Source organism: Dehalobacter sp. DCM, from assembly GCF_024972775.1.
GTDB lineage: Bacteria > Bacillota > Desulfitobacteriia > Desulfitobacteriales > Syntrophobotulaceae > Dehalobacter.
In genome coordinates, this window is sequence record NZ_CP092282.1 from 1,835,687 (window position 1) to 2,758,432 (window position 922,746).

Below are 922,746 nucleotides of genomic sequence, written 5' to 3' on the forward strand. Positions count from 1 at the left end.
TGACACTATGATCAAGATTGCCATCGATACGGGAGGTACCTTCACCGACTATACGGCCGCCGGCACGTTGCAATCGAGCCAATACAAAACGATTGTTGTAAAGAATCCAACCCACCATGAAAATCCTGCTCAAGGGATCATTGCTGGGCTGGGAAAAATGGCGGCAGCCTGGCACACCAATTTAAGAACACTGCTTGCTGAAACAGACCAGATCATTCACGGCACCACGCTGGCGTTAAACGCCCTGTTAGAAAAAAAAGGTGCTGTCACCGCGCTTTTTACCACGGAGGGGTTCCGGGACGCGCTGGAAATACGCCGTTCCCAATTGGAAAATCAATGGGATCTGAGGGCAGATATGCCGGAGGTATTGGTTCCACGCAGACTGCGCCTGGGCATCACCCAACGGATGGACTATCAGGGGAAGATCATCAGGGAATTGGATGAAAGCGCGGTAAGGAAAGCCTGTGCCAAATGCAGGACGTACGGGGTGCAAAGCATTGCGGTCTGCTATCTGTTTTCATTTCTCAATCCGGAACATGAAAAAAGAACAGCTGAAATTATTAAAGAAGAACTTCCCGCTGTTTTTGTCACTCTTTCCTCGGAAGTGGCGCCAAAAGTCAGAGAATATGAAAGAACATCCACCACGGTACTCAATGCTTATCTGACACCGGTTCTTGCCGATTATCTAAAGGTTGTCAAGCAAGAACTCGCTGTCTATGGCTGGCAAAAACCGATTCATGTTATGATGAACAGCGGTGGTTTAAGTGATACGGATGTCCTGTCCGGCTATGCTGTCAAAACGCTGCTTTCCGGACCCGCCGGCGGTGCTTGCGGCAGCCTTGCTCTTGGTAAAATAATGAACAATCCTTATACGGTCTTAGCCGATATGGGAGGTACCAGTTTTGATGTTTTTGTCGCCGGTGATGATCACCGGCTTCTTCCCCAATCGGAAATTGCAGGCTACCCCTTAACGATTCCAACTGTCGACATTACGTCGATCGGAGCCGGCGGGGGCAGTATTGCCCGTGTCGATGAAAGCGGAAGAATTCTGGTGGGACCGGATTCTGCCGGTTCAGTGCCTGGACCGGCGTGTTATGGTTTAGGCGGAACCGAACCCACTGTCACCGATGCACTGGTTGCTTTAGGGTTGATCAATGCAGAGACCTTCTTAGGGGGCAGCCTTCGTTTGGACAAACGCCTCGCCGAAGAGGCGATTCGCGTTAATGTGGCAGAACCGTTAAATGTAACGACTATCGAAGGAGCGACTATTATTTACCGCATTGCCGCCGAAATGATGGCGGATGCCGTGCGTCTGGTTACGGTGCAAAAAGGCCACGATCCCAGAAAATATGCCTTAATCGGTGCCGGAGGCGCTTTTCCTCTATTTGCGGCGAATATGATGACTGCTCTCCATATGAAAGAAGTATTGCTTCCGTTTACAGGACCTGTCTTTTGTGCCTGGGGCATGTTAGGAGGAGCCCGTCGGAGCGATTTCACTCAGAGTTTTTTTATGGAAAAAGAACAATGGGATCCTGCCAAAATTAATGCAGTGATAACATGGATGCAAGAAGAAGGTCAACGCGAGCTTGGACGTTTAGGTGTACCGGAGAGCGAGCAGGAATTCAGTCTCACTCTGGAAATGCGCTACATCGGGCAGCACCATGAAATTTCTGTACCCTGGCAGGGCGCTTTTAGCCCGGACAGCCAAGACGTTTTAGAAGAAGCTTTCCATCAAACGCATCTTAATAAATATGAATATGCCGAAAAAGACAAGGACTGGGAAATTATCAATATCCACCTAGCCTGCTCTGAAAGAAATAGGGAGAATAATACTTTCCCCTTTACCCAGAGTAATATTCCCATAGCCAAGGCACGGGTAGCAGGGGAGCCGTTCGGACTGGCAGGGGAAATTTCAGTTCCCCTAAGCCATGCCGGTAATTTAACCGGTGAATTCGTCAGCGACGGGATAAGGCGTATTACCGGCCCGGCCTTGATAGACTTTGGCTATACTACGGTTTTGATTCCTGTGGGGTACGAGGGTAAAGTAACCTATCCCGGAGTTTTAACGTTAACAAAAGGATGATTGAAAAACTATTGATGATAAACCGAAGATGAGAACTCAAATATAGAAAGCGACGTTAAAGCGTCAAAAAAGAAGGTATGGATAAATGGCAATAACAACGACCGACGATATTGTTAACCGTACGGTCATAGCGAATCGTCTTGACAGTATTACCAAAGAAATGGGACTGGCGCTGGAGCATTCCGCTCATTCTCCCATTTTTGCCGAAGCCTGCGATTTTGCCTGTTGTATCTGTGATCGGGACGGTGAGTTAGTTTCCCAGTTAAGCGGCATCCCCATTTTAGCAACGGCAGGGTCCTTCAGCGTCAAATCGGTTTTAAAAAAATATCAGGGAAATATCACCAACGGGGATGTTTTTATCATTAATGACCCCTATGACGGCGGTAATCACCTTCCGGATATTGGCATCATTACGCCCGTCTTTTTTAAAGATAATCTGATGTTCTTCTGCGTCAGCCGTGCCCATCACGGGGATGTCGGCGGGTCAACAGCCGGCAGCTATAACCCCAAAGCAACGGAGATATTTCAGGAAGGGATACGAATCCCCCCCACCAAGCTAATGCGTCATAACGAAATTATTAATGACGTTTTAGACTTGATTCTGATCAATACGCGAAATCCGAACATGCTCAAAAGTGATCTTCTGGCTCAGATCGGTGCCAATAAAGTCGCTGTCAAACGGATTTATGAAATGGTCGAAGCTTATACACCAGCCATTGTGAACAAAGCGATTGCTGAAACGTTAGAACAGACCGAAATACTCACCCGAAAAAGGATCAGAGAAATTCCAGACGGCATCTATCGTGCCATAGAGTACATTGATGATGATGGGTTTCAGGAGGAACCGGTTAAAATTGAGATTGCCGTTAGGATAAAGGGAGACCGCCTGTTGGTTGATTTTGAAGGAACGGACAGCCAAGTTAAAGGGTTTATCAATACCTCCGTTGTCACCGCCACCACCGCCGCAGGCATTGCTGTGCTCTGGTTTTTAGGTCCGGATATCCCAAGAAATGGCGGCGCCTTTCGGTGTATCGACGTCCATTTGCCCAAAGGGTCTTTAGTTAATCCGTATGAACCGGCCCCCATGACCTTATGTACCTTAACCCCGGCCAGTGAGATTATCGGCACTATTTTTAAGGCTTTGGATCAGGCTGTTCCCGGTAAGGTTCCGGCAGGATACGGCCGCTATACCGGTCCCTCCTTCTACGGTACGGACCCAAGAAATAACCGCTATTATGTCGGATTTTCCTTTTGCTCCACAGGGAGCGGCGGTGCCATGGATGGCAGGGACGGAAAACCCTATATGTCAGCGATGTCTAATTTTGGCGGCGTTAAAACGCCAAATATCGAGTCGAACGAAATGCAATATCCCCACGTGACGCTTTATCACGAGATGGAAACGAATACAGCCGGTGCCGGTGAATACCGGGGCGGCGCGGGGATGCGCTATGCCTTTGAGTTATACGATGAGGGTAGCCATATCGTCAATTTCGGAGATGGGATGAAATTTGCACCCTATGGGTTAAACGGCGGGCATAAGGGAAGTTTAAATAAAGGTATTTTTGTCCATAGGGGAAATAAGAAAACAATGGCCAGTAAAGAAGCGCCGCGTCGTGTTGCCAAAGGGGATCACGTCATTTTGAACTCCAGTGGCGGCGGCGGATGGGGAAATCCGCTCAACCGACCTGCTGAAATGGTTTATCAGGATGTTTTGGATGAAATCATCACGGTAAAAACAGCCAGGGACAGTTATGGTGTTATCATCACGGCAGCAGGCATTGATGATGAAAAAACAGAGGAACTCCGGAACAAACTCAGAAATGGATAAAATCAAATCTAAGATCTTTTTTCATCGTATTGGATAGAAAGTTGCCATACAAAAAAGGAACCTAAGGATGCTGTATAAATATCGCGTAAGTAAGGACGGATATCATGAAAATACTTATATCTTTGACCGGTGCCACCGGGTTGATCTACGGTGTGCGGCTTATGGAAGTTCTGAACAAAACGGAGCATCATGTATCTCTGATTATGAGTCGGTGGGCGAAAGAAACACTCCTGATCGAGACTGACGTTACTGTCGACTATGTTCACGCCTTAGCCGATCAGGTCTATGATAATGACGACTTAGCTGCCGCAGTTTCCAGCGGTTCCTACGGAATCGATGCCACAATAATTGCGCCTTGCAGCATGAAAACATTAGCGGCCATCGCTAACGGCTACAGCGAGAAACTCATCGTACGCACAGCGGATGTGGCTTTAAAAGAGCGTCGTCCCCTGGTGCTTATGCCGCGCGAAACGCCGTTATCTCTGATCCATCTGCGCAATATGACAACTGTTACGGAGGCAGGCGGTATATTGCTCCCGCCTATGCCGGCTTTCTATCACCGCCCTGAAACTATTGATGATATCGTCAATCAAAGCATCGGCAAGGTGCTGGATTTTTTAAAGATCCCTCATAATCTCTTCGAAAGATGGCGAAGTGACCAATGAAAATCATCAGCGGCGAAGGAAAATTAGAAATCATCTATGATATAAAACTTATAGGCAAAGACATCCTGATTACTGTTACCGGAGGGGAAGAGCATATCGGCAGCGTAGCAGTTGGTAACTGCGGAACGGTGACACCCTATACGGTAGAAGGGCATCGCGACGATGCCCTGGCGGTACCCCTGGCTCAGGAAGTATCCCAAATGTTTCGCTGTATTTGCGTGGTCTCCGCAGGATTCCATCGGGATAATCTGAGCAAAGAAGAAATTAGTGTGGTGTTGGAAAATCATCGATCCGGTATCGCCAAGGTCATGAATTATTTACAGGAATTTTTTATTAATGATAAATAATGAATGATCAATTCAATAAGAGTTGTTTGATGAAGGCTATAAGAAGTACGAATTATTGGATGAAAGATGGTCGGGAGTATGGATGTGCTACAAAAAGGTGGTCATGGCATTAATAGAATTGATTTTCAGAATAACGATTATGATTTCCTGATACAAATCATCGCGGAACAGGATGCGGCAGACATTCTTGAAAAAGCGATGGCCTGTGATCTTTTTACGGCAATTGAAGAAGGAAAGTCCTTGGCTGATCTCGCCAGTTTACTCGTTTTAGATGAGAAAGGAACCCTTCTTTTCCTTGATGTTCTGGATAAGTTAGGCATGGTTATCAGCAAAGAAGGCTATGTCTGCAATGCTCCTGTCAGTACAAAATACCTGACAAAAGCAAGCCCTTTCGATAGTCTGAACGCAGTAAAAAACGGCGAGATCAGCAGCATGTTTATTGCCGAAAAGCTCCTGCCGATGCTGGCGAATATCAGGGGAAATGTCTATCTTGAAAATATTTCAAAACAAGTGCTTCCTTCTGAACAAACGTTTCCATCTGTAATTCAAGACGTGATTATGAAAAACGATCCGGAGATTTCTTGTAATCATCAATTGCCTTATGACCTGGTGATCACAGGCGCAAATTTCGCTACACAAACGGAAACGCTGGCGCCAAACGGTATCATAGGGGTTATGGGTACTTTTGTTGATGCGTATTCTCTGCACACCGCGCTTCGGTTATATCACAGCTATGTCAATAAAACGGATGCAGATCTGCTTTCGTTGAAGGATGTAACCGCGTATTTTGAAAATAAACAGCTGCAGCATACACCATTATTCCATCTCACCAGGGATATTTCGGTGATATTTGCCTCTAAAAATGCAGATAGTCTAAACAGAATTTCGGTTACAGCAGAAACGCAGCTTCGTGCGAAATTAAGCCGACTGCCAATTCAATCTGTGACCACGATCAACCCGAATGATGTGGTTACAGCCCATTGGGTTAAAGATCATTGCCGTTACGGATGTTCCAGTTATGGAGAAAAATGCTGTCCCCCGAACAGCCCAACGTATGAGGAAACGAGAATAAAATTTGAGGGTTATACCCGCGCTTTTTTAATTGAAGGACAACCCCCAACCAGGGATTTTCAGCATATCATGCTGAAAGCTGAAAAAATCGCTTTCAAAGAAGGCTTCTATAAAGCGTTTGCTTTTTGGGCAGGCCCCTGCCATATTTGTGATCGTTGTGAACCGCCCGCTCCTCCCAAAAAGTGTACGGCAACACGCCCTTCTATGGAAAGCGCCGGTATTGATGTTTTCGCTACCGTAGCCAAATATGGTTTCCACCTGCGGACGTTAAAAGATAAGCGTGAATTTGCCAAATACTTTGGTTTATTGCTTTTAGAATAATTTCAGCCTGAAGGATAACATCTTTCAGGCTATTTTTCGGCAAAATATAACATTTTCTCCGAAGGTATTTCTCTTGAAGGTGTGTAATACTACATAAACATGTGAACAGGAAGGTATCTACCGCCTGGAATTCCGAATTGATACGGCGGAGTTGGAACCTAACAGTGTGATTACAACCATCCGTATCGATTGACAGAGGCAGATACATGAGAATAATTGTTTATTATATCAAAGATATGCTTCCGGTTATGGTGATGGCCCTGCCCATAGTCTTCATTGTCCGTGTTATTGCGGTTAAAGTCAGAAAGAAGCAAAGAGGCAGTCACAATTGGTACCATGAAATTGGCTTAGGGATCTTTGTGTTGTTTTTGACTGGACTTGCTTCACAGACGATTGTACCCGTCTGGGGTATCTCTTTAGAGGGACCCGAAATGCCTGGAATTGCAGATAGATTGAGTAGCATCAATCTGATTCCGTTTCAGGCATTAATCATAATCGCACGTATTATAAGTAACGGCGGTATTCCAGAAAGGGAGATCGTTCAACTTTTTGGCAATATCGGCATGTTCATTGTGCCGGGATTTATGCTCCCGCTCTTATGGCGCTCATTCCAAAACATGAGTAAGACCGTTCTGGTCTGTGCTTTGATTTCTTTCACCATTGAGTTCACCCAGCTTTTCACCGGAAGATCGACTGATATTGACGATCTTCTGCTCAATACATTGGGAGGCATACTGGGATTTCTGATATTTGCCGCTGTGAAGAGAAGTGCACTGGCCAAGATTTCAGAGCGATTCCACAGTATCCCTAGGGAAAGTATCATGACCAAAGATAAAGGTGAAGTATAGTTTTGATAAAGATGATAATCGAGAAAGGAAGAATGAGATGAACACGTTTCAAAAAATAGCTTTCCTCGCGTGTCGGATCATCAGCGTATTTCTTCTCGCTAAATGGCTCGGGGCTTTTAGTAATTCAGTGATAACTCTTTTCGCAATGCCAAGTGAGGGGCCACACTTGACATATTATGTTGTGGCGTCGGCCATCCCGTTGATAATCGGAGTATTGATCTGGATTTTTGCCGATAAGCTTGCAGGTTGGATGACCGGATCCACTAAACAGGAGGAATTCCCTTTAACCTTTGATCTCGACACCGCGCAAATAATTGTTTTGACCACAGCAGGTCTGATTATGCTGGCAAACGCAATTCCTTCTCTGATATCAGCAGCTACTGCCTATAAAATAATAATGCAAGGTTTGCCAGCCAGTAGTTGGCAGATCGTAAGCGGGCTTGTTGATGCTGCTGTTCGGATTATCATGGGTGTATGCCTGACTTTTGGCAGTCATGGGATATGGAACATCATTAAAAAGCTCAGGACGTTCGGGACCTAACGCTAGCAGTTCATGGCTTTTAGTCGGCCAATGATTATTTTAATATATTTTTAAAATTATTTAAAATTTTTATTGTCAAAGCACGCGTGTCCGTTTATAATAAGTGACAATATCAATAGCTTTCTAAAGCGAAGATTGAGATTAGTAGTCATGAAACGGAAAGATACAGAGAGTCGCTGGTTGGTGCGATAGCGGCAGGGAAGTTTATGATGAATGGCCTCATGAGTGCGATCCGAAATGAGAGTAGGCATCGCCGGGAATCCTACCCGTTATCATCAGGACGTGTATGATAGTACATGATGGAGCGGGTATAGTAATATACCAATTTGGGTGGTACCGCAGGAGTTTAGCCTCTTGTCCCTTTATAGGGATAAGGGGTTTTTTATTATATGGATAAACATGGAGGGTGTACAAGATGAACACGACAAAACAAACCTATGTTGTACAGAACGGATTATTGATTCATTCCATGACGGAAGAGATAGAAAAAACTTACCGCGAGACAATTATGGAAGAGCTGAATGAGGTGCCAGGAGCGTATTTTTGCAGCAGCTTTGAGTATCCGGGAAGATATACACGCTGGGATATCGGATTTACCAATCCTCCTCTGGAGATCCGGACCTTCGGTCGGAGAATCGAAATTACAGCTTTCAACGATAAAGGATTAATCCTGATTGCATATATTAATGACATTTTAAACCAGGCAGACTATTTGGAAAGCATTGTCCTTTCGGAAAATAAAATTATTGGCAAGGTTGCTCCGAGTGAGGAATTTTTCCCCGAAGAACAAAGGAGCAGGCAAAAATCTGTTTTTTCCATGGTACGCAGCCTGATAACGGCCTTCTATTCGGATCAGGAACGCTTTCTTGGCTTATATGGGAGTTTTGGCTATGATCTTATTTTTCAATTCGAAAGTATCGACCAAAAAAGACCCAGAGATGATTCCCAGGCAGACATGGTTTTGTTTATCCCCGATAAAATTTTTGTCATTGATCATCAGAAGGATGAATCATTTATTATCCATTTTGATTTTGAATACCAGAACAGCAGCAGTTTTGACCATGCCGGAAAAAACTTTTCCTCAGCCAGCAAAATAACCAACGAACCGAAGATTATTCAGACACAAGAAATACCAAACTATACCGAAGGACATTATGCCAAGAAAGTAAATATTGCCAAAGAATATTTTAAGCGGGGAGATCTTTTTGAAGTCGTGCCCTCCCATACCTTTTATAGAAAAACCAAGAAGCTTCCTTCAGATATTTTTACGCGTTTACGAAAACTTAATCCCAGTCCATACGGATTCTTCATCAACCTTGGGAGTGAATATTTAATCGGTGCTTCTCCGGAAATGTTTGTCAGAGTAGAGGGGCGAAGAGTGGAAACCTGCCCGATATCCGGGACGATTAAAAGAGGGAAAAATGCCATCGAAGATGCCGAAAGAATTCGTGAGCTACTAAATTCCTATAAAGACGAATCTGAACTTACCATGTGTACAGATGTAGATCGCAACGATAAATCCCGCATCTGCGTCCCGGGTACGGTAAGCGTCCTCGGACGGCGCCAGATTGAAATGTATTCGCATTTGATTCATACCGTCGATCATGTCGAAGGAATCCTGACGGATGAATATGACGCGCTTGATGCTTTTATGACCCACATGTGGGCGGTGACCGTCACCGGAGCTCCTAAAAAAGCTGCCGTACAGTGGATTGAAGATCATGAAGAATCCAATCGGTTATGGTATGGCGGAGCGGTAGGAATTCTTGGTTTTGACGGAAGTATGAATACAGGATTGACACTGAGGACGATCCGCTTAAAAGAGGGCGTTGCGGGGGTCAGGGTTGGGGCAACATTATTGTATGACTCTATTCCTGAAGAGGAAGAAAAGGAGACTTTTGTCAAAGCTGCGGCACTATTAAAGGTGCTGGAGGAAGAAGACAATGAAATGAGAAAAGAATGCATTTCGACCTCGTCAATATCTTTACCACCATCCGGGCAGAATATCTCTCCAACTGATGTGCTGCTGGTCGACCATGAAGACTCCTTCGTGCATACACTTGCCAGTTATTTCAGAAAAGCAGGCTGTAAAGTCGTTACGATGCGACACAATCTTGCCAGGGAAGCTCTAAAAAATGACCATTTTGACTTGGTTGTCCTCTCGCCCGGACCAGGCAAACCGTCAGATTTCAGACTCAGCGAAACGATTGCGCTGTGTATGGCCAAAAATATTCCTATTTTTGGTGTGTGCCTTGGTCTGCAAGGGATTGTAGAATATTTTGACGGGACACTTGGAACTTTGGATTATCCGATGCACGGCAAACAGTCAACGCTGAAAATATCTCAGGACTCAGCAATCTTTAAAGATCTTTCCAATCTGAAAGTCGGACGGTATCACTCACTTTTTGCGGAAGAAGTACCGTCTGAACTTGAGGTTACAGCATGGACAGAAGACGGAGTTGTCATGGCGGTTGAAAGTAAGGACAAATCCATCCTGGCTGTCCAATTTCACCCTGAGTCCATCATGTCGATGGAAGAGGATAAAGGATTCCGGATGATAACCAATGTACTGGAGAAAACAGGAGGTGTTCACTGTGAATAAGGTAAAGGTTTTGGACTGTACGCTCAGAGACGGAGGGCTTACTAACGAGTTTCGTTTTCCGGAAAGATATATCAAAGACCATATCCGTATGTTGTCCCAGGCTAAGGTGGATTACCTGGAGCTGGGGTACAAAGCGGATCCGCAAATCTATGACAAAGCAGCTTACGGGCAATTGAAATTTTGCGATGACGATCTGATCCGGGAATTAATCAAAGACATCACAACCCTGCCAAAACTGGCCTTTATGGTGGACGTCGGAAGATTTGATCCAAAGCGGATTCTCGACGCGTCGGAGTCGCCGTTTCAAATGTGCCGTGTGGCCTGTTATTTGGAGGAATTGGCGCAGGCCATTGAAGATGTTCGTTTCTTTCAGGCCAAAGGGTATGAAATCACCCTCAATATCATGGCTATTTCCAAAGAACAGATTTCCGATGTAGTTCAAGGTTTACGGAAAATTCGGGAAGAGATCCCCTTTGTAGCTGTCTATGTCGTTGATAGTTTTGGCGCACTATATCCGGATGAAATCAAAAATCTGGTTGCACTGTATAAAGAAGGATTATACGGAATGCCTGTAGGGATTCATGTTCATAACAATATGCAGCTGGCCTTTTCCAATACGATTACGGCAATTGACAGTGGAGCAGAATTTCTTGATGCCAGTGTGAACGGTATGGGCAGAGGTGCCGGCAATTGTCCGCTTGAGTGCCTTCTGCCGTATGTCGATAAAAATAAATACGATTTAAAACCCATTCTCTCTCTCATCAAAGATCATTTTACCAATGATGATGAAAGGGGTTGGGGGTATTGTCCAAAACAGCTGTTAACCGGGATTTTTAATCAACATCCTGTTAAAAGCATCCAGGGGGCAGGAGAAGATCTGATCCAAATTTATGATAATTTTCAGAGCGGGGTGGAAGCATGAAACAACAAATCAATTACCTCGGACAAAACGGTTATTTTGGTGCATACGGCGGGAGATTTGTCCCGGAAATCCTCATCCCGGCCGTAGACGAACTGAATCAGGCTTTTCAGGAAATTCTGCAGGACGGGGAGTTTTTTAAGCAGTACTACGATCTCTTGATGGATTTTTCCGGCAGACCAACACCGCTGACCTATGCAGCCGGTCTAAGTGAGTATTTTGGTAAGGCTAAGATTTTTATCAAGCGGGAGGATCTGAATCATTCCGGTGCGCACAAAGTGAATAATGTGCTGGGACAGGGCTTGTTGATGAAAAAACTTGGCAAGACCAGAGTGATCGCAGAGACGGGTGCGGGACAGCATGGGGTAGCTACGGCCATTATGGCAGCGAAAATGGGTTTTAAGGCCACGATTTATATGGGGGCGGAAGATGCCGAGCGTCAGTATGCCAATGTCTTTTGGATGAAACAGCTTGGGGCAGAAGTGGTACCGGTAACTTCAGGGACGGCAACACTCAAGGATGCCATCAACGAAGCCTTAAGAGATTGGGCAGGGAATTTTGACAATACGCACTATGCCTTGGGAACTGCCTGTGGACCCAGGCCTTTTCCCGAGATGGTCACTTATTTCCAATCTGTGATTAGTAAGGAAATGAAAAAACAGCTGAAAGAACTCTGCGGGAAATACCCGGACCGGATTTATTCCTGCCTGGGTGGTGGTTCCAACGCGATGGGCGCTTTCGTCGAATTTCTGCAGGAACCAGAAGTGGAACTCATCGCGGTGGAAGCGGGCGGAAAAGGAGAGGCTTCGGGGAAGCATGCGTCGAGAATTGCTTACGATAAAGCCAAAGCAGGCGTTTCTCAGGGATATAAAACGCTGTTTCTGCAGGATGAAGATGGGCAGATGCTGGACACGTGGAGCATATCTGCCGGACTTGACTATGTCGGCGTGTCGCCGATTCTGGCTCACCTCGCGGACACCGGCAGAGTGCGGGTGGAAGCAGCAACCGATGCAGAAGTCATTGATGCCTTTCAATTGATCATCAGCAAGGAAGGGCTGATCCCCGCCCTTGAATCAACCCATGCTTTCGCAGGTCTCTTCAGGGAAATCGCTGATACCAAACCGGACGATATTGTCGTGGTCAATATGTCCGGAAGGGGAGACAAAGATATCTTTAATATTGGCGAAGCTCTGCAGGACGAGGGCTGGAAGACATTTGTCAAGGAAAGGGGGAAGAGATATGCAGATTGAAAAAATGTTGGAGGATGCAAAAAAAACAAAGAAAATATTGCTGATGACCCATCAGATTATTGGTTATCCGGATTTTGAGACCAATGAGAAAGCCATTGAATGCTTTTGTCAAAATGGGGTCGATCTGATTGAACTGCAGATTCCATTTTCCGATCCGATTGCGGATGGACCGGTGTTTACCAAATCTAACCAGACAGTCCTGGAAAAAGGCATCAAGGTAAACGAATGTTTGCATTTTGTAGAAAAAATGACCCGGAAATATCCGATCCCTTTCTTGATTATGACCTACTATAACATTGTGTATCAATACGGCGTTGAGAAATTTATTGACCGTTGTAAAGAGATCGGGGTACAGGGAACGATTGTTCCGGATGCTCCTTTGGATGAGGCCAGATCCTACTACGATTATTCCCGGGAACAGGGCCTGGCTGCAGTGAGTATAGCGACGCCTTATTCGGATGAGGAGCGACTGCAGGTAATTGCTGCGGTGGGGAGCGGCTTTATCTATTACGTTCCAAGAAAAGGGGTTACCGGCAGCAAAACAAGTTTTGCTTCTGAAGTTCTGGGTGGGATCAGGAAGGCGAAAGAGGTCACTGGGAAAATGATTGCCGTCGGTTTCGGGATTCAGGGAGCGGATGATGTTGCCAATCTCGTTGGCGCTGCCGATATCGCCATTATCGGGAGTAAAATTCAGCAGGTAATTGAAGCTGAAGGGTTAAACGGATTAGACCGGTTTTTACTAAGTATTGCGCGTGTGAACGGGGGGAGTCAATAATGGGTATTGAAAAAGCGTTAAAAATACTTTCTGAAAAGGGGAATTTAAGCGACCAACTGGCGTATGAATCGATGAATGAGATGATGAGTGGTGAGGCCAGTGAGGTCTCCATGGCAGCATTTTTAACAGCACTGCGTATAAAGGGTGAAACCATTGATGAGATTTATGGGACGAGTAAAGTCATGCGGGAGAAAGCACTCAAAGTTCAATGTGTCTCAGACAACCTAGTAGATACATGCGGAACGGGTGGTGATGGGGCCCACACCTTTAACATCTCGACGACTGCCATGTTTGTGGCAGCTTGTAACGGAATTAAAATTGCCAAGCACGGTAACAGGAGTATTACCAGCAAAAGCGGGGCTGCGGATGTGCTGGAGGCATTGGGCGCAGAGATCACGAGTTCCCCGGAGGAAATCCGAGAATGTATTGATCAGGTGGGGATCGGATTTATGTTTGCACCACATTTTCATGCTTCCATGAAATATGCGATGCCTGTAAGGAAAGCGCTCGGTTTTAAAACCATTTTTAATATCTTGGGGCCTTTATCGAACCCGGCAGGCGCAAAACGGCAGCTGCTCGGAGTTTATGACAGAAACCTGGTACGTGTTGTGGCCGAAGTGCTCAAAAAGCACGAGGCCGTGCATGCGCTTGTTGTTCATGGAAGTGACGGTTTGGACGAAATCACACTGACAGGGCCAACCTATGCGGCTGAACTGAAGGACGGAATGGTAACAGAATATATCATTCATCCGGAAGACTACGGTTTTGCACTTTGCACTTCTCAGGACCTCGCCGGGGGTACGCCTCAGGAGAATGCCCAAATTACACTGTATATTCTCTCCGGAGTACAGAGCCCAAAGGCAGATACCGTTATTCTCAATGCCGGAGCCGCAATCTATATCGGAGGCAAGGCCAACAGTCTGCAGCAGGGAATTGAAATGGCCCGCATGACGTTAGCAGAACAAAGCGCTTTACCAATGCTGCAGAAATTTATCGCCAAGACTAGGAAAAACATTTAAGCTTTGGGCTGGTCTGTGTGTCACAATACTGCTTTTCGCCATGGCCGTTGAAACAGCCGCGCTGCGCTATCCATGCTCCGCTTACCGCAGTACTTGTGACCTACAGACTGATTTGTAGCTCTGGGCCGGTAAGGCTATGAATAAGTTTCACTTATCTTTCCTGTGAACAAATGAGATTTTAGTATAAAGGGGTAAAACGATGATCCTGGATACGATCGTAGAGGCCAAACGCAAACGTCTCGCTGAACAAAAAAAGAATCTTTCCTTTGCGGAGCTTAAAGAAAAAATCATCAACAAAAACCAGGACACTGCCAATGAGGTCCTGAAACCAGATCGGACTACTGGGCGGTTTGCAGACTCGCTTGTAAACCATTCAGGGATCAAGAAGATTTCCGTCATCGCGGAGGTAAAGAAGGCTTCTCCTTCGAAAGGCATCATTTCGTCCAAATTTGATTATCTGGGAATCGCTGCGAACTACGAACAACTCGGAGCAAGCGCAATTTCTGTACTGACTGAGGAAGATTATTTCCTTGGTAGTCCCGAGTATCTCAGAGAAATCAGGCAAGAAGTCAAAATCCCACTCCTACGTAAAGATTTTATCATCGACCCCTACCAAATCTATGAAGCCAAGCTTTTGGGTGCAGATGCGATACTGTTGATCGTACGGCTTCTCGAAGACCTCCAGCTCAAGGAATTCCTCAAGATTGCTGAAGAGATTGGACTGGACTCACTCGTAGAGGTTCACGATGAAGCGGAAGCTGAGCAGGCACTGAAAGCAGGTACAAAGATCATCGGAGTGAACAACCGGGATCTGCAGACTTTTGCAGTTGATCTGGAGCATAGCCGCAGAATCGGTGCCATGATTCCAGCAAGCGTAATCAAGGTCTCAGAAAGCGGAATTCATTCGGTCGAAGATATCCGAATGGTCCACAGCTGGGGGTTTGATGCTGTTTTGGTCGGAGAGGCCTTGATGAAAGCAGACAATTTAACACAAAAATTTGCAGAGTTTCAGCAGGTTTGATACAGAAATGGAGACCATCGTGGAAAAATATAACGTAGAATATACACCAAAAATTAAAATTTGCGGAATTCGTTCCCTGGAAGATATCGCGATCCTTAACGAATTTCAGCCAGATTTTGCTGGCTTTGTCCTGGCCCCAAGCAAAAGAAAAGTTACGATCAATGAACTGAAGATTCTGATCGCTTCCTTAGACAAAAAAATCCTCCCGGTGGGCGTTTTTGTGAACCAGGATCCTGAATATGTCGTGCAGGCTGTGGAAGCAGGCCTGCAAGTCCTGCAGATTCATGGGGATGAAACCCGGGCATATATGCAAAAACTGCGTGAACTTATGGAATCAAAGTACAGCCCTCGTAAGATCATGATCTGGAAAGCTATCCGGGTTGGTTCGGAAAATGCTGGTCCAGTAACCAGGAATGAATTCCAGGATTGTGTGGATGGCTTCATTGTTGATAAGTATGATCCTTTGACCTATGGGGGCACTGGAGAAACATTTGACTGGAATTTAGTAAAAAGTCCTGAAAAAGATTTATGTGGAAATTTATTGAAGCGCTCTTTTGGTGAAATCCCAATGATCCTGGCTGGAGGGTTAACGGAAAACAATGTTCAGCTGGCTATGTCAACCCTTCATCCTTACTGCCTGGACGTCAGCAGCAGCGTTGAGACTGAAGGCAGAAAAGACCGAGATAAAATACAAAGATTTATCGATTGTATCCGCTCATATTCCCCCCGAAATAGCCCATGGCATTAAATCTATAGGAACTGATGAAGCGCTCATTATAAATATTCCAAATTATGCTTACAATTACCAGGCCCCCGATGATTACCGTATCCCGCCATATACAGAAGATATACCCTATGATTGGGGAAGAAAAGATGGCTAGTTTTTTCTAGCAAAATACACAACTGCGCTAGCCACTTGTCGGAGCTAACGCCACCTTGCAAGTGGTTAGAGATTGTTGTGTATGAACATAAATAATAAACATAGAAAAAGAAGGATATAACAAATTATTGCCGAAAAATTGGCAGGTAAATATATTTGGGAATCATGTTCTTTGGCATTGATTGTGTTTTCATTTGTCGTTCTTTGAAGGATAAATCTTGTAGGTTTGTTACAGTTGGTGTGGTTTAAAGCCCAGATGGAACAGGAGAAAAGGGAACAGCATTAAATTCTTTCTCTTTCCTCAAAATGCGTATGCAGGAGTCTGTGGGCCGTATTACCAAAAGGCTCACCCAGGTATTCCTGATATAGTTTCAGAATTTCTGAATTCTCATGGGATTTTCGGATTTTCTTATTGCGGTCTTCCTGATAGATCGCTTCCTGTCGTTTACGGACAATGTCGAAGTTACCATGGTGATACGGTTGCCCCCCACCGGCGACACACCCACCCGGGCAAGCCATGATTTCAATGGCATCGTATTTATCTTTGCCATCGCGGATTTCTTCCAGTAAGGTACGCGCATTTCCCAAACCGCTGGCAATACCGATGCGCAGATTTTTATCGCCGATTTGAACTGTGGCTTTACGTAAACCGGTATCCCCCCGCAGTTGAAGAAGTTCAACTTCCTGCAGTTCCATGCCAGTCATCCATTCGTATGCTGTGCGGAGCGCCGCTTCGATTACGCCTCCGCTGGTACCAAATATGACGGAAGCCCCGGTCGTTTCGCCTAATGGTTTGTCGTACTCAGTTAATGGCAGGTTTGCGAAGTCCAGTCCAGCCTCTTTGATCATACGCCCAAGCTCCCTGGTCGTTATAACGATGTCCACGTTGTTGTGCACATCTTTGGTTAGTTCAGGGCGCTTTGCTTCCGCTTTTTTGGCGATGCAGGGCATGACAGAGACAACCACGATATTATCCGGATCAAGACTGTTTTTCTCTGCGTAATATGTTTTAACGATAGTACCAAACATGATATGCGGTGATTTACAGGTCGATGGCACTTCCAGCAGTTCGGGAAATTGATGCTCGATATATTTGACCCAAGCAGGACAGCAGCTGGTCAGCATCGGCAGTGTTTTATTGTTTTGCAGTCTGTCGATAAGCTCTGTTGCTTCCTCCATGATCGTGAGATCAGCACCGAAATTGGTATCAAAGACTGCATTAAAACCCATCCGCCTTAACGCGGTAACCAACTGACCGGTGACAATGGTACCCGGCTCCATATCAAATAGTTCGCCGAGTGCGACACGGATTGCAGGGGCAGTTTGAACAATAACATGTTTATCCGGGTCGTTTAAGGCTTCCCATATCTTGTCTGTATGATACATTTCCGTAAGTGCTGCCGTTGGACAGACTTGCACACACTGACCGCAATACGTACAAGATGACTCAACCATCGGAATATTAAAGGCCGGACCGACAAAGACATCAAACCCGCGGCCAATACCGGATAGGATCCCGCAGGTCTGAACCTTATTACACATCGTCTCACAACGGCGGCAGAAAATGCACTTATTGGCATCTTTGACAATAGCGTCGCTGGATAAGTCCCGGGGGTAATTCATCCGTTCGCCTTCCCAGCGGATATGACGGATGCCCAATTCAGCAGCCAGAGCCTGAAGTTCACATTCGCGGTTCTTAGGACAGGTAAAACATTCGTTGGGGTGATTGGATAATAAGAGTTCAACAGCCATCCGTCTGGCTGTAATAGCGTTAAGCGTATGGGTCATTACTTCCATATTAGCGGAAACGGGAGTCACACATGCTGGGACAAGCTTATTCCGGTTGGTATGAGAGTCTATTAATTCCACCATACATACGCGGCAGGATGCCGTCTGATTCACCATTTTGATATCATGCAAGTCAAGATGACATAATGTCGGTATCCGTACCCCTACCTTATGGGCGGCTTCTAAGATGGTGATGCCTTCGGGGACGCGTAAATATAGGTCATTCATTTTAAACTCAATCATGCGGGCATCGGGATGCCGATGTTGTTTTCCGGACATGGTTATCCTCCTGCAAAGGTTTGTTTCGGTTCTCTGATCAGTTCCGAGGTTTTATTTTGGCTTATTCATCGCTTTATATCGGCCTTCTCCCCGAGGATGGTCGATGTCCTTAATCAAGGCCAGATATTCATCCCAAAAATATTTCATGGTACTAATCACAGGGTTGGGCGCAGTCTGTCCTAGACCACAGAGCGAACTGCTCTTTACCATATAGGCTAACTGTTTGACGGCATCCAAATCGGCCATAGTTCCTTTGCGTCGCGTAATTAAATCGAGTTTTTCAAATAACCTTTTGGTGCCAATCCGACAAGGTGTACAGCGCCCACAGGACTCATCCATGGAAAATTCAAGGTAAAATTTAGCGATATTCACCATGTTATCCGTTTCATCCATAACGATCATACCCCCGGACCCCATCATCGATCCGATAGCGATCAGGTTATCGTAATCCAAAGGGATATCCAGATGCTCTTCCGTGATCACACCGCCGGAGGGACCGCCTGTTTGCACTGCCTTAAACTGACGGCCGCCCTGAATGCCGCCGCCAATATCAAAAATAATTTCCCTTAATGTTGTTCCCATGGGGACTTCTGCAAGTCCGACATTATTTACTTTTCCGGCAAGGGCAAAAACCTTTGTTCCTTTGCTCTTTTCAGTACCGATTGATGCAAACCAATCCGATCCGCGAGTAATGATCACCGGAATATTAGCGAAAGTCTCAACATTATTGACACAGGTCGGGTATCCCCAGTATCCCTCTTCCGCGGGGTAAGGCGGTTTATAATTCGGCTCACCGCGTTTACCTTCACAGGAATTAATCAAGGCGGTCTCTTCACCGCAGACAAAAGCCCCCGCGCCGTATTTTAGCTGGATATCAAAAGAAAAAGCGGTGCCAAATAGTTTTGTCCCCAGTAAACCTAATTCCCGGGCTTGTTTAATCGCTGTCTCCAGTCTGGCGATAGCCAGCGGATATTCGGCACGGATATAGATGAACCCTTTTGACGCTCCAATAGCATAAGCACCGATAGCCATCGCTTCCAGGACTGTATGCGGATCTCCCTCTAAAATGCTGCGATCCATAAAGGCGCCTGGATCCCCTTCATCTGCATTACAGATGATATATTTTTGTGGATTTTCCTGCTTTTTAGTTATCTCCCACTTGAGTCCGGTAGGGAAACCGCCGCCACCGCGGCCGCGAAGGCCGGATTTCTTGATTTCTTGGATGACCTTATCTTGTGTCATATGTGACAGAACTTGCCCTAAAGCCTGATAGCCCCCGACAGCAATATAATCTTTGATATTTTCAGGATCGATGAGTCCGCAATGGCGTAAGGCAATACGTAATTGACGGGGACTGGACAGTGATTCGGGCATAGCGGTTCATCCTTTCAGATACTTAAATTCATGCAAAACAGAATACGCGATTAAATAACGAAACATGATTTTTCAAATGCTATCGAAATCCATCGGAATAGCCAGACAATCGTTAGGTTCTCCGCTTTTTAGATGATCAATGATGGCAACGATTTTATCCTTCGTGATATGACCGTAGAGAACAGACTTTCGCCCGGCAATATCAACCTGAACAGTGGGTTCGGCATGACAACAGCCGATACAACCGACAGGGATCAGCCGAACATGGTTCATACCTTTTCCTTCAATTTCTTCTTTTAAAGCACGATAGGTTTCCCGCGCTCCGGCTGAAATCCCGCAGGTCCCCATCCCAACACGGATCTCGCACGGGCTGCCCGGCGAAGTGTTTGTATTATCGTTACTGGGCTTGTTAAGGTGACCTAGATAGTCATCCCGAAGTTTTTTCAGATCCAGAAGAGAACCGATTGTCATATAAGGATCTCCTTTTCCAGCTGATCTTTTTGGCGATAGGTTTCAAGAATGCTCTCTATATCCTCTGCTTTGACCCTCCCGAACACGTTGTCATCGATCATCATCACCGGAGCCATTCCGCAAGTACCTATGCACCGGACATCCTTCAAACCGAAAAGGCCGTCCTTGGTAATTTCATTCGTTTGGATTCCCAGCTTTTCTTTGAGCAGGGTCAATATTTTGTCCGCCCCTTTCACAAAACACGCCGTTCCCATACACACGCTGATGGTATGTTTTCCTTTGGGCTCGGTAGTGAAATAGGAATAAAAACTAACGACACCAAATACTTCGGCAGCGGGAATTCCAAGTTTCCTGGCGACAAAGAGCTGAACATCACGCGGCAAGTATCCAAAAATGTGCTGTGCATGATGCAGGATTTCAATTAATGCACCGCGGGTTGTTGGTAAACTTTCAATATACGCTTCCAGTGCGTCAAATTTTTCGGTTGTTAAATCGGCAGACACCGCAGCTGGAGCTGCATCCGCCATGCTGGCGATGTCAGGATGTGTTGTCATCTTATAAGATATCCTTTCGTCAGAGATAATGGTTTGCTTTAATGAATGCCTATAAGCATCGATTTCATCAAACATTTACTTCAAATTAGGTCTGCGTGCCACAGTTCCAGCGACAAGCGGAGCATGGATTGCGTAGCGCAACGGTCCATGGATGGACCTAAGTTAAAATTCGCCAAGGAGGGCAAAAGAATTTTAACTTCCTTAATGCAAATTCATGGAGGGCGCTATCTGCCGAAAGCGGAATGCGGCACACAGACCAACCCGATAATTAAGCTTTACGTATTTTTTTAGAATACACTGTACTAGTTTGGGAAATTATCTTAGATTTATTCAAACATCACCTTGAATTTCGCTGAGGATTTCGATACTATTCCTAATATATAAGATTCGAATACAAATGGTATTGTCTTGTGGAGGAATATCCGTGATTGATAAATTTGACCAGGTATTAAAAGAGTACACTCGGGCTCGTCTGAGCGAAGAAGCTGTCAACGTGGAGAAGATTCACTTTTATAAAACCGATCGGCGCAGTGATCCGAAGAAAACGGATCCGTTTTGGTTTGCATCCGGTGAAATTCCCATTTTAGTATCTGCCCCTCACGCAGTCAGGCATTTGCGACAGAAAAAAATCAAAGTATCTGATCAATTTACAGGCTCTGTCGTCTACCTCTTGAACAGGTTAACATCCTGTTATGCCCTGGCGACGGCTAAACTCTATGGAGGAGATCCCAATGTGGATGATCCCTGTATTTATAAGGAAAGAATCGCAGACCTTTGCCGCAGGGAAAAAATCAAAATGATTCTTGATATCCATGGGGCTGCCCGTGAGCAAGCGTTTGATATCGATTTGGGAACCAATCAAGGGAAGAACCTCTTGGGAAAAACAAAAATAACCGATGTTCTGGAGAAAAACTTCAGACACGTCGGTCTACACGCAATTTCTTATAATTATTTTGCTGCTTCAGGAACACATACGGTGTCCAATTATGCAGCCCGTGAACTTGGTATTCCGGCTGTTCAAATCGAAATCAACAAACAATACCGGGTTCCTAATCAAAATGCCCAGGCTTTTCATCGATTGATCTGCGCACTGGCAGAAAGTATAAAAGCGCTGGTTTAATAAGGAGAAAAGGAGAAGAGGATAAATCTTTGGCTTATAAATATCTCTCGAACAGCTTCTCTTTGCTGATCCAGACAACTTTCGGTTTTGAACCGAGCTTATCCGAAGCGTGTAAACCTGCCGGATTATAAATCCGGTAGATGATTCTTTGCATGAAACCAACAAATCCTGCGTTCTCATTGGGGTATTCCGCTACACTAAACCCCAGTCCCTGGACACCGCGGTTGATCAGCGTTACCCCCACAAAGACTTTGATTTCATTATATTCCGGATGCGCAGCGATGTAACGCACAAGTACAGGGAAAGATAGACGCGCCTGTTTTAAAGCGTTGAAGCCAATCTTTCCAACATTGGTGCCAAACCCTTGCAGCCGAATATTATCAAAATGAAGTTCCCCGACCAAGTCACCCTGTGTTGCGAGACAGTCGCCTTTTTCGTTATAAAGACTCGGGCCGTGGTAAGTAACGATTGCCAGCCTAAAAATATTCGTATCATCGATCCGGTTGACATGTCGCTTTCGTGCATAGAGGTGTTCCCACTTTTCCCAAATTCGAAAACTAATCCGTTTGGAAAGAGGCCAAGTGGGGAAGACAAGCGGTACGATAGGAAGTTTAATTTTTTTTCTGATTCTCGTGCAAAGCTCGGGTAAGGCGGCTGCCGTATTATTTGGTGCACCTTCATCTCCGCCGCTGTCATGCAAGAGAATGATTGTACCTTCATTAACCAAATCGGCGATCCGGTCAACGATCCTTTCCGGCGTCCTCTCGACGCACCAATCGCGGCCATCTGCTGACCAACCTATCAGTTTTTTCTTTTTAATCTTGCACCAAAGCAAAAAAACCAGATTGACGCCGCCCCAGGGAGCTCTGACATAGTCCGGTTCGTGACCTGTTAGTTTTTTCAGCTCAGCCAGTGCTTTATTCCATAAATGCCAGGATTGCCATGGCAGCATTGCCCAAGCATGTCGGTGGTAATAGCCGTGAGAACCAATGGTATGACCGCCTTCAAGAATCATCCGGACAAGTTCAGGGTGTTTTTTAGCTTTCTCAGCAACCAGAAAAAAGGTAGCCTGAACCTGCTGTTCATGGAGTATTTCTAAAAAGCGAGTCGTATAACGGGGATCGGGTCCGTCATCAAAGGTCAGAGAAACCCCTGGCGTGTATTGACGTTTCCAGGAACCGATACCGAAAAAATGCACAAGCAATTCTGGAATGAGTATATAAACAAGGAACATAATCAGAATGATCAGAGCAAGATACCCCAGAATACCGGGCATGCCAACAGTCACTTCCTTTGTTAATAGCCAGATGAATCTGATTAATACGCTTGAATCAGATTAATACGCTGCTCCGCATCCGTGCGCCACTAAACGCCGGCATTGTGCAGGCGTCCTTACTTTGGAGTAAATTGAGTAGCTAATTCGCGAATAGCCTACTAGCTGGAGCTCTGCGAAATAATGCTGCGTTTTTCTTTGTATTTGGGCTGCTTCTTAAAGGTCTGAGCGACGGCAAACTCCATCACTTTCTGCCAGGCGGTGACTTCAATTTCCTTCAGGTAGCTGTTTACGCGTTCCTGCCATACACTCTGTTTATTGGTATCTCCAAAAAAGAGATCCAACTGGTCGGCGATAGGGTAACTTAAGTCGAGTTCATATATCAGCTCACGTTGTTTGAGATATTCCTTGTTGATTTCTTCCTGCCCAGGTAGTGATGAATGAACAAAAATGGGCAGATGTTTATGTAGTGCCTCGCTTATTGTCACGCCACCCGGCTTGGTAATGATAGCATCGGCCTCATCATATAAGGCATTGATCGTTTCTCTTGAAGAAATATAGGATAATGGTTTAAGATTAGGCCGTTTTAACGATAGCACGTCTTTATATAATTTTTTATTTTTCCCGCAGAGCAGTGAAAAGATATACGATCGATCCTTTTTGCCAGGCAGGCTGGATATCAGTGTTTCCAGATCCCCTAAACCGCCGCTGCCGCCCGAAATCAAAATATGATAGGGACGGACAGACTGTGAGGCTAACGACGGCCTGGGTGTAAAGCATTCATCAATAGGGATACCTGTAATAAAAATGCGTGAAGGGTCAATATGATTTTGTTCCATCAGCTGGGTCTTGATATAACGATCGGGAACAAAGTGATAGTCGATGTTGGACGATCCCCATAGTTTATTGATAAAGAAATCCGTATAGACGTTGATGACTGGCGCTGTGGTAATACCTGAGTTTTTCAGTCTGTCGATAAGAAAAGACGGAAAGGCTTGGGTGCATACGATAAGGTCGGGCTGTTCTTCTTCAAGCAAGTCGTTCATTTTATCAAGAAATTTATATTCATACCAATTAAAATGTTTCGTTGATTTTGTAGGATAAACAAAGTTTTTATACAGCCAGACAAATGTTTGGGGCGAATGATCGATCCAAGTCAGGTAGGTCAAACGAAAAGCGCGCTCCAAAAGTTTATCAGCATAACTAAAGAAGTCAATTTTTGCACATTCCGCATTCGGTATTCTTCTTGAAATAGAACGAATGATAGCATCGGCAACCGTATGATGACCTGTAGGGATTTGCAGGAATGGAAGAAAGAGTATTTTCATAAAGCTTCTCCTCTCCAACAACAAAAGGTAGTCCAATGATCAATTACGAATGACTCGTGTATATGCTGCTATAGATGTAAATATGTACAATTATTCTATGATATATTTTGTAATTTTTCCAGTGATAATAAACCTAGTTTTTCCATTTTATTAATATATATTCCTGTCCTTCTTTTTATAATTTTATATTATCATATTTCTTACCTTACTTCGAGTTTAGTTTGCCGCCTTCCTGCATATAATTATTTTGTTCAAAAAGAATAGGAGCGTGCAAATTGGATAAAAAAAGGAATAAACAGATTAATTATTCTAATGTGATTGCTACCATTGGGACATCGATCTTAGCAATAACTGCATTGATCACGGTCTACATTACCGTATCTGCGTGGAGTGAGGAACGCGAGGCTAATCGTCCTTATTTTACGTTTAAAGATTCCCCATCCGTTGAATTAAAAGAATCTCCCGTATTTGAGATCCAATTTACCAATGTTGGCGAACATCCCGCAGTTGGACTATGGAGTAAATCGGTCGTTTTCTCCACCGATTTAAAGGAACATCCCATTACGGTTGACGAATATGCCTTAGTCAACGATATTCCTAAGAATGCTTATGCCACGTTGATGATAAGTCTTAACGGACTCAAAAACAAAGAGACGGTAGGAGAAATTAAGCCCCATTTTATTGTTATCGTTTTAAAATACGAGGATCCGATTATTAACCAACGCTTTGATCAAACGCTATACATTAAATGGAACGGGGTGCAGAACGGAGAAAACCTGGCCACTGTCCACGCTGAAGCATACGAGAAGACAATGATTCTGGAATATTTTAAGGAAAATAAAATCTCGTTCTGAGCTCTGATTAGGTCGCTGAATTCTTACAATACTCTAATATCTTATAGGAAAGATAGAGTTGGAATACAACATCCGTATCATTCAAATCGACATTTAATAACCGTTCGATTTTTTCAACCCGGTGAAACATGGTATTGCGATGAATATTTAAAGCTTCAGCCGAATCTTTAATATTTTTAAAGTAGTAAATATAGTTGTATAAACTTTGCACGTAATCCGTGCCGTTTTCTTTATCGTACTCAATGAGCTTAATCAACGCGTGATGAATTAACCGTCTGCATTTATCTGTACGGGAATAATTGCTGATAAGGTCATAAAGAATATAATTTTCATACCGGTAGAAATAATGCTCTTTATTTAGAATATTACCTAAACGGATGGCTTCAACAGACTCCAGATAGTGATCTTTAACTTCGGTAATATGGGTAAAAGAGCGGCTGACGCCTACCTGCATGTTGTTCTTTTTCAGAATTTCTTTCAAACTGTTTAACTGAATCTCTAAAAAATGCATTTCGTTTTCACAGCTAGCTAGTATGACAACATTGTTATTATAAATAACTGCTTTGGCGTTGACCAGTTTACTCTCGACAGTATCCCGCATATAAGGCAGGGTAGCACTGGTCGTATTGAAATACTGAGTATCCAGGCTGATCACAAAAAACTTGCTCTTGAAATTCAGGTTCAAAACCTTCATGCGCTCAATAATCAGACGCTCATCGGTATACTTTCCGTCGATGAGATCTTGTAAAAAACCCTGATGGAGCAGTCCTTGAGAAAACTGATAGTATTTATCTTTCTGCAGTTCAATAGCAAAAGCATCACACAGGAGTGAGAGAATTGCCTCATCTTCTTTTTTAAAATCACGATTGTGGGCACAGACGGCGATGGTCGCTAGGGTTTTCCCGCCAATGGTTATTTTGTTCATGAGCCTGCGATACTTGCAGTAAGGATCAGACCAATAAAAAGGTTTATCGTGCTTCTCTGTTTCTTCGCCAAGTCGATTCTTAGCATAATAGGAGAAAGTTTCAAAGTCAAAGTACTTTTCGCTGTTCAGCGTGTTCCAAACAGGGTCATCGGTCACATGGGTGGTCGCAGTCTGAGCGATGACTTTTGTGACAATATCGGTCACGGTAAGTGGATTACCAAGCATTTCAGTACCAAGCTCGACAAGCGATTGGAGACTGTTTTCTTTACTGAGAGTCTTCATGAGTCTCATTGAATAGGTAGAAAGAAGGGCGTGAAGCTGGTCTTCCATAGAAGCCTCCTTATAGAAGAGTGCATAATGTACATTTTTTGATTGCAACTATGTTAAATTTGACAAAGGTAGATTGTCGAAAAAAAAGAATTATTATCAGCAAAATGAATATACAACGAGCAAAAGGTTTTGTGATGATCATCTTTTGTACTGGTTCTATTTTATACCGAAATTGAAATTCTTCAAAGCATGAAATTAACTATGATAATCAATAAGAGCAGGGAACACATTACTCTCAATCTGTAGGAATACTAAAATTTATATATTTTCACTGGAGGTAACAACACATGATTATCATTGGCGAAAAGATCAACGGTGCAATTCCATCCGTCGCCAAAGCCATCGCGGAAAAGAATGCAGATTTCATCCGCAACCTGGCCAAAATCCAGACCGATGCCGGAGCCAACTTTATCGACGTCTGCGCATCCACCGATGTCAGCCTCGAAGTCGAGACCCTGAAATGGCTCATCGACCTGGTTCAGGAAGTGACCGATACCCCAATTTGCATCGATAGCCCTAATGAACAGGCCATTGTTGCCGCTATTCCGTTCTGCAAACGCCCGGGACTGATTAACTCCGTATCCGGCGAAGGCAACAAGATCGACGTTATTTTCCCGATCATCGCGGATACCAAATGGGAATGCGTCGCGCTGCTCAATGATGACAGCGGCATCTCCAAGACGGCGGAAAAACGTCTCGAAGTCTTCACCAACATCATGAAACGGGCGAAAGAATTCGGCATTGCTCCGTCCCGTCTCCACATCGACCCGCTGGTTGAAATGCTCTGCACATCCGAAGACGGCATCAACATGATTGTCGACGTCATGAAAGAAATCAAACAGCAATACCCTGCCATTCATATCACCGGCGGCTGCAGCAACGTCTCCTTCAATCTGCCCGCACGGAAGCTCGTCAATCAGGCTTTCCTCGTACTGGCCATGAATGCCGGTATGGACAGCGGCATCATCGACCCGACCAATCAGGACCTCTTAGGTATGATCTTCGCTACCGAAGCGCTGATGGGACAGGACGAATACTGCATGGAATACATCGGTGCCTTCAGAGAAGGCAAATTCGGTCAGAAGAAATAAACCTATATTCAAAAGAAACAAAACCTTATACAGAAGTAACAAAACATTATCAGAAATAACCTCGGTCACAATTTTAAAACTTAATATATTTTAAATTTATAGTGATTTTAAGGAGGACTAAAAAAATGGCAAAAATCGATGAAGTCAAAGCAATGGTAGAAGCAGGGAAAACAAAACTGGTTCCCGGTCTGGTTCAGGAAGCTCTGGACGAAGGCAGTGCAGCCAAAGACATTCTTCAGGGCATGGTTGATTCCATGAGCGTTGTCGGCGACAAATTCTCCACCGGCGAAATCTTTGTTCCGGAAATGCTGATGGCTGCTAAAGCCATGGCTAAAGGCGTTGACGTCTTAAAACCCTTAATGGCTGGGGACAGCTCCAACTCATTAGGCACCTGCATTATCGGAACCGTCGCAGGCGACCTGCACGATATCGGTAAAAACCTCGTTTCCATGATGATCGAAAGCGCCGGCTTTACCATGGTTGACCTCGGAGTTGATGTCCCGGCAGACAGATGGATCGAAGCCATCAAAGAAAACCAAAACGTCACCTTAGTCGCATGCTCCGGTCTTCTAACCACCACGATGCCTGCGCTGAAGGAAGCTGTACAAACAATCAAAGGCAGCGGACTTCCCGGATTCAAAGTCATCGTCGGCGGCGCGCCTGTGACCCAGGAATTTGCTACGGAAATCGGTGCAGACGGATTTGCCCCGGATGCCGGAAGTGCTGCTGTTAAAGCGGTTGAATTAGTTAAAGCATAATAATAACCTAAGCAATTAGGTTAGGATAAGTCTGGCGATAGCCCTTACTTGATTATATTAGGAGGACTAATTCATGTTAACAAAAAGACAAAATTTACTGGAAACGATGAAGGGCGGAAAGCCCGACCGTTTTGTCAATCAGTATGAGTACATGGACATTGTTCTAGAAGTTCCTACTCCGGGTGGTGGATTCTGTCCGCCTGGTCAGACCGTAAAAGACAATTGGGGAGTAACCTGGAGCTTTCCGGAAGGCCAAATTGGACAATTTCCAGTTCATGATGATGCCCATAAAGTCTTAAAAGATATTACGAAGTGGAAAGAAGTCGTAAAAGCGCCTAAAATCAATACATCTGATGAGGCATGGGCTCCTGCGATAGCTCATGCAAATAAAGTTGACCGTAATGAGCAGTATTGCACAGCATTCTATGCACCGGGAGTCTTCGAAATGACCCATCACTTAATGGGTGTTGAAGATGCTCTCATGGCCTTGTATGAAGAACCGGAAGCCATGCATGAACTGATTGACTATATTACGGAACATGAATTGGAATTTGCCAAAGTTTTAATTGATAAGATCCACCCGGACTGCCTGTTTCACCATGATGACTGGGGCAGCCAGAAAAATTCCTTCGTTTCGCCTGATATGTTTGAGGAATTCTTCCTGCCGGCATACAAGAAAATCTACGGTTTCTATAAAGCGAATGGGGTTGAACTGATTGTCCACCATAGTGATTCCTTTGGTGCCAATCTCATTCCGTCTATGATCGAAATGGGAATTGATATTTGGCAGGGGGTTATGAACACCAACAATATCTCGGAACTGGTCAAACAATATGCCGGAAAAATCACCTTTATGGGCGGGCTGCACAGTGGCTTACTTGATTTCCCGGATTGGACTCCGGAAAACTGCGCCAAATATGTGGAAGAGACTTGTAAGGCCAACGGCAAAATATCCTTCATTCCGTGTCTGACTTCCGGGCTGCCAATGAGCAACTTTCCTGGTGTTTATGAGTGTGTAAGCCAGGAAATCGACAAGATGAGTAAACTATTATTCTAGTTCACCAATAATCATTGATATAGGCTCCTTACTAAATCTGAGAATAGCTCCTTTCGGCAGTCCAAAAGCGGGGATTTGCCGGGAAGGAGTTATTTTCATAAAACAAGGTATAGCGTAGCCCTGCTTATTCATGTGTTTCGATCCAGTCATAAAATACTTATCTTCTGTAAGTTGTAACTCTTCGATAATTGGTGGTAAAATGGAATGTATCACTTTCGAATTCAATTTAGGGGGTAACGGCTATAAATACTTCAAATCCTTCAAATACTTCAAATCCTTCTGCAAGCGCATCCTCAAATTTTATACATAACATCATTCGGGAAGATTTAAAACAGGGTAAGAATAATAACCGGGTCCATACCCGTTTTCCGCCTGAGCCAAATGGCTATTTGCATATAGGACACGCCAAATCCATCTGTCTGAATTTCGGAACGGCTTTGGAATTCAATGGTCTATGCAATCTAAGGTTTGATGACACGAATCCAAGTAAAGAAGAAACCGAGTTCGTCGAATCTATCCAGGAAGATATTCAGTGGCTCGGCTTTTCCTGGGATGACAGGCTTTATTATGCTTCGAATTATTTTGAGACCCTGTACGGCTTTGCCGTTAAATTGATTGAAAAAGGACTTGCTTTTGTGTGTGACTTATCGCCGGAGGAAATGCGTCAGTATCGCGGAACGCTGACTGAGGCCGGTAAGGAAAGCCCCTACCGTAACCGCTCGGTTCAGGAAAATCTGGAGCTGTTCCAGAAGATGCGAGCCGGTGAATTTGCCAACGGCGAAAAGGTCCTAAGAGCCAAAATCGATATGAGCTCGCCCAACTTAAATATGCGGGACCCGGTCATCTATCGGATCATGCATGCAACACACCACCGGACAGGAGATCAATGGTGCATCTATCCGATGTACGACTTTGCCCATCCGTTATCGGACGCGATTGAACACATCACGCATTCGGTTTGTACGATGGAGTTCGAAGATCATCGGCCATTGTATGACTGGCTGGTGGATCACCTGATTGAAGGAGACCGGCCGAGACAGTATGAATTTGCCCGTCTGGACCTAACCAATACAGTTATGAGCAAAAGAAAGCTGCGGCAGCTTGTTGAAGGCGCCTATGTATCTGGTTGGGACGATCCCCGTATGCCGACACTCTCCGGACTGAGGAGGAGAGGTTATACGCCGGAAGCGATTCGCGATTTTTGTGACCGAATCGGTGTTGCCAAAGCCAATAGCACCGTCGACGTGACGTTGCTGGAGCACTGTCTGCGTGAAGATCTGAATGCCAAAGCCCGGCGGGTTATGGCTGTTCTGAATCCGCTTAAAGTGGTTCTCATTAATTACCCGGAAGACAGTGAGGAATTCCTGGAAGCAGAGAACAATCCTGAAGATCAGGATGCCGGCAGCCGACTGATCCCGTTTTCCAGGACACTTTATATTGAACAGGAAGATTTTATGGAAGACCCTCCAAAGAAATTCTTTCGGCTTTCGCCTGGCAATGAAGTCCGCTTAAAACATGCCTACATTATCAAATGTGAACGTGTTGTAAAAAATGAAAACGGGGATATAACGGAAATTCACTGTACCTATGACCCGGATACAAAGAGCGGGGGACCTAACAGCGCGAAAAAAGTTAAAGGAACACTTCATTGGGTATCCGCTGTCCATGCTGCAGATGCCGAGATTCGTCTTTATGATTACTTGATACGGGATGACAATGAATCACTCACCGATGAAAGTGAAGAAAATGATGCTGAGAACTCAGCAGCCAAAGATGACTTTCTTTCCAGAATCAATCCCGAATCAATACAGGTATTAACGCATTGTAAAGTGGAACCGGGCTTAGCGGATGCCGAACCGGGGTCAAAATATCAATTCTTGAGGCAAGGCTATTTTTGCGCCGATGTGAAGGATCACAGCCATCAAAAACTCGTCTTTAACAGGGTCGTGGGCTTAAGAGACAGCTGGGCCAAAATGAGTAAGTAAATACCTATAAAGTAAAGAAGCATTCCGATTAAGGAATGCTTCTTATACTCTGTGACTTTAAACCATTATGGTTAATAGTTAGATTCTCTGACCGCTTTTCAGCTGCTGTTCAGCAAACTGAACCATACGTTTGGTCATATAACCGCCAACAGTTCCGTTTTCACGGGAAGTACGGTCTCCGCCGAGCGTGGCGCCAATTTCATTGGCGATCTCGTATTTTAGTTGATCCAACCCTTTTCCTGCACCTTGGACAGCAGGTGTGTTTGAATTTCTTTCACCAGCCATGTCATTTCCCTCCTTAAAGTAAAGTATTGTTTGTTTGGGAGTCGTTCTTATTATTTGTGATTATCGTTTTCTTAAACCCGGTAATTCTTTGCTTTAATTTTAGGAAAAACCATAACTGGAAAATGATGATTAAATTGCTTTTTCGCCGGATTCTCCGGTTCTGATGCGAACTGCGTCTAACATGTCGTAAACGAAAATTTTTCCGTCGCCGATTTCTCCGGTTCTGGCCGTATCTGCGATGATTTGGATGACGTTTTCCAATGCCTCATCACGGACAACAATTTCCAGTTTTGTTTTGGGAAGCAGGTTAATCGTATACGTGCTTCCGCGATAAACCTCTGTTTTGCCCTGCTGGAGACCGCATCCAATGACATTGGTGACCGTCATCCCTTTGACCCCGAACTTGCCAAGAGCTTCTTTGACTTCTTCCAGCTTACCAGGTCGAATAACACATTCAATTTTTTTCATTAATAACACCTCTTCTACCTAAAAATTATGATTACCCTTTTTATGAGGATAATACGATGTGACAGCATTATCCATCATAAATACAAAAAGTCCCCGAGTAGCAACTCGAGGACTTCGTTGTCCATGTCTTTAAAACAATATCATAGTTATACTAACAAACTTAGGCTCCCTATGGCAACTGTTTTCAAAGAAGAATTTTGTATTCATTACAAAATTCATTACAAAACAATTTAAATATCAAGGATTATTGCTCACGAAATCGAATTAATGATGATATCCAGTGGAATTGTATTATAAGAGGAGATAAAAATATGCTGCAAGATTGCTTATTGGCTGATATCAATCGACGTGTTGATGCCATTAATCAGGATGTCGTTGCTTTACGAAGAACACTTCACCAATTTCCCGAATTGTCTTATCGGGAATTCAATACAGCCAATCAAATCGGTGATCTATTAAAAGATATTCCGGGAGTCATTGTAATGCATCCCACTGAAACCAGCATTATGGCTGTTCTCAAAGGGAATAATCCGAGAAAAACAATTGCCCTGCGCAGTGATCTGGACGCGATAGCCATACACGAAGAAAATGAAGTCCCTTATCGTTCGGCCAATGCGGGAGTTATGCATGCCTGCGGTCACGACGGTCACACTGCCATGCTCGTCGGTGCTGCCAACGTGCTCGCTGGACTCCGTTCCGAACTGAAAGGGGAGATCCGATTTATTTTTCAGCATGCTGAGGAACAGCATCCCGGCGGGGCTAAGGATCTCGTGGCTAAGCGTGTTTTAGACGGTGTTGATGCCATAATTGCTCTCCATCTCTTTTCTTTGATGCCTGCAGGAAAAATCGGACTGGCTGCCGGGCCGCTGATGGCTGCGCCGGACAATTTTGACCTTACTATCTGCGGAAAAGGTGGTCACGCCGGGAGGCCGGAAGATACCGTCGATCCGGTCGTCGTCAGCGCGCAGGTGATCAGCGGCTTACAACACATCGTTTCCCGAAAAACATCGGCACAAAAACAGGCGGTGCTTTCGATTACAAGCATCCATGGCGGTACAGCGTATAATGTGATTCCGGAACAGATCAAGATAAAAGGCACAGTTCGTACATTCGAAGAAGAGGTTCGGCAGCAAATACCACGGCACATGGAAAGCATCATCAATGGGATCTGTAATGCCTACGGGGCAAGCTATACATTTAACTATGAGCGGGGATATGATCCGGTTGTTAATGATGGTAGAGTTATTAATTTACTTCAGGATGTTTTAAATAAAGCAATTGGCGCTGACAACATTGTACAGGCAAACCCGGTCATGTGGGGAGAGGATTTTTCTGCTTATCTCAAAAAAGTCCCCGGTGCGATGATTTTTGTCGGCGCAGGATTTTCCGGTTGCGAAACACCGAAACAACACCATCATCCGCGTTTTGACTTTGATGAAAAAGCATTAAAAACCGGTGTACAAACATTGGTATACTCGGCCTTCGGGCTTCTTGATTCTATTGATGACTGGATATTGTCATGATGGAAATATCAAAAAGAGTACTGTTTTTGAACATCATTTTATCTCAAGGGTTGCTATTGGGAATGGGCTTTGGGTTATGGGCATTACTGAGGGGATTTTATCTTGAGGTTACGCTGCTTGATTTGATCATAGTCAGGGATATTGCTCATGCCGCTGTGGTTTATTTATCGGGTACGTGTATCCTGCTAATCCTTCAGACTATTTTTCTTCGTACGATTCCCTGGAAAAAGCTATTTGATGGAATAAATCAATTGCTCATGGAACGGTTTTCTTTGCTTGAGCTTATCCCCATTTTTTTTGTCGGCGCAATAAGTGAAGAATTCCTCTTCCGCGGTTTGATCCAGTCCGTGTTGGGCATATGGATAACAGCACTTATTTTTACCTTGATTCACTACCGCTATTGGCGGAAGAGTTACATCCTGCTCGAAGTCTTTTTGATGGGACTCATTCTCGGTTATGTATTTTACTTTTCGGGCAATCTCTGGGTACCGGTAATGTGTCATTTTTCAATTAATATCATTACTGCATTTCTGGTTAAAAAAGGTTATATTAAAACAGAGGCGATATGAAAGTAAGAGACGGTCTGATATAATTTAAGAGATTGACCTCCTGTATTTGTTTAGGGGTGTATAGTACGGCAGAAAAGTATGTTTCACAATCGATAACGGGTCATATAGAGGGTGAACAATGTTAATTGCTTGTTGGCATTTATTTATAGCCTTTTTTAAAGCATCTAATTTATCTTTTGGCGGTGGGGCAGCCATGATCCCGCTCATTCAGGCAGAAGTTGTGGATAATTACCATTGGATGACCAATGCCCAGTTTGCGGATATGATCGCCGTGGCCAATGCGCTGCCGGGACCGATTGCGACAAAAATAGCTGCTTATATGGGATATCAAATTGCTTCCTGGCCGGGTGTTATCACTGCGATGACTGCCACCATTCTGCCAACGGTCCTGATACTTATCATGTTAGGTAAAGTTCTTGCTAAATATTCACAATCCGAGACGCTAAGGGCGGCTTTAAAAGGGGTACGTCCAGTCGTCGCCGCTTTGCTCTTATATGTTGCTTATAGCATGGGCATTGAAGCTTTTCTGATCACCCAGACGATGGATTACGTCACATTTATCATAGCGATCGGAGCTGCGCTGGCGCTGTACTTCTTTAAAGTTCATCCGGTTTTACTGATTATTTTATCCATGGCTATCGGTTATATCATTTTTTGACGGGAATTGAGATAAATAATGAGAGAGCTTTGGAATTTATTTATTGCTTTTTTTCGAGCGAGTAACTTCAGTTTTGGCGGAGGACCGGCAATGATCCCGCTGATCCAAAAGGAAGCTGTCGAACGATATCAATGGCTTTCACAAGAGGAATTTGCCAATACCATTGCTATCGTCAATTCGTTGCCTGCGCCGATCGCAACAAAACTTGCCGGGATGATTGGCTATCGGGTGAAAGGGTGGCGGGGATCACTGGCCGCTTGTCTGGGGGCTGTGCTGCCGACGGCACTTATCGTTATATTTCTTGGCAGTGTTTTGGCCCATTATGCAGAATTACCAGCGCTTCAGGCTATGCTCAAAGGGGTAAGACCTGTGGTGGTTGTCCTGTTGCTGCAATCCGCTTTCCAAATGGGAAAAAGCGCATTTACCAAGGAAAAAACTACCTGGATCTTAGGTGCTGCAGCGTTGGCGATCCTTATTCTGTGGCCAGGTCTTAATCCGGTATTTATGGTTATTGGGGCGATGATTCTCGGCAACTTTGTATTTAGGGAAAAAAAAGAATCAGATATCACTTAAATCAAACGTCTTATTATGCGCCTGGGTTGTTTTTTGTGAATTCAGGTAAGGGGGGGTCAGGGTGACGCAAATCTCATTTGATGACGTTTATGAAGAACTCTTTCCGTCAGTGTATCGTTTTGTTTGTATGCGGATTCCATCAACGGACATTGAAGATGTCACGGCTGAGATCATGGCCAAGATCTGGCGGTCCATTGACCGTTTTGAAGGAAGAAGCTCTCTCAAATGCTGGGCTCTTAAAGTTGCGGCCAATTATGTCGCTGATTTTTACCGCGGAAGAAAATCAGTGGATATCATTCCGATTACTGAAGAGCTGCAGGACACGCGGAATAACGGAGACTATGCTGAGGAACTGGGTACCGTTGTTTCCGTGAGCAAAACCCTCGCCCAACTTACAGAGCCGCAGGTAGCAGTTATTCAGCTGCGCTTGATCGAGGGCTTCAGCGCTGCTGAGACAGCAACCATCCTGGGCATTACGCATCAAGCAGTTGACAGTTTATTATATCGTGCCAAGAAGAGCTTTCGAACTATCTATACCGCTGAAGTGGCTGGAGGTGAGTGTTAATGACCGACGAAAAGAATATCACAGCCATTTGGGAAGAAGATGATGATCTGATGCGTCTGAAATTGTTTTATAGCCATACCCAAGCAGAAGATGAACTGAAACAGAGAATCAAGGAGAAAACGTTATCAAAAATAACCGATACCGATAAGCACGTAACAGCGGATAATCACTCGCGGGAGGATATTCAGCAGACTGCTGAAAAACAAGATCATTCACCTATGATGACCGAACCACTGAGGACAACCAATGAAGAAATTATAAGGCCAAGGAGAAAATGGCTGAAGAACAAAAAATGGACATCGATAGTCATTAGTACGGCTGCGGTGGTTTTGTTGGCTGTATTTTTGGGAACTAACGGTTTTTTGATGGGGGAGAAAAGCAACGTCTTAATTTCCCAAACCGACGATCAAGCCACCAACAGTAAAGCCGAGGAGTCCTTCAGGGGATCAGACAACATTGGTGTAGCGCCGGATGCCACAGTCCCGCCGACAACAGGAATTGCTGCTACAAGTGATGGCGACAGCGACGGCAATAACGAATCAAAATCAATGGATATCGCTGCTCCTCAGAAAAAACAAAGTGCGGGTACTAATGAAACCACGACCACGGGTGAAGGCGCTGAACAAAAAATCATTTACAGCTTAGATGTCTCGCTTAAGGCTAAAGATGTGACTGCTGCTGCCCAAGCATTAGAGGCAAAGGCAAAAGAGCTTGGCGGATATGTTGTCGATTCGAATGTGAGTAATTATGACAATGCGGTTTCGGCATACATGACTCTCAGAATTCCAGCGAAGCACTATGAGGCGTTTAAGTCGGGACTGCCACAGTATGGAACTGTTGATAGTCAGCATCAATCTACGGAAGACGTGACCATGGCTTATTATGACACTGAAACGCGTTTGCGGTCTTGGGAAGCACAGGAAAAACGCTACTTGCAAATCCTAGAAAAGGCCAATACGGTTGAGGATATCTTGAAAATAGAAGGTTCCTTAGCCACAGTCCGTCAAGAAATTGAAGTCTTAAAAGGACAGCTGAAATACTGGGATACCCGAGTTGATTATTCCCAGGTCACCATAAACATCCAGCCGTTTCAAACTGAGCTTTCAGTGAAGGATCCCTGGCAGCCCATTTCACTGATCAATACGTTGATTGCTATCAAAAATGCGCTGATCAAGACCGTGAGTTTTCTATGGAATGCATTGAATTATGTATTGGTATTTATTGCTTACGCCCTGCCCGTTGTAATCATCCTGCTTGTCATCTGGCTTATCTACCGGTCAGTTAGGAAGAGAAAAGGAACACGAGAGCAAATCCTGGAAAAAACCATGGAGATCACGATGGAGAATACTATCGAGAACACCTCGTTTGAGTCACAGGATGATCCACTGAAAACAGTAAAAAAAGACTGATGTAATCATAGAATAACAATTCAAGTCATTATAAAACTGGCATTGTCTTAGAACATGCCAGTTTTATATTATCTAGTACCTTACTACAGGAAACCATAAACGGTGCGTAGCGGTCATGGATGGATAAGGGGGAATTGGGTTAGAATCCTACCTATAAAGGATTATGGTAAGTCCATGTCGTATATATTTCATATATATTAACTTTTGCTTTAACAACAAATAATGTATATCCGATGTAAGGGAGATATTTATGAACCAAGATACGTGGTTTGCCGTAGTTAATCCCAGATCAGCCAATGGCAGAACCCAACAACTATGGCCGGGCTATCACAGAAAAATTGAACAGGCCGGCGTGAAAGTTGTCTATGCCTGGACTTCCGGATCAGGGGGAGGGACAGAAATCGCCAAACAGGCTTTTGTAGAAGGATATCGCCGGTTTATTGCTGTAGGCGGTGATGGAACAGTCAACGAAGTATTAAACGGGTTGATTGAAAACGACCGGGTGCTTGCCGATAATATCGAACTGGCTGTTTTTGAACAGGGAACCGGCGGCGATCTCGTCCGCTCGTTGAGACCTGGACTGAATAAAGATCTTGACAGTCTGATCAGTCTGTTGATCGAGCCCCAAACTGTCCTGGCAGATATCGGCAAAGTCGAATATTATGATTTTCAAGGAAATAAAGCATTTCGCTATTTTATCAATGCATCGAATATCGGGATCGGGGCTGAAGCGGTTGAACAGGCTAATCGCCGCAGCAAGGCTTTGGGCAGCAAGATAACCTATTTGCGCGGAGCGATAGCAACGATTTTGACGTATAAGAAAAGTCCGGTTTCCGTCGTGACTGATCAGAAGGATGTATGGAAAGGAAACACATGGGGATTGATGGTCTGCAACGGTAAATATATCGGCGGAGGTATGCATATCGCGCCGAATGCGTTGATAGACGACGGCTATTTTGATTTGGTCATTATCAAGGATATATCCAGATTCAATTTAATAACCCGTTTTCCCAAGATATATAGAGGAACACACATATATGACCGTGCGGTAGAAATCAAACGCTGCCGGACGATCACGCTGGAGACACCGAAATCACTGCTTTTTGAAATCGATGGAGAAATACCCGGAATGTCGCCCATAGATTATCGAATTATTCCAGAGTGCTTGAAAATACGCATTTAATGGACGATTAAATGGTATACGAAAAGGCCAACCAATTGGTCAGAAAAGGGCGAAAATATTTCTGACCAATATTGACCTTTGTTGTTGATTTGCATATAATTAGGATTAATAGGATTCTCATCATGCTATGAGGTGGTGAAAACGTGGAATTTAAGGACTATTATCAAATATTAGGTGTTGCACCGGATGCTGACAATAAAGCGATCAAAAAGGCATATCAGGCTTTGGCTAAAAAATATCACCCTGATCTTAATCAAGGTGACAAAGCCTCTGAAGAAAAATTCAAGGAAATAAATGAAGCCTATCAGGCGATTTCGGATCCGGACAAAAGACAGAAATATGATGACTTGAGAGCAAATTATCAGCAATGGCAGTCACGCGGCGGCCGCGGAGATTCATTTGATTGGTCAGCTTGGCAGGAATCCCCCGGAAGTTCGCGTTATACACGGACTATGACTCCGGAAGAGTTCGCGGAGATGTTTGGCGGCCAAGGTTTCGAAGGCAATAGGAGCACAGGCGGATTTTCTGATTTCTTTTCCACGATTTTTGGCATGGGCGCAGGAATGGGAGGCCATCACGGATTTGATGATTCTGATGATTATTATGCGGATATCTCACACCGGCAGCATGTCGGCAGAAATATCGAGGGTGAAATCGCGATTACTCTGGAAGAGGCCTATCACGGAACCAAGCGACTGATTGAAGTCGGCGGACGCCGAATCGAAGCGACGGTACCCAGAGGAATTAAGAATAACAATAAAATTAAACTCAGTGGCCAGGGACAGGCAGGCCCCAGAGGGGGAAAAGGCGACTTGCTGCTGACAGTGAGCATTCTTCCGCATACCCAGTATACGCGTGACGGGGATGATCTGACGGGCAATCTGGAAATTGATTTCTACACCGCCGTGCTTGGCGGAGAAGCACGTGTTCGGACCTTAGGCGGCGAAGTCTCAATCAAGATACCGCCCTATACTCAGTCCGGAAGAAGCTTCCGCCTTAAAGGCAAAGGAATGCCTGTGCTGAACAAGAAAGATAGCTTCGGTGATTTTTACGCTAAAGCTACCATCGTCTTACCCAAAGACTTGTCCGAAAAAGAAACCGCTGCACTGCAGCAACTTGCCCAAGAGCGCGTCAAGCGATGATTAATGAGTATTATATCCATAATTTATTTATGGGTGTTGTCACCCTATAAAGGTGTTATCTCCTAAGGAGGGATTGTTATGGCCTTTGATACCAACCGATTCACTCAAAAATCACAGGAAGCGATCATTACAGCTCAAAACAGTGCTGAGAAAAATAATAACAGCCAGGTGGAACCGGAGCATCTGCTTCTGGCTTTACTGGAACAGACCGAAGGCGTTGTGCCTCAAATCTTTAACAAATTAAATATCGCTTTGAATGTTGTCACAGAGAAGACAAAGCAAAGCATCAGCCGTTTTCCGAGAATGACGGGTGCGGCAACCCAATTGATGATTTCCCAAAGAATGCGTCAAGTTTTAGTGAATGCGCATGATCAAATGGAGCCTTTTGGTGACGATTATGTCAGCACCGAACACCTTCTTCTGGCTATCACCGACCAGGCGGGCGGCGATGCAGCCAAAATATTAAAGGAGGCGGGCGTAACCAGGGAATCTCTTTTACACGTATTAAAAGAGATACGCGGATCCCAGCGCGTGACCGGACAGAACCCGGAAGGAACTTACGCCGCGTTGGAACAATATGGCCGCAATCTCGTCAACCTGGCACGTAAGGGAAAACTCGACCCTGTTATCGGTAGGGATGAGGAGATTCGAAGAGTTCTCCAGATTTTATCCCGTCGAACGAAAAACAACCCGGTGCTCATTGGGGAACCGGGCGTCGGGAAGACGGCCATCGTTGAGGGCTTAGCTCAACGGATCGTACGCGGTGACGTTCCTGAGGCGATCAAAAATAAAGACGTCATATCCTTGGATATGGGGGCGTTGATTGCAGGGGCAAAATACCGCGGTGAGTTTGAAGAACGATTAAAAGCAGTTTTAAAGGAAGTTGAAAGCAGAGAAAATATCATTCTTTTCATCGATGAATTGCATACCGTCGTCGGGGCAGGAGCAGCAGAAGGGGCTATGGATGCCGGCAACATGCTTAAACCCATGCTGGCCCGCGGTGAGCTGCGGATGGTTGGGGCGACAACACTCGATGAATACCGCAAGCACATCGAAAAGGATGCCGCTTTGGAAAGACGCTTCCAGACAGTTGTCGTGGCTCCGCCGACGGTGGAAGACACTATTTCGATCTTAAGGGGACTGAAGGAACGATACGAAACGCACCATGGCGTCAGGATAACAGACAGCGCCATTATTGCCGCGAGTATTTTGTCCGACCGTTATATCAGTGAACGATTCCTTCCGGACAAAGCCATCGACCTTATTGACGAGGCTGCTGCCAGATTGCGTATGGAAATCACCAGCGAACCACAGGAACTGGATGACATCAAACGCCGAGTCATGCAGCTGGAAATTGAACGCGAAGCACTGAAAAAGGAAAAAGATAAAGCCAGTCAGGAGAGATTGACCAATATTGAAAAGGAACTCGCCGATCTCAAAGAAAAACGGAGCGCGTTGGAGGCACAGCTTCAGGAAGAACGTGGAAAGCTGACAGAGATCCATAAATTGAAGGAAGATATCGACAAAACCCGTTTAGAGATCGAAAAAGCTCAACAGAAATACGATTACAATAAGGCTGCTGAGCTGCAATATGGTGTATTGCCCAAATTGGAAAAGGATCTGGCAGCACTGGATCAGATTGTTTCGAGCCGGCAAAATACCCTGCTCAAACAGGAAGTCACGGAAAGGGATATCGCCGAAATAGTCGGCAAATGGACGCATATTCCGGTATCCAAGCTTCTGGAAAGTGAAGCGGAGAAACTAATCACGATGGAAGATAATCTGCATCAACGGGTCATCGGTCAGAATAAAGCGGTACAGGCTGTGGCAGATGCTGTGCGCAGAGCCCGTACCGGCTTACAGGACCCGAACCGGCCCCTGGGATCTTTTCTCTTCCTTGGACCGACCGGGGTGGGGAAAACCGAATTAGCCAAAGCGCTAGCCGAGTTTCTCTTTGATAATGAGCAGGCTCTGATCCGGATCGATATGTCCGAATATATGGAGAAACATTCAGTTGCCCGATTGATTGGAGCACCTCCCGGGTACGTCGGCTATGACGAGGGCGGTCAGTTAACAGAAGCGGTCCGCAGGAAACCCTATGCGGTTATTCTGCTGGACGAAGTGGAAAAAGCGCACAGTGACGTTTTTAACGTCTTATTACAGCTCCTTGATGATGGCCGCTTGACAGATGGGCAGGGCAGAATCGTCAACTTTAAAAATACAGTGATTATTTTGACAAGCAATATTGCCGGACAAGAAATCCGGGAAATGAACGAAAACAATGCCAGCGAAGAAACGATCCGTAAAACGATTGAAGCTCAGCTTAGCCGCTATTTCCGTCCGGAGTTCATCAATAGGTTGGATGAAACCATCATATTTGATCCGTTGAAGAAAGAAGATATTGCGAAGATCGTCGAGATTCAGCTCGCGCTCCTCCGCAAACGGCTGAAAGAAAAGGGCATTGCGATTACGCTGTCCGCTAAAGCCTTAGAACAGCTGACTGAGGAAGGAACCGATCCGATTTTCGGCGCACGGCCACTCAAAAGAGTCATTCAACAGCGAATCCAAAATCCATTGGCCAAACACATTCTCCATGGCAATTTTCCGGAAGGGACCACGGTTGTTGTGGATTACGACTTGGATTATACGTTCAACAAGAGCTAATAAACAAAATGACCGATTTTATTGATGATGTATAAAATCGGTCATTTTTGTATATCCTGAAAATGCTTATATTTTGGAAGGAGGGATATCATTGCAGCATAGTCAGAGTGAGATCAAAAAGATCCTGGATCAGGGCATGATCACCCGTTCGTTGCTGGAAAGTGAAGTATCAATGCGAAAATGCGAAATGTATTGCGATATAGCGCAAGATAAAGAGGTAAAGGCATTTTTTAAAGATCAAGCCAGCGCGCTGAGCGGGTTATGTGACTTCCTCAAACAGAGACTGGTACAAATCATGTAGGAAGGGGTAATGTTATGAGTAGTTTTTCCGATTTGGATATGTTATATGACTATGAAAAAGACGTTTCAGCGGCAGCTTCGGGATATATGACGTTTGCCACCAAAGCGTCCAGTGATGAAATCCGTCATCGCTATGTACAGTTGGCCAACGAAGCCAGTAAAGTATATGAGCATCTGAGCCGATTAATTGAAAAATCGGGAGGAACCCTTTAATAACAGTTGAGAGAGATGAAAACGAGGGGGACAGAGGGACGTAGACCTTTGTCTCCTTTTTACATGCAAAAAGGAGACAAAGGTCTACGTCCCTCTGTCCCCCCTGTCTAACATTATATAAGCTGTTTGAAGAGATTCGCAGTCTCGATTGCTGTAACAGCCGCATCGAAACCTTTATTCCCGGATTTCGTTCCCGCTCTTTCAATAGCCTGTTCGATTGTATCCGTGGTCAGAACACCAAAAATGATCGGTACGCCGGTTTCCAGTCCGACATTAGCAACGCCTTTGCTTACTTCGCTGCTAACGACATCAAAGTGAGGGGTAGCACCTCTGATCACGGCACCGAGACAGATTACCGCATCAAAACGTTTTTGCAGAGCTGCTTTTTTGGCAGCAAGTGGGATTTCAAATGCGCCCGGGACCCAAATCAGTTCAATATTATTCTCATCGGCGCCGTGTCTTTTCAGAGCGTCTAACGCGCCGCCGATTAACTTGGTGGTGATAAATTCATTGAATCTCCCTGCGACAATAGCAAATTTCAGATTTTCAGCAATTAGATTTCCTTCGATGATTTTCATATGCACTCTATCCTTTCATTATACCGTTTTGGACTTGCTCTCTATTGTATTTGTTCATCCCGTGAACTGAGCGATTTCAGGCAAGACGAGTCATAGGAAATGATGGGTTAGCTCAAATTGTCCAGTATATGACCCATCTTTTCCTTTTTGGTGGATAAATAGTATTCATTTTCCGGTTTAGGCGGCATAACGATGGGTACTCTTTCCATGACCTGGATTCCATAGCCTTCAAGGCCGACGATTTTCTTGGGATTATTCGTCATCAGACGGACCTTGGTGATCCCCATATCAGCCAGAATTTGCGCGCCGACGCCATAGTCCCTTAGATCTGCGGGGAAGCCGAGTTCTATGTTGGCCTCGACCGTGTCCTTACCTTCTTCCTGCAGCTTATACGCTCTTAATTTATTTAGAAGCCCGATTCCGCGTCCTTCCTGACGCATATAGAGCAGCACGCCGCGACCTTCCCGCTCAATCTGCTGTATTGCAGCTGACAATTGATCCCGGCAGTCACATCGTCTGGAGAAGAAGACATCGCCAGTCAGACATTCAGAGTGGACCCTGACCAACACCGGTTCGCCATCGTCTACCGTCCCTTTAACCAGGGCGAGATGTTCTTTGTTATCAACACTGCTTTTGTAGCCAATAGCCTTAAATATACCGTATTCGGTCGGGAAATCAATACTTTCACCGCGTTCAATCAGTTTTTCATTGCGACGGCGGTAACGGATCAAATCTTTCACAGTCACCATTTTCAGATTGTGTTTTTCTTTAAATGTGATCAAATCATTAACCCGGGCCATCGTACCGTCGTCATTCATAATCTCACACAAAACACCTGCGGGCTCCAGACCGGCCATTCGTGCCAGGTCGAGGGAAGCTTCAGTATGGCCGGCTCTGACAAGCACACCGCCTTCTCTGGCTTGAAGAGGGAAAATATGCCCAGGACGACGCAGATCCTGAGGCTTGCTATTTTTATCAATGAGGATCTGGATCGTATTCGCTCTTTCAAATGCCGAGATGCCTGTGGTACAGTTCTTACCATCCACACTGACGGTAAATGCTGTGCCGTTTGGATCGGTATTATTGGTGACCATCAGATTTAAATCAAGGGCTTTGGCGCGTTCTGCAGTCAGTGATGCGCAAATTAGACCGCGGCCATAGGTTGCCATAAAATTGATGGCTTCAGGGGTTGCTTTCGCCGACGCCATAATCAGGTCGCCCTCATTTTCGCGATCTTCATCGTCAACAACGATGATCATCTTACCGTCACGGATATCAGCGATTGCTTCTTCAATCGTGGCAAAAATCGTTTCTTTACTTTGTGTCATTATCATTCTCCTTTCTAAATAAAACCGTTATCGGTCAAAAAGTCTAAAGAAATATCGGTTTTTTCCTTGCGGGTGTCTTTACTCTGGCTCAGGATCCGGGCAACGTATTTGCCGATGATATCTGTTTCCAAATTAACCACGGCACCTATCTTTTTGAAGCCTAACGTTGTATTTTTCATGGTATGCGGGATCAGGGAAACAGTAAAGTCATTTTCCCCGACGTCAATGACTGTGAGCGAGATGCCGTCGATAGCGACTGAGCCCTTCGGCAGCAAACCGGCGGTAACATTGGGAGAAGCATGGATTTTATAGAGCTGCGCAATTCCAACTGGCGTAATGGAAGCGATATTTCCTGTTCCATCGACATGACCGCTGACGATGTGCCCGCCTAATCGGCTATTCAACTGCAGTGCTCTTTCCAGATTCACCTTGGAATGCTGAGTTAATTCTCTGAGGCTTGTTTTCTGCAATGTCTCGTACATCATATCGACAGTAAAGCTTTTTGTTGACAGTGATGTCGCGGTAAGACAAACGCCGTTAACAGCAATACTATCCCCGACCTGAGAGCCACCGAGAACGACATTGGCGTCAATAGTCATTCTTGCTGCATCTTTAAGCAGGTCAATATGGCGTACGGTTCCGAGTTCTTCAATAATTCCGGTAAACAATCTTATCACATCCAACTATAAATAAATATTCAATCCGTGCTTCGCTTGACGCTGACATTGTGCAGGCGACTTTGCTATGGAGTAATTTGAGTAACTAATTCTAGAATGGTGTGCTAACCCTTATTAATATAACCGGTAAAGCGATAATTTCCTCCTATTTCGTTGAATTCAATCGGGTTGATCCTGATCGCATCGGTCATTTTGGAAAGATGCAGGCCAGAGAGCGGAGATGGGCCGGATCCGGCCAGTAAAGGAGCAATAATAAATTCCACCTTATCGATAAGCTTTAATTCCAGCATTTTACCGGCAAGTATACCGCCGCTTTCAAGCAAGATGCTGTTGAGTCCTCTGGCAGCAATATCACGCATCAGATCGGATAAAGGGACATGTCTTGCCGTCGGGTACTGCCATATTTCCAGTCTATCCCCAGGATATGTTTCTTTGAGTTGTTGTATTTTGGCATCTGCGGCGGCAAGGGTCGTTGCTATGATACAAGGACTGGCAGAGGTACTATTCAGCACCTTCGCTGCGATGGGAAGAGACAAGGTACCGTCCACCACGAGACGAACGGGGTCACGGGATTCCGGTATATCCCTGCACGTCAATTGGGGGTCATCCTGAAGGACAGTGGGACTTCCGACCATGATCACATCGTAAATATTTCGCAGTTCATGGACGTAATGGCGTGCTTCAGGCGAAGTGATCCATTTGGAGTCTCCGGTGCTGACGGCAGTTTTGCCGTCCAGAGTCGTGGCTGCTTTATACAGGACAAACGGCATCTTCTCTGTGATCGCTTTGCTAAACGCTTCATTGATCCGTCGGGCTTGATCAGACAATAACCCGGACTCAACAATAATGCCGGCAGCCTGCAGTTTTTTAATACCTTGGCCGCTGACTAACGGATTGGGGTCACTCATGGCGATGACAACTCTTCTTACCTCGTTAGCAATAAGTGCATCGGCACAAGGCGGTGTTCGGCCAAAGTGAGAACATGGCTCAAGTGTAACGTAAACATCCGCATCTTTTGCTTTGATACCGGCAGCATTTAAGGCGTGGACTTCAGCATGCGGTGTGCCGGCTTTTTGATGATAGCCTTCGCCAACGATCTGTCCGTCTCGAACAATAACACAGCCAACGAGCGGATTAGGGCTGGTCCTGCCTGCTGCCAACAGGGAAAGATTTAACGCGCGTTCCATATACTCGCGATCTTCGGATGTAAAACAGTTATTCATGTGTTGACCACCCCATGATGAAAGACTTGATGAAATACAAAATGCCCGGAATTAACTCCGGGCATACGTTACACATAATCACGTCGTATATCGGCTTTCATACCGCGCATAAAACGCGGATATAGCGCACAATATACGTAAGATTATCTCTTCCCATCCAGACTTTAACTGTCGGCTTCGTAATCTCAACGAATCAGCCATGAAGGCTCGCGGGCTTTACCGCCGGTAAGGAATTTCACCTGTCCCCAGAGTTTGATATATTTAGCTTTATGAATTCTTTTTATTATAATACAGCAGGCTGATCAGAAATGCAAGCTTCACGTGAACTAGTACAGTGTATTCAAAATAACTAGGTAAATAAATACGTAAGCTTTTTTCTGCGGTTGGTCTGCATACCACATTCCGCTTTCGGCTCTTGTGCCCTCCATGGCACAAAGAGCCGCGCTACGCAATCCATGCTCCGCTTGTCGCCGGAACGTGGTACGCAGACCTAATTTGAAGTAAATGATTGAGATATTCTTTTGCGTAGTTATTTCAAATACGTTGTACTAGATGCGTTTATTATTATGAAGGCACTGGCGAAACAAAGAGCATATGATGGGATCATGGACAGCTTTTCTCCATAGAGAAATCCTGACGAAGGAGTCCTAAGAGGATAGCGTCTTCGTACTCACCATCAACATAATACGCATCCCTTAAGATACCCTCAGTGACAAAACCCAGTTTTTCGTAACAGGCCACAGCGCGTTCATTTCTTTTCCAGGTTTCTACCGTTAAACGATGAAAATTCCACTGACGGAAAAGATATCGAATAAACGTACGTAAGGCATCCGAACCGTAGCCTTTGCCCCAGAGTAATTTATCGCCGATTCCTATAAACAACCGCGCAGACCGTGCCGGGATATTCACTTGGTCGAAACCAATGGTTCCGATGAGACGTCCTTCCAGGTCGGTAATTGCATAGCGGTTAGGATCTTCATCATAAAATCTTCTTTCGATTTCTTCACGTCGCAGCAGGGTTGCGAGCGGCCAGTTTCCACTCGTATAATATGAAAACTCCGGATCGTTGTACCAATCATAAAGGCTGTCCAGATCCTCCGGATCCAAAGGGCGAATCCAGGTTCGTGTTCCTTTTAACATGGGCGGCTCCTTTTGCAACGTCTTTTGCCTAAAATTACGTATTGCTGTATGATGTCAGATGTTTCTTATTATTTTATTCCAGGGAATACGTTAGTGCAAGTTTAACTCGATATATTTACCACTATGGTTTATTCTTCACAGAACGTTAATTGGTTTTTCACACAATGGACACATAGATATCTTAAACTAACACCATGAAACTTCTTTTCATTTTTCTTCCCTAATTCACCTGGTTTAAACCCAGGTTTTTTTTTGACCTTTTGCACATACTAACTTATATCGCATCGATGGAAAATCATGTTTTGACTTTAAAACAATTATAAGGTACTATCACATTATAACCAAATTGGACAAATTATGGTTAAAAATTTCGGAAAGGGGGAGACCAATCATGATCAACATTACTGAGATTGCTGCTGAAAAGATCAAAGAGGTATTAGCCTCACAAAATCAAGAGAAGGCTTACTTGAGGATCTATATGGCCGGCATGGGCTGAAGTGGGCCGAGTTTCGGCATGGCTCTGGATGAGTCAAAGAACCCTGAGGATAATGTAGATGAAGCTTATGGCGTTACTATTGTTGCGGAGAAGAAATTCGAGCAGTATTTAGAAGATGCTGTGATCGACTATGTGGCTACCGAAGACGGCAGCGGATTTACCATGAAAACACCTCGCATGGCTGATTGCAGTTCAGGTTGCAGCTCCTGCAGTTAAAGATAAACTGCCAATTGAATAATAAAAGAAAACGACGCTTAATTTTATTGGCGTTGTTTCTTTTTTTATATATGAAAAAGGAATTTAATGGATCATAACGAATAGATATTGGAAAAACTTTCTAAATATGAGTGATGCTGATGCGGGAACAACGATGGCTTGATTGCTGTTGTTCTCGTTATAATACACCTTATAGGGGGTTCACATGAGACGGACAAAACACTGTATCAATGCCAATTATCGCATTCTCATTGTTGACGATGATCAAGGTATCGTTGATTCAATGGTCTTTATTCTGAAAAGAAAAGGGTATACGGTATATGGCTTGACAGATCCGCTGGAAGCGATTGAAAATATCCATACAAAAGCCTTTGATATGCTTATACTTGACTATCTCATGTATCCTATCAACGGGGATAAAGTAGTTGAATCGATACGCAAAACTCACCCTGATTTATACATACTGCTGATATCAGGTAATGAAAACTTGAATTATCTTCGAAAAAAGACGAAAGCGCTTGGTATTCAGGATTACGGCGAGAAGAGTGACCGTTTTGATGTGCTACTGCACCATGTTGACGTCGGGATCAAGAAAGTCTCCGAAAGACGCGCGTATGATAAGGTTCAGGACGAGTAGTATAATTACACTGGCCATAAGCGGGCCTAAGTAACGGGATTATCTTGGGTAGATTTAAGTGATGAGGTTAGCTATGCGCAGTGTTTATGGTGTATAATACGTTTAGTACTCTGTAACACCTGATTCCTTACATTATCGCTGGTTAAATTTTCGTCTGACTGCGTTGTCGTCACGCGTAATACGGCCGGTATTACTCGCCTCCGACGGCCATGGATGGCCTAGTGTGGAACAAAGATCGCTCATAAACACAGTTCCTTGTTTATAGCATATTACCGGCTAAGCAAAGGATAGAGTTGGCGCTTCGCTTATCTCAGTATGACAAGGAGCGACCGCCTTGTCATACGAAAATTTTCCTCACCGATTAATGCCAGTTTTAAGTATTACAAAGTACTAGGTAAGCATTAAATTACAGCAAAAGTGAGACATGACATATGGTACTTAATAATAATATCCATGACGCCGCCTTGATTTTTGAAGGAGGCGGTATGCGTGCGAGTTATACAGCGGGGTTTTTAAACACGCTGCTTGAAAATCACATCTATTTTGATTATGTAGCTGGAATTTCTGCAGGATCCAGTCATTCTGTCAACTATTTATCTAGGGATATCGAACGAGCCAGACGGTCATTTGTTGACCTGGTGTTAGATCCAAACTTTGGTGGCTGGAAATCTTTTTTTAAGGGTGAAGGTTATTTTCGTGCGCAATATATTTATGAAGAAACGCCTTATCCCAATGCTGCCCTGCCTTTTGATTTTGAAACTTTCATGGCGAATCCGGCGAAGCTACGTATCGGCGCTTTTGAACGGAATACCGGTGAAATGGTTTATTATTCGAAAAATGATATTGACGATATTACCGATTTGATGAAAATAGTGAGAGCTTCCTCATCAATGCCTATCTTCATGCCTCCGACATATTTCGGCGGACATTATTATGTTGATGGCGGTTTAAGTGGCGGGATACCTCTGGAGATCGCCAAGAAAGACGGTTATCAGAAATTCTTTGTGGTTCTTACTCGTCCCCAAGGTTATCGGAAAACGCAAGCCAAGCATAAGCTGCCAATGAAAGCATATTACCGTAAGTATCCACGCGTAGCCGAAGCCATATTTAATCGGCATATTGCGTATAATCAAACACTGGATGAATTAGAACAACTGGCACATGAAGGGAAGGCCTTTCTGGTCTATCCGGACCAGATGCCCGTATCTAACCGAGAAACAAATCATAAGAAACTAACTGATAGTTATAGTTTTGGCTATGCGCAAGGACAACGGGATTTACCCCGATGGAAAGAATTCCTCGGGGTTTGATATGAAGAATAGTCAATCAAATAAAGACCTAAAACTAGGATACGCAATGGCTAAGCAGCGTAAGCGGAGCACGGATTGCAGAGCGCGGCTGTTTGCGCCATGGACGGCGCAATCTGCCGGAAGCGGTTAGCCATTGCGTAGACCTACCTTCTTAGGTTTTTATCAGTCATACGTAAGACTATCTATATAAGAAAGATAGCCTAGCTTAAACCATATATATGAACTGGCTTCTCTTTCAACTATAGAGAAGGCGCTGCCGCCGAACTATTTTATAGTTTTGCGACACCGCCTTTATTTCCAATGGTCGGGGTGACAAGATTCGAACTTGCGACCTCACGGTCCCGAACCGTGCACTCTACCAAACTGAGCCACACCCCGATATGCTCCTGAGGAACAAGTAAAATCATAACAAAAGGCCTATGGCATGTCAAGGCCAATTTGTTATGAATAAGTTAGATTTTTGATAAAATATTTATGACTGTAACTCATGAAATCAAATATAATTAAAGGAGAATGGAAATATTTGTCGAATTTTTTAGCAACGAACAATGGTTATAGTATAAGGGTAAACACACGGAAATAAACTATAAAGTACTGTTTTTATTGGGCCTTGCCATCATTACTGCAGCTCTATATAACAATCTTTTATAGATTCTCCTAAAGTCCATGGATAGTTATTTCGAATATCTAATAGTAGGAAATATTAATATTGTATCGAATGAAGAATTCGATATCCTATATATGGAGTAAGGAGGCATAAATATGATTAGGGTAGTGATAGCAAATGATAAACCACTTTTGAGAGAAGGATTACGCAGAATACTTGAAGTTCATGAGGATATCGACGTCGTTGCCGAAGTTGGCGATGGGCAAGGAGCAATTAATATATCTCGCAAAATGCCGTTTGATCTGTTACTGATGAACTTGAATATGCCCGGTACAAGTTGCCTTCAGACATGCAGTGTCATCCGCAGAGAATATCCTGCTATCAGTATTTTAATATTAGCTTTTGAGACGAGTGATCAACGAATTGATCAATTATTAAAACTTGGAGTTGCTGGTTATCTATCCAAAGACATTGATCCCCAGCATCTGATTGATGCGATCCGTAAGATACATCGTGGTGAGTTCATTTTGTCACCGGAGGTGATGGAAAGGCATCGCGAACAGCATACAAAAACAGAGTTGCGGATTAATAATTTTGGTTTGAGCAGCCGCGAATTAGAGATACTTAATTATGTTGTGAAAGGGGCCTCCAATAAGGATATTGGACTAGCGCTCTTTATAAGCGAAAAAACGGTAAAAAACCATTTGTCCAATATTTTTAAAAAGCTGGAAGTGAGTGACAGAACACAAGCCGCGCTTAAAGCTGTAAGAACGAAAATGGTGACACTTGAATGATTGGAGTATAGATATGAAAATACATTTTTTTGGTGCTAGTCAAACGGTTACCGGATCGTGTTATTTATTGGAAACCAATGATACCCGAGTGCTTATCGATTGCGGCATGTTTCAAGGCTCCAAGGTTATTAAGGAACTCAATTACGCCGATTTTCCTTTCCAACCCCAGAATCTTAACGCTGTTATCCTCACTCATGCCCATATTGATCATTCCGGACTTATTCCCAAACTTATTAAGAAAGGGTATAAAGGCGTCATCTACGCTACGCGGGAAACGATTGAACTATGTGCGGTGATGCTGCCTGACAGTGGACATATTCAAGAAATGGAAGTCATGATCAAAAACCGCAAAGCGATGCGAGCGAATCAGCCGTTACTCGAACCGGTTTATACGGTTGAAGATGCCAACGCAGTACGGAAACATTTTCAAGCGGTTACTTACGGTGAGAAGATCACTATATCGCCATCAGTGGCGTTTATTTATGTTGATGCCGGTCATATTCTTGGTTCGGCGCATGTCATAGTCAGTATCACAGAGAACGGCGTGATAAAAAATATTGCTTTCTCCGGCGATATCGGAACAGCTGATCAGCCGTATATCGAAGACCCTGAAGGTATCGATACGGCTTGTGACAGCGACAATGTCAGGAGCGTCAAGGATGCCTGTGTTATTGTCATGGAAACGACGTATGGCGACCGTAACCACCCGGACAAATCACATCGCTTGGAGGAAATGGCAAGAATCATTAATCAAGCATATCAAAAAGGCGGCAACATCATAATACCGGCTTTTGCTATCGAAAGAACCCAGGATATTCTTTATTATTTCAATCAGCTTCAAGCTGAAAATATGATCCCGGTTAAGCCTATTTACATAGACAGTCCGCTGGCAGTGGCTGCCACGCGTATATTTGAAAAAGACACACGTAATTTTGATGACGAGAGCCGTACCTTACTGGAGAGAGGTCATAACCCGTTGAACATGAAAAACCTCCATTTTAGTGAGTCTACGGAGGATTCAATCCGTTTAAATGCAATCAAAGGCGGTGCGGTTATCATATCTGCCAGCGGCATGGCAGATGCTGGAAGGATCCGGCATCACTTAAAGCATAATTTATGGCGGAGTGATTCAACTGTTATTTTTGTCGGTTATCAGGCAGAAGGGACACTGGGGCGACTTTTAATCGATGGGGCCGAAGAAGTCGTGATTCATGGCGAGAAAGTCGCAGTCAATGCCGATATTGTCAACTTAAAAGGCTTTTCCGCCCACGCCGATCAGAGAGAGTTGTTAGACTGGCTTAAATTTGCCGCCAGAAATGCTCAGGAAATTATCTTGGTTCATGGCGAAGCGCGTGTGCTGCAGACATTTTCCGCCTTGGTGGAGGAGCAGCTGGACAAGAAACCGATCATTCCGGAACTCGGGGAATGTATTTCCTTTACAGATAACCATATCGAACGAGACAAGCCAACCAAACCATGGCTAAAGACAATTAAAGAACGGATGGATCGTACAAAGGAAGTACAGATGACAGACTATCCCCAGCATCCTGTTGCTGCTGGAAGAAAGATAAAGCGATCGCGAAGGGTTATTCTATCGGAATATAAGAATTCTTATGCCCGACTGCAGAAAAACCTGACGCGTTTTATCACTACGGGCAAACGGAACAATGACTATGAAATGATGATTGAAACTTTTAATCAGATAGCCAATATGTTGAACCAAAAGAGAAAATCGAATGAATGAATCGTTCAATCCACGGATATTCAGCTTAAATCCAGGCGTACTCAGCGGATTGCCGTTTTAGGCCGGAAAGAAAGCGCAGCATTTCCTCGCGCCTCTTGACGGCCAATCGTCTGCCGGACTTGGTTGATACCTTTTTGGGGAGGGCTTCAGCAAAAGTCTGGGCCCGGCTTAATGCCTCTTCAGGACTTGTGATCAATTCGTCCTGACCGACAAGACTGAAAAACTTCATTAATCCGATATTACCGAGACTATCGAGAATATTAGAATCCCTTAAATAAACAGCTTCATCACTGCCGCCCGGTTCGGAATAATACATGTGGCATTCAATGGCATCAAGGATCATGGCTATTCTTGTCTGTTCCAGCGAGTAACTTTTGAGTAAGTTCATAGCGATGCCCTTCGAGCGTAAGGTGTGATCGACATTTGCCAGGGCATATACAGGATACTTCCCGGCATCATGAAGCATCGCGGCAATAAAAAGCACTTCGTCGTCAAGAGCCAGGTGAGGTGACAATTCCTTGGCCAGGTGATAGACGCGTTGACAGTGTTTCCAACCCAGAGCCGGGTGCGCGCCTGACTGGTTAATAATATTAAAAAGATCTTTGGATATATCCATCAAATCGATCCCCTTTCTGATTTACTTATTATTACTGCAAACGGCATGGGATTTCCTTCCTGAATATGAGAAGAGTTATCGCCATAAATTTTGCATATCTCTCAGAAATCTTTAGGATTTTATGATCGTAATAGTGTAAAATATAATTTAATAGAAATTGTGCCATTATTACTTAGAATTAGAGTTCATCAAACGCAACGGGGTGGAAGCAAATGACAAAAAATAATGTATATGGGGGCTTCTTTCAAGCTCTTTTCTTTTCAAGTTCTGTTTCGATACCGACATTTCTGCTGGATCACTATACCGAGCTTGGCATTAACCAGCAGGAAATGATGCTGATTATCCATCTCATGACGGAGATTAATGCTAAAAGTGAGCATTTGGAAGAAGCGATCACCCGTAAAATGAACATCGCCATAGAGGATTTCAAAATCATGGTCCATACTCTGCAAGGCAAGGGACTGCTGACCGTGAATAACCGCAAAATAAAAGGCAGCACCGGTGTGTATTATGATTTTAGCGGCCTTCTCGACCAGCTGATTGAATTATGGGGGATCAATGAGTTCAAGCAAATGGAAGCCAGCAATAGCAAAGGAAAAGCAAAGCAAGGTAAACCAGACGCAGATCCGAATCCTTCAGCAAAATTGATTTCACTCTTTGAACAGGAGCTGGGCAGGCCGCTAACTGGTCTGGAATGTGAGCATATTGAGAAATGGCTGACAGCAACGTATTCCGATGAACTGATCATTGAAGCCTTGCGCCGAGGGGTCAGTGCCGGTATCCGCAGCTTCCGCTATCTGGATTCCATTCTTAGAGAGTGGGAAAAGAAGGGGTTAAAGACACGGGCAGAAGTTGAAGCTGAAGACCAGAATTTTCAGTCCAGACAAAACCGTAAGCACGACAAGCCCCCCAAAGGGTCTCCGAAGATAAAAAGCAAATATGATAATATCTATCTCTAGACGATAGGAGGAATTCTTCTGGAACGGACAGACAGTATACTTCAAAAAGTGATGAATCAACAGGCAGAGAGCAACAAATCACCGGAAGGTTCAGGCGGAGGTAACTTCACTAACCCGATCTGTTCCTTATGCGGGGATAGGGGAATCATTCTGCAGGGTGATTCAGCAATCCCATGTTCCTGCATGGAAAAAAAGAAAATTGAAAACAGTTTTAAATATGCGCGTCTTTCCAGAGAATTGCTCAATTGCCGTTTTGAGAAATTCAGCTTGGAATATTATAAGGACCCCGATGCCCATACCGAGGATTATTCCAATGCTCAAAAAGCGCTGAAAGCGGCAAAGGAGTTTGTGAAAAATGTCCAAAAGAACCCACATGAAGTCGGGCTGCTTTTAACCGGGACAGTGGGCAGCGGCAAAACATACCTCGCCGCGTCTATTGCCAATGTCTTGATTGAAAATCAGCAAAAACTGTTGTTTTTAATTGTTCCGGATCTTCTGGATGAACTTAGGGCAACGTTTAATAAGAACAGTGAGAATACAGAATATGATCTGTTGGATATCGCCCGTACAGTTCCTATCTTAATCCTGGATGATCTAGGCGCTCACAATTATACGGAGTGGTCCCGCAACCGCATCTATTCGATCTTAAATTACCGGATGAATGAACAGCTGCCAACAATTATCACCACAAATCTGGACTTTAATGAAATAGAACATTATCTCGGTGAGAGAACCTGCTCCCGACTTCTTCAAATGTGCAGGATATTTCGCTTATCCGCCGGACAAGATATCCGTATGCAAAAGTATCTGAAACGGGAAGGGCTAAAGTAATGAGAGCAAATTAGGAGCGCAACGTGTCTAAATAAAGAACTTTAGCTGCAATAATAGCAGAATAAAGCATTTCCAAAATTATTTTACGATATAAACGAATAAAAAAAGGTACAAACCTATGCATGTCCGTCCAAACACAGCATAGGTTTTTTAGTAGAAACAGCGATTTTGGAGGTGCACACAGTTGGCAAAATTAATTATCATCCGAAAAAGGGTTTTAGTTGCAGGTATACTCATCGTCTTAGTAGCCGCCCTCGGGTTAATCGGCACTAATCTGCTTCGTGACTCGGAGGTATCGACAACCCCGACTTCCCAAGTTGACCCTGAAATCAAGATCATTAACATTGATTTTGAACCACAGATCGTCATCCGGGACCTATCGTATGATGGCGAGGTATTTAAAGGGGTGCAGACGTTAAACAAAACGGATTTTAAAATATCTGCGATTATCCAGAACACAACAGAAAACACAATGACCAATATCCCCGTCATTATGACGATCACGTCCCTTGATGACAAATCCAAGACCGTGACCAAGGAGGGAAGTATTCCGATTCTCGAACCTGGGGCTACTGCAAAAATAGCTTATGAAAATATCAAAGCATTAGGCAACGCCCAAGGCGAAAGCGCAACAGCTGGCCAGCATGAAATGGTCCTTACGATTAAATCAAATCCACAAGGGGCCGTCACGCAAAGCACCGAAGCCCGGGTTATCTTCAACGTTGACTCCTCAGTAAAATCCTGAGTTGCGTTCTGACTCACACGGACTAAAGAACCATTGGATCATACTAACAACAATGTGAAAAATACTTGGTTTGAATATACAAAATAATATATACACCATATATTTATTTGTTTACGATTCGGCAGACGATATACTCTTGCCTGTGTCCCGTAATAAGAGTAAAATTAAGTGCTATAATGCACTTAATTTTTTTATAGTCAGAATAACGCATAAGATACTTTTGATCCAGCACCTCAATTTTTATGCCTCGAGTAGTATAATGATGTTGATATATTAGGAGACAGCAACCATGAAAAGAGCAATACTGGTGCTCCAGGAAAAAATGACTCACGAATTGAATACCGTATTGCCCTTGGCTAATTATCAAGCGATCGCTAAGACGGATAATGGTATTGATGCGCTGCGTATGGCGCAGCGCGTAGAGCCGGATCTGATTTTATGCGGGGGCGAAATTCGCGGGATTGCATCATTGGATCTGGTACAAAATCTGATCCATGCTAAATTATGTCCTGTTATGCTTGTGATTGAAGAAAAGGACTTTGTTAATTTGGAATATGCCCTTAAAACCAATGTCAATCACATCCTGACAGCACCGATCCGGGCCATGGATGTCATCTTTGGCATCGCGCAGGCCGAATATAATTTTCAAAGAGAAATTGCTCACCAAAAAGAAATAAACAAAATCAATGATGAGCTCAAGACCAGAAAACTTTTATATCAGGCTATTCTTCTCCTCATTACGGAGGGCATGGAGGAAGAAACCGCCTATAATGCGATCCGGGCACAGGCGATGGCGTCCCGTAAAACATTGAAAGCGATTGCAGCCGAGGTGATTAAAGGATCATGGAGACCTTCAGTTATATGAAACGGTTTCTATTGCGTCTTCTTGCTGTCAATTTAATTTTATTTATCCTTTTTGGACCGTTGGTCGTATTTTACGGTCCTTTTCATTCGCTGACCTATACCACAGTGCGAACGATTCAGATGTCACGCCACCCTCAGTTTGCTGAATTATTTTTGTCTGAAGAAAAAATTGCTAAGATATCACAGACGTTTAACAGCGGGTCAGTGACGGTCGAACCGGTAATCACGCTGATAGATCACCAAATCACGGATAAAGCTAATGGCATCCGGGTAGAAAACATTGAAGGCAACTATTTTAAAGGCGTTGTCATGGTAATCGATGATCCCAAGCAGGTCAAGATCGCCGTGACAGCAGAGATAGGAATAGCTGGCCAGCGCTTGTCCGAGTTAGTTCTCAGCAGCTGCGCAGTCGCAGGAATCAATGCAGGCGGCTTCTATGATCCCAATTCTCAAGGTACAGGGGCGTATCCTGATGGTATCACGGTCATCGACGGCAATATTGTTCATAACAATGTCAGCGAGGATAATAAGACGAATCTGATTGGTTTCAATCAGGAAGGGCAGTTGATACTAAAAAAGTGGACGGCGGCCGAAATTGCTTCCGGTGCGCTTGCCCAGGCCCAGATACAACAAGCCATCAGCTTTGAACCTTACCTTATTATCGATGGTATACCTATGATCACCGGGGATGGCGGCTGGGGTTTTGCTCCGCGAACTGGGATTGGGCAAAAAGCAGACGGTACGGTTATTTTTGTAGTCATTGACGGCAGGCAGCCGGATTGGAGCATGGGCGCGTCCTTACGTGATTTGATGAATGTATTTATCGAATATGGCGCTGTCAACGCGGCTAACCTCGACGGCGGCTCATCAACCGAGATGATTTATCACGGACAGATCATCAATAAACTCTGGAACATCTATGGCGAACGGTATATGCCGACGGCCTTTGTGGTTATGCCAAAGCAATAAAGGATTAAGGATATTAGGTGAGATACTGTGGAAAAAAGAGGGATCCTTTGGTTAATAATCATAACCGTTGTCTTGCAGCTGGGCGTCTATTTCCTGCTTAATTGGCAGGCGGGTCAGCTCATAAATCCTGTTATCAAGACGGACAAACCCTATACAATACATGCTGATCTCAGGAGAGCAGAACATTTTGCCGTGTCTTATAATAAGAAATACCTTGCTTGTCTTGATCAGGATCAGCTCACCGTTATCGATCTGATATCTAATCAGGTAATCTATGCGACCACACAGACTAGGCAAGAAGCGTCAAATGAAATGGTGACAGCAAATAAAATTATGGGATTTCGCTGGCTGCCGGATAGAAATGCGATGGTTTATCTGGCTGAAGGCAAAAATATCGGGATGGTCAGCCTTTATTCGCTCGATCTGAGCGTCAGCGCATCCTCTATGGTTGTTCAACCCAAATTGGATCGAGAGATCAGCATGGACGTCCGTCATATCGACCAAATCGAAATTTCCACCTATACCAATAATCTGGTTATATTGTATAAGGACAGTAAACAGGCATCCAAGCTGCTTAAAATCGATATTATGAAAACAGTGAATATACTATCCCGACCGGGTGAGATAATTTCTAAAATCGCGGTCTCCAATAAATATGGCACGATCTATATTGACAGCCGGCTCGGAAAAACAAAATCGATCACGTCGATTAACGGCAGCACAAGAACCGTTTTGTCTACAGCAGCTGAGGAGTCACTGCTCGGCTGTCAGAATGAGAAAGCATACATTGGAAAATTCAATGATGGCGAGAACAGGCAGCCATTCGGTACGCTCAGTGAAATCGCTGTTTATCAGACGTCGGCAGACGGCAACAGTCTGGCGTATCAGAAAACAATCTTGTGGCAAGGCGCCATCCCTTTTGATTCGCTCAAAACCAATGTCATGATCAGTACAACAGGTAACATCGTTTTGCTTCATGCCGGACGATTGGATGTAATATCGGCAAACGGTACCCATCGATCTCTGAATCTATCCGGAAGTACGTCTGAAAACTACCAAACGGCATACATTATGCCGCCTTCAGGCGATGGTTACTTCGAGCTTCGGACCGGAAAACAGAACTCCGTTTATTATTGGCGGGTCTGCCAATTTTTATAAACGATACGTGGTTAAATTGTTGGTTGCGAATGACTGCCAAATCCTGCTATGATAAAAAAGATATAAAAATTCAGGGGGAATCAACGTGAATTTTTACAATCTCCAGTATTTTATCGATGTTGCGGAATTGGGGAGTTTTACCAAGGCGGCCCATAAAAATTATGTTTCCCAAACCGCCATCAGCCAGCAGATTGCTTCAATAGAAAAAGAACTTGGTTTTCAGCTTTTTGTTAGAGAGAGATCGGAGATTAAACTTACGCAGGCTGGAAAAAGCTTTTACGAAGATTGCAGCAAGATTGTATTTTACTATAACCACGCCATCCGTCGAGCTTCGGAAGAGGCAAGCGGAACGGCCGAAATTATCCGAATCGGGATTACCGGACCGGGGGACAACGTTTGTCTGCCGAAGATTGTCGCCTTATTCTGTGAGAAGTATCCCCATGTTCAGATTAAATTGGAGCGGGATACATTTTATGGCATCAAGAACAAACTAAAGCGTAATTTAGTCGATATTTCATTTAGCTTCTCCTATGACATTTTGGGTGAAAGCGAAATAGCTGTTGAAAGATTGATTGAGTCAGAAGTTGTCCTTCTGGTGTCGCGTCGGCATCGTCTCGCTCAATATGACTGGATCGAACCGACAGAAGTGGCCAATGAAAGGATCATCATGGTTTCCAAGGATTATGGTCCTGCAAATTTTGAGCACATGGTGCAATGCCGAAGGAAAGATGGCTATGAACCTATTTTGGAAATTGTTGATTCGGTGGAAACATTGCAATTGTATGTTGAGATGAACCAAGGGGTCGCGTTTGTACCAGAATTGCTGTTTCAGTACGACCCCGAATATTGTAAACTGGTCAAGGTAAAAGGAAGTCAGGAAACGAACGAATACGTTGTTTCCTGGATGCGGAATAATGAAAGTAAATTAGTCCCGGCGTTTATCGATATGGCGAAAACGTATTTTGAACATACAAATATATAAGGAGAACTACAATCAATCGAATAATTATTCGCGTAAAACGACGGGATCAAGATTGAAGCATAATGGCATGAATGATGAAATTTGATTGAATTGAAATAAAATACTATACAATTATGAAAAATCACGCATTAGCATAAGCATTTGGTTATGGCAATGCGTGATTTTTCCTATTATTTAATCGAGGAAATTCTCCTTATAATAAGTTAAAGGATTCTTAACTATAAGGAGGAGTATTGTGAGCAAGTGCAAGTATCCGCATCTTTTTTCACCCATCACATTGGGCAATACGCTATTCCGCAATCGGTTATTTGCTTCACCTACCGGTTACCAAAGCAATAACGGCGATGGGTATTTAGGTGAAGGCTTCGGTGCCGCTGCGTATTATGAAAGAAAAGCCAGGGGCGGCGCTGCCAGTGTTACTACTTTCGAAGGCATTGTTGATGGTGAACTTGGTAAAGGTGGAAGAACGCATATCTGTCTGGATACACCGGGTATCCACGTTAATTTATCCAAAATTGCTCATGCCGTTAGCGCCTATGGGGCAATAGCGTCATTAGAGCTGGAACATACCGGTATGTTCGCCAATCGTGACCTCTCATTCTTCGGTGCATCATCCAAAGGAATCGCTTACGGGCCAGTCGAATGTGAAGTTGCAGGAAGAATCATCCGCCCCATGGATGAGGAAATTATTGAGCGCACGATCAGGAAATTTGCTGAAGGAGCAGCACTTGCTAAAATGTGCGGGTTTGGCATGGTTACGGTGCATGCCGGTCACGGCTGGATGCTGCATCAATTTCTCTCCCCAAAAACGAATACCAGAAAAGATAAATGGGGTGGTCCGGACATTGAGAATCGCGCACGTCTTGCTGTAACAGTATGTGATGCTATTCGCAAAGCAGTCGGGCCTGGATTCCCGATCGAGATCCGCATCAGTGGCTCCGAATGCTATGACGGTGGTTTTGGTCTCGAAGAAGGTATTGCTATTGCTAAACAGTTGGAGGGCCATGTTGATTTAATTCATGTATCCGCCGGTAATCATGAGATTGAAGAAGTCTTCGCCGTTACCCATCCGAGTATGTTTCTGGAGGACGGCGTTAATGTCAAATATGCTGCTGAAATCAAAAAACACGTCAAAACAGCAGTTGCCACTGTCGGTGCACTGAACAATGCAGAATTGATGGAAGAGATTATTGCTTCCGGTCAAGCTGATGTCGTCGAGATGGCACGTCAGCTTTTGGCCGATCCGGACTTTCCCAACAAAGTGCGTACCGGCAACGAAGATAAGGCAAGAAAGTGCATGCGCTGTCTCTCCTGCTTCTCGAGCGAGTTGACTTGGGGAGAGCCCTTTTGCGCCCTGAATCCGGAAACCGGAAGGGAATTTGAACTAAAATTTGATATTCCTCCCGCAGTCAAGAAGAAGGTTCTAGTTGTTGGCGGCGGTGTCGGCGGGATGCAGGCAGCTTTGACCTGTTCGGCCCGGGGTCACGAGGTCATCCTTTGCGAAAAGGGCGGCCGCCTGGGCGGGGTTTTGCGCTGTGAGGAAGAAGTAGCCTTTAAGGAACCCTTGGATTATTACCTGAATCAGCAGGCGAAAGCAGTGGCGGATTCGAATATTGATCTGCGTTTAAATACCGAGGTGACACCGGAATACGCCGATCAAGTTAATGCGGATGTGATCATCGCTGCGCTGGGAGCCCAACCTATGAAGCCCGGAATCCGGGGTATTGAGGGCACTAATGTAATGTCGGCACAAGATGCGTATACGGCTGAAGAAAAAATTGGGGAATACGTCGTCATCCTTGGCGCTGGTTTGGTCGGAATCGAATTAGGACTCCATCTGATCAGCAAAGGCAAGAAAGTAAAAATAATTGAAATGCTGGATCATATCAGTGACGGGGGTAATTTTCTGCACATCCTGGGATTGAAAGTCGAAATGAAAAAACGCGGTCTGGAAGTATATTTTAATACAAAAGCCAAGGAGATCACATTAAACGGTGTCATTGGTGAATCGGCAGACGGCGAGAAGTTTTTCACGGCGGATACCGTCGTCTATGCCGTTGGCCAACGGCCTTTGCGTCAAGAAGCGATTGCGATGAACTGCTGCGCACCGGAATTTTATCAAATCGGCGACTGTAAAGCGCCCAGAAATATTACTAGTGCGACCACGGAGGCCTTTATGATCGCGAGAGATATCGGTCGTTTCTGATGGATGCAGAAATCTCAGGAGTAGGATAATCATATTGTAAGTCTGTCCCAGGCTAGTACCTTGTTAACCCTAAATCTCATATATCCTAGCGGCAGATTTTTCGTAATACTGCGTTGTCATCAATCGGCATACGGTCGGTATGCCTCGCCTCCGACGGCCAGGATGGCCTAGTGTCGCGATGCCATGGATGGCAAGGAGCGACCGCCTTGTCTTTCAAAAAATCTGCTCGCCATTATATTATAATTTTAAGGGTTAACAAGGTACTAGATAAGAACTGACAGAATAATGAGGAAGAATCCCGGCATCTGTCAGTTCTTACTTGAATAAGTTAAGATTAGGAGATAAGGGAGGTACATATCATGTCCAAGCTCTTAGATCAGCTGTATGAAAAACACGTTTTTCAAAACCTGACGATACCCACAGGCGCGTTGGTCGGAATCCATGCCCCAGGTAACTATTATCCGAATCTGAACGGAGAACAGGGTTTTATTTCGACCTGGCTGCCCATAAAGGAACCCTATTTTATGGAGAAGGAACCGGTCTGGCATGACTTTGATCAAATGTGTTATTTTGCCGGCGGCGACGCTGCCCAAATGGATCAATTAGGCGGCGTAGTCGAATTCCACCTGGGTGATGAAAACGGGAACCTGGAAAAACTGATTATCACCAAGCCCACCGTTATCTATATTAAGGCGGGAATGATTCACTGTCCCTTAAACTTTGTTGATGTTTTCGATCCGAAAAAGCCAATCTTATTCCAGGACCTTACCTTTGCCGGCGTCTATCGGCGATACAGGCCGGGCAGTACTGAGCCGCTCAATGAGAAATTCGAGCCGATTACGAAGACCTGGTAAGCGTATTACATGATTTATTAATTTCGATAGAGTCATTGAAAAAAGTATTATTCGCTATATAATTAAAATAATTGAAATTGCGTTTATTTACTGATATTTTACAAGCTTTGTAAAATCAATTGCCAAGCGGTTATTACATTAGAATCTGTATTTCAGATGGGAGGATGCTCATGTTTCCCCTGGAACAAATGTTAAGCCCGGTAATAAATAAACGAAGCAACGTATTCTTAGAGGATAGTCTGAAAAAGGTGAGCATCAGCGAATCCTTATTGATTGAAAGAATAAAAAAGCAAAAGATTGATGTCCTGACCAAGAAGATTAAGCCTTTTGAAGCGGATGTCGTCAGGCAGGAGATTGTACAGTCCTGGATTCGATCCTACAATTACAATCTTGATCCGTTTGGAACTAATCTTGGTTATTATTTAAAAGAAAATGCCTTTCAGGAAGTACTTCATGTTTATGAGAATTTGATTCAATTTGCCGATGGGCATATCAACTACCTTCAAGATATGTTTATCGGAACAAATTGTTATGCGATTTTAGCGGATCAAGATGGCGTCATCTGTCGGGTTTATGCCAGTAAAGCAGATAAGCAGGTGGAAAAATTACTAATGATGCCAGGATCTCTATGGAATGAAGAAACAGTCGGAACCTGTTCCCATGTTCTCTGTGCTTTAAGCCAAAGGCCGATTCAATTATGCGGACCGGAGCATTACAGTGAGCTCCCTTTACCCATTGTTGCCTCATCAGCACCCATATTTGATATTCAAGGGAATCTTACGGCAACGATTACTATCGCCAGTTTGGACAGCCGATACCAGAATGCGCATACACTCGGGATGGCGGTGTCGATCGCCAAAGGGATCCAGAATGAGCTCTTTTTGGAAGAAAGAAAAGAAGCCCGCAATTTAACGGCCATCGATTCGGATGATGGCGTTATCACGATAAACAAACAAGAGGTTATTACGAAAGCCAATATAGCCGCCATTAAAGCTTTTGGCATTCCCTTACTCGGAGCAAAATTCACTGAGATTCTAGGGGAGCAGACGCTGATCCGCTCTGTTCTTGAGACAGGGAAATCAATACAAGATACGGTATTTGAACTTCCTTTACGGAATATGAAGCTGCATATCCGTGCCATCCATCCGGTATTGGATAAAGCAGGCAGAACCTTGGGCTGTTTTTTTACCTTCCAAAAAGCCGGAAGTTCAAAAAAAACAACGCGATTTACTCAAGCTGTAAAAAATGGCTTTACCTTTGATGAAATCGTAGGCAGCTCGCCTCAGATCTCAAAACTCATAAGCAAAGCAAGAAAATTTGCAGTACTCGATACCAATATCCTAATCCAAGGGGAAAGCGGGGTAGGGAAAGAAGTTTTTGCTCAGGCCATCCATAATGAAAGCCGACCAAATGGCCCGTTTATGGCTGTGAATTGTGCGGCAATTCCGCGAAACCTTATTGAGAGCGAATTATTTGGTTATGAGGGAGGCGCCTTTACTGGCGCAGAACGCCGCGGGATGGCCGGAAAAATTGAGAGTGCAGCGGGGGGAACGTTATTTCTTGATGAAATCGGGGATATGCCGCTGGATCTTCAAGCGGTCCTGCTACGGGTGCTGGAAGAGAAGAAAATTATGCGTGTTGGCAGCAACCGTTATATCTCTGTAGATTTTAATCTGGTGACTGCGACCAATAAGGATCTCTTTTCATTAGTCCAACAAAAGGTTTTCAGGGAAGACCTTTATTACCGGCTGGCCGCGTTTAAAATCACGATCCCACCTTTACGCGAACGGGGAAATGATATCATTAAGCTGGCGAAATATTTTATCTGCCGCACTGCGGAAAAGCAAAACATCCCGATCCCGGTTTTAAGCAAAGACGCCGAAACGGCACTAATCCTCTATGCCTGGCCGGGAAATGTCAGACAGTTGCAGAATGCGATGTTTTATGCGGCAAGTATGGCCAGTAATGGCGTCATCCAAGTAGAAGACCTCCCGGATGAAATGCAAATGCCCGATGTCATCTTAGCAGGATCCAGACAAGATGAAGACCATATAACCACCAGAAACAACAAGACATCCGATTCCGATTTTCTAATCTCGGATATGGAGAAAATAACAATCATTCAAGCATTACAAAAATCTGATTTTAATATTGCTGAAGCGTCTGAGTTATTAGGTTTTTGTAAAAGCACCTTGTATCGAAAGATAAAGCGATATGGGATTGTGGTGAAGCCGTCCAATTATATGTCTGACTGATTATATTAATGTAATGATAAAAAGCGATATGCTCCCTTCAAAATAGGTGACAGATGAAATAAAAAACATCTGAAATTTTGAAGGGAGTTTTTATGCCACAAAAGGGACGTCTTTTCCCTTTTTGCAGCAAATTATTACAGATTACACTTCCTCCCTCTAATCAAATTTTAGTTGTTGCCACTACAAGAATGTTGCGTTAGAACAATTAATACCGCGATGCTACACTATTAATTGTTAAGAATTGTATTAAGTCTAAATGTTCTATACGAATACAAAATTTGTGCGGAGGAGAATTACATTTATGTTAAACAAAACCTATCCTTCATCCGAACCCAGGTACAATATGATTGTTGAGGAGAATGTGATGGTCACAGCCAGGGACGGAGTCAAACTGGCAGTGGATATCTACCGTCCGGATGCGCCCGGTGAATTCCCGGGACTGTTTACCGTATCCGTCTATGGCAAGTCGACCCAGACCTTTGATACTCCGCCTCAACCTTTTGGCGGTTCTGTGTTTGAGGCCTCCATTGAATCGGGTGACCCCGAATACTTTGTTTCCCGCGGCTACTGTATGGTAATTGCGGATTATCGCGGTATCGGTGATTCGGAAGGTGAAATGCCGGGGATGTTTTCCAAATATGAAGGTGAAGATGGCTATGACATAATTGAATGGATGGCCGAACAGCCTTGGTGTGACGGTAATATTGGCGGTGTCGGTATTTGCTATTTCGGATTCACTCAGCTGATTATCGCAGAAACCCAACCGCCGCATTTGAAATGTATTGCGCCTTGGGAGATTAATCTTGATGACTTTTACAAACGCGGTCTCTATGGCGGCGGAGTTTTGCACCTTGTTTGGTATGGCTTGTATTCCGGCAGCTTCCCGGCCCGTGTCGGGCTGGCGCCAAAAAACATCGTCTCCGCAATGGCTCTGGAATTGTCGCCAGAAGAACTGAAGAAGCGTGTTGACGAAGCTTGCCAGAATCCGGATCTGAAACAATACCCGTATCTGTATCAGGTTCTGAAGTATCCTTATAAAAATCCCATTATCTTTGATGCGCTCTTAAATCCACTGGATGGCCCCTTCTGGCAGGAGCGCTCCTATGGCAACAAGCTGGATCAGGTAACAATACCTACCTATATTGCAGGTCCTTTCCATGGCCCGTTTGGCGACTGCCAGACCGCTGTTTATAACAAACTGACGAACGTCCCGTTCAAGAAATTGCATTTATACAGCAAGATGGATGACCGCCCCTGGAAGTCCGGTCATGATGAGCTCTTACGCTGGTATGATTATTGGCTTAAGGGCATGGACACCGGAATCGTCGATGAAATCCCTTGCCGGATTGAGATTGCCGGCAGCGGCAAGGAAATGGAAACCACCTCCTGGCCGCCGGAAAATACCCAATGGGATAAACTCTACTTGGCACAGCATGGCGGATTGCAGCCCGTACCCGATCTGCATAATTATGAGCCGGACAGCTTCCTCCAAAGGCCGTTCTATGTATCGGAGGAACGCGGCAAACTGACGTATATCACCGCGCCTCTGCCGGATGATGTTCAGGTATGCGGTCCCCCGCGTATCAAATTCTACGCTTCGTTGGATCAGAAAGATACTACCTGGCGCGTGGAAGTACGTGATGCTGATCATGACGGTGTCTTTCCCCTGACTTCTGGCTGGCACCGGGCTTCCTTAAGAAAACGGGCTCCGGAAAAGGATACGGCTTGGGAAATATTCCACGACATGACCCAGTTTGATTATCCGACACCCGGTGAGGTGTATGAATATGAGATCCAATTGCGCCCGATGTCCTATCTCTTCAAAGCGGGACAACGTATTAAGTTCGAAATTTCCTGTGTGGATATCCCGCTTGATGCTTCCAGTTACGATGAAATGTGGCGTTACTGCAAGGCGCAAACCTGCCTTCATAAAATCTACCGTGACGCGAAACACCAATCAGTATTAAGTCTTCCGGTCATGAAATTGAAGTAATCGTTTGGAATAGGAAAAAGAGGTGGTATTATGGCCAAGACCATGGCGAAAGCAAAAGCGAATCCGGAGCGGGTCGACGAATTTATTGCAGCTGTATCCGAGCTTGCTGTAGCAACAAGGGCAGAAGAAGGTTGTATTTTTTATGAAATGTATCAAGAAATTGATGAACCAACGACCTTCTACTTCCTTGAAGAATGGCAAAGTGAAGCAGACCTTCAAAAACATTTTAATACACCGCACTTCAAGACGTTTATCACTAAGATGAATGGGGTAGAAGCCGGTGGAGCTGAGCCATTTCATTGGAAAAGAGTCGTCTAAGATTTCTAACTTACTTAAAGTAACACATAAAATAATGTGAAAGAAGGTATTTTCAATGAGAGAAGATCGTTTTACCGGTAAAGTGGCAATCGTAACTGGAGGAGCTTCGGGTATTGGAGAAGCGACAGTCAGAGGGTTTGCCAAAGAAGGGGCTAAAGTCGTGATTGCGGACATTAATGCTGAATCCGGTCAGGCTATCGTTGCCGAACTTAAGGCTTCAGGCCAAGAAGCAGCATTCGTGCATGTCAATGTTGGCTTGACAGAAGATTGCAAAAAGATCGTTAATTTTGCACTGGAAACCTACGGTAAGATTGATATCCTGGTTAATTGTGCCGGAGTGCTTAGCCGTCATAAACTGGAAGAGCTTGACGAAAATGAATGGGACAGAGTTGTACCGATTAACGCGAAAGCCTACTTTACAACCATGCGATTAGTTGTTCCCTGGATGGCGGAACACGGCGGCGGTACTGTTGTTAATGTTGCATCCCTGGCAGGGGTCAAAGGCGATAGTTTTGAAACCGTTTATGCCTTCTGCAAAGCAGGAATTATTCAGATGACGAAGGATATCGCGCATGAATTCGGCAGACGAGGCGTAAGGCTTAATTGTATTAGCCCTGGGGCTACTCCAAGTGCTTTAAACCGGCATTTACCGGAATTGCAGGAGTTGATCAATATTATTCCCCTGGGTAGATTTGGCGAAGCCAGGGATCAGGCCAATGCGATTCTCTTCCTTGCCTCCGATGAAGCCAGCTGGATTACCGGGAAAAACCTGATTGTCGACGGCGGCGATTTCCTGGGATATTAGGATACTAGCAATGTTATTTTTGAATAATTAAACAAATATATTTGTTAGGGTCCGGTCCACGCACCACATTCCGCTTTCGGCTCTTGCGCCATCCGTGGATAGGCACTAAGGAAGTTAAAATTCTTCTGCCTTCCATGGCGAATTTTAACTTAGGTCCATCCTTGGACCGTTGCGCTCCGCCTCCATGCTCCGCTTGGCGCTGGAAGTGTGGTACGCAGACCGAGCTATGAAGCTGAATGTCCAATTATTTAGAGAACGTTGTACTAGGATGCTAGGATACGAGAAAACTCGTGATCTAAATTTGGGAATAAGGAGGCTCATCACTATGAGCTATGATCGTGTTTTCACAGATCAAGAACTTCAGGAAATGAGTGCCCAGACTCAGGATTTGATCAAGGCGGCTATCGATGCCGGTGAACTGGAGAAAGCCAAAATATTAACCGACAGACTGTATGAAGAGCTTGCCTTTATCCACGACGGCTATATGTGCTGGATAACTGGATTGCTTACGCATATCTACAATAAATACGGGGCAAAGGCTGTTGAAGAAGCAGAGCGGGATGCCCATACCATGGAAGCCAAAATAGCGCTTAAACCGCCTGAAAAAACCGATTTCCGCAGTCTTGTACAGCACGCGGCTAAAGCACTGCACGGGCATGTTCACCAGCCGATGTCGATCACAGAGGATGAAGAGAAAGTGACGATTACGGTAGATCCCTGCGGTTCCGGCGGCAGGATCATGCAGAAGGGCGGTTATGAACCGGAAGTCGGTTTTGCTAAAATCAAGGAAGCAGGACCGATGACCTGGGGAATGAAAGATTTGCCGATGTATTGCGTGCATTGTCCGGTAACCGAGATGCTGGCGATGGAAGGTCCGGGGGATCTGCCTTTTGTCCATCCTGTCAGTATCTGTGATCCGAAAGCACCTTCCTGTCAATACGTATTTTACAAAAACCCGGCAGATATACCGGAAGAATTCTATACCCGGATCGGGAAGAAAAAACCGGATAGATAAACCGAATTATTACTTCGAAGAGGAAAGGTTGTTGATTGTGTGGTTATAGCAATGACAAATCCAATCTCCGATGTGAAAAATCCGATGGATGTAACGGGACTCAATGTCATTGTCACCGGGGGATGCAGTGGAATCGGGTGGGGTATTACCCTGGCTTTTGCCCAGCGCGGAGCAAATGTGGCTATTTTGGATTGTGATGTCCAATCCGGTGAAAAGGCTGTCACGGAATTGACACAGTATGGCGGCAAATATGTTTATATTGCATGCAATATTGCTGATTCCCAATCGACACTCCAAGCTGCGGGTGCTGCCCGTTCGGCTTTGGGTCCGATCGACGTGCTGGTTAATTGTGCGGGGATAACCGCTGTTAAACCCTTTCTGGACATGGATAAAGAACTGTCGGAATTCCGGAAAGTCATTGATGTCGATCTGATCGGCACGGCAAATATGACCTATGCCGTGGGGAATATCATGCGCAACGATAAACGCGGCGGTTTGATTATTAATATCTCTTCTTCCAGTGCCGTCAGATGTTCCGGATCGCGGGAATTGCCGATGACCGGGTATGTTGCATCTAAAGCGGCCGTCAATCATTTAACGACATCCTGGGCCATCGAATTTGCGGAGCATAATATTCGGGTCAATTGTATCATGCCGGGACCGACGAAATCGAAAATGGATGATAATTTAACGCCGGAATATCTCGAAAGGATTGCCAATTCCATTCTGACCCGCCGTCAAGGCCATGGAATGGAAATCGGCGCACTTTGTGTGTTTTTCGCCTCGCCCGAGGGCAGTCATCTGGACGGGGTCGTAATGCCGCACGATGGCGGATTTAATTGTATCAACTAATTTGTGACAGGAGGCCATAAAATGGGTCATAATAATACCGATATTGTGGTGATTGGTTCCGGGATTACCGGGATGGCGGCAGCGATAACGGCTGCTGAAGGTGGAGCAAAGGTTATTATGTTCGAAAAGCAGCGCTCTTTAGGCGGTTCATCCAACTTTTTTGAAGGTACTTTTGCCGTGGAAAGTGAACTGCAACGCCAAAAGTATATCTTTTACACGAAAGACCAAGCGTTTAAGAATATTATGGACTACAGTCATTGGAAAGCCAATCCGTATGTCGTTCGTGCGATAGTCGATGAATCGGGTGAATCAATTTCCTGGCTGATGAATCAGGGAGTCGAGATCGTAGAGGCGACAATCAATATGCCGTATTGCCCGATGTGTTACCATCATGTCAAAGGTTACGGGGCAGCTGCCATCAAAATCCTGGCAATGAAAGCGAAAGAGCTGGGAGTGGATATCCGACTGGGAACTCCGGTGACCGGACTTCTGAAAGACGGAAACAAAGTTGCCGGTATTATATATGAAGATAACGGTGAGGAAGTCGAAGTTGCGGCGAAGGCGGTTTTGATCGGCACTGGCGGCTATGCCAATAACAAAGAGTGGATCAAAAAATACGCAGGGTACGAACTCGACAAGGATGTTATAACTGTCGGCAATACGGATAAAATGGGGGACGGGATCCGGATGGCCTGGGAAGTCGGGGCTGCCCCTGCAGGCTTAGGCATCTTAGAGATGTTTGCGGCGGGTCCTGTCGGACCGGATTTTGATATGATGAACGGAATCGAACTCGTAGCGATCAATCCGAATCTCTGGGTGAATAATAAAGGCATCCGATTCTGCGATGAGGCACTGACTTTCTTTGACAGTCCGTTAGGGAATGCCAACGCCATGTATCCTTATACCTGGAGACTGTTTGATGACACGCTGATCGCTTATTACGAAAAACATGGCGTGGATAAAGGGATGGGATTCCATGGTCTTCCGGGGACAAAACCGGCCAACTTTGAGAAGGAATTTAACGCGGCTTTGGCCAGGGAAAGCACTGAAGTGTGCATGGGAAATTCCATCGAAGAACTCGCAGTAAAAATGGAAGTGGATCCCGCGGTTCTTAAAGAAACCTTTGAGGAATACAATCGTTTCTGTGCCCAAGGTCATGACGAAATGTTCGCCAAAGACCCGAGATTCCTTAAACCGCTGGTTGGACCGAAATACTATGCAGTCCGTACCCGCACGCTTTTCCTTGGAACGATGGGTGGTATTAAAATTAATGGAAAAATGGAAGTGCTCGATAAGAAGGATAATGTGATCGGAGGCCTTTATGCCGGCGGTTTCGATGCTGCCGGAATGTACGGAGACAGCTATTGCATAGAATCCACTTCCGGTTTATCTTCATCCTTCGCCTTGAATTCCGGCAGAATCGCGGGTAAAAATGCTTTGAAATATCTCGGCATATATAAAGTCAGTTTATAAACTTGATTAACTGAGAATGGAATAGATAAACTGAAGAAAGGCAAGTATCATAACGGTACTTGCCTGCTCAAAATTATGAAGATTTATAGATGGATATGCTCGTGAGGTAATTATAAGAATTTGCGGAAAGGGAAATAATGCCAGGCATTATTCGGTAGCAAACATGGAAGATAATGAAAAAAACCAGAGATCTTTCGGCAGGCATATTGTGCAGACATCTTCAGATATTTCATTTTGTGCCGGGTGCAACGCGTGCGGAATTGTTTGTTCGCTGGTACACGATGGCGTGGTAGGGCCAAGTTATAACCGAATCTTTATGGAAAAAGGCACGCAATCGATGGTAACGGTGATTCACACCTGTCAGCAATGTGCCGATCATCCCTGTTATGAAGCGTGTGCACGTAAAGACCAAGCGATGTGTCTAGACGAAAACGGGACTGTATTTATAAACGATGATTTTTGCATCGGCTGTAAACGATGTATCAAAGCGTGTGTTTTTGATCCGCCGCGAATCAATTACGTAAAAAGTACGGACAAAACAAAAAGAAAAGCAAAGAAGTGCGACCTATGCCACACTAGGCTGGAAGGGCCTGCCTGTGTTCAGTATTGTCAGGTATCCTGTCTCAAGTTAAGCTGAAAGAAGATGAATAAACGAATCAGTTATGTTTGACTGAACAGAGGTTTTATAGGAGGTATTATATGGATAAGCTTTATGGCTATGTTGGCAAGATAGCCCGAATTAACTTAACGGACAGTACTGTTGCTTTCATCTCCACGTCAGACTATGTTCCGAAATATATCGGAGGGCGCAGCATCTGCAACAAGATCTTCTGGGATGAAGTCAAACCGGGGACAAAAGCATTTGACCCGGAAAATAAAATCATCTATATGACCGGCCCGACCACAGCAACCGGCATTCCAACCGGTGGAAGGACGGTTTTTACCAGTATCGCTCCCAACAGCTTTCCGGAACAATATGCCTGGAGCGGTATCGGTGGCTGGTTTGGTGCGGAAGTAAAATTCGCTGGTTTTGACGGGTTTATTCTCGAAGGGAAAGCGCCGGAGCCAACCTATCTTTATATCGAAGACGGTGAAATCAAATTTCTATCCGCAAGGAACTTATGGGGTAAATTGGTCCATGATACCCAACGAAAATTAGAAGAAATCCATGGCAAAGACGTTAAAAGTATCGTTATTGGGCCTGCCGGCGAAAACCTGATGCGCAACGCCAGCGTCACGACGAGTAATGATAATGTCGCCGCTAAAGCCGGTCTTGGTGCCGTCTTTGGGTCCAAAAATTTAAAAGCGATCACCGTCCGCGGTGCTGGGGTTGTCGTTCCGGCAGATATTAAAAAAGTTCTTGAACTTCGTTTAAAGATGTCCCACCCGGCAATGATCCCGCGTCCGGTTATCAATGAAACAGAGCACGGTTTGCCCGGCGCTACCACCATCGTCGAGGGCGGATGGCAGCGTGCTCAGGTTGCTTGCAGTCACGGCTGCAATCAGCATTGTATGTGCCTGATGCTCGATATGAAATCGGCTTTTTCCGAGGAAAAAGTCAATCATGTGGAAAAGTGTGTCAGTCCTTTAGCCTTTAATATGACCATTGATGTACCCTACGGAGGGCCTGGAGGGCCCGGCGGGACTTTCCAAACTGAACAAAACCACTATCCGGCATGCAAAATGCTGAGCAGGGAGGTAGACCCGCCTGACACCAGTGACCCGTATTTTGAGCAGGAATTCGCACCTGCGCCAAGCGATATTCTAAATTACTGGAAACATGATTTTGACAAGGGAAGTATCATCAACGATTTATGCAATGAATACGGAATCGACAAATGGGATGTAATTATCTGGCTGTTGCCATGGCTGGCTATGGGAAAAAATGAAGGTGTCTTTGACGATATTGACTTTGGTATGGAAATCGATGTAGAATCGGAAAAATTTATTCGCTACTTGCTAGACATGATTGTTTACCGCAAAGGGTACTATGGCAATCTGTTAGCGGAGGGAATGGCCAGAGCAATACGGACTCTTGGCAAGGAAAAATTCGGTAATACAATCTATCACGGACGGTATTCCCGAATTCTCGATAAACAGATTGATATCCCCATCAGTCTGGAAGGAGCTTGGGGGCATACTGTTCATTGGCAGGGGCGTGGTTTTCAGGGATCGATTGCTAAGCCGGCTTGGGTGGCGACGAACCTTCATCAGATGAACGCGACCCGAGATAGTCAGACAATTCAACACCATCACGATACTTTTGAACATTATCTTGAACTGAAAGATGATCCATGCCGTAGTCCGTTGACCGCAAAAGCTGTCGTTATGGGGGAGAATATGGCAGAGATAAAAGACTCTGTTACCTGCTGCGACTGGCAGAGCCCGAACTTGTTCTGGCCGGAAATGGAAGCGGAAATGTTTTCGGCGGCAACGGGGATACCGATGACCAAGGAAGAACTATTAAATGTCGGTGAACGATCACGTCTTCTCTACCGGGCGATCATGATCAACCATTCCGGACGCAATCGCCAAATGGAAGTCAACGAAATATTCGCGATCATGCAATATCCTGATCCCTGGGGAGAAACAGTCACGTGGGACGAATGGAACGACCTGGTCGATTTATATTATGCCGAACGCGGTTGGGATAAGGAAACAGGCTGGCCAGCCCGTGAAGTATATGAAAGACTGGGACTGGATGAAATTGCTGATGAATTGGCTGAGAGTGGAAAATGCCGCTAAAGCGGAGTCTTTATCGCTGAATCAAGAACTAAGGTTATACGTAAAAAAAGCTACACGCTAAAAAATACGTAAAAGGTGGGTTTGGTATGATATCTGACCGATTTAAAGGGAAAACAGCAATTATTACAGGGGGAGCATCCGGTTTGGGGAAGGCCGTTGCAACAGGTTTTGCCGGTGATGGGGCTAACGTGGTGATCACGGATATCAACACGGAAGCGGGTCTGGCCGTCGTTGCAGAACTGAAATCATCCGGAGCGGAAGCAGCCTTTGTCTCTGCTAACGTTGGCAAAAGTGAAGATTGCCAGCACATTATCCAGTTTGCCTTGGATACTTACGGCAGTGCAGATATCCTGGTCAACAACGCGGGGGTGAGCATCTACGGCTCAATTGCAGATTATGCTCTTGAAGACTGGCAAAAAACATTGGACATTAATCTTACAGGACCATTTATGCTGATGAAAGCTGTGATTCCGCATATGCAGAAAGCGGGGGGTGGATCGATTATCAATATTGCTTCCTTAGCCGGGCTGCGCTGTATTCCAAAGGGTGTATCCTACTGTGCGTCGAAAGCCGCATTAATTCATCTGACGAAACAAGTCGCTTTGGATTATGGTGAGTATCATATCCGATGCAATGTGATTTGTCCAGGACTGTTCCTAACTGATATGGTTGCGGAAGGTTTCGATCAGACGGCAAAAGAACTTGGGACCGACCTGGAAACATTTATGACAACGGCCTTTCAAGACCTACCGCTGCGTCATCCTGCCTATCCGGAGCAACTCTACGGTACCTGTCGCTATTTAGCGAGCGATGATTCCGCTTATATGACCGGAAATGAGATTTTGCTCGATGGCGGGACACATGTCCTCGATCCGTTTTCGGTCTGTGTCGCTAAGGCTGCTGTCGTATTAGAAAAATAACAAATTGTTTCTCCTGACAGTTAAAATTTTCTTGAATAAATTGCCTCGAGGCGGATTGCTAAACCATATTGGTTTCTTTCCGCCTTAAATATTTAATTGGTACTGTTTATACTCGCTTTTTTTACGAGAATATGTTATAAAAATTAATATATCGTTCTCTGCATTTCCTGATACAAAGGAGATTCGTGAATGGAAATTAGACAAATGGAATATTTTATCTATGTCAGTGAGGAAAAAAGCTTTATTAAAGCCGCAAAAAGAGCTTATGTTTCCCAACAAGCGCTTAGTAAGGCTATCCAGAATTTAGAGAAGGAACTGGATGTCCCATTATTTGTCCGTACCAATGCCGGTGTGCAATTAACAGACTATGGAGAGGCATTTTTAAAATGTGCCGAACAGGTTTTGGAATCAGTCAACAATATTGTTCAAGAACTGCGTCAACGAAGGGAACGTAATCATGAAGTCATCACGGTCGGAATGACAGAGGGGCTTTCCAAACTTATTTTAGACGATTTGTGGGCCTACCAAGGCAGTAATGCAGATATACAGATCAGACTGATAGAAGCTGCTGACCGCACCGTTGAAAAGTGGGTCATCGAAAATAAGGTGGATATCGGTTTTATTGGAGCAATGGGAGATAAAAAGGATAGCGAAAGATTTAATTATTATTCTTTACTCAAAAGCAAAACCTATCTTGCTGTCAGTACGGCGAACCCATTGGCAAAGAATGAAAAAATTAAACTGATTGATTTGGCAGACGAAAAGTTTGCTCTTGGGACTGAAGAAAATAATGTACACAACTTATTTTTGAAAGTGTGTCATGAACGGAGATTTACGCCGCATATCGCCCATCAGTCTGCGGACATATCCTTTCTAAAGCAGATCGTTCGTTCGAATAAAGGGATATTTCTTTTTCCGGAGCATGCGAAGGACTACTTAAATGAACCGGATATCCGAATCTTGGAATTTGAAGAAGAAGTGGATATCCATTATAGTTACCTGATAACGAAAAAGAACCGTAAAGTATCGAAACAACTCAATATGTTGCTTGACTTTTTAATTACCCAAGTTGGGGCTATTCGGTATAATTAATATTTAAGAACCAATAGATAGGTTTGAAGCAATAAGCGTATGAAAGGCACTTTCTTACGCTTATTTATTAATATGCTCGCATCAGCATGGAAACGATTTAACAATTATTATTTGTATGTGGAACAAAAAGGCACTGTTAGATGGATTCGGGATGTAATGTTATAATCAAATAGGCATCCTGTGAGAGAGAATTGATTCAAAAGGCAAGCAACAAAGATAGTGAAAGGAAAATTCCGATGATCAAATTAATATTCAGGTTTACCGTCAAAGAGGATAAAATTGATGAATTCATAGCAATCGGGACTAAACTCGTGGCATCCGGCCGCAAAGATGAAGGATGTATTAGTATGCAACTTTTGCGGGATTCAAAACTTATGAATGTGTTTGCTATTATCGATGAGTGGGCCAGTCAGGAAGCCCTTGATAAACATTCTAAGAATCCGGTTGCCATCGCATTGATGCCGCTGTTGGATGAGACACTGGAAAAATTCCCTCCAGACGGCGATGTCTATTCTGTCGTCATTTAATATATAATCTGTCACGACAAATATAAAAGTAAAATAAGTAAAGGGGCAAAAGAAAATTTTTCTTTCGCCCCTTTTATCAATAATTTTTGATTACTTCTTGCAACCGTAGGGGACGGTGCTTATGTTGTACTTCTCGTTTCTAACCAGATCGAGATACGGAAAGCGGGCAACGGTGGCGCGGACCTTCTTGATCTTGCCTCCGAAGTCGCCCCACTCAATAAAGACCTCGTTGCCAAGATCGGATTGGTCAATGTCGATGGTGCACTGGGAGATCGTCTTACGGAAGTATTTGCTGTAAACACAAGAGGATGAGGCACCGATCTCTTTGCCGTCCTTGGACAGTACTCTGTCTGCGTTGCCACCGGCGGGCTGTTGTGGCGCGATGGGCATCTCCATATATTTATAGGGTTCACCGTCACGGAACTGGGAGTTGTGAATATCCACGACGTCGTCGGAGTTCCATTCCAGCGTAACGATAGTGCGTTTAGGATTTTTTGCCTCGGCTTCAACGGCGTCGCGGCCAACGAAATCGTGGTCGAACTTGGCCATCCACATCCAGCCAACCTCACCCGGCGTACGAAGTCTCGCGCGGGCATTTGCCGGGTCATAGCTGCCGGTGTAAATAGGAGGCAAAAGGTTCATGCCCGATGCGTTGAATGCAGGATCGATATCACAGGCCTGAGAGAAACTGCACGATGTCTGGGGGTAGCCGCCCTCAGTATGATTGACGAAATAGGTGCGCCAGCCGAGCCGCTTCATGTCGTACTTTTCCTTGCCCAACGTGTAGAAGGCATCGTAAATGGCGGGGCCGTCCTCTGCAGGGCCGCGCAGCTCATAGGACAGCGTGCCGGACATGCCGATACGCTGGACCATGACATCGTAGTCCTTGCCGGGGATCTTAACGTGCCTTGTCTCCAGGCATTTGAGGTCGTGCAGATCGGTCTGGGTCAGGTCCTCGATGCAGGTTAGGGACTTGGGACCGGCGCATTGGAATACATAAATATCACGGAATTCGGGCTGTACATTGTACTTTTTTGTTTGCAGGAGCTTGAGCCACGGCCACGGGTTTCCGGCGGACATGGCAAAGCTGTCCTCGCCGACGCGATTTACAAGAGCGTGACTGGAGATGAGGCCGTTTTCGTCGCACATAACGAGGTGCTTTCCGAAGCCGATCTTCCAGTTATAGCAGTCATTGATGGCTGACATGGAAACGAGGGCCTGCGCGTCGGGGCCCTTGAGGGTCACCTCTGCGCCGCTGATGCCGGCGTGAATATAGCAGCTCTTTTTCCACGAAAGGGACGCGGACTGCCAATCATCGGCCTCCCATTGAAATAAGCTGCCGAAGATGTTGGCATAGGTCTTGACGTCGGGATGCTGGGGAACGTACTTGAGCTCACTGCGCTGTGTCAGATCAAACATTTTAACTACCTCCCATAATAATTTGTTGAATCCATGTTATCACTCGCTGGCATCTTTGTATTCAGGCTTATTAACAAAGAATTGGGATTGTTTTTCGGCAAAAATGTATAGTGTTATCTGTATTAGCTTGACATCCGTGTAAAAAAATGCCTATGATGACAATAGGGAGAGGAGGCGCTGTCGTGAACGTCAATCTTTATATTTTTTATTCGGAGCTTGCGCACTGTGCGGTAAGACTCGTCGCAGAGGATAAGGCCCGATCACTGGATATTTCCAGTATTCTGCTGCTCTCGGGGGAAAATGTCTCGCCCGATTCCGAGCACCTTTATGTCGGCATACCGGAAAATGTTCTGAGGTACCTCAATTGCGGAACGCCTCTACAATTGGCGATCGTTGGGGACTTCGACGACTCTGCGATCAGAGACCGCGGCCATAGCGCCGTTATTTTCCCGGACGAAAGCGACTTGTTTTCGATGTTCAACCGCCTTCAGACAATAAAGGAAAAGTACGACGGCTGGGATGACGAAATGACTGAAGCTATCCGCGCAAAGTATCCCTTACAGCAGGTTTTTGACATTGGGGCGAAAATGCTCACGAACCCCGTTGCTATGTTCGACCGGAGCCTCGGCCTTGTCATGACGGCGGGGGAGATTCCAGATAACGTAAGAGGCACGATCTGGGAACCGGTCCTTGCCTACAACTACTCTCCTCCGGATACGTTGCAACCTAAGGAGCGGAAGGCTGTGCTTGACCGGCTTATGGAGAGCGATTGGCCGTTCACCTATCGTTCGCAGATACTAAACGAAAACCATCTTGTCTGCGGCCTGTTTGTCTCGGGAGAGTATTTCGGCTCCTTCGGTTCCTCGGAATTCAAGCCATTTTCGGAGGGGCAAATATCCATCCTAGCACGCCTTGCCCAAAAAATGGAGTGGGCGATTGCTAGCGCCTTTGGTGAGAACGGTACGACGACGGATATGCCATATTATATTAGCAGACTACTCGGCGGATACAATATAGAGCAAAATGCCATTGAGTACCACCTGCGGCGCAATGGCTGGAAAATGGATGATCCATTCCGCGTTTTGAGGATCGAGTCCACCGAAAAGATAATCATGTCGGACGAGGAGTGTGCGACTTATAAAAACCCGCTCAAATCTATCCTGCCGAAATCAATCATATTCCCCTATGAAAATGGCATTGTGGTCATACTCCATTCCTCCGGACTGTGTCCGCATGACAAAGACCTCATCGCCGAGCTAGTCAGAAACAGCCTTAGGGCCGGAGTTTCCATGGTGTATGAAAATTTTCTGAATATTAAGTACGCGTACATTCAGAGCAAGAACGCGCTTAGCAGAGCTGACGAAACGCTGTCCTTCTTTGAGCTTTGCTATACCGAATGCCTGGTATCTGCACTTGGACAGATAACAAGCCTAAAGACCTTTTGCCACCCGCGCATTCTCTGGTACTGGCAGCAGGGCAATGAGAAAAAGAGGAGCTTCATCCGGTGTATGTGGGCTTATCTGCAAAACGGGCGTAACCTGACCGACACAGCTAAAAAGCTTGGTATACACCGCAACACGCTTTTCTACCGTCTTGATAAAATGAGCGAGCTGCTGGATTTTGACATCTTTTCCGACTCCCTGGATAATGAGATACTCACCATGCTCAATTTTTCCTGTAGCATAGTGGATAAGCTCTGAACAAACGTCATTCTGCGGAAGTTTGGTATTCAGCTATTTTTTTTTTTGTAATGCACGGTTCCGCTTACGGTATCGCGCATTTTATATAAATAGACTTTATAACTTGTTCCGATGGGATAATTGCTTGTTTTTGGCGGATTCATCGCAATATTTTATCAATATTCGGCAGGACAAGTAGATGTGTAATAAGGAGTCTTCGTCCAAGGTACTAAAGTCTATTTTCATCATTTGTGAAATGTTATTAAGTCGATACAGCACAGTATGGCGATGAATATAAAGAACTTCCGCAGTTGCAGACACATTTTTGCCACTGATGATATATTCCTGTAGACATCGTAGAAGCTCCAACCCATAGTGATCATCTTTTTTTAACAGTGCTTTGATACCGGGATATAATAAGTCATTACTGTCCATTTCTTTATGAATAGAGCTCAAAATAAAATTCACGTAATGTTTTCGAAAATCATGGATTACCGGATTTTTTTGATAAGAACCATCAAAAGCAATCTGGCATTGCCTGTAGGCCTGTCGAATTTCAGAAATATCGTGAAAAATCATACTGAAGGCACCTTTAAAACCACAGACGGAAAGAAAATCATGAACACTTTCCAAATATGATTTGTCATCATAATTTTTCAGCAGATAATCAATGACAATAATCTGATTGTTAAAAGTGAAAAGAAATTCTTTTTTAAAATGTCTGTTGAAATTGGGGAGCCAATCTTCTATTAAAAAAGTATCCGTGATCGTCTGATCCAAGGGCAAAAATGTCCAAATGAAGTAGGATTGTTCAGGGCTTTTTTCTTTTTGCGATAAATTATAATAGAGCACGCTTCTTTCCACCGGGTTTCCCTGAAGGAGCTGGGTGATGTACCAGGGAGTCTCTGAAGCAAATGACTTGTATTCTTCCGAATGAAGGAGTGCTAATTCCATGAATTGTTGAATGGTATACATCATTGCATATTCTGACTTGGTAATCGGAGCAGAAATATCAGAGATAGCCAGACAGCCAAATAAGGTGTGGCGATGATGAAGTCCGGCAATAAGTCGATTAATGTTGCGGTAGAGGTCCTTGGATCGGTAATAGAAGGGTTTGGGATTATTCTGTAGTTCTCTTCTTAAAAAATCGGCTTCCGATTCTTTAGGGGAATACCCTTTTTTTAAAACATAGTCCCATAGTGAACCTTCTGCATTCTCGGGTATTGTTCCGGCTTTCATGAGTAGGTTTTGTTGATTATCAAATAAGGCAATTGGGTTTTTTAAAACAATACTACAGAGATCCAGCGTGGATTGAAGCGGTCTTCCTTGTAGAATTGCTTGGTGGATATTGCTTTCCCATTCCTGATATCGGTCAAAAACACTCTGAATTTGGGAAAGGATATCGACTGTTTCTGTATCATTTGGCAGGAAAAGAACTGCCTTGAAATCCTTGGCGGATTTACTTTGTTCAGGAAAACCGATACAGATAAGATTTAGTAATGGGTTAGGATCTAGAGTAACGTACTGATCTTGTGTTAAGAGATAGATATTCTGTTCTGTAAGATTGTCATGAGCTCCTTTGAACAAACGAATACCGGATAGGTTGATTGCAATATCATCACCGGCAACCAACGTGCCTTTTTCAGAGAAGAGCTCTTCAAAAATTGTATGGATGCTTAGTTTCATATTCCATATCTCCCTTTGGACAATTATGTACAATTTAATTATCTGATTTTTTCAATTATATGGCCAATGACAAGAAAAAACAAGTCAATTACAATAAGGCTGACGCAAAGAGAAAACCATAATCTTTCTAACAGGTCTTGGTGAAAGTAAGCTGAACTACTTTTTTATGGAGAAAGGGAGAGGTATTATGTCGGACGTTGTTAATCAAGGTGTCTTTACTTTAATGAGTGTAGGAGGAATGTACACAATCCCGTACGAATACACGGGATATAAGGATGAGATTCTAGCATCGAAATCAACCGCTTGGGTCGGTACTGCATTGAACGAATCCCCAATTTTTGACATTAAGGGCCCTGATGCAGCAGAGTTCCTAACATCGATATGTGTCAACGATTACAGAAATATGAAAGTCGGTGGAATCCGGCATGCTGTTATCTGTAATGAAAAGGGTCAGATGGTCGCTGACGGTGTTGTCATGAAAATTGAGGAAAATACATTTCGTACTTACTGGCTAATGCCGGTTGTCGATTATTATGCCTCCATTTCGAAGATGAACATCGAAGGTATTGATATGACAGGTAAGGAATTTTTTGTTCAGATTGCAGGACCTAAATCGTTGGAGATTTTAGAGAAGGCTTCGCAGAGTGATTTGCACGATATTAAGTTTGCGCAGCATCGCATTGCTAAAATTGCCGGTCACGATGTCCGTATCCTTCGGCTTGGAATGGCTGGGACCCTCGCTTATGAATTCCATGGTGATATGGCAGCTTTAGATGAAGTTTACGAACGTGTTTGGGAAATCGCTGCCTTAGATTATGATGCCAAAAAGCTGGGACGGGTGGCCTATTGCATGAACCATACGGAAGCAGGTTATGCAAACCTGAATATGCATTATCCGCTTCCCTGGTATGAGGATCCGGGTATTGCTAAATATTTGGAAGATAAGCCGATGGCCGGATTTTTTAACGCGAACCGGAAATTGATCGGCAGTGTTGGCGATGACCTGGAAATTCGTTTTAAAACACCTTACGATGTCGATTGGGGATTCCTGGTCAAGTTCAACCATGAGTTCCCGGGAAGAAAAGCACTTGAAGAAATTGCCAAGAATCCTAAAACGCAAATGGTTACCTTAGAATGGAATCCCGATGATCTTGGAGAAATCTTTGCTTCCCAGTTCAGGGGCCAGGATGTAGAGCCTTACGATACCATGGATGACCGACCGATGGATATGTATTATAACTGCGGATTTTCCTTCGCTTACCATGCGGATAAAGTCATGGACGGGGATAAAATGGTAGGAACGTCGGCCGGGAGATTGAACAGTGTCTATTACCGTCGGATGATTTCTCTGGGATTCATCGATAAAGAATATGCCGTGGAAGGAAAAGAGCTTACTGTGATTTGGGGAACTCCGGGAACACCGCAGAAAGCGATCCGGGTCAGAGTAGCCCGTACCCCTTATATGAATCTGGAAAACAATAAAGAGATTGATGTAGAAACAATTCCTTGTTATCAGGGATAAAGCAGACCTGCAGTTTCGGACAGATAAGCTCTTTAATACCAGTTTATGCTAAGAATGTTGGTAATAAATTTCTAGGGAGGAATAAGGATGTCAGTAGACGGAAATTGGAAAATCATTGCGAAGTCACCAGTCGGAGCGCAGGAAGGTGGTTTTGATTACAAGACAGAAGGAAACATTTTGACGGGAACTGCGACCGCCGGCGGTGAAACAGTTCCAATTGATGAGGGAAAAGTTAACGGAAATAATTTCGAACACAAGATGAAAATGAAAACTCCCATTGGTAGAGCAACTGTCAAAGTGACAGGAACTGTCGAAGGCGATAAAATCTCAGGTACTTTTAAGATGCTTATAGGTTCTATGCCATTTGAGGGAACAAGAATTTAGGATAAGTTTTAGTATACCAACTAGTCTAACAGTTTAAAATACCTTATGTTATTCTTGCAAAACGAAAGCTACTACACCATTTTTATGGATTCTCTGAACGATATGCCAGTTTTAGAAACGATTTCGTTCAGAGTATTCATTTATTATGAAGTCATTTCATCTCTGACTTCATTAAAGAGAGAAGGAAGATAGCCATGGATGAAAGACATATTGCGGCGTTTATTGAAGTGTTGCCATTCTTAGGTGACATCATTGGTCAGGATTGTACCGTTGGGGTCCTGGATCTAAAAACGGATCGGTATTCTGCTGTGCTTAATGGTGAAAAGCTTGGTTCTACGACCAAGGTCGGAGATGCTTTTCAACGGAACGAAAGTTATGCGCAGTTTATACAACAAAGAAAACAGTGGAAGCTGAGATTGCCGGAAAATGTCTTCGGAGTACCGGCCAAATGCGTTTTAACACCGATTATTGATGAGCACAATGACGTTGTGGCGATGATATCTTTTAATAAAGACATTGATACTGAAGCGCAAATTGAGGATACAACAGGCATGCTATTAAACTCAATGCAGCAAATTAATGCCGGAATTGAAGAGATCGCATCAAGCGCCAATCAGCTATCGACATTTGTGGAAGGAATCACAAGTTTCAGTAAGCAGACTCAGATAAAAATAAAAGAAATTGACAGTGTCATTAATGTGATTAAAGATATTGCTTCGCAATCGAACCTGCTTGCCTTGAATGCGTCCATTGAAGCGGCAAGAGCAGGGGATGCAGGCAGAGGTTTCAGTGTCGTGGCTCTTGAGATGGGGAATCTATCTAAGAACAGTAAAGAAGCAGCTCAAAAGGTAGCAGAGTCACTTTTGGAAATAAGAAAGGCAATTGATGTTATGTCAGAAAAGATAATTCAAACCAATGACGAATCCCATAATCAATCGGCTGCCACCGAAGAAATTGCTGCTACGATTGCCGATATGGTCAGTACGACCAGCCAACTTTCTGATTTGGCGAATATAAAATAAGTTAATTGTCCTTTGATAGTATCTCTGAACGTAGCCTATTGGCTAAGAGATACTTTTTTATTTGCTATTGTACATTTTTGACGAAATCAGGGCTTGATTTTGTATTCATACGTATAATGACAAACAGCTATTTTGCCTTTATGATAAGGTGGTATTTGAACGATTATTTGGAAGGCGGTAATTATGTTTGATGTTGACCATATAACCGAGGCTTTTCTGAATTTGGATGAAGTAAAAGTATTCGACGCTTTAAGTAATTTTATGAGCACGGATCCATCAGAAGAATATGCGCAAAAAGCAGTAGAAGCTTGTCAGCAAGGTATGGCAATGGTAGGCGAGCGCTATGAACACAACACCTATTTTTTGGGGGATTTAATATATGCAGGAGATTTATTAGCTACTGCAATTGAGATGTTAAAACCGGCTTTTGGATCACGTGAGTGTGAACGAAAGGGCGTGATCGTCCTTGGGACAGTTGCTGGGGATATCCATAGTGTCGGTAAGGATATATTTCGAAGTTTGGCAGAAGCTGCAGGATTCATCGTATGGGATTTAGGTATTGATCAGGAGTCGCACAAATTTATCGCAAAAGTAAACGAATTAAGAAATATCGGGACCAATACAATTATTGTTGGAATGAGCGGGGTTCTGACACTGGCACTGGAATCGATGAAAACGACAGTTGAAGCCTTGGGAGCAGCCGGACTTAGAAACCAGGTCAAGGTGATTGTCGGTGGTACGCCATTGACAGCGGAAGCTTTTGAGTGGATTGGTGCTGATGCTTACACTACGAGTGCCGCTGAGGGGTTAAAGATCTGCAGGAAGTGGGTAGAGTGCCGTATATGATTGTGATTATTGGTGCTGAAATTTGAAAGGAGATATCAAATTGAAAATACTTGGAATATCAGGAAGCCCACGGAGGGGCGGTAATACGGAAATACTTCTGGATGAAGCGCTGGATGCGGCCAGTAAATCAGGCGCGCAAACGGAAAAAGTTATTTTATCAACATACCGGTATTCACCATGCTTGTCGTGCGGTGCCTGTGAAAAGACAGGCAGATGCATTCAACAGGATGATATGTTGGGTATCTATGAAAAAATTGCCTTAGCGGATGGGATGATCTTTGCATCTCCGATGTATTTCTATACTGTTTCGGGATGGGCTAAAAGTGCAATTGACCGCTCCCAGGCCTTCTGGTCTCGTAAATACATACTAAAAGATCCAGTTTTTTCAGTAAATAAAAAGGCCTATTTTATTGGATTAGGAGCAACAAAGGGAGAACGTTTATTTGAAGGAACCAATTTGGTAATGAAATATTTTTATGATGCCATCGGCTATGAAGCTGCCGGCGAATTGTTGATTAAGGGGATTGACAAGAAGGGGGATATCCTGAACTATCCGAAACATTTGGAAGCTGCTCGTTTGCTTGGGGGGAAGGCCGCCGGCAGGTAATTTGATGCATTAATAAATATTGCGAACAGATTACGATAGTGTTTTTATCAGGTAAAAATCCAAGTTGAGACAAGATTAAGGAGTGTTTATTCAATGAAAATTTGTTGGGCGATGATCATGGTGAAAAATATGGATGAATCCATTCGATTTTATCATGAGATTCTTGGACTCCCTATTATCAAACGGTTTGGTGGTAAGGCAGGTCCGGAGATAGCCTTTTTAGGTGATGGAGAGACTCAAATAGAATTGGTATGTCAAGCAGGAAAAGAAGACATTGATATAGGGCCGGACATTTCCATCGGGTTTGAAGTTCCCTTCGTCGACGACTTAATCGATGATTTAATGCAAAAAGGAATTGCGATTGCCAGCGGACCATTTCAACCCAACGCGAAATTAAAATTTTTTTATGTGCATGATCCAAATGGTTTATCAGTGCAATTCGTTCAAAGAAATACGGATTAGCGTCAATTCTGATCAATAGAGGATTGAGACAGACATTCTTTCAACGCCACAATGGGAGATACCGTTGATTTATGGGATGGAGATCAATCCGTCCTCGGTCATAGGCGAGCAGTTCATCGATTTTTTTCGGTCAAATGTTGGCGGATGGGGTCGTGATGAAACGTGAAGGAGACCATTACCGTACTTATTGGATGGCACCTGTGCTTCAGTATTATGTTGAGTCAAGCGGGCTTGATATTAAAGGTGAATACCTGGTGGATGTTTTATTTGACGCCGTATAATGTTGGCTGGGGGTATTTGGTGAATTTTGACCACGATTTTATGGGTAAGGAAGCATTGACGAACGTTAAGAAGGATCCATCTTAAAAAGTTGTGACACTTGAGTGGAATACCGAAGATGTCGATTCATGTCTCAGTTTAGGGGACAGAGTGTGGAGCCTTATGATCCAATTGAGCATCATGCGACGACTGCAGACGCTTCTAATTTATCCACGCGCGGAGATTATGTCATAGCCAAAGGAAAGAAGATAGGAATGGCCTCGGGAAAAACATACGTTCTAATTAATTCTTATCAATTTCGAGTTGTAGGTACTACAAGAATGTTGTGTTAGAACAATAAAATCGTAATGCTATACTATAAATTATTAAGTAAGCTAGTCTAAGGTGGCAAATATTGATACGAAAACAAAAATCTAAGCAGAAGAGAATGACGTTTCCTTTGCTGTTGGGAGACCGTTCCTGTTATTGGTACGATTGCTTTTATCGTGCTTGGTGTCATCATGGTTATTGTAGATAAATCGACACCAGCTAAATACGTCTCTTTTGAAACGACAGCTAAATTATGACCCATAACCCATAATTCTTGAGTGAATATTGCCAATGCGGCACTGATCCTAACAACCATTTGACAATATTCAATAAGGCAAGCAGCAATATGCCTGCCTTCTCAATAAATGACTTTATACATCAAAGAAATTGATGTTACAATAACAAGAATAGTTTATTTTTTCGAAACACGCTAAAATAATATAAGACTTAATATTTGGATATTTCCGACTATAATACATTTACGCCGGATAAATTTTGAGTAGGAGGAATACAATGAACGAATACCAAATGCGTGACCGGGCAAAAGGGATGTATTCAATCTGTCTTAATGATCAACATATCCGAGTTCGTATTGCAGTACTAAAAGAAAGTGAAGCGGAAGACACTTGCTGCAAAACATTTAAAGAATGGGCTGTAAGAAACCCACAGGTACAAGTGGAAATTATCAGGACGGGGTCTTTCGGTTATGATGATCTTGAACCGATTGTGATGATTGATAAACCGGGAAAGCCAACGGTCCTCTATCGGAATGTTACCGAATCTATTGCCACGAGACTGATTGAGAGTTATTTGGAAAGTAATGATCCGTGTAAGGATCTTGCTTTTGCCGTGTTGGCAGATAGAAGCTATGAGGGTATTCCTGCGGCATTCGGATTGCCGCTTTTTAGCATGCAAAAGCGTATCGCAATGCGTCATTGCGGTCTGATTGATCCGGAGAATATTGACCAGTATATCGCCGAGTTTGAGGGATACTCGGGACTCGCTAAAACGTTAACGATGTCAATCTCTGAGGTGAATGCTATCATGGATAGGTCCGGACTCCGTGAGCGCAGCGGTCATGGCTGCGCGATTCATACCCAGTGGGGAAATTTTCAGAAAGCCCCTGCTTCTGAGAAAATTGTTATTTGCAACGCATTTGATAATGATCCGGAAGCTCGCGCCGGGCGCCTGCTTCTGGAGGGTGATCCCCATGCCGTCCTGGAAGGACTGCTGATAGCCGCCTATGCTATCGGCGCATCTCAAGCGATTGTCGCATTCCCCGCTGGGTACGGGAGTATGAAACAATTACTTGACAAAGCGGTGACTCAGATGAAGGACTATAACCTGATAGGTGCAAATATTCTCGAATCCGGCTTCGATTGTGACATTAAGATCAAAGAAGTACCGATGGCAATGATTGCCGGCGAGAAAACGGCGTTGATCCGCTTCCTAGAAGGACGGCAACCTATTCCGGTTCTTCGGAATAAAGAAAATCCGACACCAGAGCTTTGCAATAAGCCTGTACTCATAAATAATATCGAGACATTAGCCAATGTCAGCGCTGTGATGCAGGACCCAGATTGCCTAGAAGGCATTGGAACAACAGATAGCATTGGTACAAAAATTGTAACGCTAACAGGCGCTGTGGCCCACCCCTACACCGTTGAAATACCTTTTGGGACGTCGATCGACACCGTAATTCGCGGAATAGGCGGCGGAGTTGCAGACAGCGGCAGGATTAAAGCTGTGCAGTTTGGCTCTCCTACCGCTTCATACCTTAAACCCGATCATCTCTCGAAAAAGATCAGCTATGAGACTGCGAGAGAAGTCGGTGCGGATATGGGTTTTGGCGTGATCGAGGTTATCACGGACAATACCTGTGCCGTTGAATTAACGGAAAAACAAATGCTATTATTGCATGGGCAAAGCTGTGGGAAATGTGTATTCTGCCGTGAAGGAACTCTGCATATGGCCGATTTGCTCAGCGACATCCGCAAAGGAGAAGGAACGGTCAAGGATATTGAATTACTTAGTGAATTGGGGAATAAAATGCTTGTTGGCTGCGTCTGCAGCTTCGGATTAACGGCAGCGAAACCGGTTCTCAGTGCTCTTGAGCTATTCCCGGAGGATTTTGAAGCCCATTTAAAACAAAAGATATGTTTGGCGAATCTAAGCTAGAACGAGGTATAGGACATGACAACGATAAAATTAACGATTGACGGACGTGAAATTGAAACCGAACAGGGCATCAGTGTCCTGAATGCCTCTCTGGAATGCGGAATCTATATCCCTCACCTTTGCCATCACAGCGAACTGCATCCCATCGGAGCTTGCCGTTTATGCGTTGTTGAAATCGATGGTTTGGATAGCCTTCAGACCTCCTGTACGACAACGGCTGCCGACGGGATGGTTGTAAAAACGAAAGGAGGCGCAATTGACGAAACGCGCCGCCTGGCGATAGAACTTATGCTCTCCGGTCATCAGGCAGATTGCGGATCGTGTATCAAATATCTGAACTGTGAGCTCCAGTCCCTGAAGCAATACCTTGTAGAAGATCACCTGAGCGTCAAACGTCGCTCCAGATTGTTCGGCGTTACGGATACCAATCCAATTTTCTTCCACGAACCAAACAAATGTATCCTCTGCGGCCGATGTGTCAGGGCCTGCCATGAACTTCGCGGTGTCGGTGTTCTTTTCTATAAACAGGACCATGGAGAGACTTACATTGGAGTCGGAGCGGATCCCATAATAAATACGTCATTGGCTGAGGCCGGATGCCGCTTCTGCGGAGCTTGTGCTGAAGTTTGTCCGACAGGAGCTATCTTGGACCGTGATGAATTTGGCAAAGGCAAAAAAAGAAAAGAAGCATTGCTGCCATGCAGCTGTACCTGTCCCGCAGAAATTGATATCCCGAGATATTTGCGTTTTATACGTGAAAATAAATATGAGGAAGCCACGGCGGTAATCCGAGAAAAAGTACCATTCCCGCTAGTACTGGGGTATGTCTGTAGTCATCCTTGCGAGGGAGAATGCCGCCGGGGGCATGTTAACGAACCCATTTCCATTTGCCGTCTGAAACGTTTTGCTGCTGAAAATGACTATGGGAAACTATGGAAGAAAAACGTTCAGATGAAGGGCGACACAGATAAGAAAGTTGCGGTTATCGGTGCAGGTCCGGCAGGCCTTACCGCGGCCTATTATCTGTCGCTGCAGGGTCATGATGTCACCGTCTATGAGGCGTTGCCGGAAGCAGGCGGTATGCTCCGCTACGGCATCCCCGAATATCGTCTGCCGAGGGAGGTCATCGACCGTGAGGTTCAGGAAATCATAAGTAGCGGAGTAACACTCAAAACCAACGTCCGGGTGGATTCACTTGATGCTCTGCTGGACGAGGGTAATGAAGCCGTACTGGTTGCCATTGGAGCCCACAAAGGGGTCAAACTCAGGATCCCGGGTGCTAACGGTGAAGGGGTATTAGTTAATACGCAATTCCTGAAAGCGGTCAGTTTGGGAGAAAAGGTTGAAGTAGGCAAGAAAGTCATGGTACTTGGCGGAGGTAATGTTGCCTTTGACTGTGCGCGGGTTGCGAAGCGCTTGGGTGCCGAAGAGGTCATGATGGCTTGTCTTGAGGCTAAAGAAACCATGACGGCTTCCCTGGATGAAATACGTGAAGGGGAAGAAGAAGGGGTGAAGATCTACCCGTCCCGGACGTTCAAAAAGATCGTCAGGGAAGATGATAAAGTAAAAGGTGTCGAATTCATCAATGTCAAATCATTTAGCTTTGATGAGGACAAACGACTGCAATTGGAAACAGAAGAAGATTCGGAACATGTATTGGAAGCGGATACTGTCATTTTCGCCGTCGGACAAAGACCTGACATACCGGAAGGCTTTGCTATCGACAAGACTGAAAGTGGATTGGTGGAAACGGATTCCTTTACTATGGCGACAAACAGAGATGGTGTATATGCAGTGGGCGACGCTGTCACCGGAACCGATAAGGTCATAGCGGCAATCGCTTCAGGCCGCAAAGTGGCGGTACAAATCGATAAGTTCCTTGGCGGTCGCGGTAAGATCGATCAGAAACTTGCACCGGTTTGTGAACCGGAGAAGCGAATCGGAAAGATCGAGGGATTTGCTGAATTACCGAGATTAGAGGACAAATGTGAGGAAGCAGCAAAGCGTATCCAAGATTTCTGCTGTGTATCGAATAGTATCAGTCCCGATGCAGCCAAAGCTGAGGCGCAGCGTTGTCTCCAATGTGATCTGAGACTCAAAATGGCTCCGGTGAAGTTCTGGAGCAGCTATTAAACCATCGATACGGCTGTGACCGTAGCTTTCCTAATCCGGATTAATGACAGGATTGAGACAGAAACGAGAAGATTTCATATATTCAAGGCTGTACTGCGAGCCGAAACTAGTTCGCCATACAGTCTTTTTTTAGTTTATATAATGCCAACAGTGCCTAGGAAAAGGTTTCAAGGGAGTAGTGAATTTAAGATATAAGTGAATACATATATTATTTATAATAATGTTTATATTTGTATTATATAAAGGCCCATTATATGATGAAGTAAGGCCAGTATTTTAACTCTTTGCACAAAAGAACGTTAATATCAGTTGGATTTGTGTGTTAAGTAAATAGGGGGAGTTCGATGACTTTTAGTGAACAAGAACGAATTTATACGGTAATCATGCGATCAGGTACAAGCAAAGGAATCTATCTAAATGAAAATGACTTGCCTCAGGATCAAGAATTACGGGACAAGGTGATCCTGTCGCTTTTCGGCAGTCCGGATCCGAGGCAAATCGACGGTTTAGGCGGAGCTGAACCGCTTACAAGCAAGCTTGCGTTAGTTGCGCCATCCAATCGGCCGGATGCGGATATCGATTATACTTTCGGTCAGGTTGAAATCAACAAACCGGTGATTCATTATTCCGGGCTTTGCGGCAATATCTCGGCAGGTGTCGCGCCCTATGCCATTGAAGAAGGTTTAGTTAAAGCAGTTGAACCGGTAACTTCCGTACGGGTCTATTCTACGAATAACGGACAAATTTTTGTCACAGAAGTGCCTGTGAAGAACGGAAAACCTCAGGTACTTGGCGACTATGCGTTGGATGGTGTCCCAGGGACCGGTGCTAAAATAAATATTGATATGTCCACAACTTCGGGAACGGTGAAAGGCTTGCTTTTGCCAACCCGAAACGTCAGGGACAAGATTGATGTCGCAGGGTTCGGCGAAATTGAGATATCCCTGATCGACGTTGTCAATCCCTGTATTTTTGTCCGGGCAGCGGATTTAGGCTTAAGAGGTGATGAAAGCCCTGCCGAGTTCAATAAAAATGCGCAAACAATCGTCGTTCTGGAGAATATCCGGGCAAAAGTAGCCGAAGAAATACTTGGCTTCAAAGGGTGGAGCCAAGCCGAAGTCAGGGACCCCAATCCATTCATCGCGTTTGTCTCGCCAGCAAAATCGTATATCAATCATTTGACTAAAGAAGAGGTTGCTGCCGACGATGTGGATATATTGTCGCGCGTCTTGTTCCTTGGTGGGATGCATCAGACCCACCCCGGCAGTATTTCCTGCGTAGTAGGCGCTGCCGCTGTCATTCCGGGAACGATTGCCAATGAAGCCTCCGGGTTTAAAGAAATGGCCAAAACAGTGCGGATTGGCCATCCCGGAGGAATCATAGAAGTGGAAGCCGCTGTGGAAAAAGGGGAGAAAGAAGCTTATCAATTGACCAGGGCTGTTTACAGCAGAACGGTGCGCCGCTTGATGGATGGCTATGCCTATGTTCCCCAAACAATTTTTGCACTGGAATGATTCTTGGAATAATAATGTGATAATCACTATATGAAGCGATCGGTTGGCAATAAATATTCTAGATGGCAATCAGCAGGATGCTTGTCGGTTGCCGATGAAGGGAGAAAAAGCGATGGGCATGACCATGGCAGAGAAAATACTTGCTGCCCATGCGGGCAGAGAGTTAGTTAAGCCTGGGGATATCCTGACTTGCAAAGTGGATTGGGCGGCGAACCATGATATGTTTTTTACTGTAGGCGGGCAGACAGATTTTGATAAAGTAATAAAAATCGCGAACCCCGACCGCTGTATTATCTTTTTAGATCATGCCGTACCGGCGCCAACGACCAAAGACGCTGAAGGCGGTATCAAAGCCCGGCGTTTTGCCAAGAAACATGGGATAACGAAAATGTTTGATGTGGGCGATCACGGAGTCATCCATCAGATGCTTGCCGAAAGGGGCTTTGCCCTACCCGGAAAGCTAATTGCCTGCGGTGATTCCCATACGTGTGCAGCAGGCGCACTAAATAGTGCAGCCAGGGGCTTTGGGCCTGCGGATATGCTGTATACCTGGTGTACCGGGGAAAATTGGTATCAGGTGGCACCGACAATCCTTTATGAATTAACGGGTGCTTTACCGGAAATGGTTGACGGTAAGGATTTATTTCTTTATATCGCCGGCGTTTACGGGGATGCAATCAATAAGAATGTCGAATTTGGCGGAGAGGGCGTTGCCAATCTATCCATTTCCCAAAGGCAGAGCGTCGCTACCATGTGTGCCGAAATCAACGCTGAGTTTGCGATTTTTCCGTGCGATGAGAAACTGCTTGACTATATCAGGGATAGAGCAGTTGAGGAATTTACCCCGGTAGCTCCTGATTCGGATGCGCACTATCATGAAATTCGCAAGATTGATCTTAGCCGCTTGGTTCCATATGTTGCTTTGCCTCACTTTATTCCGGACAATTGCCAACCGGTCACAGCAGTTGAAGGGATGCCGGTTCAGCAGGTTCTGTTAGGGTCGTGTTCCAATGGCCGGCTCGAAGACCTCGCTGTTGCGGCAAAAATCCTGCAAGGCAAGAAAGTCGCATCCGGTGTCCGGATGATTGTCACGCCTGCCTCTCAGCGAGTTTATCTCGATGCGCTGCGGGCAGGGTATCTGGAGACGCTGGTTGAAGCCGGAGCGGTAGTCACCAACGCTACGTGCGGGGCGTGTTACGGCGGACACCTCGGTTTGATCGGCAGTGGGGAACGATGCCTTTCCACGACGACCCGTAATTTTAAGGGCAGATTGGGCACTCCGGACAGCGAAGTCATGCTGGCGGCACCGGCAACAGTAGCAGCAACGGCTTTGACAGGAAAAATAACGGATCCGAGAAATGTACAATGAATGTAAAAGATACAGATTTTATCATTAAATGAGAAGGTTTGGGGGAAATGATATGATCATCACAGGACGCGTTTGGAAATTCGGAAATGATATCAACACTGATTTGATTTTTCCGCATGCTGCTTTTCGTGTTCCGCCGGAAGAACAAATCAAATTGGTGTTCAGTGATAACCGGCCTGGATGGGCAAAACAGGTGCAAGCGGGTGATATTCTGGTTGCAGGGAGAAATTTTGGGACAGGTTCAAGCCGGCCCGGTGCCGTATTACTGAAACGTCTTGGCATTGGCTGTCTGGTTGCCAATAGTATCAATGGCCTTTTCTTCCGTAACTGCATTTCTTATGGTTTTCCATCCTTACAGTGTCCGAATGTCTTTGACGCTTTTGAGGAAGGTGATATTGCGATAATTGATTTGCTTGCAGGAAGTGTAACCAATGAAAGAACCGGTCAAATGTTGTACGGCAGCGCTTTATCGGAATCGATGGTAGATACCTTAAAAGCCGGCGGAATTGACGAACTATTAAGGGATAAAGGCTATCTTGAATAACTTATAACTTAATTTAACCTGTATGGTTTAATCAGGGTCAGAGATTGGATAACAAGGAGGAAAAATGATGCTAAAAAATCCAGGAAAAGCATTACGTGATTTGCTGCAAGCCCCGGGTATAATTATGTCTCCGGGCGCCTATGACGGGATTTCCGCCCAGGTCTCGGAACAGGCTGGTTTTCCGATACTGTATCTGAGCGGTGCCGGTGCGTCAACAAGCCGAATCGGTGAGGCGGATATCGGACTTACGACCATGACGGAGATCGTTGATAGTGCTCGGGCCATAGCGATGAAAGCCAATATTCCACTGATGTGCGATGCGGATACCGGGTACGGAAATGCTCTGAATGTGATACGTACCGTCCATGAAATGGAAATGGCCGGTATTGCTGCTATCCAGTTGGAAGATCAAGTCGCGCCGAAACGGTGCGGACACCTTTCCGGGAAGGATTGTATCCCGGCGCAGGAGTTTGTCCAGAAAATCAAGGCAGCCGTAAAGGAAAGGTTTTATGAGGACACGGTGATCGTAGCACGGACGGATGCCCGTGCCGTTTATAACCTGGATGCCGCAATGGAGCGCGGAAAGATGGTTATGGATGCCGGTGCTGACGTTTTGTTTATTGAAGCACCGCAGACATTGGATGAGATTGAATTGATCGGTAAGACCTTCGGTTCTCAGATTCCGCTTTTATCCAATCAGGTCATTGGTGGAAAAACACCGAAACTCACAGCGAAAGAAGCGGAACAGCTCGGGTATAAAATTATTATCTATCCCGATGTCTTATGTTTTGGGGCTAGTGTATTCTTGCGCAGGATCGCCGATAGAATTCTTCAGGTAGGACACAGTTGGGATGCCATACCGGATACTTCTGACAGCCGGGAATTATTCAATACGATGGGGATGCAAGCCTGGAGAGAGTTGGAGCATAAATATAAAGATTAACTCTCGCTATCCCGTTCGTTATTTGGCAGTGAACTGTTGTTGGGTTTGGGTTTGAGCGATACGGATAAAATTTAGCATAATTTTAGATAGATAACTATCCTTACGGTAGCAGATATTCAGATTGTGAGTATATGCGCCCGTTGTAAATTGAAAGTAGCGGGATTGTTCTTCAAGACCATATAGATTAATCATGGATTCTAAGATAAAGGTCAATCCCATGCCCTGGGTAACGAGACGATGCGCCAGCTCAATGCTGGCGCTTTCCAATATAATTCGGGGGACGATATGGTAATCAGTGAAGATCTGATCGGAAATATTCCGAACATGATTCTCGGGTGAAAGCAAAATGAATGGATCTTCTTTAAAGACAGTCAAATCAATTTGTTGAAATTCATTCTGTGCCCCCGATTTTTGCCCAGAGAGGTTTTGGATGAGAGGATGGTCATGATAAACAGCAAGAAGAACGTTATCTTTTAATAAGGGGACACTGTCCATTTCTCTGTTATCTAATGGTGTTGCCAATGCTAAATCGGCTTTCCCCTCTACAACCATTTCCGTTAACTTTTCATTGCTACCTTCCTTCAAAATTAATTCCACTCCGGGAAATTCTTTTAAAAAAATAGGAAATATATGAGGAATTATACTCGCACAGCGCAAGGAGGATAAGCCGATTACCAGCCTGCCGCTGCGGTTGCCCAGAATATCTTCTATTTCCAGATTCAATTTTCGTTCAATAGCGAGGATCTCGGTTGCTGCTTTAAGGTATTTTTCACCGGCATACGTTAAAGATAACGGAATCGAGCTGCGGTCAAATATCGGAGTGCCAAGTTCTTTTTCAATAGCACTGATACTCTGACTCAAAGAGGGCTGAGAAATATAAAGTAACTTGGCAGCGTTGGAAAAGCTGCGTTCTTCCGCTACCGTGAGCACATAGATTAGATTCTTTGTGTTCAATGACGATCCACTTCTTTCTTTATTACTGTTAATCCAAATTTTCCTCTTCTATTCGTATTTTAGGGATATAATATAAGTCTAAAGTTATATAGATTATAAAAATAATCATATTTGAACTATAGTATACCATAAGATATGATTAACCTAAATAGTGAAACTCTAGCAAATACAAAAATAAATGAGGAGTGGATTAACATGTCCGAAAAACCCATTGCACGTCAAATTGCTGAAATCGGCGAATCGCTGAAGCTAAAGGACATTGACAAGAGAACAATTGAAAATGCCAAAATATTTATGCTGGATACGCTTGGCTGTATGCTTTCTGGTTCCCAGATTCAATCGGCTAAGTCTGTCCGGGCTGCAGCTTTGAATTTAACGAATGAGGGCGAAGCAACGATTTTTGGCAGCGGGAAAAAAACAAATGCCATGTTGGCTGCATTAGCCAATGGGACAGCAGGGCATAGTCAGGATTATGATGACGATCATCGAGAAGGAATTCAACATGCTTCCGTCGCTGTTTTGCCTGCAGTTTTAGCGCTTGCTGAAAAACATAAAAAATCCGGCAGGGATGTTCTTTTAGCCTATATCTATGGATCGGATATCACCATTCGAGCAGGTGAAGCTTTCCTCGGAACGACCTATTACAGCGGATGGCATCCGACCGGAACCTGCGGCGTATTTGGTGCTACGGGAGGAGCCTGTAAGGTTCTTGGTTTGAATGCAGATCAAACCACTAATGCTCTTGGCGTTGCAGGCAGTGAAGCTGCCGGTTTAGGTGAATTCAATCAGGCCGGTGCTTGGACGAAGCGCTTTCATGCCGGACACTCTGCGATGGGCGGCGTCCTTGCATCCTATATGGGAGAACAGGATTACTTCGGCCCGGCGACTGTTTTCGAAGGACGGCATGGATTTTTGAATGGTTTCTCCTTCAAAGGAACGAAAGAAGATCCCCATCCGGAAGGAATCTATGATGCCGCTAAACTGACAGTCAATTTCGGTAAAAAGTGGGAAATGGCTGACAATAGTATCAAATTGCATGCTTGCTGCCGTTTCTCGAATAATCTGTGCGACTGCGCCATCGATATTTTCAAACAGGGATGTGACTTCAATCAGATTGAATCGATCCATGCGGATGTCAATCAGTTTACAGAGTACAACCTTTGCTACCCAGAAGATCTGAAAAGACACCCGGTAAATCCTGTTAATGCGCAATTCTCACTCTTTTATGAAATTGCCTGCGGTTTAGTTAAAGGCGCAGTCCTGCCAGAATCTTTCACCGAACAGGCGATAAAAGATGAAAGAATAGCCCGTTTGAGTGACCTGATTACCTGGAAAGTCGATCCGGAGTTTGAGGCAGTTTATCCGGAACGCTATCCGGCACGTGTGACGGTTAAAACCAAAGACGGTAAGATCTATGTTGGTGAAGTGCAGTATCCAAAAGGAGACCCAGAATATCCTGCAACCAAAGAAGAAGTGACCTTTAAATTCTTGGCAAACGCGGCGAATACCATCGGTTCTGTAAAAGCAAAAAGAATATGCGAATTGGTCGACCATATTGAAACACTCGAGAACATTGATGAATTAATTTCCTGCATGTACTAACTTAAACAATGCCAGTGCGCTATAAAGCGTGTTGCCTTGTTTGCCTAGCACCGGCAATTAGACCTGCGTTAGGAGCATAATGAAGGTTACTATCCAGGAGGAAGCATTGTGCAAGATACATTTACAATCCATCCGCTGCGTGTCGGTACCATCCAACGAAAAAAGGGGAATATGGCGTATCAGTGCTTAGGAGACGTCCTGCTTGAGTTCCCACTGATAACCTATTATCTAGAGGGTAATGGCCATAAAATCATAGTCGATACAGGCGGAAGTATTCCTGAAGGCGAAAGATGGCAGCCTTATTCCCGGTTGGAGGAAGAAGAATTGGATTACGCGCTATTGGCCATCGGCGTATTACCCGAAGAGATCGATCTCGTCATCCTGACGCATCTGCATTGGGATCATGCCGGCAATAACCGCTTGTTTCCAAATGCCCGTTTTGTCGTTCAAAAAAAAGAATTGGATTATCTTCTTGCACCTGAACCAAAGATCAAGGCAGGGTTTGAAACGGATCTGGTTATGGAGACGAAGTACGATACGGTTGACGGAGACTGCGAAATTATTCCTGGCATCTCTGTTCTTTTAACTCCCGGGCATACGACAGGCATGCAATGTGTCGTTGTTAAAACAGCTTCAGGCCAATATGTTTTAGGTGGGGATCTGATTACGTTGTTCGAGAACTGGGAAGCGATACCCCATATTCCTGGAGGCGTTCATTATGATTTGAGCGTCGTCATGGAAAGTTTGAACAAAATAGACAAACTTAATGCCAAAGTACTTCCAGGACATGATCCCAAAGTATTCGAGCGAAAGATCTATCCATAAAAAAGAACATATATCCAAAAAAGTTGTCATCTCTAAAGCTTAGAAAGGGTGATTATCAATGGAAAGAGAATGGAAAAAAGAACAACCCAACGGTAGTTATACAGTCAGAACCTGTGGTTGGTCGCCTCCGGGAGATCATCCGGTAGGCTGCGGCATGAAGCTGTTCATTAAGGACGGGAAACTGATTAAAGTTGAGGGTGACCCGGAGCATCCGATCAGCAAAGGCAGACTTTGTGTACGATGTCTCTCTTTGCCCGAATATGTCCATCATCCTCAACGGATTATTTACCCAATGAAACGTGTTGGCAACAGAGGGGAAGACAAATGGCAGCGGATATCCTGGGATGAAGCCTGGGACATTATCGTCGATAAAATCAACCATTTCACAAATACTTACGGTGCAGAGTCCATTGTTGTCTTTGGCGGCACCGGAAGAGAAGCTTGCCTGTATTACTATCCGCTGGGATTCTCATCGATTGGGACACCCAATGTGTGTTATCCGTTAAGCGGTTGGTCTTGCTACGGACCGCGCTGCGCAATTACGGACTATATCCTGGGGGCGGGCTATCCTGAGATCGACTTTGCAGGCACCTTCCCTGATCGTTATGATAATCCGGCTTATACTTTGCCTAAGTACATTGTCCTTTGGGGTAAAAACCCGTTAATGTCCAATCCGGACGGCTTTTACGGACATTCCTTGATCGATATGATGAAACGGGGCACGAAGTTAATCTGTGTTGATCCCAGGAGGCATTGGCTGTCGACAAGAGCAGAGCATCTCCTACAGCTGCGCCCAGGAACGGACACAGCCCTCGCCCTTGGTTTATTAAATGTTATTATTAACGAAGATCTGTATGACCATGATTTTGTAGAGAACTGGACCTACGGTTTTGAGGACTTAAAAGAACGGGTTCAAGAGTATCCGCCGGAAAAAGTCGCGGAGATTACTTGGGTACAGAAGGAAAAGATAATTGAAGTAGCCCGCATCATCGGCACGAATCACCCGACCGCGATCCAATGGGGACTGGCAGTGGATGAAAATCCGAACGGCGTTCAACTCGGACATTCTATCCTGGCTCTCAGCGCGATTACCGGCAATCTGGATGTACCGGGCGGCATTACGCTTGGTCCACCGGCAGCACTGTTGGGGAAATGGCGCGTGGAAACCCGCAGTCAGATGCCTGAAGAACTTTGGGATAAGAGAATCGGTGCCAAAGAGTGGCCAGCTCTGTCGACGGCTTTGGCAACGACGCATCCGGACGAAACACTGGATACGTTGGAAACCGGTAAACCGTACAAGCTTAGAATGGGCTGGTTCAACAGCAGCAACTTCATTACACCAACCTGTTCCGCCCAGCCGGATAGATGGTACCGTGCCCTTAAATCATTGGAATTCAATGTTGTGCAGGATACCTTCATGACCCCGACTGCCATGGCTTTTGCCGATATCTTCCTGCCGCTGCCGACCTTTGCCGAGCATGACGGCGTCGTCTTGACTCACTTTGGCCGAAATTCTATTTTCTTGGGCGCGATGAATAAAGCGTTTGAAGTCGGGGAATGCAAGTCGGATATTGAAGTCTGCATGGAACTTGGAAAACGCTTGCACCCTGAGCACTGGCCTTGGAATAGCGCAGAGGAATTCTTTAATGATCAGCTGAAACCGGAAATCGGTATTGATTTTAACGATTTGCGGGAGCAGGGTGTGTTTCAGCCTAGCTATACCTATAAGAAATATGAAAAAGGAATGCTGCGGTCTGACGGAGAACCCGGTTTCGAAACTGTAAGCGGTAAGGTAGAGCTTCATTCCCTCATGTTCGAAATGTGGGGCGAAGATCCGCTGCCCTATTACAAAGAGCCGGCTTACAGTCCCTACAGCACACCAGAGCTCTTCCAAGAGTACCCGCTTATCCTGACCACAGGAGCCAGAACCTTTACCTCCTTCCATTCCGAACATCGACAAGTTCCAAGTTTACGGGAGATCACACCAGATCCGATTTGCGAGATCCATCCGGATACGGCAAAGAGCCTGGGGATCAAAGAAGGGGATTGGGTCTATCTGGAAAACATGTACGGCAAGGCTAAAGAAAAAGCGCACTTAACGCTGACAATCAATCCAAAGGTAGTTCACGCGGCGCATGGCTGGTGGTACCCTGAAAAGCCGGCTGCTGAACCGAGCCTTTTCGGAGTCTGGGAGTCCAATGTCAATACGCTTGTGCCGCATAAACATATCGGCAAACTCGGATTTGGCGCTCCCTTCAAGAGCATTATCTGTAAAGTCTACAAAGTCGAAGACTAGTACTAGACTTAAAGAACAAAGAGAATGGAGGGAAACAAATGAGATATGGCTTACTGGTTGATTATGAATATTGTACCGGCTGTCACAGCTGTGAAGTGTCCTGCAAAAATGAGAAAAAAATCCCGCACGGGCAATATGGGATTAAGCTGACGGAAGTCGGACCATTCAAAATAACCGAAGATAACTGGGAGTGGAACTATATCCCGGCACCTACCCAGCTGTGTGATGTTTGTGAAGACCGTGTTGCCAGAGGTGAAAAACCTGCCTGCGTTCTGCATTGTCTTGGTTTAGCCATGGACTACGGCCCGGTAGATGAGCTGGCAAAGAAAATGGATGCAAAAGGCAAAAAGGTTGTTATGTTTGTGCCGTGATCGTAAAAATTGACGGTCTGTTATAATTGCAGGAGAGACAAACGCAAATCCATTTGCAAATCCATAATACATGCAGCACGAAAAAAACTTGAATTTTCATGAAATAAAGACATGGTGATCAATCACGCATGTCTTTATTTCATAGGCATTAGTAATTTTTTGTGCAAATTGAATATATTTGTGCATACTTAATTTGATGATAAACGATACCCGAAGATTACAAACTACTGCAAGTTAACCTTAGAATACTCCGCCATACTTTGCGATTGCCGGCTGACTTCATCGAGTGATGCCGTGATTTCTTCCGTTGCAGCAGCTTGGCTTTCAGCAATTGTACTCACAGCGTTAATTTCCGAGATAATGGATTCGATCGCATCGCGCATCTCATTAAGGATCCGGGTTATCACATTCGCCGACTCCTTGCTCTGAGCTGCCAGTTTGCGCATTTCCTCAGCTACAACGGAAAAACCACGGCCTTCTTCGCCTGCCCGAGCAGCTTCAATGGCTGCATTGAGACCAAGCAGATTGGAATGAGCGGCGATATCGGTAATGGCACTGATGACATGGTTAATCTCATTGATTTTGGCTTCAGATACGCTTGCAGAATTGACTATGGTATTAATTTGATTGGAAAGGCCCTGAGAACCTCTGGCCACATCCTGCAATCCGGCATTGACTTCTTGCAGTGTTACGGCTAAAAGATGGGAAATTTCTTCGATTTTTTCTTCTTTCTCTAAACTTATTGCAACACCGATGCCTCCGATGATATCTCCGTTTGCACCACGGATCGGATTAGAGATTGAAGCAAAGGCAAATCCCTGCAACTCTTTTGATACAAGATGAACAGTACGCTTGCCTGTTCGCATGACTTCCCGTAAAGGATCCTTTGGCTCCAAAGGGATACCTATAATAGCAGATCCTTGGTGTAACTTCATTTTTTCTCCGCCAAAATAAGACACGATTTGTTCTTTGTCGGTAATAATCACCATTAAATCCTGATTAACGAGATCCTTTAGCTGTGCTGCAACTTCCGCATAGCTTTCTAATATCGTGCTATCATCTCTCATGGTTTCTTTCCTCCCACAATGGATTACTTCTTGTCTTCTCTGTTTGCCATCATGCTCTCGGGGATAATTACGTGATGTTCATTTTTCTGCGTCAGCAGAATAAAGATGGTCACTGCGACCGCAAAGATTACAAAAATCCAGCCAACCGTTGCAAAAAGCTGTCGTGTGGTTCCGCCGACTAGATTTGCGATCCAAACTGCAGAGTAACCGGAAATCCACTGGCCAAGGTAAATCGACATACTGAGCCAGGATACCGCCATCGTTTTATTGGCTTTAGGGGAAACCTGGGCAATGCGTGTCATAAGATAGGGAAAAATACAGCCCATCGATGCTCCCATACAAATCGTACTAAGATACACGCCAGACATCGAATGAGCCATACTCAAAGCGAAATAAGAGCAGGCCATGAAAATTAAGCCGATCACTGAGACATAGCGCTTAAGATATTTAAAGAAATAACCAAAACTTAGACTGATGAAGAATGAAGCGACAGTATTGATGGAAGAGGCCATACCGGAATCGGCGGAAGTCCCGATACCTTCACTCATAATAAAGATAGCCAGATTATAAATTAGTATCATTGCAATCGACATGAAAACAAGCATCGCAGCAATTGTAAGATAATAGGCATAGCTAAATTTTAGCTTATTCAGGGCCGCAGTATTTTCAATAATCGTATTGTCCCTTTTTTCCGGTGGGAATGCCGGCAGCAGGATCCCCTGCATCACGACAACAACGATAAAAATCAGATAGAAATAAAAAGCATGTCGCCAGTTGACAAGAGCCGCATAACCAGCTCCGATTCCCAGAACAAAAGAAAAAACACCGCCGCAGGCATTTGTCCAACCAATTAATTTTGCTCTTTCTTCCCCATAGAACAGGTGGGCAATAATCGCTGGCGCCAACGGATAGACAATCCCCATCCCAATTCCTTCACAAGCCCGGAAGGCGACAAGTGCCTCCAAACTGGAGGAATACATACTGCCAAAACCTGAGGCGACAAAAATAATGCTGCCGAGCATCAAAAGATATTTTTTACTGATATGTTTCGATAAATAACCGGTAATTAAAATAGCTGGGATCATCAGCAGCGAAGGCAATGAAAGTGTCTGATTGAGAAGACCTGGTGCTGCGTTAGGATACTCAGCTGCGATACTGCCTAATAACGGAACCATTAAAGCGCTGGCAACCATGCCGTCAACGCTGCTGAACAATAGGGCAGCCTTTAACAAAACACCTTTTGCACCTTTTTGTACTGCTTCACTCATTTGGCGCGCCCCCATATAACATATTATTGTTTATTTATTTGTTTGTTTCTCAATCTGGAAATGACAATAATTATATAAAAATCTCCGGAACATGGAAACAGGAGGGGGCAAAACGCCCCCGCTGCTATCATTCGGAATAGAGAGAGTTTAGCTTACGCTGCCGGTGCGTCCGTATCGAGAACAACAATCTTGCTTTCATTTTTCTGGGTCATGGCAATAAAGATTGCAGCAATCACGGCCATCCCGATAAAAATAAAACCGGTGGTGCTGAAAAGCTGTCTTGTCGTTCCGCCGACAGCTTGAGCAATCCAGACCGAAGTATATCCTGAAATCCACTGGCCCAGATAAATAGCCATACTCAGGAAAGAGACGGACATGGTTTTGAGTGGTTTAGCGGAAACTTGGGCAACACGTGTAAATAAATACGGGAATATGCAGTTCATGGATGCGCCCAGGCAGATCATGCCAACATAAACAACAGCAATGGAATGGGCTCCGCTCAAGATCAAATAACACAGTGCCATGAGGATAAGGCCTAAAACAGAGACATATCGTTTCAGGAACTTAAAGTTATAACCAAATACTAAGCTGACCAGAAAACCGGCCAAGGTATTGATTGAAGAGGCCATGCCAGCTTCTGCAGCTGTCCCCAGACCTTCATTCATAATAAAAATCGCAAGGTTATAAAGAACGATCATGGCAACAGACATAAATACCATCATGGCAAGAGCAGCTAAATAGACAGGATAGCCAAATTTTGGTTTTTCCCCATCGGCTTTATTCACTTTTGCAATCGATTCGTCCTTGTTTTCAGGGGGGAAGACAGGAAGAAAGATGAACTGCATGATAACTAAAATTGCGAATACCGCATAGAAGTACATCGCATAACGCCAGCTGGCAACCGCTGCATAGCCACAGACAAGACCAAGTACAACGGACACAACACATCCCACGGTTTGGGTCCAACCCAGCATCTTGGCCCGATATTCTCCGGAAAATATATGGGAAATAATGGCTGGCGCTAAAGGATAGGCAAGACCAATTCCAATTCCTTGAATTGCTCGGCAGACAACCAGCATCATGAGGCTTGAAGCAAAACCTCCGGCAAATCCTGCAGCCGCAAAAATAATACTGCCGATAATCAGCAGATATTTCTTGCTGATGAATTTAGCCAGGTAACCGGATAATAAAATAGCGGGAATATAAAGCAGTGAAGGTAAAGCAATGGTTTGATTGAGAAGTGTTGGGTTGTCATTGGGAAAAGCAGCCGCAACGTTTCCGAGAAGCGGGATCATTAAGGCGCTGGCCGCCATACCGAAGGTAGCACTGACTAATAACGATGACTTCAGGCCAATATGGCCTTTTGTGTATTCCATATAACGTTCCCCTTTCTATTTGTGTACATCGATAAAGCTAGTGATTTTGTTAAATTATCCTTTGATCATTAATTTCTGACATCCCTTCTTTCAGGTAACGTGGTTTTACCATGGCCATGGTAAAATTCTGTTTTGGTGTTAGTTAACTGCCGGCGCTACAGATAACTATGCAAAAAATATGCCATGGAAGCTTATTGGCCAGGAAATGCGGATTAAAGTTAAGATTGATAAACTGTCTATCCCATATTTTTAATATTCGTCTTGGATATGAGCCGAATTTGTTGTTTTTGGGAATGAAAAAAAGGCGGTGTTGCTAAACTACCAAAAAGGAGTTTAGCAGCACCGTCTTAAAGCTGGCAGGATGAAGGTAAGTTCTTGGGGTCAGATCTCGATTTCAAATTCTTTTATTTTACGATAGAGCGTCGATTTACTGATGCCTAAAATCTCTGAAGTACGGATAATATCGTATTTTGCCCGGATCAAGGTATTTTGAATTACTTTTCTTTCCAGATCTTTTAATGACTCTAAATTCTCGGATTGCTCATTTGGCGGTATGACGTCGCTTGGAATATCATTAATATCCAACAAAATATTATCCGGCAGATTTTTCTTTTCAATCATATTGTTCTGAGTAATATTGACGGCATAAATCATCGCGTTTTCCAACTCGCGGACGTTACCGGGCCAGTGGTGGGTGCGGATAATTTTTAATGCGGAATCGCCGATGGTGGGAGTTACCCATCCCAGTTTTTCGCAGTAACTGCTGATAAAGAAGCGACTTAAGATTTCCGCGTCGTTTCCACGCTCACGCAAGGGTGGAAGCTTCACTGACAAGACCGATAAACGGAAATAGAGGTCTTCCCGGAAGAGCTCTTTTTTAATCATCTCCCGCAGATTCCGATTCGTAGCGGCCACTACGCGGAAATCGACTTTTTTATAACGACGTCCGCCGATCCGCATAACCTGTTTATCTTCAATAACCCGTAAAAGAACCGCTTGAAGTTCCACCGGCATATCGCCGATTTCATCCAGGAAAAGTGTCCCTTCATTAGCCATTTCGATTTTGCCGGGTCTGCCATTGCGGTCGGCACCAGTAAAGCTGCCGCCTTCATAGCCGAAGAGTTCGCTTTCGATGAGGTTCCTTGGCATCGCGGCGCAATTGACAGCGATAAAGGGGCCCTTGGGACGGTATTCATTGTGAATTGCCTGGGCAAAGAGTTCTTTTCCTGTTCCGCTTTCTCCGGTTATCAAAATGTTGGCGGAAGCGCGGGCAAAGCGCTGGCCTAAAGCAATGGCGTTTTTGAATTCTTTGCTTTCACCGACTAAATCGTCAAAGGTATAGTTCGCCATCGGTCCGAAGCGATTGGCTACCAAAGCATTGAGTTTTTCCATAGGATTTAGTCTTAAAACGGCCTGCGTCACTTTTTTTGTTTTATCATTAATAATCGGGCGGATATTGATCAAATAGGATTGTTCACTTTTTTCCGTACAAATGGTATCTTCGATTTCAGCACGTTCACCTTTTTTCAGAGCATCAAAAAAGTGGGAAGGATTGCAGAGAAATTCCGAAATATTGTGAGCGGTCGCTTCATTCGTTTTTAATTTGAAGATTTTGGCTCCTTCCTTATTTGCTTTGATGATTTTCCCTTTGTGATCGACAGTTAATATGCCTTCATCAATCAGACTAAAAGTTGCTTCGAGTGTGTCAAAAGCAGATTTTAAATTATCATTGACCTCTTTCAATTGGTCAAAGTTTTTCTGGAGTTGTAATTTGTTTTCAACGGCAGTGGCAATAGCAGTGATCAGGCCCAATGTATGGGAGGCAAGGATTTGTAAATTATCTTTCCAGGGAGGATTAATGGCAGACCACAATGCCAGGGTCGCGATCACATTCCCGTTTTCATCCAAAATGGGGGCGGCAGAGGAGACGATATTTTCAAAGTTCATACAATAGTGCTCAGGCCCGATTAATTGGGTGGGGCGTTTCAACCGGGTGCTCAAAACGTGAGAATTGGTGCCAATGGTATTTTCATTCGAGGCAATGGCCACGATTTTAAAATGATCTTTGGGGAAACTACTGCCTTCAGCAATCAAAGGGAAGCCATTCTTGTCATCCAGAGTCAGATGGTATTCTGATGTGGATGTCAGGTAATTAAACGTTGCAATAATGGGCTTGGTAATTTCAATTATTGTCTCGTGTTCCTTACGATTCGCCTCAAGTTTATTCCTATCTATTTGGGACTTGAGTTTGGGCCCGTAGGGGTCAACTCCGGCTTCTCGGGAGCGTACCCATGATGCAGCCACTTCTTTATCCATAAATGAATAGTTCGCGGGATCTTTGATTTTGCCATCAATAAAATCCCTCTTGCATTGCATTATCTTTTCCCAACGCTCTTCTGTCATGATTTGATGGGTGTTCTGCATGGCTTTTCCTCCTTGCCGGAATCATTTATAGATAATACCAAATTACAGCATAAACCATTTTTATGATTAATGAAACCCCAAAATATGACATGCTATTTGCATTGCATTATATCAAATATGAACTTCCAAAGTAAGATGAGGTTTATTTTTTTTATCCTGTCTCGTTTTGGAAAAAATGACTCAAAAAAAATAATATCGTCGAGGTTATAAGACAAAGTTCTTTTTATTGAGCGGTCGTTATGTATGTCAAATACCGCATAAATTAAGGTTTTTTTAACATTGGCATAATCTATGCAAATAATGTTCATGCATCGATGCTCTACAAAAGTTTTACTTAATTTCTTAAAGGAGGAAAGAGAATGGTCGTAAAAGGAAATACGTACAACCTTGAACTCTACAAGGATATGTACACCTGGCAGGAAGGAGACTATCAGGTCTTCCGGACTACCCAATGGTCGGCTCCCGGCTGTCATAACGGCTGCGGCGTTTTATTCTATGTCAAAGACGGCAAAGTGGAAAAAATTGAAGGTGACCCGCAAAACGGCTGGAACTGCGGAACACTCTGCATGCGCTGTCTGGATATTTTGGAATCCATGTATGATGAGAACCGCCTGAAATACCCGATGAAAAGAGCCTATGAAGACCGCGGCAAGAACAAATGGGAACGGATCACCTGGGATGAAGCCTACGATATCATCGAGGAGAAAGTCCGTTACATTCAAAAGAACTATGGCCATGAAAGCATTATCGCAGAGATCGGTACGGGCCGCAATGTCTGGTGGCAGGTTCCCTGGGGCTGCTTCGCCGGATTGCAAAGCCCGAACCAGACCGGCGCTTTTTTAAGCGGCGATTCCTGTTATTCCCCGCGCTCCTCGATCCTGGCGCTGATGTCCGGTGAGTATCTCACCTCGGATATGTCCCAGATGCTTCCTGACCGCTATGAATCGAAAGAGTGGGTAGTCCCGGAGTGTATTACGATTTGGGGCTGCAACCCGATCATGAGCAACGGTGACGGCTATCTTGGCCACTGGATCGTCGAAGCTATGAAGCGTGGATCAGAACTGGTTATGGTCGACCCACGGATCAACTGGCTTTCGGCGAAAGCTAAGCATTGGCTGAGACTGCGTCCCGGAACAGACGCCGCTCTGGCCATGGCAATTTTAAACGTCATGATCAAAGAAAAGCTCTGTGACTACGACTTTATTGAAAAATGGACCTACGGGTTTGATGATATTGCCAAAGCGGTCGAGGATATGACCCCGGCCCGTGCTTCGGAAATTTGCTGGATTCCGGAGCAGGATATTATTGATGCTGCCCGCTTCATGGCGACGGCCAAACCGATGGCCATGCATTGGGGCGTCGCTATCGACCAACAGCCGAGCGCAACACCGACCGGTCAGGCTTTGATCTGTATTGCCGCTGTCACTGGTCAGATCGATAATCCCGGCGGCTCCTTAGTTACCCGCAGTGCCTATAATATCTCCCTGTTCAGCCAGGAAGGCTTTGAAGACAATATCACCGAAGAACAAAAAGAAAAACGTTTGGGTATGCATAAATATCCGATGCGCGGAACGGGCATCTCGGCGATGGCCCATACCGACGTCGTCCTGGAGTCCATCGAGACTGATGGCGCCAGCAATGACTGTGAGCAATACCCGATCATGATGCAATGGATGCAGGGCTGTAACCCGATCGCCAACATGGCCGCAGAAGCACCTCGTGTCTATGAAGCAATCTGTAAAGTTCCGTTCAATGTTGTCGTCGATGTCGTTATGACCCCAACCGCAATGGCTTGTGCTGATCTTTTGCTGCCTGCCGCGATGGGTTCGGAACGTGATTCCATTCGGGCCTGGTGGTGGCCGCTGCGTGCCATTACGAAGATTACCGATTACTACGAAGCCCATGGCGATGAGCAGATTCTGCTCGACCTGGTGAACCGCCTCAATCCCTCCGCTGCACCCGGTGAAGAAGTAAAAGATTGGGTCAATGACCTGCTGGCGAATCATTCCGAAGCAGATTTTGATTTTGACTACCTGAAAGAGAAAGTCATCGTTTGGCCGGAGTGGCATTATTACAAGCACGAGAAAGGCCTGCTTCGCTGGGACGGCGAGCCTGGGTTCAACACTCCGACAGGCAAAATAGAACTGCGGGTCGATTGGCTGGAAGCAAACGGCCTTTCACCGGTACCATTCTACGAAGAACCGCATGAAAGCCCCTATTCCACACCGGAACTGTATAAGGAGTATCCGCTGGTCCTGACCACCGGTGCCCGTTCTTATGAATACTTCCATTCCGAACACCGAAACCTCCCAAGTATCCGGGCTTTCCATCCCGATCCGTTAGTCGAAGTCAATCCGGAAACGTGTAAGGAACTCGGCCTGGAAGAAGGGGACTGGGTCTGGATCGAAAACCAACGGTCACGCTGCCGTCAACGTATCAAATTCAATCCAGGACTGGATAAGCGGGTTGTCGCTGCCGAGCATGGCTGGTGGTTCCCGGAAAGTGATCCGGAAAGACTGTTCAATGTGTTTGATTCCAACATCAATAACCTGACTACCCAATGTGATATCGGCAAGAGCGGCTACGGCGCAGCCTATAAATGCCTGCTCTGTAAAATCTATAAGTGCACGGAAGAAAACAGCGTGATCACACCGACTGCCCAAGTACTCGATAAGGGAGGATTCAAATATGAGCGCAAACGCCTTAGCTAATCAAAAGTACGGGCTTTTAATTCATTACGATTTTTGCACAGGTTGCCATAGCTGTGAAATGGCCTGTAAAAAGGAATACGGTCTGGAACAAGATCAATTTGGAATTAAAGTAGCCCAATACGGTCCGGTCCAGAATAGTGAAAAGAAATGGGAATTCTTTTATATGCCGATGCTGACCGACTTGTGCACACTGTGCGCACCGCGTGTCGCTGAAGGAAAACTCCCGACCTGTGTCCACCATTGTCAGGCAAAAGTCATGCAGTATGGCACCATCGATGAATTGGCTGAGCAATTAAAGTTAACCCCAAAATCGGCCCTTTTTGCACCGAAATGCAATGCGTGACCCAATTTAGTTTCAAATATTGTACATTGAAAGGAGAGAAAACACATGCCTTTTGGAAAAGTGAGTACCCCTGTCCAATGGGAGGAAGACGGTTATACCGTAACCCGGACTAATTCCTGGTCAGCCCCCGGCGACCACCCGACGGGTGCCGGCATGAAGCTCTATGTCAAGGACGGTATTCTGGAGAAAGTGGAGGGCGACCCCGAGCATTCGATCTTAAAAGGAGCACTTCCGATCCGGATGCTGTCTTTACCGGAATATGTCTATAACCCCGACCGCGTCATCTACCCGATGAAACGCGACCCTAAAAAACGTGGTGATAATACTGCCTGGGAACGCATTTCCTGGGATGAGGCCTACGACATGATCGTGGGTAAAGTCAAAGAATATACTGAGAAATTCAACAGCAATAGCATTATTACCTTCGTCGGCACAGGCCGGGAAGCGGGTAACTGGGGCCCGACGATCTCCTGCCGGGTTTTCAACAGCCCGAATATTTGCTATATGCAAAGCGGTTGGTCCTGCTATGGACCTCGTATGGCTGTAACATCGTATGTCCTTGGCGCCCCGTATCCAGAAGTGGATTATGCAGCCCAGTTCCCGGACAGCTATGATGATCCCCGTTACACATACCCCGGATGTATCCTGCTTTGGGGCAAAGAACCGCTTAAATCCAATCCGGATGGTTTCTGGGGACATTCGCTGGTTGATATGATGAAAAAAGGCACTAAGTTCATTACGGTCGATCCGCGACTCACCTTTGAAGCAGCCAATTCCGAGTTTTGGCTTCAGCCGCGTCCGGGCACAGACACAGCGCTGGCGATGGCGTTCCTGAATGTCATCATCAATGAAGAGCTTTATGATTATGACTTTGTGGAAAACTGGACCTTCGGTTTTGAAGAGTTTACCAAACGCATTCAGGATATGCCTCCGGCCAAAGCAGCAGAAATTTGCGGTGTACCGGAAGAAAAAATCATTGGCGCTGCCCGTTTCTTTGCGAAGAGCAAACCGGGTGCAGTCCAATGGGGACTGGCTATTGACCAAAATCCGAACGGTGTTCAGCTCGGAGAATGTCTGATTGCGATCATGGCTATTTGCGGCTGCATTGACGTTCCTGGCGGCAATGTTATGGGCGCGATTGATATCGGCGGCTTAGGTTCAGGATACAGTGACCTCGATCCCCAGGATAAAATCAATGAGCAAATCGGTGTCGATGAGTTCCCGGCTCTGGTGCGGACACTTCAGTTTACCGACCCGGACAGTGTTCTGGATCAGTTGGAATCCGGCGCGCCGTTTAAACTGAAAATGGGCTTCTTCACCTCTGCCAACGCCATTGCCAATCCGTGCAATGTTCCCAAACGCTGGGAAAACGCGCTCAATACGCTGGAGTTTAACGTGGCCACGGATATCTTTATAAATCCAACTATCTCCGCAACCTGCGACCTGTTTTTACCGGTTAATACCTATGCCGAAAGAGACATGTATGTTGCTACCCATTACGGGGCAGTCGGGCTTTGGATCGGCGGTATCAAGAAAGCCATTACCGTGGGCGAAGCCAAGAGTGATGTGGAAATCCTGCGTACCCTCGGCAAAAAGCTCCGGCCCGAACTTTGGCAGTATGACACGGATGTTGAATACATCAACGACCAGAAACTGAAAACCCTCGGTATTACCATGGAAGAACTCTGGGAACATGGCTGGTGGCATGTGGACTACGAATACCAGAAATACGCCAAAGGCAAACTGCGTGCAGACGGACTGCCTGGGTTCATGACACCTACCGGCAAAATTGAGCTTTACTCCACCATGATTGAAGCCTGGGGTGATGATCCCATGCCTTACTACAAGGAACCCCCGACCAGCCCCGTGTCCACCCCCGAATATGCAGCGGAATATCCCCTCGTCTTGAGTACCGGCGCAAGGACCTGGTCCTATTTCCACTCCGAAGGGCGTATGGTTCCTAAATTAAGGGAAGTTGAACCTAATCCGCTGGTTGACATTAACCCCAAAGACGCCAAAAAATACGGTATCATCGACGGTGATTGGGTCTGGCTGGAAAACTCCTATGGCAAATGCAAAATGAAGGCCTCTGTCCAACCGGGCCAAAAAGAAGGCGCGTTAGCCGCCCAGCATGGCTGGTGGTACCCGGAACGCGATGCCAGCGCCCCGGAATTGTTCGGTGTGTACGAGGTCAATGTTAACAATCTGACACCGTACAAAACGGTTGGTGTCCTGGGCTTCGGTGCCCCGTATAAATGTCTGATGTGTAAAATTTATAAGGCTTAGTACTCTGTAACCACAAAGATTGTTCATAAGTCTAGAGGTTACAGGTAGTAATACCTGATTTAAAGGAGGTTTAAAGATGTCCGATTATGGATTATTGATCGACTATAAATATTGTACCGGGTGCCACAGCTGTGAAGTCGCCTGCAAATTAAGGCTGAATCTTCCCGATGGGCAATATGGGATTAAGCTCATCGACGATAAGCCCTGGCAGATCGATGAGGATACCTGGGAATACAAATGGCTGCCCGTACCAACCAAGCTGTGCGATCTGTGTGCAGACCGGATAGAGGCCGGGAAAACCCCGACCTGTGTCCTGCACTGCTGTGCGCATGTCATGGAGTACGGCAAAGTAGAAGACCTTGCGGTCAGAATGAAGGAGCTGGGTTCCAGAACCGTTCTCTTTGTACCCTGATCGCGATGTAAAGATAAAAGAAGGGGTGTAGATAATGATTGTTGATGAGTTTAAGAAACTTTCAGGTGATGAGCAGAAAGCATGGCTGGAGAAGCAAACAAGCGAACTCGGCCGTACTGTACCGGAAATCTGTCAGGAGTTAGGAATTTCACGCGCACAGCTACAAGGGCTGGGGCATACGTATGCACTCAATCAATGGCGCTACCTGTCCTTTGAAAACCGTGCCAGTGTAAACTGCCAGAACTAGAGATAGTCATACCGCGAAATAGGAAACGCAGCCTGAAATACTTCGAGCTGCGTTTCTTTATTTGTTTAATGAATAATACCTTTTATGCAAGATTTTTTAAATTAATGGCGTCGTACCTGCATTCTTTTCGAACTGCTTTAATTTGCGCGCTGTCTTGGCAATAAAGTCATTTGTTTGATTTATAAAAAGTTTAGTCGCCTTGGGGTCCGCGCCAGCCATTTCCTTAATCGCACTAAACAGATCATTAAAGCCTTTGACGATCAGATCGTAGCGGGCGTCAGCCAGTGCCATGGCGTGGTTGATACGGGTGATATCGCGCTCAGTCTCAATCTCTTTGATGCGGCGGGCAGCGATGTTTTCATCTTGAAGTGCGGCCAGTTGCCGCTGTAGCTGCGTGACTTTGCTTTGCTCTTCCCATAAAGCCTTTTCTCTCACATCGGCCTCTTTTTTGGCCTGATCGCGTTCCTCTGTTAAGCTGGAGACTTTATCTTGATGGACCTCCAGATTGGACCCCAGTTTTTTTGCCAAAACGGAGTTCTCTTCAAGAGCATTATTCCTGTCCATGATTGCCTGCTGCAGTGCGCTCACTGACAAATGTTCGATATCCAACTCCGCGATAAATTCCGCCCGTTCCTCAGCGGGAATCCCCAAAAGGGCATACGCCTGACTGTACCCAAGTTTGGCCAATGGCACAGTGCTCATATCGGTTTCGGATAGTACGGACAGCCCGGGTCCATATTCTTCGGCGATCTGTATCAGCTTATAGGCTACACGCTCTGAGTAATCAACATCATTCTCCAACCATTTGCCGTATTCCCCATAAGGGATCAATTCCTTGGCTTCCTGCAAACGCCGTCCGACCTCAACGGCACTGATAAGCAAGATCTTTCTGGTTTGCGCTTTAATGGCGGCGATTTCACCGGCGATGACAGCCGGTGTTCTATCAGTTGGCATGGTCTCCATGGAGATGTTCCTTTCATAGGTTTGCTTTTATTTCTACTCTTGTTACTTTTGTTTTTCTTTTCATATTCGATTTTCTATCCTATGTCAGCTATCCTGAACCGGTGAAATTTCGTAATCCATGTTTTTTTTAAGTGCGAAATAAGTGAATATATATTCAGAGTTTTGGACAAGGATATTTCGAAAATTAAAATAGTTTTGCATTTAGCTTCGGAGGGGGATTATTCGCAATATTCTCATAGCAAAAGTAAATGGATAGCGGCAGAGTTATTTTAAGAAAAGGCGTAAAAAACGCCTTTTCTTCTTGTTTTCTGGGGTTGGTATAGTTTTTGCAATATTACCTCTGCAGGAACCTGTGATCAGCGATCCTTGCAGGTTAAGAAATAGTAGCAGGAGGGAAAAAATAGTGTATCACAACAGATCGGAATACTATGACAGCCGCAAAGACCAATTTCAATGGAAAGACGGCGAGTACACCGTAACACGGACATCCACCTGGTCCGGCCCGGGCTGCCATGACGGCTGCGGTGTTGTTTACTACACCAAGGACGATAAGCTCGTTAAAGTGGAAGGCGACCCGAATAACCCGTTCAACCAGGGCAGATTGTGCATGCGCTGTCTGGCGATGCCGGAAGCCGTCAATCATCTGGACCGTTTAAAATACCCCATGAAACGGATCGGTAAACGCGGTGAAAATAAATGGCAGCGGATATCCTGGGATGAAGCCTATGACATTATTGAAGAAAAAGTACGCGCTATTTGGCAGGATTATGGTGCGGAAAGCATTGTTGGCATGATCGGTACAGGGCGTAACTGCTGCTGGCAGACACCGTATCTGACCTATGCTGCCTTTGGCAGTCCGAACTTCTGCCTGGGCTTCTTAAGCGGAGATTCCTGCTTTATGCCTAGATCGGCGCAAATGGCCACCATGAACGGCGATTTTCTGATCGCAGACTGCTCGCAGCAATTTGAAGATCGCTATGATAATCCGGAGTGGAGAGTACCGGAAGTATTTTTAGTCTGGGGCAACAACACCATCGTTTCCAACGCCGACGGTTTCTTCGGCCACTGGATCGTCGAATGTATGGAGAAAGGCTCCAAATTGATCGTCGTTGACCCGGCCTTGACCTGGCTGGCATCCAGAGCGGAATATTGGCTGCAGCTCCGGCCTGGTACAGATGCTGCGCTAGCCCTTTCTATGCTCAATGTCATTATCCAAGAAGATCTTTATGACCATGAATTTGTAGAAAAATGGTGTTTCGGGTTCGAACAATTAGCAGAAAGAGCAGCAGAGTTCCCTGCGGAAAAGGTCGCTGAAATTACTTGGGTACCACAGAATATCATTGAGGAAGCGGCACGGATGTATGCCCAAGCCAAGCCGGCAGCTGTCCAGTGGGGTCTCGCTGTGGATCAATCCATCCTCGGGATCTCTACAGCCCAATCCATCAATGCGCTCTGGTCGATCACCGGCAATGTCGATATCCCCGGCGGCAATATCATTATCCGCAATGCGTTTGATCAGGTTGTAGCCTATAATTACGGTTTGCATGAAACCTTGTCCGAAGAAATGATAGCTAAACGCTTAGGATCTCTGGATTATCCGATGAAAGCCGCAGCGGGCTTCAGCTCGACAGCTCACGGCGATTCCGTGCTTAAAGCCATCGAGTCCGGCAAGCCGTATCCGGTCAGGATGCTTTGGTTTCAAAGCACCAATCCGATTGCCAATATGGCGGCGGAGGCTCCCAGGGTCTATGCGGCGATCAAATCAGTCGATTTTGTTGTCGTCGCCGACCTCTTCATGACACCGACAGCCGTTGCGTTTGCCGATGTGGTCCTGCCTTGCGCCATGAGTGCGGAACGCGATACGCAGCGTGTCTGGTGGACCCCGATGCGGACCATGACCAAGGTAACACAATATTACGAATGTAAGTCCGACGATACGATCGTCACCGAACTCGGCAAGCGTCTGAAACCGGAGAATTTCCCATGGGATGATGACCGTGGTTGGAGCAACCATATTTTCCAACATGAGTGCACAGGCATTGACATCACCTTTGAGGAACTCGAGAAAAAAGTCTACGCCTATCCTACGTTTGAATACAAGAAATATGAAAAGGGACTCCTGCGCTATGACGGCCAGCCCGGATTCAATACCGGTACAGGAAAGATCGAGCTATACTCCACCTACTTTGAAGCATGGGGCTATGACCCGCTTCCGTGGTATCAGGAACCACCCGAAAGTCCGTATTCCACACCGGAACTATTCAAACAATACCCGCTCGTTCTTACCACAGGGGCTCGCTCCTATGAATTCTTCCACTCCGAACACCGTCAGTTAAAAACGATGCGGGAATTCCATCCGGACCCGCTTGTTGAAATCAACAATGAGACGGCGGAAGAATTGGGTATTCAAAACGGCGACTGGGTCTGGATCGAAAATATGCGGGGCCGCTGTAAACAAAAAGCCAAAATTGTCAATTATCTTCATCCCAAGGTTGTCCGGGCTGAACACGGTTGGTGGTTCCCGGAAAAGGATGCGGCAGAACCCAGTTTATTCGGGGTGTTTGATTCCAACATCAACAACCTGACCCAGCAGGATAAAAACGGTCCTACCGGATACGGCGCGCCGTATAAGAACCAGATTTGCAAAATTTATAAAGTAACGGAAGAAAACAGTAAAGTCATGCCGACGACAGTGGTTACTCAGCAAGGAGGATTTGGTTATGTCAAATTATAATCGCTATGGATTGCTTATCGATTTAGATTTTTGCACCGGGTGTCACACCTGCGAAGTAGCCTGCAAACAAGCGTTAGATCTTCCTACAGGCCAGTTTGGAATTAAAGTTCACCAGGAGGGACCCCGTAAATTAGAAAATGGCAAGTGGGAGTACACCTTTGTCCCGTTCCCGACATCACTCTGCAATTTATGTGAGGACAGAGTCAAAGTCGGCAAACTGCCTTCCTGCGTTCACCATTGCTCGCCGGGAATCATGCACTATGGGACCATTGAGGAACTGACCGCAAAAGCAAACGCCAAACCGCATATGGTACTTTTTGCCCCCCAATGATCACACGTATTCAGTTATTTAATTTGTAAAACGGAGGTAGAATGATGTCAACTTATGATGAACTTTACCGTAAAGAATGGCAGTGGCAGGAGGGAGACCTTACGGTAACCCGGTCGATGCAGTGGTCCGGCCCAGGCTGCCACAACGGCTGCGGTCTGCTTTATTACACAAAGGATAATAAAATTGTCAAAATTGAAGGAGACCCAAACAGCCCCTACAATCAGGGCCGACTCTGCATGCGCTGTCTGAATCTCACGGAATCCTTGGAACATAAAGACCGTTTGAAATGGCCGCTGAAACGAATCGGTGAACGTGGCGAGAATAAATGGCAGCGGATCAGCTGGAACGAAGCGCTCGATATTATTGAAGCGAACGTCCGTAAAATCCAGAAGGAATACGGTCCAGAATCCATCTGCGGTATGGTTGGAACCGGAAGGAATATTTGCTGGCAAGTCCCGCTCTTAACCTACGCCGGATTCGGCAGCCCGAACTTTGGTTATTCGTTCTTAAGCGGCGATTCCTGTTTCTCCCCGCGGGCCGCTTTTATCGCGGTTACGCATGGGGACTTCTCAGTCTGCGACTGCTCACAGTTCCATGAAGATCGTTATGATAACCCGGAATACAAGGTTCCCGAAGTCATTCTGATTTGGGGCAATAACCCGATTCACAGTAACAGTGATGACTTTCTCGGACACTGGATCGTCGAACTTATGAAACGTGGAACGAGATTAATCGTCGTCGATCCGAAGCTGACTTGGCTGGCTGGCAGGGCAGAATATTGGCTCCAGCTCAGACCTGGAACAGACGCAGCTCTTGGGTTGGGAATGCTGAACGTAATTATCAATGAAAATCTCTACGACCAAGAGTTTGTGGAAAAATGGACTTATGGTTTTGAAGAACTGGCGGAAAGAGTCCGGCAATATCCGGTTGACAAAGTTGCGGAAATCACCTGGGTTCCGAAAGAACAAATTGAAGAAGCGGCCCGTTTCTTTGCCCAAGCCAAACCCGGCGCTATTCAGTGGGGGCTAAAGGTAGACCAGTCCGTGGCGGGGGTACCGGCAGCACAGGCCATCGCAACTATCGGTGCGATTTGCGGATTTATCGATATCCCCGGCAGTAATATCTATATCCGGGACGCCTATGATATCCTGTCGTCTTACGGAACAGGCTATGAAGAATTCTTATCCCCGGAAATGCGGGCGAAACGGTTGGGCGACGAGAAATATCCCCTGAAGAGAATGGGAGTTGGGCCGACAGCCCATGCGGATTCCGTGCTGGTGGCGCTGGAAACCGGCAAACCTTACCCGGTTAAAATGCTGTGGATCCAAACCAGCAACCCTATCGCCAATATGGGTGCCGACGCGCCGCGCTTGTATAAAGCAATCCGTACGACCGATTTTAATGTCGTCGTGGATCTTTATATGACGCCGACCGCAGTCGCATGTGCAGATTTAGTACTGCCCGCCGGGATGAGTCCGGAAAGAAACGGCTATAAGACCTGGTGGCATCCGCTCCGTTCCACCTCAAAAATCGTTCAGTACTACGAGTGCAAATCGGATGAACAGATCGTGCTGGAAGTCGGTAAACGTCTGGCACCGCAAAACTTCCCGTGGGAAACGGATATCGATTTAATTAACTGGATGTTCAGCCGCAGCGCCACATACAAAGAGGATTTCCAAACCTTACAGCAAAAGGTTACGGACTATCAAAAGTACGAGTATAAGAAATACGAGAAGGGACTCCTGCGCTTCGACGGTGAGACCGGTTTCAATACCCCGACCGGCAAACTGGAATTATATAGCACACTCTTTGCGGAGTGGGGCTTAGATCCGCTGCCATATTTTGAAGAGCCTCCGTATAGTCCTGTTTCTACGCCGCTGAAATCCAAAGAATATCCGTTTATCTTAACAACGGGTGCCCGGTCACTGGAATTCTTCCACTCCGAACACCGACAACTCAAAACCATGCGGGAATTCCATCCGGATCCGCTCTTTGATATCAATAGCGAAATCGCTGCTGAGATGGGAATTCAGGAAGGCGATTGGTGCTGGCTTGAAAACCATAACGGCCGCTGCCGGCAAAGAGCCCATCTCGATCCGGCCCTCAGCCGCAAAGTTATCCGTGCCGAACATGGCTGGTGGTTCCCGGAAATGGAAGGTTCTGAACCGGCCTTGTTTGGTGTGTTCGATTCCAATTCCAATAATCTGACGGAACAATGCCAAAACGGTCCGACAGGCTATGGTGCGCCATATGCCAACACGATCTGTAAGGTTTACAAAGCCACGGAAGAGAATAGCCTTGACCTTCCCAGCTTAGTCGTCACACGCAAAGGAGGATTCTAGAATGTCAAGTGATCGTTATGGGCTGTTAATTGATTATGAGTTTTGCACCGGCTGCCACGCCTGTGAGGTTGCCTGCAAAAAGGAATTGAATTTAGTAGTGGGTCAGTGGGGACTTAAAGTCTATCAGGATGGCCCGCGCAAGTTAGAGAACGGCAAATGGGAATACAACTTCTTGCCGGTTCCGACATCACTCTGCAACCTCTGTGCGGACAGAGTCAAGGAAGGCAGAAAGCCGACCTGTGTCCACCATTGCCAGGCCGGAGTTATCGAGTACGGTACGCTCCAGGAACTCAGCAAGAAGATGAATGAAAAACCAAAAACCGTTATGTATAGTAAATAAAAACCAATAACGACAATACAGGTGGAGGATGGCACTATTTGAGGCCATCCCTCACCCTCATGCCAAAAGGTATATGAAATAGAATAGAATGTAAACGTTTGTATTGTAAGAAGGAGAAACGGTCATGGGGTGTTGGGCCTGTAATCCATACTGCGGTAGGTGCAAGCCTCCAATCAAGAGACCTATCCAGTGCCCTGTTTGCCAAAAATATAATTTTCCTGAAATATCGAAAAGCGAGAAGTGTCTGAAATGCGGAACGATTTTACCCAAAAGAGAGGAAACATCGCAAACTGTTTTATGTTCGTACAGCGGACTGTTTTGCGCTAATCCTTGTTTAAAACATACTATCAAGGCGAAGGACAATATTCTTATGCCGTGTCAAAGGAATACACCACCGGAATAAATAATTTTTGAACTGTATTCTGTATCGCTATCGTGAGCCTATGACTGTGCTAAATACTTTTTGAAAAGAGGGTTTTATAATGAAAGACATGCTTAAAGGGCAAGTAGCTTTGATTACTGGCGGAGCCAGTGGAATGGGTGAAGCCACCGCAAAATTGTATGCCAGTGAAGGTGCGACTGTCATTATCGGGGATTATAACGTAGAAAATGCAAAACGTGTCGTTGAGGAGATCATGACGGCAGGCGGTAATGCCCGTTTTTATACACAGATGGATGTTTCGAAAAAAGAGACGGTAGACGCCGTGGTGAAAGCAACGATTCAGGAATTTGGCAAAATCGATATTTTAGCCGCTTATGCCGGGAGAACTTTCGATAACGAGAAAATGTCTGATGAGGAACGTTATCAGATCACGATGAATGTGAATATGACCGGCACGTACAATACCGTCTTTGCGGTTGTACCGTATATGAAAGAGCGCAAATCAGGGAAAATTATTATCTGCTCTTCCAATGGTGCATTTAACCCCACGGTACCGGCTTATGATTATCATATGGCCAAAGCCGCCTGTGAATCACTGACAGTGAATCTGGCCATGGAGGTTGCTCCATTGGGGATCCGTGTCAATTGTGTTAAACCGGGTCCGATTGTTACTCCTTTCTGGGATGAACTGATGGCAGCAGGTGACGAACGTACCCAAATGCTCAATAATATCGCCAAAACGGAGGTTCCTTTAGGGCGGACCGGTACGGCAGAGGACATTGCCGGTATCGCCTTGTTCTTTGCTTCGGAACTATCATCCTATGTAACCGGTCTCTGCTTGTATGTAGCCGGCGGTATGGGGTATGTTTATGCGCACGGACAATCTTTCACCCTGCAAGCCATGGCAGGTATTACTCCTCATAAATAGCTTTATAACGGCATATTTTAGCCGTTTTGGTATATCAAAAAAATAAGTCACTTTCTGATATATTTAAGTGCAACTGGGGCTGCCGCCAAAAAGTTGGCGGCAGCCAAGTTTTACCTAGGCGATAAGACTATTTTTCCATAGATTATGTCATTAAAACCATAAATTAGGGAGGGAGCTCGTATTTTACCTCATAATCAGAAGGTGAATGCGAACGGAAAATTATGGAGAATAAATTGAAAAAAGGCGTCCATATCGTTCAATACCCCGCAGATGTCTCGCTCTGTGCCGGCTGTGCCGTTTGTGAGGTCGTATGTGCTTTAATTCATGATGGCCAATCCGGTCCGTCCCACAACCGGATTTTTCTGAACAGGGATACGATTGGCATGATTCACCGTGTCGCTGCTTGTCAGCAGTGCGAAGATACTCCCTGCTACAATGCCTGCCGGCGAAAAGACCAAGCCATGTGTATTGATGAAAATGGAGTTATCTATATTAACCAGGAGAACTGTATCGGCTGTAAACAGTGTATTAAAGCCTGCCCGTTTGATCCGAAACGGATCAACTATAATAAAGAAACCAAGAAAGCGCTGAAATGCGATCTGTGCCGCGACCGTGCGGAAGGTCCTGCTTGCATCGAGTACTGTCAGGTACGTTGTATCGGACTTTCTGATCAGCCTGTACCGGCCCCGCCAGCATCTACAGGAGCTGAAGGGCCACATTAAAGCGATAAGAGAGGTTCCGTTGATAAAGATCGAACAACGATGAGACACCTTTATAAGGAGGATAAAGCATGGCAAAGGATACGAAAGGCAATCTTTTCGGATATGCCGGTAAGATTGCGCGCATCAACCTGACTACCTGCACCGTAACCGAAATTCCAACTTCCAACTATTTGCCGGATTATGTTGGCGGCCGCTGTATGGCAAATAAAATCTTTTACGATGAGGCAAAAGTCGGAGCGAAAGCATTTGACGCGGAAAATATTATAATTTTTATGACAGGTCCGACATCAGCAACGGGGATACCGACGGGCGGCAGAAGTGTTTTTACCAGTATCTCTCCCAATGCCTTGCCGGAGCAGTATTGCTGGAGTGGTCTGGGCGGATTTTTCGGCGCTGAGCTAAAGTTTGCCGGCTGGGATGGTTTTATCATTGAAGGCCGAGCCGAGGAGCCGACTTACCTTTACATGGAAGACGGAAAAATCGAATTCAAATCGGCACGCAATCTTTGGGGCCGAAAGGTACACGAAACGCAGTTACTATTAGAAAAAATTCATGGTCACAAAGCCCAGAGCGTTGTTATCGGACCGGCTGGTGAGAACTTGGTCCGGATAGCCAGCATCACCACATGCAATGACAATGCAGCCGCTAAAGCTGGGTTTGGCGCGGTATTTGGTTCAAAGAACCTGAAAGCGGTCACTTGCCGTGGTACCGGTTCCATTATACCCGGAAATGTTGAAAAAGTTTTGCAGCTGCAAAAAACTATGGGTTATCCGGGTTATCATTTGAAGCCCGTCGTTACGGAATATTCCTTTGGTGACGGTGCCAACAAAGCCGATATCCCGGAAGGATACGGTCAGGCTTACGTTGCCTGCTCGCATGGCTGCAACCAGCACTGTAATTCCATGTATGTTGGTGTCAAGGGCGCTTTTTCTGACGAACCGATGAACCGTGTTGAAAAATGTGTCGGGAAGTATTCAACCCACTTTGTCGATGATATGCTCTGGATTCCCGCCATGTCCATCTGGACTAAGAAAAACTTCTTCCCGTCCTGTAAGATGATGTCAGGTGAATTCCCGCCGCCGAACACGGATGATCCGGATTGGCAGTTCCTGTATGAAATGCGGCCCGGTGATACGGTAAACCATTGGGATCCGGACTGGCATAAAGGCAATGTGATGATGGACATGTGCAATCAGTACGGGATTGACAAATGGGATGTAGTGATCTGGCTGTTCCCATGGTTGGCTATGGGTAAAAAAGAGGGCGTTTTTGACGATATTGACTTCGGGATGGACATTGATTTGAATTCCACCGAGTTTATCTATCATATCCTAGACATGATGACGTTCCGTAAGGGGTACTACGGTAATCTGCTGGCTGAAGGCATGGCGCGGGCCATCCGGAAACTGGGGAAAGAAAAGTTTGGCGATACGATTTTCCATGGCCGCTATTCTAACATGGCAAATAAATACATTGATATACCTATCAGTAATGAAGCAGCCTGGGGGCACGCATTCCATTGGTCCGGCCGTGGATTCCAGGGTGCGAATGATATCGCTGTCTGGCTGCCAATCACGATCGAATTGATGACCCGCACCCGCGATGCTCAGACAATTACTCATCACAAGGATACCATCGAGTGGTTTAAAGCAGTGAAGGATAACATCTGCACCAATCCACTGACGGCGAAATCCATCGTCATGAATGAAAACAGTGCCGAGCTGAAGGATACGGTCATGTGTTGTGATTTCCAATTGCCGAATATGTACTGGACGACCATGGAGGCCGAGATGTTGGAAGCGGCAACCGGAGACCCATGGACCGAAGAAATGACCAAAGACCTGGCGGAACGCTCCATGCTGCTCTGGCGCGCAATCCTCATGCGTGAATCCGGACGGTGCCGGGAGCAGGAGGTCAATGAAGTTTTCCATATTGTTCAGATCCCGGATGCCAAAGATCAAACTGTATCTTGGGAAGATTTTAACAGCCTGGTAGACCTGTACTATGTCGAGCGCGGCTGGGACTTGAAAACGGGCTGGCCAACGCGTGAAACATGGGAAAAATACGGTCTTGGCTATGTCGCAGAGGCGATGGGGGATTTGAATAAGCTGCCGGTTTAGTTAATCCCTGTGAAAGATTTCTATTAATCTCATGATCCACTGACGTTAGGAACATACTCTAGGTTATCCGGTAATGTGTAAAAAAACGATAAGGGAGGTTACGGCGATGTTTCAACATATTTTGGTCGTCAAGATCAAGGAGGGAGCCCTTGATTCCATTATCAAAGCTGCTAATATAGCAGCTGAAGCAACGAGAAAAGAACCCGGCAATATTTTTTATAACCTGCTTCAGCCTGTCGAAGCTGCAGATACCGTGATTTTTGTAGAAGGCTGGGAGAACGAATCAGACTTTTTAGTCCATGTGAATGGCGCAGCCTGCCAAAAATTCGGTGAAACAATGGATCCGGCCGTAGCCGGTGTACCTCAGGCCTATGCCTGTCGCGTTCTTGCCTAGTAAATCATTGCTTGTACGTTATATTCAAAATCATAAGTGAAATCTACTTTGTCTTATGAGTAAAGTAGATTTCACTTGAAGATGTCAAAAATCAGAAGGTGATTGATTCAATGTCATCCAGCATAAATGCACGCGCATTCTGCAAATATCGTGGTGGCAAATGGGAGGTCTATACCGTTTGTCCGCCTGCTGAAATACTCCTGACAATCGTGGTGAACAGCAAGGAGTTGATTTCGATTGTTTGTAGTCCGGATAATATGGAGCAACTGACAATCGGATTTCTCTATAATGAGGGAGTTATCACGTCTATCGATGAGATTAAATCATTGGAGGTAGATACAGTAAACTGTGTTGCCTGCGTGATGCTGACGAAGGAACAGTTCCCGAAGCCCCATAAACTGATTCTGACACCGGGATTTGGGGGCGGCATTATTTTCAGCCAGGAAAAGATGCGGAAGGACATAGAAATGTTTCTGAATATTCATCCTGAACGGCTCTGTTTCTTGATGGAAGAGATGAAAAATAACGCGGTGCATTATAAGCGGAGCGGCGGAATCCATGCCAGTGCCGTCTGTGATGATCAGGGGATTGTGATTCAGGCCGAAGATGTCGGACGTCATAATACCATGGATAAAGTGATGGGTGAGGCACTCATGAAAAAGATCTCGCTTCAGGGAAAATTAATGCTCACCACCGGCAGAATTTCATCGGAAATGATTCTTAAAGCATCGAACATGGGCATACCCATCATGGCATCGCTTTCTTCACCGACGACAAAAGCTGTCGATCTTGCGCGAAAAACCGGAATAGGTTTAGCCGGATATGTCCAAAAAGATCAATTCATTGCCTATGCAAACGCGGATCATTTTAAAGATGGTGACTAGACTACCATCGCTAAGAGATGTCCCAGTCGTGAGTTAATAATTATTATTTTATGCAGATCCCATGTGATATGTGAATCGATTCGAATATTTCGAAAAACGAAATAGTGTTGCATACAGCCAATGAAACATCGTGATTCTCATTGGAAAATTCAAAAAACAAAAACGTCACCATCAGCCATACAGAACCTAAATAGGTTAAGAATGCGCATCTTCTCATTCTTAAGAAAGAAAATACTGTTGGCATAGTCCATGCATATTTGACTAATAGATCTGTCCGATATGTTAAGGATTTCACGTTGCAATTAAGTTTGAAGGTGAAAGGAGGGTAGTATTTTTTAAGGACCTCTGTGAGGTATGGGAAAATCGAGATATTTGTTTAAAATTACATTGGTAAGTTAATAAGGCTCTTTTCGGTACTAATGTCATATCTGAGTAAAATTTTAAAAGAGGTGTAGGGATGAAAGAAACTAACAAGAACATTCTAAAACTCGCCATTGTCTGTATTGCTATGCAAGATTCCGGCAATGGTGCCACATCGCCCGCGATCGGCACAATTATGGCCGCTATGCCGGATGTTCCTGCGTACTTGGTTCAAGCAATTGCCACCGTACCATCTCTCTTACTCGCACTCACCCCGCTTTTATATGCTAAATTGGTTGACTTAGGCGTCAGAAAACGGACTATTTTGTATTGGGGTGCTGTAACCTTTGTCATTGGCGGCGTAGGCCCGTTCTTTCTGCACAGCAGTATCTGGATTATCTTACTTTTCCGGGCGATCACCGGATTCGGCTGCGGTTTCTGCATGACCTTGTCCACGGACTTGGTAATTGACTACTTTGAAGGCGATGAACGTAATACAATGCAGGGTTTTGTTTCTGCGATCGTCGGTATCAGTGGTGTCATGTTCCAAATGTTGGGTGGATATCTTGCCGGTATCCGTTGGGATTACACCTTCTTGGCTTATTTCGTTGCTATAATCTTCCTCACGATTGCGATCATCTTCTTAAAAGAGCCTGACCGTAAGGCTAAAATTGCTGCCCAAGAGGGGATCACGGACATTAAACAACGCGCGCGGCTGACGGGACCGGCCTATTTGGTCGCTTTCGTCTTTGCGCTCTATTTCTTTTTCTGGTTTGTCATTCCCACCAATGGAGCGATGGTTTTGATCATGGACGGAATGGCAACACCGGCCCAAATCGGCGGAGTTTTCTCCCTGATCACAGCTTCTTCCTTCCTGGTCTCCGTCACCTTTGGTATTGTCTATAAGAAAATCAAGTTCAACTTTTACTGGATCTCGTATGTCCTTGGTGCAGCCGGACTGTATCTGATGTATGTGACTCATTCCTTGTCGATGTTCTCACTCGGGATCGTGTTATTCGGTCTCAGCTTGGGGGCACAAGTACCGGTCACCATCACCAAGGTCACCCAACTTGTTCCTTATTCGGCCGGCGCAGCAGCCATCGCTCTCTGTTATGCAGCGATGGGTATCGGTGGCTTCGTTCAACCGTTTATTTTTAAGTTCTTCGGGCCTTTTGCCATTGGCAGACCGACATTCCTTTTATCTGCAATCGCCTTTATCGTCTTAGGCGTAATTATGGTGGTTGTCAACAAAGTAACGCCGACGAAAAATGTGTCAACAGAGAATGTAGCCGCTAAATAATCGTAAGACAAAATTTTAAGTTATAAGGTAAGCCATAAAATAACATACAAGTACTTGAAATGCCTTTGAATTCTGATTATTAACCTAAATATTCATTGCTCTCCCTTATAGCAGCACACGCCTTTTGCATCAATTACCGTTGGGCAGGAGTAAAATGCGGGTGCTGCTATTTTTTCGATTCGCAGTCATGATGCAAACAATTAACTTAAGATTTTATTAGGGAGGAAACCTTTTGAATAATCAACATCAGATGAACGTGTCTATTCTTTCTATCTTTTTTTTAATTATGGCGCCAGCCCTGTTGATCCCGGCGATGCAGAGTATGTCGATCGCTTTTCCGGGGGTGCCGTTCAGTACAATTTTGCTATCCCAGACATTGCCCTGCCTCATATTGATACCCACCGCTATTATTGCGGGAGCATTAGCCGGGACAATAATCAAATATAAATCTTTGATCGTTGCGGGAATTGTCTTATTTATTATCGGCGGTATTTTTCCGTACTTTTTGAAAGATTTCACTTCAATCCTGTTATCAAGAGCTGTATTTGGCATTGGCATCGGAATGATCTCCCCGATGGGCAATGCGTTGGTGCTCAAGTTATATCGAGATAAAGCACAAGTTAGTTTGCTGGGGCTTGGCAATGTTTTCATGATGATTGGAGGAATCGTCATGCAACTGCTGGGCGGAATTCTATGCGCGATCGGCTGGCGTTATACCTTTCTTGTCCATCTTGTCGCCATCGTACCGCTCTTCTTTGTCTTGTTTTACTTACCGGAACCGAAGAAGGATAACCGCCGGAGCAGGGAAAAAGTCAGACTGCCGAAAGCAGTTTATGGTTATACGTTACTGTTTGGTGTCGTTGTCATGCTGGATTATACGATGGTACTGAACATATCGTCGATCATCGCCGATCGCCAATTAGGGACACCGGCTGTCGCAGGTTTTGTCTTGGCCATGATCACCTTCGGCGGGATGATGGCAGGAATGGCTTTTAGTAAGGTCTATCAATTCGTATCCCGGTTTACAATCGCACTCGGGATCCTCCTCGTTGCTGCAGGGGTCGGGATCGCGGATTTTTCCGGAAACATTATTTTGTTGACGCTGGGTGCCATACTTACCGGTATGGGTTTTACAACCATATTACCGGCGATTACGATCGAAATCGGCATAATCGCTCCGCCGGCTGTCGTTGGCATTGCCTCCGGCATCCTGACTGCATTATTAAACGGCGGTATGTTCTTTTCTCCGTTTTTTGTTAATATCGTGCAATCGGTTACCAAACAGAACAACGTCTGGTTTCCGATCTTAATCGCAGCAATTCTGCTGGCGGTGGGCGGAATCTTCTTTATCCTGTTTCAGTTAAGAAAACAGGGCACCGTAAAGGAAATACATAATTTAATGAAGGAGTAAAATGTCATGAAACTCTATGTATTGAACAATGGCTGGATTGACGGAAATGAAAACGAAATCTATGACAATTTGAATGAAACGGGTAGTGATAATGTATCGGCAAAATGGAACAGAATACCGATCTATGCTGTCTTAATCGACCATCCTGCCGGGAAGATCATCTATGACTTGGGGTGCCATCCTGATGCAATGCATGGCTATTGGTGTAAGAACCTTACCAGTAAGACCCGCTATGGTTATGATGAATCAAACCTCTTGACTCATCAGCTTGCTTTGACAGGGACGAAAGTAGAAGATATCAAAACAGTCGTCCTTTCCCATCTGCATCCGGATCATACCGGGAACCTGTACCTTTTCGAACATGCGGATATTTATGTTCCGCGTGAGGATTTTATTCATGCTCTGATGAGTGTTCACGCTTGCAAAGATCCTGCAGCTCATGGTCTCTACGTTAAAGCCTCATTGGAAGTACCGGTTAAACAGTATCATTTAATTGATCATGATATAGAACTGCTGCCGGGGATTGAGCTTGTGACATTACCAGGGCATACGCCGGGATTATTAGGATTGATCGTGCACCTGCCCAAAGAGGGGACGTTGGTTTTTCCCCAGGATGCTATTAATGATCGCCGGGTTTATGGTCCGCCCGCCCAGGAACCGGGATTGGCATATGATAAAACGGACTATAGCCATTCTGTAGAAAAAGTCCGCGATTTAGCACAAAAATATAAGGCCCGAGTGATGTTCCCTCATGATTGGGAGTTTTTCCAAACAATGAAGAAAGCACCGAATTACTATGAATAATACTCAGTCTAACCTATGTTTTCTTTCATTTCTGGAGCTATCTTAGAACTGGATACTATCCAGGTTAACAGTTTTAAGATAGCTCACATTTAATAAGGTAGAGGTTATACAGTCTTTTGTGTTTATAAGGTTTCTAAACCTACAGGTTTATTTTTAGTCATAATATTTGAAATTAGAAAACCGATAGCAAAGACGACAAATAATCCTGCTGTTATTGCAATTGGAGGCCTACCTATAGGTAAGTCTGCTACCTTAAGAATAAATGAATAAATAAAAGGTTGTACAAAATTGCCGATACCCTGACAACTTATCAGAATAGCGTTTGCAACTGCAAGTCTCGCAGGTGGCGCAATTTCGGGAAGTCTTGAGTAATATGAAGGCATCATTGAACCTAAACCAACTCCAGCAACTATAATTGCTACATATATCATTGTTATGCTTGTTGAGAAAAAGACTAAGAAAAATCCGACTGCGCATATTGAATAAGCATATGACAGAATATATCCCTTAATTTTTTTCTTGACTCTACCAAATATGAATGCCCCAAATACACTACCGGCTGTATACAAAGTAAACGCGATTCCTGCGTTGTTGGCATCACCTAAGTTTCCGCCAACTATCACAACAGCCAAGTTTGTTACCATTGCAAAATTGATTAGGTTGAAAATTAAGAAGCTAGCACATGTTATATAGACTTTTGATGACAATTTTTTACTTACACTCATAGTCTCCTGCTCATCTTTGATAGACTGTTCTTGCTTCTTTTGAGGTTCGGGCAAAAAGAAAAATGTGAAGACAATTATCCATATTGGGAAGAAGTAAGCATAGAAACAATAGTGCCAATTAAAAGTTGCTAAATAACCGCCAACAAATTGGAAAAACATACCGCCCAAACTTGCTAGAGTAACGTGATATCCCATAAGATTGTCTCTTTTTTCACCATCAAAGTAATCTGATACAAGTCCTAGAGACAAAGGTAAAGTTATACCAACACCGGCACCTAGCAAGGCACGGCAAACTAAAATTAAAGGGATACTATTTAGAAAGGCTGGGAGTACGCCACCAACAATAAATAAGCTAAGTCCGATAAACATAAGAGTTCTTTTTCTCATGTATTGGACTAATTTACTATAAAGAGGTGCAACAAAAACAGGAATAAGCGCCGGAAGAGAAGCAATATTCATAATAACAGTCGGATCAACACTAGGGAAGGCTTTCATGATATCTGCCAAAGCCGGTGAAGCAGCGCCAGAACCAATATCCTGCAAGCCTAGAGACAAAATAGCAATTGTAACAAGGGTCATATTAACAGTCTTTTTAGTCATTATTAATCCTCCCTTTTACTATATATGGATGTTATTTCCATTTCCTTCTCATTAACTACATTATTTTAATTGATTTTTTGGTGCTCTATATTTCACCACAACATTTCTCACTGTTTTATCACATCCCAAAATAATTTAGATTCTTCCTATTTGTTTAAATAAGAGATAGGTGTCTGCTACATCCCAATGCTCAGCAATTAATCCATCCTGAATACGGAAAATATCCACAACATCAAAACAGATCTTATTCCCTGATGCAGGCTGTCCTATCCAATCGCCGCCTGTATGAGTCCCAGTATTTGTATTCCAGGTCATAACAATATCGCCGTCAGCAATAATCTTTTTAGTGGTATATTTAAAGTCAGGTATAGAGTTAAATGTTTGTTCAAAGAAGGCTTTAAATCCTACCAGTCCTTGAGCGACATCAGCGTTATGCTGGATATAGTCATTATGCATTATTTCATCAAGTATACTCAGATTGTGGTCATTAAAAACGGTAGCAATAAGCGTTTCAATAATTTCTTTGTTACTTTTCAATGTTTAATTTCACCTCACTCGTAACGAATTTTCTTGTTAGGAGGGATTCTCATATTTTGTTTTATATAGCCATAGCGGCATCAAAAGCACTGCTTATAGCATTCAATAGAGAACCTTGATTACCGTTACAGTCTCCAACGATATAATACTCCGGTACAGAGGCTTTTAAATGATTGACCATCTCCATATCAACTTTATTTCCCATGGCAAGGACGACTGTGTCAAAGAACAGTTTTTCTTCTTTACCGTCCTTAGTTACGATGACACAATCTTGTGTTACGTCAATTAGTTTTGTTTCAGTTTTTAGTTCGTAATCATATTCATCTAACATATGGAATATAGCATAGGAATTGATGGGAGAAGTTCCTAAAGCTATCTGTTCTTTAGGCATTGCATCAATTAAAGTTACCTTTTTCCCTAATTGCAGAAATCTTAAAGCCGTTTCACAACCAGTCAAACCTGCACCTACAATCAAGACATTATTGCCAACTTGTGCTTTGCCGCAGTCAACATCTCCTACCCAAACAACCTTGGACACATCATTACATGTTAGATTAGGAATAATAGGGGTGCCACCAATGGCTAAAATTAATGCATCTGCAGCTTCTTTGGCAATTACTTCTGACGTTGCTTCAGTTGAAAGCTTAATTGTAATGTTCTTATTGCGGCTGGTCATACGTATGGACCAATCAAGATAATTCTTTAAATCCGCTTTAAATGGAGCTATTGTGGCGCCTCGCAAAACTCCCCCCAAATGGGAATCCTTTTCAAACAATACAACCTCGTGGCCACGTTCTGCGGCTATTCTTGCAGCTTCTAATCCGCCAGGACCCCCACCAACAATAACTACTTTTTTCTTTGTTTTTATACTTGGGTAGAACATATAATCCAATTCACGCCCAAATACTGGATTAACTGCACACCTTGGTGGTTTCAATCCAAAATGGCTTCTGCTAATACAGCTATTACAGCGCACACATGGTCGTATCTCATCCTCTTGGTTTCTCTCTGCTTTATTGACGCTTTCCGGATCCGCAATAAGCTGGCGGCATAAAGCAATTAAATCTACTTTACCTGCAGCAATTGCTTCTTCGGCCTGTTCCAAAGTGATAGCACCTACAGTACTTACCGGAATATTTAAAGCATGTTTGAATTTAGCAGCATATTGGATATTAAGACCGTGCGGCATATAGATAGTTGGAAAAATGAAGGGTGTTAATTTATTAATTGCTAGAGCACCCCTGGAAACATGTAATATGTCAATTCTATCCTGGATTACTTTTGCAAACTCAATAACCTCTTCAATCTCTGGTGAACCTGGGACCATATCAATAGCGCTTATACGGTACTCTATTGCTAACTTATCTCCAACTTCAGCACGGATGGCGTCAAGAAGTTCCACTGCAAAACGGCATCTATTCTCAAATGATTGAGGACCGTATTGATCAGTTCGCTTGTTAAAAACTTTAGAAAATAGTAGAGAAGGTAATTGGCAATGTCCACCATGGATCAAAATCATATCTCCACCAGCTTGCAGAACATGGCGTGCGCCTTTTGCATAGTCCCTGACAAACCCTTGAATTTCTTCTGTTGTCAAAACATTGCAATCAATTTCCATCGGAATTCCTACGGAACTTTCTACTTCATGAGTCCCAAAATATGGAGCGATAGGCACTAATTCAATACACGCTTTCGAACCATAGCGTTTTACAGCTTCACACCATTCTGACAGATAGGTTACGATAGAATCATCACTCATCCCAATGATGTGGTGAGCTACCGATGGCAATACCTCATTAATAAAACCACTGCCCAAAGTGACAGTTGCTGCACCGCCTTTACCAACAGGCTTTGAAAATTCTATTCCCTCTCTTGTAATGTGATTATCATAGGAAGCTAAAAAGTTATAAATTGGGGCATTGGTTATACGATTTTTGAGGGTTAATTTGCCGACCTTAATAGCTTCAAATAAATGTGGGTATTTACTGGACATAATTTTCCTCCCTAATAAAGAATGGAATACGAAGTAACAATTTGGGCCCATCGTAACTTCTAACTCATTATAGTTTCAAGTTGATCAATTTCTGAAACAGTAAAAATGTGTAGAGTTGTGACAAAGTATTGTGACTATTTCGAAATCATCTGATATAAAGATGCTATAATAAAAAAATAAGTATATATAGTTCGTTTAAGATCTTTAAAGATAACCATACTATTTTAATTACAAAGCTTGGGCTTTTAGGAAGGTACCAATTATAGTTACTTAGATTTAAATCATTAGTAATAATAAAGAGGTAGAGTAGATGGAGATCAAAGAATTAGAATACTTTATTGCGGTATGCAAATACAAAAGTATTTCCAAAGCCGCTAACAAACTCTATATTTCGCAGCAGGGATTAAGTAGAATTATTAATAAGTTAGAAGAAGAGCTCCAGGTATTGCTATTCTACCGGACTTCTGCTAGCTTGCAACTTACTGAGTATGGTGAATTTTTGTTAAAAAGGGCTCAGGATTTTTTACTGCATCACGATAATATAAAGAAAGATATAAAGATATTTAAAGAAAGAAAAGAAGGAGAACTAAAGATAGGATTTTCCTATGGTGTTTTAAACATGATCCCTCAACACCTTATAGAAAATTTTGTACAAAAGTATCCTAATGTTCTTCTGAAAATTAATGAATATCCTGATAAAGTTTGCGAAGAGGAAGTATATAATGAAAAAATAGATATAGGCTTTTGTGTTTCCCCTATCGATTTAAACAAATTCAATGTTCATGCTTCTCACAAAGAACAAACCGCATTTATGATCAGTGAAAAAAATCCACTATCCGAGAAAACGCACTTGAGTTTTGGAGAAATTAGAAATGAAAGATTTATAGCTTTTGGCAAAGATACTAAAGGTCACGATACTTTTATTCAGAAATGCCGAAAAGCTGGTTTTGAACCTAATATTCATCTTTCGATAATAGAAATGGACCTAATTAATAAATTATGCAGGAATAATGTTGGGATCGGATTTTATGTTGGTCCAATCCCATACAATATCCCTGGTATAAAAATTGTAAAAGCTTTTGACGAGGATTGGTCTTGGGAAATTTGCCTTGTTACAAAACAGAATACATATACTAATGATATTGTTCGTTGTTATATTGATTGCTTTTCAAAATGGTAGAGTTGTGCTTCAAAAGCCACAAAATGCAGAAAACACTCCAACATACGGATGTAATATGATCCTAATAACTTAAAGAACCTAAATGACAATCCGTACAAAATCGCCAAGTGGCACTAACCCAGAAAACCGGAATCAAGAGAAAAATTTGTCATAATGGCGGGAGTTTACAACTTATTTTATACTTAATGTGTATACGGAATGATTATTTTGGGGGAGTCGTCGTGAACTTTCATAATCTGAAAATATTTATTGATGTTGCTGAATTAGGGAGTTTCACTAAAGCTGCCCAGAAAAACTATGTGTCCCAGACGGCTGTAAGCCTGCAAATTGCGTCAATGGAAAAGGAACTTGGTTTTCCGTTATTTATCAGAGAAAAGAATGAAATCAGCCTGACCCAAGCAGGGAAGGCATTTTATGATGACTGCAGCCATATTGTTTTCCATTATAATCATGCCATCCGACATGCCACTGAAGTAGCCAAAGGGAAGATGAAGATTATTCGCGTAGGGGTAACCGGACCGGGAGACAGTGTATTTCTTCCAGAGATTGCAGCAGAATTCAATCAGCAATATCCTGGGGTTCAAATTAAACTGGATAAGGATACTTTTTACGGTATAAAAAATAAATTAAAACGCAATCTGGTAGATGTTTCGTTTAACTTTGCCTATGATTTGTTGAGTGAAACCGAAATTATGGTTGAGAAGCTGATTGAATCAGAGGTCGTTTTGCTGGTATCCCGTTACCATCGCTTCGCTCAGTTAGATTGTATCAATCCCATCGAGGTCGCCCATGAGAAAATTATCATGGTTTCGAAGGATTACGGGCCGGCTAACTTCGAACATATGATGCAGGCGCGAAGAATGGATGGTTATGAACCGATTCTGGAGCTTGTAGAATCAGCGGAAACACTGCTGATGTATGTTGAGATGAACCAAGGTGTCGCTTTTGTTCCCGAATTACTGTTTCAATACAATCCCAGGCATTGCAAAACGGTTAGACTCAAAGGCAGCCGAGATACCAATGAGTATGTTATCTCGTGGATGCGGAGCAATAAAAACGATCTGATTCCGTTGTTTATTGAGAAGGCGAAAACATACTTCCAACAACTCGGACAATCCGCCGATAGGAAAGAACCATGCTGACGGAAATTAACCCAGGAATAGATTAACCTCATAAGGAAAACCTTATGAGGTTATTTTAATTTGTATGTTATTCAAAATATGAAATAAATTTTATAATGATAATAGCTTATAGCGTATCCCCCGATGAAGAAAGGAAGATAATAAATGACTAAGTGTAAATATTCACATCTTTTTACACCCATTACATTGGGTAATACCTTGTTTCGTAACCGTATTTTTGCATCCCCGACAGGATATCAGAATTTAAACGGTGACGGTTATCTGGGTGACGGAGCCGGTGCCGCCGCTTATTACGAACGAAAAGCCATGGGTGGCGCAGCCAGCGTAGCCACCTTTGAAGGCATTGTTGACGGGGAGTTTGGTAAAGGCGGTGCCGGACATATTTGTTTGGATACCCCCAATATCAATCGCAATCTTTCAACGATTGCCCACGGCATTAAAAACTACGGCGCAGTGGCTTCTTTGGAACTGGCTCATACCGGGATGTTTGCCAACCGCGATTTATCCTTCTTTGGTGCTGCTTCCCAAGGAATTGCTTATGGTCCTGTCGAATGTGAATTAGCTGGCCGGATTATCCGGCCGATGGACGAGGAAATCATTGAGCGCACGATCCGGAAATATGCGGAAGGGGCAGCCCTCGCCAAAATGTGCGGCTTCGGCATGGTGACGGTGCATGCCGGTCACGGCTGGCTCCTGCATCAATTCCTGTCACCAAAGACTAATACCCGGACGGATAAATGGGGCGGAGCCGATATTGAAAACCGGGCCCGATTGGCAGTATCCGTCTGTGACGCGATTCGCAAAGCGGTTGGCCCTGGGTTCCCGATCGAGATCCGGATCAGCGGATCCGAGTGTTACGATGGCGGATATGGTCTCGACGAAGGGATCGCCATCGCTAAACAGCTGGAAGACCATGTGGACCTGATTCATGTCTCCGCAGGCAATCATGAAATCGAAGAAGTCTTTGCTGTGACCCATCCGAGCATGTTCTTGGAAGATGGCGTCAATGTCAAATATGCAGCTGAGATCAAAAAGCATGTAAAAAAACCGGTGGCTGCCATAGGCGCCTTAAACAACCCGGAACTAATGGAAGAAATCATCGCTTCCGGGCAGGCCGATGTGGTGGAGGCTGCCCGTCAGCTTTTAGCAGATCCGGACTTCCCGAACAAAGTGCGCTCCGGCAATGAAGATAAAGCAAAAAAATGCATGCGTTGTCTGTCCTGTTTCTCCAGCGAGCTGACCTATGGCGAACCATACTGTGCCATTAACCCGGAAACAGGCCGGGAGCATGAGCTGAAATATGCCATCCCCACCGCCATCAAGAAAAAAGTCCTGGTCGTCGGCGGCGGCGTCGGCGGCATGCAAGCTGCTTTGACCTGCTCGGCCCGCGGCCATGAGGTCATCCTCTGCGAAAAGAGCAGTCGTCTCGGCGGTGTTCTGCGCTGCGAGGAAGAAGTCACCTTTAAACAACCTTTAGACTATTACCTGAACCAACAGGCCAAAGCCGTTGTTGATTCTAATATCGACCTGCGTCTGAATACCGAAGTAACCTCGGATTATGCCCAAGCCCTGAATGCGGATGTGATCATCGCAGCCGTCGGTGCTCAACCGGTAAAACCGAGAATCCCCGGCATCGACGGGGCTAATGTCCTGTCGGCACAGGATGCATATACTGCCATTGATAAAATCGGTCAGCAGGTCGTCATTCTCGGAGCCGGTCTGGTCGGGATTGAATTAGGGCTGCACCTGATCAGCAAGGGCAAAAAAGTCCACATCGTCGAGATGCTGGATCATATCAGCGACGGTGGTAACTTCCTCCATATCTTGGGCTTAAAGGTTGAAATGGCGAAACGCGGTCTGGAGGTATCCTTTAAAACCAAGGCCAAAGAAATCAAGGCTGACGGCGTCGTTTGTGAAACAGCGGACGGCGAAAAAGTCTTTGCAGCCGATACGGTCATTTATGCTGTCGGTCAAAAACCGCTCAGGGAAGAAGCGATCGCCTTGAACTCCTGCGCTCCGGAGTTCTATCAGATCGGAGACTGTGTCGCACCCCGCAATATAACCAGCGCGACTGCGGAAGGATTTATGATTGCCAGAAACATTGGCCGTTTCTAATGATTATCTTTAAGTGATATTTTTAAGGTTAAAAGAGTAAGATAAACTGAGCCTTGAGATCGGATAGTATGATCTCAAGGCTCTTTATTTATCGCTATATTGACAGTGTTTATGTTTGAGACTCACTTAGAATGTCTTTTTCTAAGGGGCACGTCAATCTGATACTCTCTGATCTTGCGGTAGAGGGTTGCTTTGCAGAAACCCAAGTCTTTAGCAGCCTGGCCAACATTATCACGAGCTTGAACTAAGGCTTTGATAATAGCTGCCTTTTCAATTTCCCGGATCGAAAACGGATGCTGTGCAGTAGTCTCAACTGCGGTTAAGGAAGCCAGCTGCATTAAGGATGACTCTGAGGGTTCAAACTTACTTAACATGCTCGGAAAATCTTCGGGTAATAAGCTGCAACGGATTTCTCTTGGCAAGTTTTCAATTTGGATTGTGTTGTCCCGGCACAAGTTCATAGCGTAAAAAATAGCGTTTTCCAACTGACGGACATTACCTGGCCAGTTGTATTGCAGAAAAGCGAATTCAACTTCCTGGCTTAAACGCGGCATAGTACACTGTAGTTTTTGTGTATAGAGCGATAAAAAGTAATTGGTTAAGATCAGAATATCTGCTTTGCGTTCGCGCAAAGGCGGTATGAAGGCAGTAAAAACAGCCAGCCGATAATACAAGTCTTCACGGAAGAGTTTGTTTTTGACCAGTTCAAACAGATCTTTGTTGGTTGCTGCAATCAGGCTGAAATCGATAGGAATATTTCGGCTGCCGCCGAGCCGCATAATCTTTTTCTCTTCTAAAACACGCAACAGAATGGGCTGGACCTCAAGCGGCATATCTCCGATTTCATCGAGAAACAAGGTGCCGCCCTGAGCCAATTCGATTTTCCCAGGCTTGCCTTTCCGTTCGGCGCCGGTAAATGCCCCGCCTTCATACCCGAAGAGTTCACTTTCCATCAAATTTCTCGGTATTGCTGCACAGTTCAAGGCTATAAAGGGACCGTTGGACCGTTTTTCATTATGGATAGCCTGAGCAAATAATTCTTTACCGGTTCCACTTTCACCCTGAATCAGAATATTGGAGTCCACCTGCGCAAATTTGCGGGTGGGCTCAATGATATTACCCATTTGTGGTGAACTGCTGATAATTTGCTCAAATGTGTAACCATTTTTCACCGGGAATGTTTTTTCCAGGACCGATGTTTCTTTTTGTTTGGATGCAACAGTTATTTTTTTTAGATTGAGGACACAGCCAATCGTTTTATTCAGATTGTTTTTCACCGGCTGAATGGAGTATAAGCGTAATTTTTCCTGACCGGTCTTGATTTCAATATCAGCATCAATCGTTGGCAGGCCTGTAGACATGACGGATTGGATAACAGGCTGAAAGCCAATCAGCTCATCGATTCTGTACCCGGTCAGCGTTGAATCACTGAAGATATTCTGGGCGATCTTGTTGGCACGGGTAATTAACCCGTTTTTGTCTACTGTCATAATGGCTTCTTTATAGGCCTCCAGGGTCGCATAAAACCATTCGTCATTACGGGACAGCTTCAGTTCATTCTGGATCGTCCAAGCCATACTGACCGTAAAACCCAGCGTATGGGGGTTATGGTCCTTATATTTCAGACTGGCAATCGTTAAGGTAGCTGCAATATTATTGCTGGAATCGTAGATTGGCGCAGAAGAACACGTGATCGTATCAAAGGCTTCGCAGTAGTGTTCAGGACCACAAATCTGGATCGGCGTTTCATGGAGGAGACAGAGGGAATGAGAACACGTTCCTACATACTCTTCTTTCCAGATAGCGCCCGGAACCATCGTGTTCCGTTCACAAACATTGTAACCGTTAGCTTCCATAATCCTGAGAATGACGCCTTGCTCATCCGACAAAATGATACTGCAGTCATCGGCATACAACATATTGATCAACTGACGGCAATATGAATCCGCAATACGGATTAACGAATCCTTTTCCTGCAATAGTTCCTGAAAAGTGTCTGGCGCTAATATGGGAGCCTCATTTATTTTAAACAAATCTAAGCCATAACTTTTCGAACGTATCCAGGAATCAACGATCTCGCTTCTAACGATGTCTACGTTATAGGGAGCATGATTATTTTGCAGAATATCATATTTTTCCTTGCGGATTTTTTCAATCAAACTAATTTTAACCTCATCGTTTTGGTAAGGATTATTTCCAAAATTACGATTGCGATAGATCGGGCTAAGCATTTGTTCCAAGGGTTGAGTCATTGGATGGCCCCCTATAGATGAAATAATACCTTATAATCAGTAAATTCCCGCTGCCGAGTTACAATGAGTCTTTATTTTCATTATTAAACTTATTTTTTAAAAAGTAAACTATTACTTTCTGAAAATTAAACAAATTATTCTGAGCACAGATTATTCAGTTCCAAGCATAGTCAAAACATTGATTGTTCCTGGGTTCTGCCAGGCTTACGCTGATATTGCTAACCGGCAATCAATGGCATAAATTATGCACAGGATTTTAGCAGGATAAAAACAACAATAAAAAGGCAGGAGGTACAGGAGAATGTCAACCAAAGGAAATTCGGTAAACATTGATGTCAATCCGGATGTTTACAAACACGACTGGCAGTGGAAGGAAGGGGAATATACCGTTACCCGGTCCACGCAGTGGACCGGTCCGGGCTGCCATAACGGCTGCGGTCTTTTATACTATACCAAGGACGATAAATTGGTAAAGGTCGAAGGAGACCCCTATGCGCCTTTTAACCAAGGACGATTATGCATGCGGTGTATTAACCTCCCTGAAGCTGTCAACCATGCCGATCGGTTAAAATGGCCGCTGAAAAGAATCGGTGAACGCGGTGAAAATAAATGGCAGCGTATTTCCTGGGATGAAGCCTATGACCTTATTGTAGAGAAAGTAAAACGGATCCAGAAGGATTTTGGCCCGGAAACCATCGTCGGGATGGAAGGTACCGGCCGCAATATATGCTGGCAAGTGCCGTTACTCACCTATGCGGGATTTGGCAGCCCCAACTTTGCTATGGGTTTTTTAAGCGGTGACTCTTGCATGGTGCCGCGGACGTCAATTAGTTTTTGCGTTTTGGGAGATTTGTCCGTCGTCGATTGCTCCCAGTTCCGGGATGTGCGTTATGACGATCCCGAATGGGTCGTTCCCGAAACGATTTTAGTCTGGGGCAATAATACCATCGTTAGCAACCCCGACGGCTTTTTTGGTCACTGGATTGTGGACTGTATGCAGCGCGGCAGTAAGCTGATCGTGATTGACCCGCAGCTGACATGGCTGGCTTCCCGTGCCGAAATCTGGCTACAGGTCCGTCCCGGTACCGATACCGCTATTGCCATGGCCATGATGAATGTCATTATTGAAGAAGGCCTCTATGATCAAGACTATGTTGAAAAATGGTGCTATGGTTTTGAACAGCTAGCTGAACGCGTTAAAACAATGACGCCGGCCAAAGCAGCTGAAATAAGCTGGGTAACCAAAGAATTGATCATTGAAGCAGCGAGGATGTTCGCTCAATCCAAGCCGGGTGCCCTGCAGTGGGGGTTGGCTACAGATATGTCTGTTAACGGAATCCCACAGGCCCATGCCTTAATGTGCTTGAATGCTATCTGCGGCAACTACGAAACGACCGGTGGCAATGTCATGGCCAGAGAACCTTGGTATATGAATCTGGCTTATCAAGTTGGTTATTTTGATTTCCTCACTGAAGAGATGCGGGAGAAAAGAATCGGCGACGACGTTTCACCGATGCACCAATTCGGTACCTTTAGTTCCACCGCTCAGGGTGATGCGATCTTAAAAGCCATTGAATCCGGCAAACCTTATCCGATTAAAATGCTCTGGTTCCAGACAACCAATCCGATTGCCAATATGGGCGCAGAAGCACCGCGAGTTTATGATGCCATTAAATCAGTCGACTTCGTCGTTGTTGTCGACTTGTTTATGACACCAACAGCCGTAGCTGCAGCGGATTTAGTCCTTCCAGCAGCTATGAGCTGCGAACGCAATGGTTTACGGACTTGGTGGTCTCCTTTGCGCAGCAGTGTTCAATTAACCCAGTATGAGGAATGCAAGTCGGATGAGACGATCGTGCTCGAACTATGCAATCGTCTGAATCCGGAAAACTGCAATTGGATGGATGATATCGATCTTTTGAACTGGCGGCTGGAGGAAGGTCAAGCACCCGTAAAAGACTTTACAGAACTTGTCCAAAAGGTACACGTCTGGCCGGATCATCATTACCGGCGCCATGAAAAGGGACTTTTGCGCCCGGATGGCGAGCCTGGTTTCAATACGCCAACAGGCAAGATCGAACTGTACTGTACAACGTTGGAAAGCTTTGGCAACGATCCGCTTCCGTATTATGAAGAACCGCCGGAAAGCCCAATAACGACACCGGAATTGTTTAAACAATATCCACTGGTTTTAACTACCGGACACCGTTCTTTTGAATTCTTCCATTCCGAGCATCGTCAACAAAAAACAATGCGTGAATTCCATCCCTATCCGCTCGTCGATATCCATCCCGAAACAGCTGAAAGATATGGCATATCTGAGGGCGATTGGGTCTGGATCGAAAACATGCGCGGTCGTTGCAGGCAGAAAGCCAGACTTACTGCTACGATGGATCATCGGGTCATCAACGCTGAACATGGCTGGTGGTTCCCGGAAGAAGAGGGTGCTGAGCCAAGTTTGTTTGGGGTATTCAATTCCAATATCAACAACCTCACAACCCAGTGTGTGACCGGTCCGACCGGTTATGGTGCACCCTACAAAAACCAGATCTGCAGGATCTATAAAGCAACGGAAGAAAACAGCAAAGTTATGCCTGGAGAACAAGTGACCAGAATGGGAGGGTTCAAATATGTCCGCAAATAAGATAGGCTTTGGATTACTCATTAATTATGAATTCTGTACCGGCTGTCATGTCTGTGAGATTGCTTGCAAGAAAGAATTGGATCTTCCGGTCGGACAGTGGGGGATCAAAGTTCTTCAGGACGGACCGCGCAAAATGGCAAATGGCAAATGGGAATATAACTTTCTGCCCATGCCGACATCGTTATGCGATCTTTGTGCGGAAAGAATCAAGATGGGCAAGAAACCAACCTGTGTCCATCACTGTCAAGCAGGGATCATGACATACGGGCCTTTGGAAGAGCTGGTCCAAAAGATGACTGAAAATCCAAAAACCGTACTGTTTGCACCCCGATAATTTAAGATTAAAAATAAAGGAGGTGTGATTAGGGATGGCAAAACCATTTCCGATCCCGGTTGTCAATGCAGCATGGGAACGGGCTCAAGGTCATTGCGAATGTGAACATGAAGGCCATGGCCACGCAGGACGCTGCAATATTAAACTGGTTAAACCTATGCGCGGGGGACGAAATACAGGTGCTTGGGAAGCCCATCATATTGATCCAGAGGGCGACCCTGTCCTGGAAAATCTACAGATCATGTGCATGGAGTGCCATAAGGCATCTAAGTAAAATAATAGAGTCCGGTCAATCCGGACTCCTTTTTTGTGTAGATAATATTAATATCTTCTTTGGTGTTTTATAGTGATGACAGGAATTGCTCCAGCTCCTCGACATTAGATACGGAGAAGGCACCCGTGCAATTTTGCTGGTATTGCGTCATGAGGCAGTCGCCTTGGTCCCATTGATCTTTTCTTAATGGATTCAGCCAATACAATGCGGCTGCACTTTCTTTGATTGCGGCAAGGACTTCGTTGCCATCGAGCTTATTCCGGTTATTCTTGGCGTCACCCAGGATCAGAACAGTCGTTTTTTGGGGAAGGAAGGGGAGGTGTTGATCAGCAAATTGTTGTAAAACACTGCCGTAATGCGAGTATCCGGTTACGTTGTAACCTCTGATTTTTCCCAGATTCCGCAACGAACTGGCCCAATCATGCTCCTGAAATAAGTCTGTTGCTTCGACAAGCCGATCGACAAACAGAAAGGAGCGTATATTGGCATAGCGTTGCTGAGTGGCAAATACAAACAGGAGCATAAAGTAGATAAATTTACTGACCGAATTAGACATATCACAAAGGAGCCAAAGATCCGGCTTAGCTGGTTTTCGCTGCATCCGTATCAAGTCAATCGGGATGCCGCCGGTCTTCAATGCGTGTTTCAGGCTGCGGTTCAAATTAACAGGCCCTCGGGGACCGACCTTACGCCGTCGGCCTTTACGGGTGGCGAGTTTGCGCCCGATTTTTTGGATCTCCTGAGAGATCAGGGAAAAATGAGCATCATCGCTGTCTAAAAACGCAATCGTTCGGGGATTGCGTTTTTGCATTTCCTGCAAGAGATGCTCTTCACTCATATTACGGGCAAGCTGCCGTTCGATCTCATCTTTGATTAGGTTGTTCCATTCCTCCAGAACGCGTTTTGCTGCCTGATATTCCTCTTCTGTAAGCTCTTGGCGGTGGTATAGCTGGTCGATATAGTCTGCAGCCTGGGTAAATCCACTCTGCTCTTGAAATAGGGCCAGTGCGTTTTCCCGGTCTTCCTGGTTGACTTCGAGTTTGAGATCCATTCCGTTAATGACGGCATAGATCAGATCGATCTCATGTTTAAGAACAGCTTGGACCAAAAGTTGCAGAGGAACTTGTTTACCGCTGCTTCCGCCATGGCCTTCCTCACCCGGGATGTGGCCGGCTCTGCCTCGCTCAAATAGACCAAAACGGTCGCCGGCGATTTCCAAATCAGGCCCCAGGTAAAGCTCAATCAGCCATAAAACATAATCGGCACCCCAAGGCTCTTTGACTAATGTGGTATTGAGGAGATTGTAAAACTCATATTTAGTCAGATTTTCTGGTCCTATCAGTCGGATTAGACGAATGCAGTCGGCTATCTCCCGAGAATTGACATCAATTCCAGATTTTCTGAGCAGCCTGGCAATATTAAGAATGAAGTATTCCATTAAACCAATCCTTTTGGTTCACTTTTTCTAAAACTAGTTTGCAGTCATCCTGATATTTGAAAAGTACCGTGATGGTTGACGCAACCGTTTCCTGTAACAGTTCTTCGACGCCCAACTGTTCAAGAATATTGACCCAGTCGATGACTTCGCTAATGCTCGGGTGTTTTTTTAGCTTTTCCAACCGTAATTTGCGGACTAAGGTGACCGCTTGTTTTCCGAGCTTCTCCTGCAATTGAGGAAAGTTGATCTTTAAAATTTCCAGCTCTCTTTGTTCATTGGGATAATCCAAGTGCAGGTAGAGACAGCGCCGCCGGAGCGCTTGGCTGATATTCCGGGTGCTGTTGCTGGTCAGCAGGACGGAGGGGATGCTGACTGCCGGGATTGTCCCTATTTCCGGTATTGAGATCTGCCAGTCCGAAAGGATCTCCAACAGAAAACTTTCAAATTCTTCATCGCTTTTATCAATTTCATCGATGAGCAATACCGCCGGCTTCTCGTTGGTGATAGCCTTTAGCAGCGGTCTTCTAAGAAGAAATTCATCGGTATAGATCGTCTCACTTGTATCCGACCATTCCTTTGTTCCCGGCTCCTTTGTCTGGATAAAAAGGAGCTGTTTTTGATAATCCCATTCGTATAACGCTTTACTCTCATCAATGCCTTCATAGCACTGGAGACGGATTAATTCTCTGCCTAGAAACTGGCTCCAGGCCTTCGCTAGTTCTGTTTTGCCTGCCCCTGCCGGGCCCTCAATCAATAGCGGTTTGTTCAGAAGCAGAGAGTATTGCAAGACCATCGCTGTATTATCGTCAGCAATATAGCCTTCTTGTTTTAAACCCAACGTGATCTTTTCCAAATCCATGGCATGAGTTCCTTTCTGTCATTGGTCGTATATTCGACAAATATTAGGATTAATATAATCATATATACAGGTTAATACAATTATTATTAATTATTGATGATTTAGGTTCACATGGCAAGTAATTTTTATTTACCTTACTGTAAGGAACTTCTCTGTCATAGAAAATTCTTTCGACGGTTTCTATGTTTAATGAAATTCGCAACGTATAAACTTGTGCAGCTGGCTCAAATCGATTAATATATACATACAATATGTAAATGCAAATCGATGGAGGTTACACGATGAATCAGCTATTTCAAGTGATTAAACCCGAGGAATTGAATGAGAATGTGTTTAAACTTATTGGCAAAGACTGGATGTTGATCACTGCTGGGAATAAAGAGAAATTCAATACAATGACCGCAAGCTGGGGCGGATTGGGTATTCTCTGGAATAAAAAAGTCTGTTTCTGCTTTATTCGGCCGAATCGGTATACCTATGAATTTATGGAGAATGAAAATACATTTACATTATCATTCCTTGAAGAAAAATATAGGGAAGTATTGCGTTTCTGTGGCTCAAACTCCGGGCGTGACGTTGATAAAATAGCCACCACAGGCATTACGCCAATAGAAAGCATCCATGGTTCTGTCTATTTTGAAGAAGCCAAGTTAGTTATGGAATGCCGAAAAATATATACTCAGGATCTTTCGCCGGAGAGTTTTGTTGAGCCGGAATTGGAAAAAAATTATAACGGACAAGACTATCACAGACTTTATATCGGTGAAATCATTGACTGCTATCTGAAAGAAAACGAATAACGGCATATGAAACAAAGAAGCGGACTGTGCAGCCGCTTCTTTGTTTTATGTTATATTAGTGATCTATAAGCGACCACATGTCCTCGGGCAGGGGTGCGATTATTTTTACTTCGCGGCTGGTCATAGGATGCCGAAATGCGTAACTATGGCAATGCAGCGCTTGCCGCTGAATATACTCCAGGCTGCCGCCATAAAGGTCGTCACCCAGAAGGGGGTGACCGGACGCTTGGGCATGGACACGGATTTGGTGCGTCCTGCCGGTGACCAAAGTGAATTGCATCAGGGTATAGTCTTTGTAGCTTTCGATTATTCTGTATAAAGTTAGGGCCGGCTGACCATCCGGAGCGGCTATACGCTGAATCTTGCTGCCTGCTTTCAAACGGATCGGTGTGGACCATGTACCTTCGTCCAGGGGAATTTTACCCTGGACAAGGCCAAGGTAGATTTTTTCGACTTCATTTTTTGCCGAAAGGGAAGCCAGCTGCTGGTGTGCATAACGTGATTTAGCGATGAGTACAATTCCAGAGGTATTACGGTCAATGCGTGAGATCGGACGAAATGGACGTGATTCACCCTTATTCTCCCAATAACCGAGGACTGCGTTAGCCAACGTACCGCTTTGGTAACGTGCATTGGGATGGACGACCTGTCCCGGCGGCTTATTGACAGCTAAAAATAAATCATCCTCGTAAAGGATATCTATAGGCAGAGGCTCACCCGGCACGGTGGCGGATGCGTCATCCTGGATATTGACTGAAAGTGTTTGTCCTGCATGTCCACGGGAAGTTAAATAGGTAAATTGACCATCAACCCAAACATTTTCTCCAATTTTCAGTTTTTGCAGGATCTTGCGTGAAAAATGAAAACGCCGAAGCAAAATGTCCTGAAATTTTCGTCCATCGTCCTCACTGGTTAAGGTATAGATAAAAAGCCGTATGTCAGTCATAAAAAACACCCTGTCTCTCAACATTATAAGCTGTTGAGTTACTTATAGAGGCAATGCGTTCTTCCATGTCATTTGCAAAGAATAAGCACGAAAGAATAGACATATATTATAATTTAACACATATATGAGATGCAAATATCAAAAAAAGCAAAATTATATTATAATTAATATGGAAAAAGACCATGATTTTGGCATGCAATTTCAGCATAATTTTGGATGAAATGAGGTTAAATTTCAGATGAATGATCAACGGATAGACCAATTAGCCCATAACTTGATTACGTATTCGGTGGAGCTTAAAGAAGGGGAGAAACTATTGATCGAAGTAGCCGGTCTGGAGATTCCCCTGGCCAAAGCGCTGATTAAAGAAACGTATAAGGCTGGCGGACAGCCGTACCTTCACATATCGAATAGTATACTGCAGCGGGAGATATTAAAAGGACTTACTGAGGAACAAGCCAATGATATGGCGAAATGGGAAGTTGCCCGAATGAAAGAAATGCACGCCTATATCGGGATTCGATCAGGTGAAAATGTCAACGAGCTTGCCGATGTACCGAGCGAAAAAATGAGAATCTATATGAAGAACTATTCGCATCCACTCCATTCCGAGCAGCGTGTAAAACATACAAAGTGGTGCGTCCTGCGTTACCCCAATCCGTCAATGGCCCAACTGGCAGAGACCAGTACCGAAAGTTTTGAGGATTATTATTTCAATGTCTGTAACCTGGATTATTCAAAAATGTCTGCGGCTATGGACCCTTTGAAAGAACTTATGGAGAAAACTGATCACGTTCGGATCACCGGCCCGGGAACGGATATTTCATTTTCAATCAAAGGATTGCCAGCAATTAAATGTGACGGCAAGCTCAATATACCTGACGGGGAACTTTTCACTGCACCAGTCAAAAATACGGTCAATGGCATCCTTTCCTATAATACGCCTGCGGTTTACCAAGGCTTTACTTATGAATCAATCGTCCTGGAATTTAAGGATGGGAAGATAGTAAAAGCAACGGCTAACGATACGGAGAGGATCAACAAAGTATTCGATACGGATGAAGGCGCCCGATATATCGGTGAGTTTTCCTTTGGCTTTAATCCGTATATCCAAAAACCGATGAAAGATACGCTGTTTGATGAGAAAATTGATGGCAGCTTTCATTTTACGCCGGGATCGGCATACGACGAGTGCAACAATGGCAACCAGTCAGCTGTGCACTGGGATCTTGTGTGTATCCAGCGGCCCGAATACGGCGGCGGTGAAATTTATTTTGACGGACAGCTCATTCGTAAAGACGGTCGTTTTGTTCTGTCTGAACTGCAGGTCCTTAACCCTGAAAATTTGAAATAGGTGCATGGATTAAGCACCGTGAGATGTGCCAGGAGAGCTAAAAGACGTTTAATGACCTCAGTCGGAAAGTGGCAGAGTACCAAAGGAAAAGATTGATCTCATGCTTGATGAGCCCGTCAGGAGGATCTCATGGACGAATTTCAGAAAAATATTGTCGAAAAGTTAGCGGTGCATACCAAGGTATGGGTCGTCGGCGGTGCTGTCAGGAATCAGCTTCTGGGGATAGAATCTCCGGATGTGGATTTGGTTTGTTTTCTGCCGCCGGAAAGGATAAAGGCGTGTTTTCTTGATGAGGGTTACACGGTTCAAACTATCGGTAAAAATTTTTCAACGATAAGTGTTTTTAAAGATAAACTAAAAATCGATATTATTCAGATCGATGATCTGGAACAGGATGCACAACGCAGAGATTTTACCATCAACGCGATTTATCAGGATCCCATAACCGGGGAGATAGTTGATCCTATGAATGGGAAAAAGGATTTAGTTGAAGGTAAACTTAAAACCTGCGGTATCCCTGATGAGCAGTTTCGGGATGATCCGATTCGTATCCTGCGTATGGTGAAATTTGCTGTTAAATTTGCTATGAAAATCGATCCGGATACATGGGATGCAGCCAAGGAGCGCCTTTCTTTACTGAGTAGAACAGCCAAGGAGAGGATCACAGCGGAACTCGCGGCTATCCTGATACTTCCTGACGCCGAAAAAGCAGTTCGGATGCTTGACGAATTAGGTTATTGGCATTTCTATTTTCCGGAATTGTCCCGTTTAAAGGGCTTGGAACAGAACCAATACCATTCCTTGGATGTTTGGGAACACACAATGGCAGTATTCCGTAATACACCGGAAGATCTTTATCTGCGCTTGGCCAGTCTATTTCATGATATTGGAAAATGGGAAGTCGCCAGTCGTGAATGCTATGTCAACGGGATTTTAAAATATGAAAATCAGTCGTATTGGGTCGATGGGTTTAAGATTAATCCCAACAGAGGAAACAAGGAACTGGATCATAAGCTGAAAAGGTTAATTGGGAAAAAGGTTCGGCTGCTGGCAGCCAGATTGGATCATTATCCTGAGATTATCCAGTTTAAGAAGGTCCTCGAAGGAGAACCGTCTGATCACGGTCTGACTTATGTCGAAAATGGCAAGCGTCAGTTCTTAAATCATGAAGTTGCCAGTTCAAAGATGTTGGCGGATATACTAAAAAGGTATCCCTTCTCTATGTTTTTTTCTGGTAATGGTCAGAAAAGAGAAAAAGAACTTCTCAAACTGGTTGGAAACCATATGGCGGCTACCCTATTATTCATGCCCGAATTCAGAGGAGAGCCGGCCAAAAGACCGCTTCAACGGCGTGCAGCGGATTTAGTATGGAGTCTGTGTTGGGATGGCAGGGCGTTTAAATTAACAAATATTCACGATTTTCTTATCTTATGGAAAGCCGATTATCAGGCAGGAAAAGTGCATACTGCCGCTCAGAATACAATATTTGAAAAGATTTTTAAGGAGCTGATCGCAACAGCCATATGGCAGAAAGAGAATCTGCCGAAGATCGATTGGAATATACTTGAGAAGTATACCGATGACCTGGCGTTATCCAGAAAGGATTTTGGCAGATATAAAGACCTTGTACGGGATAAAGCGATGAGAGAAATGCGAATGGAATTAACGAATACCTTTTTAAAAAAAGTATACTGGGAATATACCAACTTATAGTCTTTCGTAAATACGCAGCAATTGGATAGGATGATGACTAACATCTTTTAAAAATGCACCAGGATGAAATAGGGTAATAGCGTTAAAGTAATACGATGATTAAGAGACATAATAGTTAAATGTTATTTGAAGCTGATATAAAAAGATATAAATATCAGGTTAAATAGATTATAATGGTTATAAATTGCTAAAGAGCAAACAAAAAAGGAGCGATGAAAGATGAAATGGCGTTGTGAAGTTTGCGGTTATATTCATGAAGGGGATGCGCCGCCGGAAACATGCCCGGTTTGTGGTGTCGATTCCAGTAATTTTGTGAAGGTTGAAGAAGGCGAGAATAAAACAGGTGAGCATAAAACCGCTGAAATCACCGACACACCTGCTGCTCCGAAAGAAATCTTGAAGCCGGAGGAAGCGATTGTTAAAGCTGTTCAGACCATTTCTTACGGTCTCTTTATTATCACATCAGCATTTGACGGAAAAGATAACGGACAGGCGGCCAATACGTGTTTCCAAATCACATCGGACCCGGTCCAAATTGCGATTGGAATTAATAAGAATAACTATACCCATGAATTCATTGCAAAAAGTGGCAAGTTTGCTGTTTCCATCCTTGATCAGACCGGACATGATTTAGTCCGAAGATTTGGCTACCGATCTGGCCGTGATGCCGACAAATTTGAACGGATCAAAGCGCATCGGGGCTCTTCAGGCATCCTCATGCCGGATGATGTTCTGGCCACGATGGAAGCCGAAGTAGTCAGTACGATGGATACCGGCACGCATACACTGTTTTTGGGCAAAGTCATCGCGGGCGAGGTCCGTGGCGTCGGTGAACCAATGACCTACGCTTATTTCAGGAAGACAAAATAAACCTACCCTGCATTTCGCAGCAAAGCTGCAACAGTCTTGCGATGATAAGTGCAGTATAGGATTAGGGTATCCAAAAGAATATTTTTTTGGTATAATATAAAAGTTAAAGCAACAAATACATATAATGTTGTATAGGTTGGTGCAAACTTCGTGAAAATGAAGGACGCTAAAGCTATGGGTCTAAGGTTGCTTGTAAGCGGCTATGACTGCCAGGCTACAAGTAATATGAACTTCTTGGGGGGGAGTAGTTCCATTTTGGGTTACTCTCTTTTTGTTGTCTTTCAATTTCACTTGGGAGGATAGTACATATGAAACAAATGGGCATCGGACAAGCTTTCAAAACAAATTTTCTGGGCCACGCTCCGGACTGGTACAAAAGAACAATTCTTGCTTTTCTCGTGTTGAATCCTATTTTGGTGTTTACCGCCGGCGTGTATGTTACCGGTTGGGTGTTGATTGTGGAATTTATTTTTACCCTGGCAATGGCGCTGAAATGTTATCCGCTTCCTGCCGGCGGGCTTCTGGCGATCGAAGCCGTTGTACTCGGACTGACTAACCCTCATACAGTCTATCACGAGGTTGAAATGAACCTGCCGGTTATTCTTCTTCTGATGTTCATGGTCGCCGGGATTTATTTTATGAAAGAAGGCCTTGTGTACCTGTTTTCCAAACTCTTAACTAAAGTACACTCTAAAGTTGCACTTTCATTCCTGTTCACCGTACTGGGTGCGGTGCTTTCCGCATTTCTGGATGCACTGACTGTTACGGCAGTGATTATCGCCGTGGCCTATGGTTTCTATAGCATCTTCCACAAGTTTGCTTCCAGCGAAAAAGTATACGAAGAGTACGACATTAATCACGACCATAGTGTTGATGAGAAACTTCATGAGGACCTAAACGAGTTTCGCGGTTTTCTGCGCAATCTTTTGATGCATGGTGCTGTGGGCACTGCGCTGGGCGGGGCACTAACACTGGTTGGTGAACCGCAGAACCTGTTGATTGGCTCCATTATGCAATGGGACTTCGTCGATTTCTTTAGACAATGCGCCCCGGTATCTATCCCGGTATTGATCGTGGGACTTCTGACCACGATTATCCTTGAGGTTACCAAGTTTGGGGGGTACGGCTACCAGCTTCCGGGATCTGTGCGAAAGGTTATGGAAGCGGATGTGAAAGTGAAAGATGCTGCCAGGAATATGCGCGGACGTGTCCGCTTGATTGTTATGGCGTTGTGCGGTGTTGTGTTGATCTTCTCTCTGGCACTGCACCTGGCGGAAGTTGGTATTATTGGTCTGATGATTATTATCCTGCTTACCGCCTTCAATGGGGTTACTGAAGAAAAACGCATCGGTCATGCCTTCGAAGAAGCGCTGCCGTTTACTGCACTGCTGGTCGTTTTTTTCGCTGTTGTTGCGGTTATTCATGACCAACATTTGTTTACGCCGATTATTCAATGGGTACTGAACATGGAAGGGCAGAATCAGCTTGTCGCTTTCTTTGCAGCTAACGGGGTCCTTTCGGCAATCAGTGACAACGTTTTTGTTGCTACGGTATACATGACTGAGACCCAGCAAGCGTTTCAAGCCGGAGGCATTGCGTTGGAGCAATACAACAAGCTGGCAGTTGCGATTAACATGGGTACCAATATCCCTTCTGTTGCTACACCAAACGGTCAGGCCGCATTCCTGTTTCTGCTGACCTCTGCACTTGCACCGCTGATTCGCCTGTCTTACCTGGAAATGGTGAAACTGGCTCTGCCTTACGCCGTCGTGATGACTCTTACAGGTCTGCTGGCAACAATGTACCTGCTATAATACCTTCTTCAGGTTCTTTTATAGTTGTAAGCAAGCTCTCAGATAATTGTTTTGTTCCGATTCATATAGGCACTTTATTAATTTATTTTATTGCACCTAAATAAGATATAGCAGTCAATTTCATTAGGCATTTCGCATACTTTCAGCTCTCGACACAAATGATATGATGGAATACTCTTTCGTTGGGTCAGTATTGTCTGTAAGCTCTTTTTCCTATTGTTTTTAAAAAAATATCTTGTAATTATACGACTTATTGTACAAAATGGAAGATAGTAAATTTAAAATATCTAATCGGCTCCCAAGGCTATCTTTATTCTAAAATGGAGGAGAAAGATGTCACATAATACGCAAGTTATCGTTGCAGCGGTAATTTTTTTAACCACCTATGCTTTTATCATAAGCGAGAAAATACACAGAACGGTAGTGGCGTTGGTCGGGAGTGCCTTTGTCATTTTAGTAGGCATTCTTAACCAAGAAGAAGCGATTGAAGCCATCGATTTTAATACCATCGGTTTACTGATTGGAATGATGATCATCGTCGGCATTACCCGTCGCACCGGTGTGTTCGAATTCCTGGCCTTAAAAGCGGCGAAGCTGGCAAAGGGAGATCCCTGGTTGATTATGCTGTTCCTGGCGGTTCTGACAGCAATCGCATCTGCGTTTCTGGATAACGTGACGACGGTCATGCTGATGGTCCCGGTTACATTTTCGATAACTGAAAAACTGAGTATTAATCCTATTCCATTTTTACTTACCCAAGTTATTGCCTCGAATATTGGGGGGACAGCTACCTTAATTGGTGATCCGCCGAACATCATGATCGGCAGTGCCACTGGCCTGACTTTTGTTGATTTTATCCTTAATCTGGGCGGTGTTATTGTAATCATTTTTATCGCGACGATGGTTGCTTTGAAATTGATTTATCGTAAATCATTCCATGTGGATGATGATAAAAAAGTAAAGATAATGTCCTTAGATGAAAGTCAAGCGATCAAGGATCATTTTCTTTTACGCAAATGCTTAGGCGTGCTTGCTGTTACAATATGCGGATTTATGCTGCATGGGATGTTGCATCTGGAATCCGCAACCATCGCATTGGCTGGTGCCAGCGTTTTATTATTGATCACCCGAGAGGAGCCGGAAGATATCCTATTGTCAGTCGAATGGCCGACTATCTTTTTCTTTGCCGGACTGTTTGTACTGGTCGGGGCTTTAGAGCATGTAGGGATCATTGAATGGATTGCGAAAAAGGCACTGGATGCTACCGGCGGGTCATTGCCATTAACTACTATGTCCGTTCTGTGGTTGTCTGCGATTGCTTCAGCATTTATAGATAACATTCCCTTTGTGGCCACCATGATTCCGTTGATTCAAAAGATAGGGGAAATGGGCGGGATAGAAAACCTAAGACCGCTATGGTGGGCTCTTTCTTTAGGGGCTTGTTTGGGAGGAAATGGGACTTTAATCGGGGCATCCGCTAATGTGATCGTTGCCGGGCTAGCCGAAAAGCAAGGTTTTTCAATTACATTTAAAATGTTTTTTAAACTGGGTTTTCCTTTAATGTTACTCTCGGTGGTAATAGCCTCAGCGTATGTCTACTTTGTTTATTTGATTTAAACACAAAGAGGTATAAAACAACCTCCTGACGTGATATTCTTTTTTTAGAATACCCATTTCAGGAGGTTTTTTCCGATAGTTCTTGTTCTATTGAGTTTTTTATATTCGCTTTTTCACAAAATTGGCAATGCGGCTTAGTGCTTCGTTCAGCTGCTGGGTCGAATAAGCATAGGAACAACGAATGTGTCCTTCGCCGCAGGGACCAAAGGCTGTACCGGGGACGACAGCGACTTTTTCTTCTTTGAGCAATTCTTCGGCAAACTGTTCTGAACTCAGTCCGGTCACTGTGATATCCGGGAAAACATAAAACGCGCCTAACGGTTCGAAACAGGTTAGTCCCATTTCGCGGAAACCGTTGACCACAATGCGGCGACGGCGGTCATACTCCATGACCATTTCCTTCTTGGCCGATTCGCCGGAACGGAGCCCTTCAAGGGCAGCCACTTGGGCCATAATCGGTGCACACATAATGGTGTACTGATGTATTTTCAGCATGGCATTAAGCAGATCCGAATGTCCGGCAACATAACCTATCCGCCAGCCGGTCATGGCATAGGCTTTAGAGAAACCACTGACGTGCAGTGTTCTGTTCCACATATAGGGAAGTGTAGCAAACGGGGTCGGTTCATAGCCATAAGAAAGATCGGCATAGATTTCATCCGAAATGACAATCAAATCATGTTCAGAGGCAAACCGGGCAATCGGCAACAAATCTTCGCGGGTCATGATGGCACCGGTCGGATTATTTGGATATGAAAGAATAAGCACTTTGCAGTTGGGGGTATAGGCCGATTGCAGATCCTCAACTTGAAGACGGAATTCATGCTCAGCCCGCAAATGAACATAATGGACCTCGGCACCGGCGAGTTCGGCACAGGCGGCATAGGATACATACGAAGGATCGGGAATCAAGACGCCATCGCCCGGACTGATCAGTGCGCGCATGGCTAAATCGATTGCTTCACTGGCACCAACGGTGATGAGGATCTCGTTATCCGGATTGTAGGTTAATCCTTGATGTTTCGCCATATATTTGCATATTTCTCGGCGCAGTTCGATATTGCCGGCGTTGCTGGTATACATCGTCTGTCCCTTTTCCAGCGAAAAGATAGCCGCTTCAGTCATGACCCAAGGAGTCGAGAAATCGGGCTCTCCGACGCCGAGAGAGATTACGTCCTCCATGGTCGCTGCAAGATCAAAAAATCTCCGTATTCCTGATGGTTTAAGATTACGTGCGGTAGGTGTCAAGTATTGCTTCATGGTGTCATCATGAGACGTTGGGGTCTCTCTTCCTCTCCGTGAAATTCAATGCCATCCTGCTTGTAGCGTCGAAGGATGAAGCGTGTTTGCGTCGACTCGATCACATCGAGCGGGGATAGCTTATCAGACACAAACTGAGCGATATCATGCATATTATTGCCTTCGATGATCATACATAAGTCAAAATCACCAGACATGAGGTATACGGATTTGATCTCGGGAAACTTCCGGAAACGTTGGGCTATATTATCATAGCCGCTGCCGCGTTGTGGATGTACTTTAACATCGATAAAGGCCGTTACTTTATCTTCATCCAATCTATCGTAATTGATTAAGGTTCCATATTTGACGATTACTTTATCATCTTCCCATTGTTTGATTTTCTTCTTGATATAGTCCGCGGACAAGCCGGTCTGAATGGCCAAATCTTCAGCAGTTAGACGCGAGTCCAGAGATAAGATATGAAGGAGACGCTGATCCTCTTCGGACAACATACGTGCATTACTCCTTTCGCATAGTGGATTTATGTTATTAAATTATAATACCATAGGAAGGGAGCGTATAACAATCCTGTAATAGGAATTTTTTTGGTAATTGATTGATAGATTTTTCTCGATATCTGAAACAGGGTTCTCTTGGCAATTCAATGATGCGCTTTATAGACTGGACTTTAACAGCATCATGTTTTATATTATTGTTACCAAAAGCATTTTACATTATTATCCGAAATCTAAACATGAGGAGTTATTTGGTATGTGTTTTTATGGCAACTGCAGAAGCCACACCTGTGAGAATTGTAAACCGAAAATGGTGGTATGTCCGCATTGTGGTGGAAAAACACTCTTGCTCATGAATCAATGTATCTACTGTAAACAAACGGTTCCGGACGAGGCAAAACAGGATGCCGTCGCTGCTTGGTATGCCCGACAGGCGGAATTGCGGCAGAGAGAGGCAAAAAGTAAGTAAGAAAGCTGGCACCGATAATGAAGCAGAGCTTATAGAGATGAACCTCGCAAAAAGAAACTTATTGTCTTGATATGAAACCACAAAATTATATGGTATATAAAGGAAAAGAGCAGAAAATGTCCGTTGCTCTTTATTTTTTTACTTTTGCAAATACTGGCACGAATCCTGCAATATAGGGATCTAGGCAAGCTTGTTATTTTTTGTATTTTAAAAGACACAGGAGGGAATAGAGTATGTCTGTACATTACAACAAGACATCCGAATGGAAGAAAACTCTGGAAGACGGTACTGAAGTCATCCGGACATGTGCGTGGTCGCCTCCGGGATGCCATGCGGTAGGCTGCGGTTTGAGACTGTTTGTTAAGGACGGCGAATTGGTTAAAGTCGAAGGGGATCCGGAACATCCATTGACCAGAGGTAAGCTTTGTGTTCGCTGTCTCGCTCTGAAAGAGTATATTTACCATCCGGATCGTATTAAGTATCCGATGAAACGTATCGGTGAGCGCGGTGAAAACAAGTGGCAAAGAATCACTTGGGATGAAGCGTTTGATACAATCATTGAAAAACAAAAATATTACGCGGAAACCTACGGCCCGGAGTGCATTATGACGATGAATGGCACAGGAAGAGAAGCGGTTCGTTTTGCCTTCCCGCTGACCTCGCTAGGGCTTGGGTCCCCTAACTTTTGTTACAGCCAAAGCGGCTGGTCCTGTATGGGTCCAAGAAATACCGTAACCACACTGGTTCTTGGCGGCGGGTATGTTGAGCTAGACTGGGCAGCCGGACTTCCCGGAAGGTATGATGACCCGGATTATGTTCTGCCGGAATATATCCTGATGTGGGGTAAAGAGCCTCTTAAATCCAATCCGGACGGGCTTTGGGGACATGCCGTTATCGAAATGCTGAAACGCGGTGCGAAAATGATTATGGTTGATCCGCGTGTCAATTGGCTGTCTACCAAAGCCGAGCACCTTCTCAGAGTCAAGCCGAATACGGATACCGCACTGGCTCTCGGTATGCTCAATGTCATTATTAATGAAGATCTGTATGATCATGAATTTGTGGATAAATGGACCTATGGCTTTGATCAGTTGAAAGAACGCGTTCAGCAGTATCCACCTTCGTTTGCCGCGAAAGCCACCGGTGTACCGGAAGAAGACATCGTCAATATTGCTAGGATCATCGCTAAATCCAAAGGTGTCAGTCTTTGTGTCGGTCTGGCCAGCGACCAAAGCTCCAATGGCGTTCAGCTGGTACAATCGTTGATCGCTCTGATTTCCATTACCGGGAACTTGGATAAGCCGGGCGGAACTGAAGTTGGTCGTTTGATGGTCATGGACATGAACCTGGATGCGCCGCTGCCTCAAGAACTGGCTGAGAAATGTATTGGCCAGAAAGAATATCCGGCACTGCCAATCGTTTTAAATACCACCCATCCTGACCTGACCCTGGAAACATTGGAGACAGGTAAGCCTTATCCGATTCGCATGGTCTATATCAGCAGCTCCAACTTTATTGCCCCGACCAATTCCGCCCAGCCGAGACGGTGGTATGATGCCATGAAGAGAACCGCCGAATTTGTTGTGGCTACCGATGTATTCCTGAATCCAACCATTGTTGCCCTGGCTGACATCGTCTTGCCGGTATCCTCCTTTGCTGAGCATGACGGTATCGTCCTGACCCAGCAGGGTACCAACTCCGGTATCGTCGGCGCCATCAATAAAGCCATTGATTTTGGCGAAGCCAAATCCGACCTGGAAATCCTGATGGAATTGGCCAAACGCAGAGATCCCGAAGCACTCAAATCCAAAAAATGGGAAAGCATTGATGCCTACCTTGATGACCAGCTGAAATTATTCGGCATTAAATTTGACGAACTGAGAAAACAAGTCAGTGTGCAGCAGGATGTAGGTTATCTGAAACATGAAAGAGGAGTCCTCAGAACAGACGGACAGCCTGGCTTTAATACAACAACAGGTAAAGTGGAGCTTTACAGTATTATGTTCGAGATGCTTGGCGAGGATCCACTCCCATTCTATGAAGCGCCGCGCTTCGGTCCGGATGCACGCCCGGATCTGGTTGAAGAATACCCGCTCACGCTGATCACCGGCGTTAGAACCTATACGTCTTTCCACTCCGAGCATCGGAATATTCCTTCTTTGCGTGAGATCACACCTGATCCGATCGTAGAGATTCATCCGGAAACGGCGGCAAAACTGGGCATCATCGATGGTGACTGGGTTTGGATTGAAAACATGTGGGGCAGAGCCAAAGAAAAAGCAAAACTAACGATTAGTGTTTCGCCGGATATTGTATCCGCTGCCCATGGTTGGTGGTTCCCGGAAAAAGAAGCTGCAGAACCGAGCCTGTTTGGCGTATGGGAATCCAATGTCAACAGCCTTGTTCCGCATAAAGTGATTGGGAAGCTTGGCTTCGGTGCTCCCTATAAGAGCCTTCCCTGCAAAGTCTACAAAGTGACAGACTAGATCTGAGAATAGGAGGGATATGGATATGTCCGGTTATGGTTTAATGATCGATTATGAATGGTGCTCAGGCTGCCAGAGCTGCGAAGTAGCCTGTAAAAATGAAAAAGGACTTCCCCTCGGTAAATGGGGAATAAAAGTACTAGAATTAGGCCCATGGGAAATTGAACCCAAAAAGTATGAATGGAATTACATTCCAGTGCCCACCAGCTACTGTGATCTGTGTGCCGACCGCGTGGCCAAAGGCGAACAGCCATCATGCGCCCTGCACTGTCTGGCCAGCGTCATCGAATATGGCCCGGTAGAGGAATTAGCCAGAAAAATGGCTGTAAAAGGCAAAAAAGTCAATATGTTTGTTCCCTGAGCCGGGAAAAAGGGGGGACAAAGGGGACGTAGACCTTTGTCCCCCTTTTTGTCTAACGAAAACCACCTGCTATGCAGGTGGTTCCAAAAAGATTTAGCTATGCGTAGAAAGACTACCTCCAATTTTGATATGATAGTGCAGGTTTGGCAGCCGCACAAAAATAGGAGGTAGTAATCCAAATGGATACGGAAAGTTTATCACACACGCAGTGGAATTGTAAATATCATATCGTGTTCGCACCAAAGTACAGACGACAGTTGATTTAAGGGAAAATCAAAAGGGAGACAGAAGGGACGTAGAACTTTGTCCCCTTGGCAGGGGACAAAGTTCTACGTCCCTTCTGTCTCCGTCCCTTCTGTCTCCCTTTCCCATGCACTCTCTGTCTCCCCGCCTGCATCGCAAGTAAAAAACCCGGAGGCCAAGAGGATATGTATCACTTGCTTGGGCTTCCGGGCTTTTTACAGACGATCAATAATTTTAAATTAATTCAGTGGAAAACTTATTTATTTTCCTCGTTTTTTTGTTCCGCAGCCGGAGCATCTTCGAGAGGGGCTTTGCATTTGACGCAAGTTTTTGCCATTCCAGGATTCAGAGCTCCGCAAGCAGGACAATTCTTAGCTTTAGCAGCAGCTGTGGGGCGAAAACACATATGAGTCACCTCCTAACTTTCTGATCAAAAAATCAATGATTGGAATTAAATCTAAAAATCCTGTATAAAGGTATTTCAGATCAGTACCCCTATTTATAATGCAAATTCCGTGCCAATAGGGTGGTTAGAAGAAAACCCTTGTTTTTCCTGCATTTTGGCGTTTGTTGTTTTTTGCGTCATTAGCACATTAGCAAAAATGATTACCGTTTTGAATATTATTTGTACTATTTTAAAACAAATGCTTGCGATTTCGCCAAACCGGGCAACGGATATAATACCGTTTCGTCTGTTATTTGCTTGTTTCCTTTGTATAGTTGAGCAAGCCACCGGCTAATATTATTTTTGCCTGCCTTTCGGTTAAATGATGAGCAACCGGGATAGCGATATTCTCACCGCGTAAGACAATCTCAAATTCGTTGTCCAAGGATACGGCTTGAGTTAAATTCGAGAAGATCAGAGTGCTGTCAGCATTGATCAGATCATAATCCTTTTCATTAACGAAGGTCAGAGGGAGAATACCAAAGTTGATCAGATTCGCTTTGTGGATACGTGCAAAGCTTTTAGCCAGTACGACACGGACGCCTAGATACATCGGCACCAGAGCAGCGTGTTCACGGCTTGACCCCTGTCCGTAATTTTGTCCGGCGACAATAATGCTTTGACCAAGCTGTTTGGCACGTGTTGAAAATTGAGCATCAATTTTGCTGTAAACATGTTCCGAAAGAGCAGGAATATTGGACCGAAGCGGTAAGATTTTTGCCCCCGCCGGCATAATATCGTCAGTTGTAATGTTATCATTCAGCTTAATAACAACAGGAAGTTCCAGATTAGCTGAGAGTTTGGGCGCAATGGGCAGTGCTTTGATGTTGGGCCCGCGGACAATGTCGGTATCGGGTGATCCCAGTGATACGATCAAAGAATCGTCGACCCGAAAATTCTCGGGCATGGCGATGTCCGCAGCAGCACCCAATGTACGGGGATCAGTGAAATAACCGGTTAAAGCGCTGGCCGCAGCGACTTCCGGGCTGACCAAATAGACGCCCGCGTCAGCGGTACCGCTGCGTCCTTCAAAATTCCGGTTAAAGGTTCTTAACGAAACAGCTCCGGAAGAAGGGGATTGCCCCATGCCGATACAAGGGCCGCAAGCAGACTCCAGAATCCGGGCGCCGGAATCAAGCAGATCGGTAAGAGCACCGTTATTGGCGAGCATCGTCAGAACCTGACGCGAACCGGGAGCAATAACCAGGCTGACACTCGGATCAACGACTTTTCCTTTTAAGATTGCGGCAGCTGTCATTAAGTCACGGTAGGATGAATTGGTGCAGCTGCCAATAGCAACCTGCTGTACCTTGATATGCGTCAGTGTGCTGACAGCGACGACCTTATCAGGCATGTGGGGCTGAGCGGCTAGAGGCTCCAGCGTCGCTAAATCGATGGTGATTTCTTCATAATATTCTGCATCGGCATCTGCTGTAAGCGGGATCCAGTCATTTTCGCGTCCCTGAGCTTTAAGGAAGATACGGGTCAGTTCATCGCTGGGGAATAGGGATGTGGTAGCCCCCAGTTCCGCGCCCATGTTGGTGATTGTCGCTCTTTCAGGAACACTCAACGTAGCAACTCCCGAACCGGCATATTCAAAAATTTTGCCGACGCCGCCTTTCACAGACAAACGACGCAGGACTTCCAAAATCACGTCTTTGGCAGATACCCAAGGTGATAATTTCCCGGTGAGGTTGACTTTAACGACTTTGGGATCAGGCAAATAGAATTCTCCGCCGCCCATAGCCACAGCAACATCCAGGCCGCCTGCTCCGATGGCAATCATGCCGATGCCGCCCCCGGTTGGTGTATGGCTGTCAGAACCCAAGAGGGTCTTTCCCGGTTTCCCGAAACGTTCTAAATGGACCTGATGGCAGATTCCATTTCCCGGACGGGAAAAATAGACACCAAAACGCGAAGCTGTGCTTTGCAGAAAGGCATGGTCATCCGCATTTTCAAAGCCGGTTTGCAGGGTATTGTGATCAACATAGCTAACAGATAATTCCGTTTTGACGCTGGGGATCCCCATGGCTTCAAACTGAAGATACGCCATTGTTCCGGTAGCATCCTGGGTCAGAGTTTGGTCTATTCTGATGCCGATTTCTCCTCCGGCACCGAGTTCACCGGAAACGAGATGGGCTGTTAGTATTTTTTGCGTTAAGTTTTGTTTCATAGCGATTCCTCCTCCTATTCAACTACTAAATATATCAGAATTAATGCGTTTCTTCCAGTCATATTGCCTATGTATACAAAATTTTAGGATTTGAACGCGTAATTTTAGGCTTTTTCGCTCTTTTTAAATCCCCATGCCGATTTGAACGTTCATTTTTTAATATTTTCAGGTTATAATATATTTGTTGTGTTGGAGACATCTTATTATGGAGAAAACAAACGAATGTCAGCAAATAAATTAAATATTGTTTTGGTTGAACCTGAAATTCCGCCGAATACCGGCAATATAGCTCGCTTATGTGCGGCGATACACGCCGATCTGCATTTAATCAAACCATTGGGCTTCAGTATTGATGATAAGCATTTAAAAAGAGCCGGTCTGGATTATTGGCATCTTCTTAATGTGATGATTTATGAAAATTTTAGCGACTTTGAGACCCAAAATGCGCAGGGTCACTATTATTTAGCGACGACAAAGGCGAAGCAGTATCATACGGTTGTTAAATACCCAGAGTCGGAACCCTGTTACTTGATTTTTGGCAGGGAAACTAAGGGACTGTCACCAGAAATCCTGCAGAAATATCCCGAAAGGCTGATCCGGCTGCCCATGCAAGCGGATGCCCGGTCATTGAATCTTTCTAATTCGGTGGCCGTTTTCGCCTATGAAGTCCTTCGGCAATGGAATTATCCTCGATTATGCTGATAAAGTGTAATCTCTTGTCGATGCCTGAACGGCACGCAGCATAAGGCTATTTTTTGATAAGGAGCGATCCGATGCATTCCTATCTGATTACGTTTGTTTTAGCTATTGTATTCTCTATCATATTAACCCCCGTTGCCATCGTCTTGGCCAAACGCTGGGGTGTTATGGATTTTCCAGGTGAGCGCCGGATCCATAAAACACCGCTTCCGCGCATGGGGGGGGCGGCTATCTATGTCTCCTTCTGGCTCGCTGTTTTATTAACTGTTCCTATGGATAAGCGGCTGATAGGACTGCTCCTGGGAAGCGCCATTATCTTTGTTGTCGGGATGGTTGACGATATCAAGGGTATGCGTCCGTTGTACAAATTATTAGGTCAGATCATCGCGGCGGCAGTACTGATATTTTTCGGATTTACCGTGGCCCACGTGACACTGCCGATTATTGGACGCATCGAACTGAGCATAATCGGAACGCTGTTTATGGTAATATGGGTGGTTGGCTTGGTCAATGCCGTTAATTTAAGCGACGGCATGGACGGTCTGGCTTCAGGGATATGCTTTATTGCAGCGCTGATGCTATTTTGGTCGGCGAATCACATTGGTTCCACGACCCAATCGGTTGTCATGCTGGCACTGGCCGGTGTGACCTTTGGTTTTCTCCTCTTTAATTTTCACCCGTCAAAAATTATTTTAGGCGATTCCGGGAGTATGTTTCTCGGGTATATGATCGGGGCTGTATCAATATGGGGCATGCTGAAAACCGCCACGGTCCTCAGCTTGGTTTTCCCCTTGCTTGTGCTCGGCATCCCGCTTATCGATATGTTATTTGCCGTTGTCCGCAGAAAATTGAAAGGGCATTCCATTATCCGAGCCGATCGCGGGCATCTTCATCACCGTTTGCTGGATACCGGACTGAGCCAGCGACAGGCTGTTATTGTCCTCTATGGCGTGAGTCTGTTTTTTGGTCTAGCGGCGATACTCGCTACATATGGCCATTGGTTCACCGCAGCCGTTCTGGTGGTCATTGATTTCGCGGTTATCGTCCGTATCATGTTCCGTAAATTTCGTTTGGTTTCGTATCGTGCTCAATTCAGGGAAGTCCGGCAGCCGATTAAGCAAGTCAACACGTACCGGAAAGCCGCTCAAGATGAAGAACCTTATCCCGAAAAAAAGGATAATTCGGGAAGCAGGTTCGATGATGTTGATGATGATAGTGATAAGCAAAAGGCGAAAATATAGAACTAAGAGTGAACGGTAAAAATGAACCATTTTGATATCCTGTAGTTTAATACAGGATATTTTCTATTAGAACGGGTAAAAATAGCATTAAGATTCTATTTTAATTTGTTTTATAGGAGATGAATGGCGATGACCGCAAAACCCGTAATAAAAATGACGACGAATGAGTGTGTGCGTGATTGTATTTATGCAGTGGAAGGGATTTGCTGTCTGAAAAACAGGCCATCGCAAAAATTACCCCAATGTCCCTTCAGGGAAGGAACGCTTGCAGCTATCACGATATTATGATCATCAAAGGGGAAGGCAAAATGAATGAGCGCAAGAGTAAAAAAAAGCAATCCGATTTTATCGAAGAAATGAAAATGGAAATTGCTTCAGAATTGGGAATCATCGGCCAGGTTCAAAAGGATGGCTGGGACTCACTGAGTCCGCGGGTATCAGGAAAACTCGGCGGTAAGCTGTCGCAGCGTTTAAAGAAGATGAAATAAATTAAAAAATAATTTATAAAAAGAAAACTATTATATAACAAATAGTATATGGTCCTCACTATATGATATAATTAGAAAAAAACAGGTGAGGCGTTTTACTTTAATGAAGACAAAGCATCAGCAGATTCTTGGTTTTATTGAGAATTTGGCGATTGGCAGCAAGGTTTCTGTCCGATTTATTGCGAAAGAACTTGATGTCAGTGAAGGGACTGCCTATCGCGCGATCAAAGAAGCAGAGAATAAAGGTTTTGTTCGCTCCATTCCGAAGGTGGGAACGATCCGTATCGAAGGCGTTAAAGAGAAACAGATCGAAGATTTTACGCTGCAGGAAGTTTCTCAAATCGTTGAAGGGATTGTTATCTGCGGAGAAGAACGTCTCTCAGAATGCCCGAATAAGTTTATTATTGCTGCCATGCAGTTGAACGATATGGAACGGTATTTAGAAGAGGATGCGTTGTGCATCGTTGGTAATCGGTCAGACGCCCAGATTTTTGCCTTGAAGAAACACGTTCCTTTACTGATTACTGGTGGATTGGAACCGACGGAAGAAGTTGTTTCGCTGGCACAGAGCCTTGGTTCTGTTATAATTATTTCACCCTATGACACATTTGTCGTGACCACAATGATCAATCGTGCTCTTTTTGATCGTCTAATCGATAAGGATCTGCTTCTGGTCGGGGATATCATGGTCAAGGATGTCAAAACTCTCTCTGACAGTGCGACGGTCGGGGATTGGTATACGTTGTCCCAGAGCACAGGTCACAGTCGTTTCCCGGTTATCGATAAAAATGATTCTCTTATGGGGATCGTTACTGCGGTTGAGGTAGCCGGTGCGGCCACGAATACAGCGATTACCAGCGTCATGAATCGAAACCCGTTCACGGTTGAACAAGATGACTCAGTCACTCATATTTCCCGAAAGATGGTCTGGGAAGGCTGGGAAGTAGCTGTTGTCTTGGATAAAGGAAGAATGATCGGGATCGTTAGCTTGCAGGATGTGTTGGAGGCCTTGCAACAGGTCCAGAAGCAGCCGCAATTTGGGGAGACCGTGGATAACCTGATCCGTAGTGGTTTTCATTATGTCGACGACTCGGAAAACCTGACGATCGAAGGAGAAGTCACCCAGTTTATGGCGAATGAATTTCATTCGGCCAGTTGCGGTGTGCTTGTGACTCTCATGGATACCGCAGGGTATATTGCGCTTCAAAAGAAATATCATCTCGATGCGATCACGGAGAATTTCAGCTTCTATCAGTTTCACCCGGTTCCGGTGGGTACCGTCATCCGCATTACAGCCAAGCTCTTGTTAGTGACTAAAAAGAATTGTAATATCGAAATAGAAGTATACCATGACGAGGAATTATTGGCCAAAGGGCTGATGACAGCTCGGATGGGAGATAAGAAATAAAATTTTTTGAAGCTTCACTTTTTTCGATATCTTTCTACAAAATATCGAGAATTCTCCTTTATTTCTGCCCACCTATTATGTTATAATGTGCCATATGTTTAAAGGAGAGTGTTTACATGCAAGGAAATATCATTCAAGTGGAAGAGCGTGTCCCATTAGGTAAGGGTATTGCGCTCAGTCTCCAGCATATGTTCGCAATGTTCGGCGCTTCGGTATTGGTTCCGATTTTATTTGGAATTAACCCGGGCGTCGTTTTATTGATGAACGGTATCGGTACCTTACTTTTTATACTCATTACCAAAGGCAAAGCACCGGCCTATCTTGGTTCAAGCTTTGCATTTCTTTCGCCCGTTTTCATGATCATGGGCGCCGGTGCCACCCAGGATGCGTCTAGATACCCGCTGGCGCTGGGCGGTTTCGTCGTTGTCGGACTTGTTATCTGTGTTGTTGCGCTCCTCATCAGGCTGTTCGGTACAAAATGGATCGACGTTATCCTGCCTCCGGCCGCTATGGGCCCCGTTGTGGCGCTTATCGGTCTGACACTGGCCGGTACTGCAGCCAAGAGCGGTGGTCTCCCGGTTCCGGGCGTCGAGCTCGCCACCATTGACTATCATAACGTCATCGTTTTCTGTATCACGCTATTGACAGCCATCTTCGGCTCGATTCTCTTTAAAAAATTTCTTGCCGTTATCCCGATCCTCATTTCAATCGTTGTTGGCTGTATCGTCGCCGCTCTGTTCGGACAGTTTCATATCGACCAGACCCTCACTCATCAGATCTTTATTTTACCGCAATTCCAGACACCGCAGTTCGATCTCGCCGCCATCGCTATCATTCTGCCCGCGGCGCTAGTCATCGTGACGGAGCATATCGGCCACCAGATGGTCACGGGCAAGATCGTCGACCGCGATCTGATCAAAGACCCGGGACTGCATAGAACGCTCCTCAGCGACGGCATCTCCACAGCACTTTCCGGATTTGTCGGATCAGTCCCAACAACGACATACGGTGAAAACATCGGCGTCATGGCGATCACGAAAGTCTACAGCGTTTGGGTCATCGGCGGCGCGGCCGTCATTTCCATCGTCGTCGCCTTTATCGGACCGGTTTCGGCTGTTATTCAGGCAATCCCTTGGAGCGTCATCGGCGGCGTGAGCTTTATGCTCTATGGCATGATCGCTGCTTCCGGTCTGAGGCTTCTAGTCGAGGCCAAGGTCGATTACAGTAAATCCCGTAACCTTGCCCTGACCTCGGTCGTCCTTGTTACCGGCCTATCCGGCGCGTATATTCCGATCAGCGCGTCCTTTAACCTTGAAGGCCTCCCACTTTCTACGATCATTGGCATGGTCCTTGGAATCATCTTCTGGCTCCTGGACAAAGCCAAGCTCACTAACGACAGGGACTAAACAACACCGGGAAGGAAATAACCGGCACTTAAGATAACAAAAAGCTCCGTCACCTGGCGGAGCTTTTTTTGCCTCCTGGAAAGGCCGGTATCCCAAAATCGCCGCCGGCGGCGATTTTGGGATATTTTTCATGGATGAATTTATGCGCGGGGTCATGGATAATTAGGAGCGGTGTTTTTTTGAAGAAGACGCAAAATGTCTAAATATTGCACAATATATTTTCGATATAAAAAATAGGGTGAAGAATGTAATAATTTATCGATATTTGTAAGTTAAAAATCCTTACACTGATATTTCAGCCGTAGGAGGAATTACTTTGGCAGGCAAGATTATTGAAATAATTGATTCGATTATCCAGGAACGATCCAAAGAGAATCCGATTATCGTGGAAATGACGAAAGCAAAATTGATACTCAAGGGGATTAATCCCGATCACTACACGCGTACCTCCGAAGATGACCCGAGTATCATGGAGAAGCTGTATAACTTTCGTAAGCAATTCAGTGATAATACGGTAGAATCAGAATCGCCTAATCTAAAGTCAGTTTTTTCCTCTGCACGGGATGAAGCGGAAGCTGTCTTAGATCTTAAAAAGCAGTGTGATAATATCACGGTGAAATTGCTGATTTTCTTTGCATCTTCCGTTTACAATCAGGATAGGTTAAGCAGCTTGATGCAAGATGCTTTTCCGGGTAGTCTCGTATTCGGCTGTTCGACAGCCGGCGAGATCATTAATACGGAATTGGCCAGTAATTCGGTTGTAGCCATGGCTTTTAATTCGAATGTCATTGCGGATGCGAAAGCGGACGTCATTGAACACATTACGGCCATGCCACAGGTTGAAGACGCATTTAGTTCTTTCGAGCGCTACTTTGATGAGAATCCGTATACCATGGATGCAATGCGCTATGTTGGCATCGTTTTGATTGACGGTTTAAGTATGACCGAAGAAAAAATCATGGATTTGATCGGAAATGAAACGAATGTGAATTTTATCGGCGGTTCTGCCGGTGATGACGGACAGTATAAGAAGACGTATGTCTGTGTGGATGGCAAGGCATATACTGATGCAGCTCTTCTTGTCCTGGTGAAAATAAATGAACACGCAGAATTTTCATTTATTAAGACCCAAAGTTTTAAGACGTTAGATTATAAATTAACTGCCAATAAAGTGCATCTTGAAACCAGAGAAGTGGTTGAGTTTAACGGTAAACCTGCAGCCTTGGCGTATGCTGAAGCACTCGGCGTGAACTCAGTGGACGAAGCCCCGGATTATTTCTTTGCAAATCCCGTCGGTCTAGCCATTGGCGATAACGATCTTTTTGTCAGATCACCACGTCGTGTTATCGGAACAAATATTCAATTTTACTGTAGTATCCTGGAGGGGATGGAAGTCCAATTACTCGAGCCGGCTAACATCATCGAGGATACAACACATGCGCTGGAAAGGGCGATTAGCCAATTGGGACGGATCGACGGCATTATTAATTTCCAGTGTATCCACCGGACCATAGAAATAGAAAATAAGGGCTTAGCTCAAGCCTACGGCGAAATATTCAGCGGTATTCCAACGGTAGGTTTTTCAACATACGGTGAAGAATTCATCGGTCATATGAATCAAACCTCGGCGATGCTTGTGATTAAAGTCAATAAGGAAAATATAGAAACAACTCAAGGATCGTCAGTGTATTTAACTCCTCATCAAAAACAAAAATTCCTGGCACTGGCTAATGCAGAATTATTACTAGAAAATAGCGAGCTGCAAAAGAAGTTGCAGGAACGCAATCAGCAGTTAGATGAAGCGATGGCTGCCATAAAAGAATTCAATATCGTACTGGAAAGAGAAATGGATACACGGAGCAAGAGAGAGGAAGAGATCACTTATTTAAGCTATCATGATAAATTGACCGGATTATATAACCGGAGATTTTATGAAGAGGAAATAAAGCGATTAGACACCTCGCGAAATCTCCCGATTTCCATTATCATGGGCGATGTCAACGAGCTGAAGCTGGTAAACGATTCATTTGGGCATGAAAAAGGGGATGAACTCTTACAAAAGGCGGCAGCGAGTATTCAAAGCGCCTGTCGCAAAGATGACATTGTCGCACGGTGGGGGGGCGATGAATTTGTTATCCTGCTTCCCCGGACGGATATCGAAGAAGCGAAGTGCATTGTTCATCGCATCAAAACACAATGTGCCAAAGAATATGTGAACAATTTATCGGTACGTATTTCCTTGGGCTGGGACACCAAGAATCAGTGTGATGAAGATCTCCTTCATGTCCTGAAAAGAGCTGAAGATTATATGTACAAACATAAAGCACTTGATAATGACATCAACCGCAGCCCGGCGATCCTTTCCATCAATCATGTTATATATGAAAACAATTAATAGGAAGATCAGCATTCGAAAAGAGTCAGCGAGTGGAATTAAATTAACTAAAAAGCAATCATTGAAATAGAAAAAAACTGCGGTAAATAGTTTGATCCGCAAATCGTTCGCTTGTTTTTCAAAACTATGCTAAAATCGGAAATATGACTGGGAGTAAGAAGTGGTCTTACGAAAAACACGTAATAAAAGGTAAGGTGACATGAGAAATTTAAGAATGACCATCGCCTATGACGGAACCAAATATAAAGGATGGCAGAAACAAAAAGATACCGACCTGACAATTCAAGGCAAGATCGAAGCGGTTTTAACCAAAATGACGGAAGAAGAAATTCAGGTCATCGGATGCGGAAGAACAGATGCCGGAGTCCACGCCGAAAACTATATCGCTAATTTCCATACGGCATCATCCTATAAGACGAAAAAAATCTTAGCCTATCTTTATGAGTATTTGCCGGAAGATATTGTCGTCAAGTCGATGGAGGAAGTTTCTGAGCGATTTCATGCCAGGTATAATGTAAAATCCAAAACGTATGTCTATACCATCAACAGCAATAAATTCAGAGATGTGTTTAACCGGAAATATGTGTTTCATCTTGCGGATAAGCTCGATTTGTCAAAAATGCAAGCGGCTGCAGATCGGCTCATAGGTACCCATGATTTTCAAAGCTTTACCAATGAACGCAGTAATAAATCAACAGTCAAAACAATCCATTCGATTGCGATCCACGAAAATAATGGCTTGATTCGAATTGAATTTAATGGAAACAGTTTTCTATGGAATATGCTGCGGATAATCGTTGGTACCCTAATCGAAGTGGGGAAGGGAACGCTGCTGCCAGACGACATTGAAATAATCCTGCAGGAAAGAAAGCGGTGGGAAGCAGGGCCGTTGGCGCCAGCGAAAGGGTTATGCTTGGTTGATGTTCAATATTGATATCTTTTTGGCGAAAAGCTCAGGAGGCGTCTCAAGATTGAGGCGTCTTTCGTCTGTATTAAATCGACAAGAAAAAACATCTCATGGGATTATCGCCCGGCGTATGATAAAATGAAAAAAAGAAAATCAGCAGAAAGGACATGGTAAACGTCGTGAGTTTTATCCACCTCCATGTTCATACCGAATACAGTTTATTAGACGGAGCAGCCCGGATTAAAGATCTGGTCCAGACGGCCGCGGATCTGGAGATGCCGGCATTGGCTATTACAGATCATGGGGTCATGTATGGCGTGCTCGAATTTTATAAAGCTTGCGGCAAGCAGGGCATCAAGCCGATTATTGGCTGCGAGATTTATATGGCGCCGGGGAAGAGAAGCGAACGTGTCCTCGGTAAAGATGACAAAAATCATCATCTTGTGCTGCTCGCTGAATCCAATGAGGGTTATCAGAACCTTGTGAAAATCGTCTCTCAGGCTTATGTAGATGGTTTCTATTATAAGCCGCGTGCGGACAAGGCGCTTTTGCAGCAGCATAGCAAAGGTTTGATTGCCTTAAGTGGATGCTTGGGCGGAGAGATTCCTGAATATCTGATGCAGGATAACTATGAGCGGGCAAGACAGACAGCGATGGAATTCAAGGATATTTTCGGCCCCGACCGCTTTTATCTGGAGCTGCAGGACCACGGGCTCAGTGAACAGCGCAAAGTCAACGCCGCCTTGCGCCGATTGCATCAGGAAACGAAAATACCGCTGGTTGCCACCAATGATATTCATTATATCCGAAAAGAAGATGCCTCCATTCAGGATATCCTGTTATGCATTCAGACAGGAAAAACAGTGGCGGATACTTCCCGAATGACCTTTGAAGGCAGGGAATATTATCTGAAAAATGCTAAAGAAATGGCACTTTTGTTTGGTGAAACCCCGGAGGCCTTAAGGGTAACCAACGAAATCGCTAACCGATGCGATGTGTCATTTCATTTCGGCCAGCATTTTCTGCCGGTATATGAAGTACCTGTGGGTTATTCACTGGATGACTATCTCAAAGAACTCTGCTGGAAGGCCTTTCCTCACTTCTATCCGCAGGCGACGCCGGCACAGCGGGAGCGTCTGGAATATGAATTGGGAGTTATCACGCAAACCGGTTTTTCCGGCTATTTCCTCATCGTTTCCGACTTTTGCCGTTATGCCCGGGAGCATGGGGTGGCGGTGGGACCGGGTCGTGGTTCGGCAGCAGCCAGTATGGTGGCTTATCTTTTAGGGATCACGTCGGTGGAACCCATGCAGCATGACCTTCTGTTTGAACGCTTCCTGAACCCGGAACGCATTTCCATGCCGGATATCGACATCGACTTTGACCCGGAAGGACGGGAAAAAGTAATCAAGTATGTTACTGATAAATATGGTGAAGAGAAGGTCTGCCAAATCATCACCTTCGGAACGATGGGGGCGAAGGCGGTTATTCGTGATGTCGGACGCGTTTTGAATATCCCGCTGGCCAGAGTGGACAAGGTGGCTAAAGCTATTCCTTTCGAAATCGGTATGACTTTGGAACGCGCGATGACGGTGTCTCCCGACCTGCAAAAAATGGTAAGGGAAGAAGAGGAAGTTAAACAGCTGCTGGAAATATCCAAATCGCTGGAAGGCATGCCGCGTCATGCCTCAACACATGCTGCCGGGGTGGTTATTGCCAAAGACGCACTTACCAGTTATCTGCCGCTGCAAAAAACAACAGATGGGCTCCTCATGACACAGTTCCCAATGAAATCCGTTGAAGAAATCGGACTCTTAAAAATGGACTTCCTGGGTCTCCGCAACCTGACCATCCTGACGAAAGCGGTAGAAAATATTGAGAAGACGAAGGGTATAAAACTTGACCTTAATCAATTGCCCCTTGATGATAAAGTGACGTATGACATGCTCTCGGAAGGCAACAGCACCGGAGTGTTCCAGCTGGAAAGCGGCGGAATGCGCGCGGTTCTCAAAGAACTCAAACCGAGCTGTTTTGAAGATATCATTGCGGTTGTTGCATTGTATCGGCCGGGCCCTATGGACCAAATCCCTGAATTTATACGCCGAAAACACGGCGGCCAAATCAAAGTCATCCATCCATTAATGGCAGAGATCCTACGCCCGACTTATGGCATCATTGTTTATCAGGAACAGGTCATGCAATTGGCGCGGACTTTGGCCGGATACTCTCTGGGAAGAGCTGATCTTCTGCGTCGGGCGATGGGTAAAAAAGATAAAAAGATAATGGCCGAGGAAAGGCAGAACTTTATCTACGGTTTGCAGGACCTAGATGGGGAATGGATCGTACCGGGAGCTCTCCGCTTGGGAATCAGCCAAGCGGAAGCAGAGGATATTTTTGATTTGATTGCCAAGTTCGCCGAGTACGGCTTCAACAAAGGCCACGCCACTGCATATGCGCTGATTGCGTATCAGACAGCCTACCTTAAAGCGAATTACCCGCTGGAATATACGTCGGCGCTCTTGAGTTCCGTGATTGGCTCTTCGGATAAAGTTACCTTTTATATCCAGGAGGCCAGAGGTACCGGCATCACTGTCCTTCCTCCGGATGTCCAGCACAGCTATCGCGATTTTACCATCGAAGACGGTGCTATTCGTTTCGGTCTGGAGGCAATCCGTAATGTGGGTACACACGTCGTTGATAAGATCGTTCACGAACGCGAAAACGGATTATACCAATCATTTTATGATTTCATCGTGAGGCTTGATTCTAAAGTTCTAAATAAACGAACGCTGGAGAGCCTGATCAAGGCTGGAGCATTCCAATCGCTTTGTAAACGTGCTCAGGCGATGAAAGTCCTGGACCAAGCACTGGAGCTGGCCCAAAACCGGCAAAAGGATGCTGAGTCCGGTCAGATTTCCTTATTTGATTTGGATGAGACGATCCAGGAGAATATTGTCATGCCGGACATTCCTGAATTCACCGAAAATGAGATCCTGAAAATGGAACGGGAATACATCGGCATCTATTTAACAGCGCACCCACTCGATGCCGTCCAAGAAGTGCTGAAACAGGTCACCAGTTCGAACATCGCTTCTTGTCTGGAAAGCACCGATGAAAAAAAGGTGATCCTCGGCGGGATCGTCAATGCCTATCGGCAGACTATCACCAAAAAGGGGGAAATGATGGCCAGCTTTCAGTTGGAAGATTTGACGGGCAGCATGGAGGTCTTAGTATTCCCGCGGCTTTTCTCCGAGGCTGTACGGATGGAAAATGATCAGATTATGATCATTCATGGACGTTATTATGTCAATGAGGACGAGAAAAAAATCTTTGCGGAAAAGATTGTGCCTATCGCCGATATCAAGCTGAATACCCAATCAAACGTTTTTCGGAATAAATCAGCGATCGTGAACGAACCGGAAGCAGCCTACGCTTCTGGCCAAGCAAACAGCCTTGATACGCATCATCATGATCAGAATTCAGGACATGACACCACATCCGATATGAATACCCGACTTAGTCAGAGTAACACTGGCAATAAGATCATAAGCAATAGTCCGTTGAATAAACTTTTTCTGAAAATAAAGAGTAATCAGGATAAAGAATTGGTTGATAGTATCATGGCTGTCTTGGGTTCCTATAAGGGAAAAGAGCCGGTTTATTTTTATTGCGAGGACACCAAAAAGACCTTTCAGACCAATGACAGTTTTTTCGTAACACGTTCTGACGATCTGGATTTTGAACTTTTTGCCTTACTGGGGCAACATAATGTGAAGTGGCAGGCTTAATAAATTGTGATAGCAAACGAAATTAATAATGACAGATTAAGCGATCCGTGATATAAAATAATAGAATTAAGCGAACACTATGGTGAATGATGAAATGTAGTGTATGATTCAGTTGTAGTGTATGACTGGTTTTATAGCAGATGAATGTCAGAAAAAAGAAGATGGAATCTTAGTACCAAAAGGAGAAATTCATGCGCATTGCAGTATATCCGGGAACCTTTGACCCGGTGACGAACGGCCATATGGATATTTTACAGCGGGCAGTACTCTTGTTTGACCGTGTCATTGTCGGCGTTGCTTCCGATAATAATAAACAAACTCTTTTTTCGCTGAATGAAAGGCAAGAGCTGATTCGCTACGAAACTAAAGATATGAAGAATGTCGAGGTTAAATCGTTTAGCGGACTCACGGTTGACTTCGCCCACCAATGCGAAGCCATTGCCTTAATTAGAGGCTTACGGGCTATAACCGACTTCGAATACGAATTCCAATTGGCTTTAATGAATAAAAAGCTGGCGCCCGATATCGAAACCGTTTTTCTGATGACCAACGGCGAATATTCATTTATCAGCTCGAGTTCGATCAAATGGGCAGCGAGTCTTAACGGGAAAATTTCTGAATTTGTGCCAATGAATGTAGAAAAAGCGCTTCTTGAGAAGTATAATAGAAAAGTCTAAACGGAATTATTGGTTGGAGGTATGCAAATGTGGACCGTGATCTATATCGCACCCAATAAGGCTGTCGCAGAAAAATACCAAAATGCTCTGTCCGCAGAAGGTATCCTGGTTCAGCTGCGAACGATTGGCTCCCAGGATTCAGCCGATGCCAGTATTGAAATACTCGTACCGGAATCGGAGGCGGAAGAAGCCAATGATGTCCTGACAAGTATTCGAATCTCATAGATACGGTAGAGATTCACCGAGACATATCGGAATTGGGAAATTGGGAATACAGCGCTAAAGGTGAAACGAATTTCTATTATTAGCGATAGACAAATGATAGACAAACGCGAAAATAAAGTTTGTTTTACTCTTGCGTTTTTAGCGCTGATACTATAAAATATCAAAAGTAAGGTTGACCTGCAGCGTTTGATGAATCAACATAGCAAGTCGCTCCAAATTGCCGAAGTGGCGGAATTGGCAGACGCGTCGGTCTCAAAAACCGATGTCTTTGCGGACGTGCCGGTTCGACCCCGGCCTTCGGCACCATATTGAGACTTATCAAGGGTTTAGCGGATTTTAGAATCTGATGGACTCTTGATTTTTTTATTTCCTTTTTAACATATAGCTTGTGCCAAATGCGACAGCGCATTTGTATTTACCTGGTAAGGAAGGCTTACTCTAAATACGATAACGTTGTCGTATTTGTCTATAAATAATAGGGCCATAAATAAAACATGGGTTTCGTATGGTAATATTTATAAGAATACTTAACTTAAAAAGGATAATCATGATAAATGTAGAATATTTTGGAATAATAACGGTAGGATTAGCATTATTTTTGAGGTATTTACAAAAGGGGTGGAAGTATGATTAATCTTGATAGATTATTGGCAATAGAAAAAGAAAATTTACTCGAACTCTCTAAAACTTTAGAGGCAGAAGACATATCTCTGCTGGTAGAATGGTTAACTGAAAAAGATGATAAGTTGAGATATCATTCATTGTTATTATTAGAACATCGTTCTGAGGAATATGATGATGTGTATCCTTTTTGGAATATTTTTTGTGAAAAGTTAAAGAGTACTAATTCTTATCAGAGAAGTATTGGAGTAAGGCTTATTGCAGTTAATGTAAAATGGGATAGGGATAACAAAATTGATACAACAATTAATGACTATTTAAAAATCATAGATGATGAAAAGCCGATTACGGTACGCCAGTGTATACAGTCATTAATCAAAATAGTTCTTTACAGGCCAAACTTACATAATAAAATTGCAAACGAACTTATATCCGTTGATATTATGGATGTTAAACCGACAATGAGAAAGCTTATATTAACTGATATTCTAAATATTCTTTTGTTGATTAAAAAACATCAAACTACAGAAGAAATTGATACATACATTTTTAAAGCACTTACAGGCGGATTACTTGATAAGAAAGCGATAAAACAAATAGAATTGATGTTATAGAAGATTTTTTTGGGGTAGCGGCCTTGGCTTCGCGGGCCGACCAACGTCAGATAAACCAGCTAATCCTTGTCATTAAAAACATCTTAAAATATCATACCTCATGTAAAAGAGGTAATAACAAAGCAAGCCTACAGAATAAACTTTCAAAAAGAGAAAAAATTAAAGGAATGCTCTAAGTAAAAGAGAATTAGTGACTTAAAGAATAGGGGTTTCCGGAAGAAAGAATCCCATTAATTATCCAAATAAGCTTATTACAAGCGGCAATAATAGCGGTCTTAGTGGGTTTACCTTCCGCCAGTTTCTTCGCATAAAACTCATAGAGGATCTTATTACGCGGGCCGCCTGGCAAATTGCTGTTTCCTGCAACTGTAGCCTGATATAAAGCCTTACGTAGATAACTGGAGCCTCGTTTGGATATCTTATTCTTACTCGCGTTGAAGTTTCCTGATTGAAAAACAGAAGGATAGAATAGATTTTAGGTATATCTTTGAGTTAGTCGGGTTTACAGTAATATTAGATAATGTGTGACGTTATTATATATATTTTGAGGTGTGAGGTATTAGATGAATAAAATGAAAGAAGAGTTGATTGCTCCTTGTGGTATGAATTGTAGAATTTGTTTAGGTTACCAAAGAGAGAAAAATCAATGCAAAGGGTGTCGGAGTGATATAGATAATAAGTGTAAAACAAAAGGTCGTGTTAGTTGCATAATCAAAAACTGTTCAATAATTCAAAGCAATGAATCGGGATTTTGCATTGAGTGCAATAAATTTCCTTGCCGAAGGCTGAAACAATTGGATCAACGATATCGAACAAAATATCATATGAGTATGCTTGAGAACCTGGAGCATATAAAGCAATATGGCATGGATTCATTTTTACGAAATGAGGAAACTAGATGGACTTGCAAAGAATGTGGCAATTTTGTTTGCGTACATAGAGTTTTTTGTTTGGTTTGCAAAACTCCATACATGGAGTGAGTATTTTTCTATCATAAATGAAGCTTCAGGGATTTTCTTATTTTGTAATGCTGTTTTAAGAGTTATTTTCTAATTTTTAGAACCACGCCTTTATTTGCTTTTTGAAGTGTAACAGACGAAATAATAACAAGAGAATTAGGAGACCCTCCCCCGGTATATACAACGTCCATTTCCATTACCTTTGGATCTATAAGAAATTGCGCGGAATAACCAAATGAAGGGACTCCACCGCAGGGATATCCGGTTTTTTCTAGAATCTCTTCAGGTGTAGCTGTCCTAGGCTGAGCGATATTAAGTATATTACCTATTTTGGTGGTACTTACCCTATCTGTACCTTTTACTATAGCTATAATGAGATTATTATTCTCATCAATCAGACAGATGTTTTTGACAAAATCATCTGGCGAAGAATTAGATGCTTTGGCAGCTTCTTCTACGGAATGGCAAGATTCTTTAAAAACTAAGTGTTCTGCATCTAGACAATTAAAATTTATATAATCTTTCAACTTAGACTCGAACTGGTTCATGTGGAATCTCCTAAACAATTTTATAATTACGTTTTATACCACATTAAAATATTCAGGTCAATACTATTTTTAAAAATAGGTCTTGTAAAAGAATTTTAGTCAATCCGTTTCGAGGTTAAGACAACTAAAAATATAATATCTGAAAATCCGGTGGAGATCATCAAAATCCAGATGCTTTATTTCCACCCGAGTATAATCGGAATTTGAAAACTAATTGTAAAACACGTAGATTCCTGTAACTTTTTGTTCTGAACAAATAGAAAACGAGTGAGAAAAACATCATATAGTTGAGCAAGCTTGTCCCAGATTCGTCACCAGTGACGAATCTGGGACAAGCTCAGTTGGAGGCTACACCAGAGAGACTTGTATCGTAAAGAAGGAATTTGTCAATTTGCCCACAAATTACATATGTATTCATCGTTCGACTTAGATACATGAGTTTAACTATTAATTATCAAGATAACATGCATGTATCGGTTTGTGTGGGATAAATGAATGTATCATGGCTGTATCATAGTTGTTTCATATTTACAGGTATCGATTAAACTAAATAGTATAGATTTTGTTCACGAAATATAAATATCTAGGTTTATCAGGGTATTTTCGGCGGGCAACAGATAACACGGCATTCTCGCCACATTGAGGGGCCTCCCACTTCGTAGAACAGTAAGCGATTTATGATGTTCAGAACAAAAGAAAAAGCCAAGACTTAAAGGTAATGTCGAACCGTCTGAGGAGAGAGCCCGCGAAGTTCCATTCTAGATTTCATTTGCAAAAAATGGTAAGATAGGGTATATCAGTTTTGAGTCATGAAAAAATCATCCTTTCAAAGCTAATAGTGAGAGCTTGAGAAGATGATATCATGACTCAAATTGAATTAGGTTATTATTCTATAAGCCACCGCGCAGCGGTTTAATACAACACGGTGTTCCCGCAACTTAGAGGTAGATAAATACGGTTAGGGCGCGGCGGGAACCGGCGGGACGTTATCTTAAATCACCTAGATGATTACTGTGGATAGGGTAACTGGACTTTGTATTTTGTAAAGACTTCAAGTGTATCAGAAATTTGTTGCGGAGTAGCAATATCGGCCTGATATTCTCCAAGGTTAAATAATTCTTCAAATAAATAACGCTGAACCTGCTTTAAATTATTTAGGTTTTTTATTACAGTATTGTAAAGCTGCTCGTCAAGAATCTCTTTAGACCCGGTTGTGTATCCTTCAATAACGTACTTTTCACTCAACAGAGTATCATTTAATCTATCACGCAAGTTAAAAGAGGGATCTTTTTCTTTTGGAAGAACTGGGGACTTACCTTTTCCGATTTTCTGAACCCCTAATGGGCTTGTTACTATTGAGTTATTGTCAATCATTGTACCATTCCTCCTTGATTGGGCTGTTGTTGGAGATAAGTTAACAGGTTTAAATAGTTTTGCTGATGGATTTGTCCTACGTTATTAAATACTCCCTTAAATACAGGATCTACCTCCTGGTTGGCACATTCGTTACACTTTTTCGCTATAAGCAGTTCCCAAGATAGAAAATCTTTAATATAATTGAGCTCTTTGACTGACAGGTTAGGCACTTACACACACCTCCAAATTGTTTATATAATAGATTTTGCTTTATACTCACCTATTATGTATTTTGTGCAAGCGGAAAGACGATGACACCAGATAACAGGGTGTTACCAAAATCTGAGATAATATGGACGTATAACCAGACTTCGTAAACTCGCAAAACGTTCTACGACAGTCACCGGGAAGAAAGGAGAATTTTAGATGATTAGACAATGTGAACCCAGTGAAAGTGAAATATTATATGAAATAGTTAATGATGCTGCACAAGCTTACCAAGGTGTCATTCCAATTGATTGTTGGAATGAACCATATATGCCAAAAGAGGAACTATTACACGAGATTAGTCAAGGAGTTCGATTTTGGGGACTTGAAGAGGACGGACAATTGCTTGGAATTATGGGTATTCAGGATGTCAATGATGTAACGTTGATAAGACATGCTTATGTACGAACCGAAAGAAGGAACTCAGGAATAGGTGGGAAGTTAATCTCACATTTAAAAACTTTGACAAACAAACCTCTACTGATTGGGACATGGGCAGCCGCGGATTGGGCCATTAGGTTTTATGAAAAACATGGCTTTAAGGTTGTTTCAATTGAAGAAAAGAATAATTTATTAAGGAAGTATTGGAATATCTCTGAACGTCAAGTAGAGACATCAGTCGTCTTAGCTGAAGCATGAGTAAAGCCACCGTGCAGCGGTTTAGTAAAACACGGTAGCTAATGACGCACCATCCTTGGCACGGACGAAAAGAGGTTTTGCTGGAATAATCACAAATGATAAAAAAATAATCGAATGTTTATTTGCTTATAGATCAATGTACTAGAATTCAGCAATTCGCGACACGTTAGTATGCCAAGCAAAGCTTGATACTTCTTGCAAGGAGAAAATCCTGGCTGGGCAAGGTCATATTAGATAATTGTGTGAGGTATAACAGATAGGGGGATAAAAATGTTCGAATCACGATGCGGCGTGTGCTGTAGCAGTTGTGAGAGGAAAGAAAAAGTAAATTGCATGGGCTGCCCCGATATGAAGATACCTTTTTGGGGAGGTGAATGCAAGGTAAAAACCTGCTGCGAAGATAAAGGACTAAATCATTGTGGAGAATGTGGGGATTTTCCTTGTGAAATGCTTTCCAATATGGGTATAGATCAAGGTTATGATCCAATGCCTAAGATTAAGCAGTGTTTGAAATGGGCGGATAAGAAAATAACATAAGAACTTATATAATTATGTTGTATTGGTTTTTATTGCTTTATGTAATAACAATCCATAGATAATTAATGCACATTTTTAAATGATAAAGTAAATATGAAGAGGCTTAAGGGGCACCCGTCCATGGTGGCTCCATAACCACAGTCTACATATGGGACTTGTCTGTTTTGATCAGCCCACGAACAGCAAAATAAATTACGTATCCGTCAGTTCAAGGGGACGATTTAAAAGGGAAGTGGAATTCGATGAACAAGTGAAGCTATAGGAACACTTCTTCACGCAACAGCAAAAGGAAAAATTGATCGGAAACAGGCTTTGAATTTTTAGAGATTGAATGAAAGACGAATACAGGGGGATAAAACGATCTTTTTAATATTTAAAATTTTTAGGGAGATATATAATGAAGTATATTGCACTGCTCCGAGGAATAAATGTTGGCGGTAATAATATTGTCTCTATGTTTGATTTAAAAAACTGTTTCGAGAATGCAGGTTTTAAAAATACGACGACTTATATTAACAGCGGTAATGTCATCTTCGACAGTGAAGAAAGCGATATCAATAATCTCTCAAGTTATTGTAAAGATATCCTGGAGAAAAAGTTCGGGTTCCAAATCGACTTGGCACTGATCAATGTCCATACCTTAAAAGAAGCGTTGGATAATGTACCCGAATGGTGGGGGGATGATCCTAATTCAAAGCATAATGCCATATTTGTAATCCAACCGGCCACAGCAGAAGAAATCATAGCGGATGCAGGAAAAATAAAACCGGAGTATGAACAGCTATATGCTTATAAAGAGATAATATTTTGGTCGGCTCCATTGAAAACCTATTCCAGGACCCGGTGGTCTAAGATAGTTGGAACAAAGGCGTATAAGAGTATTACGATCCGAAACGAAAACACAACAAAGAAGTTACTGAAATTGGCATCATTGTAGGTGTAGGAAACCGCCAGGACTACACGACATTTCCGGAGGTATAGACTATGAACGTTTTAATTTTTGGTGGAACCGGTTTTCTCGGAAGGAAACTAACCCAGGAATTAATCGCTAATGGTTATCGGGTCACGGTTGTAACACGAAATATGAGTATCTCAGCGAATCGGGTTGATCATACTGTCAAGTTAATGACGTGGGATAATAGTACTCCGCTGTCTTCAGTCGGTAATACTAAGGAATATGATATCGTTGTTAATTTTGCCGGGGAGTCAATTGGTACCCGTCGCTGGTCTGACTCAGTTAAGCAGGAAATAGTGAATAGTCGGGTAAAGACAACGCGTGCTATTGTTGAGGCTATAAATGACGGGATTATGAATCCAAAGGTTCTAATAAACGCTTCAGCCGTAGGATATTATGGGCCCCGCCAGGATGATAAGATAACCGAGAATGAAGGCCCGGGACAGGATTTCCTTGCGGATGTTTGCCGGAAATGGGAAGATGAAGCTTTTAAGGTCCGAAGTCAATCTACTCGCGTCGTTACTATTCGTATTGGGGTCGTATTAGGCAGTCAAGGTGCTCTTCCACGAATGATTATACCGTTTAAATTTTACGTTGGGGGTCCATTAGGTAAAGGGAATCAGTGGCTTCCATGGATTCATATTCACGATCTTATGCGCATGCTTCAATTTATCATCGAACATGATGCGGTTATTGGCCCTGTAAATGGAACGGCACCCGAACCAGTAACAATGGAAGACTTTACAACGGTTTTAGGAAAAGTCTTAAAGAGACCATCATGGTTTCCGGTACCTGATTTCGTATTGAAAATTGTCTTAGGCCAAATGTCTGAAATGTTATTAAATGGTCAACGGGCAATTCCTCAAAAAATTTGTGATAGTGGTTTTAAGTTTGAATTTACTGATTTAAGGTCGGCTTTGGAAGAAATTTTGAAGAACAAGAACAAGAACAGGAACGCTGTCTAAACACGTATTATGGAATGATTTTAAATACGAATCAGAACGCTTATGGTACAAGTTGTTTTGATTTGTATTTTTTTTGTCTGTACGTTTACATCCAAAAAGTTCAGATAAAATTCACATTGAAAACAATTGGATAACACATTGCGCAGATATACTTTGAATAATAAAACACGGAAGGGGCTCAATCATGAATAAGAAAAAAATAGTATCCCTGCTGCTGGCGCTTACCATAAGTATTTTTACGCTGGCATCCTGCGGCAAAAATACAGGAACCACATCCAGTAGCACCGGTACATTGACGGCATTAACAGGCAGCGCGGATACGAGCGCAATTAGCATTGCCAGCACCGTAACCTATGACAGCGATGATTATTATTTTGACTGGCAAAGTAAGAGCTATCAAACGATCAATCTCAATCAGGATTTCGCGGCCATCAGCAAAAGCGGCATCTACGAAATCACCGGGACCTTGAAGGATGGCAGTTTGGTGGTTGATGTTGATAAGACCACGGATTCCGGTACTGTGTACCTCGTTTTAAATAACGCCACAGTTTCCAGTACCACCAGTGCTCCAATCTACGTCAAAAATGCTGAAAAAGTTGTCTTGATGCTTGAAAATGGAACCACTAATTCAATCTATCAAGGCAGCGGCTGTAAAGTCGACGCCGATGACGAACCTTCAGCAGCGATCTTTTCCAAAGCAGACCTGACCATCACCGGAAGCGGGACGCTAAAAGTAACCTCCGATTATAACGATGGGATCAGCGGTAAAGACACGCTTAAGATCATCGACGGTACGTTAAATGTTACAGCCAAGGGTGATGGGATTGTCGGCAAAGACGTGTTGGCTGTAAAGCAAGGCACGATTACGGTTACCGCCGTTAAAAACGGCATCCGCTCCACCAATGACACGGATACAAGCCTCGGCAATATCCTAATTGCAGGTGGGACGCTGAGTATTACGTCGGGGAGTGATGCCGCGAAAGCGAAAGGAACATTAGAAATTGACGGAGGTACACTCAATGTCACTACAGGTGGCGGTTATGCCCAAAATACGACTGTTCAGACCGATAACAATTTTGGAAAAATGAATAGTGATTCTGCTCAGACCACAGAAACAAGTACGGATACCGAGAGTATCAATGGCCTGAGCGCATGCAGAAACATTATCGTGACCCAAGGGAATGTAACGGTATCCGCCTATGATGATGCACTCAACGCCGGCACAAATCTTTTGATCCAGGATGGCATATTAAATCTGCAGGCCGGTGACGACGGTATCCATTCAGACACCAATGTCACCATCGACAACGGCACGATTACTATCAAGCACAGCAATGAGGGTATCGAAGGAAGCAACATTACCATAAACAATGGCAAGATTACACTTACAACCAGCGACGACGGCTTTAATGTCAATGATAATTCCGGACTGGAGACGATCAACGGCGGTGTAATTGTGATCAATGCCCAAGGCGATGGACTTGACTCCAACGGATCGGCAAAAATGACCGGCGGTACGGTTCATATCAGCGGACCGACAGCCAACGGTGATGGGGCTCTTGATTACAACGGAACCTTCACGATCAGTGGTGGTACACTGATTGCGGCAGGCAGCAGCGGTATGGCGGAATCGGGAAGTACCGATTCAACTCAACCTTCTATCCTGATGTATTACAGCACCACCCAGGCGGCAGGGACCACCATTACTCTGAAAGACAGCAGCGCCAATACGGTGGCAACCTATACCCCGGAAAAACAATATACGTCCGCGGTCATCTCTTCACCCAATATGAAAACAGGTCAGAGCTACACGCTCTACAGCGGCAGTACCAAAGTTGTCACCTTCACCTTAGCGGATACCGTAACCTACCTGAATGAATCCGGAATTACCGAAAATCAGGGGATGAATGCCGGTGGCGGCGGTCCGGGCAGCCATGGCCCCCGCAACTAAAGAAAATACGCGTTCGTAACCAAAGAGAATTTGATGAAACCAGCAGGTGTAATGGAAAACACCCGTTACGCCTGCCTTGAAAGGAGTGGACGATATGCCAATTAAAACATTTAAGCGTTATGAGGTAAAGTACTTAGTTACCCCGGACCAGTATCGCATCATTCGCTCTGAGTTGGATAAATACATGGTTCTGGATAAATTTTGCCGAAAAAAAGGCAGCTACATGATCTACAATGTCTATTTTGATACCGAGAATGATGACGTCATCCGGCGCTCATTAGCAAAACCTTACTATAAAGAAAAACTCCGGATGCGTTCTTATACGATCCCGGTCAGCGGTGAAGAGGAAGTTTTCCTGGAGCTAAAAAAGAAAATCGGCGGCATTGTCACCAAACGGCGGGCTATTCTGACATTGAACCAAGCAAATAATTTCCTTAAAAACGGACTGATCCCGGATTGTGATGACTATAAAGATAGACAGGTTTTAGCCGAAATCGCTGATTTTCTCAGCCGTTATCCTGCAAAACCCAAGGTTTTCATTAGTTATGAACGAACCGCCTTTTTTGCCAAAGATAACCCGGAACTGCGAGTTTCCTTTGATGAAAATATCTTGACTCGTCGCGATCAGGTTGACCTGAGCAGCGGTGATTTTGGCACGGACCTGTTAGCCGATGACCGCATCTTGATGGAGGTCAAATGCGAGGGACATATCCCACTCTGGTTATGCCAACTTCTTTCCCAATTAAAAATCTATAAAACCACTTTTTCCAAATACGGTACAGAATATAAGAACTATGTAAAAAGCAGATCTGAGCAAAGAAAATATTCCCAAAGGAAAACCGCTTAAGGAGAGATAAAGAGACATGTTAGATTTTTTATTTGCAAATGCAGAAAGTTCAACCTTGACATTGGGAACTACAATCATGGTTATTTTAAGCGCATTGGTTCTTGGACTAGGGATTAGTCTTGTCTATATCCAAACCCATAAAAAAGAAGAATACAGCGCGAGTTTTACTATTGCCCTGATTATGCTGCCGGCGATCATCGCCATGATCATTCTGCTTGTGGATAACAATGTTGCTAGGGCATTCAGTCTGGCGGGCGCATTCAGCTTGATCCGTTTTCGCAGCGCTGCCGCGGATTCCAAAGATATTGCCTGTGTTTTTTTTACCCTCGGGGTAGGTCTGGCCTGCGGTATCGGTTATATCGGATATGCCGCTCTTTTCACCCTGATTATTTGCCTGGTCCTCATCGTTTTGACTAAAATCAATTTTGGAAAATCACAGAGAAGCCCTATGCGGCTGAAAATTGTCCTGCCCGAAGATATGGATTATCACGGTGTTTTTGATAATGTCTTGAAAGAATATACGACAGATTACAAACTACTCAAAGTCAAAACCACTGAATTTGGATCGTTGTTCGAAATCACCTACAACGTCGTCTTGAAAGACATGGCCAAATCCAAACGATTCATTGACGCACTGCGGTGCAAAAACGGCAATCTCAATGTAGCCCTTTCGATGTGCGAGAATAGTGAACATGCTGTGTTTTAGCCTAAATGGGATAGGCAGTTTCCAAAATTTGCTTCCTGATAATTACCAGATCAACGGAATTAATCGGCAAGGTGTTTTTTGACAGTAATCACTATACCCCGGCAAGCTTTTGATTAGTACTTCCTCTTCACTTTTTATCCTGAGTATTAATGACGGAATAATGAACAGTGAGGGAATGATTGCCCAATATGAACCGAGCGCAAGAGGGGAGAACAGTGACATTATTAACATGCCCAAGTACATTGGATGCCGGACGATGGTATAGGGACCCGTAGTAATAACGTGTTGTTCAGTCTCGACCTGAATAATTGTTGAAGCAAAACTGTTTTCTTTAAAGACAAAGATAATAAATATATAGCCTAAGAAAACCATCGCATTCGCTGTGATGATCATCCATATAGGCACAGTCGACCACTGTAAACGAAAATCAAAACCGGGAATGATGAATCCCAGAAAATACACGTTGAGGATTGCTGGGGGTTTACGTCTTATTTCTTTCTCTTTAAACTTCATTCTTCGTGCGAGTAATTCAGGACTTCTTCTCAGAAAAAAAGCTGTCGTGAAAATCATCAATCCTGATAAACCCAGTAACCATAGCCATGCCGGCCAGAACCGAGTCGAGCCAGCGGGAAGAAACAAGATGATACCCATCACAACCATCATAATGATCGGAAATAGATAGGCCTTTCGTTGATAACCTTCCACTGAAATCGCCCCCATCCAGGTAATTACCATTACCTTTTTATTATTATGAAGCACTACTTTTTCGGCTCAAATATGGTGTACTAATCATTCTGAGCCGAGATATTTTTGGAAGAGCTGCATATGTTTCAGCCTGGCCGGTGAAATAACGCGGGCAACCATATCCAGATATACGCTTTCCAGGGGTTTCTTCATGCCGGGATGGTTACACAACATTGCCCTTAATTGCGGTATACTTTTGATAAAGTCCGCAGACTCTCGGGCGAGTATGTCTATCTCCGGGTCATCTTCGGATAACTTAGATAGTTTGGACAGACGCATCCGATAATCCAAAGAAAGTTGGTATTGCTCGGGGTGAACTTTAAAATACTCGGCTAATGACCGGAAAGTTTCCTCGTAATCCTCACCCCAGTTGAAATCGCCTAATATGCCAAACACTTTTCGTTGTTGCTCAAAGAGTTCCGGGCAGGTTTGTGCATAGTTTTCAATTTGCTCCGGCATCAATATCTCTGTGATCATTTGAAAAGAAGGTGAGCTACAAAAGTTTTCATCTACCCGTACGTTGACTTCGCTCAGTAATATGTCAATTTTAGCGATTCGTTCCTCCAAACTTTGTTTCTGGTTCTCCAAATCAAATCGCAACGATTCTAAGACTTCTCTCAGGGTCTTGTCATTGCGTGAATCTCCGAGTACTTCTTTAATCCGTTTAAGTTCCAGTCCGAGGGATTTTAAATGATTGATGGATTGCATCCGAGCGAGTTCTGTTGCCCCGTATAAACGGTATCCGCTCTTAGAGCGCTCCGGTTCAGGCAGCAACCCAATTTTATGATAATAGATAATGGTTTTCGGTGTACTTCCGGTTAATTTAACAAAATCGCTAATGTTTATTTGATTCTTCATCGTGTATCCCACCTTCACGGTCATTATAAACCCAGCCCCAAGGGTCGAGTCAATATGCGTTGAGTATCGCATTCGAATAATTATCAACACGACGGAACGTTGGCGAAAAAGTAGAAATAGCAAGAAAATAAGCATAATAACAATAGAATAATTGCTGCATGCAAATAATTGTAACCCATAACCAATTCCCTAAAATATGGTATAATAAGAATACTTAATTAGTCTTTTAGTGAGAAAGGAAGTAATTGTTATGGATTTTCGGTTTGAATCGATGACAATCGATCATGGGAAAGAAGTAATGACCATTTTCAATTATTATGTAGAACACAGCTATGCAGCCTATTTTGAGAATAAATTACCGGATAGTTTTTTTAGTATGTTTATTGAAATGACAAAAGGCTATCCCGCTTATGTCATTAAGGATAATGCGACTGACAAAGTAATCGGTTTTTGTTTTCTTAAACCATATAATCCCTTGCCAGTATTTAAGCATACAGCGGAAATTACCTATTTTATCACAAAGGATGACGTTGGAAAAGGCATAGGGAAAGCGGCTTTAAAACTACTGATCGATGAAGGCAAAGCGATGGGGATAAAACAGATTCTTGCAAGTATATCTTCACTCAATGAACCAAGTATAGCGTTTCATAGGAGAAATGGGTTCAGAGAATGTGGAAGATTTCTAAAAATCGGCAAGAAAAATGAAAATCTATTTGATGTTGTTTGGATGGAAAAAGAAATTAGTCAATAATATCACTGATTGCTAGATATTGATCAGTATATCTCCCGGAATCGGTAATTGGCTGGTACGCGTATTAATGTTGCAGTGAACAGACAGGTAACTAAGGAGTTATAATCATATGGACATAAAGTACCCAGAGATGGGGATATGTGGTCTTTCCTGTCAATTGTGTCCAATGTATCAGACAAATGCAGATAGTCGATGTGAAGGGTGTAAGAGCATATCCCGCATAACTCTCGGATGTCCGTTTATTACGTGTGCTGTTATGAAAAAAGAAGTTGAATTTTGTTGGGAATGCAAGGAAAGCCCTCATTGTGAAAAGTGGCGGAAACATCGGGAAGCGGGAGTAGAATATGACTCATTCAAGTGTTATCAAAAGCTTGAGGATGATATTATTTTTATCCAGAAAAACGGATTTGAAGAGCATAAACGATTGCAAAATATACGCGAAGATATGCTGAAGGACATGTTAGATAATTTTAATGAAGGGCGTTCAAAAAGCTACTATTGTGTTGCAGCAACGGTGATGCATATTGAAGAGATACAAGAAGCATTAATACAAGCAAAAGAAGCTTCAAAAGGTTTCGATATGAAAAGCAAATCGAAAGTTCTGCACGCGATACTCGATGAGATGGCACAGAAGAAAGGATATCATTTAAAATTACGAAAAAAAAATGGGTGACGATATATGTCTGATGAAAATCATACCTCGCGATGCTATTTGGAAATATGAGAGTTAGCTTGCATCATTTAAAATCTGTTTTATCTCCTCATATGTATTTAAGCGGCCTTACTTCAGGTCGCTTTTTTTATCGACGTTATTTCGATAGTTTAGACGTAAGCTTTTTGAAAGGGATTATCCAGTTTATGGAGAATAATGTACTCGTGTAAGCCGTGTCATCCTTAGTACCGGCTGAAAAGGACTTAAGATTATCCAAGATCTAGAAAGCGGGATAATATGAATATGAATGCCTTTTTGTTGGTAATACCGATCATTCTGCTTCGGTATGGGCTGTTATATGTTATCAATAAAGAAGCACTTCAACGCGCAAGTTTCTTTGCACCATTGATCGGAAGGGAAAAAATAGCTTTTTGGATTTATCAAATTTCAACTGCTTTTATCTTGCTATATTTATTCGTTCTCCAGATAAAAACGGATTCTGTGGGCTTTTATATCGGACTGATCATCTCTGGTGGGGGACTTATTTTATATGCTGGAGCTCTAATCAATTATGCGAAACCTAAAATGAACGGAATAAATATAAATGGTTTATATCACCTATCGCGCAACCCGATGTACGTCGCCTACTTTATCTATTTCTTAGGGTGTGTATTTTTAACACGTTCCTGGATATTCTTGGCGTTATTAATAATTTTTCAAATATCAGTACATTTTATTATTTGGTCAGAGGAAAGATGGTGCATGAAAGAATTCGGAGAAGAGTATATAAACTATATGAATAGAGTAAGACGTTATCTATAATCGTTGCGATATTCCATTGACAAGGAAAATGGTAATTGAAGGGGAATACAGAAGGAAGTGAAACGAGCTGGCTATTACGTCGATATATCTGAGAAATAAGTCGATTAATCGTTCAAAGGTTCGACTGTTTCTAGGTAAGCTTTACTTTACAGTGCGTCGATACCTGGGATGGTTTTTTGTCAAGTCAACGCGGTATGCTGTGACTTTACAAACGGATAAACTTCCGTTTAATGTGGCATATCACAGCACCCCATTGTATCGGCACCTCCGAAATGTTGATATGTGGCTGCAGCAAAACAAAATAACCAACTTGAAGTTGGCAACAACAAAGATTAATGGTTTGATTCTTAAACCGGGAGAGACATTTTCCATTTGGCGGTTAGTCGGTAAGCCAACCAAGACAAAAGGTTTTACTGAAGGAATGGTCCTGAAAAACGGTACGTTTGTTCCCGGAATAGGCGGAGGCCTGTGCCAGCTTTCAAATCTTATTTATTGGATGACCTTGCATACGCCATTGCAAGTTACGGAACGATGGCGCCACACACACGACGTATTTCCGGATGCTAACCGAGTCCAGCCATTTGGAAGCGGAGCCACAATTGTTTACAATTATATCGATCTTCAAATAAAGAATGATACCCAACACACATTTCAGCTTCTGTTACACCTAGGGGAATCGGATTTAGCAGGCGCATGGCAATGTGAACACGAATTGACCCCAAAATACGAGGTTTACGAAAGTGAGCATGTGATTACTCAGGAATGGTGGGGAGGTTACATGCGTCATAATGTGATCAAGCGTAAGGTGTTTGATCTAGAAGACAATCTAATTAGTGATGACTTTATTACAGAAAATCATGCCATTATGATGTACGAACCCATGTTGGCAGAGGCGATAGAGAGTGTATAAGGGATTAATCATTAAAAAAATTCTATGTAATTACTGGGTAATTTTACTATAATATAAAGTGGAGATAAAAACACAGTTTCGGTTGGTAGTCCGAACCTATCTATTGAATAGATAGCAGTAACCTGTCCCTCCTGGGGTTGTCCGTTCTCTAATCTCAGTTTTGTAAAAACAGGAGGCGATACCCGTGTGTTTAAGTGTGAAACTAACTGTATTCTTTGAAGAACCATTTTGGGTTGGCGTGTTTGAAAAAAATGAAATGGATTACCTTTTCGTATGCCGAGTAGTTTTTGGTGCAGAACCAAAGGATTATGAGATCTATGACTTAGTATTAAAGGATTACTGCAATTTAAAGTTCAGTAGTTCTTTTGCCGCGAATAACGGTAGAGAAAGAAGATCAAACCCCAAAAGACTTCAAAGAGAAGTAAAGAAAGAGGTTAAAAGTATTGGAATTGGAACTAAAGCACAACTTGCAATGAAATTGCAGCAGGAAATGAACAAAGTAGAAAGAAGAAGCAAATCACGAGAAGAAAAAGACCACCAAAAAGAAGAACAATTCGCATTACGACAGCAGAAGAAGAAAGAAAAGCACAAAGGGCACTAACACGTAGTGGTACATTCTTTTTCATGCCTAAATTACTAGTCCTATGACCGGATAACAATCATAAATAATCAGAGCAAAAAACATGGTGAAAATTATCCAGGTATGTTGAACATGATTGTCATGTACTTTTTAGTAATATTTAAATGTATCTACAAATTCATTGATGAATTTCAACCTAAACGGAGATAAGCAGATATATCTGAGAAATAGTTCACTGGGATTAAGGAGGATATACATGCCCAAGAGGAAAGAAAAAATAATCAAACTAGCCAATGACGGACTCATGACGAATGGCAATTTAAGCCTCATCGATGAAATCTTTACAACCGATTATATTGCCCATGCAGGAGGTAAGGATCATAAAGGGCATACGTTTATCAAACGATATGTTAATCAGTTGCGCTCAGCCATTCCAGATATTAAAGTAGTCAACGTTGAGTTCTGGATCCAAGAAAACAATACGATTGCTTGGCAGCGGACACTCAGCGGTACTCATCACGCAGACATGTTCGGTATTCCTCCTACAAAAAAGAAAATTACTTGGAGGGATATGGTCATCAGCAGATTCGAAGGAGAAAGAATTGCTGAGGAGTGGACAGTGTCCGAACTGGCCGGCGAGTTACTTTCGAAAAGGCCAACTCGAAATGAAGAGTGAATAATCATGATTCACGGCCATTAATTTCGGTGTCCAGCTTTTTGACTTCTGTTTCGACGATATCAAATGCTTCATCCCAGGAAATTGGTTCCCACTTATTTTCACCCGTGTTGACCAATGCGTTTCATGGCATATTTCAACCTCAGCGGATTATTGACCATTTCGTCTATAGCACCGCATGCATAATTTGCCGTTGGCATATGGATCTTTGCATAAAATATTCCATTTAAATAGGATACTGAAGTGATAAACTTATCGGCGTTATGCATTTGGCTGTAATTTAATTAGAAAAATGCTTCCACAATATTGAGAATTTGTTTCGCATATTGAAGATTTTATCAATGATTCAGATTGGAACTTGAGAATAAAAACGGATAAGACACTGATTATGCATAACAAGATAGAAAAAATCTAGCCTGAAATATATCGTTTGACTTATCCTTCATTAAAGAGTATATTTTTTATAGGCTTTGAGTAGGCTTTTTTTAGCTGATCTTAGCTCGGTGGTTATCCGATGTAAGATGGTTTGTGTATTTAAGAAAGAAGGTGAGAAAACTGGACGGTGACGGATCCTATGGAGGGATAGAGCTCCATAAAAGTATAAAGCGGGAAGAAGTCTTGGTTTTCTCATGGCATTCAAGATCGATTATTCATGCTATTCAAACGAATAGCTTTAAGTAGTAGATTCTGGACTTTCTTCCTGCGGAAAATGGGGGGAAGCTGTGCTCAGAATCTACAAAAACGATGGAATCAACTTTCAGGAACTCACAGTTGACAATACGACGCGCAATGTATGGGTCAACCTGGTCAATCCCACAGCGGATGAACTGCAGCTCGTAGCTGAAAAAACAAATTCTCCGATTGATTTTCTAAAAGCGGCACTTGACGAAGAAGAACGTCCGCGTATCGAGGTCGAGGATGAATCTGCCCTTATTCTTATTAATATACCGGTAATGTTAAGTGAATCCAGCTATGATACGCTGCCTTTAGGCATCATTCTTTCCAAGGACAGCATTGTTACAGTATGTCTGGAAAACAACCCGGTCATACTTGAGTTTAACGAATATAACCGAAGAACATTTAATACTGCCAAACGGACGCGGTTTTTGTTCCAGATGTTGTATAAATCAGCAACTTATTATCTGAGATATATCCGGCAAATCAGCCGTTTAAGCGAACAGATCGAAATTGATTTGCGGAAAACGATGAAGAATAAAGAGTTATTTCAATTGATGGATCTCCAACAGGGCTTAACTTACTTTACATCGTCATTACGTTCCAATGGGATTGTCATGGACAGGCTACTGCGTATCCGATCCAATAATCAATGCCAGCATCTAATCCAGATCTACGAAGAGGACGAGGATCTGTTAGAAGATGTCATAATCGAAAATAACCAGGCTGTTCAGATGGTTGAAATGTACAGCAGGATCTTATCCGGTATGGCTGATACATCCGCTTCGATTATTTCCAACAATTTAAATATGGTCATGAAGTTTTTGACTTCGATGACGATTATTTTGGCCATCCCGACGATGATTGCCAGCTTTTGGGGAATGAATGTCCATGTTCCTTTCAAAGATGAACGTTTAGGTTTTTTGATTGTTGCAGGGATCATTATTGTCATCACCGGCGCAACCACGTATGTGCTGATGCGCAAGAAAATTCTATAGATGCAGGAAGCAAGAGGCAGGGGGACAGAGGGACGCAGGGGGACAGAGGGACGTAGACCTTTGTCTCCTTTTTACATACAAAAAGGAGACAAAGGTCTACGTCCCTCTGTCCCCCCCCGAGCTTGCCCCTGCGCTTGCCCCAGTCTGGCCTCTGCTTGGCCCTCTCCTGGTTCTCAGTTACTAAAATGTGCGGTCGAAATAGATGTTTTTAGCTGCGGCATTGATGGGGATACCAACAACTACGGCACCTTGCATCAACCCGATTTTTTTCACGACGACACCGACGGAATACAGGACGCGGTTATCGGCGTTGAGCATACCGGCTGTCTTCGCAGCGGAACCAATAGCGATCCCCAGATCGATGGCCCGCCAGGCACAAAGAGGTCCCGGAAACTCCGGTCCCTCATTGGATACGGTAAGCATGGTACATTCGGGCTGTCCGCAGGCACCGCAGTTTAACCCGGCCGGTTTGTTGTCTTTAACAGATAATAAAAGCAGAGCCTGCGAGTTGCGTATATTTTCACTGTCCCTGAGGAAAAACTTCTTCCGCGGCTCCTCACTGTAAAGCGCCATGGCATCGGCTAACTCTGCCAGTATCTTCGGGTCGGTTATCACTTTGGCTTCGATGCAGTCCTGGCCTTTCGCTTTCGGTGCCGTCACAGCCGATAATGCCATTAATTCAGCGACGGTTTTCATTATATCCATAGCGTCATTCTCCTTTGATACTTATGTAAATTGTGTTTTGGGTATCCTAAAAGTATACTATAATAAGAACAATAGCGAACGCAAGGGTATATTGCCAAATTACGAGGTGAATAGAGTTGCCTGAAAAAGTATTGACCGTATCAGAAATCAACCGAGAGATCAACGACGCACTGAGAAAACACGCTTATTTGTGGAATTGTTGGGTCACAGGCGAGATTTCTAATTTTAAGGACCATATCCCATCCGGGCACTGGTACTTTACCTTAAAGGATAAAGAAGCCGGCATAAAAACGGTGATGTTTAAGGCCCGTAATATGCAGTCTGGTTTTAAACCGGAAAACGGGATGAAAGTGCTGATTAGGGGAAGCATCCGGCTTTATGAAAAAGACGGTAATGTTCAGCTGTATGCCGAGGAAATCTATCCGAGCGGTTTGGGCGCATTATATATTGCTTTCGAACAGCTAAAAAGCCGATTAGCGGCAGAGGGGTTATTTGCGCCGGAGAAGAAGAGACCGATACCACGCTACCCCTCACGCGTAGCCATCGTCACCAGCCCGACCGGCGCTGCGATCAAGGATATTTTGAATATTGCCCGCAGAAGAAATCCGTTGGTTTCGCTGATCATCATTCCTTCTGCCGTCCAGGGGGAGTCAGCACCTGGCGAGATCGCCCGCGCCATTGAGCGCGCTAATCACTACGGAAACATCGATCTGCTTATTGTGGGCAGAGGCGGCGGATCTTTGGAAGAATTGTGGGCTTTTAATACAGAAAAAGTCGCGAGGGCCATTGCCGCCTCCGCCATACCCGTTGTTTCTGCAGTTGGCCATGAAGTAGATTATACCATTGCGGATTTTGCCGCGGATTTGCGTGCGCCAACGCCTTCCGCTGCAGCTGAGTTAGTAATACCGGTACTTACTGAATTAAAAGAGGGTATTCATTACTACGAGGAAAAGTTATATCATCGTATGCAAGCCTTACTGGTCAATAAAAGACACCAGGTGGACGAGATCATGACGCATTCAGCTTTAGCCCGACCGGGCTGGAAATTGGAACAGTCCCGGCAGGAACTCGATTACCTGGCCACCCGGCTCCAAGAAGGCATGACTGGATTTATGACAGAAAAAAATGGTATACTTAAACTATTGAGCGCGAAAATTGATCTTTTAAGTCCTTTGCATACCCTTAGCAGGGGCTATTCACTGGCCTATGATTCCGAGACAAAACTGCTTAAATCCGTCCAGCAGGCAGCTGTTGGCGATTTTATCAACCTGCGGCTCAGCGATGGGGATATCGGTTGCAGCGTGATGCACGTTCATCCGGAGAGACCATCAAGTGACTACCCATTAGAGGAGAAGTACAATGAAAAAAAGTGAGGCCAAACAAAACACGATAAAATTTGAAGCGGGTATCGAACGTCTGGAACAGATCGTCAGCGCGCTGGATCGCAACAATGTCGAGCTCGATCAAGCCTTGGCACTGTTTGCTGAGGGAATCCAACTGATCAAGCAATGCAATGCTCTTTTGGATTCTGCCGAAGCGAAAGTCAAAGTGTTGGTGGAAGATAGCAGCGGCGAATTGATTGTTACTGAAAATACCTAGGAGAAGCAACAGAATATGTTTCAAAAACAATACAATGATTACTTAGATAAAATTGAAGGGTATTTGGATGCGCTTCCTCTCGATAGCTCTCTCTTGGCCAAAAGTATGAAATATTCGGTGGTCGGCGGCGGCAAGCGGATACGTCCTGTGCTTGCCTTAGCCTGTGCTGACCTTGTCGGCGGCTGTTCTGAAAAAATTGTTGGAGAAGCTTCCGCTCTGGAATTGATCCATACGTATTCGCTAATTCACGATGATTTACCGTCGATGGACAATGACGACTATCGGAGAGGTAAACTTTCCAATCATAAAATGTTCGGTGAGGCCGCTGCCATATTGGCTGGCGATGCGTTGCTGACCTATGCTTTTGAATTAATAGCCAAGCCGGTAAAAGGAGATGAAGGCAAAAAGCTGAGGGTCGTATTGGAAACCGCGCAGGCGGCAGGCTGGCAGGGAATGGTCGCAGGACAAAGTCTGGACACCCTGGGGAGTTTAGACAACACGACGCTTTCCGATATTGAACATGTTCATAACCTGAAGACAGGAGCACTGCTCAAAGCATCCGCTCGCCTTGGTGCAATTCTAGGCGGAGGATCGGAACAAGAGATCTCGGTCTTATCGTCGTATGCGCTTGAGCTGGGATTAGCATTTCAAATTAAAGACGATATTTTGGACGTTGTCGGGGAAAGTGCCGATTTAGGGAAGTCGGCAGGTAAGGATGAAAAGTCAGGGAAGCCGACGTACACGACGTTATTGGGTTTAGATGGAGCGCGTGTTAAGCTGGAGGAGTCCATTGCCAAGGCGAAAGACCATTTGCAGTACTTTGGAGCAAAGGCCGATTTTTTACGATCATTGGCTGATTATACCGCCCAGAGAAAGAACTGAAGGATTAGGTAGCATATTAAAGAGGATGAAGAATAATGAGCGTATTATCTGCACTGTGGAGCAACCAAATTTTATGGACGTCCCTCTTAGCTTGGATTTTAGCCCAAATTGCTAAGATCGTCATCAACTTCTTTTTAGAAAAGAAGTGGGATTTTGATTTGCTGACGAGCTCCGGTGGTTTTCCCAGTTCCCACACAGCAATTGTCTGTGCACTGGCTATAGGCATAGGCCAAGCTGAAGGGTGGAATTCGTCGTTATTTGCTATCGCTGTCGCCCTGGCCGTCATTGTTATGTACGATGCCGCCGGTGTAAGACGCGCTACGGGGAACCATGCCAGGATCATCAATCACCTTGTGGAATGGATGCGGCAGCACCCGACTGACTTTTTGGGTTATAATATTCAGGAAGAAAGATTTAAGGAACTCATTGGACATACTCCCTTTGAAGTCTTTGGCGGTGCGATCCTGGGATGTGCTATCGGACTTATCTTCTAGAAGAATCATATGATGTTGCAGGTAGCTGATCAGAATCAAACGCGTTTAGGCAAAAGAAAGCAGGAAATAGCCTTGGCTCGGAAGAAACAAAGTATCAAATATATTATCGCCGTATTCTTTGCAACATTTGCAATCGCTTTACTCCTGGGGAGTGGAGCAGAAGCCTTCCTCCGGTTTTTCCCAGTGAGCCTGACCTGGATACTTTTACTATGTGTCATCGCCGTTGGTATCTTATTTGATATTATCGGTATTGCCGTAGCGGCCGGCGATGAAGCACCGCACCATGCGCGGGCTGCGAAAAAAGTATTCGGTGCAAAACAGTCCATTTATTTGATCAAGCATGCCGACAAAGTAGCTAATTTCGCCAATGATATTGTTGGCGATATTACCGGGACACTCAGCGGCGCGATGGGAGCCACCATCATTCTGAGTTTGGCAGTCAAATTTCCCGTTTTAAGTACATGGAAGATTTATTTGAATGTCCTGCTTCTGGCATTGATTGCCTCGCTTACAGTCGCAGGCAAAGCCTGGGGGAAAGCGATAGCAATCAATGAAGCAAACCGGATCATCGCGATTACGGGCAGGATCATTGCCAGCTTGGAAAAGCTGACCGGATTATATTTCACTAAAAGCAAACGGGGAGGAAAGTAATTTGCGGCTTTTAGACATAGTAGAGTCTCCCACAGACCTGAAGAAAATGAATATAAGTGACCTGACAATACTTGCAGAAGATATCCGTCAGGAAATGATAGATATAGTTTCCGTCAATGGTGGTCATCTGGCGTCCAACCTCGGTGTTGTCGAACTCACTTTGGCTTTGCATCGCGTATTTGACTGCCCAGCCGATAAAATTATCTGGGATGTCGGGCATCAATCCTACGTCCATAAATTGTTGACCGGCAGAAAAGAAGAGTTCAAAACCATACGCCAGTTTCATGGTTTAGCCGGTTTCCCCAAAAGGAGCGAAAGTGAGTGCGATTGTTTTGATACCGGGCATGCCAGTACGTCGATCTCAGCAGCTTTGGGCTTTGCCAAAGCCAGGGATATTAAGAAGGAAAACTATCATGTCATCGCGGTAATCGGCGATGGTGCAATGAGCGGCGGAATGGCTTATGAAGCACTCAATCAGGCCGGTAACAGCGACAGCAACCTGATTATCGTTCTCAACGATAATGAAATGTTTATCTCAGAGAATGTGGGCGCGATGTCTTCCTATTTGAATAAAATACGGACAGCACCAACGTATGATAAAAAGAAAAAAGATCTCCAGAACTTCTTGAAAAATATTCCGGGAATAGGTGATTCTGTAGCAAAAGCGGCAGGAAAGGCGAAAGATGGATTGAAATACTTCCTCGTTCCCGGTATGGTTTTTGAAGAGCTGGGACTGACTTACTTAGGTCCAATCAACGGACATGACATTTCTGCGTTGGAAATGGTATTTAACCAGGCCAAACAAAAGAAAGGGCCGGTAATCATTCATGTGAAAACCTGTAAAGGTCAGGGTTATGAACCGGCAAAACAATATCCGGATATTTTCCACGGTGTTGGGCCCTTTGCCAAAGAAACGGGGGAAGTGCTCAAAAAGGAGGCGCCGCCGACCTATACAAAGATTTTCGGTGAAACGATCTGTGAATTGGCTCAGACTGATGAACGTATTGTGGCAGTAACGGCAGCAATGGGTTCAGGAACAGGACTGAACGAGTTTGGCAGTCGATTTCCGGAACGATTTTTTGATGTGGGCATTGCCGAACCACATGCCGTGACGTTTGCTGCCGCTTTAGCTTTAGCCGGGCTTAAACCGGTTGTATCGATGTATTCCACATTTTATCAGCGCGCTTATGATCAGGTCCTGCACGATGTGTGCCTGCAGAATGCCAAAGTTGTTTTTGCGGTAGACAGGGCAGGGATCGTCGGTGAGGACGGGCCCACCCATCACGGTATTTTTGATATTTCTTTTTTCAGGGCGATACCCAACTTGACGCTGATGGCGCCTAAAGACGAAAATGAATTGAAACAGATGATTTACACGGCATTCACCTTCGATAACCCGGTTGCCGTTCGTTATCCGCGGTCAGCCGGTGTTGGCGTGGCGATGGATACGACGTATGAAATCCTGCCCAAAGGTAAAGCAGAGCTCTTGCGGGAAGGCAGTGATGTGACGCTCATCGGCTTTGGGCCTGTTGTTAATATCTGTCTCAAAGCAGCAGAAAGTTTGGAGTCACAGGGGATCCAGGCAGGTGTCGTTAATCTGCGTTTTATTAATCCGATTGACAGAGATCTGATTGTTTCGCAGTCTCAGCTCACAGGCAGAATCGTCACAGTGGAAGATCATATTTTGGCCGGCGGCATGGGAAGTGCGGTAATGGAAGTATTGGATTCTGAAGGGATCGAAGGAATTATTGTCGAACGGATTGGGTACGCAAGTTATATCGAGCATGGCGCACTATCCGAACTATATGAAGAATACGGCATAACCGCGGAAGGAATCGAAAACGCAGCTAAGAAAATTCGTGATCGCCACGTCCCGACAAGAAAATGATGATAAAACATACAACGATACATTGAAATTGACAAGGATGAAGACACTGTGGCCAAAAATAAGATACGGCTGGATCTGCTGCTGGTTGAAAAAGGGCTGGTTGAAAGCAGAGAAAAAGCAAAATCACTGATTATGGCAGGAAAGGTCTATAAGGAAAACATTTGCCTGGATAAACCGGGGACGATGGTGCAGTCGGATACGGACCTCATTCTCAAGGGAGAGGTTCACCCCTTTGTATCCCGCGGCGGCTTAAAATTGGCCAAAGCGATCACGGTATTCGATTTAGACTTAAAGGATAAAGTCATTGCTGACATTGGGGCTTCAACCGGAGGATTTACGGATTGTGCACTGCAGAACGGCGCCGCCAAGGTGTATGCCATTGATGTCGGATACGGCCAGCTAGCCTGGAAGCTGCGGCAAGATAATCGCGTTGTTTGTCTGGAAAGAACCAATGCGCGGTATTTGAGTGAAAATACGCTTGGGGAAAAGGTGGATTGGGTCGTCTGTGATGTTTCTTTTATTTCTTTGACTAAAATTTTTGCGGCAATGACAGTGATCCTGAAGGAACACGGGCAGGCCTTGGTTCTGATAAAACCTCAGTTTGAAGCCGGACCGGAGAATGTTGGGAAGAACGGTGTGGTAAGAGATCCCAAAATACACCGGGACGTGCTGGAAAAGGTTCTGTCAGAGGCTGAACATCAAGGTTTTCAAGTCATCGGGCTTGATTTTTCTCCCATCCGCGGTCCGGAGGGCAACATTGAATTTTTAGCCTGGCTTAGAAAAAATAGTGACGGGAATTCCACTCAGGGCAGAGAAGATCAGAACACAGGGTTAGACGACATGAGTGAAAAGAATGAACGCGATTGGCCATCACAGCTCAGTGAATTGGTCGAGCGGGCTCAGATGAGAACGGAGTGAGAGTATGGCGAATCGAGTTGGAATATGGGCAAATCAATCCAGGATCAATACCAACAGCCTGATCCCTCAGCTTATTAATTGGTTCACAGGCCAAGGATGGGAAACGGTACCGCAATGGGACGAAAAACTGGATGAAAATGTCGACTTTATATTATCTCTTGGCGGCGACGGTACTGTACTCGGAGCGGCTCGGGAGGCTTCCCGTTTTCATATTCCGGTGTTAGGCGTCAATTTCGGGAAGCTCGGATTCCTTTGCGAAATTGAACGCGGAGAAATATATACCGCCTTAAAAAAGGTTCTGCGGCAGGAATACGCCATCGAAGAGCGGCTGATGTTAAATGTCTCGTACATTAAAGACGGTGAAAAATTTCAGGAAATCACCTTGAATGATGTTGTCTTTATTCGGGATAACGAGGATGCGCTTGTTACCCTTCAAGTAAAACTATCCGGAGAACCGATTGCCAGCCCGCCTTCAGACGGACTAATTATTGCGACACCAACGGGCTCTACTGCCTACTCGTTATCTGCCGGAGGACCAGTGGTCAGTCCGGATGTGCAGGCTGTACTGATAACACCATTAGCTGCGCATGCCCTGTCATCGCGGCCGATGGTTGTATCCTATAAAGAAAAAATCGATGTTATCTTGACCAAAGGCAATCATGCCAGGGTGACTTCGGATGGGAAATTCATCGTTCTTATGAACCAGGGCGATCACATCCAAATCGAGACGGCACCCATCAGAGCACGGTTTATTCGATTAGGGGAAAGGAGCTTCCCTAAAGTTGTCCGGGAAAAGCTCAGGGACCGTTGGCATGAATGACAAGGGAATTGAAAATACACAGACACTATTAAAATCGTACTTACAAAATAGAATCAAAGCAGGGGATATTGTCGTTGATGCGACAGCCGGTCGGGGGAAGGATACATTATTCCTGGCCGAGTGCGTCGGACCGCTGGGAAAGGTATATGCTTTTGATATTCAGGAAGACGCGATTGCTTCTACCCGGGAACTCTTAACGGAATACCAGCTGATGGACAGAGTAGCCTTATTCTTAGAAAGTCATTCTGAGATAGACAAAATCGTTCCTACAGGGATAAAAGCGGTCATCTTTAATCTGGGCTATTTACCTGGCAGCAATCAGCAGGTTACGACACATCCGGAGACTACCATTCAAGCAATTGAGGCCGGGGTAAGATTGTTAACTGAAAAAGGACTGATTGTTCTTACGGTATACCGCGGGCATGATCAGGGTGCAGCGGAATCAGCCAGTTTGAATACGTATTTGGCCGGACTTCCCAAGAAGGATTTCAGCGTTCTGCAGGGAATTTATCTTAACCAAGGCGACGCATCGCCTTACTGGCTGATCATTCAGAAAAACAGGGGGTAGTGGATAGTGAAAACGCGCCGCCAGAAAAAAATTCAGGAACTCATCACGAGTGAAGTGATCAAAACCCAGGAAGAGCTGGCCCAGCGTCTGCTGGAAGAAGGATATAATGTCACGCAAGCCACCGTATCCAGGGATATTAAAGAAATGGGTCTGTTTAAGATAGCCGCTTCCGGTGACGAGTATCGCTATGCCATACGGACCGAAACACAGCCGGTCGGGTTCAAGGACAGGCTGAATCGGATGTTCAAAGAAGTTGTCGTTTCCTTGGATAGCAGTGAGAATATCATTGTGATAAAAACGATTCCCGGCAATGCGCAGGCGATGGCACTGCTTCTGGACAATATTGGCTGGAAGGAAGTCATCGGGACCGTTGCCGGTGATGATACCATTTTCCTTTTAGTTAAGCCCAAAGAAATGACCCAAACCGTTTACCAGCGGCTGTCGGAATTGATATAGAGGAGGAGCCTTATGCTGGAAGAACTGCACATCAAGGATTTTGCGCTCATGGAAGATGTTCATTTAACATTTAATGATGGCATGACCGTATTTACAGGCGAGACCGGAGCAGGAAAATCGATGTTGGTCGATGCTTTGGGAATCCTGTTAGGGGGCAGGGCCAGCACTGAATTTCTCCGACATGGCAAAGACAAAGCATGTATCGAAGGCATTTTTTCCCAACTGCCCGAAAAATTGGTCACGATCTTAAAGGATGAAGGCTATCCGCTGGAGGACAACTTACTGTTCCTTTATCGCGAAATCAATGAATCAGGCAAGAATATATGCCGTGTTCAGGGCCGAACAGTGCCGTTGTCGCTCTATCGGACGTTCTGCGAGGGTTTGGTGGATATCCACGATCAGATGGAACATCAGTCCCTGCTCTTAGCAGAAACCCAGCGGGAGTTATTAGATAATTTTGGCGGTGAGGAACACGTGAAACTCCTCCATAGGGTCAGATCAGCCGCCAAGACATACCGTGATATTATTGCCAGAGAAAGAGATCTCCTTCATTCCGAACGGGACAGAGAAAAAAGAGAAGAATTATTGCGCTATCAGATCGAAGAGATTGAGCGCGTCTCACCGGTACCTGGAGAAGAGGACGCCTTGGATAAGGAAAAACGTTTTCTCATGAATGCGGAGAAAATTGTTAATCTTGTGAATGAGGCTTATGAGAACCTATACAGCCGATCGCAGGACGCGTCGGAATCCGCTTTTGATCTGATGGGGTCGGCTTCTGATAAAATGAGTGAGTTGGCGGCTCTCGATCCGGAAATCGAACAGCTTCATAAGAATCTGGAAGTTATTTATTACGATTTGGAAGACTATATTTCCAAGCTCAGGGCGTATAAAGATGGCCTGGACTTTGAAGCAGGCCGGCTTGATGAGATCGAGACCCGATTGATCGAGCTGGGGAAGATGAAACGGTATGGCTATACCATCGAAGCAGTTCTGGAGAAAAAAACAGAGATGGAGAAGGAACTTGAAGAAATTGTCCATCTTCAAGACGAGAAAGAAAATATTAAGCGGGAAAAACGCGATGCGTTGACAGAGTATAATAATCTGGCTGAAGAACTCAGTCTCAACAGAGGGATTCTGGCTGATCGCATTGAAAAAGGCCTTGCAGCAGAATTGCAGGATTTGGGATTGAGCGAGGCCAGGATCGAGATTATTTTTACACCGGTAACTGAACCGTCGCAGGAAGGTGCTGAACAGATTGAATTCTATTTTTCCGCCAATGTTGGCGAGCCTCCGAAACCTCTGTCCAAAGTGGCTTCGGGCGGAGAAATGGCCCGCTTGATGCTGGCGTTTAAAAGTCTTTTATCCAAAATTGAAACTGTGGATACCTTCGTCTTTGATGAAGTGGATAGTGGTGTCGGTGGCCGGACAATCACGAAAGTCGCTGAAAAACTCTCTCATATCGCCGATAACAGACAGGTGCTTTGTATTACCCACTCTGCCCCTGTTGCAGCATTTGCTGATAAACACTATGGAATCAGTAAATCGGTAATTGCTGATCGAACGATGACCCAAGTCAGAATGTTGGAAGAAAACGAACGTGTCCAAGAAATGGCGCGGATGCTTGGCGGCGAAAGTATTGCTTATAGCCTGGCGGAAGAATTATGGCATCAAGCAAAAAAATGAGGGTTTAATGAGGTATATTACTGCACGCAGATTTTGAGCGATACCGCTTAACGAGAAAATCAATAAACACGATAATACCACTAATAACTAGATTTAAATAGAAGACAGTCAGGCGCCAAAGGATAATGGCTGAAATCATCAGATTTTTTGGGAAAATGAGGCCAAAAAGCAAATAAAAGATCCCTTCCGATGCGCCTGCGTTACCCGGTGTCGGAATCACATTGGCTGCGGAGTAAAGTATAGATTGGACAGCAAGGATTTCAAAAAAAGTGGAACCGGACAGCCCTAAAGAAAGATAGACAAAGTAAGTCACAGCAAAATAAGCGGTCACTTGAATAAATGAATAAAGGGTTACCCGAATGAATGCTCTCTTATTGGCAAAGAATTGCTTAAGAGAGTTTTTATATTCAGCGATGTGCCACGCAATCGCATCATCATCGATACTTTTGGCTAATCTAAATTTTTGGAGCAATTTGATAATGGCGCGAGCAATTCGCTCCACAACGGTACTATTGTAGCAAATTAGAAATATGGCAATAACTCCAGCTACATTTAAAGCCAGGCCAAAACAAATCAATGCCTTGCTGATCATCCCCTGTTGAAATACAAAATGGGCATTAAAAACAGCCATAAACAGGGCAAATGCTGTCGTCATGAAATGAAAGACCATGTACTTATTGATCGAAGTCGACGTGGCAACACCCAACGGAACCTGATAATCATTGGTCATGACATAGATTTGGACAGGCTGGCCCCCGGCAGAAAATGGTGTAATCATATTGTAGTATTGACCTACAAACGCAAGTTTAAGGTAACGGTATAACGGCATTTTCAGTTCGGATAAACATAAAATTGCTTTAAAAATTAATGCATCTGTCAGCCAAAAAACAAGCATGCAAAGTACGGCGAGTCCAATCATGCGAAAATCAGTCATTTCCTTCAAATGAGGAATAAACTGGAATTCCGAACTGGAAACCAGGATGAGGGCTGTGACAGTGATAATCGTTAATAAGAGAATATAATTAAGGACTTTGTTTCTCATTGCAAGATCCTTATCTGTTATTAGTAATTCAATAGACCCTTTACAAATCAATACATATACAATGGCAAAAGAGTAAGCTTTTGTCAATTTTTTTTGATCATTTTCTAGTCTTTTTTAAGAAATTTTAGAAAAGATTACTCAGGATGAAACGGTGTTCATAGGGAAGTCTAAATAGTACAATAAAATTTTATTGTTTTATTACCCTGCAGGGTTCTGACGTGTTTATGAGGAGGTTGAAAAGCTGGAGGGAAAAAAGTGAATAATAAACTGATCAGGAGAACTTTCCTAGTTGGTACTCTGGTTGTTTTTACCCTTAGTATGCTGCAATTGTCAGCAGGATATCAGAAAGACAGGGAACTGAGCTATAATGTTAACAACACTGAAAAGACCCAGTTGAGTACGATTTCCCCAGTCTATAGTTTTTTTGAATCATTATCCTTAAACAAGAACGGAAAAGAAGTAAATAAAATACGACCGGAGGTTATCCCGGGAGGACAGTCCATCGGGGTCACTCTTCAAACAAAAGGTGTTCTTGTTGTGGGATATGCTCCGATCAGTGGACAAAATGGAAAACAATCATATCCAGCAAAGGAATCCGGCATCGAAATCGGAGATATCATTTTAACAATCGATGGCAAGAAAGCACTCAATGATTTCCAGGTAGCTCAAGAAATTGATAAGAAATGCCAAGATAATCAAACAATTGAATTGGAAATCAAGCATAATGACGCGATACAGAAAAAAAAGATACGACCGGTTTATTGCTCGGAAACAGGACGTTATCGTATTGGGCTATTCATTAGAGATGAAGCGGCCGGAGTAGGAACAATGACTTTTATTGAGCCGAAAACAAAAATATTCGGCGCCTTGGGGCATGTAATCACGGATATTGATACCAATGACCAAATTGAATTAAGTCAAGGAAAAATAGTAGAGTCAACGATTTACGCTATTGAAAAGGGACTGAAAGGAGATCCCGGAGAAAAAATTGGCACATTTATGTTGGATTCTCGATTTTCCGGTGTTATCAACAAAAATTCGGACAGCGGCATATTTGGTGTCTATGAGGGATCAGTAAACAATCCGTTTTACACTGAGGCCATTCCCATAGCCTGGAAATCTGAGATCAAAGTAGGTCCTGCCAAAATATATACGGTACTCAAGGATAATACCATTGAAGAATTTGATATAAGCATTGAAAAAATCATGAAGTACCGAGCTGATAATAAAAATATGATTATCCGTGTTACTGACCAAAAATTATTGGAGAAAAGCGGCGGGATCGTTCAGGGAATGAGCGGAAGTCCGATTGTTCAGGACGGAAAAATTGTCGGAGCAGTCACACACGTCTTCGTTAATGATGCTACCCGTGGATACGGAATTTTCATAGAAAAGATGCTTGAAGAATCGGAAATCTTAAGTAAAGCTGCAGTCGCCCCTCTGGGCGGCTTTTTTTTGTTTATCAGAAAGTATAAATGACTTTCTAAGCCGACTTTCTTGAATTGGTTATGATAAGTTAACTTTTTAAAGCAGATCAGAAGGAATTGAAAAACAATTGTCGAAAATAGTTTTTGGATTATATTTCTAATTATTGTGTCGATTGGCCAATTTCACAATTCATATAAAATATTGGAGGTTAAATAATGGAGTCCATCAAAATACTATTGGCGGATGATAATCGGGATTTTATTGAAGTATTAAGTGACTACATCCGAAAGCAATCTGACATGGTTCTCTGCGGTACTGCTTATAATGGCAATGATGCGCTTGAACTGATAAAAGAAGAGGAACCTGATATTGTTGTTTTGGATATTATCATGCCCCATTTGGATGGACTTGGCGTGATGGAGAAACTTGTCAACGTGACTAAACGCCCGCGAGTGATTATTTTAACTGAAGTTTCGCACCCCTCAAAACCCTTGTATCTCTAATTTAAAGGTATCCTAATGCCAGTGGTTCCTTCTGATTATTACCGATTAACTGGCATTTTTAAGGGCTATAAGCTGATTACTAAGAAAAGAATTCTCAAATAGTTCTTTCAAATGTTCATATTCACTGGAATTCCTAAATTCCAAAATGTCCACTAAACCAGACTTGGCGATGCTGGTGATCACCACTTGCAGCAAATCATCAAATAATTCCCAGAGCCGCTCCGCTACATTCTTCTCTATGAGTTCGTCCTTGATTTCCGCAAATAATCCTTCTAAGGATTCGTAGGCGTTTACTCGTCGAAAATAGGCTAGGAGTGTATAGAGGAGATAGCAGGTCGTGATATGGGCAATCTGCGCATCGAAATCCCTCGATTGACAAGTCCCGAGCTTCAAATGCTGCTTGGCTTCCTTAAAAAAGACTTCGATGGTCCAACGGATACTGTAAATCTCCAACATACTCAATAAACTAAGAGATATATCCGTCGAGAGGAACAGTCTAAATTTCTTTTGATAGGGAAACCGGCAAAAATACAGTTTGATTTGTCCGATTCCTTCATAATCAACAAGGACTTCGAAATAACGGATATTCCGTTTCCTACAGCGTTTTTCGTTTCCCTCACTTTTGAGGACCGATTTTAATTGGCTGGCATTAAGGGAAGTCTCTTTGTAGCGATACTTCCTCGTATCTTGCCGAACACCACAGACCAAATGCATCGATTTTTTGTCTAATCCTCGAATCGTTTGAATGAACTCGTAACTGCTGAACCAGCTGTCAACCAGGACATATTTAGCCTTAAACCCCTGTTTTACCGCCCGTTTTATCATATCCAGACCGTTCGAAATTTTGCTAACATGGCATTCTCTGATCCGTTTAGCCCCAGCAGATTTGGGGTCTCGTTGCTTTTTGAACCGTTCTTTACGGTGCCTTGCCTTTTTTAAGGGCTTTTCCACTTGTAAAGTGAAGTCTATAGGCGTGAGGCTTTTACCATCGAAGAAACCAAGGGTTAAATTTTTAAAGCCTAATTTGCTACCTTTCTTCCCTGCAACATGGTCAAACACCTGGGTCATTTGTTCAATTCTTCGACCTGTCTTAGCAAGAGTTGTATCATCTAGAATGAAAGCGGACTTTTCATCCACTTCGTTCGTAGGATTAACCAATCGTTGAAACTGTTTGGATATACCGATCAGCAATGCTCTCCAAGGCATTTTTTCATTGTTCTTCAGTCGATATATGGAATCTTTCTTCATAGTAGTAACCTTTTGGAAATCGCTTTTATATAACGCGTGGACACTTTTCAGTAACATTAGGGGCAACATCAACATTAGTGAGAGGATTTCCGCGGAACTGTAACCATCCTGTTTCAGAAAACCAACTTTGCGGCAAAGCGTTTTAAGCTTGAACGTCTTCATAACTTCACATATAATATTGTTAATCGAATAGCCGTGATTTTGGAGTACGTTTTCAATTTCTTTGACAGGTTTCCGCATGATAACACCTCATTTTTGGTTGATTTGGAGTAGCATCTTATTATACCAAAAACCTAGTGTTCATGCGGATTTTTATCGTTTTTTCGTCTTATTCTAAGCCGAATTTTCGGCTGTTTTATGGGTGCGAAACTTCAGTTTTAACTTCCTTCGGACAGGAAAATATGACCCAACGGGCAGTAAAATTAGGCGCGGACTACTACATTTTAAAGCCATTTGACCTTGATACATTAGGTAAAAGAATAAGACAGTTGGTTGGAATATGTGAAATTGAGCCGGTTTTGAATTATGATTCGAGTACGATCATCACCAAACCAATCCTATCTCAGGCCGCTATTAACGCGAATAACCCTGTCAGAATCGTTGAAGTCGAAGTTACAAAAATGATCCAACAGATGGGGGTACCTGCTCATGTCAAGGGCTATCAATATCTTCGGGATGCGATCGTCGCGGTGATTAAGGATGTCTCCTTGCTCAGCGCGGTAACAAAGGAACTGTATCCGATGATTGCCAAAAGTTATACAACAACACCCAGCCGGGTTGAGCGGGCGATTCGTCATGCCATTGAACTTGCTTGGGACAGGGGAAATATTAATTTTATGAATAAGTTCTTTGGCTACACGATCAATATCGACCGGGGTAAGCCGACGAACTCAGAATTTATAGCTATGGTCGCGGATAAACTGAGAATAGCGGATAAACTTGATTTTTAGAACGGATCCGGTTGACCAGGTTGGAGTAATTGCATCTTTATGATGACCTTTTAAACATTTCAAATCAAAGGAGCATGACGATAAGGAATAACACTTGAATTTTTACTCCAAAGGTAAAAGGGCAAGTGTTTTTTATTTTATTATCACTCCTTCTATCGTGGTGTTAATCTGGGGTGAACGGACCAGCGGCAAGAGCTTGGAAGAACTAAATAGAAAAATAGAATAGTAAACGACGGCGCTGCGGTGACTGTTTTGCATGATGCATAAATTCGGGTATAATTTGTAAAGATAGCGTGATAGCGTTAGAAAAACCGGAGGTCCAATTATGATTGAGTGTGAATTAACGGAAGAACAGATTTCACAGGAAACGATTTTCGAAGGTAAGATCATCCGTGTCTACAAAGATTCGGTTCGGCTTCCCAACGGCAAATCATCTGTGCGTGAAATTGTCCGGCACCCAGGCGCTGTTGCCATCGTACCGCAGCTTGACGATAAGATACTGATGGTCAAGCAGTATCGGTATGCACTGGCTAAAGAGACCCTGGAAATACCCGCAGGCAAAATCGACCCAGGGGAGACGCCGGAGACGTGCGCCTTAAGAGAATTACGTGAAGAGACAGGTTATATTGGTGATATTACGTATATAGGCGGTTTCCATACGTCACCGGGTTTTACGGATGAGATTATTCATATCTATCAGGCTGTTAATCTGGTGTGGTCTCCACTGGAAGCCGATGAGGATGAATTTTTAAATGTCGTGCCGGTTTTGGTTCAAGAAGCCATGGATCTTGTCATTCATAATGGTTTGCATGACGCGAAGACCGCATTAGGAATTCTTCTTACCTGTGGCGGCAACAAATGAACTACGCCGATCTGCATATTCATATTGGCAGAAGCCTCGACGGCAAAGCAGTTAAGATTACGGCGTCGCCAAACCTGACACTCCCAGAAGTCATACGGGTTTCCCGTGATATCAAGGGTTTGCATATGATCGGCATTGTTGATTCTCACACCAGAGGGGTTATTCGTGATTATAATGAGCTGATTGCGCAGGGTTTCCTGCATGCCATCTCGGGAGGCGGATATCAATCCGGAAACCTTGTGATAATCCCGGGGATAGAGGCTGAACTCCAGGTAGGCCACGGTCACGCTCATTTTTTGGTGTATTTCCCAACAATCACTGTTTTGCAGGAATTTGCAGCGTGTTTTCTTTCCCGTGTCAGCAATTGGCAGTTAAGCTCACAAAAGATTCACATGGATGTTTCCGAATGGCTGAAAACAGCTGAGGCATACGGTGGACTCTGGCTTCCCGCGCATGCCTTTACCCCGCATAAAGGATTATATGGCGCTTGCTGCTCCAGGATTCCGGATGTATTGTCCGTATTTCCTGCCGCGTTAGAGATGGGGCTCAGTGCGGACAGAAGGATGGCGCAAGGTATTTCCGAACTGGATGATGTGGTTTTGTTCAGTAATTCGGATGCGCATTCGCTTCCGAATATTGCCCGTGAATATAATGAAATGCATCTCAGCGATCTCTCATTTAATGGATTAGAGGCGATTATCAAGAAAAAAAGCGGTCAATTGTATAGAAACTTTGGGCTTCATCCTCGCATAGGCAAGTACCATCGGACGTTTTGCCTTGATTGCTCCCAAGTGGTAAGTGGTGAAGCGCCAATGCTGATTTGCCCTGTTTGTCACTCGCATCATGTAGTTCCTGGCGTCCTGGACAGGCTTGCTCACATAGCCGATCGAGAGATTACCACGTATCAGTCTGATCCTAACTATGTGTATCGTGTGCCATTAGCCTATTTGCCCGGTATTGGTTCCAAGACATATCAGCGGCTATTAAATAAGTTTGGCACGGAGTTAACGGTATACCATGAGGCCGAATTCGATGACCTTTCATCCGTAGTGGGAGACAAAACGGCACGAATAATTATGCAGGCAAAGGTTGGCACATTGAAATTTACCACAGGGGGCGGGGGATTTTTCGGTCGTGTCACGACATAGTTTTTTAATTTGCTGAATATGATTCCTTGAGGGACAAGTCTCGAGGAGGTTCAACAATGAAAAAGCTTGTATTTGAACATATCCGTCGTTTCTGGGTTATTTATTTGACGCTCTGCTGCGTTTTTTTAGCCGGATGTGCTTTTGGTGCAGTCGGTATCAATTCTTTAGGAACGGACAAAGCTCAGGAACTCACCGATTTTTTGAATAAACTCCTTGGAGGTCAGCCGGATATACTGAATACCCTATTCCTGCAACAATTAGCTCGCGATAACTTTATTATTATGGCTGCCATATTGATCTTAGGGCTAACGGTGATTGGCGCGCCTCTGGTTTATTTGATTGTTTTTAGTCGGGGCTTTATTCTTGGGTTTACTATCGCCTTTATTCTCCATGCGAAGCAGTGGGCCGGATTAGGGCTTCTCCTTATAACGGTTGTATGCCCGTCTTTGATCGCGGTGCCCTGCTTACTCTTTGGGTCAGGAATGGCAACAGTTTTTTCTTTTCTATTGCTTCAAGGAAAACTCAAAGGTGACTTTTTAAAGAGAGACTTCTTCCATTATTGTGCTGCAGGCTTTTTGGTATCCTTAGGTGCATTGGCCGCCGGTGTACTACAGGGGTATTTTTCAACGTTGGGGATCAGATTTTTAGGATACTAAATTCTGTAGGGGACAGAGGGCGGACAGCGGGACGTAGACCGGAGACAGAGGGACGTAGACCTTTGTCTCCTTTTTGGACGCAAAAGGGGACAAAGGTCTACGTCCCTCTGTCTCCCCTCTGTCCCCCGTTGCTATTTTTGTGGGATGTACTATAATTTCTAATAGAAGTATGTGCAATTCTGAAGGAGAATTCGAAATGAATATGAAATTTATCAAAAAGGTGCCTACAGCGGAGGAAATCATTGCGCAAATACCGCTGCCGGACCACATTAAAATAATCAAACAAAAAAGGGATCAGGAGATCAGGAAAATATTAGAGGGAGAAGACAACCGCTTTATCCTGATCATCGGTCCCTGTTCCGCCGACAATGAGGATTCTGTATGCGAATATATTGGCAGATTAGCGCAAGTTCAAGAAAAAGTAAAAGACACGATTCTGATCATTCCGCGGATCTATACGAATAAACCACGAACAACCGGTGAAGGGTATAAAGGCATGATCCATCAACCGGACCCAAGTAAAGAACCCGACCTCTGCGAAGGTATCAAAGCGATCCGCAGCCTGCATATCCGGGCATTGACAGAATTTTATATGCCGGCTGCCGATGAAATGCTCTACCCGGAGAATTACATGTATTTACTGGATGTTCTGGGCTATATTGCGGTTGGTGCACGTTCGGTGGAAAATCAACAGCATCGTTTGACCGTCAGTGGCGTCTCAACGCCGGTGGGAATGAAAAATCCAACCAGCGGTGATTTGACCGTCATGCTGAATTCAATCTATGCAGCACAGCAGAGCCACAATTTCATCTATAACGGTTGGGAAATCGAAACAACGGGGAATCCCTTAGCCCATGCGATTTTGCGCGGGGCGGTGGATGCCTCAGGGCGTAATATACCGAATTACCATTATGAAGACTTGATAAATATCGCGTATGAATACGAAAAACAGCCGATGGTTAACCCGGCTATTATAGTCGATACAAATCATGCCAACTCGATGAAACGCTATGCGGAGCAGCCACGCATCGCCCGGGAAGTATTAATTAGCCGAACCTATGATTCTCTTCTGAATAAAATGATCAAGGGATTGATGATCGAAAGTTATCTTTTCGAAGGGCGCCAAGATATTGGTGAAAATATTTATGGCAAATCGATCACCGATGCTTGCCTGGGATGGGAAGATACAGAAAGACTGATCTATCGCATCGCAGAAAAGGTATAATTCGGAGTCTAAGGAGAAAAAAGTGCTATTAGAAGAACAAAGAAGACAAGTTATTGAAACTGCACGCGAGGCACTGCAAACGGGTCTGATCATGCTGACCACAGGAAATTTCAGTCTGCGCGATCCGGAAACCGGCTATATGTGTATCACCCCCAGCGGAATGGATTATCAGCAAGTTACCCCGGCAGATATCGTGGTCATGGATACAAAGGGTACAATCATCGATGGTGACAGAAAGCCATCGATTGAAGGTTCCCTACATCGATTTGCCTATGAGAAGAGGCCCGATATTTTTGGCGTATGTCATTCCCATTCCCCTTATGCAACGGCATGGGCAAGTGTCGAAGAACCATTTCCGCTTATCGTAGCGGAGCTTGCAGGCATGCTTGGCAGCAATCTTATGACTGCGCCATTTTTCCCCATGGGATCTATGGAGCTGGCTGAAGTTACGATTCGTGTTTTAGGCAATCAAAACGCCGTCCTGATGAGTAATCATGGACAGCTGACAGTGGGACCTTCTTTACCAAAAGCCTTAGCTCACGCCCGGTTAATTGAGGAGGCCGCTAAAATTGCCTGTTTTGCTAAGTCAATAGGAACACCCCGAATCATATCTGAAGAAAAGGCTGAATCGCTGAAGAAATGGCTGGCAACTCACTATGGGCAACAATAATACTCAAATACGTGACCAGGAGGAAATCATGTCACACAATAAGGTCAAAAAAGAGACGGGGATATTCGATTATAAAGAGATCTTAGACGATGTTAAAACGTGGGTCCGGGAAGTAGGCCGGATCCAAAGAGATAACCTTCGCAAAGAGAATCTTCTGGTAGAGACGAAGTCCACTGAAGTGGATTTAGTTACGGAAATTGATAAGCTGTCAGAAAAATATTTTTTAGACGCCATCATGGAAAAATATCCGGATCATAGTATCCTCTCGGAAGAAGCCGGTGTATACGGTGAGGAAACTTCCGACTATCTCTGGGTCATCGATCCATTGGATGGCACGACGAACTATGCTCAAGGCTTACCGATATTCGCAATATCGGTTGCATTACAGTACAAGAAGGAAACCGTCTTAGGTGTCGTTTATTTGCCGATGCTTGAATTGATGTTCGAGGCGGTACGCGGAGAAAATGCTTATCTTAATGGAAAACAGATAACCGTCAGCAGGAAAACCGAGTTGAAGCAGTGTCTTCTTTCGACGGGATTTCCGTATGACCAAGCGGTTCATCAGGATAACAATACTAATTATGTCACGTATTTTGTTCCAAAATCCAGAGGCATACGCCGGATCGGATCAGCAGCATATGATTTGGGCAATGTCGCTGCGGGAATCATGGACGGTTATTGGGAATTGAATCTCAGTCCATGGGATGTCGCTGCGGGAATGTTGATCGTGGAAGAAGCGGGCGGAAGGATTATTCAGCTAGAGCAGAAGAGAGGAATATCCATCATTGCCGCTAATGAGCATATTGCCCAGCAAATCTGGAAAGGCATAACCACAGTGGATCAAATGAAAGAAGAATAAAGTAATAGAATACTTGATTAATCGCATAAAAGAGGCCGCTGGCAAAGAACATATATCGTTCGTTGACAGCGGCCATCGCTTTGGATTTTTACTCGACTCCAGTAACCGAAAAAGTTGGTTTTAAAAAAGGCAGCTTCATTTGGAGTTGTATTTGTATTGTATCGGCATTGATGTGCACGGTTTTATCAATATAGATTTGAATGCCTTGATACGCGTACTTATCTGAATAGTTCTCGTTGATTGCGTTTTCCTCAAATACCCCTGACCAGAGGCGTCTGACGGTTCCCCTTCAGCTGGAGCACATCAATGCCTTAATAGCAAAGACACCGCCATTTTCCTTAATTGCTGCCAACGTTTTATCATCCATTGCGAATTGCATCTTCTCCACCTCCGTAATACCCCTAAGGGGTATATTTATAATTCTATTATATGGTATCGGAGGGTAATACGCAAGGTGTTTAATTATTTTTCTTTTGTAACTTTTCGAAAACTCAGAGATTATGATGGTATGTGTATTTACAACAGAAACACAGAAGTGCTTCGGACTATTCCAATATTTTGTGCTCAATATTATCCAAAGCCGGACTATCAACGATTTCGCCTGAATACGTGAACCGTGAGCCATGGCAGGGGCAGTCCCAGGATTTTTCCGCCGAATTCCATTGCAGCTCACATCCCATATGGGTGCAGGTGGTATCGATCAGATGAAGCTTTCCATTTTGTTCCCGATACGCTCCGGTCCTCTGGCCTTCATATTCGATTATTTTTCCTTCGCCGCAGGGGATCTCATTTTTGTCCGGAACAGGAGAAAGTTTTCCGGAAATGAGGTGTTTAGCAACGTTCAAATTCTCTTTAACAAAGCTTTTTGCAGAAGCGATGGGCGTAAAGCGTGAAGGCCGATAGATATCTTGCCAGGGACTATATCCGTTCAGGATCATGTCCCTGAAGATTAAAGCGGCAGCCGTGCTGGTTGACATTCCCCATTTTCCGAAACCCGTTGCCACATAAATCTCCTGGGTGTCTGAAGTCAATTGCCCGATATAGGGTACTCCATCTGCAGTCGAATAATCCTGAGTTGACCAGCGGTAGGGGATATCAATGACGGTGAAGAGTTGTTCGGCAAAATCCTTTAGCTTTCGATAGTGATTGCTTGTATCCTCACCTTGACCTGTCTTATGATGTTCCCCAGAAACAATCACCAATTGCTCATCCTTCGTCATGTGTGAACGCAGAGAACGTGCGGGATCTTCCGCAGTGATGTACATGCCTCCGGGGTATTTTCCTTTAATCCTTACACCCAAGGCATATGATCGCTCCGGATAGAGTCGGCTGAAATACATGCCATGCGCTTCATAACAGGGGTAATGGGTTGCAATAATAACTATTTTAGCAGTAATTGTCTTACCGTTCTTGGTAATGACACGATGTGGTTTGCCTTCGTCGACCCGAGTAACGCGTGTTTGCTCAAAGATATAACTGCCGTTGCCGGGGATTTTTTCAGCCAGTGCCAGTAGATATTTACGCGGATGAATTTGGGCTTGACCATCAAAGCGAACCGCTCCCTTTATTCCAAGAGGCAAGGGGATTTCCGGGACAAAGTAAGCCTGAATCCCAAGTAAGGAAGCGGTATTGACTTCATTCATGATTTCAGGCACGTAATCATCCCTATGGGTAAAACAGTATGCGCTCTGCCAGCTAAAATCGCAGTCAATCTTTAAAGAGTTGACCAGGTCTGAAACAGTTTTGATAGCTGTTTGATTCGCATCGGCATAGTGTTGGGCTTTGTCCTTTCCAAACTTTTGAAAGATACGGTTATAGACTAATGTGTGCTGGGATGTAACTTTTGCTGTGGTATTGCCCGTAGTGCCCTGCAAAATACAATCCGCTTCAACGACGCTGACGGTAAAGCCTTCTTGTTTCAAAAGATAGGCAGTCGTTAATCCGACAATACCGCCGCCAATAATTGCGATATCGGTTTCAATATCCTCGTTTAAAACAGAATGTTGGGGTTGCGGAGTTGAGGCTATCCAATAAGACTGAGGAGGTTGGCTAAAATCGGCTGTTTTTTTATTCATTGACTTTTCCTCCTGAATTGCATACGATACCATAAAAGAACTGAAACTTTCTAACTGGTTTTAGCATCTGCAGACAAAATAAAAATATCCAAATTATACGGTTTAATGGTAATATAATAGAAAGAAAAGCGATATTGGCTGTAGTTGACTCTGCATGATCACTATTATTACGGGAAAGAAGGGTTGAGTATGAGTTCATTTAAGAAGCCCGAAGATAATATTGACCGGACGAAATGGATATTGATTACGGAAGCAAATGAGGTCGAAGCGGATATTATTCAATCCATTTTTGAATCTGAAGGAATTCCTTCCCTAAAAAAATATAGCGATGCCGGAGGAGAGTATCTAAAAGTTTATTTAGGCAAGACAAATTTCGGTATTGATATCTATGTTCCTGAAGAACTCAAGGATAAAGCTGAAGCCATCCTGACTATTGACCGTGATCAGGAATACTTATGGCCGACAGACTAATTTTTTTCAATATACAAAATAGGGGGAAAGCACTATGCCTCATATTATCGTCAAGTTATGGCCAGGCCGCAGTGAAAAAGATAAAGCGGCATTAGCCGAGAAAATGGCTGAATCAATGACGGAAATTATGGGTATTCCGGACAAGAATATATCTGTTTCATTCGAGGAAGTCGATAAAGAAAACTGGGACAAAGAAGTATATCAGCCGGATATCCTGGATAAAAAGCATCTTTTATATAAGAAGCCAGGGTATTGAAATTATTTTCTTTCGGGGGAGTCGGTGTTCAGGATGAGAAAAGTAAAGATCATCACAGATAGTACAAATGATCTTTCCGATGTCATTCTCCAAAAATATGATATCAGCGTGATACCTTTACATGTTGATTTTGGTGGGGAAAGCTATAGGGATGGCGTTGATTTACTTCCTAAGGATCTTTTTAAATTGGTCGAGGAAAAAAATATGCTGCCCAAGACAGCGGCACCTTCACCGTTTAATTTTTCTGAAGTTTATCGCGAGTACGTCGAACAGGGACAGGATATTATTGTGATCACAATATCCTCGCACATGTCTTCCACTTATCAAAATGCAGTCCTTGCTTCCGAGGAATATCCGGAGGGAAGGATATTTGTCGTTGACTCTCAAAATTTATCAACAGGTATCGGGTCACTTGTCGTTTTGGCAGCCGAATATGCTTTACAGGGCTTAGAGGCAAAAGAGATCGCTGACAGAGTTCAACGGCTGGTTCCAAAGGTCCAGGTCAGTTTTGTCATCGATACGATGGAGTACTTATACAAAGGCGGCCGCTGCAACGTTCTCCAGAGCATTATGGGCAGTATGTTAAAAATTCGTCCGATGATTAGTGTTGACAGTGGGAAAATGTTTATGAAGGATAAGGTACGGGGCGATAAGAAAAAAGGGCTCGATAAGATGTTAGCAAATACCGCCAAAGATTCTATCGATTCAGAACGGATTTTTATTACGCATTCGTTGGGCAGTGAGGATGAAGCGCTTTATCTGAAGAGTATCCTGGAAATGAGTTTCCCTGAGAAAGAGATCATCACAACCGATGCAGGCTGTGTCATTTCCAGCCATTGCGGCCAAAAAACAATCGGCGTGATCTATATTCGTCAATAACGTATAGTCCCCAAATCGACATAGATAAAAAACGCGGAATGCTGAAAATGTGCATCCCGCGTTTTTTATGCGCTATCGGAGATATCAGAGATATCAGAAAGGATATAGTGCTTTATGTTAATGAATTACAATAGTGATTTTTTTACCATATCTGAAAAAAAAATAACACATTTGATATTGAAAAATTTAGGCAACCATTATAAACATGCCGAATTCGGTTATTTTTTGTTTCAGAATCAAATGGCATGTTTTCTGCATCTAATGTGTCTAGGCAGATGGTGTTTAGCCTGCAAAAAGAAAAGTGGAGGAATTATTATGTGTTTCAGACCGACAGCAGCAGCAAAAGTGATTATTTGTCCCGGCTGCCAAAAAAAGTTGACCCAACAGCAAGGTCATATAGCTAAAACATGTCCCTTTTGTGGAACAGATATCACGCAGGTGGAAGGTACAACGACTGAGCAGCCTAAATAATAAGTCCATAAATTATGGAAGAGCAAGATCAATGATACAAGGAGAGGATATGAAAATGACGACTGAGTTCAAAAAAGGTTCCGAAAACGACTATACCGTAAGGACCTGTGCCTGGTCTGCACCAGGCTGCCATCCAACCGGTTGCGGGCTGATCATGCATGTGAAAGACGGTAAATTGGTTGAAGTCGAGGGCGACCCGGATCATCCGGTTTCTCAGGGACGCGTTTGCGTCCGATGTCTGTCTCTTCCGGAAACGATCTATCACCCGGATAGAATCCTTTATCCGATGAAGCGTATCGGCAAAAAAGGCGTCAACAAATGGGAACAGATCACCTGGGATGAGGCATACGACATCATCGAGGAAAAAGTCAGATTCTATCAAAAAGAGTACGGACTTGAATCCATCGCCATGATGGGTGGAACCGGCCGCGAAGCAACCTTTTACTTCCCGGCATTATCCTACGCGGTATTGCAGACACCCAATAATGTCGGTGTTTTAAGCGGACTTTCTTGTTACGGACCGCGTTGTGCCGTGACTGAATACGTTCTCGGCGCAGGTTATCCGGAAATCGACTATGCTGCCTATTTTGAAGACAGATATGATAACCCTGAGTATCAACTTCCCGAGTATGTCATTATTTGGGGCAAAAGTCCCTTGGAATCCAATGCCGACGGATTTTTTGGTCACGCAATTATCGATTTGATGAAACGCGGGACGAAGATTATTGCCGTTGATCCGAGGGTTACCTGGCTGACATCCCGTGCCGAGTACCATTTGCAGCTCCGTCCCGGAACCGATGCAGCATTAGCGTTGGGCCTGCTGAATGTTATCATTAACGAAGACCTTTATGATCATGAATTTGTTGAGAAATGGACTTTTGGTTTGGAATCACTCAGAGAGCGAGTCCAGGAGTACAGCCCAAGACGCGTTGCAGATATTTGCTGGATCAAGGAAGAAACCATTGTTAATGCCGCCCGCGCCTATGCGAAAGCTTCAAGTTCAAGCATTGCCTGGGGCGTTGCTCTGGATATGAACCGTAATGGTATTCAGGCTATCCAAGGGGTCCTTTATCTCATGACGCTGACAGGAAACCTTGACATTCCTGGCGGTAATACCCTTGCCGAACCTTCCAGCTTCATGGGCAAATGGCGCTATGATACCCATGTTCAGATTCCGGAAGAAATATATGAGAATCGTATCGGCAATAAAGAATTCCCGTTCTTTAACTATGGACTTATGGCTTGCAGCCCGGACAATACGCTGGATTATTTTGAGAAACAACAGCCCTATCCGATTAAAATGGTATGGTCCAACAGCCAAAACCCCATTGCCAATGCAGCCTGTGTTCCAAAACGCTGGCATGAAGCCTTCAAAAAGATTGAATACTGGATCAGCCAGGAAGTCTTTATGACGCCAACCGTTTCTGCTTATGCGGATATGGTGCTTCCGGTCGCAACGTTTGCAGAGCATGATGGTGTTGTTATTCCGCACTTTGGCCGCAACGCCTCTTTTGTCGGTGCTGTCAATCAGTGTATTGAGCGTGTCGGCGAGTGCAAATCCGACCTGGAGATATGCTTTGATTTGGGAAAACGTCTCAACCCGAAAGCGTGGCCGTGGGAAACAGTATCGGAGTTCTTTACCGAACAAATTGAGCCGAAAACAGGGCTGACCTATCCTGAACTCAAAGATAAAGTTGTTCAGCAGCAGAAATATATCTATAAGAAATATGAAAAAGGCCTGCTGCGGTCAGACGGTGAACCTGGGTTCCAGACGCTGACGGGTCTTATTGAATTAAAGGCGACTGTATTTGAAAGCTGGGGCGAAGATCCTCTGCCCTATTTCCAAGAACCGCCACATAGCCCATACGAAACACCGGAGTTATACGCAGAATATCCATTGGTTCTGACAACAGGCGGAAGGAAATTTACGTCATTCCACTCCGAGCACAGACAGATCCCGTCTTTAAGACAGATTACCCCTTGGCCAACCATTGAAATACATCCCGATACCGCTGTTGAGCTTGGAATCATAGACGGAGACTGGGTCGGCGTAGAGAATCATCTGGGCAAATGCCGTATGAAAGCACTTGTTCAGCCTACTGTTCATCCTAAAGTCGTTCATGCTCTTCATGGTTGGTGGTATCCGGAACAAGACGGAGAAGAGCCTAACTTGTTTGGAACCTTTAAATCCAATATTAATATGCTTATGCCGCATAAGAAAATCGGAAAGCTGGGTTTGGGTGCCAACTATAAGAGCAATCTCTGCAAAGTATACAAGGTCAGCGGTTTAGATGATTAAGTCTTTTATAATAAATTTATTGAGTGACTGGAGGTAACACAATGTCCCAGAATGGTTTATTGATAAATTACGGATGGTGTACAGGCTGCCACAGTTGTGAAATTGCCTGCCGGAACGCGAAAGGGATTCCTCTTGATCAATGGGGAATCAAACTGGCCCAAATTGGCCCGTTCAAAATGAGCAATGACAAAACCGAGTGGAACTATGTTCCAGTCCCGACCTCGATATGTGATCTCTGCGCAGACCGTATAGCCGAGGGCAGAAAACCGGCGTGTGTCCATAACTGTCTCGCCAAGTGCATGGAGTACGGCCCAGTTGAAGAATTAATGAAAAGAATGACTGAAATCGGGTCCAAGGTAAACGTTTACCTGCCTTAACATTAACTTGAATCAAAACAATGATACTGTCATCTGCTGCTGACATGTCAGCGGCAGATGACCCGCAATATGTAATTTAATTAATTAAGAAGAAATAGAAGATGAGATACGAGTCGTAGCAATGTGCCTTAGGCGAAAGGAGAAAAGCGCATGATAAGACCAAGAAAGTTTTACGGCTGGAAAATGGTTGGTGTTCTTTGGTGTGTATACTTTTTAATGCAAGGACTGGTTCTCTATGGTGAGCCGGTGGTCAACAGTTACATGATCGTTCATATGGGGTTTGGCAGAAGCGTTTTAGGGGCCGGTTCGGCTATGTTTATGTTGTTCCAGGGCTTTTCTGGGCCTTTTGTAAGTAAAGGGATTAAGGCCAAGGGCATTAGATTTACGATCATTATCGGGGCAATTTTTGTTGCAGTGTCATCCATACTTATGGGAACAGTGGTCAGTAAGCCGTGGCAGTATTTAGTGGCCTTTGGTGCGATTTCCGGGGTAGGGATCGGCTTAAGCGGCATGTTTTCCGTTCAATCCGGCATTACCTACTGGTTTCGGAAAAAGCGTGGTTTAGCCATGTCTATTGCGCTGACCGGAGCGGGTGCCGGCGGATTTATTTCCGGTTATGTGTTGAATTACATCATTAATACAACCGGAAGTTGGCGTAATGCCTGGCATTTCATTACCGTAACATGTATTCTCACCATCATTTTGGTGGCTGTCCTTGTGGTGAACAGACCGGAAGCAATCGGACAAGTTCCTGACGGAGAAGATATTAGTGATGAACCGCAGGCAAAGAAACTAAGAGACAGTAAAGTATATAAAACGTTGACGGATGTGAAAGTGTCCGATGTCATGAAAGACAGACGGATCTGGTTTATTCTCATTGCATTGCTGGCGCTTCGGTTTACTTATTCCATGTGTATTGCCCATTCTATTCTGCATTTATTTGATGTGGGAATACCGAAGGCAGTGGCGGCTATGGCAGTTGGCACGATGACCTTATTCAGTGTTTTAGGGCGGCTGTTGCCAGGTACTGTGATCGATAAGATCGAGCCGCGAATTGTCTGGTTTGGCGGAATGGTTGTTTTTATCATTGGTTTCATGAATTTAATGTTAGCAACATCCTCCGCGAATGCAATCGTGTTCTCCATCTTGGTAGGTATGGGTTTTGGATCATCCTATGTCTGTTCAGCAACCATGGTCGGAAACTATTATGGTGTCAATACATTTCCATCGATCATGGGTATTATTTTCCCGGCCCAGATGATTTTCGGCGCTTTTGCACCGCTGCTTGCAGGTATCATTTATGATACAACGAAGAGTTACGTCATCTCTTTTACCTTTGGACTTGTCATCATGATTATTGGAGCCATAGCAGTTTTGTTGGCTGTTCCTCCCAAGGTCAAAGAAGATCAAAATCCTGTAGTTAAGAGCGGGGATTTACACGCGTGATTGTCATCCAATGGTAACGATTTATACTGCAAACGAATACACATGGTTTTCGTTTGCAGTCGCTTCATAGCATACTTGCTGACATACTTTATTATTGAATTCATAGAATATCGTATTGATTTCTTATTGATAAGAAAATAATAGTTGTAATTTTCGAAAATGAAAAAGATTTGCATTAGCGGAAAGTTATATCGAAAAAGCCTAAATGAAAATCATATTAATAAATCAGGTAGAATCAGCGAGTAAAGGAAATGTATAGGCCATTCACTCGTTTATTTCACACACGTAACCATATGGACTATATCAAAGCCGATTGGCACGTATCATGCATTATAGGATATCAACATAGGGATGAGTCACCCTGTTACGCATGAATATCTGGTCAATAGCTGCAGCATATTGGTGCAATAAATAAAATGCAGAAGGTGCTGTTAACAACCAGTTCAAACATGCAAATAATAGCAGGAATATTCAAAATAGAATAATTATTCGGAAGGTGCATACGAATTTACTAAACAATACGTACGTGCTTTTAAACAAAAATACATCTTCTAAAGGAGGTGCTTACTCAGAAAACGAGGATCGTGTTATCTCGTGAAAGGAGGAATGCAGACCGAATGGCGTAAATGGAATAAGTATCACATGCCGTTAACTTGAATAAGGATTGGATTTCTTCAAGAGGTATTTCTTTAATTCAAAAAGAAAATAATTAGAGGTGAATATAATGGAAACTGAAAAACAGACTCCAGAACTCGGTTCTATACCTCTGAGTACTTCAGGCACAATTCGGATTTCCTGGCCGGAGAAAATCTCTTTTGCCTTGGGAGATGCAGGCTGCAACATGGTATGGGCGACCTTGCAGGCTTTTATGATGTTTTTTTACACCGATATCGCCGGGATTTCCGCTGCTTTTATTGGCACCATGTATTTTGTAATTCGTATTATGGATGCTTTTTCTGATATCGGTATGGGTATACTTGTTGACCGCACTAATACTAAATGGGGAAAAGCCAGGCCCTATATCCTATGGTTAGCGGTGCCGATGGCCATTGGTATGGTTCTGCTCTTTACAGCACCGGATTTTAGTACTTCAGGTAAACAGGCATATGCTTTTGCCACCTACTTTTTAGTGAGCGTAATTTTATATACTGCACTGGCTCAACCCTACAATACAATGATGGCTTTGATTACGAACGATCAATATGACCGCTCCATTTTGAACATATTGAGAATGGGCGGTGGCGTTTTAATTGCGATGACTACCGGTTACTTCACTTTGCCGTTAGTCAATGCTTTCGGAGGCGGCAAACATGGTTGGCAAATGATGGCCGTTGTCTATGCGATTATTTGTGTCATCTTCCTTGTGATTTGTTTCGCGGGTACGAAAGAAAAAATCAAGCCCGTCAAGGAACAGACAGTCCCTGTTAAAGTGGGGTTGAAAGCCCTTTTTGCCAACAAATATTGGATCATGATGCTTCTCCTCGGTACGTTGACCTTCATGATGTTTTCCATGCCGGCTGCCTGGCCTTATTATGCGCAATATGTCATGGGGAATCCAATGTATGTCGGGACGATTATGACGATGAACTTCCTGTCTAATCTGGTAATATTTATATTTATTATGCCTTGGTTGCTGAAGAAGATCGGCAAACGTAACAGCGTTTTTGTCGGCTTTGTGTTATATGCCATCGGAGTAGTTATTATCCTCACTAACCCAACCAACTATACGACGGTAATTATAGCGACCCTTATCAGAGGTGCCGGTTTTGCGCCTCTGGTCGGGACGATGTATGCTTTTATTGCCGATACGATTGAGTACGGGGAATGGAAGACCGGCGTAAGGTCAGAAGGTCTTACCTACAGTGCGGCAAGTTTCGGCCAAAAATGCGGTACCGGTCTGGGTGGTGCCCTTATCGGCTGGCTGCTGGCTGCCGGCGGTTATGTAGCCAATGCACCTGTTCAGTCAGCGGCATCGATGGGTATGATTAACTTCATGTTCATCTGGCTGCAGCTCATAGCATACGTGCTTGCTGTTATTATTTTGCTGTTCTATAAACTAGACAAGGAATATCCAGCAATTATTGAAGAATTAAAACAACGCAAGCTGAATAAGGTCAGTGAAGCAGGGAAGTAAAAGTCTTGAAACGGTGTTCAGGACATATCTTAAACAGAAATAATCTATCGAATCAATCAAAAATGCTATAGATCACTATAGCATTTTTATATGGGTGCGCCACGCATGGCGCATAACTTGGCGGTGAAAGTCCGCTATGGAGGCTGGCTCCTTTACTTCTCTCAGTGCAGTTAGTTGATTTTACGAAAACGAAAGAGTTTTGCAGTTATGAAAGTCAATTATCAAATACATAAACAAAAACAATTATTAATATAAAGACAAATATAAAACGATATTAAACAAATAAAAATAAGCGGGATTATACACGTGCTAAGTATAAATGTATATAGGATAATCTGGTCGAATGTAATTGGCACATATCATGCATATAGATAGTTTTATACCTCTGTAAAAAAACGGGATTAAAATCTCAGAAGAGAAAGGAATGTTAAGCTTGAAAATTATTTCTGTCATCGTTAACGGCATACGAAAATCAATCGTATGCGACCCGGAAGAAACTCTGGGTAATGTCCTTAGGAACCAATTAGGACTTACCGGCACTAAATTAGGCTGCGGAACAGGGCAATGTGGTGCTTGTTCGGTCTTGATTGATGGGAAAGTTGTTCGTTCCTGTGTGAAAAAAATGAAAGCTATTCCTGAAAATGCCAATATTGTAACCATTGAAGGTATTGGAACACCAGATAATCTTCATGCGCTCCAGATTGCCTGGATGTATCATGGCGCAGCCCAATGTGGATTTTGTACACCTGGTTTTATAGTATCCGCAAAAGCGCTGTTGGATGAAAATATCAATCCAACCCGTAAGGAGGTCAGAGATTGGTTTCAAAAACACCGCAATGCCTGTCGATGTACAGGATATAAGCCGCTCGTCGATGCGGTAATGGATGCGGCAAAGCTTATACGCGGAGAGATCGCTTTGGAGGATCTTACATTTAAGCTTCCCGAAAATACCAGTATGCTTGGAACCAAATTCCCAAGGCCGGATGGATTACCGAAAGTGACCGGAACATGTGATTATGGCCATGACCTTATTTTGAAACTCCCGGAGGATACGCTGCATATGGCGATGGTCAATGCGAAAGTGTCCCATGCCAATATCCTATCGATTGACATCTCCGAGGCCGAGAAAATGCCCGGGGTGCATAAAGTGATTACAGCAAAAGATCTAGGCGACAAGAATGTCATGGGCTTTACATTTATGGCGATGCCCAAAAATAAAAACGATGGCAAGGAGCGTCCGGTCCTTTGTGATAAAAAGGTGTTCCAGTATGGTGATCCAATAGCGCTGGTATGTGCGGATACGGAAGTACAAGCCAGGGTAGCTGCTGATAAAGTTAAGGTTGAATACGAATTACTGCCGGCCTATATGAGCGGGCCGGAAGCAGCTGCGCCGGATGCGATGGAAATCCATCCTGGCATTCCCAATGTTCATTTTGAACTGCCGGTAATCAAAGGGGAAGAAACCGGCCCCATTATGGATGAGGCGGCTTATGTAGTCGAGGGTGATTTCTATGTACAACGTCAGCCGCACCTTGTTTTAGAGCCAGAGGTTGGGTTCGCTTATACGGATGATGAGGGCAGAATAACCGTTCATACCAAGAGTTTGGTGGTTGTTCTTCCGCAAATCGTTATTGCCTTAACCTTAGGGCTTCCGCCAGAGAAGGTCAGGATTATTATGAACCCTGTGGGTGCCAGCTTTGGTTATAAACTGACACCGAATTCGGAAGTCTACATGGCGGTTGGCACATGGATTACGGGCAAACCAGTGGCTCTGCATTATGATTATGCCCAACAAACCTATTACACAGGCAAACGCTCACCGATGAATACGTACTGCAAATTGGCGGCGGATAAAGACGGGAAGCTTTTAGCCATGGAACATGATATTATCCTTGATCATGGGGCTTATGATGCAGGCGGAGATTTTCTGGCGACCAAAGCTGCGCGTTTCTGCGGGTCATGTTATCACATTCCCAATATTCGCGGGCTGGTCAAATCGACATTTACAAATAATGCCTTTGGGACGGCGTTCAGAGCGTATGGCTCACCGCAAACCTTATTTGCTTCAGAATCACTGATGGATGAACTGGCAGCAAAGATGGGTATTGATCCGTTTGAACTCCGCTACAAAAATATCTACAGACCGGGCTCAACGACTCCTAGCGGGAATGAACTCGATTGTCATCCCTTGGAGCAATTAATGGATATGATGCGTCCAAAATACCAGGAAGCGCAAGCTCGGGCGATAACAGAATCCACACCGGAATTAAAACGCGGTGTCGGCATCAGCCTCGGAACCTATAATACGACAGGTGATCACGGTGATAATGGTGAAGTCGACCTCGAACTCATGCCGGATGGCACCGTTACCGTCTATAATACGTACGAGGAACAGGGACAAGGTGCTGAGATCGGGACCCTTACAGCTGCCTATGAAGCGTTAAGGCCCTTAGGCCTCAAGCCGGAACAGATCAACTTAGTCATGAATGATACCGCGAAATGCCCGATTACAGGTGCCGCTGCTGCCAGCCGCTTGTTCTTTGTTAACGGCAATGCGACGCTTCACGCTGCTACTCAGCTAATGGACGCCATGCGTAAACCGGATGGATCCTTCAGAACCTATCAGGAAATGATGGCGGAGGGTATCCCTGTGAAATATCGTGGAAAGTTCACGAATGCGGATCATACAACGCCCTATAATTTGGATAACGGCCAGGGAAGTCCTTCCTCAACCTATATGTATGCCGTATTTATGTCGGAAGTAGAAGTCAATACCAACACCGGCAAGGTCAATGTCTTAAAAATGACCTTAAATACGGATATTGGAACAATTGGCAGTAAGCTGGCTGTCGATGGTCAGATGTATGGCGGATTAGCTCAGGGGATTGGATTAGCCCTCTCGGAAGATTTTTATGATCCAGCCAAACATCAAACCATGGTTGCCTGCGGTTTCCCGTACATCAATGATATTACCGATGATCTGGAAGTAAACTACATCCAGACCCCAAGAGCTACCGGCCCATTTGGTGCTGCAGGTTGCGGTGAGATTCCTCTTACGGCACCGCATGTGGCCATCATTAACGCTATCAACAATGCTACCGGCGTACGGATTAAAGACCTGCCGGCGCTTCCAGAAAAAGTCCTGGCAGGCTTAAAGTCACTTAAAAAATAATACCGTTCACAGTACAGTAAAGGGATACATGCAGAGACAAGGGGGGACGTAGGGGACAAAGTCTACGTCCCCTTGTCCCCTACGTCCCCTTGTCCCCTAGCCCCACAGCCTCAGCCCCTTGTTTCTTCTGCGATTTCGAGAAAGGGTGAAAACCGATGGAAATGGATACGTATGCAATCCAAGAGATGGCAAGACTCTGCACTCATAACGAAATGCCAAGCTGTGTAACGCATTGTCCTTTACATGTTGATCTGAGAACTCTTATCGGATCAATTCAAAAAGGACAGTATGCTGAAGCAGCTAAACTCTATCGTCGGCAAGTTCTATTTCCTGAAATATTAAGCCGTATCTGTGATCAGCCATGTCAAAAACATTGCCTGAGAGGCAATTGGGATGAGCCAATAGCTATTCGTTCACTGGAAAAAGCCAGTATGGACTTTGGCAAAGTCAAAAAGGAAAGAAGCTATCCAATACAGCCTAAGAATAAGCGGATCGCTGTCATTGGCGGGGGATTATCCGGTTTAGCCTGTGCCATTGATTTGGTTCGCAAAGGATATCAGGTTGACTTATATGAGCAGAATAACCGATTGGGTGGGAGTCTTTGGGAGTATGATCCTCAAAGCCTTCCGCTCGATATTATTGAAAAGGAAATGACTATCCCGCTTCAAGCCGGGGTAAATATATATTTGAACACCAAGATCATGGATCGGGGAGAGCTATATCAGGATGCTATTTTTTATAGTGCGATAGAATTAAGCGGAGACTTTGACCAGGATTACGAGCCGGTCAGTCTCGCTTCCGGCATGCCCGGTGTTTTCGGCAGAGGCAAAGAGGATAAAGCATCAATGAATTCGCCTGTGTATGCTATTGCCGTCGGTTTAAGAGCCGCCCGGAGTATCGAACGATATTTTCAAAACGCATCGCTCACTGCCGGCAGGGAGAAGGAGGGGTGTTACCCAGCACAAACCCATGTTACACTTCCGGTTGTCAAAAGCAAGCAACTTAGAGAAAAAATGTCTGACCCTGCAGCGGGGTATAATCAACAGGAAGCGGCGGACGAAGCAGCGCGGTGCTGGCTGTGCAGTTGTACTGAATGTTGGGATGTTTGTCCCTATATCCGTCGTTATAAAGCATTTCCAGATGACCTGGTTAAAACTTATGGCAAAAATATGTATGCCTATCCGGCGATGGGAAAAAGCAGCGCCACCAGTCTGATTAATGCATGCAGTTTATGTGGTTTATGCAAAGAGGTTTGCCCCGGGGGATTGGATATGACGGCGGCTTCGATCAACGCCCGGCGTATTATGGTCGAGAGAGGGATTATGCCAATGGCTGTCCATGATTTTTCTCTGCGGGATATGCTTTTCAGCAACGGTTCCGAATATTTTTTAGCAAAGCATCAGCCCGGAATGAATTCCAGCCGGTATTTGTTCTTCCCCGGCTGTCAGTTGGGGGCTTCCGATCCGGACTATGTGTTGAAGACCTACGATTATTTGATAGAAAAGCTGGACGGGGGAGTAGGCCTTTTATTGGGATGCTGTGGGGTGCCGGCACTGTGGTCAGGTCGGAACGCGTTGTTTCAGCAGCAGATCGACCAAATAACCCAAACATGGCAAAAACTTGGTCAACCGGAGGTAATTCTGACCTGTCCAACCTGTCAAAATATCTTCCGGGAATTTTTCCCCGGGATCATTGCCCAATCGTTGTGGCAAATAATCCAAGAAAGCTTATCAATGAATGAGTTATCGGACAATTTCAGGATAGAGGAATCGGGTAAAGAACTAATGGTCCATGATCCCTGTGCCAGTCGGTATGACAGGGAAATGCAAGACACGGCCCGCTTTATTTTGCGACAGTCAGGAATCATCCCGGGGGAATTGCCGCTCAACAGAGAAAAGACCCAATGCTGCGGTTATGGTGGTTTAATTGCGACGGTCAATCCGGAACTGGCATCCGAAATCTCGCTGGAGCGTATTCAGTACAGCGATAAAGACTATGTTACTTATTGTGTAAACTGTCGCGACGATTTTGCCCGTCACGGCAAACCAACCTGGCATCTGCTCGATGTGCTTTTTTTTGCCAAAGATCCGGAAAGGGCAAAGCGGAAAGCGCCATCGTATTCCCAACGGCGGGAAAATAGATGGCGTTTAAGGGAAAAACTTCTGAACATGTTATGGGGTGAAGCTATGCAGGAAAAACAAGCTATTGAAGATATAAAATTAATTATTTGTTCAGAACTGGCGGAACAATTGGATCGGGACTTAATTTTGGTGGATGAAGTTAAGGAAGTCCTTCGTGCGGCACAAAACACAGGCAAGAATGTCCTTATCATCGAAAATGGGAACTATCTGACGCATAAGAAGATGGGTTTAATTACGTATTGGGTCGAGTATCAAGTGGAGAGTGATTATTATAGGGTGTTGAACGCGTATAGTCACCGGATGCAGATTGTGGAGGATGTGAAAGACGATGGCTGAGAAGGAAAACGATTCCAAAGTAATATGTTGTCAATGCAAAATTCCGCTCGAGATCAGCAAAGTGTCCATCGCTTATGAAGGCCATACCTTATCAGTCGATTTGCCGAAGTGTCCGTTGTGCAGCCAGGTTTATCTTTCGGAAGAAATCGTTCGAACCCGGGTTCATGAGATAGAAAAGACACTGGAAGATAAATGAAAGAAACTATTCAGCCTTCGATGAAGTTTTCTCATGCGAATTTTGCCATTCATCCCGGGCTGCGTCTTTAACTTCCTCCGATATCTCTGCACTGCATTTGACACAGCGATCACTGAATAAATAATTCTTCAAGCCGCAGGCGGGGCATTTAACAAACTTAGGTTTGCAATTTTCACAGCTTGGATTACAACCGTAGCACATAAAAAGTCTCCTTCGATTGGATTTCAGAGTCAATGCCAATTTTAATTGCATATTTTATGCCAGGTCAAGTGTGGGCCCAGCAATTGCAAATACGCTACTTTTTTTTCATTCATGGTAAAAAATAACGAAAGTTCGAGAAAAAAATATTAATTACTAAGCCGGAATTGCGTTAAATTCCGGCTTTTTTCGTTGGCACAAGAATTGCAAAAACAAATAACGGGTTATAAGTTCCATTAAGGGAGGGAATAGATGGTCGGAAGAGTCAAAGGGATTATCTGTCGTAGTTTTTAAACATGAAATAAGGAGGATTTTTTATGGCGGATTATAAAGAGTTTTTAAGTAAGCTGAACCGTAAAGCTTACCATGACGGTGAATGGCAGTGGCAGGAAGGAGAGTATACAGTGACCCGCTCGACGCAGTATACGGCTCCGGGCTGTCATAATTCCTGCGGCATATTGCTGTATACGAAAGACGGTAAATTGGAGAAAGTGGAAGGAGACCCCCTCAATCCTTTTAATAACGGAAAACTGTGTATGCGGTGTGAAAACCTTGTCGAGGCTGTCAACCACCCTGACCGCTTGAAATACCCCATGAAAAGGGTAGGGGAACGCGGAGAAAACAAATGGGAGCGAATCTCATGGGATGAAGCATATGAAACCATTGTTAATAAAGTCAATTACTATAAGCAAACCTACGGCCCGGAATGTATTGTAGGCGTTCACGGCACTGGCCGTAACATAAACTGGCAGATCCCTATGCTCTTTAACGCCGGCGTTCAGACACCGAATATTTCAACGCTGTTCTTTACCGGATTTGCTTGCTATCTGCCGAGAATCGTCGGCAGCACGGCGGTCAACGGAGACTATATGATTGCTGACGCATCGGTTGGACATGAAGACCGTTATGCCAACCCGGAGTGGAAAGTACCCGGATGTATCATTGTTTGGGGAAATGAACCGCTGAAGAGCAATGCGGATGGATTTCTCGGACATTGGCTTGTTCAATGCGTACAAATGGGAAGTAAAATCGTATCCATCGACCCCAGATTAACCTGGTGGGGAGCACGTGCCGATATTTGGCTTCCGCTCCGTCCCGGCACGGATGCGGCCCTGGCCATCGGTCTGCTGAATGTCGTCATTGAAGAAGATCTTTATGACCATGAATTTGTGGAAAAATGGACTTATGGTTTTGATGAACTTGCCCAAAGAGTAAAAGAATATCCTGTGGATAAAGTGGCTGAAATCTGCGGTCTGAAACCGGAAAAAATCAGAGAAGCAGCCCGCTTATTTGCTACGTCGAAGCCGGCATGCGTTCAATGGGGACTGGCCTTTGAACAGCAGATTTCTTGTACGGCTCTTATTTTGGCTGTTTGTGATCTTTGTGGAATCACCGGTAATGTGGATGTTCCCGGCGGCATGATCTTGGTCCGCCACGCCTTCAATGCTCATCGCCACTACAACTGCGGCGAAGAATTTACGCTTCCCGATGTAGCGAAGAAGAAACTTAACGGGGCTGCTAAAGGGATCGCGGAAAACAGCATCGTACCGCATGCTGATTCCGACGTCATCCTGCGTGCCATGGAAGATGGCGTTCCGTATCAGATCCGGATGCTTTGGATCCAAAGCAGTAACTCGATTGCCTGCCCGGCAATGGATGCACCGCGTGCGCTTGAGGCAATGAAAAAAATGGAATTCATCATTGTTGCCGACCCGTTCATGACTCCGACAGCCGTGGCTGTCGCCGATATCGTTCTGCCGGTCGGTATGGGACCGGAACGCAACAGCTTGAGAAACTGGTGGACACCACTCAGAGCACAGAGCAAAGTCAGCAGTTATTATGAAGCGAAAGGCGATGAAGAAATCGTCGTCGAATTTGGCAAGCGACTGAATCCGAAAGCCTTCCCGTTTGAGAATGATGTTGATTTGTTAAACTGGTACATCGGAATGGACGGCGACTACGAAGGTACATTCGAGGACCTGCGGGCGAAAACCTGGGAGTACTGGGATTGGGATGGCACTTACTATAAATATGAAAAAGGGCTATTGCGCGAAGACGGCGAGCCTGGATTCAATACACCCACCGGTAAGCTGGAGCTTACGCCAATGATGTATTTCGATTGGGGACTTGATACCGTGCCCTTCCATATTGAACCGCCGGAAAGCCCGGTATCACGACCGGATATGTATAAGGAGTACCCGCTGATTTTGACAACGGGCGCCCGTTCCCATGAATTCTTCCATTCCGAGCATCGCCAGATGCCGACCATGCGTGAATTTCACCCGGATCCGTTGGTCACGATGCATCCCGATGTTGCAAAAGAATATGGCATTAAGGAAGGCGACTGGGTTTGGATTGAAAATGAGCGCGGACGTTGTAAACAAAAAGCAACCATTACCGAGGGCATCAATCCCAAAGTCGTCAGTGCCGAGCATGGCTGGTGGTTCCCGGAACAGGATCCGGTTAATCTTTACGGTGTTTTTGACAGCAATGTCAATAATCTGACCCAACAGGAAGTAAAAGGACAGGGCGGGATTGGATCGCCGATCAAGAGCAGTCTGTGCAAGATATATAAAGTGGAGGAAGGGGTCAATGACCTCGTGTCACCGACAGAACAAGTGATTAAGCTGGGAGGTTTTAAACATGGCAAATAAAGACGATAAAACATACGGCATCCTGATCGATTACACCTTTTGCACCGGCTGCCACAGCTGTGAAGTCGCCTGCAAAAAACATCTCGATCTGGAAAAGGGACAGTTCGGAATCCAACTAACGGAAATTGGTCCTTGGAAAGTTAACGAAGACAAATGGGAATGGACCTATATGCCGGTCATCACCCAGCTCTGTGATCTTTGTCAAGACCGTGTTGAAATGGGAAAAATGCCTGTTTGCGTTCAAACGTGTCAAGCTTGGTGCATGTATCACGGTACTGTAGACGAATTAAAAGAAAAAATGAACGGAAAGACAAGAATGGTTCTGGTTACACCGCAGCAGTAACGGAACGATGCTATTTCGCGGGAGTCGGGTATTCTGTCTTGACAGAATGCCTCGACGTCCCTGCGGCAATGCGGAATACCGCTTTAAGAGTGGATCGATCCAGACATCTGCGCGAATGCAGGGATGCTATTTTTTTACCACCAACGATATTTTTTGTTGCAAAAGTGGTAAAAAAAAGGTGCCATATTTTTACAGGCTTGAAGATGAGGCTTATTTTCAGAGAAATCTGTGAGAAGTGGTATTGGCATATTTTTTGCAATTGTAATGGGTATCACGTGATAAAACTGTTGCATCACTCGAAGGACAAAAAAATGCTAAATCGATTCTCAAGCACATGGAAAGGAGTGAAGTATCTAACGGATCAACATATAAAACACAAAATATTGTGTTATTGGTCTGATCTATTTTACTAAATTCATACAAATTACTAACCAAACAGATGAAAGGGGAATACACCATGTCACAACAAGAAATTGGCAAACCGCATTATAGTCCCTTAGTCAAGCTTTCGGTTTTATGCATTATGCTGCTTCAGTATTTGCAAACGATGACTAGCCCAGCTACAGGCGCTATGTTCCAATACTTCAAACAATTTGGCTATACTTCTTTGGACATTAAGCAAATTCAGACAATACCGACCTTAGTAATGATTATTTCAACACTGGCGATTGTTCCGCTAGCTAAGAAAATGAAAAAGAAAAATGTTCTGAAAATAGCTCTTGCTCTTATTTTCTTTGGCGGGATCATTCCGGCTTTCGGACCAGATAACCTGATGTTCATCTATGGTTGCCGTGTTATCTTCGGTTTAGGTTATGGTATGGTTTACGCACTGGGTTCATCTTTCATTATTGATCTGTTCAGCGGACAAGAACAGAAACAAATGATGGGATGGAAGACTTCAGCCGGTGCTATCGGCGGATTTATATTCCAAACTGTCGGCGGTCTGTTAGCAGCAATGTACTGGAAATATGCGTTCCTCGGATTCCTTCTCGCTTTGCCGTTCATTGCGCTCATTCTCTGGAAATGCCCGGATCCGTCAGCACTGGAACAGGCGCAGTATAGTGAAGAGAAACCGAAAGCGCCGGTTATCGGCAGACATTGGTTTGTTATCATTCTGGCAATTATCAACGTCATGGTTTTCTCCAGTTTCATGATTAATATGCCGATCGTCATTATGGCGCAAAAACTGGGCACTCCGAATACGATCGCACTGGTTATGAATATTTTTACAATAGGAATCTTCCTGGGCAGCTTTACTTACGGATGGATGACAAAAGTCATGAAACGTTACGATATTCCGATTACCGTCCTGGTATATGCTATCGTCCTTCTTATCCTGCCACGGTTTGTATCACTTCCGATGTATATGTTCTGCGCGCTGTTGTTCGGTTGGGCGTTCGGTACCTACAACCCAAGCGTTGTTTTAGCCCTGTCCCGTCAAGGAAGTCCTCTGGCAGTTACTTCCGCAGTCGCTATCTTTGTTGCCGGGCAAGGTCTTGGGCAGTTCCTGCAGCCATATTTTCTGTTAATAACCGGTCCGCTTGGACTGAATGCGGCTTGGGGCGAACTCGCTCCTTGGGTATTTGCCGGCCCAACATTGCTTGTCTTCGCGATCATCAGCTTCATTTGGGTGACCGTAGTCACAAACAAAAAATTCCCATATGCTGCTGACCTGAAAGCAGCTGCAAAATAATATTCAAATAACAACATCATAAAGCTCCTTTGACTGGAGAGGGAAGTCATTTTAGATGATTTCCCTCTCTGCCTGTGTATAATCTGTCTCTCGAGTAAAATCCCTCAGCTCGTAAGTCAGTTCATGAATGCTTTTGGCAGTCATTTTATTGGTCAATATGTCATATTATTTTTGATGCCTTTCCTCTTGAAATATGGTATATTATAATAGATTTTCAAATTTGAAAATTGTTTCCACATTCTATTCATTGCTAATCAAAGATAAATTGACGGATTCCGGTAATTGACAATGAAGGAAGTGAAAGAATCACGATGGTAAACCATCCCTCACATTATTATGCCTCGAAAGAATATTGGGAAGAGGTAGAGCGGTGTAAGCGGCAATTTGTAGACAAGGGTGAAAATCCTCTGGCTAGCGGTGTCGTCAGAAAAGAAATTGCCGAATCCTGGATGCGATCCAAACAGTACGGAGTAAAACTGGATACAAATCATTTGAATTACTCGCTGAGCGAAGCTGAACTATTAAAAATGAAAGAAAAAAACAAATTACTATTGGATCTTTCAATGCCGCTGATCCAAAACTTCTTGGATCTGGCAGCTGCATCCGGACATTCATTAGAATTATTTGATCCAAATGGCGTGTTCCTTTCTGGCATTCACATTGATATCACCAAGACTAATGTCAAAGGTACGATTTGGAACGAAAAGACAACAGGAACAACTTCGCACACAATGGCTATTAGCCAGAAGAAACCATACCAAATTATTGGACCGGAAAATTATTTGGAAATATTACATAATACCATCAGTACGTCTGCCCCGATCATTAACGGAGACGGTATGGTGTTGGGCGCCCTCGCTCTCGTCCAAGTATTCCCGGAAAAGCCCTGGAAAAAGGATATCGCAGAAATGTACTCTCAGGCTTTGGGCTGGGTTACTTCGTTAGTCATGGCAATAGAAAAACAGATAGAACTTCATAGAAACTCGGAATCATTGCGCGTCGTTAACGATGTTTTAAATACAACTCTTGAGTTTATTGATGAAGGCATCGTGTCGATTGAATCTGACGGCAGTATCATCCGGGCTAACAAAGAAGCAGGAAGGATTCTTCACTGCGGCAATAATTCCTTAGACGGACGAAATATCTTTGAGTATTTTAACAAGAACACACGGATCAAAGAGTATGTCATTGGCAAAAGGAACGCAGAATTTCTGGAGGAGAACGTGAAGTGCGGTCATGATGAAAAGCCGTACCTTGTCAGTATTAAACCGGTTATCCGGCAGGATAATGACAGCTCCGACATTACCATTTTGCGCCTGGTCAATACGGATAAGATCAATGCATTAGTTACCAATCGGACGGGTGCTGTAGCCAAATTTAATTTTAATGATATTGTCGGCGAAAGCGAAAGTATGAATAGAGCGAAAAGACTGGCACATCGATTTGCCGGGTCACAGGAAAATGTGCTTCTTCTCGGAGAGAGTGGTACAGGTAAAGAAATCTTTGCGCAAGCGATGCACAATCAGTACCGGCCAAATGGACCATTTATTGCCGTAAACTGTGCGGCAATGCCAAGAAACTTAATTGAAAGTGAGCTATTTGGCTACGAAGCAGGCGCATTTACCGGTGCTGAAAAACATGGCCGCCCGGGAAAAATCGAATTGGCAAACGGTGGGACTCTTTTCTTGGATGAAATAGGGGACATGCCTTATGAACTCCAAGCTGTTCTTTTACGCGTATTGCAGGATAAAATGGTCATGCGGCTGGGAGGAAATAAATACCGGCAGGTTAACTTCAGGCTCATTGCGGCAACGAATCAAGATTTGCTAACGATGATAAAGGATAAGGTATTTCGTGAAGATCTTTATTTCCGTTTATCTGTTTTAAATATTGAAATTCCGCCATTAAGAGAGAGAGGAAATGACATCTTTCTTTTGACCGAATACTTTATACGGCAGTATTCACAAAGAATGGGCTGGAAAGTGTCCGGTATCACAGAAGCAGCCAAGTCCAAATTATTAAAATATGATTGGCCGGGAAATGTCCGACAGTTGGAAAATGCGATTATTTATGCGGTCAACGTAGCAGAGGAGCAGGACATCGATTTGAGTCATCTGCCAAAAGAATTACAGCTTATGGCAGAGGATAAAGCAGGTGTAGTGGTTTCAGCCAATGAAATGCAAGACACTCAAGATGGATCGGACAGTGCCGAAGACCCCATGTTTTCGATGAAAGAATCAGAAAAACAAGTTCTCTTGCGGACAATGTCCAAGTCGGGATATAATATCGGCGTTGCAGCCAATTTCTTGGGAATCAGTAAAACGACACTTTACAGAAAACTCAAGGAACATAAAATCAGTACTAAATATCCGCGGTAATTCTCCTAAAGTAATCGTTTAATTTAGACGATAAGGAATATATAACACATAATGACCGACGCTAATTGTAAAGTCATTCTGGAATTGTTTTAGTAAATTGTGAAGAATTAGTTAAATGGCTGCAAAATAACCAGATAAATTTAATAATACGCAGTGATGATTTGATTTTTTTGCAAAATGTTCACAGAAATGTAACAAAGTATCCCTTGCAATGATGCATTTTTTTAAATATAATGGGTACATGTTTTGGTATGGATCGAACTAATTTTATAGAATAATGGAGTTAATTTTGAAGTACGACGCATTTTTTTTGGAAATAGCAGCACCAATTATCGAACATGAAGAGTACCAAAAGATGAAAGGAATCCGCCATCATCATGGTTCAGTCTACGAACACTCTTTAAGCGTGGCGTATTTAGCATATAGGATTGCTGTCAGATTGAAGCTCGATGTCATCTCAACGATAAGAGGCGCTTTGCTGCACGATTTTTATTTATACAAGTTTAAGAAAAGAGATAAGTATAACTTGTTAATGGAAAGCTTCAGACATTCGCGAAATCATCCGAAAATTGCCTGTGCGAATGCCCGAAAATATTTCGACCTTAACAAAAAAGAACAGGATATTATCAGTAACCATATGTTTCCTGTCGGGCTGCCAAGAAGTTCGGAAGCCTGGGTGACAACGCTTGCAGATAAGAGCCTGGCAATAGCCGAATACTCGATTCGGATGTATCGGTATGCTTATCTGAAAGTTGGAATTCGCGCCGCAGAGGAAACTGCTTAACGAAGCTTAATTTTGAATCGAGAATAAACAAGCCTATCGTGCTGACGCTTGGATGTGTTGGCCGATAGGTTTATTTTGTATTGTTTTTCGTATCAATTATGATAGAATTCTTATAGAATAATATTTGATGAGGGGTATGGGGTACGCTCTATGGCAAAAGATTTTAATCAAATCCTCAAAGAAAAAGGCTATAAGTTTACCACGCAACGACAATACGTTTTCGATGTTGTTACCGAAAATCAGGGGAGTCATTTAAACAGTCAAGAAATCTTTGAGTGTGTTCGTAATAAATACCCTGATATTGGCGTTGCCACCGTTTACCGAACCTTAGGCCTGTTAGAGGATATGGGGCTTATTTATGGCGTTGATTTTAATGACGGTTATCGGCGATATGACATTGTTAAAGACCCGGAGGCTCATCGGCATCACCATTTAATTTGTCTCGAGTGCGGTTCAATCCAGGAAGTTGAAGAGGACCTGCTTGGTGCTATAGAAGAAAATATCCAAAAAAATAATAAGTTTAAGGTGGTTAACCACCGCGTCAAGTTTTATGGTTATTGTGATGTTTGTCAGAAAAAAATGGATACAAACAGACTGTGATAATCAACCTAATTATGTTTAAATATCGAGGACACTATGGCATTGAATCAGAAGACAAATGTAGTTAGAATACTGGAAGCAAAACAAATCACACATCAGGTTTATGAATACTCAGTGGAAGATCAACGGTTGGACGCTGTGTCTGTGGCACAGAAGGTAGGGTTTGATCCGGAACGCGTCTTTAAAACATTAGTCACCATTGGTAAAACCACGGGAATTAATGTGTTTGTTGTGCCGGGGAACTGTGAATTAAATTTAAAAAAAGCTGCAGAAGCAGCTGGGGATAAACATATTGAGATGGTAAAATCAAAAGAGCTTTTGCCGTTGACGGGCTATATCCATGGCGGGTGTTCACCGATCGGTATGAAGAAGGACTATCGGACTTTTCTTGAGGAAATGGCTGCCGAATATAATGACATAATTATAAGCGCCGGAAAAATCGGCATGCAAGTCAGACTTTCTCCGCTTGACCTTTTGAGCTTAACGGCGGGGACATTAGCAGATTTAGTCTAAGACAGGGGGACAAAAGGGACGTAGAACTTTGTCTCCTTTAATTAAAGGAGACAAAGTTCTACGTCCCTTTTGTCCCCCCACCTTTTGTCCCCCAAGCACCCCTTGGCTCCCCGTCCCTTTTATAAGACAGGAGCCATGAGTCTGGAGATCGATTCTTTGAATTTGATGAGAATCGATCTTTTCATATACTTTTCCAGGGTCAGCTCTTCACTGGAGAGCATGTCATCGACAAAGGCCTGATGAAGTATTTGGGAAATATTAACATCATACAAAAAGGCATTGACCTCAAAATTCAGTTTGAAACTTCGGATATCAAAATTGGCTGTTCCCACTGAAGCAATTTTTTCATCCACAACAATAGTTTTCGAATGCAGGAATCCGCGATTATAAATGTATACTTTTACGCCTGCTCCCAGCAGATCGCCAACAAAGGAATATGTGGCCCAATAAACAAACATATGATCCGGTTTGTTCGGTATCATGATTTTCACATCGACTCCGGAAATCGCCGCTATTTTTAAAGCTTCTTGAATACTGGCATCGGGGACAAAGTACGGCGTTTGAATCACGATAGATTTCCTAGCCGCGTGGATCATTTTGATATAGCCCTGTTTAATTTCTTCGTAAGGGGAGTCCGGACCGGAAGATACAATCTGAATACCGCAAGAACCTTTGATCGACGGTGGGGGATAATACTTTTCTGAATAGCGGATTTTATCTCCTGAAGCGGCTTTCCAATCCAAAAGGAAACGGGACTGGATACTTAATACAGCTGAGCCGGTTATTTTTAAATGCGTATCCCGCCAATAGCCCATTTTAGCCTTGAGGCCGATATACTCATTACCAATATTGAAGCCGCCGATAAATCCGATTTTACCATCGATGATAGCGAGTTTTCGATGATTACGGTAATTAAGCCTCAGATTAATATAGCTCAGATAAGATGGAAAAAATATCTTTACTTTACCGCCGGCGGCGAGCAAAGGTTCCAGGTCCGTCTGCCTGAGCTGATTTCCCAGAGCATCGATAAGCAACCTGACTTCGACACCTTCCAATGCTTTCTTAGTGAGTATTTTTATGAGTTGTTTCCCTAAGGAGTCGCGTTTAATGATAAAGTATTGGACATGGATATGATTCTTGGCCTCAGAAAACGCCAGGAACAATTCTTCGAATTTTTTACGTCCATCCGTATAGATACACACAGCGTTATCCTGAGAATAGTAGGCTTTGCTTTGGGTCAGATGCATCAGGATCATATCCTTATAATTATCCAGACTTGCGTCGTTTAAGGCCATTTCCCCTGAACGTATATCGGCAATTTCTTTATTAATTAGCGACGTATGGATAAGGTTTTCTTCAGCACCCAGCTGGAACATTTTTTTTCTTGTCAGGTTCTGTGACAACATAAAATATAAAAATGCACCAATACCAGGCAATACAAACAGTACAAGGATCCAGGCTAACGTAGAAATGGGGTTTCGTCTTTCTAAAAAAATGATCGTAAATGCCAGTAATATGTTGATGACGTATAAAATGGCTATCGCATAGGAGCTTGTTAATGTCAATGGTAAATTCATAGCTGTATCCTTTCGTTTTCACTGAGGATTATTCGCAGAACATTTCAAAATCATAATAATGTAATTCAATAATTCATTGGCATTAGAAAGTGTTTGCTCAGACCATTAAAAAAAGATTATCCAATAATTATAATAGAAATGACATGTTTTGGGAATACCAGTTTTGATAGATGAATTGATTTGAAGACCGGAGGTAATTGGGGTGCGTATACTGGCTTTACTTACAGCCTTTATTGTGATGATGCTCCTTTTTGCCATATTAACGATCCGTCTGAATTTGCAGAGCATGACAAAGGGATTAAACACTGTCATCGATCTGGATTTCCGTCTTCTCTTTTTTCGATCCCGGATCAGCATCACGATCCCTGAAGACCTAATAATCGGCGGATTATCCAACTTGGTACTCAATCTGGCAATGGATATGATGCAAGGGACTGGGCGGTGTCAGCCGACTGATAAAGCAAAAGGCAGGAAACGTTACGGGATTCTAAAACACGTTAGTCGGGAAACTCTGCGCCATTATATTGTGTCTTTTTCTGCTTTTTTACGCTTAAAACGATGTCTGCAGGTAATAGTTCGGGCTTTTTATCAAAAAATCAAAATCCATTGGTTGCAGGTTGATATTGAACTGGGGGGGAGGGATGCAGCTGAAACTGGTATACTGTCAGGATTATTCTGGAGTATGTTTGGGTATGCGGCAGGCAATATAGCAAAAGGGGGATTGGCAGAGAAAGATCATATCCAATTTCAGGTGATTCCCGATTTTGCTCAAATAAAATTTATATCACGGATAAATTGTATATTAACGACAAGAATAAGCCATATTATTTTTATCGTCTATCAATTCGTGCATTTGATGATTAAAAACAGGAGGAATCAGCGTTATGGAGGAACATCCTATTGAGAATCTCATGCAAACAGCAATGGATAGTATCCAAAAAATGATAAATGTTAACACGGTCATTGGTGATCCTGTGGAGACACCGAATGGTTCAGTCATTATTCCCGTTTCCAGGGTATCCTGCGGTTTTGCCGCAGGTGGCAGTGAATTTTCTTCTGCGGAATGCGAAGAAGCGGAAGACAAGAAAGATGAAGGCAGCTCAAAAATGCCGTTCGGCGGCGGCAGCGGCGGCGGTGTATCTGTCAAACCGGTTGGATTTCTGGTGGTCAGTAAAGACCATGTGCGCTTGCTGCCTGTAGAAGGGAATGTTATCGCTGACCGATTAATTGATGAAATGCCTAACTTGATGGATAAGTTCTCCCAGGTATTTAGTAAAAGGCGGTATCATCGCGAAAGCTGTGAAGACAGATTGTAAGTTAATTATGAACTGAGACCAAGTCTCATTCTTCTAATCCCTCTGCTGGAAACATACATTTAGGCAGGGGGATCATTATATGGTAAATCTGATTTGGCTTATCATGCTATTATGCGGTATTCTCGTTGCGGCCGCCAACGGAACAATTGACCAGGTCACCGAATCAGCCTTGAATGCGGCGGAACTGGGTATCGAAGTTGCCATTCAACTTATGGGCGTTATGGCTTTATGGCTGGGTATCATGCATATTGCTGAAAAAGCCGGGCTCATCCAAAGTCTGTCCAAATTTTGTGCTCCCGCAGTGAGGCGGCTTTTCCCGTCACTGAAAGCAGACAGTCCGGCTTTTGGACCGATTATTATGAATCTGTGCGCCAATATACTGGGTTTAGGTAATGCAGCGACACCATTTGGCTTAAAAGCGATGCAGGAACTGCAGAAAGAAAACACCGAGCCCGATACCGCGAGTCCGGCAATGATCACCTTTCTTGCCCTGAATACTTCATGCATTACGATTATCCCGGCAACAATTATAGCCGTGAGGATGAAGGCCGGCTCCGCCAATCCGGTGGAGATTATCGGAACGACGATCTTTGCTACAGGCTGTGCCATGACGGCGGCTATCATCGCTGATTCCTTCTTCCGCAGGAGGAAAAAACGATGAGTTTTGTAACAGAAATTGCGCGCTGGGCCATTCCATTTATCTTGTTTTTTGTTCCCCTATATGGTTATCTTCACAAGGTCCCGGTTTACGAAACCTTCGTTGAAGGGGCAGAAAACGGTTTTAAGACTGCGGTAAGGATTATTCCGTTTCTGATTGGAATGCTTGTATCAATCAAGGTATTTACAGAATCAGGTGCATTGGAGCTGATCATTAATTTCTTGCGTCCGGCATTTATGGCACTGGGGTTCGACCCCAGCCTTTTGAATATTGTGCCACTGGCGTTGATGCGGCCTTTAAGCGGTTCAGGTGCTTTGGGTGTCGCCACCCAGCTCATAACCCAATATGGTCCGGATTCCTTTATCGGCCGGCTGGCGTCGACGCTCCAAGGTAGTACGGATACGACGTTTTTTGTGTTAGCCGTTTATTTCGGATCGGTTGGCATTAAAAAGTATCGCTATGCGCTGAAGGTGGGACTGCTTGCTGATGCGGTCGGACTGATTGCATCGATCTGGATTGTGACAAAAGTGTTTGGATAAAATATCATAATTGCATTCTGATGAATTTTTGTTAAAATTAATTGATGCTCTAAGCTTAGTGACAAGATATTTTTTGTAATGGTGGCTTTTTTGATGGAGAATTCACTGGATCGATCTGAGCGTTTACAGAAAGCGATGGCACGTTTAGGAATTGCGTCGCGTCGCCATGCGGAAATCCTGATCAGTCAGGGGTCTGTCAAGGTGAATGGGATCGTGGTTACCCAGTTGGGAACAAAGGTGTACCCTGAAGATGTGATCGAAGTATCTGAGTCGACGTATTCAGCTGTTTCAATAACTGATTCAATATATATTATGCTTAATAAACCAGTAGGGATCATCAGCAGTGTTACGGACCCGCATCGAAGGAAAACTGTAATCGATTTGATAAATCAGGATATCAAAACCCGTGTTTATCCTGTGGGCAGACTGGATTATGATACCTCCGGCCTGCTGCTCTTAACCAATGACGGTGAGCTGACTCACCGGCTGACGCATCCCCGGTATGGCGTGGAAAAGGTTTATCACGTCTGGATTAAAGAGGATTTGCTCCAAGCAGCTGTCAATACCTTAAGGACAGGCGTTACGCTTGAGGATGGACGGACAGCACCGGCGAAACTTCGGAAGTTATGTAATAAAAGTCACGGACATGACAGAGAGTGTACCGTTTATGAAATTGTTATTCATGAAGGCCGCAATAGGCAAGTCCGAAGGATGTTTGAACAGGTTGGCTATCCGGTTATCCGCTTGCAGAGAATTGCTTTCGGTCCCCTGCGATTGGACCCGGCAATGAAGGCCGGTGACTACCGGTACTTAAAGCCAAGGGAAATCGCTGCTTTGAAAAAGGCTGTCGAAGTAATATAACGGTAGTGAAATTAATAAGGGATTTGGGAAATTATGAAAAAATATAATCAAATGCTATATCATCGCGGGAATTGTCTCAATCTTAAAAAAACGTACCCCCGGGAGTGCAGACTCTGTATCCAAACGTGCCCGCATAACGCTATCAGCGAACAAAAGGACATCAATCTGGATAAATGTACCGAGTGCGGCGTATGCATGGCGGTCTGTCCATCCGACGGTTTTGTCGATCGTGATATGCGACAGATTGGTGCGTATATCCAGGAAAGTGAATCCTGTGTTCTTAACTGCCCTATGGCCGAACCCTGGGGTTATGAAATCGCCTGCATCGGGATGCTTGATAAAGATGCCTTAACAGCCTTAATGCTGATGTCAGGGATTAAAAATGTTCGTATCCTGACCGGGGATTGTATGACCTGTACCGACCGAAAGGCATCTGAGATTAGCAGGCAGACAATTGAAGATATTGCTGCCCAGTGGCCTGATTATCCGAAAATTACTATTGAAAAGGTTCCGACCGGCCAAGGTGATGCTCATGGCCAAAAGGAGCCGGTGAAAAAACCGCTTCTCGCAAGACCAAAGAAAAGTATCCGAAATACTGTCCGGGAATTCGGGATGGAGAAGTTACGCACAGCCTTTCCTGCCATCGAATCTGATGACGTCTATGCGGTTCCTAAGACTCGTGAATGGCTTATAGAAACGCTGCGGCGCCACCCGGACCAAACGATGAAAGTGCCTATCAAGGTGATTTCAGCCAATAACCAGTGCAGCGGCTGCGGCGTTTGTACGCGGATATGTCCACAGCAGGCTTTAGGATTTCGCCAAAAAGGCAATAGAAAGCTGCTTGTTTACGAACCGAGTCAATGTGTTCAGTGCGGACGGTGTATTGATATCTGTGGCTCACGGGTGCTTCGTTTTGAAAACCGCCCGCTGACACTTCAATTTTTAACAGGAAAGGTCCTGCTTTGTGAAGCCGATTCCTATCATTGCAGCCGCTGTGGTAAGCAAATCTACACGAATACGGAATCGGAATTGTGCGCAGCTTGTGCTGCCACGGAATCCGCGAAGGAGCAACCGTAGATTGAAAAGAGGTAAATGACGTGCCTAAAAGAGTCGTGGTCATCGGCGGTGGCGCCGCCGGAATGATGGCTGCCGGTCAGGCAGCCGCAGGCGGCGCCAACGTAATTCTTCTGGATAAAATGAAACGATTGGGCAGCAAAATTGCCATCTCCGGCAAGGGACGGTGTAATCTGACCAACGCAGGTGATATTAGCAGTTTTATCAGTTATTATCCTGGCAACGGCAAGTTCCTTTATGCCGCATTAAAAGAGTTCGACAATGAAGCGTTAATCCGGTTCTTTAAAAAATACGGTGTTGATACAAAAGTAGAACGCGGCGGACGCGTATTCCCCATTGCTGACGATTCCGAAGTCATCATCACCGCGTTGAAAAAATTTCTGACGCAAAACGGTGTGGAGATTAGACTGAACCAAACGGTGACAGACATTATCGTTGAAGAAGGAAAAACAAAAGGCGTTCATCTCGCCGGGAATGACGAAATAGTATTAGCTGACGTTGTGATCGTCGCTGCCGGCGGTGCTTCCTACCCCGGAACTGGCTCGACAGGAGACGGTTTTACAATGGCAGTCAAGACGGGACATAAGGTAATAAAGCCTTTGCCGGCCCTGGTGCCTTTAAAAACAGCGGAACACTGGCCGAAAGCGCTGCAGGGATTGACGCTAAAAAACGTCAGTGTGAGCCTCTGGGTTGATGGAAAGAAACAAGGTGACGAATTTGGGGAAATGCTGTTTACGCACTTCGGTGTTTCCGGTCCAATTATCCTGACACTGAGCAGGATGGCTTCCAAAGCGCTTGACCAGAAGCAACGTGTCGACCTCAAACTGAACCTTAAACCGGCATTGACACCGGAACAAATGGATCTCAGGTTACAGCGGGATTTTGCGAAATATAGTAATAAACAGTTTGCGAATGCGCTGGATGATCTTCTGCCGCAGAGCTTTATACCGGTGATGGTGGATCTGTCCGGTATCGCCCCTGAAAAAGTCGTTAACAAGATCACCAAAGAAGAACGTAAAAAACTATGCCGTTTATTTCAGGACCTTCCGATGAAAATTACCGCAACTCTGGGTATGGCAACCGCTATTGTTACCTGCGGCGGCGTTGATGTTAAACAAATTAATCCAACGACGATGGAATCGCGGCGAGTGAAGGGACTTTTTTTTGCCGGAGAAGTGATTGATATCGATGGAGTCACTGGCGGTTATAACCTTCAGGCGGCTTTTGCTACTGGCTATAAGGCGGGTAATGCCGCCGTAAAATATCTTTAAGCAAAGACCTTTATCTGTTCGTTTTATATCGTGAACTTTCATGGTCTTTTATACCACCAACGGCGCATACATATTACTGAGGTGACATGTATGCGCCGTATAAATTTTCTAAACAGGATAAACCGAATCAACCGAATCAACCGCAAGCAACATAAAACCCCGTTTCCCTATCACCAATTTGAAAGAAAGCTTATTCGCATCATGGTAGTTTTAACTGTGTTGCTCGGCTTATTTCAATTGAAAGCCTTCACGGACCCGGTGGCATTCTATATGAAACTATCCGGGGAACTGGATACGCCTGCCTTTAAATATAACGACCAGTCAGACACTATTAAACTTCTATTCCGGATCACACCGGAAGCGGATATTTTACTCAGACAAAACGATACGGATATCTGTGTCATCACTGATAATAAAAGCGCTAATGTTCTTCCGGGTACGGTTTTTTTGGATGCCACTCAGGTTGATTATCCGGTGACGGTTGAAATTATCTTGAATAATAAAAGCTATTCGATTCAGATGGACAGTGATATAAAAAGTTTTGAAGTGAATATCAAAGCAGCTGATGACGTTTAGTCTAATACTTGATCTTTGCTCAGAGCATGTGTTTGATTATCCGTACCGGTTCATGTAATATAGTACATGGTGATGTTGTTCAACATCACCGTTTCTTATACGAGAGATAGTTCTATTTCGTGCGTACTCAGAGCGGATTGAAATGTTTTCGATCATAGGGATTGGCTGATTCCGCGGGATAACGAGTAAATTGCGCCATGATTCAGGATGGGATTAAAGAAGGAGGCGTGGACAAATGCCTGACAGCAAAACAGTGGCAATGGCTGCCTTACGCATGGCAATGAGCGAAACACGAGAAGAAGAAAATGCCTTGAAGCAGAAATTTCACTCTGAAGGGATTAAGGCCGTTGCGGTTGATTATGGCGGAGACTACCTCCAGTCTATCAAAAAAATAATTGAACGCGCCATTGTGGCCTCGAAGCGGGAAGGGGTCATTCACGATGCCCATGGTGATGAAGGTGCGGTAGCGGGGGCGACACGAGAAGCATTGAGCCAAATTATGTCGAAAGCAGCAGGGCTTAATATCGGCGGCAAGATCGGTATCGCCCATCGCGGTGAACATTTAAGTGTTGCGGTATTTTTCGGAGTTGGTTTACTGCATTTGGATGAGGTCGCAGTGGGACTGGGTCATCGGGTTGCTCCGAAATTATAAGCATGTATTAATTTTACATAAGAAAGAGAGCCCGATACGAGCTCATAGAGATTGATGCTGATTTGGTTGTTACTATATTACGACAGTCAAATTTCACTGTCAGGAGAAGACATCAAGTCATCAGAGGCGGAGTGTTTATGGGTATATTTTTCGAACTGATTTTTAATTTCTTTGCCATAGCGTTTATAGCCATACCCTAGTAAAAACCCGCTAACAACAGCAGAGCTCATTAATAACCAACTGCTATTCGACTTTTTGGAGTAAAACATGATGACAGCCTCCTTTTTTGTTTATATCACATATTTCTGTCATTGTTAGTATGTTTGGGTTATGAAAAAATAACCTAGGATAATTTTTCAAAAAAAACACCTTCGATTTATCCCTCATTGGATTGCACGCCACCATTTACCTGGCAGTGCTCGCTGTCTCCGTTTCCTAAACCGTTTGCGCCACAAAGTATGATTGAAGGCCATTATTTTACTGTGATATAATTTAAGATGAATTTTACGATGGGAGACAGATCAGATTTGGGTAATAATAAGGATAATTATCGCCAGATCGCAATTGATGGACCGGCAGGTGCAGGAAAGAGTACTATCGCACGGATGATTGCTGAAAAACTCGGATTTTATTATCTGGATACCGGCGCCATGTACCGTGCCGTCGCGTATAAAGCGTTGGCATCGGGTATATCGTTGCATGATGAACACCGAGTAGCCGACCTTGCCCGGCATTTAACTATTCAATTAGACCATTCCAACAAGCAATCCGTTTTTTGCGACGGCGAAGATATTACAGCAAAGATACGGGATGTTCAGGTAAGCCGTGCCGTCTCGACTGTTGCATCTTATCCGGGTGTCAGAGAACGACTCGTCGAGCTGCAGCGGTTGGAGGCCCAAAAAGGCAATGTTGTCATGGATGGCAGGGATATCGGGACGCATGTTCTGCCTGGAGCGAAGATCAAGATATTTTTGACGGCGTCGCCTGAGGAACGTGCCCATCGACGTTATCAGGAAATAAGTAAGACCAATCATGATATTTCTTTTGAGCAAGTTTTGGCGGATTTGGAGAAACGCGATGCGTTGGATTCTCAACGGCAATATGCTCCCCTAAAACCTGCAGAAGATGCCATAATCGTTGATACAACAGGTTTGACTATTGAAGGTGTTGTCACCAAAATAATTGAGATAATCAGGGGGGATCGAAGTTGAATCTATATCCTTTAGGCAAATTCCTCATGTCAGTCATCCTAAAAATTAAAGGGTATAAGATTTCTGGGCTGGAAAACTTCCCGCACGAAGGACCGGTCATTGTCGCGTGTAATCATATCAGTATGTGGGACCCCGTGATTGTTGGTTGTGCGATGCCGCGTCAAGTGTATTTTATGGCTAAGGAAGAACTAATGAAGTTGCCGGTTGTGGGTTTTATTCTACGCTCGGTGGGGGCGTTTCCGGTTAAGCGTGGGCAAGGGGATATCAGTGCATTTCGACGGTCACTTGGACTACTTAAAGAAGGCCGGGTGCTGGGGATTTTCCCTGAGGGAACACGGTCAAAGAGCGGTGATATTCAAGAAGCAATGTCCGGAATAGCACTTATTGTAGAAAAAAGTCATGCGCCTATACTTCCAGTTAAGGTTTATGGCGCAAAGGGATTATTAAAACAGAAAAGGGGAAAGATAGGAATAATTATAGGCGAGCCGATTTACGCTGATAGGTTGGCGTTACCTGATAAGAAAGAGAATCGCCGGGAGTGGTTGGCAAATAAAATCATGGATCTCGTTGATCAAATGTAGTTATTTCTCAAAAAGAAGGAATTTTCTTTTTGAGAGCGAAATTATCATGATATGCTTAAAAGGAGGGCAGTATTTTTGACAATTCAGCGTGCGGCAAAGGCAGGATTCTGTTTTGGTGTGAAGAGGGCCATTGAAATGGCCGAGGAGGCAGCCAATACGGGGAATACTGTCTCTCTGGGACCGCTGATCCATAATCAACAGGTCGTTGACTATTTAACTGAAAAAGGGTTAAAGGTTATCGATACCGTTGGACAGGCGCATGCCGGTCAGCAGCTTGTTATTCGGTCCCATGGAGTACCTCCGGATATTTATACCGAAGCTGAAAATAAGGGTATCGTCATTATTGACGCCACATGCCCATTTGTACAAAAGGCGCAGCGAATTGCGGAGAAATCTTCCAAAAATAGTTTTGTTGTTGTTATCGGCGACAAAAGCCATCCCGAAGTTAAAGGCATTCTTGGATGGGCGGGATCAAACGCTCAGGCAGTAGAGACGTTGGACGAGGCGAAGAAGATCGGTTATTATCCCAGGATGACAGTCCTTGCCCAAACGACTCAGCAAAAAAGCAATTTTTTTGAAATTGTCGATGAACTGAAAAAACATACAGCGAACCTCATCGTGCAAAATACGATCTGCTCAGCAACAGAAGAACGGCAGGCATCGGCAAGTGCGCTTGCAAAAAATGTCGACTTAATCATTGTTGTTGGTGGGACTAACAGCTCAAATACACGAAAGCTAGGTTCGATTTGCAGGGAAATAACCAAAACATATGTTATTGAATCAGCTGGTGAATTACAAAAAATCTGGTTTAGGGATGCTCACGATGTCGGACTGACAGCAGGCGCATCGACACCGGATTGGATAATCGAGGAGGTTTACAAGAAAATGTCGGAATTCATGGAAAAAGAAAATGCAGCAGAAATCACTGCAGAAGGAATTGCAGAGAATACCACGGGAGAGTTGATTGCGGAAGAATCGCAAAATCAGGCGAGTGTCTCCGATCACGATGATGAATTCCATTCTATGGAAGACTTTGATAAAGGGCTGCCGAAACTATTTCGCGGGGCTATTGTTAAAGGGACCGTTGTCAAAATTATGGGCGACGAAGCTTTCGTTGATATAGCTTGGAAATCGGAAGGTGTTATTCCCTTCGAGGAGCTTTCAGCAACAAAAGTGAATAGCATAAATGATGTCGTCAAAGTGGGCGACACCATTTCGGTCATGGTCATGCGCTTGGAAAATCAGGAAGGGTATCCGGTACTCTCCCGTAAGCGTGCCAAAGAGATCGAAGCAAGAGAAAAATTAGCTACATTGGCGGAAACAAAAGAAGAAATTCAGGCCGTAGTGACGGAAGCGGTTAAAGGCGGCTTACTTGTCGATCTTGGTATGCGTGGATTCGTTCCGGCTTCGCAGATCGAGCCTGGATTCGTTGATGATCTTGAGAAATATGTAGGGACCACACTGCGCTTGCGTGTAATTGAATATGATGAGTCCAAAAGGAAGCTTGTGCTTTCTCAGAAAGTAATACTCAACGAAGAACGCGAAGGCAAAAAAGAAAAGTTAATGGAGACCCTGAAAGAGGGCGATGTTGTCAAGGGTGTCGTTCGTCGGCTGACTAATTTTGGCGCGTTTATCGATCTTGGAGGCGTTGATGGACTTCTCCATGTCTCAGATATGGCTTTTTCCAGAGTCAATGATCCTTCAGAAATTGTCAAAGTCGGTGATGAAGTCGAAGTACAAATCCTGACGATCGATACCCAAAAGAATAGAATTTCTTTAGGTCTAAAGCAGCTGAAGACGGATCCTTGGGCGGCAATGGGTGAAAAATATGCCGTTGGATCTGTTGTAACCGCTAAAGTTGTTCGAATCGCCCAGTTTGGCGCTTTTGTCGAAATTGAAGATGGTGTAGACGGTTTGATTCACATATCCCAGCTCTCCGACCGCCATGTGAACAAGGTTCAGGACGTTGTCCAAGTCGGACAGGACGTAACGGCGAAAATCATTGATCTTAATATCGAGCAAAAGAAAATAAGCCTGAGCATACGCGAAGTACTTGCAGACGCGAATAAAGCTGAAGCCGAGGCCGAGTTGGAAAGTCAGCCTGAAATTCCAGAAGTCACTATCGGAGATGCGATTATTCAATAATTCAATGTGACATTGCATGGCTTCTTGCTTTCATTGGCAGGAAGTCATTTGATATTCAATTTAAATGAAGGGGAGTTTAATCTGTGGCTAACCAAGAGATAAAGCCCAGAAAACCTGATTTTATTCTCTTGTTTTCTGCAGTGATTATTTTAGCTGTCGGTTTGATTATGGTGCTTAGTTCATCATCATCTTTTTCTTTGCGTGAATTTGGTGATCCGTACTATCTGTTCTTGCGCCAGCTGAAATGGATCGGTCTCGGTATAGTCGTTACGGCTGCGGCCGTTTTTTTCCCATATAAATATTGGCGTAAATTATCCGGGATCAGCATGATCGTCAGTGTGATCCTTTTGCTTCTCGTTGAATTCAGCACAATGTCCATCACAACCAAGGGGTCGGCACGCTGGATCGAACTTTTTGGGATATCGGTACAGCCGTCTGAAATTGCGAAACTGGCTATTGTGCTTTTTTTTGCTTACACATTAAGCCGGCGTTCACACAAAAAGATAACCGATATGGGCGTAGCACTGTTTGCGCTGGCTGTGATTTTTTTGCTTGTCTATAAACAGCCGGATTTAGGGACAGCCATAGTTATCCTTGCGGCCGGAGGCGCCATGCTGCTCATGACGGAACTTCATTCGGCTTATTTTATGGTCGGTGTTCCGATTATGGGGATTGTTGGATTCTTTCTGATTAAGGGTGAGGAATACCAGTGGAAACGAATATTAGGATGGCTGCACCCCTGGGAATACGCCACGTCACACGGATGGCAGCTGGTTAATGCTCAGATTGCATTTGCCACCGGCGGACTGCTGGGCATCGGTATTGGCAGGAGCAGTGAAGGCTTAAGCTATTTACCAGAGTCATACACGGACACAATATATGCCGTTATCGGGCAAGAGTTTGGCTTTTTTGGAACTGCGTTTATGCTATTCTGTTATGCTGTACTTTTTGTCCGTGGTTATATGGTCTCCAAACAGTGTCCGGACAATTTCGGGCGTTTACTTGGATTTGGCATCACGACGATTCTGGCGATTCAAACGGCTATCAATCTGTGCGTTGTCACGGGACTGTTCCCTGTGACAGGTATTACTTTGCCCCTGATTTCCTACGGTGGGAGTTCTTTGCTGGTGACGATGTTTGAGATTGGAATCCTTCTGAATATTTCCAGGTATCGCGAGCAGAGTGCTTGATCTTATAAACGTCATAGGTTATGGAAAAATATGCTCAGCGGGAATCATGCAACTAGTATAACGATCTTATCTAAAAGTAAATAGATATTCGATTATTTGGGGTAGGTCTGTACGTCACATACCGCTTTCGGCAGATAGCGCCATCCATAAATTGCATTAAGGAAGTTAAAATTCTTTTGCCCTCCTTGGCGAATTTTAACTTAGGTCCATCCATGGACCGTTGCGCTACGCACTCCATGCTCCGCTTGACGCCGGTATTGTGACATACAGACCTTCATATAAGAATTGTCTAGATATTTCGAGAATGGTTTACTAGAACGCAAGGGATATAGTGTGAATTGGACTTGATTTGATTTGAATTATAAGATGAAACAGATAAGGGATGGGTACATGGCAGATGGTTTAGTGGTTTCTAGGATTATAGAAAATAGTATCGCGGCAGAGATGGAGATCGAACCGGGGGATGTGATCCTCAGTGTCGGTGAGTGTGCGGTTGCAGATATATTGGATCTTCAGTATTTAACGACGGAAAATGCGTTTACCTTAGTCATTCAAAAACAAAATGAGGAAATTTGGGAACTGGATATTGAGAAGGACCCGGAAGAAATACTGGGCATCGAAGTTGTTGCCGTAGGCCGAGAAGGGCTTATGCAATGCCGCAATAACTGCGTGTTTTGTTTTGTAAGACAAATGCCGACCGGAATGAGACCGTCGCTGTATGATTTTGACGATGATTACCGGATGTCAGTCACCCAGGGGAATTACATCACGTTATCCAATCTCGAAGAAAAAGATTTCAACAGAATCATCCAAATGCGTCTCAGTCCGCTGTATATCTCTGTTCATGCATGGAATCCGGCCGTCAGGGAAAAACTGATGGGAAACAAACAGACCGCAAAATTGCCGGAGCAGATGCAAAGGCTGGCAGCAGCTGGGCTTACCCTACACACACAGATCGTTCTTGTTCCCGGCTATAATGACGGGGATATTCTTGAAGAAACAGTCGAACACCTCGCAGCCTTATATCCTTCCGTCCAGTCGATAGGGATTGTGCCGGTGGGTTTAACGAAATACAGAGAAAAGCTGCCCCTTTTACACCCATTCACACCGGCAGCAGCCGAGAAGCTCATCCTCAGCGGGATGATTTGGCAGAAGAAATATCACGCGCTCACAGGGATGAACCTTGTCTATTTATCGGATGAATTCTATGTTTTGGCCGGAAGGGCATTTCCTGAAAGTCAAAACTACGATGACTATCCGCAATTAGAAAACGGGATCGGGATGGTCCGCAAATTTGAAGACGAGATTGCCTATTTTCGTTCACAGCTTCCGAAGACAATTCCCGAGCGCCGGATTCATCTGGTCACAGGCACATCCGCCGCGGCTTTTTTCCGAAACGTGATTGCCGAACTTGCTGATATTCAGGGATTATGGGTTACTGTCCATGAAATAAAGAATCAATTCTTTGGAACGGCGGTGACTGTCGCCGGACTTCTGACAGCTCAGGATATAGCGGATCAACTGGGAAATGTAAATGGCGAGTTTTTTCTGATTCCGACCGTTATGCTTAAGGCCGATGAAGATGTATTCCTGGATGATCATGATATCGGCTGGTTGGCAGAAAAGGTCAATGGAAAAGCGATTATCGTGGAAAATCATGGTCAGAGTTTTTTAGAAGCACTTTTTGGGAAAGAAATTGGAGGTTTTGCCAATGAGTAAACCTGTCGTAGCCATTGTGGGACGACCCAATGTCGGTAAATCAACGTTGTTTAACCGGATCGTCGGCGGGATGATTGCCATCGTTGAAAATACACCCGGAGTGACCCGGGACCGCTTATATTTTGACGCCGAATGGCAGGGAAGAAAATTCACTCTGATTGATACCGGCGGGATCGAGTTTAAGGATCAGACAACACCGTTATCATCCATGATGAAGCAGCAGGCAGAAGTGGCTGTTGATGAGGCGGATGTCATTTTGTTTATGGTGGATGGCAAGTCCGGTCTTACGCCGGATGATCAACAGATTGCCCGCTATTTAAGGAAATCGAATAAACCGGTGTTATTAGTTGCGAACAAAGTCGAGAAATTTAACCAATTTGAAACTGAAGCCCATGAATTTTTGGCCCTGGGGTTTGGCGATCCGGTTCCCGTCTCGGCGGTTCATGGTATGAATACCGGCGATTTGCTGGATACCATGGTATCCATGCTGCCGGATGATCCGGTTCAGGACTATGATCCCGATGTGGTGAAAGTCGCGGTGATCGGCAGACCGAATGTCGGCAAATCCTCCATTGTCAATATGCTGTTGGGAGAGCAGCGTGTTATCGTCAGCGATATTCCCGGGACGACACGCGATGCGATTGATACGCCTTTCACCTATGAGGATCGGAATTATGTTCTGATTGACACGGCCGGAATCCGAAGAAAGAAGAAGATCATGGAGGTCACGGAAAACTACAGTGTCGTCCGTTCCTTCCGTGCCGTCGATCGATCGGATGTTGTCCTGATGGTGATCGATGCCGTCGAAGGCGTTGCCGAACAGGATAAAAAAATAGTGGGTTATGCCCATGAAGCCGGTAAGGGACTCATACTCATTATTAACAAATGGGATTTAGTGACGAAAGACGAAAAGACGATTAATAAATATGAAAAGGATATTCGGGAAGAACTTTCTTTTATCAGTTATGCACCCACACAGTTTGTCTCGGCAAAGACAGGGCAACGGATCAATAAGATCATGGATCTGGTTGAATTTGTGGCAGAACAGACCAGCCGGCGTGTATCGACGAGCACACTCAACACCCAGCTGCGGGAATGGGTTCACTTAAATCCGCCGCCTTCAGATAAGGGCGTCCGCCTGAAAATACTCTATGCAACCCAAAGCAGTGTTCAGCCGCCGACGTTTATCTTCTTTGTCAATGACCCTGAATTAGTTCATTTTTCCTACAAGCGGTATCTTGAAAACCAGCTTAGGAAGAATTTCGGCTTTGAAGGTTCACCAATTCGGCTAGTCATGAGGAAACGTGACGAAGAGCAGGATTAAAAAAAACGCGGCAGGAATATCTTTAGTCATAGCGAATGAATGTTTCATAAGATGTATCATCAACAGGTAGCGTTGTTTTAAAGAAAGTAATGGGGAGCAGAGACACGTATGAACTACCTTCTATTTGTACTGGCATATTTACTTGGGACTATCCCTTCCGCTTTTCTGGCAGGAAAGCTTAAACATATCGATGTCCGCAAGCATGGCAGCGGGAACATGGGGGCAACCAATTCCTTCCGGGTTCTTGGACCGGTGTGGGGCATCATTGTCCTGGTTATGGATGCACTCAAGGGCGGACTCGCTGCATTGATTTGTTACCAGGTATTTGGGCCTTGGGGCGGGATCATCGGCGGTATACTGGCGATGGTGGGTCATAGCTTTAATCCGTTTTTTGGTTTTAAACGAACCGGTAAAGGTGCGGCGTGTGGTTTGGGAATTATTATTTTCCTTATACCGAAAGTAACGATTGTTCTCATTGTCGTATTTGTTCTGGTTGCATTGATCAGCCGATACATATCGCTGGCTTCGATAACGTCGGCGATATCCGTAGCCATCTCAGTTTTTATATTTGATGTCGACCTTCCGTATAAAGTACTCGCCGTGGTTGGCGCGACGGGTATAATCATACTCCATCAGTCCAATATCAAACGTCTGATCAAAGGGACTGAAGCTAAATTTGGGAAAAAGTAGGGGGAGATAACAAAATGAAAAAGATTGCTGTATTTGGATCCGGAAGCTGGGGGACCGCCATCGCCACGCTGTTGGTCAGAGCCGGTCATAACGTATCCCTGATTGGTATCTTTGCCGATGAGATTGATTTAATGAAACGAAAAAAAGAGAATGTCCAATATCTTCCCGGGGTATTTCTGCCTGATGAAATCACACCGACAACGGATCTGAAGGAACTGGATGCCGAGGCCGTTTTCTTAAGTGTTCCTTCCCATGCGGTCAGGGAGTGTGCCCAGCTGATGAAGCCTTACCTAAGACCGGGATGTATTATCATTAATACGGGGAAAGGACTTGAAGAAAAGACGGGTTTACGGCTTTCACAAGTGCTGGAGGAAGAGCTTCCAAACCATCCCATCGCGGTGCTTTCCGGTCCGAGTCATGCGGAAGAAGTTGGCAGAGATGTTGTGACGGCGGTGGTTGTTGCCGCAAAAGATATCAAGGTAGCCGAGGCGGTTCAGGATTTGGTCATGACTTCAAAATTCAGAGTCTACACGAATCAGGATATTATCGGTGTTGAAATGGGCGGTGCGCTGAAAAATATTATTGCGCTGTGTACAGGAATTCTGGATGGAATGAATCCAAAAGATAATACCAAAGCGGCGTTGATGACACGCGGTCTAGCTGAAATGACTCGTTTAGGCGTCGCTATGGGCGGCAAACCGGAGACTTTTTACGGATTGGCCGGTATCGGGGACCTGATTGTTACCTGTACGAGCTTGCACAGTCGGAACCTGCGCGCCGGCAGAGCCTTAGGTACCGGCAAACCGCTGGATGAGGTATTGCGGGAGGTCGGGATGGTTGTCGAAGGTGTCAAGGCGACGACAGTTGCTTATAAATTGAGCAAGGAATTAGATATATCCATGCCGATTACGGAACAGGCCTATAAAGTCCTATATGAAGGCCTGAGCCCGAGCGAAGCCCTGGAGAACCTGATGATGCGGGGTAAGAAACATGAAACAGAAGACTCAGGGATTTTAGGATTTTGATCATTCGATTATTGATCGTCTGACTATAAACTGTCTGCCTGCCCCAGAAGGGCGCTTCATAACTGAGGCGTTCTTTTTTTTGCTGGGGATTTGTTGACTCACACAAATACTCCGCTCACCCGTTTTCGCAGCAAAAATAGTCCAGAGGATTGTTTAGTGTATGTAATAACACATATTTAGGATAACACGAGCATACATACTAACAATGCAGTCTTTTCCAGGAAAAACGGCAAAAAATTGAGGCATAAATTACTAATTTAGCAAATATAAATATAATGCTTAAGGTGCTAGTCCTGTTCTTAATCGTTATAGATGATGACAAGCAACGGAAAAAGTAGATTGATGGTCCTTACTCAAGGACAGCACACTAAAAGGGAGGGAATAGTTGTATGCAAAACTATGACATTTTCAGCGACATTGCTGAACGGACAGGAGGGGATATCTACTTCGGTGTGGTCGGTCCCGTAAGGACAGGAAAATCTACATTTATCAAACGCTTTATGGAACTTCTGGTGTTGCCGAATATCTCCAATGTTTTTGAACGGGAAAGAGCTCGGGATGAGCTTCCGCAAAGCGGTGCCGGCCGCAGAATAACGACAACGGAACCCAAGTTTATTCCGTCGGAAGCCGTTGAAGTCGTTTTGAAAGATACGATCCATATGAACGTTCGCCTGGTGGATTGTGTGGGTTACTCTGTTAACGGTGCTCTGGGTTATGAAGGCGAAGACGAGGATGAGCCGCGCATGGTCCATACCCCTTGGAACGATGAGCCCATTCCGTTTGAGGAAGCAGCAGAAATCGGGACCCGGAAAGTGATTACGGACCACTCAACGTTGGGAATTGTGGTCACTACCGATGGTTCCATCTCGGATATTGCCAGAGAAAACTACATTGAAGCCGAGCAGCGTGTGGTTTCCGAACTGAAGGAAATCGGTAAACCATTTGTCATCCTGCTGAACACGACACGGCCCTATGCAGAAAATACCATGGAACTCAGCCGGTCATTAGGAGACGAATATCAGGTGCCGGTCATCCCGGTTGATTGCATGGAAATGAACATGAACGACATATCGCAGATACTTGAGGAGATTCTCTTTGAATTTCCGGTGGCTGAAGTCAATATTGAGCTGCCGAAATGGGTGGAAGAACTCGAACTGTCGCATCCGATCCGGGCGAGCTTTGAAGAAGTCATCCAACGCGCGGTTAGTGATATCAAACGCATCCGTGATATTGACAGCGCTCTGGAAATATTGACACAGTGTCCGCATTCCAAAGATGTCGTTTTGAAGGAGACTGATTTGGGAACAGGCAGGGCTGAAATAGAAATCAGCACGGAGCAGGATCTCTTCAAGAAGGTCCTCGAACAGCTGACTGGCATCAATATTGAGGGCGATCATACGCTCCTGCGGATGATCCTGGATTACAGCAAAGCGAAGAAGGAATGGGATAAACTGTCCAAAGCCTTTGAGGAAGTCAAAGTAAACGGCTATGGTGTTGTGACCCCGCAGCTCGATGAAATGTTCCTGGAAGAGCCTGAACTGGTCAAATCCGGCGGACATTACGGGATCAAGCTGAAAGCGAGCGCACCGTCACTGCACATTCTGAGAGCCGATGTAACGACGGAAATTACACCGCTTATTGGGACAGAGAAGCAGGCAGAAGAACTCGTTAAATATATCCTGGATGAGTTCGAATCCGATCCGAAGAAGGTATGGGGCTCCAATATTTTTGGTAAATCCCTGCATGATTTGGTCAGAGAAGGCATCCAGAACAAACTGTATAAAATGCCGGATAATGTCCAAATCAAGCTTCAGGATACACTGCAGCGCATTGTGAACGAAGGACATGGAGGACTTATCTGCATCATCATCTGATCTTCAAAACAGCTTTCTTGTAAAAATATCGATTATAACAGGAAAAGGAAAGCGCAGGCGCAAGCTTTCCTTTTCCTGTTGTCAATTGCCCCTTTCCATGTTTATAATAAGTAAAGTATTATGCACAGATATAATGAGATTCAAAGTAAACCTATTTCGTAATATGAATTTTTGAGGGAGCTGGTTTTGTGAGTAAACAGAAAAAAGATTTTCTGTTGGTAAGTAAGGAGATTCTTCCTGAGGCGATTACGAAAACAGCTCAGGCGAAAGAACTCTTGGCCAAGTTTGATGTATTGACCGTCAATGAAGCCTGTGAAAGGGTAGAAATCAGCCGCAGTGCATTTTATAAATATAAAGACGGCGTCTTTCCTTTTTATGAAGCAAGCAAAGAAAAGATGATCACTCTGTCCTTATTGCTGATGGATAAAGCCGGTATTCTATCCAATGTTCTGAACTATGTCGCTTCGGTTTCCGGGAACATCATCACCATCAACCAGGGCATTCCGCTGCAGGGTATCGCTAACGTCTCCATATCCATAGAAACAGAAAAGATGGAGGAAACGGTAGAGAGCCTGGTGGCAAATTTAGGAGAACTGGACGGAGTAAAGAAAATCGAACTCATCGCCAAGAGTTGAATTGTTTTAACAAAATATTAGGTTGGAGTTAAAAAACCACTGAACAAAAATGTACGGTGGTTTTTGTCTAATTAAATTTATGATTGCAACTTTATTAATCAAAAAAATCACATTGTCTTAATTAGTAAAAAATCCCTGAGTATTATAAGGAAGATTGTAAATAATACTAATACATTCCAAAATGAAAGGAGGGAAATAAGAAATGGCAAAATATAGACTTCCGATAGATAAGGGTCAAGCAGCTAGTGCTATGGGTGTAAGCTTAGGACCTGACACAACATCCAGACAAAACGGTTCCGTAGGTGGATATATGGTAAAGAAAACGTTTGAAAGCTTTGGAAGCCGCTAACTGTTCCTTGGAAATGTAGAGTTTTTATACAGAGGGAGCCGTGCATTAACGGTTCCCTTTTTATTAACCTTATATAGAATACCCCAAAAAAAACTAAATATTCTAGGAAAATGATAAAATGATGAATTCAAAACGATAAATTCATTTTTGGCATTGCATACTGCTTGATTTTTCGCCCCTATTATGGTAAATTGTATTAGTGCTTCGAGAGAAGCATATTTTAGTCGGGGCGTAGCTCAGTTTGGCTAGAGCGCTACCTTGGGGTGGTAGAGGCCGCAAGTTCAAGTCTTGTCGCTCCGACCAGAACTTATAAACTATATAAGTAAGAACAAACTAAGAGAGCTATTTTAGCTCTCTTTTCATATATAGCGTGCCCAGCTAAGCACGCATTATCTATCTGGTGAGAGTCCAGTCAAGGTAAGTGCCAAGACGCCCTGTAGCTAGGATGCCTACGTATGGAGAAATCTGTGCGTAGGAGCGTTGAACAGTCGAAAGACTGATTAAGCTCTACCCAGAGTTCGCGTCGCAATTCCAGGACGGACTGGAAAACATTCATACAAAGCAGGGAAACAAGTTCAAGGTTGTTCACAATAATTTTAAGTGAGATCTCAACAGCTACTTTTCTATTTTTCGTATTCATAGTAATTGAATCATGTTCTCGTGTAATTTCTACAACTTCGTATTCTTCATACAGTATTCCTTCTTCAAAGTTAGTCATAAAAATACCTCTCTGGTTAGAAATAATAATAAAATAATAGCTTCTATCTTTTTAACTGACATTTTAACAGAAAAAAAGTAGATAAGATATCGCATTATGCACATTGATAACGTTGTGTCATTAAATTCGGACATATATTACCTGATTTTAGATGAGCTAACTTACCAGTGGGATATTTCTATTCTGAGGAAGTTAATGCTGGCCTTATTATTGTCCAATGAAAGATAACCAATACGATGCGATTTACAGGTACTTTTGTAATAATAAGTTACTGTTCCAGATTCCTCATGGCAATTTGGTATAAGATTGTTTATAATTGAAAAAGAAAAATTTCGTTGAAAGAAAGTGCAAGATATGGATATCCGAAAGATCAGGTACTTTATTTCTGTCGCTGAAACATTGAACTTTACCCGGGCTGCCAGAAGGCACTATATATCCCAGACGGCGATGAGCCAGCAAATTGCTTTGCTGGAAGAAGAGTTGGGGGTCATTTTATTCGAACGCAGTACGAACAAAGTCAAACTGACAAACGCCGGAAGCTTTTTTCTGAAGGAAGCTGTTGTAATCGTTGAAAAGCTGGAATATGCTGTCCTGCAAACCCGTAAGATCGCGCAGGGTTCATGCAGTAGCTTTACCTGCGGGTACTCGGATCCGATTGAATTAGATATTCTGCGAACGATTGCAGACAGTTATCTACAGGAATACCCGAATGCCGATATTCGGTTTGACGAACAAAATTTCAGCATCCTACTGGAAAAGGTCAATAACGGGACCTGTGATGTTGCCTTTTTCCCGGAAAGCGAAATATGGAACCTGCAGGATATCAGAAAATTGACTCTATACCTTGATAAGATCATTTTAGCGGTGAGCAGGAACCACCCCAAAGCCAGATTAGGGAAGATCCCGGCTATTGAAGTCGCTAATGAAAAGATCATCATGCTCAGTCAGGAGGCCGGTCCGAACAATTATAAAACCATGCTACAGTACTGCCGGAAAGACGGCTATGAACCCAATATCGTCGAGCTCGTCCCGACATTTGATATGCTGATGCTTCTGGTCGAGCTGAACCGGGGCGTTTGCTTTGTGCCGAATACCTGGCGTAATAAAGCCAACGACAAGCTGGCTTTTCTGGAAATAGAGGGCACCACCCACATGATCACAATCGAAATGGCTTGGCGCAAAGACAATAAAAACGAAGGATTAAAGGCATTTATTGAAGTCGCCAAAAGATTTGCCTATAATGAAACAGTTTGATATTTTGAGTGCAGCCTGCCGGATTTCCTTGATGCCTGTATCGCATCCCGAAGCAGGGATTTCTATATTTGTTACAATCTTAATCACCACCACCCGCTCAGCGGGTGGTTTGCTCTAGCCCTATAAGGGGTTTTTACTTGGCAGAGTCTCAAGGCTCGTTGAATGGTCCTTCAGCCGCACATTTTTTCAAACCACCCCTAAAGGGGTACTATTATTTCTTTTTAGTTTTGTCTACTGGCTCACCTGTGAATGGGTCTATAAATTCTTTCAGGCTAATTTGATCGGATGCTATGTCCTCTTGAAGCTGGTTTTTGATATACTGTTCAATTACCTTCTTGTTGCGTCCCACAGTATCCACATAATATCCTCGACACCAAAAATGTCTGTTCCCGTATTTATATTTCAGGTTCGCGTGCCTGTCGAAGATCATTAGCGAACTTTTCCCCTTGAGATAACCTACGAAGCTCGACACACTCATTTTCGGTGGAATCGATACCAGCATGTATATGTGGTCTGGACATGTTTGCTTCGATTATTTCTACCTTCTTAAATTCACATAGCTTCCTGATGATCTTTCCTATGTCCGCTTTGATTTTCCCATAAATCAACTGTCGTCTGTACTTTGGTGCGAACACGATATGATATTTACAATTCCACTGCGTGTGTGATAAACTTTCCGTATCCATTTGGATTACTACCTCCTATTTTTGTGCGGCTGCCAAACCTGCACTATCATATCAAAATTGGAGGTAGTTTTTCTACGCATAGCTAAAGCTTTTTGGAACCACCTGCATAGCAGGTGGTTTTCGTTAGACAATCAAAAGTAGGGGTACAGTTTACCCCTACTTTATTCATAAGTTTTTCTTATAAGATTATCGTTTTTCGATGTTACTCGAAATCAGAATTTACAGCTATAATATAGTCGATTAAAGAACTCAAGGGAGGCAATATAAACATGGGTCAAAACCAAGCAGATGTTGTCGTGGTCGGGTCAGGTGCTACCGGGTTGGCTGCTGCATTGACAGCTGCCGAAGGCGGAGCAAAAGTTATCTTATTTGAAAAGCAAAAATCGACAGGTGGAACTTCTAACTTTTTTGAAGGTACCTTTGCAGTTGAAAGCGAACTGCAGCGTCCAAAATACATCACCTACTCTAGGGACGAAGCTTTCCACGCCATTATGGATTTCAGCCACTGGCGCGCCAATCCCCGTTTGGTAAGAAATATTGTCAATGAATCGTCCGAAACGATCTCCTGGCTGATCAAAGAAGGTGTCGAATTCGTCGAAGCGACGATCAATATGATTGATTCCCCGATGACGTATCACCATGTTAAGGGTTACGGCGCAGCGTTAGTAAAAGTTCTAACTATGCGGGCCAAGGAACAGGGTATTGATATCCGGGTCGGCACACCGGTCACCGGATTGCTCAAGGACGGGAATAACGTCTGCGGCGTTATTTATGAAGAAAACGACGAGGAAATCGAAGTCGAAGCCAAAGCAGTTGTGATTGGAACCGGCGGGTTTGCCAACAATAAAGAGTGGATCAAAAAATACACCGGATTCGACCTGGATGTCAATGTCGTTGCCGTCGGCAGCACGGATAAAATGGGAGATGGGATCCGCATCGCCATGGAAATCGGTGCCGCAACGGACAACATGGGTTTGCTGGAACTATATGCCGCCGGCCCCGGCGGACCGGGTTTTGATATGAAAAATGCACTCGAACTGGCTTGTGCGCAGCCTGATCTATGGGTAGACCCAAAGGGCGAACGTTTTTGTGATGAAACGATTGCGTTCCATGACAGCCCGCTGGGCAATGCCAATGCCAAACATAAAGAAGGCTATACCTGGCGGTTGTTCGATGATTCCATCAAGCAGATCCTGATCGAAAAGGGCGTTGATAAAAACGTCGGGATGGAGAATCCGCCGGGAACACGCTTAGTCAACCTGGAAAAGGAAATAGCCGCTGCTGAAGGCAGAGAGCAAACGGAATTTTTTTCAGCCGACTCTGTTGAGGAGCTTGCTGTGAAAATCGGTGTCGATCCGGAGGTGCTGCAGGCGACCGTCGATGAGTACAACCGTTACTGTGCGAAAGGGCACGATGATTTATTTGCCAAGGAGCAGAAATACCTCCGTCCGCTGATTGGACCTCGTTTTTACGCGGGAAGATGCCGTACCGTTTTCTTGGGGACTCAGGGAGGTCTAAAGATCAATTACAACACCGAAGTGCTGGATAAAAAGGAGAAGGTTATTGGGGGTCTGTACGCGGGTGGTTTTGATGCTTCCGGTATGTACGGGGACAGTTACTGCATTGCCTCTTCGTCCGGTCTTGCTTCGTCCTTTGCTTTGAATTCCGGCAGGATCGCCGGTAAAAATGCCCTGAAATACATTGGAAAATAGCAGAACTATTCAAACGCTTTTTTGTGATATGACTCAATTGAGATAATTCCTGATACGGCAAGTACGTCATGAATGTGCTTGCCGCCTGTGTAATGTGAAAGGGGACAAGGCAATGAACGAAACGCAGCTGCGTGTCCGGGCTGAAAGCGCATGTTCCGATCTGCTGGACAGCCAAAGCATCCGAATCAGGGTCTCTGCCCTAAGCGGTAATACTGCCGCGGAGGCCTGCTTCAGGGTTTTCAAAGAATATGCCGCAAAAGACAACGGGGGAATAGGTGTCATTCGGACTGGGTCAACCGGTTTTTATGATCTGGAACCGATAATAATGATTGATAAACCGGGTAATCCAACTGTCTGTTATGCAAACATCACGGAGGATGCTGCTCTTTTGCTTATCCAGAGTTACCTTGAAAACGGCGACCCCAGAGCCGACCTGGCCTTAGGGACTACTGCGGTAGACGGTTTTATAGGAATACCGTCCGCATCCTCGCTGCCGCTTTTTAAACGGCAGAAACGAGTCGTTTTGAACCGCTGTGGGCAGGTCGACCCGGAAAGCATCAGCCATTATATCGCCGGTTATGGCGGCTATACCGGGCTGGCCAAAGCATTGACCATGACACCGGCTGACATCATCAAACTAATGGCCCAAACGGGTCTGCGGGAACGTTTCGGACATGGGTGCCCATTAATGACCCAGTGGCATGTTTTCAGAGAAGCTGAAGGCAGCGCAAAAGTTGTGATTTGCAATGCTCTGGATAACGATCTGCAGGCGCGGACTGCTCGGATTCTGTTGGAAGGCGACCCGCATGCCGTTTTGGAGGGATTACTCATCGCGGCTTATACGGTGGGAGCGGCGCAGGCCATTATGGCGATTCCGGCTGGATACAATACGCTCGTGAAAACGCTGAATAAGGTGTTGGCTGATATGAAGGAATACAACCTGATCGGTACTGATATCCTTGGATCCGGTTTTAGTTGTGATATCATCATCAAAGAAATACCTGTTTCAACGACTGCTTGTGAAAAAACAGCCCTGATCCGCTTTCTTGAAGGCCGTCAGGCAATCCCATTCCTGCGGACCAGTGATAATAACAAGCCAATGCTGGGGGATAAACCCGCGATGATTAATCAGATCGAAACCCTGGCGAATGTCAGTGCGGTTCTTCAAGTAGGAGCTGAAGTCCTTGAGGGTATTGGCACAGAAGAGAGTGTGGGAACCAAGATTGTCACCCTGACAGGCGATGTGGATCATTCCTATACGGTAGAAGTTCCGTTTGGGACACCGCTCGAGACGGTGATCCGGGAGATCGGCGGGGGCATAATCAACGATGCCAAAATCAAAGCTGTCCAGTACGGCGGCCCCACCAGCGTTTATCTCAGCGCGGATGATCTGGCGAAAACAGTATCCTATGAAACAACGCAAGAAGTTGGCGCTTTGATGGGATTCAGCTTGATCGACGTTGTGGCGGATAATGTATGCGCTGTGGAGATGACGCAAAAACAAATGGCATTTCTGCACAGTCAGACCTGCGGCAAGTGTGTTTATTGCCGTGAAGGGACACTGCATCTATCCCATATGCTCGACGATATCGCTAAAGCTGAAGGAACAGCCAAGGATCTGGATCTGCTCCGGGAAATCGGCGGAAGGATGCGCACCGGCTGCGTTTGCAGCTTTGGCACCACGGCAGCCAATCCCGTTTTAAGCAGCCTGCAGCTGTTTCCAGCGGAGTATGATGCGCATATCAAACAGAAGAAATGCCCTTATGCACAGGGCGGGAAGGAGGCGTAGACTGTGAGCACGATCAAAATAGCCATTGACGGAAAAGAATTGGAAATAGAGCAAGGCAAGAGCGTCCTGGAAGCATCACTATCTGGCGGGATCTACATTCCGCATCTTTGCCATCATGCGGACTTGCATCCGATCGGCGCCTGCCGCCTGTGTGTTGTTGAAATCGACGGAATGGACGGTCTGCAGACATCCTGTACAACGTTGGCGGAAGATGGGATGGTCGTCAGGACAAAGGGCGGGGAAATTGACGACACACGCCGGCTGGCGATGGAACTCATGCTTTCCGGACACCAGGCTGACTGCGGAACCTGCATCAAATATCTGAACTGTGAACTCCAAGCGTTAAAACAGTACCTTGTTGAAGACCATCTCAGTGTGAAGCGGCGCTCCCGACTCTTTGGCGCGAATGACACCAATCCGATTTTCTTCCATGAACCTAATAAATGTATCCTTTGCGGCCGCTGTGTCCGGGCCTGTCATGAGCTCCGCGGGGTCGGCGTACTCTTCTATAAATATAACCATGAAGAGATATATATCGGCATTGGCCCCGATCCTGATAAGGATACATCCCTGGCGGAAGCCGGCTGTCGTTTCTGCGGTGCTTGTGCTGAAGTCTGCCCGACAGGCGCGATTATGGACCGAGATGAATTCGGTAAGGGCAAGACCCGCAAAGCAGCGCTGCTGCCCTGCAGCAATACTTGTCCCGCTGAAATTGATATCCCGCGCTATCTGCGTTTTATTCGCGAAGAGAATTACCCGGCGGCCACAGCCGTCATTCGCGAAAAGGTCCCGTTCCCCCAAGTACTCGGTTATGTGTGCAACCATCCCTGTGAAAGCGAATGTCGCAGAGGGCAGGTCAATGAGCCCATTTCGATTTGTCGCCTGAAACGCTTCGCTGCCGAAAACGATACAGAAAAATTATGGCTCCAAAACGTGAAGAAAAAATCTGCAACCGATAAAAAAGTCGCTGTGATCGGGGCAGGTCCGGCCGGTCTGACGGCAGCTTACTATCTCACAATTCAGGGACATTCGGTAACCGTCTTTGAAGCCCTGCCGGAAGCGGGCGGTATGCTGCGGTACGGGATCCCCGAATACCGTCTGCCCAGGAATATTATTGCTGATGAAGTGCAGGCTATTGTGGATATGGGTGTTGAGGTCAGAACAAATACCCGGATCGAATCGATCGACGACCTCCTGGATGAAGGCTATGAAGCGGTACTTGTTGCAGTCGGTGCCCATAACGGCATGAAATTACGGATACCGGGAGCAAACGGCGAAGGCGTATTGGTTAATACCGAGTTTCTTAGGGCGGTCAGTCTCGGTGAAGAAGTTACAGTTGGGAAAAAAGTCATAGTCCTTGGCGGTGGGAATGTCGCGTTTGACTGCGCGCGCGTTGCCCGCAGGCTCGGCGCAGAAGAAGTCATGATGGCTTGCCTCGAGAGCAGGGAGAATATGCCGGCATCTGCTGACGAGATCGAACAAGGCGAAGAAGAAGGAATTAGACTATTTCCGTCCCGGACATTTAAGAAAATCGTGCGGGAAGACGGAAAAGTTACTGGTGTGGAATTCCTGAATGTCGCCTCCTTCTGTTTTGATGAGGACAAGAGACTGCAATTAGAAACGGTAGAAGATTCCGAACATGTGATTGAAGCTGACACCGTCATTTTTGCCGTTGGTCAAAGACCGATTATCCCGGAGGGTTTTGGCATCAATAAAACCGACAGTGGACTCATCGAAGTTGATTCCTATACGATGACAACGAACAGAGAAGAAGTATTTGCGGCGGCAGATGCCGTTACCGGTACCGATTCTGTAATTAAAGCAATTGCCAATGCAAGGAAAGTCGCTGCAGCTATGGATAAATTCCTGGGCGGACGCGGCAAGATCGATGATAAACTTGCTCCAGCGAGTGATCCGGAAAAGCGGATCGGCATGATCAAGGGCTTTGCGGAACTGCCCCGGGTTGAAGAAAAATGTCTGCCGGCAGAGGCAAGGGTCAAAAACTTTTGCCGGGTCGTTGATAGCCTGAGTGCCGGAGAGGCAGGGGGAGAGGCACAGCGCTGCCTGCAGTGCGACCTGAGACTCAAGATGACTCCGGTGAAATTCTGGAGCAGCTACTAAAGGCTTGTTAGCCATAAGTAACAGAGCATGGTAAAGGTATAAGATTTTATTTCTAAATAATGTTAGCATCATGGAGTATAAATTTATACGCTCATGGTGCTTTACATTATCTATCACGTTTCGCAATCTTAAAACGATATTCTCTTGCAAATTAAGAAAGCACCTTACTCACTGTTATTACCCTTATTAAACCTAAATGAATTTCAATAAATTTGTGTAAGCTGTCTTAAAAGAAGATAAAATAATTTGATGGAATTTTATTGAAAGACGGAAGTATCAGGCTTTTGGCTTAAAATCAAACTTGGCATATATTTTGCACTAATTAGGTTTGTATATAAAAAATTTTGAGGTTAGTAAGTGAATATAAGGAGAATCATATGATATTTGTCAATAACCAAGAGTTTAATTGGGTAGATGGCATGACAGTTCAAGGTTTATTGGATTGCTAAGGAGTGATAAAATGCGCGCAGTGGATTTGCGGTTAGAAGAACTCATCCAAATTATGCCGGAACAAGGAAAGATATTTTTGGCAGGCTCCCGTGTGACCCTGTTTGATGCTTATGCCTTTGGTAAATTGCGTAAAGATTTAATTGAGAACTTAGGAATTGATCGGGCTAAAGGCTTTCTTGTCCGATATGGTTGGTCTTGTGGCTATCAATTTGCGATGAATTTAAAAGATAAATTTGAATGGGACAATGAATTAGAATGGACTTTTACGGGGCCAATCATGCACAGACTGACCGGGTTTGTCTCAACTCAGCCGAATGAAGAAGATTTTGATCCTAAAACAGGGATATGGTTCCGCAACGCAATCTGGCGAAATTCGGTCGAAGCCGAACAGCATATCCTGCATATGGGATTACACCATGAACCGGTTTGTTGGATGCTAACGGGCTTTGCGAGCGGGTATAATTCGGCGTATCTTGGCAAAAGAGTCATTTTTAAAGAAATCGAATGTGTTGGCAAAGGAGATCCCTTTTGCACGAACATTGGTAAAACAGTAGAAGATTGGGGCGATGAAATTCAATCTGAACTTGCGTATTATGAGATGGATAAAATCAGTGTGGAATTGGAAGAAGCCCATCGCAGAATAACCGCCCAAAACACAATCCTGGAGCGAAGTGTAAGCATCCATGAGCGCTTGACTGAATGTATTCTGAAAGGCAAGGGAGTTGCCGAAATTGCCGAGAATCTGGCAGAACTTATGAAATGCGATGTTATTGTAGAAGACCATCTTCTGACTCTATTAGCAACGAGTGTCTCATCCAAATATACGTCGGAACTGCCGTCCAGATTCTATACACTGCAATCCAGTCCGGAATTCAACAAGAATATCACATTCTTTAAGAGGCGGACCAGAACATTTGAAATCGTTGATCATTATCAGGATGTTCCTGTCCACCGTCTGATATGCCCGATTATTGTTCGCAGCCAATTGTTGGGTTATGTTTCGCTCCTGCGGGTAAATGCAACATTTGCAGAGATAGACCGGATCGGGCTGGAACATGCGGCCAGTGTTGTCGCAGTAGAACTTTTGAAAGAAAACGAGATTGCAGATACGGAAAACCGCATTCGGGGGGATTTTCTGGAGGACCTGCTTGCGGGTAATTATACTGACAGTAACTCGATTATCAGTAGGGCGCGAGCTCTGGATTATGATATCACAGCGCCGCACCGCGTGTTGTATCTTGGGGTGCATAATTTCAACGAATTGGTCCGCTGTTATAAACAGGATGAAAAAAAGATTATGCAGTTTAAGGACAAATTAGCCGATTGTGTCCGTATATCACTTAAGGAATTAGGAAAAGTAGTTGTTCTCGGCAAAAGCAACGATTTAATTCTGCTTATTCCATTGAAAGATCCGGAGGTCCCGGAAAAAGATACCAGGGAACTGGCTGAACAGATCATCCATCGGGTTAGCAAAGATTTTCCTAAAATCAATATGACGATTGGGGTTGGAAGTCTGTGTTTAAAGCTAGAGGATTATAAGAAATCGCTTTATTCGGCCAAGAAGGCTGTAGATATTTGTAAAAACCTTAATAAAAAAGGAAAAGCGGTTTCACTTGAACAACTGGGCACGCATGCGCTGCTTTTCAGTTCGTTAAATCCAGAAGACATGCAGCATTTTGCCCGCCAACAGATTGGATCTTTAGTCGAACACGATGAAAAATATCAAACAAAATTGATTCCCACTCTGGAAGAACTGTTAAATCAATGCGGCAATGTCCTTTCGGCAGCCAGAGCCTTGAATCTTTCGGTGAGTGGGTTAAAGTACCGTCTAAACCTGATCGAGGAGATCACCGGTCTTGACCTTAGGGATTCCAAGGATAGCTTTAATATGCGGCTGGCGCTAATTATTCTCCGTTTGACTGAGGGTTCGTCAGATGAACACTAGAAGACGTGTAGTAGATAGATAAAACTAGACGAATTTTATGAAAATTGTCTGTCCAGTTTTGCGGGTGTTTTTACAATGGGTATACTATATACTCAATAATTGAACAGACGCGCTATTCTGAATAATAAAGAGGAGGATCCGAAATGAGTAGACTGGAAGGCAAGATTGCATTTATCACAGGTGCTGGCTCAGGGATTGGACGAGGTTCTGCAAAGATGTTTGCCCGGGAAGGTGCAAAAGTTATCTGTGCAGACTTTAATGAAGCGTGGGGAGAGGAAACCGCTAAAGCTATCAATGATGCCGGCGGCGATGCCATATTTGTCAAATGCAACGTCAGAAACCGGCAGGACATAAAAGATGCTGTGAAGGCAGGAATGGACAAATACGGCCGGATTGATGTTTTAATGAATTGCGCTGGTATAGTCAGAATTAAACCGTTTATTGAGATTACTGAAGACGACTACATTGCAATCACCGAGACGAATTTAAGAGGGTATATTTGGACGATGCAGGAAATCCTTCCGATCATGATGAAACAAAATAAAGGCTCAATCGTGAATGTGGCATCGATTTCTGCGTATAAAGCGGAAACGCGAACTGCAGTATATGCGGCAACCAAAGCTGGTGTAACGATGATGAGCCAGGACATTGCGAAAGAAGTAGCATCGAATAATATCAGAGTTAATTGTATTTGTCCTGGACCAGTCGGAACCAATATGACACCGGAGGAAATTCGCAATCATCCCGAAATAGTTGAAGAAATGGTAAAAGAACTTGTTCCGCTTGGAAGAGAAGGCAGACCTGATGATATTGCTTATGCAGCAGTCTATTTAGCTTCAGATGAATCCTCTTGGGTTACGGGAACATCTGTCATTGTCGACGGCGGCGTTTGGATCAATACAAATAAATAAGACAGAAATGTCTTTCGGATCTGATGGCTAGAAGGTGATATTTTGGATTATTACCTTCTAGCTTAATCATAATAATGACCAACTTTTTAAGTCGAACAGGTGGCTATCAAATCAAATTGACATACTGGTCGAAAAGTTGATAAATTATTCGCCCGGTTTGACTGCTGTTTTCATTTTGGCCTCGTCGTATACTTTAAAAATAAACGATAGAAACAGGGAAATCTGAAGATGCTTTTAACAGGCTTATCCTTCAGAAAATACCTATGATAAAAACATATACTTTGGGGTTGCATCAAAATCTATAATTGGAGGGGATCGTATGGGAAAGCACACTTCTGTTTTCATTGCTCCGAGTCGCTATGTCCAAGGGCGAGACGCTATACATGAAATAGGGGACCATATTTACCAAATGGGAGACAGAGCTTTAGTCGTTGGTTGTGAATTTGGTTTAGGTGCAACCAGAGAAGGTCGGGAAAAAAGTTTTAAAAAGAATAATATTTTTCAGGTTGAGGAAGTTTTCAGAGGCGAAACGAGCGATGCGGAAATAGACAGATTGATGACCGTTGCCAAGGAGAACCACTGCAATATCATGATTGCAACCGGTGGTGGGAAAGCGATTGATGCGATGAAAGCCGCAGCGGCAAATCTTAAGCTTCCCATCATTGTTGTACCCACAACGGCTTCTACCGATGCACCCTGTAGTGCACTTGCGGTCATTTACAATGAAGACGGGACATTTAACAGACTGATGAGGCTGGCTGCGAATCCCAACCTCGTATTGGTGGATACTTCGATCATTGCCAAAGCGCCTTTGCGATTTTTGGTTTCAGGAATGGGTGATGCTCTGGCAACCTGGTTTGAGGCGGATGCCTGCAATCAATCGGCAACGCTGAACATGTCCGGGGGACGAATATCTGCAGCAGCGCTGGCCTTAGCCCGTCTCTGTTTTGATATTTTGATGGAATATGGACTTCAAGCCAAAATTGCTTGCGAAAACAAAGTTGTGACACCAGCGTTGGAAAAGGTAGTTGAAGCAAATACCATCTTAAGTGGGGCGGGTTTTGAAAGCGGTGGGGTTGCTTCTGCTCATGCTCTATCGGAAGGGCTTACCCATATTGAAGAAATGCACTCCTTTATGCATGGGGAGAAAGTTGCTTTTTGTACCTTGACGCAATTAGTACTGGAGGGACGTCCCAAAGAGACGCTCCAGCAAGTATTTGATTTTTGTCATAAAGTTGGTCTCCCGATCACGTTAGGTGATTTAAACAGCGATGGCATCAGCAGGGAAAAATTAATGAAAGCAGCGGATGAAGCGGCACTTCCTGACCGGAATTCCCATCACCATTCATTTCCGGTTACAGCTGAGATGCTCTGTGACGCGATGATGACAGTCGATTCGATGGGGAAACGTGTCAAAGCAGGACTACCAATTATATAAACTGGAGGTTCTATGATGAAAGTAGGATTTGAAACGATCGTACGCCATATTCCGGAAGAGGTCCTGACCAAAGAACATTTTAATTATTTACAGCCGGCACTCGCAAAATTACCTCCGTTTTTACAGGAACAATTTTCTATCGTGCCGGAAGAAGTCAGGAAGTATAAAGGTCATGAAGGCGATAGGGCTGAATTGATGGCCATTGCTGTCGCCAAAGAGGCAATGGAACGCAGTGGCTTAAAAGCAACGGATATTGACTTTATACTTGGAGCGGCAGGGAGTCTGCATAAGGAACTTGGCTTTGATCTGGACACACCCATGATGAATATTGCAGACTGTTGTGCCAGTTTTCTGGACGCGTGCCAAATTGCCTGGAATTTAGTAAGCAGTGGTACTGCTAAACGCGTATTGATCGTTGCTTCGGCAGCGCTGGCCGGTGGAAAAAACGGTGGAACTACGGATTTGACAGATCCGATTGCGCCGATATTTGGCGATGGTGCTGCGGCTGCCATTGTTTCTTCCCAAAATCTGAAATGTGAATTCTTATCTTATTATTGTGAAACGGATGGCAGAGCTTACCGCTCGGCACGCGGGGATATCCGGCCTCTTGAGAATCCGGAACTTGCAGAAATTGCGGGGATGCCCGAAGGTTTAGGGCCTTATTTCAGCATGAACGATATTTCTTATATTCATATCGCAAGTAAAAAGGATTATTTAGGGGACAGCCTGGAGAAAACATTCGCTAAAACAGAAGAAAAATTAAAAATTTCGGATCTGGATATGGTGATCACCCACCATCTGGGTGACTGTGAAGCATCCTGGATCCAGGATTTAGTGGACAGAGGATTACCAGCAGAAACATTTAGAAACCTAAGGCTTAAAACAGGGAATACCGGGCATACGGATCTGCCCATGGATCTATTGGAATTTGTGGAAGAAGGTCTGATCAAAAAAGGCTCAATTGTTGCGCTTTGGGTTCCGGGTTCAGGTATTTCATTGGCTAGTTTGTTGTTGCGGTGGTTGGCGTAATACAAAAAAAATCAAATATTTAAGTTTGTAATAAAAGCGCATGGGAGGCTAAATCAATGAAGGTTGGATTCGAAACCATCGTAAATTATTTACCGGATGAAATACTTGATGTAAAAAAACATTTTGAATATTTAAAACCCGTTGTTGAAAAAATGTCGCTGTCCGCCCAAGGTAAGCTTAAAAATGTGCCTGACCAGGTAAGGCGTTTACGCGATGTCAGCGCTGCCGAGATGATGGCGATTGCAGTAGGGAAAAAAGCATTGGAAAAATCCGCTCTAGTCGCTTCGGATATAGACGCTGTCATTGTTACCCAAACCGGCGGAAAACAATTTATGCCGCTCCTGGGTTCCTTTGTTCATCTGAACTTAGGGTTCCGCAAAGACATTATTGTACGCAATATTGTCGATGATAATGTAAGTACCTTAAATGCGGCCTATATTGCCTGGAACTTTGTAAAAAGTGGTTTGTGCAGGAGGGTTCTTATCATCACCGTAGCCGCACAGATTGGTGGACAATATAAATTTGGTGTTGATTTGACAGACCCGTTGGCTCAGAACTATGGTGACGGAGCTGCTGCGGCCATTATTTCTGCAGAAAAACTGAAGTGTGAATTCCTTTCTTATCACTTTGAAACCTATTCCGTGAAAGCCCGTCCAGGTGGAACCCTTATTGCTAATTTTGGATCCGTTCGGCCTTTGATGAATCCGGAACTTGCGGTCGCAGCCGGTATAGAGAGTCAAGGTGATCAGAGTGGCGCCTATTTAGTTTTGGATGATCCGTTATTTGATGTGGTTGCTAGCGGGGAAAAATTTCTATCCGGTAGTTTGGAAAAAACCGTAAAGAAAGCCGGACTGAAGCTTGATGATGTTAAGACGCTGATCACACCGCATATTGGCTATCTGGAGAATATTTGGAAAGAAGATATTGTCAAATCTGGTCTCAATGCGGATATCATGAAGAATCTTCGCAAGAAGTATGGAAATACCGCAGTTGCGGATATATTGATTGATTTGGCTGAATATGCGGAGGACAAAGAACTCAATAAAGATGCGATCGTTGTATTATGGTCCGTGTGCCAGGGAGTACAACTTGCAGCAATGGCTTTACGTTGGCTTGTATAACTCTTTTTGACCAAGCTCTTTATGGAATTGAAGTTGTTTTGGAGCGTTTTGCTAAGCAATAGGTGCTGAGATTTCCAAAGTATCGGTAAAGAACAACTGTAGAGGAAAAAGAAAGGAGGACGATTGCGAGGCACTCAGCAATCGTAGCAAACGCGATAAGACGAAAAGTAGTATAGGGAAGAGATAGACCTCATTTTAAGGTTAAACGGATACCAAACGAGTACTATTCCATATTATGAAAGAGGAGTGACGTTATGAAAAAAGCTGTTAGTGGTCCGATGTTAAAAATTGCGATTCTTTTTCTTGCACTTCAGGATTGCGGGGCTGGCGCAGCGACACCTGCTTTAGGAGCAATCTATGCGGCTTTTCCCAATGTAAGTCCCACGGTTGTCCAGAATGTATCCACCTTACCAGCCTTAACTATCGTTATCTTTGGACTCTTGTACGGCGCACTGGCAAAGGTAATGAAGAAAAGATCAATTATGTGGATCGCCTGCATAACATTTGTTATTGGAGGGATTGCACCGGCATTTTTGAATAATATTTATGCGATTTTGTTTTTCCGCGCGCTGGTTGGCGTTGGTGTAGGGTTGCTTTATCCGATGGCCAATGACTTAGTCGTTGACTTCTTTGAAGGCGGAGAAAGACAAAAATTGATTGGTTGGACGTTTGCAATCGGCATGCTCGGAGGGATATTCTTCCAGATGCTGGGTGGAGCGCTTTCCGATATCGATTGGCACTATACCTTTTTGGCTTATTTCGCTGCTGTCGTTTTCTTCGCTTTTCCGATCTTATTCTTACCTGAACCGGTTAAAAAAGAAGATATTGTTAAAGGAACCTCGCAAGAGAAATCCAAAGTCCCGGCTAGTCAGTATCTAAACTGTATCGTCAATTTCATATGGTGTCTGCTCTTTACATCGATCGTTTCCAATGCAGCGATGATCATCGTAGGGGAAGGATTCGGTACAGGGGCGCAGATTGGTACCGTCTTTTCAATGATGACGTTTACTGCCTTCTTTGGCGGATTTTTCTATGGACCCCTTCGTAAGGCACTCGGGAAAGCCTCGATGCTTATGTGCTTCTGGGTATTGGCTATCGGCTTCATCGTTTTCTATTACAGCCATACCATCACGATGTGTTTAGTAGCCATGGCAATCATCGGTGTTGCTTTAGGCTATACCGGTTCCAATTTCTTTGCCAAGTCTGCTGATATTGTGCCGTTTGCGGTATCCGCAATGGCAATGGCTTTAATGACATCCTTTAATGGATTGGGGCAATTTGTAGCACCGTTTATTATGAACCCGTTCCTCAATGCCATCGGATATGGTGTTGGCAGACCCGCACTTTTAGTCAGTGCGATTGGATTAGTCATCATGGGCATTATCGCAGTTATTTTTGATGTGAAAACACCAAAGATTGCCGAAAGTGAAAAACCTCAAACAGTGGCATAATGTTCAATATAATCGTGTCTTAACCCTATAATCCTGTAGAAATCATCTATAAAAGCTGTCTGGCTGCCAGGATACAAAAAAGTATCCTGGCCAAAGACAGCTTTATTGACTAAGGACAAGAAGCGAAAGCTCAATATAATGCAAAATTATTACTCGCTTAACTGTATAGAGAATACTAGCTTGAAATCAAAACCTTTATCCGACTTGTTCGACTACTGATTCCTCACTTGAATCGGCATATAATATTCTTTGGATTTAACTTGTGAAATAAATATTTTGAAAGGTAATGCGTAATTCCAGGCATTATAAGGTGAGAAATATGGAAGATAACACAATCACTGCACGGACTTACGGCAGGCATATCGTTCAGGTACCCTCGGATGTTTCATTCTGTGCGGGATGCAACGCCTGTGAAATTGTCTGCACCCTCGCTCACGACGGGGTGGTCGGTCCTTGTTACAACCGGATCTTTATGGAAAAAGGCACGCACTCAATGGTCACTGTCATTCATAGTTGCCAGCATTGTTCTGATCATCCATGCTATGAGGCGTGTGCTCGAAAAGATCACGCCATGTGTTTGGATGAAAATGGTGTTGTTTATATTAATGAAGAAAATTGTATTGGCTGTAAACGCTGCATTAAAGCCTGTGTTTTTGACCCGCCGCGTATCAATTATGTTAAGAGTACGGATAAATCCAAACGTAAAGCAAAAAAATGCGACCTATGCCGCACCCGTCCTGAAGGTCCTGCTTGTGTGCAATACTGCCAGGTATCCTGTCTCAGCTTAAGTGATAAATAAGACCTATATTGCTAAGAGAAACAAACTTTAATGTGAGGAGGTACTTTCTTATGGATAAACTCTATGGCTATGTCGGCAAAATCGCGCGGATCAACTTAACAGACGGTACGGTTTCCATTATACCGACTTCCAACTATGTGCCTAAATATATTGGTGGCCGAAGTGTGTGCAATAAAATATTTTGGGATGAGGTCAAACCCGGAACCAATGCCTTTGATCCTGAAAATAAAGTTATTTATATGACCGGTCCGACGACAGCAACAGGGATCCCGACCGGCGGGCGAACTGTATTTACCTCGATATCCCCGAATAGCCTCCCGGAGCAGTATGCCTGGAGCGGTATCGGCGGGTGGTTTGGCGCCGAAATGAAATTTGCGGGCTTTGACGGCTTCATCCTGGAAGGCAAAGCTGCGGAACCAACTTATCTCTATATTGAAGATGGTGAAATCAAATTTCTGTCAGCTCGAAACCTGTGGGGGAAATTAGTGCATGCTACTCAAAGAAGACTAGAAGAAATCCATGGCCAAGATGTAAAAAGCATTGTCATCGGTCCCGCTGGAGAAAACCTGATGCGCAACGCCAGTGTCACGACCAGCAACGACAACGTAGCAGCTAAAGCCGGACTTGGCGCGGTGTTTGGTTCTAAGAACCTGAAAGCCATCACAGTTCGCGGAACCGGCACGGTAGTACCGGCTGATATTAATAAAGTGCTTGAGTTGCGCAAGAAAATGTCGCATCCGCCAATGATCCAAAGACCAATTATTCAGGAAACACATCATGGGGTTCCAGGCGCACAGTCAGAGGTCTCCGGCGGCTGGCAAAGAGCCCAGGTTGCCTGCAGTTACGGCTGTAACCAGCACTGCATGTGTCTAATGCTGGACATGAAATCAGCGTTTAAAGAGGAGAAAGTGAATCATGTCGAGAAATGTGTCAGCATCTTCGCCTTTGGATTCAGCCAGGACGTTCCTTATGGCGGGCCAGGCGGCGTTGGCGGCGTTTTTCAAACTGAGCAGAATCATTATCCTGCCTGTAAAATGCTTAGCCGCGAAGTCGATCCGCCGGATACGAGTGATCCGTACTTTGAGCTGGAATTTGCACCTGGCCCTGGCGATATCCTCGATTTTTGGAAACATGACTTTGATAAGGGAAATGTTATCAATGACCTCTGCAATGAGTATGGCATCGATAAATGGGATGTTATCATCTGGCTTTTACCTTGGTTGTCGATGGGTAAAAAAGAAGGTGTCTTTGCGGATATCGATTTTGGTATGGAGATTGATGTTGAGTCCGAAAAATTTGTGCGTTATTTGATAGATATGATCGTCTATCGAAAAGGTTATTACGGAAACCTGCTGGCGGAAGGAATGGCTAGGGCTATTCGCGTCTTGGGCAAGGAGAAATTTGGTGATACCATTTATCACGGCCGTTATTCCCGGATGATCGACAAACAGCTAGATCTTCCAATCAGTCTGGAAACTGCCTGGGGACACAGTGTGCATTGGCAGGGACGCGGTTTTGAAGCCTCCATTGCAAAACCGGCGTGGGTAGCTACCAACCTGCATCAGATGACAGCGACCCGTGATACGCAGACGATCCAACACCATCATGATACATTTGAAAACTATCTCCAGTTAAAGGATGACCCGTGCCGTAGTGTGTTGACGGCACGCGGGGTTATTATGGGTGAACATAAAGCGGAAATGAAGGATTCCGTAACCTGCTGTGATTGGCAGAGCCCGGATCTGTTCTGGACTGACATGGAAGCCCAAATGTTTACTGCAGCCACTGGGATTCCAATGAGCGAAGAAGAAATGAACCTGGCAGCAGAGCGCTCCCGGAACCTGTTCCGGGCAATCATCATCCGCAATTACGAACGGACGCGTGAGTTGGAAGTCAATGCGATCTTCCCTATCATGCAGTATCCCGATCCTTGGGGTGAGACTGTGACTTGGGATGAATGGAACGACCTGGTCGACTTATACTATGCCGAACGTGGCTGGGATAAGGAAACCGGTTGGCCGACGCGTGAAACCTATGACCGTATGGGATTGAAGGAAGTAGCCGATGAAATGGAATTAAATGGAAAGATGCCACTAATAAAAAAATAGGATTTGTAGTCAATAATAGGGTTTTACTTGATGAGGTGTATCGAAGCGATGTTTCGATTACGCCTCATTTATTTTAAAAGCAGCATTTCTAAATAATAAATAGTCGGAAATCCTTTGAATTATCCGTCCAGTTTGAGTGATGTTTTCCATTGGGTAAGACCGTATACTTTTAATCGTCAGAGATTATAGCGGTTTTTAGATTAATAATACTTTTAATTAGTAATTTGTTTGATTAAGTTAATTGATCTCATGTTTACCAAAACAGTATATGGAGATGACCAGCTAGGCGAGGAGGAAAGAGTATGGATACTGTAAATAATACGTTCGAAAAAGATTTGAATGCAAAGCCGTGCGCAATCGAACCGTATGATAAGGAGTGGGGTGTCGGTGCGTCCGGCATGATGGAGGAAACGTCTCCTTTTCCCAGGGTAAACAAGATACTGGCAAAGACCCAGAAAACGACAAACGGCGTTATTGTTACTGATAGAGCCCTGCTTGTTACAGAAACGTATAAGAAATATGCCGGATCGCCCCAGATAATAAAGTGTGCTGAGGGTGTATCCAGTATGCTGCGTAACGTACCAATTTATGTATATGAGGATGAGTTAATTGTCGGGAATCTCGGATGTGATAAAAAGGCAGCCCCTGTGTTTCCGGAATTTGGCCTGAATTGGATCGTTGAGGAAATGGAACAAGGACTGATGGGGTACAGTGATAAGAGAACGCATGATTATTTCACGTATTCCGAACAGACCCAGAATGAATTGACAGGCATCAAAGATTTTTGGAAGGGCCAGTGTATTGAAGACGTTGCGGTACCGTTATTGTCTGATGAAGAGTTAAAAGGATCCCATATGGGAAAAGGGCTCTTCTTGGCCGCATCGTATATTTATTCCGGAGCCGGTCATCTGGGTATAAATTATGAAAAGCTATTTAAACTTGGTTTCGGTGGTATACGAAAACAAATTCAGGAGAAAATGGAGCAGTTGGACACATCTTTACCAGAGGACATTTCAAAGAAGGCGTTTTATCAGGCTGAGTTAATCGTTTGCGATGCGGCGATTGAGTATATACTGCGTTTCTCCCGTCGGGCCCAGGAATTAGCCGAGGTGGAAACAGAACCCATACGGAAAAAAGAGTTGTTACAGATTGCTGCAAACTGTGATTGGGTTTCTGAGAACCCACCCTGCTCTTTTTGGGAAGCAATACAGCTTGTGCATTTAGCAACCTGCATCATCGAAATGGAATCCAACGGCCATTCGATTTCCTATGGGCGCTTTGATCAGTATATGTATCCTTACTATCTGAATGATTTACGCAAGGGGACAGCAACGCGGGAATTTATGCAGGAGCTGTTGGAATGCTTCAATATTAAAATTTGGGATATGAACAAAGTAAGAGATCATGTGAGTATTAATATCTTTGCCAATGGTGGTATAGGCGGTCCGGCACTAACCGTTGGCGGACTTCGGAAGGACGGGCTGGACGGTACCAACGACTTGACCTTTATGGTCTTGGATGCGATAGCCCATACACGCATACCGACGCCATGGCTGGCGGTCAGACTTCATGGCAGTACGCCCTGGCAATTGAAGGTTAAATTGGCCAATGTTATCCGAATTGGGACCGGCGAGCCTAAAATCTTTAATGATGATGTGACAATACCAAGTATGTTGAACTATGGCCGCTCTTTGGAGGATTGCCGGGACTATCAGGTTGTCGGCTGCGTAGAACCGGATGCTCCGGGAAAAGAATATGGCTGGCATGATGCGGCTTATTTTAATATAGCGAAGGTTTTGGAACTCGCAATCAATAATGGCCAATGCCTGGAATGCGGTCCGAGCTGCCCGCGATTCTGTCAGTGTGCTGGTGCAGGTATGCAACTTGGCATAAAGACCGGAAGCTTAGGTGAATTTACGTCGTTTGATCAGGTTTTAAATGCCTTTGATCAACAGATGAAATATTGGTGCGATAAACTTGTTTCGGTTTTAAATGCCGTCGACATAGCCCATCAAGCAATAAAACCATTACCTTACCTGTCGCTGCTGATGGATGATTGCATTGATAATGGTGTTGATGTCACCGCAGGAGGGGCAAAATACAACTTCACCGGACCTCAGGGCGTTGGAATAGGAACAGTCGGAGACGGACTGGCAACAATCAAACAACTGGTGTTTGAAGAAAAGAAAATCAGCGGGGCCGAGCTGCTTGAAGCAGCGAAAAAGAACTGGGAAGGACACGAACCTTTGTACGCGCTGGTCAACAGTGAGAAAGTGCATCATTATGGCAATGATGATGACTATGCGGATGAGCTGACCAAGCTGGCGATGGACACTTACTGCAAATATATAGAAAAACGTCCGAATGCGCGTGGCGGCGTGTTCCAACCGGGAATATATTCGGTCGCTGTTAACGTCGCACTCGGTGGATTACAGTGGGCTTCGATCGAAGGGCGCAAAGCTAATGAACCCATTTCAGACTGTATGGGAGCAGTTCATACCCACCGCGCAGCGCATGATCTTAACGGTCCGACTGCAATTTGCAAGTCGGTTACCAAGATGGACCATGGTAGAGCGGCAAATGGAACACTGCTGAACTGGAAATTCTCACCGACGGCTTTATCTGGCCAAACCGGACGTGACAACCTTATAGCCCTTTTGGACACTTATGTCCAAAGAAAAGGAATGCATAGTCAGTTTACGGTAGCCAATCGGGAAACACTTCTGAAAGCTCAGGCAAATCCTGAAGAATACAAGGGGCTGTTAGTTAGGGTTGCTGGATACAGTGCTTACTTTGTCGAACTAAGTAAAGAGCTGCAGGATGACATTATTGGAAGAAGTGAATTGTCTTTTGACTGAGCTTGATATAAAGGGCGTCATCTTTAATATCCAGCGGTATACGATCCATGACGGTCCGGGAATAAGAACAGAAGTATTTTTTAAAGGCTGTCCACTGCGGTGCAAGTGGTGCAGCAACCCGGAAAGTTTAAATACAGAACGTGAGGTAGGGGTATATTCAGAACGGTGTATCGGTTTTGATAAATGCGGTTATTGCGTGGCTGTTTGTCCTGAACCCGAAACAATTCTGATTCAGGACAACACGGTTTGGCAAGTTGACAGGGAAAAATGTACCGGATGTCTGAAGTGTGCGGAGAGCTGTCCAGCGAATGCTTTGATAAGTTGGGGCAGAAACATGTCGGTAGCTGAAGTCATGGCGATCATCGAAGCGGATCGTGACTTTTATGAAAAATCCGGCGGTGGTGTAACCCTGTCGGGCGGTGATGTTCTGATGCAATGGGAATTTGCTCTGCAACTTCTGAAACAATGCAAAAAAAGTGGGATTCATACATGTCTGGAATCATCCCTGCATTATCGATCGGAAGTACTGGATTTCATATATCCATTTGTTGATCTAATCATTACAGATATTAAACATATGAATGCGGACATTCATAAGACCTATACCGGTGCAGGCAATGAACTGGTTCTGGATAATATCAAAAAGACTGTGGCGATGAATAAGCCGTTAATTCTTCGTGTCCCGATTGTTCCTGGAGTTAACGACAGTGAAGAAAATGTCCGGGCAACCGCTGAATTTATTGTGAATGATTTGCAGAACCGTATGTTACAGGTACAGCTTCTGCCATATCGCCCGTTAGGGGAAGAAAAATATCATTCACTCGGAATGGTCTATCCGATGCAAGATGCTAACTCGGTTGAAAGAAAAATAAGAGAAGAAAAAATTCTATATCTAGCTGATATCATGCAAGCTTATGGTGTGCCGGCCCAGGCTGGAACTACTAACAGGATTTAACAGTTTCGTCCTAAATAGGGCCTTATCACTGTGATTGCTGATTTACTTTAAATAGAAACAAAGTTAGTGATCACATTGTGAAAAGTGTTAAGAAAAAAAAGGAGGATAAGACAATGCAATTAGGAGTATTTAAAACAGCCACAGAGGCATGTGCCGCCGCTACCGCCGCCCAAAAAGAACTGGTGCAAAAATACACAATGGAGGACCGGGATCGCTTTATTGGAAGTATTCGAACAAAAATCATGGCCAACATGGAAAGGTTGGCGCAGATGGAATTTGACGAGACAGGCTATGGCAGGCTGGAGGATAAAATCGCAAAAAATACAGGCGCTGTTATGCTGTCCCAGGGTACGGAAGCCATTCCGCATAACATGTACGCTTCCGATAAAGGGCTGACCGTTGAATATTACGCTCCCTTTGGCGTTGTCGGCGCGGTCACTCCCGTAACAAACCCCGCAGCCACTATCATCGGAAATGGGATTGCCAATGTGGCAGCGGGGAACGCTGTAGTATTTAATGCGCATCCTTTCGCAAAAAAAACTTCGGCGGAAACCGTTCATCTCGTGAACGAAGCGATTACGGAGGCAGGAGGACCTCTGAACCTGTTTACCATGGCAGGCGAGCCGACGTTGGCTTCTCTTGACGAAATCATGGTGTATCCCTCGGTGAAATTATTGGTGGGGACCGGTGGACCGGCAATGGTTAAGACACTGATGTCCTCCGGGAAAAAGGTCATAGCCGCTGGTGCAGGAAATCCTCCTTCGATTATTGATGAAACGGTAGATTTGAAGAAGGCAGCCGAAGGAATATACGGGTCATCCTCCTTCGATAATAACCTGCTTTGCATTGCGGAGAAAGAAATTTTTGTCGTCGATCAGGTTTTTGACGCATTTATGAAGGAACTGGAAGATGCGGGAGCTTTCCGGGTAAGTTCTGAGGAAGGAAAAAAATTGACGGAGATCTGTGTTGTTCCGTCTCCGGAAGAAGGCTACGCTGCCAATAAAAAGTATGTTGGAAAGTATGCAAAGGTGATCTTAAAAGACATCGGCATTGAAATAGAGAGTGATCCCCGGATCGTGATCTTTGAAGCACAAAACGACGACCCTTTGGTTCAGACGGAGCAGATGATGCCTATTATCCCAGTAGTACGATGCAAAGACTTTGAGGAAGCAATGGAAAGAGCCGTTATAGCGGAGCATGATAACAAGCATTCTGCTTCGATCTGGTCAAATGACATTAATCGGGTGACAGCTTTCGGAAAACGAATTAACACAACTATTTTTGTGCAGAACGGCGGGACGATGGCCGCCTTCGGCATCGGCGGCAGTGGCACGAATGCACCTACAATTGCCACACCGACGGGAGAAGGAGTGACTGGTCCCCAATCCTTTGTCAGAAGAAGAAGGTTCTGTATGGCAGGCGGCGGGAATTACTTGCTGTAATCTAGTGATAAACCGCACTTTTGCAGAGCAAATCAAGAATTAACGGGAGTGTGTCATGCAAATAAAGAGTTTTCAAGAACTGGCAGAACAGGTTCAGAAAATGGAGAAAAAAACAGTGATTGCAGTTGTGGAGGCTCATGATGAGCATACGCTGGAATCTGTTGTGCAAGCCCAAAAGGATGGGTTGATGATTCCTTTCCTGATTGGAAATGAAAAAAGAATTAAGGAAATGCTGGTTGAATTGGGGGAAGTGGCAGATGACTTTAACATCGTCAATACCTCCGGAGCCGAGGAGTCGCTGTGTTCAGCGATTACCCTCATAAAAGAAGGCAAAGCCAATGCCATAATGAAAGGGAAATTGGAATCGGGCCAATTCATGAAGGCTGTTGTAAATAAGGAAACCGGTCTCACCAAAGGAGGATTACTGTCTTTGGTGGGGTTTTATGAGACGCCGAAATACCACAAACTTTTTGCTGTCAGCGACATGGGATTGAACACATACCCGGATTTGTCAGGAAAAAAACAGATCCTGCTCAATGCAGTCAAAGTACTTCTCGGTCTTGGGGTTGAAAAACCAAAAGTGGCAATCATGGCGGCAGTGGAAAAAGTAAATTCCAAAATGCCCGAGACAGTCGATGCCGATGTCCTGAAAACGATGAATGCCGAAGGCGAAATTTCCCAGTGTATTGTAGAAGGACCGATTTCGTTTGATTTGGCCACGAGTGCAGAAGCAGCAAAGATCAAGGGATATCAGAGTCCGGTAGCGGGAGATGCGGACCTACTTCTGGTTCCGGATATAGTTTCCGGAAATATGCTTGTAAAATGCCTTACTGGCTTTGCCGGAGCGCAGACGGCAGGTATTGTGGTCGGGGCCAGCGTTCCTATAATATTCACCTCAAGGTCTGCCGAAGCATCAGACAAATACTATTCTATTGCTCTGGCAGCCTATACGGCCGGCAGCTTTTAGGAGGTTACGATGGATAAGAATTACAAGATATTGGTCATTAATCCTGGCTCAACATCAACGAAAATTGCACTTTTCAATAACGAAGAAGAAATATTCAACACGAATATATCTCATGAACCTGAGGAAATGAAATGCTTTAAAGAGGTGCAGGAGCAACTGCCATATCGCAGGGACATGGTGGAAAGAGAATTAGCTCTTAAAGGCACTGAGATAAGCGATATCGACATTTTCGTAGGTCGCGGCGGGGGGCTAGTCCCTATCGCAGGAGGAACCTACGAGGTCACCGCAAAACTGGCGGAGCATGCGAGCAAAGGAATGAGCGGACAGCACCCGGCCCAGTTGGCATCACAAATATGCAAACAATTTGCGGATCGTTACGGGAAGCATGCCTTTGTAGTGAACCCGCCGGATGTCGATGAATTTGACCTTATCGCACGTATTTCCGGCGTCAAAGGCTTGTACAGGGAGAGCAGAATACATGCGTTGAATCAGAAGGAAGTCGCCTTGCGTTACTGTGCTGCAAAAGAAAGAAAATACAATGAAATCAATTTGATCATTTGTCATATCGGCGGAGGAATCTCTGTCACGGCTCACCGCAAGGGAAAAATGGTGGATTCTAACGACATCATGAATGGCGACGGTCCTATGGCACCGACTAGAGCGGGATCACTGCCTTATTTAAAAGTCATTAAAATGGCGTACAGCGGAGAATATACGGAGAAAGAACTCGTCTCAAAACTGAATAAAGAGGGCGGCCTTACGGACCACCTGGGTACAGCGGATGCTAAGGAAGTAGAGAAAAGGATCATCGACGGCGATAAATATGCGGAAACGGTCTACAATGCGATGATTTATCAGATTGCGAAGAGCGTCGGCAGCTGTGCATGCGTCTTAAAGGGCAATGTGGATGCGATCCTGCTTACCGGTGGAATTTCACACAGCAAATATCTGGTAGATACACTGAAAGAGTATATCGGGTGGATTTCACCGATAGAAGTAATGGCAGGCGAATTTGAGATGGAAGCTCTCGCTGCCGGGGCGCTGAGAGTGATGCGGGGCGAGGAAGAGGCTGTCGTCTATACAGGGCAGCCGCTAAGCTTACCAGCCTGTTTTTCTTAAAGATTAACCGTGACTATCATAGCTGGTCTCAAAGGTGACCCCGAACATCAGATGAAGCCTTCTTACCATTCGGAACACAGGCAATTTCCGAGCTTGCGCAAAATCACGCGGACCCAATCGGCGAGAGCCATCCGGATACCGTGAAGAACCTCGGAAGCAAAGAAGGCGATTGGGTCTATCTCGGAAATATGTATGGCAAAGCCAAGGAGAAAGCCCATCTCACACCGGCTATCAACACCCCAAAATGGTCCTTGTCGCCCTCGACTGATGGTATCCTGAAAAGCCGGCGGAAGAACCCAAGTACAGAATTGATTATTCAAACGTTATGAACATATGCCTCGGTTCATTACAAAAATCGAACTGAGGCTCTATAATATCCGAAATCATTAAGGATTTAGGGTATCACATACAAAAAGGCTGAAAGACCTTCTAAAGCCGGAACACTTGTAACCTGTAAACTTAGAACTCTGCCGAAGGAATCGGTATAAGGTTGAAGGAGATGGGCAGAGGAAACTCAGCAATAGAAATAAATTTCCAAAATTAATGGATCAATTATTGGAGGATTAACGATGAAATTAGAGTCTCAAAGATGGGTAGCGCTTGTTGCGTGTATCCTAGCCAGTATGTGTGCAGGTTTAGCCTATTCATGGAGTGTTTTCCTTAAACCGCTAATCAGCTTATTTCATTGGTCAGCTACAGATACGGCGTTATCATTTACACTTCTGATGTTCACAGGAGGTGTTGCAGCAATACTTGTAGGTAAAGCTCAGGACAAATTTCAACCCAGGACAGTGATTCTGGTTGGAGGGATCCTTTTTGGCAGCGGACTTGCCTGTATTGGTTTTATTCAGTCCCTGACCCAACTGTATATCTGCGTTGTTGTCGCCGGAATAGGTCTGGGAGCAGTATATCCGGGCGGAACCATGAGTAATATGGTCAAATTTTTTCCGGAAAGATCTGGTTTGATATCCGGGCTGGTTTCCGCAGGATACGGTATAGGACCAGTGGTATGGGCCCCGGTATCAGTAGCTTTGCTTGCTAATTATGGCATCATGACAACTATGAAGATGCTTGGTATTGTTTTCTTAGTAATAATTGTGCTTTTGTCTCGTTTAGTTAAGACATGTCCTTTTGGTTTTAAACCTGATGGATGGATACCTGATCACAACAAGACAAAAGCAAAGGCAGCGACGGATAAAAATTGGAAACAAATGCTGAAAGACCCTTTATTCTGGCCGCTGGCACTTACTTTTACTCTAGGTGAAATTACCGGAATGATGACCGTTGGCCATGCTTCGCCAATGGCTCAAGAAATTTTGGATATATCACCAGCAGCTGCGGCAGCCATTGTCAGTATCCTGGCAGTTGCGATGACCTTGGGCAAAATTGGTTGGGGTGTAATTTCTGATAAAATCGGACGTTATCCGGTAATTATTCTCCTGGTGGTGTTAGGCGGAGCGGGAATGGCAGTATTGACTGGGATAAGCAGTTTTGGACCCTTTGTTGCAGTTACTGTTGTTATTGGCTTTTGTTATGGCGGATTTTTGTCTATTATGGCACCTCTGACGGCAGATTTATTTGGGTCGAATAATCTTCCGATCAACTATGGCCTGATGTTTATGACTGTAGCCATTGCTGCGTTTGTTGGCCCGCGTTTAGCTTCCAATGTTGTTGAAGCAAATAACGGCATTTACACAGAGGCTTTTATTATCGCTGCATTGCTCAACTTTATCGGATTAATTCTGTATTCCGTCTTTTTGCTATTAAGAAAACGAAGGGCAACGGCAAAAACGAATAGCTATGAAATCTTAACTAGTCAAGGAACACGATACAGTGAATCAGGTACCAATGTTTATGCCGATAACTAACCATACAATCAAGCGTAGTAATTTGTGGAAAGGCATTCGTAAAATATCATGTACTCCACTTACGATGATTTGTAGTACCATAAGAACATAGACGGTTCACAGAAGCCGATCAGTTGTGCATTATTACTAATCATGAAACCAATAAAGAAAGTTAGCTATGACGATGATGATCGTGTTTCACGTGATTTTGGACTGGATTCCACATTAATGGAGTCCAGTTTTATTTGTGCATTGTTATTTAGCAAATTGGTTAGAAGTCATTCTTAATAAACTATTTATACGCTAGCGTCAATTAGACACAGCGAAGTATCAATCTGTCAAAAACAACGATATCCAAGTATCAATATGAATTTCAGGAAAATGGATGAGATGAAATTTCAATTGTCATTACCGTCTTTTCCATACGTATTTCTCTGGCCTGTTTTTTGCATTTATACTCGCGTATCAAAAGACATCGAAGGTATTTCACAACACGATTCACACCATGAAGTAGCAAAAAATATATGGAAGGAGGACAACTGGGTTATTTCAGTTTGGTAGTTAAGGAAAAAGGTTTGTATCAAAGGGGAGATTCGTTCTAATAACACTAAGAATAAAGAGGTGTAAGAATGAAACAAGTGAACAGAAACCTGGTTAAACTTGCTATTTTAGGTGTCGCAATGTGCGATTCAGGTAATGGTGCGACATCACCGGCACTGGGGACCATTATGGCTGGCATGCCGGACGTTGCTCCAAGTTTGGTGCAGATGATTGTCGTTGTACCATCACTTTTTATGGCCTTAACTCCCATCGTCTATGCCAAGCTGCTGGATATGGGCATGAAAAAAAGAACGTTGATGTATATTGGTGCAGCCACCTTCATTATCGGGGGTGTCGGCCCGGCTCTGCTCCACAGCAATATCTGGGTTATTTTGGTTTTGCGAGCCATACTTGGTATCGGTAACGGGATATGCTTACCTCTCTCCACCGACCTTGTCATCGACTTTTTCGAAGGGCAGGAGAGAAATACCATGCAAGGATTTGTTTCCGCCACCGTTGGGCTCAGCGGTGTTGTATTCCAGCTGCTGGGCGGATATTTCGCGGGCCTCAACTGGACCTATACCTTTTATGCTTATCTTATCGCAATTCTTTTCTTTGGTGTCGCTTTTGCTTTCCTTCCCGAGCCTAATCGACAGGAAAAAATGGCTGCTCAGGAAGGAATCACCGAAGTGTCTGCCCGCGCAAAGCTGCCGGGAAAAGCCTATCTTGTCGGATTTATGGTTGCCTATTATATGTTTTTCTGGGTCGTTATGCCCACGAACGGCGCTCCGGTCCTCATCATGGAAGGGATGGCTACCCCGGCCCAAATCGGCGGTATTTTTGCCATGATCACGGTAGCCTCTTTTATTATGTCTGTGGCCTTCGGGTGGATCTTTAAAGCTATTAAATTTGCCTTGCTTCCTATTGCTTTTCTGCTGTCGGCGGCAGGGATGTTTTTATGCTACAGTACGCACAATGCCAGTACGTTTACCGTGGGTATCTTTATTTACGGTATGGGATTAGGGTGCGCCATGCCGACGTTTGTGACTAAGCTTTCAGGATTAGTGCCTTATTCCGCAGGAGCGGCGGCTATCTCCATTGCTTATGTCGGCTTGGGAGTAGGGCAGTTTATCCAGCCTATTCTTTTCAAATACTTTGGAACCTACAGTTTCGGAAGACCTTCTATTTTGCTTGCTGCGATCTGCCTGGTAGTAGGTGCAGTCATCGTGTTTGTTGTAGATAAAACCACACCGGCAAAATATGTTTCAACCGAAAAAATTGCCGCTAAATAATCAATAATCGGTAAAGGGGGACAAGCGGACGTAGAACTTTGTCCCCTTTTAATAAAAGGAGACAAAGTTCTACGTCCCCTTGTCCCCCCGTCAATGCATTTTCCTTAAAGCGGTAGAAGGACAGCAAGCTGCGTTTTTTCTGTTGTTACTATAAGGCAATTAATCAATTACTTAGTGAGGAGGGGGAAGATAAACTAAATCTTTTTCAGACTTAGTGGATTTAAAAGATTTAAAAAATTACTTATGGAAAACGGAGGGATTTTTGTGGGAAGAGAAGAGTATTTGCAATTAAGTGAGACTGAAAAGTTCAAATTTCTCAACAAGGAAGCCGTACAAGGAAAGAATTTTAATCAAATTCTTAGCGATCTATCGATGACGAAAGAGGATTTAGCCAGAGAAGGCTTCTACTATATTGGGAATAAATTTGTTCGAAAACCACCTTTAAAAGATTAAACGAAATCTTTCAAGGGGATTCGAACGCTGCTTTTTTATCAAAATCAATATGAAAAAAACCAAAGTATTTTTGATGCGAACGGATTGAGAAATGCATCACTTTGATTTAAGAAAATGTAAAGTATTTTCCAAGATAAACTTTAAATAGGGAGAATTCCTGCGAATTTGTATTAGGCATGCTTTTTGCATTCTCTGCCTGACAAGAGGAGATAAGCACATGAACTGATAACCTTAACAGTCATTGTTTATTTGTTCTAAAAATTCACCATGGTTATGGGATCAAAGTAAAAGGAGGAATTTGATCGTGTCTAAAGTGCTTGACTACCACGAAAAACACAAGAATGACTGGCGATGGCAGGACGGTGATATTACTGCCACCAGGACTACGATGTGGACTGGACCTGGCTGCCACAACGGATGCGGGGTTATCTATTATCACAAAGATAACGAAGTTGTGGGGATTGAAGGCGATGTTAACAATCCTATCAACCAGGGGAGATTATGCATGCGCTGCATTAATTACCTGGAATCCACTAATCATCCGGATCGTCTGAAATGGCCGTTGAAAAGAATCGGTGAGCGCGGTGAAAACAAGTGGGAGCGGATCTCCTGGGACGAAGCCTATGACATCATAGTCGAAAAGGTTAGAGACATCCAAAAAAATTATGGTCCTGAATCGATTGTCGCGATGGAAGGAACCGGCCGCAATATCGTTTGGCAGGTAAATTACCTGTGCTATTCTGCTTTCCAAAGCCCAAATTTCACCCTTGGTTTTCTAAGCGGCGATTCGTGCTATATGCCCAGAGCCGCCGTTGAAGGCGTGACCAACGGCGATTTTTTCCTCGTTGACTGTTCCCAGCAATTTGAAGACCGCTACGAGAATCCGGAATGGCGAGCTCCGGAGTATATTCTGATTTGGGGCAGCAACCCGCTTCCGGCTAATGCCGATGGCTTTTTCGGCCATTGGATTGTCGATTTAATGCAGCGGGGCAGTAAGCTCATCGTTGTGGATCCGAAATTAACCTGGCTGGCCTCTAAAGCCGAATACTGGCTGCGGATCAGACCCGGCTCTGATGCTGCCTTGGCCATGGCTTTCCTTAATATAGTGATTACCGAAGACCTTTATGATCATGACTTTGTGGGAAAATGGACCAACGGATTTGACGCTCTGGCTGAACGCGTCAAAGAGTGGACACCGGAAAGGGCTTCATCGATCTGTTGGGTGGATAAGGATACATTAATTCATGCTGCCCGTGCTTTTGGCAACGCGGAATGCGCGGCAATCCATTGGGGCGTTGCTGTGGATATGTCCGTACCGGGCGTAGCCACAGCCCAAAGTCTGAACTCCCTCGTCGCGATTACCGGAAATATGGATGTTCCCGGCGGTAACATTCTTGTTCAATATGCCTACGGACAAGGCCTGGCCTATAACTACGGCTTTGAAAATGTTCCTGAAGAAGTCGCCGTAAAAAGATTGGGCAACGAATATCCCTTGCGACAAATGGGATTTGGTGCTAATGCCCATGAAGATGCTGTTCTCGAAGCCATCGAAAGCGGCAAACCCTATCCCATTAAAATGCTTTGGCTGCAAACAACAAACCCCATTGCCAACATGGCGGGTGAAGCACCGCGTGTTTACGCGGCGATGAAAAAGGTTGACTTCTGTGTTGTTGTCGATCTTTACATGACGCCTACTGCCGTTGCCTTTGCCGATATCGTTTTGCCTGCGGCTATGAGCAGCGAGCGTTGGGGCAACCGCAATTGGTACACGCCGTTACGGACGATTACTAAAGTCGCGGAATACTATGAAGCAAAATCCGATGAAGATATTATCCTGGAGCTTGGAAAACGTCTGCAGCCGGAATTCTTTCCGTGGAAGGACAACAAAGACTGGTACGACTGGATTATGTTGAACGAAGCATTTGAGTCCGGGATGACTTTCGATGAGCTTCAAGAAAAAGTATATAGCTTCCCGAAGTTCGAATACAAGAAATATGAAAAGGGCCTGCTCCGTCCGGATGGCGAGCCCGGGTTCAATACGTACACTGGAAAACTGGAACTGAAAATCGAGCTCTATGAAAAATGGGGCCTTGACCCGCTGCCGTGGTATCAGGAACCAAGGGAAAGCCCCTATTCTACACCGGAACTTTTTGAAGAGTATCCGTTCGTCATGACGACGGGGAACCGTGCTTACGAGTTCTTTCATTCAGAACATCGCCAGCTGAAACTCAATCGCGAGTTCCATCCCGATCCAATCATGGACATTAACACGGAGGCCGCTGCCAAACTCGGAATCACGGAAGGTGACTGGGTGTGGATCGAAAACAGAAAAGGCCGCTTTAAACAGAGAGCCCGTCTGGATGAGTTTATGGATCCCAGGGTCATCCGTGCCGAGCACGGTTGGTGGTTCCCTGAAAAAGAAGCTGCCGAACCCAGCCTCTTCGGGGTGTTTGACTCCAACTGCAATAACCTCACCAGTATGTGTGACAACGGACCGACGGGTTACGGTGCGCCTTACAAGAATCAGATTGCCAAAGTGTACAAGTGCACAGAAGAGAACAGCCAGATTATGCCTTCCACGCAAGTAACCCGATTAGGAGGTTTCCCTTATGTCAAAAAATAATGAACGATACGCCCTACTCATTAACTATGAATTTTGTACCGGCTGTCACAGCTGCGAGACAGCATGCAAGGTTGAAAACAATCTGACACATGGTCAATGGGGAATCAAAGTAGCTCAAGACGGCCCTCGCAAATTGGAAAATGGTAAATTTGAGTTCATCCATGTTCCGATTCCAACGTCCCTATGCAACCTGTGTGAAGATCGGGTCAATAAGGGTAAACTGCCAAGCTGCGTTCAGCACTGCCAGGCTGCTGTCATGTCGTTTGGCCCTGTCGAAGAGTTAGCTGAAAAGATTTCCAAGCCTCAAATGGTTATATTTACGCCCGTGTAACAAGACCAGTTTAATTAAATATTATTTGGAGGTCAAATTATGGCTTACGAAATATCGGAATATTATCAGAAGCATAAAGGGGAGTCCCAATGGCAGGACGGAGAATATACCTGTACGCGGACAACCATGTGGACCGGACCCGGCTGCCACAATGGCTGCGGTGTTGTCTATTATACCAAGAACGGCAAAGTGGAAAAAGTCGAAGGCGATCCTTACAATCCGTTCAACTTAGGCAAACTCTGTATGCGCTGCCTTAATTATGTTGAAGCGGCATCCAGTCCGGAGCGCTTGAAATGGCCATTAAAAAGAGTCGGCGAACGCGGTGAAAACAAATGGGAACGCATCTCCTGGGATGAAGCCTATGATCTGATCGTCAAAGAAGTTCGTCGAATTCAAAGTAAATATGGGCCGGAATCCATCGTCGCCATGGAAGGAACAGGCCGGAACGTCATCTGGCAAGTCCCCTATCTCTGCTATGCCGGTTTTGGCAGTCCAAACTTTACTTTAGGCTTCTTAAGCGGCGAATCCTGCTCGATGCCGCGCTTAGTTACGGAAGCGGTCATTCAGGGAGACTTTTCCTTCGGGGACTATTCCGCCCATTTCCCGGATCGGTATGATAATCCTACATGGAAAGTTCCGGGGGTTATCTTGATCTGGGGACAAAATGCGATTATCTCCAATCCGGACAGCTCACTGGGACACTGGATTGTCGAATGTATGAAACGCGGATCAAAACTGATTGTTGTTGATCCCATGCTGACTTGGCTTGCGGCGAAGGCCGACTATTGGCTTCAGGTCAGACCGGGAACGGATGCCGCCTTGGCCATGGCAATGAATGATGTCATCATCAAGGAAGACTTGTATGACCATGATTTTGTTGAAAAATGGACAGTAGGATTCGATGAATTCGCAGAACGGGTTGCTACCATGCCTGCGGAAAGAGCTGCTGAAATCACCTGGGTACCCAAAGATATCATTGAGGGAGCCGCCCGTTTGTTTGCCAAAGCAGATGGGGCTGCAACTACCTGGGGTGTGTCCGTGGATATGGCCGTTGCAGGCGTTTCTGCAGCCCATGCCATCACCGGCTTATGGAGTATTACCGGCAACCTGGATAAACCCGGCGGCCAATCGATTATTCAATATGCCTATGACCTGGGGATGGCCTATGACTATGGTTTGGAAATTCTGTCGGAAGAAGTGAAAGCTAAACGTATCGGCAATGAACTGCCTCTCAAACAAACCGGTTATGGAGCAACAGCCCACTCCGATACATTATTGAAACAGATTGAGAATGGCGGAAATCCCTATCCTATTAAGATGTTCTGGTTCCAGAGCACCAATCCAATTGCCAATATGGGAGCAGAAGCGCCGCGTATTTATAAAGCTATTAAATCTACTGAATTCAATGTCGTCGTAGACCTGTTCATGACACCGACAGCGGTGGCTTGCGCCGATCTGGTTCTCCCTTGTGCCATGAGCAGCGAGCGCTGGAGCAACCGAAACTGGTGGATGCCGCTTGCCGGAATCCGAAAAGTTGCAGAATATGAAGAGGCAAAATCGGATGAACAGCTTATTCTGGAACTTGGTAAGCGTTTAAATCCGGAAATGTTCCCCTGGAAAGATGATAAAGAATGGAACGATTGGATCATCAAAGAGCAAGGCAGCAAGGCGGGGATAACCTATGATCAACTCAACGACATGATCTATAGCTATGATCACTTTGAGTATTACAGATATGAAAAAGGACTTCTCCGCAGGGATGGACTGCCAGGTTTCAATACCCTTTCCGGTAAAGTGGAGCTGAAAATCGGCTTATTTGAATCTTGGGGCCTCGATCCACTGCCCTGGTACCAGGAACCGCCGGAAAGCCCCTATTCCACACCTGAGCTTTTCAAGAAATATCCGCTCATTCTGACTACCGGCCACCGTTCCTGGGAATTCTTCCATTCCGAGCACCGGCAATTAAAATTAAACCGTGAATTTCACCCTGATCCGCTGATTAAAATCAATCCCGAGACTGCTGCCAAATACGGTATCAAAGAAGGGGATTGGGTGTGGGTAGAAAATTACCGCGGTCGCTTCAAACAGAAAGTCAAATTCGAAGAACTGCATCCTCTCGTCGTCAATGCGGAGCACGGCTGGTGGTTCCCGGAAATGGAAGGTGCCGAACCTACCCTTTTCGGTGTATTTGATTCCAACAGCAATAACCTAACCACCATGTGTCAAAACGGTCCAACTGGTTATGGCGCACCGTATAAAAACCAGCTCTGTAAGATTTATAAAGTTACTGAAGAAAACAGCAAGATATTACCGTCAGAGCAAGTAACGAAATTGGGAGGGTTCAACTATGTCTACAAATAATGAACGTTACGGATTACTCATAGACTATGATTTTTGTACCGGCTGCCATACGTGTGAAACCGCCTGCAAAGTAGAGCACAAACTGACCCACGGTCAATGGGGAATAAAGCTTTCACAGGACGGTCCCCGCAAACTGGAGAACGGCAGGTATGAATTTACCTATGTTCCCATCCCTACCTCCCTCTGCGACCTCTGCGAAGATCTGGTGAAAGCAGGGAAGTTCCCGACCTGCGTTGCTCACTGTCAGGCTGATGTAATGAGCTATGGGCTGGTAAAAGACCTGGCAAAAAAAATGGCGGCTAAACCCAAAATGGTATTGTTTGCGCCTAAATAAAATGGATTAGCGTTAACGACTCTTCAGGGTCATTCATGATATAAATGTGAGTGACCCTGATCGTCATTTAAAGTAAATAGAAATCATTTTTTATAATTTTGGAAATACCCATCTAAATAAAGAAAGCAGGGATGTTTTTGGGTTGTTGGGTCTGTAATCCGTTATGCGGCCGCTGCAGAAAAGAAGAAAAGGCGCCAAAAAAATGCCCTAACTGCGGCACCTTCCATATTCGGGGATTCTACCAGAATAATCAATGCAATCATTGCGGGTCTGATTTGGGAGACGGAAGTCGGGAAAGTGTTCATTGTTTATATTCCGGATTAATGTGCAGTACACCCTGCAAACGGTATCGCATTGCCCTCCCGAACGGGATGTTGAATCCGTGTATAAAACATAAACCGAATAAAGCATAGCGATTGGATATGCTAAAAATACGATTGTACACAGCATAAACACTTTTAAATAAATAAGTATTTCTAAACGTTTAAAGGAGGGGTATAATAGGTGTGAATGGGAGTATATGTAAAGAATGGGTGGTCACTATGTTCCAACCCCTAGAACACATGCTCAGCACAGTCATGAAAACGCAACAAAATTCCTATTGCAGCTATATCAATGAAAACACGGAAGTTATTAATGTTATTGAAAAAATTCGCAAACAAAAGTACGATGTGCTGCATGGGTATATCACGCCAAATGAGGCGGATCTTGTGCGTCCGCAAATTGTTGAATCCTGGATTCGATCTTATGACCTAGGCCTCGATCTTTTTAAACCGAACCCGGCACCGGAACTCGATCAGGCTGATTTTGCAGAAATCTTACAAGAAAAAGAACTATTGCTAAAAACAGCACGATCGTATATCTTGCAATTAAAAAATATGATGTATGGTTCCAATTGTATTATTATTCTAACCGATGAGAAAGGTGTCATTTTAGAAGTTGTAGAAGCCGAAGACACAATCATGAATGAAGATTACCACATGAAACCCGGCGAGGTTTGGAATGAATCGACGGTGGGGACTTGCTCCCACGATTTATGTATCCGAATGGAAAGTCCGATTCAAATATGCGGCCCAGAGCATTATTGTGAGGGCTTTAAATATACCATTGCATCCTCTGCGCCAATTTTTGATGAGAATGATAATTTAATCGGGACACTCAATATAGCCAGTCAGGACTACTGCGGCCAAAATGCACATACCCTGGGATTAGCTGTCAGTATGTGTTGGGCCATTCAAAATGAGTTGCGGTCAAAGGATAATAACGAGCTTATTCATGCGACACTTGAGGGTTATCGTGATGCCGTCATTACTATTAACAAGAAGAAAATAATAACGAAATATAACAAATTGGCAGAATCCTTCCTAAGTCTGAACAAACAGAATTTTGCGGAGAGGCGAATAGAAGAAGTAATGGGTTTCCAGCCCAAAATTGATTTCGTATTAAATACCGGCGAACCCGTGGTGGGTGCTGATATCATTATAAATAAATCAATGCATAAGTATGTTCTTCATTCCATTCAACCGATAAAAAATTCCCATCAGTTTGTAACCGGATGCGTGTTGAATTTATGTACCTATCCGCAAGGCAAAAAAGATGCTGCCCATGTGGAAAACAGCGAAAATCAACGAGCGACCGTTACCTTTGATCATATCGTCGGAAGCTCCCCCCAAATTATTAATACAATCAATTCAACAAGGAAGTTTGCTTTAATCGGAGCCAATATTTTAATTGAGGGAGAAAGCGGTACCGGCAAAGAATTGTTTGCTCAGGCTATACACAGTCAAACTCGACCTAACAGCCCCTTTATGGTGCTGAACTGTGCCGCCATCCCTAAAAATCTGATTGAAAGTGAACTTTTTGGATATGAAGGCGGCGCATTCACCGGTGCTGAGCGACAAGGCAAACCGGGTAAAATCGAGCTGGCTAATAACGGCACGTTGTTTCTGGATGAAATTGGAGATATGCCGTTAGAAATTCAGCCTGTATTATTACGGGTCCTGGAAGACCGTACCATCATGCGGGTCGGTGGCAGTAAATATATCCCTATTGACTTTAATCTAGTCGCAGCAACGAATAAAGATTTATTGGATTTAGTACGCCGCGGGCTGTTCAGAGAAGATTTGTTTTATCGATTGGCGGTTTTCAGAATAAAAATTCCCCCACTGAGAGAAAGAAAAGTGGATATCGTAAAACTGGCTATCCATTTTGTAGAGAAGGCAGCGACTTATCAGACAATCCCAGTCCCCCTCCTCAGCGAAAACACAAAAGATATTTTAGTTAAATATGGTTGGCCTGGAAATGTGAGACAACTGGAAAATGCCATGGTCTATGCCGTCAACATGTGTTCTGGCGGAAAGATTTTGCCGGATGATTTACCCGGGCAAATTAAAGATTCCTTCGAGTCAGCCTTCGACGATTTTTCCGGCCCGAAGGGAGAGGAAAATGTAAAAAAAGACAGCGACTTCTCTCTTCAGGAAATGGAAAGGATCGCCATTATGCAAGCGTTGCAGCAAACATCAGACAATATCGGGAAAGCAGCTAAAATTTTAGGTTTAAGCAAAAGTACCCTTTATCGTAGAATAAGGAAATATAACATTAAAATAGATGTTAAACAATAACTTAAATTTAAATTTGGACTTCCCAATAATCGACATAAAAACAGAACAGAGAAAAATACAAAAGGATATCTCACGTATTGTTAAATTTTCCTCTTAAAATTAGTGGATTCTTGCTGAAAATCTGATGCGCCTCTATGAGGAGTATTGTTCCAAGCTGCCGAACGCATCCGATGAGGATTCAAATTCCCAACCGGGGGGAATTTGACTTACACCCAGGCTCTCCTCCTACTGGGGTTACCGGCAGAGATTACAGCTGACAAATTCGTTCCTTCAAATATATGGTCTGTATGCGATATAATGCAATGATAAAGCAGTGCAAGACGTGTAATAGAAAAAGGACAGACATTGATATGCCTGTCTTATTTAAGTTCATCAAATTCATCCTTTCCCACGAAACAAATCGGGCATACCCAATCGTCAGGGATATCTTCGAAAGGTGTTCCGGGAGCAATACCGCTGTCGGGATCGCCTTGTTCCGGGTCATAAATATAACCGCAGGGAATACAGATGTACTTTGTCATGGTATCACCTCGCTTTACAATTATTCACATTTGGCAGGGAGGTCTAGTATCATAGTATGTTACTTATCACGCGTCATTCAATGCATTGTACTAAAATTAAATCAAACTATAACTTCCGCTTAAGTCCCTTAATTTTACCAACGATGCGGATACGTTCCATTTCCTTGCCGGTAAATGTACGGGACGGGTATACCGGGTTGGCTGATTGCAGGGTAATGCTGTCATTGTGTTTATAAACTTTGTTCAACGTACCCTCTTCATTTTCAATGATGACAACGGTTAAATCGCCGTATTCAATTTCATTCTGTTCACGGACAAGGACTAAGTCCCCGGGCAGTATTCCCTCATTAATCATCGAATCGTCTTTTACTTTAAGGTAAAAATAATTGCCTTCTGCCTTATCTTCCGTGTCCATTTTTTCTGAGCCAAGCAATTCCTCATAGGCGAGCCCGTTAGGTACTGCCTTGACAGCGCCGACCACCGGTATGCTGATTTGCGTATCAATGTATCCTGCCGCGGCCATCAGCTGATTGTAAGGAATTTGAAGTCCCTCGCTGATTTTCATCAGGATATCGGGTTTGGGTGTACTGCGTGCGCCGGTCTCGATTTGCGATAAATAGGCGTTGGATACGCCGGAGCACAGACTGAGCTGCCGAAGGGACAAGCCGTTTTTCATGCGGAGTTCTTTTAGATATTTCCCAAAATCTCTTTCAACCATGGGCAGCCGGAGACTCCTTTTTGTTAACATTTGTTACCACATCATTATAGACCAAATCAGATAAAATGTATACGAATAGAGCTGAAAGAAGGGTTGCTTGCAAATGTTAGCAAGGTGGAATATAATGGACAAAAAAGGGGATGGTGGATTAATGAAGCTAAAAATAAATCGTGACATGCTGGTTTTAAAGCGGATTGCTTTAGGCTATAGCCAACGGGGATTATCGAAAGAACTCGGTCTGAGTTCTTCATATATCTCTCAGGTTGAGTGCGGAAAACGGAACGTAAGCCCTAACGTTGCTTTAAAGATCTGTACCGTGCTCAAGGTTGAATTGGAGACTCTTTTTTTTGTTCCAAATGCTTGCAAAAGCGAACGACAGGCTAATCTGTCATCCGCAGCTGATCATATTGAGGGCAGCGGCAGAGTCAAAGAGAGAAAACTTGCCTGGTTTGAAATTCTGAAATACTGAAAAAATGGAAAATTGATGAGATTCACGCCAACCGTATGTTTTTTTTGATCGGAAGCACACTAAGGCGTGATGGGTCCAATAACGAAAAGGAAGGGTTTTAAACATGGGTAAACATAAAAAGAATCCCCGGCCAAAATCGTCGGAGACAATCAGGGATCCGCATTATACCGAATATGATACCCATAAGGAGCGAAATATCCAAACGTCAAATAAACCGAGTCATTCTTAAGCGTAAAGTAATAAAAAGATCCGGAATTACCGGGTCTTCCTATTTTTACGTATTGAAATAATAACGTATTGCAGTTATTGTAGTATAAGAAAAGAAGTGGTGAGAATAGCAATGACCAAAGCCATCATCGTTGAAGGGAAAACAGATCGCGAGCGGCTGCTGGAAGTACTTGACGAGCCGGTAGATATCATTTGCACTTATGGCACAATGAACCAGAGTCGATTGGAAGAGTTAATCGACGAGTCCGGTTATGATGACATATATGTTCTGCTTGATGCCGATGAATCCGGAAATAAACTCCGACGCACGATAAGGAATCTCTTTCCGAATTTTAAGCATTTATATACCCGGAAGATGTACCGGGAAGTAGCAACGACGCCGCTGGACGAGCTATCTGTGATCTTAAAGAACGCGTATTTTGATGTCAAAAATCAGAACAAATTCGATTAATAATCAAAAACCATGCCAGATAACTATTTGCAATTCAAAATAGGTAGATTTATTTGATATTTTGGCGAAAAGTTATTGTATTGTTTTTTTTTATTTGGTATGATTTAAAAAGTATACTCTTTGACATATGGCTACAAAATATTGGAAAGTGTTTTCCATGATCAGCATGAGGGCAATATCTTTTGCTGGCATTTTCTTACATGTGAAAGATATCACATTACGTGTTTGATTTTGTTACGCCTACTCTGATGCCATGCGTTTTAGTCATTGAGTAAAGGGGACAGCAGACAGTACACACACGGATGAAGCACCATGGACGCACAGGAATTCAGCACGAAGGAAAGGATGAAAAAAGAAGTGGAAATCGTAGTTTGTATTAAACAAGTACCGGATACCACGGAAGTAAAGATCGATCCGGTCAAAAACACGCTGATCCGCGACGGTGTGCCTAGTATCGTCAATCCGTTTGACGAGTATGCCACTGAAGCTGCTATTCGCATCAAAGAACAAGTAGGCGGGAAAGTAAGCGTTTTGACCATGGGACCACCGCAAGCGGGGTCTGCGCTGCGCAAATGCCTGGCAATGGGTGCCGATGAGGGAATCCTTATCAGCGACAGAGCAGTTGCCGGAGCTGACACCTGGGCAACCTCCTATACATTAGCGAAGGCTATCGAAAAGATCGGTAAGCCGGATATCATCTTCTGCGGAAAAATGGCCATCGATGGGGATACGGCTCAAGTAGGGCCTGGTATCGCCGAGCATTTGGGCCTTCCACAGACCACCTATGTCCAAAAAATCAGAGAGATCCATCCTGACCATCTGGTCGTTGAGCGCGCCTTTGAAGGCGGTTTTGAAGTCATCAAAGTAAAATTGCCTGCTGTCATCGCTGTGGACAAAGCAATAGGCGAACCGCGCTATCCCAGTGTTAAAGGATCGATTAAAGCATCCCGAGCTCCGATCACGACCTGGTCGGCAGCCGATATCGGTGCTCCTCCAGACAAAACCGGACTGAATGGATCCTGTACGCAGGTTATGCAGATTTTTACACCGGAAGTGAAGTTCCAGAGTGAAATGCTTCAGGGCAGCAGCCCCGAAGAATTGTGTGACCAGCTCATTGGAAAACTCAAAGCGACAGAATTGGTGTAAAGGGGGAGCAGGAAAATGAGCGTAAAGATACTTGAAAATCTATGTAACGGCTGCGGCGCCTGTATTGCCAAATGTCCGTTTGATGCCATTGAGATCGTTGACGGCATCGCTAAGTTTAAAGATAATTGTACCGGCTGCGGCGCCTGCGGCAAAGCATGCCCGAGTAATGCCATTGAAGTCACCCGCAAAGCCAAAAAAGCGCCGAAGAATAACGCGGACTATAAAGGTGTATGGGTCTTTATTGAGCAGCGCGGCGGCAAGATTGACAGCGTCGCCCTGGAACTCTTAAGCGAAGGACGCAAGCTGGCGGATGAGCTGAAAGTTGAACTGTCAGGCGTACTCCTGGGAGACACTGTCGAAGGATTAGCCAAAGAATGCTTCGCGTACGGGGCCGAGAAAGTATATTTGATCGACGGTCCTATCTTTAAAGATTACCGTACGGATTCCTATACGACAGCAATTTGTGAAATTATTAATGAATATAAACCGGAAATCGTTCTGTTTGGCGCCACCAATAACGGTCGTGACTTTGCGGCGCGTATTGCGGTGAGAATCACCACCGGACTGACTGCGGACTGTACGGAACTTTCCATTGACCCGGAAACACGTCTGCTGCGTCAGACCCGTCCTGCCTTCGGCGGAAACGTCATGGCAACCATTCTTTGTCCGAACCATCGTCCGCAGATGGCTACTGTGCGTCCCAAGGTCATGAAAATGTCTGAACCGGACTATACCCGCACTGGTGAGATCATCCGTTGCAGCAATACGGTCAAAGAAGAAGATATTACGACTAAGATTCTGGAAATTGTACAAAACGTCACCCATAATGTCAACCTCCAGGATGCGGAAATCATCGTATCCGGCGGCAGAGGCATCGGCGGTCCGGAACATTACCATCTGATCACCGAATTAGCCGACGCTCTTGGCGGTGTTGCCGGGGCATCCCGTGCTGCTGTCGATGCCGGTTGGGTTCCTCATTACCGTCAGGTAGGCCAAACCGGTAAAACGGTTTCGCCCAAGCTGTATTTTGCCTGCGGTATTTCCGGCGCGATCCAACACTTAGCCGGTATGAGCAGCTCCGAAATCATTGTAGCCATCAACACGGATCCTGAAGCACCGATCTTTAACGTGGCGACATTCGGAATCGTCGGCGATCTCCATAAAATTCTGCCGCTGCTGACGCAAAAGATCAAAGAACTTAAAGGAAAATAAAGAAAGGAAGGTGTAGATAGTGCTTTCTTCAAAGCTGATTATATTCGTGATAATTGCCGTACTGGCTGTTGTCGCTTTTGCTACCGCATTAAATAAAAAGCTTCACATTCTGGGCCTCGGTGCCAAAGAAAACCGGTATGACAACCCGGGAACTCGTTTTAAGAACTTTATGGCCAATGTCGTATTCCAAGGCAAAATGCTGCGTGAATTTTACGGTGTTATCCATTTGTTTATCTTCTGGGGCTTCATCCTGATTTGTCTGGGTGAGATTCCTTTCATGATTGAAGGATTATTCCCGTCAGTCCATGTTCCGTTCTTAGGAACCAACCCGTACTTTTTCTTGATTAAAGATATCTTTTCTACCCTCGTTTTTGTTGGACTGATCATCGGTGTCATCCGTCGGTGGATCGTTCGTCCGAAACGTCTGTACCGGACGCCCGAAGCAGCAATCATCGTTATTCTGATTTTTGCTGTTATTATCACCGAATGGCTCACCAGCGGTGCCAAGGTTGCTCTCGAAGCGAATCCTGCTTACAACCTGGCGTTCATCTACCAGCTGTTTGCCGGCTTGTTTACCGGGTACAGCGCGGAAACGTTGTCCGCTCTCATCGAAATCTTCTGGTGGATTCATATTCTCATTATCTTCGGCTTCCTGGTGTATATCCCGAATTCCAAACACATGCACCTCTTAGCTTCACCGTTTAACGGATACTTTGCGACACTGGAGCCTATGGGTGCGCAGATTCCGGCGATGAATCTCGAAGATGAAAACCTGACCGAATATGGTGTCGGCAAAATCGAAAACTTTACCTGGAAACAGCTTCTTGACAGCTTCGCTTGCGGCGAATGCGGACGCTGTATGGATAATTGTCCGGCAACACAGTCCGGGAAACCCTTGAATCCGAAAAAACTCTTAAGCCGTACCTTAAAAGATCACCTGCTGGAAAAAGGCGCCGAGATGAACAAGCTGGGCATTAAACATGCCGAAGACTTATCGGCCGACGATATGGCCAAACTGGTGAAAAAAGATCGTGAAGGCGCTCAGATTCTTCAGAAACAGCTGATCGGCGATATCTTCACCCGGGACGAGCTGTGGGCATGTACCACCTGCTCGGCTTGCCAGACCTTATGTCCGGTATCCAACGAACATGTCAATAAAATTATTGATATGCGCCGTTATGAAGTGATGAATGAAAACAACTACGCACCGGAACTGCAGTTAGCATTCCGTAACGTGGAAAGTAAATTCAATCCGTGGGGTGTCAGCTGGAGCGAGCGTGCAGGCTGGGCCAAAGGTCTTGATGTCCCGTCTATGAAAACTGCGGAGAATCCGGAATACCTGTTCTGGGTCGGCTGTGCCGGTTCCTTTGATAACCGCGCCAAGAAAATATCAGTATCGGTTGCCAAGATCCTTAAAGCTGCCGGCGTGAATTTCGCTATCCTGGGCAGAGAAGAGAAATGCTGCGGTGACTTCGCCCGTCGGGCCGGTAATGAATATCTCTACCAGCTGATGGCCAAAGAGAACATCGGCATCCTAAACAACTATGGTGTGAAAAAAATCATCACAACCTGTCCGCACTGCTTCAATACCCTTAAGAACGAATATCCGCAATTAGGCGGAAACTTCGAGGTCATCCATCATACCCAATTCATCAATCAGCTGATCCAAGAAGGCAAACTGAAGCTGAACAAGGATGTCCAAATGCCCGAGCAGAAGATCGTTTACCATGACTCCTGCTATCTGGGCCGTTATCAGCGCGAATTTGACGCACCGAGAGCACTGTTCAATATGGTACCGGGTGTTCAACTGGTTGAAATGGATCGCAACCATGACAAGAGCTTCTGCTGCGGCGCCGGTGGTGCACGCATGTGGATGGAAGAAAATATCGGTGACCGTATCAATAACCTGAGAGTCGAACAAGCTCTGGAAAAAGAGCCTGCGGCCATTGGTGCCAACTGCCCGTACTGCATAACAATGCTGGAGGATGGCGTTAAGGACATGGCTAAATCGGAGCAAAATGTCCGCGTTCTGGATCCGGCCGAACTCATTGCCAAGATGATCTAATCACAATAAGATTTAGAAAAGGAGACGAAAGGAGACAACGCGATGTTGACTTCGTCTCCTTTTTCATGCGGCAAAAATAGCATTTGCCTCAAGCAAAACATTTTCTGCAAAATATCCTCTCTTTATCGATAGGATTTTGGACTTTTAGAAAAATTTACCTACTTTATGCTTCTGTTTATGTATATAATAGGATAGATAGGCATTCATTTTGATTTTTTTTGCCGAATAGACTACAATAACAGTTAATGGCATATCCGAGGTGTCCAGGAGGAATTCAGTTGATCGAAGTATGCAGCATCGAATACGGACTAGCGACAGTGGAAAGTGAAATGAATAAAGAAATTCGGTTTAGTGAATCCCGCTTAGAGGACCTTGTTTCTTTATCCATGACGACGTTGGACAGGCGATTAAACCCAGCAATAGTGATTGCGGTCAGTTGTATGACCGGTAAAATCAATCGAGGGATTATCACCCTGGCTAAGGTCGCTCAATATCTTTTTTTATCACACAAAATCCACGCATTGGTTACCGATGATGATTTATCCGAATCAGCCAGGCAGTACCCGGTACTTACCGGAGATATCATGCTGGGACATACACTGAAAAAAGTCTGTGATCCGGAGATATTTCCTTATGCGGACCAATTCGTTAAATTGATCAAAACGATCAACGAAGGCGTACTCTTAAGGTGGCGGTATAAAAGTAAAGTGATTCCGCTAAAAGACCATGAACTTATCTTAAGTAAAGAAAAAGCCTCATTAACAGCGCTTGTTGCCAGATTAAGCGCAAAGCTTTCAGGAATGCCTTCATATCATATCGAAAAAATAGAGAAATTTGGTTATGATTTGGGTATGGCTTGGGCTGCATCGGAAGCGGCGGCTTGTCAATCCCTTTATCAGGAACATCTTAACCGGGCGGAAGCGATTCTTAATTCGCTTCGTGATCATGTGCCAGTAAAACCATTACAGGAAATCATGGATTTCTTTAAAGCTGAAATAGCTGATAATATCACCATTAAGGAATGATGGCGTTATTTTGTGTTGCTGCAGTTGTGATGTAGAATAGAAGATAATTTCAATAAGTAATGGGGGAGAAACATCCGTGAAGCGTAGGAACAAAAAAAATTCTGAAATGCCGCTTCTGGGACATATTAAAGAATTACGCAAGGTTTTTCTTATTGCGATCTACGCCGTCGCCTTTGGAACCGTTGTCGGGTGGATTGTGAGTGATTATGTTTACCGGTTTCTGGCTGACCCTATCACCCGCATCAGTGGGGTTGCCTTTATTACAACAACGCCAATGGAACCGGTACTTGTCAAACTGCAAGTATCTGTCGTCTCGGGGGTAGTGATTGCTCTGCCGATCATTCTCTGGCAGATCTGGAGCTTTGTGATGCCCGGTCTCAAGAAGAATGAGAAGAAGTATATTTACTTTATTGTGCCTGCCTCAGTGATTTTATTTTTAGGAGGTGCTGCCTTTGCTTACTACGGTGTTTTGCCGATATGTCTGAAATTTCTTCTGTTTGCTGGCAGCAGTTCCGTTGACTATACGCCGTTTTTAACGAAGGCCTCGTACTTAAAGTTTATTTTGACCTTCATGATAGCTTTCGGTGTGGTTTTTCAATTACCGGTGATCTTACTCATCCTGATGCGTTTAGGATTTCTTTCACCGAAAACATTGGCAAAGTACCGGAAATGGGCTTTTTTTGCCATTGTTTTACTCACTGTGCTTTTATCGCCGACACCCGATTTGTTGACACAGTTCTTAATGGCAGGTCCGATGTATTTGCTTTATGAAATCAGTATTTGGATCGGATTCTTAATCACCCGGGAGAAAAAGGTAAAACCATCTAAAAAAATACCAGAGGCAAAGGCGTCAGTTAAAAAACCAGACGATAAAAAAGCAAACGACGCATTAATTTCCGAAGGAAACAAGATAGAAGAAAAAGCAGAGGAAGCTAGGTTATCCGATGAAGATAATCCAGCGGATGAAGATAGATTTTCAGATGAGAAAACCGTAACGGCAACAAGTAAAGCAGGGGAGGGACAAGTAGAATGAGCATGACCGAAATTGCCTTGGTTATCGTTGTTGCCTTGATTCTATTTGGCCCTGAAGATCTGCCGGTCGTTGCGCGTGCTATTGGCAAAGTAGTCGGTGAGGTCCGAAAATACACCGATGAAATAGGGCGGGAGTTTAAAAATGCCATGAATGCGCCGGATGAAATGATCAACCAGGCATTTAAACCTTCGTCAAAAGTGAATCAAACCAATGAAACACCAGCTGATAGAGAGAATTCTAAGAAATTCATCGAGGATGATGAGGAAGAATTATTGACATACGACGATCCGGTGATTCAGAATGATACACGAGCGGGTGAATAGAATTTGAAACAGCAGAAGTTTTTCCGAGAAATTAATTCGGATTTAAAGAAAATCGAAAAAGAACTTGATAAATTTTTAAAAGTGGATGACCCTCTGTTTTCGCAAACGTGCCTATATCTTTTACAAGCGGGCGGAAAAAGGATTCGACCGGGCTTTACGCTTTTAGCCGGGAAATTCTTTGATTACCGACTGGAGAAGCTCATGCCCGTCGCTATGGCCTTGGAAATCATTCATATGGCCACGCTGATCCATGACGACGTTGTGGATGCGTCACTGACCCGTCGGGGAAGACCCACGCTGGCCGCAGGGTGGGGCAATACCGTATCCGTTGCTACCGGCGACTATCTATTTGCTAAGGCTCTTGAACTGATTGTTAGAATCGATAATTCAGAAATATCCAGCATATTAGCCGATGTATGCATAGAAATGTGCCAAGGCGAGATCCAACAGATTAAATCCGCCTTTGATACAACGCAGACGTATAAACAATACTATTACCGTATCCAAAGGAAAACAGCACAGCTGATCAGTCTATGCTGTAAGCTCGGAGCGAAGGCTTCCGGTGCCGAACCAAAGCAGGTTTGGTTAATGAGCAAATATGGGAATTCTTTAGGCATCGCCTTTCAAATGGTGGATGATATCCTGGATTTAACGGCGGATCCGAAAGCGCTGGGGAAACCAATCGGCGGTGATATCCGCCAGGGGATAATCACGCTTCCGATGATATTTGCCCTCAAGGATTCACCCCAAAAAGATCGGCTCAATGAATTGCTTGGGAAGCAGATCAAGTCCGAAGCAGAAGTTGAAGAGTGCATCACCCTGATTATTCAGTCAGGCGGAATCGAGAAATCACGAAGAATTGTTGAATCCTATATCACCAAATCCAAGAACTACCTCGCTGGGTTTCCGGATATTCCGGCGAAAGAGGCATTGATCGAATTAGCCAAATACATGAGTGAAAGGAACCATTAACCGCAAATATTTGCGGTTTTTTTATTGGGATACAGACACTTTCGATAGTAGAAAATAATAGTATATTATACATTAATTACCAATAACAAATTGAGGGGCTGTATATCGTTGAATGAGAAACAAAAGAAAATCTTATTGGAGAGTATAGAAACGATTCGTGATTCTAAATTGCTTGTTTATTTTTCTTATACACCTCTTGATGACAGCATTCTTGTTCCGCTTTATCAGGAGTTAAATAAAGTCGGGAAAACCCAAAAAATTGACTTGTTCCTTCATAGCTACGGCGGCGCCGTGGACACCCCGTATAAAGTCGTGATGCTGATCCGGGAATTTTGCGAAAAGTTTTCAGTCATCGTCCCGTTTTCTGCAAAGTCTGCGGCATCGATGATCGTACTCGGAGCGGATGAAGTGGTGATGGGTCCTATTTCAGAACTGGGACCAATCGATCCGTTAGTCAAGCATCCGTCTTACAAGGATTTCTGGATACCTGTTCAAGCACTGCGCTGTTGCTTTGAATATATCGAAGAAATTATTGATAACACCGTTAATCCGGAAGTATCTGAAATCATCGTGACATCCATGCTGAATAAGCTTGATCCATGGCTGATCGGAGATTATGAGAAAGCATTAAAAGCCTCACGCCAATACGCAGAATCCCTATTGTCCAAATATATGCTGAAAAATGATCCGGAGAAAGTAAAAACGGTGACCAAGAACCTGACCAATGGTTATTTCTCACATGGTTACCCCATCGGTCGCGCTGAAGCTCGAGAAATGGGGATCAATGTCACTTACGCGCAAGGAGAGCTCTGGGACCTCATCTGGGAATTATACCTTCATTATCAATCGATCTTTTCACACGATAGTGCCAGCAATTTTTCATTCTATTCCGCTGGCGAATTTTAGTTTTTCTAAAATGAATGAAGTTATTTTGTCGCGGCAATAGCTTTTTTGCTGATTTTATGCTATAGTAAACGTTGCTAATATCAGTAAAGGAGGGTGGCTGCATGCAACCGATTTTTGGTATGATATCACCTTGGGCGATTGTCGTTGTACTGGTTATTGTTCTGATTATTTTTGGTCCTGGAAAACTTCCCGAACTGGGGAAAGCCATGGGCAAGGGGATAAAAGAATTCAAAGAAGCGACGACCGATGAGGACGCTGCGAAACCAGCATCCAAAGATTCTGTCGAGGAGAAAAAAGAAAGCTAATATATCATCAATTTCGATGGCATTTATCCATAATATTAAGGACGCTAGAAGGCGTCCTTAATTGCATTACATTTCTTATGCTTTTCGCTTGTCTTTTGCAAGCTATTTGCTTTCTTTTTTGATTGTTGTGTTAAATTATTTTTACCGTAGATATTTTTTCAGTGTTAAGTATTCTGGCACAATATTCAATTATTTCTCTTCTGCGGACGATCCCGATGAAAACACCCTGGTCGTCCGTCACCGGTACAAAATTCTGCTGGATCGCTCTGGAAATCAGATCATTGATTTGGGCATTGATTGAAACAGGGGTGTTTTGGGTACGCTGATCAATTTCTTCTAATCGGATTTTTTCTGTATTACTGAAGGTAAGATCCGGTGTGTTTTTTAGTTTCCAGAGAAGGTCGCCTTCTGTTATTGTTCCTGCATAATACCCTTTGGCGTCGACCAGCGGAATAGCAGAGTAACCATGATATTCCATTCGTTCGAGAGCCTGACGCATTGTTGCTGTTTTCTTAAGAAAGATGACGTCTTTTTTGGGAATAAGGAAAAAAGCAATGTTCATGGAGCCTAACCTCTGATTCATATTTTTTGTGCGAAAGAATGTATATATTAAATAATTCCATATCCGTATTCGATTTCCTTCATTTCCTTCGACCTATTTAATATATCTTATGATGATTAAAGTATACTTAGAAAAGAGAAGGTCATAATGAAATAATAAGTAAAGGCGCGGACAAATACTTGCCGCGCCCCAGAAGATCAGATAGTGATTTAGAAGATAACACCGAGGGCAATCAGGATAAGAATCGCGATCGCAATGATGCCAACGCCGACACCGCCGTAAAACGGAGCAACAGGAGCCACCGGTGCTACCGGGGCAACAGTTCTGCAGCAACATCCATAATTGTACATTGATTTGCCTCCTTTATACCATGTTTTATTTGAGATAAGAGTTATTCTTTAGAATACGATCCCCAGAGCAATTAAGAGCAAAATGATGACCGTGACAATGGCAATACCGCAGAGATTGGGATTGCAGCAGCATCCGCCACCAGTACCTTCCGCAACTGTACCTTCAAAAGCCATAACAGACGACACCTCCTGTAGAATGGTAAATATTGGGATATGATGCAATATATGCCGGTGTGAATTATTTGGTGTTCGTCCGGTATCAATCTGTAAAATATTCACCGCTAATGGCATAACCATGGCAGAAAATAAGTACTTCCTGCGACCGATAACGCTTCTGATTAATTCTTCTAAAAATAATTAGAAGCTCCCGCGTCCGGGAGCTTCTTGCGCAAAGTCCAAAGACAACTGGCGACTAGATTTTATAACCTAGACTACAATTATCTAGAGACTCTTCATTAAAAAATTACCATGGAAAAGCCTTAAAGTCAACGATTATCAGTAAAAATATACAGTTAAGTTTTCCCTGTTTTGGGTGTTACGCTCAACGAATACACACAACCGCAATATTGCTGACGGTAAAACTTTTCGATTCTGGCGATCTCAGTGGCTTTTTTATAACCATCTTTCTTCTTGAAGTCCCGGGATAGAAAAAGTATTTCGTTTTTGGCGGCAATCCACTGACCTATTTCCAATATGACGCTGCTATTTTTATGCGGGCTGACAGTCAGGGTAGTAGTAAACGATTTAAAATCATTTTGGCGGGCATAGGAGGCCGTTTTCTGAAGTCTCAGTGCAAAGCAGCGGGTGCATCGCGATCCGCGTTCGGGCTCGTTTTCCAAGCCACGGGTACACGCAACCCATTCAGCGGTATCATATTGATCTTCCACGAAGGCAATACTTTTTGATGCAGCAAATTGCCTTAGCTCATCGCGGCGAAGAAAATATTCCGATTCGGGATGAATATTCGGATTCGAATAGAAGATCACCGGTTCATAATCAAGGGACAATTGCTCCAGGACATAGCCTGAACATGGCGCACAACACGCATGCAAGAGGATTTTTTCCTTAGTCACGGCTTAGCTGCCTCCTGAAAAAGATTTATCAACAACAGGATTGGAACCTTGCGAAAAAATTATATGCCTCTCGGCCATGGAAAGCAAGAAATTTCTAGTTGTTAATTGGCCGATATTTTGATAAAATATTCCATTACCAACTTATATTACTAGGAGTTTTTAGAAATGAATAATCATGTTCAACGAATCGGAGAAGAAAAGGTTTCAAAGTTACTATTCAAATTTTCAATACCGGCAATCATCAGTATGCTGGTGAGTGCGATGTACAATATAATTGATGCGATATTTATTGGCCACAGTGTAGGCCCTCTGGGGATTGCTGCGGTTACAGTCGCCTTTCCTATCATGATGATCCAAATGGCTTTTGGCTTACTGGTAGGGGTCGGCACGACGACACTCGTATCGATACGGCTTGGAGAACAAAAACACGACGAAGCGCAATCGATCCTCGGTAATGGATTCGCGTTGGTTCTGATAATTGCACTGATTGTGAGTATTGCCGGGCTTATTTTTATTGAACCGCTGCTTCAGCTCTTCGGCGCCAGTAGCGACGTCATGCCCTATGCCAAGGATTTTACAACAATTATTTTGGCGGGTTCATTTTTCATGACCACCGGCTTTAGTCTAAACAGCCTTATCAGTGCCGAAGGAAAGCCGACGAAGGCGATGATTTTGTCGGTACTGGGGACGTTGATCAACCTCGGTCTGGCCCCATTATTCATCTTTGTTTTGGGATGGGGGATACGCGGTGCAGCTTTGGCCACGGTGATTGCACAGTCCATAACAGCAATTCTTATCGTTTCCCATTTTCTTAGACCAAACAGTTATCTTAAGATCCTCCTCCGTAATATGAAATTGAAAAAAGAATTAATTATCAATATAATGGCAATAGGGAGCGCTCCTTTTCTGGTTCAGTTGGCCCAGTGCGTTTTAAGTGCGGTGATGAACCAGAGCCTTCTCGCTTATGGCGGCGATGTAGCCATTTCCGGTTTAGGAATTATCTATCGGATCATGACTCTGATATTCCTTCCTGTTTTGGGTATCAGCCAAGGGGCTCAACCGATTATCGGCTACAATTATGGTGCTTTGCAGTACCAACGGGTAAAAAGAACGCTGGTCCTGGCGATATCCGCTGCGACGATTATTTCTACCGTCGGTTTTATCTTGACCAGGGCCATACCAACCCAGCTGATCATGCTCTTTAACGATGACCCGCAGCTTGTTTCCTTCGGTACCAATGCGATGGCCATATTCCTGTTCTGTCTGCCCATCCTGGGGGTTCAAGTAATCGGCTCCAACTACTTCCAGGCTATCGGGAAGCCGAAACATGCCATGGTCTTAAGCCTTTCCAGACAGGTATTGATTTTAATTCCCTTACTTTTAATTCTGCCCAAATATCTACAGCTCCAGGGTGTTTTGATTGCCGCACCGATCTCGGACTTTTTGTCCACAGTCATTACGGTTATTGCCCTGGTTTACGAAGTGCGCCGGCTGAATCAAAAGGAGAATGACCTTGTCCGGATCAATACGGAAGAAGGAAATGTACTTTCTTGAGCTAGAGAATATAATAAATAGATCGGTGCGCATTATAAGTAAATCGATAAGAAAAATAATAAAAAATATAAAAAATTTTACTAAATGGGAAGGACATAACAATGAAAATTCTACGCATCATGTTGATTTTTGTTCCAATCAGTATTCTAGGCGAATTCCTGCACTGGGCGCCAACGCTGATGTTTGCTCTGTCTGCCTTGGCCATTGTCCCATTGGCAGGCTTGATGGGAGAGGCCACAGAAGAAATATCGTTCTATAGCGGACCGAAGGTAGGGGGGTTCTTAAATGCCACATTCGGTAACGCCACTGAACTAATCATAGCCTTTTTTGCGCTTAGAGCAGGACTGTTTGAAGTGGTGAAAGCCTCCATCGCCGGATCAGTCATTGGTAATATTCTGCTTGTTTTAGGGCTGAGTATGGTTTTTGGCGGTATAAAATACAAGACACAGCAATTTAATCGCAGCGTCGTCGATAATAGTGCCAGTATGCTTCTTTTCGCGGTTATCGGTTTGACGATACCCGCCATTTTTACCCATACCCTGGATCCGGCACTGCTAAACACAAAATACGAAGGACTGAGTGTCATTGTCGCCGTGATTATGTTCATTATTTATATTTTGAGTTTGTTCTTCTCATTTTTTACCCACCGAGATATTTATTCCATTGATCATTCTCAGGAGAGCGAACCAAAATGGTCCATGAAAAAAGCGATTGGGGTACTCATCGGCGCCACCGTGTTCATCGCCTTTGAGAGTGAGTTCTTGGTCAGTGCAGTAGAGCCTATGACAACGACACTGGGCCTCAGTGAGTTCTTTGTCGGGATCATTCTTATTCCAATCATTGGAAACGCGGCCGAGCACAGCACAGCCATTGTTATGGCAGTGAAGAATAAGATGGATGTTGCTGTGGAAATAGCGATTGGTTCCAGTCTGCAGATTATTTTGTTCGTCACGCCCGTGCTGATCTTTTTAAGTCTGCTCTTTACGCCAATGAGCATTGTGTTCAATGAATTCGAGTTGATCGCGTTGATCTTTTCTGTATTGATCGCTAATAGAGTGGCAACAGACGGGGAATCGAACTGGATGGAAGGCGTTCAGCTTGTGGCCGTATACCTTATTATTGCGGTTGCTTTCTTTGTCCTCTAAGTCCGCTTCATACAGACAACTAGAACGATGTAACGGGGGTATGGCGCGGATGAAAGTGGTTATTGCACCGGACTCATTTAAAGGCAGTCTCAACGCGATAGCAGTTGCCAGAGCAATGGAGAAGGGAATCCTTCAGGTGGATCCGACGATCCAAACACGGCTTATCCCCATGGCCGACGGCGGTGAGGGCACGGTAGACGCTGTCGTGACGGCACTGGGAGGCAGTATTGTTCCGGTTCGGGTCAGCGGTCCGTCAGGAATACCGGTGGAATCTTTTTACGGTGTCTTACCGGACAGCAAAACAGCCGTGATTGAACTGGCTGCGGCGTCGGGCTTGAATTTACTTTCTGTGGCAGAACGAAACCCGCTTTGGACAACGTCCTACGGGTTCGGAGAGCTGATAAAAAAGGCGTTGGATGATGGCGCCCGGAAGCTGATATTGGGCATCGGCGGCAGTGCCACCAATGACGGCGGTGTCGGTATGGCTCGCGCGTTGGGGGTCAAATTCCTGGATAGGAACGCCGGAGAAATCGCTCCCGGCGGCGGAAATCTCAGTGAACTGGACCGCATTGATGCTTCGGGCTTGGATGATAGATTAACACGTACCGATATCGTTGTTGCCTGTGATGTGACGAATCCGTTATGCGGACCTCAGGGAGCGTCAGCAGTCTATGGACCGCAAAAAGGCGCCACACCCGAAATGGTCACGCGTTTGGATCGAAATTTGTGTCACTATGGTGAATGCTTAGCCAGAAGTACCGGTCATGCGGTAAAAGATATCCCGGGAGCCGGTGCAGCCGGGGGTGTAGGCGCTGCCTTGATGGCCTTTCTGGGCGCTAAGCTGCTCCCAGGTGCCCAAATCATTATGGATATAGCCGAATTGGACCGCGTGCTGGATGGTGCGAATTTCGTTTTGACTGGGGAAGGCAGAACTGACAAACAAACGCAATTTGGCAAAGTGCCGATGGCCATCGCCAGCAAGGCGGTAAACCATCATATTCCGGTTGTTTGTTTATCGGGGGCAATTACTGAAGATGCCGCATCACTCTATGCCTATGGTTTTTCCGGGATCTTTAGCATTGTTGAAGGACCTATCAGCCTGGATGAAGCGATGCAGGAAACAGCGCCTTTGCTGGAACGGGCAGCGGAACGAATCCTGCGGTTGTTTCTTGCTGGTATCAAAAGGTGACCACTGCTCATGGAGGAAGATATGAAGATTGTCGTTTTAGATGGTTATACACTGAATCCCGGGGATATTTCCTGGAATAAACTTGAAAGCTTAGGGGACCTCACAGTCTATGACCGTACGACCTATGACCTGAACAATGATGATGCGGTGATTGCGCGTATTGGCAATGCCGAAGCAGTTTTTACGAATAAAACACCGATAACCCAGAACGTCATTGAAAAAGCGACTCATTTAAAATTTATCGGTGTCTTAGCCACCGGATATAATATTGTCGATGTGGCGGCAGCCGTTAATAAAGGGATTACAGTCACCAATATCCCGGCTTACGGAACAGAATCTGTGGGGCAAATGGCCATTGCTCTTTTACTGGAAATGTGCCATCATGTCGGCGCGCACAGTGAATCCGTCAAAAAGGGGGAGTGGTCAAGTAATCCGGACTGGACATATTGGCAATTCCCTTTAATCGAGCTGTCTGGAAAAACCATGGGGATCATCGGCTATGGCCGGATCGGTCAGGCAACAGGACGAATCGCGCAAGCCATGGGGATGAGCATCCTGGCCGTTGATACCTGTCAGGATGCGTCACTGGAAGGTCCAACCATGCGTTATACTGATCTGGATGACTTGCTTCGCCAATCGGATGTCATTGTCTTGCATTGCCCGCTTTTTGAAAGCACAAAAGCAATAATCAATAAAGAGACAATTGCCAAGATGAAGCCGGGAGTCATGATTGTCAATAACTCCAGGGGGCCGCTGATTGTTGAAGCAGATCTGGCTGAGGCTTTGAATAGCGGTAAGATTGCCGGGGCGGCCTTGGATGTCGTTTCCACCGAACCGATCAGGCCGGACAATGTGTTGCTTAAGGCTAAGAATTGCATTATTACGCCGCATATATCCTGGGCTTCTTTAGAAGCTAGACAGAGGCTCATGTCGATTGCCGTTCGCAATTTAGAGACATTCATTGCCGGGGCACCGGAGAATGTGATAACGAAATAACGAACGCGGTTGAAGGAATATTCGCAATATAAAAATTTATTGATTGCCAAAGATTTCTGCTCAGTTGAGGTTGACAAACCATGACGGCATTTAATATAATGTAATCTGTCAATGCGGACGTGGCGGAACTGGCAGACGCGCTAGTTTCAGGTACTAGTGGGCTCACGCTCGTGGAGGTTCAAGTCCTCTCGTCCGCACCATAATTCGTCTGAAAACCCGCTAACCATGCGGGTTTGCGGTTTTTTAAAACAGGAAATTCCTGTTTTTTTGTTTATCTGGGGAACAAAAATAACAAAAAAAGAGGGGATCACCCCCTCAACGCCGCCACTAACCGTTTGGTTCCTACCATATTGATGGCTCGTCGTAAATTGTAGGCAAGGAAACTAAGCCCCAGCTCGCCTGTGGTTTTTTCTATGCCCTTACATAACAGGTAATGTGCTCCATGGTACCACTTGACCGTACCAAAAGGATGCTCCGACAGACATAACCGTAATTTTTGCATTGGAATGTCATCGCGAATATGTAGAATCACTTTCTTTTTCGTATTGCGTTTGAGAAGCTTGAACGCATTGTAAGGGGTCTCCGACACCGGATACACCTGTAAAGGATGATGGGATGAGCCGTACATCAGAACAGGAATATATTTCGAATCCGGTCCAAATTGAACCACCTTGTAATTCTTTCCCGAGGTGCAGCGGTTGGTGCAAACCCGGCAAGCATGGCGGTTCTGGTAACGGGCATTGCCGCCTCTGTGAGTTCGTACCCGAGTTAAAACACAGCCCATAGGGCAGGTCACCGTATCGTTTTCATGGCGGATAAAACAACTGAGCTGGTCTTGTTCTTGGACTTCAATCTCCATGATGGTGTTTTCGTAACATTGAGGCAGAACGCCGGCTTTAAGACAGCGCTGAATGTCTTCGGGTTTGGTCGAATTTCGATCGTCTTCAGAGATGGTGGCTTCTTCATGCTCCAAAACCAACAGACGCTCATCCTTATCGGTTTTAAGCCCGACATGGGGAATAATCCCGTTCATCACGCATTGCCTGATCTCCTCTTTGTCGTCATACCCTTTATCTGCGGCGGCATGAATGGTTTCTACACCAAAGGTCTCCTTGGTATTCTGGGCAACTTTCGTCAGGTAGTTGTAATCGTTGCAGGAATTAGTCACTTCATATTCGGCGATCAGATGACTGGTTTGATCGACCGCCGTTTGCACGTTGTAGCAACAGGCATAACCGTCTTTGGTCCGCATCATTCGGGCTTCGGGATCCGTGGTTAAGAGCTGCGTTTCTTCGGATTCCTTTAATTCCTGTAAATAGGTTTCATACAGTTCCTGACGCTTTTTTAGTTCGGCCAATTTTTCTTTAATTTCGCCGGAAGCGTATTTTGCGGTTCCCGGATCATCCTGATCAGCTTGATCCAGAGCGTTAAGATAGTTGGTGATGTTTTCTTCGATACGCAAGAGTTTTTTCTTTAAAATTTCTTCATTATACATTTTCTTGCGACCGTTGACGGCTCTGAATTTGGAGCCGTCGATGGCAATAAGTTCCCGTTCATAGAGTTTAAGATCCAAGCATATTTTAACAAACGCTTTAAAGACGTGTTTGAGCGCTTTAGCATTGTCTTTGCGAAAGTCGGCGATGGTACGGAAATCGGGTGTGAGGCGGTTTAGAAGATAGAAGAGTTCGATATTGCGTCCGCATTCGGTCATCAGTTTCCGGCTGGAGCGGATACGGTTAAAGTAACCGTAGACGTAGAGTTTAAGGAGGGCTTTGGGATCATAGGGAGGCCTGCCGGTGGCAGCCGGGTGGGCATGGGTAATTCCGAGTTCAGAGAGGTTGAGGTGGTCGATAAAGGCATCAATAACACGCACCGGGTTATTTTCATCGATTAGTTCCTCCAGGGTTGAGGGGAAGAGATGTTGCTGGCTTCGATCTTCGCCGGAGATGTATCCCATAGTGACCTCCAATAAACGGAAATAAGGTGTTTATAGGAGTATTATAGCATAAAATGGAAAATAATGGAATACATCTAAGGGGTTTTCGGACAGTCTGACCATAATTCGTCTGAAAACCCGCTAACCATGCGGGTTTGCGGTTTTTTAAAACAGGAAATTCCTGTTTTTTTGTTTATCTGGGGAACAAAAATAACAAAAAAAGAGGGGATCACCCCCTCAACGCCGCCACTAACCGTTTGGTTCCTACCATATTGATGGCTCGTCGTAAATTGTAGGCAAGGAAACTAAGCCCCAGCTCGCCTGTGGTTTTTTCTATGCCCTTACATAACAGGTAATGTGCTCCATGGTACCACTTGACCGTACCAAAAGGATGCTCCGACAGACATAACCGTAATTTTTGCATTGGAATGTCATCGCGAATATGTAGAATCACTTTCTTTTTCGTATTGCGTTTGAGAAGCTTGAACGCATTGTAAGGGGTCTCCGACACCGGATACACCTGTAAAGGATGATGGGATGAGCCGTACATCAGAACAGGAATATATTTCGAATCCGGTCCAAATTGAACCACCTTGTAATTCTTTCCCGAGGTGCAGCGGTTGGTGCAAACCCGGCAAGCATGGCGGTTCTGGTAACGGGCATTGCCGCCTCTGTGAGTTCGTACCCGAGTTAAAACACAGCCCATAGGGCAGGTCACCGTATCGTTTTCATGGCGGATAAAACAACTGAGCTGGTCTTGTTCTTGGACTTCAATCTCCATGATGGTGTTTTCGTAACATTGAGGCAGAACGCCGGCTTTAAGACAGCGCTGAATGTCTTCGGGTTTGGTCGAATTTCGATCGTCTTCAGAGATGGTGGCTTCTTCATGCTCCAAAACCAACAGACGCTCATCCTTATCGGTTTTAAGCCCGACATGGGGAATAATCCCGTTCATCACGCATTGCCTGATCTCCTCTTTGTCGTCATACCCTTTATCTGCGGCGGCATGAATGGTTTCTACACCAAAGGTCTCCTTGGTATTCTGGGCAACTTTCGTCAGGTAGTTGTAATCGTTGCAGGAATTAGTCACTTCATATTCGGCGATCAGATGACTGGTTTGATCGACCGCCGTTTGCACGTTGTAGCAACAGGCATAACCGTCTTTGGTCCGCATCATTCGGGCTTCGGGATCCGTGGTTAAGAGCTGCGTTTCTTCGGATTCCTTTAATTCCTGTAAATAGGTTTCATACAGTTCCTGACGCTTTTTTAGTTCGGCCAATTTTTCTTTAATTTCGCCGGAAGCGTATTTTGCGGTTCCCGGATCATCCTGATCAGCTTGATCCAGAGCGTTAAGATAGTTGGTGATGTTTTCTTCGATACGCAAGAGTTTTTTCTTTAAAATTTCTTCATTATACATTTTCTTGCGACCGTTGACGGCTCTGAATTTGGAGCCGTCGATGGCAATAAGTTCCCGTTCATAGAGTTTAAGATCCAAGCATATTTTAACAAACGCTTTAAAGACGTGTTTGAGCGCTTTAGCATTGTCTTTGCGAAAGTCGGCGATGGTACGGAAATCGGGTGTGAGGCGGTTTAGAAGATAGAAGAGTTCGATATTGCGTCCGCATTCGGTCATCAGTTTCCGGCTGGAGCGGATACGGTTAAAGTAACCGTAGACGTAGAGTTTAAGGAGGGCTTTGGGATCATAGGGAGGCCTGCCGGTGGCAGCCGGGTGGGCATGGGTAATTCCGAGTTCAGAGAGGTTGAGGTGGTCGATAAAGGCATCAATAACACGCACCGGGTTATTTTCATCGATTAGTTCCTCCAGGGTTGAGGGGAAGAGATGTTGCTGGCTTCGATCTTCGCCGGAGATGTATCCCATAGTGACCTCCAATAAACGGAAATAAGGTGTTTATAGGAGTATTATAGCATAAAATGGAAAATAATGGAATACATCTAAGGGGTTTTCGGACAGTCTGACCATAATTCGTCTGAAAACCCGCTAACCATGCGGGTTTGCGGTTTTTTAAAACAGGAAATTCCTGTTTTTTTGTTTATCTGGGGAACAAAAATAACAAAAAAAGAGGGGATCACCCCCTCAACGCCGCCACTAACCGTTTGGTTCCTACCATATTGATGGCTCGTCGTAAATTGTAGGCAAGGAAACTAAGCCCCAGCTCGCCTGTGGTTTTTTCTATGCCCTTACATAACAGGTAATGTGCTCCATGGTACCACTTGACCGTACCAAAAGGATGCTCCGACAGACATAACCGTAATTTTTGCATTGGAATGTCATCGCGAATATGTAGAATCACTTTCTTTTTCGTATTGCGTTTGAGAAGCTTGAACGCATTGTAAGGGGTCTCCGACACCGGATACACCTGTAAAGGATGATGGGATGAGCCGTACATCAGAACAGGAATATATTTCGAATCCGGTCCAAATTGAACCACCTTGTAATTCTTTCCCGAGGTGCAGCGGTTGGTGCAAACCCGGCAAGCATGGCGGTTCTGGTAACGGGCATTGCCGCCTCTGTGAGTTCGTACCCGAGTTAAAACACAGCCCATAGGGCAGGTCACCGTATCGTTTTCATGGCGGATAAAACAACTGAGCTGGTCTTGTTCTTGGACTTCAATCTCCATGATGGTGTTTTCGTAACATTGAGGCAGAACGCCGGCTTTAAGACAGCGCTGAATGTCTTCGGGTTTGGTCGAATTTCGATCGTCTTCAGAGATGGTGGCTTCTTCATGCTCCAAAACCAACAGACGCTCATCCTTATCGGTTTTAAGCCCGACATGGGGAATAATCCCGTTCATCACGCATTGCCTGATCTCCTCTTTGTCGTCATACCCTTTATCTGCGGCGGCATGAATGGTTTCTACACCAAAGGTCTCCTTGGTATTCTGGGCAACTTTCGTCAGGTAGTTGTAATCGTTGCAGGAATTAGTCACTTCATATTCGGCGATCAGATGACTGGTTTGATCGACCGCCGTTTGCACGTTGTAGCAACAGGCATAACCGTCTTTGGTCCGCATCATTCGGGCTTCGGGATCCGTGGTTAAGAGCTGCGTTTCTTCGGATTCCTTTAATTCCTGTAAATAGGTTTCATACAGTTCCTGACGCTTTTTTAGTTCGGCCAATTTTTCTTTAATTTCGCCGGAAGCGTATTTTGCGGTTCCCGGATCATCCTGATCAGCTTGATCCAGAGCGTTAAGATAGTTGGTGATGTTTTCTTCGATACGCAAGAGTTTTTTCTTTAAAATTTCTTCATTATACATTTTCTTGCGACCGTTGACGGCTCTGAATTTGGAGCCGTCGATGGCAATAAGTTCCCGTTCATAGAGTTTAAGATCCAAGCATATTTTAACAAACGCTTTAAAGACGTGTTTGAGCGCTTTAGCATTGTCTTTGCGAAAGTCGGCGATGGTACGGAAATCGGGTGTGAGGCGGTTTAGAAGATAGAAGAGTTCGATATTGCGTCCGCATTCGGTCATCAGTTTCCGGCTGGAGCGGATACGGTTAAAGTAACCGTAGACGTAGAGTTTAAGGAGGGCTTTGGGATCATAGGGAGGCCTGCCGGTGGCAGCCGGGTGGGCATGGGTAATTCCGAGTTCAGAGAGGTTGAGGTGGTCGATAAAGGCATCAATAACACGCACCGGGTTATTTTCATCGATTAGTTCCTCCAGGGTTGAGGGGAAGAGATGTTGCTGGCTTCGATCTTCGCCGGAGATGTATCCCATAGTGACCTCCAATAAACGGAAATAAGGTGTTTATAGGAGTATTATAGCATAAAATGGAAAATAATGGAATACATCTAAGGGGTTTTCGGACAGTCTGACCATAATTCGTCTGAAAACCCGCTAACCATGCGGGTTTGCGGTTTTTTTAGAGCAGGAATTTTCCTGCTTTTTTTTGTCAAATTATACAAATTTGCCAACGATGGCATAGGAATTTAAACTTCTTAACTTTATAAGTCCGGATGTCATTAATTACAAATTAGATACTTATGAAGAAAAATGTGGTCCAATTACAAAAGAACTAGTAAACTTGGCAAGAAAGTAAACAAAAAGGAAATATTGTGGGTTAGTGAATGTTAAAGCGTATAGAGTCGGTGATGAAAAACGCAGGACGTTCAAAATGAACTACCTGCGTTGATAAACTTATGGTATTCTTTAGGGATTTTTTCTAGTTGTATATTATTACTATCGTGAATAGCGCAGGTGCCGGCTTCTTTAGCGGCTTCATAATACCAGCACTTGAAATTGAGCATTTCAAGCATTTCCTGCATTTCTTGGATCTGCTGAATCACGGCGTCCCGTTGCGATCGGATTATGGAGAGGCGTTCTTCAATCGTAGTATCACCCATTATGCTGCAATCCATGAAGTGTTTAATGTCTCTGATGGGCATGCCTGTTTTTTTCAGGCATTCAATCATTTTTAATCCAGGCAGGTCTTCATCTTTGAACATACGTATCCCGCCGCTAGAGCGTTCCACAAACGGAAGCAAGCCTTCTTTATCATAGTACCTTAATGTCAAAGCAGTAACATTAAGTTTCTTCGCCATCTCGCCAACGGTATAGATCATTTGCAGACCTCCAAAATCTCAAGAGAAATTTTAAAAAACACATTGACTTAAAGTTAACTTTAAGATATAGAATAATAACGAACTTAATGTTTGAAGTATAACACACATAGTATTCAAACTCAATTTTTGATGTTATACGGCATCATCATATACTGAAAAATGCAAAGGAGATCAATTTAATGTTAGGAAATTTCAGTTATTCAAATCCAACCAAAATATATTTCGGAGAAGACGCGTTAAATTATTTGAACGAGGAACTTGCTAAGTATGGCAAGAATGTATTGCTGGCATATGGTGGCGGTTCCATTAAGAAAACTGATCTGTATGACAGGATTGTCAAAATTCTTAAGGACAACGGCAAAGAAGTCTTTGAGGATGCAGGCGTTATGCCCAACCCTACTGTCGAAAAGCTATATGAAGGCTGCAAGATAGCCAAAGAGAACGATGTGGATCTGATATTAGCGGTAGGCGGCGGCTCGGTCTGTGATTATGCTAAAGCAGTGTCGGTTTCGACCTATTGTGAGGAAGATCCGTGGGATAAATACTTTCTGCGAATGGAAGATGTCGATAATAAGATCATCCCTGTAGGATGCGTTCTGACTATGGTCGGCACCGGCTCGGAAATGAATGGTGGCTCTGTCATCACCAACCATGACACCAAGCTGAAAATTGGTCATGTGTTTGGTGACAATGTGTTCCCTAAGTTCACTATTATGAACCCCGTATTTACCTATACCATACCGCACTATCAGATGGTTGCCGGCTTCTTCGATATCATGTCACACATTTTGGAGCAATACTTCACCAATGAGGATGACAACACCTCTGATTATGTCATGGAGGGCTTGTTAAAGTCTTTGATCCATAGTTCCAGGATCGCAGTCAAGAAGCCTACAGACTATGAAGCGAGAAGCAACATCATGTGGACGGCAACATGGGCGCTCAATACCTTTGTCGGCAAAGGTAAATCACAAGACTGGATGGTCCACATGATTGGGCAGTCCATTGGCGCCTATACGGATGCTACACACGGAATGACACTGTCCGCTATTTCCATACCATATTACCGGTTCATCATGCCTTTCGGGCTTAAAAAGTTCAAGCGCTATGCAATCAACGTTTGGAATGTAAACCCTGAAGGAAAAACAGACGAGCAAATCGCAAAAGAGGGACTCGACCAAATGGAAGCTTATATGAGAGAGATTGGCTTTGTGATGAGCATCAAGGACTTGGGTGTAACTGAGGATATGCTTGACGGTATCGCGAAAGGTTCTTTCATATTGAAAGGTGGATATAAAGTTTTAAACCATGATGAAATCGTCCATGTATTGAAAAACAGTATGATTTGAGGATATATTGACTGTATAGCTGAGTTTGCACACCACTTGGAAAAAAGGCACAGCCCCTCTCTAAAATCATTAATTTGATCTTTTAGAGGGGTTATTTTTTGATATGATCAAGTAAGCCCCTGTGTTCGATTTGGCATCTAAGATAGAGAAATTGCGGCAAAAGGTTAATAGAGGAATAATATTTAGGGTTCTCAAAACGAAAAGGTAAACTAAAATATTGATATAATTGCTTTTACACAGTAAGTGCGATTTACAAGGAGAATAGCTATATGAATACTGCCAAAAGTATCGAATTAAAAATCCTAAAGGCTATTCTTTGGATATATATAAGCTTATGTATTATAATTGCAGGTTTAAATTACGGCTATGCCAGCCATGCAACAGAAGATACAGCAAAACTCATAACATGGTTTTGGCATTTCTATGAAAACTGGGTAAAAACCTTTTTCATTGTAACGTGCAGTTTTCTTACGCTAAAGATAGTCGGTTCTTCGCAAATAACGGTTATGAGAAAAAGGAATTTGATAGGCTTTATTGTCTCTGCTATTGTAGTTCATATTGCGGGGCCTCTGCTTTTGAAGAATTCTGAACTGTACTTTTTTGCTATGCCATTACCATGGTCTACTACTCCGTTGCAGCTTTTGGATACAACAACTAATTTTTACATAAGCCGCTTACCAGCGTGGGGGGTAACAGGCATAACGGCTGCGTTAATATTCTATGCCTGGATAAGCGCTATTATCATTTTGGGAACGCTATTTTTGGGGAGACGGTGGCAGTGTTCTACCTTATGTCTTTTTAATGGGTTTGCATCGGAAGTATTTGCACCAGCGTTTCCTTTGGTCGGAAAAATTCGCAAAGTAAAACCTAGGCAGCTTCGCATTTTGTTCATACTCAAATGGGTATTTCTTTGTATTTCACTTTTCTTCTCCTTTTATTGGGCCCTCCATCTATTGAAGGTGCCACTGCCTGGAAATATTAATGTGATCAGCAGTGTGGAAAACTACAAATATCTGACAGGAGAACTGTTTACAGCGATGTTTTTCTGGATAGCTTTTATTGGCAGAGGATATTGCTATTACTGTCCATTAGGAACTATGTTAGGATTACTGGGGAAACTTGCCGGACAAAAAATTCTAACCAACAATACTAAATGTGTTCAGTGCAACCAGTGTAATTCAGCCTGTTCTATGGCAATCGATATAAGCAGCAAAGCAAAAGACGGCGAAGCGGTTAAAAACCTGCGGTGTGTCGGATGTGGACACTGTGTAGATGCATGCCCGACACGAACCCTGTCTTATTCAACAATTTTTCTACAGAAAATGAAAGAAGTGTATAAAACAGAGAAAGATATTTCAATGTAAGGATGTGAATAAACATCCGCAAAAGATATTCTCAAAATAAAATTGTGATATGCATTTTACAACTCGTGGGATTGTTCGGGATTCATAAATATGTTGAAAAGCCAAGATATTTCTTCATACTCTTTTTCAGGCATACTTTATGCAATATTGTTTACAGACAAGGATAATTGGGAGGATAGGATACGTAATCTTGCTAATTCTCGGTGCCAGGAGAAAAGACACAGGAAAAAGACACAGAAAAAGGAGAGTGTGATTAAACCATGGGTAAATTAACAGGAAAAGTAGCTGCCGTTACAGGCGGTGGCAGTGGAATCGGTAAAGCGATTTGTTTAGCGATGTCTGCCGAAGGCGCAAAAGTTGTCGTAGGTGATATTGGAAAAAACCCTGAAGGAAAATACACCGCTGAACTGACTGTGGACCTGATTAAAGAAGCTGGTGGAGAAGCAGTCGCTTCTGTTGGCGATATTACGACAATGGCAGGGGGCGAAGGCCTGGTCAAAGCAGCCGTTGACAATTACGGGAAAATTGATATTCTGGTCAATTGTGCCGGATTCACCAGAGCGGTTGATTTCTTTGAAGATAACGAGAAAAACTGGGATGACATTGTCGCTGTCAATATGAAGGGCCAATTTACTACAACTCATTATGCAGCTAAAGAAATGGCTAAAAATAAGAGTGGTGCGATTATTAACTTCTCCTCCCGCGCAGCATTTGTTGACGGTATTCCCGGCCCTGGCATGTCCAGCCTGCCCTATTCCGCTTCAAAAGCCGGCGTTATTGGCTTCACCACATTGTGCTCTCTTGAGCTGAAAGCACATGGTATTACCTGCAATGCGGTCCTTCCCAGTGCGGTTACACCCGGCTTCCCCATGGACAGACCGAAATTCGGCGGCGGAGTAACCAGCGGCCCGGAATTTATCGCTCAGTTTGTCACTTTCCTCGGCACAGATGAAGCAAAAGAAGTTACCGGCCAGTTCTTCTATGTATCTTCCGGAGATATTGCCATATTTCAGAAACCGCTTCGACTGGAAAATGTCGAAAGGTTCCTCCATAAAGACAGCTGGACCATTGACGACATGATCAAAGAAGTTCCGCCGTTGGTTTACTAGAATAAAAAATATGATATTTAAATTTATTCTATAAATTTAATAGGCGATATTAAAAGCGGTGTCACCTAACTACGAGAACGTAGTTAGGTAACACCGCTTTCTTCGATTAGGGAAACAAAAAGGAATAGCAATAATCTGACAATACAGAAATGCAAGCTGTAAACCAATTTTTTATACCAAAGATCAGGTCTGCGTGCCACTGTTCCGGCGACAAGCGGAGCACGGATAGCGTAGCGCGGCTGTTAGCGCCATGGAGGGCGCTATCTGCCGAAAGCGGAATGTGGCATGCAGACCAACCCCAGTTATAATGTATTTCTGTCATGGTATTTAACCAGTGACAATTGGTGCACAATGGTTGCATCACATAATCTTATTCATCATTTTAGCGATAAACTCAGCAATTTCTTTCGGACTTTGTTTCGTATCATTTACAATCCAATTTTCTATAATTCCAAAGATACCATTGGATATAAAAATATAGCGTTGCTCAAGCTCATCAGCAGACAGGTCCGGGTTCCGCAGATGATCCTCAGAGATGCTCTGGTCATGAGCAATATTGACAACCCGCCGCATAAATTCTTTGTCACCGTTTTCACTGATGATGATCTTGCATAGAGCGATATTTTCAGCAATATATTCCATGATCTTGGTTATTAAATCTGTGTTGGTGATGATTTCTATGGATTTCTCCAGAAAATTCTTTAATTCGGAGAACAATTCGTTTTCAATTTGAATCATGAGGTCATAGGGATCAGTATAGTGGGCATAAAATGTACCTCGGTTTATTTCAGCAAGCTCGCAGATATGTGTGACCGTAATTTTGTTTATGGGGTGATCTTTCATCAAATCGAGTAAGGCCTGCTTGATAATCATTTTCGTGTAAATGACGCGTCTGTCGGATTTTTTCTCCTTCACTTTTTCGCCCCCATCATCATTTTTAGTATGATTTGATTGTTTATCAATAAAAATATCCGATCTGTTGATTTACTAACAAACGGCACGTATTTGGTTATTGTTTATGCAGCACAGTGTCAGTATACTATACCATACACTAGATAATCAACAACATGTACAATATCTATTAATGTGTATAGTAAAGGGGGACATCCACTATGAAGACACTTCTGAAATACCGCTGGGCCGCACTTGTTGTCTGGATAGTTATAGCGGTGGTATTTACGCTGTTTATGCCTGATTTGGAAGCAATTATTAATGAACGTGGAAATGTGATGCTCGATGAGAGTTATCCTTCCCAAACAGCGCAAAAACTGATGAATAACCTGTCCATAACGGAAGGCAAATCGGGAATTATCGTCTTTACGGATAAGCAGCAATTATCCACGCACGATCAAGAGAACATTAAAAATGGGCTCCAGGCAGTCAAAGACAATCGGCGTGCGCTGGGCATCAACCATATCATCGATGTATTCGATACACCGGATGCAGCAAGCCAGCTTATTTCAGAAGATCAGACAACGATACTCGTCCCGTTTACTTATGATAAAAACGGCAGGGATATTAAGACGATACAATCTGAGCTTGAATACCAACTGAAAGATGTTGGCGTGACGTATTACATTACCGGTAATGAGTTTATTATCGGTGATTATCTCAGCCAGGTTTTTGCCGGCGTAACGAAGAGTGCACTGCTGACCATTGCCTTTATTCTAGTTATTTTGATCGTCTTGTTCCGATCCGTGGTGACGCCGCTTATTTCTCTTTTCACCGTTGGTCTAGCGTATTTAGTATCCATCGGCATTGTTGGACAATTAGTTTCCCAATTGGGGTTTCCGGTATCGTCGTTGACGCAAATGTTCATCATTCTGATCCTGTTTGGGGTTGGCACAGACTATAACATCCTGCTCTTTAACCGATTCAAAGAGGAATTGCCGAAACAGATTTCCGTAGAAAAGGCGATTACGGTCACCTTTAAGACAGCTGGGAAAACAGTATTATTCAGCGCGCTAACGGTCTTTATTGCCTTTCTTTCACTTCAGTTCGTTAAATTCGGTGTTTATCGTTCGGCAGTGGCAGTGGCCATCAGCATTGCGGTTTTGATTGCCGTGCTCTTTACACTGACACCGGCTCTTTTTCGAATCCTGAGCAAAACATTGTTTTGGCCTTCCCATCATATCCAAGGGCATAAGCAAAGTACGATGTGGGCAAAGGTAACAGCCGGTGCGGTTAGGCGGCCCTATCTGGCGATGATAGTTATCGTCCTGCTCATTCTGCCGATACTGACGGCAGGCAGTTATAAGCTGACATTTGACAATCTGAAAGATATGGGTAACAGCTCTGCTTCTTCTGTGGTTGGTTTTAACATAGTGGCTGAACATTTTGGCAAAGGGAAAATCATGCCCACTACCGTTGTTATCACCAGCAGCCATGCGATGGATAACGCGAGGGATTTAGCTGTCATCGATTCCCTGACCGAAAAAATAAGGAAACTGGATGGAGTTTCTTCTGTTTCCGGTCCCACCCAGCCCCAGGGCAGTGAGATCGCTGCTTTGTACACGGACAGTCAGACCGAACACGTAACCAACGGAATAACGTCAGCCAATGTGGGGATAAAAAAGATTTCGGGTGGTCTCACCACGATGGTAAATAGTCTTTCCGGCGAAAATCTTTCCCAATTAGACCAGTTATCCTCCGGGTTAACGCGCATCCAAACCGGAATGGAGAGTATCACGGCGTCAATGAAGCAGGTTCAAGAGGGCATAGATCGCGGATCAGCAGGCTCAGCCCAGATTGCCAGCGGTTTAAATACCATCCGTTCCAATCTGAATACAATTAACACCACGCTGAACAACCAGCTTTTGCCGGATTATTTAAATCTGAAAAAAGGGATTGATCACTGGGCGGGCGGATATATCGTTATTGAACAAAACGTCAGTCAGTTAATCCAAATGGCCCAGGGCATCCAGCAGATAACCGCCGCACTGGGCGATCCACAGCTTCAATTAGCCGCAACCAATCCCGCTGCCTATTCACTTGTTATGCAGCTCAACGGCGATAATACGGCGTTGAATCCGGGGCTGGTACCCTCATTTGTTGCAGCGCTAACCCAGCTTGACCAGGGTTTAAAAACAGCCAATGAAACCTATACAAATCAAATCGCCGGGAATTTTGATAGTCTGAACAACGGCTTATCTCAAGTGTCTTCGGGTATGCCCCAAATGGTTTCCGGCCTAAACTCCTTGGAAACAGCAGCCACAGAACTCGCCAAGGGGCTCGCTGAAGGGAGTAATGGACAAAGTCAAATCATTGCGCATATGCAGACCATGTCGGATGCGCTTAAAAAGGTGACAGAAGGACAGGCGGCACTATCCGGCGGTTTAACCACTATGGGTGAAGCATTGACGCAACTGAAAGGCGGCATCGGCACAAGCAGGGATGGGTTAAACCAAATATCCCAGGGACTCGATCGAGCCAATTCTTTCTTAGGGGAAATTTCTTCTGTCAAATCCTTTTACGTGCCAAGTGATGCCTTAACAAGCAGCGATATTCAAAACGCATTGGATGCCTTCATGTCCAAGGACAGAAAAACAGCAGAGATCAGCGTGACCCTGGTAGATGATCCGTATTCGGATGAAGCAGAACAAACAATGGACGCTATCAGCTCCCTTTTATCGGCGTCACTCCAGGGGACGTCACTCAGCGACGCGAACATTCTGGCAGGCGGAGAAACAGCCACCACCAAGGACATAAAAAAAGTAGCCATCAGCGATATGGTGATGACCGAAATCATCGTCCTGATCAGTGTTTTCATTGTGTTAGTTCTTGTAATAAAGTCGTTTTGGATACCTGTTTATGTCACGGGATCCATTTTGCTGACCTATTATTCGTCTATGGCTCTTACGAGTCTCTTAGCCAAAACATTTCTGCACACCAGCGAAATCGCCTGGAATGTTCCATTTTTTGCCTTTCTCGTGATTGTCACGTTAGGTGTTGACTACAGTATTTTCTTAATGGCGCGCTTTCGCGAAGATCGCGGCAGTACACCGTATGAAGCTATCATTCAGGCCTCCGCTCATGTTGGCGGGGTCGTATTATCCGCTGCGATCATCCTGGCAGGTACCTTTGCCACGATTATTCCGGCTGGAATCAATACACTGGCTGAGCTAGCAATCGCTGTGTGTCTGGGAATATTAATCCTCAGTGTCGTCTTTCTGCCCTTTGTCATTCCAGCCCTTATCGCCATTCAAACACGGCTTGAACAGAAATTTAAAGATCATTAATATATTTGATATAATAGCAGGAATAAACTGATTTACAGAGAACTTAAAAAAGTTAGGTAAAATGGGGAACAAATAATGGGTTATCTGATAACGGATAACGCAACGGGAAGGCGAAAGGTGAATTGACAGATATGAAGGGTTTTATGAAATCGCTGTTTGAATGGGTTATTATCATCGCGGTTGCTTTTGCACTGTCGCTGGTCATACGTAATTTTTTAATCGATACACGAATTGTTCCGACAGGATCAATGCTGCCGACGATACAACTTGAGGACAGGCTGATCGTCGACCGTTTCTTTTACAAATACGGCGATATCCAGCGCGGGGATATTATTGTGTTTGAAGCACCGGACGAAATTATGAAGGATGAAGATTTAGTAAAAAGAGTCATTGGCCTGCCGGGAGAAACCATTCAGGTCACGAACAGCAAAGTGTACATAAACGGACAGGTTCTGGATGAACCCTATGTCGAATCATCGGCAAATTACGAATTTGGTCCGTATACGATACCGGAAGGCACGTTTTTTATGATGGGGGATAATCGGCCGATAAGTTATGACAGTCATCGTTGGGGCGCTTTGGACGGCGAAAAAATCATCGGTAAGGTTTGGGTCCGCTATTGGCCCTTTGATCGATTAGGACCCTTGACGAAACTGCCTGAAGATTATTTGCCAGGAGCAGTAGAATCTCCCTAATCGCGATGTCATTGTTTACTATCAATGATCAGATGGAGGATGCCGGATGGATCCCAAATATTTCGTAATCATCGGCGCGGCAGTTGCCGGTATCATCATCGGCATCGCGATCGGGATAAGTATCAGTACCAGCAGAGGCAAGGGGTTATGGGAAAAGGCCCGGATGCTTCAGCAGGAGAACGACCGGCTGCATCACGAACTGAATCAGGAAGTTCAGTATCGCGTCCAAAATGCCGCTTTGATTGCTGAGCTGCGCACACGGTTGGAGATTGCTCAATCTGCGTACGAAGAAAAATTGGTTTTATTGGAGAGCGCTAAAACTGAACTCACTGAAGATTTTAAAATTCTCTCAGCCGAAGCGTTAAAAAGTAATAACCAGTCTTTTCTCGAACTGGCGAAGACGGTACTGGAGAAAACCCAGGTCCAAGCCTCTGCTGAGCTGGAAAAGAAACAAACCTCCATTGATGCATTGGTCAAACCGTTGCGGGAATCTCTTGATAAGGTTGATATTAAGATCAATGAGCTTGAGCAGAAAAGGGCCGGAGCTTACGAAGGACTGCTCAAACAAGTTGAATATATGGCTCTGGGTCAGGAAAAATTGCAGAGAGAGACCAATAAACTGATTTCCGCTTTGAAATCACCGACGGTACGCGGGCGTTGGGGTGAAATACAACTTCAACGGGTGGTTGAACTGGCAGGTATGCTGGAATACTGCGACTTTTATCAACAGGAAGAAGTTAGCGGCGAGTCGGGAAGACTGCGTCCTGACATGGTGATCCGGCTGCCGGGGAATAAGGTCATCGTCGTTGACTCCAAAGCGCCCCTGGCTGATTTCCTGGAGGCAGTCGAGGCCATTGATGACGATACCAAACGGACAAAGATGACGGGGCATGCCCGACAAGTTAAAAACCACATCACCAAACTGGCGGGGAAATCCTATTGGAGTCAATTTAACTTTACACCGGAGTTTGTCGTCATGTTTCTTCCGGGAGAAACCTTTTTCAGCGCAGCCCTGCAATCCGATCCGGGGCTGATTGAATATGGTGCGGAACAGCGGGTTATTCTGGCGACGCCGACGACGCTGATTGCGCTGCTTAAAGCGGTGGCGCACGGATGGAGCCAGGAACAGATCAATGAAAATGCCCGTCAGATCTGTGAACTGGGCAGGCAACTCTACGAACGGATCAGTGTGATGACCGACTATTTGTTGGATATCCGAAAAGGACTGAATCAAGCTACACAAGCCTATAATAAAGCAGTCGGTTCTTACGAGAGCCGGGTGCTTGTAACCGCTCGAAAATTTAAGGAACTTGGTCTCGGCGGGGATAATGAGATAACGGAGATCGAGGTCATTGAAACAGCACTGCGGGAGCTTGCCGCCAGCGATGAATAATTAGCGCCACAGTTCCGGCGACAAGCAGAGCGGCTCTCGATGGTATTGTCGAACGATATTCACATTGTTCGGCATGCCATTTTTGTGTGTTGGGGAGGTTTTCTCTGATCCGGGTATGACTAGTACAGTGTATTCTAAATAACTTGGCAAACAAACACGTAAGCTTTTTTCTGAGGTTGGTCTGCATACCACATTCCGCTTTCGGCTCTTGCGCCATCCATAAATTGCATTAAGGAAGTTAAAATTCTTTTGCCCTCCTTGGCGAATTTTAACTTAGGTCCATCCATGGACCGTTGCGCTTCGCCTCCATGCTCCGCTTGGCGCTGGAAGTGTGGTACGCGGACCGTGCTATGAAGCTGAATGCCCAGTTATTTAGAGAACGTTGTACTAGGCGAGGGAGTGTACCCTGATCAGGTAATGTCTTTTTGGATTTTTTACGATATTAATGATGAAATCTTAAATCCACGGAGGGATTTGAAATGAGGATTCAGAGTTCGAATGTCGCTATGGCTGCGGAACACACCCAGGTTCAGCAGAGCACGGTCAAAGAAAACCTCAGGTATTGGACCGATGAACACAGCAGGGAAGCAAGTTCAGAGGCAGTTGCCCAGGGGGAGTTAACAGGAAGCGCAACACTGGACTCCCGGGCGAATAGACTGAGTAACGCACTGGCGGATGTACTTCAGAAAACAGAGGATATTCTGGAATTGTCGGAAGCGGCAACGCGGATGCTCAAGGAACCCGATGACGTGTCGGAATCCGCTTCGTCTCAAGGGATATTTTATGAGCTCACGCCCAAACAAAAAGAAACAATTACCTTACTTGAACGGTTTTTGAGTGAGTTGACTGGAAAAAAAGTAAAACTGATCGTGCCTGATAAGCTGGCATTGTCACACGGTGACAGCCCTGCCGTTCAAGGCACAACAATGCCCATAACAGAGGGAAACGGCAATCAGCGCGCCGGCTGGGGCTTGGAATATCGCTATGGGTCTACCTATGTAGAACAAGAGTCGATGGTTTTCTCGGCGAAGGGAAAAATAGTGACCGAAGACGGACAAAAGATCAGTTTCAAATTAGATCTAGCAGCAAGCAGAGAATATATTTCCAACGAGAGTTTTATCCTTAAAGCAGGGGATGCTCTAATCGATCCGTTAGTCATCAACTACGGTGCAGCAACAGCGAATTTAACAGATACAACGATGGCATTTGATCTTAATGCAGACGGTTCCGATGAATCGATAGCTACTCTCACTCAGGGGAGTGGTTTCCTGGCCTTGGATAAAGACAGTGACGGGCAGATCGACAATGGCGGTGAATTATTCGGGCCAACCACAGGGGATGGTTTCCAGGAGCTGTCGGTTTATGATGGTGATGAGAATGGTTGGATAGACGAGAATGATTCGATTTTTAATGAATTGAGAATATGGACCACAGACGAAAAAGGTAATGATCACCTGCTGGCTTTAGCGCAGGTTGGGATTGGTGCGATCTATTTAGGAAAGGTCGATTCGCTCTTTTCCTTGAAAGACATGAATAATAATGTGAACGGACAGATTAAGGAGACCGGCATATTCTTGAAAGAGAACGGGGAAGCCGGAACAGTTCAGCATATTGATCTCGCCGTATAAGGGATCAGTCCCTTTTTATAACCCCATGTGCCGAAGGTCGTAACCGGTTGGACTCTGATAGATCCGCAGATCAAATTCCGGCACAATGGCCATGATATGATCGAAGATATCGGCTTGTACGGCTTCATACGTCTCCCAAGTTGTATCTTTAGTGAAAGCATATATTTCTATGGGAATACCGTGTTCGGTAATGGGCAGCTGACGGGCCATACGTACCATTGTGGTATTGATTTCCGGGTGGTTTTGCAGATAAAAATGCAAATATGCCCGGAATGTTCCTATATTCGTAAGCCGCCGGCTGTTGACAGACTGCTTGTCATCGATGCCGTGCTTTAAATTATGCTCGGCGAGTACGTGTTCTTTGTTTTCGATATACGCGGTGAGATACTGGAACTTTTTGAATTTTTCAAGCATGTCGTCCGTACAGAAACGGATGCTCGAGCTGTCAATAAAGATGGAACGCTTAATACGCCTGCCGCCGGATTCCAACATGTTCCGCCAGTTCTTAAATGACTCAGAAATCAAAGCGTAGGTAGGCACTGTGGTGATCGTATTGTCAAAGTTTTTGACCTTAACCGTATTTAACGAAATATCAACGACGTCACCATCGGCACCGTATTTCGGCATTTCGATCCAATCGCCGAGGCGAACCATGTCATTGGTAGCGATTTGGATACCTGCCACCAACCCGAGAAGAGAATCTCTAAAGATAAGTAAAATCACGGCAGACATGACACCAATCCCACTCAAAAGCAGGAGTGGTGAGCGGTTAATAATGACCGCTATAATCAGTATACCGCCGATAATCCAGAAAAAAATTTTTAATGCTTGGATTATACTGCGAATCGGTCTGAATTTGGAAACGTTAAATGTATTGTAGATATCCTCGGCAGCGTTCAACAGTGCATGGATGGTAATAAACCCGAAGACCGTCATATAAACAATAGCGACTCTCTCAATGATACTCGCATAATCAGGAAAATCAGGGGCACTCAAATAGATAATTACCGCCGGGACAAAATGGGCCAAATAATGGAACACTTTTCGATCCAAGATAATATCATCCCATTTAATCCTATTACGATGAATGTAGTAGGAAATAATTCGGAGAAATACTTTTATGGTTATGAAGAAGGCTGCCAAACAAATCAATAGGACAAGGAATATGGCTGTGATATTGGCGATGATGCCGGCGGGAGAGGGATCCATTCCGCTATTTAACAGCCACTTAAGTAAAAGTTGAACCATAAGCTTCACCTCTAAGAAATTAATCGCTTGTTTTGAAAATAGATGCTCTATTGACAATCATGAGTATTTAATGTAGAATCAAATAGTTTGTTATCGAACAAAGACCATCGTTTATTTAGTAAGAACCATGCTGATCTTTTCTCCGTTACTGATGATTGAAGAATATATAGGAGTTGTACCATGTCGGGAATTAATAATCAATTATATACGTCTTATCGTTGGGTGATTCTGTTGTTAATGGGATTACTCACTTTCAGCGGCAACGTAGCGCAATTCCAAGTTGCCGCCTTTTCTTATCAAATTATACCACATTATAGCCTAACACCGTCCCAATATGCCAGTGTATTGAATGCCCCCATGTTAATCTCCGTATTCTTAAGTCTGATCGGCGGTTCATTAGCGGATCGCTATGGGGTAAAAAATGTCGTTACAGTGGCACTTGGCGTCTCTATATTGGGGGCATTCTATCGGGTGTATACCGATTCATATTCCGAATTATTGGTGAGTATGTTGCTGATGGGGATTTTTCAGTCCATGCTGGGAACGAATGCTTCCAAGATTTTCGGACTATGGTTTCCTAAAAAAGAAGCCGGTGTTGTAATGGGTATATTCTTCTTCATTTCTATGGCCGGGAATACGGTAGGGTTGGCTATAAGTACTTATTTTCCTTCGACGTATAGTGCTTTTTTAACCGCCGCTGTATTTATTACCGTGTTAGCGATTCTTTGGATAGTGTTAGCAAAAAATCAGCCGAGATACACAACACCCCAGCCTGTTCTGCCGTTTAATCACTATCTTAGTGTAGCAGCCCGCTCCAGAAATGTCTGGATAGGCGGCTTAGCGGCGTTGTTATTTATGGGGGCAGGCATGTCTGTTCTTAGTTTCCTACCGACGGCTTTAAATACGGTGTATGGCATGTCACCTGCGAAAGCGGGATTGATGTCATCACTCTATTCTCTCGGTACGATGTTCGGTAGTTTTATTGGACCGGTAATTATTGAAAAAGTCGGGAAAGTAAAGCCCGTCTTGATTTCGTTTGTATTCGTCGGTGGTCTATTCAGCTACTCTACATTTATTGTACCCGTTCCACTAATGTGGTTGAACTTATTTATCGCAGGCCTCGTTGTCGGTGGAATTCTACCGAATATCTATGCATTGCCTCTTCGTTTAAAAGAAATTGGCCCTATCTATGCCGGCAGTGCGGGTGGTATCATAAGTACACTGCAGATGCTTGGCGCTTTCGTTATTCCGACCTTCGTGGTTGGAACCATTGCCGGTTCAAATTATAACCTTGTATTTATTTTATCCGGCTGCATCTATTTGGCCGGGATCCCCCTTTTATTGTTATTACCGAATATCAACGTCAAGGAACAGCTGATACAGAAGGTAACATCCGTGTAAATTGTCTGGCCTTATTCACGTAAAAGATTAACCCCTCGCGTTATGTGACATAGCGGGAGGGGTTTGTTATTCAGATCATGCGGATTAACAAAGGTTCTTGCTGGTTCTTATTATTCGGATTCGGTCTCTGATCCTGTGATCTCTGTTTCGACTGTTTCAGTGGATTCTGTTTCAATGGGATTGAGCTCTTCGTCCTGGGTGATCCCTTCGTTAGTCATGGTTGTCAGCTGATTCTCCAAAGCATCCAACATTTCTCGGATCTGCTTGATTTGGCTCAGGACACCTTCCAGGTCAGTGGCTGTACCTGTATCCGGTGTTGCTTCAGGATCATCCGATTCATCAGCGGGTGTTTCCTGCATAGTCGAAAGTTGGGGTGTCTTCCATCCGAAGATCGTATAGAGTCCTTCTTCCAAGGTAGCTGTCATCACAATCTTATCCTCATAAACAAGAACAACGCGTTTCATTTCCGGAATACTGCCGCTGGTTGTGGACTGCAGATAAATCGGTTCGACAAACAGGAAGTTGCCGCCGATAGGGAGTGCTAAGAGATTTCCGCGGATCACGCTGGATCCTTTCAGGTTCCATAAGGAAAATTGCTTGGAAATTTCCGTATCCTGGTCTATCCGGGATTCTATTTGAAACGGACCGTCGATTTCGATATTTTTCGGCAGCGTATACAATATTAGTTTGCCGTATTGTTCACCATCCATCCTGGCCGCCAGCCAGGCAACCATATTATTGCGAGTATTCGTTTGACTGGAAGCGGGAGTAAAGGGCTGCATCAGGACAAATTCTTCTTTCTCCTCCCCAGGCAGACGCATGATCACGTAATAGGGCTCTACATTTTGGGTCTGGGAGCCGTAGATCTCCTTGGCGACATTCCAGGCATCTTCTTTATTATAAAAAACTTTCGCATTGGTCATATGAAACGTATTCAGCATCTGACATTGGATGGTAAACATGGTTTCCGGATAACGCAGATGAGACCTTAACGAGTAGGGCATTTCGGTGATGTCTTTAAAGACTTCGGGGAATATCTTTTCATACGTTTGCAGGATAGGATCATCCTTATCGATGGCATAAAAGTCAACTGTTCCGTTATAGGCGTCGACGACAACCTTCACCGAGTTGCGAATATAATTCGAATCAGCATATTTGACGGAATAGGGAATACTGCTGGTGGTGGTATAAGCATCTATAATCCATTTAATGCTGCCGTTGTCGATTACCATATAGGGGTCGTCATCATAGGTTAGGAATGGCGCCAGCTTTTCGACGCGTTCTTGGATATTGCGGTAAAGCAGTAATTTGCTTTGGGAAGTGACCTCTCGCGAAAGATAGAAACGCGGTGTTGCTTGATGCAGAGAGAGCATCAATTTGTTAAAAGCCGTAAACGGGATACCCGTTTTACCGGCATAACTGTTTTCCGCATTATCATTGCCCTGGGGGTAGTCAAACTCTTTAAATTTGGTGTTTACAACGACCCAATCATTGGTGAGTTCGCCAAAATATATCCGGGGTTCGCTTATGGTTAATTCAGGATAATCTGTCTGGGGCGGGATATTACTCACAGCAAAGGCAGGAAGGCCTTTCGAAGTGACGGCATTCGCAAAGGATGTCGTTAAGCCGAAACCGTGGGTGTATTTAAAACGCGTATTGATAAAGGTCAGGGCTTTGGGGTCCAGGTCTGTCAACGATATTTCCCGGGCAGAAAGCATGACCTGACGATAATTGCCATCGACAATGTAACGGTCAATATCGATGTCATTGAATTTGTAATAGTTGCGGATTCCTTGTTTTTGTGTATAAACCTGCTGCATAGTACGCGGATCGTTTAAACGGATATTTTCCAGGGTCTCAACACTGTCTTTCAATTCCTGAGCGGTTACGGTATCGTTGCCGGTATATTCCAAGGTCTCAATTTTATCCAGACCATAGGCGAACCGCGTCATAATAATTTCACTTTGGATATACGGGGTTTCTTTTTCCAGCTCATTGGGAATAACGATCATGGATTGTACGAGAGAAGGGAAACCACCGGATGTAAACAGAGAGAAAATAATCAAAAACGGAATTGGTGTTGTCAAGTAACGGCTGTCTTTTAAAAACATGGCCAGTACGGAAAATATCATGCAAATGAAGCTGACAACAATAAGTACTTTAAAAACGGGGAGAGCCGCGTAGACGTCGCTGAAACCGGCACCGACAACATGCCCTCTTTGTGAATAGACGATTTCAAACATATTGATAAAATAGCCAAAGCATTTCAAGCCAAACAGGAGGGTCAGTAAAATGGCAAGATGTCTTCTTGCCTTGGGGTTGATGACAATGGCATCTTTCTTCCATATCTTAATGGAATAGAATCGAATGACCCCAGTAATAATATAAAATAATGCCGTGAAGAGGGTGAGGACCAGGATCGGAGTGAAGAACGCGCCATAGATTGTTTGTAGGAAAGGCAGTTTGAATACAAAGAAGCTTAAATCTTTATTGAAGAGCGGATCAGCATAGTTGAAAGAAGACGAATTGAAGAAGGAAAGTACGTCCAACCAGCCGGTAAAGCCGACAACAAAGCTGATGGCGATACTGACAATTGCGGAGACAAGTAGTAGGGTGATAGTTATCCGGCGCGGACTGATGTTCAGCGGGTAGTTGACTTCTTCGACCAAGCGGATCCGTTTACGGTATTTTTCGTTATAAAAGGTCTGAAAGGCATGTCTTCCGGACATTAGCGTCCCAAAAATGACAATAAACAACATGGTGCCGTTGATCAACTGAATAAGCAGCTTGCTGAAAAAGGGTGTCCAAAACAATCGGGCGTAGCCCAAGTCGCTGAACCATAACCAATCTTCATAGACACCGCTTACAGCGGATAAGAAAACGATGATTAAAATCAACGCACCAAGGATTTTCAGAGCAAGTTTCAAAAAGTTCCCTCCTATAGCTAAATTGTGCAAATAATTTGTAGTATATGTACTTCCGGGATTAAATATTTATCTATTGGCAATATATTCATAGTTTATCATATTTTTCTCTATATCGCTTCCTGAATTTAAATTTCTGAGATATACTTTAATTCAGACGAAAATACTGCAAAAGGGTTGGTGTCGTTTATGTATGATCTTATAATAATCGGAGCAGGACCTGCCGGTTTGACGTCGGCCATCTATGCTTCCAGAGGCGGCCTTAAAGCCGTTGTCATCGAGTCGATGATGCCAGGCGGCCAAGCAGCAGCCACTGATAAAATTGATAACTATCCGGGGTTCCCGGACGGTATCTCCGGTTTTGATCTCATGAATACATTTTATCAACAGGCGCAGAATCACGGTTCAGAATTTATTTTTGAACCTGTCGTCCGCCTGGAAATGAACGGTTTAACGAAAAAGGTTATCACCGCGCAGCAGACAATTGAGGCGAAAGCAATGATCATTGCTGCCGGGTCTAAACCCCGTCCCTTAGGTGTTGCCGGTGAAAAGACATTCCATGGCAGAGGTGTATCGTATTGTGCCGTCTGTGACGGTGCTTTCTATAAAGGGAAAAAGGTTGCTGTCGTGGGCGGCGGTTATGCTGCAATCGAAGAAGCTCTTTATCTCACCCGGTTTGCCGCCGAGGTTTATATCATTCACCGTCGTAAAGAATTCAGAGCGAGCATGGCGACAGTCGAAAAAGCAAAGAACAATCCGAAGATTCATTTCCTGTTGGATAGTATAGTCGAGGAAATCAAGGGCACCGATAAGGTAGAAAAATTAAACCTTAAAAATGTCCTTACCGGTGAAAAAAGCGATGTGATGGTTGATGGAATCTTTGTGTATATTGGAACTGAACCCAATAACAAATTTGCTGAAGAATACTTCAAAACCGACGACCGCGGCTATATTATTACGGATGAACTATTGCGAACCAATATAGAAGGTGTTTATGCCGCAGGGGATATTCGGAGCACACCGCTCCGTCAAGTGGCGACGGCGGTGGGTGATGGTGCCTTAGCGGCAGTACAGGCTGAAAAATACATTGCTGAATTGGAATAAGTAAAATAAATTCACACTGCATATGAGCTGGTGGTTTATCATCAGAAATGCGTAGTAAACTATTACCATGTACAGACACTTTCCCGGTGATTCTCCATACCATAATAACAAAAAGGAGGTATGGAAATGTACTTCGGAAGAAAATCTGGCAATATGAATCAGCCGGCCATGGCCGGCATGATGCAGCCGGAAATGATGGGGATGAACGAGCCTGATATGATGGGAATGAACCAGCCGGAAATGATGACAGGTCAAGCCCCAGGCATGCCATATGAGAATTATCAGTATGAACAGATGACACCGGAAGGAATGTATTCAGCCCAAACCCAAGCAGGCTATGCATGTGTTCCTTGTGATCCTTGTGATCCGTGTGGTTGCGTACCTTACGACGAACATCATGAACATCATAAACCGCTGCCTGAGATTTATGTTGTACAAAAAGGGGATTCTGTTTATAAAATTGCTCAGAGGTATGGTCTGGATTGGCGTGAACTGGCCGGCTATAATCACTTAGGAAATCCCGATCTTATTTATCCCGGCGAAAGATTATTTATCCCTCCCAGATAGTTAATAGCAGGAGTGGCTGTTGCACAACGAACGTAGTTGCTCGTGGGCAATGGCCCTACTTTTGTATCTGTCGCATAGCAAATACGGCCTAATCCTGTAACAGCGATTAAGTAAAACACGTATGTCGTTCAGAACGTGAATCAAACTTTCTGGGACAGGAAGTCACTTAGACTTTCTGATATACAAAAAAAGGCGCTGTCACCTCGTTTTGCGACACCGCCTTTTTGGCGATTTCTCAACCTATTTTAATTTTTACATATTATTATTACACATATCATCGTGTATATATTAATAAATCAACTTATAATATAAACAACGCAGCTAAACTACTCATCGAAATAGCTATTTTTTGCGTTTTGGAAAGTGACAGTGATAAAAGTCTAAGAAAGTGGATGTAAAATGAACCAAACAATGAAACACGAATTAAAAGAATATCCCGTGACGTATCTGTTGCTTATGCTGAATCTCATGATGTTCTTGATCATGACGTTAGTGGGTGGAACGACCAATACGTACGTCCTGATTTTCTTTGGAGCAAAAGTGAATATGATGATTGCAGCCGGGGAATACTGGCGTTTATTCACAAGCATGTTTATTCATATTGGATTTACCCATCTGCTGTTTAATCTCTACGCACTACTTGTCCTGGGAAAGTTCAGCGAAAAAATCTTCGGCCATTGGCGATTTGTTTTGATTTATTTGGTGAGTGGTCTGGCCGGCGCGCTGGTCAGTTATCTTCTGGGCCCAGAGGTGTCTGCGGGAGCTTCCGGAGCAATATTTGGACTCATGGGCGCTATTCTGTCTTATGGCTGGAAGAAACCGGCGTATTGGAAAACCGGACTTATCGGTAATTTTGCTGTTGTGTTGCTAATTAACCTTTTCCTTGGCTTTGTTTTAAGCGGAATTGACAATTATGCGCATTTAGGCGGACTGGTGGGCGGAGCCCTTGTGGGGTTTGTCTTCCAGCTTCGCAGTTCGATAAAATCCTAAGAAACAGACAAAATTTGTATTGCATCCTTTTTGTATATTACGGAAAAGCTATGGTTAGCCCATACATCTTAGCAAGGTGGTTTTAATCTGATTGCCATCGATAGTTAAGATAATGTGGGCTTTTGTTAGTATATCAGATAGTATAAATCTTTTCTGATATATCTAAGTGCAACTGACGGTCATGGATGACCTAATGCCGCGGGTACCATGGACGGTGCAGGAGCGGCAAGGCTTTCGCCGGCGCCATAAGGCTTGGCGTAAGCCAAGTTTTCTAGTGCGGATACTGTTATAAATTAGGAGACATATGTTAAAATAGAACCAGTAATGATGCAGCCACAGGAAGGATAACAAAACGTGAATAAAACAGCAACGTATTTTCGCCGTGAATGGATCATATATAGTCTGCTTATTTTGATAGGCGTTATGATACTCGGAAAGTTATTTTTTTTACAAATCATTGAGTCGGGAGATCTTAAAGCCAAAGGAGCGACGTTAAGCACATCGAGTCCAACCATGCTCTATGAGCGCGGTATGATCACGGATGCACAGGGAAACGTCTTAAGTAAAAGTGTACCTTCGAAGGATGTCTATGCTGATCCCAGAATGCTTGAAGAGACGCTGTCTAAGGATACAACACAGATGAGCCAGCAGATCCTGGCGAAGAAAGAACAAATGGCGGCGGATATCGCCAAGATATTGGGTGATGATCAAACCAGGATCTTGAAATTATTGCAGAAGGATCTGTCCTGGGTAAGTATCGGGCGTCAGATCGATATTGAAAAGGCAGAGAAGATCGCTGCTTTGGAAATCCCCGGTGTAGGTTTTACGGATAATTATGAACGGGTTTATCCGGCGGGACAAATGGGTGCTTCTATTCTGGGCATAGTCAATATGGCAGGTGACGGTGTCGAAGGGTTGGAGTATGCCTACAACGCTGAATTAAAAGGCGAAAAGACGTTTGGAAATCAGACAGATACTTCACGTGATGATTATGTCATGGAAGATAGAAATATCCAGACGGGTTATAATCTGAACCTGACGCTGGATTCGACCATCCAGCATTTGATTGAGAATGAACTGGATAAAATTGTGACCGCATATACGCCGGCTCGGGCAGTGATTCTGGCGATGGATCCAAAAACAGGGAAAATTCTTGGGATGGGTTCAAGACCAACCTTTGATCCCAATAACTACGCCAAGACAACGGATGATCAACGCAAGAATCTGGCGATTAAGATGAATTATGAACCCGGTTCAACCTTTAAAATCATCACGGGGGCAACAGCCCTGGAAGAGAATGTTGTCAGTCCGTCGACGATCTATAATGATCCGGGCTTCCTTACAGTCAGCGGACGGCGGATCACTAACTGGGACTCGGATCGAAAACCGCATGGGGATATCACCTTTACCAAAGGGATGATGCTGTCTTCCAATGTCGTATTAGGCAAGGTCGGCTTGCAAGTTGGAAGAGATTTATTCTATACCTATCTCAAGTCCTTTGGGTTTGGCAGCAGGACTAATATTGATCTGGCTTTTGAAGAGAGGGGATTGTTGATCGACGTGAGCAAGGTCAAAAATCTTGAACTGGCGACGATGTCCTTCGGTCAGGCCAATCTGGTGACACCGATCCAGCTCTTGACAGCGATCTGTGCAGTAGCCAACGGCGGTCAGCTCTATCAGCCGTATATCGTGGATAAAATTACGGATACGGATGGCATCGTTGTCAGTGAAACGGTCCCGAAGGTCGTCAGACAGGTTATTTCGGAATCCACAAGTAAAACGATGACCGATATCCTGGTTGAAGTCGTCGATGACGGCACCGGTGGCAGGGCGAAAATACCCGGAATCAAAGTGGCCGGCAAAACAGGGACCGCACAAAAAATTGATCCCGAGACGGGAATGTATTCGTCGACGGATTATATTGTTTCGTTTGTCGGCTATGCACCGGCAAATGATCCGAAAATTGCCGTGTTAGTCGTTATTGATACACCCCATGCACCGGTTGTCCAAGGGGGAACTTTGGCCGGACCGGTGGTCAAAACAATTATCGAGGGTGCCCTCCAGTATTACGGTGTCCCTGTTGCAGCGAGCACGCCGAGTGATTTGACTAACGTCGATCTGGACAATGGGGAAAGTACATCCAATAACAACGAGACTGAAGAAACCGTGACGCCTGAAAGACAGCCGGTTGAAGGGGAAGTCATCGTGCCTGATCTGAGCGGCATGACCATGCGGCAAGTAGGGGAAACCCTGGGGAAAATTGATTTAAGGTATAAATTCAGCGGGAGCGGTTTAGCCTATAAGCAGTCACCGGAAGCAGGTAAGATTGTCAATAAAGGCGACACCATTGAGGTTCTCTTTGGATCCTGAATTTTTACATGGCAATGAGGACGCAAATAAGAAAGATAGGAAGGAAGATTGCTTTGGCAATGAACTCCTTGGAACTGGCCAAAAAATTGACCTGCTCTTTATCCGAAAGGATCGGGATATCCGGGTATGAGCATTCGCTGCATGCTGAACTAAAATCGCTCTTTGAGCTGATGCAGACAGAAACGTATACTGATATGATGGGAAATTTCTATGCGGTTAAATCAGGCAAACCATTTTATCCACCTCAAAGCCAGGCAAGCGGACAACTGAATCCAGGTTCTGAGCGAAAACAAATTATGCTGGCGGCCCACAGTGACGAGATCGGTCTGATGGTCACCTATATTGATAACAGAGGATTTCTGCATTTCACGCCAATAGGAGGAATCGATCAACGTACGCTGCTCTATCAGGAAGTCATCGTCTTTGGGAAAGAGCCACTTATCGGAATCGTCTGCCGGGTAGCTGCGAATAAAGATATACCCGACAGTAAGGATAAACAACCACTGGAAGCAAATGACTTAGCCATTGATATCGGCTGTTCGTTTGAGACCGCCTCGCTTAAAGTCAAACCGGGAGATATTGCCGGCATCCGGCGCAGTCCCTCTCTGCTGCTTAATGAACGCCTAGCAGGGAAGGCTTTGGATGACAGGGCGGGGATTGTGATCATGGCTGTCTGTCTTAATGAACTGCAAAAGTTGAAACACGCGCATGACATCGTTGCCGTCGCCACGGTACAGGAAGAAGTGGGCCTGAGAGGCGCCCAAACGAGTTCAGAACGTTTGATGCCCATGCTGGCAGTCGCCATCGATGTCACTCACGCCCAGACCTTGGATACAAAAAGTACCGTAGCCACCGAACTGGGCAAAGGGCCGGTACTCAGTCTCGGCCCGAATATCCACCCGTGGGTCATAGAAAGGCTGAAGGATGCTGCCCGGGAGAATCGGATTCCTTATCAGATTCAGGCTGTACCCGGGGCAACCGGTACGGATGCCAGGATCATTCAGCTCACAGGCTGCGGGATACCGACGGCGTTGCTGTCAGTTCCCCTGCGCTATATGCATACGTCTGTGGAAACGGTGGCTTTAAGTGATATTGTTGACAGCGGCAGATTACTGGCCCGTTTTATTGCCGCCCTGCCGGATGATCTGGAGGATGCCTTATGCTCTTAAAAGATTTATGCGAAATAAACGGCGTATCCGGCAACGAAAAAGCTGTACGCGATTACATTTTAGCCAACATCAGGAACGATGTCACAGCCTGCCGCGTCGACCGTATAGGCAATTTAATTGTTGAAAAGAAACTGGATTGTGACGATCGGCCAAAAGTATTGCTGTGCGCCCATATGGATGAAGTTGGCCTGCTGATAACCGAAATTACCGCGGAGGGCTATCTGAAATTTAAACCGGTTGGCGGCATCGACCCAGCTGTACTCATGTCAAAAACACTGATAGTGAACAACGCTGTTCACGGCGTTATCGGACTGAAGGCGGTTCACCTGCAAAAACCGGAGGAACGGAAAAAAATCCCGGACAGCGATGATTTATATATTGATATCGGTGCTGCCAACAAAGAAGAAGCGGAAAAGCTCGTCAAGCTGGGTGACTATGCATCCTTTTTGACTGTGTTTGAAGAAATCGGTGACATTGGCTTATATAAAGGCAAAGCGCTGGATGACAGAGTTGGCTGTGCGATTCTGATGGAACTGCTGAAGCAGGATTTCCCCTGCCATATCATTGCGGCTTTTACCGTGCAAGAGGAAGTCGGCTTACGTGGATCGAAAGTCTTAAGTAATACCATTGAGGCGGATTTGGCGATTAATATTGAGGCTACCGGCGCAGCCGACTACAGCGAAGCAGACCGGGAAGATTGGGTTGTTGAGCTAGGCCGTGGGCCTGCTTGTTCACTGATAGATTCAGCAACCATCTACCGACCGGATGCGATAAAAAAAGTCATGGAGACAGCCCGAACGAACCATATCCCGCTTCAATTCAGGCAAGGTACACGGGCGGCGAATGATGCCGGTAATATTCACCAGGCCGGCACTGGCATTCCCACGATCACCTTAAGCGTGCCCTGCCGCAATATTCATACGATGAGTTCCTTGATTTCGCGACAGGATTACGCCCATTGTTTGGAACTGGTAAAATGTATGCTGAATAATCTTAATCACTTCATATGATTTTTATCCATTGCTCTTGGTGATAGGGAATCAATAATCGGCAACGTCATTATTATAGGGAGGTCCTGCAGGTGCAGAGAAAACCGTTAGATTACACATTACTGGAGAAGCTGACCCAGACCTATGGCCCTTCAGGCAACGAACACAAAGTCGCTGTCAGGATCGGGGAAATGGTCAAGAACGACGCCGACGCAACAGAAACAGATATACTCGGTAATATGATCGTTAGAAAAAAAGGTTCAGGTAAGAAAATAATGATCGTCAGCCACATGGATGAAGTCGGGATTATCGTCACCCATATCAACCGACGCGGTTATTTGTATTTCGCCCCGATCGGCGGCATTCGGAAAAATGTCCTGATCGCTCAACGTTTTATTTTTGAGAGTGGGGTGGTCGGGACTGTCTGCCAGGAAGACAAGAAAAAAACAGATGACCTGACTTCGGTTAAGTTATATATCGATATCGGTGCGGCTAATGAGGAAGAGGCGCGGAAGCTGGTACAGGAAGGTGATATGGCTGTTTTCGCCGGTGATTATAAGGAAACTGAAACCAGCGTCATCTCCAAGGCGTTGGATAATCGGGCCGGCTGTTTCATCGCTATCGAAGCCTTAAAAGCTGTGTCCAGTGAAAATGACTTGTATTTTGTCTTTACAGCCCAGGAAGAAGTGGGATCACGGGGGGCAAAAACGGCGGCCTATGCTCTGTACCCTGATTTAGCACTCAATGTCGATACGACCTTTAGCTATGATGATCCCAAAGAGCTGGAGATGCACCGGACGGCAATGAATAAAGGTGTTGCGATTATGGTCATGGACCATTCCATCGTCGTGTCACCGGCAATTAAAAACTGGATGGCGGATATTGCCGAAACGCATCGGATTCCGTATCAATGGGAAGTCATCACAGGCGGAGGTACCGATTCCGGGCCTGTTCACCTGACCCGGGGAGGGATACCAACCGGCGGACTGTCTTTGCCCGTTCGGCATTTGCATACACCGAATGAGATAGCGGCAAAGAAAGATATTGAAGCCGCTGTCGATTTACTGTTGGCACTGCTGGAAAACCCCTCCTGAAAAGCAGTTAAGCTCGTGATAAATCAGAACATAATATTCGATGGCACTAAAGGTTGAGAGTGAGAAGAGCATGAAAGAAAATATCAAAGAAATTCTTAATCAGGTACAGACAGGGATGATCACTGTGGAAGAAGGGCAGCAGTGGATTGAACAGCTGTACGGTAGCAATTTGGGTTTTGCACGTTTGGATATACAGCGGGAGCATCGCAAGGGTTTTCCTGAAGCGATCTTTTGCCCCGGGAAGACGACGGATCAAATTCTGCAGATCGCCAAAAAACTCTATGAAAGATCCGGGCAGAATGTTGTGGCTACTCGGGCTAACAAAGAAATATTTGATTGCGTGCATCAGGAGATCCCAACAGCCGAATTCAATGCGATTTCCAGAACGATTCTAATTCGCAAAGGGGAACAACGCGCCGTCGGTAATATCTTGGTCGTGACCGCAGGCACATCGGATCTGCCGGTGGCAGAGGAAGCGGCAGTTACTGCCCAGGCAATGGGAAATCGTGTTGAGCGTCTCTATGATACCGGGGTTGCCGGTCTCCACCGCCTGCTAGCGGAGTCTGACAAACTCCAGCAAGCCAACGTCCTGATCGTCGTCGCCGGCATGGATGGCGTCCTGCCCAGCGTTGTCGGCGGATTGGTTTCCCGTCCGGTCATCGCCGTGCCGACGAGTGTCGGCTATGGCGCCAATTTCGGGGGAATAGCACCGTTATTGACCATGCTGAACAGCTGCGCGGAGGGGATCGGCGTCGTCAATATCGACAATGGATTTGGTGCCGGCTATCTGGCTTCACTAATCAACCAGATAGCAACTTGATTCTATGGAATATTGCGGAATACAGTCTTTAGGTATACAATCAAACTGCAATCATTATGTTTTCTATTATTTTATGGATTATGTGACGCGGTGCGTAATTTTGGACAGCGGCAAAATGCTTATTTGAATGAGATTATCCGAGGAGAGAGCGTATGCCAAATAGCCTGATCGAAATTGACCCTGAGGTAAAAAAAGAGATTACCGCATTATCACTATCTATGGGATTATCCGATTCGGAAACCGTAAAAATGCTCATGGAAAAGAATAATCAGCTTTCCCGCGATATTAAACAAATAACTAAGGAATTAAGTCTTCTCAAAGAGCGTGAGTTAGAGGCTTTTGTCATTGGGGATGTTTTATCCGATGGTATCTATATTATTGATAGCAAAGGGATTATTATAGCTGTCAATAAAGCATTTACAAAGATGACCGGAATTGAAGAAAATGAAATCATCGGTCATCCGGTTGAAGAGCTAATAAACAGAAGTATTGTCCAAAAACCGATTGGCAGAGTAGTTTTGGAGAAAAAAGAAAAGCTTTCGGCCACAATCGTGATGAAGGATAAAAAAATAGTTATCACCGGGAATCCGATTTTTGACAATAATGGCGATGTGACTCAGGTTTTGATCGTAATGAGAGATGTCACGGAGCTGGTAAAGTTACAGGATCAATTGGAACATACGGAGAAAATGACTCAGAAATATCGCGATGAATTGCAATATTTTCGGTCAAAAGAGATTCACAAAAGTGAACTAATCGGCAACAGTACGCGTATGCATCAGTTGAAAGAATTGATTACTCAGGTTGCCCAGGTTGATGCAACCGTACTTATAACCGGAGAAACCGGCGTTGGCAAAGAAGTCGTAGCCAGAGAAATCCATAAAATGAGTCCGCGTAAAAAAGCCCCTTATATTAAGGTGAATTGCGCTGCTATTCCCGAATCTTTATTGGAATCGGAATTATTCGGTTATGAAAAAGGCGCTTTTACCGGTGCCCAAAATAAAGAAAAACTCGGTCTTTTTGAGATCGCTAATTCGGGGACTATTCTTCTGGATGAAATCGGAGAAATGCCGATAAGCCTACAGTCTAAGCTTTTACGTGCACTTCAGGAAAAAGAGATAAGAAGGCTCGGAGGCACGAAATCTATAAAACTCGATGTGCGGGTTATCGCTGCGACAAATCAAAAATTGGAGCACCAGGTCGCTGAAGGAAAGTTCCGTCAGGATTTGTATTACAGGCTGAATGTTGTCCCGATTCATATTCCTCCGCTTCGCATGCGGAAGGAGGATATCCCGTTATTGATCAATTGTTTTTTGGAAAAATTCAACGAAAAATATAAACAGAATAAATCCTTCGAAATTGCTGCGATTGAACTCATGCAGCAATATAATTGGCCTGGCAATGTTCGGGAGTTGGAGAATATTATCGAACAGCTGGTTGTCATTATCAAAGAGCCTGTTATTAAGCCCCATAATATCCTAAATATTACGGACAACAGCAACATTATTTCTGATTTTTTTGATAAAAAGGACTTAACCCTTAAGCAGGCCGTTGATATGGTTGAAAAGCAAATCATCGAAAAAGCATTGAAAACTTATGGCAGTACGCATAAAGCCGCTGTCGTTTTGGGCGTCAGTCAACCGACGGTCTTACGAAAAGCAAGAGAATTAGGAATTAAAACAAGCAACTGATACATTATTGAATCGATTACTGATACGAATATTTATCGGAAGAGAAAGGCCTAGACATAGGCAGTTCTCTTTTTTGTTTATTCTGTTTTGATACATTTATGTATCAATTATTAATCTTAATCAATAAAAAAACACCTAGAATAAAGCCATTTATATGTTGGCACGGTTTTTGCACTTACTATGAGCAGAAATAGAAGAATATTAACTGCATCATACTAAATTTGAAAGGGGCAGTATTAATTGTAAAATAAGTTAAAAGAATATTCTGGCAATAATACTGACAACCAATTAACGACAGATGCCAATATGTTGAAAGGAAGTAGATCAATGATGATGTTGGAACAAGCTAAGGAAACAAATCAACTGTTTATTGATATTGATGAAGGGAGGATTCCAAAGAGAGTACCCGTTTACACCTGGATGGATATCACCTACATCATGCAGTATGCCGGTGTTAATCTAAAAAGAGCCCAATGGGATGTTGACCATTTTAAGGACATGGTGGAATTTGGAGCAAAGTCTTTCCAATCGGATATTAATCCGGCAACCTTTACCCGAATAATGCCGGTCTATAATATCTTAGGCGCCGTCAATTTTGTTATGAGCTCGGAAGGTCAAATTCAGCATCCCGAAGTTACAGGCATGCAACCGGAAGAGTATGACGAAATGATTAATGACCCGTATAAATTCACCCATGACAAGATATTGCCCCGTCTCTATAAGAATTTGGATACGACACCGGAAAAGAAAGCCATGGTCTTTGCCAAGGCCATGAAAGCCCATAGTGATATTTTTGGTCAAATCTTTGCCCATCACGATTTGATGGCGGAAAAATACGGGCTTGCTTACGACCGTGTTGGCTGTCAAACGATAGCGCCGTTTGATCAGGTAGCGGACCAATTCAGAAGCTTCAGCGGCATCAGTACCGATATCCGAAGATATCCGGATAAAGTACTAAAAGCCTGTGAAGCTGTCCTGCCAATGATGCTCAAGTCAGGCGTCAAACCGCATTCCTCACGACAAAAAAGAACGTTTATTCCGTTGCATATGGCGCCCTATTTAAGAGAAAAAGACTTTGAAAAATTCTATTGGCCGACATTTAAACGACTCATTGATGCGTTATGGGAAGCTGGAGCAGCACCTCTCTTATTTGTTGAACAAGATTGGACAAGATTCCTTGATTATTTGAATGAATTGCCGGCAGGGACCCAGATGATGTTCGAATATGGCGACCCTAAAGTGATTAAAGAAAAAGTAGGTAAGAAGCATATTATCTCCGGCCTGTACCCGTTGACTTTACTGGCTAGGGGCACAAAGCAAGAGTGTATCGATAAGGCCAAGGAGATGATTGATATCCTGGCACCAGGCGGAAACTATATTTTTTCTTTCGATAAAGTTGCCTTAAATCTCAAGGATGCCAAGCCTGAAAACATCATTGCTGTCAACGAGTTTGTCAAAGAATATGCCGTCTATTAAAAATAGTGATAGGGAGGTATTCCATTATGGAATTTAAATCGGAATATTATACGTCGTGGTCGGATTATCTTGAAAAGAACACCATTGATTGTGAGAATGAAGATGTTATTGCAGCGAATACGCAGTCTTATGAGGAAATGGTCTTTGCTTTCACCATGTGGCTGGTAATGTAAACACGGTTTGAAAAAACGGGAGATACAGTAATGAATCGGTAGGTGATTCATTACTGTATCAACAAGAGAAGGGTTAAAATAAGCATATCTTTTTGAATACAAAATCATAACGATACAGTAATGTATCACAGGGTAAGTATGAAAAAGGAAAAACACTTATTTTTGGCGGATTTTTGAGTTGGCACACTTTGTGCTTATACAATGGTATGAAATCATTAAATTATTATAAAAAATAACAGGAGGAAATGAAATGGCAAATTTAGATGCGATAACAAAAGCTGTAGGGGAACTTGACGAAGAAAATGTACTAAACCTGCTTAACACGTTTATCAGCTCGAATCCAACAGAAGAAGATGCCCAAAAGGTAGTGGCTGCTTGTCAGAATGGGATGGCTGTCGTCGGAGATTTATTTGAAAAAGGTGAATACTTTGTTGGTGATTTGATTTTTGCAGGAGAACTCCTAACCGGTGCCATAGAGATGCTAAAACCTATTCTCGGTTCCCAAAACGAAAATAATGCCGGGACGATCATCTTAGGAACTGTTTCCGGTGACTTACACGATATCGGTAAAAATATTTTCAGGAGCATGGCCGAAGCCGCCGGTTTTAAAGTAGTCGACTTGGGAATCGATCAACCTGCCAGCGAATTTGTTAATCAAGTTAAAGAACACCATCCTGTGATTGTGGGTATGAGCGGTGTACTGACCCTGGCCCTCGATGCCATGAAGAATACAGTCGATGCCTTAAAAGAAGCAGGACTGAGAGACAGTGTGAAAATTATTATCGGAGGAAACCCGGTGACCAAAGAGGCGTGTGAACAAATCGGGGCGGATGCTTTTACCACCAATGCTGCTGAAGGTGTGAAGATCTGTCAAGGTTGGTTAAACTAACAAGGGCTAAAGCTCTTTTCCAAACGAGAGGAGGTTCGGATCAGAGATAAAATTAATGCAGCAAAATGAGTAAAAAATTCAGAACTAAAAAAAGACTAGGTATATTTATAGGGGAGGATTTATATGAAATTAGCCGGTCAAGATATTATCGGTTCTGACGAAAAACTGAGCATTAAGCAATCATTATTTTTTGGTTTTCAGTCGGTATTGGCATGCAATTTGTTTTTAGGTCCTATTGTTATTATCGGTATTATGCAAATGAATGTCAGTGCGGCAGCCGCCCTTATTGCAAGCACCTTTTTAGCATGTGGGATTGCAACGATTATTCAATCAGGTTTATTTCTTAGATATCAGGTTATTCAAGGAATGTCCTTTGCTATCTTTGGCGCCGTCATTTCAATTGCTGTCAAAGCAGACTTTGCAACGGTGTTCGGAGGCATCATAGCAGCCTCAGTTATCCTTATGCTTCTCGGGTTAACAAAAACTTTTAGTATAATTGTAAATAAACTTATTCCGGGACTTGTTGCCGGAACGGTTATTACAATTATTGGGATTGCTTTAATGCCTATTACCTGGAATTCAATTATCGGCTTACCTGGGACGCCGGGTATAAACTTTTTGGAAGCAGGCGTAACGTTTATAGCAATGATAGTTTTCATGAGATTTGGACAGATTAAAAATAAAATCGGAAGAATACTTTCCATTGGATCTGTTATTTATGCTATCGTGTTAGGGACTGTTGTCGCCGCTTTCTTTGGGCATGTCGACTTGTCGCCTGTTGCTTCGGCTCCCTGGTTTGCAATTCCTCAGTTCTTACCATTCGGTCCTCCCAAGTTTGACATCAGTGCCATGATCACCATGACCTTCATCTTGTTAATTGTTATGGTTGAATCAGTCGGGACTTGGTTTACCATCTCAGAAATGTCGGGAGAAAAGATGGACAAGAAACGGCTAGACAGAGGCGTAATCGGCGAAGGACTTGGCTGTTTAATCGGTACATTTATCGGAGGGCTGCCTACCACCAGTTATGCTTCCAATTCAGGAGTCTTGATCGTAACCAAAGTATTTAGCCGCTATGCTGCGATTGGAGGCGGTATCATCGCGATTGCCATGGCTCTTTGTCCGAAGCTGATGTATCTCATCGCGATCGTTCCCAGTTCGGTTATCTGGGGAGTCTATGGTGTCATCTGTGTTATGGTTGTCACCAGCGGATTAGCCAGTATCCGAAGTTATCCGTTTACCGAACGTAATACGCTCGTGATCGGTACCTCCATTCTGGTTACCATTGGCGTCAGTGTTCTTCCTCCCGCACTAGTCCAGAGTATGCCCTCTCTTCTCAGCTATTTATTCGGCTCGGCAATCTGTATTGGTGCTTTAACCGCGATCATCATGAATTTAATTTTGCCGGAAAAAGCATCGGATAAAGCAATACCCAGTCGTTCTGGTGAAGCTGCGGAAATGATGGCTAAATAAAGATTAAATAATTTTATACCTTTGACTTCTTTATTGCTAAAGGTGAATGTGGAAAAACAGTTATGTTTTTTCACATTCACCTATGTGTTAAATCAAATAATTGTGGGCTAAATAGGCAATTGCGAAATAAATAAACTCGAGGAAGGTGAAAATGTAATGGACACAGCAAACATGTATGAGGAAAGGGTCAAACGGTTTGTTACTACAACGAATCACCAAGAACCGGACAGAGTCCCGATTTTGTCTAACATTGAAACTTGGGCGGTATCGTATGCTGAATCCACCATTACGGAATGTCTGGAAAGCCATGAAAAAGAAATTGAGGTCTTTGCCAAACCTTTTGGTGATATTTATTTTGATGGAACATTAGGCTTTACGTTGAACCGTGCTATGAAACTATACTCTAAATTAGGTTCCAATGCCTACTTTGTGTCTCAGGACGGTACAACGCTTCAACACTCCGAAATTTCACCAATGCAAGCAAGTGATTATGATGCATTTATTGACGATCCATTAATGTTCACATACAATACGATCTTCAAAAAGAAATATCCTGAATTAAGCAAACCCTATCCCGAAAACAAGCAGGCGCTCAAAGCGGCCGCTTTAGAATTAGCTGATTTTGGACTAAAAATGCAAAAAGGTGTAGCCTATCTAAAGGAAACACATGGCGTACCGGTAACTGCAGGAAACTATGTTATATCCCCCTTGGATATGATCTTCGACTATTATCGCGGATTTGGCGGCACGCTCACTGACTTGAGGCGATATCCGGACAAAGTCAAAGCAGCAACGGAAAAACTGGTCGATTTTTGTATAGGGTTAGCCATAGGAGGGGCTTCCAAACTTGAACCATTCCCATGGGTATTTACCCCCCTTCATATCCCTAATTATTTATCGGCAAAACAATTTGGTGAGTTCTATTGGCCTTTCTATAAGAGAGTATTACTCGCACTGCATGAAAAAGGTGCCAAAGTTTATGCTTTTCTGGAAGGTAATTGGGAAAACTTTTATGATTATTTACTTGAGCTTCCAAAAAACTTCTTAATTGGCGCTATGGAAAAAGACGATATCTTTAGAGCCAAAAAAATAATCGGGGATACAATTACAATCGCCGGCGGGATGTCTTTAAATTTATTGCGGTATGGAACCAAAGAAGAGTGCATCGATCACGCCAAGAAAGTAATCGATGTGTGTGCTCCCGGTGGTGGGTATATTTTTGGTACTAACCTTGTTATGCTCTCTAAAGGCGATGTCAATGTTGAAAATCTGAAGGCCGTCAATGAGTTTGTCCACAATTATGGGATCTATAAATAAAGGGGGTGAAATCTAGTGTCAAATGAACTGACAATCCTAGAATTGTTTCAAGAACTAAAAAAAGAATTGGATTTCTTACCCGATGATGATAATCTGAGAGAAGGCTTTCTGCAAGGATTGACTTTTATTATGATCCTTTAATAAAATCGATACACTTATGAATCAGTAGCTGATACATTTTATTATCAGAAGGGAAAGTGGCAATATAGCCTTTTTCTAAACAACGATTGGAGCACCGATACAATTATGTATCGGTGCTTTTTAATAATCAGGAAAAAACCCTTGAAATTAAGCGCTTTTTAAGTTGGCACGATTTTTGCTTAATATATTGTTGTAAGTGAAAGACTTCATCATCACAATTATTAACAAAAAGGTGGATCAAGATGAGCAAAAACAAGCTGAAGACTGCCTCTGAAGCAATTGAATGCATTAAGAGTGGAAGTGTCATCATGGTTGGTGGGTTCATGGGATGCGGCAGCCCGAAACATATTCTCGATGTTTTGGCTGAGACCAATGTTAAAGATCTCACCTGTATCAGTAATGATACGGATTTTGAAGGGGTTGGGGTTGGAAAACTGGTTAAAAAAGGAAAAATAGCTAAACTCATTGCTTCCCATATCGGTACCAATCCGGAAACCGGCAGGAAGATGAATAGCGGTGAGATTGTTGTAGAGTTAAACCCCCAGGGAACCTTTGTGGAAAGGATAAGGTGCGGCGGTGCAGGATTAGGGGGATTTCTCACTCCGACGGGTCTTGGAACGATTATTGAAAACGGCAAAAAAAAGATTGACGTTAATGGGATCACGTATTTACTTGAGACGCCGTTGAGAGCCAACGTGGCTTTAATTAAAGCCTTCAAAGCCGATTCATGGGGTAATCTGATATTTAGGGGATCCGGTCGGAATTTTAATCTGGCGATGGCCACGGCTGCGGATTATGTTATTGCCGAAGTCGAAGAATGTGTCAGTGTTGGAGATATTGACCCTGAAGATGTCATGCTGCCTGGAATTTTCATTGACGCCATTGTACTGAGGAGGGAAGAGGTATGACAGCAAAAGAAATGATCGTCAGACGAATAGCGAAAGAATTTAGCGATGGTGATATTGTCAACTTAGGTATTGGTATGCCGACGATGGCGACGGACTATATTCCCGAAGGTATCCAGGTGATTGTTCAGGCCGAACATGGTTTTATCGGAATGGGCCCCAAACCTAAAGAAGGGGAAGAAGATTGGAATTTGGTTGATGCCGGCGGAAAACCGACCAGTATTATTTCCGGTGGGGCTTTTTTTGACAGCACGTTGTCTTTTGCCATGATCCGGGGAGGCCACATTGACAAAACCGTTCTAGGGGCTTTGCAGGTCGATCAGTATGGCAATCTTGCCAACTGGATGATACCGGGGAAGATGGTACCCGGAATGGGTGGCGCCATGGATTTGGTGGTTGGTGCCAAAAAAGTCATTGTTGCTATGGAGCATACCACCAAAGACGGAGAACCTAAAATTCTCAAAGAATGTACGCTGCCTTTGACGGCCTGCAAGGAGGTCGATTTGATCATAACCAATATGGCGGTGCTTGAAGTTACCCCAAAAGGATTACTGGTTAAGGAAATTGCGCCGGGATTATCAATTGAGGATTTACAAAAAGCAACGGAGGCCGATCTGATCATCAGCGATAATTTATGTGTCATGGCGTATTAAGGGTATTTCGCAAGAGGAGGTAAGTTAAAGTGAAAAAGGTTGCGCTTAACGATGTTAAACCATATCAGGCTCCCAAACATTTTGACATGACGGCCCTGAGACTGCATGGTAAGGAAGAATCAGGGTCCAGCAAGTTCTGGATGGGCATGTCCTATTTTTTACCTGGCGGCGGGGCAGAGTGGGCTTATGAAGAAAATTCGCCCACTGAAAAGATTTATTATGTCTTAGACGGAGAAATCGTCGTTACATCAAAGCACGAGGAATTTGTGCTTAGAAAAGGGGATTCTCTGTTTATTGGACCCAATGAAGGACGTTCAATGATTAACAAAACAAACCAGGTGGCAGCTGTATTAGTCGTAATAAGTTATGAATGATCAACGACGTGTCAAATAATGAAAAACATGATAGGATGTCTAATTTAATTTATGATAGGTGGTCGTAAAAGTGGTTGTGAATCAACAGTTTGTCAACAATCTGTTTGATGTCAAAGGAAAAGTTGCGCTTTTGACTGGAGCGACAGGGGCACTGGGGCGTGCGGTCGCTTTCGGCTATGGATTTGCAGGTATGAAACTTTTTGTTACCGGTCGGACTGACGAAAAATGCAAGGCGCTTTGCAATGATCTTGCTGCACAGGGAATCGAATGCGGTTATTCCGTCGGGGATCCTTCCAATGAGGATGACGTGATTAAAATTGTGCAGGATGCGGTGGCACGGTTTGGCGAGATCAATATCCTTCTGACAGCCGCTGGGTACAATCACGCCCAGCCAATCGTTGAACAAGAACTTACTGAATGGAAGAAAATTATGGATTCCGATGTTCAAGGTACGTGGCTTTTCTGTAAATATGTCGGCAAGCAAATGATCGCCCAGGGCAAAGGCGGAAAAATGATTTTAGTGTCTTCAGCCCGCTCCAAAATGGGAATGGCCGGGTATACCGGCTACTGCACGGCGAAAGCTGGAATTGACCTTATGGCTCAATCGCTGGCCTGTGAGTGGTCCGCCAAATACAAAATCAATGTTAACACCATCAATCCGACGGTATTTCGCTCCGATTTAACAGAGTGGATGTTTGATGAAGAAAGTGCTGTTTATAAAAACTTCCTGAAACGACTACCAATAGGACGGCTGGGTGAGCCGGAAGATTTTGTAGGTTCGTGTATTTTTCTTGCGTCAAGTGCCAGCGATTTTATGACAGGCGCCAATGTCGCGGTTGAAGGCGGATACTGGGCAAACTAGCGGAGGTCTTGATCATGAAAATCAGAAATGTCACCATCATTGGAGCCGGACTCATGGGAAATGGACTGGCACAGGTATTCGCCCAGGATGAAGATGCGCGTGTCATCATGCGGGATGTAATTAAAAAATCAGACCCCATGGCAGAAATAAGGGCCAATCTGAATCAACTCATCGAGAAGAAAGCCATGACGGAAGGCGCAGCAGGCAGTATTTTAAGCCGAGTCTCCTTTACCAATGATTTAGACGAGGCCGTAAAGGATGCGGACCTGATTGTTGAATGTATCCCGGAAATCATGGAACTGAAACAAAATTTGCTTCAAGAAATAGAACAACTGTGCAAAACGAACTGTATTTTGGCAACAAACACATCCGTGATGAGCATCACGGAGATTGCATCCAAATGCCAGGATAAAAGCCGGATCGTCGGTACCCATTTCTGGAACCCACCTTATCTCATTCCGCTTGTCGAAGTCGTTAAAGGTGACGAAACAAGCAATGAAACCATGGAGGCGGTTTACGATCACCTGAAAAAAATCGGAAAAAGGCCTGTTAAATGCATGAAGGATATTCCCGGTTTCATTGCCAACCGTCTGCAACACGCTGTATGGCGGGAAGCACTTTCCATGGTAGAACACGGTATCGCTGATGCGCAAACAGTTGATGAAGCACTTCGTTACGGACCAGGACTCCGATGGCCGGTCCTGGGGGTTCTTGAAAATGCCGATATGATCGGATTGGACCTGACCTTGAACATTCACAGCTATATCTTGAAATATCTCGAAGACGCGCATGAACCTTCAAAACTTTTACAGGAGCTTGTTGCAAAAGGTGACCTTGGTTTTAAGACAGGCCAAGGATATCAGAAATGGACAGCGGAGGAGATCGCTTCCTCCAATAGGCGTTTACGGGATTACCTGATCGAAGTTACCAAAGACTTAAAATAAAATTGTTAATGAAAATTAGGAAAGAGGAACAAGAAAATGGGAAAAAAAATATTTATTGACCTGACCCACCCCTTCAGTGCGGAAATACCTCGCTGGCCTTATTTCGACAAGCCGGTAATCGATAATGCGCACACCATGGCCAAAGGCGGCGTTCTGACGCAGAAGATCACCTGCACGATGCACACCGGTACGCATTGCGATGCTCCCCGTCACGTGATGGAGATAGAATTCGATGGCAGAAGAGCGCGTTATACGCATGAAATGCCTGTCGATGCCTACACGGGTGATGCTATTTGCCTTCCTATCGAGATCGAGCGCTGGGGGCTGATCGGTCCGAAACATCTTGAGGCTGCCTGTGAAAAAGTCGGTATAAAACCCAGTGAACTGGAAGGAATGGTTGTTGCCTTAAACACCGGTATGCATCGTAAGTTTGACGACTCCAAGGAGTACTATCATTACTCCTGCGGTACCGGCATCGACGCCGGCAAGTGGTTTGTGGATCACAAGGTGAAGTGCGTCGCTATGGATAGTCAGGCGCTGGATCATCCGCTTCACACCGCTATGGGCAACAACGGCGCGACCCGGATGAACCTCATGGGCGCTTCCGGCAAACCGATCACCGAAGAGTACATCGAAAAATTCGGTATTGAAGCATATGCCGAATTTGATAAAGAAACTTACATTAAAGTTCATGGGAAAGAAGCATACGACAAGAAATTCGGTGCACTGGAAGCAATTGGCTGCTGGGGTACCTGGGAGCCCTGTCATAAGTACTTGCTAGGTCACGGCATTGTCGGCGTTGAAAATCTTGGCGGCGATTTGGATAAGGTTTCCGGTAAGCGCTTCAGATTCTACTGCTTCCCGCTCCGCTGGTACCTGGGCGATGGCTCCATGGCTCGCTGTGTTGCTGAAATAGATGAAGATGATCTGAATAAAGTACCTGATAGAGTATACACCTACGGTGGGAATATATAAATATGGTTATTCTGTAATTGATTGTAAATCTGGTTTTTTGGTGAGATCATACAATCTCACCAAAAAACTTAAAAAACAACACAGAAAGGCATTGATAAATGAATGTTATGCCTTAAATTTACAGTGTTATTTTGAGTTTGTTGTTGTTAAACTTAATTGTCAATATTAAACTTAATTAATGTTACTAAATTCAATTAAATTTTGATGCAAATCACAACATATTCAAAAGAATCATTCGGAAAATTAGAAAACTAAAAAATAGAAAAAATTCGAAAGCCGTTTACGATAAATAATATATGTTTTGGGGGCGGAATAATGGAAAAAGTAATTTTAACCGTTGCAACAACAGGTGCTTGGCCAACCAAGAAAGATACACCGTATGTGCCCTTGCAGCCGGAAGAAATTGCCGAAGAGGTTTTTGCCTGTTACCAGGCAGGAGCATCAATGGCACACATTCATGTAAGGGACGATGAAGATAAAGCTTCCATGAGCTTCGAAAAGTTTGAAAAAACGGTGAAACTGATTCGGGAACGCTGCAATATCGTTCTCAATCTTACAACATCCGGGGGCCTGGGTTTAAGCGATGAAGAAAGAATGAAGCCGTTTATGGAATTAAAACCGGAAATGGCTTCCTACGATTGCGGCTCAATGAACTGGTCCCATTCTTCTGTTTTTATCAATAGTCCGAGCTTTTTGGAAAAGTTGGGAACAGCCATGAAAGAAAATGGCGTCAAGCCGGAAATTGAAGTTTTTGATGCGGGGATGGTCTATAATGCTTTGTACTATCTCCAAAAAGGAATACTTGATTCCCCTCCGCATTTTCAATTCGTTTTGGGTGCGCCGGGCGGAATGACAGCAACTGTCGAGAATCTGGTATTTTTGAAAAGCCTAATCCCCAAAGAGGCTACCTGGAGTGCGCTGGGAATAGGAAAAGGGCACCTGCCCATTCTCTATACAGCACTGGCCCTCGGCGGCAACATCCGCATTGGGATGGAAGACAATATCTTCTATGCGAAAGGTGTCCTGGCCAAATCCAATGTAGAGTTTGTGGAGAGATCCAAAAGGATTGCGGCTGAGATGGGCAAAGAAATTGCCACACCGGATGAAACAAGAAAAATCCTCGGATTATACACAAGATAGGAGGCAGTACGATGAAGCAAGCAGTCATAGTCAGTGCCGTTCGTACTCCAGTTGGTAATTTTAACGGTGCTTTGGGAGAGGTTCCGGCAGTCGAACTCGGAGCCCTCGTTTTACAGGAAGCCATCAAACGTTCCGGAATCAGCCCGAATCAGGTTGAAGAAGTGATTATAGGGAATGTCTTATCGGCAGGCCTGGGACAAAACCCTGCTCGTCAGGCAGCAATCAAAGCCGGTATCCCCAATGAAGTACCAGCTTGGACCGTGAATAAGGTTTGCGGATCAGGTTTAAAGGCGGTCGTTTGTGCGGCCCAGGCGATTATGGCCGGAGATGCAGAAATTGTCGTCGCCGGTGGTATGGAAAATATGTCTTCATCAGCGTATACTTTGCCTAAAGCACGTAATGGTTACCGGATGGGTAACGGGGTATTGGTCGATACCATGATCAAAGACGGTTTGAGTGATGCCTTTCATGATATCCATATGGGAATTACGGCAGAGAATGTTGCCGAACAATATCAGATTTCCCGCGATGAACAGGATTCTTTTGCAGCACAAAGTCAGAACCGTGCAGAAACTGCCATTCGTGAGGGGAAGTTTGAGGAAGAAATCGTCCCGGTGACAATCCCGCAGCGTAGAGGCGAACCGGTGGTTGTCCGTCAAGATGAGTTTCCGCGCTTTGGAACGACCAAAGATTCCTTAGCCAAGCTGCGTCCGGCTTTTAAACCGGATGGCAGTGTTACAGCAGGAAATGCCTCTGGTATCAATGACGGAGCAGCAGCAGTTGTTGTCATGTCCAAAGAAAAAGCAGAGGAACTTGGGATTCAGCCTTTGGCTACGATTGCTTCCTGGGCTTCCGCCGGTGTGGATCCGCTCGTCATGGGAACCGGACCGATCCCAGCCAGTAAGAAAGCATTGGAAAAAATCAGCCTGACGATTGAAGATATTGAACTGGTTGAGGCCAATGAAGCATTTGCTTCGCAGGCTATAAGTGTTGTGAAAGAATTAAACCTTGATCCGGCTTTGACCAATGTCAATGGTGGTGCTATTGCAGTCGGTCATCCGATCGGAGCGTCCGGGACCCGGATTCTGGTTACGTTGCTCCATGAAATGAAGCGCAGACAGGCCAAAAGTGGACTGGCCACACTTTGTATCGGGGGCGGACAGGGTATTGCCATGGTCGTTAAAAGAGATTAACTGTCAGTATTTAAAGAACTAGCAGAACGATTCCTAAATCTCATTAACATATAAATACAATAGATTTGCTCGGGTTGGTGTTCGATTTATGAATCATTCTACTAGTAAAAGTAGCTAAAGAAGGAGGAACAGTGCAATGGCATTAAAAGAAACGCAGTTTGGCGTCTTGCTTTTTGGTTTGGAGAAGCTACTGAACCTTACTGCCAAAAAGTATCCGGCATTTGCCAATCGGCTTAAAGAGAAAAACATGACCGTTCAGATTAAGCTGCGGGATAATTCGCAAGGAAGATACTACGTTTTCCGGGGTGGTCAAGTCACTTCAAAATCTGGAATTCATCCCAGTCCGGATGTCAGCATGGCTTTTGATAATGTTGCTTTAGCCAACCGGATGATGAAATTAAACCGTGATATGCTGGAATTTGTCAGTGCCACGAAAAGTTTCCAGATTGAACTTGAAGGATCGGACGAATTGAGCATCTGGTTTGCGGAAACGCTGGGTATGATGCTTACAGCGGGTCTGGATTATGGTGTGGATATGGGAAATGGCGTGAAAAGATATACAAATAATACGAACGGTGGTCCTGTCTTTGTTTATGTCAAGGACGGGAAAATCATTCGGATTACGCCCATTGAGTTTGATGATACAGATGCACAGCCCTGGACCATTAATGCCCGCGGTAAAAGCTTTACTCCGCCCAGAAAGGCAACGGTTACCCAGCATACGCTGGCCTGGAAGTCGATGATTTATTCCCCGGACAGGCTGCTCTATCCGATGAAACGGGTTGATTTTGACCCGAAAGGTGAAAGAAACCCGCAAAACCGCGGAATCTCCGGTTATGAACGGATCAGCTGGGATGAAGCGCTGGATATTGTAGCCGGGGAAATCAAACGAATGAAAAAAGAACATGGCCCCGGCGCGATCATGAACAGCAGCGGTTCTCACCATACCTGGGGCGCGCTCGGCTATTGGCTCAGCTGCCGGATCCGTTTTTTTAACACCATTGGCTGGACAAACGTCGACCATAATCCGGACAGCTGGGAAGGCTGGTTCTGGGGTGCTGCGCATCACTGGGGGCAAAGCGCCCGCAACGGTGGCGGCGAAACCTATAATACGCTGGAAGACTGCATGCAAAATTGTGAAATGATTGTCTTCTGGTCAAGTGATCCGGAAGCAACCAGCGGCGTCTATGGCGCCCATGAGGGAACAGTAAGGCGTCAATGGTTAAAAGAACTTGGAATTAAACTTGTGCATATTGATCCGTATTTCAACCATACGGCTGCCTTGTTCGGCGGCAAGTGGATCGCTCCTCGCCCCGGAACAGATAGTGCCATGATATTAGCCCTGGCCTATGTCTGGATTACGGAAGACCTCTACGATCAAGAATATGTAGCAAAGAGGACCGTTGGTTTTGACACCTGGAAAGATTATATTCTCGGCAAAGAGGATGGCATTCCCAAGACCCCGGAATGGCAGGAAGCTGAGACCGGCGTACCGGCGAAAGATATCCGGGCTTTAGCCAGGGAATGGGGAACGAAGAAGACTTATCTTGCTGCCGGAGGAATTATCGGTTTTGGCGGAGCTTGCCGTACCGCTACCGGTATTGACTGGGCCAGAGGCATGGTCTGTTTGATGGCGATGCAGGGACTCGGAAAACCGGGCATCAATATGGGTGGTATGCAACAGGGAACTCCTGTGGATACACGTTTTTTCTTTCCCGGTTATGCCGAAGGCGGCCTGTCGGGAGATTATATGGGAACAGCTGCCGGTGTCACGATGTACCAGAGAATGCCGAATACCCCGTCTATGAATACGGTTCAGCAGACGATACCGCGTTTGAAAATCCCTGATGCCATCATGAATGGGGAATGTGTCGGGTATCCAACCAACTCCAAAATTATTGAAGGGCAATTCTTCGAATATAAGTACCCGTCACCGGGTCATTCCAAAGTGAAAATGTATTATAAATATGGCGGCTCACATTTTGGCACCATGGTGGATACCAACCGCTATGTCCGAATGTACCGGACCGATGATTTGGAGTTTGTCGTCAACCAGTCCATCTGGTTCGAAGGGGAAGCGAAATTTGCGGATATCATCCTGCCGGCCTGCACAAACTTTGAACGTTGGGACATCGGGGAATTTGCCAATTGCGGCGGCTATATCCAGCATGCCTTTACCCAGTGCAACCATCGGGTTGCCGTTCTTCAGCATAAATGTATCGAACCGTTGGGTGAATCCAAGTCCGATTATCAAATCTTTGCGGAAATTTCCAAAAGGTTAGGGGTAGGGGCTCCGTTTACAGAAGGAAATACCGAACTCGATTGGTGCAAACGCTATTTTGAGGCAACGGATTTGCCCAAAGCAATATCCTGGAAAGAGTTTGCCAAAAAGGGCTATTATGTTGTGCCGGCGCTTTCGGAAGCCAAGCGGGATCCAGTTTCCTACCGCTGGTTTGCTGAGGGAAGACTGAAAGATACACCGGAACTGACTCCGCTGCCGGGGGATTATGCCGACGGCTGGAAAAACGGCCTGCAAACCCAAACCGGTAAAATTGAATTTGAATCCTCGAGCTTGAAGCGTTTTGATCCCAATGATCCTGAAAGACCCCCGATCATGAAATATATTCCCTCGTGGGAAGGACCGCATACCAAGGTATTATTCGACAAATACCCGCTTCAAATGATATCCCCGCATCCCCGCTATACGTTCCATACCCAAAGCGGCAGCAAAAACAGTGCAGTCAATGACATCAAAGATCACAGGGTATTAATCGACGGCTATTATTACTGGGTAGCCCGGATCAATCCCCTAGATGCCGCAGCGAGAGGGATTAAGGAAAATGACCTGGTGAAATTGTATAACGACAGGGGAGCCGTCATCTGTGCTGCGCAAATTACGGAGAGAATCAGACCCGGAACCGTTCATGCCTATGAATCATCAGCGCTCTACGAGCCGTTGGGCGAACCGGGGTATTCGGCCGATAAAGGCGGTTGCGTCAATCAGTTGACACCGAGCCGGATGATGATTCAAAAATCCCATGCCGGAGCATCGAACTCCTGTCTGATTGAGATCCGGAAGTGGCAAGGGGAGGTGAGCATCGGATGAAAAAGTGGCACTTGATCATCGATGTTGAAAAATGCGAAGATTGTAATAACTGTTTAATGGCTTGTAAGGACGAACATGTAGATAATGAATGGACCGGTTACAGTAAACCGCAGCCACAGCTTGGACAGCGCTGGATGAATGTCATGCGGGCGGAAAGAGGTCAGTACCCGTTGATTGATATGGCGTACAGACCGACACCATGCATGCATTGTGACGATGCTCCCTGTGTCAAGGCTGGCGAAGGTGCGGTAACCAAACGTCCGGACGGCATTGTTCTCATCGACCCGGCGAAAGCTAAGGGGAAAAAAGAACTGGTGAATAGCTGTCCGTATGAGGTGATCTCCTGGAACGAGGAAGCAGAGGTTGCCCAGAAATGCACCCTTTGTGCCCATTTGCTGGACCAGGGTTGGAAACTGCCCCGCTGTGTGCAGGTCTGTCCGACGGGTGCTTTGAGCGTGCAGTATCTGGAAGACGCTGACCTGGAACGGTTGGTCCAAAAAGATGAGCTTGAGAATTTGTACCCTGAGTACCAGACCCAACCAACCGTGTACTACAAAAACATGTACCGCTTCGACCGTTGCTTTATCGCCGGAAGTGTTGCAGTAAACAAGCATGGTATTGTTGACTGTCTGCAGGGTGTATCTGTAAAGATCTATCAAGACGAAAAAATGATTGCCGAAACGGTCACGGATGCCTTTGGGGATTTTAAAGTGGATAAATTGCTTCCCCAAAGCGGGAAATACGCGATTGAGGTTTTACCAAAGGGTTTTACTAAGAAAACAATTCATATTGATCTCGTCGATAGCGTCAATGTAGGAGAAATCATATTCTCCGAAAATTAAGTGTTTATTGCCATAACAGGCGTCATTATTGATGCCTGTTATTTGTATTTGTTACATTATTTTCTCACCCAAAAATAAATAAATATAAATACCTGCATTTTTAAGTATTTAATTGCAAGTTTTTAAAAGATCTGGGGAATCTATTGATAGTTGAGCATATGATAAAAATATGTTCGAATTAACATTTGAAGGCAGGAATATGTTCATTTACACAGAATAATAATGTTTAAATAAACATTTTGGAGGATGATTAACATGGCAGTTAAAGTAGCGATCAATGGATTTGGTCGAATCGGAAGACTTTGCTTACGGGCTTTTTTGGAATCGGAGGCACCTGATCTTGAAGTTGTCGCAGTTAACGACCTTGGCAGTGCGGATATGCTGGCTCACCTGCTGAAATATGACACCACGCATGGAATCCTGCCCTACGATGTTACCTTAGAAGACGGCATGATGAAAGTAAAAAACTGTACGATCAAACTGTTGGCTGAAAGAAATCCGGAAGCGTTACCGTGGAAGGAAATGGGGATCGATGTGGTGATCGAATCCACCGGCCGGTTTACAGATCGGGAAGGCGCATCCAAACATCTGACAGCCGGCGCAAAAAAAGTGGTTATTTCCGCACCGGCAAAAAATGAAGATATCACCATTGTTATGGGTGTTAATGACGACAAATATGATCCAGCTCAGCATAACATTATATCCAACGCATCCTGCACGACGAACTGTCTGGCCCCGGTTGCGAAGGTCATTATGAAAGAATTCGGCATAGAACAGGGCATGATGACCACAACACACTCCGTAACCAATGACCAGCGTATCCTTGATTTTGAACATTCCGATTGGCGCAGAGCGCGAGCAGCGTTCCAATCCATGATTCCGACGACCACCGGAGCAGCTAAAGCGGTAGCGCTTGTTCTTCCGGAACTGAAGGGCAAACTCAATGGTATGGCCGTACGTGTACCGACCCCGAACGTATCCCTGGTTGATTTTGTTGTCAACGTCAGCAAACCGACAACCAAGGAAGAAGTGAATGCCAAGCTGGAGGCAGCAGCCAATGGCGAGTTAAAAGGAATCATGGCTTACAATGAAATGCCGCTTGTTTCAAGCGACTATAACGGCAATAACAATAGTTCTATCGTCGACGGCCTGTCCACCATGGTCATCGGAGACAAGATGGTTAAAGTGCTGGCGTGGTATGATAATGAAACCGGTTACTCAACCCGGGTTATTGACTTGATCAAGATGATGGCTGCCCGCGGATTATAAAACTTTAGAAAAAGAGGCGGTACTCTATGCGAAGAACCAAGATCATTTGTACGATCGGCCCAGCCAGTGAACAACCGGATAAGATCAGACAGCTGATCAAGGCAGGAATGAATGTAGCCAGACTTAATTTTTCTCATGGAACCCATGAGGAGCATGGCCGAAGGATCGCGGCGCTTCGCGCGGCGGCGGATGATGTCGGTGTCAATCTAGGCATCCTTTTGGATACCAAGGGACCCGAGATTCGTACCGGTTTGGTTCCGGAACAGGGAGTACTGCTGGAAAACGGCAGCAAATTCATTTTAGACAGCGATAATACAATGGGCTCTTCCGCCAGAGTTTATATAACGCATGCGGCACTCTGGTCGGAAGTATCGCCTGGAAACCATATTTTGATCGATGATGGCTTGCTCGATCTTGAAGTGACGGCGGTTGCCGAAGGGAAAATCACAACCACTGTCTGCAACGGGGGAACCTTAAAATCGCAAAAAGGGGTCAATGTTCCCGGCGTTAAGGTCGATCTGCCCGCACTGACGGCAAAAGACATCGAAGACATTACCTTTGGGCTGCAAAGCGGTATTGATTTTATTGCAGCGTCATTTACGCAGAAAGCAGCGGATATTCTGGATGTCCGCCGCATCGTTGAAAACGCGGAGTCCGATGTCAGAATCATTGCCAAGATTGAAAGTCATGAAGGCATTGCTAATATTGACAGTATCTTGGAAGTTGTCGATGGCATCATGGTCGCGCGGGGTGATCTTGGGGTGGAAATCCCGGTGGAAGAGGTTCCGCTGTATCAAAAGGAGATCATTGCCAAGTGCAATGCGCTGGGAAAAATCGTCATTGTTGCGACACAGATGCTCGATTCGATGATCCGGCAGCCCCGCCCAACCCGGGCTGAAGCCAGCGATGTCGCCAATGCGATCCTGGACGGAACCGATGCCATCATGCTTTCCGGAGAAACAGCTGCCGGTGCCTTTCCGGTGGAAGCAGTGCAAACCATGGATAAGATTGCCCGGAAAGCAGAAGGGATCTATTTCAAAACCAGTGTACCATTGAAAAAAGGACGGAACATCGTGGAAGCCATCGGTCACGCCAGCACGGCAATTGCCGCCGATCTCAATGCGGCCTCGATTATCACCCCAACCCAGTCGGGAAGAACCGCCCGTATGATTTCCCGGCACCGTCCGCAGACATTGATCATTGCCACAACCCCTTATCCGGAAGTCGCCAGGAGTCTGAGTTTAAGTTGGGGTGTGCATACCATTCTTGTCTCGGAAAGCGCGGGAACGGACCAGCTGCTTTCCGTAGCGGTAACGAAATCACTGGATGAGGGTTTGGTTCAAACCGGTGATATTGTTGTGCTTACTGCGGGTGTTCCTGTGGGGAAGGTTGGAGCCACCAATCTGATCAAAGTGCAGGTAGTTGGCAGCGTTATGGCCAGAGGCACAGGAATCGGTCGTAAATCGTATTCGGGCAAAGCACGTAAAACAACAGTCCCGGAGGAATTTTCCAAAGGGGATATCCTGATTGCGACTATCACCGATACGGATACGCTGCCGGTCATCGCCAAAGCCGGTGCAATCGTCGTCGAGCGCGGTGGATTGACGTCACATGCGGCGATCGTTGCCTTGCAATATGGAATTCCAGCGGTGGTAGGCGCTCAAAACGCAACTGAAAAAATACCGGAGGGTACAATCATTACCGTCGATGCGCTCTCCGGAGTTGTCTATGAAGGTGCAGTTTCTATTCTTTAATAATCAGGCATCGGGAGGTGGAGGAGTGACAGCAGGCAGGCAGGAGAAAATCCGATTTTTACTGCAAAAACACGGACATTTGACTGTTGCAGAATTAGCGGAAGAATTCAATGTATCGGAAATGACGATCCGCAGGGATTTAAAAGAACTTGCTTTAATGGGTTTGATTCAACGCGAGCACGGCAAGGCAATATATCCCCAAAATCCAGAAATCAAGAATACATATTTTACAACGCGTCTGGGTGAAGCCCAAGAAGAGAAGCTGCGGATAGCCAAAATAGCCGCCAGCCTCATCAATGAAGGGGAATCGGTTATTTTGGATTCAGGGACGACGACCTTGGCCATCGCCCTGGAACTGAATAAAAAAAGCACGGTTGTGACTAATTCATTGGCAGTAGCCGAAGTGCTCGCTATGCGTGATGATATATCCACCGTTTTGACCGGCGGGGAAGTACAGAAAGCCACATACTCCCTGTTAGGCCCAATGACCAGAGAAAATTTGAACGGATTTTATGCCGATAAGCTTTTTTTGTCTGCTACCGGAGTCAGCGCAGAGAAAGGACTCTCCACATCGAGTATGATCGAATCCGAAGTCAAGCAAGCGATGATCGCTTCGGCGAGGGAAGTTATACTCGTCGCGCATGGTTCCAAAATCGGTCAGATCTTTTATCACATCTTTGCCAAATGGGATAAAGTGAATAAATTTATAACCGACAATAGTGCCGCTCCGGAACAAATCAAAAAACTGGAACAGCTTGGCATCGAGGTTATTATCGCATCCTGATGGATTAAATAGTTTTTTTTAACAATTTACCCTTTATATAATAACTATCATAGCAAAAGACGTGACATTTTTTGTGAAGATGGTATAAATACTTACGATATGTGAATTATTCTGTAAGTATTTTTTTGTTAGGATGAAAAAGGAACTTGTCTTTCTTTGTAGAAAATTATATATTGCATTGCGGTATCCGGGGAGGAAATAAATGAACGAGCCACAATTTGTTGAAGGTCAGAAACTGAATTTTACCACGAACTCCGAACTTTACCATGATATCTATACCACTGAAATTAAGAAAGTGTACCCCGACCGACTTGAATTATTGATTACGCTGCACAAAGGGTATCTTTTATTAATCCCGATCGGTACTGTCATTCGCTGGCTGTTGCCGGACTCCAAAACGGTCATAACCTCAGAAGTGATCTCACGCCAGCCGGCCCAGCAAAGTTGGTGCGTCACCATACCCACCGTTCAAAAACTAAAGAAGAGATCTCGGGTGATTGCCATTGGCAGTGGCAAAGGGGGTGTTGGCAAGACCTCCTTGGCGATTAATCTGGGGATGGCGTTGAGCTCTCTGGGCAAACGCGTCATCATTTTGGATGCAGATATAGGTATGGCCAATGTCGAGCTGCTGCTCAAACTCAATAACCCGTTAAACCTGACCCACGTTCTTAAAGGAGAATGTACATTAAAGGATATCCTGACCCCAGGACCGGGGGGCATCAAGGTTCTTCCGGGGTCAAGCGGTATTTCTTCCTTGACAAATCTTAGTCCTATACAGTTTAACCGGATTATCTCCGGTTTTGCGGATCTTGAAAGCGAGTGCGATATTTTCCTTATCGATACGGGTGCGGGAATATCGGAAGTCGTGCTTAAATTTTTGGAAGCTGCCGATGATTTGCTCCTGATCACAACCACAGAGCCCCATGCCATGATGGATACCTATGGCTTGACCAAAGCGTTGGCTTATCGAAATCCAAATATATCACCGTATCTGATTATCAATCGATGTGAAAATGAAGCAGAAGCAATAAAATCCTTTGATACGTTTAAAAAGGCATCTGCTAAGTATCTCAAACTGCAACCCGACATGATCGGCTGGATTTATGACGATAAAAAAGTCACAAAATCTTTAAAGAGTCAAAACCCACTCTTTTTGTCTCAGCCCAACTCGGAATATGCCGTTGAGGTACTGAACATCGCCAAGTGTCTGCTCGGCAAAAAAGTGAGAAATGAACGATCCAGCGGTATCTTATCATTTATTAAGAAAGTTAAGAGGAATTTTGGATAATCAAATAGATTTGTCATAACACTGTTTGATTACAGGACATTTTTAATATTATTTTATTTTACGTTATTTAAAATAATTAATTAGGACTAGTGTGCTTTGTCCTTGAGTTTCAAAGGCTCAGCTTGTTTTAGAATAGCATTGGGAAAGTATATTATGTCGAATCCCTGTTGGAATTGGAAAATTACTGTATTTTCTTGCATTGAAATTAATGGTATAGTATTAGGTGTGTGAAAAAAGGGATGAGAGGGGGCGAGAATGATTCGAAAGGAGACAATAATAACTCAAATAAAGAACATAATTGGATCAGCTAAAAAAATGAATACTGCAGAGGCTTTGGCTAAGAATACCAACAAGACAAAAAAACTATTGGTAAACCTAGTAAATAAGATTGATTTCAAAGCGATACATTCGAAGATGGCGGTCAAGTTAAGAAGTATTTCCTGGAAATCGCCCAAGACCATCAGCATCGGCGTGCTCTCCTTGGTGATAATTTTCAGTGGAATGTTTTATTTCAGCTTAACGACGCCGGCAGTAGGCATCATTGTTAACGGCGAAAATGTTGGTTACGCAGAAAATAAGTCTGAAGCGAAGCAATTAGTACAAGACGTGCTTGCCTTGCAGGGCAACACGGTAGGGACTATGGCTCAGACCAGCGATACAATTGAATATAAACATGTTCGGTTTAAGAATGCAGATTTTCCTGGGGTAGTGTCAGTAGAGACTCTAGCCAAAGCAATAACACCGTATGTCAATGGATACGGACTCCAGATCAATGGTAAGGTGGTTGTTGTTTTAGCCCAGGAAGAAGATGTTAATACGTTAATTAAGAAGTATGAGGACTCTTTGACAAACCCGTCAGAAACGAATAAAATCGCATCCGTTGAAATTGTTGAACCCTATACGAGCGTAGCAGTCCAGGCCAATCCAAGTGATGTCAAAACCGTCGATGCGGCATTGGAGCTACTGAAAAAAGGGGATGTGGCCGAAACCACATACAAAATTCAACAGGACGATTCATTATGGCTGATTGCCCGTAAAAACGACATGTATGTTGAAGAGATTCTGTCAGCCAACAAAGGGCTTACTGAGGATTCCGTTCTTCAGCTCGGCCAGGAAATCAAACTTGTTCAAACAAAGCCTTATCTCACGGTACTAAGTAAAGGAACCAGAGTCGTTGACGAAATCATTCCGTTTGATGTTATAACCAAATCCGATTCGTCACTTGGTTATGGAAAAAGCGTAGTCAAGCAGGCGGGTAAAGACGGAGAAAAGGTTGTTACATACACGTATGTAGCGGAAAATGGAAAAACGACTGAAAAACAGGTCGTGAGTGAAAAAGTTGTCAGTGAACCTGTTAATCAGGTTATCGCCAAGGGACCGACGCGTTCTGTCATCTATGTGAGCACGTCGCGTGGTTCAGGAAGCATCTCGGGTTTAAATTGGCCTTTAAGCGGTTCCATCACATCCTACTACGGTTCGCGTTGGGGCGGATTTCATACGGGAATCGATATTGACGGCTATACCGGACAGCCCTATTATGCGGCCGCTGCGGGAACAGTAGTTGAAGCAGGCTGGGATGGTGGATATGGTTATTGCATCGTCATCGATCACGGTAACGGCGTAGCCACGCGGTACGGTCATTCTTCAAAATTACTGGTCAGTGTTGGTGAAAAAGTCTCCAATGGTGAGCATATCGGCAATGTCGGTTCAACCGGCAGATCCACAGGCTCTCACCTCCACTTTGAAGTCATCATTAACGGCAGTACCGTTAACCCATTGCATTATTTGTAATGCAGTGCTAAACAACAGAATTGAGAACTATAAGTCCAGGCGTTGTCGCAAAACTATAAAAATAGTTAGGCGGCAGCGTCTTTTTTTGCTACATACCAAGGAATGTAATCAAACTCAATGTGAAGGATCATCAACTCAGATAAATGAAACAATTAAAAATATCAATAATGACACATTCATTATCCCAGATAAACCGACACATGCATATTTCCTGGATATTAAAAGTTGAACTCATGAATATCAGAGCTTCAAAATCGACATTGATGTCGATTTTGGGACAAGCCGTCAATATGAGTATGTCACACTCGTCATGCTCTTGTTCAAAACAAAGAATGCCAGAATCTTTACCCTGAAAAAACCGACACTTGCAAATATTCAAAATCAAAACCAATGCTAGGGTTGCAGATAACGTTCTGCGAATTTGCGAAGTCTGGTTATTACATTCATATTCTCTCAGATTTTGCAAATTCGCTGTCCTACGACGTATCGTGCCCCAGACTCAGCAGCGCCACGGACGGCGCTGCCTTAAACATCCAACGAGCACCTGGATCACAAAAGGTCTCACATGAATGAGCATTTCACTATCTTTACCGTTCTTTTTTGCATTTTACAATAATAAATTTCTCTGGAGGTTTATCTTTCATATTCTTATGGGGTTCATCAATTTCCGAGAATTCTATTAATCCATATTTTTCAAATTCTTTTTTCACTGAATCAGAATCATGAAAAAATATTCTTACGCCCTTCATGGTTTCAAATCGATCTCTACTCAGCTGTTTACCTCTGCCAAACATTGAAGCTTTCTTGGAAACAGTTGTGAAAATCATATAGCCGTTTGGTTTTAACTGATTATAGCAGTCTTTAACAAACTTTCTTCTCTCGCGATTATTCAATAAATGAATAAGGCCATAACAAAATATACCGTCATAAAGTTTGTTATCAAATGGCATGTCAGTTACTGAACCATGATAGATTGTAAAATCAAGCCCATTCTGTCTTGCCAAATCGATTGCTGTTTGCGAAATCTCAATACCTGTTACTTTAATTCCATTGTCGCAAAAAATCTTAGCATTTCTGCCGTATCCAATACCCGGTATCAATATGTCCTTGACTTTCATTTCCACAAAAAAGTCCTTTGTCAAGATTGCGGAATCTGAAGGTTCAAATCCCCACATCGTTTGCTTTTCTATAAAACTTGATTCCCAGAATTCCGTCATATCTGTAGCTCCTTTTATGTTTGATTTTGATATGATATTACTGCGAAGAAATACTCGAAGTTCTTTCGTCCGCGCCAAGGATGGCGCGTCCTTTGCACAATATGTCGTAGAACGTTCTGTGAATTCCCGAAGTCTGGTTATTACGTTCATATTCTCTTAGATTTTGGGAATACGCTGTTCTACGACGTATCGTGCCCCCAAACTCAGCAGCGCCATGGACGGCGCTGCCTTGAATTTCACCCGAAATGCCTCTAATGCGCAAAATAAGAAGAATCTGAAACCTTGAGTTTAATCCTATACGCATTGAGTGTAATAGCAGTATAAAAGTTTTCAACTTCACGGCACTCACTTCCAAATCTCTGGCACGGGACAATTATCATTTACCATATATTGTAAATATAGTATTGTCTTTAGGAGGTCAATAATCAATGGCAACGAAAAACTCGATGACCCCATCAGGGGGTATTTTCCAATCTCATCAAGGTGTTCCACATGGGGTTGGAATTAGTCCAATGACTATTCAGCAACAAATAATTCAAGATGCACAAAAGCAAGCACAGGAACGTTGGAAAATACTACGAGAAACGCAGTCAAAAATTTTCGAAATACAACAGGATATTACCGCACACAGGGCGAGAACAGGCGATATCGCTCGTAGGGCGTGGGAACAATATATTCGCCAATAGAACACTTTACCGTATGAATTATGGAATCAAGGAGGTCTTCATTTAAATGGCAACAAGAAATAGCATAACCCCATCAGGAGGCATTTTTCGTTCTCAGCGAGATGGTAGTTTAATAGGATTTGGAAATCCACAAACTATGGGACGGGCGCGTCTTGAGCAGTTCGGAGCAGATATTTTTCTTCATGTACCCGGCGCTCGAACACCGGTACGCCAAGAAACAAGACCAATAACGGAGTTTTTAAGTGATATAGCGTTTCGTAGGGCGGCACAGAGACCAGTGGGAACACCGCCTTTGCAACCTTTTATCCCAGGGAGAACTCAATTGCCACAACGACCTCAAGCTACGCAACAACCACATCAGCCTATGCATTAACATGCATCCACAATAATCGCAACTGAATTCAATGACCATTAATAGGCTAGTAAAACGCGAATCCTAGCCTATTAATGACTTAGTAATATATGCATATTCAAATAAAACCATTATCGTTTTATCTAGGTTTAAAAATTTACAATACAAGATCGAATTAACTGACATAATAGTGATCTCCAGTTCACGAATACTTACTTGTATCCTACTACTACGAAGGAATACTAGAAATTCCTTTCGTCCGCGCCAGGACGGCGCGGCCTTTGCACGATATGTCGTAGAACGTCTTGCGAATTGCCGAAGTCTGGTTACTACGTTCATATTCTCTCAGATTTTGGCAATTCGCTGTTAGGCGATGGACCATGCCCCCAGATTCAGAGCGAGCCATGGACGGCGAGCCCTTGAACAATACTCTCTAACGAATTTGTTTACATTACGGGAAACACGAAAACTTGAGTTTGGATTCCTTGAATATTTAAATCCACTTAGCCTCTGGATAAAATCTCGACAGCTTGTTCTTCATCCGGTAAGAAAAATATGTCTCTGCCTTTATTACATTCATAAATGAAATCCCTTAAACTTCCACTTGTATATCCGGAGAAATCCCCTATGATTACGATTTTCATTTGATAATTGATAAACTTCTGCAATATTTCTCCCGCTAGTTTTGTCTTTAAATCAAAAAAGTCTTCATTAATTGCTGCCTTAGTCAAAATAACATTATTACAGCCTGTCTCATACCTTACAGTTGCCATGAGATCCAATGCTGACTGAACATCCGTTATTAATATCTCATCACTATTTACAACGGCAATCTCTTTATTATTCTTTTGAATCGTCGTAATTTTCATTAAGTGTCCCCCAAAAATGCGTTTGTTTCAACCAAATAAAACTATCCTTAAATTCGTCTATTTAATTAACCGCAACACGATGTCGCGAATTAGCCCGGTCTGTCATATAACGTCTCGAGTATTGCCGACGCGTCCCAACCACATTCATCTTTAAGAAGTGTCGGCAATACTCTGTTCTACGAAGTGGGGGGCCCCACGAAGCAAGAGCAGCACGGATGCTGCGGCCTTAAACAATTTAGTCCATAAGTTAGGTCAGTATATATTTTCCATCAATCCGTGTGATCGCTCCACCACCGAAAAGTACTCGTTTACTCCCGTTCAAATCAAGTCTTGTTTTTAGTTGTACAATATTATATCTATCCTTTGTTCCATTTTGCTCAATAATTAAAGATTCTCCATTCCATAAACTATTCTTTAAAAGATAATAGCCAAATGCTGAGTTACCTGAACCTGTCGCAGGATCTTCCAAGTAGCCAAATGTAGGTGCAAATACCCGTGTCCTAAAATTACATTTTGTGTCATAAGTTTCATTACAAAAAACTTCAATAATATCAATACCGTTCTTGATGCAGAAATTCTTTAAAGTATGAAGTTCAGGATTAATCCTCAATATTGAGCTTAACGTATTAATTGGAATTATTAATGTTTCTAAGCCTGCATTTACAATACTTATTTCAAATTTATCACTTATATCAGAAATACCAATATTCATTGCTGCTGCAATCTCTTCCTTTTGAATTACTGATGTTCTGAAGTCTGGATTTGGAGCCATAATAAAAACTGCATCCTTGCTTGAAATCTGGTTTTCCACTACCAACTGTCCCTTATTTGTTATAATACTAATTTCTTTCTGATTTATTAAGCTCCCTGTATTCTTTATAATATCGTACATTATAGCAATGGTTGCATGCCCACAAAATTCAACCTCTCGCTCTGAAGAGTAGTATTTTAGAGAAAAGGTTGTTTCATTTTCCCTGTAAATATATCCAACCTCATTTACAAATCCCTTCAACTCTCTTGCTATCCTTTGCATTTCATTTTCATTGATGCTTTCTCTTGAATCCAGATTTATATATCCTGCTGGATTTCCATCTGATTTTATTGTGGCAAAAGCATCAATTTTCTTAAACTTAAATTCTTTCATTAAATTAGTCCCTTTCATTACAAAAGTAAAAATATCAAGAATAAAAAAATCTTCCGTTGTAATCCGGCGCAGGACGCGCCGCCTTTTGCCCCCCATTTCGTAGAACGTTATTTTTCCGAACCAGGTTCGTTTATTCTCTATTTTTTGGTGGTATTTACGAACATGGTTCGGGGATATTTCCTTTAGCTGTTCTCATTGATATCCCCGAAGTTATCTAACGGGCTTCGGATGTTCCTGAGATCTTTGGTGCAGACATCGTATAAATTTCAGTTGTTTTGGAACTGCTATGCCCAAGCAGTTCTTGGATATAGCGCAGATAGATACCCGATTCAAGCAAATGCGTGGCAAATGAATGCTGTAAAGAATGGACAGAGACTTTTTTAAATATCTGCACTCATACCGGCGTTTGAAAATTAGATCAGTCTATCTGCATTGATGAAGTCTCGATTTGTATTTTCATCGATACTGACATAGATCCCCATTTACTGATCATCTCCGCCGAAATATAGTAGTAATACTAATTTTTACCACCATTTCTATTCTAATGTTTTGTTGTCAATCGGTCAATCTTTTCCATTTGCATAGGAAAACAGCTCTTGTCATTCTTGGCATCTTCGTTCTTTATCATCCTTAATATAAGCGAAGTTTCAACTTGAAAAGTAATGTTATTCGACAGTAGTACCTTCATAAACAGAAAAAGGTGATCCTTATGTACTAAGAATTACTTTAAAAACTTGCCATTTATTATTTCAACCGCGGACGGGGCAGTTTATTTTACACCCATCAGCTGGGGATCCGGGTAGGCCTTATTGTTTTTCCCATCGAGCACTGTCTGGGGTGGCGGACTTACACAGATGCTCGAGCGAACGTCAAGTGCCAGCAGCGTTGAGCAAGCAGAAATTCGCAGCACTAAGATATGCCAACGGTTTCTGGCCATGGACGGCCAACTGTCGCTGTGCCATGGATGGCATGGAGCGACAACATTAAGAATGCCCAGAGGTTTTGGCATATTAGCGAGAATTTCTCTCCAAAAAAAGTCACTGGACTATTTTTGCTGCTAAAACGGGTGAGCGACATGATACATGTATCATGCTGTGTAAGTCTACAAATCCCCAGCACAAAAAGAGACGCCTCAGTTATAAAGCGTCCTTCTGGGCGAAAGATGTGGTACGGTTCTTTTTTGTTGCCGTATCGCCGGCCTCTATTCAATAGATACAGTCCCAGTTTCGAGGATTTTTTTATCACTTTTCAAAATGTGGCTCTCTATCCAGTCAAATACAAAGACCAATAATTCGCGGATGAACTGATCTTGGTTTTCGTCAACTTTATCAAAATCAACACTATCAATCTTATCAATGAATTCCATGTGTTCCGCCTTTTGGCTTAAATACAGCGGGTTTTTTGTTTTAAGCATAAATTCTTCTTCCCATTGGAAATGGTACCGCGTATAGTCTTTGAGCTCGTCAATGATAGCGGCTATTCGGTCATACTTATCTGCCAACAGGTAATTCTCCAATAAATCATAAATTTTGTTCCCAATCGCAAATAGCTGTTGATGCTGCTGATCAATGGTTTCTTCGCCGATGGCATAGGCTTCTTTCCAATTTAACATGCTGCCACTCCTCTAAACGTAATATATTATTTTAATTTATTATAATTATAATTGTATATTAGAATTAAGCAATATGCTTTTAGACAAATATAAAAAAACTGCTGTGCTGCAGTCAATCCACAGCAGTTTTTTTACGCAAGTATTTTTTAAAATAGCGTGAGAAGGTTAAAGCGTATCTGCCCTTGACAAATATGATTTTATTAGTAAAAATAACAATTAAAAAGAAATAACCGGATGGAGATGAGAGTATGGCTTTTCAAATTGTCGTTGACAGTTCTTCAGATATCCCTAAGGAGCTTGCTGAGAAATTAGGAATCGTCGTTGTACCGATGCCGGTAAATATCGATGGCAATACCTATGCAGAAGGGATCGACATATTTCCGGAACAGTTCTATGCCGATTTTAAAAACTATAAAGAGCTGCCCAAGACCTCACAGCCAAACATTAGTCTTCTCAAAGAAACTTACGAGAAGGTCTTGGCTGACGGCAAGGATATTGTAGCGATTCATCTTTCCTCCGGCTTAAGCTCCACCTATCAGACAGCGGTTATGGTCAGAGAGATGTGCAGTGCCCCCGAGAGGATTCATGTCATCGACAGCTTAGGGGCGTCATTCGGATTTGGTTTACTGGCCATATTGGCTGTTGATATCGTCAAAGAAAAAGACGATTGGACGGATGTCGAAGCAGAAATTCTGAACATCCGCAATAAGATGCGCTATACTTTTACCATTGATACCCTGGAATATTTAGTTAAAGGCGGGAGACTCAGTAAAACAGCCGGCTTTGTTGCCGGACTTTTGGATGTCAAACCGATCCTGCATATCAACAGCGAGGGTAAAATTGATGTATTCCAGAAGGTGCGCTCCCGAAAATCAGCCTTAAAGAAATTGATCGATATTATGGAGAAAGAAGCGGTTGATCTGGAAAACCAGGTTATTGGCATCTCCCATTCCTACTGTCTTGAGGAAGCGAATGCTCTTGCTGAGGAGATTCGACAAACAGTTCCAGTCACGGATATTATCATCAGCGATATAGGCTGCGTTGTTGGTAGTCATGTCGGCCCCGGAACGGTTGCCCTCTTTTTCCAGTCCACTCCCAAAATGTAAGCAAAAACTATGTATGATTAGGACAGGTTTATCAATGCAAAATAACAACAACACGAAAAAAGTATGTACGATCACTTACGGATGTCAGATGTCCGAGCGCGATGCGGAGACATTGACCACAATATCGGAAAGCAAGGGGTTTGTGCGGACGGATCTGCCTGAACTGGCGGATCTCATCATTATTAATACCTGTTGTGTCCGCGAAAGCGCAGAAAATAAAATTATGGGCAAAATCGGCCAGTTAAAAAAGCTGAAGGAAAAAAAACCGTCTTTAAAAATCGCCGTTGCCGGCTGCATGGTCCAACAGCCCGGGCTGGTTGAGAAATTGCAGAAGAAAGCACCGCATATTGATATATGGACAGGCACGTTTGATCATCATCAATTTGAAAAATTATTGGATTTTGTTGACGAGGGCGGGAAGACGGCAGTGGTATCCGAAGAAGCCTGCGTGACCACCGAGGTTGCTCCGCTGGCGGAAAAGGGAAAAATGAGGACCAATGTCAATATCATGTATGGCTGCGACAATTACTGCGCGTATTGCATTGTACCGTATGTCCGAGGCAGCGAACGCAGCCGCCCGATGGATGTCATCCTGGATGAGATTAAGGTATTGGTTGAGAACGGCTGCCGCGATGTCACCCTGCTTGGCCAAAATGTTAACTCTTACGGTAAAAAAGATGGTTTTGCGTATGACTTTTCCGATCTGCTGACCGCGATTGATCGCATTGACGGTCTTTATCGCATTCGTTTTATGACATCACATCCTAAAGATCTCAGCGACAAGCTGATTGACACGGTCGCCCAAGGCGAACATATTTGCGAACATTTCCATCTGCCCTTTCAGGCGGGAAGCAATAATATCCTCAAGACGATGAACAGGGGATATACGCGTGAGTATTATCTGGAACGGATTGATCGTATCCGGGAAAAAATTCCGGAGGCACGGCTGACCACCGATATCATTGTCGGTTTTCCCGGTGAGACTGAAGAAGACTTTGAACAAACGTTGGATATCGTGGCACGCGTGCCCTATACTCAGGCGTTTACGTTTATGTTTTCCAAACGATCCGGCACCGTCGGCGCCACACTACCGGACCAGGTGCCGTTGGATACCAAGAAGAGCCGACTCCAAAAGCTTATGGGACTGCAGAATACCCGCAGCCTGGAATGGCGGCAAAAAATGCTCCAAGGGCGTTATGAAATACTGGTGGAAGGTCCCAGCAAATCCGATCCGGAATTCCTGACAGGCCGAACCCGCGGCAACGAAATCGTCGTGTTTAAAGGTGAGGAAAATCTGATAGGAAAACTGATGACAGTGACGATTACTTCGGCCAATTCCTGGACTCTGTTCGGCGAAGCGTAAACCAGATCAAAGCGAAGATGAAGTGGGGAAATAGCCAACAATGAATACGCCAATGCTTCAGCAATATCAGGAAATAAAGAATAGGGTACCTGATGCCATACTTTTTTTCAGGCTGGGAGACTTCTATGAGATGTTTGGCAGTGATGCAGAACTGGCTTCGCCCATCCTGGAGATCGTTTTAACAGCCCGGGACGCCGGTAAAGGTGAAAAGATAGCCATGTGCGGCGTGCCTTACCATGCCGTGGACAATTATTTGTTGAAGCTGGTATCTGCCGGATATAAAGTCGCAATCTGCGAGCAAATGGAGGATCCCCAGTCAGTAAAAGGCATCGTTAAGCGGGATATTGTCCGAATCGTGACCCCGGGGACATTGGACACGATCAGTACCGAATCCAGAAATAATTATCTGGCTTGTGTCTATAAGGACAAAGAATGGGCATTAGCCTATCTCGATATTACCACAGGCGATTTTCAAGTCTGTCAGACACCTTCGATTCAGACTATTCAGGCAGAGCTGTACCGGATAGCGCCTTCTGAGGTAATTTTACCGAAAGACTTGGCCATGTTGCCCAAGCTATTTGCAGATTTTTATCTGAGTACGGTCGACAAGAACAGCTTTCTGAAAATTTCGGAGCTCATGGACAAATTTCCGGAACAAGCTGAGCTTATCCAACAGATGCCGGTTGCAGCCAAGGCAGCAAGCGGTCTCTGGCAATATATCCGGGAGAACATCCCGAACTCCCGCCAGGAACATATCCTGCGGATCAGTGTCAGTCAGAACAGTTCGATCATGGTTCTGGACAAATGGACCAGAAGGAATTTGGAACTCGTAGAATCCCTGAGGACGGGGGATGAAAGAGGCACCTTATTCGCTATGCTGAATTTAACAAAAACTGCGTTTGGAGCCAGACTCTTGCGCCATTGGATCCAACAGCCGCTGCTGGAACAAAAGAAAATCAACCAGCGCCTTTCTTCGGTTGAAGAGTTGACACTGAATACTTTTTTGCGTAAAGACCTGCAAAAAGCGCTGACCGCGGTCTACGACCTGGAACGACTCTTAGGTAAATTATCTTTGGGCAAAGCTAACCCGAAAGATTTACTCGGCTTGGGCGGTACGTTATCGTGTTTGCCGAAAGTCCGAGCCGCGATTATCGACAATCATTCAGAAAAAATGCAAACGTATTTGGAACCGCTTACGGGGTTGGATGCACTGGCCGAAAAACTTCTTGCGGCTATTGATCCGGAAGCACCGTATACCCTTAAAGACGGTAATATTATTCAGACGGGATATTCTCCCGAAATTGACAGGCTCCGAGGTATCGCCTCGGGGGGGAAAGAATGGATTGCTCGTCTGGAGAACCAGGAACGCGAACGTACAAAAATCCGATCACTTAAAATCGGATTTAACAAGGTCTTCGGTTATTATATTGAGATTACCAACGCCAATGCCCATCTGATCCCAGATAACTACCAGCGCAAGCAGACGCTGGCTAATGCTGAAAGATATATTACCCCGGAGCTCAAAGAATATGAGCACCAGGTCCTAACGGCACAAGATAAGCTGAACGAACTGGAGCTTGCCCTGTTTAATGAATTGCGGGACAACGTTTTATCCTGTTCCCTGGGTATTGTCAATGCCGCCCAATCCCTGGCAGAAATCGATGTCTTTACCGCGTTGGCTGAAATCGCTGTTCAATATAGTTACTGTAAACCGGAAATACGAACCGATGGAATCATCCATATTGTCGAAGGCCGGCATCCTGTGGTAGAAAGGATCAGTGACATATTTGTCCCCAATGATACCTATCTGTCAGGCAGCAAGCACCTGGCGTTGATTACCGGGCCCAACATGGCAGGGAAATCGACCTATATGCGTCAGGTTGCGCTGATTGTGCTGATGGCCCAAATCGGCTCATTTGTTCCTGCCCAAAAAGCGCTGATCTCTGTGGTGGATTTCATATTCACTCGGGTCGGTGCGGCGGATAATCTGGCGGGAGGCCAAAGCACGTTTATGGTTGAAATGAACGAAGTGGCGCACATCCTTGATCACGCAACCACAAACAGTTTGGTTATCCTTGATGAAGTCGGCAGAGGGACGGCGACCTTTGACGGACTGAGCTTGGCTTGGGCTATTGCTGAATATATAGTGGAAACACCGGATTTAAAGGCCAAAACACTATTTGCAACCCATTATCATGAATTAACGGAATTGGAAGAGCGCTATCCTGAAGTATTTAATCTGCATGTCGCGGTCAAAGAGCAGGGGGACGATGTCGTTTTTCTGCATAAGATCCTGCCGGGCAAAGCCGACAGAAGCTATGGCTTGCATGTTGCCAAGATTGCCGGATTACCGGTATACTTACTGAAACGCGCAGCCATGATCCTCAGTGAACTGGAAAACTCACCGACTCAGCGTAAGATCGTCAAGGCGGTAAACGCGAACATGCTGCAGCCTTCTTTATTTGAGATGCAGGGATCACATCCGCTGCTCAAAGAAATTGAAGAGCTAGATCTTGACAACCTCTCACCGCGCCAAGCCATGGATTATCTCTATGATCTAATAGCGCGCATTAGAGCAACAAAAACGATATAAGGCAGGATTATTTTACCTTAAGTTTAAAATTGGACCACAAGACGATGATAACCTGCGCCGGGATGCCAATGAAGAAAATAAGCCAGATGTCTTCGGCTAGAAACGATACATATACAGCCAATAAAACACTCCAGACCAGTGAAGAGATGATGGCATAATTGATTTTTCCTTTTCCCCAAATGGAATTAAATACTAGTAAAACAATACACGCAACCGGCAGCGCGTAAATATACACGATCCACGATGGCAAACCCCAGTTGATGGAAAAAATATTCAGAATGACAAACAGGATCGTCGCGATCAGAAAGACAAGGGCGACGGACTGCATGGTAACAATAAGACGATTACGTTTCCGGTACAGCGACAGGGTATCGGGAACGTTATTTATTGTGTGTTCCGACTCCAACAGATAATCTATTGTCACTTGGAATAAATCAGCGATTTCTTTAAGAACAATCACATCGGGAATAGATTCCGCGCGTTCCCATTTCGAAACGGCTTTGTCTGAATAGTTTAATTTTTGGGCAAGCTCTGCTTGAGTCCAATTCACTGATTTGCGCAAATCAATGATATTTTTGGCAATAACCGGTTTTAAATCATTCAAAATTGAAATCTCCCCCAAATTTAACCTTATTCAAAGTATAGTGTATTGATAAGCAAAAAATCAACTTGAAAAATGCATAGGATTAAAAGACTCTACCGCTAGTAGAGTTGCCAGGATTTTTCTCTACTGCAACAAAAAAGTAAAGTAGACTGATTAGTTTTATGATCAATAGTGACAATTGCAACACATTCTTAGTATTATTAGTATAGGCCAAGTTCAAGAAGGAGAGTGACACCATGAGTTCTTATGTATTAACCTGTTGCTCAACAGCGGATATGTCCGAAGCGTTTTTTCAAGAAAGATCCATTCCCTATGTCTGTTTTCACTTTAGTTTAGATGGAATACAATATCCGGACGATCTTGGAAAATCCGTACCGTTTGACGAGTTCTACAAAAAAATGAGCGCCGGTTCCGAAACGTCGACATCCCAAGTCAATATTCAGGAGTTCATTGATTTTTTTGAACCATTTCTGAAAGACGGAAAAGACATTATCCATGTCAGTTTATCTTCCGGTATTTCTGGGACATACAATTCAGCGCTAGTGGCGAGACAGGAGCTTTTAAGTAAATATCCCGACAGACAGATCGCGGTAGTGGACTCCCTTGGCGCATCCTCCGGGTATGGTCTGCTGATGGCGATGCTGGCCGATAGGCGCGATGACGGCGCAATTTTCGAAGATGTCTATCAGTGGGCAGAAAATAATAAACTGTATATTCATCATTGGTTTTTCTCTACCGACTTGACCTTTTATATTAAAGGCGGCAGAATCTCCCCAACCGCAGGCTTTTTTGGAAAACTCCTACATATCTGTCCGCTTTTAAATATGGACACCACCGGACATTTAATTCCCCGCGAGAAGATCCGCCATAAAAAGAAAGTGATAGAAAGAATCGTCGAACAAATGAAAGCGCATGCTCAGGACGGCATCAATTATAACGGCAAATGTTTTATCTCCAACTCGGCATGTTTTGAAGATGCCAAGGCAGTGGCTGATTTGGTGGAAACGACATTCCCTCATCTCAAAGGGAAGATTCTGATTAACAGTGTGGGCACGGTTATCGGCTCACACACAGGTCCGGGGACAGTGGCTTTGTTTTTCGTTGGAGATAAAAGAACAGATAACTTCGAGGTTTAAGATAAAACTAGATATAACGCAGCGAGAAGCCGGGGTATTCGGCTTCTTTTTTCGTTGTGTCAACAAAGGTGGGGAGTATGTTATAATGTAATGAAATATGGTAATTACATAAAGAAACCATGAAGAGACCATAAAGAGCAATAACGAATCATGAATAGACCATAAGGAGTGACACGATGGGAAGTCTTATCGGCATTGATGTCGGTGGAACATATACGGATGCGGTACGGATCAGCGATGGTTTTATTGATAAAAAGGGGAAGATCCCGACCGATCAGGAGGATATCCTGAGTACGATTATTGCTGCATTGGATTATCTTCAGATCGCCGATTCTCCAGAAATCGATTATATTACCGTCAGCACGACCTTAGTGACGAATGCCATTCTGCAAAAGACACTGCCGGAAGTCCGTATGATCCTTTTTCCAGGTTCCGGGATGAAGCTTACCGCCTTACCTTGGCCGGTAAGTTATACGACATTGGCAGGAGAAATGGATTATCGCGGCAGAATCGTGACAGAGCCTGACCCGGCGGAGTGGCAGCTTCTTGCAGAAGAAATAAAGCGGTTAGCAACGAAACCGTTGTTAGCCATCGTCAGTAAATTTTCGCATCGGAATAGTTTTTTTGAGGAGAAACTGGCCGCTTTTCTGGAAAGCGAGGTGCCGGGGATCCGTATGGCGTTGGGCAGTCGATACGGACATACCAATTTCTATCGCCGCAGTCTGACGACGTACCTCAATCTGGCGGCGGAAGGATTATTTGTTCGATTTGCAGATGACCTTCACCAGGCACTTGCAAGCAGAGGGTGTTTAGCGCCGGTTCGTGTATTGAAGGCCGACGGCGGCGTTCTGCCACTTGATAAGATTCGACCGGTGGAATCGGTTTACTCCGGCCCGGCAGCCAGTGTTTTAGGTGCAATGGCTCAAAGCAGCTTGGAGAAATCCTACGTCGTTGTGGATATCGGAGGGACGACCACGGACATTGGATTGGTACTCTCCGGATCACCGCTAATCAGTACGCATGGTGCACAGATCGGGCCATTCCTGACCAATGTGCGCTCGCTGGCCGTCCGTTCCTTATCGGTGGGCGGCGATTCCGCGGTAATCGTTAATGAAGGGGAAATTATCTTGGCGGACCACCGGTTAGGTCCTGCCTACTGCATCGGAGGCAGTGTTCCCACGCCAACAGACGCCATCCGCTATCTTAATCTGTCCGATTACGGAGACTATAACAAGGCGGAACAAGGATTAATGACCTTGCTGCCTGAAGATAAACGCGATAAGAAAAATGCGCGTGACCTGGCAGAGCGCATCGTGAAAATAATGACCGAAAAAATCGCCCTGGCCATTGAACAGCTGCTGGAAGAATGGAAAGCAGAACCGGCATACAAAGTGTGGGAAGTTTTCCATCATCATGCGGATTTTAAGTTATCTATCCAATTGAGCGGAGGCGGCGCACCGGGAATAATAAGCACGTTAGCTAAGCGGATGAACATGGACACGGTCCTTGTTGAACATTCGGAAGTATCCAATGCGATTGGGGCCGCGATGGCGAAACCGACATTTTCCTGGACACTGCATCTGGATACCCAATTTCGGATCTATCGCATTGAAGAGACGGGGGAGCAGGGATGTTGGTCAGGACCGAAGAAACCGCAACGGGTTGTCGAAGACTTTCTGCGCGATTTGGTACAGTCCCATGCGTCGAGCCTGGGAATCAATGGGGATGATCTGGAAAAGGATATTTTTGATTATTTTCCGTTGGTTGAAAACTACCATACCGTCGGCCAAATCATCCGCGGAGCGATGCATGTTCCACCAGGCGTTACCGGGAGGGTCAAAGCATGAACAAGACAGGAGTTATTTTCTTTCCGGCCTTTGACTGGTCACTGGGGGAGCTTCATCCAGAACGCGAAGAACGCTTGCTCTACACCCAGGAACAAATATTTGAAGAAGGAATCATGGATCTTCCCCAAATTAAACAGTTTTCGCCCAGTGTAGCCGATATCGGCAATGTTCTGCGAACTCAGGCTATTTTTCCTGGTCCGAAGAACCATTCATTGGATGCTCATCTCATCGCGGTCGGAAGTTCGCTGGTATTAGGCAATGCATTAATGAATCAGGAGATCACCAATGGCTTTGCCATGGTTCGACCGCCCGGACACCATGCCGGGGCAACAGTCTGGGGAAATCGTGGCTTTTGTACCTTAAACACGGAAGCGATCCTCATCAACTATTTGCGGGCAACCTATGGCATTAAACGCATTGCTGTTGTCGACACGGATGTTCACCACGGTGACGGGACACAGGATATTTTCTATCATGATCCGAATGTGTTGTTTATTTCCTTACACCAGGATGGTCGTACACTCTACCCCGGAACGGGGTTTGTCGAAGAAAAAGGCGGTCCGAATGCCTGGGATTCAGTCCTCAATATTCCTCTTCTTCCGGGGACTGGTGATGAAGGTATCCTCTATGCTCTGGAAAACTGGATCATGCCGAGAGTAGAAGCCTTTAAACCGGATATGATAATCAATTCTGCCGGTCAGGACAACCACTTTACTGATCCACTTGCTTCTATGAATGTCACTGCCCGCGGGTACGGAAAGATCACGGAACGGATCAAACCGGATCTCGCTGTTCTGGAAGGCGGTTATTCTATTGAAGGAGCCCTGCCCTATATTAATATGGCGATACTCTTGGCTTTGTCAGGAGAGGATTACAGTGGTGTTATCGAACCTCAAAGACCGAAGGATAAGGCGCTGCATGGCGATGCGGTTATTTCTTATCTCAATGACCTGAGAAGAAAGCAAGAAAAAGTCGCGCCTTCCTGGAATTACCGCAATGATTCCTTTCTGCCGGAAGGGAAATGGGTATATAATGAGAAAAGTATTTACTACGATACGGACGGATTTAACGAACACAGGAAGGATTATATCCGCCAATGCAGCCATTGCGGCGGTACTGTCCTTATTTTCTCGCAAAAACCATCTGCATTCCAAAAAGGGGTACTCATCCGCATCCCGTTCGATGCCTGCCCCCAGTGTGAACAGGCCGGGTATGACCTTGCCGAAAACCTGATAAAATCCGAGAATATGATTATGATGCAAAACCAGCTCAAGAATAAGGTGCATATGTGGCATAATGGGGAGGAAGTGAGTCCGTTTGGTTTCAAGAATTAAACTTCTGGATGCGCATTGCATTAACCAGATCGCCGCAGGAGAAGTCGTCGAACGGCCTCTTTCCGTTGTTAAGGAACTCGTGGAAAATTCTCTGGATGCCGGTGCCCGTAAAATTGAAATCGCCGTCGAAGGCTCAGGAACTTCATTAATTCGAATTAAAGATGACGGGGCGGGAATCCTTGCTGAGGACCTGAGGCTGGCGGTCCTGCCGCATGCTACGAGCAAAATCACTGCGATCACGGATTTGGATCATTTGCAGACCCTCGGGTTTCGAGGAGAAGCATTGCCAAGCATAGCCTCGGTCTCCAAGCTGACCATCGTCACGCGCACACCGGATGCAGTATCCGGTCAAGAACTGACTGTCGAAGGCGGGACATTTATTTCCTTAAAAGAAACGGGATGCCCCTACGGAACAATGGTTACCGTGAAGGAGCTATTTTACAATACGCCGGCCAGACAGAAGTTCCTTCGTTCCGCATCCACGGAATTTGGTTCGATATCCGATATGGTAAGTCGATTAGCATTGTCAAGACCCGATGTGGCTTTTTCCCTGCGTCATCCGACAAATCTGATCCTGAAGACACCTGGCAACGGGAATCTTTTGGATACGATTGCCGCAGTCAATGGCAATGAGACCGCACGCCAAATGGTAGCCATCTCCGATTACGGTGAAAACCGGACGATTACCGGATATGTTAGCCGCCCCGAAAACGTCCGATCTTCCCGCAGCAGTATGACCTTTATTGTCAACGGCAGAGTCATCCGCTCCCCGCTATTAAATCAAGCGGTAAAGGACGGTTACCATACGTTGATTCCTGCCGGTATGTATCCGGTCAGTATTCTTTCCCTGACGATGGATCCTTTGGAATATGATGTGAATGTTCACCCGGCTAAATTGGAAATTAAATTTAAAGCAGAGAAAGAACTCAGCCGTCAGTTGGCGGATGTCGTCAGGAAAGCCCTTCTGGAGTGTATGCCGGTGCGCCGACTTACTATGGAAAAACGAAAAGACGACACCCTTTTGATTCATGAATCAACACCTAGTTATCGTCCGGAAAACGGACGCGATACGATCCGGATGAACAAAGCACCTCAGTGGGAACAGGCAAAAATACTTTATCAGCCCCAAGATAATGAAAACCTTGCGCCCTATTTACATAATAATTACAATGAAAATGTCAATAATGGGTTTATCCGTCCAGAGGAAATAGCGGCGACACGCATCGTTTCCGGTAATGAAATGAGCGATACTCCGAATTCTGAATCCGCTGCAAAGTCCATTGGGCAGCCGGTTCAGTCCATATTTGTCGATGTATACGCCATCGGTCAGGTATTCAACACCTATATCCTGGCTGCGGACGGAATCAGACTCTATATTATTGATCAACACGCAGCCCATGAAAGAATACGCTACGAGGAGCTGCTCAAGGCAGCTAAACTAAGCGAATCAGTAAGTCAACAGCTCCTTATCCCGGAGACGATGGAAATGACGGCTCAGGAAGAACAGATTCTATTGGCTCACTTTGACGATTTACGCGATATGGGATTTATCATTGAGCACTTTGGGGATCGAACATATTTTCTTAGGGGAGTGCCGGTTTTGAATACACTGGATTCGCCAGGCAAGGTGTTTAAGAATTTTCTGGATGTGACCTTGAACACTTCGTATGCGCCTTCCCGAGAAAAAATGATGGAAGAATGGATCTATATGATGGCGTGCCGTTCGGCAGTTAAAGGCAGAGAACGACTTGCCGTCCAGGAAATGGATGACATTATCCAGACTCTGGGGAAAACAGAAAATCCATACTCTTGTCCGCATGGCAGGCCGACGATCATCGAAATCACGATGAAAGAACTTGCGCAGCGTTTCGGCAGAGAATAAGGGCTTGATCGGATACGATATTCAGCAAAAGGAAGTCATCATGGGATACAGTAAACAGGAATCGATTGTCATTGCCTATAGGGAATCTGACCGCGGTATCGAAGAGCAGATTCAGGGGCTTTTTGAATTGCCGGGTATCCGCCTGGTTCCTCAGGGCGCTAATGAAGAGGGAAATACGTTGCCACTTCTACGCTATGTTCAAAAAAAACTTTATCTTGAAGAGGACGGAGAAAAATTATTCTTTCATCCGAGTATGGCGCTTCTCCGTATGATCAATATCAAGCGGGGTATCCCCGATCGTTTTCTGGAGGCAGTGAAACTGAAAAAAGGGGATGTATTTCTGGACGCAACCATGGGACTGGCATCGGATTCGCTGATTGCAGCTACTGCTGTAGGCAGGCAGGGTAAAGTCGTTGCTGTCGAAAGCTCACCGCTTATTTATTTTCTTGTTAATGATGGCCTTGACCGTTTGCAGGAACACTGTCCCGGAAAATTAGCGAATCCGGAAAAAATTCAAGCCTGGACAGAATTGATCGAAGCAGCTTCATGCATTCAGTCGATTTTCGGAAGATATGAAGAGGTACTTGCTGAATTTGCAGACAAATCCGTCGATGTGATATACTTTGACCCGATGTTTCGACATACGGTAAAGGAGTCCTCATCCATGCGGCCAATCAAGAAATGGTCCAATCCGGACGCTTTGGAATCAAGCGTAATCAAGCAGGCTTGCCGTGTGGCGAGAAGAAGAGTCATCTTAAAAGAACGTAGCGGAAGCAAGGAGTTTGAGCGGTTAGGTTTCACTGTGGTCGATAGGAGCAAATACAGTCCTGTCACTTACGGCGTACTGGATTTATCCCCCATAAAGGAGGGCGCTTTATGCAGCCTCTAATCGTTATCATTGGACCGACAGCCGTCGGAAAAAGTGCTCTGGGGGTTGAACTGGCACTGACCATCAATGGCGAAATTATTTCCGGTGATTCTGTTCAAGTCTATAAAAAGTTGGATATCGGTTCGGCAAAACCGACGCAGGCAGAGAAAAAGGACGTTCCGCATCACTTGATTGACGTGCTTGATCCTGCTGAACCCTTTACCGCAGCGACGTTTCAAGCCAAGGCCAAAGAGCTTATCGAAACGATTCGTGCTCAAGGGAAAGTCCCAATTATCGTCGGCGGAACCGGTCTCTATATTCGTGCCCTCTTGGACGGTTTTGATTTTCCGGAAGAGGGTTCCGACCAAATCAAAAGCAAATGGTTGGAATTTGTAAAGAACAATGGGAATTGCGAATTATATAAGGAACTGGCAGCCTGTGACCCGGTTTCGGCAGGCAAGCTGCATTACAATGACACAGCACGTATTATACGCGCACTGGAGGTCTTTGAACTTACTGGCAAACCGCTCTCTGAGCAGCGTTCCTATAAAGAAAAAGACTATCCGGATCTGGACGCTTCGATATTCTATCTAGGACTTACAGCACCGCGGGAAATTATTTATGAACGGATAAATCAACGTTGCCAACAGATGTTAAATTATGGTATAATCGATGAGACCATGGGTTTGCTTAGTGAGGGTTATTCGCGTAATCTAAAATCGCTTCAGAGCATCGGCTATCGTCATGTCATCGATTACCTTAGGGGATTAGTGACCAAGAATGAAATGTTGCGGCTCATGCAGAGGGATACCCGACACTTTGCCAAAAGACAATTAACATGGTTCAGGAGGGATCCTCGGATTACGTGGTACGACATAACAAATTGGTCAATAAACGCGATTTGTGCTGATATCTGTCATACACTTAACTTGCACAGTGAATCAAACTAGGGTAGAATTAGAAAATAAGAAATAATGGTGATGGAGGGAAATTATGAATAAATCACCTATAAACTTGCAGGATGTTTTTTTAAACCAAATTCGCAAAGAAAATATACCCGTAACCATCTATTTGGTTAATGGTTTTCAGCTGAAAGGTTTGGTCAAGGGATTCGATAATTTCACTGTTGTCTTGGATTATGAAGGCAAACAACAAATGGTATATAAACATGCGATTTCAACAATTATGCCGTTAAGACAAGTTAACCTGAATGCCATGGTGAATGAACCTGCTGAGTAATTTTTAACAAAAAGAAAGAGCGCATTTGTGTTTACAGATGAGCTCTTTTTTCTAGTCTGCCGGTATGCTCCGCTTTTGACGGCAGATTACAGGTCATACGCATACATATATATATCAGTCATTAACTCAGAGTTATTCAAGTATAATTCAAAAAAGGTCATAAGATAGGACTGACGCGCTTCTAAAGACGCGCATTATTCGTACTTATTATAACAGCAGAAGACTTTGTGAAAAGACACACCTAACGGTTAGCCCTATTTCAATCTTTGATACCCTGCACTCATTGGTCTGGACACCCGAGATCAATGAGGACGTATCGCGTGTATCCTGTGTGCTCCGCACACAAAAAGAATAAAGGAGGAAATAGATATGGCAAACGATCTTTTTGGAGGTCTTAGCGGTCTGATGAAGGGATTATCCGGTTTGATGCCGCAGGAAAATTTGGATTTAAAGCTATTCAACGCCCAGAATGAGCTTGCTGATTTGAAGAGACAGGTAGAGGAAATCTATGCTGAAATCGGAAAACAAGCTTACGAACGAAATCCAAACGAATGGCCGCAATCCGATAAGCTTAAACTGCTGCAAAGCAACATTGCGGCTGCTGAAGTAACACGGGATTCACTGGGAGCGGAAAAACAGAAAGAGGAAGCGGCTAAAGCTGCTGAGGAAGCAAAATCTCACTGCGGAAGCTGCGGGTATCAAAACCCGGAGGGGACTAAGTTCTGTCAGGAGTGCGGAGCAGCACTGGGGGCGCCTGCAAAAACCTTCTGTACCTCCTGCGGGACAGAGCTTGCACCGGGTACGCGCTTCTGCGGTGAATGCGGCGCGCGACAGGAGTGATCAGAAATGGCAAGCTACAAACAACCCTGCGTGCATTGCGGGGAATTTATTGAGCGCGATTCACGATTCTGTCCCAAATGCGGAAGCCACAGTCCTTTCGGGTATCTCTGCCCCACCTGTCTGCGCCCCATTGCAAAGGGGCAGTCAGTCTGCGCCGGATGTGGACGTCCGTTATACGTGGCTTGCCCTGCCTGCGGCAAGCAGACGTTTGTGGATGAGCGATGCGAACAGTGCGGCGCGGGAATGATGGTACAGTGCGGCAACAAACGCTGTGGAGAGCTGCAATTCTTCCAGAACACGAAATGCACCGCATGCGGAAAAGCAATCAAAAAATAGGAGGGACACCCGATGCTCAAAGCATTCACACGTAATTATGAGGACAATTCCACCGATGCCGGTTTCCAGTTCACCTTTTACTGTGATAACTGTCAGGATGGCTATAAGTCCAGTTTTATTGAATCGGAAACCTACAAAAGAGGAAAAGGGCTGCGAGGTCTTGCTGCCGGAGCAGGAATATTGGGCGGTCTTTTAGGCGGCAAATTATCCAGCATCGGCTATGCTGCTGCACGCGGCACAGACATTCTCTCTGAGCGGTTTGAGGGGATGAGTCCGGAATGGCAAAAGGAGCATGAAAAAGCATTTGAACTGGCGCAGAACGAGGCTGGCCAGCACTTCCATCGGTGTCATTCTTGTCATCAATATGTCTGCGACGATTGTTTTAACGAGGATGAGGGTTTATGTGTGGCCTGTGCACCGCGTCAGGAGGTCTACGTATCAAAAGCCCGGGCGGACGCGATGAAACGCAATATTGATGAAGCAGGGGAGTCATCTACCGTATGGCAAGGCAAAATTGAAAGCAAAACAACGATTTGCTCCACCTGCGGCAAACCGGCAGGCAACGGGAAGTTCTGTAACAACTGCGGCGCATCGATGGCGATGAAAATCTGTCCGCAATGCGGTTCGAAAAACGCTCAGACCGTGCGTTTCTGTAACAATTGCGGCACCAATCTGACGCAGCCAACAGTACCTACCGGTAAATGTACCGGCTGCGGCTTTGAAAACGCACCCGGCACCAAGTTCTGCGGTAATTGCGGGATGAAAATGTCTTAAAGCTTACATAGAGGTGACGTGGTGGTTTTAACATCCCCGATAACCGGTATTGCCTCTGTCCGCTCTGAGGTTCGCCATAAGCTGGCTGAAGGTGTTTGGCTGACTTGTCGCCCACCACGATCCGGATACGCCAAAGGCATACCAGGGATAACAGGGGCGCGAAGAACAGGTGGGACAGTCATATATTGTCCCACTCGTGCTGATGCCGCTGCCGTCATAAACATCAACATGCACGTGACCGCCGAAGCTCATCGTATTCGAGTAGGATGTACCCGCTCGTTTAACAACTTCGATCCGCCGAAAACCGGCGTTATAAGCAGCCTGAGCCAATTGAATAAACGATTTTCTGGGGACGACGATATCCACCGCAAGCCCAGAAGCATGCGTTGAGCCGCTGCGATAAGCACTGGTAATAATGATAGGTACTCCTAACGCATTACGCATGACCTGAAGCTGGTTGACGAGTTTTCGCATGACCCCATACGGTCTTACACCGGATGGATTAAATTCTTTCATTCGAAAATTTGCAGAAACAAATTGGTTATCCGGAAAATAACGGCAACTGCCGTTTAATTCCCGAATGAGGCCATAGCCGGCGGGGACGTTCCGCAGACAGCCTGTATCCTGTACTCCCAAGGTAATTCCCCCTTATGTGGATGAAGATTATGCTAATCATCCATTATTAATATTTATATGGATGGAACAGCAGGGTGGTGAGTCGAAGGGAGAATATTAAAAAGTCCTATAATATAAGAAAAGCTTGGCTGGAGCCAAGCCCTTGGCGCAGGCTGCAGCCCTAGCTGCACTATATGCATATCAGATAGTCATTTATACTTTCTGATATGTCGAAAAAAAGGCAGTGTCGCAAAACTACTTAAGTAGTTTGCAACACCGCCTTTTTTAATAATGGAAGCTAGTTATGATCAATTTTTATGGCCAAACAACTTCTTTAACTCTTGGCATCCGATCTTGCCAGCAGCTCGTTTCTGCGAACATTGAATTCATCACTGTCGATTTCGCCCTTGGCATACCTTTCCCTGAGAATATCCATGGCAGAATCTTTGGATTCGGTTTGGCGGATCGGCTTGCTGACATAATGTTTGATCAAACGGTAAACCAGATAAATAACAACGCCCCAAAATAGAAGATGTACCACCATCATAATAATCCCCATCCACCAATAGTCACCGCTCATCATATACCCGTAGCCATTGTCAAAGTTATGCATAAATCCTCTCATTGCGTTTCCTCCTTCACATTGATGAGTATTGCAGATCAAACTAGTTTTGCTGATCGTGTTATTTCAATTATAGGCTCATTATGTGATGAAGAAATAAAGGTTATGTGAAGATTTTGTGAACGAAAGACTTTAAGCCGGCTTGCAGCGGTTGGAATGATATCGTTTGTCCTGTTAAGTAGAAATGCAGTTAATGCCAACGTCAGCTGCAAGAAGCAAAACAGGAATATGAAACAGGGTACGCGGATGTCAGCTCATAACCAGGCGAATAGTGTCACTTTAGAAAAACAATTGAACTTTATGGCGAATTATGATCTAATAGCCTGAATTCCGAAGCAAATTAGATAAAATAACAGCGCAAACCCTTGGTATATAAAGGATAGCGCTGTTTTTGTTTTATCAAATTCTCATGGTGTAATTTAGCTCTTTTTAGTATCAGCTAAAATATTTTTTATCTCTTTTAGCGTGAGGAACTCTTTTGAAAAATCAACGCCCAAGACATCTTTCAATGCTAAAGATATCTCATCAACATGATCAAAGATGTATAGGTTTTTGTCTACTCGCGTACATTCTATTTTTCGTAAGCTATCAAGAATGTGCGTTGCCGAATACTTTCCATCAAATTGGTGCTGAAGAATCCGAATGATGGCCAGAGCCATAAAACAAATAAGGAAGTGCGATTCTATGCGGTCTTGCTTGGAAAGGTAAATCGGTCTGGTTTTTAGGTCGCTCTTCGTGATTTTAAAAGATTCTTCAATCCGCCAAAGCCCACGGTAGATTTCGATGATTTCCGTATCAGACTTATCCAGTTCACTGGTAACGATGGCATAGTACCCATCAAATTTTTCTTCTTCCCGAAGTTTTGCCTCATCAAATACCGGTCGTTTGTTTGCGGTAATGATCTCGCCGGTTTCTTTATCGTATTCAAGATTTTTAACGTATTTGGCAGCACCGTAGGAAGTGGCCCTATTGTACTTACCAGGGTCTCTTACAAGCTCCATCGCTTTAAGTAAAGCCGGTTCTCTTTCAGCTTTGGCACGTCGATCATAGTCTCTTGAATAAAAAATGATCTGCTTTTCATCAATGCGTTTTTTCACCGGTTTATTGTCGTTTCCGACGACACTGATCTCTCTGGGATAGATTCGTGATTTAATCTTGTAGTCATCGCCGATCCAAGTATAGCCGTCCTCATCAAAGACATAGTCTTTCAGTTCCTTATGAGCCCCTCGAACGGTCTGGCTGTACACATACCCGTCGCCGCGCATGACGTGGTAGTTAATGTTCTTTGCTGTGTTGTTTCCCTTATCGGCGACAATAATAACACGACCTATGTCATACTCTCTTTTCAGCTCAGCCAGCATGGGACGCACCGTTTCGCAGTCATTGGTGTTTCCCGGGAAAAGCTTGTAGGAGATTGGGATACCCATCGTATCCATAAATAAACCCATCTGAATGATTGGATCAGGGCGATGTTCTTTAGAGACACCTTTCTTCTTCATGTCGTCTTGTTCGTCGATCTCGAAATAGTAATTGGTTACATCGTAGTATACCAACTCTGTCGTTCTGCCGCAGAGAGCTTTAACCTTGTTATGGAGATGGACCTGTAAGTCATCTCGGTACTTGGCAATGATACTTAATGCTCCGTACACATTATCCAGCGAGAAATCCATATTTTCAAAGTACCGGTCTTTGTTCTCGAAGGCTTTTTTCTTTGAAGCCGGATCTCTAAGGCGTTCAAAGATCAATAACTTAACAACATTGTTCAGGATATATTCAATATTCAGATTCCGCGCCCTGTTAACAAAAAAAGTATGGAGTTCAAGATCGTGATATATCTTACTTAATGCAGCATAGCCGAAATACTTTCTGTTCATATTACCAATAGTTAGAGTAGCAGCCCTGTTAATCTTAATCTGATCGATGGATTTAGATAGCTTCTCCTCAGCATCCATTTTTTCAACGACTGAAGTGAAGTGTTCAATTGGATCGGGATATATTTTTTCAAGGACATCCACGTAACCAAACGATTCAATGGTTCGCGTTCGCGATTGTTTTCTTACAGGATCATAAAAGTTTGTGGCAGCTGACAAATAGGTTCTGCCTGTCTTAGAGTGAAATGCTTTTTTTAAATACATGAAAACACCTCGCGTTCACTTAGACTATATACTTAATTATATCACAATACGTTACATTACGCCATATAAATATGATTTAATTTGACTAAAAATATATTAAAAAAACCTTGCATTTGCAAGGCTATTGCTCACTTATTATTAAATTATTGCTTCTGAATTAGGGAAATGCAGTTAATGCCAACGTCAGCTGCAAGAAGCAAAACAGGAATATGAAACAGGGTACGCGGATGTCAGCTCATAACCAGGCGAATAGTGTCACTTTAGAAAAACAATTGAACTTTATGGCGAATTATGATCTAATAGTAAAGGTTATGTGAATGCATTCCTATCTTGGGGATTTTATGGAAAGCCTGTTTTAAAGACAAAGGTCGTCTTATAAAAGCTCTTGATTTCTCGGCTGATGACAGGGTTCATCAGCCTTTTAATCTTATTCTGGGTTATACTATAACAATAAGATAATAAATTATAAGCAATAAACAATAAACAATTTATGCAGTGAGCAAGTGACGAAGGAGATAATTAGAATGGATTATTTAGTAAAAGCCTTTGGATTTGACGGCCAAGTTCGTGCTTATGCCGCGGTAACCACGGCTACCGTTGGAGAGGCCGAACGCCGGCACCATACATGGCCGACAGCTTCGGCAGCATTAGGGCGAACTCTGACTGCAGCTCTTTTGCTTGGTGCAACATTGAAGAGTGAAGAAAATCTAACAGTTAAAATTGAAGGGAATGGTCCGCTGGGGGTTATTTTAGCCGATGCCAACGCTAAAGGGGAAGTCAGAGGCTATGTCACAAACCCTCAGACTCACTTGGATCTGACGGCTAGCGGCAAACTGGATGTCGGCGGCGCTGTGGGTTCCGAAGGGATGCTGACGGTAACCAAAGATCTTGGCATGCGGGACTATTTTTCCGGTCAGGTTCCGCTGGTTTCAGGTGAGATCGGCGACGATTTTACCTATTATCTTGTCAAATCAGAACAGATCCCCTCATCGGTGGGAGTGGGCGTTTTAGTGGCTCCGGATAATTCGATTCAGGCTGCCGGCGGCTTTATGATCCAGCTCATGCCGGGAACATCCGAAGAAACCATCGCCGAAATAGAAGCCCACTTAAAAACGATTATCCCGGTTTCTCAAATGATCCGGCAGGGCATGACCCCCGAGGACATGTTGGCGGAGGTTTTGGGAAAAAATACGGTGAATATCTTAGAAAAAATGCCGGTTCAGTTTAAATGTCGCTGTTCCAAAGAAAAAATAACTGGTGCCCTGGTAAGTTTGGGCAACGATGAAATAGAGGACATCATTGCTACCGACGGCAAGGCTGAAGCCCAATGCCATTTCTGCAATGAGATTTACCAGTTTTCGCTGGAAGAGCTGGAAACAATGCGGGATTCAGTCAAACATAGCAACAATTAACCTGTATAGATAATTTGCCGGAATACGCTAACGTAAATGAGCCAGTATTGACATTTTGTCGGTAATACTCTAACGTAAAGGAAAAGGATCGTATAGGATACCTTTCCTTTTAATATTAATAACAGAGAGGAAGATATCTATGAACCGCTTGACTACCATGATCACAAAATTAATATTCGGCATGTCCAAGGCAGTTTCCCGTTTTCCTCTCACGGTGTTGAGCTTAATCGGTGCCGCCGCGCTTATTTGTTATATGATATCGCTTCATAAAACACCGCCGCTCATCACGAATAAACTGATGTACACACTGATCACGGCAGCTTTTCTCGGTATTACCGCACAATTTGCCATTGAGCGTTTTCAGCGGCTGGCAAAACAGCGATGGCTGGTCTTTGTCGTATCGTTGCTGTTTATCGTCGGTTATTTCTTGATTTTATGGCCGGCGCCGGAGGTGAGTGCCGAAATAACCGTTAGGACAGTTGTCGCAGTCTTTGCCCTATTCTGTGCTTTTCTTTGGATCCCGTCGTTTAAGTCGGATGCGGATTTTAACACCGTCTGTCTTATCCATTTTAAAGCATTTTTTACTTCCGGTTTGTATTCCGCCGTATTATCAGCCGGTCTCGCGGCAATCATCGCCGCCGTGAATGTGCTGCTCTTCACTGTAAATCGCGATTCCTATTCCTATATGCTGACGCTGATCTGGGTGGTTTTCGCAACCCTTTATTATCTTTCCTTACTCCCACGGTTTAACCCTGAAACGGATATGGAAAGGGAAGGCCTGGCCAATGCCAAACACTATCCTAAATTCCTGCATATCCTTGTTTCGTATATCCTTATTCCTTTAGTCAGTATTTACACATTGATCTTGTTGGCATACTTCATAAAAATACTGGTCACCTTTAAATGGCCATCCGGCCAGCTTGGACCGATGGTTCTGATTTATTCGGCCGCGGGACTTCTTATCTTTGTTCTGGCCAGTTTGATCGATAATCGTTTTGCTGTGCTCTATCGCAAAGTTTTTCCGAAGGTATTGATTCCCATTGTGATCATGCAGCTGATATCCGTTGGTATCCGACTGAATGCCTATGCCGTAACCGAGTCACGGTATTATGTGACCTTGTTTGGCATTTTTTCCATCGTCGTCGGTGTGATCCTAAGTATAAAACCGGTCACAAAAAACAAATATATCGCCTTATTGGCGGCATGCTTTGCTGTCATTTCGATTATTCCGCCGGTTGATGCCTTCACCGTGTCACGGACATCCCAAATTCAACGCTTGGAAAACTATTTGCGTACAGCGGGTGTCCTAGCTGAAGATAATACGCTGCAGCCCAAAGAAAATGTCGATGAAAATATTCGCATAGAGACGACGAATATCCTGCAATATTTGGAAGGCAGAAGTTCACTTAAATATATTGCCTGGCTCCCGGAAGATTTTAATCCCTATGTTGATATGAAGACGACGTTGGGTTTTGAAACCACTTATCCTAATACGCCGGCAGGGCCAAATGATACCTTTGCCAGTGCTAATCTGGACACGCAGCAGCCGCTGCCCATATCCGGGTATGATTTGTCCTTTAATATCTTTACGATCCAATATGAAGATAAACAAGGACCGAACGGCTTTGATTTCACCCTAAACGGAACGGCCTATAACCTGGCTGTCCAGCGTCAATCCGCAACAGAAGTCCGAGTCTCGCTTCAAGATCAAAGCGGCGCGGAGCTTGTCGGTACCGGACTTTATGATTTTGCCCAAAGTGTCGCCGTTAGAGGAAACAGCCCAAGAGAAGCGCTGCCGCCGGATCAGATGAGCTTGGCGGTTGAGAATAACGGGTATCGCCTGAAAATCATCTTCCAGTATATTAATATCAATTATCCAACCGGATCAGATGAACCCCCGTCCGGAACCACAGCGGAATACTCGGCTTATGTGTTGGTGGGCGGACCCACACGATAGACCCAGAGAAATGTATTGAATACATTCAGCGTTGAAACCTGAAATTTGCCGTTTTTGAAATCGATGCACGCGTGCAGTCAATTTCTAAAAACGGCAAATTTTATTTACCCGGGGCTTATGCACTCATGACAGATATTATCTTGACAAGGAATCAATTGAACCTTATTATTATCAGATAGAACAGTTGAAAATGACAACAGTTGAATGAGTCAACTGTTAAAAAGGATCCTTCTAAATACCCGTTATCACGTTGATATACCAGGAGAGGTGATTTACATGTTAATGAAAGATCTTTCGGTTATTACTCGGTTAAGCCGGATGTATTCTATTCGAAGGCTAAACAATTTCAATCTTGCGCATTCGGAACACGAGATCATGATGTATCTGGCACAAAACAGCCGGGTCAATCAGGATATGATCGCTTCTTTTTTTCTGATCGATAAAGGGGCTATTGCCAAGAGTTTGAGCAAGCTGGAAGAAAAGGGTTATGTTGACCGCGTCATTAATCCGGAAAATCAACGGGAAAAAATAATTTCGCTGACAGCCAAAGGCATGGAAGTGATGGACGCCATGTGGGATATCCTGATGGAGTGGAACAACGGCATTTTTGAAGGATTATCGCCGGAGGAAATAAAAGATATCGAAAGAATTACTGGCATTGTCGCGGATAATTGCCTGAAAATGATCCAGCGATATGACCGCGAGTGAGACTGGACATGATTTGCCGCGAAACGATAATCTTTGATCGGACGGATATGTGCAGGAGGGCGGAATTGGGTAGAAGATTGAGATGGATTAGTACAGTGGGTATCGGATAGAATGAAATCCCGATAGAAGAGGAGAAACAGTGAGATGCACACGAAAAACAAAGAAATTATATGTACGGCTGAAATTAATTTGACGGAGAAACCAGGCAAAAAAAGCAATTTGGCTTTGATCATGATCCTTTATTTGCTGGGGATTTTTATGGGTGCTCTGGATACCGGAATCGTCACCCCGGCTAGAACAGTCATCCAAAATAATCTCCTCGTTGATGAAAAATTAGGGATATGGGTAATCACCATTTACGCTCTTGCCTATGCGGCCAGCATACCGATTATGGGCAAACTGGCCGATATGTACGGGAGAAAATACATCTATCTGACAAGTATCTTCCTGTTTGGTCTCGGCTCCTTATTTTGCGGCCTTTCCCAGGGATACGGCAGCTTTACGATGCTGCTTATTGCCAGGGTCGTGCAAGCCATCGGCGGCGGGGGAATCGTTCCTGTAGCCACGGCTGAATTCGGGACAACGTTTCCGCCGGAGAAACGCGGTATGGCCTTAGGCATGGTCGGGATGGTCTACGGCGTAGCCAACATTTTCGGTGCTTCCGCCGGAAGTCTCGTTTTGGATATTTTCGGACAGAACAATTGGCAATTCATTTTTTATGTCAATATCCCAATAACCTTCTTTATCCTGTTAGCCGGCTTTTTAGTCTTAAAGAATAACCGCAGTGAGGAAGTAAAGAAAATTGATCTATTGGGCATCTTCATTCTGACGATCATGATTTTGTCCTTATTATACGGCTTAAAAAATATTGATTTTTTTGATTTTACAAATACCTTGCGCAGTCCGGATGTTTATCCCTTCTTGATTATCTTTATTGTGTTAATGCCGTTGTTTATTCTCGCCGAGAAAAAGGCGCAGGATCCGGTTATGAATCTGTCCTATTTCACGAATATGCGCATCCTGATCACTTTCTTCCTGGCTTTTGTAACGGGCGTTGTGATGATGGGAATGATTTTTGTACCGCAGTTCTCAGAAAACGCCTTACATATCCAATCCGGGAGCGGTGGGTATTTTGTCATTATTCTGGGCTTATTTTCCGGTTTCGGAGCGCCAGTATCCGGCAGGCTCATTGATAAGTACGGGCCGAAGCTCATTTTGGCTATTGGGTTTATCATCTCGATCATGGGTGCTTTGTTCCTAATCCTAGTTGCCGCCAATAATCCGAATATGATCACGGTGACGATCAGTCTGATCTTAATCGGTCTGGGTATGGGCTTTACCATGGGAACGCCGCTCAATTATATGATGTTGGAAAATACCCGACCCGAAGAGTCCAATTCGGCGCTGGCCGCCTTATCGTTGGTTCGTTCCATTGCCACGGTTATTGCGCCGGCTATTATGATCGGATTCATTGCTCACGCGGGAACAGCGGTACAGGACAATGTCATGGATCAACTGCCCAATAAAGTGGCGATGCCGACGTTGCCTTACGCCGAGGAGCTGAATACCACCTTCAATGATCTGAAAAAAAATCCCATGATGAGCAGCAGGATGGAAGGTATAGATTTGCCCGATTTGACATCATTAGGTGATATCGAAATCACCATGAAGAAGAATAATGATGTGGATGTTCCGGAAAACCTCATGGATCAGTTAAAAGCATCCGATGTCACCACCATCACCGATAATTGCAAAGCACTCGCCAAATATTTCTTTGCTCAAAAATCACAGGAACTCATCCCGGATATTCAATCCGGAATTCAGGAAGGCATCGACGCCGTCACTGCCGCCATTGACGATTTCCCCCCCATGATGGCCGGAAGTCCAGCCGTTACCGCGATGCAGGATACCGCGGATAAAATGATCGTATTGCGGGATGCGATCCCGGGCGCATTTGATACGGCAGAAGAGAATTATTTAACGCAGATTGAAGAACGTCGTTCTGTGATTGAAGGTGTCTTCCAGCAGACACTGAATGGTGGGTTTAAACAGGTCTTTATGGTGGTTGCCGTGGCATCGATACTGGCCATGCTGGGCTTAGTGTTTTATCGGCGAGAAACAAAATAACATAAAAAGAAAAGCCGTCGCCAGTCAAATTCTTTCAAATTTAACCACGCAACAGACTTTCCTTTTTATTCTTCATGTAAAGATATAACGAAAACAAAATATGGCGCTATATTATTATTGATACAAAAATTTATCCAACGTTATTGAATTTGGACTGGGGAGCACCGCAAACCGGACATTTTTCCGGAGCTTCTTTTTTATGAATATAGCCGCAAACCGTGCAGACATAATAGTCACTATCATCACTGAGATCGTTTAAAGCATCCTGATACAATGCGGCATGGGCTTTTTCAGCCTCATTGGCTAAAGAAAACGCCCGTTGCGAGGAGGAGTCGCCTTCTTCTCTGGCTGTGTCAATAAACCCCGGATACATCTGGGTGAACTCATAGGTTTCACCTGCAATACCCGCTTTCAGATTTTCTTCGGTGGAATTCAACAATCCCAATATTCTAAGCTGACTTTGCGCGTGAATACTTTCGGCAGCCGCAGCAGCACGAAAGAGTTTCGCAGCACCTTTTAAGCCTTCTTCGTCCGCCTTTTTGGCAAACGCCGTGTACTTTTGGAATGCCTGAGATTCGCCTGCAAATGATTCTTTCATATTTTCTTTCGATGTCATTGTAAAGACCTCCTTATATCTATCAAATCGTATATTCTAATATTACCATAGTGAAGCGGAGTTAGTAAATTAGAATATTTATAAATAAGCAAATATTTATTAATATTTATTAAATATTTTGTTGGAGCACAATATGTATGATTTATTTCTATAATTTATTTCTATAATTTATTTGTGTAATTATTTGTGTAATTTTTATAAAAATTTGCAGTATCCCCTTGACATTGACGTTACGTTAAGGTCTATAGTAAAGACGTGGTTGATCAACTACGTCTTTTTAAGAGGTGTAAACGATGGAATACACGATACAAAAATTAAGCCAGATCGCGGGAGTCAGTACACGGACTTTGAGGTACTATGATGAGATTGGCTTGCTTAAGCCGGCTCGGATCAACTCTTCGGGGTACCGTATTTATGGAACGAAAGAAGTAGACAGACTACAGCACATATTGTTCTATCGTGAACTGGGAATGGGCTTAGAGGACATTCAGAAAAATATTGATTCGCCGGAGCGAAATGATATAACGATCCTGCAGGAGCTCCGGCAGCAGCTGCTTGAAAAAAAAGCGCATTACGACTTACTCATCGCTAACGTAGAAAATACGTTAGCCTATTATCAAGGAGGAACACCCATGTCGGATAAAGCTAAATTTGAAGGTTTAAAACAAAAGATGGTACGAGAAAACGAAGAGAAATACGGAAGAGAAGTACGGGAAAAGTATGGCAATGACGTTGTCGATCAGTCTAACCAAAAAGTCCTGGGTATGACGCAAGAACAGTATGATGAGATGACCAAGCTTTCGGAAGAGTTAATGAAGACACTGGAATGCGCTTTCCTTACCGGAGAGCCCGGTGGTGAATTGGCCCAAAAAGCAGCCGATTTACACCGCCAATGGCTGTGCTTTTATTGGCAGCAGTACAGCAAAGAGGCGCATGCCGGCGTAGCCAGAATGTATGTTGAGGATCCCCGGTTTACTGAATTTTATGATAAAGAACGACCTGGAACGGCTGCTTTCCTCCGCGATGCCATCCTGATTTATACGGGTATGTAAAATGCTTTCACTTCTAATTTAAATACACATATATTAAGAAAGGAACGTGTCCTATGAATCAGCGGGAAAGGACAAGAATGACTAGGGGGACCTTAGTTGAAAAGAGATCTGCACTATTATGCTTTACTGGCTTTATGCCGGTATTGTGGATTCGATAAAAAGAGCGCCAGGATCATCTCCTATGCGTCCCAATATGTGGATGACGCGAAAATAAACCTGATCACTATCCGTAATCCAAAGCCCGGTATTGAATGTGACCTGATCAACAGCAAGCCGGCTTTTTATAATATGGCAACCTGTCAGGCTTACTTCAAGATCAAGACATTCGATTACGCGGCAATGATCAATAATACCTGTGCATTTCATTTTGTTCCCGGATGTGACGGAATAAGCTTTACGAGCAAATTACGTTGTAAGGAAGCATCACCGGTGATCATGGATATCCTTAACCAGGCGCTCACTGATCCTGATCTGGTGAAATTAGGTATTGTCTTCCATGCCTATGCGGATACGTATTCTCATCAGGGATTTAGTGGTTTGCCGAGCAAAGTAAACGATATTAAAAAATGTAACGCGATCAATGAAGTTTATTTAGAGTCCGGCGATTTTTTATTATATCTGTTCAAGCATGTATTTATTGAACGTTTTGACGCGGTGTTTGACCGTATTATTCCTGCGTATGGGCATGGACAGGCCATGTCTTTACCGGATCTGCCTTATCTGATCTGGACCTATACGTACGATTGCAGTGAGGAGTTTCATGGTGAGTATCGTGCCGTTTCCATCGATAACCGAGAGCGGTATCAGCGTGCGATTGTTCATATTAAACATTATTTGTTGCAGTATCTTTTTTTACATCCGCAATTTGGCGATAAGGACAAGAAGAAATATGATTTTGATCGGCTTATGAAGCAGCTGATTCAAAAAGGATCGGATAAAAACAGAGAAGAAGCCTGGATTTCATTCATGCTGGAGCAGGGAATGTATTGTGAAAGGGATATTCCGACCATAGTTTACTATGAGGACGATTGGGTATCAGAGGCCTTCATTGATTATGACAAAAGGATCTTCAATAACCGTCGGGTTTTAGAGGCGAAAATCACGAAAAACTTTGATCACACATGCTGGTATCGTTTTTATTTAGCGGTTAAATGGTATAAGAAGTTGTTTTTTACTTCGTGCAGGAAGCATGCGCTATTTATCTCCGATGGAATATCTATTTGAAAAGAAAGATAGAGTTCGAGCAATCATATTACTTTATATCGAAAAAGCCCGACAGACTGGGCTTTTTTTGATTATATAGTCAATAAAAAAAGAAAAATATTTATTATTTCGACATTTTCTACCTAGAATATTTTGGTATAATTTATTTTACATGAATCACTGCAATCAAGGATAAGCAATAGTGTTCTTTAAATGCATAAGTACATTGTAAATTCTAAACCTTATATATTCTGGCGACAGATTTTCTGCCAATATTGCGTTAACGTCATTCGGCATACGGTCAGTATGCCTCAATCCTCCAACCTTGTCTTTCGAAAAATTTGCTCTTCACAATTGTATATTTTTAAGGTTTGACAAGGTACTAGTTTTTATTACTGTATAATACGGAAGTGGTATGTGTAAATGCAGCATCATTATTATCCAACAGGAGGGGAAATCAATGCCAATGAATATCATCGATTATTTAAAAGAAAATACTCAGTTGCAGCATACCTTATTAAATTCAGATTTATTTGATCTTCTTCCGTGCGGGCTTTCAATTACCACAGACGTCAGTTGTGAAACAATCATCCACAACCCCGTTGCAGCCATATTTTACGAGATTGAACCGTATGGTATATTTTCCCACTCAGCTAAAGTGCCGCCGCGAGTCACTATATATCACAACGGTGAACCGCTAAGCGTCAATGACATGCCCATGCAGCAAGCAGCGTGGTATGGTAAAGAGACCCATAATAGTGTACTTGAATTTGTCTGGGAAAATGGTATATCAAAAACAGCCTACATCAATGCAATTCCGCTATATGACCAAAACAAAACCATTATTGGCTGTATATCAACGCTTGAGGATGTTAGTGAAATTGTTAATTTAAATAAAACAGTGAAAAGACATCAGGAACAGTTGGAAGATATATTATTTGAACGTACGGAATCGCTTTTGGCTTCTGAGAAAGCACTGATCCAAGCCAATATTGAACTGGAACAGAAAGTATGTGAACGGACGTTTGACTTGGAGGAGAAGAATAAATTAATTAGTGAAGAAATTGAAAAGGTCAGAGTGACAAAAGATATTTTGCGTGAAAGTGAGGAAAAGTACCGTACGCTATTTAATTCCATCGATGATGGATTTTGTATCATAGAAGTGATTTTTGATAATCAAGGAATACCTGAAGATATTCGCTACCTGGAAACAAACCCCGCATTTGAAAAACTCTTAACATTGATGGATACGCATCGTGACTTGATTCAAGATCATACGTCTGAAAAAAATACCATGCTCACGTTTTTGGCAAATACAATCTCAACCGGGAAGGCGGGTAGGTTTTGTTGTTATATTAACGTGTTAGACCGGTGGTTTGATATCTATGCCTTAAGATTAGGCGAAGCGGACACCCGACAAATAGCGCTGCTGGTCAATGATATATCTGAACGAAAGATGGCGGAGGAAATGCTCCGTGAGGGAAAAGAACGCGCTTTAGAAATGCTTGAAAAGTTAAGTCAGGCGGATGAAAACAAAACGCGATTTCTCAATGTGCTGTCACATGAACTACGGAACCCTCTGGCATCGATTATGATGAGTCTGTCCTTGCTGGAAAAAGTTCCCCCCACAGGAGAACAAGCCCTTCTGGCAAGGAAAGTAGCCCAACGCCAGACGGCTCAACTTTCACGTTTAGTGGATAATTTGTTGGATGTAACGCGTATATCTCAGAATAAAATCACACTTGAAAAAGAGCATATTGAACTCAATGAAATCATACGAAATGCTGTTGCGGATTACCAGCTGCAATTTGCAGAAAAAGGCGTGGATTTGATAATGAATATGACATCCGCGATCTACACGGAAGCCGATCCTGCCAGACTGACGCAGGTTATCGGCAACCTGCTGCATAATGCTTTGAAGTTTACGGACAAAGGTGATCGCACTTGGGTCGAGGTTACTCAGGATAAAAAAAGACACGAGGCGATTATTAAGGTCAAAGATACGGGTATTGGGATCAAACCGGAATTATTGCCAGGATTATTTGACGCTTTCATGCAAGCAGACACGTCCCTTGACCGTAATAGCGGCGGTCTTGGTCTTGGTCTTTCTATCGTTCAGGGGATAGTTAAATTGCACGGCGGGAGTATAACAGCGTATAGCGATGGCCCGGCTCAAGGGACGGAATTTTTTCTGCGCCTACCCATTCAAAAAGCAGGTGAAGAACGAAAGGCAAGTGTATACAGCGCATCCTCAGGGCGTCCGTTAAACATTTTAGTGATTGACGATATCCCGGATGTTGCAGAAATATTGTGTTCGCTTCTCAGCTATTTGGGCCATAAAGTCCGGATTGCGTTAAGCGGGCGGGAGGGAATAGCGATGGCGAAAGAATTTCATCCAGAAGTCCTGATCTGCGATATCGGTCTGCCGGAGATGAATGGGTATAAAGTAGCCGAACTTTTCCGCAGTGATCATACTCTGAGAAATATTTTTCTTATCGCCCTGTCAGGATATGCTCAGCCCGAGGATTTGAGCCGGTCTAGAGAAGCCGGATTTGATCGCCATTTGGCTAAACCGGTCGATCTTGATACCCTCAAGTCAGTGTTGGCGGAAGTCATTTTATAATAGGATCAACCGGCAGGCCGCACAGCGGTTTATAGATAGGGCACTGATATTTACAGAATGCGGATACGCTTAATAAAAAATTGGGACAAATAGTCTGCCTTATGAATACACTATCATTGAATACGGACTAGCATGAAGGAGATGATACGATGGTAGGCATTCTAAGGAGAGTCATCATAATCCCGATAGTAATTTTTGCTGTACCGATACTTTTGTTGCTATTTTTGATCGCGTTGATTTTAAGACTGATCTTCTAGTTATCCCCAAAATCTTAATTCGACAGAAATCCACCCAGTACGATATTCCGTTGGGTGGATTTCTTTGTGGTTGATGATGAACTTCATAATCGACACTGGTGTCGAATTTGAACCGGCAAGTCAAATCCCCAACCAGTTGGGAATTTGACTTGCGGTGCGAGAAATTAATAAAACACTAAGCGTGTTATTCAAGCTTATCGGTATTAAGGTTCTCCGTCAATTTTATTGACTTTTTGAATCCCACCAAGGATGTTAATCCTAATAGGATTATTTTGATCCAAATTTCATAGAATGCTTTGCTTTTCGCGATTTTGATCACGTTTTTATAAAGATCGGGTGCCTGATTTTCGATTGCTTTCATTTTATCCAGAATGTTATTATATGGGCCGGTTATCTCCAAGTACTTTTCACATAGGGCTTTATTTTTAGCTTGAATCAATGAATCCGTTGAAGGTGTTCTAGTAGTCGGCTGCTTCGTATGGGGCGAGGTGAAGTTAATCAGGATAGAACTGCCGCTCACCTGATATTCTGTTTTGGAGTAACCGGCTTTCTTCAGGCCGCCGATAAAAGCAGCCGTCATGGCTTCCTCCGGAAAAGTCAGACAGATCGTCATACTTAACTCCCAAGGCTGTGAGAACTCGCCCAGTTTAAATCCAGTCAGCCACCAATGCGTGTCTTCTCTCGTTAAGAGGATCCGTCCATTTTTTTTAAGCACAAAAGACATCGGGATCATTTCATCATCACTGACGGATTTATAGAACATACCCCTGAATAATCCCGGAAGTGTATAATGGAAAGCACCTTTGTATAACCCAATTTCTCCGCCGGTTACCAAATCGTACTGTCCCTTCCAGAAGCCAACCATCCATTTTTGATCGTTATAATCAAAATTGATCGATTCACAGTCAATGATCATTCCCATCGGAGCCGAAGCTTCATCATAAAGACGGCAATACCCGGCTCTTCGCTGCCAGGGATTGACGGTGGAATAGAATATATCCTGTTGAGGATCATAAGCATAGCCGGCATTTTTAATAACTTGATCCAGATCCGGATCCCCAGTCCCTTGAGGTAATGCTCTTGGTTCGGCAGGGAACGGCAGCGTTAATGATTGGGAAGGCGGGAAACTATTTGCAGACCTGTTTTCGGGAAAAATTGACTGCGGAGACCGGGTGTTATCATGTGATGGAACCGGCGCTGAGTTAGAATACGGTGACAATGGATCATGGTTATACAGAACGGATTTGTGAAATAGCATGCGAATCGTCCCCTTAGTAAAGATTAATATATGACATCTTATGTTAAAAGGACAAACACGGTACGTGTTTGTCCTGAAATTAATTCAAACGATCTATCGGGATCAAGAATTGGTTTCCGTAAGGTTATCCATAAGGTTATCCGTTTGGTTATCAGTAGAGTTTCCTGTTAGGTTATCTGACCATTCATCCAATATACTATCCGGAAACTCCTTGTCAGAGCTGATATAGACAAGATAGACAGTAACCAGGAAAGCAATAGCGATTAATACCCATGTTTCCTTGGAGATACTTGTCGGATTCATTTTGTCCAGGCGTTTCAAAAGCCAGGGGGCTTTTTCCTCAATCAATGTGATTTTTTCCTGTACGGTGAGCTTGTCGCCTGTCAGTTCATTAAATTTTTGACATAAGAATTTATTTTTTTGCTGGATCAGCCAATCGGTGGGGCGGGTTCGTGTGAATGGTTGGGGCGTACGCGGCTGATTAAAACAAAAGCTGACGGTATTCCCCATAACAAATAATTCATTATCATTGTAGCCAGCCGCGCGCATCCCGGCCAGAAAGGCGTTAAGCATGTTCAGATCCCTAAGCTGAATACGGATATCCATCGTTAATTCTGAAGGTTGAGCAAAACTGCCTAATTTAAAACCAGTGAGCCACCAGTGTTTGCCGCTTCGCGTAAATAGGTGCTCACCATTTCTTTTGAGTGTATAGGACATCTCCAGCATATCGGTGTCTTTGACGGCGCGATAAAAAATGGTGCTTGGAATTGGCGACATGCTTGAGCTGACGACACTTTGATAGAATCCAATTTCTCCGCCGCAGACCAGATCATATTGTCCTTTCCAGATACCAATCATCCATTGCTTTCCCTGATAATCAAAACGTATGGGTTCACAATCAATGATCATACCCATTGGTGCGGCTGCGATATCGAATAACCGACAGTATCCAATCCATCGCTGCCAAGGGCGCATATTGGAAATAAAGATATCTTGGGTTGGATCATAAGAATATCCAGCTATTTCAATTATTTCATCAAGTTCTTCATTGCCTATTCCAGGCGTATTTTCAATACTGAAATAATTACTGTTCGTATCGGTTTCAATTTCATTGGACATAGATTCTCACACTCCTTTCCGGTACCAGTATTATCCATATATTTTATGCAGAAAGGAGTGAGATGCAACAGGTGAACATCAAAGAAAAGGAAGGATACTTAACCAGACGATGGTTACGATCCTTCCTTTTTAAAGAGCTTTAATTTATTTAAACAATTTAATGGCGCTGATCCTGTCCGTAATGTCCAACCATCCCGCTTTGGCCTGACATACCTGACTGACCACTCATACTCTGCTGACCTGACATCCCGGACTGAGCTGACACTCCAGATTGACCTGACATTCCGGATTGCTGATTAAACATATTCTGACTCTGCTGACTCATTTGGAAGAGCTGGCTTTGAGTCTGATCAATCAATTTACTCATCTGTTCCAGTGCTTGGTGGGCCTGGATCTGCTGGTTAGCCTGTGTAAGCGCTGTCATTGCAGTCTGAATTGCCTGGTGCAGCTGCTGGTCAGCCTGTTGTTTCTGCTGCTGGGTTTGATTTCGGAAATTCTGAATTTGCTGTTGCAGCTGTTGTGCAGCCTGCTGACTCTGTTGAATGATCTGGTTCTGATTCTGACTCATTCCGCCTCCCTGGCTTTGCGAGGAAGCAAAAGTCCCGAAGGATACTTGTTTTAACTGATTCATTGTGTTTTCCATGGCAGATAACTGACTTCTTAAGTCACCGATTTCTTCACTGACTTCCATGTCTTTTTTAACCGATGCCAAAATGTTTTTGCTTTTTTCATCCATTATTCCTTCCTCCTAAAAAATTTAATTGAAAGTGTCCATTCTATTTTTGTCTATTTGTAAGGTTTTTATTTAATCCTGTGATTTGATATATCTATATATAAAAGGAAAATCAGCAAGAGAAGTCATTATTTCTCAGAATAATATCAGCCAAAAAATAGCAAAATAATCCATACGGATACTGCTCGCATTTTGATTTCCTTGATAGGAGAATTAATGACTTGTCATAAAGCGGCAAAATAAATAAGAATGTGGGTAAGTTACCACAAAAACTACCTGGTCAACCACATCATGGCAATATATTTCTTGACAATTTGTAACAAAATAATTGCGGGTAAATAAATCTATTGGAGTGATTTCGCTTGCAGCTTCTAGATATGCAATCATTTACAGCTCCGAATATTTACAGCATCGAACAAAATATCGTGATGATGCGCTTAAAATTAGAGGAGCTGGTTGATGTCCCAACGAAAGATATTCCCGGATTTAATGAGAAAATCATCAAATTCTTCCCCGGTTTAAGCGAACATAAATGTACGAAAGGATATATCGGCGGTTTCATTGATCGTTTAAAAGAAGGAACGTATATCGCTCATGTTACCGAACATCTTTGCCTGGAAATTCAAAAAATGCTGGGTTCGGATATGAAATACGGAAAAGCCAGAAACGAATCCAATGATATTTATAAAGTGATCTTCGCTTGCGAAAATAGTGTAACCGGCAAGCTGTGCGGACAATTTATCTATGATTTGGTAAGTGCTTTGTGTCAAGAAGAGTGTTTTGACTTTTCTAATGCTTATTTACGTTTAGAATCTTTATTTCTTACGTACAACAGGGGAGTCAGTACGGGTGCGATCTATCACGAAGCAAAAAAAAGGGAAATCCCCATAGAGGAGATTCCTGGCAGCACCCTGATGCGTTTAGGTTACGGCAAGTATCAAAAATACATCTCAGCGACACTTTTTGAAAATACAAGCAGTATCGCGGTGGATATTGCCTGTGACAAAGCCTTGACTAAAAGACTCCTGAATGAAGCTGCGATTCCAGTCCCGGAAGGTACGGTATGTTTCACTGTTAATGAAGCAACAGCATATGCTCATACCCTCGGTTACCCTGTTGTCGTCAAACCAAAATGCGGCAATAAAGGGCAACATGTCAGTGTGAATATTACAAATGATGAAGCCTTGCAAAAAGCAGTTGAAGGGGCTTTGGTCTATGGTCCGGAAGTTATTATTGAACGGTATATTCGAGGGAAGGATTATCGTCTTTTAGTCATCCAAGGAAAATTAGTGGCTGCATCCGAACGGGTACCTCCTATGGTTATCGGTAATGGTACGCATAACATAGCGGAACTGATCGATGCAGAAAATAACAACGCGCTCCGTGGTTATGACCACGAAAAACCATTGTCGCGCATCATAATTGACGACCAGATCAGACAGTGTCTGACTCAGCAAGGATTGACGCTGCAGACGATTCCCGCAAAGGGCCAAAAGGTCTGTCTGCGCACCAATTCCAACTTGAGTACCGGCGGTACGGCGATTGACTGTACTGACTTGGTACACCCAAGAAATAAGGAGATAGCCCAAAAAGCGGTCGCCATGATCGGTCTGGACATCGCGGGGGTGGATATGGTCATTCCGAATATATCGCAGCCAATCAGCAGTGACTTTGGGGCTGTTGTTGAAATCAATGCTGCCCCGGGTATTCGAATGCATCTTTATCCAACAGAGGGTAAGAGCAGAGACGTTGTTTCACCCATTTTGGATATGATTTTTCCTCCGGGACATAAATCGTCAATTCCGGTTATTGCCGTTACAGGCACCAATGGAAAAACGACAACGACGCGAATGATAAACCATATCTTGCAGTGCAGCGGTTATACACCCGCTATGACAACGACCAGCGGTATCTATATTAATGGGAATTGTATCGAGAAGGGAGATACAACCGGTTATTTAAGTGCAAAACGCGTGCTCAATAATCGTGAGATCGATGCGGCAGTACTGGAGACGGCCCGAGGCGGCATTATTCGAAACGGTTTAGGGTACAGTAAAGCCGATGTCGCTGTGTTCACCAATCTTACCAATGATCATCTGGGGATTGATGGGGTCAATACGATGGAAGAATTATTCCATGTCAAATCGCTGGTAACGGAGGCAGTAAAAAAAGACGGTTATTGTGTACTGAATGCCCAAGACCCATGGGTATTGAAGGCTAAAGAAAAAGCCGGAGGTGAGGTCCTCCTCTTTACGAACAATGAAAACAATTTCGCCTTTATTGATCATATAAAGCAAGGAAAACCCGGTGTTTTTGTCCATAATAACGCCATATATATTCGAAAAAATGGTAGAATAGATTACGTCCTCGATATCGACAGTATCCCTGCTGCTTACGGCGGGGTGCTTCAGCACAATATTGACAATGCGTTGGCTGCAATAGGCGCTTGTACATCGCTGGGTGTATCTCTGATTAAAATTAGCAGAGCCCTTCGGACATTTACGAATGATTTGAAAGTAAATCCCGGCCGGTTTAACTTATTTGAACTGCAAGGCGTCAAAGTCATTTTGGATTATGGCCACAACTATGATGGTTACCGTGTTACCCTTGATAGTCTGAAAAAACTCCCAGCTAAAAAATTGGTCGGTATTATTGGTGTTCCGGGAGACAGACGGGATGATGATATCATCCGGATCGGGGAATTGGCCGGAAAGGCTTTCCATAAGCTTATTATTAAAGAAGACAGCGATCTGAGGGGTCGAAAGCCGTTGGAAGTTGCTCGTCTATTATTCGCCGGAGCGCAAAAAGCCGGATGCGAGAAATATAATATGACGATCATACCTAATGAGGTCGAAGCCCTGGAATATGCTTTGGAGAAAGCCTATACTGGGGATATTATTACGGTTTTTTTCGAGAATATGGACCCCCTTGTCGCATTAATTGAAGAATATCAAGGGACTATAAAAAAGGACCGATTAAATCAATTACACACGATCACGTCAAGGGAACGTTTTCAGCCGTGGGTTATACTCCAGAAAAAAAGTTCTTTGGTCTCCGAAACGGGGACTCAGCACTAGTACTCTGTAATTTACTCAAAGAAACCCTTTGTTCGATGTGAAGTTAATCTATATAATATATATATGGTTAATTGGATGAAGTCGACAAAGGAGCCTTTAATATGCCTGCGCTAACTGCTTTTCGCAGTATATTGACTTTCGCCCTTGCGGTGTTATATCTGGGTAATGTTTTCTTGAGCTTACCTTTGCTTAATCTGATCATTATGCTATTACTGGTCATGATCATTATCCTGAGCTTTCCGTTTGTTTCCGGCTCTTCAAAAATCATTGCGTATGTCACATTTTTTGCAGGCATCATTCTTTTAGTCGCATATAAAGCGCCACTTAGTGTGTGGACACACGCCCTTGAAGAAAATTTATACCTTGTAGTTATGTTCGCCGTGGTGCCGCTGATTGGGATACCCTTCAAACATGGCGGTTATTTTGATGCTTTGCAGCGGTCTTTCCAACTTTACGTCAATACAGATACCCGCTTTTATTTGCTCGTTAGTTTTTTATCGACTTTTGTCGGGATACTGGTCAATCTGGCTGTGGTTCCTATGGTTTATCAAATCAGCAAAGCCAGTGCAAGAAGCAAAAATATAAAGTTGTTAAGTTCTGCGTTAAGCAGGGGGTTTACGACGTGTACAATCTGGGCACCAACAACTGCTGCTGTGGCATTAGTACTTCAAGCTACCGGAACGGATTGGATTCATTTTTTCCCGTACGCACTTTTATGCGGTATACTCTGCGGGATCGTTGGATTAGGTCTCAATCAATGGGAGCAAGGAAATAGATTAAAAAGTAGAAATGATTTGGAACAAATAAATATCAAGGAAAGCAGCACGTTGAATCAGGATATCGCACTTTCTGCACCGGCCGGACAGTGGCAAAAACTAATTGAATTAGCAGTATGGTCGATAATATTAATTGCGTCAATAGCAGTTATATCCCATTTAACCGGAATCAAAACAATTACTGTTGTGTCGATGGCCTCCCTGGTTATCCCGTTCCTATGGATGGGGACGATTAAACGCCTTCCGGATTTGCGCAAGGCGGTGAAGGAGGAATATTATCGCGTTAGTTTGCCAAAGTTAAAGAATGAGATCATTCTATTTATGGGAGCCGGATTACTTGCAACGAGTATCGCTTACTCCCATATCGGCAATATAGTGCCTGGTTTTTTTGATCTGTTCATTGGAGAGAATATTATCCTGTTATCATATGCAATTATCTTCATTACCGTCATATTATCAGTAATCGGTGTTCACCCGATCATCTCAGTTGCTATTTTCAGCAGTACGATCCATGCTGCCGCGTATCATATCAGTCCGGCGTATATGGCCGTGATCCTCGCCATGAGCTGGGCGATGGGGATTACCGTATCTCCGTCCGGTGCTATGGTCATAGGTATTTCCGGCTTGACTGGTGTATCACCAGCAACAATAGGACCGCGCTGGAATCTTATCTACGTGGTGATTTCGACGATCGTCGCCATTTTAGCTCTGACGGTCATCCGCTTAACAGGGCTGTTATAATCAAACGATACAATTTCTGAATGAATACACTATTTTGATTTGGAAAGGGGTAAAGCATATGAGATTTTGCTGGACGACGATCAATGTACTGAATATGGAGGATTCATTGAATTTCTAGTTTTTCTTTGTAACAGATCCAAATGGACTGCAAATACAGTTTGTAGAGCATTAACATCTGTTTCTTGCTATTTATGTTATGAGGGGGCGCAACTAAGCATAAAGTTTTGTTGCGCCGCTTTGTCACGTTCAGGAAATTAAGCCTGTCCATAATCCAAACAGGCTTAGAAATTGTTCATATTCGATTATCCTCAAGACGTACATTTGTTTAGAAGATTTTGAGAAAAAAATAGGCGATCATAATGATTTCTGCAGTAACTTTTACCGCTGTGCCGCCGAGGACACCAATCAGGGTACCAAAACCAACCCGGAGGGTCTTATTGAGTTCTGTGCCGCGAATAAGTTCTGTGACGACGGCGCCCGCGAAAGGACCGATAACAATCCCCAGAGGTCCAAATACGATAATTCCTAAAATTGTCCCGATAACAGCACCCCAAGCCGCCTGCTTACTCCCACCAAAGCGTTTGGTGCCAATCGCTGAAGCAAAGTAATCGACCATAAACAAAACAATGACGACAAGCGCTTGCAGGATGAAGAAATAGGCATGCAATGTTGTAAAATGTGTCATGAATCCGTATATGAGCATACCGGCATAAATGAGTATTACACCGGGCAGCACTGGTAGCACCGTACCTACAAGGCCGGCAATAAACAAGATAATCGCTATGACTAAAGCAAATGTTTCCAAATCAATACCCCCTTTAGTAGTCAGCTTACCAAATAATTATTAAATTATGATTAGAAACAGATGATAAAAGAAAAAAAGCGGACACCGGGATCCGCTTTCAGATTTCAATATTATGGATGATAGGTTGGGCCGCTGGAAAGCTATAGTTGTTTTATGAAAGACAAAGTAGTTTAAGAAATAGAACTATTTTGTCTTTCTGGACTGGGCGTTTGTTTATATTGATAGAAGATAAGAAGAAACGCACCAATCACTAAGAGAATCATCGATACGCATACCGGGAACCAGACATTGTTTTGACTGGAGATATTTTGCACCAATGCCATGTAATAGGGGGAAAAGAACATACCGCCGTTCATAAGGGCGATCACCATGCCCGTTGCCATACCAATACTGGCAGGGGGCGCGATCGCACCAATCTCGACGATAACTGCCGGCATGACGGTGGAGAAACCAATACCAGTGACTAATGATCCGAGAGCGAAGATAATTATATTCCCGGCAAAATCGGCGAATCCTAAGCCAGCGGCGGTAATGAGGAGGCCCAAAGCAATAGTATATTTGGCAGTTAATTTATAGACATTGCCAAACACCAACCCGGCAAGCATGCCGCCGGCTGTAAACAGAGAAAGAACGAGTCCGGCTAAGGCCGGTGAACCTAGGCTGCGTTCAGCCATTATCGTGGATATATTCAGCACCATCGTATAATTTAGCATGACCATGATACCGAACATTAGGGTATAGCCGTAGACAGCAAAGGGCATACGCAGTTTTTCTTTATGGTGGTCGTTTTCTATCTCTTTATCGGGTTCGGGAAGAAGTAGGATCACAAGCAGAAGAGGAATAATCGCGATTAGGTGTACTAAAAATGTGTATTGCCAGCTGATAGCACAGAGGAACCCGCTGGCTAACTGCATCATAATGCCGCCGCTCATAACAAAAACATTACCGATGCCTACTAAATTAACGCGATCTTGTCCATGATAAAACTTAAGCACTAAAGCATTTCCCATCGGGGAAATAATGCCGATACCGATCCCAAATAACACTCTTGAAAGCAAGATAGATGTGAAATTACTCAGAAAAAAGGGGGTAATGCCTCCGATAATGAATAGAATGATACCGATAATATTCATTGTCCGAAATTTTACTTTCTTTCCGGCTAAAGCCCCGGAGATGAGAGCGACCGGGATCATCAACAAACAGGGCAAGGTTTGGGCCAGTACAATGGTACTGAAAGGAATTTCCGGGAAAGCGGCAGAAAGTCTGTGTAGTGCCGGAATTACTAGAGTTGGTGCCATATTTAAGAAAAAAATAGATAGTATGGATACTTTCAGGGTCACGTTCTTATTCATGTGTTTCTCCTCCGAAAACCAGGCAATTGATTAGAAAAATAACAAATTTTTATATTGTTAACACTATACTTGATTTGAGTGGAAATTACAAGCAAAACACCATTTCTTCACAGAAACGGTGTTTTGAGTAAAAGAGGAGATAAGTCAGCTATTTATAATGACGGGTTACCTTGGTTAATACCGTCTGGCGCCAAGGTAACGTGAAGATAGAGAACTCAGACTGGAAACGGTGACACCGTATGAATAATTATAGGCGTGGACAAATTTTCCGCTGCCGACATATATCCCAACGTGGGAAGCACCGGAAGAATAAGTTGAGAAGAAGACTAAATCACCCGGCTGAAGATCACTTTTGGCTACTGACGTTCCTGAAGCAAACTGGGCAAATGATGAATGGGGAAGGTTAACCCCGGCTGCCTTATAAACGTACATGACAAAACCGGAACAGTCAAAACCTTTCGGGCTGCTGCCGCCAAAAACATACGGTGAACCAACATAACTTAAGGCATAATCAACGACATCAGAATAACTTCGGCCACTGATCGAAGCACTTGAGGCGACGGTGAGGGCCCGGGCGGACGGCCCGACAGCAATAACTTCATCGACAGCCTTTTTAACTATTTTTTCGGAAATGACCTGCTGCTTGATTATTTTACCGTTTTGTTGTTCATAGCTGGTGGTTACCGATTTAAGACCTTTGCTGCCCTGGGTAATGACTTTCTTCTGCGCGTAGGCAAGGGTATAGTCTTTCTTGGTTATGGTGCTATAAGGTATCGCTTCTTCTGTCGTCTCGGTTCCTTTGCAGATAATGGTCAGAGTTTTTTTGTCGATTAAATCGTTTAATACCTGTTCCGGAGATTGAATACGGTCTAAAGATACAGTTGTCAGATTAGAAGTAACCGCTTCTTTGATAGTGGTTTCAGTAACGACATTCGTAGCGGAAGGTGCGTTAAAGTAATTTTCATATCTTTGGAGGATCGTATCAATGTCCGCAGCCGACAGTACAACCGCGACAACGGATCCATCGATCTCCAACTCATAGGCCGCATAGGACTGATTTAGTTTTGTTTCGAGATTATTTTTTTTCAGCGAATTTTGCAGATATTCCGCGTTGTTTACTGTAACGTCGTCATAGGTGACAATATAGGATCCCGAAGCAGCTTTTTTGATCAGGTCATTTCCGGTATTTTGATCGGAAACAAATCCAATTTTCTGACCATTGACTGTTACAGCAACCACATGGATCGGTTTTGCCAGATAAAAAGCAAACGATCCGATAAACAACAGAGAAATAAATAAACCACCGATTATTCGCGGTGATTTCCATGAGTTTCTCACCTTGCTCAGACATACCTGAACAAACTGTTTAAAACGCATCCCAGTTTCACCTTTCTTAGCTTACGAGGTTAGTTGACGGATTCGGACTAAAGGTTAAGCCCTACGCGTTGTTCGCGATTCACCCCATTGGAATTTAATATCCCCCGTTCCGGGAAAAACATCCCGGACTCAGCTCGTATTCAATTAATCTCTTAATTATAATAGTTTAATTAATTTATATATATTCGACGACGAAAAAAAATGTCCTGCCAAAAATAAAAATAAGAGAGGCTTCTCAGGTTAAAGAATACCTGAAAAGCCTTTTATTTGATTTTCTATGGATTGCGATATTTAAGCAAACTGGGCTGCCTATGCAACATGATGTAATATATTTATAAGTTGACGTTAGGCAAAGTGGCAAATCCTTTTTCGAGATCTTCATCTGAAGGAACATAATCCGTCATGGTTCCGGAATTATAACTCATATAGGCTGCCATATCAAAGTAGCCGGTTCCGGTTAAACCAAAAAGTATGGTTTTCTTTTCGCCGCTTTCTTTGCACTTGATAGCTTCATCAATAGCCCCCCGTATGGCATGGGCAGATTCCGGTGCAGGTAAAGTACCTTCAGAGCGAGCAAAAAGGGTAGCAGCGTCAAATACTTTGGTTTGTTCCACAGAACGCGCTGTCATATAACCGTCATGATACAATTTGGATACGATGCCGCTCATACCGTGGTAACGAAGACCTCCGGCATGATTCGGCGAGGGAATAAAGCCGGATCCCAACGTATACATCTTAATGAGAGGTGTTGTTTTTCCTGTGTCACCAAAATCATAGGCGTATCTTCCTCTGGTCAAAGACGGACAGGAGGCAGGCTCGACACCAATGAATTCGATGTTATTCTTGCCTTTAATCTTATCGCCCATAAATGGCCCGACTAAACCGCCATAATTTGATCCGCCACCGATACAGCCGATAATCATATCCGGTTGAATGTCATACTTTTCGCAGGCGGTTTTTGTTTCTTCACCAATGATGGATTGGTGAAGGAGAACATGGTCGAGTACACTGCCCAGAACATAACGGCAGTCCGGTGTTTTCACGGCTGTCTCGATTGCTTCGGAAATAGCGCAGCCTAACGAGCCGCCGGTTCCGGGGTTTTCTGATAAAATCTTTCTGCCGATTTCTGTGGTGTCGGAAGGTGAAGGTATGACTTTTCCGCCATAGGTCTCGATCACCGCCTTGCGATATGGTTTTTGTTCTGCCGAGACTTTGACCATATAGACAGTCAGCGGCAGATCATAAAAAGCACAGGCCATGGCCAGCGCAGTGCCCCATTGTCCGGCACCAGTTTCTGTGGTCAGAGCAGCTAAGCCTTGTTTTTTGGCGTAATAAACCTGAGCCGCGGCCGAATTTAACTTATGGGAGCCGGATGTATTTGTCCCTTCAAACTTATAATAGATCTCTGCAGGCGTATCCAATAATTTTTCCAAATTATACGCCCTGATCAGGGGTGAAGGACGGTACATTTTGTAAAAGTCACGAATGCCTTCGGGTATTTCGATATAGAGATCACTATTATTTAATTCCTGGGCAATCAATTCATCACAAAAAATGGGACGAAGTTCATCGGCTGTGATTGGCTGCAGTGTACCCGGATGGATAAATGGGGGAGGCAGTTCCTTCATAACAGCTTTCACGTTGTACCAGTTCTTAGGCATCTCATCTTCGGTTAAGTAAATTTTGTAGGGGATATTTGCCATACATCTTCATTCCTTTCATATTCATAGAGTTTACAATTTCATAATGGATATCCCTGCTGTTTGTATTTTCTTGTCAGTCCGGGGTGTACAATATAAAAAAGTCTTTATCCAATATTATCGGACAAAGACTTATAATCTCTGCGGTACCACCCAAATTGCGTATGCACGCCGCTCATTCGTATACTAACATATACGCTCTATAACTAACGGGTAGAGTTTCCGGCAAGCTTACTTGATTTTCAGCTGAGCCCTCATGAGGCCATTCACACAGGCCCAATACCGCAATCACACCAGCTGCGGTTCTCTGCATTGTTGGGTTATCCATGTTACTTTTCTCAATCATCGGTTTATAATTATGAATTTTCTTGATTTTATATGGAAATCATCTTTTTGTCAAGAGGGTATTATCATAATTTTGTTAGTTTTCTTAGTTTCATGATTTTCAGGATATTTCTTAATGCTTCTGGTGCGTAAATGTTCCGGTAAATAATTGCAGCTGACGCGTATTAATGGTATTTTCATAGGAAGCATAATTAATTGGGGGGGAAAGCATGCTCACTAAGATTAATGTAACGGAATTGAACCACCGCTTGAATGCATTTTGCGGCATCATGGATAGTACTTATCCGGACTGGGATACCGGGCTGATCATAAACAGGGTCAATCAATACTATTTTACGGGTACGATGCAGGATGGCCTGTTAGTTATTAAAAAAGACCGGACAGGGTATTATTTTGCCCGAAGGAGTTATGAACGGGCGAAGGATGAGTCATTATTTTTAAATATTTATCCTATGGAAAGTTACCGCGATGCGGTTAAAGTCATCGGGGCCGAATGCGGCAATACCTATTTGGAATTGGAAGTTGTTCCGGTTGCCATGCTGGAGAGACTAAAAAAATACTTTTCAATGCCAAGCATCCGTGGACTTGATCAGGAGATTTCTCTGACAAGAGCGGTAAAAAGTCCGTATGAACTGGAACGAATGATTAATTCGGGGAAATTACATAAGGAAATCCTGACGAATATTGTACCGTCTTTATTAACAGAGGGCATGAGCGAAGCGGATCTTGTTGTCGATCTTTACGCTCACATGGTAAAAATCGGGCACCATGGCGTGAGTCGCTTCGCGATGTTCCAAAACGAAATTGTCTGCGGACAAATCGGCTTTGGTGAAAGTTCGCTCTATCCTACTAATTTTGACGGCCCGGGTGGCGCTTATGGAATGTCACCGGCTGTTCCGGTCCTTGGCAGCAGAGAGCGAAAGCTGAAAAAAGGTGATTTAGTGTTTGTTGATATCGGGTTTGGTGTCGACGGGTATCATACCGATAAAACACAGGTTTATCAATTTGGTGCCAAGCCGAGTCCAGACGTTATCGCAGCTCATCGCGGTTGTATTGAAGTAGAGAATCGTCTTGCAGAGCAATTAATGCCCGGTGCCATACCCTCAGTAATTTATGCGTTGGTAATGAATAGCCTTAGCACGCAATTTCTACAGAACTTTATGGGTTACGGAAAACGACAGGTTAAATTTTTGGGTCATGGTATCGGGTTGAATGTGGATGAGTTGCCGGTGATAGCCAATGGTTTTGACTTGCCGTTACAGCAAAATATGGTCATTGCCCTTGAACCCAAAAAAGGAATCCAGAATGTCGGCATGGTCGGTGTAGAAGATACCTATACCGTCACCCCCAACGGCGGAAACTGCCTTACCGGCGGTGGCTCAGATATCATCATTGTCTAGAGAATAATTCATGGAGGACGATTGCATGGAAAAGTTGCTACAGGGAATTCTCCGATTTAAAGATAATGATTTTGAACAACACCGGGAACTTTTTGAAGCATTAGGCCGTTCTCAAAATCCGCACACCTTGTTTATTGGCTGTTCGGATTCGCGGTTGGTGCCTAACCTAATTACCAATACACTCCCGGGTGAACTATTCACAGTAAGAAATATTGCCAATATCGTTCCGCCTTATCGTCATACCGAGGAATATTTAGCGACAACATCGGCTATTGAGTATGCCGTCAATGTTTTAAACGTTGAGCATATCGTTGTTTGCGGGCATTCCAACTGCGGCGGCTGCAAAGCAATGCTCTCAGAAACCGATTTGGCGGGTCTGCCGCATACTCAAAAATGGCTTGAACTTGCCGGAAACATCAAAGAAACAGTATTTGCAGAGGTCCCCGAAACGGAAAAAGGAAAACGGGAATGGATGGCTGAACAGTTAAATATTGTGGAGCAATTGAAGCATTTGCTGACGTATCCGTTTATTAAAGAAAAGGTCATGCGGCACGAACTTTCTATTGAAGGCTGGTATTATTTGATTGAAACCGGAGAAGTATTTATCTATGATCGTACCGTCGGAGAATTTGTATTGCATTATTAGGAGGTATAACAATGGACGTCATCCCGACGAATGCAAAAAACGGACACAGGAAATGGCAGGGGCTCATATGGAACTGCTTGGGGTTGCTCGGGAGGATCAAGAAGGAAGAAAGAAAATGACGGAAAGAAACCTGAATTTCTTTGGCGCTCCGGCTGTTATGTTTCTGTGCATGGACATAAGGTTATCACAATGGTCCCATTATGATCTAGGTGCTTTTTCCCAGAGCCTGATGCTGGCAGCACAGCATTACGGTTTAAATACGATACCTGCCATAATGATGGCGGTGTATCCCGATGTGATCCGGGAGGAGTTAGCGATACCCGATAATTATCTTATTGCCATTGCTATTGCCCTGGGATATGCTGAAAAGGACGATCTTCAGAATCAATTCTATACTACCAGAAAGCCATTGGATGAATTCGTCAGGATAAAAGGGATTTAAAAATGTAATGACAGAAATTTATAAGGATATTTTTGAAATAGTGGCTGTTTTTTGATACAATCAAAGTGAAATCATCGGGGGAGGAATTGACTAATGCCAGACTGGAATCCACAAGCCTATTTGAAATTTGAAACGGAAAGGTCAAAACCGGCGCGTGATCTGGTCAGCCGTGTTTACCTTGAACAGCCTCAAACTGTCCTCGATGTGGGTTGCGGCCCTGGCAACAGTACCCGAATTTTAGCAGAGAGATGGCCGGCTGCGGCAATTACAGCCATAGACAATTCGCCCTCTATGCTGGAAATTGCCAAAACAACGAATTCCTCTGTACAATGGCTGCTGAGGGATGCCGGAGAGGATATTTCTCATTTAGGCCAGTTTGATCTCATATTTTCCAATGCGGTCTTTCAGTGGATCCCGAATAATGACATTCTTATCCCAAGATTATTTTCCATGGTTAAACCACACGGCGTATTAGCGGCTCAGGTTCCATTTGTCGATGAGATGCTGATCCACCAACTGCTAATGGATCTCGTATCCTCACCAAAATGGTCCGGATACTTTGATAACGTCAGAATACCGTATAAGGTTCATACACCGGAATACTATTATGACGTACTATGTGAGTTAACGGAGAATATAGAATTGTGGGAAACCCGGTATTACCATTTAATGGACAGTTATGAAGATATCCTTGACCTTTATCGGAGTACCGGCTTAAGACCTTATCTGGATTGTCTGCAGGAAGAAGCACAGCAGCATGAATTTGAAAATGATTTAATGGAAGAAATTCTAAAGTATTATACCGCCACCAAAGACGGCAAGATTCTCTTTACCTTTGATCGCGTATTCTTTACCGCTACACGATAAACTATCTTATGCATCACGCATGAAACGACGTTAAGGAGGAACTTCAATGGATGTCAAAGATCAGGTTTTAAAAGCAATGCTTGAGGCGGGAAAACCAGTCAGTGCAGGGGATATTGAAAAAATACTGGGCATCGATCGCAAAGAAATTGATAAAGCCTTCAACGCTTTAAAAAAGGAAGAAGCCATCATTTCCCCGGTAAGATGCAAATGGGAACCGGTAAGAAAATAAGCGGATAACATTTGACGGATTATATCATCGAGCATACAATCCATGAGAAATTAAGCCAAATCGTCAAATAGCGAATTTGGCTTTTTTATATCTTAAGAACATTATTCTTTAGATGGCATGCATAAATGATTCTCAATAAGCATCATTACCTCATCCGATACGCATAATTAATTCATCGATAATAAATAGCTTAATTTGCAGCGGATTTACTTTAATGGAATAAAGACAATAGGGATAATAGAATAATAGGAGGTTGTGCGATGTCCGTAATCTATTTGGCCGGCGGTTGTTTTTGGGGAACCGAAAAATACCTTGCTTCTATTCGCGGTGTTCTAGCGACGCAAGTAGGCTATGCAAACGGAAAAACTGCTAACCCTACCTATGACGATGTCTGTTACCGGGATACAGGGCATGCCGAAACTGTGCATGTCGAATATGACCCAAGCATTATTCCGCTTGAATTTCTCTTAGAATTATTCTACAGTGTGATTGACCCTGTCTCGGTTAATAAACAGGGGGGCGACAGCGGGATTCAGTATCGTACGGGTATCTATTACACGGATGATGCGGATCTTCCGGTGATTGCGCGTTCAATAGCAAAACTACAAAATCGTTATAGCCAGACGATTGCCATTGAGGTCAAACCACTGGATAATTTTTGGCCTGCCGAGGATTATCATCAGAAATATCTCGATAAAAATCCCCAAGGTTATTGCCATATCCGAAAGGAAAAGTTTATGAATGCCGCTGCCGCCCGGGTAGACCCAAGTCAGTATCCTGTTCCAAATCCGGGTGAACTTGCTCGGCGATTGACCGGGACACAATATGACGTAACCCAAAATAACGCCACGGAACCGCCGTTTCGCAATGAATTCTGGAATGATTTTCGTGAAGGGATTTATGTTGACATAACCACGGGTGAGCCGCTTTTTATTTCCACGGATAAGTTTGAATCGGGGTGTGGCTGGCCGAGTTTCACTAAACCCGTTGACCCCAATGTCATTAAGGAATTAACCGATACGTCTCATGGCATGCACCGTACAGAGGTACGAAGCCGGGTGGGCAATGCTCATCTCGGTCATGTTTTCCCGGACGGACCTGAAGCGTCCGGCGGCATGCGTTATTGCATTAATAGTGCGGCCTTACGCTTTATTCCTAAAGAAGAGATGGCCCTGCAGGGTTACGGGGATTTCCTAGAGCTTCTCTAGTGGATTGATTCTTTCAATAACGTGTGATGATAGTCAAAATACTCAGCATCAAGAAATTAATGTTCAATGCGGACGCTGCACAAAATATTGCCCCATGAGTCTTAATGTCCAAGCAATGGCTGTTAAAGGAAACATGGATCATCACGAGTGTGTTCTGTGCGGCGAATGTGTTGATAACTGCAATAAGAAAGTACTGCGCTTCGCCTGGAAGAGTAAAAAATAATAAATTGTATTTGAAAAAAGCCGTTGTCCATGCGTGATAGAATACAAGGACAACGGCTGACACTTACTATTTAGGGTTACTTTTAATAATGCGGTTTACCTTTAATTTTACGGTATACCTATGGGTTTGGTATTAATCTTAAAACGTCACCGTTCTGGGTTCAGCAGTAAAAGAGGAGAAGACAGCAGTAGCGTCTTTCAGATAAAGAACTTCGCAATTACCATCGTCTGCAGCGTATAAACCTTTCAGACTAGGGTAAGCGTCGAGCATATGCTCTCTGGCTTCCACCCGATCATCCCGGACAGCTGTAGCAGCAACGCGGATCCAGGAGCCATCGTTTTTCATTGCGGTGATTTCAATTTTTGGATTAGCTTGCATCTGAGCAAACACATTTTTGACGTTGCCGGTCTGGATATAAAGTTTGCCTTCGAATTCATCAATCGTGCCAAAAGGACGGACTCTCGCCTGGTCGCCATCGATCGTTGCTAGATAATAAGTACCACAATCCTTTAAATACTGATAGACTTCTTTCATTTGTCGTTCCCTCCAATTTGTTAGAGATAAAAATAGTTTGATATTAAATTATTTTACACCTTTGTTATCAAAATGCAAGTAGTTATCTATTCTCGATCTGCCAGTCAATGGGTTCCTTACCGATGGATATCAGATAGCCATTTGCTTTAGAAAAAGGTCTGCTGCCAAAAAAACCGGCATGAGCGGACAACGGACTGGGATGGACGGATTTTATGATATAATGCCTGGATGTGGTGATAAGACTTTGTTTGCTTTGCGCATTTTTGCCCCAGAGAATAAAGACAACCGGGTCTTCCCGTTCGTTTAACAGTGCGATAATGCGATCGGTGAATTTCTCCCAGCCAATCCGGCTATGCGAATTGGCTTGACCGGCTCGAACCGTCAGTGAGGTATTCAGCAAAAGTACGCCCTGATCGGCCCATTTTTTTAAATAGCCGTTATTGGGGATATAACACCCCACATCATCATGAAGTTCCTTAAATATATTGACAAGGGAAGGCGGTGCCGGGATACCCGCTTGGACTGAAAAGCTTAACCCATGGGCCTGGTTTGGGCCGTGATACGGATCCTGACCCAAGATGACCACTTTGACATCCTTAAAGGCAGTATAGTGGAGCGCATTGTAGATATCATACATATTGGGATAGATGACATTTAGACGGTATTCACTGATCAGATACTCTCTTAATTTTAAATAGTAATCCTTCTTAAATTCTTCACAAAGAAGGTCATTCCAATCATTTTTTAAAATCGGCATATGATAATCACCCCGTCTCATTATAGCATTGTTTCAGTCCATTGTTGATGCCGTATCGTTTTTAACACGCCTTTCTTGCTTTTGGTGAAAGGATAATGCAATAAAACAGAGAATACTAGGTGTTACAGATACTAGTACATCATTCTTTAAATACCATGACAGAAGGATGTAATAATCTGGGCTGGGTCTGCATGCCACATTCCGCTTTCGGCAGATAGCGCCCTCCGTGGATTTTCATTAAGGAAGTTAAAATTTTTTTGCCCTCCTTGGCGAATTGCAATCGTTAACAGGAAGTTCAAATTCTATTACCATCCGTGGTGAATTTGAACTTAGGACCATCCATGGTCCGTCATCCATGGACCGTTGCGCTACGCAATCCGTGCTCCGCTTGTCGCCGGAACTGTGGCACGCAGACCTGATTTGAGGTGTAAAGAAAATTCTAGAATGATGTACTAGGTACAACGTCGATCTTACAATAGATAACCAGCATATTTGTACGGAGACAATCCATGCTATCAACACATCCCAGATCATGAATAATGACGTAAAAATTACATAAAGGACGGTTACTATGATGATGGAAAATCACTATGCAAAACGGATATCAAATCTTAAGGCCTCTGAAATACGCGAAATCTTGAAGATTACTGAACGCCCGGAGGTCATCTCCTTTGCCGGCGGACTTCCGGCACCGGAATCATTCCCTGTGGATGAAATCAAAGAAATAAGCCGCATCGTCCTGGAAGAGGAAGGAACCGCAGCTTTACAGTATACGACGACTGAAGGATTCGATCCGCTGCGAAATTGGATTGCCGATCGGATGAATACGCGTTGGGGCACGCAGTTTTCCAAAGACAATATCCTGCTCACCAATGGGTCGCAGCAAGCGCTTGATTTATCCGGAAAGGTATTTCTGGATGAAGGCGATGTGGTGCTCTGTGAAAGCCCGACATACCTCGCCGCGATCAGTGCTTTGCGTGCTTACAGCTGTCGATTTGTCGAAGTCCCGACGGATGATAACGGCATGATACCCACTGCTTTGGAAAGGATACTCGAAACAACGGATCGGGTGAAAATGATCTATGTGATTCCGGATTTCCAGAATCCCACAGGCAGAACATGGAGCCTTGAACGCAGAGAAAAATTAGTCCGATTGGCAGAGGAACACAATGTAATTGTCATCGAAGATAATCCTTATGGTGAATTACGGTTTGAAGGTGAGATGCTGCCATCCTTACAGGTATTTGATCAGACAGGGAGTATCCTTAGCCTGGGCACCTTTTCCAAAATATTTTGTCCCGGCTTCCGTATCGGGTGGATCCTCGGCGACCCGGACGTCATTAAAAAGTATGTTTTGGTGAAACAAGGTGCAGACCTTCAATGCAATACATTGGCGCAGAGAGTTATTGCTAAATATTTGGATATGTATAACATTGATGACCATATCGCTAAGATACGCGATGTTTATAAAAAGCGCCGTGATTTAACAGTCAAATTAATGGATGATCTTTTCCCCGATAATGTGACATATACCCGGCCGGAAGGTGGTTTGTTTGCCTGGGTTGAACTGCCAGCTGCCATTAATGCCCGTGATGTCCTGGAGAAAGCGCTGGAAAAGAATATCGCCTTTGTTCCAGGCGGGTCATTTTTCCCAAACGGCGGCAAAGAAAACACCTTTCGAATCAACTTCTCCAACATGCCGGAAGAGCGGATCAAAGAAGGATTAGTCACGCTCGCCTCTGTCCTGCGTGAATTTTGTCTGAAGACGCATTAATTGGTTAGATGCATTTGAGGCGATACATTAAACTTTTCCTTCAGCTTGCCGGAGGATTTATTCAATCCAACCGCCTCACTTTTTTCCGTTTAATAATTGCCAGAAACAAAAGTCCAAGGGGGATAACGAGCTCAAAGAGAAAGGCTACTGGGGGCCAAAAAATATTAATAAACGGGGCAACTTGAAAAGGAGTTTTGAATAAATAATTTGGCAAAAAAACCTGCATTATCCCTACAATGAGGATAACAATTCTTTTGTCTCTTAAAGAAAAAAGTTTAACGAGCGCGAAACATTCAACATAGTACAATACAGCAATTTTGACAACAAGCCCGGATACCCAAATGAAAATAACAAAATATTCCAAGCGTTGTATACCAAGAATTTTAATGGCTTTTGCCAAGTGAAGAAAAGGATAGGCCAGACTCCGGGTTTGTTCAGGTCCAAATACTGCAACGGTAATGGCCGTAATTAAGGTGATAAATAATCCAGCAGCTACAATACTATAACAGCCTTTTTTAAGAACCTCTTGTGGTTTGTTTACCAGGGGCATAAGAAATACAAGTATAATAATCTCTCCGAAAAAAACTGAGGGAACAAGTGAACCGCGCAACACGGCCGAAACACCTTTATCAAATAAGGGGAGCAATTGGCTGAAATCAGCGTTAAGTATAGGAAAAATAACTAAAAAAGATAATGCAAACACTGCTATCGGCAGGATAAACTGAGCCATACGGGCGATAACTTCAATTTCTTTAGAGACAGCATAAGCCCCCATGAGAGTAAGAAAAAAATAAAAAACGATAGTCGGCGTTTCCGGCATGAGGTTTACTGTGATAAAACTCGTAAACAACCTGCTAACAAATATGCTTAATGCCATAAAAAAAACGACATAAGCGAAACTTAAAATTTTTCCTAAAGTTTTCCCTAGAAGAATTTCGGAATACTGTGACAGCGTTTTGCGGGGGAATCGCATCCCTAAATTGTAAATGATTCCGAGCTCAATCAGGCCTACTATCATAGAGAGTACTATGGATATCCAGGCGGATTCTCCTGCTTTATCCGCTGTAATTTCGGAGGTTATCATGAGAGCTGTTATTACCAGGAAAATAAACAGCAGGGTAGCAATTTGGGTTCCGGATATTTTTTGCGATGCTATGATGTTCTTCCCCCTTTCTTTGACCTAATTTTACTTTCCTATTTCTAGATTTTTTAATAACTTTCCACCACCCATGACTTTGGCCTTGACAATCACTTCGACATCCGATTTCACAAAAGCTTCCCGCCACTCTGGACCCAAGGTTTTCCAAAACTTTGGATTTTTTTGATGAAGCACTTCGGAAAAGCCCAAATAGTCAGCCTTATTGTCTTTCGCTTTTTCGATTGTTGCTTCTGCCAGTTTCTTAATTTTATCGCTAATCACTGCTTCCAGCGGTTTTGCGCTCTGGGGACTTAGTTCAACACCTGCGTTGTCATCAATTTCACCCACAACTTTGATGGTAACACGGTAGAAGACTTTATCGCCCTCTACTTTCGGTTCAATTTTGCAATCGGATTTGCCGATATAATACGAAAATGTTTTGTTATCTGTTTCAACGGGGAGGGATATTTGGCTTTTTCTTAACTTTTGGGTTAGCAGTAAATAGCCCCGTACCTGATCATCGTTTAGCCAGTCGATCAATTTACCTGCCCGAAAAACACCGATTCCATCCATGATATTTGCTTCCACGGCTGGTTCATCTTCGGGGCTATTGTTACCGGCATCATAGGATATTGTCTTAACTTCCCCCAATACAGCGTCCCGGTCAGGGCTTACGAGCCATGAGGTTAATTCATATAAATAGACCCCAACGGATTTACCTGAGGCAGTTGCTTTGTATTCCGTAAATTCCGTCAATTGTTGGGAAAGAAGTCGGTTCACCGTTCCTGGTTTTTTCAACATATCTTGGGCTTCCCCTTTGGTCACCGTCATGATATTTAGCGGTCGGGTTTGAAAATACCGATTTAAATTTTCGATAATCTCACCCAGTTTTTCTTTGGCGGCTTCTTCACCGAAAATATAACCGCTAATATACCCATAAAATGGTGTCCGCGCAAGTTTGTTGGCGTAATCGACAATGGCTGTCTGCTGGGTGGGGCCTTGACCAATGATAAATATTTCTTTATTTGCTTGGGAAGCGGATTGATCCCCTTGTCCTTGGGTACCTTGAACATCTAAGATCAAACTCGATACTGTCCATACTTCTTTGCCGTTTACCTTCGCATAATCCATTCCGGTGAGGGTGACAAAGGCCAAATTTTCAACTTCTTTTCTGCTCCAGCATCCGGAACAAAGAATTAGTGGTATCAGCACGAGACACAGGATCTTAACCTTAAAGGAGTTATTCAATTCAACCGCCTCACTTTCTTTCCTTTGATTACCGCCAGCAATAAAAGCAGAAGGGGGATGGCCAGCTCAAAAAGAAGCGCAAAAGGGGCCCAATAGGTTGCGAAAAACATGCCTGACTCAAAAGAGTTCTTGAACATATAATTGGGTACAATAACCTGCAATATCCCTAAGATCATCATGACCAGTTTTTTGTCTTTTAAGGCAAGAACTTTGACAATCGTAAAACACTCGATATAGTACAATACGGCAATTTTAACAACAATACCGGAAACCCAAATAAAAATGACAAAGTATTCTAAACGTTGAATACCCATCACTTTAATGGATTTTGCTAGGTGTAGAAAAGGAAATAATAAAATCTGCGTCTGTTCCGGCCCAAATACGGCAATGGTAACGGTTGTAACGGCTGTAAGAAAAAATCCTGCAGTCAAAAGACCGTAGGCTCCATTTTTGAAAACCTCTTGGGGTTTGTTGGTCATGGGCAGGAGAAATGTGAGCACGGCAAGTTCACCGAATAAAGCGGCCGGCAAAATCACTCCGCTTAAAACTGCGGGAATTCCTTTGTCAAAAAACGGGAGTAATTGGCTGAAATCAGCGTTAAATAAGGGAAACAGAATCAAGAAAGACAACCCCAAAAGACCCAGGGGTAATACAAACTGAGCGATACGGGCGATAACTTCCAATCCTTGAAATACAGCATAAGCAGCTAACAGCGTGAGGAAAAAATTAAAGACGATTCTTGGCGTTTCCGGCATCAGGTGTATCGTGATAAAATCAGTAAAAGCACTGACAACAAAAAAACTCATGAAAATTAAAAACGCGATATAGCCAAAGCTCAGCATTTTCCCCAAAATCTTTCCGAGGAGTATTTCAGAATACTGGGTCAGAGTTTTTTGAGGAAAACGCATCCCCAAATTGTAGACGATCCCCAGCTCAACAAGTCCTACCATAACCGAGAGTAAAACAGATATCCAGGCCGATTCATTGGCTTTATTCGCTGCGAATCCGGGAATCGACAGGACAGCCGTAACGACCAGGAAGATAATCAGTATGGTAGTGATTTGGGTTCCGGATATTTTTTGCAATGCTATGAATTTCTTCCCCCTTTCTTTGGCTTGACTGGTCCTTGATTCTTGCTTTTTTTAGATGTGACAGTGCGATAAGCTTTGGGTTGGGCATACATTGCCCACCATGGGACCCGGAGTAGAATATCCCGGAAATCCTGCATACTTAAAGGCGCAAAAGGGGATAAATAGGGAACGCCAAAGGATCGTAAGCTGCAGAGATGGATCAATATCCCCATTAAACCGAACATAATCCCAATACCACCGAGAAAGCTCGCTAAAAAGATCAATAAAAAACGCAGCAGCCGCAGCGAATAGCCAGCATCATAATTTGGAATGGTAAAAGATGCAATCGCCGTCGTAGCGACCACAATCACCGAAATCGGGGATACAAGACCGGCATTCACTGCAGCCTGGCCGATAACCAAACCGCCGACGGTACTGATCGCTTGACCAATGGTCTTTGGTAAACGGACGCCGGCTTCACGCAAAACTTCGAAAACAAATTCGATTAAAAGAATTTCTAAGGAAATGGGAAGGGGTAAACCTTGTCGTGATCCCGCCACTGAACTCACTAACTGAGGAGGCAGCAGTTCCTGGTGGAAAGAGAAAGCGGCGACGGTTACGGCCGGCAGCAGTAAAGCCATATTTAAGGATATGAACCGCAGAATCCGGGTTAAGGTCGCGAATATGGCGTTGTGATAGTAATCTTCCGCAGCCTGAAGCATGGTAACGAAGGTAGCCGGAACGATCAGCTGCATCGGCGTATTATCGATTAAAATGACAATCCTTCCCTCCAGCAGGGAAGCAGCAGCTTTATCGGGACGCTCCGTATATTGGATGAGTGGGAATAAAGAATAGCGCTCATCCATAATTAATTCTTCAATATAATTGCCTTCCAAGATACTGTCAGTATCAATTCTGCCTAGTCTCTGGCGTACTTCCTGCAATAATGGGTCATTGCTTACCCCTTCAATATAACAAACGGCAAGTTTCGTATGGGTTAGTCTCCCGGCTTCTAGCATTTCAAACTTTAGCTTGCTGGTTTTTAATCGCCGACGCATCAAACTCATATTCACATCGATGGATTCAATAAAGCCGTCTTTAGGCCCACGGACACCCGGCTCAGTATCAGATTCGATGATGGATCGGTTTTCACCACCGCGTACACCTGCGGCCAGGGCAGACGAAGAACCTTCTATCAATAAAACCGCTTTTCCAGCAAATATTTGGTTTTCAATTTCATCAAGATAAGAAATTGTTTGGGTATCTGCAATCGTCATCAGGCGCTTTAAGACAATTTGGACAATATTCTCTTTGTGGTTTTTCACCAGAGACTGTAATTCCTGGGAATCCGACAGAATCGCTCCCAGTACATGCTGATTAATTGTCTCATAGTCGGTGACGGTAGAAGCATAGATGATAAAAGCCCGGGTCGGAGAATCTGTGCCGATCAGAAATTCGTGAAACTGGATATCTGCGCACCGAATAAAAGCCTGCCGCAGAACGCGCAGATTGTCATCATAGTTTTTTGATACCGGTTGTTTTTTTGCAGGCTGGGCAGCACCGGTATTTTCATGCTGATTTCCATTTCCACTTCTATTTTCATTTGTCTTTTTGGCTTTGTCTTTAAGTTTCTTAAATAATATTTTTTTTAACATATTCCTCTGCCTCTTTTGGTCCCGTTTATTAATATTTTCCAAATCGGATGTGTATTATGAATTTTATTTTTCTGTATTTCGTTTTTTCTTACCCCGGATTGACAAATCACGAAACTGATCATATAATTTCTAAGACTACCTAACGTTAGGTAGGCATTAGTATCCTGAATAAGGAGGTTTCGATGGAAACTAAAAAGAAATTGATGCATTCCGCATTTCGTTTATTTGCAGATAAGGGCACCGAATTTTCTTTGACGGAGGTTGCCTGTGAAGTGGGGATCCAAAAAGCCTCGATCTATGCACATTTTGCCAGTAAAGAAGAGTTGCTGTATGCGGTGATCAACCAGGAAATCAATCAGTACTTTCTCGAGATTAATGCGCAATGCCGTGATTTAGAGAGTATGTATCATATGATTTTGAATTATTACGAACAATCACAGACGAAACTCTATTTCTGGAAGAGGCTTTTATTATTTCCGCCTAAAGTATTTGAAGAAACATTAGTAACGAAAATTCAGGTGTTATCGGATGAACGTTTTGAGCTTGTCAAAGATATTCTCCGCACCAATATGGAACAGGGGATTATTGGTGTTCAGGATCCTGAAACAATAGCCATTTCCTTTATGGCAATGGTTCATGGCATCCTTTCCAGTATGATCATCTATCGGCCGGAAAATGTGACGATTCATTTAGAAACCATTTGGGAGATTTTCTGGAAAGGCATTAGCGAGCCTGACCATGCTTAATTGAACCTCTAAAGTTGTTAGTACAACGTATTAGAAATAACGACTCAAAAGAATATCCTATTAAACCACTAAATCTTCTACATTTGAAAATGGAGGTTTATTCGCTTCATGTCATTCAATCTGTCAGCATACGCCGTATTATTTTTGCAACTATCGCTTATGCTCTATCTCTTAGGGGCAGCCACAGCTCTCATCGCGATGTTTAAAAGGGAACAAAAAGCTGCGAATGGTCTTGTGAATTTATTCTGTATAGCGGCCTCGGTGTTAACGGCGGTTGCTTCTGTCAGCATCATCCTCAATCGAACTGGAAAGTTAATCATTTTTGATTGGCAATCTGTGCTGCCTTTTATTAATTTGCAGATCAGTATCGATAATTTGTCGGCACTTTTTTTGCTGGCATTGTCCGTTTTGGTTTTTTGTGTATCAATATATTCGATTAGCTATATTGATCACTACCGCGGAAAACGGAATATCGGATTGTTTTATCTGCTTTATGTCCTATTCATCGTGACGATGTTTCTAGTACTAACAGCGTCAAACGCGGTTATATTCTATATGTCCTGGGAGGCAATGTCGCTTCTGTCCTATTTTTTGGTTGTCTTTGAAACAGAAAAAGAAGAAAACCAGAAAGCCGGTACCCTCTACATCGTGATGACGCATCTGGCAACGGCCTTGCTGCTCGTTGGCATTGCTATCATTTACAACTATACGCAATCCTTCGAAATCATGAACACGTCAACAGCGGGTGCTATTCCGACAGCGGCAAAGAATGCAGCTTTTCTGTTATTTCTTGTAGGCTTTGGAACCAAAGCCGGTGTCATTCCGTTTCATATCTGGCTCCCCTATGCGCACCCGGCAGCACCCAGCAATGTATCCGCGCTGATGTCCGGAATCATGATCAAAACGGCGATTTATGGTCTCATTCGGTTTGTTCTATGCTTGCTCGGAATAGAAAATACCTGGTGGGGTGTTCTTATCCTTGTTCTGGGTATCATCTCTGCGGTACTCGGAGTGGCTTATGCTTTAATGGAACATAACATCAAACGCCTGCTTGCTTTTCACAGTGTGGAAAATATCGGCATCATTCTGATCGGACTGGGTGTTTCCTATATCGCTTTGGCACAACATAACGCCATGATAGGTGGTTTTGCCCTGATTGCGGCATTGCTGCATACCGTGAATCATGCGCTGTTCAAAGGGGGTCTCTTCCTTGGCGCCGGCGCAATTCAATACGCCGTACATACAAAAGATATTGAGAAACTGGGCGGCCTTTTAAAACGGATGCCGGTGACAGGCTTGCTTATCCTTTGTTTTTCCTTAGCCATATCGGCTATTGTCCCGTTTAATGGATTCATTAGCGAATGGCTTACCTTTCAGTCGTTGTTTGCCAATATCGTGCCGGGACAGATCGGACTCAATTTCTTGTCGATCGTCGCTGTTGCAGCCTTAGCCTTAACTGGGGCTTTAGCAGCCGCTTGTTTTGTTAAACTGTTCAGTATTTCTTTTCTCGGACTTCCCAGAAGTGAAGAGGCGTCAAGCGCCAGCGAAGTACCGAAAACCATGACAGCCGGAATGGCTGTTCTTGCGGTCATCTGCTTTGGTATCGGTTTATTTCCAATGATCATCATACGCATATTGGATCCTGTAGTGGTCAGCCTTGGGGGAGGGTCCATATTCGGCCAACTGCAGGGCGGCTTCATCATGGCGTATTATCCCTTAACGGTTCAAGCAGGCAGCATTTCACCCATCGCTTTACTGCTCGCCTTGGGGGGAATCTTTCTGTTAACGCTTGGTGTTTTGCGAATCGTCGGCGGCAAATATGTTGAACGAAAATATGGTACCTGGGACTGCGGCTTTGACGCATTAAACGCGCGCATGCAGTACACCGCCACCGGTTTTTCCAAACCGATCAAAATCGTATTTCGGATACTCTTTCGCCCCACGAGGAAAACCCTGCTGGAAGGGGACTCTTTCTATTATCCGGATTCAATCGAATATACAACAACAGTTGCTTCCATATTCGAAGACTACCTTTATCACCCGGTCATTAAACTGTTTGAACGGTTCTCCAAAAGAACCAAATTCCGTATTCAAACCGGCAGTATTCACAGTTATTTGTTATATATTTTTGTGGCGGTTTTAGTGTTGATGCTCTATAACCGATTCGCTTAATTAATCTAAAGAGGCAGGAACGATGGATACAATTATTTACATTATTATTCAATTAGGTGTTGTTCTATTAATTGCTCCGTTGATTAACGGTGTGATCAAAAAAGTGAAGGCATTAAGTCAGAAACGAAAAGGCGCACCTCTTCTGCAAATGTACTTTGATCTCTATAAACTCATGAAAAAATCGTCGGTTGTTTCGGACGTTTCTTCATGGATTTACAAAGCCACGCCGTACATTGTTTTTGGGACGGCGATTGCCGCGGCGCTGCTTGTTCCTGTATCGACAACCATCCTGTCGTCCATAAGCATTCCCGGTGATTTCATTATGCTGGTGTCGATTTTTGCTTTGGGACGTTTTTTTATGATGGCTGCCGCACTGGATACCGCCAGCACCTTTGGCGGAATGGGAAGCAGCAGGGAAGCGATGATATCCTCACTCATCGAACCATCGATGATGGTTTCGCTTTTTGCCATCGGGATCATCGCCCAAACGACATCGCTGCCTTTGATTATGCTTAAGGTCCAGACGATGGCTTTTCCTTTGGTTCATCCGGTCTATATGATGGTTGGGCTGGCTCTGCTGATAATTATTATCGCTGAGACCGCGCGAATACCGGTGGATGATCCGTCAACTCATCTGGAATTAACCATGGTCCATGAAGCAATGATACTCGAATATTCCGGAAGGCATTTAGCGTTAATGGAATATGCTGCTTCGGTCAAACAACTTGTCCTTATAACCCTGTTTGTGAATATTTTAATGCCGCATGATCAATGGATTGGTGCAGGGATCGCGGCTATCGGACTGTCTCTGCTTATTTATCTCTTCAAGGTCATTTTCATGGCCTTGGTCATTGCCGTATTTGAGGTGAATACAGTGAAATTTAAGCTGTTCAGTATCCCCAACCTCGCGGCATTAGCCTTCATTTTAGCCTTTTTAGGGATTTTGCAATTTTTCATTCTGGGAGGTAATCATGTCTGATTTCGCGGCGGTGAGTGATTTAGCCGTTGGTTCAAAGATTCTAGAAACGCTGTCTGTTTTGATTTTGCTATCGGCATTTTTGCTGATGGCGAATAAGCGAATCAATTCGTATATCAAATCTTTCCGACTGCAGTCCTTCCTGATTGCTTTGACAGCCGGCATCATGGGAATACGAAGCCTCTTCAATGAGGGGCGCTGGGATATTTTGATTGTCTGTGTCCTGATCATCGCGCTCAAAGTCATCCTCATTCCCGCCCGTTTAAGTAAGACGTACGCTAATGTCCGGTACAAGGTAGAAAAAGATTTTATCTGGAATATTCCGATCCTCATTTTAGTCTGCTGCGGGTTGGTGGTATTCTCTTATTTCACCTTGGCGGGGGTGGAGGGCATCAGCGGGGAGAGCTCGAATCTGCAGCTGGTCAATTCGGTTTCGGTGATCTGGATTGGGCTGTTCTTTATGATCAGCCGGAAGAAGGCGATTGGACAAATCATCGGCTTTCTGGTCATAGAGAACGGACTCTATATCACAGCCATGCTGGTGACGCACGGCATGCCGTTTATCGTTGATCTCGGCATCTTCATTGACCTTCTGACCTTTGTCATGATTATGGGCCTGATAACCTTTCGGCTCAATGACCAGTTTGATTCCATCGATACCGATCAGTTGAAGAATTTGAAAGGATAATAGACTGCCATGGGTTTTTTACTCTATATCATACCGGTAATCGCCGTCATCATCTTTTTTCTGGTTAAGGAGAACCATTATCGGCATGCCGTGAGTGTAGCCTCCTCCATCCTGCTTGCTGTGTGTGCTGGGGCATTGACATTCCGCGTGATTGTCAACGGCGTCGTAATCTATCCTATGCTGGGCGGATTCTTTTATCTCGATGCATTAAGCATGGTCATTCTGGATATGGTCATTATCATTGCCTTTATGGCCGCTGTCTTTTCTGTAGGCTATTTAAATGAAGAAAAACGCCATGGTCAATTAACGGACAAGAAAATAAGGCTGTACTATATTCTGATGTATGGCTTTGTTTTAACCATGATTTTGGCATTGACCGTCAAGAATATGGGGCTGATGTGGATCGCCATTGAAGCAACGACCTTAGCCTCCGCGTTTTTAGTTGGCTTTAACAGTGATAAGCATGCGCTGGAAGCAGCATTTAAATATGTTATTATCTGCTCCGTTGGTATTGCCATGGCTTTGCTTGGGATTATCCTTCTGCATTGGTCGTCTACAGGCGTGCTTACCGACGCATCCTATTTAGACTGGACGGCGTTATCTGCTCATGCCGGAGCTTTGAAAAGTGCCGTCTTGCGGCTGGCATTTATCTTCATCTTAATTGGCTTTGGTACAAAGGCCGGATTAGTTCCCATGCATACCTGGCTGCCGGATGCCCACAGTCAGGCACCGTCACCCATCAGCGCTTTGCTTTCCGGTGTTCTTCTTAACAGTGCGATGTATGGGATCATTCGCACAACCGCCATCGTGAATCGTAATTTGGGCAGTAACGATTTCACCGGCAGGCTTCTGATTGGAATCGGTATTTTGTCGATAGCAACAGCCGCCTTGTTTATACTGACCCAGAAGGATTACAAGCGTCTCCTGGCTTATTCAAGTATTGAGCATATGGGTATCATTGCAGTCGCCTTCGGCCTGTTTACGCCGCTTTCTATTTTCGGAGGGCTGCTGCATATGATCAACCATTCCTTTACCAAATCGTTGTTGTTTTTATCCGCCGGGAATATCATGCAGAAATATGATTCGAAGCAGATTTATAAAATAAGAGGCGTACTCAAAACACTGCCGGTTAGCGGCCCGGCCTTTTTGCTCGGTTTATTTGCCATAACCGGCACACCACCTTTCAGTATCTTTACCAGCGAGTTCTGTATTATCAGTGCGATCTTTAAAGAGAGCACAGGGTGGGTATATACCGGTATGCGTCTGGGAATGGGTATTGCTTTCATTCTACTTTTAGGGTTGGTATTTGCCGGTGTCGCCGTGACATTATTCCGGATGTTTTATGGCTCAGATACCAATTCCCTATATCCAGCCGTAAAGGACATTTCTATTGCGGATCGGTTAGAGCAATCGGAACCATCGGAACCATCAGAAACAGCCGATAAGTATTTAGGCAACAGCTCAGCGGCTGCTGTTAAACCCGGTGAAACCAATAAGGCTGGGGCTCTATGCCTGATTATTTTGCTTATAACCATACTTATCAGCGGCATCTATCTTCCGCCTGGCATCAGAGAGTTGTTATTACAGGCGCGGAACATCGTAATGGGCCTTTGATGATGGAAGAAGGGGTTAAGAAATGGTGACGACGATGAATACGTTAAATACTAATATCAACCTATCCAACCTAAAAGAGACACTGACAGACACATTCTCGGCAGTGGAACTGCCAAATGGGTGTATAAAGTCTGAAAATAACACGGACAGCTTAGGTATGCAAGCGAAAGCTGTCACGGATAACATCCTTTATTTTAGGGTAGAATCCGATCGCATCGAACCCATTTGCACGTATATCCACAAAGAATGGGGATATCAACTGGTCTTAATGTTTGCCAATGATGAAAACGAGGATGAATTAGGGACAGATTTGGGATACGGTCTCTATTACGTCTTTGCCGATAAAGAATATCGGATTCTGGTGACGATTAAAACGGTGATTGGTGCAGCCAAACCCGAAGTACAATCACTTAGTCATACGATTCAGGCTGCGGCCGGTTACGAACGTGAAATTCAGGATCTCTTCGGAATCGTGCCGATTGGCCATCCGGACGCAAAAAGGCTCGTCTTCCATAGCAACTGGCCTCAGGGCATTTACCCATTGCGTAAAACATTTGATGTCCGGAGCAAGCTTCCGATGGCCAAAGAGGAAATCCGATTCCGCAAAGTCGAAGGAGAAGGGGTTTTCGAAATCCCGGTCGGGCCAGTTCATGCCGGGATTATCGAGCCCGGTCATTTCCGGTTCAGTGTGGCGGGAGAACCGATTATCAATCTGGAAGCACAGCTTTATTACGTGCACAAAGGAATTGAAAAATTAGCCGAAGGTCAAACGCTGGAAAAAGGTCTGTATCTATCCGAACGAATCTCCGGTGATGAGACTTTCGCCAATTCCCTGGCTTATTGTCAGGCAATCGAAACGATATCCGGCAGCAACGTGCCGGAGAGAGCAGAATATATGCGTGTTCTGTTCGCCGAGTTGGAAAGGCTGACCAGTCACCTGGGGGACCTTGGCGGTGTCTGTTTGGATGCGGCGTACGGTTTCGCCACATTTCAGTTTCGGATGATGCGAGGCTGGGCGTATGCACTAGCCGATGAACTTTGCGGCATGCGTTTCTTACGCAGTGTCAACACGTTGGGTGGTATGCGAAAAGACTTTGTTAAAGGGAAAGAGGCCAGTCTGATCCGACAGCTGGAGCAAATCCGCTCCGAACTAGAGGACACCGTCTCTATTGTCAAATCAAACAGCCTGTTTACTGACCGTGTAGAAAACACCGGCATTCTGGCAACGCCGATTGCGATAGATTTGAATGCCGTCGGTCCTGGGGGGAGAGCATCCGGGGTTGGCTATGATGTCAGACGCTGGTTCCCCTATGCGGCATATGACAAACTGGAAGTTCAGATACCGGAGCATAACAACGGCGATATCAATTGTCGCTTCAATATAAAAATCGAAGAGTGTTTTGAATCGATTCGCTTGATGGTCCAAGCAATTGAGACCATGCCTGCAGGACCCGTTCTGGAGCCAATAACCCATGTCAAGCCTTATCATTTTGCTTTTGGCATAACCGAAGCTCCGCGTGGAGAAAATATCCACTGGTTAATGACAGGAAAAAACAATACGATCTATCGTTATAAAATTCGCACACCGTCTTTCTGTAACTGGCCGGCACTATGTTATGCGGTAAACGGAAATATCATCCCGGATTTCCCGTTGATCAATAAAAGCTTTAACCTTTCTTATGCCGGCAATGATTTATAACTACCGGACTGTCACCCCGACTGTGAACAACCATTATTGATTTCGAGGTCGTTTAACGGCTAACAGGCTAATACGGCTAATATGAAAAAAGGAAAAAACGATGTTTAACACATTAAAAAAAATTATCCAATATCCCCGGCTAACCCAGGAGTATCCCAAGATCATCAATAGCACTGCCAACTTTATCGGGCAGCCGGTGATCCACCCGGAGAGATGCTGTTTCTGCGGTGCCTGTGCCCAACGTTGTCCGTCTCAGGCGATTGCTTTTGACGGGGCAGCAAGACGTATTGGAATTAATTATGATCAGTGCGTATTTTGTGTGCTTTGCGAGGACGTATGCCAATCCGGCGCTATCCGGATGACACATTGTTTTGAATTGGCGGAAAGAAGCCGTGCCAAGCTTCGCCCGGACGGATCGGTGTTAACTGAATCAGCCGCTGCGGAACCAAATACGGCGGATGCGAAGCCAACCCTCGTCATCCATGAGGCGGATGTTCCGGCTATGGCGGATGAAGCACTTACCGGGGAATTGAAGAAGCATATCATGAAAGTTTTTGGGCGCAGTTTACAGATACGGGAAGTCGATTCCGGATCCTGCAATGCCTGCGATTATGAGATCAATGCTTTGAATAATCCGGTCAATGATATTGAACGTTTGGGGATCAGCTTTGTCGCGTCGCCGCGGCATGCGGATATGCTGCTCGTTACCGGAACAGCCACCCGAAATATGCAGCAAGCCCTGGTCAAAACCTATCAGGCCACACCCGATCCAAAACTTGTTGTCGCCGTCGGCGCGTGTGCCTGCAGCGGCGGTATTTTCAGAGATTCCTATGCGACGAATAACGGTATCGATTCACTTATTCCCGTCGATGTCTATATTCCCGGCTGCCCGCCACGGCCCCAGGCTATTATCTACGGTATCCTGAAAGCGTTGGAAAGAGTAGAATAACTCGTTTATATTGACAGTTACCATTCTATCTGGGATATTAAAATCATGATACGCTGCGAATTGTCGGAAGGAGATAACGATGACACAGATGCGGGCAGCTGTGCTGCAGATGAAGGTATCACCTGATAAAAAACGTAATTTTCAAACAGTCAAGGGCTATTTGGATGAATTAATGCCGCACTGCGTTGATCTTGTCATTTTGCCGGAAATGTTTAACTGCCCATACCAGACAGATCTCTTTCCGATTTACGCCGAAGAAGAGGGTGGTCCGGGTTGGCAGACCCTTGCCGGCTTGGCTGCTGAATATAAACTCTATCTTGTTGCCGGATCCATGCCGGAGAAGGATGATCAAGGCCGGATTTATAATACCTGTTTTATCTTTGATCGCGAAGGGAAACAAATTGGGAAACACCGCAAGGTGCATCTGTTTAATGTCGATATCGAAGGCGGACAAAAATTCCGGGAGTCAGATACATTGACGCCCGGAAAAGATATAACCGTTTTTCACACCGAGTTTGGGAAGGTCGGAGTGTGTATTTGCTTTGATATTCGTTTCCCGGAACTATCCAGGCAGATGGTCGAACAGGGAGCGGAAATAATCATTATTCCGGGTGCTTTCAATATGACCACCGGACCGGCTCACTGGGAGATCCTCTTTCGGGTTCGGGCTGTCGATAATCAGGTTTTTATGATTGGGGCTGCGCCGGCGCGCGACCCGGAGGCATCCTATACGTCCTGGGGTCATACGATCATTGTCGGGCCTTGGGGAAACATCCTCCGGCACATGGATGAAAAGGAAGGTTATATCATCCAGGAAATCGATATGTCCCAGGTTGAAAAAGTGCGCCGCGAGTTGCCGCTGCATCGATGACCCAGCGCTGCCTCTTTCTTAACCTCTTCCTTCGATTTCAAATATACCGATGGGTTTGGTATGGGGGAGATAGTAGGGATAGTGCGTATCATTTGTTGTAATCAGATTGCCGGATAGAAAATCAGCCAGTTCCTCATCGGTGATCTCCGGTGAATTGCTGCGGACAAAATTCTCGGCATCCGTTAGTGAAAGCAGCGGCTGGCCGAATTCCAAGACGATTTCTGTTAATGTATAGGAAATATTTTTCTCTGTCATATACTGCTTCGCTTCAGCGACGGTATTTTTTTTATAGCGTTGATATTTACCCGGATATAATTCCGGATCGTTATCGGTGTTGATTACAGCAAACAGCTTCTGGCAGCGGGGGAGGAACTCTTCCAAGTTGCGGCTGCCAAAAAAGCTGATAAAGATCACATCCCAGCTGTCGGAAATGAGATTGCAGTCTATGAGCCGCGTTTCTATATTGGTGATATGTCTGGCCTCGATCAGGGTATTTAAGGCATTAATGGCTTGGGCGTTGATATCAATACAGGTCACATGGTCAATATGCCGGCAGAATTCCAGATCGATGAGGCCAAGGCCGCACCCGATATCGCAAAGTGTAGAAAAACCGTGGAGTTTTGGCGTAATGATATCCGCAATTTTACGGAAAAATCCGGTGTATTCATTTGCGGCCTGATACCATCGCATGGTGTCGGGATTCCAATCAAAATTCATCATGATGCCTCTTTTATTGATTATTTTAATGCAACGTCTAATTCAAGTATAATTTAAAAAGTCTGTTTTGCAACCATATTAGTACAATGGTATGATCTGCGATCAAACACGATTGAGTTCAATCAGTAATTTTTCCAAATCAACCGGTTTTACCAAGTGACAATGATAACCGGCTTGCATTGACCGCTCCATATCCTCCGGCATGGCATATCCCGATAAGGCGATCAAATAGATATCTTTCGTCTGCACATTTTCCCGAATATGCTTCGCAACCTCATAACCATTCATATCAGGCAGTCCAATATCGCAGATAATCACATCCGGATGGATTTCATTGGCTTTAACTATCCCCTGAGAGCCGTTGACGGCTATGGTTACAGCATGGCCTGCTTCTGTTAACAAAATACAAAGGATTTCCGAAATATCCGGAAGATCGTCAATGATGAGAATACGCAGTGTGCGCTGTTTTTGGATAGTCAATGGCTGGTTTTTATGCTGAACAGGCCGATAATCAGCGAGATGAGAATCATCAAGAAGAGGGAGCTTTACGGTAAATTCCGTTCCTTTACCTATGCCGTCGCTGTGCACGGTGATATCACCATTATGCAGTTCGATAAAGCGCTTAACAATGGCTAATCCTAAGCCAAGTCCGCCCTGACTGTAGTCACGGGAATTATCTGCCTGGAAAAATGGCTCAAATAAATTGTCCAGCATATTCTTTTCAATACCAATACCGTTGTCACGAATACTCATAACGGCATAGGCTTTATCTTGGATATCTTTCTGAGTCACAGTAACGATGGTGTAGCCGCCGGGTGAGGTATATTTTACTGCATTTTTCATGAGGTTATCAAAGACTTGGATCAACCGTGTTTCGTCACCATGGATATGGAGAGGGGTATCCACTGTACGTAATTCGATACGGATATCTTTTTGGAAAAATTCCGGCCTAAAATCCTGGATAATTTTATATAAAAGTTTATTCAGCTCCAGCGGTTCCTTGTGAAGGATGATTTTATTCTCTGTGATCCGTGTAATATCCAGCAAATCATCGAAAAGATGGGAAAGCTGATTGATTTGACGCGCCATAGCCTCCCGTGCTTGGATGGACTGTTCTGTGTTGGCAGTTGAACGATCGAGAAGTGTCAAGTTTAACATAATCGACGCTAAGGGGTTGCGGATCTCGTGAGAAAGCATCGCCAGAAAATTGTTTTTTTGAATATCGGCTTCCGCTAACTTCATAACTAAAGCCAATCCGTTATTCTTCTCTGTTTCGAGCCTTTCCAGCATCAGGTTGATGGATTTTCTCAATAAAACAAATTCATCATTATCTTCACTGCGCAGTCTGGGAATTTCACTCTGAGCTAAATCCAAACTGGCAACGTCATTGATAATCTTAGTAAAGGGACGGGATATATACATTCCCAGTAAATGGTTCAGAGCGATCATAAGGAGGATAAAAACTACCGTATAGATAAGGATGAACTTTTTCATGTGACCGATTCCCTGGGTATATAAGTCGCGTGTTTTAGAAAACGTGATGAGCAGTGATGACCCATGATACGAGGTATTAGGAATTAGAAATTTGCTTTGGATAATGGTTTTATCTTTTATTACTTCCAGCTTTTCTAATCGATCGTTTTCCGAAGTCAAAAATCCAGAATAGGCTGAGCCGTTCTGGAGCCGTATGGATGAAATCAGGATATTTCCCTGGGCAATATCCTGCAGATCTCGGATAATTCGTTGATCGATCAGTCTGCCGGCAACTATTCGGCCATCGGCGACCTTGTTCGTTTGGGTGTTAGTTACATGTGACGAGACAACAAAGTAGAATTGATTGCCAAATTGCAGCATCCTGGGATAGTCACCATTCTTCGAAAGTATCACTAGATCTGGAATGCTGACTTCTTTCGGGAAAGGAACAAAATTTCTTGTATTAAAATCATAGTAGCAGGTGTAAAGAACAGAATCATTCTGCCCAATAATAATGACAAAGCTAATGTCCAGGTTCTCTAACGTTTCCGGTGTAAAATTGGCATCCGGGAAATCCGGTTTTTCATGGGTCACATAAGCATAGGTATCATCCCAGTGACTGTAATCATCTGTATTTCCCTGGTAACGCTCTGTCATTTTTATTAAATAGGAACTAAGGCCTGCCCCGACGGAATCAATCTGTGCATCCTCCTGGTTTTCAAGGTAATTTGTAAAAAATATGCCATAAACCGTGTTGCTGATACTGATAATTATTACAGTTAATATAACAACAATACAGATAATTCTTTTTCTAACCGTCATAGGTCACATTCTCCTGTTATCTTCCATTCAGGCTCAAACTAGTACAGCATTCTATAAATACCATGACAGAAGGATGTGATAATCTGGGGAACTGTGGCACGCAGACCTGATTTGAGGTGTAAAGTAAATTCAAGAATGAAGTACTAGTATTAAATTATAGAAAATCCTAAAACCATAGTATTCAACAAATCTTATTAAAATCCTGTAAGTATAACCTGCAATCATTCGGAACAATATGAGGAAGTTATTCGCCTTCGCTTGCTGTTTACGTTATAATAGGAAAAGACTATTTCTCGAAATATACGAACAGTGATTGTATTTAATAGATAAATATAATGAAATTGACACGATAGAGGAGCGTTTACTTTGATCCTATTATCCGCAGAAAAGATAACCAAAAGCTATAGTGAGAAAAAGCTGCTGAAAGATATTTCGTTATATATCAATGAAGCCGATAAGATCGGCGTAATCGGTATCAACGGCTCCGGAAAATCGACATTTTTAAAAATTGTGGCTGGAATTGAAGCTCCGGACGACGGGACGATCACCGCGGCTTCCGGTGTTCGCATTGCCTATCTGCCGCAGAATCCTGTTTTCATCGATAATCTTTCCGTTTTAGATCAGGTGTTTTACGGCGCATCGGCGGAAACCAGAGACGCTATGGAACATGAAGCCAAGACGATCTTAACCCGGCTCGGGATTTTCGATTTTACGACGAATGTCAGTCTATTATCCGGCGGCGAAAAGAAACGAATCGCCATAACCCGCGCGCTGGTTAACCCCAGTGAAATTTTGATCATGGATGAGCCGACGAACCATCTGGACAGTGACATGGTGCTGTGGCTTGAAAACTACCTAAAAAAATATACCGGCGCGATCCTGATGGTCACCCACGATCGGTACTTTTTGGACAGGGTCGCCAACCGGATCGTAGAAATAAGCCGAGGCAGTCTGTACGGCTACCAGGCCAATTACTCCAAATACCTTGAGCTGAAAGCCCAGCGCGAGGAAATGGAAATCAGTACCGAACGGAAGAACAAGAGTATCTATCGACGGGAACTGGAATGGATTAGCCGAGGCGTCCGCGCCAGGGGAACCAAAAGCAAAGAACGGATAGAACGTTTTCATACGCTGAGTGAAAGAGAAAAGCCGACAGCAACTGAAAAACTGGATATCAGCGCATTATCGACGCGCTTGGGTAAAAAAACGATAGAGATCAATAATATTTCCAAAGCGTATGACGACAGGCGGCTTATCACCCATTTCGAGCATATTATACTCAGGGATGCCCGAATCGGAATTATCGGTAAAAATGGCTGCGGAAAATCAACCCTGTTTAAAATTATCATGGGTCAAGTCCCTCCGGACAGTGGAACGGTGGTGATTGGGGATACGGTCAAGATCGGGTATTTCTCTCAGGAAAGTGACGAGATGGACACGTCTCTGCGGGTCATTGACTATATTCGTGAGATTTCCAATCAGATCGTGACAGCCGACGGAACACTTTCGGCTGCGCAGATGCTGGAGAAATTCTTATTTCCGCCCGACTTACAGTGGAATACCATTGCTAAACTATCCGGCGGGGAACGACGGCGGCTGCACTTGCTGAGTGTTATCATGGACGCTCCGAATATCCTGCTCTTAGACGAACCCTCCAACGATTTGGATATCGAGACACTGGTTATCCTAGAGGACTATTTGGAACATTTCGCCGGGGCGGTTATGGTTATCTCCCATGACCGCTATTTCTTGGATAAAGTCGTGGATCGGATCTTTGAATTCCAGAACGACGGAACACTGAAACAGTATGAAGGCGGCTTTGACGATTATCTGGAATACAAAAAAGTCCTAACGACGGATGCTGCGGCTGGCGTTACTAAAGCGAAGAAATCCGAACAGCAGCCGGATAGGCCCAATACGCAAAAACTTAAATTCTCCTATAAAGAAGAACTCGAATATGCCCAGATCGAGGATCTGATTGCCGGGATAGAAGCCAAAATCAGTGATCTGGAGAAGGTAATTCAAGGGGAAGTCAGTAATTACAGTAAGTTGCAGGAGCTGCTGCAACAAAAAGCAGACCTGGAAAGTGATCTCGAGGAAAAAATGGCACGCTGGCTCTATCTTCATGATCTGGCGGAAAAAATCGCTGATTCGAAAGCAGCATTGTACACCACGTAAATTGCGGTTCCTGCTGATACCAGTGTTGGCATAACACGCAGGGGTATATGGTATTGGCCACCTGTGAAACATCCTTGTTGTGGTATTTTCATAGGATGTGGTATAATATTGCCTTGGTTATGTAAAATTTAATTGCTTATTATATTAAAGGATGGGAAGAAATGATCAGTACATCAGGTATATCTCTCCGGTACGGCGGACGTGTGTTATTCGAAAACGTTACCATCAAGTTTACTCCCGGGAATTGTTATGGGCTCATCGGGGCCAACGGTTCGGGAAAATCGACTTTTTTAAAAATCCTGTCGGGTGAAATTGAAGCCAATAAGGGAGATGTCAGCATCGATCCCGGTGAACGGATCGCTGTTTTAAAACAAAACCATTTTGAATTTGATGAGTATGATGTTCTTAAAACCGTCATGCTCGGACATAAACGGCTTTGTGAAGTGATGGACGAAAAGGAGATTTTATATGCCAAACCGGATTTTTCCGAAGAAGACGGCATGAAAATCGCTGAGCTGGAAGCAGAGTTTGCCGAAATGAACGGCTGGGAAGCGGAATCCGAGGCGGCGACCTTGCTTAACGGCTTGGGTATCAACGAGGACTATCATTATAAAAAGATGAAAGAACTCGACGGCAATGAAAAGATTCGGGTCCTATTAGCTCAGGCTTTGTTTGGCAACCCCGACATCCTGCTTTTGGATGAGCCGACAAACCACCTGGATATCGGATCGATCAGCTGGTTGGAAAACTTTCTCTATAACTTTGAAAATACGGTTATTGTCGTGTCTCACGACAGGCACTTTTTAAATAAAGTCTGTACGCATATTGCGGATATCGATTTTGGCAAGATCCAAATGTATGTCGGCAACTATGATTTCTGGTACGAGTCCAGTCAATTGGCGTTGAAGCAAATGCGGGACGCCAACGCCAAGGCGGAAGCCAAGAAGAAAGAGCTGCAGGAGTTTATCCAGCGCTTTAGTGCCAATGCCTCCAAATCCAAACAAGCCACGTCGCGGAAAAAATTGCTTGAGAAACTGACCTTGGAAGATATTCGCCCGTCCTCGCGCAAATATCCCTTCGTCGATTTTAAGCCGGATCGTGAAGCCGGCAACGATCTTTTAACCGTGAACGGGATCAGTAAAACCATTGAAGGGGAAGTGGTCCTGGACAATGCCAGCTTTATCGTCTATAAAGGGGATAAAATTGCTTTTGTCGGGCCAAACGGGCTGCCGAAAACTATGCTGTTTAAAATCTTAATGGGTGAACAGACAGCGGACAGCGGCGATTACAAATGGGGCGTTACCACATCCCAGTCCTATTTTCCCAAAGATAATGCCGCCTTCTTCGAGGGAGTCCATCTGAATCTTGTCGATTGGCTGCGTCAATTCTCCTCCGACCAGACAGAAACCTTTGTCCGTGGTTGGCTGGGACGAATGCTCTTCTCCGGTGAGGAAGCCTTGAAGGAAGCGCATGTGCTTTCCGGTGGGGAAAAAGTCCGCTGCATGCTGGCGAAGATGATGCTTTCCGGCGCCAATGTCCTCATATTGGATGAACCGACCAACCACCTGGATCTCGAATCCATCACCGCGCTGAATAACGGGTTGATCAATTATAAAGGGACGATTTTGTTTGTTTCACACGATCATCAGTGCGTGCAAACCGTTGCCAACCGGATCATCGAGATTACGCCCAAGGGCCTCATCGACAAGCAAATGACTTATGACGAATATCTGGAAAGTGAAGATATTGCGGCGCTCCGCAAGGAGATGTACGCGATTTAGATTGAGTCTCATGAACTTAACTAAGACGGATATAGTAAAAAAATATGCCCATGACGATGAAGAGAAACTTATCCTGGCCAGAGCACTGGATAAGCTGGAGGAGTGCGAGCAAAGAAATATCCTGACGCATACCCGTTTTTTGAATGAACAGCAGCGCTTAACCGCGCAGAAAATGCTGCTGAGCATGGATAACCCGCGGCATTTATTCTGGGGCGGTTATGAACGGGCAGAAAGGTCGGTGCTGATCTTTTTGCCGGACTATTTGGAGCAGGAACAGATCATGTGCGGGGATTATGATCCGCTGATGTATCTCCGCGCATCCTACCCCCCGGCAAACATCCTTTCGCATCGGGATATCCTGGGGAGTCTGATGGGGTGTGGCGTCAAGAGGGATACAGTCGGGGATATTCTCGTTGGCGACGGCCATTCGGATGTCGTGGTTTTAAAAGAAGTTGAATCTTATATCAGTCAGACCTTTGAATCGGCCGGCCGGGTCCGCTTGCAGACGGAGCTGATTACCGCAGAGAAACTTTATGTGCCCGAAGAAAAGTATATACTTTTACGGGACACGGTGGCTTCTCTTCGTTTCGATAATATCGTCGCTGCCGGTTTTGGTCTGAGCCGGACGAAAGCGGCAGAAAACATCGAAAGCGGGCGAGCCGCTCTCAACAGATTGGAGAACACCCATACCGATAAAATGGTCGGGGCGGGCGATATAATCACCGTACGCGGACAGGGGAAAATTACGCTATTCGAAGTGGGCAATACCACGAAAAAAGGGCGGGTTGGGATTGTTATTAAGAAGTGGGTATAAATGAAGGACACCTTCCCCTTGAACAACGATAAGCAACCAACTGTGATTGATTCCATTGAGCCTGAAAGAGGAGGACATGAGTAATTCTGACCGTAGTTTTTCAAATGTTCTTTGCGCAGTTTGCAAAAACATCTTCCGTAAAAATAATATCAGCAGGTGATATCTCCTAATATTCATCAAAACCGACTTCTTAATCGCTTGGATTATCTTCTCTCGCATCCTATTACCCCCGTCACAATTTGGTATCCCTCCAAAAGATTCCATACCGGTTTTTAGAATTCAATTATTATCATTTTTTGCTATAAGGTTATTCTATCATCCTTTTAATACTCGTAATTTGCTTGTTGTAAAAGAGTAAGACAGCAGGAATCAATAAGAAAAGCAGCCTACCGACAATAGTATTGGCAAAGAGTATCAATGCCCCGAGCCAGCGACTCCTGCCGATGTAGACGCCGTGCACGTTTTCTCGCGGCACGGTCTTAAGCATTGATCTGCTCTGAGCCGGAGACGGATAGTTATCGATATCAACTTTTAATCCGTTTTCTTGATTACCGATAATCCTTTCCACATAAGCTATTCTATCTTGCTCGAACAAAATTATTTGTCCTTCCCGAAGCGGGTACCGGCTGTCAATCTTGCGGAAATATGCCAAGTCATTCATCATAATTGCCGGCTCCATCGTACTTGACTTGAAAACAAAGGGAATGATCCCGCGGATAGCAACCTCCTCACCCGGAGTAGAGACATTTACCAGAATAATGAATAGATTAAAAACCAACACGGAACAAATGAAAAAAATCAGCAAAGTCATGGTAACAGCATTCATCATTTTAGCGTACCGATTTTTTCTCCTCCAGACTGATTTTTGTTTCCCCGTTCTGGCATCAATATTGACAATATCAGCGCCTTCGGTTAAGAGAGCTTCATCAGCAGGCAAATTATAATATTTGGCAATGTTTCCGGCTCGGATAAGGCAGACAGGGCAGCAAGCAATTACAATAACAATAGCCGCAAGGAAATAGACGTTCTGGCTGATATCAAGAAGATGATGGATATTCTGCATGGCAACACGGTTGGCTATAAGGCTGTATTCCCCCAGTGTTGCCTTTAAAATGATAACCGCCACTGTTGACAAAAAAGTTAAATAACGGCCGTTAATAATCGTACGGGTAAACAGGGATAGGGTCATCGCCAAGAGGGTAATCAGAACAAGATCAATCAAACCGACTAAAAAAAGAGAAGGCAAGTAACTGAAAATAAATGTATATTTAAGAAGAAAAGCAAAAAAAACCGCAAAGACAAAACCGATGGTGTAGTTGGTGAAGACCGAGTACAATAACGCCATGAATTTATCAAAAATCATTCTCGCCGGATGATAACCCATCTTGATCAGCAGGTACCATGAGTTATTCCGTATTTCCGCAAAGAAAAGATAATGATAATAGACAATAAAATAGACTGTAAAAAATAATAAGACAAGATGGATATAAAGAAATATGATAGAAAAATAACTCGGCTGCATAATTTCCGGGACAGCATCCGCCAGTACGCTCTGCTGAAGGGTCTGCAGCACAAAAAAAAGCGCGAACGAAATTAACCCCACAAAGAGGGCGGCAGCTATTCGTCTGTTCGTACCGATTTTATTATCGCGGTACGCATGTCTGAGTTCTTTTCTAAAATAATTATTGGTATAAATCATATGGGGAAATTAGCTCCTCAAGCGCATTCTCCACCGTTTTGCGGTTTATTTCCAAATACTCGGGAGTTAATCCCGATTCCAGGATTTTGCGGTAAATAAAGCCGCGATTGTCATCTTTCGGACTTGGACTGCTGATCATCAAACTGTTTTCTTTGAGAAATACACGATAGCCCGGAAGTAATTCTTGCAGACGGTTCAGCATCGTCGCGATGTGATTATCCCGAATTATAACTTCGATTTTGTCATACTTCAGACGCAGCGCTTTAACCGTTCCGGTGTAAATCAGACTGCCGTTTTTAATCACCGCCGAGTGGGTACAAGCCTTCTCCACCAGAAGGCTGTCTGGTGTCCCGAGGATGAGCGTCTTTTCTTTTTCCTTGGTGAATGCTGCGATACCAGAAATCGCATTAATCAAGATGTCATCAAATTCATATTCGGGAAGATTGAAAACAATGATCCGGCTATCGGAGTAAGCGGCGGCAAGCAAAGCGATAACTGCCTTTTCCTCCTTGGTCAGCTGATGGTTTAGGGTGAGGGTAAGATGGCCTAGTCCGATTTTTATCATAAATTCAAAAAGCTGTTCCTGAAGTTCAACCTTATTCATCTTCATTTTGGCCGTAGCGAACATCAGAAATTCCAGCGCTTTCATATTGTTATAAACCATTTCCGAACTGCCGATATAAAAAACATGATTAAGAATAATTCGTTTATGCCGGATCATACCGCGCTCAACCAAAACGCACCGGCCGCGGTCATAAGGTTTGATATTGGCGATAATCTCCAGCAGAAGCTTGATTTCATAAAGCGAAGGCCCTATCAATCCCCATACTTCAGATTTGCGGATGAGCAGGTCGATATCTTTCAACACCGGCCGGGGACTTTCTCCGTTTTTTAAAAAATGTTGGCGCGACGAGATATTTTCCATAAATACATAGAACTCTGGGCCCTGTGCCATCGTAAAATTCCCCGCGTATCTTATGTTAACGGTACTTTGGCGATATAAACCCCAATCACTCTGTCCGGCGTAAGCAGATTCGGATCTACTGTATTCTGGGGATTATCGCCTTTGGTTTGATAGCCGATTTGGCCATTCCCTGACGTGACAACGCCAACGATGCGGTGCGTGACAATTTTATCTGACAATGTCCGGAAGGTAACGATGGTGTCTTCTTTCAAAGTGCCAGGATCTTTGGGCTTATGACTGAGGATTACCGATCCGGTTTTTAGCGTTGGCTCCATACTCCCAGATTCAATCAAAAAAAGCGCGTATCCGCCTATACTGGGAATTTCCCCTCTGCTTTTTGTTATATTAATTGAAATAATGGCCCCGACTAGCAAAACAACGGTGCTTAAAAACAGGACCTGTCCTACAGTTTCTAGCGGTGGTCTTCTTTTTCTCACGATACCCTGCAGTTTTTGTTTTTCCTTCAGGATCTCCCGGCGCATTTCTTCAATTTGTTCCTGAGTGGTATATTTCGTCTGGGACATAGACTAACCTGGCCTTCTTAATTTGCCTTTTGTAACCGTTTAATACTATTATATCCCGCCGGTACTAAAAAAATCAGAAATGCCAAAAAACCAGGAATGCATGCATTCTGGCTTTTTGATAATTGGCTTTTTTATTTTGTCATATATACCGTCGTCTACTTCTGTGTCCCGAGTACAGACACTTTGACAGCTGTACCATAACTTGTTCCTGCATAGCTACTGTCAACGTCATTATTGCTGGGCCAGTTAACAGATACAGAGTACGTTTTCTCTTGGCCGGCGGCATTCAGGGGAAATTCATCGGTAAACTGGATTTTACCGTTTGAAGTGACGGTACCAACGACTTTTCCCGTGGAATCTTTGACGGTAACGACCAACGGCGCGATGGCTGTTTTGCCGTCGGCAGCCAGAATATCAATGCTAAAATCAAGGTTCATGGCTGTTTCACTGACGACAGAACCGTTATAGTTCTTTACGCTGTACAGCCAATTCACTGTTTCCCCGGGGGCTGTTTTTATATTTTTAGTAAATGAATCCGTGCCGCCTTTTAACAGAACGAATTCTTTGGCGATGACGTTACCTTCAGCGATGTTATCTACTTTAGTCGTATACATAGCCAGGGTTCCTGCAATGATGGATGTTGTTAAAACGAGAACCAGGGCGATCATCATTGATAATTTTTTCACAAAATAACCTCCGTTAAATTGATAGTATTTTATACGATTTAATTTCCCACTATGGCTCTGCTTCCAATTTTTCATTGATAATACTTACATTCTTCTAAGCACGTTACTGCTTCACAGCTGATTCTTGCAGCCGACTCTTATCAGGGATAATACTTATGCCAAAGTTGGAGACAGTGGTATAGCTGGAAAGAGAGCTTACGGTTAGAGAAATAAATAATATCGTGCATAAGGCCAGTACCAGCAAAATTTTATACCTCATCTGTCTACCTCCGGAACGAAGAATATAATATGGGTTCACTCAATCGCTTAATCCAAAGATGATTTATTGAACTGACAAGTCAGATCGACGTCGGTTATACCGCTGGTATTGCTTCCGCCAATAAGGATATTCTGAATAGCTTCGTTCCCCATCCCTTTAGCGATTCCGCCAAAGGAGATACTTTGCCCGGGCTGAATAGTGTCCGTCGCGGTATTGTTATAATTGGGATTACCGAACGTATAAGATCCTTGCGGGGAATTGGAAACGAGTACGGCATTCCAGTAGTTATCTGAAAGCCTGTTAGTAGTAAGAGAAAATGCCATGTTCCAACTGGTTATCGGGGTCAATGTGTTATTGGTAACGGTTATTTTGTATTGATACTGATAGTTATGGCTTTGCCCGTTTTGCCATGGGACTGTGGTTTCATATTTCACGCTGACTTGTTTTTGCTGCGGCGAGTTTTCATGGTCTGAACCCGTCAGCGGAACCTGTGAGGCGACGGCTGCGACATTGACTGTAGTACCGAAGTTGCTGCCCGCGTAATTGATATCATTTTGTCTATTGCCCGGCCATTGAATTTCAACAATATAGTCCTTGAACTGGCCGGCTGCTGCCAGAGGAAATGTCCCCAGGACATCCAATGTGCCAACTCCGTCGATGCTGTTGAGTGTATTCCCGTTGCCATCTTTGATGATAACCTTTAATGGCGTGATTGCATTTTTACCGGGTGAAGACTGGACATTAAACGTGAGTTTATAATATAGATCCGTCTCTGTAATAACCTGGTTTTGATAATTTTTTACTTTAAAACGCCAACTGACAGTTTCTGACGGTGCTATTTTTATGCCTTGCTGGAATGTATCGGTACCGTCGCCCAAAAAAATGAATTCTTTGGCCACAACACTGCCGTCTGCCAAATTATCGATGGAAGTGGTATACATGGCAAGTGTTCCAGCGACAACCGAGCTTAGTATCGTTAAAAGCAAGATGGATAACAAGATAATTTTTCTCATAAATCACCTCCGGATGCTTTAATAACAAATTTAAAATGAAAAAAAGACGTATTTAAATAAAAAAAGACGTAATTTTTTTATGCTGTGTCAGAATATCATGGGCAAAAAATTACGTCAACTTGTATATATAGGAAGTATTGGCAGTGTTTGTTTAATCCCGATTCCGTGTTGCTCAACGATAACTTATAAGATCTAATTCTACTAAGCAAGATTATTAAAATAAAAAAACCGGCAATTTTAATACACTATCTGGAGTTTTTGAAATCACGGGATCTTACGGCTTAAGAGATGTAAGAGTGACCGTTATTTAATATCCAAGGTTAACCGCTCCGCTTCTTTTTTCGCGGATTTAAATAAGTCTTTGGCCTGTTCAGAAGTCAGGGATTGCCCTCTGGCTTTTTCTTTGAAAACCATTGCCAGTACCTTACCGACGCCGTAACAGGTGACAAAAACCAGGGATGCGGTTCCGGTTTTCTGTGTAGGGTCAATGCCAACTTTCGTTAAGCCTTCCAGACCGTATTTTGCTGTAAGGCCTAATCCGACGACACCGGACTGTTCTCGGAATAGACGCAGACCTTCCTCCGGTTCGATGTGTATACCGGATTCTTCGGCTAAACGCAAGGGTAAATAAACCTCGATGATCTGCATGAGGACAGCATCTTTATGTTCGGCTGCCGTCGCTGCCGTGGCGGCACTGAGAAGAATCAATCGGTGCTTTCGTTCCCTCTTTTCCTTGAGGGGGAGCTTGCTGAGTGCTGCTTCAATGCGCTCGAGATATTTCTCCGGCGTTATTTTCTCATGACCGCTGCAGACGGGACATGTCGCCGGGTCATGCGACTGATCGCGTGTATATGCTTGTGAATGCGTATGTGTATGTGTATGTGTATGTGTATGTGTATGTGGCTCTCCAGGTTCTGAAGCATGACGATGACCGTTATCATGATCATGGTTATGTTGAAGATGAAGATCATGATCATGACCTTGAACATGAAAATGACTATGACTATGACCATGATCATCGGAATGGTGATCGTTGTCATGACTGCAGCCGCAGCTGCAATTGCCGCCGGCAGGATCAGCATGGGTATCCTGATTGAAGTGAATGGGTTTTTTATGATTATTTTTATCTGACATCCGTTTACTCCTTAATTTTCTTCTGTGATCAATTTGTGACCGGTATATAACGTCCTATGGTATAATAATACAATAATATCATGGCAAGAGGAAGGGAGACCAGATAGTGCTTAGTGTTGAGGGGATCAGTAAGCAATTTACCCGCACGGTGAAAATAAACCGCCGCCAGACCAAAAAAGAAGAGTTCTATGCGGTCGCTGACATGCGATTCCGGGTGGAAGCCGGTGATATCTTTGGGATTCTCGGTCCGAACGGGGCAGGGAAGACGACGCTGCTGCGGATGATGGGAGGGATCATGACCCCCACAGCCGGTTCCATCGCCATCAACGGCTTAAAATTCAATGATGATCCGAATCGCTACAAACGGTCTATCGGTTATTTATCAGGGAATACCAAATTGTACGGCCGCATGAGCCCCAGAGAGTTAATGACCATTTTCAGTGACCTTTATGATTTGCCGAAGCACGAAGCCGAGCAGCGGATCGAAGAAATCATCGCGGTCCTCAATCTGCATGATTTTGTTGACAATCGCATCGAAAATTTATCCACCGGGCAGACCCAGCGGGTGTCTATCGCACGCTGCTTGATTCATACGCCCGCGTTATACATATTTGACGAACCGACTCTGGGCTTGGATGTTCTCAGCAGCCAATCCATTATCGATTTTATGCTGAAGGAAAGCAAACAGGGCAAAGGCGTCGTTTATTCCACCCACTATATGGAGGAAGCGGAAAATATCTGCAACAAAATTCTCCTCATTCATAAAGGAACCGCCATTGCCCAGGGAACTCCCGCCGGTTTGAAGGAAGCTACCGGAACGAACCATATTCGGGACGCTTTCATCGCACTGATCAAAGAGAGGGGGGAATACCATGAATAGCCTCCGTTTTAGAGCGTTAAAAGCGGTTTTTAAGAAGGAGATCCTGGATGTTATCCGGGACAAACGGACCTTGGCCATCATGATTTTGATGCCCCTCATTCTCTATCCGGCCCTGATGCTGGGTGTTTCTCAGGCGATGACGCTGCTGATGGAATCCCGGGAAGAAAAAGTGCTCAGCGTGGCTTTTGATTTTCCTGTGGACAGCCGTCTGGCCGGCTTGCTTGAAAATAGCAGCCAAGAGTATAAACTGGACGTCATTCCTGCGGCGGATCCAGGCAAAGCGCTGGCTGAAAAAAAGATCATGTCCTATGTGACCCGGGAGACTGTGAACGGAAAAGATACCTATAAAATTGTATATAAATCCTCGGAATCCGAAACCCAAATGGCTTCCCAGCGACTGGAAGACCTCCTGAAGGATTATAAGCTGCTGCTTACCCAGGAGGCGATAGAAAAAGCCGGTCTGAATGCGGAGAACGTCATGAATCCGATTGATTTTTCCTATGTGGATACGGCTGTCGATGAGGAAAAGACAGGGACATTGCTGGGAATCATGCTGCCTTATCTGTTGATTGTCGCCTTAGTAACCGGCGCCATGTATCCGGCTATCGACGTGACGGCAGGGGAAAAGGAGCGGGGAACACTGGAGACGCTGCTGACCCTGCCGGTCAGTAATCTGGAGCTGATGGGCGGTAAGTTCCTGGCAGTGGCCTTGGTGGCAGTAGGCTCCGCCATTCTGAACTGTATCTCACTGACGATTGTCGGCGTTATGATGATGAACAGCATCAGTTCCCAGGCCCCTACGGGAGGATTGGCGCTCCGTCTGGATCCGGGCTCGATGATTGTTCCGTTTTTGATCATTTTGGTCTGTATTATTGTTTTTGCTTTATTCGTCAGTGCGATTATCCTGTGTGTGACGTCGCTGGCGAAAAGCTTTAAAGAAGCCAACAATTATCTGACACCGGTGATGATTCTGTTTATGCTCCCGGCGTTTGCTAATATGATCCCCGAAGTGACGTTGACACCGGTGACCTCGGCGATCCCCGTCGTTAATATTTCCTTGCTCATTCGGGATGCGCTGATGATGAAATACAATGCCCTTAATATTGCCATTGTCCTGATTAGTACCATGGGCTATGCCCTGATTGCGGTTATTCTTCTGGCCCGGATTCATAATTCGGAGAATCTGATGTTCGGAACCGGCGGGGATATTAATTTTCTGGGGAAACGAAGCCATATTATCCGCGGCAGTAAAATCAATCCGGGAGATGCGGTCATCCTCTATGTTGTCGGACTTTTGCTGCTCTTTTATCTGAGTTCGTTTTTCTATTTGAAGTTGGGTGCCTTTCATTCGCTTATCCCTACCCAGGGAATCATTTTACTGCTGCCGGTCTTAGCCGCCGCCTATCTGAAAGCGGATCTGCGTGAGACCTTCAAGCTTAGAATGCCCCGGGGAAGAGATATCCTCGGAGGAATCGTCTTATGGATGGGTGCGTTTATTCTGGCGAACATCGTCGGCAATCTTCTGTTGGAATTATTTCCTCAGAATAATGACGTCGTCAGTCAGCTGGAAGCTATCCTGAAAGGGGATACCCTCTGGAAAACCCTGGTAGTGGTTGCCCTGCTGCCAGCGATATGTGAAGAGCTGTTCTTCCGCGGCTTCATCTTTTCCTCGCTGGAAGGAAGAATGAAACCCGCTGTCTCCATCTTTCTGACCGGCTTGATGTTTGCCATTTACCATCTCGACCTGATTCGGATTGCGCCGACGTTTATTCTTGGCGTATTATTCACCTTGGCTTTATACCGTACCCGATCTATCGTGGTGACGATGCTGATGCATTTTCTCAACAATGCCGTGGCGGTTATCACGCTGTTTTATCCGCAAACGGCGGCAAGTGCTGATCCGTTAACAGGAATCACCAGCAACCTGGCGGTACAGTCCGTCATTTATATTCTTGTCGCGGCCGTATTAATAGGGATCGGCTCAAACATTCTGAAGCCGTCGCGGCCCAACGTTCCAGTGTAATCCAGTATAGCTTTCTATTATTTCGATTATCTGTGTTTGTTTCTATTTATGGTGCGTTACCATGAATTTGGCTAACATATTCTTTGAGGCAAGACGATAAAATGAGTAATAAGCCGGCAATCGTTTGAAATCATTAATAGGCTACGGAGGAAAAAACGTTGCAAAAAACATATGTCTTGGACACCAGTGTACTGCTTCACGACCCGAACGCGCTTTATAACTTCGAGGAAAACACGGTCGTGATCCCTTATGCCGTATTGGAAGAGTTAGCGAAGAAGAAAAGCCAAGTCAGCAATATCGGCCAGGCTGTAAGAGATGTGATTAAAAATTTAGACGACCTGCGCAAGCAGGGGAATTTGGCGGTAGGGATTCAATTGCCCTCCGGCGGAATGCTCCGCATCGAACTGAATAATATCAGTCCGATGCGTCTGCCGACTTCCGCAGACAGTCTTCTCATCGATAACCGTATCCTCAATGTGACGCTCAATTTGGCCAAAACGGAAGACTTTCCGGTCATCCTGGTTACCAAAGATATGACCATGCGCGTTAAAGCCGATACGCTGGGCATTCGCTGTGAAGATTACCATAATGATAAGGTTTTTCTGCCGCCGGTTGAAGCAGACATTGAAACCATAAGGTTAAATGAAGTCCAAATCAATGAATTATTTAATAAAGGCGTGATTCCGGCAGAAAAAGCGGTTGTACCCAATTGTTGTATACGCGGCGTCATCGCTGACGGATCGTATCTGCCGCTGGTTTCCTCGCCGACGGGGGAGATGCTGCACTATACCTTTACTCATCGCGAACAAACCTGGGGTATCGCCCCAAAGAATCAGGAACAAAGCTGGGCCTTGACTATGCTCAATAATCCGGAAATCACCCTGGTTAACCTGATGGGACCGGCGGGAACCGGCAAGACGCTCTTAGCCTTAGCCAGCGGTCTGGAGCAAACGGTTAATCATGAGGTGTATAACCGCATCCTCTGTGCGCGACCGCTGATTCCCTTTGGCAAAGACATCGGTTATCTGCCCGGAGAAAAGGATGACAAGGTCCGGCCGTATATGCAGCCGATATATGATAACCTGGAGCTTCTGTTAAATCCCAAACGGGATAAAGGCAAGGGGAAAGAGGCCTATGTGGACAGCGCCATCGACCTCCTGAAGAAAAAGGGCCAGCTGGATATTGAGGTGCTGACCTACATTCGGGGTAGAAGCATCCCGAACCAGTTTATTATCATTGATGAAGCTCAGAACTTATCTGCCCATGAAATTAAGACCATTGTTACCCGGGCGGGGGAGGGCAGCAAGATCGTCCTCTGTGGGGACCCCGACCAAATCGACCATCCGTATCTGGACAAAGAAAGCAACGGAATGACCCATGCCGCCCATCGCTTGAAAGGGGAATCCTTCTACGGCCAGGTAAGACTGGTACAGGGTGAACGGAGCAGAATGGCGACGATCGCAGCGGAGAAATTGTAGGGTATTTGTACTAGCTCACGATCCGATAATAGACCCGGGCCGTCAAGACATAAACGATAGCGTAAATGATTCCGAATACCAGGAGCGTTCCAATGGTGCAGCCGATGAACAGCGGTACATTGGTCAGATTCAACACGGACAGCAGTTTGGTGACCATTTTGAACGAGGCCAGGATATGGATGCCGGCCATGACAATCGGCAGGGTGAAGACTGTGACCACTTGACTGCGGATCGCTTTTTTCACTTCACTGCGGCTTAACCCAACCTTTTGCATGATCTCAAATCGTTCCTTATCATCATACCCTTCCGATATCTGTTTGTAGTAAATAATGAGCACCGTTGCTATCAGAAAAAGAGCGCCGAGGAACAAACCGAGGAAAAGGAAACCGCCGTACAGGGCATAAAATTCTCCTGTTGCTGCTTGTTTGCTTTCCACATTATCAATGGTGTTTACTGACTGCAGTCCGCTGTAGCCCTGAGTGTATTCCGGAGGCAGCGTTTTTTTCAGAGCGGATTTTATGGCCACATGACACGCCAGCTTTTGTTCGTCGCTGCCGTCCAGATCAAAAGCGATGTGGCCTAAAATGGCGCTGGCATTGTCGCCATAGGCGCTTTTTTGATGGGCATAAATCTGATCCAACACACGATCATCACTGATAACCATATAATAGCCGGTAACAAGCCATGCCGTATACTGGCCGCTCACCGGGATGCTGTCCAAATGTTCTTTTACACGGTAAGTTTGATCAAACAGCGTAAACGACTCACTGACGGAATCAACGGGGCTGTAGACCATGACTTCATCCTTAGCCAGCATGACCGGCTTCCCGGTTAGATTGGCGTATTCATCGGCCGTAATAAAGCAAAGCATCAGGGCGTCTGAAGCCCCTATTATGTTGTCATTACCGGCCTTAAACCTGTTTCCGTCTTGGAAAGCGGCAAAGGACAACGTAGGATAACCGCTTAAATTACTGATCGTACGTCCCTGTTCTTTCGCAATCCCTTGGATTTGTTGCAGCCTGCTTTCTATTTCTCCGTCTGCGGGATTTCTGAAGTCAACGGCGATATCGGTGGGGAAGCGGTTGGCCAGAAGGTTCTCCATCCCGCTGTAGAGGGAGACTGTCGTCGAGACCATGATCAGGACCATGGTGGAGAGAATACAGATATTGGCCAGCCCCACCGCGTTTTGTTTCATTCGGTAAATCATACCGGATACGGAAATAAAATGTTTGGTTTGGTAGTAATAGTGTTTGTTTTTGCGTAACCGTTTCAGCAGGGCGATACTGCCGGCGGTGAACAGGCAATAGGTACCGATGATCACAAGGACCACGGCGATAAAGAACAGGGAAAGTGCTGACAGTGGATTTTCCGTGACGATAGCGATGGTATAGCCTGCACCCAGCGTCAGTAAGCCGATTATTGTCAGCAGCCATTTGGTTTTGGGCTCGCGTTCGCCGGTTTGCCCACCGTGCAGCAATTCAATTGGTTTGGCCAATTGGATCTGCATTAGGTTGGATAACAGCGTAGCCAGAAAGATCCCGCAGAATAAAAGGACTGATTCCTGCAGGGAAGAGAGGCTGACGGAAAATCCCCACACCACGGTAAATCTAAGCAATTTGAATAAGAGAAGAATCATCAGCTTACTGAGCAGGATACCCAGCCCTAAGCCCACCACGAGACTGATTAGGGTAACGATCAGCGTTTCGAATAAAAGAACCCAGGCAATATGCCGTTTTTCCATTCCCAGAATGTTATACAGGCCGATTTCTTTTTTACGGCGTTTCATCAGAAAACTGTTGGTGTAGAACAGAAAGATGGCAGCAAAGATCCCGACGACAATACTCCCGAAAAACAAGATTGACTTTAAGGAACTGCCCCCGAACATCACATTCAGTCCTTCGTTGGTAGCAATATAGCGCATGATATAAAACATGGCAACAGTGAGCACGCAGGTCAGCAGATACGGAAGGTAGAATTTTCCGTTTTTCTCGATGTTAATGAAAGCCAGTTTCGGATAAAAGGTGGATTTACGCATGACGTTCACCACCAGTAGCTATTAAGGTCAGGGTATCGGAAATTTTCTGATACATCTCCTCATAGGTCTGTGACGCCCGGTAAATCTGATGGTAAACTTCGCCGTCCTTGATGAATAGGACCCGCTTGGCATGACTGGCGGCTTTCAGACTGTGGGTGACCATCAGAATAGTCTGGCCTTCTTCATTAATATCATTAAAAAGTTGGAGAAGACCATCTGTGGCATGCGAGTCCAGCGCGCCGGTCGGCTCATCGGCTAAAATAAGCTGTGGGTTTGTGATCAACGCACGGGCGACGGCCGCACGCTGTTTCTGCCCGCCGGATACTTCATAGGGATATTTACTTAGAATATCCGCAATATGCAGTTTTCGGGCTATTGGGGTGAGGCGGCGGTGCATCTCTTCAAAGGATTTGCCGGACAGGACCAACGGCAGAAAAATATTATCTTGCAGGGAAAACGTATCGAGCAAGTTGAAATCCTGGAACACAAAGCCGAGGTTATCCCGGCGAAATGCAGAGATTTCACTTTCCCTGATTTGTACAGTATTTCTGCCACTCAGCAGTACTTCGCCGCTGGTTGGTTTGTCCAGGGCCGCGATGATATTTAACAGAGTGGTTTTGCCTGAGCCGGATTCGCCCATGATGGCGACATATTCGCCTTCTTCTACCGAGAACGAGACATTGGTAAGGGCTTGCACCTGGGTACCCCCAAAGCGCGTCGTGTATATTTTCTTTAAATTGCTGACACGTAATAAAGACATATGGTTTCCTCCTTAAAAATCCTGGCGGGAATCTTTGTCCAATTCCCTGGTACATTGTTTATAATTAGCATAACAAAACAGGGAAAAGCCAGCCATCGATTTAGCTTTCATTTCCCCGTGGAATCTTACCGTTTTGTAAGGTTAAAATCCGTAACAGAAAAACACTATTTCGAAATATGAAGAATTTCCAAGCGCTTGGAAATTCTTCGATCATTGAAATAACTATCGGTCAGCGCATCGGGATACTATCCAGCTGGATCATGACACAGGTGCCCTGACCCACCGTTGATTCAATCGTGATCGTATGACCCAGTTTGGTAAGGATGCGCCGGCAGAGATAGAGTCCGATCCCCGTGGATTTTTTGTCTTCCCGGCCGTTGTAGCCGGTAAAACCTTTGTCGAAGACCCGGGGCAGATCCTCCGGCTTGATCCCGATGCCGGTGTCCTGAATCGTCAGGGTTTGACCGTGGGTGGAGATGGTTATTTTTCCTTGATGAGTATATTTAAGGCTGTTGGAAAGGAGCTGTTCCAGAACAAAAACCAACCACTTTTCATCGGTGAGAACGGAAACGCCGCTCTCCTGAAAATCAAGGGGAATCTTCTTTAAGATGAATAGTTTCGCATAACGGCGTACCGCTTGGCGGACAATGGCGTCAAGGTCATAGCGTTTAAGCAGAAAGTCTGTGGAATCGCTGTCCAGCCGCAAATAATGCAGGACCATCTCCACATACTGCTCGATTTTGAACAATTCCATTGCAAGTTCAGCATGGAAGGGATGTTCTCCGGACTGCAGCAGCAACTGCATCGCCGCGATAGGTGTCTTAATCTGATGGGCCCAGAGCGTATAGTAATCGATCAAATCGCTCTTCGTCTTGTCGGCGAGGGAAATTTGCAGGATATGATTGGTGTGGTTTGCTTTCAGCAGCATTTGGTAATCCGTTTCAACTAAATCCCGGGGGTCAGGCAGGCCATCCACGCTGAAATGAAGAGAATTCAGCATAGCCAACAGGACTTTATGCCGTTTGATATAGCGGAGAAAGCCTATTCCGCCGAAAATGAGAGCGAGAAAAATAACCAGCAGCGCGGCATAGATGAAGGCTTCTGCCGGCATGGCATAAAGATAGAATATAACGGCAAAAACCGCCAAGAAGGATAGAAAGAAAACAATAGTCCGACGATGGCGGTTGATGTATTGGAATAGAATGTGAGTCTTTTTTTGAAGTTTAGTTCGTTCAGGCATAATGACTCCGTCCGTCGCAATAATCGGATTCTTGGTTATTAGGGTCCGGTCTGCGCACCACATTCCGCTTTCGGCTCTTGCGCTATCCGTGGATTTGTATTAAGGAAGTTAAAATTCTTTTGCCCTCCTTGGCGAGTTTTAACTTAGGTCCATCCATGGACCGTTGCGCTCCGCAATCCTGCTCCGCTTGCGCTGGAAGTGTGGCGCACAGACCGAGCTATGGAGTTGAATGTCCTGTTATTTAGAGAACGTTGTACTAGTTAGGGTATAAGGTACCCAATCCCTTTTTTGGTTTGAATAAAGTCAATTAACCCGACCGCTTCCAGTTTTTTTCGTAACCGGGTCATATTGACAGTCAGCGTATTCTCGTCGACATAACTGTCGGTTTCCCAGAGACGCAGCATTATGGTATCCCGGCTCACCGTATTGCTCTTATTTTCCATTAAGACCTGGAGGATTTTATAGTCATTTTTCGTCAAGTCGACTTTTTCTCCGGAATAGGTCAGGGTGGCATCATTTAAGTTAAGTACCGCACCGCGATGAGCCAGAAGGTGGCTCTGTCCGGAAAAATCATAGGTACGGCGGAGCAACGCCTGCAATTTGGCGGTCAGAACATTCAGATCAAAGGGTTTAGCGATGAAGTCGTCACCGCCCATATTCATCGCCATGACGATATTCATGTTATCCGAGGACGATGAGATAAAGATTATGGGAACTTTAGAGATTTTTCTTATTTCAGTGCACCAGTAATAACCGTTGTATAACGGCAAAGAAATATCCAACAGAACCAGGTGCGGATTAAAACTTAAAAAGAGCGAGAGGACATCATTAAAGTCCTCGGCATAAACCGCTTCACAGCCCCATGTTTCAATATGGTGTTTGATTGATCTGGCAATGATTCCGTCATCTTCAACAATGAGGATTTTATGCACCTATAATCACCTGCGCCTTGCTTGATGCGATCTAGTGCAACATTCTCTAAGTAAATAGGATAGTATGCAAAAAAAAGTGTCTAGGGATGGTCTGAGTGCCACAATTCCGCTTTCGGCAGCAAAAAGGCCCGATAAGGCCTTTTTGCGCCATCCATGGCTTCGCCGCTCCTACACCCTCCATGGTGTCCGCGACATTAGGCCATCCGTGGCCGTCACAGTCGCGCTTCGCAGTCGAATGTTTTGTCATCCGTGACACATTCGACATTAGGCACCTCCTGTGCCGTCATCCATGCTTCGCTTGACGCCGGAACTTGTGGCACCCAGACTGATTTTAAGATTTGAGCTGGTTTCTATGTGTTTTTTTAAGTTGTTATTTCAGGAACGTAATATAAGTATACCATGACGTAAATTCGAGCAGCAAGATACAGCATCACCCTAGCTTGGGATGAAATCAATTGCGGTGCAAGTCACATCCGTATGAAATTATTATAAACAGCGCTGCAATAATGTGGTATCATGATGCTGAAGTCACGATTTTTATCATTAAAAGGGGACTCACCCGATGGAAAAGATGAGCGGTTTCTTGACCCTGCCGGATTCTAATTTTAGTCTGTTTATGCGTCGCTGGATCCCAAAAGATGCCCCAGTTATAGGAATTGTCTTAATCATTCACGGGATTGCGGAGCACTCACGGCGTTATGCACCCTTTGCCGAAAGATTAACAGAAGCAGGCTATGTCGTTTATGCCTATGACCAGCGAGGGCATGGGAAAACCATTCAAAAGCCGGAAGACCAAGGCGATATCGGCAAAGACGGCTGGAAACTGTTGTCACAGGACGTTCATGGTATGATCACGGTTATCCAAGGGGACTATGCCGATCTGCCATTATTTATCTTCAGTCACAGTTTAGGAACACTTGTTACCCAGAGTTATCTGTCTGCCTATCGCGATCAGCAGGAGATCGCCGGAGTCATTCTATCCGGTCCTGTGGGAGAAGCCAAACCGAGGCTTATTTTTGGCAGGTTCCTGTCGCGGGTGCTGACACTTCTCAAGGGAAAACAGAGCAAAAGCAAGCTGCTGCAAACGATGTCCTTCCAGAATTTTAACGCCAAGTGCGCCGAGCAGCGAACGACATATGACTGGCTGACACGGGATACAACCATCGTTGACAGTTATATTCAGGACGAATGCTGCGGACATGCGTGTACAACCTGGTTTTACCATGAATTAGCCGTTGCCGTCATGATGTCCCAAAGTCAGAGCAAGGCTGAGCAAATCCCGAAAGATATCCCCGTACTGATATTTTCCGGCAGTATGGATCCTGTCACCCAATACGGGCGAGTTGCCGAGAATTTAAACCGGCGCTATCGTGAAGCGGGAATCAAAGACGTCACGCTGCGCATCTACGCTGAAGGCAGACACGAATCCATTAATGAGATCAACAGAGACGAGGTCATCGCCGACATCATCGGCTGGCTGGATTCCAAATAAAAATAAATTTAGCGTGGAGTAAGTGAAGAGAGGTTATGCTATGAGAATTACGTTGAAAACACTGGTAACTGCCGTGCTGGTATGTTCACTTTTACTTTTATCCGTAAATACCCCTCCGGTGGTCGCTGAAGGAGATACAAACCCGGCAGATTCAAACAGCCTGACGATCCTGTTTACAAACGACCTCCACGACCATTTGCTTCCGGTCAAAGCAGAGATCAACCATGTTGTCACGGAATCAGGCGGATTTGCACGTCTGCAGAGTGCCATTTTGGCCGAAAGAGCGAAAGATTCCAATACGTTGCTGGTTGACGGCGGTGATTATTCGATGGGAACACCGTTTCAAACCATATTCCGCAGCGATTCGCCGGAATTAAAGATCATGGGAATGATGGGGTATGATGCCGTTACATTTGGCAATCACGAATACGATTACCGCGCGGCCGGACTGGCCGATAGCCTGACCGTGGCTGCCGCTGCAGCAAAGGAAAACGGCAGTCGGTTGCCACAAATCGTCCAGGCGAATGTCACCTTTCCCAAGGACGCCAGCGGCCAGCTATCACCATCGTTGCAGGCGTTAGCCCAGGCTTATCAGGAATACGGGGTTAAAGAGTATACCATCATCGAGAAAAAATGTACGAAAATCGGTATTTTCGGCATCATGGGGATCGACTCGGCTTCCAATGCGCCTAAGTCGGAGGTCGTGTTTACCGATCCCATCGACAATGCACAGCGTATCGTTAAGGTATTAAAGGAGCAGGAGAAAGTTGATGTGATCGTCTGTTTATCCCACTCCGGTACATGGCCGGATAAAGCCGAATCCGAAGATGAGATTCTGGCAGAGAAAGTCCCGGATATTAATGTGATCATCAGTGCGCATACCCATACGAAGCTAGTAGAGCCGATCATTGTCGGGAAAACGATCATCGGTTCGGTTGAAGACAGTGCCAAATATTTGGGTGTGTTAAAACTAACCAAGGACAGCAATGCCAACTGGGCGCTTCAGAGTTATCGGCTGCAGCAAATCAATAACAGTTTGCCGGACGATAAAACCATCGCCGCTGTCGTCGCGCAGTATAAGCAGGCTGTTCAATCCGCGTTCTTTGACCAATTCAACCTCGATCAAGACGCCATTCTCGCGATGTCCCCCTATAATTTCCATAAGGTCAATGATATTCTCGATCATCATCACGAAGATACCCTTGGTAATTTGATTTCTGATTCCTATATTTATGCCGTAAAAAAAGCGGAAGGGGATGCGTATATTCCTGTTACCATGGCGGTTGTTCCAGCCGGTACGATACGCAGCACCTTTTATCAGGGGAATATCACAGCAGCCGATGCTTTCAGTGTCAGTTCGCTGGGCATCGGCCCGGATAACATCCCGGGTTACCCCTTAATCTCGATTTACTTAACCGGAAAGGAACTGAAAACAGTCTGTGAAGTAGACGCCTCCATTGCGCCGATGATGAAGGAAGCACAGCTGTTTTTGTCCGGTGTAAACTTTACGTTTAATCCCCATCGAATGATCTTCAATAAGGTCACGGCGGTGACATTGCAGACAGATGGCGGGTTGACTGAGATTGATGATACGAAACTTTATCGCGTGATTGCCGGTTTGTATTCCGCGCAGATGCTTTCCGTGGTCGGAGATAAATCCCACGGAGTGTTATCGCTGATCCCTAAAACCGAGGCGGGGACGCCGATTACGGATTTTGAAGCTCAAATCATTAAAGACACTGCCAATGGGATGGAAGTCAAAGAGTGGCAGGCAATTGCCCAATATCTGCAGTCTTTTCCCAAAGTGAACGGTACGGCCCAAATTCCATCCGAATACAGTGACGCCCAAGGCCGAAAAGTTATTGATGACTCCACAAATATCGTGTCCTTGGTCAAAAATCCAAATAAGATTACGCTGGCTGTATTTGCGGTGGTAATTATCCTGGCTGCCCTTATCTGTTTTATCATATCCCGTATAGTGATACACCAAAGAAGAAAGAGTAAACGTATACAGAATTCGAACTGATGAGTTCGACCCAAAAATACATCAAGTGATAAAATGTTTAAATTTACGACTAAAACTCAAAATTATTGCAAGACAAAATAAGTTTGGAATATTATAATATATACTGCGCGTACCGACTAATTCCGGAGGAGAAACAAGTGCACGATCTAAAGGAAAAGATTATGACAGAAGGCAAAGTATATCGCGATATGCTTAAAGTAGATAGTTTTCTTAATCACCAGATTGATGTGGAACTATTTAACACCATGGGTAAGGAATTTCATCACCGTTTTGCAGCAAAAAATATAACAAAAATATTAACAATTGAGGTATCCGGTATCGCCATTGCCTGTATGACCGCTCAATACTTCCATGTGCCGGTGGTCTATGCCAAGAAAATGCAAGCCGCCAATCTGGATGCGGATACATATCAAAGCAGGGTAGATTCGTTTACCAAAGGCATTGACTATACCATCCGGGTGGACAAGCAGTATCTTCATCAAATCGACCGTATTCTGATCATCGATGACTTTTTATCAAAGGGTAATGCCGTCTTGGGACTCAAGGAAATTATCGATCAGGCCGGAGCCGAGTTAATGGGTGTCGGCATTGTTATCGAGAAAGAATTCCTTGGTGGCGGACAGATCCTCAGAGAACAGGGGATCGACGTCCAGTCCCTCGCAGCAGTTCGCTCCATGGAGGGCGGGAAAATCATCTTCGCCTAGGTCAAGCATCTTCCATCCTAGTGTTACAAGCAAAATGCTTATTTGGCATTACTACGATATATCATACTGTAAAGTATATATATAATTATTACATAGGAGGAAAAACACGTGAAAAGAAGACTCACCTTTATTGCTGTCCTTGTTGTGACAATCGCATTGGCGTTATCAGGATGCGGAACCGCTAAAACGGATGATAAATCCGGCGGTGTTGCCAAGGACAAAATCAAGATCGGTTTCATCTATGTTGGTCCGGCGAATGACGGCGGTTGGACACAAGCTCACGATAACGGCAGAAAGTATATGGTCGAGCAACTCGGTTTGAGTGCTGATCAGACCGTTATTAAAGAAATCGTCAACGATGCCAATGCCGACAGCGAACAGGTCATGCGCGACATGATCGATCAGGGCTGCAATATCATCTTTGCAACCAGCTTTGGCTATGCCTCCCATGTTGAAAAAATTGCTAAAGAATATCCCGATGTCAAATTCTATCATTGTTCGGGGTATATTAAAGGCGATAATATTTCTACCTATTTCGGCAGAATGTATGAACCCAGATACTTATCCGGTATTGTTGCCGGCTTAAAAACCAAGACCGATCGCATTGGTTATGCCGCAGCGTTTGAAACTCCGGAAGTTATCAGCGGTATCAACGCCTTTGCTTTAGGAGTAAAATCAGTGAATCCGGATGCCAAAATCATTGTCAAATGGACCCATACTTGGATCGATGCCGCTCAGGAAAAAGCAGCAGCGGTCGCTCTCTTGAATGACGGCTGTGATGTTATTTCCCAACATAACGACTCCACCTCGCCCCAGGTTGCTGCAGAGCAAAAAGGTGCCTATGCTATCGGCTATAATATCGATAACCCCACAGCTGCCCCCAAGGCGTATATGACTGCTCCGATCTGGAATTGGGGACCGTATTATCAAGCCGAAGTCCAGAGCGTGATCGACGGTTCGTGGAAACCAAGCGATTACCATGGCGGCATGGCCGAAGGGATCCTGGATCTTGCTCCGCTGACCGCTGTTGCTCCGACTGAAGCCAAAGCCCTTGTTGACGACGCCAAAGCGAAAATCAAAGACGGATCGCTCCAGGTATTCGCCGGAGAAATCAAAGATCAGGCGGGTAATGTTAAAGTAGAAAAAGGAAAATACTTAGACTATGCTCAGATCATGAGCACCGATATGAACTGGTTCGTTGATAACGTCGAAGGCGTTATTGAAGCACAATAATCTTCTAACTAGTTCAACGTTCTCGGGTTGGTCTGCATGCCACATTCCGCTTTCGGCAGATAGCGCCATCCATGGCTTCGCCGCTCCTGCACCCTCCATGGTGCCCGCGGCATTAGGTCATCCGTGACCGTTACAGCCGCGCTCCGCAATCCGTGCTCCGCTTGTCGCCGGAACTGTGGCACGCAGACCTGATTTGAGGCAAAAAAGATACCAGGAAATTGTACAAGATATTGAGAACGTTGTGCCAGGACTGTGTATACCGTCCAGCCAATGACGCTGGACGGTATACCGCACCTGAAGCTATTTCACCGCACGATAAAGAGGTACACGTGGATAATAATGCATATATTGAGTTGAAAAATATTACGAAAACTTTTGGAACCGTTATTGCCAATAACAATGTTAACCTCACAGTTTGCAAGGGCGAGATCCATGCCCTTCTTGGTGAAAACGGTTCGGGAAAAAGCACCCTGATGAACGTGCTCTCGGGAGTCTATGCGCCTGACAGCGGTTCCATTGTGATTAACGGCGTGGAAGCGGCAATAAAATCCCCGAAAGATTCCATTCAATTGGGCATCGGCATGATCCACCAGCATTTTAAACTGGTGGATGTCCTGACGGCGAAAGAAAATATTATTGCCGGACAAAAAGGCAATTTTTTTATTCGGCAGAAAACACTGTCCGAGCAGATTGGGGCGATTTCTTATAAATATGGCCTGGAAGTCGACCCGGATAAGAAAGTTTATGCCATGTCGGTAGGCGAAAAACAAACTGTAGAAATTCTTAAAGTTCTGTACCGGGGTGCGCGAATTCTCATCCTGGATGAACCGACAGCGGTGTTGACGCCGCAAGAGACCAATAATCTGTTTATAATTTTGAAAAAAATGAGGGATGCCGGCTGTGCTGTTATCCTGATTACGCATAAACTCAATGAGGTCATGGAAGTGAGTGACCGGATCACGGTGTTGCGCAAAGGTGAAACCATTGGGACCATCGATAAAGATCAAGCGAGTGTCCAACTCTTAACGGAAATGATGGTAGGCTATCCTATCGATCTTTCTATCGAGCGTGTGGAAGAGCCAACAGCACAGCAGCCGCTTTTAACTGTGGAGAATCTGATCGTTCTCGATGAGGATAAGGTACCTGTAATCAATGGCATCTCGTTTCAATTGTCTCCGGGTGAAATTCTTGGTGTAGCCGGTATTGCCGGCAGCGGGCAAAAGGAACTGTGCGAAGCCATTGCCGGTCTTTGTCCTGTGGAAAAAGGTGTCATTGATTATGATGGTGAAAACATCGTCGGCAAAAATCCGCGGGAAATCATCAAAAAAGGGATCACGATGAGTTTTGTACCGGAAGACCGCCTCGGGATGGGACTGGTCGCTTCCATGGGAATGGTGGATAATATTATTCTCAAAGAATACCAAAATCAAAAAGGGATATTTATTGACCGTGAACCGGCTAAAAATAAAGCCAGAGAACTGATAAAAAAACTGGATATTCAGACACCGGGAATCTATCACCCTATAAAACAGCTCTCCGGCGGAAATATCCAAAAGGTCTTGCTTGGCCGGGAAATCGAATCGAAGCCGCGTCTGCTGATTACTGCTTACCCGGTAAGGGGTTTGGATATCGGGGCATCCTATACTGTCTATGATTTATTAAATGAACAAAAGAAAAAAAATGTTGCCATTCTTTACATCGGCGAAGATCTTGATGTACTCCTGGAACTGTGCGACCGGATCATGGTCCTGGAAAGCGGCAAAATAGCCGGGATCTTAGATGCAAAATGTGCCGTTAAAGAACAAATCGGACTGTTGATGACGGGTGGAACAATCGGTGACGGGGAGGCAGCGGCCCATGCTTAGAATAGTCAAACGTTCAGATATTTCAAGTCGGAAAGCCCTTGTCTACCGAGTTTTCGCTGTCCTTCTGGCACTTGTTGTCTCGGCGGGCGTGATCCTGTTATTAGGTCATAATCCGTTAAAAGTATATGCCTCGATGGTGACAGGATCTTTGGGGACAGCCCATCGCTTTGAGGCAACGATTATCAAAACGATTCCGTTAGTCATCACCTCGTTAGGCATCGCTGTTGCTTTTCGCATGAAGTTCTGGAATATCGGCGGGGAGGGACAGATCCTGATGGGCGCTTATGCGGCCAGTGTGGTTGTCTTTAGTTTCCCCGATCTGCCTTCTATCGCTTTGCTGCCTTTGATGTTTCTGGCCGCGGTTATCGGCGGCGGTATTTGGGCATTGATACCGGCGTTCTTTAAAGCCCAGTTTGGGACCAATGAGACGTTGTTTACCCTGATGATGAATTATGTCGCCATTTATTGGGTTACCTACCTGCAAAACGGGCCATGGAAGGATCCTCAGGCGATGGGCTTTCCTCAAATTCAGGATTACCCGGATAACGCGATCCTGCCGGATGTTTTCGGCATCCACATGGGATGGATCATTGCGCTGGTTCTGATCATCGTCATGCATATATTTATGTCACGTTCCAAAAAAGGGTATGAGATTGCCGTTCTCGGGGAAAGTGAGAATACCGCCCGGTATGCCGGCATGAATATTAAGAAGATTATTTTGATTGCCATGCTTTTTAGCGGTGGACTTTGCGGTCTGACAGGAATGATCCAAGCTTCGGCCGTAAATAACACGCTGGCCTCCGGTATATCCGGCGGCTACGGCTTTACTGCGATTATTACAGCTTGGCTTGGCCAATTAAGTGCACCTCTAATCACTGTCGTCTGCTTTCTGTTTGCGATTTTGATCCAGGGCAGCAATTACATTCAGACTGCGTTTCAGATCCCCCAAGCCTCGGCGAATATTATCCAAGGCATGATTTTATTTTGTATTTTAGGCAGCGAATTCTTCATTCAATATAAGGTTACCGGACAAGGGAAACAAACCAAAAATCCGACACCGGTGAAGGAGGGGAAGTAGCATGGAATTTCTGATCTTATTCCTGACCGCCTCCGTACAGGCTGGAACTCCTCTTCTTTACGCCACTCTTGGTGAAACCATTACGGAAAAAGCAGGCAACCTGAACCTCGGAGTTGAAGGGATGATGCTGATGGGTGCCGTCACCGGCTTTATGGTTGCCTTAGCCACGGCGAATCCTGCACTGGCGATTATCGGGGCTTTGGCAGCAGGTGCCTTTGGCGCGCTGATTTTTACTTTCCTCACCGTATCACTCCGTACCAATCAAGTTGTCACCGGCCTGGCTTTAACGATATTTGGTACCGGAATAGCCGGGTACTTTGGCCAGAAGCTGACAGGCAGTGTTGTCCCGGGACAGGTGAAAGCTGTTTTTATCCCGCTGAAGTTACCCGTTTTGGGGGATATTCCGTTTATCGGCCATATTCTGTTTGATCAGGATATCCTGATCTATGGCGGGTACCTGGTCATGATTGCCACAGGAATCTATTTGTATAAAACGCGAAAAGGACTTAATTTGCGTATCATCGGAGAAAATCCCGCCGCAGCCGATGCCTCTGGCATACGGGTAACACTCTATAAATATGTCCATATCCTGGTGGGCGGTGCGCTATGCGGTCTTGGCGGCGCGTATCTGTCCCTGGTCTATGTTCCCGCCTGGCAGGAAAATATCACAGCGGGACGCGGTTGGATTGCCGTCGCCCTGGTTATTTTTGCGACGTGGAACCCCTATAAAGCGTGGCTGGGAGCCTATTTCTTCGGCGCTCTTAGTATTGCCGGATTCTATATCACCAAGTTTCAAATTAGTGTGTCCACTTACTTTTTGGACATGCTGCCCTATATTGCCACCATTATCGTCCTGGTCGTAATATCGATCCGGAAATCCAAAGAGAATGCCCCGCCGAAAGCGTTGAGTGAACCCTATTTCAGGGAAGAACGATAGACGCAAATAGTACACCGTTCTTTATAATACGTAAGCACTTGAGTATTTTTATTATTGAATAACCTTTTTCTGGCTAGTATAAGCGATCCCACCAGGACGCTTATATTAGCTTTTTTTATGCGATCGTGTTATCAACACATCAAGAAGCCTCTCTTTAAAAGGCGGATAATGATGGAACTTTTCAGTAGAAAAATTTCCATACAAGCATGCAACGTATTACGAGTTAATCATTCATTAATCTTTTCACTCCTCAAATCTGGTCTGCGTACCACAGTTCCAGCGACAAGCGGAGCATGGATTGCGTAGCGCAGCTGTGACGGCCACGGATGGCCTAATGTCGCGGACACCATGGAGGGTGTAGGAGCGACAAGGCCACGGATGGCCTAATGTCGCGGACACCATGAAGGGTGCAGTACTGTACTATTTTTATTGCGTATCGGACTTGTATGCAATGTATATTTTTTTTGAATCAACAAATCCTGAAAACAGATCAGAAAATAAACTTTAATAACTCTAGTCTACTGGATTTAGGATTTAGGATTTAGGATTTAGGATTAAGAATTTTATCAATAGGAGGATCGAATATGAGTTTAACTGATATCATTTTTGCCGGATCAAAAACAGCACTGCAAATTGCGGAGGAATCCGTAGCCAAGGCCATCGCTGCCAAAGGGAAAGACTATCGCGTCGCGTTTCCGGAGACGGCCTATTCACTTCCCCTGATTTATGCGATCACCGGAAATAAAACCAGTACCTTGGACGATTTACAAGGCGGTTTATCCCTTGTCAAAGCATTAATCGTCGAAGAAGAAGATTTGGGAAAAGCTCTGGATGCGGGAATAGCCACTGCGGTTGCCGCGGAAATCATTGAAGCGGTGAAATTTGTGCAGGATGACAATCCTTATAATCCCCCTTGTTTTGGCTTTATTACCGACGCCGTTATCCGCAGCTGGGGAGTCGGTCTGGTCATGGGGGATATCCCGGGTGTTGCCGTTATTGTCGGGGAATGTCCCGATAAAGAAACAGCATCCAATTTGATTAAAGATTACCAGGCGAAAGGGTTATTAACTTTTCTTGTCGGTGGCGTTATCGACCAGGCAATTGCAGCCGGAATAAAAACTGGTGTTGATCTGCGGATCCTGCCGCTGGGCTATGATATCACGTCTGTGGTGCATGTGGTCAGTGTGGCGATTCGCGCAGCACTGATCTTTGGTGCCGTTCCGCCGGGGCAACCCGATGAATTTAAACAATATACTGCAAAAAGGGTTAAAGCCTTTGTCAACGCACTTGGGCCATTAAACGAAGTAGTCGTTGCGGCGGGAGCCGGGGCAATCGCTCTTGGATTTCCTGTCTTATCCGACCAGGAGGTTCCCGAAGTCCCCGGTGCGCTGATGACCGAAAAGAATTATGATAAACTGGTGGGCGCTTCTCTTGAAGCCCGAGGGATCAAAATTAAAATGACGCGAATTCCGATCCCGGTGTGTTTTGCCGCGGCCTTTGAAGGCGAAAGAATTCGTAAGAATGAAATGTTTGTGGAGTTTGGCGGAGGTAGGACAGAATCTTGGGAATTGGTACGGCAAATCAGTTTAACGGAAATTGAGGATCATAAAATTACGATTATCGGAGAAGATATCGATATTCTCAAAGAAATACCGGGAAAAATGCCACTGGCTGTCTTGGTGGAAGTGGCTGGCAAGAACATGCAGGAAGACTTCGAACCGGTCTTGGAACGAAGAATCCATTACTTTATAAACTATGTCGAAGGACTGATGCATGTCGGACAGCGCGACACCACCTGGATCCGTGTTGGTAAGGAAGCCTTTGCTAAGGGGTTAAGACTGCAGCATATCGGCGAAGTGATTTATGCCAAAATGCTCGACGAATTCGGTGCTGTGGTCGACAAATGTCAGGTCACGCTGATCACAGACGAAAATATTGCCAAAGACTATAAAGCCACGTATGCCATCCCCAAGTATCGCGCCCGTGATGAACGTATTGCGAATTTGACGGATGACACGGTGGATACCTTCTATTCCTGTACACTTTGCCAGTCATTTGCCCCTTCCCATGTCTGTGTGGTTACGCCGGAACGACTTGGTCTGTGCGGCGCGGTGAGCTGGCTTGATTCCAAAGCCACGTTCGAATTGGATCCAACCGGACCATCAAAGCCCATCCCCAAGGAGAACACACTGGATCAGGTCAAAGGGTCTTGGCAATCGGTGAATGAGGCCGTTCAGGCATTATCACAGGGAAGCCTGGGACAAATCACTCTTTACAGCTTGATGGAAGATCCCATGACTTCCTGCGGCTGTTTCGAGTGTATTGCCGGGATTATGCCGGAAGCCAATGGGGTTATCATCGTTAACCGCGAATTTTCTGGTGTCTCCCCGGTGGGTATGACTTTCGGGGAACTTGCTTCCATGACCGGCGGCGGCGTGCAGTCTCCCGGATTCATGGGTCATGGCCGACAATTTATTTCATCCCGGAAATTTATTTCTGCCGAAGGCGGGCCTGGCCGTATTGTCTGGATGCCGAAGGAATTAAAGGATTATGTCGCAGATAAGTTGAATAAAACGGCGAAAGAATTATATGATATTGATAATTTTACCGATATGATCTGCGACGAAACAATCGGCACGGAAACGGAAACTGTAATGACTTTTCTGGCGGAAAAAGGCCATCCGGCGTTTAATATGGAGTCACTGTTGTAAAGTGAATGAATGAAGTCAAACCCATTTCAACAACCCCTCGAAACGGAGGGGTTAATTTTTTATACTTATTTACAGATTAACTCAACTTTCCCGTTAGGGGCTCTGCTTATTTCTGGGACCCTATTGGATGAAGCGATTGGGCAAAAGATTACCAATAAAGTTTCTTTTTGAGACTTTACAAGCATACCCCTAAGATAACCCCATATACTAATGAACGAAAAGCCCGAAGGTACGGGCTTTTATTTTTTTTTGACTATAAGATGCTGATTGGCACATGTCTTGCAATTATCAAAGACGAAGCATAAATTAAATGATTATTAGAAAAACAATTGAGCAAGAAGGAGAGCAAATTAAGCATGGGTTCCCTGAGCCTGAAGTTCGTTGAAATTTGCAGGCGTAAGATAATTAAAAAAAGGAGGTTGGTATTATGTGTTTTAGACCACCGGATGCGGCGAAAAGTGTTAGGTGTCCATCATGCAACATGTTAAATCCTTCCACTTTGGAAAAATGCAGAAAATGCAAGACAGAACTACCTAAACAAGACGATGAAGAAAAAGAAAAAACCAACGAGTAGTTCGATCTTAGGACTGGCTTTAATATAAAGCCAGTCCTGCCATTTTTATATCGAAGTTGAGCCTTTACTCATAGGAAAGGCAGTTTAGCAACGTAACCAGAATTCCAAGAACTTTCCCAACTTATTCTTAAAAAAAAAAATTTGCCCCTGGAGTTCAGTTCCGGCCTGTTCCTGTCCAAATTGTAAAGTGCCTTAGATTAGCTAAAAAGAATTATTTTTTACAAGTATTGGATGGCTGGCCCGTTTATTGCATTAAAGTGTTTTGAAACATGAAACCTGCAAAATAAATGTGAAGGGAGGGGGAAGGTCTGGGAGAATGTGCGCATCAGGCCATGTTCAATCTAGCGGTTCATTGTCCGACCGCATAGCGAATGGGTTGGGGTTGCAGTTTTTGCTAATTGGTGTAGATGAATAAAGTTTTAAGGAGGTAGAGCGGTTATGAGCAAGGACGACGGTTTCAAAGTGGAGAAAGACACGACAAACAAGTTTGTGAATTATAGTCTAAGTGATTATGCAACCAAAAATGTAAAGTGCCCTTCATGCGGAATGTTTAATCCACCGACCCTTGATAAGTGCCGCAGATGTAAGGCAGACGTTCCGAAAAATTAGTTCCAAGAGAATTTTACTTAAGCGACGAGGTCGTTAGAAATATATTGTTTTGTCATTAAACAGCCTCAATGTGCGCATGTGACCCAGAGTTCAGCTACTGCTTCATTATTCTATCGCAGAGCAATGTGATCCAATTCGTTAATTTGGTCGCTCGTTAGTAAGTAGTGTTACAAAGAAAAGCGTCTAAGGAGGTAAATGCTCATGAGTAGTAATAGTAAAAAAGTACAGTGGCAGGAAGGTGACCTGACAGTCACGCGTACGTGTGCCTGGACAGCACCAGGCTGTCATGATGGTTGCTCAGTTCTTTATTACACAAAGGGAAATGAGCTCGTAAAGGTCGAAGGAGACCCGGAAAGCCAATATAATTTTGGCAGGCTGTGCATGCGGTGCCTGAGTATGCCGGAACTGGTGAACGATCCTAACCGCGCCAAATGGCCAATGAAACGGGTGGGTGAACGCGGAGAGAACAAATGGCAGCGGATTACCTGGGATGAAGCCTACGATATTGTCGAAGAAAAAGTACGTGAGATCTGGAGAAATTATGGACCCGAGTCTATCGTAACTGCTATCGGAACCGGACGGAATACCTGGTCCATCGTCCCGAAACTGACCTATTCCGCATTTAAGAGCCCTAACTTCTCCATGGGATTCCTGGCAGGGGACTCCTGCTACCTACCCAGGGCAGCAGCTATGGGGACCATGATTGGAGACTTCTTTATTATTGATGCATCTCAGCTGGATGAACGACGTTATGCGAATCCCGAGTGGAAACGTCCGGAAGTTGTTATGATCTGGGGTAATAATCCGATTATCACAAATGGGGACGGATTCCTGGGCCACTGGATTGTTGACATGATGAAGCTGGGGACAAAACTCATCGTGGTTGACCCCTACCTGACATGGCTTGCTTCCAGAGCCGAATATTGGCTCCAACTGCGCCCCGGTACGGATGCTGCCGTTGGCCTGGCGATGCTCAATGTTATTATCGAAGAAAAACTCTATGATAAAGATTTTGTGGATAATTGGACCTACGGATTTGAGGAACTGTCGGAACGGGTGAAAGAATATCCCCCCGAAAAAGTAGAAGAAATCACATGGGTCCCCAAGGAAAAAATTGTGGCAGCGGCGCGCATGTTCGCCAAAGCGAAACCAGCTTCGGTTCAATGGGGTCTGGCGATAGATACGCAGAGAGCAGGTGTTTCGGTTGCGAACTCCATTTGCGCCCTCGTTGCCATCACCGGCAATCTTGATGTTCCGGGCGGAAACCACCTGATTCGGACGGCATTCGGTGTAGACCGTCTTGCTCACGTCGCGTCTGATTGGGGCCTTGCAGAATTGTCCGAAGAAATGCGGAATAAACGTCTTGGGGTTGCGGAATATCCGCTGCTTAAATTTGGACTCGCCGTCACGTCCCGTGGTGACTCGGTCTTAGAGGCGATTGAAACTGGCAGGCCGTATCCGGTTCAGATGTACTGGATGCAATCCACCAACACCTTTGTCAACACCGCATCAGAATCACACCGTGTTTACAAAGCTATAAAAAAAGTACCCTTCGTCGTCTGTGTTGATCCTGTCTTGACGCCATCTGCCGTCGCCTTTGCCGATCTGTTCCTGCCGGCTGCAATGAGCGTAGAGCGGGACAGCTTAAGAAACTGGTGGACACCGTTAAGATCCATTTCCAAGGTTACTCAATTTGAAGAATGTAAGACCGACGAAGAGATCGTTTTGGATCTCGGCAAACGCCTGAATCCGGACTCTTTCCCCTGGGAAAATGTTGACGAAATGATTAACTGGGCCTTAAAACCGGCTGGCGTTACCTACCAGGAACTGGAAGAAAAAGTCATGATGTGGCCGGAAGTTCATTATAAGAAATATGAACAAGGTTTGCTCCGTCCGGACGGAGAAGCCGGGTTTAACACTGATACAGGGATGGTTAATCTTTATCAGGATATTTTTGTGGAATGGGGCCTGGATCCGCTTCCTTACCATATGGAACCGCCATACAGCCCGGTTTCGACACCGCAGCTGATGAAGGAATACCCGCTAATTCTGACTGCTGGTGCACGTCCGTGGGAATTCTTCCATTCCGAACACCGTCAGAGTGCCACCTTGCGGGAATTCCATCCGAATCCCAGAGTGACCATGCACCCCGATACCGCCGAAAAATACGGGATTAAAGAGGGCGACTGGGTATGGATTGAAAATAACGTCGGAAAATGCAAACAGGTAGCCGTTCTTGATCCGGGTTGGGACCCAAGAGTGGTTCATGGGGAACATGGCTGGTGGTTCCCGGAGAGAGAGGCAGCGGAACCGACCCTCTTCGGGGCATTTGAATCCAACATCAACAGCCTCACAACACAGTGTACGACCGGCCCCACAGGATATGGCGCTCCATTAAAGAACACGATTTGTAAGATTTACAAAGCTTAAAAAGGAGGTAGATGAATATGTCACGTAACGGTTTATTAATAGACTATGAATATTGTACGGGTTGCCATAGTTGTGAAGTCGCCTGCAAAAAAGAGTTAAATCTTACTAAAGGCAAGTTTGGCATAAAATTAGCCAAAAATGGTCCTTTTAAATTAAAGGAAGCTGAGGACAAATGGGAATTAACCTATGTTCCCATTCCCACCCAACTTTGTGATTTATGCGGTGATAGAGTGGCTGCTGGCAAAAAACCAAGTTGTGTACACCATTGCCAGGCCTCCGTGATTGAATTTGGACCTGCAGAAGAACTGTCGAAAAAAATGACTTCGAGAACCGTGCTGTTTGTTCCGTAAAACAAATTGATGATGTCACCCTAATATGTTGCCCCATACCCCCCCTCGTTAAGAGGGGGGGGCACAATCATCTCTGTCCAAGAAAACAATCAAGAATCATTGCCGCATTAAGTCAAATGTTTTGCCATCGATGAGGGGGAGAAAAATGTCCGGATATGTGGAACAATTATGGGATCAGCTGCCTGAAAATGAAAGACAGGCCATGAATATATTAAATAAAATTCAGACGGAGTATGGCTTTATCCCAAGAAATTTATTGTTTGAGCTGGCTGAACGTACCGGAATCCCTGAATCTCAGCTTCATGGTCTGGTGAGTTTCTTTAAGGCCTACCGCACCACACCGGCTGGAAAACACCGCATTCGTATTTGTTATGGAACGGCTTGTTATGCCCGAGGGGCATCCCTAATCTATGACCGTTTTGCCGAAGAACTAAAACTGGAAAGCGGTGACACTTCAGCGGACGGCCTGGTTACTGTCGAGCAGGTCTATTGTGTAGGTGCATGTAGTCAGGCGCCGGTGATTATCCAGGATGAGGAAATCAAAAACAGAATACAGTCTTACCAGGTACCATTGTTGCTTAATGATTTGAGGAAAAAGTCATGAACGGATTTCAGGTTCCTCCCCGGCGGAAATACCTGGTATCTGCCTCAGTTCGCCAAGAACTTAAAGAAAAAAAGAGACCGGTAGAAAGTTCTTATAAACCCCCCGATTTCGATGTGGTCATTCCCTTGCCTAGTCTGGTGGAAGAAGGACGTCTTTCTCTGTTCCCTAAAATATCAAGAATAAGTGTTGGAGTGGCTACCTGCGGCCGTGTTGCAGGGGCTCAGTCTATCATGCAAACTCTGGTTGAACGGGACTGGGAAAATCAGGCCCGTGTTGTTAGCGTAGGTTGTCTGGGCGCTTGTTATGCCGAACCCCTGGTAGATATCAGAACGAGTGAGGGCAGGCATTATTTTTTTGGAGGAGTAGATCGCCAGTCTTTGTGGAGTATCATCACAACAGCGCTGGGAAGCCCTCCTCCGGTAAAACACCTCTGGGCAGTGGCCCAGGAACGTCAAACCGGAGTTTTGCGTGGAATACATGATCTGGAGCTAATTCAATTAGAGAAATGCGGGTTTAAAGATTTTTTTCATCCTCAGGTGCGTCGGATTAGTGGCCGCTGTGGACTGATAGATCCGCAAAACATAACTGAATATGCAGCGACAGGTGGGTATCAGGCACTGGCAAAGGCTCTTTTCGAATTAAAACCCAAAAATATTATACAGATGATTGAGGCTTCAGGATTGCGGGGCAGGGGGGGAGCCGGTTTTCCTACGGGTGAAAAATGGTATATTACATCCGAAAGCCCTGATCCAATGCGTATTGTGGTGGCAAATGCCGATGAAGGTGATCCCGGTGCCTACATGGACCGGGCTTTGCTGGAAAGTGACCCTTATAGTGTGTTGGAGGGTCTGGTCATTGCGGCCTATGCCATCGGTGCCTCCCAGGGTTATATTTTCGTGCGCCATGAATATCCCCTGGCGGTTCAAACTATACGCAATGCCATTTCCACTGCCCGCAAGGTGGGATTATTGGGTCGTAATATCATGGGTTCCAGCTTTTGCCTGGAAATTAGTGTCGTTGAAAGTGCCGGAGCTTTCGTTTGCGGTGAAGAAACGTCGATGCTGCAAGTAATGGAGAACAAGCGGGGAGAGCCCAGGTGCCGTCCCCCATATCCCGCTGTTCGGGGATTGCAAAACCATCCTACTCTTATCAACAATGTAGAGACCCTGGCGAATATCCCCTGGATTATTCAAAATGGTGCAGATGCCTACCGGGAGCTGGGCACTGCCACAAGTCCGGGTACCAAAATCTTTTGTCTAGCTGGGGCTGTTGAGCGCATGGGTTTTATTGAGGTGCCATTGGGGACGGATACCCATGTTCTTGTCGAAAAAATCGGTGGTGCTTCCAGGCAGTCAATTAAGTCTTTGCATATTGGCGGACCCTCCGGGGGGATTATCCCGTATCGGAGGTTTAACCTTGATTATGAAAGCGTGGCTGCAACCGGAGCGATCATGGGCTCTGGGGGCCTAGTTGTGCTGGACCAGAACAGTTGTATGGTTAACATGGCTCGGCACATGATTAATTTTATGGCCCAAGAATCCTGCGGAAAGTGTGTATTCTGCCGTGATGGATTGCCGCAATTAGAGTCGTTGCTGCTGGAGTTATGTATCGGCAGTGCTCGAGATGGTATTCTGGAAGCAATTGAGGAACTCAGCAGAGCTATCAGGGACTCGGCGTTATGCGGTCTGGGACGGACAGCCGTTAATCCCGTTTTAAGCACTATAAAGGACTTTTTTTCTGAATATGAGGCCCATTTGAGGGGGTGTTGCCCTGCAGTTCATTGCAAACCCCTGATCGATTTTGAGATTCTTTTAACCTCTTGCAGGGATTGCAAGGCGTGTTATTTGGTTTGCCCCAGTGGTGCGGTAAAAATAAGATCAGGGAGGGAACGGTATATTGTCGATCGACAACTCTGCAGCAAATGCTGGGCTTGCTATGAGACTTGCCCATTTGATTGCATAAAAATTACTTCGGAGGAATTCATGTGGAAGAATTCGTAGAGATAGTCGTGGATGAGCAGCTTTTGCCTGTGCGGCGGAATATCCCTTTGCTGCAAGCTTTAAAAGAAAAAGGCATCATTTTGCCTTCTTTGTGTTATAGCTCAAGACTGGAGTCTTATGGAAGCTGCGGTCTTTGTGTATTGGAAGTATACGTCCATGAAGCCTGGAAGGTGCAGCATGCCTGTATGATGCATGCTGAAGAAGGATTGCGCGTCCGGATCAGAAGTGCTCGAATTTCCTGGCTGCAAGGCCGGGCAGCGCAGCTTTTGCTTAAAAGAGGTCCTTTTCCTAAGCTAGAAGTGGAAGAATTCTTATTATCATTAATTCATCAAGCAGAAGAAAGCGATGATTCGGCTTCAACAAACACTTATTTCATAAAACCTCGAGAGAGAACTCAGGACGTAACGAATGCAGGGTGTATATTGTGCGGGCTTTGCGTTCGTATGTGCAGGAAAATCGGCAAGAACCGGTTGGTTTTTCTGGGTAGAGGGAAAAGCCTTCGCGTTGGACTGGTTGATGGCGGCCAGCCTGATATCTGCAGCTATTGTGGGGCTTGCCGCCAGATTTGTCCAACTGGATTTATTCTGCATGATGTAAGGCAAGTTTTTCACAGGCCATTTATATAAAAGTAAAGCTTCTATCAATATTAATTCGAGTCAGACATAATAAAATTTTTTTGTATTGAAATATAATACAATGTGTTGGAACTATTTGGTATAATGTAACATAAAGAAAGTGGGAGATAAGGTTATATCATTTTGGTTAGGTAAAGGGAGGATTCACGTGAGTATAAAGAATACGGATCCGCAAGGCCTGGCACGAAACAACGGTCTTTTTTCCAGTAGTAATTTTCCAATGATGAGTAGGGAAAGATGGGAAGGGATTGTGGAATGTAAGAGAAAGTTCCTCGCTGATGAAAGCTATGATCCACGTGAATGTCCCTATATGGATCCGGATATAGCTGCTTCCTGGATCAGGTCTCGTAAAATGGGTGCTGACCCTTATCTACCTTTGCTGGGTCGTAGTTTAAAGAAAGAAGCTTTTTTCAAAGTTCAGGATAGAAACCGAAGTTTGATAAAAATCACCACACCTCTAATGAATACTTTCAAAAACCTGGCCATCGCTAATTCCTATGGATTGTATTTGACGGATAATCAAAGCATTTTTTTATTGCATGAAGGTGAGATGTTAACTTTGCCGGTTGACGCTCCTTTGATTGGCATGATATGGGATGAAGAAAACGTTGGGACAACAGCGCATGCAATGAGCTTGCATCACAAACGTCCATTTACGTTATTTGGTATTGAGAACTTCTGCGTAGGACTGGAAAACATCGTAGCTTCAGCCGCCTGTATAGGGAACGAGAACGGAGACGTTATTGCTTCCATTGTCTTAGCCCAGGTATTAATGGATGAACCGTGGAAGGATCTCTATCAAAAATATTGTGCGCATACGCTTGCGCTTATTACTGCAATCAGTACAGCGGTTGAATCGCAACTCAGATTACACAAGAGTTTTGCTAGTCTGAAGGTAGCGAATAAGACCCTGGAAACCACATTGGCTTTAATTGATGAAGGTATTATTACCATTGATCAAAATGGGACAATTGTTTATAGCAATGAAGAGGGCAGAAAAATATTCAGATTATCCAAAGAGGAAGTTTGCCAAAAAAATATTCGTAGCTTTCTGGAAAAAGACTCTATGCTTATGGCAATGGCTAAAAAAGGTGAGTCAGGTAACATTGAGGAAACAATCCACCTTGAACAGATTGATAAAAACTATTTAATCAATGTTCAACCTGTGATAGACGAAAATACACAGGAATTTGACGGGGCGTTGCTCCGTATTAATTCTGTCGGCAAGATCAATGCGATAACCGCGAACCGTGCCGGGGCAGTGGCCCGGTTTACTTTCGATGATATTATTGGCGAGAGTGAGGCCATAAAAAAAGCGATAACCAAAGGCCAGTATTATGCAACAACGGCTGAAAACATCCTGTTAATCGGTGAAAGCGGTACAGGCAAGGAACTATTTGCTCAGTCGATACATCATAAGTACTGTCCCAGCGGTCCTTTTATCGCTGTAAATTGTGCGGCATTACCCAGAGAGCTCATTGAAAGTGAATTATTTGGATATGAAGGCGGAAGTTTTACAGGTGCTGATCGCAGCGGAAGACCGGGAAAGATAGAACTAGCCGAAGGGGGAACACTGTTCCTGGATGAAATTGGAGATATGCCTTTCGAGCTTCAGGCCGTTTTGCTGAGGGTTTTGGAAGATAAGCAAGTGATGCGTATTGGCGCACGACGTTCGAAAAAGGTTAATTTCAAAGTGATTGCTGCTACAAACCAGAATCTGTATAAAATGGTTAAGGAAAAGCGTTTCCGAGAAGACTTATTTTATCGTCTGTCGGTTTTAAACATTGCCATTCCGTCGTTGCGTGACAGAGACAGAGACTCTGAACTGTTAACCAATTATTTTATTAAGAAATATTCTCATAAAATGGGCAGAAATATTCCGAAAGTCAGCGCCAGTGTATTAAGTGTTATTAATGAATACAATTGGCCCGGGAATGTAAGGGAATTAGAAAATGCCATTGTCCACGCAGTCATTAACTCCGGAGAAATAATTGAAGTTAATGATTTGCCGGAAAACATTGTTCCGGATGCTTTATGCACGGCCGAAGTTGTGGATGCCAATCTGGGCATCGAGAAAACGGACAGAGTTTCCTCTTTGGCGGATCTAGAGAAAAACGCCATAACAAAAGCCTTGAACAAAGCTAACGGAAATGTCGTTCTGGCTGCTTGTTTACTGGATATCAGCAAGTCAACGATATATAGAAAGTTAAAGGAATATAATATTTCTTTCTAACTATTATTCAATGATGGCAAAGTTGAGTTATTATAAGATAAAAGCAGGTTTTAGGCGGTCATGAACAGAATATTAGCGATATGGTGTTTATTACCGAGACCGGAGTATAAGTGAGGCGAATAAGGATGGCTGAGTTCGTTCGCTTTGTGCATTGCGGCGGCTTCCGATTTGACTGTCCCGAGTGGGAAGGTCCTTCGTCGTGGAAAGCCATGCGGGATAAGGATTTATGGGATACTTTTGAAGCTGTTCTTTTGCTGTGCCAAACCGAAAAAGCGGACTTTTTATTGATCACAGGGGATCTGTTTGATCAGGAATATACGCGCAAAGAAACCGTGGAACGAGTTGCCCGAGCTTTCGCTCGTTTGCAAGGTATTCAGGTGTTTATTACGCCGGGGGAACAGGACCCGTTGGTTATTTCGTCGGTCTATCGGTATGCCGAATGGCCGGAGAATGTTCATATATTCGGAGAAGGAATCCGTTGCATTGAAATATCGGATAAACAATGTATCCTCTGCGGGGCAGGCTGGACGACGTATCAACAGGAAAAATACGTTATCGATGATCTTCGCATCAAAGATGAGCCGGTGGCACAGGCGGCGCCGATTCGCATCATGCTGCTGCATACGGAAATCGAATCGGATAGTCATACTGAAAATTTTATTCCGCTCCCTCCGGAACAGATAGCCGCCAGCACGATGACCTATCTCGCTTTGGGACACCGGAACCAATATACCGGCGTTCATCAGACTGGGAATACCATCTGGGCCGATTGCGGCACAGCAGAACCCCGGTATTTTCATGAAACCGGGCCGCATGGTGTTATCCTGGGGCAAACCGACGGCGCTGCTGTTCATTGCGAGTTTAGGGAACTGAGCCGCCGATGTTACAGCGAAAAAGTAGTAACCAACGTTTCCGGTGAACGGGAAACGGATATTAAGAATACGGTTCGTGAATTACTGACAAACATTACCGCCGATGAACGCCAGCGTGATTTATTCCGATTTCGGTTATTGGGTTCCCGCTGGAATCCGCAAATGATCGATGCTGTCAATGACATACTGAAGAAGGAATTACGACATGTTGAACTTATGGCGGACGGCGCATCAGCAAATGAAGTTAGTGAAGCACAGGATAAAGTGTTAAAAATAGAAGGAATAGACCGACAGAAAACCCTTGGTTTTCCGAGTTTAAATCACGTTTTTCGCTCGGAAATAGAATTGCGCATTGCGAATGCCAAAGATGCTGAAGAAAGAAGGCACTGGGAACTGGTCAAACGGATCGGATCTGCGGCCGTCAGCCAGGCCATCAGTCAGGAACAGGAAACCTATGAGGATTGAACGTGTCCAATTAACAGACCTGCCAACCTTAAGGGATAAGCTTTCAGATTATCCCGAAAAACTTGTTGTGCTCTTTTTTGAAGACATCAGCAGACAAAAGCTGATAGAATCAACGTCTTTGCCTCTGGAAACCGTGTTTAACTGGCCGGAAAGCAGCCGGCATGATCTGTACCGCCGCGTCATGAACCTGCAACACGTTGGCAGTGAGGAACTGTCACCGGCGAAGATGTGGGATTCCTTAAAACGCGCGGCAGAACGGGTTGAAGAACAAGCGGAAGGGATGGCGCAAGTCAAGAAAGAATATGATGCCTTGCGCAGTGAATGGGAGGCTGACGCCGAGCGTCTGGAACATCAGCGCGCTTTGCAGATTAAAATCAAAAGGCTGCAGGTGGAAAAGGATGATTTAAGCTGTAAAATAGCCGGTATGGAAAAGATCCATGAACGACTGCAAATTTTAAAGGATAATCCAGATTATCCGGATTTGCGCAAGTTAAAAGATAAGATGACCCGTCTGGAGCAAACCCGGCAGGAAAGTGAAGAAATACTGGCTGCCTATAGTCAGGATCCTGATATAGATTGGGATATGGTCGACAAATTACGGGAAGAAACTTACGCCTGGGCGGAGCTCAAGACGGCGGATCACTCGCTATTAATGGAAATTATTGAACTCGAACAGGATATCGATGCTCTGGCCGATGATATCAATCATTCCCGATATGCCGGATTACCGGTCACGGAAGGTGAAAGCTTGAATAAGGCTGAAGCGGAACTGTCTGAACTGCAGGCGGCGTTAGCGACAGAAAGAGAAGCCTCTGCTCAACGTTCGGCTGCGCTTAATACCCTCGAAAAGCAACTGGATGAAGAAAGAGAAAAACTCAGACGATATACCATGATGGTAAAAACATCTGCTAAGGACGGCCGCGAGCGGTCAGCCAGGGAAGGGCAGCAGACCTTCGGCAAAGCCTTATTGGCAAAGCTCGGCTTGAAGTATGGTCAAGACCGTTCAGAGAAAAAGGGTGCGTCTCGTCTGAAGGCGATTTTTCAAAGGAATTCGATGAAAGATAATGCCGGTTTTAGCCGATTGGAGAAGGAATATCAGGACCAGGTTCACATCGTCAAGGCCATGCAGGCGCAATGGAATGCATGGATCAATGAAAGCGAAAAAGAGAAAAAACTAATCAGCCAAATAGAGGCCTGCAGTCAGAGGTTACGACTGGCTTATGCCTCTGTCAACGCTTCCGGACACGATGAATGGCAGCGTGGTTGGGAAGAGTATCAACAGCAGCAAAAACAACTGGCAGAACGACATGCTCAGCTTGAAGCCAAAATTACGCAGCAAGAGCAGGCGCAAATAAAAATCAACGCCAGTGCAGAGCAAATAAGAGAAAAGCTGAAAGGGTGGACCTCCGAGGATGCAGTCGATGAATTGCTGGCCATTATTCAAAATATCGCCCTTAACCTGCGGCTGAAAGAAGTGACAGCGGAACAATATGCGGAGATCAAGAACACGCTTAAGGAAAAACTTAACAAACGCGACATGAACCGACTTTCCGCTGCGTTGGAACCGTTTGACGACGTGCAGCGTGAAGGACGTCTTTCCGTGAAGGAAAGAAACGCGATGTTAATAAAAACGAAACAGCAATTAGACGATGTGAGTAAGCAAATGCAGCTGGCGGCAGCTGATCTGAAGAAGAGCAGGAGTATATCGAAGGATCCCGAATTGGATCAAAAACTTGACGCGGTTAAGCAGCAATGGCTGGCATTTTATAACCTGCAGCAGGCACTGTCGGACACGAAAGAGCTGTTGGAAAACTGTCTGGACAAATGGCAATTCGACTATGGCATCGCCTTAAAAATCAAAGCGAAACAGATAGTGAGTCAGACCTTTGCCTTGCCACTATCCGACCGGAAAGAATTGATCATGGCAGACGCAGCCAAGTATTACTTTGCCTATCGTCAAGCCCTTCTGGAATTGGCGTCGGAAGATGACCGTGATTGCCCCATTTTCTTTTTCACCGGTCAAATGAATGAAACAACGGAATTCTGGGATGGAATCCTTCGCTATTATCAGGGGCTTTCACTCGAACGGCCGGTTTTCTTCGGAACGACGAACAGTACCCTTTGGCAGTATATCAAAGTCAATCATAGTTAACTCATTTCAAACAATTCTTTCAGCTCATGTTCCGTCAGCTTGGTCAACAGGGTTTCCCCCGGCTGGATCACGGCGTCAATGAGCTTCTTTTTCTTTGCCTGCAGGGCATTGACTTTTTCTTCGATGGTTCCTTGGGTCAGGAGTTTAATCACCTGTACGGTATTATTTTGGCCGATGCGATGCGCCCGGTCTGTGGCTTGATCTTCAACGGCGGGGTTCCACCAGGGATCAAAGTGAATGACAGTATCTGCTCCGGTAAGATTTAAGCCGGTACCGCCGGCTTTCAGCGATATGAGGAAGACCTCGCCGCAGCCGCTGTTGAACTCCTGAACCATGTGCGCCCTTTCGGAGGCCTTTGTGGAGCCGCTCAGATAAAAATAGGGGACCTTTTCACGGTTAAAATAGTCCGCAAGGATATCCAGCATGGATGTAAACTGAGAAAAAACAAGAATACGGTGGCCGCCGTCCAGTGCTTCCGCCAGGAGTTCCTGGAACAAAAGCATTTTTCCGCTATCTCCCGTATAGTTTTCAATAAACATGCCGGGATGGGAACAAATCTGACGCAGACGGGTCAGTGCCGCCAGTATTTTGATTTGGCTTTTGGCAAACCCGGATACGGCTAATTCCTGGGCAATCTGACTCTTTGTCTGCTGCAGATAGGCAAGATAAATCTTGCGCTGCTCATCCGTCAACGCAGCTTTGATTTCCGTCTCAATTTTGGGAGGAAGTTCTTTAAGCACTTCTTTTTTCAGTCGGCGCAGGATAAAGGGCCGGGTATGCCGACTGAGTTCCTGCAAAGCGCCTGCGTCGCCTTTACTGATCGGCGCCGCGTACTTTTTATGAAATTCCAGCTGCGTGTATAAGTAGCCGGGCAGCAGAAAATGAAACAGGGACCATAACTCCGATAACGCGTTCTCGATGGGCGTTCCGGTCAGGGCAAAATACCCGCCGGCCTGAATTTTCTGCACGGATTTGGCATTGAGCGTGTTGGCATTTTTTATATTTTGGGCCTCATCGAGAAAACAATAGGAAAACGAAAGATTGGCAAATGTATCGATATCCCGGCGTAAAACAGCATAGGATACCACCACAAGATCAGCCTGTTCAACGAGAGTGAGCTGATCCTGGCGTTCCTGGGGTGTTCCGTCAATAACCATGACCTTCAGCTCGGGGGTGAATTTTTCTGCTTCACTCCGCCAGTTATAAACGAGGGAAGTCGGAGCAATCACCAGCGCCGGCGGAAAAGACCTGGACGGTATATTTTCATTGTCATTTTTCAGCTTTTCCGAAAGGATAAAGGCAAGCACCTGCAGGGTTTTGCCCAGTCCCATATCATCAGCCAGAATGCCGCCTAAACCATAAGAAGACAAGGTTTTCAGCCATTTATATCCCGTTTTTTGATAGTCGCGCAGAATGTGCTGGAGAGTTGACGGGGGGTCAAATTCATTATCCTGGGGTTCCAGAATACTTTGAACCAGCTGTTTAAACGCGCGGTTGCGCTGAATTCCCGGCAGATTTTCCTGCCGCAGAAAATTGTCGATATACATGGCTCTAAATTTGGGAAGCTGAATCGTGTCCTTGGTCAGGTCCTTTTCCTTTAAATCCAGATGGTCAATCAACAGGGACATGGCGTTGAGCTCCTGCTGCTGCAGGTCGAGAAAAGAGCCGTCCCGCAGGCGGTAATATTTTTTCTTTGTTTTCAGAGAATGAAAAATATCTGCCAGTTCCGCCCGATCAATGTCCCCGTAGGCAAAGCTAATTTCCAGCATATCCAGGTTGTCATCCAAACGAACACGTCCGGTAAAGCCGGTGGCATAATGGATCTTGAGTTTAAAATCATCGGAATAGTATGTTTCGGCCAAATCGTGGAGCTCAGAGAAACCATGGAGCGTAAAATCGAATAGTTTATCTTCATCATCCAGGCTGATGCGTCCTTCGGATACGGTAAAATCAGCTTGTTCAAAAATCTCCAGTATTTTTCTTTCCTTTTCCATATCGCGGATCAGGACATGATCGCCGCTGGACGATACGGCACGGGAATCTCCTTGGGCAGAGAAGGGATTAATGATGATATCACCATAGTGAAACTCCAGACGGACGGTAATCCCGGTATCATTTATCCGATCAAAGAAGAGCTTAGGTTGCAGCTCCTCACGGATAAACTTCGCGGCCAGCTCCGGCTCAATGGAGACCGTACCCAACGTTTCCATCCGGGGGAGTGCTTCCGAGACAAAGATATCCTTCTGGTTAGCAGGAAAGATAATCCCCGGCTGATGTTTTCCGGCTAAGAGCTTAATCAGATTCGGCAGGAACTCAGCTTGTCCGGGTGAAACGCCATAGATCTGCCGTTCATAAAGATAATAGGCGCCGTCTGCAGTCAGCTGGACAGGGAGCTTGCTTTGCAGGGTGAGGACCAGGTCCAGCTCTGCGGATTCCACCGAAAAATCGAGGGGCAGATCTTCCCGGCAAATCGTTGTTGGCATGGGGAACGATGTCCGTAAAGCTTTGGATGAGCCGGCGTGCAGGAAGAACTGTTTTGACCCGACAACATCCAGAAATTTACGAAGATAATAACGGCTTAAGACAAACGGTTTTTGAGTAAAAGGGGAGGCTGAATAGGAAGAATAGGTTAAGGTCTTCACCTCGTTAACCGCCTCGTATTGTTCAAGCATTTCCCGGAGCATGTGAATGACCTGTTGGTCCTGAGCTGAAAACACGTGCTTCGCTGGATCGTAAGTAAATTTCATCCCGAATTCCATGAGGTGATTATGCTTGATGGCATATAAAAATTCTTTCAGATTCTTGACGACATAGAGTCGGTTCGTACCGATTTTTAGCTGAAGTTGGCCGCCTGACTGCAGATAATCCGTATTGATTTCCAGTTCCAGTTCCAGGTTTAATAGTTCTTTACCGGTATTTAGCGGTTTACGGTCGGCAAAGATCGCCATGAAATCCGATGCCGCTCGCTTGGTATCCGGACGGGGGGAGAATGCGCCGGATGCCACGGATGTCCCGGATGACTCCGGTGATCTGACCGGATCCGCTAGTTTTTGCTGGGCAGTTTTCAGCACCGCAATAATATGCTTGCAGGCCCCCGGGTATTGTTCATAGGCTGGACACGTGCAGTAGTAGGTATGCAGCGAGCCGTCTTTTTTCAGCTCAATATGGACATCATACGTATCGGTGCCAAAAACTTGGGCATCGATAACGCCCTTTTCCGGGTTATAGCTGAAATTGCCGACCTTTCGTCCATGCGCATAGAGAGTCCCTGCGTCATAGACTCTTCTGCTGGTTGCAATCGCTTTCAGCTCAGGTTCCGATAGGTAAAAGGAAAACATGAATCGATAATCCTCCGTGTTGGGAATAGACAATATCTCTAGAATAGCATATTTCCTTTCGATTTTCATCTTGGAGACCGGGGCCATCGAGGTAGACGCCATTATTAATTGTCAGGAGTTATATTATGGATGTAATTCCTGATTATACATCGATGACAAAAATTACAACAATTACAAGCTGACAAGCACCTCAACCCATGATAAATACGGCAATACGTTAACGACTACCACCCCGACTGGGTCAACATTTAACCGTCTGTAGAATTCCAATGACCGTACCTGTTGACCCGGATGAATATGAAAAGGGGTATACGGTTGCAGGGCGGAACACTGGATACGGGTTGTATTAATTGGAGCTGGTTGTCCTAAATTCCGCGACGTATCGGAAAGTAGGACAACCTCTTGGCCCCAGAATACACCCTTTCAATACTCGTTACGACAATAACTTCAATTTCCAATGAGAGTCGTAGTTTTTGCACACGTTTGCTCATCAAGTTGTTCATTATATTTTTTCAACTAGTCAAATTAACATGTCGCCAAGCATGTCCCAAAAGCGTAAGCGCTTACGCTTTTGGGACATGCTGTTAACGTAGGGATGGGAGTTATCATCAGAGCTCAAAGTAAACTCGTCATCATGGGATACTCCTCATCCGTTACCGTCCCGCCGGTTATGGGAGCAAGGCCGCTGTGCAGAAAGGTGGCCCGGATGATTGCGCCGGAACCGTAGCGTGACCGGATCTGGTCGATGGCCCGGTCTGCGGCCCGCTGCTTTTCGCTTTCACGTTCGAACAAGGTCATTTGGATAAAGCTGTTATTGCAGAGATCAGATACGCGTACGCCCAGATGCCGAATCGGCTCATGCCCCCAGATGTCATCAAACAATTCGCAGGCAATGGCATGGATGGTATTGGTGCAATCCGTGGGGGTGTGAATTTTTCGCTGGTGGGAATAAGAAATTAATTGGTTGGTCCGGATGGATACAGAAACCAGCCGGGCACAGTATCCGCCTTCCCGCAAGCGGGCACCGACGGTTTCCGTCAGGGAAAGCAGAACGAGATGGGCCGTCCGGCTGTCTTCAACATCAAAAGCAATTGTCGTCGAATTTCCCATGCCTTTGACCGGTACCCGGCGCGTTAGGTGGACAGGGGAATCGTCACGGCCATTGGCAAAATTCCAGAGAAGCGTGCCGTAGCTTTTGAGAAAAAGGTTGAGAAGGATGGGATCGGTATGGGCCAGATCACCAATCGTGCAGATACTGCGGTCCCTCAGCTTACGGGAGGTGGCACGCCCGACACCGAAAAGTTCTTCGACGGGAAGCGGCCACATTTTAGATGGGATCTCTTCCGGGAAAAGCGTATGGACTTTGTCCGGTTTTTGCAGCTCCGAGCCCATTTTAGCCAGAAGCTTTTTACTGGAGATGCCAATGTTCACCGTAAAGCCAAGCTCTTCTTTTATCTCTTCCTTCAGCCGGTAAGCCATGCTCAGGGGATCACCAAAGGTTCGCTCCGACCCGGTATAATCCATAAAATATTCATCGATAGAATATTGTTCCACTACCGGAGAGTATTTACGCAGAATATCCCCAAATGCCTGGCTGCACTGCATATAGAGCGAGTAATTGGGCGGGACGACAATCAGGTTGGGGCACTTGGCCCGGGCTTCAAACACGGATTCCCCGGTCTGAATGCCATATTTTTTTGCCGGGATGGATTTGGCCAGGATAATGCCGTGCCGGGTCTCCTGACTGCCTCCGACGACAGCGGGTACAGTCCGCAGATCGAGCATGTCGCCATGCTGCAGGCGGCTGGCGGCTTCCCAGGAAAGATAAGCGGAATTTGCATCCACATGAAAAATACAGCTCGGCAAGTAAGTCACCTCTTTTAGTTGAAAGAAAAAATGATAAACGAACGTATGTTCGTAATCATATCATAGCAAAATGAAAGCGGTATGTACAGTCAATGCGTGGAATGTTTTCTGTTGTCTCCGAGTGACCGGTAAGTTATGATGGAATCAATAACAGCATAATTCCGAAGGATGTTGTTTTAAGACCATAGCAATGGCTGGCGAGTGGAGGGGAGTTACGATGTGCGGAAGGATAACGTTTACGCTGACCAGGGATGAGCTGGCTGAAATCTACAAAATTACCGATGAGATGGATTGGCAGCCGCGGTATAATATTGCACCTTCACAACCGGTTCCGGTTATGGTTAATACTGAGGCACAACAGCTCAAATTTTTCCGGTGGGGCCTTGTTCCTTCGTGGGCAAAGGATCCCCAGAGCGGATATAAGATGATTAATGCCCGGGCTGAAACCATTGACACCAAACCAAGCTTTAAACACTGTTTCCGGGAACAACGCTGCTTGGTTCTTGCCGATGGCTTTTATGAATGGAAACGCGAAGGGAAGCGCAAGACACCTTACTTGTTTAAAGTCCGCGACCGGAAATTCTTTGCCTTTGCCGGCATTTGGGATAGCTGGAAAAGCCCGGCCGGAACAGTTCTCTATACCTGCTCAATTATTACCACAGGCCCCAATGAACAGATGGCACCCATTCATGATCGCATGCCGGTCATTTTAGACAAAGAAAACGAAAGAATCTGGCTGAATCCGGAGCTGAACGATACGGAGAAACTGAAGCAGCTGCTGGTTCCATATCCGGCAGTGCGGATGGAGGCGTATCAGGTATCTGACTATGTCAATTCGGTCAAGCATGACAGCATCGCCTGCATTCAGCCGGTCCCGGGACAAACCGCTTTATTTGGGTAGTACAGGTAACTGTTCATATGATATAATAGTCGTCATTATGACGGTTTCAGGAGAAAAATTCATGGATCTATATTCGGTTTATAATCAGCTGGGCATTTTATTTTTAACGATTCTGATCGGGTACTTTCTGGCCAAGATAAAAATCATCACATCGTCAGCGACGCAATTTCTAACCAAATATGTTTTAAATATTGCGCTCCCGGCACTGGTGATCGCGGGTATGCAGATTCCGTATACCCCGGAAAAGCTGCAAATGGCGGGTTCTGTTTTTCTGTTGTCTATCCCATGTTACGCGTTGGCTTATGTGGTGGGGATTCTGACAGCAAAAATCCTATCCCGTGATCATTCCCAAAAGGCCGTCTTTAATTTTGGTATCGTTTTTGCCAATACAGCCTATCTTGGGTTTCCCGTATTTATGGTTCTTTTCGGCAAGGAATCGATATTTTACGCAGCGATTTATAATATCTTGTTCGGACTTCTGCTGTACACACTGGGGGCGAAGATCATGCGCACCCATGAAATTGCTCCGGTACATAAAAACAGAATTCCTCTGAAAGAAATATTTAATCCGGGTGTTGTCGCCAGTTTGGTTGGACTCTTGTTGTTTATTACGGCGCTTCCGTTGCCGGTATTCGTGATCGGTACCATCGACACGCTCGGCAATACATGCGTGCCGTTATCGATGCTCACCATCGGGGCGATGTTAAGTGAATTGCCGCTCCATAAGATGTTCGGTAATGTCCGTGTTTATTTACTGTCTGTTGTAAGGTTAGTCGTCATGCCATTGCTGATTCTGGTCATGGTCAAGTACATTTTTGGAATCGACCAGATGATGCTGATCGCTATTCCGGTCATCATGGCGGGTATGCCAATAGCAACCAATACGGTGTTAATGGCCATCGAATATGATAATGATGCCCAACTGTCCTCCCAGGCTGTATTGATTTCAACCATTTTAAGCTGTTTGACGATTCCGCTGATGATATTATTGCTTTCGCATTTGCACTAACAGTAAACAAACGATTAAAAATATGTGGGGTTAGTCTGGCGCCACAATTCCGCTTTCGGCTCTTGTGCCCTCCATGGATTTGCATTAGGAGGAAGTTAAAATTCTTTTTGCCCTCCTTGGCGAATTTTAACTTAGGTCCGTCCATGGACCGTTGCGCTCCGCAATCCCTGCTCCGCTTGTCGCCGGAACTTGTGGCACCAGACCTGATATGTGGTAATTATCTAGGAGGACAATTTTGCAAAATTCGCAGTACTTATCCGCCGCATTGTTAACATGGTATGCGCAAAATCGAAGAGAGTTGCCTTGGAGGAATACGTCGGACCCTTATGCCATCTGGATATCCGAGATCATGCTCCAGCAAACACAGGTGGAGACGGTAATTGATTATTATCACCGTTTTTTGAATGGTTTCCCGGATGTTGCCCGGTTGGGGCAGGCGGAGGAAGAAGACGTTTTATCCCTATGGAAGGGATTGGGCTATTATACCCGAGCTCGAAATATCCTTCGTGCGGCCCGGGTGATTTTAGAAAAGTTTGACGGGGTTTTCCCAACGGTCTATACGGATATCCGATCATTACCGGGGATCGGAGACTATACAGCCGGAGCGATAGCCAGTATTGCCTACAATCTCTCTTATCCGGCGGTAGACGGCAATGTGCTGCGTATTATTTCCCGCTTGGACGGCATTGAGGAGGATATCAGCCTCCAAAAAACGAAAACCCGGATAACAGCCAGAGCGGCTGGATTGATCCCGGACGGGAAAGCCGGTGATTTTAATCAGGCATTAATGGATCTTGGTGCCACTGTGTGTGTTCCTAAGGATCCAAAATGTACTGTTTCTTGCCCCTGGCAAACGGAATGTTCAGCACACCGGGATGGAAAAGAATCCATTCTGCCAATCAAAAAGAAGGCAAAAAAACCGATTGAATACCATTATGCAGCTGCTGTTATTCGACGGAACGCGGATATACTGATGACGAAGCGCCAGGCAGATGCGTTATTGGCCAATATGTGGGGACTGCCGTTGGTCTGTTTAGAATCGGGGATCTCCCCGGAAACTCGCTTTGGGCATGAATGGGGATTGGAAGTGACGAACACGGTCTATCTCGGACATGTCAAGCATGTGTTTTCACATCAGATCTGGCAAATAGATGTTTATAGCATGACACTGAATGATGAAAGCCAGGTAGACGGTGATCACAATGACCGTCCATTGGCATGGGTATCACCGGAACGACTAAAAACACTGCCTGTACCGAAGGCCTTTCAGAAAGTTTTATCGTTAGGATCGTTCTTCTAAAAAAACAAGGCCAGTACACTTTAAACATGTTAACAATGTTCGACATCAGGGTGCACCTTTTTAAGAAATAGCCTGACCTGCATTGTACTTGTAAAAGAAATTAGGTAAAATGGATTTAAATGGATTTATCATCGCAGACACTCTATTTTGAGACATGTCGGGGTGGAGAAAATGGAAGAATTCAAGGAAAAAAGACAGTATTTTCGCGTCGATATGATCAATGATATTCCCGCATCGGCCAGGATATCTTCGATCAATAATCATCGGGTGGAAGTTGAGAAAACATTCCCCATAAAAATACTGGATATTAGTACCGGGGGGATGAGTGCTTATTTCGAGATCGATATTCCAGTCACCATCATGATCATCAATACAACGTTTGTGTTTGAAGACGAGGAATTTAATCTGGACGCGCTTCTTGTTCATAAAACACCATTGGGCCAAGGATTTGAATACGGGATGAAATTCCTCTTTCATTCCAATCGCGAGGAAAGCCAGGTCACCCGTTGTATAAACCAGTATAAGATCAAGCATGCCCGCTTTAAAAAGATTGAACTGGATTTACGGAAACAAAAATACATCGGATGCTTTGTCAAGGTCTTGGACCTGATCGATCAACCGGCGTGTCTTCTCAACACACGGCGGATCGTGGTGGCCACGAATCAAGCGGCTAAAGATACCGGGATCCGATTAGGTGAGCGCTGCTATCAGACGATGGCCAAAAGGCAGCAGGCATGCCCGCATTGTCGGTTGGAGGAGGCTGTCAAATATGGTATGCTATTAGAAGCTGATGATGCTGAGCTCCGGGAAGTGAAGTGCAAAGCCCGCTGGTTGTATTTGGAGGATGATTATATCATCCATTATTATCTGTAGAAAAAGACCATTACATAAGCGAAAGGAATGGCGGCAATGAATGAAAAGGTGAGAGATATCGCAGAAAGAATTAAAGGGTTAAGACTCTTAGCCGGGTTATCTGAAAGAGAAACCGCCGGAAAGCTCGGACTTACCCTCGAAGATTACGTCAAATATGAAAAAGGTGAGGATGACATTCCTGTCAGTATTTTGTATGAAATCGCCGACTTTCACCGCGTCGACATGACAGAGGTGCTGACCGGCGTATCTCCGAAACTGCATGATGTCTGTTATATTAAAAATGGTATGGGGCTTAAAATCGAACGCTACGACCAATACGATTTTCAGAGTCTGGCTTACCAATATATCAACCGTAAAATTGAGCCGCTGCTGGTGACACTGGATCCCGGGAACAGTCCGGAACTGGTTACCCATCACGGACAGGAGTTCAACTACTGTCTGGATGGTAAAATGAAAGTCATCATCAGCACTATGGAATATGTCCTCGAACCGGGAGATTCCCTCTATTTTAATTCGATGCTGCCGCATAAAATGCTGGCCTTGGATAATCAGCCGGCGAAATTTCTCACCGTGATCCTTTTGGCCGAAGAGTAAGGATCCCTTCTGTTATTTCTGGTAAACCAAAAGGTTATGACGCAATCTGAATTTGAGATAGCATTCTTAGAAAATATTATTGTCACATAATATGACGGATATTATTGGATAAGAAAAAAGTATAAAGTAAAGTAAAATTAAAAGTAAAAGAATTAAGTAAAATTATTATAATAAAAATTCATAATAAGGATGTGTCACTGTTGAATTTTGCCAGTCGCTATATATCACGAGAAGATTTTGAATCCTATGAGGATTTCTGTGAGAATTATAAGATTATTGTTCCGGAAAATTTTAATTTTGCTTACGATATCGTCGATGACTATGCCCGCCTCGAACCGGAAAAAACGGCACTGGTCTGGTGTGACGACCATGGTAACGAAAGAATCTTTACTTTCAGTGACCTCAAGAAATATTCGGATAAGACGGCACAGGTGCTGCATGCAGCCGGTATCCGCAAGGGCGATAAGGTCTTATTGATCCTGAGAAGGCGCTATGAGGTTTATTTTGCTATTCTGGGTTTAGCCAAACTGGGCGCGATCTATATCCCGTCATCCAATCAAATGACAGAAAAAGATTTGGTATACCGCAATAATGCGGCTACGGTCAAAGCCATTATTGCCTATAATGATCCCAGTGTATTAAGCCAAGTAGAAGCAGCCAAGGAAAGTTCTCCTTCATTGGAAACACTGTTTATCGTCGACGGGCAGCGTGACGGATGGATCGACTTTAATTCCGAACTGGAAACGGCTTCCGCGGATTGGCAACGGCCCACCGGTGCTGAAGATACGTATAACGACGATACAATGATCATTTACTTCACCTCGGGAACGACCAGTATGCCCAAGATGGCCAGCCATGATTTCACCTATCCCCTTGGCCATATTGTCACTGCCAAATACTGGCAGCGTGTTGTTGATGACGGCCTGCACATGACGGTGTCCGATTCGGGGTGGGCCAAGTTCGGCTGGGGTAAGATCTACGGTCAGTGGATTTGCGGCACAGCGCAGTTTGTTTATGACATGGACAAGTTTATCCCGGAAAAATTACTCGGGATGATCCAGAAATATAAATTATCTACTTTTTGTGCCCCTCCGACCATCTACCGTTTTCTGCTGGAAAACCAGCCGGAACAATATGATCTTTCTTCCTTAGTTCATGCGTCCACCGCAGGTGAGCCGCTAAATCCGGATGTATTCAACCGCTTTAAAGCAATCACCGGACTGGATATTCTAAACGGCTTTGGTCAATCGGAGACCACCGTTCTGGTTGCCAACTTCGAATGGCTAGATGTCTACCCGGGATCCATGGGCAAACCGAATCCCGCCTATAAGATCGATTTGGTTGATGAGAACGGCAAATCCTGTCCACCCGGCGTTGAAGGGGAAATAGTTATCCGGGAGGCGGATTCCAATAAACCAGCCGGTTTGTTTACCGGGTATTACCGTGATGAGGTTTCCATGAACAAAGTATGGTATGACGACACCTATCATACCGGGGATATGGCCTATTGGGATGAGCATGGCTTCTTGTGGTTTGTCGGACGAAATGACGATGTCATCAAAGCGTCCGGATACAGAATCAGTCCGTTTGAAGTGGAAAGTGCCCTGATCGAGCATCCGGCGGTTGTCGAATGTGCGGTTACGGGTGCACCGGATGCCGTCAGAGGGACAGTCGTTAAAGCAACGGTTGTCCTGGCTAAAGGGTATGCCCCCTCGGAGGAACTCCGGAAAGAAATTCAGGATTATGTCAAAAAGGTCACGGCTCCCTATAAATATCCCCGCATCCTTGAATTTGTCGAGGAACTGCCGAAGACCATAGGAGGTAAAATCAAACGCGCCCAAATTCGGCGCGAAGACAGCGATAAATTCAAAGACGTCGATCGTTTCGACAATGTGACGGCGGTTAAGAAAGCCAATATCTATTTCGAGGGAAGAGTAACCAGCCGAACGCTTCTATTCTCGAATGGCCAACAGAAGACTCTCGGCATCATGCTGCCCGGAGAATATGAATTCAATACGACGAAAAAAGAACTGATGGAAATCATGACCGGAAACATGACGGTTTGGCTGCCGGACAGCACGGAATGGCGCACGGTTAAAGGCGGAGAGTCCTTTAAAGTTCCGGGAAATTCTAAATTCAAAGTTGCGGTAACTGAAATATCCGATTACTGCTGTTCGCATTTAGATGACTGATCATTCAATGAGCCGCTCGCCGCGCACACCGCAGGTTACTGTCCTGCTGCGGTAAAATGAGAGCGGCTGGGGAAAGGACCGATATATGACTCCGAGAGAAGAGCATTATTCAATGCCGGCGGAATGGGAAAAACATGAACGGACATTTATTTCCTGGCCTGTACGCGATTCCATGTGTTATCCTCAGGAATACGATGCCGTGTGCCGCGGGTATGAAGAGATTATCAGGGCAATTGCCGAATTTGAACCGGTCACGGTCATCACCAATGAAGACGACTATGATTGTTTATCCCGCTTGTTTAACGACGAGAACATCCAACTGCTTTTGATCGAACATGATGATGCCTGGCTAAGGGATAACGGACCGACTTTTTTACGCGGTAATCAGGGCACCCGAGCCGGGATCAATTGGCAATTCAATGCCTGGGGAGAAAAATATTCTCCTTGGAACCGCGATAATAACGTTGCTCCGAAAATCCTCCAGGCCTTCAATATCAGACAGATTGATGCGCCGCTGGTTATGGAAGGTGGTTCCTTGCATGTTGACGGGGAAGGCACCTTGCTTACGACGGAGGAATGCTTACTTAACCCCAATCGCAATCCGGAATACACACGGGAGGATATTGAGAAAGCACTCAAAGAGTATTTAAACATCCAAAAAATAATCTGGCTGGAAAACGGGCTCTGTGGCGACGAGACTGACGGGCATGTCGACAATATCGCTTGTTTTGCAGCACCGGGTAAAATATTGCTTCAGGTATGCGATGATCCTGAGGATGAGAATTATGTGATTACCCGAAAATGTTTAGAGGTATTGACTGGAGAAAGTGACGCCAAGGGCAGAAAGATCACCGTCATCCCGATAAAACAGCCACCGAAAATGGCGTATAACGGCAAACGCCTGACCTTAAGCTATTTGAATTTCTATATGGTGAACGACGGTATCATCCTGCCTGTTTTTGGCGGGTCTGCTTCACAGACAGATGAACTTGCCATTCGCGTATTGCAGGAAACATTCCCGAATAGAAAGATCCGTACGGTAAATGGTATGGGTATCGTGCGTGAAGGTGGTAATGTCCATTGCACGACGCAGCAAATGCCTGCGGCGCAAACCGCCGGTAAGGAAGGGTTGTAGAATGAGAAAAGTTATTGTTGCGGCAACGCAAATGAGCTGTTCCTGTCAAAGAGAAGAAAATATAGCGAAAGCGGAGACTCTGGTAAGACGTGCCGCAGCCGAAGGAGCAAAGATCATCTTGCTCCAGGAGCTGTTTGAGACGCCCTATTTTTGCCAAAAAGAAAAATCGGATTACTATCGCTATGCGGACGATCTGGAACAAAACCTGGCAGTTAAACACTTTCGGGAAATAGCCAAAGAACTGCAGGTTGTGCTGCCGATTAGTTTTTACGAAAAGAAGAATTATGCCCGGTACAATTCCATCGCGATGATCGATGCGGACGGAGAAATCCTCGGGACCTATCGGAAAAGTCATATCCCCGACGGTCCGGGTTATGAAGAGAAATTCTATTTTAACCCAGGGGATACAGGCTTTAAAGTCTGGCAGACCCGTTATGCCAAAATTGGCGTCGGGGTGTGCTGGGACCAGTGGTATCCGGAAGCAGCACGCTGCATGACGTTGATGGGGGCAGAGATTCTGCTCTATCCCACTGCCATTGGTTCGGAACCGGAGGACGGAAGCATCGACTCCAAAGATCACTGGCAAACCTGTATGCTGGGTCATGCTGCCGCCAATTTAATACCGGTTATTGCTTCCAATCGGATTGGTGTAGAAGAAGACGAGGATTCTAAAATTACCTTTTATGGATCATCATTTATAGCCGATGCTACAGGCAAGAAGGTGGCTGAAGCCGGCCGTACGGATGAGACAGTTCTAACCGCGGAATTTGACCTGGACAAAATAGAAACACAGCGGCTGGAATGGGGGATATTCCGTGATCGCCGTCCGGATCTGTATGGTGTGATAACCTCCTACGACGGTGAAACCACCTGGTATAAAAAGTGATCTGTCAAATAAGATTAATCGTATTCAATCTGCTATACTGCAAACTATTGTGAATTGACCATACGAAGAAATCGAAGGAGGGGATAACTATGAAAAAAAGCAGCATGGTATGGGGCGTGATCCTTATTGTTGCCGGACTTTTCCTGCTCGTAGACAACCTGGCTGACTTGCGTATCCTAAGTATGGAAAGAATATGGCCCGTATTCATTCTCATTACCGGTCTTGCCTTTGAATTTGCCTACTTCAGCAAAAAGCAAAATCCCGGTTTTTTGGTTCCAGGCGGCATCATTACGGTCATCGGGTTGCTATTCTTCTTCGAAACCTTTACCAACTGGCGTTTTGCTGCTTATACCTGGCCTGTATATCCGCTGGCTGTGGCCATAGGGCTTTTTCAGCTCTATTTATTCACACAACGTGAACGCGGACTTTTAGTGCCCATCTTTATTTTAACGGCTGTATCTGTGGTATCGTTTGCGGCGATGTTTTTGAATACGATCCAGAAGTGGGTAGACCTTGGCATTGTTTTACCTATCCTCCTCGTCGTTTTCGGTGTGATTATCCTGCTGCGGAATATACTTAAAAAGAGTGAGTAGCGTTAAATCGTGCGTGGTATAAAACTGATAAATTATGGAAATAATAGTATCACCAATAGGTTGGAGGTATCCATATGGGGGATAAAAATCCAAAAAATATCATGAAGCAAAAGAACAAGAAAAAGAAGATAGAAAAGAAAGTTGAAATTGATGCTCTCTAAATTAAGTGAATAAACAGTAACGTGAAGCAACAGTAATGTCTGGAAATACTTGCACTGCATCGAAATCCCTGCAGTGTCTTTTCTTTTCCATGCTATTTATGTTTGAATGATAAGATATGTTAATAAATTGACAGGATTTACATTTTTATCTATAATTAATATTGATTTTTAAAATATATGGATCACAGTAACTGTAAAAGGCAAACCTGTTGAAAAGCAGGGACGCAAAGCTACGAGTCTAAGTGCTGAGGCATAATGACAGTCGGGTCGCCCGTTATTTAAAGGTTAATATCGTGGCATCCTGCCATGATTTTTTTGGTTTGGAGGATAATATGGAACCCGAGTCAATTATTCTGGCCAGCTGTACGGTTACAGTGGCTTTGTTGATATCTTACAGCTATTTGTACTTAACGGAGAAAAAGATATATATCATTTCATGGATATTGTCGTTGGTGCTGCTTTTGACGGCTTATGTCACACGCTATTATATTATCGAGGATGTCTCTGTACGCCCGGTATTGTCCATTCTCAATTATTTTGCGACAGTTGCCGGTTATTGGCTGCTCTATAACGGTGTAAGGCAGTTTTTTAAGGCTTCGGTATCGCGTCTTATGATTATAGGAGCTATACTTCTCTTCGGCTTCTTTACTGCGTTTACCTTAGCGGAAATACCCACGACTGTTATATTGCTGGTCACGCTTATCTATACGATCACGTTGCTTGTAACCATTGCGTATACAGCCCTTACTGAAACGAAACCGGATGGCATGTTAAAGCGAATTCTTGGCTGCATCTTTTTTATTTGGGCTGTCGCGTTATTCCTCTATCCCTTATGTGTCATCTGGAATTATGTACCTTATGCTATAGGTTATTGGGTCGTGGGAATTATCGGACTGATTGCCTTTATCGGGATGCAAGCCCTTTATTTTCAAAGGATTCGGCAGGAACTTGAGAATAAAGAAGCAAAAATAAGGCAGCTGGTGGAATTTGATAAACTAACAGGTGCTTATAGCCGCACCTATTTCGAGCATGCACTGGATGATTTTTTGGAAAGAATATCTTCGCCGGCTGTATTGGCAATGGGCGACATTAATGGCCTAAAACTGATTAATGACACCTTTGGTCACGAAAAAGGCGATGAACTCCTGCTGGATGGGGCTACGGTCATAAAAAACTCTCTGGGACAGGACAATATCGTCGTGCGTTGGGGCGGCGACGAATTTATTGTCATCATGCCGTATAAGACCATGTTGCAAGCAGAAGCGACGATCAGAGATATTAAGTCAAATCTGAAAACTTTCCGCCCTAAAACGATTCCATTGGAAATATCGTTTGGACTGGCCGCTTTCGATCCTAAACAGCAGTCGATTTATGAGTGTATAAAAATAGCCGAAGAATTAATGTACAATCATAAGTTGCTTGAAAGCCAGAAAACACGGATGAATATGATCGCTTTCCTGGAAAAATTGCTGTGGGAAAAGGATTATCAGACGGAAGCGCATGTGATGAGGATCAAAAGCCTCGCCGATAAAATTGGCGTGCGAATCGGTCTGTCATCAAGAGAACTGGTCGAGTTAAATCAAGTGGCGATGCTTCATGACATCGGGAAAATCGGCGTTCCGGTTGAAGTATTAAGAAAGCGATCCGAACTTACGCCCGAAGAATGGGCAATGATGAAAAAACATACCGACATCGGTTATCGGATTACCCAATCCATACGTGAACTATCTTATATATCCGATGCCATCCTCAGTCATCATGAATGCTGGGATGGCAGTGGTTATCCACAGGGACTGAAAGGGCAGGAAATCCCGTTATACTCAAGAATCGTTGCAATTGTCGACTCCTATGACGTAATCACGCATGAACGCCCGTATAAACATGCCACTGATCATGAGTCGGCGCTGTTGGAGATCAATGCGTGCGCCGGAACCCAGTTTGACCCCTATTTGGTCGATGTGTTCACCCTATATATGGAGGAAGCTAAGGCTGCCAATGATTATTAACTTTTTTATAAATAACTATTGACATTGGATGGAATAAGCCTATAATAATCTCATGAATTAAATAATTCCTTGACACGATGTTAAGGGGAGTAGCAAACGGTCATGAAAGGCCGTAAGATAGCGTCGTCAGAACGGTTCCCGGGAACCCGGCCTATCACCAGCAAATGGATGCGAGACCTTACCCAATTGGGTAAGGTCTTTTATATTTTGCACGATGATCGGAGCGATACTGTCTGCGGACATCAGAGCGGAAGCACTACATATTAGGAAAGCGAGTGAAGTAAATGATGATAAAAGACTTTTTACTGTTTCTCTTTTATGGGGTTTGGAGCGATGTTTCCATCTTGGGAGGGAGCATTTTCCTCGTAGCTTTAGCGATTATTCTCTTTTTCGTCTATCGGCATCTAACCGTCCGGAGAAGAAGAAGGATCGAGACCCAAATTGGATTGTAGGTTAAATCCGCTAAAATGACGTTCATTTGTTTACAGTATAACTATGGGGTATGACCGTTATAATAAAAACGGTATAATAAAGTCAATGATATCATTGGGAGGAATAAGATTATGATTTTAACGACAACACCCTCTGTGGAAGGAAGCAAGATCACCAGTTACTACGGGATCGTCACCGGCGAAGCTATCATGGGAGCAAATATTGTCAGAGATATCTTTGCGAGTATTACGGATGTCATTGGCGGACGTTCCGGGACCTATGAGGGGAAACTTCAAGAAGCCCGATCGCTGGCTTTAAGAGAGCTCGAAGAACGCGCTTATCAACTGGGTGCGAATGCCGTTGTCGGGATCGACCTCGACTACGAAGTCATCGGAGCCAATGGAAGCATGCTGATGGTCAGTGCCTCCGGCACCGCTGTCCATGTTGAATAGGTTTTTTAACCGTAACATAACAAGGTATCGCGGCACGACCAATAGTGCACGATACCTTTTCTAATATAGTTTACGCCATGCTCCGCTTGTGCAGCACGATGACCATCAGGCTGATTATGATATAATATAGAAAGATCGACAGCAACCAGAAAATCAAAGCGGATGAGCCGTCTTCCTAAAAGGAGGTTTCTTGATGAACCGGAAACAATTGAAATTTGAAAACCCAGCACGCCTGGATGAGTTAAAGCCACGGGAAACATTGTTACGCATCGGGCTTACCGAAAATGATACCGTTTGCGATATCGGTGCCGGGACGGGGGTTTTTACCTTGCCTGCGGCTGAAATCACCCGGAATACGGTCTATGCGCTGGATATCAATGAGGACATGCTGGCCATCCTTGATGATAAGATCCAAAGCGGACAAATCAAAAATATTGTCCTGCAAAAGGTCAGGGATAAACGCTATGATCTGGAGGACGGCAGCATTGCTATCGCCCTTATGGTCACCGTTTTGCATGAGGTTGAAAGCAAACTGCAAATTATCAAAGAAATAAAACGTATTCTGAAGGAGAACGGGAAGTTGGCTGTCATCGAATTCCACAAACGCCCAACGACGTCAGGACCTCCGGTGGAACAGCGTCTCAGTCAAGATGAAGTGAAAGAAATGATGGCTTATTCGGATTTCACGACCTGTGATGAATTTGACCTCGGCGATAACTTTTATTGTTTGGTATTTGTTAATTGACATTATTGCCACAATCTGTATAGAATAACAGTTGGTAATCCATCTGTTATTTTTGATTTATTCCATCATTTGTTTTCAAAATTTAACGACAAACTTCTTACTGAAAGGACTTTCATCGATGCGAAGACGAAAACCCAAAAAAAGCCCGCTCATTTTTATTCTGACTGTGCTATGTCTGCTCCTGATGTCGGGATTTGCTTTAAGTGCTTATATCAACGACCCGGGAATGTTTACTGGGGAGGATAAGGATAATACTCCGACGGAAGATAATACCGCTGAAGTGGTTACCAATAAACTGAAGGACAATTATTATACATTTCTCTTGGTCGGAGTCGATCAAGAAAAAGCCAACACGGATACAATCATGGTTGCCTCTGTTGATACCAATGCCAAGACCATCAATCTTGTATCCATACCGCGGGATTCGATGGTCGATGTCGAACGATTTACCAAGAAAATTAACGCTGCATACGGCAACGGCGGAGTGGAACAATTAAAACAGGAGCTGCAAACAATTATTGGGTTTGTACCTCAGAACTATATGATCGTCGATCTACAAGCCTTGAAGAAAATGGTCGATACGGTTGGGGGGATAGAGTTTGATGTTCCCGAGAAAATGGACTACGACGATCCCAAGCAGAATTTACATATTCATTTAAGTCAAGGCCAACAGCATATCGATGGCAGCGAAGCTTTGCAGCTGGTGCGTTACCGTGGGTATGCCAACCGGGATATCGGTCGTATGGAAACCCAACAAAAATTTATTAAAGCGCTTGTCGATAAAACATTGTCTTTTTCCAGCGCGACGAAAGTCATGCAGTATATCGAAATATTTCAAACAGAAATTGATACGGATTTAACCCTGCGGGAAATGCAATGGCTTGCCCGGAAGGTACTTCAAATGGATACGGCCAGCGGCTTTACCGTACAAACCTTGCCGGACAGCGGTAACGGTTTGTATAAAGGGGTCAGTTATCTCTATTTGGACCAGGATAACGTGCTGAGTATGGTCAATGAAAAAATCAATCCCTACACACAGCCCATCACAGCCGAGGATGTTCGGATCATTAAGCTTGAGGATTAAAGCTTGACGTCGGCATTGTGCAGGCGTCATTACTCTGGAGTGATTTAAGCAAAGAATGTAGTCCTAGTGTGAAATCGGGAGAGACTATGTCGGAGAATAGTGACGTAAAGAAAATAACGGCGGTTACTGCTGCCATTATCCGTAAAGGTGACGATATCCTTATTTGCCAGCGAGCCGAGGGAGGGAGCTGTTCCTTATTGTGGGAATTTCCGGGCGGAAAACAGGAAGTAGGGGAGACTCTCAAGGCCTGTTTGATCAGAGAATGCCTAGAAGAATTAGGGGTTGTCATTCACGTCGAGGATATCTACAGTCAAGTGAACTATACCTATGGTGAGAAAGAAATGGCCTTCACCTTCTTTCATGCGCATATTATTTCGGGCCAACTGAAAAAAAGAGTGCATCAGGATATCCGCTGGGTGAAGCGCGATGAACTGAAAGCGTACGAATTTTGCCCTGCGGATGTGGAAGTAGCGCGAGGATTAGGTTCCGAGTGAGGGTAATCTGTTGGACCTATTTAAAAATGATGCAACGGCTTGACTTTTGCTTCAATGAATGGTTTATAGTATATGGTAAAAAATAGGAGAGTTAGCTCTCCTATTTTTTTGCTCTGTGTTTCTGTTCGTATATCAGAAAGTATAAGTGACTTTCTGTTCCAGAAAGTTTGATTCACGTTCTGAATTACATAAGTTCAGCTATGGCTGCCGCCTTCGTCTAAGGACTTGGCGCCAGCCAAGTTTTACTTATTTTTTTGTTTCGCCCAGACGCTCCACTTGGGGTTCATATATCTCGTTTTTTACCTCTTGGAATTTTTGTTCCATTTGCGGAAATTTATCCGCTAAATCTTTTCTTCTATCGCTGTTTTTAGTCAAATCTGTTCGCCTCCTATTGAAAATGAGTCATTCGCTATCAGTATCTCCTAATTTCGAAAAATAATGTTTAATCCCAATGGAAGTGGATCAGGTGAACATTACCTTTTGTGGAAAAATATACTATAACAATAAACGTGAAATACGTGAGTAAAGGAAAATGATCGATGGATTTAAAATCGTTGGATGCAGCCAATATCCAATTACGCATCAGTTCAGAAATGATCAAGGAAATGATCGCGAATGAAGAAAAAAAAAGCATACAAGAGCTATCCGTCATTTTTGGGACAGAGACGATAACGTTTACGGGGAAACTCAATTGGAAACTTGTCAAAATTCCCTTCGAAATTGTTCTTCGGTTAACCTCGGCCAAGGAGCGAACCATTTATTTTACTGTTGAAAAATTCGCGCCTATAAATGCCTTGCCAATAAAAAACACATTACTGCAGCGGCCGCCTCTATTAAAATATACGGATCCTCATTTAGAACTCAATTTGGATGGGATTGCAGCATTAAAGAATATACCTTATGGCCATATCAAAGACGTTCGGATCCAAGATCAAAGCTTTCTTGCCCAAATCGGATTCTGAGCGGAATATAATCATTCATTAGAATGCTTTATGGATTCTAATTTACCGTCCTTTAGTATGGAGATCGGCCCATGCCCACCGCAGACGAGGCATGGCCGGTTGTTTTTTTCGGCTATTTGATCTAACAAGCCGGTTACCTGCTTCCTCATAACGGTTGCTTTATCGGAATGGACATTGACACTGCGCATTAAATAAGGCGCCAGGGAATTAAACTCAGCGCGTTCCGGGGAAAAACCGCTGATATTGACTAAAATGTCGCCGGTAAAGGCCAGGCCATATTCACTGCAAACAAAGACCATCTCGCCATAGAGGTGCCCGCCGCTGCCTTCATAAACGGTAAACTCAAGGTGATCCACCCGGAAGCTGCCGATGGGGATCAGATCATCATGATCTTCCGGTGTTTCCGGACGATTATCGGCATCGATGATCACAAATTGCTTGGGGTCCGGCGGGGAATAGCCGGAAATGATTTGACTGAGTTTACTGTATCCCCAGCCCAAGGCGCTGCTTTCCCGGTAGTCGGGAATCCCATTGGTTTGGCGGCGCAGACTATCCGAACTTTTTTTATTCAAATAGATCGGCACATCCTGAAACGTGGAAAGAAGACCACAGTGGTCAACATCCGCATGGGTAATCAATACGCGTTTCTTCTGGAAAGCCCATTTCGGGAATAACCGGGATAGCACATGGCGCATCTCTTCAGCATAAATGGCGTAACCGGTATCAATCAGCAGCAGTTCATCGGCAGTCTCAAGAACATAGGTATTACTGCCGCAAGGGGGTTGAATATTATACAGCATGACGGAGTCACCGACCGGAATTTTGTCAATATCCACAATAAAATGATCCTGGCGGTATTGACTGATAAACAGGGCAAAACGGCGGATATAATCAAACACTTTTTTCGGGCTTTCGCCATTTTCCTCGAGCATCTGCAGGATCCGGTTGGATTCGGATATAAATTCTAATGTTTTTTCTGTTGTTAAATGGAGAACTTTTTGCATTTCATTGGCTAATCGGATATAAAATATGGTATTGTCCAGATTCTTTTCAAAATCATCATAGTCGATGATTTCTACCTGATAAAGTGACGAGATATCTTCCAGCAGCATTTTAATAATATCCGGTTTTTCAATCAACAAACCCATGGTGAAGTCCTGAAACAGTGTGCCATTGGCACTGGAATTCAGATAAGAGATATTGATATCATACTGATCCAGTATTTTCAGCACAGGGATTACCGCCCCCGGCTTATCTGGTATTTTGATAATGATTTCAATAACCCGGGCAGGCGCAATTTCATTATTAAGGTAGCCAATCGTCGTCAGCTCTGTTTCTATTTTATCGTGGTTTTCTGCTTGCGCTTCGACATCCAAAAAAAGCATGTGCAGATCCACCGCTTTGTTATAACTCACCCGTACAATATTTCCGTCATACTTGGCGATGATTTTGGAAGCCAACAGGAATGCACCTGTCTTATCCGGCATACGTGTTACATAGGATTTTCTCAGCATCGTTTGATCCTTTCGCTATGTTTTATCCTTAATCACTATGATTAACCTCTTGTTGGTTATTAATCCTATTATATAATATAATTCAAATGGAATAGCAACATTTTGCCATTCTCACACGTGGTGATCAATAACTGCTGGAAGGAGAGGGTATTGTGGGACTGGGAAGAGTACGCTTCAATGATGATTCCTTGGAATTGCCCAAAATCACCAAGAAAATGCTGATGCGCATTTTCCGTTATTTCATACCATATTGGAAGCTCATGCTGGTTGTTATTCTGACCTTGAGTGTTTCCTCCGTGGTCAATCTGGTACCGCCTCTGGCTATCAGGAGTATCCTTGATCACGCCTTACCGCAGCATGATATGCAATATTTGACCATACTTTTAGGGATTTCTATTGCGGCTGCCGTAACCAGCGGATTATTGCTCGTGGGCCAAAATTATCTAAAAACGTTAGTCGCCCGGAATATCATCTATGACATGAAAAATCAAATGTATCGGCACGTCCAGCATATGTCACTGCGTTTTTTTTCATCCGTTCGATCAGGTGAAATCATTACCCGGATGAACAGCGATATCAACGGCGTGCAGGACATGCTGAATCAAACTATCATCAATACCTTAAGCAGTACGTTAACCATGGTGGCCACGGCCGCAGCCCTTTTTGCTATGAACTGGAAACTGGCTATTCTGGGTATGGTTATCGTGCCCTTATTTATTTTTCCAACCCGAAAAGTTGGCAAAGTCCGGTGGAAGATCGTATCGCAAACACAGGAAAAGGTGGATCAGCTTAACCAGCATCTTCAAGAAACATTCAATATCAGTGGGTCGATCCTGACGAAAATATTCAATAAGGAAAAAAGCGATTATGAAAAATTTGAAAGGATCAATCTTCAGGACTCCCAGCTGCGGATGAAGGAGTCCTTAGCGGGTCAATGGTTTACCATGACGGTTACGATATTTTCCTTTATTGGCCCCATGCTCATCTATTTTTTTGGGGGGTATCTTTTTGTCAAAGGCGAGATATCCATTGGGGAAATTGTAGCGTTTGCAGCCTTATTGGCAAAAATGTATACCCCCGTAGCCCAGCTTTCGAACATCCATATTAATGTCGTACGATCGTTTGCGCTGTTCCAACGGATTTTTGATTATTTTGACCAGCCCCATGACATTGAAGACCGTCCCCTGGCGAAAACGATCACCGCAACCGCAGGGAGAATCGATTTTGAACATGTCGCTTTTTCCTATGACCATATGGTCGATGTCCTGCAAGATATTTCATTCACGGTTGAACCCGACACCATGACGGCCTTGGTCGGAGTGAGCGGCGCAGGCAAGACCACAATCACGAACCTGATCCCGCGGTTATATGATGTCACGGAAGGGGTCGTGAAAATTGACGGGGAAGACATCCGGAACATAACGTTAACATCTCTGCGCAGCCAGATCGGTATTGTTATGCAGGAATCGTATCTTTTCAATGACACGATTGAAGCAAACTTAAAATATGCCAAAGAAGACGCAACCCAAGCTGAAATCATTGCAGCATGTCAGGCGGCGTATATCCACGATTTTATTATGACGCTGTCGGATCAGTACCAGACACTGGTCGGCAACAGGGGAATTAAACTTTCCGGCGGGGAGAAACAACGGATTTCCATTGCCCGCGTGATTTTGAAGGATCCCAAGATCGTTATCTTTGATGAAGCCACTTCATCCTTGGACTCCGTATCGGAGATGTATATTCAAAAAGCGATGATCCCGCTGTTAAAAGGAAAAACCAGCATTGTAATCGCGCATCGCTTATCCACCATTCTGGCCGCTGACCAAATCCTGGTTGTGGAAAAAGGGAAAATCGTCGAGTCCGGAAAACATGCTGAACTTTTAGCACTGGACGGGATTTATCGAAAGTTATGCGACACCCAGTTTAAAACAGAAGAACACGTTTAATCCTCAGACTAAACGTGTTATCTGTTCACGGATGAACAACTGCCGAACATCTATCTACAATATCAAACCTCCGTGTTTATACCAAAATACCGTGTTGACGAAGGCTAGAGTTGGCGCTTCGCTAATACCACGGATGGCAAGGAGCGAATAAAAGTGCTTTATTCGGCCAGATTAAATAAGTTCGTACTTAAATATTTTTCACCGCGATCCGCAAAGAGAACCACAACCAGTCCATGATCAAGATCCTTGATACATTCAAGGGCGGCGACCATGGCAGCACCGCTGCTCATCCCAACGAAGATACCTTCCTGCAAGACAATGGATCTGGCCATCGTAAACGCGTCTTCAGACTCAATCATCACGGTTTTGTCAATCTTCGATGGGTCATAGATTTCAGGAACAATGGCTTCCTCCATATTCTTTAGTCCTTGAATATAATGCCCTTTGACCGGATGGGCCTCAACGATTTGAATATCCGGATTTTTATCTTTGAGCCCCATGCCGACTCCCATCAGCGTACCCGAAGTGCCAAGAGCAGAGACGTAATGGGTGACCAACCCGTTGGTATCGTCCCAGATTTCATTGGCTGTCGTACAGTAGTGGGCCAATTTGTTATATTCATTGGAGAACTGGTTCGGCATAAAGTATTTTTCAGGATATGTCTGGCAGAGCGCGTGTGCTTTACGGATAGCACCATCGGTGCCCTGGGTCGAATCAGTCAGTATGGTCTTTGCCCCAAACGCCTCGATCATTTTGCGACGCTCGACGGATACGGCTTCACTCATTACGATCTCCACAGCATACCCCTTAACGGCTCCGATCATCGCCAGGCCAATACCGGTATTGCCTGATGTTGGCTCGATAATTGTTTTCCCCGGGGTTAGTGTGCCGCACGCTTCAGCTTGCTCAATCATTTTTAAGGCGATCCGGTCCTTAATGCTGCCGGTGGGATTGAATCCTTCAATTTTGGCATACAGCTGAACGTTCGGATTCGGATTCAGCCTGTTGATTCGGACCATCGGTGTATGGCCGATGGTTTCAAGAATATTATTGTACATATGTATCTCCTCCACAAGTCACGCTATCTCTAATATACTACTCGTGCTTCAAGAAATGCAATGGAAAGATGACATTCCCCAAAATTGATCATAATAATTAAATTTTCTCTTTCTGATCAGGAACAATATATGTTATTATATAAGTTAATAATTTAGTACCCCGTTGCTGTTTTGCAACCCCATAGCGAAATAATTGCCCACAAGATAGAACGAAACAAAGTAAAAAGGAGAAATACAATGGCTATTTATTTTGATGAACCCTCGCATACTTTTGGGGAATATTTATTAGTTCCCGGCTATTCCTCTACGGAATGTATGCCTGCGAACGTCAGCCTGCAAACCCCGGTGGTTAAATTCAAAAAAGGTGAGATGTCAGCTTTAAATATGAACATTCCTTTAGTGTCAGCCATTATGCAATCGGTATCCGATGATCGGATGGCGATCGCCTTAGCGCGTGAAGGCGGCATATCGTTTGTTTTTTGCTCTCAGTCCATTGAATCTCAGGCCCAGATGATTGCGCGGGTCAAAAATTACAAAGCTGGTTTTGTGACCAGTGATTCCAATATTACCCCGGACAGCACCTTAGCCGACATTTTGGCCTTGAAAGCGAAAACAGACCATTCCACGGTTGCTGTCACGTCAGACGGTACGGCCACAGGCAAACTCTTAGGTCTCGTGACAACCAGAGACTATCGTGTCAGCAGAATGTCCAAGGATACCAAAGTGAAAGACTTTATGACCAAATTTGAAGATTTAATCTGCGGCAGTGATCAGATTACCTTGAGTGAAGCTAATGATATTATTTGGGATCATAAATTGAATGCGCTGCCTTTAATCGACAAGAACCAAAACCTGAAATACCTTGTATTCCGCAAAGACTATGATTCGCATAAGGAGTATGAGAGAGAACTCCTGGACAGTTCGAAACGGTATATTGTCGGGGCAGGGATCAATACCCGTGATTATGCCGAGCGCGTACCGGCCTTAGTCAATGCCGGCGCCGATGTTCTCTGTATCGACTCCTCCGAAGGTTTTTCTGAATGGCAAAAGATCACCATCGATTATATCCGCAAAGAATTCGGCGATAAAGTCAAAGTCGGTGCAGGTAACGTTGTGGATAAAGAAGGTTTCTTATTCCTGGCTGAGGCCGGCGCTGACTTTGTAAAGGTCGGGATTGGCGGCGGTTCCATCTGTATCACCCGTGAACAGAAAGGCATCGGCCGCGGACAAGCCACAGCCCTGATTGAAGTTGCCAATGCCCGGGATGACTATTTCAAGGAGACGGGCATTTATATCCCGGTTTGTTCTGACGGCGGCATTGTTCATGATTACCACATGACTTTAGCTTTAGCTATGGGAGCTGACTTTATTATGCTGGGCCGGTATTTCTCCCGGTTCGATGAAAGCCCCACCAGTAAAGTCAATATCAACGGCAACTACATGAAGGAATATTGGGGCGAAGGCTCTAACCGTGCCCGGAACTGGCAGCGTTATGATATGGGCGGCGACAGCAAACTGTCGTTTGAAGAGGGCGTGGACTCCTATGTTCCGTATGCCGGCAGCTTGAAGGATAACGTGACGCTGAGCCTGAATAAAGTCCGGTCAACCATGTGCAACTGCGGCGTGCTCACCATTCCCGATCTGCATAAGAACGCGAAACTGACCCTGGTCTCCGCCACCAGTATCGTTGAAGGCGGTTCCCACGACGTTCTGTTGAAGGATAACAGTTATATTAAATAAGGCTGCATAATACAAGAAATAATAGGACGAAAAATAGGCACCTTCGATTGATTAAGGTCAATACGGAGGTGTTTTTTCTGTTTTGGATTTATTTATTTTGAAACAGCTTAATTGCTGGTTAACTTGAGAGAATTATGTCTCAAAAAAGGAATTCGGCAATTTGCCCAGAAATAACATTTATATCCATTGCTATTAGTCAGGTCTCGATGAAATCTAGCTTGGTAGTACAATGAGATTAATTGAATTCCATATAATAGTATTTCAAATGAGAACGCCCAAATGTCGATATCGGTATTTGCACATGTCACATCTGGCTCGGATTAATTGACAAAGGATATAATCCAAAAGTTACTGTAGTCGAAGATTTTGGGAGAGAAGTTTGGAAATTTCTATATAACTCGATGAAATATCTTCTCTCACTTTAAAAAATAGGCTATTTTTAAAATTACTAAACTAGATGACTAAGGGCCTAAAACAGGGAATTTTAAACTGGCTGAGAGTAGTAAGGAGACATTATTAACTATGGTTAACTATAAATAGGGATAGGAGTGGGATTTTGAAAAAAATTAAAATACCTTATCTTATAGTTTTTTTAAGTATTTTTTTCGTTTTACTCTTTGCCGGTTGTTCCACTAATACGGTATCACGATCCCCGGAAGAGTTGGATAAAATTACATTGAAGGTTATGACCAAGTCTCAATTGCCTGAGGGAATAGGGTATTCTATAAAATTAACTAACGGTAGTCCATTCGTAATTAAACAAAATAACGTATATATCGGCTATATCTATAGAATTGGGGATAATAGCAATTCGTTTACTGAGGCCAAAATTGAAGCCGAGGGAAATAAGCTGGACATTGCCCCTGGGGAGGAGGTCATTTTGAACGCATTTATACCTGAAGGTATCTATAACAGTGACAAGGTCGATCTTAGTGTACTTCGATACGAAATAAAAGGTTACATTGACGAAGTCAAAGACAATAACAAGTTTGCTCGATTAGGGTATGACTTGGATTGACTTAAAGGGGTTATGCCATATGGATCTTAATTATAGTAGTCAAATCATGATTGGGCTTTTCTGTTTGATAGTTATCATTATTCTTTTCTTGAGAAAGAGGATGGTGGGGGAACTATTGTGTAAGGTATCTCTATCACGGTTTCGCTATTTCTATCTAGTTTTTAGTATGCTTATTCTATATCAAGGATGCAAAGGACTTTATATTGCCTTGTACTATCAAGGCTATCTTTCGGACTATTCCGTATACAGTTTGATATCAAAATTATTGGGAACAGTATGTTGTTTAACACTGTTTTTCACATCAAAAATTTATATCGGTTTAAAAGGTATAGCTATCCCATATATTCCATTTTTTTCCTGATAGCCAAATAACAAATTATGAAATCAAATCGAATACGCTTATTCTAAAGAGAAGAGGGAAGCGAGAATTCAGAATTAAAATTGAACCAAAAGATGTTATTAATATTTTATAATTGCAGCGTGAAGGATGAATATTTTGATAATGAAGACCTGGCTTAAACATTCGCTTGTCGTCCTGGCTATCCTGGCAGGTCTCGCCGGAGGCTCAGTATTCGTTATTAACAATTATGTGGAACGCATTGGTTCTCAATATATTACCGTTGCTGCGGAAGTCCCGGAGGCGGATGTTATCTTAGTCCTGGGTGCTTATGTTTTTCCAAATGGGAAGGTATCACCGATGCTGAATGATCGACTGACCGTGGCATACGAGATTTACACGCTTGGTAAAGCCTCTAAGATATTAGTTAGTGGTGATCACAGCCGCAAAGATTACGATGAAGTTAACGCGATGAAGAAATTTCTTATTGACAAGAGTGTCCCGACCCAAGATATTTTTATGGACCATGCCGGTTTTAGTACCTATGAAAGCATGTACAGAGCGAGAGACATATTTCAGGCAAAAAGGGTTATTATCGTGACGCAGGGATATCACTTGATGCGGGCGGTATTTGATGCCAGACAGCTTGGGCTCGAAGCCTACGGTGTACCCTCTGATCTTCATGATTACGGTGTCGTTATGACATCCTATCAGTTGAGGGAAATCGCCGCCAGGAATAAGGATTTTTTTGTTGCCAAGCTAATCAAGCCTTTACCTACTTTCCTTGGCGAAGCCATACCAATAACGGGTGACGGAAGTACTACCGATGATCAATAAAGGCGTTATCTGTTCGGCTCGCATATTGGTGCATCAATTGCGAGGATTTAATTTACATTATCCTGTATCCTTGATTTGTCTGGAGGTGATAGCGTGGAATGGATAGCTAAATTAAATGAAGCGGTCAATTATATTGAAGATAATCTCACCAGCGAAATTAGCTACGAGAAAGCGGCGCAAATTGCCTGTTGTTCGACTTTCCTTTTCAAAGAATGTTTTCCTAAATCGCCGATGTCCCGCTTTCTGAATACATCCGGCGGAGAAGAATTACCCTGGCAGCTTTCGATTATTGATTTGTTTCCTTATAAATCAAACTAACTTGAAAAGAAAACCAAGCATGCAAAATCTAACGGTCTTGGTTTTGCTTTGTGATGACGAAACGACAAAAAAATACTTTTTAAACAAATTTCTATTAAGGATAAAAGGGATTTACCAAGCTTTACAGAATATGTTTTATATTCTGTAAATTGCATTGTGCAAAATCTGTAATACTTAATAACGAGGTATCATTGTGAAAAAGCACATACTATTTGTTGATGATGAACCGATGTTGTTGCAAGGGATTAGGAGAATGCTTTGGCCATTACGTGAAGAATGGGAAATGTTTTTTGCCGAAGATGGACATTCGGCGCTTCAAATACTTCGAGAGAGTCCGATTGATGTGATCGTTTCAGATATGTGTATGCCGGGAATGGATGGTGCTGAGCTATTGCAAAACGTTTTGCAGCGGTTTCCGCATGTTATTCGCATTATGTTATCAGGGGATTCAGATCAGGAAAGAGTATTACGTTCTGTTATGCCAACCCATATGTTTTTAATTAAGCCCTGTGACACTACTGTTTTAAAACAAACTGTCGACAGGGCTTCACGTTTAAAGAAACTTCTTAATAATGCCGATATTGCTAATATTGCCAATGGGATTGTACGCCTGCCGAGCATTCCCTTGCTTTATATGAATTTGTTACATGAAATACAGTCAGCCAGTCCATCGTTGGCAAGAATCGGAGAAATTATATCACAGGATTTGGGCATGTCGGCAAAAATTCTGCAGTTGGTGAACTCAGCGTTTTTTTCGCTGCCCAACCATATTAAAGATCCACGTCAAGCAGTTAATCTTTTAGGCTTAAATATTATCAAAGCTTTGGTTCTCTATGTGAATTTGTTTTTCGGAGAGGATTGCTTCGCCAGTGGTTTATCGACCAAAGATATTGGTGATCATAGTATGCAAGTAGGGAGTCTGGCAGGCAGGATTTATAAGCTGGAGTCTAAAAATGCGCAGCTTGAATCGGAAGTTTTGTGTATTGGTTTCTTACATGATATCGGTTCACTCATTTTAAATCAATTTCCCCAATATCGAAGAATTGTCTTAACCGCAGAAAAAGAAGCTGAAAGCAGCGTGCAATTAAATCAGGAAAAGGAAATGTTTGGAACGACTCATGCAGAGATTGGCGCCTATCTTTTAGGTATCTGGGGCTTACCGGATCATTTTATCGAAAACGTAGCCTTCCATCATCATCCTTCAAGTTATAACGGGCAGCATCATCTGGCGTTGACAGCCCTGCACGTTGCAGAAAATTTAGTGACTTCAGGTTATGATACGGCAAAGTGTCTGGAACGGCTTGATCAACCATACTTTGAGAACATCGATTTACCGAGTAAGCTGGAGGAATGGGCAAACTTATGTTAGAACGTCAGTAATCAGGAGGGAGAGCATGAATAATAAAGTACTTTTAGTCGATGATGATCCTTATGTCTTACAAGCTTATACGAGAACTTTGAGGGGCAGCTTCAGCATAAAAACAGCGAAAAGCGGAACCGAAGGTTTAGAAATCTTGAAAGAGGAAGGTCCTTATGCAGTTGTTGTTTCTGATTACCTTATGCCGAAAATGGACGGCGTCCAATTTCTTGCCCAAACAAAAGAGTTGTACCCTGATACCGTTCGGATAATGTTATCCGGGCAAGCAGATTTAGATGCATCAATTCAGGCAGTCAATGAAGGGAATATTTTTCGATTTCTGAACAAACCTTGTTCTCCTCATCATTTTATTAAAACGCTGAATGCCGCGATAGAACAATATAGCTTAGTAATCGCTGAACGGGAATTACTTGAAAAGACCCTAAAAGGGAGTATCAAGCTGCTTTTAGAAGTCAACAATGCCCTGGATTCGCGTGCTTTCAGGCATATTAAAAGATTGCGGATACTTGCCGGCGCTATGGCCAAACGCCTGAAAATAGATAATAGATGGGAAGCTGAAATAGCAGTTATGCTGTCGCAAGTTGGTTGCATTGTTGTTCCGCAAGAAATCGAAAAAAAGCAACTTGCTAATGAACCACTTACGGATGAAGAAAAGGAAATATTTTTTTCTCATGCTCAGTTTGGTAAAAGTCTTCTGATGAATATCCCACGGTTGGAGAGTATTGCCGAAGGCGTCTATTACCAATTCAAACAGTATGATGGACGAGGCTTTCCTAATGACAGTAAAAAAGGTAAAGAAATTCCTCTACTTGGTAGAATCTTGAAAGTGCTGTTAGATTTTAATGCCCTCCTTGAGTCTGGTATGGCTCCTTTTAAAGCGACGGATGAAATGATTCAAAGAAAAGGCTACTATGATCCGGATATCATCGCGGCGTTAAATGCTGAATTACATAAGACGGCAAAAGGATATGTCGTAACTCCGGTTATGATATCTGACCTGGTGTATGGTATGATCCTGGCAGACGATATAACAGATAATAATGGATCAGTGCTAGTTAGGCAGGGACAAGAAATTACCGAAGTTTTACAATTGCGGCTCCTTGTATTTTCACGTTTGGGCCGCGTTACTGAACCTGTTAAGGTATTGAAACCAATCTGATTATAATTCGGATCATTTCCTTTTAGTGAAAAAAAGATAAGGGGGCTCCCTTAGATGAATAAAAAAATTCGAATATTAATCATTGATGATAACTCGCTCTATTGGATGTATTTGCGTAAAGCTCTCAAAGTTACGGCTATTGAAGGGGATGTCGTTGAGTGCGGCGATGTTGCTTCGGGTATTGAGTGGTTGACAGATGACTCTTTTGATTGTATTATTCTTGACTATGTACTGCCCGACGGCAATGGTTTAGCCGTTCTCGAAATGAGGAGGGCCTTAAATATACCCACCCCTGTCATCGTCTTAACAGGTGAAGGCGGAGAACAAATCGCCGTAGAATTAATGAAAGCAGGCGCAAGTGATTATATTTCTAAATCTTCCCTGACTCCCGAACGTTTGGCGCAAAGTATTAAGAATGTAATATATGCTTTTCAGATTGAAAAACAAATCAAACGATCGGAAGAAATATTGAAGAAATATCAAATTCTATCTGATTATGCCCGGGATATTATTTTATTCATACGTTCGGATGGTCAGATACTCGAAGCAAATCATTCGGCAGTGGCTGCTTACGGGTACAGTTATGAAGAGATGACCTCATTAAATATCCAGGATTTACATTACGATAACATTGATCGGCAATTTGAACATGTGCTGGATAAGGCAAATACGGATGGAATTTTATTTGAGACGCTGCATTATAGGAAAGACGGTAGTTCTTTTCCGGTCGAGGTAAGTTCCAGGGGTGCTTTAATCGGTAACGATACCGTTGTCTTAAGCGTGATACGTGATATCACACTTCATAAGGAAGCGGATAATTTGTTGCGGCAAAGCGAGGAAAAATACAGTTCGATTTTTAAACTCTCCCGGGATGTAATTTTTATCACGAACATTGATGGATTGATTCTCGACATTAATCAGATGGGTTCAGAGATATATGGTTATACAGGGGAAGAGTTTCAAACCATGAAGATTCAGAATCTGTATAATAATCCTGATGATAGACTCGATCTTCTGAAAGAAATCACTCAAAATGGTTTTGTAAAAGATTATCCGCTCACATTAAAAAAACGTAACGGGGTTTTAGTCTTAAATTTGTTGACAGCGAATATTAGGGAAAATGAAATCGGACACACTATCATTCAGGGAATATTAAGGGATGTTACGCAGAGCAAGATAGCGGAGGAGAACCTACACCATGCTCATGCCCAGATTAACCATCTGTTAGGTTCTATCTCATCAATTCTGATTGGCGTATCTTCGGATGACAAAATCAACCAATGGAATTCAGCCGCCGAAAAATATTTTGGAATCACTGTCGATAAAGTGATAGGGGAATGTATTCAAGAATGTAAAATTGATTGGGATTGGCTTAAAATTCAAAAACATTACTCCGATTGCAAAAAGCACAAAAAACCTGTCCATATTGAGAATCTGCATTATAGTAATCTAAATAAAGAGAGAAGACTCTTAGTTCTGGATATTAACCACATCCAGGATGCTGATGGGAAGAATTGGGGATATGTTTTTTTGGGAACAGATGTCACCGAGCAAAAGAAACTTGAATCGCAATCTATATTAAAGCAAAAAATGGAATCGATCGGACAGCTAGCGGCGGGCATCGCTCATGAGATTAACACACCGATGCAATATATCGGCGATAATACACGGTTTCTTAACGACTCTTTTCAAGGTATTCTGGCAATTCTCAAAAAATATCAAAATCTAATAAATAATGTGAATAGCATCGGATTCAGCTCCGAATTACCTTCCGAAATCGAAAAACTGAATCATTTTGCTAAGGAAATCGACTTGGATTATTTACAAGAGGAGGTTCCCAAAGCAATTAATGAATCACTGGAAGGAATCAATCGAGTCAGTAATTTAGTATTAACGATGAAGGATTTTTCACATCCAGGCAATCAAGGAAAAATATTTTGCGATATCAATAATGGAATTGAAAAAACAGTTTTTATTTCCAAACACGAATGGAAGTATGTTGCAGATCTGGAGTTTGAGCCACAGTCTGAATTGCCTATGGTCTATTGTGCGATTGACCAGATCAATCAGGTAATACTTAATATGATCATTAATTCTGCCCATGCCGTAAAAGAGCATATTGAGAGTGGTAAAATTACCAGGGGCAAGATAATTATTCGAACAGAAAACGCAGATCCTTTTATCCGGATAACGATCCAAGATACCGGCATAGGAATCCCAGACAAAATTGTTGACAAGATATTTGATCCATTCTTTACGACGAAAGAGGTTGGTAAAGGCACAGGGCAAGGTCTCTCCATAGCCCATGATATTATTGTTAATAAACATCACGGTTCCATTGAGGTCAATTCAGAGGCGGGAAATGGGGCAACTTTTATCATTACCCTGCCAATAATTGATGATAGTTCTGCAAGGCCCAAATACTGAATATCCTCGGCGGTCTCAAATTAGATACCCCATATTTCTAAGGCAAAAACGGATTGTAACAGAGTGGTTACCGACCTCCGGTTACGAGTATGCCAATGCCCCGGACCTTGAGGTGTATTTTGAAGGAGACCAGCTGGCGGATGACTATCGAAGTGAAGTATGGCTGCCTTTAATTAAAAAGTAATAATACAATTACGGTCAGCTTAAAAATTGACTATTTTCTAAAATCACTACACTAGATTACTCAATGCTAAAACGGCATATTTTTAAACATTAAGATCTCTCAACGCTGTTAGGCTGGAGGGATCTTAATGTTTATATATGGCAAAAGGATTCCGGAATAGCGTGTTGAATTAAAGGACGATAGGGATATTCTGAAATGGGATAACCATAATCGCGCATATACACTGTAAAGGAGTAAGCGGATATTATGAAGCTGCTGCACACCGCCGATCTGCATATAGGCAAGCGTGTCAACGAATTCAGCATGCTGGATGATCAAGAATACATACTGCTGGATATTCTACGGATCATCGATGAGACCAAACCCGAGGGCATCCTGCTCGCCGGGGATATCTATGATAAAAGCGTACCACCCGGCGAAGCTGTCGATGTGCTCGATGAGTTTCTGACCGGGCTTGTGGAACGGCGTCTTCAAGTCTTTGTGGTCAGCGGCAATCATGACTCGCCGGAACGTTTGAATTTCGGCAGCCGCATCCTGCAAAAGGCCGGGCTGCATATCGCCGGCACATTTGACGGAAAGTTGAAGAAGATAACCTTGAATGATGCTTATGGGCCGGTCCATATCTACTTGCTGCCATTTATTAAACCGGCGCAGGTCCAGGCGTATTATCCCGAAGAAAGTATTGCGTCGTATACAAAGGCTGTCCAAACAGTCCTGGATCAGGCGCAGATTGATACGCAGGAACGCAACGTCTTAGTCTGTCATCAATTTATCACGAGCGGCACGGAACAGCCGGAACGGTCAGAATCGGAAACGGTGGCGCTGGGAGGGCTGGATAACGTCGATGCTGCTGTCTTTACTGCCTTTGATTATGTTGCGTTGGGTCACCTGCATGGGCCGCAGCGAATTGGGGCAGAGACGATTCGGTATTCCGGATCGCCGCTGAAATATTCCTTTTCGGAGGCACGTCAGCATAAATCCCTCACTTTGCTGGAATTGCATGAAAAAGGAACCGTGAGCATAGAAAAAATACCGCTGCAAGCACGGCGTGATCTGCGCGAAATCAAAGGGCCGCTGGCTGAACTGCTTTCAATTGGCGACACCGAGAGTAATTCATCCGAAGATTATATCCGGGCGATACTCACCGATGACAATGAGATCTATGATGCGATCGGGCAACTACGTCAAGTCTATCCCAATGTGATGCGTTTGGATTTTGAAAACAGTCGCAACCGCCAGACTGCAGACTCCCGAACCGCCGCTTCAGGGGATATCACCCGCGTAATGCCGCTTGAGCTATTTAAAGAATTCTATGCAAAACAGAATAATAGTGAAATGACAGAGGAACAGCAGGCAATCATGAACAGGATCATCGAGCAGGCCGGAGGTGCGCGGCAATGAAACCATTACATGTTGTGATGAGTGCCTTCGGACCGTATGCCGGAACAATCGAGGTACCCCTCGCTCAACTGGGAGATCAGGGACTCTTTTTGATCACCGGGGATACGGGTGCAGGTAAAACAACGCTCTTTGATGCCATTGCTTTTGCCTTATTTGACGGTGCCAGCGGTTCCGTACGCACCGTCGATACCCTGCGCAGCGATTTTGCCGGTCCGGAGATAAAAACGTTTGTCGAAGTATCCTTTTCCCATAAAGGACAGCTCTATAAAGTAACCCGTAACCCGAAATACGAACGTCCGAAAAAAAGCGGTACAGGCGTCACCATGGAAAGCGCCGATGCCACACTTATTTTGCCTGACGGCAGTGTCGTATCCGGCAACACCAAGGTCACAGAAAAAATCAACCAACTCCTCGGCATCGACTTCAAGCAGTTCAAACAAATTGCCATGATCGCCCAAGGGGAGTTCTTGAAAATGCTCCTGGCGGAAAGCACGGAACGGGCAGGAATCTTCCGCAAAGTATTCAATACAGACATTTATCTGATGATACAGGATGAATTAAAGCGGCAAGAAAAAGAACTTAAAAAACAATGCGAAGAAAAAACTCAAGGCATTTTGCAGCATTTAGACGGTATTCAGTACCGGCCGGACACGAAGGAAAACGAAAGTCCTGCGATTTGTGATCATGCCGAAGTTGCGGCAGCAGAAGATCAAGAACAAGAAAGCAATCACGAACTAGGTCAAGACGTTTATAAGGCTCAAAACGACGATTACGATAAGAATATAGACAAGCAGATCGTTGATCAGTTGGTTGAACCCTACAGAGACATTGCTCAATTAACGGCCAGCCGCAGCATCCATAATACGGAGAAAATTATTCATTTGCTGAATGAGGCCAATGGACTGGAAGAGGGTTATTATTCCATGATCCGGGAGCAAGCGGATATGTTGTCCCAAGCCATGCTGGCCAAGGTCTCTCAACTGACCGAAGCAGAGTTTATCAACCAGTTATTCGCTGAGCTTCACGCCGCCCAAAACGCAATGGCTATGCTTTTAGCGAAAAAGGAGCAGATGAATCAGGATGACGTGCGTTCCAAATCTGCAGAAAAAGCGCTGCATAAGGTCAAACCGGCGGAGGATGCTTATCGGCGGGAGGAGAAAGCCTGCCGCGACCTCAAACAGCAAATGAAAGAGCTGCAGGAGTCTATTCTTCAGCTTAAACCCAAAACAGAAACATATCAGGTTTTATGGCAGAGCGAACAACAAAAAGATCCCCTCCGGGATAAACTGACGGCGCAGATCGCGCAAATCCGTCGGGAACTGCCGAACTACAAGCGAGTGGAAGACCTTAAAAAAGGGCAGGGGCAGTTAACCCGGGAACTGGAAAAAGCCGAACAGGATCTGGCAGATATGCGGCATAAAAAAGAAACGGACAGTTTACGTCTGGAAGATCTTCGCCAGGAAGCTGAGGCCTTGAGTGACGCTGAAGCTCGTCTGCTGGCGTGTAAAAATGCGTTGGACCGTTTGGCAATACGTGAAAATGATTTAAATGGTTTGGCTGGGCATATCTACACCATCGAGCAGCTGCAGCATGAATACAGCGTGCTGCACGACGACTACGTTCGGTCAGAAAACGCCTATACCGTCATCGCTGAGGAATATCTTGGGAAAGAAACTGCTTTTTGGCGTGACCAGGCCGGACTTATCGCCCGGAGCCTCCGGGACGGTTCGCCCTGTCCGGTCTGCGGTTCACGGGAACACCCTCAAAAAGCGGTGATCACAGCAGATGCCCCGACGGAAGCAGAGCTGAAAGAATTGAAAGCCAACAAAGAGGCAAAACAGCGGCTCCGGGAGCAAGCAAGCAAAAATGCCGGGATGAAGAAAGCCCAAATCGAGAATTCCGAAGGGCATGTGCTCGCCTCGGCTTACAAGCTGTTCCAGGAGCGGACGCCTAAAGCTATCCCATCATTAGCCCAGCTGGTCCAGAATGAACAGGCTATGGTCTTAGCCGCAAAAGAAAACGAAATAGCGTTACACGCCATCCAGTTGAGCCGGAACAAACGCCGGCAGGAAGGCAGCGTGCAAATTCGGTCACTGGAAGATTTACTGAAGCAAACGGAAGCGGCTATCGCTCAAATGACGGAACAGCGCGGGACGTTGGCCCAACGGGTCAGTGCGGGGAGCAAAGAATTGGAAACCCTGCAGGCTGCTTTAGCCTATCCTTCCATCGAAATAGCTGACCAGATGATTCAAAAGCTGTCAGGCAAACTCAATGATTTGAAAGCGGCTCTGCAAAAAGCAGATAAGGACTATCACAGCGCGAAAGAGCTGTTGGATACACTGATTGGACGATATCATGTCCAGGAAGAAAGCATTAATAAGCTATCGGCTGAATGCGAACGGACGTTTGCGGAATATACAGCGGCGTACACGGAAGCGGGTTTTCCGGATGAAGACACGTATCATGCCGCTTTGCTGCCGGAAGTGATGCTCCAGCGTTTAAAAGAAAGCATCACGGCTTACGGTGAAGCCTGCCGGAAGACGGAAGCGGATATCCTCCGGCTCCAGGAAAACACACGAAACAAGAAACCTCAGGCCACAGACCGGATCATCGAAGAGCAAAACGCGCTTCAATCAAAAAAACAGGACTGTGACGACACGATGCAAGCGGTGGCGATTCGGCTGCAAAACAACAGCCATATTGTGCGAGTGGTCACCGAAGCAGAAAAAGCCCGGAAGAAACTCGAAGCTGACTATATCGTTGTCAGTCAACTGGCCAAAACAGCTAACGGAGAAATATCCGGAAAGCAAAAGCTGGCCTTCGAGCAATATGTTCAAGCGTCTTATTTTAACCAAATCATTGCCGAAGCCAATAAACGGCTTGGGGTTATGTCCAACCGCCGCTATGAACTGCTGCGCAGAGAAAACGCGGCCGATAACCGGTCGCAATCCGGGTTGGATTTGGATGTCCTGGATAATTACACCGGTAAGATCCGTCCGGTTAAATCCCTTTCCGGTGGCGAATCCTTTAAAGCCTCGCTGGCGCTGGCTCTCGGATTATCCGATGTCATCCAAAGCTATGCCGGCGGCGTCGAAATTGACACCCTGTTTATTGATGAAGGCTTTGGATCGCTGGATTCCGAATCACTGGAACAAGCCATCACGGTCCTGCATGATCTGACTTCCGGCAATCGCTTGGTCGGGATCATTTCCCATGTGAGTGAACTGAAAGAGCGCATCGATAAAAAAATTGTGATTCGGAAAGGCATGACCGGAAGTACGGTCGAACTTCTTCCTGTTTAGCGTTGACTTCTTTATAGGAATACAATTATACTTAAATGTATTGTTTTACATCGTTGTTTCATACTTTAAGGTCATTACAATTATTGGACTTAAAAACCAAAATTCATCAAGGGATGTTTACAAGCTTGTCTTGATTGGAGAGACAAGCTTTGAGTACGTTACATGACAGAAATGGAGGAAAGAGCATGGTACAGTCACTCGTGATGGGGAACGAAGCCATTGCCCTCGGTGCGGTTCGCGCGGGTGTGGGGGTTGTCACCGGATATCCCGGAACACCTTCTACTGAAATATTAGAAACCATCGCCCATAAAAATCCCGGCGATATTTATGTCGAATGGTCCGTCAACGAAAAGTCGGCCCTCGAAGTTGCGGCAGGGGCCGCCTATGCCAGTGTCCGATCTTTGGTGACAATGAAACAGGTGGGCTTAAATGTGGCTTCTGATCCGTTAATGAGCCTTGCCTATATTGGTATCGAGGGCGGCATGGTTGTGGTCGTTGCCGATGATCCCGGACCAATCTCTTCCCAGACAGAGCAGGATACCCGGCACTTTGCCCAATTTGCTAAACTGCCGGTCTTTGATCCTTCGTCACCGGATGAAGCTTACACCATGATCGGCGATGCTTTTGCCTATTCGGAAAAGTATAAGACCCCCGTCTTATTCCGGCCGACGACACGGGTTTGTCATGGCAGTGCCTCCATCGATCTCGACGATAAACGCGTGTGTGATCATCAAGGGGGGCGCTTTATCAAAGATCCCAAGTGGGTCATTTTTCCCAAGCTTTCCTATGAGAAACATTTAGCGATCGAAGCCCGCCGTCCCATTTTGGAGGAAGTCTTTTCCGCCTATCCCTTTAACACGCTTACCGGCAGCGGTAAAAAAGGTATTGCCGCCGGCGGTATCAGCTATGCCTACGCGCAGGAATATCTCAGCACGATTGAAAATAGTGATTATAAATTATTGAAAGTAGCGACGCCTTATCCGTTTCCGGCAGCAATGGCTTTGGATTTTCTGTCCGGGTTGGATGAGGTCCTTGTCTTGGAAGAGCTGGATCCTGTCATTGAGAGAGAGCTGACCTATTTATGCGGCAAACACCATTTACCTGTCAACATATACGGCAAGCTGAGCGGACATACCCCGCAAGCGGGGGAGAACAGTGTTGAGATAGTCAGCGCCGCGCTGGCGGAATTTCTGGAATTGAAAAACGACCAAAAGGATATTACCCCTGCGAATTCAACAGAAAATAGGATGCCTGGCAATATGCCACCAGCCATTGAACTGCCTGTATTGCCGGAATTACCCGTAAGACCACCGGTACTGTGTGCGGGGTGTCCGCACCGTGCGTCGTTTTATGCGGTCAAGCAAGCCATGAAAGGAAAGAAAGCCGTATTCTCCGGTGATATCGGATGTTATACCCTGGGCAATGCCAAGCCCCTCGATATGGTTGACACCTGTTTATGTATGGGAGCAGGTATTACCATCGCCCAAGGTCTGCACCGGGCGGAACCGGACACGGTCAATTTTGCCTTTATCGGGGACTCTACCTTTTTCCATACGGGCATACCCGGCGTGATTAACGCAGTCTATAACGAAACGGATATCGTCCTGATCATCCTGGATAATGCCACGACGGCGATGACCGGCCACCAGCCGCATCCCGGCATTGGGAAGACGATGATGGGAAATATCTCCGAGAAGATAAGCATACCGAACGTCCTGAAAGCGTTAGGCGTCAAACATGTCACTATCTGTGATCCACTGGATATCCAATCGGCTGCGGAAACAGTGAAACAAGCTGCTGAGGTTCGGGGGGTGTCGGCTGTTGTCTTTGAGTCGCCCTGTATCGCCAATTTTAAACCAACCCGGTCTTATTGTGTTGATACAGAAAAATGTACAGGCTGCAAACGTTGTATTAAAGAATTAGGCTGTCCGGCCATGAGTATGGCCGACGGCAAAGCACGGATCGATCTGTCGCTATGCTACGGGTGCTCCCTTTGTACACAGATCTGCAACCTGAACGCGATCGGAGGTGGCGCGCGATGATGAACATCATTTTAGCGGGGGTCGGCGGACAGGGCACTGTACTCGCCTCGAAGCTGATCGCACAGGCGGCAATGCACAAAGGGTATCCTGTCCGAACCGCTGAGACAATTGGTATGGCTCAGCGCGGCGGCTGTGTCTTCAGCCATGTGAGGATTGGAGACGCGGTTTATTCGCCGTTGGTACCCAAACAGACAGCGGATGTGATCATTGGCTTTGAACCGGCGGAAGCGGTACGGGCTTTGCCGTATTTAAAACCCCAGGGAACGATTATTGTCAGTCAGAAGGCGATAAAACCGGTAACAGCGTCGCTTGGGGCATCCGGTTATGACGGCTCAGAAATGCTTGCTTATTTATTGCAGCACTATCCAAAGGGTTATGTTGTTGACGGCGAGGCGATTTGTGCCGTCTGCGGATCGTCGAAGGTCTTAAACATCGCTTTACTTGGTGCAGCGACTGCCAGCGGGGTCCTGGGATTATCTCTTGCGGAGATGGAAGATGCCATTAAGGCTATTATGCCGGTTAAGCTTGTTGCGATGAATATGAAAGCTCTGAGCGAAGGGGCTGCAACAATAGAAAAGAAAGAGGAAGCGATACGATGAAACGGATGACGGAAATTCAGTTTAAGGCCATCAAGGAAAATCTGGCTAAGCTGATGACAATGGAGGACGGGTTTTATCATAAGAAATTTGCCGGCCTGAATAGGGATACTATTCAGAGTCAGGAAGATTTTGAGAAGCTGCCGTTTACCAACAAGGATGATTTGCGCGAAGCCTATCCTCTGGGCTTACAAGCCGTTCCCGACAGCGAAATAGTCCGGATCCATTCATCCTCCGGAACAACAGGCACTCCGGTTATCATTCCGTATACTAAGCAGGATATTGAGGACTGGGCCCTGATGTTTAAACGCTGTTACGAAGCAGCCGGCCTGACCAATTTAGACCGTGTTCATGTGACACCGGGGTATGGTCTCTGGACAGCCGGTATTGGTTTCCAGGCTGGTGCGGAGCTGCTCGGAGCCATGGTCATCCCCATGGGACCCGGTAATACTGATAAACAAATCCAGATGATGGTTGATTTGCAAAGCACTGTTTTATGTGCTACCTCATCGTATGCGTTGTTGCTGGCGGAGGAAATTGCCAAGAGGGGCATACGTGATAAGATACATCTGCGTAAAGGAGTCATCGGCTCTGAACGTTGGGGTGAAAAAATGCGCAAACGGATTGCCAATGAACTGGGTGTCCAATTATACGATATCTATGGCTTAACAGAAATTTACGGACCGGGAATTGGAATGAGCTGCGATTTTGAGTGCGGAATGCATTATTGGGATGATTATTTTTACTTCGAAATCATCGATCCACAAACGGGTGAGCCGGTTCCCGACGGGGAAATCGGAGAACTGGTCATTACCACGCTGAGGAAACAGGGTGCACCGCTCATTCGCTACCGAACCCATGACCTGACCCGCTTCATCCCCGGCGAATGCGCCTGCGGAATGACCTATCCCCGTATTGATATTATTCTCGGTCGTACAGATGATATGATTAAAGTCAAGGGTGTGAACATTTTCCCGGGACAGATCGATGAACTACTGAAGGAAATCGAAGGTGCCAGCAGTGAGTACCAGGTTATGATCGATCATTTAAACGGTAAAGATATCCTGACGTTGTTCTTTGAGACCGATCCGGGTTATGATAAAAAACAGGTGGAACACGCTGTCAAACAAAAGTATAAATTGAAAATCGGGATTACAATCGTTCCCAAAGCGGTTGCCATCGGCGAGCTGCCGCGCAGTGAAAAAAAATCCACGCGTATTTTTGACAATCGCTATTAACAAGATTCCCGTTTTTGATTATAATTAATAGCTGAATATGGTTGCCATAGAACGTGGTGAGAATATCATCACAAATTAATACATCATCAAAAATTTAATTGTTGAAAGGTAGAACGGGAGGATAGGGAATATGCCCATTACGGAGATTTTAGCGCGCAATGCGGAACAGTATGGTAGAGAAAAATGTCTGACCGAGATTAACTTGGATCTGCAAGAAAGTCATAATGTGACCTGGCGGGAATATGATCTGATTGAGAATAATCCGGCGGGTGAATATAGGCTGAATATGACCTGGGGTGTCTTTGATGAAAAGGCCAACCGCTTTGCCAACCTTCTCATTAAAAGAGGCATAAAAAAGGGCGATAAAGTTGCGATTCTTTTAATGAATTGCCTGGAATGGCTGCCCATTTACTTTGGCATCTTAAAAGCCGGCGCGGTGGCTGTACCGCTGAATTTTCGCTATACCGCGGAGGAAATCAAATACTGTCTGGAACTTTCCGATACAGTCGCATTGATCTTCGGGCCCGAATTTATCGGTCGCGTTGAAACGATCGTTGAGCGGATTCCCAAGGTTAAAACGCTGTTTTTTACGGGAGAGAACCGCCCGACCTTTGCCGAAAACTACGACCGCCTGGCAGCGAACAGTTCTTCAGAAGCACCGAATGTGAGGTTAGCCGATGACGATGATGCTGCCGTCTATTTTTCCTCAGGTACGACGGGATTTCCTAAAGCCATCCTGCATACACATCGCAGTTTGATGTCAGCCTGTATTACAGAGCAAAACCACCATCATCAAACCCGTGACGATAATTTTCTCTGTATTCCGCCGTTATATCATACAGGCGCGAAGATGCACTGGTTCGGCAGTTTGCTTTCCGGCAGTAAAGCCGTTATTTTGCGCGGCGTCAAGCCGGAATGGATACTCCGGACGATTTCCGAAGAAAAGATAACTATCGCTTGGCTGCTCGTGCCCTGGGCACAGGATATCCTGGATGCGATTGACAGTGGTACTGTCAAATTGGAGGACTACGAACTTTCCCAGTGGCGCTTGATGCATATTGGTGCCCAGCCCGTGCCGCCCAGTCTGATTAGGCGCTGGAAGCATTATTTCCCGAATCATCAATATGATACAAATTACGGATTGAGCGAATCCATCGGTCCCGGCTGTGTCCATCTGGGAGTCGAGAATATCCATAAAGTCGGAGCCATCGGCGTACCCGGTTATGGGTGGGAAACGAAAATCGCCGATGAGAATGGCGAACCAGTTCCGCCGGGACAGGTCGGCGAACTGATGGTCAAAGGGCCCGGCGTGATGACATGTTATTATAATGATCCTGCGGCGACGGCAGCGGTACTTAAAGACGGTTGGCTGTTGACTGGCGATATGGCCCGTATCGATGACGAGGGGTTCATTTATCTGGTTGATCGAAAAAAAGATGTCATCATCAGCGGCGGTGAAAATATTTATCCCGTACAAATTGAAGATTTTCTCAGGGCGCATACGGCAATTAAAGATGTTGCCGTCATCGGCTTGCCTGATCCACGTTTGGGGGAAATTGCCGCAGCGATCATTGAGCTTAAACCAGATCATACCTGCACCGAGGAAGATATCATGGCTTTTTGTTCCGAAATGCCGCGTTATAAACGCCCGCGCAAAATAATCTTTGATCAGGTTCCGCGCAATCCAACCGGCAAGATCGAGAAACCACGCATGCGCGAAAAATACGGGGCAGCAAGTTTGGTTGCCGCTCAAACCGGGGCTAAATAACGAATACTATCTCAATATCCAGCTGTAAAAATAATGTTGCGATATAACCTTGCGGTGAACCCTATAGAGGAGGATTTATACCCTTGAAGTCGAATGAACAACTGCCGCGATGCCACGGATGGCAAGGATATTTAATTGAAGCGGAGGGAACGCGATGGAAAAAGGTAATAAAAAACAGGTCCGACTTATTCTTGCTTCCGGATTTATCCTAATAATCGCTTTGCTTATCAGCTCCTGCGGAAAAGCAAATGATAACAATCCTCCTCAACATGCGATTACCCAACCTTCGCCGGATTTTACACCGGGTAATGCCTTTGCGCCGGAAGGGTTAGCGGTGATCGAGGGTACGAACATCGCCGACAGTGTTCGCGGGGATATGAACAGTGACGGCAACCCTGAAGAGATTATTCTTACCGGTGTACTCCAAGAGGCCGTGGATCCTTTATTGCATGATGTTAAAATAACCGTTAAAGACGGAAAGACGGGTAACTTTGCCACCGCCTCCATCGGACCGGATAATGTCGGGTATGAGCCAAAATTATTCATTGGATCGTTCACAGGAGCTGAAAGCAACGAATTATTTGTTTCCGTTACCACCGGGGGCAGCGGCGGGATTGTTGTCTATAGCCTGCTGCATTATGTGGATGGCCAAATCAGTCCGGTAATTACCCAGTCGGATTTGAATGACGGACTGCCCTTGACCTTAACCTGCAGCGATGGATTCAAACTGACAGCCGAAGACAAGGGTACGGGTTACACGGCGCAGATTGATTTGAGCAAAGGGACCGACGATTATGTTGCTATGAATATTTATGATCAAAAAGGCAAACTTGTAGGCGACCCCAATATCCTGTTGGACGGCTATAGTTTAATGGAGGCCATCGATGTCAACGGGGATGGATTACTTGAACTTCAAGGAACTCAGGCCATTTCTGTTGGTGCTCACGCGAATCAAGTTGCCCGAGCCGAGTCCGTGTGGTCAGTGAAAGACGGTAAGCTTCAACTTCTGGAAGAGAAAGTGACACCAGTAAATTAATTCCACCTGCTCGATGTGATCTTTTCAAATTGTTTTGAATGAAGAACAATTTGAGGAACTGGCTAGATACCTTGCTACGTTCTGCTCATATTAATATCGGATGACGTTCGTGATATAATCAGGATATGAATAAACACTGTAATAACCGAAAAATCGTGCATATCGATATGGATGCCTTTTACGCTTCTGTGGAACAGCGGGATGAGCCGACACTCAAGGGGAAGCCGGTCGTTGTCGGAGGCAGACCCAACAGCAGAGGCGTTGTTTCTGCTGCCTCCTATGAAGCGCGCCGCTTTGGTATTCACTCGGCAATGCCGTTGACGGAGGCTCATCGTCGCTGCCCGCAAGCTGTATTCCTTCCGGTCAACATGCGTAAATACAGCGAAGTATCACTGCAAATTAGGGAAATATTCCAGACGTACACGCCGCTAGTCGAGCCATTGTCTCTGGATGAAGCTTTTTTGGATGTGACAGGGTCCATCACCTTATTTGGTTCTGCCGAGGAAATTGCCGCTGTGATTAAACGCCGGATACGTGACGAGCTTCAATTGACAGCATCGGTTGGCGTTGCCTGCAATAAATTTCTGGCTAAGATCGCTTCCGATTTGCGTAAACCGGATGGGTTTGTTGTCGTACCACCCGATAAAATAAAGGAATTCTTAGATCCTTTAAAAGTAGAACGGGTGTGGGGAGTCGGCAAAAAAACTGCGGAACAACTCCATCAAATGGGAGTAAAAACGGTCAAAGACCTGCGTGCACTTGAGTTAAATACCTTAACAAGGCTTTTCGGGATTATGGGTGAACAGTTGTATGAACTGGCCAGAGGCATGGACGATCGTCCGGTGGAAACAGAAAGGGCAGCGAAATCGATAGGCCGGGAAACGACATTTCCCACCGATATTGACGATAGAGACGTCTTAGAAAAAGTTTTGCTCGAGCTGGCCCTTGATGTTGGTAGAAGGCTGCGGCGTGACGATTTAAAGGCGAGAACGATAACCTTGAAAGTGCGGTACCATGATTTTCGCACATTGTCCCGTTCAGTGACGTTGCCTCAAGCAACTAATCTGGATGATGTGATTTATGGTGAAACCGCTGCTTTGTTGCGGGCACTGTCGCTGAAGCAGCCGTTAAGACTGATCGGTATCGCGCTGCATAATCTGACAGATCAGCCCGAGCAGCTTTCCTTGTTCGGCGAATCCCAAAAAGAAAAAGAGACATTGACCAAGGTCATCGACAATGTCAACCAGAAATACGGAAAAAGCGCGATTACCAGAGCCCGGCTTATAAAAAATAATTAATTATACATTGACAACAGATAGAATAATCTATATAATTATTTGCGGAGAATTTTACTGATATATGATTTTATGAAAGTTAAATCGGATATATTTTTGTATAACTCCTTATTTATCGATGTGAAATAGAAAGAGGTTATTTTTTTTATGCGTATTTGGACTGAACTTAACAAATTATGTTCTGATGTTGAGAAGCTTGCAGCCTGTGACTTACATGGTGTGGCAAAAGAGAACAAATTGACCGCCCTGAAAAATGAAATTGCGGTTATCCTTCGGATTTTATTCGGAGAAAACTCCAGAGAAGTAAAGGTAATCAGACAAACGACGTCAACGGCAACTATTATCAAGGTCATCAAGCATCTTGACAGCAGAAGAGTTAACGATGTTGATACGATGGCTGTGAATATGTAATGTATTAGGTCTCATTCGCTTAAACATGGTATACTCTCCTTATGCAACCAGATTTGATTATCTGCTTGCGCTAAGGAGAGTATTTTCATTTGTGTTTAGAGAAAACTAGAAAGATGGGATCGGTCATGGCGGACACTTCGTTTAATAATTATCCATTAAGTCCTGCTTTACTTAAAGCGATCACCTTACTTGGTTATCACCAGCCAACCAGAGTACAACAGGAAGTTATTCCTTTGATATTGGCACAGAAAGATGTTGTCATCAAATCACAGACAGGCAGCGGGAAGACAGCAGCTTATGCGATACCGGTTTGCGAGTGTGTCGATTGGGAACAGAATAAACCCCAGGCGTTAATCATAGCGCCAACCCGTGAATTAGCGATACAGATAAAGGATGATGTATTTCAGATAGGTCGTTTCAAACGCATCAAAGTGGCGGCAGTTCATGGCAAGTCGTCGTTCTATCACCAGGAAAGGGAACTTAAACAAAAAACACATATGGTGATAGGGACCCCAGGGCGTTTAATTGACCATATCGAAAAAGGAACATTGGATACCTCAAATATTCGCTATCTTGTTATCGATGAAGCTGATGAGCTCCTGAAAATGGGTTTCCTGGAGCAGACGGCAACGATTATCCACGCTTTGCCCGAGCGCCGCGTCACTGTCTTATTGTCAGCAACGATGCCCGCAGATATCTTAAGTTTATGTATGAGTGAAATGAAAGACCCAATCCGGGTGGACATCCACGAAGAGAGTCAGGTCACGGATCGGATCATTCAAGAGAGATATGCCGTGATTCCTCAAGGAAAAATAAAACTCCTGAAAGAAGTTATTATCGTCGAAAATCCGGATAGCTGTATGATATTCTGCAATACCCGGCATCAAGTGGACGAAGTGTATGCCGAGTTAAAAGCATTGAATTACTCTTGTGCTAAACTACATGGCGGTATGGAACAGGGACATCGACTCAGTGTCATGAAGGATTATAAGCAGGGGTTTTTCCGCTATCTGATCGCTACGGATGTCGCGGCGCGGGGAATTGATGTTGATGATATTTCGCTGGTAATCAATTATGACTTACCGGAAGAAGATGAGAATTATGTGCACCGAATCGGACGAACCGGGCGCCTCGATAAGTACGGAAAAGCGATTACGTTTGTCACCGACGAAGATGAAAGGCGTTGGCTGGAGATAGACTCCTATCTCGGTAAGGCTGTCCCATTAAAAGAGAGACCTTCCAAGGAGTGTGTTAGGGAAGCAGAAGCCGAGTTTTCGGCGAAACTGCTGCTTGTTCCGGAAAGTAAATCCGGCAAAGGAGAATCGTTAAACGCTGAGATAGTTAAGCTGCATATCAATGCCGGAAAGAAATCTAAAATGCGTCCTGTTGATATTGTCGGTACGATAAGCAATATTCCAGGGATGTCCGCCTCGGATATCGGCATTATTAGTATCCAAGATGTTTCTGCCTATGTCGAGATATTAAATAATAAAGGGGACTTAGTGCTTGAAACACTGCAGTCAACACCGATCAAAGGCAAACTCCGCAGGGTGAGAAAGGTAAGGCATTAGAAAATAGTATAAAATAGGATGTATCGTACGCAGCTTGAAGGATTCTCTATTTTTTTATCGAAAATATAAGAATAAACACCAATTATAAGATTTACTAACTTTAGGAGACAAATATGCAAAAAGATAACGGAATTTTACTGGAATCAGGAACGAATGAGTTTGAGATCATTGAATTTCTGGTTGACGGAAGGTGCTATGGCATTAATGTTGCTAAAGTCAGAGAAGTGATCAGTCATGTCAAGATCACCCCAGTTATTGGTTCCCATCACTATATTGATGGTATATTTTCCTTACGTGATCAGATTATTCCTGTGATTAATTTGTCCAGGTGTCTGGAGCATAATTTTGGAACTCTTGACGGTGAAGAATCAGCATCGTTAACCGGGGAACAGCAAGAGAAGCAAATTATTGTATGTGAAATAAATGGAGATATTATTAGCTTTAATGTCAATTTTGTCAATCAGATTCATAAAGTCTCATGGACTCAGATGGAGCCGGTATCGAGTTTAGCCGGTTCACAAATGACGGTTGGCATTGTTAAGCTTAATGAAAAAATGATAGTATTGCTGGATTTCGAAAAAATAATATCGGATATTGACCCTTCGGTGAATCAACGGTTATCAGTTATTCCTGCTGCTTCAGGATTGGAAGACATTCGGCGCACAAAAACGATCGTGATAGCCGAAGACTCGTTTACCTTGAGGATGCTCCTGGAGAGAACGCTCCAAACGGCCGGCTATCATGTTTTGTCCAATGAAAATGGAGAGGAAGCCTGGAATAAGTTAACGGAGATGGTCTCTTTAGCAGAACCGATTCTGAAACAGGTACAGTTAGTCATCACGGATATTGAGATGCCTCAAATGGATGGACATCACTTAACCAAAAGGATAAAAGAGCACCCGCAGTTAAAGGAACTCCCCGTCGTTATTTTCTCCTCAATGATCAATCCGGAGTTAAAAAGAAAAGGCGAGATGCTCGGTGCTTATGCCCAAATTACCAAGCCGGAGATCGAGCAGCTTATTGGAATCATCGATCAATGCATACTCTAATTTATTCTAATTTACCCCAAACCTAATTGAAAAAATGTGGTGCCGCCAGACAATAATTAATTAGTATGGGGACACCACATTTTTTTTATTGAATATGATTACCTTATTTGAATTATAAATAATCTTCTCTTGAGATTCTTGATGCCAGCTAATTTAGACCTGTTTAGTTTGGATGTATTTCTATTCGGACTTCTTCCGTGTCGCTTGTTTCCTTATATTCTTTTGTTTTCTCAATAATATCCGGGATAATTTCAATGAGCTTATCAAGCCCTTTACTTTGCTTGATGTGAAGCAGTTCAACATGCCCTTCTTGTATAACGAGCACAGCTGACGGGGATATACGACCGCCGCTGCCCGCGCCGCCGACAGTGCCGTTATCATGATATTTTTGCCCGGTATTGCCATTGCCGCCGCTGCCCATGCCAAAGGTTATATCAATAAAAGGCACAAGGGTTATTTCCCCAATTTTTATCGGTTCACCGATCACCGTCTTGGTTTGGAAAAAGTTTTCCAGTTTAGCAAGAATCGCATTGAGGTTTTCACCCACGTTATAATTTTCAAGCATCTAAATAAACTCCTTTATTAATTATAAGGTTAAAAGCTCCTTATGTGTTGATTTTTTCCTAACTGGATTCTTTTTAGTCAAATAATAGAATTTATTGGTTATTTCATTTTTCAAACCGCTTGTTGGGGTATTCTTTAATCAAAAATTAAGGTTCCGGTACGAGAATATCAATGTCCTTTGGCAATTAATGGTGCTGATCATACGATGCTATTGATTTGACAGGGAAAGGAAAAATATTAACCTTATAGAGACGAAGGGGAGAAATCAAATGGAGGAAGTATTAATAAAGACCACAAACTTAGTGAAACGGTATGGATCTGTATCCGTCGTCGATCATCTGAATTTAGAAATTAAAGCCGGTGAAATATATGGATTCTTGGGGCCAAATGGTGCGGGAAAAACCACAACGATTAAAATGCTGACCGGCTTACTCGATCCCAGTGAGGGAACCGTGGCGATCTGCGGGTACAGTATGAAAAAACAACCGGCACAGGCTAAAGGCATGATTGCATATGTTCCGGATCAGCCGAAACTGTACAATAAACTAACCGCTCGCGAATTTCTTCACCTCATGGCGGCTCTTTATCGGGTGCCGAAAGAAATAGCCAGACAACGAACCGAGGATTTGCTCGGACTATTTGAGATGAGACACCGCGGTGACGAACTACTGGAAGGGTATTCCCACGGTATGCGGCAAAAGATTGTCCTGGCGGCGGCGATGATCCATCAACCACGCGTCATCCTGTTGGATGAACCGACGGTAGGACTTGATCCGGCGAGTGCCCGTTTATTGAAAGATATCCTGCAGGATATGGCCAGGCAGGGGGTCGCTGTTTTTGTATCAACGCATATTCTGGAGATCGCAGAACGGATGTGTCACCGGGTCGGTATACTCATGAAGGGGTCTCTCATCGCCCAGGGCAGTCCGGATGAATTGCGGCGTCAGACAGGTCACGGCGGGGAAAGCCTGGAGGACATATTCTTGGAGTTGACAGGGGATAGTGAAAATGCGGCACTGATTGACAGTTTAAAGGAGGACGCGTTCTGATGAGACTGATCCTTCCGCCTCCGTTAAAAACACCACTGCGTGAACAGTCTATGCTCAAAGATTTTCGGTTATTGCTTGGAAGCCAACTGCGCGTTTACCGAAACAAATTAAAACACACACCAAAGAGAACATTGATCGGCATGGCCGTCATGACCCTGTTTATCGTATTATTTTTCCTCTCCTTCGCTTTTATGGCGAAGAATTTTCTGGAAAACATACCTTATGACATGGTGCAGGGATTTTTGTCGTTAGTGTTTATGATCGGTATAGCCACCCAGATGTTTTTCGGGATAGCGGCAGCGTTTGCTGCGCTGTATATGACGGATGATTTAGAGCTTTTGTTTATGACCCCGATCCCGATCAAAGTCATCTTTATCGTTAAATCGCTGTCGGTGTTTGTGACAAATCTATTACCCGTGATTTTGTTTATATTTATGCCCGGTGTTATCTGCGGACTGACCCATAACGCGGGAGGATTTTATTATCTGCTGCTGTTATTATCGGGTTTAGCCTTGTGGATAATCGGTACGGCCCTCGCCATGCTTGTCAATTTATTGGTGATGAGTATCGTGCCGCCTCATCGCAGTAAAGAAGCCATTGGTTTTATTGCGGCGATGTCCGGCGTTTTGATTGCCTTGATTTTTCAAATTCCCAGCCTGTTTCTAGCCAACCAAGGGAGTATTGAAATAGGGTCTTGGTTAAACGGACAGGAATCGCTGATACATATCATGAGCTTTTTCCCCTGGGGATGGGGCTCACTGTCGCTCACCCATGGCCTTGCCGGGAATATAGGCGGAGGCATCGGCTGGAGCCTGCTGATGATCCTGCTCGGTGTGGGCATGTTTCAGTTAGCCCTTGTACTTTTAGATCGCGGTTTTCGGCGAGGTTATATTGCCGTGAGTCAAGGGGAAGGACCCCGACGTCGTAAAGCACGCCACACAACTCCTACCGCTTACAAAGAGAATGAGCAACATCCGCGAACATCTCTTTCTATGCTGGAAGGAACAGCTGCACAGACGTCGTCGTTAGTCGGGATGTGGGCGATAGCTAAAAAGGACTTGCTGGCAATGAAACGGGATACCCGAGAATGGTTTAACATCCTTGTCCCTCTTATTATCATGGCTTTCTTCATACTTCAGTTTATTTATTCACCGAATCCCAATGGCAGTCAATATACCGTGATTACCGTTCTTATCATGTACACGATTATGTTCAGCGGCAATTTAGCCTTGCAGGCCTTCGGTAAAGAAGCTGAATCGGAATGGCTGTTAAACAGCGTCCCCCTTGCGGGGTGGCCAATTGTCTGGGGAAAATTGATTGCTGTCGTTTTGCCCACACTTCTTTTAATGGAGGCATTGCTCGTAGGGACATCGGTGGCTATCGGCTTGTCACCAGGATTTATCATCCTCTTGGCATTCGCTGCTTTCCTGATCAGTATGGGATCCAGCGCCATCGGACTATTTTACTCGATTACTAATTGTCGGTATAACCCCGATAATCCGAAGATGCGGATATCTCCGGGAGCAACCATGATCATGTATTTGATCAATTTGTTCTTTATTCTTTTGTTAGCCGTTAGCCTTTGTTACTTTTTCCCGCCGGCGGAGTTGGTGTTGCTTATTCAAGGGTTACCGACACCAACGTTACATGCTCAAATCGGTTCGGTCATCGGTTATGTGCTCTATTTTCTCAGCCGTCCCGTGTTATGGCCGGCAGTTTGGCGAATTGTCCTGGGTATTTTGCTGACAGTGGGGATATGGTCGCTGATATTTTTCAGCTTTATGGCTGCCACTGTGAGGCAAAGCCGAAAGGGATTTCATGTGCAGATCGTCACTAGTCAAAAGAGAAATATTAAATTATAATCAATAAATAAACGAAATAATAAGGCTTTACAGGTAAGGGAGCAGAACTTACAATGGCTAGAATTTTAATCGTCGCCGAAAAACCGGCTCAGGCAAGAGAATATGCTGCCGCCCTTAACGTGAATAAAAAAGGACAGGGGTATCTGGAAAACGATCAATACATCATTACCTGGTGTGTTGGCCATCTTCTGGAATTAGAAAAACCGGAAGCCTATATGGATCTCGACCGTGTAGGGAGACGCTGGAGTTTGCAGCGTCTTCCTGTTCTTCCTGGAATCGGCGATTTTCGTCATCAGGTTAAGGCAGGAACGAGTAAACAGTATCAGGTATTACAAAAGCTGCTGCAGGCAAACGAGGTATCCACCGTAATTTGCGGCACCGATGCTGATCGGGAGGGGCAGCTGCTTTTCCAGGAAGTCTGGGATAAAGTGGGGTGTAATAAACCACTGCTTCGGCTTTGGATCTCATCACTGACCAAGGAAGCAATCCGGGAAGGGATGAGCAATTTGCTGGATGCCAGCGATGTTCGGGGACTGGCATCGGCCAGCTATGGCCGTGCCTACGCAGACTGGGATTTTGGCATGAACCTGACAGAGGGGTTTACCGCCTTATTCGGCAGCTTTGATACCCTTCGTAAAAAACCGAATGTCATATCCATTGGGCGTGTTCAAACCCCGACGCTGGCCTTGATTGTTAAACGGGAATGGGAAATTGAACAATTTGTTCCGGAAGAATATTTCGATGTCGTGGCTCTTTTTGCCGGAGAACAAGGGGAATACAGCGGCCACTGGTTTGATCCCGAGTCTGAAAATAAACGACTGACAGACAGGCAGAAAGCGGAACATATCGTGAATAAAACCCTGGGTCAGATTGGTAATGTGGCTAAAACGAATCGGAAGAAGTTTTCGGAACCCCCGCCGCTTCTCTTTGATTTGACCGGCTTGACTGTTGCCGCATCTAAAAAGCATGGGTATAGTGCCGAAAAAGTACTGGAATTAGCCCAATCTCTTTATGAAAAGAAAGCAATTACCTATCCAAGGACGGATTGCGTTTATTTATCCAAGGATATGATCCCCAAATTAAAAAATCATCTCATGGCGCTGCAGCACGAGCCATATCTGGAATATGTTGATGAAGCGTCAGGCTATGGCGTACCCACCGGCAAGCGCATTATTAATACGATTACCGCCCACCATGCCATCATTCCGACAACGGAGAAGATCGATCCCCGAAAACTTTCTGATCCCGAGCGCCATATCTACGACTTAATTGCCCGTCGATTTCTTGCCGTATGGTTCCCGCCGGCTGAGTTTGAGCAGACGGAAATCATTACCGTCACTACCGGTGAATATTTCCAGACAAAGGGCAAAACCTTGTTAAGTCCCGGCTGGAAGAAAGTCTACGATAGTGAAGAGAAGAATGATGAGAAAGACGAAGTCCAATCGCTTCCGCAACTCGCACAGGGTGATAATGTTCTGACCAAAGAGGTCCGGTGCGAAGAAAAAAGCACAAAGCCTCCGAAACGCTATACCCAGGGAGATTTGCTCAAAGCGATGGAAGCGGCCGGTAAGCAGATCGAAGATGATTTGCTGCGGCAGCAAATGAAGGGTAAAGGGATTGGCACAGTGGCCACACGACCCGCAATTATCGAGAACCTTATCCAACGCGGCTATATCAGCCAAGAGCAAAAAACGTTAAGGCCTACCGACAAAGGCACCCAACTTATATCTCTGATTCAGGACAGACTTAAAGAGGCATCGCTGCTGATCAGTCCGGAAATGACCGGGCAGATGGAATACCACTTGGCCCAAGTGGAAAAGGGTAAGTTGGCTTTAGCTAGTTACATGCGCGAAGTTGAGGAAGCGGTTGTCCGGATTATAAATGAACTGCGGAGTTATGAAAGAAAACATGGCAAAACGCCGTTGGCTCTGGCACCGATTAAGTCTGATAAACGCAAAAAATCAACTGAAAAAAAGAGCAAACAAGTTTCAGTCAAAGATAAACGTAAAGTAAGAGAAAAAGATGTAGGCAGAGGCAAAGTCACCAGTCAGGGAGAAAAACAGCAAATTTCGACTGGAACTCAAAATGAAGTTCGTCCTGATATCGAAAAAGCTGGACAAAAAGAAAGAAAACATTCTGATACCAAGAATATTGAGATTCATAACGAAAAGAATAACGTTGATAGAGATAATCAAGCGAAAGACTCTTTAGGCATGTGCCCCAGCTGCGGATCAGAGATTATTGAAGGCCATAAAGGATACGGCTGCTCCAACTGGAAAAGCGGCTGTCGCTTTGTTGTATGGAAAACGCCGATATGTGGAAAGGTCCTGACACGAACACAAATCAAAAGTCTCTTGAAGAAAGGAAAAACTCCATTAATCAAAGGATTTGTGTCTCAGAGCGGAAAACCGTTTACGGCTTCCCTCATCTGGAGTGATGCTGCCAATGGTAAATTGAAATTTGACTTCGGTAATAACTAGTACAACGATCTCTAAATCTTTGTGCACTTCCTTGTTACATTTTTTAATACCTCAAATCAGTCTGGGTGCCACAAGTTCCGGCGCCAAGCGAAGCACGGATAGCGAAGCGCGGCTGTGACGGTCACGGATGACCTAATGCCGCGGGCACCATGGAGGGTGCAGGAGCGGCAAAGCCATGGAGGGCGCAATCTGCCGAAAGCGGAACTGTGGCAACCAGACCAACCCCAGACACTATTATTTTTTTACAGATTTACTTATTGATTTAGCGAACGTTGTACTAGTATTTGCGATAATGTAAGGGATTAGGTGTTACAGAGTATTAAGGCAAAGGTGTGATTTATATTGACACTGGCTGAATTTCTCCTTTATCTTATATACGGTTTTGCCATGATCACAATGGGTCTATTTGCCATCGTGCAAAGAGACTCTCGCATCATTAACCTGTCTATCGTCAAGTCGATTAAGTATCTGGGCTTATTTGGTATATTTCACGGCGTCGGTGAATGGCTCTCCATGATTATTCGGTTAGAGATTTGCCATCCGCACTATTACGTGCCGGTTTATAATACAAATAGTGTTATTAAAGCTATTTCATTTACATTTCTGCTTTATTTTGGACTTAGTCTGTTGCCAATGAGAGAAAAAGACAGACGATTCGTACTTAAACTACCCGTTATACTCCTGGTTATTTGTCTGATTGGTTATTCGGGGTTGATCATACGATTCGGTGCGGCGTATCATATCTATCATCCCATTTATACTGTCTTTGCTCTGCGCTATATCCTTGGATTTTTAAGTTGTATGATTTCTGCGGTGGCCTTATATATCAATGCCGCTTACATTAAAAAGACGAAATCAGAGAAAATATCCAGCCCCTATAAGAATCTGGCCTGGGTTTTTGTCATCTACGGTTTCATCGAGGGTCTTTTAGTCTCAAAGGCCGACTTTTTTCCTGCGAATGTCATTAATAAAGATCTGCTGGGGGCTTCCTTTTCTTTGGCGCCATTAATTATCAAAGCATTGGTCGGATTTGTCATTTTATTACTGCTGGTTAAAGTGATTGATACATTTACTTGGGAACAGGAAGAGAAAATCGACCGCTTGGAAAAACTGCGTATTGCCGCTGAAGAGCGATCAAAACTGGGAATTGAGATTCATGACGGCATTATTCAGGAGTTGTTCGCTGCCGGGTTAAAAGTGGAGTATCTATCCGGACATAAATCGGATGAACAGTGCGACAAGCTGCTTGAGGAGATAAAACGCGATCTTAACAGCAGTATTGACAAGATCCGCAGTTTCATCTCGGAAGATGCGCATGACATGATTTCTTTAAACAATTTAAAAGAAAGCCTGGACAAACTAGCATCAAAGCTGAATCCGGATCAAAAGGTACGCATCACCATATCCTGCCGCATATCACCCTATACCTCCGGATATCTGCCGCCTATTTATGCTACCCAGATTTATTATATTATTCAGGAAGCCCTGACCAATGTCATGAAACACGCGGGTGCCACTGAAGCTGACGTATTGATAGAATCGCGGCAGGATCATATCTATCTTACGGTGACTGATAATGGCATTGGCTTTCATCTTAAAAATCAAGATCCCAACAGTCACTTTGGATTACGCGGTATGCAGGATAGAGCGGAGCAGATCGGAGGCACGTTTACGATCGAAAGGACAATGACAGGCACGCTGCTTGAGGTTGAAATACCATGGAAGGAATTAAAAAATGGAAAAAAATAAAATTCGCGTTATGATCGTGGATGACCACAGCATTGTCCGTGACGGCCTAAAACTAATTTTAGGTTCAGATGAGCATATACAGATCATTGGTGAGGCCAAAGACCTTCGGGAAACAATGGAGATCCTGGCAGAACAACGCCCCGATGTTCTCTTGCTTGACTTTAAGTTGCCTGACAGCGACGGTATTACGGGGTGTCAGACGATTAAAAGTCGATACCCGTCGATTAAGATCATTATTCTAACCGCGTATTCGCAAGACCATATCATTATAGAGACGCTCAAAGCCGGAGCATCAGGCTATCTTTTGAAAAACATTAAAAGTGAAGAATTAATCCAATCCATTATAAAAGTCTATGAAGGGAATTCCATTCTTGATTCCTCAGTCACTGAAAGTATTCTGCAGCAAATTATTTTACCACCAGAAAAAAACATACCCAAAGAAACTGTCTTAAGTACCAAGGAAACACAAATTATGGACATGGTCAGCATAGGCAAATCAAACAAGGAAATTGCCAGACTTCTACTCATTTCAGAAAAAACAGTTCGCAATTACATCAGCACCATCTTTCGGAAGCTGAATGTGACCAACCGTACCGAAGCAGCAAGCTATTGGATCAGAAAGAAAAACCTGAATGAGTAATGGATTGAATAATCATTGGCATTAAGGACAAATGTACCTAGTCGCAGGGACATAAGTCAGAATACTCATCTATTTTCCCCCATGTTACACTGTATACACGAATGTGTGTGAAAGAATACACAAATAGGGAATGGGGGAAGAATAATGGTTAAAAAAGCTGCAATTATTGTATTCAGTATGCTGTTAATTTTTTCACTGGCAGCTTGCGGTTCTGCACAGCAGGGCAAGTACAAAGACGGAATCTATTACGCACAGGGTGACGGGTATGAAAAAGGGTATGAGTACTTTGTCAAATTAGAAGTCAAAAAAGGTAAGATTGTTTCTGCCGAATGGAATGCCTTCACTATTAATGGTGGCAAAGACAAATTGACACTTTCCAAAGACGGTCAATACCCGATGGTTGCTAACGGCGGTGCCCAAGCCGAGTGGCATGAGCAAGCGAGTAAGACAACCGCTTATCTCATCGAAACTCAGGATCCAACAAAGATTGCTTACAAAGATAATGAAGGACATACCGACGATATTGCCGGTGTATCCATTCATGTCAACGGATTCTTTGAACTGGCCCAGAAAGCATTAGCAGGTACACCGGTAGCTAAAGGTGCGTATAAAGACGGTATCTACTATGCCCAAGATAAAGCTTTTGAAAAAGGTTTCAAAACTGCCGTCAATATCGTTGTTGTTAACGGTACTATTGTTGGTGCGGATTGGGACGCGATTGCAGAAAAGGAAGATGATCCGGATAAAGATGCTCTTTCCAAATCGGGCGGATATCCCATGGTGAAGAATGGCGGCGCTCAAGCTGACTGGCATGTTCAAGCTCAGAAAGCAGAAGCCTATCTCCTCAGTACCCAGGATCCTTCTAAAATCAACTATAAAGATGCAGAAGGTCATACCGATGATATCGCAGGCGTTTCCATCCATGTCAGTGAATTTTTCACCTTGGCTCAGGAAGCTTTAGCCAACGCTAAATAATTGCAAATGATAAAGAATCTATCCAACAGTAATTAACCAAACAGTGAGTAAAAGTAACATTAACGGATATAGTCGTCGCTCTTAGCCATCGCGGCTTCGCGACACGTAAGGGATTGGCAATGATGCCATCCAGGGCAGAAGAGGGGCAGTGTATATCGGCTGCCCCCTTTATTATTCATTTTTGCTAGAAAGGCATTGTCACATGATGTGCTCAAAAACAGTTTACAGGACATTTTTCATCGTGCTTCTCTCACTGCTTGTTTTATTAACCGGGTGTTCAGCACAGTCAATCAATAAGCAGGAGCAGGAGCCTACGTCAGAAACACAATTTCTGATGGGTACGGTCTGTAAAATTACGATATATGATGAAGTTAAAGACCCGGCAATTTTTGAGAAGGTCTTTGCCCGCATCGCTGAGATCGAAAACAGAATGACAATTAATAAAGATACTGTTGAAAGTGAGATCATCAAGCTGAACACCGCCGCCGGAGACTCTTATGTCCAACTGAGTCCGGATACTTTCTATGTAATGGAGAAAGCAAAATATTACGCAGATTTATCCGGCGGCAAGTTTGATGTGACGATCGGACCCTTAGTTAAGCTTTGGGACATTACGCCGGAACAAACCGTCGTGCCTGAGCAAGCCGCTATAGACAGTCGATTGCCACAGATCAGTTCACAGTATCTGCTATTGAATAAAGAGACACTTACCGCCAAACTGGCTAAGCGTGGCATGATCGTCGATCTGGGAGCGATAGCCAAAGGCTACGCTGGCGATGAAGCGGGCCGAATATTAACCGAAGCAGGCATCCGGCATGCCATAATCAATTTGGGCGGCAATGTCTTGACCCTGAACACGAAACCCGACGGCAGTGCCTGGCGGATCGGAGTGCAGGACCCGTATAAACCGCGCGGAGATTATATCGGGATCATCAGCCTGAACCATCAGACATTAGTTTCGTCAGGAACGTATGAACGTTATTTTATAGCCGAAGGCAAGCATTATCACCATTTATTAAACCCGTTTACTGGTTATCCCGAGGATAATTCCCTGGTCAGCGTTTCCATTGTGACTCGCAATTCCATTGATGGGGATGCCTTATCGACAACGATTTATATGTTGGGCCTGGAAGAAGGTATGGCCATGATTGAAAAACTACCGGAAACAGAAGCCATATTCATTACAGATGATAAAAAAGTCTATGGTTCATCCGGCATAACGTCCGATAACTTTGAAATCACCAATGACTCCTACCAACTCCAAAAATAAAGAAATAGATAAAAATAAAATTGCATCAAAAGAAATGAATCAATTGTTGATCTATCCCAAAGAGAGGAGAGGGAAACTATGAAGAAACTAATTTATCTTAGTCTACTCACCATCGGACTGCTGATATACACACCGTTCAGTCTGCAAGCGACGGTGGATTCGCCAAATCCGGAGGCAAGCGCTATTGCGGAAACAACCGTATCCACGCCGGATACGGCAAGCGGTGCTCCCCAAGGCGGTGAAGCCACTGACGCCGAATCGGGTGCATCTGTTATTGTCCATACGCCTGCCTATACACCGCTTCCATATGAACCGGTAAAACGAGAAGCTAATACAGGACTACTTGGCGGCGGTTTGGGGTTAGCCTTCGTTTGTATTAGCGGAGCGGTCATACTGGATAAACGGAAAAAATAAGAAAGGGGACAACACGATGGATAAATTCAAACATCGAACAATCAGCCGGAGAAAGGCATTAAAAATAGGCGCTATGGCGACGGCGACAGCTGCCGTGGTTGGTTCAGGCTTGTTCACCCGGATTCCGGCGCAGGCAGAAACAACATTGCCTAAAAATCCGGAACAAATCGGATTCCTCCATGATCAAAACAAATGTGTCAGCTGCCGACGCTGTCAGGCAGCCTGTAAAGATCTAAATAAATGGGAACCCGGAGTGGAATGGCGAAAGGTATTGGCGCGCAAGAGCAGTGAAGCCTATTTATCCATGAGCTGCAATCATTGTGATAACCCGGCATGTCTGACGGTCTGCCCGGTTGGCGCCTATACAAAACGGGAAAAAGACGGGGTCGTTATTCATAATCGTGAGATTTGTGTTGGCTGTAAGTATTGCATGTATGCCTGTCCTTATCATGCACCGCGCTTCAGCGAGGAAACAGGCCGAATCAGTAAATGCCATTTTTGCTATGAACGACAGGATAAAGGTGAAATGCCGGCGTGCGTCCAAGCCTGTCCGGTAGATGCGTTACATTACGGAAAAATGAGCGAACTGCGTAAGACTGAGGGTGGGGTATCCCAAGTGAAGGGTTTGCCTAATCCGGATTTAACCAAACCCAATCTGGTGATTATCCCAAAACCATAAGGAATCAATGCGAATGAAGGAGGTTATTAGCTGATGGAAATGCATTGGCATTGGATGATCGTTATCTATCTATTTTTAGGCGGACTTGGAGCCGGAGCCTATCTCACGTCCTTTGCAGCCGAGAGAGGCTGGCTGGGAGCCAACTCGAATCTCCAGCGAGCCGGATATTATCTTGCCGCACCGATTGTGGCAATTGGCACAGTCCTGCTTGTTTTCGATTTAGGTCAGGGGTTATCTAAACCGTGGTTGCTGGTTCGACTCTTGTTTAATCTGAACTCGGTGATGACCTGGGGTGTTTATATCCTGGCGCTCTTCATTGTCGTCGGACTGATCAAAGGATTTTGTGTATTCCGTAAGATATCTGCTCCTAAAATCCTTTCCTGGGCAGGAGCCATCTTGGCTTTAGCGACAGGAACTTACACCGGTATGCTGCTCGCCGTGATTGGTGCGGTACCTTTATGGAACACGTGGCTCATGCCTGTCCTCTTTGTACTTTCAGCATTGTCCACCGGACTCTCACTGACATCCTTGATTGCTGCCCGTGTCGAGAAAGGGAAGACTGGCCACCGTAAGGAAGGATTCTTTCATATTGTTCTGATGGTCCTGGAACTCATTGTCGTCGTGGTTTTCATTACGCTGATGGCTACAGGTGGGAATGGGTCCGTTGGCCAAGACTCGGCTGAGTTCCTCATTTCCGGTGTTTACGCGCTGGCGTTCTGGGGTTATTTCATAGCCCTCGGTCTTGTTTTCCCACTGGTTGTATTCCTGATCCAGCATCGCCGCACAGCCAAGCAGACAACGGAAGCCATTCATCATACCTATCTGGTAAAAGTAACGGACATCGCTGTTCTTGTGGGTGGTTTCACCCTCCGGGCATTGATTATCTTTGCAGCTCTGCCGATTTGGGATGGGGTAACAATCCCCTAAGTATAGCTTCAATACACTGACGGATGAGTTGACGGGGGACAAAGGGGACGTAGACCTTTGTCCCCTTTTTAGGAGACAAAGGTCTACGTCCCCTTTGTCCCCCGTCCCCTTTGTCCCCCCGTCCCGTTTCAGCGTATGATATACTTTCGATTTTTCTGGTAAATTTATGGTATAATAGATAGGCAGTAAAGGAAATAAAGAGATGGGGAATTAAACTGATGGAAAATGATAAAAAAATTGCAGTGCTGATCGACGCCGATAATGTGTCTGAGAAATATATCAAGTATATTTTTGATGAAATCGCCAACCATGGGACGCCGACCTATAAAAGGATCTATGGTGATTGGACCAAGCCGAATCTGACTTCCTGGAAAACAGTCCTGCTCAATTATTCAATTTCTCCGATTCAGCAATATAGCTATACCAGTGGAAAAAATGCGACGGATTCCGCATTGATTATCGATGCTATGGATATTCTTTACTCCAAAAGCGTCGACGGGTTTTGCATTGTTTCCAGTGACAGTGATTTTACCCGTTTAGCTTCGCGTTTGCGTGAAGCCGGTATGTATGTTGTCGGTATGGGAGAGAAAAAGACACCCCAGCCCTTTATCGCGGCGTGTGAAAAATTCAAGTACCTGGAAGTATTGGCTGTTCCCGCCGCACCCTATGAAGTACAAGAAGAAAAAGTGATCAATGGCCGCGGAACACCACAAGAGGGTATGGCCAGCATTGAAGAACTTATCGATGCGATCCGGACCATTGTGACGGAAAGCTCTGATGAAGATGGCTGGGCCTTTCTTGGTGAGGTCGGGATTAAGCTGAATAGGCGTTATCCGGACTTTGATACCCGCAATTACGGGCATCTCAAGTTAACACCGCTGATCGCGTCACTAAAGCAATTTGAAATTCAATCCCGTAAAACGAGTAACCCGAATATAACGCATAAATATATTCGTAATTTCGAAGAACTCAATTCAGACAATAAAAAAGCACATCAGCCAATTTCAGCCGGTGTGCCTTCAAAAGACTATTATCTTAAGGGGAAGGCAAAGCCAGGTATTAAACCGAAAAAGCATTAATCAGCTGCCTTGCCTTAACTATTGGTTACCGGTTCGCTGGAACTCGTATTATCATTATCTGTTATCGGATTACTATCTGTTATCGGATACTTTCGGATCAAAAATATCTCCACGCGTCTATTTTTAGCCCGGCCTTCTTCGGTCAGATTATCGGCAGCAGGGGAATATTGCCCGTATCCTTGTACAGTAAACCGTTCGGGCTTAACTTGGCCTTGAACTACTAAATAATTCATAACATTGATGGCGCGAATAACACTAAGATCCCAATTCGATCGGAATTGGGAATTGTGGATCGGGCGGTCATCCGTATGCCCCACGATCTTGATGTAGTTATCGGTGGTATTTAACAGTTTGGCTATTTCCAAGAGTAATCTGGAAACATTGTCAAGTACTTGAGCATCTCCGGAATTAAATAACATCACGTCCTGAATGACGATCTCCAGTCCTTCCTTATCGAGGTGGACTTTCACTTTATCCTGGTAGCCGCTCTGGCTGATTTCCTTTTCAAGCTTTTCTTTGAGCTCCTGCATCATATCTTGCTCGATGACCTTTACATCCGTAGGGGCAGGATCTCCTTGCTCAATCACCGAACTGCCTTCACTTTCCATAAGGCTCGCTTGGCCGTTAAAAATGCCTTGAAAAGCTTCGGCCAGCGCCTGCGCTTTTGCTTTATCAACTTGGCTGATGGCGAACATCGCGATAAATAGAGCCAACATGAGTGTCAGCAAGTCAGAATAGGGAAGAAGCCAGGTCTCATCCATATGTTCTTCGTCGTGTTTCTTCTTTTTCGCCATAGTTATTCCGCACTGCCTTGTTTTGCTTTTTCGTTATCCTCGATTTTCTTTCTGGACTTCGGATCGAGCATGCCGGTAAGCCGCATTTTTATGCTGCTTGGATTTTCACCGGCCTGCAGGGCAATAACACCTTCCAGGATCAAATACATATTGCGGGTCTCGATTTGCGATTTTCGTTTCAGTCGTGTCGCTATCGGATGGCAAACAACATAACCCAGAAAAATTCCAAAAAGTGTCGCAACGAAAGCAGCGGCAATCATATGGGCTAATTTTTCTGTATCATCTAAAAAACCCATGGCACCAATCAAACCGACGACAGCACCAAGAACACCAAGGGTAGGAGCAGTGCCGCCTGCCGTAGAGAATATCGCGGCATTCGCCTTATGGCGTTCTTCCATATTATCGATTTCCGTTTCCATAATTTCGCGGATATAGTCTTGTTCCAGTCCATCGACAACAAGAGTCAAGCCTTTTTGTAAAAAGCGATCTTCAATACTTTCAATCGTTTGTTCCAGTGATAAAAGGCCGTCTCTTCGTGCTGACTGAGCTAATTCCGTGATCATTTCGATTAGCTTAACAGGATCTTGCTGCTGCTTTTCACGAAAGGCCGCCCCCAGTACTCTCGGGACATTTAAAAATTCACTACGGGGATAGGAATTCATAACCGCAGCAATGGTTCCGATGATGATGATAATGGCAGCCGCAGGATTTAACAATACTGCAATATTGGCTCCTTTGACAATCATACCGACGATGACCGTGAGACAACCGAGCACTAAGCCGATAATTAAAAATATGTCCATTGTCATTTCACCTTTGTGTATAAATTTACTACTATATATATCGAATCATGTGAAAGAAAACATTAATTTCCTTTTCATGCAGTACCATGTTAACCCTAAATCCTATTTATCCTGACGTCAGATTTCTTTTAATACTGCGTTGTCTTACCGCTCCTTCTCCATCCATGGTGACCGCGGTATTAGTCCATCCGTGGACGTTATTCGCCTTACGCTCGGTATGTATCAATCTTCCGCCTTGTCTTAAAAAAAATCCTGCTGTAATGGGCAAATATGAATTAATTTTAACATGATGTTCATGGGTTTTCTATACACTTGCCAGAATAATTTAAGATATCCGGTCAAATTGTAGCAGTAAATCGGGCGAAAAGACTATTGACAGAATATTCGATCTATAGTACGCTGGTGATACACTCCGAAAAGGATTCGCCTGAGTAAGAGGGTTGCCCCATAGAATCGGAGCAATGGCTCTTGGTGACCTGCTGATGCAAAATAGTTTATCGATGAAGGGTATGTGTTGTTCTCTGAGCAGCCTAAAGGCTAGTGTGGTGAATTGGTTTAAGGAGGTCCAAACGGATTCCGAGAATCAAAAGACGATTTCAGACATCCACTCCTTCAAAAGAAGACGATTTAGATAAGCAGGAATTAAAGACTCCCATTGCGAAATCCTTCCATATGCCATATCCGATAGGAATAGCCTATGGAGGAAACACCGATGAATCTGAAGTTGGATTAGAGATATTCAACGAAAGATGAGGGGTTATAGCTGAAAGGAGGACGTACTCTATTGCAGTACACCTCGAGAAATGGGTAAGCGGGCTCCGGTTAGAAGGAACCAACACTTACCCATTTCACATTAATTCAAGGGATTACGCATAACAAGCGATAAAGAAACAATCGTGTTTTTCTACTTAAAGGTATTGTTTAGAAGTCACCGGTGGTCACGGCTGCTTCCGCAAATGTGGCCATCTCATCAGCAACCTTAAGGGCGGTTTCAATAATGGGGAACATCAGAGCGGCTCCGGTTCCTTCTCCGAGCCGCATATGCATATCAAGACGCGGTCTGAGCCCAAGTTGATGCAGAGCCAGATGTTGGCCGAGTTCCTCGGAACTATGCGATGCGATCATATAGGATGTCGAGAGGGGAGCCAGCTTGGTGGCAGTCAAAGCGGCCGCTGAAGAGATGATTCCGTCCAAAACGATAGGTACACGCTGGTAAGCTGCTTCGAGGATCGCACCGACAAGAGCGGCAATTTCTAAACCGCCTATTTTAGCCAAGGTATCGATTGGCGCAGCCGGATCACAATGATTGATTTCTATGGCGCATTTGATGACGTTTTGCTTATTGATCAAGGCATCGTCTTTCAAGCCAGTGCCGCGGCCGGTGACATCTTCTACGGAATGGCCTGTAAATACGGAAATGAGTGCGGCGCTGGGGGTTGTATTGCCAATACCGACTTCTCCGGTTGCCAAGACGTTAATGCCGGATGCTATCGCCTCAGAAGCAATTTTCGCGCCGGTTAAAAGTGCTTGTATAGCTTCCTGACGTGTCATCGCCGGCCCTTTGGCCATATTGTTTGTTCCGTTCTTGACTCGGTAAGCCATCAGCTCAGGTCGATCCAAAGAGGTTGCAATCCCAATATCGGTGCAGATCACTTGCGCCCCGGCACTATTAGCCAAAACATTGATACCTGCTCCACCCCGAAGATAGCTGTAGAACATTTGTTTGGTGATTTCCTGGGGTGCGGCACTGACGCCTTCTTCCGTAACACCGTGGTCTCCGGCCATGAGAAGAACAGCCTTCTTATTAATTTTTGGTGTTGCTGTGCCGTAGATACCGGCCAGCTGACGGGCTATGTCTTCCAAGACGCCTAAACTCCCGAGGGGCTTGATTTTGGCGTCCACCCGGTTCTGCATAGCGGCCATGGCCTCGGTATCGAGGGCTGTTATGCCACTGGTGAGTTCGAGCAGGGCGTTTTCTAATTCCTGTTCGTTTGCCGTTTTTAGATTGTGCAGGCCATGAAATTTCGTAAGATCGTTCATTAAAGTACCTCCATTAAAAGTATTTGGTTATAGAGTCAGTCTCGGGCATTCTTATGGCGTTAACTGATGATGTTTATAGGGCTAAAATAATAAAGTCCCGCCACTGTTACTGTGGTCGGGACTTTGCCTTCATCGCCGCCGCTTTCCAAACCCCGGAAAGACTTTCTCCTCTTAGGCAGGTCTCCTGACTCAGACTCAAGCATCCTAACGCTCCTTCCCAGCACACGCCAGTGGATTAGCGGGGACTCGTCTTTACAGTGGTGGGTCCGTATCGGATTGTACCGATTTCCCTATTCTCCCAAAATGGGCACCTAAGAGTTTTATTTATTTTTACGTAATAAAGATAACTAAAATACGGTATAAAGTCAAGTACCGGTATTGTGATATGCTCCCTTCTAGGTAGACAAGTGAAATAATAAAAACTTGTTGCTTAGAGGGGAGTATATTTTATGTCAAAGAGAAAGATATCTAGCAACGAGAAGTTAACTGCTGTATTACGGTATCTAGATGGAAAAACTAGCCAAAATCAGATTGCCCGTGATCTTAATGTAAGTTTAGCATCTGTTCAACAATGGATTTTTAATTATGAGTCCATGGGAGCCGATGTTTTCTTAATGAAAGGAACTAAAAAATACACAAAAGTACTTAAGATACAAGCTGTTGAAGATTATTTAGCTGGTTTGGGCTCTCAAACTGATATTTGTAAAAAGTATGGAATTCGATCAAAAGGTAAGTTACAACGCTGGATAAAACAGTATAATGGTCATGAAGAACTAAGGTCTTCTGGAACAGGAGGAAGTACCATCATGACCAAAGGAAGAAAAACCACTTTCGATGAACGCGTTGAAATCGTGCGGTATTGCATTGCACATGATCATAATTACGCAGAAACATCTGAAAAACATCAAGTATCCTATCAGCAGGTGCGTAACTATACTGTTAAATATGAAGTCTATGGGGTTGAAGCATTAAGAGACAATCGGGGGAAGCGAAAGTCTCAGGATAAGATGAGTGAATTAGAAAAGCTGAGAGCTGAAAATAAGATTTTAAGAGCAGAAAAAGAACAGGCCGAAATGGAGGCATCTTTCTTAAAAAAACTCGAGGGGATAGAGAGGAGGCGGGACTAAGCCTGGTTCGCCATGAATTTATATATCAGGCTATAAAAGAAGAAAACCAAGAACATAATTATCCGATCAGCACCCTATGTAAGTTTGGAAAGGTATCACGAGCAGCATATTATAAGTGGCTGCATAGAGAAATACCTGAAAGCGAAGCAGAAAATCTTCGTATCGCTGATGAGATTGAAAGAATTCATGAGGAAAGCCCAGATAAAGGGTATAGAAGAATCAAGGATGATCTTGAGCGGTATCATAATATAAAAGCGAATGACAAGCGAGTTTTACGCATTTGTCGTAAGTTAGATATAAAATCCACCATTAAGTATTCAAACAATGGGTGTACACGACAGGCAGCCAATCCACAGTATATAGCAGAAAACATACTAAATAGAGAATTCACCTCTGGAGCTCCAAATGAAAAATGGCTTACAGATGTAACAGAATTCAAGTATTACGTTGGAATAATAAAGCACAAACTATATCTTAGTGCAATATTAGATTTATACGATAGACGAATAGTTTCATATATTATACGTGATTCTAATAATAACGCGCTGGTATTCGATACATTTGATGCTGCCATTGAAGCTAATCCGGACGCACATCCAATCTTTCATAGTGACAGGGGATTCCAATATACGAACAGAGCATTTCATGCGAAGCTTGAAGCAGCTGGAATGACCCAAAGTATGTCAAGAATAGCCAAATGTATTGATAATGGCCCAATGGAAGGCTTTTGGGGGATTATTAAACGAGAACGCTATTACGGAAAAAGATTTACCAGCAGAGACTCTGTAGTAGAAATGATTGAGGAATATATCGATTACTATAACAACAAACGATTACAGAGGAATCTTGGTGTATTAACACCTTTGGAGAAACACGAAAGTTATTTACAAGCAGCATAAAACTGCCAGCAGGTTATACCTACTGGCAGCAGAGTTTTATTTTTTTAATTGTCTACTTGACGGGGAGCGGTTCATTGTGACATACAGCCCTTTTTAAGAAAATTGCACAAATAATTTAAGAAAAACGTTATATTAGGTCTTGGGTTTTTGACAATGTTTTATTAAGCGTATCCCTGTTACGCCCGATACGATGATTGCTACCCAGTATTGAATTAACCCATTCATTCAGCTAAGAACATTTTACTTACATCCACATTATCCGAATCCAGTGCGAAGTATTCTTTGAGTAACCGATGATATTCCGCTTCGTTTTCAATCGTGCTTTCGAAGACCTGACCGTTTGTTGTCACCTTCAATGTATCACCCACTAAGGTGATTCTTCCTTCCGGGGTTGGCTTCGTGCAAAACATTTTTATGACAAATATTGAAGTGGGAGATGTACTCGTAAAATGGCTGGATACCATAAAGTCAACGGGATAACACGCTTCTGGCTTAAAGGCGTACATCGGGCAATAGTTGTCCCCAATCTTTATTTGAAGAACAAAGCCAAATTCAGGATCGGTAAGCAGACGATAAGTTTGAGTAAATTGCTGCTGGTCAATGCCAACCTGGATCAGGAGCGGGGCAATAATACCGTCTCTCCCAAATCCCACATCAACAAGCCATTTCTCGTCTTGGATTTCCACCAGGAGCGCCTGATGCACTTTCGGTCCAAAGGTATCGCCGTAATGAACTCTGGCCAGCAGGTCCGTGACCTTAAAGCCAAGTTCTTTCAGAACGAAAGAAAATAATCCGTTCATTTCAAAACAGTAACCGCCTCGCTTATTGTGGACGATTTTCTTATACAGCGATTCTTTGTCCAGGAAAATTGGTTTTTGGTTATAGACGTCCAGATTCTCGAAAGGGACATTGAGGGTATGGCAGGTATGTAGGCCATAGAGTGTTTCACTGGAAACATCGGTGCTGCCGGTATAGTTGATCCGTTTGAAGTAGTCCGTCAGAAATTGGTCCATTGTTAAATATTCACCGCCATTATTTATTATTTAATTATTTATTTTAATTAAACAAAAGGTACAAAGTTAACAAGTGGACAAAACTTAATATTAAAAATGCAATATAGAAAACGTAAAAGAGAGCATTATTTAATACGGTGATAAGGCGATTCGGTGATCTAGGCATATTATACATTAGTATACCGTTCTTTTAATAAGTAAGCAATTATTCGTATTTGGGGCCGGTTCGCCTGCACAATACCACTTTCAGCTCTTATATCCTTCAAGGCACCGCGGCAGCGTATTTTGGGTAATTAATCCGGGCTATTCTACATAAGATTGTATTATGTTATTATAAATCGTAATCAATCGTTTTTGAAATTCAATATGTGAAATAGACAGAGAAAAGGTGGATTCAGTTGAAAAGTAAAAGTAATTTGTTGGCCTATGTCCTGCTTATCGGCGCGGTTGCGCTCTGGGGCGGCAATTGGGTAGCCGCCCGCTATATCGTACAGGCAATGTCCCCTTTAGCCGGTGCGACTATTCGTATGGTCCTATCAGCAATCATTTTAGTTATTGTTCTCAAAATGACAACGGGGAAACTATTATCTGCCAAAGGGATTTTCACCTTTATTTTTCTAGGACTCATGCTTTTCGGGTTCAATATTTTGCAATATACGGGGCTAACCTATACGACAGCTATTAATGGCTCGCTGATTAATGCGGCGACGCCCATGATCATTATCATTCTTTCCCGGTTCATTATAAAAGAAAAACTGAGTGTCATTCAGATTTTGGGTGTCGTGATATCATTTTTAGGTGTCGGCTGGGTCATCACCAAAGGGTCATGGGCGTTGATTACAACGCTGACCTTTAATATTGGCGATATTTTAATGTTTTTAGCAGCCACATGCTGGGCACTCTATACGATCTATTCCAAAAACCCGACTGTTCAAAGCTCGGCCCTCTATGTAACAACCTATGCTTCTTTAATTGCAACGGTTTATTTTCTTCCGTTCGGGATTGTTCAATACCAGGCTCATCCACTGGAGACCGTCTCCTGGGGATTGGTGGTGGCAATCATCTACGTTATCTGTGTTGCGGTTTTTGGTCTGGTCTTTTGGGGCAAAGGCGTAAGCATAATTGGGCCGAGCCGAGCCTCGGTTTTTATGAATTTTATGCCTATTTTCACATTGATCTTTGCCTTTTTGCTGCTGAATGAAACGGTTACACCGTACCAGCTCCTCGGCGGGATTTTTGTTATTGCCGGTGTTTATCTTACCTCTAACGCCCGCTTTTCGGTTAAGTCCGGGAATAAAAATTTCAGATAGACAGACAGATGATGCTTATTATATGATTGGAAAGGTAGAAAAAGAGCCAGAACGCGTTTACTGGGGGAAAGACTTGTGTATGTAATAACTTATTCGCTAAGGGGAGAAGATGCTGACTCGGACCAATTTTACACGGACGTGGCGACTTTTACCGATGAAATATTAGCAGAAATTGACGGCCTGGCCTCAAAGCATATTCTGGGTTATCGCGATTATATGAAGCAATCCGGATTGGTTCATGAACTCGCTGTTGACGAGATGCGTTTCGAGTTCCTCGTATTAGGCATATTATGGAAGGTCTATAGCGGTGATGCCAAGGCGCTTGATGCTGCCCCAAAGCAAATGCTGACCCTGCTTTCGGAAATGCGTGAGCAAGCCAACAGCTTAAAACCAAGCATCGATTTTATGCGCGGAGTTTTGTCTACTCTCTTTCTCTCACCGGATTTATACGATCATTTATTCACACTTGATCCCAACCTGATGAATATGGATAAACTGATGGCATGGCTGGAGGCAACGGGTGAGTTTAAATATGAGGTGATGCAGCTTCGTCGCTGGTATAGCTACTTAGAGACCTTACCACCCCAAGCGGTCTCCGAGCTATTGGCCACAGCGATCACGCTGGCCATGTGGTTTAGCGTACGCAGTGAACAGCAGATTGGAAGATATACAGGGAACGTCGAGCGTTATTTAAATGAACTCCGGCCTAAGAGATACTGGCGTGAGGATGTTATTTTCTGCGGAAGGCGTCGGGTTGAATACCATATGAATATGGTTGGGGCGGAGGTCATGAATCGGGCATTTCGGGATGCTTTTTGCCACACGGAAAAAAAGGTCGTTGTCCTGCCGGCCTGTATGCGCCTTTTGCCGCAATCAAAGTGCAAAGCGGAATCATTTCGCTGCAAACGATGTGTCGCAGAATGTTACGTCCAACAAATCAGCAAAATGGGCGATGAACATGGGTTTGAAGTCTATATCATACCGCATGAATCATCTCTTTCGGCAGGGCGCGATGATCAAAACGCACTCCTCCAGAATGGGGCAGGTGTAGTTGGTATTGCGTGCGTACTCAATCTGATCTCCGGCGGCTGGATGCTCAAGAAAATGGGAGTTGCTGCCCAATGTGTGTTACTCGATTATTGCGGCTGCAAAAACCATTGGAGTGACGAAGGCTTCCCAACCCAAATCAACCTCAAGCAACTCAACAAAATTCTGGGCATTGAAATGGATCGACGCGGCTAATCGTTCAATTGACTTTTATATAGCGAGTCGAAGTAGTCTTTGAGTCTTTGCGGTCCGGCTAAGACTTCTCTGTCAATAAATAAGGTGCCGTCAGTGCGGGTATTAATCTCCCATTTGACCAGGGTCAGTTTGCTGTCGGCAATTTCAATTCCGGTTATCGAGTAGGGATGAACACAGCTGCCATCGTTGAAATACGGCGGTTCCCCGACCTGCGGGAACATCGGCCGATGGGTATGGCCGGCAATGAGCATTTGCTTTTCCAGTATCGTCCATTCTGTCAGCTTCTCTTCGATGGATACTTTTTTACGATAGTTTATTGCGGTACTGGTAGGGTCATTGAATCCCAGCGATTCCAGATGTTTCCATACATATCGGACAAGCCAACGCCGTAATGCCCAAAAATCGTAATCTAAATTACTGGCCTGATGGCCATGGATCAGGAAGATCTTTTGCTCCAGACGCGTATGATTAAGAACCAAACCCTCATGAATCTTAATATTCTCAAACAAAGGGGTTATTTTTTGTGAGTGCTCATCCACATACTGAACCATGTTTTTTTGGACAAAGTTTGGATGGCTTTTGACCATGTCATGGTTGCCGTAGATGAAATACAGGCGTCCCGAATGATAAAATTGGGTAAGCAGCTTAAACGTTTTGAGATGGACAGGAACGATCTCTGCCATTTTCTTATTTTTCCAGAGTTCATCGCCGTCACCCAGTTCAATATAGGTATAACCTTCATTAAAATAATGCGTCAAAGCGGCATAATACACGTTTTCATTCCGATAGAGATCATCCGCCCAGCTCCCGTCACCCCGGTGGACGTCGCTCATTAATATCAATTTTGAGTTGTCATCAATAGGAATGACATCGGCTGAACGAAATACATTGGAAATGCATTTTAATGTGTCCATAGATATACCTCCAAATGAAGGGTAGTTTGTTGGCTTAAAAGAGATGTTTTATGCGTTGGAATAAATTGCCTTCTATATACGTAATATATTTGATTCTGTAAAATTGGTGATATGTATAGAAAAAACACTCTGAAAATCCAATAATGCTCAATTGCAAATGACCGAATTGTTTGTCGTAATGATTGAGCAAATATCGAAACAATGGTAATATATTTACAGATACTTGGATATAAAGCGGATTTCTGTAATAATATAGAACATAATAATATGCTTAAGACGATGGAGGACAAAGACGTGATTGATTGGAATGCATTGGTCCAGGCAATGGGAGATCTTGACGAAGAAAAAACCTTAACGATAGTCAGAAATTTATTCAAGGGCACACTGTCATCCGAAGAGGCGGATCAACTGCTCAATGCATGCCAGGAGGCTATGACCATCGTCGGCGATCGGTACGAAAATGGCGATTATTTTGTTGGCGATCTTCTGTTTGCAGGGGATTTGTTAACGGATGTTATTGAAATGCTCAAAGCAAGCTTTAAGAACCTGCCCGATAATACGTGTACGATCCTTGTGGGTACCGTTGAAGGCGATTTGCACGATATAGGCAAACATATTTTTAAAAACATCGCGGAGGCAGTCGGATTTCAAGTTGTTGATATTGGGATCGATCAGCCTGCCAGTGAATTCGTCAAGAAGGTAAAAGCAATACAGCCTAAAATTGTCGGTATGAGCGGCATACTGACCCTCGCGCTGGATTCAATGAAGAAAACCGTTCAGGCTTTGGAAGAGGCGGGATTAAGAGATAATGTCAAAATTATTATTGGCGGTGCTCCTGTAACAGCGGAAGCATGTAAAATAATTGGGGCAGACGCTTTTGCGGCTAATGCTGCGGATGGCGTGAAAATCTGCCAACAATGGTTAAAGGAACAGACGTGAGCGCTTGGGTGTACTTGAAGCAAATGACAATAAAGTGAATAAAAAAAACGGCCCTGGGCCGTTTTTGCTTACCAATTCATATGGAGCTAAACTTGATGTAATTATGTTATAATCTTGGATAAAGAGGGGAGTAGAAATGTTGAACACAGAAATGCTGATCGGCCACGCAACGGATTATTTATCCACCTGCAACGATAATTATATTCAGGATGAAGATGCTATTCGTGAAGATCTCGCGGGGATGCGGATATTTGACGATCCTATATTTGCCTTTGGCGATGCATCCGACCCGTTATTTCAGCGTCTTCAGTCTATCGTTCATCCTGGCTTTATGCTCCCGCATGACTGGGTCAGTGATGCCAAGAGTGTGATCTCCTATTTTCTCCCGTTTACAGACACGGTTAGAGTATCCAATCGTCAACCCTGCACATCCGCTTCCGATGAATGGCTGCATGCCCGTATTGAAGGACAAAAAATGCTGGCTATCTTAGGAGAGCATATCTGCCGTCTTTTGACCGGTGAAGGCTATTCTGCCGCATTCCCAACAACCGATGCGCGCTTTAAAATGCTTCAGCCATATATATCGAATTGGTCCGAGAGACATGTCGCCTACATCTGCGGCTTAGGTACTTTTGGACTTTCCAAAGGACTGATTACCCGAAAAGGGACAGCCGGTCGTTTTGGAAGCATCATCACATCCTGCGAGCTGCCGGTAACCCGACGCGGTTATACGGGCGTGTATGACTACTGCACCTTATGCGGGAAATGCCAGAAGAATTGTCCGGTTCAAGCCATCGATATACGTAAGGGCATTGAAAACGCTAAAGATCATTTGGTCTGCGGGCCGTATGTTGATACAACGATTTTACCTCCGCACGGACCAAATCAACGGGTTCGTTATGGTTGCGGCAAGTGTCATGTCGATGTCCCATGCGAGCATGGAATTCCGGAATTTACATCATGAGCTTACTAAATGCCACCGATTTTTAATCGCGTTTTACGGTATAAAGAGTATACATTTCAAATAATTGGCTTATATCGTAAGTAAGGATTGAAAGTACCTTTTTGAAGGATAATAAGTAATAATGTATAATATAAATAAATAGTTTTATTTCCACTCGCTGGTATCTAGGAGTAAGTATATGTACAAAAAGAAAATGATCGCTCCAATTGTGATTACAACCTTGATTGTCTTGTATTTTATAGGTTATGCATTCGTCTGTATCTTTGTAGCAGGTATCCCATTGCTGGCCAAAATATTAGGCGCTTTGATTCCTATAATATTAGCGGGAGTTAGCATATTTGTTTTGGTGGAACGAATCAAAGAAATAAGGAGCGGTGAGGAAGATGATCTTAGTCAATACTGATTACATCACAGGAAAAACACTTGAAATACTTGGGATTGTCAAGGGCAGTACGATTCAGTCAAGAAACATCGGTCGTGATATCACGCAAGGTTTTAAAACGCTAGTCGGTGGTGAATTAAAAGCTTATACGGAAATGATGGATGATGCGCGAGCACTTGCGACAAAACGTATGGTCGCTGAAGCAGAAAAGTTGCAGGCTGACGCAGTCATTAATATTCGATATGCCTCGGCCGCCGTTATGCAGGGAGCTGCAGAGGTCATGGTATATGGCACGGCGGTTAAATTTAGTGTATGACAACCTCATGCTAAGAATATCAACCGTTGGTTTACCGTCACTAATATAAAATGCAAAGGGATTATGAATATAATATGTTCCTTATGCTATTAACCTAAATCACCGAGGAGGAAATGGAATTATGAAAAAACAACCGCCATCCATTGATCAATGGCTAAAAGAAGCAAAAGCAGATCCGGCCGCCTTACAAGAAGGTATGTATTTAGTCCATAATGGGGTTGTACGCCAAACACCTAAAGTCAAAGTACGCCAAGGCATTGATGATGGTTCGACCGTTAAAGGAATGGAATTTAGTTATGATGCCGCGAAGGTGGATGCTGTCATTGCGGAGACCTATAAGATGGACGGTATCTTTCATGTCAGAGTCTGGCTGAATGAAGGCCAGCTCGAACTTGGCGACGATATTATGGTAGTTCTCATCGGCGGCGATATACGGCCCCATGTTATCGATGCTTTACAGTTCCTGGTTGGGAAAATCAAAAATGAATGTGTTATTGAAATCGAACATAAGCAGTAAATTTCCGCTCCGTCGCGTTGGTTTCTTATTTATTTTAAGGGACGCCGGGCTATGGCGTCCCTTAAGTGGGATCGTCCTGTTATTTTGTGCTGTAAATGTGAAATACTATAGGAAGCTATCTACTAGTTAGGGAGAAAGGGTGAGTTGTTTGGCAAAGTTATATGCTGTTTATACAGTGGCTGCATCGGATGAACGTTTCTTAGGTCAAGCCCGTCTTACTGATAAGGATGTCCAAGCAATCGAGCAAAGTTTTATAGGTGAGTTAAAATCGTTCGATTCAATTACGCTGACGGACGGCGATAGCGTCAATATCGATGAGATCGTGGCCATCGAAGAGATCACTGAAGACGAAGATTGATGTCTCACGTGTAGGTGTCAGTCGCAAATATCCGTGATAATTTGCAGGATAGTATCTTTAAGTCGACAAGCTGTTTGATGTATGATGATAGGGGATAAACGGATGGAGGATAATGAAATGAGTAAAATCGAGAAGCTTGCCGCCTTAATTCAGATGAACTTTGCAGACACCGTGGTTCATTTAAATGAAGATATGAAAAAGCACACAACGTTTAAAACCGGGGGAAACGCCGATTGTTTAATCGAACCCGGAAATATGCCGGAACTGCAACAACTGATTGGATACATATTAAAGGAAAACATCCCGTTTATGGTTATTGGACAAGGCAGCAATATTATTGTGAGTGACAAGGGCTTAAGGGGCGTCGTGATCAAACTCGGGAAACGCTTAAGCCGATGCACGGTTCATAATGAGATACTTGAGGCCGAAGCGGGGGCACTGCTTACCGATGTGGCGGAAGTGGCACAAGAAAACGGTCTTTCCGGATTGGAGTTTGCCTGCGGCATACCCGGAAGCATCGGCGGCGGCGTATTTATGAATGCCGGTGCCTACGGCGGAGAGATCAAAAACGTTGTGCACGCTATTCTCGTCCTGACCCGGGAGGGGAAATTTCTAAGCCGAGAAGCGGAGGATTTGGCACTCGGCTATCGAACCAGCATCATGCAAACAAACGGAGATATTGTCTTAGGTGCCACGTTTAAACTGGTAAAAGGACACAAAGACGTTATTAAACAGACAATGGACGAATTGAATCACAAACGGGAACAATCCCAGCCCTTGGCCTTGCCAAGTGCCGGAAGCGTCTTTAAACGACCGGCCGGATATTATACCGGAAAATTAATCGAAGAGTCCAACTTAAAAGGGTACCAGATCGGTGGGGCACAGGTCTCTACCCAGCATGCCGGTTTCATTGTTAATGTGGGTCAAGCTTCGACGAGCGATATACAGGCACTAATCCGGCACATTCAATATGAAGTTAAAAGACGTTTTGGAGTAAATCTGGAAACAGAAGTGCGGTTTGTTGGTGAATTTGATTAAATTGATTAATACTATCATTTATTGCTGGTGACATGCTAAAAGAAATAAAAAACCATGAAGCTCGTGATAACGCGTTCATGGTTTCAATTCTTAAAGACATATTATTTCTGAATATGACCTAGCGTCTTACTATTGTATGCTATCCTTGCTGCAGTTATCACTGCTGCATTCGAAACAGCTATCGGGGTTGCCAGTACACGGTGTTGAAGGATTAGCATAGTCTTTTTGGAAACCTGGGCCATCGGAACCGAAAGACATATAAAGCACTTCGACATTGTTGCTGCCACATGCGGTGCATTGCGCTAGCTTAATGTTTTCTTCACTATCACTGAGAGAAAATTCAATACTGCAATCTTTACACTTTAAAAAATACTGAGGATAAGCATTACTTCCGGAAACCATAGTAGACCCTCCTTAATTATTATAATTGACATGAAATATAAAATGCACCGACAGATAAACGCCGGTTGATAATATTCGTTAATAGTTTAACATATATCCTTTCGTCTTAACAGGGGGACGGTATCGCGTTCTTAAATTAGGAACCGAAATTCATTTTGACACAGCATATCCATTGCTATAAATCTCAAAGAATTAATTGACAGATTTAGGCCATTGTAATTCACGTGTCAATCACCGTAATTTCTAAAATATGGTACAATATGCATAGACGTAAATTCGTATTGAAGTTTCATCTTGTGCGGTCTGGTGATGAGAATTCTTGTGCTACTCTGTTTTAGCACGTGTTAATGAGGAAAATCTTTCATGAAAAAATTAATTCTGATAAGCATTGTGATTATCGGTGCTGCCATTCTGGCAATCCAATATTCGCCTAGTCATAACCCCGTTCATATTACACAGATCGATTGCCCCAGTGATCAGGATGGTGACGGGCTGGACGATCTGAGAGACATCGTTGCAGGGGCGAAAGAAGAAGTGAAGCGTAAACCCCAATATAAGAGTGCATATTATCAAGGGGGATATCCGCCTGATACTGAAGGCGTTTGCACGGATGTGGTGTGGCGGGCATTTCAACATGCGGGCTATAATCTGAAGGACATGATGGATAAAGATATTCGCGAGAATCTATCTGAGTATCCTCGAATTGATGGGAACCCCGATCCAAATATTGATTTCCGGCGTGTTTCAAACATCTATGTGTTCCTGCGCAGGCAGGGTGGGGAACTGACCACGGAGATAAAAGCCGGGGATGCAGAGAATCTTAGTCAATGGCAGGCAGGGGATATTGTCACGTTTGATTATCCCTTTGAGCACATTGCCATTATTTCAGATAAGCGCCGCCCGGATGGTGTACCCTATATTCTGCATAACGCCGGACCGACAGCCAGCGAAGTGGATCGATTGCTCAGTTGGCCGTCAGCAATAACCGGACACTTTCGTTTCCCGAGTTTCTAGTAAACCGTTCTCAAAATATCTAGAGACCGATAGCGATACCGAAAGAATCGTTGTCGGTCATTTTAATAAATCCGGTCTATCATGGCTTCAATTTGCAAGCAAATTCGATATGAACGACATACCATATAATGGTAAAATTAACTGAGAGAGGTGTAAGCAAATGATTTTCGCTGTTTCATTTTTCTTATCAGTCGTTGCAATCGAATTGGCTATTATCATCTGGTTGCTGCTATGTATCCTGAACGAGCTCAAAAAATTAGAACACCCTAAACCGCCTCAACCTCCGCCGCATCATCAACCCTGCTTCTAATAATTCACAATCTTATTAAATGGCTGAATATCATATATATGCTGAGAATATAACGGTATCTCAGCTTTTTTTGCTTATCCCGTCAGAGTACGGAAACGAACCCATTTATTGTCAGCTGTAAAATACGAATAACGAAATCTATAAATCATTGACAGAAGGGCTGCTTTTTGCCAAAGATTAACGATTATTTACTAGTGTAATAATTAGTCTTGGCGTTATAATAAATATGCAATGCATGGAGGAAGACGATGGAAAAATGGCTTCTTATAGTGGAAGATGATCGGATTATTCGGATGGCCATTGAAAAATTCGCACAGCGAAAAAACTGGAAAGTGGTTATGGCTGAGGACGGTTTTGCTGCGCTTGATGCGTATCAGAAGTACGATTGCGCTGTCATCTTTATGGATTGTCAGATGCCGGGATTGGACGGTTATCAAACAACGCAGGCTATTCGGCAACTGGAAAGTCAGAAGGGGATTCGCATACCGATTATCGCCATGACGGCAGATGTGTCTCAAGAAGCCAGAGAAAGCTGTCTGAACGCGGGGATGGATGATTTTTTGATGAAACCACTGGAAATGTGCGAGTTTTATGCCAGTGTTGAGCGATGGGCAAAATAGTAATCAAAGAGTTATTTTGAACAGAGAGAGGCTGTTGCACACCGAACGTCATCGTTTCGTCATCGTTCGTGATATGCTCCCTTCTAGGTAGACAAGTGAAATAATAAAAACTTGTTGCTTAGAGGGGAGTATATTTTATGTCAAAGAGAAAGATATCTGGCAACGAGAAGTTAACTGCTGTATTACGGTATCTAGATGGAAAAACTAGCCAAAATCAGATTGCCCGTGATCTTAATGTAAGTTTAGCATCTGTTCAACAATGGATTTTTAATTATGAGTCCATGGGAGCCGATGTTTTCTTAATGAAAGGAACTAAAAAATACACAAAAGTACTTAAGATACAAGCTGTTGAAGATTATTTAGCTGGTTTGGGCTCTCAAACTGATATTTGTAAAAAGTATGGAATTCGATCAAAAGGTAAGTTACAACGCTGGATAAAACAGTATAATGGTCATGAAGAACTAAGGTCTTCTGGAACAGGAGGAAGTACCATCATGACCAAAGGAAGAAAAACCACTTTCGATGAACGCGTTGAAATCGTGCGGTATTGCATTGCACATGATCATAATTACGCAGAAACATCTGAAAAACATCAAGTATCCTATCAGCAGGTGCGTAACTATACTGTTAAATATGAAGTCTATGGGGTTGAAGCATTAAGAGACAATCGGGGGAAGCGAAAGTCTCAGGATAAGATGAGTGAATTAGAAAAGCTGAGAGCTGAAAATAAGATTTTAAGAGCAGAAAAAGAACAGGCCGAAATGGAGGCATCTTTCTTAAAAAAACTCGAGGGGATAGAGAGGAGGCGGGACTAAGCCTGGTTCGCCATGAATTTATATATCAGGCTATAAAAGAAGAAAACCAAGAACATAATTATCCGATCAGCACCCTATGTAAGTTTGGAAAGGTATCACGAGCAGCATATTATAAGTGGCTGCATAGAGAAATACCTGAAAGCGAAGCAGAAAATCTTCGTATCGCTGATGAGATTGAAAGAATTCATGAGGAAAGCCCAGATAAAGGGTATAGAAGAATCAAGGATGATCTTGAGCGGTATCATAATATAAAAGCGAATGACAAGCGAGTTTTACGCATTTGTCGTAAGTTAGATATAAAATCCACCATTAAGTATTCAAACAATGGGTGTACACGACAGGCAGCCAATCCACAGTATATAGCAGAAAACATACTAAATAGAGAATTCACCTCTGGAGCTCCAAATGAAAAATGGCTTACAGATGTAACAGAATTCAAGTATTACGTTGGAATAATAAAGCACAAACTATATCTTAGTGCAATATTAGATTTATACGATAGACGAATAGTTTCATATATTATACGTGATTCTAATAATAACGCGCTGGTATTCGATACATTTGATGCTGCCATTGAAGCTAATCCGGACGCACATCCAATCTTTCATAGTGACAGGGGATTCCAATATACGAACAGAGCATTTCATGCGAAGCTTGAAGCAGCTGGAATGACCCAAAGTATGTCAAGAATAGCCAAATGTATTGATAATGGCCCAATGGAAGGCTTTTGGGGGATTATTAAACGAGAACGCTATTACGGAAAAAGATTTACCAGCAGAGACTCTGTAGTAGAAATGATTGAGGAATATATCGATTACTATAACAACAAACGATTACAGAGGAATCTTGGTGTATTAACACCTTTGGAGAAACACGAAAGTTATTTACAAGCAGCATAAAACTGCCAGCAGGTTATACCTACTGGCAGCAGAGTTTTATTTTTTTAATTGTCTACTTGACGGGGAGCGGTTCAATCATGCCTAACAGCTCCCTTATATATGGATTGGGCATGTTACTGCGGTGATTCATGTATTGGGTGGCTGCAGAGAATTCACTATCCTTACCGCCATAATGTTCAAACATCACTTGACCAAATCCTGGATCAGGGCAGCTAACCTCGACAGGGTATAATAACCCATTAATATACTTAAACACATTTATCCCTCCTTACCCTTAAGATAATGTATTATACTGGTAACTTATCGGAATAGTTACAATAGAGGCCAAATTTGCAAATATAGGACACTTCTGCAATTATTTATGGTAAAATTAGATATACAGTCTGTATGGGAGAGTGATTAACTTGGTTCATAAAGTAACGGCCATTGTTCAGCAAGATGATAACTGGTATGTTGCAAAGTGTCTGGAGAATAATGTGGCTTCGCAGGGAAAGACAGTAGAAGAAGCTATTGCTAATCTTAAAGAAGCGCTAGAATTATATTATGAAGATGTGCCCTCTGATATTGTGGAACCAAGACAGACATTTGTTACCACATTGGAGGTAACTGTTTAATGGGTTCGAAGTATCCTGTTCTTAAACCAGATGAGATCATTAAAGCCTTAAACGAGTTTGGTTTCAGAGTAGTTTCTCAGAAGGGGAGTCATATTAAACTCCGAAGGGATGGTTTGATTGTGAAAACTGTCATCGTCCCTAATCACTACGAAGTTGCACGGGGTACGTTACAGAGCATCCTAGAACAAGCAGGAATAACACTTGAAGAATTTCTGACAAAGTTGTAATTCAAGGGCCGCCATCCGAGGCGGCTCTCAGTATAGGGGCGTCTGACTTTACATAACAGCGTGTTTTCGACACTTAGCCAATATGAATGCAATTGGAGACGCGTCGCAAATTCGCGAACCGTTAGTCGACATATAGCTTATCAGGGTTTGCTTTAAAGCTTTCATTTTTTTTGGATTATTTCAATGTTACTTTTTCATATTAAACCAGCCCTTGCGTTTAAACCAAAGAAGCATAGAAATACCGATAAACGCCATAATACCTAAAACATAAAAATACCCGTAACGCCATCGTAATTCCGGCATATAGTCGAAGTTCATTCCATATATCCCGACAATAAAAGTTAAAGGGATGAAAATGGACGTGATAATTGTAAGAATCGTCATGATTTTATTCATACGGTGAGAGTTGATGGATAGATAGCTGTCCCGAATGTCCTTAGTGACTTCTCGGCTTGACTCTACCGTGTCTGCAAGCTGCAAGAGATGGTCATAGATGTCATTAAAATCGCGCTTATTTTTTTTGAAATCTTTTAGATGATCGGAATTAAGCATTCTATAAAGCAACTCCTTGGTGGAGTTTACAATATGCCTGAGTTTCAGGAGATCTGCCCGGAGATCAAATACTTGATCAATCAAATTACTGAACTTCCTGTCTCCGGACCTTATATCAATTTCGTTTAAATAGTCCTCAATGCTGTATACAGCCGGAAAAAGCCTGTCTACGATCTTATCAAGAATTAAATAGGCAAGATAAGTTGGTCCTTCTGTCCGGATATTCTCATTGTCGGTAATTTTTTGACGGACACTGCTTATCTCCTCCAGTTTGGATTTATGAAAGGTTACAATATAATTCTCGCCAACAAACAAGTCAATTTCTACCGGATCAAGTGTGTTCTGGCCCAAAGCTTGAAAGATAAAGAAAGTATAGGTATCGTAATAATCGACTTTAGGACGTTCCAAATTTTCCAGGCAATCCTCTATAGCCAAAGGATGAAATTTGAAGTGATCACTTAATAACTGGGCTTCTTCTTGATCTGGTGACTCAAAATCTACCCAGTACCAGCTAATATTGTTCCCTGTCAATTGTTCCAGGGTCAGATTCTGAAGCAATTGTGATTCTTTTGATAACGCAAGTGTATAAATCAATCTATTCTCCCCCAACATTCTATTATTATTTTACTTTTATAAATTTTCTGGTAACATCAGTTTTAGCTTTTCTAATATTACATTATTATACTACGTATGTCATACAGATCCGAATGTAAAAGAAAGAGGTGTTCAATGACTTGCAACAAGATAATTTCTATATAGGTAGAGAGATATTTGAAGAGGATTAGTGGGTTCCAATGCCTTCAAAATATCAAATGGTATTATTTAATAGGATGCATAAGGCCGCACATCCATGTGCGGATTAGTATTAAGAGATTGTCACTTGGAGGTTGAAATGATAAGAATAACTCAAAATCAAATTGAACCAGTTGCTAGGCTTCTGACAGAGTGTTTTATTGATGATCCCTTAACTGTTTTACAAACAAAAGGAATTTCAAATGAGAAAGAATTTCTTATTAAGCTATTTCAGATGCAATTAGACATATTTGAAAAAACAAGAGATATTTATTTGCTAGATGATAAGATTAATTCAGTGATAATTGGTTACGAAAAAAAGAAGTCTAAATGGTTGAAGCAACTTATATTAAGTATACAGGCATCATCAAAATTGCGGCACCAAATTAGTAAAACTGATTATGAAATATATGCAAAAAACGTTAAAAGTGTATCTAAGGATATTGATCTAAACTGGCAAAAACAATTTATAAAAAAGAACTTTTATCATATAAATGTAATTGCTGTTGCACCAGAAGCTAGAGGTGAAGGTAACGCAAGGGTATTGATTAACCGAATTATTAACTATTGTAAAGAAAATAATATTCCAATAATCTTGGAGACTGTTAATTCGAATCAAATTGAAATGTATAGACATTTGGGATTTGATTTGGTCAAAACTATATCGGGCAACGTTACCGGATTAAAGCAATTTTGTTTTATTAAATATCCCCATTCTTAAAGATCTGGGGGAGACGCCGTCCATGGCGTCTTCGGCTTCGCGGGGCATCCTACTACGCATAACAGTAAGCGATTTATGATGTTCAGAACAAAAGAAAAAGCCAAGACTTAAAGTCAATGGCGTAAATTGAGAAAAAATCGATAAACAAAAAACCTGAACATCATGAATCGCGTGTTGTACTAAACCGTCTGCCGACGGAAGCGAGAATTATGGGAATTCAATCTATTCAAACCAGTGCTGAAAGATAAAAATAGGGACAAATCACATACATCGAGCCGGAAAAAATCAAAAATAACCGGGATTAGCCTCAAAATGGACATGCCTTCCCCCTCCCCATAGCGGGCCTTGCAAAAAAACTATGCAATTGAAATGACTTAAGTGACGGCAGAAGGAAAGCACTTCCAGCCAAAATTCACATTGGAACTGCCGCAACAAGGACAATACCGGACTTTTGGGCGGGAGAAAGAAGCCGGCATCTTACTACTAACCAGCCGACGGCAGCGGAGCAGTTTCGTACCAATATTGCGGCTGGAAAGAAGCCCATAATGTCGGATCTTCACAATTCCCCTTATCTTTATAGTCCTTCCAGGAAAAACTAACCGATCTGCCGTTAAAACCAGTAAAGCCTGCTGAATATGTCTTGCAGAAAGCGGTTTTTCCTTAATAAATCCCGAAAAAGCAAATACTCAGGGTGGAAAAGTTTCCAGTAAGCCCTTAGAACCCGGAGATTTTCCTGAGAAAGAATCGTAAAACGATCTTTTCCCCCCTACCTTGATTGACCCGAATCAGCATTTGTTTGGAATCAATTCTCTGAGACCTTGAGGTTTAGCGTTTCACTAATACGCAGGCCAGAAGAATAAGTAGTCAGGAGAATAGCTTTGTGCTTCAGATAGTGGACCTGATCAATAATGGAAAGAATCTCATCTCGGGAAAGAACACAAGGAAACTTTTTTAAACGTTTTGGGCGGACAATTACATCATCAGACCAATTAAGCTGAAGAACCTTATTGAAGAAGAGCTTGAAAGCATTGCAGGAGATATTGATATTGCTGTAACTGATCCCGGACTGAACACGGTGATGGAGATATTTTTTAAGTTCATGGGGAGAGATTGAAGGAGCAGGTTTGGCAAAATGTTTCTCTAAAAGCCTTAGGTGGCAAAGGTAATGACGAACCGTCTGAGGAGAGAACCCGCGAAGTTCCATTTCAGATTTCATTTGCAAAAAATGGTAAGATAGGGTATAGCCGTTATCTGAAATTCCCTGCACGGACCGCGACATCGTGTCGCGGATTTTAGGGAGACAGTTCTTAGAGATGAATATTTCATGGTGATTCAGACATGCATCCAGTCAAAGGAGACAGACTGGTCCCAACTAATTCAGCTTATTGTAACGCAAAACCGTTTAATAATATGGTATTGGCCGGCGGCTAAATGTACAAATAGGATTTTACAGATTTTTTAGGAGGTGTCATTTCGTGTCAATTGAAGAGATCGGATGTTGTGGCGCGTATTGTGGCACTTGCCCCATAATAAAGAATAAGCAATGTAAAGGATGTAAATTAGGATACGATAATGGAGAGCGAAATATTGATAAAGCGAGATGTAAGATAAAAGTATGTTGCATCAAGAAAGATCTTGATTCCTGTGCTGATTGCTCTGAGTTACTTGAATGCTCTACCATTAATGATTTTTATAATAAGAAGGGTTATAAGTATCAGAAATATAAGGAAGCGGCCTATTACATTCGAGAATACGGATATATCAGATTTCTCGAAATAGCAAACAATTGGACAAATGTATATGGAAAGTACAAGTAATAATTTGTCTAATAGTTGATATATCGGGAATTCAAGGGCCAGAATACGCGAGACGTTAGACGACAGACTTAAGTAATAATTATTTGGGGAGGAAATAGATGAAAACCATCGGTTTAATCGGAGGAATGAGCTGGGAATCGTCATCAGAATATTATCGCATTATTAATGAAGAAGTTAAGCAAAGGCTTGGAGGTTTGCATTCGGCCAAATGTGTTCTCTATAGCATAGACTTCGAGGAAATAGAGATCTGCCAAAGAAATGGAGAATGGGAAAAGGCTGCTCAGATTTTAACAGGCGCTGCTTATAGTCTTGAGTCAGCAGGTGCAGATTTTATCGTCATTTGTACGAATACTATGCACAAAGTTGCAAACCAGATCCAGGCAGGCATTAATATTCCAATACTTCATATTGCAGATATTACAGCTCAACAAGTTCTATCTAATGAAATTAAAACAGTTGGGCTCTTGGGGACAAAATATACTATGGAACAAGATTTCTATAAATCCCGTTTAGAGGCTAAGGGTATAAAAGTTTTGATTCCAAAGGAAATCGATAGGGTAATAGTAAACACAGTAATTTATAATGAGCTATGCCTAGGAAAGATTGTTGATGAATCAAGAGTCAGATATAAAAGAATCATAGAAGATTTAATAGAAGAAGGTGCAGATGGAATCATTCTAGGGTGTACAGAAATTGGCCTCTTAGTAAAACCTGGGGACTCAACTGTTCCGTTATTTGATACAACTTTGCTTCATGCACTAGGGGCAGTAAACTTCGCATTAGAATAATATGGGTCAGGGTATTCCTTAAACGTTTTGTGCGTTAGAATGCATGACTGTTTTCATTTATTATTGGAGTACCTTTATCTGAGTACATAATGAAACGGAGATTGACTTTAGCAGGATATGATGTACAGCATGGTACGGATAAAATCATTGATATTTCTTTAAGATACTGTTACGAATCACATTCTTCGTTTACGCGTGCATTTAAAGAATTGGTGTGACCCCCTCAGTCGCTCGCAATAATAAAAGAATAAGACTGAAAGTTTGTCCTCAATTCACCTTCTCATTAGCAATTGGAGGATTAAGTGAAATGGAACACAGGATTATTGAATTGCCTGCAGCCAGAATGGCTCGTTCAGGAGAAAAAGACATTTGGGAGTTCGGCAAATGGTGGCCTACAATTGCCGCAAAAGAGAAAGGATTATTGTTTCCAAAGGATTTTTGGTGGAACAATGAAATAACAGGACGACCTGAATGGTTATATGCAATTCCAGAAGATTTAACAGATACAAATGGGTACGAAGTATTTGATTTTCCTGGAGGATTATATGCAGTGACTACTTCATATGATGAAGAACAGGAGAAGACTAAAGCTTATTTTGCTTTGAAAAAATGGGTTGAAGAGAGTGGTTGCTTCGAAATGGCTAATGAAAATAATGATCCGACTTATCATAGTCGCTATGGAATGGGGCATGTCTCAACACCTAAAGGATGTACAAGACATCAATTTACTATGTTTATACCGATTGTCAAGAAGTTTGCTACATGAGTTTTGGATTCTGGACAAGAAGAAATTTAAGGGTCGGTCATCCGTGACCGACTCTGGCTTCGCGGGGCGTGGCACATCAGAGAACACGGTTTTCCCGACACTTGGAGGATGATACATGTGGCTGGGGCGCGTCGGGAATACCTGGACGTTCTACGACATATCGTGCAAAGGCCGTGCCGTCCATGGATCGGACGAAATGAGTTATAAGTATTTCTTCGCAGTAGTAGGAAAATACTTCTCAGAATCTTATTCAACGGATAGTGGTTATAGAAACTACAAATAGATATCAGGGGTAGGGGGAGAGCGGATTGTTTAAAAGCAAGTGGGATATGCCTTAGGATGGCGGCAATTTCGTCAAAAATCAAAGATTATTGCAAGGTTGACTATACTCTATAGCTACAAATGTTTCCAGTAGACCAAAGAAACTCATATATGAAAGACTTGAAGGAGAGCCATGGACTATCTATAAGGCAAATTGAAAGATGGACAGGGATTAATAGGGGGATAAGATGTCAAACATATTTGAAATAAGCGACTTTTCATCGCCCAATTTGGATGTCTTTGCTCGCCTGACGGAAACGCAGCTACGCAACCGTATGGAGCCGGAAATGGGCATCTTTATTGCGGAGAGTATCAAGGTAATTGGACTTGCCCTCGACGCTGGATGCGAGCCTATTTCGCTTTTGATGGAGCGCAAATACATTGCAGGGCAGGCCCACGATATAATCACCCGCTGCGGAGATATCCCCGTCTATACTGCCGATAGCAACCTGCTCGCAGGACTGACTGGCTTTCAGCTGACACGCAGTGTGCTGTGTGCCATGCGGCGTCCTCACCTACCCAGTGTAGAAGAGGCGTGCGCAGGTGCAAGTCGAGTGGCTGTGCTTGAAGGTATTGCGGACTCTACCAACGTCGGTGCTATTTTTCGCTCGGCTGCGGCGCTAGGCATAGATGCCGTGTTGCTTACTCCCTCATGCTGTGACCCACTATGCCGGCGTGGGGTGAGGGTGAGCATGGGGACCATCTTTCAAGTGCCATGGGCTCGTATTGGCAGCGAGCCCTCTCATTGGCCGCAGCAGGGTATGGAGAGTCTGCGCAAGCTAGGCTTTAAGACCGTTGCCATGGCTTTAAGTGATACCGCTGTCAGCATAGACGATCCGCAGCTCATGGCCCAGGAAAAGCTTGCTATCATACTGGGTACAGAAGGTAATGGACTGGCACCAAACACGGTTGCCCACTGTGATTACACCGCGCGTATCCCCATGTCCCATAACGTGGACTCGCTGAATGTTGCTGCAGCAAGCGCAGTGGCTTTCTGGCAACTCAAAGCCCGGTAAAATTTTAGCTGAGGACGGGAAAGCCGGCCACATGGGGAAGGGGTTAACAGGAGTATGCAGCTTGCAAAGGAAACATCAACCGGACAGGCAGATAGGAGAAATTGATGCGAACCTCCCTGCAAGGAATAGCACAGAAAGCCAAAAGACTTAAACGCTACCGATTTCGCAAATTCTTATTTGTCTTAAAATAATTTTGTCGTCCAGGACTCGCAATTCCATACTTCAGTGACAATATCCCGATAGAATTCCGGCTCATGGCAGATGAGCAGAAGGCTGCCTTTATACGCTTTCAGCGCGCGTTTTAACTCTTCTTTGGCGTCAACGTCAAGGTGGTTGGTAGGCTCGTCGAGCAGGAGGCAATTGGTTTCTTTATTGATCAGCTTACACAGACGCACCTTCGCTTGTTCGCCGCCGCTTAAGACTAATACTTTACTTTCAATGTGTTTGGTGGTTAGACCGCATTTCGCTAGAGCACCCCGGACTTCATACTGGGTATAGCCGGGGAAATCTTTCCAGAATTCTTCGATACAGGTATTATAGTTGGCTTCTTTGACTTCTTGTTCAAAATAACCGGGATAGAGAAACTCGCCGAGCTCGACCTGTCCTGAAATCGCCGGAATTAATCCGAGGATGCTTTTTAGCAAGGTTGTTTTTCCTATGCCGTTGGCCCCAGTTAACGCGACTTTTTGGCCACGTTCCAGTGAGATGCTGATCGGGCGGGAGAGAGGCTCTCCGTAACCAATGACAAGGTCCGTTGTCCTTAAGACCAGCTTGCCCGAAGTCCGGGCTTCTTTAAAGTTGAAAACCGGTTTGGGTTTATCCTTAGCCAGCTCGATCCGGTCCATTTTATCCAGCTTCTTTTGGCGTGACATGGCCATATTCCGCGTGGATACACGGGCTTTGTTGCGCGCCACAAAATCCTCGAGGTCAGCAATTTCCTGCTGCTGTTTTTTATAAGCGGCCTCCACCTGGAGCTTTTTTGTTTCATATACTTTCAAGAAGTTGTCATAGTCGCCGACATAACGATTTAACTCCTGGTTGTCCATGTGATAAATCAGATTGACAACGCTGTTAAGGAAAGGCATATCGTGGGAAATCAAGATAAACGCGTTTTCATAATCCAATAAATAACGTTTCAACCATTCGATATGCTGTTCATCAAGATAATTCGTCGGCTCATCCAATAATAAAATATCCGGCTTTTCCAATAAGAGCTTTGCTAACAGGACTTTGGTTCGTTGGCCGCCGCTTAAGTCATCAACATCCTTATCCAAGCCGATATCCACTAAACCCAAACCCCGGGCAGTCTCCTCCACTTTTGCGTCAATCATATAAAAATCGTTATCGTTCAGTGTTTCCTGTATGGAACCCATATCTTCGAGCAAAACATCCAGGTCTTCCGGTGACGCATCGCTCATTTTATCACAGATGGCCAGCATCTCGGTCTCCAGCGCAAAAAGATACTGGAAAGCATCTTTCAGAACATCCCGAATCGTCGATCCCTTTTCCAGAACAACATGCTGATCCAGGTAGCCGACGCGAACACGCTTGGACCATTCGACTTGACCTTCATCGGGTTCCAGTTGGCGTGTGACAATATTCATAAACGTCGATTTGCCTTCACCATTAGCCCCAATCAGACCGATATGTTCACCTTTTAATAAACGAAAAGAGACATTTTGAAAGATAGCACGGTCGCCAAAGCCATGGCTCAAATTTTTTACGGTTAAAATACTCATCGAATCTTCCTTTACTATATAACTGCATTACTTAACGATATAACTCATTTTCCTCATTAGCCTGATTAGCTTACGTTACACTATTATTTAAACGGAGTACAGTGAACTGTTTACATTTTGCACAAGCACTATTGTAACCGATAGGACCCGCAATCGACAATTGGAATTAATTATTTTTATGGTAAAATGGAATAGAAATTTTTGTATTGAGGTGTCATCATGAGTATCGATTACTTTGATCAATTATGGCAGAGTAAGGGACCAGGAAAGAAAAGCTATAAAGAGGGAAGTGCCGAATCCTGGGACAGCCGTGTGGATGAATTCTCAACCGATCGCCCAGACGAACGGATCTCCAAAATTATCGCGCTATTAGAAGACAAACACCTGCTGCACCACAATGCCACTGTTTTGGATATAGGGTGCGGACCCGGGCGGTTTGCCGCCGAATTTGCCGGTAAAGCACATCACGTTGTTGGCGTGGATATTTCAGCAAATATGCTTAAAAACGCCAGACAATATTCTGCCGGTCAAAATATATCCAATACGGAGTTCATCCAATTAGACTGGCATGATGCAGACTTGTCAGAACTTCAATGGCAGCATCAGTTCAGTTTGGTCACCGCCATTATGTCACCGGCCATCTTCAGTCGGGAAAGTTTGGAGAAGATTATTGCAGCCAGCAGTGAAAATGGCTTTCTCTGTCATTTTGTTGAACACAGCGATCCCATTAATGATGAATTGAAAAGTTTGTTTTTCGGTCAGCAGCACGCAGATATCTATGGAAATAAAGCACTCTATTGCTGCTTAAATTATCTTTGGCTAAGAAAGCTGTACCCGGAAATCACCTACCTTGATACCCAGCGTCAAAGTACGCGGACGATCGAGGAAGCCACCCGGCATTATGTGAATCGATGGGAAATGAAAATAGATTTGTCCGGTACCCAACGCGAAGAGATAAAAGACATTGTGCAAAGACGGGCGAAGGATGGTGTGGTTTCAGAAACGATAGCGGCTCGGATTGCATGTGTTTATTGGCGAAATAAAATATACAAATAGTATTTCTACTGAATCAGTTTCCTCTTGACCATAACCAGCGGGATAGGCAGTGTGATCAACGTGACAACCGTTAACCAGATTAAATGGCCGATGATGGCTGATGATACTTGTCCTAAAACAAGAGGCCGAACGCACTCAACGGCGTGGTAAAGCGGCGTCAGCCACGGCAGGAACTGAACAGCCTGAGGCAGGCCTTCAACCGGGAAAAAGATTCCTGCAAACAGAAACATCGGGGATATGAAAAGGGTAAAGAAATAACCGAAAGAATCATAGTTCGGAGCTATACTGGTCCAAATCAGCGAAAGGTTGGAGAAAATTACCGACATCAGCATTAATGGGATAAATAATAACAGACAAGAGAAAGACTGAGCGATTCCGAACAGCGCCACGACGATAAAGAAGACCGCACCGTAGAGAACTCCCTTAAACGTTCCATAGAGGATTTCACCCATTACGACATCATCCATGCTGACCGGCGTCACGGCCATGCTATAAAAGATTTTCTCGCGTACCATTCGTGTATAGCTGTTATAGGTCATTTCATAGGTGACTGCAAACATAGCGGACGAGGCGATAAGACCGGGTGCCAGATAGTCCAGATAGGAAAGGCCATTGATCTTGGTAATATAGACGCCCAGACCAAACCCCATGGCCCATAGATACAGCAGTGGCTCCAGAAAATTAAACATGATATTGGCTTTCCAGGTCTTTGCGAAAACCTTCAGGTTCCGTAAAAACACTTTGTAGACCAGAGCAAAACTGATATCCGGCTTAAACAGCTGGATAATAATGTCTGTCCATATCGCGCTTGCTTTAAGCATTTGACCCTCCTAAAGCGTCATTAATGACTCTATTATATACTTACCTGCTTTAATTGTTTTCTGTCTCCGAATGGGAACCGGAGAGCGTTTCACCAGTCAGCTTGAGGAAGACGTCTTCCAGATTTGTCGGCCTCAGCCGCTGGTAGCGGACAGGCAAATGGGCCTCGGCTATTTTATGATTCAAGTTTTCTGTTAAAAGTTGGCCCTCATTCGTATACATGACCAGATCATCGCCGATGTGCTGGGAGGTCTTTAACCAGGACTGACCCCACTCCAGGAGTAGAGCTTGGTTTTCCGGATCAATACCTAATTCCAGCGCATAACTCCCGACATGTTTTTGGATCAGATCAACGGGTACACCTTGCTCCAGAATTTTGCCCTGATTAATAATAATCAGACGGTCACAAAGATAACTGGCTTCATCCAGGTAGTGCGTCGTCAGTAGCATTGTGGTTCCGTTTTCTTTCAACTGGCGGAGCCTCTGCCAGACAAGGTGTCGGGCATACGGATCTAAACCGGTGGTCGGTTCATCAAGTATCAGCAGCTCCGGATTATTGATCAAAGCACGGCCAATCGTCAGTCGGCGTTTCATACCGCCGGACAATTCATCAACAACGGCTTTCTTTTTGGTTAAGAGATCCATGAAGGTCAATATCTCTTCTGCCCGTTCTTTGGCAACAGCGCGGGGAAGCCGATAATAGGAAGCATATACCAGAAGATTCTCGATAACCGTTAATTCCGGATCAAGATTATCCTCCTGAGGAACCACACCGATCCGCGTTTTAATCTCTCGCGAATGCAGCGTAATATCCTGATTAAATACGGACAGAGTACCTTCAGTCAACGGCGACAAACCGTAGATCATGCGGGCCAGCGAAGTTTTACCGGCACCATTGGGCCCCAGGAGACCAAAGCATTCACCTTTGCCGACTGAGAAATTTATTCCATCGACAGCTGTGAAATCGCCAAAACGCTTGCTTAATTCTTTGGCCATAATCACGTGATTCTCAGGGCTTTGCTGCATTTATCCATTCCCCCCAAGTGTGATAACGAAAGTTTCTGATTGACCTGGTACTAGATTAACAAAACCTGTCAGGATGTACAAGGCCAGATTCAGTATATTTATAGCATACTTACCATGTATATACAAATTATTGTATCCGCTGGTGGACAGAGATTCTTTCTTTTGATATAATTGATCTGCTTAGGTTGCATTAATGCAATAATAGGGAAACAGGTGAAATGCCTGTACGGTCCCGCCGCCGTATGGTGGAGCAAATTCAAAGTTGCCACTGTTCACAATGGGAAGGCTGAATTTGTACTGAAACCAAGTCGGAAGACCTGCCTGAGCACAATAAGCACTTTTTTCACGGAGGATGAAAGGTGTTGCATACGCAATCTGCAAATCGACCAAGGATTGCAGGGAATGTATATCAACTTCTTTTAGCCGCCGCGCTTAAAGAAGTTTTTCTGTACATAGAAGAACGTGCGTCGCAGAATCGTTTTAGGAGCGACGATCATCAAAAAGGAAAAGAGACGATATCATGATAGCTAAGATCCCCCGTATTATGATTGCTGCTGCTGGCAGCAACAGCGGGAAAACGACCATAACATGTGCTATTTTACAGGCATTTATGAAGAAGGGCCTAACACCCTCTGCGTTTAAATGCGGCCCGGATTTTATTGATCCTATGTTTCATACCGAAGTAATTGGTACAAAATCACGTAATCTGGACTTGTTTCTGCTGCCCGAAGACGTGTGTAAATATTTGCTGGTTAAAAACGCAAGAGAGTCACAAATCGCTGTCCTTGAAGGCGTTATGGGTTATTACGATGGCCTGGGTATCGGAGAAACCACTGCCAGTTCCTATCACTTGGCCGGAGTGACAAAAACACCGGTTATCCTCGTTATTAACTGCGCCGGAGCTGCCCTCTCTATAGCAGCTCAAATCCAGGGTTTTAGCAATTTCCGTCCGAACAGCCGAGTAAAGGGGGTAATCCTTAACAACCTGTCACCGGCGCTCTATCCGTCATATAAATCGATGATTGAACACGAAACGAACATTGCTGTTATCGGATATTTCCCCAAAATGTCAGAATGTTCATTAGAAAGCAGGCATTTAGGCCTGATTACCGCGGCAGAGGTAGAAAACCTTCAGCATAAGCTTGATCTTCTTGCCGACCAGGCTTTAGCATCCGTTGATTTAGACCAGATGATGGAAATAGCCAGGGAAAATGAAGAAATTGATTATTGCGATTATCCCATAGAGAATATTGCCGCGGTGACCCTTGCGGTAGCCAGAGATAAAGCGTTCTGTTTCTATTACCAGGACAGCTTGGAATTGCTGGAGCAAATGGGGGCTCGGATTGAGTATTTCAGCCCGTTGAAGGATGAGATGGTACCCGCGTGTGACGGAATTATCTTAGGAGGCGGTTATCCTGAAATATTCGCCAAGGAATTAGCTGAGAACAAAACAATGCTGCAGCAGATCCGTAATTTATTGGACAAAGAGACGCCGTGTATCGCCGAGTGCGGCGGATTTATGTACCTGTTGGATTCGATAAAGGACAAAGACGGCAATCAGTGTGAAATGGCGGGTTTTCTTAAGGGAAATGCTACGCTGACTGACAGACTGCACCGTTTTGGTTACATTACCTTGACTGCGCAGCACGATAATCTTCTCTGCAAAAAAGGGGAGAGTATCAATGCACATGAATTTCATTACTCGGATTCAACCCTCAACGGCGAGTCGTTTATTGCCGAAAGACCTTCCGGTAAGGCGCAATGGAACTGTATCCATGCCAATGAGCACCTCGCCGTTGGTTATCCGCACATGCATCTTTGGGGGAATACCGATTTTGCTCGCTCGTTCATTGAGCAATGCCGAAAGCATAAGGATATGCAGTTGAATGAAGAATACCCGATTCGATAACGTATTTATTTAAGCAGGTGGTGACTGATAGTGATTGCCTTAGTCAGCGGCGGTGTGGCCAGCGGAAAGTCAGCCATGGCAGAAAATCTTGCCGTTAACCTCAATAAAGGAAGAATTGCCTATATAGCTACTATGACGGTCAGCGACGACGAATGCCGCAATCGGGTCGTCAAACACCGCTTGATGCGTCACGGAAAAGGTTTTGATACCTTTGAGCTCGCTTATCATCTTGCTGAGAGCCCCTCGCAATTTGTCGGCATCGATTGTGCGTTACTGGAAGACTTAGGCAATCTGATTGCCAATGAAATGTATTTTCAGCGACTGAATGCGAAACAAGCGTTTGACCGAATCAGTTCAGATATCCAAACTTTGGCGCAGATCATACCGAACCTGGTTATTGTTACCAATACAATTTTCTCCGACATTACGGACTACGACCCGTTTACGATGGACTATATCTCGGTTCTGGGACAGCTCAACACGATGATCGGAACCAACGCCGATATCGTACTCGAAGCCGTTTGTTCTATTCCTGTTATACATAAAGGAAAGAAGGATTTGCCCCATGTTAAAGACCTTATTTGAATCCTTTGTTGCCGCTTTTTCCATGTACTCCAAATTACCGATGCCGCAAATCAGTTGGAACGATAAAAACATGCGCTATTCCTTTGTCTTTTTTCCATTTGTCGGTATAGTTATCGCTTTGATCCTAGCGGCTCTCCTCGCTGTCTGCAATTATTATTACTTTAGTCCGGCTTTGTTTTCCGCTTTTGCTGTATTGATGACTGTGCTCATTACCGGTGGGATCCATCTGGATGGTTATTGCGATACGATCGATGCGTTAAATTCACATAAAGACAGGGAAGAGAAACTGCGCATCTTGAAAGACCCGAATGTCGGTGCGTTTGCGCTCATTTATACGGCCGCGTTGCTTCTCGTTCAGTTTGCGGCGTGGTATGAGATTTTCTTAACTCAGCATTTATTATTTATCGTCTTTATTAGTTTTTTCCTTTCACGTTCGATAGGCGCTATGGTCGTTGTTGCATTTCCCTGTGCCCGGACGACCGGACTGGCTTCAATTTTTGCTGACTATGCATCGAAGAAGGCGCTGCGGATCATACTCGCTGTGTTTATCCTCTTCTGTGCTTGCGCCATGGTGTATATTAATGTTATTGCGGCCATTTTTGCGCTCCTTTTTGTCATGATTTCTTTCCTCTGGTTTTATCGGATGATGAAGAGAGAGTTTGGGGGAATTACGGGTGATTTGGCTGGGTTTTACATTGTAATTTGCGAAACCGGAATTCTGACGATTGCTGCTGTTTTAGGAGGTATTTTGCCATGATTCTGATTATCGGAGGAAACAGTCAGGGTAAACTGGCCTGCGCACTGCGTCTGCTTCCTATCCAAGCCGACGATATTAGCGACGGTGAAGTCTGCCGTATCGAAGAGGCATTCCAACGCAAAGTCATCAATCATTTTCACCATCTAGTCAAACGTTTGCGGGAAAGCGGCATTGACCCGCAGCCGTTCATCATGGAAGGCATTGCCAAAAACCCGGCAATCGTTGTCATCAGTGATGAATTAAGTTCAGCCGTAGTGCCGATCGTCCGTGAAAGCCGGGAGCTTCAGGAAGCCGTCGGACGTATTCTATGTCAACTGGCACAACAAGCCGATCGGGTCTACCGTGTCTTTTGCGGGATCCCGTCCTGTATCAAGGGTGATGCCAATGGATAATAATCACCTATACCACCTTTATTTGATCCGGCATGCTAAAACTGAAGGAAATATCGCGAGACGTTATATTGGCAGAACCAATGAACCACTCTGTGCTCAAGGGATTGCGGAACTTCAAGCTAAGATTGATGCTAAAGTTTATCCGCTTGTCGAATATGTGTTTTCCAGTCCGATGATCCGTTGCGACCAAACCAGAGGATTGATCTATCCTGACGCTCCGTTTTCTATTGTCGAGGCATTTGCTGAATACAACTTTGGATTTTTTGAGAATAAAGCATACGATGAGCTGAAAGATACCCCGGAATACCAATGCTGGTTGGACAGTGAGGGAAAGGGAAAGATACCCGGTGGGGAAAGTGCCGATGAATTTAAAGCCCGTTGCCTCGACGGCTTTACCAAGGTAATGGCAACAATTGAAACTGCGGGGATCCGTCATATCGCCCTCATTATTCACGGCGGCACCATCATGGCGTTATTGGAAGCCTATTCTCCGGAAAGCGTTGACTTCTATCATTGGCAGGTTAAAAACGGTGAAGGCTATCACCTGATCATCGATCCACTGTCTTGGAATAAAACCCATAAAGCACAGTCCGTAACAAAACTGGGAATTAATGAAAAAAGTGCTGTAAATACACATGAAATTTAGTAATATATGGAATAGGATGACGTGGTAATAAAGAATGCTGACATTACTGACTTTGTTTACAGGCTACCTACTTGATTTAATACTGGGAGATCCCCATTGGCTACCGCATCCAATCCGTTTGATCGGCCGGATGATTTCCGGCGGTGAGCGGGTGTTGCGTCGGCTAAGCTGCGGCTCCGACCGCAACCAATATGTTTATGGGATTATTCTAACGGTTGGTGTCGTGGGTATATCCTTTCTTGTCCCTCTTCTTCTGCTTATGTTGCTGAAGTCGATCAGTCCGCTGCTGGGATTTGCGGCGGAGGCGATCATGTGTTATCAGATTCTGGCAACACGGGCACTACGGGATGAAAGCATGAAAGTGTATGCGGAGCTGATGAAGAATGATCTCGCCGAAGCCAGGAAAAAGTTATCCTGGATCGTCGGCAGGGATACCGAAAATTTGAATGCACCGCAAGTTGCCAAAGGTGCTGTCGAAACAGTCGCTGAAAATCTGTCCGACGGTGTGATCGCTCCCATGATCTTCATACTGTTCGGCGGTGCACCCTTAGGTTTTCTCTATAAGGCGATCAACACATTGGATTCGATGATTGGCTATAAGAATGATAAATACCTCTATTTTGGCAGGTTTGCTGCAAAGCTGGATGACGTGGCCAATTATTTGCCAGCTCGGATTTCAGCCTATCTCATGTTGGCCGCGGTCTGGCTGATTCGGATGGATTTTCCAAATGCCCTGAGGATCTATCGGCGTGACCGCCACAATCATTCCAGTCCGAATTCAGCACATACAGAAGCTGTATGTGCCGGAGCTTTAAATATTCAACTCGCTGGCAGTAATTATTATTTTGGGAAACTTGTCGTCAAACCGACGATTGGGGATCCTATCCGTGACATCGAAGCGGAGGATATCCCCCGTGCTAATCGTCTGATGATAACCACATCGCTTGTCGGTCTGGTCATCGGGTCGATAGTAAGGATTGGGATCGTTTGCTGGATGCGATGACTGATCATATTTACCCGGATGCTGGGATTGAGAAAATTCCAATACGATGAAGGCAGGTAAACAAGCGATATGTATGAATACAGCCACGGCGGCGATATTTATTCGGTCAGAAAACAAACAGGGCGGGACGATATCCTGGATTACTCCTCCAATGTGAATCCGCTGGGCCTTCCTGAAGCCGTTAAACGCGCTGTGCTTCAATCATTGGATGAATGCGTTAATTATCCGGATCCATTTTGTCGGGAGCTGATCGCGGCTTTGGCAGAGTATGAAAACGTCGATCACACGGTTATCTTAGCGGCCAATGGCGCTGCGGAGATCATCTTTCGATTGGTTCTGGCCTTAAAACCACAAAAAGCGCTGCTTTTTGCCCCGACATTCTCAGATTATGAAAAAGCGCTGCATACCGTGGATTGTTCAATCGACTATTATTCCTTGCTGGAAGCCAATCATTTTTCAGTAACGGAAGCGATACTGAATCAGATTAACAATAGTGTGGATATGCTTTTTATCTGCAATCCGAATAACCCGACTGGGCAGCTGTGCTCAAAGGAACTGATGCTTAAAATCATCGCCAAATGCCGGACAACAGGGACAATCGTTGTCGTCGATGAATGCTTTATGGATTTTGTTGAAAACAGCGCGCAATATTCTGTCCAAAGCGCGTTAAAACAAAATGATCATATGCTGATCCTCAAAGCATTTACGAAAATATTTGCGATGCCTGGTTTTCGTCTGGGGTATGTTTTAACAGCAAACATGGCTCTGCTGGAGAAAATCCGAATGGCGGGGCAGGATTGGAGTGTTTCCGCGCCGGCCCAGTTTGCCGGTATCTGTGCATTGCAGGATAAAGATTACCTGCGACGCACCGAGATCCTGATCAAAGACGAAAGGGAATTTCTTATCCGAGAATTAAAACACCTGGGGTTCCAGGTGTTTGGTTCCAGAGCAAATTACATCTTCTTTAAAACGGCTGTTACGAATTTAGCTGCTAAGATGCTGGAAAAAGGCATCATGATACGTTCCTGCGCAAATTATATTAATCTGAGCAATGCCTTCTATCGCATTGCTGTAAAAAACCATGAGGATAATTTAAGACTTATTGCTGCTTTCAGGGATGTGATAAATGATGAAAGCCATCATGGTCATTATTGATGGGCTCGCTGATGAAAAAATGAATGAACTAAACGGGCAGACCACATATGAATCTGCTCACCATCCTAATCTGGACAGATTAGCCGCCGGCGCGGTTACCGGATACTTTGATTCCTGCCCTCAAGGCTATACACCCGAGAGTATGCCGTGTATTCTGAACTTATTGGGTATAGACCCGGTATACTATCCGCAAAGCCGCGCATCGCTTGAGCTTCTGGCAAACGGCTATAAACTTGAAGACGATGAAGTTGTCCTGCGTTGTAATCTTGCTGCTGTGGACAACAGCAATCACTTGATTTCCTTTAACGGCGGGAACCTCACTCACATCGAGATGAAAAAGGCTGTCGAAGCGATCAATGATACCCCCATGGACATCCGGTTGATCCATTTGTCTGATTACCGTAATCTCCTGATTATGAAGAAAAGGTATTTTCAAGCGTTACGATGTAAAAACTACCCGCCTCATGAATATGTGGGGGATAACGTTGACGTCTTACTGGCGGATATCTGTGCCAAGGCACCAATCCTAAAAGAATTTGTATCAGCCGCCATGGAAAAACTAAAGAATTATCGGGAGGATAAGCTAACGTATATCTTATATCCATGGGGTATCTCGGAAAAAAGCAGTCTGCCAACCTTTCAGGAATTATATTCGTTGAACGCCGCTGCAGTATGCGGTACGGAGATCGCTCGGGGTATTGCTATAGCCCTGGGTATGACCCTTGCCAATCCTACCGGGATGACCGGGGACACGGATACGGATCTCATCTTAAAGGCGAAAACAACGTGTGCCATGTTAGATAATCATGATTTCGTCTTTGTTCATATCAATGGTACCGATGAAGCAGCTCATCGCTATGACTTGAGGGAGAAAATCAGTTTCATCGAACGAATCGATCGCGAATTCTTCCGTATAATCTTAGACGAGCTTTCCCCTGATACGCGGATCTATGTCTGTGCCGATCACGGGACAAGTCCGTTAAGTGGTAAACATACAGTTTTGGATGTACCCTATATCATAAAAAAACCCTTCTGGAAAAACGAAATGAGTATAACAACAGCGCCGGGAGCACTGACAGAGCTGAAAGCAGCTGACGTTCTAAATTATTTACTCACTGTCCAATGAATGCACAAATATAAAGATAGCAGGTGATAACAATGGCTAAATCGATTATGGTCCAAGGAACAATGTCTAATGCCGGCAAAAGCCTATTTACAGCCGGTCTATGCCGGATATTTATGCAGGATGGCTATCAAACCGTACCTTTCAAATCACAAAATATGGCTTTGAATTCCTACATCACAAAAGAAGGTCTGGAAATGGGCCGAGCTCAGGTCGTTCAGGCTGAAGCTGCCGGGAAGGAGCCCAGTGTGTTGATGAATCCCATCCTGTTAAAGCCGACAAACGACAAAGGCTCCCAAGTGATTGTCAACGGTGAAGTACTGGGCAATATGAATGCAGCCGACTACTTTAAATATAAATCGAAATTGAAACCGGACATTATGAAAGCGTTTAATAAACTGGACGAGGCCAATGATGTCATTGTGATTGAAGGTGCCGGCAGTCCGGCTGAAATTAACCTGCGTGACGATGATATCGTCAACATGGGTATGGCAAAGATGGCGAAAGCACCTGTATTGCTTGTCGCAGATATTGACCGGGGAGGGGTGTTTGCCTCGATCTTTGGAACGGTCATGCTGCTCGAAGAAGACGAAAGAAAATTGATTAAAGGTATCATTATCAATAAGTTCCGCGGTGATGTCGAAGTCTTAAGGCCCGGACTGCGAATGATTGAAGATAAAGTCCATATCCCTGTTATTGGTGTCGTTCCGTATCTCACTGTCGATATTGAAGATGAGGACAGTCTTTCCGAAAGACTGGATTCGGAACGCACCGTTGAGGCGGTGGATATTGCCGTGATTCGGCTGCCAAGGATGTCTAATTTTACGGATTTTAATGTCTTTGAATTGATCCCGGGCGTTTCCGTCCGTTATGTCAAATCAGAAGCCGAATTGAAGAACCCGGATATGATCATCTTGCCCGGGACGAAAAATACGATGGGGGATCTCAAATGGCTGCGTCAGAATGGTTTAGAAGGTAGAATTAAGAAAATGGCGGCTCAAGGCACGGTCCTTTTTGGGGTATGCGGCGGTTACCAAATGCTGGGCATGACCTTGGACGATCCCTATGGTGTGGAAGAAGGCGGAAGCCTTACCGGAATGGGGCTTTTAAACATTAAGACAACGTTTTCAGAACAGAAGACCCGCACCCAGGTCAGCGGTATTTTTGGTCCGGTGGAAGGTACGCTCAGCAGACTATCCCATATCGCCTTCAGCGGTTATGAGATCCATATGGGTGTGACAGAAACGATTGATGCCGAGCCTTTAACGGTCATCGATCATGTTTCCGGCCAAGCCTTGCTGAAAACTGACGGGACGAAGAATGGAAATATAATGGGGAGTTATATTCACGGCATTTTTGATGAAGAAGGTGTTGCCTCAACCATCGTTGAGTGCTTGCTGAATAAGAAGGGACTGGAATCTTCCAGCCTGCAAAAATTGAGCTTCCGCCAATATAAAGAACAACAATATGATCTATTGGCCGAGGAAATTCGTAAGAATGTGGATATGGATATAATCTATAAAATTCTGAAGGCAGGTGTATAGTAAATGAAATTGGGACTGATTCATATTTACTGCGGCGACGGCAAAGGAAAAACCACCGCTTCTCTGGGGCTTGCTGCCCGTTGCGCGGGAAGAGGCAACCAGGTTCTGATTGTTCAGTTTTTAAAAAGTCAAAATACGGGAGAACTTCATTCCTTGGGAGAAATACCTGGGATTACTTTTCTGCGCGGCCAAGAAGCATTTGGTTTTTATGATGAGTCTGCTGAACAAAAAGAAAAACGGCGTGCGATCCATGATGAATTACTGGTTGAAGCCATTAACCGGTGCCGGGAGAGAAAGGTCGATTTGCTTATCCTCGATGAGATCATCGGATCCTATAATTATGACCTGATTGACCGCAATCTGCTTCTGGAATTTCTCCGCTCCAAACCCGAAAACCTGGAAGTTGTATTAACCGGCAGAGGTCCGTCTGACGAACTGATTGAATTGGCGGATTATGTATCGGAAGTCAAAAAAATCAAACATCCTTACGATAAGGGAATCAACGCCCGGATAGGGATTGAACGCTGATTTTGTATCTTATATGCGGCGTTTGGCACAGGTATAAATTTCCATGTTTATTTTTATACGCACTACTTGACAGTGATTAACCAATCGATTAAAATAAAATCAGAAAATTAAATAAATTGGTTCTGAACATACAGAGATACCTTTTACTAATAGGGCAGGTTGTAATTCGAGGCATAGTCAGAGGGATGTATTGGGATGTGCCGAACGGATTCAAAGCCACCCTTTAAGGATGGCTTTCACTATTTTCGAGAGGCGTTAAACCAGTCACAGATGGCTGCGAACAGAACAGAGAAGACTAGATAAAGTTTCCCGCAAATTCCTCCTATTCTCGTCAAAGATCCCAATCGTAACTGTGTTCCGTATGTGTCCAGTTTCAATCATGAGTTCCAGAAAAAATCTATCCAAAGTCCAATTCCAGTAAGAACAGTAAGAACAGTAAACGAAGTGCCCCATTTTAAACCTTAATCTTTTCCAAGTTCCATGTTTCAGATTCCAAATTTCCAAATCTCCTAGTATTGCGTTCCAAGAGTTAGTTCAGGTTCAAGTTCCAGATTGAAGTTCCTTAGTTACCTTAAACCTTAGGTTTTCACCAAATTCACTTTACGTCCATTTTAACAATCGGTGATTCTTGAGAAAGGGTAGTAAAGATTTAAACAGTAAACGCGTGAAGTACCCCAGTCGTTTAAAGTAGGTGACCCTCGTAAAAAATCTAACCAGTGTCCAGGAGGAATTTTGCGGGTTTGTTTTATAAAGCCTCTCGTTTTAAGGAACGAGAGGCTTTTTATTCGTTTTGCCTCTGGAAAGAGACGGTATCCCAAATTCGCCATCGATGGCGAATTTGGCATGGGAGACAGAGGGACGTAGAACTTTGTCCCCTAAAATTAGGGGACAAAGTTCTACGTCCCTCTGTCTCCCCGTCCCTCTGTCTACCATGCCCTCTGTTTTCCCGGTTTCCTTAAATTGGAACGGTTCATTCCGTCTGAACTGAGAACAAATAAATGTCTTTCGCTATATAATATAGAATAGACCGACAAAGGGGGTGTCTTCTTTGTGTCCGTCAAAGTAACCTTTAGAAAAAACCTGCCGCCGACGTTTCACCGCTCACTCCCTGCTAAAGTGAATGATCCGGGGAAAATTGATTTTACACTTAAAAACGATCCAGCTAAAATACTTAAAAAATCCGGTCTGCCACCTCGTGATGAAGATAAGGACCAGGTTCAAGAAATTATCCGTGAACTGGATAATATGATTGGCCTGGAATCCGTGAAAAAATTGATTCATGAATTATATGCTTTTGTTGAGATTCAGAAAAAACGCGAGAAAGAGAAACTAAACACAGAACCATTGGTCCTGCATACCATTTTTAGCGGTAATCCGGGAACGGGGAAGACAACGGTAGCAAGACTGATCGGCAGATTGTATAAAGAGATGGGCGTTTTATCCCGGGGACATATCGTCGAGTGTGAGCGTGCTGATTTAGTTGGAGAATACATTGGCCACACCGCAAATAAAACGAGGGACATGGTTAAAAAGGCACTCGGCGGCGTGCTCTTTATTGATGAAGCATACTCTCTGTCCAGGGGCGGAGAAAAGGATTTTGGCAAAGAATCTATCGATGCCCTGGTCAAGGCTATGGAGGATAATAAAGAAGATTTTATTCTGATTCTGGCAGGATACAAACTGGAAATGGAGATTTTTGTCCAGAGCAACCCTGGATTACGGTCTCGTTTTCCGATCCATATCGTTTTTCCGGACTATACTCTTGAAGAGTTAACGGATATCGGCGAGCAGATGCTGGCGAGCAGACAGTACGAATTTTCACTGGAGGCAAAGCATGTCTTTAAAAGAACGATACTAAATATGTCGGCATTATACCCGTACGCCGGGAATGCCAGACTGGTTCGAAACATTGTAGAAAAAGCGATACGCAAACAAGCAGTCCGACTTTACCGGCAGAAAGATCTCTCCCGCGAAGATTTGATACTGATTACAGAGGAAGATCTCAGGCAACAAGACTCTTCCGGTGCTTGAACAACCTGACACGAACAGGGCTGCTCCTCTTCACAGGAGTCATGATCGATTTATCTTGTCTTTATTTAAAGAATTTACATGCATATAATTTATACATAATACTATTGTTATCTATCGGTTAGCACGGCAGTGCCTGCTCGAGAAAATATGAATAAACGAGGTGCTTATATAGATGTATGAGAAGATGAAAAGTATACTGTGCAAGATGAGGAGAAAAGAGAATGGCAGACAATCAAATTACAAATAGTGATGATATGATCCAACTATTGAAAACTGAACAAGACTGGGCTACGGCAGACGGGTGTTCCTGTCTGTCAGATTTTTTTACAGATCCGAATATCTGGATCGCCTATGATTTGTTTAAAGATCTGCCAGGAAAGGATACCCTTAAGGCTTCTCCCTTGGAGCAAGCAAAAGAATTCACCATACCTGTCGATGCGCAACGTCAACCTGTATTCCCGGAGGAATTGCTCTTGACACTCGGTTTGGAAGGAGTCTCTTCGATTAAAGTTATCCAGCGTGATAATAAACTGGAGATCCTTCCGAATATACATAGTCTTTCCAAACTTTATATAGAGCCAACGTCCAAATGCAATTTGGGTTGTCAGACCTGTATAAGAAACACCTGGAATGAACCTCTGGGTTCGATGAGTAACGAAGTCTTTGATGCGCTAATCGAGCAACTCAAGGATTTCAGGACATTGAGAACCGTTATGTTTGGTGGATTTGGCGAACCGACCTTTCATCCCAACATCCTTTCTATGATCAGTAAACTCAAAGCGCTGGGACTCAAAGTGGAAATGGTAAGTAATGGTACGTTATTAACGCCAGAGTTGTCTGAAGGCCTGATTAAGAGCGGATTGGATACGTTATGGGTTTCTTTTGACGGGACCAGTGCCGATCAATTTGAAAATATCCGAGAAGGAGCAAGCTTTGAAGCCGTTGTGCAAAACCTGATTCAGTTTAGAAAGCTTAATCTTGAAAGCGCTAGGAGTCAGTCTGTCACCGTCGGCATAGCTTTTGTTGTCATGAAAAAGAACATTAATGAGCTGAAGGATCTTGGAAGTTTAGCCAGACGAATCGGGGCCCAAATGGTTAACGTCAGTAATGTCATACCTTATACCCCGTCTATGGTTGATCAGATGGTTTGCACTCTGGACGTGGAAACCATCCATGAAACAAATTATCTTGGTTCTTTGCCTATTAACATACCGATCATTGATCAGACAGAAGCAACAAAAGAACCCTTATACGGTCTGTTCAAAAACTGCAAAAATATCAGTATTATGAAAAACAGGGTAGGGGCAGATACTGGAAACTGCCGCTTCATTCAAGAGCGTTGTACCTTTGTTCGCTGGGATGGAAAGGTCAGCCCGTGTATGGGACTGTTTCATTCCTATAAAACATATATTGGAATGGCTAAAACGGAAAGGGAAATCAGGCATTATGCCGTTGGTGATATTCAAAACGATCCATTGAAAACAATCTGGGAGTCAAAGGAATACCATGAATTCCGGGAAAAAGTAGATACCTTTGATTTTTCGCCGTGTCTGAAATGTTCGATTTGTGATTTAGCCGAGAAGAACGAAGAAGACTGTTTTGGCAACACATTCCCTACCTGCGGCGGCTGCTTATGGGGACAAGGCGTTATCCAGTGCCCGTAATATTGAAAAACAAAGACTAAACAGTTGAAAAGTCCGTTTAGAAGATGTAGTATTTTATAAGGCTTATTATCACTTTGGAGGAACAAATCGTTGTCTCAATCACTTTTACCTTTAAAAATTAATGAAGCGTTGCTGTATGCTGAAGATGTTTTGGAACAGCAGTGTAAATTACTGAATCCAATCATTGAGAAGAATCACCAACGTGTTCTTACGGCGTTTCAGGATGCTAAAGTATCCGCTTACAATCTGAACGGAACCACCGGTTATGGTCTCGGCGATTCAGGAAGAGATAAACTGGATGCTGTCACTGCCGCGATCATGGGTACGGAGAGCGCCATTATCCGGCATCAATTCGTGTCGGGCACGCATGCGATCGCTTCCGCGCTTTATGGTGTCCTGCGTCCGGGTGATCACTTTATTTCAGTTACCGGCATGCCCTATGACACCTTGCAGCAAGTGATCGGTATAAAAAATAGTGTCTCCGGCAGTCTGAAGGACTGGGGCGTTTCCTTTGACATACTTCCGCTTGGCCAGGATAATCAGATCCAGTGTGACAAGCTTACGGAGCTGGTAACGTCCAAAACAAAACTGTTTATCATTCAACGGTCAAAAGGCTATGAATGGCGCAATTCGGTATCTATTGCCCAAATCGCCGAATTTACCGCCTATGCCAAAAAGCACTTCCCGGAGGTCATCATATTTGTCGACAATTGCTACGGCGAGCTGGTCGAAGCTAAAGAACCGGGGCATGTCGGTGTGGATCTGATGGCCGGATCCCTGATCAAAAACCTGGGGGGAACCCTTGCGCCTACCGGCGGTTATATAGCCGGCAGGGAAGACCTGATAACCAAAGCAGCCGGTCGTTTTACAGCACCTGGGATCAATGCCGATGTCGGCGCGACACTGGATAATCTCCGATTGATGTATCAGGGATTGTTTTTCAGCCCAATGACCGTAGGCGAGGCGTTAAAAGCAGCCATTTTTTCTTCAGCATTTTTAGCTAAACTGGGTTTTGATGTTCACCCAAGTCCTGTCGACCTGCGAACGGATATCATCCAGGCCGTGAAACTTAATACCAAAGAAAAGATGCTGGCTTTCTGCCAGGGTTTACAACAAGGATCTCCGATCGACTCCCATGTCCTGCCGTTGCCATCCGAAATGCCGGGATATACCGACGAAGTTATTATGGCCGGAGGAACCTTTATTCAAGGCGCCACGAGTGAGTTTTCCGCGGATGGACCGATTCGGGAACCTTATGCTGTCTATATGCAAGGCGCTATCTCTCATATTTATGTAAAAAGTGCGATTGTATCCGCCGCTTTGATGCTGGAGAAAAATAATCTCTTGTGAGAAACTTTGGAATGATCCCTACATAAACTATGGGTGGTTACCCGATAGTCGCGGAGGCTAAGCAATGAATAGTCCTCAAAAAATAGGCCTAAAAAAATTAGGCTTAAAATCTCGCTGGAAGATGCCTCCCACTCTGCGGTTACTGCGTGAAATCGTCGAGATATTCCTTATCGTCTTTGCGCTTTCCTGGGTGATCAAGACGTATCTCCTCGGGTTTGCCACAACCACCGATCAAAGCATGCTGCCGACACTGAATGACCAAAATCATTTAGTCGTGGAAAAATGGATCAACAAACATATTGCGTCGTTAGAAACCGGTAATATCATTGTTTTCACGTATGGCAACGCCACTGCTGCCAAAAGAGTAATCGGCCTTCCAGGAGATAAAGTCGAAATCAAAAGCGGCTATACATTTATTAACGGCCAACCGATTTATGAACCCTACGCCAATACACCGGCTACATATACTTTTTTGCCGGTCATTGTACCGCAAGGCGCTGTATTCGTCATCAATGACGATCGAACTGATCCCCTGGATTCAAGACACTACGGCTTTATTTATGAGAAAGATATCGTAGGCCGAGCCTTTGTCTGTTTTTGGCCGCTGTCGTACATGAAGACGCTCTAAAATAGTTTATTGTTTAATCATCATGTTTTTGATAAAGCGAATTCACGTTAAGGTTAATTTCTATAAAGATAGGAGTACGATGAAAAATGAGCGAGAAAACCAACGTCCTGATTTTGTTTGGAGGGCAGTCAGGTGAACACGACGTATCCGTTATATCCGCCGCTTCAGTGTGTAAGGCGCTAAATCCAGAAAAATACGCTGTGCAAACGATGGGGATAACAAAAGAAGGAAAATGGTATTGGGGAGCAGATCCGGAGGAGTGGATGGATGCGAAAGCCGATATTACCGCTAACGCTGTACAAGTAGCGGTGACCCTTGATCCCCAAAAACCTGGTTTTCAAGCGGTGGATGGGCGTGAATTGCCCAATCAAGGCACCTGCGATATCCTATTTCCGGTTATGCACGGTCCCAAAGGGGAAGATGGAACGATCCAAGGTTTGTTTGAAATGGCCGGGTTTCCGTATGTCGGATCCGGCGTGCTTGGATCATCCTTAGGCATGGATAAGGACCGCATGAAAGCCGTCTTTAAAGAAGCCGGTCTGCCTATCGTTCCGCATATCACTTTGCTGCGCAGTAAAATAAATGCCGCTTCCGAGGAAGCAGCAGATCATATCGTGCAAGAAATTGGTTTTCCGTGTTTTGTCAAACCGGCGAATCTCGGCTCCAGTGTCGGAATTTCCAAAGCCGACAATCGCGAACAGCTCGTGGAAGCTCTGCTTTATGCGGCTAAATATGACCGTAAGGTTGTGGTTGAAATGGGAGTCAAGGCCAGAGAAATCGAGTTAAGTGTCTTGGGCAATGAAAATGCGAAAGCTTCCATACCGGGCGAAATTCGACCGGCGAAGGATTTCTACGATTATGAAGCCAAATACTTGGATAACAGCTCTGAGTTGATTATTCCCGCAAAATTAGACGCTGCCATGATCAAACTACTCCAAACATATGCCGTCATGGCCTTTGACGCTGTGGGAGCCTCCGGACTGAGCCGAGTTGACTTCTTTGTTACGGAAGATAATCAGATCTATATCAATGAAATTAATACATTGCCAGGTTTTACTCAAATATCAATGTATCCAAAACTATGGGAAGCGACTGGGATCCGTTATCCGGAACTGTTGGATGAACTTATCCGGCTTGGCTTTGAAAAGTTCCGGGACGATGCCGACAGACGTTTAAGCTGAGCGACTATTCATCAAGAAATACGTCAAATCGATTCGTTGCCTTGATATACTTAACCAGTTCATTGAGCAAAAGTCCGGTAATGATACCTGTTGGTACTGAAAACAGGAGCATGACCGGCAAATATAATAATATCCCAGGGAAATGAAGAACAAAAGATGCCATGAGCAATTGTCCGAGATTATGGGCAATTGCTCCTATTATACTTACCAGGACAACGTGAAATTCTTTGGAGATACGGAGCAGCAAGGCCATGATGACAGCAGCCGCAACCGCCCCGGAAAAACTCATCAAAAAGCCCATACCGAATAATGTCCCGCTGAGCAACGAACCTAAAATTGTCCGCATTACGGTGATCTGAAGCGCTGTTTTAAAATCGAAGACCACCAAGGCCAACAACGTGATAATATTGGCTAACCCAAGTTTTACCCCTGGAATTGGCAGGGGATTAGGGAACAGGCTTTCTAAATAATGCAGCACAGCTGCTTGGGCAATCAGAATAGCAATGACGGCTAATTTTTTAGTCGTTGTCATATTTTTGGCGGACACCACGGCGGGTCCTCCTTTATTTATTTTACTTCTTTTATGCAAGAGCTTTGATAGCGCTTCGGTATTCGCTGAATAATTGAATTCGAAATATCCGTGTAAATTGACTTTCCGTTGATATAATTATAGCCTATAATTAAAATAATACAATTAAGACCAAAAAGTCTAAAATATAGGCAAAAATCGTCTAATCATCTGAACATCGTCAAACTAAAGGAGATCATCTATGTCGGGTATCCGATTAGGCCAATACATTCATGGCAATTCATTAATCCATTCCTTAGATCCACGGACTAAAATTGTATGTTGTCTGCTGATGATCATTGCTGTGGTCATTGCTCATCAATGGTACTATTTACTCTTTTTCCTCTTGCTGATTCTTATTACGATAGGGGCTGCAGGCCTACATCTGGGGTCTATTCTCAAGTCGCTGTTCAAAATGAAGTATTTATTTCTATTTACGCTTATTTTTCAGGCCTTTTTGACTGCCGGTGATCCTATTTTTACTGTCGGCAAGCTGGGCGTTACGCCAGAAGGGCTCATTCTCGGGGCCCTTAATGTCGTTCGGCTTATCATCCTCTTTATGGGTTCTATGATTGTGCTGATGACCACGTCACCCTTAAAATTAGCCGCAGGGATCGAATTATTACTGCAGCCTCTCGCTAAAATTAAGATTCCGGTCTATAATTTTTCAACGATCCTCAGTATATCTTTCCGATTTATTCCGACGTTATTTGAGGAAGCCTCAACTATCAAGAATGCGCAGTCTTCCCGGGGAGCGCAATTTGAATCTCCAAACCTGATTGTCCGCATAAAAAGCTATATGGCTATCTTGATTCCGTTATTTGAAGCGTCTTTAGTTAAAGCGGCTGATTTGGGAGAAGCGATGGACAGTCGGTGTTTCTCGCCGCATCTGAACACGCTGCGCGTGAGCCGTTTGCATATGGGCAGGAAAGATATTATTGTCTTATGCTTCATGATTTTAATCACGGCTTCAGGAATAGTCCTGACTGTCTACCGCTAGAAAGGGGAACTATGAATGACGCAGCAGGTTGCGGATCAAAGAATTGAATTAATCGGGGTTACCAGACAATACAAACGCGTTGGTTTGGAAGACGCACTTGCGCTGAATGATATTAACCTTAGCATCACCCGGGGGGAATATGTCGGTTTACTCGGCATGAACGGATCCGGAAAATCAACTTTGGCCCGTCTTTTTAACGGGTTGATCAAGCCGACAGCGGGATCAGTCCTCATTGATGGGCTGGACACACGCGATCCGGATAACACGTCAGAAATACGGCGTCGGGTCGGTATAGTTTTTCAAAACCCAGATAATCAATTAATCAGTCCGGTTGTCGAGGAAGAAATTGCTTTCGGCCTGGAAAATTTGAACTTACCTTTATATGATATCGACGAACGAATTGATCACGCCCTGGCGTCAGTCGGTTTGACCGAAAAACGTTTTCATGCCCCGCATTTATTATCGGGCGGCCAAAAACAACGCGTCGCCTTAGCCTCCGTATTAGCCATGCGTCCAAATTATCTTGTTTTGGATGAACCGACATCGATGCTCGATCAACAAAGCCGATCCGAACTCTTGGATCAGCTAAGAATCCTTAATGAACAAGGGATGACAATTATTCTGATCAGCCATAATCCGGAGGATCTGCTTCAAGCCGACCGCTTAATTGTCCTGGACGCAGGTTGTGTATATACTGAAGGTTCGCCGGAACACGTCTACGCCGATGAAAAACTGGCATTATTGGGAATTGAAACTCCCGGTATTTATTTGCTGATGGCTTATCTGCGTATGAAAGGATATCCGGTCAAAGAAAATGTACGATCAATGGAAGAGTTGGTAGCTGAACTATGCTGAACATCATTGAAATCAACCATTTAAATTACACGTATTTACCGGGTACGCCCTATGAGCACCCTGCGTTGAAGGATATCTCCTTCGCAATTGCCCAAGGAGAATTTGTCGGGATTTTTGGGCCGAACGGATCAGGAAAATCAACACTGGCCCAAATGCTGAACGGATTGATCCAGCCAACCCACGGAACGATTTCTATATGCGGCATGAGCGCAGCAGATGCGAAATCAAGAAAAGAACTCTGGAAAAAGGCGGCTTTAGTCTTTCAATATCCTGAACAACAAATCTTTCAAATCAGTGTCTTTGACGAAGTTGCCTACGGTCCACGGAATATGGGGCTACCTGAGCAGGAAATTAAAAAGAGGGTAGAGCAGGCTTTGCTCGAAGTCGGTCTCAACCCGGATGCCATTTCAAAACAGAGTCCGACAAGCCTTAGCGGCGGAATACGCCGCAGGATAGCGATCGCTGGAATGCTGGCAATTCAACCCGCTGTTCTTATCCTGGATGAACCGATGGCTGGCTTGGATGCGATTGGACGAAAGCTGATTCTTACTATGATTAAAAATCGCAAGGCCAAAGGCGAAACGACGCTGATGATTTCCCATGATTTAAAGGAAATGATGATGATCACTGATAAAATTATTCTGCTTGACCAGGGTACACTCGTTTTCTTTGGCAGCGTTGCTGATCTCTTAAATCAGAAGGGGATCCTTAAGCAGTATCGATTACAAGTACCGGATTATGTACAGGTCATCACGGCCTTGTCGGCAAAAGGATTGCCCGTGAATATGGCGATCAGGACGATTGAGGAAGCAGGAGACGAAATTATTAAGTTTCATCGGGACTAAAAAGAACTTGGCGTGCTCAGATCTTATCTGGAGCCTTTGGTAATTATTATGCCAAGAATTATTCAGAAATGAATTCGTGAGAATTGAGGAATTAGGTCCCCAGATTAATAATAACGAATGAAAAAGAAAGAGAGGGAAGTTACTTTCCCTCTCTTATCACAATGATTGCTTTGTTTGGAAGACATACCGCAATATCGCCCGGCTCTTTTAACCAGCCGGTATTGACACAGACTTGATCCGGGCATTCCGCTTCTTTAAAACGAATGCGGCCCTTTTCGATGAGCACATACTCTTCATAGTCACCAGGGAGTTTGATTACTCTTGCCTCTTTAACGGCAGATAAGTCGATTCGTTCCACCAGTAAATTGTTCTGTGTTATTTCGGCAATCAACGGTTCATTAGCATGCGCGTTTTGATATAGTTTGAATCCAACGAAACCGCCAATAAGAATGATTGCGATAATACTAATCAGAATAATGTCATGTTTCTTCATGGTAGGTATAGGTTCCTCCTTCATCTGTTAACGTAAAGTTATCCTTAATCCCAGGTGTAATGACTATTTGTTTATCTTCGGTAATCATGATGGCATCGACACCCTGAAGACTGCGAATCAAAGCCATCCCTTTATCTAAACCCAATATAAAGACAGAAGTGGATAACGCATCGGCATCGATCGAAATATTTGCGACGATCGTAACGCTGATCAGACCGGACTTAGAGGGATAACCGGTGCGGGGATCCAAGATATGGTGGTAACGTACGTTGTTTTTGATAACGTAGCGTTCATAATCGCCGGAGGTAACCACCGATTTATTGTCGACCTGTAAGACCCCGATTTGATCTCCTTCGGCCGCGGGTCTCGGGTCTTTAATCCCGATTTTCCAAGGGGTCCCGTCAGGCTTTGAGCCCAAAGTCACGACGTTACCGCCAAGATTGACAAAAGCGGATTTAATTCCATATTTTTTGAAGACATTGATGACTTCGTCTCCGGCATAGCCTTTAGCAATCGCACCGAGATCGACAACTTGTCCGGCTCTTTTCAGCCTGGCCGTGTTGTCGGCATCATTCACTTCGATATCAGTATAGTCAACCAGTTTTTTTAGCCTGACGACTTCTTCCTGTGACAGTATTCGTGGATTATTCGTATATATACCCCACGCTTTATCTAACGGTCCCACCGTAACATCGAACGCCCCTTGGCTTAACGCCGAATATTTGAGCGCTGTTTTTAATACAAATAGTGAATCGGAACTGAGTGACACAAACTGACCGTTGCCTGCCGCTTGATTCAGATTATCGATCTCACTGCCGGCGGTCTGAATCGTCATTTTATTCTGGATTTCTTCCACGCGCTTCATACCTTCATCAGCTGCTTTTTGCGCATTACGGCCATAAACCTTCTCCGTGATGACAGTACCCATATAAAAGCCTTCCGCCTCGACCGGTGTATTTCGCGCAGAAGAACAGCCGGAGCAGCAAAGTGAAAGTATAATGGTCAGGCTGATCATAACTAAAGGTATATCACGTTTAAACTTCAACTGGTTGTTTTCCTTCCTCATGCAGGCATCTAGAATTGAGTATAGCAAAAGTATAGCAAAAGCTTAAGCAAAATCAAATCAGATGTGTACGAAATAAACATAGAGGTTAACTAAATCCAATTTTCGTAAACCTCTGAAGTGATCAGCATCGGTTATTTTGCTCAAACACTGCGTGTACACCTGTATTTTTTCACTAAATATTTCGGAATAACCCGATAACCTTACCGAGCACAGTCACGTTTTGGGAGTAAATGGGCTCCATATATTGATTCTCCGGTTGGAGACGAATCATATTTTTTTCTTTATAAAAACGTTTAACAGTAGCACCTTCCTCCGGGCCATCCGCAAGCAGGGCAACGACGATATCACCATTAATGGCATTCTGCTGCTGTCTGACCAGAATGAGATCATCGTCCAGTATTCCTGCTTCAATCATACTTTCTCCTTGAACCTTGAGCATAAAGCAGGTATCCGATTTGACCATATCATAGGGAACAGGGAAGGAGTCTTCAATATTTTCAATAGCCAGGATTGGCTCTCCGGCTGTTACACGGCCGACAACCGGCACATGCACGATCTTTCTGGAACCGGAATATTCATTGAAAGAATCAAGGACTTCGATGGCACGCGGTTTCGTGGGGTCGCGTCGAATATAGCCCTTTTCCTCAAGTATGTTTAAATGATTATGCACTGTGGAACTGGAAGTAAGACCAACCGCTTCTCCGATTTCCCTCACAGATGGGGGATAACCTTTGAGCGCAATTTCTTTCTTAATAATATCCAGGATCTGCATTTGGCGTGAAGATATATCCGTCGTCATAACATCCCTCCTGAAAATAATTATTCTTCTTATTTAAAGTTGTAATCATTTATTCTTGATTGCATTCTTAAATGCTTTTATGTGCTGACTACATCTTGATACTAACATAAAAAATGGAAAAAAGCAAACTTATGTTCGATTAATTCTTGACACAAACAAATGTTCGTACTATAATCATTACATACAGAACATATGTTTGATTTGGAGGAATTCAACATGATAGCCGTAACGAAATCATATCCGAGGTATAATAGAACATTCACATATCAATTTATGAAAAGAATTGCGCTTATCGCTATCATATTTTTAATCATCATGATAGCCGTACCCCTTGTCTCAACGGCAAACAGTACAGTTCCGGACAAATCCGCTACACTGTATTACAAAGCGGTCACTGTACAACAAGGAGATACACTCTGGGGACTAACAGCGGAATCGAATAATGTCACGAATATCAATGAACTGGTCACAAAAACAATGAAGTATAATAGCCTTCACAGCACGTATATTGAACCGGGTCAGGTCATTTATGTTGCGGTGCGTATCTAATTTGTCTTATTTACAGTTATAAAATAAGGACTATTAGTAAACCTGTTAATTATCTAATTTATATTATGAATGTATTATAAATTACTGACCTCCATAACTATAAATATAGAGATGGAGGTCGTGTAATATGAGAGCTACACGTTTTATATCAATAAGATTCATACCCTTGCTGTTGCTTCTGTTCGTTGTCGGTATCGGAATATTTTTGTTCGGTTCGAGGAGCTTTTTCATGAACGATATGATCAAAGCGAAGGATTACGCCAAGTTAGCTTCAATATCACCGGATTTGATCATTGAGTGTCAGAAGAAAAGTCCGAATAACTGGCAGGATTATGTCGCTGTAACTGTCGGCATTCAGCGTACTGATAACACCAATGAAAAAACAAATAAGAAGGTCAGGGAGGCACTGTATCAGCAGCTGGATAACGGTATTGATTTTAAGGTGCTGAATTGGACGTCCATAGACAAGGGTATCAAAAAAAATGCCCAGAATTGCTATAAGCTCCTGGAGCGCTATCCCTTTTATACACCCGGAAAATATCTATTTCCGATTAAAATCAAATCGTACTACTCAGACACCTACGGAGCTGCCCGAGAAGGTGGAAATCGACAGCATGAGGGCACAGACATTTTTAATGAGAAGGGGACTCCCATTTTCTGTGTCTGTGATGGATTTGTAGAGAAATCCGGATGGAATCGCTTAGGTGGCGAACGTGTTGGTATTCGTGGCAAAGACGGTAATTATTATTACTACGCCCATCTGGACAAAATCAACGAAAAACTCGCAGTCGGAGATCCAATTAAGATGGGTGACTTAATCGGAACAATGGGTAACACCGGGGATGCGCTGACAACCCCGGACCATTTGCATTTTGGTATCGAGCTCCCAAACGGGAAATGGGTTAATCCGTATGCCTGGTTAAAAGTCTGGGAACACAATAGTGATAGTACGATTGTATTTAACGTAGTCAATAAGTCTTAATCAATTAAGACGCAGCCGACATACGTAATTGTATTAGGTCCGTAGTAATACGGGATCGCGTTAGCTGAACATAAATCGCTGACAACAATACCATAGGCTTCCATCGAAGAATTCATTTCATTAGGGAACCGGCAGGGCGCATCCGGGTACGTACATGTTTTACAGCGCGTACAGGCACCGGCAACCAAAAACAAACTTCCAGGAAAATTCTCATAGATATACTCGGCAAAACGATTGCAGTTCACGCGGTGATTTTCTGCAGTTTCTTCCATCGTTTCAAAGTCAAAAGAATCTTCCAGCTGCCCGGTTGTTTGCAGGATCAAACCACGCTTATACTTTTTCATCTGGGCCGCACACTCATCAATTGTTCCGCAAGCCGGCGGGCACGACCAGTTTTTATCGTACACTTTACATTTATTCTTTGCGCAATCTGAACGGACTTCATCTCTAGCCACAATCGTATCGGCATTCAGTTCGCCGACATGATTGAATCCGAATTCTAATGCTTTTTCTTTGAGTTGATTGAAGTCAATAGCTTTCATCTAAGTCATTATCTCCTTAACTATTAATATTGCCCATTAGTTCGAAAAGAGTGATTTGAATAAATCTACTGTATCATATCTCGATAAAAAAGTAATTAGTATCTTTAAAATGTTATTGCCACTATATATTCATTGATAGGGGATAGAATTGAGCCAGAACGACTTAAGACAAACTTAGTTTATTTACAAATTAGTAAATTGAGTCGGTAATAAATTGCAAATACTAAAGCAAGAAAATATTACTGAGTGAAACTAATTTTACATTCAAGTTAATAGATGTAAATAAAAGAGAGAAGATCAAGAATAATTATATCATCAATAATAATAGAAGAAGATCACGTCGCAAGGTCTAAACTGGGAGGCAAAATTATATCTAACCGGCAAGGCACAGTTTTAAACATCTATTGCGTCCCATAATAAATATTATGTCAACTAACAATATCCGACAAGACTATTTCTTTTTAATTTGACAATGATCTTTGGTGACTTTTGCTATAATTCTACATTGTTTTCATAAATCCTTCTTGAATTGTAAAATTTTATTTAAAATACGTAGCTCGGCGCATGCCAAGAAGTCCCTTCCATCAATACCAGCCTTGCCTTGTGGTCATGGAAGGGACTTCGTCCCCAAGCATTGCCAAGAAGGGAAAAAGGCAAGGGTAAAGCGTTGCCGCTTCGCGCCCTTGCCTTTTTTGCTCTGTTTGTGGTCTTTATTTTACTAGTGCGATCAAGCCAACAACCGCCGCACCGATGCCCGCATATTTGAGCAGATCGTCCTTAGACATATTTTCAGGATTCGGAACATTCAGCGTTGACAATATACTAGTGCTTGACGTTCCCGCCGCCGTTCCGCTTGCCGTTGCCGTTCCTGTCTGCACCTCGCGCGCGATATATGCCCGCCTAATAATTTCATCCGTATTGTAGCTTGCTTCCGCCCATGACGATTTATTCCAAGCTTCAACTATTGCCCGCCACCCTGACGGATTAGTTTTCGCGGCCTGTAAAATACCTGGATAACCGTATGCGTTTACGGATAAAATACGCGCCACATCCGATGCAAAATCGGCCTGACTTGCGTATGATGCATACATCCCATTTTTTCCGCTTGCATATTTCTGCCCGACATATTTAATGCCTAATTCATTATTATATTTTGACGTTGAATTTGTGCCTGACGCTGTCTCCCATGACATCATAGCGGAAATAATTTCAGATGGGATTCCCGTTTTCCGCTCGATCAGGTTCGCCGCGCCTTCAATTTTTTTGAAATAAGTACGCAATGATTCATCAGCCATTTTTTATTTCACCGCCCGCCAGACTTTGTATAAGTCCCTTCATTTCCATCATACACTTAGTGTTTTCTTTAATCGTTTGGTCTAACTTAATAAGCGTATATGACGCGACAGCGATTGGAAATCCTAATTGGCCTATCAATGTTACCAAGTCTAATTCCATCGATTACCGCCCTTTCTGCACAGCCAATTTGACCTTAAAAATCTTTGATGCAACAAAGATCAAACCGCCGTATACAATCAATTTACCCCAATTATTAGAGTAATAGTTAGCCAAATTCACCCCGCCAGACACAACCGAAGTAAATGCATTTATTAAACCTACAAGCGTTGAAATTAAAGTATCAATCATTTTCCCACTCCCCCTATTTTTTTAATAAAACTACCAGTAACAAAAACGCCGCACCAATTAAAAATATAGCATCACCGCCACCAAGGCTTGATAAAAAGCCGCCATCACTCACCGGAACACCAGACCGCCCAATCTCCGTAGCAGGAACAACCGCGCCAGAACGTCCACCGCCGCCCCTTGTTGTATCTGCGACTATTTGAGCCGAAGTATTAACAGCACCTGTCAAACCCGCCCCGAATTGACCTAAAAAATCAGAATAACTTAACATCTTAATCCCTCCTGAATATTGAAAATATACTGCTTAGTATCAATAATAAACCACCTAAAACAATATATTGTTCTATATTCTGGTTAGAATTTCCTGCTGATAATGGCGATAATGCACTCGCTAAAAGCGAATTCGTTGAATTTTGTTGCAATGGTTCAGAGACAGGAAGTTGACTATTATTATTTGTCGGATTCGTTACCGCCGCCAGAGCCGCCGCCACATCAGACACCTTTGCAGTAACCGCCTGTCCTGCATTATCAACAAACCACGAAACCGTCTGCGCCCCTTCTGACTGTGCCTGCTTAACCGCCGTTGCAATTGGATAAACAGGATCAGCAATAGTTCTCTGCGCGATATAGTATTGACCTGTGTTTTTGTCTCTGTTCATCGTTGCGCCTGTTTGGATATTCGTTATTATATCAAATACACCATACACCTCCGGTACAACAAAAGGATTTTCAGCAGTACCCGCACCGCCCAAAATATCCATGACTTCACCCCCCAAAATTTATTAACCCCGCCGCGACATATGCATTAAAAATCTCTAATTTCTGCGTATTCGTCAATTTTGATAAATCTTTTCCCTTATGCTTTTTTTTCATACTTGCCGCCATATCAGCGTGACTAGATTCCTCATAATCAACCAGTAGACGCTTACCATTAAAATTATATTTCACGACCTAGACCCCCTTTACTGCAACCATAGCCGCGCCATTTCTCTCCGTACTTGCCACAATAACGAAACTGCCTATTGCGTTTGTCGCAAATTCTAACGTTGCCACCTCATCAACCGCGCTAACGGCCTGCACCAAGCTGACCCCATCAATAGAGAAAACGACTCCCCCAACCTCAACCCCTGAAACAGTAATAAGCGCATAATCAACACCATCCGCAACCACTTCTAGCTTACTTGCGCTAATATTTATTCGCGGATATATCACCAAATTACCATCAATAACCCTCATACTGCCCATTGTTTTAAATTCTTCTGTTCTTTCCCCATATCCCAACTGAATAAAGCCTGCCGCATCAACAATTGCAGGCAATACGGCTAAATCTTCATTGTATGATGTTTCCCTAACATCGCCACTCATTTCTCCCTTATCCCAGAGAATACTTCCAGATGTATCATAATAAATCTTTCTGCCAATATTCAAAAACGCACCCCCTACTTAGTCAACAGCTAACCATTTATAACTACTCGACCCTGTTTGTACTGGAATAGTAAAACTACCCTTCTGGATAGAACAAGGATTAATATCACCCTTAAAATGAAAAGTTGACCACGACCCCGTACTAGTATTAAATGCATTGACCACCTTGACAGGCTTGCTATATAAATCGCCGCCTATCTCTGAATATACAGAAATATATGTCTCCGTTGTCCCATTTGAATAAAATACATAAATAAACGTTGGCCTAAAACCTAAACCGCTAACCGATAAATAATATTTTCCCGTTGTTGCCCCAGATAAATAAGTAAATGTACCCTGTGAACCACTAGACACAACTGTACCGCTTGCCCATTTTTTATACCGACTCGGTAAAGGTAATGCGCTAAATACTTTAACCGCCATTTACCGTTTCACCTCACAAACCCCCATATACTGATCAGCGACAGACGCTATTGCATAAATAGGAACATCAACCTCATTATCAATATCAATAGTCACTATCTGACCAGCAGGCAATACCATCATATAATTTGTTGCGGAAACAGTATCATCTAACCCCAAATAGATATATCCCGTATTATCAGGATGAGCCGCCAATACTGTGCCTGTCCTTGCGCTAACCGCCTCCGCGCCGGCCTTAACCGCTACAGCCGTAGTACCAACCGTCAAACGGCCATATTCTGAATTAAGACCAACAACCGCACCACCTGAAACGATAACATTACTAGAAAACTCTGCACGACCCGCCATTACAGAACACCCCCAATAATGCGATCTTTACCGCCGAAATAGTCAATAACCACGTCGACAGACACCGTATACGGATACGACCCCGCATTTTCACAAATAATATAAATTTCATCATCATTCTGGACGGACATTACAACGGGAAACTCAAAATAATCATCATCACCAGACATATACTGATTCCCTCCGTCTGGATATGTCAAAAGATCCACTAACGACCTGCGCCCCTTCTGGAATACACAAGGCCGAATCTTCAAAGTACCCTCTGAGCCTGGGTAAATTTTAATCCTAACCTTTTCAACAGTACCGTCACTTTTTATTCTTTCCTTATACGTTTGTTTTGCGCCTGCGGCCAGTGATGCACGAAACACCATTGTTTCCACTCTTGGCTTTTCAATATCTAAATGCAATATAAAACCCCCTCTAAACAAATAGAGGAAAGAGCCGCCACCCTTCCCCCTATCCGGCAAATATATTTTATTGAACTGTATAACGTGTCACATCAAGCGCAATAGCGCAATCCGCACGGTCTAAAGCATCATCAGCGTCAGAAATAAATTCTAACACCAATTTTTTATCCTCTGTAATCCGTACATTGGATTCAGGCAAGGGAATTCTCAAGGAGCGATCAGTCGCGCCACTTTCAAGTGCTTCCGTTCTCCACTCACCAAGTACCATTAACGGCCTGTTCTGCGGACTCCATACAGATAAACGAACCAGTCCAGGTTCAGCGACTGCCGTTGCAGTATCATCATAAATTTTCATATAGATTCGACCAACAGCAGACTCCTGCGAACCATAGGAACCCTGCCCAATGGCGATCATTTCACCCGCCTGAACTTGGTACTCGCCCAACTTCACCGGAACACTTGCAATGACCGCCGGACTTGCAGAGTCGATCAAATCTGTAGTAATCAACGTGGAACCATATTTTTCTTTAATAATTACGTTACCCAATGTATTGTCCTCTCTTTCTTAAAGATATACGACATTTTCTGTCGCTGTCGGTCTGTTAATAACTGGTTCAATGGACGTATCAACCATAGGCACTTTACCAGATACAGTACTGGCAACCTTTTGCCCCATAGCAAAAACAAAGAACATCACGAAAACACCTAGAATCATACTCCAAAGCTGTCCAATGTCCGTAATCTTGGCCTTTTTTCCGCTAAACGGATTTTCGAATTCTGTTAATTTCATCATTTACCCCCCTATTAAAAAATAAACTAAAATTTTCCTATATTGTACCATTGCCTTCTTTGAAACTGTCAAGTAAATATCTGAACATTTATACATATATTTTACTTAATGTTCAGATATTTAATAAATTTTCACCTATTTTCTGCCAAAATAATTGAAGCAGCCGCGCCGATCAGACGAAGCTGCTTGCAATTTTCCCGAACATTAAACGATAAACGGCCCATATAATTCTGTTAGATCAAACTCAAGATAAGAGTATTTACCGCCCTTTTTAAATCCTTGTTCCATGTCCTCCACTGGAAACCCGTACCGCTTCAAATACTGATTCTCTAATGAGCATTTGAATATCACAAATTTCTCGCATTGCGTCATTAAATTATTGTCAATATTTGCGGGACGCTGAGACATTGCGATAAGGTGAATTCCATATGACCGACCCGTTGTCGCGACCTCCATCAGTTTATAGTAAATATCCCTTTTACTGTATAGGTGGATCTCATCCACCACCAAATACACGACTATACCGCCATTATCAAACAAAAAATGAATCAAATTTTTCAATTCCCGACTTCGTTGTGTTTCATCCCTTGACGGTATATAGTTTATTTTTCTACCCCTGATAACCGCCCTCTTTAATTGTATATAGGAATTTTCTGCACTCATCTTAACATACGATGCAGGAATACTTTCGTCATGCTTTGTATTAAAAAATATGACAGGTTCTTTGACTTTTACCAAACTACGGACCGTACCCCATGTTTTCCCTGAACCTGTCACACCGACAACGCACGCATGACAATTTCCAAAGTCAATAGCCTTACGTTTAGGCAACTGCGCGCCCTCCCTGCCGCTTTTCTTTCATTACCTCAAGTATACCCAAGACTATGTCCACTATAGCCAAATTCAACGAACCAAAGAAACCCTCCGCACCCCTGATAATCTGCGCTACCCCGCGCGACTTTGAATAGTTTAACGGATGTTCTAATCTTTCTTCGATTGTACCGTCACCAGTGGGAGTCCGTAACCAACTAAAGTCTATTGACGGTAACGAAATACCCCTATTTTCTGATTCTTCCTGCTCAATATCCTCAATAAATTCATTCTCTGGCAATTCTTCCCTAACTTCTGCGCCTATTTGTTTTTCTAAATCAATTCCAGACATTTCTCACATACCTCCGTAAATCCTTTATTTATTGCTTGTTTTTCTCTTAAAATATTCGGCCTTAACATACGCAACCCGCCGCCGCACTCCGGACAAACTGTTTCCTTTTTGCACATTGATCGAGATAAATGCAAATTCAATGCGCCCTGATGTTTAAATTCTTTTCCGCACTCTGGACAACTAACCGACTGCCTTTCCTTCGTCATTTTTTGTATTTTCCCCCTTTTTCTTAATCTCATTTACCGCTCCACCTGCGGCCTTAGCAATTAGTAATATAAACACAACCCTAAATAACCACTGAAAAAGAAACCAACAAAATATTAAGACCATACCACTAATAATAAATTCCACTACACAACCCCTTTCACATAATCATTTAACACTTGATAAATTTCCTTTGAACTAAAGGAAATCTCTTTAAAATTGCTTAGAATCTCTTTGTATTTATCCCTTTTTCGCCTTGAAAACTCATTAAGATTTATAACATTGTCACTTAATGCATATATAACCGCCTTCTCTTCTGCATCTAAAGCCAGACTTTGTTCCGCATAAAAAACACTAGGTAAATCGCCCTTATATCCAAATGTATCCATTCTATATAATTCACGGCCAATATTAAGAGATACTTCAAAGCGTGTCCAATCAACCCCCTTTAATCCCTGCTCCTTAGCTTTATCATATAACTTAGCACGACCATCCCCCTTACCTATATAGATCGTTTTTCCCTTAGAAGTGTTAAATATTTTCACCTCTCTTTTTCTCTTCATATCACCAATAAAGTTAATCATTGGTAAAGAGAAATCTTTCGCAATATCGCATGATATTATCTCTGTCTTAGGATACCTAAAGAACACCGATAGCACCTTCTGAAGGAATGCGTTATTTTGTAACTTGTTCGGATTATATTCAATGTATAAATTAGTGTTTAACCCCCTTTTCTCTGAATTATGGCCGCATCCCATCCAGAAGGAACCATCGTTTGTCATAATCTTATAATTGTAACCAAATGCCGCCGCTTTACTTTGGATGTAAAACTCAATGAAAACATTATCATATTCTGTATGTTTATTAAAAAATTCTTCAATTTCAGCATAACTTCTTTTGCATCTTAATCTAATCATATCTAGTGATATTTTTTCAGTTTTCATTTACAAATCACAACCATTGTACGAAATGTACAAGTAATACCGCTTGTTAGATAAGCGGTATTACACGACCCTACCTTGCCTGAACACCAGACAAAGCTAAACCAACCTTGCCTTGATATGTTCTAACCTTAAAAAATGCCGTAACTGGTGACATAGGCTTAACAAGTACCAATTCACCTCTCAACTTATCGTCACCAATAAAACAATCAATATTATCATTTTCTGCCAGATCAAAAAATTTACCAACGATATACCTATTACCAGTCTTACCCGTGGCATCAGACAGACCCATGTAAATTAAATCCAATTCTAATTCTCTACCCATTATCCGATATACCCCCATTATTTATTTATACCGCTATTTATACCGCTTTCATCCTTGAATTGATCATACTCATCACTAGTTATCACTCCACAAAAATAGAAAGCATGCAAAAAACCAATAAAATGACCCCTATCCCACGATGAATTACCAGACATCTTATAATGCTCGATTTCCCGTTCTATTGCTCTTAAAGCGCTAACCTTTTCCACCAATCAAACCTCCTATAAAATAACTAATTTACATTCACCATTCGACATTCAACCCCGCCACACTTCGACACGATTTCGACATAATGTTTTCTCTTTACTTAGACATAAAAAAACAAGATTCGGCAGGATTCCTCCTTTCCTTAATCTTGCGAATAGTTAGATTTCTTACAATGTCTGGTAATAAATATTATGTAAAGATAAACACAATACAAATATGGGGTTATGCATTTGAATTTGTGATCAATAAGAATTTTATCGAGATTGCATTGTTCATATGAGTTTGCTGTATTGCTTGTCTAAGATTTTCTTTCTGCAATAGCTTTGACTTTCCATTTCTATAAGTCTATTAGCTCCCTTTATTTCTTGGATGAATAAATATCTTCTATATCCTGTCGCTCACATATCTTTCTCATGTCTTTCTCATGTTTTTTGTATTTATTATATCTATCTCTTCCTATTCTGTCCTACCTAGTTTACTTTTCCAGTTGCTTTTTCGTAAATATTGGCTCAATGTTTGTTCTTTTCCCAGTCTGCGTTGCTTTCTCCAAAATGCCTCAAAAAAGCAGCCCCATATTTGCCCTGTAAGGCGTTAAAATTATAAGGGTAAGGTATTTGTACCCTGGGATTTTTGTAGGCTTATTTGAGTTAATCATTTCGAGGCGATTTTAGTTCTGATACGATTTGTAACTAGATTCTGATTTAATTCCAAAGCTTAAACTTCAGTATATAGTTTGGTAACGGATTTGCGTTAGATTAAACCAGAAGTAATTTTGATCCTCATATTTAGAATTATTTAGATGCAGTTAATCATATAAATATAAAATAAAAATGATTATTAGGATTTTCAATTAGACACTCAGTCGATTAGATTAATTATTTCTTGGTTTATAGGTCAGTCGCATAAAATATTTACTAACTTAAAAGGATATTTACATTTTGTTTAAGAGATCTCAAAGTTTTATGTTTCCCCTCTTTAAAGTAAGTGAAATAATTCACAATTCCTTATTTTAAAGAATATCTCCTTTTCTATCTTAATTTTGATATGTCTTTTTTAATATTCTATAATTTCCACCTATTTCCCGTATTTCTCTAAAATACCCCAAAAATAACAAAAAAGCCAAGGCAGTTAATATATATCCGCCCTGTGTTATCATATTATTTATAGTTAAAGTACACCCTTGCGCTTGACCTAAATCGAAGATGATATCTTGCCTAAGTTAAAGGGAAAAAACACCTCTTCCAGGACTTCTCTGATTTTAGTGCACGCAACTTCCGCATCCTTTGATACACCATGAACGTCATACGCGAGCGCGCCGGACATGCCTAGACGATGAACCACCATGTCCGTACCGCAGATAGTCACTTTCTTATTGTGGGCAAATTCGATATCGTGTAAGTCGTACTGACAGGCTTTTTCTAAGATTTCCAGTGATTTCGATCCATCGATCTGAAAATCACTACACCATCTGCCAGCATCATGCCTTTCTCGTTACAGATCAATGCATGTTTGGATGAACCGACCTTCATAGCGGAAAAATCCCTATTGACGCAAATCTTGTTAAAGAGTTTAGCCGCATCCGGACCGTAAACATCATAAACCGGTGTCGTGTTCAAGCACTGCTTCTCTGGCAGCAAGAAATTCATTCTTTGGTCCGGTGTACTCAAAAGGTAATAATACGCCAAATAAGTTTATGATGGATGTGGCACCTTTAAAAATTGCACTGTCCAATAGAAAATTCATTTCAGTGAACCTCCTGTTTTTGTTTCAAGTATAAAGCATCGGAGATTCTTGTCTGTAGAACAAATATGCAGAAAGAAAGTTAAATTTTTCTGCATATTTGTCCAATGAAATTTATTCCAACGTTGATTCAAACATAAATGAAATATATCTGATTAGCTGCTGCAAATATACTCGACAAGATTAAATACCTTTCACCCTGAATCAAACCGGACACTCGTTTATGCATAATAGTCTGGAGCAGTTTTCATTGTTTGGAAAAATTCCCAATCATGCGGGAACATCACTTTAGCATTATATTTATTGGCTAATTGACGTACTTTTTCAATCGATTGTATATATGCTTCCGGATCACTGAGCATTCCTTTGGCTTGCGCAGGTGGTCCATAGTTTTTACGGTCATTTACGGCATCTTGAGGAAAGATCAATGTTCCCTCTTTCTCCAAATGAACAACCATACCCAATAGTCCTGAGGTGTGTCCAGGCACATTGATCAGTTCAACTCCCGGAATAAGTTCAATGTCTTCATCTACCAGATGATACTGTTTAATCGGTACTTCCACGGTTGCTTTGACATAAGGTCCATGTTTTGCCGGATCTGCGGATAAGTGGACTTGTGACAGTGCATATTCAAAGTCCTTACGCGGAGCATAGACATCCGCATGTGGAAAGAGGTAAAGACTCCCAGTATGGTCAGGATGAAAATGTGAGAGAACGATTGTGTTGATTTCACTGGGCTTCGTCCCAGCCAAAGCAAGCTGATGCCCAAAATTGTGTTGTGGTTCACTACAATACCTCGTAATCGTTGTTAAATGTTCAGGCCAGTATCCTTTCATCGATTCGGGATGACATCCTAAATCGTATACGATTTTGCCCTGGGGATGATCAATAAGTACGGCATAAATCGGAATTCTTTCCCATTTTGTGGAGACGGGCTTATCCTCTTTCAATTCCGGATCGTTCTTCGCGTTCATCGCAGAGATTATTTTTTCGTCGCCCTCCATCCAGCCATTATTCAGAATGTAGACTTTCATACCCATATGCATAGCCCTCCGCCATTATAATTCTTAAAAACAATTAGTTTATTGTATCAATAATTGGTCTCAATAAGGAAACATCAAAAAGTTATCACTTTATAAGAATTAATTTGATCCGTCTTTTTTATAGTTTATTCTATAATGATTTTGAGCCTTTTATATTTAATCTAAGTAATATAAAGATTATTCCGCCAGCTGCTAACAATATTGCGGATACCAATATCGGAACCAAATATTGTTTTGATTAGATATTCTTTGAACAAATAAATGAGCTATCGTTGAGCTGTCACTATGATAGTATCCAGTCCCAAAGATAGCTCATAAAAGTGGTGTCAACTTTTGTTTAAAATAGTTTGCTTAACCTATCTGATGATCAACACAATATTAAGCTTGTACCTGAGATCCTGTCTGAGACTGTGCTGCTACATTTGGTTTTTCACTCTCAGCAATCTTCGGTGTTACTCTGTCAAAGATATAAGCGAATACTCCGACGATTGCCAAACCGATTGCAGCGACAAGAAGAGAAGGTCTGCCTGCAGGCAGTCCCAACGCAGCAACAAGTGGATTCATAATAAACGGCGATAAGAATTGACCAAGCCCGTTAAACGCCGTCATTAAAGCAAGTGACATCGCGGAAGCCGCAAACGGAACGATATCGGTAGATTTGTTAAAGAAGAATGAGCCGGTGAAGCCCATGCCCAGACCGATGATAGCCATCGCTAAGAAACACATGCCTAAGCTATGGCCTGCATAAAACACATACAGCCCTATTGCCACAACCCAAAAACAAAAGAACATAGATAAACCATGGAGTGCTTTATGAATCGCTCCGAAGAAGAAACCCCCAAAGAAGGCAGCTGCTGTCATCATTGAGAAGACCGTTCCGATTTGAGCACCGGTTCCAATATTTTCCCCAACAATGATCATTGCAGCATTCGTAACGATCGTGATAAAAAAGAAACACCAGATCATGTTGATAATACAGTTAACATATTGACTTGCCGGCATTTTAGCTTTTTCTTGGGATGTTCCCTTGACCACTTCTTCTTTTTTCACCGGCTCAGGCAGGAAGATGATAGGAAGCGCAAAGAAAAGAACTGCCGCAAAATAAGCATAGAATGTATAATGCCAATTGATATCGGAAAGTGCTCCGCCAATCTGTTGGAAAAATATACCACCTAGCATACCTACTGCGAAAGTCCATCCGATCATTTTTTTTCTTTCATTACCTTCAAAGAAGTCAACAACCAAGTCGTTTGCCATAGGATAAAGAAGACCAACACCGCAACCAACCAAAGCACGGAAAAATAGAATTGCATAAATGTTATTCAGCCAAGCTGGTGCTAGACCACCAACGAGGAACAGTATGCAGGCCAACCACATAATAGATCTTTTCCTCATGACTTTAACCAACACGCCATATAAAAGCCCAAAAATTACAACCGTTAAAGCAGGGAGGGTCGAAACATTTTGGATTACGGTAGGACTGACACCCGGAAACGCAGCTGCGATAGCCCCCAAGGCCGGTGTTGCTGCACCCGCTCCAACATCCTGGAGGGCAAGAAATAGAATCGCTAACTTCAGTAAAATCGGATTCGGCATTTTTTTCATTAGTTCTCCCCTTTTCATCTTTGTTTGTTCATGCAATAATATTTGTTTGACAAGATGAGTTTCTTATCCCTATATAATCCTCCTTTCTCCAATTTCCAGGACATACACCAACTGTATTTTTTTATATTCTCGAATATATGGTAAGTCCCAGTCATTTACAAAGTATGCATGGATTATACCAGTAAATTTTTTGACCTAATTATAAAAAATTGGCTTATTTGTTGTGTTTTAAGAAATTTCTAAATAATCCTTATATTTTTCAATTATTCCTATGCCAAACTTTAGAAACATTAGCTGTATGCAACTATATTTCTGTTTATGAAATATTGAACGGCTAAGCAATGACTCGACAGGGATAGGCTTGAACAGGTCCTGCCAAGGATGGATCCATTGTTTCACCGAACTTTTTGCACGGAGCGCCATTCGCATGGCCCTGAAAGTCGGCTTCATCTTCCCAAGCCTCAACAAAAATCAAGGTATCGGGTGCTTCTAAAGCCTGTAACAGGTAGTAGTAGATATTTCCCTTTTCTTTTCTTGTTTCTTCAGCCAATACATTGGCAGCTTTCGTGATGAAATCGAGCGTCCCTTCTTTAACTTTAGCTACAGTAACGAATTGGAACATCGTTGACTCCTCCTTTTATTTTTCGGGTATCTGCAGCAAACATCATGCTTGAGGCAGCTTACCCATATTCTTCATATAATTTTCAATATCATCTAATCCATATTTAGCCCAGATCTCTCTGATTGGCCAGCCGGTTTTTCTATCCCAGCCGCGCTCATCATAATACAAATCTACCAAGCGGGCCGGAAGCCTTTCATCATATAGATTTTATGTTCATATGCGTAACCTTCGCTGCAGAAATATTCTTAATAATACTTGCTATTGAAATTTTATCAGTAAGCACTTTCAATAGGGAAACATCAATTAGTTATCACCTAATAAATAATTTGCAGCATCTCTATCGTTGCTATGTATAATAGAATCATCTATAATTAATAGTTAAGAAAGCTATCCGGAGGGGTTTATGACCATACAGCAGTTAAAATACTTTGTATTAACAGCGCAGTATAAGAATTTTACAAAGGCTGCAGAGGAATCCCATGTTGCCCAGACTGCAATCAGCAAGCAAATCAGCAATCTGGAAAGTGAATTGGATATCGCTCTTTTCTCGCGGGACAAGCATCATGTATTGCTTACTCCCGGAGGAGAAATTTTCTTACGATATGCCATTGAAATTCTAACAATGTGTGACAATGCTGTTCGCGATACGAGGCTTTCCAAAATTTCGGCAAAAAAGCATCTCAAAATCGGATACTGGGGTCACTTGGAACGCCGTATCCTGACCCATATTGTCAAAGAATATTACAAAAAATACGATGATCAGATTTTAATTATCTATAATTACGTCCATTTGGAAAATATCATCTCTTCGATTATGAACGGCGAACAGGATATCCTTTTAGTTCCTTCACCCCACATTGCGAATACACCGCGAATTACTTCTACGCCCTTGTTTACTTGTGGGGTCCGTTTGGCCGTCGGCAAGGAGCACGTCCTTGCTAATCGTCTGGAAGTTGAGCCAGATGAATTAAGAGGAGAAAACTTTTTTTCCCAGAATATTGAAGCCTCCCCCGGTCTTATGGCATATATGGAAACCTGTTGGCAGCAGTTTGGTTTCAGGCCGAATATAATTTACCGGGCATCCGAACTGGAGTCTGCCATTCTGATGGCTGAGACAAATAAAGGGGTTATGTTACTGCCTGAGATGTTTAAATCGATGGAACACAGAGAACTCAATTTTATTAAAATTAAAGGTTTTTATGCCAGAGAAAATATTGACATTGCTTGGTTGACGGGAAATACGGATCCGGTCGTTAAGTCTTTGATCGAGTTCGTAGAAAATAACAGAGAATCTCTAATAAAATCTTTTATGTAGATTTTTACATATAGCTTTCTTTACTTAAATCGGCTTCAATAATGGTTCGTACCAAATTTCTATCGATGATATCAACACCGTTGGGCATTTTTTTTTCAACTTTCTGGGAGCCGATCAAAGTTGCCTTATGCTTATTTAACAAATCAATGGTCATGAACTGTGTGTTACGGAACATTTCTTTTCCGAATTCTTCCAAGGGAATCATATCGACGACCGTCACTTCTTTACCCTCCAAAGCTAGTGCCAGCCCACATTCCAGACCACTAGAACCTGCTCCACCATACCTCGGATCAACAATGAGTCCGGATGAGATATGCACGAGATCGATATATTTCTGGGCAATTTTCAAGAATTCTAACACTTCATCATTTAAGCATGAGGTTACCCACTTTAAGCGGTGTAAATACATGAGGATATTTGGGATGTGTAATCAAAATAATCACTCCTCTCGTATTTTGATTTTTAAAATCTATACATCTCAGCCGTTGTTCTGTTGTTGCCGACAAGATAGAGGACAGCAATGACAACTTACTTATCCTTTGCCTGCAGAACAGCGTCTTTTACCGCATCATGGATAACGCTCGGATTTCTGCAATCACCGATCGCATAAACTTCAGGCGCCTTCCCTTTAATGCTTTCCAGGAGCTTCGTGTTCGGGAGTAAGGGATCAGCCGGAACGATCGTGTCTGCCTTCAGCGTTACCTTATTGCCTTCAGCGTCAATAATCGTAAACCCTTTTGGGGTGATTTCCACATATTCCTTCACGTTGGTGAATATCGGGGTATTCTTCTTCATTAACCAGTCAATCGTATGCACCATCCCAGGAATAGACATTCCGTATCCCAGCATCGGGCCTTTTTCAACAATGGTGACTTTTCTCCCCCGCTTGATAAGAAATTCCGCGAGCTCGCATCCATGGATACCGCCGCCAATGATAACAACCTTCTTGCCCATTGGCATGAACATCTTCGTGAGCTTTTCAAGTGTCCCGGACGAGAAGAAACGGAGCGCCAGTTTTATTTGTTTGTGGAGATCGCCGCCTTTGACAACGTTGGAATTATTGCTGCCCGGAATATTCGGCATTTGTGGTACGGCACCGGTAGCAACAAAAACGATGTCCGGTTTCTCTTTTTCAACGGTAGAAGCATTGGCCTCTGTCTTGAGGTTAACCTTCACACCAAAATTTTTCATCTGTAATTTCCAATAATTGATCAGTTTAAACAGGTCTTCCGGATGGGTCCCTTTCACGATCGATGCCACAGGCATCAGCCCGCCGAGCCAAGTACCTTTCTCGAAGAGGACAACCTCATGGCCGCGCACGGCCGATACCCGTGCTGCCTCCAATCCGGCAGGCCCGCCTCCGATTACCATGACCTTCTTCTTATGGGGCGCTCTTTCAATGGAAAGTTGTGTCGTTGTGCCCAAGCCATTAATTCTGCACAGTCCTGATGCAGCCATGCAATTGCCACAGGCAGTGCACGGGGCAATGTCTTCAGGTCGTCCTTCCATCAGCTTTTTGGGAAGTTCCGGGTCAGCATGGAGGCTTCTGGTCATGGCAATAAAATCGGCCATACCGTCTTCAAGTACCTTTTCTCCGAGCTCGAAGTTGATTCTTCCCACCACGGTGACCGGGATAGAGAGTTCCTTCTTCACACCTTGCGCCAGCAAGATATTAGCGCCTGCTCCTTTCTCACGGGCGTAGTACTCCTTGGGAATTTCTTCGACCGGTACTTTCGGTTCGGGGAAGAAAAAATAGTCGGGAAGAAAGCCCGCGATGTGATAACCCAGCCACGAGCTTCGGATCTGTATCATGTCAGCGCCGGCCTTTTCAAGCTCCTTCGCCGTAGCAATGGCCAGTTCCGGGGTCAAACACTTGCTATCGTCAATTTCGATAAGCCTGCCTAACTCTATGCCGTTGATGAGAAGGCTGACAGGGAAGTCTTTCCCACACAGTCTTTTTGTCTCTTGGATAACCTGAGTGAGCAGTCTGGCCCTGTTCTCTACGCTCCCACCATAGATGTCCTCTCGATTGTTCCAGAGTGGGGATAGAAAGTTATTGAACAGGTGGCTGCATGCGGCATTGATATCAACACCATCAAACCCCGCCTGCTTAGCTCTTTCGGCTGCTTTGGCAAATTTCTCGATGATGTCTTCAATCTCGGGAATGCTCAGTGCACGCGGTTTCGTATTATGAAATTCCAGGGGTAGACCCGGAAGATAGAAATCAGAAGCCCCAATTGCGGCACCGCCCGGATAAGAAAAGTGGTCATCCATACCATTTTCCGTCTGCCATGGCCCGTTATGATGTAGTCCGAGAAAGGTAGGACAATCATGCCGGTGGATGGCTTCGGCCAAGTCTTTCAGCCCGTCAATGAACTTATCGTCATCGAGACGGTAGACCTCCGGTAAACGAATAGACGCTGGGTAGTCCACAGCAACCTGATCGACCATGATCAAGCCCACCCCGCCCCTGGCAAAGCGTTCGTAATACGCTTTCCACTCCGCACGTGCATACGTATCATTAATTTGTGGGTAACCCATTTGCGCACTTGATTTAATAATACGGTTCTTCGTCTTTTGCTTCCCAATGGTACCCGGCTCTAGTAATTTTTCAAACCCTTTGCTGTTTGCCATTATTCTTTCTCCTTTGTCACTAAATTAATCGTTTACCAGACCTATTTAATTCCAACTAAAAATGCATTCATCTAAGAATTACCAAACATTTTCTTCGTATACTTTATCAAGAATCGAAATAATTGATTCTGTCGTGGTTGGCATTGGCGCAAGCGCCAAACCCATTTCAAGAACATTAGGCGGTATTTTTTCAAACAATTCCAGTTTATTCAGGCCGTAGGACTGAAGCGTGGGGATGTTCATAGCCTTCATCATGTCTCTTAATGCTTCTTTTGACTTGACCCCGATGCTTGCGCTATCTTCTCCCTCAGCAATATCGGCACCAAGCGCACGGCCAATGAAAGCGACTTTTTCAGGAACTGCCGATGCAATGTACGCAAGCACTTGCGGCATCGATATGACACAGGCAATTCCATGCGGTAGGCGGTAACTGGCTCCTAAGGCCCGACCAATATCATGCCCTAAATGACACAACGGGCCCATCATAGAAATTCCGCCTAGCGTTGCCGCCTCCATCATGTCAATCCTTGCCTTTAGATCATAAGATCCATTGGTATAAGCTCTCATGAGGCTATTCCCCACCAGCGTGATCGCCTTTTCAGCAGCTAAAGCAGCAAACGGATTATGTCCTATGGAGGTGTAGGACTCCATGGCATGACACAAGGCATCAAACCCGGTACTTGCGGTCACAGGTTTCGGCAGCCTTAAGGTAAGTTCCGGATCGCAAATCCCCAGCGTAACCTTACAACCGGCGCCATTGACATTCGTTTTAACCTGATTTTCAGTATCCGTGATTACGCCTCCCGGTGTGCATTCACTTCCTGAACCCGCTGTCGTCGGGATGACAATAAGCGTTATACCAGGGTTAGCTTTGGCGGCGAAACGACCAAAATATTGACGAAGAGGAAATGGATTAGTCTGAAGTAACGTTGCTGCCTTCGCCGTATCAAGCGAACTTCCTCCACCGAGTCCGATTATGCCATCGACTTTGTTTTCTAAACCGATCCGCGCAGCTTCTTCTGCCGACCAATCCGGCGGATCTGCCTGTACGCCGTTATAGCGAACCACTTCAATATCTTCTTCCCGAAGATATTTTTCAATTTTGTCCGGTAACCCGGCAGCTTCTATGTTTTTGCCAAATACCAACAACACTTTGGTACAACCAAAGCCTTTTGCTCTTTTCCCTACTTCTTTGGATGTTCCTACTCCGAATAAGATCGGATTACTCGCTGAAAATATACTGGGCATCATTTGATTTCCTTTCAAACCAAATTTATTAATTTAAATAATCATTGCATATTTATGATTCTATCAATAATTGCTTTTAATAGGGAAACATGAATAAGTTATCACTTTATAAGTATTATCCCAATATAATTTTCCGGGCATCTGAATTGGAGTCTGCAATTCTGATGGCTGAAACAAATAAAGGGGTTATTCTATTGTCTAAGATGCTTGAACCGAACAATGATAACTTATTTTCGCTAGTTTTTTACATATCGATTTCTTTACTTAAATTTATAAGGCGATAACTTATTGATGTTTGCTACTATTTCATTTTTTAGCTATACTCGCTTTGAATAACGTAATCGAGCATTTTTAACAAGGAAGTTTTTAATGAAATATTACAAACATCTTTTTTCTGCGATCAAAATTGGGAATACAATAGATATGCTTCCCTTTAACCAGATAGGTCAAGGCGGCAGTGTCATGAATATGACTGCACTCATGGCAAAGCTTGATGAATTGAATGTTAAGTTCATATTCGAAAGCAAAATGGAAAATGTCGAAGAGGATGGCATTGTCATCAGCGGCAAGAATAACGTAAAGCGCAAAATACCTTGTGATACCATTGTTTTGGCGCTTGGTCTCCGCCCCGACACCGATCTCGGCGAAGAGCTCCAAGACAAACTCACGTGTGAGGTTGTCTGCATCGGCGACTGTGCGGTCAGTCAGGGAACCTTAAAAAACGCAGTGAGCATGGCCCATTGCGCTGCTTATAATATTTTATAAAATATTTGAGGAGGAAGAACTGTAATGTCATTTAACGATTTCCAGCATGTTTTTACCCCGATTAAGGTTGGCCGAACAACATTGAAGAACAGAATCGAGTTCGCCCCCATGGTTTGTAATTTCACAAACTCAAGCGGCGAGGCTACAGACAAATATGTTGATTTTGTCGAAACTCAGGCTGCCAGCGGTGTCGCACTCATCCACTTAGGTGCAACGCCGGTTGATTTAGACACAGGTGCAGATTTTCCGAGTGAACTGGATGTTACTAATGATTTAAAAATAAACAGTTTAAAACTCTTGGCTGAGGCTGCCCATTACCATGGCGCTAAACTTTCCGTTGAACTGGTCCATGCCGGACGTGGCGTTGATTCCAAACTCATTAAAACCGAATGGGGTCTGGCCCCAACCAGCATGCCCTTGCCTGATAAGCATCCCTACATTAAAGAAATGGACCAAAAGGATATCGAGCACATCATAGACTGCTATGTGGATTGTGCTTCCCGTCTGAAGAGATGTACTTTCGATGGTGTCCTTATCCACGGCGCCCATGGCAATCTCATCGCACAGTTTCTCTCGCCATATACCAATCACCGGACAGATATTTATGGCGGCTCCTTTGAAAACCGTTGCCGTTTTCCTCTGATGCTGCTCAAAGCCGTGCGTGATGCTGTCGGTCCTGATTTCATTGTCGAGATGCGGATCAGCGGCGATGAAATTATCCCAGGTGGAATGCGGATTGATGAGGTCATTGAATTTCTTAAGCTGGCCCAAACGTATATTGATCTCGTTTCAGTTTCATCCGGACTCATTGTCGATCCTCATTACCACCATTATACGATGCCTTCGTATTATCAAAAAAAAGGATTAAACGTCCATCTGGCAAGAGCCGTTAAACAATGCCCGGACATAACGATTCCGGTCAGCGTCGTAGGTAGTATTTCGGCTGATATGGCGGAGCAAATTATTGCGGAAGGCAGTGCAGACATGTGTGCAATTGCCCGGAGCCTGCTGGCAGATCCCGATATGCTCAACAAATGTTACCGTGGCAAGCCGGAAGAAGTTAGAACCTGCCTGCGTTGCTGGTGCTGTGTGGGTGACGATTACGGACATATTGAGTGTGCGGTTAATCCTGCCCTGGGACGCAATCAAAAATATTCTAAAGTATGGAAAGCCGACGAGAAGAAAAAGGTGGTGGTTGTCGGCGGCGGTGTTGCCGGCTGTCAGTCAGCACAAACACTGATCAAGAGGGGGCATGAAGTGATATTGTTTGAGAAGAGCGATATGCTCGGCGGACTGCTCCATGATATTAACAAAATCCCATATAAAGAAGATATGCAAAAATACACCGATTGGCTCGTCAATACGACCATGAAGTGCGGGGCAGACATTCGCTTGAATACGGCGGCAACTCCGGAAAACGTCATGGCTGAAAACCCCGATGCGATCATTGTGGCTGTTGGCGCCTCTCCGGCTCATCCGCCTATCCCTGGTCTGGATAACGCCAATGTTTACAATGTATTGGATGTTGATTCCGGACGCAAAAAAGTGTCCGGCAACGTTGTGGTCTGCGGCGGCGGAATCAGCGGCTGTGAATCTGCTTTGGCCCTTGCGATGGAAGGCTGCAATGTCACGATCGTCGATATTTTGCCGGTTGATCAGTTTGCCAGTAATGTGATTGGGATGATCACCAATATCGTTTTAACAAAGTTAAAGGAAAACAATATCAAGCTCATCGGCAATCATCTGGTCCGTAAAATCGATGATCAAGGCGTGTTAATAGAAGGCAAAGATTGGTCCTATCAGACCCTTGAGGCAGATTACGTTGTGGATGCCCTGGGTATGAAGCCGAATAAGGAACTGGCTGACAGCTTCATCAAATTGCTTCCGGATGTTTACGTAGTCGGTGATGCCTATGAGGTAAAAAACATCCAACGAGCCAATGCCAGCGCATACATTCGCTGCTGCAATATCTAATTTTATTAATCTTAGGAGGTATCATAGCATGGCGAACAGATTAACCAACAAGGTTGCTCTCATCACAGGAGCAACTTCAGGAATAGGGAAAGCAACGGCAGAAATATTTGCTGCTGAGGGAGCAAAAGTGATATTTGTCGGGCGCAGAACTGAATTAGGACAGGCTGTGGAAGACGGCATACGGGCCAAAGGCGGAGAAGCCACCTTCATCCAATGTGATGTAACGGTGCAGCATGATCTAGAAAATGTTATCAACCGGACCATTGAAAAATACGGCCAAATCGATATCCTATTTAATAACGCAGGCGCCGGCTACTTAGGTCATACTCATGAAATGGATATTGTTGACTTTGATGCTTTATTTAACTTAAATATTCGCAGTTATTTTACCATGACGAAGTTAGTACTTCCCTACATGATGAAACAAAGGAACGGTTCCATCATTAATTGCGGCTCTGTTGGGGGTATTGTCGGTATGCCGAATAATAGTGCATATTCGTCAAGCAAAGGTGCGGTAAGTTTGTTAACAAAATCACTTGCGGTAGAATATGCAGCCTATAATATCCGAGTTAATGCCCTTTGTCCAGGAATGACGACATCCGATCTGGTACCCGCAGGAGGCGACGTAGAAAAATTATTTGCCCCGACCGTCCCGCTGGGACGTCCGGCAAAACCTGAAGAGATGGCCTATGCTGCTGTATTCTTTGGCAGTGATGAGTGTACGTATTGCACGGGTGCCCTACTGGTTGTAGATGGTGGTGTAACCAGCGCTTGAGACCCGAAATACTTATTTAATTTATTTGATATTTTGAACTGCGCCAGTCCATTAGACTGGTGCAGTTCAAAATATGACAAGCATGCTGCCCGGAAGATTAGTATAACAAATAAGCCTGCCCTCTAAAGGGTAGGCTTACTCTGTGTATAGGAAATACAGTGAAAATCCACCATTCTCCATTCAAATCCTGCCGATTTGCTTGAACAATTCATACGTATCAGCACAATCCCAATGTTCGGCGATTAATCCGTCCTGAATTCGGAAGATATCGACGACATGAAACATAAATCGATTCCCTGTTGGAGGCTGTCCAAGCCATTTGCCAATAGGCGTTCCTGTATTGGTGTTATACGTTGCTACGATATCCCCGTCGGCTACCAGGTGGATCGTGTCGTATCGAAAATCCGGAATAGACTGAAATGTTTGCTCAAAGAAACGTTTAAATTCTGCTCTTCCCTGCGGTATTTCATCATTATGCTGGATATAATCCTCCCGCATAATTTCATCGACAATACTCAAATCATGTTGATTGAAAACAGTATCAATCAGGACTTTAATAATCTCTTTATTATTTCTAAATTTCACTTTGAAATCCCCTTTATATTAGTTAAACAAACAGTAAGCAAACTAATAGCAAGATAAACCGCCATCGACTGGCAGAGCGACTCCGGTGACAAAAGATGCAGCATCTGAACATAACCAAATAACAGACGCCCCACATTCTTCGGGATTCGCAACTCGGCCGATCGGTACAGCTGTTTCGAAGTTCGGATGATCTTCCGTATTTAGAAGGTTGTCCATTAAGAGCGTACCTCCGGTCGGTCCGGGCAGAACAACATTAATCCGGATTCCTTTTTTCGCATATTCTAAGGCTGCTACTTTCGTAAGGTAAATCAGTCCGCTTTTACTCGCTGTATATGGAGAAAAACCAGGGACCACTTTTAAACCACCTACAGAAGAGGTATTGACAATCGCACCGAAGCCTTGTTTTAACATTTGCCTGATTTCATATTTCATACAAAGAAAAACCCCTGTAAGGTTAATATCAATCATTCTATTCCAAAGATCTTCGGGGTAATTTGCAATTTCAACAATCGGGACCCGTTTGCCGTCAGGTCCTATTCCGGCATTATTAAAGGCAAAGTCCAGGCGTCCGTATGCTTCTATGCTTGTTTTCACCATGGCTTCCACTTGGTCTGCCTTAGAGACATCGCATTGGAAAAAGATCGCTTCCCCTCCTTCCGCCTTGATTAATTCAACGGTTTCTTCACCACCTTTCACATTTGAACCCGTCGTTACAACGACCCTTGCTCCTTCCCGGGCAAACATTTGGGCAGTTACCCTGCCGATCCCTGTCGCGGCGCCTGTTATAAGCGCAACTTTACCATCAAACTGTCTCATTGGGCCACCCTCCCTTGTAGGGATTCATTTTTTAAGCAAAAAACTCTAATCAAAAGTGTTCTGGTACTTTCGATTAAAGGTAATTGTCAAAAAATCTACACATAGCAAACGCCTTTAGGAACTGAGATAATAACCTCAAGACTATTTGAGGAGGAATTATCTATGACTCTTAAAGAGCAGTCCATGATTAGGCGCCAGCAAGTAAAAGATTATCTTGCTTCCGGCCAAGCTGCAGCCGCATGGTGCTTAGAAAACAATCTAAACATCACTACACTCCGATACTGGGTGACCAAGTGCAACCGCGAAGCCAATGCTGATCCCCAGCAAAAAACCTTTATCGAGTTGAAGCAAACATCGATAAAGGAAGTTCCGGTCATTGTTAAGATCGGGGCAGTTTCCATCGAGCTGTATTCAGGCTTTCAAGCAGAGACTCTGCGCGAAGCTATTGCTGCTATTTATTCCATATGAGCCTAAATACTGCTGGCCTTAGAATATTCCTTTCTTGCAAGCCCTGCGACATGCGAAAGAGTATCGAAGGTCTTGCTACATTGGTCCAGACGCAGTTACAGATGGACCCTTTTGAAAACTGCCTTTACGTGTTCTGTAACCGGGCCTGTGATAAATGTAAGATCCTTCATTGGTCGAATAACGGCTGGTGGTTATATTATCGCAAATTGAGTCGTGGCGTTTTCCGATGGAAGTTTTACGAAAACAAACAGGTCCTTGAGGTCTCTGAACGGCAGTTTAGGTGGCTTTTAGATGGTTTATCAATGGATCAGCCATCCGCACATAAGCCTGTTAAGCAGCGGATAATTCTTTAACCGGTTTTGCTAAAATAATTTAATGAAATTGCCGTATTTTCCCCTGTTTCAGGGCTTTTTACCGCTATTATCCTGTAATTTTACGTTAGGTTCTTATATAATAAGGATATGAATAACGTGATAAAGTTACCTCAAAAACCACAACTGAATTACAGAGAAATGTCACAAGCAGACCTGGCTGCCCACTGCGAAAAGCAGGATAAGGCCATTGCCGAACTGACTCAAAACATGAATCGCCTCATTGAGATGATTCGTTTGAATAACCATAAGAAGTATGGTTCCAGCGGTGATTCTGTATCCTATCCCGAGGGAATGGAACAACTCTGCTTATTCAACGAAGTTGAAGTCACTGCTCAAAAAGGAGCGTCAGAACCAACTTTTGAAGAAGCAACGGCGAAGACCCCTAGAAAACCCAAACAAAAGGGTAAGCGTGAACAAGACTTCAAAGATTTGAAGGTCACCGTCATTGAACATGAGCTTCCGGCAGAACAGCAGGTTTGTCCAGTGTGTGACAGTCCCCTACACGATATGAAGGTTGAAATTACTAAGACACTGAAACTTGTACCGGCCCATTTCGAAGTTGAGGAACACCGCCGTCATGTCTATACCTGCCGTACGTGTGAAAAAAATCAAGGCGAAGGTGATAAGATCCCTTTTGTTCGTGCTGACATGCCCAACTTGCCGATTCCCGGAAGTTTTGCTACCCCGGAGTTGATCGCTGGCATCATCAATAGCAAATATACCAATGCAATGCCACTTTCCCGGATTGAGCGGGAGTTTGACCGGATGGACAGCGTCAGGATCTCTAGGCAGAACATGAGCAATTGGGTACTCCAATGTTCGGAGGAATACTTTTCAAGGATCTATACCCATATGAGAAGTGTCCTTCTGAGCAAAGACATCTTGCACGCCGATGAAACTTGGACCCGTGTTGTGCAGCAGGATGGCAGGGACTCCAAGAAAAAATGCTATATCTGGGTTTACTGCAGCGGGGCCCATGATGAGCCAATTATCTATTATGAATTCCATGAAAGCCGGGCTACGGAATCGGCCAAGGAATTTCTAAAGGACTACTCTGGTTTCTTGCACTCCGATGGCTACGAGGTTTACCATCGTTTGGGGCCGGGAATCACGGTTGTTGGATGTCTTGCCCATATAAAGCGTAAATTTACGGATGCTATTAAAGCATTAAGTCCGGAGGAGCAAAAGAAAACCGTTTGCTTCAAGGGACAGGAATATTGCGACTACTTGTTCCATATCGAAAAGAAATACAAGGATGCTACCCCCGAGGAGCGTCATAACAAGCGCCTCACCCTGTTAAAACCGGTGATGGATGCCTTTTTGTCGTGGCTTAAAGAGACCAAGCCCCTCATTGTACCCAAATCCCAAGCTTATGAGGCCGTAAATTATGCGCTGAACCAGTGGCCATACTTTGAGAATATCCTTTTAGATGGTCGCTTAGAGTTGACAAATAATTTGGTGGAGCGAAATATACGTCCGTTTACAATTGGCCGCAAAAATTGGGTCACCATGAAAACTGATCGGGGTGCACACGATAGCTCGATGGTTTACAGTATCATACAAACTGCATTGGCCAATGACCTAAAAGTTTATGAATATCTGGTCTATTTATTGAAACAGATGCCGAATACAAATTTTAACCAATTTCCGGAACTGATTGAGAAGTTTGTTCCTTGGTCTAAAGAGCTTCCGGCTAACTGCTACAAAACTAAAAATTGAAAATTCCCACGTCCAACCTTTGGGTTGGGCTTTTTTGTTTATTTTAAGTGCTTAGGATTTGACAATTACGAAAAATTATTTGCCCCGACCGTCCCGCTGGGACGTCCGGCAAAACCTGAAGAGATGGCCTATGCTGCTGTATTCTTTGGCAGTGATGAGTGTACGTATTGCACGGGTGCCCTACTGGTTGTAGATGGTGGTGTAACCAGCGCTTGAGACCCGAAATACTTATTTAATTTATTTGATATTTTGAACTGCGCCAGTCCATTAGACTGGTGCAGTTCAAAATATGACAAGCATGCTGCCCGGAAGATTAGTATAACAAATAAGCCTGCCCTCTAAAGGGTAGGCTTACTCTGTGTATAGGAAATACAGTGAAAATCCACCATTCTCCATTCAAATCCTGCCGATTTGCTTGAACAATTCATACGTATCAGCACAATCCCAATGTTCGGCGATTAATCCGTCCTGAATTCGGAAGATATCGACGACATGAAACATAAATCGATTCCCTGTTGGAGGCTGTCCAAGCCATTTGCCAATAGGCGTTCCTGTATTGGTGTTATACGTTGCTACGATATCCCCGTCGGCTACCAGGTGGATCGTGTCGTATCGAAAATCCGGAATAGACTGAAATGTTTGCTCAAAGAAACGTTTAAATTCTGCTCTTCCCTGCGGTATTTCATCATTATGCTGGATATAATCCTCCCGCATAATTTCATCGACAATACTCAAATCATGTTGATTGAAAACAGTATCAATCAGGACTTTAATAATCTCTTTATTATTTCTAAATTTCACTTTGAAATCCCCTTTATATTAGTTAAACAAACAGTAAGCAAACTAATAGCAAGATAAACCGCCATCGACTGGCAGAGCGACTCCGGTGACAAAAGATGCAGCATCTGAACATAACCAAATAACAGACGCCCCACATTCTTCGGGATTCGCAACTCGGCCGATCGGTACAGCTGTTTCGAAGTTCGGATGATCTTCCGTATTTAGAAGGTTGTCCATTAAGAGCGTACCTCCGGTCGGTCCGGGCAGAACAACATTAATCCGGATTCCTTTTTTCGCATATTCTAAGGCTGCTACTTTCGTAAGGTAAATCAGTCCGCTTTTACTCGCTGTATATGGAGAAAAACCAGGGACCACTTTTAAACCACCTACAGAAGAGGTATTGACAATCGCACCGAAGCCTTGTTTTAACATTTGCCTGATTTCATATTTCATACAAAGAAAAACCCCTGTAAGGTTAATATCAATCATTCTATTCCAAAGATCTTCGGGGTAATTTGCAATTTCAACAATCGGGACCCGTTTGCCGTCAGGTCCTATTCCGGCATTATTAAAGGCAAAGTCCAGGCGTCCGTATGCTTCTATGCTTGTTTTCACCATGGCTTCCACTTGGTCTGCCTTAGAGACATCGCATTGGAAAAAGATCGCTTCCCCTCCTTCCGCCTTGATTAATTCAACGGTTTCTTCACCACCTTTCACATTTGAACCCGTCGTTACAACGACCCTTGCTCCTTCCCGGGCAAACATTTGGGCAGTTACCCTGCCGATCCCTGTCGCGGCGCCTGTTATAAGCGCAACTTTACCATCAAACTGTCTCATTGGGCCACCCTCCCTTGTAGGGATTCATTTTTTAAGCAAAAAACTCTAATCAAAAGTGTTCTGGTACTTTCGATTAAAGTATATTGGCAGATCTATTTTTTGTCTAATAACAGTTTGTTTTTTTGTTATTGCAATTTCATACGTATGTAATAATGTAATAAGTAAACGCAATCAAAATTCGGTTTGATCGATGAGTTGCTGAAATAGCGCAAGTGAGGGATTTGTATTTTCTTTTAAATATACCGCATCGCAGCGGAATTTATATAGTTCTTCTTCTAATTCAATAAATATAAGGTTTTTGCCTACATGATCTTTCAATATGCTAGGTAACAATGCGATGCCCATATTGGCCTCCAACATAAGCAGCAAAGAATCTACACTTTCGGGGAAAGCGCTGATATTTGTCTGAATACCATTCTTTTTGAGAATCATATCAACCATATCATAACCATAAATATTTCCCTCTCGATTCAGCTCCAGTATGTGTTGATTTCTCAGCTGTTCGATAGACAAGCGGGCATGCTGGACGAGTGGATTTTTATGATGCATACAAACACTGATCGGGCTTTCCTGTATGTTTTTTACAACAAAATTTTCGGTTAAGGTCTTTGGAAAAACAAACCCAATATCCGCCGCACCATAATAAATATCATCAAACAAATCAAAAAAATTACACTGAGCAATATACAGTTTGATGCGCGGATAGCGCGCGTGAAATCTTTGAATTATATCTGTTATGACAATGCGATCATAAAGGCTGAAAAATACAATTCTTATACTTCCCTCGTAGCCATAGGCTGTTGCTTTTGTATTTTCTATTGCCTGCTGGTACGCATTGTAAACACGATATGCCTCATGTAAAAATGTTTCTCCACTGGGAGTCAGTGCAACTGATTTTTTGTCACGGATAAAAAGTTTGGTCCCCAATTCGTCTTCAATTTTAACAATGTGCTGGCTAATCGCTGTTTGTGAGATGTGGCATTCTTCTGCCGCCCTGGTAAAACTCTTATGCTTGGCTACAGCAATAAAGTAAGACAGTTTTTCTATATCCATTTTTCACCCTCACCTACAAATCAATTTAGGGTTCGTACCCATAGTAGATATTGATGACTCCTCAAGGAAGCTATCCCCTTGTTTTCCCATCGAAAACACTAAACTGTTCTAGTTCTCCCTAAGAAACTCATTATAGTCAGACTGAGTAATTTCCTGCTTATCCAAACGCAAAAAAATCATTCGGCTATTTCTAATGTATTCAATTCTTTCATGAAGTCAGCTGTGGATATCATCTTAAACTTAAACTTAGGAAATAAGTCAACAGTTACTAAAAGTAGGTTATACTCATAAAGAGTTTTCTTGATAAACTAGATTATCTCTTCTCTGGTGGCATGAAATTGTAGGTTGATTATACCGCACCCCGTTGTCAAGACATATTTTTGAAAATCTAATAACTAGAAGAAATAGTTTAATTTGTTTAAGAAATCGTAAAATATTAATCCCCAACTTTTTTATATGTGAAATCTATCGCATATAGTCTATATCTATATGTGTCTTATAATTAAAATTCAAGCTGTGTTCTTTTTTTGATATCATTATCTTCGAATAGATTTATAAAATATATGGATTTTGAAAATCAATTACTAATATATGCCCCTACCCCATCAAAGATTGAATGCACACACATTTATTATCCCATAATGGCGGCAAACCATGCCGGGGAAAAGTTTTTCACAATACGACTTGCCCGTACCATCTTGAAAGCCCCCTTATTACCTGATGAATCAGATTATGAAGAAAAAATCACATACCCTATTTGAATGTTCCTCGTCTAGCCTAATGCAAGCGCCTCTAGAAATTCGTCCTGGAAAAGTTTATCTGCAGAGAGTTCAATATGCTCGGTCACCAGTGCGTATTGATTTGCTTTGGCCATTTCAATCGTGGAAAGCAGCGCCATCTGCGCACCGTTTCCAGCAGCATTGCCAATGGATTGGATTTTAGCCAGTGGTACCTGGGGTAAAAGCCCGATACCTAAGGCGCTTTCTCTTGATATATAGTTGCCAAAAGCACCGGCTAAATGGATCATCTCTATGTCTTCCGGACTAACTTCGAGATGCGCCATCAGAACGCGGATTCCAGCAAGAATTGCACCTTTGGCGAGTTGGAGTCCGCGGATATCTTTTTGGGTAATTGTAACGTTCTCGCCCGATACGGTTTGGTCTTTCCAGGCCAGTACAAATTCCCGGCCACCGGTATCGGCAATAATTCTTTCCTGAAGCGCCGGTGAGAGTTTGGCGATATCGCTTTCAGCGGTAATCATACGGCCTTCTGACGTGATGATCCCGACGCGAAACATTTCAGAAACTGCCTCGATCAGACCTGACCCGCATATCCCACGTACTTTTTCGGTTTCTTTACCAATAACGCCAAGTTCTACGTCGTCCGATATCCTGACCCGTTCAATTGCCCCATCGGCGGCCCGCATACCGTACTTAACACCTGCGCCCTCGAATGTCGGTCCGGCTGCGGTTGAGCAGGTGAGAATCCTTCCCTTGCCTACTAATACCATCTCGCCATTGGTTCCAATATCCAAGAGCAAATGAATCCCTTTAAGTGTATCAATTTGGCCTGACAGCATAACTCCGATCGTATCTGACCCGACGTAACCGGCGACAATCGGTAAGATGGTTACAATTCCATCACCCAGGATGTTCAGCCCCAACTCCGAAGCCTTGAGAGAAACTGTTTGCCGAAAACCTGGAATGAAAGGTGCAGTGGCCAGATAGGTTGGATCAATTCCAAGAAATAAATGACTCATTGTCGTATTGCCAACGACAACAGCCTGGTAGATTTGCTCGGAGTTGATTTCTTTTTCTCTGCATAAGTCGCTAATAATGTGATTTAACCCCTCGACAACCAGTGACTGCAATTGGCTTAAACCGCCTGGATGATCGGCGGTATAGGCGATACGGGACAGGACATCGGCACCGGCTCCCTGTTGAGGATTGGTCAGAGCACCACGCGCCACGACTTTTCCATCGTTTAAATTCATTAAATATACCACAATCGTTGTGGTACCGATATCAATGGCTAAACCGTAGAATCGGTCTCGCGTATCTCCCGTTTCTACAGCTAAGATTTCATCCCCTGCTGTTACCGCTGTTACATGGGAAGAAACACCGCGTAAAATACCCGGTAATTTTGCGGCTACTCTGCGATTAAATCGAAAAATGCTATGCGATTCAGGGAGTTCAGCCATTAAACGTTCCCAATCAGAGCGTTGATCTGTTATGGTTGGCGTACTGACATTGACATCGTATTTATGAACATAAGGAGATAGCGCATGCCGTCGGTCAGCTTTTTCAAGCTGCGTTTTGCGATCATAAACGTCCTTTTGTTGGATCAACGTAATAGCCATATCTTCTTGAACATGTCTTTTACAGGCCAGAACGATCCCATTCCTAATCTGCTCATCGCTTAAAAACTTCTTTTCCTCAGGTAATGGCTCGCTGCGATATTCTGGAGGGAGGATCACGCGGCATTTGCCGCAGGTTCCCTTACCACCGCAAGCGCTTTGAAGGTGAACCCCTGCTGCGATCGCCGCTTGAAGTATTGTGCTTCCTGCCGGTACAGTACCAATACATTCTCCCCCAGGACATGCCGATTTCTGAAAGGTTATGTTAACCATTTTCATTACTTTAGAATCATACTTTCCATCCGTCATTAGTGCGGTCCTCCTAAATCAATCCACCTTTAATGATAGGCGGTTATTCCCCATTGTGAATTGCACCCATTGGACAGTAATTCACACATTTATTACAGTCAATACATCTTTCTGTATTAACTTTTGGTGCTTTATATCCTTGTTGGACTAACGCATTTACCGGACAAACTCTTACAGACTGGCACGGATGATTTTCCGGGCAACGTTTATTATCAATCATAATAGCCATAATAACACTCCTTTTTTGAAAATATAACATACCCTATAGGGGTATGTTAACATACTCTTATAAAAAAATCAATTCTATTACTTTAACACCTTTGATAACTACTATACAGCATATACAATACAAAGAGCCTGTCCAAGCGACAGGCTCTCGAGAAAAACTCTGCTATCATTTTACGACTTAAACTCTGCAGGAATCATTTTAATATATCCATCTTTTAATTATGTCCTTTTGAAGTATGAACAATATTTGTTGCTTATAGTTCTTGTCCTAAAGTCGGTCCGAAAGGAGAGCAATCATAAATTTTTTCGATTGTAAGTATTACCGCACCCTTTGGTTGAAGCTGTGGCATTTTTTCTTTAACCCAAGTCTGAGCCTCTTCAAATACACTGCCTGAATCGACAACGGTTGTACTTCCTTTGATCTGGTATGACTTTCCAGTCTGCATATCCCAAATCGATACAGCCATTATCGGGTTTGTATCAATATTTTTCTTTGTTTTATTCATAAAATTGTCGACAATCAACAGTTTATCGTCATCTAAAATTTTAACAAAAGTCATCGGAACAACATTGGGTGTACCATCTGATGACGCTGTCGCTACCGGAAAAACATCTTGCTTACTGAAAACACTTTTTATTTCTGAACTGAGTCTGGCCATCGCAATCCCCGTCCTTTCATTATTTATCCCTGCGCTTATACTTACATTACTTTGATAGCAGAATACCTCCGAGCAATGTATAAAATAAAATTTATGCCTAATGCTGTCTTAAAAAACACATTAAGAATTAAATACCCTCAGTACTCAATTATATATCGTTATGAACATATGTCAATATATAATTCGTTTATTGACATATGTCAGCTATATATTATAATAAATAACATATAATAATTATTCATTCTTGTATAACATGGAGGTAAATTTTAGATGAAAATTGCATTACCCTCTCGACAAAATTTTGTAGATGGTCATTTTGGTCACTGTGAGTATTTTACTGTTTTCACCATCGATGATCAGAATAAAACTATCATAAATCAGGAAACGGTTACCTCTCCAGAAGGCTGCGGCTGCAAATCAAATATTGCTCAAACATTATCAGACTTGGGTGTAAACCTTATGCTTGCAGGAAACATGGGCCAAGGCGCAGTGAATGTGTTAAATTACTCCGGCATACAAGTTGTACGCGGTTGTTCAGGCGATGTTAGAGAAGTTGTCCTTAAATGGCTTGAGGGATCTTTATTGGACTCAGGCGAATCGTGTGAAGCTCATGGGCATGAATGCCATAGTTAAAAGCGTTCACATTCCATTCTTGACTTATTATTAGCAATAATAAAGCCTTCTTTTATTTGTTACGAGCCTCAAGGGATAATAACAAATATCAGAAGGCTTTGATTCATTCTTTACCTATTCAATCCGCATGCTCTTCATTGTCAGGATAATATCTGGCACATCGATGTTTTAGACAGCCACCACAAGCGCATGTTTTTTCAAGTCCGTCACACAACTGGTAATCCCCGCCTTCGATCCGGAGTATTCTTTCATTGACAAGAGAATCAGCCAATTTTTGACGAGCATCATTGTAAATCCGTTGGACTGTTGTGCGGGCAATGTTCATTTGATCAGCACATTCCTCCTGCGTAAACCCTTCCAGATCAATAAGTCTTATTGTTTCATACTCATCAACAGACATCACGATTAAACTGTCACGATTCATTAGAGAATTTAGTGGCCCAAAGACGTTGCTTGCCGGCAAACAACAAACTTTTCGCCATTTTCTTGGTCTTGGCATTGTTTTACCTCGTTTGTCTTAAATTTTACATGTATCCTCTTGTTTTCGTTTGTTTTGTTATCTTTATTTTATAATATATTATCGCAAACGTAAAATCATTAATTTTATGCATTCGGCTCTGGCAGGACTATATGGTAGCAATAGATAACATAAGCGAAAAACTCAAATGAAAGGATAGAAAATGCGATAAGCAACTATTACGACAGGTTATCATTACAAAAATAATTATTAATCCCGATGAAAATAGCGTTAAGTGTTATTGACTCACTTAGCGTATAAAAAACCACGAAGGACGACACGCACCTGCGTTTTCTCACCCTTCGTGGTTTATCTTATTTACTTTTCAATTATTGTTTTATGAAATTTCTTTTTATGCGCTTGTTTTAAATCGTCAAAAGTCCTTTATTTTTCAGTCCTTTCACGATACCTGCTGCGGATTCACTTCTATCCATAGTGTAGAAATGCAATCCGCGAGCGCCTTCTTTAAGGAGTTCTTCACATTGCCCGATTGCATATTCAATTCCGAAATCAATAAGCGCCTTGGTATCGCCTTCAGGCAACTCCGAGATACCCTTCCTCAATTTTTCCGGTATCTTTGCACCGCAGTTTCCAGCCAGCATCTCCATCATTTTGACACTGTAAACCGGCATAATTCCTGGCAATATTGGGATGTTAATTCCGATTTTCTGACAACGTTCCATAAAGTTGAGGAAATACACATTGTCATAGAAAAATTGAGCTATGATAAAGTCGGCACCTTGATCAACCTTAAGTTTAAGGTATTCGATGTCTTTTTCAAGACTGGGCGCATCAATATGCCCTTCCGGATATCCAGCAACTCCAATACAAAAGCCATAATTCTGATGAATGAATGCCGCGAGCTCAGAGGCATATTTAAAACTGTCCGCCGGCACTTGCGTAACATCTGTGTCTTTGGGAGGATCCCCTCGCAGGGCTAAAATATTCTCTATACCAAGGTCCTGATAATTATTGAGAACGGAAGTTATCTCATTCCTTTTCAAAGCAAATGCTGCGAGATAGGCAACTACTTCCAATTCTTTTTCTTTCTTCAATTTTTTGACTAATTCGTAAGATCCATCTTTGGTCGAGCCACCGGCACCAAAGGTAACAGAGACAAAATCAGGCTTTAATGCTACCAGATCTTCAACTGTTTGGTTAAGTGTTTCAGCCGCTTTTTCGGTGCGGGCTGGAAAAAACTCGAAAGAGATGGTTGGTTTTCCTGTTTTAAAGATTTCTGACAATTTCATGTAGTTTCTCCTCTTATATTCCGTATTAGATTAAATCATCACTTCAATAACCTTACCATATGTTGTTGATAGGTTGCAAGTGCTTTGCGACATTCCCCTTTAGTGTCTGCCGCATTCGTCATGGTGCTGGTGATCATGGCAAACAGATCCGGTTGATTTCAGATTGCCCTGCAGATATTGCTCGACAGCAGTTTTTGCTTCACCCGATGCGCCGACAATAACTTCGATGCCCTTTTCATTGAAGATGTCAATCGCACCTCCGCCCATACCGCCGGATATAATCACATTCACACCCAAATCGTTCAAAAAGTTCGGGAGAAATCCTGGCCGGTGTCCGGGGTTGGCTACGGTTTCATTCTTAATAATATTTTGACCTTCTGTGTCGAAGATAATAAACCCTTCACAGTGTCCAAAATGTTCGGTAACCATTTTTCCTTCGCTTGCAACGGCAATTTTCATTTTCCTACCTCCATTTTCACTTTTTATATTACCTTTAGCGTTTGGTAGCTCTACTTTACCCTCATTTTCCAGAACTTCGGCAGCTTCATCAAACAGTTTGGTGCGATACTCTTCAATCAGTCCTTTGTCGCAGGATGCTGCGATATTTGGGTCAATTGGCAGCTTGGCAAGTACTTTAAGCTGATGCTGCTCTGCAATCTTTTCGATGGCGCTTTCTCCAAATATTTTATATTCCTTATCGCACTCCGGACACTTGAAATAGGACATATTTTCCACTAAACCTAAAATAGGAATGTTCATCGATTCTGCCATTTTTACAGCCTTGGCCACAATCATAGAAACTAAATCCTGCGGCGAAGCGACAACGATTATACCATCCATCTTAATGGACTGGTAGACCGTTAACGGTACATCACCTGTACCGGGGGGCATATCAATAAACATATAATCCACATCACCCCAAATGACGTCCGACCAAAACTGTTTGACAACACCGCTTAAGATCGGTCCACGCCAGATGACAGGATCTGTTTCATCTTTTAAAAGAAGATTAATCGACATAATTTGAATTCCTGTTGCGCTTTTTGCGGGGAACATCCCTAATTCGCTGGCATCAGGTCTTTCCTTTATCCCAAAAGCTTTAGGTATAGACGGCCCTGTTATGTCCGCATCAAGAATCGCGGTTTTATAACCTTTGCGCTTCATCGTTATGGCCAGCATCGACGTTACCAGGGATTTACCTACGCCGCCTTTACCGCTGACGATGCCGATAACCTTTTTAATGTTGCTAAGTTCATGTGGTTTGGCTGTAAAATCCATCGGCTCTTTTCTGTCGGCACATTCCTCACTGCAACTGCTGCAAGTTTGATTACAATCTTCACTCATTTTGTTCTTTCTCCTTATGTTTAATCTGTTTATTACGGTTGACCATCAGCATAATTTTTTTTATTGAAAGTTTATTCATTGTTCATTATGTGTATTGCTCATCACGAATAACGTCTTATAGAAAATTTTGGTTACAGCCCGCCCTGCAGTACAATCGGTATCAACAATACTCAATCCCGTATTTACAGCTTTTATCGCTGCCTTGTCAAATGGAATGTTACCCAAAAAAGGCAGTTTTCTTTCCTGACAAAATACTTCTATATTCTTAGCAAGCTCTTTATTGGTATCATACTTATTGACACAAACGCCTATTTTGACTTTAAATCTTTCCGCTGTTTTTATTATTCGCCCCATGTCACTAATCCCTGATACCGATGGTTCAGTTACAATTAACACCATATCCACCCCGGCTAGCGAAGCGATTACGGGGCAACCAATTCCAGGCGAACCGTCGATAACGGCCAGTTCAGCGTCGGCTGCTTCCAGCTTCAACTGCTTTTTTACTTCAGTCACCAGCTTGCCGGATGTTCCGCTGCCCATCTTGAGCTTCGCCGTGGAAAAGACAGCGTCATTTTTATAAAGCACCAGTTCTCCGGCTACGCCCGGGTGTAAAAATATCGCTCCTGTAGGGCAAATCGCTTCACATAACCCACAGCCTTCACACGCAAACGGATCAACGGAATATTTTCCGTAACGCTCGTTAACAGCTTCAAAACGGCAGTGTAATCGGCAAAGGCCGCAATCCGTGCAGTCATCTGGTTCAATGACCGCTTTATCCATGCCATAAAAATCGGTTGTCCGAGTCGGTGCCGTGTGCTTCCCGATAAGGTGAAGATTAGGGGCATCCACGTCACAATCAGCATAGGCTTTGGCTTGGGTCAGTTTAATAAAGGCGCCGGCAATCGTTGTTTTTCCGGTTCCCCCTTTGCCGCTAAGTATGAGAAGCTGTTTCATCGCAAGCCTCCTTTCTTACGGTACACCAAAGATCCTGGAACAAACTCTTATATTTGGAATCCGCTCTTACAGCGATTTGCCCATTCGAATTAAGGGTACCTAATTCCATATCAAATGGAATTTTCTCCAAAATATTAATTTGATTTTTTTGGCAGAACACTTCGGCAGGGTTATCCTCTTCCAGATATTTATTGAGGACAACACCAAACGGTTTCTGAAAGAGTTTGACCAATTCGTAAACCATATTTAAGTTATGAACGCCAAAAATAGTCGGTTCTGCCACTAAAATACAATAGTCAGCCTCTTTGATGCTTTCCATGACAGTACAAGCACTTCCCGGTGGACAGTCGATTATCATATCTTCTTTTTCCAAGCGGCTGTTGTGTAATAGCTTTTTAATAACAGGCACCCCGGATGCTTCACCAACATTGAGCATTCCGGTTACAACCCGGACATTTCCGGATAGGCCTCTTTCAATCCTGCCTATTTCTTTCTCTTTTTCAGCAATTGCTTTTTGCGGGCAAAGAAGCTGACACCCCCCGCATGAATGACAAACTTCGTCGAACACAATCACCTTATTCACAGCATAGGCTAAAGCGTTAAATTTACAGAAATTCACGCAAGTGCGACAACCTTTGCACAATGCTGAGTCAACCTGCGGAATTTTAACAGCGATCCGTTCAGAGACTACGTTCTGCGGTTTATAAAACAAATGTCCATTAGGTTCTTCCACATCACAATCGATATAAACGGATGCCGGTGCCGTTGCAGCCAGGTTGACAGAAATAAACGTCTTGCCCGTCCCTCCCTTGCCACTCAGAACAGCAATTCTCATGAATTTCCTCCACGTTGGTGAAATCCTGCGTGAATCTCGTCAAGAAGGGTTAATCTTCCTTCTTTTAATGCTTGAAGATTGTCCTGGATAGAGTTATTAATTGTTCTATACATGATAATCCCCGCTGCTTTGATTACTTCTGCCGCATTTTCGCCGCAACGCGGGGTAATAATTGCCTCAGCCCCACTGTCTACAATGCTTTGCGCTGCTTTAATGCCTGCTCCACCCTGGCTGGCAGCGGCACTATTATTTATAAAGCTTTTTTCTTCTGTTTCGGTTTCATAAATAAGAAAGTAGGGTGCCCGTCCGAAAGAAATACAAACGGTTGTATCCATCGAATTGTTGTCTACCGGTATAACGATCTTCATAGTGAATCCTCCTTGTTTTAAAATTTCAATTATCTTTCTCACATAATTACAACTTTTGCCGACAGTATCTGAAAAACATGCATAGATTCGCTTAGTTTTCTTTGTTGTCGGTTTCCGAAGATCCCCCCCAACGATGTCGGCGACATCCTTCGCAGCGGCAGGCTTTTTCCAAGCTTTCACAGAGTTCGTAATCTCCTCCTTCTATTCTCAAGACTTTTCCGTTGACCAATGATTCCGCTATCTTTTTCCGCGCATCGTTATAAATACGCTGCACAGTCGTACGGGCAATAACCATTTGTTCCGCACACTGTTCCTGTGTAAAACCCTGTAAGTCAATGAGCCGTATGGTTTCATACTCATCAACCTGCAACAAGACCAAACCTGTCTGATCAATGACAGCATTAAGCGGGCCAAAAAGGTTACTTTCCGGCAAGCAGCATACTCTTCTCCATTTTCTTGGTCTTGACATATTTACTCCTTTGGCTATTGGGTTATTGACATATGCCCTTTATTGTTTTATTATACTTTATTTTGGATATATGTCAATAACTAATCCTTAAATATTTAATTGACATATATCAAAAACTCTGAATCATATTGAATATATGTCAATAACTCCAAAGTATAAAATCATCCATGAATAAACAAACCTTCCAGCGCTTTTCGCCGGAAGGTTTGTTAAGTATATGAGAAAATATAAGTGACTTTCTGTTCCAGAAAGTTTGATTTACGTTCAGAATTACATGAGTGTGCAGCTATGGCTGCTGACTTCGTCAAAGGACTTGGCGCCAGCCAAGTTATACTTATGTACGCCCAGCATGGGCGTTATCTAAGGCATGTCATTTTCGTCCGGTGATATTTCTCCCTTGCTCAGAAGTTTCTTGTACCATATACTGTGGCGATGCTTGACATACTCTCGATTAATATACCCGGTGAATATTCCTGGCAGGAGCGCGCGATTTTCCTTAATCACAAACGCGGCCAGGTGACCAATAATCCCTAAAATAAGCATCACCGTACCAATATTATGCAAAGCAGTATTCCAATACAGGAAGGAATATGGCAAATCAACCCCAGGGAGATTCTTAATTATCTTAATGATTCCGGTGATGATCAAAAGAAGAACGGAAGAACCGATGAAAAGATACGCAACCCGCTGTTCAGCCAGATACTTATCCGAGGCAGGTTCTTTGCCTTTTGTAAACATAGCTTTGATGATAAGATAGGATTCCTTTAAGTCCCCACGGCGAGGGAAAATATCAAACTCGTTTAGAGCGATTGCGCGCACGATATGAAAAGTGACGACAAAGATTAACCCGATTGCGCCCAAGTAATGCAGGTCAACTGTTATAAAATAATTCCCCAGCCATTCGGCACCGGGAAGCTTGGTTACATTATACCGTGTATAGAGCGGCATCTGTCCAAAACCGGTAACAATCAGCAATAAGATGGATAGTGCTGTTATCCAATGAACGAATCGGTTCGCAATATTTTGCCTGAGTATTTTTCCATGCTTTTGCTTATTCTTCGTTTTGTTCATCACCAGTCTTACCTCCTTGCTCAGTACCATTTGTTGGCGTTGATTTTGTTTTACCTTTCATCGTGCGGTAAGCGGTTATGCCGGCAACTGCAGCACCGGCAAATGGAGCCATTATCGCACTCATAAACATTCCTTTTTCAGTCGAAAGATAATTTTCCACATTGATTGGCATGCCTGGTCGGCCGGGTGCAATGTCTTTCTTTTTGGTTTTATCGGCCTTAATCGCTTGATCGATTTTCTCGAATGGAACTGCTGAAACATAAAGAGTTGCCGTGCCTCCGTTTTCTTTGTCTCCATATACATAGCCGCCCAGCTTATCGGCTAAATCATACGCTTGTTTCCGTATCGTTTCTCTGGGTCCGATCGAGAGCGCGCCTCTCGGGCAAGCACTGACACAAGCCGGTTTTTGACCCTTGGCAAGCAGATCAACACACATGTCGCACTTATACATAACCCCACCGCCTGCTAGATCGGGTACAAAGTCAAGATAGATACCGACTCCGGCTTGGCGCTGCGGTATACCCCACGGACATACATCACGGCATTTTGCTCCGCCAAAGCAGGCTCCGTCATCAATGGAAACCGCTCCGGTCTTATCCTTTTCAATCGCACTGAACGGGCATAGCTTCAAACACGTTGGATTATCACAGTGCATACAGCGTCGAGGTACAGAAACTGCATGTTCTACACCATTATGCTCGACGTTAACATGCTCAACAAACGTCCAGTTATATGGCGTTAAGCGTGTTTTTAAATCCCGTTTATTAGACCAATCTTCAACTTTTTTCTGCGGCCAATAGTTCTTCAGCGGCTTCTGCGGCTCAGGAAACCGAGATTGATTATGCTGACCACAGGCACTGACACAAAGCGGCGTATCCAGACCTTTACACCCGTCACATTGTGATAAGTCAATCAAAGTTACCAGTTTCTCCTGTTTTATTTCTGCAGCAGAAACAGTTTTACTTAGGCCGGTTGCTGCAAAAGCACTTAATAAGCCTGCTGCTGTAGAACGCTTTAAAAAGGTTCTGCGCGATATATGATCACTCATCTCCATTATACCCCCTACCCGTATATAGTATATAAATCTATTTTACTTAAAATTGATTTTTTTACAAGGGGGTAAAAATTATTTTTGTATATCTTGGTGGTAAAAGAGTAAAAAAAAACCAGCGTCAGCTGGTATATGTCGAAAGATTTTTGTGTGATGGTACGGAATTATTCCAGGCGTAACGCTTTGGTTGGACACGTAGCAACACATGGAGGTAATTGTAAGCCGTGATCCGCCTCTGAAAAGCAGAGATCGCATTTCTGCATCCTGCCGTCGGACCCGAATTGAGGGACAGAATAAGGACAGGCGTCCAGGCAGACGCGACAGCCCGAACACTTTTCCCAGTCAACTAAAACCACCCCTGTTGTCGCCTCTTTATAAATTGCCTCTGTTGGACAATCACGGATACAGGCAGGATCATCACAATGCCTGCAAGCAACTGAAACAGAAATGCTCTTGATTTCAGGATAATTTCCCTGCCAAATGGATTCGATTCTTCGCCATTTTACATTATGTTCGCGATTTCTCCAGCTTTGACACGCCACTTCACAGCCATGGCATTCAATACAATCTTCCGAAATAAATTTAATCCGTCGCGCAGACATATGATCCCTCTCTCCCCATACACGTTATTATCAGGATAGACCCTTCCGAAACGGAAAATCCCTCAAATTCTTTTTACCTCTACCAGCGTCTGACTGCTCATTGCCGTAATGATCGGGTCAAACGCTTTTTCGGGATCAAGACTGTACATGATATTGACATTGCTGCCTCCGTCCAACAGCGGATAATCTTCCATCCCCAGCTCTTTACAGCCCTGCCACCATCCATGAAGCATCATTACCGTATCCGGTCTGATTCCCGGATAGATTTCTGCTTTCACTTTAAGCCAACCGTGAGGTGATTCGACAATAACCCAGTCTCCATTTTGAATTCCCCTGGCTGCGGCTGTTTCAGGGTGGATATGGATGGTCGGGTCAGGCTGCAGTTCGCGGAGATGAGGAACGTTACGCTGCCAGGAGGCCGTATAATTCTTCGAGGTATGGTAATCGGACAGAACCAGTGGATACCCGGTCACTAAATGAGGTGTGCCCGTCAAGCTCTCCGGTGGCTCCCGCCATTCAGGCAAGGGCGTAAAGCCTGCTGCTTCAAATAAGGTATTATAGATTTCCACTTTGCCATGAGGTAAAAAAGGCGCTCCATCGAGTCTTGGACTTTTCTTGGCAAATACCTGCTGGTAATTTTCGTAGGTACGAGGAACAGGCTTACCATAAGCTAAGCCTGTTGGCAGTTTTCTCAGTTCGGCCAGGGTGATTCCATAAGGCTGAAGCTGATCAGCCATAGCCTCTTCCATACTCCCATTCCAGAAATCTGGACCGTACCCCATTTTAAGGGCCAGATCCAAGAAGAACTGATAGATTGATCCATAATCACCTAAGGGCTCAATGACTTTATTTCTGGCCATTAAATGCCCGCCAACGACTTCGAAGGGATGATCCGACTCGTAAGGTGTCGTAACCGGAATAACGATATCGGCATAATCCATATCGGCCGTCCGGGCGACATCAATCACCACATAAAAATCGAGTTTCTTCAAAGCCTCTATAATCCTCTTTGAGCCGCGCGTGCTTGCTCCCGGCTGTGTTCCCGGAGCAATGATGGTACGGACCGGATAAGGCGTTTCTGTGAGTACACTGTCTAAAACGCGATAGTAAGCTGAGGTAAAACCTTCGATAAAAGGTTGAAATTGTTTTGGAAATTCAGGTCCTACCAGTTTTTCAGCCATATCTCCGGTATAACGTTCTCGTAACGTAATATCTTTCGGCTGAGGTTGATCAGGGATGGGAAGCGTAAACACATTACAGCCGGGACGATCCAAATGGCCGGTAATAGCCATAAGAATGGTGATGGCCCGAATCGCATCATTTGCGGCGGGGGCATGCTCGACCCCGTTCCCCAAATCGATTGACGCCCGTTTAGTAGTGGCGTAAAGTCTGGCAACTTCTGCAATCTGCTTAGCCGGAACTCCGGTAATCTCTTCAGCCCACTCCGGAGAGTATTGTTGAATATGTTCTGTTAATTGATCAAAGCCGTAACACCAGTTTTGCACAAACTCCTGATCAATCAGATTCTCATTGATCACCACATAAAGCATGGCCAAGGCCAGTGCTGCGTCAGTCCCCGGTCTGAGGGGAACCCAATGATCTGCCTTACTGACATCGGGTTCAACAGAGGGTTTGATCGCGATGATTTTGCCGCCTCTTTCCTTCACCTTAAGCAACATTCGTGGCCCGTTCATGGCCGGTCCGGAAAATATCGGCTGTCTCCCCCAATAAATAATAAGATCACTTTGGCTGATCTCGGGCTGCGGCCAATCGGCCAGCGTATACATAAAAGAAAACGCCCGCTGCAACGCACAAATACCGCTATGGCCATAATTCGGACTACCATGTGCCGTAAGGAATCGTTTGATATACGCATTATACGTTCGCATTGCCGGTGCTAAGATCGCCAGGGATTCCGGGCCGAATTGTTCTTTTTGGCGTTTAAGGGTATTCGCAACGATTTCGATCGCTTCATCCCAGGATATTTTTTCGAATTTACCTTCCCCTTTTTTTCCGACGCGTTTTAAGGGGTATTTCAGCCGATCGGGAGAATGTGTCCATTGAGGAGCCGCTTGTCCTTTGGCACAGAGTGCCCCTTGATTGGCCGGAAATTCACGCATGCCTGCGACCTTTGTAAACCGTCCTTCTTTGGCAAAGGCATAAATACCGCAGCACATGGGTGTCGGTCCGCACATGGCACAGAATGTCGGAACAACTTTCTCCCCATTTATTTTGGCCAAGGTCAGTGCTTCCTCTAGGCTAAGCCCAAGGCCATTCTTCTGCAAAACATCACTCTTTACCATCTCTTTTTCACCCCGATGTTATTTGATATATCTACTTAGCTTGTTTACCGATTATGTTGTTAACATTTACACGAATTTAATCGGGAATTTGCTTCACCCTGCCTACAATGCCATTAATGAGTCGGACTTTAATGCCGTGCGGATGATTTGTAGAGTTGGTCAGAATATCTTGCACAATGCCTTCCGTTAATTTCCCTGTTCTCTGATCTTGTTTTTGCACGATGAAAACGCGTATCCCCGGTTTAATGTTTTCTCGTTCATTTCCATCCAAATCCAACTTGAATTTCACACCTCTCTTATTCTCGCTAAAAACCACCTGGGTCTGATGCATCGCTGAAATATATTACAGGATTGACGTTTTTTAACGTATTACGTCCTTTTACTAATTTCATCGGTTAGCACTGTTTCTGAAATCGTCATGGCTTTAATCATTTTCTTGAAGCGTGTGTGATATGCGGTCCCCTCCGAAAATTTCAGCTGTGCTTTTTCGCATTTGCTGATAATTGAAGAGATGGGTCCCAGTGCTACGATTAATTCGTCCTTTGTATATTTCTCCATAAAATTGTCATCGGACAATAAGGACTTGGAAATAGACAATGCTTTAATCCTGTTCTTCAGGAGTGTGTGTTGAGATGTCCCCTCCTCAAATTTGGGCTGTGTTTTTTCACAACGTCGAAGAACCGAAGTCACAATATGCAGAGCTTCTTCTATTTCTTCATTGGAATATTTGTCCATAGTAGTTTGCCTCAAACCTCGCTATTAATTGCTTAGCTGCTCACTCTTTTCCTTTTCCATTCTTGCTTTAAACCACTTAAGGTGCTCATGATCTTCGCCCATAATCTGCCTGATGATTTCCTGGCTGGTTGGGTCAATCTCATCAATGCGATCTTCATATGCATGAATGCCTTTATCTTCCCCGTTATAAATTTGGGTCAGCAACTCCTCAGGTCCCCGATAAGAGTTGAAGATGGAATTGATATCAGCCATAATTCCTTCCAGACCCGTATTTGCTTTGGGTTTGCCCCCCAGGTCAATAATTCTCTGTGAAAGTTGATGCGCATGTCTTTGGTGATCCTGTTCAAATTGGGAAAGCATGTGAGCAACTTGCTCATCCTGTTGTATTTCTTTTGTTTTGTCATAAATATGGATTGCCATATGTTCCCCTTTAAGCAGTTCGTTCAAAGTGTCAATCTGTGATTGATGTTCCATATGCCCCTCCGTTTAACGTTAATGAATTAACGTTATTATTGCCTGGAACATTAAAAAATACTTTTATTAAACTTTTAGCGTCCGCAGGTAGCCCTTTGCATCGATGCTGATTCGGTAGCTCTCAATTGTTTTCTGGATAGCTTTATTGTGCGTCCATTTCGCCAAACGCTGTTCCTGAATATACGGTAAAGCTGCTTCGTACTGCTTGGCCAAGGCCGTTGCGAAATACCATGCAATCATCATGTTGATATAATATTCATCAGACCGGATCGCTGCAACAAGCTCAAGCATCGACTGCTGAAACTCGTCATCGAGATAGAAGCGCATGAGCATGCCGATACCGAAGCGTACCGAATACGTTCGTTCGGAAGTCAGCCATTCGTTGATTTTTTCGTAGAGCTCAGACAGATGCTTTTTAAAGATTTTTGGTGAAATCAGGTCACACGTAGCCCAATTGTCTATGTACGGCAGAAACACGTCAATGGCCGCAATGGCCGCATCATAATTCCTGATCGTTTCAATCAGGAAGCCATGCAGATTATTTTCTTCATAATACGTGTGGGGCAAGGTTTTGAGGAACGCCGAAGCCTCCGGTGTATTGGATAACTCACGGGCAAGCTTTCGAAGTTCCGGCGTACGAACGCCGATCACAGTATCCGGATTCACTGTCGGCATGAGTTTGGACGAAAATTCTTTGTATTTCAGATCCTGCAGCGCGAATAGCCGACGCTGGATCGTTTCTTCTGTGCTAATCATCATCATTTCCCTTTCATCTTTGCATTCATAGAATTGTCTATATCCTATTTCACTTAAACCTCTTCCGCCTATTTTTCCGCGTTTATTCAAACAAGAAGAATTCAAAATCACCCCTGTGTTGTCTATAATATTCTTGGAGAATAAGAATATTGATATAGAGTGGAAACGAACACTTGTCGTTGGCTTTGATTTCTTCGAGGAAATGATGTAATGTCTCATAATCTATTTTTTTACTTTTTTGATCACCTATATATTTCGATATGATCATCGGCATTTGTTCGTCTTTATTAGGGACAATTTGATTTAATCCAATATTGAGTTTCGAGATGCTTAGAAATTCAGGTTTACCGCCCATGTTGATCCATCGAAAGAACCCAATGATTTTAGTTTTTGCAATGCTTTGTGCGTTGAAAGATTTGGGTTTCCCAACCTCTTCATAGAGTTCTCTGTTGGTTGCGGCGATGATTGTTTGAAAAAAACCGCCTGAAGTATAGTCACTCCAGTCAGCCGAGCCGGATCCAGTTGGCACTAACAATCCCGGAGAGGCATTGGCTTTAATGTTTTGTCGCAAAACCACAATATAGCCGTCCGTTGTAATCCCGATGGTAGATATTCCTATCTCATCGCTCATAACAGAAGCACTTATGCTCGGGATATTGTCACCATAATCTCGGTAAAGAGGCGAAAAAATCTCTTGCCCGTCATTATCATAAAGAAATGAAAAATACGTCTTGTTGGTTGCATGGGTGTTATAATAGCACCCTTTACTGAAAACGATTGGGGCTCCTGGCTCGATATCCTTGGCAAGACACAACTTTTTCTGATTATAAAAATTTTTTCTGCCTGCGTTTGCGTTTTGCAAACGACACTTAATAAATAGAAATGTGGTTTGGAAATTCCTATCGATATAATCCTGAACATGCTTACTTTTAATATTTTCAATACAACACCCTGGTTCATTGGCTGTTTGCAAATAAGTATTGAGATCCTTGGACACGAAAGCGCCGTTTTCAACGGCTATGACGTTTTCAAATCCTAATTCCTTTTCTTTTTCACTGATGTTAATTTTTTCGAAATCAATTTTTACTCGGTTCTCATCTAAACCAACATGTTGGAAGTATCGAAAAACATCAGAAAAAGTGCCGATAATTTGCCAGAAGACATTAATAAATAATAGAATCAATAAAACAATGATTGACCGTTCTTGTAATATGACATTGATATTTCTTATCGCAACCAATAAGATCAGAAAGTTGATAATAAATGGAAGAAGCTTAATTTTTTTATTCTTTATGCCATACCATAAAAAGCTCACACCATTTCTTAATATCATTTTTTTCTTCCTTCCAGAAAATATAAATACGTTTCATTTTCAATTGCCGCGAAAGCATAGATTCGATCGTATCTTTATATTTCTGGTTTTATCGATAATTTCCTTCTTTGCGATATTTATCTCACTTACACATACTTTGATAAATTAGTTCTCTCTCTTTTCTTGTTATTACTTAATTTCCAAATTCCGAAAAGCATAAGGAACATGACTTTCATTAAGATTTATCACCTTGAATATCAATGACAACTACCTCAGGTGGATTAAATACACGCGGTAAACGCGGATTATAAGAAACCCCGCGACTTACAATATGCGTCAACGTATCATGTTTGTAGTCCCCACCAGCATATTTAGGAAACCATCCCTGATCAGGTGCCCATAAACCATTTATTATTAATGGAATCCTAACTTGCCCACCGTGTGAATGTCCGGACAATACCAAATCAAAAGAATAACCCTTATAGATTTCTATTAATTCAGGGCGGTGAGCTAAAAGTACTTTGAAGCCAGGTTTATCATGTAATTCGGAAAAATGTTCATCCATTTCCTTTTGCAAGTTGAAGTTTGGTTTCTCAAATAGTGATACAGCTGGATCATCTACCCCAGCAATAATCATGTTTAGGTTGTTCAATTTTATCTGCTGATAGCTGTTTTCTAGAATAGTGACGTCATATTTGCTTAGAGTATCTTTTATTTCTTTTATATTGTTAGACCAGAATTCATGGTTCCCGGTAACATAATAGATGGGGGCATAGCCCTTTAAGCCTTCTAAGAATAATTTTACACCCTCAATTGGAACAGCATCGTCAGCAATATCTCCCACAAGTGCTATCATATCGGGATTTTGCTTTTTAATTAACGTTACTATTTCAATTTGATCCTCACCATAAATATGGCTATGCAAGTCAGTAATTAAAACTATCCGAATTTCCTGACCTTCGTTTATCTTATTAGAAGTAATCACATAGTTTTTAACTACTAACTTGTTATAAAAAGCACAATACATAAAAATGATAAACAAACATAGGAAAATTACAATAGATACATGTTTCTTTCTTTTCAAATCATTCTCCTAATAGACTATTTTCATCTGACATCACTTTGAAGATTTATAACAACTGATTCATCGTTTTTTGATTTCATTATACGAATTCCCCCCATATTCCATTGGGACAGAGTAAATGCTAAAACCCCCACTACTTTTGTCGTCTCCAAAACCGTCTGGTAAATACTTTTGATCAAACTTGACATCGTCAGCTCCGACACCTTGTACAAATATACAGATAATTTTGTGACTTTCTTCATTTATCAATGCATACTCATATAAAATAATCGGGTCATAATTAAATATCGTTACATAAGCCGGATATTTAAAGTGTTTCGTATCATACACAATGTTATTTACACTATTTTTATAGTGTTCATGATCAAATTTCTCAGTAATTTTAGATAGTCTGGATACCTCTGCATCAAAATCTGCTTTTGAAAGTGAATACTCCAAATAAATCTGGCAGGTAGGATCAAACAACGTATCCCTCTGATAATAATAATATGAATCTATTCGTGTCGATTCAGGCATTTGGGTTGGGAAAATGTAGAGGTTGCTATATCCTTTGAAATCTTCAAAGACTCCATAATCCTCGATATCCGATGTTTTGACAGGTGGTCCCCCGTATATGAAAAAATAAACTGAACTTATGCCTAAAAGCATAAAAGCAATGATACTTGCCACTGAAATAATTACTATTTTTTGTGGTTTCTTGCCCATAATCAATCTCCTCAAATTACCGATAATATTCATTTTAAATTATTTAGAAAAATACATAATGATGCTCTATAGTAAAATTATCCTTCTTCCTCATCCATATTATCCGATAATGATAAAAAACAATTTCAAGGATACTCTCATCATCCACTTCGGGAACCTTTCTTCCCAAATTTGAAAAGGCAGAAAGCTTATCAAGCATATCAATGATTCTACTATTTGTCTTCACTAAGCTTTATACCGCAGTTTTTACAGTAATTATCCCCGGAGTCCGTGATGAGCAAACGACAGTTGGGACACGTTCTCGTATCCGCTTTGATGGCGCGTGTTCGTGACAGCTCCGCGCTGACGATCCCTGTAGGTACTGCAATAATGCCATAGCCCAAAAGCATCAGCATACAGGCGATAATCCTGCCAAAGGGAGTAATCGGCGTAATGTCACCGAATCCCACTGTGGTCAGGGTGACGATCGCCCAGTAGACGGAAGCTGGAATACTGTCAAAACCACTGGTCTCCCCTTCGATTAAATACATTAGGGTGCCGACAAGGATGACCACCACCAGAACAGCCTCGAGAAAAACAATGATTTTATAACGGCTGGCCTTCAGTGCATTCATTAAGGAATGGGATTCCCCGATGTATCGGCCGAGGTTTAAGATGCGGAAAACTCTCAGCAGACGAAATACCCGTAAGATCAAAGCAACTTGCGTTCCGCCCACAAAGATGCTTAAATACATGGGCAGGATAGCAAGTAAATCGATAATACCGTAGAAACTACGGATATATTTTAATTTTTCTTGGATAATGACGATCCGAGTGATATATTCTAACGTAAATAGAACGGTGATGATCCATTCTGCGATATGCATGTAACGGATGTAATCTTTATTCAGACCAGACAACGATTCCATAAATATAATCAAGATACTAAGAAGAATAAGCAGTAAGAGAGCCAAATCAAACACCCTTCCGGCTCGGGTATCCGATCTGAAAATAATTTCGTATAATTTACCGTAAAGGGGCCTGTTCTTTCTGACGTTGAGCCCTATATCTTTTTTGTTTTTTCCCATTTTTTGCTCCTGCATAATTCACGATATGCTAATTGGATCAATGTTATAAGGTGACATTGATGTATTTCTGATATTCATGATATTCCTGTGTATTATAGCATATTTTTTAACAATACTGGTAACTGAATCCGGTTCTTTCCGTTAGGTTGGAATGAAAAAACAATAGAGTCCGTTGCCAAATAGTTTGACAACGGACTTGTATTATTATGCTGCTCAGAAATGTCTAAACATCATTATATTTGACTTTTCGCCGTTTTTGTTTTTTGTTTTGGTTTCGGTTTATCTGTTCCCCTTCAGTCTTTCCCTCCAATCGTCGCCAGATCAAAGCGGAAAGTGTTGTGACAAACAACGCCAATATCAGACGAAGGATGAGCAGCGGCAAGACATTGATACCCAAGGGAACAAAGATCAAGGTATCTTCAATAACCGCGTGGCACGCACATAAAAAGATGCTGATGAGGTAAATATCTTTTTTGGATAGATTTTCTTCCTCGGCAGACTGGATGATTACACCGGCACCATACGCTATCCCGAATATTGTACCGGCGAGGAGTGTAACTGCCGAGCTTTCACTCAGACCTAGGAAATTCGTGAAGGGTCGAAGCAGGCGACTAAAGATATCTAATATATGGATATCCTTTAAGATCTGAATCATTATCATGACCAAAGTAACCATCACAGCTACCTGAGCGATACCGATCAGGGCCGTTTGGAAGGCGTTAATCACAATTTCGGTCCAACTTGTTAAGATACCTGACGGCGAAGGCACGAGCCCATATTGAGCCATAGTTTGACCGCCTTGCCAAAAAACATCAATGATCTTAGCCGCTGCAAAAGCCATTACCAACCGGATACCTGCAGAAATCCAGGGTTTAACTCCGATTCGGGTTATGACTGCCGTTTCGACAAGCATATTATGCGAAAGGCTGAGCATTACCGCCAGGATAAATACCTGTTTGATCGTCAGATCCATGGTCAGGATCGCTCCGACGGCAGCATAGAGATTTAAGAAATTACCTAATACCAGAACAAGAGCAGAATCGCCGGTAAGACCAAAGAAGTGCATCAGCGGTTCCAGAAAGCTGCTCAGTGCAGGGATGACCGGTGTGTATTTCAGGATGCTGATCACGAAGGTAATCGGAAAGATGATCTTCGCTAAATTCCAAGTTGTATAAAGTCCTTTAGTTATTCCGTTTTTACAGGTGTGCCATGTTACTTTTCCCATCAATAATAACGACCATCTTTCAAAAATAATCAGTAGACCCTATTCCCAAACGTCAACCGTCTGGACTAGAAAACTTGGCTTACGCCAAGCCTTATGGCGCCAGCGTAAGCCTTAGTTGCACTTAGATATATCAGAAATGATTTATACTTTCTGATATACTAAAGTAAAACTTGGCTGGCGCCATGTCCTTAAACGAAGGCGGCAGCCATAGCTGCACTTATGTAAATCGAACGTGAATCAAACTTTCTGGTACAGAAAAGTCACTTATATACTTTCTTATATACTTACAAAAATAGAGTAAGGTTGCCCTTACTCTACCCTTGATCTATCGTGCGTGTTATTCTTCCGGTGAAACCACACGACTGCGAAGTTCGCCGACCATTTCAGGGACATTGATTTTCATAGGACAGCGTTCCATGCAACGTCCGCAGCGCAGACACGTGTAAAGCATTGGCGCAGCTGTATCGGGATCCCCTTCGACGAAAGCGGTCCAAACGGATCCGATTCCGCTCAAATAGGTTTTGCCATAGTGACCTGCCGTTACTTGGAATACCGGGCATTCATACATGCAGCCGCCGCAGCGCAGGCAATACAAGGCGGAAGTGAAATTGCTGTCTTCGATCATTTTGCTGCGGCCATTGTCAACAAAGATGACATGGAATTCTTTCGGACCGTGAGCGCCATAAGTGGTGACCTTCTCGATATCGCCTGTCTTACTGGGACCGCTGATAATATTGACGTAACTTGGCGCGCCATATTGGGCATAGCGCCAATTGACTTCAGAAACCATCATGGCTTCAAGGAATGTCGGTACAAGCTTCTCGATACCAACGATACAAATATGAACCGGCGGCGCACCGGTACAAAGCCGGACATTCCCCTCGTTTTCAATGATCACGATTTGACCCGTATCCGCTGCCACCGCATTGGCGCCGCTGATGCCAATATCGGCGGTAAAATACTTTTCTCTTAGAAATTCCCTGACAACGGCCACTTCCTGAGCTATATCCGGCGGTACTTCCTTTTTAAAAAACTCAGAAAAAATCTCGGCGACCTGCTCTCTGGGGACATGAATTGCTGGGGACAGTATATGCATCGGGCGATCATCCTTCAGCTGAAGAATAAACTCCCCAAGATCAGTTTCCCAAACTTCATTGCCGGCTTTTTCCAAACCATGGCGCAGCTTTAATTCTTCACCGAGCATGCTTTTGCCTTTGACAATGACTTTGCCGGTACCAACAATGTCATCAAGGATGCGGAAAACCTCGCTCTGGTCTTTGGCAAAATAAGCCTTCCCTTTATTCTTCTCGATGGCCTCCATGGCTTGTTCCAGCAGTTCCTTATTGTGCTTGAGTGAATATTCTTTGATCTCGCGTACCTCGTCCGCAAACATGGGTGTATGCGGGTAGCGTTCCATGGTCGTAGCGACAGTCTCGCGATAAGATTTCACGGCTCGGGTTATTGCCCGATTAATATTAGGGTCTTTACTCGCTTTTTTCAGGTCTTTGCTATAGGTACCCATTTCTTTATTAATATCAGACATTAACCCTTAAACCCCCTATATAAGAATTCAACAACATCATCCAAAGCAATCGGTCTTTCTTTATCGATCCCGCCTTGCAAGGAAGACAGGCAGTACGGGCAGGATATCAAGGCTCTTTTGGACCCGGTATCAGTCAATTCTGCAACTCTCCGCGAAGCAAGGGTCTTCGATAATTCTGGCAACAGCATTTTATCCGGGCCGCCGCAGCAGGTTGTCCATTCTTTGCTCCGGATAGGCTCATAATATTTTACGCCGACGGTATCCAAGATATCACGAATTTCCTGTGATACACCGAGATCGCGAGCTAACCGGCACGAATCATGGATGACCACGGGCTCTGTATCCGGAAGAGCCGGCAGTAATTCACGTTTCTCCCATACCATTTCGATAAATGTCTTCACTTGGACTTCAGGAAAATCAACTATTTTAGGGTAAATGATTTTAAACATTTCGGCGGCATGGGGCGATGTACACACGATCACCTTCGCTTCGGTCTTGCGGATTAGATCGGCAACATGTTGCGCGTATGTTTTCAGATCTTTCCAAAATCCCAATTCATAGAGAAGCGCGCCGGTATAAATATCCGCTTGCGGATCGTAGCAAATATCATATCCCAATTGTTGCAGGATATATGCAGCTTTATAATTGACCGAGAAAAAGCGTTCTTTATCTTGGGCAAGAACGGATGCATATATTTTTTCAGCGTTGATTCCTGTTTTATTGACGATTTTTCGTGCACCCATCATAAAAGAAAATAAACTGCTTGATGCGTCAACGAGAATCAATGTTTTTACAAGTGAGTCGATGTATGGTAAAAGCTGATACTCACTGCCGGTATAAAAAAGTATCTCCCCTTTTTGGGGTAGATTTAAATCTTTGACCCAGGATCCTATTTCTTTCGGCTTAAGTGCCAGCGGGTTTTTGTATTCAACGATATTATCCCGGATCAACTCCAATACTGGAGGCAGTTTCTTTTTGTCTGGCAACAATCTCACAGCCCTTCCGATATTTTGGGTATACTAATATATTAAATATAAAATACAGAAAATAGTAAATGCTCTGTCAAGATGTATTATGTATACATACCAATAGTGCCTATTCTGTTACTAGTAAAGATATTCTGCGTATTATGATATCAATAATTTGCCTGATTATGGCTTTACATCAGTTCATGTGATAATATAATAGATAAAAGTATGACCTTTTCAAAAATATTGGGTTTAAGGGTATTGTCTCCCCAGATAAACCGGAAAGAGGAGATTCTATGGAAGAAAACAGCACTCCCACAAAATCAAAGAAAAAGCTGCTGTGGAAAATTATACCGATCATTGTTGTTATCGCTTTAATTGCCGCTATGGTTGGATTTAAAGGATACGTTATTGTTGAACCGGGCAACCGTGGGGTCGTTGTTGAACTAGGTAAAGTCAATGAAAGTGTTATGGGGGAAGGTTTTCACTTAAAGGTTCCTTTTATCCAGGACGTAATTCCGATCGATGTACGTGTACAAAAAGCCCAGTCCCAACAAACCACCTCCTCCAGGGATTTGCAGATTGTGAATACGACAATCGCTGTTAATTTCCGTCTCGATCCGAATAATGTTAATAAATTATATCAGGAAGTCGGCCTCGAATACAAGGAGAAAGTTGTCGACCCAGCCATCAGTGAATCACTCAAGGCCGTTACGGCGCAATATACAGCCGAAGAACTCATATCAAAACGTTCGGAAGTCAGCAGTAAAGTGAAAGAAACACTCGCCAAAAAAATGACCGTTTATTATATGAAACTCGATGATATCAATATTACGGAATTTGATTTCAGCGACGAATTCAATCAAGCGATTGAAGCAAAACAAATCGCTGAGCAGCAGGCAAAAAAGGCAACGCTGGATTTGCAGCGTATTGAAGTGGAAGCACAACAAAAGATTGCTCAGGCTAAAGCTGAAGCAGAGGCTTTAAAGTTGCAGAAAGATCTGATCACCCCCGAACTTGTTCAATTACGGCAAATCGAAGCCCAGCTGGAAGCTATTAAAAAATGGGATGGAAAACTTCCTACCGTAACAGGCGGAACAGTGCCATTTATTGATGTCAACAGTCTAAGCGCTGCGAACAAATAATATCAATCGCACGATCAAGATTAAAAGGGAGACAAGCAATAGCTTGCCTCCCTTTTGGATATTCAGAAAGTATAAATCCTTTCTGATATAGCTAACTGAATATCCAAGTAAAGCTAAGACTTTCGCCGGCACCAAAAGGCTTGGCGCAAGCCACGATTTCTATTCGTTATTAGAATCTGTTATCACCGTCCAAGAGATTTCCAAGTCCCCCCAGGAGGCTTCCTTCTCCTTTGTGTACACCGCCGGCTCTCGGAGCTGCAGCAATAATACGGTCTGCCAGACGGCTGAAAGGCAGTGATTGTACCCACACTTTGCCAGGACCGGTCACTGTAGCGAAGAATAAACCTTCGCCGCCGAAAAAGGCTGTTTTAATTCCGCCGACAAATTGAATATCATAGGAGATACCACCGGTCATGCCCACAAGGCATCCGGTATCAATACGCAGTGTTTCACCAGGCTGCAGTATTTTTTCGATGATCGTACCTCCTGCATGAAGAAAAGCCATGCCGTCGCCTTCAAGTTTCTGCATAATAAATCCTTCGCCTCCGAAGAGCCCCGTTCCCAGCTTACGGTTGAATTCGATACCGATAGATACCCCTTTTGCTGCAACAAGGAAAGCATCCTTCTGGCAAATGATTTTACCGTTATAATCTGTTAAATCGATCGGAATGATCTTACCGGGATAAGGAGCGGCAAAAGAGGCATGCGATTTACCGGATCCCAGATTGGAGAATAAGGTCATAAACAAACTCTCTCCGGTAATCAGCCGTTTTCCTGCGCCAAATAATTTGCCGGCAAGACCTTGACCCTCTCCCCGAGATGACCCGTCGCCGAAGATAGTTTCCATCTGAATACCGGGCTCCATAAACATTAATGCGCCAGCCTCTGCAATTGCGCTTTCATTTGGATCGAGTTCGATTTCTACAAACTGCATGTCGTCTCCGTAGATTTTATAGTCGATTTCATGCGCTGTCGTCATAACCATACCTCTCTTTTCTTACAAAATTCGCTTCTTTGCTTTCTTTTTGATTCCTTTAAGCAAACATGATGACCCCATCATCATTTCCATAAGAACCAGGAAATTCCTGCTGGAAAAACGCATGAACCTTAATTTAATTGTAGGCAACCTCGATCCTATGGGTGTGACCGTCATCCTTCAGCTTGATTGGGAATGTGGGTAGACGATGATTATCCATCGTGATTGCACATGTTTCAGCAGGTGTAAACGCATCCCTGCTCTGATTGACCGTGATCACAATATGATAGACGGATGACTGATATTTATATTCAATGGTATATGTGTCCCAATTTAACGGAATGCAGGGATTGATAGTCATTTCATCGCCGGTAACCGCTATCCCGAGGATTCCTTCGATAGCTGTTTGATACATCCAGCCGGCCGCACCGGTATACCAGGACCAGCCTCCGCGCCCGGTATTCGGTGGGACAGCATAGACATCCGCTGCGATGACATAGGGTTCAACTTTATATTTATTGACCTCGATATTAGTTCGGGCATGGTTGATTGGATTGAGCATGCTGAACAATTCCATTGCTTTACCGCCTTCACCCAGCTTGCAATAGGCCAATACCGCCCAAATTGCCGCATGCGTGTATTGACCGCCGTTTTCTCTCACCCCCGGAATATAACCTTTGATATATCCCGGATTTCTATCAGTCTTATCAAAAGGCGGTGTGAGCAATTTCAGCAGGCCTTCTTCTTTATCCCATAAATACCTTTCCATGGCCAGCATAGCATCCACTGCGCGGTTTTTATTAGCATTTCCGGAAAGCACGGCCCATGATTGAGCAATCGTATCAATCTGGCATTCCAAAGCGGTAATCGACCCCATTGGTGTGGCGTCGTCATAGTAAGCCCGCCGGTACCATGAGCCATCCCAGGCGTTCTTCTCCATATTCTCTGTTAATGTGCTTATGACGCCGTTATATGTCTCAACCCGCACCGTATCCCCTTTCCCAGCGCAGAGAGGAATAAACCGTTTGAGTACAGATAGCAGGAACCAGCCAAGCCAAACACTTTCCCCCTTACCTTCCCTACCGACTGCGCTAAATCCGTCATTCCAGTCTCCTGTACCGATCAGGGGCAAGCCATGCAGCCCAAATTTAAGCGATTTGTCTATGGCGCGGACGCAATGCTCATAGATCGATCCCGTGTGCTCTGTTTCTTTAGGAACATTATAACGCTCGTCTTCGAATTCGCCCAAGTTCTCCTGACCCAGATAGGGTGTCTGTTCATCAAGAACACTGCTATCTCCGGTGTGCTCGATATAATCCGCCGTCACATAGGGCAGCCATAATAGATCGTCTGAAAACTTGGTCCGTATCCCTTTGCCGGTTTCCGGATGCCACCAATGTTGAACATCCCCTTCTGGAAACTGGCGTGAGCTGTGGAGGACAATTTGCTTTCGGGTCAAATCCGGTCGTATTAGAGTCAGAGCCATTGCATCCTGGAGTTGGTCTCTAAATCCAAAAGCGCCCCCTGTCTGATAGAAACCGGATCGCGCCCAGATTCTGCAAACAATCGTTTGATAGACCAGCCAGCGGTTAATCAGCAGATCAAAGGCGGGGTCAGGAGTTTTAACCTGAATCACGGATAAAACATTATCCCAGAACCGGGTCACTTCCTCGAAAGCGTGTTGGATTTGCCCAACATCGCGAAAGTCATCTTTTAGTTGACGCGCTTTTTCAAAATTACCAGCATCACCCAATAAGAAATAGACAGTTTTTTCTTCTTCCGGCTTCAAGTCCACGATTGTCTGGAGTACGGCGCACGGATCATGGTTAACGCCTGTTTTGCCGGATAACTGGCCATAGATAATACCCGCTGGATTCTTCAGGCTGTGATTAATACCTATAAACTCACTGCGGTCCGTGGTTGAAGCTTGAAGATTACCGCCAATCACACTTAAGAAAGCAACCCGTCCGGCGAATTCCTCCTGATAGCCGTTCCGGCAATAAATTGTTTCGTCTTTGAACTCGGTAAATAAATAGGCATTATTCTGTTCTTTGGAAACACCAAGGACCCACTCGAGATAATAGTAAACCGACAATCGCAGAGGCAGAGGGCTTTTATTCGTCAGCTGCAGTGCAATAATTTTTAGGTTATAGTTTAAGGGAACGAACACCGTCGTTTTCTGTTCCAGGTGATAACTGCTATGCTCAAAAATGGAATACCCTTGTCCATGCCGGACGATATAGGGCGTATTATCCCTCGCCGGCTGCGGCAGTGGCGACCAGTATTGGCCAGAGGATTCATCTTTGATATAGATCGCCTCTCCGCTGATATCCAAAAGCGGATCATTAGACCACGGCGACAATTTATATTCGCGGCTGTTTTCTGCCCACGAAAAACTTGCTCCCGCTTCGGAGATGATTGTACCAAACCGTTCGTTGGCTATGACATTGACCCAAGGTAGGGGCGGCATTTTATCCATTTCATTTAGAATGACATACTCGCGTCCATCTTGACTGAACCCGCCATAGCCATTAAAGAAGAGAAGTTCATGGTGATTGAATTTTGCGTGTGAGCCGTACACTGACTCCGGTGATTGGGTTTCCTTATTATCAAATTCGTTTTCCCTGAGGGTATTTTCTACGATGATCTGTTCATTATGGCGTACCGTTTTATGAATCTGATTATTTAAAGAACCCTTTTCACCGGTAAAGATCATGCTGGCAATCATGTGCAGCAAGGTGATGTCCTCTTTAGAAATCTGATCGCTTTTTAACAGAAAAACACCGCCCGGTTTATTAACCAATTTACGGACATGGCTGATGCTGATCTTCTCCAGGATCACTTCCTGAATCGATTGAAAATAACCGGATTTATCTTCATTGATGATCACAAGGTCGAGAAACAGGCCTTTTATTTTCCAATATTCATGGATGGTCAGAAGCTGATCTACGAGTTTGAGTTGGCTGTTATCTTGGATCTTTAGTATCACAATCGGCAGATCACCGGAGATGCCGAAGGGCCATAGGGACGACTGCCCTTTTTTATTCTGCGAAACATACCGGCTGTTCGGGTTAGGATTTCCGTACAATATCTGACCGGCTAAACTTGAAATCATATTAGCGAAATCAAAGGACATATTAAGATTGGTTAGCTCCATCAGGTTTTGTGACCAGGAAAGTTCTTTGGCCTGATTAATGACATAATTGCTTCTATACTTGTGCGCAAGGTTAATTACCGCTGCTTTATCTTCTCCATAACCAGTCAGGTAATAGACAACGACTGTTCTTCCGGGATCAACTTTAACACGTGTCCGTAAACTTAAGATGGGATCAAGGACAGCCCCTACCGAATTCGATAACGGTTGATTAAGATCCATTACTTTGGGGTCAGAGAGCGTTCGTCCTCTGCCGATAAACCGTGTCCGGTCCGTTTCAAATTCATTGACGCCGATTGTTTGTTCTTCAACATAAAGCGCATGCATCATATAAGACTCACTCTTATGAATATGGCGGGGACGCCGATAGGCAATCAGTGTATCATTTTCAAAAAGGGTCTGAACAAACAGCTTGCTGAATGTCGGATGCGCGAGATCAGCCAAGTGTTCGTCTAATGCCACTTCCACATAGCTTGTGAGCTGGATGTCCCGGGAATAGGTGCTAAGATTGGTTAGAGCAATTCGACGTATTTCAATGGAGTCGTCCGGTGGAACGAATACCTGGGTCTGGGTAATGATATTCCCGTCTTTCCTGTGATATGTGACGGTATTCGGAAAACAGGTGACTTTATATTCATCTGGCTCTGTTTCAGACGGTTTGGCGGTTACGGACCAACTGTTTCCCGAATTAAGGTTTTGAACATAGATAAAGGTCCCATACATATCCTGGGTTGGGTCTTTGCGCCAACGTGTCAGGAATAGTTTGTTGTACTGGCTGTATCCCGAACCTGACAAAGTCATCATCACCGCATATTCCCGGTTGGACATAAATATAGGCCTGGGGACGCGGGTGTTCGGATTGTAATACAGTACAGGCCTTTCGCCCAATTTCCCTGAAATAGCGCGAACTTCATTTTCGCCGATTTCCTCAATCATTGGATTAAAGGTATATTCTTTCAGCGGAACTTGTTCCTGAAGCAACAGCTCGATGGACTTGATGCGCGGCTCCCGATGAAAACGCATTTGCATTTTGTTGGCATTAATGACATTGCTCAGGGCGATAAAACTCATTCCCTGGTGATGGGACATATAACTTTTAACGATCCGCTGTTTTTCATTATAAGGAACACGGCTCCGGGTATAGTCAATCGCTTCATAAAGCCCGTATATCCCGCTGAATCCTTCCGCTTTCATCTGGCGCACATTGGACAGACTCCCTTGAAAATCAATAGGTAGAGCCATGAATGTCGCATAAGGCGATATGACCATATCTTTTGAGAGTCCTCTTTTCAAACCAAGACCAGGCACGCCAAACGCTTTATACTGATAGTTGTTTTGGATATCAAAGGAGTAAAAACCGGATTCTGAAATGCCCCAGGGAGTTTTGCTTTTCAGAGCATGCTCTTTTTGGATCTTGACTACCGACTGATACGATTCATCCATTAACGTTCCCCTGAAATTGCGGAATAGTATCGACGGCATTAAAAATTCGAACATCGTACCACTCCAGGATACCAGACAGCGTTTGCCATTAATCCGGGTCAGAGGACGTGACATCTTAAACCAATGGGCTTCCGGAACATCCCCTTTGGCTATGGCCCATAAGCTGGTTTGGCGCGCTTCGGAGGCCAGCAAATCATAATAGGATTTATCCAAGCGTTTTTCGCTGAAATTGTAACCTATGGTAAATAATTTTTTTTGTTCATCAAATAACGGTTTAAAATCCATACCATATGCTAATGCCTCAATATCCCTGCGCAATTTACTTGATCGGAGCATCAGCAGAATCGTATTCTTATACCCCTGAGCTAAGGAATTAAATAGTTCCCGTGAAATTTTCTCCTGACTTTTTTGGATCAATTGGTAATAAGCGATGATCAGATCCTTTAGGGATAATTGTCCGAGTTGCATCAGTTCCTCGGGTAACGCTGCAGGCGTTGTATTTTGATGATTATCACTCCTCTGCTGAGCATACAACTTAAGATACGGGAAATAGCGCTTCATAGCATCTTTATAGTCACTTAACGCAGAGACAAGTGCATTTGACCAGTAGTCCGTTTCCTGGTCTTGACTGTTTGTTTTTAGCACAGTCATTCCGGCATCTTCAACCGCGAGTGCATTAGGTTGTTCGTCTGTTTCCTTAAGTAGGTTTAACCAACGGGAGATAAAGGTGTAACTTGAATAAAGGTCTATCTGGTTGCCATACGCTTGACTTTTCTCCGAAGTAGACTGCTTTTTATGTTGTTCAGGCGACCATGGTTGTTCTTCTGATGCGTGTGCCAGGATATGATTAACTTCCTGAATAAAATCCTCTATGTGTGATAGTCTTTGGTTAAGATTCTTTTCTAAACTGCTATGCTTGCTTATTTTCTTTTGTTCCAATTCACGGCAGGTAATGGCTGTATCCCGGAGACCTTCCCAGAGTGTCAGCCCGAATAACGGTTTATTATTTATCTCCAGCAATCCGTTTTTAAGCGCGATCATGTAGCCCGCCATATTTCCGCTGTCGACTGTGGAAATATAAATTGGGTACAGCGGCTCCAGGGTTTCCGTATTATACCAGTTATAGATATGCCCGTTCCACTTCGGCAAGCTCTTGATAGTGTGGACACTGGCGTTTAGTTTTTGGAGCATGCGATGTTTAGAGATGTAGCCTAGATCCTCCGCTGCCAGATTCGCTAACAGCGCCAACCCAATATTTGTAGGAGAAGTTCTGTTAGCCACACCTTTGTCCGGCTCGATCTGTATATTGTCCGGTGGCAGATAATGATTGACTTCATTAACTAAGTTATCAAAATATGCCCAGGTTTGGCGTGCAAATAAACGAAGCTCCTGCCGCTCTTCTTCGGTAATATGCGCAATATTTTCCGAATACGGTACACTCATACGATAGGCAATCCAAGGCGAAAGCAGCCAGGAAGCGATGAACGCCGTCAGAATCAAATGGGATGCTAATATCCCAAAGAAATACCCGCTAACGAAGAAGGCGGCAATAAGGAGTCCAGGCAGCATTTTAAGGTAGAAATGCCGAGGACTCAGCTTCGAGTGTTGTTCGGAATCAGCGGCTGTTTCCCACTCGAGAAGCTTGCGTTTGGTGACGGTTTGGCGGGTTAAACTCCGAATAATCGCATCGACTTGCATATAAGCCTGATAAGGCAAAACGGCTGCACTAAAGAGGATCTGACCCATACCAAGCTTCAGCTCATGTTTGAATATACGCAACGTGAGACTGCCGTCTATTATCCTGCTGAACAGGTTGACAATCAGCGGCAGCCACAGGCTGAATAGGAATAAGACAATGAAAGGAATCATATAACGAAATAATGCCGTAAAGGCCAAAAAAAGAATGGCGATTTGAAAAGGAGCCTCCAGACTCCTTCTGAGGTTATCTGCAATTTTCCATTTCGATACCGCCGAAAACGCAGGGTCAAACAAATAGCGCGCAATTTGCCAATCCCCTCTGATCCAACGATGTGTGCGTTTCGCATGGGCGAGGTATTTTGAAGGGTAACCGTCAAAAAGCTCAATATCTGTGGCCAGTGCTGTCCGGGCATGCAGCCCTTCAATCAGGTCATGGCTTAATATCCTGTTATCAGGAAATGTATCCTTCGTTTTTGTATGAAAGACCTGGAGATCATAAATACCTTTGCCGGTAAAAATACCTTCTCCGAACAAATCTTGGTAAATATCCGAAATCGCACAGGTATACGGATCGACCCCGGCCGCTCCGGTAAATATTTTCGAGAAAGGAGAGGCAAAAGCGCCGGCTGCAGTTAAACTGATCCGCGGCTGAATGATCCCATATCCGTATAAGATCTTATTCTTGGCGCCAAGCTTTGCTTTATTCATTGGATGCGTAATTGTTCCCACTAATTTATGCGCAGCGTCCCTTGGCAGTATCGTATCTGCGTCAAGCGTGATCACATAGCGTGTGCCCTGAAGGACTTGAGGGTTTCCGGAGATCACCGTATAACTCGTCGCGCCGTCATTCAATAAGTATTTATTGAATTCAATCAGTTTCCCTCGTTTGCGTTCCCATCCCATCCAAATCTGGTCGCGATCATTCCATTGACGTTCGCGATGAAAGTAAAAAAAACGTTCCTCACCATACCGTTGATTGAGTTTTTTTACCCCGTTGATGCCGGCTGTAACAATGGCATTGTCTGAAGGTGTTACGGCTGCGTAGGCATCGGTAAAATCCCCAAGGAGGACATAATAGATATTTTTATCCTGATTGCTCAGATAGCATACCTCTAAATGCGCCAGTTGTTCCTTAACTTTGACTGGGTCACTAAAGATGGCAGGTACGGCCACGATGGTCTTACATTCCTTGGGTATACCCTGATCCATATAGAGTTTCGGGAGGAAAGCCGGTGTCATCATCCGGCAAAACAATCGATTGACCAAGTAAACAGCCATCCCATTGATTAGAATCAGAGAACCAATAAGCCCCAAAATGCCTGCAGCGACAGTGATGCCTGTATTCGGATTGTTGCCCACGGAAGCGCTGAGCCAAGCGGTAAATAAGAGAAATGGGGCTAGTGTAAATAGGCCGATCATACCCAGGTAGGAAAGCGTCGGCTTTAATTTTAGATAACAATAAACCCCATGACAGGATTTCTTTACTCTTCCCCAGTCAAGCGCAAGTTCTTGTTCCAACATGACTTTGCCAACACCAAATAGATAAAATCCGACATGATTACACGGCTCGATCTTCCCTTCCGACGCCATTTTCTCCAATGTTTTGGCAACGATGATTTCTGACACTTTATATTTTCTGGCTATTGTCTCGATTTCATGGCGGTACCGATCCCGGGAATCAAAATCCATTTTATTGAATATATTGGCTGGATCTCTTTGCAATGCTTGCTGGACAAGGCTGACATTCTCGAAAAAAGCTGACCAGTTTTCTGAATTAACCTGTTTGATCGTGGTGATGGTGTTCCCCATAGATGCCCCTTGGGCTGTCAAATAATGATGTTCCGAGTTAACCGCTTTTTCCACAGTCATGTTTTGCCTGCTGGCCAGATTATCCAGCCAGTTTAACAGTATTTTGGCATCGGAACCGAAATCCCTGAGCTTTCGGGCGATTCGTTCCATATAAACGGTAGAAACAGACCGCTCAGGATCAAATTCGATGTCGGCTGGAGTTGTTTCATTCCCGGCAAATATGGATTCCAGCCAACGATCCGCCTTCGTTCTTTCATCTTGGATATAGACGATTCGTTCGACATGGTGAAATATCTTATCCAATAAGAGAACCTTGAGCATAATTGGGATAGCCCAGATTTCTGCCGATGATAAAGGAGCTTCATCTTGATAAGCGTCAATACATCTTTTAAGATATTCAAAATTCAATTCATGTGGGCTTTGTTTGATAAATTCTTCGACAATCAGGTAAACCCGTGGGTGGGTATTAAAGTCGCTGCCTTTTAGGTAAAACAGTTTGGATTCATATTGTTTGGATATGTCTTTGATCAACGCGGTGATCAAGTCACTGATAATATAATAGTTGTCAAGATACCACTCGGCCGCGGGGATGACATCTTCCGTTTTATAATAGTATTCATTGATTTTTATATACGATTCCCGGATAAAGGCGCACTGTCTGCGGAGCGCAGGCATTAAACTCTGGCCTTTATGGGTGAGGCCCAACCAGTTATGAAATTGAGCAAGTTCTGTAAAATTCGTATTGACATCTTTCTGTGCTGTATTTATGTTCTTCTGATCTATCATATTTCAACCCCAAAAGCAAATTTTTCTTTAACATTATGTCCATTTCTGTTAGCAAAATTCGTTTTTAGGATAATATAGACAAAATAAGGAAATAAAGTACAGAATTCTACTATGAATATCCATATGACAAGAGCACAGAAAAAGACCTCCGTCTGAATTGAAAGGACTAATTTCTTATTCCTTCCAAACAACGGAGGTCAGATTATCTTTTCTTTTGGTTAAAAATCTTCAGGAAATATAAGCAATAAAATCATCGATAGACATTAAGATATCGCGTGGTTTATTGCCGTCGCTGCTGCTGACGACACCGGCTTCCTCCAGCATATCCATCAGTCGTGCTGCCCGGGAATAACCCACTTTCATCCGACGCTGCAAGTACGATGTCGAAGCAATCCCGGTGCTGATCACCAGTTCGCCTGCTTCAACAAAGCGCTCGTCAAAATCTTCACTGTTTTTCTCCGCCGCGGCAGTCTCACTTTCCAGGGCATCTTCAGGAATGGTTCCCGATGTTCCCTGACGGCGCCAATGTTCGATCACTCTCTTGGTTTCATGTTCATCGATAAAACAGCCATGGACGCGCTGCGGTTTATTCAAACCGATGGGAGAATAGAGCATATCCCCTTTACCTAATAGTTTTTCAGCGCCGCCTGTATCGAGGATTGTGCGTGAGTCGATCTGGGAAGATACCGCAAAGGATATCCGGCTGGGTATATTGGCTTTGATCAGACCCGTAATGACATTGACCGAAGGGCGCTGCGTGGCGATAACGAGATGAATACCGGCAGCTCGCGCCATTTGGGCTATACGGCAGATAGCTTCTTCAATTTCGTTGGCAGCAACCATCATCAGGTCAGCCAGCTCGTCAATGATAACGACGATAAACGGCAAAGGCGTATCCATCATCCGGTTATAGTGGTCTATATCACGGACGCCGTTCGCTGCGAACAGCTCATAGCGGTCTTCCATTTCTCGAACAATATACTTCAGATATTTCGATGCTTTTTTTGAATCCGTGACAACGGGTGTCAGCAAATGTGGAATACCGTTATAGAGGTTTAACTCGACCATTTTCGGATCAACGAGCAGGAGCTTGACGTCATCCGGTGTATAAAAAAAGAGGAGCGAATTGAGCAGGCAATTGATAAAGATACTTTTTCCGGAACCGGTAGCTCCGGCGACAAGTAAATGTGGCATTTTGCGTAATTCGCCAACCATCGGCTGTCCGGCAATGTCTTTGCCTAAGGCAATATTTAATTTGCCGGTGGTATCGTCAAACAGATCAGAGCCGATAACATCCCTAAAAAAAACGGTACTGGCGTTTTGTCGGGGTACCTCAACGCCGACGGCCGCTTTACCCGGTATTGGGGCTTCGATACGAATATCCCGCGATGCCATGGCTAAGGCGATGTCGTCCGATAAATTGACGATCCTGCTGATTTTTGTTCCGGGAGCCGGTGAGAGCTCATACCGGGTTATTAACGGACCGACACTGGTATTGATTACCTTGGCGTTTACTCCAAACGTACTTAAAATATCCTCCAAATGGTGAGGATTGGTCTTTTCGTTATCGATAGCTGCTTTTTCACGGTTTTTTAATAAATCGATGTGTGGCAGTATCCAAGAATTCGCGCTTTCACGCGGGATAGCACCATTATCTATGCGATTATTTTGGGGCTCATCTGTCGCCTTCTGTTTAGCCGGAATGTGATCTTGGCCAAATCGTGCTGCTTGATACTTCTGATAGTTTTCCAATCGTGCTTTCTCGTAGTCCTCTTTATATTGCACCGTTGTCCGCTGAGTAGCAACGTCTAGGCGATAGCTCTGATCCGGTTTCACCGTCGTTAGCGCAGTGCTTGCGCCCCTACAATCTTTGGGATTAGCTTCACTTGTTCGGCCGCCGTCTTTAAAGTATTCTTTAAATCCTTGTATACTCACCGTATTTTCGGATAAGTAAAAGCTCTTCTTCCCTTCGCCAAAGTAAGTAGAAAAGTTTGTCCCTAAATGCTCTAACTGGGAATCGCCTGAAGATATTCGATCATAATCAAAGACAGACAATTCTTGGTTAAAATAGGATGAAAAGCTGTCATCGAGCTGCAGGTTTTTGCGCTCAGTATGGCTAACTGGCTTTTGCAGTCTTTCTTTTTGTATTTTTGATCGCAACATTTCCTCTCGCTTAGCGACGCGTTCTTTTTTCATCGCCGGAGATTTTTTTCTACGGATACCCTGATCATCGTCGACATCATCGTCATCATCGTCATCATCGTCGTCCAGCAGCTCCGTTTCGTATTTTCGAGTTTTGGAGAAGTGCCAGCAAATGAAGGTAAAAATTAAACAGATGGCAGGGATAATTAAGGAATACACACCAAATAACTCTTTAAAAAAGCTGAAGAATGTCACTGAGTGGCTTTCCAGATCAAAATAACCAAGGATACTGATCACAAACATAGCCAAGTATAATAGCGATAATATTTTTAATATTATTTTGCCGAACAGCCTCAACCAAAATCACTCCTTATCTTTTTGTATCACATGGGTGTATCCGGGTCATTACTCATCTATTTCCAGGTATTCTTTCAGTGTTTGTATACACGTATCGGGTACCAAGACATCGCCGATCCCGATATGGCTAAAGAACCCATGATAATCGCTGCCGCCAGTTGACATATAGCCATACCGTTGAGCCAGCTTTTCGTAGAAGGCAACTTTCTCATCCCTATCATGCCAATATCCATAATAAACTTCGATCCCAATGGGTCTATAGTCCAAAAGGTCTTTGATCACGGTTTGGTCTACTATCAGTCCCGGATGTGCAAGCACAGGAAATCCACCGGTTTTGTAAATAAAATCGACAGCCTCCGGAAATGGATTCCCTTCATAAGGAACATAGGCCATCCCGCCAGGTTTAAGCCATAAAGCCAAGTCCTCCCAATTCACCCGGTTATTGTATGTGTCATTATTCCATAGTGCATAAAAAATATGCGATTTGCTGACGACCCCATTCAAGCTGGCACTTTCTTCGATTGCACGCCAGGTGACGTTTAAACCCATCGTGTTCAGCTTTTCTACCATGTGTCTGGTTATAGCCGTACGTTCATTACGCAGGGTATTCAATTTATCTTGCAGTCGATTATTTTCGATATCTTTATAATAACCGAGTAAGTGAATTTCCTGATCTTTATAGTAAGTACTCAATTCAAATCCGGGGATAATTTTTAAGCCTGTATCTTTGGCAAGAATTTGTGCTTTTTCTACCCCGGCTGTTGTCTCGTGATCTGTGATTGCGAGAATATCCAATCCCTTTTCTAAAGATATCCGGATAGTTTCTTCCACCCCGAGACTCCCGTCTGATTCATTTGTGTGCACATGGAGATCTGCTTTCAATGATGGCATATTCCTCTCGCCAATATTTGCTCTCAATGTATTTTATTCTTTTTTTTAATCAAAAATCCTTCAAAAAATAACAAACAGTTTTATCCTTTGCCGTTTTTGCTCGTGTTTTGGATTTTGGATATTGATTTGGAAAATAATTTCGTTGACACTTGCCTGGAATTTCGATATAATTGCATTCGTCGTCAACTTAACATTATTATACAGGGGATTAGTTTAATGGTAGAACAGTGGTCTCCAAAACCATCGGTGTGGGTTCGACTCCTACATCCCCTGCCACAAAAGCACAGTAAATAAGCCATAATGTAAGGCTTATTTTTTTATTTCATGTTAGTTATATCTCTCTATATTATCATTAACTTAAATAATGAAACGTAGAATAATATTTTCTATGTGGCAGAAAATAAAATATAAATTAGCATGCGGAGGTAAATGCATATGTCAATTTTAGATAAAGTGAATGCGAAAAGCCGCTCCATTGTTCAAAACTTTACGGATCAAGAAACTGCGAATTATATTGAAGCCGGTTTATTATATCAGATTGTCGTTGCAGGGCGTTTTCATACCGCTGTAATGAATGTCTTGTATAATCATGCAGAGAATGACGAGCTCAAAACGTTAATTAAAGAAGCGATCGATCACTTGGTTGAGAAAACGCAGAAATACAGCGAGGATTTCCTCATGACCAATAAGGCCGCACTGCCAAACACGCAATTTACCGAGCGCCCGTTGGATCGGGTGGATGATATACCACACTCCGCTCATTTCAGAGATATGGAAATCGCTATGATTATTCAGGAAATGCATGGGGCGTCTCAAATGGCCTTATTAGCGGCCATCAGCCAATCCTATCACTTAGATACCGCTGCCCGGTTACGAAAAGAGCTAAATATGGGCTTTGATTGGGCTTATCGTCTTCAACAATTGATGCTTAGCCAGAATTGGCTTCCGGAAATAGCGAAAGTGAATCAAGTTGTTCATTAATTAAATGCTTCAAAATTAGGCAATGAATACATTTTTTGATTAGCATAAAAAGAATCCGTCATCCCATACTAGTTTTAAAGGGGGGTTATTATGAGTTGGAGAGAATCGCGATTAATGCAGGTTATCTGGACTGTTATCCGCGTTTATGTCGGTTGGGAGTGGCTGAGTGCGGGTATCAGCAAAACCTTTGGCGCGAGCTCTGCGGCATGGGTTGGTCCCAAGGCAGGCGCAGCCGTAAGCGGATTTTTGCAGGGAGCACTTGCTAAAACCGGCGGGCAGCATCCGGATGTACAATGGTGGTATGCCGCTTTTATCAACAACGTTGCACTCCCCAATGCTAAAATCTTTGGTTATGTTATCGCATGGGGAGAAGTTTTAGTTGGCATATCCTTAATCCTTGGTGCATTGACAACAATTGGTTTATTAGCCGCTGTCCTTATGAATATGGCCTACATGCTTGCGGGAACAGTCAGTACAAACCCAATCCTTTTATTCTGGGAAGCAGTTTTGCTTTGGGCTGGCGCAGCCGCCTATTATTGGGGCGTGGATCGCGTATTATTACCGCAGTGGAAGAAACGCCGTTTGAAGCAAGGAATTGCTTAACACACGTAGTTAGTTATCCAAAGAGAATAAAGAGAAAGGCACAATTTTCGGATCGTGCCTTTCTCTTTATTCTCTGACCTGAAAATAGACTTTATATTGATTCTTTGATGGTGCCGTGCGCATGGGGGTCAACTATATTATTTATAATATCTATTAAATTTCTACAACAGTTTCATAAAAATAAATTGATTATTCCAATTCTTGTAACGCTTTTTCATAGTTTAAAACATACTGTTTTTTTCCTTTGTTAATAATCGTATGTCCCTCACGCTCCAACAAATATTTATGATTATCTAATCCTCCCGGGTATTTTTCGTTTAATTCACCGTCTTTTTTAAGTGTCCGCCAATAAGGAGTCGGATTGCTATCGTCTCCGGCAGCTTTTCTTTCTTCTGAAGCATTGGCGACAATATTGATAAAAATACCGGCGGTCAACTGACAGGTAAAATCGGCCTGATGCTTTTTTGCTAAATAGGATCGGATAATTTCTGATGTCATTAATTTTCCGGGTTGGATTTTATTCATAATGTGATCATAGTCGAGCGGTGCAGCTATGAGCATATATCCACTGCCAAAACGTTTTGCCATCTTCTCATCATATCCGATAAATTCGATTCGCGGTAGATTTTTAACATTATGGAGCTTTTCATTATAGGTTTTCTTGGCCATGATGGTTGTTCCCCCTCGTCGTGATTATATAGATTCATGCACAAATACCATTGACGTCAAAAGCAATCAATGGTATATTTAAGTTTAGACACATATTTATACTAAATATAAACATCTTTCCAACTAATACTATATCACATTATTTTGCAAATGTCAACCCCGTTCTTTTAACTGCTCAAACTCATTTTCCAACGATGAAGATACACTATCTTTAAGCAAGTATACCCTGTTTTATAGAGTGAAGCGATTATAAGGAAGGTATTGAAATGAAGGAAATCATATTGTTCCCTCCTGCCACCATAAGTAAAGCCGCCTTGGAAGAAGTCATTCACTGCAATGAAATCACCCTGCGTTATGGATTGGAATTATCCTGTGAAGAAGCCCTTGATCTTATCGAAACACGCAGCCGATCGCTTCTTAGCTATGGGAGGATCGAATTTGCCGGTGGCGTGATCAATAAGATCATTCTGGCGTTCTGTAACTCACCTTACCTATCACATCATAATTATGCTGAAACACTTAACGACCTGCTCGAGACTTTTTACTATTATAAAAACGAGACTTTGGATGAAATCAGTGACGATGAACTTATCACATTAATGAAAGACTACTTTGATCACCAATGCCAGGGATCCATTGCGTTGCTGCAAAATCGCGAATTGGAATTACTAGCTCGTAATGTCCGTTACGGCGTGGCAGATTACACCAAGGTAACAGATGGCAGCAAGAATGATTGGATGTCGTATTATTTTGATGAGTATTATCAGGAGGATAAAAATGACTGACCTGCAAAAACACTATACACTCTCTGGAGATAATTTGAATGAGGCTGCTTATCTTCAGTCGATTCTCGAAGAAGCCTATCGGCTAAAACGTCTCTCTGAAGCAGAATTATTGGACATACAGGGACAAAGTATCCGAATCTTAACTCAGCAGATGGAAAGATATACCCGGGGCGAAAGCAGTTCGGTAAAAATCGAAACAGCCCAGCAATTAATGGCATCTGTTTTATATACCGTTGATTTTTATTTAAAAACATTGCCGGATCCTGATCTTTGCCTGAAGACCCTTCTGAGTCGGCCTTTACAGGGTATTTTTCTTGAAGGCAATGCATTGATTCGGTCCCAAGTGGTTCATACCCATGAATTATTTGACGCAATGAAGAAGACGCGTCTCAACACACTTAACTGTGCGTATAACAATACGCTGGATGTCGCGCTTCCCTGCTTTTTCTCATCCTACGATCCGGAGTTTGCAGCACATGAAATTCCTGCCTTAATTGATTATCCCATATCCTATGATGATCCGAAAAAAACAGGTATTGAATATATTCTGGATTACATCCTAACCTTAACGCATGAAAATCTTTTCTGCCAGTGTTTTTCTGCAGAGGATATTCATGGGTTACTCTATGGCTACGCTGTTGATTATCCGGATCTGCTTATTAATATCTTTGAACAGGTGCTTATCAATGCGTTGGGAGTAGTTATGCTCAATAATCCGACTGGAGATCTTCGTATCACCGCAACCGATCGAATAACCCTAAAAAACAAATTCTACGGTTTACCCAAGGAAAAGCTGTTGGATGCTTTAAAAGAAGCCAGTGCTCAGCTTTGCAGAGGTTTAAAAATCGTTGAGATGGAATCTGGCCAGGAAGTCCACCGCTATATTGACCGAGTTCTGCCTCAGATAGCTATTCGCATGGAAGACGCGCTCAAACTGGACCACCTGGACACCTTTTTTGTTGACTTGCAGTATGAAAATAAAGAGCGTTGGCTAACTTTTGTCGATGGTACACGTCTGCCCAACAGGAATTTCCGCATTCTAATTGAAAAAATTAGAAATTGCGGCTCGTTGGCTGATAAACTGAGTCTTATCAAAAAGTCTATTCATAGTATCCGAGATCTTGTTGATATTCTTGAAAGCGGTTACTTGCTTGACAATGAATATATTGACGTTTTTCAATCGCTTGGCGACACTGAGCTTGCCGTGTTAATCAAGAAACTACCAATAAAGGATCCTGCCCTGTTGTGGGAACCTTCCGGAATTCGAACCGACGAGTTACGGGAATGGCAATGTTCCCTTTATGATTTTTGCCTCAAGCTCCCTGCTGCAAAATCGGATACTATCATTCAATTAGCTCAGAATTTAGTGTTAAGGTGACATTTAAGTCTCAAAAAAGGAATAGAAGCGCAATTTGATATTTTGCAGCATGAACCCGAGTTTTAGTTGTATAATTGTAGTATTCAAATAATAGTTTAAAAATGAGGGAATGAACTATGTGTTGGTCGTGTAATGCCTATTGCGGTAATTGTAAGCCACCAAAGGAAAAACCGCGTATGTGTACGCAATGTAAAGCTGTCAATTTTGATTTAGAGGCAACACAGTGTAGAAAATGCGGTACTGAGCTTCCCCCGAGAATTCTGCCTAAGACGGTTTTTTGCCTTTATTGCGGACTCATGTGTGCTAACCCCTGCAAAAAAGCAGAGAAAGCCCCCTTGGATGGCGTTTGTGTACCCTGTAAATTAAGAACACCTCCCAAGGATGAAGCCTCTGAAAATAATCAATAAAAAATAAAGTCACTTATATTTTCTGATATACTAATAGAAAGACAGAGCCCCAAAGCTCTGTCTTTCCTCATAAATCACTATTTTTATGTATCGCGGCATAGAAAAGAGCACGCAATGATCTACCTTGCACCACCATAGATCGTTTATTACCTAACTATAATCTTTCGACTATAACCAAGCAGGTCGCCACCTATGATAATGGTTTGTTCAACCATGCAAGATATCTTAACAGCTACCTGCAACCTCACGGCTGTAAATAACCATCAAGGTTATACCATTTTGTAAATCCATACAAAGGGATATAAACTATGCGACACCCAGCATGATCTTAGCTCGACCTTTAACGATAGGTTGGAACCCTATAACAATCAGTCCAGCCGACTGCCATAAAGCTTTTCCCAACCGTTAAAAATCTTCCCTCCGACTGCATACAAGCCTTTTGACCTGTATACAATCTTTGGCCGACCCGGCTATACCTCCGAAAGAAGCACAACCGAATCTTGACTCAACCATTACGTACCCTTTACGTTCTTATTATTTGTATCTTAGCTAATAATATTCAGGCAATAAATACCTGATCAGTGCCGATCAGTCGTCGCCAAATTCGAATAATTCGCTGAGAAACGACTTCTTTTTATGCTTGGGATAACCGCCGTAATAACTATTATGGTGGACATCACGATGATCATACTGCTTATCATACGGTTTATCGTTATAGGCGGGCTGTTTAAAATTTGGTTCGTGGAAACTGTCGTCTGTTTTTGATCTTTCAATAATCTTATCCAGCTCACCGCGATCCAGCCAAATACCGCGACACTGTGGACAGTAATCGATTTCAATTCCCTGTCTCTCTGTCATTTGCAGATTGACATGACAAATTGGGCAATCCATGTGAACACCTCCAAAAACTTATAGAAGATAATCGATATTATTCTTCGCTCGTATTGAGTCTGATTATAATATCGTCTCCTGAGAGTTTATTGAAAATCGCGTAAAGTCTCTATTACATTTATTCGATGATTTGTATTGTACCCGGCGCTTCCACAATGTATCCGCCAATCTGTTCCAGTCGTGAGAAAAATTCATTTGATTTTAAAATGTTCAAAAAGGCTTGAACATTTTCCGATTCCATGGTGCGAGCCGGCATGATGAAATCATACTGTTCTTGACACACTGGAATAAAATCAAGACCGTAGATCCTGGCAGCCGAATAAATACCCATCCCGGCATCCGCACTTCCTGATGCGACTAAAGCAGCTACGGACATATGCGTGTATTCTTCCCGGTCATAGCCGTAAATATCTTTAAATGAAAGATGGTTCAGCTTGAGAAGGTAGTCCAACAGAATGCGTGTTCCGGAGCCTTTTTGGCGATTAACATAGCGGATACCTTCCCTGGTCAGGTCTTCAAGGCCGTTGATCATTTTGGGATTGCCTTGGGCGATCATCAGCCCCTGAACTCTTTTTACACAGCTGATCAGACTTATTTTTTCTTCGCCAAGGTATTTCTTTATATAGCTCAGGTTGTAACCGCCGGTTTCCTCATCGAGTAGATGGATAGCTGCAAGATGCGCTTCGCCCCGCTTAATGGCCATGATACCGCCCATACTGCCGACATGAGCCGAGGATATATAACGACCTCTGGAATGCTTGTTCATCAAATCACTGGCGACATCGATCAAGGGATCATGGCTGCCGATGATAACCAAGGTACGATTAATATCACGTTCTTGTTTTAGCAGCTCGACGACCACTTCTTGGCCAGCTTCATAACCCTCACAATTTAAAGGAATCTCCAGGATCGCATCGGCTTTGACCAATGACGTTACAACACCGGCACCCCGGTTAAGCGCTGTGGCAATCAATTTTCCATCGACATTGCCAAGTTTCATTCTGACAAATTCCTGATACTTTAAAGAAGATACGACTTTTTTGGATAGGATCGCCTTCGTTTGCACATTATCCCGAAGTCCGGAATGCAGAAGTATTTCCAATAATCGTTTAACAAATTTCTCCATAACAATCATACCGGAAACCGGATATCCCGGTACGCCGATGACCGGACGTTCATTGACGACACCGAGTATTGCCGGTTTACCCGGTTTAATCGCGATACCATGAATAATCACTGAACCCATCTCACGGATAACCTGCGTAGAAAAATCCTCTCGTCCGGCCGATGAACCGGCATTAAGAATAACGAGGTCACATTCGTCAGCCGCCTTTTTTACAGCGCTCTTAATCAAATCAAATTTGTCCGGAACGATGTCGTATACTTTGGGGACAGCTCCCCATTGCTGCAGCATGGCCGAAAATATGGATGAATTAAATTCAATGATCTCCCCACTTTTCGGATTGCTAATCGGGCTGACGATTTCATCGCCGGTCGGAATCAACCCGACAACTGGTTTTTTCCATACCTTAACCTTCATAACGCCGCCGGCGAGCATGGCACCGATAGCTGCAGGCTCAATTCGGATATTTGACGGAATAATCATTTCCGAAGCACAAATATCCTCCCCGATTTGGCGAATATTTTGCCACGGAGAAGCTGCGCTTAAAAGCTGCGCCTGGCCGTTGCCAAGCTGGATAACCTCTTCAACCATCACCACCGCATCGTATGGATCCGGAATAGGGTCTCCGGTATCGACGACCTGGTAATCGATCCCTTCCGTCAGTATGACAGGGGTGGTATCCGTGGCCCCAAACGTACTTTTAGCTAACAGGGCGATGCCATCCATCGCACTGGCATTATAATGCGGAGATGATATATTGGCATAAACAGCTTCTGACGTGATACGACCAAAACTGTCCTTTACAGCGATTTCTTCGGTTTCTTGATTTTTATTTAATGACGCAATAACTTCGAGGTAACGTTGGAGTGCTTCATTCAATTCCATATTATTCAAATATTCATAGCTCATATAACGACCCGTTCCCCCTCTGCTCATCCTTATGGTTTCCGCTATTTGCTAGTACTTAAGAAAGAATAACATCCACCTGGATGCCTTTATCCAACCCTTCACAGCCCCTGCCAATATGCACGTAACCGTCGGCTGCTGTGAGCATGGTTATCAGTCCCGATTTTCCGAAGACCGGATAAGCAACGTATTTGCCGTCAATTTCTTCTAGCTTTACAGGAAGATATTCTTCTCTGCCGTTATTTGATGGATAATTTCTAGCCATTTCAACTCTTACAACGGTTTTCGGTATATTATTCATGCATGTAAGCACCTTTAGGAGATGATGAACAAAAATATTAAATATGGTATAAGCCGAAGCAGGATGTCCGGGCAAACCAAAGATGGCTTTACCGTTAATTTTACCCAAAATAGTCGGTTTCCCCGGCTTCACGGCGATGCCATGGACAAGTATTCCTGGCGCTCCGAGCGCGTTAATAACCTTATAGGATTGATCCCGAGTACCGACTGAACTGCCGCCGGAAATCAAAATAACGTCCGATTGGTGCAGCGCCTTCTCCACGGTCGCTTTGATATCATCGTAATTATCCTTGACGATCCCATATAGCGTTGGTACCGCTCCAAACTTAAGCAGTCCGGCATAGAGCGCATATGAATTCGTATCACGCATCTGTGATCCCTGAGGTTTTTCTGAAATAGCTATAATTTCGTCACCGGTGGAGATGACACCGACGCGGACTTTTTGTTTCACTGAAATGGTTTCATAGCCCATGGCTGCCATAGCACCAATATCTTGTGGTCGAAGGACTGTTCCTGCTTTGATGACCGTATCGCCTATTTTTACGTCATCCCCTTTAAAAATGACGTTATTGCCAGGAGCTGACGATTTGTTGATGTAGATAAAACCATCCTGATAGTCTTCCGTGTATTCAATCATGATCACGGAATCGGCATTGGCTGGAAGCTCGCCTCCCGTGGGAACATAAACAGCTTGTCCGGGTTGAAGAATGACCGTGGGCTTTTCTCCCATCCGAATTTCACCTGCTAACTGGAGCTGAGCAGGCAGAGATTCCGATGCACCAAAAGTATCTGAGGATATGACCGCATAACCATCAACAGAAGACCGGTTAAAACCCGGAATTTCTTCATGGGCTAAGACGTCGGCACAAAGTATTCTCCCCAGGGCATCGGTGAGTGCAACTGTTTCATTCTCCAAAGGATAACCGATGAAATTGTTGTTAATGATTTGGATCACGTCATTGACACTCTTTACATCAAACATATCTTTCCCTCTTAAACCTCGTCTGTTCTCAAGTCTTTCTGTATTACACCGTATTCATTCCAAAATACGCGATTATAAGTAAGCTCCTTCTCTGTCTTGCCAATTTTTTGTTCAGCAGGGTAGCCAATGCCGATCATGCATTCCACTTTCATGTTCTTAGGAATTTTTAATAGACTGCTCACGTAGTCTTCGGTCGTTATGCTCTCGTTATGGCTGCGGTTTCTTACCTGGACCCAACATGAACCCAGACCCAGTGATTCGGCTGTCAGCTGAATGAATGTCGCGGCAATCGCGGCGTCTTCTGTCCAGGTATCACTCAGGCAGCTGTCTCCCAAAATGACAATAACCAGTGGGGCGCCATTCAGGAAAGATGAGCCATGTTCACGGGCTTGGGCTAATTTATTCAAAAGTCCGGAATCATTAACGACGATAAATCGCTGCGGATCAATCCCTCTGCCAGACGGTGCTAATAACGCAGCCGTCATTAGCTTTTGAATTTTCTCTATTTCAACCGGTACCTGCTGATATTTACGGATACTTCTGCGTTGATATAAGATCTCTTCTATCGCCATTTTTTCACTCCTCCAGAAAGTCACTGCTTTAAACCCCATCCGTACACATCGTGATAGTCACTCTTTTATAATTGCACCATATTTACTCTCACTAATAGGCTAGCATAATATACTGAAAACAACAACCGAAACAACATAAACTATAGCATTGTCGCTTAAAAACAGCCTTAACAATGCCTAAACAATCTATTCTAGTGTGCAAAGACGATGAGCTAAATTGGACGAGACACTACTTCAGCGCATACTGATTGCCAAATAACAAATCATATTCCAATAGCCAATAATCCCTATCATATGTTTCATACTGTGTCGGCAGTTCAGCAACCGGGTTCCCTTGTTTATCCACCGTCACTTTCGTGCTGAGAACAGTTAAATCAGAATATATATCCTGCGTAAAATCAAAGACGATATTTCCTTTCAACTGCAATTGCTCTAAGAGGTAAGCACTTAGAAAAAAGGGACTGATCAGGCCGATATCCTGAGTAATTGCCGTCGTTTGATAATTAGACCAGAGCACAAGCGGCACTGATTTCATCTTGATGGTGTCCTCTTCGGTCCACTGATTTTCAGCAGACGTAATGTATCCCGTTTCGCGATAGACCTGATATTCTTTACCCAAATACGGTAAATGGTCTCCAAAAAACATCAGAATCGTCGGTTTCTTCGACTTTTCCAGATAAGAGGTTAAATACGCAAGGGCTTTATCCGCATCGCGCACACCATGGGTATAGGTCTCAAGAATCTGTTCGCTGTTCGTGGATATATCACCGGTTACGCTGATCGGATTATGCGTATAGCGCGCCGCAGGATAGGGGCCATGGTTTTGCATCGTCAGTGCAAAGATGAATTGCGGCCCTTCTGCTTGGCTCAATTGCGCAATGATTTTTCTACTGACATCCATATCCCCGATATATTCCCCTGTTTTTTGGGCATTAGGAAAGTCATTAATGTTGTAAAAATGGTTAAAGCCCAATAAGGGATAAACGGTATCCCGATCATAGAACCAATCGTGATAGGGATGGATTGCCGTCGTTGTATAACCATAGCTTTTTAACAGATGAGGCAGCGCCGGAAGCGGATTGACAACATATTGCTGATAAGCGATCGATCCCTGAGGCAAATATTTAGTTGACAATCCCGTTAAGAGTTCAAATTCCACGTTAGCTGTACTGCCGCCGTAAACCGGAGAAAGAATCGCGCCGCTAGGGTACTGGTCTGATATCGAATGGAAATAAGGCAGCGGATCTCCGGAAAACGTAACACCAGGCAGAACGGTCGGATCCCAAAAGGACTCATTCAATACAATAATAATATCCGGTTTTACAGCGGGCGGTTCTTCCGCCCCAGCGTCAGATTTGGACTTACTGACAATACGATGGATGGCGCTCTCACTGTATCCGATTGGCGGGACCACAAGCGCATTTTCTACATTCATGATAAAGCCCAGCAACAACCCGTTCTGTAAGCTATTTTCAGACTGAACCCAATAGATATTTTCTATATTTGCCGCCTTGAAGAGGGTCTGGACAGGTGTATGACGATAAAAAACGAGGATAGGAATTAACACGATGGAAATAAAAAATAGTATAAGCCGGGGCTGCCACCCCAGGCGGTGCCTGGGGATAAAGAATACTCCGGCAATGATCACGATGACGATCAATAAAGCAAGGAGTATAAGGACAGTCCCAATTTCCCCGGTGATTTTCGGCAATAAATTATAGACCTGGTCAACACGTCCAAAATCCCAGGGGAAAAGCGGGTCACCCAAAAATTGTTTTTTAACATGATTGGTAATGGCAAAAACAATAAGTAAAACAGAGGATATGACCACCGCCCGCAATGTTCCTGTCAGAAAAAGAAAAAAAGAATTGAGCAACAGAATGGCGCAATAATTGATGATAAAAAGCGTGAAATAGGAAATGATCCATAGAAATGCATCTGAAATACTTTCTCTTTGGATCACTTCGATGGTCATCAACTGAAGCAGCGACATGGCTGCTATCCACAATAAAAATCCTCTGATGGTGATTTTTTTGTTGCGTAAGTTATTGTTGATGCGATTAACAAATCCGTGGAAGGCCTTCCCCATATAAGACATCGATAATTCGTTTTCCTCCCAGCCTTGTTTTTATGGTTACGAGCGGTTTTGCGTTGTCGGCAACTTTGCCGATAATCTGTGCATGTACACCGAGCGGATGCTGGTGAAGAATATCAAGCGCCATATCGGCATGTTCCGGGGCAATGATACACAAAAATTTGCCTTCATTCGCCATATATAACGGATCAAGCCCTAAAATATCGCAAAAAGATTTGACTTCAGGATCGACCGGAATCTGCGTTTCCTCAATCTCGATCCCATGACTTCCCGACTCCGCGATTTCATTCAGAACTGTTCCCAGGCCGCCGCGGGTAATATCCCGCATGACACGGATAGCAATCCCGTTGTCGATGAGGCCGCGGACCATTGGGCCCAGATCAGCACAGTCGCTGTGGATGGAATTATTGATTTCCATTCGTTGTGAAAGAATGCAAGCGTGATGGTTGCCCAGATTGCCGTTAATAATGACAATGTCGCCTTGCCGTATGTTTTCTGAACCAAAGAATCGCCCGGTTTTTCGGTAGCCTAGACCAGCTGTATTGATATAGAGACCGCCATTCCCCTGGACAACTTTTGTGTCGCCGGCAACGATCTTAATACCGGCCTCACGCGCTGTCTTGCTCAGTGAACCAACAATCCGGTCCAAGAGGTCAATATCGAGTCCTTCTTCAAGGATAAATCCGGCCGTCAGATACTGCGGTTCCGCCCCGCTCATCCATAGGTCGTTTACGGTTCCGCAGACAGCCAATTTCCCGATGTCTCCGCCGGGAAATTCCAACGGTGTTACCACAAAAGAGTCCGTCGTCATCGCCAATGGGTAATGTGCCACCGGCAGTGCCGCTGCATCTTCCATCTTATCCAGATAGTCGTTGGCCAGGTATTTTTGAAAAATATCCTTAATTAGTTCACGCGTTGCGTTGCCGCCGCTGCCATGCGCCATTACAATTTTCATCTATCCACCCGCTTTAATTTATTTTATCCAAAATAGTTTGAATTACCCGCATTGACACCCTTGCTTCTTTTCCGGTAAATGACCATATCAAGACTTACTTGACTAAAACTCTTACTTCTTTGAGAAACGATACCAAATACCGCAGGTGCCTTCAGAAGACACCATACAGGGCCCTTGTGCTTTTGCAGGAGTACAGGCTTTGGCAAACATCGGACACTCATCGGGGTTTATTTTTCCTAAAATGACTTCGCCGCAACGGCAGGCAGTCGGCTTTTGATTAGCGTCTCCCGTCAAATCGAAGGATCCGGCATCGTACTGTTGGTATTTTGGCCTCAGATAATACCCCGAATCCGCGATAACACCAATACCACGCCAAAAAGCGGGTCCGGATTCAAAATAGTCGTCAATGTACTTGAGTGCAGCTTGGTTACCTTCCGGCTTCACTGCCGAAGGATAGAGGTTATGGACCTGTGCTTTGTTATTCTTCATTTGCTGTAACAAATCATAGATTGCAATCAGGATATGCTCTCCTTCAAAACCGGCGACGGCAAAAGGTTTTGCGTAACGCTCCGCCAGCGTCGAATAAATGTTGGAACCTAAAATCGTACTAACATGGCCGGGTGCAATAAATGCCGCAATGGCGTTATCTGTTGAACAGATAAAATCAAGTGCCGGCATCACCCTGCGCAGGGCCGTGAGTAATTTAATATTGCTCACACCCCTTTGTGTCATGTGTTCAAGAACCAAGGCGTAAGACGGAATGGTCGTTTCAAAACCAACACAGGCGATGACAAAGGTTGTCTGTGGATCCGCAGCAGCTTTTTTAACTGCTTCCTGAGGTGAATACATGATTTCAACCTTGGCCCCTTCAGCCTTGGCTTCACTTAATGATTTTTCCGTACCCGGTACCTTCATCATGTCTCCGAAGGTCAACAAAACCGTGTCCGGCTTTAAAGACCAGGCAATCGCTTGATCGATATACGCGGCAGGGGTAACACAAACCGGACATCCCGGGCCGGATATCAGCTTGATTTTTGGCGAAAGCATGCTGCGGATACCATTTTTAAATATAGAAGACGTATGCGTGCCGCATACTTCCATGATTTGTATTTCTTGATCGTCATACATTCCGATTTCTTTAATGATAAACTCAAGATCCATGGCGGTATGACTCCAATTCTGTAAATAGATCAAGGATTTCTTCCGCTGTATCTTGCTGGATTACTTCAATGGCACAACCGGCGTGAACCAAAACATAATCACCAATTTTCGCATCGACCAGCGCCATGTTGACATCAATAATATTCCCCTGAAAATCAACCTTGCCGGCAAATTCATTCACTTCAACCACTTTTCCCGGTACAGCGACACACATCGGTTTATACCTCCTCGCCTGTCAATAGGCTATTCACATCATTAACATCATTCATTTTGACGATTATGTCAAAAAAGCAAAAGAAGCATCATGTATCAATTTCAATGTGTTTTACATAAAACTCCTTGCCTAAATCAGTAGGCAGGCCGTCTTTAGCGCAGTGTGGGCAGGCAAAAGACAACGGTTCACGCACATAATGACAGTCGCAGCTTGGACAGTACCACTTCGCTTCGATAGTTTCAATCTCCAAGATGGCACCTTCACAGAGGGTTCCCTTAGATATAACATCAAAATACATCTGAATAGACTCCCCTACAAATCCGGATAATTCTCCGACCACCAAGGCGATACGCAATACTTTTTGTGCTTGGTGTTCGCTGGCCTTTTCTGATGCGATCGTGATGATTTGTTCTGTAAGCGGCAGTTCATGCATGTTTGTTTCATATCTCCATTTCTTTACCAGTGCTTTCCAGATTGTACAGACCTTTATACATTATATCATGGATTGAAAGATTATTATATTTATGAAAAAGCCTTCAGTAACCGAAAATGTGTCGTTTACTGAAAGCTATATTTGCTAAGTACGCCAAGAATAGACATTCCTAAAGTTTTTCCAGGGCGTGCTTCATTTGGGCCACTGCACGTTCAATATTTTCTAAGGAATTGGCATAAGACATCCTTAAATAACCCTCGCCATAATCTCCGAAGGAACTTCCCCACAGTGTAGCCACACCAGCCTCATTCAAAAGGTATTCGGCCATCTCTTTACTGGTCATACCAAATTGTTTAATATTCGGGAAGGCGTAAAACGCTCCCATCGGCTTTAAGCATTTTACCCCGCTGATGGCGTTTAGTCCGTCAACAATACGATCTCTGCGGATTTTAAACTGAGCGGCCCTTTCTGCGACACCCTCTTGAGGGCCTGTCAATGCTTCGATACAAGCCATTTGGGTAAAACCGGCTAAACAGGAGGTACTGTTGACAACCAGTTTGCCGATCTGTTCGGCTGCTTCTTTCGACATGATCCCATAGCCTGCCCGCCACCCGGTCATGGAGTAGGTTTTGGAAAACCCATTGAGAATAATGGTCTTCTCTCTCATATGCGGCAACGATGAAATTGAGAATGCCGGTTCTTCATAAGCGATATTCTCGTAGATTTCATCGGAGAGAATGACAATGTCACGATCTGCCAGGAAGTCAGCAATGTCGATATAGTCCTGCTTGGTCAGCATACCTCCGGTTGGATTTTGCGGTGAGTTAATAATGAGCAACCTCGTTTTATCGGTTACCAATGACTTTAGCTCATCAATATCCATCCGAAATTCGTTCTCTTCCCGGAGCGGAATCGGTACCGGCACACCGCCGGCAAATTTAATGACTGACTCATAAATCGGGAAGCCCGGATTGGGATAAATCACCTCATCGCCGGGATTGACTGTCGCCAGTATCGCATAAAACATGATCGGCTTCCCGCCAACGGTCATAACAACCTCTTCCGGTTCGATCTGATAACCTCTTTTTTTACCGGCATATTCAGCGACGGCTTGGCGTACTTCGACTAAGCCCGATGACGGCGTATATTTCGTCATACCGGAACGCATGCCGGCAATGCCTTTTTCGATGATATTGTTCTGAACCGGGAAATCCGGTTCACCGATCTCCAAATGGATAATCTCTCTTCCCTGTGCTTCTAAAACTTTCGCTTTCGCCAGCATTTCAAAGGCTGTTTCATTCCCCAGCCTGGACATACGATCAGCAAATTTCATACGTATTACAAACCCCATCTCATCGTGATATATCTTTTTAATTTTACATTAAACAACTAAGAAAAATCAACAAAATAACGCATACTGCTCTTTTTAAATTCAGTTTGACTGAAAAGCAACAGGTAATCCGTGAGCCCTGTTTCTTCTGATAATTTTGCCATCACGTCGTGACATTCCTGATCGGAATGTCCATGAACCATCGTATAGAGATTGTAAGAAAACATAGGCAGGCCCGGTCGCTCGTAACAATGGCTAACTTCATTGTAGCCGGCCATTTTCCTGCCCGCTTCGCTTACCAAAGACGTTGGGACACGCCAAACTCCCATCGCATTGGAAGTAAACCCGGCTTGTTGATGATACAATACCGCGCCTAAGCGGCGCAAAATACCACACTCCAGAAACAAATCAATTCTCGCCAATACATTTTCTTCAGCCAGATTCAATTCTTTAGCTATGGTGGAAAAAGGGGTCAAGGTATGGGGTAAATCCTCCTGGAGTAACCGGATCAGTGCTTTGTCAGCTTCGGTGATACCAGCATTCACTGGTGAGGTGGGTGATCTCTTCCGATAACCATCAGACGCCATCGCTTCTTTTTGCTCTTGCTCCAATAAATTCAGGCATACTTTGACCTTAAATACTTTTTTGGCTGGTAGACTGTAAACATCCTTATTGCCAAGCAGGTATTTGATCGTGTTAATGATCTGTTCCATTCTTTGGTGTGAACAGGCGATCACAGTAAACCACAAATTATAATCATGATTGCGCAAATAGCAGTGAGTGATTTCCGTAATATTCTGTATGTGTTCCGTGATAGGCGTCACTTTGTCTGCGGGGACACGGGCGGCGCAAAGTGTGCTCACATACCCCAGTTTAGCTGAATCAAAGATTCCGCCAAGACGCCGGATGATTCGCTGTTTCTTTAGATTTTCCAAGCGGTGAAAAACCTCGTGTTCCGGCATGCCTATTTTAAAACCAATAGCTCGGTAAGGTCGGGTATCAAGGGGAAAAGCCTCCTGAATAAGATTCAGGAGCTTTTTGTCAGTGATGTCCATTATTGTCCCCCTTTACGTCCATGAAACAAACACCAGGGTTCTTCCGCCATAAAATCACCTTCATGGTAATAGGCGGCACGGGCGCGGCAGCCACCGCAGACTTTCTTATAGGTGCAGTCTCCGCAGCCGCCTTTATAATTCAAGGTGCGAAGTTCCGCTAATACCGGATGAGTACGCCAAATCACATCAAACGGTGTTTCACGCACATCCCCCAACGGCATATTTAAATAAGCACATGGCTGTACCTGTCCTTTGGGACTGATGATGCAATAGGCTGTCCCGGCAAGGCAGCCTCGGCTAAACCGTGTTTCGATTCCCAATTGTTTGGCAATACGGGTAAATTGGGGGGCACATGTCGGTTTTAGTTCGATCTTTACGGTTTGCTGCTTTTTCATCACGCGAGTCAGAACATCCTCATACGCTTCTGCCCGAAGTGATTCTTCCTCTATGGATACCGCTCTTCCCGTCGGGACAAGAAAGAAAATATGATGCGCCACGGCGCCCAGCTCCACAGCAAAATCAGTCAATGCTTCAAGCTCGGAAGAGTTCCAATCCATGACCGTCGTATGCATCTGAAAAGGAAGACCTTCTTGATGGCAGTACTTCATACCCTGAACCGCTTGTTGCCATGCGCCCGGATATTTGCGAAATTGATCATGTTTCTCTTGATTTAAGGAATCAAGAGAAATTCCCATGCCCATCGCGCCCGCTTCTTTTAATTTTCGAGCGAATTCCGTTGTGATCAATGAGCCGTTCGTTCCAAATACCGGACGCAGACCGACGTGTTTGGCATACGCAGTCAGTTCCAGAATATCCGGACGCATCAATGGTTCGCCGCCGCTGAAGATCATGATTTTGAAACCCGCTTTTGCGATCTGCTCCAGCATGGTTTTTGCTTCGGCTGTACTTAATTCTTCATCTAATTTCACACCGGCATCCCGATAACAGTGATCACAAAACATATTACAGGCATTTGTCGTATTCCAAGAAACAATCATGCGCTATTCCTGCCTTTACTCGATAAATTACGTTGTACTAGGAAATACCAATCTCCGTATCTGTCAGATAACAGGCGGGATCGGATTCCCAGAAATCGCCGGTTACCGCTTCGGCCCGGGTTCTAAAATTCCCGTTGCAAAAGCTGACATACTGACATTGACTGCATCGTCCCTTGAGCAGTGATTTTCTATCCTTTAAACCTGCCATGATTGGGTGATTACTGTCCGTCCAGATTTCACTGAACTTTCGTTCCCGAACATTGCCAAACGTTATATGCTGCGTAAACTGATCCGGATGAACATAACCGTAAGGATCAATTTCGCCAAAGGCAATGCCTGAACGATTGCCACCGTTATAGCCAATCAGTTGCTTTATTCTTTCCCCTCGGTGTGGATCGTGTTTGAGAGCGTTAAGGTATAAATAGACACCGTCACAATGGTTATCCACCGTTAGGATCTCCTTATTTAACCCTCTCTTCTGAAAATCCATAGTTCGCCGAATAATCGTGTCCATCGCGTGGCGTGATTCTTCCGGTGAAATATCCTCGTCCACCATTTGCTGGCCGCGGCCTGAATAAACCAAATGATAAAAGCAGACGCGGTCAATTTTTTCGGTTTCAATAAAGTCAAAGATATTGTCCAGCTCTTCAAAGTTATGACGATTAATCGTGAAACGAAGTCCTACCCGCTGTTCCACCGCCACGCAATTTTGGATCCCCTGCATCGCAGCGTGGAAAGCACCTTCTTTTCCTCGAAATTTATCATTCACGTCCCGCAGCCCATCCAGGGAGATGCCGACGTAACCCACTCCGATATGTTTGATCTTGCCGGCGACTTCAGGCGTAATTAATGTGCCGTTGGTCGATAAGGTCGGCCGGATCCCTTTCGCTTGCGCATATGCGGCCAACTCAAAAAAGTCTGGCCGAATCAATGGTTCCCCGCCGGAAAACAAAAGAACGGGTACTTTAAAATCAGCTAAATCGTCGATGAGTCGCTTCGCTTCATCGGTTGAAAGCTCGCCGGCATATTTTTGAGAATCGGAATCCATATAACAATGGACACAGTGAAGGTTGCATGTTCGGGTTGAATTCCAAACAACAACTGGACCGGTCTCTTCTGTTGTTCCGTTTCTTGCTCCGTGGCTGGCTTTGCTGTAACGTAAAGAATCCCCGAAATAGTCCGTATCAAATAATAGTTTGGTTACACTGATCATAGGTCATCTCCTGATCTCATGGCCGATTTTTTTGCGTTTAGGCCCCCGGCCTCTTCACATATTACTCGGACCGGGATTAATGCAACATTATATCATTGATTACGGTTTTAGGCCAGTAAGCGAGCGAATTGGCGCATAAGTCGACGGTTTTGACAAACCCAACACGGTATACAGGTAAAAGAAAAAGTTCATTCACGCCTTAAATGAATTGTTTGATGCTGGAATGCCTTTTCTTTCCGGCTTTCCCCATCCGCGCTGCTTACCAAGCATACTTAGGTAAGTGTTTTTTGGGCCCATAGGTTGTCCCACTTTACGGTACGTTGCGGAATCCGGGACAACCTCCAGCATAAATAGCTTCCCAGCGGGCATATGTCCCCCCGGAAATAATTGCCGCTTCTTGCCATCAGCCATTACTGCCCTCCATGGCATGGCTGACATTAGGCACCTCTTGTGCCGTCATCCATGGCACTGCGACATAAATTCATCCATGACTAAAAAAGCCGCTGGCAGATAATTGCCAGCGGCTTTCATTGCATATATTTTATTCCTTACTTGAGATTCTGAATTAACACGTGACGGATCACGTGTGGACAAAGGTCATGGAATTACTCGTGATGATGTTCTTTCTTAATCTTAGCAACAAGAGCTTCCGTCATTCTGGCCGGTACTTCCTCATAAGCATAGAACTTCGTCGTAAACGTACCTTTACCGCGGGTCATGGCTTTTAGGTCAATGGAATAGCGCATCATTTCCGATTCGGGCACATGCGCCCGGATAACCTGATATTTCCCGTTGGGTTCCATGCCCAGAACCTTGCCACGGCGGGTATTGAGGTCGCCGATTACATCGCCCATGCTGGCTTCGGGAACAGAAACTTCCGCTTCGACAACCGGTTCCAGCAGCACGGTGTTGGCCATCTCGGCGCCTTTCTTGAAAGCGATGGTAGCCGCGAGTTTAAAGGCCATTTCCGAAGAGTCGACGCTGTGATACGAGCCGTCATATAGGGTAAACTTCACATTCGTCATCGGATAACCGGCTAAGAATCCTTCGGTAATTGCTTCACGCAATCCCTTTTCTACAGCCGGAAAAAAGTTTCTCGGAACAGCACCGCCAAATACTTCTTCCGTAAATTCAAAATCCTTATCAGGATTTGGCTGCATTTTTATCCAGACATGGCCATATTGTCCATGACCGCCGCTCTGTTTCTTATGTTTGCCTTCAACCTGAACCATCTTCTTGATTGTCTCTCTGTAGGGGACGATCGGGACTTCCATTTCAACGGCTACCCCGAATTTTCTCGACAGTTTTTCACCGACGATATCCAGCTGCATTTCGCCAAGGCCTTTTAAGATGGATTGCTTGGTCTCGACATTTTTGGTAACGCTGATGGTGGGGTCTTCGTCGACCAGACGAGCCAGAGCGGAACCCAGTTTGTCTTCATCCCCTTTACTCTTCGGCTTGATGGCAACGGATAAAGAGGGTTTTGGAAAGTCAATACCATCTAAGGTGATCTGTTTATCTTTGGCGCAGAAGGTATCTCCGGTCTTGGTATCCTGGAGTTTAGCTACGACGGCGATATCACCGGCTTGAACCGCAGCGATGTTATCCTGATTTTTTCCTCTGAGGTAAAACAGCTGGCCAAGTTTTTCATCGGCTTCGCGATTTGGATTATAGACAACGGACTCGCTGTTAAACGTACCTCCGTATACTTTGAAGAACGTCATCTTGCCAAGATACGGATCCGCCAGGGTCTTGAAAACCAACGCGGCTTTCTTCTCGATGGGTGTCGGAGCCGGAACATTATCCGCGATAAACTGGGAAAATTCTTTAATACCCAGATTTTTTTCGACGGAACCAAACAGAACCGGTACAATCATATTTCCAGCCAATCCTTGGCGAAGAATTATCTTTAACTCATCATCGTTTAAGGTTTCGCCATCCAGATATTTCATCAGAATGTCATCATCGGCTTCAGCCGCTGCTTCAGCCAGAGTTTCTTTGAGCATGGCGATATCATCTTGATAGGCGTCGGGTATATCGGCCTGGAACATGTCAATAACACCGGAGAAGGAAGCTTCTTTGCCGACGGGGATCTGGACTTGGACAAAACGCACATTCGGATAGGCTGCTTTCAATTGATCAAGAACTTTATCCGCATTGGCATTTTCGCGATCCAGTTTATTGATAAAGACGACTTTCGGAAGCTTTCTTTCTTCCACTAAGTCCCAAATAATTTCGGCTTGTACTTCCAAACCATCCACGCCGCTGATAATAAATACACTTGTATCCACGACGCGAAGCGCACTATAGACTTCCCCGATAAAATCGGAATAACCGGGAGTATCCAGAATATTGATTTTTGTACCCTGGTGTTCAATCGGGATCAGCGACATACTAATAGAGATGTGACGTTGAATCTCTTCTTGCAGGTAATCTGAGACGGTATTCCCGTCATTTACTTTACCGATACGCGTCGTAACTCCGGAGTTAAACAGCATCGTTTCAGTGAGCGAGGTCTTTCCAGATCCTCCGTGCCCAACAAGACAGATATTACGAATACTCTTGGTGTCATAGTTTTTCAAGAATAATCTCCCCTTTTATATTCTTTTTCAATACTTGACGATTACAAGATTACTTCACAATAACATCACTCAATATTTAGTTATACCTTGCTTATTCTACCTATGATCAAAAAAACCTTTAAAAAAAACTGACGGAATAAAAAACTTGGAGCATGACCTCCTTCTCTGGTGCATAAGTTCTATAGAAATCATCTGCTGTAAAAACACCGGGAGGAGAATATGTCCAGAAACAATCTGATTTACGGTGCAGTCATATTATTTGGAGCAAACCTGGTTAACCGCATGCTTGGCTTCGTTTACCAGTACCTGATCATGCACTATATTGGTAGTGAAGCCTATGGCCTTTTTTATATGGTATTTCCAGTATATATGACCGCTCTGGTTCTGACCACAGCAGGGATCCCTTTGGCCGTATCGAAAATGATTGCTGAAAAAGTATCTCTGGGTAATTACAACGAAGCGGGGAAAGTATTTCGGACTGCTTTCAGCATCTTATTTTTTACCGGCCTTGTGGTTACGATTTTATTATACCTGAACTGCAGTTTCATTGTCACCCATTTCTTTGCCGACGCCCGTATTCAGGTCGTATTCAAGATCTGTATTCCCTGCATTTTTATCGTTTCAGTTGCTTCCGCCTTCAGAGGTTATTTTCAGGGACTTCAAAACATGGTTCCCTCCGCACTCAGTCAAGTCTTTGAACAGATCTTTCGGATTGCCGTGGGATTTTCCCTTTCCCTTCATTATTTAGACAACGGTATCGAATGGGCTGCCGCAGGCCTTGCCGCCGGCATGCTTTGCGGCGAGATCGTCGGCTTGATTGTCATCTTTATCCATTATCTCTTTAAGCGTATCCGATATCCGGAAAAAAATCAAATTATTCGACATCACCAGTCGATTATTAGGGAACTATTAGGTCTTTCCCTGCCGGTAACTGGCAGCAGGCTGATGGCCACAGGCATTAGCTCACTGGATACGTTTATTATCCCCAAACAACTCCAGCTGGCTGGCTTTTCTGCCAGAAACGCCACCTCGCTCTTCGGGGAGTTCAGCGGAACAGCCCTTACCCTCTTCTCGTTTCCGACAGTTTTTACATTTGCACTATCGTCCTCACTCGTCCCTGCCATTTCCGAGTCTCTTGTCCGAAATGACCTGGCCTCAGCCCGCAAAAAGTGCTCCGATGCTCTGAAATATACCGTCTTGATGGGACTTCCCTGTGTGATTATTTTATTCTTTTTCGCCGATCCCCTTTGCCATCTTTTTAAAAGCGACAGTGCAGCGGCAGTAGTCAGAATCCTCTCTATCGGTGGTATCTTTGCCTATCTTCAACAAACAACAACCGGCATTCTGCAAGGAATGGGCAAGACAACACTCCCACTTGTGCATATGCTCATGACCTCCGTCATCCGGATTCCGTTGCTCTTTTACTTGACAGGCATGCCGCTATTTGGCCTTCTCGGTGCTGGATTAGCCTATGTCTTTGGATTTTTCAGTATGGCCTTCTTGAATCTTTATGCCATCCATCGCCATCTTGGACTGGAAGCCGATTATGGTTCCATTATCGTAAAGCCAATGATCGGCGGTCTGGCGATGGCTGCCGTTATTACTGGTATCACGCGTTTGAATACAGCAGGAAATGTACCGGTTCTGGTAACCTGTTTGGCAGCGTCGGTTATCGGATTATGCCTCTACTTTATCATTCTCGTTTGCACCGGAGCGATCCATATCAAAGATCTGAAGAAGACCTGGCAGTCGTTGATTCCAAAACGTTAAAATTATGGCAGATCTTCGAAGTGGTGCTATTAATTAACTGATATCAAGGGGATGGTCTCCTGCGTCTTATTCCATTTGACTGTCAGCGTAATAACTTCATCTGCAGAAGGTATTCCACCGCCATTTATGAGTCCAAAGTCCATGGGCATGCCGCCATAATTGTGGATACTCTCCCTATGGCCCATATTTCCAGTAAATCCATTCGAAGATGTTAATTTGGTCATGCCGCTTGAGGATTGATATTCATAACTAAAATCGCCGTGAATGCTGCGCGTATCCCCTTTGTATTCCAAGACGTTTTGACGGTTGCTGAAGCCTTCGTAGCGTAATAATTCTTGGTCTTTCCAAAAATGAGCATAATAAGTGATGACCACTTTCCCTTTCCAGTTCTGTCCTTCGCCTTGATAGACGATTTGCTTTCCGCCATTTAAGTTGTAAAAGATAGCTTTCCCCAAGTTTATCAGCAACGGATGAACCTTCGCGTCATATTCCTCGATGGAAGACGCGTTAATGACAACAACGACAATCATATTTTTAGCGGCAAATCCTGTGGTCAATGGCCACTTGGGATAAAACATACTGGATAAATTCCCACTTCCGTCTTTATTATTATTAATCGTCTCCTGGTATTGTTTATAGGCTTCATCCCGTTCGCGGATCGTCGCATAATAATATATTAATAATTCGCCGTCCAAGTTTTTAATGTGGTATATACGCGGCTGTGCCTGACCGATGGTATAATCGGCCGGAGCTAAATCGGAGTTCGCCGTCAAAGTGAGTCCGGCTTTCTTAGCCGTCCGTACGATATCGCCTACAGTGAAATTTTCCTTATCGGCAATATTCCTGTTTCCGGCGTTTATCATACCAATAATAACCCCGGCAAAAAGAATAATGCTGATCACAATGGCTGCTGCGGTCTTGACCTTTTTGAACCATGTATCTTCATTTCCTAAAATCGGGTGACTCATATCAAGTCCATCCTTTCACAACCCATTAAACTGACAATTATAGTTCTTGATCCCGTTATATTTTCGTAACGAACACTGATTATTCTTATTCTTTATACCTGACAGAATTACCGAGGTTCTATGATCCAACCCATTGATAATTTTTTAAATAAACCTTAGCCGACAATACGGAATATTTATCGTTGCTAAATCAATTCCACAATATTACTCTATTTCCTTCAATAGTAAAATAAAACCATTGAAATACGGGCAATGGTATTTCAATGGTATTATAATCTATCCTGTTCATTTTATTTTCTTTTTAATTACCTGCCGTAATGAATATACTGGCTAACAACGTTGATTAGGCCTAGCAATCAATACCTTTTCATGTTAACCTGATTTTTTGCCAATGATCTGGTCTATGGTGACGCGATAGACGAGGACAGAATTGACCTCTTTATCGGCAAAGGGATATTGCGTGTTACTCGCGATATGATGCTTTACGATCTGATCCAGACCATATCTCTTTTCATCCAAGTCATTGACTAATTCAGCTGTCCCGTGAATAATAACCGTGAAATAGTGCGCACCCCATTCACAGGGTTTTTCATTTTCAACAATGCGGATATCCTGCTCGAATTCGATACAGACATGATTATTTTTCTTCAAAATGTCGACTTTCTTTCCTCCCGCAGCAGAATGGAAGTAGAGATGCTTACCATCAAATCCGAAATTGAGCGGAATGAGGTAAGGACGGTTATCATTTACTAAGGCGACTCGACATACCATTGCCTGAGTAATGACATGATGTAAACCATCCGTATCGGTGATCTGCTTATCTTCTCTCCTCATGGGGCCTCCTTTTCGCGTCAATCGTTATCTTGTAGACCATTCTCAAATTAGTTACGGCATTACTAATCCGTCATTGCCACCACATGAATTCACTTAAATCAGTAATAATCTTAACATGCGGAAATTGCATCAAGTCATCTTTCGTTGCTGTACCCGTTGTAACCCCAATAAAAGATACCCCAGCGTTTTGAGCCGTTCTGGCATCCACGATACTATCGCCCACATACAGGTTTTTTTCCTTAGGGATATTCAGTATGTTGATGGCATAAAGAAGTCCTTCCGGATCCGGTTTTACAACCTGAACATCATCGCTGCCCACGATGATGTCAATTAATGACGCTGCTCCGAATTTGTCTAATATTTGATCAATCCGATAATGAAACTTCGTCGTTACGATACCCGTCTTAATGCTATTTGCTTTCAAATGTTCCAAAGTGTTTAAAGCATACGGCAAGAACTCCGTGTTTTCTGTGACAACTTGATCGGCCTTTTCTCTGAACAATCGAATAAACTGATTGCATTCTTCTTCATGTGTCTTCTGTGTTAATTGGAAGAAAGTCTCTTTTAATGACAGACCAATGGTCCTACGAACGCTTTCTACATCTCTGGAACCATAGCCTAATTGGCTAAGGGCATAATTGATGCTTGTCCAGATTGCCTGGGTCGAATCTCCTAACGTATAATCGAAATCAAATAAGATTGCTTCATAATCCATTTAAGCCTCCAACAGTGATCAATAATGGTTTTTGGCTTTCAAAGAGTACCTTATTCAAACAACCACTGACGCTTTGGTATTCAGCGACGAAATTTCTACCTGAAGAATTTTCGTATGCGATCACCCCACTGCCAATAGGTCAATATAAAGACAATTAAAGCGATGATGATTAACAGAATCTTGTAAATGATAAAAATCTTAACCACTGACAACAGAAAAACAAAAAAAGCAAGAATCGCAGGGATGATAAACATTTTTTTATAGTTTATCCTCTTCCCTTCTTCTTTGCTTCTATTTAACCAAAAGATAAGCACGAAAATGCCGAAATATATCAAAAAAACCCAAGCATACATGCGTTATACCTTATTCCTTTGCTTTTTCTAAATCCTTCATCCGCGTATAGTCAGTCAAGTCGCAGTGCAGCGGTGTAACGGATACATATCCTTCCTGGATTGCCCGGTGATCTGTATCGGGTTCTTCATCGTAAAGCAAGGTGCCGGTAATCCAATAATATTCTTTTCCGTTCGGCGACTTTCTGAATTCAAATGCATTATCATAGACCGACCGACCGAGCCGCGTCACTCTTTTGCCGTGCCATGCGTTTCGGGTCAGCGGCGGCACGTTGATATTCAGCAAGCCTTCTTTATAATGGATAAAATCGCTATTGCCGTCGATCAGTTCTTTAATGAACTGAGCACTCGGCGCATAATCTTCACAGTCATAATCTGCTAAGGAAACGGCAATGGACGGTATGCCCAGAAGGACTCCTTCCATCGCAGCGGCAACGGTTCCCGAGTAAAAAACATCAGAACCAAGATTCGGTCCGTTGTTGATTCCGGAGATGATTAAATCCGGTTGATACGGCAGGATATCGCCTTGTATAGCTAATTTGACGCAATCTGTCGGAGTACCGTTAACAGCCAGGCCATAATCATTGCCTTTCAGCTTGTGATTATTAACAAAAATGGGCTGAAATAAGGTGATGGAACGCCCTACTGCCGAACGCTGGCCTTCGGGTGCAACAATACAAATGTCATGCTGATTATTTTCGGACAATACGTTATATAATGTCTGAAGTCCATGGGCGAAAAAGCCGTCGTCATTGGTAAGCAGGATCCTCATAGGATGCTGAGCCCTCCGTCTTCATACTTCACGTCATTTATTTCGCGCTATCAGCGGTTACCCATGATCAACGAGAATGCTTCCGCCCGCGTTGCCGCACTGGTTTCAAACATACCTCTCACGGCTGAGGTTACCGTCTTGGATCCGGGCTTCTTAACACCCCTGATCGTCATGCACATATGTTCCGCTTCAATAACAACAATAACACCCCGCGGATTAAGCATTTTATTAATGGTATCTGCAATCTGACTGGTCAAACGTTCTTGGAGCTGCGGCCGTTTCGCAAAGTCTTCCGCCACCCGGGCCAATTTAGACAACCCCGTCACTTTACCATGGCGCGGAATATAGGCTACGTGGGCATGTCCAAAGAACGGCAGCAGATGATGCTCGCACATAGAGTAAATGGGGATATCTTTGACCAATACCATTTCTTCGTGGTTTTCTGAAAAAAGAACGGAGAGGTTTTTACTCGGATCTTCATGCAGTCCTGCAAAAACTTCTTCATAATAGCGTGCGACACGCGCAGGTGTTTCTACCAGTCCTTCACGTTCGGGATCTTCGCCGATGGCTTCTAAAATTTCTCTTACTGCTTTTTCAATTCGATCTTTATCTATTGCCATAATGATCGCCTCCTAAAACTATTACAATGGGTATTACATAAATGTTCAAGTGGCCTAAACTATTGGCTAATGTGATTGTATCATTGATCAGGAAATTAACCAAATAATTTATATATTCTCTGTCTATACATGATTATACAAGGATATTATCAATAAATAAATAATTATTTACACTTTTTCTCAATGTTCGCTTAGGCAAGATAATCATTGACATCATCTATTTTCTCTATATTAAACAATTTTATGACACATTGACTTTCTTTTGTCTTTTTTCCGTTAAGACCGGCCACCGGAATATCGGGCGCAGTCCTTTGTAAATCAACGTCGATTCCTTTGTTAAGATAGGCCCGAGTATTGCCAGTAAAAGGACATATAAAGCGGAAAATGGCTGCAGTACCGTCAATAAGCCGCCGGCTGCAGCGAGATTGGCTAAAATGATTGAAAACTCCCCGCGCGAAGTGATTGTCAGTCCAATTCGCAGCGACGCTTTATGCGAAAGTTTTGCTCTGCGTCCGGCGATTACCCCCGCGATGATATTGCCAGCGAGGGTCAATCCCACAGCACCCAGAGCAGGCCATACCGCGCCTCCCAGCGCAAATGGGTTAATGCTCAAACCGAAACTGAAAAAGAAAAGTGCGCCGAAGAAATCCCGGAATGGAACCACCAAATGTTCGATCCGATCTTTATGGTCCGTTTCCGATAATACCAAACCTAAGAGCATCGCGCCGATGGCTTCGGCGATATGCAGTGATTCGGAAATGCCTGCCGTGAGCATAACTCCTGCAAATACTACTAATAAGAATGTTTCATCGGAAGCAATATCCAATACGCGGTTAAGTACTGGCACAAGCTTATGTCCCAAATAAAGAAAAACGAACATAAACCCTAACGTCACCGCAGCGGTGATCACAACCGTGGTGGTTGTAGTCGATCCGGAAAGAACCATCCCCGAGACGACAGATAAATATATGGCTACAAATATGTCCTGAAACATCATTAAGCCAAGGATAATTTCCGTCTCGTCATTGGCTGTTCGTTTGAGGTCAACGATGACCTTGGCGACGATAGCGCTTGAGGAAATCGTCATTATGCCGGCTACGATCAAAATCTCTTTTAAAGGCCAGCCTAAGAGAAATGGGAAAAGAAGTGCAAGAGCGAGGTTGATAACCATATAGATCGCACCGCTCCGAAGTATGACCGGGCCTGCGTTAAAAAGTTGTTTCACTGAAAACTCTAAACCCAGCGAAAACAACAGAAATAAAACGCCTATGCGGCCCATGAATTCCACTAAGGACGCTGTTTGAATAAAACGCAAATCAAAGACCCCGAAATGAGGAGCATGCGGGCCGACAATCATTCCGGCAACAATAACCAGCGGTACGATGGAAAAGCGCAGCTTACCTGCAAGGACAGCGGCCACCGCCGTCAGTGTCAGAGCCAGACCTACCTCCAGTATCGCATGCTCCATCAATCCACACTCCCGGTAAAGATAAGCTTTTTCGCAGCCTTTACTTGTTCCTTTTCGCCTAGGATAACGATTGTCGCACCGGCTTCCATAACCAGTTGGGGATCCGGATTGATTGTTTTATTTTGGTTCTCTCTGACCATGGCAATGATGGTCCCACCTGTCCGCTTGCGGACCTGCAGGTCACCTATCGTCTTGCCGATGGCATAAGCGTCGGATTCAATTCGATACCATTCGAGAACCATGTCCCCCAACGCAACTTCGACTGTATCCATGTCCTTGGGCCGATAAGCCATCCCTCCGAGAATGGCTGCAATACATCGGGATTCCTCATCATCCAGAGTCACCATAGAAATGGACTCATTGGGATCATCATGGTAAAAATGATAAATCTCTCTTCGCCCGTCGTCATGCACAATGACAACCAATTTATCTCCGGAACGGGCATCCAGCTGATATTTCCGGCCAATACCCGGTAAATCTTTTTCTTTCATTGCTTTCATGATATTTCCCCCCTGTTTTTTTACTTTATCAAATATATTCGACGAAGTAAAGTCGGGTGCAAACAGGATAACAAATCGATTCGACAGAAAAGACAATAAAAAGCCACTGTATTCGTGAACAGTGGCCATAGATCAGTAAACGAAGTCATATAAACATCATGATATTAACCGATTTTTTTCATCGCAAGCCCCAGTGATTTATTGTAGCAATCCACCGCCATACTAATGTTTGCCTGTTGCTCATAAACATTTCCGAGCAGGATCCAAGCATCGGTATAAGCTTTGTCTAAGGAAAGCAAACGTTCCAGTGTCATTCGCGCATCGTCCCACATTCCTTTTTCCGCCATACAGATACTCATATTATACAAAATGTTTTTGTCTGCAGGATCAATTAGCAGGGCTTCATTATAATATTCAAGGGCTTTGCGGGATCGGCCCAATTGATAACAAATGAAACCGAGATTATTTAACAGCAGGGCATCATTGCTGTTAAGTGAGCGTGCTTTTCGTAATAAGCGATACGCTAAATCGTCCTGGTGCAAGTTATGATAAACACCCGCTAAATTACAAAGGGCATCCACATCGTCTGGATCATGCTTTAAAGCCTTTTGCAGTAATGATCGTGCTTTTTTATAATCACCTTCCTGCGCTTTACAGTAAGCCAGTCTGGCATAGAGATGAAGGTCACCGCCATAGTATAAAGCTTTGCGGAAGCATTCACTTGCTGCGCTGATCTTATTCATTTTCAGGAGCATTTCTGCCTTCATTTCCAAAAATTCCGGTTTCGTCGGGACGACCTTACAACAGCCGTTAAAGCAATTAAGTGCTTCGCGATATTGACCATGAAACAGAAAGATGGACCCTAAGCGGTATATCGTTTCTGCATTCCCTGGTGACGCGCGTAAGGACGTATTTAAACACGTGATCGCAGCTTCCCATTCTCCAAGCTCTAAGAGACAATCCGCCTGTAAGTTGGCAAATTCACTGCATGGTTCGATACCGGTTGCGTTTTTTAAATAATTCAGAGCATCATCGATAAAACCCTGACCGTAACAGCAGCGAGCCAATAGATAATAAATCTGAGCCAGTTGCATTGGATCATCCGCATAAACGACCACTTTTTCCAAGTATTCCTGCGATTCCTTAAATAATTGTTTTTCGATTAATTTGGTAACCGTCTTCAAGTATAACTTAGAAGGCGCTAATCCACCATGAAGCGATTCGTTAAGAATCTCAACGGCTTTATTTTCCTCACCCTTGTAAATCAACCAGTTGATGTGTATTTTTGTTGCAAAATCAATTTCATTTCGGGGACACAACTTAGCTTGCTCTTCAGTCATGAATTGGGTTTCCATACGAGGGTCCTTCCTTTCACTGGTATTTCACATTAGTAATTCGTTCATTACCATAAATTCCCTCTAAGCGTAGCCATAAACTTATCCCCAAATCCCCTGAAGATCAGATAATTTTCCTGAATGGTTAGAAATAATTTTTTATTATTCTCCAAAAATATGTATAATAGTTAAGAAGATTTATTTTTATGCGAAGGCGGCAAAACATTGGCTAAAATAAAGATCTATTTGCTACTAATCACCGTGATATTTTGTTTACTGTCAGGATGCACCACTATTTTTTCTTCTTCGAATGATGAAAAGAAGCCTGAGTCCAACCTGACGGCTGATGCGATATATACCGACAAGAATGCGATCCATGAGCTGACAATTGACTTGATCTCACATGCCAAAAAAAGTATCTATATTCAGCTTACATCCTTGGATGATCAAGAAATAATCACTCTTCTCATTGCCAGAACACATGACGGGATCGAAACACGTATCCTGCTTGATCAATGGCAGCGCGAAAACAAAGCAACCATTAAAAAATTAAAAAATGAAAACATATCCGTCCAGTACTACCCTGCCGAGAAAGGCCAGTACCAGCGCATTCGTTATTTGGTTATAGACGATCAGACAGCCGTTTTTTACGGCAAAGATTGGAGCACAAAAGGTTACAAATATAAGAGTATGGCCGTCAAACTAACAGGAGATGCCGTTACGACGATAGCAAAATCCTTCCGTAAGGATTGGACTTACACAACTACACTTTCGTTAGACAGCGAAAACATGCCGGTATTGGACGAAGACAATATTACCTTTGCAACCACGGTTAATATCAAGTCACAGATCTTGAATCAAATCGATACGGCAGCTGCAAGCATAAAAATCGAGACGGAACAGCTAAGCGAAGGGACAACCCTCGATGCCCTGATCGAAGCCAAAAAAAGAGGCTGTAAAGTTCAAGTTATTGTCAGTCCCTCCTGTGTCATCACCTCACCCAATGCCATCGATAAGATGAAAGAAGCGCAAATCGAACTGCGCTATTATCGAGACCCGGGTAAGAAATCCATTGGATATAATTATGGTATCTTTGATGATAAAACCTTTGTGATGACAAATTCGGCGTGGTCTTACCCCACCTTTGTCATTTATCACGAAGGCTCTCTGACGATTCCTTCTCCCACCGCCACTCAAAAAATGAACGCGATTTTCCAACAAGAGTGGAAAAACAGTACAAAATCATAACCCAATTGAACCACTGCCAAATTTAGAAAAAATTGAATAAGTAACGTTATATTGCCAACCCTACTCCAATAACATTAAGTAACAGCCTGTTACCATGTCATACCGTTAGGAGGGGTTCAATGAAAAAGCATATACTCATTGCGGCGCTGCTTGCTTTCTATTTCCTTGTCCTCAATCCGGTACCCTCCGTCGTCATGGTCACCATGAATTCAAAAACACAAGCCTATCATCTGGGTGACAATCTCAGCGTTATACTTCCGCCAACAACGCAAATCAAGGAAGATGATTATGATGATAAAACAGAAGTTTTACTAAGCCACTACTTTCACGATGAAAAATATCTGATCAGAGGATATATCCAGTTATGGCAAATCAACGACCTGGAGCAATTCCTGGTCGCTAGCCGAGCCAATAGCAGCTATGATTTCCAAGCGTATTCCTTATCCAAAACCAGTGTTTACAGACTAAGCGGTTATATTGACCAATGGACAGCGTCTTTTGGTGATCGGTTGTCTATTTCCGGGAAAGAATACTGGTTAAAAAAACAAGCCGATACCCAGGTTTTGCGGATTTCTTTCTTTACGGATGCGACATCCTTTTCAGAAGTGCAACTCCAAGGGATTAATCAAATCCTCAGCACAATACACTGGAAGTAATAAAGTAATTGACTATTCAGATGCATTCGATACCGCTGCCGCCCGCTTGAAGGTATAGGTGTTGGACTCCATGATGATATTGTCAAGACTGTCCGATGCCTCCAACTTAATCTCCATATCACCGGACCCTACAACTGATTCAGCCAAAGACACCGATAGCAGCGTTGAATCGACAAAGGTCGTCTTATATGGCTTGCCATTGATATATACTTTTAAATCCGGCAAAAAATGAATGCCTCGAATTTCGATCGTGTTATCGGCAATATTCCGTACCTTATCTATTTCCGGTTTGCCTTCACCGAGGATATATGACGTATTTTCCGTCGGTTTATCTGACGGGTTAAGCGCGTAAGTGTAGGCCTCGCCGCAGAGTGTATCGTATTGCAGGAGTTCATATTCAGCAATCTCTTTGGTTGTGAGCTCTTCATATTTGCGTTGATACGTATTCGCTAAAACAGAATGACCCTCTTTGTAGAGCGCATAAAGGAAATTGGTAAGCGTATTTCCGTCTTTTTTGCTCATTTCCAGGACATAAGATCCTAGAAAGTTTGACGACAACCGCAATTTCTCATTATCATTTGTCAAATTTTTTCGGTCTGCCGGATCCGTAAAATTATCCCATATCACAAAAGGAACCGAATATTTTTTAATATATTCCGCATGATCACCGTTATTCTGAAAATATCCGGACTCTATATATACCTCCGAATTGTTTCCGAGAGCCGGCAAATGATCCCCGTAGAAAACAACAATTGTCGGCTCATTGATAGCCTCCAGACCATCAATAAGCATTTTTAAGGATTGATCAACATCGACTAAGGTGTTCGTATAATTTTCAAGGACGTTTTTGCTTTCAGCTGTCAAGTTACTCTGAACCGTTAGGGTATTTTCCGGGTTTGCCTGGGATGAATACGGGCCATGCGCCTCCATCGAGATAGCATAGATAAAATCCGGTTTATCACTTTGCTTCACTTGATCCAATATTCTTTGGGTCAGCTCCGTATCGCGGATATAGCTTCCCTTTTTCTCAGGAGAAATAAAGAATTCTTTGCTGATAAATTTATCAAAACCCAAGTTATTAAAAACGAGGTTACGGCGATAAAACCAGTTATCATAGGTGTGGATCGCCGTTGATGTATATCCCTGTTTCTTATAAATCTCAGGCAAGGCATCAAGCTGTCTGTCGACATAACAGACATAGGATACTGCACCAGGTGTTAAAAACGAACAGGAATACCCCGTCAAAATTTCGAATTCTGTATTAACGGTGCCTCCGCCAAAAACCGGGACAAGCATGGTGCCACTGGTGTAATTTTTCTCTAACGCATGGAAATATGGGATTGGGTCCTGGCTGAATGTCACTGTTTTCAGCAGAGTTGGATCCCAAAAAGCCTCACTCTGAATAAAAATGACATTGGGGTTAAAATCAGCATCGGCCATATACGCCTTATTCACTTGGTTTACAATCTGATTTATGCGCGCCTGGTCATATTCTTCCGGTGCACTTGATTTATAGAACTTATAATTGAGCATAAAGCCAAGAAGAACACCGTTTCGGTCATAATTGGATTTTTGGCTGTATTGAATAAGCTTTAAATCAAATACTGACAGCGGTATTTGGTATGTCAGTCCAAAAAGCAGCAAAAACGACAGCAAGGCTACCATGACTTTTGGGGGGGCACTGTAGTTTTCACGTGGGATAACCTTAATAATAAATAGGATAGAAAAGAGGACAATGGCGCCAAGCAGAACGAGGAACCAAACCGGATATTCGCTGCTTCCTCCTTGGGTGACATTGAACGCTTCCTTACCAAGAGATAAATCCCAAGGCAGCAATGGCTCACCGCGTAGTAAAAGCTTCTCGCGGCATACTAAACCAACAAAAGAAAAAAATCCAAATATCAGCATTCCTATCGTGAGGTATATCCGTCTGGGAAATATGTAAAAGAGATTGATCAGCCCAAATATAAGCGCATAGTTCAAGATAAACTCGACCGGTTGATAATATAGCCACTCTAAAATGGCTAAAAAGCTTCCGCGGTAGATCAATTCATAAAGCACCAGGATAAAGAGCGGTATGAATGCTGTAAAACGTTTGTTTTTCACTGTAACCTCCAAGAATAAATAAAGGATGTCCGAACGGACACCCTCTACCCGCTTCGCCGTTAGACACCTGGTTTCTGACCCTGCACATGCAGGTGGGCACCTAGGCTTATTGTTCCATCTTCTTTTCAGAAAAGCCTGATGTACTAGACAAGCCGCTTAGTTCCCGTCAAAGAAGTAGGATCAAAACCACGATAGTCAGAACGCACGAAGCAGAATCAATTCAATTATACCACCAGTTCAGATAAATATCTTCAAGAAAGGATTGGAAAATATCACATTTTTCACGAATGCACTTTGTCTTCTAAATCAGCCAGCCGATCTAAAATAACAGAAATTGTCATTTCCTGAGTACGCACTCTTTGCCTAAGTTGTTCAACTAGGCTGGCCATGGTTTTTAACTGAAGTGTACTATTTGTATTATCTTCATGGGCTGCAGACATCACGACGAGTTTTGCCTGATTGTTTTTAGCTGTAAAATTATTCGTTTTATTTAAATATCGGATTCTTCCATAACGCGTATTCCTGCCAGGGTTGATTTCGATAACTTTATCTTCTTCCAATATCTGGAGAGCTTTTTTCAAAGTAATGCTTGCCACACCGGTTTCTCTCTGTATTTCGGAATAGGCAATCTCAAACTCATCTTCTTCGTGTTTCCTGGACACCTTTTCAAAAAAATCCAGAAACTTATGATACGTTTTGTCCTTCAATTTCAATACGGTTCATCCTTCCAATTTAAATAAAACAAATAATAATTTTATTGTATTATAACATAAAATAATTATTATTTTCACATAAAACATAAATTATAAAATATTTTTCGTTAATTTATGTGGAGTACTGTTTAGAACAATTTTTGTTTAACATCATCATGGAGTTTAAATGAATGTTCTTGAGCAGGAAACGTCGATGTTTTTACTTCGCTGCAATACCGCATGACAGCTTCTAAAATTCGCGGTTCCAGGTTTTCATATTGTTTGACAAAGGATGGTACAAATCGATCATATACGCCAAGCAAATCATGGACTACGAGGACTTGTCCGCTGCAAACTACCCCAGCCCCAATACCGATCGTAGGAACCGAAATCGTCTCGGTTATTCTTTTCGCCAGCTCGGCCGGAACCGCTTCAAGTGTCAGCATCATGATACCCGCTTCAGTTAAAATCCCGGCGTCTCTCAAAATTTTAGTGGCACTGCCTATATCTTGACCTTGCACCTTATACCCTCCCAATTGGGCTGCTGTTTGCGGTGTTAAACCGATATGTCCGACAACGGATACACCTGCTTGGGTAAGAAAACGAACGATTGAACTATACTCATCACCGCCCTCTAGCTTGACGGCATCGGCACCCGCTTCTTGGATCAGTCGTTTAGCATTTTGAAGTGCATCTGCTTGGGTTGCGTAGCTTAAGTATGGCATATCAGCGATAATAAACGTATTCGGAGCACCCCTGCGCACGGCTTTCGTATGATGGATCATATCCTCCATGGTTACAGGGACTGTTGATTCATAGCCGAGTACGACCATCCCCAATGAATCACCAACTAAGATGACGTCGATACCGGCCTTTTCCAATATATGCGCCGTTGGATAGTCATAAGCGGTCAGCATGGTTATTTTTTCACCCAAGGCTGCCATCTTTTTAAAATCGTGGCTCAATTTCTTTGACATTATACCGCCCCTCTCTTTATTTGGAATAAATAATGGTGATGCATAAGTGCTGATGGTCAAGCATATGGTGTACAGATTATATTATACAAGCAGTTAAGCACTGCTGGAAAATTCTTGGTCAAAGGAGGCTTCCCAATGCCCAAATCGTTTCAACTATCTCTCGTTGCAAAAGGGATCGTTATGGCCATCGTCATTTCGTTTCTGCTAACGATCATTTTGAGTCTTCTCTATTTCTTTACATCGTTACAGGAATCGATGCTCTATTCCCTGCTTGCTGCAGGTATCGGCGTATTAGCTGCCAGTATTTATATTTCATACCAGGCCGGAACAAAAGGGATCATTTATGGATTAGCGATCGGAATTGGTTTTTTCCTTATTTCAATTATTATTTATTACATCTTTTATACAGGAGAACCATCCTGGAAAATCATTTTGGAAAAAGTTCTGGTCACACCGATTGCTGGAGCTGTGGGCGGTACAGTTGGCGCAATCAGCAGACGTTAAAAAACCATTCATCCCTTAAATTATACAATTCGCCAATTATTCATGACATAACACGGAGGTTAAACTATACTGCGATGGTATACTCCTTTACTCTTTCCGCCTCTGGGCCAATGGCCTATGCCCCCCATGTGGGGTTTTTTTTTAACATTACATGCTCGCTGTGTTAAATTTATTGATCCAGTTGACGATAATCCGATCTCCCTGATGAAGCTCCGTAGTAAAGTGAGCTTCATTCCCGTTCACTTTCATCTCGAGTTTACCACCTGTTCCAGTATTATCTGACAAGTTCAGGTAGGGGAACAATTCAGACAAGATGGGCCGCCGGGAAAAGCCCTCAACCCGTAATTCCATTCCGTCTTCTACCAGGTCATTCTCGTTGATCAATTTACCTTGACAAAAGATCCTCAATTCAAACGGCGGCAAGTCAAATGGCTGGCCGTTCACACTAAACCGCATGGGCTCAGCACGCAGCTTCAAATCACGAATGGTTTTCTTCTTCTCAATATAATCAATACTATCACCTTCATGAATTATGCTGTCTGCTGCCGCAACCAGTTGATTGATCCACATTTCCGGAGCTGATGTTAATTCCTGCCACTGTCCGTTCACTTTCACTTTTTTTGTATTGGTTTTGGTGAGGACAATTCCTTTTAATTTCAATAAATCGGCAAGGGTCTCATTATTGCGGATAAGCAGGATGCAGCCATCTTCCAGCCATTCTTCGGGATCTGCTGGTTTATTATTTAAATAAATAAGCGCTTTAAACTCCTCTTCCCGGCCATTCCATATAATCTTTTTTGCCGGGGGGAATTCAATAACATCTTTGACTTGCGCTGCTGCATCTTTTCCGGAATAACCAGATACGAATGTGACTTCATCACCGGGATGAAGCCGCTGATCAAGCTTGGCAATCTCACCGTTGACAATGATCTGGGCCGGCGTGCCCAGCTCGCCTTTGATAACCTGAATATCGTTGTTTAACTTATAGATAAGCGCAGCACCTGGTCGGCCGTAGAATGTCCTGGGTTGGAGCCCTGCTGCTAAAAGCCCCTCAGCAACGGTGGCCATCTGTAATTCAAACAAAGGGATGCGCATGTTATTGACAGTTACCGTATAATAATGAAGCCCTTTATCCAGCAGCGCAGATATGGCAATACCAATTGACGTGATAACATCCGAACCTGTTAATTCTTTCTCCTGACCTTTAATCATCGGCAATCGCTCTCTGACTTGTATGCCGACGCGACTGCGTTTTAATTGCAACACCTGGGCTAAGCAATCAGCGATAAGCGGAGTCAAACTTCCGCCGCCAACCAAAATGGCAGCTTGCGGCGCTTTGTTGTTATTTAAAAGCCTGATCTCGCCGCCAATCCGTTCGGCAATGACTTTAACCGTTGGTTCAATGAGTTCGAGAATCTCTTGACGCCGAACGACGGCCGTATTACCAAAGAAGTTCTTGATAATGATCTCTTCGTTTTCATTGAGCTGTTTCTTGATCTTTTCACCTTCGTGAAAATCGACGAGATAATGGGAACAGATAGCTTCAGTCACTTCATCGCCAGCCATCGGCACCATACCATAGGCAAAGAAGGTTCCGTCTTTCGTCATAGCGATATCAGAGGTGCCGGCGCCGATATCCACAAGCGCTAAATTAAGCCGTCGCATATCCTCGGGTATGGCTGCCAGTCCCGCTGCGATAGGCTCGAGGGTCAAGCTTTCCATTTCCAGCCCTGACTTGGCTAATACGGCGATTAGCCCATCCACAACGGTTCTGGGTAAGAAGGACGCGATAACAGACAATTCTGCTTTACGGCCACGTTGTCCGACAAGACTTGTGATCACCTGATCTTCAAGGATCTGCATGACGGTACTGTATCCTACACAGTAAAATAAGACATCTTCTGTTTCCCCAAGCGATATCTTTTTCATGGCCTTTTGTACGGCTTCCATTTCCATTGAAAGCACTTCTTCCTGGTCCCAGCGCTTGGGCAGTACTTCCTCTCGAATAATGGCGGCAGTTTCCGTACAAAGCGCTCTTCCCGCTGCAGCAACTGCCACTTTGGTTAAACGGCAGTTTAATTGATTTTCAATCTCCAGCTTGACAAAAGATACTGCTTTCGCAACTTCATTGACATCATGAACCTGACCGTCATACATTGATCGCTGCGTGTGTTCCGTCCGGGCACTGGCAACGATCTCATAGCCTTCTTCGGTTTTACGGGCAATGATACCGATAACCGCCCGGGTCCCGATATCAATGACAAAGACCTGCTCCATTATTTTCTCCACCTCGCCGCTTCCGCTATCGTATTAGGAATTATATAATATATATCACACAATGGACAATCGTAAGGTTTTCCATAGTTACTCACTATTATATCGCATAAGCCGCTGGAATCGATGCGTTAAGATGCGTTAAATCGCTAATTGATTAGCCAGCTCATATAACCGGCTGTCAAAAGGTGTACGCGGACCAAACGCAAGATCTAACGGTCTGTCAACGATCTGATTCAAATAGTGAGAAATCATGATATCGGATTTTCCCTCCAGCACGGCATCGACGGCTTTACCCCCCATGACCGCACCGAGTACCGCATCCGCTGCCGATGGCGCGCCGCCCCTCTGAACATGCCCCAGGATCGTGACCCGTGTCTCAAAACCGGAATGCTGCTTTAACTTCTCGGCTATTTCCCAAACATTACCGGCACCTTCAGCACAAATAATAATACTGTGGTTCTTCCCCCGCCGATAACCTCTTACCAGTTTTTCACTGATTTCAGCCAAATCAAAGGCTATTTCCGGTACCAATATGGATTCCGCGCCGATAGCCAGTCCCGCTTTCAAAGCGATATCACCGCAGTTACGCCCCATAACTTCAACAATAAAAGCGCGTTCATGGGAGGAAGCGGTGTCCCTTAGTTTGCTTACCGCTTCAACAACCGTGTTTACCGCAGTATCAAAACCGATGGTTAAATCCGTTCCTGTGATATCGTTATCGATGGTTCCGGGAATGCCGATCACCTTGATCCCGTGTTTGGCAATAGCAGCCGCACCGCGGTAAGAACCGTCTCCTCCGATGACGATCAGGTATTCAATGCCATGGTTTTTTAGCTGCCGTGCTGCTTTTTCCTGCCCTTCGGCAGAATACATCTCCTCACACCGTGCGGTTCTTATAACGGTCCCGCCGCGATGAATGATATCCGCGACAGAACCAAGCGCCATCTCTTTTATTTCACCGTTTAATAGACCGTCATACCCATGATACACGCCAAAAACATGAAAATCGTGGTAAATCCCTTTACGAACGACAGCACGAATAGCTGCATTCATACCGGGAGCGTCTCCTCCGCTGGTTAAAACTGCGATTTTACGTGCATTTTTCATCATATTGCCCCTTTCCAGTATTATACATTCTTTGGGATAGGGATTCAAATATCTTATTCTTTTCTGCCAAGGTTTTTAGACATTGCTGTGCTATATTTCTTTGATCTTTCTGAAAAATAGCGGCGATATCTTTAAATGAGCACTGAAACACCTGATGTAATAAAAGAAATGCCATGTAGCGGGCTTCAACAGCATCAGCTCTTTTGGTATTGCCGAAGATCACGGTGGGTTCTAATTGATAGCAGTTACAGACAAATTCGGTCACAGCATTGACTTTTGCCTCTGTATTATCCAGGCTTTTCATTTTTTCGAGTAATCCTTTTGGTTGGTGGCTATTGCCGTTTGCGATGCCTGTTTCAACGCTTTTCTTTTGACATAGTTCTGCTAGTTCTTTGATCTGTGTCAGATTATTCAGCCGGCAAAAACCCTCCGCATTCTCGATTTGTTGTTGGAGCACGGGCTGATCTGCAAGATAGTATCGAATAAAACCACGGAGTTCGTCAGGTGACGGCTCGCGCAAATAGACGGTAAATCCGCTTTTTAATCGGGAAGCAAATCGGGTATTTAAAAAGTCAAAATTCGGCCGACAGCCGCGATAGGTTAGAACGCACTTTCCGCCTTGGGTCATGATGTGATCGATGGTATGATAGAGCTCCTCGATAGTTTTTTCCTTTCCGATCAAGGTATTGATGTTATCTAACAGGAATAGATCACACGTGCGCATCGCTTTACGAAATGGGCTTAATGTCCCGTTTTGGGCAGCATAGGCATATTTTTTAGAGAATTTTGCCGCATCGATAAGGATAATCTTCGTATCGGAGTTGATCATTTTATCCTTTAAGTGAGTCAAGAGACAGGTCTTACCCAGTCCTTGAGGACCAACAATAATGGTTACGGAAGGTGCTTTTGGGGGGATGTAATTGTCTATGTATTCGAAGGCAAGCCGATTATAATGACTAACAAACAATTTTATGATACCCCCTGAAAAAAAACTTATCCGTATCCGCAGAAACCGCTTCAACCTAAAATAGCGATTGATAACATTACTATGAGCAGATACATATACAGAATAAGTAAAACTTGGCTGGCGCCAAGTCCCTTGACGAAGGCGGCAGCCATAGCTGCACTTATGTAGTTCAGAACGTGAATCAGACTTTCTGGCACAGAAAGTCACTTAGAGTTTTTCTGATATACTAAAGAAAAAGACGGTATCGTTCAGCTACATGCCTGCAGGAAAACGATACCTCTATGATAAAAGCCAATAGTATCATCTCAGGTTAATAAGTTTCGAGATAACGGTCAATCTCCCATTTATGAACCGCAATACGGAAGCTATCGTACTCTTCCGTCTTCGCCGCGGTAAAGCGGGAGTAAATGTGCTCACCCAAAGCGTCTTTGATCACATCATCCTGGCTTAATTCCACTAATGCATCTTTTAAATCGCCGGGCAAGGAATCGATACCTAATGCTTTCCTTTCGTTGTCATCCATCGCAAAAATATTTAAATCAACAGCGGCAGGCGGATTCAATTTTTTCTTAATTCCGTCAAGACCTGCTTTGATTTGGACGGCTAAAGCCAAATACGGATTACAGGTTGGGTCTGGACTTCTCAGTTCAATTCGGGTGGATGCCCCTCTTTTGGCGGGGATACGGATGAGCGGGCTGCGATTCCGACCTGACCAGGCAATGTAGCATGGTGCTTCATATCCGGGTACAAGCCGTTTATACGAGTTAACCGTCGGATTCGTGATGGCTGTAAACGCTTTGGCATGATGCATAATTCCTGCAATATAATGATAAGCGTCCTCAGAAAGGTTCATGGGTCCTTCCGGACTGTAAAAGACATTCTTCCCGTTCTTGAATAACGATTGATTAACATGCATGCCAGAACCATTGATCCCAAAGATGGGTTTTGCCATAAATGTTGCATGCAGACCATGTCTTTGGGCAACTGTCCTGACAACAAAACGGAAAGTAACCATCTTATCAGCCATTTCCAGTGCGTCCGCGTACTTAAAATCAATTTCATGCTGTCCGGGTGCAACCTCATGATGAGAAGCTTCGATCTCAAAACCCATTTGTTCCAGAGCTAATACCATATCTCTGCGGGCATTTTCCCCAAGATCCACCGGCGTCAGATCAAAATATCCGGCTTTATCGTGTGTCACCAATGTCGGTCTTCCTTCACTATCCACTTGGAAAAGGAAAAACTCAAGTTCCGGACCTATGTAGCATTTATACCCCATTTCCGCGGCTTCAGCTAATACGCGTTTCAGCGTATTGCGCGGGCAGCCATAAAAAGGTGTTCCATCAGGATTATACACATCACAAATTAACCGGGCTGTGCCGCCTTCTGCCGGTCGCCACGGGAAAACAACAAAGGTGTTGGGATCGGGTCTCAGATACATATCCGATTCCTCAATTCGTACAAATCCCTCAATGGAGGACCCGTCAAACATCATTTCACCGTCAAGTGCTTTTTCCAGTTGTTCTATGGGTATAGAAATATTTTTCAACACCCCGAAAATATCTACGAATTGAAGCCGAATAAATTTTACGCCTTTGTCATAGGCCTCTTTTAAGACATCTTCCTTCGTCAAATTCAACGCCATACTCCCCTTTCTCTTTCCACAGTTAATGTATATGTTTCTCTAAAGAAGGATGGATATACAATAGCTGTAAACTTTCTTTTATATCCGAAAACTTTTGGATATCCTTTTCCTCAAAAGATTGTGAGAAAAATAATTTTATGGTTGTCTTCTCATCATTGGTCCGTAGTTCGACCTTATCGGGATAGATAAGATAATTGTATAATTCATCCCGCCAGCTGAGTTCCACATCTCCGGATGTGATCTTGATGATACCGAACTTTTCAACCCGAACATCGCCGATGGCGGAAAAAACCTGTGTAATATTTTCAGCTTCCATCGCCATTTGACCTGATCTGAATTTTAACAACAAAATATGCTCGAGAATTAACCTGGCGGGCAGGGAGATTTCCTCAATAATTCGACCATAAGCTTTGATTTCATCTTCCCACTGCCGGATCTTTTCGGCATATATACACTTCTGGTCCGTTAAGCTCTTTGTCACCTGCTCTAATAGACGATAGACCTGTTCAAAACTATCCAACAGCTTTTCATCATCTCTCAGCAAAATATCATCTCCACCCTCGTACCTTCTCAATCAATTTTACCCTATTCCGTATTGTTTTCACAGCTTTTTAGTAAAAAAAAACTAATTCTATACGTATTATCTCAATTTTTACACGGCTTATTTTTAATTGATTTTCTATTAATTCTAATATTGTTGTCGATTTCCTTTATTTTTAGATCGAATGATCTTGGATAGTGTTTGAACCAAGGCTTCAATCTCCTGCGTGTCTGCTTGCACCGCACGGGCATAATCCAAAGCAATCCAGCCACATTTCAGTGCCTCTATATTTTTTCCTCTATTCAATAAAATAGCGGCAAGTTTCTCCATCAATTCGTTCTTTGGGATCTCATTTTCATTATAGTACCGTTTCCCTAAGGATCGATAAAGGTTTTCTTGGAATAATTGGTCCTCATATCGCACCAAATACGTTAATTCCTCGCTTATTTCTCCGATTTTTGCACCATCCCCGGAGAATTGATAATGCCGCAATGCTTCAAAATAGTGCTTCTTCGCCTCCTGATAATCTTGCCGGGATATGGCCAGTACAGCAAGTGAATAATACCGTATGGCCAACCCTAACTCTCCGCCTTCATAATATTGCAGTGATAATTCCATACACCCATTGGCTTCATCCCATTGTCCGGTAGTCTGTAACAGATTACTCAGCATGTAATAGCTATCACTGACTTCCGATCGCTTCCCTTTTTTTAAATAAAGGGCGATGATGCGATACTGAATGTGCAGCGCTTCCTGAATCACATTTTTATCGAGACAGATAAAAACAATATATTGCATTGTATTGGCCAAATATATCTCTTCGCCAAGCGCTGCGTATATTTTAGCTGCTTTAACGAAACGACCCTTGGCCGCCGTCTTATAGTTCTGTTGATATTTAATTTCCCCGATATATACGTTTATTTCAGCCTCACCAACGGTATATTCTATTTCCCGACAAATATCCTCTGCTTGGATGAACGCATATTCCGCATCCTGCCATTGCTTTGTTTTACTGTATACCTGCCCCAAATCCGAATACAATGAGGCCAGACGCAGCCGTGCTGAATCCTCAGGGAAAATTGCAATTGCTTGTTTATACAGCTGAATAGCCTTTGCGTCCTTCCCCTGCAAGAAATAGATACTGGCCAGTCCAGCCTCGGCTTCAGCTATGCCTTTTCTGTTTTTCAACTTTTTGCAGTATGCCAATGCCCGCTTAAACCCGGTCGCCGCCTCAACCAATTTATGATTACGTACCTGGACCGTAGCTAACAAACGCTGGGTAAAGGCAATGATAACCGGGAGCTCCAGACTTTCAGCTTCCAATAAACTCAGGTGAAGGTTTTTTTCTGCCTCCACGGTCTTGCCCTCTCCCAAGTATTTGATCCCTTCTTCCAAGTAACGCTGCCATTTATTTAAACTTTTTTCCATAATGCCCCTCCTGATTCGATCAGAGAACTTTCTCAAACCATAAAAAATGAAATATCTGTGTTTGAACCAATTCTATCTGTCTTAATATATGTTATACTGGAACCAAAGGAAGCTAGCGCAAATTAAGTCCCTGTTACATATGATGTATTACTTCCTGCAGGAGGAATGATTGTGAATACGAAAAATAGATCATCAAATCCCATACTGATCACCATAGCAAAAGTTGTCATCTTTGCCTTATGTATTTGCTTGGCTTACCTGATATTGCGACCACTGCTCGGCATCATACTCGGAATTAGCTTCTGGATCATTAGGGTTGTTGTCATTGTTGCCGTCGCCCTGTTGGTACTGGTTCTTCTCCTCCGATTGATATTCAAAATTGATATCCTTTATCGGATCTTCGGTATTCGTTGGCCTAAATAATAATCAGACCAGGAGTAAAATTAAACTGGATTGATGCAAAAAAAAATCATTATTATGCCCCCCTTCGAATAGGTTTCTTGAGGGGGGATTTTTATGAGCGTCTATGTAGTTAATAGGAAGATATTGGGATTATTTTTAGCTATCCTCGTATTGGTTGGCATTGTTGCCGTCAATAAAGATGAGGTTATATCCGTTGTCAGCAAAAGTTTGAAACCAATTTATTCCGTTAAAACTGAAACCCAACAGATCGCCCTGACCTTTGATATCAGCTGGGGCGAAAAAAACGTCATCCCGATCCTGGATATCTTAAAAAAAGAAAATGTTAAAGCAACATTTTTTCTTTCTTCACCTTGGGCTGAAAAAGAAGCGGATCTGGTCCGGCGTATCACTGCCGAAGGCCATGAAATCGGCTCCCATGGCCGGCGGCATGTGGACATGAATACATTGTCCGAAGGAATATTGATCAGTGAGTTGAATACGGCTAAACAGACACTGGAAAATCTTTCCGGACAAAAGATCACCTTGCTGCGCCCACCCAATGGTGCCTATGATAATGGTGTGATTTCAACCGCCAATGCCTTAGGTTACCGTGTCATTCAATGGAGTGTTGATTCTTTGGATTGGAAAAGACCTGGATCGGAAGCCATCATCAATTATGTCATCAACGGACGATCCAAAAATAAAGGAGCCTCCCCGGGTGATATTATCCTTTTCCATGCCTCTGATTCGGCACCGGATACACCCGAAGCGCTCCCAACTATTTTGAAAACATTAAAAGAAAAAGGGTATGAACTCGTTCCTGTCGGCACATTACTGAATAACGCCCAAGAAAGCTGGCCCCCAGGGTCTAGTCTTACCCCCTAAACAATCTAGTAGACCCTTCTCGAATTAATTACCCAAATTACTCCATAGTAAGGTCGTCTGCACAATACCAGCGTCAAGCGGAGCACGGATTGCGGAGCGCGGCTCTTTGACGGCCACGGATGGCCTAATGCCGCGGTGCCATGGATGGCAAGGAGCGGTGTGCCATGGAGGGCACAAGAGCCGAAAGCGGTATTGTGCAGGCGGCCCAGCCCTAAATACTAATAATTGCTCATATATAAAAAACGATATATTAGTATATTATTCTTTAAATACCATGACAGAAGCACGGAATAATCTGGGCTGGGTCTGCATGCCACATTCCGCTTTCGGCAGGTAGCGCCCTCCATGGCGCTAACAGCCGCGCTACGCAATCCGTGCTCCGCTTGTCGCCGGAACTGTGGCACGCAGACCTGATTTGAGGTGTAAAGATAATTCAAGAACGCTGTACTAATGCCCTTTCCAGGGGGTAAACCCTTCTCCGACCACCTCTGAGACATCGCCGATGGAGACAAAAGCATCCGGGTCATGGCGATGGACGATCTCCTTGACCTGTGTTAATTGTGCTCGGTTAATAACACTGTATATCACTTTCTTTGGTGTATTGGAGAAAGCACCTTCTGCGTGAAAAAAAGTTGCACCTCGGTTAACACAACCGATGATTTCCGCAGCGATCGCATCGGGTTTTTCCGTGACAATGAGCACACTCTTGTTATAGTCCAAACCAACTTGAACGAGATCGATGACCTTGGCAGCGATAAACATATAGATCATGGCATACATCGCGGTTTCAGGATTAAAAATTACTGCGGCTGCGATAAAAATGAACGCGTCAAATATCAAGATGATCTGACCAACACTCATCTGTGTCTTTTTGTTCAAAACAATAGCGAGGATATCGGTTCCGCCGAGAGAGCCCCGACAGCGGAATATGATTCCCATGCCAATACCGGTAATCACACCGCCAAAGACAGCAGCTAAAAGCGTGTTGGTCGTCAGCGGTTCTAAAAATTGAGTAAACCTCAGGCTGACGGACATGATCCCGACACCAAGAATACTCCAGTAAAAGAGTTGTTTACCAACGGCCTTATATCCCAAAATAAACAGCGGAATATTGAGGATAAAGACAGCTAATCCCACATCCCATTGAAAGATATAATAGAGGATGATTGCAATTCCTGTCACACCGCCGTCTGCAATATGATTCGGGAGGATAAAGGTATTGATACTGATTGCAACGATGACCGCACCCATAACAATACCTAAGAAACGTTGTATAAAATACCAGGGAATTCTTATCTTTTTCAAAAGAACCGCCTCGTTTCATTAATGGATAGCTCTTGACAAATACACCCCGATTTAGTAAAGTAATGGAGCGGTTTTAATGCGCTCGTAGCTCAGGGGATAGAGTGACGGTTTCCGAGGCCGCAGGTCGTTGGTTCGAATCCAACCGGGCGCACCATTGTAGATTGACTGACATTGCAAGCATTTGCAGTGTTTTTTTATTTTATTCCCTGCTCTATTTATGCCTATGAGCATTACGGTTTAACCTGATTCGTAATCATTGCCATAATTTCCTTTTTTATCCGAGCGAAACATTGATTCAGATTATCATTCATATAAATCTTCCGAATGCCATATGTCTCCAATTTTTCCGAACTGAAATCCGCATTATCGGCTAAAAAACGACGGCACAGCTCATCATAATTCGGGACAAGCTGTTGTCTTTCTCTGGCGAGCGCCCGCTCCAAGCGGTGTCCGTCGTCGACAGCTATGGTAATCGGGATGACGTTGTCACGACCATAATACGACTTCAGGTCGTGGTATGCTTCCAACGTTCCGATCAGCACATAGTTACCCCGGGACAAATCAATTTGTCCGTCATCGATGGTACAATAACACCAAATTCCCTTAACGGTAGCGTATTCTCTTTTCTCAATGATCTTCCCCTGGTCGGCGAATTTTTGCATAACAGGGGCGCTGATAAAATGATATTCGACGCCATCCGTCTCATTATTTCTGATCGGCCGCGTCGTATATGGGACGATCGCAATAAGGTTCAAGTCTTTATCTTCCTTGATAAGTCGAAACAATGTATCTTTGCCAGAACTGCTTTTTCCCATAATACAAAATATTTTTCCCATTAATCCCTGCTCCTAATAAATGATACCATATCTATTATATATCCGACAGGAACTTCCTTACAAGAAACACTGTTTTTTGTCCGTATATCAGAAAGTATTAGTGACTTTCTGTTCCAGAACGTTTGATTCACGTTCTGGATTACCTGACAAAAAAAGAATGTCTCCGATTCGAAGACATCTTAGACAGATTATTAATTATCACTCTTTTATTAGTTTCTTATTTTTTGCCGATAGTATTCTATACTATTGTATTGACTGCTATCCGACCTTGCTCATAACCCTTAATTTATCTGCCAAAAGTGCAATAAATTCGGAATTTGTCGGTTTTTGCCGTTCAATATTCATGGAATAACCAAAAATTCGTTTTAATGTATCCATGTGTCCGCGTTCCCAGGCTAATTCAATCGCATGGCGTATCCCTCGTTCGACTCTGCTGGGCGCCGTATTGTATTTCTTAGCTATTGCCGGATATAATTCTTTAGTAACAGCTCCAAGTAAAGATACATCCTCAATCACCATCAAGATAGCATCCCGGATATACTGATAGCCTTTGACATGGGCCGGAATACCCAGCTGATGCATCATTGTCGTTACTTCCACATTGATGCTGACCCCCCGGCTGACCGGAGTAACCGCTGAACAGTTTTGAAGAATCGGCGCGTTGGTTACTTCGACATCCTGTGTCAGTGCGCGAATCCTCTTTCCCAGTATTTCCAAATCAAAGGGCTTCAGAATAAAATAATCCACACCCATGACCATCGCTTGATGTGTCAGCGATTCGTGCCCAAAAGCCGTTAGGAGAATGACTTTGGGTCTTCTTACCATGGTCCGGCTGTTGACCCTTTCCAAGACTTCTAATCCATCGAGATTCGGCATAACGAGATCCATAACAATGAGGTCTGGATCATGCTTTTGTATCATTTCCCAGGCTTCGAGTCCATTATAGGCAACTCCGCTGAGTTCAAAGCTATCATCTCGTTGGATATAATCCTGTAAAATTTGGCATAGATTTCTGTTATCTTCTGCCACAATAACCTTTACCTTCTTAGACATTGTCTCATTTCCCGCCCTTACTCAAAATTTCCCGGCATTTCTTTCCGGTGTTCTTATTATAAATCAGCGGGAATGTCGAATACTTAAAAAATAAGGAATATCGACTTCGATGTGAAATCTACTTCAAAGCTTGTACTGACAACAACTTTAAAAATTCCTGCCTAATTTTTTAATTCGTTAAAATCTCTTATTTTATTTTTTTGCTTACATATATGCCCGAAATAACATCGTAATTAAGGAATTATAATCATCATTTGTCTTCAATTGCCGAGTAATAGAAGCTTTTCAGCTAATGATGATCGCTTCTGTCGGGCAGCTCTCTGCAGCTTCCTGGGCCGATTCCTCCAAATTCTCCGGAACCTGATCTTTATTCGTTGCTGCCAGCCCATCTTCATCCATTTCAAATATTTCCGGGCATATCGATATACACGCACCGCAACCAATGCAGGCATCTTTTTCGACAATAGCTATCATATATCCACCTCATCAATTTTGATAACGTTATTCTTCCCGAGGCAGATAAAGATATGCACAATTTATTTAATCGGCTCGATTGACGTTATAATCCATTGATTATTAAACATCATGGTTTGCATTTGAAAGGACAATGTTTGTTTTTCATCGATTGACGATCCCAGTTTAACAGTAACAATATAGGTATCAGGCAGTCCTGTCTTGTCCACATCACAATCCTGGACGCTTAAAAAGGGATTTTGTTCAAACATGGCGGCTAATGCTTGATGCGTCTCAATAGCTGTATCAGCAGTTATTGCTTCGGCGAGATTTATTTGCCGATAATCAAGCCTTTCCCAATAATTCTTGATGACAGCGTCTGAATAGACAGTATCATCCCCATTTGCCATCGCCATCACGGCAATATCCGGTTTTTGCCACCAAACGATGATCCCAACAAATAAAATACAAAAAACGAACGTGATAAAATGACGGTTAAATAACATAATTTCCCTCCTATTTCTTTTAATATAATATAGGAGGGAAATGTCCTATTCATGTTAATTAATTATTTTATTTTTTAAATACTTTTTTTAGCAGGTTAAGTACAGACTGTGGCAGTCGAATATAATAGATTTTCATTTATATCGCCTCCCCTCTAATACGCCTTCTGTAAATACTCTATGCTTCAAATGGGCGTTATACGACGTGGTAATTTTTCACAGCTTCCTCCAGTTGTTTAACCAAATCGATTTCTTCTGCTGTTTTCGCTGAGAAATATAGTTTTCCGATGATCGCAGTCAACATTTTTAAGACATCTTCAAAAACAAGTTTATCCGTCAGTGCTAACTTTTCACTGGTCTCGATCATGGCGATTCCAAATTGATGTCCTACACCATCTTTGATCATTTTGGTACATGTCTTCCCCAATAGTTTCATAACCAATGCAGCTTCCTGTGTATCGAGCTGTCTCACCGCATCGATTGTGGTATAAAATCCCTGAACGATTCGGACCCCTATGTTTGACCAATCCACTTGCTGAGCCATGCCTATTCCTCCTTAAATAATCGTCGCTCCCGGTCATCAACCACTATTGCCCTCCATGGCATGGTATAAATTAGGCACTTCCTGTGCCGTCATCCGTGACCTGGCGGCATAAATTCATCCGTGAATAATCGCCGCTCCTGGTCATCCGTGACCTCGCGGCATAAATTCATCCGTGAATAAATAACCTGTGCCATACTATATGCACAGGTTAAGTAAGGGGTGAAAATATTAAATAGTCATCGGCGAAAATGCGTGCAAGTACCTCATCAGTACTTCCTTGATAAAAGGAAGAGATCGGCAGGGCTTTTAAGAAGAATCGGCCATAGCGTTTATTTACAATCCGGTCGTCAAGGACAATAACGACCCCTCGGTCGTTCTTGGTTCGGATCAGACGTCCAAAACCTTGCTTAAAACGAATCACTGCTTCCGGGAGATTCAATTCATAGAATGGATCACGTCCCTGACTTTCCAACAGACGTGCCTTGGCTTCCATGATCGGCGTGTCCGGAGGGCAAAACGGCAGTCGGACCATGATCACACACCGTAAGCAGTCGCCGGGGAGATCGACGCCTTCCCAGAAACTGTTTGTTCCCAGAAGAATGCTTTGCTTACGGTCCATAAATTCGCGGAGAAGATCTTCCCTTGCGCCATGGATACCTTGTGCCCGAACATGCAGCTTGCTGCCATCCTCGTTTAATTGCGCTTCAATAATCTGACTGACACGCCGAAGATAGCGATGGGATGTGAACAATACCAAAATGCCCCCATTTATCTTTTCTGCAATTTCAAGGATGAAAGAAGCCGTTCTTTGCGCCAACTGATCTTCGGGCAAACGAACAGGCAAATCTTTCACCACACATAAAAGCATTTGCCTGTTGTAGTCAAAGGGTGAATCAAGCTTTACAGACATATAGTCTTCCATCCCGATATCCCGGGTCAAATATGAGAAATCGCCGGCGACACTGAGTGTAGCCGATGTGAGTACGGTGCAGTTGTTTTTACTGAATATCCTTTTACTTAAAACAGGTGCAACGTTAATCAACGTGTTTTTCAAATAAATTATTTGGTTTTTTTCCAGATAAGTGACACGATCTTGCTCTGGGTTGTTATTAATCGTGATCAAACCATCCATAATCAGGCCGATATCATTTTTTATCCGAATAATTTCTAAACGGGTTTCTTCCAATTGGTCACTATCAAATGATAAAAACGTAATGAGTTTATCCAGCCAATCAGTGAGACTATGGAGACGAATTATCAAATTTTCTATGGAAAGACACTGTAACTGAAAGACATCCTGGCCAATTTTTTCTGCGTCCAGGCGCAGACTCGGCTGGTTGTGCAGAAGACTGTTAAATAATCCAAACAGCTCTTTGGTCTGTTCGACAGCCGCTGACGTGCAGTCAGGTATTTGACCTAACAGACGATCAAATTCAGACCAATTTAAGGACGGAAAAAGCTCAGCCCAGCCTATTCTTTTTTTCTTAATCTGGTTATAGAGATTGACCCTTCCGCCATAAATACTTTCCGCCAGTCTGGACATCTGCTCTAATGACAGCTCAAAGCCAAGCTGTTTTAATGCCGTTTGGTAAATATTATGCGCTTCATCAATAATGAGATTGCTATATTCCGGCAGAATTTTATTATTGGTTTTAATATCCGCCAACAATAGCGAATGATTAATAACAATCACATCTGCCCTGTCCGCAGTTTTTCTCGCTTTGTAGAGCCAGCAACGTGACATATAGGAACATTCTGTCGGCTTACAGAGCGGATTATCGGCGCCATAAAACTTCAATACATAATTAAACCCTTGTGTATTGGGCAATTCGCCAAAATCGCCTGTCAGAGTTTCACCTGCCCAGAGATGCAACCCTGCCAGCATAAGTCTTTCATTTGATGAAGCAGCTTCGCTTAAATGGTTATCGTGATGCATTCTTTTTAAGCACAAATAATTCCCCTTGCCCTTTAACAGTGCTGTCCGGAATTGAAATGGCAATACCTTGAGCAGAAGCGGCAAATCCTTGTTAAAAAGCTGTTCCTGCAACGTTATGGTGTGCGTTGCAACGATAACCTTCTCCTCATACTTTCTCGCATACCATAATGCCGGGATAAGATAGGCCAGCGTTTTGCCCGTTCCAGTTCCAGCTTCAATGACGACATTTTGGCCTCCCGTAAGTCCGACAACGATTTCTTTAGCCATGTTAGCCTGGATCGTCCTATTTTCGTAACCTTCAATACGTTGAGAAAGCAAACCATCCTTTTGAAAACACGCTACCGCCCAGGCCGGTGAATCCGGAATGAGATCAGAATCATCTTGTTCAGCAGCAAAAAGGTTCTGCCAGGCTGAATTGCTTGCCGGTGATGTACGAATGGGACGGTCCGGATAGTTATGAATAATTTCTTTCTTTAATTCCTGGATAAACGGCTGACACGAAGTGCCTTGGGTAAATTCCGCTATCCTGGCAAGAAGGCTTAAGTCACACGCCATTCCCTTCTGCCAGCAGCTTTTGACAATATCCCAAATTAAGCGTACATCCTCATTTAACGGGGATGAGATTCGCCGCTGTTTATGGGTTATAAACAAAGCTAATTCTTTTAAATTATCAAAACTGGCCGTGGGATAAAACACAGATACACAGTCGTTAATGTCAATTACTGTTACACGCTGATCGTCAGTAAAATACTTTTTTAGAACAGGCACAAATTTTCGCCTGTCATAAACAAATAAAATCAGGTCATTATCGTTGGCTTCAGATCGCGTCACTATATCTTTCCATGGTATGTAGTATGGCCAGCGACCTTTTACCCAGCGCAAACATACAGTTGGCGCCATGTCCTCGGGAGCACCGGATAGTACGGGTGATAGGATTAATATTTGCTGCACGATAGTCCAAGCTCCCCCTAAATCAATGAAATCAGGTCTTGTAGCACTGTTTTTATAAAGACGCTTAACATTATTTGTTTAATGCTTTAAAATAGGAATGAGGTACTGGCAATTATCCGAATTGACCATAATAAAATATTATAAAGAAGTATACCTTAATAATCATTAAAAATATAGTCGCAGGAGGAAAAGGGATGAAGCTAGTTTATGCTAAAACAGACTTCCCTGATGGTCGTTCGAGCATCCTGATGCGCAACCAAGCCGCATCCAGTTCAGAACTGTGTCACTATGTACTCTATTTAACCAGCAAGGGAAAACTCTGGATAGACGTATTCTGGCCCTTTGATGAAGAATCGGAAAAGCACACGACCCGCATATCCGAAGAAAAGTTTTGGCACACCTTCAGACAATGGCGGTTAAAAGGGATTGAATTAGGCAGTAATGAAAAAATTGCTCAGATTCTGGCCCAGCAACATTTGAGTAAGAAGAAAAACGGTCAAAAGATTTAACGCCCTTTTAATTTATCCAATTGATAAATAAACGCTAATACTTCCGCAACCGCTTGGTATAGTTCAGGCGGTATTTCTTTTAATAGCTCGACTTGCATAAGGGCTTCTACCAAGTGTTCATTATTTTGGACAGGGATTCCTTGCTCTTCAGCCAGAGCAAGTATTTTTTTGGCAAGAAAGCCTTCTCCCTTGGCTACTACTCTGGGTGCACCCATGGTGTCATACGCAATTGCGGCTGCCTTTGTCATGTTCCGGCTATCCTTATTCATCCCCGGATATCCACCCCCACCCTATTTTGGCCTGAAATAAACGACGTAAATTGGGGACATTCTTCGTAAGTTTTACAGATGATTTTATCGATACTTAAACCGATATCTGAAAAATTCTGCTTGATATTTTCGGAAAATCCATCAATAAGCGACGCCAGATCGACTTCCCCATCACTAATCAGACAGATAGAAAGATGACTATTATAAAGATTGATGTCTGCGCCAATCACATTTAAGTTTTCAGTCTCCACCTGCAGTGCTATATGACAATGTGAGGCATCGGCTTTAAGTCCTTTGCGGGAACTTTCTACCGCCACGTGGCAATAGCGCACCGAGTCGTTATCCCGAAGGGGCAGTTGCAGTAAAAAATAGGCGGCATCATTCTGACCTGATTGAATCCAAAGTTGCTGTCCGGTTATATTGTCCAATAAATTGGCAGCCGCTTTTGCATTGTCCCCGCCCAGTGACCCGTCAGTTAATAAGGATAATAACATGGACTTTACAGATGGGGACATTTCCTTAGGTTCGCTGCCTTGATGACTGTCCGCTGCCTTCATTTGATAAACGAGTTGACTCTCATGTTCCAGACCGAGTTTTTTCAAATAGGTTAAAATGGCTTCAAATTGTTTCCCGTTTAGCGTGGACCATTCGGGTATAGCTTTCAATAGAAATGATATTAACGGCTTTATTTCCGCTGTCGTATTTGTTAAAATGGTTTTTAGTTCTGAACCATGATAGTCATTGACATATTTTGCCAATAGCGTAGTTGTCTCCTGATTAATGGGTATCCCTCTGTTCAAAATCGTATTCAGCTGCCCCGCAGTTAAACGGAGGGATTGTTCCGTAGCTATATCGTGTTTCTGGTTAAACAAGGAATAACGATTGAACAGATTCTGCTCTGGATTTTCCACCGGGATGCCTTTTTGCAGTGTCCAAGCCTGCTTGCCGGGCTGTAACTGTATTTCAGGCTGTTGGCGCTTAAATTCAACAGGCCCCTCATCCTGGTACTTACCACATAGATATTTAGCCAGAAACAGCGAATCTTCTTCGGATAGCCCGAATCCCTTTGACAACATGTGAGAAACATGCCCTTCGGTAAGACGTTCACCGGGTTGAGTTGGAATATTTTCCGGGTGAACCCGGCTTAGAATAATCCCTTCTTCCGTGACTTCCTTCACCAATACGAGAAACTTATCACCTTTTTGAAACTGAGGCTCCAGTTGGGCCAGAAATTGATTCTTGCCTAAGGTGATCATTCCTTCGTTATTTTCCTCTTTGCTGATGATCTCAACTTGGAAAAGCTGACCGGACATTGCTTGGAAAAAGTCCTTGACCGGCATTATCTTGTTCACACTTTGGATATTGTTTACGATCATCTGAAAGTAGCCTCCCCATGCCCTGGGTTTTCTTAGAAAACAAACAAATATTGTCTATTAAACATCAATTTACAAAAAAGGATGAACAATGATGAGTGTTTTTGAAGCGATTATGCTGCTGTGTTTTGGTTCTGCCTGGCCTTTTTCTATTTACACATCATACAAATCACGTACGGCAAAAGGCAAAAGTTTATTTTTTCTTGTCGTAGTATTTATCGGCTATATAGCCGGGATACTCCACAAGGTCATGTATTCTTTTGACTATGTTATTATACTGTATATTTTTAATTTCTGCATGATTGGTATTGATATGTTACTGTATTTCAGAAATAAGAAACTTGATAGGATTCAGCAGCAATACAAATAGAAATAGGTACTGGCGGCGTACGCCGGATATAAGAAATATCCCAAATTCGCCATCGATGGCGAATTTGGGATATCGTCTCCTTCCAGGAGGCAAAAAACCTATTTACATTTTTGCGTCAATGACCTTGGCTATATCTGCTTTTCCTCTGAAACCAACGATCTTTTCAACGATCTCGCCATTCTTGAACAGCAGCAACGTCGGAATACTCATAACCCCATATTTTTCTGCGATAGCACCCTGCTCATCGACATTCAATTTTCCAATGATGACTTTGCCTGCATATTCATCAGCCAATTCCTCTATTACGGGTGCGATCATTCTGCAAGGTCCGCACCATGTCGCCCAAAAGTCGACTAAAACCAATTTAGCGGAACCAAGTACATCATTCTGCCAATCTGCAGCTGTAAACGTTTTTACATTAGCACCTGCCATTTTAAAATCCTCCGTTTCCCTTTGATTTTATTTTAGTAATCATACATTAACATATCAATTGCTATGTTTTTTGTATGACCAAAATACCGCATACATTAGCGTAGTCTATCTAGTACATCATTCTTTAAATACGTTAGAATTATCCGTATATGGGGCTGGGCCGCGTACACAATACCACTTTCGGCTCTTGTGCCCTCCATGGATTTGCATTAAGGAAGTTAAAATTCTTTTGCCCTCCTGGTGAATTTTAACTTAGGTCCATCCATGGACCGTTGCGCTTCGCAATCCGTGCTCCGCTTGACGTCGGTATTGTGCACGCGTCCTTACTCTGGAGCAATTTGAGTAACTAATTAGAGAATGGTCTACTAGTCCCTTTCAATTTTACCGGTACTGATGTTAGAGCCCAGAAAACGATTCATCAAATCGATAAGGGTATCAAGTGCACCATCGTCTTCTCTCCCTAACGCATCCATCAAGCATCCCCTGGAATGTTCCTCAAAAATAAGGATGCCTACTCTGTTAACCGCGGCCTTAACAGCAGAAACCTGAATCAAAATATCTGAACATCCTTTTCCCTCATCGATCATTCTCTGAAGGCCTTTAATTTGCCCTTCGATACGTTTGAGACGATTTTGGATATCATTTTTTCTGTCTGCTTTATTTACGGTTTCCACTGCTAACCTCGTTCCCATACCCAGAGGGGGTATATTTATTTATCTTAATTATAGAGTGTTTAATCCTATATTGTCAATATAAATAACCGTTTATCCCTCCGACAAAATAATTTCAGAATAGTGTTTGTGGCACCTACAGTTATTCAGCCTTGAACAAAATAGCATATAGCGTGATTGCTATATGCTAGTACAACGTTCTCTAAATCTTTGTGCACTTCCCTGTTACATTTTTTAATACCCCAAATCAGTCTGGGTGCCACAAGTTCCGGCGACAAGCGAAGCACGGATAGCGAAGCGCGGCTGTTTGCGCCATGGAGGGCGCAATCTGCCGAAAGCGGAATTGTGGCAACCAGACCAACCCCAGACACTAATTATTACAGATTTGCTTATCGATTTAGCGAATATTGTACTATTCGTTTCGATCGAATAATTATTGATTGGGTATCTGTTTCACTTTTACATCTAATTTGATGTGAAGTTCTTTCAATTGACTGTTCTCGACAGCCGACGGTGTTTGGGTCAACAAGCAGGAAGCACTTTGCGTCTTTGGAAATGCAATAACATCACGAATGTTATCACGATCAGCCAGAATCATGGCCAGTCGATCCAGGCCAAAAGCAATGCCGCCATGTGGGGGTGTACCGTATTCAAAAGCTTCCAGCAGATAACCGAATTTTGTCTTGGCCTCTTCATTACTTAGGCCAATCAGATCAAAAATTTTCTCTTGAACATCCCGTTGATGGATACGAATGCTGCCACCGCCTAATTCCATGCCATTGAGAACCATATCATAGGCCTTGGCTCTGACATTAAGCGGATCGGTATCTAACAGGTCAATGTCTTCATTCATTGGGCTGGTGAACATATGGTGGATGGCTACATAGCGTTTATCTTCCTCATCATACTCCATGAGCGGGAATTCTGTGACCCAAAGGCAGTTAATCAGATCTTCACGGATTAGTTCCAGCCTTTTGGCCAACTCGAGGCGCAAAGCACCTAAGGCATTATGGACAACGCTTTCCTTATCGGCCACAAAGAATAAAATATCCCCAGTTTCCGCACCCATCGTTTGTAACAGATAATTAATTTCCTGTTCCGTGAAAAATTTTAAAATCGGAGACTTCATGCCTTCCGGATCCATGACAATATAGGCTAAACCTTTAGCGCCGTAAACACTGACAAATTTGGTCAGCGCATCGATTTCTCGGCGCGGCATTCCGGAACATCCCTTAGCACAGATTCCTTTGACTCGTCCGCCCTTCGCAACAACATCAGCAAATACTTTGAAGCCGGAATCTTTGACTACCGGTGCAACATCAATCAATTCCATGGCGAAACGGGTATCTGGTTTATCTGAGCCAAAGCGTTCCATCGCCTCTCTGTAGGTCAAACGCGGCAAGGGCAGCGGAATTTCAATCCCCTTAACTTCTTTAAATATCCTGGCAATCAGCTTTTCCATCATCGGCTGAAGGTCTTCCATTTCAATGAACGACATTTCTATATCCAACTGCGTAAATTCCGGCTGACGATCGGCACGCAGGTCTTCATCCCGGAAGCAACGGGCTATTTGGAAATATTTTTCCATGCCGGCGACCATCAGCAGCTGCTTAAATATCTGCGGTGACTGCGGCAGTCCATAAAATGTTCCTTGATTGACCCTGCTGGGAACAAGATAATCTCTTGCCCCTTCAGGGGTTGACTTAGCAAGAATCGGGGTCTCTATTTCCAAGAATCCCTCTGCGTCAAGAAAATCACGCATGATCTTTGTTACCTGGTGCCTGATCGTAAATATGTTCAGCATCTCGGGGCGGCGAAGGTCCAAGTAGCGATGTTTAAGACGAAGACTCTCATCAACATCAACCTTATCTTGAATATAAAACGGTGGCGTCTTTGCTTTATTGAGTATCTCGAGGCTTTCAATAACCACTTCAATCTCGCCGGTAGCCATATTGAGATTGCCTGAACCTTCCGGTCTCATTCGGACTGATCCTTCAGCCTTGATCACATATTCTGAGCGGAGCTTTTCTGCCAGTGTAAAACCGTTATTTGGCATATCCGGGTTAAAAACGGTTTGGACAAGGCCGGACCGATCACGCAAATCGACAAATATGACGCCGCCATGGTCTCTGCGTGTTTGAACCCAGCCCAGCAATTTTACTTTTTCTCCGACGTTTTTTCTGTTCAACTCTCCTGCTCCGGTTCTTCCTGCTAACATTGACATCCTCTTATAATTCCTTTCCGCTTATCTTATTATTCTCAATTAGAAACGTTTTTATATTTTCAATGGCAATTTCCTGCTGATCTCCCAACCGCATATCCCGTACGACCGCAACCTTCTTTGCAAGTTCATCGTCTCCGATAATGAGGACATAGCGTGCGTGTTCACGGTCCGCGTATTTCAGTTGATTTTTTAGCCCTCTGCCGAGAAGGTCCATGATAACAGGTAATCCTGCTTGTCGAAAATCACTCATCAGTTTAAAGGCTTCCTTGCGTGCATGGTCCCCCAAGGCTGCCAGGATGATTGGAGAAACCGGGTCTGTATCGATTTGAATGTTCTGCTTCTCCATCACACTTAAAATACGTTCCAGTCCCATGGCAAAACCAATTCCCGGTGTCGGTGGCCCTCCGATCTCAGCAACAAGACCATCATAGCGGCCGCCCCCGCAGATGGCACTTTGAGCACCAATGCCTTCAGCGGATATTTCGAACGCCGTTTTTTGATAATAATCTAGGCCCCGAACCATCTTTGGATTGATACGGTAGCGGATATCTGCTATCTCCAGATAGGACTTAACTTTTTCAAAATGGGTACTGCAGTCCTCACAAAGTGTATCCAAGGTCGTCGGTGCGTTTTCGGTTAAAGTCTGGCATGTCTTATTTTTGCAGTCTAATATCCGCATAGGATTCTTTGAAAAACGGTTCTGACAATCCGCACAAAGACCTGCCTTCTTCTCATGTAAAAATTCCTGAAGTCGTGTTCGGTGTTCCGCACGGCATTTCGGGCAGCCCACAGAATTGATTTGTACTTCTAACCCCTTTAACCCCAACCGGCGTAACAACTCCCAAATCAGACAGATAATTTCTGCATCGACCATTGGATCTTCCCCACCCAGCACTTCAGCGCCGAACTGGTGAAATTGCCGAAAGCGACCTGCCTGTGTATTTTCATAACGAAACATGGGACCAAGATAATACATCTTGACCGGTTGCTGCAGTGCATAAAGTTTGTTTTCTGAATACGCCCTGCATACCGAAGCCGTTCCTTCGGGACGAAGTGTTATCGATCGCTCCCCTTTATCCAGGAAGGTGTACATTTCCTTATTGACGATATCGGTAGTCTCACCAACACCCCTCTGAAAAAGCTCCGTAGCCTCAAAGATGGGCGTCCGGATTTCCTTATATCCATACTCCGAACAGATTGCGTGAATCTGTTCTTCGAGATAATGCCATTTTTCCACGCTACCCGGAATAATGTCCTGAGTACCTTTGGGTCGCTGAATTCCCATTTTACTTCCCCCTGTCACACATAAGCCATAATATTATACCATAATTATCTGCAATACTCATTATTTCCTGCGATTTTTCCTAAATCCAGCAATTTTGGTCCATCTAAACATCATTCTGAGATCGAACATAGCGATTAAATTCGGTATTTGCTTAAGGTTTTTTCAATTTTATCGTGTATAGATGCGCGTTGTTGTTCATAACAACGAAGATCGATGGGGTGATATATATTCTCATGAATTCCTTTTTGTATAAATATTTTGCTGGAGCTTCCGGCGCCTAATCCGAGAATATTCTGCAGTTCTTCGATCACGGCAATATTGTACCGACAAATTTTGCCCTTTTGCGCATAGCCGATATTTTCCAGATTTCCGACGCTATTTTTTTGTTTATAGAGATAATAAGGCACGTAACCGCAACTTTCCAAGCGTTCTGTCAAATCAGTCTGAATGGTTTGCCACTCTTCCATGTGATCATGCGCATATTGGTTTTCCCATGCCGCGGAACCCCTTTTCAAAGCCAACGCGTGCAGTGTGATATTTTCCGGATTGAGTATTAATATTTTTTCCAAGCTCTCGGTGATTTCCTGCCTTCCCTCGTTGGGTAAACCAAGGATCAAGTCCATATTGATGTGCCAGTCGGACATCTGCCTTGCCAACGCATAAGCATCTATCACCGCTTGGGCTGTATGTCTGCGGCCAATCTGCTTCAGTGTCTCATTCTGCATGGTTTGGGGATTGATACTGATGCGGTTAACGCCAAATTCTTTCATGACGGAAAGCTTTTCTCTGGTGATGGTATCCGGTCTTCCTGCCTCAACTGTAAATTCTGCGTCTTTTTCCAGTGGCAACCGGTCACGGATGCGTTGCAGCAATTGTTCTAATTGAAGGGCATCCAATACTGTAGGCGTACCACCGCCAATATAAATGCTGTCCGCCAGGAGGCTTCTTCGGTGCATCGTTTCCTTAAACAAGGATATTTCCTCAAACAGCGCCTTAAGATAACGGGAAAGTTTATCGGATTCCAATCGTAACCCTTGCTTATCATTTCGGTTCGTTTGGATTGTATTTGAGGGAAATGAGCAGTAAAAACACCGGGTCGGGCAAAACGGGATTGACAGATAGACTGCCGCTAAGTCGTGCCGCTCCATCATGGTTGTTTTATACGGTTTTTGAATTTTGGCAATTTTCTGGAGTAATTCGCTCTTTTCACGGTGTATTAAGTAAAGATCGTCTAACACGTTGTCTTTAAGTGCATCTGAATAGCCGAGGGCATAGATTCTCTCAATCAATTTTCCAGGGCGGATACCGGTAAGGATGCCCCAGGGGAGTCTTTTACCGGTATAGTCTTCTAACGCGCGACATAAGGCGCGTTTCATCAGGATCTGGTCCAACGGCTCCTTACCCGGAAGGCCTTTCGTTGTCATTTCTGTCATAAGATCCGTCTCCACTAAAGGTCCGTGTGCACTGACATACTCCCGGTGGTGATAACCATTGGTGATCTGTATAGTTATGGTTTCGTCCGTTTCTGATGACCAGATCCCGTTCTCTTCTTTTCTCGTTACTTCAATAGCGATGATCCAGCGAGCACGTTTAGGGTCCTGATCATCACGTTCACAAAGCATACGCTGAACAGAACCGTCGCCTGATTGAGTCTTTGCGCCTGGGAAAAAAGCTGCTATTATTTGAAAGCAGCTTTTCAGTCTTTTATCATCAATTGTTTGACTTCTGACTTGAATCGTTCCAGCCATTAGCGTTTTACCCCATTAAGAATGGATTATATCTTCTTTCCTGACCAATCGTGGTAGACGCTTCATGCCCGGGAAAGACCCGGATACCATCGTCTAAAACCATCAATTTACTCTCAATTCCATTGATCAGTTGACGCAGGTCTCCTCCCGGAAAATCCGAACGGCCAATAGCACCACAGAATAATGTATCGCCGCTGAATAAGGCATTGTCTGCTTCATCCAATAGGCAGATCCCGCCGGGAGTATGGCCCGGCGTATGGATAACTTTCATCTTCTTATTGCCAACGCAGATTTCCTGACCATCTTCCAGCAGGATTTCCGCCGCGGAAAAAGTTTTCTTACTCCCAAATAATGCTGAAACATTTTTGGATGGGTCTGACAGCATGTCAGCGTCATCCGTATGAATAGCCACCTTGGCTCCTAAAGCATGTCTTACTTCTTCAACCGCTCCGATATGATCAAAGTGTCCGTGGGTCAGCACAATAATTTCCACTTGGACCCCTAAATCTTTCACCCGTTCCAAGATCATACGACTTCCGGATCCCGGATCGATTAGGATCGCTTTTTTACTGACATCGCAAATGACGACGTAACAATTCGCACCGATGTACGGCAATACTAATTTTTCAATCATCGTTTATCTCCTTTAAGAAATGATATGTTATTCACAGTAACCGATGCCATTTTGACTCTTTGGATTACTGCTCGCATTACGGAAGACCTCCGCCCTGGATTCTTTCAACGACGGTTACTTCTTTGACCTTACGGAAGCGGTTTAGTACATAATTCAGATGCTCAAGATTCTTAACTTCGATTCGCAGACGGATATGCGAGACACGGTCTTTTCCAACCCGGGCATTGATCCCTAACATATGCGTACGCGTTTCCGTGATGACATTCATGATATCGCTGACCAGCGCAACGCGATCCAACCCGATAATTTCTATATCGACCGGATAGATCGTTTCGATGTTATTTTCCCATTCAACCTCCACAAGCCGCTGCTGTTCTTCAGCAGTCAAAACGACAAGTTCGGTGCAGTCCTTGCGGTGTATGGATACGCCGCGTCCCCTGGTAATGAAGCCAATGATCAAATCACCGGGAAGTGGGTTGCAGCACCGGGAGAACCGAATGAGAATATTATCAACACCTTTGACGGATACCCCTTGTGAATGTTTAACTGGGTGCTTATGCTCGGATTGGATCGGTAAAACAAGTGGCTTGAGTTCTTCACGAATAATGTCTTCTCTCAGACGACCAAGTGCTTTTTTGAAAGTGATCGCCCCATCACCCATCGTCGCATAAAAATCCTCGATATCTTTAAACCCAAAGCTTCGGCCTAATTTGAGCAAATTATCCTGTTTAAGAGCAGTTGCAGGATCAAGCCCCAGTTTTCTCGCCTCACGCTCAAAGCCTTCACGCCCTCGGATAATATTTTCTTCTCTTTTTTCTTTTTTAAACCACTGCCGAATCTTGTTCTTGGCCTGAGAGGTCTTGACCATACAAACCCAGTCTCTGCTGGGCCCGGTGGGGGTTTTTGTTGTCAATATCTCTACGATATCGCCGTTTTTTAATTTCGTATCCAGCGGGACAATGCGGCCATTGATCTTAGCCCCGATACACCGATGTCCAACATCCGTGTGCACGCGGTAAGCAAAATCGATGGGAACAGATTCTGCCGGCAGTTCAACGACATCCCCTTTGGGAGTAAATACAAAGACAGTATCAGCAAATAAATCAATTTTCAAGGATTCCATGAACTCGCCGGCATCCTCTCGGGAATCATGCTGTACTTCTAAGAGTTGCCGAATCCAGGAGAGTTTTTGTTCAAAATTGCTTTCTACTTTTTTACCCTCTTTATATTTCCAGTGCGCAGCAATACCATACTCCGCTGTGCGGTGCATTTCCCACGTCCGGATTTGGATCTCAAACGGATCGCCATGGTTGCCGATCAGCGTTGTATGCAGTGATTGATACATATTCGGCTTAGGCATGGCGATGTAATCCTTGAATCTGCCTGGGATTGGTTTCCATAGGGTGTGAATGATCCCCAGGGCGCCGTAACAATCATTGACGGTTTCGACAATCACCCGCACTGCCGTCAAATCAAAGATTTCACTCAAGTCCTTATTCTGATCCAACATTTTTTTATAAATACTATAGAAATGCTTTGGCCTGCCGGCAATATCTGCAACAATCCCAACGTCATCGAGCCTTTCTTTTAACTGCTTGATGACTTCTTCAATCTGTTCTTGCCTTTCTTTTCTCTTTAACGATATCCCTTCGACTAAATCATAATATTCTTGGGGATGCAGGTAGCGAAAGGCTAAATCCTCAAGTTCCCACTTAATACGAAAAATCCCCAAACGATTCGCTAAAGGAGCATAAATTTCCAGTGTTTCCTGAGCAATCTCCTTCTGTTTATGCTCGGATTGATATTTTAACGTGCGCATATTATGCAATCGATCGGCCAATTTGATCAAAATGACACGGATATCTTTTGCCATTGCTAAGAACATTTTGCGCAGATTTTCAACCTGGACTTCAACCTTGCTTTTGTAGGCGATCCTGCCGAGTTTTGTTACACCGTCAACCAGCCCGGCAACCTCGTCGCCAAAAATCTGCCGTATATTCTCAAGGCTTTTATCCGTATCCTCGGCCACGTCATGCAGCAAAGCAGCAATGATCGTTGAATCGTCCATTTCCAGTTCGGCAAGGATCGAAGCGACTTCAACCGGATGGTGAATATACTTTTCCCCGGAATTCCGCAGCTGCCCCGCATGAGCGTCATCGGCAAATAGATAGGCCTCTTCGATCTTTTCCAGATTATAGGGATTTGCATTTTGTACTAGTTTTTCTTTTAATTGCTCAAACGTCATAGGCCACCTCGGGATTATTGTCGCTGTTATTCGCTGCTCCATAATCTAAAACGGAGCGACATCTGTAAGTTTGTTTTCTCTATCGTGTTCAGCTTGAGCAGATAAGGGTCTGTTCCGCCCAGCCAGCTGAGAATACCCAGTTCTTCAAATATTTTGGACATTTGCAGTTCAACGTTCTTATTTTCACCTTCAGGGCTCCATACAAGCTTTCCCTGCTCGCTAACCTGACTCTTTAGGTATTTATAGAAGTCGACCAGCATCTTTCTGGAAACCCGTAACACCTCATCATCGTCGTCATCAGCATCAGCATCAGCATGGTCACGTAACATGAGTGTATCTTTACCGTCATATTCATCTTCTTGCGAACAAGCTATTTCCGAGGCACTGCTGCTCAGTGAGGGACGATAATCCTTTAATACGGCTTGAACGTTTTCTTCATTGCCATAGGTATTTAATTCCAGATTGTATATCATATCGATGGTCTGTAAGCTGCTTAATCGCTCATACTCCGGTCCTTTTTTAAAGGCCATGGCTTGACGTCTTAGTTTATTCGCTTCGAGGATAAGTTTCAGATGTTCTCCGCCCTTGCCGACAACAGTCAGACTTCGAACGGCGAGACCGTCACTTTGTAAGATCGGAGCAGGATTGCCTGCCCCAAAGGGTGCCATTTCGTCCAATTCTGCCAAGAAGTTTTTATCAAATGCGTGCCATAGAAGGACCGAATCGACATGAAAACGTTCAAGAAAGGTTAATCCTAAATTCTTAAAACTCGCATTTAAGCCGGCTCGAAGTAACGGAATATTGGCGACAGGAAGAGAAAATCCGGCTGCTTGTTTATGTCCGCCATATTGCGTAAACAGATCGGCTAGTTTTCTGACTTCCTCTAATACATGATAATCCGGGATACCCCTGGCTGATCCTTTTCCTTTATTTCCTTCTTCCGCTATCAGAAAAACCGGTCGTTTATAGCGTTCGACCAGTCTTGAAGCAACGATCCCAATCACCCCATGATGCCAGTCTGGAGAAGAGAGTACGATCACATCCGGGATGGGGCCTTTGCTGAGCATACATTCGGCATCATCCAGCAGTTCCTTTTCTGTCATCTGCCTCTGATAATTCTCTTTACTTAGAGCTTTGGCAATTTCTATCGCTTCTGAATAATTGTCTTCCAACAAGAGATTTAATGCCAAGCGTGCGGTATCCATCCGTCCGGCAGCATTGATCCGAGGGGCTACAATAAAAGAAATATGACCGGCTTTGAGTTTTTTGTCCAGAAGCCCGCACTCTTCAAGAATTGCTCTCAGTCCGGGGTGTTCCGTATTCTCCATAACAAGCAGCCCTTGGCGAACGAGAATACGATTCTCTCCTATCAGCGGAACGATATCTGCTATCGTCCCAAGAGCGACAATATCAAGATAATCGATGTCCTGCCTCTGTGCAGGATTAAAATGCTCGCAATAGCTTAATAAAGCCTGCAACAATTTAAAAGCGACACCCACACCCGCCAAATGCGGAAACAGATAGCCGGAATCCGCGACTTTAGGATTCAGGATTCCGATAGCGTGCGGCAAGATATCCGGCGGCTCATGGTGATCCGTAATAATAAAGTCAATCCCTTTACCTTTGGCGTAAGCAGTTTCTTCAACTGCGGAAATACCGCAATCGACTGTGATGATCAACGAGACACTGCTTTGCACCGCTTTATCGATAGCTTCCGTATGTAAGCCATATCCTTGCTCACGGCTTGGTATGTGAACCATTATATTAAAGCCCAAATCCGTTAGCCCTTTATACAGCAGCGCTGTTCCCGTGACGCCATCAGCATCATAATCCCCATAAACCAGGATTTTTTCCTGGTTTTCATAAGCCATTTTCAGTCTTTCCAGGATTACCATCATATCCTTGAACAAAAAAGGCGAATGAAGATTAAAGAGTGATGGTCTTAGAAATTCGAGGATACTTTTCTTAGTCGTGTAGCCGCGGTTTTGAAGGATGTGTAAGACATTATGGGAGATCCCTGCCTTTTCTAAAGAACTCGCGTTGATAACTTTTTCTGATGATAAAATCCATGTGTTGGTTTTCATTCTTATTTCTTTTCTTCACTTGTGTGGCTATTAACCGAATTATCGCTGGTTGTTGTATTATTTACCGCAGAATCAATCGGAACAACAATAGGATCTTCTATCGGGGATTGTTTGCTTTGTGCCTTAACTTCAGCCTTTTTATCTTTGGCTTTAATCGCTTTCTTTTGCAGCATTTGTCTGCGTAAGGCCAAGAAAAACATCACTAATGCGCCACCCAGTACCGAGCAGAATATAATTAGGGCTAACGGCAAATCAGTTACCCAGAATAGAAAATGAATGGTGACGACAGCAGCATTTTGTATGGCGAATATGACGATAATCAAGGCAACAACAATAGCAATCAGCAATGCAACCATACTTTTCCCTCCCTATAAAATCTTGCATCTTTAGACAATCTTTGTTTAATCATAATATATTTCCTATAATAAGCCAACCTGCAGAAAAAATAAACCTAAAAATAAGCTGGAGCAAGACGAATTTGGAGACGCTGCGATAAGTAAATAATAGTGGAATTCCCACAAAGAATGACCAGAGCAGGGCTGCAGGCAGTAAAGGAACGAATACCCCAAGGACAACAAGAGGAACGCCACTGCCTGACACTACTTTCAATAATCTAAAATTATGGGTATACCGGTTAAGGAGCGCATTGATAGCCAGCCCCAAGCCCATATACGTGATTATTATCGCTTCCCATAACCAGAAGCTTTCGGCTGGGTTAATAACAAAATGGACACACGATAAAATAACACCGGACAATACTATTCCCAGTGTATTCCATATTAATGAACTGCCTGCTGCACAGAGCAAGACCATTTCCAGTGCAAGAAACGTTAAAAAGAGCAATGCGTATTCACCGAACCTTATCCTGTCAGATTAGCACGTAGCGTATTACTCTAGTATTTCCTCTTTTTGCTGGAATAATTATACTTCAGGAGATTTAACAGAAAAAGAAGGTATCACAAACTACTGTCTTGTCGTTGTGCTACCTTCTCTTGCTGATTATTCCATGCGATTTAATTAAACATCCTTTGCCGCTTTAGGTCCACGGCAGATGGCAATTTTACCCGTCCGGACAATCTCAATGATCCCATAGTCGTTGAGTAATTCACAGATGGCTTCTATTTTGTCTTCCTCGCCGGTTAACTCGATAATCATAGTTTCCTTACTGACATCCACGATGTGAGCTCGGAATATTTCGACTAAATTTACAATTTCCGCTCGATTCGCTGGTAACGCTTTTACTTTTATCATCGCTAATTCACGGTGGACACGGTCCTGCCCCGTCAGATCAATAATCTTGATCACATCGATGAGTTTAGACAGCTGATTAACGACCTGTTCCAATTCGTACTCGTCGTCAGCATCAACAACGATGGTTATCCGGGTCATATCTGATTCTTCTGTATAGCCGGCTGTAATACTCTCGATATTGAAATCCCTGCGGCTGATCAGCCCGGAAATATGGGTCAGAACGCCCGGTTTGTTCTCTGTTAAGACTGCTAACGTATGTTTCATTGCCAGTCCCCCATTATCATTTTATGCAGGCCGGAGCCCGCAGGCACCATCGGTAAGACATCTTCCTCTTCCGGGATACGGATGTCAACAAGACAAGGCCCCTCCGAATTCATAACCTCTCGTAGAACAGTGTCCAGTTCGTCCTTATGCTCTAAGCGAATCGCGGGGACTCCCATCGCTGTGGAAATCGCTACAAAGTCTGCTTTCGTGGCCATATTGGAATGAGCATAATGACCACTATAGAATGCCCTCTGCCATTGGGCTACCATACCGAGTGATTGATTATTTAAAATGATAATTTTAACCGGAAGATTTAAATCGGCAATGGTCATCAATTCCTGACAGTTCATCATAAAACCGCCGTCACCGCAGATACAGACAACCTTTTTGTGTTTATTGCCCACCTGAGCACCTAACGCAGACGGTAAACCATAACCCATCGTGCCAAGTCCTCCCGATGTCAATAATGAGCGTGGATTTTTAAATGAGTAAAACTGTGCTGTCCACATTTGATTTTGTCCGACATCGGTAACAACGATTGCATTGCCTTGAGTGAGCTCGCTGATCTTCTCTATTGCTGCCTGAGGCAATATCCGATTCGTCTGCCGGCTATATGCCAGCGGATGCTCTTTTTGCCACGCAACTAATTGATGATGCCATGGCATAAATTGTTTTTGCCACGCCTCGCTTGGTCTTTCTTTAATCTTATTCGCCAACTCGGCCAGCGACCATTTGAGATCGGCAATCACCCGGATATATGATCTGACATTTTTATTGATCTCAGCGGGATCGATATCAAAGTGAATGACCTTCGCCTTTGGAGCGAACTCCTCGAGTTTACCTGTGACTCTGTCGTCGAATCGCGCACCAATGCCAACCAACAAATCGGTTTCAGTCGTTGCCATATTTCCGGCATAGCTGCCATGCATCCCAATCATGCCAAAAAAGTGGGGATCATTGGAAGAAATACTGCCAAGGCCCATCAGACTACTGACGGTGGGAACACCGGTATAAGCCACAAGGTCTCTCATCAGTGCAGACGTATCGGAAAGATTAACCCCGCCGCCAATAAAGAACAACGGTTTTTTAGCTGATTGGAGTTCGTTGCAGACAGCATCGATCACCGCTTTATCGCCTTCAACGATAGGCTTATAACCGCGTATTTGGATGCATTCAGGATATTCAAATGCCAATTCTTCTGCAAAAATATTCTTAGGGACATCGATCAATACCGGGCCTGGACGGCCTGAACGCGCAATATAAAATGCCGCTTTCATTGCTTTGGGAATATCCTTAACATCTTTAATTAAAAAATTGTGCTTGGTGATGGGTGTGGTTATCCCACGAATATCGGCCTCTTGAAAAGAATCCCGTCCCAGTAGGGATAACGCCACCTGTCCGGTGATCAGCACGAGTGGGATCGAATCCATATAAGCTGTAGCAATACCTGTAATTAGGTTGGTTGCCCCGGGACCGGATGTCGCGATGCAGACACCAACCTTCCCAGTTGATCGGGCATACCCGTCGGCGGCATGGACAGCTCCCTGTTCATGTCGTGGCAGAACATGCGGAAAATCAGACAAGTAAAGCTCATCATACAGTGTTAAGACAGCTCCGCCGGGATAGCCAAAAACGACGTCAACGTTTTCTTTTTTAAGACATTCTATTATAGCTTGAGCGCCGGTCATTTTCTTCATGCTATCTCTCCTCTCTTTAGATGTATTATATAACAGCTTAGCAAAAAATGCACTTAATTATAAAAATAAAATGATAAATATTTATCCATTTTTATATATTCAATAAATAATATTTACACCGTTATCGTTAAACCAGTCTGGGCCAAATATATCTTTCCATGATAATATCTGGCTGCTTCCGATGCCATATCCGATACATTTCCGATATGCGGAAAATGAGTCATCATGAGAGACTTAGCTCCTGCTTCATTGGCCAACCTGGCTGTTTCTTCCGAGGTCATATGCCCGGAAATCAATCCCTTTTCATCTGCATAGAGACTGGCTTCGCATAGCAGAAGATCCGCACCGCGACAAAAATCGTTCAAGTCGGTAGCCGGGCCCATATCCCCCGTATAAACCAGTGCTTTTCCTTCATATTCAAAGCGCATGGCCAGATTATATTCATCATGAACTGTTGGCGCAAAGGATACGTGTAATCCGTTTAAATCCAGTTTTGACCCCGGTGTGATTTCAATACCGATGCTGTTATCGCCGAACGTTAACTCCTGAAAACGTGCGGAGCAGTAATTGGCATATATCGCAAGGGGCACCCGCCTTTTTTTAAAGGCCATCGCCAATTTGCCGGCATACAGAAGGCATCCGATATCTGCTGTGTGATCATGGTGAAAATGCGAGATGAATACGGCATCCAGATCCTCGTGCCGAACATACTTCCAGAGCTTAGACAATATGCCGCTGCCACAATCCAATAACACGGTATGCCGATCTGTCTGTAAAAGATATCCGGCGGTTGCTTCATTTTCTTCCGGGTAAGCTCCCCAATAGCCAAGAACAGTTAACATCATAGTTACTCATATCCTTTCGTTTATCTCTGTCCTTTCTAGTACATTGTATTCTAAATAACTAGGCAAACAAATACGTAAGCTTTATTCTGCGGTTGGTCTGCATGCCACATTCCGCTTTCGGCTCTTGTGCCCTCCATGAATTTACATTATAGAAGTTAAAATTCTTTTGCCCTCCTTGGCAAATTTTAACTTAGGTCCATCCATGGACCGTTGCGCTCCGCAATCCATGCTCCGCTTGTCGCCGGAACTGTGGCACGCAGACCTAATTTGAAGTAAATGATTGAGATATTCTTTTGTGTAGTTATTTCAAATACGTTGTACTAGTACAACGTTCGCTAAATCAATAAGCAAATCTGTAAAATAATAATAATAATTGCAATCACATATTACAGTATATTCTAAATTACCCGGTAAACAAATATGCATGTATCTCGATTATCTCGATTATCTCGTCACATCTCATCCCATCCGGTCACGATACTATTCTTTTACCGACGCAAGTGAACAAGCATAAATGAAAGAAAAGAGGTCACAGAACTACATTGTGTAGCTTTGTGACCCCATAATATCAATTGAGTCTTCAGCTGATTATTATGCCTCAGAAGGACTTTCCTTTTTAATCTCTTTGCTAGTCCGTTTCTTTATTTCGACAACAAGCTGGCTGGCAACAAAAATGGAGGAGTAGCATCCAAAGAATACACCAATCAGCATGACAAATGCAAATACTTTAGTGGAATCCCCGCCGAGGATATTAATCGCAAGCAACGCGATTAACACTGTCCCCACCGTTTTTAATGAACGGCCCATGGTCTGCCATACGGATTTATCGACCATGTCCTCAAAGCTGTCTCTCTTCTTCATGCGTTTTTCATTTTCACGGATACGGTCATAAATAACGACGGTATCATTAATCGAATAACCGAATACAGTGAGTATGGCAGCAATGAATGTGGCATCAACCTGCAATTGAAACAGTGAAACGATTCCTACCGTAATCACTATATCGTGCAAAAGGGCAATCACTGCCGAAACAGCATAGAGAAAACGGAAGCGGAAGGACACATAGAGCAGAATAAGCACGGCAGCTACCCCGAGGGCTTTGAGCGCATCCTGCTGCAACTCCGTACCAATGGCCGCTGCAACAAGATTCTCCTGCAGTGCTTGGCGGTCAAATGCACCGGCTTGTTTTTCAATCGCAGTCAGCAGCGCATCCCGTTTGTCCGGATCCAGTGTTTCCGTACGAATCAGGGCTGTTTTATCCCCATTGGATAACTGGACCGTCCCATCGATACCGAGGGAATCAACAGCCTTCTGGACATTAGACTGAGTCACTTGCTCATTGAACTGGATTGTAAACATCGATCCGCCAGTAAAATCAATCCCCAGATTCAATCCCTGCACAAACAAAGAGATAATCCCGGCAATAATCAGGACGAGGGATAAAGCAAACCAAATATACCGCCTTTTCACAATATTAAAATAGAAGCGGTGCTCTTTCTTCACATCGTCGTAACTGGCTTCGCTGGCAGCAGGCGTAGAATGAAGTGCCGTATTTTGGGCGAGAGCTTTGGGTTCTGCATACTTTGGCGGTTTTTTGCCCTTGTATTTATCAGCCACTTATTTTACCTCCTTTACGCCAAACAACCACTTGTTAAGACGCGGATTGATGCCGACGATCCAACGCATGATCCATCTTGTAAATGTGATTGCTGTAAACAGACTGGCCACAATACCGATAATCAAGGTTAGGGCAAAACCACGGATCGATGAGGAACCCAGCAGAAACAACGCTGCTGCGCCAAAAATAGTGGTGATATTTGAATCGAATACCGTCATAAACGCACGGCTGAATCCCGCATCGACGGCTGCTCTTAAAGATTTTCCCAGTTTAAGTTCTTCTTTAATCCGCTCATAAACAATAATGTTCAAGTCCACGGCCATCCCCAGGGATAGTACGAAACCGGCGATACCCGGCAATGTGAGTACGCTGCCAACCGCATACAATATCCAGAGCACGATCACCGAAAAAACAACGAGTGAAAAATCGGCAACCAAACCTGGTAAACGATAGAGGAAGAGCATAAATAAGAAAATGAAGATGATAGCAATTATACACGCATTCAAGCTCTTTTGAAGAGAATCCGCTCCCAAGCTGGCTCCAACCTGATACTTTTCCACAATGGACATACTGACCGGAAGTGCTCCGGAACGGAACATGACGGCAAACTGAGCTGCCTCTTCCAGTGAAGAATAATGGCTGATCTGTGCCTTACCACTGGTGATCGGTTCTTCAACTCCGGGATTCTGAATCATTTGTTCATCGAGGTAAATTCCGATACGTTGACCGACATACTGGGTGGTCAAATCCGCGAACTTTTCCGCCCCTGCGGCTGTGAAATCAAGTGAGACGACAAAATCCTGTACCCCGGTGGACGTATCGGTGCCGGCACGGGCATCCTTTAATTCAGATCCGTCCAAAACGATATTCCCCTGGGGGTCACGGAAAGTCAACTTAGCCGTTGTCTTTAAAACTTTGACCGCTTGGTCCGGATCACTGACTCCGGCAAGATCGATGATAATGCGTTTTTTATCATAATCTGTCTGAATATAAGGCTCAGAAACACCCAGCCCGTTAACGCGATTATCGATAACGGCTCTGGCTTTATCCATATCTTCGTTGGTTATAGCTGCACCGTCTTGTCCGGGTTCAGCCTGCAATACCAGATGAACTCCGCCGCGTAAGTCAAGTCCTAACGGAATTCCCTTTTCAGGATCCGTCAGAGGGTTAATTGACATGAAAACCACAACAGCGACGAGTATAACGGCGATTGCGAGTTTTAATATGTTTCCCCGTTTCATCCTTGTTCCTCCTAATAGAATTATGGGAGCAGCCCATACGAATTACATTATATCCCTTTTGGAATAAACGTGTCAATGAATTCAAAAAGCAAGTGTTGCTGCACTTGCTTTCGTCTGCTACCCGATGGAATCAAATTATCCATTTCATCTTTGTTCAGTCTCCTCATTGATGCAGGTGGAACTTGGTATTATTTTACTTCGGGCTCGACAACGTCTTCGACGTCGTTAACTGTTTCTTCGCTCTCTTCTTTTTGCTTCTTCTCAGCAACATCCTTGCCGCCTTCGGCATTTCGGATTGCTGATTTTAATATCTCAATCTCAACATTGTTGGCAATTTTTATGATAACCGTATCTTCTTTGATCTTCGTGATCGTTCCAAGGATACCACCAATGGTTGTAACTTTGGCTTTTGGTTTAATCGCCGCCATCAGTCTCTGACGTTCTTGCTTTTGTTTTCTGCTGGGCAGATAGAAAAGAAAAACAATCATGACAACGAAAAAGGCTAAATAAATGATCGTTGTAGTTTGGTTCATTCGTCCAGAATCCTCCTTAATAATAACTATAAAATAGTATTTCCTGCTTATCATAAACTTCTATGCTTAAGTACACCTTAGAGTTGGATAAGCTTGGCTTTTTTGATTATATCATCTTTATTGGTTTATTTCAGCAAAATTTCGGATTTATTTTCAAGAATCGTAGCCATAATCTGCAAAGAACTTGCTGCGGTATTCAGGTAAACCATCATTTTTGATCGCTGCTCTAATCTCAGCCATCATGTTCAATAGAAAGTGAAGGTTATGGATGGTCATCAGCCGGTGTCCAAAAATCTCATCGGCTTTAATCAGATGACGGACATAGGCTCGTGAATAATTTCGGCACGTGTAGCAATCGCACGAAGGGTCAATCGGTGTGAAATCGTCGGCATAGTGTGCATTGCGAACAACAACCTTACCAAAACGCGTCAGCGCTGTTCCGTTGCGCGCAATCCGAGACGGCAGCACACAATCAAACATATCAATGCCACGGATGACCCCTTCGATCAAATCATCCGGCGACCCGACTCCCATCAGGTACCGTGGTTTATCCTCCGGTAAGAGCGGTGCCGTATACTCCAGAACATCATACATCATGGGCTTAGGTTCACCGACACTCAGTCCGCCTATAGCATAACCCGGCAGGTCAAGTTCTGCCATCTCTAATGCGTTTTGCTTGCGTAAATCCTCATACATCCCTCCCTGAACGATACCAAAAAGCGCCTGTCTGTCCGTGGTGGTCAGTGCGGCCTTGCAGCGTTGAAGCCAGCGGAATGTCCGCTCGGCCGATTTCTGCGCGTATTCATGTGATGCAGGATACGGCGTGCATTCGTCAAACGCCATGACGATATCGGATCCGAGCGCCATTTGGATCTCTATTGCCTTTTCCGGACTTAAAAATTGTTTTGAACCGTCCAGGTGTGATCGAAATTCAACGCCTTCTTCTGTGATCTTACGCAAGTCACCCAGACTGAAAACTTGGAAACCGCCGCTGTCCGTAAGGATCGCACCATCCCAGTTCATAAAGTGATGAAGCCCGCCAGCCCGTTTAATCAAATCATGCCCGGGTCTCAGGAACAGATGATAGGTGTTGCTAAGAATAATGTTAGCTCCCATCGCCTTTAATTCTTCCGGACTCACCGCTTTGACTGTCGCCTGGGTGCCCACAGGCATAAACGCCGGTGTCTCAATGCTGCCGTGGGGTGTATGCACTTGGCCAAGACGCGCTTTTGTTTTCGTGTCCTTTTTTAGTATTTCCAATTTAACAGCTGCCAAAACATTCTTCCTCTCTTATTCAATCGCCTGTTTAATAGAGAAACATAGCGTCTCCAAAGCTATAAAATCGATATCTTTCTTGAATTGCCGTTTCATAAGCATCCTGAACCAACTCTCTGCCAGCGAAAGCACTGACCAACATGAGCAGTGTTGAACGCGGAAAATGGAAATTGGTGATCAGGGCATCGACGACCTTGAATGTGTAACCCGGATATATAAAGATATCTGTCCAGCCTTCTGCTGCCGACACAACATTATGCGTATCTGCGGAAGCTAATGCCGCCGCTGACTCCAATGTCCTGACAACGGTAGTTCCTACTGCGATGACCCGGCGACCTTCCCTTTTGGCTTGATTGATCCGGTCTGCCGTATCCGCCTCAATCCGGTAGTATTCCGAATGCATCACATGCTCCGTTACTTCTTCCGATTTAACCGGCCGAAACGTGCCCAATCCAACATGCAATAATACATCTAAGACCTCAACCCCTTTTTCCGTTAACCGCGTAAGGAGTTCTTCCGTAAAATGAAGTCCTGCAGTGGGTGCAGCGGCAGAACCATTTTCTCGGGCATATACCGTCTGATAGCGTTCCTTATTCTCCAGTTCAGCAGTAATATAAGGAGGCAGAGGCATTTCTCCCAGTTGATCCAGGACCTCTTCAAATAATCCGTCATAAGTAAATGCCATGATCCGATTCCCGTTATCCAGGACTTCCTGCAGAACACCCCGCAATAAACCCTCGCCAAAGACAACAACCTGTTCTGGTTTCAGCCTTTTTCCAGGTTTGACTAATACTTCCCATCGATCTTTTGTTAGTCTTTTCAGCAGAAGAACCTCGATTTTGGCACCAGTCCCTTCCTTAATCCCGATTAAACGGGCTGGAAGTACCCGCGTCCTATTCAGAACCAAGACATCCCCCCGATGTAAATACTGGTCAATCTCACGGAAAGAATGATGAAAAATTTCACCATGCGATTTATCCAAAACCATTAATCGCGATGAATCGCGAGGTTCAACAGGGTTTTGGGCAATAAGGTCTTCAGGCAATTCGTAATCAAAATCTGCCAATTTCATTCCGATGGCTCCTTCAACGCTGTTTTCCAATTAAAGTACTTCGATCTATTCTCCGTTAATTTATTGTACTGTTTTTAAAATTTCGGTATTTTTATAATAATAGTTAAGGATATCCTGATAGGTATACCCTTCCATGGCCATCCGATACGCTCCCCACTGCGACATGCCAACACCGTGTCCCCATCCGCTGCCGCTGAAAACAAACGAGCCAAAGGGACATGATTCTGATCGGATCCCATCATTGGAACTGACGATTCGCGTAAGTAAGGGTCCAGTCACACCGTCGGAGCGGCTAAACTGCTGTGTATTATCCGCCAGGAGATGAGCTGTCTGCTGATAAAGCGGTGCAAGCTCTTTTGGCGAGAAATAATAGGTTGCCTCAAATAACCTTCCTAAGAAGGAATTTGCACCCAGAGGCTGGTTCTGTGGATAAAATGCACGAACAAACTCGCCGCCGGTGACTTCCTTTTTATTTCCAAGCCAGTCCGTTAATGCTACTCGATAAACACGTCCGGATGAATATTTTTTTAATTGGAGCTCACGGATAGGAGCTAAATCGAATGCTTTGCCAAGAGCTTCCGCATCAATACTAAATGTCCATTGATCAATGAAGCCGCCAATCCCAGTTGTATAATGATCCGGAAAAGATGTATAATGCGGATCATGATTTTGCCAGACATTTTCGGTCAATTCCGTATACCCGCCATTATGTGAAGAGTAAAAAATCGAAATAGGGTTGTCTGAATCCTTATCAGCAAGAATCTCACCTGCCGTAGCCGTTACCGCGCGGCTGGCTTCCCCCTCCACTGATCTCCCAAGATAAGCCTGATGAATATCTGGAGAATCGGTAATGATACCATTCGCATTATTTTTTAGCATGTAAGTACGCGCTGCGACCGCCTGTGCTTTTAGTGCTTCAAACCCCTTGGCTGCCCATGCGTTGCTCATTTCGATTGGCACAACGCCTTTTAAATAGTCCTCTTGGTCCAGCGTATTGTATATCTTCCAGAAATGACTATCGTTTTTTAGTGAAAGATTGCCGCGATAGCTTTTCCATTCCTCAGCCCCTTCGCGAATACGGATGATGCCGGCTTTGCGTTGCTTAAGTGTTATCGTCTTGTCCTGAACAATCGCTGTTTTACCGTTAACCATAACAAAAAAAGTTAAAGTGCTTCGTCCAATTTTCAAACTGCTTCCGGGCGAAAGCACGGTATGCATCTGATCATAATCCAGTGTATACTCCCCTTGAATTGGTTCAATTTCTAACCAGGAAGCTTCAGGATATTGCCAGACCAGTTCGACGGTTATATCCTTAGCTTGCATAGGGGTCGGTATTAAGAGAAGAATAATAGCAGAAAGTATGATCAGATTAAAGACCAATAATAGGGATTGAGTTTTGTCATTCTGTTTAATATCATCACAATGAAAGCGCATGGCCATAACCTCAAAGAATGTACTTTATTAAACAGATTGCCCAATTGTACCTCGGTGTATTCAACCCTCTTCCGTAAACAGCCCCTGCTGAAGATGTGAAGGCTGCTCCATACCAAAATAACTGTACACGTGAGCGGTTACCATCCTGCCCCGGGGCGTTCTCTGCAGAAACCCCATTTGCAGCAGAAACGGTTCAGCAACATCCTCCAAGGTCTCCGCTTCCTCACCAACCGTTGCCGCAAGTGTTTCCAAGCCCACCGGCCCGCCGGCAAACTTATGGATGATTGCCAGCAGTACTTTCTTGTCCAAGCTGTCCAACCCTAACGGATCAACTTCTAATTTATTAAGCGCTTTTGCTGCTATTTCTGCATCAATCACTTGGCATCCCCAGTATTCGGCATAATCTCTCACCCGTTTCAGCAGACGGTTAGCGACGCGTGGCGTTCCTCTGGACCGTCGGGCAATTTCCGTTGCCCCTTCAACCGTCAGTGCTACCCGCAGTACCCGAGAAGCCCGAGAGACAATCTCAATTAACTCTTCTGTGGTATAGAACTCCAAACGATTGATCACACCAAAACGATCACGAAGCGGTGATGTCAACTGACCTGCCCGGGTTGTGGCGCCAATCAGCGTAAACGGCGACAAGGAAAGCCGTATAGAGCGGGCACTGGGTCCTTTCCCGATCACGATATCCAAACAGCTATCTTCCATCGCGGAATAGAGAACTTCCTCCGCAGTCCTGCTGAGCCGATGGATCTCATCAATAAACAGAACATCCCGTGCTTCCAGCGAGGTCAAAAGGGCGGCTAAATCTCCGGGCCTTTCAATTGCCGGACCGGATGTGGTTCGTATATTCACACCCATCTCTGCAGCGATAATATTGGCCAAGGTCGTTTTACCCAAGCCGGGTGGTCCGTAAAGTAAAACATGGTCCAGAGCCTCACCTCGGTTTTGGGCAGCCTGAATAAACACGCTGAGGTTTTCTTTAATATTCGTCTGCCCGATATATTCCATTAGCCTGCCTGGCCGTAATGCTTCATTATCCCGATCTTCAGGCCGTTCCATGGAACTGATGACTCTTTCCAATGCTTACTCCTCCTTCTTATTATGGATTCTAGGTCTAAAGACACATGGTAATCTCGCTTTCATCTAACGGCTCGCCAGCATACGAAGGGCTTCTTTCACCTGATCTTCAGTAGACGCAATTCCCTTTTTGTTGACTGTTGCCAGCGCACTGCGTGCTTCGGCCCGGGAAAATCCTAAAGCCAACAGCATTTCCAACGTCTCATCAGTAGGCCCAAACCCGGAAGTGTCATCTCCAGTGTCTTCTAATTCGACATCTTTCATTTTTTCTTTCAGTTCGAGGATGATACGTTTAGCCGTCTTGCCGCCTATCCCGGATACTTCTGTCAGCAACGAGGCGTCTTCACTGACAATAGCTGTTTTGATCCTGTTGACCGGGAATGCCGATAAAATCGCTAAAGCTGCTTTGGGTCCGATGCCGGTCACACTCAGAAGCTGTAAAAATAAATCCTTTTCATCTTTGGTGATAAATCCGTATAAGGACAAATCATCTTCACGCATGATCATATGTGTGAAAAATACATTCTCCTCGCCCTGTCGGACTTTCGTCAGCGAACTCAACGGCATATGCAGCAGATAACCCACACCGCCAACATCCAGGATTAAGCGGTCTGTCTCTGCAACCCAGACAATCCCACGCAGCATACCGATCATACGATCATTCCTCCTTAGACCTTACGTCCCATGCTATGGGCGTGACAAATGGCTATCGCCAGTGCATCAGCCGTATCATCCGGCTTAGGGGTTTCCTGAAGTCCCAATATCGCTTTGACCATGTACTGGATCTGTTTTTTATCCGCTTTACCATACCCGACAACAGCCTGTTTAACCTGAAGCGGGGTATATTCGAACACCGCAATACCATGGCGAGCTGCACCAAGCAGCACCACCCCCCGGGCTTGTCCGACGGTGATTGCGGTTGTAGTATTGCGATTAAAAAAGAGTTCCTCCACCGCCATTATATCCGGTGAATAATTTCTCAAGAAATCCTCTAATGAGTCAAAAAGCAGACGTAGTCGTTCCGGCATCGGTAAGTCAGACGGCGTACGCCAACAGGCATAGGTTATGGGGGTCAGTTTCTGCCCATTTTTTTCAATCAGCCCATATCCCATAATGGCTGTTCCCGGGTCAATGCCAAGAATCAACATCACCGTTACTCCTTCGCCGGTGTTTATTATATTATGATTATCCTCTATGTGCTTACTGCTGATACTTACTGCCTAGAGATCTGCATCAGCCAATGATTCAGCCAATTCAAAGTTTGTATATACTTTTTGGACATCATCATGACTTTCCAGCGAGTCAATTAATTTAATTATTTTTTTTGCCTGTTCAATATCTGCAATCTCGACACGGTTAGTCGGAATCAAATTAATGGCTGCGTTCTCTATGGGCAGCTTACTGTCCAAGAGTACTTGACGAACATCCTGCATCTTTTCCGGAACGGTAAAGATCGCGAAGCTTTCTTCCTCTGACTCAACATCATCAGCCCCGGCCTCAAGTGCCAACAGCATGATTTCATCCTCGTCCATTCTCAGATCTTCTCTGGGGATATCCAGCTGGCCTTTCTCCGTAAACATCCAGCCGACGCTGCCTGTCTCCCCAAGGTTCCCGCCATTTTTTGAAAAAATATACCGCATTTCTCCAGCTGTACGGTTACGATTATCCGTCGCCAGTTCAACCATGATGGCGACGCCGCCGGGTCCATAACCTTCATAACGGAGTTCTTCAAAGTTGTCTCCCTCTCCGGCTCCGGCTCCTTTTTGAATCGCACGTTGAATATTGTCGTTTGGAAGATTCGCTGCTTTCGCATTGTCTATGGCGATTCTTAAACGAAAATTCCCGTTAGGATCGCCGCCGCCAGCACGCGCCGCCACAATGATCTCTTTTGCCAGCTTCGTGAACATCTTCCCTTTTATCGCATCGGATTTAGCTTTTTTGTGTTTAATATTAGCCCATTTGGAATGCCCAGACACACCAGATTCCTCCCTGATTAATTTTAGCTTATCCATTTTACCATGTTGCAGGAATGCGGGCAACTTGATAGCAAATTTGAATTATGGTATGCTCTTATTAAATTGTGAGGTGGCTTATGGCACAATATCAAGCAGGAATTAACACAAAACGCAAGATTTATATCGCCAGTGAAATATTATTTTATGAAAAAGGATACGCTGAAACAACGGTTACCGATATAACGGATTATGCCGAGGCGAATCGCGGGTCCTTTTACCACCATTATGAAAGTAAGCTACAGTTGGGGGCACTTGTCCATTCAAATTTTGCCCGGCGCAATGCGAAAATCGCAAATTTATTTGTGGGTAAAATGAATGAGGCTACACGTGTATTACTTGGTCTTCGCGCTTATTGGTATCTGTTTTTCTGCGATGAAAAGCTCCGTCGATTTTTCAAGGACCTCTATATCGAAAATGTCCTGGAAATCAAAGAAAATCCCTTCATTTTTAATGTTTGCCTGAAACTGGCACCGCGAGAATTATCGGCGAAAGAAAAGAAATTCATCAGTATTACGAATATTGGTTTGTCACGACAAATGAATATTGATGCCTACTCTCATCAGGAAAAATATAATGATAGGGACATTACCGATTTTTACATCACAACAATTTTTCGTTTGTTTAATATTGATCCCCAAATTACGGAACAGATACTATCGGATCTTAACACGCACTTTTCACGCTGCACGCTCAGCAATGATGGATTTCATCCCTTATTTGAACTAAAAAGCTAGTTATATCGCCCCGACTCTTTTCGCCATAACCATTTAACAAGATAACCGTTTATTCTTCTCGTCGGCGATAATGACTTGTCCGAATGCTAATCCGCCGTCTCCTGACGGCAGCTGCGTCGGGTATAAAAGCCGTATTCCCAGTTGTCCGGTTAATGACAAAAGGCATTCCGTCAGCAGCTTATTTTGAAATACACCGCCGGAAACCGGCAGGTCTTTTTTTGTTCCTAATATGATCGCCGTTTCAAGCATCATACATGCCAGTGAGTAATGGAAACGAAAAGCAATCTCACCACTATTTTTTCCGGTCATAATATCGTCAATGATCTGTCTTAAGAGCCGGTCAATTTTTAAGATGACCGTCTTTCCATTATCGACGACTGCCCACCGCGGCAGATACAAGAGCGGGTCAGGATCCGAACATTCTTCACCCCGTTTATTGCATTCCTCTATCATCGGTTGCATATTATAAACACAGGGTGTGTTCTGGTCGGCGATACCTTCATAGTCTGTTCTCAGATTAATTAAGGCGTTGAGACGAACGATTGCCTCATTTTCATATTGCTTTAATATCCTGTGATTTTGTAACCAGGCTGCTGCAATACTTTCCAACTCGATCGCTGCCTGTCCTTCATAGGTTACTTCTGTACAGATGCCCAGCATCCCGCTGACGGCATCAAAGAGACGGCCGGCGCTTGATGACTCAAAAAGCTGGAAACCACTGCGAATTTGACCGTCGAGAATATCCTTTTCCTGAGCTGACAAACCGGACCAAAAACACTCGGTGTTGTGCCATTCGTTTTCCGTCAGAATTACTTTTAGATAAGCATAGGCAATCCGTAATGGATACTTCGCAGCGACATCCCCTCCGGGTAATGGCAGATATTCCAGATGGCCCAGACGCTGATATTGTGCCGCATTGCCATGCATATACTCGAATCCCCATATTTTACCATCGTCACCATATCCTGTCCCATCACAGATAATGCCAAGTAAGGGTTCTTCCAGACCATGTTCTGCCATGACACTGACAAGATGGGCATGATGGTGCTGTACCGTATACTTCGGAATATCGAGAGCTTTAGCGATACGGGTAGTCATATATTCCGGGTGGAGATCGTAAGCCGCAATTTTCGGCGTCGTGCTTGTTACTTTTTGAAAGGCATCGAATTCTTGTTCGAAGCGCTGAAGATTATCCAAACCGTGCATGTCGCCGATATATTGACTCATAAACGCCATGCTGCCCGAACCCAAACAAAAAGCATTCTTCATTTCCCCTCCCAAACCGACGATCGGATCTTTCAACTCCTTCTTAATAACAAGCGGAACGGGGACATACCCGCGCGCTCTGCGAATAAACGTCATTTTATCACCGATTTGTTGTAATACGGAGTCATCACACGGATGGTAAATATCTCTGTTATTCACCAGAAAATAATCAGCGATTCCGCGCAAGGATTCCAAGGCAATGTCATTATCATAGATTAATGGCTGACCGCTTAAATTGGCGCTGGTCATAACCAAAAAGTCGAATTGCCCATCGAATAAAAGGTGATGAACGGGTGTATAGGGCAGCATGACTCCCAGAGTGATTAAGCCGGGTGCTGTAGCCGCAGACAGACGACTTTCTGCTATATTTATCCTGGGCAAAAGAACGATGGGTGCCGATGGCCCCGCTAAGGTCAGGCTTTCAAGCTCGGTTAAAGATACTTCACGTCTGACAGCATTCATATCTCTGGCCATCACTGCAAACGGTTTCGCTCCGCGTTCTTTTACGTGACGCAAGCGTTTGACTGCCTGATCATTATAGGCATCACATACCAAATGAAACCCACCAATACCTTTAACTGCCAGGATCGATCCTTTCTCTAAAAGATCGCTGCCAATGCCATGATTTGTGACAACAAGACCGTCTGCATCCCAAAGCTGCAGGGATGGTCCGCAGTCCCTGCAAGCCACCGGCTGTGCATGAAATCGTCGATCAGAGGTATCTTCGTATTCATGCCGGCAAGTTGGACACATAATAAAGGGATCCATTGTCGTTTTATTTCGGTCATAGGGACGATCTTTAATGATCGTATATCGCGGCCCGCAATTCGTGCAGTTAATAAATGGATAGCGATAACGCCGGTCCGTTTTGTCCCACAATTCATTCAGACAATCCGGACAGACCGCAATATCCGGTGATATTAAAACGTCTTTTTTGGTTGATTCTCGACTTTCAATGATTTTAAAGTCGGTATATCCCTTGGCCGGAACAGTGTTGCTCTCGTGTGTGATAATCGACGCCATCGGCGGCTTTTCTGCAAGGATTCTCTGCAAAAATTTCTCTAAATTTTCCCCTTCGGCATGAATCTCAACTCCACTGCTGCAATTAATCACCCATCCGCGCAAATTCAATTCAACCGCCAGTTTATATACAAACGGGCGAAAACCGACACCCTGCACGATGCCGTTGATTTTAATGTATCGCGCATTTTTCATACACTCTTGCTCTTTTCTTTAGTCTGACTATATTGTACACGCAACCTCAAACGATAACAATCTGTTCATTTGATGAAATTTTCTGACTTTTGCTCATGGTCTGGCCATTTATTAGGAAATAGAGTAAAATGTATAGGTGGAGTTGTATATTCATTTACCGATGTGATGACACCGGTACATTCTCATCTACTCCTCCTCAATATTATCTAACCCCTCTATTTACCCGATTTTATCGGGTACTTTTTTTTCATATCTCTATTGGTTTATGACAATTCTTCATAGATAGCTTCACTGAAACACATCTTGATTAACTTTAAAGGCACGCGTATTATAGTAGGATAAAGGCGATAGAGATAGGGGTAGTCATCAATTGGAACCATTAACAGAATCGACGAAGTATACCGGAAAGTTGAAGATTTTTCTTGGCTATGCCAAAGGCGTCGGCAAAACCTACGCGATGCTTGATGATGCAAAAAGTCAGTTTTCCCGGGGTGTCGATGTTGTTGTCGGTTATCTTGAGCCCCATACACCGCCAGAAACGATCCACCTCATGGAACAAATACCGTCTTTGTCGCCAATCATCCTGGATGGGAATAATCAATCTTCTTCAGAGTTTGATCTGGATACCGCATTAATCCGAAGGCCAGACTTGATCCTCGTCGATGAATTGGCCCATGTCAATGCGGATGGCATGCGGAATAAGAAAAGATATTTGGATATTGAAGAACTTCTTAAAGCAGGCATTGATGTCTACACCACTCTCAATGTTCAGAATATTGAAAGCTTGCGGGATATTATTCAGAATATCACCAATCAGGTAGTTGATGAGTCTATACCCGACTATATTTTTGCGAACGCTGATAAGGTTGAGTTGGTCGATGCCGCACCAGACAAGCTTCAAAAATATTATCTGCACCAGGAAGATACACTGACAGTGGAACAGCTGCAATTGCTAAGGGAACTTGCCCTGCGTACGGCTGCAGACAGGATCAGTCATAGTAATGATACTGCAGAAAGCTCACCGGATAAAAAAGCTGGAATTAAACTTTTGGTTTGTTTGAGTTCTTCCCCATCCTCTGCCAAGTCTATCCGCTGGACAGCCAGAACAGCAGAGGTTTTTCACGCCCCATGGACGGCTCTTTATGTTGAAAACATGGAAAACCGGCACGGTCATGACAGTGAAAAAGAAACGCTCCAGGCAAATCTTGATCTGGCTGAACAGCTTGGTGCTAAAATCGTTATTTTGAATGGATATGATATCCCGTCCGTTATTACTGAATATGCCAAACTTTCAGGAATCACAAATGTCGTTATCGGCAAAAGCCGAAATAATAAGCCGCTGAAAAATCTATTGGATATCCGTTTGGAAGACAAACTCATTGCCATGATGCCTGGTATCGAAATACACATTATCCCCGGTGTTGAAGCAACAAAACCATCGCTGCCCTTTCATCAACCAAGAAAAATCCATTTTATTAAAGACCTTTTTTTAACCTGGTCTGACACGTTTAAAACTCTGGTTATTCTAGCGGGTGCCACTCTCCTTTCGTTAGGAATGCAATATATCGGATTTAATAGCCGCGATATCATGATGGTTTATTTGCTATCCGTGTTTCTGATCTCCAGGATTACCATGGGCTATGTCTACGGGGGCGCTGCTTCCGTAATTACTGTTATCCTTTTTAACTATTTCTTTATCGTGCCGGTTTACTCGATTCATGCATTCCAGGCCGGTTATCCCATCACCTTTATTGTTATGCTCATAGTTGCCTTGATCACAAGCACGTCAACGATTCGTATAAAATCCCAGGCGCAGCTTGCTGTCCAAAGAGAATCCCGCACAGAGCTTCTTTATGAGATCAATAAGAAACTATTAGTGACCCGCGGCTTGGATAATATCATTATTTTGACCAATGACGCCCTTTCTGTAGTTTTTGGCTGCTCAGTCATCTTTTATGCTCAAGATCCTCAATCAGGCTCACCCGGCTATTTGCACCTGGCTGCAACCGAATCCGATGCGTCCTATATGCTTTCTGAGAATGAACGTGCCGTCGCTCATTGGGTGTTTGTCAATCAGAAACCTGCCGGTGCCGGAACAGACACCCATAAAGAAGCAAAAGCGTACTATATTCCCATCGCCGGCCAAAGTGATGTTCTTGGCGTCATAGGCCTTACTTCTGTAAAAGAAAAGCTGACGCGTGACCAACGTGAATTATTGAAAATGATTGCGTCCCACGTCGCTTTGGCGTTAGAACGTCAGAAATTATCTGACGAACAGCGAACCATTTTGATTGAAGCTGAAAAAGAAAAAATGAGAAGCAATCTGCTGCGAGCCATTTCCCATGACCTGCGTACCCCCCTTACCGGTATACTTGGCGCCAGTTCAGTGATCTTGGAAAGTTCTGAATCGCTTGATAAACCAACACAACATCAACTGCTGGTTAACATAAAAGAGGATTCACAGTGGCTCATCCGCATGGTTGAGAACTTACTATCGGTCACCCGGATTAAAGAAGGTACAATGAATGTCGCGATGACGGATGAAGCCGCAGAGGAAATTGTTGCTGAGGCTGTCAGCCGAACGCGCAAACGCTATCCACACCGGAAAATATCGGTACAGGTACCGGATACACTCTTGATCGTTCCCATGGATGGAACCTTGATCTTACAAGTACTTCTGAACCTTTTAGAAAATGCAATCCGACATACACCAGATAACTCCACAGTCGAAATTCTAGTCAGCCAAGACCGGAATGACGCAGTATTTGAGGTCAGCGATTATGGAACGGGGATAAATGGCGAAGATTTTCCGTATTTATTTGAAAGCTATATTCCCAACGGCAAGAGAAGCTCGGATTCCGCGCGGGGTATGGGAATCGGATTATCAATCTGTATGTCCATTATCAAGGCTCATAACGGGATGATCGATGCCTATAATAAAGACCATGGTGGTGCCGTTTTCTGGTTTACACTGCCATTGAAGCAGGAGGATCACAATGAGCAATAAAGCACTGATACTCATTGTCGAAGATGATGAACGGATCTGCAACTTCATGTCCGCAATTCTTACTTCTAACCAATATGCTATCATCAAAACAGGAAAAGGAAAAGAAGCAATCGCGATGACAGCCTCTCATTCACCTGATTTGATTTTACTGGATCTAGGGCTCCCGGATCTAGACGGTATTGATGTATTAAAGACGATCCGTCAATGGTCAGAAGTGCCGGTTATCGTGGTATCCGCCCGGGGGCAAGAGCGAGAAAAGGTGGAGGCGTTAGATTTAGGCGCTGATGACTATTTGACTAAGCCTTTTGGTACATCGGAATTACTCGCCCGAATTCGGACAGGCCTCCGCCATAGCCAAAAGATCATAGGCGACAGTCAAAGCGAGCTGCCCGGGATTCATGTTGGAGACCTTGAAATAAACTTCAGCAAAAGACGGGTTACGCTGGCCGGTAATGAAATTCACCTAACACCCATCGAATACAAGATCATTGTTTTGCTTTCCAGAAATATCGGAAAAGTACTGACGCATGACTATATCATAAGGGAAATCTGGGGACCGTATACAAACGAAGTTAAAGCTCTCCGGGTCAATATGGCCAATATCCGGCGGAAACTGGAGAAAAACCCGGCTGAACCGCAGTACATTGTCACCGAAGTGGGTGTTGGATACCGTATGATTGAAGATACCAACGTTGAAAAAAGTCTTTCTTAATACAATCTTTATACAGTAAAGGCCAATCTGAATGCTTTCTTAATGCTATCCGTGCTATAACTATATGAGGTGATGGAACAGGATGCTATTAATTAATCTATCATAAAGATAGATTAATCACGTAGTGGCATAATACCTTTGCACTCATATTATTTCAGGACGGTGACATTAAAACGTGGTTTCAACACTTAAACGCTTACTGATTGGTCGCCCTCTAAAATCGACCGAATTAGGCGAACAGAAATTAAATAAAAGAAAAGCTCTGGCTATCTTATCATCTGACGCATTATCATCCGTAGCCTATGGTCCGGAACAAATTCTGATTGCCCTTTTGGCTATCGGTTCAGCGGCTTTCTGGTACTCAATACCGATCGGAATCGGTGTCCTGATCTTGCTCACAGCCTTGATCTTATCTTACCGTCAAATCATCTTTGCCTACCCTTATGGCGGCGGCGCATACATTGTATCAAAGGGCAATCTCGGTGTAAAACCCGGTTTGGTAGCAGGCGCCTCGTTGCTCGTGGACTATATCTTAACTGTAGCCGTTAGTGTTTCTGCCGGTACGGACGCACTAACCTCTGCCTTTCCGTCCCTGCATGGACACACTGTCATTATTGCCGTTTTCTTTGTTATTATATTGACAATTTTAAATCTGCGCGGCGTACGTGAGTCAGCAACCATCCTGGCATACCCTGTCTATCTTTTTGTCGCTGCATTAGTCATGTTGATTGTTGCCGGTTTATTCAACATACTGACCGGCCATGCGGTACCGGTTACCCACTCAGCAATCGGAACGCCGATTGCCGGCATCAGCTTATTCCTCCTTTTAAAAGCGTTTGCCTCCGGATGTTCAGCTTTGACCGGTGTTGAAGCAATTTCTAATGCCATCCCTAATTTTAAAGATCCTGCACCCAGTAACGCAGCTAAAACGCTGATTGCTATGGGGGTTATCCTGGGAATATTATTTTCAGGTATTGTCTTTCTCGCGTATTATTATGGAATCACTCCCAGCACCGAGGTAACTGTTGTTTCCCAATTAGGTGAAACGTTATTCGGACGAAATGTCATTTATTACTTTATTCAAGGAACAACAGCCCTTATCTTAATTCTGGCAGCAAATACAGGTTATTCTGCTTTTCCGTTACTTGCTGTTAACCTGGCTAAAGATAAATTTATCCCCAGGATGTTTACGATCCGGGGTGATCGCCTGGGATACTCTAATGGCATTCTTTTTTTGGGTTTCTTTTCTATCCTCTTGATCGTTGCCTTCAGTGGGCAGACGTCACGCTTAATTCCGCTTTACGCCATCGGCGTGTTTATTCCGTTTACACTCTCGCAAACAGGCATGATTGTCAAATGGATGCGCGAAAGGCCAAAGGGCTGGATCTCTAAGCTGATCATTAATAGTATCGGCGCCTTAATCAGTTTTATTGTCGTCGTCATGTTCTTGCTGACCAAGTTCTCGCAGATTTGGCCTATCCTGATTTTTCTGCCGTTAATCATCTGGTTCTTCTATAAAATATATATGCATTATATGGCGGTCGCTGATCAATTACGTGTTTCTCTGGCTGAACCAACTTTCCCCATCAAAGGCAATATTATTATCATTCCGGTTTCAGGCGTGACACGGGTCGTAGAAAACGCCTTAAATTATGCCCGCTCTCTGTCTCCCAATCAGATCATTGCCGTGACGATCGCTTTTGATAAAGAAGAAGAAAAACGATTTGAAGAAAAATGGGAGAAATGGCATACTGGAATTCGCCTTGTCACCCTTTTTTCTTTGCACCGCAGTATTGTTCAGCCCCTCAGTAAATTCATCGATGTCATCGAGCACAAAGCGCTTGACAATAAATATCAAGTTACCGTTTTGATTCCCGAATTCATTCCTAGAAAGGGCTGGCAGCACATTCTCCATAACCAATCCAGTTTGCTAATTCGCTCTTTTTTGTTGAATAGAAAAAACGTTGTGGTAGCGACCATACCGTACCATTTGCAAAAATGATTCATTACTGCGGCAAATAGCTTGTGTCTACCAAATCATTAATGACAGCATCCGTGTCAATATCATTTTTAAGTAAGGCATTTTCTTTCATGAAACGTGCGGATTCTTTCAACGCATCTCTATTTTGTACATCGATAGCCGACGTAAAGTCAAATTTGGGATACAGAGCTTTGACAGCCTTGATATCCATGTTATTGGTTTTGGCGATCATCGCCATGGCCTCATCCGGATTAGCCTGGATCCAATCCAGAATTTCTTGATGAATTTCCAGGAAGCGTTTGGTGGTCTCCGGATAATGCGTAATAAAATCGGTCCGACCGGCGATCACAGACTGTGCCAGAATCAATCCTTCCGCATTACGCAGCATCTTAATCTTCTGGGTACCCAAACCCTTCGTCAGTAAAGGATCAGGAATAACCGCGGCATCAACCTGTTTTTGCAGCAGTGCCGTCAACGCATCCGCTGAGGCCATACCGACAATCTCAACATCATTGACAGTCAGCTCTGCTTCGGCAAGGGCTTTGATCACCATTTCATAAAGCATGGTCCCTTTCTGTACGGCAACCTTTTTGCCCTTTAAGGCGCTCACCGTTTTAATTTCACTGTCGAGACCGGCGACAAGACCGATCCCTTTAGGAAACTTGTTGTAACCCGCAAGGACCGTGATATCATTGCCGTTTGCTTTGGAAATGATTGCGGATACATAATTGAGAGATGTAGCGATATCAATCGATCCCGCCGCCAACGCTTCTGTGATCGCCGGACCTTCCAGCTCATACCACTTAACTTCAATACCATCCTTAGCAAACGCTTCTTCAAATAGTTTCTTTTCCAGAGCCACGACAGCCGGTATATTCAAGGGTTTTGTCGAGTACGAAACATGGATAGCTTTCGGTGTTTCTGTCTGTTGACTCTGCCCTGACTGGCAGCCTGCCAATGTTAAACAAAATGTCATTATCACAAGTATGACAATGATGGATTTAATTATCCGCTGCATAATAACCTCCCTAAGATAAACTAGTTAAATGATGGTTATGCCATGACACAATACCTCGATCATTTCCGATACGGTTCGCGATACACTGAAGATGTTACCTAATCGATTCAAGGATATATTTACGCCAGTGGATAAAGTCAGGATCATCCTGATTTCTGGGATAGTTGAAAGGGACATCGAGAACCTCTCTGATTGAACCCGGTCGTGGAGACATGATGATAACTCTTCGGCTGATCATCAAGGCCTCTTCAATATCATGGGTGACGAAGAGTATCGTCTTTCCGGATTGTTGCCAGAGTGCCACAAGATCGTCCTGCATCCGTGTCCGTGTTTGGGCGTCTAACGCCGAAAAAGGTTCGTCCATAAGAAGCAAACCCGGATCAAATGCTAACGCCCGTGCCAGCGCAACGCGTTGGGCCATGCCACCGGATAATTCGTTGGGGTAGGCTTTGCGAAAACTGCTCAGTCCAAGCCATTCCAACGACTTGGTAATTATCTCTACCGCTGCTTCCTTATTTTCTCCATGAATTCCCTGAGCAACATTCTTTTCAACGGTAAGCCACGGAAAAAGACGCGGATCCTGAAAAACGACAGCACGGTCGAAGCCAGGGCCACTGATCCTTTGACCATGGATCAACACATCCCCCGCACTTTCTTTTTCCAAGCCGGCTATAATTCGAAGCAAGGTTGTTTTTCCGCACCCGCTGGGGCCAACAATTGACACGCATTCTTGCTCTTGGCAAACAAAAGAAATATCGCTTAAAGCATGAACACTTCCCCAGTCGCTATAAAATGTTTTGTCGACATGTCGGACTTCAATTAAGGGTACTGTCATTGCTGCTCACCCGCCTGAACGATCTTCTTCCATGGCATTAACCTATGTTCAAGTACTCTCACTAGATAGTCAATAAGCATGCCGGCAAGACCGATGGTGAAAACGCCGACAAAGATCATATGGGGCTGGGCTAATTCCCTCCCTTCGGTAATAATTGAGCCAATCCCCCTGGTGGCAGCAATCATTTCTGCCATAACCAACGCCCGCCAGCAATTACTCAGGCCTAGACGCAGTCCAACAAAAATCGGTATACCGGCAGACGGGATATAAACACGTTTGACCATCTCCCAGGGAGTAAACATATAGGCACGTCCCACCTCGATCAGTTTGGGATCGACACTGCTGACCCCCTGTACTGTATTCAAAAAAACGGGAAAAAATGATGCATACACAATAACGGCGATTTTAGATGCCTCATCGATGCCAAGCCACAGCATAAAAATAGGGATCCAGGCAATCGGCGGTATATGCTGCAGAAAGTTCAGCGTAGGACTGATCCAATGGCGCAAACCCCTGGCACTGCCAACAGCTAAACCTATTGGTACGGCAATGATGATTGTCAGAAGAAAGCCGTTCAGCAATCGGCTTAAACTAGCAAGAAGATGCTGCTGCCAGAGTCCATTGTTCATCATCTCAAAGAATTTGACTACAATATCACTGGGGGCCGGCAAAAAAAATACACTGACCCAACTAAAATCCACTGCCATTTCCCAGAGGAGCAGAACAATGACTGGGAATACGGATCCCCGGATGATAATCAAAATTTTTTGGCCAAAATTGAAATACGGCTTGTTTTTAGCACGCCTGTGTTGTTTCAGATTATCTGGCATCCATCGCGTTCCTTTCCCTATTGTGACACTTATTTTGATCTTGTCCGTTTATTACCACTAAGTTTACCTTAAATAAACAGGAGAAGAAAGAGCCCAAGAGCCCTTTCTTCTTTTTTGTGTGCATTAATATCGGTTTCATTCACAATTATTTAACAATCAGATAGGAATTCGTTGAATTTGCCGCGCGGTGTGTAATGCGTATGCAGCAATTCATGTGATTGATGGCTGTTGGGTTCATGAAGGAACTCAGCATATAGCTTTTGAATATCTTCATTTTCATGCGATTTACGGAGCTTCTTGCCTTCATCTTCGCGGTAGATCGCTTGCAGACGCAGCTGCCGGATTTCCGGTGTCGTCGGCCTGGGTTGTCCGCCACCGCTGATACATCCGCCGGGACATCCCATGACTTCAATAAAGTGATAAGGCGATTCACCTTGGGCAATTTGATCCATTAAAATCTTCGCGCCCGCCAAACCACTGGTAACAGCAACCTTTACCGTTACGCCGTCAAGGAATTTGAATGCGTCCACCGGGTTTTCAATCAAAACATCGGCTGATTTGATCTGTTCAAAACCAACGATCGGAGCCACATGCAGCTTGTCAAACGGCAATTCACGCCCCGTAACACGTTCATAGACCGTTCGTAAAGCGGCTTCCATAACGCCGCCGGTCACTCCGAAGATATCGGCTGCACCGGAAGAGAGCCCCAATGGATTATCAAATTTACTGTTTTCCAGATTACAGAAATCGATCCCGGCTTCCTTGACCATTTTCGCAAGCTCTCGCGTGGTAAGTACCGCATCAACATTGGGTACACCGTTATTTTGCATTTCCGGTCTGGAAATCTCGAACTTCTTAGCCGTACACGGCATAATCGAGACAACGGTGATATCTTTGGGATCAACATTAATTTTATCAGCATAATAGGATTTAGCCAGCGCCCCGAGCATCGTATGCGGTGATTTACAGGTGGAGAGATGATCCAGTTCTTGCGGATAGGCGTGTTCGATATATTTGATCCAGCCCGGGCTGCAGCTCGTGATCATCGGCAGCGTGGCCTGCCCGCCGGTCACGGCATCTTTAACACGTGTTAAAAACTCGGTTCCTTCTTCCATAATGGTTAAATCCGCAGTAAAGTTGGTATCAAATACATCGTCAAAGCCGAGTTCTCTAAGTGCTGTCGCCAGTTGGCCGGTGACAAGCGTTCCTGGCGCATAGCCGAATTCTTCGCCGAAAGCTGCGCGAATAGCCGGAGCTACTTGAACGACAACACGTTTGGTCGGATCGTTGAGCGCGTTCCAGACATTCTGAATCGCATCGGTTTCTTTCAGCGCGCCTACAGGGCAGACAACGGTGCACTGCCCGCAATAGGTGCAATTAACAGTTCCTATCGGCAAATCCATCGCCGGACCGACCACCGTCTTGAAACCACGGTTCTGTGCATTCAAAATGCCAACCTCTTGGATCTGATTGCATGTTGTGGCGCATCTGCGGCAAAGTATGCATTTGGACATATCCCGGGTAATTGAAGGTGAAATGTCGTTACGATCAGCCGACATCTTACCGGCAAAGCGGGCTTCGGTTACACCCAGCCGGTTGCCCATGTCCTGTAGTTCACAGCTTAGATTGCGGGCACAATTGAGACAATCCTTCGGATGATCGGACAGGATCAGTTCATATAAGATCTTTCTAGCTTTGCGTACTTTTTCGGTATTGGTTTTCACAACCATACCCTCTCTGACCGTCACCATGCAGGATGGCTGAAGGGCTTTAGCTCCCTCAACTTCTACGACACACAGTCTGCACGAACCAAACTGATGAACGCCTTCCAGGTAGCACAGATTCGGAATATAGATATTGTTTTGTTTCGCTGCTTCCAGGATGGATGTGCCTTCCGGAACGGAAACACGTTTCGTGTTGATCGTTAAATTTATCATATCGTAATCTTACCTCCTGTCGCAACGCAAACAACGCATGGATTCAGCAATCGCATTCAGCTTGTGATACCCTTGAACGACTTCACAGAAACAATCTTTCCGTTTCTCGGGTTCAATAACCTCCATTGGGAACCGGGCATGTTCAACAAGTTCATCCTGATCCGCAGGGGCCGGTATGGCGATGGCCTCGCCCTTATTGAGAACACCTTTACCGCCAAGATAAAGATCTATTGAAATGGCTGCCTTTTTTCCGTCAGCAATTGCGGTGATGGCAACATCGGAACCCCTGGCCACATCGCCGCCGGCGAATACCCCTTCCATGGTCGTCATGAGTGTTTCTTTATCCGTGATAAATGTTCCCCATTCCGTCATTTCGACTTCTTCCTTCTTGACAAATGGAAGGTCAGAGGATTGGCTGACAGCCGGGATGACCATATCGACGTTGATCGTAAAGTTAGAACCCTCCTGAATTTTTGGCTTCCTTCGGCCAGCGGAATCAAAGCCGCAGAGTTCCATCCGGACACATTCAATTTCTTCGATTGCCTCTTTGCCGATAAAACGCACTGGCGCGACCAACGGGATAATTTCTACACCTTCTTCGATCATATCGTTGATTTCCCGTGCATCCGCAGGCATATCTTCGACAGTCCGTCTATAGAGTACAATAACCTTTTTGGCACCAAGTCGCAGTACCGTTCGGGCTGCATCAATCGCGGTGTTGCCTCCCCCGATCACAGCGACTGTCTCTCCGATATGGATGGTGTTGCCCAGGTTCACATTACGCAAAAAGTTAAGACCATGAATGACACCGCTTAAATCTTCACCCGGAATGTTGATCTTATTGGAGAGTTGTGTCCCCGTCGCGATATAAATAGAATGATGTTGATTGCGTAATTCGGCAAAGCTGATATTTTTTCCGACTTCACAATTCAAATGAATTTTTACGCCAACTTGTTCAATCAATTTTATTTCATGCGCTAAAACATCTTTTGGCAGTCTGTATTCCGGAATACCGAAGGCTAATACCCCGCCGGCAACCGGTGCCGCTTCATAAACTTCGACCGTATAGCCCAAGCGAGCAAGGTAATAACCACACGTCAGACCAGATGGTCCGGCGCCGATAATACCGACACTCTTGCCGTTTTTCGGGAAGACGATATCTTTCGTGAACTCTTCTTCGTGCTTAAAGGCATAGTCGGCGACAAACCGTTTTAGATCGGCAATGGCGATGGCTTCATCCAATTGCGCCCGGCGGCATTTACTTTCACACGGATGTGTGCATATTCTGCCGCATATTGCCGGAAACGGATTTTCCTCTCTTACCAGATGATAAGCATCAATATATCTGCCAACAGCGATGAGTCCCATATATCCGGGGACATTGACACTCGCCGGGCAGGCATTTTCGCATGGTGAGATGAACATCTCCGAGCACACACCGGCACGGCAATATGTGTTGTGAATATGTTCTTCAAACTCTTCACGGAAATTGTTAATGATGCTGACAACGGGATTTGGAGCTGTCTGTCCCAGGCCGCACATGGCTGAATTTCGGATAGCGTCTCCAAGCTCCAGCAGAAGCTCGATATCTCCCTCTTTTCCCTGACCTCGGGTGATGCGTTCAAGAATTTCCAACATGCGTTTTGTACCGATTCGGCAGGGCACACATTTTCCGCAGGATTCGTCCTGGACAAATTCCATAAAATAGCGCGCCATATCGACCATACAGGTATCGTCGTCCATGCTGATCAAGCCGCCGGAGCCCATGATCGTCCCTAATTTGCTTAAGGATTCATAATCCACCGGTATATTTAAATTGGCTTTGGTTATACATCCGCCGGAGGGTCCTCCTGTTTGTGCTGCTTTAAATGTTTTATTCTTGGGGATACCTCCGCCGATATCAAAAATGATTTCTCCCAAAGAAACACCCATCGGTACTTCAATTAAGCCGGTATTGACAATATCCCCAGCCAGAGCAAATACTTTTGTTCCTTTGCTGCCTTCTGTTCCAAAACCGGCATACCAGGCGCCACCGTTCATAACAATCGGTGCGATATTGGCTAACGTCTCTACGTTGTTAATGATCGTTGGTTTACCGAACAGACCTTTTTGGAAAGGAAACGGCGGTTTTTGTTTGGGCTCACCCCGTTTACCTTCAACGGATGACATCAGCGCCGTCTCTTCACCACAGACAAAGGCTCCGGCACCGATTCGTATTTCAATATCAAAATCGAAACCACTGCCAAAAATATCGTGACCGAGGATACCAGCCGCCCTTGCCGTCTCAATGGCTGTATTAAACCGTTCAACAGCCAGGTCATATTCTGCCCGAATGTAGGCAACCCCTTTACTGGCACCAATGGCATATCCCCCAATGATCATACCTTCAACCACAGAATGAGGAACACTCTCCATGACGCTGCGATCCATAAATGCACCGGGGTCTCCTTCGTCACAATTACACACAATATACTTTTCATCTGCCTGAGCGTTATAGCCAGCTTCCCATTTGACTCCGGTGGGAAATCCGGCACCACCGCGTCCCCTCAGTCCGGATATTTTTATTTCTTGGATCACGCGTGTTGGCGACATGGTGGTAAGCGCTTTATGCAGGGCAAAATACCCGTCCTTGGATACATAATCTTCTAAGAGGTGGCAATCGACCATTCCGCAATTCTTCAGAACAAGCCGCTCCTGTCGGTTATAAAAGTTGATATCTTTAACATTAGAAAAATACTGTTTTTTAACCTGATCAAAGTAGGTTTTTTCCTCAACAATATTGCCGTTAAGAAAATGGGAAGAAACAATCTTAGGTACATCTTCGGGTGATAACTTTGTATAGAGGACCTCATCCGGCATCACTTCCATCAACGGCCCGAGGTTGCATGACCCCCTGCACCCGGTGATTGAGATCAGAACCTTGTCAGTTAGATTTTTACTCGCCAATTCTTTGATCAGAGCGTCTTTTACAGCGGCACAGTTGGCCGACGTACACCCCGTACCGGAACAAATCAGCAATCGATACGCAACCGATTGGACTTTTTGGAGAAATGTATCTTTTACCTGGATAAGGTCGTTTCGATTCTTTATCGTGACATTCACGCGATCCACCCCGCTTTATCGGTAATATTTGTTCAAAATCTGTTGGAGTTTATTGGGATTGACTTGTTTGTAAACAACATCGTCAATCATCATCGCGGGCGCTAATCCACAAGCCCCGATGCAGCGCATGACCTCAAGGGTAAAAATACCGTCTGGGGTTGTATCACCGATCTCGACCCCCAGTATTTCTATCAGCTTGTCAACTATTTTTTTGCCGCCCCGAACATAACATGCTGTTCCCAAACAGACTCTGATCGTATGTTTCCCTTTGGGCTGGGTAGAAAAGAATGAATAAAAAGTAATTACACCGGAAACTTCGGAAAGTGGCTTATCCATCCGTTCAGCAATATATTTCTGTAACTCCAGAGGCAAATACCCATAGATGTTTTGTGCCATATGGAGCACTTGTATTAAGCTTCCTTCCCTGTCTCTGTATTTTTCGATAATCTCGCCAATCCGATCAAATAGTTCTCTGTCGTTTTCCTTTGCATCGCAGCAACATTGGCAACCTTTAACTTCGCTACTCATCGTTACCCTCCCTAAGAATACGTTACCTGAGCCAATCTTTTGATAAATATTTCACAATGTGAGTGTTTAATCAATCCCTCCTTCAATTCATTAATTGGTTTCGTATTGTGCCAAATTTCACATATTGTTATATGCTATTATCGCCCCCTCACGCTTCAACGAATAGGACTATATAACGTATCTTGCCTATCTAAGACGGTTCCGGAAATTTTTTGCTGTATGTATTAATTCTTATGAGTTATATTCTCATTAGTTGCTATCGAGAAAAAATCAAGTGATGGTTATGATTCAATGATGTATTATCAATAATGGTAATTTTTCATTGACAGTTCTATTTCACGTGTTGTACGCGTAATATTATGTGAAATATTTAACAATTTAATTATAACACAGGCTCGACAGACAAAGCAATGAGAAGCTTGACAATTTCCTCCAGTTTAAAAATAAAAAAAATTAGGCCAAGAAACAAACCATAGCGATTCATCCCTGGCCATATCTGATAGATTAGCATCATTCATCCTACTCAACAATGTGTCCGTTACCGTAAACAATGTATTTTACCGTTGTCAGTTCAGGCAGAGCCATTGGGCCCCGCGCGTGCAGCTTCTGGGTACTGATACCGATTTCTGCTCCGAAACCAAATCTTCCGCCGTCAGTGAAGCGGGTTGACGCATTGACGTAGACTGCCGCGGCATCAATTTCATTTAAGAATCGCTGTGCAATCGAATAATTTTCTGTGATGATCGTCTCAGAGTGCTTTGTGCTGTACTTATAGATATGGTCAAGCGCCTCGTCTATATCTTTAACAACTTTCACACTGATGATTAAATCAAGGTACTCGGTTGACCAATCCTCTTCCGTTGCCGGTACGGCATACTCCAGAATTTTACTCACTCTCTTGCAGCCACGAATTTCAACACCGTGCTCTTGGAATTTTTTGCCGATCAACGGCAGATACTCATCTGCCACAGCTTCATGAACAAGCAGTGTTTCTAAAGCATTGCATACTCCGGGTTTTTGAGTTTTGGCATTAAATACAACCGATACAGCCTTATCGTAATCCGCATCGAGATCAACATAGGCATGACAAACCCCCGTCCCAGTCTCAATTACCGGTACCGTAGCATTTTCAACAACACTTTGGATCAGACCTGCTCCGCCCCGGGGAATGATCACGTCGATGTATTTATTCATGCGCATCAATTGCTGGGCATATTCCCGATCCGTCTTCTCAATGAGTTGGATTGCACCTTGGGGGATTCCATTTTTCTCTGCTGCTGCCGCAAGCACGCGGGTCATTACCTTATTGCTTTCAATAGCTTCCGATCCACCCCGAAGAATGCAGACATTCCCTGATTTGAGACATAAAGCGGCGGCATCAGCCGTCACATTAGGACGGGCTTCATAGATCATCGCTACAACACCTAACGGAACGCGTGTTTTCTGGATGACGAGTCCATTCGGTCTTTTCCAGAGCTCGCCGCCGCCGACCGGATCCGGCAGTGCTATCACATCTTTAATCGCACTGCTGATATCCGCTATCGCGGACGCGTTTAGCTGAAGGCGGTTAATAAGACTTTTCTTCAGACCTTTTTTCTCCGCTGCGGCAACATCTATTTTATTGGCTTTAATGATATCTTCCTGGCTTTTTACAAGTGCCTCAGCCATCGCTTGAAGGGCGTTATTTTTTGTTTCTGTGCTGATGAATGCTAATTTTCTGGCGGCATCCTTCGCTTTTTGGCCAATGAGTATGAGGTCTTCCGAAAATTCCATTACTTTCGCCCTCCTATAGCGTACTATTATCACTATCTATTCTAACAAAGGATGCTATTAGCATTCAAGCGTTACCGTCAGATTATCACGATGAACTAATTCTTCTGCTTTAAGGTCAGGGATTAATTTAAGGATTTCTTCAGAGTGCAGCCCTTTGACTCGGTCAGTCTCTTCACTGCTAAGCTCGATGATCCCTCGGGCGACCTCTTCTCCTTGCGCATTCACAATTTTTACCAGGTCCTTACGCTCCCAAAAGCCCTGAGCTCCGGTCACGCCGGAAGCCAGCAGGCTTTTTCCGTCGCGAAGCAACGCTTTTTCTGCCCCGCTGTCGATGATGATTGTGCCGTTGGAAAGTGCCGCATAGGCTATCCAACGTTTCTTGCTATTCATTTTATGTTTAGCCTGGGGGAAGTATGTCCCAAGCGGGCAGGCATCCTTAATCATCCCCGAGATTTCTTTCATTCGTGATGCATTCATCAGAAAAGTCGCTGTACCAAAGCGTGTTGCCATCTCAGCGGCTTTAAGCTTCGTCACCATCCCGCCGGTACCTACAGCTGAACCGGCGCCATCGGCGAGTCCTTTTACCTTAGAAACATCATCGACGTGGCGAATGAGCACGGCGTCAGGATGCGTCGCGGGGTTTGCTGTATAGAGGCCGTCGACATCCGTCATCAAGATCAGAAGGTCAGCATTGATCATACCTGCCACTAAGGCAGAAAGCCTGTCATTATCTCCAAAGCACAGTTCTTCGAAAACAACGGTGTCATTTTCATTGACGATGGGTACAATGCCGTAATTGAGAAGCTTCTCCAATGTATTTCGGGCATTTCGGTAATGACCGGCTTCAACGAGATCAATGCGTGACAGAAGGATCTGGGCACAGCTGAGCCCGTGTTTATCAAAATAGTAAGAATACCTTTCGATCAATATTCCTTGACCCACGGCAGCCGTTGCTTGTTTGCCGACGATATCACGCGGTCTTTCTTTCAGTTTCATTTTGGCCATTCCGGCTGCTACAGCGCCCGAACTTACCAGAATGACATCGATTCCCTGCACGCGCAGTTCGGCAATGACTTCGGCTAACTGGTCGATGATCTGCTCATTGATCCCGCCTTGAGGCTGACTTAAACTGTTACTGCCTATTTTTATAACCGCCCTTTTCAGGGTATTCATCAAACATACTCTCCTTCCATCTCTTCTGCCCGCTTAGCACACGCTTTCATCGCCTCAAAGACTATTTTTTCCAGTTCAGACTCCCGAAAACTTTCTAAAGCAGCAAACGTTGTGCCATTGGGGGAAGTCACTGCTTCCCTCAGTTCTGCCGATGTTTTGCCACTTTCTGCCTGCATTTTGCCTGCACCGATCAATGTCTGAGACGCCAGGAAGTCCGCTTCGTCTTTCGTTAAACCAAGCCGGACGCCGGCTTGGGCCATCAGTTCTGTTAAATAATAGAAATAGGCCGGACCACTGCCGCTGACTGCGGTAAGCGCATTCATCTTTCCGTCATCAATCCATACACATTTTCCCAATACCGAAAAGATATCCTGGGTAATATCGGCCTGTTTTTCCGAAACACAGCTGCCTCTCGCTAAGCCGGATACAGCCTGGAGCACGGCACTGGACGTATTGGGCATCACACGGACGATGGCAGCATCGGGAAGCGTCTTTTCATAAAAGGATAAGCTGATCCCGGCTGCTACTGAAATGATGAGTTTACCCCTGAGATTATAGGCTGCCAGATCATTCAGAAGCGCTTTTATATCTTTGGGTTTGACAGCCAGGAAAAGAACTTCTGATTCTTGAACGATCTCAGCAAAAGTTACCGCACGAATCGGGTATATCGTAGCTAATGCCGCTGCTTTTTCCTGAAATACGTCAAATGCTGCTATGTGATAAGACGTATTGCCTTGTACAAGTCCCTTAATGACGGATGAAGCTAAATTTCCTGTTCCAATAAAGCCAATTGAAATCATAAATACACCCCACATTTTTATATATTTGAATAATCGCCAATCTTATTAAAATCCACAGACCTTCACTCTTTGTCCTACGGTATGATTTATCCATAAAAAAGAAGATACTAAAAAAACTTCTTCTGTCCTGCTAAGGACGAAAGAAGTTGTCTTCCGCGGTACCACCTTAATTGCGCCTAGTACTCTGTAACACCTAATTCCTTGTACTAGCGCCTCTTACCCTCTGATAACGGTGAGCAAACCGGAAGTAAAGACACTTCGAGCCTCGCAACTGGGTTTCAGTTAAATCGTCAGGGGAATTCCCACCATCATTCCCCTCTCTGGGTGACGCCTTAACCTACTGGGTTGGTCTTAAGCTTCTTTCCAGTTTAGCATAAAATGAACTTCGAAACAAGGTTAAAATAATCCGGCAAAACCGGCAATGAGCAAAACAACGGCAAAAATCATCCGGTAAACGGCAAATACACGCATGGGTTTCCGTTTGAGATAGGCAATAAATTTCTGGATGACAACCAGCGCCACCAGGAACGAGACAACAAATCCGATAATCAGCGCTATCATTTCCTGAGAAGTCAGTATTCCCAAGCCGCCAATCTTCACAATCTTGAGAAAGCTCATGCCGATCATCACCGGGATAGCCAAAAAGAAGGAAAATTCGGTGGCTGCAACGGTTGACAGTCCGGCAAACCATCCCCCGATAATAGTTGATGCTGAACGGGACATGCCGGGTATGACGGCTAAGCATTGAAATAAGCCAATCACAATGGCCTGCTTGGCAGATACATTAATACCCTGACTGATCACTGTTTTTTTCATGGCGTTGACTCTGAGTTTATTCTCCGCATAAATCATCAGAATGGCTCCCAGAAATAGGGTGATTGCAACCGGTATCGGGTAAAACAAGTACTGTTCAGCAATGTCGTCAAAAAGGATTCCGATGACGGCACCAGGGACGCAAGCAAGAACGATCATCAGCCAGAATTTCAATCCGGACTTCTCATAGCTGATTTTGGATGGAAAAAAATTATATAAGGTATCAATGATTTTCCTCCAATAAAGAACAATAACAGCCAATATGGCTCCAAGCTGGATCACGTAGGTATACATTTCAACATAATAGGCATTTGTCCCTTTGAAGCCAATCAAATTTTGGAATATAATCAAGTGTCCGGTTGAGGAAACAGGCAAAAATTCAGTGATTCCTTCGACGATACCCAAGATGATGGATTGAATAATCAGAATAATATCCATGTGTACTCCTTAGTTGGTAATTATTTCCCACTTACTTTTTCCTGGTTAATTTTGTACCTCATTATCTTATTTGTCAATAAGAATCCCTAAACTTAATGGCTTACACTTATGTAAGGCGGCCATTTCATCTCTATAGGATTATCTATATATTCGATCATTTATTTATACGATTATCATGTACCATGCATGACTGCCCAATTGCTTTTATTTCATAGCAATAACCACGTGAGCTCCTTGGATGCCATGATACCGCACCCGCTACTGCGGACTGTTATCCATGCGGACGATGTATTTTTGGCCGTTGATCATCGTACCCTTTAATAATTCACAGTGACGCAATACACTGACTTCTCGCAGCAGATCATCTTCAGATAAGTTAAATTCATGCATCAATGTGCTTGGCAGCGCTTGCTGGTTCTCCTTAACAAAGTCATAGATCCTCTTTTGTAACTCGGTTAGTCCATCCGTTCCTTCATGTCCAGTCATCTTCCGCGTTAGTTTAGCGCTGTGAACTGCAGCGACATCACACGTTCTCGGCACGCTAACGACATCGACATAACAGTCTTCGCACAGGATTTGACCCCAATAGGTCATTTCCTCTCCGATGGGGATTTCTTGATTACATTTCGTACACATCATAGTTCTTACTCCTCTGTAAATTTATACATTATTCTTTTTATTTAACTCGCTTGATTCGAATCCGGATTCGAATTTAACAAGCTCCTGTCGGGAGTCGTGAGTTAGTTTTATGATTAACACCCCTTTGGGATGACAATTACTAGTACATCATTCTTAAATTTACCTTGTTAATCCTAAATCTCATATATCCTGGGGGCAGATTTTTCGCAATATTGCGTTGTCTTGTCGCTCCCATGCCCTCCATGGCATCCGCGACATTTGTCCATCCGTGGACTTCAATCGGCATATGGTCGGTATGCCTCAATCCTCCGCCTTGTCTTTCAAAAAATTTGCTCTCCATTATATTTAATTTTAAGGGTTAACAAGGAACTAGGCATGAAATCAAATCTAAATCATCAATTCAACCATAAACACGATGATGCAAGCGATCAGTGACACTTTGAATAAGCCTTGTTTGCAATAAGCCAAGATCATCGCAGAAATAAAACCTGCCAAACCGGACCAAAGTGATTTCGTCGCACTGAGGATCGCCGGGAATGTCATCACGGCTAACGTCACATAAGGTACGTAGTATAAGAAGGATTTAATATAGATATTCTTGATTTCTTTGCGTAAGATAGTCAATGGAATCAGTCGGATAAGATAGGTGACCAGAGCCATCACGACGATGTAGAGATAAACATTAGCGCTCATCGGTTCCCTCCTTGATCGGGAACAGTAACGCGGCAGCCCCGGCAATCAGCAATGTCAAGACAATAATTTTAGTACCGGATGAGATTGGACTGAGAATCGAAACCTTGGTAAAGAGGAAGCTCAATCCCATAGAAAATATGATAATACCGGTTAATACCTTGTTTCCCCTGGCGGGCGGTACAATAATGGCGATGAACATGCCGTAAAGAGCCACACTCAAGGCGCTGATGATCCGAGGAGGCAGCAAACCGCCGGATAGAACGCCCAGTAATGTGCCCAGAACCCATCCGCTTATCGAAATAGTCATCAACCCATAATTATAATACGGATTCAATTTCCCCTCACGAACCACAGAAACACCAAAAATTTCATCGGTGATACCAAACGCCACAAATAAGCGATGCGCAAATGCCGTTTTCGGATCGAATTTTTGAGCCAGTGAAAACGACATCAAGCAATAACGGATGTTGATCACCAATTGGGTGATGGCCATTTCAATATAGGATGAAGAAGTACTTATTAATGCCAGAGAAGCGAATTGACCCGCCGAGGTCAGATTAGTAGCTGACATAATAACCGCCTGTGACGATGTAAGCCCAGAACTCTTGGCCATAATGCCAAATGTAAAGGAAACAGCGATGTAACCAAGGCATATCGGGATTCCGTCTTTTATGCCGTTTGTCCACGCTTTCCTTTGTGATGATTTCTTGTTCATGATGTATGAGTCCTTTTCGATAGATGATGCATTGTCTACCCCATTATACAAAAACAAAAGTGAAGCAGTAAAGGTCCTGCCTATACTGCTCCACAGAATATACCCCAAAAAAACATATTTTTTGTTTAGAGTGCAGCAATGACCGCCTCACCCATTTCCCTCGTTCCAAGAATCTGGTCGCCGGGTTTAGCCAGATCGGCTGTACGATATCCTTGTTCTAATACCCTTGCTACTGCATTTTCAATGCGATCGGCTTCGTGATTCAAATCAAAGGTATAGCGCAGCATCATGGCTGCTGACAGAATCGTCGCCAAGGGATTGGCTTTGTTTTGTCCGGCTATATCCGGAGCGGAGCCATGGGCCGGTTCATACAGACCCTTTTTACCGTTCATACTGGCGGAAGCCAGCATACCGATGGAACCCCCGAGCATTGACGCCAAATCGGTCAGAATATCGCCGAACATATTCTCCGTGACAATCACATCAAATTGCTCAGGATAACGAACGAGCTGCATGGCCGCGTTGTCAACATACATGTGGGTCAATTCAACATCCGGATACGTCTTGGCCATGTCCTCAGCAATTTCCCGCCAGAAACGTGACGATTCGAGAACATTGGCCTTATCAACCGAGCAGAGTTTCTTTCTTCTCCCTTGGGCTGTTACAAAACCCAGCTCCAATATCCTGCGAATTTCATCTTCGGTATACAACAACACGTCATAGGCTGCCGGCGGGTCAGCCTGTCGGCCTTTTTCGCCAAAGTAGATGCCGCCAGTCAGTTCGCGGATAACAACCATATCGACATTCTTAACCACATCTTCCTTTAACGTGGATGCGGAAATCAAGGATGGAATCATCTTAACCGGCCGGATATTGGAGTACAAGCCAAGCTCTTTGCGAATGGGCAGCAGTGCACCGAGTTCCGGTCTTTCTTGCGCAGGCAATGTATCCCATTTCGGTCCGCCAATAGCGCCTAAAAGAACAGCGTCCGCTTCCTGACACGCCGTCAGCGTATCCGCTGGCAGGGCTTTGCCGACAGCATCAATGGCGGCTCCTCCGATGAGATAGTTAGCAAATTCAAATTTTAGGGGTGAGTCCGATAAAACAGCCTGAAGCACCTTCAGCGCTTCGGGAATGATTTCTCTTCCGATCCCGTCTCCGGGAAGCACGGCAACCTTAGGCATTCTTTTTTTTCTCCTTTACGTAGGGCACAAGTCCACCGGCTTTAATCAATTCCTGCATAAACGGCGGAAAAGGTATCGCCTGGAACGTTGTTCCTTTGGTGATATTCTTGATGGTACTTGTCTCCAGATCGACATCAACGTCATCCCCTGCATCGATTCCCTGGACCGCCTCAGGCGACTCCAGGATCGGCAGGCCAATATTGAGGGCATTCCGATAGAAGATACGGGCATATGACTCAGCGATCACCGCTTTGATTCCGGCAGCTTTAATCGCCAACGGTGCATGCTCGCGGGAAGAGCCGCAACCAAAATTCTTACCGCCGATGATCATATCGCCTGCTTGAACATTGGCTGCGAATGCCGTATCGGCATCCTCCATACAGTGGGCCGCTAAATGTTCCGGTTCAAAACGATTCATATAGCGTGCAGGAATAATCACGTCAGTGTCAATATCATGGCCAAATTTCCATGCTTTACCCATTGGAAATCACCTCCCCAGGATGAACGATTTCACCGCATACCGCAGCTGCGGCAGCGACGGCAGGATTACACAAATAGACTTCACTTTCCGGATGCCCCATGCGTCCTACAAAATTCCGGTTTGTTGTTGACAGTGCACGTTCGCCCTTAGCGAGAATCCCCATATGGCCCCCGAGACAAGGGCCGCAGGTTGGCGTGCTGACGGCAGCACCCGCTTCGATCATCGTCTGGACCCAGCCGCGATTGATCGACTCCAAGAGGATATCCTGAGTTCCAGGGAAGATGATACAACGAATATTGGGATGGATCTTCTTCCCTTTCAGGATATTCGCAGTGATCTCCATATCTTCCAGTCTGCCGTTGGTACAGGAACCGATAACAACCTGATCTACTTTTAAGCCCATCGCTTCGTTAATGGGCCGGGTATTTTCCGGAAGATGCGGATAGGCGATCTGCAGCGGAATGTCTTCTGTATTGAACTCATAAACTTTTTCATACACGGCGTCCGGATCACTGGTGTAAACGGTGAAGGGTCTTTTAGCCCGTGCTTTCACATAGTCTAACGTGATATCATCCGGCTCAATGATCCCTGCTTTACCGCCGGCTTCGATAGCCATATTGCAAATGGTCAGTCTGTTATCCATTGATAGTGCCCGGATACCGTCGCCGGCAAATTCCATCGCCTTATAACGGGCACCATCTACTCCTATTTTCCCAATAATATAAAGAATCAAGTCCTTGCCGCTGACGAAAGGCTGATACTTCGTGCCATGAAAAACAAACTTCAACGTCTCCGGTACCTTAAACCAGGCTTCCCCTGTTGCCATGCCTGCCGCACAGTCAGTGCTGCCGACGCCGGTGGCAAATGCCCCCAACGCGCCGTAGGTACACGTGTGGGAATCCGCACCGATGATCAAATCGCCGGGTACAACCACTCCCTGTTCCGGCAGAAGGCAATGTTCAATGCCGACTCTTCCTGTATCCCAGTAATGAGTTATATCTTGCTTGCGGGCAAATTCCCGTAAGATTTTGCTTTGTTCGGCGGAAGCAATATCCTTGTTCGGTGTAAAATGATCCGGTACCAGCGCGATCTTTTCCCTATCGAACACCTTTTCTATTCCAAGCTTTTCAAATTCCCTTATTGCCACTGCACCTGTAATATCATTGGATAATACGATATCCAGTTTAGCATTGATAATCTCTCCTGGAACAACTTTATCAACGCCCGCATGAGCAGCCAGGATTTTTTCACTGATTGTCATACCCATTGGCAGCTGCCTCCTTTACTAAAATAGTGTTGAATATACTAGTACAACGTTCTCTAAATAACTAGACATTCAACCCCCATAGCTCGGTCTGCGTACCACATTTCCGGCGGCAAGCGGAGTAGGATTGCGGAGCGCGGCTCTTTGCGCCACGGATGGCGCAAGAGACGAAAGCGGAATGTGGTGCGCGGACCGGACCCAAGAGAATATAGTTGTCTAATTATTGAAAGATCAAAATACTAGATAATGTCAGCCAAAATATGCTGGTTTTTCTTAAAAATACAAAAGGCGTGTTCTAGCGTTTCTTGATTGTGATCCAGCCTTTGGTCAGGGCCCGATTGACTGCCTGGACATAGGCTTTGATACTTGCTTCAATAACGTCTGTACTGACTCCCCGACCGGCGGCCTTATGCTCTCCAAAAGCTACGGTGACAGTAACTTCACCTTGGGAGTCTTCTCCACTGTCAATAGCCTGCAACGCGTAATTCTCTAATACACCGTCGACGCCGATGATTTTATCGATTGCTTTATAAGCAGCGGCAACGGATCCGTCGCCATAAGCGGCTTTGACCAATTCTTCGTTGTCATCATAGCCATTGGTGTGAACCAATCCAATTGTAGCCGTCGGCTTTAAGGTGTTTCCACTGAGGATTTGCCAGTAATCCAACTTAACCAATTCTGCCGCTTTTATTTCAGCCAGAGCATAAAGATCAGCTTCAGTGATGACCTTTTTCTTTTCGGCGAGGACTTTGAAATCTTCAAAGAGTTTTTGGAAGCGCTGCTCATCCATTTCAATATTGAGATCATCCAGTGATTGTTTAACAGCGTGCCGCCCGGAATGTTTGCCTAACACGATAGTATTTATGTCCAGCCCGATGGCCTCGGGGGACATAATCTCATAGGTTGACCGTTCTTTAAGGACGCCATCCTGGTGGATACCCGATTCATGAGCAAAGGCGTTTTTTCCAACCACTGCTTTATTTGCTTGGATTCGCATACCGGTCAATCTGCTTACCAAATTGCTGGTGCGGGTAATTTCCTTTGTATTGATACCCGTCTCTACGCCATACCATTCTTTTCGTGTAGACAAGGCCATGGCTACTTCTTCCAAAGCGGCGTTACCTGCCCGCTCGCCGAGACCGTTCATTGCACATTCGATCTGATGGATGCCGACATTGACAGCAGCCAGAGAATTAGCAACCGCTAAACCCAGATCGTTATGGCAGTGAACACTCACTTTGACTTTTTCTATGCCGGTTGTCTTCGCCATGACCGCCTTGATAAAGTCGGCAAACTCACCGGGCATGGCATAACCCACTGTATCTGGGATATTAATAACCGTGGCACCCGCTTTGATCACCCGCGAGAATATTTGGGCCAAGAAGTCTATGTGGCTGCGCGAAGCATCTTCGGCACTGAATTCCACGTCGCTGACTTTGGATCTGGCGAGTTCGACCCCGCGCACAGCAAGTTCTAAAACGTGATCCGGTGTTTTGCGCAGCTTATATTGCATGTGAATCGGGGACGTAGCAATAAATGTATGAATTCGCGGGCTTTCCGCAATACGGATCGCTTCCCAAGCCCTGTCAATGTCTTTTTCTTCTGCTCTGGCGAGGGCCGCTATCGTGGAATTCTTAACTTTCTCTGCAATAAGTGCTACCGCCTGGAAATCACCCGGGGAGGTAATCGGAAAACCGGCTTCAATAACATCAACACCGAGCTTCTCAAGCTGACGGGCTATTTGCAGTTTTTCTTCCATGTTTAAAGCGACACCCGGTGATTGTTCCCCATCTCTTAAAGTCGTATCGAAAATATCCAGTCGTCTCATTTTCCGTCACCTCCAACTTATCATTCCTGAATTCGGGTTAACACATCACATCAGGTCTGCATGCCACCGTTCCGGCGACAAGCGGAGCATGACTGTCTTATTTCTTTTTTAACCAGGCCATCATCGAACGAAGCTGCTGTCCAACCTTTTCAATCGGGTGCTCCGCATCGCGCCGTGTAATCGCATTGAATACGGGACGGCCAACTTGGTTCTCGGCAAGCCAGTTACGTGCAAAGACACCGTTTTGAATCTCAGAGAGTACTTTTTTCATTTCTTGGCGGGTTTCATCCGTAATGATCCGTCTGCCAATCATCAGATCCCCATATTGGGCGGTATCTGAAACAGAATAGCGCATCCGGCTGATCCCGCCCTCGTACATCAAATCAACAATCAGTTTCAATTCATGCAGGCATTCGAAATACGCAATCTCCGGCTGATATCCCGCCTCTGTCAGCGTATCAAATCCGGCTCTGACCAGCTCAGATACGCCGCCGCAAAGGACAGCCTGCTCACCAAAGAGATCCGTCTCTGTTTCTTCAGCAAAGGTTGTCTCGATCAGTCCCGCACGTGTACAGCCAATGCCTTTGGCATAGGCCAGGGCGATTTGGTGGGCCTTTCCGGTGGCATCCTGATAAACTGCGATGAGTCCGGGTGTCCCGGCACCTTCCGTATACGTACGGCGTACTAAATGACCTGGACTCTTCGGTGCAATCATCACAACATCAACATCAGCCGGGGGAACAATCTGTCCGAAATGAATATTAAAACCGTGAGAAAAACAAAGTACTTTACCGGCGGTAAGATAGGGCGCAATTTCTTCACGATAGACTTTTGCTTGTGTTTCATCGGGGAGCAGAATCTGAATAACGTCTGCTTTGGCAGCCGCCTCGGAGACAGTCATAACGGTTAATCCGGCAGCTTCCGCTTCTTGTTTTCTCTGGCTGTTGGAGCGCAAGCCGATAATGACATTTAAACCGGATTCCTTCAAGTTTTGAGATTGCGCATGGCCTTGGCTTCCCCAGCCCATGACAGCGATGGTTTTCCCTTTTAAAAGTCCCAGATCAGCATCTTGATCATAATACATTGTAGCCATAATATTATCTCTCCTTAATATAAGTAATTTATTATTTATCGTTAACTAATAGGTAACCCTCATATTATTGCTGCGCGCCTTGGTTTTCAGTTATTATCTGCTCTGGCAATGGCAATCTTCCCAGTACGGACCAGTTCCTGAATACCGTATATCCGCATGGCTTTAATAAATGCGTTTATTTTATCTTCATCTCCTGTTAATTCGATGGTCAGACTGTTCCTGCCCATATCGACAACTCTTCCCCGGAAGATATCGGTGATTTGAAGCACTTCTAATCGTGTTTCCGCTTTTGTTTTAACACGAATCAGGGCCAGTTCTCTGTCAACGACAGCTTCATTGCTCAGGTTCGTCACTTTATGCACCACCACAAGTTTATGCAGCTGCTTGGTAACCTGTTCAATGACCTGACTGTCACCCTCCACCACGATCGTCATCACGGACAGCTCCGGATTTTCGGTCTGACATACCGTCAGACTATAGATGTTGTAGCCCCGGCGGGAAAAGAGTCCGGATACTCTGGCCAGGACGCCTGGATCATTTTCGACCACAACCGCAAGTGTATGCAGCATCACTTTTCTCCCTCCAGTATCTCAGTAATTCCCTGTCCGGCGGGTACAAACGGAAGTACGACTTCGTCCGGTGATATAGTAAAATCAACAATGAATGGTCCTTTCGTCTCAATGGCCGTTTTTAGCGCATATTCTATCTGCTCCGGACTGTCAACGCGCAAGCCTTTAATGCCATAGGCATCCGCAAGTTTGACAAAATCCGGGTTGGCATCCAGTTGGATCTGGCTAAAACGCTCATTGAACAGAACTTTTTGCATTTGCCTTACCATCCCCAGAACACCGTTATTCATCAGAATTATTTTAATCGGTAATGCATATTGAACGGCTGTTGCTAATTCATGGATACTCATCTGTAATGAACCGTCGCCAGTTACCAGAAAAACTAGATTATCCGGTTCGGCAAATTGAGCGCCGATTGCTGCCGGCAGACCAAATCCCATCGTCCCTAAACCGGCGCTGGTTATGAACTGCTTAGCCCGGGTTACCGGGTAAAACTGGGCTGCCCACATCTGATGCTGCCCAACATCCGTCACGACGATCGTATCCTCCGGGCTTAGTTTTCCCATCGCTTCCAGAATCATTTGCGGATTGAGGTGACCGTCCGGTTCATAACCCAAAGGGTATTGTTTTTGCCAGGCACGCAGCTTCATCCACCACGGATCGATTTCCGGCGGGCTTGCTTTTAGAAGGAACTCCTCCAAAACCAACTTGGCATCGCCGACGATGGGGATATTGGCACGAATGACTTTTCCTATTTCCGCCGGATCGATATCAATATGGATAACTTTTGCCTTCGTTGCAAACCGGTGTTTCAGACCACTGGTGACCCGATCGTCAAAACGAACACCAATGGCGAGCAAAAGATCACATTCATCGATAGCCAGGTTTGCGGTTATCGTGCCATGCATTCCGACCATCCCCAGATGGTTCGGATGTGTGGACGGAAGACTGCCGATTCCCATGAGGGTGGTAACCACCGGAATATTGGCTTTCTCGATCAAATCTCGCAGCCCTTTCTCCGCTCGTGAGGTGATAACGCCTCCCCCGGCATAAACCACCGGTTTCTTGCTTTGAGCTAATGCTTTGGCAGCTTCAGCAATTTGCCCGGCATTGCCTTTGGTAAAAAACTTATAGCTTTTCAAGGCTACTTTAGAAGGATAAGAATCCGAGGCATCCGCGGCCATAATATTTTTGGGAAGGTCAATCAGAACAGGACCGGGGCGCCCGGTACCGGCGATATAAAAAGCTTCCTTGACAATACGGGGTATATCCCTCGCATCCTTGACCAAGTAAGAATGTTTGGTAATCGGCATCGTTATACCCGTAATATCTACTTCCTGGAAGGAATCTGTTCCTAGAAGGTGTGTAGAAACTTGACCCGTCAGAATAACAACCGGTATAGAATCCATATACGCATTGGCGATACCCGTAACCATATTTGCCGCTCCGGGTCCGGAAGTAGCCAGACAGACACCCACCTTGCCACTGACCCTGGCATAAGCATCGGCTGCATGGACCGCACTCTGTTCATGCCGCGGCAGGATGTGGCGAATCGAGCTATCCAGAAGAGCATCATAAAGCGCGAGCAATGAACCTCCGGGATAACCGAAGATCAGTTCGACTCCTTCCTGCTCCAACACATCAAGTAAGGCTTTGGCGCCATTGTACGTATCTCTGGCAAGACTTTCTTCATCTTCCCAGGTAATTTCGGGGTCTCTGGCAATTAATTTTTCATCTTTTGTTTGGTCCATATTTACGAGTCCCCCTTAACTGTTCGGAATGCTGCTCCTTTGTTGGCAGATTGTACAAAGCGGACGTAACGCCCGAGATATCCTGTACGGCCGGCGATTTGATTCGTTCTTTCCAAACCTTTCTCCGACGAATAATTCTTTCTTCTCTCTATCTTTTGTTCCTCCGGCAGCAGCCAATCAATCGTTCTATTGGCTAAATCAATACGAATAATGTCGCCATTTTCTATGAAAGCGATTTCGCCACCTAAAGCGGCTTCCGGCGATATATGTCCGATCGATAGACCTCGGCTCCCTCCGGAAAACCGTCCGTCTGTGAGAAGGGCGACAGATGAATCCAGCCCCATACCGGCTAGCATCGCCGTCGGTCCAAGCATTTCTCTCATCCCCGGACCGCCTTTTGGTCCTTCATAACGAATGATACAGACATCGCCGGCTTGAATGACACCACTGCGTATCGCTTCGGCCGCTGCATCCTCCCCGTCATAGACCTTGGCTGCTCCTTCAAAAACGATATTCCGGTCTGCCAAAGCACCTACTTTAATGACAGCTCCTTCCGGGGCGAAATTACCAAATAAGGCACGCAAACCGCCTTCGTGGGAATACGGATCATTAAGCGGTCGGATAACCTGTGAATTCTTAACCTCGGCGTTTTTAAGTCTTTCAGTCATTGAACAGCCGGATACTGTCATTCCGGAGCCGTCAAATAAACCCGCTTCAATGAGGCTCTTAAGCACGGCGCTGATACCGCCCGCCTCATTCAAATCCACTAAATAGTGCCCGCCGACGGCAGGACTCAATTTGCATATTTGAGGTGTCTTATCACTGATCGTATTAATATCCGCCAAGTCAAAGGCAATATCCCCTTCATAAGCAATGGCAGGCAGATGAAGAATGGTATTGGTTGAACAGCCAAGAGCCATATCCGCAGCTATCCCGTTCATAATGGCCGTTTTCGTCACAATATCTCGCGGGCGAATATCGTTTCTTAACAGTTCCATGACCTGGTAACCACTCTCTTTAGCCAGTCTGATTCTATCCGAATAGACAGCCGGGATCGTGCCGTTTCCAGGCAAGGCCATGCCTATAGCTTCTGTCAGGCAATTCATCGAATTGGCCGTAAACATGCCGGCACAGGAACCACATGTCGGGCAAGCTGTTTTCTCCAGTCCCTGCAGCCATTCTTCACCTTCTTGACCACTAACAACCTTACCGACACCTTCATAGACGGTGATAAAATCCACCGTCTTTCCTTCATGACGGCCCGGAAGCATTGGGCCTCCGCTGATGACTATTGACGGGAGGTTCAGCCGCATTGCAGCCATCAGCATACCGGGGACAATTTTGTCACAGCTGGGTATGAATACCAACGCATCCACTGCGTGGGCTCTGGCCATAATTTCAACAGAATCGGTTATCAACTCGCGGCTGGCCAAGGAAAAATGCATGCCGGTATGTCCCATGGCTATGCCGTCACACACCCCAATTGTTGAGAATTCGAGCGGCGTCCCGCCGTTTTCGCGAACTCCCGCTTTTACAGCCTCTGCCAATTGACGGAGATGCATATGACCGGGAACAAATTCATTAAATGAATTAACAACACCGATGATCGGTTTTGTAATCTCGCGATCTGTTAGTCCAAGCGCCCTCAAAAGTGACCGTTGCGGTGCCCTATCAATTCCTGTTTTAATTAAGTCACTGTTCATAAAGAGCATCCTTTCTATTTCAATTATGGTATCATAGTAGTGTCTTATCTAATAAATTATATCACATCTGGTGGTGGTCTGTTAAAAAAACAGGCAACCTCTCATTAACTGTGTTATAACACAACCGATAATTAGTCCTAGTGTATATGATACAGTTTTCCATGTCAATACTTCCCTCGCTAATTTACTTGAAATTATCGAATATTATTGATACAAAATCACCGTACCAATTGAGGTGATTACAGTGTTAAGGTACACTAGTGTACTGTCTCGTAGATATTTGGAATTACTGCGCCGAATAAATTTTCAGCAAACCTAATTGTCAGCGAGACAGTACACGAGGTATTCTTTCTTCTTTTCAGGTAATATAATAGGTAATATAATAGGAAATTTAATGGCTAAATCCAAGTAAATTCTGTGAAACTACCTTGTCAAAATAGGATTGCCTTGGTATAATGTCCACTATATAAATACATATGTGCACCTACAGAGGATTTAATATGAGGAGGTCAGACTATGAGAAAAATTACTATAGGATTGCTTGGGTTTGGTACTGTCGGTTCGGGTACCGCCGCTATTCTTGAAAATAATCGCTATGACATTTCTACACGTTCCAATACGGAAATAGTTATTAAAAAAGCGTTAGTCCGGGATATCCGTAAGCAAAGACCGGGAGCAGAGCATATCACTCTGACCAATGACCCGAATGAGATACTGGAAGACCCGGAAATCGATATTGTTGTTGAGCTTATCGGTGGTATTGAACCCGCTCGCTCTTATATCCTTCAGGCTTTAAATAACGGCAAAAATGTCGTAACGGCAAATAAAGATTTGCTGGCTGAATCCGGTGAAGAGTTGCTGGAAGCAGCAAGAGTGAATGGCCGCGATTTGTATTTCGAGGCCAGTGTCGCCGGCGGGATCCCGATTATTGCCGCACTCCGCCAATCATTAACCGCCAATAAAATCACTTCCCTGGTGGGGATTATCAATGGCACGACTAACTATATCCTATCCGCAATGACCGAACAGGGGCGGGATTTTGCCGATGTATTGAAAGAAGCGCAGGAATTAGGCTATGCTGAAGCAGATCCTGTCTCTGATGTCGAAGGGCTTGATGCCGGTCGAAAACTGGCGATCCTCGCCTCTCTTGCTTTCAACACACGCGTAACGTTTCATGATGTCTATGCCGAGGGAATTTCAAACATATCTTCAGCCGATATCCGGTATGCCGATGAATTAGGCTGTGTGATCAAGCTTTTAGCTATAGGCAAACATCAAGAAAGCGGTGTAGAAGTCCGCGTGCACCCTGCTATTCTTCCTAAGCGCCATCCATTAGCGAATATCAATGGTGTCTATAACGCCATTTATGTCACAGGGGATGCCATCGGCGAAACGATGTTTTATGGGAAAGGTGCAGGCGCCTATCCAACCGGAAGCTCCGTCGTCGCGGATATCATTCAGATCACCCGAAACATGAATGCCGGATCAGAGGGTATCTTGAATTGCAGCTGTTATAATCATTATCCCATTATTGCACGCGATAATTTCACCACCGGCTATTATATCCGCTTAAAAGTGAAAGATGAGCCCAAAGTATTTGCGACTCTCGCTTTATTCTTTGCCGAAGCGGGGATTAGTTTTAACTCGATTATCCAGAAACCAAGACAGGACAAGAGCGCCGAAATCGTCCTGGTGACTCACCCCTGCCGAGAGGGGCAGCTCCAACAAGCCCTGCACTCTGTCAATGCATACGATAAACTGGATAAAGTATATAATGTCCTCCGGTTTGAAACAAATGCAATCTAGTACCTTGTTAACTCTAAAATTATAATATAATGGCGAGCAGATTTTTTGTAAGACAAGGCGGAGGATTGAGTCATACCGAGCGTATGGGGATTGACGACAACGCAGTATTACAAAAAATCTGCCGTCAGGATATATAAGATTTAGGGTTAACATGGTACTAATACGACACATTTTCTAGTTTACTTCCGGCGACGAATGGGTTAGAATTTATTAAGAAATCCTGGCTGGTGCCATGCTTTGGCACCAGCCTTCGATACGCTTAGCGTGAAAAGAAAGCACGATTACTTTCTGGCAAAACAACACAACTTGGCACACCGAATACCATGTCCGTATAGAATCAGCATTCTATATGTTAACCTCATCATGGTAACCTGCCGTAATACTTTGGAGGAAATGATGTTTCACGTAAAAGTACCCGCGACTTCAGCAAATTTAGGTCCTGGCTTTGATTGCATGGGACTGGCATTAACGTTGTACAATAACTTTTATGCAGAAAAGAGCGATAAACTGGAGTTTATCCTCAAAGGGACCTATACCCAAAACATACCCACTGATGAAAGAAATTTATTATGGCGCACCGCATGCCGTCTTTGGAAAAAGATTGATTATACACCTACCCCTTTAAGGATTACGCTTGATAGCTGTGTACCGCCGGCTCGCGGTCTTGGCAGCAGTTCGACTGCTGTCGTCGGCGGTCTGATGATTGCCAATGCGGTTGCCGGTAATCCGCTGGATCGTTTTGAACTGCTCAAACTTGCTTCGGAGATCGAAGGGCATCCGGACAATGTTACGCCGGCTATCTGCGGTGGGATCACGTTGACTGTCATGACAAAAGATGTTCTTATTCCCAGATGCCTGGCAAAAAATCCATTATTCAAGTCAGTTGTTGTCATACCGGATATCCTGGTAGAAACGGAGAAAGCACGGAAGATACTTCCAGCCAGCGTATCCCGTGCCGATGTCATTTATAATGCTTCCCGTGTCGGTCTCTTAGTTGATGCCTTCATTAATGAAGAGTATTCTTTGCTGGCTGTAGCAACTCAAGATAAGATCCACCAGAACCAGCGAGCGTCTCTGATCCCAGGGATGACAGATGCACTAAACTCAGCGGTTGAAGCCGGTGCTTATGGTGCAGCCCTTAGCGGCTCAGGCCCTACCTTGATCGCCTTCTGCCCCGACGGCAATGTAGACACGGTTGCCGAGACAATGAAAGCGGTGTTAAGCAAGCATTCCCTAAGCTCTGTGACAATGGCACTGGACGTAGACTCTGAAGGTGCTGTATTAACCACAACATCGTCATCTTATTAAGAATAGAATAGAATTTTATGACAAGTTAACCTATACTGCATTCCAATGCATAATAAACTTCTTCATCGGGTTATTTAATACGACGAAGAAGTTTATTTCATTTTCATAGTGTATCTTTTTTCAAAAGAATTGGTCTATTAAATAAAAAACCTTCCCAGAAGCCCGGGAAGGTTGCTTATTGCTTTACAGGGATATATTCTTACCAGTTGCTTTTCCGAGACTGGAAGCAATCACGGCAATATACCGGCTTATCGCCTGACGGTTGGAAAGGAACAGTTGTTTCCTGTCCACAAGCGGCACAGACTGCAGGGAACATTTCGCGCTGTTGACGGCCATAACCACTATTGCCTCTGGTTTGAGCTTTTCTTGCAGCACGGCAAGCCGGGCAGCGGCCAGGTTCATTGGTGAAGCCTTTTTCAGCATAGAATTCTTGTTCTGACGCAGAAAAAGTAAACTCGGCTCCACATTCCTTACAGGTTAACACTTTGTCTTCAAACATTAAAAAAAACCTCCTGAATATATTGCCCGTTGCCAGGGAAGTTTCGTGCTTCCTAAGCTTTAGGCTTTCAGAAAGTCGTACGTAAATCCATCCACAATACTAACGAGCATAAGTAATTATAACGCAAATATAAAACCGAGTCAATCTGTTTTAGAAAATTTTGCATTTTGAACGAACACGTTGACTAACTGCATTTTTCGATAACATCATCCAGGATCTGAACAGCCTCTTCATGCGCCAGTCCTTTGACTTCCATCATTTCGCTGATAAAGACTTGACAGGCATTATTCAACATCTTGGTATCATCATTTCCAAGTTTATTAAAGAGTCTTTTCCGGGTCAAATCGCGAATAATTTCCCGTTCCAAGAAAATATCGCCGCTTTTTATTTTCTTCTTATTAAGTTCACTGCAATAGCGTTGGTTCTCAAACATGACCGGATCTGTTTTTTCGGCATAGAAACCGGTTAAAATCGTTTCAATGACTTCAGAGTCAACCAGATACCGGATGCCTAAGGTATCCGCACGATCAACAGGGATAGAAACCTGCATCCTTTCCTTCGGTATACTGATGGTATAGCACAATTTCATATCCCCTAATATTTGATTTTTTACAATATCTTCAATAATACAGGTCCCATACAACGGGTATAGTACTTTATCCCCTTTTATAAACATGTCATTTGCCCCCATTGATCTTTCTGATGTAATTATATCACGAAAAAGGCAAAATAACAAATTAGTTTATCATATACCAAAATTTGTGTCAATTATTAATTACCATACAGATCCTTATACTGATGATAGGCTTTAAGCACATTTGTGGCATAGTCTTCTGTTTCTGGGAAAGGAATATCCTCGATCTGGTAAGCACCCGTAGCTTTCGGGTATTCACTTAACCAACCTTTTACCCTGCCAATCCCGGCATTATACGATGCAAGGGTAAGTACTAAATTACCCGAGAATTCCTTTTCTAACTGAGCGAGGTACCATGTGCCATAGCGTATATTCGTGTCCGGATCGTTTAAATTGATCTGTTCGAAGTTTTCACCCAGTTTTTTCGCTATGTCTTGGGCTGTATTCGGCATCAACTGCATAAGACCTACTGCCCCTTTGGCTGATTTAGACTTGGGGATGAAACGGCTTTCCTCGCGAATAACAGCAATAACCAGTAACGGATCGATATCGTTTTCTGCTGCGTATTTTTCGACCATGCTTTTATATGGGAAAGGATAAAAGATCCTTCCGACTATTTCACTTTTCCAGACGGAAAAGACAAAGAACAATAAAAAAATAATTGTTATTGCCCTAACAATTTTCTTCTTGGAAACAAACAAAACACATCATCCTATTTGATAGAGTATGGATTGACCTTGGCTAGTACCTTGTCAACCTTAAAGCTGTAATATAATGACGAGCAGATTTCTTGTAAGACAAGGCGAAGGATCGATGCATACCGAGCGTATGGAGAGTGAGGACAACGCAGTATTACAAGAAATCTGCCGTCAGGATATATAGATTTAGGGTTGACAAGGTACTCGCATTATAGTGATATATATGCCGACAGCGCAACTAATTATGTGTACTTCCTCCAGAGATCGTCAAGCTGCTTTTCTGTTTCCGCCCAGCTTCCTGAGTTATCGATCACGATATGTGCCATTTCCTTCTTCTGAGCCAGCGGCATTTGAGAATTGATCCGTAACACGGCTTCTTCCCGGGTCATATTGTTTCTTTGCATCAATCGTTTTATTTGAATTTCAGACGGGACATAAACGACCCATACTTCATCAATACGCTTATCAAACCCTTTTTCCAGCAGAAGCGGGATTTCGATGATCATCATTTTATTACCGGCTAATTCTGCTTCTTGGCATTGTTTTAACATCTCATCCATAACGCGTGGGTGAACGAGCGCTTCCAATTCAGCCCGCGCATCCGGGTTATTAAATACAACTTGTCCGAGAGCATAGCGGTCTATTCTTCCATCAGCAATACAATCTGCGCCAAACAACTTGCCTATTTCCGTTACAAGCTTCCCATCTTTGTCCGCATAGAGCTGATGAACCACTTGGTCGGCATCAAAAACCGGAATGCCCTTCTGCGCAAACCATTTGGAGACGCTCGTTTTTCCACTGCCGATACCGCCTGTCAGTCCTATCCTGATCATATTATCTCCTGCTTGTCTTTAAGGATTATTCACACGATACAGAAACCTGTTTTATTCCCTTAGGCTTATGTTTAAAACCCACGCGTATCAATGGCTAATTATGCTTGATAATTTTATTATTATTATACCATGTGAATCCTTAAAAAAGCTTTAATGTACCAATAAGAATCAAAACAAATCCCGGCAGGTATTTTGCTTTGGACAGCAGGTTGGCTGGCAGCTTTCCTGTTAATATTTGCCCTGTAAAGATCATCATGACCTGCAGTAACGCTACGAAAGCAATGGCGTATAAAGATATACCTGCCATCGACGCCGCCATCCCGGATACAAAGGCATCTAAAGCCAAGGCTACGCCAAGCAGAATACTTTCGTTGATGGTGATAATTCCTGAACCGTCAATATCAGCTGCATCGGGTGTTTGCAACACCTGGATGATAAGTCCGAAAAAATGGATACTGACTATTGTTTTATAGGGGTTACATGCCTTGGATTCCTCATTGGTCTCTGCTTGCAACGGGATGTTTTCTACCGCATACACACCAGCGCTCATGGCAGGTGCGGATTTCATCAGTGCCTCACTGCTCCGAACAGCCTGGACCAGTTGGTAAATACCAATGGCAATCAAGACAACAGCCCCTAGAACCCCCGGTTGGATCACCTTGAAATACGGTGTAATCAAATTACCGAACAACATTGATATTCCCATGGCTAGTGCTGTACACGAACCAATGATCACCAGAGAACTCAGAGGAATTCGGATCCTTTTTAAGCCATAAGCCATCCCCACACCGAAACCGTCCAAACTCAAAGCCAACGCAATGACCAACGCCATACCCATATTCTTTTACCCCTTAAGTATTACTTCGGGATAATATATGGTCAATCTCTGGGTTTGGTGAGTTGTTCCATTTATTCCTGGTAAGCCATCCATTCTTCCATTAACGCGTCAAGTTCTAGCCGTGCTGATTCATATTCTTGATGCAGACATAGTGTTAATTCATAATCCGACGCAGCCGCATGGAGCTTGCTCTCCAATTCTTTAAGGACAATCTCCGTTTCATCAATTCTTTCTTCAATTTGTTTGATTTTCTTCTCCATCCGTTTAGCCTGTTTAGATTCTTCGCGAAAAATCCTGGCGTCGTGGTTTTCTTTAGGATCAGATGCGTTCTTCTTTGAATCGGAGAGGTTACCTATTCCCGGTGCTTTATTCGCATTCTCTCTTTCAATCATTTCGCGGTAATAGGTATAATCTCCCTCATAAATTCTTAACCCTTCCCGGGTTAGGCAGGCTATCTTATTGGCGATCCGGTCCAGAAAGTAACGATCATGAGATACTGTCAGAATCGTGCCATTATACTCCCGGAGAACTTCTTCAAGCACTTCCCGTGTTTCCATATCCAAATGGTTGGTGGGTTCATCTAATAGAAGCAAATTACCTTGGTTTAGGAATAGTTTGCATAAAGCCAGTCTGCTTTTTTCACCGCCGCTCAGCCCGCTGACGGGTTTAAAAACATCTTCGCTCCGGAAACCAAAACGCGCCAGGATACTGCGGATTTCCGGATCGTCCAGCTGGCATGCATAGCGAATCTCATCAATGACAGACTCTCTTTGTCCAACATCCTCATGCTCCTGGGAATAATAGCTGACCGATACATTGGCACCGATCTTAAGTGTCCCACTGTACGGAATTTGGCCCATTATGGTTTTTAAAAGGGTCGTTTTCCCTGCACCGTTTCTTCCGAGCACAGCCACCTTATCTCCACGCCGCAGTTCAAGGTTGACATGTTCAAAAACAGGCTTCTGCGTATATTTAACGGCTAAGTCATCTACGGTTAATACGACATTGCCCGAACGTTCTTTCGTGTGAAAATTTATAGTCAATGTCTTCGTTGTCTTTGGTGCGGTCACTGGTGTAATCCGCTTAAGCATTGACTCTCTGCCGCGAGCCTGCTTTGCTTTGATACCAGCGCCATGACGCAGGATATAGGCTTCCAAGTCAGCTATCTTTTTATTGACACGTTCTGCTTCTCTGGTCAATGTAATTTTTTCCACCTGACGCTGCAGCTCGAATTCCGAATAATTGCCTTCATAGGATTTCAAATTCCCTTCTTCGATTAGGAAAATCCGGTCGACTATCTTATCGATGAAATAGCGGTCATGGGAAACGATAAGAACGGCACCGGCATATTCTGTCAAATAGCCTTCCAGCCATTCCAGGGCTTCTATATCCAGATGATTGGTCGGTTCGTCCATGATCAGTGTGTCGGGATCACGCAGTAAAAGTTTGCCCAGCGCCAGTCTGGTTTTCTGCCCCCCGCTGAGATGCGCCGCACTTTTATTCTGCTGCTCTTCCAGTCCTAACCCGAAAAGGATTTTACGAACCCGGGCTTCAAGAGCATAGCCGCCTTCCCGTTCGTAGCGTTCGGTAAGTCTTCCGTACTGGTGCAAAATCTTTTCTTCGGCGTTGTTAGCCATGCTTATTTCCAGATAACGAAGGTTATTCCGCATCTCCAGTATATCCTGACGTTCCATCAGCATCAGATCAAAAACTGTTCCCTCTTCAGCAAATGCTTCCGGAGTCTGCGGCAAATAGCCGACAGTTCCTTCCCAATGGATATCTCCCTTTTCTTTGCCGATTTCCCCAAGCAGAGCGCGCAGCAATGTTGTTTTTCCTGCCCCGTTGGCACCGACTAATCCTGCCTTCATCCCTTTTTCCAAACGAAAAGATATATCCTTAAGCAGCGGACTTCCCGCCACTTCGATGTCCATATGACTGCAAAATAATATGCTCATCCTCGTATTCAAATGCTCCTCGATGATTTTTATTATTTACTTCTGACATTCCGGACAGTATACTGTCGTTCTGCCGATGATTCTTGTTTTTTCCAGCGCAGTCCCACATATCTTGCACTTTTTGCCGCTTCGTCCATAGACCATCAAATTATCCTGGAAAGAACCCCTGCTCCCGTCACCATCGCGGTAATCTCGAAAAGACGTCCCTCTCGCTGCGATCCCCATGGTAAGTACGTCGCAAATGGCATGATACAGCAGGATGATTTCGGATACCTTTAATGACTGGGTACTCCGGGAAGGGGATATGCCTGCCCTGAATAACGCTTCATCGGCATAGATGTTCCCTAAACCGGCCACAACGGACTGATCCAGGATGGCTGCTTTAATCGTACTCTTCTTGCGAGCCAGCCGTAATCCAAGCTGATCAAACGTAAATAACTCGGCCAACGGTTCGGGACCGAGCTTGGCTAAACACGCCAGACAGGTAACCTGATGTGAGGGCACCAGTTGGATTCGTCCGAATTTACGGGTATCCGAATAGTGCAGTTCCCCGTCCTCAAGATAGAAAACCACGTGGGTATGTTTAGCCGGTGGGTGCTTATCCGGGTAATATACCAACCGCCCCGTCATTCGGAAATGAACAATCAGCGTCATTCCCTTACTGACATTGATTAGCAGGTATTTACCGCGCCTGTCCAGGCTTTCTACAACACTGTCTCTCAAGTGACTAACAAAATCCCCGGCATCGTCACTTCCCATGGTTATCACTGCTGGCAGCCAGCGTATATCGATATCAACAATCCGTTGTCCAATAATTTTTGTGGCGAGTGTTAACCGCACTGTTTCAACTTCAGGCAATTCAGGCATACTGTACACACCTCCCACCCGGTTTTACGAGTCCTTATCAGCCATGACAGCAACAATATCAAAGGGAAAAGGATCAATTAAACTGTATATGGAACCATATCATACCAGTTATTCCCCACCTTGCAGTCAACAACCAACGGCACTGCTAATGGATAAGCGCCTTCCATTGCCTGAATCACTTTGTTTGCCGCTTCAGCCAGTTCATCCGGTGCAATTTGGATAACAAGCTCGTCGTGAACCTGTAAAAGCATATCTGCCTGCAACCCTTTCAGGGCTTCATCTACTTTGATCATGGCAATTTTCATAATATCCGCAGCTGTTCCCTGGATAGGAGAATTTTTAGCGATACGCTCGCCAAACTGCCGTGTCATACGGTTGGGGTGAGCCAGTTCCGGTATTTTCCTCAGCCGGTTTAAGAGTGTCCGTATTTCCCCGTTTTCCTTCGCTTCAATAACAGCTTCTTCAAGATAACGGTTTACCCCCTGGTAGCGTTCAAAGTACTGGGTAATATAATATTTTGCTTCTTTGCGGGATATTGCCAGGTCTCGCGCCAACCCGAAATCCGTTAAGCCATACATCAGTCCAAAATTGACCGCTTTCGCTTTACGACGCATATCCTTTGTCACTGACTCAAGCGGCACCCCAAAGACTTCGGCTGCCGTCCGGCGGTGAACATCTTCTTCGGATATAAACGATTGGCAAAGAATAGGGTCTTTCGAATAATGCGCAAGGATACGTAATTCGATCTGTGAATAATCCGCGGAAAACAGCACCCAATCCGTGTTGCCCGGCCGAAATACCTTCCGCAGCTTACGTCCTTCTTCCAGGCGAATCGGGATATTCTGAAGATTAGGCTCCGTACTGGATAATCTGCCTGTTGCGGTTACCGTCTGTTGAAAGGTCGTATGAATCTTGTCGTCACGAATCTGTGCCAAAAGTCCTTTCACATAGGTCGAATTCAACTTGACAAGCTGCCTGTAATTAAGAAGCTTTTCGATGATTGGATGCTCCGGCAATAATTCCTCTAATGTCTCGGCGTCAGTAGAATAACCTGTTTTGGTCTTTTTAAGCGGCGGCAGACCCAGATTTTCAAAGAGGATTTTGCCTAGCTGCTGCGGAGAGTTGATATTGAAATTTTCACCAGCCAAATGATAGATTTCTGTCTCGCATGCACATATATTGTGATCCAATTCGGAACCGAATTCGCTGAGCATCGCTTTATCTACTGCAATCCCCGTTTTTTCCATTTGCGCGAGGATTTTGCTTAGAGGTTCTTCAATCTCATGCAGCAGCTTTTCCATGCCGTTTTCTGCTATCTCCTCTGCAAGCTTAGATGCCATTTTCCGCAGCAATGACGCTTCACGGGCAGGGGTTAATGAGAATAAATCGGTGATATGATCACGCAGTAATTCGCAGACGCTGAAGTTTGTTCGACTGGGGTTAAGTAAGTAAGAAGCTAAGCTAAGATCCAAATCAATCCCTGCCAACTGTTTTCCTTCGTTACCCATTAAAGAATATAGACTTTTACTGTCGGCAACGATTTTTCGGATAGTGTCATCCGCTAATATTTCGTCCCAAAGCGCTAAGACACGGACAGGCTGATCGCAGCGTTTCAATGTATAGGCATAGTGTTCATCACAGATACCCATTTCCGTCCATTGTCCCTGATGAATACTGCCGTTGTGACGATAGCTAAGCGCCAACAATGGCTTTTCTTCCAGCCATTGTTGCAGAAGGTTCAGCCATGACTCCCCATCGAGATCCTTTTCCGGCTGATTTATATCCTCAGCACCTGCTTCTTTTTCTGATGCTATATTATTGTCACTTCTAACCAAATCGTCGATGCTATCTGAGAATAACCCGAATTCCTTTTGTTCTATATCCGATAAATTGGCGGGGTCCTTTTTCGATACGGGACGTTTTTGGGCAGAGCGAGAAGGATTCTCCGGGTCACCTTCCCCACCGATGACAGCCGCTAAGCTCTGTTCAAATAGAGCAGCTACTTTATACAGGCTATAATGATGGAGGATTTTTTTACTGTTTTCACGGTTGGGCTCTTGCCACCGAAGCTGTTCTAACGTATGTTCTACTGGAACATCATGAATCATTGCCGCCAGCTTTTTACTGAGTAAGGCCTGCTCAGCATAGGTATTCAGCAATTCATTTAACTTCTTACCGGATACTTTATCTTTATTCTGCAGAACGTTCTCCACAGAGCCAAATTCATGCAATAATTTCAATGCCGTCTTTTCGCCAACTCCCGGAATACCGGGGATATTATCCGAGGTATCGCCCATAAGGCCTTTTAAGTCAATAATCTGGGCAGGGGTTAATTCATACCTTTCGTAGAGTCTTTCTGCGTTATAGCTCTCGACTTCGGAAATCCCTTTGACCGTTAGTAATACATTCGTTCTGGGATTGATCAGCTGCAATGCGTCCTTGTCGCCTGTAAAGATACTGACATTAATATCATGGGCAATCGCCAGATCATTCACAGTTGCAATAATATCATCGGCCTCATAGCCTCCCAATTCCAGGATGGGCACGGACATGGCCTGCAGGATGTCTTTAAGATATCCAAATTGTGGTTTTAATGTTTCAGGGGTTTCCTTCCGATGGGCTTTGTATCCTTCATACTGTTCGATACGAACAGTCGCTTTCGTTTTATCAAAAGCCACCACCCAATAGTCCGGCTTCTGTTCTTTTTGCAGCCTGAACAACATGGTCAGAAAACCATGTACCGCATTCGTTGGTCGTCCGTCCGCGGAGGTCAGCGGCGGAAGCGCATAAAAAGCTCTATTAATCAGACTGTTACCGTCCAATATCAGCATATGGGGCATGAGCAGGCTCCTTTCAGGGCAATCCAGTTCATATTTTCCTTTTATATCATAACCTTTTCTCGGATCAATAACAACAATGATTATCAGTTTGAATACGACGGGAGTATGCAATAAACAAGGCATTGCGTGTCATTGATGATCTTTGTTCGGCAGTTGTACATCCGTGTACAGAAAAAAATAGGTGCTGCGAACAACAAAAATGGTTTGCAGCACCTATAAGAATATTGCCAATTATTAGTGATGATCGAATACAGTCGGCTTCTTCGTCAGATTGACAGGGTTTTGCTCCATATCATCTAATTTTTCCCACATATCATAGCCAAGATAATATTTTCTGGGCTGCGGTGTCTTGCCTTGAGCGATCAAATCCAATCCGGCTTTGACCTTATCCGGTGTGGCAGGCAGTTCGTAAATCCTTACCCCGCAGGCATTATAAATGGCATTGATAACCGACATATGCGGTCCTGCCTGGAAGACTTCGGAGCAACCGGAAGATCCGAACGGACCTGTGGGCCTCATGGATACGACGGTATCGATTGACAGCTCATCCGGAACATCGCCGATGAACGAAAATCCGGAATTGGCGAGTCCGGTATGCTTTTGCGGATCGGAATACTGTTCGCGGAGGGCATAACCGGCAGAGTGCATCATGCCGCTATACCCCTGACCTTCAAAGGACAGGATATTTCCGATCGGGCCGCAGTCGACAACGGCATGCATTTTCAGCAACTTTGTCTTTCCCGTTGTGGTGTCGACTTCGACCATCGAAAGAAACGTTCCCCACATATACTCGGCAGAAGGATTCCCCTGGCACGTATTGGGATCAAGGGGTTTGGTGATTGACGTCGTATCGGATACTCCCAAGTATTTGGTGGGAATTCCGTCGGCAACCATCTCATCATAGGTACGGAAAGTGCCGTCCTCTTTCTTCATTGCCTTCATCAATTTGTCAGCAGCATCTAACGTGGCGCGACCTGTCACATAGTGCGTGCGGCTGCCGGCTGCCGGGCCGGTATTCGGGCAAAGCCCGGTATCGTTCATACAGAGTTTGATTTGCTCGGGTTTCAGGCCTAACGGTCTTAGCGCTTCATACGTGAATACGAGGGCGTGTGCGTCCGTTCCTTGTCCCTGATCTTCGGCGGTGTTAAAGTTAGTAACCGTTCCGTCCGGATTTAGTTCCAAAGCCACCTCCGCATGATCCGGCCCGCCGGTGGTATTATAACAGCTGTTAGATATCCCAACGCCGATCTTCATAAGGGGTGTGCTGTTTTTCTTGGCATAATCTATTGCCGCCTCATAGACAGGACGCATTTTTTCGTAAATCTGCGGATAGGGGTATACAGATAACGTGTGACCGCTATTGGTGGTATCGCCCTCATGGTAACTGTTGATAGCTCGGAATTCAAACGGATCGATTCCAGCTTTCTCTGCCAGCATATCCATCAGGTGCTCAAATACAGTGAAACACGGCGGCGATGTCGCAGCGCGATAAGGCGCTGTCATGGCAACATTGGAAATAGCTACCGAGGACAATGCCCGGATGTTCGGAATATAGTAAGTCATTCCGGTATAGCGGGTCCCGCCTTCTGCAACCGGGAAACCAAATTCAGCATACGCACCGGTATCAAACACCGTTTCATATTCCAGCGCTGTCAGCTTGCCGTTTTTATCACAGGCCAGTTTTCCGTTACTAAAACAGCCTTGACGTTTTCCGGTGATATGCTGATGCTCATCATAACTGAGGGTCATGGTGCAAGGTTTGCCGGTTGCCAAGGTGGCTACTGCCATCAACGCATAGGTAAGAACACCGCCCGAATACCCAAAGCTGGCACCGGTCGGATTTTCAATAATCCTGATTTTATCATTGGGTACCCCAATCCCTCTGGCTATCATCATAATACTCATGTACAGGGCCAGGGTCTTACAGTGAATCGTTACGACGCCCTGTTCGTCAACATACGCCTGTACCGTATCCGGTTCCAAAACCAGATGTGGTTCATGCTGGGAGTGGAAACTTCCCTCGACTACAAAGTCCGAGTTTTCCATGATCTTGCGTGTATCTTCCCCTTTCCGCAACGGGAAGGTTCCATAGATATTCGGATGCTCGGGGTGAAGCTGCATTGCGCCTTCGGCACAGGAGTCCAGGATATTTTTATAGGCCGGAAGCTCTTCAATTTTCAGTTCAACCTTTTTAGCCGCTGCCCTGGCTTCTTCCCTTGTCCTGGCAGCGACCAGGGCGACGACATCCCCGCAGCGCAGGATTTTATTCTCCACCAGAATATAATGGTCAAAGCCGTCACAGCGAGAATGCGGACTGCTGCAGGGGAACATTGTACGGTTTGTTCCCTGAACGTCCTTATAAGTAATGATTTTTTCCACGCCGGGCATTTTCTCCGCTTCGGAGGTGTCGATCGAAATTAAATTGCCATGATCAACCCCGGGCAGGACTACGGCAATATGAAGTGCACCGGGCATTTTCATGCCGATGTCGTCACCATAATCACAAAGGCCGGTTACTTTAGCCAAGGCGGCGGGACGTGGATATCCTGTCCCGTAGATTTTCCCGTCAGTCGGGACTTTATACTGAATGTCTTCCATGGTCCATTCGCCGCGGATCACTTTGGCCGCAGCCAGAACAGAATCGACAATCGGTTTGTAACCGGTACATCGACAGGCGTTATGGTTTTTCTGGAACCAAGCCCGTACTTCCTGGCGTGTCGGATTATTGTTTTGATCCAGCAACACCTTAGCCGAAACAATAAAACCGGGTGAACAAAAACCGCATTGTACTGCACCATACGTAATAAATGCCTGCTGCAGCGGATGAAGGCTGGTCGGGGTACCGATTCCTTCGATGGTGACGATCATACTTCCTTCACTGATATTTTTCATTTTTTTTATGCAGCCGCGTGTTACCTCTCCATTCAGGATTACAGAACAGATACCGCATTGTCCCACTTTACACCCTACCTTTGTTCCGGTAAGCCCAAGACGCCTTACCACATCGGCGAGTGTATCTTTTTCTTTGTCGCAGATGAGCATACGATCTACACCGTTAATGTTTAAGATCATTTTGCTTAAGGCCATTTATTCTACTCCTCCCTTTTGTTGCTTTGAGCAATAAATAAGTCGATAGATTCTCCTAAAATAATTATATCGAAGTGAGTTTTTTGAGCACTATTCTATCTGCACAAAGATAGCCTTATGCAGTATTATGACTTAGTGCGAAATGTACAGGTTTCCGTCACTATCCTATTGTTGCCAATAATTGAGTTGAAGCAATAATAAAAATAAAATATAATTACATTGAGTTAATAATGTTTTTGTTTAATTATTATTGACTTTGTTTGTTTCATATTGCATATAGCACTTAATTAAATCCATTTTATTCAGAAATTTCGACTAACATTATAATATTTGTATTAAATAAATAATGAGGGTCTTTATGAAAATCAGTATGTATACTGTTGAAAATGCAATAAAACCGTATATCATCGAAAAAACACTCCGAAGCGATGCCGCAATGATGATCGAGTCTGCTTTATTTTTAGATTCAGAAACAGAATTATATCGCGCAGACTGTCTTTATGTCTGTCTGTCCAAGCATCTACCAATCCCTATACTCATACCCGATAAAACAAATATTATCTGTCTGGGCAAACCTTCCGCTTACGCCGTCGAAGCCTATGCGCATATTAATCTGATTCTTGTTTCTGATGACATAAATCTTAAAAAATTCTTTAATACTATCCTTGGCACTTTGGAAAAATACACTATGTGGGAAGAAAAATTGGATTGCTTACTGAAAAACCATGCTTCTTTACAGGAATTCTTAGATCTTGGGGCAGTAATATTCAAAGAACCGATGTGTCTTTTAGATTATCACCATAACGTCCTGGCAACCACCTCCATGATTGATTCCCAGGATGATGATTTCTGGACATACCTAAAAAAAGGGTATATCAATAACAGTCCAGAAATTATATCCCATAAGCAAGACAAATTTAACGATATTGTTGACGCCCGTTCCCCGGTCGCGATGATCTCCAGTATCAGCGGAAAATACAAGCTAATATCCGCAATCTATGTTGATAATAAACCCATTGCGTTCTTAGCTATGATCCATAGCACAAAAGATAAAAACAATCCGTTTGATATCTATGTCCAGCAACTTTTTAATTTCTTTGTCAATAGCATCACCCAGCGCTTGCATCAATCGGCCTTAACAAGTAAAAACAAACAGTTGGCGGATGAAAAACAAAACGGTGCTATTCAATCCAATTTCAATATACCCGGTCTCGATTTAACTCAGATATTAAAATATTTTGATTTTAAAGCAGGCAAACAATTTCAAATCGCATTATTCCAATTTAACGAACCACAAAAAAAGCCTGACCACGTTATTGAGATCAGCTATACCATTGAAGCAGCAATTCCTTATTCCAAATGTGTCCTGAGCGGAGAGCTGTTTATCGCAGTTATCGATCTCCAGTATCACGCTTACCTGCCGAAGGCTGTAGCCAAACGGTTTATAGGTATTCTTGAAAAAAATGATGGCTATTGTGTCTTAAGTCCTGTTTTTCACCTCAGCGAAGAGCTACCGCATGTTTTATTGCAGGTTTCGGAAGTCATCAATTTTTGTATGCGACTTCAACCGGATACCCGTTTAAATCATTATCATGATTACGCGGTTCTTCATTGTCTAAAAGCATTGTCGGAAAACGAGAATATGTCCTATATTCTTCACCCGATGCTGCGAAAGTTAATTGACTATGATATAAAATACGGTACAGATTATTATGATACATTAAAGGTCTATCTAAAAAATAATTGCTCCATTGCCGAATCCGCAATTATCAAACACATGCACCGTAATTCATTTCTTTATCGGATTAAACGGATCAAGGAGCTCCTAAACAACGATCTCGACGACTGCGACTTAAGATTCAAATTACTTTTTTCAATTTATTATTTAGATTGTGAAAATATCATTACAAATTGGGTAGATTGATCTTTTCCCACACGGATAAACAATAACCAATTTTGGCTGTTTTCATGCTCTCCTTTACACTATAGGCTTTTTCACAGGTTCCTAAGATACTTTCCCAAAATAAGGATAACGAGCCATATTTCATAATCAGTCCGGCAATAAACTCTTTATAGACGGTGGTTTCGTCCTGCCAAGCATCAAGTTTAAATCCCGCCGCAGTAAACTCTGTCAGCAATACGTCACGGGTCGCAATCCCGTCCACACTGGTTATCATCGGAAGGCCGGAACATTCTCCAGTCTTTTCTCTTAAATACAAGTCACTGACGATCAGTTTACCTCCGGGAAGAAGTACCCGGTTTATTTGAGCTAAAGCCAGAGGTTTATCAGCAAAGAGACTGAAGGTACATTCGCAAAAAATACCGTTTAGCGATTGGTCCGCATAAGGAAGATCATACACATCCCCCACTTGGACTTCAAGTGCATTATTCTGGCTTTTGGCTTTTTGGATCAGTTTCTCCGAGATATCTATCCCCATGGCTTGCATGCCGTAGTCCTTAATAAGTAATTCGACCGTCTTGCCGCAGCCGCAGCCAATATCGAGAATGCGGCTATCGACAGGAAATCCTGCAATTCCCATTGCTTTCCGTGTTAATTCCAATCCGCCTGGGCGCAAGGTATCTTCCGCAGCCATTTGGAATTGTTCATCTTCATAAAGTCTGCTCAGATAATCTGTCATTCTTGGACTAACCTCCTCAATGTTTATAGTATGTCCATTTCTTTTATCCTCGGTTTACCTTATTAATAAACACTATTGATAAAACTGTATCCTATTTTATTTTTCAAATGATACAGTTCAGATTTCTTGTCTTTACTGTTTCGCCAAGCGTAGATCTTCAATTTTTCTTTTACTTGTCCCCTTAGATATTGGTATGTCTGCCCAATGCGTGCTGATATTAACAACTAAAATACCCACTGTAAGGCCTTTTTGTACAGCGGGAATTGTTCGCAATATATCCGTTATCTCTTGCGGATCGACACTATTTGTTTCAGTCGCCTTTATCAGGACATTTAGATGCTCCTGGCCGTTTTTCTCTTCAATCCGGCATCGGTAATCTAAAACAGCATTGTGTTTAAAAAGAGCCTCATCCAGATCGATAATGGAAAAATCACTATTTGCAATTTTTTTCCTGCCGGATATTCTTCCTTGAACCACTTCCATCCGCCTTAAAACTGATCCGCAGGGGCAAGGATCAGGGAGAAAACGGCTGATATCTCCGGTCCGGTAACGAATCAGCGGCATTCCGTTACGGGTTAGCGTCGTAAAAACAACTTCACCGTACTCGCCGTCCGGAACACACTTTCTTGTTTCGGGGTCGATTATTTCAAAGTAGAGATCGGCTTCCCGCAGATGATAATCCAAAAGGGCACTGCATTGAACACCGCCGCCAAGCCCCATTTCAGTCATCCCATAATGGTTGAAAACGCTGCATCCCCACCGATTTGCGACAGCTTCAGAGATAGCCTGCGGGACATAATCGGTAGTCAGCAGAACGCTATTTATTCTATTTCGCAGCTTTTCTCCTTCTTGGTGCCGAGCCATTCTCAATACGTGTGTTGGAATTCCGACCATGGCGTCGGTGCGATTATGCAATGCACAGGAAATGGCATCTGCCGTATTATAAACGGGGCCAAAGGGTATTGGGACTGCCCCCATCCTCTTCAGCGCTATGCCTAACAGATCCCCAACACTCCCCGGCAGTTCCCACGGCAGCAGAATAAGGACCCGATCCCGAGGTCCTACTAAATTACGCATCCCATAGTCAAAAAAGTCGATGGTCAGTTCCTGATCTTCTTTTGTAAAAAACAGGCGTTTGGGGGCGCCTGTTGTACCCGAAGACTGCAAGCTAACAATCCGTTCAATCTCTCTCTGCGAGGTGCAGACAAAAGCATGCGGATTTTCGGCTATATCCTGAGGAAAGGTAAACGGCAGTTCAGCAAACCGGACGAAGTCCGTGATTTTTCCCGGATCAATCATGGCTAAAGTTTTGCGGTAAAACGCACTTTTATCTTTGGCCAAGGTTATTGTTTTCTGCAATTGAGCAATTTGATAGCTGAAGATGGCATTTTTGCTCAACACACCGGGTTCCACTCCTATTTTGCCGGCTATCCATTCATCTAAAGGCGTCTTTATCACGTTCGATCACACACCTTCTACATCCCTCTTTCCGTTGTCCTTGACTGGGCTGTTCAAAACAAATTGTATTCGTCCGAAAATGATGGTATTATTCTGCCGCCTCATCGTCATGATGCCCGCAGTCACATGTTTCTTGACTGTGATCGTGTGGAATCCATTCTTTTCCATTATATTCGCGAATGATATCCAGTTCGTAGGCATCCATAAGCGCCAAAGCCTTTAATGCTGTATGACCGGCAGCAAAATAGCGGGTCACCTGCGCCGCTGCTAGTGCTTCAAAAGCATCCTCTTCGATCGTGCCGGAAATCAGCGCCTCACAATCCTGTTCCAAGATCTTATTAACCATTGCCATCCCGTGCCCATTCGTACCTTCCGGATTTTCAAAAACCTCAAAGGACATATCATCTGTCTCGGAAACAAGCAGAAAAGCACTTGCCTCAAATGCTTCTGAGACAATGCTATCCGGCATATTTCCATTTACTGCAACTGCAATTTTCACAAGCCTCATCCTTTCATCATGTGATAGAATATTCTACCCATAGTGAGATACGATATGGATTCTTCTTTCTTTACTAATGCTTATTTCCCGCGATACAGCGAACGACCGTCACGGCTGGTAAGGTTATAAGCGCAGAACGGGATTGCTTTCCCCTTAACGATAACCGGAACACAGCAGTATTTTAAGCGTTCCAGATCTATATTTTCAGCATCCTGAAAGGTCATACACGTAATACTGAGACGGTAATTCCTTAGTCTGTCCAGCATAGCATCCCAGCTGTCAGGTTCTTTTAACGGTTGCTTACCCGTATTTCCCGGACTGCAGTTAGCTGAACTATTCTGTATTTCCCATCGCTGAGCGACAAAATTCTGCGCTTTTATCACTGATGCCTGTTGATTATTTTCCGAACTGCAGCATGTATTCTTTTTGGGGGTGCACGAGGTCAGTTTACCGTCTTCGAAATAGACAAAATCGCCATGGAATGAGCATAATGCACTTTCGCAATCTGAAGGCGCAAAATCAGTCATTTTCAGCAGTCCGTCGGTCTGCTCTTCCAACGCCCGGAGTACCTCCGGCAGCGTGATCCGATCCCTGTCATCCGGAGGCTCAGGATACCTGCCAAAATAGCTGACCGGTTGAAAATGCACCCCGCGAATTACCGGCATTCCTTTTAAGGCATAGCGCACAATCTCTCCGATCTGATCTGTATTAACCCCAGGTACGAGCGTCGGAACTAAAACCACCCCCAGATGGTTACGACCGCAATTATCAATCGCTTTCTCTTTGAGGGCAAACAAATCTTTACCCCGTAAATCTCTGTATATTTCATCTTTCATACCGTCAAACTGAAGGAATACGGTTGAAAGTCCGGCATCCTTTAACGCTCTGACATACTCCGGATCTTCAGCCAAACGGATGCCGTTGGTATTCAATTGAAAAAATGTATACCCCAATTGCCGTGCTGCTGTAATGATTTCCGGTAAATCGTCACGTACCGTCGGTTCTCCGCCGGATAATTGAATATTGCATTTGCCTGTCGTATTCCAGATTATCCGCAACTGATCCACAATATCAGCCACGGGGGGATCTTTTGTAACATTATCTTCAGGTCCTTCACCCAGGCATCTACCGGCATCGGCAAAACAAATCGGGCAACGCAGATTACAGCGTTCTGTCACTTCGATCTGACTGCAGCAGATCTGCTGACTATGACTGGGACATAACCCGCAGTCATAGGGACATCCCTTAGCTACTTCTGTCAGGGAAACCTTTGGGTATTCCGGTTCTTTCTCGCGATACCAGGTGAGATAGTCTGGTTTGCCCCGCCAAATTACTGACTGGAATTGGCCATGATCCGGACATGCCTTCCGGATATAAACGGAGTCACCGATTTTGAGCCGCTCAGCTTCGATTTGTCGTAAACATACAGGACAAACACTCGTCGTATATCCAATTACTTCACCGTTTGTTTTAAGCTGCATGATCCGTACCGTTTCCTTTCGTTTCCTTTCGTTTCCTTTCGTTTGTATCCTTTTCTTTGTTTCTTTTCCTTTTTGTTCAAATGCATTTCTAATCCATGTTTACATGGGTATATCTGCGCATCATATTCAATCTGGAATCTTTCGGCTATAACTTCAGACCGTTAATTTCCATAAGCTCCATCGCTTTATCATAGGTAGCCGCCAGGATATGGGGGCATTTTGTTGTACGGTTCATTGGATTCCCGTCCAGGATAGCCTGACAGGTAATATCGCCGTTGCTCTCTTCATACTCACTTTTAAACCATTCAACAACATCGGTTATGATGATCTTAGCATCTTCCGGTTGCAGCAACGCAATCAAGCAAGCGGTACTGGTTAGAATACCGCAAACCATATCCGTTTGCATCCCGTCGCACAAACCGCGCATCGCCTGGATCAATTCCGGGTTATCTTCAAGCTGCGCATCCTCCATCCCCATTTTCAGCAAGATCTGACTGCAGCAGTATCCGTTTAATCGCAGTTCAAACAAACGTGAAAAATCTACCATCGCGGATTATATCCTTTCTTAGAGAATGAATATTACAATTATTCCAGACAAATTAGAAAGTATAAGCAAACTAAAGAGCTTCGATCAACACATCCATAATACCGCCGCAGACCATGCCTTCATCCTCGGCCACCGAGCCTGTCATATCGACCCGCTGGATCCGGTATCCGCCGTCCAGAATAATATCCCGTGCCGTATGGATAACAGCTCCTTCACTGCAGCCGCCGCCGATGCTGCCCAGTATTCTTCCGTCACGCCATACCAGCATTTTGGCACCGGCTTTTCGCGGGACGGAACCCTTAGTAGCGATGATGGTGACAATGGCTTTTTGGTCCTGTCGGTCCATACTCAATTCATCAATCACATCCCGATCAAATTCGGTCCAGTTGATTTTGGCGGATTCCCGTCCCAGCCGTGGGTTCTCCAATCGGCGATAGCTGATTACCTGTCCCAGAATTGAAATTGCAATTTCTTCGGGAGTAACGGCTCCAATTTCCAAACCGATCGGGGTATTTACTTTTTCAATCATTTCTCTCGCGGAACCTTCACTGATCAGTTGCTCTTTCACACCCTGAACCCGCCGTCGTGACCCAATCATCCCGGCATACGCCCATTGCCTTTTTGCTATTTCTCTTAGACAGACGCTATCATAACGGTGCCCTCGTGTTACGATTACAACGTAGGTAAAGCGATTGAATTTAAGATGTTCAAAACATGTTTCAAAGCTTTCACAGAGGACCTGATCGGCTTCAGGGAAACGCTGCTTATTGGCAAACGATAATCTGTCATCCACTACCGTGACTGAAAAACCCAGTCGCGATCCAAATTCGCATAACGGTTTGGCAATATGGCCGCCGCCAAAAATAATCAAACCTGGTTCAGGAAAGAAGGGTTCAATAACCACAGTATTTTGATCCGGTGCCTGTCCTGTAATTACCTGCAGTTCACCCGTATCTAAAGCGATCCGGATCGCTTCCCTGATCTTCGGGTCTATCGTCTTCTGAAGATCAGCCTGCTCCAAGCTATCCTCCGTATAAAATTGTTTTACCGAAATGCATTTGTCTTCGCTGCTGCCTGTGGTAAGTGTTGTTACCATGAACACCTTTTTCCCTTTATTCAGCGCGTTATTGATCTGACGATAAATATCCATAAGAGACCATCCTTCCGTTTACCTTAATCCTGTACTTTGGCCTGCAAAAAAGAAATCAGGACGTAGGATCATCGTATCGTTGGTTAATTTCCAGGATCTGATAGCTGCCTGAACTTACCCGGATAAGACTCACACCGGCATAATTTTGTTCGATAATAAATAGCTGCTGCAGCGGCAGTGCCATTAAATGACAGAGAATGACACGGTTGACCCCGGCATGGGCGACGATTGCCAGATTACCATCCGTATTCTTGACAACATCAAGGAATGCAGGCAGCACTCGGCGCTGAAGGTCTGATAAGCTTTCTCCTTCGGGTGGCTGAAAATTGGCTAAATCATTGCCTCTGCGGCAGTAATCGTCCGGATAAGCTTCTCTGATTTCCTGATGGCTTTTGCCCTCCCACTTGCCCATATTAATTTCCCGGAAAGCGTCAATCATGTGGTGTGAACAAAGGGACTTTGCCGCGACGATGGCAGCTGTCTGTTCCGCTCTGTGCAGATCGCTGGAAAAAACGGTCTGGAGTTGTTTCGCTTTCAATGCCTCGGCCAACCTTTCGGCCTGCTCCCTGCCGGCAAGACTCAGATCCGGATCGGATTGCCCCCCCAGATAACGTTTTTGATCATCAATTCGTAACGGCTCAGCATGTCTGATTAGGAAAATCATTTTCTCCATATGGCAACTCCACGGTTCTTCTATCCATCTTTACTTTTTATCCATCTTTTCTTTTTATAGCTCTTTAATTTTTATCTCGCTTTACTTGCGGTAAGGGATAATTCGGATAAAATAGCGTTCAGTTTTTTCCCAAGTTTCTGTTCGACGTTTTGTTTGATTGTCTCCGCTTGCCCAATCCGTTTGCGGATAATGTCCTGTACTTCTTGTTCTTTGTATTTGTCCATACGTAGCGTTAAGCGTTCCTCCAACGGCACAAAGTGATCCCCCGAGATTATTTTATCGGCCAGATAAAGAATGGTCCGCTCGTTAATTTCTTGCAAACTTTCGGGTTCAAGCTCCATATGCGTGCCGATGAGATCTGCGATCTCAGGATAGCCCAGAGAAACGATAATATCCCGACCCTTCATCGCATGGTTCTTTTCTCCTTTGGCTACATCGTGCAGCATAGCCGCTGCCATAATCACTCCTAAATGTAATCGCATTCCGCTGCTGTTTAAATACTCGGAAAGCGTTTCCGCTGCCCGGGTGACCGCAAGGATATGGGCCAGAACTTTCTCCTGGGGCTGATATTTCTGCAGGATAGCCAGACACTCCTCACGGGTTGGAAAAAAAGGCATTTCCCCGCGAATCAAATTCAAATAATCCGTCTCCGTATCGATGTCTATAAGGATGCCTTCATCGTCAACCGCAACATCACGTGTCTCTTTTCCCAATGCCGTCAGCAGGGTCTGAAGACCACCTTTAGGCTCGCCGCTTAGAATTGCATCTTTGAACCCTGTCGTTATCAATGGCGGATGCCCTCTTTTCCCGTTATAAACAGGATAGATCACATCACACGGTTTTTCGGCATTGTTTTGTAATAATTTAAGCACCGTATCCGGCTTAACAGCGGCGTAATCAACCGGTAGAAAGAAAAATGCTTCTGTAGCATCATCCAGGGTTCTAACGCCCTGTTGGACAGAAGTGTACATTCCACCGTGATATTTGTCATTGATAATTGCTTTGACGCCCAAACGGTCAAGAACCGGAAGAAGCAGATGTGCTTTGTGCCCTATGATGACCCGAATATCCTCAATGCCTGCCTCTCTAAAGGTTGCGATCGTATTCTCAATAACCAGAGATGAGCCGATCGGCAATAACGGCTTATATAAGCCCATGCGTGAAGAATAACCGGCAGCCGGTATAATCGCAGCAATTTTACGCAATGGAATCAACCCCGTTCCTTGAGTTTTTCTTGGCAATTAACAGATAATATCCCAGTCTGAGATCTTGAGGCAATTCCGTACAGCGACTCTGACAGCCTTGACAGGCATTTTTCCAGAATTCTGTCAGAGATCCGTATTTAAAAATAATTTCAGCGCTAAGTTGTTTTAATTTATCGGTATGATCTTCCCAGAGGATCACGTCATACCCCGCGACTGTCAAGAACATGATGATTGTTTCTTTTTTCATTAATCCGCTCGGTACCGTAGGCGCCGATTCGATTTCGTTTTGTCTGCTGCCCATGCCTTCTGCAGGCCCTGGCATCGATCGCAGATAGAGATCACTCACAATCAGCCAGCCGTCACTTTTCAACACGCGGGAAAATTCCTGCAATGCCTGGCCAAGATCAGAGAAATCTGACAGACTGCATTCCGCAAGGAGCGCATCCATACTGTTTTTTGCAAAGGAAACGCTTTCCGCACAGCCTTTTTTTATTGGAAGCCACGCACAACGGCGAATTCCCAATTCGAGCATCCTGTCCGATGGATCGATACCGACGGCTGCAAGTTGGTATTTTTTGATTAAATATTCAACACTTGCACCGGTGCCACAACCAACATCCAAGAGATGACTGCCTGCTTTTAATCCGCAAAAATTAATGGCCTGGTCAGTCAAGCGATAACCGCCCGGTCTGACGGTTTCTCCGGTCACCACCCGCAATGCTTCACACTTCGCTTGGCCGATGCCCATTAATTCAGGCATTATAAGTTCCTCCAAATTAACTTTGGTTTTACTGCGCGAATCACTTACCGAAACCGCAATCCGGATAAGTACACTCCGGGCAGCTCAGACACATACTGCCATGTCCTAATTTAATAATTTCGTCTCGTGTGATGATTTCTCCTGCCAGTACTCTTGGAAAGATTAAATCAAAGATACTGGTACGACTGTACATGACACACCCCGGTAATCCCATGACCGGAATATCCCCAATATAGGCCATCATAAACATGGCTCCGGGTAAAACCGGTGCGCCATAAGTCACGACTCTTCCCCCCGCCTGACGAATGCCTTCCGGTGTGACATCATCCGGATCAACTGACATCCCGCCGGTGGTTAAGATCAAATCTGCTCCTTGGGTAACCATGCTCTGAATCGCGCTGACGATCATCGCCACTGAATCGGAGACAATGACTTGCTTAAGGACAGTACTGCCAACTTCTTCAACTTTTTTGCGCAATACCGGCCCAAATGCATCTTTGATCCGCCCTTCATACACTTCACTGCCCGTGGTGATGATGCCGACTTTAAATGTTTGATACGGCTTGATTTCAATTACCGGAAAATTGTGACGTGCCGAATCTTCCAGATCTTTGATTAGTGTATTTTCGATTACTAACGGGATGATCCGCGTCCCGGCAACGACTTTTCCTGCTGTGACCCTCTGATTTGTATGCAAACAGGAGAGGATCGTCCCTTGAAAAGTATTCACCGCATCGAGTCCTTGCAGATTGACTTTGAGTAAGCCGTCAATTTCTGAAGACAGCTCCACTTTACCTTCTCTGGGTACCGATAGCTTTAGACCGTTGCCTGCAACTGCCTTGGCAATCCGCAGTGCCGCCTCGTCTTCATGAATGAAGCCGTCGGCTAGATCCCAGACAAAAATGTTCTTCTTACCCATATTCAACAGGTGCGGAATATCTTCTTTCTTTATGATATGTCCTTTCCTGAATCGCACGCCTTTGAATTTGCCAGGCACAATTTGCGTCAGATCATGACCAAGAACCATTCCTTCAGCTGCTTCTACCGCAACCGTTTTCATGACATATCCCCTCCTACTTATCTTCCAACAACGTTTCAACTTCTTTAATTTTGCCTTTAACGATATCCTCAGAAATATAAACCTGTCCGCACACAGGACAGCGCGGTAGCGAAGCCTCAAAATTAAACCCCAAATAGGTAAAAGAGGTTTTTTGCTGTTCCATAGCCGCGTTGCATTTCAAGCATAGAAGATGGTTTTCTGCCGCTGATTCTTTTACTCTTTCTTGCTCACTCATAGATCCTGTCCTCTATTCTCATACGATGGGCATAAATATTTACTAAACAAAACCCGTTTTCTTCTGGGCGGTAAACGACCCAATAGGTCATGATCCCCAGCTGCTGGTGGGCAACATAATGACCAGTTGTTTGATCCAGCAGTTTCTGCCCGGTTTCTTCACTGCGGCGGATGACCTCTTCCGCATCTTCCCTGATAATCAAATCACCGTCCATTTTATCCATTAACTCCGGCGGAATGATGATATTCAAGGTATTCTCCTTAATAATATCTTTTTTTGTTAGATTATTCATCTGTTTTATTTCATCGGTGGCTAACAGACTGTATTTTTCAACCATGAGCGCCTTTAATTTCATCCTATTATCTCTGCTGTCGCTCAAGTGGACTGGCTTACGTTTGAAGCGTACGTCCAAATCTTTTCCGAGCAACAGATCAAGCACGTGGATCACCGGCTTTCCCTGGTGAGCAAATATCTCCCGGCAATTAATACAGTAGGTTACGTAATCGCAGGGACTGTTGCGGACGCGGTTTTGGGCAATTTCTGCCATCAGTGTCGGATTGACCGCCTGGATATGTCCGCCATAGCCACAGCATTGCGCTTCTCTGCCGTGATAGGGCCGCTCGGCTAAATCATACCCCAATGCGGATAGGATGTGACGTACGTCCGCCTGTGTTTGGGTGAAATGCCGGCTGGCGCACGGATCAAAGACGGTCAGGGTTTCGTCCTGTTTAATTGGCATCCAGTCCGGAAGTCCATTTTCCGCGATGACGTGATATATTGGGAGCAGCGGGATCTCCGGTAAATTACCCTTCAAAATCTTTGCGCAGGAAGAACAGGCGGTGATTAAAACAGGTCGTCCAAAACGTTCCCAGCTTATTCTCAATTGGCCGTGTAATTCTTGAAATTCGCCCTCACGCCCTGCCCAGTGTGCCGGTGCGCCGCAGCAACTCAGCCATAATCCGACTCCTCCTTCCAGATGAGACTCGAGATAGGCATAGCTTGCTGTCACATAATCCGGATCCGATCCGCCAAGCTGGCATCCCGGAAAAAAGACATACCGGCAGGCACTGTTCTCTCCGAGTTCCAGATAGGCTTTTGCCGATTGGGAGAAGGCCATGTCTCTTAGCCAAAAGTCGTGAAAAGCCGGAGGTAACGCGTCTTCACGATGCAATTCACGTCTGCTTTCCAGGAATATCTCCTCAAAATCCAAATCTGTTGGACAGATTTCATGGCATAAACCACAGAGATTACAGGAGTTGATCTGCCTGGATGCAAGCCGTGTGGTCATGCCTTTAACGGGGTTCATCGACATAGTCACATCTTCAATCATTTTTTTGGGGTCCTTGCGATAATTCGTCAGCAAGGCACAGGCATCAGAGCAGTTAGTGCATGTACATAGCAAGCATCGTCCGGCTTCTTCCGATACTTCCTGATAAGTATATCTTGCATCTGTAGAGGGTTCCACTCGCATCCTTATTGTTGACGGAAGTTTTGACCTGACCCGTTTTTCGATTGCATCACAGTACAAACGCGTCGCCTTTTTCTCATACAGGCCGGCTTCACCGCCCATTGATCCGATTTTCAGATAGGTCTCAATCGCGTCGGCAACACGCAGTCCTTCCCGCAGCGGGATAAGGACTGAACGGGCATTTTGGCCGGCACTGCTCATGAAGACACCCTGCTTTTTTGTACCAAGGGTCACGGGATCCCACCCGTCATCCAAACCAAAACGGGTTCCGTTTTTTCCTGTCGCTATATAGATCGCATCTGTATTCAAATCATCAAGCGCCATTACTTTCTTTTCAGGGTAATAATGAAAGCTTTCGATTAATGACAGGCGTTCAATTTCTTGTTTAAATGCTGCGCTGAGCAAAGCATCGTTTTGGTCGTTAAAGTATCCTCCCGGCATTTGTCTGTCATCATAAAGATGAATGTGATAGCCCCTCTTGGCTAGTTTATTGGCACACCCCAGTCCGCCAAGACCGGCGCCAATAACGGCGATTGTTTTTGTTTTAGGGGGAATATAATAATTGGGATGTACTTTATCGGCTGTGAAATCACAGCAGGCTTGTTCCAGGGCCCGAATAGCTATCGACTTCTGTTTACCCAAGACACAGGCATTCTCACAAGGCCGATCGCATATACGGCAGACGATATCCGGGAAGATAACTGCATTACGGTATATTTTATATGCACTTTCCAACCGACCTTCCTGTATTTTGGCAATAAAGGCCCGCACATCCAGTGCCAGCGGGCAGGCAATGCTGCAGAAAGCCGGATCGTCACGTGTACATTTTTCACCTAAATTTCTTAACTGCATCATATCCATCCGCTGAAGCTCTCCTACAATCCGTCAGTTTATCTACATGCTATCCGTGGAAAGCGCCGCTCCTTGCCATCCATGGCATCGCGGCAGTTGTACATCCGTGTACAGAAACATCCGGACTGCAACGCAGTGTAGTCCGGATGTTGCATTAAGACTAAAATACGAGGTTAATTTTCTTAAAGATCAAATCACATCATTGAAACAGTTACTTAGCCAATCAGACTGGGTTTTTCTCCATCTCATCCAAGGTTTCCCACATATCCGAACCAAGGAAATACGGTTTTGGAGCTGTTGTCTTGCCCTGGGCCAGAGCGTCTAATTCGGCCTTTACTTTTTCCGGCCTGGCCGGTAATTCATGGATGCGGGCGCCGCAGGCATTGTAAATGGCGTTGAGGACGCAGACATGCGACCCAGCTTGGAATACTTCCGAACAGCCTGAGGAACCAAACGGATTAGACGGTCGCGGTGATTCAATGTAATCGACGGTATACTTTTCTGCGTCGGGTATCGTGTTGATGTAGGAGAAGCCGGAATTAACCAAATTGATATCCTTCTTGACATCATCATAGTCTTCCGAAAGAGCAAATCCAATACTGTGCATCATTCCCCCGAACGCTTGCCCTTCAAAGGATTGGATATTTCCGATTGTGCCGCAGTCAACCACCGCGTGCATCTTCAAGACCTTCGTCTTGCCGGTAGCAACTTCTACCTCAACCTCAGCTAAAAAGACTCCCCACATATATTCGATTGAAGGGTCACCCATGCCCGTGTTTGGATCCAGTGGGAAATTGGTACTTGTCGAATCGGAAATACCAAAATATTTGGTCGGGATGCCTTCAGCAACCATCTCATCATAGGTACGGAAGGATCCGTCAACTTTGCGCATCGCATCCATCAGTTTATTAGCGGCATCCACCGTGCAGCGTCCGGTCACATAATGCGTCCGGCTGCCTGCCGCCAGTCCGGTATCAGGGCATAGCCCGGTATCGTTCATCACCAGTTTGATCTGGTCGGGACTTAACCCTAGCGGCCGCAGTGCTTCATAGGTGTGGACCAAGGCATGCGCATCTGTTCCCTGTCCTTGATCTTCCGCCGTATTAAAGTTGGTTACTGTCCCGTCCGGGTTTAATTCCATGGCGACTTCGGCATGTTCTGGTCCGCCGCAGGTATTATAGGCACTGCAGGAAACACCAACGCCACGCCGTTTTTCCGGAGTACTTTCCTTTTTTGCTCTGGCTAAGGCTTCCTGATATACAGGCCGCATTTTATCGATCAGCGCCGCCATAGGATATACTGAGAATTTATGACCGTTATTGCTGACATCGCCGTCACGATATACGTTATTATAGCGGAACTCCAGGGGATCTATTCCAGCTTTTTCCGCCAGCATATCCATCAGTTGTTCGAAGGACGTGAAGGTCTGAGGAGCTCCGGCTGCACGGTAGGCCGTGGAATGGTTATGGTTAGTTATAGAGACCCTGCCAAGCCCCCGGGCATTCGGAATCGTGTAGCACATGCCCATAAACCGGGTAGCGCCCTCCGGTAGACCGGAACCCAATTCGGTGTATGCTCCCTTATCGAACAAGATATCAAAGTCCATACCGGTCAGCTTGCCGTTTTTATCGCATCCGATCCGGGTATTCGCGTAGGACGGCGCACGTTTTCCGGTAACATGCTGATGTTCTTCATAGTTTAAGGTAAGGGTACATGCTTTTCCTGTAGCCATTGCCGCGATGGCGACGATAGCCGGTCCAAACGGTGAGGCGGTGTAACCGAAGCTCGCGCCGGTAGGATTTTCGATGATTCTGATCTTGTCCATCGGATAACCGATACCCTGGGAGATTAGGAATAATGTTGCATAAATCCCCAGGCTCTTACAGTGGACATTGAGAATCCCTTGGTCATCAATATACGCTTGCATGGTATCCGGTTCGATTGGGAGATGCGGTTCACGCTGGGAGTAAAAACTTCCCTCAGCGACATAGTCAGATTCCTTCATGACGTCACGGGTGTCTCTCCCTTTACGCAGCGGAAATTCCATAAACATATTGGGATGCTCCGGATGGATCTGAAGGGCGCCTTCCGCTACGGCATCAAGGGCATTCATATATTCCGGCAACGGCTCAAGCTCAAACTTGACCTTTTTGGCGGCAGCCCGTGCTTCTTCATTCGTTCTGGCTGCAACCATGGCAATCACATCCCCACAGCGCAGAATCTTATTTTCAGCCAGGATCCACCGGTCAAAACCATCGCATTTCGCTCTTGGGCTCATCATCGGAAAGTTAATGCGGTTATTACCTTTGACATCCCTATAAGTAATAACTTTCTCGACGCCGGGCATTGCTTCCGCCTCTGACGTATCTATCGATAGGATATTGGCATGGGATATTCCCGGTAATACGAGTGCCAGATGCAATACCTCCGGCATCTTCATCCCGATATCATCGCCATAGTCGCAGGTGCCTGTAACCTTAGCCAACGCAGCAGGACGCGGATAGGCAGTCCCATAAATTTTGCCGTCGGCAGGGATCTTATACTGCAGATCCGTAATCGTTATTTCACCGCGCAATACTTTAGCCGCTGCCATAACGGCATCAACAATCGGTTTATAACCGGTACATCGGCAGGCATTACGGTGTTTTTGGAACCAATCGCGTACTTCTTGCCGGGTCGGATTGCAATTTTTATCCAACAGTCCTTTGGCTGAAACAATAAAGCCAGGGCTACAAAAACCGCATTGAACCCCACCAAACGCGATGAAAGCCTGCTGCAGGGCATGCAAACTGCTTGGGGTGCCAATACCTTCAATCGTTGTAATTTTATTTGCTTCAGAAACATTTTTCATCTTTTTGACACAAGAGCGGATTACGTCGCCATCGATCAATACCGAACAAGCTCCGCACTGGCCGGTATTACAGCCAATTTTTGTTCCGGTTAGACCTAAACGCCGAATAACATCGGCAAGGGTATCCTTATCCTTGTCGCAGATCAGCATTCGGTCCACACCGTTGATGTTCAGGATCATCTTGCTAAGCGCCATTAAAATATTATCCCCCTTCTAAATCGATATAGGTATGCATGTTATTAATTTAGATTATAGAGAGATATATTTTGATGGGCACTACAGCTTTTGCACAAATTTGAGAAGATAAGACAATCTTTTTTGTGCATTATATACAACATTTTCCGGCGATCAACGAATAAATTGTTCTATATGAGGAAGAAAATGCCCATCAACACGTTTCACTTATCATTTTTTGATACTTACTTAATTTTCTTGGAACAATATGTTAAAAAACCTCCTCTCTCATAGCGTTTAAGACAGATAGTCAACTCTAAGAATAAAAGACTATCTCATAAAAAATGCGATCGTGATTAGATAAATGCATAGATTGTGCCAAAGTATTGTTCCTAACCATACTATTTCATACATAATCATTTAAACAGTACATTAAATGATGTACCTATATTATTTTCTTATATTTTTATTATGTTTTTATCGTTGTTTAAAGATGTTTTTGTTTTATTTTATTGCAATAATTTTTGACTTCATTTATACATACAATTTAACGCCATTGAGAATGTTTAAATATTTGATTAATGATGAATTACACTTTTTTTCAATAGTGAAAATTTTTTTTGCGTATCCGAATAACTCTAACCTAATTTGAATGTGTTCCTTCATCAGCGATAGGTATATGTTCCTAGTCTGTTTTATAAAAAATAAGCCCGCCCATTTGGGCAAGCTTAATGTAATACACCATTTTATAGATGATAGCAAAATCACTAAAGTGATCGTTTAATAACATATTGCTTATTCCGAACGCGAATCCTTCTCCCGAATCTCCACTCGGCGGATTTTGCCGCTGATGGTCTTCGGCAGCTCGGTTACAAACTCAATAACACGCGGGTACTTATAAGGAGCTGTTACCTTTTTGACATGCTCCTGCAATTCTTTAACCATTGCATCAGAAGGCTCATAACCTTTATTCAGCACAATGGTCGCTTTGACGTTAAAGCCGCGAATCGGGTCAGGAACGCCTGTAACGGCAGATTCCAGGACAGCAGGATGCTCGGCCAAAGCCGATTCAACTTCAAATGGTCCGATACGGTAGCCGGAAGATTTGATAATATCATCGTTTCTCCCGATATACCAGAGGAACCCAAGTTCATCGCGGTATGCCAAGTCGCCGGTATGGTACAACCCATCATGCCAAGAACGATTGGTATTCGCTTCGTCCAGGAAATAACCCATAAACAAACCCTTCGTCTTGGTTGCGTAGTCCGGTGCCTTAATACAGATCTCGCCAGTAACCCCCGGATCCACTTCCTCGCCGTTTTCATCCGTAACGATCATCTGATAACCCGGTGTAGGCATACCCATGGAACCGGGCCGGGGTTGAACCCAAGGATAGAGAATGGAACAGCATACTGTTGTTTCCGATTGTCCAAAGCCTTCAAAAATACGCAAACCTGTGGCTTGGCGCCATTGGTTAAATACCTCGGGATTCAGGGCTTCTCCAGCGGTGCAGCAGTGTTTCAAGGATGACAGGTCGTAACTCTTGACATCCTCACGCAGCATGAAACGGTACATGGTTGGCGGAGCACAGAACGTCGTGATATTGTACTTTTGGAGTTTATCTAAAATATCAGCGCCGTTAAAGGCATCAAAGTCATAGGTAAAAATTGCCGACTCCCCCAGCCATTGACCATACATTTTCCCCCAGAGCGATTTTAACCAACCCGTATCCGAAATAGTAAAATGCAAGCCGCCGGGTTCCACGCGATGCCAAAAAACACCGGTCATGATGTGGCCTAACGGGTACATGAAGTCGTGTGCTACCATTTTGGGATAGCCGGTCGTGCCGGAAGAAAAAGCCATGATCATCATATCCGTGGCTTTGGTTGCCTCTTCGCCGGTGGGCCGTTGCCAGATATCGGATGCAGCTTCGATGCCGGCTTCAAAATCAAGCCAGCCTTCACCCGCATCCTTGTGCTTAGTCACCGCTTTTATTTGAACAGTTTTGCATTCCGGCAATGCTTCGTCAAAATGGCTGGTGCAATCACCATCGGCTGTAATAACAGCCATCTTGATACCTGCTGCCTGACAACGGTAAACGTAGTCCTTCGCTGTAAGCAGGTTAGTCGCCTGGACAGCCACAGCTCCGATCTTATGCAAAGCCATCATCGCATACCAGAACAGATAACTCCGCTTAAGTACCAACAGTACAAGATCACCTTTTTTAATACCAAGGGATTTAAAATAATTAGCGGTTTTATCTGAATAGCGCTTCATTTCACTGAAGGTAATCCGTTTTTCCTCACCATCGTTGCTCACCCATAACATAGCCAACTGATCCGGTTTAGTTTCTGCCATTTTATCCAGCACATCGTAGGCAAAATTAAAATCATCCGGACATGTCACCGAATAATTGCGATATAAATCGTCAAGGGTGACATACTCGTCGCGATGCCTGCCGATATATTTTTCGTACATTACCATCTAGAATCCTCCTTTATCTTCGAACTAAGTTCGCTTATTTCATCACAATGGCAAGAAACTTCGCCGCGATGTTGCCGTGGGCCTTCATCGCATGAGGAACAGCCGAATCGAAGTAAATACTGTCACCTTCGCCTAGTTCGTAGACCATCTCACCGATAAAGAATTCAATCGTTCCGGACACGACATAGTTAAATTCCTGTCCATCATGGGCATGCCGCTCCGGGATTGCGTCATTAGGTTCCACGGTGACCATAAACGGTTCTGCTTTCTTATGGCGGAAAGTAAATGCCAAATGTTTATAGTCATACGCTTTCCGTCGGTTGATATCATAGCCGCCCCCTGCTCTGACCACGCAGCAAGTGGAAAGCCTTGGCGTCTCACCGCTAATGATATCCAGAACATCGACACCTAAAATACCGGCTACATTATACAAGAAACTAAATGAAAAATCCTTTTCCCCAGCTTCGTACTGCAAATAATCCGAGACTGAAATTTCAAGCTCAGAAGCAATCTTTTCCGGAGTAAAACCAGTAGAGTCACGCAGCATTGTCAATCTTGCGCCCATATCCTTGAGTTGATCTGTCATGTGTTGCACCCCCTATATTTTACTGAAAAAAAGCCGCATTGGACAACTATACTATAACACAATTGTTATTAGTATTATAATACTAGCTGTAATACAATACGGCAATACTTTTATAGGACTTTTTAACACGATTACGATAATACAATTATAATACAATTAAATATAATTATACCCAATTTCAATGGCTTGGATGTTTGATGCTAATAGTTCTTTCTTTCTTTCTGGAATGGATTTACTGACGGCTTTATTGAGAGTTTCAAGATCAAAAATCCCTGTCTCTTTGGCGATTTTGCCTACCATGACCATATTGGCGAGACCTTTAAGGCCGGCCTCTTCTGCCAACTTTGTCGCCGGGATATAAAAAACCGTTACGTCGGTTCGTGTTACCGGAATGGGAATCAAGGCAGAATCAACAATGATCATACCCTCTTTTTGGACATCCGATTCGAATTTTTCCAATGAAGGCTGGTTCATAGCCACCAACATATTCGGATAATTAATTATCGGAGAACCGATCGGTGTATCGCTGACAATTACATTGATGTTGGCAGTTCCGCCGCGCATTTCCGGACCATATGACGGCAGCCAGCTCACTTCCTTACCAGCAAGCATACCGGCATAGACTAAAATTTTTCCGGCAAACAGAACACCCTGTCCGCCAAAACCTGCAATATTGAGTTCCATTGTTTTGCTCATTTGGAGTCCTCCTTATCCTTATAGACGCCCAGTGGGTAATAAGGAATCATATTCTCCCTGAGCCAGGTTAAAGATTCAACCGGTTCCATCCCCCAGTTGGTCGAGCAGGTGGATAAAACTTCCACGATGGAAAATCCTTTGCCAGCTAGCTGATATTCAAAAGCCTTCTTTATCGCTTTTTTAGTATTTTTAACATTTTTCACAGAGTCAACGGAAACACGTTCAGCATACGCGGTGCCGTCTAAGGTCGACAACATTTCACATACTTTCACAGGATATCCGGCAGTTTTCACGTCGCGGCCATAAGGTGACGTTTGGGTGACCTGTCCGGGCATCGTCGTCGGCGCCATTTGTCCTCCGGTCATGCCATAGATCGCGTTATTGACGAAAATAACGGTAATATTTTCACCTCGGGCAGCCGCATGAACCGTTTCCGCTGTGCCAATAGCCGCAAGGTCACCATCTCCCTGATAGGTAAAGACGATATTATCCGGGTTTGCCCGTTTAATTCCCGTGCCGACAGCTGGTGCACGCCCGTGAGCCGCCTGAGCCATATCACATTCAAAATAATTATAGGCCAATACAGCACAGCCTACCGGTGCCACCCCGATTGTTTTATCCGTTATATTTAATTCATCAAGGACTTCAGCAACTAAACGGTGAATAATGCCATGAGTACAGCCGGGGCAATAGTGCATAGAGACATCGGAGAGTGCTTTCGGTCTTTCAAATACAGTTTGCATAATTAACTCCTCCCTGCTTGATCAGCGTTTTCGATTGCTGCTAAGACCGCCTCGGGAGTGGGTACCATACCCCCGGTACGATTGCACAGCGATACCGGACGGCTGCAGCGAATCGCCAGCTCAACATCCTGTATCATCTGCCCCATACTCATTTCAACGACGATAAAAGCACGCGCTTTTTCTGCAGCGGACTCAAGCTGCTTTTTCGGGAATGGCCAGAGGGTAACTGGGCGGACCAGACCGACTTTGATACCGTTCTTCCGCGCTTCATTGATAGCATTTTTAGCTACCCTTGCGCAAATGCCGTAAGCGACAATAATCACATCCGCGTCATCAGTCAGGTAATTTTCAGTCCGAGCTATTTTTTCAACCTCGGCATATTTTTCAAAGCGTTTGAAGTTAAGCATCTCAAGTTCTTCCGCTTCCAGATACAGCGAGTTGACAATGTTTTTCTTACGGGAACCTTTGGTACCGGTGAGTGCCCAATCCTTGCCGGGTAGGGTTATATTGGCGCTGCGGCTGATGTCCACCGGTTCCATGACTTGGCCAAGCATACCGTCACCCAAAATCATAGCAGTCATACGATATCTGTCAGCTACTTCAAATGCTTCAATTGTCAGGTCGAACATTTCCTGTACAGTATTGGGTGCAAAAACGATCAAATGAAAATCGCCATGTCCAGACGAGCGTGTCGCCTGAAAATAATCCGCCTGGGAAGGACGAATGCCGCCCAGTCCCGGGCCGCCTCTCTGGATATTAACTAATACAGCGGGCAAATCACTTCCAGCCAAGTAAGATAAACCTTCGCTCTTCAGAGAAATACCCGGGCTTGAAGACGATGTCATTGCACGTACACCAGCTGCGGAAGCACCATAAACCATATTGATTGCGGCGACTTCGCTTTCGGCCTGCAAATAGGTCCCGCCGATCTTCGGCATACGTTTGGACATATACGCTGCGACTTCAGTTTGCGGTGTAATCGGATAACCGAAAAAATGACGGCAGCCCGCCATGATCGCAGCTTCTGCTATCGCTTCGTTTCCCTTCATTAATACTTTTTCAGTCATCTCAGCCCACCTCTTTTTCAATTGTAATGCATACATCAGGACACATTGTCGCACAGAAACCACATGCGTTGCAGGCTTCCTGGTCTGTCATTTCTGCTGGATGATATCCCTTACTGTTCAATGTTTCCGTCGCGAGCCTGAGTATTTTTTTAGGGCACGCATCTGTGCAAAGTGAACATCCCTTGCATCTGTCTGCATTGATGGTTACTTTAGTTATTTTTGCCATTCATACTCCTCCAAGTCTATTGGAAATATATTGTTGATATTGGGCATTAACTCTGTTGCGAGAGCACGCTGTACCGTCGTCATCACAATCGGCAGCTGCGTTTGTTTGGAAATCTCTTCTGCGTAGGGTATCGAAGCCAGGATATCCTCAGCGGTGGTGGCATGGCCCAAATTGGAATTATTAATAATTCCGGTGAAGGTTATCCTTCCTGCCGCTTCAATTTCGTCTTTGATTTTGATCGTTGCTTCCGGATCGCGGCTTAAGGGACGATACATGTTAACTACAAGAAAAGCAGTTACCTCATTTTGAAGGAATTTACCGTAATACCGCCCGAGTGCATAGGCACCCCGATCATCTCCGCCAACATCAATTACCGCGTAGCTTTCGGGACTGTCAAAAATAGCGTTGACTTCGCCCGGCATAGCCGGTACGTCGACATTGGAATTAGCATAGCGTGAAGAGATCAGCTTGATTCCTGAATTTTTCATCATAGCCATGCTGTCCTTTGTTCTAAAATAAGGGTTGACGATATCCAAATCCACAATAACGACATTATTAAATTTTTTCTTCAGCCAAAGAGCAAAATTGACTGCAATATTCGTCTTACCGCTGCCATAATGCCCGGCGAATATCGTTACCCGCGAACTATGCATCATTTAACCTCCATGAAACCTTAAAGACGATAAAATTAATCATACCAAAATTAACGACTTATATCAACAAAAAGGGCTGAATAAGGCACACATTGTATTGGAAAAGCGTGTTAGAAAAAAGCTTCTTTATCGCTTGATCCGATACGGACCTTGCTTTAAAGAAGCTTTTTGTGAATACCATGTAAGAATGACGTTGCTAATTTTCATCTAAAAAGACTGGATTAATTGGGTGATAATCATTTTAGAACAAAACCGTGCTCATTTTTTTGATTTCTTCAGTTACGCACTCATAAACACCGGGGAAATTGCTCATCGGTAAACCGGAGGTCAGACACGGTATGAAGTAATGTTTGCCAAATGTCTTGCAGGCTTCTTCGACATGCTTTGCGCAGTTTTCCTGTGTCCACGTCGGAAAATCGATCTCGCCGCTGTGCAGTCCACCCATGAAGGAGATCTTTCCGCCATATTGCTTGATCAGTTCTGGGATATTGTTGGTTCTCATGACACCCTGCCAGATATCCATACCCATTTCGATCATAAAGGGGACGAGGTTTGCAGCATAGGAATCACTGTGGTGAACGATGAGTTCAATCCCGTTGGCTTTATAAAAACCATAGATTTTTTTATACGCAGGCAGGAAGAATTCTTCAAACATATCCGGAGAAACAAACGAATTGATTTGGCTGCCCCAGTCGTCATGATGGAAAAGCGCATTCGGATGGAGTTTGTCAATCAGAACTTTGGCAAAATCAAGCTCGTATTGAGTAAAGTATTCGATGAGTTCATGCATTGCCTCCGGTTCTTCATACAGACCCATTAAAGCATCTTCCATGCCCATCAGCATATGGGTCATTTCAAAGATTCCAGGCCCAAACATGACAGTACGGTATTCTTCATTCAGATCGATACTGTTGGCATGTGCTACGGCAGCAGCCCATGCTTCATCTGAGGTATTGATAGTGGGGGCTTTGACGACTTCTTTCCATTTGGTGATATCCTTCAGGACTTTATGCTCATCGTCGTGAAGGGGGAAGCCTCCGATCTGATCTTCAGGCCAACTCCAGGTAACACCCCACGCATCTTTAAAATTGGTCCCTTTTACGGGTGCAAATCCTGTCGGTACCTCGAGAATCAAATTCAGATATTCATACTGGTTGACAAACCGATCCGGATTTCCGCCGCGGATAGTTTCCAATAAGTTTTGTTTTTTTGTTAACACACTTATCCTCCTCGTATAGCATCTGGATAAATCTCAGAATAATTCGTTACTCATTCTGTCAATCTCTTTGCTTAATGCATCATAAACACCGGGGAATGCACTGCCGGGTCCTCCTTGCGTGATGCAAGGGATATATGAATGATTGCCGTTTGTCCTGCAGGCTTGCTCTACGTGTTTCGCACAGTTTTCCTGAGTCCAGCCCGGAAAATCGACTTCCCCGCTATGGATGCCACCCATAAACGTGATCTGGCCTTCATATTTTTTGACCAATTCCGGGATGTTATTGGTTTTCATAACACCCTGCCAAATGTCTATTCCCATTTCGATCATTGACGGTACAAGATTGACGCCGTAGGAATCACTATGATGAACGATCAGCTCAACCCCATTCGCTTTATAGAACCCGTATAGCTTTTTATAAACCGGCAGGATGAATTCCCTGAACATTTCCGGTGAGAGGAAGGAAGAAATTTGGCTGCCCCAGTCATCGTGATGGAACAAACAATCCGGCTGAAGCCTGGCAATCGCTTCTTTTGCATACGCCAGCTCATATTCGAGCATGCAATTGAGAAGTTCATGCATGGCTTCCGGCTCTTCATACAAAGCCATCATCGCATCTTCCATACCCATCAAGTGATGTACCTGTTCAAACATACCCGGGCAATAGATGGTGGCGACAAACTTATCGTTACGGTCAACTGACTTGGCATGCGCAACAGCCGAAGCCCACGCTTCATCCGAAGTTGGGACTTCTGGTACGTTGACGTATTTTTTCCATTGGGTAATATCTTTTAAAACTTTGTGTTCAGGATCGTGCAGCGGGAATTGACCGATCTGATCGATGGGATAGCTGAAAGTCACACCCCATTTATCTTTTCCGATAGACCCTGGGGCTAAAAACAAGCCCCAAGGTTGATCAAAGATCAGTTCCATAAATTCAAATTGGTTAACAAACCGATCCGGTTTGCCACCCTTTTTGATTGTTTCAAGTAAGTTTTGTCTCTTGGTTAGCATGAGAATCCCGTCCTCCCTATACTCATTTCGCAATGATTCTCGATTCTAACACGTTATGCTTTAACTAATTCAACCGCTTTAACAGCAGCACTTCCGGCATCCGGAGCAAATCCGTCCGCACCGATTTCCGTAGCGAATTCCTGGGTCACCGGCGCTCCGCCGACGATGACTTTGAATCCGGGAAGTCCGCTGCCTTTGATTGTTTGTACAGCTTCCTTCAGCGCAGGCATCGTGGTGGTTAGAAGACCGGAGCATGCGACTAAGGTGACGTTTTGATTTTCTTTGATGGCTTCGATCCATCTGTCTGCCGGGACATCAACTCCGAGGTCAACCATGGTAAAGCCAGCGCTTTCGATCATCATGGAAACGAGGTTTTTACCGATATCGTGCAGGTCGCCTGCGACGGTTCCGATAATGCAGGTGCCTAATGAGTTGGAGCTGTCCCCAGCCATTAAGGGTTTTAAGACGTCAACGCCTTTAGCCATGGCTTTAGCAGCCATCAGCATTTCCGGAACAAAGATTTCGCCGGTGGAGAATTTGTCGCCGACAACGCTCATGGAATCAACCATGCCCTGAAGAATGTCTTTGGCTGCACTGCCTTCGTCCAGAGCTTCCTGAACCAGACCGGGAACCAGTTTTGTTTTCCCTGCTTCTACCATTGCTTTGACTTCATCGATTTTTGCCATTTTTTTAGTCCTCCTTAAAATCACTATAAATTTAAAATATATTAAGTTTTAAAATTGTGACCGAGGTTATTTCTGATAATGTTTTGTTAATTCTGTGTAAGGTTTTGTTTCTTTTGAATATAGGTTTATTTCTTCTGACCGAATTTGCCTTCTCTGAAGGCACCGATGTATTCCATGCAGTATTCGTCCTGTCCCATCAGCGCCTCGGTAGCGAAGATCATACCTAAGAGGTCCTGATTGGTCGGGTCGATGATGCCGCTGTCCATACCGGCATTCATGGCCAGTACGAGGAAAGCCTGATTGACGAGCTTCCGTGCGGGCAGGTTGAAGGAGACGTTGCTGCAGCCGCCGGTGATATGAATGGCAGGGTATTGCTGTTTGATTTCTTTCATGACGTCGACGATCATGTTGATGCCGTCTTCGGATGTGCAGAGCATTTCAACCAACGGGTCGATGTGGAGACGGGACGGAGCAATGCCGAATTCTTTCGCCCGTTTCATGATGTTGGCAAAGACTTCGAGACGTTTTTCCGCCGTCTTGGAGATGCCGCTGTCATCATTGAGCAGTGCGACGCATTCCCATTTGGTATCCGCGATGATCGGGAAAATAACGTTGATCTTGTTGCCTTCGCCGGATACGGAGTTAATCAGTCCCGGGCGTTTGCAGAACGGAATAGCGGCAACGATGGCCTGTTCATTGGGGCTATCGATGCAAATTGGGGTATCGGTCACTTCCTGAACCAGGTCGATGAGCCATTTCAGGGTCTCAACTTCGAGGCTGACATCGGTAGATGCGCAGACGTCGATGAAATTAGCTCCGGCATCAGTCTGGATTTTGGCAAGGTTGCGGATGAAATCTGCATTCTTTTCCGCGATGGCTTTGGCGACGGATGGAATTGCGCCGTTGATTTTTTCGCCAATGATAATCATTTTTCTCATACCTCCATAGCATGAATAATTATAATTAAATATTAATACCCAAAAATTAATTCTTCTCAAAAATCTTGGAAATACACATAAAAAACTATTATTTATTCGTGTTATTCGTTAAAATGAAATAGATAAACCATATTCAACACCATCTGTTTATCTTTAATATTAATTTCTCTATTTTTTTCGAGATGCCTTTGTATGGCTATATAAAAAAAATATAAGTTTCTGTGCATGTTGCACAGTTTCGACAATGGAGAGCCAAATGAACGATAACCATAAAAATACCTTGAACAACAAAGAAAAAGACAAAGACAAAGAAGTTCTTGCCATTTATTCAATAAAACTATTCGATGCGCTTTCCAAAGGTAGTGACTTGCAAACGCTTGTTGATATCGGTTATGACATGTTAGGCAACCCTTTTTCAATTCATGATATGAGCTTTAAGGTCATTGCCTATACCCCTAGCTCACCGGTTGATGATGATCCTGTCTGGCAGGAAGTTATTTCGAACCAGCCCTCAGTGGAATCCTGGACCTATTATGTGTCTAATAAACTATTTGAAATGATTGCCGAAAGTGATCACCCCTTTTTTTGGGAGGATCCCTATTGCAAGTACCCTCGTATCGTAGGCAAAGTCATGATCGGTGATAAACGGGTTGCCGGACTAACGATCTGTGCTCATCAAAAACCGTTTACCGAGTTAGATCTGGAACTTTCCGCTCTGCTGTGTAAGGCTATTTCCATTGACATGCAGAAAAACAAAAATATTGACTATTCCAGGGGGCTTATGCATGAGGATTTTTTGATCGACCTTCTGGATGAAAAGTTAAGGCATATCACGGACATTAATGATCGTATAAAAATCCTGAATTTAACCTTTCAAAAATGCTTATTTGTCCTCACTGTCGATGTGAGTCAGTTTGACATAACGCGATTTTCTTTGATGTATTACCGCAATGAATTGGAAAATAAAATCCCCAACTGTAAAGCCGTTGTTTATGATAAAAAGATCGTCTTGCTTCTAAGCAGGGATTCAGAGAAACAGTTGTTTATCCATGAAATGACGCAAATCAAAGAATTATTTAAGATGAGTAATTTATTCGCAGGAATCAGTCGAACATTCCATAATATGGTAGATATCCGGGAATATTATCTCCAATCGCTGGAAGCGTTAAAATTAGGCATCCTGCTTAATCCTAAGGCGATTATTTATCGATTTGATGATTATGCGCTTTACCATCTAGCCGACATTTGCTGTCGTACTGAAAGATTGAATCGAACCTGCCATCCATCCTTGCTTACCTTGATTGACTATGACAAGAAACATGGGACAGATTATGCCCATTCCCTGGAAACGTATATCAGGTGTTCCAAGAACGTTTCAGAATCTGCAGCCGCGTTGAATGTACACCGCAATACCATGTTTTTCAGGATAGAAAAAATTGAATCGATCATGAATATCGACTTAGATGACAGCAACACGGTGCTTCATTTGCATTTTTCCTTTAAACTTCTGGAGATATCCGGGATACAGATTCCATAAAATAGATGTTGCTTCAGAAAAAAGCCCCTGAGCAATTCGCACTTTTTCGCTATACTAAAAAAGCATCCCAAATTTGAAATCGCTTGCGAATTTGGGATACCGTCTTATTCCAGAAGGAAAAAATAACATTCCAAATTCGGAATTGATTCCGAATTTGGAATACCATCTCTTTCCAAAGGCCAAAAAATAAGGTAGTGCTTTGAATGAGATTCAAAGCACTACCTTAACTTTATTATTTCAGGCTATTCGACTGAAACGGTTTATTTGGTTTTCAAATACTCATTAATTGATGCTGCCGCTGTTTTACCGGCACCCATCGCCAGAATAACCGTAGCTGCACCAGTGACGATGTCACCACCGGCATAAACTCCAGGGATAGACGTGGCCATGGTTTTTTCGTCAGCAACGATATTCCCTTTTTTATTCAGAGCCAATCCTTCTGTAGTGGTGGTAACGAGCGGATTTGGTCCCTGGCCGATAGCGCAGACAACGGTATCGATCGGAAGTTCAAATTCCGAGCCTTTAATTGCGACCGGACTGCGACGACCGGATGCATCAGGTTCACCTAATTCATATTTCAGGCAGGTCATGCTCGTGACATTCCCATTCTCATCACCGTTAATAGCAATCGGGTTGGTCAGGATCTTGAACTGAATGCCTTCTTCTTCGGCGTGGTGAACTTCTTCAACACGGGCAGGCAGCTCTGCCATGGAACGACGATAAACGATATAGACATCCTTCGCACCCAAGCGTAATGCTGTTCTGGCAGCGTCCATTGCCACGTTGCCGCCGCCAAGTACAGCGACCTTCTCGCCAACTCGGATCGGAGTTGCATTATTTGGGAAATCATAGGCTTTCATCAGATTGGAACGGGTCAAAAACTCATTAGCGGAATAAACGCCGTTAAAATTTTCACCAGGGATATCCATAAAATAAGGAAGTCCGGCACCGGTGCCGATAAACGCAGCGTCATAACCGCTGGCCAACAGTTCCTGAACGGAGGTGACCTTACCAACAACCTGGTTGACATTGATTTCGACGCCCATATCTTTCAGGCTGTTGATTTCTTTCTGCACAATGGCTTTCGGCAGACGGAATTCCGGGATACCGTACATGAGCACGCCGCCGGCGACATGGAGTGCTTCGAACACGGTAACGGCATGGCCTTTACGGGCCAGTTCGGCTGCACACGTGAGTCCTGCGGGGCCGGCGCCGATGATGGCTACTTTTTTGCCGGTAGGCTCAACTTTCTCATATTTTTCCGCACTGTTTGCCATTTCGTAGTCTGCGGCAAAACGCTCCAGACGGCCAATAGCCACGGGTTCACCTTTAACACCGAGAATACATAGCGACTCACACTGGGTTTCTTGCGGACAGACGCGACCGCAGATTGCCGGCAGCGTGTTAGTTTCTTTAATCTTCTTTGCAGCGTCAAGGTATTCCCCTTCGGCTATCTTTTTAATGAATGCAGGGATATCAATGCCAACCGGGCATCCTTCCACACATTTTGGTTTTTTGCATTGAATACAACGATTCGCTTCCTCGACTGCTGTTTCTGCCGGATATCCAAGAGCGACTTCATTAAAGTTTTTGCTCCGAACTATTGCATCCTGGCAGGGCATATCATGACGTGGTGTTTTGTTTGCCATCTTTATTTGCCCTCCTTATGACAACCGCATTGACAATTATCTTGCGCGTTGGCTCTGGCCTCTTCACTCTTGAAGAATGCCGCACGCTTCATTGCTAAATCAAAATTGACTAAATGTCCATCAAATTCAGGACCGTCGACACAGGCAAATTTTGTTTCGCCGCCGACTTCAACTCGGCAAGCACCGCACATGCCGGTACCGTCAACCATGATTGGGTTCATGCTGACGATGGTTTTAATCCCCAGCTCGCGCGTATAATTCGCTACCGATTTCATCATGATCATCGGACCAATTGCCCAGATTGCATCGACTTTGATTCCTTTATCCAGAACGGATTGAATTCCGTGTGTAACAAAGCCTTTCATACCATACGACCCATCATCCGTGGTGATGATGACGTCATCGCTGACCGCACGCATTTCGTCTTCTAAGATAAGAAGATCCTTGCTTCTGGCCCCAAGTATGGAAATCACTTTATTACCCGCTTCTTTAAGTCCTCTGGCTATCGGATGAATCGGAGCAACTCCAACACCGCCGCCGACGCAGATGACTGTACCGTAATTTTCGATTTCGGTTGCTTGTCCTAATGGTCCGACAAAAGTGACGAATGCATCGCCTTCTTCCATATTGGCGATGTGTTTGGAAGAAAATCCAACATTTTGGATAACGATCGTAATGGTACCCTTATCCGCATTAAAATCCATGATTGTCAACGGAATTCTCTCAGATTCCTCGTTCTGACGAACGATGACAAATTCACCCGGCTGCGCTTTTTTTGCTACTGCCGGCGCTTCGACTTCCAACAACGTAATGGCGTCAGCCAGCTGTCTCTTCTTAACGATTTTGTACACCTTTTTTCCTCCTCAATAACTCATATAATTCTAAATTATAATAAAAAACAATAGCATCTATACAAGTATATACATCAAAGCTCTAAAAATCAAGAGCAGAAACTTCTTGTACATTATAGTGTATTACCTTCAACCAAATCAAGCCTAAATAATGCTAATTACTCACTATACGATGTATGAAATATTTAACGTATTTAATCATTTAAGTATTGTTTCTCGCGTAAGCATAGCGACTCCAATGGCATTATCCGAGCTCCATTCCGGTTTTGCCCAATAAAGTTTGGCCTGTGCCTGAAGCTTCTTGGTCAATTCAGTGCGAATATATTTATTTGAAGCAACGCCGCCGACAATAAGGATGTTGGTGAGTCCTGTATCACGTACTGCAGTTTTGAGCACTTTGTCCAACGTTCTGACCAGACACCCCAATACGGCTTGGGCAATATCCGCCGGACGTTTTTGATCCGAGATCATCCGTTGCGCGGCTGACTCTACACCAGAAAAACTCATTTCATAGCCCTTGACTGAAGACGGAAGCAGCGACGCTGATCCAGGAGCTGCTCTCAGCGCAAGCTTTTCTAATTCTTTACCCGCCGGGAAAGTAAGTCCTAAACGAACGCCGACGCGGTCGATAAACTGACCGGCATGCAAATCCGTCGTGGCGCCAAGGATGACGGGATCGATTTTGCCACGTTCTCTTTTCTGAACGCGTAATACTTCGGTTGTTCCGCCCGACAGATGGACAGCCAAAAATTCAGCTGCGTTGAAGTTTTCAGCAGATGCGATACCGGCGGCTAAATGGCCTTCCTGATGGGTTGTTTTTATCAGTGGAACTTGGAGCGCGCTGGCCAAGGTGGATGCAATGCCCATCCCGGACAAGAATACGGGCATATAGGAATTTTCGACCGGACGCGGTGCCGCGCTTACACCGATACCGCCGACATTCTGCCACAGATTTGTGGGAAGTGTTGCGATCAGTTCCGGTAAAATACGGACATGATGAAAAAGAGCTTCCGATTGGGCCAGTCCTTTTTCCCCTTCCGGAACCTCTAGAATTCGCCGTGCTTCCCAAATGAGATTATTTTCATCATCGACCAAGGCAACCGACGATGTATAAGCGCTCGTATCGATACCTAAAAACAACATACTGCTTCATCTCTTCCCTGTGGGAACATATCTATTATTTTTCACTGGCATCCATTAATTTATCCAAAATACCATTGATGAATTTTGCGGAATCATCTCCGCCAAAACGTTTGGCGATTTCAATCGCTTCGTTCAGTGTCACACGCTGCGGTGTTTCCGGGCAGTACAGCATTTCATATGCCGCAAGCCGCATGAGATTACGGTCGACGTTGCTCATTCTGTCCAGTGCCCACTCGTGTGATGTCGCGGCAAGTTTTTGATCGAGTTCTTCTTTATTGTTCAGGGTGCCTTCGACAAGTTCCCTGATGAATTCTGCCAAGTTATCAGGAACGGAAAATTCCTGTACCCAATGCTGAAGTATATTATCCCGATGATCATATTCTCCTGTCAGATCGACCTGATACAGGATTTGAAGCGCGGTCTCCCGTGCGGTTCTTCTGCCCATTTTTTTACTCATGGATCTGCCTCCGGAATCAATTGCTACCTTTTATCTTTGCCCCGAAATGATATTCTATGTATGACGCTGTTGATTGCGGGAGGCCAGGCTCCATCATCCCAACATTTACCCAAGAAATATCCTCCGAATGATAAAACAACTAAGAGAAGGGTTTGCCAAAACCCTAAAATTATAAACGCGAGTGCTAAAAAAAAGCCAATAAGAAAGCCGAACAGTTTACCAGGATGGTTGTCCAGGCACCATGCAAAAAAAAGAGTGATTTTTTCTCCGATATTCCTCCAAAAGTTGCCCATCTCCTGTGTCAGTCACACATAGCGTGCAAACTGCACTCTCACCTCTTTGATCCAATTTAGAAAATCTAATGGTCAGGCGTCTGTTCGCGGACTTTACTTAATCATGTGGTTTTTACGAACCGTTAGTCTTTCTCTTTGGAGTCCTTGTCTTTCTTTTCTTTGCTATCTTTAAAAAATTTGGTCTCCTTAACATCTGCTGCATTCTTGAAAGCGATTCCCTGGATGTGCACATTGATGACATTGACCGTCAGTCCCGTCATCCCTTCAATGGCTTCTTTAACGGCAAACTGTACTTTTTGAGCAACATCGGGTATTGATGACCCGTATTGCGCAGCTAAAAACAAATCAACTGTAGCCTCTTTTTCGTCAATTTCAACTTTGATTCCCTTTGAGCTTTTGGCTTGATTTTTTCCTCTGCCTAACATATTTGCAATGTCTACAACAAAACCGCTGGTTAATTCAGCAACACCCTCCACCTCAGAAGCCGCCATTCCGGCAATAACTTCCACAACCTCATCGGCGATCCGAACTGAACCGATTGAATTATCTATTTTAGAATTTTCCACTATCAATCGCGCTCCTTCATTTTTCCTACTTATACCTGTTGATGGTAACATTATAACAGAATCCCCCGCTCCAGCAAACCCTTACCTGAAATCCGACATCCAATTTGTAATATATCGGGCTATTTTGTTGTTTCTCCGTCTTTATCCTCGCTAATGGCAGTCACTTCTATTTTTTTCATTGTGAAACCTGTAATCTCTGCAGCAACTGCTTTGATTTGAATAATATCCTTCTCTGTGAGTTTATTCGAGAGCACCGTAATAGAGGCTTTATGAGGACTTACCTCTGAAACTACGTCTTTATAGCCCTTAATCTTTAAGACATTTTCCAACTCTCCTTCTTGGCTGATCTTTTCACAAAGCGCCAGCCAGCTTTTTTGAGCTTCTCTGCGTGTTTCATCAAAATCAGCGATCAGAAGCGGCTCCAGCATTACCTTCTTTTCCTGTCGGTATTGCTCGCGTTTTATGCGATAATCAACAAAATAATTTTGACCCGTGTTATTTGTCAAATTCACTAATTCTGAAGAAAAGCCACTGGATCCGGACTCTGAAGCTGCCGCCAACGCATAAGAGACGTGATCATTCGTCTCCTCCTTTTGTTCAGCATTGACATTAGCCAACACATAGGTGACGATGGCATATCCAACAGCACCAATAATCACAAAAAGTCCAATTAAGGCTATGAAAGAAATAACCCGCTGTGTCTTTTCGGATATCAGCATTTAACTCCCTCCCATGGGTACAACGCTGACTTTCGCCGGTTCGATACTTAACAGGGTTTTAACCGCTTCAAAGATCTGCTCTTTCACTTTGGGATTCGCTGCACCCTGAGCAATAATTAGAACACCGGCTACCTCCGGACGTTCTTCCGTGATCACCAGCGCCTCATCACCAACAACAACAATTTGACTATTTTTAGTTATTTCTTCTGTTTCCCGAACTCCGCCTGCTTTATCGGTCTCTTTTGCCTTTTTTTGTGTCGTGTTTTCATTTCGGGCATACAGTTTTTTGACATCGGAAGAGAGCGTAATCAACACCTTTGTTTTACCGACGCCATCTATCTTCTCCAGATTTACAGCCAGCTTTTCCTCAAGATTCTTTTCTAAAGCACTATAGCCTGAATTTGCATTCGGTACCGCTGCTGCCATATCTGCCAGTGGTTCTGTTGTTGCTGCAGGCTCATCGTCTCGTATGGTAACGACATAGATGACAGCAATGACGATCAGTAAGATGACCGCCAACGTAACCTTATCCGTCATCATTTTCTTCAGGTCCATTATTCCTCACTCCTTTTTTCAACAGTCTCGGAATCGTAATTACTTATCGTTCCTGAACAACAATAATATCCTCCGGTATTTCCATAAAGGCAGATACCTGCTTTTTGATGGCCAGCGCTTCCGGTGAATCAGCGGTGGTATCTGTTTCTTTCGATCCAATCTCTCCGATGTTAACCGGCTCAACCGGTTCAACCGGCTCAATGCCAGAATTCTGCCGGCTAAATTGAATGATGACTTTTTTAACTTTGGGATAATCTGTAAATCCCCCCTTGCTGTCTTCGAGTTCAACGACGGCTTGAACCTCGTTTATCCCGTCGATTTTTGCCGCCAGCAGTTCAATCTGATCCACTAAAATTTTATTGTATTGTTGCCTGACCACAGACTCTGATTGATTAGGACTATCATCTTCGGCGGCAAGGACGGGCATATCCGCTGTTGAATCGGTGATCCATGCCGGTACTTTTTTATCTATTTCCCAGTTTAAGATTCCCGCTAATGGATCTAAAATAGCGGCAATGACAAACAGTCCCATCACCATTTGCACAAATCCGCGCATGGATTTATTGGGAAGAAGCATTTCTAAAAAAGAAGCAAGCAGAAGTATAACCGCCAGATTTCGTATCAGAATTTTTAAACCTTCCATATCATTTTCCACCTCATCGCAACATGACAGCGAGACTACCGGCGCCTGTGACGATGACGATGGTCATAAAAAACATGATGCCCACCGAAGCAATCGTCATGAATACATACATTAATCCCTTTGCCATATCCTGCAGACTGTCAGCTAATTCTTTCTCACCGAGAGGCTCCACCAAGGCGGCTGCCAATTTAAAGGTAAACATCATCGCCACAATTTTTATAACCGGCAGCAGGGTAATAATTAGAATCGCAATCAACGCCGCGATACCTAAAGCACTCTTTAACAGCAGACCGGAGCTGACCACAATCTCCACAGCGTCTTTAAAGAACTTACCGACAACAGGGATCAGATCAGCCGAATATTTTGCTGTACGCAAAGTAACCCCATCGGCCACGCCGCCGGTGACACCCTGAACTGTCATCACCCCGATAAATACCGTCATGACAATACCGATACCCAGTTTACCGCAGAATTCCAGAAGTGACGCCAGTTTACTGAGTTTAAACTGCGCGGAAATGTTATTGAATAGTTTTAAGACAATGCTGAAAAAGAACAGCGGTAAGACCACTGTTTTAATAACCGTTGCCAAAACCGCCAAGCTGCCCATGACGATCGGTTTAAACAGGGCGGTGCTGGTGAGATTACCCATGGCCATCAAGACCATATACATTGCCGGCAGCACGATCTGCATAAATGATACCATTTTGTCAATCGCCTCAGTACCGACATCCACGGCGATACGAAACGAAGTGATGGCCAACGCCAAGAGCACTAAGTACGCCATCATTTGGGCAACCTTGCTTATATTTCCGGTAAAAGCCGTCTGCAGCTGATTGATTACGGCGCAGATAACAGCTAACACAAGCAGTTTAGCAATTAACGGTGCATTCGTTACAACCTCTTTCAACAGGAGCGATAATATACTTCTACCGATATTTTCGAATCGATATTCGAATTGGCCGTTTTTTATATTTTCAAAGATCTTGCCCAGGGAAAATTCGGGCATGCTTTCCTGGATTTCCTGATCCAGCTGATTAAAAAACCCTCTTACTTCGGATAGATCGATTTCCTCCGATAGATCAACTTCCGCAGAAGAGCCAGCTCCGTTGGCTGCATCAGCCTCATTCGTGGTTGCATCAGCACGTAATTTTTCGTCCGCCAATTCGGATTCGGGAAATATGCCTATGCTCTCCGTCCCAGCCGCCAGCGCCGGATGCTCATAAGGACCTATCAGAAAAATTGCCGCATATATCACGCAAAAGCAAATAAAGAATCTCTTTCTCTGCTTATGGATCATCGTATCTGCCATTCCCCTCTCTTTATGCCAGCAGCTTTATTAAAGACTCCATAATTGCCGTAATGATTGGAATAGCCAGTACAACAACAAAGATTTTTGCAGCAATTTCCACTTTGGTTGCTAAGGCATTTTCTCCTGCATCCCGACAAATTTGACTGCCGATCTCCGTTAAATAGGCGATACCAACAATTTTAAGGACGATGAGTAAATAGTACGAACTGATATTGGCTTGATCCGCCAGTTTCTCCAGCAAATCGATGACGATTTTGATCCTGCCCATCACGAGAATAAAAATAATGACCCCGGCCAGGATACTCAGTTGGAGTGCTATTTCCGGTTTGATTTGTTTCAAGACGGCTCCCAGGACTGTGACAATGATTGCCAGCCCTACAATTTGTGCTATTTCCACGATCCGAGCCCCCTAGTACAAATTGAATACGCTTTTAACCAGGACAAATAAATCCGAAATCCCTTGGATAACCATATACAACACAACGACGACACCGGCTATCGTGACCATCTGAGCCTGCTCTTTCTTTCCCGCTTCATTTAAAACCAGAGCACATATCCCGACTAAAAGACCAATTCCAGCCACTTTCAAAATAAGGTCTATGTCCATCGTCCAACTCTTCCTCCTTATATGATCATGATGACGATAACCATTCCACCTAAGAATCCCAGATATGACCACATTTTTGCTTTCCCATCCGCCTGTTTTCGAGCTTTTTCATCGACTGCCTGCAAATGGCGTTGACCCAGTTCCAACTGTTTATGCTGTTCATTACGGTCTGATCGACCTAACCCTTGACCGATCGAACGGATTACCTTCCAATCCTCGTCCAGCAAGCTGCTGCAGCGTCTTTGCTCACGGATACACTTTTCCCAAGCCGCAGAGGCGTTCGTGCCGTTCATGATTTCTGCTTCAAGTGCGGCAAAGAAGCTTTTCCAAGGTAAATCAGTCCTTTCCTTGAGTACCCGGAATGCTTCCGGCAATGGGACGACGCCCCAGTATATCTCCGTATCCAACAGGGCCAGCGCATTGATCAAATCTCTGATCTCCTGCGGACGCCTCTTTATTTGGGCTGCTCTGATCATTCCCAAGCAGCCAAACCCAACGATCATTCCGATATAACCCAGAATTACCATTTTATCTGTCCTCCGAAGAGTGAATGGACCTTCTTCAGCACATTGCTTCTTTTTTGGAGATGATGTTTATGCCTGTTGCCATGTCGTACACCCCTTCCAGTGTACCCGGACCGTTTTTTCTACTCAGAACAACAATACGCTCAAATACCTCTGTTTCGAGCAGGTTTTTAAGAAGTATCCGATTTCCCAGTTCAGCCGGTGAACGGGCATGCGCTGTTGCCAGGATTTTTACCCCGCAGCGCACAGCCTCCCCCAGGGCGAATGCATCTTCCGGGCTTCCCAGTTCGTCCACTGCCAGAATGTCCGGTGCCATCGCCCGAATGAGCATAATCATTCCTTGCGCCTTTGGACATCTATCCAGTATATCGGTTCGACAGCCGAGATCAAAAGCTGGCACCCCTTGCCACATCCCGGCAATTTCACTTCGTTCGTCAACAACACCCACCGTCTGTCCTCTTATTCCCAGCTGCGGGACGCCGTCGCTTAAGTTTTTAATCAGAAAACGCAGTATTGTTGTTTTTCCTGCTCTTGGCGGAGAGATAATCAGGGTATTATAGATCGCTTTATTCTGGTCTATCAGGAAACGAAGAGTATGAAATCCCTGGATATCCGGCTGCCTGGCAATACGCACGTTCAGAGCAGAAATACTGCGGAGAATTCTGATTTTACCGCCCTCGGCAACAGCTTCACCGGTAATCCCCACCCGATGACCTCCCGGCAGAGTTAAAAATCCTTGCCTCAGTTCCTCTTCCGCTGCGTAGACGGAGCTATAGGTCATTTTTTCAAGAACCTCGATAAGATCTTCTTTGCTCACAATATACGCATTATCTTTGGCTCCAACATTTCCTGTAGGCGAGAGAAAGTGGTCGCTTTTTCCGGTTCTCAGCATAATTGGCTGGTTTACCCGAAGGCGGATCTCTTCGATGCTTTCCTTTTCCGGCAGCGAAATAACAGCCTTATGGACAATTTCCCCAATTGTTTTCCCCAGCCAGCGGGTCATTCCGATATCACGTTCCTGAATTGTAACAGCCATCGGTCAAGCCTCCCTGTATTAGATGGTATGACCTTAAAAATGTTTTTAGAATTAAATAGTATTAAAGCATAGAAAAAACGACCCCAGAAGAGGTCGTGAAGAAAAAAATGTACTAGTGCCATGTAAACTCTAATTCCTGTACATCCTTGCGGCAGATTTCATGTAATACTGCGTTGTCTTGCCGCTCCTACACCCTCCATGGTGTCCGCGGCATTAGTCCATCCGTGGACGTTAATCGGCATACGCTCGGTATGCCTTGCCTCCGACGGCCAAGGATGGCCTAGTGTCGCGATGCCATGGATGGCAAGGAGCGACCGCCTTGTCTTACAAGAAATCTGCTCACAATTATATTACAGTTTTAGAGTTAACAAGGCACTAGGTCTTGATGATATCGCCATACAGTTTTTTTATACAATCGGGACATATACCATGCGAGAATTCTGCTTCAGAATGTTCTTCAATATATCTTTCTAAGCGGTTCCAATAGCCATTATCATCAAGTATTTTATTGCAGGAACAACAAATCTGAATTAAACCCTGAAGCTCAGCAATTAAGGATATATCCTCGATGACCGTCACGGAATAATTCTGCCCCTCGTACACTACCGGCGAAGAGCTGACTAAAATATTTAATTCTTCTCCCGAAATTAATGCCAGTTTTCCTTTTGATCGTTTGACCGAAGTCCCGTGGATCGCTTCAATTGCTGTGTTCCTGATGACGCAATCACGGCAATATAAACTAAAACCACACCCCCGGGGATCGTCGTTCTGATGGATACAGCCGATTGCACTGCCACAACGATGAAGTAAAAAATTTTCTTCCGAACTGTCCATGAATTCTCTTGCTGCTTGATTTGCTGCATTAACCCGCCACTCCGAGTCCAGTACAAAAATCCATGCCGGAATCGCGTCAAATAATACTTTCATAAAAGATTCTTTGATAAACAACTGTTTCATTAAATCTCCCCCGGCAATTTTCAATTGACACTCAATTTGCCTTATAGCGGATTCTGCAATGATTAACCGATTGGTTCAACAGATCAATTGCTGCTTGTTCAGCAAGCGGTTTACTATAAAGATATCCCTGCATCATATCGCAGTTGTTTTCCATCAGGTATTGTCTTTGTTTTTCGCATTCAACACCTTCCGCTACGACCCAGTGTCCGAGTTTATGGGCCATGGATATAATATCACCGGTAATCGCATTTTCAGTACGCACATGGATGAGTTTATTGATAAAATATTTATCAATCTTTAAGCAATCGACGTTCAACTCTCTTTGCCGCGCAAGTGAAGAATATCCTGTTCCAAAATCATCGATCGCAATTTTTATACCCATCGTCTTTAACTTATCCAGCTTTTCGTTAATCTCTTGATAATTATTGGCGAAGACCGATTCCGTTATTTCAAAAGTGAGATTTCTCGGCACGACGCCTGTTTCCCTGATCAACTCGTTAACGTCAGACAGAAATGTTTCGCTGAGCAGCTGAATTGCGGATATATTTATGTAAAACGCAATCGGATGATATCCTTCCCGCGAGATATAGGCGGCAAAAGCAAAAACGATACGCATGATCCGTTTGCCTAGTAGCCCCATCAGTTGAGAAGACTCTGCAATTGGAATAAATTCAATCGGTGAAATTTCCCCAAGATCGTCATTCTTATAACGGGCCAAAGCTTCAAACCCTGCTATTTCATTTGTTTTAAAGTCAAGAATCGGCTGATAAACCATAAACAAAGAAGGATCTTGTTCTTTGCTTAACGTCTCTGTTAATGCATTCAGTATGGTAATCTCCCGTTGTTGTTTCTGTTCCATCGCGTTGCTGAAGATACAGTATCCGAACCGTTCATGGTCGTTAATCTGCTTACTGGCACTCATTACTCTTTTTAAGACATTTTCAGCATCATCACACGTATATTTGTCTATTTCAAGAATGCCTATATTAAAGCAAAACGTCTTTTGAGCGATTCCCGTATCCAGAGTCCGAATGATTCTTTCGCAGAAATGGTTAAGGTTCTGTTTATCCCGATAGTTTACCATATAGAAAACAAATTGGTCATTAGCAATATGAAACAGCAAACGATCCTCAGAAACAAGTGATATCAGGCATTTTGCGATATCCTGGATCAGTTTTACCCCAAAACGATAGCCATAGACACTATTAATCGCACTGAATCGGCGAAGGTTAACCATGATTGCCGCACGCTTTGATTCTGTATCAAGATGATAGTTCTCGGCATAGATTAGTTCAAATGACCTCAGGTTTAACAGCCCAGTTTCCGGATTCTTCTCGTTTAAATACTTCAGTCTTATTTCATTATTTTTACGATCCGTGATGTCAATAATAAGCCCTTCCAAGGCAACAATTTGGCCATTTTCATCATAGATGCCCTGTCCCTGTTCCCATACCCATTTCGTCTCTCCGGATGCTGTAATGATTTCATATTCTTCCGTCAATTTGGTATGTTCGTAAACTGCCTTTTCCCATCTTTCCCACAGCCAATTCTGATATTTAGGCAAAATCAGATCATTATAGGATAAATCCCGATTATACAAGAGTCTTCCCGGACTATACCCGGTCAGTTCAAAACAGCCATTGGATACATATTGCATTGTCCAGTCTTTATCAAAAAAACAACGATACATCATCCCAGGCAAATTATCCAGTAAAACGGCCTTACTCCGTTCACTTTCATTGACCACTCTTTCAATCGCCTTCCGTTCAGTAATATCCTGAATGAGACAAATGTGACTGGACTTATGCTTGCCGCTTAAATTAATCGGCGCAACAATCATATGTACCCACACCATGGTGTTATCAGGCCGAATATAGCGTTTTTCCATCGCATAGCTCCTGATTTGTCCCGATTGTAATCTCTCAAAGTTATTCCTATCTGCAACAAGATCATCAGGATGGGTTATTTTCTCCCACCCCAGTTCCATGATCTCTTCGCTGGTTCTTCCGGTTATCTGTTCAAAAATGGGGTTGATACTGATCCAGTTATTACTGCCTGCAGTCAGCGATTCTCCAGCATGGGAAATTGCTATCCCAATCGGTGCTTGCTGAAACAGCGCATCAAAGGTCACGCTGTGCTCATGCATCCTTTGTTCGTATAATTGCTGTATCCGTATCAATTTGAGATGGATACCGATTCGGACCTTTAGGGATTCCGTATTAAGCGGTTTTCGGATATAGTCGGCTGCGCCTAATTTCAACCCTTTGACCTCAGATTCCGGTTCATCATAATTTGTTAGTATAAGTATATGCGTGTTCGTATAGCGGGTATCCGACTTCAGATCATTCAGTATTTGAAAGCCGGCCATATTGGGCATCGTGATATCAAGAATAATTAAGTCTATGTCCGGGTTTTCGTCTAAATGACGCCTTACTTCCGAACTGTCACACGCGGTTATGATTTCAGAATCATGCAAAATCTTTTGAATGATTACCCGATCTGTAGGTGAATCACTGACAACCAATAGCTTTTCAGACATAATAGTCCTCCATGCGCGTATCGCTTTCTATTCAATGACATAAATTCTCTTTATTTCAGCAAATTTCCTTTATTATATTCTTAAACGAATATTTTTTCTTATATATTAGATATCGTTGAACTGCAGCATTGGGTTTAGTGAAAATTCATTATTCTGCTGCTAGCGGGTAAAAAAACAGCCAACATACGAAGAAATTCGCACGTTGGCTGTGTCACTATTATGCCATCAATAATAGTATTACTTTTTCATTTACGCTCTGGATACATACGCGCCGGTTCGTGTGTCGATGATCAGGACATCGCCTTCGTTAACGAAAAACGGAACCTGTACGGTTGCACCGGTTTCTACGGTAGCTGCTTTGGTACCTCCAGTCGCCGTGTCACCTTTGACGCCGGGTTCACACTCGACGACTTTCAGTTCGACTGTATTCGGGAGGTCAACACCGATGACTTCGCTATTGTAAAGCAGTACGCCCAGATTCATGTTTTCTTTGAGCCATTTGACTTCTTGTCCGATTTGAGCCTCAGTCAGCATGATCTGCTCATAGCTTTCATTATCCATCACAACAAATTGTTCACCATCTTTATACAGATACTGCATCTCGCGGCGATCCAAACGAGCTCTTGGAACTTTCTCACCGGCGTTGAATTTTTTTTCAGTAACACCGCCTGTTCTGACATTTTTAACCTTGGTACGGACAAATGCTGCACCTTTGCCGGGTTTAACATGCTGGAATTCGACTATTTGAAATACATCACCATCGAGTTCAATCGTTACGCCGGTCTTAAAATCATTTGAAGAAATCATTGTGCTGATCCTCCTATTAGTATAGAAATATGGTTTGAATTTTATATGTAGTCAGTACCCTGTAAATCCAGTATGTTCTCGTTCTATAATAAAATAACGGCTACAAGGAAGTACCACTAATCAATAATAATGCATTGTTTTGTCGTTTGTGTCAAGACTTCTGCACCAGATTTTGTGATCAAAGCGACATCTTCGATGCGGACCCCACCCCATTCCGGGATATAGATTCCTGGTTCAACGGTAAGGACCATCCCTGCTTCAAGGATTGTTTCATCCCGTGTATTCAATGACGGTGTTTCATGAATCTCAAGGCCCAGCGAATGTCCCAAACCATGTCCAAAGTAGTCCCCATAGCCGGCTTTGGCTATCACCTCTCGGACTGCAGCGTCAACGTCTTTTGCTTTGACTCCGGGCTTTAAGGCTGTCAATCCGGCCAGCTGGGCCTCGAGGACGATATGATAAATTTCATGGTGTTTGCTGCTCTGCTCACCTAAAAAGAGCGTTCGCGTAAAGTCAGAACAATACCGTTGATAAATTGCGCCCATATCCACGGTTAAAAATTCCCCGTTTTGTATTTTCTTACTGGTGGCAACACCATGGGGCAGCGAAGACCGGATGCCGGAGGCAACGATATAATCAAAGGAGCGGCCACTGGCTCCCCTCTTTCTTTGGGCATATTCGAGTTCCAAAGATAGCGCCTCTTCGGTTATGCCAGGCTGAATTTTTGCAACCGTTTGCGCGAAGGCCAGATCGGTGATTTCAACCGCTTTGCGGATCAGGCCGATTTCCTGGTCATCTTTGATCTGCCGCAATTTGTTGAAGATATCCGAGGCGTTTTGAAAATGGCACCACGTCAGCGTCTGCTGTAATTTTTGGAATTCCCCCCAAGTCAGCGCGTCTTCCTCGACTCCGATGACGCTAATATCGTGAACACGGTCGGCAATGGCGGCATAAGGATCTGCCGTGACCTTGACGATCTCAAAGTTCGGGGCTTCTTTTTCGGCCTGTTCCATATAGCGGAAATCTGTAAATAAATACGCACTGTGAGGATTAACCAGAAGCGTAGCATTCGTTCCGGTAAAACCACTTAAATAAAATACATTGGGTGCGGAATGAACAAGCAGCGCCTGCAGACCGTTTTCATTCAGTTTCTGACGTACCTTCTCCAACCTCATTTTTTGCTGCTCCTTCTTTCTGACGGTACTTTTGATATTCCAGCGCATAAGCTAAGGCCAGAAAATAGCTGTCTGTTCCCAGCCCGCTGATTTGCCCCAGGCAGGCTCCTGCAATCACCGAATGAGAACGAAAACTCTCTCTGGCGTAAATATTCGATAAATGAACTTCAATGGCAGGGACCTGTACTCCTTTGATGGCATCGTACAGCGCATAGCTGGTATGTGTCCAAGCTCCCGGATTAAGGATCAAAAAATTGCTAGGTTTAAGATGCGTGATCCAGTCAATCAAATCACCTTCATGATTTGTCTGGCGGCATTCGACGCCAATACCGTTAGACTTCCCCATCCCTAACAACTTCTCGTTGACATGATCAAGGCTTGTCCGGCCATATATTTCCGGTTCCCTCTGTCCTAAAAGATGCAGATTAGCGCCATGAAAAACGTAAATCGTATCCATAATTCCTCCTAGGCCTATTATTCTCCAAAACCGTTTAAATTTGTATAGGCTGCTGAATATTCATAAAAAACTTCTCTTAACAATTTATTATAGCGAAAAAATATCATAAATAAAACATCGAATACCTGGCCAAGTCAAACCGGGTATTCGATGAAGGACGATAACCTTCTGTGTCATGTCGTTCCAAAATCCGCTTGTTCTGTTTCTGATCGTGTATCGGGCCTTTGTTTCTGTTGATCATAAAGGATATTCAGCGACGTCTTTTCTCCTTCGAAACGGGGCGAATTCACAATATTAATATTACTTAGCATAATGCTCGTCTCAATCACACCAGTATGGGGGCATTCTACCTTTCGCACCTCGGTCCGGGGCAGAATGAAATGAAGTTCGTGTGGTGTTGTTGGTTCACCGGCCCGGGTAACGCGTAATTTGATCCCTTCCACATCAAGGATCACTTCGTCACACCGATTAACGCCTTTGCCGCCGAATGGATAAGAAGAGCATCCTGAGGCCGCTCCACCAGAAGCTGAAGCTGCAGAGTCTTTATTACTCATCGCCTTCAGTGGGATATTTATCGTCTGCCCCACATAGAGCGCACATGGATCAATACCCGGATTGGCTTCGGTAAAATCCTGCCAGCGGCAGCCATTTCTCTTTGCCAGAAGATAAAAAGTATCTCCTGATTGGATAATATATTTGTTTATCGCATTCCCCTCCTCGCTTCCATGATATGGAAGCGAATGCGATCCGGTGCATGACCTGCTGTCGTCACGATTATTCCTTTTTGAACGCGAGAGACCGTCTGGTCACCATCGTGGCATTTCTATTAATTGTTTTGTTCAGTTATTTATCTGATAACAGAATAGTTAATGTAATTTCTGCAATACCCTGATTGATATCGAAATCCTGAACGACAATGATACTTTTCTGCTGTTCCAGAATACCTATCAGGACATCAAGAATATGATCTCTGTCTCCTCTTGCCCTTATTTTTACAGGAACTTTCAATATGCTGCCTTTTTCAATAGTCTGCAGACCCATATCTATTCCTTCAAGGCGGACATCGCCAGCTCTAAACGTCTCGTTGAGTATATCCAGTGTTTGAGGCAATGAAGTACTTGTCGGAATACGATTGGTATAAACTGCCGTATGTTTTTCCAGGACGCGGATATCCGTTTGAAGTGCGATAAGTGCTGCCGTATCACGTGCTTCCTGTTGATTTAACGCAGGAATAACCAGAAGTTTCCAGATTAGAATCAGAGCGAAGATAACGCTAAAACCAGTCAATCCAATTTGCAATACAGAGACATTATCCAATCGTTTGTCCAAATTCTCGCGGACTTTCTGCAGCATGTCCTTCGGGAAATTCATCTTTCGACTTCTCATGTGTCATTTACTCCTGATTATATGATTCGGCAGTCATACGAAGGCAAAAATCAATTTTACCCGCTTTGCAGTGATATTCGACTAATTGAGGACTGCTCCAGCCATTAACCGTCAATCTGGTCATTGTGTTCATAATCTGCGTGTTATTAGAGCAATCAGCCCAAATCGATACATCGCCCCGCCGGTAAATAATCCGTGTTAATGCAATATCGCGGTCAATGGTTTCCAATGCCGTTCGCAGGTGTTTAAAATCTGCCAATGTATTGTTCCGAGTGTTGATCCCTTCGCTTAGCAACGGTTCTGCTTGCTGCTCCTTTTGCTGATAAGTTTGAATAACGTCTTGTAATACAGTCATTTCCGTTCTATTTTCATTGTGCGCTCGAATCTCGGCATAAGTTAAACAGCTGAATAAAATGATTAAACCGCCGACAATACTTCCCATGAAAGCAGTTGCCCGTACTTTTTTCGCTCTGACATGGGCAAAACTTAAATTGATATTTTCTTTTTTCGCGATACGCCTGCTTCCGGCAAACAAAGCCATCGAAGCGCCTTGTATAGGAAAGGAATGAATTTCCTTGGCAAATCCGTCATCCATTAAATGTTTGGCAATCTTTTGGGTTTGACTGCACTCATCCGTTATGATCGCGTTTAAAAATTGCTGATTATCCTGACGATCTTTTATGAGCGCACACATCAGATAGTTTAATTCTGTTTCATCGTCGGCTGTAATCTCTTTTACTGTTGAAGGCTGGCCATTGCTGTATAGAACTGCCTGCAAACATCCTTTATCGCCGCGTTGAAGAAAGAGAATTCTTTTTTCTATATGTGCCAGAGTTTGACTCAACGCGGTGATTGAATATTCGGTACCTCGTATATCGTAGCCCGCCTGTTGAAAGCAGTCCATATAAAATGACAGTGTTTCTTTGCGAATGCCAATCAGTGATAGCGACAAAAAGTCATTCTTTCTTTCTTTTACGGTAACATAACGATAAACAAGCTGCTCCTTTGGCAGTAAAATTTCATGCTCAATGGTGTAAATAACTGCCTTGTCGCGATATTTTTTAGCCATCCATGGAAACTTTATGGACTGGATGATTCCGTTCTGAAATGGCAATAGGAGATAGATTCTGATTTTTCTGCTCCCCCAATGATTGAGGCGATAATCTCTTAATGCATCAACTATCTGCTTTTTGCCGGAGGTATCCGGAACAAACCCAGCCGGTAATTTTATGGAAGGCAGAATATCCGCCATGTTAATTTGTACTTTCTTCTGACTATTTCGCCCTAGAGATAGCACATGGATTTGATCATTATCGATTTCCATAAGGTAAATGGGGTATTTACAGAACATAATCTCCTCTTTTACTCATACTTAGCTGATACTCAGCGATTATCTCTCAACACGCAACGGCAACGCTTAAATCGAAGACCATAATGCCGTTGTCAGATCACTCTTATAAACGATGACTTCCGCATCGGAACCATCTGCCGTTAAATAGAGCATGATAAGATTAGTCGGTTGGGAATAGGTTTCGTCAATAATCGTCCCTACCCCAAATCCGGTGCCTGTTTCTGCCGTCTGCTGAGTAACAGACATATCCAGTTTCTTAACATATGTCGGTATCAAACCAGTACACGTTATCGTACCACTTGCGGCTGTTACTTCACTTGTTTTAGGATAAATGCCTTTTTCCACCTGGTATCTGTCCAGAGCAGATTTAACTTCCCTTCCTGTGGTTATATCCGCTTTCTCACGCGCTGTATCCGTACTTCCAACAAGCCGGGGTATAACAACAGCAGCCAGGATTGCCAGAATCACCACAACGACCATAACCTCGAGCAGGGTAAACCCTCTATTTCTATTTTTCATAACAAACACTCCTCAAAAAATAGAATTACGTTATTTGATGTACGAACTGACATCAAACACAGGCAATAGAACACCGATAGCGACAAATCCAACCACGCCGGCCATTCCTAAGATCAATATCGGCTCCAGCAGCCTGCTGTATTTATAAATATTTGCTTGTAATTCCTGTTTGAACATTTTAGTCAAAAAGCCAAGCATTTCCCCGATTTTTCCAGACTCCTCAGCCACTTCAAAGATTTTAGCTGCTTCAAGCGGGAACTGTGGGTAACTCATGATGACTGAGGACAGCCTTTGTCCTTGGCTGACAGCCTGAATTAAATCTTGGGTCAAGCTTTCCATGGAGGAATCACGCGTTATCGTACCCTGTAGGATGAGCGCGTCCTGAAGCGTTAAACCGGCTTTCAGCAATCTTTCCAATATCGAGCAAAATTGTATCAGCTGCCAAAGGCGGTTGATATGACGCGTCCCCGGCATGGTTATTCCGCCTCTTTTATAAGTAAAAATTCCGAAGATAATGGCGCTTATCACCAAAAAGACAGCCGCATAAGGGATCACTGTCCCGATCTGAAACATAATTTTTGTTGCCAAAGGCAGCTCGGCATCCAACCCCGCAAAAAGCTTTTGATACATTGGTAAAATCATGATGCTGAGTACGTAGACAACGATCACGGCCGTAATCATGAGCAGTAATGGATAAAAGAGTGTACCCCTTATTTTTTTCTCGAAAGCATCCTGTTCCTCCAAATAATCGGCAATATCCCCTAAACTTTCAGCCAGAGTACCGCTTTTTTCGCCGGCTTGCAGCATCGCATAGAAGAACTCTCCGGGAGTAGGAATGACGCTTTTTATGCTAATGGCAAAGTCTTCCCCAGCCTGAAGAGAATCCGCGACCTTCATCCACTGACTTTTATGCAACGGTGTAGACTCTCTGTCGGCAATCACTTTCAAAACCGACAGTAACGGAATTCCGGCCGTCAGCATGAATGCCATTTTACGTGCGATAACACCCCAATAACGCTTTCGATTCCCTGTATTGAATTCCAGCCAAAGCGTACTGAGGACTGCCTTTCGAATAGACACCGGAAATAGATTCAGCTCATGCAGCCGAAAACGGACCACGTATTCATCCTTTTCCACCCATATACCTTTGACAATTTGGCTGCATTGATTGATTGCTTTCCACTTCCAAAGCACATCATATACCTCAACTATCCTGAGATCATTGATCAGCCCATATTCGCAATACTTCCTGCAGGGATGTTATGCCAGAAGCTGCTTTTAGCAGCGCATCTTCCTTTAATGTCACCATCCCAATCCTCTTGGACATTTTTTCGATATGGATAGCACTGTCCTTATGCAGGACCATCTCCTTGATTGTCGGGCTATAGGCAAGATATTCATGAATGCCGATCCGTCCGTTATAACCGGTTTGATGACATTTGGCACACCCGCGCGCTTCATAAACAACTTCGGATGGCCAATTAAACACAGCCCGTTCTTCTTCCGTGACCGCTCGTTCCTTCCGGCACTCAGGACATAATCGGCGGATCAGTCTCTGCGCCAGGACGCCGCATACTGAAGATGCCACCAAATACGGCGGGATTTCCATATCTAAAAGCCGTGTCAATACTTCCGCTGCTGTATTGGTATGAATTGTGGATAATACCAGGTGTCCGGTTAACGCCGCAGCCGTGGCAATTTTTGCCGTCTCACTGTCTCGGATTTCACCCACAAGAATAACGTCCGGATCCTGACGAAGGATAGCACGCAATCCATTGGCAAAGTCCCATCCTACCTGTGTGTTAACTTGCGATTGATTGACTCCCGGCAGTCTGTATTCTACTGGATCTTCAATAGAAATGATGTTAAACGATGCTGACTGAAGTTCACGGATCAGGGCATATAACGTTGTTGTTTTTCCACTGCCGGTCGGTCCGGATACAAGAATAAGACCGTGCGGCAATTGAAGCAGATTGCGGACGTTTGCTTCGACATCAACGCTCATCCCTAAGTGTTCCAGTGAAAGTCGTGCGGTATCGCCATCCAATATCCGAGTCACGACCTTCTCCCCGTACACTGTCGGATAAGTAGCGACCCGGACATCAATTTTTTTGCCAACGGTATTCAGGATAATCCTCCCGTCCTGTGGGAGGCGGCGCAGAGTGACATCCATTCCCGACATGACCTTCAGGCGCGCTGCAATGCTTCTGGCGAGATCCTTTGGCAATACTTCCTTCACATAAAGGACCCCATCAATTCGAAATTTGACTATCATTTCTATTTCCATCGGTTCCCAGTGGATATCGCTTGCTTTTTCCATGACAGCTTGCCGTAATAATGAATCTACCAGACTAACAACCGGTGCTTCCCGGCCAGCGTGCTTTTCCCCTACATCCCAGCCGTCATCGGCCTTGGTAACAATGGTTGCCGCTCTCTCATCCATAGACCTTCCGACAGTATACAATTCACGTATGGCTATTTTGATATCTTCAGAATGTGCTAAAAGCAGCTTGACTTTATTCCCTACCAGCAGCATCAGGTTTTCCAATATATTTTCTTTCATGGGGTCGTCAATAGCCACAAGCAGTCGATCATCTTGAAACGCAACAGGTATCAGTGTGTATTTACGGGCAAAGTCTTCTGTAATCAGTCTAACTGCGGCTGGATCAATGACAATCTCTGAAAGATGCACCACATCGATGCCAAATACCTTACTTTTCAGGTAAAGGAATTCTTCTTCTGTCATTGTTTTTGCATAAAAAGGATCCAGATCTTTATCCAAACCGAAATGGGTTTGCAGTTCAGCCTTTTCCGCCGGTGATAAATTTTTACTTTGGTGCAAATATTCAAAAATATCGCGATGTTGGAAATAGACTTGTTTGTCTTTAATAGAACCGTCATTCATAAAGGATGCCATAATTGGAAAGAACATACTCTCCTTCCTGGTTAGAGATCAACGTTCCATAGCGGCATTGTCTGACATTACGCGTTTGCGCGCTCACTGTGATATAGAATTGTTCACTTTGGGGTTCGACACAGACACAAACTTCGCAGTCAGCCACATCATAAACACCTCCTGTCCACTTCGTGTTAGCCGATAGTTGTGCCTCGGCAATTTCCAAGCCACTGTCAGCAGCATACGCAACTTGCGTTTTTATGGCTTCGTATTGAACAATACGTTCCTGAGAGCTCACTTTCATAAAGGTCATCATCCCGATCCATGACAAGAAAAAAGTAACTAACAAAACCAAGAGCGAAATGAAACCGCGTTCCTGGTTCGCCTTTAATTGGCTGCTCCTTTTTGGCGAACTTTTCTTTGCCAACATTGCGCCGATTCACCCACTCCAGCTGTAATGCTGATCTCCCATAAATGATTACGGCTCATCCTGCAGTCTAATTGAGTTACTCCACTTGCGACAGGGGTCGGTACATTTCCATGTTCACGATAAAGGTCCGGTACACCATTATTATCTTTATCTGCAATGTAATAACTGTCCGTGACCTTCATGCCGGCTTCTGTATCGGTTATGATCAATTTACCGCCAGTCCATAAAATACTGTCCGCTGAGGCTACCGCTGCTGCCATTATTTGCCCGGCTCGAATCAGAGAAAAGGTCATGTCAGATCGAAAGAGGATGTCCTTGGCTGTCCGGTATTGACTGATGAACAGCTTAAGAATCACAGCAGCGATTATTCCGGCCATGACCAAGGATACAAGGACTTCAAGCAACGTTAGCCCGGATTCATTTTTCTTTAATAACCGTTTAATCATTATCCTAAGAATCCTTGTACCTCAATAACTGGTATACCCATCAAAATATCTACATCGCAAGGGAGAGTTTTTATTTAACATTTTTTACATTATTTGTAATCATATTTATATTTTCTACATCATTTTAAAAATTCCTTCTTAATTTTAAAATAAATACCATTTATTTACATGGTTACATTTATTCTGTGTCATTAATACGTAATCTACATAAAAATATGACTGTTCATCTATCCATTACCATCGATACGATGACTATTACCGTCTAAAGTTGACTATTACTGGTTACAGAGTATCCGTGTCTTTCAAATTTTCTTCGAAAATGTTTAATAAGCCGGCGTATTTTCATCACGAAAATACGCCGGCTATCAATACTAGTTTAACCTTTAAAATCTGCTTATCTATTCCATTAATTTCTTGTTACCACATTTAAGGTAAGGCTGCACGATCCAGCAAGTGAAACATAAATTGCGGTATTTATAGTGCCTTCAATTCGTATGTAACCTGACCTCCCAGAACCGTAACTATCACCATGTTAGCCTGTTTCCCGGCTGAAGCAGCGGTAAACCCGGCGCAGGAAATATACCGAACTCCCCTGTCCAGCTCCGTTTTGTCCGTCGACCCGGGATAGAATACATAGACATTTTTCCCCGTAACTTCATGATAATCTGCGAGAGTGTCTTTGAGCAAAACAGCTTCTTTGGCATTGATAAATGCGCTTGGCGCACCATCCATGGTAATAAACAGATGGTCGCCGTTGCTATCCTTTAGCTCTTGAAATAGAGAGAGCCATTGCTGCGGGTTTGTCCGACGCAGCCCGCCTTTGCTGACATCCAGCTGGATAAATGTACTATTTTTGTAATGGTAGGTTTTATATCCTGTCCCTGTTTTGACTACCGTTTTGGTGATCCCACCGGTTAATTTTGCTGCGTTGGTACCGGTAAAGAGCGCCAGATCCATATTCTTGTTAACAGATAGCTTCACTTGGCCCAGCTTTTGTTGCTGTATCGTATTCCTAGGCAGCGTATTACTGCCAAAGACTGCAAATCGGAAATTGTTTGTGCCCTTTTGGAACGCAGTTTTACGGTTCGCCTTATCGCTCATTACAGTATCCTGAGGTATCTTGCTCTTATCGATAACCGGATTATTCTTGACAGTCGCTGTGAGCCCATCAAGGTAAACAATACCGCCGGTATTGGCAGGATCCGTACTCTTGACGTAGATTCGGGTCAAGTTACAGGGTGATTTAATCGTTGATAACGAGGCCGTAACCTGCTTCCAACCCGTCCACTGCATACTGCCAGAGAACAGGATCTGATGTTTTTGGCCGCTGGCATCCACGACTTCGCCCATCAATTTATTGGTGTTTGCGCTGGGACTATAAGCCCAGAGAGCTAAGTTAACCGTGTTTTTATCCAAGACGATTCCCTGTGCTCCGAAATTGACAGCCGCCTCACTCGGATTTACGGAATCATACAGAAAGTCATAAACTAATTGCCCTGCTAATTGTCCGGAATAAACCTGTTGGCTGCCACGATCGTAAGTCCCCCTGGCATTTTCTGAATTTCCGGTGAACGCGCCCAGATTATTTTCAAAATCATAGACCGTTTGGATGTATTCTGCAGACACAGCGACTGCGCAGCTGGCGCGCACATTGCCAATCGACGCTTGAATATACCCTGCCCCCGGGTTAGCTGCCTGAAATTCCCCATTTTGGCAGCAGCCGATAGTGCCACTCGTTTTCCATTGAATATCTTCGGGCATAATACTTGCCGCAAAGCCTTCCGCGTTGATGCCTGTCACTTTTATTGTCTGACTTTTGCCTGATGGGATCGTGATTTCACTCGGATTTAAAACAAGTCTGGCCGGTGCGCTTAATGAAGTAATAGCCAGTTGTGCGGTCACTTCACCGATCTTGGCGGTAATGATACCGTTGCCAACTGACGTTGGACGAAAACTACTTCCGGTAAAGCTGCCTTTAATACCGGTGACATCCCACATTATAGCGTCGGAATCGATACCAACGGGGTTCCCATTTTGGTCTACCCCTCTAAGTGTAAATTTTCTCGAAGTATTGACAAAAATATTGGTGTTTTCCGTTTCAATGGTTAATTCGGAGAGTGTACCGGCAGGTGCAACTGAAAAAATGCCGATGGCGTTAGCCACAGGCCGCAACGCGCCTTCAGAGGGAACATTGACGACTTTAAGCTGCGATGTCCCAGGAACTCTGGCTGCCATCGTCGTCGAGCCGCCGCCATCGAGAATAATGGCCTGGTAAGCTCCCAGCTGGAGCATCAGTTCTGCTGATTCTCTTTGGGTAAGACCGATACTGTCATCCTGCCTTCCATCCACTGTGACTAAAATCAACTGTTTTCCGTCGCTTGTACACCCAGCCAATGTTCGGGGATTCTTCTTGTCAAAGCTCGCAGCCGAAAATGAAAAATTACTGACTATCCGGCCATCTTTAACTAAAACAGAAGCGCCGCTGACTGCCAGCTGCAAACTGCTCCAGTCCGGAGAAGACGTAATACTGAACGAAGCTTGACCCCCAATCATCATGCTTTGAATCAGCTTGGCTGCCTGGTCTCCTCTGGAAATAATAACAAACCCATTTTCCGGTATGGCTGTTGGGGCTGATCCTTGGCGCACTTCTGTTATTTGTCCGCCTGATACAACAATTTCTACCAGGTCCGGATAGGCAGCTAGAGCCCCCAGCGTCATCGCACCCCATTTTGGATCCAGAATCGTAATATCCGTGTAGTTGCGGCGGCTGGGCTGATTATATTGTGAAACTGTATATGTTGAAGCATCCGGACCAAAAAGCCGGATCTCATTTTTCCAATAGTCAATGATGACATCACCGCTTTGACTTAAACACAAAGAAGCCATATCGTTATAACGCAAGTTATACCATCCGGCTGTGGAGATCAGTTTGCCGCTCCGAACGGTTGGCCCATCGGCGTATCCGCACCCTGAACTGAGAGCATTAAAAAAACTGGCATTAACCGCAGCGACAGCATTGTTTTGCTGCGCTAAAGCAGGTACCGTGTCCAGAGTTTGGGTAATACTATCCTGTGTTAACGTGTCTATTTTAATATTCGGATGTGTCGTATCGATACGTAGAACGTTGATATTTAACCATCCGTTTTCGGTAAGGCGTGAGATATGTTCCCGCACTGCTCCGGCGGTGATCGTTTCCGTCGACTGTGATTCATAGAGTGAAGCCGGTAAGGCGGATGCATCCGTCACCAGTGTCATCATAAAAAACAGGGTAGATAACAATAGGGATATGGATTTATACATTTTCTTTGTTTTATTTGTTTTATTTGTTTTATTCATTATGTTCGTGTGTCCTCCTTATTCCGTCATTGTAAGGTCCAATGCAACACTGCCATTCATCACCCCCTTATTACATAACTTCATTAATAAAAACAATGGCCGGAAATATGACGCGCGTATCGTTTTTAACCGGGAACATGACAAAGACTCTGCACATGATAGTTTTTATTTCTCCCCTGTTCCAGCCAAGTGACCTCAACGGTGACACTCAGAAGATCAGCCTCAGCCCATTCCGTTTTTATGACAACGTTATAGAAACCTACGACATGTTTGTGCTCACCTTCAAGGTAAGCAGCGGCAGCCGCCGGATCCTCATCAACATCATCGACAACCTCATTTAGCGTAGAGCTTGCCAGATTGACGGCATCAAGGTATCTTTCAGTATGACTTTGCTTTAAATATGACGCTTGAACACTACCAAAAATGACGGCAAAACCCAACCCAAAAATAAATAAGGCGACAATTATATCGAGATAAACAAAACCATGCGCCTTGCTTCTCATTGCACGATGACTTTTCCGTGTGGATCAATTTCATAATTTAAGCGAGGATCCAGCGGATAATCCGGTATTTTGTCCAAATACGGCCCTTGCCAGTTTTCCGTATCCATGGGCATCGCGATTAAATCCTCCAGTTTGCAGGGAAATTTTCCTGTATCCAGCATATAGGAACGGACAGCTTGGTTAAGAAATATCCGATTGTCCTGATCTACCTCTGATTTTGTGTGCTCCAGGGTCGCTTTATAATCAGGTATGATGGTATAGGCCAAGATTCCCAGCAGCAGCATCACCAGGATCACTTCCAACAGAGTAAACCCTTTATTCGACCTCAAGCGGATTAGCCCCTTCCCCATATGGTGGTTTCGGATCAATTCTGCTATGTATTATTTTCTACATGATAAGCTAATTCCCTGCAGCAAAAAGGAAATGTTTCCATATTTTTACATGTTTTGCTCCATTGAATTTCACCTTTACATGTGATGTGCCTGAAACGACAACGATGAGGGCGCTGGACAATCTAAGTTAGGAAAGTTTACTCTGAACTCTTAATGAAAAGACAATCTAAGGGACAGGTTCTTTGATTGAAATAGAGTGATAGATATTGAATGTTATGGGAAATTACCCTATTGAAAAGAAATCAAGATATGATACAATGTCACTAAAGTCACAATTTAGTGACACTTGTGTATTTGCTAAAACGATACTGTCTAACTGCTTTTAAGGAAAGGGGTTTGGTTCAATGACAAAGAAAAAAAAGATACTGGCTGTGGTCATCGTGCTTGTTGTTTTGGTTGCAGGGTATTTTGGCTGGGAGCATTATGCTTCTGCCGATGACCATATGCTAAACGCATCTGGGACGATTGAAGCCACTACTGTCAATTTGAGTGTCAAAATTCCCGGAACAATTGGAATTTTTGAGGCAGAACCCGGAGATGAAGTTAAGCCCAACGATTTGGTTGCTGAAATATTGCGAAATGATCTGATCGCTCAACTGGAAAGAGACAGGTTAAATGTTGCCATTGCTCAAAATAATCTAGATGAGCTTCAATCTGGTGCACGCAGTCAACAGATCAAACAATCGCAGGCCAACGTCAATATCAAACAAGTTGCTTATAACAAAGCACAAGATGACCTTAAGCGTGCAGAAGAACTTTTTCAAGAAGGAAACCTTTCGCAGGTGGAACTTGAAGGGATTCAAAATAGCCAGAAGATTGCCTTTCATCAATTAGACGCAGCAAAAGCAGAGCTGAGCCTTTTAGTGGAAGGAAGCAGCAACAATAAAATTAAGGCAGCACAAAACCAGGTGAAACTCATGGAAGCAGTCGTCAAAGCAACGGAGGCGCAGTTAGCAGATCTTCAAATCAAATCTCCTATCGATGGAATCATTCAAACCAAAAATTATGAAACCGGAGAATATGTCACTGCAGGGGCGGTCCTGGCTACCGTTGTCAATCTTAATAAGGTATGGATTAATGTGTTTATACCGACGGATGATCTCCCTTTTGTCAGACTGGGAAAAGAAGTGGACTTCACAATTAGCGGGCTTGATACGGTATTTAAAGGAATTATTACGGAAATTGCCAGTCAGGGAGAATTTACTCCGAAAACCATTCAAACCAAACGGGAAAGGGCTAATATCGTTTTTAAAGTAAAAATTACTGTGGACAACTCGCAGGGAATTCTGAAGCCGGGAATGCCTGCGGACGTTGTGATTAAGGCAGATGATCTCAAATGATAGAAGCAAGGCAACTGTCGAAACGGTTTGGGGTTGTGCAGGCAGTGAACAATGTCAGTCTTACAGTAAATCAGGGAGAGATTTTTGGCATGGTAGGACCTGACGGTGCCGGTAAAACAACGCTGATCCGGCTTATTTGCGGTCTGCTTACGCCCGATCAAGGCGATATCCGGGTATTAGGCTATACCTCCAGTGAGCGGGAAAAAGTAAAAGACAATCAGGCCACAAATTTTGGGTATATGCCGCAGCGCTTCAGTCTTTATGGTGACCTCACCGTAATGGAAAATCTATTTTTTTTCGGATCAATGTACAGTCTGAAGAAAGAAGTCATACTCCGGCGGTCTGAAGAGATTTTAGAACTGACGAACCTGATTCAATTTAAAAATCGATTTGCCGATGCTCTTTCCGGTGGAATGAAGCAGAAATTGGCTTTGACCTGTTCCTTGGTAACCCGGCCCAGCCTTTTGGTTCTGGATGAGCCTACCTATGGTGTTGACCCCGAATCACGCAAGGAATTTTGGAAGATTCTGTACCAACTGAATCAGGACGGGATGACCATTCTGGTATCAACGCCTTACATGGATGAAGCGGAGCTTTGTACGCGTGTAGCCTTTATGAATGAAGGAAAGTTTACGGTACTGGATACGCCAGTGGGTTTAAGAGAAAAATTTCCGTATACGGTCTGGGAGGTCATGTCCGATGCCAGAGAACCGGAGCTGTTTGATCATGTACGGGACGTTCTTGATGCTTCGCTCTATGGAGATAAATACAGGCTGATTATGACCCAGGCACCCGATGCAGAAACACTGATTGAAAGAACACTGGCCGCCAAAGGTTATTCTTCTAATATACGGCAGAGAGTTGCCCCATCCATGGAAGATGTCTTTGTAGTAATGGCAGGGGGGAACCAATCATGGAAAATGTAATTATCACAGAAAATTTAACGAAAAGATTTGGTGATTTTACAGCGGTTGATAAACTATCGCTTCAGGTCAGGCGAGGGGAAATTTTTGGTTTCTTGGGCCCCAATGGTGCTGGAAAATCTACCGCAATCCGCATGCTTTGCGGTATTCTTGAGCCAACGGAGGGCTCGGCGGTTGTTTTGGGTCATGATCTTAAGGCTGAGACTGAAAAAATCAAGGCCAAGATTGGGTACATGTCCCAGAAATTCAGTCTCTATGATGACCTTACTGTGAGGGAAAACCTGAAGTTTTATGCGGGTCTGTACCGTATTCCCCGTAAAGAACTTGCCAACAGACTGGAAGAGATGATTGCGATGGCCGACCTTCTCGGACGGGAAAATGAACTGGCGGGGAACTTAAGCGGAGGCTGGAAACAACGTCTTGCTTTGGGATGTGCCATTATTGCCAAACCTCCCCTCCTGTTTCTGGACGAACCGACCAGCGGTGTCAGCCCAACCAGCAGAAGAAAGTTTTTTCAAATTATCAGGAGAATGACCCATGACGGCACGACCGTCATGGTGACGACCCACTTCATGGATGAAGCTGAACGGTGCCACCGGCTGGCATTTATCTCGGGGGGAAAATTAATGGCCGTAGATCGTCCGGACAATCTTAAGAAGAATGCCATCAAAGGATGTATGGTTGAAGTCAGCCTTCCGGATGGAATGCAGCGGATGAAAGAAATCGAAAAATTGCCTTATGTCAAAGAATGTACCATCCATGGCGCGCTACTTCATATCCTCCTGACAGACAAGGAAGATGTTCTGCAGCTTCAAGAGACACTGGTCTGTGCGCCCAGAATGATTACACCTTCGCTTGAAGATGTTTTTGTGGCATTGGCGAAACAGCAAAGGAAGGAATAGGGGGGATTTGGAATGGAAAGAATTATGGCCGTCCTCTACAAGGAGTTTTTACAGATCCGCAGAGACAGATTAACGCTGGGTTTGGTGTTTATGCTGCCGCTGATTCAACTTCTACTTTTTGGTTATGCCATCCAGACCGAAGTAAAACATATTCCGACGGTGGTATTTGATCAATCCGTAAGCGAAGAGAGCAGAGATTTGCTTGATGCTTTTAGAGCTTCTGGATACTATGACATCCGTTTTGCTGTCAACAGTTATCAGGAAGTGAATGATATGATTGATAGCGGGAAGGCGAAAGTTGGGATTGTATTTCCGCCAGGTTTTGCAGGCAATTTGCAAAGGGGAGAATCTGCCCCTGTTCAGGTTTTGGTTGACGCCAGTGATAACATGGTTGCCAATCAGGCCATGGCGACAGCCAATTCGATTGGATTGCTGAAATCACAAGAAGTCATTTCGCAGAAACTTCATGTTAACATGACCAATCCTCCCTATGACATCAGAGTACGGGCCTGGTATAATCCGGATGGCATTACGGCATTCTATATGGTTCCCGGTATTCTTGGGATTGTGGTGACACTTTCCATGGTGATGATGACTTCGATGTCTTTGGTACGGGAGAGAGAAAAAGGGACCCTGGAGCAGTTAATCGTTACCCCGATCAAATCCTATGAACTGATGATTGGAAAAATCATTCCCTATATTTTTCTTGGTTATATTCAGATTACAGTGGCACTGCTTGTCGGTGTTCTGGTCTTTGGGGTACCGATTAAAGGCAGCTTGCTGGAGCTCTATGCGTTAACGCTGTTCTTCATTACCGCTTCATTGGGATTGGGAATCATGATCTCAAATATTGCCAAAACGCAAATGCAGGCGTTTCAGATGTCATTCTTTATCATGCTTCCAAGTATACTGCTTTCAGGCTTTCTCTTTCCGCGGGATGCCATGCCCAGGATCATTTATTATTTGAGTGATGTGATACCGCTCACTTACTATTTGGATATCATCCGAGGAATTGTTCTCAAAGGAATCGGTTTTTCTTACCTTGTGAGCCAGGTGATCAGCCTGATTGTGTTCTCCATCATCTTTCTCGGGGTGAGTATCCTTAAATTTAAAAAGAAAATTGCTTAAAAGGAGAAATCAGATGGAAACCAGGGAAAAAATCATCCTTGCCTGTGAAGAACTTGCGATAAAAAAAGCGCTCGGGTTTTCCCGCCTTTCGATGGATGAAGTGGCCAAGACAGCGGGGGTAAGCAAAAGAACGGTCTATCGTCATTTTGACAGTAAAGAAGCATTGTTTGAAGCAGTCATTAATAAAATTACCGACGAAATCATCGCCAGGAATATACACCTTACCGACACAGAAAAAGACATTCATTTAATGATCACAGGAATTCTTCAAAATATTTCTTATCTGATCAATCCTCAGTTTTTAGCTGATCTCAACAATCACTTTCCTTTGTTGTGGAAAAGAATTGATCAAATCCGGCAAAAGAAGATAGATTTTTTGATTGAGCATTTGCTTACAAAGCGTAAACTGCGTTTAAGAGTGGACAAACAAATCTTTAAGGCTTCATTAATTGCCGCAATGACTGCGGTTCTCAATCCGGAGTTTATTCTCAAGAGCGGAATGTCCTTTGAACAGGTAGGGCAGGAATTTCTGAGCATATTTATTTTTGGCGCACTGGAACCAACGGAAGCCGATTAACAATAAACAACCGCGAAACAACCGCGGGGACAGGAAACAACCGCGGGGACAGGTACCACGGTGAAGGAAACAACCGCGGAACAACCGCGGGGACAGGTACCACGGTGAACGGAACAACCGCGGGGAACAACCGCGGGGACAGGTACCACGGTTGTCTCGTAAGGAAAGCGCAAAACAAGAAGGTATATAGTAATAGAGCAAAGACTCGTATAAACTAAATCTTTGCTCATTTTTTCATGTCGCTTGGATTTTCGGATTCCATAGCAGATATTCGTAAGCGTCTAAGAAAAAGGTGTACGAAAACTTAAAAAACTATCGTACTATTTCGATAACTGAAGAAATTGTAATCGCTTAGAAGTTGTTCGGTTAGGAAAAGTATTCGATTTTGAAATTTCATCGGTACGACTGAAAAACAATTCTTTCTATTATCTTATAACACTTTCCCATGCTCGGAGAATCTCTTCATCGCTGCAGTCTTTAACGATCGTCGATTTACCGATTCCTACCGGAAGGATTAAAATCTTGTGACCGGCTTTATTCTTTTTGTCCGCGGCCATATGCTGCAACAGGACATGAGGATCATGGCCGGTAACCGTTGTCGGCAAGTCGAGACGCCTTAGTAAATCAAGGGTTCTTTCCATCTGTTTGCCGGTCATCAAGTCTCTTCCTTTTGCCAGGAAGACGGCAGCGGCAACGCCGATACTGACACCTTCGCCGTGGGTGATCCCTTTATAGTCCTCCTCCGTCTCCAGAGCATGACCGAAGCTATGCCCCAGATTCAAAAGCATACGTATCCCTTTTTCCCTCTCGTCTTCAGAAACAATCTTGACTTTGACAGCCAACGAACGAAGGGCCATTTCTTTAAGGATCTTGTCATTACGCCCTTTGATATCGTCCGCATGGTCATCGATGAATTCAAATAAATCCGGTTCTGCTACAAGCGTATGCTTGATGGTTTCAGCCAAGCCATTGCGCATCTCCTTCCAGGGAAGCGTTTGCAGTGTCGTAAAGTCCGTCCAGACAGCCTGCGGCATGTGAAAAGAGCCCAGGATATTTTTGCCGGAAGGGTGATTAACAGCTACCTTGCCGCCGATACTGGAATCTATCTGGGATAGCAAGGTCGTTGGAATATGGATATAGCGAATCCCACGCATAAAAATGCTGGCAAAGAAGCCGGCAAGATCACCGATCACACCACCCCCTAAAGCCAAAACAATCGTGTCCCTGTCGGCACTCAAATCCAAGGCGTGTTCTGTCAACGTACTGATACGCTCCAGGGATTTCTCCTCTTCGCCATCCGGAACAATGATCTGATCCAGTTTTAATCCGTGGCATCCCTGGGATAGTTTTTCAGCATAATGCTTAGCCACCGTCGTATTGGAGATCAACAGGTAATGACCGTCTTGTCCGTAAGTATTTTGTAAATGAGAACCCAGCTCTCCTAACTCAGCTCCTAAAAACAGGGGGTAACCCTGTTTCCCGCTGACGTCGACTCTCTGTACCATAGCGTATTGCGTCTCCTTTCAGTCAGTTCCAATCGTGTAGTCTACTTCATTCACGCCGGATGCCTTCTTATCACCACATCAAAGCGAATAGAAATTAATAAATCGAAGTATGTCATCGGTGATTTCTTTTAGTCCTTTTGTCGATGTATCGATGACAAGCTCCGCTCGTTGATATATCTTTTCCCGTACCTGCCATAATTTTTCTATTTCTTCCGGGCTGTTGTTCGTGATCATCGGTCGTTCATTCTTCTGATTTTTAGCTCGCTGTAAGGCAATTGCCAACGGCGCATATAAATAAACGGTTAGACCCATTTGTTGGAGCAGCTGCCAATTTTCCGGGTTCAAAACCGTGCCGCCGCCGGTTGCTATCACCGTATTCATCAGCCCCGACAGACGTTTTACGGCTGCCTTTTCTTCAGAACGAAAACGCGCTTCGCCATAATTCTTGAATATATCAGGAATTTCAAGTCCGGTAATACGTTCAATTTCACTGTCGGTGTCCAAGAATCGCCAACCCAATTCTTTTGCTAAGAGTCTGCCCACACTGCTTTTTCCTGCTGCCATAAAACCAATTAAGATGATATTCTGTGGCAAACGTCCTTTTCTGACTGACAAAACTATGTCCTCCCCTCTCTAGTCGACTCTGATCCTGCCCATAACCGGCGCAACAATCACTTTCTTTGCCCGATCACCGCATTGGAGCATGATCGTTAAACCCACATTGGGTGCGCCGCTGGCATTAAATATGATATCCGTTGGCACGTTCCCAAAAGTGACTTTATCTTGCAGGGTTACTGTACGCACATATAACCCTTGTTTATAAATTTTATAGGTACCCATAGAGGGATAAAACCGTACTTTGTACCAAACACTTTCTGCCATCGCAGCCTGCTGCGTTTCCCGAAGATCCTGAAGCAAGCCGTCAGCTGTCATCATGATGGCTTTCTCCTGGGTGTGGTTTGGAATTTGGATTAAAAGCATAAATGCCACTCCGGAAATAATTGTTAATACCAACAGAATTTCCAAGAGTGAATATCCTCTTTTACAGATACGCGTTTTATCGGGAAACATCCAATCACTCCGAACAGACCGAAAGTTTATCAACTAAAGCCTTCCGCATGCTGTCAACCGGTGCTTTGACACCAAACCAAAAATCCCAAGCCAGTACGCCCTGAAAAAGAAGCATGTCCAGTCCGTTAAAGGTACGGCAGCCGTGGAGGGCGGCATTGGATAACAGACTGGTTACTGCGGGATTATAGATCAGATCCACTGCCCATGCCGCCGGGTTGATCCCCTGAAGATCAAATAAGTAGGGTTCGCTTTTCATACCCACAGACGTCGTCTGAACAAGGAGATCGACGCTTTCAAGCCACGTGCCGGGTGCTAAGATGTCGCCAGAGGCTTTGCCGCCAAGTAAATTCACCTGCTCGGCCAGCGCTGCTGCCTTTTCCGACGTCCGATTCAAAATCAACAGGTAAACATTCAGACAAGCCAAAGACACTGCAATGGCTTTAGCCGCACCGCCGGCACCCAGAATAACGACTTTCTTGCTGTTAAAATCAAAGTCTTGGCGGCGAAGGGCCTCTACGAAACCTTGACCATCCGTGTTATGGCCGTACAGTAAACCGTTTTCTATTTTCACCGTGTTGACTGCCCCTATCGCCTGGGCCTCAGAAGTCAGGCCGTCAAGAAACGGAATGATTTTCTCCTTTAATGGATAAGTGACATTAAAGCCATTAAAGTGATTGGCTTTAAGATCACTGATCCCAGCCGTTAGTTCTAAAGGATGAATAGTGATTCGTTCATAGGTTGCGTCAATACCGGCCGTTTTGAATCCTGCCTCATGCATTTCCGGTGACAGCGAATGGGCAACCGGATAGCCAATTATCGCGTATTTCAATTTATTTAACCCGCCTATTTTCACGTTATCGGTTTCAATCATCATCTTACTGCTGCTTTTACTATTGCCGGGTATATCGGGCTTTCCTACCCACAAGTCTTTCCATAAATCGCAGGACCTTAGTGCCGGGATATTCTTTGCTATGGATTGGCGACACTAAAATTGTCTTCATCCCCGAAACATTCCCGCCAAAGATATCTGTAAAGAGTTGGTCCCCAATCACAGCAACTTCCGACTCTGGCAGTCCCAAAACATCAAGGCCTTTACGAAAGGCGCTTTTCCGCGGTTTCTTTGCTCGATGCACATACTGTATCTCCAACAAATTGGCCACGGTGGATACCCGATCAGGTCCTTTGTTATTGGATACAATGCAAGCTTGAATACCGGCCGTTTTTAGCATTTTAAACCACACGATCACTTCCTTGGTAATAGTTCGATCATTCCACGGTGTGATCGTATTGTCTAAATCAAGAATTACTCCTTTGATCCCATAAGCATGAAGGTCCTCAACCTTAATATCCTGCACCAGGTCATATTCAAGGTCAGGGCGTAATAATCCGCGCATGAAACTTCCTCTTTCCCTTGATTCGATCGTAATTATTTAATAATAGTTTATACTTAACGATTATACCCTAAAGGAGATTTAAAGGGAATTACTTCCTGAGTGTTTTCCCATGATACTCTTTCATTTCTTCTGTCAGCTTATGCACGGCTTTTTTTTCGATCCGAGAGACGTATGATCTGGATATTCCCAGGATTTTAGCTATTTCTCTTTGGGTCTTTTTTGGATTATTCATAAGACCATACCGCAGCTTAATGACCATCTGTTCTCGGCGTGTCAAATATTTCAACTTTTCCAGAACGACATTTTGTTCGAATTGGCTTTCCACCTGATCGGAAATCGCATCGGGATCGGTTCCTAAGACATCAATCAGGTTGATCGCGTTGCCTTCTTTATCCGTTCCGATGGGATCATAGATTGAGACTTCGCCCCGTATCTTTTTTAGGGAACGAAGATGCATGAGGATTTCGTTTTCTATACAGCGCGCGGCATACGTTGCTAAACGAGTACCTTTTTCGCTGTTATACGTATTGATTCCTTTAATAAGCCCGATTGTTCCGATGGAAATCAGGTCATCACTGTCTGCTCCCGTACTGTCATATTTTTTAACAAGATGGGCGACAAGCCGCAGATTATGTTCAATCAGCTTATTACGCGCATTTTCTACCATCAACGCATCAGGTGACTCTCTATTCTCCTTGAGGACGTCATTTTTTGCTTCTGCCAGGATCTTCAGATATTCCGCTTCATCTTGCTCGTTCAGAGGCTGGGGAAATGCATTATTGTTAATATACGATACTAGCAGGGTAACACCCTTGATGACAGACAGGGCCAGCCCGATCAGAAACGCTTCAGCGATCATGGTCCCTACCTCCTTCAGCATAATCTCTTTTATAACTATGCTCGAAGGTAAAGAATACTGCTAATCCGCTAAGCCATTGGCACATATTACCATGTTACATCGAAAAGTTCACATGAAATCTATACAATCTTCACTCAACGTTCACATGCCATGACTACTATAAAACCATCATGTTCTATAGAAAGGACCAGAGTGATGACGCATAAGAACATTATCAAAATGACCCTGGATGTATTAATGGTGATAGTTTTCGTCTTTTTTTTCAACAAAAAAGTATTTACAGGTTTGTCTTTTCATGAAATAGCCGGCTTGGCTATCGGCTTGACCTTTATTATTCATAACCTGATCAACTGGCGCTGGATAAAAATAGTTTCCACCCATTTTTTCCAAAAAAAAATACCCCTGCGCACAAAATTAACGTATGTGGTTGATGGTTTGTTATTAATCACGATGAGTTATATCATTGTCAGCGGTTTGCTGATTTCTAAATATCTTTTTCCCGACTTCAGATATGGCAGTGAATTCTTTTTTAAAAACACACATGTTGCCGTTTCGTATATCAGTCTTCTTCTGTTGGGCATCCATATTGGGCTTCATTGGCACTGGGTCATGACGATGGTTAAGAAGCTATTTCATATCCATAGCAACCGAAAAGACCTTAATTATATCGCTTACCTTATGGTGATCGCAGTCCTGGTTATCGGTATCACCAGCGTCATCCAGACAAACTATTTTTCTCAGGTAGCCCGTATTGGGACAACGTTTAGTCAAAACCAAATCACTGGTCTAGACAGTGATGCACATGATTTCGGCACAGACGGAAATTTACCGTCTGAAGTCCAAAACCGGATGCCGGAAAAGGGCGGCGGTCCTGCCAGCTTCCAAAAGAAAGGTAATGGCACCCACGGCGGTGTAAATACGTCACCTTTATCGACTGTTTACACATTGATTGTCTATCTGGCAATCATCGCTTTATTTTCTGCGATAACCTTTTATACCGACAAGTTGCTGTCCGCCAAAAAAGTGAGATATCGTTAGAATTATATTGCCACACCTTTGTAACTGTAAGCAATAATTTTCATTTTTGCGGTAACCTCATCCGGCGTCTCCTGATTGATGGTTATACAGTCTAATGCAAGTATATAGGCAGACGCCTTTCTGATAATATCCACAAAATCATTTACCTGCTCCTGTGTTCCGGCGAATACAACCGTAAATGCCAAGGAGTAGTAATTCCCATTGTCTTGAATTTGTGCAAATTTAAAATCAAGGGGTGTAAAATCACTTTTGGCAGCTAACTTCATAATGAAATTCATGAGTTCTTGTTTATCCAGTTTTTTGGGCATTGCCATGTTCAACGCCGCTTGCTGAGATATTAACTCTGCCTGCTCTTTTTTTATGGACGCCATGTTTTTGCTTTTTTCCTGCAACGCGGCTAAATAATTTTTCGATTCGTTGATTTGGGCTGCCTGCATTTTTAATATATGGGTCTGATCATATAAGAGATAAAAATACACTGCCGCCGCCAGGACAATCCCCGAGGCAATCAACAATCGTTTGCTTGTTTTGCTCATGCCCACCATCTCCTATTGTTGTTTCAATTGAAGCGTTAACTGAATTTCCTGCCGGCTGTCATTGAGCGAAACAGTCTGAATATCAAAGGACTGAAAACTGCCGGATCCTTCAAAAAGGGATTTCAGTTTGGAAATACTGAGGGTATCGGGAATAACAATTCCCAGTGTCACCGTATCATCTCCATTGATCGTATATGTTTTTATCTGGGTCTCCTGCGGCAGTAACTTCCTGATTTCGCTTCGAATCACCTGGGGATTTCGGATCGATCCATCATTTCCTAAATCCAAAAAATGCATTTGGTCAGATATTTGCATGCGCAATTTATCATTTAAAGCTAAGATGTCAGCCAATTCCTTGTATTCTAAAAGGTCTGCTTCAATATTTTTCAGAACAACTGCTTGTCTCATTTGCAAAAGCCATGGGACAGCCAGAATCAGAAACACAAACACACTGCAGATCACATGGCGTAACCGTTTGTATTTATTTTGCTTTATGGATTGCTGAGGTTCAGCTTCCTGTTGTGGTGATGGCTGCGAAGGCGGCAATGGCGGCAGTGATTGGGAGGGTTTTTCAGCAAATTGGAATCGATTGCTCTCATTACTTAAAGCTAATCCATAAATTGCGGCATATTGCGGCCAGCTTTCTCTGGTTGCTATGCTATCTTTAAACCGTGGAAACCAATTCCCAGGGAATCCGGTGATAACTGTTCTGCTTAATTTGTCTACAAATTGTTCTGTGATACCCGGGTTTTGACAATATTCACCTGTCAAATAAACCGCATCGATTATTTTTCCATTATGGCGCTGAGCATAAACCTCGAGCAGTTTATTTAAGGATGAGACAACACGAGCAAAATCGTATTCTTTCGATTCATTATCATCGTCTGCCTGTTTGTTTTCCTCCGATGCCTTATTATCATCCAATGCCGTGTTTTCATCGATTGGCCCCAGTCCTCCCATGGTTGCCTCAGGATGCTCTTGGGTTGTTAAGATAAACAATTTTTCATCGAGTTGATCATAAGGAACAAACAGATCCTCTAAGACAAAATCCTTATTGGCGGACTTTGTTGAATCTATCTTCGTATAATAGGCTTCTGCCGCTTCCATTTCTTCCAAAGATAAGCCAGTGGTGGTGTCGGGCTGGGGATCATTTTTATAGAATGACAACATCGGCAACTCTTCTGACTCATGAGATTCATAGGATTCATGGGATTCATGTTGCCATGTCGGGTTCTGCTTAATCGCTGCTTGGGCAGCATTTTGCCGGTTCTGATCAGCAATGGCAATATCCTCCTGATCAGGCCGCATATTGGTATACATATCCACGCTGCCATTGGTGAAAAGGACAAATTCAACCAGGCCAGGATTTAAGACAACTACAGCGATATCTTTAAGAGATGGTTTTTCGATGACGGTTGAAACCGGAAAATTAATACGCTCAAGGAGATAGCTGTAAATAGTTATCATATCGTTTGCCGCTAAATCAATCGTTGTTTGGATCCCGAGCTTGCTGCAGAAAGCGAGTAAATCCGCCATGCGTTCTTTGGGGAAAGCTGCCAGTAATACCTTGATCATGGGGCGACCGTTTTCTTCATAGTCAGCTACAACCCGATAATCAATGACGTAATTTTGGCCGTCGGGCTCAAAAAAACGATCCATATCCCCGGTCATTATTTTACTCAAATCAGCAAGCGTCATTTGCGGCAAAGACATCACGGTCATCACCAGTCCCTTGCCGCTCACTGCAATTTTTATATTTTTTACAGGTATCCTCTGATACCTGAACCAGTTCTTTACAGCCTCCCAATCACTTCCGGCCACATCCCGATAGTCAATATCTTTTCCGCCGGGAGCTCTGTATTTAGCAAGAAAAAGCACTTGTAAATCGCCGTCTTTAGACAGAGCCACCCTTGCCGCAATGATTTCCTTTTCCCCAAAGAGTGCAAGCCAGTGTTTCTTCATTCACATGGTCTCCTGTTCTCACGTCCATCGTTTATAATTAATAAGGATCAATTATTTCCAAATCCAGCGGGAGAGATAAAAGGTTTTTCTTTAGATCGGGCCAGCAATGGGTGGTTGTCTGAATAAGAACTTCTCCCAAAATTTTATTTGTTGTGGTGATAACGCCAAGGTGACCCAGACCTTCTACATATTTGGCTAACAGCTGGATGTCGGAACGAGGGAGTTTCGCCTTAACTAGGAGATCGGGATTCCGCCAATCCGGACTATCCGATTGTTTACGCTCTTTACCGTATGTATCCATAAAGCTTCTCCTCATTGGAATTGATTTTTAATATTCATTGAGAAATAATTTTTTTAATATCTTTATGGAGTGGTAGTCGAAGTCGAAGCAAGTGGCTTTCGCAGAATACTGAACGGTCTCAGGGGATATGGGGTCATGATCCTCAGCTTTTGCTGCGGATGTCTGGCAACATCCACTTTCTGTCCATCGCTATCCCATAAATCCGTTACGGTAAAACGCCAGGGTTGCTCTTCCGGTGCAAGAACTTCCAGCTCATCCCCTGCCTTAAAATGATTACGCTGTTCTATCCAACACCCGATCCCATTGGCTTTAGCTTCACCAGCCCAGCTGTCTCCTTCTATGACTTTACCAACAAAGCTATACTCTCGAATATAGTTGGATGTTTCGATATTATGTGCCTCAGCGCCTGGTTTTCCAAAAAGAAATCCAGCAGAATAATCTCTGTGGCTGACTTTATCCATTTCCTCCAGCCACTGTGGTATCCTCGCCTTAAAGGACGCTTCTCCTTGTTCCCAAAGAACATCCAAGGCCTCCCGGTAAACCTTTACCGTACTGGCGACATAATAAGCACTTTTCATTCGGCCTTCGATTTTATAACTGGCCAGGTTAAGCGGCTTGAGTTCGGGCAAATAGGGCAGCAGACATAGGTCATGCGAATTAAAGATATAGCTTCCCCGTGCATCCTCCTCGATAGGAAAATACTCACCCGGACGTTTTTCCTCAACCAAGGAGTAGCCCCAGCGGCAGGGGTGTGTACATGCTCCTCTGTTCGCATCTCTTCCCGTAAGATAATTACTTAAAAGACAACGTCCCGAATAGGACATACACATCGCGCCGTGGATAAATATTTCCAACTCGCCATGTGCTTTGGGACTGAGTGTTTTCAACTCTTCTAACGTCAGTTCCCTGGCGAGAACCGCCCGTTTAATCCCCTGTTCAAACCAAAAGTTAGCACTCTGCGAGTTGGTGCAATTCGCCTGGGTGCTAAGATGTATCGTCAGTTCCGGGGCTATTTTTCTGGCCAGGCCAAGTACGCCGGGGTCAGATACAATGATTCCGTCAAGACCTAATTCTTTTAATTGCCCAAGATAGGCTTGAAGGTCATTGAAGTCCTGTTCATGGGCGAAAATATTCACGGTAATGTATATCTTCTTACCCAGAGCATGCGCATAATTAACAGCAATGACCATTTCTTCGCTGTCAAGGTTACCGGCATAGGCACGTAAGCCAAAGTCAGCACCGCCAGCATAAACAGCATCAGCTCCGTAAGCAAGGGCAAATTTCAATTTTTCCAGGTCGCCGGCAGGTGCCAGAAGTTCCGGTTTTTGCATCGTATCCTCCGTTATCTGCTATTGATAAATATTCACATTGCGCAGATGTTCCTGATAGGTCACAGAAAATGCATGTGAGCCATCATTTTTAGCCACAAAGAAAAAATAATCGGTTTCTTTTGGATATAAAGCAGCCTGCAGCGACGCATCGCCGGGGTTGGCTATGGGCCCTGGCGGCAATCCAATGTGCTGATACGTATTATAGGGAGAATCGATTTTCGTATCCTCGATGGTTAATACGGGTTTAACTTCGCCTAATATATATTGGATCGTCGCACAGGATTCCAACGGCATGTTGGTACGCAAACGATTTTCGAAAACGCCGGCAATGAGCGGCCGTTCTTCCGCTTTTACAGCTTCTCTCTCCACAATCGACGCTTTAATTACCCATTCATAAATGGACATATTGACTTCTTTCAACCGGTTCGTCGTTTCATCTGTCAATTCCTGTTCAAAACGCAGGAGGAAACGATCGATCGTATCCCGGGCCGTTGCTTTTTTATCGAAAAAATAGGTGTCTGGAAAAAGGAATCCTTCCAAATGAGTTTCACCTGTGGGGGTTCCCTCTAAGAAGCTGTAATCATCGGCATTAAATGATTGTATCGCTGCATAGAGTTCTTTTTCCGTTCCCAAACCATTTTTAGCCAATGCAGCGACTATCTGTCCTGTCGTATATCCTTCCGGGATCGTCACTCGGACAACTTCCGGCTCAGGCCCCGCTATCAGCACATTGAGAATCTCTTTGGATGACATGGATGGCGATAAATAATACATTCCCGCCATCAATTTAGCGTCAGCTTTTTTGGACTTGCATAGAAGTTCAAATACATTGGCATTACGGATCAAATCCATATTTTTAAGCTCTGTTGCTACATCAGAAGCCGTCATACCATATTCTAAGACAAATACTTGCTTTTCTTGTGTCTTGGAAACAGCCCTTAGATTCGTAGTCCACCACGCACTCGCAGCGATAGCGACAAACAATATCACAATAATGATGCCAAATGCCCGGTTTATTTTCCTTGAGGAAGACTTTCTTCTATATCTCTTACTCACGCTTTCTACTCTCTTTCTCCAGTTCCTTACCACTCGGCAGGATAAACCTGTTCCATTAAACTATCCCGCTTGTTGTAGAAATGTTTCATTCGGCACAGGGTGACACCCTTCCCCTCGTGGCGGTTATGTTCATTCACCTATCACACGTAACGATATATAATACGCCCTTTTGCTATTATACCCTTTTTTTTGGCATAAAGAAACTCACGCTTTTCAGCGTGAGTTTCAAAATATTACACGTAAATGAAGTCCTCCGTATCCGGAACAATTGGGTTATTCTTCGTCGAACTCGTCTTCCATCTCTTCCCAGGCATCGGCTACCTTTTCCCATTCTTCATCATCTTCGATGTCCATGAGCATTTCTTCGCCGTTTTCGTCTTTGCCAAGCTTGAGGATGATGGCTTCAGCTTCTTCATCGTCATCTTCTGTTTCTTCCACCGGCAGAAGCACAAAGTATGTGCTGCCGTCAACTTCGAGAGTGGCTAGATGCATAAATTCATTTTCATTGCCTTCATCGTCATTTAATACAATAATATCAAATACATCTTCCTCTTCATCTTCGTGGTCGTGTTTGATCTCATCAGACATATGGTTCACCTCTTCAATCAAGATATTGTAATTCTACTCTGGCAGGAAAAGAAAGTCAAATTTAACCTGTATTTTGTTTATACTTATTTTATTCATTTACTGTTTAGATATCCCTGGAGAATAAATACTGCAGCCATTTTATCGATGACTTTTTTCCGCTTAGCCCTTGATAAATCAGCTTCGAGCAGCGCGCGTTGGGCGCCGACAGTACTGAGGCGTTCGTCCCAAAGTCTCACCGGCAATTCATAAGCCGCCTGTAATTCTTGGGCAAATGTTTCTGTTAATTTCGCTCTTTCTCCCAATGTTCCGTTCATATTTTTCGGGTAACCCAAAACAATTTCATCAACCTCATATTCCCGGATCAACCGGTCCAATTCTGCTTTTTCCTTTGCTTTTCCGATCCGTCGTATGACTTCAATACCCTGGGCGGTTAGACCGAGCGGGTCACTCATAGCGACACCGATCGTCTTCTCTCCATAATCAAGTCCCATTATCCTCACGTGTACACCTCAACCAATAATCGGTTTCATTCCGATCAAGGCTCTTCATCGTTGTTTGATGGAATCGAATCGATCATTATGCCTTGAGAATTATGACTCCCGCAATTTTTGCATACCCATTGTTCGCCGTCATAAAAAAAATCGCTTGTTACCCCGCACTCAATGCAAAAGTCCTGAATCATATTTTCCATGAAAGCGCCCCCTTTCGGCATTCGAGACGTCGATTACCCCTAAGTTAATTATAACCGCAAATCGTCTTAATCGCTATTATTATCCAATTAACCAAAAGATATTATTTACTAAACAATCTTCAAGCAGAAATGCGGGCAGTATCTGCCGCAATAACCGCAAAGAATGCATTTATGAGCTGTGACCCTGGCTTGTCCGTGTTCAAGATAGAGCGCCGTCTGGGGACAGTGATCGATGCATTTCCCGCAGCCCTGACACCAATCTGCAATGTATAACTTTCTTACTCGATGTTGAACAGCATACCGTAATTGCTCCGGGATATCCTTTCCTTCCAGCAGCAATAGGTTATATTCCACTTCCGCAACGGAGGACATTCCCAATGCCATAGCCTGAATCCCCGGGATATGACGAACAAAATCAATGGCTTCATCGGGAGTTGAAGCCAAGTGTCCGCCCCCAAAAACTTTCATCGCATAGATCCCCATCCCCAGGTCGGCAGCAAATCGAATCGCTTCCAACATATCCGTTACCGTACCGTCAATAATCCCCAGTCCCTTATGATTGATCAACGGATGAATGACATCCAAACCCGGCTGAAGTGCTCCGGCCTTCACACCTTGGACCGCGTGCGTCGATATCCCAATCGCGCTGACCAGCCCGCGGGCTTTCGCTTCCAGTAAACCTTCCCAGGCTCCGGCATGCCCGCGCAGCGTGTGATGGCTTTCTTGCTCATGTAATAGAAAAACGTCAATGACATCTCTTCCCAGCCCCATTCTGGCCTTTTCTAAACTGTCCGCAATCTCCTGTTTAGTCACGGCATAGGACTTAGTAACGACTATTACTTCCGGATATTCGCGGAGAACCGGTTTTAACTGGGGATAGTTATTATATATCTCAGCCGTATCGATCCAATCAATTCCCCGTGCCACAGCATATCGCAGTACTTCCATCCCACGCTCGCATGTTACCCTTCCTTGCAGGGGCGATATGGCCAGACTTCCAAAACAAATCTCCGATACCTTGAGCCCGCTCAAACCCAATGTGACTTTCTGCAAAACGCTTTCCTCCTGTATAAGAAACATGCCATCAACCAGTAGGGCATTCCAAATACGTTACACACATCGTGTTATAAAATGAAACCCTCACTAAACGTGAGGGCAGCAAAAAACGCATAAGTCAAAATAAGAACCATTTTTCATATTAGCGTAATCACCATTACGTTGTAAAATGTCCCTTTATGTCAATATCCGTATCGTTACTGCATTGTTGTCAGCAACTGACTTATAAATCGCGCAGATAGGAACTGACCAGTTCTTCAAGCAGTTCATACCGTTCCAGTTTACGGATTTTGGTTCGTGCCTGATTATGACTGGTAATATATACAGGGTCACCGGACATTAAATACCCAACCAATTGATTGATGGGGTCGTATCCTTTCTCCTGCAGTGCAGCATAAACCTGTTGCAGTATCTCCCTTGCCGAATTTTCAGCACCGTGGGATTTGAACATCATTGTTTCTTCCATCTTACTCAAGGTTTATACCTCCTTTCCTTTTTACCAGCTTACGCTATAATTTATTCTTCATTAACTTGGATATTCCCTGTTACAAATATTAAATAATTATAAATTATTCATACTATGGTTTTCATATTTTCGGAATTGTTATTAAGTATGCCCCAAAAACTTACTGATTATGGAAGGGACTTTATCCAACGCTTCACCGAGTTTGGATGGATCTTTTCCTCCGGCTTGCGCCATATCCGAACGGCCTCCGCCGCTGCCGCCGGTAATAGCGGCAACTTCTTTAATAATCTTGCCTGCATGCAAACCATTTAAACCTTCCGGCGAGACAACCGTCACTAAATTTACTTTTCCTTCAGCTACAGAGGCAATAACAATGACGCCATCCTGTAATTTATCTTTTAACATATCGGCAGTTTGCCGCAGCGTATCCATGTCCGGAGCCTGAACTCTTGCCGCAAGAATTTTAACGCCTTGAACCGTCTGTACCTTGCTAAGTATAGTGTCAGCTTCATATTTCGATAATTTTGTATTCAACTGCTGGATTTCTTTCTCCAGTTCCTTATTTTGAGCAACCATCAGCCCAACTTTCTTAACACTTTCTTTCGGCTGGACCTTAAGTACGCTACCGATCTCGTTAAGCTGTCCTTCGATTTCCCGGAGATAGGCCAAGGCTTCTAGTCCGGCGACAGCTTCGATCCGTCGCAAACCGGCACCGATCCCGCCTTCCGCAACAATTTTTAAGAGTCCGATTTCACCGGTTGTGCGCACATGCGTCCCGCCGCAGAGTTCTCTGCTGTAATCGCCCATTTCCACCATGCGGACGACGTCTCCGTATTTCTCCCCGAATAAAGCCAGCGCACCTTTTTCTCGGGCCTGGTCCATCCCCATTTCCTCGGCATGGACAGTAAGATCAGCAAGTATGTGTTGGTTAATTTTATTTTCCACCGCTAGGGTCTGTTCCAGCGTCAGCGCTGAAAAATGAGAAAAGTCAAACCGCAGTCTGTCTTTGGTTACCAGTGACCCCGCCTGTTGCACATGCTCTCCTAAAACCTCGCGCAATGCCATCTGTAATAGATGGGTCGCACTATGATGGCGGGCGATCGCCTTGCGGTTATCTGCATTCACCATCGCTGTGACCTGATCCCCTTGTTTAAGGACTCCGCTCGTTATCAGCACACGATGTGTGACCGCACCGTTAGGCAGTTTTTTCAATTCCAGTATCTCTGCGGATGCTTTATCAGTCTGAATCATCCCTTCATCAGATACTTGTCCGCCACTTTCTGCATAGAAAGGGGTTTGGTTAAGCAAGCAAATGACTTCCTCCCCTTCGCCTGCACTGTCCAGTTCACCTTCGTCACTGAACATCGCCAATAACACGCTGTCGCATGTCACGTGGTCATAGCCTACGAATTCTGTCGGGCCAACGGTTTTGGCCTTTTCCGTCAGCTCCGCATTTTCTACTGCAGCCCGCATTTGGCGCGATTGCTCTTTAGCGAGACGCCGATGTTCTTCTGATGCATAACTAAAGGCCGCAAGATCGACCGTGATCCCTTCTTCAGATAGAATCTCCTCTGTCAGTTCGACTGGGAATCCATAGGTCTCATAGAAATGGAAAGCGTCATCACCGCTTAACACCTTGACTCCGGCATCTTTTAGTGCTTTTACCTTTTCCTGCAGCAGGAGCGTTCCCTGCTCTAACGTAGATTGAAAGTTCTTTTCTTCTAAACGAAGATGATTGATAATAAAATTTTCATTTTCCTTCAGTTCGGTATACCAATGCGCAAAATTCTCTTGGATGATCCGAAAAAGCGTTTCCAGAAATGGCTTATCAATTCCGAGAAGACGGGCAAAACGTACTGCGCGCCGCAGGATTCGTCGTAATACATAGCCGCGTCCGTCACTGCTTGGGCGAATCCCATCAGCCAGCATGAACGATACGGCGCGCGTATGGTCGGCAACCACTTTTAGTGCTGTATCAGTTTTCGGGTCGGTCTTATATTTCACACCGGCGATTTCCGCCGTTTTTTTGATTATCGGCATAAACAGATCCGTGTCAAAATTCGACTCGACACCCTGGATTACCGAGGCAATTCTTTCTAAACCCATCCCGGTGTCGATATTCTGTTTGGGAAGGGGGGCCAGTGTCCCCTGTTCATCTCGAAAGTATTGCATAAAAACCAGATTCCAAATTTCAAGAAATCGGTCACAGTCACAACCTATGGCACAATCCGGTTTTCCGCAGCCCCGGCTTGTACCCAAGTCGACATAGATCTCTGAGCAAGGTCCGCAGGGACCTACCGGTCCTGCCGCCCAGAAGTTTTCCGGATCTGCGACAATTCGCTCTTGGCTGACACCCGCTTTGATCCAGATGGCTCTGGCTTCGTCATCATCAGGGTACACGGTAACCCAAAGCTTGTCTGTAGGAATTTGAAGTAATTCTGTGATATATTCCCACGCCCAGGGTATCGCATCTGCTTTAAAGTAATCACCAAACGAAAAGTTCCCAAGCATTTCAAAAAAGGTATGATGGCGCGCCGTCTTTCCCACTCTCTCTAAGTCAGGCGTTCGTACACATTTCTGGGCAGTCGTCGCTCGGGAAAAAGGCGGTTCCACCTGTCGCATAAAATAGGGCTTAAAAGGCACCATTCCTGCAACGGTCAAAAGCAGCGTGGGATCATCTTTCGGTATGAGGGATGCGCTGGGCCTAATACTATGCCCTTTTTTTTCAAAATACGTTAAAAACATTTCACGTAATTGGTTTCCAGTATACATCGTCTTCCTCCTATGTAAGGCTCCATTACGAGCTCAATTTTAAGGATATCAATTAAGTATAGCCAATTGTAAAGTTTCCTGTCAACCGCAGATCGGTCTCAACACGCGGCATTATCTTAACTTTATTCGTACTATGCAATTTATCTTGACGTCGCTCCTAAATTAGATAACATGATCTACTCATTCTTGTTTAATTTGAGTTCTCGCGGTGCAACTAACAGATAATACAGATGACGAATAATGATCCGGATAACCGCCGCAAATGGGACAGCTACCAGCATCCCGAAAAGCCCGCCCAGCTCGCCGCCAACTAACAGAACGAAAACTATCCATAACGGATGCATGCCAATCTTATTGCCCATAAGCCGGGGATTGATAAAATTACTATCGATTTGCTGAACGATAAAAATGATCAGTGCAACTTTCAGTGCCAAGAGCGGTGACCGGCTTAAAGCAAGTAATATAGACGGAACGGCTCCTAAAATCGGTCCAAAATACGGGATGATATTTGTTATCCCACAGATGATGCCAATAATCAGTGCGTAATCCATGCCAATCAATGTGATGCCAAATCCGATAAGTACCCCGACGATAACCGCATCAAGGATATTGACCTGAAAGTATCGCTTTATAACGAAGTCAATTTCCATCAGTAATTTATGCCAACCGGCTCGCATCCTGCCCGGTACGATCTTGATAACACCGTCCGTGATCTTCGGCCAGTCAATTAAGAAGTAAAGAGCCAGAATCGGCGAAAGGACCATTAACCCAATAGAGGAAAGTAATTCCGGTAGATTCTCAATCGTCTTCCCCATCCAGTCAATAATATAATATTGCATTTGATCCATTTTCTTTTCCATCAGCATCGTGATTTCTTGCGAAATATTGAACTGGGGATATGCTGATTGCAGTGATTTTACATAGTGATTGATAACTTCGAGGCGATTTGGCATGACAACGGCCAGTCGCCCTAATTCCTGATAAAATGTTGGCAGGAGCAGTAAAAATAACAACGTCAATGTGATGAGGATAAGAATAAACGTGATAGCAACCGCCCATTTGCGTTTGATGCCTTTATTCGTCAGCCAGCTGACGACTGGGCATAAAAGGTAAGCGATGATTGCCCCCGCAGCAAAGGTAAGGGTTATCTTCTTCACTTTAAGTAAAATAATGATAGTAAGTGCTGCAAGTAAAATTCCGAATATCCAGCGCAGCTTGTTTTGCAGCATGATTAAATCCCCTTTCTGTGAATCAGCCTTTACTGGTCCGCAGCAGTCGTTATGTTTTCTGCACGGTTGTTCAGGTACAGAAAAGGGTTGGTCTTTTCAACGTTTGAAAATCCCAACCCCCTATAGGCAAGCGATGAAGTCAAAAATGCCGAATTATTCAGCGGCAGCTTGAACAATTTGCTCATTATCCTGGAGAAAATCCTCCCACGCAACGAGCGTTCCATCTTCTTCCAAATCAAAGACGACGACTTTATCTGTATGACTGTTGAACTCAATGCAGCAATTCCAACAATAGTATTGTTCAACGCCTACTTTTCCTGTTTGTCGTCCCCCGCAAACCGGGCATGTCATGATAAAGAACCTCCTTCAATTACAACCACATCCAGGTCTTCGCCTAGGATATTTTCTTCAAAGACAGCCTCTCGTCCCTTTAGTAAATCTGCAAAAAGGCCGTCTGATATTTCATAGCCCAGAATTTTTTGGACTTGATTATCAACATAAATATCGCCTACAGTTCCTTTGATATCACCGTCGCTGTCATAAACTTTGCTGCCGACTTTCTGTGACCAACAGGAACCCGATAATCTTTTACTGCTTAATCCCTTGACGGCGAGAGCATCCTTGCCGATGGAGACGATATCTTCTCGCACGATGTTTTCCGCCGGGTGTGTCAAAAGGGTATCCTTTTCGATAATGACACCTGTTATCCTGTTGTTTTTTTCATTGTAAACAATGTCACTGACCCATCCTAATCGTTCCTCAGAATTGCTGTCTACGACCGGCAATCTGACGATATCCCTCATCCTCCGCATAGTAACCTCATTTCATTCTGTGTGGTATGAGGTAGTCTAACCAGATAGTAACCTGGCTATTCATGCGACTGTATTATTTTTTACCGATTGTTTCGTGTTTCTATTTCTATTATACATACGTAGATGAGAAAAACCTTAAATCCGATAATATTTTTATTTTCGTCGTCAATGATCGTTGTTGTTGCTTCTAATCCCTGCCTTATCAGAGACAATGATTCCTCCGCCTAATACCAGCGATTCCTGATAAAATACCACCGATTGGCCTGGGGTCACTGCCCGCTGAGGGGTTTCAAACCGCACTCGGATACGTCCCTCTATATCTGGTTCTATGATCGCCGGTACCGGATTCGCCTTGTACCGTATCTTTGCCAAGACCTTTAACGGCGCGGATACTTTTTCGAAAGGAATCCAATTCAGCTGTTCTGCCCAGAGTGTATCAGTAAAAATATCTTTCTCTTCTACGATCATGACCCGATTATAGACAGGATCCAGTGAAGCCACAAACATCGGTTTACCAAACGCAGTACCTAAGCCCTTGCGCTGCCCCACCGTATAATAAATAAGTCCGCGGTGTCTGCCAATGACACGACCTTCCATATCGATAAAGTCACCGGGATCAGGATTTATACCCGATGCGGCTTTAATATATCGACTGTAATCATTATCCGGAATAAAACATATTTCTTGACTGTCTGCTAATTCAGCCGCCTTGAAATTCCTCGCACGCGCAATTTCTCTTATTTGTTCTTTATTCAGATCACTGAGCGGAAATAGCGCATGGCCAATTTGTTCCTGGTTTAGCGAGTACAGCATATAACTTTGATCCTTTTTTGCATCCGCAGCGGTGTAGAGAAGCCAACGACCAGATTGTTGGTCATAATGGTTTCGTATATAGTGGCCGGTAGCCAGAAAATCAGCACCGAGTTCCTGTACCCTTTCCCATAATGCGCCAAATTTAACGGTCTGATTACAAACGACACAGGGATTAGGTGTCAGTCCTTGATAATAGCTGTCAACAAAGTAGTCGATAACCTTATGCCTGAATACGTCACGCAAATCGAGAACAAAGAGCGGTATCCCCAACTCCTTGGCCGCTGCTCTGGCTGTTTCTTCACTGACACCGCCCGTATGCGTCACGATCGTTACGCCAAATACATCATACCCTTTTTCTTGAAGCAAAGCAGCTGCCGTGGTGCTGTCCACGCCGCCGCTCATCCCCACTGCAACTTTAGTCACATTTCTGCCCTTCATCTTCCTTAAATCTTTGTCTTCTTCTCCATATAATCCTTGATCGCCGCATGAACAGCATCTGCAGCAAGGTTAGAGCAATGCAGTTTTGTTTCCGGTAAACCGTCCAGAGCTTCGGCTACAGCGGCATTTGTCACTTGTAACGCTTCATCCAAAGTCTTCCCCTTGACCATTTCCGTAACCATGCTACTGGTGGCAACTGCAGCGCCACAGCCGAATGTTTTAAACTTGATATCTTTGATAACATCCTCTTCAACCACAAGAGAAATACGCATTATATCCCCGCATTTGGCATTACCGACCTGACCTATACCATCAGCATTCTCAATCTCACCCACATTACGCGGGTTGGTAAAATGATCGATGACTTTTTCTGAGTACATAAAACTCACTCCATTTCTGAATAACGATTGTGTGTATTCGATTTTTGGCTTTTCGTTTTTTAGCTGTTGGCTGCATGATATAAGGGGGACATATCCCTTAGACGTTGGACGATCTTTGGCAGCTCTTGCAGTACAAAGTCAATTTCTTCATCGGTGTTCTGTCTGCCCAGAGAAAGTCGAAGCGATCCGTGTGCCACTTCATGGGTCAATCCCATCGCCAGCAGAACATGGGAAGGATCCAATGAACCGGAAGTACATGCTGAGCCGCTGGAGCCAGCTATTCCAATCATATCCAGACTTAAAAGTAATGACTCACCTTCAATAAACTGGATACTGATATTGACGTTATTCGCCAGACGTTTATCGCCGCGCGGGCCGTTTACTTTAACATCCTCAATGCTGTTCAAAATACCATTGAGTAATTTATCCCGCATGCGGACAAGTTCCTTATTTTCTTCATGCATCCGCTGTCCAGCCAATTCACAGGCTTTACCAAAACCAATGATTCCAGGCGCGTTTTCTGTCCCGGAGCGAATCTTTCGTTCCTGAGAACCGCCAAAGACGAGCGGCGAGATGCGGACGCCATTACGAATATATAAGGCGCCAACCCCTTTGGGACCATAAATTTTATGACTGGAAATCGTCAATAAGTCCACATTCATTTTATTGACATCGATATCCAGTTTACCAAGTGACTGAACAGCATCAACATGAAATAAGATTCCCTTTTCTCTTGCTATTTTGCCGACTTCCTCCACTGGTTGGATGGCGCCGACCTCATTATTGGCATGCATGATACTAATCAGTATCGTTTCCGGGCGAATGGCATCTCTGACGTCTTCAAGCCGGATGAGACCTTCCTCATCCACCGGTAAGATAGTTATTTCATAGCCGTTATTTTTGAGATACTTAAATGTATCCAGTACCGCATGATGCTCAATCGCTGACGTAATTAAGTGGTTCCCTTTTTTTAATCGTGCTCTGGCTGCTCCCTGAATCGCCAGATTATCTGCTTCGGTTCCACCACTGGTGAAGGTTATCTCCTTTGGGTTCGCCCCAATGAGGGATGCAACCTGTTCCCGCGCATTATCTAATGCTTTACGGACCTGCCTGCCAAAATAATGGACACTGGAAGGGTTACCGTAATACTCAGTAAAATAGGTCATCATTAACTCGGCAACCTGCGGGTCCACCGGCGTTGTCGCACTATGATCAAGATATATCCGCTTCATATTCATCCTCCATTTATAAGCTCGTTTTTATTATTGTCCTGAAGTAGGTCGGCTAACGTAATGGAATTAACAACATCGTTGATTGAGTCCCTGACTCTCACCCAAACCTCTCGGTTCACGCAGAATTTAGTTTTTTCACAGCAGTTTTTTTCAGCCTGCTTGTCGCATTCAACTGGTGCTATGGGTCCCTCCAAAACGCGAATCACGTCGCCTATATTAATATCCTCTGGTTTTTTTGCAAGTATATACCCACCTTGAGGGCCGCGAATGCTTTTCACAAGCCCTGCCCGGCGTAATTCCGGAACGAGCTGCTCCAGGTAGTTTTCCGATAGTTTCTGTCTATCAGCGACACTTTTAAGAGATATTGGCCCTTCAGCCGTGTGCTGTGCCAGATCAACCATAATCTGCACACCGTACCGCCCCCGGGTTGAAAACCGCATATCATCACCTCGTCATACGTTTTATGATTGTACTAATAGATTATTTATATCCTACTAAACCAATCGGAATTTGTCAATACAAATAATTTATATTATCAGATTACCGGTTGACATGGCACGAGATTTGTTATAATGTATTTATCTTTCATATGATAGTGATTTTTTATTCCATGGTTATTGATACCTACTGCTAATATTTTGGGTCATTTTTTGACCTTTTTGGGAGGAAAAACGAAGTGAATCTTTTTTCCACAGCCTTCGATGCGAGCAAAGTCGCCCCTTTAGCCGACAGAATGCGTCCACGGACTCTTGATGAATTTATCGGGCAGCACGATATTCTTGGACCCGGAAAGCTCCTGCGCCGGGCAATTGAAGCAGACAGAGTGACCTCGATCATTCTTTATGGGCCTCCCGGTACAGGAAAAACCTCGCTAGCGCAAGTCATTGCCAATAAAACGACCTCGAATTTTGTTCGGATCAACGCTGTTTCTTCCGGCGTGAAAGATCTCCGGGAAATACTTGAGAAAGCCGAGGAAAATCTTCACCTTTATCAGCAAAAAACACTTGTCTTTTGCGATGAAGTTCATCGATTCAACAAAGGTCAGCAGGATGTTCTTCTGCCAGCCATTGAACGCGGTATTATTTCCTTTATCGGAGCAACTACTGAAAACCCGTACTTTGAGATCAATTCTGCTCTATTAAGCCGGTCGACATTGTTTCAATTGCATCCTCTTTCGGATGAAGAAATTCGTATGGGATTGGAACAGGCCATAAAGGATGAGACACGTGGGTTGGGCAGCTATCATGTAGAAATAGCGAATGAAGCCTTTGCTCACTGGATCGATTACGCCGGCGGTGATCTGCGCCGGGCGCTGAATGCTCTGGAATTAGCCGTACTCACCACTGCCCCGGAAAACGGCATCCGCAGGATCAGCCTGGAAATAGCGAAGGAATCGGTTCAGCAAAGACATTTTCGTTTTGATAAAAATGGCGATAACCATTATGACATCATCTCAGCAATGATCAAAAGCATGCGCGGCTCTGACCCGGATGCGGCCCTCTATTGGTTCGCCATCCTGTTGGAGTCCGGTGAGGATCCGCGTTTTATCATGCGCAGGATTATTGTTCATGCTTCCGAAGATGTCGGATTGGCTGATCCGCTGGTCATGCTTCAGGCCCATGCTGCCGCTAACGCCTTGGAATGGGTGGGTTTACCGGAGGCGCGGATCCCGATGGCTCAGGCTGTGTTAGCGATTGCCACAGCGCCGAAGAGCAACTCCGTCGTAACCGCAATCAGTAATGCTCAGGAATATGTTCGAATGAAAAAAGCCGGACAAGTCCCCATTCATCTTCGTGACGCTTCTTACCCCGGTGCCAAAAAGCTGGGACATGGGATCGATTATCTTTATCCGCATGCTTATCCTGGAAATTGGGTGCGACAGGATTACCTTCCCGAAGAAGCCAGGGATACCTGCTTCTATAATTCGACCGGCAAAGGCGCAGATAAAAACAGAGGGAAACCCACAGCGAAATAATTAGGCTTCATCAGCACATTCCACTTGAGTGGGGCTCGTGCCATAAATTTTGTTGCTAACAAACACAATTGCAGAATAGAAAACGGCGATATCGTTGCAGCTACTTTTAAGTAGCTTAGCGATATCGCCTTATTTATTGTAATCATATATCCTTTCCCCCAGGCATACTCATTACCAAAGATGGGGGTGTATCCATGCCTTCAGATCTCGTTCAATTGCTTATCATCACGTTTGTTATTCACCTGATTGATACGTTCGCCTACTCTGTTCGTCTGAACGCTGTAAAAAGCGGTCAATTTGCGCTATCTGCCTCGTTGTTTAATTTATTTTATCTGATATCGCTGATTGCACACTCCATACAAGCACCTTTAATTGGTGGACTTATTGACAATGCCATGAGATTAAATACCGATCCACTTCCGCAATTGCGCATAATCATCCTAGCCTCAACCACTGGGACATTTTTTGGTATCTTTTTTACGCCAACCTTTTTAAGGATATTTTCTAAAGCCGTTTATAACCTTGAGAGAACAGGATCGGTTCCATCGATTGTCCTCAATGCATTTAAGTCTGGCAGCGTCGTCCGCTTGTCCAATTATTTTGTTTTTCCAGTAAAAAATATGTTCCGCAATTTACCTTTTAATATAGTCCCCCGCGAATTGATCACACTCAATGCCCTCGTGACCGGTATTTATACTATTGGCGGGATGTCAGCCTATTATGCGGCTTCCCTTGTGACTTCAGACCATCGACTGGCCGCCGCAGCGTCAGCCGGCATATTCAACACAGCGGCTAATATTCTGTTTATGCTTTTTATCGACCCAAAATCGTCGATCATTACGGATCAGGCTTTAAAACAACATCGTCCGTATGACGATGTTAAAGCTCTCGTCGTCATCCTGATGAGCGCGAAACTCCTGGGAACGCTCTTCGGTCAAGTCCTGTTGAATCCTCTGACACAGGCGATCGTTATGTTTTACCAGTAAGTAAACCGGCTTCAAACACTATTTGCTAAACCTGCGTTATCATGCTGTTGTAGAGACATAATAAAGAATCCTCCTGACTAATTCTTATTAAGAATAGTGTTTGAGGATTATCTCCGTCTTATTTATTTAACTTTATACTATTAGATGGGAATAATTAACACGTTGTTGACTATCTTTATTGCGGTGAATGTTTGGGGTTTCTTCTGATGGGAGACATCGACAGTCTATCTTGCAGTTCAGTCAATGCTTGCCGTATATCGTGATCAATGATTTCCTCCAGCCTGGGGTCGTCGTGGTCCGCCATGGTCGCCAAGCTGTCCACCAGTGAATCCCTTAGCCCTTGATTGATTTCCACCAGCTCATACTCTTCCTTGATTCCGCTAAGCAGCCTATCCTTGTTGCTTAAGGGAATTTCTCCGTGAGCGTTACCCGTTTGATCACCGGTTTTTGTCCTGGGATTTTTTCTCTTATCAGGCCTTTTTTGTTGAGCTTTCTGCAAATCACGCGTGTCTGTACCGTTTATAGTATCTTTATAAGTAATTGCCTGTTTACAGGTTTCATCCAGCGCGGACCGAAAAAAATCCAATTCCTCTGTCAATTTAGCAACCCATTGTTTTACGACCTGAGTATTCTCTGTCACAACAAACGCCTCTTGAATGGAACCCCCGTTTTTTAAAAGGATTTTGCATCCTGTTGGTGTTTCGTACTGATAGGCCGCACCACGCTCTTTGGAATTGGTAACGCTAATAACTCCAGGAATAATATCCGAAATTTGACGATGTTTGCTCAGATCTTCGAGCCAGTCCAAGGCACCTTCAATAATACTATGTTCTCTTTTGATCTTATTTCGTCGGAATTTCATGGTTGGTCCCTTTCAATCAAAATACAAATGCTGTATATTAAAATTCCTCTTATCTACTGTCAATATCCCGATCGAGCACTGCGCCTGGCTTCTCCGCTCAGACGCTGATCCAGGATTAAACATCAATATCCCTTCAAAATATTTCTTAAACGGGATATGACTGTGGCCAAAAATGATCATATCGACCTCATCGTTTAAGAAACAATTATAGGCTCTATCTGGGGTGTCTTTGCCAAATCCCATTGCCCCGTGGGTTATTCCTATCTTAATGGATCCGACATCTGCAATGAGTTTATCAGGCAGATCGGTCAGTGACCAGTCACAATTGCCTCTAACCGCAATCACAGGTGCTATCGTTTCTAAATCATCGAGCAATGTTCTGGACACGATATCCCCGGCATGAATAATTGTATCCACTTCACTCAATGTTTTCCAGACATAAGAAGCTAGTGTTCGTCCCTGTCGAATATGTGTATCCGAGATTATTCCAATTCTCATGTTCATAAAACTCCTGTATTCTAAATCACCTGGAAACTTAGAATTGCTTCTGATAGTCATTAAATATTTAATTATGGTTCCTAAATATGATTATAATAGTAAAGAATATTTTATGGTTTGCCAAGTCCAAACTACATATTTTTGCAGCAATTATGTAAAAATAAACAGGGATTAAGCTGTCCCTGTTATTGGTATTGACATTCGCATTTTAATGTTTTACGAATCTCATTGGCTACTCGCCATGTTTCCTGAAGATGGGGGGTTAGCAGTTGAATTCGCCCACTAAGCCGATCCACTAGCAGATCCGGTGAAGGATCATCACGGTCCTTGTGCGAATGGCGTATATCGATAGCTATTTTTGTATCATCAAACTCCGGAGGAACAAAATAGTTGAGAACTTCTTCTGTGGCATCGATCAACTCTGCTACTTGATCATCCGGATAGCCTTCCCTTAACAAGATATCTTTTACCTGCGTCAAGGAATGATCTAGCGTAAGCAACATTTGCGCTCTCTTGACCAATTCCGGATCAAAACTCATCGTAACACCTCTTTTCTATGTCTCAGTAATTTCATTTTTCCCTGTGTCCTAAAACAAATACTATAATATTTTTTACTAACTTGGTGTCCTTGCCCATAATAAAAACAATCATTATTGTATCTATGTATTTAATATATTCGATAATATTCCGGAGGTTAGAGAATGCTGAAACTTCTTTCTATCCCAGCGGTACTTGCTGCGTTATCCGGAGCCGCGATGGCCTTGCAAGGAACATTAAATTCCCAATTGAGTCAAAAATCTTCTTTGCTTTCATCAACTTTGATCGTCCACATCTTAGGCAGTATTATTGCCCTTGGCGCTGTTGTCATATGGAAAGTTCCTTTATCTTCGCATAAATGGAACCAGATCCCCTGGTACCTTTACCTCGGCGGCGTATTAAGTGTTGCGATTATTGCGCTTGTTGCCGTTTCGATATCGAAGATCGGTGTCTGTAATGCAACAACAGCGATTATACTGGGTCAGGTTGGCATGGCGGTTCTTATTGATCACTTTGGACTTTTTGGTGTACAAAAAATAAGCTGGAACCCTTGGCAACTGTTAGGTCTCCTGCTATTCGCCGGGGGGGCTAAACTTCTCTTCCGTTAATTAGTACAAGCTATATCAATCCTGACCGTGTGTTGATTTTATTTAGATTCAGAATAATATTGTACATTTCTTCCGTAACCGTGTATTTGTGAATTTGTCCATTAGAAGATAACAGCAATATTTTTTTCGCTTGTCCTTTCGTATCACTGTCAATTATTTTTAAAATATAGCCATAGCTCTCACTGGATAAGGCAAGCTGTTGGAATTCATTATCCTGTACAAAAATCGCCCAGTACCCATCCGATATTTCACTGTCCCCGGTATACAGCGAATTGTAAACACTGGGCAGATCACTATCGTCGGTGTCAACGGTTGTATCATCCGCTTCGTCGGTTGTTGTCGGCAGCGTTATTTCATCAATTGTCTCTATCGACTCTCCCGAAAAAGCAAGTTGATCATAAACCTTATGGAAAAAATCCGGGAAGAGCAAATAGCCCACAACACCAATAATAAATATCCATATCGCAAGGGCCTGGAAGTCGCCCCACAGATCGTTTTTGGGGGGATGTCCCCAGGTGTTATTTCTCATAATACCACCCCTGAAATTATACGTGATACATGAGCAGAATATGATACAATCTATATAACCGAACAACCAACGGAGGTGATTCTTTTGGTGGATGTATTTAAGAAAAAACTGTCTCTCCTGCCGGATTCTCCGGGAGTCTATTTAATGAAAAACGCCTCCGGGAATATCATATATGTAGGAAAGGCAAAAGTACTCAAGAATAGAGTCCGCTCCTATTTTACAGGATCTCATGATCAAAAGACCCAAAAACTCGTCAGCGAAATTGCCGACTTTGAATATATTCTGACATTAACAGAAGTTGAAGCACTTCTGCTGGAATGCAACCTGATTAAGAAATACGATCCCTACTATAATATCCTGCTGAAAGATGATAAATCCTACCCGTATATCCTAATTACAGCCGAAAAGCATCCACGTATCCTCGTCACCCGCAAAGTATCTAAAAAGGCAGGCAAGTATTTCGGCCCTTATCCCAGTGCGACAGCAGCCAGGGAAACAGCCCGCTTACTGAATCGACTGTTTCCTTTTCGCAAGTGCAGCCAGATTCCCTCTAAGGCGTGCTTGTACTTCCATCTTGGTCAATGCCTTGGTCCTTGTATCCGTGATATCACCCCTGATAACTATCAGGATGTTCTGGAAAAATCAACCTTATTTCTTCGCGGCAACCAAAAAAGCATTATCAAATGGTTGGAAGAAAAGATGACTAAAGCCGCTGCAGCGCTTGAATTCGAGGCGGCCCGGGAATATAGGGACTTGATCAGCGATCTAAAATTAATCAGTGAAAAACAAAATATCACGCTGAATGATTATCGTAATCGTGATTTTGTTGCTTATGCCTTTAACGACGAGTTGATCAGTATTCAAATCTTGTGTTTCCGTCAGGGTAATTTAGTTACACGGGATGGCTTTTTCTTTGCGTATTATGATGAGCCCGAAGAATCATTTATTTCTTTTTTATTGCAATACTATACGAATAAAGCCCTGATTCCCGACGAAATATGTATTCCTGAAATAAAATCGACCTCTGTCATGGATATTTTACCTATCGTGATCCCCAAAAAAGGCAAGACGAAACAACTCCTGTCTATGGCAGCATCGAATGCCGAGACCGTGCTCAAAGAAAAGGTCCAGCTGGAAAAAGAAAAAGAAGCGGAACAACAAAAGACTGTCGGCGGTTTGGCTGAGGTCTTGGGTATATCTAAGGCAGATACGATTGAAGCCTTTGATATTTCAGGGCTTTATGGCAGCAATATTGTGGGTGGTATGGTTCAGTTTAAAGATGGAAAACCGTTTCGTTCAAATTACCGTAAGTTCAATATTGCACCACTCCCAGATAATAATGACGATACGGCGTATCTTAAACATGTGATTGGCCGACGTTATTCCCGTTTATTGCAAGAAGGTCTTTGTTTACCGGACCTCATTCTTGTTGATGGCGGCAAGGGACAGGTTAAAGCGGCACTGGAATCGCTTCATAAATTGGGTTTAACGATTCCTATTGCCGGTATGGTTAAAAATGACCGTCACGAAACCCGAACACTAATCAACAAAGCAGGAAAAGAGCTCGCAATCGGTGAACGGACTGAGGTCTTTCGCTTAATTCAGCGGATTCAGGATGAAGTCCACCGCTTTGCTATTACGTTCCACCGCCAACAGCGGATCAAAACAATGAAAGCCTCCGAGTTGGACAATATCCCTGGTATTGGGCCCAAGCGCAAGCTTATGCTCCTGAAGGCTTTTCAAACATTCGATGATATAAAAAATGCGTCGGTTGATGACTTGAAGAATGCCGGTTTAAATGCAAACGTTGCCGAAGAAGTGGTTGATTACTTTCATCCTTTACAGGACTAGTACATTGTATTCAAAATAACTAGGCAAACAAATACGTAAGCTTTATTCTGCGGTTGGTCTGCATGCCACATTCCGCTTTCGGCTCTTGTGCCCTCCATGGCACAAAGAGCCGCGCGACGCAATCCATGCTCCGCTTGTCGCCGGAACTGTAGCACGCAGACCTAATTTGAAGTAAATGCTTGAGATAATCTTTTGTGTAGTTATTTCAAATACGTTGTACTAGTACAACGTTCTTTGCCATCCATGGCACTGCGGCATTAGGCCATCCATGGCCTTGCTGCTCCTACACCCTCCATGGTGTCTGCGACATTAGGCCATCCATGGCCGTCAAAGAGCCGTGCTCCGCTTGACGTAGGCATTGTGCAGGCGACCTTACTCTAATGTAATCTGAGTAACTAATTCGAGTATGATCTCCTAGTACCGTCTATTCCAATATCAGAATTCGTGCTCCGCATACCGCCGGTACTTTGGTGCGTAGACCAGATAGGATGTATTTGCTTGACATTATTATTAAAGACGTTTATCCTAAGAAATGGACAAATTAAGCGCACAAAATACGAAAATAGTGATATTTTCGTATTTTGTGTCTTGTTTCAGGAGTGATATTTTGAAGCAAAAGTACTCAATTATCATCATCCCCTCCGATCATGATAAAAAACCGCGTCAAATACAATTTTCGATTAAAACAAAAAAATTTTTTATTGGCACTTCCATTGCGCTGGGCATGTTTTTTACCGGATTATTTGTTCATGATATTTACCAAATCCATTATATCAATGTCTATGAAGGAAAAATTGCCTATATCAATGAACTTGAAGAGCAACTTCAAGCTAAGAATTTGGAAATAGCCAGGCTCAATGGTAAAAGTGCTGAAATTAATGAAAGGTTGTCTGCAATCGCTGTGATGGAATCACGGATCGCGGGGATCTTAAAAATAAACCAAGCCAGATCAAATTCATCCGAAATCAGCCGCGGCGGCATTTCACTTGAACCCACGTCGGCATCGCGAAATTTGGACCAGGCTTCTTTGATGATTGATTCTCAAATGGAATCAATGCAAAAATACTACGCCATTGCTGTTGAATATGAGAATAAATTAAATCATACGCCGTCCATCATGCCGGTTTCTGGAGAGCTTTCTTCCGAATTTGGCTATCGTCGCAACCCTTTTGGCGGCTGGAGCAGCGAATTCCACTCTGGAATCGATATCGCCTGTGATTACGCCACACCGGTCCGCGCAACAGCAGCCGGGACTGTGACCTTTGCGGGTTACGACGGGTATTGGGGAAGAAAAATTGACATTGATCATGGTTATGGCATTGTCACTTTCTATGCGCATAACTCTAAACTTACGGTGAGTGCCGGTGACGAAGTCCAAAAAGGCGAAGTCATTGCCTACAGCGGTAATTCCGGCCGCAGCACCGGCAGCCACCTCCACTATGGAGCATATATCAACGGAAAACTTGTTGACCCCTTAGTTTTTACTACGAAAACTGTTGAGCAATAAAAAGACGCGATAATATTAAGTTAGCGCTAGAGGAGTGTATCGGTATGTTTAGTAAAAAAGATAATGATACCAAACCGACTATCCGTAATATTAGTTCAAGTACCAATATTACATATCTCGCTGAAGACTGTGACTTAAAAGGATCCTTAATATCAGACGGAAATGTTCGAATCGATGGCAGAATTGAAGGAACGGTTATTGTCGCTGGCGATTTGATCATTGGCCAATCCGCTGTTTTAAAGGCCAATATCCAAGCCAACACAGTGACTTTAGCTGGCGAGGTGCATGGCAATGTGACTATCACCGATCTGCTTGAATTAAGCCCAACAGCCCGACTTTTTGGTGATATTAAGACAAAACAATTAAAAATTGACCAAGGTGCAGTTTTCATCGGTTCCAGTTCATTTTCCGAACTAAAAAGTGAGACCATTGAGCAATCGACCCCTTGAAAGTAAACGTATTTCTTTTTCAAAAGGAGATAATTAACTCATGAATTATAAACATATGATCGATAATTTTGCTTATTTTGCTATCATCTATCGGCAAATATTCTCTGGTTACGATGCCTCTCAATTAAACTTACCGATAAATAAGACTCAAGAAAAAGTATTGACATTTATTAAGCATAACCCCGATAAAAATATGAGTGAGATAAGCAAAATTTCGGGTTTAGAAAAAGGTTCTTTTACAACCTTGATTGATAACCTGATCGGCATGGGTCTTGTTACCCGCAAGCGTTCCGAAACCGACCGCAGAGTCAATTATCTCTCTCTTACCGAAGAGGGTTCTAGCTTGGTAGATCGCATCATACAATCACTTGACGAGTACCTGGACCAAAAATTCAGCGTGCTGAGTTCCTCTGAAAAGATTGAATTTGAGGCTGCACTGGATGAAGCTGTTCGTATCTTGAATAAAGTCGAAAGCAAAGATAAGATGACTCGTAAAATTGTTTGTGCGGAAGAAAGCTAACGATAGACATTAAAATTGAAAATGCGAAATTAATTAATAATACCTAAAAAAGAAAGGCTATTGCCCATGAACAACACCGTTCGAAGTGCAAAGCCTCTTTTTTTAACTCTTTGTAAGTTTGTAGATGGTAGGATAAAGAAAAGTAAATGTTGCGGCTTAGGTCAAGTAGGTTTTCCCACCGGGATCCCTATGGTTTCCTTCAAGGGCGGTTTCCCCTTCCCCCCGGTCCAATATGTCGCCATATTTGAAACTTGATCGCCACTTAGTCCGCACTTCAATCCTTTTCTATTGTACGCTCTAGAAGTTTTCCTTAACACTCCCGGCCATCCTAGCCTCTTTTGCAGAAAAGAATTTCCGGCAGGATAACAGCTGTTTGCCAACACCAGTCGTCCCATGATTGCCTTCCCAACTTTCCCACCTCAAGGCAGGCTACACTGCACTAAGTTCCTTCCTAATGCAGGTTCATCCCTAAGCCGTAGCTGTATAAACCACGTACTCAGGCCTCCACGGAGAAAGGGTAGCGCCCGCATGCCGTTGCGGATCCCCCTCTGTCCTTAACTCCCAGCAACAGCCCAAGACTGGGCGTCTCAAGCCACCACCAGGAACTTCATCGGTATGCCCTTAGCGGATTCTTAGGCCCGCCCTCGAATGACCGTTTTGCGCACTAGAATAGCGCTCCATGATCCAGAGAAACTTACAACATTGAAACTAAAAATATTATTTGCTTTCGCCATATTCATTCTATTAGTTTCTACACTATTTTATACATAATAACGCCAATTTGCAAAATACAAACACATGCCACAGTTCATTTATAACGAAGCATACCGTATTTAAACGACTAAAATCTGTTATTGTTGACACGAGATTAGCTGTTTTCGCTCAATACGACAATAATCTATCTGTGGTTTTTCTTTTGGAATAGCAAATCATTAAATTCTTCTATGTGTCCTTGGCTAACATTTTTGCCATATCGGACCATGAGCATATTGGCAGGATGTGCGGTAATCTCATCATCGTCCGTTTCCCTAATAACCAAATTAACATGATTCATTAGTCGGGACATCATTTCGCGATATTCATAAATAGGGATGTTATCCAGATCCCAATGCCAATAATACTCCGTTGCCAGTACGATATAATCTTCCATTTTTTCGTCCTGGAATGCAGCCAGCAGCATTTCTTTTGCAATACCATGCCGCCGGTAACGCGGTGACACTTCGATTGCACCCAACTCCAAAACATTTTTTGGACCCTGAGACCATCGTTCAAAGTCATCAGGTGGATGAAAGGATATATAACCAACTAATTCGCCCGAAATTTGGGCAGTGACAACTTTACCCTTTTCCAATTGACTAATTTCAATCAATGCCTTTTTCTGCTTATTCGCTGGCCTAAAAGCTTTCAATCCGTCGTCAATCGACAGCTTTTCCAATAGATCCGGTGATGTCACACCGGAAATTACCAGGTCGCCTTCTGGAGTATGGATTGTGTGAGTGATGTTGGTCCACTCCTCTATCACACGACAGCCTCCTCCAATAAATTCTCACGCGATCGTGTAACCAATCGCTAAAATATAAATTAATCGTTAGCCCAGCCGGCAAGATATTCTTTTTGCTCAGCATCTAACGTATCGATATTCAAACCAAGTGAATGGAGTTTCATCAACGCTACTTTATTGTCCAATGACTCGGGAACATTATGGACACCATTATTGCTTCCGGGATTCTTTACAAGGTATTCCAGCGCCAATGCTTGAAGGGCAAAGGACATGTCCATGACCTCCGCAGGGTGGCCGTCTCCGGCCGCCAAATTAACAAGTCTCCCTTCAGCCAATAAGAATATTTTTTGGCCGGTCTTAAGCGTGTATTCATCTGTATTATGACGTACTCTGCGTTTATTCACCGCTAAAGACTCCAAGTCAGGCTTCGATATTTCCACATCAAAATGCCCGGCATTAGCCATGATTGCTCCATTTTTCATCAGAAGAAAGTGCTCTTTGGTAATGATATTTTTATTGCCTGTAACCGTGATAAAGTAATCCGCTTGTGAAGCTGCTGCTTTCATCGGCATCACGTCATAACCATCCATCCAGGCTTCATTGGCCTTGACCGGATCAACTTCGCAGATGATGATCCGGGCTCCGAGACCTCTGGCCCGAAGGGCTACCCCTTTGCCGCACCAACCATAGCCGGCGATACAAACTGTTTTTCCGGCTACGACGAGATTAGTCGTTCTTAAAATAGCATCCCAAACCGACTGTCCGGTTCCATAGCGATTATCAAAGAGATACTTACACCGGGCATCATTGACAGCCATCATCGGAAAGCCGAGCTCTCCTTCCCGCGCCATCGCTTTTAAGCGGAGTATACCGGTTGTGGTTTCTTCAGCCCCTCCCTTGACTATTTGAAGAAGCTCGCGACGAGAAGAATGAATGGTGGAGACTAAATCTCCGCCGTCATCGATGATATAGTCGGGCTCAAAATCTAATGCTTTATTAATATGCATTTTGTACTCTTCCAATGTTGCACCATACCATGCGTAGGCGCGTACACCGTTATTTACCAAAGCAGCAACAACATCATCCTGTGTCGAGAGCGGATTGCTGGCAACAACAGCTACCTCCCCTCCTCCGGCTTGCACCGTCAAGGCAAGGTATGCTGTTTTTGCTTCTAAATGCAAACAGATAACGATCTTTTTCCCTGCAAAGGGACGCACTTCTTCAAACTGTGTCCGAAGCGTATTTAATACGGGCATATATTGGCTGATCCAGTCGATTTTACGCTGTCCTTCCGCCGCTAACCCAATATCCCGAATGGTAGAAGACTCTTTCAATGATAGACACCTCCCTAATTTATTATACACAATATGCGACTGAATAAAAAGGAGACATGAGCAACGCTCATTGTCTCCGGGTTTGTCCTGATGATTGCTTAGACCGTTTCCTGCGGTGCTTTTTGTTGGCTGCGCATGACGACTTTACTCGCGATATCATCAAACAGAGCTGAATGATATTCTTCAACTTTGCCGTTATCGGAAAGTTCGGTTAGTTTCGGGTCAATCGGCAATTGGCCGAGATAAGGTATTCCGTTAGCCGCTGCCTCCTGCTCTCCAGCCGGCTTACCAAATATCTCTATCCGTTTTTTACAGTCCGGGCATTCGACGTAAGCCATATTTTCAACAAGTCCGTAGAATGTCGCTTTATAGATATTGGCCATTTTGATCGCTTTACGGACAACCATATTCGCCAGCTGCTGCGGGCTGGTAACAATAACCAGGCCATCAACTGGCATGGATTGCATTACGCTGATAGGAACATCGCCGGTTCCCGGCGGCAGATCGATGAGTAGGTAGTCTATTTCACCCCATACGACATCTGTCCAAAATTGCTTGACAAGTTGGGAGATCACCGGTCCTCTCCAGATAACAGGATCATCTTCATTTGGAATCATTAGATTTAAAGAAATGATTTTAATGCCGCCGTCAGATTTCACAGGAATAATTCCATGTTCTTCTGCACCGGCTTTTCCTTTAAGGCCGAATATTTTAGGAATGCTGGGGCCCGTGACATCGGCATCCAGAATACCGACACGATAACCCAGTCGATTTAAACTAACCGCCAACATACTGGTGGTGGAGGATTTCCCAACGCCGCCTTTTCCACTCATGATGGCAATGACATTTTTAACTTTGCTGAGTTTTTGAGCTTCAGTCAGTTCCGGTACACTAGGACAGCTACCGGAGCAGGATGAAGAACTTGAGCAACTGCTGCATGAACTACTCACTTTTTTACCTCCAAATTCAACTGTATATGACACAGTTTTCTTTCTTTTTTAATCAGCCCCGGGCTATTGACCACGGCTTCTTTTTCTTAAGTCTGTCTAAAGCTAGAGACCATACCTATAGTATCAATAAAACAATGATTTAGTCAAATCCTTTCGGCTTTTGGTTTTATTGGGCTATGGTAAGTGCCTCCAATTGGTCAAGCAAGCGGATAAAAACGTCCAAAGCTTTTTGAACAGGCTCCGGGGTCTCCATATCCACACCGGCATGGCGCAGCAGCTCAATCGGGTAATCCGACCCACCGCTCGACAGGAACTCTATATAGCGTTCCACTGCAGGCTGGCCTTCATCGATGATTTGCTGAGCGAGAGCTGTAGCTGCCGAGAATCCGGTAGCATATTTATAGACATAGAATCCATTATAGAAATGTGGGATACGGCTCCACTCCATTGCTATTTCGTCATCAAGAACAATTTCCGAACCAAAATACTTTAAATTCAGATCTTTATAAATCTTGGAAAGGTATTCTGCCGTCAGTGATTCATTTCGTTCAACGGCAGCATGGATCTCCTTCTCGAATTCCGCAAACATTGTTTGCCGGAATACAGTCCCCCGGAATTGTTCCAGATAGTGATTGATCAAGTAAGCTTTCATTTTCTTGTCATCCGTCGTGTCGATCATATGCCGCATGACCAGCGATTCATTGAGCGTTGAAGCGACTTCGGCAACAAAAATCTTATAGCCGGCATAGAGATGCTGTTGGTTTTTATTAGAGAAATACGTATGCAGCGAATGTCCCATTTCATGCGCCAGGGTAAAAAGTGAATCGAGCGTATCCTGATGATTGAGTAAAACATACGGGTGTGACCCATATGTCCCCCAAGAATAACCGCCGCTTGTTTTACCGATGTTTTCATAGACATCAATCCAGCCTGAGCTATACCCTTCATCCAATACGTTAAGATAGTCTTCCCCCAGCGGCGCTAGCCCGTCCCGCACAATGGATTTAGCCTCTTCAAACGAGATATGGGCGTCCATTTCTTTGACAAACGGCACATAAATATCATACATGTGCAGCTCATCCACCCCCAATGCTCTTTTGCGCAAAGCCAGATAGCGGTGAAATTGCGGCAAATAGGCATGGACCGTTTCAATAAGTGCATCATAAACAGACAACGGTACATTATCATCATCCAAAGCACTTTGAATCGCAGAATTATAACGCCTTACTCTTCCGTAGAAAACTTCCGCCTTAACACTGGCATTGAGCATAGCGGCCCACGTATTGATCTGTCTGCCGTAAGCAGCATAGAGTGTGGTAAAAGCATCTTTTCTGACGCGTCGGTCACTGCTCTCCATATACTTGATAAAATTCCCTTTAGTCAGTTCGATCTGATTGTCTTCTTCGTCATGTATTGTCCCAATTTTCAAGTCAGCATCATTGGCCATACTGAAAATTGTACTGGGGGCGGCAGCCATTTCACTGGCCTCTGCTAAGATCTTTTCCTCAGCCAGGCTTAGAACATGTTCCTTCTGACGTAAAATGTTATCCAAGTAGTGTCCGTAGAAATTCAAGCGGGAATCACTTCTTATTTGTGAAAACCGTTCATCAGAAATAGCCAAAATCTCCGGAACTATAAACGACAAGGCGCTGCCAGCCTGTACAGACAGCATCGTTGCGCGGTCCGTCATCCCTTGATAATGAGAGATCCTGTTATCCTCATCACGTCGCATCCGCGCATACGTGAAGAGCTCCTCCAGATTGAGGCTTAATTGATCAGCCCACTCCAGACATTCCACAAATAGTTCCGGTCCTTCGGAAAGTTTTCCTTGGTACTTGGCCGCGACTGAGACCAGTCTCTCTGTCTCCTTGAAGACATTTTCCCATTCCGTATCATTGGAGAAAATATCTTCCAATTTCCATTTATATTCTTGCGGGATTTCCTCCCTTGACCGTAAAATTGCTGACATAATGTATCCCTCCATATCTAATCCTCTAGATTATTATACACAGCAATTGATAAAATTACTAATCGCAGTCAGTCAGCTCGCTCAGGGTTCCATGTCATAAACGGCCTGCGTCCGAGATTGAGATTCGTATAACGCATATCTCCGGTTATCTCTTTTTTGCTGTCGACCCATTCGGGAAATACCAGTGGATAATTTTCATAGGGCAATTCGATATCAACGGTGATCAACCCCTTATTATCCCCGTCATAGACGTCGATTTCCCAGGTTAACCCCTGAGCGTCGCTGATTTTATATCGTATCTTAACAATCGGCGGGCTGAGTGCTAAGGATTTCAGTTTTTCGATTTCTTCCACGGTGATTTCTTTGACAGGTGTCTCTAATTCAAAGCGTCTGCTGGGAGTGAGATAATCCTTAATCGTAATTACCATCACACTGCCGGTGACCCTAAACCGGATAGAAGGCGTCTCCGCCAGGTATCCCTGGATCATACGCTCTCCTTTTTCCAACACCGGCAACAAATGAGCGTGAACTAAATATTTGCGTTCAATTTCAAGTCCCATTTTTTTCACATCCAAATCGCATCAATTAACCATTTCCCATTATATCTCAATTTTAATCAAATTTGCGTCATTTGAGGCATTTTTGTAATAAAATACGTCTTCTTGTTTCTGTCTTTCTCTTAAATTGCCATTTCTGTAAATGGCATGAAAATTGCATATAAATAGTCCGAACCCACCCTAAAAAACAGAAGAAAGAGGTGCTTAAACTATGAGCAAAACCAATGAAGAAATATTAGAGGGTTACGCAACCTATTTTTCGAACTTAAAGAATATTCTCCAAGATGATGTTATTGTTCTGATAACCAATAGAACCCATCGACTCCATTATTTTCGCGGTTTTAAACTGCATGTAGACTTGAGTGGTATCGGCGATGAAATTAGGAACGATGATCCCAAGACCCAAGCAATGAATAGCGATAAAATTCTCGCTTATGTCGTCGACCGTGTCGATTTATTCGGTTTTCCTTTTTTCAGCGTGGATTATCCTGTTCACAATGATCAGGGAGAAGTCATTGGTTGTATCAGTATTGGTAGAAGCTTGGAAAAAGAGCAACGGGTTGAAGAAATATCACAAAGTTTGGCTGCGACGTTCGAACAAGTTAACGCAAGCCTGCAGGAAGTCGCTTCCGGGTCCCAGGGTCTGTCTGAGTCGATTCGTCATGTCGTCCAGTCAGCGAGTGAAACATCGGCAAAAATCCAAGAAATTAATAAGATTGTCACCGCTATTAGCGATATTTCCAACCATTCTAATCTCCTTGGCTTAAATGCAGCAATTGAAGCCGCTAGAGCGGGTGAACACGGAAAAGGTTTCAGCGTTGTCGCTGAGGAGATGCGTAAGCTTGCCGCCGAAAGTAAACAATCGGCTGCAAGTGTTACAGAAATATTATTGCAAATGAAAACTTCGATTGAAAAAATCGCTGCAGCAATCGAACAAGTCAATATCATTGCAGAAAATCAAGCGGCGGCTACCCAAGAAATCACGGCTGCCATGGAAGATGTCGGTGAACGTTCACTCAATCTGGTTGACGTCGTAAAAATAAACAGAACGGAATAGAGTTATCTGTCTGTCTTTTCAATTTTTAAGAAGCCCCATGTTGCTAAAGGAATCCAAATAACAAAAGGGATAATGGAATCAATAATGCCGTGAGTCAATTTTAAAACACCGAGTTTCGAGATCATTTGACAAAACATCATACTATAAAAGACGGCGCTGAATGTATAAATATACTGATAAATTCTTAATTTTGGCAAGAAGTAGAAGTAAATAATAAAGAATAACGCCCAACTGATCGGGGCAAAAAAATGGAGTCCAAACAGCCCCAATTCTTCATAATTAATGTAACTGAATGAACCGGTCAGAACACCAAAAACAACAACAATCACATCTGCAACTGCGCCAAAGAGGATACCATATATAGATAAACGGCGGATTTCGGCACGGGGAACCACCGCGATCATGATTATCGCAAATAAAATGGCATAGATGAATGGAATAAATTTAATAGGGATCAACCTTCTCATCCTTCCATATATCCCTGTCATTTATCTCGCTCCAATGGCAAAAGGACTTCACTTGTTTTAGTATTACCTTTTGAATTTTATCCTATGCTGGATATTTTCATGATATGGATTTTTCAGTTTACATTCATCTAAAATGGACATTCAGTTTTCATTCTCGAAATTTTTTTCATTTTCACAAACGTTACTGTATGGTTTTTACGAAAAAAATAACACCAAAACAGATAATCGATTTCCAAATCAAATTCGTCAGTTTGTGAAGATAACCAAATAAGGCTGCCTGAAAGCGTTATCCGCGTACAGCAGCCTTATTATTATGATGATGATGATTTATGTTTACATGTGTGAATTAGTATCCTATTGTTCAGGTGTAATCAACACTGCGCGTGTTTTCCCAGTCATTTTTTCTGTGAGCTCATCAACGGTACCGTAGTACATGCACCACGCCTGACAATGATGGACACAGGTCGGGACTTTGCCCATTGCTGTCCGTTCGGCACACAAGTCGCACAGTTTAGTGATAACTGGCATAAACGTATATTCCCATTTATCGTCATTGATTTTCCATGGACCGATCTCTGTTAATTGAATACCGTATTGACCTTCTGCCAAATCATGTTCTTTCTTGCAGGCAACTTCACAGCTGTGACAACCGGTACAGTATTCATAATCAATCAGTATACCATATTTATTATTTGCCATCGCGATAGTCCCCCCTTACAACTTGTTCGCCAATACTAACCGAATCGTTGACTCCCTCGACCACCTTGTAGATCTTGCAGAGTGAACTCTTGATCGGGTTGCCGATCCCGCCCTGTCCGGTAACTTCCTGCAGGGTCACGTTGTTGGAATTGCTTTCAAACGTGTCAAACAGGGCTGGCGATGATGCTTCTTTCTCCGGGAACCACCAACCATGTTCCGCAGAAACGACTTGGGGAGCGATACCCAGAGTGATATTCGCTTTCTGCTTAAAGCGGCGGCCGCGATGATTTTCGATCCAAACCCAATCACCTTGTTTGATACCATATTTTTCGGCAACGTCCGGATGCATCGTGACCAGCGGATCGGGATGGAATTCACGCATCGTCGGCATTTGACGATGCTCAGAGTGGAAGAATTCGTAGGAACGGGCTCCGGTGGTCAGGATCAGCGGATAGTCCTTATACACTTCCGGCGTAGAAATCGGAGATTCCGGCGGTTCTAAATGGAATGGCAGCGGATCCAGATTCCATTGATAGTACATAAACGGTGCCAGCTCCAACTTTCCGGTTGGGGTCGGGAAACCGACTTCGCCGTCCGGTCGCAGCAATCCTTTTTCATGTTTGTAATAGGTGGCATCATAATCCCAATAAGCCCAGCCTTGATTGCGGAGATCTTCAAAGGTTCCGGGCCAGTTGCCGTCTTCAGTAATATACCATTCGAGGAAATCAATATCATCTTTGAACGGAAATGCTTTTGGATTCAAGCGTTTGCCGAATTCCACAACAATTTCTTCATCGGTTTTCGCTTCATAATAAGAACACGCTTTTGTCATCGCTCTAAGCGGTGTCCACCAGGATCTGACGCTGTTGCGTTCCGGCCCCATGGCGACAGGCAGAACGATATCAGCAAATGCCACTGCGGTTGGCGTTAGGAACGGGTCGGCATAGACAATAAATTCAACATTTTTCATGGCCTCGTAGGCGCGGGGGCTATCCATTGCCGGGCAGGCCAGCGGGTTACTGCTCTGGATCCACATTGCTTTGATCGGATAAGGTTCTCCTGTTTCCAGGGCGTGCAGGATAACATTGGAATCCGCATGCGGTACAATACTACTTTCTTCGATTCCTTTGGCATCACCATTTAATTTTTTGGCAGCGGCTTCAGCCGGCAGCCACTCTTCACCGCAATTATAGTTTCTTTGCGTTCCAAACGCATTCCTGACCATGATCATGCCGCCGGGAACTTCGACATTGCCGGTGAGCGCAAATAAATCACAGACGGCAACAATGAGCGACATACAACAGAGCTGTTGTTCAAAGGCAAGACCCCATTGTACGGCGGCCGGTTTGGCAGCGGCAAAGATCCGTGCAGCTTTTCGGATTTTTTCGG

General features: G+C 44.2%; 831 protein-coding genes, 6 tRNA genes, 1 other RNA gene, 11 pseudogenes, 6 riboswitches and 2 other annotated features (1 of these 857 running past the window's edge). Of the genes and pseudogenes, 476 read left to right on the forward strand and 373 right to left on the reverse strand.

The window, feature by feature from the left end; translation table 11 throughout:
- The first annotated feature begins 7 nt into the window (after positions 1-7).
- The 14 genes from LPY66_RS08605 to LPY66_RS08670 all read left to right on the forward strand — a co-directional run bounded on the left by LPY66_RS08605 (position 8) and on the right by LPY66_RS08670 (position 16,038).
- Positions 8-2,083: a hydantoinase/oxoprolinase family protein gene (locus LPY66_RS08605; protein WP_337987664.1), complete on the forward strand. Its 2,076-nt coding sequence runs from the start codon at positions 8-10 to the stop codon at positions 2,081-2,083.
- Between the two features lie 85 nt (positions 2,084-2,168).
- The gene (locus LPY66_RS08610) at positions 2,169-3,911 is read left to right on the forward strand and encodes a hydantoinase B/oxoprolinase family protein (RefSeq protein WP_337987665.1); all 1,743 of its coding nucleotides are present in this window, start codon (positions 2,169-2,171) and stop codon (positions 3,909-3,911) included.
- 104 nt (positions 3,912-4,015) lie between these two features.
- A complete protein-coding gene (locus LPY66_RS08615) occupies positions 4,016-4,576 on the forward strand; it encodes a UbiX family flavin prenyltransferase (RefSeq protein ID WP_337987666.1) in 561 nt (186 codons plus the stop codon).
- On the forward strand, positions 4,573-4,923 hold the full coding sequence (gene lpdD, locus LPY66_RS08620; protein ID WP_337987667.1) for a prenylated flavin chaperone LpdD: 351 nt from the start codon (positions 4,573-4,575) through the stop codon (positions 4,921-4,923). The genes LPY66_RS08615 and lpdD overlap by 4 nt, the downstream gene beginning before the upstream one ends.
- Positions 4,924-5,007: 84 nt before the next feature.
- Positions 5,008-6,315: a DUF2284 domain-containing protein gene (locus LPY66_RS08625; RefSeq protein WP_337987668.1), complete on the forward strand. Its 1,308-nt coding sequence runs from the start codon at positions 5,008-5,010 to the stop codon at positions 6,313-6,315.
- A 206-nt stretch (positions 6,316-6,521) separates the two neighbouring features.
- A complete protein-coding gene (locus LPY66_RS08630; RefSeq protein ID WP_337987669.1) occupies positions 6,522-7,163 on the forward strand; it encodes a VanZ family protein in 642 nt (213 codons plus the stop codon).
- Positions 7,164-7,200: 37 nt separating this feature from the next.
- Positions 7,201-7,704, forward strand: coding sequence for a hypothetical protein (locus LPY66_RS08635; protein WP_337987670.1), 504 nt, complete (start codon positions 7,201-7,203; stop codon positions 7,702-7,704).
- A gap of 122 nt (positions 7,705-7,826) precedes the next feature.
- Positions 7,827-8,069 (forward strand) — a binding site (T-box leader).
- A gap of 50 nt (positions 8,070-8,119) precedes the next feature.
- Positions 8,120-10,306 carry an anthranilate synthase component I gene (locus LPY66_RS08640; RefSeq protein ID WP_337987671.1) on the forward strand — a complete coding sequence of 729 codons (2,187 nt, stop codon included), beginning with the start codon at positions 8,120-8,122 and terminating at the stop codon, positions 10,304-10,306.
- A complete protein-coding gene (locus LPY66_RS08645; RefSeq protein WP_337987672.1) occupies positions 10,299-11,228 on the forward strand; it encodes an aldolase catalytic domain-containing protein in 930 nt (309 codons plus the stop codon). The genes LPY66_RS08640 and LPY66_RS08645 overlap by 8 nt, the downstream gene beginning before the upstream one ends.
- Positions 11,225-12,475, forward strand: a complete 1,251-nt coding sequence (trpB, locus tag LPY66_RS08650; protein ID WP_337987673.1) for a tryptophan synthase subunit beta — start codon at positions 11,225-11,227, stop codon at positions 12,473-12,475. The genes LPY66_RS08645 and trpB overlap by 4 nt, the downstream gene beginning before the upstream one ends.
- Positions 12,465-13,250, forward strand: a complete 786-nt coding sequence (gene trpA, locus LPY66_RS08655) for a tryptophan synthase subunit alpha (protein ID WP_337987674.1) — start codon at positions 12,465-12,467, stop codon at positions 13,248-13,250. Before trpB ends, trpA begins: the two co-directional genes overlap by 11 nt.
- Complete coding sequence (gene trpD / locus LPY66_RS08660; RefSeq protein WP_337987675.1) at positions 13,250-14,269, forward strand: anthranilate phosphoribosyltransferase; 1,020 nt, start codon at positions 13,250-13,252, stop codon at positions 14,267-14,269. The genes trpA and trpD overlap by 1 nt, the downstream gene beginning before the upstream one ends.
- Before the next feature lie 199 nt (positions 14,270-14,468).
- Positions 14,469-15,290: an indole-3-glycerol phosphate synthase TrpC gene (gene trpC / locus LPY66_RS08665; RefSeq protein WP_337987676.1), complete on the forward strand. Its 822-nt coding sequence runs from the start codon at positions 14,469-14,471 to the stop codon at positions 15,288-15,290.
- A 19-nt stretch (positions 15,291-15,309) separates the two neighbouring features.
- A complete protein-coding gene (locus tag LPY66_RS08670; protein WP_337987677.1) occupies positions 15,310-16,038 on the forward strand; it encodes a phosphoribosylanthranilate isomerase in 729 nt (242 codons plus the stop codon).
- A 414-nt stretch (positions 16,039-16,452) separates the two neighbouring features.
- Here the strand turns inward: LPY66_RS08670 and LPY66_RS08675 are convergent, their stop codons facing one another.
- The 4 genes from LPY66_RS08675 to nuoE form a co-directional block, all read right to left on the reverse strand.
- A complete protein-coding gene (locus LPY66_RS08675; RefSeq protein WP_337987678.1) occupies positions 16,453-18,237 on the reverse strand; it encodes an NADH-dependent [FeFe] hydrogenase, group A6 in 1,785 nt (594 codons plus the stop codon).
- 51 nt (positions 18,238-18,288) lie between these two features.
- A complete protein-coding gene (locus tag LPY66_RS08680; protein WP_337987679.1) occupies positions 18,289-19,611 on the reverse strand; it encodes a complex I 51 kDa subunit family protein in 1,323 nt (440 codons plus the stop codon).
- Positions 19,612-19,683: 72 nt separating this feature from the next.
- The gene (locus LPY66_RS08685) at positions 19,684-20,082 is read right to left on the reverse strand and encodes a (2Fe-2S) ferredoxin domain-containing protein (protein WP_337987680.1); all 399 of its coding nucleotides are present in this window, start codon (positions 20,080-20,082) and stop codon (positions 19,684-19,686) included.
- A complete protein-coding gene (nuoE, locus tag LPY66_RS08690) occupies positions 20,079-20,609 on the reverse strand; it encodes an NADH-quinone oxidoreductase subunit NuoE (protein ID WP_337988051.1) in 531 nt (176 codons plus the stop codon). Before nuoE ends, LPY66_RS08685 begins: the two co-directional genes overlap by 4 nt.
- Positions 20,610-21,033: 424 nt before the next feature.
- Between nuoE and LPY66_RS08695 the strand changes: the two genes are divergently transcribed.
- Positions 21,034-21,756, forward strand: coding sequence for a hypothetical protein (locus LPY66_RS08695; RefSeq protein WP_443112467.1), 723 nt, complete (start codon positions 21,034-21,036; stop codon positions 21,754-21,756).
- A 34-nt stretch (positions 21,757-21,790) separates the two neighbouring features.
- Here the strand turns inward: LPY66_RS08695 and LPY66_RS08700 are convergent, their stop codons facing one another.
- Positions 21,791-23,032, reverse strand: a complete 1,242-nt coding sequence (locus LPY66_RS08700) for a polysaccharide deacetylase family protein (RefSeq protein WP_337987681.1) — start codon at positions 23,030-23,032, stop codon at positions 21,791-21,793.
- A gap of 158 nt (positions 23,033-23,190) precedes the next feature.
- On the reverse strand, positions 23,191-24,357 hold the full coding sequence (locus LPY66_RS08705; RefSeq protein WP_337987682.1) for an MGDG synthase family glycosyltransferase: 1,167 nt from the start codon (positions 24,355-24,357) through the stop codon (positions 23,191-23,193).
- Positions 24,358-24,632: 275 nt separating this feature from the next.
- On the opposite strand from LPY66_RS08705, the gene LPY66_RS08710 reads away from it, so the two are divergent.
- Positions 24,633-25,211 (forward strand): hypothetical protein, encoded by a 579-nt coding sequence (locus LPY66_RS08710; RefSeq protein WP_337987683.1) that lies wholly within the window; start codon positions 24,633-24,635, stop codon positions 25,209-25,211.
- Between the two features lie 7 nt (positions 25,212-25,218).
- On the opposite strand, the gene LPY66_RS08715 is transcribed toward LPY66_RS08710, so the two are convergent.
- Positions 25,219-26,466: a PucR family transcriptional regulator gene (locus tag LPY66_RS08715; RefSeq protein WP_337987684.1), complete on the reverse strand. Its 1,248-nt coding sequence runs from the start codon at positions 26,464-26,466 to the stop codon at positions 25,219-25,221.
- 287 nt (positions 26,467-26,753) lie between these two features.
- Between LPY66_RS08715 and LPY66_RS08720 the strand changes: the two genes are divergently transcribed.
- The 4 genes from LPY66_RS08720 (at position 26,754) to LPY66_RS08735 (ending at position 31,357) form a co-directional block, all read left to right on the forward strand.
- Complete coding sequence (locus tag LPY66_RS08720) at positions 26,754-27,557, forward strand: methyltetrahydrofolate cobalamin methyltransferase (RefSeq protein ID WP_337987685.1); 804 nt, start codon at positions 26,754-26,756, stop codon at positions 27,555-27,557.
- A gap of 125 nt (positions 27,558-27,682) precedes the next feature.
- Positions 27,683-28,315, forward strand: coding sequence for a corrinoid protein (locus LPY66_RS08725; protein ID WP_337984647.1), 633 nt, complete (start codon positions 27,683-27,685; stop codon positions 28,313-28,315).
- Positions 28,316-28,388: 73 nt separating this feature from the next.
- On the forward strand, positions 28,389-29,372 hold the full coding sequence (locus LPY66_RS08730; RefSeq protein WP_337987686.1) for a uroporphyrinogen decarboxylase family protein: 984 nt from the start codon (positions 28,389-28,391) through the stop codon (positions 29,370-29,372).
- 242 nt (positions 29,373-29,614) lie between these two features.
- Positions 29,615-31,357 (forward strand): glutamine--tRNA ligase/YqeY domain fusion protein, encoded by a 1,743-nt coding sequence (locus LPY66_RS08735; protein WP_337988053.1) that lies wholly within the window; start codon positions 29,615-29,617, stop codon positions 31,355-31,357.
- A 78-nt stretch (positions 31,358-31,435) separates the two neighbouring features.
- Here LPY66_RS08735 and LPY66_RS08740 read toward each other — a convergent pair whose 3' ends face one another.
- Complete coding sequence (locus LPY66_RS08740; protein WP_337987687.1) at positions 31,436-31,642, reverse strand: alpha/beta-type small acid-soluble spore protein; 207 nt, start codon at positions 31,640-31,642, stop codon at positions 31,436-31,438.
- Positions 31,643-31,771: 129 nt separating this feature from the next.
- Positions 31,772-32,110: a P-II family nitrogen regulator gene (locus tag LPY66_RS08745; RefSeq protein WP_337987688.1), complete on the reverse strand. Its 339-nt coding sequence runs from the start codon at positions 32,108-32,110 to the stop codon at positions 31,772-31,774.
- A gap of 311 nt (positions 32,111-32,421) precedes the next feature.
- Here LPY66_RS08745 and LPY66_RS08750 point away from each other — a divergent pair, with 311 nt between their 5' ends.
- The 11 genes from LPY66_RS08750 (at position 32,422) to LPY66_RS08800 (ending at position 42,909) form a co-directional block, all read left to right on the forward strand.
- Complete coding sequence (locus LPY66_RS08750; protein ID WP_337987689.1) at positions 32,422-33,633, forward strand: M20 metallopeptidase family protein; 1,212 nt, start codon at positions 32,422-32,424, stop codon at positions 33,631-33,633.
- Positions 33,630-34,202 (forward strand): CPBP family intramembrane glutamic endopeptidase, encoded by a 573-nt coding sequence (locus tag LPY66_RS08755; RefSeq protein ID WP_337987690.1) that lies wholly within the window; start codon positions 33,630-33,632, stop codon positions 34,200-34,202. Before LPY66_RS08750 ends, LPY66_RS08755 begins: the two co-directional genes overlap by 4 nt.
- A 118-nt stretch (positions 34,203-34,320) precedes the next feature.
- Positions 34,321-34,860, forward strand: coding sequence for a chromate transporter (locus LPY66_RS08760; RefSeq protein WP_337987691.1), 540 nt, complete (start codon positions 34,321-34,323; stop codon positions 34,858-34,860).
- 18 nt (positions 34,861-34,878) lie between these two features.
- Positions 34,879-35,433 carry a chromate transporter gene (locus LPY66_RS08765; RefSeq protein WP_337987692.1) on the forward strand — a complete coding sequence of 185 codons (555 nt, stop codon included), beginning with the start codon at positions 34,879-34,881 and terminating at the stop codon, positions 35,431-35,433.
- Positions 35,434-35,494: 61 nt separating this feature from the next.
- On the forward strand, positions 35,495-35,998 hold the full coding sequence (locus LPY66_RS08770; protein ID WP_337987693.1) for an RNA polymerase sigma factor: 504 nt from the start codon (positions 35,495-35,497) through the stop codon (positions 35,996-35,998).
- Positions 35,998-37,407, forward strand: a complete 1,410-nt coding sequence (locus LPY66_RS08775; RefSeq protein ID WP_337987694.1) for a DUF4349 domain-containing protein — start codon at positions 35,998-36,000, stop codon at positions 37,405-37,407. Before LPY66_RS08770 ends, LPY66_RS08775 begins: the two co-directional genes overlap by 1 nt.
- Before the next feature lie 250 nt (positions 37,408-37,657).
- The gene (locus tag LPY66_RS08780) at positions 37,658-38,590 is read left to right on the forward strand and encodes a diacylglycerol/lipid kinase family protein (RefSeq protein ID WP_337987695.1); all 933 of its coding nucleotides are present in this window, start codon (positions 37,658-37,660) and stop codon (positions 38,588-38,590) included.
- A 143-nt stretch (positions 38,591-38,733) separates the two neighbouring features.
- Positions 38,734-39,732, forward strand: a complete 999-nt coding sequence (locus tag LPY66_RS08785) for a J domain-containing protein (RefSeq protein ID WP_337987696.1) — start codon at positions 38,734-38,736, stop codon at positions 39,730-39,732.
- Positions 39,733-39,810: 78 nt separating this feature from the next.
- On the forward strand, positions 39,811-42,396 hold the full coding sequence (clpB, locus tag LPY66_RS08790) for an ATP-dependent chaperone ClpB (protein ID WP_337987697.1): 2,586 nt from the start codon (positions 39,811-39,813) through the stop codon (positions 42,394-42,396).
- A gap of 91 nt (positions 42,397-42,487) precedes the next feature.
- Positions 42,488-42,697 (forward strand): hypothetical protein, encoded by a 210-nt coding sequence (locus tag LPY66_RS08795; protein ID WP_337987698.1) that lies wholly within the window; start codon positions 42,488-42,490, stop codon positions 42,695-42,697.
- 14 nt (positions 42,698-42,711) lie between these two features.
- Positions 42,712-42,909 (forward strand): spore coat protein, encoded by a 198-nt coding sequence (locus tag LPY66_RS08800; RefSeq protein ID WP_337987699.1) that lies wholly within the window; start codon positions 42,712-42,714, stop codon positions 42,907-42,909.
- A gap of 113 nt (positions 42,910-43,022) precedes the next feature.
- Here LPY66_RS08800 and ribH read toward each other — a convergent pair whose 3' ends face one another.
- The 5 genes from ribH to LPY66_RS08825 all read right to left on the reverse strand — a co-directional run bounded on the left by ribH (position 43,023) and on the right by LPY66_RS08825 (position 47,855).
- Complete coding sequence (gene ribH / locus LPY66_RS08805; protein WP_337987700.1) at positions 43,023-43,487, reverse strand: 6,7-dimethyl-8-ribityllumazine synthase; 465 nt, start codon at positions 43,485-43,487, stop codon at positions 43,023-43,025.
- 107 nt (positions 43,488-43,594) lie between these two features.
- Positions 43,595-44,815 (reverse strand): bifunctional 3,4-dihydroxy-2-butanone-4-phosphate synthase/GTP cyclohydrolase II, encoded by a 1,221-nt coding sequence (locus LPY66_RS08810; protein ID WP_337987701.1) that lies wholly within the window; start codon positions 44,813-44,815, stop codon positions 43,595-43,597.
- Between the two features lie 14 nt (positions 44,816-44,829).
- Positions 44,830-45,483, reverse strand: a complete 654-nt coding sequence (gene ribE / locus LPY66_RS08815) for a riboflavin synthase (RefSeq protein ID WP_337988054.1) — start codon at positions 45,481-45,483, stop codon at positions 44,830-44,832.
- A 113-nt stretch (positions 45,484-45,596) separates the two neighbouring features.
- Complete coding sequence (gene ribD, locus LPY66_RS08820; protein ID WP_337987702.1) at positions 45,597-46,715, reverse strand: bifunctional diaminohydroxyphosphoribosylaminopyrimidine deaminase/5-amino-6-(5-phosphoribosylamino)uracil reductase RibD; 1,119 nt, start codon at positions 46,713-46,715, stop codon at positions 45,597-45,599.
- Positions 46,716-46,856: 141 nt separating this feature from the next.
- Positions 46,857-46,972, reverse strand: a riboswitch (FMN riboswitch).
- Positions 46,973-47,318: 346 nt separating this feature from the next.
- A complete protein-coding gene (locus LPY66_RS08825) occupies positions 47,319-47,855 on the reverse strand; it encodes a GNAT family N-acetyltransferase (RefSeq protein ID WP_337987703.1) in 537 nt (178 codons plus the stop codon).
- 391 nt (positions 47,856-48,246) lie between these two features.
- Here LPY66_RS08825 and LPY66_RS08830 point away from each other — a divergent pair, with 391 nt between their 5' ends.
- From LPY66_RS08830 to LPY66_RS08840, 3 genes are all read left to right on the forward strand, one after another.
- Positions 48,247-48,567, forward strand: a complete 321-nt coding sequence (locus tag LPY66_RS08830) for a HesB/IscA family protein (RefSeq protein ID WP_337987704.1) — start codon at positions 48,247-48,249, stop codon at positions 48,565-48,567.
- A 205-nt stretch (positions 48,568-48,772) separates the two neighbouring features.
- Positions 48,773-49,204 (forward strand): response regulator, encoded by a 432-nt coding sequence (locus LPY66_RS08835; RefSeq protein ID WP_337987705.1) that lies wholly within the window; start codon positions 48,773-48,775, stop codon positions 49,202-49,204.
- Positions 49,205-49,635: 431 nt separating this feature from the next.
- A complete protein-coding gene (locus LPY66_RS08840; protein WP_337987706.1) occupies positions 49,636-50,514 on the forward strand; it encodes a patatin-like phospholipase family protein in 879 nt (292 codons plus the stop codon).
- Positions 50,515-50,815: 301 nt separating this feature from the next.
- Here LPY66_RS08840 and LPY66_RS08845 read toward each other — a convergent pair.
- Positions 50,816-50,892: transfer RNA gene (locus LPY66_RS08845), tRNA-Pro, on the reverse strand.
- A gap of 384 nt (positions 50,893-51,276) precedes the next feature.
- Between LPY66_RS08845 and LPY66_RS08850 the strand changes: the two genes are divergently transcribed.
- On the forward strand, positions 51,277-51,915 hold the full coding sequence (locus tag LPY66_RS08850) for a response regulator transcription factor (RefSeq protein ID WP_337987707.1): 639 nt from the start codon (positions 51,277-51,279) through the stop codon (positions 51,913-51,915).
- 13 nt (positions 51,916-51,928) lie between these two features.
- A complete protein-coding gene (locus LPY66_RS08855) occupies positions 51,929-53,659 on the forward strand; it encodes an MBL fold metallo-hydrolase RNA specificity domain-containing protein (RefSeq protein ID WP_337987708.1) in 1,731 nt (576 codons plus the stop codon).
- Positions 53,660-53,684: 25 nt separating this feature from the next.
- On the opposite strand, the gene LPY66_RS08860 is transcribed toward LPY66_RS08855, so the two are convergent.
- Complete coding sequence (locus LPY66_RS08860) at positions 53,685-54,275, reverse strand: HD domain-containing protein (RefSeq protein ID WP_337987709.1); 591 nt, start codon at positions 54,273-54,275, stop codon at positions 53,685-53,687.
- A gap of 212 nt (positions 54,276-54,487) precedes the next feature.
- On the opposite strand from LPY66_RS08860, the gene LPY66_RS08865 reads away from it, so the two are divergent.
- The 21 genes from LPY66_RS08865 (at position 54,488) to LPY66_RS08965 (ending at position 77,838) form a co-directional block, all read left to right on the forward strand.
- A complete protein-coding gene (locus LPY66_RS08865; RefSeq protein ID WP_337987710.1) occupies positions 54,488-55,234 on the forward strand; it encodes a DnaD domain-containing protein in 747 nt (248 codons plus the stop codon).
- 51 nt (positions 55,235-55,285) lie between these two features.
- A complete protein-coding gene (locus LPY66_RS08870; protein WP_337987711.1) occupies positions 55,286-56,065 on the forward strand; it encodes an ATP-binding protein in 780 nt (259 codons plus the stop codon).
- Positions 56,066-56,249: 184 nt separating this feature from the next.
- Positions 56,250-56,810, forward strand: a complete 561-nt coding sequence (locus LPY66_RS08875; RefSeq protein WP_337987712.1) for a hypothetical protein — start codon at positions 56,250-56,252, stop codon at positions 56,808-56,810.
- 289 nt (positions 56,811-57,099) lie between these two features.
- Entirely contained in the window at positions 57,100-57,675 is a 576-nt protein-coding gene (locus LPY66_RS08880; protein ID WP_337987713.1) for an ANTAR domain-containing response regulator, read from the forward strand.
- Positions 57,672-58,643: a phosphodiester glycosidase family protein gene (locus LPY66_RS08885; RefSeq protein ID WP_337987714.1), complete on the forward strand. Its 972-nt coding sequence runs from the start codon at positions 57,672-57,674 to the stop codon at positions 58,641-58,643. Before LPY66_RS08880 ends, LPY66_RS08885 begins: the two co-directional genes overlap by 4 nt.
- Before the next feature lie 27 nt (positions 58,644-58,670).
- Positions 58,671-59,801 (forward strand): hypothetical protein, encoded by a 1,131-nt coding sequence (locus LPY66_RS08890; RefSeq protein WP_337987715.1) that lies wholly within the window; start codon positions 58,671-58,673, stop codon positions 59,799-59,801.
- Between the two features lie 85 nt (positions 59,802-59,886).
- Positions 59,887-60,783, forward strand: a complete 897-nt coding sequence (locus LPY66_RS08895; RefSeq protein WP_337987716.1) for a LysR family transcriptional regulator — start codon at positions 59,887-59,889, stop codon at positions 60,781-60,783.
- 235 nt (positions 60,784-61,018) lie between these two features.
- Complete coding sequence (locus tag LPY66_RS08900; protein ID WP_337987717.1) at positions 61,019-62,989, forward strand: oxidoreductase; 1,971 nt, start codon at positions 61,019-61,021, stop codon at positions 62,987-62,989.
- Positions 62,990-63,348: 359 nt separating this feature from the next.
- Entirely contained in the window at positions 63,349-63,843 is a 495-nt protein-coding gene (locus LPY66_RS08905; RefSeq protein WP_337987718.1) for a hypothetical protein, read from the forward strand.
- 170 nt (positions 63,844-64,013) lie between these two features.
- Positions 64,014-66,098, forward strand: coding sequence for a sigma-54-dependent Fis family transcriptional regulator (locus tag LPY66_RS08910; RefSeq protein WP_337987719.1), 2,085 nt, complete (start codon positions 64,014-64,016; stop codon positions 66,096-66,098).
- Between the two features lie 301 nt (positions 66,099-66,399).
- Positions 66,400-68,091, forward strand: a complete 1,692-nt coding sequence (locus tag LPY66_RS08915; RefSeq protein WP_337987720.1) for a CocE/NonD family hydrolase — start codon at positions 66,400-66,402, stop codon at positions 68,089-68,091.
- A 30-nt stretch (positions 68,092-68,121) separates the two neighbouring features.
- Positions 68,122-68,409 carry a putative quinol monooxygenase gene (locus LPY66_RS08920; protein WP_337987721.1) on the forward strand — a complete coding sequence of 96 codons (288 nt, stop codon included), beginning with the start codon at positions 68,122-68,124 and terminating at the stop codon, positions 68,407-68,409.
- Positions 68,410-68,464: 55 nt separating this feature from the next.
- On the forward strand, positions 68,465-69,214 hold the full coding sequence (locus tag LPY66_RS08925) for an SDR family NAD(P)-dependent oxidoreductase (protein WP_337987722.1): 750 nt from the start codon (positions 68,465-68,467) through the stop codon (positions 69,212-69,214).
- Positions 69,215-69,539: 325 nt separating this feature from the next.
- The gene (locus tag LPY66_RS08930) at positions 69,540-70,229 is read left to right on the forward strand and encodes a hypothetical protein (protein ID WP_337987723.1); all 690 of its coding nucleotides are present in this window, start codon (positions 69,540-69,542) and stop codon (positions 70,227-70,229) included.
- A gap of 51 nt (positions 70,230-70,280) precedes the next feature.
- Positions 70,281-71,081 (forward strand): SDR family NAD(P)-dependent oxidoreductase, encoded by an 801-nt coding sequence (locus LPY66_RS08935; protein ID WP_337987724.1) that lies wholly within the window; start codon positions 70,281-70,283, stop codon positions 71,079-71,081.
- Positions 71,082-71,102: 21 nt separating this feature from the next.
- Entirely contained in the window at positions 71,103-72,554 is a 1,452-nt protein-coding gene (locus tag LPY66_RS08940; protein WP_337987725.1) for an FAD-dependent oxidoreductase, read from the forward strand.
- A 163-nt stretch (positions 72,555-72,717) separates the two neighbouring features.
- Entirely contained in the window at positions 72,718-73,191 is a 474-nt protein-coding gene (locus tag LPY66_RS08945) for a 4Fe-4S dicluster domain-containing protein (RefSeq protein ID WP_337987726.1), read from the forward strand.
- Between the two features lie 62 nt (positions 73,192-73,253).
- Positions 73,254-75,299 carry an aldehyde ferredoxin oxidoreductase N-terminal domain-containing protein gene (locus LPY66_RS08950; RefSeq protein ID WP_337987727.1) on the forward strand — a complete coding sequence of 682 codons (2,046 nt, stop codon included), beginning with the start codon at positions 73,254-73,256 and terminating at the stop codon, positions 75,297-75,299.
- A gap of 86 nt (positions 75,300-75,385) precedes the next feature.
- Positions 75,386-76,219: an SDR family NAD(P)-dependent oxidoreductase gene (locus LPY66_RS08955; protein WP_337987728.1), complete on the forward strand. Its 834-nt coding sequence runs from the start codon at positions 75,386-75,388 to the stop codon at positions 76,217-76,219.
- A gap of 189 nt (positions 76,220-76,408) precedes the next feature.
- Positions 76,409-77,311 (forward strand): LysR family transcriptional regulator, encoded by a 903-nt coding sequence (locus LPY66_RS08960; protein WP_337987729.1) that lies wholly within the window; start codon positions 76,409-76,411, stop codon positions 77,309-77,311.
- A 236-nt stretch (positions 77,312-77,547) separates the two neighbouring features.
- Positions 77,548-77,838 (forward strand): putative quinol monooxygenase, encoded by a 291-nt coding sequence (locus LPY66_RS08965; protein WP_337987730.1) that lies wholly within the window; start codon positions 77,548-77,550, stop codon positions 77,836-77,838.
- A 90-nt stretch (positions 77,839-77,928) separates the two neighbouring features.
- On the opposite strand, the gene LPY66_RS08970 is transcribed toward LPY66_RS08965, so the two are convergent.
- The gene (locus LPY66_RS08970) at positions 77,929-79,257 is read right to left on the reverse strand and encodes a hypothetical protein (protein ID WP_337987731.1); all 1,329 of its coding nucleotides are present in this window, start codon (positions 79,255-79,257) and stop codon (positions 77,929-77,931) included.
- A gap of 182 nt (positions 79,258-79,439) precedes the next feature.
- Here LPY66_RS08970 and LPY66_RS08975 point away from each other — a divergent pair, with 182 nt between their 5' ends.
- Positions 79,440-80,957: a PucR family transcriptional regulator gene (locus tag LPY66_RS08975; protein WP_337987732.1), complete on the forward strand. Its 1,518-nt coding sequence runs from the start codon at positions 79,440-79,442 to the stop codon at positions 80,955-80,957.
- Positions 80,958-81,053: 96 nt separating this feature from the next.
- Here the strand turns inward: LPY66_RS08975 and LPY66_RS08980 are convergent, their stop codons facing one another.
- On the reverse strand, positions 81,054-82,622 hold the full coding sequence (locus tag LPY66_RS08980) for a PucR family transcriptional regulator (protein WP_337987733.1): 1,569 nt from the start codon (positions 82,620-82,622) through the stop codon (positions 81,054-81,056).
- 187 nt (positions 82,623-82,809) lie between these two features.
- Between LPY66_RS08980 and LPY66_RS08985 the strand changes: the two genes are divergently transcribed.
- The 13 genes from LPY66_RS08985 (at position 82,810) to LPY66_RS09045 (ending at position 96,734) form a co-directional block, all read left to right on the forward strand.
- Complete coding sequence (locus LPY66_RS08985; protein ID WP_337987734.1) at positions 82,810-84,144, forward strand: aminomethyl transferase family protein; 1,335 nt, start codon at positions 82,810-82,812, stop codon at positions 84,142-84,144.
- 87 nt (positions 84,145-84,231) lie between these two features.
- Positions 84,232-84,528 (forward strand): hypothetical protein, encoded by a 297-nt coding sequence (locus LPY66_RS08990; protein ID WP_337987735.1) that lies wholly within the window; start codon positions 84,232-84,234, stop codon positions 84,526-84,528.
- 194 nt (positions 84,529-84,722) lie between these two features.
- A complete protein-coding gene (locus tag LPY66_RS08995) occupies positions 84,723-85,550 on the forward strand; it encodes a methyl-accepting chemotaxis protein (RefSeq protein ID WP_337987736.1) in 828 nt (275 codons plus the stop codon).
- Between the two features lie 183 nt (positions 85,551-85,733).
- Positions 85,734-86,396 (forward strand): cobalamin B12-binding domain-containing protein, encoded by a 663-nt coding sequence (locus LPY66_RS09000; RefSeq protein ID WP_337987737.1) that lies wholly within the window; start codon positions 85,734-85,736, stop codon positions 86,394-86,396.
- Positions 86,397-86,436: 40 nt separating this feature from the next.
- Positions 86,437-87,003: a flavodoxin family protein gene (locus tag LPY66_RS09005; protein WP_337987738.1), complete on the forward strand. Its 567-nt coding sequence runs from the start codon at positions 86,437-86,439 to the stop codon at positions 87,001-87,003.
- Between the two features lie 93 nt (positions 87,004-87,096).
- Positions 87,097-87,465, forward strand: coding sequence for a VOC family protein (locus LPY66_RS09010; protein WP_337987739.1), 369 nt, complete (start codon positions 87,097-87,099; stop codon positions 87,463-87,465).
- Positions 87,466-87,617: 152 nt separating this feature from the next.
- Complete coding sequence (locus LPY66_RS09015; RefSeq protein WP_337987740.1) at positions 87,618-87,746, forward strand: hypothetical protein; 129 nt, start codon at positions 87,618-87,620, stop codon at positions 87,744-87,746.
- An 820-nt stretch (positions 87,747-88,566) separates the two neighbouring features.
- Positions 88,567-90,231: an NADH-ubiquinone oxidoreductase-F iron-sulfur binding region domain-containing protein gene (locus LPY66_RS09020; protein WP_337987741.1), complete on the forward strand. Its 1,665-nt coding sequence runs from the start codon at positions 88,567-88,569 to the stop codon at positions 90,229-90,231.
- A gap of 15 nt (positions 90,232-90,246) precedes the next feature.
- Positions 90,247-92,364 carry an FAD-dependent oxidoreductase gene (locus LPY66_RS09025; protein WP_337987742.1) on the forward strand — a complete coding sequence of 706 codons (2,118 nt, stop codon included), beginning with the start codon at positions 90,247-90,249 and terminating at the stop codon, positions 92,362-92,364.
- 344 nt (positions 92,365-92,708) lie between these two features.
- Positions 92,709-93,878, forward strand: a complete 1,170-nt coding sequence (locus LPY66_RS09030) for a 2-methylaconitate cis-trans isomerase PrpF family protein (RefSeq protein ID WP_337987743.1) — start codon at positions 92,709-92,711, stop codon at positions 93,876-93,878.
- Between the two features lie 43 nt (positions 93,879-93,921).
- A complete protein-coding gene (locus LPY66_RS09035; RefSeq protein WP_337987744.1) occupies positions 93,922-95,247 on the forward strand; it encodes an aconitase/3-isopropylmalate dehydratase large subunit family protein in 1,326 nt (441 codons plus the stop codon).
- Positions 95,248-95,299: 52 nt separating this feature from the next.
- Positions 95,300-95,791, forward strand: coding sequence for a LeuD/DmdB family oxidoreductase small subunit (locus LPY66_RS09040; protein WP_337987745.1), 492 nt, complete (start codon positions 95,300-95,302; stop codon positions 95,789-95,791).
- Between the two features lie 67 nt (positions 95,792-95,858).
- Positions 95,859-96,734, forward strand: a complete 876-nt coding sequence (locus LPY66_RS09045; RefSeq protein WP_337987746.1) for an isocitrate lyase/PEP mutase family protein — start codon at positions 95,859-95,861, stop codon at positions 96,732-96,734.
- A gap of 18 nt (positions 96,735-96,752) precedes the next feature.
- Here the strand turns inward: LPY66_RS09045 and LPY66_RS09050 are convergent, their stop codons facing one another.
- Positions 96,753-97,688 (reverse strand): LysR family transcriptional regulator, encoded by a 936-nt coding sequence (locus LPY66_RS09050; RefSeq protein WP_337987747.1) that lies wholly within the window; start codon positions 97,686-97,688, stop codon positions 96,753-96,755.
- A gap of 195 nt (positions 97,689-97,883) precedes the next feature.
- On the opposite strand from LPY66_RS09050, the gene LPY66_RS09055 reads away from it, so the two are divergent.
- The 4 genes from LPY66_RS09055 (at position 97,884) to LPY66_RS09070 (ending at position 102,782) form a co-directional block, all read left to right on the forward strand.
- Entirely contained in the window at positions 97,884-99,290 is a 1,407-nt protein-coding gene (locus tag LPY66_RS09055; RefSeq protein WP_337987748.1) for an MmgE/PrpD family protein, read from the forward strand.
- Positions 99,291-99,398: 108 nt separating this feature from the next.
- Complete coding sequence (locus LPY66_RS09060; RefSeq protein ID WP_337987749.1) at positions 99,399-100,115, forward strand: N-acyl homoserine lactonase family protein; 717 nt, start codon at positions 99,399-99,401, stop codon at positions 100,113-100,115.
- 58 nt (positions 100,116-100,173) lie between these two features.
- Positions 100,174-102,411, forward strand: coding sequence for a molybdopterin-dependent oxidoreductase (locus tag LPY66_RS09065; protein ID WP_337987750.1), 2,238 nt, complete (start codon positions 100,174-100,176; stop codon positions 102,409-102,411).
- Between the two features lie 38 nt (positions 102,412-102,449).
- Positions 102,450-102,782, forward strand: a complete 333-nt coding sequence (locus LPY66_RS09070; RefSeq protein WP_337987751.1) for a 4Fe-4S dicluster domain-containing protein — start codon at positions 102,450-102,452, stop codon at positions 102,780-102,782.
- Between the two features lie 224 nt (positions 102,783-103,006).
- Here LPY66_RS09070 and LPY66_RS09075 read toward each other — a convergent pair whose 3' ends face one another.
- The 4 genes from LPY66_RS09075 to LPY66_RS09090 all read right to left on the reverse strand — a co-directional run bounded on the left by LPY66_RS09075 (position 103,007) and on the right by LPY66_RS09090 (position 108,917).
- Positions 103,007-103,849, reverse strand: a complete 843-nt coding sequence (locus tag LPY66_RS09075) for a methyl-accepting chemotaxis protein (protein ID WP_337987752.1) — start codon at positions 103,847-103,849, stop codon at positions 103,007-103,009.
- 23 nt (positions 103,850-103,872) lie between these two features.
- A complete protein-coding gene (locus LPY66_RS09080) occupies positions 103,873-105,117 on the reverse strand; it encodes an MFS transporter (RefSeq protein WP_337987753.1) in 1,245 nt (414 codons plus the stop codon).
- Between the two features lie 152 nt (positions 105,118-105,269).
- Positions 105,270-106,493 carry an MFS transporter gene (locus LPY66_RS09085; RefSeq protein WP_337987754.1) on the reverse strand — a complete coding sequence of 408 codons (1,224 nt, stop codon included), beginning with the start codon at positions 106,491-106,493 and terminating at the stop codon, positions 105,270-105,272.
- Positions 106,494-106,874: 381 nt separating this feature from the next.
- Positions 106,875-108,917 (reverse strand): sigma-54 interaction domain-containing protein, encoded by a 2,043-nt coding sequence (locus LPY66_RS09090; RefSeq protein ID WP_337987755.1) that lies wholly within the window; start codon positions 108,915-108,917, stop codon positions 106,875-106,877.
- A 359-nt stretch (positions 108,918-109,276) separates the two neighbouring features.
- On the opposite strand from LPY66_RS09090, the gene LPY66_RS09095 reads away from it, so the two are divergent.
- From LPY66_RS09095 to LPY66_RS09115, 5 genes are all read left to right on the forward strand, one after another.
- Complete coding sequence (locus tag LPY66_RS09095; RefSeq protein ID WP_337987756.1) at positions 109,277-111,628, forward strand: molybdopterin-dependent oxidoreductase; 2,352 nt, start codon at positions 109,277-109,279, stop codon at positions 111,626-111,628.
- Positions 111,606-111,971, forward strand: coding sequence for a 4Fe-4S dicluster domain-containing protein (locus LPY66_RS09100; protein WP_337987757.1), 366 nt, complete (start codon positions 111,606-111,608; stop codon positions 111,969-111,971). Before LPY66_RS09095 ends, LPY66_RS09100 begins: the two co-directional genes overlap by 23 nt.
- A 45-nt stretch (positions 111,972-112,016) precedes the next feature.
- On the forward strand, positions 112,017-114,257 hold the full coding sequence (locus tag LPY66_RS09105; RefSeq protein WP_337987758.1) for a molybdopterin-dependent oxidoreductase: 2,241 nt from the start codon (positions 112,017-112,019) through the stop codon (positions 114,255-114,257).
- Between the two features lie 76 nt (positions 114,258-114,333).
- Positions 114,334-114,669 (forward strand): 4Fe-4S dicluster domain-containing protein, encoded by a 336-nt coding sequence (locus LPY66_RS09110; protein ID WP_337987759.1) that lies wholly within the window; start codon positions 114,334-114,336, stop codon positions 114,667-114,669.
- 34 nt (positions 114,670-114,703) lie between these two features.
- Positions 114,704-114,916: a hypothetical protein gene (locus LPY66_RS09115; protein ID WP_337987760.1), complete on the forward strand. Its 213-nt coding sequence runs from the start codon at positions 114,704-114,706 to the stop codon at positions 114,914-114,916.
- A gap of 96 nt (positions 114,917-115,012) precedes the next feature.
- Here the strand turns inward: LPY66_RS09115 and LPY66_RS09120 are convergent, their stop codons facing one another.
- On the reverse strand, positions 115,013-115,870 hold the full coding sequence (locus LPY66_RS09120) for a DUF3102 domain-containing protein (protein WP_337987761.1): 858 nt from the start codon (positions 115,868-115,870) through the stop codon (positions 115,013-115,015).
- A gap of 412 nt (positions 115,871-116,282) precedes the next feature.
- On the opposite strand from LPY66_RS09120, the gene LPY66_RS09125 reads away from it, so the two are divergent.
- The 12 genes from LPY66_RS09125 to LPY66_RS09180 all read left to right on the forward strand — a co-directional run bounded on the left by LPY66_RS09125 (position 116,283) and on the right by LPY66_RS09180 (position 130,931).
- A complete protein-coding gene (locus LPY66_RS09125) occupies positions 116,283-118,613 on the forward strand; it encodes a molybdopterin-dependent oxidoreductase (RefSeq protein WP_337987762.1) in 2,331 nt (776 codons plus the stop codon).
- Positions 118,600-118,944 (forward strand): oxidoreductase, encoded by a 345-nt coding sequence (locus LPY66_RS09130; RefSeq protein WP_337987763.1) that lies wholly within the window; start codon positions 118,600-118,602, stop codon positions 118,942-118,944. The genes LPY66_RS09125 and LPY66_RS09130 overlap by 14 nt, the downstream gene beginning before the upstream one ends.
- A 41-nt stretch (positions 118,945-118,985) precedes the next feature.
- The gene (locus tag LPY66_RS09135) at positions 118,986-121,286 is read left to right on the forward strand and encodes a molybdopterin-dependent oxidoreductase (protein ID WP_443112468.1); all 2,301 of its coding nucleotides are present in this window, start codon (positions 118,986-118,988) and stop codon (positions 121,284-121,286) included.
- A gap of 1 nt (position 121,287) precedes the next feature.
- Positions 121,288-121,626: a 4Fe-4S dicluster domain-containing protein gene (locus tag LPY66_RS09140; RefSeq protein WP_337987765.1), complete on the forward strand. Its 339-nt coding sequence runs from the start codon at positions 121,288-121,290 to the stop codon at positions 121,624-121,626.
- 482 nt (positions 121,627-122,108) lie between these two features.
- Positions 122,109-122,936, forward strand: coding sequence for an SDR family NAD(P)-dependent oxidoreductase (locus LPY66_RS09145; protein WP_337987766.1), 828 nt, complete (start codon positions 122,109-122,111; stop codon positions 122,934-122,936).
- 233 nt (positions 122,937-123,169) lie between these two features.
- A complete protein-coding gene (locus LPY66_RS09150) occupies positions 123,170-123,658 on the forward strand; it encodes a 4Fe-4S dicluster domain-containing protein (protein WP_337987767.1) in 489 nt (162 codons plus the stop codon).
- 68 nt (positions 123,659-123,726) lie between these two features.
- A complete protein-coding gene (locus LPY66_RS09155) occupies positions 123,727-125,778 on the forward strand; it encodes an aldehyde ferredoxin oxidoreductase N-terminal domain-containing protein (RefSeq protein ID WP_337987768.1) in 2,052 nt (683 codons plus the stop codon).
- 106 nt (positions 125,779-125,884) lie between these two features.
- The gene (locus LPY66_RS09160; RefSeq protein WP_337987769.1) at positions 125,885-126,172 is read left to right on the forward strand and encodes a putative quinol monooxygenase; all 288 of its coding nucleotides are present in this window, start codon (positions 125,885-125,887) and stop codon (positions 126,170-126,172) included.
- A gap of 110 nt (positions 126,173-126,282) precedes the next feature.
- The gene (fdhD, locus tag LPY66_RS09165) at positions 126,283-127,056 is read left to right on the forward strand and encodes a formate dehydrogenase accessory sulfurtransferase FdhD (RefSeq protein WP_337987770.1); all 774 of its coding nucleotides are present in this window, start codon (positions 126,283-126,285) and stop codon (positions 127,054-127,056) included.
- Positions 127,057-127,513: 457 nt separating this feature from the next.
- A complete protein-coding gene (locus tag LPY66_RS09170; protein ID WP_337987771.1) occupies positions 127,514-128,716 on the forward strand; it encodes an MFS transporter in 1,203 nt (400 codons plus the stop codon).
- Positions 128,717-128,948: 232 nt separating this feature from the next.
- Positions 128,949-130,127, forward strand: coding sequence for an MFS transporter (locus tag LPY66_RS09175; RefSeq protein WP_337987772.1), 1,179 nt, complete (start codon positions 128,949-128,951; stop codon positions 130,125-130,127).
- Positions 130,128-130,133: 6 nt separating this feature from the next.
- A complete protein-coding gene (locus LPY66_RS09180; protein ID WP_337987773.1) occupies positions 130,134-130,931 on the forward strand; it encodes an N-acyl homoserine lactonase family protein in 798 nt (265 codons plus the stop codon).
- Between the two features lie 122 nt (positions 130,932-131,053).
- Here the strand turns inward: LPY66_RS09180 and LPY66_RS09185 are convergent, their stop codons facing one another.
- The 3 genes from LPY66_RS09185 to LPY66_RS09195 all read right to left on the reverse strand — a co-directional run bounded on the left by LPY66_RS09185 (position 131,054) and on the right by LPY66_RS09195 (position 134,786).
- On the reverse strand, positions 131,054-132,256 hold the full coding sequence (locus LPY66_RS09185) for an MFS transporter (protein ID WP_337987774.1): 1,203 nt from the start codon (positions 132,254-132,256) through the stop codon (positions 131,054-131,056).
- Between the two features lie 135 nt (positions 132,257-132,391).
- Positions 132,392-132,793: an ester cyclase gene (locus LPY66_RS09190; protein ID WP_337987775.1), complete on the reverse strand. Its 402-nt coding sequence runs from the start codon at positions 132,791-132,793 to the stop codon at positions 132,392-132,394.
- A 61-nt stretch (positions 132,794-132,854) separates the two neighbouring features.
- Positions 132,855-134,786 carry an oxidoreductase gene (locus LPY66_RS09195; protein ID WP_337987776.1) on the reverse strand — a complete coding sequence of 644 codons (1,932 nt, stop codon included), beginning with the start codon at positions 134,784-134,786 and terminating at the stop codon, positions 132,855-132,857.
- Positions 134,787-135,096: 310 nt separating this feature from the next.
- Here LPY66_RS09195 and LPY66_RS09200 point away from each other — a divergent pair, with 310 nt between their 5' ends.
- The 3 genes from LPY66_RS09200 to LPY66_RS09210 all read left to right on the forward strand — a co-directional run bounded on the left by LPY66_RS09200 (position 135,097) and on the right by LPY66_RS09210 (position 139,223).
- Entirely contained in the window at positions 135,097-135,966 is an 870-nt protein-coding gene (locus tag LPY66_RS09200) for a LysR family transcriptional regulator (protein WP_337987777.1), read from the forward strand.
- Positions 135,967-136,187: 221 nt separating this feature from the next.
- Entirely contained in the window at positions 136,188-137,108 is a 921-nt protein-coding gene (locus tag LPY66_RS09205; RefSeq protein ID WP_337987778.1) for a LysR family transcriptional regulator, read from the forward strand.
- Between the two features lie 144 nt (positions 137,109-137,252).
- Positions 137,253-139,223 (forward strand): oxidoreductase, encoded by a 1,971-nt coding sequence (locus LPY66_RS09210; RefSeq protein ID WP_337987779.1) that lies wholly within the window; start codon positions 137,253-137,255, stop codon positions 139,221-139,223.
- A gap of 122 nt (positions 139,224-139,345) precedes the next feature.
- Here LPY66_RS09210 and LPY66_RS09215 read toward each other — a convergent pair whose 3' ends face one another.
- Positions 139,346-141,475: a sigma-54-dependent Fis family transcriptional regulator gene (locus tag LPY66_RS09215; protein WP_337987780.1), complete on the reverse strand. Its 2,130-nt coding sequence runs from the start codon at positions 141,473-141,475 to the stop codon at positions 139,346-139,348.
- A gap of 301 nt (positions 141,476-141,776) precedes the next feature.
- On the opposite strand from LPY66_RS09215, the gene LPY66_RS09220 reads away from it, so the two are divergent.
- The 3 genes from LPY66_RS09220 to LPY66_RS09230 are packed head-to-tail and all read left to right on the forward strand — an operon-like array spanning position 141,777 to position 144,727.
- On the forward strand, positions 141,777-144,119 hold the full coding sequence (locus LPY66_RS09220) for a molybdopterin-dependent oxidoreductase (RefSeq protein ID WP_337987781.1): 2,343 nt from the start codon (positions 141,777-141,779) through the stop codon (positions 144,117-144,119).
- Positions 144,106-144,453 (forward strand): 4Fe-4S dicluster domain-containing protein, encoded by a 348-nt coding sequence (locus tag LPY66_RS09225; protein ID WP_337987782.1) that lies wholly within the window; start codon positions 144,106-144,108, stop codon positions 144,451-144,453. Before LPY66_RS09220 ends, LPY66_RS09225 begins: the two co-directional genes overlap by 14 nt.
- 34 nt (positions 144,454-144,487) lie before the next feature.
- Positions 144,488-144,727 carry a hypothetical protein gene (locus LPY66_RS09230; protein ID WP_337987783.1) on the forward strand — a complete coding sequence of 80 codons (240 nt, stop codon included), beginning with the start codon at positions 144,488-144,490 and terminating at the stop codon, positions 144,725-144,727.
- 67 nt (positions 144,728-144,794) lie between these two features.
- Here the strand turns inward: LPY66_RS09230 and LPY66_RS09235 are convergent, their stop codons facing one another.
- A complete protein-coding gene (locus tag LPY66_RS09235) occupies positions 144,795-146,165 on the reverse strand; it encodes a VWA domain-containing protein (RefSeq protein WP_337987784.1) in 1,371 nt (456 codons plus the stop codon).
- Positions 146,146-147,024, reverse strand: a complete 879-nt coding sequence (locus LPY66_RS09240; protein WP_337987785.1) for an AAA family ATPase — start codon at positions 147,022-147,024, stop codon at positions 146,146-146,148. The genes LPY66_RS09235 and LPY66_RS09240 overlap by 20 nt, the downstream gene beginning before the upstream one ends.
- Positions 147,025-147,305: 281 nt before the next feature.
- On the opposite strand from LPY66_RS09240, the gene LPY66_RS09245 reads away from it, so the two are divergent.
- Entirely contained in the window at positions 147,306-147,824 is a 519-nt protein-coding gene (locus LPY66_RS09245) for a flavin reductase family protein (protein WP_337987786.1), read from the forward strand.
- A 55-nt stretch (positions 147,825-147,879) separates the two neighbouring features.
- On the opposite strand, the gene LPY66_RS09250 is transcribed toward LPY66_RS09245, so the two are convergent.
- Positions 147,880-148,770 carry an RluA family pseudouridine synthase gene (locus LPY66_RS09250; protein ID WP_337987787.1) on the reverse strand — a complete coding sequence of 297 codons (891 nt, stop codon included), beginning with the start codon at positions 148,768-148,770 and terminating at the stop codon, positions 147,880-147,882.
- 238 nt (positions 148,771-149,008) lie between these two features.
- On the opposite strand from LPY66_RS09250, the gene LPY66_RS09255 reads away from it, so the two are divergent.
- The 5 genes from LPY66_RS09255 to LPY66_RS09275 all read left to right on the forward strand — a co-directional run bounded on the left by LPY66_RS09255 (position 149,009) and on the right by LPY66_RS09275 (position 156,138).
- Complete coding sequence (locus LPY66_RS09255; protein WP_337987788.1) at positions 149,009-150,124, forward strand: aminopeptidase; 1,116 nt, start codon at positions 149,009-149,011, stop codon at positions 150,122-150,124.
- A gap of 129 nt (positions 150,125-150,253) precedes the next feature.
- A complete protein-coding gene (locus LPY66_RS09260; protein WP_337987789.1) occupies positions 150,254-151,837 on the forward strand; it encodes a CCA tRNA nucleotidyltransferase in 1,584 nt (527 codons plus the stop codon).
- Positions 151,838-152,056: 219 nt separating this feature from the next.
- A complete protein-coding gene (locus LPY66_RS09265; protein WP_337987790.1) occupies positions 152,057-152,707 on the forward strand; it encodes a flavin reductase in 651 nt (216 codons plus the stop codon).
- A 130-nt stretch (positions 152,708-152,837) separates the two neighbouring features.
- Positions 152,838-152,929, forward strand: a riboswitch (cyclic di-GMP riboswitch).
- Positions 152,930-153,015: 86 nt separating this feature from the next.
- Complete coding sequence (gene nhaB / locus LPY66_RS09270) at positions 153,016-154,521, forward strand: sodium/proton antiporter NhaB (protein ID WP_337987791.1); 1,506 nt, start codon at positions 153,016-153,018, stop codon at positions 154,519-154,521.
- Positions 154,522-154,854: 333 nt separating this feature from the next.
- Positions 154,855-156,138 (forward strand): ArsB/NhaD family transporter, encoded by a 1,284-nt coding sequence (locus tag LPY66_RS09275; RefSeq protein WP_337987792.1) that lies wholly within the window; start codon positions 154,855-154,857, stop codon positions 156,136-156,138.
- 99 nt (positions 156,139-156,237) lie between these two features.
- Here the strand turns inward: LPY66_RS09275 and LPY66_RS09280 are convergent, their stop codons facing one another.
- Positions 156,238-157,398, reverse strand: coding sequence for an aminotransferase class I/II-fold pyridoxal phosphate-dependent enzyme (locus LPY66_RS09280; RefSeq protein ID WP_337987793.1), 1,161 nt, complete (start codon positions 157,396-157,398; stop codon positions 156,238-156,240).
- Entirely contained in the window at positions 157,395-157,892 is a 498-nt protein-coding gene (locus LPY66_RS09285) for an Lrp/AsnC family transcriptional regulator (RefSeq protein ID WP_337987794.1), read from the reverse strand. Before LPY66_RS09285 ends, LPY66_RS09280 begins: the two co-directional genes overlap by 4 nt.
- A 259-nt stretch (positions 157,893-158,151) precedes the next feature.
- Between LPY66_RS09285 and LPY66_RS09290 the strand changes: the two genes are divergently transcribed.
- The 4 genes and pseudogenes from LPY66_RS09290 to LPY66_RS09305 form a co-directional block, all read left to right on the forward strand.
- Positions 158,152-158,364: a hypothetical protein gene (locus LPY66_RS09290; RefSeq protein ID WP_337987795.1), complete on the forward strand. Its 213-nt coding sequence runs from the start codon at positions 158,152-158,154 to the stop codon at positions 158,362-158,364.
- Positions 158,365-158,597: 233 nt separating this feature from the next.
- Complete coding sequence (locus LPY66_RS09295) at positions 158,598-160,850, forward strand: molybdopterin-containing oxidoreductase family protein (protein WP_337987796.1); 2,253 nt, start codon at positions 158,598-158,600, stop codon at positions 160,848-160,850.
- A gap of 25 nt (positions 160,851-160,875) precedes the next feature.
- The gene (locus tag LPY66_RS09300; protein ID WP_337987797.1) at positions 160,876-161,211 is read left to right on the forward strand and encodes an oxidoreductase; all 336 of its coding nucleotides are present in this window, start codon (positions 160,876-160,878) and stop codon (positions 161,209-161,211) included.
- Between the two features lie 179 nt (positions 161,212-161,390).
- Positions 161,391-161,474 (forward strand): annotated as a pseudogene (locus tag LPY66_RS09305) (transposase); the annotation flags it as partial.
- A 236-nt stretch (positions 161,475-161,710) separates the two neighbouring features.
- Here LPY66_RS09305 and LPY66_RS09310 read toward each other — a convergent pair.
- Positions 161,711-161,860, reverse strand: coding sequence for a hypothetical protein (locus LPY66_RS09310; protein WP_337987798.1), 150 nt, complete (start codon positions 161,858-161,860; stop codon positions 161,711-161,713).
- A 289-nt stretch (positions 161,861-162,149) separates the two neighbouring features.
- Positions 162,150-164,072 carry an aconitate hydratase gene (locus LPY66_RS09315; RefSeq protein WP_337987799.1) on the reverse strand — a complete coding sequence of 641 codons (1,923 nt, stop codon included), beginning with the start codon at positions 164,070-164,072 and terminating at the stop codon, positions 162,150-162,152.
- A 222-nt stretch (positions 164,073-164,294) separates the two neighbouring features.
- Here LPY66_RS09315 and LPY66_RS09320 point away from each other — a divergent pair, with 222 nt between their 5' ends.
- The 12 genes from LPY66_RS09320 to LPY66_RS09375 all read left to right on the forward strand — a co-directional run bounded on the left by LPY66_RS09320 (position 164,295) and on the right by LPY66_RS09375 (position 178,541).
- Positions 164,295-164,774 (forward strand): tRNA (cytidine(34)-2'-O)-methyltransferase, encoded by a 480-nt coding sequence (locus LPY66_RS09320; protein WP_337987800.1) that lies wholly within the window; start codon positions 164,295-164,297, stop codon positions 164,772-164,774.
- A gap of 71 nt (positions 164,775-164,845) precedes the next feature.
- Complete coding sequence (locus LPY66_RS09325; protein ID WP_337987801.1) at positions 164,846-166,012, forward strand: glycosyltransferase family 4 protein; 1,167 nt, start codon at positions 164,846-164,848, stop codon at positions 166,010-166,012.
- A 203-nt stretch (positions 166,013-166,215) separates the two neighbouring features.
- Positions 166,216-166,500 carry a small, acid-soluble spore protein, alpha/beta type gene (locus LPY66_RS09330; RefSeq protein WP_337987802.1) on the forward strand — a complete coding sequence of 95 codons (285 nt, stop codon included), beginning with the start codon at positions 166,216-166,218 and terminating at the stop codon, positions 166,498-166,500.
- Between the two features lie 103 nt (positions 166,501-166,603).
- Positions 166,604-167,908, forward strand: a complete 1,305-nt coding sequence (locus LPY66_RS09335; protein ID WP_337987803.1) for a DRTGG domain-containing protein — start codon at positions 166,604-166,606, stop codon at positions 167,906-167,908.
- Positions 167,909-168,024: 116 nt separating this feature from the next.
- Positions 168,025-169,314: a uracil permease gene (gene uraA, locus LPY66_RS09340; RefSeq protein ID WP_337987804.1), complete on the forward strand. Its 1,290-nt coding sequence runs from the start codon at positions 168,025-168,027 to the stop codon at positions 169,312-169,314.
- 316 nt (positions 169,315-169,630) lie between these two features.
- Complete coding sequence (locus tag LPY66_RS09345; RefSeq protein WP_337987805.1) at positions 169,631-171,709, forward strand: sensor domain-containing diguanylate cyclase; 2,079 nt, start codon at positions 169,631-169,633, stop codon at positions 171,707-171,709.
- Between the two features lie 199 nt (positions 171,710-171,908).
- Positions 171,909-172,643: a tRNA pseudouridine(38-40) synthase TruA gene (gene truA, locus LPY66_RS09350; RefSeq protein WP_337987806.1), complete on the forward strand. Its 735-nt coding sequence runs from the start codon at positions 171,909-171,911 to the stop codon at positions 172,641-172,643.
- Between the two features lie 140 nt (positions 172,644-172,783).
- Entirely contained in the window at positions 172,784-176,404 is a 3,621-nt protein-coding gene (locus LPY66_RS09355; RefSeq protein ID WP_337987807.1) for a DNA polymerase III subunit alpha, read from the forward strand.
- 191 nt (positions 176,405-176,595) lie between these two features.
- A complete protein-coding gene (gene coaD / locus LPY66_RS09360) occupies positions 176,596-177,081 on the forward strand; it encodes a pantetheine-phosphate adenylyltransferase (protein ID WP_337987808.1) in 486 nt (161 codons plus the stop codon).
- A 27-nt stretch (positions 177,082-177,108) separates the two neighbouring features.
- Positions 177,109-177,306, forward strand: coding sequence for a glutamate decarboxylase (locus LPY66_RS09365; RefSeq protein WP_337987809.1), 198 nt, complete (start codon positions 177,109-177,111; stop codon positions 177,304-177,306).
- 219 nt (positions 177,307-177,525) lie between these two features.
- A tRNA-Leu gene (locus LPY66_RS09370) sits at positions 177,526-177,612 on the forward strand.
- A gap of 320 nt (positions 177,613-177,932) precedes the next feature.
- Positions 177,933-178,541: a hypothetical protein gene (locus LPY66_RS09375; protein ID WP_337987810.1), complete on the forward strand. Its 609-nt coding sequence runs from the start codon at positions 177,933-177,935 to the stop codon at positions 178,539-178,541.
- A gap of 187 nt (positions 178,542-178,728) precedes the next feature.
- On the opposite strand, the pseudogene LPY66_RS09380 reads toward LPY66_RS09375, so the two are convergent.
- Positions 178,729-178,992: pseudogene (locus tag LPY66_RS09380) on the reverse strand (transposase); the annotation flags it as partial.
- A 121-nt stretch (positions 178,993-179,113) separates the two neighbouring features.
- On the opposite strand from LPY66_RS09380, the gene LPY66_RS20995 reads away from it, so the two are divergent.
- The gene (locus LPY66_RS20995) at positions 179,114-179,521 is read left to right on the forward strand and encodes a DUF3795 domain-containing protein (RefSeq protein WP_443112482.1); all 408 of its coding nucleotides are present in this window, start codon (positions 179,114-179,116) and stop codon (positions 179,519-179,521) included.
- 62 nt (positions 179,522-179,583) lie between these two features.
- Here the strand turns inward: LPY66_RS20995 and LPY66_RS09385 are convergent, their stop codons facing one another.
- The 3 genes from LPY66_RS09385 to LPY66_RS09395 all read right to left on the reverse strand — a co-directional run bounded on the left by LPY66_RS09385 (position 179,584) and on the right by LPY66_RS09395 (position 181,634).
- A complete protein-coding gene (locus LPY66_RS09385; protein WP_337987811.1) occupies positions 179,584-180,048 on the reverse strand; it encodes a YbaK/EbsC family protein in 465 nt (154 codons plus the stop codon).
- 1,008 nt (positions 180,049-181,056) lie between these two features.
- Positions 181,057-181,422: a spore coat protein gene (locus LPY66_RS09390; protein WP_337987812.1), complete on the reverse strand. Its 366-nt coding sequence runs from the start codon at positions 181,420-181,422 to the stop codon at positions 181,057-181,059.
- Positions 181,419-181,634 (reverse strand): hypothetical protein, encoded by a 216-nt coding sequence (locus LPY66_RS09395; RefSeq protein ID WP_337987813.1) that lies wholly within the window; start codon positions 181,632-181,634, stop codon positions 181,419-181,421. Before LPY66_RS09395 ends, LPY66_RS09390 begins: the two co-directional genes overlap by 4 nt.
- Positions 181,635-181,830: 196 nt before the next feature.
- Between LPY66_RS09395 and LPY66_RS09400 the strand changes: the two genes are divergently transcribed.
- The 7 genes from LPY66_RS09400 to LPY66_RS09430 all read left to right on the forward strand — a co-directional run bounded on the left by LPY66_RS09400 (position 181,831) and on the right by LPY66_RS09430 (position 188,271).
- On the forward strand, positions 181,831-182,310 hold the full coding sequence (locus LPY66_RS09400; RefSeq protein WP_337987814.1) for a GNAT family N-acetyltransferase: 480 nt from the start codon (positions 181,831-181,833) through the stop codon (positions 182,308-182,310).
- Between the two features lie 270 nt (positions 182,311-182,580).
- On the forward strand, positions 182,581-182,847 hold the full coding sequence (locus LPY66_RS09405) for a DUF3795 domain-containing protein (protein WP_337987815.1): 267 nt from the start codon (positions 182,581-182,583) through the stop codon (positions 182,845-182,847).
- A gap of 397 nt (positions 182,848-183,244) precedes the next feature.
- Positions 183,245-183,784: a DUF1697 domain-containing protein gene (locus tag LPY66_RS09410; protein ID WP_337987816.1), complete on the forward strand. Its 540-nt coding sequence runs from the start codon at positions 183,245-183,247 to the stop codon at positions 183,782-183,784.
- A 47-nt stretch (positions 183,785-183,831) separates the two neighbouring features.
- Positions 183,832-184,767, forward strand: a complete 936-nt coding sequence (locus LPY66_RS09415) for a TIGR01777 family oxidoreductase (RefSeq protein WP_337987817.1) — start codon at positions 183,832-183,834, stop codon at positions 184,765-184,767.
- Between the two features lie 184 nt (positions 184,768-184,951).
- A complete protein-coding gene (locus LPY66_RS09420) occupies positions 184,952-186,718 on the forward strand; it encodes a carbohydrate-binding domain-containing protein (RefSeq protein WP_337987818.1) in 1,767 nt (588 codons plus the stop codon).
- A 94-nt stretch (positions 186,719-186,812) separates the two neighbouring features.
- A complete protein-coding gene (locus LPY66_RS09425) occupies positions 186,813-187,565 on the forward strand; it encodes a polyphosphate polymerase domain-containing protein (RefSeq protein ID WP_337987819.1) in 753 nt (250 codons plus the stop codon).
- A gap of 16 nt (positions 187,566-187,581) precedes the next feature.
- On the forward strand, positions 187,582-188,271 hold the full coding sequence (locus LPY66_RS09430; RefSeq protein ID WP_337987820.1) for a DUF4956 domain-containing protein: 690 nt from the start codon (positions 187,582-187,584) through the stop codon (positions 188,269-188,271).
- Positions 188,272-188,313: 42 nt separating this feature from the next.
- Here the strand turns inward: LPY66_RS09430 and LPY66_RS09435 are convergent, their stop codons facing one another.
- Positions 188,314-188,934, reverse strand: coding sequence for a methyltransferase family protein (locus tag LPY66_RS09435; RefSeq protein WP_337988055.1), 621 nt, complete (start codon positions 188,932-188,934; stop codon positions 188,314-188,316).
- 126 nt (positions 188,935-189,060) lie between these two features.
- Positions 189,061-189,873: a MerR family transcriptional regulator gene (locus tag LPY66_RS09440; protein ID WP_337987821.1), complete on the reverse strand. Its 813-nt coding sequence runs from the start codon at positions 189,871-189,873 to the stop codon at positions 189,061-189,063.
- Positions 189,874-190,144: 271 nt separating this feature from the next.
- On the opposite strand from LPY66_RS09440, the gene LPY66_RS09445 reads away from it, so the two are divergent.
- The 7 genes from LPY66_RS09445 (at position 190,145) to LPY66_RS09470 (ending at position 194,264) form a co-directional block, all read left to right on the forward strand.
- Positions 190,145-190,624, forward strand: coding sequence for a GNAT family N-acetyltransferase (locus LPY66_RS09445; RefSeq protein ID WP_337987822.1), 480 nt, complete (start codon positions 190,145-190,147; stop codon positions 190,622-190,624).
- A gap of 130 nt (positions 190,625-190,754) precedes the next feature.
- Entirely contained in the window at positions 190,755-191,297 is a 543-nt protein-coding gene (locus tag LPY66_RS09450; protein WP_337988056.1) for a DUF3795 domain-containing protein, read from the forward strand.
- A gap of 13 nt (positions 191,298-191,310) precedes the next feature.
- A complete protein-coding gene (locus LPY66_RS21000; protein WP_443112483.1) occupies positions 191,311-191,355 on the forward strand; it encodes a hypothetical protein in 45 nt (14 codons plus the stop codon).
- Positions 191,356-191,579: 224 nt separating this feature from the next.
- Positions 191,580-192,098 carry a methyltransferase family protein gene (locus LPY66_RS09455; RefSeq protein WP_337988057.1) on the forward strand — a complete coding sequence of 173 codons (519 nt, stop codon included), beginning with the start codon at positions 191,580-191,582 and terminating at the stop codon, positions 192,096-192,098.
- A gap of 67 nt (positions 192,099-192,165) precedes the next feature.
- Complete coding sequence (locus LPY66_RS09460) at positions 192,166-193,008, forward strand: VanW family protein (RefSeq protein ID WP_337988058.1); 843 nt, start codon at positions 192,166-192,168, stop codon at positions 193,006-193,008.
- Between the two features lie 184 nt (positions 193,009-193,192).
- Positions 193,193-193,609 carry a YjdF family protein gene (locus LPY66_RS09465; protein ID WP_337987823.1) on the forward strand — a complete coding sequence of 139 codons (417 nt, stop codon included), beginning with the start codon at positions 193,193-193,195 and terminating at the stop codon, positions 193,607-193,609.
- 235 nt (positions 193,610-193,844) lie between these two features.
- Complete coding sequence (locus LPY66_RS09470; RefSeq protein ID WP_337987824.1) at positions 193,845-194,264, forward strand: ester cyclase; 420 nt, start codon at positions 193,845-193,847, stop codon at positions 194,262-194,264.
- 4 nt (positions 194,265-194,268) lie between these two features.
- Here LPY66_RS09470 and LPY66_RS09475 read toward each other — a convergent pair whose 3' ends face one another.
- Positions 194,269-194,382 carry a molybdopterin-dependent oxidoreductase gene (locus tag LPY66_RS09475; RefSeq protein WP_337987825.1) on the reverse strand — a complete coding sequence of 38 codons (114 nt, stop codon included), beginning with the start codon at positions 194,380-194,382 and terminating at the stop codon, positions 194,269-194,271.
- A 604-nt stretch (positions 194,383-194,986) separates the two neighbouring features.
- Between LPY66_RS09475 and LPY66_RS09480 the strand changes: the two genes are divergently transcribed.
- A complete protein-coding gene (locus LPY66_RS09480; RefSeq protein ID WP_337987826.1) occupies positions 194,987-195,937 on the forward strand; it encodes a magnesium transporter CorA family protein in 951 nt (316 codons plus the stop codon).
- A 180-nt stretch (positions 195,938-196,117) separates the two neighbouring features.
- Here LPY66_RS09480 and LPY66_RS09485 read toward each other — a convergent pair whose 3' ends face one another.
- The gene (locus LPY66_RS09485; protein WP_337987827.1) at positions 196,118-196,642 is read right to left on the reverse strand and encodes a ferredoxin domain-containing protein; all 525 of its coding nucleotides are present in this window, start codon (positions 196,640-196,642) and stop codon (positions 196,118-196,120) included.
- A gap of 116 nt (positions 196,643-196,758) precedes the next feature.
- On the opposite strand from LPY66_RS09485, the gene xseA reads away from it, so the two are divergent.
- From xseA to recN, 11 genes are read left to right on the forward strand one after another with little or no spacing between them, the layout of a single operon-like run.
- Complete coding sequence (xseA, locus tag LPY66_RS09490) at positions 196,759-198,015, forward strand: exodeoxyribonuclease VII large subunit (RefSeq protein WP_337987828.1); 1,257 nt, start codon at positions 196,759-196,761, stop codon at positions 198,013-198,015.
- Positions 198,002-198,241, forward strand: a complete 240-nt coding sequence (xseB, locus tag LPY66_RS09495) for an exodeoxyribonuclease VII small subunit (RefSeq protein ID WP_337987829.1) — start codon at positions 198,002-198,004, stop codon at positions 198,239-198,241. Before xseA ends, xseB begins: the two co-directional genes overlap by 14 nt.
- A gap of 15 nt (positions 198,242-198,256) precedes the next feature.
- Positions 198,257-199,123, forward strand: a complete 867-nt coding sequence (locus tag LPY66_RS09500) for a polyprenyl synthetase family protein (RefSeq protein WP_337987830.1) — start codon at positions 198,257-198,259, stop codon at positions 199,121-199,123.
- Positions 199,124-199,158: 35 nt separating this feature from the next.
- The gene (locus LPY66_RS09505; protein ID WP_337987831.1) at positions 199,159-199,617 is read left to right on the forward strand and encodes a divergent PAP2 family protein; all 459 of its coding nucleotides are present in this window, start codon (positions 199,159-199,161) and stop codon (positions 199,615-199,617) included.
- Between the two features lie 9 nt (positions 199,618-199,626).
- Positions 199,627-200,268: a hypothetical protein gene (locus tag LPY66_RS09510; RefSeq protein ID WP_337987832.1), complete on the forward strand. Its 642-nt coding sequence runs from the start codon at positions 199,627-199,629 to the stop codon at positions 200,266-200,268.
- Between the two features lies 1 nt (position 200,269).
- Positions 200,270-202,156: a 1-deoxy-D-xylulose-5-phosphate synthase gene (gene dxs / locus LPY66_RS09515; RefSeq protein WP_337987833.1), complete on the forward strand. Its 1,887-nt coding sequence runs from the start codon at positions 200,270-200,272 to the stop codon at positions 202,154-202,156.
- Between the two features lie 48 nt (positions 202,157-202,204).
- Positions 202,205-203,074: a TlyA family RNA methyltransferase gene (locus tag LPY66_RS09520; RefSeq protein ID WP_337987834.1), complete on the forward strand. Its 870-nt coding sequence runs from the start codon at positions 202,205-202,207 to the stop codon at positions 203,072-203,074.
- A 4-nt stretch (positions 203,075-203,078) separates the two neighbouring features.
- Positions 203,079-203,894, forward strand: a complete 816-nt coding sequence (locus tag LPY66_RS09525) for an NAD(+)/NADH kinase (protein WP_337987835.1) — start codon at positions 203,079-203,081, stop codon at positions 203,892-203,894.
- Positions 203,857-204,462, forward strand: coding sequence for a class I SAM-dependent methyltransferase (locus LPY66_RS09530; protein ID WP_337987836.1), 606 nt, complete (start codon positions 203,857-203,859; stop codon positions 204,460-204,462). The genes LPY66_RS09525 and LPY66_RS09530 overlap by 38 nt, the downstream gene beginning before the upstream one ends.
- 6 nt (positions 204,463-204,468) lie before the next feature.
- Complete coding sequence (argR, locus tag LPY66_RS09535; RefSeq protein WP_337987837.1) at positions 204,469-204,918, forward strand: arginine repressor; 450 nt, start codon at positions 204,469-204,471, stop codon at positions 204,916-204,918.
- Between the two features lie 12 nt (positions 204,919-204,930).
- A complete protein-coding gene (recN, locus tag LPY66_RS09540; protein WP_337987838.1) occupies positions 204,931-206,601 on the forward strand; it encodes a DNA repair protein RecN in 1,671 nt (556 codons plus the stop codon).
- A gap of 4 nt (positions 206,602-206,605) precedes the next feature.
- Here the strand turns inward: recN and LPY66_RS09545 are convergent, their stop codons facing one another.
- Positions 206,606-207,643 carry a lysylphosphatidylglycerol synthase transmembrane domain-containing protein gene (locus tag LPY66_RS09545; RefSeq protein WP_337987839.1) on the reverse strand — a complete coding sequence of 346 codons (1,038 nt, stop codon included), beginning with the start codon at positions 207,641-207,643 and terminating at the stop codon, positions 206,606-206,608.
- A gap of 255 nt (positions 207,644-207,898) precedes the next feature.
- Here LPY66_RS09545 and spoIVB point away from each other — a divergent pair, with 255 nt between their 5' ends.
- Both spoIVB and LPY66_RS09555 read left to right on the forward strand, forming a co-directional pair.
- The gene (spoIVB, locus tag LPY66_RS09550) at positions 207,899-209,122 is read left to right on the forward strand and encodes a SpoIVB peptidase (protein ID WP_337987840.1); all 1,224 of its coding nucleotides are present in this window, start codon (positions 207,899-207,901) and stop codon (positions 209,120-209,122) included.
- 164 nt (positions 209,123-209,286) lie between these two features.
- A pseudogene (locus LPY66_RS09555) lies at positions 209,287-209,538 on the forward strand (response regulator); the annotation flags it as partial.
- An 81-nt stretch (positions 209,539-209,619) separates the two neighbouring features.
- On the opposite strand, the gene LPY66_RS09560 reads toward LPY66_RS09555, so the two are convergent.
- Positions 209,620-211,062: an IS4 family transposase gene (locus LPY66_RS09560; RefSeq protein ID WP_015042633.1), complete on the reverse strand. Its 1,443-nt coding sequence runs from the start codon at positions 211,060-211,062 to the stop codon at positions 209,620-209,622.
- 134 nt (positions 211,063-211,196) lie between these two features.
- Here LPY66_RS09560 and spo0A (LPY66_RS09565) point away from each other — a divergent pair.
- From spo0A (LPY66_RS09565) to LPY66_RS09595, 7 genes and pseudogenes are all read left to right on the forward strand, one after another.
- Positions 211,197-211,772: pseudogene (gene spo0A, locus LPY66_RS09565) on the forward strand (sporulation transcription factor Spo0A); the annotation flags it as partial.
- A 325-nt stretch (positions 211,773-212,097) separates the two neighbouring features.
- Complete coding sequence (locus LPY66_RS09570) at positions 212,098-212,634, forward strand: NUDIX domain-containing protein (RefSeq protein WP_337987842.1); 537 nt, start codon at positions 212,098-212,100, stop codon at positions 212,632-212,634.
- The gene (locus tag LPY66_RS09575; protein WP_337987843.1) at positions 212,631-213,782 is read left to right on the forward strand and encodes an endonuclease Q family protein; all 1,152 of its coding nucleotides are present in this window, start codon (positions 212,631-212,633) and stop codon (positions 213,780-213,782) included. The genes LPY66_RS09570 and LPY66_RS09575 overlap by 4 nt, the downstream gene beginning before the upstream one ends.
- Positions 213,783-213,838: 56 nt before the next feature.
- Complete coding sequence (locus tag LPY66_RS09580) at positions 213,839-214,438, forward strand: stage II sporulation protein M (protein ID WP_337987844.1); 600 nt, start codon at positions 213,839-213,841, stop codon at positions 214,436-214,438.
- Between the two features lie 196 nt (positions 214,439-214,634).
- Entirely contained in the window at positions 214,635-215,663 is a 1,029-nt protein-coding gene (locus LPY66_RS09585; protein WP_337987845.1) for a 3-deoxy-7-phosphoheptulonate synthase, read from the forward strand.
- Between the two features lie 22 nt (positions 215,664-215,685).
- Entirely contained in the window at positions 215,686-216,333 is a 648-nt protein-coding gene (locus LPY66_RS09590; protein WP_337987846.1) for a class II aldolase/adducin family protein, read from the forward strand.
- Positions 216,334-216,361: 28 nt separating this feature from the next.
- Entirely contained in the window at positions 216,362-217,192 is an 831-nt protein-coding gene (locus tag LPY66_RS09595; protein ID WP_337987847.1) for an inositol monophosphatase family protein, read from the forward strand.
- A 545-nt stretch (positions 217,193-217,737) separates the two neighbouring features.
- Here LPY66_RS09595 and LPY66_RS09600 read toward each other — a convergent pair.
- Positions 217,738-219,267 carry an FAD-dependent oxidoreductase gene (locus tag LPY66_RS09600; protein WP_337987848.1) on the reverse strand — a complete coding sequence of 510 codons (1,530 nt, stop codon included), beginning with the start codon at positions 219,265-219,267 and terminating at the stop codon, positions 217,738-217,740.
- A gap of 189 nt (positions 219,268-219,456) precedes the next feature.
- On the opposite strand from LPY66_RS09600, the gene LPY66_RS09605 reads away from it, so the two are divergent.
- The 11 genes from LPY66_RS09605 (at position 219,457) to LPY66_RS09655 (ending at position 233,445) form a co-directional block, all read left to right on the forward strand.
- A complete protein-coding gene (locus LPY66_RS09605) occupies positions 219,457-219,738 on the forward strand; it encodes a putative signal transducing protein (RefSeq protein WP_337987849.1) in 282 nt (93 codons plus the stop codon).
- A gap of 34 nt (positions 219,739-219,772) precedes the next feature.
- On the forward strand, positions 219,773-219,994 hold the full coding sequence (locus LPY66_RS09610; protein WP_337987850.1) for a tautomerase family protein: 222 nt from the start codon (positions 219,773-219,775) through the stop codon (positions 219,992-219,994).
- 33 nt (positions 219,995-220,027) lie between these two features.
- The gene (locus tag LPY66_RS09615) at positions 220,028-220,873 is read left to right on the forward strand and encodes a DegV family protein (protein ID WP_337987851.1); all 846 of its coding nucleotides are present in this window, start codon (positions 220,028-220,030) and stop codon (positions 220,871-220,873) included.
- A 315-nt stretch (positions 220,874-221,188) separates the two neighbouring features.
- The gene (locus LPY66_RS09620) at positions 221,189-221,344 is read left to right on the forward strand and encodes a hypothetical protein (protein ID WP_337987852.1); all 156 of its coding nucleotides are present in this window, start codon (positions 221,189-221,191) and stop codon (positions 221,342-221,344) included.
- A gap of 55 nt (positions 221,345-221,399) precedes the next feature.
- Positions 221,400-223,643, forward strand: a complete 2,244-nt coding sequence (locus tag LPY66_RS09625; RefSeq protein WP_337988059.1) for a molybdopterin-dependent oxidoreductase — start codon at positions 221,400-221,402, stop codon at positions 223,641-223,643.
- Between the two features lie 41 nt (positions 223,644-223,684).
- Positions 223,685-224,020, forward strand: a complete 336-nt coding sequence (locus tag LPY66_RS09630; protein ID WP_337987853.1) for a 4Fe-4S dicluster domain-containing protein — start codon at positions 223,685-223,687, stop codon at positions 224,018-224,020.
- A 150-nt stretch (positions 224,021-224,170) separates the two neighbouring features.
- A complete protein-coding gene (locus LPY66_RS09635; RefSeq protein ID WP_337987854.1) occupies positions 224,171-225,466 on the forward strand; it encodes an MFS transporter in 1,296 nt (431 codons plus the stop codon).
- 724 nt (positions 225,467-226,190) lie between these two features.
- On the forward strand, positions 226,191-227,600 hold the full coding sequence (locus tag LPY66_RS09640) for an MFS transporter (protein WP_337987855.1): 1,410 nt from the start codon (positions 226,191-226,193) through the stop codon (positions 227,598-227,600).
- Positions 227,601-228,024: 424 nt separating this feature from the next.
- Positions 228,025-230,772 carry a molybdopterin-dependent aldehyde oxidoreductase gene (locus tag LPY66_RS09645; protein WP_337987856.1) on the forward strand — a complete coding sequence of 916 codons (2,748 nt, stop codon included), beginning with the start codon at positions 228,025-228,027 and terminating at the stop codon, positions 230,770-230,772.
- A gap of 155 nt (positions 230,773-230,927) precedes the next feature.
- On the forward strand, positions 230,928-233,249 hold the full coding sequence (locus LPY66_RS09650) for a pyridine nucleotide-disulfide oxidoreductase/dicluster-binding protein (protein ID WP_337987857.1): 2,322 nt from the start codon (positions 230,928-230,930) through the stop codon (positions 233,247-233,249).
- The gene (locus LPY66_RS09655; protein WP_337987858.1) at positions 233,242-233,445 is read left to right on the forward strand and encodes a DVU_1557 family redox protein; all 204 of its coding nucleotides are present in this window, start codon (positions 233,242-233,244) and stop codon (positions 233,443-233,445) included. The genes LPY66_RS09650 and LPY66_RS09655 overlap by 8 nt, the downstream gene beginning before the upstream one ends.
- A 6-nt stretch (positions 233,446-233,451) precedes the next feature.
- Here the strand turns inward: LPY66_RS09655 and LPY66_RS09660 are convergent, their stop codons facing one another.
- On the reverse strand, positions 233,452-233,646 hold the full coding sequence (locus LPY66_RS09660; RefSeq protein WP_337987859.1) for a hypothetical protein: 195 nt from the start codon (positions 233,644-233,646) through the stop codon (positions 233,452-233,454).
- A gap of 314 nt (positions 233,647-233,960) precedes the next feature.
- On the opposite strand from LPY66_RS09660, the gene LPY66_RS09665 reads away from it, so the two are divergent.
- From LPY66_RS09665 to ybaK, 7 genes are all read left to right on the forward strand, one after another.
- Positions 233,961-236,297 (forward strand): molybdopterin-dependent oxidoreductase, encoded by a 2,337-nt coding sequence (locus tag LPY66_RS09665; RefSeq protein WP_337987860.1) that lies wholly within the window; start codon positions 233,961-233,963, stop codon positions 236,295-236,297.
- A complete protein-coding gene (locus LPY66_RS09670; RefSeq protein ID WP_337987861.1) occupies positions 236,287-236,640 on the forward strand; it encodes a 4Fe-4S dicluster domain-containing protein in 354 nt (117 codons plus the stop codon). Before LPY66_RS09665 ends, LPY66_RS09670 begins: the two co-directional genes overlap by 11 nt.
- A gap of 457 nt (positions 236,641-237,097) precedes the next feature.
- Positions 237,098-238,333: an MFS transporter gene (locus LPY66_RS09675; protein WP_337987862.1), complete on the forward strand. Its 1,236-nt coding sequence runs from the start codon at positions 237,098-237,100 to the stop codon at positions 238,331-238,333.
- 311 nt (positions 238,334-238,644) lie between these two features.
- Positions 238,645-240,711, forward strand: a complete 2,067-nt coding sequence (locus LPY66_RS09680; protein WP_337987863.1) for a sigma-54 interaction domain-containing protein — start codon at positions 238,645-238,647, stop codon at positions 240,709-240,711.
- A 289-nt stretch (positions 240,712-241,000) separates the two neighbouring features.
- Positions 241,001-241,495: an HD domain-containing protein gene (locus LPY66_RS09685; RefSeq protein WP_337987864.1), complete on the forward strand. Its 495-nt coding sequence runs from the start codon at positions 241,001-241,003 to the stop codon at positions 241,493-241,495.
- Between the two features lie 150 nt (positions 241,496-241,645).
- On the forward strand, positions 241,646-242,095 hold the full coding sequence (locus LPY66_RS09690; RefSeq protein ID WP_337987865.1) for a Fur family transcriptional regulator: 450 nt from the start codon (positions 241,646-241,648) through the stop codon (positions 242,093-242,095).
- A 36-nt stretch (positions 242,096-242,131) separates the two neighbouring features.
- Positions 242,132-242,608: a Cys-tRNA(Pro) deacylase gene (ybaK, locus tag LPY66_RS09695; RefSeq protein ID WP_337987866.1), complete on the forward strand. Its 477-nt coding sequence runs from the start codon at positions 242,132-242,134 to the stop codon at positions 242,606-242,608.
- Positions 242,609-242,727: 119 nt separating this feature from the next.
- Here ybaK and cls read toward each other — a convergent pair whose 3' ends face one another.
- Positions 242,728-244,185, reverse strand: a complete 1,458-nt coding sequence (gene cls / locus LPY66_RS09700) for a cardiolipin synthase (RefSeq protein WP_337987867.1) — start codon at positions 244,183-244,185, stop codon at positions 242,728-242,730.
- 202 nt (positions 244,186-244,387) lie between these two features.
- Here cls and LPY66_RS09705 point away from each other — a divergent pair, with 202 nt between their 5' ends.
- The 9 genes from LPY66_RS09705 to LPY66_RS09745 all read left to right on the forward strand — a co-directional run bounded on the left by LPY66_RS09705 (position 244,388) and on the right by LPY66_RS09745 (position 251,132).
- Positions 244,388-245,089 (forward strand): DUF2953 domain-containing protein, encoded by a 702-nt coding sequence (locus LPY66_RS09705; RefSeq protein ID WP_337987868.1) that lies wholly within the window; start codon positions 244,388-244,390, stop codon positions 245,087-245,089.
- Complete coding sequence (gene ytfJ / locus LPY66_RS09710; RefSeq protein ID WP_337987869.1) at positions 245,070-245,501, forward strand: GerW family sporulation protein; 432 nt, start codon at positions 245,070-245,072, stop codon at positions 245,499-245,501. The genes LPY66_RS09705 and ytfJ overlap by 20 nt, the downstream gene beginning before the upstream one ends.
- A 79-nt stretch (positions 245,502-245,580) precedes the next feature.
- Positions 245,581-246,162, forward strand: coding sequence for a nucleoside recognition domain-containing protein (locus LPY66_RS09715; RefSeq protein WP_337987870.1), 582 nt, complete (start codon positions 245,581-245,583; stop codon positions 246,160-246,162).
- Positions 246,159-246,698, forward strand: a complete 540-nt coding sequence (locus LPY66_RS09720) for a spore maturation protein (RefSeq protein WP_337987871.1) — start codon at positions 246,159-246,161, stop codon at positions 246,696-246,698. Before LPY66_RS09715 ends, LPY66_RS09720 begins: the two co-directional genes overlap by 4 nt.
- A 93-nt stretch (positions 246,699-246,791) precedes the next feature.
- Complete coding sequence (locus LPY66_RS09725; RefSeq protein WP_337987872.1) at positions 246,792-247,559, forward strand: pseudouridine synthase; 768 nt, start codon at positions 246,792-246,794, stop codon at positions 247,557-247,559.
- 33 nt (positions 247,560-247,592) lie between these two features.
- On the forward strand, positions 247,593-248,636 hold the full coding sequence (locus LPY66_RS09730) for a 4Fe-4S dicluster domain-containing protein (RefSeq protein ID WP_337987873.1): 1,044 nt from the start codon (positions 247,593-247,595) through the stop codon (positions 248,634-248,636).
- A 20-nt stretch (positions 248,637-248,656) separates the two neighbouring features.
- Positions 248,657-249,904, forward strand: a complete 1,248-nt coding sequence (locus LPY66_RS09735) for an NAD(P)/FAD-dependent oxidoreductase (protein ID WP_337987874.1) — start codon at positions 248,657-248,659, stop codon at positions 249,902-249,904.
- Positions 249,905-250,105: 201 nt separating this feature from the next.
- Positions 250,106-250,480 carry a hypothetical protein gene (locus LPY66_RS09740; protein WP_337987875.1) on the forward strand — a complete coding sequence of 125 codons (375 nt, stop codon included), beginning with the start codon at positions 250,106-250,108 and terminating at the stop codon, positions 250,478-250,480.
- 235 nt (positions 250,481-250,715) lie between these two features.
- Positions 250,716-251,132, forward strand: a complete 417-nt coding sequence (locus tag LPY66_RS09745) for a HutP family protein (RefSeq protein WP_337987876.1) — start codon at positions 250,716-250,718, stop codon at positions 251,130-251,132.
- Between the two features lie 86 nt (positions 251,133-251,218).
- On the opposite strand, the gene LPY66_RS09750 is transcribed toward LPY66_RS09745, so the two are convergent.
- A complete protein-coding gene (locus tag LPY66_RS09750) occupies positions 251,219-251,401 on the reverse strand; it encodes a hypothetical protein (protein WP_337987877.1) in 183 nt (60 codons plus the stop codon).
- A 258-nt stretch (positions 251,402-251,659) separates the two neighbouring features.
- On the opposite strand from LPY66_RS09750, the gene cmk reads away from it, so the two are divergent.
- The 14 genes from cmk (at position 251,660) to LPY66_RS09820 (ending at position 265,965) form a co-directional block, all read left to right on the forward strand.
- Positions 251,660-252,343 carry a (d)CMP kinase gene (gene cmk, locus LPY66_RS09755; RefSeq protein WP_337987878.1) on the forward strand — a complete coding sequence of 228 codons (684 nt, stop codon included), beginning with the start codon at positions 251,660-251,662 and terminating at the stop codon, positions 252,341-252,343.
- Complete coding sequence (locus LPY66_RS09760) at positions 252,340-252,924, forward strand: lysophospholipid acyltransferase family protein (RefSeq protein WP_443112469.1); 585 nt, start codon at positions 252,340-252,342, stop codon at positions 252,922-252,924. Before cmk ends, LPY66_RS09760 begins: the two co-directional genes overlap by 4 nt.
- 75 nt (positions 252,925-252,999) lie before the next feature.
- Complete coding sequence (locus LPY66_RS09765) at positions 253,000-255,069, forward strand: bifunctional 4-hydroxy-3-methylbut-2-enyl diphosphate reductase/30S ribosomal protein S1 (RefSeq protein ID WP_337987879.1); 2,070 nt, start codon at positions 253,000-253,002, stop codon at positions 255,067-255,069.
- 83 nt (positions 255,070-255,152) lie between these two features.
- Complete coding sequence (gene ftsW, locus LPY66_RS09770) at positions 255,153-256,259, forward strand: putative lipid II flippase FtsW (protein WP_337987880.1); 1,107 nt, start codon at positions 255,153-255,155, stop codon at positions 256,257-256,259.
- A gap of 390 nt (positions 256,260-256,649) precedes the next feature.
- The gene (locus LPY66_RS09775) at positions 256,650-257,978 is read left to right on the forward strand and encodes a DUF512 domain-containing protein (RefSeq protein ID WP_337987881.1); all 1,329 of its coding nucleotides are present in this window, start codon (positions 256,650-256,652) and stop codon (positions 257,976-257,978) included.
- On the forward strand, positions 257,971-259,302 hold the full coding sequence (gene der, locus LPY66_RS09780; RefSeq protein ID WP_337987882.1) for a ribosome biogenesis GTPase Der: 1,332 nt from the start codon (positions 257,971-257,973) through the stop codon (positions 259,300-259,302). Before LPY66_RS09775 ends, der begins: the two co-directional genes overlap by 8 nt.
- Positions 259,303-259,410: 108 nt before the next feature.
- Positions 259,411-259,992 (forward strand): glycerol-3-phosphate 1-O-acyltransferase PlsY, encoded by a 582-nt coding sequence (gene plsY / locus LPY66_RS09785; RefSeq protein WP_337987883.1) that lies wholly within the window; start codon positions 259,411-259,413, stop codon positions 259,990-259,992.
- A 14-nt stretch (positions 259,993-260,006) separates the two neighbouring features.
- Entirely contained in the window at positions 260,007-261,017 is a 1,011-nt protein-coding gene (locus LPY66_RS09790; protein ID WP_337987884.1) for an NAD(P)H-dependent glycerol-3-phosphate dehydrogenase, read from the forward strand.
- A 389-nt stretch (positions 261,018-261,406) separates the two neighbouring features.
- Positions 261,407-262,891 carry a stage IV sporulation protein A gene (gene spoIVA, locus LPY66_RS09795; protein WP_337987885.1) on the forward strand — a complete coding sequence of 495 codons (1,485 nt, stop codon included), beginning with the start codon at positions 261,407-261,409 and terminating at the stop codon, positions 262,889-262,891.
- A gap of 188 nt (positions 262,892-263,079) precedes the next feature.
- Positions 263,080-263,526 (forward strand): ACT domain-containing protein, encoded by a 447-nt coding sequence (locus LPY66_RS09800; RefSeq protein WP_337987886.1) that lies wholly within the window; start codon positions 263,080-263,082, stop codon positions 263,524-263,526.
- A gap of 202 nt (positions 263,527-263,728) precedes the next feature.
- Entirely contained in the window at positions 263,729-263,875 is a 147-nt protein-coding gene (locus LPY66_RS09805) for a small, acid-soluble spore protein, alpha/beta type (protein WP_337987887.1), read from the forward strand.
- Between the two features lie 225 nt (positions 263,876-264,100).
- Positions 264,101-264,178: transfer RNA gene (locus tag LPY66_RS09810), tRNA-Pro, on the forward strand.
- 769 nt (positions 264,179-264,947) lie between these two features.
- Positions 264,948-265,847: a LysR family transcriptional regulator gene (locus LPY66_RS09815; protein ID WP_337987888.1), complete on the forward strand. Its 900-nt coding sequence runs from the start codon at positions 264,948-264,950 to the stop codon at positions 265,845-265,847.
- The gene (locus LPY66_RS09820) at positions 265,834-265,965 is read left to right on the forward strand and encodes a hypothetical protein (protein WP_337987889.1); all 132 of its coding nucleotides are present in this window, start codon (positions 265,834-265,836) and stop codon (positions 265,963-265,965) included. Before LPY66_RS09815 ends, LPY66_RS09820 begins: the two co-directional genes overlap by 14 nt.
- Positions 265,966-266,211: 246 nt before the next feature.
- Here LPY66_RS09820 and tnpA (LPY66_RS09825) read toward each other — a convergent pair.
- A pseudogene (gene tnpA / locus LPY66_RS09825) lies at positions 266,212-266,533 on the reverse strand (IS200/IS605 family transposase); the annotation flags it as partial.
- Between the two features lie 269 nt (positions 266,534-266,802).
- Here tnpA (LPY66_RS09825) and LPY66_RS09830 point away from each other — a divergent pair.
- The 26 genes from LPY66_RS09830 to LPY66_RS09955 all read left to right on the forward strand — a co-directional run bounded on the left by LPY66_RS09830 (position 266,803) and on the right by LPY66_RS09955 (position 303,150).
- Positions 266,803-268,245 carry an FAD-dependent oxidoreductase gene (locus tag LPY66_RS09830; protein WP_337987890.1) on the forward strand — a complete coding sequence of 481 codons (1,443 nt, stop codon included), beginning with the start codon at positions 266,803-266,805 and terminating at the stop codon, positions 268,243-268,245.
- A gap of 112 nt (positions 268,246-268,357) precedes the next feature.
- Positions 268,358-270,034, forward strand: a complete 1,677-nt coding sequence (locus LPY66_RS09835) for an NADH-ubiquinone oxidoreductase-F iron-sulfur binding region domain-containing protein (protein WP_337987891.1) — start codon at positions 268,358-268,360, stop codon at positions 270,032-270,034.
- 3 nt (positions 270,035-270,037) lie between these two features.
- Complete coding sequence (locus LPY66_RS09840) at positions 270,038-272,155, forward strand: FAD-dependent oxidoreductase (RefSeq protein ID WP_337987892.1); 2,118 nt, start codon at positions 270,038-270,040, stop codon at positions 272,153-272,155.
- Positions 272,156-272,615: 460 nt separating this feature from the next.
- Positions 272,616-274,550 carry a XylR N-terminal domain-containing protein gene (locus LPY66_RS09845; protein WP_337987893.1) on the forward strand — a complete coding sequence of 645 codons (1,935 nt, stop codon included), beginning with the start codon at positions 272,616-272,618 and terminating at the stop codon, positions 274,548-274,550.
- A 143-nt stretch (positions 274,551-274,693) separates the two neighbouring features.
- A complete protein-coding gene (locus tag LPY66_RS09850) occupies positions 274,694-275,461 on the forward strand; it encodes an SDR family NAD(P)-dependent oxidoreductase (protein ID WP_337987894.1) in 768 nt (255 codons plus the stop codon).
- Between the two features lie 319 nt (positions 275,462-275,780).
- The gene (locus tag LPY66_RS09855; protein WP_337987895.1) at positions 275,781-276,899 is read left to right on the forward strand and encodes a glycerol dehydrogenase; all 1,119 of its coding nucleotides are present in this window, start codon (positions 275,781-275,783) and stop codon (positions 276,897-276,899) included.
- Positions 276,900-276,911: 12 nt separating this feature from the next.
- Positions 276,912-277,928 carry a 3-oxoacyl-ACP synthase III family protein gene (locus LPY66_RS09860; protein WP_337987896.1) on the forward strand — a complete coding sequence of 339 codons (1,017 nt, stop codon included), beginning with the start codon at positions 276,912-276,914 and terminating at the stop codon, positions 277,926-277,928.
- Between the two features lie 56 nt (positions 277,929-277,984).
- Positions 277,985-279,049 (forward strand): 3-oxoacyl-[acyl-carrier-protein] synthase III C-terminal domain-containing protein, encoded by a 1,065-nt coding sequence (locus tag LPY66_RS09865; protein WP_337987897.1) that lies wholly within the window; start codon positions 277,985-277,987, stop codon positions 279,047-279,049.
- 254 nt (positions 279,050-279,303) lie between these two features.
- Positions 279,304-280,500, forward strand: coding sequence for an MFS transporter (locus LPY66_RS09870; protein WP_337987898.1), 1,197 nt, complete (start codon positions 279,304-279,306; stop codon positions 280,498-280,500).
- 319 nt (positions 280,501-280,819) lie between these two features.
- Complete coding sequence (locus LPY66_RS09875; RefSeq protein WP_337987899.1) at positions 280,820-281,299, forward strand: 4Fe-4S dicluster domain-containing protein; 480 nt, start codon at positions 280,820-280,822, stop codon at positions 281,297-281,299.
- Between the two features lie 50 nt (positions 281,300-281,349).
- Positions 281,350-283,407, forward strand: coding sequence for an aldehyde ferredoxin oxidoreductase N-terminal domain-containing protein (locus LPY66_RS09880; RefSeq protein WP_337987900.1), 2,058 nt, complete (start codon positions 281,350-281,352; stop codon positions 283,405-283,407).
- A gap of 302 nt (positions 283,408-283,709) precedes the next feature.
- The gene (gene hpfG, locus LPY66_RS09885) at positions 283,710-286,265 is read left to right on the forward strand and encodes a (2S)-3-sulfopropanediol dehydratase (protein ID WP_337987901.1); all 2,556 of its coding nucleotides are present in this window, start codon (positions 283,710-283,712) and stop codon (positions 286,263-286,265) included.
- Positions 286,246-287,220 carry a glycyl-radical enzyme activating protein gene (locus LPY66_RS09890; RefSeq protein ID WP_337988061.1) on the forward strand — a complete coding sequence of 325 codons (975 nt, stop codon included), beginning with the start codon at positions 286,246-286,248 and terminating at the stop codon, positions 287,218-287,220. The genes hpfG and LPY66_RS09890 overlap by 20 nt, the downstream gene beginning before the upstream one ends.
- 77 nt (positions 287,221-287,297) lie before the next feature.
- On the forward strand, positions 287,298-288,662 hold the full coding sequence (locus LPY66_RS09895; RefSeq protein WP_337987902.1) for an aldehyde dehydrogenase: 1,365 nt from the start codon (positions 287,298-287,300) through the stop codon (positions 288,660-288,662).
- 55 nt (positions 288,663-288,717) lie between these two features.
- Entirely contained in the window at positions 288,718-289,629 is a 912-nt protein-coding gene (locus LPY66_RS09900) for a bifunctional enoyl-CoA hydratase/phosphate acetyltransferase (protein WP_337987903.1), read from the forward strand.
- A 9-nt stretch (positions 289,630-289,638) separates the two neighbouring features.
- Positions 289,639-290,748 carry a butyrate kinase gene (gene buk / locus LPY66_RS09905; protein WP_337987904.1) on the forward strand — a complete coding sequence of 370 codons (1,110 nt, stop codon included), beginning with the start codon at positions 289,639-289,641 and terminating at the stop codon, positions 290,746-290,748.
- A gap of 140 nt (positions 290,749-290,888) precedes the next feature.
- A complete protein-coding gene (locus tag LPY66_RS09910) occupies positions 290,889-291,077 on the forward strand; it encodes a hypothetical protein (protein ID WP_337987905.1) in 189 nt (62 codons plus the stop codon).
- A 240-nt stretch (positions 291,078-291,317) separates the two neighbouring features.
- Positions 291,318-292,616: an L-lactate MFS transporter gene (locus LPY66_RS09915; protein ID WP_337987906.1), complete on the forward strand. Its 1,299-nt coding sequence runs from the start codon at positions 291,318-291,320 to the stop codon at positions 292,614-292,616.
- 608 nt (positions 292,617-293,224) lie between these two features.
- Entirely contained in the window at positions 293,225-294,427 is a 1,203-nt protein-coding gene (locus LPY66_RS09920) for an MFS transporter (protein ID WP_337987907.1), read from the forward strand.
- A gap of 264 nt (positions 294,428-294,691) precedes the next feature.
- The gene (locus LPY66_RS09925; RefSeq protein ID WP_337987908.1) at positions 294,692-294,880 is read left to right on the forward strand and encodes a hypothetical protein; all 189 of its coding nucleotides are present in this window, start codon (positions 294,692-294,694) and stop codon (positions 294,878-294,880) included.
- Between the two features lie 388 nt (positions 294,881-295,268).
- Positions 295,269-297,503, forward strand: coding sequence for a molybdopterin-dependent oxidoreductase (locus tag LPY66_RS09930; protein WP_443112484.1), 2,235 nt, complete (start codon positions 295,269-295,271; stop codon positions 297,501-297,503).
- Entirely contained in the window at positions 297,490-297,834 is a 345-nt protein-coding gene (locus tag LPY66_RS09935) for a 4Fe-4S dicluster domain-containing protein (RefSeq protein WP_337987909.1), read from the forward strand. Before LPY66_RS09930 ends, LPY66_RS09935 begins: the two co-directional genes overlap by 14 nt.
- A gap of 39 nt (positions 297,835-297,873) precedes the next feature.
- The gene (locus LPY66_RS09940; RefSeq protein WP_337987910.1) at positions 297,874-300,195 is read left to right on the forward strand and encodes a molybdopterin-dependent oxidoreductase; all 2,322 of its coding nucleotides are present in this window, start codon (positions 297,874-297,876) and stop codon (positions 300,193-300,195) included.
- Positions 300,182-300,529, forward strand: a complete 348-nt coding sequence (locus LPY66_RS09945) for a 4Fe-4S binding protein (protein WP_337987911.1) — start codon at positions 300,182-300,184, stop codon at positions 300,527-300,529. The genes LPY66_RS09940 and LPY66_RS09945 overlap by 14 nt, the downstream gene beginning before the upstream one ends.
- Before the next feature lie 137 nt (positions 300,530-300,666).
- Positions 300,667-300,942: a hypothetical protein gene (locus tag LPY66_RS09950; protein WP_337987912.1), complete on the forward strand. Its 276-nt coding sequence runs from the start codon at positions 300,667-300,669 to the stop codon at positions 300,940-300,942.
- 93 nt (positions 300,943-301,035) lie between these two features.
- On the forward strand, positions 301,036-303,150 hold the full coding sequence (locus LPY66_RS09955) for a sigma-54-dependent Fis family transcriptional regulator (protein ID WP_337987913.1): 2,115 nt from the start codon (positions 301,036-301,038) through the stop codon (positions 303,148-303,150).
- Between the two features lie 359 nt (positions 303,151-303,509).
- On the opposite strand, the gene rd is transcribed toward LPY66_RS09955, so the two are convergent.
- Both rd and LPY66_RS09965 read right to left on the reverse strand, forming a co-directional pair.
- Positions 303,510-303,671: a rubredoxin gene (gene rd, locus LPY66_RS09960; RefSeq protein WP_337987914.1), complete on the reverse strand. Its 162-nt coding sequence runs from the start codon at positions 303,669-303,671 to the stop codon at positions 303,510-303,512.
- A gap of 106 nt (positions 303,672-303,777) precedes the next feature.
- A complete protein-coding gene (locus LPY66_RS09965; RefSeq protein WP_337987915.1) occupies positions 303,778-304,419 on the reverse strand; it encodes a LexA family protein in 642 nt (213 codons plus the stop codon).
- Positions 304,420-304,513: 94 nt separating this feature from the next.
- On the opposite strand from LPY66_RS09965, the gene LPY66_RS09970 reads away from it, so the two are divergent.
- The 11 genes and pseudogenes from LPY66_RS09970 to tatA all read left to right on the forward strand — a co-directional run bounded on the left by LPY66_RS09970 (position 304,514) and on the right by tatA (position 314,524).
- Positions 304,514-304,858, forward strand: a complete 345-nt coding sequence (locus LPY66_RS09970) for a helix-turn-helix domain-containing protein (RefSeq protein WP_337987916.1) — start codon at positions 304,514-304,516, stop codon at positions 304,856-304,858.
- A 340-nt stretch (positions 304,859-305,198) separates the two neighbouring features.
- Positions 305,199-305,537, forward strand: coding sequence for a toprim domain-containing protein (locus tag LPY66_RS09975; protein WP_337988063.1), 339 nt, complete (start codon positions 305,199-305,201; stop codon positions 305,535-305,537).
- 357 nt (positions 305,538-305,894) lie between these two features.
- Complete coding sequence (locus LPY66_RS09980) at positions 305,895-306,683, forward strand: electron transfer flavoprotein subunit beta/FixA family protein (RefSeq protein ID WP_337988064.1); 789 nt, start codon at positions 305,895-305,897, stop codon at positions 306,681-306,683.
- 15 nt (positions 306,684-306,698) lie between these two features.
- Complete coding sequence (locus tag LPY66_RS09985) at positions 306,699-307,895, forward strand: FAD-binding protein (RefSeq protein ID WP_337987917.1); 1,197 nt, start codon at positions 306,699-306,701, stop codon at positions 307,893-307,895.
- A 19-nt stretch (positions 307,896-307,914) separates the two neighbouring features.
- Positions 307,915-309,960 (forward strand): heterodisulfide reductase-related iron-sulfur binding cluster, encoded by a 2,046-nt coding sequence (locus LPY66_RS09990; protein WP_337987918.1) that lies wholly within the window; start codon positions 307,915-307,917, stop codon positions 309,958-309,960.
- A gap of 278 nt (positions 309,961-310,238) precedes the next feature.
- On the forward strand, positions 310,239-310,985 hold the full coding sequence (locus tag LPY66_RS09995) for a hypothetical protein (RefSeq protein ID WP_337987919.1): 747 nt from the start codon (positions 310,239-310,241) through the stop codon (positions 310,983-310,985).
- A gap of 76 nt (positions 310,986-311,061) precedes the next feature.
- A pseudogene (tatC, locus tag LPY66_RS10000) lies at positions 311,062-311,799 on the forward strand (twin-arginine translocase subunit TatC); the annotation flags it as partial.
- Between the two features lie 215 nt (positions 311,800-312,014).
- Positions 312,015-312,341, forward strand: coding sequence for a twin-arginine translocase TatA/TatE family subunit (locus LPY66_RS10005; protein WP_337987920.1), 327 nt, complete (start codon positions 312,015-312,017; stop codon positions 312,339-312,341).
- Between the two features lie 3 nt (positions 312,342-312,344).
- Positions 312,345-313,313 carry a polyprenyl synthetase family protein gene (locus tag LPY66_RS10010; RefSeq protein ID WP_337987921.1) on the forward strand — a complete coding sequence of 323 codons (969 nt, stop codon included), beginning with the start codon at positions 312,345-312,347 and terminating at the stop codon, positions 313,311-313,313.
- A gap of 108 nt (positions 313,314-313,421) precedes the next feature.
- The gene (locus LPY66_RS10015; RefSeq protein WP_337987922.1) at positions 313,422-314,219 is read left to right on the forward strand and encodes an SDH family Clp fold serine proteinase; all 798 of its coding nucleotides are present in this window, start codon (positions 313,422-313,424) and stop codon (positions 314,217-314,219) included.
- 101 nt (positions 314,220-314,320) lie between these two features.
- Positions 314,321-314,524 (forward strand): twin-arginine translocase TatA/TatE family subunit, encoded by a 204-nt coding sequence (gene tatA / locus LPY66_RS10020; RefSeq protein ID WP_337987923.1) that lies wholly within the window; start codon positions 314,321-314,323, stop codon positions 314,522-314,524.
- Positions 314,525-314,654: 130 nt separating this feature from the next.
- Here tatA and LPY66_RS10025 read toward each other — a convergent pair whose 3' ends face one another.
- The 4 genes from LPY66_RS10025 to LPY66_RS10040 all read right to left on the reverse strand — a co-directional run bounded on the left by LPY66_RS10025 (position 314,655) and on the right by LPY66_RS10040 (position 316,509).
- Positions 314,655-315,086 carry a CBS domain-containing protein gene (locus LPY66_RS10025; RefSeq protein WP_337988065.1) on the reverse strand — a complete coding sequence of 144 codons (432 nt, stop codon included), beginning with the start codon at positions 315,084-315,086 and terminating at the stop codon, positions 314,655-314,657.
- A 209-nt stretch (positions 315,087-315,295) separates the two neighbouring features.
- Positions 315,296-315,436: a hypothetical protein gene (locus LPY66_RS10030; protein WP_337987924.1), complete on the reverse strand. Its 141-nt coding sequence runs from the start codon at positions 315,434-315,436 to the stop codon at positions 315,296-315,298.
- A 48-nt stretch (positions 315,437-315,484) separates the two neighbouring features.
- The gene (locus LPY66_RS10035) at positions 315,485-315,610 is read right to left on the reverse strand and encodes a hypothetical protein (protein WP_337987925.1); all 126 of its coding nucleotides are present in this window, start codon (positions 315,608-315,610) and stop codon (positions 315,485-315,487) included.
- 338 nt (positions 315,611-315,948) lie between these two features.
- Complete coding sequence (locus LPY66_RS10040; RefSeq protein WP_337987926.1) at positions 315,949-316,509, reverse strand: epoxyqueuosine reductase QueH; 561 nt, start codon at positions 316,507-316,509, stop codon at positions 315,949-315,951.
- Between the two features lie 165 nt (positions 316,510-316,674).
- On the opposite strand from LPY66_RS10040, the gene LPY66_RS10045 reads away from it, so the two are divergent.
- The 5 genes from LPY66_RS10045 to LPY66_RS10065 all read left to right on the forward strand — a co-directional run bounded on the left by LPY66_RS10045 (position 316,675) and on the right by LPY66_RS10065 (position 321,593).
- Positions 316,675-318,063, forward strand: coding sequence for an MATE family efflux transporter (locus LPY66_RS10045; RefSeq protein ID WP_337987927.1), 1,389 nt, complete (start codon positions 316,675-316,677; stop codon positions 318,061-318,063).
- 101 nt (positions 318,064-318,164) lie between these two features.
- Positions 318,165-319,208 carry a calcium/proton exchanger gene (gene cax, locus LPY66_RS10050; RefSeq protein WP_337987928.1) on the forward strand — a complete coding sequence of 348 codons (1,044 nt, stop codon included), beginning with the start codon at positions 318,165-318,167 and terminating at the stop codon, positions 319,206-319,208.
- 49 nt (positions 319,209-319,257) lie between these two features.
- Complete coding sequence (locus LPY66_RS10055; RefSeq protein ID WP_337987929.1) at positions 319,258-320,397, forward strand: glycerate kinase; 1,140 nt, start codon at positions 319,258-319,260, stop codon at positions 320,395-320,397.
- A 21-nt stretch (positions 320,398-320,418) separates the two neighbouring features.
- On the forward strand, positions 320,419-321,393 hold the full coding sequence (locus LPY66_RS10060) for a D-2-hydroxyacid dehydrogenase (protein ID WP_337987930.1): 975 nt from the start codon (positions 320,419-320,421) through the stop codon (positions 321,391-321,393).
- Positions 321,394-321,506: 113 nt separating this feature from the next.
- A tRNA-Leu gene (locus LPY66_RS10065) sits at positions 321,507-321,593 on the forward strand.
- 107 nt (positions 321,594-321,700) lie between these two features.
- Here the strand turns inward: LPY66_RS10065 and LPY66_RS10070 are convergent.
- The 4 genes from LPY66_RS10070 to LPY66_RS10085 all read right to left on the reverse strand — a co-directional run bounded on the left by LPY66_RS10070 (position 321,701) and on the right by LPY66_RS10085 (position 327,911).
- The gene (locus tag LPY66_RS10070; RefSeq protein WP_337986596.1) at positions 321,701-323,350 is read right to left on the reverse strand and encodes an IS1182 family transposase; all 1,650 of its coding nucleotides are present in this window, start codon (positions 323,348-323,350) and stop codon (positions 321,701-321,703) included.
- Between the two features lie 208 nt (positions 323,351-323,558).
- Positions 323,559-325,208 (reverse strand): IS1182 family transposase, encoded by a 1,650-nt coding sequence (locus LPY66_RS10075; protein WP_337986596.1) that lies wholly within the window; start codon positions 325,206-325,208, stop codon positions 323,559-323,561.
- A gap of 208 nt (positions 325,209-325,416) precedes the next feature.
- Positions 325,417-327,066 (reverse strand): IS1182 family transposase, encoded by a 1,650-nt coding sequence (locus LPY66_RS10080; RefSeq protein WP_337986596.1) that lies wholly within the window; start codon positions 327,064-327,066, stop codon positions 325,417-325,419.
- Between the two features lie 392 nt (positions 327,067-327,458).
- On the reverse strand, positions 327,459-327,911 hold the full coding sequence (locus LPY66_RS10085; protein WP_337987931.1) for a MerR family transcriptional regulator: 453 nt from the start codon (positions 327,909-327,911) through the stop codon (positions 327,459-327,461).
- Between the two features lie 179 nt (positions 327,912-328,090).
- On the opposite strand from LPY66_RS10085, the gene LPY66_RS10090 reads away from it, so the two are divergent.
- From LPY66_RS10090 to LPY66_RS10100, 3 genes are all read left to right on the forward strand, one after another.
- Positions 328,091-329,260 (forward strand): iron-containing alcohol dehydrogenase, encoded by a 1,170-nt coding sequence (locus tag LPY66_RS10090; RefSeq protein ID WP_337987932.1) that lies wholly within the window; start codon positions 328,091-328,093, stop codon positions 329,258-329,260.
- Between the two features lie 269 nt (positions 329,261-329,529).
- Positions 329,530-330,624, forward strand: coding sequence for a 4Fe-4S binding protein (locus tag LPY66_RS10095; protein ID WP_337987933.1), 1,095 nt, complete (start codon positions 329,530-329,532; stop codon positions 330,622-330,624).
- A gap of 260 nt (positions 330,625-330,884) precedes the next feature.
- A complete protein-coding gene (locus LPY66_RS10100) occupies positions 330,885-331,733 on the forward strand; it encodes an SDR family NAD(P)-dependent oxidoreductase (RefSeq protein WP_337987934.1) in 849 nt (282 codons plus the stop codon).
- A gap of 360 nt (positions 331,734-332,093) precedes the next feature.
- Here LPY66_RS10100 and LPY66_RS10105 read toward each other — a convergent pair whose 3' ends face one another.
- Positions 332,094-332,648: a TetR/AcrR family transcriptional regulator gene (locus LPY66_RS10105; RefSeq protein ID WP_337987935.1), complete on the reverse strand. Its 555-nt coding sequence runs from the start codon at positions 332,646-332,648 to the stop codon at positions 332,094-332,096.
- Between the two features lie 197 nt (positions 332,649-332,845).
- Between LPY66_RS10105 and LPY66_RS10110 the strand changes: the two genes are divergently transcribed.
- From LPY66_RS10110 to rmuC, 3 genes are all read left to right on the forward strand, one after another.
- Positions 332,846-335,971 (forward strand): MMPL family transporter, encoded by a 3,126-nt coding sequence (locus LPY66_RS10110; RefSeq protein WP_337987936.1) that lies wholly within the window; start codon positions 332,846-332,848, stop codon positions 335,969-335,971.
- A 131-nt stretch (positions 335,972-336,102) separates the two neighbouring features.
- Complete coding sequence (gene lepB / locus LPY66_RS10115; protein ID WP_337987937.1) at positions 336,103-336,666, forward strand: signal peptidase I; 564 nt, start codon at positions 336,103-336,105, stop codon at positions 336,664-336,666.
- Between the two features lie 46 nt (positions 336,667-336,712).
- A complete protein-coding gene (rmuC, locus tag LPY66_RS10120) occupies positions 336,713-338,059 on the forward strand; it encodes a DNA recombination protein RmuC (protein WP_337987938.1) in 1,347 nt (448 codons plus the stop codon).
- Here the strand turns inward: rmuC and LPY66_RS10125 are convergent.
- Positions 338,016-338,276: a hypothetical protein gene (locus LPY66_RS10125; RefSeq protein WP_337987939.1), complete on the reverse strand. Its 261-nt coding sequence runs from the start codon at positions 338,274-338,276 to the stop codon at positions 338,016-338,018. The two genes, rmuC and LPY66_RS10125, sit on opposite strands and share 44 nt — an antisense overlap.
- A gap of 262 nt (positions 338,277-338,538) precedes the next feature.
- Here LPY66_RS10125 and LPY66_RS10130 point away from each other — a divergent pair, with 262 nt between their 5' ends.
- On the forward strand, positions 338,539-339,687 hold the full coding sequence (locus LPY66_RS10130; RefSeq protein ID WP_337987940.1) for a hypothetical protein: 1,149 nt from the start codon (positions 338,539-338,541) through the stop codon (positions 339,685-339,687).
- 15 nt (positions 339,688-339,702) lie between these two features.
- On the opposite strand, the gene LPY66_RS10135 is transcribed toward LPY66_RS10130, so the two are convergent.
- On the reverse strand, positions 339,703-340,935 hold the full coding sequence (locus LPY66_RS10135) for a mechanosensitive ion channel family protein (protein WP_337987941.1): 1,233 nt from the start codon (positions 340,933-340,935) through the stop codon (positions 339,703-339,705).
- Positions 340,936-341,115: 180 nt separating this feature from the next.
- Between LPY66_RS10135 and LPY66_RS10140 the strand changes: the two genes are divergently transcribed.
- Positions 341,116-342,336 carry an MFS transporter gene (locus tag LPY66_RS10140; protein WP_337987942.1) on the forward strand — a complete coding sequence of 407 codons (1,221 nt, stop codon included), beginning with the start codon at positions 341,116-341,118 and terminating at the stop codon, positions 342,334-342,336.
- A 110-nt stretch (positions 342,337-342,446) separates the two neighbouring features.
- Here the strand turns inward: LPY66_RS10140 and LPY66_RS10145 are convergent, their stop codons facing one another.
- Positions 342,447-345,263, reverse strand: a complete 2,817-nt coding sequence (locus LPY66_RS10145) for a UPF0182 family membrane protein (protein ID WP_337987943.1) — start codon at positions 345,261-345,263, stop codon at positions 342,447-342,449.
- Positions 345,264-345,449: 186 nt separating this feature from the next.
- Between LPY66_RS10145 and trxB the strand changes: the two genes are divergently transcribed.
- The 30 genes from trxB to LPY66_RS10295 all read left to right on the forward strand — a co-directional run bounded on the left by trxB (position 345,450) and on the right by LPY66_RS10295 (position 379,403).
- The gene (gene trxB, locus LPY66_RS10150; RefSeq protein ID WP_337987944.1) at positions 345,450-346,364 is read left to right on the forward strand and encodes a thioredoxin-disulfide reductase; all 915 of its coding nucleotides are present in this window, start codon (positions 345,450-345,452) and stop codon (positions 346,362-346,364) included.
- A gap of 126 nt (positions 346,365-346,490) precedes the next feature.
- Positions 346,491-346,931 (forward strand): LysM peptidoglycan-binding domain-containing protein, encoded by a 441-nt coding sequence (locus LPY66_RS10155; RefSeq protein WP_337987945.1) that lies wholly within the window; start codon positions 346,491-346,493, stop codon positions 346,929-346,931.
- A 399-nt stretch (positions 346,932-347,330) separates the two neighbouring features.
- Complete coding sequence (locus LPY66_RS10160) at positions 347,331-347,921, forward strand: rhomboid family intramembrane serine protease (RefSeq protein ID WP_337987946.1); 591 nt, start codon at positions 347,331-347,333, stop codon at positions 347,919-347,921.
- A 354-nt stretch (positions 347,922-348,275) separates the two neighbouring features.
- Positions 348,276-350,291: a penicillin-binding protein gene (locus LPY66_RS10165; RefSeq protein ID WP_337987947.1), complete on the forward strand. Its 2,016-nt coding sequence runs from the start codon at positions 348,276-348,278 to the stop codon at positions 350,289-350,291.
- 8 nt (positions 350,292-350,299) lie between these two features.
- Complete coding sequence (locus LPY66_RS10170; protein WP_337987948.1) at positions 350,300-351,460, forward strand: M20/M25/M40 family metallo-hydrolase; 1,161 nt, start codon at positions 350,300-350,302, stop codon at positions 351,458-351,460.
- On the forward strand, positions 351,451-352,470 hold the full coding sequence (locus LPY66_RS10175; protein WP_337987949.1) for a M42 family metallopeptidase: 1,020 nt from the start codon (positions 351,451-351,453) through the stop codon (positions 352,468-352,470). The genes LPY66_RS10170 and LPY66_RS10175 overlap by 10 nt, the downstream gene beginning before the upstream one ends.
- 65 nt (positions 352,471-352,535) lie before the next feature.
- Positions 352,536-353,543 carry a M42 family metallopeptidase gene (locus tag LPY66_RS10180; protein ID WP_337988066.1) on the forward strand — a complete coding sequence of 336 codons (1,008 nt, stop codon included), beginning with the start codon at positions 352,536-352,538 and terminating at the stop codon, positions 353,541-353,543.
- Between the two features lie 70 nt (positions 353,544-353,613).
- Entirely contained in the window at positions 353,614-354,363 is a 750-nt protein-coding gene (gene larB / locus LPY66_RS10185) for a nickel pincer cofactor biosynthesis protein LarB (RefSeq protein ID WP_337988067.1), read from the forward strand.
- 152 nt (positions 354,364-354,515) lie between these two features.
- A complete protein-coding gene (locus tag LPY66_RS10190; RefSeq protein WP_337987950.1) occupies positions 354,516-356,054 on the forward strand; it encodes a sigma-54 interaction domain-containing protein in 1,539 nt (512 codons plus the stop codon).
- Positions 356,055-356,387: 333 nt separating this feature from the next.
- Positions 356,388-357,530 (forward strand): uroporphyrinogen decarboxylase family protein, encoded by a 1,143-nt coding sequence (locus tag LPY66_RS10195; protein WP_443112485.1) that lies wholly within the window; start codon positions 356,388-356,390, stop codon positions 357,528-357,530.
- A gap of 26 nt (positions 357,531-357,556) precedes the next feature.
- Positions 357,557-357,703, forward strand: coding sequence for a hypothetical protein (locus tag LPY66_RS10200; RefSeq protein WP_337987952.1), 147 nt, complete (start codon positions 357,557-357,559; stop codon positions 357,701-357,703).
- Positions 357,704-357,953: 250 nt separating this feature from the next.
- On the forward strand, positions 357,954-358,592 hold the full coding sequence (locus tag LPY66_RS10205; protein ID WP_337987953.1) for a cobalamin B12-binding domain-containing protein: 639 nt from the start codon (positions 357,954-357,956) through the stop codon (positions 358,590-358,592).
- Between the two features lie 123 nt (positions 358,593-358,715).
- Complete coding sequence (locus tag LPY66_RS10210; protein ID WP_337987954.1) at positions 358,716-360,065, forward strand: uracil-xanthine permease family protein; 1,350 nt, start codon at positions 358,716-358,718, stop codon at positions 360,063-360,065.
- Positions 360,066-360,221: 156 nt separating this feature from the next.
- On the forward strand, positions 360,222-361,382 hold the full coding sequence (locus tag LPY66_RS10215) for a uroporphyrinogen decarboxylase family protein (RefSeq protein ID WP_337987955.1): 1,161 nt from the start codon (positions 360,222-360,224) through the stop codon (positions 361,380-361,382).
- Positions 361,383-361,397: 15 nt separating this feature from the next.
- On the forward strand, positions 361,398-361,523 hold the full coding sequence (locus tag LPY66_RS10220; protein WP_337987956.1) for a hypothetical protein: 126 nt from the start codon (positions 361,398-361,400) through the stop codon (positions 361,521-361,523).
- 242 nt (positions 361,524-361,765) lie between these two features.
- A complete protein-coding gene (locus tag LPY66_RS10225; protein WP_337987957.1) occupies positions 361,766-362,431 on the forward strand; it encodes a CoA transferase subunit A in 666 nt (221 codons plus the stop codon).
- A complete protein-coding gene (locus LPY66_RS10230; RefSeq protein WP_337987958.1) occupies positions 362,428-363,081 on the forward strand; it encodes a CoA transferase subunit B in 654 nt (217 codons plus the stop codon). Before LPY66_RS10225 ends, LPY66_RS10230 begins: the two co-directional genes overlap by 4 nt.
- Before the next feature lie 29 nt (positions 363,082-363,110).
- Positions 363,111-363,455: a cupin domain-containing protein gene (locus tag LPY66_RS10235; protein WP_337987959.1), complete on the forward strand. Its 345-nt coding sequence runs from the start codon at positions 363,111-363,113 to the stop codon at positions 363,453-363,455.
- A 70-nt stretch (positions 363,456-363,525) separates the two neighbouring features.
- Positions 363,526-364,317: an SDR family NAD(P)-dependent oxidoreductase gene (locus LPY66_RS10240; RefSeq protein ID WP_337987960.1), complete on the forward strand. Its 792-nt coding sequence runs from the start codon at positions 363,526-363,528 to the stop codon at positions 364,315-364,317.
- A gap of 14 nt (positions 364,318-364,331) precedes the next feature.
- On the forward strand, positions 364,332-365,261 hold the full coding sequence (locus LPY66_RS10245) for a 3-hydroxyacyl-CoA dehydrogenase family protein (protein WP_337987961.1): 930 nt from the start codon (positions 364,332-364,334) through the stop codon (positions 365,259-365,261).
- Positions 365,262-365,297: 36 nt separating this feature from the next.
- On the forward strand, positions 365,298-366,236 hold the full coding sequence (locus LPY66_RS10250) for a cyclase family protein (protein ID WP_337987962.1): 939 nt from the start codon (positions 365,298-365,300) through the stop codon (positions 366,234-366,236).
- A 315-nt stretch (positions 366,237-366,551) separates the two neighbouring features.
- The gene (locus LPY66_RS10255) at positions 366,552-367,376 is read left to right on the forward strand and encodes a 3-keto-5-aminohexanoate cleavage protein (protein WP_337987963.1); all 825 of its coding nucleotides are present in this window, start codon (positions 366,552-366,554) and stop codon (positions 367,374-367,376) included.
- An 11-nt stretch (positions 367,377-367,387) separates the two neighbouring features.
- Positions 367,388-368,569, forward strand: a complete 1,182-nt coding sequence (locus LPY66_RS10260) for an acetyl-CoA C-acetyltransferase (protein ID WP_337987964.1) — start codon at positions 367,388-367,390, stop codon at positions 368,567-368,569.
- Positions 368,570-368,705: 136 nt separating this feature from the next.
- Complete coding sequence (locus tag LPY66_RS10265; RefSeq protein WP_337987965.1) at positions 368,706-371,675, forward strand: molybdopterin-dependent oxidoreductase; 2,970 nt, start codon at positions 368,706-368,708, stop codon at positions 371,673-371,675.
- Complete coding sequence (locus tag LPY66_RS10270) at positions 371,672-372,517, forward strand: 4Fe-4S dicluster domain-containing protein (protein ID WP_337987966.1); 846 nt, start codon at positions 371,672-371,674, stop codon at positions 372,515-372,517. Before LPY66_RS10265 ends, LPY66_RS10270 begins: the two co-directional genes overlap by 4 nt.
- A 255-nt stretch (positions 372,518-372,772) precedes the next feature.
- Positions 372,773-373,786 carry a type I glyceraldehyde-3-phosphate dehydrogenase gene (gene gap / locus LPY66_RS10275; protein WP_337987967.1) on the forward strand — a complete coding sequence of 338 codons (1,014 nt, stop codon included), beginning with the start codon at positions 372,773-372,775 and terminating at the stop codon, positions 373,784-373,786.
- A 26-nt stretch (positions 373,787-373,812) separates the two neighbouring features.
- Positions 373,813-375,540 (forward strand): pyruvate kinase, encoded by a 1,728-nt coding sequence (gene pyk, locus LPY66_RS10280; protein WP_337987968.1) that lies wholly within the window; start codon positions 373,813-373,815, stop codon positions 375,538-375,540.
- A 25-nt stretch (positions 375,541-375,565) separates the two neighbouring features.
- Positions 375,566-376,324, forward strand: coding sequence for a DeoR/GlpR family DNA-binding transcription regulator (locus tag LPY66_RS10285; RefSeq protein WP_337987969.1), 759 nt, complete (start codon positions 375,566-375,568; stop codon positions 376,322-376,324).
- Positions 376,325-376,526: 202 nt separating this feature from the next.
- Entirely contained in the window at positions 376,527-377,612 is a 1,086-nt protein-coding gene (locus tag LPY66_RS10290) for a MinD/ParA family protein (RefSeq protein ID WP_337987970.1), read from the forward strand.
- A gap of 255 nt (positions 377,613-377,867) precedes the next feature.
- Entirely contained in the window at positions 377,868-379,403 is a 1,536-nt protein-coding gene (locus tag LPY66_RS10295; protein ID WP_337987971.1) for a peptidoglycan DD-metalloendopeptidase family protein, read from the forward strand.
- Positions 379,404-379,990: 587 nt separating this feature from the next.
- Here the strand turns inward: LPY66_RS10295 and LPY66_RS10300 are convergent.
- Positions 379,991-380,620, reverse strand: coding sequence for a class I SAM-dependent methyltransferase (locus tag LPY66_RS10300; protein WP_337987972.1), 630 nt, complete (start codon positions 380,618-380,620; stop codon positions 379,991-379,993).
- Positions 380,621-381,048: 428 nt separating this feature from the next.
- Here LPY66_RS10300 and LPY66_RS10305 point away from each other — a divergent pair, with 428 nt between their 5' ends.
- Positions 381,049-381,306, forward strand: a complete 258-nt coding sequence (locus LPY66_RS10305) for a hypothetical protein (RefSeq protein ID WP_337987973.1) — start codon at positions 381,049-381,051, stop codon at positions 381,304-381,306.
- 855 nt (positions 381,307-382,161) lie between these two features.
- On the opposite strand, the gene LPY66_RS10310 is transcribed toward LPY66_RS10305, so the two are convergent.
- The 5 genes from LPY66_RS10310 to LPY66_RS10330 form a co-directional block, all read right to left on the reverse strand.
- Positions 382,162-382,527: a DUF4180 domain-containing protein gene (locus LPY66_RS10310; RefSeq protein WP_337987974.1), complete on the reverse strand. Its 366-nt coding sequence runs from the start codon at positions 382,525-382,527 to the stop codon at positions 382,162-382,164.
- Positions 382,528-382,774: 247 nt separating this feature from the next.
- Positions 382,775-383,689 carry a PhzF family phenazine biosynthesis protein gene (locus LPY66_RS10315; RefSeq protein WP_337987975.1) on the reverse strand — a complete coding sequence of 305 codons (915 nt, stop codon included), beginning with the start codon at positions 383,687-383,689 and terminating at the stop codon, positions 382,775-382,777.
- A gap of 196 nt (positions 383,690-383,885) precedes the next feature.
- Positions 383,886-384,065: a tyrosine-type recombinase/integrase gene (locus LPY66_RS10320; RefSeq protein ID WP_337987976.1), complete on the reverse strand. Its 180-nt coding sequence runs from the start codon at positions 384,063-384,065 to the stop codon at positions 383,886-383,888.
- A gap of 375 nt (positions 384,066-384,440) precedes the next feature.
- Positions 384,441-384,680 carry a hypothetical protein gene (locus tag LPY66_RS10325; protein ID WP_337987977.1) on the reverse strand — a complete coding sequence of 80 codons (240 nt, stop codon included), beginning with the start codon at positions 384,678-384,680 and terminating at the stop codon, positions 384,441-384,443.
- Between the two features lie 192 nt (positions 384,681-384,872).
- Entirely contained in the window at positions 384,873-385,283 is a 411-nt protein-coding gene (locus tag LPY66_RS10330) for a bacteriohemerythrin (protein ID WP_337987978.1), read from the reverse strand.
- A gap of 248 nt (positions 385,284-385,531) precedes the next feature.
- Here LPY66_RS10330 and LPY66_RS10335 point away from each other — a divergent pair, with 248 nt between their 5' ends.
- Genes LPY66_RS10335 through mutS form a run of 3 tightly spaced genes read left to right on the forward strand, consistent with a single transcriptional unit; the run spans position 385,532 to position 390,345 of the window.
- Complete coding sequence (locus LPY66_RS10335) at positions 385,532-386,389, forward strand: DegV family protein (RefSeq protein ID WP_337987979.1); 858 nt, start codon at positions 385,532-385,534, stop codon at positions 386,387-386,389.
- A gap of 34 nt (positions 386,390-386,423) precedes the next feature.
- Complete coding sequence (gene miaB / locus LPY66_RS10340; RefSeq protein ID WP_337987980.1) at positions 386,424-387,752, forward strand: tRNA (N6-isopentenyl adenosine(37)-C2)-methylthiotransferase MiaB; 1,329 nt, start codon at positions 386,424-386,426, stop codon at positions 387,750-387,752.
- 40 nt (positions 387,753-387,792) lie between these two features.
- Positions 387,793-390,345: a DNA mismatch repair protein MutS gene (mutS, locus tag LPY66_RS10345; RefSeq protein ID WP_337987981.1), complete on the forward strand. Its 2,553-nt coding sequence runs from the start codon at positions 387,793-387,795 to the stop codon at positions 390,343-390,345.
- Between the two features lie 7 nt (positions 390,346-390,352).
- Here the strand turns inward: mutS and LPY66_RS10350 are convergent, their stop codons facing one another.
- Positions 390,353-390,949: a helix-turn-helix domain-containing protein gene (locus LPY66_RS10350; protein ID WP_337987982.1), complete on the reverse strand. Its 597-nt coding sequence runs from the start codon at positions 390,947-390,949 to the stop codon at positions 390,353-390,355.
- 236 nt (positions 390,950-391,185) lie between these two features.
- On the opposite strand from LPY66_RS10350, the gene LPY66_RS10355 reads away from it, so the two are divergent.
- From LPY66_RS10355 to LPY66_RS10400, 10 genes are all read left to right on the forward strand, one after another.
- A complete protein-coding gene (locus tag LPY66_RS10355; protein ID WP_337987983.1) occupies positions 391,186-392,085 on the forward strand; it encodes a DegV family protein in 900 nt (299 codons plus the stop codon).
- Positions 392,086-392,261: 176 nt separating this feature from the next.
- A complete protein-coding gene (locus tag LPY66_RS10360; protein ID WP_337987984.1) occupies positions 392,262-393,932 on the forward strand; it encodes a hydantoinase/oxoprolinase family protein in 1,671 nt (556 codons plus the stop codon).
- A complete protein-coding gene (locus LPY66_RS10365; protein ID WP_337987985.1) occupies positions 393,929-395,266 on the forward strand; it encodes a histone deacetylase family protein in 1,338 nt (445 codons plus the stop codon). Before LPY66_RS10360 ends, LPY66_RS10365 begins: the two co-directional genes overlap by 4 nt.
- Complete coding sequence (gene mutL / locus LPY66_RS10370) at positions 395,250-397,148, forward strand: DNA mismatch repair endonuclease MutL (protein WP_337987986.1); 1,899 nt, start codon at positions 395,250-395,252, stop codon at positions 397,146-397,148. Before LPY66_RS10365 ends, mutL begins: the two co-directional genes overlap by 17 nt.
- Positions 397,149-397,188: 40 nt before the next feature.
- Entirely contained in the window at positions 397,189-398,037 is an 849-nt protein-coding gene (locus LPY66_RS10375) for a class I SAM-dependent methyltransferase (RefSeq protein WP_337987987.1), read from the forward strand.
- Entirely contained in the window at positions 398,025-398,966 is a 942-nt protein-coding gene (gene miaA / locus LPY66_RS10380; RefSeq protein ID WP_337987988.1) for a tRNA (adenosine(37)-N6)-dimethylallyltransferase MiaA, read from the forward strand. The genes LPY66_RS10375 and miaA overlap by 13 nt, the downstream gene beginning before the upstream one ends.
- A gap of 43 nt (positions 398,967-399,009) precedes the next feature.
- Positions 399,010-399,255 carry an RNA chaperone Hfq gene (gene hfq / locus LPY66_RS10385; protein WP_337987989.1) on the forward strand — a complete coding sequence of 82 codons (246 nt, stop codon included), beginning with the start codon at positions 399,010-399,012 and terminating at the stop codon, positions 399,253-399,255.
- A gap of 369 nt (positions 399,256-399,624) precedes the next feature.
- The gene (locus tag LPY66_RS10390; RefSeq protein ID WP_337987990.1) at positions 399,625-400,095 is read left to right on the forward strand and encodes a zinc ribbon domain-containing protein; all 471 of its coding nucleotides are present in this window, start codon (positions 399,625-399,627) and stop codon (positions 400,093-400,095) included.
- Between the two features lie 6 nt (positions 400,096-400,101).
- Positions 400,102-400,431, forward strand: a complete 330-nt coding sequence (locus LPY66_RS10395; RefSeq protein WP_337987991.1) for a double zinc ribbon domain-containing protein — start codon at positions 400,102-400,104, stop codon at positions 400,429-400,431.
- A gap of 12 nt (positions 400,432-400,443) precedes the next feature.
- The gene (locus LPY66_RS10400; RefSeq protein ID WP_337987992.1) at positions 400,444-401,205 is read left to right on the forward strand and encodes a double zinc ribbon domain-containing protein; all 762 of its coding nucleotides are present in this window, start codon (positions 400,444-400,446) and stop codon (positions 401,203-401,205) included.
- 27 nt (positions 401,206-401,232) lie between these two features.
- On the opposite strand, the gene LPY66_RS10405 is transcribed toward LPY66_RS10400, so the two are convergent.
- The 3 genes from LPY66_RS10405 to LPY66_RS10415 all read right to left on the reverse strand — a co-directional run bounded on the left by LPY66_RS10405 (position 401,233) and on the right by LPY66_RS10415 (position 404,577).
- A complete protein-coding gene (locus LPY66_RS10405; RefSeq protein ID WP_337987993.1) occupies positions 401,233-401,841 on the reverse strand; it encodes a D-Ala-D-Ala carboxypeptidase family metallohydrolase in 609 nt (202 codons plus the stop codon).
- Positions 401,842-402,154: 313 nt separating this feature from the next.
- Positions 402,155-402,445, reverse strand: coding sequence for an SHOCT domain-containing protein (locus LPY66_RS10410; RefSeq protein ID WP_337987994.1), 291 nt, complete (start codon positions 402,443-402,445; stop codon positions 402,155-402,157).
- A 416-nt stretch (positions 402,446-402,861) separates the two neighbouring features.
- Complete coding sequence (locus LPY66_RS10415) at positions 402,862-404,577, reverse strand: IS1634 family transposase (RefSeq protein ID WP_337986488.1); 1,716 nt, start codon at positions 404,575-404,577, stop codon at positions 402,862-402,864.
- 524 nt (positions 404,578-405,101) lie between these two features.
- On the opposite strand from LPY66_RS10415, the gene hslO reads away from it, so the two are divergent.
- The 4 genes from hslO (at position 405,102) to LPY66_RS10435 (ending at position 410,781) form a co-directional block, all read left to right on the forward strand.
- A complete protein-coding gene (gene hslO / locus LPY66_RS10420; protein ID WP_337987995.1) occupies positions 405,102-405,989 on the forward strand; it encodes an Hsp33 family molecular chaperone HslO in 888 nt (295 codons plus the stop codon).
- A gap of 139 nt (positions 405,990-406,128) precedes the next feature.
- Positions 406,129-407,946 carry a DUF4153 domain-containing protein gene (locus LPY66_RS10425; protein ID WP_337987996.1) on the forward strand — a complete coding sequence of 606 codons (1,818 nt, stop codon included), beginning with the start codon at positions 406,129-406,131 and terminating at the stop codon, positions 407,944-407,946.
- A 276-nt stretch (positions 407,947-408,222) separates the two neighbouring features.
- A complete protein-coding gene (locus LPY66_RS10430; RefSeq protein WP_337987997.1) occupies positions 408,223-408,654 on the forward strand; it encodes a MarR family winged helix-turn-helix transcriptional regulator in 432 nt (143 codons plus the stop codon).
- A gap of 144 nt (positions 408,655-408,798) precedes the next feature.
- Entirely contained in the window at positions 408,799-410,781 is a 1,983-nt protein-coding gene (locus LPY66_RS10435; protein WP_337987998.1) for an MFS transporter, read from the forward strand.
- A gap of 130 nt (positions 410,782-410,911) precedes the next feature.
- Here LPY66_RS10435 and LPY66_RS10440 read toward each other — a convergent pair whose 3' ends face one another.
- Positions 410,912-411,397 (reverse strand): rubrerythrin family protein, encoded by a 486-nt coding sequence (locus tag LPY66_RS10440; RefSeq protein ID WP_337987999.1) that lies wholly within the window; start codon positions 411,395-411,397, stop codon positions 410,912-410,914.
- Between the two features lie 293 nt (positions 411,398-411,690).
- Here LPY66_RS10440 and LPY66_RS10445 point away from each other — a divergent pair, with 293 nt between their 5' ends.
- The 3 genes from LPY66_RS10445 (at position 411,691) to LPY66_RS10455 (ending at position 416,275) form a co-directional block, all read left to right on the forward strand.
- Entirely contained in the window at positions 411,691-412,449 is a 759-nt protein-coding gene (locus tag LPY66_RS10445; RefSeq protein ID WP_337988000.1) for a MerR family transcriptional regulator, read from the forward strand.
- Between the two features lie 96 nt (positions 412,450-412,545).
- Positions 412,546-413,673, forward strand: a complete 1,128-nt coding sequence (locus LPY66_RS10450) for a DUF6765 family protein (protein WP_337988001.1) — start codon at positions 412,546-412,548, stop codon at positions 413,671-413,673.
- A gap of 439 nt (positions 413,674-414,112) precedes the next feature.
- Positions 414,113-416,275, forward strand: a complete 2,163-nt coding sequence (locus LPY66_RS10455; RefSeq protein ID WP_337984284.1) for an ATP-binding response regulator — start codon at positions 414,113-414,115, stop codon at positions 416,273-416,275.
- Between the two features lie 441 nt (positions 416,276-416,716).
- Here the strand turns inward: LPY66_RS10455 and LPY66_RS10460 are convergent, their stop codons facing one another.
- From LPY66_RS10460 to LPY66_RS10470, 3 genes are all read right to left on the reverse strand, one after another.
- On the reverse strand, positions 416,717-417,790 hold the full coding sequence (locus LPY66_RS10460) for a DUF4474 domain-containing protein (RefSeq protein ID WP_337984285.1): 1,074 nt from the start codon (positions 417,788-417,790) through the stop codon (positions 416,717-416,719).
- A gap of 102 nt (positions 417,791-417,892) precedes the next feature.
- On the reverse strand, positions 417,893-418,909 hold the full coding sequence (locus LPY66_RS10465) for a DUF4474 domain-containing protein (RefSeq protein ID WP_337984286.1): 1,017 nt from the start codon (positions 418,907-418,909) through the stop codon (positions 417,893-417,895).
- A 157-nt stretch (positions 418,910-419,066) separates the two neighbouring features.
- Positions 419,067-419,645: a hypothetical protein gene (locus LPY66_RS10470; RefSeq protein WP_337984287.1), complete on the reverse strand. Its 579-nt coding sequence runs from the start codon at positions 419,643-419,645 to the stop codon at positions 419,067-419,069.
- 359 nt (positions 419,646-420,004) lie between these two features.
- Between LPY66_RS10470 and cphA the strand changes: the two genes are divergently transcribed.
- Both cphA and LPY66_RS10480 read left to right on the forward strand, forming a co-directional pair.
- The gene (gene cphA / locus LPY66_RS10475) at positions 420,005-422,719 is read left to right on the forward strand and encodes a cyanophycin synthetase (protein ID WP_337984288.1); all 2,715 of its coding nucleotides are present in this window, start codon (positions 420,005-420,007) and stop codon (positions 422,717-422,719) included.
- Between the two features lie 101 nt (positions 422,720-422,820).
- On the forward strand, positions 422,821-424,236 hold the full coding sequence (locus LPY66_RS10480; protein WP_337984289.1) for a C4-dicarboxylate ABC transporter: 1,416 nt from the start codon (positions 422,821-422,823) through the stop codon (positions 424,234-424,236).
- A gap of 325 nt (positions 424,237-424,561) precedes the next feature.
- Here the strand turns inward: LPY66_RS10480 and LPY66_RS10485 are convergent, their stop codons facing one another.
- The 4 genes from LPY66_RS10485 to LPY66_RS10500 all read right to left on the reverse strand — a co-directional run bounded on the left by LPY66_RS10485 (position 424,562) and on the right by LPY66_RS10500 (position 429,473).
- Entirely contained in the window at positions 424,562-425,041 is a 480-nt protein-coding gene (locus tag LPY66_RS10485) for a DUF456 domain-containing protein (protein WP_337984290.1), read from the reverse strand.
- Between the two features lie 170 nt (positions 425,042-425,211).
- The gene (locus LPY66_RS10490; protein WP_337984291.1) at positions 425,212-426,393 is read right to left on the reverse strand and encodes an MFS transporter; all 1,182 of its coding nucleotides are present in this window, start codon (positions 426,391-426,393) and stop codon (positions 425,212-425,214) included.
- A gap of 174 nt (positions 426,394-426,567) precedes the next feature.
- On the reverse strand, positions 426,568-427,770 hold the full coding sequence (locus LPY66_RS10495) for an NlpC/P60 family protein (RefSeq protein ID WP_337984292.1): 1,203 nt from the start codon (positions 427,768-427,770) through the stop codon (positions 426,568-426,570).
- Positions 427,771-427,773: 3 nt separating this feature from the next.
- Positions 427,774-427,915, reverse strand: a riboswitch (cyclic di-AMP (ydaO/yuaA leader).
- A 187-nt stretch (positions 427,916-428,102) separates the two neighbouring features.
- Positions 428,103-429,473 (reverse strand): TrpB-like pyridoxal phosphate-dependent enzyme, encoded by a 1,371-nt coding sequence (locus tag LPY66_RS10500; RefSeq protein WP_337984293.1) that lies wholly within the window; start codon positions 429,471-429,473, stop codon positions 428,103-428,105.
- Between the two features lie 114 nt (positions 429,474-429,587).
- Positions 429,588-429,825 (reverse strand) — a binding site (T-box leader).
- A gap of 199 nt (positions 429,826-430,024) precedes the next feature.
- On the opposite strand from LPY66_RS10500, the gene LPY66_RS10505 reads away from it, so the two are divergent.
- The 7 genes from LPY66_RS10505 to LPY66_RS10535 all read left to right on the forward strand — a co-directional run bounded on the left by LPY66_RS10505 (position 430,025) and on the right by LPY66_RS10535 (position 434,830).
- The gene (locus LPY66_RS10505; RefSeq protein ID WP_337984294.1) at positions 430,025-431,215 is read left to right on the forward strand and encodes a M24 family metallopeptidase; all 1,191 of its coding nucleotides are present in this window, start codon (positions 430,025-430,027) and stop codon (positions 431,213-431,215) included.
- Between the two features lie 25 nt (positions 431,216-431,240).
- Positions 431,241-431,861 carry a carbonic anhydrase gene (locus LPY66_RS10510; protein WP_337984295.1) on the forward strand — a complete coding sequence of 207 codons (621 nt, stop codon included), beginning with the start codon at positions 431,241-431,243 and terminating at the stop codon, positions 431,859-431,861.
- A complete protein-coding gene (locus LPY66_RS10515) occupies positions 431,824-432,303 on the forward strand; it encodes a nitroreductase (protein WP_337984296.1) in 480 nt (159 codons plus the stop codon). Before LPY66_RS10510 ends, LPY66_RS10515 begins: the two co-directional genes overlap by 38 nt.
- Before the next feature lie 93 nt (positions 432,304-432,396).
- A complete protein-coding gene (locus LPY66_RS10520) occupies positions 432,397-433,170 on the forward strand; it encodes a methyltransferase domain-containing protein (RefSeq protein ID WP_337984297.1) in 774 nt (257 codons plus the stop codon).
- A 46-nt stretch (positions 433,171-433,216) separates the two neighbouring features.
- On the forward strand, positions 433,217-433,399 hold the full coding sequence (locus tag LPY66_RS10525) for a transcriptional regulator (RefSeq protein WP_337984298.1): 183 nt from the start codon (positions 433,217-433,219) through the stop codon (positions 433,397-433,399).
- 260 nt (positions 433,400-433,659) lie between these two features.
- The gene (gene msrB, locus LPY66_RS10530) at positions 433,660-434,607 is read left to right on the forward strand and encodes a peptide-methionine (R)-S-oxide reductase MsrB (RefSeq protein WP_337984299.1); all 948 of its coding nucleotides are present in this window, start codon (positions 433,660-433,662) and stop codon (positions 434,605-434,607) included.
- Positions 434,608-434,611: 4 nt separating this feature from the next.
- Positions 434,612-434,830 (forward strand): 4Fe-4S dicluster domain-containing protein, encoded by a 219-nt coding sequence (locus LPY66_RS10535; RefSeq protein ID WP_337984300.1) that lies wholly within the window; start codon positions 434,612-434,614, stop codon positions 434,828-434,830.
- 138 nt (positions 434,831-434,968) lie between these two features.
- Here LPY66_RS10535 and LPY66_RS10540 read toward each other — a convergent pair whose 3' ends face one another.
- Both LPY66_RS10540 and LPY66_RS10545 read right to left on the reverse strand, forming a co-directional pair.
- Complete coding sequence (locus LPY66_RS10540) at positions 434,969-435,364, reverse strand: pyridoxamine 5'-phosphate oxidase family protein (protein ID WP_337984301.1); 396 nt, start codon at positions 435,362-435,364, stop codon at positions 434,969-434,971.
- A gap of 82 nt (positions 435,365-435,446) precedes the next feature.
- Positions 435,447-436,121, reverse strand: coding sequence for a uracil-DNA glycosylase (locus LPY66_RS10545; RefSeq protein ID WP_337984302.1), 675 nt, complete (start codon positions 436,119-436,121; stop codon positions 435,447-435,449).
- Positions 436,122-436,698: 577 nt separating this feature from the next.
- On the opposite strand from LPY66_RS10545, the gene LPY66_RS10550 reads away from it, so the two are divergent.
- The gene (locus tag LPY66_RS10550; protein WP_337988068.1) at positions 436,699-437,895 is read left to right on the forward strand and encodes an aminotransferase-like domain-containing protein; all 1,197 of its coding nucleotides are present in this window, start codon (positions 436,699-436,701) and stop codon (positions 437,893-437,895) included.
- Between the two features lie 61 nt (positions 437,896-437,956).
- On the opposite strand, the gene LPY66_RS10555 is transcribed toward LPY66_RS10550, so the two are convergent.
- From LPY66_RS10555 to LPY66_RS10570, 4 genes are read right to left on the reverse strand one after another with little or no spacing between them, the layout of a single operon-like run.
- Entirely contained in the window at positions 437,957-439,054 is a 1,098-nt protein-coding gene (locus LPY66_RS10555; protein ID WP_337988069.1) for a GerAB/ArcD/ProY family transporter, read from the reverse strand.
- A gap of 27 nt (positions 439,055-439,081) precedes the next feature.
- Positions 439,082-440,281, reverse strand: coding sequence for a Ger(x)C family spore germination protein (locus LPY66_RS10560; protein WP_337984303.1), 1,200 nt, complete (start codon positions 440,279-440,281; stop codon positions 439,082-439,084).
- Positions 440,278-441,366 (reverse strand): GerAB/ArcD/ProY family transporter, encoded by a 1,089-nt coding sequence (locus LPY66_RS10565; protein ID WP_337984304.1) that lies wholly within the window; start codon positions 441,364-441,366, stop codon positions 440,278-440,280. Before LPY66_RS10565 ends, LPY66_RS10560 begins: the two co-directional genes overlap by 4 nt.
- Positions 441,367-441,368: 2 nt before the next feature.
- Complete coding sequence (locus LPY66_RS10570; protein WP_337984305.1) at positions 441,369-443,006, reverse strand: spore germination protein; 1,638 nt, start codon at positions 443,004-443,006, stop codon at positions 441,369-441,371.
- 182 nt (positions 443,007-443,188) lie between these two features.
- On the opposite strand from LPY66_RS10570, the gene LPY66_RS10575 reads away from it, so the two are divergent.
- The 8 genes from LPY66_RS10575 (at position 443,189) to LPY66_RS10610 (ending at position 452,721) form a co-directional block, all read left to right on the forward strand.
- Positions 443,189-443,752, forward strand: a complete 564-nt coding sequence (locus LPY66_RS10575) for a TetR/AcrR family transcriptional regulator (RefSeq protein ID WP_337984306.1) — start codon at positions 443,189-443,191, stop codon at positions 443,750-443,752.
- A gap of 108 nt (positions 443,753-443,860) precedes the next feature.
- A complete protein-coding gene (locus LPY66_RS10580) occupies positions 443,861-445,924 on the forward strand; it encodes a proton-conducting transporter transmembrane domain-containing protein (protein ID WP_337984307.1) in 2,064 nt (687 codons plus the stop codon).
- A gap of 22 nt (positions 445,925-445,946) precedes the next feature.
- The gene (locus LPY66_RS10585; protein ID WP_337984308.1) at positions 445,947-446,903 is read left to right on the forward strand and encodes a respiratory chain complex I subunit 1 family protein; all 957 of its coding nucleotides are present in this window, start codon (positions 445,947-445,949) and stop codon (positions 446,901-446,903) included.
- Positions 446,896-447,588, forward strand: coding sequence for a hydrogenase (locus LPY66_RS10590; protein WP_337984309.1), 693 nt, complete (start codon positions 446,896-446,898; stop codon positions 447,586-447,588). The genes LPY66_RS10585 and LPY66_RS10590 overlap by 8 nt, the downstream gene beginning before the upstream one ends.
- Before the next feature lie 9 nt (positions 447,589-447,597).
- Positions 447,598-449,202 (forward strand): hydrogenase 4 subunit F, encoded by a 1,605-nt coding sequence (locus LPY66_RS10595; protein WP_337984310.1) that lies wholly within the window; start codon positions 447,598-447,600, stop codon positions 449,200-449,202.
- A gap of 22 nt (positions 449,203-449,224) precedes the next feature.
- The gene (locus LPY66_RS10600) at positions 449,225-450,901 is read left to right on the forward strand and encodes a hydrogenase large subunit (protein ID WP_337984311.1); all 1,677 of its coding nucleotides are present in this window, start codon (positions 449,225-449,227) and stop codon (positions 450,899-450,901) included.
- Positions 450,902-451,001: 100 nt separating this feature from the next.
- Positions 451,002-451,850, forward strand: coding sequence for an NADH-quinone oxidoreductase subunit NuoB (gene nuoB, locus LPY66_RS10605; RefSeq protein WP_337984312.1), 849 nt, complete (start codon positions 451,002-451,004; stop codon positions 451,848-451,850).
- Between the two features lie 79 nt (positions 451,851-451,929).
- On the forward strand, positions 451,930-452,721 hold the full coding sequence (locus LPY66_RS10610) for a carbon-nitrogen hydrolase family protein (RefSeq protein WP_337984313.1): 792 nt from the start codon (positions 451,930-451,932) through the stop codon (positions 452,719-452,721).
- An 18-nt stretch (positions 452,722-452,739) separates the two neighbouring features.
- Here LPY66_RS10610 and LPY66_RS10615 read toward each other — a convergent pair whose 3' ends face one another.
- Together LPY66_RS10615 and LPY66_RS10620 are read right to left on the reverse strand one after the other, a co-directional pair.
- A complete protein-coding gene (locus LPY66_RS10615) occupies positions 452,740-453,441 on the reverse strand; it encodes a class I SAM-dependent methyltransferase (RefSeq protein ID WP_337984314.1) in 702 nt (233 codons plus the stop codon).
- Between the two features lie 99 nt (positions 453,442-453,540).
- Positions 453,541-455,733 carry an ATP-binding protein gene (locus LPY66_RS10620; RefSeq protein WP_337984315.1) on the reverse strand — a complete coding sequence of 731 codons (2,193 nt, stop codon included), beginning with the start codon at positions 455,731-455,733 and terminating at the stop codon, positions 453,541-453,543.
- A 366-nt stretch (positions 455,734-456,099) separates the two neighbouring features.
- Here LPY66_RS10620 and LPY66_RS10625 point away from each other — a divergent pair, with 366 nt between their 5' ends.
- From LPY66_RS10625 to LPY66_RS10635, 3 genes are all read left to right on the forward strand, one after another.
- Positions 456,100-457,911: an ABC-F family ATP-binding cassette domain-containing protein gene (locus LPY66_RS10625; RefSeq protein WP_337984316.1), complete on the forward strand. Its 1,812-nt coding sequence runs from the start codon at positions 456,100-456,102 to the stop codon at positions 457,909-457,911.
- A gap of 161 nt (positions 457,912-458,072) precedes the next feature.
- A complete protein-coding gene (locus tag LPY66_RS10630; RefSeq protein WP_337984317.1) occupies positions 458,073-459,692 on the forward strand; it encodes an ABC-F family ATP-binding cassette domain-containing protein in 1,620 nt (539 codons plus the stop codon).
- A 10-nt stretch (positions 459,693-459,702) separates the two neighbouring features.
- Positions 459,703-460,506, forward strand: a complete 804-nt coding sequence (locus tag LPY66_RS10635; protein WP_337984318.1) for a YlmH family RNA-binding protein — start codon at positions 459,703-459,705, stop codon at positions 460,504-460,506.
- Between the two features lie 307 nt (positions 460,507-460,813).
- On the opposite strand, the gene LPY66_RS10640 is transcribed toward LPY66_RS10635, so the two are convergent.
- The 7 genes from LPY66_RS10640 to LPY66_RS10670 form a co-directional block, all read right to left on the reverse strand.
- Positions 460,814-462,205 carry a S26 family signal peptidase gene (locus LPY66_RS10640; protein WP_337984319.1) on the reverse strand — a complete coding sequence of 464 codons (1,392 nt, stop codon included), beginning with the start codon at positions 462,203-462,205 and terminating at the stop codon, positions 460,814-460,816.
- A complete protein-coding gene (locus LPY66_RS10645; RefSeq protein ID WP_337984320.1) occupies positions 462,189-463,160 on the reverse strand; it encodes a hypothetical protein in 972 nt (323 codons plus the stop codon). The genes LPY66_RS10640 and LPY66_RS10645 overlap by 17 nt, the downstream gene beginning before the upstream one ends.
- Positions 463,161-463,180: 20 nt before the next feature.
- Positions 463,181-463,693 (reverse strand): signal peptidase I, encoded by a 513-nt coding sequence (locus tag LPY66_RS10650; protein WP_337984321.1) that lies wholly within the window; start codon positions 463,691-463,693, stop codon positions 463,181-463,183.
- Between the two features lie 155 nt (positions 463,694-463,848).
- On the reverse strand, positions 463,849-464,364 hold the full coding sequence (locus tag LPY66_RS10655; protein ID WP_443112486.1) for a hypothetical protein: 516 nt from the start codon (positions 464,362-464,364) through the stop codon (positions 463,849-463,851).
- Between the two features lie 118 nt (positions 464,365-464,482).
- Positions 464,483-464,638 carry a hypothetical protein gene (locus tag LPY66_RS10660; RefSeq protein WP_337984323.1) on the reverse strand — a complete coding sequence of 52 codons (156 nt, stop codon included), beginning with the start codon at positions 464,636-464,638 and terminating at the stop codon, positions 464,483-464,485.
- Between the two features lie 47 nt (positions 464,639-464,685).
- Positions 464,686-465,651 (reverse strand): cellulose binding domain-containing protein, encoded by a 966-nt coding sequence (locus LPY66_RS10665; RefSeq protein WP_337984324.1) that lies wholly within the window; start codon positions 465,649-465,651, stop codon positions 464,686-464,688.
- A gap of 303 nt (positions 465,652-465,954) precedes the next feature.
- On the reverse strand, positions 465,955-466,785 hold the full coding sequence (locus tag LPY66_RS10670; protein WP_337984325.1) for a hypothetical protein: 831 nt from the start codon (positions 466,783-466,785) through the stop codon (positions 465,955-465,957).
- A 106-nt stretch (positions 466,786-466,891) separates the two neighbouring features.
- On the opposite strand from LPY66_RS10670, the gene LPY66_RS10675 reads away from it, so the two are divergent.
- From LPY66_RS10675 to LPY66_RS10685, 3 genes are all read left to right on the forward strand, one after another.
- Complete coding sequence (locus LPY66_RS10675; protein ID WP_337984326.1) at positions 466,892-467,665, forward strand: ABC transporter ATP-binding protein; 774 nt, start codon at positions 466,892-466,894, stop codon at positions 467,663-467,665.
- Positions 467,658-469,688: an ABC transporter permease subunit/CPBP intramembrane protease gene (locus tag LPY66_RS10680; RefSeq protein ID WP_337984327.1), complete on the forward strand. Its 2,031-nt coding sequence runs from the start codon at positions 467,658-467,660 to the stop codon at positions 469,686-469,688. The genes LPY66_RS10675 and LPY66_RS10680 overlap by 8 nt, the downstream gene beginning before the upstream one ends.
- A gap of 158 nt (positions 469,689-469,846) precedes the next feature.
- On the forward strand, positions 469,847-471,166 hold the full coding sequence (locus LPY66_RS10685; protein ID WP_337984328.1) for a PhoH family protein: 1,320 nt from the start codon (positions 469,847-469,849) through the stop codon (positions 471,164-471,166).
- A gap of 10 nt (positions 471,167-471,176) precedes the next feature.
- Here LPY66_RS10685 and LPY66_RS10690 read toward each other — a convergent pair whose 3' ends face one another.
- The 5 genes from LPY66_RS10690 to LPY66_RS10710 form a co-directional block, all read right to left on the reverse strand.
- On the reverse strand, positions 471,177-473,201 hold the full coding sequence (locus tag LPY66_RS10690) for an FtsX-like permease family protein (protein WP_337984329.1): 2,025 nt from the start codon (positions 473,199-473,201) through the stop codon (positions 471,177-471,179).
- Positions 473,194-473,961 (reverse strand): ABC transporter ATP-binding protein, encoded by a 768-nt coding sequence (locus LPY66_RS10695; RefSeq protein WP_337984330.1) that lies wholly within the window; start codon positions 473,959-473,961, stop codon positions 473,194-473,196. The genes LPY66_RS10690 and LPY66_RS10695 overlap by 8 nt, the downstream gene beginning before the upstream one ends.
- Positions 473,962-474,190: 229 nt before the next feature.
- Positions 474,191-475,201, reverse strand: coding sequence for a sensor histidine kinase (locus LPY66_RS10700; protein WP_337984331.1), 1,011 nt, complete (start codon positions 475,199-475,201; stop codon positions 474,191-474,193).
- A 260-nt stretch (positions 475,202-475,461) separates the two neighbouring features.
- Positions 475,462-476,133, reverse strand: a complete 672-nt coding sequence (locus LPY66_RS10705) for a response regulator transcription factor (protein ID WP_337984332.1) — start codon at positions 476,131-476,133, stop codon at positions 475,462-475,464.
- Positions 476,134-476,179: 46 nt separating this feature from the next.
- Positions 476,180-476,398 (reverse strand): hypothetical protein, encoded by a 219-nt coding sequence (locus tag LPY66_RS10710; RefSeq protein ID WP_337984333.1) that lies wholly within the window; start codon positions 476,396-476,398, stop codon positions 476,180-476,182.
- Between the two features lie 297 nt (positions 476,399-476,695).
- Here LPY66_RS10710 and LPY66_RS10715 point away from each other — a divergent pair, with 297 nt between their 5' ends.
- From LPY66_RS10715 to LPY66_RS10795, 17 genes are all read left to right on the forward strand, one after another.
- A complete protein-coding gene (locus tag LPY66_RS10715; protein ID WP_337984334.1) occupies positions 476,696-477,625 on the forward strand; it encodes an alpha/beta fold hydrolase in 930 nt (309 codons plus the stop codon).
- A gap of 40 nt (positions 477,626-477,665) precedes the next feature.
- The gene (locus tag LPY66_RS10720) at positions 477,666-479,651 is read left to right on the forward strand and encodes a bifunctional metallophosphatase/5'-nucleotidase (RefSeq protein ID WP_337984335.1); all 1,986 of its coding nucleotides are present in this window, start codon (positions 477,666-477,668) and stop codon (positions 479,649-479,651) included.
- Positions 479,652-479,788: 137 nt separating this feature from the next.
- Positions 479,789-480,355, forward strand: coding sequence for a xanthine phosphoribosyltransferase (locus LPY66_RS10725; RefSeq protein WP_337984336.1), 567 nt, complete (start codon positions 479,789-479,791; stop codon positions 480,353-480,355).
- A gap of 108 nt (positions 480,356-480,463) precedes the next feature.
- Positions 480,464-481,588 (forward strand): BMP family ABC transporter substrate-binding protein, encoded by a 1,125-nt coding sequence (locus LPY66_RS10730; protein WP_337984337.1) that lies wholly within the window; start codon positions 480,464-480,466, stop codon positions 481,586-481,588.
- A 329-nt stretch (positions 481,589-481,917) separates the two neighbouring features.
- The gene (locus LPY66_RS10735) at positions 481,918-483,453 is read left to right on the forward strand and encodes an ABC transporter ATP-binding protein (RefSeq protein WP_337988070.1); all 1,536 of its coding nucleotides are present in this window, start codon (positions 481,918-481,920) and stop codon (positions 483,451-483,453) included.
- A complete protein-coding gene (locus LPY66_RS10740) occupies positions 483,446-484,531 on the forward strand; it encodes an ABC transporter permease (RefSeq protein WP_337984338.1) in 1,086 nt (361 codons plus the stop codon). The genes LPY66_RS10735 and LPY66_RS10740 overlap by 8 nt, the downstream gene beginning before the upstream one ends.
- A gap of 1 nt (position 484,532) precedes the next feature.
- Positions 484,533-485,468: an ABC transporter permease gene (locus LPY66_RS10745; RefSeq protein ID WP_337984339.1), complete on the forward strand. Its 936-nt coding sequence runs from the start codon at positions 484,533-484,535 to the stop codon at positions 485,466-485,468.
- Between the two features lie 584 nt (positions 485,469-486,052).
- On the forward strand, positions 486,053-488,179 hold the full coding sequence (gene acsB / locus LPY66_RS10750) for an acetyl-CoA decarbonylase/synthase complex subunit alpha/beta (protein WP_337984340.1): 2,127 nt from the start codon (positions 486,053-486,055) through the stop codon (positions 488,177-488,179).
- Between the two features lie 427 nt (positions 488,180-488,606).
- A complete protein-coding gene (locus tag LPY66_RS10755; RefSeq protein ID WP_337984341.1) occupies positions 488,607-488,753 on the forward strand; it encodes a hypothetical protein in 147 nt (48 codons plus the stop codon).
- An 810-nt stretch (positions 488,754-489,563) separates the two neighbouring features.
- Positions 489,564-491,792, forward strand: coding sequence for a molybdopterin-dependent oxidoreductase (locus tag LPY66_RS10760; RefSeq protein WP_337984342.1), 2,229 nt, complete (start codon positions 489,564-489,566; stop codon positions 491,790-491,792).
- 17 nt (positions 491,793-491,809) lie between these two features.
- Complete coding sequence (locus tag LPY66_RS10765) at positions 491,810-492,142, forward strand: oxidoreductase (protein WP_337984343.1); 333 nt, start codon at positions 491,810-491,812, stop codon at positions 492,140-492,142.
- Positions 492,143-492,287: 145 nt separating this feature from the next.
- Positions 492,288-492,746: an NADH-quinone oxidoreductase subunit NuoE family protein gene (locus tag LPY66_RS10770; RefSeq protein ID WP_337984344.1), complete on the forward strand. Its 459-nt coding sequence runs from the start codon at positions 492,288-492,290 to the stop codon at positions 492,744-492,746.
- The gene (locus LPY66_RS10775) at positions 492,743-494,746 is read left to right on the forward strand and encodes an NADH-ubiquinone oxidoreductase-F iron-sulfur binding region domain-containing protein (protein WP_337984345.1); all 2,004 of its coding nucleotides are present in this window, start codon (positions 492,743-492,745) and stop codon (positions 494,744-494,746) included. Before LPY66_RS10770 ends, LPY66_RS10775 begins: the two co-directional genes overlap by 4 nt.
- Complete coding sequence (locus tag LPY66_RS10780) at positions 494,731-495,372, forward strand: 2Fe-2S iron-sulfur cluster-binding protein (RefSeq protein ID WP_337984346.1); 642 nt, start codon at positions 494,731-494,733, stop codon at positions 495,370-495,372. Before LPY66_RS10775 ends, LPY66_RS10780 begins: the two co-directional genes overlap by 16 nt.
- A gap of 157 nt (positions 495,373-495,529) precedes the next feature.
- On the forward strand, positions 495,530-497,614 hold the full coding sequence (locus LPY66_RS10785; RefSeq protein WP_337984347.1) for a sigma-54 interaction domain-containing protein: 2,085 nt from the start codon (positions 495,530-495,532) through the stop codon (positions 497,612-497,614).
- Positions 497,615-497,739: 125 nt separating this feature from the next.
- The gene (locus LPY66_RS10790) at positions 497,740-498,951 is read left to right on the forward strand and encodes a metallophosphoesterase family protein (RefSeq protein ID WP_337984348.1); all 1,212 of its coding nucleotides are present in this window, start codon (positions 497,740-497,742) and stop codon (positions 498,949-498,951) included.
- A complete protein-coding gene (locus LPY66_RS10795) occupies positions 498,941-501,103 on the forward strand; it encodes a hypothetical protein (RefSeq protein WP_337984349.1) in 2,163 nt (720 codons plus the stop codon). The genes LPY66_RS10790 and LPY66_RS10795 overlap by 11 nt, the downstream gene beginning before the upstream one ends.
- Here the strand turns inward: LPY66_RS10795 and LPY66_RS10800 are convergent.
- Positions 501,100-504,441, reverse strand: coding sequence for a DEAD/DEAH box helicase (locus LPY66_RS10800; protein WP_337988071.1), 3,342 nt, complete (start codon positions 504,439-504,441; stop codon positions 501,100-501,102). The two genes, LPY66_RS10795 and LPY66_RS10800, sit on opposite strands and share 4 nt — an antisense overlap.
- A gap of 615 nt (positions 504,442-505,056) precedes the next feature.
- Complete coding sequence (locus LPY66_RS10805) at positions 505,057-506,307, reverse strand: DNA polymerase Y family protein (RefSeq protein WP_337984350.1); 1,251 nt, start codon at positions 506,305-506,307, stop codon at positions 505,057-505,059.
- Positions 506,308-506,524: 217 nt separating this feature from the next.
- Between LPY66_RS10805 and LPY66_RS10810 the strand changes: the two genes are divergently transcribed.
- From LPY66_RS10810 to LPY66_RS10880, 15 genes and pseudogenes are all read left to right on the forward strand, one after another.
- Positions 506,525-507,208 carry an SOS response-associated peptidase gene (locus tag LPY66_RS10810; protein WP_337984351.1) on the forward strand — a complete coding sequence of 228 codons (684 nt, stop codon included), beginning with the start codon at positions 506,525-506,527 and terminating at the stop codon, positions 507,206-507,208.
- Positions 507,209-507,269: 61 nt separating this feature from the next.
- On the forward strand, positions 507,270-508,217 hold the full coding sequence (locus LPY66_RS10815; protein WP_337984352.1) for an AEC family transporter: 948 nt from the start codon (positions 507,270-507,272) through the stop codon (positions 508,215-508,217).
- A 235-nt stretch (positions 508,218-508,452) separates the two neighbouring features.
- Positions 508,453-509,517 (forward strand): A/G-specific adenine glycosylase, encoded by a 1,065-nt coding sequence (mutY, locus tag LPY66_RS10820; RefSeq protein ID WP_337984353.1) that lies wholly within the window; start codon positions 508,453-508,455, stop codon positions 509,515-509,517.
- Between the two features lie 171 nt (positions 509,518-509,688).
- Complete coding sequence (locus tag LPY66_RS10825) at positions 509,689-510,390, forward strand: PilZ domain-containing protein (RefSeq protein WP_337984354.1); 702 nt, start codon at positions 509,689-509,691, stop codon at positions 510,388-510,390.
- A 36-nt stretch (positions 510,391-510,426) separates the two neighbouring features.
- Entirely contained in the window at positions 510,427-510,984 is a 558-nt protein-coding gene (locus tag LPY66_RS10830) for a helix-turn-helix domain-containing protein (RefSeq protein ID WP_337984355.1), read from the forward strand.
- Between the two features lie 200 nt (positions 510,985-511,184).
- Positions 511,185-512,858: pseudogene (locus tag LPY66_RS10835) on the forward strand (AMP-binding protein); the annotation flags it as partial.
- Between the two features lie 42 nt (positions 512,859-512,900).
- Positions 512,901-513,176 (forward strand): annotated as a pseudogene (gene ppnP / locus LPY66_RS10840) (pyrimidine/purine nucleoside phosphorylase); the annotation flags it as partial.
- Between the two features lie 85 nt (positions 513,177-513,261).
- The gene (locus LPY66_RS10845) at positions 513,262-514,311 is read left to right on the forward strand and encodes an agmatine deiminase family protein (RefSeq protein ID WP_337984356.1); all 1,050 of its coding nucleotides are present in this window, start codon (positions 513,262-513,264) and stop codon (positions 514,309-514,311) included.
- Position 514,312: 1 nt separating this feature from the next.
- A complete protein-coding gene (gene aguB, locus LPY66_RS10850; protein WP_337984357.1) occupies positions 514,313-515,197 on the forward strand; it encodes an N-carbamoylputrescine amidase in 885 nt (294 codons plus the stop codon).
- Between the two features lie 89 nt (positions 515,198-515,286).
- Positions 515,287-515,790 carry a LiaI-LiaF-like domain-containing protein gene (locus tag LPY66_RS10855; RefSeq protein ID WP_337984358.1) on the forward strand — a complete coding sequence of 168 codons (504 nt, stop codon included), beginning with the start codon at positions 515,287-515,289 and terminating at the stop codon, positions 515,788-515,790.
- A gap of 350 nt (positions 515,791-516,140) precedes the next feature.
- Positions 516,141-516,226: riboswitch (cyclic di-GMP riboswitch) on the forward strand.
- 57 nt (positions 516,227-516,283) lie between these two features.
- Positions 516,284-517,957 (forward strand): bifunctional diguanylate cyclase/phosphohydrolase, encoded by a 1,674-nt coding sequence (locus LPY66_RS10860; protein WP_337984359.1) that lies wholly within the window; start codon positions 516,284-516,286, stop codon positions 517,955-517,957.
- A 563-nt stretch (positions 517,958-518,520) separates the two neighbouring features.
- Positions 518,521-518,841: a heavy metal-binding domain-containing protein gene (locus LPY66_RS10865; protein ID WP_337984360.1), complete on the forward strand. Its 321-nt coding sequence runs from the start codon at positions 518,521-518,523 to the stop codon at positions 518,839-518,841.
- A 193-nt stretch (positions 518,842-519,034) separates the two neighbouring features.
- Positions 519,035-519,586 carry a class I SAM-dependent methyltransferase gene (locus LPY66_RS10870; protein ID WP_337984361.1) on the forward strand — a complete coding sequence of 184 codons (552 nt, stop codon included), beginning with the start codon at positions 519,035-519,037 and terminating at the stop codon, positions 519,584-519,586.
- Between the two features lie 118 nt (positions 519,587-519,704).
- Positions 519,705-520,670, forward strand: a complete 966-nt coding sequence (locus LPY66_RS10875) for an LCP family protein (protein ID WP_337984362.1) — start codon at positions 519,705-519,707, stop codon at positions 520,668-520,670.
- A gap of 86 nt (positions 520,671-520,756) precedes the next feature.
- Positions 520,757-521,164, forward strand: a complete 408-nt coding sequence (locus LPY66_RS10880; protein WP_337984363.1) for a (deoxy)nucleoside triphosphate pyrophosphohydrolase — start codon at positions 520,757-520,759, stop codon at positions 521,162-521,164.
- A 246-nt stretch (positions 521,165-521,410) separates the two neighbouring features.
- Here the strand turns inward: LPY66_RS10880 and LPY66_RS10885 are convergent, their stop codons facing one another.
- Positions 521,411-521,539, reverse strand: a complete 129-nt coding sequence (locus LPY66_RS10885) for a hypothetical protein (protein ID WP_337984364.1) — start codon at positions 521,537-521,539, stop codon at positions 521,411-521,413.
- Between the two features lie 164 nt (positions 521,540-521,703).
- Here LPY66_RS10885 and LPY66_RS10890 point away from each other — a divergent pair, with 164 nt between their 5' ends.
- Positions 521,704-522,126: a hypothetical protein gene (locus tag LPY66_RS10890; RefSeq protein ID WP_337984365.1), complete on the forward strand. Its 423-nt coding sequence runs from the start codon at positions 521,704-521,706 to the stop codon at positions 522,124-522,126.
- 11 nt (positions 522,127-522,137) lie between these two features.
- Here LPY66_RS10890 and LPY66_RS10895 read toward each other — a convergent pair whose 3' ends face one another.
- Entirely contained in the window at positions 522,138-523,613 is a 1,476-nt protein-coding gene (locus LPY66_RS10895) for an MBL fold metallo-hydrolase (protein ID WP_337984366.1), read from the reverse strand.
- A gap of 179 nt (positions 523,614-523,792) precedes the next feature.
- Here LPY66_RS10895 and LPY66_RS10900 point away from each other — a divergent pair, with 179 nt between their 5' ends.
- On the forward strand, positions 523,793-525,589 hold the full coding sequence (locus LPY66_RS10900) for an ABC transporter ATP-binding protein (protein ID WP_337984367.1): 1,797 nt from the start codon (positions 523,793-523,795) through the stop codon (positions 525,587-525,589).
- A 158-nt stretch (positions 525,590-525,747) separates the two neighbouring features.
- On the opposite strand, the gene LPY66_RS10905 is transcribed toward LPY66_RS10900, so the two are convergent.
- Positions 525,748-526,647, reverse strand: a complete 900-nt coding sequence (locus LPY66_RS10905; protein WP_337984368.1) for a PLP-dependent cysteine synthase family protein — start codon at positions 526,645-526,647, stop codon at positions 525,748-525,750.
- 237 nt (positions 526,648-526,884) lie between these two features.
- Between LPY66_RS10905 and LPY66_RS10910 the strand changes: the two genes are divergently transcribed.
- The 19 genes and pseudogenes from LPY66_RS10910 (at position 526,885) to LPY66_RS11000 (ending at position 551,754) form a co-directional block, all read left to right on the forward strand.
- Positions 526,885-528,387, forward strand: a complete 1,503-nt coding sequence (locus LPY66_RS10910; RefSeq protein WP_337984369.1) for an IMP dehydrogenase — start codon at positions 526,885-526,887, stop codon at positions 528,385-528,387.
- A 556-nt stretch (positions 528,388-528,943) separates the two neighbouring features.
- The gene (locus LPY66_RS10915; RefSeq protein ID WP_337984370.1) at positions 528,944-529,405 is read left to right on the forward strand and encodes a hypothetical protein; all 462 of its coding nucleotides are present in this window, start codon (positions 528,944-528,946) and stop codon (positions 529,403-529,405) included.
- Between the two features lie 502 nt (positions 529,406-529,907).
- On the forward strand, positions 529,908-530,579 hold the full coding sequence (locus LPY66_RS10920) for a SanA/YdcF family protein (protein ID WP_337984371.1): 672 nt from the start codon (positions 529,908-529,910) through the stop codon (positions 530,577-530,579).
- 93 nt (positions 530,580-530,672) lie between these two features.
- Positions 530,673-530,866 (forward strand): annotated as a pseudogene (locus tag LPY66_RS10925) (AraC family transcriptional regulator); the annotation flags it as partial.
- 224 nt (positions 530,867-531,090) lie between these two features.
- Positions 531,091-532,266, forward strand: a complete 1,176-nt coding sequence (locus tag LPY66_RS10930) for a response regulator (protein ID WP_337984372.1) — start codon at positions 531,091-531,093, stop codon at positions 532,264-532,266.
- Positions 532,267-532,291: 25 nt separating this feature from the next.
- Positions 532,292-533,434, forward strand: a complete 1,143-nt coding sequence (locus LPY66_RS10935; RefSeq protein WP_337984373.1) for an HD domain-containing phosphohydrolase — start codon at positions 532,292-532,294, stop codon at positions 533,432-533,434.
- 54 nt (positions 533,435-533,488) lie between these two features.
- Positions 533,489-535,861 (forward strand): hybrid sensor histidine kinase/response regulator, encoded by a 2,373-nt coding sequence (locus tag LPY66_RS10940; RefSeq protein WP_337984374.1) that lies wholly within the window; start codon positions 533,489-533,491, stop codon positions 535,859-535,861.
- A gap of 43 nt (positions 535,862-535,904) precedes the next feature.
- Positions 535,905-536,045: pseudogene (locus tag LPY66_RS10945) on the forward strand (GyrI-like domain-containing protein); the annotation flags it as partial.
- 246 nt (positions 536,046-536,291) lie between these two features.
- On the forward strand, positions 536,292-537,446 hold the full coding sequence (locus LPY66_RS10950; protein ID WP_337984375.1) for an exonuclease SbcCD subunit D: 1,155 nt from the start codon (positions 536,292-536,294) through the stop codon (positions 537,444-537,446).
- Complete coding sequence (locus LPY66_RS10955; RefSeq protein WP_337984376.1) at positions 537,443-540,748, forward strand: AAA family ATPase; 3,306 nt, start codon at positions 537,443-537,445, stop codon at positions 540,746-540,748. The genes LPY66_RS10950 and LPY66_RS10955 overlap by 4 nt, the downstream gene beginning before the upstream one ends.
- A 185-nt stretch (positions 540,749-540,933) precedes the next feature.
- Positions 540,934-542,790: an indolepyruvate ferredoxin oxidoreductase subunit alpha gene (gene iorA, locus LPY66_RS10960; RefSeq protein ID WP_337984377.1), complete on the forward strand. Its 1,857-nt coding sequence runs from the start codon at positions 540,934-540,936 to the stop codon at positions 542,788-542,790.
- Positions 542,790-543,389, forward strand: a complete 600-nt coding sequence (locus tag LPY66_RS10965) for an indolepyruvate oxidoreductase subunit beta (protein WP_337988072.1) — start codon at positions 542,790-542,792, stop codon at positions 543,387-543,389. The genes iorA and LPY66_RS10965 overlap by 1 nt, the downstream gene beginning before the upstream one ends.
- Positions 543,386-544,624: a phenylacetate--CoA ligase family protein gene (locus tag LPY66_RS10970; protein ID WP_337984378.1), complete on the forward strand. Its 1,239-nt coding sequence runs from the start codon at positions 543,386-543,388 to the stop codon at positions 544,622-544,624. The genes LPY66_RS10965 and LPY66_RS10970 overlap by 4 nt, the downstream gene beginning before the upstream one ends.
- Positions 544,625-544,754: 130 nt before the next feature.
- Positions 544,755-546,392, forward strand: coding sequence for a class I adenylate-forming enzyme family protein (locus tag LPY66_RS10975; RefSeq protein WP_337984379.1), 1,638 nt, complete (start codon positions 544,755-544,757; stop codon positions 546,390-546,392).
- Between the two features lie 154 nt (positions 546,393-546,546).
- Positions 546,547-547,428 carry a hypothetical protein gene (locus tag LPY66_RS10980; protein WP_337984380.1) on the forward strand — a complete coding sequence of 294 codons (882 nt, stop codon included), beginning with the start codon at positions 546,547-546,549 and terminating at the stop codon, positions 547,426-547,428.
- Positions 547,429-547,553: 125 nt separating this feature from the next.
- The gene (gene dinB, locus LPY66_RS10985; RefSeq protein WP_337984381.1) at positions 547,554-548,726 is read left to right on the forward strand and encodes a DNA polymerase IV; all 1,173 of its coding nucleotides are present in this window, start codon (positions 547,554-547,556) and stop codon (positions 548,724-548,726) included.
- 144 nt (positions 548,727-548,870) lie between these two features.
- Positions 548,871-549,134 carry a hypothetical protein gene (locus LPY66_RS10990; RefSeq protein ID WP_337984382.1) on the forward strand — a complete coding sequence of 88 codons (264 nt, stop codon included), beginning with the start codon at positions 548,871-548,873 and terminating at the stop codon, positions 549,132-549,134.
- A gap of 125 nt (positions 549,135-549,259) precedes the next feature.
- Positions 549,260-550,705 (forward strand): DEAD/DEAH box helicase, encoded by a 1,446-nt coding sequence (locus LPY66_RS10995; RefSeq protein WP_337988073.1) that lies wholly within the window; start codon positions 549,260-549,262, stop codon positions 550,703-550,705.
- Between the two features lie 113 nt (positions 550,706-550,818).
- Positions 550,819-551,754, forward strand: a complete 936-nt coding sequence (locus LPY66_RS11000) for a chemotaxis protein (protein WP_337984383.1) — start codon at positions 550,819-550,821, stop codon at positions 551,752-551,754.
- A 163-nt stretch (positions 551,755-551,917) separates the two neighbouring features.
- On the opposite strand, the gene LPY66_RS11005 is transcribed toward LPY66_RS11000, so the two are convergent.
- Positions 551,918-552,319, reverse strand: a complete 402-nt coding sequence (locus tag LPY66_RS11005) for a GerW family sporulation protein (protein ID WP_337984384.1) — start codon at positions 552,317-552,319, stop codon at positions 551,918-551,920.
- Positions 552,320-552,587: 268 nt separating this feature from the next.
- Here LPY66_RS11005 and LPY66_RS11010 point away from each other — a divergent pair, with 268 nt between their 5' ends.
- From LPY66_RS11010 to LPY66_RS11060, 11 genes are all read left to right on the forward strand, one after another.
- Positions 552,588-553,367: an ABC transporter ATP-binding protein gene (locus tag LPY66_RS11010; protein WP_337984385.1), complete on the forward strand. Its 780-nt coding sequence runs from the start codon at positions 552,588-552,590 to the stop codon at positions 553,365-553,367.
- Entirely contained in the window at positions 553,367-555,229 is a 1,863-nt protein-coding gene (locus tag LPY66_RS11015) for a putative ABC transporter permease subunit (protein WP_337984386.1), read from the forward strand. The genes LPY66_RS11010 and LPY66_RS11015 overlap by 1 nt, the downstream gene beginning before the upstream one ends.
- A 53-nt stretch (positions 555,230-555,282) precedes the next feature.
- Positions 555,283-557,709, forward strand: coding sequence for a type IA DNA topoisomerase (locus LPY66_RS11020; protein WP_337984387.1), 2,427 nt, complete (start codon positions 555,283-555,285; stop codon positions 557,707-557,709).
- Between the two features lie 387 nt (positions 557,710-558,096).
- Positions 558,097-559,458, forward strand: a complete 1,362-nt coding sequence (locus LPY66_RS11025) for a sensor histidine kinase (protein ID WP_337984388.1) — start codon at positions 558,097-558,099, stop codon at positions 559,456-559,458.
- A complete protein-coding gene (locus LPY66_RS11030; RefSeq protein WP_337984389.1) occupies positions 559,445-560,098 on the forward strand; it encodes a response regulator transcription factor in 654 nt (217 codons plus the stop codon). Before LPY66_RS11025 ends, LPY66_RS11030 begins: the two co-directional genes overlap by 14 nt.
- Before the next feature lie 144 nt (positions 560,099-560,242).
- Complete coding sequence (locus LPY66_RS11035) at positions 560,243-561,073, forward strand: hypothetical protein (RefSeq protein WP_337984390.1); 831 nt, start codon at positions 560,243-560,245, stop codon at positions 561,071-561,073.
- A gap of 181 nt (positions 561,074-561,254) precedes the next feature.
- Positions 561,255-562,343, forward strand: a complete 1,089-nt coding sequence (locus LPY66_RS11040) for an FAD:protein FMN transferase (protein WP_337984391.1) — start codon at positions 561,255-561,257, stop codon at positions 562,341-562,343.
- Positions 562,344-562,421: 78 nt separating this feature from the next.
- Positions 562,422-562,757, forward strand: coding sequence for a hypothetical protein (locus tag LPY66_RS11045; protein ID WP_337984392.1), 336 nt, complete (start codon positions 562,422-562,424; stop codon positions 562,755-562,757).
- A gap of 16 nt (positions 562,758-562,773) precedes the next feature.
- On the forward strand, positions 562,774-563,436 hold the full coding sequence (locus LPY66_RS11050; RefSeq protein WP_337984393.1) for a 4Fe-4S dicluster domain-containing protein: 663 nt from the start codon (positions 562,774-562,776) through the stop codon (positions 563,434-563,436).
- 33 nt (positions 563,437-563,469) lie between these two features.
- On the forward strand, positions 563,470-564,363 hold the full coding sequence (gene nrfD, locus LPY66_RS11055; RefSeq protein WP_337984394.1) for an NrfD/PsrC family molybdoenzyme membrane anchor subunit: 894 nt from the start codon (positions 563,470-563,472) through the stop codon (positions 564,361-564,363).
- Positions 564,364-564,581: 218 nt separating this feature from the next.
- Entirely contained in the window at positions 564,582-565,442 is an 861-nt protein-coding gene (locus LPY66_RS11060; RefSeq protein ID WP_337984395.1) for an NYN domain-containing protein, read from the forward strand.
- 14 nt (positions 565,443-565,456) lie between these two features.
- On the opposite strand, the gene LPY66_RS11065 is transcribed toward LPY66_RS11060, so the two are convergent.
- The 3 genes from LPY66_RS11065 to cobT form a co-directional block, all read right to left on the reverse strand.
- Complete coding sequence (locus tag LPY66_RS11065; RefSeq protein ID WP_337984396.1) at positions 565,457-566,236, reverse strand: OmpA/MotB family protein; 780 nt, start codon at positions 566,234-566,236, stop codon at positions 565,457-565,459.
- Between the two features lie 2 nt (positions 566,237-566,238).
- The gene (gene motA / locus LPY66_RS11070) at positions 566,239-567,039 is read right to left on the reverse strand and encodes a flagellar motor stator protein MotA (RefSeq protein ID WP_337984397.1); all 801 of its coding nucleotides are present in this window, start codon (positions 567,037-567,039) and stop codon (positions 566,239-566,241) included.
- A 921-nt stretch (positions 567,040-567,960) separates the two neighbouring features.
- A complete protein-coding gene (gene cobT, locus LPY66_RS11075) occupies positions 567,961-569,079 on the reverse strand; it encodes a nicotinate-nucleotide--dimethylbenzimidazole phosphoribosyltransferase (RefSeq protein WP_337984398.1) in 1,119 nt (372 codons plus the stop codon).
- 157 nt (positions 569,080-569,236) lie between these two features.
- A riboswitch (cobalamin riboswitch) is annotated at positions 569,237-569,409 on the reverse strand.
- Between the two features lie 119 nt (positions 569,410-569,528).
- Between cobT and LPY66_RS11080 the strand changes: the two genes are divergently transcribed.
- Both LPY66_RS11080 and LPY66_RS11085 read left to right on the forward strand, forming a co-directional pair.
- Positions 569,529-570,206 carry a helix-turn-helix domain-containing protein gene (locus tag LPY66_RS11080; RefSeq protein ID WP_337984399.1) on the forward strand — a complete coding sequence of 226 codons (678 nt, stop codon included), beginning with the start codon at positions 569,529-569,531 and terminating at the stop codon, positions 570,204-570,206.
- Positions 570,207-570,226: 20 nt separating this feature from the next.
- Positions 570,227-571,105, forward strand: a complete 879-nt coding sequence (locus tag LPY66_RS11085) for an IS3 family transposase (protein WP_337988035.1) — start codon at positions 570,227-570,229, stop codon at positions 571,103-571,105.
- A gap of 221 nt (positions 571,106-571,326) precedes the next feature.
- Here the strand turns inward: LPY66_RS11085 and LPY66_RS11090 are convergent, their stop codons facing one another.
- Positions 571,327-572,118 carry an arylamine N-acetyltransferase family protein gene (locus tag LPY66_RS11090; protein WP_337984400.1) on the reverse strand — a complete coding sequence of 264 codons (792 nt, stop codon included), beginning with the start codon at positions 572,116-572,118 and terminating at the stop codon, positions 571,327-571,329.
- Between the two features lie 398 nt (positions 572,119-572,516).
- Between LPY66_RS11090 and LPY66_RS11095 the strand changes: the two genes are divergently transcribed.
- Positions 572,517-573,428: a DMT family transporter gene (locus LPY66_RS11095; RefSeq protein ID WP_337984401.1), complete on the forward strand. Its 912-nt coding sequence runs from the start codon at positions 572,517-572,519 to the stop codon at positions 573,426-573,428.
- Positions 573,429-573,503: 75 nt separating this feature from the next.
- Entirely contained in the window at positions 573,504-574,670 is a 1,167-nt protein-coding gene (locus LPY66_RS11100) for a DUF116 domain-containing protein (RefSeq protein ID WP_337984402.1), read from the forward strand.
- On the opposite strand, the gene LPY66_RS11105 is transcribed toward LPY66_RS11100, so the two are convergent.
- Entirely contained in the window at positions 574,667-575,584 is a 918-nt protein-coding gene (locus LPY66_RS11105) for a metallophosphoesterase (RefSeq protein ID WP_337984403.1), read from the reverse strand. The two genes, LPY66_RS11100 and LPY66_RS11105, sit on opposite strands and share 4 nt — an antisense overlap.
- A gap of 294 nt (positions 575,585-575,878) precedes the next feature.
- On the opposite strand from LPY66_RS11105, the gene LPY66_RS11110 reads away from it, so the two are divergent.
- The 7 genes from LPY66_RS11110 to murB all read left to right on the forward strand — a co-directional run bounded on the left by LPY66_RS11110 (position 575,879) and on the right by murB (position 580,098).
- A complete protein-coding gene (locus LPY66_RS11110; protein ID WP_337984404.1) occupies positions 575,879-576,523 on the forward strand; it encodes a cobalamin B12-binding domain-containing protein in 645 nt (214 codons plus the stop codon).
- 136 nt (positions 576,524-576,659) lie between these two features.
- On the forward strand, positions 576,660-577,487 hold the full coding sequence (locus LPY66_RS11115; protein ID WP_337984405.1) for a 4Fe-4S binding protein: 828 nt from the start codon (positions 576,660-576,662) through the stop codon (positions 577,485-577,487).
- Positions 577,488-577,665: 178 nt separating this feature from the next.
- Positions 577,666-577,890, forward strand: coding sequence for a hypothetical protein (locus LPY66_RS11120; RefSeq protein ID WP_337984406.1), 225 nt, complete (start codon positions 577,666-577,668; stop codon positions 577,888-577,890).
- A complete protein-coding gene (locus LPY66_RS11125; protein ID WP_337984407.1) occupies positions 577,871-578,185 on the forward strand; it encodes a YbjQ family protein in 315 nt (104 codons plus the stop codon). Before LPY66_RS11120 ends, LPY66_RS11125 begins: the two co-directional genes overlap by 20 nt.
- Before the next feature lie 121 nt (positions 578,186-578,306).
- Positions 578,307-578,702 (forward strand): molybdenum cofactor biosynthesis protein MoaE, encoded by a 396-nt coding sequence (locus tag LPY66_RS11130; RefSeq protein ID WP_337984408.1) that lies wholly within the window; start codon positions 578,307-578,309, stop codon positions 578,700-578,702.
- Positions 578,703-578,841: 139 nt separating this feature from the next.
- Positions 578,842-579,060, forward strand: coding sequence for a hypothetical protein (locus LPY66_RS11135; protein ID WP_337984409.1), 219 nt, complete (start codon positions 578,842-578,844; stop codon positions 579,058-579,060).
- Positions 579,061-579,177: 117 nt separating this feature from the next.
- Positions 579,178-580,098: a UDP-N-acetylmuramate dehydrogenase gene (gene murB, locus LPY66_RS11140; RefSeq protein WP_337984410.1), complete on the forward strand. Its 921-nt coding sequence runs from the start codon at positions 579,178-579,180 to the stop codon at positions 580,096-580,098.
- A gap of 129 nt (positions 580,099-580,227) precedes the next feature.
- On the opposite strand, the gene LPY66_RS11145 is transcribed toward murB, so the two are convergent.
- Complete coding sequence (locus tag LPY66_RS11145) at positions 580,228-580,500, reverse strand: hypothetical protein (RefSeq protein ID WP_337984411.1); 273 nt, start codon at positions 580,498-580,500, stop codon at positions 580,228-580,230.
- A gap of 363 nt (positions 580,501-580,863) precedes the next feature.
- On the opposite strand from LPY66_RS11145, the gene LPY66_RS11150 reads away from it, so the two are divergent.
- From LPY66_RS11150 to LPY66_RS11165, 4 genes are all read left to right on the forward strand, one after another.
- Positions 580,864-581,514, forward strand: coding sequence for a DUF1287 domain-containing protein (locus tag LPY66_RS11150; RefSeq protein WP_337984412.1), 651 nt, complete (start codon positions 580,864-580,866; stop codon positions 581,512-581,514).
- A 558-nt stretch (positions 581,515-582,072) separates the two neighbouring features.
- Positions 582,073-582,444 (forward strand): response regulator, encoded by a 372-nt coding sequence (locus tag LPY66_RS11155; protein WP_337984413.1) that lies wholly within the window; start codon positions 582,073-582,075, stop codon positions 582,442-582,444.
- A 137-nt stretch (positions 582,445-582,581) separates the two neighbouring features.
- On the forward strand, positions 582,582-583,259 hold the full coding sequence (locus tag LPY66_RS11160; RefSeq protein ID WP_337984414.1) for a helix-turn-helix domain-containing protein: 678 nt from the start codon (positions 582,582-582,584) through the stop codon (positions 583,257-583,259).
- A 20-nt stretch (positions 583,260-583,279) separates the two neighbouring features.
- Complete coding sequence (locus tag LPY66_RS11165) at positions 583,280-584,158, forward strand: IS3 family transposase (protein ID WP_337988035.1); 879 nt, start codon at positions 583,280-583,282, stop codon at positions 584,156-584,158.
- 52 nt (positions 584,159-584,210) lie between these two features.
- Here the strand turns inward: LPY66_RS11165 and LPY66_RS11170 are convergent, their stop codons facing one another.
- The gene (locus LPY66_RS11170) at positions 584,211-584,414 is read right to left on the reverse strand and encodes a manganese catalase family protein (protein WP_337984415.1); all 204 of its coding nucleotides are present in this window, start codon (positions 584,412-584,414) and stop codon (positions 584,211-584,213) included.
- Between the two features lie 139 nt (positions 584,415-584,553).
- On the opposite strand from LPY66_RS11170, the gene LPY66_RS11175 reads away from it, so the two are divergent.
- Positions 584,554-584,772, forward strand: a complete 219-nt coding sequence (locus LPY66_RS11175; protein WP_337984416.1) for a type II toxin-antitoxin system HicB family antitoxin — start codon at positions 584,554-584,556, stop codon at positions 584,770-584,772.
- Positions 584,772-584,999: a type II toxin-antitoxin system HicA family toxin gene (locus LPY66_RS11180; RefSeq protein ID WP_337984417.1), complete on the forward strand. Its 228-nt coding sequence runs from the start codon at positions 584,772-584,774 to the stop codon at positions 584,997-584,999. Before LPY66_RS11175 ends, LPY66_RS11180 begins: the two co-directional genes overlap by 1 nt.
- A 186-nt stretch (positions 585,000-585,185) precedes the next feature.
- Here the strand turns inward: LPY66_RS11180 and corA are convergent, their stop codons facing one another.
- Entirely contained in the window at positions 585,186-586,145 is a 960-nt protein-coding gene (corA, locus tag LPY66_RS11185; RefSeq protein WP_337984418.1) for a magnesium/cobalt transporter CorA, read from the reverse strand.
- A 298-nt stretch (positions 586,146-586,443) separates the two neighbouring features.
- On the opposite strand from corA, the gene LPY66_RS11190 reads away from it, so the two are divergent.
- On the forward strand, positions 586,444-587,064 hold the full coding sequence (locus tag LPY66_RS11190) for a GNAT family N-acetyltransferase (protein WP_337984419.1): 621 nt from the start codon (positions 586,444-586,446) through the stop codon (positions 587,062-587,064).
- An 802-nt stretch (positions 587,065-587,866) separates the two neighbouring features.
- On the opposite strand, the gene LPY66_RS11195 is transcribed toward LPY66_RS11190, so the two are convergent.
- Positions 587,867-588,280, reverse strand: coding sequence for a tyrosine-type recombinase/integrase (locus tag LPY66_RS11195; protein ID WP_337984420.1), 414 nt, complete (start codon positions 588,278-588,280; stop codon positions 587,867-587,869).
- A 259-nt stretch (positions 588,281-588,539) separates the two neighbouring features.
- Between LPY66_RS11195 and LPY66_RS11200 the strand changes: the two genes are divergently transcribed.
- The 4 genes from LPY66_RS11200 (at position 588,540) to LPY66_RS11215 (ending at position 591,772) form a co-directional block, all read left to right on the forward strand.
- Positions 588,540-588,881: a DUF3795 domain-containing protein gene (locus tag LPY66_RS11200; RefSeq protein ID WP_337984421.1), complete on the forward strand. Its 342-nt coding sequence runs from the start codon at positions 588,540-588,542 to the stop codon at positions 588,879-588,881.
- A 98-nt stretch (positions 588,882-588,979) separates the two neighbouring features.
- Positions 588,980-589,669 carry an aspartate/glutamate racemase family protein gene (locus tag LPY66_RS11205; protein WP_337984422.1) on the forward strand — a complete coding sequence of 230 codons (690 nt, stop codon included), beginning with the start codon at positions 588,980-588,982 and terminating at the stop codon, positions 589,667-589,669.
- Positions 589,670-589,976: 307 nt separating this feature from the next.
- Positions 589,977-590,435 (forward strand): GyrI-like domain-containing protein, encoded by a 459-nt coding sequence (locus tag LPY66_RS11210; protein WP_337984423.1) that lies wholly within the window; start codon positions 589,977-589,979, stop codon positions 590,433-590,435.
- 509 nt (positions 590,436-590,944) lie between these two features.
- Positions 590,945-591,772: a TrmH family RNA methyltransferase gene (locus LPY66_RS11215; RefSeq protein ID WP_337984424.1), complete on the forward strand. Its 828-nt coding sequence runs from the start codon at positions 590,945-590,947 to the stop codon at positions 591,770-591,772.
- Positions 591,773-591,954: 182 nt separating this feature from the next.
- Here the strand turns inward: LPY66_RS11215 and LPY66_RS11220 are convergent, their stop codons facing one another.
- Positions 591,955-593,511 (reverse strand): ABC-F family ATP-binding cassette domain-containing protein, encoded by a 1,557-nt coding sequence (locus tag LPY66_RS11220; protein ID WP_337984425.1) that lies wholly within the window; start codon positions 593,509-593,511, stop codon positions 591,955-591,957.
- Positions 593,512-593,730: 219 nt separating this feature from the next.
- Between LPY66_RS11220 and LPY66_RS11225 the strand changes: the two genes are divergently transcribed.
- Positions 593,731-594,567: a class I SAM-dependent methyltransferase gene (locus LPY66_RS11225; RefSeq protein ID WP_337984426.1), complete on the forward strand. Its 837-nt coding sequence runs from the start codon at positions 593,731-593,733 to the stop codon at positions 594,565-594,567.
- A 5-nt stretch (positions 594,568-594,572) separates the two neighbouring features.
- On the opposite strand, the gene LPY66_RS11230 is transcribed toward LPY66_RS11225, so the two are convergent.
- Positions 594,573-595,388: an ABC transporter permease gene (locus tag LPY66_RS11230; protein ID WP_443112430.1), complete on the reverse strand. Its 816-nt coding sequence runs from the start codon at positions 595,386-595,388 to the stop codon at positions 594,573-594,575.
- Positions 595,389-595,437: 49 nt separating this feature from the next.
- Entirely contained in the window at positions 595,438-596,412 is a 975-nt protein-coding gene (locus tag LPY66_RS11235) for an ABC transporter ATP-binding protein (RefSeq protein ID WP_337984427.1), read from the reverse strand.
- 165 nt (positions 596,413-596,577) lie between these two features.
- A riboswitch (cobalamin riboswitch) is annotated at positions 596,578-596,751 on the forward strand.
- A 181-nt stretch (positions 596,752-596,932) separates the two neighbouring features.
- Here LPY66_RS11235 and LPY66_RS11240 point away from each other — a divergent pair.
- The 15 genes from LPY66_RS11240 to LPY66_RS11310 all read left to right on the forward strand — a co-directional run bounded on the left by LPY66_RS11240 (position 596,933) and on the right by LPY66_RS11310 (position 612,908).
- On the forward strand, positions 596,933-598,321 hold the full coding sequence (locus LPY66_RS11240) for a cobyrinate a,c-diamide synthase (RefSeq protein WP_337984428.1): 1,389 nt from the start codon (positions 596,933-596,935) through the stop codon (positions 598,319-598,321).
- Between the two features lie 30 nt (positions 598,322-598,351).
- Entirely contained in the window at positions 598,352-598,906 is a 555-nt protein-coding gene (locus LPY66_RS11245; RefSeq protein WP_337984429.1) for a bifunctional adenosylcobinamide kinase/adenosylcobinamide-phosphate guanylyltransferase, read from the forward strand.
- A complete protein-coding gene (gene cobS / locus LPY66_RS11250; RefSeq protein ID WP_337984430.1) occupies positions 598,887-599,663 on the forward strand; it encodes an adenosylcobinamide-GDP ribazoletransferase in 777 nt (258 codons plus the stop codon). The genes LPY66_RS11245 and cobS overlap by 20 nt, the downstream gene beginning before the upstream one ends.
- Positions 599,660-600,055 carry a bifunctional adenosylcobinamide kinase/adenosylcobinamide-phosphate guanylyltransferase gene (locus LPY66_RS11255; RefSeq protein ID WP_337984431.1) on the forward strand — a complete coding sequence of 132 codons (396 nt, stop codon included), beginning with the start codon at positions 599,660-599,662 and terminating at the stop codon, positions 600,053-600,055. The genes cobS and LPY66_RS11255 overlap by 4 nt, the downstream gene beginning before the upstream one ends.
- Positions 600,048-600,701, forward strand: coding sequence for a histidine phosphatase family protein (locus LPY66_RS11260; protein WP_337984432.1), 654 nt, complete (start codon positions 600,048-600,050; stop codon positions 600,699-600,701). The genes LPY66_RS11255 and LPY66_RS11260 overlap by 8 nt, the downstream gene beginning before the upstream one ends.
- A gap of 34 nt (positions 600,702-600,735) precedes the next feature.
- Positions 600,736-601,704 carry an adenosylcobinamide-phosphate synthase CbiB gene (gene cbiB / locus LPY66_RS11265; protein ID WP_337984433.1) on the forward strand — a complete coding sequence of 323 codons (969 nt, stop codon included), beginning with the start codon at positions 600,736-600,738 and terminating at the stop codon, positions 601,702-601,704.
- A 69-nt stretch (positions 601,705-601,773) separates the two neighbouring features.
- A complete protein-coding gene (locus LPY66_RS11270; RefSeq protein WP_337984434.1) occupies positions 601,774-602,859 on the forward strand; it encodes a pyridoxal phosphate-dependent aminotransferase in 1,086 nt (361 codons plus the stop codon).
- Positions 602,831-603,985, forward strand: a complete 1,155-nt coding sequence (locus tag LPY66_RS11275; protein WP_337984435.1) for an alkaline phosphatase family protein — start codon at positions 602,831-602,833, stop codon at positions 603,983-603,985. The genes LPY66_RS11270 and LPY66_RS11275 overlap by 29 nt, the downstream gene beginning before the upstream one ends.
- A gap of 32 nt (positions 603,986-604,017) precedes the next feature.
- Positions 604,018-605,526, forward strand: a complete 1,509-nt coding sequence (locus tag LPY66_RS11280; RefSeq protein WP_337984436.1) for a cobyric acid synthase — start codon at positions 604,018-604,020, stop codon at positions 605,524-605,526.
- A 3-nt stretch (positions 605,527-605,529) separates the two neighbouring features.
- On the forward strand, positions 605,530-606,054 hold the full coding sequence (locus tag LPY66_RS11285) for a cob(I)yrinic acid a,c-diamide adenosyltransferase (RefSeq protein ID WP_337984437.1): 525 nt from the start codon (positions 605,530-605,532) through the stop codon (positions 606,052-606,054).
- A gap of 1,050 nt (positions 606,055-607,104) precedes the next feature.
- Positions 607,105-608,085, forward strand: coding sequence for an AAA family ATPase (locus tag LPY66_RS11290; RefSeq protein ID WP_443112431.1), 981 nt, complete (start codon positions 607,105-607,107; stop codon positions 608,083-608,085).
- A 221-nt stretch (positions 608,086-608,306) separates the two neighbouring features.
- The gene (locus LPY66_RS11295) at positions 608,307-609,749 is read left to right on the forward strand and encodes a radical SAM protein (protein WP_337984438.1); all 1,443 of its coding nucleotides are present in this window, start codon (positions 608,307-608,309) and stop codon (positions 609,747-609,749) included.
- 90 nt (positions 609,750-609,839) lie between these two features.
- Positions 609,840-611,099: a methionine gamma-lyase family protein gene (locus LPY66_RS11300; protein ID WP_337984439.1), complete on the forward strand. Its 1,260-nt coding sequence runs from the start codon at positions 609,840-609,842 to the stop codon at positions 611,097-611,099.
- Between the two features lie 64 nt (positions 611,100-611,163).
- Positions 611,164-611,727, forward strand: coding sequence for a signal peptidase I (gene lepB, locus LPY66_RS11305; RefSeq protein WP_337984440.1), 564 nt, complete (start codon positions 611,164-611,166; stop codon positions 611,725-611,727).
- Positions 611,728-611,813: 86 nt separating this feature from the next.
- Positions 611,814-612,908: a D-alanine--D-alanine ligase family protein gene (locus tag LPY66_RS11310; protein WP_337984441.1), complete on the forward strand. Its 1,095-nt coding sequence runs from the start codon at positions 611,814-611,816 to the stop codon at positions 612,906-612,908.
- A 4-nt stretch (positions 612,909-612,912) separates the two neighbouring features.
- On the opposite strand, the gene LPY66_RS11315 is transcribed toward LPY66_RS11310, so the two are convergent.
- Positions 612,913-613,455 (reverse strand): Gx transporter family protein, encoded by a 543-nt coding sequence (locus LPY66_RS11315; protein ID WP_337984442.1) that lies wholly within the window; start codon positions 613,453-613,455, stop codon positions 612,913-612,915.
- Between the two features lie 223 nt (positions 613,456-613,678).
- Between LPY66_RS11315 and LPY66_RS11320 the strand changes: the two genes are divergently transcribed.
- From LPY66_RS11320 to LPY66_RS11330, 3 genes are read left to right on the forward strand one after another with little or no spacing between them, the layout of a single operon-like run.
- Complete coding sequence (locus LPY66_RS11320) at positions 613,679-614,476, forward strand: energy-coupling factor transporter transmembrane component T family protein (RefSeq protein WP_337984443.1); 798 nt, start codon at positions 613,679-613,681, stop codon at positions 614,474-614,476.
- Between the two features lie 15 nt (positions 614,477-614,491).
- On the forward strand, positions 614,492-615,331 hold the full coding sequence (locus tag LPY66_RS11325; protein ID WP_337984444.1) for an energy-coupling factor transporter ATPase: 840 nt from the start codon (positions 614,492-614,494) through the stop codon (positions 615,329-615,331).
- Positions 615,325-616,176: an ATP-binding cassette domain-containing protein gene (locus tag LPY66_RS11330; RefSeq protein WP_337984445.1), complete on the forward strand. Its 852-nt coding sequence runs from the start codon at positions 615,325-615,327 to the stop codon at positions 616,174-616,176. The genes LPY66_RS11325 and LPY66_RS11330 overlap by 7 nt, the downstream gene beginning before the upstream one ends.
- Before the next feature lie 139 nt (positions 616,177-616,315).
- Here LPY66_RS11330 and LPY66_RS11335 read toward each other — a convergent pair whose 3' ends face one another.
- From LPY66_RS11335 to lexA, 3 genes are all read right to left on the reverse strand, one after another.
- Positions 616,316-616,669, reverse strand: a complete 354-nt coding sequence (locus LPY66_RS11335) for a NusG domain II-containing protein (RefSeq protein ID WP_337984446.1) — start codon at positions 616,667-616,669, stop codon at positions 616,316-616,318.
- On the reverse strand, positions 616,656-617,735 hold the full coding sequence (locus LPY66_RS11340) for an FAD:protein FMN transferase (RefSeq protein WP_337984447.1): 1,080 nt from the start codon (positions 617,733-617,735) through the stop codon (positions 616,656-616,658). Before LPY66_RS11340 ends, LPY66_RS11335 begins: the two co-directional genes overlap by 14 nt.
- 172 nt (positions 617,736-617,907) lie before the next feature.
- On the reverse strand, positions 617,908-618,534 hold the full coding sequence (gene lexA, locus LPY66_RS11345; RefSeq protein ID WP_337984448.1) for a transcriptional repressor LexA: 627 nt from the start codon (positions 618,532-618,534) through the stop codon (positions 617,908-617,910).
- Positions 618,535-618,807: 273 nt separating this feature from the next.
- Here lexA and LPY66_RS11350 point away from each other — a divergent pair, with 273 nt between their 5' ends.
- Both LPY66_RS11350 and LPY66_RS11355 read left to right on the forward strand, forming a co-directional pair.
- Positions 618,808-619,083: a LysM peptidoglycan-binding domain-containing protein gene (locus tag LPY66_RS11350; protein WP_337984449.1), complete on the forward strand. Its 276-nt coding sequence runs from the start codon at positions 618,808-618,810 to the stop codon at positions 619,081-619,083.
- A gap of 229 nt (positions 619,084-619,312) precedes the next feature.
- A complete protein-coding gene (locus tag LPY66_RS11355) occupies positions 619,313-620,065 on the forward strand; it encodes a M23 family metallopeptidase (RefSeq protein ID WP_337984450.1) in 753 nt (250 codons plus the stop codon).
- On the opposite strand, the gene LPY66_RS11360 is transcribed toward LPY66_RS11355, so the two are convergent.
- From LPY66_RS11360 to LPY66_RS11480, 25 genes and pseudogenes are all read right to left on the reverse strand, one after another.
- On the reverse strand, positions 620,062-620,607 hold the full coding sequence (locus LPY66_RS11360) for a DUF2284 domain-containing protein (protein WP_337984451.1): 546 nt from the start codon (positions 620,605-620,607) through the stop codon (positions 620,062-620,064). The two genes, LPY66_RS11355 and LPY66_RS11360, sit on opposite strands and share 4 nt — an antisense overlap.
- Positions 620,608-621,317: 710 nt before the next feature.
- Complete coding sequence (locus LPY66_RS11365) at positions 621,318-621,902, reverse strand: hypothetical protein (protein WP_337984452.1); 585 nt, start codon at positions 621,900-621,902, stop codon at positions 621,318-621,320.
- Positions 621,895-622,062, reverse strand: coding sequence for a YvrJ family protein (locus LPY66_RS11370; protein ID WP_337984453.1), 168 nt, complete (start codon positions 622,060-622,062; stop codon positions 621,895-621,897). The genes LPY66_RS11365 and LPY66_RS11370 overlap by 8 nt, the downstream gene beginning before the upstream one ends.
- Positions 622,063-622,065: 3 nt before the next feature.
- A complete protein-coding gene (locus LPY66_RS11375; RefSeq protein ID WP_337984454.1) occupies positions 622,066-622,251 on the reverse strand; it encodes a hypothetical protein in 186 nt (61 codons plus the stop codon).
- A 13-nt stretch (positions 622,252-622,264) separates the two neighbouring features.
- The gene (locus tag LPY66_RS11380; RefSeq protein ID WP_337984455.1) at positions 622,265-622,519 is read right to left on the reverse strand and encodes a hypothetical protein; all 255 of its coding nucleotides are present in this window, start codon (positions 622,517-622,519) and stop codon (positions 622,265-622,267) included.
- Between the two features lies 1 nt (position 622,520).
- Positions 622,521-623,009, reverse strand: a complete 489-nt coding sequence (locus tag LPY66_RS11385) for a hypothetical protein (protein ID WP_337984456.1) — start codon at positions 623,007-623,009, stop codon at positions 622,521-622,523.
- A gap of 4 nt (positions 623,010-623,013) precedes the next feature.
- A complete protein-coding gene (locus tag LPY66_RS11390) occupies positions 623,014-623,196 on the reverse strand; it encodes a hypothetical protein (RefSeq protein WP_337984457.1) in 183 nt (60 codons plus the stop codon).
- Between the two features lie 3 nt (positions 623,197-623,199).
- Positions 623,200-623,676, reverse strand: coding sequence for a hypothetical protein (locus LPY66_RS11395; RefSeq protein WP_337984458.1), 477 nt, complete (start codon positions 623,674-623,676; stop codon positions 623,200-623,202).
- Between the two features lie 15 nt (positions 623,677-623,691).
- Positions 623,692-624,096, reverse strand: coding sequence for a hypothetical protein (locus tag LPY66_RS11400; RefSeq protein WP_337984459.1), 405 nt, complete (start codon positions 624,094-624,096; stop codon positions 623,692-623,694).
- Positions 624,097-624,444, reverse strand: a complete 348-nt coding sequence (locus LPY66_RS11405) for a hypothetical protein (RefSeq protein WP_337984460.1) — start codon at positions 624,442-624,444, stop codon at positions 624,097-624,099.
- A complete protein-coding gene (locus LPY66_RS11410; RefSeq protein ID WP_337984461.1) occupies positions 624,444-624,851 on the reverse strand; it encodes a hypothetical protein in 408 nt (135 codons plus the stop codon). Before LPY66_RS11410 ends, LPY66_RS11405 begins: the two co-directional genes overlap by 1 nt.
- 67 nt (positions 624,852-624,918) lie before the next feature.
- Positions 624,919-625,398 (reverse strand): hypothetical protein, encoded by a 480-nt coding sequence (locus LPY66_RS11415; RefSeq protein ID WP_337984462.1) that lies wholly within the window; start codon positions 625,396-625,398, stop codon positions 624,919-624,921.
- 18 nt (positions 625,399-625,416) lie between these two features.
- On the reverse strand, positions 625,417-625,644 hold the full coding sequence (locus LPY66_RS11420; protein ID WP_337984463.1) for a hypothetical protein: 228 nt from the start codon (positions 625,642-625,644) through the stop codon (positions 625,417-625,419).
- 201 nt (positions 625,645-625,845) lie between these two features.
- Positions 625,846-626,472 carry a hypothetical protein gene (locus LPY66_RS11425; protein ID WP_337984464.1) on the reverse strand — a complete coding sequence of 209 codons (627 nt, stop codon included), beginning with the start codon at positions 626,470-626,472 and terminating at the stop codon, positions 625,846-625,848.
- Positions 626,465-626,803 (reverse strand): hypothetical protein, encoded by a 339-nt coding sequence (locus tag LPY66_RS11430; RefSeq protein ID WP_337984465.1) that lies wholly within the window; start codon positions 626,801-626,803, stop codon positions 626,465-626,467. The genes LPY66_RS11425 and LPY66_RS11430 overlap by 8 nt, the downstream gene beginning before the upstream one ends.
- The gene (locus tag LPY66_RS11435; RefSeq protein ID WP_337984466.1) at positions 626,785-627,042 is read right to left on the reverse strand and encodes a hypothetical protein; all 258 of its coding nucleotides are present in this window, start codon (positions 627,040-627,042) and stop codon (positions 626,785-626,787) included. Before LPY66_RS11435 ends, LPY66_RS11430 begins: the two co-directional genes overlap by 19 nt.
- 111 nt (positions 627,043-627,153) lie before the next feature.
- Positions 627,154-627,951: a replication initiation factor domain-containing protein gene (locus LPY66_RS11440; RefSeq protein WP_337984467.1), complete on the reverse strand. Its 798-nt coding sequence runs from the start codon at positions 627,949-627,951 to the stop codon at positions 627,154-627,156.
- 70 nt (positions 627,952-628,021) lie between these two features.
- Complete coding sequence (locus LPY66_RS11445; RefSeq protein ID WP_337984468.1) at positions 628,022-628,276, reverse strand: hypothetical protein; 255 nt, start codon at positions 628,274-628,276, stop codon at positions 628,022-628,024.
- 17 nt (positions 628,277-628,293) lie between these two features.
- Positions 628,294-628,485 (reverse strand): hypothetical protein, encoded by a 192-nt coding sequence (locus LPY66_RS11450; protein ID WP_337984469.1) that lies wholly within the window; start codon positions 628,483-628,485, stop codon positions 628,294-628,296.
- Positions 628,486-629,674: 1,189 nt separating this feature from the next.
- Positions 629,675-630,129 (reverse strand): annotated as a pseudogene (locus LPY66_RS11455) (hypothetical protein).
- Positions 630,077-630,226 carry a hypothetical protein gene (locus tag LPY66_RS11460; RefSeq protein WP_337984470.1) on the reverse strand — a complete coding sequence of 50 codons (150 nt, stop codon included), beginning with the start codon at positions 630,224-630,226 and terminating at the stop codon, positions 630,077-630,079. The pseudogene LPY66_RS11455 and the gene LPY66_RS11460 overlap by 53 nt, the downstream one beginning before the upstream one ends.
- 218 nt (positions 630,227-630,444) lie before the next feature.
- Entirely contained in the window at positions 630,445-631,257 is an 813-nt protein-coding gene (locus LPY66_RS11465) for an N-acyl homoserine lactonase family protein (RefSeq protein WP_337984471.1), read from the reverse strand.
- A gap of 387 nt (positions 631,258-631,644) precedes the next feature.
- Positions 631,645-632,871, reverse strand: coding sequence for an MFS transporter (locus LPY66_RS11470; protein ID WP_337984472.1), 1,227 nt, complete (start codon positions 632,869-632,871; stop codon positions 631,645-631,647).
- Between the two features lie 334 nt (positions 632,872-633,205).
- Complete coding sequence (locus LPY66_RS11475) at positions 633,206-633,493, reverse strand: putative quinol monooxygenase (RefSeq protein WP_337984473.1); 288 nt, start codon at positions 633,491-633,493, stop codon at positions 633,206-633,208.
- Positions 633,494-633,535: 42 nt separating this feature from the next.
- Positions 633,536-633,670: a hypothetical protein gene (locus tag LPY66_RS11480; protein ID WP_337984474.1), complete on the reverse strand. Its 135-nt coding sequence runs from the start codon at positions 633,668-633,670 to the stop codon at positions 633,536-633,538.
- 226 nt (positions 633,671-633,896) lie between these two features.
- Between LPY66_RS11480 and LPY66_RS11485 the strand changes: the two genes are divergently transcribed.
- Positions 633,897-634,808, forward strand: a complete 912-nt coding sequence (locus tag LPY66_RS11485) for a LysR family transcriptional regulator (protein WP_337984475.1) — start codon at positions 633,897-633,899, stop codon at positions 634,806-634,808.
- A 4-nt stretch (positions 634,809-634,812) separates the two neighbouring features.
- Here the strand turns inward: LPY66_RS11485 and LPY66_RS11490 are convergent, their stop codons facing one another.
- The 3 genes from LPY66_RS11490 to LPY66_RS11500 form a co-directional block, all read right to left on the reverse strand.
- On the reverse strand, positions 634,813-635,169 hold the full coding sequence (locus LPY66_RS11490) for a hypothetical protein (RefSeq protein ID WP_337984476.1): 357 nt from the start codon (positions 635,167-635,169) through the stop codon (positions 634,813-634,815).
- Between the two features lie 167 nt (positions 635,170-635,336).
- Entirely contained in the window at positions 635,337-637,442 is a 2,106-nt protein-coding gene (locus LPY66_RS11495) for an FAD-dependent oxidoreductase (RefSeq protein ID WP_337984477.1), read from the reverse strand.
- Between the two features lie 78 nt (positions 637,443-637,520).
- Entirely contained in the window at positions 637,521-638,708 is a 1,188-nt protein-coding gene (locus tag LPY66_RS11500; protein WP_337984478.1) for an iron-containing alcohol dehydrogenase, read from the reverse strand.
- A 351-nt stretch (positions 638,709-639,059) separates the two neighbouring features.
- On the opposite strand from LPY66_RS11500, the gene LPY66_RS11505 reads away from it, so the two are divergent.
- The 3 genes from LPY66_RS11505 to LPY66_RS11515 are packed head-to-tail and all read left to right on the forward strand — an operon-like array spanning position 639,060 to position 642,204.
- A complete protein-coding gene (locus LPY66_RS11505; protein ID WP_337984479.1) occupies positions 639,060-639,455 on the forward strand; it encodes an FAD-dependent oxidoreductase in 396 nt (131 codons plus the stop codon).
- Between the two features lie 24 nt (positions 639,456-639,479).
- Positions 639,480-641,429, forward strand: coding sequence for an oxidoreductase (locus LPY66_RS11510; protein ID WP_337984480.1), 1,950 nt, complete (start codon positions 639,480-639,482; stop codon positions 641,427-641,429).
- Positions 641,430-641,457: 28 nt separating this feature from the next.
- Positions 641,458-642,204, forward strand: a complete 747-nt coding sequence (locus LPY66_RS11515) for an SDR family NAD(P)-dependent oxidoreductase (protein WP_337984481.1) — start codon at positions 641,458-641,460, stop codon at positions 642,202-642,204.
- Between the two features lie 180 nt (positions 642,205-642,384).
- Here LPY66_RS11515 and LPY66_RS11520 read toward each other — a convergent pair whose 3' ends face one another.
- Both LPY66_RS11520 and LPY66_RS11525 read right to left on the reverse strand, forming a co-directional pair.
- Complete coding sequence (locus LPY66_RS11520) at positions 642,385-642,789, reverse strand: ester cyclase (protein WP_337984482.1); 405 nt, start codon at positions 642,787-642,789, stop codon at positions 642,385-642,387.
- Between the two features lie 42 nt (positions 642,790-642,831).
- Positions 642,832-643,605 (reverse strand): glucose 1-dehydrogenase, encoded by a 774-nt coding sequence (locus LPY66_RS11525; protein ID WP_337984483.1) that lies wholly within the window; start codon positions 643,603-643,605, stop codon positions 642,832-642,834.
- Between the two features lie 162 nt (positions 643,606-643,767).
- Here LPY66_RS11525 and tnpA (LPY66_RS11530) point away from each other — a divergent pair, with 162 nt between their 5' ends.
- The 4 genes from tnpA (LPY66_RS11530) (at position 643,768) to LPY66_RS11545 (ending at position 646,382) form a co-directional block, all read left to right on the forward strand.
- Positions 643,768-644,073, forward strand: a complete 306-nt coding sequence (tnpA, locus tag LPY66_RS11530; RefSeq protein ID WP_089609048.1) for an IS66 family insertion sequence element accessory protein TnpA — start codon at positions 643,768-643,770, stop codon at positions 644,071-644,073.
- Positions 644,070-644,426: an IS66 family insertion sequence element accessory protein TnpB gene (gene tnpB / locus LPY66_RS11535; RefSeq protein WP_089609049.1), complete on the forward strand. Its 357-nt coding sequence runs from the start codon at positions 644,070-644,072 to the stop codon at positions 644,424-644,426. The genes tnpA (LPY66_RS11530) and tnpB overlap by 4 nt, the downstream gene beginning before the upstream one ends.
- 117 nt (positions 644,427-644,543) lie before the next feature.
- Positions 644,544-646,166 (forward strand): IS66 family transposase, encoded by a 1,623-nt coding sequence (tnpC, locus tag LPY66_RS11540; protein WP_157677299.1) that lies wholly within the window; start codon positions 644,544-644,546, stop codon positions 646,164-646,166.
- Between the two features lie 24 nt (positions 646,167-646,190).
- A complete protein-coding gene (locus LPY66_RS11545; protein ID WP_337984484.1) occupies positions 646,191-646,382 on the forward strand; it encodes an SDR family oxidoreductase in 192 nt (63 codons plus the stop codon).
- A 180-nt stretch (positions 646,383-646,562) separates the two neighbouring features.
- On the opposite strand, the gene LPY66_RS11550 is transcribed toward LPY66_RS11545, so the two are convergent.
- From LPY66_RS11550 to LPY66_RS11560, 3 genes are all read right to left on the reverse strand, one after another.
- Positions 646,563-646,967 carry an ester cyclase gene (locus LPY66_RS11550; RefSeq protein WP_337984482.1) on the reverse strand — a complete coding sequence of 135 codons (405 nt, stop codon included), beginning with the start codon at positions 646,965-646,967 and terminating at the stop codon, positions 646,563-646,565.
- A gap of 42 nt (positions 646,968-647,009) precedes the next feature.
- Positions 647,010-647,783 carry a glucose 1-dehydrogenase gene (locus LPY66_RS11555; RefSeq protein WP_337984483.1) on the reverse strand — a complete coding sequence of 258 codons (774 nt, stop codon included), beginning with the start codon at positions 647,781-647,783 and terminating at the stop codon, positions 647,010-647,012.
- A 171-nt stretch (positions 647,784-647,954) separates the two neighbouring features.
- A complete protein-coding gene (locus LPY66_RS11560) occupies positions 647,955-648,836 on the reverse strand; it encodes a LysR family transcriptional regulator (protein ID WP_337984485.1) in 882 nt (293 codons plus the stop codon).
- A gap of 563 nt (positions 648,837-649,399) precedes the next feature.
- On the opposite strand from LPY66_RS11560, the gene LPY66_RS11565 reads away from it, so the two are divergent.
- Positions 649,400-649,597: a hypothetical protein gene (locus LPY66_RS11565; protein ID WP_337984486.1), complete on the forward strand. Its 198-nt coding sequence runs from the start codon at positions 649,400-649,402 to the stop codon at positions 649,595-649,597.
- 11 nt (positions 649,598-649,608) lie between these two features.
- Here the strand turns inward: LPY66_RS11565 and LPY66_RS11570 are convergent, their stop codons facing one another.
- The 3 genes from LPY66_RS11570 to LPY66_RS11580 form a co-directional block, all read right to left on the reverse strand.
- Positions 649,609-651,465 (reverse strand): ASKHA domain-containing protein, encoded by a 1,857-nt coding sequence (locus tag LPY66_RS11570; RefSeq protein WP_443112487.1) that lies wholly within the window; start codon positions 651,463-651,465, stop codon positions 649,609-649,611.
- A 79-nt stretch (positions 651,466-651,544) separates the two neighbouring features.
- Positions 651,545-651,730, reverse strand: a complete 186-nt coding sequence (locus tag LPY66_RS11575; RefSeq protein ID WP_337984488.1) for a 4Fe-4S binding protein — start codon at positions 651,728-651,730, stop codon at positions 651,545-651,547.
- A gap of 253 nt (positions 651,731-651,983) precedes the next feature.
- On the reverse strand, positions 651,984-652,388 hold the full coding sequence (locus tag LPY66_RS11580; RefSeq protein ID WP_337984489.1) for a pyridoxamine 5'-phosphate oxidase family protein: 405 nt from the start codon (positions 652,386-652,388) through the stop codon (positions 651,984-651,986).
- Positions 652,389-652,658: 270 nt separating this feature from the next.
- On the opposite strand from LPY66_RS11580, the gene LPY66_RS11585 reads away from it, so the two are divergent.
- Positions 652,659-653,021, forward strand: a complete 363-nt coding sequence (locus LPY66_RS11585; RefSeq protein ID WP_337984490.1) for a NifB/NifX family molybdenum-iron cluster-binding protein — start codon at positions 652,659-652,661, stop codon at positions 653,019-653,021.
- A 118-nt stretch (positions 653,022-653,139) separates the two neighbouring features.
- On the opposite strand, the gene LPY66_RS11590 is transcribed toward LPY66_RS11585, so the two are convergent.
- From LPY66_RS11590 to LPY66_RS11695, 22 genes are all read right to left on the reverse strand, one after another.
- The gene (locus LPY66_RS11590) at positions 653,140-653,520 is read right to left on the reverse strand and encodes a DUF134 domain-containing protein (protein WP_337984491.1); all 381 of its coding nucleotides are present in this window, start codon (positions 653,518-653,520) and stop codon (positions 653,140-653,142) included.
- A gap of 383 nt (positions 653,521-653,903) precedes the next feature.
- Positions 653,904-654,788, reverse strand: a complete 885-nt coding sequence (gene metF / locus LPY66_RS11595) for a methylenetetrahydrofolate reductase [NAD(P)H] (RefSeq protein WP_337984492.1) — start codon at positions 654,786-654,788, stop codon at positions 653,904-653,906.
- 99 nt (positions 654,789-654,887) lie between these two features.
- Positions 654,888-656,132, reverse strand: coding sequence for an iron-sulfur cluster carrier protein MrpORP (locus tag LPY66_RS11600; protein ID WP_337984493.1), 1,245 nt, complete (start codon positions 656,130-656,132; stop codon positions 654,888-654,890).
- Positions 656,133-656,207: 75 nt separating this feature from the next.
- Positions 656,208-657,086, reverse strand: a complete 879-nt coding sequence (locus LPY66_RS11605; RefSeq protein ID WP_337984494.1) for an ATP-binding protein — start codon at positions 657,084-657,086, stop codon at positions 656,208-656,210.
- A complete protein-coding gene (locus LPY66_RS11610) occupies positions 657,064-657,921 on the reverse strand; it encodes an ATP-binding protein (RefSeq protein ID WP_337984495.1) in 858 nt (285 codons plus the stop codon). The genes LPY66_RS11605 and LPY66_RS11610 overlap by 23 nt, the downstream gene beginning before the upstream one ends.
- Positions 657,918-658,289, reverse strand: a complete 372-nt coding sequence (locus LPY66_RS11615; protein ID WP_337984496.1) for a NifB/NifX family molybdenum-iron cluster-binding protein — start codon at positions 658,287-658,289, stop codon at positions 657,918-657,920. The genes LPY66_RS11610 and LPY66_RS11615 overlap by 4 nt, the downstream gene beginning before the upstream one ends.
- 91 nt (positions 658,290-658,380) lie before the next feature.
- Positions 658,381-658,758: a DUF134 domain-containing protein gene (locus LPY66_RS11620; protein WP_337984497.1), complete on the reverse strand. Its 378-nt coding sequence runs from the start codon at positions 658,756-658,758 to the stop codon at positions 658,381-658,383.
- Positions 658,759-659,118: 360 nt separating this feature from the next.
- Positions 659,119-659,829, reverse strand: coding sequence for a formate dehydrogenase subunit gamma (locus tag LPY66_RS11625; RefSeq protein WP_337988076.1), 711 nt, complete (start codon positions 659,827-659,829; stop codon positions 659,119-659,121).
- Complete coding sequence (locus LPY66_RS11630) at positions 659,810-660,877, reverse strand: 4Fe-4S dicluster domain-containing protein (RefSeq protein ID WP_337984498.1); 1,068 nt, start codon at positions 660,875-660,877, stop codon at positions 659,810-659,812. Before LPY66_RS11630 ends, LPY66_RS11625 begins: the two co-directional genes overlap by 20 nt.
- A 167-nt stretch (positions 660,878-661,044) precedes the next feature.
- On the reverse strand, positions 661,045-661,482 hold the full coding sequence (locus LPY66_RS11635) for a 4Fe-4S dicluster domain-containing protein (RefSeq protein WP_337984499.1): 438 nt from the start codon (positions 661,480-661,482) through the stop codon (positions 661,045-661,047).
- A 62-nt stretch (positions 661,483-661,544) separates the two neighbouring features.
- Positions 661,545-663,785 carry a molybdopterin-containing oxidoreductase family protein gene (locus LPY66_RS11640; protein ID WP_337984500.1) on the reverse strand — a complete coding sequence of 747 codons (2,241 nt, stop codon included), beginning with the start codon at positions 663,783-663,785 and terminating at the stop codon, positions 661,545-661,547.
- A 76-nt stretch (positions 663,786-663,861) separates the two neighbouring features.
- A complete protein-coding gene (locus tag LPY66_RS11645) occupies positions 663,862-664,056 on the reverse strand; it encodes a YwbE family protein (protein ID WP_337988077.1) in 195 nt (64 codons plus the stop codon).
- Positions 664,057-664,154: 98 nt separating this feature from the next.
- Positions 664,155-664,520: a hypothetical protein gene (locus LPY66_RS11650; RefSeq protein WP_337984501.1), complete on the reverse strand. Its 366-nt coding sequence runs from the start codon at positions 664,518-664,520 to the stop codon at positions 664,155-664,157.
- 24 nt (positions 664,521-664,544) lie between these two features.
- Positions 664,545-664,994: a DUF2383 domain-containing protein gene (locus LPY66_RS11655; protein WP_337984502.1), complete on the reverse strand. Its 450-nt coding sequence runs from the start codon at positions 664,992-664,994 to the stop codon at positions 664,545-664,547.
- A 66-nt stretch (positions 664,995-665,060) separates the two neighbouring features.
- Entirely contained in the window at positions 665,061-665,750 is a 690-nt protein-coding gene (locus LPY66_RS11660; protein WP_337988078.1) for a DNA alkylation repair protein, read from the reverse strand.
- A gap of 82 nt (positions 665,751-665,832) precedes the next feature.
- Positions 665,833-667,083 (reverse strand): hypothetical protein, encoded by a 1,251-nt coding sequence (locus LPY66_RS11665; RefSeq protein ID WP_337984503.1) that lies wholly within the window; start codon positions 667,081-667,083, stop codon positions 665,833-665,835.
- A gap of 214 nt (positions 667,084-667,297) precedes the next feature.
- Positions 667,298-668,146 (reverse strand): metallophosphoesterase, encoded by an 849-nt coding sequence (locus tag LPY66_RS11670; RefSeq protein ID WP_337984504.1) that lies wholly within the window; start codon positions 668,144-668,146, stop codon positions 667,298-667,300.
- Positions 668,147-668,206: 60 nt separating this feature from the next.
- Positions 668,207-668,851 (reverse strand): hypothetical protein, encoded by a 645-nt coding sequence (locus LPY66_RS11675; protein WP_337984505.1) that lies wholly within the window; start codon positions 668,849-668,851, stop codon positions 668,207-668,209.
- Positions 668,852-669,063: 212 nt separating this feature from the next.
- Entirely contained in the window at positions 669,064-669,918 is an 855-nt protein-coding gene (locus LPY66_RS11680) for an ion transporter (protein ID WP_337984506.1), read from the reverse strand.
- 223 nt (positions 669,919-670,141) lie between these two features.
- Positions 670,142-671,143: a nucleoside recognition domain-containing protein gene (locus LPY66_RS11685; protein ID WP_337984507.1), complete on the reverse strand. Its 1,002-nt coding sequence runs from the start codon at positions 671,141-671,143 to the stop codon at positions 670,142-670,144.
- 337 nt (positions 671,144-671,480) lie between these two features.
- A complete protein-coding gene (locus LPY66_RS11690; RefSeq protein ID WP_337984508.1) occupies positions 671,481-672,686 on the reverse strand; it encodes an LUD domain-containing protein in 1,206 nt (401 codons plus the stop codon).
- Positions 672,686-673,672 (reverse strand): (Fe-S)-binding protein, encoded by a 987-nt coding sequence (locus LPY66_RS11695; protein ID WP_337984509.1) that lies wholly within the window; start codon positions 673,670-673,672, stop codon positions 672,686-672,688. Before LPY66_RS11695 ends, LPY66_RS11690 begins: the two co-directional genes overlap by 1 nt.
- A gap of 278 nt (positions 673,673-673,950) precedes the next feature.
- On the opposite strand from LPY66_RS11695, the gene LPY66_RS11700 reads away from it, so the two are divergent.
- Positions 673,951-674,799, forward strand: a complete 849-nt coding sequence (locus LPY66_RS11700; protein ID WP_337984510.1) for a prohibitin family protein — start codon at positions 673,951-673,953, stop codon at positions 674,797-674,799.
- 169 nt (positions 674,800-674,968) lie between these two features.
- Here the strand turns inward: LPY66_RS11700 and LPY66_RS11705 are convergent, their stop codons facing one another.
- The 4 genes from LPY66_RS11705 to LPY66_RS11720 form a co-directional block, all read right to left on the reverse strand.
- On the reverse strand, positions 674,969-675,778 hold the full coding sequence (locus tag LPY66_RS11705) for an AIM24 family protein (RefSeq protein WP_337984511.1): 810 nt from the start codon (positions 675,776-675,778) through the stop codon (positions 674,969-674,971).
- A 133-nt stretch (positions 675,779-675,911) separates the two neighbouring features.
- A complete protein-coding gene (locus tag LPY66_RS11710) occupies positions 675,912-684,665 on the reverse strand; it encodes a GH36-type glycosyl hydrolase domain-containing protein (RefSeq protein WP_337984512.1) in 8,754 nt (2,917 codons plus the stop codon).
- A 228-nt stretch (positions 684,666-684,893) separates the two neighbouring features.
- Positions 684,894-687,164, reverse strand: coding sequence for a DNA translocase FtsK (locus tag LPY66_RS11715; protein ID WP_337984513.1), 2,271 nt, complete (start codon positions 687,162-687,164; stop codon positions 684,894-684,896).
- A gap of 48 nt (positions 687,165-687,212) precedes the next feature.
- On the reverse strand, positions 687,213-688,055 hold the full coding sequence (locus LPY66_RS11720) for a PHP domain-containing protein (RefSeq protein ID WP_337984514.1): 843 nt from the start codon (positions 688,053-688,055) through the stop codon (positions 687,213-687,215).
- A gap of 202 nt (positions 688,056-688,257) precedes the next feature.
- On the opposite strand from LPY66_RS11720, the gene LPY66_RS11725 reads away from it, so the two are divergent.
- The 3 genes from LPY66_RS11725 to LPY66_RS11735 all read left to right on the forward strand — a co-directional run bounded on the left by LPY66_RS11725 (position 688,258) and on the right by LPY66_RS11735 (position 689,639).
- Positions 688,258-688,331 (forward strand) — tRNA-Trp (locus tag LPY66_RS11725).
- A 159-nt stretch (positions 688,332-688,490) separates the two neighbouring features.
- Positions 688,491-689,036 (forward strand): DUF3231 family protein, encoded by a 546-nt coding sequence (locus LPY66_RS11730; protein ID WP_337984515.1) that lies wholly within the window; start codon positions 688,491-688,493, stop codon positions 689,034-689,036.
- A gap of 90 nt (positions 689,037-689,126) precedes the next feature.
- Positions 689,127-689,639 carry a TQO small subunit DoxD gene (locus LPY66_RS11735; protein ID WP_337984516.1) on the forward strand — a complete coding sequence of 171 codons (513 nt, stop codon included), beginning with the start codon at positions 689,127-689,129 and terminating at the stop codon, positions 689,637-689,639.
- 189 nt (positions 689,640-689,828) lie between these two features.
- Here LPY66_RS11735 and LPY66_RS11740 read toward each other — a convergent pair whose 3' ends face one another.
- On the reverse strand, positions 689,829-690,308 hold the full coding sequence (locus tag LPY66_RS11740) for an MGMT family protein (protein ID WP_337984517.1): 480 nt from the start codon (positions 690,306-690,308) through the stop codon (positions 689,829-689,831).
- Between the two features lie 266 nt (positions 690,309-690,574).
- Here LPY66_RS11740 and LPY66_RS11745 point away from each other — a divergent pair, with 266 nt between their 5' ends.
- Both LPY66_RS11745 and LPY66_RS11750 read left to right on the forward strand, forming a co-directional pair.
- Complete coding sequence (locus tag LPY66_RS11745; protein WP_337984518.1) at positions 690,575-691,093, forward strand: DUF6323 family protein; 519 nt, start codon at positions 690,575-690,577, stop codon at positions 691,091-691,093.
- Complete coding sequence (locus LPY66_RS11750; RefSeq protein ID WP_337984519.1) at positions 691,086-692,471, forward strand: DUF6179 domain-containing protein; 1,386 nt, start codon at positions 691,086-691,088, stop codon at positions 692,469-692,471. The genes LPY66_RS11745 and LPY66_RS11750 overlap by 8 nt, the downstream gene beginning before the upstream one ends.
- Before the next feature lie 995 nt (positions 692,472-693,466).
- On the opposite strand, the gene LPY66_RS11755 is transcribed toward LPY66_RS11750, so the two are convergent.
- From LPY66_RS11755 to LPY66_RS11825, 15 genes are all read right to left on the reverse strand, one after another.
- A complete protein-coding gene (locus tag LPY66_RS11755; RefSeq protein WP_337984520.1) occupies positions 693,467-693,769 on the reverse strand; it encodes a TFIIB-type zinc ribbon-containing protein in 303 nt (100 codons plus the stop codon).
- Between the two features lie 118 nt (positions 693,770-693,887).
- Entirely contained in the window at positions 693,888-695,801 is a 1,914-nt protein-coding gene (locus tag LPY66_RS11760; protein WP_337984521.1) for a molybdopterin biosynthesis protein, read from the reverse strand.
- Positions 695,802-695,856: 55 nt separating this feature from the next.
- The gene (locus LPY66_RS11765) at positions 695,857-697,080 is read right to left on the reverse strand and encodes a molybdopterin molybdotransferase MoeA (protein WP_337984522.1); all 1,224 of its coding nucleotides are present in this window, start codon (positions 697,078-697,080) and stop codon (positions 695,857-695,859) included.
- A gap of 11 nt (positions 697,081-697,091) precedes the next feature.
- Complete coding sequence (locus LPY66_RS11770; protein WP_337984523.1) at positions 697,092-697,652, reverse strand: nitroreductase family protein; 561 nt, start codon at positions 697,650-697,652, stop codon at positions 697,092-697,094.
- A 229-nt stretch (positions 697,653-697,881) separates the two neighbouring features.
- Positions 697,882-699,750, reverse strand: coding sequence for an LTA synthase family protein (locus tag LPY66_RS11775; RefSeq protein ID WP_337984524.1), 1,869 nt, complete (start codon positions 699,748-699,750; stop codon positions 697,882-697,884).
- Positions 699,713-700,702 carry a hydrogenase expression/formation protein HypE gene (gene hypE, locus LPY66_RS11780; RefSeq protein ID WP_337984525.1) on the reverse strand — a complete coding sequence of 330 codons (990 nt, stop codon included), beginning with the start codon at positions 700,700-700,702 and terminating at the stop codon, positions 699,713-699,715. Before hypE ends, LPY66_RS11775 begins: the two co-directional genes overlap by 38 nt.
- Before the next feature lie 111 nt (positions 700,703-700,813).
- Entirely contained in the window at positions 700,814-701,863 is a 1,050-nt protein-coding gene (gene hypD / locus LPY66_RS11785) for a hydrogenase formation protein HypD (RefSeq protein ID WP_337984526.1), read from the reverse strand.
- A complete protein-coding gene (locus LPY66_RS11790; RefSeq protein WP_337984527.1) occupies positions 701,853-702,077 on the reverse strand; it encodes a HypC/HybG/HupF family hydrogenase formation chaperone in 225 nt (74 codons plus the stop codon). Before LPY66_RS11790 ends, hypD begins: the two co-directional genes overlap by 11 nt.
- A gap of 88 nt (positions 702,078-702,165) precedes the next feature.
- Positions 702,166-702,510 (reverse strand): hydrogenase maturation nickel metallochaperone HypA, encoded by a 345-nt coding sequence (hypA, locus tag LPY66_RS11795; RefSeq protein WP_337984528.1) that lies wholly within the window; start codon positions 702,508-702,510, stop codon positions 702,166-702,168.
- 169 nt (positions 702,511-702,679) lie between these two features.
- Complete coding sequence (locus LPY66_RS11800) at positions 702,680-703,849, reverse strand: pyridoxal phosphate-dependent aminotransferase (protein ID WP_337988079.1); 1,170 nt, start codon at positions 703,847-703,849, stop codon at positions 702,680-702,682.
- Positions 703,850-703,899: 50 nt separating this feature from the next.
- Entirely contained in the window at positions 703,900-704,895 is a 996-nt protein-coding gene (gene ahbB / locus LPY66_RS11805; RefSeq protein WP_337984529.1) for a siroheme decarboxylase subunit beta, read from the reverse strand.
- Complete coding sequence (gene nirJ2, locus LPY66_RS11810; protein ID WP_337984530.1) at positions 704,895-705,893, reverse strand: putative heme d1 biosynthesis radical SAM protein NirJ2; 999 nt, start codon at positions 705,891-705,893, stop codon at positions 704,895-704,897. The genes ahbB and nirJ2 overlap by 1 nt, the downstream gene beginning before the upstream one ends.
- A 37-nt stretch (positions 705,894-705,930) precedes the next feature.
- Complete coding sequence (gene nirJ1 / locus LPY66_RS11815) at positions 705,931-707,106, reverse strand: putative heme d1 biosynthesis radical SAM protein NirJ1 (RefSeq protein ID WP_337984531.1); 1,176 nt, start codon at positions 707,104-707,106, stop codon at positions 705,931-705,933.
- A 192-nt stretch (positions 707,107-707,298) separates the two neighbouring features.
- Positions 707,299-707,517 carry a hypothetical protein gene (locus tag LPY66_RS11820; protein ID WP_337984532.1) on the reverse strand — a complete coding sequence of 73 codons (219 nt, stop codon included), beginning with the start codon at positions 707,515-707,517 and terminating at the stop codon, positions 707,299-707,301.
- A gap of 194 nt (positions 707,518-707,711) precedes the next feature.
- Positions 707,712-709,688, reverse strand: a complete 1,977-nt coding sequence (locus LPY66_RS11825; RefSeq protein ID WP_337984533.1) for an elongation factor G — start codon at positions 709,686-709,688, stop codon at positions 707,712-707,714.
- Positions 709,689-709,907: 219 nt separating this feature from the next.
- Here LPY66_RS11825 and LPY66_RS11830 point away from each other — a divergent pair, with 219 nt between their 5' ends.
- Positions 709,908-711,458 (forward strand): putative polysaccharide biosynthesis protein, encoded by a 1,551-nt coding sequence (locus LPY66_RS11830; RefSeq protein ID WP_337984534.1) that lies wholly within the window; start codon positions 709,908-709,910, stop codon positions 711,456-711,458.
- A gap of 29 nt (positions 711,459-711,487) precedes the next feature.
- Here the strand turns inward: LPY66_RS11830 and LPY66_RS11835 are convergent, their stop codons facing one another.
- The 8 genes from LPY66_RS11835 to LPY66_RS11870 form a co-directional block, all read right to left on the reverse strand.
- Positions 711,488-712,426 (reverse strand): hypothetical protein, encoded by a 939-nt coding sequence (locus LPY66_RS11835; RefSeq protein ID WP_337984535.1) that lies wholly within the window; start codon positions 712,424-712,426, stop codon positions 711,488-711,490.
- A 372-nt stretch (positions 712,427-712,798) separates the two neighbouring features.
- The gene (locus LPY66_RS11840) at positions 712,799-713,260 is read right to left on the reverse strand and encodes a pyridoxamine 5'-phosphate oxidase family protein (RefSeq protein WP_337984536.1); all 462 of its coding nucleotides are present in this window, start codon (positions 713,258-713,260) and stop codon (positions 712,799-712,801) included.
- Between the two features lie 70 nt (positions 713,261-713,330).
- Positions 713,331-713,975, reverse strand: a complete 645-nt coding sequence (locus tag LPY66_RS11845; protein ID WP_337984537.1) for an HAD family hydrolase — start codon at positions 713,973-713,975, stop codon at positions 713,331-713,333.
- 363 nt (positions 713,976-714,338) lie between these two features.
- Positions 714,339-715,097 (reverse strand): 5'/3'-nucleotidase SurE, encoded by a 759-nt coding sequence (gene surE, locus LPY66_RS11850; RefSeq protein ID WP_337984538.1) that lies wholly within the window; start codon positions 715,095-715,097, stop codon positions 714,339-714,341.
- 50 nt (positions 715,098-715,147) lie between these two features.
- Positions 715,148-715,717 carry a GTP cyclohydrolase I FolE gene (gene folE / locus LPY66_RS11855; protein WP_337984539.1) on the reverse strand — a complete coding sequence of 190 codons (570 nt, stop codon included), beginning with the start codon at positions 715,715-715,717 and terminating at the stop codon, positions 715,148-715,150.
- Between the two features lie 241 nt (positions 715,718-715,958).
- Positions 715,959-717,185, reverse strand: a complete 1,227-nt coding sequence (locus tag LPY66_RS11860; RefSeq protein WP_337984540.1) for a cation:proton antiporter — start codon at positions 717,183-717,185, stop codon at positions 715,959-715,961.
- Positions 717,185-717,685 (reverse strand): cation:proton antiporter regulatory subunit, encoded by a 501-nt coding sequence (locus LPY66_RS11865; RefSeq protein WP_337984541.1) that lies wholly within the window; start codon positions 717,683-717,685, stop codon positions 717,185-717,187. Before LPY66_RS11865 ends, LPY66_RS11860 begins: the two co-directional genes overlap by 1 nt.
- A gap of 164 nt (positions 717,686-717,849) precedes the next feature.
- Positions 717,850-719,040 (reverse strand): tetratricopeptide repeat protein, encoded by a 1,191-nt coding sequence (locus LPY66_RS11870; RefSeq protein WP_337984542.1) that lies wholly within the window; start codon positions 719,038-719,040, stop codon positions 717,850-717,852.
- Positions 719,041-719,244: 204 nt separating this feature from the next.
- Here LPY66_RS11870 and LPY66_RS11875 point away from each other — a divergent pair, with 204 nt between their 5' ends.
- Together LPY66_RS11875 and LPY66_RS11880 are read left to right on the forward strand one after the other, a co-directional pair.
- Entirely contained in the window at positions 719,245-720,267 is a 1,023-nt protein-coding gene (locus tag LPY66_RS11875) for a phospholipase D-like domain-containing protein (protein WP_337984543.1), read from the forward strand.
- 119 nt (positions 720,268-720,386) lie between these two features.
- Complete coding sequence (locus LPY66_RS11880) at positions 720,387-720,923, forward strand: hypothetical protein (protein ID WP_337984544.1); 537 nt, start codon at positions 720,387-720,389, stop codon at positions 720,921-720,923.
- 12 nt (positions 720,924-720,935) lie between these two features.
- Here the strand turns inward: LPY66_RS11880 and LPY66_RS11885 are convergent, their stop codons facing one another.
- From LPY66_RS11885 to panB, 4 genes are all read right to left on the reverse strand, one after another.
- Positions 720,936-723,029, reverse strand: a complete 2,094-nt coding sequence (locus tag LPY66_RS11885; RefSeq protein WP_337984545.1) for a sulfatase-like hydrolase/transferase — start codon at positions 723,027-723,029, stop codon at positions 720,936-720,938.
- Positions 723,030-723,070: 41 nt separating this feature from the next.
- A non-coding RNA gene (gene ssrS / locus LPY66_RS11890) (6S RNA) lies at positions 723,071-723,248 on the reverse strand.
- A gap of 62 nt (positions 723,249-723,310) precedes the next feature.
- Positions 723,311-723,742, reverse strand: a complete 432-nt coding sequence (locus LPY66_RS11895) for a hypothetical protein (RefSeq protein WP_337984546.1) — start codon at positions 723,740-723,742, stop codon at positions 723,311-723,313.
- A 128-nt stretch (positions 723,743-723,870) separates the two neighbouring features.
- Positions 723,871-724,698 carry a 3-methyl-2-oxobutanoate hydroxymethyltransferase gene (gene panB, locus LPY66_RS11900; RefSeq protein WP_337984547.1) on the reverse strand — a complete coding sequence of 276 codons (828 nt, stop codon included), beginning with the start codon at positions 724,696-724,698 and terminating at the stop codon, positions 723,871-723,873.
- 135 nt (positions 724,699-724,833) lie between these two features.
- Between panB and LPY66_RS11905 the strand changes: the two genes are divergently transcribed.
- Positions 724,834-725,202: a TIGR04086 family membrane protein gene (locus LPY66_RS11905; RefSeq protein WP_337984548.1), complete on the forward strand. Its 369-nt coding sequence runs from the start codon at positions 724,834-724,836 to the stop codon at positions 725,200-725,202.
- 147 nt (positions 725,203-725,349) lie between these two features.
- Here LPY66_RS11905 and LPY66_RS11910 read toward each other — a convergent pair whose 3' ends face one another.
- The 6 genes from LPY66_RS11910 to LPY66_RS11935 form a co-directional block, all read right to left on the reverse strand.
- Positions 725,350-727,479: a cell division FtsA domain-containing protein gene (locus tag LPY66_RS11910; RefSeq protein WP_337984549.1), complete on the reverse strand. Its 2,130-nt coding sequence runs from the start codon at positions 727,477-727,479 to the stop codon at positions 725,350-725,352.
- 138 nt (positions 727,480-727,617) lie between these two features.
- The gene (pfkA, locus tag LPY66_RS11915; protein ID WP_337984550.1) at positions 727,618-728,589 is read right to left on the reverse strand and encodes a 6-phosphofructokinase; all 972 of its coding nucleotides are present in this window, start codon (positions 728,587-728,589) and stop codon (positions 727,618-727,620) included.
- The gene (locus LPY66_RS11920) at positions 728,570-729,553 is read right to left on the reverse strand and encodes a DnaA ATPase domain-containing protein (protein WP_337984551.1); all 984 of its coding nucleotides are present in this window, start codon (positions 729,551-729,553) and stop codon (positions 728,570-728,572) included. The genes pfkA and LPY66_RS11920 overlap by 20 nt, the downstream gene beginning before the upstream one ends.
- A gap of 310 nt (positions 729,554-729,863) precedes the next feature.
- A complete protein-coding gene (gene glnA / locus LPY66_RS11925; protein WP_337984552.1) occupies positions 729,864-731,192 on the reverse strand; it encodes a type I glutamate--ammonia ligase in 1,329 nt (442 codons plus the stop codon).
- Positions 731,193-731,220: 28 nt separating this feature from the next.
- Positions 731,221-731,742: a hypothetical protein gene (locus LPY66_RS11930; protein WP_337984553.1), complete on the reverse strand. Its 522-nt coding sequence runs from the start codon at positions 731,740-731,742 to the stop codon at positions 731,221-731,223.
- Positions 731,743-731,886: 144 nt separating this feature from the next.
- Positions 731,887-733,167 (reverse strand): tetratricopeptide repeat protein, encoded by a 1,281-nt coding sequence (locus LPY66_RS11935; protein ID WP_337984554.1) that lies wholly within the window; start codon positions 733,165-733,167, stop codon positions 731,887-731,889.
- Between the two features lie 165 nt (positions 733,168-733,332).
- On the opposite strand from LPY66_RS11935, the gene LPY66_RS11940 reads away from it, so the two are divergent.
- Positions 733,333-733,590 carry a hypothetical protein gene (locus LPY66_RS11940; protein ID WP_337984555.1) on the forward strand — a complete coding sequence of 86 codons (258 nt, stop codon included), beginning with the start codon at positions 733,333-733,335 and terminating at the stop codon, positions 733,588-733,590.
- A 93-nt stretch (positions 733,591-733,683) separates the two neighbouring features.
- Entirely contained in the window at positions 733,684-734,454 is a 771-nt protein-coding gene (pdaB, locus tag LPY66_RS11945) for a polysaccharide deacetylase family sporulation protein PdaB (RefSeq protein WP_337984556.1), read from the forward strand.
- A gap of 447 nt (positions 734,455-734,901) precedes the next feature.
- On the opposite strand, the gene LPY66_RS11950 is transcribed toward pdaB, so the two are convergent.
- Complete coding sequence (locus tag LPY66_RS11950) at positions 734,902-735,759, reverse strand: YitT family protein (RefSeq protein WP_337984557.1); 858 nt, start codon at positions 735,757-735,759, stop codon at positions 734,902-734,904.
- 78 nt (positions 735,760-735,837) lie between these two features.
- Here LPY66_RS11950 and LPY66_RS11955 point away from each other — a divergent pair.
- Positions 735,838-735,913 (forward strand) — tRNA-Arg (locus LPY66_RS11955).
- A 76-nt stretch (positions 735,914-735,989) separates the two neighbouring features.
- Here the strand turns inward: LPY66_RS11955 and LPY66_RS11960 are convergent.
- The 6 genes from LPY66_RS11960 to LPY66_RS11985 form a co-directional block, all read right to left on the reverse strand.
- The gene (locus tag LPY66_RS11960; RefSeq protein ID WP_337984558.1) at positions 735,990-736,595 is read right to left on the reverse strand and encodes a guanylate kinase; all 606 of its coding nucleotides are present in this window, start codon (positions 736,593-736,595) and stop codon (positions 735,990-735,992) included.
- A gap of 258 nt (positions 736,596-736,853) precedes the next feature.
- On the reverse strand, positions 736,854-737,648 hold the full coding sequence (gene spo0A, locus LPY66_RS11965) for a sporulation transcription factor Spo0A (RefSeq protein WP_337984559.1): 795 nt from the start codon (positions 737,646-737,648) through the stop codon (positions 736,854-736,856).
- A gap of 285 nt (positions 737,649-737,933) precedes the next feature.
- Positions 737,934-738,122: a ferredoxin gene (locus tag LPY66_RS11970; protein WP_337984560.1), complete on the reverse strand. Its 189-nt coding sequence runs from the start codon at positions 738,120-738,122 to the stop codon at positions 737,934-737,936.
- 62 nt (positions 738,123-738,184) lie between these two features.
- Entirely contained in the window at positions 738,185-738,607 is a 423-nt protein-coding gene (locus LPY66_RS11975) for a hypothetical protein (protein WP_337984561.1), read from the reverse strand.
- Between the two features lie 193 nt (positions 738,608-738,800).
- Positions 738,801-739,148: a recombinase gene (locus tag LPY66_RS11980; protein WP_337984562.1), complete on the reverse strand. Its 348-nt coding sequence runs from the start codon at positions 739,146-739,148 to the stop codon at positions 738,801-738,803.
- Between the two features lie 208 nt (positions 739,149-739,356).
- Positions 739,357-742,035, reverse strand: coding sequence for an ATP-dependent DNA helicase (locus tag LPY66_RS11985; protein WP_337984563.1), 2,679 nt, complete (start codon positions 742,033-742,035; stop codon positions 739,357-739,359).
- 194 nt (positions 742,036-742,229) lie between these two features.
- Here LPY66_RS11985 and LPY66_RS11990 point away from each other — a divergent pair, with 194 nt between their 5' ends.
- The gene (locus LPY66_RS11990; RefSeq protein ID WP_337984564.1) at positions 742,230-742,544 is read left to right on the forward strand and encodes a hypothetical protein; all 315 of its coding nucleotides are present in this window, start codon (positions 742,230-742,232) and stop codon (positions 742,542-742,544) included.
- On the opposite strand, the gene LPY66_RS11995 is transcribed toward LPY66_RS11990, so the two are convergent.
- Positions 742,541-742,813, reverse strand: a complete 273-nt coding sequence (locus tag LPY66_RS11995; RefSeq protein WP_337984565.1) for an EscU/YscU/HrcU family type III secretion system export apparatus switch protein — start codon at positions 742,811-742,813, stop codon at positions 742,541-742,543. The two genes, LPY66_RS11990 and LPY66_RS11995, sit on opposite strands and share 4 nt — an antisense overlap.
- A complete protein-coding gene (locus LPY66_RS12000) occupies positions 742,810-744,189 on the reverse strand; it encodes a hypothetical protein (RefSeq protein ID WP_337984566.1) in 1,380 nt (459 codons plus the stop codon). The genes LPY66_RS11995 and LPY66_RS12000 overlap by 4 nt, the downstream gene beginning before the upstream one ends.
- 91 nt (positions 744,190-744,280) lie before the next feature.
- On the opposite strand from LPY66_RS12000, the gene LPY66_RS12005 reads away from it, so the two are divergent.
- The gene (locus LPY66_RS12005; RefSeq protein WP_337984567.1) at positions 744,281-744,556 is read left to right on the forward strand and encodes a hypothetical protein; all 276 of its coding nucleotides are present in this window, start codon (positions 744,281-744,283) and stop codon (positions 744,554-744,556) included.
- 102 nt (positions 744,557-744,658) lie between these two features.
- Here the strand turns inward: LPY66_RS12005 and trxA are convergent, their stop codons facing one another.
- The 23 genes from trxA to LPY66_RS12120 all read right to left on the reverse strand — a co-directional run bounded on the left by trxA (position 744,659) and on the right by LPY66_RS12120 (position 770,168).
- On the reverse strand, positions 744,659-744,988 hold the full coding sequence (gene trxA / locus LPY66_RS12010) for a thioredoxin (RefSeq protein WP_337984568.1): 330 nt from the start codon (positions 744,986-744,988) through the stop codon (positions 744,659-744,661).
- 365 nt (positions 744,989-745,353) lie between these two features.
- A complete protein-coding gene (locus LPY66_RS12015; RefSeq protein ID WP_337984569.1) occupies positions 745,354-745,680 on the reverse strand; it encodes a metal-sensitive transcriptional regulator in 327 nt (108 codons plus the stop codon).
- A gap of 412 nt (positions 745,681-746,092) precedes the next feature.
- A complete protein-coding gene (gene aspS / locus LPY66_RS12020) occupies positions 746,093-747,883 on the reverse strand; it encodes an aspartate--tRNA ligase (RefSeq protein WP_337984570.1) in 1,791 nt (596 codons plus the stop codon).
- A 4-nt stretch (positions 747,884-747,887) separates the two neighbouring features.
- Positions 747,888-749,168, reverse strand: a complete 1,281-nt coding sequence (gene hisS / locus LPY66_RS12025; RefSeq protein ID WP_337984571.1) for a histidine--tRNA ligase — start codon at positions 749,166-749,168, stop codon at positions 747,888-747,890.
- A 134-nt stretch (positions 749,169-749,302) separates the two neighbouring features.
- Positions 749,303-750,916, reverse strand: coding sequence for a coproporphyrinogen dehydrogenase HemZ (hemZ, locus tag LPY66_RS12030; protein ID WP_337984572.1), 1,614 nt, complete (start codon positions 750,914-750,916; stop codon positions 749,303-749,305).
- Between the two features lie 7 nt (positions 750,917-750,923).
- Entirely contained in the window at positions 750,924-751,550 is a 627-nt protein-coding gene (locus LPY66_RS12035; protein ID WP_337984573.1) for an MBL fold metallo-hydrolase, read from the reverse strand.
- Positions 751,551-751,626: 76 nt separating this feature from the next.
- The gene (locus LPY66_RS12040; protein WP_337984574.1) at positions 751,627-753,795 is read right to left on the reverse strand and encodes a RelA/SpoT family protein; all 2,169 of its coding nucleotides are present in this window, start codon (positions 753,793-753,795) and stop codon (positions 751,627-751,629) included.
- A gap of 26 nt (positions 753,796-753,821) precedes the next feature.
- On the reverse strand, positions 753,822-755,879 hold the full coding sequence (gene recJ, locus LPY66_RS12045; protein ID WP_337984575.1) for a single-stranded-DNA-specific exonuclease RecJ: 2,058 nt from the start codon (positions 755,877-755,879) through the stop codon (positions 753,822-753,824).
- 2 nt (positions 755,880-755,881) lie between these two features.
- Positions 755,882-756,235, reverse strand: a complete 354-nt coding sequence (locus tag LPY66_RS12050) for a LapA family protein (RefSeq protein ID WP_337984576.1) — start codon at positions 756,233-756,235, stop codon at positions 755,882-755,884.
- A gap of 49 nt (positions 756,236-756,284) precedes the next feature.
- Complete coding sequence (locus tag LPY66_RS12055; protein ID WP_337984577.1) at positions 756,285-756,722, reverse strand: hypothetical protein; 438 nt, start codon at positions 756,720-756,722, stop codon at positions 756,285-756,287.
- Positions 756,723-756,896: 174 nt separating this feature from the next.
- The gene (ilvN, locus tag LPY66_RS12060) at positions 756,897-757,394 is read right to left on the reverse strand and encodes an acetolactate synthase small subunit (RefSeq protein WP_337984578.1); all 498 of its coding nucleotides are present in this window, start codon (positions 757,392-757,394) and stop codon (positions 756,897-756,899) included.
- Positions 757,391-759,091 (reverse strand): biosynthetic-type acetolactate synthase large subunit, encoded by a 1,701-nt coding sequence (ilvB, locus tag LPY66_RS12065; RefSeq protein WP_337984579.1) that lies wholly within the window; start codon positions 759,089-759,091, stop codon positions 757,391-757,393. The genes ilvN (LPY66_RS12060) and ilvB (LPY66_RS12065) overlap by 4 nt, the downstream gene beginning before the upstream one ends.
- A gap of 113 nt (positions 759,092-759,204) precedes the next feature.
- Complete coding sequence (locus LPY66_RS12070) at positions 759,205-759,936, reverse strand: MBL fold metallo-hydrolase (protein ID WP_337984580.1); 732 nt, start codon at positions 759,934-759,936, stop codon at positions 759,205-759,207.
- A 591-nt stretch (positions 759,937-760,527) separates the two neighbouring features.
- Entirely contained in the window at positions 760,528-761,553 is a 1,026-nt protein-coding gene (gene secF / locus LPY66_RS12075; protein ID WP_337984581.1) for a protein translocase subunit SecF, read from the reverse strand.
- Positions 761,554-762,795 (reverse strand): protein translocase subunit SecD, encoded by a 1,242-nt coding sequence (secD, locus tag LPY66_RS12080; RefSeq protein WP_337984582.1) that lies wholly within the window; start codon positions 762,793-762,795, stop codon positions 761,554-761,556. It lies immediately after the preceding gene.
- A gap of 188 nt (positions 762,796-762,983) precedes the next feature.
- Positions 762,984-763,328, reverse strand: coding sequence for a preprotein translocase subunit YajC (yajC, locus tag LPY66_RS12085; protein ID WP_337984583.1), 345 nt, complete (start codon positions 763,326-763,328; stop codon positions 762,984-762,986).
- Between the two features lie 153 nt (positions 763,329-763,481).
- Complete coding sequence (tgt, locus tag LPY66_RS12090) at positions 763,482-764,603, reverse strand: tRNA guanosine(34) transglycosylase Tgt (RefSeq protein WP_337984584.1); 1,122 nt, start codon at positions 764,601-764,603, stop codon at positions 763,482-763,484.
- 31 nt (positions 764,604-764,634) lie between these two features.
- On the reverse strand, positions 764,635-765,675 hold the full coding sequence (gene queA, locus LPY66_RS12095) for a tRNA preQ1(34) S-adenosylmethionine ribosyltransferase-isomerase QueA (protein WP_337984585.1): 1,041 nt from the start codon (positions 765,673-765,675) through the stop codon (positions 764,635-764,637).
- Between the two features lie 60 nt (positions 765,676-765,735).
- Positions 765,736-767,109, reverse strand: a complete 1,374-nt coding sequence (locus LPY66_RS12100) for a SpoIID/LytB domain-containing protein (RefSeq protein ID WP_337984586.1) — start codon at positions 767,107-767,109, stop codon at positions 765,736-765,738.
- Between the two features lie 60 nt (positions 767,110-767,169).
- On the reverse strand, positions 767,170-768,174 hold the full coding sequence (gene ruvB, locus LPY66_RS12105) for a Holliday junction branch migration DNA helicase RuvB (protein WP_337988080.1): 1,005 nt from the start codon (positions 768,172-768,174) through the stop codon (positions 767,170-767,172).
- 84 nt (positions 768,175-768,258) lie between these two features.
- Complete coding sequence (gene ruvA / locus LPY66_RS12110) at positions 768,259-768,846, reverse strand: Holliday junction branch migration protein RuvA (RefSeq protein WP_337984587.1); 588 nt, start codon at positions 768,844-768,846, stop codon at positions 768,259-768,261.
- 14 nt (positions 768,847-768,860) lie between these two features.
- Complete coding sequence (ruvC, locus tag LPY66_RS12115) at positions 768,861-769,340, reverse strand: crossover junction endodeoxyribonuclease RuvC (RefSeq protein ID WP_337984588.1); 480 nt, start codon at positions 769,338-769,340, stop codon at positions 768,861-768,863.
- Positions 769,341-769,412: 72 nt separating this feature from the next.
- Positions 769,413-770,168: a YebC/PmpR family DNA-binding transcriptional regulator gene (locus tag LPY66_RS12120; protein WP_337984589.1), complete on the reverse strand. Its 756-nt coding sequence runs from the start codon at positions 770,166-770,168 to the stop codon at positions 769,413-769,415.
- Between the two features lie 116 nt (positions 770,169-770,284).
- Between LPY66_RS12120 and LPY66_RS12125 the strand changes: the two genes are divergently transcribed.
- On the forward strand, positions 770,285-770,941 hold the full coding sequence (locus tag LPY66_RS12125; RefSeq protein WP_337984590.1) for a TetR/AcrR family transcriptional regulator: 657 nt from the start codon (positions 770,285-770,287) through the stop codon (positions 770,939-770,941).
- 33 nt (positions 770,942-770,974) lie between these two features.
- Here LPY66_RS12125 and hypF read toward each other — a convergent pair whose 3' ends face one another.
- Positions 770,975-773,422 carry a carbamoyltransferase HypF gene (gene hypF, locus LPY66_RS12130; protein ID WP_337984591.1) on the reverse strand — a complete coding sequence of 816 codons (2,448 nt, stop codon included), beginning with the start codon at positions 773,420-773,422 and terminating at the stop codon, positions 770,975-770,977.
- A gap of 370 nt (positions 773,423-773,792) precedes the next feature.
- On the opposite strand from hypF, the gene LPY66_RS12135 reads away from it, so the two are divergent.
- The 3 genes from LPY66_RS12135 to LPY66_RS12145 all read left to right on the forward strand — a co-directional run bounded on the left by LPY66_RS12135 (position 773,793) and on the right by LPY66_RS12145 (position 779,143).
- Positions 773,793-776,429, forward strand: a complete 2,637-nt coding sequence (locus LPY66_RS12135) for a sensor histidine kinase (protein WP_337984592.1) — start codon at positions 773,793-773,795, stop codon at positions 776,427-776,429.
- Positions 776,419-777,141 carry a response regulator gene (locus LPY66_RS12140; protein ID WP_337984593.1) on the forward strand — a complete coding sequence of 241 codons (723 nt, stop codon included), beginning with the start codon at positions 776,419-776,421 and terminating at the stop codon, positions 777,139-777,141. Before LPY66_RS12135 ends, LPY66_RS12140 begins: the two co-directional genes overlap by 11 nt.
- 175 nt (positions 777,142-777,316) lie before the next feature.
- Positions 777,317-779,143 carry an APC family permease gene (locus LPY66_RS12145; protein WP_337984594.1) on the forward strand — a complete coding sequence of 609 codons (1,827 nt, stop codon included), beginning with the start codon at positions 777,317-777,319 and terminating at the stop codon, positions 779,141-779,143.
- 4 nt (positions 779,144-779,147) lie between these two features.
- On the opposite strand, the gene LPY66_RS12150 is transcribed toward LPY66_RS12145, so the two are convergent.
- The 21 genes from LPY66_RS12150 to ilvD all read right to left on the reverse strand — a co-directional run bounded on the left by LPY66_RS12150 (position 779,148) and on the right by ilvD (position 804,289).
- Positions 779,148-780,140 carry an ABC transporter substrate-binding protein gene (locus LPY66_RS12150; RefSeq protein WP_337984595.1) on the reverse strand — a complete coding sequence of 331 codons (993 nt, stop codon included), beginning with the start codon at positions 780,138-780,140 and terminating at the stop codon, positions 779,148-779,150.
- A 94-nt stretch (positions 780,141-780,234) separates the two neighbouring features.
- On the reverse strand, positions 780,235-780,975 hold the full coding sequence (locus tag LPY66_RS12155; RefSeq protein ID WP_337984596.1) for an ABC transporter ATP-binding protein: 741 nt from the start codon (positions 780,973-780,975) through the stop codon (positions 780,235-780,237).
- Entirely contained in the window at positions 780,972-781,805 is an 834-nt protein-coding gene (locus tag LPY66_RS12160; RefSeq protein WP_337984597.1) for an ABC transporter permease, read from the reverse strand. The genes LPY66_RS12155 and LPY66_RS12160 overlap by 4 nt, the downstream gene beginning before the upstream one ends.
- Positions 781,806-781,954: 149 nt before the next feature.
- Entirely contained in the window at positions 781,955-783,742 is a 1,788-nt protein-coding gene (locus LPY66_RS12165) for an NADH-dependent [FeFe] hydrogenase, group A6 (protein ID WP_337984598.1), read from the reverse strand.
- A gap of 9 nt (positions 783,743-783,751) precedes the next feature.
- Entirely contained in the window at positions 783,752-786,844 is a 3,093-nt protein-coding gene (locus LPY66_RS12170) for an NADH-ubiquinone oxidoreductase-F iron-sulfur binding region domain-containing protein (protein WP_337984599.1), read from the reverse strand.
- Positions 786,845-786,859: 15 nt separating this feature from the next.
- Positions 786,860-787,372: an NADH-quinone oxidoreductase subunit NuoE family protein gene (locus LPY66_RS12175; RefSeq protein WP_337984600.1), complete on the reverse strand. Its 513-nt coding sequence runs from the start codon at positions 787,370-787,372 to the stop codon at positions 786,860-786,862.
- A gap of 519 nt (positions 787,373-787,891) precedes the next feature.
- On the reverse strand, positions 787,892-789,145 hold the full coding sequence (locus LPY66_RS12180) for a glutamate-5-semialdehyde dehydrogenase (RefSeq protein WP_337984601.1): 1,254 nt from the start codon (positions 789,143-789,145) through the stop codon (positions 787,892-787,894).
- 57 nt (positions 789,146-789,202) lie between these two features.
- Positions 789,203-790,318 (reverse strand): glutamate 5-kinase, encoded by a 1,116-nt coding sequence (proB, locus tag LPY66_RS12185; RefSeq protein ID WP_337984602.1) that lies wholly within the window; start codon positions 790,316-790,318, stop codon positions 789,203-789,205.
- Positions 790,318-791,118: a pyrroline-5-carboxylate reductase gene (gene proC, locus LPY66_RS12190; RefSeq protein WP_337984603.1), complete on the reverse strand. Its 801-nt coding sequence runs from the start codon at positions 791,116-791,118 to the stop codon at positions 790,318-790,320. The genes proB and proC overlap by 1 nt, the downstream gene beginning before the upstream one ends.
- A 396-nt stretch (positions 791,119-791,514) precedes the next feature.
- Positions 791,515-792,369: an undecaprenyl-diphosphate phosphatase gene (locus LPY66_RS12195; protein WP_337984604.1), complete on the reverse strand. Its 855-nt coding sequence runs from the start codon at positions 792,367-792,369 to the stop codon at positions 791,515-791,517.
- Between the two features lie 258 nt (positions 792,370-792,627).
- A complete protein-coding gene (locus LPY66_RS12200) occupies positions 792,628-793,008 on the reverse strand; it encodes a hypothetical protein (RefSeq protein WP_337984605.1) in 381 nt (126 codons plus the stop codon).
- A 387-nt stretch (positions 793,009-793,395) separates the two neighbouring features.
- Positions 793,396-793,701, reverse strand: coding sequence for an AzlD domain-containing protein (locus LPY66_RS12205; protein WP_337984606.1), 306 nt, complete (start codon positions 793,699-793,701; stop codon positions 793,396-793,398).
- Positions 793,691-794,416, reverse strand: coding sequence for an AzlC family ABC transporter permease (locus LPY66_RS12210; RefSeq protein ID WP_337984607.1), 726 nt, complete (start codon positions 794,414-794,416; stop codon positions 793,691-793,693). Before LPY66_RS12210 ends, LPY66_RS12205 begins: the two co-directional genes overlap by 11 nt.
- A 125-nt stretch (positions 794,417-794,541) precedes the next feature.
- Positions 794,542-795,600: a 3-isopropylmalate dehydrogenase gene (gene leuB / locus LPY66_RS12215; protein ID WP_337984608.1), complete on the reverse strand. Its 1,059-nt coding sequence runs from the start codon at positions 795,598-795,600 to the stop codon at positions 794,542-794,544.
- Positions 795,593-796,081: a 3-isopropylmalate dehydratase small subunit gene (locus LPY66_RS12220; protein ID WP_337984609.1), complete on the reverse strand. Its 489-nt coding sequence runs from the start codon at positions 796,079-796,081 to the stop codon at positions 795,593-795,595. The genes leuB and LPY66_RS12220 overlap by 8 nt, the downstream gene beginning before the upstream one ends.
- Positions 796,074-797,348, reverse strand: coding sequence for a 3-isopropylmalate dehydratase large subunit (leuC, locus tag LPY66_RS12225; protein ID WP_337984610.1), 1,275 nt, complete (start codon positions 797,346-797,348; stop codon positions 796,074-796,076). The genes LPY66_RS12220 and leuC overlap by 8 nt, the downstream gene beginning before the upstream one ends.
- A gap of 292 nt (positions 797,349-797,640) precedes the next feature.
- Positions 797,641-799,173, reverse strand: coding sequence for a 2-isopropylmalate synthase (locus LPY66_RS12230; RefSeq protein ID WP_337984611.1), 1,533 nt, complete (start codon positions 799,171-799,173; stop codon positions 797,641-797,643).
- Positions 799,174-799,270: 97 nt separating this feature from the next.
- On the reverse strand, positions 799,271-800,266 hold the full coding sequence (ilvC, locus tag LPY66_RS12235) for a ketol-acid reductoisomerase (protein ID WP_337984612.1): 996 nt from the start codon (positions 800,264-800,266) through the stop codon (positions 799,271-799,273).
- A gap of 86 nt (positions 800,267-800,352) precedes the next feature.
- Positions 800,353-800,835 (reverse strand): acetolactate synthase small subunit, encoded by a 483-nt coding sequence (gene ilvN, locus LPY66_RS12240; RefSeq protein WP_337988081.1) that lies wholly within the window; start codon positions 800,833-800,835, stop codon positions 800,353-800,355.
- On the reverse strand, positions 800,835-802,586 hold the full coding sequence (gene ilvB / locus LPY66_RS12245; protein ID WP_337984613.1) for a biosynthetic-type acetolactate synthase large subunit: 1,752 nt from the start codon (positions 802,584-802,586) through the stop codon (positions 800,835-800,837). The genes ilvN (LPY66_RS12240) and ilvB (LPY66_RS12245) overlap by 1 nt, the downstream gene beginning before the upstream one ends.
- A 2-nt stretch (positions 802,587-802,588) precedes the next feature.
- Positions 802,589-804,289 carry a dihydroxy-acid dehydratase gene (gene ilvD / locus LPY66_RS12250; protein ID WP_337984614.1) on the reverse strand — a complete coding sequence of 567 codons (1,701 nt, stop codon included), beginning with the start codon at positions 804,287-804,289 and terminating at the stop codon, positions 802,589-802,591.
- Positions 804,290-804,805: 516 nt separating this feature from the next.
- Here ilvD and LPY66_RS12255 point away from each other — a divergent pair.
- Both LPY66_RS12255 and thrB read left to right on the forward strand, forming a co-directional pair.
- Positions 804,806-806,095 carry a homoserine dehydrogenase gene (locus LPY66_RS12255; protein WP_337984615.1) on the forward strand — a complete coding sequence of 430 codons (1,290 nt, stop codon included), beginning with the start codon at positions 804,806-804,808 and terminating at the stop codon, positions 806,093-806,095.
- Between the two features lie 396 nt (positions 806,096-806,491).
- A complete protein-coding gene (gene thrB / locus LPY66_RS12260; RefSeq protein WP_337988082.1) occupies positions 806,492-807,403 on the forward strand; it encodes a homoserine kinase in 912 nt (303 codons plus the stop codon).
- Between the two features lie 199 nt (positions 807,404-807,602).
- Here thrB and LPY66_RS12265 read toward each other — a convergent pair whose 3' ends face one another.
- The 9 genes from LPY66_RS12265 to LPY66_RS12305 form a co-directional block, all read right to left on the reverse strand.
- Positions 807,603-807,902 (reverse strand): zinc-ribbon domain containing protein, encoded by a 300-nt coding sequence (locus tag LPY66_RS12265; RefSeq protein WP_337984616.1) that lies wholly within the window; start codon positions 807,900-807,902, stop codon positions 807,603-807,605.
- Between the two features lie 184 nt (positions 807,903-808,086).
- Positions 808,087-808,578: a CarD family transcriptional regulator gene (locus LPY66_RS12270; protein ID WP_337984617.1), complete on the reverse strand. Its 492-nt coding sequence runs from the start codon at positions 808,576-808,578 to the stop codon at positions 808,087-808,089.
- Between the two features lie 95 nt (positions 808,579-808,673).
- A complete protein-coding gene (locus LPY66_RS12275; RefSeq protein WP_337984618.1) occupies positions 808,674-809,114 on the reverse strand; it encodes a lytic transglycosylase domain-containing protein in 441 nt (146 codons plus the stop codon).
- A 362-nt stretch (positions 809,115-809,476) separates the two neighbouring features.
- Positions 809,477-810,067, reverse strand: coding sequence for a dephospho-CoA kinase (gene coaE, locus LPY66_RS12280; RefSeq protein WP_337984619.1), 591 nt, complete (start codon positions 810,065-810,067; stop codon positions 809,477-809,479).
- 139 nt (positions 810,068-810,206) lie between these two features.
- Positions 810,207-810,905, reverse strand: a complete 699-nt coding sequence (locus LPY66_RS12285) for a manganese efflux pump (protein WP_337984620.1) — start codon at positions 810,903-810,905, stop codon at positions 810,207-810,209.
- A gap of 71 nt (positions 810,906-810,976) precedes the next feature.
- Positions 810,977-812,836: an ABC-F family ATP-binding cassette domain-containing protein gene (locus LPY66_RS12290; RefSeq protein WP_443112432.1), complete on the reverse strand. Its 1,860-nt coding sequence runs from the start codon at positions 812,834-812,836 to the stop codon at positions 810,977-810,979.
- A 60-nt stretch (positions 812,837-812,896) separates the two neighbouring features.
- On the reverse strand, positions 812,897-813,727 hold the full coding sequence (mutM, locus tag LPY66_RS12295; RefSeq protein ID WP_337984622.1) for a bifunctional DNA-formamidopyrimidine glycosylase/DNA-(apurinic or apyrimidinic site) lyase: 831 nt from the start codon (positions 813,725-813,727) through the stop codon (positions 812,897-812,899).
- Positions 813,728-813,804: 77 nt separating this feature from the next.
- Positions 813,805-816,567 (reverse strand): DNA polymerase I, encoded by a 2,763-nt coding sequence (gene polA / locus LPY66_RS12300; RefSeq protein WP_337988083.1) that lies wholly within the window; start codon positions 816,565-816,567, stop codon positions 813,805-813,807.
- A 234-nt stretch (positions 816,568-816,801) separates the two neighbouring features.
- Positions 816,802-819,654 carry a molybdopterin-dependent aldehyde oxidoreductase gene (locus LPY66_RS12305; RefSeq protein ID WP_337984623.1) on the reverse strand — a complete coding sequence of 951 codons (2,853 nt, stop codon included), beginning with the start codon at positions 819,652-819,654 and terminating at the stop codon, positions 816,802-816,804.
- A gap of 358 nt (positions 819,655-820,012) precedes the next feature.
- Between LPY66_RS12305 and LPY66_RS12310 the strand changes: the two genes are divergently transcribed.
- Positions 820,013-821,578, forward strand: coding sequence for a PucR family transcriptional regulator (locus tag LPY66_RS12310; RefSeq protein WP_337984624.1), 1,566 nt, complete (start codon positions 820,013-820,015; stop codon positions 821,576-821,578).
- Here LPY66_RS12310 and trsM (LPY66_RS12315) read toward each other — a convergent pair.
- The 24 genes from trsM (LPY66_RS12315) to LPY66_RS12430 all read right to left on the reverse strand — a co-directional run bounded on the left by trsM (LPY66_RS12315) (position 821,559) and on the right by LPY66_RS12430 (position 847,009).
- Positions 821,559-822,293 (reverse strand): DVU_1556 family methyltransferase, encoded by a 735-nt coding sequence (gene trsM / locus LPY66_RS12315; protein WP_337984625.1) that lies wholly within the window; start codon positions 822,291-822,293, stop codon positions 821,559-821,561. The two genes, LPY66_RS12310 and trsM (LPY66_RS12315), sit on opposite strands and share 20 nt — an antisense overlap.
- 132 nt (positions 822,294-822,425) lie before the next feature.
- Positions 822,426-823,751, reverse strand: a complete 1,326-nt coding sequence (locus LPY66_RS12320) for a DVU_1553 family AMP-dependent CoA ligase (RefSeq protein WP_337984626.1) — start codon at positions 823,749-823,751, stop codon at positions 822,426-822,428.
- Positions 823,752-823,839: 88 nt separating this feature from the next.
- The gene (locus LPY66_RS12325; RefSeq protein WP_337984627.1) at positions 823,840-824,250 is read right to left on the reverse strand and encodes a NifB/NifX family molybdenum-iron cluster-binding protein; all 411 of its coding nucleotides are present in this window, start codon (positions 824,248-824,250) and stop codon (positions 823,840-823,842) included.
- Between the two features lie 80 nt (positions 824,251-824,330).
- Positions 824,331-825,731 carry a radical SAM (seleno)protein TrsS gene (gene trsS / locus LPY66_RS12330; protein ID WP_337984628.1) on the reverse strand — a complete coding sequence of 467 codons (1,401 nt, stop codon included), beginning with the start codon at positions 825,729-825,731 and terminating at the stop codon, positions 824,331-824,333.
- Between the two features lie 145 nt (positions 825,732-825,876).
- Positions 825,877-826,278, reverse strand: a complete 402-nt coding sequence (locus LPY66_RS12335) for a DVU_1555 family C-GCAxxG-C-C protein (RefSeq protein ID WP_337984629.1) — start codon at positions 826,276-826,278, stop codon at positions 825,877-825,879.
- 70 nt (positions 826,279-826,348) lie between these two features.
- The gene (locus LPY66_RS12340; protein WP_337984630.1) at positions 826,349-827,428 is read right to left on the reverse strand and encodes an XdhC/CoxI family protein; all 1,080 of its coding nucleotides are present in this window, start codon (positions 827,426-827,428) and stop codon (positions 826,349-826,351) included.
- Positions 827,429-827,483: 55 nt separating this feature from the next.
- The gene (locus tag LPY66_RS12345) at positions 827,484-828,101 is read right to left on the reverse strand and encodes a histidine phosphatase family protein (protein WP_337984631.1); all 618 of its coding nucleotides are present in this window, start codon (positions 828,099-828,101) and stop codon (positions 827,484-827,486) included.
- A gap of 71 nt (positions 828,102-828,172) precedes the next feature.
- Positions 828,173-829,342 carry a DVU_1551 family NTP transferase gene (locus LPY66_RS12350; RefSeq protein WP_337984632.1) on the reverse strand — a complete coding sequence of 390 codons (1,170 nt, stop codon included), beginning with the start codon at positions 829,340-829,342 and terminating at the stop codon, positions 828,173-828,175.
- Positions 829,299-830,066, reverse strand: a complete 768-nt coding sequence (gene trsM, locus LPY66_RS12355; protein WP_337984633.1) for a DVU_1556 family methyltransferase — start codon at positions 830,064-830,066, stop codon at positions 829,299-829,301. Before trsM (LPY66_RS12355) ends, LPY66_RS12350 begins: the two co-directional genes overlap by 44 nt.
- Before the next feature lie 40 nt (positions 830,067-830,106).
- Positions 830,107-831,126, reverse strand: a complete 1,020-nt coding sequence (locus LPY66_RS12360; protein ID WP_337984634.1) for a molybdopterin-binding protein — start codon at positions 831,124-831,126, stop codon at positions 830,107-830,109.
- 13 nt (positions 831,127-831,139) lie between these two features.
- Entirely contained in the window at positions 831,140-831,361 is a 222-nt protein-coding gene (locus LPY66_RS12365; protein ID WP_337984635.1) for a DVU_1557 family redox protein, read from the reverse strand.
- Positions 831,354-833,690, reverse strand: coding sequence for a pyridine nucleotide-disulfide oxidoreductase/dicluster-binding protein (locus tag LPY66_RS12370; RefSeq protein WP_337984636.1), 2,337 nt, complete (start codon positions 833,688-833,690; stop codon positions 831,354-831,356). Before LPY66_RS12370 ends, LPY66_RS12365 begins: the two co-directional genes overlap by 8 nt.
- A 214-nt stretch (positions 833,691-833,904) precedes the next feature.
- Positions 833,905-836,727 (reverse strand): molybdopterin-dependent aldehyde oxidoreductase, encoded by a 2,823-nt coding sequence (locus LPY66_RS12375; RefSeq protein WP_337984637.1) that lies wholly within the window; start codon positions 836,725-836,727, stop codon positions 833,905-833,907.
- 774 nt (positions 836,728-837,501) lie between these two features.
- Entirely contained in the window at positions 837,502-839,190 is a 1,689-nt protein-coding gene (locus LPY66_RS12380) for an AMP-binding protein (RefSeq protein ID WP_337984638.1), read from the reverse strand.
- A 34-nt stretch (positions 839,191-839,224) separates the two neighbouring features.
- Positions 839,225-839,776, reverse strand: coding sequence for a helix-turn-helix domain-containing protein (locus tag LPY66_RS12385; RefSeq protein WP_337984639.1), 552 nt, complete (start codon positions 839,774-839,776; stop codon positions 839,225-839,227).
- Positions 839,777-839,932: 156 nt separating this feature from the next.
- The gene (locus tag LPY66_RS12390) at positions 839,933-840,472 is read right to left on the reverse strand and encodes a 2-oxoacid:acceptor oxidoreductase family protein (RefSeq protein WP_337984640.1); all 540 of its coding nucleotides are present in this window, start codon (positions 840,470-840,472) and stop codon (positions 839,933-839,935) included.
- A complete protein-coding gene (locus LPY66_RS12395) occupies positions 840,469-841,215 on the reverse strand; it encodes a thiamine pyrophosphate-dependent enzyme (RefSeq protein ID WP_337984641.1) in 747 nt (248 codons plus the stop codon). The genes LPY66_RS12390 and LPY66_RS12395 overlap by 4 nt, the downstream gene beginning before the upstream one ends.
- A 2-nt stretch (positions 841,216-841,217) precedes the next feature.
- Positions 841,218-842,282: a 3-methyl-2-oxobutanoate dehydrogenase subunit VorB gene (locus LPY66_RS12400; protein WP_337984642.1), complete on the reverse strand. Its 1,065-nt coding sequence runs from the start codon at positions 842,280-842,282 to the stop codon at positions 841,218-841,220.
- Between the two features lies 1 nt (position 842,283).
- Positions 842,284-842,508: a 4Fe-4S dicluster domain-containing protein gene (locus tag LPY66_RS12405; protein ID WP_337984643.1), complete on the reverse strand. Its 225-nt coding sequence runs from the start codon at positions 842,506-842,508 to the stop codon at positions 842,284-842,286.
- Complete coding sequence (locus LPY66_RS12410; protein WP_337984644.1) at positions 842,496-843,164, reverse strand: nucleotide-binding protein; 669 nt, start codon at positions 843,162-843,164, stop codon at positions 842,496-842,498. Before LPY66_RS12410 ends, LPY66_RS12405 begins: the two co-directional genes overlap by 13 nt.
- A gap of 238 nt (positions 843,165-843,402) precedes the next feature.
- Complete coding sequence (locus LPY66_RS12415; RefSeq protein WP_337984645.1) at positions 843,403-844,380, reverse strand: uroporphyrinogen decarboxylase family protein; 978 nt, start codon at positions 844,378-844,380, stop codon at positions 843,403-843,405.
- A gap of 33 nt (positions 844,381-844,413) precedes the next feature.
- Complete coding sequence (locus LPY66_RS12420) at positions 844,414-845,394, reverse strand: uroporphyrinogen decarboxylase family protein (RefSeq protein ID WP_337984646.1); 981 nt, start codon at positions 845,392-845,394, stop codon at positions 844,414-844,416.
- 53 nt (positions 845,395-845,447) lie between these two features.
- Positions 845,448-846,080 carry a corrinoid protein gene (locus tag LPY66_RS12425; RefSeq protein WP_337984647.1) on the reverse strand — a complete coding sequence of 211 codons (633 nt, stop codon included), beginning with the start codon at positions 846,078-846,080 and terminating at the stop codon, positions 845,448-845,450.
- Positions 846,081-846,205: 125 nt separating this feature from the next.
- Positions 846,206-847,009, reverse strand: coding sequence for a methyltetrahydrofolate cobalamin methyltransferase (locus LPY66_RS12430; RefSeq protein WP_337984648.1), 804 nt, complete (start codon positions 847,007-847,009; stop codon positions 846,206-846,208).
- A 265-nt stretch (positions 847,010-847,274) separates the two neighbouring features.
- Here LPY66_RS12430 and LPY66_RS12435 point away from each other — a divergent pair, with 265 nt between their 5' ends.
- A complete protein-coding gene (locus LPY66_RS12435; RefSeq protein ID WP_337984649.1) occupies positions 847,275-848,555 on the forward strand; it encodes a helix-turn-helix domain-containing protein in 1,281 nt (426 codons plus the stop codon).
- 260 nt (positions 848,556-848,815) lie between these two features.
- Here LPY66_RS12435 and gltA read toward each other — a convergent pair whose 3' ends face one another.
- From gltA to LPY66_RS12590, 30 genes are all read right to left on the reverse strand, one after another.
- Positions 848,816-850,204: an NADPH-dependent glutamate synthase gene (gene gltA, locus LPY66_RS12440; RefSeq protein WP_337984650.1), complete on the reverse strand. Its 1,389-nt coding sequence runs from the start codon at positions 850,202-850,204 to the stop codon at positions 848,816-848,818.
- 2 nt (positions 850,205-850,206) lie between these two features.
- The gene (locus LPY66_RS12445; RefSeq protein ID WP_337984651.1) at positions 850,207-851,055 is read right to left on the reverse strand and encodes a sulfide/dihydroorotate dehydrogenase-like FAD/NAD-binding protein; all 849 of its coding nucleotides are present in this window, start codon (positions 851,053-851,055) and stop codon (positions 850,207-850,209) included.
- A gap of 198 nt (positions 851,056-851,253) precedes the next feature.
- Entirely contained in the window at positions 851,254-852,198 is a 945-nt protein-coding gene (locus LPY66_RS12450) for a Kae1-like domain-containing protein (protein WP_337984652.1), read from the reverse strand.
- Positions 852,199-852,232: 34 nt separating this feature from the next.
- Positions 852,233-852,655, reverse strand: coding sequence for a transcription antitermination factor NusB (gene nusB, locus LPY66_RS12455; protein ID WP_337984653.1), 423 nt, complete (start codon positions 852,653-852,655; stop codon positions 852,233-852,235).
- Positions 852,656-852,678: 23 nt separating this feature from the next.
- Positions 852,679-852,948 (reverse strand): DUF2273 domain-containing protein, encoded by a 270-nt coding sequence (locus LPY66_RS12460; protein ID WP_337984654.1) that lies wholly within the window; start codon positions 852,946-852,948, stop codon positions 852,679-852,681.
- 122 nt (positions 852,949-853,070) lie between these two features.
- A complete protein-coding gene (locus tag LPY66_RS12465; RefSeq protein ID WP_337984655.1) occupies positions 853,071-853,514 on the reverse strand; it encodes an Asp23/Gls24 family envelope stress response protein in 444 nt (147 codons plus the stop codon).
- 119 nt (positions 853,515-853,633) lie between these two features.
- Entirely contained in the window at positions 853,634-854,233 is a 600-nt protein-coding gene (locus LPY66_RS12470) for a SpoIIIAH-like family protein (RefSeq protein WP_337984656.1), read from the reverse strand.
- A complete protein-coding gene (locus LPY66_RS12475; RefSeq protein WP_337984657.1) occupies positions 854,234-854,788 on the reverse strand; it encodes a stage III sporulation protein AG in 555 nt (184 codons plus the stop codon). It lies immediately after the preceding gene.
- Between the two features lie 43 nt (positions 854,789-854,831).
- Entirely contained in the window at positions 854,832-855,431 is a 600-nt protein-coding gene (locus LPY66_RS12480; RefSeq protein ID WP_337984658.1) for a stage III sporulation protein AF, read from the reverse strand.
- Positions 855,432-855,444: 13 nt separating this feature from the next.
- A complete protein-coding gene (gene spoIIIAE, locus LPY66_RS12485) occupies positions 855,445-856,740 on the reverse strand; it encodes a stage III sporulation protein AE (protein WP_337984659.1) in 1,296 nt (431 codons plus the stop codon).
- A gap of 10 nt (positions 856,741-856,750) precedes the next feature.
- Positions 856,751-857,137 carry a stage III sporulation protein AD gene (gene spoIIIAD / locus LPY66_RS12490; protein WP_337984660.1) on the reverse strand — a complete coding sequence of 129 codons (387 nt, stop codon included), beginning with the start codon at positions 857,135-857,137 and terminating at the stop codon, positions 856,751-856,753.
- 12 nt (positions 857,138-857,149) lie between these two features.
- A complete protein-coding gene (spoIIIAC, locus tag LPY66_RS12495; protein WP_337984661.1) occupies positions 857,150-857,347 on the reverse strand; it encodes a stage III sporulation protein AC in 198 nt (65 codons plus the stop codon).
- Between the two features lie 17 nt (positions 857,348-857,364).
- Positions 857,365-857,874 (reverse strand): stage III sporulation protein AB, encoded by a 510-nt coding sequence (locus tag LPY66_RS12500; protein WP_337984662.1) that lies wholly within the window; start codon positions 857,872-857,874, stop codon positions 857,365-857,367.
- A gap of 34 nt (positions 857,875-857,908) precedes the next feature.
- Entirely contained in the window at positions 857,909-858,907 is a 999-nt protein-coding gene (gene spoIIIAA, locus LPY66_RS12505; protein WP_337984663.1) for a stage III sporulation protein AA, read from the reverse strand.
- A 375-nt stretch (positions 858,908-859,282) separates the two neighbouring features.
- Complete coding sequence (locus tag LPY66_RS12510; protein ID WP_337984664.1) at positions 859,283-859,864, reverse strand: PAS domain-containing protein; 582 nt, start codon at positions 859,862-859,864, stop codon at positions 859,283-859,285.
- A gap of 31 nt (positions 859,865-859,895) precedes the next feature.
- Positions 859,896-862,403 carry an EAL domain-containing protein gene (locus LPY66_RS12515; protein ID WP_337984665.1) on the reverse strand — a complete coding sequence of 836 codons (2,508 nt, stop codon included), beginning with the start codon at positions 862,401-862,403 and terminating at the stop codon, positions 859,896-859,898.
- Positions 862,404-862,652: 249 nt separating this feature from the next.
- A complete protein-coding gene (gene efp / locus LPY66_RS12520; RefSeq protein WP_337984666.1) occupies positions 862,653-863,210 on the reverse strand; it encodes an elongation factor P in 558 nt (185 codons plus the stop codon).
- Between the two features lie 116 nt (positions 863,211-863,326).
- A complete protein-coding gene (locus LPY66_RS12525) occupies positions 863,327-864,385 on the reverse strand; it encodes a M24 family metallopeptidase (protein ID WP_337984667.1) in 1,059 nt (352 codons plus the stop codon).
- A complete protein-coding gene (gene aroQ, locus LPY66_RS12530; protein ID WP_337984668.1) occupies positions 864,351-864,842 on the reverse strand; it encodes a type II 3-dehydroquinate dehydratase in 492 nt (163 codons plus the stop codon). Before aroQ ends, LPY66_RS12525 begins: the two co-directional genes overlap by 35 nt.
- Before the next feature lie 173 nt (positions 864,843-865,015).
- Complete coding sequence (locus LPY66_RS12535; RefSeq protein ID WP_337984669.1) at positions 865,016-865,396, reverse strand: hypothetical protein; 381 nt, start codon at positions 865,394-865,396, stop codon at positions 865,016-865,018.
- A gap of 289 nt (positions 865,397-865,685) precedes the next feature.
- The gene (locus tag LPY66_RS12545) at positions 865,686-866,228 is read right to left on the reverse strand and encodes a hypothetical protein (protein WP_337984670.1); all 543 of its coding nucleotides are present in this window, start codon (positions 866,226-866,228) and stop codon (positions 865,686-865,688) included.
- A 7-nt stretch (positions 866,229-866,235) separates the two neighbouring features.
- Positions 866,236-867,552: a hypothetical protein gene (locus LPY66_RS12550; RefSeq protein ID WP_337984671.1), complete on the reverse strand. Its 1,317-nt coding sequence runs from the start codon at positions 867,550-867,552 to the stop codon at positions 866,236-866,238.
- Positions 867,553-867,645: 93 nt separating this feature from the next.
- The gene (locus tag LPY66_RS12555; protein ID WP_337984672.1) at positions 867,646-868,098 is read right to left on the reverse strand and encodes a type II secretion system protein; all 453 of its coding nucleotides are present in this window, start codon (positions 868,096-868,098) and stop codon (positions 867,646-867,648) included.
- 30 nt (positions 868,099-868,128) lie between these two features.
- Positions 868,129-869,292: a type II secretion system F family protein gene (locus LPY66_RS12560; RefSeq protein ID WP_337984673.1), complete on the reverse strand. Its 1,164-nt coding sequence runs from the start codon at positions 869,290-869,292 to the stop codon at positions 868,129-868,131.
- A gap of 25 nt (positions 869,293-869,317) precedes the next feature.
- Positions 869,318-871,030: a GspE/PulE family protein gene (locus LPY66_RS12565; protein WP_337984674.1), complete on the reverse strand. Its 1,713-nt coding sequence runs from the start codon at positions 871,028-871,030 to the stop codon at positions 869,318-869,320.
- Positions 870,996-871,424: a hypothetical protein gene (locus tag LPY66_RS12570; protein WP_337988183.1), complete on the reverse strand. Its 429-nt coding sequence runs from the start codon at positions 871,422-871,424 to the stop codon at positions 870,996-870,998. The genes LPY66_RS12565 and LPY66_RS12570 overlap by 35 nt, the downstream gene beginning before the upstream one ends.
- Complete coding sequence (locus LPY66_RS12575; protein WP_337984675.1) at positions 871,382-871,870, reverse strand: type II secretion system protein; 489 nt, start codon at positions 871,868-871,870, stop codon at positions 871,382-871,384. The genes LPY66_RS12570 and LPY66_RS12575 overlap by 43 nt, the downstream gene beginning before the upstream one ends.
- A 474-nt stretch (positions 871,871-872,344) precedes the next feature.
- Positions 872,345-875,206: a phosphodiester glycosidase family protein gene (locus tag LPY66_RS12580; protein WP_337984676.1), complete on the reverse strand. Its 2,862-nt coding sequence runs from the start codon at positions 875,204-875,206 to the stop codon at positions 872,345-872,347.
- Positions 875,207-875,331: 125 nt separating this feature from the next.
- On the reverse strand, positions 875,332-875,709 hold the full coding sequence (locus LPY66_RS12585; protein WP_337984677.1) for a type IV pilus modification PilV family protein: 378 nt from the start codon (positions 875,707-875,709) through the stop codon (positions 875,332-875,334).
- A complete protein-coding gene (locus LPY66_RS12590; protein WP_337984678.1) occupies positions 875,706-876,038 on the reverse strand; it encodes a type II secretion system protein in 333 nt (110 codons plus the stop codon). The genes LPY66_RS12585 and LPY66_RS12590 overlap by 4 nt, the downstream gene beginning before the upstream one ends.
- Positions 876,039-876,445: 407 nt before the next feature.
- Between LPY66_RS12590 and LPY66_RS12595 the strand changes: the two genes are divergently transcribed.
- The 5 genes from LPY66_RS12595 to LPY66_RS12615 are packed head-to-tail and all read left to right on the forward strand — an operon-like array spanning position 876,446 to position 880,971.
- Positions 876,446-877,441 carry an HlyD family secretion protein gene (locus LPY66_RS12595; RefSeq protein ID WP_337984679.1) on the forward strand — a complete coding sequence of 332 codons (996 nt, stop codon included), beginning with the start codon at positions 876,446-876,448 and terminating at the stop codon, positions 877,439-877,441.
- Positions 877,438-878,367 carry an ABC transporter ATP-binding protein gene (locus LPY66_RS12600; protein ID WP_337984680.1) on the forward strand — a complete coding sequence of 310 codons (930 nt, stop codon included), beginning with the start codon at positions 877,438-877,440 and terminating at the stop codon, positions 878,365-878,367. The genes LPY66_RS12595 and LPY66_RS12600 overlap by 4 nt, the downstream gene beginning before the upstream one ends.
- The gene (locus tag LPY66_RS12605; protein WP_337984681.1) at positions 878,355-879,266 is read left to right on the forward strand and encodes an ABC transporter ATP-binding protein; all 912 of its coding nucleotides are present in this window, start codon (positions 878,355-878,357) and stop codon (positions 879,264-879,266) included. Before LPY66_RS12600 ends, LPY66_RS12605 begins: the two co-directional genes overlap by 13 nt.
- 12 nt (positions 879,267-879,278) lie before the next feature.
- Positions 879,279-880,394 carry an ABC transporter permease gene (locus LPY66_RS12610; RefSeq protein ID WP_337984682.1) on the forward strand — a complete coding sequence of 372 codons (1,116 nt, stop codon included), beginning with the start codon at positions 879,279-879,281 and terminating at the stop codon, positions 880,392-880,394.
- A 13-nt stretch (positions 880,395-880,407) separates the two neighbouring features.
- Positions 880,408-880,971, forward strand: coding sequence for a TetR/AcrR family transcriptional regulator (locus LPY66_RS12615; RefSeq protein ID WP_337984683.1), 564 nt, complete (start codon positions 880,408-880,410; stop codon positions 880,969-880,971).
- A 425-nt stretch (positions 880,972-881,396) separates the two neighbouring features.
- Here the strand turns inward: LPY66_RS12615 and aroB are convergent, their stop codons facing one another.
- The 6 genes from aroB to sigK all read right to left on the reverse strand — a co-directional run bounded on the left by aroB (position 881,397) and on the right by sigK (position 885,800).
- Positions 881,397-882,476: a 3-dehydroquinate synthase gene (gene aroB / locus LPY66_RS12620; protein ID WP_337984684.1), complete on the reverse strand. Its 1,080-nt coding sequence runs from the start codon at positions 882,474-882,476 to the stop codon at positions 881,397-881,399.
- A 78-nt stretch (positions 882,477-882,554) separates the two neighbouring features.
- A complete protein-coding gene (locus tag LPY66_RS12625) occupies positions 882,555-883,091 on the reverse strand; it encodes a shikimate kinase (RefSeq protein ID WP_337984685.1) in 537 nt (178 codons plus the stop codon).
- 18 nt (positions 883,092-883,109) lie between these two features.
- Positions 883,110-883,547: a prepilin-type N-terminal cleavage/methylation domain-containing protein gene (locus LPY66_RS12630; RefSeq protein ID WP_443112433.1), complete on the reverse strand. Its 438-nt coding sequence runs from the start codon at positions 883,545-883,547 to the stop codon at positions 883,110-883,112.
- Positions 883,548-883,551: 4 nt separating this feature from the next.
- A complete protein-coding gene (aroE, locus tag LPY66_RS12635) occupies positions 883,552-884,421 on the reverse strand; it encodes a shikimate dehydrogenase (RefSeq protein ID WP_337984687.1) in 870 nt (289 codons plus the stop codon).
- Positions 884,422-884,437: 16 nt separating this feature from the next.
- The gene (locus LPY66_RS12640; protein ID WP_337984688.1) at positions 884,438-884,941 is read right to left on the reverse strand and encodes a YqeG family HAD IIIA-type phosphatase; all 504 of its coding nucleotides are present in this window, start codon (positions 884,939-884,941) and stop codon (positions 884,438-884,440) included.
- A gap of 88 nt (positions 884,942-885,029) precedes the next feature.
- A complete protein-coding gene (sigK, locus tag LPY66_RS12645; RefSeq protein ID WP_337984689.1) occupies positions 885,030-885,800 on the reverse strand; it encodes an RNA polymerase sporulation sigma factor SigK in 771 nt (256 codons plus the stop codon).
- A 195-nt stretch (positions 885,801-885,995) separates the two neighbouring features.
- On the opposite strand from sigK, the gene LPY66_RS12650 reads away from it, so the two are divergent.
- Complete coding sequence (locus LPY66_RS12650; protein ID WP_337988084.1) at positions 885,996-886,838, forward strand: DUF4405 domain-containing protein; 843 nt, start codon at positions 885,996-885,998, stop codon at positions 886,836-886,838.
- Positions 886,839-886,840: 2 nt separating this feature from the next.
- Here LPY66_RS12650 and pilO read toward each other — a convergent pair whose 3' ends face one another.
- The 18 genes from pilO to LPY66_RS12740 all read right to left on the reverse strand — a co-directional run bounded on the left by pilO (position 886,841) and on the right by LPY66_RS12740 (position 902,941).
- Positions 886,841-887,374, reverse strand: coding sequence for a type 4a pilus biogenesis protein PilO (gene pilO / locus LPY66_RS12655; protein ID WP_337984690.1), 534 nt, complete (start codon positions 887,372-887,374; stop codon positions 886,841-886,843).
- Between the two features lie 12 nt (positions 887,375-887,386).
- Positions 887,387-889,336, reverse strand: a complete 1,950-nt coding sequence (locus tag LPY66_RS12660; protein WP_337984691.1) for a hypothetical protein — start codon at positions 889,334-889,336, stop codon at positions 887,387-887,389.
- 37 nt (positions 889,337-889,373) lie between these two features.
- Positions 889,374-889,637, reverse strand: coding sequence for a DUF4911 domain-containing protein (locus tag LPY66_RS12665; RefSeq protein ID WP_337984692.1), 264 nt, complete (start codon positions 889,635-889,637; stop codon positions 889,374-889,376).
- Between the two features lie 62 nt (positions 889,638-889,699).
- Positions 889,700-890,968: a peptidase U32 family protein gene (locus tag LPY66_RS12670; RefSeq protein ID WP_337984693.1), complete on the reverse strand. Its 1,269-nt coding sequence runs from the start codon at positions 890,966-890,968 to the stop codon at positions 889,700-889,702.
- Between the two features lie 18 nt (positions 890,969-890,986).
- The gene (mltG, locus tag LPY66_RS12675) at positions 890,987-892,024 is read right to left on the reverse strand and encodes an endolytic transglycosylase MltG (protein ID WP_337984694.1); all 1,038 of its coding nucleotides are present in this window, start codon (positions 892,022-892,024) and stop codon (positions 890,987-890,989) included.
- A 273-nt stretch (positions 892,025-892,297) separates the two neighbouring features.
- On the reverse strand, positions 892,298-892,612 hold the full coding sequence (locus tag LPY66_RS12680) for a DUF1292 domain-containing protein (protein WP_337984695.1): 315 nt from the start codon (positions 892,610-892,612) through the stop codon (positions 892,298-892,300).
- Between the two features lie 92 nt (positions 892,613-892,704).
- Entirely contained in the window at positions 892,705-893,112 is a 408-nt protein-coding gene (gene ruvX / locus LPY66_RS12685) for a Holliday junction resolvase RuvX (protein WP_337984696.1), read from the reverse strand.
- Between the two features lie 35 nt (positions 893,113-893,147).
- A complete protein-coding gene (locus LPY66_RS12690) occupies positions 893,148-893,303 on the reverse strand; it encodes a hypothetical protein (protein WP_337984697.1) in 156 nt (51 codons plus the stop codon).
- A gap of 108 nt (positions 893,304-893,411) precedes the next feature.
- Positions 893,412-894,383, reverse strand: a complete 972-nt coding sequence (locus LPY66_RS12695; protein WP_337984698.1) for an aldo/keto reductase — start codon at positions 894,381-894,383, stop codon at positions 893,412-893,414.
- 199 nt (positions 894,384-894,582) lie between these two features.
- Complete coding sequence (locus LPY66_RS12700) at positions 894,583-894,825, reverse strand: IreB family regulatory phosphoprotein (protein ID WP_443112488.1); 243 nt, start codon at positions 894,823-894,825, stop codon at positions 894,583-894,585.
- A 141-nt stretch (positions 894,826-894,966) separates the two neighbouring features.
- Positions 894,967-897,597 (reverse strand): alanine--tRNA ligase, encoded by a 2,631-nt coding sequence (alaS, locus tag LPY66_RS12705; RefSeq protein ID WP_337984700.1) that lies wholly within the window; start codon positions 897,595-897,597, stop codon positions 894,967-894,969.
- 176 nt (positions 897,598-897,773) lie between these two features.
- Complete coding sequence (locus tag LPY66_RS12710) at positions 897,774-898,826, reverse strand: AI-2E family transporter (protein ID WP_337984701.1); 1,053 nt, start codon at positions 898,824-898,826, stop codon at positions 897,774-897,776.
- 153 nt (positions 898,827-898,979) lie between these two features.
- Positions 898,980-899,177: a hypothetical protein gene (locus LPY66_RS12715; RefSeq protein ID WP_337984702.1), complete on the reverse strand. Its 198-nt coding sequence runs from the start codon at positions 899,175-899,177 to the stop codon at positions 898,980-898,982.
- A complete protein-coding gene (locus LPY66_RS12720; protein WP_337984703.1) occupies positions 899,174-899,638 on the reverse strand; it encodes a PRC-barrel domain-containing protein in 465 nt (154 codons plus the stop codon). Before LPY66_RS12720 ends, LPY66_RS12715 begins: the two co-directional genes overlap by 4 nt.
- Positions 899,639-899,803: 165 nt before the next feature.
- On the reverse strand, positions 899,804-900,889 hold the full coding sequence (gene mnmA, locus LPY66_RS12725; protein ID WP_337984704.1) for a tRNA 2-thiouridine(34) synthase MnmA: 1,086 nt from the start codon (positions 900,887-900,889) through the stop codon (positions 899,804-899,806).
- Positions 900,890-900,894: 5 nt separating this feature from the next.
- Complete coding sequence (nifU, locus tag LPY66_RS12730) at positions 900,895-901,269, reverse strand: Fe-S cluster assembly scaffold protein NifU (protein ID WP_337984705.1); 375 nt, start codon at positions 901,267-901,269, stop codon at positions 900,895-900,897.
- A gap of 59 nt (positions 901,270-901,328) precedes the next feature.
- Complete coding sequence (gene nifS, locus LPY66_RS12735) at positions 901,329-902,501, reverse strand: cysteine desulfurase NifS (protein WP_337984706.1); 1,173 nt, start codon at positions 902,499-902,501, stop codon at positions 901,329-901,331.
- A gap of 2 nt (positions 902,502-902,503) precedes the next feature.
- Positions 902,504-902,941: an RrF2 family transcriptional regulator gene (locus LPY66_RS12740; protein ID WP_337984707.1), complete on the reverse strand. Its 438-nt coding sequence runs from the start codon at positions 902,939-902,941 to the stop codon at positions 902,504-902,506.
- Positions 902,942-903,177: 236 nt separating this feature from the next.
- Between LPY66_RS12740 and LPY66_RS12745 the strand changes: the two genes are divergently transcribed.
- Positions 903,178-904,476: a replication-associated recombination protein A gene (locus LPY66_RS12745; protein WP_337984708.1), complete on the forward strand. Its 1,299-nt coding sequence runs from the start codon at positions 903,178-903,180 to the stop codon at positions 904,474-904,476.
- A 194-nt stretch (positions 904,477-904,670) separates the two neighbouring features.
- Complete coding sequence (locus LPY66_RS12750; protein ID WP_337984709.1) at positions 904,671-905,462, forward strand: lipid II flippase Amj family protein; 792 nt, start codon at positions 904,671-904,673, stop codon at positions 905,460-905,462.
- Between the two features lie 175 nt (positions 905,463-905,637).
- Here LPY66_RS12750 and LPY66_RS12755 read toward each other — a convergent pair whose 3' ends face one another.
- The 3 genes from LPY66_RS12755 to LPY66_RS12765 form a co-directional block, all read right to left on the reverse strand.
- Complete coding sequence (locus LPY66_RS12755; protein ID WP_337984710.1) at positions 905,638-906,324, reverse strand: DUF2103 domain-containing protein; 687 nt, start codon at positions 906,322-906,324, stop codon at positions 905,638-905,640.
- Positions 906,325-906,336: 12 nt separating this feature from the next.
- On the reverse strand, positions 906,337-906,822 hold the full coding sequence (locus LPY66_RS12760) for a metallophosphoesterase family protein (protein ID WP_337984711.1): 486 nt from the start codon (positions 906,820-906,822) through the stop codon (positions 906,337-906,339).
- A 185-nt stretch (positions 906,823-907,007) separates the two neighbouring features.
- Positions 907,008-907,361, reverse strand: a complete 354-nt coding sequence (locus LPY66_RS12765; RefSeq protein ID WP_337984712.1) for a hypothetical protein — start codon at positions 907,359-907,361, stop codon at positions 907,008-907,010.
- Positions 907,362-907,523: 162 nt separating this feature from the next.
- On the opposite strand from LPY66_RS12765, the gene LPY66_RS12770 reads away from it, so the two are divergent.
- Positions 907,524-907,967 (forward strand): DMT family transporter, encoded by a 444-nt coding sequence (locus LPY66_RS12770; protein WP_337984713.1) that lies wholly within the window; start codon positions 907,524-907,526, stop codon positions 907,965-907,967.
- Between the two features lie 10 nt (positions 907,968-907,977).
- On the opposite strand, the gene LPY66_RS12775 is transcribed toward LPY66_RS12770, so the two are convergent.
- Positions 907,978-908,496, reverse strand: coding sequence for a hypothetical protein (locus tag LPY66_RS12775; RefSeq protein ID WP_337984714.1), 519 nt, complete (start codon positions 908,494-908,496; stop codon positions 907,978-907,980).
- Between the two features lie 48 nt (positions 908,497-908,544).
- Here LPY66_RS12775 and uvrC point away from each other — a divergent pair, with 48 nt between their 5' ends.
- From uvrC to LPY66_RS12795, 4 genes are all read left to right on the forward strand, one after another.
- Positions 908,545-910,347 carry an excinuclease ABC subunit UvrC gene (gene uvrC, locus LPY66_RS12780; protein ID WP_443112489.1) on the forward strand — a complete coding sequence of 601 codons (1,803 nt, stop codon included), beginning with the start codon at positions 908,545-908,547 and terminating at the stop codon, positions 910,345-910,347.
- 607 nt (positions 910,348-910,954) lie between these two features.
- The gene (locus LPY66_RS12785; RefSeq protein WP_337984715.1) at positions 910,955-911,854 is read left to right on the forward strand and encodes a M23 family metallopeptidase; all 900 of its coding nucleotides are present in this window, start codon (positions 910,955-910,957) and stop codon (positions 911,852-911,854) included.
- Positions 911,855-911,898: 44 nt separating this feature from the next.
- Positions 911,899-912,303, forward strand: coding sequence for a bactofilin family protein (locus LPY66_RS12790; RefSeq protein WP_337984716.1), 405 nt, complete (start codon positions 911,899-911,901; stop codon positions 912,301-912,303).
- 40 nt (positions 912,304-912,343) lie between these two features.
- Positions 912,344-912,823, forward strand: coding sequence for a MarR family winged helix-turn-helix transcriptional regulator (locus LPY66_RS12795; protein WP_337984717.1), 480 nt, complete (start codon positions 912,344-912,346; stop codon positions 912,821-912,823).
- 898 nt (positions 912,824-913,721) lie between these two features.
- Here LPY66_RS12795 and LPY66_RS12800 read toward each other — a convergent pair.
- The 5 genes from LPY66_RS12800 to LPY66_RS12820 form a co-directional block, all read right to left on the reverse strand.
- Positions 913,722-914,345 carry a GNAT family N-acetyltransferase gene (locus tag LPY66_RS12800; protein ID WP_337984718.1) on the reverse strand — a complete coding sequence of 208 codons (624 nt, stop codon included), beginning with the start codon at positions 914,343-914,345 and terminating at the stop codon, positions 913,722-913,724.
- Between the two features lie 59 nt (positions 914,346-914,404).
- Positions 914,405-915,658, reverse strand: a complete 1,254-nt coding sequence (locus tag LPY66_RS12805; protein WP_337984719.1) for an adenosylhomocysteinase — start codon at positions 915,656-915,658, stop codon at positions 914,405-914,407.
- Between the two features lie 98 nt (positions 915,659-915,756).
- On the reverse strand, positions 915,757-916,608 hold the full coding sequence (locus LPY66_RS12810) for an Mrp/NBP35 family ATP-binding protein (protein WP_337984720.1): 852 nt from the start codon (positions 916,606-916,608) through the stop codon (positions 915,757-915,759).
- A gap of 166 nt (positions 916,609-916,774) precedes the next feature.
- Positions 916,775-918,577, reverse strand: coding sequence for an oligoendopeptidase F (gene pepF / locus LPY66_RS12815; RefSeq protein WP_337984721.1), 1,803 nt, complete (start codon positions 918,575-918,577; stop codon positions 916,775-916,777).
- Positions 918,578-918,645: 68 nt separating this feature from the next.
- The gene (locus LPY66_RS12820) at positions 918,646-919,137 is read right to left on the reverse strand and encodes a CYTH domain-containing protein (protein WP_337984722.1); all 492 of its coding nucleotides are present in this window, start codon (positions 919,135-919,137) and stop codon (positions 918,646-918,648) included.
- Between the two features lie 208 nt (positions 919,138-919,345).
- Between LPY66_RS12820 and LPY66_RS12825 the strand changes: the two genes are divergently transcribed.
- Positions 919,346-920,191 carry a methyl-accepting chemotaxis protein gene (locus LPY66_RS12825; protein WP_337984723.1) on the forward strand — a complete coding sequence of 282 codons (846 nt, stop codon included), beginning with the start codon at positions 919,346-919,348 and terminating at the stop codon, positions 920,189-920,191.
- 2 nt (positions 920,192-920,193) lie between these two features.
- On the opposite strand, the gene LPY66_RS12830 is transcribed toward LPY66_RS12825, so the two are convergent.
- The 3 genes from LPY66_RS12830 to LPY66_RS12840 form a co-directional block, all read right to left on the reverse strand.
- On the reverse strand, positions 920,194-920,649 hold the full coding sequence (locus LPY66_RS12830) for a hypothetical protein (protein WP_337984724.1): 456 nt from the start codon (positions 920,647-920,649) through the stop codon (positions 920,194-920,196).
- A 363-nt stretch (positions 920,650-921,012) separates the two neighbouring features.
- Complete coding sequence (locus tag LPY66_RS12835; RefSeq protein ID WP_337984725.1) at positions 921,013-921,357, reverse strand: 4Fe-4S dicluster domain-containing protein; 345 nt, start codon at positions 921,355-921,357, stop codon at positions 921,013-921,015.
- Positions 921,347-922,746: the 3' portion of a molybdopterin-dependent oxidoreductase gene (locus tag LPY66_RS12840; RefSeq protein ID WP_337984726.1), read on the reverse strand. 943 nt of this gene lie beyond the right edge of the window; the window shows 1,400 of its 2,343 coding nt (coding positions 944-2,343); its start codon lies off the right edge, out of view; its stop codon occupies positions 921,347-921,349. The genes LPY66_RS12835 and LPY66_RS12840 overlap by 11 nt, the downstream gene beginning before the upstream one ends.

Coding starts and splice junctions, on each gene's coding strand:
- LPY66_RS08605 (WP_337987664.1), top strand. CDS start 8: ATGATCAAGATTGCCATCGATACGGGAGGTACCTTCACCGACTATACG.
- LPY66_RS08610 (WP_337987665.1), top strand. CDS start 2,169: ATGGCAATAACAACGACCGACGATATTGTTAACCGTACGGTCATAGCG.
- LPY66_RS08615 (WP_337987666.1), top strand. CDS start 4,016: ATGAAAATACTTATATCTTTGACCGGTGCCACCGGGTTGATCTACGGT.
- lpdD (WP_337987667.1), top strand. CDS start 4,573: ATGAAAATCATCAGCGGCGAAGGAAAATTAGAAATCATCTATGATATA.
- LPY66_RS08630 (WP_337987669.1), top strand. CDS start 6,522: ATGAGAATAATTGTTTATTATATCAAAGATATGCTTCCGGTTATGGTG.
- LPY66_RS08635 (WP_337987670.1), top strand. CDS start 7,201: ATGAACACGTTTCAAAAAATAGCTTTCCTCGCGTGTCGGATCATCAGC.
- LPY66_RS08640 (WP_337987671.1), top strand. CDS start 8,120: ATGAACACGACAAAACAAACCTATGTTGTACAGAACGGATTATTGATT.
- trpB (WP_337987673.1), top strand. CDS start 11,225: ATGAAACAACAAATCAATTACCTCGGACAAAACGGTTATTTTGGTGCA.
- trpA (WP_337987674.1), top strand. CDS start 12,465: ATGCAGATTGAAAAAATGTTGGAGGATGCAAAAAAAACAAAGAAAATA.
- trpD (WP_337987675.1), top strand. CDS start 13,250: ATGGGTATTGAAAAAGCGTTAAAAATACTTTCTGAAAAGGGGAATTTA.
- trpC (WP_337987676.1), top strand. CDS start 14,469: ATGATCCTGGATACGATCGTAGAGGCCAAACGCAAACGTCTCGCTGAA.
- LPY66_RS08675 (WP_337987678.1), bottom strand. CDS start 18,237: ATGTCCGGAAAACAACATCGGCATCCCGATGCCCGCATGATTGAGTTT.
- LPY66_RS08680 (WP_337987679.1), bottom strand. CDS start 19,611: ATGCCCGAATCACTGTCCAGTCCCCGTCAATTACGTATTGCCTTACGC.
- LPY66_RS08685 (WP_337987680.1), bottom strand. CDS start 20,082: ATGACAATCGGTTCTCTTCTGGATCTGAAAAAACTTCGGGATGACTAT.
- nuoE (WP_337988051.1), bottom strand. CDS start 20,609: ATGGCGGATGCAGCTCCAGCTGCGGTGTCTGCCGATTTAACAACCGAA.
- LPY66_RS08695 (WP_443112467.1), top strand. CDS start 21,034: ATGGTATTGTCTTGTGGAGGAATATCCGTGATTGATAAATTTGACCAG.
- LPY66_RS08700 (WP_337987681.1), bottom strand. CDS start 23,032: ATGCCCGGTATTCTGGGGTATCTTGCTCTGATCATTCTGATTATGTTC.
- LPY66_RS08705 (WP_337987682.1), bottom strand. CDS start 24,357: ATGAAAATACTCTTTCTTCCATTCCTGCAAATCCCTACAGGTCATCAT.
- LPY66_RS08715 (WP_337987684.1), bottom strand. CDS start 26,466: ATGGAAGACCAGCTTCACGCCCTTCTTTCTACCTATTCAATGAGACTC.
- LPY66_RS08720 (WP_337987685.1), top strand. CDS start 26,754: ATGATTATCATTGGCGAAAAGATCAACGGTGCAATTCCATCCGTCGCC.
- LPY66_RS08725 (WP_337984647.1), top strand. CDS start 27,683: ATGGCAAAAATCGATGAAGTCAAAGCAATGGTAGAAGCAGGGAAAACA.
- LPY66_RS08730 (WP_337987686.1), top strand. CDS start 28,389: ATGTTAACAAAAAGACAAAATTTACTGGAAACGATGAAGGGCGGAAAG.
- LPY66_RS08740 (WP_337987687.1), bottom strand. CDS start 31,642: ATGGCTGGTGAAAGAAATTCAAACACACCTGCTGTCCAAGGTGCAGGA.
- LPY66_RS08745 (WP_337987688.1), bottom strand. CDS start 32,110: ATGAAAAAAATTGAATGTGTTATTCGACCTGGTAAGCTGGAAGAAGTC.
- LPY66_RS08750 (WP_337987689.1), top strand. CDS start 32,422: ATGCTGCAAGATTGCTTATTGGCTGATATCAATCGACGTGTTGATGCC.
- LPY66_RS08755 (WP_337987690.1), top strand. CDS start 33,630: ATGATGGAAATATCAAAAAGAGTACTGTTTTTGAACATCATTTTATCT.
- LPY66_RS08760 (WP_337987691.1), top strand. CDS start 34,321: ATGTTAATTGCTTGTTGGCATTTATTTATAGCCTTTTTTAAAGCATCT.
- LPY66_RS08765 (WP_337987692.1), top strand. CDS start 34,879: ATGAGAGAGCTTTGGAATTTATTTATTGCTTTTTTTCGAGCGAGTAAC.
- LPY66_RS08775 (WP_337987694.1), top strand. CDS start 35,998: ATGACCGACGAAAAGAATATCACAGCCATTTGGGAAGAAGATGATGAT.
- LPY66_RS08780 (WP_337987695.1), top strand. CDS start 37,658: ATGAACCAAGATACGTGGTTTGCCGTAGTTAATCCCAGATCAGCCAAT.
- clpB (WP_337987697.1), top strand. CDS start 39,811: ATGGCCTTTGATACCAACCGATTCACTCAAAAATCACAGGAAGCGATC.
- LPY66_RS08800 (WP_337987699.1), top strand. CDS start 42,712: ATGAGTAGTTTTTCCGATTTGGATATGTTATATGACTATGAAAAAGAC.
- ribH (WP_337987700.1), bottom strand. CDS start 43,487: ATGAAAATCATCGAAGGAAATCTAATTGCTGAAAATCTGAAATTTGCT.
- LPY66_RS08810 (WP_337987701.1), bottom strand. CDS start 44,815: ATGACACAAAGTAAAGAAACGATTTTTGCCACGATTGAAGAAGCAATC.
- ribD (WP_337987702.1), bottom strand. CDS start 46,715: ATGAATAACTGTTTTACATCCGAAGATCGCGAGTATATGGAACGCGCG.
- LPY66_RS08825 (WP_337987703.1), bottom strand. CDS start 47,855: ATGTTAAAAGGAACACGAACCTGGATTCGCCCTTTGGATCCGGAGGAT.
- LPY66_RS08835 (WP_337987705.1), top strand. CDS start 48,773: ATGAGACGGACAAAACACTGTATCAATGCCAATTATCGCATTCTCATT.
- LPY66_RS08840 (WP_337987706.1), top strand. CDS start 49,636: ATGGTACTTAATAATAATATCCATGACGCCGCCTTGATTTTTGAAGGA.
- LPY66_RS08850 (WP_337987707.1), top strand. CDS start 51,277: ATGATTAGGGTAGTGATAGCAAATGATAAACCACTTTTGAGAGAAGGA.
- LPY66_RS08855 (WP_337987708.1), top strand. CDS start 51,929: ATGAAAATACATTTTTTTGGTGCTAGTCAAACGGTTACCGGATCGTGT.
- LPY66_RS08860 (WP_337987709.1), bottom strand. CDS start 54,275: ATGGATATATCCAAAGATCTTTTTAATATTATTAACCAGTCAGGCGCG.
- LPY66_RS08865 (WP_337987710.1), top strand. CDS start 54,488: ATGACAAAAAATAATGTATATGGGGGCTTCTTTCAAGCTCTTTTCTTT.
- LPY66_RS08870 (WP_337987711.1), top strand. CDS start 55,286: ATGAATCAACAGGCAGAGAGCAACAAATCACCGGAAGGTTCAGGCGGA.
- LPY66_RS08880 (WP_337987713.1), top strand. CDS start 57,100: ATGAAAAGAGCAATACTGGTGCTCCAGGAAAAAATGACTCACGAATTG.
- LPY66_RS08885 (WP_337987714.1), top strand. CDS start 57,672: ATGAAACGGTTTCTATTGCGTCTTCTTGCTGTCAATTTAATTTTATTT.
- LPY66_RS08905 (WP_337987718.1), top strand. CDS start 63,349: ATGTCCAAGCTCTTAGATCAGCTGTATGAAAAACACGTTTTTCAAAAC.
- LPY66_RS08910 (WP_337987719.1), top strand. CDS start 64,014: ATGTTTCCCCTGGAACAAATGTTAAGCCCGGTAATAAATAAACGAAGC.
- LPY66_RS08915 (WP_337987720.1), top strand. CDS start 66,400: ATGTTAAACAAAACCTATCCTTCATCCGAACCCAGGTACAATATGATT.
- LPY66_RS08920 (WP_337987721.1), top strand. CDS start 68,122: ATGGCCAAGACCATGGCGAAAGCAAAAGCGAATCCGGAGCGGGTCGAC.
- LPY66_RS08925 (WP_337987722.1), top strand. CDS start 68,465: ATGAGAGAAGATCGTTTTACCGGTAAAGTGGCAATCGTAACTGGAGGA.
- LPY66_RS08930 (WP_337987723.1), top strand. CDS start 69,540: ATGAGCTATGATCGTGTTTTCACAGATCAAGAACTTCAGGAAATGAGT.
- LPY66_RS08935 (WP_337987724.1), top strand. CDS start 70,281: ATGACAAATCCAATCTCCGATGTGAAAAATCCGATGGATGTAACGGGA.
- LPY66_RS08940 (WP_337987725.1), top strand. CDS start 71,103: ATGGGTCATAATAATACCGATATTGTGGTGATTGGTTCCGGGATTACC.
- LPY66_RS08945 (WP_337987726.1), top strand. CDS start 72,718: ATGGAAGATAATGAAAAAAACCAGAGATCTTTCGGCAGGCATATTGTG.
- LPY66_RS08950 (WP_337987727.1), top strand. CDS start 73,254: ATGGATAAGCTTTATGGCTATGTTGGCAAGATAGCCCGAATTAACTTA.
- LPY66_RS08955 (WP_337987728.1), top strand. CDS start 75,386: ATGATATCTGACCGATTTAAAGGGAAAACAGCAATTATTACAGGGGGA.
- LPY66_RS08960 (WP_337987729.1), top strand. CDS start 76,409: ATGGAAATTAGACAAATGGAATATTTTATCTATGTCAGTGAGGAAAAA.
- LPY66_RS08965 (WP_337987730.1), top strand. CDS start 77,548: ATGATCAAATTAATATTCAGGTTTACCGTCAAAGAGGATAAAATTGAT.
- LPY66_RS08970 (WP_337987731.1), bottom strand. CDS start 79,257: ATGTTTGATCTGACACAGCGCAGTGAGCTCAAGTACGTTCCCCAGCAT.
- LPY66_RS08980 (WP_337987733.1), bottom strand. CDS start 82,622: ATGAAACTAAGCATCCATACAATTTTTGAAGAGCTCTTCTCTGAAAAA.
- LPY66_RS08985 (WP_337987734.1), top strand. CDS start 82,810: ATGTCGGACGTTGTTAATCAAGGTGTCTTTACTTTAATGAGTGTAGGA.
- LPY66_RS08990 (WP_337987735.1), top strand. CDS start 84,232: ATGTCAGTAGACGGAAATTGGAAAATCATTGCGAAGTCACCAGTCGGA.
- LPY66_RS08995 (WP_337987736.1), top strand. CDS start 84,723: ATGGATGAAAGACATATTGCGGCGTTTATTGAAGTGTTGCCATTCTTA.
- LPY66_RS09000 (WP_337987737.1), top strand. CDS start 85,734: ATGTTTGATGTTGACCATATAACCGAGGCTTTTCTGAATTTGGATGAA.
- LPY66_RS09010 (WP_337987739.1), top strand. CDS start 87,097: ATGAAAATTTGTTGGGCGATGATCATGGTGAAAAATATGGATGAATCC.
- LPY66_RS09020 (WP_337987741.1), top strand. CDS start 88,567: ATGAACGAATACCAAATGCGTGACCGGGCAAAAGGGATGTATTCAATC.
- LPY66_RS09025 (WP_337987742.1), top strand. CDS start 90,247: ATGACAACGATAAAATTAACGATTGACGGACGTGAAATTGAAACCGAA.
- LPY66_RS09030 (WP_337987743.1), top strand. CDS start 92,709: ATGACTTTTAGTGAACAAGAACGAATTTATACGGTAATCATGCGATCA.
- LPY66_RS09040 (WP_337987745.1), top strand. CDS start 95,300: ATGATCATCACAGGACGCGTTTGGAAATTCGGAAATGATATCAACACT.
- LPY66_RS09045 (WP_337987746.1), top strand. CDS start 95,859: ATGCTAAAAAATCCAGGAAAAGCATTACGTGATTTGCTGCAAGCCCCG.
- LPY66_RS09055 (WP_337987748.1), top strand. CDS start 97,884: ATGTCCGAAAAACCCATTGCACGTCAAATTGCTGAAATCGGCGAATCG.
- LPY66_RS09065 (WP_337987750.1), top strand. CDS start 100,174: ATGGAAAGAGAATGGAAAAAAGAACAACCCAACGGTAGTTATACAGTC.
- LPY66_RS09070 (WP_337987751.1), top strand. CDS start 102,450: ATGAGATATGGCTTACTGGTTGATTATGAATATTGTACCGGCTGTCAC.
- LPY66_RS09075 (WP_337987752.1), bottom strand. CDS start 103,849: ATGAGAGATGATAGCACGATATTAGAAAGCTATGCGGAAGTTGCAGCA.
- LPY66_RS09080 (WP_337987753.1), bottom strand. CDS start 105,117: ATGAGTGAAGCAGTACAAAAAGGTGCAAAAGGTGTTTTGTTAAAGGCT.
- LPY66_RS09085 (WP_337987754.1), bottom strand. CDS start 106,493: ATGGAATACACAAAAGGCCATATTGGCCTGAAGTCATCGTTATTAGTC.
- LPY66_RS09090 (WP_337987755.1), bottom strand. CDS start 108,917: ATGCAGAACACCCATCAAATCATGACAGAAGAGCGTTGGGAAAAGATA.
- LPY66_RS09095 (WP_337987756.1), top strand. CDS start 109,277: ATGGTCGTAAAAGGAAATACGTACAACCTTGAACTCTACAAGGATATG.
- LPY66_RS09100 (WP_337987757.1), top strand. CDS start 111,606: ATGAGCGCAAACGCCTTAGCTAATCAAAAGTACGGGCTTTTAATTCAT.
- LPY66_RS09105 (WP_337987758.1), top strand. CDS start 112,017: ATGCCTTTTGGAAAAGTGAGTACCCCTGTCCAATGGGAGGAAGACGGT.
- LPY66_RS09110 (WP_337987759.1), top strand. CDS start 114,334: ATGTCCGATTATGGATTATTGATCGACTATAAATATTGTACCGGGTGC.
- LPY66_RS09115 (WP_337987760.1), top strand. CDS start 114,704: ATGATTGTTGATGAGTTTAAGAAACTTTCAGGTGATGAGCAGAAAGCA.
- LPY66_RS09120 (WP_337987761.1), bottom strand. CDS start 115,870: ATGCCAACTGATAGAACACCGGCTGTCATCGCCGGTGAAATCGCCGCC.
- LPY66_RS09130 (WP_337987763.1), top strand. CDS start 118,600: ATGTCAAATTATAATCGCTATGGATTGCTTATCGATTTAGATTTTTGC.
- LPY66_RS09135 (WP_443112468.1), top strand. CDS start 118,986: ATGATGTCAACTTATGATGAACTTTACCGTAAAGAATGGCAGTGGCAG.
- LPY66_RS09140 (WP_337987765.1), top strand. CDS start 121,288: ATGTCAAGTGATCGTTATGGGCTGTTAATTGATTATGAGTTTTGCACC.
- LPY66_RS09145 (WP_337987766.1), top strand. CDS start 122,109: ATGAAAGACATGCTTAAAGGGCAAGTAGCTTTGATTACTGGCGGAGCC.
- LPY66_RS09155 (WP_337987768.1), top strand. CDS start 123,727: ATGGCAAAGGATACGAAAGGCAATCTTTTCGGATATGCCGGTAAGATT.
- LPY66_RS09160 (WP_337987769.1), top strand. CDS start 125,885: ATGTTTCAACATATTTTGGTCGTCAAGATCAAGGAGGGAGCCCTTGAT.
- fdhD (WP_337987770.1), top strand. CDS start 126,283: ATGTCATCCAGCATAAATGCACGCGCATTCTGCAAATATCGTGGTGGC.
- LPY66_RS09170 (WP_337987771.1), top strand. CDS start 127,514: ATGAAAGAAACTAACAAGAACATTCTAAAACTCGCCATTGTCTGTATT.
- LPY66_RS09180 (WP_337987773.1), top strand. CDS start 130,134: ATGAAACTCTATGTATTGAACAATGGCTGGATTGACGGAAATGAAAAC.
- LPY66_RS09185 (WP_337987774.1), bottom strand. CDS start 132,256: ATGACTAAAAAGACTGTTAATATGACCCTTGTTACAATTGCTATTTTG.
- LPY66_RS09195 (WP_337987776.1), bottom strand. CDS start 134,786: ATGTCCAGTAAATACCCACATTTATTTGAAGCTATTAAGGTCGGCAAA.
- LPY66_RS09200 (WP_337987777.1), top strand. CDS start 135,097: ATGGAGATCAAAGAATTAGAATACTTTATTGCGGTATGCAAATACAAA.
- LPY66_RS09210 (WP_337987779.1), top strand. CDS start 137,253: ATGACTAAGTGTAAATATTCACATCTTTTTACACCCATTACATTGGGT.
- LPY66_RS09215 (WP_337987780.1), bottom strand. CDS start 141,475: ATGACTCAACCCTTGGAACAAATGCTTAGCCCGATCTATCGCAATCGT.
- LPY66_RS09220 (WP_337987781.1), top strand. CDS start 141,777: ATGTCAACCAAAGGAAATTCGGTAAACATTGATGTCAATCCGGATGTT.
- LPY66_RS09225 (WP_337987782.1), top strand. CDS start 144,106: ATGTCCGCAAATAAGATAGGCTTTGGATTACTCATTAATTATGAATTC.
- LPY66_RS09230 (WP_337987783.1), top strand. CDS start 144,488: ATGGCAAAACCATTTCCGATCCCGGTTGTCAATGCAGCATGGGAACGG.
- LPY66_RS09235 (WP_337987784.1), bottom strand. CDS start 146,165: ATGGAATACTTCATTCTTAATATTGCCAGGCTGCTCAGAAAATCTGGA.
- LPY66_RS09240 (WP_337987785.1), bottom strand. CDS start 147,024: ATGGATTTGGAAAAGATCACGTTGGGTTTAAAACAAGAAGGCTATATT.
- LPY66_RS09245 (WP_337987786.1), top strand. CDS start 147,306: ATGAATCAGCTATTTCAAGTGATTAAACCCGAGGAATTGAATGAGAAT.
- LPY66_RS09250 (WP_337987787.1), bottom strand. CDS start 148,770: ATGACTGACATACGGCTTTTTATCTATACCTTAACCAGTGAGGACGAT.
- LPY66_RS09255 (WP_337987788.1), top strand. CDS start 149,009: ATGAATGATCAACGGATAGACCAATTAGCCCATAACTTGATTACGTAT.
- LPY66_RS09260 (WP_337987789.1), top strand. CDS start 150,254: ATGGACGAATTTCAGAAAAATATTGTCGAAAAGTTAGCGGTGCATACC.
- LPY66_RS09265 (WP_337987790.1), top strand. CDS start 152,057: ATGAAATGGCGTTGTGAAGTTTGCGGTTATATTCATGAAGGGGATGCG.
- nhaB (WP_337987791.1), top strand. CDS start 153,016: ATGAAACAAATGGGCATCGGACAAGCTTTCAAAACAAATTTTCTGGGC.
- LPY66_RS09275 (WP_337987792.1), top strand. CDS start 154,855: ATGTCACATAATACGCAAGTTATCGTTGCAGCGGTAATTTTTTTAACC.
- LPY66_RS09280 (WP_337987793.1), bottom strand. CDS start 157,398: ATGAAGCAATACTTGACACCTACCGCACGTAATCTTAAACCATCAGGA.
- LPY66_RS09285 (WP_337987794.1), bottom strand. CDS start 157,892: ATGTTGTCCGAAGAGGATCAGCGTCTCCTTCATATCTTATCTCTGGAC.
- LPY66_RS09290 (WP_337987795.1), top strand. CDS start 158,152: ATGTGTTTTTATGGCAACTGCAGAAGCCACACCTGTGAGAATTGTAAA.
- LPY66_RS09295 (WP_337987796.1), top strand. CDS start 158,598: ATGTCTGTACATTACAACAAGACATCCGAATGGAAGAAAACTCTGGAA.
- LPY66_RS09300 (WP_337987797.1), top strand. CDS start 160,876: ATGTCCGGTTATGGTTTAATGATCGATTATGAATGGTGCTCAGGCTGC.
- LPY66_RS09310 (WP_337987798.1), bottom strand. CDS start 161,860: ATGTGTTTTCGCCCCACAGCTGCTGCTAAAGCTAAGAATTGTCCTGCT.
- LPY66_RS09315 (WP_337987799.1), bottom strand. CDS start 164,072: ATGAAACAAAACTTAACGCAAAAAATACTAACAGCCCATCTCGTTTCC.
- LPY66_RS09320 (WP_337987800.1), top strand. CDS start 164,295: ATGTCAGCAAATAAATTAAATATTGTTTTGGTTGAACCTGAAATTCCG.
- LPY66_RS09325 (WP_337987801.1), top strand. CDS start 164,846: ATGCATTCCTATCTGATTACGTTTGTTTTAGCTATTGTATTCTCTATC.
- LPY66_RS09335 (WP_337987803.1), top strand. CDS start 166,604: ATGAAGACAAAGCATCAGCAGATTCTTGGTTTTATTGAGAATTTGGCG.
- uraA (WP_337987804.1), top strand. CDS start 168,025: ATGCAAGGAAATATCATTCAAGTGGAAGAGCGTGTCCCATTAGGTAAG.
- truA (WP_337987806.1), top strand. CDS start 171,909: ATGAGAAATTTAAGAATGACCATCGCCTATGACGGAACCAAATATAAA.
- LPY66_RS09355 (WP_337987807.1), top strand. CDS start 172,784: ATGGTAAACGTCGTGAGTTTTATCCACCTCCATGTTCATACCGAATAC.
- coaD (WP_337987808.1), top strand. CDS start 176,596: ATGCGCATTGCAGTATATCCGGGAACCTTTGACCCGGTGACGAACGGC.
- LPY66_RS09365 (WP_337987809.1), top strand. CDS start 177,109: ATGTGGACCGTGATCTATATCGCACCCAATAAGGCTGTCGCAGAAAAA.
- LPY66_RS09375 (WP_337987810.1), top strand. CDS start 177,933: ATGATTAATCTTGATAGATTATTGGCAATAGAAAAAGAAAATTTACTC.
- LPY66_RS20995 (WP_443112482.1), top strand. CDS start 179,114: ATGAAAGAAGAGTTGATTGCTCCTTGTGGTATGAATTGTAGAATTTGT.
- LPY66_RS09385 (WP_337987811.1), bottom strand. CDS start 180,048: ATGAACCAGTTCGAGTCTAAGTTGAAAGATTATATAAATTTTAATTGT.
- LPY66_RS09390 (WP_337987812.1), bottom strand. CDS start 181,422: ATGATTGACAATAACTCAATAGTAACAAGCCCATTAGGGGTTCAGAAA.
- LPY66_RS09400 (WP_337987814.1), top strand. CDS start 181,831: ATGATTAGACAATGTGAACCCAGTGAAAGTGAAATATTATATGAAATA.
- LPY66_RS09405 (WP_337987815.1), top strand. CDS start 182,581: ATGTTCGAATCACGATGCGGCGTGTGCTGTAGCAGTTGTGAGAGGAAA.
- LPY66_RS09410 (WP_337987816.1), top strand. CDS start 183,245: ATGAAGTATATTGCACTGCTCCGAGGAATAAATGTTGGCGGTAATAAT.
- LPY66_RS09415 (WP_337987817.1), top strand. CDS start 183,832: ATGAACGTTTTAATTTTTGGTGGAACCGGTTTTCTCGGAAGGAAACTA.
- LPY66_RS09420 (WP_337987818.1), top strand. CDS start 184,952: ATGAATAAGAAAAAAATAGTATCCCTGCTGCTGGCGCTTACCATAAGT.
- LPY66_RS09425 (WP_337987819.1), top strand. CDS start 186,813: ATGCCAATTAAAACATTTAAGCGTTATGAGGTAAAGTACTTAGTTACC.
- LPY66_RS09430 (WP_337987820.1), top strand. CDS start 187,582: ATGTTAGATTTTTTATTTGCAAATGCAGAAAGTTCAACCTTGACATTG.
- LPY66_RS09435 (WP_337988055.1), bottom strand. CDS start 188,934: ATGATGGTTGTGATGGGTATCATCTTGTTTCTTCCCGCTGGCTCGACT.
- LPY66_RS09440 (WP_337987821.1), bottom strand. CDS start 189,873: ATGAAGAATCAAATAAACATTAGCGATTTTGTTAAATTAACCGGAAGT.
- LPY66_RS09445 (WP_337987822.1), top strand. CDS start 190,145: ATGACAATCGATCATGGGAAAGAAGTAATGACCATTTTCAATTATTAT.
- LPY66_RS09450 (WP_337988056.1), top strand. CDS start 190,755: ATGGGGATATGTGGTCTTTCCTGTCAATTGTGTCCAATGTATCAGACA.
- LPY66_RS09455 (WP_337988057.1), top strand. CDS start 191,580: ATGAATGCCTTTTTGTTGGTAATACCGATCATTCTGCTTCGGTATGGG.
- LPY66_RS09470 (WP_337987824.1), top strand. CDS start 193,845: ATGCCCAAGAGGAAAGAAAAAATAATCAAACTAGCCAATGACGGACTC.
- LPY66_RS09485 (WP_337987827.1), bottom strand. CDS start 196,642: ATGGATATAATGAAAACCGTCGCTGAATTAATGGCATTATCGGCTGTG.
- xseB (WP_337987829.1), top strand. CDS start 198,002: ATGAAAAAAAGTGAGGCCAAACAAAACACGATAAAATTTGAAGCGGGT.
- LPY66_RS09500 (WP_337987830.1), top strand. CDS start 198,257: ATGTTTCAAAAACAATACAATGATTACTTAGATAAAATTGAAGGGTAT.
- LPY66_RS09505 (WP_337987831.1), top strand. CDS start 199,159: ATGAGCGTATTATCTGCACTGTGGAGCAACCAAATTTTATGGACGTCC.
- LPY66_RS09510 (WP_337987832.1), top strand. CDS start 199,627: ATGATGTTGCAGGTAGCTGATCAGAATCAAACGCGTTTAGGCAAAAGA.
- LPY66_RS09525 (WP_337987835.1), top strand. CDS start 203,079: ATGGCGAATCGAGTTGGAATATGGGCAAATCAATCCAGGATCAATACC.
- recN (WP_337987838.1), top strand. CDS start 204,931: ATGCTGGAAGAACTGCACATCAAGGATTTTGCGCTCATGGAAGATGTT.
- LPY66_RS09545 (WP_337987839.1), bottom strand. CDS start 207,643: ATGAGAAACAAAGTCCTTAATTATATTCTCTTATTAACGATTATCACT.
- LPY66_RS09560 (WP_015042633.1), bottom strand. CDS start 211,062: ATGCGGAAACCTGTCAAAGAAATTGAAAACGTACTCCAAAATCACGGC.
- LPY66_RS09570 (WP_337987842.1), top strand. CDS start 212,098: ATGATTGAGTGTGAATTAACGGAAGAACAGATTTCACAGGAAACGATT.
- LPY66_RS09575 (WP_337987843.1), top strand. CDS start 212,631: ATGAACTACGCCGATCTGCATATTCATATTGGCAGAAGCCTCGACGGC.
- LPY66_RS09580 (WP_337987844.1), top strand. CDS start 213,839: ATGAAAAAGCTTGTATTTGAACATATCCGTCGTTTCTGGGTTATTTAT.
- LPY66_RS09585 (WP_337987845.1), top strand. CDS start 214,635: ATGAATATGAAATTTATCAAAAAGGTGCCTACAGCGGAGGAAATCATT.
- LPY66_RS09595 (WP_337987847.1), top strand. CDS start 216,362: ATGTCACACAATAAGGTCAAAAAAGAGACGGGGATATTCGATTATAAA.
- LPY66_RS09600 (WP_337987848.1), bottom strand. CDS start 219,267: ATGAATAAAAAAACAGCCGATTTTAGCCAACCTCCTCAGTCTTATTGG.
- LPY66_RS09605 (WP_337987849.1), top strand. CDS start 219,457: ATGAGTTCATTTAAGAAGCCCGAAGATAATATTGACCGGACGAAATGG.
- LPY66_RS09610 (WP_337987850.1), top strand. CDS start 219,773: ATGCCTCATATTATCGTCAAGTTATGGCCAGGCCGCAGTGAAAAAGAT.
- LPY66_RS09615 (WP_337987851.1), top strand. CDS start 220,028: ATGAGAAAAGTAAAGATCATCACAGATAGTACAAATGATCTTTCCGAT.
- LPY66_RS09620 (WP_337987852.1), top strand. CDS start 221,189: ATGTGTTTCAGACCGACAGCAGCAGCAAAAGTGATTATTTGTCCCGGC.
- LPY66_RS09625 (WP_337988059.1), top strand. CDS start 221,400: ATGACGACTGAGTTCAAAAAAGGTTCCGAAAACGACTATACCGTAAGG.
- LPY66_RS09630 (WP_337987853.1), top strand. CDS start 223,685: ATGTCCCAGAATGGTTTATTGATAAATTACGGATGGTGTACAGGCTGC.
- LPY66_RS09635 (WP_337987854.1), top strand. CDS start 224,171: ATGATAAGACCAAGAAAGTTTTACGGCTGGAAAATGGTTGGTGTTCTT.
- LPY66_RS09640 (WP_337987855.1), top strand. CDS start 226,191: ATGGAAACTGAAAAACAGACTCCAGAACTCGGTTCTATACCTCTGAGT.
- LPY66_RS09645 (WP_337987856.1), top strand. CDS start 228,025: ATGTTAAGCTTGAAAATTATTTCTGTCATCGTTAACGGCATACGAAAA.
- LPY66_RS09650 (WP_337987857.1), top strand. CDS start 230,928: ATGGAAATGGATACGTATGCAATCCAAGAGATGGCAAGACTCTGCACT.
- LPY66_RS09655 (WP_337987858.1), top strand. CDS start 233,242: ATGGCTGAGAAGGAAAACGATTCCAAAGTAATATGTTGTCAATGCAAA.
- LPY66_RS09660 (WP_337987859.1), bottom strand. CDS start 233,646: ATGTGCTACGGTTGTAATCCAAGCTGTGAAAATTGCAAACCTAAGTTT.
- LPY66_RS09665 (WP_337987860.1), top strand. CDS start 233,961: ATGGCGGATTATAAAGAGTTTTTAAGTAAGCTGAACCGTAAAGCTTAC.
- LPY66_RS09670 (WP_337987861.1), top strand. CDS start 236,287: ATGGCAAATAAAGACGATAAAACATACGGCATCCTGATCGATTACACC.
- LPY66_RS09675 (WP_337987862.1), top strand. CDS start 237,098: ATGTCACAACAAGAAATTGGCAAACCGCATTATAGTCCCTTAGTCAAG.
- LPY66_RS09680 (WP_337987863.1), top strand. CDS start 238,645: ATGGTAAACCATCCCTCACATTATTATGCCTCGAAAGAATATTGGGAA.
- LPY66_RS09690 (WP_337987865.1), top strand. CDS start 241,646: ATGGCAAAAGATTTTAATCAAATCCTCAAAGAAAAAGGCTATAAGTTT.
- ybaK (WP_337987866.1), top strand. CDS start 242,132: ATGGCATTGAATCAGAAGACAAATGTAGTTAGAATACTGGAAGCAAAA.
- cls (WP_337987867.1), bottom strand. CDS start 244,185: ATGAATTTACCATTGACATTAACAAGCTCCTATGCGATAGCCATTTTA.
- ytfJ (WP_337987869.1), top strand. CDS start 245,070: ATGGAGGAACATCCTATTGAGAATCTCATGCAAACAGCAATGGATAGT.
- LPY66_RS09715 (WP_337987870.1), top strand. CDS start 245,581: ATGGTAAATCTGATTTGGCTTATCATGCTATTATGCGGTATTCTCGTT.
- LPY66_RS09720 (WP_337987871.1), top strand. CDS start 246,159: ATGAGTTTTGTAACAGAAATTGCGCGCTGGGCCATTCCATTTATCTTG.
- LPY66_RS09725 (WP_337987872.1), top strand. CDS start 246,792: ATGGAGAATTCACTGGATCGATCTGAGCGTTTACAGAAAGCGATGGCA.
- LPY66_RS09730 (WP_337987873.1), top strand. CDS start 247,593: ATGAAAAAATATAATCAAATGCTATATCATCGCGGGAATTGTCTCAAT.
- LPY66_RS09740 (WP_337987875.1), top strand. CDS start 250,106: ATGGTAGTTTTAACTGTGTTGCTCGGCTTATTTCAATTGAAAGCCTTC.
- LPY66_RS09745 (WP_337987876.1), top strand. CDS start 250,716: ATGCCTGACAGCAAAACAGTGGCAATGGCTGCCTTACGCATGGCAATG.
- LPY66_RS09750 (WP_337987877.1), bottom strand. CDS start 251,401: ATGTTTTACTCCAAAAAGTCGAATAGCAGTTGGTTATTAATGAGCTCT.
- LPY66_RS09775 (WP_337987881.1), top strand. CDS start 256,650: ATGGCAGATGGTTTAGTGGTTTCTAGGATTATAGAAAATAGTATCGCG.
- der (WP_337987882.1), top strand. CDS start 257,971: ATGAGTAAACCTGTCGTAGCCATTGTGGGACGACCCAATGTCGGTAAA.
- plsY (WP_337987883.1), top strand. CDS start 259,411: ATGAACTACCTTCTATTTGTACTGGCATATTTACTTGGGACTATCCCT.
- LPY66_RS09790 (WP_337987884.1), top strand. CDS start 260,007: ATGAAAAAGATTGCTGTATTTGGATCCGGAAGCTGGGGGACCGCCATC.
- spoIVA (WP_337987885.1), top strand. CDS start 261,407: ATGCAAAACTATGACATTTTCAGCGACATTGCTGAACGGACAGGAGGG.
- LPY66_RS09805 (WP_337987887.1), top strand. CDS start 263,729: ATGGCAAAATATAGACTTCCGATAGATAAGGGTCAAGCAGCTAGTGCT.
- LPY66_RS09815 (WP_337987888.1), top strand. CDS start 264,948: ATGGATATCCGAAAGATCAGGTACTTTATTTCTGTCGCTGAAACATTG.
- LPY66_RS09820 (WP_337987889.1), top strand. CDS start 265,834: ATGAAACAGTTTGATATTTTGAGTGCAGCCTGCCGGATTTCCTTGATG.
- LPY66_RS09830 (WP_337987890.1), top strand. CDS start 266,803: ATGGGTCAAAACCAAGCAGATGTTGTCGTGGTCGGGTCAGGTGCTACC.
- LPY66_RS09835 (WP_337987891.1), top strand. CDS start 268,358: ATGAACGAAACGCAGCTGCGTGTCCGGGCTGAAAGCGCATGTTCCGAT.
- LPY66_RS09845 (WP_337987893.1), top strand. CDS start 272,616: ATGCGCGCAGTGGATTTGCGGTTAGAAGAACTCATCCAAATTATGCCG.
- LPY66_RS09850 (WP_337987894.1), top strand. CDS start 274,694: ATGAGTAGACTGGAAGGCAAGATTGCATTTATCACAGGTGCTGGCTCA.
- LPY66_RS09855 (WP_337987895.1), top strand. CDS start 275,781: ATGGGAAAGCACACTTCTGTTTTCATTGCTCCGAGTCGCTATGTCCAA.
- LPY66_RS09860 (WP_337987896.1), top strand. CDS start 276,912: ATGATGAAAGTAGGATTTGAAACGATCGTACGCCATATTCCGGAAGAG.
- LPY66_RS09865 (WP_337987897.1), top strand. CDS start 277,985: ATGAAGGTTGGATTCGAAACCATCGTAAATTATTTACCGGATGAAATA.
- LPY66_RS09870 (WP_337987898.1), top strand. CDS start 279,304: ATGAAAAAAGCTGTTAGTGGTCCGATGTTAAAAATTGCGATTCTTTTT.
- LPY66_RS09875 (WP_337987899.1), top strand. CDS start 280,820: ATGGAAGATAACACAATCACTGCACGGACTTACGGCAGGCATATCGTT.
- LPY66_RS09880 (WP_337987900.1), top strand. CDS start 281,350: ATGGATAAACTCTATGGCTATGTCGGCAAAATCGCGCGGATCAACTTA.
- hpfG (WP_337987901.1), top strand. CDS start 283,710: ATGGATACTGTAAATAATACGTTCGAAAAAGATTTGAATGCAAAGCCG.
- LPY66_RS09900 (WP_337987903.1), top strand. CDS start 288,718: ATGCAAATAAAGAGTTTTCAAGAACTGGCAGAACAGGTTCAGAAAATG.
- buk (WP_337987904.1), top strand. CDS start 289,639: ATGGATAAGAATTACAAGATATTGGTCATTAATCCTGGCTCAACATCA.
- LPY66_RS09915 (WP_337987906.1), top strand. CDS start 291,318: ATGAAATTAGAGTCTCAAAGATGGGTAGCGCTTGTTGCGTGTATCCTA.
- LPY66_RS09920 (WP_337987907.1), top strand. CDS start 293,225: ATGAAACAAGTGAACAGAAACCTGGTTAAACTTGCTATTTTAGGTGTC.
- LPY66_RS09930 (WP_443112484.1), top strand. CDS start 295,269: ATGTGGACTGGACCTGGCTGCCACAACGGATGCGGGGTTATCTATTAT.
- LPY66_RS09935 (WP_337987909.1), top strand. CDS start 297,490: ATGTCAAAAAATAATGAACGATACGCCCTACTCATTAACTATGAATTT.
- LPY66_RS09940 (WP_337987910.1), top strand. CDS start 297,874: ATGGCTTACGAAATATCGGAATATTATCAGAAGCATAAAGGGGAGTCC.
- LPY66_RS09945 (WP_337987911.1), top strand. CDS start 300,182: ATGTCTACAAATAATGAACGTTACGGATTACTCATAGACTATGATTTT.
- rd (WP_337987914.1), bottom strand. CDS start 303,671: ATGACAAAGTACATCTGTATTCCCTGCGGTTATATTTATGACCCGGAA.
- LPY66_RS09965 (WP_337987915.1), bottom strand. CDS start 304,419: ATGTTAACAAAAAGGAGTCTCCGGCTGCCCATGGTTGAAAGAGATTTT.
- LPY66_RS09970 (WP_337987916.1), top strand. CDS start 304,514: ATGGACAAAAAAGGGGATGGTGGATTAATGAAGCTAAAAATAAATCGT.
- LPY66_RS09975 (WP_337988063.1), top strand. CDS start 305,199: ATGACCAAAGCCATCATCGTTGAAGGGAAAACAGATCGCGAGCGGCTG.
- LPY66_RS09985 (WP_337987917.1), top strand. CDS start 306,699: ATGAGCGTAAAGATACTTGAAAATCTATGTAACGGCTGCGGCGCCTGT.
- LPY66_RS10005 (WP_337987920.1), top strand. CDS start 312,015: ATGAGCATGACCGAAATTGCCTTGGTTATCGTTGTTGCCTTGATTCTA.
- tatA (WP_337987923.1), top strand. CDS start 314,321: ATGCAACCGATTTTTGGTATGATATCACCTTGGGCGATTGTCGTTGTA.
- LPY66_RS10025 (WP_337988065.1), bottom strand. CDS start 315,086: ATGAACATTGCTTTTTTCCTTATTCCCAAAAAAGACGTCATCTTTCTT.
- LPY66_RS10030 (WP_337987924.1), bottom strand. CDS start 315,436: ATGTACAATTATGGATGTTGCTGCAGAACTGTTGCCCCGGTAGCACCG.
- LPY66_RS10035 (WP_337987925.1), bottom strand. CDS start 315,610: ATGGCTTTTGAAGGTACAGTTGCGGAAGGTACTGGTGGCGGATGCTGC.
- LPY66_RS10045 (WP_337987927.1), top strand. CDS start 316,675: ATGAATAATCATGTTCAACGAATCGGAGAAGAAAAGGTTTCAAAGTTA.
- cax (WP_337987928.1), top strand. CDS start 318,165: ATGAAAATTCTACGCATCATGTTGATTTTTGTTCCAATCAGTATTCTA.
- LPY66_RS10055 (WP_337987929.1), top strand. CDS start 319,258: ATGAAAGTGGTTATTGCACCGGACTCATTTAAAGGCAGTCTCAACGCG.
- LPY66_RS10060 (WP_337987930.1), top strand. CDS start 320,419: ATGAAGATTGTCGTTTTAGATGGTTATACACTGAATCCCGGGGATATT.
- LPY66_RS10070 (WP_337986596.1), bottom strand. CDS start 323,350: ATGGGATACATCTCCGGCGAAGATCGAAGCCAGCAACATCTCTTCCCC.
- LPY66_RS10075 (WP_337986596.1), bottom strand. CDS start 325,208: ATGGGATACATCTCCGGCGAAGATCGAAGCCAGCAACATCTCTTCCCC.
- LPY66_RS10080 (WP_337986596.1), bottom strand. CDS start 327,066: ATGGGATACATCTCCGGCGAAGATCGAAGCCAGCAACATCTCTTCCCC.
- LPY66_RS10085 (WP_337987931.1), bottom strand. CDS start 327,911: ATGATCTATACCGTTGGCGAGATGGCGAAGAAACTTAATGTTACTGCT.
- LPY66_RS10090 (WP_337987932.1), top strand. CDS start 328,091: ATGTTAGGAAATTTCAGTTATTCAAATCCAACCAAAATATATTTCGGA.
- LPY66_RS10095 (WP_337987933.1), top strand. CDS start 329,530: ATGAATACTGCCAAAAGTATCGAATTAAAAATCCTAAAGGCTATTCTT.
- LPY66_RS10100 (WP_337987934.1), top strand. CDS start 330,885: ATGGGTAAATTAACAGGAAAAGTAGCTGCCGTTACAGGCGGTGGCAGT.
- LPY66_RS10110 (WP_337987936.1), top strand. CDS start 332,846: ATGAAGACACTTCTGAAATACCGCTGGGCCGCACTTGTTGTCTGGATA.
- lepB (WP_337987937.1), top strand. CDS start 336,103: ATGAAGGGTTTTATGAAATCGCTGTTTGAATGGGTTATTATCATCGCG.
- rmuC (WP_337987938.1), top strand. CDS start 336,713: ATGGATCCCAAATATTTCGTAATCATCGGCGCGGCAGTTGCCGGTATC.
- LPY66_RS10125 (WP_337987939.1), bottom strand. CDS start 338,276: ATGGCGCAAGAGCCGAAAGCGGAATGTGGTATGCAGACCAACCTCAGA.
- LPY66_RS10130 (WP_337987940.1), top strand. CDS start 338,539: ATGAGGATTCAGAGTTCGAATGTCGCTATGGCTGCGGAACACACCCAG.
- LPY66_RS10135 (WP_337987941.1), bottom strand. CDS start 340,935: ATGGTTCAACTTTTACTTAAGTGGCTGTTAAATAGCGGAATGGATCCC.
- LPY66_RS10140 (WP_337987942.1), top strand. CDS start 341,116: ATGTCGGGAATTAATAATCAATTATATACGTCTTATCGTTGGGTGATT.
- trxB (WP_337987944.1), top strand. CDS start 345,450: ATGTATGATCTTATAATAATCGGAGCAGGACCTGCCGGTTTGACGTCG.
- LPY66_RS10155 (WP_337987945.1), top strand. CDS start 346,491: ATGTACTTCGGAAGAAAATCTGGCAATATGAATCAGCCGGCCATGGCC.
- LPY66_RS10160 (WP_337987946.1), top strand. CDS start 347,331: ATGAACCAAACAATGAAACACGAATTAAAAGAATATCCCGTGACGTAT.
- LPY66_RS10170 (WP_337987948.1), top strand. CDS start 350,300: ATGGCAATGAGGACGCAAATAAGAAAGATAGGAAGGAAGATTGCTTTG.
- LPY66_RS10175 (WP_337987949.1), top strand. CDS start 351,451: ATGCTCTTAAAAGATTTATGCGAAATAAACGGCGTATCCGGCAACGAA.
- larB (WP_337988067.1), top strand. CDS start 353,614: ATGAAAGAAAATATCAAAGAAATTCTTAATCAGGTACAGACAGGGATG.
- LPY66_RS10190 (WP_337987950.1), top strand. CDS start 354,516: ATGCCAAATAGCCTGATCGAAATTGACCCTGAGGTAAAAAAAGAGATT.
- LPY66_RS10195 (WP_443112485.1), top strand. CDS start 356,388: ATGTTGGAACAAGCTAAGGAAACAAATCAACTGTTTATTGATATTGAT.
- LPY66_RS10200 (WP_337987952.1), top strand. CDS start 357,557: ATGGAATTTAAATCGGAATATTATACGTCGTGGTCGGATTATCTTGAA.
- LPY66_RS10205 (WP_337987953.1), top strand. CDS start 357,954: ATGGCAAATTTAGATGCGATAACAAAAGCTGTAGGGGAACTTGACGAA.
- LPY66_RS10210 (WP_337987954.1), top strand. CDS start 358,716: ATGAAATTAGCCGGTCAAGATATTATCGGTTCTGACGAAAAACTGAGC.
- LPY66_RS10215 (WP_337987955.1), top strand. CDS start 360,222: ATGGACACAGCAAACATGTATGAGGAAAGGGTCAAACGGTTTGTTACT.
- LPY66_RS10225 (WP_337987957.1), top strand. CDS start 361,766: ATGAGCAAAAACAAGCTGAAGACTGCCTCTGAAGCAATTGAATGCATT.
- LPY66_RS10230 (WP_337987958.1), top strand. CDS start 362,428: ATGACAGCAAAAGAAATGATCGTCAGACGAATAGCGAAAGAATTTAGC.
- LPY66_RS10245 (WP_337987961.1), top strand. CDS start 364,332: ATGAAAATCAGAAATGTCACCATCATTGGAGCCGGACTCATGGGAAAT.
- LPY66_RS10250 (WP_337987962.1), top strand. CDS start 365,298: ATGGGAAAAAAAATATTTATTGACCTGACCCACCCCTTCAGTGCGGAA.
- LPY66_RS10255 (WP_337987963.1), top strand. CDS start 366,552: ATGGAAAAAGTAATTTTAACCGTTGCAACAACAGGTGCTTGGCCAACC.
- LPY66_RS10260 (WP_337987964.1), top strand. CDS start 367,388: ATGAAGCAAGCAGTCATAGTCAGTGCCGTTCGTACTCCAGTTGGTAAT.
- LPY66_RS10265 (WP_337987965.1), top strand. CDS start 368,706: ATGGCATTAAAAGAAACGCAGTTTGGCGTCTTGCTTTTTGGTTTGGAG.
- LPY66_RS10270 (WP_337987966.1), top strand. CDS start 371,672: ATGAAAAAGTGGCACTTGATCATCGATGTTGAAAAATGCGAAGATTGT.
- gap (WP_337987967.1), top strand. CDS start 372,773: ATGGCAGTTAAAGTAGCGATCAATGGATTTGGTCGAATCGGAAGACTT.
- pyk (WP_337987968.1), top strand. CDS start 373,813: ATGCGAAGAACCAAGATCATTTGTACGATCGGCCCAGCCAGTGAACAA.
- LPY66_RS10290 (WP_337987970.1), top strand. CDS start 376,527: ATGAACGAGCCACAATTTGTTGAAGGTCAGAAACTGAATTTTACCACG.
- LPY66_RS10295 (WP_337987971.1), top strand. CDS start 377,868: ATGATTCGAAAGGAGACAATAATAACTCAAATAAAGAACATAATTGGA.
- LPY66_RS10300 (WP_337987972.1), bottom strand. CDS start 380,620: ATGACGGAATTCTGGGAATCAAGTTTTATAGAAAAGCAAACGATGTGG.
- LPY66_RS10305 (WP_337987973.1), top strand. CDS start 381,049: ATGGCAACGAAAAACTCGATGACCCCATCAGGGGGTATTTTCCAATCT.
- LPY66_RS10310 (WP_337987974.1), bottom strand. CDS start 382,527: ATGAAAATTACGACGATTCAAAAGAATAATAAAGAGATTGCCGTTGTA.
- LPY66_RS10315 (WP_337987975.1), bottom strand. CDS start 383,689: ATGAAAGGGACTAATTTAATGAAAGAATTTAAGTTTAAGAAAATTGAT.
- LPY66_RS10325 (WP_337987977.1), bottom strand. CDS start 384,680: ATGCCAAAACCTCTGGGCATTCTTAATGTTGTCGCTCCATGCCATCCA.
- LPY66_RS10330 (WP_337987978.1), bottom strand. CDS start 385,283: ATGTTAAATTGGAAAGAAGCCTATGCCATCGGCGAAGAAACCATTGAT.
- LPY66_RS10335 (WP_337987979.1), top strand. CDS start 385,532: ATGGCTTTTCAAATTGTCGTTGACAGTTCTTCAGATATCCCTAAGGAG.
- miaB (WP_337987980.1), top strand. CDS start 386,424: ATGCAAAATAACAACAACACGAAAAAAGTATGTACGATCACTTACGGA.
- mutS (WP_337987981.1), top strand. CDS start 387,793: ATGAATACGCCAATGCTTCAGCAATATCAGGAAATAAAGAATAGGGTA.
- LPY66_RS10355 (WP_337987983.1), top strand. CDS start 391,186: ATGAGTTCTTATGTATTAACCTGTTGCTCAACAGCGGATATGTCCGAA.
- LPY66_RS10360 (WP_337987984.1), top strand. CDS start 392,262: ATGGGAAGTCTTATCGGCATTGATGTCGGTGGAACATATACGGATGCG.
- LPY66_RS10365 (WP_337987985.1), top strand. CDS start 393,929: ATGAACAAGACAGGAGTTATTTTCTTTCCGGCCTTTGACTGGTCACTG.
- LPY66_RS10375 (WP_337987987.1), top strand. CDS start 397,189: ATGGGATACAGTAAACAGGAATCGATTGTCATTGCCTATAGGGAATCT.
- miaA (WP_337987988.1), top strand. CDS start 398,025: ATGCAGCCTCTAATCGTTATCATTGGACCGACAGCCGTCGGAAAAAGT.
- hfq (WP_337987989.1), top strand. CDS start 399,010: ATGAATAAATCACCTATAAACTTGCAGGATGTTTTTTTAAACCAAATT.
- LPY66_RS10390 (WP_337987990.1), top strand. CDS start 399,625: ATGGCAAACGATCTTTTTGGAGGTCTTAGCGGTCTGATGAAGGGATTA.
- LPY66_RS10395 (WP_337987991.1), top strand. CDS start 400,102: ATGGCAAGCTACAAACAACCCTGCGTGCATTGCGGGGAATTTATTGAG.
- LPY66_RS10400 (WP_337987992.1), top strand. CDS start 400,444: ATGCTCAAAGCATTCACACGTAATTATGAGGACAATTCCACCGATGCC.
- LPY66_RS10410 (WP_337987994.1), bottom strand. CDS start 402,445: ATGAGAGGATTTATGCATAACTTTGACAATGGCTACGGGTATATGATG.
- LPY66_RS10415 (WP_337986488.1), bottom strand. CDS start 404,577: ATGTATTTAAAAAAAGCATTTCACTCTAAGACAGGCAGAACCTATTTG.
- hslO (WP_337987995.1), top strand. CDS start 405,102: ATGGATTATTTAGTAAAAGCCTTTGGATTTGACGGCCAAGTTCGTGCT.
- LPY66_RS10425 (WP_337987996.1), top strand. CDS start 406,129: ATGAACCGCTTGACTACCATGATCACAAAATTAATATTCGGCATGTCC.
- LPY66_RS10430 (WP_337987997.1), top strand. CDS start 408,223: ATGTTAATGAAAGATCTTTCGGTTATTACTCGGTTAAGCCGGATGTAT.
- LPY66_RS10435 (WP_337987998.1), top strand. CDS start 408,799: ATGCACACGAAAAACAAAGAAATTATATGTACGGCTGAAATTAATTTG.
- LPY66_RS10440 (WP_337987999.1), bottom strand. CDS start 411,397: ATGACATCGAAAGAAAATATGAAAGAATCATTTGCAGGCGAATCTCAG.
- LPY66_RS10445 (WP_337988000.1), top strand. CDS start 411,691: ATGGAATACACGATACAAAAATTAAGCCAGATCGCGGGAGTCAGTACA.
- LPY66_RS10455 (WP_337984284.1), top strand. CDS start 414,113: ATGCCAATGAATATCATCGATTATTTAAAAGAAAATACTCAGTTGCAG.
- LPY66_RS10460 (WP_337984285.1), bottom strand. CDS start 417,790: ATGCTATTTCACAAATCCGTTCTGTATAACCATGATCCATTGTCACCG.
- LPY66_RS10465 (WP_337984286.1), bottom strand. CDS start 418,909: ATGTCCAATGAAATTGAAACCGATACGAACAGTAATTATTTCAGTATT.
- LPY66_RS10470 (WP_337984287.1), bottom strand. CDS start 419,645: ATGGATGAAAAAAGCAAAAACATTTTGGCATCGGTTAAAAAAGACATG.
- LPY66_RS10480 (WP_337984289.1), top strand. CDS start 422,821: ATGCCTGCGCTAACTGCTTTTCGCAGTATATTGACTTTCGCCCTTGCG.
- LPY66_RS10490 (WP_337984291.1), bottom strand. CDS start 426,393: ATGAATAAGAACGTGACCCTGAAAGTATCCATACTATCTATTTTTTTC.
- LPY66_RS10495 (WP_337984292.1), bottom strand. CDS start 427,770: ATGCGTTTTAAACAGTTTGTTCAGGTATGTCTGAGCAAGGTGAGAAAC.
- LPY66_RS10500 (WP_337984293.1), bottom strand. CDS start 429,473: ATGGCAAATATCCCCTACAAAATTTACTTAACCGAAGATGAGATGCCT.
- LPY66_RS10505 (WP_337984294.1), top strand. CDS start 430,025: ATGCTCACTAAGATTAATGTAACGGAATTGAACCACCGCTTGAATGCA.
- LPY66_RS10510 (WP_337984295.1), top strand. CDS start 431,241: ATGGAAAAGTTGCTACAGGGAATTCTCCGATTTAAAGATAATGATTTT.
- LPY66_RS10515 (WP_337984296.1), top strand. CDS start 431,824: ATGATCGTACCGTCGGAGAATTTGTATTGCATTATTAGGAGGTATAAC.
- LPY66_RS10520 (WP_337984297.1), top strand. CDS start 432,397: ATGCCAGACTGGAATCCACAAGCCTATTTGAAATTTGAAACGGAAAGG.
- LPY66_RS10525 (WP_337984298.1), top strand. CDS start 433,217: ATGGATGTCAAAGATCAGGTTTTAAAAGCAATGCTTGAGGCGGGAAAA.
- msrB (WP_337984299.1), top strand. CDS start 433,660: ATGTCCGTAATCTATTTGGCCGGCGGTTGTTTTTGGGGAACCGAAAAA.
- LPY66_RS10540 (WP_337984301.1), bottom strand. CDS start 435,364: ATGAAAGAAGTCTATCAGTATTTAAAGGATTGTGGTACTTATTATCTA.
- LPY66_RS10545 (WP_337984302.1), bottom strand. CDS start 436,121: ATGCCGATTTTAAAAAATGATTGGAATGACCTTCTTTGTGAAGAATTT.
- LPY66_RS10550 (WP_337988068.1), top strand. CDS start 436,699: ATGGAAAATCACTATGCAAAACGGATATCAAATCTTAAGGCCTCTGAA.
- LPY66_RS10570 (WP_337984305.1), bottom strand. CDS start 443,006: ATGTTAAAAAAAATATTATTTAAGAAACTTAAAGACAAAGCCAAAAAG.
- LPY66_RS10575 (WP_337984306.1), top strand. CDS start 443,189: ATGGAAACTAAAAAGAAATTGATGCATTCCGCATTTCGTTTATTTGCA.
- LPY66_RS10580 (WP_337984307.1), top strand. CDS start 443,861: ATGTCATTCAATCTGTCAGCATACGCCGTATTATTTTTGCAACTATCG.
- LPY66_RS10585 (WP_337984308.1), top strand. CDS start 445,947: ATGGATACAATTATTTACATTATTATTCAATTAGGTGTTGTTCTATTA.
- LPY66_RS10590 (WP_337984309.1), top strand. CDS start 446,896: ATGTCTGATTTCGCGGCGGTGAGTGATTTAGCCGTTGGTTCAAAGATT.
- LPY66_RS10595 (WP_337984310.1), top strand. CDS start 447,598: ATGGGTTTTTTACTCTATATCATACCGGTAATCGCCGTCATCATCTTT.
- LPY66_RS10600 (WP_337984311.1), top strand. CDS start 449,225: ATGGTGACGACGATGAATACGTTAAATACTAATATCAACCTATCCAAC.
- nuoB (WP_337984312.1), top strand. CDS start 451,002: ATGTTTAACACATTAAAAAAAATTATCCAATATCCCCGGCTAACCCAG.
- LPY66_RS10610 (WP_337984313.1), top strand. CDS start 451,930: ATGACACAGATGCGGGCAGCTGTGCTGCAGATGAAGGTATCACCTGAT.
- LPY66_RS10615 (WP_337984314.1), bottom strand. CDS start 453,441: ATGATGAATTTTGATTGGAATCCCGACACCATGCGATGGTATCAGGCC.
- LPY66_RS10620 (WP_337984315.1), bottom strand. CDS start 455,733: ATGACGGTTAGAAAAAGAATTATCTGTATTGTTGTTATATTAACTGTA.
- LPY66_RS10630 (WP_337984317.1), top strand. CDS start 458,073: ATGATCAGTACATCAGGTATATCTCTCCGGTACGGCGGACGTGTGTTA.
- LPY66_RS10635 (WP_337984318.1), top strand. CDS start 459,703: ATGAACTTAACTAAGACGGATATAGTAAAAAAATATGCCCATGACGAT.
- LPY66_RS10640 (WP_337984319.1), bottom strand. CDS start 462,205: ATGATTTATACCAATAATTATTTTAGAAAAGAACTCAGACATGCGTAC.
- LPY66_RS10645 (WP_337984320.1), bottom strand. CDS start 463,160: ATGGCACAGGGCCCAGAGTTCTATGTATTTATGGAAAATATCTCGTCG.
- LPY66_RS10650 (WP_337984321.1), bottom strand. CDS start 463,693: ATGTCCCAGACGAAATATACCACTCAGGAACAAATTGAAGAAATGCGC.
- LPY66_RS10655 (WP_443112486.1), bottom strand. CDS start 464,364: ATGATGATCGCCCTGGTTCTCGTTTTAACAACATCCATCATTGCAGGA.
- LPY66_RS10660 (WP_337984323.1), bottom strand. CDS start 464,638: ATGAGGTATAAAATTTTGCTGGTACTGGCCTTATGCACGATATTATTT.
- LPY66_RS10665 (WP_337984324.1), bottom strand. CDS start 465,651: ATGAGAAAAATTATCTTGTTATCCATCTTGCTTTTAACGATACTAAGC.
- LPY66_RS10670 (WP_337984325.1), bottom strand. CDS start 466,785: ATGTCAGATAAAAATAATCATAAAAAACCCATTCACTTCAATCAGGAT.
- LPY66_RS10680 (WP_337984327.1), top strand. CDS start 467,658: ATGAATAGCCTCCGTTTTAGAGCGTTAAAAGCGGTTTTTAAGAAGGAG.
- LPY66_RS10690 (WP_337984329.1), bottom strand. CDS start 473,201: ATGCGTAAATCCACCTTTTATCCGAAACTGGCTTTCATTAACATCGAG.
- LPY66_RS10695 (WP_337984330.1), bottom strand. CDS start 473,961: ATGTCTTTATTACGTGTCAGCAATTTAAAGAAAATATACACGACGCGC.
- LPY66_RS10700 (WP_337984331.1), bottom strand. CDS start 475,201: ATGCCTGAACGAACTAAACTTCAAAAAAAGACTCACATTCTATTCCAA.
- LPY66_RS10710 (WP_337984333.1), bottom strand. CDS start 476,398: ATGTCGAATGTGTCACGGATGACAAAACATTCGACTGCGAAGCGCGAC.
- LPY66_RS10715 (WP_337984334.1), top strand. CDS start 476,696: ATGGAAAAGATGAGCGGTTTCTTGACCCTGCCGGATTCTAATTTTAGT.
- LPY66_RS10720 (WP_337984335.1), top strand. CDS start 477,666: ATGAGAATTACGTTGAAAACACTGGTAACTGCCGTGCTGGTATGTTCA.
- LPY66_RS10740 (WP_337984338.1), top strand. CDS start 483,446: ATGCTTAGAATAGTCAAACGTTCAGATATTTCAAGTCGGAAAGCCCTT.
- LPY66_RS10745 (WP_337984339.1), top strand. CDS start 484,533: ATGGAATTTCTGATCTTATTCCTGACCGCCTCCGTACAGGCTGGAACT.
- acsB (WP_337984340.1), top strand. CDS start 486,053: ATGAGTTTAACTGATATCATTTTTGCCGGATCAAAAACAGCACTGCAA.
- LPY66_RS10755 (WP_337984341.1), top strand. CDS start 488,607: ATGTGTTTTAGACCACCGGATGCGGCGAAAAGTGTTAGGTGTCCATCA.
- LPY66_RS10760 (WP_337984342.1), top strand. CDS start 489,564: ATGAGTAGTAATAGTAAAAAAGTACAGTGGCAGGAAGGTGACCTGACA.
- LPY66_RS10765 (WP_337984343.1), top strand. CDS start 491,810: ATGTCACGTAACGGTTTATTAATAGACTATGAATATTGTACGGGTTGC.
- LPY66_RS10770 (WP_337984344.1), top strand. CDS start 492,288: ATGTCCGGATATGTGGAACAATTATGGGATCAGCTGCCTGAAAATGAA.
- LPY66_RS10775 (WP_337984345.1), top strand. CDS start 492,743: ATGAACGGATTTCAGGTTCCTCCCCGGCGGAAATACCTGGTATCTGCC.
- LPY66_RS10790 (WP_337984348.1), top strand. CDS start 497,740: ATGGCTGAGTTCGTTCGCTTTGTGCATTGCGGCGGCTTCCGATTTGAC.
- LPY66_RS10795 (WP_337984349.1), top strand. CDS start 498,941: ATGAGGATTGAACGTGTCCAATTAACAGACCTGCCAACCTTAAGGGAT.
- LPY66_RS10800 (WP_337988071.1), bottom strand. CDS start 504,441: ATGTTTTCCTTTTACCTATCGGAACCTGAGCTGAAAGCGATTGCAACC.
- LPY66_RS10810 (WP_337984351.1), top strand. CDS start 506,525: ATGTGCGGAAGGATAACGTTTACGCTGACCAGGGATGAGCTGGCTGAA.
- LPY66_RS10815 (WP_337984352.1), top strand. CDS start 507,270: ATGGATCTATATTCGGTTTATAATCAGCTGGGCATTTTATTTTTAACG.
- LPY66_RS10825 (WP_337984354.1), top strand. CDS start 509,689: ATGGAAGAATTCAAGGAAAAAAGACAGTATTTTCGCGTCGATATGATC.
- LPY66_RS10830 (WP_337984355.1), top strand. CDS start 510,427: ATGAATGAAAAGGTGAGAGATATCGCAGAAAGAATTAAAGGGTTAAGA.
- LPY66_RS10845 (WP_337984356.1), top strand. CDS start 513,262: ATGACTCCGAGAGAAGAGCATTATTCAATGCCGGCGGAATGGGAAAAA.
- aguB (WP_337984357.1), top strand. CDS start 514,313: ATGAGAAAAGTTATTGTTGCGGCAACGCAAATGAGCTGTTCCTGTCAA.
- LPY66_RS10855 (WP_337984358.1), top strand. CDS start 515,287: ATGAAAAAAAGCAGCATGGTATGGGGCGTGATCCTTATTGTTGCCGGA.
- LPY66_RS10860 (WP_337984359.1), top strand. CDS start 516,284: ATGGAACCCGAGTCAATTATTCTGGCCAGCTGTACGGTTACAGTGGCT.
- LPY66_RS10865 (WP_337984360.1), top strand. CDS start 518,521: ATGATTTTAACGACAACACCCTCTGTGGAAGGAAGCAAGATCACCAGT.
- LPY66_RS10870 (WP_337984361.1), top strand. CDS start 519,035: ATGAACCGGAAACAATTGAAATTTGAAAACCCAGCACGCCTGGATGAG.
- LPY66_RS10875 (WP_337984362.1), top strand. CDS start 519,705: ATGCGAAGACGAAAACCCAAAAAAAGCCCGCTCATTTTTATTCTGACT.
- LPY66_RS10880 (WP_337984363.1), top strand. CDS start 520,757: ATGTCGGAGAATAGTGACGTAAAGAAAATAACGGCGGTTACTGCTGCC.
- LPY66_RS10890 (WP_337984365.1), top strand. CDS start 521,704: ATGGATTTAAAATCGTTGGATGCAGCCAATATCCAATTACGCATCAGT.
- LPY66_RS10895 (WP_337984366.1), bottom strand. CDS start 523,613: ATGCCGGATAAGACAGGTGCATTCCTGTTGGCTTCCAAAATCATCGCC.
- LPY66_RS10905 (WP_337984368.1), bottom strand. CDS start 526,647: ATGTACAATAATATTCTTGAAACCATCGGCCATACACCGATGGTCCGA.
- LPY66_RS10910 (WP_337984369.1), top strand. CDS start 526,885: ATGGCTATTTATTTTGATGAACCCTCGCATACTTTTGGGGAATATTTA.
- LPY66_RS10920 (WP_337984371.1), top strand. CDS start 529,908: ATGAAGACCTGGCTTAAACATTCGCTTGTCGTCCTGGCTATCCTGGCA.
- LPY66_RS10935 (WP_337984373.1), top strand. CDS start 532,292: ATGAATAATAAAGTACTTTTAGTCGATGATGATCCTTATGTCTTACAA.
- LPY66_RS10940 (WP_337984374.1), top strand. CDS start 533,489: ATGAATAAAAAAATTCGAATATTAATCATTGATGATAACTCGCTCTAT.
- LPY66_RS10950 (WP_337984375.1), top strand. CDS start 536,292: ATGAAGCTGCTGCACACCGCCGATCTGCATATAGGCAAGCGTGTCAAC.
- LPY66_RS10955 (WP_337984376.1), top strand. CDS start 537,443: ATGAAACCATTACATGTTGTGATGAGTGCCTTCGGACCGTATGCCGGA.
- iorA (WP_337984377.1), top strand. CDS start 540,934: ATGGTACAGTCACTCGTGATGGGGAACGAAGCCATTGCCCTCGGTGCG.
- LPY66_RS10965 (WP_337988072.1), top strand. CDS start 542,790: ATGAACATCATTTTAGCGGGGGTCGGCGGACAGGGCACTGTACTCGCC.
- LPY66_RS10970 (WP_337984378.1), top strand. CDS start 543,386: ATGAAACGGATGACGGAAATTCAGTTTAAGGCCATCAAGGAAAATCTG.
- LPY66_RS10975 (WP_337984379.1), top strand. CDS start 544,755: ATGCCCATTACGGAGATTTTAGCGCGCAATGCGGAACAGTATGGTAGA.
- LPY66_RS10980 (WP_337984380.1), top strand. CDS start 546,547: ATGGAAAAAGGTAATAAAAAACAGGTCCGACTTATTCTTGCTTCCGGA.
- dinB (WP_337984381.1), top strand. CDS start 547,554: ATGAATAAACACTGTAATAACCGAAAAATCGTGCATATCGATATGGAT.
- LPY66_RS10990 (WP_337984382.1), top strand. CDS start 548,871: ATGCGTATTTGGACTGAACTTAACAAATTATGTTCTGATGTTGAGAAG.
- LPY66_RS10995 (WP_337988073.1), top strand. CDS start 549,260: ATGGCGGACACTTCGTTTAATAATTATCCATTAAGTCCTGCTTTACTT.
- LPY66_RS11000 (WP_337984383.1), top strand. CDS start 550,819: ATGCAAAAAGATAACGGAATTTTACTGGAATCAGGAACGAATGAGTTT.
- LPY66_RS11005 (WP_337984384.1), bottom strand. CDS start 552,319: ATGCTTGAAAATTATAACGTGGGTGAAAACCTCAATGCGATTCTTGCT.
- LPY66_RS11010 (WP_337984385.1), top strand. CDS start 552,588: ATGGAGGAAGTATTAATAAAGACCACAAACTTAGTGAAACGGTATGGA.
- LPY66_RS11015 (WP_337984386.1), top strand. CDS start 553,367: ATGAGACTGATCCTTCCGCCTCCGTTAAAAACACCACTGCGTGAACAG.
- LPY66_RS11020 (WP_337984387.1), top strand. CDS start 555,283: ATGGCTAGAATTTTAATCGTCGCCGAAAAACCGGCTCAGGCAAGAGAA.
- LPY66_RS11025 (WP_337984388.1), top strand. CDS start 558,097: ATGATCACAATGGGTCTATTTGCCATCGTGCAAAGAGACTCTCGCATC.
- LPY66_RS11030 (WP_337984389.1), top strand. CDS start 559,445: ATGGAAAAAAATAAAATTCGCGTTATGATCGTGGATGACCACAGCATT.
- LPY66_RS11035 (WP_337984390.1), top strand. CDS start 560,243: ATGGTTAAAAAAGCTGCAATTATTGTATTCAGTATGCTGTTAATTTTT.
- LPY66_RS11045 (WP_337984392.1), top strand. CDS start 562,422: ATGAAGAAACTAATTTATCTTAGTCTACTCACCATCGGACTGCTGATA.
- LPY66_RS11050 (WP_337984393.1), top strand. CDS start 562,774: ATGGATAAATTCAAACATCGAACAATCAGCCGGAGAAAGGCATTAAAA.
- nrfD (WP_337984394.1), top strand. CDS start 563,470: ATGGAAATGCATTGGCATTGGATGATCGTTATCTATCTATTTTTAGGC.
- LPY66_RS11060 (WP_337984395.1), top strand. CDS start 564,582: ATGGAAAATGATAAAAAAATTGCAGTGCTGATCGACGCCGATAATGTG.
- LPY66_RS11065 (WP_337984396.1), bottom strand. CDS start 566,236: ATGGCGAAAAAGAAGAAACACGACGAAGAACATATGGATGAGACCTGG.
- motA (WP_337984397.1), bottom strand. CDS start 567,039: ATGGACATATTTTTAATTATCGGCTTAGTGCTCGGTTGTCTCACGGTC.
- cobT (WP_337984398.1), bottom strand. CDS start 569,079: ATGAACGATCTTACGAAATTTCATGGCCTGCACAATCTAAAAACGGCA.
- LPY66_RS11080 (WP_337984399.1), top strand. CDS start 569,529: ATGTCAAAGAGAAAGATATCTAGCAACGAGAAGTTAACTGCTGTATTA.
- LPY66_RS11090 (WP_337984400.1), bottom strand. CDS start 572,118: ATGGACCAATTTCTGACGGACTACTTCAAACGGATCAACTATACCGGC.
- LPY66_RS11105 (WP_337984403.1), bottom strand. CDS start 575,584: ATGGACACATTAAAATGCATTTCCAATGTATTTCGTTCAGCCGATGTC.
- LPY66_RS11115 (WP_337984405.1), top strand. CDS start 576,660: ATGTTGAACACAGAAATGCTGATCGGCCACGCAACGGATTATTTATCC.
- LPY66_RS11120 (WP_337984406.1), top strand. CDS start 577,666: ATGTACAAAAAGAAAATGATCGCTCCAATTGTGATTACAACCTTGATT.
- LPY66_RS11125 (WP_337984407.1), top strand. CDS start 577,871: ATGATCTTAGTCAATACTGATTACATCACAGGAAAAACACTTGAAATA.
- LPY66_RS11130 (WP_337984408.1), top strand. CDS start 578,307: ATGAAAAAACAACCGCCATCCATTGATCAATGGCTAAAAGAAGCAAAA.
- murB (WP_337984410.1), top strand. CDS start 579,178: ATGAGTAAAATCGAGAAGCTTGCCGCCTTAATTCAGATGAACTTTGCA.
- LPY66_RS11145 (WP_337984411.1), bottom strand. CDS start 580,500: ATGGTTTCCGGAAGTAATGCTTATCCTCAGTATTTTTTAAAGTGTAAA.
- LPY66_RS11150 (WP_337984412.1), top strand. CDS start 580,864: ATGAAAAAATTAATTCTGATAAGCATTGTGATTATCGGTGCTGCCATT.
- LPY66_RS11155 (WP_337984413.1), top strand. CDS start 582,073: ATGGAAAAATGGCTTCTTATAGTGGAAGATGATCGGATTATTCGGATG.
- LPY66_RS11160 (WP_337984414.1), top strand. CDS start 582,582: ATGTCAAAGAGAAAGATATCTGGCAACGAGAAGTTAACTGCTGTATTA.
- LPY66_RS11180 (WP_337984417.1), top strand. CDS start 584,772: ATGGGTTCGAAGTATCCTGTTCTTAAACCAGATGAGATCATTAAAGCC.
- LPY66_RS11190 (WP_337984419.1), top strand. CDS start 586,444: ATGATAAGAATAACTCAAAATCAAATTGAACCAGTTGCTAGGCTTCTG.
- LPY66_RS11195 (WP_337984420.1), bottom strand. CDS start 588,280: ATGAAATCTGAAATGGAACTTCGCGGGTTCTCTCCTCAGACGGTTCGT.
- LPY66_RS11205 (WP_337984422.1), top strand. CDS start 588,980: ATGAAAACCATCGGTTTAATCGGAGGAATGAGCTGGGAATCGTCATCA.
- LPY66_RS11210 (WP_337984423.1), top strand. CDS start 589,977: ATGGAACACAGGATTATTGAATTGCCTGCAGCCAGAATGGCTCGTTCA.
- LPY66_RS11215 (WP_337984424.1), top strand. CDS start 590,945: ATGTCAAACATATTTGAAATAAGCGACTTTTCATCGCCCAATTTGGAT.
- LPY66_RS11220 (WP_337984425.1), bottom strand. CDS start 593,511: ATGAGTATTTTAACCGTAAAAAATTTGAGCCATGGCTTTGGCGACCGT.
- LPY66_RS11225 (WP_337984426.1), top strand. CDS start 593,731: ATGAGTATCGATTACTTTGATCAATTATGGCAGAGTAAGGGACCAGGA.
- LPY66_RS11230 (WP_443112430.1), bottom strand. CDS start 595,388: ATGCTTAAAGCAAGCGCGATATGGACAGACATTATTATCCAGCTGTTT.
- LPY66_RS11235 (WP_337984427.1), bottom strand. CDS start 596,412: ATGCAGCAAAGCCCTGAGAATCACGTGATTATGGCCAAAGAATTAAGC.
- LPY66_RS11240 (WP_337984428.1), top strand. CDS start 596,933: ATGATAGCTAAGATCCCCCGTATTATGATTGCTGCTGCTGGCAGCAAC.
- cobS (WP_337984430.1), top strand. CDS start 598,887: ATGTTAAAGACCTTATTTGAATCCTTTGTTGCCGCTTTTTCCATGTAC.
- LPY66_RS11255 (WP_337984431.1), top strand. CDS start 599,660: ATGATTCTGATTATCGGAGGAAACAGTCAGGGTAAACTGGCCTGCGCA.
- LPY66_RS11260 (WP_337984432.1), top strand. CDS start 600,048: ATGGATAATAATCACCTATACCACCTTTATTTGATCCGGCATGCTAAA.
- cbiB (WP_337984433.1), top strand. CDS start 600,736: ATGCTGACATTACTGACTTTGTTTACAGGCTACCTACTTGATTTAATA.
- LPY66_RS11270 (WP_337984434.1), top strand. CDS start 601,774: ATGTATGAATACAGCCACGGCGGCGATATTTATTCGGTCAGAAAACAA.
- LPY66_RS11275 (WP_337984435.1), top strand. CDS start 602,831: ATGATGAAAGCCATCATGGTCATTATTGATGGGCTCGCTGATGAAAAA.
- LPY66_RS11280 (WP_337984436.1), top strand. CDS start 604,018: ATGGCTAAATCGATTATGGTCCAAGGAACAATGTCTAATGCCGGCAAA.
- LPY66_RS11285 (WP_337984437.1), top strand. CDS start 605,530: ATGAAATTGGGACTGATTCATATTTACTGCGGCGACGGCAAAGGAAAA.
- LPY66_RS11295 (WP_337984438.1), top strand. CDS start 608,307: ATGGCAGACAATCAAATTACAAATAGTGATGATATGATCCAACTATTG.
- lepB (WP_337984440.1), top strand. CDS start 611,164: ATGAATAGTCCTCAAAAAATAGGCCTAAAAAAATTAGGCTTAAAATCT.
- LPY66_RS11310 (WP_337984441.1), top strand. CDS start 611,814: ATGAGCGAGAAAACCAACGTCCTGATTTTGTTTGGAGGGCAGTCAGGT.
- LPY66_RS11320 (WP_337984443.1), top strand. CDS start 613,679: ATGTCGGGTATCCGATTAGGCCAATACATTCATGGCAATTCATTAATC.
- LPY66_RS11325 (WP_337984444.1), top strand. CDS start 614,492: ATGACGCAGCAGGTTGCGGATCAAAGAATTGAATTAATCGGGGTTACC.
- LPY66_RS11330 (WP_337984445.1), top strand. CDS start 615,325: ATGCTGAACATCATTGAAATCAACCATTTAAATTACACGTATTTACCG.
- LPY66_RS11335 (WP_337984446.1), bottom strand. CDS start 616,669: ATGAAGAAACATGACATTATTCTGATTAGTATTATCGCAATCATTCTT.
- LPY66_RS11340 (WP_337984447.1), bottom strand. CDS start 617,735: ATGAGGAAGGAAAACAACCAGTTGAAGTTTAAACGTGATATACCTTTA.
- lexA (WP_337984448.1), bottom strand. CDS start 618,534: ATGACGACGGATATATCTTCACGCCAAATGCAGATCCTGGATATTATT.
- LPY66_RS11350 (WP_337984449.1), top strand. CDS start 618,808: ATGAAAAGAATTGCGCTTATCGCTATCATATTTTTAATCATCATGATA.
- LPY66_RS11355 (WP_337984450.1), top strand. CDS start 619,313: ATGAACGATATGATCAAAGCGAAGGATTACGCCAAGTTAGCTTCAATA.
- LPY66_RS11360 (WP_337984451.1), bottom strand. CDS start 620,607: ATGAAAGCTATTGACTTCAATCAACTCAAAGAAAAAGCATTAGAATTC.
- LPY66_RS11365 (WP_337984452.1), bottom strand. CDS start 621,902: ATGGCTGATGAATCATTGCGTACTTATTTCAAAAAAATTGAAGGCGCG.
- LPY66_RS11370 (WP_337984453.1), bottom strand. CDS start 622,062: ATGGAATTAGACTTGGTAACATTGATAGGCCAATTAGGATTTCCAATC.
- LPY66_RS11375 (WP_337984454.1), bottom strand. CDS start 622,251: ATGATTGATACTTTAATTTCAACGCTTGTAGGTTTAATAAATGCATTT.
- LPY66_RS11380 (WP_337984455.1), bottom strand. CDS start 622,519: ATGTTAAGTTATTCTGATTTTTTAGGTCAATTCGGGGCGGGTTTGACA.
- LPY66_RS11385 (WP_337984456.1), bottom strand. CDS start 623,009: ATGGATATTTTGGGCGGTGCGGGTACTGCTGAAAATCCTTTTGTTGTA.
- LPY66_RS11400 (WP_337984459.1), bottom strand. CDS start 624,096: ATGGCGGTTAAAGTATTTAGCGCATTACCTTTACCGAGTCGGTATAAA.
- LPY66_RS11405 (WP_337984460.1), bottom strand. CDS start 624,444: ATGGCGGGTCGTGCAGAGTTTTCTAGTAATGTTATCGTTTCAGGTGGT.
- LPY66_RS11420 (WP_337984463.1), bottom strand. CDS start 625,644: ATGATGAAATTAACAGAATTCGAAAATCCGTTTAGCGGAAAAAAGGCC.
- LPY66_RS11430 (WP_337984465.1), bottom strand. CDS start 626,803: ATGTCTGGAATTGATTTAGAAAAACAAATAGGCGCAGAAGTTAGGGAA.
- LPY66_RS11435 (WP_337984466.1), bottom strand. CDS start 627,042: ATGAGATTAAGAAAAAGGGGGAAAATACAAAAAATGACGAAGGAAAGG.
- LPY66_RS11440 (WP_337984467.1), bottom strand. CDS start 627,951: ATGAAAACTGAAAAAATATCACTAGATATGATTAGATTAAGATGCAAA.
- LPY66_RS11445 (WP_337984468.1), bottom strand. CDS start 628,276: ATGGGTAGAGAATTAGAATTGGATTTAATTTACATGGGTCTGTCTGAT.
- LPY66_RS11460 (WP_337984470.1), bottom strand. CDS start 630,226: ATGAATTTTCTATTGGACAGTGCAATTTTTAAAGGTGCCACATCCATC.
- LPY66_RS11465 (WP_337984471.1), bottom strand. CDS start 631,257: ATGAAAGTCTACATTCTGAATAATGGCTGGATGGAGGGCGACGAAAAA.
- LPY66_RS11470 (WP_337984472.1), bottom strand. CDS start 632,871: ATGAAAAAAATGCCGAATCCGATTTTACTGAAGTTAGCGATTCTATTT.
- LPY66_RS11475 (WP_337984473.1), bottom strand. CDS start 633,493: ATGTTCCAATTCGTTACTGTAGCTAAAGTTAAAGAAGGGACGCTCGAT.
- LPY66_RS11485 (WP_337984475.1), top strand. CDS start 633,897: ATGACCATACAGCAGTTAAAATACTTTGTATTAACAGCGCAGTATAAG.
- LPY66_RS11495 (WP_337984477.1), bottom strand. CDS start 637,442: ATGGCAAACAGCAAAGGGTTTGAAAAATTACTAGAGCCGGGTACCATT.
- LPY66_RS11505 (WP_337984479.1), top strand. CDS start 639,060: ATGAAATATTACAAACATCTTTTTTCTGCGATCAAAATTGGGAATACA.
- LPY66_RS11510 (WP_337984480.1), top strand. CDS start 639,480: ATGTCATTTAACGATTTCCAGCATGTTTTTACCCCGATTAAGGTTGGC.
- LPY66_RS11515 (WP_337984481.1), top strand. CDS start 641,458: ATGGCGAACAGATTAACCAACAAGGTTGCTCTCATCACAGGAGCAACT.
- LPY66_RS11525 (WP_337984483.1), bottom strand. CDS start 643,605: ATGAGACAGTTTGATGGTAAAGTTGCGCTTATAACAGGCGCCGCGACA.
- tnpA (WP_089609048.1), top strand. CDS start 643,768: ATGACTCTTAAAGAGCAGTCCATGATTAGGCGCCAGCAAGTAAAAGAT.
- tnpB (WP_089609049.1), top strand. CDS start 644,070: ATGAGCCTAAATACTGCTGGCCTTAGAATATTCCTTTCTTGCAAGCCC.
- LPY66_RS11555 (WP_337984483.1), bottom strand. CDS start 647,783: ATGAGACAGTTTGATGGTAAAGTTGCGCTTATAACAGGCGCCGCGACA.
- LPY66_RS11560 (WP_337984485.1), bottom strand. CDS start 648,836: ATGGATATAGAAAAACTGTCTTACTTTATTGCTGTAGCCAAGCATAAG.
- LPY66_RS11565 (WP_337984486.1), top strand. CDS start 649,400: ATGGATTTTGAAAATCAATTACTAATATATGCCCCTACCCCATCAAAG.
- LPY66_RS11570 (WP_443112487.1), bottom strand. CDS start 651,465: ATGGTTAACATAACCTTTCAGAAATCGGCATGTCCTGGGGGAGAATGT.
- LPY66_RS11575 (WP_337984488.1), bottom strand. CDS start 651,730: ATGGCTATTATGATTGATAATAAACGTTGCCCGGAAAATCATCCGTGC.
- LPY66_RS11580 (WP_337984489.1), bottom strand. CDS start 652,388: ATGGCCAGACTCAGTTCAGAAATAAAAAGTGTTTTCAGTAAGCAAGAT.
- LPY66_RS11585 (WP_337984490.1), top strand. CDS start 652,659: ATGAAAATTGCATTACCCTCTCGACAAAATTTTGTAGATGGTCATTTT.
- LPY66_RS11590 (WP_337984491.1), bottom strand. CDS start 653,520: ATGCCAAGACCAAGAAAATGGCGAAAAGTTTGTTGTTTGCCGGCAAGC.
- metF (WP_337984492.1), bottom strand. CDS start 654,788: ATGAAATTGTCAGAAATCTTTAAAACAGGAAAACCAACCATCTCTTTC.
- LPY66_RS11600 (WP_337984493.1), bottom strand. CDS start 656,132: ATGAGTGAAGATTGTAATCAAACTTGCAGCAGTTGCAGTGAGGAATGT.
- LPY66_RS11605 (WP_337984494.1), bottom strand. CDS start 657,086: ATGAAACAGCTTCTCATACTTAGCGGCAAAGGGGGAACCGGAAAAACA.
- LPY66_RS11610 (WP_337984495.1), bottom strand. CDS start 657,921: ATGAGAATTGCTGTTCTGAGTGGCAAGGGAGGGACGGGCAAGACGTTT.
- LPY66_RS11615 (WP_337984496.1), bottom strand. CDS start 658,289: ATGAAGATCGTTATACCGGTAGACAACAATTCGATGGATACAACCGTT.
- LPY66_RS11620 (WP_337984497.1), bottom strand. CDS start 658,758: ATGTCAAGACCAAGAAAATGGAGAAGAGTATGCTGCTTGCCGGAAAGT.
- LPY66_RS11625 (WP_337988076.1), bottom strand. CDS start 659,829: ATGAACAAAACGAAGAATAAGCAAAAGCATGGAAAAATACTCAGGCAA.
- LPY66_RS11630 (WP_337984498.1), bottom strand. CDS start 660,877: ATGAGTGATCATATATCGCGCAGAACCTTTTTAAAGCGTTCTACAGCA.
- LPY66_RS11635 (WP_337984499.1), bottom strand. CDS start 661,482: ATGTCTGCGCGACGGATTAAATTTATTTCGGAAGATTGTATTGAATGC.
- LPY66_RS11640 (WP_337984500.1), bottom strand. CDS start 663,785: ATGGTAAAGAGTGATGTTTTGCAGAAGAATGGCCTTGGGCTTAGCCTA.
- LPY66_RS11650 (WP_337984501.1), bottom strand. CDS start 664,520: ATGGACAAATATTCCAATGAAGAAATAGAAGAAGCTCTGCATATTGTG.
- LPY66_RS11655 (WP_337984502.1), bottom strand. CDS start 664,994: ATGGAACATCAATCACAGATTGACACTTTGAACGAACTGCTTAAAGGG.
- LPY66_RS11660 (WP_337988078.1), bottom strand. CDS start 665,750: ATGATTAGCACAGAAGAAACGATCCAGCGTCGGCTATTCGCGCTGCAG.
- LPY66_RS11665 (WP_337984503.1), bottom strand. CDS start 667,083: ATGATATTAAGAAATGGTGTGAGCTTTTTATGGTATGGCATAAAGAAT.
- LPY66_RS11675 (WP_337984505.1), bottom strand. CDS start 668,851: ATGGGCAAGAAACCACAAAAAATAGTAATTATTTCAGTGGCAAGTATC.
- LPY66_RS11680 (WP_337984506.1), bottom strand. CDS start 669,918: ATGGGAAAAAACAAAAAAGATATAGGGCTCAACGTCAGAAAGAACAGG.
- LPY66_RS11685 (WP_337984507.1), bottom strand. CDS start 671,143: ATGGGAAAAGTAACATGGCACACCTGTAAAAACGGAATAACTAAAGGA.
- LPY66_RS11690 (WP_337984508.1), bottom strand. CDS start 672,686: ATGTCTGATATTAATAAAGAAATGGGTACCTATAGCAAAGACCTGAAA.
- LPY66_RS11700 (WP_337984510.1), top strand. CDS start 673,951: ATGGAAGAAAACAGCACTCCCACAAAATCAAAGAAAAAGCTGCTGTGG.
- LPY66_RS11705 (WP_337984511.1), bottom strand. CDS start 675,778: ATGACGACAGCGCATGAAATCGACTATAAAATCTACGGAGACGACATG.
- LPY66_RS11710 (WP_337984512.1), bottom strand. CDS start 684,665: ATGATAGATCAGAAGAACATAAATACAGCACAGAAAGATGTCAATACG.
- LPY66_RS11720 (WP_337984514.1), bottom strand. CDS start 688,055: ATGCCATCATTGAAAGCAGATCTCCATGTGCACACAAATGAATCAGAC.
- LPY66_RS11730 (WP_337984515.1), top strand. CDS start 688,491: ATGTCAATTTTAGATAAAGTGAATGCGAAAAGCCGCTCCATTGTTCAA.
- LPY66_RS11735 (WP_337984516.1), top strand. CDS start 689,127: ATGAGTTGGAGAGAATCGCGATTAATGCAGGTTATCTGGACTGTTATC.
- LPY66_RS11740 (WP_337984517.1), bottom strand. CDS start 690,308: ATGGCCAAGAAAACCTATAATGAAAAGCTCCATAATGTTAAAAATCTA.
- LPY66_RS11745 (WP_337984518.1), top strand. CDS start 690,575: ATGAAGGAAATCATATTGTTCCCTCCTGCCACCATAAGTAAAGCCGCC.
- LPY66_RS11750 (WP_337984519.1), top strand. CDS start 691,086: ATGACTGACCTGCAAAAACACTATACACTCTCTGGAGATAATTTGAAT.
- LPY66_RS11755 (WP_337984520.1), bottom strand. CDS start 693,769: ATGGATTGCCCAATTTGTCATGTCAATCTGCAAATGACAGAGAGACAG.
- LPY66_RS11760 (WP_337984521.1), bottom strand. CDS start 695,801: ATGAGCTATGAATATTTGAATAATATGGAATTGAATGAAGCACTCCAA.
- LPY66_RS11765 (WP_337984522.1), bottom strand. CDS start 697,080: ATGTTTGATGTAAAGAGTGTCAATGACGTGATCCAAATCATTAACAAC.
- LPY66_RS11770 (WP_337984523.1), bottom strand. CDS start 697,652: ATGGCGATAGAAGAGATCTTATATCAACGCAGAAGTATCCGTAAATAT.
- LPY66_RS11775 (WP_337984524.1), bottom strand. CDS start 699,750: ATGTCTTATATGGGGAAGGCCTTCCACGGATTTGTTAATCGCATCAAC.
- hypE (WP_337984525.1), bottom strand. CDS start 700,702: ATGAAAATTGTAATGGCGCATGGCAGCGGCGGCAACGCAACGCGTGAA.
- hypD (WP_337984526.1), bottom strand. CDS start 701,863: ATGGATCTTGAGTTTATCATTAAAGAAATCGGAATGTATGACGATCAA.
- LPY66_RS11790 (WP_337984527.1), bottom strand. CDS start 702,077: ATGTGTGTCGCTGTACCGGGAAAAGTGGTTGAAGTGAATGAATTTGCC.
- hypA (WP_337984528.1), bottom strand. CDS start 702,510: ATGCATGAACTGCCGCTTACAGAACAAATCATCACGATCGCATCAGAA.
- ahbB (WP_337984529.1), bottom strand. CDS start 704,895: ATGGACATCACTGACAAAAAGCTCCTGAATCTTATTCAGGAGGCTTTT.
- nirJ2 (WP_337984530.1), bottom strand. CDS start 705,893: ATGATTGTTTCTTGGAATACGACAAATGCCTGTAATATGTTTTGTGAT.
- nirJ1 (WP_337984531.1), bottom strand. CDS start 707,106: ATGATCAGTGTAACCAAACTATTATTTGATACGGACTATTTCGGGGAT.
- LPY66_RS11820 (WP_337984532.1), bottom strand. CDS start 707,517: ATGGCTGATGGCAAGAAGCGGCAATTATTTCCGGGGGGACATATGCCC.
- LPY66_RS11830 (WP_337984534.1), top strand. CDS start 709,908: ATGTCCAGAAACAATCTGATTTACGGTGCAGTCATATTATTTGGAGCA.
- LPY66_RS11835 (WP_337984535.1), bottom strand. CDS start 712,426: ATGAGTCACCCGATTTTAGGAAATGAAGATACATGGTTCAAAAAGGTC.
- LPY66_RS11840 (WP_337984536.1), bottom strand. CDS start 713,260: ATGAGGAGAGAAGATAAGCAGATCACCGATACGGATGGTTTACATCAT.
- LPY66_RS11845 (WP_337984537.1), bottom strand. CDS start 713,975: ATGGATTATGAAGCAATCTTATTTGATTTCGATTATACGTTAGGAGAT.
- surE (WP_337984538.1), bottom strand. CDS start 715,097: ATGAGGATCCTGCTTACCAATGACGACGGCTTTTTCGCCCATGGACTT.
- folE (WP_337984539.1), bottom strand. CDS start 715,717: ATGGCAATAGATAAAGATCGAATTGAAAAAGCAGTAAGAGAAATTTTA.
- LPY66_RS11860 (WP_337984540.1), bottom strand. CDS start 717,185: ATGGAGCATGCGATACTGGAGGTAGGTCTGGCTCTGACACTGACGGCG.
- LPY66_RS11865 (WP_337984541.1), bottom strand. CDS start 717,685: ATGAAAGCAATGAAAGAAAAAGATTTACCGGGTATTGGCCGGAAATAT.
- LPY66_RS11870 (WP_337984542.1), bottom strand. CDS start 719,040: ATGGAAACCCAATTCATGACTGAAGAGCAAGCTAAGTTGTGTCCCCGA.
- LPY66_RS11880 (WP_337984544.1), top strand. CDS start 720,387: ATGAAAAAGCATATACTCATTGCGGCGCTGCTTGCTTTCTATTTCCTT.
- panB (WP_337984547.1), bottom strand. CDS start 724,698: ATGTCAAAGAAATTGAGCCACGATTTTAAAAAGATGGCAGCCTTGGGT.
- LPY66_RS11905 (WP_337984548.1), top strand. CDS start 724,834: ATGCCCAAATCGTTTCAACTATCTCTCGTTGCAAAAGGGATCGTTATG.
- LPY66_RS11910 (WP_337984549.1), bottom strand. CDS start 727,479: ATGGAGCAGGTCTTTGTCATTGATATCGGGACCCGGGCGGTTATCGGT.
- pfkA (WP_337984550.1), bottom strand. CDS start 728,589: ATGATGAAAAATGCACGTAAAATCGCAGTTTTAACCAGCGGAGGAGAC.
- LPY66_RS11935 (WP_337984554.1), bottom strand. CDS start 733,167: ATGGAAAAAAGTTTAAATAAATGGCAGCGTTACTTGGAAGAAGGGATC.
- LPY66_RS11940 (WP_337984555.1), top strand. CDS start 733,333: ATGATTGTGAATACGAAAAATAGATCATCAAATCCCATACTGATCACC.
- pdaB (WP_337984556.1), top strand. CDS start 733,684: ATGAGCGTCTATGTAGTTAATAGGAAGATATTGGGATTATTTTTAGCT.
- LPY66_RS11960 (WP_337984558.1), bottom strand. CDS start 736,595: ATGGGAAAAATATTTTGTATTATGGGAAAAAGCAGTTCTGGCAAAGAT.
- spo0A (WP_337984559.1), bottom strand. CDS start 737,648: ATGTCTAAGAAGGTAAAGGTTATTGTGGCAGAAGATAACAGAAATCTA.
- LPY66_RS11970 (WP_337984560.1), bottom strand. CDS start 738,122: ATGATAGCTATTGTCGAAAAAGATGCCTGCATTGGTTGCGGTGCGTGT.
- LPY66_RS11975 (WP_337984561.1), bottom strand. CDS start 738,607: ATGTTATTTAACCGTCATTTTATCACGTTCGTTTTTTGTATTTTATTT.
- LPY66_RS11980 (WP_337984562.1), bottom strand. CDS start 739,148: ATGGCTCAGCAAGTGGATTGGTCAAACATAGGGGTCCGAATCGTTCAG.
- LPY66_RS11990 (WP_337984564.1), top strand. CDS start 742,230: ATGAAGCTAGTTTATGCTAAAACAGACTTCCCTGATGGTCGTTCGAGC.
- LPY66_RS11995 (WP_337984565.1), bottom strand. CDS start 742,813: ATGAATAAGGATAGCCGGAACATGACAAAGGCAGCCGCAATTGCGTAT.
- LPY66_RS12000 (WP_337984566.1), bottom strand. CDS start 744,189: ATGATCGTAAACAATATCCAAAGTGTGAACAAGATAATGCCGGTCAAG.
- LPY66_RS12005 (WP_337984567.1), top strand. CDS start 744,281: ATGAGTGTTTTTGAAGCGATTATGCTGCTGTGTTTTGGTTCTGCCTGG.
- trxA (WP_337984568.1), bottom strand. CDS start 744,988: ATGGCAGGTGCTAATGTAAAAACGTTTACAGCTGCAGATTGGCAGAAT.
- LPY66_RS12015 (WP_337984569.1), bottom strand. CDS start 745,680: ATGGGAACGAGGTTAGCAGTGGAAACCGTAAATAAAGCAGACAGAAAA.
- aspS (WP_337984570.1), bottom strand. CDS start 747,883: ATGTCAATGTTAGCAGGAAGAACCGGAGCAGGAGAGTTGAACAGAAAA.
- hisS (WP_337984571.1), bottom strand. CDS start 749,168: ATGGGAATTCAGCGACCCAAAGGTACTCAGGACATTATTCCGGGTAGC.
- hemZ (WP_337984572.1), bottom strand. CDS start 750,916: ATGGCTGGAACGATTCAAGTCAGAAGTCAAACAATTGATGATAAAAGA.
- LPY66_RS12035 (WP_337984573.1), bottom strand. CDS start 751,550: ATGATTGAAAAATTAGTATTGCCGTACATCGGTGCGAATTGTTACGTC.
- LPY66_RS12040 (WP_337984574.1), bottom strand. CDS start 753,795: ATGACGTTTGAGCAATTAAAAGAAAAACTAGTACAAAATGCAAATCCC.
- recJ (WP_337984575.1), bottom strand. CDS start 755,879: ATGAAAACCAACACATGGATTTTATCATCAGAAAAAGTTATCAACGCG.
- LPY66_RS12050 (WP_337984576.1), bottom strand. CDS start 756,235: ATGGTTGCATTGCTGATTGCTATTGTTGTTGCCTTGATTATCGTCATA.
- ilvN (WP_337984578.1), bottom strand. CDS start 757,394: ATGAAACATACGTTAGCAGTCTTAACAGAGAACAAACCGGGCGTTCTG.
- ilvB (WP_337984579.1), bottom strand. CDS start 759,091: ATGAAGAAAATGACCGGCGCTCAAGCTATAATAGAATGTCTTAAAAAA.
- LPY66_RS12070 (WP_337984580.1), bottom strand. CDS start 759,936: ATGATGTTAACTGTTCTTGGCTATTGGGGAGCTTACCCGGAAGAAAAT.
- secD (WP_337984582.1), bottom strand. CDS start 762,795: ATGAAACGGGGAAACATATTAAAACTCGCAATCGCCGTTATACTCGTC.
- yajC (WP_337984583.1), bottom strand. CDS start 763,328: ATGAACCAAACTACAACGATCATTTATTTAGCCTTTTTCGTTGTCATG.
- queA (WP_337984585.1), bottom strand. CDS start 765,675: ATGAAATTGGCAGATTTTGATTACGAATTGCCTGAAGACCTTATTGCC.
- LPY66_RS12100 (WP_337984586.1), bottom strand. CDS start 767,109: ATGCGCTTTCATTGTGATGATATTAAACAGAATGACAAAACTCAATCC.
- ruvB (WP_337988080.1), bottom strand. CDS start 768,174: ATGGAACGGCCTGAAGATCGGGATAATGAAGCATTACGGCCAGGCAGG.
- ruvA (WP_337984587.1), bottom strand. CDS start 768,846: ATGATCGGTATGCTGCGTGGGATTGTCTGGGTTGCAGAGACAGACCGC.
- ruvC (WP_337984588.1), bottom strand. CDS start 769,340: ATGTTGATTCTTGGCATTGACCCGGGAACAGCCATTATGGGATATGGG.
- LPY66_RS12125 (WP_337984590.1), top strand. CDS start 770,285: ATGGCACAATATCAAGCAGGAATTAACACAAAACGCAAGATTTATATC.
- hypF (WP_337984591.1), bottom strand. CDS start 773,422: ATGAAAAATGCGCGATACATTAAAATCAACGGCATCGTGCAGGGTGTC.
- LPY66_RS12140 (WP_337984593.1), top strand. CDS start 776,419: ATGAGCAATAAAGCACTGATACTCATTGTCGAAGATGATGAACGGATC.
- LPY66_RS12150 (WP_337984595.1), bottom strand. CDS start 780,140: ATGCAGCGGATAATTAAATCCATCATTGTCATACTTGTGATAATGACA.
- LPY66_RS12155 (WP_337984596.1), bottom strand. CDS start 780,975: ATGACAGTACCCTTAATTGAAGTCCGACATGTCGACAAAACATTTTAT.
- LPY66_RS12160 (WP_337984597.1), bottom strand. CDS start 781,805: ATGCCAGATAATCTGAAACAACACAGGCGTGCTAAAAACAAGCCGTAT.
- LPY66_RS12165 (WP_337984598.1), bottom strand. CDS start 783,742: ATGATAAATTTAACGATCAACACGAAACGTGTTTCCGTTCCGGAAGGC.
- LPY66_RS12175 (WP_337984600.1), bottom strand. CDS start 787,372: ATGAGTAGCGAAGTTAAAGGTTGCCAATGTTGCTGCGATGCAAAGGAA.
- LPY66_RS12180 (WP_337984601.1), bottom strand. CDS start 789,145: ATGGAATTTTCGGAAGACCTCATACTCATTGGCCAAAAAGCGAAGGAT.
- proB (WP_337984602.1), bottom strand. CDS start 790,318: ATGAATACCCTGAAAAGGGCGGTTATAAAAATAGGCAGTAACAGTTTA.
- proC (WP_337984603.1), bottom strand. CDS start 791,118: ATGATTTCAATTGGCTTTATTGGAACAGGAAATTTAGCTTCATCCGTC.
- LPY66_RS12195 (WP_337984604.1), bottom strand. CDS start 792,369: ATGGATATTATTCTGATTATTCAATCCATCATCTTGGGTATCGTCGAA.
- LPY66_RS12200 (WP_337984605.1), bottom strand. CDS start 793,008: ATGATGTGTACGAAATGTAATCAAGAAATCCCCATCGGAGAGGAAATG.
- LPY66_RS12205 (WP_337984606.1), bottom strand. CDS start 793,701: ATGAGCGCTAATGTTTATCTCTACATCGTCGTGATGGCTCTGGTCACC.
- LPY66_RS12210 (WP_337984607.1), bottom strand. CDS start 794,416: ATGAACAAGAAATCATCACAAAGGAAAGCGTGGACAAACGGCATAAAA.
- leuB (WP_337984608.1), bottom strand. CDS start 795,600: ATGCCTAAGGTTGCCGTGCTTCCCGGAGACGGGATCGGAAGAGAAATC.
- LPY66_RS12220 (WP_337984609.1), bottom strand. CDS start 796,081: ATGGGTAAAGCATGGAAATTTGGCCATGATATTGACACTGACGTGATT.
- leuC (WP_337984610.1), bottom strand. CDS start 797,348: ATGGGTATGACAATCAGTGAAAAAATCCTGGCTGCTCATGCGGGCGTT.
- LPY66_RS12230 (WP_337984611.1), bottom strand. CDS start 799,173: ATGAGACGACTGGATATTTTCGATACGACTTTAAGAGATGGGGAACAA.
- ilvC (WP_337984612.1), bottom strand. CDS start 800,266: ATGGCTACAATGTATTATGATCAAGATGCTGATCTGGGACTTTTAAAA.
- ilvN (WP_337988081.1), bottom strand. CDS start 800,835: ATGCTGCATACACTTGCGGTTGTGGTCGAAAATGATCCAGGCGTCCTG.
- ilvB (WP_337984613.1), bottom strand. CDS start 802,586: ATGGACCAAACAAAAGATGAAAAATTAATTGCCAGAGACCCCGAAATT.
- ilvD (WP_337984614.1), bottom strand. CDS start 804,289: ATGAACAGTGACTTAATTAAAACAGGAATTGATAGGGCACCGCAACGG.
- LPY66_RS12255 (WP_337984615.1), top strand. CDS start 804,806: ATGAGAAAAATTACTATAGGATTGCTTGGGTTTGGTACTGTCGGTTCG.
- thrB (WP_337988082.1), top strand. CDS start 806,492: ATGTTTCACGTAAAAGTACCCGCGACTTCAGCAAATTTAGGTCCTGGC.
- LPY66_RS12265 (WP_337984616.1), bottom strand. CDS start 807,902: ATGTTTGAAGACAAAGTGTTAACCTGTAAGGAATGTGGAGCCGAGTTT.
- LPY66_RS12270 (WP_337984617.1), bottom strand. CDS start 808,578: ATGTTTATAAAAGGGGATAAAGTACTATACCCGTTGTATGGGACCTGT.
- LPY66_RS12275 (WP_337984618.1), bottom strand. CDS start 809,114: ATGGTCGAAAAATACGCAGCAGAAAACGATATCGATCCGTTACTGGTT.
- coaE (WP_337984619.1), bottom strand. CDS start 810,067: ATGATCAGGATAGGACTGACAGGCGGTATCGGCAGTGGAAAAACGAGC.
- LPY66_RS12285 (WP_337984620.1), bottom strand. CDS start 810,905: ATGGGTATGGCGTTGGTCATTGCGTTGGCTTTGAGTTTGGACGGTTTC.
- LPY66_RS12290 (WP_443112432.1), bottom strand. CDS start 812,836: ATGGACATCGAAGTGGCGGGAAGTCCGCTGCTTAAGGATATATCTTTT.
- mutM (WP_337984622.1), bottom strand. CDS start 813,727: ATGCCTGAATTGCCTGAAGTTGAAACAGTGCGGTTAACACTCGCCACA.
- polA (WP_337988083.1), bottom strand. CDS start 816,567: ATGCCCCATATGCTGATATTGGACGGTAACAGTCTGATTAATAGAGCT.
- LPY66_RS12305 (WP_337984623.1), bottom strand. CDS start 819,654: ATGGCCTTAAGCAAAATGATCTTAAACATTAACGGTGTAGATCGTATG.
- LPY66_RS12310 (WP_337984624.1), top strand. CDS start 820,013: ATGAAAATCAGTATGTATACTGTTGAAAATGCAATAAAACCGTATATC.
- trsM (WP_337984625.1), bottom strand. CDS start 822,293: ATGACAGATTATCTGAGCAGACTTTATGAAGATGAACAATTCCAAATG.
- trsS (WP_337984628.1), bottom strand. CDS start 825,731: ATGCAGCTTAAAACAAACGGTGAAGTAATTGGATATACGACGAGTGTT.
- LPY66_RS12335 (WP_337984629.1), bottom strand. CDS start 826,278: ATGGTAGATTTTTCACGTTTGTTTGAACTGCGATTAAACGGATACTGC.
- LPY66_RS12340 (WP_337984630.1), bottom strand. CDS start 827,428: ATGGATATTTATCGTCAGATCAATAACGCGCTGAATAAAGGGAAAAAG.
- LPY66_RS12345 (WP_337984631.1), bottom strand. CDS start 828,101: ATGGAGAAAATGATTTTCCTAATCAGACATGCTGAGCCGTTACGAATT.
- trsM (WP_337984633.1), bottom strand. CDS start 830,066: ATGCCTGAATTAATGGGCATCGGCCAAGCGAAGTGTGAAGCATTGCGG.
- LPY66_RS12360 (WP_337984634.1), bottom strand. CDS start 831,126: ATGAAAACGGTTGCGGTAGAAGCAGCTGAAGGAATGGTTCTTGGTCAT.
- LPY66_RS12365 (WP_337984635.1), bottom strand. CDS start 831,361: ATGAGTGAGCAAGAAAGAGTAAAAGAATCAGCGGCAGAAAACCATCTT.
- LPY66_RS12370 (WP_337984636.1), bottom strand. CDS start 833,690: ATGGATATGATGCAGTTAAGAAATTTAGGTGAAAAATGTACACGTGAC.
- LPY66_RS12375 (WP_337984637.1), bottom strand. CDS start 836,727: ATGGCGCTTAGCAAGATGATCCTGAACATCAACGGTGTGGACCGAATG.
- LPY66_RS12380 (WP_337984638.1), bottom strand. CDS start 839,190: ATGGTAATGTACGAAAAATATATCGGCAGGCATCGCGACGAGTATGTC.
- LPY66_RS12385 (WP_337984639.1), bottom strand. CDS start 839,776: ATGACAGATCAACTCAAGGATATGGGCGCAAGATTGACAATGCTGCGT.
- LPY66_RS12390 (WP_337984640.1), bottom strand. CDS start 840,472: ATGAGCAAAACAATGGAACTCAATATTGCAGGTTTTGGCGGACAGGGT.
- LPY66_RS12395 (WP_337984641.1), bottom strand. CDS start 841,215: ATGCAAACTGTATTTGAAAGACCGAAAGCACTCTCCGATGTCTCTATG.
- LPY66_RS12400 (WP_337984642.1), bottom strand. CDS start 842,282: ATGACTGAAAAAGTATTAATGAAGGGAAACGAAGCGATAGCAGAAGCT.
- LPY66_RS12405 (WP_337984643.1), bottom strand. CDS start 842,508: ATGGCAAAAATAACTAAAGTAACCATCAATGCAGACAGATGCAAGGGA.
- LPY66_RS12410 (WP_337984644.1), bottom strand. CDS start 843,164: ATGATGCATAGTTCGCGGGTAACGATATTCGCCGGGCATTATGGCAGC.
- LPY66_RS12420 (WP_337984646.1), bottom strand. CDS start 845,394: ATGCTAACCAAGAGACAAAACTTACTTGAAACAATCAAAAAGGGTGGC.
- LPY66_RS12425 (WP_337984647.1), bottom strand. CDS start 846,080: ATGGCAAAAATCGATGAAGTCAAAGCAATGGTAGAAGCAGGGAAAACA.
- LPY66_RS12430 (WP_337984648.1), bottom strand. CDS start 847,009: ATGATTATCATTGGCGAAAAAATCAACGGCGCAATTCCATCCGTCGCC.
- LPY66_RS12435 (WP_337984649.1), top strand. CDS start 847,275: ATGAACGATAACCATAAAAATACCTTGAACAACAAAGAAAAAGACAAA.
- gltA (WP_337984650.1), bottom strand. CDS start 850,204: ATGGCAAACAAAACACCACGTCATGATATGCCCTGCCAGGATGCAATA.
- LPY66_RS12450 (WP_337984652.1), bottom strand. CDS start 852,198: ATGTTGTTTTTAGGTATCGATACGAGCGCTTATACATCGTCGGTTGCC.
- nusB (WP_337984653.1), bottom strand. CDS start 852,655: ATGAGTAAAAAAATGGGCAGAAGAACCGCACGGGAGACCGCGCTTCAA.
- LPY66_RS12460 (WP_337984654.1), bottom strand. CDS start 852,948: ATGGGCAACTTTTGGAGGAATATCGGAGAAAAAATCACTCTTTTTTTT.
- LPY66_RS12470 (WP_337984656.1), bottom strand. CDS start 854,233: ATGCTGATATCCGAAAAGACACAGCGGGTTATTTCTTTCATAGCCTTA.
- LPY66_RS12475 (WP_337984657.1), bottom strand. CDS start 854,788: ATGGACCTGAAGAAAATGATGACGGATAAGGTTACGTTGGCGGTCATC.
- LPY66_RS12480 (WP_337984658.1), bottom strand. CDS start 855,431: ATGGAAGGTTTAAAAATTCTGATACGAAATCTGGCGGTTATACTTCTG.
- spoIIIAE (WP_337984659.1), bottom strand. CDS start 856,740: ATGGCAGATACGATGATCCATAAGCAGAGAAAGAGATTCTTTATTTGC.
- spoIIIAC (WP_337984661.1), bottom strand. CDS start 857,347: ATGGACATAGACCTTATTTTGAAAGTGGCTGGAATTGGTCTTTTAGTC.
- LPY66_RS12500 (WP_337984662.1), bottom strand. CDS start 857,874: ATGGTAATTCTGGGTTATATCGGAATGATCGTTGGGTTTGGCTGCTTG.
- spoIIIAA (WP_337984663.1), bottom strand. CDS start 858,907: ATGGCTGTTACAATTCAGGAACGTGATATCGGAATGACCCGCTGGCTG.
- LPY66_RS12510 (WP_337984664.1), bottom strand. CDS start 859,864: ATGAAACAGTTGTTTATCAAAGAATCTTTTATGAAAGTATTATTTGAC.
- LPY66_RS12515 (WP_337984665.1), bottom strand. CDS start 862,403: ATGTCTGAAAAGCTATTGGTTGTCAGTGATTCACCTACAGATCGGGTA.
- efp (WP_337984666.1), bottom strand. CDS start 863,210: ATGATTTCTTCAAATGATTTTAAGACCGGCGTAACGATTGAACTCGAT.
- LPY66_RS12525 (WP_337984667.1), bottom strand. CDS start 864,385: ATGAGGTTGGAGAAGGTACGTCAGAAACTGAATGAAAACGGTCTGCAG.
- aroQ (WP_337984668.1), bottom strand. CDS start 864,842: ATGGATACGATTTACGTTTTTCATGGCGCTAATCTGCATCTTTTAGGA.
- LPY66_RS12535 (WP_337984669.1), bottom strand. CDS start 865,396: ATGAGTAATAAAGACTCTGCAGCTTCAGCTTCTGGTGGAGCGGCCTCA.
- LPY66_RS12545 (WP_337984670.1), bottom strand. CDS start 866,228: ATGAGAAGTCGAAAGATGAATTTCCCGAAGGACATGCTGCAGAAAGTC.
- LPY66_RS12550 (WP_337984671.1), bottom strand. CDS start 867,552: ATGGAAATCGATAATGATCAAATCCATGTGCTATCTCTAGGGCGAAAT.
- LPY66_RS12555 (WP_337984672.1), bottom strand. CDS start 868,098: ATGAAAAATAGAAATAGAGGGTTTACCCTGCTCGAGGTTATGGTCGTT.
- LPY66_RS12565 (WP_337984674.1), bottom strand. CDS start 871,030: ATGTTCTTTCCAATTATGGCATCCTTTATGAATGACGGTTCTATTAAA.
- LPY66_RS12570 (WP_337988183.1), bottom strand. CDS start 871,424: ATGTTGGCAAAGAAAAGTTCGCCAAAAAGGAGCAGCCAATTAAAGGCG.
- LPY66_RS12575 (WP_337984675.1), bottom strand. CDS start 871,870: ATGATTAAACGGTTATTAAAGAAAAATGAATCCGGGCTAACGTTGCTT.
- LPY66_RS12580 (WP_337984676.1), bottom strand. CDS start 875,206: ATGAATAAAACAAATAAAACAAATAAAACAAAGAAAATGTATAAATCC.
- LPY66_RS12585 (WP_337984677.1), bottom strand. CDS start 875,709: ATGAGAAGCAAGGCGCATGGTTTTGTTTATCTCGATATAATTGTCGCC.
- LPY66_RS12595 (WP_337984679.1), top strand. CDS start 876,446: ATGACAAAGAAAAAAAAGATACTGGCTGTGGTCATCGTGCTTGTTGTT.
- LPY66_RS12600 (WP_337984680.1), top strand. CDS start 877,438: ATGATAGAAGCAAGGCAACTGTCGAAACGGTTTGGGGTTGTGCAGGCA.
- LPY66_RS12605 (WP_337984681.1), top strand. CDS start 878,355: ATGGAAAATGTAATTATCACAGAAAATTTAACGAAAAGATTTGGTGAT.
- LPY66_RS12610 (WP_337984682.1), top strand. CDS start 879,279: ATGGAAAGAATTATGGCCGTCCTCTACAAGGAGTTTTTACAGATCCGC.
- LPY66_RS12615 (WP_337984683.1), top strand. CDS start 880,408: ATGGAAACCAGGGAAAAAATCATCCTTGCCTGTGAAGAACTTGCGATA.
- aroB (WP_337984684.1), bottom strand. CDS start 882,476: ATGGTACAGAGAGTCGACGTCAGCGGGAAACAGGGTTACCCCCTGTTT.
- LPY66_RS12630 (WP_443112433.1), bottom strand. CDS start 883,547: ATGTTTCCCGATAAAACGCGTATCTGTAAAAGAGGATATTCACTCTTG.
- aroE (WP_337984687.1), bottom strand. CDS start 884,421: ATGATGATTGAAACCGATAACGTGAAAATAGGCGGGTTAAATAAATTG.
- LPY66_RS12640 (WP_337984688.1), bottom strand. CDS start 884,941: ATGCGCGGATTATTACGCCCTGACCTTGAATATGACCTGGTGCAGGAT.
- sigK (WP_337984689.1), bottom strand. CDS start 885,800: ATGATCGCTGAAGCGTTTCTGATCGGGCTGGCCCTGTCTGTCATCAAG.
- LPY66_RS12650 (WP_337988084.1), top strand. CDS start 885,996: ATGACGCATAAGAACATTATCAAAATGACCCTGGATGTATTAATGGTG.
- pilO (WP_337984690.1), bottom strand. CDS start 887,374: ATGAGCAAAACAAGCAAACGATTGTTGATTGCCTCGGGGATTGTCCTG.
- LPY66_RS12660 (WP_337984691.1), bottom strand. CDS start 889,336: ATGAAGAAACACTGGCTTGCACTCTTTGGGGAAAAGGAAATCATTGCG.
- LPY66_RS12665 (WP_337984692.1), bottom strand. CDS start 889,637: ATGGATACATACGGTAAAGAGCGTAAACAATCGGATAGTCCGGATTGG.
- LPY66_RS12670 (WP_337984693.1), bottom strand. CDS start 890,968: ATGCAAAAACCGGAACTTCTGGCACCTGCCGGCGACCTGGAAAAATTG.
- LPY66_RS12680 (WP_337984695.1), bottom strand. CDS start 892,612: ATGTCTGATGAGATCAAACACGACCACGAAGATGAAGAGGAAGATGTA.
- LPY66_RS12690 (WP_337984697.1), bottom strand. CDS start 893,303: ATGGAAAATATGATTCAGGACTTTTGCATTGAGTGCGGGGTAACAAGC.
- LPY66_RS12695 (WP_337984698.1), bottom strand. CDS start 894,383: ATGTTTCTTATACAGGAGGAAAGCGTTTTGCAGAAAGTCACATTGGGT.
- LPY66_RS12700 (WP_443112488.1), bottom strand. CDS start 894,825: ATGGAAGAAACAATGATGTTCAAATCCCACGGTGCTGAAAATTCGGCA.
- alaS (WP_337984700.1), bottom strand. CDS start 897,597: ATGTATACTGGAAACCAATTACGTGAAATGTTTTTAACGTATTTTGAA.
- LPY66_RS12710 (WP_337984701.1), bottom strand. CDS start 898,826: ATGCTGCAAAACAAGCTGCGCTGGATATTCGGAATTTTACTTGCAGCA.
- LPY66_RS12715 (WP_337984702.1), bottom strand. CDS start 899,177: ATGACATGCCCGGTTTGCGGGGGACGACAAACAGGAAAAGTAGGCGTT.
- LPY66_RS12720 (WP_337984703.1), bottom strand. CDS start 899,638: ATGCGGAGGATGAGGGATATCGTCAGATTGCCGGTCGTAGACAGCAAT.
- mnmA (WP_337984704.1), bottom strand. CDS start 900,889: ATGAAGGGCAGAAATGTGACTAAAGTTGCAGTGGGGATGAGCGGCGGC.
- nifU (WP_337984705.1), bottom strand. CDS start 901,269: ATGTACTCAGAAAAAGTCATCGATCATTTTACCAACCCGCGTAATGTG.
- nifS (WP_337984706.1), bottom strand. CDS start 902,501: ATGAAGCGGATATATCTTGATCATAGTGCGACAACGCCGGTGGACCCG.
- LPY66_RS12740 (WP_337984707.1), bottom strand. CDS start 902,941: ATGCGGTTTTCAACCCGGGGGCGGTACGGTGTGCAGATTATGGTTGAT.
- LPY66_RS12750 (WP_337984709.1), top strand. CDS start 904,671: ATGCCTTCAGATCTCGTTCAATTGCTTATCATCACGTTTGTTATTCAC.
- LPY66_RS12755 (WP_337984710.1), bottom strand. CDS start 906,324: ATGAAATTCCGACGAAATAAGATCAAAAGAGAACATAGTATTATTGAA.
- LPY66_RS12760 (WP_337984711.1), bottom strand. CDS start 906,822: ATGAGAATTGGAATAATCTCGGATACACATATTCGACAGGGACGAACA.
- LPY66_RS12765 (WP_337984712.1), bottom strand. CDS start 907,361: ATGAGTTTTGATCCGGAATTGGTCAAGAGAGCGCAAATGTTGCTTACG.
- LPY66_RS12770 (WP_337984713.1), top strand. CDS start 907,524: ATGCTGAAACTTCTTTCTATCCCAGCGGTACTTGCTGCGTTATCCGGA.
- LPY66_RS12775 (WP_337984714.1), bottom strand. CDS start 908,496: ATGAGAAATAACACCTGGGGACATCCCCCCAAAAACGATCTGTGGGGC.
- LPY66_RS12790 (WP_337984716.1), top strand. CDS start 911,899: ATGTTTAGTAAAAAAGATAATGATACCAAACCGACTATCCGTAATATT.
- LPY66_RS12795 (WP_337984717.1), top strand. CDS start 912,344: ATGAATTATAAACATATGATCGATAATTTTGCTTATTTTGCTATCATC.
- pepF (WP_337984721.1), bottom strand. CDS start 918,577: ATGTCAGCAATTTTACGGTCAAGGGAGGAAATCCCGCAAGAATATAAA.
- LPY66_RS12820 (WP_337984722.1), bottom strand. CDS start 919,137: ATGGGACTTGAAATTGAACGCAAATATTTAGTTCACGCTCATTTGTTG.
- LPY66_RS12825 (WP_337984723.1), top strand. CDS start 919,346: ATGAGCAAAACCAATGAAGAAATATTAGAGGGTTACGCAACCTATTTT.
- LPY66_RS12835 (WP_337984725.1), bottom strand. CDS start 921,357: ATGGCAAATAATAAATATGGTATACTGATTGATTATGAATACTGTACC.